Origin of the sequence: Klebsiella sp. WOUb02 (assembly GCF_050058015.1) — a bacterium.
Classification (GTDB): domain Bacteria; phylum Pseudomonadota; class Gammaproteobacteria; order Enterobacterales; family Enterobacteriaceae; genus Klebsiella.
Window position 1 is genome coordinate 519,044 of record NZ_CP170110.1, and the last position, 922,746, is coordinate 1,441,789.

A 922,746-nucleotide genomic window follows, 5' to 3' on the forward strand; every position below is an offset into this window, starting at 1 on the left:
TACGCTCCCGGGGATGCGCTGCGTGGCCGCCTGGCTGTGAGCTGAAATACTTAGGGTTTCAGGGATTCGTTATTACCGGAGATGCGTGATGGCTATTATTCTCGGTATTGACCCGGGTTCGCGCATTACCGGCTATGGCGTTATCCGCCAGGTCGGACGGCAGCTCAGCTATCTTGGCAGCGGATGCATTCGCACTAAGGTGGACGACCTGCCGTCGCGCCTGAAGCTGATTTACGCGGGCGTCACGGAAATCATCACCCAGTTCCAGCCGGACTATTTCGCCATTGAACAGGTTTTTATGGCGAAAAACGCCGACTCGGCGCTGAAGCTGGGGCAGGCGCGCGGGGTGGCTATCGTCGCGGCGACCAATCAGGATCTGCCGGTCTTTGAGTACGCCGCGAGGCAGGTCAAGCAAACCGTGGTCGGCATCGGCAGCGCGGAAAAAAGCCAGGTGCAGCATATGGTGCGCACTCTGCTGAAGCTGGCGGCTAACCCTCAGGCAGATGCGGCGGATGCGTTGGCCATTGCGATTACCCACTGTCACGTCAGTCAGAACGCGGCGCAGATAGGCGATAGCCGGCTAAATCTGGCGCGTGGGCGCTTGCGATAGCGTCAAATCAGGCTGGATATTTATCCAGCCTTTTTTTATGATACCGGCAGATACTTTAGCCCTTAACGCAGGAGCAGCATGTGATAGGCAGACTCAGAGGCATCGTTCTCGAAAAACAACCCCCGCTGGTATTACTGGAAACCGGAGGCGTTGGCTATGAAGTGCATATGCCTATGACCTGCTTTTACGAGCTGCCGGACGTGGGTCATGAAGCCGTCGTTTTCACCCATTTTGTGGTTCGCGAGGATGCGCAACTGCTGTATGGCTTTAATAACAAGCAGGAGCGCACGCTGTTCCGCGAGCTGGTTAAGACCAACGGCGTCGGGCCGAAGCTGGCGCTGGCGATCCTCTCCGGGATGTCGGCGCAGCAGTTCGTCAATGCCGTTGAGCGCGAGGAGCTCGCCGCGCTGGTGAAGCTGCCGGGCATCGGTAAGAAAACCGCAGAGCGGCTGATCGTTGAAATGAAAGATCGTTTCAAAGGTCTGCACGGCGACCTGTTTACTCCGGCGGCGGACCTGGTGCTGACCTCGCCGGCCGGCCCGTCCGATGACGACGCCGAACAGGAAGCGGTTGCTGCCCTGGTGGCGCTGGGCTATAAACCTCAGGAGGCCAGCCGCATGGTGAGTAAAATCGCCCGTCCGGACGCCAACAGTGAAACGCTAATCCGCGAAGCGCTGCGCGCCGCGTTGTGAGGTAAGGGATGATTGAAGCAGACAGGCTGGTATCGGCGGACAGCAACGGGTTTGAAGAGTCGGTCGATCGCGCAATCCGTCCTAAATTACTGGCAGAGTACGTGGGCCAGCCGCAGGTGCGCTCGCAGATGGAGATCTTTATCCAGGCGGCTAAGCTGCGCGGAGACGCGCTCGATCATCTGCTGATCTTCGGCCCTCCGGGGCTGGGGAAAACCACGCTGGCCAACATCGTCGCCAATGAGATGGGCGTCAACCTGCGTACCACCTCCGGGCCGGTGCTGGAAAAAGCGGGCGATCTGGCGGCGATGCTGACCAACCTTGAACCCCACGACGTGCTGTTTATCGATGAAATTCACCGCCTTTCGCCGGTGGTGGAAGAGGTGCTCTATCCGGCGATGGAGGATTATCAGCTGGATATCATGATTGGTGAAGGACCCGCGGCGCGCTCGATAAAGATCGATCTGCCGCCCTTTACCCTGATTGGCGCGACCACGCGCGCCGGTTCGTTAACCTCGCCGCTGCGCGACCGTTTCGGCATCGTCCAGCGGCTGGAGTTTTACCAGATTGCCGATCTGCAGCACATTGTGAGCCGCAGCGCCCGCTACATGGGGCTGGAGATGAGCGAAGAGGGCGCGCTGGAAGTGGCGCGTCGCGCGCGGGGCACCCCGCGTATTGCCAACCGCCTGCTGCGGCGGGTGCGCGACTTTGCGGAGGTGCGTCACAACGGCAGCATCTCCCTCGACATTGCCGCCCAGGCGCTGGATATGCTTAACGTTGATGCCGAAGGTTTTGACTATATGGACCGCAAGCTGCTGCTGGCGGTGATCGATAAATTCTTCGGCGGCCCGGTGGGCCTGGATAATTTGGCGGCGGCGATCGGCGAAGAGCGTGAAACCATTGAGGACGTGCTGGAGCCGTATCTGATCCAGCAGGGGTTCCTGCAGCGCACGCCGCGGGGACGAATGGCGACGGTCCGCGCCTGGAACCACTTTGGCATCCAGCCGCCGGAAATGCCCTAGCCGGACGCGCCAGCCGGTGGCCCCGCGAAGGGCTACCGGCGCAAGAGGGTTCAGGCGGCCGCTTTCTTCATCATGCTGAAGACAAACAGCAGCGCGGCGCACAGCACCACCGACGGACCGGCCGGGGTATCGTACAGCGCCGAAAAGGTCAATCCCCCGGTTACCGCGATCGCGCCGATGCCAACGGCGATAGCCGCCATTTGCTCCGGCGTACGCGCAAAACGCCGCGCCGTGGCGGCGGGGATAATCAGCAACGAGGTGATGATCAGCGCCCCGACAAACTTCATCGCCACGCCGATGGTCAGCGCGGTGACCAGCATCAGCAGCAGCTTTACCCGCTGCAGCTTCACGCCGTCAACGAACGCCAGGTCCGGGCTGATCGTCATCGACAGCAGGTTGCGCCACTGCCAGAGCAAAATGGCCAGCACGAGCGCCACCCCGATGGCAATCGAGATCAGGTCCGTCGGCGTCACCGCCAGCAGATCGCCGAACAGGTAGGCCATCAGGTCGACGCGGACGTTCGACATCAGGCTGACCACCACCAGGCCCAGCGACAGCGCGCTGTGGGCCATAATCCCCAGCAGCGTATCGATGGCCAGGTGAGGGCGCTTCTCCAGCCATACCAGCCCGCCGGCCAGCAGCAGGGTGATGGCGATAACGGCGTAGAAGGGGTTGACGTTGAGCAGCAGGCCAAAAGCGACGCCGAGCAGCGAGGCGTGCGCCAAAGTATCGCCAAAATAGGACATCCGGCGCCAGACCACAAACGAGCCCAGCGGGCCGGCGGCGCAGGCGAGCATCACCCCGGCCAGCCAGCCGGGTAACAGTAGTTCAATCATCAGCGCTCATTTCCCCGACGCAGTACAATCCGCCCCTGCAGGTCGTGGCGGTGATTATGATGGTGGCGATAAATGCCCAGCTGTTCCGCGCCGCGCGGGCCGAACATCGAGATAAACTGCGGGTGCATGGAGACCACCTCCGGCGTGCCGGAGCAGCAGATATGCTGGTTCAGGCACAGGACTTCGTCGGTTTTCGCCATCACCAGGTGCAGGTCGTGGGAGACCATCAGCACCGAGCAGTTAAGCTCCTGACGCAGCTGGTTTATCAGGTCATACAGCGCCACCTGGCCGTTGACGTCGACGCCCTGCGTCGGCTCATCAAGCACCAGCAGACTGCGGCTGATTTAACAGCGCGCGGGCGAGCAGCACGCGCTGCGTTTCGCCCCCGGAGAGTTTCTGCATCGGGGCATCGATAAGGTGCCCGGCCTGGACGCGCTTCAGCGCGGGCAGGATATCCTGCTTACGCGTATCGGGGCGCAGGCGTAAAAAGCGGCTGACGGTGAGCGGCAGCGTGGCATCGAGGTGTAATTTTTGTGGGACATAGCCAATGCGCAGCTTTCCCTCGCGTTTGATAACGCCGTCAGTGGGTGCTACCAGCCCGAGAACGACCCGTACAAGCGTCGATTTACCGGCGCCGTTCGGGCCGAGCAGGGTCAAAATTTTGCCTGGTTTAAGCGTGAGCGAAATGTCAGACAGCACGCGTCGCTGGCCGAAGGCCACCGAGACGTTTTCCAAAGTTACAAGATTTGTCATGTCAAATTAAGGGTTGCACAAGCTAGTGAATGTTATAATATCACATCTTTCTCATTCATTACGATGATTAGACGCATTATGTTACATAAAAATACGCTTCTTTGCGCTGGACTTAGCGCCGCTTTTTTGTTCACCCTGGCGCCCGCGGCGAATGCCGCCGTGGTGACCTCAATGAAACCTCTTGGCTTTATCGCTTCCGCCATCGCTGACGGGGTCACCGACACCCAGGTGCTGCTGCCCGACGGCGCCTCCGAACACGACTATTCTCTGCGTCCATCCGACGCAAAACGCTTACAGAACGCAGACTTAGTGGTGTGGATCGGCCCGGAGATGGAGGCCTTTATGGATAAGTCAACGCAAAGCATTGCGCCAAACAAAAAGGTGACGATCGCCGAGCTTGACGGCGTGAAACCGCTGCTCATGAAAGGCGCCGATGACGACGATGACCATCACGACCATGACCACGCTGCGGGTGGAAAAAGTGACGACGATCACCATCACGGCGAATACAACATGCATCTGTGGTTATCCCCAGAGATAGCGCGGCTTTCGGCGGTTGCAATCCACGATAAATTATTGGAACTTATGCCGCAGAGTCGAGCCCGGCTTGACGCCAACCTGAAGGAGTTTGAGGCAAAATTGGCCTCGACCGATAAACAGGTGAGCCACGAGCTGGCACCGCTGCAAGGGAAAGGGTACTTCGTTTTTCATGATGCCTACGGCTACTTTGAAAAACACTACGGTCTGACATCGCTTGGTCATTTCACCGTCAATCCTGAAATTCAGCCTGGTGCGCAGCGTTTACACGAAATCAGAACACAGCTGGTTGAGCAAAAAGCGACCTGCGTTTTTGCTGAGCCACAGTTCAGGCCAGCCGTTATAGAAGCTGTTGCCAGAGGGACCTCCGTGCGCATGGGAACCCTCGATCCGCTGGGTATTGGAATTAAGCTGGGTAAAGAAAGTTACCCTCAGTTCCTGACCCAACTGGCGAACCAGTATTCGAGCTGCCTGAAAGGAGATTAACGAGGAAGTGAATACGTGCAACAGATAGCCCGCGCTGTCACTCAGGCATTTAACAATTTGCCGCGACCTCACCGCGTTATGCTGGGGTCGCTGAGCGTTCTAACCTTAGCGGTCGCCGTCTGGCGACCGTACATCTACCACCACGAATCAGCCCCTATTGTCAGAACGATTGAGCTGGAGAAAAGCGAAATACGTTCCCTGCTGCCGGAAGCCTCTGAACCTATCGATCAGGCCGCGCAGGAGGAAGAAGCCATCCCCCAGGACGAACTGGACGATAAGGCGGACGACGATTCAGGCGGTCACGAGTACGTCGTATCCACCGGCGATACCCTCAGCAGCATCCTCAATCAGTACGGTATCGAAATGGGCGATATCTCCCTTTTATCGACCGCTGATAAGGAGCTGCGCAACCTCAAAATTGGCCAGCAGACTCTCGTGGACCCTGACGGCGGATGGCGATCTGCAAAGCCTGACCTGGGAAATGTCCCGTCGCGAAACCCGTACCTATAACCGCGTAGGTAACGGCTTTAAGATGAGCAGCGAGCTGCAGAAAGGGGACTGGGTCAACAACGTGCTGAAAGGCACCGTTGGCGCCAGCTTCGTCTCCAGCGCGCGTAACGCGGGCCTCACCAGCGCTGAGGTCAGCGCGGTGATTAAGGCCATGCAGTGGCAGATGGACTTCCGCAAGCTGAAAAAGGGCGATGAGTTCTCGGTGCTGATGTCGCGCGAAATGCTTGACGGCAAGCGCGAGCAGAGCCAGACTGCTGGGCGTGCGCTTACGTTCGGACGGCAAGGATTACTATGCGATCCGTGCCGAAGACGGCAAGTTCTACGATCGCAACGGTACCGGTCTGGCGAAGGGCTTTATGCGCTTCCCGACCGCGCGCCAGTTCCGCGTGTCGTCCAACTTTAATCCGCGCCGTCTCAATCCGGTGACCGGGCGCGTTGCGCCACACCGCGGCGTAGACTTCGCGATGCCGCAGGGCACACCGGTGCTTTCCGTCGGCGACGGCGAGGTGGTGGTGGCCAAACGCAGCGGCGCGGCGGGGTATTACGTTGCCGTGCGCCATGGCCGTACCTACACCACCCGCTATATGCACCTGCGCAAGCTGCTGGTGAAACCGGGGCAGAAGGTGAAGCGCGGTGACCGCATTGCGCTGTCGGGAAATACCGGCCGTTCTACCGGGCCGCATCTGCATTATGAAGTATGGATTAACCAGCAGGCGGTAAACCCGCTGACGGCGAAACTGCCGCGTACGGAAGGGCTGAGCGGTTCCGACCGCACGGATTATCTGGCGCAGGTGAAAGAAGTGATGCCGCAGCTGCGCTTCGACTAACGTACTGTTAATAAAAGCCGGTGCCCGCGCGCGCCGGCTTTTTCTTTTGTACCTTCCCCTGGGCGTCGCTAAACTATAGCCTTAAGTATCTTCTTATCTTTATTCAGCACTATTTTTGCGGATCGGGCATGGAAACGAAAAAAAATAATATTGAGTTTATTCCAAAATTTGAGAAATCCTTCTTATTCCCGCGCTACTGGGGCGCGTGGCTGGGCGTTATTGCCTTTGCGGGGATTGCGCTGACGCCCCCGTCGTTCCGCGATCCGCTTCTCGGCAAGCTGGGGCGCTTTGTCGGCCGGCTGGCTAAAAGCTCGCGCCGCCGCGCGCAGATCAACCTGCTGTACTGTTTCCCGGAAAAGAGCGAGCAGGAGCGCGAAGCGATTGTTGACGAGATGTACGCTTCTGCGCCGCAGGCGATGGTGATGATGGCGGAACTTGGCCTGCGCGATCCGCAGCGCATTCTTTCCCGCGTCGACTGGCAGGGCAAAGAGATCATCGACGAGATGCTGCGTAATAACGAAAAGGTGATCTTCCTGGTGCCGCACGCCTGGGGCGTGGATATCCCGGCCATGCTGATGGCTTCCGGCGGACAAAAAATGGCTGCGATGTTCCATAATCAGGGAAATCCGGTATTTGATTACGTGTGGAATACCGTTCGTCGCCGCTTTGGCGGGCGCATGCACGCGCGCAATGATGGCATCAAGCCGTTTATTCAGTCGGTGCGTCAGGGCTACTGGGGCTACTACCTGCCCGATCAGGATCACGGCGCGGAGCACAGCGAGTTCGTCGATTTCTTCGCCACCTATAAAGCCACGCTGCCGGCGATCGGCCGCCTGATGAAGGTCTGCCGGGCGCGGGTGGTGCCGCTGTTCCCGGTCTACGATGGCACAACCCATCGTCTGACGGTGCTGGTGCGCCCGCCGATGGACGACCTGCTGGAGGCCGATGACAATACTATTGCCCGGCGGATGAACGAAGAGGTGGAAATTTTCGTCAAGCCCCACGCCGAGCAGTACACCTGGATCCTCAAGCTGCTGAAGACCCGCAAACCCGGGGAAATCGAACCCTATAAGCGCAAAGAGCTCTTTCCGAAGAAGAAATAGCGCCGCCTGGCGCCCAAGGTAACGATTATTTAGCCACTGCACGCCGGCGCGTCAGTGGCTAAATTGTTTGAGCAGCGAGTCATGTTCCACAATCAGCCGATAGCGGTACTCTGGCCTCCCCGTGGCGCCGTAGTGGTTGCTCATGTGCAAAATATCGATCTGCGCCAGCCAGAGCAGATATTTGCGACAGGAGACCCGGGAGATATCCAGCTGTGCTGCCAGCTCATTGGTTGAAAACTCGGCGTCAGGATGATCGCCTATCCAGCGACACACCGTGCGCAGCGTTTCGGCGGTCAGCCCCTTTGGCAATCGGCGGCTCTCCGCGTGCTGCCGCGCGGCGCGATTGAGCAGATCGTCAATATCCGACTGTTGGTAGCAGGAGATGGCGCGGCGCAGGCTGCGCTTGTGGCTCCAGGCGGTCAGCGCTTCTTCAAAGCGGGAAAACTGAAAGGGCTTGATCAGGTAATCTACCACGCCGTAGCCTATAGCGCTCTGCACGGTGGCCGCGTCGGCGGCGGAGGTGATCATAATGACGTCGATATCGTGCTCTTCCCGGCGCAGCGTCGGCAGCAGGTCCAGGCCGTTTTCCTTATGCATGTAAACATCGAGCAGGATCAGGTCAATGCCCTGCGGCCGTTCGCTGATGATATGCCGCGCTTCGCCGAGGGTCGGGGCGATGCCGCAGCAGCAAAAGCCGGCAAGCCGGCTGAGAAACAGGCGGTTTAGCTCAGCGACCATCGGATCGTCATCGATAATCAGGACATTTATCACGCAGGCCTCCTCTAAGGCCGGGAAGCCATCTGCTTCCCGGACATCACATTACCAGCCGGAGCCGTTTTTTCAGAACGATGAGCGCTTATAGGCGGTGTAGCGCGACTGCCAGTAGGTTTGTTCGATGCGGGCAATCAGCTGCTCTTCGCTTAGCTGCGGCGCCACGCCCTCCTGCTGTGCGACCTTCGCGATAGCCAGGGCAATGGCGCGCGATATCGTTTCGATCTCCGCCACCGGCGGCAGCAGTCCGCCGCTTTCCGCCGCAGCCAGCGGGGAGTGGGCGGCCAGGGTGCGGCTGGCGGCGGTGAGCATCTTTTCCGTTATCCGCTCTACCCTGCCGGCCAGCACGCCGAGTCCGAGGCCGGGGAAGATATAGGCGTTATTGCACTGGGCAATATCGTAGGTTTTTCCGGCGTAAACCACCGGGGCGAAAGGGCTGCCGGTGGCGACCAGCGCCGCCCCCTGGGTCCAGGCGATCAGATCCGCAGGCTGGGCCTCGGCGCGAGAGGTTGGGTTCGAAAGCGGCATGATAATCGGGCGGGCGCAGTGCCGATGCATCTCTTTGACAATCTCTTCGCTGAACAGACCGGGCTGCCCTGAAACGCCGATCATTACCGTCGGATGCGCGTGACGCACAACGTCAAGTAGCGAGACGGGTCCGGTGCCGACGTCCCAGTGGGCAATGCTGTGCCGGGAGGTGACCAGCTTTTGCTGGAAATCGAGCAGCTCGGGGAGCGCGTCCGTCAGCAGGCCGCAGCGGTCGACCATAAACACCCGGCCGCGGGCCTCGCGCTCGGACAGTCCATCATCAACCATCATCGCGACGATCTTTTCCGCAATCCCGCAGCCGGCGGAGCCGCTGCCTAAGAACACCACGCGCTGATCGCATAAGCGGCTGCCGGCCGCCTGAGCGGCGGCGATGATGGTACCCGTCGTCACGGCGGCAGTGCCCTGAATATCATCGTTAAAGCAGCACAGCCGATCGCGATAGCGCTGCAGGAGGCGGGTGGCGTTCTTTTGGGCAAAATCTTCGAACTGCAGCAGCACCTCAGGCCAGCGGCGCTTCACCGCCTCAATAAACATATCCATAAACTCAAGGTAGCTATCGTCGTCGATGCGCGGATGGCGCCAGCCCATATACAGCGGATTATCGAGCAGACTGCGCGTTGTTGGTGCCGACGTCAAGCATGATCGGCAGGGTAGAGGCCGGATGAATGCCGCCGCAGGCGGTATAGAGCGAGAGTTTGCCAATCGGGATCCCCATCCCGCCGACGCCCTGGTCGCCGAGGCCGAGAATGCGCTCGCCGTCGGTGACCACGATGACCCGGATATCGTTGCGCGAGAAGCTCTGCAGCATCTCATCAATTTGGTGGCGGTCCGGCCATGAGATAAACAGGCCCCTGGCGCGACGATAAATTTCCGAAAAGTGTTCGCAGGCCTCGCCAACCGTCGGCGTATAGACGATAGGCAGGGTTTCAGTCATATGCGTGCGCAGAACGTTATAAAATAAGGTCTCGTTAGTATCCTGGATATTGCGTAAATAAATATGGCGAGAAATATCGCGTTTAAACTGGCAAAACTGTTCCCAGGCTCTTGCCGTTTGCTCCGCAATCGTTTCCACCTTTTGCGGCAGAAAGCCGTGCAGGCCAAAGGCATCGCGCTCGCCGTCAGTAAATGCCAGCCCTTTATTGAGTAACGGGTTTTCCAGTAATACGGAACCGTTATAGGGAGTGTAAATCGTGTCCTGGTTTAACATGGGTAACTCCTGAATATGTATGATGCAAAATACCGTGCAATATTGCTAACTAATTAATAGCGCGCTGCCGTCGGGGCATAATTTATGAAATAAAATAGATCATTAAGCCTTCCGTCAGCACGCCGAGTGCGGTGCCGATTAAAATCGATGAGGATGCTGATTCAATATACGTATCGCTGCGCAGGGCAAACATTCCGGCGGCAATAGCGGACGGGGTGGCGCCGATAATAATAACCTGCTGCATTAGGCTATGGCTCAGGCCCAGCGCCAGACCGGCCGCCGCCATCATTCCCGGTTGGATTAGATTTTTAATTCCGATATTAGTAAACACCTGACGATTTAACGCCGGACGTTCGCCATAAAATAGCAGGCCGAGGGCAAACAGGGAGAGGCCGCCGGCAATTTTACCGACCATTTCAATCGGGGCGCTCAGGAGGTGCGGCAGCTTTATTCCGGCAAGGCTTAACAGAACGCCTAATATTGGGATCCAGACAATCGGGTTTCTGACCGCCTTCATCAGGTTTTGCCATATCAGCATGGCGGGGTTGAGCTGCGGCTCCTGCGCCCCGGCGTTTTTATCGCCGAGGCGAATGAGGATAATCGTCAGCGGAATCATAAATACGCTGGTGATGAGGTTGCCGATCAGTACGCCGAGAAATCCCTCCGGCCCGACAAGGACCGCCAGCACCGGCGCGCCAAAATAGGCCATGTCGGGAAACGAGCAGACCAGCGACTGGATCGCGCTGGTCTTGATATCGTGGCGGAAAACGTAGCGTGAAAGCAGCAAGCAGGGTCAGAAAATAAGAGCCCATCAGGCCAATAACCAGTACCGCCATGAAGGTGAAGTTTTTAATTTTATCCGGGTTGGTGTTTAAGGCGCCAATAAAGAGATGAAACGGCAGGGCGAAGCGAATAACCACGGTAGCTAAAACCGTGGCATCTTCACGACGAGTATAGCCAAGCTTACCGCTGATCCATCCGAGCAGCATGATAAATACCAGCGGGAACAGTGATTCTAATAATAGTGAGGGCATAGGGTATCCTGATAAAGTATGGTCTGCGACTACTGTTTTTTAAATCTAACAATCCCGCGCGTGCCGCAGGGTGATAGAAATCACAGTCTGTTTTGTTTAAATACTTTTACGCCGAGGACTTTACTTACAAATATAGGCGGAAGGTAACCTGATGTTTTCATTGAGGGCGATTAAAAATCCCTGGGTCGATAATTTTAATTACAAAATGCCGACTTAAATTACTTAAATTTGAGATTCAAGGTCAATCACAAAAGCATCATTAGAAATGGCGCATGGCTTTTTTATGCCCGACGGCTGTGCTACTTTTTTTCAGGTTCAATGTGCTCGATGTACTATTTTATTCTCGATTTTACTCTGGTTGAATAACATTATTGTTATTTATGCCCCTGCCTGGCTATTTATAAAAAATAAGGTGCAAGATGGAAAATAATTCACTAAATCATCCTGTTGATAATTCACTACCTGCCCGACCCGCGCTCAGAATGCTGGGGAGTGCGGAAGTGGGATCCGTTCCGCTGGTGCTGTTTGTCGGTATTGCGATCGTTGTGGCCGTTGCCGCCTACGCCAGCATATTGCCAAAAAATATGATCGGCGGCCTGGCGGTGATTATGACCCTGGGCTTTGCGTTTGCCAAAATTGGCCGCATGGTCCCGGTACTGAAGGATATCGGCGGCCCGGCGATACTGTGCCTGATGGTGCCCTCCGCGCTGGTCTACTTTGAAATGTTTGCCCCGCATACCCTGGCGACGGTGCATCTGTTGATGAAAGAAGCCAATCTGCTGTATTTCGTTATTGCCTGTCTGGTGGTGGGCAGTATCCTGGGGATGAATCGGGTGATTCTGATTCAGGGGATGGTCAGAATGTTTGTCCCGCTGGTTATCGGGACCTTTGCCGCCATCCTTACCGGCCTGCTGGTGGGCACGCTGTTCGGCTACAGCCTGTACCACACCTTCTTCTTTATTATCGTTCCGATTATTGGCGGAGGGATCGGCGAGGGCATTCTCCCGCTTTCGCTGGCCTATTCAGCGATCCTCGGGCAAACCCCCGACGTCTACGTTGCGCAGCTGGCCCCGGCGGCGGTCGTCGGCAATATCTTTGCGATTATCTGCGCCGGGGTGCTGGCGAGAGTTGGCGCTCGTCGCCCCGCGCTGTCCGGAAATGGAATGTTGATCCGCAGCCGTGAAGATAACAGCGTCTTCACGCAAACTCAGGGCCCGCAGCAAACGGACTTTCAGACTGATGGGCGGCGGGCTGCTGATGATTTGCGCCTTTTTCATCGTCGGCGGGCTGTTGGAGCAGGTGGTGCATATTCCCGGTCCGGTACTGATGATCCTCGCCGCCGTCATTTGCAAATACACCAAAGCGATCCCGGCGGCGATGGAAGTGGGGGCCTACAGCTGCTACAAATTTGTCTCCGCGGCGCTGGTATGGCCGCTGATGATCGGGCTTGGGATGCTGTACGTGCCGCTGGAAAGTGTGGTGGCGGTATTCTCCGTCGGCTACGTCGTGGTCTGCGGGTCGATTGTTATCGCCATGGCGCTGAGCGGATTCTTTATCGCTTCGCGTCTCAATATGTATCCGGTGGAAGCGGCGATCGTTACCAGCTGCCATAGCGGCCTCGGCGGTACCGGAGACGTTGCGATTCTGTCGGCCTCCAACCGCATGTCGCTGATGCCCTTTGCGCAGATTGCGACCCGTATCGGCGGGGCGTCGACGGTGATTGCCGCCGCGCTGCTGATGAACTGGGTGGTGTGATGCTCTGGCCGGCGAGCGCCAGCCGCAGAGCCGGGATAAAAAAATACCTGCCGATTTTACGTCGGCAGGTAGGTAATACGCGGGGTCCGTTGCGCGATGGCTTATTCGACGGTCAGGATACGCGTGGTGTTGGTGCTACCGATGGTGCTCATCACGTCGCCCTGGGTAACGATAACGAGGTCGCCGGAGACCAGATAGCCTTTGTCGCGCAGCAGGTTTACCGCATCGTGAGCGGCGGCAACGCCATCGTTGGTGCTGTCAAAATAAACCGGCGTCACGCCGCGGTACAGCGCGGTCAGGTTGAGGGTGCGCTCATGGCGAGAGAGGGCAAAAATCGGCAGTCCCGAGCTGATACGCGAGGTCATCAGCGCCGTGCGGCCGGACTCGGTCATGGTGATGATAGCGGTGACGCCTTTCAGGTGGTTCGCGGCATACATCGCCGACATGGCAATCGCTTCTTCCACGTTGTCGAACTGGATGTCCAGGCGGTGTTTGGAAACGTTGAGGCTCGGGATTTTTTCCGCGCCGAGGCAGACGCGGGCCATGGCGGCAACGGTTTCAGACGGATACTGGCCGGCTGCGGTTTCAGCCGAAAGCATCACCGCATCGGTGCCGTCCAGCACGGCGTTGGCCACGTCCATCACTTCCGCACGAGTCGGCATCGGGTTGGTGATCATCGACTCCATCATCTGGGTGGCGGTGATCACCGAGCGGTTGAGCTGACGGGCGCGGCGGATCAGCGCCTTCTGAATACCGACCAGCTCCGGATCGCCGATCTCGACGCCCAGATCGCCACGGGCAACCATCACCACGTCGGAGGCGAGAATAACGTCGTCCATCGCGTCCTGATCGCAAACGGCTTCCGCGCGCTCCACTTTTGCCACGATCTTCGCGTCGCAGCCCGCTTCACGCGCCAGGCGGCGAGCGTAGTTCAGATCTTCCCCGCAGCGCGGGAAGGAGACGGCCAGATAATCGACGCCAATTTTGGCCGCGGTGATGATATCGGCTTTGTCTTTTTCGGTCAGCGCTTCGGCGGAGAGGCCGCCGCCCAGCTTGTTGATACCCTTATTGTTGGACAGCGGTCCGCCGACGGTGACTTCGGTGAACACTTTCATGCCCTGAACTTCCAGCACTTTCAGACTGAACGCGGCCATCATCAAGCAGCAGGATATCGCCGGGCACCACGTCCGCCGGCAGCCCTTTATAGTCAATACCGACTTTTTCTTTATCGCCTTCGCCTTTGCTCAGCTCCGCGTCCAGCAGGAATTTATCGCCGATATTGAGGAAAATTTTGCCTTCCTTGAAGGTCGAAACGCGAATTTTCGGCCCCTGCAGGTCGCCGAGGATAGCCACGTGACGGCCCAGCCTGGCCGCGATTACGCGGACTTTATCCGCGCGAGTCTGATGATCTTCCGGGGTACCGTGAGAGAAGTTCATACGTACGACGTTAGCGCCTGCGGCGATAACCTTTTCCAGGTTGTTATCGCGGTCGGTTGCCGGGCCTAAGGTGGTAACGATTTTGGTTCTGCGAAGCCTTCTGGACATGTAATACTCCGTTGACTGAAACAACTTTGGTGTTGCGTGAACATGGAATCGGTCGTTTCGGCCGGTAAAGTTGCTATGCTGAAACGTAACCGAAGGTGTAATGGGTTGCTACTTATTATCAGGTTTTATAGGTTATCGCTGTGTACGGGCAGTTCTTTATCAAAACGCGATTCTTTCAACGCTTCCTTGACCCTCTTCAAGTTATCTCTGAATTTTGCGCCGCGGCGCAGGGTAAAGCCGGTAGCCAGCACGTCGATGAGGGTCAGCTGGGCGAGGCGCGAAACCATCGGCATATAAATATCGGTATCTTCGGGAACATCAAGCGTAATGGAGAGCGTTGCTTCGCGAGCCAGCGGCGTTCCCGCCGAGGTGATCGCGATAACCATGGCATCGTTTTCACGGGCCAGCTGCGCCAGTTCAACCTGACTTTTCGTTCTGCCGGTATGGGAGATTATCACCACCACGTCATCATCATTGCAGTTCATACAGCTCATGCGTTGCAGGACAATGTCATCGGAGTAGATAACCGGCACGTTAAAGCGAAAAAATTTATTCATCGCATCGTGGGCAACGGCGGCCGAGGAGCCGAGGCCAAAGAAGGCGATTTTTTTCGCCTGGGTTAAAAGATCGACGGCGCGATTAACCGCGGACATGTCGAGAGAATGATGGACCTGGTCTAAACTGGCCATCGCGGACTCGAAAATTTTCCCGGTGTAGGCCTCTACGCTGTCGTCTTCATCGACATTGCGGTTAACATAGAGGGTGCCGTGGGCCAGACTTTGCGCCAGATGCAGTTTAAAATCAGGGAAGCCTCGGGTTTCAAGACTCCGGCAAAAGCGGTTGACGGTAGGTTCGCTGACGCCAGCTTCCAGGGCGAGTGCGGCAATGCTTGAGTGGATGGCCTGCGCGGGCTCCGCAAGAATGACCTCGGCCACTTTGCGTTCGGATTTGCTAAGGTTTTCCAGCCGGGACTGAATTTTTTCCAGCATATTCATGGTAACAAGGCGCTCATCAATGGAAGCGATTTCATTAATGGGTGAAATCATCAGGCGTTTTAGCAAGAATATACCCCTCCGCCATCGTCAGCGGGGAGGAATGACCTAAAAAAATGTTGTTTTTTTTCATTACATGATCAGAGTCGTATTTTACTGACTGATAACCGGTCGAAACAACGAACAATATTAGCCGTCTGCCCAAATTGTCGCCTGAAGTTTTCTCCTCGTGCGGTTTAGCGCCAGGAAAGGGGGCCGAGGCTTTCGGGAAAATCGTAAACACAGTACAGTGCAGTGTAAGAAAATTACAAATTATAGCCTGGCATAAGCACCAGACTATCAACCGAGGAGAATGACATGGCGGTAACGCAAACGGCTCAGGCATGCGATCTGGTCATCTTCGGCGCGAAGGGTGACCTGGCGCGTCGTAAATTGTTGCCTTCCCTGTATCAGCTTGAGAAGGCTGGCCAGATCAGCCCGGATACCCGCATTATCGGGGTCGGACGCGCTGACTGGGATAAAGATGCTTACACCAGGGTAGTTCGTGAAGCGCTGGAAACCTTCATGAAGGAAAAGATTGATGAAGCGCTGTGGGACACCCTGAGCGGGCGCCTGGAGTTCTGCAATCTTGATGTTAACGACACCAAAGCGTTTACCCGTCTGGGCAAAATGCTCGATCAGAAAAACCGCGTCACCATCAACTATTTTGCTATGCCGCCCAGCACCTTTGGCGCTATCTGCAAAGGCCTTGGCGAAGCGAAGCTGAACGCCAAGCCGGCGCGCGTGGTGATGGAAAAGCCGTTGGGAACCTCGCTCGACACCTCCCGCGAGATCAACGACCAGGTCGGCGAGTTCTTTGAAGAGTGCCAGGTCTATCGTATCGACCACTACCTCGGTAAAGAAACGGTCCTCAACCTGCTGGCGCTGCGCTTCGCCAACTCCCTGTTCGTCAACAACTGGGACTGCCGCACCATCGATCACGTGGAGATCACCGTCGCGGAAGAGGTGGGCATTGAAGGCCGCTGGGGCTACTTTGATCAGGCCGGGCAGATGCGCGACATGATCCAGAACCATCTGCTGCAGATTCTGTGCATGATCGCCATGTCCCCGCCGTCGGACCTCAGCGCCGATAGCATCCGCGATGAGAAAGTTAAGGTCCTGAAGTCGCTGCGTCGTATCGATCGCGCCAACGTGCGTGAGAAAACGGTACGCGGCCAGTACACCGCGGGCTTTGCGCAAGGTAAAAAAGTGCCGGGCTACCTCGAAGAAGAGGGGGCTAACAAATCCAGCAATACCGAAACCTTCGTAGCGATCCGCGTGGATATCGACAACTGGCGCTGGGCCGGCGTGCCGTTCTACCTGCGTACCGGTAAACGTCTGCCGACCAAATGCTCCGAAGTCGTGGTGTACTTCAAGACGCCGGAGCTGAACCTGTTCAAAGAGAACTGGCAGGAGCTGCCGCAGAACAAGCTGACCATTCGCCTGCAGCCGGATGAAGGCGTCGATATCCAGGTGCTGAACAAAGTGCCGGGCCTTGACCACAAGCACAATCTGCAGATCACCAAGCTGGATCTGAGCTATTCGGAAACCTTCAATCAAACGCACCTCGCCGACGCCTACGAGCGCCTGCTGCTGGAAACCATGCGCGGGATCCAGGCGCTGTTCGTGCGCCGCGATGAGGTGGAAGAGGCGTGGAAGTGGGTTGACTCCATTACCGAAGCCTGGGCCGCCGACCGCGACGCGCCGAAGCCCTATCAGGCGGGGACCTGGGGACCGGTTGCCTCGGTGGCGATGATCACCCGCGACGGTCGTTCATGGAACGAATTCGAGTAAGCGTTCGTTATCCGGAGTAGTTATTTTACCGGTAACATGATCTGGCGCAGAAAGCCGCATAATTTTTAATCTTTTAAGCTCCGGGAGGATTCACCCCCGGAGCTTTTTTTATTACACTGCCGGCAGATATTTTGCCTCTGAGCTGCAGCGTTGGCGCCTTTTACCTCTTTTGACAGCGTAAAAATGCCGCGGCTGGACAGATAAATTTTTAGGAGCCTTTATGAATTCGACAATGTTACGGGTAACAAATCGCATTATCGAACGGTCGCGAGACGTCCGTACTGCCTACCTCGCACGGATTAATCAAGCCAAAACCGATACCGTGCATCGCGCCCAGCTGGCGTGCGGTAACCTGGCCCACGGTTTTGCGGCCTGTCAGTCGGATGATAAAGCCTCGCTGAAGAGCATGCTGCGTAACAACATTGCCATCATCACCTCCTATAACGACATGCTGTCCGCGCACCAGCCCTATGAGTCCTATCCGGAAATTATCCGCAAGGCGCTGCATTCGGTGAATGCGGTAGGGCAGGTTGCCGGCGGCGTGCCGGCGATGTGCGATGGGGTCACCCAGGGGCAGGACGGAATGGAGCTTTCGCTGCTGAGCCGCGAAGTGATTGCCATGTCTACGGCCATCGGCCTGTCGCACAATATGTTCGACGGCGCGCTGTACCTTGGCGTTTGCGACAAAATCGTCCCCGGCCTGACGATGGCCGCGCTCTCCTTTGGTCATCTGCCGTCGGTATTCATTCCGTCTGGCCCGATGGCCAGCGGCCTGGCGAACAAAGAGAAAGTGCGTATTCGCCAGCTGTACGCCGAAGGTAAGGTTGATCGAATGGCGCTGCTGGAGTCGGAAGCCGCCTCTTACCACGCGCCGGGCACCTGTACGTTCTACGGCACGGCTAACACCAACCAGATGGTGGTGGAGTTTATGGGCATGCAGCTCCCGGGCTCCTCTTTCGTGCATCCGGATGCCGAGCTGCGCACAGCGTTGACCGCCGCCGCCGCGCGTCAGGTTACCCGCATGACCGGCAACGGCAACGAGTGGATGCCGCTGGGCAAAATGTTCGATGAGAAAGTGGTGGTTAACGGCATCGTGGCGCTGCTGGCAACCGGCGGCTCGACTAACCATACGATGCACCTGGTGGCAATGGCGCGCGCCGCGGGCATCATCATCAACTGGGATGACTTCTCCGAGCTCTCGGACGTGGTGCCGCTGCTGGCGCGCCTCTATCCGAACGGTCCGGCGGATATCAACCACTTCCAGGCGGCTGGTGGCGTGCCGGTGCTGATCCGCGAACTGCTGAAAGGCGGGCTGCTGCACGAAGATGTCAATACCGTAGCCGGCTTCGGGCTTGCGCATTACACCATGGAGCCATGGTTGAACAACGGCCAGCTGGACTGGCGTGAAGGGGCAAGCGCGCCGCTCGACGACCAGGTCATCGCGACTTTCGACAAGCCGTTCTCTCGCCACGGCGGCACCAAAGTCCTGAGCGGCAACCTTGGCCGCGCGGTGATGAAAACCTCGGCGGTGCCGGTGGAAAACCAGGTTATCGAAGCGCCGGCGGTTATTTTTGAAAGCCAGCACGACGTGCTGCCCGCTTTCGAAGCCGGGATGTTGGACAAAGATTGCGTGGTGGTGGTGCGTCATCAGGGACCAAAAGCGAACGGCATGCCAGAATTACATAAACTTATGCCGCCTCTTGGTGTATTATTGGACCGCCGTTTCAAAATAGCGCTAGTCACCGATGGTCGACTCTCTGGCGCATCCGGCAAAGTGCCGTCAGCGATCCACGTCACGCCTGAAGCCTACGACGGCGGGCTGCTGGCGAAGGTCCGCGACGGCGATATCATCCGCGTCAACGGCCAGACCGGCGAGCTGACGCTGCTGGTGGACGATGGCGAACTGGCCGCGCGGCAGCCGCATATTCCTGACCTGAGCGGTTCGCGAGTCGGGAGCGGTCGTGAAATGTTCTCTGCGCTGCGTGAGAAGCTCTCCGGAGCCGAACAGGGCGCAACCTGCATCACTTTTTAAGACTATACAATTTGTAGATCTGGCGAGAGAGAGACTCTGATGAAAAACTGGAAAACAACTGCAGAAGCAATCCTCACCTCCGGCCCGGTTGTCCCGGTGATCGTGGTGAAAAAGCTGGAACACGCCGTGCCGATGGCCAAAGCGCTGGTTGCAGGCGGCGTACGCGTACTGGAAGTGACCCTGCGTACCGAATGCGCGCTGGATGCCATCCGCGTAATCGCCAAAGAAGTCCCGGAGGCGATTGTCGGCGCCGGCACCGTGACTAACGCGGCGCAGCTGAAAGAAGTGACCGAGGCGGGAGCGCAGTTCGCGATCAGCCCGGGCCTGACCGATTCTCTGCTCAAGGCGGCGACGGAAGAGGGGACGATTCCACTGATCCCGGGTATCAGCACCGTATCCGAGCTGATGCTGGGCATGCAGTACGGTCTGAAAGAGTTTAAATTCTTCCCGGCCGAAGCCAACGGTGGCGTGAAGGCGCTGCAGGCAATTGGCGGTCCGTTCGCCCACATTCGTTTCTGCCCGACCGGCGGGATCTCTCCGGCTAACTACCGCGACTACCTGGCGCTGAACAGCGTTCTGTGTATCGGCGGTTCATGGCTGGTACCGGCGGATGCGCTGGAAGCGGGCGATTACGACCGTATCACCACTCTGGCTCGTGAAGCGGTAGCAGGCGCGAAGTAATTCCGCGCCTCAGTTCTGACCCGGTAAGCGGCAACGCTACCGGGTTTTTTTTATCCCTCAACCACCACCGCTGACGCCGCGGCTTTGGCGCGCGCCACCGCCTCATCAACGCTATCCGCTACCGCCAACGTCACGCCCAGACGGCGGGAGCCGTCAATTTCCGGCTTAGCGAACAGACGCACCTGCAGGCCCGCGCCGACGGCGGCCTGCAGGTTGCCGAAGGTGACGTCGCGGCTGGTGAGTTGCGGCAGAATCACCGCCGAAGCCGCCGGGCCATACTGGCGAATCCCGCCAACCGGCAGGCCGAGGAAGGCGCGGACGTGCAGGGCGAACTCCGACAGATCCTGCGAAATGAGGGTCACCATTCCGGTATCGTGCGGACGCGGCGAGACCTCGCTAAAAATCACCTCATCGCCGCACACGAACAGTTCGACGCCGAACAGGCCGTAACCGCCGAGCGCCAGCACCACGTTGCGGGCAATTTCCTGCGCGCGGGCCAGCGCCAGCTCGCTCATCTGCTGAGGTTGCCAGGATTCGCGATAGTCGCCGTCTTCCTGCCGGTGGCCGACCGGGGCGCAGAAGTGCACGCCGTCGACCGCGCTGACGGTGAGCAGGGTGATTTCAAAATCGAAGTTCACCACCCCCTCGACGATTACGCGACCGGCGCCGGCGCGGCCGCCCTGCTGGGCGTACAGCCACGCGTCGGCCAGCTGTTCGCTGCGGCGGATAAAGCTTTGCCCTTTACCGGAAGAGCTCATCACCGGCTTGACGATACACGGCAGGCCAATTTCGTTCACCGCGTCGCGAAAGGCGGCTTCGCTGTCGGCAAAACGATAGGCCGAGGTTGGGAGCCGCAGCTCTTCAGCGGCCAGGCGGCGAATGCCTTCGCGGTTCATCGTCAGCTTTGCGGCGCGCGCGGTGGGGACCACTTTTTGTCCGCTCAGCTCCAGTTCGACCAGGGTATCGGTGGCGATGGCTTCAATTTCCGGCACGATAAAGTCGGGTTTTTCTTGCTCAATGATGGCGCGCAGGGCGTCGCCGTGCAGCATGTTAATAACATGCGAACGGTGCGCCACCTGCATCGCCGGCGCGTCAGGGTAGCGATCGACGGCGATGGTCTCGATGCCCAGACGTTGACACTCGATGGCGACTTCCTTACCCAGTTCGCCGGAACCTAACAGCATAACTCGCGTCGCCGCAGGGCGCAGCGCTGTGCCTAATACAGTCATGACTCTCTTCCGCAGTAAAAAAACATGCGTCGCAGTATAAACGAAACCGTTTGCGTCTGTCTTTATGCGCGTGAGTTGAGTCCTGGCCCTAAATTTGTTATGCTGTATATAAATGGCTATGTTTGCAGTCTCCGTTGGAAAACTTCACTATACTGTACATAATACTGTATAAAGACGTCCCCTCTCGGAGGTTCCCATGAAAAAGCAAGACGTTATACAGATCAAAAGTCTTCTTTCATCCCTGCCTGCTAATACCCGACTTCATCTCATTACCTGGCTGAATGACAACCTTCAGACGGATACCGCTTCCGTTATTGACACCAGCCCGCCTGAGTTATGTTGCCCTCACTGCCACAGTGAAAAAGCAATCCGCTGGGGACGCGATTCAGACATACAACGATATCGTTGCAAGGATTGCGGAAAAACCTTTAACAGCCTGACCGGAAGCCCGCTGGCCCGGCTCCATTACCATCAAAAATGGTTCGATTATCTGCGCTGTATGCAGGAGGGGCTGACATTACGTGAGTCCGCAAGGCGTACAGGGATTGATCTGACAACAGCATTCAGATGGCGTCATCGCTTTCTGGCTTCAGCCGCAGCAAATAATATAAATCCCCTGTCCGGGATCATTGAGGCCGATGAGACTTTTTTCCCTGAATCCAGCAAAGGCAAACGCAACATCATTCACCGAAAAGCCAGAAAACGCGGCGGGGAGGTGGATAAGCGAAAAAAACAGGAACAGGTGCCAGTCGTCATAGCCTGTGACCGGCAGGGGCGTGTGAGTGACTGCATCCCCCCGGAATTTGATACTGAAAATATTCATCGATTCCTTGAGCCGATAGCAGACAAGGATTCAATTCTGTGTACGGACGGTGCCAGCTGGTACAGGACGTTTGCCAGTGAACACGGGATGAACCACTACCGTCTTATAGCACTGGATAATCAGCGTGTTATCGACAGTGTATTCCATATACAGCATGTGAATGGCTATATCAGTCGTTTAAAAGGCTGGATGAAGCGATTTCATGGTGTAGGGACTGCATATCTGCCGAATTATCTGGCCTGGAGGCGGCTGTTTGAGACCACCGTAATTGATGTGAAAGTCTGGCTACAAATTGCATTACGGCATAACCAACATACTTTGCAAACATAGCCATATAAATACAGTATAAAAGAGGCTGCACAATGGCGGTTGCAATCAAATATGTGGTGATTCGCGAAGGTGAGGAAAAGATGTCTTTTACCAGCAAAAAAGAGGCCGATGCTTACGACAAAATGCTCGATCTTGCCGAAGTCCTTAACGACTGGCTGGTAGACTGCCCGCTGACGCTTGATGAGGCCCAGCGTGATGAGATGGCGATGTGGCTGGCGGAGCGCAAAGACGCCTTACATCACATTATGAAGTCCGGAAAACTTCCTGAGGCGGAAGAGAACGCCGTCGAACAGCAAGAAAACGAAGGGCAGGAGTCCGCTGACGTCAGCGATGACGCCATCAGCGCTAGCGCGGACGACGGCGCGGCGGAAAAAGCGGCGCCCAAACCGCGCAGGGCGAAAGCGGCCTGAGCCGCGGAATTTGCGCATCTTTAGCCGCTGATAACATTTCCTGACATCGCGTCGTTTAGGCTGATGACATCGCCTATTGTGCAACGAGGGAATCATGGCTAACTGGCTTAATCAACTGCAGTCTCTGCTGGGTCAGCAGAGTCAATCTTCTTCATCTGACGATCGCTCGGGCGGTAACAATCTGCTGCTGCCCGGCGCGCTGGGCGGCCTGGCAGGGCTGCTGGTCGCCAGCAAATCGTCGCGTAAGCTGCTGGCGAAATACGGCACCAGCGCGCTGCTGGTTGGCGGCGGCGCGGTGGCCGGAAGCGTGCTGTGGAACAAGTATCAGCAGAAAATGCGCGCCGGTTCGCCGCCGGCCGGGCAGGTTCCGTCATCGCCTGAATCAGATGCCCGCAGCGAGCGGCTGATTCAGGCGCTGGTCTTTGCCGCCAAAAGCGACGGGCATATTGATGAAAACGAACGCGCGAGCATCGAAGAGCAGCTGCGCGCGGCAAATATCGACGTGCAGGGGCGGGTGCTTATCGATCGCGCGTTAACTCAGCCCCTCGACCCGCAGCGCCTGGCGCAGGGCATCAGCAGCGAGCAGGAGGCGCTGGAAATCTACTATCTGAGCCTGCGCGGTGATTGATATTGACCATTTTATGGAGCGCAGCTACCTCAACGCGCTGGGCGAAACGCTGAAGATCCCTGCGGACGTGCGGTCCGGGATCGAACAGGATATTCAGGCGCAGAAGCAGGCTCTTTCCTCTTAAATCATCACGTTCCGCTTGCATCGCCGGCGACTTTTGCCACTCTTATAGACGGGTCATCTCTCAGCCTGACGCCGCGCAGGCCGAGGAGACCCCTCATTCCGGCATGATCTCACCCGCGGTCGGGCATCACTTCGCTGTGGCCGTTTTCAAACCCTCAGGGCCGGGTGATTTATGCCGTTGAGATTTCTTGTCTTGCCGTCCGGACGCGCGTCGATTAACGTTGTGCGCATAAATTAAGCCGAAGAAGAACAAAGAGATGCTGCCAAAAGCGAAACGGATCCCCCACGCAATGACCCTGCATGGCGATACGCGTATTGATAACTACTTCTGGCTACGTGACGATGAGCGTTCGCAGCCGGCGGTGCTGGATTATCTGCGCGAGGAGAATGCCTACGGCAAAGCGGTGATGGAGACCCAGCGTAGCCTGCAGGAGCGGGTGCTGAAAGAGATCGTCGATCGTATCCCCCAGCGCGAAGTCTCCGCGCCTTACAGTAAAAATGGCTATCGCTATCGTCAGGTCTATGAGCCGGGCTGCGAATACGCGATTTACCAGCGCCAGTCGGTGCTGAAAGAGGAGTGGGACCCGTGGGAGCTTCTGCTCGATAGCAACCAGCGCGCGGCGCAAAGCGAGTTCTACACCCTCGGCGGGCTGGGGATCTCCCCGGACAACGCTCTGATGGCGCTGGCGGAGGATTATCTCTCCCGCCGGCAGTACAGCCTGCGCTTGTGCAACCTCTCCGACGGTAGCTGGTATCCCGAAGTGCTGGAGAACGTCTCCCCGGGATTCGCCTGGAGCAACGATTCACGTACCCTGTGGTACGTACGCAAACACCCTACCACGCTGCTGCCGTACCAGGTCTGGCGGCATACCGTCGGCACCTCGACGCAAGATGACGTGCTGGTGTACGAAGAACAGGACGAAACCTTTTACGTCAGCGTGCACAAGACCACCTCGCAGCAGTTTGTGGTTATCTACCTGGCGAGCGCGACCACCAGCGAAGTGCGGCTGCTGAATGCTGAAATGCCCGACGCCGAGCCGGTGTGCTTTTTGCCGCGGCGCAAGGATCATGAATACAGTCTCGATCACTATCAGCACGCGTTCTACCTGCGCTCTAATCGCGAAGGCAAAAACTTCGGCCTCTACCGCACGCATCAGCGTGGCGAGCAGCAGTGGCTGGCCCTGATCCCGCCGCGAGATGACGTGATGCTGGAAGGCTTTACGCTGTTTACCGACTGGCTGGTGGTGGAGGAGCGTCAGCACGGGCTGACCAGCCTGCGGCAGATCAACCGTAAGACCCGGGAAGCGGTGGGTATTGCCTTTGATGACCCGGCCTACGTCACCTGGCTTGCCTATAATCCCGAGCCGGAAACCTCGCGCTTACGCTACGGCTACTCTTCGATGACCACGCCGGATACGCTGTTTGAGCTGGATATGGATACCGGTGAACGGCGGGTGCTTAAACAGCAGGAGGTTAAAGGTTTCGACGCCAGCCACTACCGCAGCGAGCATCTGTGGATCCAGGTCCGCGACGGCGTTGAGGTTCCGGTCTCGCTGGTCTACCGGCGCGAATACTTCCGCCGAGGCGCCAGCCCGCTGCTGGTCTACGCCTACGGTTCCTACGGCGCCAGCGAGGACGCGGATTTCAGCGCCAGCCGCCTGAGCCTGCTCGATCGCGGGTTCGTTTTCGCCATCGCCCACGTGCGCGGCGGCGGCGAGCTCGGACAGCAGTGGTATGAAGACGGAAAGTTTCTTTGTAAGAACAACACCTTCAACGACTATCTCGACGTCTGCGACGCGCTGCTGAAACAGGGCTACGGCGATCCGCAGCTGTGCTACGGCATGGGCGGCAGCGCCGGTGGGATGCTGATGGGCGTGGCCATCAATCAGCGTCCGGAGCTGTTTCATGGCGTGGTGGCGCAGGTGCCGTTTGTTGACGTGCTCACCACCATGCTCGATGAGTCGATTCCCCTAACGACCGGGGAGTTTGAAGAGTGGGGCAACCCGCAGGATGAAACATACTATCGCTATATGAAGGGCTACAGCCCTTACGATAACGTTACGGCTCAGGCCTATCCGCATATGCTGGTAACCACCGGCCTACACGACTCCCAGGTACAGTACTGGGAGCCGGCAAAATGGGTGGCGAAGCTGCGTGAGCTGAAAACCAACGATAATCTGCTGCTGCTGTGTACCGATATGGATTCAGGGCACGGCGGGAAATCGGGACGTTTTAAAAGCTATGAGGGCGTGGCGCTTGAGTACGCGTTTCTGATCGGCCTGGCACAGGGAACGCTGCCAGGCCAGGCCGAGGTATAGGGGCCGGATAGGGCAGGCGCTTAATCCCCGAGATAGTGTTTGAGGGTTAAGCGCAGCTCGGGGCTCATCCGATCCAAATTGTTGAACAGCCAACGTAGATAGCCGGGATCGTTTTCCGCCACTTCCGCCACCGGCTTGCCGCGATACTTACCAAAGGTGAAGGTGGTCAACAGCGCCGGACGGCCGGTGATCGTCGCCATATCGTCAGGAGACCAGCCGGAGACGTTGATAATATCGAGCAGCAGCGCGGCGGTGATGTAGCAGTCATAGAGCGCGCGGTGGTGGTGCATGCCGGCAGGCGTGGTGACGTTCAGCTTGCGCGACTTATAGAGCCCCATGTTGCTGTATTTAATCCCCGGCCACAGGCGACGCGCCAGCTTCATGGTGCAAATCCATTCGCCGTGCATCTCCGGCAGCACCCGCCGGTCAAAGCTGGCGTTGTGGGCGACGTACCAGGGGCTGCCCAAATAGTGCGGGACAATCTCTTCAATCCACGGCTGGTCGGCGACCATCTCTTCGGTGATGTGATGAATAGCCATCGCCTGCGGGCTGATAGGGCGATCGGGGCGGACCAGATGGCTCATCGGATTGGTTATCTGGCCATCGACAATATCGACAGAGGCGATCTCGACGATGCCTCCCTGCAGTCCGCAGGTTTCTGTATCGATTACGCGTAGCATAGCGCGCTCCAGGTCAAAGGGATCAGCGTAATAGAATGCGCCGGTCTTGCCAGGCCGGGCCTTCGCGAGGGGGCTGAATTATTTTGTTTTAGGTTCATAGGGCAGGCGTGAGAGTGAAACGGATGCCAGGCGATGGGCGATGAGACGTTCGCGGAACCAGTCCCGAAGATGGGCAGGCTGCTCACGTTCGACCAAATCGGCGACCACCGGCATATTATAACGTTCTTTAAAGGCGACGCCGGCTGCCGCAAGATCGACGTTCACTTTGTCCATCTCTTCCTGCGAGATTTTTGCCAGATTATTTTCCATTGGGGTTCTCCTGGGTGATGCCGAAAGCCGGCCGGATGCCAGCTAAGACTTCAACGCATGGCTCGACTACGGCATTATACAGGGTTATTCTCTGTGCTACATACATAACAAAAAGGAATGACGATTATGCGTATTTTCGTCGGTAACACGCTGCGCGCTGCCGCTCTTCTCGCCGGTTTCGTGGTCAGCGCCGGTGCTTTTGCCCACGCGCATCTGCAGCAGCAAACTCCCACAGCAGACTCGACGGTGAGCGCTTCGCCGCAGGCGCTGACGTTGAGCTTTTCCGAAGGCATCGAAACCCGCTTCAGCGGCGTGACGCTGAGCGGCCCTCAGCAACAAGCGGTGGCCACCGGCAAGCTGGCGCTTAGCGATGATAACAAAGCGCAGCTGATCGTCCCGCTGGCGCAGCCCTTAACGCCGGGTGAATATACCGTTGACTGGCACGTGGTTTCCGTCGACGGTCATAAAACCAAAGGGCAGTATCACTTTACCGTGAAATAAACGATGCTCGCGGCACTCTATACCATCTTACGTTTTGTCCACTTCGACTCGCTGATGGTGGTCTTCGGCTGCGTGCTGTACGGCGCGTGGTGGGCGCCGTCGGCGCTTCGTCGCCTGCTGATGCAGCGTTTTTATCCGCTGCTGCGCCACCTGCTGTTGCTTAGCGCGCTTTCAGCGCTACTGATGCTGATGGCACAGGGTGGCCTGATGGGCGAGGGCTGGCCGGATGTCTGGCAGCCCGCTATCTGGCAGGCCGTCGCCGGTACGCAGTTTGGCGGTGTCTGGGTGTGGCAAATTCTGCTGGCCTGGGTGACGCTGATCGTCGCCTGGCTTAAGCCGCGCCATGCGGCGCGGCTGCTGCTGGTGCTGCTCTGCGCGCAGCTGCTTTTACTGGCGGGCGTGGGCCATGCGGCGATGAACGAAGGCGGGCTGGGGGCGCTGCAGCGCGCCAATCATGCGGTGCACCTGTTCTGCGTCGCCGGCTGGTTTGGCGGACTGCTGCCGTTTATCTACTGCCTGCGTTTGCTGCAGGGGCGTTGGCGGCAGGCGGCGATTGGCGCCATGATGCGCTTTTCGCGCTACGGGCATCTGGCGGTGGCCGGCACCATTGCCAGCGGCGTGGTGAATGCCCTGCTGATTCAGGGCGGATTGTTTAGCGATTCGCCGTGGGGAAGGATGCTGCTGCTCAAATGTGCTCTGGTGACGGGGATGGTGGCAATCGCGCTGGTTAACCGCTATGTTCTGGTTCCGCGAATGTCGCTGAACGAGGCGCGGGCAGAGCGGCTCATTTTGCGTACCACGCAGGCGGAGATGGCGCTGGGGGCGCTGGCGCTGCTGGCCGTCAGCCTGTTTGCTACCTGGGAACCTTATTGAATTAACTGGTTAAATCATGAAAAAAAAAGTTCTGACACTGATGTTACTGGCAAGCTCCGGCGCCGCGCTGGCGGCCCCGCAGGTTATCACCGTTAGCCGCTTTGAAGTCGGTAAGGATAGCTGGGCGTTTAACCGGGAGGAGGTGATGCTGACCTGTCGTCCGGGAAATGCGCTGTTTGCCATCAATCCCAGTACGCTGGTGCAGTATCCGTTAAATGATATCGCTATAGAGCAGGTTAAGGCCGGTAAAACCAGCGGCCAGCCGATTTCTGTGATCCAGGTGGATGATCCCCAGCATCCGGGGCAAAAAATGAGCCTGGCGCCGTTTATCGATCGCGCGCAAAAGCTTTGCTGATTTTTAGAACTATCTGGCTGTATTAGAATAGAAAAACCGCCGTTTCCCTACGACAGGAACGGCGGTTTTTTTATGCGTATCCGCGATTTTTCCAGGAATTATTGGCCCACTTTTGTTGCGGACTGGAAAACCTGACGCGGTAAACTATTCTTATAAGGCAAGGCGACTTAGCCTGCATTAATGCCAACTTTTAGCGCACGGCTCTCTCCCAAGAGCCATTTCCCTGGACCGAATACAGGAATCGTGTTCGGTCTCTTTTTATCTATATATTTCAATTTGTTATCTTGCAGATCCCGAAGCGAACTCTCATTTCCCGCCGCGATCTTTCCCCCTTATACCACAACAAAAAACGCATGCACATTTCCTTTACAGAAAAACAGCGTGCCGAATATGCTTGTCATCCGTTGCGGCAGAGGATGTTGCAGAGAAAAGGGAGAACGATGCTGCGGGTGTAGGGGAAAAAGGTGCCCATGCCTACACATCTTAGCGATGTTCACCGCCCGATAGCACAAATGGTTGGCATAAATATTTGTAAGATAAGTGAAGTAAGACGCCAATGTGGCCAGAGCACTATTTTTATTTTCTTTTACGCTTCAGGAATGAGCATGAAGGGCGAAAATAGACCGCGCCGGTTGAATTTGTAAATAAACCAACGGACTTATTCCGGCGCGACTAAAGAGGGATATAGCTGCGTCTCCAGATAACTGACGAGGGACCAGATTTCGCCGCTGAAAATAAACCACAGGGAGCCCGTCAAAATAATCAAGACGATAGCCAACAGCGCTACTTCTGCTTTACTCATAACTTCCCTGGCTACCTGCACGGAAACGAAGAAGTGATGATAGTAACGAAAGCGCCGGATAAGATGCAAACGCCGTTGTTAAAAACGGCGTGTATTTGTTGGAAAGCTACGCCTGCCGGGAGCCGGCGATAAGTTCGATAACCCCGGCGTTCAGCTCGTCGAGCAGTTGGAAGCGGCGGCGATATTCTGCCCGCTTTTTGCTGGCAATCTCCTCCAGGGACTTGCGCGCAAGGCCCAGCGGCAAGCGCCAGCGCCACGCGCCGTCGGCCGCTCCCTCAATCGACTTCCAGAACTCGTCATAGCTGGCGTGGAAGTGGCGTCCTTTACTTAAGCGATAGCGTAATGCTCTGAAAACGTGGCCGTTATCGCTCACGCCGTAAATTTCCCGGATATCGCTTTGCGCCGCCAGCGCCCAGATAAACTCCAGCAGCAGGCGCTTAGGAAACAGGCCGTAGCAGGCGCGGGTCGCCTGCTTTATCACCTCGTGCGGGACGTTGCGCCGCGGCCCCTGCAGCCCGCCGATGGTCAGCTGCCACTGCTCCTGGTCGCGCACCACGCTGAACGTCGCGCTGGCCAGCAGCGTCCGGCTGCCGTCGCGCAGCCAAAGCGTGGTCTCGCCTTCGCGCTCGGCCTTGCCGGCAGAGGAGGCCGACAGCGTAAACCGGGCTTCATCTTTGCCCTGCAGCTCCAGCAGCGGCATCTCCTGTAGCGCGGTCATGGCGGCGCTCAGCCGACCGGCGGGCAAGGTATCGATATATTGGTAGTGGCTGACGATCGCCGCGGCGCGCTGGCCGGCGCTGAGCCCGCGCCTCAGGTACTGGCGATGGACCTTTCCCGGCAGCGTCACCTGAGCGGCGAGCAGCTGGTCGAAGTTGGGCCGCGCCGCGAGATTATCCAACATCAGCCGGGTTGGCGTGTAAAATAATGCTGTGCGCAGCAGAAACTTCAGCCGGTAATTACGCTTTTGCCAGATTGGTGCGGGAATAAGTCTGCCCATAACCAGATCGGTAATTAGATTTGTGCGTGGCTGTAGTACGTAGGCTGAATGCAGGCTATTGTCCGTCACGATGAATACCTCGGCGTTATTTAGCTTCTATTTTAGTGAGAGTCGAACGCGAGATTAATGCCCCGGCGGACTATATTTCCGTTTCGTTTAAATTTTATTGAAGTGTGTTTCGCGGAGGATTACCGGAGAAATAATTCGCTATAATTAGATCCGGAGGTTCTATATGTATCAGCACCTTGATGGCTCAGGCTGGCGTAATATTTGGCTCGTCGGTGACCTGCACGGCTGCCTTGCGCTGCTGACGGCAAAACTGCGGCAGCTCGGGTTTGACCCATACCAGGATCTGCTTATCTCCGTGGGCGATCTGATCGATCGCGGGCCGCAAAGCGCCGCATGTCTGGGCCTGCTCGACCGTCGCTGGTTTCGCGCGGTGCGGGGCAACCACGAGCAGATGGCGCTGGAGGCGCAGGAGAGCGGGAAGATGGCGCTGTGGATGCTCAACGGCGGGCGCTGGTATCAGGAGAGCTCGCCGAACGCGCGGCGGCAGATGGCGCCGCTGTTTGCCCGCTGCCGTCAGCTGCCGTTGATTATTGAGCTCCGCGCCGGCTCACAGACGCACGTTATTGCCCATGCGGATTATCCGGCGGCGTTCTATCGCTGGCAGCAGCCGGTGGACGCATCCCAGGTCCTGTGGAACCGTCAACGCCTGACGGACCATCTGGCCGGGCGACACGGGGCTATCGGCGGCGCCGACCACTTCTGGTTTGGCCATACTCCGCTCAGGCAGCGCTACGACGGCGATAACCAGCACTATATTGATACCGGCGCCGTCTTTGGCGGCGAGCTGACCCTCGTGCAGCTGCAGCAGGCCGGTTAGAAATCGCTGTACTCGCTGGCGGGGCGCCAGAAGCCGTCGATAAAATCTTCTACCGGAAAGCATCCGCCATGGCGGATCCGCTGATCGTCCATCGCGACCACGCAGCGTCGTTCGTCGTCATAAACATCCACGACAATATCCTCGCAGCCGCCGTCCAGGTAACAAATGAACAAAACTAAGGCAAACATCCTGGCCACATGTTCAGGTTAACATGCTAATAAGTATAGGGGAGTTTAACGAGAGCGGGGGGTAAATAACCCGTCTCAGGCGACGGGTTCTTTTTGAGTCAGGCTACGCGCATGACCCAGGCGTCGGATTGTTGATCGTAGTGCTTACGGTAGAGAACGGAATGTTGGCCATCGAGAATAGCGGGAACGCTGGTGTCAGCATCCCAGCCGTCGAGCTGCATACACAAATCCGGATCGGATTTGCAGGGAATGCTCAACGTTCGCTCTCCCTGCTGCTCACCGTGCAGTTCGGCATCGTCTATCTCAAACGCGCCGATGCGTATATTTGTTTTACTCATAAATTCACCCCGTTGGTCTGCTGAATTGTGGTACGACCAGTTAAGGCCGCAATTTTCAGCGTAGACAATGGGGCGCAAAGCGCCAGTGAAAAAATGCTCTTTTTCTGCGCTTAGTCACATCTTGCCGGCAAATAGATTCCCGTCACGTACCAGCTCGCGCGGATAGCTGTTCTTCAGGCGCGAACCGACTTTTTTCGCCAGCCCCAGGGGCGCGCTCTGGTAAGTGACGATCGTTTCGTCCTGCGGCGGCAGGGTTTGCGGGTAAATATCGCGCCCGCGATACCACTCTTCGGCTTCGCTCTGCGTCAGCTCAAAAGGCGTTTCGGACGCGGCAAGAGCGATAACCGCCTCGTGCTGCCAGCGGAAGCCCTTGTTGTGCGTTTCCGCCAGCCGGATGCCAATGCGCGAAAAGCGGATCTTGCCGATAAACGCCTCCAGGGCCTGCGGAAACAGCCAAATTTCCTTGTCGCGTTGCCAGAGGCTGTGGCTCTCATCCCAGCGCAGGCCCACGGCTGCCGCGGCGTCCGACACGGCGGCGCTTTCCCGGCGCTTCAGCGGGACAAACGGAAATTGCCCGACCTTGTAGCCCGGCGCCGGCAGCGGTTCCACGGCGCCGGTTTTGCGCAGGCGGGCAACGAAGAATCCCTCGCAGTCATAAATCTGCGGGAAGACGTGAAGGAAGCCCTCCGCCGTCAGGGCCTCGCCGGCTTCGGGGAAGAGCGAGCCGAGAGGCAGCGTCTCTACCGCCTGCGGATAGCGGGCCAGCAGCCACTGCACCACCTCCTCGTTCTCTTCGCGGTTCAGGGTACAGGTGGAGTACACCAGCGTACCGCCCGGCTGCAGGGCGTGAAAGGCGCTATCGATAAGCTCGCGCTGGGTTGCGGCGATCTGCCGGTTGCTTTCCGGGGACCAGTTTTTCAAGGCATCGGGATCCTTGCGCACCACGCCTTCCCCGGAGCAGGGGGCGTCGAGCAGGATGGCATCGAAGCTCTCCGGCAGCGCGGAGCCAAATACCCGGCCGTCGAAATGCGTCAGCGCGACGTTGCTGATTCCGCAGCGGCTGATGTTGGCATGCAGGACTTTGACCCGGCTGGCGGAATATTCGTTGGCGAGGATCCCGCCTTTATTGCCCATTCGGGCGGCGATTTGCGTGGTTTTTGACCCCGGCGCGGCGGCGACGTCCATCACCCGCTGCGGCATATCGCCATCGGCAAACAGGGCGGCAACCGGCAGCATCGAGTCTGGCTTCCTGAATATAGAAGAGCCCGCTGAGATGCTCGGCAGTGCTGCCTAACGGCAGGGACTCTTCATCCTCGCGCTCGATCCAAAATCCCTCTGCGCACCACGGCACCGGCGTAAGCTGCCAGCCGTAGGGGGCGACCAGTTGAAGAAAGTCGGCCACGCTGGTTTTCAGCGTGTTAACGCGGATGCTGCGGCGTAGCGGACGTTGGCAGGCGGCAATAAAATCGTCGAAAGAGAGATGCGCCGGCAGTGCCGCACGCATTTGAGCGAGGAATTCGTCAGGAAGAAAGACAGCGTTTTGAGCCACTGGAGCGCACCACAAGAAAAAAGGGTGCGCAGTTTACCATAAACGCTCCGGTATCGGACACCGGAGCGTTTAGCCAGCGGCCTAGCGCGGCAGGGCGGTGCCCCATTCGCGCCACTCTTTCGGTTCGCTCTCCAGCAGCAGGAAGTGTTTATCATCCTGCGCTTTCGGCGCCAGCGGCGTGCCCGGCGGCGTGGCGAAGGAGATGCCGCCGCGAATGAACTGATTGAAGGTCCCGGTTTTCACCACGCCGCCAATCAGGCCAAAGTCGAGGTTGTAGCCGGAAGAGAGCCAGAATACCGAGTTGTTACGCACCAGATACTGGTAACGCTTGCTGATACGCAGTTTGACCATCACGCGGTCCGACAGCGAGCCGAGCGTCAACCCGGTGACGGTTCCCACCTCGAGGCCGCGGAACAGCACCGGCGTACCGATATCCAGCGAACCGGCTTCCGGAACCTCAACCACGATGCTCAGACCGTCGATATAGCGCGAGTCGCTGATAGTCGTTTCCTGAATCTCGAAGTCGCGGCGCGGCGTTCCCCGGCCCGGCTCAACGTTGATATACGGCTGGAAGAGGGTATCCAGATGCTCAACGCCCGCCGCGGAAATTTGCGGGGTGATCACCGAGAATCGGGTGCCAACCCGGGCGAAAGTCTCCACGTACTCCGGGTAGAGCACGGCTTTCGCCTGCACTTCGTTCCTGGCGGTGATCAGGTTCAGCGATTGGATCTGGCCGATGTTAATTCCCAGATAGCGAATAGGCATTCCGGAAGAGAGTTTTCCCGCATCGAAGGCGTGCAGGGTTATCTGCCCGCCCACCGCGCGGGCGGCGGTCTCTGAAGCATACAGAATACGCTTATTGCCGATACGGGCGCGGGCGCTGGTTCCGCTCAGATCGTCGAAGCTGATCGCCCCTTTGAGGGCGCGAGCCAGCGGCGAAGCCTGGACGGTCAGGCCGTTGCCGTCAAGCTGGACCTTCGCGCCGCCTTCCGCCCAGAATACGCTATTACCGGTGAGCAGGTGGCGATACTCCGGCTTAATGTGCAGGTCGATATCAAACGCGTCGCTGCGCGGCTTGACGGCGGTGACCTCGCCCACGGCAAACTTGCGGTACAGCACCACCGAGCCTTCCTGTACATCCGGCAGCGTCTCCGCGGAGAGACTCAGGGTGGTGGTCGGGACGTCGCTCAGGCTATTCTCCTGCGCTTTTTCCATATTGGCGTACAGCGGATAGCTGGCCTGAATCGCTCCTTTCGCGCCTGGAATAACGCGGATGCCGCCGTCAACCCATTCACTGGCGCTGGCGCCGAGAATCTTGAGGCCGTCGAGGCCAACCTTAACGTCGAGGCGGCTGTTAACCACAAATTTGCTATCGCCGTGCACCAGATCGCGGTATTCCGGCGCGATGGCCACCTGGAAGGTGACGCCCTGCGCCGTCAGCTTGCGCTCCAGCACCTGGCCGATTTTCACGCCGTGCAGCACCAGCGGCTGTCCGGCGTCGATGCCGAAGCTCTCCGATGCCGTCAGCGTGATGGCGGCGACGTTCGGCTCTTCCAGCAGCGATTTATCCGCCGGCAGCACCACGAAGTGGCTGCGCGGCTCACCCTCTCCCGGTACCAGTTCAAAGGTATTACCGGTTAGCAGGGCGCTGAGGCTCGGGTTATCCAGCGAAACTTTCGGCTTTTTCATCTGAATAAGCGTCTTATCACGCAGCAGGGTCACGACGCTGGGGTCGACGGTCATTTCGCCGGTGACTTGACTCCCGGGCTGGAGATTGAGCCTGGTTAGCTGCCCGACCTCGAGGCCCTGGTACATCAGCGGCGTAGAGCCGGCTTTCAGCCCCGCGCCGTCGGGTAAATCGAGCGTCACCAGCACGCCGCGCTGGCTGTGGGCTAAATCTTCGTACAGCCCGTACTCATCGTTTTGCTGGGCGGCTGCCGAATCCGCTGGGGAGTCAAAGGCTATTGCGCCGTTAACCAGAGCCGAAAGGCTCTCCAGTTCAACTTTAGCGCCGCTAATCCCAACGTCGGCCTTGACGCCGGAAACGTTCCAGAAGCGGGTGCCTTTTTTGACCAGATTGGTAAAGCGGCGTTCGATCAGCACGTCAATGGTGACGCCCTGGTTGTTATCGTTGAGCGCATAGTCGTAAACCCGGCCAACGGGGATCTTGCGGAAATAGACCAGCGACCCGCTGGTCAGCGAGCCGAGATCCGCGGCGTGCAGATGGATCATCAGCTCGCCGTTGTTGATACGGTACTTCGGCTGGGTATCGAGGGCGACAAAGTGGTCCTCAGGTTCGCCCCGGCCCGGCATCATGCCGATATAGTTGCCGCCGACCAGCGCATCAAGGCCGGAAACGCCGGCCAGCGAGGCTTTTGGCGTAACCAGCCAAAACTGCGTGTCCTTGCGCAGGGCGTCTTTCATATCGCCTTTAACGCTGGCCGAAACCTCTATCTTACTCAGGTCCTTACTCAGCGAGATATTCTGCACCGTGCCCACTTCTACCCCTTGATAGCGGATAGGCGTACGCCCGGGAACAATACCGTTAGCCGACTCAAAGTCGATGGTGATCGTCGTCCCGCGATCGCTATAGCTGGTCCAGATCAGCCAGATGGCGATCATCAGCGCGATGACCGGCAGCAGCCAGAATGGCGATATGCGACGTTTGGTTTTAATTTTGGCTTCAGTCGGCGAAGCGGGCGTTTCCTGACTCATGTGCGTCCCAAAGTAAGCGGCTGTCCAGCCATTCAACAGCAAGGATAGTTAATATTACCGCGGCGCCGAAATATACCGCAGCAGGCCCCATCGTAAAAGCGAGGAGTTGATCGCGGTTTATCAGCGACATGGTTAATGAGATAACGAAAAGATCCAGCATCGACCAGCGGCCAATCCAGGTAATCAGCCGCAGCAGCAGGATGCGGGTACGCAGCCCCTGTTCGCACCTGAATTGTATGCTGACCAGCAGCGTAAACAACACAATAACTTTGGTAAACGGCACCAGAATACTGGCGATAAACACCACGCCGGCAATGGCGATGTTGCTGTTGGCCAGCGACAAAATCCCGGAGAGGATCGTATCGTCCTGGCGCGCGCCGTTGACGTAGATAATGGAGATCGGCAGCAGGTTGGCGGGGAGCAGGAACATCACCGAGGCGATCAGCGCCGCCCAGCTCTTCTGCAGGCTCTGCGGCCGACGGTGGTGCAGCGGCGTATGGCAGCGACGGCAGCGCCCGCGGGCGTCGCGGTGGCCGGTATAGTGGCAGCCGGTACAGACCTGTAAATTAGGATCCGGGCGCAGCGCCGGACGTTCGGGATAGAATCGCTCCCAGAGCTCTTCGACGTTCATGTGAATGAGCGTGAGGATGCTGAGCAGCGTTAATGAGACAAAGGCGATTAAGCCGACGCCGGGCTGCAGGAACGCGTAATCCTGTACCTTGATCGAGGCCACGCCGATCCCGACGAGGTAGATATCGAGCATCACCCACTCTTTTAGCCGCTCCAGCATCAGCAGCACCGGGCGCAGGTTCATCCCCAGCACGTTGCCCAGCCAAAGATAGGCGATGGAGATCACCAGCAGGGCCGGCGCGCCGACGGCGCAAAATAGCACCATCGCCGCCGTCAGCGGATCGCCCTGATCGGTCATTTGCCAGATGCCCTGTAATACGTTAGCGTCGATACGCACGCCGAGCAGGTGCAAACGCAACAAAGGCTCCAGCCAGGCGAAAGGCATCAGCAGCAACATGGCGATAGCCATACTGCCAAGGCGCGAAAGCGACCAGTCGCGGCCGTCGCGAATTTTGGCGCTGCAGCGCGGGCACCAGGCGCTCTGATTACGCTTGAGCACCGGCAGGCGAAACAGAAGGTCGCACTGCGGACAGCGGTGATAGTGGGCCTGAGGCAACGGCAAACCGACCGCATGTACGGTCATCTTTTTCGCTGGCGTAATCCGGGGTATTTTTAGTGGCATTTATTACGTACGGCTATGAATGTATTTCACTATATTAACCCAGGAATGAATTCATCTTGAGCCTGAACGCATTTAATGCTTATTTTATTAGGCAGTCAGTGTAAGGCAGTAAGACAACTAAGTGATTATATAATGAGCAAAACAGAGTTTTACGCGGATCTGAACCGTGATTTTCAGGCGTTAATGGCAGGAGAAACCAGTTTTCTGGCCACGATCTCTAATACCAGCGCGCTGCTGTTTGAGCGGCTGACCGAGGTTAACTGGGCCGGGTTCTACCTACTCGAAGGCGATACGCTGGTGCTGGGGCCCTTCCAGGGCAAGCTGGCCTGCGTGCGAATTCCGGTAGGGCGGGGCGTTTGCGGAACTGCCGTTTCGCAGAATCGCGTGCAGCGCGTGGAGGATGTTCACGCCTTCGACGGGCATATTGCATGTGACGCCGCCAGCAATTCGGAGATTGTCTTCCCGCTGCGGGTGAACGATCGGATTATCGGCGTCCTGGATATCGACAGCACCGCGTACGCCCGCTTCACCGCTGAGGATGAACAGGGGCTTACGCAACTGGTAGCGCAGCTGGAAAAACTCATTTCTGCGACCGACTATCAAAAAATATTCACCCACGTCGCAGGATAATCAACGGATAACGTAGCATTTAGCGATGGCGTCATTATAATGGCGCCTGTTCATGCCTGCGGCTTGTTGGCTACGTCCGTTGTAATCAGGAAATTTCATGGAAAATCAACCTAAGTTGAATAGCAGTAAAGAAGTTATCGCATTTCTGGCCGAACGTTTCCCACAGTGCTTCAGCGCTGAAGGTGAAGCTCGCCCCCTGAAAGTCGGTATTTTTCAGGATCTCGTTGAGCGCGTTGGGGGGGAGATGAATCTCAGCAAAACCCAGCTTCGCGCCGCGTTACGTCTTTATACTTCGAGCTGGCGCTATCTGTACGGCGTTAAGCCTGGGGCGATTCGCGTCGACCTCGACGGCAACCCGTGCGGCGAACTGGAAGAGCAGCACGTTGCTCATGCCCGTCAGCAGCTCGAAGAAGCAAAAGCTCGCGTCCAGGCACAGCGTGCCGCCCAGCAGGCTAAAAAACGCGAAGCCGCTGCCGCTGCTGGTCAGCAGGAAGAAGGCGCCCGCCGCGAGCGTAAGCCGCGTCCTCAGGTTCGCCGCAAAGAAGGCACAGAACAGCGTAAGCCGCGTCCCGCCGTTGCGAAAGCACCGCGCGAAGAGCGTCATACTCCTGTATCAGATCTGACCGCGCTGTCCGTCGGCCAGGCTCTGAAGGTGAAAGCAGGCAATAACGCAATGGACGCCACCGTTCTGGAAATCACCAAAGATGGCGTTCGTGTACAGCTCGACTTCTGGTATGTCAATGATTGTACGCGCAGAACACCTGGTGTTCTGAAACGGAGGCCGGGCCAGGCATGAACACATTCTTTAAGCTCACCGCGCTTGCGGGCCTGCTGGCAATAGCAGGCCACGCGTTCGCCGTGGATGATATTACCCGAGCCGATCAAATCCCCGTGCTGAAAGAAGAGCCGCAGCACGCGACGGTGAGTGAGCGCGTAACCTCGCGCTTTACTCGTTCGCACTATCGACAGTTCGATCTCGATAACGCCTTCTCGGCAAAAATTTTTGACCGCTATCTGAACCTGCTGGACTACAGCCACAACGTGCTGCTGGCCAGCGACGTAGCTCAGTTTGCCGCGAAGAAAAATCAAATCGGCGACGAGCTGCGCAGCGGAAAGCTGGACGTTTTTTACGACCTGTACAACCTGGGTCAGCAGCGCCGCTTCGAACGCTATCAGTACGCGTTGAAGGTGCTTGAGCGGCCGATGGACTTTACCGGCAACGATAGCTTCAACCTTGACCGCAGCAAGTCGCCCTGGCCGAAAGATGAGGCCGAGCTAAACGCGCTGTGGGACGCAAAGGTCAAGTTTGACCAGCTGAGCCTGAAGCTTGCGGGTAAAGACGACAAAGAGATCCGCGAAACGCTAACCCGCCGCTATAAGTTTGCTATTCGTCGCCTGGCGCAAACCAATAGTGAAGATGTGTTCTCGCTGGTTATGACCGCCTTCGCCCGCGAAATCGACCCGCATACCAACTACCTGTCGCCGCGCAATACCGAGCAGTTCAATACCGAAATGAGCCTTTCGTTAGAAGGGATCGGCGCGGTGCTGCAGATGGACGACGACTATACGGTGATCAACTCGCTGGTGGCCGGCGGCCCGGCGGCGAAGAGCAAGTCAATTAGCGTTGGCGACCGTATCGTTGGCGTCGGCCAGTCCGGTAAGGGCATGGTTGACGTTATCGGCTGGCGCCTTGACGACGTGGTGGCGCTGATTAAAGGGCCGAAGGGCAGTAAGGTTCGCCTGGAAGTGCTGCCGGCGGGCAAGGGCGCGAAAACGCGCATCGTCACGCTAACCCGCGAGCGAATTCGTCTCGAAGATCGCGCGGTTAAAATGTCGGTGAAAACCGTTGGTAAAGAAAAAATCGGCGTGCTGGATATCCCCGGTTTCTACGTTGGCCTGACGGATGACGTCAAGGTGCAGCTGCAGAAGCTGGAAAAACAGAACGTCAGCAGCATCGTTATCGACCTGCGCAGCAACGGCGGCGGCGCGCTGACCGAGGCGGTATCGCTCTCCGGTCTGTTTATCCCGTCTGGTCCGGTGGTGCAGGTTCGCGATAACAACGGCAAAGTGCGTGAAGACAGCGATACTGACGGCGTCGTTTACTACAAAGGCCCGCTGGTCGTGCTGGTTGACCGTTTCAGCGCTTCGGCTTCTGAAATCTTCGCCGCGGCGATGCAGGACTACGGTCGCGCGCTGATCGTGGGTGAGCCAACCTTCGGGAAAGGCACCGTACAGCAGTATCGTTCGCTGAACCGCATTTACGATCAGATGCTGCGTCCGGACTGGCCGGCGCTGGGTTCCGTGCAGTACACCATCCAGAAGTTCTACCGCATCAACGGCGGCAGCACTCAGCGTAAGGGCGTAACGCCGGACATCATGATGCCAACCGGCAGCGAAGATCGCGAGACCGGCGAGCAGTATGAAGATAATGCCCTGCCGTGGGATAGCGTTAACGCCGCGACCTACGTCAAGTCCGGCGACTTGACGCCGTTTGGCCCCGATTTGCTGAAGCTGCATGATGAGCGGATTGCCAAAGATCCGGAATTCCAGTACATCATGAAGGACATTGCTCGCTATAACGCGATGAAAGACAAGCGCAATATCGTTTCTCTGAACTACGCCCAGCGCGAAAAAGAGAACGAAGAGGATGATGCGACTCGTCTGGCGCGGATTAACGACCGCCTGAAGCGTGAAGGTAAGCCGCAGCTTAAGAAGCTGGACGATCTGCCGAAGGATTACCAGGAGCCGGATCCGTATCTTGATGAAACGGTACATATCGCGCTCGACCTGGCCCATCTGGAGAAAGACCGGCCGGCGGTGGAACCACCGGTTAGCAAATAAGTATCCGACGGGCACACATGTTGTGCCCGTTTTTTTATCCGTTTCTCCCGCCAAAAACCTCGATTCTCCCGCGCCCGATGTCAATCTATTATGCAGATGTCAGCGATATGCTACAAAATGTAAAGTTGTGTCTTTCTCGTGACTTAGCGGGGGAGGATGGTTGAAAATTAACGTTGTACCCATACGATATGGGGAATCGCATAGTGCGTTTTGTTAAATCGAGGTTAGAAGAAAATTATGATGCGAATCGCGCTCTTCCTGTTGACCAACCTGGCCGTTATGGCGGTGTTTGGGCTGGTGCTAAGCCTGACGGGAATACAGTCAAGCAGCATGACCGGGCTACTGATCATGGCGCTGCTTTTTGGTTTTGGTGGCTCGATCGTTTCGCTGATGATATCGAAATGGATGGCGCTAAAATCGGTGGGTGGGGAAGTCATTGAGCAGCCGCGTAACGAAACCGAACGCTGGCTGATGAATACCGTCGCGCAGCAGGCGCAGCAGGCGGGGATCGGCATGCCGCAGGTCGCCATCTACCATGCGCCGGATATTAACGCGTTTGCCACCGGGGCGCGCCGTGACGCTTCGCTGGTGGCCGTCAGCACCGGGCTGCTGCAGAACATGAGCCGTGACGAGGCGGAAGCCGTTATTGCCCATGAAATCAGCCACATTGCCAACGGCGATATGGTGACCATGACCCTGATTCAAGGGGTGGTGAACACCTTCGTCATCTTTATCTCGCGCGTTATCGCGCAAATTGCCGCTGGATTCCTCGGCGGCAACCGCGATGAAGGTGAAAGCAGCAACGGCAACCCGCTGATTTACTTTGCCGTCGCCACCGTCCTGGAGCTGGTGTTTGGGATCCTGGCCAGCATCATCACCATGTGGTTCTCGCGCTACCGCGAGTTCCATGCGGATGCCGGTTCTGCCCGCCTGGTCGGCCGCGAGAAAATGATCGCCGCCCTGCAGCGGTTGAAAACCAGCTACGAGCCGCAGGAAGCCAGCAGCATGATGGCGCTGTGCATAAACGGCAAAGCGAAATCGATGAGCGAGCTGTTTATGACGCACCCGCCGCTGGATAAGCGTATCGAAGCGCTGCGTAGCGGAGAATATCTGAAGTAGTCATCTCCTTCAGCGCAGGGAAATAAAAACCGCAGCCTTAACCGGGCTGCGGTTTTTTTGCGCCTAAATCGCGCCGGGCTACTGTCCGGGGCGCGGCTGGGTAACGCGCAACCCGCTGACGGTGGCCGCCACGACCGCCAGCCCTCCGGCCAGCAGCAGCGCGGTATGGGTGCCGCCGTTACCCTGCAGGTTGAACAGCAAGGCGACCAGCGCCGCGCCGGTGCTTTGCCCCAGCAGTCGGGCGGTACCGAGCATTCCGCTGGCCCCGCCGCTGCGGTGGCTCGGGGCCGATGAGACGATAGTGTGGTTATTCGGCGACTGGAACAGACCGAAACCCGCGCCGCAGAGCGCCATGCGCCAGATAATATCGAGATCGGACGGGGATGAGGGCAGCAGCGCCAGGCCAAACAGGCCGCAGGCCATTACCGCCAGACCTACCGCTCCCAGCAGCCCCGCGTGAATTTTCTCAATCAGGTAACCCGCCAGCGGCGCCATCACCATCGTCGCTAACGGCCAGGGCGTCAGCAGCAGCCCGGTCTCTACCTCGCTGCGTCCGATCGTAGCCTGCAGGAAAAAGGGCAGCGAAACCAGCGCCAGCATCTGTGCGCAGAAGGAACAGACTGACGTGCAAATAGAGAGCGAGAACAGCGGGATTCGCAGCAGATCAACCGGCAGCAGCGGCACCGGCATTTGCAGCTGGCGGCGAATAAAGAAGAACCCGATAACCAGCGTTGCGGCCGCTTCAGCCAGCACCAGTCGGTCGGATTGCCCCTGGGCAAAGCCACCGAGTGCGGTAATCAGCAGGCCGAAGGTCAGCGCGTTCATGATGGCGCTGGGAAGATCGAAACGGGCGATCCTGCTGCGGCCGCTGTTGGCCGGCAGGTAGCGTATGGCGAGCGTTAGCGAAATAATTCCCAGCGGAATATTGATTAAAAACAGCCACTGCCAGGAGGCGATGGAGAGGATCGCTGCGGCGATTGTCGGACCGGCCGCGGATGAGACGGCGACCACAAACGAGTTAATCCCCATTCCCCGCCCAAGGAAGCGCTTCGGGAAGATAAGACGAATGAGCGCGGTATTGACGCTCATCAGCGCGGCGCCGCCGAGGCCCTGGGCGACGCGGGCGAGCGTCAGCATCTCAAGCGAGTGGGAGAGGGCGCAGGCCAGCGAGGTAAAAGTAAAAACCAGCAAGCCGATTTTATAGATACGCCGATAGCCAAACATATCGCCCAAAAAGGAGAGCGGCAGCAGCGCAATCACGATGGCGATTTGGTAAGCGTTGACTATCCAGATTGAGGCTGCGGGTGAAGCGTTAAGATCCGTGGCGATGGTCGGCAGGGCCACGTTGGCGATGGCGCCGTCGAGTACGGCCATCGCGATGCCTAAAATGATGGTCAGAATGGCGCCGTAGCGCTGCGGCAGGGGCAGACCATCGGGAGTGTTGTTATCCATATTAAGGTTGTGACTTTATCGTGACTATTCTCAGGTTAATGATTTTAGCATTGATTATTCGGCTGTATGTCGCAGATTTGTAACGAATGAGCAGAAGAACGATTGCGGGCGTCAGGATGCGAATTTATAATAAAAACCGGTTCTAATTTTTATAAAACAGTTGCGATGAGGTGATAAATGGCAGTTGCAGATTTGGATAAACAGCCAGATTCTGTCTCTTCAGTATTGAAGGTTTTTGGCATCCTGCAGGCGCTTGGCGAAGAGCGTGAAATTGGTATTACCGAACTATCCCAGCGCGTTATGATGTCAAAAAGCACCGTTTATCGCTTTTTGCAAACCATGAAGTCGCTGGGCTACGTCGCCCAGGAAGGTGAGTCGGAGAAGTACTCCCTGACGCTGAAGCTGTTCGAGCTGGGCGCGCGCGCGCTGCAGAATGTCGATCTGGTGCGCAGTGCGGATATTCAGATGCGCGAACTGTCGCGTCTGACTAAAGAGACAATCCATCTCGGCGCGCTGGATGAAGACAGTATCGTCTACATCCATAAAATCGATTCGATGTATAACCTGCGCATGTATTCGCGTATCGGCCGCCGCAACCCGCTGTACAGCACCGCAATTGGCAAAGTGCTGCTGGCGTGGCGCGACCGCGCCGAAGTGGAGCAGATCCTCGAAGGCGTTGAATATAAGCGCAGCACCGAGCGGACGATCGCCAGCACCGAAGAGCTGCTGGCGGTTCTGGATAGCGTTCGTCAGCAGGGCTATGGCGAAGATAACGAAGAGCAGGAAGAGGGGCTTCGCTGCATTGGGGTACCGGTCTTCGACCGCTTTGGCGTAGTGATTGCCGGTCTGAGTATCTCTTTCCCGACGCTGCGCTTCTCTGAGGAGAGGCTGCACGAATACGTTGCCATGCTGCACACCGCGGCGCGTAAAATTTCTGAACAGATGGGCTATAACGACTATCCGTTCTGATCGCAATGGGCGTCGGCTACGACGGGAAGAGGCTTCCTGCCGTAGCCCGGGCCGGATTAACCTTTGTCGATCACGGTTTCGCTTTTGCGCAGAACCGGACAGTCGGTCAGACCAATAATGCCGCTATCAGAGTGCACGTATTGCACGGTGCTGGTGCCGCGGGCGGTCAGATATTTACACTGGAGGCCCAACCCCGCCGCGTTCTCATTGCTACCAATCAACATGCCGTAGCCGCTTAATAATACGCCAATCCATAAGATGGCCAGTACTACAATCGTACGAATGATCAATCGCATTGTTGCCTCATAATTTGTATTATCCTCGGCGTTTATTCTGACAGGTACACGAGTTGAAACAAGTCTATGATTCTTAAACTTGCCTTTCGTATTACAGTTAGCCGCGGTTTAAGATGAGCGTGCTATCCTGGTAACATCTGGTATTGATGCGGAGTGTGGAGTGAAAAAATTACGCTGGGTTTTGCTGATAGTTGTCATAGCGGGCTGTTTATTGCTATGGACGCAGATGCTTAACGTAATGTGCGATCAGGACGTGCAGTTTTTCAGCGGCATCTGCACCATCAACAAATTCATCCCCTGGTAAGAGATTTTTATTACGACTGATTTTCTTCTGCTGCGCGGGTGGTAGAATAAACGCCTTCTCTTTGAGGTGGTGAAATGAGTGAGTTACTAAGTCCTGGGATCGTAAATCTGGCATCGCTGGCGCTTTCCGTTGCGCTGTTGCTTGTCGGCCTGTTGTTATGGTTTTTTGTTAATCGCGCAAGTTCGCGCGCCAACGAGCAGATTGCGCTGCTGCAGGCTCTGCTGGATCAGCAAAAGCGCCAAAACGCGCTGCTGCGTCGTCTCTGCGAAGCCAATAAGCTGGAGAAGGAAGAGGTTGCCGAACCTTCAGCCGTTGAGAAGGGCAAGGATGACGACGACTTTATCCGTCTCGTCGCTGAACGCTAGCTGATAAACGGGTGTACACCGCGCTGGTGTACGCCTGCCTCATCGCCTTGCGCAATAACTTATCCTTATCCTTCATCTGTTGTTGCCACATTTCTTATACTGCTTAATGTGTTAGCGATCGCACTTTTATCCAATAAGTTATGGATTTTTGAGCTAATCAAATAAAATAATAACCTCGTGATTTAATTGCATGATGAAAGAAAGTGTCATCGAAATTTCATTATTAATGCGTAATGTAAACACTATTTATCGTGTGGTGAATGAGGTTTAATTAACCCTGCATATTTTCGGTCTAAGCGAATTTTCAGCTATCAATATGCGCGTTTGCGCGCATCGTTATGCAGGTACTCCGCCGCGGACCCCTTAAAATTGGCGGGGCGCATGCCCCGCGGGCTGGACGCCGCGAAGTTGTTGAGCTACGGTGAAAAAGTTGCAGATATCATCCATGCGTAATCGGATGTTTTCCGCACCGGCAGAGATTAACCACGGCCGCAAAAAGGCGCATAAACGTGCAGTTGGTCAAATGATCCTCTTATATTTTGTGCGAAGGATCGAGAGCTGTTTAAAAATGGCTTGCCATTATTAACGTTGTATGTGATAACACCTTTCGGGTTAAACGAGGTACAGTTCTGTTTATGTGTGGCATTTTCAGTAAAGAAGTCCTGAGTAAACACGTTGTCGTTGAATACCGCTTCTCTGCCGAACCTTATATTAGTGCCTCATGCAGTAGTGTGTCAGTTTTATCTATGTAAGCGCCTGCGGGCGAAGAAAACAGTCTAAGGAATTTTGCAAATGGCAAAGATTAAAGGTCAAGTTAAGTGGTTCAACGAGTCTAAAGGTTTTGGCTTTATTACTCCGGCTGATGGCAGCAAAGACGTGTTCGTACACTTCTCCGCTATCCAGGGTAATGGCTTCAAAACTCTGGCTGAAGGCCAGAACGTTGAGTTCGAAATTCAGGACGGCCAGAAAGGTCCGGCAGCAGTTAACGTAACTGCTATCTGATTCAAGACCACTCATCTTGTAAAGAAAGCCTCGCCTTCGCGGGGCTTTTTAGCGTTTATTGCAAAACATTTCCGATTTTCCCCCTTCGTCGCGCTTTGTTGCAAAACAACACCTTTATTAGCACTGTATCGCATCCTGTTTTGTCGATTTACTGTTAAATCAGTTGGTTGCAAAATAATGCTGGAGCTACGGTGCAAAAGAACAAATCTAAGTCAGGCGCGAATTTCACCCCGATTCGCTTTGGGCTGCTGTGCGCGGCGATCCTCGGCTGCCTTGGGCTGTTATTAGGCCGGGTGGGATGGCTGCAGATTGTCTCTCCCGATAATCTGGTGAAGCAAGAGGATATGCGTTCTCTGCGTGAAGAGCCTATCGACGTTCAGCGCGGAATGATAAGCGATCGCGAGAACCGCCCGCTGGCGGTCAGCGTACCGGTTAGCGCCATCTGGGCCGACCCGCAAACGATAGTGGAAAAAGGGGGCGTCGGCTACGGCCCGCGCTGGCAGGCGATGGCCGAGGCGCTGCACCTCAACCTGAGCGAGCTGGCCAAACGGGTTGCGAGCCATCCGCATATGCGCTTTATCTACCTGGCTCGCCAGGTTAATCCGGAGCAGGCCGAGTGGATCGACAAACTGCATCTGCCGGGGATCAACCTGCGCGATGAGTCGCGCCGCTTTTATCCCGCGGGGCACGTGGCGGCTAACCTGCTGGGATTTACCAATATCGATAACCAGGGCATTGAAGGGATTGAAAAAAGCTTTAATGCCCAGCTTACCGGCAAGCCGGGGCGCCGGCTGGTGCGCAAAGACCGCCATGGCCAGGTGATTGAGAATATTACCGAGGAGGCGTCGGTTCCGGCGCATAATATTCAGCTGAGTATCGATGAACGCCTGCAGACGGTCACCGAAGATGCGCTGGATAACGCCGTAAACTGGAATAAAGCGGAGTCGGGCGCGGCGGTGTTGATTAAGATCGACACCGGTGAAATTCTGTCGATGGCCAGCTATCCGGACTTCAACCCCAATAATCGGGATGACGCTAAACTGGATGATTTCCGTAACCGCGCCATCAGCGATATCTTTGAGCCCGGCTCCACGGTCAAACCGCTGGTGGTGATGACGGCGCTGCAGCAGGGGATTGTGCGGCCGGACAGCGTGGTGGATACCCATCCCTTTGTGCTGGATGGTCACCGTATTCGCGATGTCGGCTACTACCCGGAGCTGACTTTGACCGGGATCCTGCAAAAATCCAGCGATACCGGGGTTTCGCATCTGTCGCTGGCCATGCCGGTGCAGCATCTTATCGATACCTATAAAGCCTTCGGTTTTGGCGATCCCACCGGGCTGGGGCTCACCGGCGAAAGCGCGGGGCTGATGCCCCAGCGCCGCTACTGGGGCCAGCTGGATCGCGCGACCTTTGCCTTCGGCTACGGTCTGATGGTTACCCCGCTGCAGCTGGCGCATGTCTATGCCACTATCGGCGGTTTTGGTATTGAGCGCCCGCTATCCATTACCCGTATCGACCCGCCGGTGATTGGCACCCGGGTGATGCCGGAGCCGATTGTTCATGAGGTGGAACATATGATGGAAAGCGTGGCGCTGCCGGGCGGCGGCGGAACGAAAGCCGCCGTGCGCGATTACCGTATTGCGGTGAAAACCGGGACCGCGAAAAAAATCGGTCCGGACGGCAAGTATATCGATAAATATGTTGCGTATACCGCAGGCGTGGCGCCGGCCAGCAACCCGCAGTTTGCGCTGGTGGTGATGATTAACGATCCCAGCAACGGGGCCTACTACGGCGGGGCCATATCGGCGCCGGTGTTTAGCCAGATCATGGGCGATGTTTTACGCCTCGAAAATGTGATGCCGGACGGGATGCCGCAGGGTTCGGAAAATCTGATCGTGATGCATAATGGCGATGCCGCGCCGCCGGCGCTGTAGCAGTGGTCTGAAAGAGCGAATAACGCTACACTTTCGCTCTTTCAGCGACACCGGAGTTGTCATGTCTTACAGTTGCCCCCTTTGCCACGCGCCGCTTGAGCGCCGTGAAAATAGCTATATCTGCCCGCAGCGGCATCAGTTTGATTTAGCGAAGGAGGGGTACGTCAACCTGCTGCCGGTGCAGTTCAAACGTTCGCGCGATCCGGGCGATAGTGCCGAGATGATGCAGGCGCGACGCGCCTTTCTCGATGCCGGCCACTACCGGCCGCTGCGCGATGCGATCGATGAGTTTCTGCAGAGCCGTGCGCCAGCCGACCTGCTGGATATCGGCTGCGGCGAGGGCTACTACACTCACGCATTTGCCGCTATTTCAGCCAACAGCTGGGGGCTCGACGTATCGAAATCCGCGGTTCGCGCGGCGGCCAAACGCTATCCGCAGGTTAATTTCTGCGTCGCTTCCAGCCAGCGTCTGCCGTTTGCTGATGCCAGCTTTGATGCGGTGGTGCGGATCTATGCCCCCTGCAACGCTCGCGAGCTGGCGCGGGTTGTCAGGGCCGGCGGCTGGGTGATTACCGCGACGCCGGGGCCGAAGCATCTGCTGGAATTGAAAGGCCTGATTTACGACGAGGTACAGCTGCACGAGCAGAACAGGGAAGAGATGGCCGGCTTCACCCTGCGCTATGAGCAGCAGCTGGCTTATCCAATGACGCTAAGCGGAAGTGAGGCCGAGGCGCTGCTGCAGATGACGCCGTTTGCATGGCGGGCGAAGCCGCCGGTTCGTGAGGCCCTGCGCGCGCAGGCGTTATTCAGCTGCCAAACCGACTTTATGATCCACTGCTGGCAGCGCGATGCCTGACCGCTAACCGGCGAAGTGGCTCCAGAGAATTTCGGCACCGATACCGATCAGCACAATCCCCCCCAGAATTTCAGCCCGTTTGCCAAGCAGCGGGCCGATAAATCGTCCCAGCATAATACCCAGCGTTGACATCACCAGCGTCGCACAGCCAATCGCCAGCGCGGTAGCGACGATGTTCACCTGCAGGAAGGCCAGGCCGACGCCAACCGCCATCGCGTCAAGGCTGGTGGCAACCGCGGTGGTGACCAGCAGCCAAAAGCCGTGGCGATGGGGCGTTTCGCACTCATCGTCGGCGCCGCCGCGAAGCCCTTCAATTACCATTCGGCCTCCGAGGAAGACCAGCAGCACAAAGGCAATCCAGTGATTCCACTCGAGGACGAACTGGCTGGCAAGCATCCCCATCCCCCAGCCGACAAGCGGGGTCAGCGTTTCAATCACGCCGAAGATAAGCCCGGTGCGTAACGCTTCGGAAAATTTAGGTTTGTGAAGAGTTGCACCCTTACCGATAGAGGCGGCGAAGGCATCCATGGACATGCCAAAAGCCAGAAGAATCGTTGCGGATAAATTCATGAGTGCGTCCTGACCGGGGATATTCCATATGACACATCGCGGCCCCCAGTAAATATACGCAATAAGACTAATGATTATATATTGCGTACCGCAGCGATATGTCTATGGTCTCGCCTGATTGAATGCGTTCTTCAACCCGTACGTGCCACGTTTTGCAACGAGTATGTTGACACGTACACCTTCTGGCCTGGCGGACAGAAGATTGGCTACTCCCCAACGACGGGCGCAACCTTAACATATTTTGAGAATATAAAACAATAACACCATTTAGATATTTTCATAACCAAATGATAACGATTTTCATTTGATTTTAGGTGTCAACAATTGGTTAATAAATATGAGGGGAACTGGCAGATGGAATATAGCAAGGGCTATATATCCCGCTGCCATAATGGGCTGAAATATAGCGCAGGCTATATTTTTAACTTATTGAGTGGAAACAAGAAGTTTGTATATCTTCTCCAGATCGTCGATATTTCGTACGCGAACAAGCAGGCGCCGTTGCTCTAATTGCATCACCAGCACGCCGTCTTCCGATAAATTCATCTCTTTAATACGGTTATATTCAATCCAGATATTGGCGAAGAAAAAACCAGACTCTTTGAAGATGATCTTCGGCGTACGAATCCAGAACAGGTAGAACCCCATTAACGCCAGAGCAGATAATAACCAGGTGGTGATGGGCGTGCCGTGGCTGATAATATTGTTATAAATCAGTATGGCGATTAGACCGACGAAGATAATCCCATCCACGCGGCTGCGACGGAGCAGGGAAACGGCAAGCAGTCTGCGGGCCGTTACGGCGCGGCATAATAAACTGGTCATAAATCGCAAATGCCAGCAGAAGCAAAATAAACAGCACCAGCACCAGATCCGTGAGTGTCATCGATCCTCCGAACAAAAGCTAAAAAAAAGCCGGGGGCAAGCCCCCGGCGTACAGCAGGATAATTACAGTCCCAGCAGGCCGATGGCGTAGCCAACGATACCGATGATGAAGAAGCCAACGATGATCCACAGGGCGTTAACTTTCTTACGCAGCAGCCACATACAGGCGAAGGTCAGCAGCAGAGGCACCAGACCCGGCATCAGCTGGTCAAGGATCGTCTGCACGGTGGTCACGCGAGTCTGGCCATCCTGACCGGTGATGGTGGACACCACCAGCGGGATGTTGACGTGCGTCCACTTGTTAACCAACGCCCCCATGACAAACAGGCCGAGAATCGATGCCCCCTCGGTCAGTTTCTGCAGGAAGCCGCCGCCCATATCTTTAACGATGTCGATACCTTTACGGTAACCGTACGCGACGCCGTAGTAACGGGTCAGCAAGCGTACTGCGTTAAAGAGGATAAAGAACAGCAGAGGACCAAGCAGGCTGCCGCTCATCGCGATACCGGCGCCCAGCGCCGCGAATACCGGACGCACGGTGCCCCAGAAGATCGGGTCGCCGACGCCTGCCAGCGGACCCATCAGGCCGACTTTGATACCGTTGATGGCACCATCGTCGATCTCCGCGCCGTTAGCACGCTGCTCTTCCATCGCCAGCGTTACGCCGAGAACCGGCGCCGCAACGTAAGGGTGAGTGTTAAAGAACTCAAGGTGACGCTTAATCGCCTGTTTACGCGCATCGTTATTCTCCGGGTACAGGCGACGAATTGCCGGCACCATAGAGAAGCAGAAGCCCAGCGCCTGCATACGTTCGAAGTTCCATGAACCCTGGAACAGGTTAGAACGAATGAACACGCCACGAATATCACTCTGAGTGAGTTTTTTCTCGGTGGTATTTTTAGTCATATCAACCATTTCGCTCACCTGTTAGTCCAGTTCGTTATCGAGATCGTTATTACCAGCAGCCTGCGCTGGCGCACCCGCTACGCGGTTGTATTTCGGGCTCAGCTGGATGTAGAGGATTGCCATTACGGTACCAATTACGCCCAGAGCAACCAGGTTGAAGTTGGTGAACGCAGCGGTAACGAAGCCGAGGTAGAAGAACGGCATCAGATAGCCTGCGCGCATCATGTTGATGACCATCGCGTAACCAACGACCACGATCATGCCGCCCGCGATGTTCAGACCGCCGGTTACCACTTCCGGAATGGCGTTCAGCAGGCCCTGGACTTCACTGGTACCGACGGAGATCGCGACGATAACTGCAGGAATCGCAATACGCATTGCCTGCAGGAACAGAGACGAAACGTGGAGCCAGGAAATGGCCGTCAGGTTACCGCTCTCCGCCGCTTTATCCGCAGCGTGCTGGAAGGCAACGGTGATCGTACGAACGATAATGGTCAGAACCTGGCCTGCTGCTGCCAGCGGGATAGCCAGCGCGATACCGGCACCGATGCTCTGGTGGCCCGCGATGACCAGCACGGTCGAGATGATGGACGCGAGGGCGGCATCCGGCGCAACGGCGGCGCCGATGTTCATCCAGCCCAGGGCGATCATTTCCAGGGTACCACCGATGATAATACCGGTTTTCATATCCCCGAGAACGGCGCCAATCAGCGTACAGGCCACCAGAGGACGGTGGAACTGAAATTCATCAAGTACCGACTCCATACCCGCAATACACGCGACGATGAACACCAGCACAATCTGAAGAAGGGTAATCTCCATTGTACTTCTCCTGTTGATTAAGTCTTAAGTTGAAAAGTCAGGCGTGAGCGCAGGGTTATTTATTAACCTTAGCGATCAGGTCCATCATTTTCAGTTTCTGGTCGGTGGACACTTTGCGTGCTTCCAGTTCGATACCGCGGGCGTTCAGCTTGTTGAACGCTTCAATATCTTTCTCATCGACCGAAATCGCGTTGTTCACCTGCGTTTTACCCTGGCGGAAAGCCATGCCGCCGATGTTAACGGTGGTGATCTTCACGCCACCGTCAACAACGCGCTCAACGTCAGTTGGGTTAGTGAACAGCAGCATAATGCGCTCGCCGGCGTATTTTGGGTTGTTGTAGACGCGGATCATTTTAGCCACATCAACAACGTGGGCGGTGACGCCCGGAGGTGCAACCTGGGTGAGCAACGTTTTGCGTACGGTGTCGGCGGCGACTTCATCGCTGACGACAATAATACGGGTGACGTTGGTTTCTTTGGTCCAGCGGGTCGCTACCTGACCGTGAATCAGACGATCGTCGATACGCGCCAGGCCGATAACCATGTAATCGTTTGGACCCATTGGTTTAGCTGGGGTTGCCGCGCGCGGCGCTGCCGCCTGAACGGGAGCCGGAGCCGCTTTTTCTACCGCTTTCGCTTTCAGCGCCTTGACGCCTTCGCGACCGGTTTCCACCGCTAACGCCACCAGCTCGTCGAACGACGGATCGTCGTCACGGGCCATCAGCGTTTCAACCAGCATGGGAATGTTAACGCCGGCGATGACTTCGTAGCGCTCTTTATCGACGACAATGCGGCTCGCTGCGTTGAACGGGCTGCCTCCCCATGTATCGACGAGAAACAACACGCCTTTAGTCGTGTCCAGCTTCGCCAGCCTGTGCGTTGTACTTCTCGATCAGCGTTTCGGCGTTTTCACCGGGAACGAAATCAATCCAGCCAACGTTTTCCTGCTCGCCCAACAGCATTTCCGCCGTCTTCAGCAGCTGTTCTGCAGCCCAACCATGTGTGCCTATTACAATAGCAATCGTCACTTGCTACCTCCTTATTATGGTGAATGCATCATCTGTTGTGATACATCCTGAATCACTCTTGCGGACAAAATCGATTCAGTTAGGGTGTAAGATCTAAAATAATCACTACAGCGAATTATTTTAGATAGTGAAAAAATAATTAATGTGATGAAGATCCGTAAATCACGCATCTACGAATAATAAATTCGCGGCGCAAAAAATAGCCTTAGCTATTGCAAAAACAGGTAAATTTTTTTCCAATCTGGCTCCGTTTTTTGCTATGTTTAGCTTCCGTTTAACTACTCAGGAGTATAGGGCATAGCCCGCCGTATGGACCCTCATCGACGTCTTTTCACCTTTGGGCACTTTGCTGCCACATCTACCTGCTACGCTTTTTTACCAACAATAATAGTCTCGCCTGCGCATGACATCGCGATGACTGCACCCGTCGTTAACTGGAGCAACTCATGGAATTCTTAATGGATCCCTCTATTTGGATCGGCCTGTTGACGCTGGTCGTCCTTGAGATCGTGCTCGGTATCGACAACCTGGTATTTATCGCCATCCTTGCGGATAAGCTGCCGCCAAAGCAGCGTGATAAAGCGCGTCTGATTGGCCTGTCGCTGGCGCTGTTCATGCGTCTGGGGCTGCTGTCGGTTATTTCATGGATGGTGACCTTAACCAAACCGCTGTTCAGCATCGCTGATTTCTCCTTCTCCGGGCGCGATCTTATTATGCTGCTGGGTGGGATATTCTTGCTGTTCAAGGCGACGACCGAACTGCACGAGCGGCTGGAAAACCGCCAGCACGATGCCGGTCATGGTAAAGGGTACGCCAGCTTCTGGGTGGTGGTGCTGCAGATCGTCGTGCTGGATGCCGTGTTCTCGCTGGATGCCGTAATTACCGCCGTGGGGATGGTGAATCACCTCCCGGTGATGATGGCGGCGGTGGTGATTGCGATGATGATGATGCTGCTGGCATCGAAGCCGCTGACCCATTTCGTTAACCAACATCCCACGGTGGTGGTGCTGTGCCTTAGCTTCCTGCTGATGATTGGCCTGAGCCTGGTGGCTGAAGGCTTTGGTTTCCACATACCGAAAGGCTACCTGTACGCCGCGATCGGTTTCTCCATCATCATTGAGTTCTTCAACCAGGTGGCGCGGCGCAACTTTATCCGCCATCAGTCGACGCTGCCGCTGCGCGCGCGTACCGCCGATGCGATCCTGCGCCTGATGGGCAGCCGTAAGCAAAATCCGGCGACCCACGATTGCGACATGCCTTCTGCGGTACCGGTGCCGGAAGGCGCGTTTGCCGAAGAAGAGCGCTATATGATTAACGGCGTGCTGACCCTCGCGCAGCGCTCGCTGCGCGGCATCATGACGCCGCGCGGTGAAATCAGACTGGGTGGACGCCGAGCAGAGCGAAGATGAGATTCGCCGCCAGCTGCTCTCCTCCCCGCACAGCCTGTTCCCGGTGTGCCGGGGCGAGCTGGATGAGATCATCGGTATCGTGCGCGCCAAAGAGATGCTGGTGGCCCTGGAGGCCGGTGAGAACGTGGCGGCGCTCGCCTCGGCGTCGCCGGCGATTGTGGTTCCGGAAACCCTGGATCCGATCAATCTGCTGGGCGTCCTGCGCAGGGCTCGCGGCAGCTTCGTGATGGTGACCAACGAGTTCGGCGTGGTGCAGGGGCTGGTGACGCCTCTGGACGTGCTGGAGGCGATTGCCGGCGAGTTCCCGGACGCCGATGAGACGCCAGAGATCGTTGCCGATGGTGACGGCTGGCTGATCAAAGGCTCGACCGATCTCCATGCGCTGCAGCAGACGCTGGGGCTGGATGATATCGTCAACGAAGAAGAGGATATTGCGACGGTTGCCGGGCTGGTCATCGCCGTCAACGGCCATATCCCGCGCACCGGCGACGTGGTTGAACTGGCGCCGCTGCGGTTCACGATCGTTGAGGCCAACAGCTACCGCGTAGATCTGGTCCGCGTCGTCAAAACGCGCCACGAGCACGACGAAGAAGAAGAGTAATCCCGCCACCTGCCGGCCTCCTCAAGGGGCCGGCAGGCTATTGGCTATTCGTTCCGCGCGCCTGCCGGCCGATCCTGCGCCGCCAGCCACTGCGGAAATTCGTTTACCGGCATCGGCCGGGCGTAGCGAAACCCCTGCAGGATATCGACGCCTTGGCTGCGCAGATACTCCGCCTGCTCCTCGGTCTCAACCCCTTCCGCGATGGTGACGATGTCCAGGCGACGCGCGAGGGCAATAATCATATCCGTCACCGTCGAATTGACGCTGTCGATACCGATAGCGCTGGTGAAGGACTTATCAATTTTTAAGATATCGGGGCGCAGTTTTTTCAGCCATGACAGCGAGCTGTTGCCGGTACCGAAATCGTCGATTGCCAGCTGGACGCCTTTGAAATGCAGGTGTTCGGACATATGACTATCGCCATCCTGCAGCACGTCGCGTTCTGTCAGCTCCACCACCAGTCTGCTGAACGGGATGGGCGCTAAACCAGTAGTGATGCAGATCGCGCAGCAGCTCGCCGTTGGCAAAATGGCGGGCCGCGACGTTGATCGAAATATGAAAGTTTTTTTCCTGTGGGAAGAGGTTGAGCTGGCGCGCGGTTTCCGCGATCACGTAGCGGGTGAGGGGCACGATAAGATTGTAGCCCTCGGCAATGGGAATAAAGAGGTCGGGAGAAATGTTGCCCCGACGCGGATTGTTCCAGCGCAGCAGTATCTCGACGCCGCAGCATCTTTGGCTGCGCAGATCCTCCAGCGGCTGGCACCAAAGCTCGAACTCACGTGAAGCGATGCCGAGGCTGATTTCCCGGGAGAAGCTGAGCCTGCCGGCGGTGGTTAGCCAGGCAATGCCGGTCATCAACAGGCTGAGGATCAGCGCCAGCGGCAGCTCGGCGGGCAGGTCGTTGAGGGTGATAGCCGTGGCTCCCGGACCGCTGACGTTGATGGTAAAGGGGAACTGCGAAGAACTCTGGCGATAAATGATGCGCTCGCCCGGAATGGCGTCGCGGTCCACCAGGCCAAGGCCGTAAATAAAGCTTCTATCTCCCACCTGCAGCCCAATACCGGTAATCAACGGTGATTTCGCGTTGAGAATTAACTCCCCCAGCAGACTCAATATTAATCATCAACATCACGCCATCGGCGCCGCGAAGGGATGCTGGATACCACTGAATCAATACCGGCGAGCCGACCAGCAGCGAACCATCGGTGGAGAAGGCCAGCAGCGGACGATTGCTCGGCAGCATCGGCTGGCGCTGATGAAGGTTAATATTACGTTCGCCATAAATACTGGAGCAGTAAAGAATACCGGACTTCACCAGCGCGATGGTCCGCACCGTTTGTAGCGTGGCCACAAGCTTGCGTAAGGGCAGGTGAACATCCTGGCACGGCTGGCCGACGAAATTGAGCATCGACTGGTGCTGGTTTTCCAGCGGGAGAAGAATTTTATCCATAGCCAGCACCATCTGGTCGGTGACCGTCTGGATCCGCTGCTGATTTAGGCTACGCTGTGAAATAAATCGGATAACCAGCGTGGTGGTTAGCGTTAACAACGCAACAATTAAACATACGGCAATACGTTTGCGGCGGTATGTCGTGATGACTTTATGTGCAGTCTGCATGCGCGACACCCTGTCGACTCTGAGTAACCTTCAGAATATCAATCGTCAGAGGGTAAGTGTAGTGGATGTAAATGAATTGCAGAAGAAAAATGCGCCGGTTAGGGCGCATTTCGTTGCGATGCTTTAGTCACACTGTACTTTGATGGCCAGGCCGCCGCGGGAGGTCTCGCGATACTTGGCGTTCATATCCTTGCCGGTTTCGTACATCGTCTCGATAACTTTATCGAGGGAGACGCGCGGTTCGCTGGTGCGGCGCATCGCCATGCGCGCGGAGTTAATCGCTTTAACCGATGCGATGGCGTTGCGTTCGATGCATGGCACCTGCACCTGGCCGGCGACCGGATCGCAGGTGAGGCCAAGATTGTGCTCCATCCCGATCTCGGCCGCCACGCACACCTGCTCCGGGCTGGCGCCGAGCAGCTCTGCAAGACCGGCGGCGGCCATCGAGCAGGCCACGCCAACCTCGCCCTGGCAGCCCACTTCAGCGCCGGAAATAGAGGCGTTCATCTTGTACAGCGCGCCCACGGCGCCGGACGCCATAAAGTAGCGGATATAGATATCAGGGCTGACCGATTCAATAAAGTGGTCATAGTAGGCCAGCACCGCGGGCACAATCCCGCAGGCGCCGTTGGTCGGGGCGGTGACGACGCGGCCGCCGGCGGCGTTCTCTTCGTTGACGGCGAGGGCAAACATGTTCACCCAATCAATGACGTTCATCGGGTCGCTGGAGAGCTTATCGCTGGCCACCAGCAGGCGGCGCAGCGCCGAGGCGCGGCGCGGTACGCGCAACGGCCCGGGCAGTACGCCTTCGGTATTCATACCGCGATCGATGCAGGCGCGCATGGTCTGCCAGACGTTGGAAAAATAGTCTTCGATCTCTTTTTTGCTGTGCAGCGCCAGTTCGTTGTGCATCACCATCCCGGAGATCGACAGCCCGCTCTCTTTGCAGTAGCCGAGCATCTCCTGCGCCGATTTAAACGGGTAGGGAACGCTGAGCTCGCCCGCATTCTCTTTGCCGAAATGCTCTTCGTCGACGATAAAACCGCCGCCGATGGAGTAGTAGGTTTTGCTGTAGATCTCTTTGTCACCGGCCCAGGCATGGATCGTCATCCCGTTTTCGTGCAGCGGCAGGTTGTCGCTGCGAAAACGCATGCCGTCATCCTGCGGGAAGTCGACTTCCTGCTGCCCTTGCGCCAGCAGCAGGCGTCCGCGCGCTTCTACGTCGCGAATAAATGCCGGAATCGCGTCAATGTCGACCGTATCGGGCTGATTGCCCGCCAGCCCCATGATAATGGCGATGTCCGTGTGGTGGCCTTTGCCGGTTAATGACAGCGAGCCGTAGACGTCAACCGCCACGCGCGTCACGTCATTAAGTAGTCCCTTTTCGACCAGGTCATCGACGAACTGTTTACCGGCCTTCATCGGCCCTACAGTATGGGAAGATGAGGGACCAATCCCCACCTTGAACATGTCGAATATACTAATCACCATAACACTCCAGTACAGGGTTGCCGCGGCTGCGGCAACGATGTGATAACTGCGCATAGTGTAAGAGGGAACCGTAGCATCAGCTTAACTATTCACATGAATTAAACTAATGGATAACCATGAATTTACTAATGCTGCGAGCGCCGTCATAGTTAAGTATATACCCTAAATAATATGGCCGATGAGGGCGTCAGAAGAGGGCAGTAAAAGCGCGTCGCGGGGGAGTCTGACGGGGCAGCGCAGTCCGCAGGGCGGCTGCGCAAAGTCGGCGAAGGCGTCAGGGTTTGACGCCGATTTGCAGGGCCAGCTCGCGGATAATCCCCGCGGTCATTCCCCAGACAAAATAATGCTGATACCACGAAAGCCAGACCCGATGCGAGTTCCCGCGGCGATGGACGTCCAGCGGATGATAGCGGCCCAGGCGCAGCGCTTCGGCCAGCGGAATTTCGAAGACCGCCGCCACTTCATCCTGGCTGGCGTGATAGCGCAGATTTGGCGGAATAATCCCCACTACCGGGGTCACCTGAAAGCCGGTCACGCTATCCACCGGCGGCAGGACGCCGATGATCTCCACCAGTTCAGGAGGAATGGCCACCTCTTCCTGCGCCTCCCGGAGCGCGGCGGCAATCAGCGTCGCGTCGCTGTTATCGACCGCGCCGCCCGGGAAGGCCACCTGCCCGGCGTGCTTGCGCAGTCGCGGCGAGCGCTGGGTGAGCAGCAGCCCCGGCTGCGGGCGACGGACGATCGGCACCAGCACCGCGGCCTGGCGCTGGTTCAGGGCGCTTTGCGAAGGCTGCGGGCGCAGTAATTGAAAGCGTGAAAGAAAGTCGTCCAGCTCAAGGGCGCTATCCGCCATATCCTAGCTCTCCAGTTGTTGCAGAATGCGGTTAACCTTATCAAACGTTTCCTGGTATTCGGCGTCTTCTTCGCTATCCGCGACAACCCCGCCGCCCGCAGAGCAGTATAGCTGTCCCTGCCAGGCCGTCAGCGTGCGGATCGTAATGCTGGTGTCCATATTGCCGCACAGGCTGAGATAGCCGATGCTGCCACACCACGCGTTGCGCCGCTGCGGCTCCAGCTGGTCGATAATTTGCATGGCGCGAACCTTGGGGGCGCCGGTAATGGAACCGCCGGGAAACGCCGCGCGCAGCAGGTCGCTGGCGTGAAGATGGGCCGGTAGCCTGGCGGTAATGGTGCTGACCAGATGGTGGACCGCCGGGAAGGGTTCGACGACGAAGAGCTCCGGCACGCGCACGCTGCCGGGCTCGGCAACCCGGCCAATATCGTTGCGCATCAGGTCGACGATCATCAGATTTTCAGCGCGATCCTTCGGCGAGTGAGCCAGCTTTTCCGCCTGGCGGGCATCCTGCTGCGGATCGGCCAGCCGCGGCAGGGTGCCTTTAATCGGCCGGGTCTGGATTTCGCCCTGATGAAGCTGAATAAAACGCTCCGGAGAGAGGCTCAGCACCGCGCCCTCCTCGAGGCGGAGAAAGGCGCTAAACGGGGCCCGGTTGGCGCGATTAAGCTGGCAAAATGCCTGCCACTCGTCGCCCTGATAGCGGGCCTGGAAGCGCTGGGCCAGGTTGACCTGGTAGCAATCGCCGCTCTGTAGCCACGCCTGCACCTGGCGAAATTTCTCGCCGTACTGCTGGCGGCTCATATTCGAGCGCCAGGCCGAGGTCAGGCTAAAAGGGGCCGCCGCCGGGGTCGATTGCGCCGTCAGCCACTGCAACCGCGCATGGGGATCGCCGTAGCTCAGCAGCGAGACTTCACTGCGCTGGTGATCGACGATCAGCGCCCAGTCATAAATGCCGACCGCCATATCCGGCAGCGCAATATCCGCCTCGGCCTGCGACGGCAGGTTTTCGAAGCGGCGCCCCAGATCGTAGCCGAATAGCCCCAGCGCGCCGCCAAGGAACGGCAGGTGCGGATGGGCCTGCGACGCTAGTCCGCACTGCGCCAGCCGCTGCGCCACTATTTTTAGCGGATCGTCGGCGGAGGTCGTCAGCGTTTGGCCGTCGCTCACCGTGGTGATGCCGCCGCGGGTAGTCAGCGTTGCAAGCGGTTCGGCCACCATAATATCAAAACGGTTATGCGGATGATCGGCAAAGCCTGAATGCAGCAGCATCGCCCAGGGCGCTGCGCTTAGCGGCGCAAAGTAGCGCTCGGCGGCATCCGGATGCCAGGGCAGGGTAATAATAGCGGGGGACAACATCTTCCTCGATCCTGATCGTTACCGCCCGCTGGCTAATAAGGGGGCGGCGTGAAATAATTACGCCCCACAATGTAGCAGGAGTGAGTTATGTTTGCAGGTTTACCTTCGCTGAGCCACGAGCAACAGCAAAAAGCGGTCGAGCGTATCCAGGAGCTGATGTCGCAGGGGATGAGCAGCGGTGAGGCGATTAGCCTGGTGGCCAACGAACTGCGCGCCACGCATACCGGCGACCGGATCGTAGCGCGCTTTGAAGATGACGACGACGAAAGCGAAGACGCGTAATCAGACGGCGGCGATAATTTTAATTTCGACCTTGTATTCTGCTTTCATCAGCGCGGCCTGCACGGTGCAGCGAACCGGCGCATGACCGGCAACAACCCAGGCGTCCCAGGCTCTGTTCATCGCGGCAAAATCGCTTTTGTCCGCAAGGAAAATGGTGGCGTCGAGAATACGCGATTTGTTGCTACCCTGTTTCTCAAGCACCGCGTCAATCTGTGCCAGAGTATTGGCGGTTTGCTCTTCAGCGCCCGCGTCGAGATTTGCCGGCACGCCGGTGTAGTAAAGCGTCTGGTTGTGGATCACCACATCAGACCAGCGGGCTTCGGCATCGATACGCGTAATAGTCATTTCAGTTTCCTCTCTATCCAATGAATTTCAGGCGGCTTTGCCGGCGGAACCGGCGCGGAAAACGCCCGAAAGACGACGGGTATATCCATTTGACGGGGGCAAGACTGCCATAATGTTCCGCCCGCGTCACTACCCGGGCTGGTGAAAAGACCTCCTCCCTGACATAATCACTGTCCAAATAACCAGGGGGCATTGTGATCGACGATTTTGCAGCAGACGGCCAGTTGGCCAACGCGATTCCGGGATTCAAACCGCGCGAGCCGCAGCGCCAGATGGCGGCGGCGGTGACGCAGGCTATTGAGGAAACGCGGCCTCTGGTGGTCGAAGCAGGGACCGGAACCGGTAAAACCTACGCCTACCTGGCGCCCGCGCTGCGGGCCAACAAAAAGGTGATTATCTCCACCGGCTCGAAGGCGCTTCAGGATCAGCTCTACAGCCGCGACCTGCCCACCGTGGCTAAAGCGCTGAAATATACCGGCAAGCTGGCGCTGTTGAAAGGGCGGTCGAACTACCTGTGCCTCGAGCGTCTTGAGCAGCAGGCGCTGGCCGGGGGCGATCTGCCGGTGCAAATTCTGAGCGATGTCATCCTGCTGCGATCGTGGTCCAACCAAACCATCGACGGTGACGTCAGCACCTGCGTCAGCGTGGCGGAAGACTCCCAGGCCTGGCCGCTGGTCACCAGCACCAACGACAACTGCCTCGGCAGCGATTGCCCGCTGTATAAAGACTGTTTCGTGGTCAAGGCGCGCAAAAAGGCGATGGATGCCGACGTGGTGGTGGTCAACCATCACCTGTTCCTCGCCGATATGGTGGTGAAAGAGAGCGGCTTCGCCGAGCTCATCCCCGAAGCGGAGGTGATGATCTTCGATGAAGCGCATCAGTTGCCGGATATCGCCAGCCACTATTTTGGCCAGTCGCTCTCCAGCCGTCAGCTGCAGGACCTGGCGAAAGACATCACCATTGCCTATCGCACCGAGCTGAAAGATACCCAGCAGCTGCAAAAGTGTGCCGATCGTCTGGCCCAGAGCGCGCAGGATTTTCGCCTGCAGCTCGGAGAGCCGGGCTATCGCGGCAACCTGCGCGACCTGCTGGCCGAGAGCCATATCCAGCGCGCGCTGCTGCTGCTCGATGACGCCCTGGAGTCTGTGCTACGACGTGGCGAAACTCTCCCTTGGCCGCTCCGCGCTGCTGGATGCCGCCTTTGAGCGGGCGACGGTCTACCGTGCGCGGCTGAAGCGGCTGAAGGAGATTAACCAGCCGGGCTTCAGCTACTGGTACGAGTGCACCTCGCGCCACTTTACGCTGGCCCTGACCCCGCTGACCGTCGCCGAAAAGTTTAAAGAAGTGATGGCGCAAAAGTCCGGCAGCTGGATTTTCACCTCAGCAACGCTGTCGGTGAATGACGATCTGCGCCACTTTACCTCTCGCCTCGGTATCGAAGAGGCCGAGTCGCTGCTGCTGCCCAGCCCGTTTGATTATGCGCACCAGACGCTGCTCTGCGTGCCGCGCAATCTGCCGCTGCCGAATCAGCCCGGCGCGGCGCGTCATCTGGCCGCGATGCTTAAGCCGCTAATTGAGGCTAACGACGGGCGCTGCTTTATGCTGTGCACCTCCCACGCCATGATGCGCGATCTGGCGGAGCAGTTCCGCGCCACCATGACGCTGCCGGTTCTCCTGCAGGGGGAGACCAGCAAAGGACAGTCTGCTGCAGCAGTTCGTCAGCGCCGGCAACGCGCTGCTGGTGGCGACCAGCAGCTTCTGGGAAGGGGTTGACGTGCGCGGCGATGCGCTCTCTTTGGTGATTATCGACAAGCTTCCCTTCACCTCTCCCGACGATCCGCTGCTGAAAGCGCGCATGGAAGACTGCCGGCTGCGCGGCGGCGACCCGTTCGACGAGGTGCAACTGCCGGATGCGGTGATCACCCTCAAGCAGGGGGTGGGGCGCCTGATCCGCGATATTGACGACCGCGGCGTGCTGGTCATTTGCGATAACCGGCTGGTGATGCGCCCCTACGGCGCGGTATTCCTCGCCAGCCTGCCCCCGGCGCCGCGAACCCGCGATATCCGCCGGGCGGTGCGCTTCCTCGCCGTGCCGCCGGGGCGGTGATCCGACGTAAAATGTGATAAACTGCGCGCCATTTTGTCAATCTGCTAAAGCGAGAGCGCGACAACTCATGCGAATTTTGGCTATCGATACCGCCACGGAGGCCTGCTCCGCGGCGCTGTGGAATGATGGCACCCTTTGTGCACATTTCGAAATCTGCCCCCGCGAACATACGCAACGTATTCTGCCCCTGGTGCAGGATGTCCTTAACGAAAGCAACGTCCTGCTGACCGACCTGGATGCGCTGGCGTTCGGCCGCGGGCCGGGCAGCTTTACCGGCGTGCGCATCGGCATCGGCATCGCCCAGGGCCTGGCGCTCGGCGCCGAACTGCCGATGATCGGCGTTTCTACGCTGGCCGCTATGGCGCAGGGCGCATGGCGCAAAACCGGCGCCACCCGCGTGCTGGCCGCCATTGATGCCCGCATGGGGGAGGTTTACTGGGCGGAGTATCAGCGCGACGAGCAGGGCGTGTGGCACGGCGAAGAGAGCGAAGCGGTCCTTAAGCCGGAGGCCGCCAGCGCACGCCTGCAGCAGCTGACGGGAAGCTGGGCCACCGTTGGTACCGGCTGGGCGGCGTGGCCCGACCTGGCGAAGGACTCCGCGCTGACCTTAAGCGACGGCGAAGTTGTGCTGCCGGCGGCGGAAGATATGCTGCCGCTGGCCTGTCATCTGCTTGCCGTCGGCAAAACCGTGGCCGTAGAGCACGCCGAGCCGGTTTATTTGCGTAACGAAGTGGCCTGGAAGAAACTTCCTGGCCGAGGATGAATCTCAGTAAGCAATAAGACTGAGATAAGGAGTCGCATCATGGCGGGTCAAACAAAAAAAGTAGTGCGTTGGCTGTTGGCGGGGGCCGTTGCCGCCGCGTTAAGCGGCTGCCTTTCGGTACCGGATGCCATCAAAGGCTCAACCCCGACGCCGCAGCAGGATTTAGTGCAGGTGATGGCCGCACCGCAGTCTGTACGTTGGTCAGGAAGCACGCTTTGGCGGCAAAGTGGTCAACATCATGAATCAGCAGGGCAAAACCCGCTTAGAAATCGCCACGGTGCCGCTGGATAGCGCCGCCCGGCCGGAGCTGGGCGAGCCTTCGCGCGGGCGTATTTTCGCCGACGTTAACGGCTTCCTCGACCCGGTCGACTTCCGCGGTCAGTTGGTGACGGTGGTCGGTCCGATTACCGGCGCCGTCGACGGCAAGGTCGGCGGCACGCCGTACAAGTTTATGCAGATGAACGTCATCGGCTATAAGCGCTGGAACGTTGTGCAGCAGGTGGTTATGCCGCCGCAGCCGATTGACCCGTGGATGTACGGTCCGCGTCGCTGGGGCTACGGCCCATCCCCGTGGGGCTACGGCGGCTGGGGCTGGTATAATCCCGGCCCTGCGGAAGTCAGAAATGTGGTAACCGAATGATTTTGCGGTTTTTATAAGCTATTTGAAAGCTAAAAGAAACAGCGGCCAGTCCGCTGTTTCTTTGTTTCTGGTCTGATAAGAAAAATAAATAGTGACGCGCTTCGCAACCTGCAAAACGCCTAATTAATAAACTGGTACGCTGAGTTAATATAATGTTAACAGAATGTTTGTTGATCAGGGGGTGTGATGACGACGAATAACTATTTCAGAGGTGATGCAGTGAAAAAGGTTTGGCTAAACCGTTATCCCGCCGATGTTCCTGCGGAGATAAACCCTGACCGCTATCAATCCCTGGTGGAACTGTTTGAGCACGCCGCCGCGTGCTATGCCGACCAGCCGGCGTTTATCAACATGGGCGAGGTGATGACCTACCGTAAGCTGGAGGAGCGCAGCCGCGCCTTCGCCGCTTACCTTCAGCAGGGGCTGGGGCTGCAAAAGGGCGATCGCGTGGCGCTGATGATGCCTAACCTGCTGCAGTACCCCATTGCGCTGTTCGGGATCCTGCGCGCCGGGATGATCGTCGTTAACGTCAACCCACTGTATACGCCGCGCGAGCTCGAGCACCAGCTCAACGATAGCGGCGCCGCGGCGATTGTGATCGTCTCAAACTTTGCGCATACCCTGGAGAAGGTGGTCGATAAAACCCAGGTCCGGCACGTTATCCTGACGCGCATGGGCGATCAGCTGTCGACGGCGAAAGGCACCCTGGTTAACTTCGTCGTCAAGTACATCAAGCGGCTGGTGCCAAAATATCATCTGCCTGACGCCATTTCGTTCCGTAGCGCGCTGCAGCACGGCTACCGGATGCAGTACGTCAAGCCGGAAATCGTCTGCGAAGATCTGGCGTTCCTGCAGTACACCGGCGGTACAACCGGCGTGGCGAAAGGGGCCATGCTGACCCATCGCAATATGCTGGCCAACCTTGAACAGGTCAACGCCACCTACGGGCCGCTGCTGCACCGGGGCAAAGAGTCTGGTGGTGACGGCTTTACCGCTGTACCACATTTTTGCGCTGACTATGAACTGCCTGCTGTTTATTGAGCTTGGCGGACAGAACCTGCTGATTACTAACCCGCGGGATATTCCGGGGCTGGTGAAGGAGCTGGCTAAATATCCGTTTACCGCGATGACCGGGGTCAATACCCTGTTTAACGCGCTGCTGAATAACAAAGAGTTTCAGCAGCTCGATTTCTCCACGCTGCACCTCTCCGCCGGCGGCGGGATGCCGGTCCAGCAGGTTGTGGCCGAACGCTGGGTGAAGCTCACCGGACAGTATCTGCTGGAGGGCTACGGCCTGACCGAGTGCGCGCCGCTGGTCAGCGTCAACCCGCACGATATTGACTACCACAGCGGAAGCATCGGGCTGCCCGTGCCGTCGACCGAAGCGAAGCTGGTGGACGATGACGATAACGAAGTCGCGCCGGGCCAACCGGGCGAGCTGTGCGTGAAAGGCCCGCAGGTGATGCTCGGCTACTGGCAGCGCCCGGACGCCACCGCGGAAATCATCAAAGACGGCTGGCTGCACACCGGCGATATCGCGGTGATGGACGACGATGGCTTCCTGCGGATTGTCGATCGTAAAAAAGATATGATTCTGGTCTCCGGATTTAACGTCTACCCCAATGAAATTGAAGACGTGGTGATGCAGCACTCCGGGGTTCAGGAAGTGGCGGCGGTCGGCGTACCGTCCGGCAGCAGCGGCGAAGCGGTGAAGATTTTTGTCGTCAGGAAAGAGGCGTCCCTGAGCGAAGAGGCGCTGATCGCCTTCTGCCGTCGCCAGCTGACCGGCTATAAGGTTCCCAAGCTGGTTGAGTTTCGTGATGAGTTGCCAAAATCGAACGTCGGAAAAATTTTACGGCGAGAACTTCGTGACGAAGCTCGCGCTAAAGTAGACAATAAAGCCTGAGCTAAGAGTGAATCGCCAGACGCCGGCCAAGCCGGCGTTTTTTATGGGCGCCAGTTAAGAGAGCATGATTTGAACTATCAGATGATTACCACCAACGACGGCCTTCGCGCCGTCTGTGAAGCGGCAAGCGCGGCAGCGGCGGTTGCGCTGGATACGGAATTTGTCCGCACCCGCACCTATTATCCGCAGCTGGGACTGCTGCAGCTGTTTGACGGCGAGCAGGTTTCGCTCATCGATCCGCTGGAAATCACCGATTGGGCGCCGATGCGTGAACTGCTGCTGAATCAAAGCGTCACCAAATACCTCCACGCCGGCAGCGAAGATCTGGAAGTGTTCCTCAACACCTTTAGCCTGATGCCGCAGCCGCTGATTGATACCCAAATTCTGGCGGCGTTCTGCGGCCGCCCGATGTCATGGGGCTTTGCCTCGATGGTCGAGGAGTATTCCGGCGTGGCGCTGGATAAGAGCGAATCGCGTACCGACTGGCTGGCCCGTCCGCTGACCGAGCGGCAGTGCGACTACGCCGCGGCGGACGTCTGGTATCTGCTGCCCATCGCCAGCAGGCTGATGGCCGAAACGGAGGCGGCCGGCTGGCTGCCCGCCGCGCTGGATGAGTGCCGCCTGATGCAGCAGCGCCGCCAGGAGGTGCAGGATCCTGCGCAGGCGTGGCGCGATATCGGCAACGCCTGGCAGCTGCGCACCCGCCAGCTCGGCTGCCTGCAGCTGCTGGCAGAGTGGCGCCTGCGCAAAGCGCGCGATCGCGACATGGCGGTCAATTTTGTCGTCCGTGAAGAGCATCTGTGGAGCGTGGCGCGCTATATGCCCGGTAGCCTCGGCGAGCTTGATAGCCTCGGGCTATCCGGGAGTGAAATTCGCTTCCACGGCAAGACGCTGATAAGCCTGGTGGCGAAAGCGCAGGAGCTGCCGGAAGAGGCATTGCCTGAACCGCTGCAAAACCTGATCGATATGCCGGGATACCGCAAGGTGTTTAAAGAGATTAAAGCGCTGGTACAGGAGGTGAGCAGCGAAACGGGGCTGAGCGCCGAGCTGCTGGCGTCCAGACGGCAGATTAACCAGCTGCTGAACTGGCACTGGCAGCTGAAGAGCGGCAACGCGCTGCCGGAGCTGATTTCCGGCTGGCGTAGCGAGCTGATGACCGATCGCCTGCGGGCGCTGTTAAGCGAATATCCGCGCTAGGCCACGGCAAATAGCCCGGGGGGCATCTCCGGGCTATGCCGCAAACTGGCCCGATAGCGCAAGGCTATCGGGAGGAGGCGGCGTCAGGATTTCGACTCTTCCGTTTCTGGTAAAGTCACGTTCAACTCCAGAATCGAAATATCACCGTCTCGCTGCTCCAGCTGCACGCTGACCATTTCCGGGTCGATCTGCACATACTTACAGATCACTTCCAGAATATCTTTTCGTAGCTGCGGCAGGTAATGCGGTTCAGCATCGCCGCGACGTCGCTCCGCGACGATGATTTGCAGGCGCTCTTTCGCAATGTTGGCCGTGTTCTTTTTCCGCGAGAGAAAAAAGTCGAGTAATGCCATAATTTATCCTCCGAACAGGCGTTTGAGGAAACCTTTCTTCTCTTCTTCAATGAAGCGGAAAGGACGTTCTTCTCCGAGCAGACGTTCGACGGTGTCGGCATAGGCCTTACCGGCGTCCGATGAATCATCCAGAATAACCGGCTCACCCTGGTTCGACGCGCGCAGCACGGACTGATCTTCCGGGATCACGCCTACCAGATTGATACGCAGGATTTCCAGCACGTCTTCCATACTCAGCATGTCGCCTTTATTGACGCGACCTGGGTTGTAGCGGGTCAGCAGCAGATGCTCTTTAATCGGCTCTTCGCCATTTTCCGCGCGGCGGGATTTGGACGCAAGAATACCGAGGATGCGGTCGGAGTCACGAACGGAGGAGACTTCCGGGTTAGTGGTGATGATGGCTTCGTCAGCGAAGTACAGCGCCATCAGCGCGCCGGTTTCGATGCCCGCAGGTGAATCGCAGACAACAAAATCGAAATCCATTTTCTTCAGTTCTTGCAGAACCTTGTCTACGCCTTCGCGGGTCAGCGCATCTTTATCACGCGTCTGGGAAGCGGGGAGGATGTAGAGGTTTTCGGTGCGCTTATCTTTGATTAACGCCTGATTCAGCGTGGCGTCACCCTGAATAACGTTAACGAAGTCATAAACCACCCGGCGCTCGCAGCCCATGATCAGGTCAAGGTTACGCAGGCCAATGTCGAAGTCGATAACGACGGTCTTCTTTCCCTTCTGGGCCAAGCCAGTAGCGATGGCCGCGCTGGAGGTGGTCTTGCCGACGCCCCCTTTACCCGAAGTCACAACAATAATGCGTGCCATAGAAATTCCTTGTTAAAAAGGGACTAACTCAACGGTTGAATAGTCAAAGCGTTATCGCCCAGACGCAGACGCGCCGCTTTGCCATAAAATTCGGCCGGGATATTATCACTCAGCCAGTATTCCCCAGCGATGGACACCAGCTCCGCCGTGAGGTGCGAACAAAATATTTGCACTTCCCTGTCGCCGCCTGCGCCCGCGAGTGCACGACCGCGCATCATACCATATACATGGATATTACCGTCGGCGATAAGTTCCGCGCCGGCACTCACATGATTTGTAACAATTAGATCACAGTTTGGCGCATAAATGCGCTGACCGGAACGTACCGGCTGGTCAATCAAACGCGTTTTTGTGATCTGATTAACAACTGGCGGGGCGACGACCGGTTCCGGCGGCGCCTGACGGGGCATTTTCTCTTTCCCTTCCGTGAGTAAAGGGATCCCGGTGCGGTCGATTTCCGTTTTCAGCCGCGGGGCTTTGCAGCCGCTCACGCCGATAACGCGTAAACCGGTGGCGGCGATAGCCTCCTGCATGGCGCGCCAGTCGACGACGTTTTCGATGCTGCTAATATTCACAACCACCGGGGCGTGACGTAAAAAAGCGGGAGCCTGGGCGATTTTGTCTTCTAACGCCTGACGAATAACCTCGGGATTTGCGTCGTGCAAATGAACGACAGATAAGGTGAAGCTACTGCCCTTAAGTTCGATTGGCGTATTTGACATCCTGGCCTTACTCAATTTGCTGTTTATCACCCGCCGAAGTGCGGTGATATTCCGAAGACTAAAAGGCATGTTATAGTCACTCATATATTGAGGCAAGTGACCACGAGTTTAATTCCGGGTAAAACTATGTTTTGTGTGATCTATCGAAGTACTAAACGTGAGCAAACCTATTTATATGTCGAAAAAAAGGACGATTTCTCACGCGTGCCCCCTGAATTAATGAGCAGCTTCGGCACGCCGAAAATGACCATGCTGCTGCCGCTCGACGGGCGTAAAAAACTGGTCGGCGCTGACCTGGAAAAAGTCAAACAGGCATTGAGCGATCAGGGCTATTATCTGCAGCTTCCGCCACCGCCTGAGAATTTACTCAAGAAACACCTGGCGGAACAGGGGAATAATCCTTAAAAAATTCAGGCTGCCGGCAGGGGAACGTCGTTCACGCCGGGGCGGCCTGATAAAAGGGTATCACTGTGATTCACCCACTAAGGGGAAATAATGTACCAACATCATAACTGGCAGGGAGCATTACTGGATTTTCCGGTAAGCAAGGTCGTTTGCGTGGGCAGCAACTATGCAAACCACATCAAGGAAATGGGCAGTGCGACGCCGGAAGAACCGGTGCTGTTTATTAAACCTGAGACGGCGTTATGCGATATCCGTCAGCCGTTGGTGTTTCCTGAGGGGCTGGGATCGGTGCATCACGAAGTGGAGCTGGCGGTGCTGATTGGCAGCACGCTGCGCCATGCGACCGAAGAGCACGTGCTTAAAGCGATCGCGGGCTACGGCGTGGCGCTGGATCTGACCCTGCGCGACCTGCAGGGCAAAATGAAAAAAGCCGGCCAGCCGTGGGAGAAGGCTAAGGGGTTCGACAACTCCTGCCCGATCTCCGGTTTTATCCCCGCAGCCGAGTTCCACGGCGACCCGCAGAACACGGCGCTGAGCCTGAAGGTGAACGGCGCCGTTCGCCAGCAGGGCACCACCGCCGATATGATCCATAAAATCGTGCCGCTGATTGCCTATATGTCGCGCTTCTTTACCCTGAAGGCCGGCGACGTGGTGCTGACCGGCACCCCGGAAGGCGTCGGCCCGCTAAACAGCGGCGACGAGCTGGAGGTGGGTTTTAACGGTTTCACCTTGTCGACCCGCGTGCTGTAACGCTCTCTTGCCGCCTCTCGAGGCGGCAAAACTTGCATCGGCGTGCCAGACTGGTTATAAGGTGCACCCTGAATTGCAATGACGGACATCCCTATGAGCGAACAACCCTTCTGGCAACACAAAACGCTGGAGCAAATGGCCGATGCGGAGTGGGAATCACTGTGCGACGGCTGCGGACAGTGCTGCCTGCATAAGCTGATGGATGAGGATACTGACGAAATCTATTTTACTAACGTCGCCTGCCGTCAGTTAAATATTAAAACCTGCCAGTGTCGTAACTATGAACGACGCTTCGAGTATGAGCCGGACTGCATCAAGCTCACGCGAGACAACCTGCCGACCTTTGAGTGGCTGCCGCCAACCTGCGCCTATCGCCTGCTGGCGGAGGGCAAGCCGCTGCCGCACTGGCATCCGCTGCTGACCGGGTCAAAGGCGGCGATGCACGGCGAGCGCATTTCCGTACGCCATATTGCGGTGAAAGAGTCCACCGTTAACGACTGGCAGGACCATATTTTAAACAAGCCTGACTGGGCGCAGTGATAGTATGATTTATAAGGAGTTTTCCATTACAGGGAAATCTCCTGGGGCATCTGTGGGGCATCGCTATTGAAATTAGCATTAAGAATACTCAGTTGATCGACGTTGTTATCGCTCATCCATTTGCCGTAAACGTTGTAAACCATCTGGGCTGATGTATGCCCCATTTGGGAGGCAATAAAGTTTGGGTTTGCCCCGGCACTTAACGCCCAGCAAGCGTAGGTGTGTCGTGACTCATAGGCGCGGCGGTGCCGGATCCCCGAGCGCTTAAGAATGTCATTCCATGTCGCACCAAATGACCCGGGCGCATACCATTCTCCGCCCATACCGTTACGTGCGGTAAGACGCGGCACAAAAACAAATGTGCATGCGTCTGTCCGTAACCGGCCAAACTCGCGCAAATGAACCTCAATCTGGTGCTGCTTACCCATGCGAGTGTACGCAAGCTGGTTTTTCAGCGCCTGAATGGCAGGCTCTGTCAGATTAATAACCCGGTTCCCGCTTTCAGTTTTAGGTGGGGTGAAGTGTCCTTTTATGGCGATATTCCGGCTGATGGTGATTGTGCCTTCTTTCAGATCGATATCTTCCCACGCAAGGGCGGATATTTCGCCATGCCGCATACCGGTATTAATTGCCAGCACCCACAAATTGCGGATCTGCTCAGACGGACAACCATCCAGCATTCTCCGATATTCGGATTTTGTTAGCGGGTCTGGGTCGGATTTACTTTTCCTGAGCGGCGTTATTCCTGCGAATGGCGACTTATCGATGTATCCGTTCATCTCAGCAAACTTGAACATCTGGGAAAAGCAATTCAGATACCTGATTACGGGCGTCAGCAAATGCGAAACGGTGATGATTGGCATGGATGATGCGCAGAACATGCGGGCTGGCTTCCAGCGCGAACCAATGCCTTTCCTGATTGGCGAGAAGGATAAAGCCAAACTCATTCGCAACGGGCAGGCGCTCATTGAGCACAGGTGGCAGTGATGAAACGTATATCCGGAACTCAAATCGTTATCAATTTTATCGGTAGTCATCCCGGCTGCACCTTTTCAGAGATACGCACCGGAACTGGCCTGGACCCTTCTGTCGTTAACTCAGCCATTTGGGCTATACGCAACGATGGCCGGGTTAAGCGTGAAGGGGAGCGCAAAAGCTACCGCTACACCCTGACGGAACAGGCAACCGCAACCGATACATCAGACCTTCAGTTTAGCAATCGCCATTGCGGCGCAAACAAGCTGACCAACCTGTTTAACCAGTGCCTGGCGGGGGTAAGGAAATGATTTTTCTCAAATTAAGCCAAAAGGCAACGATAGAGCGCCAGAGGGAATATGGCTGGGAACCAGAAACAGTCTACGAGCCAGTATTTGTTGCCACGGAGCACATCGTCAGCATGTATTTCGTTGGGCTGACAATCCTGAAAATGACCTCCGGAGAGCACATTGACGTGAAAGAAACCCCGGAAGAAATCACCGCCATGATAGCCGCAGGAGCCGCCAAATGATTATCACACTACAGGCAGTAAACGAGCTCATTCAGTCGCTGGAGTCGGCGGGCGAGCTGTCAATCAAAGAGCAAAAGTATCTGGAGCTGGCGAGGGCGTATGTGCAGACTGGCTGCGGAGAGTGTGGGGCTGGCAGCAGAAAACAAAAGGTCCGTAGATGCGGTAACGGTTTTCTCAAACGTCACACACGATATCACCGAAATCATCTGTGATGAGCTTGGTCATGACCGTGTAGCTGAAATTGTCGAAGCATACAACGATCTTGGCAACCAGCCAGCCACCGACGCATATCTGGCCGGGATTAAGGCTGATGGGGTGGAAGAGTGGGTTTCCAGCAGAGGCGTCCGTTGGAATGGCACCACCGAAGAGGCGCTTAAATTCGCCGCACAGCTTCGTAAAGGTGCAGCCAAATGAGCGACAACACAAAAGCGCTGAACTACGACCCAGCAGACCCGGACAAGATGAAGCTCCCGGCAGGCAATACCTGCGGTAATTGCCACTAAGCGCGTTGAGGAGCGTGCCGCATGACTGATATCACCGAACTGGCGCTGATTGCCAAAATCAAAAATCAGCTCACAAACTTTGAAACGATAGTGCTGAAAGATGATGAGGCTAACGCGTAGGAGAAGGCTCTGGTACGCATCCGTGCGCTGCCATCCTTACTTAGAATGAGCAAGAGTTCTAACCCGGCTAAAAAACAACAACATGTGGCTGAGAGCAATAATTCCCAAATTTACGGCTTATGCGTACGAAGGAATATTTCGCCCAGTGCCGGATCCCATTCATCGTCATGTAGATGTTCAAATTCAATCTGTGTCACCAGTAAAATTTGATTTGAAAGAAACTTCTGAGCGGACTCAGGGAGGTTATCAAGGGTTAGTTCATCCTGAATGACAAACAGAGAATCACTTAGCGACAAGTTTCTTATAGTTGGCAAAGGCCATTTGTATTTGAGAAGTATTACATGATGAAGAGCGCTTCTACCTTTCAGAGGGAACACACTTGCGCCGTATTGCTCTCTGTGTTGATGCAGAAAAACCTCAAGGATGAAAAGTTGCGCAGTCCTGTGGATGATCATCATATCGGCATTGTTCCTGACTAAGGAAGTATATTGAACTCCGTGAACTTTACTGACGTGATTTTGGATGAGATTCCAGAGTTCGGAATATGCAACAGACATGTTGAACCTCCTTCGGACCTTATGTGTAGGAGTGGATTGGTAAGAATAGAACGAGGTGAAGGTAAGAACTCATGGGCAGATCAAAAATTTTCCTATAACGACAGCTTACAAACGGACAGAATGCAGAGTGATTAATATCAGTGAACTGTCACAGAGTGCCAGAATAGGAATATGCTGTATTGCTCAACTTGTGAGCATGTAGCGCTGATGATAGTGCATTGTTAAATTTAAGGGGGTGTTATGGCAAGATTTTTCGTAAATGCTATCGTTGTTCACTCATCCGGTAACCTGAAGGGTGTTGTGGAAAATATTCTCGAACCAGATACCGATCATGCACGCGCATGCGTCAGGTGGGATGACGGAACTTTTTCCACGCATTCCGAGAAGGAACTCAGGTGGGCAAATACTGAGCGTCCAGCCCTGCACAAGAAACTTTAGTGACCACCATCTGCATAGTGGGTTCCACATCAGATCCAGCATGGATGTTCAAGCCATCATCCGGGATTTAATCCTCAACGAAGAGGGATCTCAGTGCGCTGGTTAACCGTAACTGACGTTCCTTTCGGGCAGTTGTCCCGATAGTGATATATAATCCCCTCTACATCAGAGGGGATTTTCATATGTCGAAATACAACATTGCAGCCCAAAGCCCGGAAGAACAGGAAAAAACCAACGTTGATCTTGCTGCTTCGGCCGTAGCGTACAAAGAGCGTCTCAATATCCCTGTTGTTGCTGAAATAGTGGCGAGAGAGCAGCCTGCGCATCTGCGTGAGTATTTCATGGAAAGAGTGCGATTTTACCGGGAGCAAAGCATTGAACTTCCAAAAGCCTCCGATCCTCGCTACATCGAAATGGCAGAACAAAATACCAAAAAATAGCCTATGCGCGTTTTGATTTTTAAAGGCTACCTGTTCATAATAGGCTATGTTTGCAGTCTCCGTTGGAAAACTTCACTATACTGTACATAATACTGTATAAAGACGTCCCCTCTCGGAGGTTCCCATGAAAAAGCAAGACGTTATACAGATCAAAAGTCTTCTTTCATCCCTGCCTGCTAATACCCGACTTCATCTCATTACCTGGCTGAATGACAACCTTCAGACGGATACCGCTTCCGTTATTGACACCAGCCCGCCTGAGTTATGTTGCCCTCACTGCCACAGTGAAAAAGCAATCCGCTGGGGACGCGATTCAGACATACAACGATATCGTTGCAAGGATTGCGGAAAAACCTTTAACAGCCTGACCGGAAGCCCGCTGGCCCGGCTCCATTACCATCAAAAATGGTTCGATTATCTGCGCTGTATGCAGGAGGGGCTGACATTACGTGAGTCCGCAAGGCGTACAGGGATTGATCTGACAACAGCATTCAGATGGCGTCATCGCTTTCTGGCTTCAGCCGCAGCAAATAATATAAATCCCCTGTCCGGGATCATTGAGGCCGATGAGACTTTTTTCCCTGAATCCAGCAAAGGCAAACGCAACATCATTCACCGAAAAGCCAGAAAACGCGGCGGGGAGGTGGATAAGCGAAAAAAACAGGAACAGGTGCCAGTCGTCATAGCCTGTGACCGGCAGGGGCGTGTGAGTGACTGCATCCCCCCGGAATTTGATACTGAAAATATTCATCGATTCCTTGAGCCGATAGCAGACAAGGATTCAATTCTGTGTACGGACGGTGCCAGCTGGTACAGGACGTTTGCCAGTGAACACGGGATGAACCACTACCGTCTTATAGCACTGGATAATCAGCGTGTTATCGACAGTGTATTCCATATACAGCATGTGAATGGCTATATCAGTCGTTTAAAAGGCTGGATGAAGCGATTTCATGGTGTAGGGACTGCATATCTGCCGAATTATCTGGCCTGGAGGCGGCTGTTTGAGACCACCGTACCAGTACCAGGAAGAAAGCGTTAAGCGCGCCTACATGCCCCCAGTAGCAAAGCACAACCAGAACCAGACCAAAACCAAACAGCCAAAGAGGGCCGCAGCGTGAATCTTGAAAACTCAGTGAAATACCACTTCGCAAAATCCACGCTGATTAGCGATTCTCCGCGTGCTACCGGCTCAGATTCATTGACCGGTACCGACATCATGGCGGCAATGGGTATGACGCAGGAACGTGCAGCGATGGGGTATAGCGCTTTCCTCGGAAAGATGGGCATCAGTAACAATGATCGGGAAAAGGCGATCAAGTTGCTGGCTGAATACGCACTAACCCGGTGCGATAAAGTAGCTGCGCTACGCAAACTCGCGCCGAACGTAAAACCCCAGGTTATTCAGATCCTCGCAGCGTTCGCTTTTGAGGATTATTCCCGTAGCGCTTCCAGTAAAAAAACATGTGACGGCTGCTACGGGTCTGGATTCATCGATGCAGAGGTGTTCACCAACAAAGTAACGTATCCGGACGGTAAACCGCCGAAGTGGGTTAAAGTTACGAAGGGGATCTATCCATCATACTGGGAGGAGGTGAAGTCGGTCCGTGAGCAGGTTCGGGTACTCTGCCAAAAGTGCCATGGAAAAGGGACCGTCAGTGCCGCCTGTAACGACTGCCACGGCCGGGGCCGGGTAGTGAACCAGGACGAGACGGAGAAGCAGGGCGTACCTGTTATGGGTAACTGCAAACGCTGCGGCGGTCGCGGGTATGAGCGAATCCTCTCCACTGCTGTGCACAGTGCCATTTGCCAGATTACGGATGCCATTACCATAGACACCTGGAAGAAGTCGGTTAAGCCGTTCTTCGACGTGCTGATCACTAAATTCGATATAGAGGAGGCCTGGGCAGAGGCACAACTCAAACAAATAACGCGCTGAGATATTTACTTTTCCCGAATTCGTGTTAATTTGTTCTAAAAATGGGCATTGTATGTTCAACGTTGAAGAAAAAATTTAAGAGCCTCGGCAAACGCCGGGGCTTTCTGCTTTTAGGGCTCGCATTCGCGGGCCTTTTCTATTTCAACTGGTTTCAATGCGAGGTATCTCATATGCTGATCCGTGACCGTTCAAACATGGAGGCTGCAATGAATCTTACCCTTCGCGATTTGGTTGAAAAGAGGAAAATGGTTACAGACGCGGCATGGAAGCGTCAGGAGTTTTTGCAATTAAAAGCGCATCAGCTTACAGGCGAATACAAAGAATCACTGGCGCTGACTGATGGTGATGAAAAAGTTGTTCAGACTGGCATCATTGGGTCTGATGGAAAGTTCGAAGCATGCCGGTATCCGCAACTGGCAACCAGTGATGACCATGAATTATTCTTCATCATCAGAACAGACCTTTCTGATTCATCCGGCGACAAACACTGGTGTGATACTCACGTAAAAATGTGGAAGATCAGGGATAACCTGCATGTGTGTGTTGAAGACGCCAGCAATGACATAATCATTATCCGGGGTGAGCCCGAAGGCTGCTTTAGTCAGGCAGTCGCCGCAATAAAAGAAAGCATCGTAAGAACATTCATTTCTGCAATGCCTGGTTGATCTCTGCTTAAAACATTCCAGCCCATGCATATGCGTGGGCTTTTCTATTTCAGGTTCACGGGAATCATCGTAAGCGCCCCATAATGAACGTGGCGTAAGGATTATTTTACGGAGGATAGGTTCCAGGGCAGCAGCTCATGTACCCGGTTTGAAGGCCAGTCGTTGATCTTGCTTATCACCTCGCACAACCAACCTTCCGGCTCCACACCGTTCAGTTTGCAGGTGCCAAGCAGGCTGTAGATGATGGCTGCTGCCTCACCCCCGTTGTCAGAGCCGAAGAACAGGTAGTTCTTTCTGCCAACCGCCACCGCGCGCAGCGCGTTTTCTCCGATGTTATTGTCGATTTCCACCTGACCGTTACGGCAGTACTCATTCAGGGCGTGCCACTGTTTCAGTATGTACGCGAACGCCTTCGCCGTCTCCGCGTGAACCGACAGCGTCGTCATTTGCGCCTCTATCCACTCGTGCAGCGATGTCATCAGCGGAACCGACCGTGCTTTTCTTATCTGCAGCCGTTTCCCGGCCGGGCTGCCGCGTATTTCCGCCTCGATGGCATACAACGCACCTATACGGTTCAGCGCTTCATTCGTCATTTCTGTCGGGCGTCGAACATGCTCATCGTGGATTTTCCTTCTGGCATGCGCCATGCACGCTGCTTCTCTGATGTGCCCGGACTCATACAGCGTGTCGTAAGCACCGTACGCATCTGCCTGAAGCACGCCTCTGTACCCTGAGAGATGTCGCTGAGGATGTTCCCCCTTACGGTCCGCTGAGTACGAGAACCAGACTGCCGGCGGTTCTGGCACCCCGGCGTTACGGTCATCCCGGACGTAGACCCACAGCCGACCGGTTCGCGTTTTACCACTCCCGGGCTCCAGCACCCTGACCGGCGTGTCATCAGTGTGCACCTTGCCAGCCTGCATAACGTACTGGTTGAGCGCCTCATGCAGCGGACGAAGCCGGTTGCCCATCATCGCGACCCAGCGGACCATCGTGTTACGGCTCAGCGCCAGTCCATGACGGGCGTAGATTTCTGTCTGCCGGTACAGCGGCGTATGCTCCACATATTTTCCGACCAGGATGCGGGCCAGCAGGCTGCTGCCCACACGACTGCCTTCTACCGGCTTTGCCGGGAGCGGGGCCTGCACGATAACGTCGCACCGGCTGCACGCCAGCTTCGGTCGGACCGTTTCGATGATTTTAAAGGCGGTTTTGATGATCTCCAGTTGCTCAGAGAGAGTTTCTCCCATCACCTTCAGCTCTCCACCACATGACAGGCAGACGCTGGTCGCTGGCAGTAAGGTCTGTGTTTCCCGAGGCAGGTCGGCTGGCAGCGGTTTTCGGGCGGTGTGGCGGGTGGGTTTTTCTGGCGTCGTTTGCGACACGACAACACTATCTGCTGGTATATCCGGTACCGGCTCGTTGCCATTCAGGCAGGTTTTTGCCGCCTCCAGTCGGCTTTCCAGCTCTGACAACCGTTTCTCTGCCTGGCGGATTTTGTTTTCCAGCTTATTACGGCTCTTTTCCGAACTCTGACCGAACAGCATTCGCCGTAGTTTATCCAGCTGTGCTTTCAGGCGGTTGATTTCCTGCTCATAACCCGCCACCTGGCCTGCATACTGGCGCAACCGGGTCTGCTGGTCGTTCAGCATCGCCCGCTGTTTACGCAGCATGGCTTTTAACTGGTCGATATCGTCAGGGAGTTCATTTTTCATACACCCGACATTACAACAGGTTACACCCGCAGGCCAGGACGTTGTGATGACTGTGGATGTTTCCAGTTGAGGCCTTCCAGCAGCATAGCCAGTTGCGCCGGGGTCAGATGGATCTTCCCGTCGCTGACAGCGGGCCAGACGAAGTGTCCACGCTCAAGACGTTTGATGAACAGGCACAGACCATCCTCATCGGACCACAGTAGCTTTACCATATCACCACGGCGCCCCCGGAAGATGAACAGGTGGCCGCTGAATGGGTCCTCGTTGAGGACATTCTGCACGCGGGAGGCCAGGCCGTTGAAGCCGTTTCTCATGTCGGTAACGCCCGTCACCAGCCAGATGCGGGAACCCGCAGGAAGGGATATCATCAGCCACCTCTCTTCAGTTCGCGAACCAGAGCCGACAGCATGGCCGGGGTGAGGTTGCCGGACAGCTTCAGGCGTGCACGGCCGATACTGACCTCACAGCATTGCCCGGCATCCGGTGGCAGGCTTTGCGCTGATGCTGCCGGGAGTCGGGCAGCGCGGGTCGTGAGTATTCGGTGGTCACAACAGGAACGATATCGTCACTGATAATGGCCGGTGCTGGGGGTGTATCAGATGGCTCATCAACCAGATGACGATAGCGCTGACGCCAGGTGAACAGCAGGTTGTCATTAATCCCGTTCTGGCGGGCAAGCCGTGCCACGCAGGCACCGGGTTGCAGTGATCGCTGAACCAGGTCGAGTTTGAACGGCATGGAGTAGGTAGCCCGCTGGCGTGGGACTGTCGGTTGGGTCATTTGTGATAGAGTCCATTTAAAAATTAAGTGGACTCTATCATCACCGGATTAAAGGTACGTCGACAGACGTCGTTGCCGGGGCGCTTACGAATCATCTACGACGTGCTTTGTTGATAAATCCAGCCCGTGAAGTCTGACCCCTTTCAAACACAGCGCCATCCGTAACCACGGAGGTGAGGCTATGACCAGAATGAGCACCATTTACAGCAGACTCTCATACGGCACAGGGACCGCGCTGACGGGCTGCGGTGTCTCAGCAAAGGCTTACGCCGATGCGGCAAAAACAGAGGTATGGATTTTGGCCGACAAAGTGGCGGGTATGAGCCTGAGTGACTGGGCGATCGTTGTCGGTATCGCATGCACTGTTATTACCTGCGGCGTGAACTGGTATTACCGGCGCAAAGAGCGGGAGGATCGGCTGAATGGCTATGTCAACAAAGCTGAGGAATAGCGTTATCGCGGCCGTTGGTGGCGGGGCAATTGCCATTGCATCGGCGCTAATCACAGGGCCGACTGGTAACGATGGTCTGGAAGGTGTACGGTATAAGCCCTACAAAGACGTTGTAGGTGTGGTGACGGTATGCCACGGACACACGGGCAACGATATCATGCTCGGTAAAACCTACACCGAGGCAGAGTGTCGAGCGCTTCTCAATAAAGACCTGAACACCGTCGCCCGCCAGATTAACCCTTACATCAAACAACCGATCCCCGAAACGATGCGTGGGGCGCTGTACTCGTTCGCGTATAACGTCGGTGCCGGAAACTTCCAGACTTCTACGCTGTTGCGCAAAATCAACCAGGGCGACCAGAAAGGCGCGTGCGACCAACTGCGCCGCTGGACCTACGCCAAGGGTAAGCAGTGGAAAGGTCTGGTGACTCGCCGCGAGATTGAGCGCGAAGTTTGTCTGTGGGGGCGGAAATGAGCCGTTTAACAGCCATTATCAGCGCAGTGGTTATCTGCCTGATAGTAAGCCTTGGATGGTTGGCTAATCACTACCACGACAACGCTACCGAGTTCAAAGAGCAGCGCGATAAAGCCACTGAAAAGCTCAGCCTGGCTAACGCCACCATCACCGACATGCAGACCCGGCAGCGTGACGTTGCTGCGCTGGATGAAAAGTACACGAAGGAATTAGCCGATGCGAAATCTCAGCTTGATGATCTGCAGCGTTGCGTTAGCTCTGGTAAGTGTGGGTTGCGCATCAACGCAAAATGTCCCGCGAACGGAGCGACCGGCACCGGCGGCATGGGCGATGCTTCCGGCCCCCGACTTACAGACTCCGCTGAACGGGATTATTTCACCCTCAGAGAGCGAATTGACACAGTGACGAAGCAGGTCGGCTATCTGCAGGACTACATCCGCACACAGTGCCTGAAATAACAGGGCCAGCTTAACCGCTGGTTTTTTTTACATCCGCATTTCACCGCGCAACGCAATGCGCATCTAACCACGATTCACTACCAGCCAGAAAACCGCTGACTACTTTGGCAAAAGCCATAAGAGCGTGCACAGTTTTATCAGCAATGGAACCGTTACAAAGATACGCTGGCGCTTCAGCCGGTAAATAACTTTGTGATGCAGAATTCTGCCTCCGATGGGCTTGCCGCAGTTCAGACACTGAAGCCTGCCGATAACGCAGCTGATTTTCAGTTTAAAAAACAGCAATATGCGCAGGCCCAACAGAACTATCAACGCATCATGGATGCCCGTGAAGCAGATCCAGGTGGTTGGCTGGTTCAGAATGATGAGACGACCCAAAAAGCATTCGCGGCTTATACCGATAACCCTGATTTAATGGGCGACTATGTAAAAAATGTCATTATCCAAAAGAAACGGCTCGGAATTAAAAGTGATGCTGTGATACCTAAAGTTCAGGCCGATGCTTTATCTCAGGCTCTATTACAGTCAACACCAGATAACCAATCAAAACTGTTGGACGCCATTCATAAAGGTACTGGCGGTGGTGCACCTTACATGGCCACACTCAAACAAATAGCGGTAAATGCGCCCTCTGCGGCGGTTGCCGGCGTCCTGATGGATAAGCCTTCGTCGTTAATTGCTCAGGAGAACTGGATCAATCCTGATATCACGATTTCACCTTCGCAAGCGTCAAAAACCATTCTCGCGGGTTCTGCTGCACGAAAAGGGACTAAAGACGCAAAAGGGATGTCGATGCCCAAGGAAAACGATATGCGGCTTGAGTTCTCAAACTCCGTGCAGGATGCGTTTGCCGGTGACGCTCAGGGAGCCGCAATGGCATATGAGGTGGCAAAGGATTACTACGCGGGAATAATGGCCCAGAAGGGGGATTACTCCGGTGTTCTGGATAATGATGTCTGGAAGCAGGCCGTTAATGTGTCAACTGGCGGTGTTCATGACTATAACGGCATGGGGTATGTTCTGCTGCCATGGGGAATGTCGGCAGAACAGTTTGATAAACAAGTCGATCAGGCGTGGCAAACACAGGTCACTGGTGCGGGAATCAAAGCACCGCCGGGGCAGTATGGCCTGCAAAGTTACGGTGACAGCCAGTATCTGGTTAAGCTCGGTGCAGGGTATCTGCTTAAATCTGATGGCTCTCCGGTAATACTGGATCTGACTCAGCAGCGTCAGCGCTTTATCGAGGGCATACCGCAATGAGTTATTTCGGATTAAATCAGTCGAATCAAAACCAACTGTCAGAAACAGCGGCATCCAGTCCCATTGGCTTAAAAAGTGATGTCGGTTTTTTCGATAATGCTGTGGGTGCCGGTGTATCGGGTTTGTATTCCGGTCTGGTGGCTAAACCGGATCAGCTGCTTTGGGCGGGGATGGATAAAGTTGTTTCCCCTCTGTCCCGGTTTATTAATGAAAATACACCCGTACGGGATTCTTCTGAAGAATACATCGCTGAGCAGAGAAGGCTGGCAACACAGCAGGTTAAGCGTCTGACTCCCGATTCCGGTACGACCGGAACCGCGGGTCAGATTCTGTTTGGTCTTTTTGATATGGGGGGCCAGGCTGTCGCCGGCACCGCAATCGGGGGGCCGCTGGGCGGTGCGGCGGCGGTTACCTCGCTTCAGGGCTTTTCTGAGTTTGAGCGTCTGAGGTCGGAAGGCGTGGATTTATCAACGGCGCAGGATGTCGCGTTGATCCACGGTATAACGACCGGCGCCGGTACGCTGATCCCCATGAGTCTCGGTCTGCGTGCTGGTGGCGCGCTGGCGGAAGGTGTTGGCGCGCAGATATCCAGAACGGGCGAGAATGCGTTACTCAATGCCGGTGCTGCCGTATCGCGTGCTGCACCTGACGTAGCATATGCTGCGGGTTCTAACCTTGCGTTTGGTATGGCGCTACGCGGAATGACGGCAGAAACCCTGCGCAACGCCGGTTACGATGATATGGCCGGTCAGTACGATGTTTTTGATCGCCAGGCGATGGCGATTGATGCAGTGCTCGGCGTTGCGTTCGGCGGTCTTGGCCGCTTTGTTAACTCCCGCGGCGAGAATGTTCGTGCGCCGGTGTTTGTCCCGTCCGATGTCGATGCGGCGCTGGCGGCTAATGCAGCCCACCATGCAGAAATCGATATTGCTCCCGGAGTACCGGTCAACGTTCTGTCACGGGATGCACACGCCCAGGCGTTACAGCAGGCAATGCGCAATGTCAGCGAAGGTAATCCCGTCGATGTGGCCAGCATTGTCGACCCGGCAGCATTCAGCGAGATACCCGGGCGCCGCAGCCTGATTGCGCAGTCTCTGGATGAGGTGCTTTTCAATGCGGAGGAAGGAACCGCAGCCCGTGCGGCAGATACGCGCCGGCTTGAAGAGCTGGCCGCGCAGTTGCTACCTCGCGGCGAACGTCAGGTTTACCAGTCTGAAGTGGCTAACAGCCAGCGACTCATCGATAACCTGACTGAGCAGCGCAATCAGGTCCTCTCCGAGGAACCCGCGGGGAACGGCAAAGCGCTGGCACGTGCGAGAGCCGACAAGCAGGGCCGCCTGCGAGACCTTGACCAGCGAATTACAGAGGCGCAGGGGCGTCTTGAGTTTTCGCGTAATACGCTGGCACCCCATGAGCCCGGCGGACAATTCTATGAGGCGCGCGCTGAACTTTCCCGCAGACGGCAGGCAGAAAGCGATCTGAATGCGCAGGCGCTCTCATATTACAAAACGGCCGAAGTGCGTAGCGCTGATGAAGCTGCGTCTCCCGATACCGCTACTCATGTCCGTAATAGCGACCAACAGCGCACACAGAGCGTAAGCGAAACGGGCGACATTGATGTGAAAGCTGCTGAGGAATCGCTGACCACCGCCCCCGACATGATGATCACCACGCTGGATGATGAAGGTAACCCTCAGTCTCGCTCTGCTCGTGAATTGCTTGATGAGGCGAATCGTGAAAATGAACAGGCTATTCAGGATTCCGGCCTTTTTGATGTCGCAGTCGCATGTTTCTTAAGGGGATAATTTATGCGTCAGGAATGCATTCAGGCAGTACAACAGGCAGCGCAGCGCACTTTGAGTGCTCGTGAAATTCAGAATATTGAAGACCGTATCTACAGAAACATGCGTTCGCTCGCTCGTAACGACCCTGCGTCGTGGCGGATGCTGTCCGAGGCAGAACGCCTGCGCCGGGCCGGGCAACTTGCCGCCGATGAGTTAAAGCAAGAGGCTGCGTTAAAGAAACGTCGTGTTGCGTTAACTATCACTGCCCGCCAGCGCCTTGATTCATTTATTAATAATTACAAAGGGAAAGACGGAAAGCTGGAGGCACTGAATCGCACGATAGCTTTTCATGCTGACGGCAAAGCAAATTTTCTGTCTGTTGAATCGCGCGGGAAAGCAACGCGAGATTATGCGCTAAGCCAACTACAGGAAGCTTTTGAAGCTGTTGACCCTCGCTTTTTTGGCATGCTCGAAGATGCAAAAGGCGTTCGCGATCTGGTTTATGAAATTCGGGGGAAAAATACGGGGAATGCTAAAGCAAGGGCAGGAGCAAAGGCCTGGAAGGATGTTACTGAATTGCTTCGTCGTCGGTTTAACGATGCGGGGGGCGACATCGGGCATCTGGATGACTGGGGTATGCCTCAGCATCATTCAATGGAAAAAGTGGGCAAGGTTTCTAAAGATAAGTGGGTCAGCGACATCATTGGGAAACTTGATCGAAAGTATTACACCAAAAGCGACGGGCAACTAATGTCCGATGCGGAACTAACGGTGTTTCTGGGTGAGGCATACGATACCATCGCTACCGGTGGTTTAAATAAACTCAGCGATACAGGTTTGCGTATTTCCGGGGCGAGAGCCAACCGGGGAAATGCTTCCCGGCAGATCCATTTCAAAGATGGTGAGGCGTACCTTGAATACCAGCGTCAGTATGGCGATCGCTCGTTGTGGGAGATAATGGTGTATCATCTGGAAAGCATCAGCAAAGATATTGCGCTGGTAGAAACTTACGGGCCGAACCCGGATCACGTATTCCGTTCTATTCTCGACGAAGTAAGGGCGGAAACTGCAGTCGCGAACCCGCAACGCGCCGGCCGGGTTAAGCGACTGGCTAACAGCACCGAAAATCTTTACAATTTTATTTCCGGCAGGACGCAACCAATAGCGAATCCTCATATTGCCAGGTTCTCTGACAATCTCCGTAACTGGCTGGTGGCCAGCCGCTTAGGTTCTGCACTGCTCGCATCGTTCTCTGATCTCGGCACTATGTACCTGTCAGCAAAGGTCACGAACCTTCCAATGAACAAGCTATTCCGCAACCAACTGGAAGCGATGGATCCAACTAACCGCACAGAGCTTGCCCGCGCCCGCCGCGCTGGCCTAGCAATGGAATCTCTGCTTGGCAGTGTCAACCGCTGGGCGATGGATAATATGGGGCCGTCTGTGTCCCGGTGGGCGGCGACAGCAGTGATGCGTGCCAGCGGCCTGACTGCGTGGACAGATGCGCACAAGCGCGCCTATGGCGTCACGATGATGGGTAGCCTTGGTGACATCGTAAGGCGAACGCCAGATCTTCGCAGCCTCGATGATAATGATTTTCGTATTCTGAAAAGCAAAGGCGTTACAGAACAGGACTTTGCTATCTGGAAACTGGCCGATCAGGAAGACTGGGGGAACGGTAACACGACTATGTTGACGCCAGAAAGTATCATGCGCATTCCTGATGCAGCATTACAGCATATTGGCCCCCCTGAGCGTGTCAGATTTGAGGCTATGCGCCGTCTGCTCGGTGCAGTGTCGGAAGAAGTTGATATGGCAGTCATTACCCCGGGAGCTCGCGAACAGCTTTTAACAACTGGCGGCGGCATTCAGAGAGGGACTGTTAAGGGCGAGGTGGTCAGAAGCTTCTTTCTGTTCAAATCGTTCCCGATCGCTGTGGTTATGCGTCACTGGTCACGGGCGTTAGGTATGCCATCCGCCGGTGGTAGAGCCGCGTACATAGCCACGTTTCTGGCCAGCACAACCATACTGGGCGCACTTTCAATGCAATTGAATGACCTGGTTTCAGGTAAAAAACCAAAAGATCCTGTCGGGGAGCACGCGGGGAAATTCTGGGTCAATGCACTTTTAAAAGGTGGCGGCCTTGGTCTGTACGGTGATTTCTTCTTTTCCGATCATACCAAATATGGTGGAACCGCTCTCGCGTCAATGCTCGGCCCCGTTGCTGGCTTAGTCGATGATGTTATCAAGCTGGGGCAGGGGATGGCTACGACATGTACAGTGGCGGCACTTATAACATCGAAAACGGGTTCCAGGCTCGCGGGCTGTACTACACCGGGTTTAACTCCAAAAGTTCTGATGCTACCCGCGCATTCGCCAGTACAGGTTCTGTCCCGCACGGGTTTTATTCGAACGGTGATACCCGAGGACTATCCGTACACAACAACCTGTATGGCATTGTGGTGAATGATGCAACGTCCTATGCCATGCAGGTGCAGCGGAGCGGCACCTTTACTACCGGGATGGACCTGAACGGCAAATGGCAGAGGTTTAAAGGCTTTCTGACCAGTACGGCCCGTGGCGGCTCGATATCCTATTACGCCACGTCAACGCTGATTACCGGCGGCTCATCTGACACTGACACTGTGGCCATGCCATCCGCCGAGCATTCGCTGATGCTGTTTGTCAGAAACCTGAGCACAACTTACGCCGTTATTCTGACGGGGGTATTTGAAGGTACTGCCGTCACGACCTACACCCTGGCCGCAGGAAAGGGAATGTTGTTCCAGAGTGATGGCAGTTACTGGTATCCAATGCTGTAATATTTTAAAGGTGATAATAATGTTTACTGTTGCTGTTCCTGCCGGGTATGAATCTCCTTATATCGGCTCTCCCTACACGTTCAATGCTGATTCAGTTATCACCATTGAACTGAATGGCGTGAAGATCCTCGACGAAGGGAGTCGTGTCGCATTCGTGAGTTACAGCCTGACCATTGACACTGACCCTGATATTTCATTCAGCAGGACGGATAATTTCAACTGCACGGACCCCGCTGCTCTGGAATCAGAAGCCAGGGAATATTTAACCAAAATCTATTCAGGAAACCCATCATGAAGACCAAACGTGAACTGGAGCTTGAAATTGAACTGTATTCCGCCCGCGAGCAGCTGCTGAGAGCGAATTATGAAATCATGATGCGGGATAGAGAAACAAACAACCAGTTGCTGAGTAACGCACAATTTGAGCTGGATAAAATTATTCAGCAGGAAGAAGAGAAAAGCAGTGAAGGACAGAGCGAATATAAGTCCGATGTTGCAGCTGAAAATCAAATTTAATAAAGAGAGGTATACATGAAACAGGTTAATCAACAGTCACTATATGGTATAGAGTTTGAGTTACGCGATATAATTTTCGCGGAGTTAAAAGATAGTCTGGGATTAAAAGCTGGCGCACATGCGGCTTCTATCGCGAGTAGCATAGCTGCCCGAATCCGGCCTCATGAGGAAATAGACAGCCTCTATCAACTTGGGTTGGCGTCTCGAAAGTATATCGCTGCCGTTGAAATCATCTCGCCTGCTGCTCAAGATTCAGAGCTTGGACTCCCTGGCGACGATATCTTTAAAGTGGCTGAAAAGGCACTAAGGTATAAGAGATGGGCTGTCAATCGTCAAGTTGAAACCGGCCGGCGGGATGCGCCTATCGCCAAATAATCACTCGACTCATATCAACTGCGGTGATAGAGTCAGGCCGCACAGGCGGCCTTATCCCATCATCTAAATTTAAATTTTGGTATTTTTGGTTTTGAAATGTCAGCGTTTAACACTGGTGCGAAAATCGCCAAGAAGAGGAATAGATTTCCGTACTCATACCCATATGTTTGAAAACAAACATTAAGCAAATAACCGGCAACGAGCAGGATTCGTCCTTTTTGTGGGCCTTTTCTTATGTATATCATTATTAAAAAAAGAGAGAAAAGAATGAAATGTATGAAACCATATGCTCCTATTTGATTCATAAAAAACATATGGAAATTATCTATCCCGTACGTTGAGTTAAGAATTCCATTTAGCTTAACAACACCATTCCCTAAGAGAAAAAAATCTTGATAATGAGAAAAAAAGTACTTCCACAAAAGAAGCCTCTGGCTAGCACCATCATTGCTATTATTTAAGTCAAAAAAGTGTGTGAAAAATACAGTTGCCGCAATACCTAGCATCGCAATTATAACTATTTTGTTAAGGTGCCCGGCAATAATAAATCTATAAAACCCATAAATAACTATCATTCCCAATATTGCCTGCCTGGACAGGAAAACCAGGGCTGCGATGAAAAATATCATGAAAGCAAATACCGAAACCTTCTTACCTAGATTTCTTGCTACATATAGATAAAGGGAGAAAACAGAAACAACAAACATTGCTGAAATGTTTTTTGTTAAAAACACATCTCTAAGTGGCTCAGCAATTCCATATAAGCTCGAACTATTAACTTCAGAATTTTGGTTTAACTGCGCCCAAACAGCTGAGACGCTGGTGATACCACTTTTTACGTAAATTAGCATCACAATGGCTATCCATGCGATGCAAATGTATGAAAGATGCCTAAGGGTTTTATGAGTAAAAACAAACCTTTCATTTCCTGCCATGATGCATATAGCTATAACATTAACAATTAATTTTGACGTTAATTCATGGCTCGGGGTAACGGCAGAAAATTCAACCAAAAATGGTATGATTGCCGCAGCAAATCCAAAGGTCATAGCGGCAAAATCAGTAATGCTCATGCTTTTTCTAAGGTTCGTTATCGACAGAAAAAGAAGAAAAAGCAAGGGGATAAGATACAATACATGACTAACAAGGGAAATTGGGTATAAAAAAATGGTCAGCATGAACATAAAGTGTTCAATCCTGCCAAACCTGCTAATCTCAACAGGCCTCACGATATCCAGTGATTTACGTACTAATGCATTGTTCTGCATAGATATTTCCAGTTTCTTATCGCATTTGAATAGTGTGATTTATTGCTCTAATGGTGTTATAAGAAATGTCCTGTGTCAATGACTTACAATTACGATTAAATTTATCTTTTTTAATCGCTATAGTTGTTATGAATTTCTGATTCGAAAAATGTTAATGGGGGTTATCATGTGGCGTCTTAAGATAGTAACTTTTTGTTTATTAGGACTATATTTCATATCAACACCTTCCAGTGCGCAAAGTGTCACTCCAAGCATTATGGGTAAGCTACCTGTAGATGATGAGCTCAAGAGTTCCTACATGACTGGTGTGTATGTTTCCCGTGATACTTTCGGTTTGAGGGCTAACGCTGCAGCAGCGGCCATAACAGCCAATACGATGACACCATTTACTTTTCCTATAATTGGCCTAAATTTTATGAAAGCGCTGGCTAGCTACAAAGACCGTGATTCTGTCGGCTTGTATGTTGGTAATGCATCCAGCCCATTCAAACCATGGGAGCGAGTAAGTAGCGGTAAGTATACCCCCACATCATTTGAATCTGATAGTTTAGATACACAAAAAATTAAGCCAGGGATGATAATTGACACCATGCACAAAGATAGATGGTCTGCAGTTGTTGTTAAGGTCTCTCCAGGTAAAATAATAACAAATGGATGGGTAAGCCTTTCTACAGGGAAAATTGGCGTACCCCCTGGTACTGATGGAATAATAATAAACCCTACAACAAAGGTATGGACTACTAACTTTAATGTGTCACTTTCAGCTAATGGCAGAGCCTCTAAAGCGGTAGTTCAGGAGAATGGAGTAATAAACAATAAGGTTGAAAATCCATCATCAGTATATGGCATTGATAACATTGTTCTGCCTCAATCAAAATATGGCGGTACTATATCCTTTCTTTCCAGATCGGCTACGTCAGGCAACAAACAGCAATGGTCAGTAGGGTTCATGGCTCGTGGCTCTAAAGATGCAAATTTCAGCAGCGTAGATGGGAGTGCCAATAAAACTACACAGACTGGGTATTCAGAGAATTCATCTGCAGTAAATGGTATGGTTTTTAATGGTAAAAATAAAGATAGCTCGGTGAAATGGATCTCAAATGGAAAAGTTTTGGCTAAAATATCGCCAAGTGGCCAATTCGAGAAAATTTCATATAAGACTAAGGTTTTAACCGAGTCATCTCAATTAGATAGTAATTACTCTAGGTTTATCATAAATTCTAAATCAGATGTAAGATTGCAACTACCGTCACCAAAAAATGAAGTTGATGGGCTGACTATTCAGATAGTGAACTTCTCAGGGCACAAAATAGATATATCACCTTCACCTGAAGTTGACATATCTAAAACGACTGGAAAAGAGATAAGTGCAAGTGTAATCAATGGGAGATGGATGGTTTACTAACGATCACATAATCCTTCCTTCGGTTATCCTGAGTGAGAACATCATCAGGATAACCAATATAGATACAACCAAAAAGATCCCCTCCAACGAGAAATGCTTAGCCAATGATTTTACTTTTAAATATAAGTAGTCTTTCATGCCCAATCCTCCACTATGATAATGTCTAGCTTTTAACATAAAAACGCTTATCAATCAATTCGCTCATGCATGGATGGCAACTCGCGAGTTATCAAAACCGATGCAGGTTATGCGGTTCTGGATATGTCGCTGACACCACAGCAGGGCGATTTCCTTCTCATTCGTTACGACGGAATGATGGACTTTGGACGGCTGCAGGGGCAATCGTTCATCACCAGAGACGGTGAGGCGATAGAGGGTGAGGGTGTTTACGGCGTAGTCACGTTTTCGGTTAACGATCTGCGTCGGGATGACTGCCCTATTTGATCGTGCTGATCGTGGGGCATGGGTGGGGCATAAAAGCACCGCAGACGGCCCACATTAAAACACAAGAGGTGAAATCGTCTGCGGTAACTTATTCAAATATACCTAGCTGCTCCAGATAAAAACCCAGAACCAAACAATACTGCCGCCTGTTTTAAATAAACCTGACTGGGCGCAGTAGCGTTCGCGGCCCGTGGCGCTAAGCACAATCTTTAAAACAGAAAACCCGCCACCGGCGGGTTTTCTGTTATCGGCCATCGGCAGGCGGGGTTACGACTTTTTGCTGTGGAACAGCCCGTTTTCGCCGTCGGCGTCATCCTCAACCCAGAAGTTGATATTGAACTGGGCATCGTCGCTCAATTCGATGCGATGCCAGTACTGAGGCGGGCTGGTTGCAAACTGCCCGGCGTTGATCACCACTTTGACCTCTGGCTCCGTCGCCTGCTCGTCGGCAAAGCCGTAATAAGTCACGGTACCTTCCATCACGCACAGCTGGCCGAAAACGGCGGCAGCGGTGTTGTGGTGGGTGAGCAGGGCGGCGGGCACGTTCTCTTTGGTAAAGAAGGGCGTGGATCGCTTAACTTTCCAGTTAGCCGGAATACGCAGGTGGGACATCGTGAGACTCCTTAGCGGATGCAAATAAGATGTATTTAATATGCAACTTATGGCGTCTGACGTCAACTCGCGCCAGAGAGAAAACTCGCCACAGGCGCTATGTTGCCGAGCGGATCAGTTCCGTTCAGCGAGCCTTTTCATCGTCGGACGTTCCGGCAACGTGGAGAGCAGCAGGGAATAGAGCAAAAAAAACCTGCCAGCGCTATCTCTGACAGGTTTTACTTTCGGCGGCGCGGCATTAGCGCGACGGGATTAGCGGCCGAACAGATCGCGCTTTTTCGGTTTGAACGGCTGAGCAATGACAACCAGCAGCGCCACAATCAGGTAGGCGGCAAAGATCCCCACCAGCCACTGCGGCATCTCCAGCGTCAGGAACTCCCACTGGCGCACGGAACAGTCGCCGCTGGCCACGAACATCTGCGGCAGCCACTTATCCAGCGGCAGCCACGTTGGGAAGCGGGCGGCAAAATCGCAGGTCTGGAACGGAGAAGGGTGAAGCTGAATCATGGTATGTTCCCACGCCAGACTGCAGGCCCCGCAGCGCGCTGTAGAGCCAGATAACCAGCGCCACGTAGCGCAGCGGCGTTTTCGGGGCGATGGCGCCGACGATACCGGCTCCCATAATGCCCAGGAGCGCACAGCGTTCGTAAATACACATGACGCAAGGCTGCAGCAGCATAACGTGCTGGAACCACAGCGCAACCAGCTCAAGAGCGAAAGCGGTGAACGCCATCAGGAGCCAGGCTCCGCGTCCTCTCGAGCACTGGTTTAAATATCGCAACATAGTCTTTTCCCTGAAATATGCTAAATCATGGCAGTGTAAACGAAAACCGAACTGACGCCAGCAGCTAGTCTGAAAATATTACGTAAAAATATTGCACATCCGCCGGCCGGTTGCGGATATGCCGAAATCGCGTCCGGTCGCCGCCAAACGCGACGAGTAAAATCGTAAAATGAAACGGCGATCCCCTTTTAATTGCCTCCTGGCGCTATCTGCCCTATAGCGGCTCTGGTATGATGAGTGGAATTTGCAACGCTGTGTAATGGAAATCTTACTATGGTCATTAAGGCGCAGAGCCCTGCGGGTTTCGCGGAAGAGTACATTATTGAAAGTATATGGAATAACCGCTTTCCCCCAGGCACTATTCTCCCCGCCGAACGTGAGCTTTCTGAACTTATTGGTGTGACCCGTACGACCTTACGCGAAGTTCTGCAGCGTTTGGCCCGTGACGGCTGGTTAACCATACAGCACGGCAAACCGACGAAGGTGAACAACTTCTGGGAAACGTCGGGTCTGAATATTCTCGAAACGCTGGCGCGCCTCGATCACGACAGCGTCCCGCAGCTGATCGATAACCTGCTGTCGGTGCGCACCAATATCTCCACCATCTTTATCCGCACGGCCTTCCGCCAGCACCCTGAAAACGCCCTGCAGGTTCTCGCCGCGGCGCGCGAGGTGGAAGATCACGCCGATGCGTTCGCCGATCTCGACTACGGTATTTTCCGCGGCCTGGCGTTTGCCTCCGGCAACCCGATCTACGGTCTGATCCTCAACGGCATGAAGGGCCTCTATACCCGCATTGGCCGCCACTATTTTGCCAATCCGGAAGCGCGCAGCCTGGCGCTGGGCTTCTATCACCAGCTGGCTAAAGTCTGTGAAGAGGGGCAGCACGAGCAGGTTTATGAGATCGTCCGCCGCTACGGGCATGAGAGCGGTGAAATCTGGCATCGTATGCAGAAAACCCTGCCGGGTGATTTAGTCATCGGTATGCGCTAAGTCCCGCGCTAAGATAAAAAAAGCCCGGCTATCGTGCCGGGCGTTTTGCTTTGTACGCTTGACCGTCGCGCGATTTACAGCGCGTTTTGCCGCGGCGGGCTGCGCTCCAGCAGGCTCAATACTGCCATCGGCATTTTGCTGCTCCAGCAGGATGTCGAAGCCCCACAGGCGATGCACGTGCTTAAGCACCTCGCGACGCCCCTTATCCAGCGGCACTCGGTTATGCGGCACGTAGCGCAGCGTCAGCGAACGATCGCCGCGCAGGTCGACGTTCCACACCTGAATATTCGGCTCCAGGTTGCTCAGGTTGTACTGGGCGGAAAGCCTGGCGCGAATCTCCCGGTAACCCTCTTCGTTATGGATAGCGGAAATCTCCAGGTAGTTATGATGGTCGTCATCAAGCACCGTAAAGAAGCGGAAATCACGCATAATCTTCGGTGACAGGAACTGGCTGATAAAGCTCTCATCCTTGAAGTCGCGCATGGCAAAATGCAGCGTCTCCAGCCAGTCAGAGCCGGCGATGTCCGGGAACCAGTATTTGTCCTCTTCGGTCGGCGACTGACAAATACGCTTAATATCCTGGAACATGGCAAAGCCCAGCGCGTAGGGGTTGATCCCGTTGTACCACTGGCTGTTGTAGGGCGGCTGGTAGATTACGTTGGTGTGGCTGTGCAGAAACTCCAGCATAAAGCGTTCCGTCACTTTCCCTTCATCGTACAGGTGGTTGAGGATCGTATAATGCCAGAACGTCGCCCAGCCCTCGTTCATCACCTGAGTCTGCTTCTGCGGATAGAAATACTGGCTCACCTTACGCACGATGCGCAGGATTTCACGCTGCCATGGCTCCAGCAGCGGGGCATTCTTCTCCATAAAGTAGAGCAGGTTCTCCTGCGGCTCAGAAGGATAGCGGCGCGCGGTTTCGATCGCTTTCTCCTCTTCTCGCTTAGGCAGGGTGCGCCACAGCATATTCACCTGGCTTTGCAGATACTCCTCCCGGCTTTTCTGCCGCGCCTTCTCCTCCTGCAGCGAGATTTTCTGCGGACGTTTATAGCGGTCGACGCCGTAATTCATCAGCGCGTGACAGGAGTCGAGCAGTTTCTCCACCTCATCAACGCCGTAACGCTCCTCGCACTCGGTGATGTATTTACGCGCGAAGATCAGGTAGTCGATAATCGAGGCTGGCATCGGTCCAGCTGCGGAACAGGTAGTTATTCTTGAAAAAGGAGTTGTGCCCGTAGCAGGCGTGGGCCATCACCAGCGCCTGCATGGTAATGGTATTCTCCTCCATCAGATAGGCGATGCAGGGGTTGGAGTTGATAACAATTTCGTAGGCCAGTCCCTGCTGGCCGTGCTTATACGCCTGTTCGGTCTCGATAAATTTCTTACCAAACGACCAGTGCGGGTAGTTGATAGGCATACCGACGCTGGAGTAGGCATCCATCATCTGCTCGGAAGTAATGACTTCGATCTGATGCGGATAGGTGTCGAGACGATACAGCTTCGCCACCCGGTCAACCTCGGCGAGGTAGGTTTCCAGCAGTTCAAAAGTCCAGTCGGGTCCATCGCTTAAACGAGTCGTGTCCCTGTTCATGGAATCAATCGTAGCCATTAGCGCGCCCTCATTGTCGGTGACTCTCTCTATACGGAGAGCCTCCCAATAAGCATAGAACAGGACCTCGCAAACTGCGCCTGCGGACAATTTCTTTTCTTCGCGATTTAGCAATCTTAAAGGCCTGATTTAGCCTTAATGACAGAGTTTTATTCTGAGGAAAAATGAAACGCAGCAGGAGATAATAAATCTTCCGGGTCAGTGCTGGTGCGGTTTGCTGTGAGATAAGTCACCATAAATAAAGCGTATGTTGAATAATATTTTCAACTGAGTTATCAATTTGTAATCAGATGATTGTTCTTTAACTATTACGGAGTCGCTATGCGAGTCGTCATACTGGGAAGTGGGGTGGTTGGGGTAGCTAGTGCGTGGTATTTGAGTCAGGCGGGACATCAGGTCACGGTTATCGATCGTCAGCCGGGGCCGGCGGAAGAGACCAGCGCCGCCAACGCCGGACAGATTTCTCCGGGCTATGCCGCCCCCTGGGCCGCGCCCGGCGTGCCGCTGAAGGCCATCAAGTGGATGTTCCAGCGCCACGCGCCGCTGGCGATCGGTCTTGACGGCACGCAGTTCCAGCTCAAATGGATGTGGCAGATGCTGCGCAACTGCGACACCCGCCACTATATGGAAAACAAAGGCCGCATGGTGCGCCTGGCGGAGTACAGCCGCGACTGCCTGAAGGCGCTGCGCGAAAGCACCGGAATCCAGTATGAAGGACGCCAGGGCGGGACGCTGCAGCTCTTCCGTACCGAAAAACAGTATGAGAACGCCACCCGCGACATCGCCGTGCTGCAGGATGCCGGCGTGCCCTATCAGTCTGCTGGAGGCGAAACGTCTGCTGGAAGTCGAACCGGCATTAGCCGAGGTGAGCCACAAGCTGACCGGCGGTCTGCGTTTGCCGAACGATGAAACCGGCGACTGCCAGCTGTTTACCACACGCCTGGCGGCGATGGCGGAGCAGGCGGGCGTCACCTTCCGCTTTAATACCTCGGTTGACGCCCTGCTGTACGAAGGCGAGCAGATCGCCGGCGTGAAATGCGGCGATGAAATTGTCAAAGGCGACGCCTACGTCATGGCCTTCGGCTCCTACTCGACGGCGATGCTAAAGGGGCTGGTGGACATTCCGGTCTACCCGCTGAAGGGCTACTCGCTGACGATCCCGATCGCCGAGGAGGACGGGGCGCCGGTATCGACTATTCTTGATGAGACATACAAAATTGCGATTACCCGCTTTGACCAGCGGATCCGCGTCGGCGGGATGGCGGAGATCGTCGGCTTTAACAAAGAGCTGCTGCAGCCGCGTCGCGAAACGCTGGAGATGGTGGTGCGCGATCTGTTCCCGCGCGGCGGTCACGTCGAGCAGGCCACCTTCTGGACCGGCCTACGTCCGATGACCCCGGACGGCACGCCGGTTGTCGGCCGCACGCCGTATAAAAACCTGTGGCTGAATACCGGGCACGGCACCCTCGGCTGGACCATGGCATGCGGCTCGGGACAGCTTTTGAGCGATTTAATTTCGGGTCGCACTCCGGCTATTCCGTACGACGATCTTGCCGTCGCCCGCTATAGCCCGGGCTTTACTCCGGCGCGTGCTCAGCACCTGCACGGCGTTCACAACTAAGGAGTCTTCATGTCCCGTCCGGTACTGGCCAGCATCGATTTGTCGGCCCTGCGACAGAATTTACAGATTGTCCGGCGCGCGGCTCCGGGCTCGCGGCTGTGGGCGGTGGTGAAAGCCAACGCCTACGGTCACGGCCTGGCGCGGGTCTGGAGCGCGCTGAGCGGCGCAGATGGCTTTGCGCTGCTCAATCTTGAAGAGGCGATCCTGCTGCGCGAGCAGGGCTGGAAAGGGCCGATTCTGCTGCTCGAGGGCTTTTTCCACGCCGACGAGCTGGCGCTATTTGATAAGTATCGCCTGACCACCAGCGTGCACAGCAACTGGCAAATTAAGGCGCTACAGCAGGCGAAGCTGCACGCGCCGCTGGATATCTACGTTAAGGTCAACAGCGGAATGAACCGGCTGGGCTTTATGCCGGAACGTATCCATACCGTCTGGCAGCAGCTGCGGACGCTGGGCAACGTCAGCGAGATGACGCTGATGTCGCACTTTGCCGACGCGGAAAACCCGCAGGGGATCGTTGAGCCGATGCGCCGCATCGAGCAGGCGGCGGAAGGGCTGGCGTGCTCGCGCTCGCTGGCGAACTCGGCGGCGACGCTGTGGCATCCGGAAGCGCATTTTGACTGGGTCAGGCCGGGGATCGTGCTGTACGGCGCCTCGCCGTCCGGCCAGTGGCAGGACGTTGCCAACAGCGGCCTCAAGCCGGTGATGACCCTCAGCAGCGAGATTATCGCCGTACAGAACCTGAAGCCGGGCGAGGCGGTGGGCTACGGCGGCCTCTATCGGGCGTCAGAAGAGCAGCGGATTGGTATCGTGGCCTGCGGCTACGCCGACGGCTATCCGCGCATTGCGCCGGCGGGTACGCCGGTGCTGGTTGACGGCGTGCGCACCACGCTGGTGGGCCGCGTCTCAATGGATATGCTGGCGGTAGACTTAACGCCTTGCCCGCAGGCCGGGATCGGCGCGCCGGTCGAACTGTGGGGCAAAGAGGTGAAAATCGACGACGTTGCCGCCGCCAGCGGCACCGTCGGCTATGAGCTGATGTGCGCCCTGGCGCCGCGCGTGCCTGTAGTGACGGTGTAACTTTACCTGAGGCGGATTATTCCGCCTCATCTTCCGCCACGCGCACCCCGACCTTCAGAACGTGGTCCTCTTCTTTTTCCGCAACAGTCCATATCATACCGGCAAACTCGACGTGGTCGCCCACTACCGGCGCTGCCCCGAGCTGGTGCTGCACCACGTCGCCCAGCGACTGCTGACGATCGCGATACTCTTCCCCGCCGTCGAGGCCGTAAATTTGCGCGACGTCGGCAAACTTAGCACTGGCGTCAAGAATAAAGTCGCCGAAGAAGCGCTGATCGAGCGCCACCGGCGGCGACTGGCTGAACATCTTGCCCAGCGCGGGCAGGTCGCGCTCGCGGCCGATAACGCACAGAATATCGCCCTCCAGCAGGCGGGTGCTGCCGGTGGGATGCAGCAGCGCGTTATCGCGAAACAGGGCGGCGATACGCGTTTCCGGCGGCATATGCAGATCGCGCAGCGCCGCGCCGACGCACCATTTGTCCGCGCTCAGCTGATAGACGAACTGCTCCCACGGATTCTCCGGATGAATATCCAGCCCGACTCGTGAGATGGGCCAGCCCACCGGCGGGACCACCACTTTGGCTTTTTTCGCCGCCCACGACAGGGAGGTGCCCTGCAGCAGCAGCGAGACCAGCACCACGAAGAAGGCGACGTTGAAAAACAGCCGCGCGTTCTCAAGGCCGGCCATCATCGGGAATACGGCGAGAATAATCGGCACCGCGCCGCGTAGCCCCACCCAGCTGATGAAGATCCGCTCGCGCAGGTTAAACCCGCGAAACGGCAGCAGGCCGGCGAACACCGACAGCGGGCGGGCCACAAAAATCATCCACATTGAGAGCAGCAGCGCCGGGATGGCGATCGCCCACAGATCCGATGGCGTCACCAGCAGGCCGAGCACCAGGAACATGGCGATTTGCGCCAGCCACGCCAGGCCGTCGAAGTTTTGCAGAATGCCGTGACGGTTGCGGATTGGTCGGTTGCCGAGCAGGAAGCCGCACAGGTAGACCGCCAGAATACCGCTGCCGTCCAGCGAGGTGGTGACGGCGAAAATCATAATGCCGCCGCTCAGCGCCAGCAGCGGATAGAGGCCGGCCGGCAGCACGATGCGGTTTATCATCTGCAGGAGCAGATAGCCGCCGCCGAGGCCGATGGCGATCCCCAGGCCAAACTGCTGCACGATGTGGACCGCAAAAATCCAGCTCAGGCCGGATTCGTGCTGCTGAATCATCTCGATAAGGGTGATGGTCAGGAACACCGCCATCGGATCGTTGCTGCCGGATTCGATCTCCAGCGTCGAGCCGACGCGCTCGTTGAGGCCCTTGCCGCCGAGCAGGGAGAAAACCGCCGCGGCGTCGGTTGAGCCGACAATCGCGCCGATCAGCATCCCTTCAATCAGGTTGAGGTGAAACAGCCACGCCGCCATCAGCCCGGTGAGGCAGGAGGTGATCAGCACCCCGACGGTGGCCAGCGAAAGCGCCGGCCATAGCGCCACGCGAAAGGAGCTGGCCTGGGTGCGCATCCCGCCGTCCAGCAGGATCACCGCCAGCGCCAGGTTACTCACCATATAGGCGAAAGGGTAGTTGTCAAAAGGGATGCCGCCGATACCGTCTACGCCCGCCAGCATGCCGATAGCCAGGAAGATGACCAGGATCGGAATGCCGAGACGTGAGGAAAAGGAACTCAATAAAATGCTACAGGTTACTAATACAGAACCCAGAATAAACAGACTAATAACCGCACCGGCATCCAATGTTCATGCACTCCTTACGCGTATGAAGATTTTGATAAATTCACATCATATTAACCATCTGCGGGAGATCCGGAAATGTGTCACGGAAAATTTTATTCCGTCAGCACCGGATGGCCGCTCAGCGTTAGGGTGGTTGTGGCCGCATTGTTCACCAGCAGCGCCCGCGCGCCAAGCGGCAGAGTGACGGTACGCTGCTCGTGGCCGAAATCCAGGCCGTCGATCAGCGGTATTGCGAGCTGGGCGCGCAGGTATGCGTAGACCGTCGCTAAATCGTATCCGGCGTCGTAATCGTTGGGCGCAGCTCCGCTGAAGCTGCCGAGGATAATCGCCCGCTGGCGCGCAAGAATGCCGCTATGCAGCAGCTGCAGCAGCATGCGCTCAACGCGGAACGGATGCTCGTTGATATCTTCCAGCACCAGAATGCCGTCGGTAATCTGCGGCAGCCACGGCGTGCCGATAAGCGAGGTGAGCATCGCCAGGTTGCCGCCCCACAGCGTGCCCTGCGCGCGGCACTCCGCACCGTCGCCGTCCCATTCAAGGGTAAACTCCGGGCTGCTCAGCGCCTGCCAGAAGTGAAATTCCGTGAACGGGTCCAGCGTTTCTGCACCAAAGTTACCGGCCAGCATCGGCCCGCTGAAGGTGATTATGCTACCCTTTGCCAGCAGACCCAGCTGGATCGCCGTGAAATCGCTGTGGCCGCAGATCAGCAGCGGGTCGTGCCGCTGGCGCGCGGTTAAGCCCTGCCAGTCGATGTGCGGCAGCAGGCGGCTGGCGCCGTAGCCGCCGCGCACCGGCATCACGATGCGGTTGCTGCCGTCGAGGGTGGCGAGCTGGTTGATATCGCTCAGGCGTTCTTGCTCAGTCCCGGCAAAGCGCTGCTGTCGGCGGGCAATGACCTGCTGGTGCATCACCTGGTGTCCGGCTTCCTGCAGACGGCTAACGCCGCGGGCCGCCGCCTGCTGGTTGGTGCAGTAGCCTGAGGGGGCCACCAGATAAAACTGAGACATGACAATTCCTTGCTAAGAATGAAAGGGTTATCATGCCGCCTGGAGCGATTATTGTCATCTCCAGGCGGCAAACTTCAGCCAATAAGGATAGATGTGTGAAATTGAGATGGTGCGTTTTTTTATTTGTGTTCCTGGCCGGCTGTAGCTCAAAACATGATTACCGCAATCCGCCGTGGAACGCCGAGGTTCCGGTGAAACGGGCGATGCAGTGGATGCCGATCAGTGAAAAAGCCGGCGCGGCGTGGGGCGTTGACCCGCAGCTGGTGACGGCGATTATCGCCATTGAGTCCGGCGGGAATCCGACGGTGGTGAGTAAATCCGGCGCGGTCGGCCTGATGCAGGCTGAAGCCCTCGACCTCCGGGCGCGATGTCTATCAGCGCATGGGCTGGCGCGGCGAGCCCTCGGTTAGCGAGTCTGAAAAACCCGGAGCGCAATATTTCGATGGGCGCGGCCTACCTGAGCATTCTTGAGAACGGCCCGCTGGCCGGGATTAAGGACCCGCAGGTGATGCGCTACGCGGTGGTGGTCTCCTACGCCAACGGCGCCGGCGCGCTGCTGCGCACCTTCTCATCGAACCGCCAGGACGCGATTGACGAGATCAATGATATGGATGCCGACGACTTCTTCGAGCACGTCGCGAAAAAGCATCCGGCCCCGCAGGCGCCGCGCTATATCTGGAAGCTGCAGAAAGCGCTGGACGCGATGTAATCATCGCCGGCAAAGCTTGAGTAGACGCCGGGCGTGTACTGCAGCGCCTGGCTAATCGTATTCGCCCCCTGGTCGGCCATTTGCTGCCGGGTAATGACCGACACCGGCTGGCCGGTCGTCACCAGCGGTAGGTCGGTTTTGCTGGCCCCGACGGAGGTCCTGGCTTGATAGCCCACGGTTGGCGCGCTGGCAGAGTCGACGGGCTGGGCGGTAACGACGACCGTCTCCTCCGCAAGGTCGGCGCTAAGGAACTGGGGGGCTAAGAGCGGCTTTGCAGACGTAGCAGAGCCAGTGCTCTCCAGCCATCGGCAAGGAACGGCATGGCCGAGAGCGCCAGCAGCTCTTCAGACGTACCGCCGTCGCTAAAGACGATGGCCTGCACCCGGCTAAGCGGCCAGCCCTCCGCCGGCCGGTCGAGCAGCACAAAGCCGTCGCCGCAGCCGGTCTCGCCGGGGGTAAGTACCCGGTAAAACCAGCCGTTGCGCGACTGTTGATGCATCAGCTCCGGGGCGTGAGGATCCCGCAGCCGCTCGGCCATCGTCTGACAGGCCACGCGTCCCCAGGAGATCTGGATTTCAGCGCTGCCGAGGCGGAAAACATCCCCCGGGCAGACGCTGGCTTCCGTCATCCCGCGGGTGGAAAAGTTCTCACCGAACAGGCCGGTATGCAGTTGCTGCCCAGCCAGCGCCGGGTAGCGCTCGCGCCAGTAGTCGTAATGCTCCCGGGCGTAGTGCATCAGGGCGCAGTCGGGATCGGCAAAATGCTCCTCAACGCCGTTCTCTGCCTGTAGTCCGTGGGTGTTGAGAAAGACGCGTCCGCTAAGCGCCGTTTTACACAGGGAACCGTCCGCCTGGCGCCGGTTGCCGAGAATGCTGCGCAGCATTACCGGAAAATCTGCAATCATGATGTTCTCCTTGTTCTCCGCCGCGGCGGAGAAGGTCTCAGAATTTATATTCCACGCCGGCCCAGAAGTTACGCCCCTCCTCAATGAATCCTTCGCCGTAGTAGTAGCGGGTATCGAAGAGGTTATTCACCGAGGCGTTGACGCTAAAACCGTGGCCGATGGCGTAATCCGCCCGCAGATGGGTGATGGCGAATCCCGGCGCTTTTTGCGATCCGTCGCTGTTGCTGTAGCTGGAGGATCGCGTCTCTTCAGAGAGCGTGATTTGCAGCGGCTCGACGGGTTTGAGCGTTAGCCAGGCGGTCAGCGTTTGCACCGGCAGGTCGGTGACCTTGCCGGCCTCTTCGCGTTTGGCATCGGCATGAATCAGACCGTAGCTCAGCCCGACGTCGAGCTGGTCGAACGGCGAGCCTTTGATCCCCAAATCGAGGCCGGTATAGTCAACCCGGCCGCTGTTTTGGTTCTGCACCGTATCGGCATCAATATTGATCGCCAGAATGGCGTCGCTGACCCGGTTATAGTAGGTGCTTATCTCGTAGGCCCAGCGGTCGTTGAGGCGCCCATTCCAGGTCAGATCGACGCCGCGGGCGCGCTCGGGCCTGAGCTGCGGATTGACCAGCGCAATCTGGTCTTTCGCCGGCTTCGAGGTGGTATAGCGCTCTTTGAGCGTCGGGAAGCGGGTGCGATCGGACCAGGAGAGCGACAGAGTATCTTCGTTACTAAAGCGGTAGCGGGCCATCGTTTCCCAGTTAAACGCGCTCTGCCGGTTGTCGTCGTAATGGGTCACGCTGCCGTTCTTTTCGTGCTTCATTCCCTGAAGGCTGTTGCGCCAGTCATAGCTCATCCCGGCGACGAGGTCGAGATTCTCCGCCGCCGCCCACTGGTATTCGCTGGCGACGGACCAGGTGCGATCCTTATAGCGATCGTAGGGACCGTTGACGGCGCTCTTCTCCCGATGGACATCATCTTTCCAGTTGACGGCAAAGGAGAGCTGGTCGTTCTGGCGAACGTCGGCGGCGAGCTGCAGCCCCGCGCCGGTGCTGTAGTCGCTATAGTGGCTGTAGCTGCCGTTTTTATTATGCAGGTCCGCCAGCGAGTTATACATCAGCAGGGTATTTTTGAAGGTGTCGTGATAGAGGCGGCTTTTCAGGGTGAAGCTGTCGCCGAGGTGCGTCGTGCCCTGGTAGTAATAGCTCTCCTTATCGTACTCCGGCCACTGCCAGTAGCGGGATTTCTGGCTGCTGGTGCCGGCGTAAGGCGGGTTCTGCTTCTCGCCATCCTGCTTGATATAGGTCAGCGCGTACTCGTCGTTAGCGCGCGGCGTGAAGCCGAGCTTAATAATGCCGCGCTTATCATCGCTTGCCGAGTTCGCCAGCTTGCCGTCTTCCCCGGCGATGGGGTTATTCGTGCCGTGAGGCAGACCGAGGAAATCCCGCTTCAGGCGGCTGCCGCTGAGCTGGATATAGCCCAGATCGCCGCTGGCCCCAAGGGAGGCATGGGTGTCATAGGCGTTAGTTTCGCTGCGACTCCAGCCCTGACGATAGCCGATGCTGGCTTCCAGCGGCTTATCGGGGCGCGGGGTGGTGATGTTGATCGCTCCGCCCATTTGGTTGGGGCCCTGCAGCAGGGAAGAGTAGCCTTTTGAGACCTCCACCGAGGCGATATCGGAAGTGAGAAACCGTCCCAGGTCGAGGTTGCCGTCGTAGGGGACGTAGATCGGCACGCCGTCAAAAAAAACCGGGACCTGGCGGCCATCAAAGCCGCGGACTTTTACCTGCAGCTCGTTGCGGCTGCCTGATTTTTGTAACGCCACGCCGGGCACCGCCGATAGCGCGTGCGCCACGTCCTGCTTATCCAGACTCTTGATCGTCTCCTGTCCGAGGATATTGGTAGCTGCGGCGGGAACGGGGCTTGACCAGACGGTCATGGACTCCTCCGCCGGGTCCGCCCAGGCGGCCTGACCTAAGCTAAGGCTAATTAAGGTGCAAAGATGACGTTTCCTGATTCTCATTTTTATTGTTCCTGTTTGCGTTGTTTATTTTGAACCGTCCGGCGCCAGGCGCACCTGAATATCCGCCGGCGGCGCATACCACGGCGCCGAAGTAATAAACAGTTCAATCCCACAATCGAGGTAGTTGGTGAGGGTGGTTAAGGTAATTCCGCCCGTCAGCGCCAGCGTGCAGCGCGGGGCAATGCGCTGCGCCAGATCGGCAACCTGGCGCGCCTGCGGCGGGGTAAATTTATCCAGCTGCAGGATGTCGGGTTCCGCCTGCAACGAGGCCAGCGCTTCTTCGAGCGTGTCGGCCTCAACGGCAACTTTTTTCTCCGGCGCTGACTGGCGCAAGAGCTGAACGGCGCGCCGCCGGCCCGGTGGATCAGCCCGCCGGCGGCGACGATGGCCTGGGTACCGAGCAGCCGGGTGCCGGGAATCGCTTTGCGGGTACAGGCGATATGGGCGTCCGGGAGACGGGCGCGCAGCAGCGTCAGCATTTCCGCGACGTAGGCCGATACGCCGCAGCTCCACTCCAGCACGTTCTGCGCCGCTTTCCAGCCCTGGTGCAGCGCCTCCGCGCTGCCGGCCGCGCGCAGCAGCGGTTCGCCCGGCGCCGCGTGCGCGCCGTCCTCCGTCAGCGCGGTGACGGTCAATCCCAGGCTGCGCAGCATCTGTCCCGCCGGGGAGATGCCGCTGACGCAGACGCCCTGACGGTGGCTGAAGGTCATGACGCCGGGGCGGGCGCCGATGGCCAGCGCCCGGGTGGTCAGGTCGCCGCCCTGAATATCTTCCATCAGCCACGCGTCGGTGAGCGCCTGGGGGATATAAATCATACGTTTTCCCCGCACTCCCAGGAGATCAGCGCCCAGTCGCGGCCGGGCGGCGCGATGGCCTGCGGATCCTGCCGCTGGTACCAGTGGCGCAGTCGCGTGCGCTCCTCCTCGCTGAGGACGCCAAGGGTCCATTTAACGTTCTCTGCAAAACGCTCAAAGGTGGCGTTATCCCGCTGGCAGCTGGGGCCGCGGATAAAATCGACCCGCGCGTGAATGCCCATTTGATACAGCACGTTCAGCGCGTAGATGTAGTTCGGCAGTTCGACCACTTCGCGCCCCAGCGCGCGCTGGATGGCCGGCGGCATAAACGTCGGCTGGACGAGGTGGGTGGTATAGACGCGCAGCCGCGCCTGGCGGTTGAGCTTATCCATCGCCTGGCGCATGTTGCCGACCAGCGTTGACCGCGAGGCCACGGCAATATCGCAGCGCGGAATATCGTGCCACGACTCCTCCCACGCCCGGAGATGCCAGCTGGCGTTGGCGATGCGCATTTGCGCCGCGCGCTTTTCGGCGACCTCCAGCATGCCCTGGCTGTAATCAACGCCGTGCACCGCAGCGAGTTTGTCCGCCAGCGCCAGGGCGACGGTTCCCGGCCCGCAGCCCATATCAAACAGACTTTGCGCGTCGCTCAGGTCTATTTTCGCCAGCAGCTGCAGCAGATAATCGTCCGTGGGCTGGGCGCAGCTGTCGGCCATTTTCTCCGCCCGGGCGTCCCAGTGGGCGGGGGATTTCTCGCTTCGGCCGGCGAGCCTGAGCTGCTGCTGGTAAAGCCCGGCAAAATCAATTTCATCAATAAGCATAATTACTCCTGAAGGTGGGAGTGACCCAGATGGTGGTGTATTTGTGACGGTGTCACGCCGTACAGGGCGGCGAGGTTGTCCGCGGCGAGCTGCTCCGCCGTGCTCCCCTGGGTGACGCGGCCGTTCGGCTCGATGCCGATCACGGTATCGGCGACGGCGAGGGCGTGTAGCGGATGATGGGTGGCCATAAACAGCGTCATTCCGGTTTGCCGCAGGCTGGCGCAGGGTATCGAGCAGGCGGATCTGATGGCCGAAGTCGAGGCTTGAGGCCGGCTCATCCAGCAGCAGCAGGCGCGGGCGCTGGACCAGCGCGCGGGCAATCAGGGTCAGCTGGCGCTCGCCGCCGCTTAGCGTGGCCCAGTTCCGCCCGGCGAGATGCGCGATGCCCAGCGCCTCCAGGCTGGGCCAGGGCGCTGCAGCGCTCGCTTCTGGCGGGCTGGGTAAAGGTGCCGAGGTATGGGCTGAGGCCCATCAGCACCATGTCGAGGACGCTGAAGGCGAAGGCGCCGTCGTGCGCCTGCGGCACCCAGGCGATCGCCCGGGCGCGGTCCCGGGAGCACAGCTGGCTGACCGGCAGACCGTCAATCAGGATCTGGCCGGCCTGCAGCGGAAGGAGGCCGAGTATGCTGCGCATCAGCGTGGTTTTCCCGCTGCCGTTGGCGCCGAGCAGGCAGCACAGCGCGCCCGGCTGCAGCGCAAACGAGACGTCGCGCAAAACGGCGCGATTGCGATAGCCGATATCGGCATGGCAAACCGTCAGCAGCGTCATGGGCGGCTCCTGCGCAGCAGCAGTGCCAGAAAGAACGGCGCGCCGATAAAAGAGGTCAGGATCCCGAGCGGGATTTCGCTAGCGCTCAGCCCGCGCGCCAGGGTGTCGGTTAAGAGCAGCAGCACGGCGCCAAGTCCCATGGCGACGGGCAGGAGGCGCTGATGATTGCTGCCGGTGAGCAGGCGTCCGATATGGGGGACGATCAGTCCCACCCAGCCGATAATGCCGGCAATAGCGACCGCGCTGGCGGTTGCGAGGGTCGCACAGGCGACGACAATCAGCCGCAGGCGAGCGACGTTGATCCCCAGCGATTGCGCTTCATCATCGGACAGGGTCAGCAGATTGATGCGCCAGCGCAACAGCCACAGCGGCAGGCACCCGACGAGCATCAGCGGAGCGGCGATGGCCAGATCGCCGGGGGTAATATCGGAGAGCCCGCCCATCAGCCAGAAGGTAATAGAGGGCAGACTGGGTGTAGGGGTCGGCGAGGATTTTGATCAGCGAAATCCCCGCCCCGCACAGCGTACCGAGGCAGATCCCTACCAGCACCAGCGTCAGCGCCGGATCGTGGCGGACGATGGTGCGGGAGACGATGCCGACGCCGGCTACCACCAGCAGGCCGCCGCAGAAGGCGAATAGCTGGATATAGAGCGTCGACATTCCGCCCGCCAGCGCCAGGCAGGCGCCGAGTCCGGCGCCGCCGGCGACGCCAAGGATATCCGGCGAGACCAGCGGATTGCGAAACATTCCCTGGTAGGCGGCTCCGGCGGCGGAGAGCGACGCGCCGATGGCCAGCGCGGCGCCGATGCGCGGCAGGCGTATCTGCCAGAAGACGATGCCGGCCTGCGGCGGAAGGGCGGCGCTGTGCGGGTCGAACAGCAGATCGAACAGCCGCCCGAGGGTCAGGTTCCACGGGCCCGTTAGCAGAGCGGCCGAGAGGACCAGCAGGCCGGCAAGCAGCAGCGCGGCGCTCAACGTTGCAGGCTTCATGGGCGATTCACCAGTTTCGTGTAGCGATCGGGGGTTAACGCCGCGTGCCAGAATAGCGTGCTGTAGCGGGTCAGATCCTGCTGCAGCGTGGCGCGGATTCGCGGATCGAGCCAGGCATGCAGGCGGCGCATCCCGGCGAGGCGGTTGATCCCCGGCGGCGCGTCCAGCCAGCCAAACGGCAGGCCGTCGAGCAGCAGAACCCGCCCGTTCGCCACGGCGGCGACCCCCTGCCAGGCGGGGTCCTGTAAAATCGCGTTTCGCGTCGAGGCCTGTTGTGTGAGGATAATATCCGGCTGCCACTCCAGCAGGTTCTCCAGCGAAACCTGGGCCAGCCCGCTGCGTCCGCTCACCCGCGCGACGTTGTCTAATCCCAGCAGCTCCGCCGCCTCGGTGTGCAGCGAACCGGCGAGGCCCGTTTCCAGTCCCCTGGCGCCCCGCGCGGCGTAAAAGCGCGTTCGCGCCCCGGCGCCAGAGGAGAAGGCCAGCGCCTCGGCGATAAAGGTTTGCGCCAGCGCCGCCTGCCGGCGGGTGCGTTCGACGGTGCCGACGATGTCGCCAATCGTCAGCAGCTGCTGCGCCGAGGAGGCCAGGGTGCCGGTAATCAGCACCCACGGAATATGGCTGCGGGCGTGAACCCGGCGCGCCTGCGAGATCCAGGTGTCGTCCGCACTCCCGCAGTCCACTACCAGGTCGGGTTCAAGGGCCAGCAGTCCCTCCAGCGACAGGGTGCTGGCGCGTCCGGCGAGGCGGCCCGTTTTCGGCAGCCGGGCGATGCGCTCGGGCAGCGGGGCGTCCGGGAAGAGGGCAAAATCAAACGAGGAAAATCCCAGCAGCTTTTCCGGCGCGGCGGCCAGCAGCAGCATATCGGCGGGCCCGCCCGCGCTGACAATTCGCCGGATAGCGGCGGGCGCAGGGCGTTCGCCAATGCTCAGAGCCAAAGACGTGGCGGCGCTGCTCTTCTGGCCGGGAAAGCACAGCATGAGGCTTAAAGCCTGCAGGAACGTACGGCGCGAAAAGGGCATATGTTTCGATCCTGAAACAAAGTGATGAAGAAATCGCTATATATTTACATATACAACGTTGATGAAATTGCCGGAGATCAAAAATCGACAGATTAGTTCTCGGCTTACCCCGTAAGGGTAAGGTGAATCCGGACGGTTAATTGGGAGCTTGTTGGGGCGAAAAACGCCCGGCGTAGCTGAGCCGCCGGGCGTGGGCAGGGTGCGGCGAGGGCTGGCGAGGGCTAATGCGCGGCGACGGGCGCCGCGTTGTCCGTTCCGCCGCTGCTATCGTTTGCCGCCGGTTTAACGGCGGGCGCCGGGTTATCCGTCCCGCCGGCGCTGGCGTTTGCCGCCGGCTTAACGGCGGGCGCCGCGTTATCCGCTCCGCCGCTGCTGTCATTTGCCGCCGGCCGCGCGGCCGGGAGCGAATCGCAGGGTTTCTCTTTCGGGCACAGCAAATCAAGCATTTTCAGGGTCACGCCGTTGGTCCAGCCGAAGCCATCCTGCAGCGGATACTCGCCGCCTCCGCCGCCGGTGCCGGTTGAGCTGACGTCATACTTTTCCACCAGCTTCTGCTGGCTGTCATAGGTGTGCTGGACGTTGCTGAGGAAGCGCCAGCTGACCTCCATCGCGATTTTCTGCTGGCCGTAGTTCTGCAGCCCTTCGGCGGCTACCCACTGCAGCGGCGCCCAGCCGTTCGGCGCATCCCACTGCTGGCCGCTGTTGACGGTGGTGGTGGTTAAACCGCCCGGTTTCAGCAGGCGAGACTGCGTCGCGGCGGCGACTCTGGCCGCCCGTTCGCTGGAGGCGGCGTTGACGTACAGCGGGAACAGGGCCGCGGCGGTGAGCTGATTGCGCACCTTGTGGCTTTTGAGATCGTAATCGGCGTACCAGCCCTCTTTATCATTCCACAGGTATTTCTCCAGCGCCTTCTGGCGGGCGTTAGCCAGCGCGTCGTACTGCGCCGCCTTCGCGCTATCGCCGGCGGCTTTGCCGGCGCGGGCGAGGGTTTTCTCCATGCGGAACATCAGCGAGTTGAGATCGACCGGAATGATGCTGGTGGTGCGAATGGTGCCCAGCTGCTGCGGGTTATCCATCCAGCGGGAGCTGAAGTCCCAGCCGGAGGCCGCGGCGGAGCGCAGATCGCGGTAGATCTCGGTTGCCGGACGGTTGGGGTTGTTTTTGGCGGTAGTCACATCATCGAGCCAGGACTCCGGACGCGGCGTATCGTTGTCGTCCCAGTAGCGGTTCAGCAGCGCGCCGTCCTCCATGCGCACCACGCGCTTGTTGGCTTTACCCGGCGCCAGCGCGTCGGCGCCTTCCATCCAGTATTGGTACTCTTTCTCCATCTGCGGCAGCCAGGTTTTCAGCGCCCGATCGCCGTCGTGGGTCGCCAGCAGCTCCACCATAAACGGGAAGAACGGCGGCTGCGAACGGCTCAGATAGTAGCTGCGGTTGCCGTTGGGGATATGTCCCCAGGTATCGATTTCATGGCCGAAGTTGGCCACCATATCGGCCACTTTGTCCCAGTGTCCGCTCTCGGCGAGGCCCAGCATGGTGAAGTAGCTATCCCAGTAGTAGACCTCGCGAAAGCGGCCGCCCGGGACGACGTAAGGCCTGGGCAGCGGCAGCAGCGAATCCCACTTCTCGACCTCGACGGTGCTGCGGGTCAGCACCGGCCACAGGCCGTCAATGTGCTGGCGCAGGGTCTGGCCCTTGGGCGGCACGTACGTATCGTTATCTTTCGGCAGCGCAAAGTTGAGCTCGACGAAGTGGCGCAGGTCGAAGCTGGCCTGATTTTTCTGCATCCGATAATCGGCGAGGATCATCAGCGGATCGCCGTTCGGCACCGCGTCGGCGAAGGTCTTCTGATCGGGGAAGAGTTTGGCGCTTTGCACGTCGTTGAACAGCGGGCCTAGCAGAATATCCGGCGATTGCGGCGAGGCGGGTTTGGCCTCATCGGCCTGGGCCGCCAGCGCCGACAGCGCGAAGAAGGCGCCTCCCAGCGCCAGACGCAAAGCGTAGGGCAGCGCTGCCGGGCGACGTGAAACGGATCTCGTCATGGGGAGTTCTCCTTATCATTACAGACGATTTTGCCACTGCGATTGACCATCAGAAAACCTTAGACGAATATCCGCCGCTACGCGTGTCGTAGCTAACATTTTGGATGAAAACAGATAATTTACCTGCATTCTGCGGCGACGCGGACAAGAAATAAAACGTCTGTCGCCATACTTTGCCATAATCATGTGCTGCAATGAGCGCAACTCAAGCTGACCGGAGCGGCCGGTGAATCGACGTCATTTTCTGCTGTTTAGCGCGGCGGCGCTGCTGATAACCCACCGGACGCGAGCCGGCGATAGCGCCCAGGAGACGCTGCCTTTATGGTCGGCGGAGCCGCCGGGGGGCGGCGGGCCTGACGGTGCCGTGCGGTTGTCGGCGCGCGGCGCGCTGAGCCATATCGTCCGACCGTCGCTGACGGTGTGGCGGCCGGCGCTACCCAACGGTCACGGGGTGCTGGTTGCGGCAGGCGGCGGCTACCGGCGGATCGAAATGGCGAAGGAGGCGTGGCCCGCCGCCCGCTGGCTTACGGCCCGCGGCTACACCGCCTACTTACTGAGCTACCGCCTGCCCGGTGAAGGCTGGGCGGCGGGAGGCCTGGCGCCGCTGCAGGACGCCCAGCGGGCGCTGCGCCTGATTCGCCAGCGCGAGCAAAAGGTCAGCCTGCTGGGCTTTTCCGCCGGCGGTCACCTGCTGGGCATGGCCGCCTGCCGGGCCGATTTTGCCTCTTATCCGCCGCTCGACGCGGCGGATGCGCAGCCCGCCCGCGCCGACGGGGCGGCGCTGATCTACCCGATTATTTCCCTGGAGCCGCCCTACAGCCATACCGCCACCCATCGGGTTCTCGCCGGGCCTCACGCCTCCGCGGCGGTTGACCGTGCCTTGTCGGTGCAGACCTACGTGAACGAGCGCACGCCGCCCTGCTTTTTGACCCAGGCGCAGGACGATCCGGTGTCCGATCCGCACAATACGCTGATTATGGCCGCCGCCTGCCGTCGGCATCAGGTGGCGGTCAGCCTGTATCGCTACGCCAGCGGCGGCCACGGCTTTGCGATGGGGCGTCCGGGTACGCCAACCGTCGAATGGCCGGTGCGCTATGCGCGCTGGCTGGCGGCGCTCTCGCCGTAATGGCGCAACGCGCCGCGCCGTGCATCATCGTGGTGCAGAGCGGGCGGAATATAAGGAAAAGAACGGGTTGTTTTTTGCACAGTTAAGCGGCGCGGGGCTGCGGGCTTGCACAGCGAGGTTATCATTCGTGACCTGGCATAATTAATGCTTATCTCTTCCCGGGGTTACCCCAAAGTGAGTACAACCGGAGGAGACGGCCATGATAAAAATAACGCTTCCTGACGGGCATTATTATGACGAGATGCTTACCGTCGAGGGACAGCAGCGCCAGCACTATAACGCCTGGTGGCAATGGTTTCACAATACCGATCAATTCTCTATCCGGCAAAAAAAGGAGCAGGCGGAGCTGCTTTTTCACCGCATCGGCATCACTTTTAACGTGTATGGCGAAGGCGAGGGGACCGAACGGCTGATCCCGTTTGATAGCGTACCGCGCATCATTCCCGCCGCCGAGTGGCGGCGCATCGATCGCGGCATCCGCCAGCGGGTGAAGGCGCTGAACGCTTTTCTTTACGATATCTACCACGAACAGAACATCCTGCGCGCTGGCCTTATTCCGCCGGAGCAGGTGCTGGCCAACGACCAGTACCAGCCCTGCATGCAGGGGATTAATCTGCCCAATAATATCTACGCCCATATCACCGGGGTCGATATGGTGCGCAACAGCGACGGCCAGTACTACGTGCTGGAAGACAACCTGCGCACGCCGTCGGGCGTCTCCTATATGCTCGAAAACCGCAAGATGATGATGCGCCTCTATCCCGAGATGTTTGAGCAGCACCACATCGCGCCGGTGGAGCGCTATCCGGGCTATCTGCTGCAAACCCTGCGCGAAAGCTCCCCCGTGGACGATCCCTGCGTGGTGGTGATGACGCCGGGCCGCTTTAATAGCGCCTATTTCGAGCACAGCTTTCTTGCCCAGCAGATGGGGGTTGAGCTGGTGGAGAGCGCCGATCTGTTTATTAAAGCGGGGGCGGTCTACATGCGCACCACCGAGGGGCCGCGGCGGGTCGACGTGATCTACCGCCGCGTCGACGATGCCTATCTCGATCCGCTGGCCTTCCGCGCCGATTCGATGCTCGGGGTTCCCGGCCTGCTGTCGGTGTACCGGGCGGGCGGAGTAGTGCTGGCGAACGCGATCGGCACCGGCGTGGCCGACGATAAATCGATCTACCCCTTCGTGCCGGAGATGATCCGTTTTTACCTCGGCGAACAGCCGATCCTCAACAATATCCCGACCTGGCAGTGCCGCAAGCCGGAAGACCTGCAGTACGTGCTGAACAACCTCGATCGGATGGTGGTGAAGGAAGTGCACGGCGCCGGCGGCTACGGCATGCTGGTCGGCCCGCGATCGACGAAAGAGGAGCGCGAAGCGTTCCGCCAGCGCCTGTTGGCAAACCCGGCCAACTACATCGGCCAGGATACGCTGGCGCTCTCGACCTGCCCGACCTTCGTCGAAGACGGCCTGTCGCCCCGGCATATCGATCTGCGTCCCTTCGTGCTTTCCGGCCAGGAGATTCGCCTGGTGCCCGGCGGCCTGACGCGGGTGGCGCTGACGGAGGGCTCGCTGGTGGTGAACTCATCCCAGGGCGGCGGCACCAAAGATACCTGGGTGATGGAGGATGACGAATCATGCTAAGTCGTACTGCGAGTGAACTGTTCTGGATGGCGCGCTATCTGGAGCGTGCGGAAAGCTACGCCCGGGTGCTGGATGTGACCTGGAAACTCTCGATGATCCCTCGCCATAGCCAGCAGGCGCGGGATCTGGCCCTGCCGCTGAACCTGTCGCAGACCCACGAGCTGTTTCAGGAGCGCCACGCGCGCTTCTCGATGGGTAATCTGTTCAACTTTTTTGCCCTCGACGGCAACAATCCCGGCAGCATCTACAGCTGCGTCGAGATGGCGTGGAATAACGCCCACGCGGTGCGCGGCAGCCTCTCCGCGGAGGTGTGGGAGTGCATCAACGCGACGCGGATTGAGCTGCGCCGGCTACGCCAGCAGGGAGTCGGCGAGCTCGGCAGCGACGGCTTCCTCGAGTGGGTTAAAGAGCGGGTGCATCTGTTTCGCGGCGCGGTGCTGGGCACCCTGCTGCGCAACGACGCCCTCAGCTTTATCGGTATCGGCACGCTGATTGAGCGCGCCTACGCCACCACCCAGCTGCTGCTGATCAAGGACCAGCAACTGAGCAGCGACCCGGATCCGGTGCGCGAGTACTACCGGCTGGATACGCTGCTCAACGCGGTCAGCGCCCGCGAAGCCTACAACAGCCTCTATCGCCAGCCGGTGAGCCGGGAGACGGTGATGGAGCTGCTAATTTTGCGCAACGACGTCCCGCGCTCGCTCAGGGCCTCCATTTCCGACCTGATCGGCCAGCTGGAGCATATCGCCAACGATCGCTCCCATCTGCCGCTGCGCCTGGCGCATCAGCTGAACGTCGACCTGCGCTTCAGCACCCGGGAAGATCTGGCCGACGCCGATCTACAGAGTTACCTCAACGGACTGCTGGCGCGAATTAACGCCCTGTCCGACAGCATCAGACAAACCTATCTGGAGGCGCTATGAAACTGGTTATCGACCACCTGACCCGCTACGGCTACGATGAAGAAGTCAAGTTTTCGACGCAGTACCTGCGCCTGACGCCGCGCACCTCCGGTCGGCAAAAAATCAGCTCCTGGACGCTGACGCTGCCGGACGGGGCGAGCATCGCGACCACCGACACGTGGGGCAACGTGCTGCACGTGCTGACGCTGGATAATCCGCATAAAGAGATCGCGATCCGCGCCAGCGGGGTGGTTGATATCGCGCAGGAGGACGAGGAGAGCGGGGTAGACGACGAGGAGCTGCTTTCGCCGCTGGTCTTCCTGCGCTGTACGCCGCTAACCTGTGCCGACGAGCGGATCCGCGAGTTCGCCCGCGGCCTGTATCGCGCCGACGAGCCGGAGGAGAGCCTCAATCAGCTGATGGCGGCGCTGCTGGTTAAAATGCCCTACTCGCCGGGGGCGACCCAGGTGCAGGATTCCGCCGCCGACGCCTTCGCGCGATCCAGGGGCGTATGCCAGGATCATACCCACGTTTTCCTCGCCTGCTGTCGGGCGATGGCGATCCCGGCGCGCTACGTTAGCGGCTATGTTTATAGCGATAACGCGCAGCACGTGGCGATGCACGCGTGGGCGGAGGTATGGCTCAACGGGCGCTGGAAATCGTTTGATATTACCAATAATACCCGTAACCTGAACCAGCACCTGCGGCTGGCGACCGGGCTGGACTATCTTGACGCCTGTCCGGTGCGCGGCACCCGGCTGGGGGGCGGCGGGGAAATTATGTTAACCAACGCTGAAGTGCGCGAGCATTCGCAACAGGCGCAGCAGCAATAAAGGCAGGAACGGAGAACGATGACCTACTGTGTGGCCATGTGTTTAGCTGATGGGCTGGTATTCGCCTCTGATTCGCGCACCAATGCGGGCGTGGATCATATTGCGACCTTTAAAAAGCTTCATGTTTTTCAGCAGGAGGCTGAACGGGTGCTGGTGCTGCAGTCCGCCGGCAATTTGGCCACCACCCAAAGCGTGATTAGCCTGCTGAGCGCGCGAATTCGCACCCAGCAGGAGCCTAACCTGATGCAGGTAAGCTCGATGTATGATGCGGCGATGCTGGTGGGTAAAACGCTGCAGGAGGTCATCCAGCGCGACAGCAGCAACCAGCAGAACTGCGGCAATACCAACTTTAACTGTAACCTGCTGCTGGGCGGCCAGCTGGCGGGGGAGACCCACCGCCTGTTTCATATCTACCCGGAAGGTAATTTTATTGAGGCCACCCGCGACACGCCCTATTTCCAGATCGGCGAAAGCAAGTACGGTAAGCCGATTATCGACCGGGTGCTGACCGTCGACACGCCGCTGGAGCAGGCGATGTGCTGCGCGCTGATCTCCATCGATTCGACGCTGCGCAGCAATCTCTCCGTCGGCCTGCCGCTGGATACGCTGCTCTACCGCAGCGGCAGCCTGAGCGGCGCCGAGCAGCATCGGATAACCGAAAGCGATCCTTACTTCAACACCATCCGCAGGGCGTGGTCCGAAGGGCTGCAGAGCACCTTCCAGAAGCTGCCGCCGTTCGCGCCGGATCGCGCGCGTTAAACCGCCGCCGATGACGAAAGATAGCGCCCCGGCGTCATCGCCGGCAGCCGCTATTTACCCCGTTTCGCCGAAAACGGCGCGGGCGCCGTCCGGGGCACCCGCGTCGGCTACTCCTCCTCCGCCAGCCGCTCGCCGCTGGCGGCATCGAAGAGGTGGATTTTCTCGCGCCGGACGGCGAGATTCAGCGGCTGCTGGAGGCGGGCGTCGACACGTCCGGCAACCTGCACGTGAACCGGGAACCCCTGCCAGTCGAGATGCAGCAGGGTGGACTCTCCGGTCACCTCCATAATATTAACCGTCCCGGGCAGGCCGTCGGCGGCCGGCTGGATATCCTGCGGACGCAGGCCGACGGTGACCGGCGCGCTTCCCTGCGCCGCCGCCGCCCGCAGCCAGCGTTCCGGCAGCGCCAGCCACAGCTCGCCGCAGCGCACGCCGGGAACCCCGTCGCGGCTGACGATCTCTCCCGCCAGCAGGTTCATCGGCGGCGAGCCGATAAAGCGGGCCACGAAGGTGTTGCAGGGGCGATCGTAAATATCCAGCGGCGGCCCCTGCTGGACGATAAGGCCCTCGCGCATGACCACGATTTGATCGGCCAGAGTCATGGCTTCAACCTGATCGTGGGTGACGTAAATCATGGTGGTTTTAAAGCGCTGGTGCAGGGATTTGATCTCCGCCCGCAGCTCCATGCGCAGCTGGGCATCAAGGTTGGAGAGCGGCTCATCAAACAGGAAAACCTGCGGGTTGCGTACCATCGCCCGGCCCATCGCCACGCGCTGGCGCTGGCCGCCGGAAAGCGCACGCGGGTAGCGGGCCAGCAGCTTATCGATCCCCAGCAGGCTGGCGATATGCCGGACTTTGCTTTTCTGCGTCTCTTTATCGACCTTTTTGACCTGCATATGGAAGGCGAGGTTTTCGGCCACCGTCAGATGCGGGTAGAGGGCGTAGCTCTGAAAGACCATCGCCACGTCGCGGTCGGCGGGATCGAGATCGCCGATCGGCTGGCGGTTCATCAAAATTTCACCGGCGGAGAGGGCCTCAAGTCCGGCCAGCAGGCGCAACAGGGTCGATTTCCCGCAGCCGGACGGCCCGACCAGCACCGTGAAGCTGCCGTCAGGAATGGTTAAATCCAGCGGCTGAAGCACCGCCTGTTTGCCGTAATGTTTGGCGACTTTTATCAGCTCAACGCTGGCCATCGGCGGCCTCCTCAATGTGGTGTTGCAGGGTTCGCCAGTCGGGATAGCGGCGGGGGGAGGTGCTAATGGCGTGGGCGGCGACGGCGTTGCCCCAGCGCAGCGCCTGGTCTGCCGGCTGGCCGTTTAACAACCCGGCGAGAAAGCCGGCGTTAAAGCTGTCGCCCGCGCCTATGGTGTCAATCACCGCGACCGGCTTCACCGGCGCGCGGTCGCCGCGCTCCGCGGTCCACCACCAGGCTCCCTCCGCGCCGCATTTGACGATACAGCCGCCCCGGCCGCTGAGCCGCGACGCCAGGCTGCGGGCCGCCTGCGGCAGGTCGTTCATCGCGGCGAGGCCGAGGGTTTCAACTTCGTTGAGCAGCAGCCAATCGCAATCGGCCAGCCACTGGTGCGTCGCTTCGCGCAGCGCCGGATCCCAGCTTTGCGGCGGCCAGCCGGTATCCACGGCGATCTGGAAACCGCGCTGGCGCAGCGCCCGCAGCAGCGCCGGATAGTGCGGCAGCAGGGCGGTGCACAAAAACGTCCCGCAGAGCAGCACGATATCGCCGGCCGTCGCCTGGTCAGGAAGCTGGGCGAGAACGTCCTCGGCGGAGAGACGGGTAATATGCCCGTAGTTGCTGAGAAAAGAGCGCTCTTTATCGGGATGGGTGACCGCCACCGTCAGCGACGTTTCGCAGGCATACTGCGGCCAGCGCTCGGCGCTGCCCGGAAACTGGGCCGCCAGCCAGGCGGTAAAGGCGTCATCGCCCTGGCAGCCGATGGTGCGATGCGGGATCTGCATAGCGGCCAGCGCCAGGGCGCAGTTGCCAGCCGATCCGCCGGGGCGCAGGGCGCTATGCTCCAGCATCACCTCGGTCCCCGGCTGAGGCCACTGCGCGAGGGTGCCCATAATCAAATCAATATTGTAATTGCCCGCGATATAGAGCGCGGGCGCGGCGAACTTGTGCATAGTTATCCTTTACTTCCACCGTTAGTGAGGCCGCTGACCAGCGTTTTTTGTAACCAGATAGCGATAAACAGAGGCGGGACCGAGGCGAGAATGCCGACGGCGGCCACCAGACCATCGTCGGTGGCGCGACCGGCGGTAAACCCGGCGATGGTGACCGGCAGCGTCTGGGCGGCGATATTGCTGGTAAACAGCAGCGAGTAGAAAAACTCATCCCACGCCAGCAGCCAGCCAAACAGCGCCGAGGCGCCGAGCATCGGTTTCGCCAGCGGTATGGTGATGCGCAGCAGCACCTGCCACACCCGCAGCCCGTCGAGGCGCGCGGCCTGCTCAATATCCTGCGGCAGCGCGTCGAACTGGTTTTTCACCATCCAGGTGAGGAACGGCATAATCAGCGAGCAGTAGACCAGCACCAGCCCGCTGCGGGTATTGAGCAGGCCGAAATGTTCGAGAATAAAGTACAGCGGCAGGACGAAGGCCACCGGCGGCACCATATAAATACCGAGACCGGCGTACAGCCAGCCGTCGCGGCCCGGATAGCGCGAGAAGCTAAAGGCGGCGGGCACCGCCAGCAGCAGCGAGACCAGCGTCGCCCCGGCGGCGACCAGCAGGCTGTTGCGCAGCGCCGGTAAAAATAGCGCCCCCGGCTCGCCTGGCTGCAGGGAGAGCAGGCGGCCGTAGCGGCTAAAGTCCCACTGCCGCGGCAGCCACTCCAGCGGAACGCGGGTCAGATCGGCGGGGGTGCTGACGCTCATCAAAAATAGCCACAGCATCGGCGCCAGAATCGACAGAGCGACCAGCAGCGCCGCCAGATAGCGCAGCAGAGTACGGATTTTACGCTTCATATTCGGTGCTCCGGCGGCGCTGGCGCAGCAGCATAAACAGATACAGGGCGATCAGCAGAGCGCACATCAGGGTCATCAGAATGGCGTAGGCCGCACCGCTGCCCGCCCGCAGATAGCTGAAGGACTCCTGATAGACGAAAAAGCTGAGGGTTTTGGTGCTGTCGAGCGGGCCGCCGCGGGTCATCACGTAGATGATATCGAACACCTTGAAGGCGTCGATGGTCCGCAGCACCAGCGCCACGCCCAGCGGGGCGGCGATGGCCGGGAGGGTGATGGCGCGAAAGCGCCGCCACGATCCGGCCCCGTCGAGGCGCGCCGCCTCGTACAGATCCTCAGGAATCGACTGCAGCGCCGCCAGCACCAGCAGCGTGACCAGCGGATAGTTTTTCCAGATATCCGCCAGCATCACCGCATTCAGCGCCGAGTCCGGCGACCCCAGCCAGCTGCGGTAGCCGTCGATAATCCCCAGCTGGCTGAGCAGCGCGTTAATGCTGCCGTAGTCCGGGTTAAAGTTAAGCCGCCACATCATCGCGTTGACGATGGTCGGCAGCGCCCAGGGCAATATCACCAGCACCCGCAGGATATTGCGTCCGACAAAGCGCTGATTGAGCAACAGCGCCACCAGCACGCCGATAACGCCCTCAATGGCGACGGAAACCACGGTAAAATAGAGCGTACGGGCGAAAGCGGCGCGAAAGTCCGGGTCGGTCAGGGCATAGAGATAGTTTTCCAGCCAGACGTAGTTCGTCGCCTCGTCGTTTCCCACCAGCGCGGTATCGGTAAAACTCAGCCACAGGGTGCGCGCCAGCGGCCATGCCGTCAGCAGGAACATCGCCACCAGCATGGGCGCTAACAGCACCCATGCCTGACGACGCTCGCGTTGTTGCAAGCTCAGCATCAAAGGTCCTTAACGCAGGCGGGCCGCGCTTTTATCAACGGTCTGCATGGCGGCTTCCGGGGCTTCTTTACCCTGAAGCACCGCCTGAAGCTGCTGCTGCAGAGTATTGGAGAGCCGCGAATAGTCGGCGGTTTCCGGGCGCGAGAGCATGACGTTCAGCGATTTATCCGCGGCGACGATCAGGCTCTCCTGGCCCTGGGCGACCGCCGGGTCGTGGTAGGAGGATTTCCACACCGGCAGGCTGAGTTTGGCGTATTTATCCTGCACCGGCTGCGAGGTCAGGTAGTGGATATACTGCCACGCCTGCTCCGGATGCTGGCTGGCTTTGGCGATGCCTAAGCCCATCGAACCGTTGACGGCGCCGGCCCTGTCCGGGGTATCGCCGGGGGCGGGAATAATGCCGACGTCGCCGGCGACTTTACTCTGTTTCGGGTCGTTGGCCATGTTGTACATATAGGTCCAGTTCAGCGCGAACGCCGCGTCGCCGTTGGAGAAGGCTTTACGCACGTCCTCTTCGAGATATTCGCGCGAGGCGGGGTTGGTCAGGCCGTCGTCCAGCGATTGCTTCATCAGCGTGACCGCTTTCAGCGAAGCCGGCGTGGAGAAGTCGAGCTTGCCGTCCTGATAGAACTTACCGCCGAAGCCGGAGACGAGGGTGGTGTAGTCGCAGACCAGCGCTTCCGCCTGGGACCAGCTCCAGACCAGCGGGTATTTCACCACGCCTTTGTCTTTAAGAATTTTGGCGTCGTCCAGCACCTGCTGCCAGGTGGTCGGCACCTGCTTGATGCCGGCCTTTTCGAGCATGGCTTTGTTGTAGTAGAGATACTTGGTGTCGAGGATCCACGGCATCCCGAGGGTTTTGCCCTTGTAGACCACGGTATTCATTGCGCCAGGGAACACCTTCTCCCGCTCGTCGGCGGGGATCCGCGCCGAGACGTCCTGCAGCAGATCGAAGCGGCTAAACTCCGCCGGCCAGATGGCGTCGAAGAGCACCACGTCATAGCCGTTGCCGCCGGCGCCGCGCGCCGCGACGATCTTGTCATGCAGCGCTTCATAGGGGACGAACTCAAGGTTGATCTTAATATCCGGATTTTGCTTTTCGAAGTCGGCGGTCATCGCACGAATATCGCTTTCGCTGTACGCCGCCTGGGTCATAAACAGGGCGTTGACCTGGGTGGCCGCCGCCGCGCTGCCGCTGATGACGAGCATAGCCAACAGACCGGCCTTCACCCGAAGTGTGCTGTGGTATTTCATGTGGCTCTCCGCTGTACTGAGAAAAAGGGATTATGATTTATTAAATCAATTTGATTGATTTAATCGGGGCGACAATACAGCCGCAAGGTCATTCGTGGCCCTTGGCATAAGCGTAGCAAAGCCTGTGCCATGCGAAAGTCCGCCTGAGAATGTGATTGCGGGATTTGTGACGGCGGCTAGAATTGCAGCATCAGGCGCCTGGGAAAGGCAAGGAAGGGAAAGGATGAAAACATCGGGAACAAACCTTGAGCACGCGCGGGTGCACAACCGGCGGGTGGTGATTGAAGCCGTGCGCCTGCACGGCAAATTAACCCGCGCGGAGCTGGCGCGCTTAACCGCGCTGACCCCGCAAACGGTATCGAATATTGTCGCCGAACTGCAGCAGATGGAGATCCTCACCAGCCACGCGCCGCGGCGGGCGACGGGGCGCGGCCAGCCCGCGGTGCCGGTGAGCCTCAACCCCTCCAGCGCCTGGTCTATCGGCATTCATCTCGATCACCAAACGCTGATCGTGGTGCTGGTGGATCTCACCGGCGAGATCCATTTTCGCCGGCTCATTTTGGTGCAAAAGCCCCAGCCTGGTGCCACTTTTGCCCGCATTGGCGAAGTGATACAGGAGCTGCGGACGCTGCCGGGGCTCGACTGGGGTCGGGTGCTGGGGATCGGCGTGGTGATGCCCGGACCCTTTGGCGTGGAAGGGATCTCCTCCACCGGGCCGACGACCCTCAACGGCTGGGAAGGGGTGGACGTCGAATCCGAGGCTGGCGCGGCTTAGCGGCCTGCCGGTCACCCTCGAAAACGACGCGACGGTAGCGGCTATCGGCGAGCGCTTTCACGGCGTTGCCCGCCACCTCAACTCCTTCGTCTATCTCTATATCGGCACCGGGCTGGGCGCCGGTATTTTTACCGACGGACATATTTATACCGGACACGCGCACAACGCCGGGGAGGTCGGGCATATCGTGGTCCAGCCCGGCGGCCGGGCGTGCTACTGCGGCAATCAGGGCTGCCTCGAGCGCTATGTTTCGCTGCAGGCGGCCTATGAGTTCTGCGGCCTCGATCCCTATCGGGCGCTGCCCGAAGATCTGCTGGCGGTAGATGAAGCGCTGTTTGACCGCTGGATTGACAGCGCCCTGCCGCCGCTGCGCCAGGCGATCAATCTGCTGGAGTGCGTCTTTGACGCCGAGACGGTGGTGGTGGGCGGGACGATGCCGGAGCCGCTGCTGGAAAAAGTGCTGGCGCGCCTGCCGCCGCTGTATCAGTCGGTGCGCGGTCGCTACCTGACGGGGATGCGGGTGAAAATGGGGATGACCGGCACCGATACCGCCGCGCTCGGCGCCGCCGCGTTGCCTATTTTCGATGAGTTTAACCCGCAGTTTCAGGCGCTGATGAAGTAGCCCGGCGGCCGCTACCCTGGCCGTCGGGACTAAGGCCGGGGATTGAGCAGGGCCTGGGCCGTCAGCTCGTCGGTAATCAGCCCGCGCAGCAGGCCGCTGGCCAGCACCGCGCGCAGGGCCGGCACTTTTGCCGCGCCGCCGACGAGGGCCACAATGTTATCCCGCCCGTATGGGTTCAGCGGTACCGCCATCGTTCTGGCGGTGAGGCTGTTATCGATTCGTTGCCCGCGGGCGTCAAAGAAGTGGCCGAGCATCTCGCCCACCGCGCCGGAAGCGGAGATCTCGTGCATCTCATGGACCTCTAACATCCCGGCTTCCACCAGCTGCGCCGCCGGTTCCACGGTGCCGATGCCCACCAGCTTCAGCGTGCTCGCCGCCGCCATTGCAAATATCTGGCTGACGCCGCGCTGGGAGAGCAGCACCTCGCGGTCTTCCTCGGTGTTGGCAAAAAATGGCACCGGCATGATATAGGCCCTGGCCCCGGTTTTCTCGGCGATACGGTGCATGACGTCGTGCTGATTGAGCGCGTAGTTGCGGGTCAGGCAGCCGAGCAGCGAGACGAAGCGCACCCGCTGCGCGTCGAGGCGCGGCAACTGGTGAATGGCGGCCGACAGGGTGCGCCCGTGGCCCAGCCCGATGGTAATATCCGGGTTGTTCGCCAGCACCGTGCGCAGATAGTCCGCTCCCGCCACCCCTAAGGCGCGCACCGGCAGCCCCTCTTCGGCGACGTCCGGCGCCACGCGGCAGAAATCGAGCCCGTAGTCGTTACGCAGCCGCGACTCCAGCTCCACGCAGCCGACGATATCGCCGTCAATCGTCACCTTCACCGCGCCTTCCGCCACCGCCCGGGCGATCAGGCGATGGGTTTTGACCGAGGGAAGGCCGAGGCGTTTGGCCACCTCAGCCTGGGTGAGCCCGCCCACGTAGTGGAGCCAGGCCGCCCGCAGGCTCAGGGAGTCGTCGCCGTCGGAAAGAGAGGTGAGTTTCATCTTCTCAGGCTTTTGCCAGCGGCAGACGATGGATCTGCAGGACCGCCTTCGCCGCTTCCTGGCCCTTTTTCACGAAGTGCTCGCGATAAAAATCGATAAATTCGGCGGCGGGCTGGAAGTTGTGCGGCGTCAGAGAGACCGAGAACATCGGCACTTCCGTTGCCAGCTGCGCCTGCATCAGGCCGCTGACTACCGCCTGGGCGACAAAGTCGTGGCGATAGATCCCGCCGTCAACCACCAGCGCGGCGCAGACGATGGCATCATAGCTGCCGCTTTTCGCCAGCCGCTGGGCCAGCAGCGGCATTTCAAACGCCCCGGGAACATCCCAGCTCTCGATGGCGTAATCCGCCTGCTGACGATCCAGCTCCTGGCGGAAGCCGGTCTCGGCCTGACTGACGATATCCGCGTGCCAGTTGGCTTTGATAAAGGCGACTCTTAACGATGGCATGACTCACTCCTGTTAAACGGCCGGCATCAGGCGATGCGGGCCCAATCATTTAGACCAGCAGATCCTCGACTCCGCTATCGATATAGGGGGCCCAAAAGGCCACGCTTTCAGCGATATCGGCGACAACCTGGCTATCGGTCGGTTCGCGTTCTTTAAAACTGAGCTCAAGGCAGATCTCGTTATCCTCGGCGCCGCCGCGCCTGAGCGCGTCGAGCAGCGGTTCGGGTTGGATCCGTCCGTTAACATTATACTGTAATGTAAAGGGTCGATGCCCGCCTTTATCCAACATGCTTTGTTTAATATGGATAATCGGCGAGTCGCGGGGGACGGTTGCAGCCCAGGCGTAGGGGTCGTAGTCGCGCGGGTCGGGGGAGGTGACGTCGCCGTGGTCAATATCCGCCATCATCCGCATCGGCAGCGCCATTCCCGCGGCGGTCAGCCGCGCCTGCAGCGCCCGGCAGGCGGCAAGCGTTTCGCCAAACTCGCGGCCGACGCTCATTGGCTCCCAGAACAGATACTGCAATCCCGCCGCCTTCGCATGCTCCGCAACCTCCGCCCAGCACTCAACCGCCGCGTTGATTAACGCCTCCCGCCGCCGGGCATCGGCGAAGTCGCGGTAGGTAAAAATAGCAAACTGGGAGCCGACGGCGCGGCCGCCGAGCTCCGCCGTGACATCGGCAAAGGTTTTAAACCAGTCAATATAGTAGCGGCGCACGCCGGGGTCGGGATGGCCGAAGTGGTTCAGCCGCCCGTAGGGGCCGGTCATCCCGGAGGTGACGCGCACGCCGGTTTTCTGCAGCGCCGCGCGCATTCTTCGCGTCATTCGGGTGATGGTCGGCGCGGGCCAGCCGGGATTGATAAACTCGTGGGTCAGCTGCAGATCGCGGATGCGAATCCGCCGCGCCACGGTATCAATCAGATCCTCAGGCTCGGCAAAGCGGTTAACCAGCGGATTGGTATTCAGGGACAGAGTTAGCGCCATTATCCTCTCCTTAACCGGCCCGGGCGCGAGGCGGCGCCTCGGCGAGGGGCGTCGAGTTCAGGGCGAACCAGTCGCTAAAGCGCCGCTGCTGCTCCCCGGTCAGATGCAGCCGGTGCTTGGTGCGGCGCCATAAAATATCCTCCGCCTGTTGCGCCCACTCGTTTTCGATCAGATAGCGGGCTTCGGCTTCGTACAGCAGGCCGCCAAAATGCTGCCCTAAATCCTGCAGGCTGCGGGCGTCGCCCAGCAGCTGCGGCAATCTGGCGCCATACAGTCGGGCGTAGTGCCCGCGCAGCGGCGCCGGAAGCCAGGGAAACTGCTCTTTTAGCGTCTGCAGGAAGGTATCAAAGTCGGCGTTGGCGATTTCGCCCCCGGGCAGCGTGGCGCCGCGGGTCCAGTCGCCCCCCATCTGCGGGAAATAGGGCGCCAGCTTTTGTACGGCGTGTTCGGCCAGCTTGCGGAAGGTGGTGATTTTTCCGCCGAAGATATGCAGTATCGGCAGTCTGCTGCTGTTCATCAAGATCGAAAACGTAGTCGCGGGTGACGGCGGAGGGGTTGCCCTTGCCATCGTCAAACAGCGGACGAACGCCGGAGAAGCGGGTGATGACATCCTCATCCCGCAGCTTGATTTTGAAATAGCGGTTAACGGCGTCAATCAGATACTGCTGCTCGCGGTCGTCGGCGCTAACCGAGTCGGCGTCGCCCTCCCAGGGAATATCGGTGGTGCCAATCAGCGCTTTATCGCCTTCATAGGGGTTAATAAAAATCACCCGCTTATCGTGGTTCTGGATCAGATACGCCTGCTGTCCCTGCCAAAACTTATCGACGATGATGTGGGAGCCTTTAACCAGGCGGACGCTGCGCCTGCTGCGGGTGCGGGTGACCTGAGTAATGATATCCAGCACCCACGGGCCGGTGGCGTTGACCAGCGCCCTGGCGCGGACGGTTTCCTGCGCGCCGGTCAGCGTATTCTGCAGGGTAATTTCCCAGGCCCCCCCGGCGCGTTTCGCCGCGACGCAGCGGGTGCGGGTGCGGATGGTGGCGCCGCGCTCGGCTGCGTCCCGGGCGTTAAGCACCACCAGCCGGGCGTCGTCAACCCAGCAGTCCGAATATTCGAAGCCCTTCGCATACTGATCAAGTATGGGATCGCCCTGCGGGTCGCGGTGCAAATCGAGGGTGCGGGTACCGGGCAGCTTTTTGCGCCCGCCGAGATTGTCGTAGAGAAACAGGCCGAGGCGCACCAGCCACGCCGGGCGATCGATCGGGCTGTGCGGCAGAACGAAGCGCATCGGCCAGATGATGTGCGGCGCGGATTGCAGCAGAACCTCGCGCTCGATCAGGGCTTCCCGCACCAGGCGAAACTCATAATATTCCAGGTAGCGCAGGCCGCCGTGCACCAGCTTGCCGGAGCGCGACGAGGTGCCCTGCGCCAGATCGTCCTTCTCGCACATCATGACCGACAGGCCGCGCCCGGCGGCGTCGCGCGCGATGCCCGCGCCGTTGATGCCGCCGCCAATGACAAATAAATCGAGGATCTTTTCACTCATTTTGGGACTCCATTAATCCGGTTAACGGCCCGCGCCAGGCTGCCGCAAGGCGTGCCAGACCGGCGGCAGTTCGCTGCGAACCCGCTGGTAGCTGTGAAAAAGGTGCTGATAGCGCTCAACCAGCGCGGGAGAGGGGGTTTCCGGAGCGTCAAGCAGCGGCGTCACCCAGGTTTCGACGCAGCGCGCCATGCTGGGATAGGCGCCGATCGCCACCGCCGCCATCATCGCCGCTCCCGCGGCGCCGGCCTCTTCCCGACGGCTGCTGCGCACCGGTACGCCGACGCAGGCCGCGAGGATCTGCCGCAGGCTGCGGCGAGCGAATGGCCCCGCCGGTCAGCCGCAGCTCTTCGGGCATGCTGCGGCCCATCGCCTGATAGCAGTCGCGGGCGGCGAAACCGATGCCCTCAATCACCGCCCGCACCATGTCGCCGAAGCCCTGGCTGTAGCTCAGCCCGACAAAGCTGGCGCGGGCCTCGGCGTTGACGAAGGGGCCGCGCTCGCCGGCTTCGGAAATGTAGGGGTGATACAGCAGGCTGCCGGGCTTCGCTTCGCTCAGCCAGCGGTCGATATGCCCCACCAGCCTGGCGTGGTCAACCTCGCAGCCGAAGTCGTTGAGCAGATCGCTGGCGACGTGCAGCAGCCAGTCGAGGTTCAGGGTTGAGGCCATATTGGTCTGCACCTGGGTGACGTAGCCCGGCCAGGGCAGGGGAATGACGTACCCGGTTTGCTGCGGGTTGAGCCAGACCTCGGCGGTGGGGACCGCGCGCAGATGAACCCCGGTTGAACCGACGATGGAACAGGCGCTGTTTGCCGTCCCGGTGTGCACTCCGGCGCCGAGCGCGGTCATCGCCATATCTACGTAGCCGAGGCTCACGGGGGTGCCTGCCCGCAGGCCGGTCGCCGCGGCGGCCGCGGCGCTAAGCGGATGCGTCGTTTCTGTTCCATCGACGATCTCCGGCAGCAAATGGCGACGGTGCTCCAGCTCCAGCGCGGCGATGGCCTGCGGATCGTAGCGCCCGCTGCGGAAGTTGCCGAAGGTGAAGCTGGCTTCCGACGGATCGGTGGCGCGCACGCCGGTCAGGTTAAGATAGAGCCAGTCCTTGCAGTGCAGGGCCACTTCGCTCTTATCCAGCAGCTCGGGATGATAGCGATCCATATGCGCCATTTGAGGTCCCTGCTGGCAGGTATTCAGACCGGTTCCCGTCGCCTCAAAGCGCGTGCGCGCCAGCGGCGAACGCTTCAGCCGCTCAACCGTCGGCGCCGCCCGGGCGTCGAGCCAAATCCAGGCGTCGTCAACCGGCCGGTTTCCGGCCCCCACCAGCCAGGTGCCATCGCCCTGGGCGGTGACCGCCACGGCGACCACGCGGGCGGCTAGGTTCTCGATGCGTTCGCCCAGCCGGCGTATTGCGTCGACCGCATCCTCCCAGGTCTTGCTCATTGACTGCAGCGCCGCGCCGCCTTCCGCCCGGCGATAGCTGTTACGCGCGGAAGCGCAGCCCAGCTGCTCCCCTTCGAGATCGAAAGCCACCGCTTTGACCACCGAGGTGCCCGAATCGAGCCCCAGAATAATGTCGCGATTATCCATCGATGCCTCCGCAGCGCCGGTGTACTCCTCGGAGAGGAAGAGAGAGAATGTTCATCGGTCGTCACCAGTGTGTTAATGAAGTGTGATTGTTTTGATACATAACTTCATACACTATCTATCACATAGTTAACACCACCAATGTATTATTTTTCTTTTTATGTAATAAATTTCAATTGAGAAAGCGGCGACGATCACGGTTTTAACGTTTTACTGAAGCCGGATATCGCTGTTAATCGCCTTAAATCCTCCTTTTGTTGCGCTTTTTCTGTGGTTTTAAAATCTTCGATCCAGATCGCGGTCTGTAGAAAAAACTCAAACCCATGTTGACAACCGTGCAACAAACGAACAATTCTCATCACATATAGTTATCGTATCTATAACATAAAGGTGCCCTATCGGCGTCAACGCTAACTCTCTGTGAGGTCAACATTATGTCCGGTGTTTCCGCTCTCTCTGTCCGGCACTCGCGTCAGCGCATGCGCCGCTACGCGCTAACCGGCGCCGTCGTCGCGGCGGCGATCGCCGCTATTGCGGCGGATACCAAAATTGTCAAAACGGACTCCGGCGCGGCGGCGCAGGGGCAGGGGTTCTCCGTCGAAACCTACGGCGATAAAACCTTCCCCGTCATTAAGCGCGCCGTTGAAAGCCGCGCGGTGGAGGCGAGCGAGCTGGCTGCTGCTTTAAAGGCCGACCCGCAGGCGGCGATAAAAAAATATGGCGTTGGCGCCACGCTGCCGACGATCGCGGTGCGTTTTCAGGGCGTGGTGGGCAGCGAGAAGGCGGGGATCTTTAGCGTCGCGGTGCCGGGGCTTCCCGAGGGCTGGAAGGTGCGCCTGCAGACGGGGCCGGTGTTAACCGGCACGGAGCTGCGGGACGCCACCGGCACTATCCAGTTTGGTGACTTTACTAACCAGATTGAGTACCAGAACGCCGGCGCGGCTCTCAACCGGACGCTGAAAACCACGCTGCTCGATACCCTCGATCGTCAGGCGCTCCCTGGAAAGGACGTCGCCGTCGTCGGCGTATTTCGGCTGCTGACGCCCAATAACTGGCTGGTTACGCCGGTCAGCCTGGAGGTTAAATGAAACAACCCAAGCTGCATCCGTCGCTGCTGAAGGGCGAGATTATTCTTTCGGCGCGCAACGTGAGCAAAGTCTATGGCTCCACCCACGCCCTCAAAGGCGTCAACTTTGATATTCGCCGCGGCGAGGTTACCACGCTGTTTGGTGAGAACGGCGCCGGAAAATCGACGCTGATGAAGATTCTCTCCGGCGTGATTACGCCAAGCAGCGGCGAAATCGTGCTCGACGGCGAGGTGAAGGTCTTCAGCTCCGCCAGCGATGCGCGGGACAGCGGCATCTCGATTATCCACCAGGAGCTGAACCTGGCGCCGAACATGAACGTTCGCGACAACATCTTTATTGGCCGCGAAATCATGAAGCCGGGCGGCGTCGATTATGCCGAAGAGACGCGGTTGACCGCCCACCTGATGAAGTCGCTGGAGGAGGGGATTGAGCCGCTGGCGCTGGTGGAAAACTTACGTCTTGGCCAGCAGCAGATCGTCGAGATTGCGCGGGCGCTGTCGGTGGATTCGCAAATTCTGATTATGGATGAACCCACCTCGGCGCTGAGCGCCGCGGAGGTCAGCGTGCTGTTCCAGGTGATTCGCGACCTCACCAGCCAGGGGGTGGCGATCGTCTATATCTCCCACCACCTCGAGGAGGCGCTGGAGATAACCGACCGCGCGGTGGTGCTGCGCGACGGCGTGATGACGGCCTGGGCCCGCCGGGATGAGATCGACCTCGACTGGGTAGTGCGCAACATGGTGGGCGACAGCTTCGATCTCGGCTCGCCGCCGGAGGGCTATGCGTTCGGCGAAACCGCGCTGGCGGTCAGCGACCTGACGGTAAAAGGCAAAGCCGGCATTCGGCTGGTGGACAACCTGTCGCTGACGGTTCGCGCCGGGGAGATTGTCTGCATTTATGGCCTGATGGGCGCGGGGCGGACCGAGCCTGATGGAGTGCATCGCCGGGCGCTTAAAGCAGTCGGCGGGGACGATTTCGCTGCGCGGCGGCGACATCTCGGGCCTGTCGATTGCGCAGCGCATCGCCAGCGGCCTGGCGCTGGTGCCTGAGGATCGCCAGCGCGACGGGCTGGTGCAAACCATGTCGGTGGGGGAAAACCTGACCCTCGCCAGCATCGGCGAGTTTATTCGCGGCATGGTGCTCTCCACGCGGCGGGAAAAGCAGTCTGATTGACGCCAGCATTCGCAACGTGACGGTAAAAACGGCCGGCGGGGAGGCGGCGATCGGTTCGCTCTCCGGAGGCAACCAGCAGAAGGTGGTGATCGGCAAAATGCTCGCCACCCGGCCGAGGGTGATTTTACTCGATGAACCCAGCCGCGGGATCGATATCGGCGCCAAAGCCGAAGTCTTTCGGCTGCTGGCGGAGAACGCCAGGCAGGGGCTGGCGGTGGTCTACTCCACCTCGGAAGTGGGGGAGTGTTTAAGCATTGCCCACCGAATTGTGGTGATGAACAAAGGCCGGATTGCGGCCGTGTTTGACGCCAACATAAGCAAAGAACGCATCATGGCGGCCTCCGGCGAGTCGCTGGTGGCATGAAAATAAAACCTGGAGTAGAAACCATGACCGACAGAACTCAGTCGTTAAGCCCCGTTACGCAGCCGGCGCGCGCCGGCCGGGCAAATAAAGGGATGAGCGTGGCGCGTATTTTGCTGGAGGGGCGCGCCTTTTTCGCCCTGCTGCTGATTATCGTCGTGTTCTCGTTCCTGTCGCCGAACTATTTAAGCGGCGCCAACTTCCTCACCATGGCCTCCCATGTCGCCATTTTTGGCCTGCCGGCCATCGGCATGCTGCTGGTTATTCTCAACGGCGGCATTGATTTGTCCGTGGGCTCCACGCTGGGCCTCGCGGGGGTCTGCGCCGGCTATATGATGCAGGGCATTCACCTCGATGCGGCCGGCGTGGTGCTCTATCTGCCGGTGTGGGCGGTGGCTCTTCTGACCCTCGTCGTCGGGGCGCTGGTGGGGCTGATCAACGGCGTGCTGATCGCCTGGTGCCGGGTGCCGGCGTTCGTCGCCACGCTTGGCTCGCTGTACGTGGCCCGCGGCGTGGCGCTGCTGATGACCAACGGCCTGACCTACAACAAGCTCTCCGGCGCGGCGGAGCTGGGGAATACCGGCTTCGACTGGCTGGGGTTCAACCGTATTTTTAACATTCCCGTCGGCGTGTTGGTGCTGGGGGCGGCGGCGCTGGCCTGCGGCTTTCTGCTGAGCCGCACCGCGTTTGGCCGCTGGCTGTACGCCTCCGGCGGTAACGAGCGCGCCGCGGAGCTATCCGGCGTGCCGGTTAAGCGCGTCAAAATCAGCGTCTACGTGCTGTCGGGGATCTGCGCGGCGATGGCCGGGCTGGTGCTCTCTTCGCAGCTGACCTCCGCCGGGCCCACCGCCGGAACCACCTACGAGCTGACGGCGATCGCCGCGGTGGTGATCGGCGGCGCGGCGCTGACCGGCGGGCGCGGCAACGTGCGCGGCACCCTGCTGGGGGCTTTCGTTATCGGCTTCCTCTCCGATGGTCTGGTGATTATCGGCGTCTCCGCCTACTGGCAGACGGTGTTTACCGGCGCGGTGATCGTGCTGGCGGTGCTGCTGAACACCCTGCAATACGGCCGGCGCGGCCGCTAGCCCGAAACTTGTCCGCAGCGGAGGCCGGGCCGTATCCGTTCTGACGTTAATCCGTACCTGTACCCTAAAATAACGGAGCACTACCACTATGATGTTTGATAACAGCAAGCGTTTTATCCTCGTTGCCGCCGCCGCGGCGTTAACCGCACTCTCTACGCCAACGTGGGCCGACGGGCTGATGACGATTATCGTTAACGACCCCTCCAACCCCTACTGGCTGACGGAGGGCCAGGTGGCGCAAAAAACGGCGGAGAAGCTCGGCTACACCGCGAAGGTCAGCGCCCATAAAGGCGATACCAATACCGAAAGCCAGTCTGATTGATACGGCGATCACCAATAAATCAAAAGCGATTATCCTCGACCCGGCGAACGCCGACGGCTCTATCGGCTCGGTGAAAAAAGCCATCGCCGCCCACATCCCGGTGTTTATTATCAACGCCGAGCTGAATCAAAGCGGGCTGGCGAAAGCGCAGCTGGTTTCCAACAACGCCCAGGGCGCCGCGCTGGGAGCCCAGCAGTGGGTGCAGCAGGTCGGCGACAGCGGCGACTACGTCGAGCTCGAAGGGGCCGCCGTCCGATAACAACGCCGCCACCCGCGCCAACGGCTTCGAAACCGTGCTCGGCCAGTATCCGGACCTGAAGAAGGTCGGCTCGGAGGTGGCGAACTGGGATCGCACCCAGGGCTTTAACAAGATGCAGTCCCTGCTGCAGGCCAATCCGAACGTTAAGGGCGTCATCAGCGGTAACGATGAGATGGCGCTCGGCGCGATCGCCGCGCTGAAGGAGGCCGGAAAGCTCAGTCAGGTGACGGTCGGCGGTTTTGACGGCTCGCCGGACGCGGTCGATGCGGTGAAGGCGGGGAGCCTGGCCTACACCGTCATGCAGCCGGTGGCGACCTTTACCGCCAGGGCAGTGGAGCAGGCCGATACCTTCCTGAAAACGGGCAAGACCGGCGCCGCGGCGGAGAAGCAGCTCTTTGACTGCGTCCTGATAACCAAAGATAACGCCGCGAAGATGACCTCTCCGTTTATCCTCTCCGAATGACCGCGTAGTCTGCGCATCGGGGCGCCCGCCGCCCCTTTGCGCGAAAGCCGCTTGAAGTATGGCGGCTATAGCGCTGTAATTGACGCTGTTCAGGCCCTTTACCGATCTTTTTATGGACGAACTATGACGCAATTTACTCAGGATCATTCACTCAACGCTTTTCTGGCGGAAGGGCTGCCTGGCGACAGCCGTCAGGCCCGCCAGCGCGCGCGTCGCCAGCTGATTGTCGAAGCCGTCATGGTCGAAGGGGCGATTCGGATTGAGGATATCACCGAGCGGTTTGGCATTAGCCTGATGACCGCCCACCGCGATATTGACGAACTGGTTGAACGCGGCCTGCTGCATAAATCCCGGGGCGTGGTGTCGGCCACGCCCACCAGCCTGGTGGAGTCCAGCGATATCTACCGTTCAACCCGCCAGCTGGAAGAGAAGCAGGCTATCGCCGAAGTGGCGGTCAGCTACCTGGAACCGGGGCAGTCCACTTTTCTCGACGACTCGACCACCGTCTTTCAGATGGCGCGCCTGCTGCCCGCCAGGGCGCCGCAGACCATCATCACCAACTCGCTGACCCTGATGGGCGAGCTCAAAGGCCTGCCGGATATCACCCTGCTCGGCCTTGGCGGACAGCTGCACAACTGGTGCAACGCCTTTATGGGGCACATGACGCGCAGCGAGATCGCCGGGCTGCGCGCGGATATGTTTTTCCTCAGCATGTCGGCGATCGTGGATGACGCCGTCTTTCATCAATCTGCCGAAATGGTCGAAACCAAGCGCGCGATGTTTGAATCGGCGCAGCAGCGTATTCTGCTGATGGATCACACTAAATTCGAACGCCGGGCGCTGCACCGGTTTGCCGATCTTAGCGAGTTTGACGTGGTGATTGTCAATCAGGGCATCCCCCTCCCGGCGCTCAACCGGATGCGCGAGCTGGGGGTGAACGTGGTGGTGGCGCCGATGAAGCCGGCGCCGTCGCTGAAGTAAATCGTCGGGGGAGCGCTCACCGGGCGCAGCCGGCTTAACTCACGTTTCTGGCAAAGCTAAGCCATTTAAATACTTTGTTATTTTCCGCGTTATCTCACATCTTCGAGGGATAAAAGATCACGCGGAAACGGTATTTGCAGTAATGGCCCAAAAAAAGTCTGTCTATTTGCACCCCCAGCAGCGCGACCTGATTCATCAGCTTTCCCGCAGCCGCTTATGGCGCAGCGAACTGCCGACCTGGCTGCTGATTATCACCATCTACGGCGGCTGGTTTGCCTCCCTCGCGTACTGGCAAACCCTGGGGCTGCTGCCGGCGACGCTGCTGCTGATCTGGTTTAGCGCCTGGTATATGTCTTTACAGCATGAGCTGATACACGGCCACCCGACGCGCTGGCCGCGGCTGAATCAGTCTGCTGGGCCTCCTGCCGCTGGCGGTGTGGTATCCCTACGGCCTGTACCGGGATTCGCATCTCGCGCACCACGATAATCACCATCTCACGATACCGGTCGATGACCCTGAATCCTACTATTTTACCGCCGAGAGCTGGCGGCGTTTCGCGCCCTGGCAGCGCCGGGTGATTCACCTGCGCAACACTTTTGCCGGACGGCTGCTGCTGGCGCCGCTGCTGGATATCGGGCAAACGCTCGTCAGCGCGTGGCGCGCCTTTCGCTTTCGCCAGAAGGCGGCGATGGCGATGTGGGCTATCCACGGTCTGCTGCTGGCCGGCCTGTTTGCGCTGATGGCGCGCGTCGAGTTTTCGCCGCTCTATTATGTCGCCGTCGTCAGCTATCCGGCGCTGGCGCTTACCAAGGTTCGCTCCTTCCTTGAGCATCGGGCCGCCGACGATCCGCTGGCGCGATCGGTGATTAATGAGGCGGGACTGCCGTGGCGGGTGCTGTTTCTTAACCTGAACTATCATTCAGTCCATCACGACCTGCCGGGGGTGCCCTGGTACGGATTACGCAAACTTTATCTGCTCGAACGGGAGAGCTACCGGCAGCGTAACCATGGCTTTCTGGTGCGCGGCTATGGCGAATGGCTGCGGCGCTTTTTGTTTCGCGCGGTAGAGGTCAACGCCCATCCCGGCGTGAAAAAGCAGAGCGGCGGGGGAGAGCCATGAGTAACGTTATCGATTTTCCCATGTATGCGGTTAATCATGAAGAGACGCGGGCGCTGTGGCGGGCGTTGCGCGAGATCCTCGCGGCCCGCGGGGTGGCGGTGGACGACCTGCCGACCCGCTGGCCCCGGGAGGAGCTGCTGAGCCACTGGGACGATCCGCAGCTGCTGCTGAGCCAGACCTGCGGCTATCCGCTGGTGACCCGGCTCCCGGAGGTGCAGATCGTCGGCTGCTTTCACTACGCCGCTGCGGGCTGTGAAGGGGCGAACTACCGCAGCCTGCTGGTGAGCCAGGCGGCGAATCAGCATCGGACGCTGGCGGATTTTCGCCAGCGGCGGGCGGTGTGTAATTCGCCAGACTCCCAGTCCGGCTACAACGCGCTGCGGAAAATGGTGGCGCCGCTGGCTGAGAGCGGCCGGTTTTTTTCCGCCGTGCGCTGGAGCGGCAGCCACCGCCAGTCGCTGATTGAATTACAGCAGGGAACCGCCGATATCGCGGCGATTGACTGCGTCAGCTGGGCGCTGCTGCAGCGCCACGAACCGGCGCTGCTTACCGGGTTGAGCGTTATCGGACGCAGTCCGCTGGCGCCGGGGCTGCCGCTGATTAGCGGCAAAGATACGCCGCCGGCGACGATCGCGATTTTACGCGAGGGGCTGCATCAGCTGGTTAGCGGGGCGCAGTACCGGGATATTTGCGAGGCGCAGCTGATCGCCGATTTTAGCGTTGTGACGCGCCGGCCTTATGCGCAGCTGCTGGCGTGGCGCGATGAGGCGGCGGCCAGCGGCGTGGCCCGGCTGTAGGTTTGTGAAGGAGGCTGAGCCTCCTTCGGCACGGGCTAGCGCGGACCCGCCGCGGCAAAGCGGTTTTCCGCCGTCGGCAGGCCTAGCTTCTCCCGCAGCGTGCCCGGCGGGTAGCTGGTGCGCATCGCGCCGTTACGCTGCAAAATCGGCACCACCTGGTCGACAAAGCGATCGAAATCCCCCGGCAGCAGCGGGAACATCAGGTTAAAACCGTCCGCCGCGCCAGCGCGCCAGGTGGCAGTTAGCGCTGCGGCGACCTCCTCCGCGCTGCCGATTAGCAGCCAGCTGTCTGAGCTTTGCAGCAGCAGGCGACCCAGCTGCAGAACGGTCAGGCTGGGATCGTAGTTACGGATAAGCCGCAGCGCGGTGCGGATGCCGTCAAACGTCTCCTCATCCGGCAGCGGCGGCAGGGGCTGGTCCGGCGAATTGGCGCTTAAATCCATACGCAGATAGGATGAGAGCAGATCTATCGCCATCTGGTCGCTCATTAAACGCTCGTTAAGCCGCTGCCGCTCCTCCTTCTCTGCGTCGGAATTGACCACCACGGGCAGAACGCCGGCGATGATTTTAAAGTGCGCCGGATCGCGACTGTAGTCCCGCAGCCGCTGATTCATCTCCTGGCGATAGGCCAGCCCCTCGGCAATGGATTGAATAAACACGAAGTGCATATCTGACCACGCCGCGGCGAGGTTTTTCCCCGCCTCGGAAGACCCCGCCTGGACCAGCACCGGATGACCCTGCGGCGGGCGCGGGACGTTGAGCGGCCCGCGAACGTTAAAGAACTCGCCGCGATGGTTGAGATGGTGCACCTTATGCGAATCGGCAAACAGGCCGCGCCTTTTGTCATACAGCACGGCACCGTCCTCCCAGGAGTCCCAAAGCCGGGTGACGACATCGATAAATTCTCCGGCGCGTTGGTAGCGGTTGCCGTGCTGCGGAAGCTGGTCGAGGCCGAAGTTCGCCGCTTCCTCTTCCAGCCACGAGGTGACCACGTTCCAGTTCGCCCGGCCGCCGCTGAGGAAGTCCAGCGAGGCGAAATAGCGGGCAAGATTGTAAGGCTCGTTGTAGGAGGTTGAGGCGGTGCCCATCAGGCCGATATGTTCGGTCACGGCGGCCAGCGCGGCGAGCAGGGTGATGGGCTCCAGCCGCGCGTTGGCGTAGTGGGTTAAGCCGCTGGGTACCGTATCCCAGATGGCGATGTGGTCGGCGATGAAAATGGCGTCGAGAGTGGCGGCCTCGGCTTTCTTCGCCAGCTCTGCGTAGTAGCCGAGGGTAAAAATCTCTTTGCCCGGCGCCTGCGGATGGCGCCATGAGAAACGGTAATCCCCCTGCGGATTAAAGAAAAACAGGTTCAGAATCATATGATTTTCAGACATTGTGCGGCTCGTTCCGGTTATTGCCGATCCCTGGCAGGGAGAGATTAGCGGTTTGCCAGATGGCTATTGACCCACGCTTCAGCCACGGCGGCCGGGTCTTTATGCTGCAGATCGACCTGCTGATTGAGCTCAATCAGGGTGGCGTTGTTCAGCTTGCCGGAAACGTCATTCAGCACCTTGCTCACCGTCGGCGTCAGGCTGGCTTTACGCACCAGCGGCACCACGTTCTGGCTCGGCTGCTCGTGCTTATCGTCGTCCAGCACTACCCAGTCCTCTTTCGCCAGGTTGCCCTGGGTGGAGATAACCGTCGCGACGTCGATTTTGCCGGAGTTGAGCGCCAGGCGAGTCAGCGGCCCGCCCATATCGAGGGATTTTACCGCCTTAAATTCGAGACCATAGACGCGCTTAAGCCCCGGCAGGCCGAGCGCGCGCACCGCCAGCTCCGGCGGCCCGCCGATCGTCAGCTGATGAGCGATCGGCTGCAGGTCGGAGAGCTTGCTCAGACCGTACTTTTTCGCCGTGTCGGCACGAACCGCCCACGCGGTAATCGAGGTCGCCGGCGAAGGCGTCAGCAGCGCGAAGTCGGCGGGCAGGGCTTTAGCCAGACTCGGCGCTGACATCGCTTTGGCTGGTGGCCAGGGTTTTACCGTCGTAATAATTAAGCAGGGCGCCAAGATACTCCGGCACAATATCAATTTCGCCGCTCTTTAATGCCGGAATAATAATCTCGCGGTTGCCGAGATTAAGTCGGGTGCTGACCTCAATATTATTTTTCTTTAGCGCGCTGGCGTAAATATTAGCGAGAATCGAGCTCTCGGTAAAATTAGCGCCGCCGATCGTGACGCTTTCCGCTAATGAGCTAAAGCTCAGGCTGAATAACCCGACGGCTAATAGTGACAGGCGAAAACGGCGATGGTGAAAAGGGAACGTCAGTCTATTCTGCATAGTGCCTCGCTAGGTGAATAAATATCCGTGATGGGTTAAGTTAGCCACGGGTACGCCGGCCCCGGGTGGAATATTCGGGGCGCGGCGAAGGGTGATAAAAAATTAATACTCCGGCGTGCCGATAGTATGGGTGAAGCGCCGGTCAATCAGTGAAAAGAGCAGTTCGCTACCGATGGCCAGCAGGGAGACTACCAGCGCACCGGCGATGACCTGCGGAATATCGCGCTGGCCGAGGCCGTCAATCAGAAACCGGCCGAGACCGCCGAGGCCGGCATAGGCGGCGACGACGGCGGTGGCGATAAGCTGTACCAGCGCGGTGCGCATCCCGGCAAAAATAAGCGGTGCGGCCAGCGGGATCCGCAGCTGCCAAAGGCTTTGCAGCGGCGTCATGCCCAGCGCCTTCGCCGCATCGCACAGCTGGCGGTCGGCGTGATAGATCCCGACCCAGGCGTTGGTCAGAATCGGCGGAATGGACATGGCGACCAGCGCGGCGAAGAGCGGAATATCGTTAAAGCCGAATAGCAGAATGCACAGCAGAATTAATCCCAGCGCCGGAATGGCCCTGCCGATATTAAATAAGTTAATAATCACAAAGGCGCCTTTACGCCAGTAGCCAAGAGCGATGCCGGTGGGCAGGGCAATGGCGGAGGCGATCAGCATGCTCAGCGTCACGTAGTAAATATGCTCCCGCAGGCGTACCAGAATACCGTCGTCGGCGAGCCAGTGTTCGGGCTGCAAAAACCAGCGCAGCGTGGCCTGTATGATATCCATCAGCGTGTCCAGGGCGTAAGCCAATAGCCAACGCGGGCTATCAGCGAGTCAAATAACAGCGACAGCGCGAGGCTCAACGCCAGGCTGACAATAACAGGAGTAATAAAATCCTGGTTAAACCCCGCCAGCAGCAGTCTGTCCCAGCCCGCCCTGACCAATAAGCGCGGTCACCGTCACCAGCCCCACAAGGGTGACGGAGGCGATGCGCAGGCCGGCAAACAGCGACGGCGCCAGCAGGTGCAGCTCGATATCGAAAAAGCGGTAGCCGCGGGTGTAGCCCAGCGCGCGGGCCGACTCCAGCACCGCCGCCGGCAGCTTCTCGATGCCGGCAAGGGTGTTGCGCAGCAGGATCAGCAGGGAGTAGAGCGTCAGGCCGATGACCGAGGTGGTCAGCGACAGGCCGGTAAACGGCAGCAGTAAAATGAACAGCGCCAGCGAAGGGATCGTAAACAGGAACCCGCAGAGATAGAGCAGGGGCTGCGCGGCCCGCGGCCAGCGCAGGGTTAGCCCAATCAGTAATCCCGTCAGCAGGGTGCCAAAAAACAGCGAGATGGCCACCAGCTGGGTATGCTGCCACAGCAGCGCGCCGATCGTCATTCGGTTATCGAGGATCCACTGCCAGTCAACCATAGCGACGAATTTCCACCAGACCATCCAGTACGTGCTGGAGCAGCGAGTACGAAACGGCGCCCTGATATTTTCCGCTGTCGTCGACGTGCACCAGCACGCCGCCCGGCGCATCCAGCAGGGCGCTGTAGGCAAAGCGCAGGCTATGCAGCGCGGCCAGCGGCTGGGTGATGGGCAGCGAGATGCGCCTGTGCGGATCGAACCACTGCAGCGGGCGCTGGTGCTTGTCGAGGATCAGCTGCAGCGGGCTGCTGAGCGTCGGGTGGCGGCTGGCGATCGGCGCATAGTGCTCATCGACCAGCGCCACGTCGTGACGCGGAAGCTGGCCGACCTGAATCATGCCCAGCCGCTTAAGATTGGGCTCGGGACCAATAAAGCGGCGGACAAACTCGCTGGCCGGGTGCGATAAAATATGATCCGGGGAGGCAAACTGCGCCAGCACGCCGCCCTCTGCGAAAATGGCAATTCTGTCGCCCAGGCGGATGGCCTCGTTAATATCGTGGGTCACCAGCACGATCGTTTTATGCAGCCGCTGCTGGAGCAGCAGCAGCTCGTCCTGCAGGCGCTCGCGCACCAGCGGGTCGATGGCGGCAAAGGGCTCATCCATCAGCAGCACCGGCGGGTCGGCCGCCAGCGCCCTGGCGATGGCGACGCGGCCCTGCTGGCCGCCTGAAAGCTGGTGCGGATAGCGCTCAAGAAGCAGGCGGTCCAGCGACATTAAATCGACCAGTTCGGTGATGCGCGCGCGGATCTGCGTTTTGCTCCAGCCGAGCAGACGCGGCACCGTGGCGATATTTTGCGCCACCGTGCGGTGCGGAAATAACGCCGCGCTTTGCATGACAAAACCAATTTTGCGCCGTACCTGGATAATATCGCTGTCGGCTATTTTCACCCCCTGCACATAGACATAACCAGAGTCCGGCTTATCGAGCTGATTAATCATCCGTAATAGAGTGGTTTTACCGCAGCCGCTGGGGCCAACGAAGGTGCACAGTTCGCCGCTATTAATCGTCAAATTAAGGTTGCTAATTGCCGCATGCGCGCTGCCGGGGTAGGTCTTATGGATATTTTCGAGTCTAATCATTTGCCGCCATCGCGCCCTGAAGTTTATTTCATGGAAAGCATGAATAAACTACAAGCTACAGAGGCGGGGATTAACGAGCAAATATGATATTTGCATTTGCAATGCCGCTATTTGAATTTAACGCGGCGGGGAGAACTGATAATGAAAAGGCCACGCAGAGCGTGGCCCAGGAGCATAATTAAAGCAGCAGATAGCTCAGTGTGGAAAAAGCGACCATCCCCGCAATTACCGTGGCAAACAGGCTGCGGGTGAAGACGCCGGCCACCGTCGCGGCGGCGGCGGCCAGCAGCGAAATGCTGATGCCCGAGCCGCTCAGCGCCGGTTTGCCGAGCAGCTCGGCGGCGATAATTGCCGCCATAATGGCTGACGGAATAAAGCCCAGCCACTGCTGGATAACCGGCGCCAGGCGAAATCGCGAAAGCAGTAACACCGGTACCGTGCGCATCAGCGCGGTGACCAGCGCGGAGGCGAGAATGGCAAGGAGGATATTGCGTTCCATCTTATTTTTCTCCTTTGGATGTCAGGCGCAGCCCGAGCGTCGCCAGCGTTGCCGCGACCGACGCCGCCACGATGACCACCACGCTCATATCGGCGTGGCCGGCGGTGAGCAGCGTGATGACCACCGCCGTCGCAATGCTGAAAGCCTCCAGCGCCTTGCGGCGGCTGGCAAACCAGATCATCAGCACCAGTCCGATAAACATTGACACCAGGCTGAAGCTCAGCCCCTCCATCAGCGACGGCGGAAGGGTGGAGGCTAAGCCTGCGCCCACCACGCAGGCGAGGATCCAGTTCAGCCACGCGGCGACATTCAGCCCGAGCATCCACGCGTAGGGCACTTTGTTGTGCGCGCTGCCGCGCTGGACCGCGACGCCGAAGGTTTCGTCGGTCAGCAGCAGTCCGCTGATAATTTTTTGCCCGCTGCTGTATTCCCGAAAGAACACGCTCATGGCGGAGCTCATCAGCAGGTAGCGAAGGTTCACCAGCAGCACGCTCAGCACCACCGAGGCGACTTCGGCGCCGGTGGCCCACAGCGAATAAAACAGGAACTGGGCGGAGCCCGCGTACAGCGCGCTCGCCAGTAAAGCCGTCTGCGCGGTGGTGAACCCGGATAATGTGCCGATCGCCCCGGCGGCAAACCCGATGCTCCAGTAGCCGGGGATGGTTGGCAGGCAGGCGATAATCCCTGCGCGAAACTCCGTCGCGGCCTCATCCCTGGGCGAGGTCTTCTTGTTCATCAACATCAAATAGTCCCGAATTGTCCGTCACTGAATGATAATCTTAAGAAATCGTCAGGATCGCTATAGTAAAATCCTGCTCATTGGCTGAAATAGCAATATTGCGCAATAAAAAGGGTGCCGATGTGGTGAAAGAGATGCGGGATGATATCAGGCTCTGGCGGGATAGCGAGCTGCACGGCGGGATGGAGATCCTCCGCGCCTCCTGCTACGAACACAGCTATCCGCCGCACTTTCATAACGAATATGTGATTGCCGCTTTCGCCCGCGGCGCCCAGCGCACGCGCATCTGCCGGGAGCGCGGTATCGCGGCGGCGGGGACGGTGATGGTGATCATGCCCGGCGAAGTGCACACCGGCGAAGCGGTGCAGCGCGATGAAGGCTGGGATTACTGCGCCTTTTATCCTTCGGCGCAGCTGATTGATGAGGTGGCCGCAACGGTACTCACCGGCAGCGGCGAGGTCCATTTTGGCGGCGAAGGGATGCGGCACGATCCGCTTATGGCCCGCAGCATGCTGCAGGCTTCCGCGGTGCTTGGCGCCAGCCGCGACCCGCTGGAAAAAGAGTGCCTGATGTACCAGGTGCTGAATATGCTGGTGGGGCGCTATGCCGGACGCAGCGCCCGCGGCGGCCGACGGGACGCGATCCGCGCCGACATTCGGCGCGCCATCGAGTTTTTACACTGTGCTTATCAGCAACCGCTGGCGGTCAAGGAGATTGCCGGGGTTGCCGGGCTGAGCGAGTTCCATTTTATGCGCACCTTCCAGGCGCAGACCGGGCTATCGGTCCACCAGTACCTGACGCAGCTGCGCCTGGTCAGAGCCAAAGGGCTGCTGGTGAAAGGCTTCGGCGCCGCGCAGGTGGCGACGGACGTCGGGTTTTACGATCAAAGCCACCTGATTAAATACTTCCGCCTGCATTTCGGCATTACGCCCGGCGCCTTTGCAACCTCCTCGATATAGGCCGTGGCAGGCTTCAGAACGGGCTGGCGCTGCTGGCGTTGATTAACTCTCCGCTGACCGGGTGGGTAAAGCGCAGCTCGCTGGCGTGCAGCATCAGGCGCGGCGTGCCTTCGGTGCCCGGCAGCAGCAGCCCGCCGTAGAGATCGCAGCCTAAAATAGGGTGCCCCGCAAACTGGCAGTGAATGCGCAACTGATGGGTGCGTCCGGTCTCCGGGGTGAGCCGCACGCGGGTCAGCGGCAGCGGCGTCCCGTCTTCACCCGGGCGATGCAGGCGCTCAAGCACTTGAAAGCGGGAGCGGGCCGGCTTGCCGCGGGTCGCGCAAATGGTCATCAGAGGAAACAGCGCCGGGTCTTTGGCGATGGGCGCGTCTATCACCCCTTCGTCATCGGTCAGGTGCCCGCACAGCAGCGCGCTGTATACCTTGCTCACCGTGCGCTGGCTAAACTGCTGGCAGAGGGCGGCGTTGATGGCCTTGTTGCGGGCAATCACCATCACTCCGGAAGTCCCAAAGTCGAGGCGATGAACCAGGGTGCAGCCGGGAAAGGTCTGAACTAAGCGATGGTGCACCGAGTCGAGATTGCGCGGGTTTTTCCCCGAGAGGCTGAGCAGGCCGGCGGGTTTGGCGATCAGCAGCAGATGTTTGTCCTGATAGAGGATCTCAATCTGCGCATGGCACGGCGGGGCAATAAAGGTATCAACAATCGTGGACATCGGGCGGCTCGCCTGCAAAACGGGGGAGCGAATGATAGCGGATTTTCAGCCGACTGGCGAATACGCTATTGAGCCGGCCATGAGCGCAGATACGCCGATTGCGCCGCTCAGGACTGCCGGGCATCCCGGGATTTAATATGCTGCCAGAAGCGCTCGGCCGACTGGTTAAGCCGCGAACCGGAACGATACATATAGGCGCCGATCGGCAGCGACAGCGTGGGGTCCATAATCGCCAGACGGCCCTCATCGAGCTCGCGCTGGATAGAGTATTGCGGCAGCCAGCCCACGCCGTCGCCGTTGAGGATCATGCGCTTAAGCAGACTCGCTCATCGAAGAGACGAAGGTCAGCGAGAAGGTGATCCCCGGCGTGCGGTCGATGACCTGATTAACCTGGCGCCCCATATAGCTATCGTTGGCGTATCTCATCAGCGGTAAAACCCCGCGGTGCAGATGAAACAGCGGTCTGCCGCTCTCATCGCAGGGCGAAACCAGGTGTACCGAGGAGTCAAAAATTTTGTGGTTAATAAATGGATAGTTCATTAACTCCTCATTATAAAACGACAGAATAAAGTCGCTCTTACCCTCTTTAAGGTTAAATACGGCTTCGTTAACGTTAATCGATTCAACGTGGAAGGTTTTATTTTTTATATCGGTATAGCCGGCAATTAATTCCGGAAGGACTAAAACCGAGAGCGACGGGGCGGCATCGATTCTTATTTTCTGGGTGGTGTTATTGAGCCCCTTAATGCGACTTATCTGAAAGTCCATATCATCCAGCATATTTCGCGCGTAGCCGACGAAAATTTTTCCGCGGGTGGTGAGCTGCAGCGGGTTAACCCCGCGATCGAAAATGCTGAAACCCAGCGACGCTTCAAGCGCCTGAATCCTGCGGCTGAAGGAGGATTGCGATATATTTCTGGTTTTAGCCGCAAGGGTAAAGCTTCTGGACTCCTCCAGAGCAATGACATCGTACAGCCACTTCACTTCAAGATTCGCCAGCACCGACCCGTTCCTTGCGCTCTATTTAATGCTATGCAATTTTAGCATAACGCATAGAAACTATGCAATTAACATAACCAATCACAGGTGTTAACATTTTTCTCAGATTTAGCGTATTCCTTAGCAGTTAATACGCACAAATAATCGGCAAGCCCAGGCGATACCCTATGAGCACCGCTATAAAGCCGCTGCTCTAAGCCGCTCATCCTGTTATTTCATTTTGCTGTGGGTTTTTTCCACAACGGAATTCACAGAAGAACGCAATAACGGGCTGAAATAATGAAAACATCTTATCTAGCCAGCTGTTTGTCAGGAGTTCCATGCCACATATCGAATTAGTAAAACAGGCTCTGCTGGAGCTTGGTATTAAGGATAGCAGCGAGTTATTTTATAACCCCGATTACGACCTGCTGATTGCTCATGAAACTAGTCCGGAACTCACCGGCGCAGCGCGCGGCGTAATGACCGCATCCGGCGCGGTGGCCGTTGATACCGGAATATTTACCGGACGTTCGCCGCGCGACAAATATATCGTCAGGGATGACCTGACCCGCGACACCGTCTGGTGGTCCGATGCCGGGCTTGGCCGCAACGACAACAAACCGTTAACGCCGCAGATTTGGGCCAGCCTTAAAGCGCGGGTTGCCGGCCAGCTGAGCGGCAAAAAGCTGTATGTGGTTGATGCCTGGTGCGGGGCAAGCCCCGATACGCGTCTCGGCGTGCGCTTTGTCACCGAAGTGGCGTGGCAGGCCCACTTCGTCAAAAATATGTTTATCGTTCCCAACGCTGAAGAGCTGGCGCAGTTCACGCCGGACTTCGTGGTCCTCAACGGCGCGGGCTGCACCAACGACCAGTGGCAGGAGCAGGGCCTTAACTCTGAAAACTTTGTCGCCTTTAACCTGAGCGAGAAGATTCAGCTTATTGGCGGGACCTGGTACGGCGGAGAGATGAAAAAAGGGCTCTTCTCGGTCATGAACTATCTGCTGCCGCAGCAGGGCATTGCTTCGATGCACTGCTCGGCTAACCGCGGCGAAGAGGGCGACGTGGCCCTGTTCTTCGGCCTTTCCGGTACCGGTAAAACAACGCTCTCCACCGATCCGCTGCGCCAGCTTATCGGCGACGATGAACACGGCTGGGATGACGACGGCGTATTCAATTTTGAGGGCGGCTGCTACGCCAAAACCATCAACCTCGATCCGCAGGCGGAGCCGGAAATTTATCAGGCGATTCGCCGCAATGCGCTGCTGGAGAACGTGGTGGTCCGGGCTGACGGTTCGGTGGACTATGCCGACGGCAGTAAGACCGAAAATACCCGCGTTTCATATCCGCTGTCGCATATCGAAAATATCGTCAAACCGGTCTCTCGTGCCGGTCATCCGGCGCGGGTGATTTTCCTCGCCGCCGACGCGTTCGGCGTGCTGCCGCCGGTGTCTCGTCTGACGACCGAACAGATGCAGTACCATTTCCTGTCGGGCTTCACCTCGAAGCTGGCCGGGACCGAGCGCGGCATCACTCAGCCGACGCCAACGTTCTCCGCCTGCTACGGCGCGGCGTTCCTGCTGCTGCACCCAACGCAGTACGCCAGCGTGCTGGCCGCAAAAATGGCGGAAGCCGGCGCGGAAGCCTGGCTGGTCAATACCGGCTGGAACGGGGAGGGTAAGCGTCTGTCGCTGCGCGATACCCGCAGCATTATCAGCGCAATCCTGAACGATACTACGGGCCCTCTGCGCCCCGAGACGATCCCGGTCTTTGGCCTGGCCATTCCGCAGAACATCCCGGGCGTTGACAGCGCGATTCTCGATCCGCGCAGCGGCTGGCGCTCCGCCGACGGCTGGCAGGATAAAGCCGAGAGCCTGGCCCAGCTGTTTATCGATAACTTCAGGCAATATAGCGATACCGAGGCCGGCACGCGCCTGGCCCTGGCGGGCCCAAAACTTGAACCGTCCGCCGCGACGGCAAACTAATCCGCGCTATAAATAGCGTAGCCCGCTCTCAACCCGGATGGCAAAGCGATTGCCGTCCGGGTTTTTCGTTTTAGCAAACCGGCGGGGCGCGTTTTAGCGGTCAACGTCGGCCACGCCGGCTTTTGCCTGCCGACTCCTTTAGTCAATGCCATTCCTTACGTCAATACCGCAGACTCCTCTCCTTGTGACGCTTTAAATGTCCGACACTGGACTTGAACAATATTATTTTATTATTCCATTTATTAATTTTTATTTTTCATTGCTGATGTGGATGTTATTTGTTTTGGCGGTGTGGTTTTTTAAATAAATATTAACGGGTGCCAGGCGCGCCAGGCCTGTCATGTCGGGCTTATGGCATGGATCGCTTTTAATTATCGATTGCCGTTACGGGTTGTTTGAGTTTTTCACGCTTTACGCCGCGCTGGATTTAGCGTAAAAACAAAAGGCCACATCCTCTATAGCGATAATATTCAGGTTAAGTGATTAATTTATTCAGGAGATAAGTATATATGTCTGAATCATTTCAGAACGAAATACCTCGTGCGCGTGTAAATATCAAGCTGGATCTTTTGACCGGAGGAATCCAGAAGAAAGTTGAGCTCCCGTTAAAGCTCCTGAGCGTAGGCGACTTCAGCAACGGCAAGGCTGAGGGGATGCTCTCCGAGCGCGAGAAGATCGACATCAACAAAAACAATTTTAACAGCGTGCTGGCGAATCTTAATCCAGAGGTCAATCTCAGCGTTAAAAACACCCTCGCTAACGATGGCGCTGTAGAAAATGTGAAGCTGCATTTTCAGAATATGAAGGATTTTGAGCCGGAGGCGGTGGCGCGTCAAATTCCGCAGCTGCGGGCAATGCTCGCGATGCGTAATCTGCTGCGCGATTTAAAATCAAATCTTCTTGATAATATGACTTTCCGGAAAGAACTGGAAATCATCTTAAAAGATCCTGCCCTTTCCGCAGAGTTGCGTAATGAGCTGAATGCGCTTGCCCCGGCCCAGTATTAATTACTGGAAGTTTTTATCACGGAATAATGACGAGTAAATGCTAATGTCAGTTAATAACGAATCTCAGAACCAGGCGGGTGGTGCCATTGTCGAAAAATACCTGCCGCAGGGTGGGGTATACGCCTCGCTGTTTGACAAAATTAATTTAACGCCGGTGGCTGAACTCGGTGATTTAAACAGCTTTGATGATACGACCGCGATGGCGGAAAGGGGCGCAAAAAGGCTTCACTCTGGCCGCGGGTAAGCAACTCAGCCTGCACAGCCGTGAAGGTGAAAAATTGTTCAGTTCACATAACGATATTGATATTCAGGCTCAGGGCGGGAATATCACCACCTGGTCCACGCAGGACACACATATCTCGAGCGGTAAGAAACCGGTGGTGACGGCCCTGGATGAACTGACGCTGATATGCGGCGATGGTTATATCAAAATCAAAGGCGGGAATGTTGAGATTGGTGGGCCTGGCAAACTGCTTATAAAGAATGCGGGAATAAAGAAGGCCGGCTCCGGCAGTATGCAGGGCGTGATGAAGTCGTTTGAGCCATCAACGTTTGATGAGAAATTTGTTGTGACCAACGCATTGACTGGCCATCCCATCGGTAATTTACCCTACAAAATATCCATGCCCGATGGGAAAATTATTCAAGGCGTGACCTCTGCCAGCGGTGAAACGGACTTATCTCAGTCAAAGGTTGTTGACGAGATGATCTTGTCATTTCTTCCTGTGACTAAAAAATAACGGAATATTATTATGAATAATGAAAATGATAACCGCATTGGTATGGGCCTAAAATTAGCCCTGGCAGGTGTGATAGTGCTGGTCGTGCTGATTGTAGCCGCTGTGGTTTTGTTGCCAATGTTGCAAACCGTGGGGGGAGTTTTGGCTATGGCTTTCCCGGTAGCTCCGGCGGTCGGGCAATCAGAGATGTTGAAATCGATGTAGACCCGCAAGTTGTCTATCGGATTGACGGTCATCGCTTCTTTACCTTTGAAAAATACATTAGTTGTACCCGCGGTGGTTTTGTTTATTACAATGACACTAATAAAAAAATCAAGGTATTTGCCGGATTAGGTGGGTTGGACGAAGAGCCTCAAAATGAAGTTACCATCAGTCGAAGAAATGACGTGTTGTCGTTTAGCGGTAAGTTTGTCTATGCGGCCAGCGATAATGTGATTGCCTATCCTGGTCGAAACGTGGATTACAAATATGGTGGGTCTACATACTTTATTATTTATAAAAATATTGAAGATCCGAGCAAAAACACAGGATTCAACGTTTCCACGTCTGTTTCTAAAACCACCACAATTTCAGATGCCGCAATTTACATACAAACCTCTAATGATAAAGCTAGATATGAAAAATACCCAATTCCTAAAAAAACAATATATCCAGAGTGGATTGATGCCTCCGAGGTTAGTTTTGATAATGTATCGCAGGACGATAGCTTTCATTGTAATGATAATATTAAACCAAGAAGCGTGAAGTTCATTGAAAACTGACGAGGAAAGATTAATATGAAAGCATCCGACGAACCTACTCGTGAAGCATCTTGTGTTTTTGATGATAACGGGAAACCCCACTACCGCAGCAGCAGGTCACCTAAGAGCGTCAAAGTCAGGGCGGAATGCAAACACCCGCCACATCTTTCCGGTATTATTATTTTTGTGCACGGCGTTAACTCCACCGGAGAGTGGTTTGCAGCTGCCGAACAGAGTCTCTGCGGTGCCGAGCAGGGCTGCCTGTTTACCGCCCCGATCGCCTGCCTTGATCGACTCTGCCGCAGCGATGCCCGGCGGCCATGCGCCTTCCGCCGGGAAGATACGGGTATTAAATAAGCGGTACAGCAGCCAGGCGTCCAGCAGCATCGCCAGCGCTACGCCGATAAACATCGGCATAACCATCTCCTGATGACCAAACAGCCACGGAATGGAGATTGGCAGCAGCAGCGAGTTGGCGGCACCAAAGGTTGCTGCGGAGGTGGCACTTTGCGCCAGGTTCTGGACATGGATAGAACGGAAACGTGCGAAGCACTGGAGCGGGATACGGGCTATGATCATCGCCGCCATCGCGCCGATAATCGCGGTATTGGGGGTCACACCCAGGGTTGTTAACAACTGAACGCCGATGACGGCACCGAAGACACTCAGTACCAGCAACAGCAATAACGTGGCCGGGGCGAACGCGCGCGGATGCGTTTCGTTGTGACCCGACGAGGTTTCGGAATGGACGGTCTGACTCACGGTATTCTCCTGGCATAGACAAAAGGGGGGAATCAAGGCAGAGCGCTCACCAGCGTGTCGCCGGTTTTAGCGGCGATAGTGAGAGAGGTCTCTTTCAATAATGTCGCGATCCGTTGCAACTCTTCAGGTGTGGCAAGGTGTTGTGGAAACGACAGGCAGAACGCCACGGCTTCATGAGTGGCCGGGTCGCCTACCGCACAGCTAACGGATGCCGTCTCGGCAACCGATTCATTTACTGCCGTCGCATAACCCGCATCACGGGTGCGGGCGACGGCAGCGACCAGCATGCTGACATCCTGACCGGCGCCGTTTAGCTGAGCCGTCACCAGTGGACTGGCGAAGAAATCATGTAGTTGGGTATCGGAAAAACGCGCCAGCAGCGCACGTCCGGTAGAGGTGCCCCAGGCAGGAGAACGGGAACCCGGCCAGGTGACGACCGACAGCGCCTGGCGGCCGTGGATCACCCGGAGGACCAGAATTTCCTGGTTATCAAGCATCGAAATATAGCCGGTATACCCGGTGCGCTCGCAGAGGCTGCGCAGCGCCGCGTCAACGTGATCGCTGAGGGTTATCTGACGGCTGACCAGATGGGAGGCAGACATGATCAGCGGTCCTGGCAGGAAGGTACCCTGGACGTCGTCTTTCTCCAGGTATCCGTAGGATTCCAGACTGGCTCATTACCCGTGAGGCGGTACTTTTCGGCATACCGAGATGGATAATCACATCGCTGATGCGGATCGCGCGCTGCTGACTCACCATCAGTTTCAAAATACTGGCCGTGGTCTCTAAGATTGACATATTAAGGTCTCAAAAAATGGGACTAATGTTTCATTAAATGGAACTGCAAAAACGATACCAGTTTTTATCACGTTGATTTTGGATGAAATTTTAATTCCCGGTCAAAACGCGCGCACTATTAATGGGTGTCATATTGGTGCAATTGAATTGTAAGGCGGCATGAAATGGTGCAACGGGGTGGTATGGTCAGACAGGAAGAAAACGGCCTCCTGAACGGAAGCCGGTTGATGTGACCGCTGCTAAAAACTTTATCTGAGAATGTGCATATCCTGGATGAAGTGGGCTGCTCACACTCATTCAGATAAAACTCCACGGGAGCCAGATTCTGGGCTGCTCAGTATATGCAAATTGTCACATTGCATTCCTGATTTAATTATTAGATCACTCTCCGGCACTGTTTCAGAATAACCCTCATTAGGATATTCAAAGGGACGCTGTGAGCTGCTCACAGCAATAATTTAAGAGGCCGGAATGAGCGATTATTCATCTTTAAGCGATCGGGCTTATCACACTATTCGCCGTGATATTCTGACCTGTCGCCTGTTACCCGGGATGCTGGTGACAGAATCCGAACTGATGGAACGTTATGAGTCCGGGAAAAGCACCATCCGTCTGGCCCTGACGCGCCTGAGCCATGAAAAACTGGTTATTTCGCGCCCGCGTAAAGGCTATCGTATCGCTCCCGTGACGGTGCAGGACGTGGAGGAAATATTCACGGTGCGCGCCGCGCTGGAACCGCTGGCGGCACGACTGGCGGTAGGAAAGGTGGATATTGAACTGCTGAAAGCTCTTGAAGCAGAATGTCGGGTAGAAGTCGCGGCGCCGTTGTCCACACGCATTGATGTATTTATGAATGCCAATAAACGCTTTCATTTAGCTATTGCGGAGGCCACGGGGAACGATCATTTAATTCGCACGCTCTCCGGATTAATGGATGAAATGGCTCGTCTGGTGGCGCTGGGATTTAACGTCCAGCGAATTAAGCCGGAAATTAAACACGATCATAACGCCATGATTGATGCCTTTATTGAAGGTGACGCCAAACGCGTGGAATTTATTGCCCGTCGCCATATTGAAACTTTTCAGGCAATGACGCTGGAAAAAATCTACGCCACCCTGAGCAAAGAGGGCACGTTATTACCGATATTGCCGCGGGAGATCTTTGGATGAGCCCGGCGATTGAATTACGCGACGTTAGTAAATCCTTCACCAGTCAGCAGGTGCTGAGCAATATTTCCCTGACGATTTACCAGGGCGAAATCGTCGCGCTGTTGGGGGCATCCGGTGGCGGAAAAAGCACGCTTTTAAATCTGATCTCTGGCCTGTTAACGGCAGACCGCGGCGACATCGCGATTCAGGGTACTTCGGCCAGACAGTTTCAACACTGGCAGCGTATTGCCTATCTGTTTCAGGAAGATCGCCTGCTGCCGTGGCGCTCTGTCGAGCAAAACGTCAATTTTGGTCTGGAAAACAGCGCGCTCCGCAAAGAAGAACGCCGCCAGCGGGTGGCCGACGCCCTGGCGCTGGTCGGCCTGTCACCTTTTGCCCGCCACTGGCCGCATCAACTCTCCGGCGGGATGCGCAGTAGGGTGGCGCTGGCCCGAAGTCTTGTGGTGCAGCCACAAATACTGCTGATGGATGAACCCTTCTCACGTCTGGATCCACAAACCCGCAGCACTATGCATGACGAATTACTGCGCATTCAGCAACTGACCGGCATGACCGTGGTCCTGGTGACGCATGATGTGGAAGAGGCTGTGGTACTGGCCGATCGGGTGGTGGTACTGAAACCCCATCCGGGGCGCATTCACAAAGAAGCTGCGCTGAACCTGTCGCGCCCGCGTATCGCTACCACTCCCGAGGTGAATGAACAGATTCGCCTGTTACGTCTTGAGGTATGAGATGAAGCATCTGTCGCGCTACCTGAGTCTGCTGCTGCAGCGCATGATCCTGTTGGGGATTTTTCTTATCGTCTGGTGGCTGGGGTCACAACATCTTCCGGCTTTTGTACTACCCGGCCCAGCCGCCACCTGGCAGGCGCTTCTTGCCCTGTGGCAGGGCGAAACGCTGCTGCATGACATCGGCGCGACCTTCAGCCGCGTGGTTTCGGGATTTGTACTGGCGGCGATGGTGGGAACCGTATTCGGGCTGGTGTTAGGTGCCAGCTCGCGGGTGGCGCGTTTTTGCGAACCGCTGCTGGCGGTGTTTAACACAGTTTCTTCGGCCATCTGGGCTATCTTCGCCATTATCTGGTTCGGCATTTCCGATGCCACTACCGTTTTCGTGGTGTTTATGACCGCCATGCCGCTGATCCTGACTAACGTCTGGCAGGGGGCGCAAAACGTGGAGGCGCAGTATGTCGAACTGGCTCGCAGTTTCCGCATGAGCCGCTGGCAGACGTTATGCAAAATTTATCTGCCCACCATCCTACCCTACTTTTTTTCCGGCGCCCGCCTTGCCTTTGGCTTCGGCTGGCGTGTGTCGCTGGTGGCCGAAACGCTGGGATCATCCGATGGTATTGGCTATCGCCTGCGTCAGGCAGGGGATCTGGTGCAAACCAGCCAGGTGTTCGCCTGGACGCTGCTGCTCGTCTCGCTGATGTTGCTACTGGAAGGCGGCCTGTTGAAACCACTGGAACGTCATTTGTTCCGCTGGAAAAAACGCTCATAACATTCACTGAATCTGGGGTAATCAAATGAAAAAGCTGTTTATTCTGTTCGTCATGCTGGCGGGACTCCTGCCGCAGCTCAGCGTTGCCGATGGCAAAGTGCGTATCGGTTACTGGACCTCCGGCGTCAGCCTCGGCTACGGCGCCGTGCTGGAAAGCCAGGACTTCCTGAAAAAACGGGGCGTCGATGCCGAGTTTATCCACTTTCCGGACGTCAATGCGCCGCTGAAAGCCCTGGCGTCCGGCTCCATTGATCTGGCCTTTGGCGCGCCGGTTGCCGGCGTCTTCAGCGTAGCCGCCGAAGGGCTGCCGGTGAAAATATTTGCCGCCACTCAACCCGCCGACGTGGCGTTTGTGGTACCGGAAGGTTCCCCGATTACTGAACTGTCGCAGACTCAAAGGCAAAAAAGTGGGGATGTCTCCCGCTGGCTCTTCCGTGGCCGTGATTGGCAGCACCCTGTTACAGGAAAATGCGGGTATTGCCGCGAACCAGTTTTCACTGGTGGGAGGCAATGAGTCACGACTGGCGCAGTTCCTGGCGCAAAAACAGGTGGATGCCGCCGCGCTACGAACCCTGACCGTTAAGCAGCTACCCGACCTGAAATTACGCATCATCAGCACCTTTGCAGATGAATGGAAAAAACTGACGCACAGCGACGCTCTGCCGTACATCGGCGTTGGCACCGTACGCAGCGAGTGGGTAAGCCAGCATCCGGAAACCGTGGCTAAAGTCATCGCCGCCCTGCGCGACACCCTCGACTGGGGGCGCGCTCACCCGGATGAAGTGGTCAATATCCTGAAAACCAAAGCCAGCCTGCCGGAAGACCAGGCGCGCGCTTACGTCAGCCTGTGGGATCGCATGAACCAGATGTCCTTTGAACCCGCTGACATTGAAACCCTGAAACGCGAACACGCCGTGCTGCTCAGCAGCGGTGCGATTAAAGGCGCACTGAACGATGACCTGTTCGACCCGCGTCCTTACCTGGCTTCGAAAAATTTGAAATAACCTGGAGAACAACATAATGAAAGCGCTGGTATTACCGCAGCACGGTGGCCTTGAGCAGTTGCAAATTGATGAACACAAATCCACTCCCCGGGCGCAGGCCGGGCATGTGGTGATACGCGTCGGGGCCTCCTCGTTTAACTATCACGATGTCTTTACCGTCCAGGGCATGCCGGGTATTAAAGTCCCTTTGCCGGTAGTGCCAGGGCTGGATCTGGCGGGCACGATTGACAGCCTCGGTGATGGGGTGACGGGCTGGAACATCGGCGATCGGGTGCTGATTAACCCGCTGAAACCCGAGGTGGGTTTGATGGGGGAGATGACCGATGGCGGTATGGCGGAGTATGCGCTGGTAGATGCCCGCCAGCTTATCGCCCTGCCGGAAGGGGTGACCTTTGAGCAGGCGGCGGCGCTGCCGGTGGCGTATGGCACCGCCCACCGCATGTTAATCACCCATAACACCATTAAGGCAGGCGATAAGGTCTTGATCCTCGGCGCCAGCGGGGGAGTCGGCACCGCCTGCGTGGTGCTGGCGAAACACCTCGGCGCGGAGGTGATTGCCTGTGCGGGCAGCGATGAAAAAGCCGCCGCGCTGCGCTCGCTCGGCGCCGATCATGTGGTCAACTACCGCGAACAGGATTTCTCCCGCTGGGCGATTGAAAAATATGGCAAACCTCAGCGCCGCACTTATGACGGCGGCGTCGATGTGGTGATCAACTTTACCGGCGGCGACACCTGGCGGCCTTCACTGAAATGCCTGAAACGGGGCGGCATGCTGCTGGTATGCGGCGCGACTGCCGGCTATGACCCGCAGGAAGACCTGCGTTACGTCTGGAGTTTTGAACTGAACATCAAAGGCTCCAACAGTTTTTATGCAGAAAACCTCACCGCCCTGCTGACGATGGTAGCCGAAGGCAATATCGCTCCGCTGATCGATAGGGTTCTTCCCCTGGAGCAAGCTGCTGAAGGGCTACGCCTGATCCGCGACCGTGAAGTGCTGGGCAAAGTGATCGTCACCCCCTGATTCGGAGAAAAAAATGAACGCGCAGGACATCGAACAAAAATTACTGAACGGCCCTTATCACCAGTGGCTGGGGCTCAAAGTCACGCAGGCCGGCGAAGGGGAAATAACCCTGACGCTGCCTTTCCGGGAGGAGTTTGTTGTTAACCCGGCCGGAGGCTACATCCACGGCGGTATTCTCGCCACGCTGATTGACCTGGCCGCCGACTGGGCGCTGGCGGCATGGACCCACAGGGGCGTACCCACGCTCAACCTGCATGTGGATTACCATCGCCCGGCCCGCGGTGAACTCACGGTGAAAGCAAAAGTGATTAAACACGGCAAACTGGCATCCAGCGCTGAAGCCTGGGTTTATGACGCCGAAGGCCGTCTGGTGGCCAGCGGACGTGGCTTGTACGCCACGCCGGCGCAGCAGGGGGCGGCATGAGTCTGAAACTGGATCATCTGGTGATCAACAGCCATTTTGCGCTGGATGATAGCGCAACGCTGTTCCGGGCGCTGGGTTTCACCTTAACCCCGCAGGGCTATCACAGTCTCGGTTCGATCAACCATTTGATTATGTTTGCTGACCACTATCTGGAGCTGATTGGCCTGCCAGCGCAGGGGGAGCCGCTACGCCGGGAACTACTGGATACGCCGCCGGGTATTGACGGGCTGGTCTTTGCCAGCGATGACGCGGCACAGACGGAAGGTATCCTGCAGGATGCCGGGTTCAACGTGCAACCGGTACAGCATTTTTCCCGTCATGTCGCCAGCGGCGAGGAGACAGGGGAGGCCCGTTTCAGCACCGTGCGTCTGGCGTCCGGCAGCTTCAGCGCGGGGAGAGTCTATTTCTGCCAGCACCACACCCCGGAATGGGTATGGCGTGACGAGTGGCTACAGCCGGGCCGAATTCAGGGACTAACCGTGGTGGCGCGCGATCCGGCAGCTACCCGCGAAAATTACGCCAGGCTGGGGGATACCGACCTGTTACAGGTGACAAGTTACGCCGCATGGCAGGCGCAATATGGTGCGCTATTGCCGCTTGCGGATGACCGCGAAAGCCGGTTTGCCAGTATCCGGATTTCCGGCGCTGGCGCCGGGGCAATCGCCACAGCGGCAGAACAACAGCATTTTCCCCTGCAGCAACACCATGGCTACCTGAGCGTGGCGATCCCCGCTCTCTCGCTGGTGCTGGAGTTTAACCATGACTGATACCTTACCTGACAACCTCGGCGCCTTCCGTCCCTCCCTGCGCCACAGCGATCGGGCGGCTTTTATAACCCCCCAGGCGGATGGCGCGCAGCGGGAAATCACCTTCCGACAGTTGAACGATCGGGCGGACGCGATTGGCCTCGGCCTGAAGCAATTTAACTGGCCTGCCGGAACGCGCGTGGCCATCCTGGCGCGGAATTCCATTGACTATATGGCCAGCCTGCTGGGGATTATGCGCGCCGGTCTGGTGGCGGTACCGATAAACTTTCGTTTTCCGGTCAGTACCATTGAGCGCATTCTGACGGACAGCGGCAGCCATCTGCTGATGGGAGATGCAGATCAGCTTGCCCGCGTCACCTGTCATCAGCCTCGCATCAGTTTTGGCGCCGAGCTGGAGGCCCTGCGGCTGCCCGGAGAGCTGAACTGCTTTATCCCTGCTGACGACGATCTCGCCCTGATGCTCTACACGTCCGGTTCTACCGGGATGCCGAAAGGCGTGCGCCTGACGCATGCCAGCCACCGCTGGGTGGTGGCCACACGTCTGGCAAACCGGGAACTGACGGGGGAGCGGGTGCTGATTGCTGCGCCGTTTTACCATATGAACGCGCTGGCGCTAGCGCTGCTGATGCTCGCAAGCCAGGTGACTACGGTGCTGCTGCCGCAGTTTACCGCCCGTGAATATCTCCGGGCGGTGAGCCACTATCGCTGCACCTGGCTCACTGCCGTCCCGCCCATGCTGGCGATGATGTTGCAGGAAAAAGATCTGCTGGCGACCAGCGATCTCTCCTGCGTGCGGGTGATTCGAATGGGATCGGCGCCGGTGAGCGACGGCCTCTATCGGTCGCTGCGCCACTGGCTGCCGCAGGCGCGCATCATTAACGCCTATGGCACCACGGAAGGCGGGCCGGTGGTCTTTGCGCCCCATCCGCAGGGGCTGACAACGCCCACCGGCTCCCCGGGCTATCCCCATCAGGCGGTCAGCGTACGGCTGCGCAACGGTGACGGCACGCTGGCGGATGAAGGCGTGCTGGAGATGAAAAGCCCGGCGCTGATGCAAGGCTATCACCAGCGTCCCGATGTGCTAGTGCCGTTTACCGATGACGGTTACTACATAACCGGCGATGTGTTCCGGCGGGATGAGCAGGGCTTTTTCTGGTTCATCGGCCGTCATGACGACATGTTCGTCTGCGGTGGTGAAAATATCTGGCCGGGCGAGGTGGAGAAACTGCTGGAAAGCCACCCTCAGGTACAGCAGGCCTGTGTGGTGCCGGTGGTGGACGATATCAAAGGCCAGAAGCCCGTCGCCTGGGTGATCCCTCGCGCCGGAGAAAATCTCGACCCTCAGGCGCTGAAAAGCTGGGTACTGCAGCAGGGGCCTGCATATTTACATCCACGCCACATCTGGCTGACGGGAGGCTTCCCGCTGGCCGGCACCAATAAAGTTGACCGCCGGGCATTACAGTCCGCGGCGGAACAACGCGTACAACAGGGGGAACAACCATGAGTTTTAACTGGCATAACCCGTATCATACGCCGCGCACGCCGGTATTCGCCCGTAACATCGTCTCCACGTCACATCCGCTGGCGGCGCAGGCAGGCAATCGTATATTGCTGGAAGGCGGCAACGCGGTGGATGCCGCCATCGCCACCGCCGCCACATTGACCATCGTAGAGCCGGTGTCAAACGGGCTGGGCGGCGACGCCTTTGCGCTGATATGGGACGGCGGGCAGTTGCATGGGTTGAATGCCTCCGGTCCCGCTCCGGCCGCCTGGGACCTGAACTATTTTCATCGCCGCTACGGTGACGATGCCCATGGGCTGGCAAAACGTCCGGAACGAGGCTGGGATACCGTCACGGTGCCGGGCGCCGTCGCAGGCTGGGAAGCGTTACATCGGCGATTCGGCAAACTCCCTTTCTCCCGCCTGATGCACAGCGCCATTGAGATTGCCGAACGTGGCGTAACGCTGGCACCGATGGTGGCCCGGAAATGGCAGGCGGCCGTTCCGCTCCTTGCGCAGCAGCCTGGTTTTGCCGATGTGTTCATGCCCGATGGCCGAGCGCCGCAAACCGGGGAGTTGTTTCTTTTTCCATCTGCCGCCAGAACCCTGCGTCTGTTGGCCGACCAGGGCGCCCGGGCGTTTTATGAAGGCGAAATGGCCGACGCCATGGTGAGCTGGTCACAGCAAACGGGAGGCAGCCTGACATTGCAGGATTTACAGACGTATCAGCCGGAATGGGTGACGCCCATCAGCCAGCGCTATCGCGGTTATGATGTGCATGAGATCCCCCCGAACGGGCAGGGTATTGCGGCGCTGATAGCGCTGGGCATTCTGGAACAGTTTGATCTTTCCAGCCTGGTGCTGGATGGCATTGATGCGCAGCATCTGCAAATTGAAGCGATGAAGCTGGCCTTTGCCGATGTTTATCGTTACGTGGCCGATCCGGGCTCAATGGAAATCACCCCCCAACAAATGCTGGACAGCAGCTACCTGCAACAGCGTGCCGCCCAAATTGACCTGACGCGCGCCAGCCTGCCCACGGCGGGAGTGCCGCGTACCGGCGGCACCGTGTATCTTACCACCGCTGACGAACAGGGCATGATGGTCTCCTTTATTCAGTCCAACTATATGGGCTTCGGTTCGGGCGTGGTGGTACCGGAATATGGCATCAGCCTGCAAAACCGGGGCGCCGGATTCTCCAGCGATCCCAAATCAGCCAATGTGCTGGAGCCAGGAAAACGTCCCTTCCATACCATTATCCCGGCGTTCCTGACCAAAGAGGGTCAGCCACAGATGAGTTTTGGCGTCATGGGCGGCGATATGCAGCCCCAGGGCCATGTACAAACGCTGGTCCGCATGCTGGATTTTCATCAGCAACCCCAGACGGCCTGTGATGCTCCACGCTGGAAGGTTAATCGGAATTTTACCCTCGATCTGGAAACGGGTTTTGACCCGGCTGTGGCGCAGCAGCTACAGTCACGCGGGCACCGGCTTAAAGCCGTGGACGATCCCTATATGGATTTTGGCGCCGGGCAATTTATCTGGCGGCTGTCGGATGACCCGAATCACGGCTATGTCGCCGCCAGCGACAGCCGCCGCGACGGTCAGGCGCTGGGGTTTTGATGTAAAGGGACTGCTCTTATCCTTCACGGAGTGAGTCGCTGGCGGTGAATAATCGAACGTCGTCGCTGGAGAATTCGGCCGCTGAACGCAAAATAACGCCTTGGGGCGGGTTATTTTAATAGCTGTGCCGGACTCAAAAACGCGAGAGTCATCTGGTCGATGCTGAAAGATGAAAACTGATTATACTCATTGCTGGGCTCATTTTTAACTGCGCTGTCATGAGATGAAATGAGACGCCATGAAATGAAAAATCCACGCAATTGCGTGGATTTTATAGGGTTTCACCGTCTTCTTGAGATTCAGCGAAACCTCATGAGACAACAAAGTTTATTTAGACGTTGAACAGGAAGTTCATGATGTCGCCATCTTTAACGATGTAGTCTTTGCCTTCGGCGCGCATCTTACCGGCTTCTTTCGCGCCTTGTTCGCCTTTGTAGGTGATAAAGTCTTCATAGGCGATGGTCTGAGCGCGGATAAAGCCCTTTTCGAAGTCGGTGTGGATTTTACCCGCCGCCTGCGGCGCGGTGGCGCCGACAGGGATCGTCCACGCGCGGACTTCTTTAACGCCGGCGGTGAAGTAGGTCTGCAGGTTCAGCAGCTCGTAGCCGGCGCGGATAACGCGGTTGAGGCCCGGCTCTTCGAGGCCCAGTTCGGCCATGAACTCATCGCGGTCGGCGTCGTCAAGTTCCGCAATATCGGATTCAACGGCGGCGCAGACGGCAACCACCACCGAACCTTCGGCGGCGGCGATTTCGCGGACTTTATCGAGATACGGGTTGTTCTCGAAGCCGTCTTCGTTGACGTTAGCGATGTACATGGTTGGCTTCAGGGTCAGGAAGCTCAGGTATTTGATGGCGGCTTTATCTTCGTCCGTCAGCGCCAGCGCGCGCAGCATGCCGGCGTTTTCGAGCTGCGGCAGACATTTTTCCAGCGCGGCCAGTTCAGCTTTCGCGTCTTTATCGCCGCCTTTGGCCTTCTTCTGTACGCGATGAATGGCGCGCTCGCAGGTATCAAGATCGGACAGCGCCAGCTCGGTGTTGATAACATCGATATCGTCAGCCGGATCCACTTTGTTGTTAACGTGGATGATGTTGTCGTTTTCAAAGCAGCGAACCACGTGGCCGATCGCTTCGGTTTCACGAATGTTGGTCAGGAACTGGTTGCCCAGACCTTCGCCCTTGGATGCGCCTTTTACCAGGCCCGCGATGTCGACGAATTCCATGGTAGTCGGCAGGATGCGCTGCGGTTTAACGATTTCGGCCAGCTTATCCAGACGCGGATCGGGCATCGGTACGACACCGGTGTTCGGCTCAATAGTACAGAAGGGGAAGTTGGCCGCTTCAATACCCGCTTTGGTGAGCGCATTGAACAGGGTGGATTTGCCGACGTTGGGCAAACCGACGATACCGCATTTGAATCCCATGATTTAAATCACCTTAATCTTTGGATAATCAACCTGTTACGTTGAACAGATTGTAGAAAAGTAAATAGCTTCGCCTATTATACACGGTGTGCGGCAAAAATTCCGCACGTCGGCCGGTTATTGCGCTTTAAATGCGTGTAAACGGTTGGTTGCTTTGGTCAGGCCATCTTTCAGCCAGACTTCCGTGCAGCGCGCGGCTTCATCAACGGCTTCATCAATCAGTTTCTGCTCGCTCAGCGGCGGTTTACCTAATACAAAGCCGACAACTTTATTTTTATCGCCTGGATGGCCGATTCCGACGCGTAAGCGGTGAAAGTTGGGGTTATTGCCCAGTTTGCTGATGATATCTTTCAGGCCGTTATGTCCGCCGTGGCCGCCACCGAGCTTAAATTTCGCCACGCCGGGCGGCAAATCCAGCTCATCGTGGGCGACCAGAATCTCATCGGGATTAATCCGGTAAAAGGTGGCCATCGCCGCCACGGCTTTACCGCTGAGGTTCATAAAGGTGGTCGGCACCAGCAGGCGGACATCCTCGCCGGCAAAGTTAATCCGCGAGGTGTAGCCGTAGAATTTGCTCTCTTCGCGCAGCGGGGCGCGGTGGCGGTCGGCCAGGAGATCTACGTACCAGGCGCCAGCGTTATGGCGTGTTGCCGCGTATTCCGCACCGGGGTTAGCCAGGCCGACAATCAGTTTTATCGTCACTTTTATATCCTGCATGGGTCGTTCTCTGGCGCGTAGTGTACTGTCTGCGAGCGCGCTTGACAAAATTCTGCCAACGCAGCGCTATCGCGATGATAATTTCGCCGGTGAACCATTAGAATTTGATGTTGTTCAGTAAGTTATTTGTAAACTTTTGTTGGTTTGTTGCTCGCTAATGTGATCGCCTACGCAATCACTCTTCTGCCCATTGTCTATACTACGCCTATAAGTTCTGAGGATATTCTCAGATAACCCAAGGTTCCGGAGGTGACATATGAAACGCAGAAACGCTTCGTTACTCGGTAATATACTGATGGGTTTAGGGTTGGTCGTCATGGTTGTCGGCGTCGGCTACTCCATTTTAAACCAGCTACCGCAGCTTGACCTGCCGCAGTTCTTCGCGCACGGCGCGATCCTCAGCATCTTCGTCGGCGCCGTTCTCTGGCTTGCCGGCGCGCGCGTCGGCGGTCATGAACAGGTCGGCGACAGGTACTGGTGGGTGCGCCACTACGACAAACGCTGTCGTCGCGACCAGCATCGCCACAGCTAGGCCAGTCCATTGCCTGCACCTGTCGCCAGGCGGGTGCAATTTTGTGAACTCATCCGCACTGCCGCCAGCCGCGATCTAACCGGCTGGCTGACTATGTTACTCCTGCTTATTTTACTCCCGCAACGGCCGTCCCGCTGATATTGTTGCCCCGTTGATAAATATGCGCTTGACCCTAACGTAACGTCAGGCGGCAGAGTTGTGCCACTGGCAGACAAAAGGAGCAGTCATGTTAATTCAGGTGGGGGAACTGGCGAAACGCGCCGGAATAACCGTCCGTACGCTACATCACTATGAACAAACCGGGCTGCTGACGCCTTCGGCCAGAAGCGCGGCGGGTTATCGGCTGTACGATGCGGCCGTTCAGCGGCTGCATATGATTAAGGCGCTGGCGCAGGCCGGGCTGGAACTCGCCGCTATTAAGGAGCATCTCGATCGCGGTTCGCTTTCGTTATCTGACCTGCTGGTGCAGCAAATTGCCACCCTTGATACGCAGCTGCGCACGATTTCAACGCTGCGCGAAAGGCTGGCGCTGCTGCGCGACGAGCTGGGTAGCGGGAATGAACCCGATCTGGAGTCCTGGCTACAGACCCTGGAGCTTATGAATATGTACGATCGTTGGTTTAGTCCGCAGGAGCTACAGGCGCTGCCGTTCGCAGAACAGGACGAGCAGCGCAATCAAATCTGGCAGGCGCTGGTCATTGAGGCGCAGCGGCTGATGGAGGAGCGCAGCCCGCCAGACTCGCCATCGGCGATGGCGCTGGCCACCCGCTGGATGGAGCGCCTGGAGCTTGATACCGCCGGGCGGCCTGAGTTTCTCACCCGCCTCAATGAGATGCACGCAGCGGAACCGCAAATGCGCGCGCAAACCGGGATTACGCCCGAGGTGGTGGACTACATTACCCACGCCTTTGCGCAAAGCAAGCTGGCGATCTGGGCGCGCTATTTGAACGCCGACGAGCTGGCGTTTACCCGTGAGCACTATTTCGATCGGCTGATGGAGTGGCCGGGGCTGGTATCGGCGCTGCATCAGGCCTGCGCTGAGCAGACCGAACCGGCATCCGAGGCCGGGCAAAAGCTGGCGCGGCAGTGGCTGACGCTGTTCCAGTCGTATGCCGGAACCAGCCCGCAGACCCAGCAAAAGTTTCGCCACGCGATGGAGCGCGAACCGCATCTGATGAAAGGGACGTGGATGACGCCGCCGGTGCTCAGCTGGCTCCAGCAGGCGATAGGAGTGATGATGCGGGCGTGAACGCCCGCATTCCGCTGTGGTTAAATATTCGCCAGCGCGGCGTTGCGATCGGGGTAGAAGCTCAGGCGTCCGGCAATGGGCTGGACTCCGGCGCGCGCCAGAGTGCGCAGCGGCTGAAATTCCAGATTAGACACCCGTAGCTCGCAGCCTTCCGGCAGCTTTTTCACGAAGCGCTGGAAGGCATCCAGGCCGCCGGCGTCCAGCACCGGCACCGCATCCCATTTCAGCACCACGATCCGCTTACCCTCAATCCGCGTTTCCAGATCGTTAAACAGCCCCTCGGCGGCGGCGAAGAACAGCGGGCCGATAACCCGCAGCACCAGCACGTCGTCGGGGACGTCTACGTTGACCGGAGCCAGGCGCGTCATGCGGGCGATACGGCGCATAAACAGCAGCGAAGCCAGCACGATACCGACGCTAATCGCAATGACCATATCAAACAGCACCGTCAGCGACATGCACAGCAGCATCACGATAATGTCGTCTTTCGGCGCATAGCGCAGCAGGTTCACGACCTTATGCGCTTCGCTCATATTCCACGCCACCATCAGCAGCAGCGCCGCCATCGCCGAAAGCGGCAGCCAGGAGAGCAGCGGGGCGAGGATCAGCAGCGCCATGATCACCAGCAGCGCATGGATCACCGCGGAGACCGGTGAGGTCGCCCCGGCGCGCACGTTTGCCGCCGAGCGGGCAATCGCCGCGGTCGCGGTAATGCCGCCGAAGAAAGGCGCGACGATATTGCCCAGACCCTGGCCAATCAGCTCGCTGTTCGCCTTATGCTTGGTGCCGGTCATACCATCCAGCACCACCGCGCACAGCAGCGACTCAATGGCGCCGAGCATAGCCATCGAGAACGCCGCCGGCAGCAGCGCCTGCAGCGAGGCCCAGCTGAGGGTGAAATCAGAGCCCGGCATATCCCAGGGCAGCACCAGCTGCGGCAGCAGCTGCGGAATGCCGCTTCCCTGACTGCCGTCGGCGAGCGTGTAGTGGAACTGAGAGCCGATGGTAGCGACCTGGTCGCCCAGCAGATTCACGACCACCATCACCGCGCAGCCCGCCAGCAGCGCGGGCAGGTGGCCGGGCAGGCGGATCCCGAGGCGCGGCCACATAATCAGGGTGCCGAGAGTGACGATCCCGATCGCCGCATCGCCAAGGTTGACGGTCGGCAGCGCCATGACCAGGGCGGCGACTTTCTGCAGGTAGTGCTCCGGCACGTGCGCCATCTGCAGGCCAAGAAAGTCCTTAATCTGCATGGTACCGATAGTAATACCGATACCTGAAGTAAATCCGAGGGTCACCGAGAGCGGGATATACTCAATTAGCCGCCCGAAGCGGGCCAGGCCGAAAAGAATTAAAAAAATACCGGACATTAGCGTCGCGACCAGCAGCCCGGAGAGGCCAAACTGTTGCGATACCGGATAAAGGATCACCACAAAGGCGGCGGTCGGGCCGGAAACGCTAAAGCGCGAGCCACCGGTCAGCGCGATGATGATCCCGGCGACGGCGGAGGTATAGAGTCCGTACTGCGGCGCGACGCCGCTGCCAATTGCCAGCGCCATCGCCAGCGGGATGGCGATAATCCCCACCGTTATCCCGGCAATCAGGTCGCGGGTGAAGCGCGAAAAGGTATATTTTTCTTTCCAGCAAGCGTCGATGAGGGCGCGGAAAGGCATCACGTGTGGGGAAAATAATCTATTCACGATAATGTTTCATCCATGGGCGCATCATCTGTCAACTAATATGGCAGGTGAAGGAGGCAATGGTCATACAAATTGGTTTAAGAGACAAAAAAACCCGCCTCAGCGGGTTTCTTTGGGCCAAGCTCGATTAATGCTCGAACATTGCAGAGATCGATTCTTCGTTGCTGATACGACGAATCGCTTCTGCCAGCATACCAGACAGCGTCAGGGTACGAACTTTTTCCAGGGCTTTGATTTCTGGCGCCAGCGGAATAGTATCGCAAACGACGAATTCATCAATCACCGAGTTTTTAATGTTCTGGATAGCGTTGCCGGAGAAAATCGGGTGAGTAGCGTAGGCGAAGACGCGTTTAGCGCCACGCTCTTTCAGCGCTTCTGCCGCCTTGCACAGCGTACCGCCGGTATCGATCATGTCGTCAACCATGACGCAGTCGCGGCCCGCCACGTCGCCGATGATATGCATCACCTGGGAGACGTTAGCGCGCGGACGACGTTTATCGATGATGGCCATATCGGTATCGTTCAGCAGCTTGGCGATAGCGCGGGCGCGCACGACGCCGCCGATGTCCGGAGAAACCACGATTGGGTTATCCAGGTTCAGCTGCAGCATATCTTCCAGCAGGATTGGGCTGCCGAATACGTTATCAACCGGAACGTCGAAGAAGCCCTGGATCTGTTCAGCGTGCAGGTCAACGGTCAGCACGCGGTCAACGCCAACGCTGGACAGGAAGTCCGCAACCACTTTAGCAGTGATTGGCACACGGGCGGAACGAACGCGGCGGTCCTGGCGAGCATAGCCGAAGTAAGGAATAACAGCGGTGATACGACCCGCCGAAGCGCGACGCAGGGCATCAACCATAACAACCAGTTCCATCAGGTTGTCGTTGGTGGGAGCACAAGTGGACTGGATGATGAAAATATCACCACCGCGTACGTTTTCATTGATTTGTACGCTGACTTCGCCGTCGCTAAAACGACCTACAGCGGCGTCGCCAAGAGAAGTGTACAGGCGGTTGGCAATACGTTGTGCTAGTTCCGGGGTGGCGTTACCAGCAAAAAGCTTCATATCAGGCACGAGAAGAACCTCAGGCATGCGTCCAGTGGTGGATGAAAAGGGCCAAAAACCGTGCGGCGGCGCCGTTCCATCCAGGCGGTGTATTTAAAGAGATCGATGCAACGTCTGGAACAGGGTGACGTTGTCACCGTAACTCAATTTGCCCGGCGTACTTATTTATTGCTCACGCTAAAACGGAGCAACTCAGAGTAGGGCTAGCCTGAGCGGCGAGATGTTAACTCCGCGCGCAACAAAGCCTTGTAGCCATTCCGGGGCTTTCTCCAGCACCTGACGAGCGGCAGATTCGGTGTCAAATTCAGCAAAGACACACGCTCCTGTGCCAGTCAGGCGCGACGGCGCATATTCTAACAGCCAGGAAAGCGCCGCATCAACCTCGCGAAAACGTTTTCTTGCGATAACCTCGCAATCATTGCGAAATTCACATTTTAGCAACGTATCTATTGACCTGATCGGGGTGTCTCGTGGTAGCTCGGGGTCGCGAAAGATGACCGGCGTAGGAATACTGACCCCAGGATGGGCGACGAGGTACCACTTTTCCTGCGGCTCGACCGGGGTGAGTATTTCGCCAATGCCTTCGGCAAAGGCCGCATGACCGCGGACGAAAACCGGCACATCGGCGCCGAGCTGCAGCCCGAGCGTTGCCAGCTGGTCTTCAGATAGCCCGCAGCCCCAGAGCTGGTTCAGCGCCACCAGCACCGTGGCGGCGTTGGACGAGCCGCCGCCCAGCCCGCCGCCCATCGGCAGGCGCTTCTCAATGCTGATATCGGCGCCGCTGCCGGATGGCAGGCGCCCGCGTTCTGCCGCCGCCCGCATCAGCAGCCTGGCGGCGCGAATAATCAAATTATCTTCATTCGCTACGCCATCCACCGGCGTCAGCAGGCGCAGCTCGCCGTCATCGCGCGCTTCAATGGTTAACGTATCGCCGTAGTCGAGAAACTGGAACAGCGTCTGCAGCTGGTGATAACCGTCGGCGCGCTGTCCGGTAATATATAGAAACAGATTCAGCTTCGCGGGAGAGGGCCAGCGGGTCATCATTTCACAATCCAGTTATCCATTTTCAGCTTGATGCGCTGACTGCCGTTGTTGAGCTCCATGTTGGCCGGCAGCGATGGCGTGGTATCGCTGGTATATCCGCCGTAGGTGACGCGCCAGGTTTTACCGTTTTGCGTATAGTTCAGGGTGCTCAAACGATACTGCTGATCGAGGGTGTAGTCGGTCGCATCCCCCGGCAGGCCGACGATCCACTGACGCAGGCTGTTCAGCGGGATCGGCATTCCGGTCAGACGGCCAATCATCTCTTCCGCGTCGGTTGCGGTATAGGTCTGACCCTTATTATCGATCAGCGTCACGCTACCCGGCTGCGCGGTCAGCGACAGCTCGGTGCTGCCCAGCGGGTTGGTCAGCAGCAGGCGGTAGCGATCCTGACCGGTCTGCTGCCAGAAGAAACGGGCGTAAACCTTTTGCTCGTCTGAAAGATAAGCAAAGGCGCCGCGGGTCTGGAACTGGCTAAGATTGCGGACATCCTGCTGGTGCTGGCGCCACTGCGGCGAGTCCGGGCTTTTAGCGGGGCCTTGCGGGGCGTTGAGCGTACAGGCGGTCAGGACCAGGCTTACCAGGGGCAACAGGCGGAGCAGTCGATTCATAATGATGACAAATCCTTGATGTCTACAGTGAAATCCGGCGAAGGGTGAATACGCACACGATTTGTGTAGCGGGTTACAATTCTAACCTTTAATGCTAGCGTTGCCCGGCGGTAGCGTCTACGTTCAAATTGTCTGAAATCAAAAAATTACCGTTAGTGGCTGTTACACCCTGGCTATTACTCCAAAAGGGGAGCGTCTCTTTTATTGATTCCGCGCATCCTGTATGATGCGCTCAGACTAACCTTAGCAACGCTGGTACTACTCCCTCACAATGACCCTTTTAGCTCTTGGCATTAATCACAAAACAGCTCCGGTAGCGCTGCGAGAACGCGTAACGTTTTCGCCGGACACGCTCGATGAGGCGCTGGAGAGCTTGCTGGCTCAGCCAATGGTGCAGGGAGGCGTGGTGCTGTCGACCTGCAACCGCACGGAGGCTCTATCTCAGCGTTGAGGAGCAGGATAATCTGCAGGAAGTGCTCATCCGCTGGCTGTGTGATTACCACCATCTTAATGAAGACGATCTGCGAAACAGCCTCTACTGGCACCAGGATAACGATGCGGTCAGCCATCTGATGCGCGTCGCCAGCGGCCTGGATTCGCTGGTGCTCGGCGAGCCGCAGATCCTCGGCCAGGTTAAAAAAGCTTTTGCTGATTCCAGCCGCGGACATCTCAACGTCAGCGAGCTGGAGCGGATGTTCCAGAAGTCATTCTCCGTTGCCAAGCGCGTGCGGACCGAGACGGACATTGGCGCCAGCGCGGTCTCCGTCGCGTTCGCCGCCTGTACGCTGGCGCGACAAATCTTCGAATCGCTCTCCAGCGTGACGGTGCTGCTGGTGGGCGCCGGGGAGACCATCGAACTGGTAGCCCGCCACCTGCGCGAGCACCACGTACGCAAAATGGTCATTGCCAACCGCACCCGTGAACGCGCCCAGGTGCTGGCGGATGAAGTCGGCGCTGAGGTTATCGCCCTGAGCGACATCGATGAACGGCTGAAAGACGCCGATATTATTATCACCTCCACCGCCAGCCCGCTGCCGATAATCGGCAAAGGGATGGTAGAACGTGCGCTGAAGGCGCGCCGCAATCAGCCGATGCTGCTGGTTGATATCGCGGTGCCCCGCGACGTCGAGCCCGAAGTCGGCAAGCTGGCGAACGCCTATCTCTACAGCGTCGACGACCTGCAAAACATCATTCAGCATAACCTGGCGCAGCGTAAAGCCGCCGCGGTACAGGCGGAATCGATCGTCGAGCAGGAAACCAGCGAATTTATGGCCTGGCTGCGCGCCCAGAGCGCGAGCGAGACCATCCGCGAATATCGCTCCCAGTCCGAACAGGTCCGCGAGGAGCTGACGCTAAAAGCGCTGGCGGCGCTGGAGCAGGGCGGCGATGCCCAGGAAATCATGCAGGACCTGGCGCGTAAGCTGACCAACCGCCTGATCCACGCGCCAACCAAATCTCTTCAGCAGGCTGCCCGTGACGGGGACGATGAACGCCTGCATATTCTGCGCAACAGCCTCGGGCTGGAATAGCGCCATTTCTCTCTTTTTTCAGGACAGGGTTAATTCACACCTATGAAGCCTTCTATTGTTGCCAAACTGGAAGCTCTGTACGAACGCCATGAGGAAGTTCAGGCGCTGCTGGGGGATGCGGCGACCATCGCCGATCAGGATCGGTTCCGCGCGCTGTCGCGCGAGTATGCGCAGCTGAGCGACGTTGCGCGCTGTTACACCGAATGGCGCCAGGTGCAGGATGATATTGAAACCGCGCAGATGATGCTCGACGATCCGGAGATGCGCGAAATGGCGCAGGAAGAGCTGCGCGACGCCAAAGATAAGAGCGAAGAGATGGAGCAGCAGACTGCAGGTTCTGCTGCTGCCGCAGGACCCGGACGATGAGCGTAACGCCTTTGTCGAAGTCCGCGCCGGTACCGGCGGGGACGAAGCGGCGCTGTTTGCCGGGGATCTGTTCCGCATGTACAGCCGCTATGCGGAAGCCCGCCGCTGGCGCGTGGAAATCCTCAGCGCCAACGAAGGCGAGCACGGCGGCTATAAAGAAGTGATCGCTAAAATCAGCGGCGACGGCGTTTACGGCCGGCTGAAGTTCGAGTCCGGCGGCCACCGCGTACAGCGCGTACCGGCGACCGAATCCCAGGGGCGTATCCATACTTCCGCCTGTACCGTTGCGGTGATGCCGGAGCTGCCGGAAGCCGAAATGCCGGACATCAACCCGGCCGATCTGCGTATCGACACCTTCCGCTCCTCCGGGGCGGGCGGGCAGCATGTTAACACCACCGATTCCGCGATTCGTATTACCCACTTGCCGACCGGCATCGTCGTGGAGTGCCAGGACGAACGCTCTCAGCACAAGAACAAAGCGAAAGCGCTGTCGGTGCTGGGTTCGCGCATCCGCGCCGCCGAAGTGGCCAAGCGTCAGCAGGCGGAAGCGTCAACCCGGCGTAACCTGCTGGGCAGCGGCGATCGTAGCGATCGTAACCGCACCTATAACTTCCCGCAGGGCCGCGTGACCGACCACCGCATCAACCTGACGCTCTACCGGCTGGATGAAACGATGGAAGGTAAGCTGGATATGCTCATTGAGCCGATTGTCCAGGAGTACCAGGCCGATCAGCTGGCGGCGCTTTCCGAGCAGGAATGATGATTTTTCAACGGTGGCTGGCGCAGGCGATTGCCCGGCTGAGCGACAGCGAAAGCCCGCGCCGCGATGCGGAGATCCTGCTGGGACACGTGACCGGCAGGGCGCGCACCTGGCTCCTCGCCTTTGGCGAAACGGCGCTGACTGACGACCAGCTGGCCGAGCTGGAGGCGCTGCTGAGCCGCCGTCAGCGCGGCGAGCCGATCGCGCACCTGGTCGGGCAGCGCGAATTCTGGTCGCTGCCGCTGCTGGTGTCGCCGGCGACCCTGATCCCGCGTCCGGACACCGAGTGTCTCGTCGAACAGGCGCTGGCGCGGCTGCCGGCGACGCCGTGTCGGATCCTCGATTTAGGCACCGGCACCGGCGCGATTGCGCTGGCGTTAGCCAGCGAGCGCCCGGACTGCCGGGTGACGGCGGTCGATTTTATGCCCGACGCCGCCGTGTTAGCCGCGCGCAACGCGGCTCAGCTCGGCATCACCAACGTGACGGTGCTGCAAAGCAACTGGTTCAGCGCGCTGGCGGGCCAGCAGTTTGAAATCATCGTCAGCAACCCGCCCTATATCGACGAAACCGACCCGCATCTTGCGCAGGGCGACGTTCGCTTCGAGCCGAAAACGGCGCTTGTCGCCGCCGATAACGGTCTGGCCGATCTGGCGCACATCGTTCGCGAAGGGCGCCGTTTCCTGACGCCTGATGGCTTAATGCTGCTGGAGCATGGCTGGCAGCAGGGCGCCGCGGTGCGCGAGCTGTTCCACGATGCGGGATATCTTGATGTCGTGACCTGCCGCGATTACGGCGATAACGACCGCCTGACGTTAGGACGTTTCCCGGCTATGGAGAGGAAGGTTGGCGTATGAATCTGTTTAACGCGGTGCTGTATCTGCATATCGCGGCGGTGGTCGCGTCGGTCAGCCTGTTCGCGTTACGCTACTGGTGGAGCTACAGCGGCAGCCCGTGGCTTAATCGACGCTGGGTGCGTATCGTCCCGCACTGCAGCGACACGCTATTATTTCTCAGCGGCGCCGGATTAATGGCAATAACGCACTATCTGCCGTTTACTGAAGAGGGCACATGGCTGACTGAGAAGCTGTTTGGCGTTATTATTTACATCGCATTGGGTTTTATCGCGCTGGGCCGTCGACGTCCGCGCAGCCAGCAGAGCAGGTTTATCGCTTTCCTGCTGGCTTTGGTGGTGTTGTTCATCATCATACAACTCGCCATCACAAGAACACCGTTACTGGGGTAAGTCATGAGGTCACTAGCTGATTTCGAATTTAATAAAGCGCCACTGTGCGATGGAATGGTCCTCATTTCTGAATTGATCCGCGACGACTTTCCAACAGGTTACGTGCAGGACGAGCTGGAGCGGCTGCTGAGCCTGGCGCAGGAGGAGATCGCAACCTCGTGGGATCAGGAGCGTCAGCTGGAGCGGCTGCTGGAGCTTTTCTATCATGAATGGGGCTTCAGCGACTCCCACGGCGTCTACCGGCTTTCCGATGCCCTGTGGATTGATAAAGTATTGATTAATCGTCAGGGGAGCGCCGCGTCGCTGGGGGCGATTGTGCTGTGGATTGCCCAGCGCATGGAGCTGCCGGTGGTGCCGGTGATTTTCCCGACGCAGATGCTGCTGCGCGCGGATCCTGAAACCAGCGAAGAGATGTGGCTAATTAACCCGTTCAACGGGGAAACGCTCAATGAGCACACCCTGGAAGTGTGGCTGAAGGGCAATATTAGCCCGGTAGCCGAGCTGTTCAACGAGGATCTTGATGAAGCGGATAACGCGGAAGTGATCCACAAGCTGCTCGACACTTTAAAATCGGCGCTGATGGAAGAGCGGCAGATGGAGCTGGCCCTGCGCGCCAGCGAAGCGCTGCTGCAGTTCAACCCGGAAGACCCGTACGAGATCCGCGATCGCGGGCTGATTTACGCCCAGCTCGAGTGCGACCACGTGGCGCTGCTGGATCTGAACTACTTCGTCGAACAGTGTCCTGAAGACCCGATCAGCGAAATGATCCGCGCGCAAATCAACACCATTTCGCACAAACAAATTACCTTGCATTAGTCGATATACGCGAAATACGCCGCGCTGAGGCGGCTTTTGAGGTATGACGCGTATTTATCTGGAATGATTCCGGTTACACCCTGATAAGGCGATCTTATGAAACAAAAAGTGGTTAGCATTGGTGATATCAACGTAGCAAACGACCTGCCTTTCGTCCTGTTTGGCGGTATGAACGTGCTGGAATCCCGCGATCTCGCGATGCGTATCTGCGAACACTACGTGACGGTGACGCAGAAGCTGGGCATTCCTTATGTGTTCAAAGCCTCTTTTGATAAAGCCAACCGTTCTTCCATCCACTCCTATCGCGGGCCGGGTCTGGAAGAGGGGATGAAGATTTTCCAGGAGCTGAAGCAGGCTTTCGGCGTGAAAATCATCACTGACGTTCATGAAGCCAGCCAGGCGCAGGCCGTGGCCGACGTGGTTGATGTGATTCAGCTGCCGGCGTTCCTCGCCCGCCAGACCGACCTGGTTGAAGCGATGGCGAAAACCGGCGCGGTGATCAACGTGAAAAAACCGCAGTTCGTGAGCCCGGGCCAGATGGGCAATATCGTCGATAAGTTCATTGAAGGCGGCAACGATCAGGTGATTCTCTGCGACCGCGGCGCTAACTTTGGCTACGACAACCTGGTGGTTGATATGCTGGGCTTTGGGGTGATGAAAAAAGCCTCCAACAACTCGCCGGTTATCTTTGACGTTACCCACGCGTTGCAGTGCCGCGACCCGTTTGGCGCCGCTTCCGGCGGTCGTCGGGCGCAGGTTGCTGAACTGGCGCGTGCCGGTATGGCGGTCGGTATCGCGGGTCTGTTTATTGAAGCGCACCCGGATCCGGATCATGCGAAATGCGACGGCCCGTCCGCGCTGCCGCTGGATAAGCTGGAGCCGTTCCTGAAGCAAATGAAGGCTATCGACGATCTGGTTAAAGGCTTTGACGAGCTGGATACCAGCAAGTAACGGCCCCTGATCTGACAAAAGCCTGTCGGTTGCAAACCGGCAGGCTTTTTTTATACACTCGGCACAGGGCTTATGCCGCCAGGGAAGCGTCAGGCAAAAATAGTCATCAGATAGGCGGCGAATAGCGCCAGGTGCGCCGCGCCGTTCAGCACGTTGGTGCGCCCGGTCGAGAAAGAGATCTGGCACAGCAGCAGCGAGGCGACCATCACCACCATTTCCGGCGCGCCGAGGCCAAAGTGCAGCTCGTTGCCGGTTAAAAAGGCAATCAGGGTCACTACCGGTACGGTCAGAGAGATGGTGGCCAGCACCGAACCGAAGAACAGATTCATCGCGCGCTGCACCTGATTGTTTAACACCGCCTTCAGGGCGCCCAGGCCTTCCGGGGAGAGGATCAGCAGCGCCACCAGGAACCCGGTAAAGGCCACCGGCGCGTTCATGCTGGTCAGGAGCGTCTCCAGCGGGTTGGCGTTCATCTTGGTTACCGCAATCACCGCAATCAGGTGAATAAGCAGCCAGGCGGTGTGCCAGCCGCTGCTGTGCGCCGACGGCTTACCGTGATGCGGGTCATCGTCGTCGCCGTCATCTTCATGCTCATAAATAAACAGGTTCTGGTGCGTTTTGGTCTGAATCAACAGGAACACGCCGTACATCGCCGCAGAGATAAGCGCCACCAGCAGCGATTGGCCGGTGGAGAAATTGGCGCCGGGCAGGGCCATTGGAAACACCAGCACGATAACCGCCAGCGGGAAGAGGGCGATTAAATACTGCTTAATACCGAACAGATTCATATACTGGGTGGCGAACTTACGCCCGCCCAGCAGCAGCGAGAAGCCGACCAGCCCGCCGGTAACGATCATGATGATGGAGTACAGGGTATCGCGCATCAGCGTCGGCGCCGCGTCGCCGGTGGCCATCAGCGCGGAAATCAGGCTGACTTCAAGAATCACCACCGACAGGCTTAAAATTAACGATCCGTAGGGCTCGCCCAGACGGTGGGCCAGCACGTCCGCGTGGCGTACTACGCTGAATGCGCTACTGAGAATACCAACTAACGCCAGAATATTAATCGCAATAACCACTGGCAGTGACTGGCTACTTCCGAAGAAGAAAAGCACCGCCAGTGCCAGCAGCGGAAATACGAGGGACGTCTCCTTGTGGCGGGTTTTTACCGCCTCATGTGCATGGGTCATCAACCATCTCCATATTGTGCAGGTGTTATAATTATAGATACTGTAAGTTGATAAAATAACAGACATTACGGAAATTGATTGGTTTTTTTACTTAAATTTACCGCTATCAACCGATAATAGTGTTAGATTGCTATAACTTGCTGTTATTGAACTTTTATATTTACGATTCAGATAATTACTAAATCCAGGTTCCCACTCCCTCACGCCTTGCGTAGCCCGATATTGCGTTCCAGACTTAAATTCCTCCCCCTTTCTGGAGAACAATATGCCTTATCACAGTAAACAAGACCTACCCGACAGCGTTCGCCGCGTCCTGCCTGAGCATGCGCAGGATATTTATAAAGAAGCCTTCAATAGCGCCTGGGACCAGTACAAGAGCAGCGAAGACCGCCGGGGCGACGCCAGCCGCGAAGAGACCGCGCATAAGGTGGCCTGGGCGGCGGTAAAACATGACTATCAAAAGGGAGACGATGACCGCTGGCACCGGAGGTCATAGCCGATCCTGCTGCCCGCGCGGCGTCAATTGCTAATTGCCAAATAAAGCTGGATAATAATTCAGCAATGTTTCACAAGAATGTTTCACAGGGATGGCATCAGATAAACGCCGGGAAGCGGGCAGTGGCGGAGGTAGTAGAAGTGTTAACACGTGATTTCTTAATCAATGCGGATTGTAAAACGGCGTTTGGCGCTATTGAGGAATCGCTACTCTGGTCGGCAGAGCAACGGGCGGCCTCGCTGGCGGCGACGTTAGCCTGCCGTCCGGATGCGGGATCGGTCTGGATTTTTGGCTACGGGTCGCTGATGTGGAACCCGGCCCTCGAGTACCGTGAGTCCTGCACCGGTACGCTGCCGGGCTGGCACCGCGCCTTCTGCCTGCGGCTTACCGCCGGGCGCGGAAGCGCGCATCAGCCGGGGCGCATGCTGGCGCTGAAAGAGGGCGGGCGCACCACCGGCGTCGCCTATCGCCTGCCGGACTGCACGCTGGAAGAGGAACTCACCCTGCTGTGGAAGCGGGAGATGATCACCGGCTGCTATCTGCCGACCTGGTGCAAGCTGGAGATCGACGACGGGCGGACGGTCAACGCGCTGGTCTTTATTATGGATCCGCGCCATCCGCTGTTCGAAGCCGATACCAGCGCCCAGGTGATCGCGCCGCTGATCGCCAAAGCCAGCGGTCCGCTCGGCACTAACGCTCAGTATCTTTTTTCGCTGGATCAGGAGCTGCGTAAGCTCGGCATGCACGATGATTGCCTCGACGATCTGGTCGGCAAGGTGCGAAATCTGCTGGGTGATAGCGGTCAGCCGGGGCTGGCCTGAGAAATGCCCGGGAGGTCCGGGCATAAAGAGGTGTTCGAAGCTGTAGTCAGAACGAGCTCAGCGGATGCCTCAGGCGGGAACGTAGCTAATTGAGTGCTCCAGCGACTGGCTGTGGCTGTCAATAAGCACGTTCCAGGTGCCGCTGTAGGGCACGGTCATATACGCGCGGTCCCGGTCCTGCACGCTCAGCACATCCGCGTGGCTGTCGCCTGGAACCTTAGCGCTCATCAGGTGAATATGGCAGCGCTCTGAACAGCGCACCACCAACGTATCACCGCCAAACAACGTCAAACTTGCTTTTACCATTGCCATTTTCCTACCCCGTCTTTGTCAGCCCACGGCATCCTGCCCGTTCAATCCTGCGCGTGATATTGTTCACACTTTGCTCATGGCATAACACCAAATGGGGAAGGTGCGGATGATGATTTTGATCAAAAAAAAGATAAAGATTAAACAAAAATGACGTTGTCCCTGAAAGCATTCAGCTGGCATATTTTTTAAGGCAATAAATGCTGCCAGCCTGATATTTAATCCTGCTAAAGAGGGCTAACTCAGAAGGTCAAGACTTTATCCGCCGCCAGCGTCCACTGCGCCAGCTCAACCAGCGTACCGATCTCGACGCCATCGATCAGCGGCAGGGTGGTGATCCCGCGGCCGTCGGTGCAGGTTTTGCACAGCTTCACCGGCACGTTCTGCGCGGTGAGGATCTCCAGCATCTGCTGGATGTTGTAGCCTTCCGCCGGCTTTTGACCGCGCAGCCCCGCGGTGACCGCATCGGACATTAAAAACACCTTCAGCGCCAGTTCGGACTGCTGTTCGCGCAGGGCGATCGCCAGCCGCAGGCTGTTGAACAGGGATTCGCTGCCGTAGGCGGCGCCGTTGGCGATAAGCACAATACTTTGCATAAGGACTCCTTGGTATAAGGCACGGTTATTGCTTAGCTGAAGTATAAAGCGTTAACCCGGGAGGGGGGTATGAATAATATGGCCGGCACTGTGCCTGAAGCAAACGACTGGTTCCAACATGCGCGCCAGCTCCAGAAGCAGCAGCTGCGTCAGCTGGCGCAGCAGGGGGCGCTGGCCAATCAGATTAGTGCCCTGGTGCATATGCTGCAGTGCGAGCGCGGGGCGTCCAATATCTGGCTCTGCTCCGGCGGCCGGCTCTACGCCGCCGAGTGTCGCGCCGGCGGGGCGCTGGTGGATGAACGGCTGGCCGCCTTTCGCCTGGCGCTGGAGCCGGCGCGCGCCAGCGCCAGCAGCGCCCTGTGCTGGCGTATCGCCAGCGCGGTATGGTATCTCGGGCAGCTTCCCGTTCTGCGCGAGGCTGTACGTCTTCGCACGATTGCCGCCGAGGAGGCGACCGGTCAGTTCAGCCGCATTATCCGGCATCTGCTGAATATCGTCCCGCAGCTCAATGACAGCATCGACGACCCGCAGATCGCCGGCGGGATGGTGGCGCTCTACAGCTTTATGCAGGGCAAGGAGCTGGTGGGTCAGGAGCGCGCGCTGGGGGCGTCGGGCTTTGCCCGCGGTCAGTTCAGCGACGAGCTGCGCCAGCTGCTGGTGGACCGGATCGACGGGCAGCAGCCGTGCTTTGACAGCTTTCTGGCCCTGGCCGACGCCGAGCAGGCCGCGCTGTTTAGCGAGCAGTGCCAGGCCGGCCTCGAAATAGAGCAGCTGCGGCGCATCGCCTGCACCCGCCTGCCCTCGCAGGAGAGCGGCGAGACGGCGCTGCGCTGGTTCTGCGCCCAGACGCAGCGACTGGAGCTGATGCGCGGTCTGGAAGAGCGGCTGATTAGCGATCTGCTCGATGCCGTCGATCGGCTGCTGCTGGGGAGCGGACCGGAGATGCCACCCGACCGCTGGTCGGAAGAGGTCGGCGGCGATGATGTCGCGCGACGGCTGGACCGGCAGCTGCTGCCGCTGGTGCGCCAGCAGGCCTATGAGCTACAGCAGCGCTCTCCGGTCAGCTGGCGTCGCTCAAGGATAGCCTCGAAGAGCGCAAGGTCATTGAGAAGGCCAAAAGCGTGCTGATGTCCCATCAGGGAATGAGTGAAGAGCAGGCCTGGCAGGCGCTGCGCAAGATGGCGATGGATAAGAATCAGCGGATGGTGGAAATCGCCCGCGCCCTGCTGATGGTGAAGTCATTATGGCCGCTAACCCCAAAGGAGTAGGTGCACAATGAGTGGGCATTCTCTGCCTGCCGGCGGTGCAATTTTGGCCCTAACCGCCGCCGCAGCAGGGAGGAAAAGCGGCAAAAACGGCTATCTGGAAAACTGGCATCCCGTTTGCATTAGTTAAAACAGAGTCAGTTAAAGCGAGTTAGTACATCATTTTTGGACAGCAGGCCAACGGCGGCATGCGGGTCCGTGGATAAAGGCGTCCTGCAGTGCGTAAGCACTGTCGGGCGCTTTTTTTTTGCGCGTTCTGGAGCGGGTATGGGCGATAAGATTTCGATAACACGGCGGCGTTTTCTACAGGCAGGGGCCGCGCTTGGCGGCGCGATGCTGCTGCCCGGAGTGATGCAGTCGGCGTGGGCGGCAGGCTCCGATAAGCCGGAGCAAACCACCGTGCGGGTGGGCTTTATTCCGCTAACCGACTGCGCGCCTTTGGCGATCGCATCGCTGAAAGGCTTTGATAAAAAATATGGCATTACTCTTGTGCCGACCAAAGAGGCCAGGCTGGGCGGCGGTGCGCGACAAGCTGATCTCCGGCGAGCTGGATGCGGCGCATATCCTCTACGGCCTGCTGTATGGACTCGAGCTGGGAATTGCCGGCAAACCGCAGTCCATGGCCAACCTGATGACCCTCAACCGCAACGGGCAGGCCATCACCCTGTCACGCGATCTGCAGGACAAAGGCGTCACCGATCTTGCCGGCCTGAAGCGGCTGATTGGCCAGAGCGCGCCGGGCAGCTACACCTTTGCCCATACCTTTCCTACCGGCACCCACGCGATGTGGCTCTATTACTGGCTGGCCAGCGGCGGCATCAATCCGTTTGACGATGTGCGCACCGTCGTCGTGCCGCCGCCGCAGATGGTGATGAACATGCGGATCGGCAACATGGTGGGCTTCTGCGTCGGTGAGCCGTGGAACGCGCGGGCCATCAACGATCGCATCGGTTTTACCGCCGCGACGTCGCAGGAGATCTGGCCGGATCATCCGGAAAAAATTCTTGGCACCCGCAGCGAGTGGGTGGAGCGTAACCCGAACACCGCCCGGGCGCTGGTTGCGGCGGTGCTGGAGGCCTCGCGCTGGATAGAGGCTTCGCCGGAGAATACCCGCGAGACGGCGCGCATCCTGGCGAAGCGCGCGTGGCTGAATACCAAAGAGCAGTACCTCACCGGGCGGATGCTGGGCGAATACGACAACGGGCTGGGGCGCCGCTGGCAGGACGCGCACCCGATTCGTTTCTACGATCGCGGCGAAGTCAGCTTCCCGTGGCTGTCGGACGGCATGTGGTTTATGACCCAGTTCCGCCGCTGGGGGCTGCTGAAAGCGGCGCCGGATTATCAGGCGGTGGCGCAGCGTATTAACCGGATTGAGGTCTGGAAAGAGGCGGCGCAGGCCGTTGGCGGCATCAGCGCGCCGGATCAGGCGATGCGCAGCAGCACATTGATGGACGGAACGGTGTGGACGGGGGCCGATCCGGAAGGTTACGCCCGCGGCTTTGCGATTCAACGTATGGGGGCATGAGATGAAACACGCACAAAAAAGTAGTACCCAACCGGCAGTGGTCCGCGCGGAAAACGCGCCGGGCGAAGTGATTATCCTGCCGCCGGTGCAGGTCCGGCGCCCAACGCCCGCCGTCAGACGCTGGCTGCGTGAAGGCGTCCAGCGGGTGCTGCCGCCGCTGCTGGGGCTAGGGCTGCTCCTGTTCTGCTGGCAGCTGGCGGCGATTAACGGCAAAGGCTTTCCGACGCCGCTCAGCACCCTTGATTCGGCGCTGACGCTGTTTGCCGACCCGTTTTATCAGGATGGTCCGAACGACATGGGCATCGGCTGGAACGTGCTGGCGTCGCTGCAGCGCGTGGCGGTGGGCTTCGGCCTCGCGGCGCTGATCGGCATTCCGCTCGGCTTCCTGATTGGCCGCTCGCTGTTCTTTGCCCGCATGTTTAATCCGCTGATCGCGCTGCTGCGTCCGGTTAGCCCGCTGGCCTGGCTGCCAATCGGCCTGCTGCTGTTCCAGAAAGCTGAACCCGCGTCGAGCTGGACCATCTTTATCTGCTCCATCTGGCCGATGGTGATCAACACCGCCGAGGGCGTCCGGCGTATTCCTCAGGACTATCTCAACGTGGCGCGCGTCTTACAGCTTTCCGAATGGACGGTGATGCGCCGCATTCTCTTCCCGGCGGTGCTGCCCGCGGTGCTGACCGGGGTACGCCTGTCGATAGGCATTGCCTGGCTGGTGATCGTCGCCGCCGAGATGCTCACCGGCGGTCTGGGGATTGGCTTCTGGATCTGGAACGAATGGAACAACCTCAACGTGGAAAACATCATTATCGCCATCGTCATTATCGGCGTCATCGGCCTGCTGCTTGAGCAGGGCCTCATGCTTATCGCCCGCCGCTTCAGCTGGCAGGAAAAATAGGAAGTCGCTATGAAACCATTAATTCAGGTACAGGCCGTCAGCCAGCGTTTCAATACCGCCAGCAGCGAGTTTCTGGCTCTGCAAAACGTCTCCTTCGATATCTATGAAGGGGAGACCGTCAGCCTGATCGGCCACTCCGGCTGCGGCAAATCGACGCTGCTGAATCTGATTGCCGGGATCGCGCTGCCGACAGAAGGGGGCCTGCTGTGCGATAACCGCGAAATCGCCGGGCCGGGGCCGGAACGGGCGGTGGTATTTCAAAACCACTCCCTGCTGCCGTGGCTGACCTGCTTTGACAACGTGGCCCTGGCGGTGGATCGGGTCTTTCGCCACACCATGAGCAAGGCCGAGCGCCGGGAGTGGATTGAGCACAACCTCGAACGGGTGCAGATGGGCCACGCGCTGCACAAGCGTCCGGGGGAAATCTCCGGGGGAATGAAGCAGCGCGTGGGGATCGCCAGGGCGCTGGCGATGAAGCCCAAGGTGCTGCTGCTGGATGAACCCTTCGGCGCGCTCGACGCCTTGACCCGCGCCCATCTGCAGGACGCGGTTATGCAAATTCAGCAGGCGCTGAACACCACCATCGTGATGATTACCCACGACGTAGATGAGGCGGTGCTGCTGTCGGACCGGGTGATGATGATGACCAACGGCCCGGCGGCGACGGTCGGTGAAATCCTCGATATCAATCTGCCCCGGCCGCGCAATCGCGTGCAGCTGGCGGACGATAGCCGCTATCACCACCTGCGCCAGCAGATCCTGCATTTCCTCTACGAAAAACAGCCGAAAGCGGCGTAGGGGGCGGCGGTACCCGCCTGAAGGTGACCGGTCCTGAGCCGTTCAGCGCCGCTGACGGCACGGCCGGGAATCCGCGCACCGCCAGAATGGCTTTTTGAACCTTCTTCAACGCAGCCGCGCGCTGCAGGACAAATCACTATGACAAAACCTGTTTTGGTGCTGATCGGACACGGCATGGTCGGCCACCACTTTCTTCAGCAATGCGTCAGCCGCAACCTGCATCAACGGTATCGCATCGTGGTGTTTGGCGAAGAGCGCTACGCCGCCTATGACCGGGTGCATCTGTCGGAATATTTCGCCGGCCGTAGCGCGGAATCGCTGTCGCTGGTGGAAGGGGACTTCTTTACCGATCATGGGATTGAACTGCGCCTGAGCGCGCCGGTTGCCGCCATTGACCGCGAGGCGCGGGTGGTTCGCGACGCCCGCGGCCACGAAACCCGCTGGGATAAGCTGGTGCTGGCCACCGGCTCCTACCCCTTCGTTCCGCCGGTGCCGGGCCACGATCTTGACGGCTGCTTCGTCTACCGCACGCTGGACGATCTCGACCGGATCGCCGCCTGCGCCAGCGGGGCGAAGCGCGGGGTGGTGATCGGCGGCGGTCTGCTTGGACTGGAAGCCGCCAATGCGCTCAGGCAACTGGGGCTGGAAACCCACGTGGTGGAGTTTGCGCCGAACCTGATGGCGGTGCAGCTGGACGGTCCGGGGGCGGCGATGCTGCGGGAGAAAATTAGCGATATTGGCGTCGGGGTGCATACCAGCAAGGCGACCCAGGCCATCGTGCGCGATACCGAGGGGCTGACGCTTAATTTTGCCGACGGCGGCTCGCTCAGTACCGATATGGTGGTGTTCTCCGCCGGCATTCGCCCGCAGGATGCGCTGGCGCGCAGCGGCGGGCTGGCGGTAGGCGAGCGGGGCGGTATCTGCATCGACGATCGCTGCCGTACCTCCGACCCGGACGTGCTGGCCATCGGCGAGTGCGCCCTGTGGGAGAATAAAATTTACGGCCTGGTGGCGCCGGGCTATCAGATGGCGAGAACGGCGGCGGCGAACCTCGCCGGAGAAGAGGCGCGCTTCAGCGGGGCGGACATGAGCACCAAGCTCAAGCTGCTGGGCATCGACGTCGCCTCCTTCGGCGACGCCCAGGGGCGCACGCCCGGCTGCCAGAGCTATCAGTGGACCCACGGGCCGGAGCAGATCTATAAAAAAATCGTCGTCAGCGCGGATGGCAAAACGCTGCTTGGCGGCGTGCTGGTCGGCGACGCCAGCGATTACTCCACGCTGCTGCAGATGATGCTCAACGCGATGGCGCTGCCGGCGCGTCCGGAAAGCCTGATCCTGCCCGCACTCGAAGGGAGCGTGCCGAAAGCGCTCGGCGTAGCGGCGCTGCCGGACAGCGCGCAAATCTGCTCCTGCCACAACGTCAGCAAAGGCGATATTTGCCAGGCGGTCAGCGGCGGCGCGGGCGACATGGCGGCGATCAAAAGCTGTACCAAAGCCGCTACCGGCTGCGGCGGCTGTAGCGCGCTGGTCAAGCAGGTGATGGAGTATCGACTCTCCGCCCAGGGCGTCGAGGTCAAAAAAGATATCTGCGAGCACTTCCCGTGGTCGCGGCAGGAGATTTATCACCTCGTGCGCGTGAATCACATTCGTACCTTTGAACAGCTGATTGCCCGCTACGGCCAGGGGCACGGCTGCGAAATCTGTAAACCGCTGGTGGCCTCGGTGCTGGCCTCCTGCTGGAACGAATATCTGCTGAAGCCGGCGCATTTGCCGCTGCAGGATACCAACGACCGCTACTTCGCCAACATCCAGAAGGACGGCACCTATTCGGTGGTGCCGCGGATGGCGGCCGGAGAGGTGACGCCGGATGGCCTGATCGCCATTGGGCAGATTGCCAAACGCTATCAGCCTGTACAGCAAAATTACCGGCGGCCAGCGTATCGATCTCTTCGGCGCCCGCCTGGAGGAGCTGCCGGCCATCTGGCGCGAACTGGCGGAGGCCGGGTTTGAAACCGGCCACGCCTACGGGAAATCCTTACGCACGGTGAAGTCCTGCGTCGGCTCCACCTGGTGTCGTTACGGCGTGCAGGATTCGACCGGCCTGGCGGTGACGCTGGAGCATCGCTACAAGGGCCTGCGTGCGCCGCATAAGATCAAAATGGCGGTCTCCGGCTGTACGCGGGAGTGCGCCGAGGCGCAGGGCAAAGATATTGGGGTAATCGCTACCGAGAAGGGATGGAATCTTTACGTCTGCGGCAACGGCGGTATGAAGCCGCGTCACGCGGATCTGTTTGCCAGCGATATCGACGACGCGACGCTGATCCGCACCGTCGACCGCCTGCTGATGTTCTATATCCGCACCGCCGATCGCCTGCAGCGCACCAGCACCTGGCTGGATAACCTTGAGGGCGGCATCGGCTATTTGCGCGAGGTGATCCTTGAGGATAGCCTCGGGATCGGCGAGGAGCTGGAGCAGGAGATGGCGCGGGTGGTGGAGAGCTATCAGTGCGAGTGGCAAACCACCCTTAACGATCCGCAGCGTCTGGCGCTGTTCCGCTCTTACGTCAACAGCGAGCAGCCGGATGACGCGGTGCAGCGCCGGTCGCTCCGCGGCCAGCCGCAGCCGGTGGCGGCGCCCGTGCTGCACGAAGGCGCGCCTTCGGCCCGCCCGTGGCAGGCGATTTGCGATCTCGAGGTGATCCCCGCCGAGGCCGGGATCGGCGCGCGGCTCGGCGAGCGGCAAATCGCGCTGTTCCGCTTTGGCGAGCAGATTTACGCGCTCGATAACCTCGAGCCGGGCAGCGACGCCAACGTGCTGTCGCGCGGGATCCTCGGCGACGCCGGCGGCGAACCGATCGTTATCTCCCCGCTCTATAAACAGCGCATTCGCCTGCGCGACGGCCGCGCCTGCGACGGCGGCGAGCAGGCGGTACGCGCCTGGCCGGTAAAAGTTGAGAACGGCAAGGTGTGGGTGGGCAACCAGGTTCTGCTGGCGCGGGCGGAGGCTTCCTGAGGGCGGAGACCCGTCTGCTGCGGGCTCCTTTCTCCCGGAACTGAAAGCGCCGTTAACGGAAACTCGGGCCGGTCGTAAGATTCGGCATATTCCTGAAATTGGCCAATGGGCTGCGGGGGATGGCAAAAAACGGTAAACTTAGGTTCTGTTGCCATCCTTCGCGAGCCTGTGTCATCCGTTTAATGCTTTTGCCATTCCGCCTTACGCCACTTCTCCCCATCCTCCTGCTGCTGGCCGGCGCACCGGTTTGTGCCCTGCCGGGAAGCAATGCCTTCAGCGAGCAACAGACGGCGCTGCCCGATCTCGGCATCGCGCCCCGGCTTGATGAAGACGCGCAGCACTTTGCCGAGATGGCGAAAAAATTCGGCGAAGCCAGCATGAGCGATAACGGCCTGACCACCGGCGAGCAGGCGCGGATGCTTGCGATCGGCAAGATTGGCAGCGAGGTCAGCCAGCAGCTGGAGAGCTGGCTGTCGCCGTGGGGCAACGCCAACGTCGATTTGCTGGTGAATAAGGAAGGACGCTTTACCGGCAGCAAGGGCAGCTGGTTCTTGCCGCTACAGGATAACGGCGACTTCCTCACCTGGAACCAGTATGCGGTGACCCAGCGCGATAGCGGCCTGGTGGGCAATATCGGCCTCGGACAGCGCTGGCGGGTCGGAACATGGCTGCTGGGCTATAACTCCTTCTACGATAAGGTGCTGGATGAGAGCCTGGCGCGCGGCAGCATCGGCGCCGAGGCGTGGGGTGAGTCGATACGCCTGTCGGCTAATTACTACCATCCGCTGGGCAGACTGGCAGCAGGGCGAGAGCCTGGCCCAGGAGCAGCGCATGGCAAGCGGCTACGACGTCACGGCCCAGGCGCGGCTGCCCTTTTACCAGCATATTAATACCAGCGTCAGCGTCGAGCAGTATTTTGGCGACAGCGTTGATCTGTTCCATTCGGGTACCGGCTACCATAATCCGGTGGCGGTCTCGGTGGGGCTCAACTACACCCCGGTTCCGCTGGTGACGGTTACGGCAAAGCATAAGCAGGGCGAAAGCGGGCTCAGTCAGAACAACGTCGGGCTGAATCTGAACTATCGCTTCGGCGTGCCGTTAAAGCAGCAGCTGGCGGCCGACGAGGTGGCGATCGGCCGCTCTCTGCGCGGCAGCCGCTACGACAGCCCGGAACGCGATAATCTGCCGGTGGTTGAGTATCGTCAGCGCAAATCGCTGTCGGCCTATCTGGCCACGCCGCCGTGGGATCTGCAGTCCGGGGAAACGGTACAGCTTAAGCTGCAGATTCGTAGCCTGCATGGGATTAAATCGCTGAAATGGCAGGGGGATACGCAGTCTGCTGAGTTTGACGTCGCCCGTGGATGCCAATAGCCCTGAGGGTTGGAGCGTGATTTTGCCGGCCTGGAACGGTGAACCGGGTGCGACCAACCTGTGGCATCTGTCGGTGGTGGTAGAAGATAAAACCGGTCAGCGCGTCTCTTCCAATGAGATCGCACTGGCGCTGAGCGAGCCGCTGGTAAAATTCTTGGCCCAGGGCGTATCCTGGCGGGAACTGCCCTAGAAAACGCGCTCCTGGTGTACCCATACCGCGGCTTCGACGCGCGATTTCAGCTTCATTTTCTTCAGCATATGCTTAACGTGTACCTTGACGGTACTTTCGGTGATCTCCAGACGGCGCGCGATCATTTTGTTCGGCAGGCCCTGGGCGATAAGCTTGAGGATATCGCGCTCGCGCGGGGTCAGCTGGCTGATATCGCGGTCCGAGGTGGCGCGGTTGGCGCGCAGGCTGGCCGCCAGCACCGGCGTTAACGCCTCGCTCAGCACCATCTCGCCGGCAGCCGCTTGCTGCAGGGCTTTCAGCAGATCTTCCGGCTCCATGTCTTTGAGCAGATAGCCGTCGGCGCCGCGTTTTAAGGCGGTGACCACGTCTTCTTCATGGTTGGAGACGCTGAAGACCACCACCCGGCCGGAGAGCGACTTCTCGCGCAGCTTATCGAGGGTTTCCAGGCCGTTCATGCCCGGCATGTTGAGATCCAGCAGGATCAGGTCTGGATCCAGCGACTCCGCCAGCGCAATACCTTGTTCGCCGTTGCTGGCCTCGCCGATCACCTGGATGTCGGATGCCATGCTAACCAGCTGTTTAACGCCGGTGCGCAGCATCGGGTGATCGTCAATGAGAAGGATGGTTGCCCGTTCCTGTTGACTCATGGGGTTCTCCTATTGGATTGAAAACGATTTTTCCGGGATAAAGGTGACGACCACTTCGGTGCCGCCCGTCTCGCGACGGCGTACCTGGCAGTCTCCGCGCAGGCTCTGGGCGCGATCCCGCATAATAATTAAACCGTAATGGTTACTCCGTTCGGCATCGTCGGGTACGCCGCGGCCATTATCCGCGACCACCAGCCTGACCTGATTATCCCGCAGCGACACGGTTACGGTGACCTCCGTCGCTTTGGCGTGCTTCAACGCGTTACTGAGCGCCTCGCGGGCGATTTGCAGCACATGGATCGCCTGGTGCGAGGGGACGAAACGCGGCGGCAGCTGGTAGTCCAGCTTTACCGTAAAGCCGAAATGGGCGCTATATTCCAGGCAGCTGGCTTCCAGCGCCGGACGCAGTCCCGGTTCGGTTAACTGTAGCCGGAAGGTGGTCAGCAGCTCGCGCAGCTGCGCCCAGGAGGTATTCAGCTCGTTGCGAATCTGACCCAGCAGCAGGCGACTCTCCTGCGGTAAATTTTCGCCCTGCATCTGCAGGCAGTCTGACCTGCATCTTCATGCAGGAGAGCGACTGGGCAATCGAGTCGTGCAGTTCGCGCGCGATAGTGGCGCGCTCCTCCATGACGATCAGTCTGCTGCTGATGCTCCTGATGCCTGTCCAGCGCCAGAGTCGAGGTCAGCTGCTCGACCAGGGTGTCCACCAGCTGCTGCTGATCGTGGCTCAGATGGCGACCCATCGGCAGGGTGGCCAGCAGAATGCCGTACTGGTTATGGGCATCCGACAGCCGCCACTTCAGCGTTGCCCCGCCGTCGGGCAGCGGCGGCAGATCGCGCGGACATAAATAGCAGCCTTTGTCATCGCAGTGAAAATCGGAATGACAGGCAAATTCCTGATGGTTGTCCTCATCTTCAAGGTCATAGACCCTGACTTCAATATCGCGCAGCAGCGTCAGCCCCTGCAGGCCGTTGAGCACCGGCGAGATGCGCTCGCAGAGCGGGGCGCTGGAGTGCAGGCGGCGGTTGGCCTGCCACAAAAAAGCGAGGATTTCGTTTTTCTGCTCCAGACCGGCGGTTTTTTCCTGCACCCGCCGCTCGAGCACGGAGTAGCTCTCCGCCAGCTCTTCCGACATGTTGTTCAGCGCCAGCCCGAGGGTGGCCATTTCATCGCGTCCGCGGATGCGCACGCGGCGGGTAAAGTCGCGATGGCTTATGGCGCGGGCCATCTCCAGCAGCTGTTTCCACGGGCGAAGCAGCCGCGCCCGCAGCCAGACGATGGTGAACAGAAACAGCAGCGCCATGCCGCAGCCCAGGATCCGCTGGATCCAGACAACGTGCCTGATGCGCTGTTCGGTTGTGTGGTCAAAGGCGGTGACCAGATGGTCTATGCGGTCGACAAAGCCGGCGACGTCGGTGGCGACGGTCGCCTGATTCTGCGCGTGCCGCATCCCCGGCGCCAGCTCCTGCTGCCAGTAGTGCTGCAGCGTTTTAAGCTGGTTTTGCTGGCCGTCCCGCAGGGCGGCGTCCTGCAGCTCTTTGCTAAATACGGTGGCGGTCATTTCGTCGAGCAGCCTGCTGTCGCTCGCGTTGAGCGGCACCGCGGCCAGCAGGCGATAGCTCTGCATTCTCAGCGAGCCTGCTTTATTAATCGCGTGGGCGCTGCCCTGAACGCCGTGCACCAGCCGCGCGGATATGCCGATCCCGGTGACGCCAATGGCCGTCGAAAGCAGGACAATCAGCGCCAGTTGATTCACCAGCGTGAGCGGGGTAAAAAGACGTTTTAACATAGAATGCGTGGCTCCTGACCGGCAAACCATCCGGGAGTGGGACCTATTCTCGGATATCCGATGGAGTATACCCATACCCATAAAGGATTACCCCTTAATTGTCGGTAGTAGGGGGGCTGTCAGGAGGGGATCGATCAAAGCCGGCAGCCATGTGAAAAACCACACTTTTTTAAGCGAAAATAACTACCCCCTTCGGGTGATGACTTTTTTTTAAGCCAATTGGTGCCAACTTTTCCTTTGATTTATATCAACTTACTGCCGCATGTAACCCCTAATGTATCTGCGGGATATATGAATAATCAGAGGTATATATGAGTCAATCTTCCCTCCCGGAGAAGACTAGCACTTCGGTCATCACCGACTGGCGTCCGGAAGATCCTCAGTTTTGGCAGCAGCGTGGTCACCGCGTCGCCAGCCGCAACCTGTGGATCTCCGTGCCGTGTCTTTTGCTGGCGTTTTGCGTTTGGATGTTGTTCAGTGCCGTGGCCGTTAACCTGAATAAGGTCGGCTTTCAGTTTACGACCGATCGGTTATTTATGCTGACCGCGCTGCCGGCGCTGTCTGGCGCGCTGCTGCGCGTGCCTTATGCGTTCATGGTTCCGCTGTTCGGCGGCCGCCGTTGGACGGCATTCAGCACCGGGATCATGATCGTACCTTGCGTCTGGCTGGGCTTCGCGGTGCAGGATACCTCTACGCCGTTCAGCGTTTTCGTGATTATCTCCCTGCTGTGCGGTTTTGCCGGGGCAAACTTTGCGTCGAGCATGGCGAACATCAGCTTCTTCTTCCCGAAACAGAAGCAGGGCGGGGCGCTGGGTATTAACGGCGGTCTCGGCAACATGGGCGTCAGCGTTATGCAGCTGGTTGCGCCGCTGGTGGTGTCTGTGTCTATTTTCGCCGTCTTCGGCGGGACCGGCTCTGAACAGCCGGATGGCTCTATTCTGTATCTCGAAAACGCGGCCTGGATTTGGGTTCCGTTCCTTGTCGTCCTGACTCTGGCGGCATGGTTCTTTATGAACGACCTGTCGGCCTCGAAAGCCTCGCTGCGCGAGCAGCTGCCGGTACTCAAGCGCGCGCATCTGTGGATCATGGCGTTGCTGTACCTGGCAACCTTCGGTTCGTTTATCGGCTTCTCCGCCGGTTTTGCGATGCTGTCTAAAACGCAGTTCCCGGACGTGCAGATCCTGCACTATGCCTTCTTCGGGCCGTTTATTGGCGCCCTCGCGCGCTCTACCGGCGGGGCTATCTCTGACCGTCTGGGCGGGACTCGCGTAACGCTGGTTAACTTCGTGGTGATGGCCATCTTCTGCGGCCTGCTGTTCCTGACGCTGCCAACGCACGGTGAAGGCGGTAGCTTTATCGCGTTCTTCGGCGTGTTTATGGTGCTGTTCCTGACCGCCGGGCTGGGGAGCGCGTCTACCTTCCAGATGATTTCGGTTATTTTCCGTAAGATGACCACCGATCGGGTGAAGGCGCAGGGCGGTAGCGAAGAGCAGGCGATGCGTGAAGCGGCGACTGATACGGCGGCGGCGCTGGGCTTTATCTCAGCGATCGGTGCGATCGGCGGCTTTTTTATCCCGAAAGCGTTCGGTATCTCTCTGGACCTGACCGGCTCTCCGGCGGGGGCAATGAAGGTCTTCCTCGTGTTCTACGTGGCCTGCGTCATCATTACCTGGCTGGTTTACGGACGTAAACAGAAGTCCTAAGCAACGCGGTTTACCGGCATAAGGCGCAAGGTGATTTGCGCCTTTTTTTGTCCCTTAAATCGCTGCCGTATGCGCTAGCGCGGCGGCGTGCCGAATTCAGCAAAACCGTCCCCCGGTCGTCCGGTCTACCCCTTAATACCTATATGGATAATGCTCGTGCTTCGAATGGCGTACTTTTCCACTAAAAACCTTATAAAACAGTTAGATAAAAAATAGAAAAAGCTAATACCAAAGTGGTAGCTGGCGATTTGGGCGCTATTCATAAGGCATTTCGCATTGATCGTTATCAATTCTCTCCCTCTTTCATGGCGTTACCTTCGCTGCAAATCCAGCAATGTCGATTTATCAGAGAGCCGTCAGGCTCCAAACAGGAGAAACCCATGAGTAAATTCCTGGACCGGTTTCGTTACTTCAAACAGAAGGGCGAGACCTTTGCCGACGGGCACGGCCAGCTTCTACACACCAACCGGGACTGGGAGGATGGCTACCGTCAGCGTTGGCAGCATGACAAAATCGTGCGCTCCACTCACGGTGTAAACTGCACCGGCTCATGCAGCTGGAAAATTTATGTCAAAAATGGCCTCGTCACCTGGGAAACCCAGCAGACTGACTACCCGCGTACCCGCCCGGACCTGCCCAATCATGAACCGCGCGGCTGCCCGCGCGGCGCCAGCTACTCCTGGTATCTGTACAGCGCCAACCGCCTGAAATATCCGCTGATGCGTAAACGCCTGATGAAAATGTGGCGTGAGGCTAAGGTTCAGCACAGCGATCCGGTTGCGGCCTGGGCTTCGATTATTGAAGATGCCGATAAAGCCAAAAGCTTCAAGCAGGCGCGCGGCCGCGGCGGCTTCGTACGCTCCTCCTGGCAGGAAGTGAACGAGTCTGATTGCCGCCTCCAACATTTATACCGTCAAAACCTACGGCCCGGACCGCGTGGCGGGCTTCTCGCCGATCCCGGCGATGTCGATGGTCTCCTACGCTTCCGGCGCGCGCTACCTGTCGCTGATTGGCGGCACCTGCCTGAGCTTCTACGACTGGTACTGTGACCTTCCGCCGGCCTCTCCGCAGACCTGGGGCGAGCAGACCGACGTACCGGAGTCCGCCGACTGGTACAACTCGAGCTACATTATTGCCTGGGGTTCTAACGTTCCGCAGACCCGTACCCCGGACGCCCATTTCTTTACCGAAGTCCGCTATAAAGGCACCAAAACCGTTGCCATCACGCCTGACTACGCCGAAATCGCCAAGCTGTGCGACCTGTGGCTGGCGCCGAAGCAGGGGACCGATGCGGCGATGGCGCTGGCGATGGGCCACGTTATGCTGCGCGAGTTCCACCTCGACAAACCGAGCCAGTACTTCACCGACTACGTTCGCCGCTACACCGACATTCCGCTGCTGGTGATGCTGGAAGAGCGCGACGGCTACTACGCGGCGGGCCGTATGCTGCGCGCCGCCGACCTGGTCGATTCGCTGGGCCAGGAAAACAACCCGCAATGGAAAACCGTGGCGATTAACGTCGACGGCGAGATGGTGGCGCCGAACGGTTCAATCGGCTTCCGCTGGGGTGAAAAAGGCAAATGGAACCTTGAACAGCGCGACGGCACATCCGGCGAAGAGATCGAACTGCAGCTGAGCCTGCTGGGCAGCCAGGATGAGATCGCCCGGGTCGGCTTCCCGTACTTTGGCGGCGAAGGCACTGAACACTTCACCAACGTTGAGCTGGAAAACATCCTGCTGCATAAGCTGCCGGTAAAACGCCTGCAGGCTGGCGGATGGAACCAGCGCTCTGGTGACTACCGTTTATGACCTGACCATGGCCAACTACGGCCTGGAGCGCGGTCTGGACGATGAAAACTGCGCCAAAAGCTATGATGACGTCAAGGCGTACACCCCGGCGTGGGCTGAAAAAATCACCGGCGTCGCCCGGGCAAACATCATTCGTACCGCCCGCGAGTTCGCCGATAACGCCGATAAGACGCACGGCCGCTCGATGATTATCGTCGGGGCCGGTCTGAACCACTGGTATCACCTCGATATGAACTATCGCGGCCTGATCAACATGCTGGTGTTCTGCGGCTGCGTCGGTCAGAGCGGCGGCGGCTGGGCGCACTACGTGGGTCAGGAAAAGCTGCGTCCGCAGACCGGCTGGCAGCCGCTGGCGTTTGCCCTTGACTGGCAGCGCCCGGCGCGCCACATGAACAGCACCTCTTACTTCTATAACCACTCCAGCCAGTGGCGCTACGAGTCGGTCACCGCGCAGGAGCTGCTGTCACCGCTGGCGGATAAATCCCGCTACACCGGCCATCTGCTGGACTTCAACGTGCGCGCCGAACGTATGGGCTGGCTGCCGTCCGCGCCGCAGCTTGGAACTAACCCGCTGCGCATCGCCGAAGAGGCGAAGAAAGCCGGTATGACGCCGGTTGACTACACCGTGAAGGCGCTGAAAGAGGGCACCATCCGCTTTGCCGCGGAGCAGCCGGAAAACGGTAAAAACCACCCGCGTAACCTGTTCATCTGGCGTTGTAACCTGCTGGGCTCTTCCGGTAAAGGTCATGAATATATGCTGAAGTACCTGCTCGGTACCGAGCACGGTATTCAGGGGATGGATCTGGGCAAACAGGGCGGCGTGAAGCCGGAAGAGGTGGAATGGCAGGATAACGGCCTCGACGGCAAGCTGGACCTGGTGGTGACGCTGGACTTCCGCCTGTCGAGCACCTGCCTGTACTCCGACATCGTGCTGCCGACCGCGACCTGGTACGAAAAAGACGACATGAATACTTCGGATATGCATCCGTTTATTCACCCGCTCTCTGCCGCCGTCGATCCGGCCTGGGAATCGAAAAGCGACTGGGAGATCTACAAAGGCATCGCGAAGAAATTCTCCGAAGTCTGCGTCGGGCACCTCGGAAAAGAGACCGACATTGTGACCCTGCCAATCCAGCACGACTCGGCCGCCGAACTGGCGCAGCCGCTCGACGTGAAGGACTGGAAAAAGGGCGAATGCGACCTGATCCCAGGGAAAACCGCGCCGCACATTATTCCGGTTGAGCGCGACTATCCGGCAACCTGGGAACGCTTCACCTCCATCGGCCCGCTGATGGAGAAAATCGGCAACGGCGGTAAGGGGATTGCCTGGAACACCCAGAGCGAGATGGATCTGCTGCGCAAGCTCAACTACACCAAGGCCGATGGCCCGGCGAAAGGCCAGCCGATGCTGGATACGGCGATTGACGCGGCTGAGATGATCCTCACCCTCGCGCCGGAAACCAACGGCCAGGTGGCGGTGAAAGCCTGGGCGGCGCTGAGCGAGTTTACCGGCCGCGATCACGCGCACCTGGCGCTGAATAAAGAAGACGAGAAAATTCGCTTCCGCGATATCCAGGCCCAGCCGCGCAAGATTATCTCCAGCCCGACCTGGTCAGGACTGGAAGATGAGCACGTCTCCTACAACGCCGGTTATACCAACGTTCATGAGCTGATCCCGTGGCGTACGCTCTCGGGTCGTCAGTCCCTCTATCAGGACCACCAGTGGATGCGCGACTTCGGTGAAAGCCTGCTGGTGTACCGTCCGCCGATCGATACCCGCTCGGTGAAAGCGGTGATGGGTAAGAAAGCAAACGGCAACCCGGAGAAAGCGCTCAACTTCCTGACGCCGCACCAGAAATGGGGCATTCACTCGACCTACAGCGACAACCTGCTGATGCTGACCCTCGGCCGCGGTGGCCCCATCGTGTGGATGAGCGAAGCGGATGCCAAAGAGATGGGCATTGAAGATAACGACTGGATTGAAGTCTTCAACAACAACGGCGCCCTGACCGCGCGTGCGGTCGTGAGCCAGCGCGTGCCGGCCGGAATGACCATGATGTACCACGCGCAGGAACGAATCATGAACCTGCCGGGTTCGGAAATTACCGGTCAGCGCGGCGGGATCCACAACTCGGTGACCCGCATTACGCCAAAACCGACGCATATGATCGGCGGCTATGCGCACCTGGCATACGGCTTTAACTACTACGGCACCGTCGGCTCGAACCGCGATGAGTTTGTGGTTGTACGTAAGATGAAAAATATTAACTGGCTGGATGGCGAAGGCAATGACCAGGTACAGGAGAGCGTAAAATGAAAATTCGTTCACAAGTCGGCATGGTGCTGAATCTCGATAAATGCATCGGCTGTCATACCTGCTCGGTCACCTGTAAAAACGTCTGGACCAGCCGTGAAGGGACCGAGTACGCGTGGTTCAACAACGTTGAAACCAAGCCGGGCGTCGGTTTCCCGACCGACTGGGAAAACCAGGAAAAATGGAAGGGCGGCTGGGTTCGTAAGATCAACGGCAAACTGCAGCCGCGTATGGGCAACCGCGCGATGCTGCTGGGTAAAATCTTCGCTAACCCGCATCTGCCGGGCATCGACGACTATTACGAGCCGTTTGATTTTGACTACCAGACGCTGCATAACGCGCCGGCTGATAGCAAAGCGCAGCCGATTGCCCGTCCGCGTTCGCTGATCACTGGCCAGCGCATGGCTAAAATCACCAAGGGCCCGAACTGGGAAGACGATCTGGGCGGTGAGTTCGAGAAGCTGGCGAAAGATAAGAACTTCGAGAACATGCAGAAGGCGATGTACGGCCAGTTCGAAAATACCTTCATGATGTATCTGCCGCGTCTGTGCGAGCACTGCCTCAACCCGGCGTGCGTAGCGACCTGTCCGAGCGGCGCTATCTACAAGCGTGAAGAAGACGGCATCGTGCTGATCGACCAGGACAAGTGCCGCGGCTGGCGGATGTGTATCACCGGCTGCCCGTATAAGAAGATCTACTTCAACTGGAAGAGCGGTAAATCTGAGAAATGCATCTTCTGCTACCCGCGCATCGAAGCGGGCCAGCCGACCGTGTGTTCAGAAACCTGCGTCGGCCGTATCCGCTACCTTGGCGTGCTGCTGTATGACGCGGATGCGATTGAAACCGCGGCGAGCACCGAGAACGAGAAAGATCTCTACCAGCCTCGAGCTGGACGTCTTCCTCGATCCGCATGACCCGCAAGTCATCGAGCAGGCGCTGAAAGACGGCGTACCGCAGGGGGTTATCGACGCCGCCCAGAAGTCGCCGGTCTACAAGATGGCGATGGACTGGAAGCTGGCGCTGCCGCTGCATCCGGAATACCGCACGCTGCCGATGGTCTGGTACGTGCCGCCGCTGTCGCCGATCCAGTCCGCGGCGGATGCCGGCGAGCTGGGGAGCAACGGTATTCTGCCGGACGTGGAAAGCCTGCGTATTCCGGTGCAGTACCTGGCGAACCTGCTGACCGCAGGTGATACCCAGCCGGTGCTGCTGGCGCTGAAGCGCATGCTGGCGATGCGTCACTTTAAACGCGCTGAAAGCGTTGATGGCGTCGTGGATACCCGCGCGCTGGAGGAAGTTGGTCTGAGCGAAGCCCAGGCGCAGGAGATGTATCGCTACCTGGCGATTGCCAACTACGAAGACCGTTTCGTGGTGCCGAGCAGCCACCGCGAGCAGGCGCGTGACGCCTTCCCGGAAAAAAGCGGCTGTGGCTTCACCTTCGGCGACGGTTGCCACGGTTCGGACAGTCAGTTCAATCTGTTTAATAGCCGCCGCATCGACACTATCGACGTGACCAGCAAAACGGAGCCGCGCCCATGATTGAACTCGTGATCGTGTCGCGCCTGCTTGAGTATCCTGACGCTGCCCTGTGGCAGCATCAGCAGGAGATGCTGGAGGCGCTGGCGTCATCGGAAAGATTCGCCGCGGAGGATGCCCGCAGGCTGGGCGACTTCCTGCGCCACCTGACCGCCCGGGACGTGCTGGATACCCAGTCTGATTACAGCGAACTATTTGACCGCGGACGGGCGACGTCGCTGCTGCTGTTCGAACACGTTCACGGTGAGTCCCGCGATCGTGGTCAGGCGATGGTCGACCTGATGGCGCAATATGAGCGTCATGGCCTGGAGCTCGACAGCCATGAGCTTCCTGACCACCTGCCGCTGTACCTGGAGTATCTGGCGCAGCTGCCGGAAGATGAAGCTATCGCCGGCCTGAAGGACGTGGCGCCGATTCTGGGTCTGCTTAGCGCCCGCCTGCAGCAGCGCGAAAGCCGTTATGCGGTACTGTTCGAACTGCTGCTGAAGCTGGCGGATACCCGGGTTGATAGCCAGAAGGTCGCGGAAAAAATCGCCGATGAAGCCCGCGACGATACGCCGCAGGCGCTGGACGCGGTATGGGAAGAAGAGCAGGTGAAATTCTTTGCCGATAAAGGCTGCGGCGAATCAGAAATTGCCGCTCACCAGCGTCGTTTTGCCGGGGCCGTGGCCCCGCAATATTTGGATATCTCTAACGGAGGACAGCAATAATGCACTTCCTGAATATGTTCTTCTTTGACATCTACCCGTACATTGCCGGTTCGGTATTTCTGATCGGTAGCTGGCTGCGTTACGACTATGGTCAGTACACCTGGCGGGCCTCTTCCAGCCAGATGCTGGATCGCAAGGGGATGAACCTGGCGTCTAACCTGTTCCATATCGGGATCCTCGGTATTTTCGCCGGCCACTTCCTCGGGATGCTGACGCCGCACTGGATGTATGAGTCCTTCCTGCCGATGGACGTGAAGCAGAAGATGGCGATGATTGCCGGCGGCGCCAGCGGCGTGATGTGTCTGGTCGGCGGCGTGCTGCTGCTCAAGCGCCGTCTGTTCAGCCCGCGCGTGCGCGCAACCACCACTAGCGCAGATATCCTGATCCTCTCGCTGCTGCTGGTGCAGTGCGCGCTGGGCCTGCTGACGATTCCGTTCTCGGCGCAGCATATGGACGGGAGCGAAATGCTCAAGCTGGTCGGCTGGGCGCAGTCGGTGGTGACCTTCCACGGTGGCGCTTCACAGCATCTGGACGGCGTGGCGTTCGTGTTCCGCCTGCACCTGGTGCTGGGGATGACGATGTTCCTGCTGTTCCCGTTCTCCCGCCTGGTGCATATCTGGAGCGCGCCGGTAGAGTATCTGACGCGCAAATATCAGATTGTTCGCGCCCGTCGCTAATGACGCTATCGGTTGAATCAAACCCCGCTTCGGCGGGGTTTTTTGTCGCCCAGCGCCAGCCCATCTCCCCAGCCCGGATTATTTCCCGCCGCCGCCTGCAGGATCAGCGCGCCTGCGGCACCGGCACCAGGGGAACGCAGCGGTAAAAGCGGGGGCGTGAACCAGCGGCAGCAGGCAGCATAACTGTCCCGACCATGAGCTGAATAAAGGCGATATGCAGTGCAGGTGTTTATTTGGGAGCGATGAGATATCTGGCAGTAATGGTGGTGGGGGAAGGATTATTCGCAGCTTTGCTGCTCACACTTTGGGCCGTTGCCTGCGGCAACGTTCTCTCGCTGGCGCTCGAGTCGAACCTTAGTCGAAGCTTCTCATCCTTCCCGCATGGGCAGAATGTGCGACGCTGGTGTTTGTTTGAGGAGTAACGGGATATCGGGAAGTGATGGTGGTGGGGGAAGGATTCGAACCTTCGAAGTCGATGACGGCAGATTTACAGTCTGCTCCCTTTGGCCGCTCGGGAACCCCACCAGGGGTAAAATCAAATTGTAGGTTATTCAGACTCAGTGAATAATGGTGGTGGGGGAAGGATTATTCGTCGCTTCGCTCCTCACCCTTCGGGCCGTTGCCTGTGGCAACGTTCTCTCGCTGGCGCTCGAGTCGAACCTTGGTCGAAGATTCTCACCCTTCCCGATAAGTGCAAACCTCGCTAAGGCCTACCGGGGTTACCACATTGCTGTAGTGAATAATGGTGGTGGGGGAAGGATTCGAACCTTCGAAGTCGATGACGGCAGATTTACAGTCTGCTCCCTTTGGCCGCTCGGGAACCCCACCACGGGGTAATGCTAATACTGGCCTGCTTCCTTCCGGGGAAGCGGGGCGCATCATACCAAATGACGCGCCCCTGTAAAGCACTCCGTTGATAAAAATAAACTGGTTGCCTGCTTTTTGCGCGCAAAGATGCAAAGCTAACCAGCTAATTTATCTATCGATTAAAGAATAATCGTTCGGTTGCCGTAAACGAACACGCGCTGCGCCAGCACCTGATACAGCGCACGGCTCAGCACGTTCTTCTCAACGTCACGGCCGGCGCGCATCATATCTTCTGCCGTATAGGTGTGATCGACATGAATCACGTCCTGCATAATGATCGGGCCTTCGTCCAAATTATCGTTCACATAGTGCGCGGTGGCGCCGATGATTTTGACGCCGCGCTCGTAAGCCTGATGGTACGGACGGGCGCCAATAAAGGCCGGCAGGAATGAGTGGTGAATATTGATAATCTGGTTCGGGAAGCGGGAAACGAACTCTGGCGTCAGCACGCGCATGTATTTCGCCAGCACCACGTAGTCCGGTGCCAAAGCTTCGATAGCATCGCCCATCCGCTTATCGTGCTCTTCACGCGTCAGGCCTTCATGGCTGACCAGCTGGAACGGAATATCAAAACGCTCAACCAGCGTACGCAGCGTCTCGTGATTACCGATAACCGCGGCAATCTCCACATCCAGACCGCCATAGTTAGCTTTCATCAGCAGATCGCCAAGGCAGTGCGCTTCTTTGGTGACCAGAATGACCACGCGGCGGCGCCCCGCAGGCGTCAGTTCGCGAATCGAACCTTCCGGCAGCGCGCTATCCAAATCGGCCAGCAGGATGGCGTCATTGAAAATACCTTCCAGCTCGGTACGCATAAAGAAGCGGCCGGTTCGGTGATCGACAAACTCGTTGTTCTGCACGATGTTCAGCTCGTGCTTGTAGCAAATGTTGGTGATACGCGCGATGAGTCCTTTCTGATCAGGGCAAATAGTGCGTAGTACTTTACGTTGTAATGAATGCATCGCGGGGGAAATCCTGTAGTGTTTGCTATTGCTGACGCCGGTTTATTGGCCGCAGCATTTTTTAAATTTTTTACCTGAGCCACAAGGGCAGGGGTCGTTACGACCAATCAGCGGTCGCGTGCCGTCGATATAGTACCACTGTCCATTTTCTTTTAAGAATCTGGAACGTTCAATAATTACGCCGGAACGGCTATCGTCGTTAAATCGCGCAATAAAGCTGACGAATCCTTCATCGGGATTGCGCCCCTCATCGGCGGCAAAGACGCTCAGCCCCAGCCAGTGTGTTTTGGCAAAACCGCTTTCCAGATCCGCGCGGAACTGTTGCGCCTGGCAAGAGGGATGCCAGGTTTTTATCAGATAATCGGCATCTTTCATAACAAACGCGCTGTAGCGGGATCGCATAAGCTGTGACGGGTCTGGCGCTGGCAGCGCGCCGTCCAGATAACGCTGGCAACATGCGCTATACTCCAGAGCGCTGCCACAGGGACATAATGGCGACAAAGCGGCCTCCATGGAAAAAGAATGACGGCGCATCGACGCCAAAGTGTTTTATGTTAACTGAGCCGTGGCGATGATGCCATGTTCGCGGTGGAAGGAAGTATATCGGTAATAATGAGAAAGCTTAAGATTGGTCTGGCCTTAGGGGCGGGAGCCGCCCGAGGGTGGTCGCATATCGGTGTGATTAAAGCGCTACAGCGAGCAGGTATTGAAATTGACGTTGTTGCAGGGTGCTCTATCGGATCGCTGGTTGGCGCGGCCTACGCCTGCAATCGTCTTCCGGTACTGGAGAAATGGGTCTGCTCCTTTAGCAACTGGGACGTGCTGCGGTTAATGGATCTCTCCTGGCGTCGCGGAGGCCTGCTGCGCGGGGAGCGCGTATTCAATCAATATCGACAAGTCTTGCCTACCTCTGAAATAGAACGCTGCGATCGCCGGTTTGCGGCGGTGGCCACCAACCTGAGCACCGGCCGCGAGCTGTGGTTTACCGAAGGAGATTTGCATCTGGCGGTACGCGCCTCCTGCAGCATGCCTGGCCTGATGTCGCCCGTTATGCACAATGGCTACTGGCTGGTTGACGGCGCCGTCGTCAATCCCGTCCCGGTCTCTTTGACGCGCGCGCTGGGGGCGGACATTGTTATCGCCGTCGATCTTCAGCACGACGCGCATCTGATGCAGCAGGATTTATGGTCTATCGAGAAGCCGCGAGCAGAAGATGATAAAGAATTTACCTGGCATTCGCGCCTGCGCGCGCGGCTGACGGGAATGAGCTCCCGGCAAAAGACCACCGCGACGCCTACGGCAATGGAAATTATGTCCACCTCTATTCAGGTGCTGGAAAATCGCCTGAAGCGTAACCGCATGGCGGGTGACCCACCGGATATTCTGCTGCAGCCCTTTTGCCCACAAATATCGACCCTTGATTTCCATCGCGCCGGGGAGGCGATTGCTGCCGGCCATCTGGCGGTGGAAAAAAAGATGGATGAACTATTACCTTTGGTGCGCGCCTCGGCGTGACGCCCTTGACTTAGACTTCAGTAAATTCTGACAGGCGATAGTGTGAATTGCATGCCAATATTTAATTATCGTCAGCCAGAGGAGAGATCATGACGCAGCCATTGGCGGGAAAACACATTCTGATCGTTGAAGACGAGCCCGTTTTCCGCACTCTTTTGCACTCCTGGTTAACCTCGCTGGGCGCCGCTACCGCGCAGGCTGAGGATGGCGTTGAGGCGCTGCAAAAGATGGCCGAGTCAAAGCCCGACCTGATGATCTGCGACATCTCGATGCCGCGCATGAATGGCCTTGAGCTGGTGGAGTATCTGCGTGGCCAGGGCGAGCAGATGCCGATTCTGATGATTTCGGCGACGGAGAATATGGCGGATATTGCCAGGGCGCTGCGTCTTGGGGTTCAGGATGTGCTGCTTAAACCGGTAAAAGATTTTAACCGCCTGCGTGAGACGGTCTATGCCTGCCTCTATCCCCATATGTTCAGTTCGCGGGTGGAAGAGGAGGAGCGGCTGTTTGAGGACTGGGATGCGCTGGTCAGCGACCCGAATGCGGCGTCCCGGCTGCTGCAGGAGCTACAGCCGCCGGTGCAGCAGGAAATATCGCGCTGCCGCATTCACTATCGCCAGCTGGTCACCGCCGACAGGCCCGGTCTGGTTCTCGATATTGCGCCATTATCAGAAAATGATTTGGCATTTTACTGTCTGGATGTCACCCGGGCGGGTGATAATGGCGTTCTTGCGGCGCTGCTGCTGCGCGCGCTGTTTAACGGTTTGCTTCAGGAGCAGCTTGCCCATCAGGGCCAGCGTCTGCCGGAAATGACCGGGTTGTTAAAGCAGGTCAACCAGCTGCTTCGTCAGGCGAATTTGCCGGGGCAATTTCCTCTGCTGGTGGGTTATTACCACAGCGGCTTGAAAAATTTGATTTTGGTATCGGCGGGTTTAAACGGCACGCTGAATACCGGGGAGCATCAAATACAGATTAGTAATGGTGTGCCGCTCGGCACATTAGGTAATGCTTATCTCAACCAAATTAGCCAGCGCTGCTCCTCGTGGCAGTGCCAAATTTGGGGGGCGGGCGGCCGTTTACGCCTGATGTTGTCTGCGGAATGAACAGTTAAGATTATTTTCACGCTGGTAGGATTACCGCATCGTCTTTGGCAGTGATACTATCGAGGGGTTTTATACGTATAAGTCCTAATTCGAGAAAATCCGCTCCTTTCAGACCAGACCTACCTGGGTCGGCTGATATACTCGGTGCGTTATTATTATGGCTAGTTTAAAAAACATACAGTCCAGGAGATTTCAATGGCTGCCGTTAATTCTAAAGTAAGAAAAGCTGTTATCCCGGTTGCGGGATTAGGCACAAGGATGCTGCCCGCTACCAAGGCTATTCCGAAAGAAATGCTGCCGCTGGTAGATAAGCCTTTAATTCAGTATGTTGTTAACGAATGTATTGCGGCCGGGATTACTGAAATTGTTCTGGTCACGCACTCTTCCAAAAATTCTATCGAAAACCATTTCGATACCAGTTTTGAACTGGAAGCAATGCTGGAAAAACGTGTAAAACGTCAGCTTCTCGAAGAAGTCCAATCTATTTGTCCACCGCACGTTACCATTATGCAGGTCCGTCAGGGCCTCGCTAAAGGCCTTGGTCACGCCGTACTGTGCGCGCACCCGGTGGTGGGCGATGAGCCCGTCGCGGTTATTCTGCCGGACGTTATTCTGGATGAGTTTGAATCCGACCTGAGCAGCGATAACCTCGCGGAAATGATCGCGCGTTTCGATGAAACCGGATCCAGCCAGATTATGGTTGAGCCGGTTGCTGACGTCACCGCCTATGGCGTCGTTGACTGCAAGGGCCAGTCCCTGCAGCCGGGCGAAAGCGTGCCGATGGTTGGCGTAGTGGAAAAGCCGAAAGCAGACGTTGCGCCTTCCAATCTGGCCGTCGTGGGCCGTTACGTGCTGAGCGCGGATATTTGGCCGCTGCTGGCTAAAACCCCTCCGGGCGCAGGCGACGAAATCCAGCTGACCGATGCCATCGATATGCTGATCGAGAAGGAAACGGTTGAAGCCTACCATATGAAGGGCAAGAGCCATGACTGTGGTAATAAACTGGGTTACATGCAGGCTTTCGTTGAATATGGCGTGCGTCATAAATCGCTCGGCGCCGATTTTAAAGAGTGGCTGGAAAAAGCGATCGCTAAGTAATCGTTATCTTTAGATATCAGAGCCGGGGCGCAGGTATTGCGTTCCGGCTTTTTTATCACCGTGAGTAAAGATAAAAAAAATCCCGCCGCAGCGGGATTTTTCAAATCTGACGACTTATTAAAGCAGGAAATCGTCCAGAGATTTGCCCTGCTCATCCATCGCTTTTTTGATCACTGCCGGGGTACGGCCCTGACCAGTCCAGGTTTTGGTTTCGCCGTTTTCATCAACGTAGCTATATTTTGCCGGACGTGCTGCGCGTTTGGCTTTGGTGCCCGCTTTAACTGCCGCCATGGTACTCAGCAGTTCATTCGGATCAATACCATCAGCAATCAGCATTTCACGGTATTGTTGCAGTTTACGAGTACGCTCTTCAATTTCTGCAGCCGCAGCGCTTTCTTCTTCGCGACGTTCGTTAACGACAACTTCTAATTTTTCCAGCATTTCTTCTAGCGTTTCAAGGGTGCATTCTCTCGCCTGCGCACGAAGAGTACGGATGTTGTTCAAAATTTTAAGTGCTTCGCTCATTGTAGTAATCTCAAACTTATATTGTGGGGTGGTTTGTTGAACTAATAATAGAGCGATATAATCAGATGTGCAATAGGGTAGAATGTAAGGAATTCAAAATTACTTGTTATTTGTGCCGGTAATTAATTAATTTAAGTTAAATTTTTCGCGTGAGTTCACATCTTTCTCACTTATAGCTTAAGCGGCACCGCAAGCTAAAACCCTGAGATAGTATGCTTTTCCTGGCGGCCAGGGAGTAAAATTATACTTTGCAGGGATAAATATCTCCCTTCAGTATTAGCGCATTAGTTACGCTGATGTTTAATATAAAACGCTGCACAAAATCCGTTATAACCGCCCGCAAAACGCGCCGATTGGCACAAAAGGACAACGGCTCCCACCGCCTGAACCTCGCGCTTGGGGCAAATAGCCGACGCTGTGGTTGTATTAAGACGCTTAATCTTTCAGACGCCGGTTTGCGCAACATAAACCGCCAGCCTTTCCCTGAAGGGGCCGACAGCGGTAGAAAATATGCTACAATCCCGCCGCGATAAAACACATTGATTGGGGTTACGCAGCCGATGGCACAACTTTATTTTTACTATTCTGCAATGAATGCAGGTAAGTCGACTGCGCTACTGCAGTCCTCATACAATTATCAGGAACGAGGCATGCGTGCCCTGGTTTATACGGCTGAGATTGATAACCGCTTTGGCTCCGGTAAGGTCAGTTCAAGAATTGGTCTCTCATCGCCGGCCCGGCTGTTTAACCCGCAGACCTCATTATTTGCCGAGATTAGCGCTGAGCATGCAAAGCAGCCGGTTCATTGCGTATTAGTTGATGAGAGCCAGTTTCTGAGCCGTGCGCAGGTGCATGAGCTATCCGAGGTTGTTGATGGTCTGGATATCCCGGTGCTGTGCTACGGCCTGCGTACTGATTTCCGCGGGGAACTGTTTATCGGCAGCCAGTATTTATTGGCCTGGTCAGATAAGCTGGTTGAATTAAAAACCATCTGTTTTTGCGGCCGCAAGGCGAGTATGGTGCTGCGCCTTGACCAGGAAGGGCGACCGTACAATGAGGGCGAGCAGGTGGTTATTGGCGGCAACGAACGCTACGTATCGGTCTGCCGTAAACATTATAAAGAGGCCTTAAAAGAGGGCTCTTTAACGCTTGTACAAAGCAGGCAGCGCTCCAGCTAATCTCCCTTCACCGATCCCGCTCAGGCGCGCACCAGGCGCCTGATAACGTCCTGCTGCCATTGGTGCTGTAATAGATGGGCTGATGCTTCGGCGTCGCTCTGCGCCGGTTTTACGACGTCAGGCAAAGTCAGGCAAAATAGTGACGAAAAAAAGGCCTCATCAAAAGATGAGGCCTTTTATTTATATTACCGGCTTAAATTAAGCGGATTTTTTCGCTTTTTTATCGGCCTTCGGCGCTGCTACGGCTTCTTTCTTTGCGGCAGCTTCGCCTTCGCTGAACTCGTTACCGTAGAAGGTATCCAGCAGAATCTGTTTCAGCTCGGCGATCAGCGGGTAGCGCGGGTTAGCGCCGGTGCACTGGTCATCGAATGCATCTTCAGACAGCTTGTCAACGTGGGCCAGGAAGTCAGCTTCCTGCACGCCAGCTTCACGGATAGACTTAGGAATACCCAGTTCAGCTTTCATGCTTTCCAGCCACGCCAGCAGTTTCTCGATTTTCGCTGCGGTGCGGTCACCAGGCGCGCTCAGGCCCAGGTGGTCAGCAATTTCTGCGTAGCGACGACGAGCCTGCGGACGATCGTACTGGCTGAATGCGGTCTGCTTGGTTGGGTTATCGTTCGCGTTGTAGCGGATAACGTTACAAATCAGCAGGGCGTTGGCCAGGCCGTGCGGGATATGGAACTGGGAGCCCAGCTTGTGCGCCATCGAGTGACATACGCCGAGGAAGGCGTTAGCAAACGCGATACCGGCAATAGTCGCTGCACTGTGCACGCGTTCACGCGCTACCGGGTTCTTAGAACCTTCATGGTAGGACGCTGGCAGGTACTCTTTCAGCAGCTTCAGCGCCTGCAGAGCCTGGCCGTCGGAGAACTCAGATGCCAGGACGGAAACGTAGGCTTCCAGGGCGTGAGTTACGGCATCCAGACCACCGAATGCGCACAGAGACTTCGGCATATCCATGACGAGGTTGGCATCGACAATCGCCACATCCGGAGTCAGCGCGTAGTCTGCCAGCGGATATTTCTGACCGGTCGCATCGTCGGTAACGACCGCAAACGGGGTCACTTCAGAACCGGTACCGGAAGTGGTAGTGACGGCGATCATTTTTGCTTTCACGCCCATTTTCGGGAACTTGTAGATACGTTTACGGATATCCATAAAGCGCAGCGCCAGGTCTTCGAAGTGGGTTTCCGGATGTTCGTACATCACCCACATGATTTTCGCGGCATCCATCGGGGAACCACCGCCGAGGGCGATGATGACGTCCGGTTTGAAGGAGTTGGCGAGTTCTGCACCTTTACGTACTACGGTCAGAGTTGGGTCAGCTTCAACTTCAAAGAATACTTCGGTTTCAACGCCGGATGCCTTCAGTACGGAGGTGATCTGGTCGGCATAGCCGTTGTTGAACAGGAAGCGGTCGGTCACGATCAGCGCGCGTTTGTGACCATCAGTAATCACTTCATCCAGCGCGATTGGCAGAGAGCCACGACGGAAGTAGATAGATTTCGGAAGTTTGTGCCACAACATGTTTTCAGCTCGCTTAGCAACGGTTTTCTTGTTGATCAGGTGTTTCGGACCAACGTTTTCAGAGATGGAGTTGCCACCCCAGGAACCACAACCCAGAGTCAGGGAAGGCGCGAGTTTAAAGTTATACAGGTCACCGATACCACCCTGAGAAGCCGGAGTGTTAATCAGGATACGTGCGGTTTTCATCATCTGGCCGAAGAAGGCCACGCGAGCAGGCTGGTTATCCTGGTCGGTGTACAGGCAGGAGGTATGACCGATACCGCCCATCGCCACCAGTTTTTCAGCTTTCTCAACGGCATCTTCGAAGTTTTTGGCACGATACATTGCCAGAGTCGGAGACAGTTTTTCGTGAGCAAACGGCTCGCTTTCATCAACGTCGGTCACTTCGCCAATCAGAATTTTGGTGTTGCTCGGGACGGTGAATCCTGCCAGTTCAGCAATTTTATATGCCGGCTGACCAACGATGGCGGCGTTCAGCGCGCCGTTTTTCAGGATGATGTCCTGAACCGCTTTCAGACTCTTTGCCCTGCAGCAGGTAGCCACCGTGGCTGGAGAAACGCTCACGAACGGCGTCGTAGACGGAGTCAACGACGACAACGGACTGTTCAGACGCACAGATAACGCCGTTATCGAAGGTTTTGGACATCAGCACCGACGCAACGGCGCGTTTAATATCAGCGGTTTCATCGATAACCACCGGCGTATTACCTGCACCAACGCCGATAGCCGGTTTACCGGAGCTATAGGCCGCTTTAACCATCCCTGGACCACCGGTCGCAAGAATCAGATTAATGTCAGGGTGGTGCATCAGCGCGTTGGACAGCTCAACGGAAGGCTGGTCGATCCAACCGATCAGATCTTTCGGTGCGCCGGCAGCGATCGCCGCCTGCAGAACGATATCAGCCGCTTTGTTGGTGGCATCTTTAGCACGCGGATGCGGGGAGAAGATGATCGCGTTACGCGTTTTCAGACTGATCAGTGATTTAAAGATTGCTGTAGAAGTTGGGTTCGTCGTTGGGACGATACCGCAAATAATACCGATAGGCTCTGCGATGGTGATAGTACCAAAGGTATCGTCTTCAGAGAGGATGCCGCAGGTCTTTTCATCTTTATAAGCGTTATAGATGTATTCAGAAGCGAAGTGGTTTTTGATCACTTTGTCTTCGATAATGCCCATGCCGGATTCGGCGACGGCCATTTTTGCGAGAGGGATTCGAGCGTCTGCGGCGGCCAGAGCGGCTGCACGGAAGATCTTATCAACTTGTTCTTGAGTGAAACTGGCATATTCACGCTGGGCTTTTTTGACGCGCTCTACGAGTGCGTTAAGTTCAGCGACATTAGTAACAGCCATAATGCTCTCCTGATAATGTTAAACTTTTTTAGTAAATCAGTAGCTCGATTCGATAGTATAGACAGGCGGTTAATAGCTTGCATCTAAATGTTAACGTATCGAATTTTGCTCTGCTGGCTTCACTGATTTACTAACGAAGCTTTTATTTCTTTATCCTCAGGTACTGCCGGCTTCCACTCTTTGGTGTAAACAAGATTACTCACTTCTGAGTACGATTTACGTGATTTAGATCAATTTTATGTCAAGCTGACACCTTTCAGCAGGCTATTTTATGACCACTTAAATCAAGCGTGATGAAAAGGTATGCAAAATAAATGAATAAAACCGGGAAAAGAAACAAATATACAACAAACACCGTTTATCATTGCGGTATGCATTTTTGAGATGAATTATGCTGTTAAAAAGCGTATCTTCTGCGCGAATATTTTATGACATCCACTGTCAACAGCCATATTTTATGATGCTGCGGAGCGCACTGTGACTCTACCGTTGTTTGATTTTTCAACTTATTTCAAGTTTTTCATCGGGTTATTTGCACTGGTTAACCCGGTTGGCATCATTCCTGTCTTCATTAGTATGACCAGCTATCAGAGCGCGGCGATCCGTAACAAGACCAACCGGACGGCGAACCTTTCCGTGGCCATCATCCTGCTGACCTCGTTGTTCCTCGGGGACGGTATTTTGCAAATCTTCGGTATCTCTATTGATTCATTCCGTATTGCCGGCGGGATCCTCGTCGTCACCATTGCGATGTCGATGATTAGCGGCAAGCTTGGGGAAGACAAACAGAACAAGCAGGAGAAGTCAGAGACGGCTATCCGCGAAAGCATCGGCGTGGTGCCGCTGGCATTACCACTGATGGCCGGCCCGGGGGCGATTAGCTCAACCATTGTTTGGGGGACGCGTTACCACACGGTAGGCCACCTCTTTGGCTTCTCGGTGGCAATCGCGCTGTTTGCTCTGTGCTGCTGGGGAATTTTCCGCATCGCGCCGTGGTTAGTTCGCCTGCTTGGGCAAACCGGCATTAACGTGATAACGCGTATTATGGGGCTGCTGCTGATGGCGCTGGGAATTGAATTTATCGTTACCGGAATAAAAGCGCTGTTTCCGGGCCTGCTGGCCTAAATTTGGCTGCGCGTTGGGGAGCCTGGCGCTCCGCCTTTGCTTCATTATTAGCAAAAGATATTAATAAAGGTGATATGGCGAGCGAGATATAATTTTTAACAATATTCATAAAATTAATTATTTATCAAACGGTTATGCTGTATTCACTCCTCCTTCTGCGTTCTCCCCAACGCCTTGTCACTGTTATTTTCTTCACATCATTCTCTGGTGCTTGCCGTTGGATAATTGAAATGATATTAGTAATTTCATTGTCAGTGTAGATGAATGTGCTAAAAATTAACCGATTGTTAAATTTTCGTACAAAAAAGCATCTTGATACATCATCACGGCATGCAGAACGACAGGGTAATCGTATCTAATTGAAAAATATTGGTTTTAAAGATTGAACTGCGCGAAGGCGGGCTAAAAGCCAGGCGCAGAAAAGGTCATAAAAGAGAAACCGGTAACATATTTGCAAATTGCATTGGCGGATGAGAAAGCCTTTTGGTAATTTCCGCCGTGCTCTTTTCACTGAATAATAAGCGTAAATGAGAATTATTATTAAATAACTCATTGCCGCCAGAAATACCCCGGCAAGGGGAAAGAATCGACGTCAAGGTCGCCGCCTGAGCGGCCGTAATAAATAAGTCGGTGATAGCAAGCAGTAAACTCTGACAGCAGCATAAACTCCTGCACTGTACAGAATCCCGTAAGGGGAAAAGACAGGCTGGTTATATAGCCAGTAATTATAATGAATGGAGTAACAACACAATGACCATCATCACAAGAAAAAGCCTTATTGCAGCTGGCGTTCTCGCTGCGCTTATTGCAGGAAACGCAGTGGCGGCAGATGTGCCAGCAGGTGTCTCGTTAGCAGCAAAGCAGAGCATCGTGCGTAACAGCGGCGCAGAGCCGCAGTCGCTGGACCCCGATAAAATTGAAGGGGTGCCGGAATCCAATATCAGCCGCGATCTGTTTGAAGGCCTGCTGGTGACGTCGCCGGTCGATGGTCACCCGGTTCCGGGCGTTGCTGAGAGCTGGGACAACAAAGATTTTAAAGTCTGGACCTTCCATCTGCGTAAAGACGCGAAATGGTCCAACGGCGAGCCGGTAACGGCACAGGATTTTGTTTACAGCTGGCAGCGTCTGGTGGACCCGAAAACCGCCTCTCCGTATGCGAGCTATCCGCAGTATGGCCATATTGCCAACGTCGATGAGATTATTGACGGTAAAAAGGCGCCGACCGAACTGGGCGTGAAGGCCATTGACGATCACACGCTGGAAGTCACCCTCAGCGAAGCCGTCCCGTACTTCTATAAGCTGCTGGTCAACTCATCCATGTCTCCGGTTTATAAACCGGCCATCGAGAAGTTTGGCGAGAAGTGGACTCAGCCTGCGAATATCGTCTCTAACGGCGCTTATAAGTTGAAGGATTGGGTCGTTAACGAACGTATCGTCATGGAACGTAATCCTCACTACTGGAATAACAGCAAAACGGTTATTGATGAAGTGACCTGGCTGCCGACCTCTTCTGAAGTGACCTACGTTAACCGCTACCGCAGCGGCGAGTCTGGATATGACCTATAACCAGCTGCCTCTTGAGCTGTTCCAGAAGCTGAAAAAAGAAATTCCAAATGAGCTGCACGTGGATCCGTATCTGTGCACCTACTATTACGAAATTAATAACCAGAAAGCGCCATTTACCGATCCGCGCGTGCGTACCGCGCTGAAGATGGGTCTCGATCGCGATATTATTGCGAATAAAGTAAAAGGTCAGGGGGATATTCCGGCCTATGGCTATACGCCGCCGTATACCGACAGCGCGAAGCTGACCGTTCCTGAGTGGTTCAAATGGTCGCAGGAAAAACGCAACGAAGAGGCGAAAAAGCTGCTGGCTGAAGCCGGCTATACGGCAGACAAACCGCTAACCTTCAACCTGCTGTACAACACCTCCGATTTGCACAAGAAGCTGGCGATCGCCGCCGCCTCCATCTGGAAGAAAAACCTTGGCGTAGACGTCAAGCTGGAAAACCAGGAATGGAAAACCTTCCTCGACACGCGTCATCAGGGAACCTATGACGTGGCGCGCGCGGGCTGGTGCGCAGACTATAACGAACCGACCTCTTTCCTGAATACCATGCTGTCCGACAGGCTCGATGAACACCGCGCACTATAAGAGCCCGGCCTTCGATAAGATCATGGCGGAAAGCACTAAGGCTGCGGATGAGGCCCAGCGTACGGCCCTGTACGATAAAGCCGAGCAGCAGTTGGATAAAGATTCAGCCATCGTTCCTGTTTATTACTACGTGAACGCCCGTCTGGTGAAACCGTACGTTGGCGGCTACACCGGTAAAGATCCGATGGATAACGTCTATACCAAAGATCTTTATATTATTAAGCATTAATGGCAACAGGTGGGGCAGTCAGTGGCTGCCCCACAGTGTCTTATTTGAGAGCAGTGCAAAGGCACAGGCCAGAAGGTACGGGCAATGTTAAAATTTATTCTACGTCGTTGTCTGGAAGCGATTCCGACGCTATTTATTCTTATTACGATTTCCTTCTTTATGATGCGCCTGGCTCCGGGAAGTCCATTTACCGGCGAGCGGCAGCTTCCGCCGGAAGTGATGGCGAACATCGAAGCGAAATATCATCTGAACGATCCTATTTCCACGCAATATTTCAGCTATCTGAAACAGCTTGCGCACGGTGATTTTGGACCGTCGTTTAAATACAAAGATTATTCCGTTAACGACCTCGTCGCGGGAAGCTTTCCCGTTTCGGCAAAATTAGGCGCCGCGGCATTTTTGCTGGCGGTGATTTTCGGCGTGGCGGCGGGAGTGGTTGCGGCGCTCAATCAGAACACCAAATGGGACTATGCGGTGATGGGCGTGGCCATGACCGGGGTGGTCATACCCAGTTTCGTCGTTGCGCCGCTGCTGGTGTTGATCTTCGCTATCACGCTGCACTGGCTGCCCGGCGGCGGCTGGAACGGCGGGGCGCTGAAGTTCATGATTCTGCCGATGGTGGCTTTGTCACTTGCCTATATCGCCAGCATCGCACGTATTACCCGCGGCTCGATGATTGAAGTCCTGCACTCCAACTTCATCCGCACCGCGCGGGCAAAAGGGCTGCCGATGCGGCGCATTATTTTCCGTCATGCGCTGAAACCGGCGCTGCTGCCGGTCCTCTCCTATATGGGCCCGGCGTTTGTGGGGATCATCACCGGCTCAATGGTCATCGAAACCATCTACGGTCTTCCGGGCATCGGTCAGCTGTTTGTGAATGGCGCGCTTAACCGCGACTATTCGCTGGTACTCAGCCTGACTATCCTGGTCGGCGCGCTGACTATTCTGTTTAACGCGATCGTCGACGTGCTGTATGCCGTTATCGATCCGAAGATTCGCTATTGAGGCTGGGGTTCGCCATGATGTTAAGTAAGAAAAACAACGAGGCGCTGGAGAACTTCAGTGAAAAACTGGAAGTTGAAGGACGTAGCCTGTGGCAGGATGCCCGTCGCCGCTTTATGCATAACCGCGCCGCCGTTGCCAGCCTGATCGTCCTGATGATTATCGCGCTGTTCGTGACCCTGGCGCCAATGGTGTCGCAGTTTTCCTATTTCGATACCGACTGGGGCATGATGTCCAGCGCGCCGGAAATGACGTCCGGCCACTACTTTGGTACCGACTCATCCGGTCGCGACCTGCTGGTTCGCGTCGCTATCGGCGGGCGCATCTCGCTGATGGTTGGCGTTGCCGCCGCGCTGGTGGCGGTGATCCTCGGTACGCTCTACGGCTCGCTTTCCGGCTATCTCGGCGGCAAGATCGACTCGGTCATGATGCGTCTGCTGGAGATCCTCAACTCCTTCCCGTTCATGTTCTTCGTTATCCTGCTGGTGACCTTCTTTGGCCAGAATATCCTGCTGATCTTCGTCGCCATCGGGATGGTTTCCTGGCTGGATATGGCGCGTATCGTGCGCGGCCAGACGCTGAGCCTGAAGCGCAAAGAGTTTATCGAAGCGGCCCAGGTCGGCGGCGTCTCGACGTTCAGTATCGTGGTTCGTCACATCGTGCCTAACGTACTGGGCGTGGTGGTGGTGTATGCCTCGCTGCTGGTACCGAGCATGATCCTGTTCGAATCCTTCCTCAGCTTCCTGGGGCTGGGTACTCAGGAGCCGCTTAGCAGTTGGGGAGCGCTGCTGAGCGATGGCGCGAACTCAATGGAAGTGTCGCCGTGGCTGCTGCTGTTTCCTGCGGGGTTCCTGGTGGTAACGCTGTTCTGTTTTAACTTTATCGGCGATGGCCTGCGTGATGCCCTCGACCCGAAAGACCGCTAAGGAGCGCCGTCATGAGCATAATTGAAACGGCAAAAGCGCCGCAGGCGCAGCAGCACTCCGGGCTGCTGCTGGATGTTAAAGATCTCCGCGTGACCTTTAAAACGCCGGATGGCGACGTCACCGCGGTGAACGACCTTAACTTTAACCTGCGGGCCGGGGAAACGTTAGGCATCGTAGGAGAGTCAGGCTCCGGCAAGTCGCAGACCGCCTTTGCGCTGATGGGGCTGCTGGCAGCCAACGGCTATATCGGCGGTTCGGCGACCTTTAACGGCCGGCAGATCCTCAACCTGCCGGAGCGCGAGCTGAATAAGCTGCGCGCCGAGCAGATTTCGATGATTTTCCAGGACCCGATGACCTCCCTGAACCCGTATATGCGGGTCGGCGAGCAGCTGATGGAAGTGCTGATGCTGCACAAAGGGCTGGGGAAAGCCGAAGCGTTTGAAGAATCGGTAAAGATGCTGGATGCGGTTAAGATGCCCGAAGCGCGCAAGCGCATGAAAATGTATCCGCATGAGTTTTCTGGCGGGATGCGCCAGCGCGTGATGATCGCCATGGCGCTGCTGTGCCGGCCAAAGCTGCTGATCGCCGATGAACCGACGACGGCGCTGGACGTGACGGTTCAGGCGCAGATTATGACCCTGCTGAATGAGCTTAAACGCGAATTCAATACCGCGATCATTATGATTACTCACGATCTGGGCGTGGTCGCCGGGATCTGTGACAAAGTCCTGGTGATGTACGCCGGTCGCACCATGGAGTACGGCCACGCGCGTGATGTCTTTTATCATCCGTCGCATCCGTACTCTATCGGCCTGCTAAATGCGGTTCCGCGTCTGGATGCCGAAGGCGATACGTTGTTAACCATCCCAGGCAATCCGCCGAACCTGCTGCGCCTGCCGAAAGGCTGTCCGTTCCAGCCGCGCTGTCCGCATGCGATGGAGATTTGTACCAGCACTCCGCCTCTGGAGGAGTTTGCCCCTGGCCGCCTGCGTGCCTGCTTTCAACCGGTGGGAGATCTGCTATGAACGCCGTGACTGAACAAAGAAAAGTCCTGCTCGAAATCGCCGATCTCAAAGTCCACTTTGATATTAAAGATGGTAAGCAGTGGTTTTGGCAGCCGGCCAAAACGCTGAAAGCGGTCGATGGCGTCACGCTGCGCCTGTATGAAGGCGAAACGCTGGGCGTGGTAGGGGAGTCCGGCTGCGGTAAATCTACCTTTGCCCGCGCGATTATTGGTCTGGTGAAAGCGACCGAGGGTCGGGTTGCGTGGCTTGGCAAAGATCTGCTGGGCATGAAGCCGGATGAGTGGCGCGACGTGCGCAGCGATATTCAGATGATTTTCCAGGATCCGCTGGCGTCGCTGAATCCGCGCATGACCATCGGCGAAATTATTGCCGAACCGCTGCGCACCTATCATCCGAAAATGCCGCGCCAGGAGGTCCGCGATCGGGTGAAGGCGATGATGATGAAGGTCGGACTGCTGCCAAACCTGATTAACCGCTATCCGCACGAGTTTTCCGGCGGCCAGTGTCAGCGCATCGGTATCGCCCGGGCGCTGATCCTCGAGCCTAAGCTGATTATCTGCGATGAGCCGGTGTCGGCGCTGGACGTGTCGATTCAGGCTCAGGTGGTCAACCTGCTGCAGCAGTCTGCAGCGCGAAATGGGGCTGTCGCTGATCTTTATCGCCCATGACCTGGCGGTGGTGAAGCACATATCCGATCGCGTGCTGGTCATGTACCTGGGTCATGCGGTGGAACTGGGCACCTATGATGAGGTGTACCACAACCCGCTGCACCCTTACACCAAAGCGCTGATGTCGGCGGTGCCGGTCCCCGATCCGGATCTGGAAAAGAATAAAACCATCCAGTCTGCTGGAGGGCGAACTCCCTTCGCCGATTAACCCGCCGTCGGGATGCGTTTTCCGCACGCGCTGTCCCCTCGCCGGGCCGGAATGCGCGAAAACGCGGCCGGTGCTGGAAGGCAGTTTCCGCCATGCGGTTTCCTGCCTTAAGGTAGACCCGTTATAATCTCCGGGGCTGACGCTGGTCAGCCCTTTTTTTTGCGAGGTTAAACGTGGTTGCCACTTTTCACGCCGCCCGCCGGCGGCTATATCATCTGCTATTTGATCAAACCCGGCGCTCCGGGCGTCGTTTTGAAGGCCTGGGCGGCGTTTTTGCGCTGCTTAGCGTGGTGGTTATTTTTGTTGAGTCCGGGCTGGGGACGCAATATCACCTGTCGGTAGACGAATGGCATATTTTCGTCTGGCTTGAGATTATGGTGACCGCCGTTTTTACCTTCGAATATCTTCTGCGCATCGTCAGCTGGCCCAATCCGCTCCGCTATATTTTTAGCTTTTGGGGGCTGATTGATTTAGCGACTATTTTGCCGCTGTACGTGATGTGGCTGTGGCCGGAAATAAGCATAAACTACGTTTTTGCCTGGCGCGCGATGCGCGCAATCCGCGCCTTGCGTATTCTCAAGCTGCTGCGCTTTATGCCGTCGCTGAATATTTTCTGGGTCGCCATCGTCAGCGCCCGCCATCAGCTGATCCTGTTTTACTCATTTATTGCCATTGTGATGGTGGTTTTTGGTTCGCTGATGTATCTGATAGAGGGGCCGCAGTACGGCTTCACCACGCTTAACGCTTCGGTGTACTGGGCTATCGTGACGATAACCACGGTAGGCTACGGCGACATTACGCCGCACACGCCGCTGGGAAGAATTTTGGCATCGCTGCTGATATTGATCGGCTATTCAATTATCGCGATCCCAACCGGCCTGATTACCACCCATATGTCCACCGCCTTTCAGAATCGCCGCGGCCAGCGGATATGTCCGAACTGCCAGCACGGGCCTCACGATCAAAACGCCCGTTACTGTAACGCCTGTGGGAGTGAGTTGGTGGAGCAGCGGACGGATAAATAAAAATGCCTGCCGGTTGCTAAACGGGCAGGCATTGTTCAGGCCGGCAAAGGCCGGAATGCACTCTTATTCACGCCACAAAATATGGCACAGCTTGTGATCTTTCTCGCGGCACAGCAGGACGCGGGCGAAGATATCGTTAATATCGCCGCCGTCGGTGTCGGCAAGACCAATCACCACCTCGGCGAAGAAATCCGGGTTGAGATCGTAATCGACGTGCTCTTGCCAGTCCTCTGCCGGGTCAAAGAGTCGGCGCCGCCGCGCTCTTCAAACTGCAGGTTAAACAGAATGACATCCGCCGGATCGAGGTTGTCGACCGCCAGCTCGAGAAAGATATCGTAAGCCTGCTCAAGCGTTTCATCTTCGGTCAGGCGATTGTTTAAATCCATATCCATGATAGCTACCCGTTTAACATCTGATTGGCACGTTTTACAGCAACGGACTGAAGAAGTAAAACAGTCGCTCCGCTATCCGCTGCCAGAGCGGACGTTTTAACCATAAACGGGCGTCAAGCAGGCGCGAACGGGAGATATAATCATCCTGTACCGCCGCCAGATCGCTGCCAAAACCGGCGTCGTCAATAACCAGCGTAATTTCGAAATTGAGCCACAGGCTGCGCATATCGAGATTGACGGTTCCCACCAGGCTCAGCTCGCCGTCGACCAGTACGCTTTTGGTGTGCAGCAGCCCGCCTTCAAATTGATAGATTTTCACCCCGGCCGCCAGCAGCTCGGTGAAGAAGGCCCGGCTGGCCCAGCCGACGAGCAGCGAATCATTCTTGCGCGGCAAAATGATGCTGACGTCAACGCCGCGCTGGGCGGCGGTGCAGATAGCGTGCAGCAAATCATCGCTGGGCACGAAGTAGGGGGTGGTCATGATCAGATATTCTTTGGCGGAATAGGCGGCGGTCAGCAGCGCCTGGTGAATCAAATCTTCCGGAAAGCCCGGGCCAGAGGCGATGGTGTGGATGGTATGTCCGCTGGCCTCCTCAAACGGCATAATATTGAGGTCCGGCGGCGGCGGCAGGATCCGTTTACCGGTTTCGATTTCCCAGTCGCAGGAGTAAACGATACCCATCGCCGTGGCGACCGGCCCCTCCATACGCGCCATCAGATCGATCCACTGGCCGACGCCGGAATCCTGCTTAAAGAAGCGCGGGTCGACCATATTCATACTGCCGGTGTAGGCAATATAGTTATCAATCATGACCATTTTGCGGTGCTGACGCAGATCCATTCGGCGTAAAAACACGCGCATCAAATTCACCTTCAGCGCTTCGACCACCTCGATGCCGGCGTTGCGCATCATTGCCGCCCACGGGCTGCGGAAGAAGGCGACGCTGCCGGCGGAATCCAGCATTAAGCGGCAGTGCACGCCGCGCCGGGCGGCGGCCATGAGCGACTCGGCGACCTTATCGGCCATCCCGCCAGGCTGCCAGATATAAAACACCATCTCGATATTGTGGCGAGCCAGTCTGAATATCGCGAATCAGCGCCTGCATCACGTCGTCAGATTCGGTCAGGAGTGCAGCTGATTGCCCTTAACGCCGGCGATCCCCTGGCGGCGTTCGCAGAGTTTAAACAGCGATTCGGCGACCGGACTATTTTCGTCGGCAAAGATATGCTTGCAGGCCTTGAGATCGTTGAGCCACTTGGCGGTAGAGGGCCACATTGCCCGCGCCCGCTCGGCCCGGCGCTTGCCGAGATGGAGTTCGCCAAATGAGAGATAGGCAATAATTCCGACCAGAGGAAGAATATAAATAATCAGCAACCACGCCATTGCTGAAGGAACGGCGCGCCGTTTCATCAGTATGCGTAATGTTACACCGGCGATCAGTAGCCAGTAACCGAGGATGACTAGCCAGTTCACCACCATGTAAAAGGTTGTCATAGATGAGAAATCCTTTTGAAAAACTCTATTTGATGAGTTTACGCATCAACATCCATCTGGCAAATAAAAACGCAGCGAAAGCGTTGGTCAGCCGGATTCATAGGCCTATAATGCAGACTGTATTTGACTTGTAGAGTTGCAGCAATGAAGCGTAGTAGAACGGAAGTAGGGCGCTGGCGCATGCTAAGACAGGTGAGCCGCCGTAAATCCCGCTGGCTGGAGGCCCAATCGCGCCGCAATATGCGCATCCTCGCGGTCCGCAAGGAGCTGGTGAAACGACAGCGTCATTCCCTGTTGTTCGTCTTCACTGAGTACTGAAATAAAAGGCACCGCATGCGGTGCCTCTGTGTTTTTGACGGCGGCTGGACCCTAAAATACCCTCTTGTAAGGCTTCACCGCGACGTTCTGGTAAACCCCGGCGGCAATATAAGGGTCGTCGTTCGCCCATGACTGCGCTGCTTCCAGTGATTCAAACTCGGCAATCACCGTTGAACCGGTGAATCCCGCAGCGCCAGGTTCGTTGCTGTCTACGGCAGGCATTGGCCCGGCGGTCAGCAGACGGCCTTCATCATGTAGCAGCTGTAAACGCGCCAGGTGGGCGGGACGAACCGCCGACCGCTTTTCCAGAGAATCGGCGATGTCTTCAGCGTAGATTACGTAAAGCACGGCAAGGCTCCTTATCAATAATATGGGCGAATCACGTTAAGTGAATCCGGCGTTGACTGCAATGCAAAGATGCTCGGCGGGTTAAAATGCCCGGCGTCGGGCGTTTTTTTAGCGGAAAGGGGGCTAATTTTGATGTCAGCCAACAAGGCTTATTGAATATGATTGCTATTTGCATTTAAAATCGGGGCATCATTTTTCAACTGAAACGACTATGAGCGCAATGACCATTGATTTACCTCGCCGCTTCCCGTGGCCGACGCTGCTGTCCGTGGCTATCCACGGTGCCGTTGTGGCGGGCTTGCTTTATACCTCGGTACATCAGGTTATTGAACGGCCATCTCCTTCTCAACCGATTGAGATAACCATGGTGGCTCCTGCGGATCTTGAGCCTCCTCAGGCGGCGCCCCCGGTCGTTGAACCGGTTGTCGAGCCGGAGCCCGAGCCAGAGCCTGAAGTAGTGCCGGAGCCGCCGAAGGAAGCGCCGGTTGTTATTCATAAGCCTGAGCCGAAACCCAAGCCGAAGCCAAAGCCAAAGCCGAAGCCTGAGAAAAAGATCGAGCAGCCGAAGCGTGAGGTTAAGCCTGCGGAAACGCGTCCGGCCTCGCCGTTTGAAAATACCAACACTGCGCCAGCGCGTACGCCGCCGTCTACCTCCACGGCCACCGCGAAGCCAACGGTTACCGCCCCGAGCGGCCCGCGGGCGCTCAGCCGTAACCAGCCGGGCTACCCGACTCGCGCCCAGGCGCTGCGTATTGAAGGCGTGGTGCGGGTGAAGTTTGACGTCACCCCGGACGGCCGTCTGGACAACGTCGAGATCCTTTCCGCGCAGCCGGCGAATATGTTTGAGCGCGAAGTGAAAAACGCCATGCGTAAGTGGCGCTACGAGCCCGGCAAACCGGGCACCGGCGTGACGATGACCATTAAGTTCCGTCTTAAAGGCGTTGAGATCAACTAACCTCCATCAATAAGGCCCCCTACGGGGCCTCCTCTGCGAAGACATCGTCGAGCGCTTTTTGCGCCGTTACGAGGTGCTGACCGCCGAATAAGATCGCCCGATTGAATAGCGTATAGAGCTGGTAAATGGGCTGACGGTCGAGGAATCCGGACGGCAAAGGCGAGACCGACTGATAGCCGTCGTATATCTGCGGCGGCTGCTCAGGATGCAGCGGCAGCATGGCGAGGTCGCACTCTCTGTCTCCCCAGTAGCAGGCCGGGTCGAAGATATAAGGGCCATTCGGCCCCAGCGCGCAGTTGCCGGACCACAGATCGCCGTGCAGTAGGGAGGCCTGAGGCTGATGGTTGCTGAGGCGTTGCTGCACGTAGTCAACAATGGTATCGATATCGCCGAAATGGAGCCCTTTTTCTGCCGCCAGCTCCAGCTGCCAGCCGATGCGCTGTTCGGCAAAAAATGTCGACCAGCGGCGCTGCCAGGCATTGGGCTGGGGAGTGGTGGAAAGGTCATTGTCAAAATCGAGCCCAAACTGCGGCTGATCGCTCCACTGATGCAGATGAGCGATTTGCTGACCGAGCAGAAAAGCGTTGTGGGCGTCGAGCGGGCGAGGAGGCAAATACTCCATCACCATAAAGCTGTAATCACGGTCGCTGCCGACGGCAAAAACCTGCGGGACGTGAACGGTTTTACTCCGCGACAGCAGCTCGAGCTGATCCGCCTCGGCGGTAAAGATAGGCAATAGCTCACGTTCGTCACATTTCACGAAGTAGTCCTTCCCACCGAAGCGCAGGTGCCATGCTGCGTGGATTTCTCCGCCGGGTAGTTCATTTCGTAGTTCGATTTCAGCTGCTTCAGTATGCCACTCGCTTAACAAATTGCTGATAGCCTGCCACATGCCGTCTCTCCCCATGTTTTCCACCATTTCATAAGGTTAGCGCATAACCTCGGCGTAAAATTCGAACTGACGCACAACTGACGCTTTCCGCAGCGCCAATCGCACTTATTGAGCTTCCAGCCACTGGGTAAATGTGGTTACCGTGATTTCGGCAGGCCGCCCCAGCGCCGTTTCCGCGAGCCCTGCGCTCAGGGCCTGGACCTCCTGCGCGCTTTGCGGGGAGACCAGGCCAAAGGTGTTGGTTCCCAGCTCGTGAGGTTTTCCCTCGTCGTCGTTCAGGACAAGGGTGAAGCCCGCGCGGGTAAGGTGATTGCTCAGCTCGTTAATCTCGGTAAGCGTCTCTTCGTGAAAACGGATCGTCACGACATGGGTTTGAATTTCGGCGCTCATTTTTCACCCCGTTGTTATCCATGGAATTTTTAGCATAGACCATGCTGGTGATTTGGCGACTCACTCTGCTGAGCAGAGGGAAGGGATTAACGATCGCACAAATAGGCGTAAATTTTATGCGTGTTCTCCTGCGAGCAGAGGCGGGTGCCCTGATTGACGGTAGCGGCGCTGCCCGCGGCGACGCCAAAGCGCACCATATCCTCAAGCCCGGCATCTTCGGCAAGACGCAGGGTCATTGCGCCCACCATGCTGTCGCCTGCGCCGACGGTGCTCTGGCTTTTCATCGGCGGCGGGACAACCTGCACGCTGCCGCCGCTATCGACGCCAAGCGCCCCCTGCGGGCCAAGGGAAACGACCACCCTGCGGGCTTTACCCGAGCGGATCAGCTCCTGCGCCGCCTGGCGAACATCGTCCGGCTGGCTCAGATCGCGCTGAACGAGCGCGCTCAGATCTTTTTGGTTAGGTTTGACCAGCTCAATGTTGCCGACTTCAAGCACGGCCGTTAGCGCCTCTCCCGAGCTGTCGATAATGCAGCGCAGCCGGTGCTGCTGCGCGCTTTTTACCAGCTGGGTGAGGTTTTCAATGTCGATCCCCGGCGGCAGGCTGCCGCTGATTACCAGCAGCGAGCCGGGCTCAATCGCCAGCACCTTCTCTTCGAGACGGCGGAACTCCTGCTGGGTTAACGCCGCGCCGGGCATCACGAAGCGATACTGTTCACCGCTGGAATCAACGTGGACGTGCAGATTTTGCCGCGTCCAGTCGCTGGTCGCTACGGTTTCTACCGGCACCTGCTCATCGGCAAGCAGGGCGGTGAGATGTTCTCCGGTGGCGCCGCCGACGGGGAAAATTGCCGTGGCCTGGCCGCCGAGAAAGGTAATGGCGCGAGCGACGTTAATACCGCCGCCACCGGGTTCGAAAACCGGTGCGCTGCAGCGTAGTTTACCTTCCGGATAGATCTGCGGGGTCTGAGTGGCGCTGTCGAGCGAAGGAGCCAGAGTAAGCGTATAAATTTTGGTCATCAAATTTCCTCCATGATACGAGTCAGGCTGTTCTTTTTTTTAGCATGGCACTTCTTATTGCTCAGGGAAAGCAAAGGGGGCGGGGATTTGCCGGGAAGAGGCTATTTTCATTATAAAATAAAGATAGTTCTGAGGGCGGTCTTATTCAAAAAATGAAAGAGTAATTGATTGCTATGTTAATCGTGCTTTTTTATAATTTACCGCCTTTCATTGGACCAGCAGCAGCGATCCTCGCGAAAGTTTCCGGGACCATCTGGGTCTCTCTATTTGTTGTACGGACTCTAAATTAAATGAAGCTTTTGAAGACAGTACCCGCAGCGGCTATGCTGGCGGGGGGGCTATTTGCGTCTGCGTGCGCAATGGCCGATGATTCCGTTTTTACTGTTATGGATGACCCTTCCACTGCCAAAAAACCTTTCGAAGGTGCTGTTAACGCCGGCTATCTGGCGCAGTCCGGAAATACGAAAAGTTCCTCGGCGACCGCGGATTCTACGCTGACCTGGTATGGCAATACGACGGCTTGGTCGCTGTGGGGTAACGCCAGTAATACCTCGTCCAACGATCAGCGCTCTTCCGAGAAGTACGCGGTCGGCGGCCGTAGCCGCTATAACCTGACCGACAGCAACTACCTGTTCGGCCAGGCCAGACTGGCTGACTGACCGCTATAACGGTTACCAGCAGCGCGACGTGCTGACCGCCGGTTACGGTCGTCAGATTCTGAATGGGCCGGTGCACAGCCTGCGTTTTGAATTTGGTCCAGGCGTTCGCTATGACGAATATACCGATGGCGATAATGATACCCAGCCGCTGGGCTACGCCTCCGGTACCTGGGCATGGCAGATGACCGATAATGCCAAATTCACCCAGGGCGTTTCCGTGTTTGGTTCCGAAGATACCACGCTGAACTCAGAAAGCGCGCTCAACGTCGCTATCAACGCCCACTTTGCGCTACGTGTTGCCTATAACGTGACCTGGAACTCCCAGCCGCCGTCGTCGGCGCCGGAGCATACCGACCGTCGTACCACGCTGTCGCTTGGCTATAAGATGTAATATTCTCAGGCCGGTTATTCCGGCCTGATTGTTTTAAATTTAGCAATAAGCGGCATTATTATCTTTGGTCGTTTGTTTTGTTTTTTATAAAAAGAAAACAGTCTCCATAATTTCCTCATAATTGCTTATCTTGATAAATATTTAACTTTTCTGACACGAATAGCTAAATATTGGGTCGGACAAGAATGTGATCCGGATCTATACTGTCTGTCACTGGCAGAGATGCTGTCTTTGCTCGAAATCCTTAATGAAATAAGAGAGTCATCACTATGAAAAATAGCAAAATCGCAGACTGCGGCCGTGATGCTGTGCGCGCTCTCGTTCGGCGCCATAGCCGCTAATCCGGTCCCGCAGCCGGGCAGCAAGGACCATACCCAGGTAGGAATTGCGCAAGCGACCGACGTTGAAGCAGGCTCGAATATTGCCCCGGGATCGCAGACAACGGGTCAGACTATGGGCGATGCTTTTAATGTTCATAAGCTCGTTGCCGGTGAATGGTCCTGATATTTCATTCGTCAGTCGGGCCGTCTCTTATATTTTGAGAAATATAAAACCGGGTAAAGATGTACCGGTTTGACGGGCATATGTTTGGCTCCGCGTTTTGATTTTGTCCGCTCATCGCTACCGCACGTAAGCAATACGTCGCGGGAGGTTATTTCTGCTCCTTTTTATCGCAACGAGCCGTGACGCGAGATTTTGCTCCTCTTCTTCCTTGTTTTCTCATTTATAGCAGCCATTTAGTGGGTTGTGACTTTTATCACGCACTAATGATGTGTAAACTAAAGCCCGGTGTTATCAGCAGGGCGGCTGCAGGTGAGTACGGCGTGGTTAACCTCGTGCTCATATTTTCGCAGAGTGAAGCGGGAACTCAGTCTGAACTTGCTGATAATTATGATTATATTGTTTTGTATGTGCTCTTTCGTGCGGGGCACCACTGCAAATAAGGACATGAAATGCCTGTAATTACGCTTCCTGATGGCAGCCAACGCCATTTTGACCACGCGGTAAGCCCGCTGGACGTAGCCCTCGACATCGGCCCTGGCCTGGCGAAAGCCACCATCGCTGGCCGTGTGAACGGCGAGCTGGTTGATGCCTGCGATCCCATCGACAAAGATGCAACGCTCTCTATCATCACCGCTAAAGATGAAGACGGCCTGGAGATCATTCGTCACTCCTGCGCGCATCTGTTAGGTCATGCGATTAAGCAGCTGTGGCCGAACACCAAAATGGCTATCGGCCCGGTTATCGATAACGGCTTCTACTATGATGTCGATCTCGATCATACGCTGACCCAGGAAGATATCGACGCGCTCGAAAAACGTATGCACGAGCTTGCCGAGAAAAACTACGACGTCATCAAGAAAAAAGTCAGCTGGCACGAAGCGCGTGAAACCTTCGTACAGCGCGGCGAGACCTATAAAGTGTCGATCCTTGATGAGAATATTGCTCATGATGACAAGCCTGGCCTGTATCATCATGAAGAGTACGTCGACATGTGCCGTGGGCCGCATGTGCCGAACATGCGTTTCTGTCATCATTTCAAACTGATGAAAACCGCTGGCGCCTACTGGCGTGGCGATAGCAACAATAAGATGTTGCAGCGTATTTATGGTACCGCGTGGGCGGATAAAAAGGCGCTCAACGCCCATCTGCTGCGCCTGGAAGAGGCGTCTAAGCGTGACCACCGTAAGATCGGCAAGCAGCTCGACCTGTATCACATGCAGGAAGAGGCGCCGGGTATGGTCTTCTGGCACAACGACGGCTGGACTATCTTCCGTGAACTGGAAACCTTCGTCCGCTCTAAGCTGAAAGAATACCAGTATCAGGAAGTCAAAGGTCCGTTTATGATGGACCGCGTGCTGTGGGAAAAAACCGGCCACTGGGACAACTACAAAGATGCGATGTTCACTACCTCTTCCGAGAACCGTGAGTATTGCATCAAGCCGATGAACTGCCCGGGTCACGTGCAGATCTTTAACCAGGGCCTCAAATCCTACCGCGATCTGCCGCTGCGTATGGCGGAGTTCGGCAGCTGTCATCGTAACGAGCCGTCAGGCGCGCTGCATGGCCTGATGCGCGTGCGCGGCTTTACTCAGGATGACGCGCACATTTTCTGTACTGAAGAGCAGGTGCGTGATGAAGTTAACGCCTGTATTCGTATGGTCTACGATATGTACAGCACCTTTGGCTTCGAAAAAATCGTCGTCAAGCTCTCAACTCGTCCGGAAAAACGTATCGGAAGCGACGAGGCGTGGGATCGTGCTGAGGCGGATCTGGCCGTCGCGCTGGAAGAAAACAATATCCCATTTGAGTATCAGCTGGGTGAAGGCGCATTCTACGGCCCGAAAATTGAATTTACTTTGTACGACTGCCTCGATCGCGCATGGCAGTGCGGAACGGTACAGCTGGACTTCTCTCTGCCGCAGCGTTTAAGCGCCTCCTATGTAGGCGAAAACAACGAGCGACAGATACCGGTAATGATTCACCGTGCTATCCTTGGTTCTCTGGAGCGCTTTATCGGCATCCTGACCGAAGAGTTCGCCGGCTTCTTCCCCACCTGGCTCGCGCCGGTGCAGGTTGTGGTCATGAATATTACCGATTCTCAGGCCGATTACGTTAACGAATTGACGCGTAAACTACAAAATGCGGGCATTCGCGTAAAAGCGGACTTGAGAAATGAGAAGATTGGCTTTAAAATCCGCGAGCACACTTTACGTCGTGTCCCGTATATGCTGGTCTGTGGCGACAAAGAAGTCGAAGCCGGCAAAGTAGCCGTGCGTACCCGTCGCGGTAAAGACCTCGGCAGCATGGACGTAAATGAAGTGATCGAGAAGCTGCAACAAGAGATTCGCAGCCGCAGTCTTCAACAACTGGAGGAATAAGGTATTAAAGGCGGAAAACGAGTTCAAACGGCACGTCCGAATCGTATCAATGGCGAGATTCGCGCCCAGGAAGTTCGCTTAACAGGTCTGGAAGGTGAACAGCTGGGTATTGTGAGTCTGAGAGAAGCTATCGAAAAGGCTGAAGAAGCTGGAGTAGACTTAGTTGAAATCAGCCCTAACGCCGAGCCGCCAGTTTGTCGTATTATGGACTACGGCAAGTTCCTTTATGAAAAGAGCAAGTCTTCTAAGGAACAGAAGAAAAAGCAAAAAGTTATCCAGGTTAAGGAAATTAAATTCCGCCCTGGCACCGACGATGGCGATTATCAGGTAAAACTCCGCAGCCTGATTCGCTTTCTGGAAGATGGCGATAAGGCCAAGATCACGCTGCGTTTCCGCGGTCGTGAGATGGCCCACCAACAGATTGGTATGGAAGTGCTGACCCGCGTCCGTGACGATCTGAGTGAACTGGCAGTAGTCGAATCCTTCCCAACGAAGATCGAAGGCCGTCAGATGATCATGGTGCTCGCTCCTAAGAAGAAACAGTAAGGCCTTCAAGTAGCAATACCTGTGGCGCCTTTGGGCTCCGCAGGCGTTGTTCGCCTACGTTTCGTTTATTAACAATGCGAAGTGGAAGTTATTAAAATGCCAAAAATTAAGACCGTACGCGGTGCTGCTAAGCGCTTCAAAAAAACCGGTAAAGGTGGTTTTAAGCACAAGCACGCTAACCTGCGTCACATTCTGACCAAAAAAGCTACCAAGCGTAAACGTCACCTGCGTCCGAAAGCCATGGTTTCCAAAGGCGATCTGGGCCTGGTAATCGCGTGCCTGCCGTACGCATAAGTCGTTAACCCTTTTAACTTTTTAATTAGAATAGATACAGGAGAGCACATATGGCTCGCGTAAAACGTGGTGTAGTTGCCCGTGCACGTCACAAGAAAATTTTGAAACAAGCTAAAGGCTACTACGGTGCGCGTTCTCGCGTATACCGCGTTGCCTTCCAGGCAGTTATCAAAGCTGGTCAGTACGCTTATCGTGACCGTCGTCAGAAAAAGCGTCAGTTCCGTCAACTGTGGATTGCGCGTATCAACGCAGCAGCACGTCAGAACGGTATTTCTTACAGCAAATTCATCAACGGCCTGAAAAAAGCCTCTGTTGAAATTGACCGTAAGATCCTGGCTGACATCGCAGTATTCGACAAATTAGCGTTCACCGCGCTGGTCGAAAAAGCGAAAGCAGCTCTGGCATAAGCCAGTTGAAAGAGGGAGCTTGTCTCCCTCTTTTTGTTTCAACACTATCAATACATTGACTTTTATTGTCGTAAGCTTTTCAATACGGGTCTTACGTTTCGTGCCAGACAAGGTAATGCAAGCATGAATGCTGCTATTTTCCGCTTCTTTTTTTACTTTAGCACCTGAACTCAGGAGGCTAGCGCGTGAGAAAAGAAACAAAAAAAAGCGCCAGAAAGCCTCCCACCGTGGAGGCTTTTTTCGTATATGAACTGGCTCGTTCTATTTCAAGCGGCAGGTGCGCGGCTTAACTCGCCTTATCCAGCCGGCGTCATTCGTGCCGGATGACGGGATAACCCGCCGCCTGCGACTCGAAATAGTCAGAGCAAAATAATAACCATAACCGGTGTCTGCACCGACATAATGAGGAAAACCATGTCACATCTCGCAGAGCTGGTTGCCAGTGCGAAGGCAGCCATTAATGAGGCATCAGATGTTGCCGCGCTGGACAACGTCCGCGTGGAATACCTGGGTAAAAAAGGGCATCTGACCCTTCAGATGACGACCCTGCGCGAGCTGCCGGCAGAAGAGCGCCCGGCGGCAGGCGCGGTTATCAACGAAGCCAAAGAGCAGGTTCAGCAGGCGCTGAACGCGCGTAAAGCCGATCTGGAAGGCGCGGCGCTGAACGCGCGCCTGGCCGCGGAGACGATTGACGTCTCGCTGCCGGGACGTCGGATCGAAAACGGCGGCCTGCATCCGGTGACCCGCACTATCGACCGTATCGAGAACTTCTTCGGCGAGCTCGGCTTTACGGTTGCGACCGGCCCGGAGATCGAAGATGACTACCATAACTTCGATGCGCTGAATATCCCGGGCCATCACCCGGCGCGCGCTGACCATGATACCTTCTGGTTCGATGCTACCCGCCTGCTGCGTACCCAGACTTCCGGCGTGCAGATTCGTACTATGGAACACCAGCAGCCGCCGATTCGTATTATCGCTCCTGGCCGTGTTTATCGTAACGATTACGATCAGACCCATACTCCGATGTTCCATCAGATGGAAGGCCTGATTGTTGATAAGAATATTAACTTCACCAACCTGAAAGGGACGCTGCACGACTTCCTGCGCAACTTCTTTGAAGAAGATCTGCAAATTCGTTTCCGTCCGTCCTACTTCCCGTTTACCGAACCCTCTGCTGAAGTTGACGTCATGGGTAAAAACGGCAAGTGGCTGGAAGTGCTCGGCTGCGGCATGGTGCACCCGAACGTCCTGCGCAATGTCGGTATTGACCCGGAAGTCTATTCCGGCTTCGCCTTTGGTATGGGCATGGAGCGTCTGACCATGCTGCGCTACGGCGTCACCGACCTACGCGCGTTCTTCGAAAACGATCTGCGTTTCCTCAAACAGTTTAAATAAGGGCAGGACAGAAAAATGAAATTCAGTGAACTGTGGTTACGTGAATGGGTTAATCCGGCGATCGACAGCGAAGCCCTGGCGAATCAGATTACGATGGCCGGCCTCGAAGTTGACGGCGTTGAGCCGGTTGCCGGCAGCTTCAACGGCGTTGTCGTGGGTGAAGTCGTCGAGTGCGGTCAGCACCCGAATGCCGACAAGCTGCGGGTGACCAAAATTAACGTCGGCGGCGAGCGCCTGCTGGACATCGTCTGCGGCGCGCCGAACTGCCGTCAGGGCCTGAAGGTCGCGGTCGCCACTATCGGCGCCGTCCTGCCGGGCGACTTCAAAATTAAAGCGGCGAAGCTGCGCGGCGAGCCTTCGGAAGGGATGCTGTGTTCGTTTTCCGAGCTGGGTATTTCCGACGATCATAGCGGAATTATCGAACTGCCGGCAGATGCGCCTCCTGGTACCGATATCCGTGAATATCTGCAGCTTGACGACAATACCATCGAAATCAGCGTGACGCCGAACCGCGCCGACTGTTTAGGCATTATCGGCGTCGCTCGCGACGTGGCGGTATTGAATAAAGAGCCGCTGAACGCGCCGGAAATTACCCCGGTAGCGGCAACGATTGCCGATACGCTGCCAATCACCGTCGAGGCGCCGGACGCGTGCCCGCGCTATCTGGGACGCGTTGTTAAAGGCATCAATGTTAAAGCGCCAACCCCGCTGTGGATGAAAGAGAAACTGCGCCGCTGCGGCATTCGCTCCATCGACGCGGTGGTTGATGTCACCAACTACGTTCTTCTCGAGCTCGGCCAGCCGATGCACGCCTTTGACCGCGACCGCATCGAAGGCGGTATTGTGGTGCGTATGGCGAAAGAGGGCGAGACGCTGGTTCTGCTGGATGGTTCCGAAGCGAAGCTCGACGCCGACACTCTGGTTATTGCTGACCACCAGAAGGCGCTGGCGATGGGCGGCATCTTCGGCGGCGAGCACTCCGGCGTTAACGACGAAACGCAGAACGTGCTGCTGGAGTGCGCATTCTTCAGCCCGCTCTCTATTACCGGCCGCGCGCGTCGTCACGGCCTGCACACCGATGCCTCCCACCGCTATGAGCGTGGCGTCGATCCGGCGCTGCAGTATAAAGCGCTGGAACGTGCTACCCGCCTGCTGATCGATATCTGCGGCGGCGAAGCCGGCCAGGTGATCGATGTGAGCAACGAGGCGACCCTGCCGAAGGCGGCCACCATTACCCTGCGCCGCAGCAAGCTGGATCGCCTGATTGGCCATCACATTGATGATGCCCAGGTTAGCGATATTCTTAGCCGCCTGGGTTGTGAAGTAACCGCGGGTGAAGGCCAGTGGCAGGCCGTTGCGCCGAGCTGGCGTTTTGATATCGCGATCGAAGAAGACCTGGTTGAAGAAGTTGCCCGCGTCTACGGCTATAACAATATCCCTGATGAGCCGGTCCAGGCGGGCCTGATTATGGGCACCCACCGCGAGGCGAACCTGTCGCTTAAGCGCGTGAAAACCCTGCTCATCGATAAAGGCTACCAGGAAGTTATTACCTATAGCTTCGTTGATCCGAAAGTGCAGCAGCTGATTCACCCGGGCGAAGAGGCGCTGATCCTGCCAAGTCCAATCTCCAGCGAAATGTCGGCGATGCGCCTGTCGCTGCTGACCGGCCTGCTGGGTACCGTGGTGTATAACCAGAATCGTCAGCAGAGCCGCGTCCGCATCTTTGAGAGCGGTCTACGCTTTGTTCCTGATACCCAGGCTCCGCTGGGGATTCGTCAGGACGTGATGCTGGCCGGCGTGATTTGCGGCAATCGCGTTGATGAGCACTGGAACCTGGCAAAAGAGTCCGTCGATTTCTATGATTTAAAAGGCGATCTGGAATCCGTTCTCGACCTGACCGGTAAATTATCCGCCATCGAATTCCGCGCAGAAGCGAATGCCGCAATGCATCCGGGACAGTCGGCAGCGATTTATCTGAAAGGAGAACGCATTGGTTTCATTGGGGTTGTTCATCCTGAACTGGAACGTAAACTGGATCTGAACGGTCGCACTTTGGCGTTTGAGCTGGAGTGGAACAAGCTTGCAGACCGCGTGGTGCCTCAGGCGCGCGAGATTTCTCGTTTCCCGGCTAACCGTCGCGACATCGCGGTTGTCGTCGCTGAAAACGTACCCGCAGCTGATGTTTTGACCGAGTGTAAGAAAGTTGGCGTAAATCAGGTAGTTGGCGTAAACTTATTTGACGTGTACCGCGGTAAAGGCGTTGCAGAAGGCAGCAAGAGTCTTGCAATTAGCCTAATCCTTCAGGATACCAGCCGTACACTCGAAGAAGAGGAGATTGCCGCTACCGTCGCCAAATGTGTAGAGGCATTAAAAGAGCGATTCCAGGCCTCATTGAGGGATTGAACCTATGGCGCTTACAAAAGCTGAAATGTCAGAATATCTGTTTGATAAGCTTGGGCTTAGCAAGCGGGATGCCAAAGAACTGGTAGAGTTGTTTTTCGAAGAGGTTCGTCGTGCTTTGGAAAACGGAGAACAGGTAAAACTCTCCGGGTTCGGCAACTTCGATTTGCGTGATAAAAACCAGCGCCCGGGGCGTAACCCGAAAACGGGGGAAGATATTCCGATTACAGCCCGGCGCGTGGTGACCTTCAGACCCGGCCAGAAACTTAAAAGCCGCGTCGAAAACGCCTCGCCCAGAGACAAATAATCTGAACTAACTAAAAAGGCCGCTTATGCGGCCTTTTTCTTTTCATTTCATTTAAGGAGTGGGTTCTTACGGCGGTGACCATCACTTCAACGAGGATATCCGGGCGCGCCATCTCTGCCTGAACGGCCGCTCGCGCCGGACTGTGACCTTCCGGCAGCCAGGCAATCCAGGCTTCGTTAAAACCGGCAAAGTCCCGGGACATATTTTTCAGCCACACCTGCGCAGAAAGAGTGTGCCCGCTATCGCCCGTCGGATAGCCCGCCAATATGCGCCGCGCGCCGATGTTTTACTTTTCTCCCCGCAATACCCACCGTAAAATCAAATACATCTCTTTCTTGCATCCCGGTATCTATGCAGACCTTTGCCCAAATTCAACAGCGCCGCAGCCGGCGCTGGCTCGTTGCTTTACTGCTGCTGCTGCTGGCGATGATGGCCGCCAGCCTCTGCGCGGGCGATCTCTGGATCCCGCCGCAGGAGTGGCTTAGCGCCAAAGGGCAGCTCTTCATCTGGCAAATTCGCCTGCCGCGCACCCTGGCGGTGCTGCTGGTGGGCGCCGCGTTAGCGCTCTCCGGGGCGATAATGCAGGCGTTGTTCGAAAACCCGCTGGCGGAGCCGGGGCTGCTGGGGGTTTCTAACGGCGCGGGGGTCGGGCTCATTGCCGCCGTACTGCTGGGCAAAGGATTCCTGCCGGGCTGGGCGCTGGGGCTATGCGCCATTACCGGCGCGCTGGTTATCACCTTTATACTGCTGCGTTTTGCCCGTCGGCATCTGTCAACCAGCCGCCTGCTGCTGGCAGGCGTGGCGCTGGGCATTATCTGCAGCGCGCTGATGACCTGGGCCGTCTATTTCTCCACCTCCTTCGATTTACGTCAGCTGATGTACTGGATGATGGGCGGCTTTGGCGGCGTAGACTGGCAGCAGCTGTGGCTGATGCTGGCGCTGCTGCCGGTACTGGCCTGGGTGGTGCTGCAGTCCCGGCCGCTGAATATGCTGGCTCTGGGAGAGATATCCGCCCGCCAGCTGGGCTTACCGCTCTGGCTGTGGCGTAAGCTGCTGGTGGTTGCGACCGGTTGGCTGGTGGGGGTGAGCGTAGCGCTGGCCGGAGCCATTGGCTTTATTGGCCTGGTGATCCCGCATATTCTGCGGCTATGCGGCTTAAGCGATCACCGCGTTCTGCTGCCGGCCTGTATGCTTGCCGGCGCCAGCGCGCTGCTGGGCGCCGATATTATCGCCCGGATGGCGCTGTCGGCGGCGGAGCTGCCGATCGGCGTGGTCACCGCGACGCTGGGCGCGCCGGTGTTCATTTGGCTGCTGCTGAAGTCCGTACATGCGCGGTAGGCGCCGGACTTAACCGCATCGGCAGGGCGTGCCGATGCGGTTATTACACGGTATTACCATCCTTTGACGGCATCACCTTTATAAACTTCCTGCGCCTTATCGGCGACCTCTTTGGTCTGGAACGCCTCTTTCAGCTCCTGAATCTTTTTGCTGTCTTTATTATCTTCGCGAGCAACAATGGCGTTCACGTACGGCGAGTCCTGGCCTTCCATAAACAGGCCATCCCGCGCGGCCGACAGGCCAACCTGCGCCGAGAAGTTGGTGTTAATAATCGACAGGCTGACGTCAGGATCGTCCAGGGTACGCGGCAGCTGCGGGCTGTCCACTTCGACAATTTTCAAATGCTTAGGGTTGTCGATAATATCCAGCGCCGTTGGCAGATAGCCGACGCCATCTTTCAGCTTGATCAGGCCCTGGGCCTGCATCAGCAGCAGGCTGCGCCCCAGCGTCGTGGTCTCGTTGGAAATAGAGACCGTTGCCCCATCCGGTAGCTCGCTGATATTTTTTATTTTGCGGGAATAGGCGGCGATAGGGAAAACAAACGTTTTGCCGACGACGGCAAACTTGTAGCCACGCTCTTTTGACTGCGCTTCGAGGTAGGGCAGCGTCTGGAAGGCGTTAGCGTCAACGTCTTTATTATTTAACGCTTCGTTAGGCAGGACGTAATCATTAAAGGAGATCACCTCGACGTCGAGGTTATATTTGTCCTTCGCAACCTGTTCAACCACTTTCCAGATAGCTTCATCCGGGCCGGTATTGATCGCGACCTTAACCTTATTATTATCGTCAGGGGAGCAGGCCGATAACAACACGACCGATGAGGCAATTAGTACCGAACTCAACAACTTCTTCATCAATAAAACTCTCTTAAATTAATCAGTAACGAAATGCTATTACATCCGTGTAACACTGTACACTGAATTGCGCGACGCCCCTATTGCGAGGAGTTCATGTTGCGGCGCGAGCACGGTACGGTATGCCCGTCAGCGGATTCAAAGTACAATGACCGCGCCTCAATCCGCTACAGTAGATAGGGAGCACCTGAATCAGAAATCGCTTTTATTCACAGAGGGAAGGCTATGCAACACACTATTCTTGATACCGAAGTTACCACTATCGATGGCGAGAAAACGACGCTCAACGCCTATGCGGGCAAAGCGCTGCTGATCGTCAACGTGGCGTCAAAATGCGGCCTGACGCCGCAATATGAACAGCTGGAAGCGTTGCAGGAGGAGTTTGGCAATAACGGCTTCACGGTGCTGGGGTTCCCATGTAACCAGTTCCTTGGACAGGAGCCGGGAAGCGAGGATGAGATCAAAACCTTCTGTAGCACCACCTACGGCGTGACCTTCCCGCTGTTCAGTAAAATTGACGTCAACGGCGAACATCGTCATCCGCTCTACCAGAAGCTGGTCGTCGCCGCGCCGCAGGCCATAGCGCCGGAAGGCAGCGGTTTTTACGAGCGCATGGCAAGCAAAGGCCGCGCGCCGTTGAACGCTAGCGATATTTTATGGAATTTCGAGAAGTTCCTGCTGAGTGCCGATGGTCAAACTGTCCAACGCTTCTCGCCCGATATGGCGCCGAACGATCCGCTGCTGGTTGCGGCGATTAAAGGAGCTTTAGCGAAATAATGTCGTTTTTGATGCAGCTACAGGACGTAGAAGAGCCGGGGCGGCTGGCACCGTTTAGCGCCGAGGTTCGACCGGGAGAAATGGTCCATATCGTCGGGCCAAACGGGGCGGGGAAGAGCACGCTGCTGATGCGTATGGCCGGCCTGACGACGGGGCCCGGGAGCGTCATCTTCAACGAGCGGCCGCTAAAAACGTGGCCGGCATCCGAGCTGGCGCGGCACCGCGCGTACCTGAACCAGCACCAGGTGCCGCCCTTCGCGATGCCGGTCTGGCACTACCTGTCGCTGCATCTACAAAATAACGCGCGGAGCGATCTGCTCGGCGCGGTGGCTGAGAGGCTGGGGCTGCGCGATAAGCTTGGGCGCCAGGTCAATCAGATTTCGGGCGGCGAGTGGCAGCGCGTGCGGCTGGCGGCGGTGATTCTGCAAATCGACCCGCTGGCCAACCCCGCCGGACAGCCTGCTGCTGCTCGATGAGCCGATGAATAGCCTCGACGTGGCGCAGCAGGCGGCGCTCGACGGCGTGCTGAGCGAACTGTGTGCGGCGGGGATCTCGGTGGTCATGAGCAGTCACGACCTCAACCACACGCTACGGCATGCGCAGCGGGCGTGGCTCATCTGCCGGGGAAAAACGATAGCCTGCGGTTATACCTCAGAGGTGTTGACCGAAGAGAATTTAACCGCAGCCTATGCGATTTCTTTTCAGCGAGTGGCGTTTGACGGTCATTTTATGCTCATCGCGTCACAGTAGCGCGAAGCACGCTTGCCAGTTCATTGATAAACCAGCTAAATTATTCTGACAATAAGATAGGGAACAGAGGAATCGTCTGAGATGCGCTTGTGGTTCGTTCTTTTGACGGCACTATTTCTGGCAGGCTGCAGCAGCCACCGGGCGCCGCCGCCCAATCCCCGGCTTGCGGATTCTATTACCGTCATCGCTAATCTTAACGATCAGCTGCGTAGCTGGCGGGGCGCGCCGTATCGCTACGGCGGGATGACGCCGCGCGGGGTGGACTGTTCCGGTTTTGTGGTAAGAACCTTCCGCGATAAGTTTTCCATGCAGCTGCCGCGTGAGACCCGCGAGCAGGCAGAGATCGGCACCCGCATCGATAAAAGCGAGCTGCTGCCCGGGGATCTGGTATTCTTCAAGACCGGTTCCGGCGAGAGCGGTCTCCACGTCGGGATCTACGATACCGATAACCAGTTTATCCATGCTTCGACCAGCAATGGCGTTACGCGCTCATCGCTGAATAACGTGTACTGGAATAAAAAATTCTGGCAGGCGCGGAGAATATAGCGCCGTGCGCGGCTTGCCGGGGAGATACACCCGCTTTCATGCTGGCCAGCTAATTAACTGGCCGGCATTTTTGTTTCTACGCACCGCGATTTTGACGGTCCTGTAGTGAAAGGACGTCCAGCGGGGCCCTGGCTCCCCGCTGAAATCGGCGAACCGAAGGCCGGAAGACAAGGGCTGGCCGCCAGGGATGGCGGCAAGAGGCGAATCGAGACAGGAGCGAGCCCCGGAACGGGCGAGCAGGTCGAGTTGAGCCGACCGCAGGCTGCAGGCCGGGAGGTGAGCGCAGTGCGCAGCACCGATTTCCGTGCGGGACCGCGGGGATTGTTAAGGGGAAGACGGTTATCTTCCCCTTAACCCGGTCACCTGGCGCCGGGGCAGCATGTTCTGCCAGACGTATGGTGAACGGAATACCTCCTGACTAACAAGCGCAATCACAAGCGCAGGACCTTCGGCTTCCCCATTTTTATATTGATAACCCTGCCATTCGCCCGTGTTAATACTTTGTTGAAGGCACTAGGACGGAGGAACCCATGACCCTGTCTTTTACCACCCACTGGCGTGATGAACTGCCAGATTTCTACACCGCCTTAACCCCGACGCCGCTGAGCAACGCGCGGCTGCTCTGGCACAACGCGTCGCTGGCGCAGACGTTAGGCGTGTCTGAGGCGCTGTTTCAGCCGTCAACGGGCGCCGGCGTATGGGGCGGCGAAGCGCTGCTGCCCGGCATGTCGCCGCTGGCGCAGGTCTACAGCGGCCATCAGTTCGGCTCCTGGGCCGGTCAGCTGGGCGATGGTCGGGGGATCCTGCTGGGCGAACAGCTGCTGCCCGACGGCCGGCGGATGGACTGGCACCTGAAGGGCGCCGGACTCACGCCCTATTCGCGAATGGGCGACGGGCGCGCCGTGCTGCGATCGACGATCCGTGAAGGCCTGGCATCGGAAGCGATGCACGCCCTGGGCATCCCAACCCCCCGCGCGCTGGCGATCGTGACCAGCGACACGCCGGTGTATCGTGAAACCGTCGAGCAGGGAGCGATGCTGATGCGTATCGCTGAGAGCCACGTGCGTTTTGGCCACTTCGAGCACTTCTACTATCGCCGGGAAGCGGAAAAGGTGCAGCAGCTAGCCGACTACGTGATTCGTCATCACTGGCCTGAACTTGACGGGCAGGCGGATAAGTACATTCTCTGGTTCCGTGACGTTGTCACCAGAACCGCGACGCTTATCGCCAGCTGGCAAACGGTCGGCTTTGCGCACGGGGTCATGAATACCGATAACATGTCGATTCTCGGGCTGACGATGGACTACGGTCCGTACGGCTTCCTCGATGACTTCAAACCTGATTTCATCTGCAACCATTCGGATTATCAGGGGCGCTATAGCTTTGAGAACCAGCCGGCGGTAGGCCTGTGGAATTTACGCCGCCTGGCGCAGTCGCTGTCGCCGTTCATCAGCGCCGATGCGCTAAACGCGGCCCTGGACGGCTACCAGCACGCGCTGCTGAGCGTCTACGGCCGCCGCATGCGCGACAAGCTCGGCCTGTTCACCCGGCAGCAGGGCGATAACGATCTGCTGGACGGCCTGTTTGCGCTGATGATGCGCGAAGGCAGCGATTACACTCGCACCTTCCGGATGCTGAGCGCCAGCGAGCAGCTTAGCGCCGCCTCGCCGCTGCGCGATGAGTTTATCGATCGCGCCGCCTTTGATAGCTGGTTTGCCGGCTATCGCGCGCGCCTGCGCGATGAGCAGATTGATGATGCGCGGCGTCAGCAGCAGATGCGTGCCGTCAACCCGGCGCTGGTGCTGCGTAACTGGCTGGCGCAGCGGGCAATTGAGCAGGCGGAGCAGGGGAACGCCGGCGAGCTGGAGCGGCTGCACGAAGCGCTGGCCCAGCCGTTTATCGACCGGGAAGATGATTACGTCAGCCGTCCGCCGGAGTGGGGAAAAGGGCTGGAAGTCGGCCTGCTCCAGCTGATACGCCCGTTCAATCGGGCGCCGGGCTCTCTTCGCGTTAAGCGGCGGGGAGAGCTATTTTGTCAGAATCAGCTTGCCGGCATGGGTCTGACGCAGCAGATAGCGCTGGCCGTCATGCTCGATCACCACCCGACCTTCAGAACCCAGCAGCACCCGACTGCAAATTTTACGATCTGTGGCCGAGGGGTGAGGGGCATTGTCTTTTGTTTTTTCAGCTGTGGCAGTGTTATCCATTCGCGTCATAGCACCAAAAATAAAAATAAAAGCAACAATGATAATGATTATCAATAATGTTAATTTTCACGGCAAGCGTTTTTTATCAAAGTGCTATATTTGGCTGGCTGGCTGGCTGGCTGGCTGGCTGGCGGTGGGGATATTTCGGTGGGCGGAGGGAGCATTCCCACCGCCAGCGCGGTGGGAGAGAGAGCCTACAGGCGGGTGGCGGTTGCCGCAGCCAGTTCGGTCAGCAGGCGCTCGCTGTCTTCCCAGCTCAGGCACGGGTCGGTAATCGACTGACCCCAGGTCAGCGGCTGCCCGGCAACCACTTTTTGCGTGCCTTCCCGCAGGAAGCTTTCCGCCATGATGCCGGCGATGGCGGTCGAACCGTCGCGGATCTGCTGGCAAACGTTCTCGCACACTTCCAGCTGACGGCGATGCTGCTTCTGGCAGTTGCCGTGGCTGAAATCAATAACCAACTGCTCCGGCAGATCAAACTCACGCAGCGCATCGCAGGCCGCGCTAATATCCGCGGCATGATAATTTGGCCGTTTGCCGCCGCGCATAATGATATGCCCGTAGGGGTTGCCGCTGGTCTGATAGATGGTCATCTGACCCTGCTTGTCCGGAGAGAGGAACATATGGCTGGCGCGGGAGGCGCGAATCGCATCCACGGCGATGCGCGTGTTGCCGTCGGTCCCGTTTTTGAATCCTACCGGACAGGAGAGCGCAGAGGCCATCTCGCGGTGGATTTGGCTCTCGGTGGTGCGCGCGCCAATGGCGCCCCAGCTGATAAGATCGGCAATAAACTGTCCGGTCACCATATCGAGGAATTCGGTGGCGGTCGGCACGCCCAGCTCGTTGATCTGCACCAGCAGGCGACGCGCCACTTCGATACCGTGATTAACCCGATAGCTACCGTTAAGATCGGGGTCGGAGATCAATCCTTTCCAACCGACAACGGTACGCGGCTTTTCGAAATAGGTGCGCATTACGATTTCCAGTCTGCGGCTGGTAGCGCTCGCGCATAGCCTGCAGGCGACGCGCATACTCCAGCGCGGCCTCAGTATCGTGAATGGAGCATGGGCCAATAATCACCAGCAGGCGGCGATCTTCACCGTTAAGGATCTTTTCAATTCGGCGGCGGGAAGCGGAGACGTGTGCCGCGACATCGGCAGATACGGGATGCCGCTGGGCCAGTTCCGCAGGCGTTACCAGGCTTTCAATGCGCGCGGTACGCAGTTCGTCTGTTTTATTCATTGGGGTCTCAAAAATCTGTTTCTTCCGCGACGAAACTGCCGGGAAGTGATGCGCATCACGATAAACCAATCCCCGCTTATTGCAAGAGCGGGGGATGATCCTGTAAAGGCCAGGGGTGATAGCATAAACAAATTTTCGATACTGTACTAGTCCGTTAGTACATTCTTCGATTCAGCCCCATAATATCCATGATTTTCGTCGCGATTTCCTCTACTGAATAATTGGTGCTATTCAGGCAGGGAATTTTATTCTTGCGGTACAGGGCCTCCACCTCGGTGACCTCCATTCGGCACTGGCGCATTGAGGCATAGCGGCTGTTTTCCCGACGTTCTTCACGGATCGCCGCGAGACGCTCAGCGTTGATGGTCAGGCCGAACAGCTTGTGCTGTAGCGGTTTGAGCGAGGCGGGCAGGATTAAATTATCCATATCGTCGGCGATAAACGGATAGTTGGCGGCGCGGATTCCGTACTGCATGGCGAGATAGAGGCTGGTCGGCGTTTTGCCGCAGCGCGAGACCCCCAGCAGAATCACCTGCGCCTGATCGAGATTGCGCAGCGAGATGCCGTCGTCGTGGGCCAGGGTGTAATCAATGGCGGCGATACGCGCATCGTACTTGTTGAGGTTACCCGGCGTCAGGCCGTGGGTACGATGAGCGACCGGCGTGGGGTCGAGGCGCAGCTCCTGCTGCAGAGGCGCCACCAGCGCCTGCACGATATCCTGACAAAAACCCTCACTTTGCGTGATAACGTCGCGAATTTCCGGGATCACGATGGAATAAAAGACCAGCGGACGAATGCCGCTTTGCTCATAGATCGCGTCAATTTGCTCCTTCACCGCCCGCGCCCGGCTGATATTCTCCACGAACGGCAGGGTTACGCTGCTGATAGCGACCGGAAACTGCGACATCACCGCGTGCCCCAGCACTTCGGCGGTAATGGCCGTTCCGTCGGAAATATAAAATACGTGGCGATCTACAGCACTGTCCATTTTGACCATCCGGTATAATGAGTTTAATTACCTGAAAGCAGTTATTAAATTTAAGCATATCCGTTTATGTTTTGTCTCATTTAAAAAATGAAATGCTATTTTTATTTTTAATGAAAAGGTGAGTTCATTTTTGCCTGCTGGTTGTTTTTTGTCTCTTATTGCAGCAGATTTAAGAAGAATCATTGAGTTAGCTATATCAGGTGAACTGTCCTAAAAAAGAAAAAATAATTTGCTTGAACGATTCACCGTTTTTTTCAGCCGCATAAATATGTCAGGATAAATCTTGTAGTTGATCGTGAGTTTTTTATCACTGGTATTAAATCACAAAAGGATTGTCTCGATGTCCAACAATGGCTCGTCACCGCTGGTGCTTTGGTATAACCAACTCGGCATGAATGATGTAGACAGAGTTGGGGGCAAAAATGCCTCCCTTGGTGAAATGATCACTAATCTGTCCGGTATGGGCGTTAGCGTACCGAACGGATTTGCCACCACCGCTGATGCTTTCAATCAGTTCCTGGACCAAAGCGGCGTAAACCAGCGCATTTATGAACTGCTGGATAAAACCGACATTGACGACGTTTCCGCATTAGCGAAAGCGGGGGGACAGATCCGTCAGTGGATCATCGATACCCCGTTCCAGAGCGAACTGGAAGACGCGATTCGCGATGCCTATAAGCAGCTCTCCGCCGACAACGCCGAGGCCTCTTTTGCCGTGCGCTCCTCCGCAACGGCTGAAGATATGCCCGACGCCTCCTTCGCCGGGCAGCAAGAGACATTCCTCAACGTGCAGGGCTTCGATGCCGTGCTCGTCGCAGTGAAGCACGTGTTTGCTTCGCTGTTTAACGACCGCGCGATCTCCTATCGCGTGCATCAGGGTTACGATCACCGCGGCGTGGCGCTATCCGCCGGGGTGCAGCGGATGGTCCGCTCCGACCTCGCCTCGTCCGGCGTCATGTTCTCCATCGATACCGAATCCGGTTTCGACCAGGTGGTGTTTATCACCTCAGCCTGGGGCCTGGGTGAAATGGTGGTGCAGGGCGCGGTAAACCCGGATGAGTTCTACGTCCACAAGCCAACGCTGGCCGCTGGTCGCCCGGCTATCGTGCGCCGCACCATGGGATCGAAAAAGATCCGTATGATTTACGCGCCGACCCAGGAGCACGGCAAGCAGGTGCGTATCGAGGATGTGCCGCAGGCGCAGCGCGATATTTTCTCGCTGAGCGACGAGGAAGTGCAGGCGCTGGCGAAGCAGGCGGTGCAGATTGAGAAGCACTACGGGCGTCCGATGGATATCGAGTGGGCGAAGGATGGCCACACCGGCGAGCTGTTTATCGTCCAGGCGCGTCCGGAAACCGTGCGCTCGCGCGGCCAGGTTATGGAGCGCTATACGCTGCATGCCCAGGGGCAGATTGTCGCCGAAGGGCGCGCCATCGGCCACCGCATTGGCGCGGGGCCGGTGAAGGTTATCCACGATATCAGCGAGATGAACCGCATCGAGCCGGGCGACGTGCTGGTCACCGACATGACCGATCCGGACTGGGAGCCGATCATGAAGAAAGCGTCGGCCATCGTGACCAACCGCGGCGGACGTACCTGTCATGCGGCGATTATCGCCCGTGAGCTGGGGATCCCGGCGGTAGTAGGCTGCGGCGACGCGACCGATCGCATTCAGGAAAACCAGAACGTGACCGTCTCCTGTGCGGAAGGCGATACCGGCTACGTCTATGCTGAGCTGCTGGACTTCAGCGTCAAGAGACTCCAGCGTGGGCGAAATGCCCGACCTGCCGCTGAAAATTATGATGAACGTCGGTAACCCGGATCGAGCATTTGACTTCGCCTGCCTGCCGAATGAGGGCGTAGGCCTGGCGCGTCTGGAGTTCATCATCAACCGGATGATTGGCGTTCACCCGCGCGCGCTGCTGGAGTTCGATGACCAGGAGCCTGGCCTGCAGAACGAAATCCGCGAGCTGATGAAAGGCTACGATTCACCGAGAGAGTTCTACGTCGGTCGCCTGACGGAAGGGATCGCCACGCTCGGCGCGGCATTCTATCCAAAACGCGTTATCGTGCGTCTGTCCGATTTTAAATCTAACGAATACGCCAACCTGGTGGGCGGCGAGCGCTATGAGCCTGAAGAAGAGAACCCTATGCTCGGCTTCCGCGGCGCCGGCCGCTACGTCTCCGACAGCTTCCGCGACTGCTTTGCGCTGGAGTGCGATGCGGTTAAGCGCGTGCGCAACGACATGGGGCTGAGCAACGTCGAGATCATGGTGCCGTTCGTCCGCACCGTCGCCCAGGCGAAAGCGGTGGTGGAAGAGCTGGAGCGTCAGGGCCTGAAGCGCGGCGAAAATGGCCTCAAAATCATCATGATGTGTGAGATCCCCTCCAATGCCCTGCTGGCGGAGCAGTTTCTTGAGTGCTTCGACGGCTTCTCTATCGGTTCGAACGATATGACGCAGTTGGCGCTGGGCCTGGATCGCGACTCCGGCGTCGTCTCTGAGCTGTTTGACGAACGTAACGACGCGGTGAAAGCGCTGCTATCGATGGCGATTCGCGCGGCGAAGAAACAGGGCAAATATGTCGGTATTTGCGGGCAGGGCCCGTCCGACCATGAGGACTTTGCCGCCTGGCTGATGGACGAGGGGATTGATAGCCTGTCCCTGAACCCGGATACCGTGGTGCAAACCTGGCTTGGTCTGGCTGAACTCAGCAAATAACGCGCTCTTTGCACATGCAAACCCCGTCGCTAATGGCGGGGTTTTTTATTTTAATAGGCTCCTGGTTAGGCATTTTGCGCTCAGTTACATGCAATATCTTAAGCCATCAGTTAATTTCTATCCGACAGAGCACGCGCTGTCATTCAGATATCCTGGATCGATGACGATACTCTTCTTCCCTGATTGGTTCCCGAAAGTGCACTTAGCTGCGATGCTTTGCGCATTGTCGTCGTCATAGCCTGAGTAATACTCTTGTTTAGCCAGTATTTGCGCAATGTCTAAGCGGCTGGTTTCAGGCAAAAAAAATGCCCATCGTGGGAGATGGGCAAAGACTACACACAGCAATTCGTTGTTTCACTCAGGGGATTTCCATGCTTATAAATCAAGACGTTGATTTATAACCGTGCTCATATAGTAGACACGGGGATTTTTTGCGTCGATCGGATTCCTCTCAATAGTTAAATTGAAGTGAAGAATATGCGGGGGATATGTAGCAAAAGGCAGGACAAAAGGGGCGGACAGCCACGAATGCATAAGATTTATTTATGATTAAGGCGGGTCTCCCCGCCTTGAAATTGACCTGCCAGGACTTATTCGCCGCTTTTGATATTGCCGGCATTAAGCTCGGTGAGCTCGGCCAGCACCTGGTCGGGATCTTTCGGCGGCGGCGGAACTTCCTGCACCCAGGCATCGTATAGCCGCCAGGACACGGCGAGCAGGACCGGGCCGATAAACAGGCCAATCATGCCAAAGGCAATCAGGCCGCCGATCACGCCGGAGAGGATCAGGATCATCGGCAGGTCGGCGCCCATGCGAATCAGCACTGGACGGATGACGTTATCCATTGTCCCTACTACGCAGCTCCACACCAGCAGTACGGTACCCCAGGTGGTATCGCCGCTGTAGTACAGCCAGATAATGGAAGGGACAAGCACAATCAACGGCCCCAGCTGAACGAGGCAGGTGAAGATCATCACTATCGTCAGCAGCGCGGCGTAAGGCACGCCGCTTACCGCGAGGCCAATGCCGCCCAGCACCGCTTGGGTCAGCGCGGTAACCACGACGCCCAGCGCCACGGCGCGAATCGCCTGTCCCGCCAGCAGCACCGCGGCGTCGCCGCGCTTTGCCGCCAGCCGGGTGGCGAAATAGCGGAAACCATAGGCCACCTTTTCACCCCGCCAGTAGAGCAGGGCGCTGAACAGCAGCATCAGCCCGCAGTAGACCAGCAGTTTACCAATGTGCGCCGCCTGACCGACAAACCAGGTGGTGGTGGTGCCGATATAGGGGCGAATTTTGGCCATGATCGCCGCGCCGCCCATATCCAGCAGGCCGTGCCATGCGGAGTAGAGCTTGCCGCCAATCAGCGGGATGCTGTTCAGCCAGGCGAAATCCGGCAGGCTCACGCTGCCGGTGGTAAACATTTTAATCAGCGGCACGCTGTTATCGACCAGGCTGTTGACCAGCAGCGCGATCGGGATAACGAACAGTAAGAATAACAGCAGGGTCATGACCAGCACCGCGAGGGCGCGTTTACCAAACAGCAGCCGCTGCAGGCGGAGCAGTACCGGCCAGGTGGCAATGACTACGGTACCAGCCCATGCGAATGACAGGATAAAGGGCTGTACGACCCACAGGCAGGAAACAATAATCAGGGACAAAAACAGCACCGATAGAAGAACCTGCGGTATATCCCGGGGCTGACGCTCGTTAATCATAGAGAAGTTTTACCTTTCCAGTGGCGCCAAAAGGCTGACGCAGCGTAATTCCATATACGGATAATTATATCAATAATTTCACGAGCCTGATTCTGCACATAAATCTGGTGGGCGCATATGAAAAAAATGTGATAAAAAGTTGACTGCACTACGCAATCGTTTAGTCACCCATACACAAAATCATCCAGAATACCTCGAACCGGCAGCTGAATGCTCGCGACGTTTGCCCCAGTCAACGATCGGCGCAGCGCAAGCGCTGACGCAAAGGGTTCCGCAGGATGAAGTTTTTACAACACAACATAGTCAGGCAGGGTCAAGCGTTATGATCCCACAAATTTCTCAAGCACCAGGCGTCGTTCAGCTGGTATTGAATTTTTTGCAGGTACTGGAGCAACAAGGTTTTACCGGCGATACCGCCACCAGCTATGCCGATAGGCTAACAATGGCGACGGACAACAGCATCTATCAGCTATTGCCGGACGCGATTTTATTCCCCCGCTCCACGGCGGACGTCGCGCTGCTGGCGAGAGTGGCGGCGGATGAGCGTTTCAAAACGCTGGTCTTTACGCCCCGCGGCGGCGGCACCGGCACCAACGGCCAGTCGTTGAACGCGGGAATCGTGGTTGATATGTCCCGCTATATGAACCGCATTATCGAAATTAACCCGGAAGAGGGCTGGGTGCGTGTCGAAGCCGGGGTCATTAAAGATCAGCTCAACCAATACCTTAAGCCGTACGGCTACTTTTTTGCGCCGGAGCTGTCAACCAGCAACCGCGCCACGCTCGGCGGAATGATCAATACCGATGCCTCCGGCCAGGGGTCGCTGGTGTACGGTAAAACCTCCGATCACGTGCTGGGCGTGCGCTCGGTGCTGATGGGGGGCGATATTCTGGACACCCAGGCCATTCCCGCGGCCCTGGCGGAAACGCTGGCAAACGAGCAGTCGGCAATCGGGCGTATTTACCGCACCGTCTACCAGCGCTGCAAAGCGCAGCGCCAGCTGATTATCGATAAATTCCCTAAGCTTAACCGCTTCCTGACCGGCTACGATCTGCGCCACGTCTTTAATGACGATCTCAGCGAATTCGACCTGACCCGGATATTAACCGGTTCGGAAGGGACGCTGGCGTTTATCACCGAAGCGCGTCTCGATATTACCCGGCTGCCGAAGGTGCGTCGGCTGGTGAACGTTAAGTATGATTCGTTTGATTCCGCGCTGCGCAATGCGCCGTTTATGGTGGAGGCCAATGCGCTGTCGGTGGAAACCGTCGACTCGAAGGTGCTCAACCTCGCGCGGGAAGATATCGTCTGGCACTCGGTCAGCGAACTGATCGCCGACGTGCCGGATAAAGAGATGCTGGGGCTGAACATCGTTGAGTTTTCCGGCGATGACGTCGAGCTGATCGACGGCCAGGTGGCTTCGTTGTGCCAGCGGCTGGATCGGCTGATCGCCCAGGGCGAGGCCGGCGTTATCGGCTGGCAGGTATGCGGCGAGCTGGACGGCGTTGAGCGTATCTATGCGATGCGTAAAAAGGCGGTAGGGCTGCTGGGCAATGCGAAGGGGGCGGCTAAACCAATCCCCTTTGCCGAAGATACCTGCGTGCCGCCGGAACATCTGGCGGATTATATCGTCGAATTTCGCGCGCTGCTGGACGCCCACGGCCTGAGCTACGGCATGTTTGGCCACGTCGATGCCGGGGTGCTGCACGTGCGCCCGGCGCTGGATATGTGCGATCCTCAGCAGGAAGTGCTGATGAAGCAGATCTCCGATCAGGTGGTCGCGCTGACGGCCAAATACGGCGGCCTGCTGTGGGGTGAGCACGGGAAGGGGTTCCGCGCCGAGTACAGCCCGGCGTTCTTTGGCGATGAGCTCTACGGCGAGCTGCGAAAGGTGAAAGCGGCTTTTGACCCGGATAACCGCCTTAACCCGGGTAAAATTTGCCCGCCGGAAGGCGTCGATGCGCCGATGATGAAGGTGGACGCGGTGAAGCGCGGCACCTTCGATCGCCAGATCCCGATCGCCGTACGCAGCTCATGGCGCGGGGCGATAGAGTGTAACGGTAACGGCCTGTGCTTTAACTTTGATGTTAAAAGTCCGATGTGTCCGTCGATGAAGGTGAGCAATCATCGCATCCATTCGCCGAAAGGTCGGGCCACGCTGGTGCGCGAGTGGCTGCGTCTGCTGGCCGATCGCGGTATCGATCCCAATCAGCTGGAGAGCCAGCTGGCGGAAAAACGCGCCAGCCTGCGCGAACTGATCGAGCGTACCCGCAACAGCTGGCACGCGCGCAAGGGCGAGTATGACTTCTCCCATGAGGTCAAAGAGGCGATGTCCGGCTGCCTGGCCTGTAAAGCCTGCTCCACCCAGTGTCCGATTAAAATTGACGTTCCGGAGTTCCGTTCACGCTTCCTGCAGCTTTACCACAGCCGCTATCTGCGCCCGGTTCGCGACCATCTGGTGGCGACGGTGGAGTCCTACGCGCCGCTGATGGCGCAGGCGCCGAAAACCTTTAACTTCTTTATTAACCAGCCGTGGATGCGCAAGCTGTCGGAGAAGCACATCGGGATGGTGGATTTACCGCTGCTCTCCACGCCGTCGCTGAAGCAGCAAATGGTCGGCCACCGTTCGGCGAATATGACGCTGGAGCAGCTGGAAACGCTGAGCGCCGAGCAAAAGGCGAAAATGGTGCTGGTGGTGCAGGATCCGTTCACCAGCTACTACGATGCGCAGGTGGTGGCTGATTTCATCCGCCTGGTGGAAAAGGTCGGCTATCAGCCGGTGCTGCTGCCGTTTTCACCCAACGGTAAGGCGCAGCATATTAAAGGCTTCCTGTCGCGTTTCGCCCGTACGGCGCAGAAAACGGCGGATTTCCTCAACCGTATGGCGCAGCTCGGGATCCCGATGGTTGGCGTCGATCCGGCCCTGGTGCTGTGCTATCGCGATGAATACAACCAGACGCTGGGCGACAAGCGCGGCGACTTCCGCGTGATGCTGGTGCATGAATGGCTGCCGCGGGCGCTGCCTGAAAAGGCGGTGCAGGATAGCGGCGGCGAGGCGTGGTATCTGTTTGGCCACTGCACGGAGGTCACGGCGCTGCCGGCGGCGCCGAAACAGTGGGCTGAAATCTTTGCGCGCTTTGGCGCGAAGCTGGAAAACGTCAGCGTGGGCTGCTGCGGCATGGCCGGAACCTACGGCCATGAGGTTAAAAACCATGCCAACTCGCTGGCGATTTACGCGCTTTCCTGGCAACAGGCGATTCAGCGTTTGCCGCGCAACCGCTGTCTGGTGACCGGCTACTCCTGTCGTAGCCAGGTTAAGCGTATTGAAGGCAGCGGCGTACGTCACCCGCTGCAGGCGCTGCTGGAGATTATTGGATGATTTGGAAACGTCAGACAACCCTGGAACAGCTCAACGCCATGGGCGAGGGCAATATGGTGGGTCTGCTGGATATCCGCTTCGATGTGTTTACCGATGACACCCTTGAAGCCACGATGCCGGTAGACAGTCGGACCCATCAGCCGTTTGGCCTGCTGCACGGCGGCGCGTCGGTGGTGCTGGCCGAAACGCTGGGTTCGGTTGCCGGCTATTTATGCAGCGAAGGCGAGCAAAAGGTGGTAGGGCTTGAGGTGAACGCTAATCATATTCGTGCGGTTCGCGGCGGACGGGTTCGCGGCGTCTGCAAAGCGCTACACGTCGGCTCCCGCCATCAGGTGTGGCAAATTGAAATATTCGATGAGCAGGGGCGTCTGTGCTGCTCATCGCGGCTCACGACGGCGGTGGTTTAAGAGCGCGCTCGTGGCCTGAGGTGATATATGGGGGAAAATATTCCCCCATATTTTTTATAGGCTTTCATCCTTAACTATTTCGCTCGGGCCATTCTTCTGCACCGAGGCAATTCCTTTTTTTGCCGCTTCCTTCGAGGAATACATTTCGCTGGTGGCGATGGTTTCGTGGTTATCTGCCTTCAGTAAGAAATACCATGGCTGGGACACGATCTTCTCTGACTTTTTAATGACGTAATACCCCATCTTTAACCTCTCTTCACGTTAACGACTCTTCATGATATGTAGACTAAGACGGCTACTACGGCAAGTAATCCTCTAATAAATATATAATTCATGATTTTTTCGCTCCTTATATGCTACTATTTAATCACTATGCACTTGCAGAGCAACAAAGAGGACGGAGTTAACCATGGGTATCATTTCCTGGATCATTTTTGGTCTTATTGCCGGTATTTTAGCTAAGTGGATCATGCCGGGCAAAGACGGCGGCGGCTTTATCGTCACTATCATTCTGGGGGTCATCGGTGCGGTAGTGGGCGGCTGGATCAGCACCTTCTTTGGCTTTGGCAAGGTTGACGGGTTTAATTTCGGGAGCTTTGTCGTTGCGGTAATTGGCGCGCTGGTCGTGCTGTTTATCTACAGAAAAATTAAGAGCTAATAGCCCTTCAATATCGACTGAGTTGTAAGCTGCAAAAGCTGCCATTATTATTGGCAGCTTTTTTTTCGTTCACATAATAGCCATACCGATGCGTAGGGCGACAAAAAACCATATAAACCAGGTGGGAAAGTCCATTTCGATCGCTAGTTTATCATTCCTGCCGGCGCCGCTAACGTATTTTATAGCGCCCGGACGGCTTAATTAACCCGGCAAAATCACATGGGGCCGGTCTCTGCCATATCGGGTACGGCGACGACTTCGACATGAACTTCATAATGCCGGGCTTTGCTGGCCGGGATTAACGTGGTGAGCTTATTAATGGTATCCGTCGGATTATCGCTGGCAACGGTCGCGGAGAAGAGCACCGGCTTTCTCGGCGGTATGGGGATGGGCATGGGGCCACGTTCCTGAGTCATCTCAAACGGCGGCTGCCCGCCGTTATCCCGCGCAGGGGCTGGCGTTTCGCTTTTATCCGCGGCGAAGGCGCTGGCGGCGGCAATAGAAACGGTTGCTAACAGGGCAATGATTGTTCTTTTCATCTTTGTTACCTCGTAAGTGTGTGGCTAAAATCTTAGAGGTTAGGTTTCGGGCCGACAATCCCACCGGGGGCGAATCCTCCAAATCTCCTTATTTATTAACGACTGTGGAGGGCCTGCAGGAAGGCGTGCGGGAAGGCGAAACCGAGGGCCGGTTTCATCAGGACACGGCTATGGCCGGCCGATAAACGGCGAGAATCGGAACAGCGGCGGCAAAGAGTTGTGGCGCAACACGCTTTCAGTCCAGCAGTACGCTCATCACCAGAAGGACTACCATGCACATCGACATAATACTAATATCTATCATCCGTTACGACAAAAGCTCCAGGTTATCAGCGACTCCGACATCATGCCGAAAACTGTAGAAATTATAAGCGGAGATTATACATCAGCTTAATCATCATGATTAAAACTTAATCCCCGAAGGACGGTCGACTTTATAACTAAAATGTCTGCGTATAGCCACACTGCAACCACGGTTTTCAGATAATGCTTATAGATTGGTCGTGATAATCGTGAAGTCAGCCAATGTTATGCGTTCGGGCGTGGGCTTCTGCTTTGGATAGTCGCCGTAAAAACGTACGCCATCAGCGCGTTGTGAAGTGAGGCAATTATGGCCAGAGCAATATCAGTAGAAGGGCGCCGGGAATACGTGCGCGCAATTAGCCCAACTGGAGGCGCAGCATGCTCAGCCATGTGAGCACTCAATGTTTTGGGATGTATCTGGCGTTAAGCGTTGCTCAAAGTGCGATAGCGCCGAGCTGGAGTCCCGCACCGTGAAGCTGCAACCTGTTTAAGGCGACGTTTAGTGTTGAGCTATTCCATAAACAAATCGGAGCCCAGGCAGAACGCGCCCGCGCATACAGCGTGAGTTTCAGCACCGCCGAACGCTTCGGGCTGGTGAAAGTGGTCGAAAAGCCTGTTGTGTTCTGGTTTGAAAGGTATCAAGGGGAAGCAAGAAGTGGTGGGCTGTGAGGGGTTCGAACCCGCGACCAATGGATTAAGAGTCCAGTGCTCTACCAACTGAGCTAACAGCCCACAAACTTGACGGCGATAAACATACGCCTGTTGACCTGAGAGTGCAATGAGCGTGAAGAAGAAATTATGAAAAGCAAATTAATCATTACAGACGAGCGCCTGGCGGATTCCGTGGCGTTCAAGCCGTTGCCCAGCAACAGCGTCAACTCGGCCACCCGGGGGCAGTGGCAGCAATGGCCTCAGAGTTACAGGAACGCCGCACGGCCGACAGCGAGCCAGCGGGCTATGACAACATCGAGGCCATTGAGCTGGCTGTGGAGTCGCTAAAGGAAACAATCATTAGGGCCAGGCGGTTCAGATATTGCCAGGGGTCATTGATGAATCTCTCTGATGAGGTCGCATTGCTGAAAAAACGCAAGCAATGAAGACGAACGACAGAAGGAACGGGAGCATGCCTAAATCCCCCGCAGAACGCAAAGCCGCCGTTTACTGAAACGGTAGTGAGGTAGGGGCTGAAAAAGGGGATGTGCCGGAGTATTCGGACTAAACTATACTCAGCCATTGCGCATGAATAGATGTCAGGAGGTGGTGTGTAACAGCAGTGTGATGGCACAGGATCTGCTGACAGAACGTCTGGAGAAGCGGTTCGGTAACACGCTAATAGTTCCACATCCTGTTGAATGGCTGACAGATAACGGCAGTTGCTACAACCAATAGGCCCTGTAAAGGGCCTGCTTTTATTAACGCAAACCCGGGCCATGTGAGAATCCGCCGCCGGGACCACCACCATGACCACCGCCTGGACCTCCCGGAGGCAAAATACATCCTGAAAGAGACAGCGCCCCACAGATCACAAAAACAGCAAGCATAATTCTTTTCATAATAACTCCTGAACTAAAGAGCCTTAATTCAAAAACATAAAAGTGAATATTTTATGGAGAATTAGTAATTCCTTTTTCTCACTCATGTTAAATAGGAATAATCCATGGCAAAACCGGACTGGGGCGAGCTTAAGCAACGGTTCCTGTCCGAATATGCCGCAACCGGCGTATCACCGAAGGATTGGTGTGAAGCGTAGAGACTGAACTACGCTGCCGCCCGTCGATACATCAAAAAACCTTCTGCGCAAACTGCGTAAAAACGGCGACCGGGTTCTGTGTGGATTCGTTCAATATCCAGTTCGACAATAACATGCAGACCCAGCGCTGTATCAGTACCGGTTTCAGTCAGAAGAGAAAACAGGCTTTAGTCAGGCTATTGTTCGGGGCATAACGGGGGCAGCGGAGTTGATGGGGACACTTTTGGGGACACCTGAATGTCCTTTCACGGCCTTGATTGTCCGTCTGTGTAATAGTGTAACCCGTTGAATATCTGATAAGTCGCTGAAAGGCGGATTTTTTCATCTCCTATCTCAAAAATCGGTATTTTCGATACATCTTTTCCATTGCCGCATCTTCTGCCAACCCACATCAAATAACTTATTATTTTTCAGTCTATTAAATAGAAAAGATGAGACCTGATAAGCAGCAAAGCAGGGTCTATGCTTATAAAAAGAGCCGTAAAAGGGTCGCAGGGGCGAATACCCCTTCTCCAGGTGGGTTGAAGTGATAATCGTTATCACTAACATGGTGAGATGCCCTGATGGCGCCAACCAATGAGGTAGACCGATGGAAGTACAAGCAGGAACCTTTAACCCCGACGATTTTAGCTGGCGTGGCCTGATTATGACACCCGCCGCCGCCGCCCATATCCGTGATCTGGTGAGCAAGCAGCCGCCGATGCAGGGGCTGCGTCTTGGCGTGAAAACCAGCGGCTGCGCCGGCTTTGCCTACGTCATGGAGCTTATCGCTGAGCCCGCGCAGGACGATCTGCTGTTTGAGTTCGAGGGCGCGAAGCTATGGGCGCCGCTGCAGGCCATGCCGTTTATTGATGGTACGGAGCTGGATTACGTTCGGGAAGGATTAAATGAAATCTTTAAGTTTCATAACCCGAAAGCGCAGCACGAGTGCGGCTGCGGTGAAAGCTTTGGGGTTCAGGCGGAGTAATTATGTCTCGTAATACTGAAACAACTGACGATGTCAAAACCTGGACCGGCGGGCCGCTGAATTATAAAGAAGGCTTTTTTACCCGGTTACAGACCGACGAGCTGGCCAAGGGCATCAACGAAGAGGTGGTGAGGGCGATCTCCGCCCGCCGCAACGAGCCGGAGTGGATGCTTGAGTTCAGGCTGAACGCCTTCAGGGCGTGGCTGGAGATGGAAGAGCCGCACTGGCTGAAGGCGCACTACGATAAGCTGGACTATCAGGACTACAGCTACTACTCCGCGCCGTCCTGCGGCAACTGCGACGACACCTGCGCCTCAGCGCCGGGCGCGGTGCAGCAAACCGGCCCCGCCGACTTTCTGACCAGCGAAGTGGAAGAGGCCTTTAATCAGCTGGGCGTACCGGTGCGCGAAGGGCGCGAAGTGGCGGTTGACGCCATCTTTGACTCGGTGTCGGTCGCCACCACCTATCGGGAAAAGCTGGCGGAGCAGGGCATCATCTTCTGCTCCTTCGGCGAAGCGATCCACGACCATCCGGAGCTGGTGAAAAAATATCTCGGCACCGTGGTGCCCGGCAATGACAACTTCTTCGCCGCGCTGAACGCCGCGGTCGCCTCCGACGGCACCTTTATCTACGTGCCGAAAGGCGTGCGCTGCCCGATGGAGCTGTCGACCTATTTTCGCATCAATGCGGAAAAAACCGGCCAGTTTGAACGCACGATCCTCGTCGCCGACGAGGGCAGCTACGTCAGCTATATCGAAGGCTGCTCGGCGCCGGTTCGCGACAGCTACCAGCTGCACGCGGCGGTGGTTGAGGTCATCATCCACAAAGATGCCGAAGTAAAATATTCCACGGTGCAGAACTGGTTCCCCGGCGATAACAACACCGGCGGGATCCTCAACTTCGTCACCAAGCGGGCGCTCTGTGAAGGTGAAAACAGCAAAATGTCGTGGACCCAGTCGGAGACCGGCTCGGCGATAACGTGGAAGTACCCGAGCTGCATTCTGCGCGGCGACAACTCCATCGGCGAGTTCTTCTCGGTGGCGCTGACCAGCGGCCACCAGCAGGCGGATACCGGCACCAAAATGATTCATATCGGTAAAAATACCCGCTCGACGATTATCTCCAAAGGGATCTCCGCCGGTAAAAGCCAGAACAGCTACCGCGGGCTGGTCAAAATTATGCCGACGGCGACCAACGCGCGAAACTTCACCCAGTGCGACTCGATGCTGATCGGGCCGGACTGCGGGGCGCACACCTTCCCGTACGTTGAGTGCCGTAACAACAGCGCCCAGCTGGAACATGAAGCCACCACCTCACGAATTGGTGAAGATCAGCTGTTCTACTGCCTGCAGCGCGGGATCAGCGAAGATGATGCGATCTCAATGATCGTTAACGGTTTCTGTAAGGATGTCTTCTCAGAGCTGCCGCTGGAATTTGCCGTGGAAGCGCAAAAACTGCTGGCGATTAGCCTTGAACACAGCGTCGGTTAACAGTCTGATCCGCACCGGCTGCGCGCAGACGCCGCCTGAATCAGATTGCCGAATTAAGGAATATACATGTTAAGTATTAAAGATTTGCAGGTATCCGTTGAAGATAAAGAGATCCTGCGCGGATTGAACCTCGATATTCGTCCCGGCGAAGTTCACGCCATTATGGGCCCCAACGGCTCCGGGAAAAGCACGCTCTCCGCAACGCTCGCCGGGCGCGAAGACTATGAGGTAACCGGCGGCAGCGTTGAGTTTAAAGGCAAGGATCTGCTGGAGCTTGCGCCGGAGGATCGCGCGGGCGAGGGGATCTTTATGGCCTTCCAGTATCCGGTTGAAATTCCGGGCGTCAGCAATCAGTTCTTCCTGCAAACGGCGCTGAACGCGGTGCGCCGCTATCGCGGGCAGGAGCAGCTGGATCGCTTTGATTTCCAGGATCTGATGGAAGAGAAAATCAAGCTGCTGAAGATGCCGGAAGACCTGCTGACCCGCTCGGTCAACGTCGGCTTCTCCGGCGGCGAGAAAAAGCGCAACGACATCCTGCAGATGGCGGTGCTGGAGCCTGAGCTGTGCATTCTCGATGAGTCCGACTCGGGGCTGGATATCGACGCCCTGAAGATCGTTTCTGAGGGCGTCAACGCGCTGCGCGACGGCAAGCGCGCGTTTATTATCGTTACCCACTACCAGCGTATTCTCGACTATATCAAGCCTGATTACGTCCACGTGCTGTATCAGGGGCGGATCGTCAAATCCGGCGACTTCACCCTGGTCAAACAACTGGAGGAGCAGGGCTATGGCTGGCTTACCGAACAGCAGTAACGCGCTGCAGCAGTGGCATCACCTGTTTGAAGCGCAGGCGGAGCAGCGAACGCCGGAAGCGCACCAGCACCTGCAGCAGGCGCTGCGCCTGGGGCTGCCGACGCGCAAGCATGAGCACTGGAAATATACCCCGCTGGATGCGCTGCTCGGCGGCACCTTTGTCTCTCCGCAGCCCGAGGCGTTAACCGCGGCGCAGCGGGACGCGCTGGCGCTCTCCGTCGATGCCTGGCGGCTGGCGTTCATCGATGGCCGCTACAGCGAAGAATTAAGCGACGGGCTGGCCGACAGCGGCTATGAAGTGGATATTGATAACCAGCGTCAGGCGCTGCCCGACGCGCTGCAGCCGGAGCTGTTTCTGCACCTGACCGAAAGCCTGGCGCCGACGGTGACGCGCATTCGCGTGAAGCGCAACCAGCGCCCCGCGAGGCCGCTACTGATTATGCACGTGACGCGCGGGCTGGCGGGCGAAGAGATGAACACCGCGCACTACCGGCATCATCTGGAGCTGGAGAGCGGCGCGGAGGCGACGATTATCGAGCATTACGTCAGCCTCAACGAGCAGCGCCATTTTACCGGCGGACGCCTGACCGCCGCGGTGGCGGACAACGCGCATCTGCAGCATATCAAGCTGGCGTTTGAAAACGCGCAGAGCTTCCACTTTGCCCATAACGATCTCTCGCTGGGCCGCGATGCATCGGCCTTTAGCAGCAGCTTCCTGCTCGGCGGCGCGGTGCTGCGCCAGAATACCAGCGTGCAGCTGCGGGGTGAGAACAGCAACCTGCGGATCAACTCGCTGGCGATGCCGGTGAAAAATGAGGTCTGCGATAGCCGAACCTGGCTGAACCATGACGTCGGCTACTGCAACAGCCGCCAGCTGCATAAAACCATCGTCAACGATAAAGGCCGGGCGGTATTTAACGGCCTGATTAACGTTGCGCCGAACGCGATAAAAACCGACGGCCAGATGACCAACAACAATCTGCTGCTGGGCCGGCTATCGGAGGTGGATACCAAGCCGCAGCTGGAGATTTACGCCGATGACGTCAAATGTAGCCACGGCGCCACCATCGGGCGCATCGACGACGAACAGCTGTTTTATCTGCGCTCGCGTGGCATCACCGGGCAGGCGGCACAGCATATGATCCTGTACGCTTTCGCCGCCGAGCTGACGGAAGCCATTGACGACGTGGCGCTCAGGCAGCAAATCCTCGCGCGCATCGGTCAGCGCTTACCGGGAGAGGCAGCATGACATTTTCTGTTGAACGAGTTCGCGCGGATTTTCCGCTGCTCGGTCGGGAGGTCAACGGCCAGCCGCTGGTCTATCTGGACAGCGCCGCCAGCGCGCAAAAACCGGAAGCGGTGATCCACGCCGAGGCGGAATTTTACCGGCACGGCTATGCCGCCGTGCATCGCGGTATTCATACCCTGAGCGCGGAGGCGACGACGCGCATGGAGCAGGTTCGCCAGCAGGCGGCAACCTTCCTCAACGCGCGCTCTGCGGAAGAGCTGGTGTTTGTCCGCGGGACCACCGAAGGGATTAACCTGGTGGCCAATAGCTGGGGCAACGCCAACGTGGGGGCCGGGGATAACATCATCGTCAGCGCGATGGAGCACCACGCCAATATCGTTCCGTGGCAGCTGCTCTGCGCCCGGGTCGGCGCCGAACTGCGGGTGATTCCGCTCAATCCGGACGGAACCCTGCAGCTGGATGCGATACCGGGCCTGTTTGACGCGCGCACCCGTCTGCTGGCCATCGCCCAGGTCTCTAACGTGCTGGGCATTGAAAACCCGGTAGCGGCGCTGATTGCGCTGGCGCATCAGCATGGCGCCAGGGTGCTGGTGGACGGCGCTCAGGCGGTGATGCATCACGCCGTGGACGTCCAGGCGCAGGACTGCGACTTCTACGTCTTCTCCGGCCATAAGCTGTATGGTCCGACCGGGATCGGCATCCTCTATGGTAAAGCGGAGCTGCTGGACGAGATGCCGCCGTGGGAAGGGGGCGGATCGATGATCGCCACCGTCAGCCTGACCCAGGGCACCACCTGGGCAAAAGCGCCGTGGCGCTTTGAGGCGGGGACGCCGAACACCGGCGGGATTATCGGGCTTGGCGCAGCGCTGGAGTACGTCAGCGCGCTGGGGCTGGCGCATATCGGCGAATATGAGCAGACCCTGATGCGCTACGCGCTGCAGGAGCTGACAAAAGTGCCGGACCTGATCGTCTACGGCCCGCCGCAGCGGCTCGGGGTGATTGCCTTTAATCTCGGCGCGCATCACGCCTACGATGTCGGCAGCTTCCTCGATAACTACGGCGTCGCGATCCGCACCGGCCATCACTGCGCCATGCCGCTGATGGACTTCTTTGGCGTTCCGGCGATGTGTCGGGCGTCGCTGGCGATGTACAATACCACGGAAGATGTGGATCGGCTGGTCGCAGGACTACAGCGCATTCACAAGCTATTAGGCTAAAGGAAGCAATCATGGCGGCGTTACCGGAAAAAGAGAAACTGCTGCGCAACTTCAGCCGTTGCGCAAACTGGGAAGAGAAGTACCTCTATATTATTGAGCTTGGCCAGCGACTGGCGCCGCTGAGCGCCGAGGAGCATACGGCGCAAAATATTATCCAGGGCTGCCAGAGTCAGGTATGGATTGTCATGGAGCAGAGCGAGACGGGCGTGCTCGTGCTGCGCGGCGATAGCGATGCGGCTATCGTCAAAGGGCTCATCGCCGTGGTGTTTATCCTCTATGACCAGATGACGGCCAAGGATATCACCGCCTTTGACGTTCGTCCGTGGTTTGAAAAGATGGCGCTGACTCAGCACCTTACGTCATCGCGGTCGCAGGGGCTGGAAGCCATGATCCGCGCAATTCGCGCGAAAGCCGCAAATCTTAGCTAGAATAAACAGGTAGATTTCATTCTGTTACGTTCGGCGGGAACGCGTTTCCCGCCGATGTACAGATCCTGGCGTTTTATTAGCGAAAGAAGGAATCTCAGTATGAAACGCGCGTCTCTCCTCACTTTATCCCTTCTGGCGGCCCTCAGCGCGCAGCACGGCGCCTGGGCGGTAGATTACCCACTTCCTCCTGCTAACAGCAGGATCATTGGTCAAAATCAATTCTGGACGGTACAGGAGGGGGATCGCAACCTGCAGGCGATTGCTCGTCATTTTGATACTGCGGCAATGCTGATCCTCGAAGCTAACGATACGCTGGCGCCGGTGGAGCCTAAGCCGGGCACCCAGGTGCTGATCCCTTCGCAGATGCTGCTGCCCGACGCGCCGCGGGAGGGGATTGTCGTCAACCTGGCGGAGCTGCGGCTGTACTACTTCCCGCCGGGGCAAAATCAGGTGCAGGTCTATCCTCTCGGCATCGGCCAGCAGGGGCTGGAAACGCCGGAGATGACCACCCGCATCGGGCAGAAGATCCCCAACCCGACCTGGACCCCGACGGCGGGTATCCGCGCCCGTTCGCTGGAGAAAGGGATTAAGCTGCCGCCCGTGATCCCGGCGGGGCCAAACAACCCTCTGGGGCGCTATGCGCTGCGCCTGGCGTACGGTAACGGCGAATACCTCATTCACGGCACCAACGCGCCGGACAGCGTGGGGCTGCGGGTCAGCTCCGGCTGTATGCGCATGAACGCCGCCGACATTCAGGCGCTCTTTAGCCAGGTGAAGAGCGGCACGCCGGTACGCATCATCAATCAGCCGGTGAAGTTTGCGGTTGAGCCGGACGGCAGGCGCTACGTCGAAGTACACCGGCCGCTGTCGCAGGATGAAAGCGGCGATACCCGCACCCTTGCCTATACGCTACCGGCGGAATTCCATCAGTTTTCCGGCGATAAGTCCGTCGACGAGGCGCTGCTGAAGCGCGCGCTGTCCAGACGAGCGGGCTATCCGGTGGTGGTTTCTGGCGGTGAGCAGAGCGCTGCGGAAGGGGCGCTATCGAGTTTGTCGGTGCAGAATGCGCCGGTTGATGAGAGCAAAAGAGTGCAGTAAATCGGGCGGGGAGGGACAAAAAAAATGGCGCACAATGTGCGCCATTTCTATTACACAGGCACTATTACTTACGGTATTTAGTAGCCTGGTTGTCCAGACGCTGGTTAGCGCGTGCTGCGTCATCTTTAGCAGCCTGAACGTCGGAACGGATTGCGTTCACGTCGTTGCTCAGCTGGTCAACTTTAGCGTTCAGAGTCTGAACGTCAGAAGACAGCTGATCGATTTTAGCATTGCTGGAGCAACCAGCCAGCAGAGTAGAACCCAGGATTACCGCGCCCAGTACCAGTTTAGTACGATTCATTATTAATACCCTCTAGATTGAGTTAATCTCCATGTAGCGTTACAAGTATTACACAAACTTTTTTGGGATGAGAATATTTTTTTACGGTAATACGCTTAATTTTGATCGTTCGCTCAAAGAACCAACGAATTTGCCGGGGTAGTTTAAAAATCCGTGTGAAAACAGCGCGCTTCCATCGGATTCATCTTAGATAATCTCCGGTTAAATAGTAAATTCCGATTTGCATTTTTATTAAGAGTAGCTAGTGATCGAATAAAAAAAAGGCGCCTCACGGAGGTGCCTTTAAAGAAAAACGTATTAGCCTGTAAATTATTACAGCACGTGCACGGATGCGGTATTGGTTGTTCCGCTTGGAACCAGCGCGCCGGAGACCATGACCACGACGTCGCCTTTACGCGCCAGGCCGCTCTGCAGAGCCAGACTCTTTGCCCAGACGGTAGAAGTCGTCGGTAGAGGCCAGCTGCTCAACCAGCTGCGGCACAACGCCTTTGGTCAGCACCAGCTGACGGGCGGTGGTCTGGTTGGTAGTCAGCGCCAGAATGGTGGCATCCGGGAAGTATTTACGCACCGCGCGAGCGGATTTACCGCCCTGGGTGGCGACGACGATCAGCGGCGCTTCCAGTTTTTCAGCGGTTTCTACCGCACCGCGGCAGACGGCTTCGGTGATGCGCAGCTTGCGGTTGTCGTTGTTGAACTCCAGGCGGCTGGTCATGACGCGGTCGGTACGTTCGCAGATGGTCGCCATGATGGTCACCGCTTCCAGCGGGTATTTACCTTTTGCCGATTCGCCGGACAGCATCACGGCGTCGGTGCCGTCGAGGATGGCGTTAGCGACGTCGCCGGCTTCCGCACGGGTCGGACGCGGGTTCTTGATCATTGAGTCCAGCATCTGCGTCGCGGTGATAACCACTTTGCGCGCGCGGATACATTTTTCGATGATCATTTTCTGGGCGAAGATTACTTCTTCAACCGGGATTTCAACGCCCATGTCGCCGCGAGCAACCATGATGCCGTCAGAGGCTTCAAGGATTTCGTCGAAGTTGTTCAGGCCTTCCTGGTTTTCGATCTTGGAGATGATCTGGATGTTGTCGCCACCGTGAGCTTTCAGGTGCTCGCGGATCTCTACCACGTCAGAACGTTTACGGATAAAGGATGCGGCAACAAAGTCAACGCCCTGTTCGCAGCCGAAGATCAGATCCTGTTTGTCTTTCTCAGCCAGCGCCGGCAGAGCGATAGAGACGCCCGGCAGGTTAACGCCTTTGTTTTCGCCGAGGTCGCCGTTATTCAGCACTTTACAGATAACGTTTTTACCTTCGATGGCGGTGACTTCCATCCCGATCAGACCATCGTCAACCAGTACGGTGTTGCCTACGGAGAGGTCAGTGGTGAAACCTTCATAGGTGACGGCTACGATTTCGCTGTTGCCGACCACGGATTTGTCGGTTGTGAAGGTGAAGGTCTGGCCCGCTTTCAGGGAGACGTCGTTGCCGCCTTCCAGCTTGATGGTGCGAATTTCCGGACCTTTGGTATCCAGCAGGATAGCGGCGGTTTTACCGGTTTTGCTTACCACATTGCGCAGGTTCTGGATGCGCTGACCGTGTTCAGCATAGTCGCCGTGAGAGAAGTTAAGACGCATGACGTTCATGCCCGCGTCCAGCATCTTGGTTAACATCTCTTCGGATTCGGTTTTCGGACCGATGGTGCAAACGATTTTGGTCTTTTTCATGAAGGTATTAGTCTTTAAGTTGTGAAGGATTGGGAAATCTCGCTCCGCCGGCGCGCTGCCGTAGAGTCAAACCTGTATTGCGAAAGTTGCTATGGCACGCTCTAAGGATAGGTGACAACAAAAGAGCGTGCAGAAGAATGTGTGCTGGCGGTTCAGCCCATGAAAAGAGGCAATTTGTTATGCTTTTAGTCAGGCAGTCCAATGTGCTGAAACCATTCAAGAAAGAATCGGTGTGCATTATACGACGATGAAACAAAAAAGGAAAATGAAAACAATGTTTCATTTTTCGTCAAACAAACGCAACAAAACTCACACCAATTACAATCTTATCTGCAACACAAATTTTCGCCAGCCGCTAAGCGAAATTGGCTCCCGGGCGCGGTTTTAGCCGCAGTTTTGACGCGCAAATTGGCCACTGGCGCAGAAACGGTACGCTGGTTTGATTTATGCGAAAAACGTATCAATAATGAATTGATTGATAATGATAATTTACGAGCGAAATTCGATGGGAAACCGAGCAAAAGACGACGAGTTGTACCAGGAAATGTGCCGCGTGGTGGGGAAAGTGGTGCTCGAAATGCGCGATCTGGGTCAGGAACCGAAACACATCGTTATTGCCGGCGTGGTGCGCACCGCGCTGGCGAACCCAAAAATCGCCCGAACTGAGACTGACTCGCGAAGCGATGGCTCAGGTTATTCACGCTTTATCCGGGCATGAATAGCGCTGACGGCATCCCCGCGCGCTTCAGCGAGGGTCCAGTGACAGATGGCATCGTTCTGCTGGCGGCGGGGAGCCTGAAGGGCGCCTTTGTCCCGCTGCTGGCGCGTTTTCATCAGCTTACCGGCATTGCGGTTGAGGCGCGTTTTGCTCCCGCGGGCCTGCTGCGCGAGCGGATTGAGGCCGGAGAGCGCTGCTCGGTTTTCGCCTCCGCCAATCGCCGTCATCCGCAGGCGCTGCAGCAGGCGGGGCTGGCGGGCGAGTGCTGGCCGTTTGCCGCTAACCAGCTGATGCTCACCGTGCGAAGAACGGCCGCTACCGATAAGGCCGACTGGCTGACGCTGCTCTGCGACCCGCAGCTACGGCTGGCGACCTCAACGCCGGGCTGCGATCCTTCCGGCGACTATACCTGGCAGCTGTTCGAGCGAATTGAAGCCAGCTATCCGGGAGCCGGGCGGGAGATGATGGACCGCGCGCGGCAGCTGGTGGGGGGCAGGGATTCGCTAAGCGTCCCGCCGGGCAGCACGGCAGGGGCCTGGCTGATTGGCGAAGGGTTAGCCGATCTGTTTATCGGCTACGCCCACTACGCCCGGCAAATGACGGCCGACGCCGCGCTGCGTAGCGTCGCCATTCCGCCGCCGTGGAACGTGCGTGCCGACTACTACCTGACACAAACCGAAGAGAGCGCCGGGGCGCAGCGGCTCAGCCGCTTTATTCTCGGCGACGAGGGGCAGGGCTATCTGCGCGCGGCGGGCTTTTTGTCGCTCAGCGGCGGATCGTAAACTGCGGCGCCAGCAGCGGTACGGCCGATCCGGGGTGAGCGATTTTGTGGACCGGCAAACCGTAGGCCCGCAGCAGATTGGCTTCGCTTAGCACCTCGGCGGACTCTCCCGCCAGCCATTCGCCCTCGGGCAGCAGGAGTAAAGTGTGGCTGGCTATCTGCAGGGCGTGGGTCGGATCGTGGGTGGTGAACAGCACCGTGCGCGTCTGGCGATGCGCCAGATCGCTGATCAGCTGCAGTACCACCTGCTGGTTGGCGAGATCCAGCGCCGAGCAGGGCTCATCGAGCAGGATATTCTGGCTGGCGCCCACCAGCGCGCGGGCGATCAGTACCAGCTGCTGCTGGCCGCCGGAGAGCGCGCGAAAGGATACGGCGGCCAGATGCGCAATCCCCAGCTGGCGCAGCGCCTCCTGAACCTGCCGTCTATCTTCAGCGCCGGGCTGGGCGAACAGATCGACATGGCGAGCGCGGCCCATCAGCACCACCTCCTGCACCTTCCAGTTGAATGCCGGGCGAAAAGATTGCGGCACGATGGCGGTGCCGCCGACGGACTCAAACCGGCCGCCGAGTGGCGGCAGTACGCCGGTCAGCGTATCAAGCAGCGTGCTTTTTCCGCGGCCGTTAGCGCCCAGGATCGCCCAGACCTCGCCGGCGCGACAGCGCAGGCTAAGGGGAGCAAACAGCGGCTGACGGTGGCCATACAGCAGCTGCGTCAGGCTAAGAGAGGCTTCCATCAGGCGGCTCCTCGACGACGGGAATGGAACAGCAGCCAGCTAAACAGCGGCGCGCCGAGCAGGGCGGTGATAATGCCAATCGGGATCTCCGCCTGGGTTAAGGTGCGGGCCAGGCTGTCCACCACCACCATAAAGCCGCCGCCGAGCCAGAAGGCGGTGGGCAGCAGGCGCCGGTGATCGGCGCCGACCAGCAGGCGGGCAAGATGCGGAATAACCAGCCCGACCCAGGCGATGCTGCCGCTGACCGCCACCTGCGCGGCCACCAGCACGGCGCAGCAGACCAGCACGCTACGCCGCAGCGCGACGACCGAGACCCCCAGCCCGCGGGCGTCCTTATCCTCCAGCGCCAGCAGGTTAATCCGCCAGCGCAGGCGATAGAGCATGGTCGCGGCGGCGATGACCGGCAGCGCCATCAGCAGCACCTTATGCCAGTTGGCGGTGGCGAAGCTGCCCAGCAGCCAGAAGACGATATTCGGCAGCGTCTCTTCGCTATCGGCCAGATACTGCATCAGGCTGACCAGCGCGGCGAAAAAGCCGCTGAGGATAATGCCCGAGAGGATCAGCACGAGAGTGTTTTCCCGCCCCTGCAGCGCCGCTATCAGGTACACCAGCATCAGCGCCAGCAGGCCAAAACCGAACGTCGAAGCCATCATTAGCAGCGTGTCCAGACCCAACAGGATCGCCAGGGTTCCGCCGAAAGCGGAGCCGGAGGTCACGCCGATGATATGCGGATCAACCAGCGGGTTTTGAAAGACCCCCTGCAGGGTGGCCCCGCACAGGCCCAGCGCGCCGCCGGCCAGCAGCGCCATCGTCACGCGCGGCAGACGCACCGACCAGACGATCTGCCCGGCCACGCCGTCGGCGGGGGAGAGATGGCCCAGCTGGCGAAAGACCTCGCCGAGGCTCAGCGGATACTGGCCGAAACAGAGTGAAGCCACGGCAATCAGCAGCGCTGCCAGCGCCAGCCCGCCCTGCAGCAGGGCCGGGTGACGATTACTGAGCATCCGGCGTCCATTTTACGCGGTAAAAGCGCTGGTAATAATCCTCCGCCCTGGCGTCGACGTCGATGGCGCTATAGCGGGAGGGATAGAGCTTTTTCGCCATCCACAGCTCGCCGATCGCCAGCGCTTCCGGCATCGGGTAGCCCCAGGCTTTGGCATATTCCGGCATCAGCCAGACGCGATGGTTTTTCACCGCGTCGATTCCCTGCCACTGCGGATCGCTGGTAATTTGTTTTACCACTTCCGGATAACGATCCTGGACAAAGATCACCTCCGGGTTCCACTGCAGCACCTGCTCCAGCGAGACCTGACGGGCGCCCTTCACCGAGGCGGCCGCCACGTTCAGCGCGCCCGCGTGCTTCATCATCAGGCCGGTATACTTCCCGGAGCCGTAGGTATTGAGATCCGGATTAGCCATATAGACGCGCACCCGCTGGCCGTCGGGGATGTCGGCAACCGGCGCGTTGGCCTGCGCCCGGGCGCTAATGGTGTAGCGAATCAGCTCCTCCGCCTGGGCCTGACGATCGACCACCTCGCCAATCAGGCGAATACCCTGTTTCAGCCCTTCGTTATAGGCCTGCTCTTCGTCGGCCATCGACGGATTCATTTTATTCTGCTCCCCCGCGGCGTCCTGGCGCAGCGACACGGCGACGACCGGGATCCCGGCATTCTGAATCTGCTGAATCATCGCCTGGGGAGCGTAGTTGGCGACGAACACCACTTGCGGATGCAGCGCCAGCAGGCTTTCGATGTTGACCTGGGTTAAATCCCCCGGCGTTGGCAGCCCTTCGATGGCGGGCATAAAGCGCGCAAAGGCCGGGCCGAGCTGCTTTTTCCAACTGCTCATGACGCCGACAATATCGTCGGCGGCGTTAAGCTGCACCAGCAGATTCAGGCTCTGGTGCTGCAGCACGACGACGCGGTTAACGCGATCCGGCAGGGTGACCTGGCGCCCGATCTGGTCGGTGATGGTGCGATCGGCAAAGGCGCTCGCGGTGAACAACGTGCTGGCGATTAGCGTCAGGCTGAGTAAAAAACGAGGTAGTGTTGACATAGGCGGCTCGATTGGATGGCAAAGAATCGTTGTGCATTAAAATATATAGCGTTGGTGGAAGCAACGCTAAACGTCGCGTATACCCCTTAAGATCAAGGTATTTTCCCGCCTTATCCCGCTGACGGACCGCCTTGCGCATCCGCCGACTTTGGCATACGGTAAATCATCACTCATTCATTTTCGCCGCCATCATGTCCTTTCAATCCCGGTTATTAAGCGATATTCCCGCCATCCGCCACGCCTTCCTCGATGTGCACGAGACCGCCGCCTTTCCCTACGGCGAGATGGCGCCGGTTAAGCTGGTTCACGGCAACGTTGTCCATCACTATCGGGCTCCTTTGGCGGAACGGCCGCACGCCGACGCGGTGTTTACCGCCTTAAGCGGGCAAAAGGTGGGGGTGGTGACCGCGGACTGCCTGCCGATGCTGATGGCCTCCCGCGACGGGCGCTACGTCTGCAGCGTCCACGCCGGCTGGCGCGGCGCGGCAAGCGGGATCGTCGAAAACAGCCTGGCGCTGTTCCGCGAGCATCGGGTGGCGCCGGAGGAGGTGATAGTGGCGATCGGGCCGCATATCCACGCCTGCTGCTATGAAGTCTCCGCCGACTTTTATCGCTCTCTGCTGACGATGCCGGCGGGCGAGCTGGCGCGGCGGCATCGCGACCTCCTGTTCCATCAGCGCCCCGCGCAGCCCGCCAGAGCGGAGCAGGCCCGGGGAACGGAGGCGGAGAGTTTGTGGTTCGATCTGCGGGCCTTTGCCGGGCTGCTGCTGCAGCGCGCCGGCGTGGCGGATGAAAACGTCGAGTGGCTGGGCAACTGCACCTACTGCACGCCGCAGACGCTGGGCTCGTTCCGGCGGCGCACCCATTTCCCGGCAGCGAAAACCTTCCAGTACTCGTGGATTATGCGTGCGCCTGACCGCGAGAACGGCGGCGCCGGCTAGCGCACCCTAAAGCCGTGGCTGGCGTCGCGCGCCAGCTGCTCGACGAGTCCGAATTCCCAGTCCAGATAGGCCTGCATCGCCTCGGGAGAGTTATCCGTTCCCTCATACGGGCGACGATAGCGGTCGCTACGTTCGCTCGCCAGGTGGGTATCGCCCCGCTCCAGCGGCAGGTCGGCCGCTATCCACGCCTGCGTGCCGCCGCGCAGCAGCTGTACCGGCTTACCGGTAAGCGCCGCGACTTCGGTGACAGCGTAACGTGCCAGCAGGCTGCTACCGCAGGTGAGCACGTAGCGCTCGGCGGGCGGGAGCACCGCCAGCGCCTGCCTGAGCTGGGAACGCACCAGCCACCAGGCGCCGGGAATATGCCGCGCCGCGTAGTTGGCGCTGGTGGTGAAATCCAGCACCAGGGTACCCGGTTCGTTTAGCAGCTCCGCCAGCTGGCTGGGCGCGATCTCTTCCGCCGCCGGGGCCGGCGGGACGCTGGCTGCCGGTACGCCGCGCTCGCTAAAACCTGCCGGATTCGCTTCGCGCAGCACCGCCACCTCCCAGCCCATCTGCGCCAGCCAGGAGGCGGTGATGGCCGCGCGAACGCCGTCATCATCCAGCGCGACGATCCGCGCCCCGCGCACGCTGGCATGGTGGTCGGTCTCCTGCACCAGCTGTCCTCCAGGAGCGCTGAGGCTGCCGGGCAGGTGGCCGGCGGCATACTCCTCCGGGCTGCGGACATCGAACAGATAGGTGGTCCGATCCTCCTGGCGCCGCCAGCGCTGCAGGGTCGCGTCGTCAATAAACGCCACCCCGGCGCTTGCGGCCAGCGCGCGCACCTGCTGGAGGCGCGCAGTCGACGCCTGCCGCTCAGGGTCATAGCGCCGCTGCTGGCCGTGCTCCAGCGCTAACCCGGCCAGCGTCCAGCCGATGGTTCCGTTACGCAGGGCGTAGACCGGATTACGCACTCCGGCGTTGAGCAGCGACTGGGCGCCGATAATGCTGCGGGTGCGTCCCGCGCAGTTAACCACGATCGGCGTCTGCTCCGAGGTCACGAGGCCGTCAACCCGCAGCGCCAGCTCGCCGCCGGGAACGCTGATGCTGCCGGGAATACTCATGGTCTGATACTCATCGAAGCGTCGGGCGTCCAGCACCACCACCGGCTGCGGGCCGTCAATCAGCGCCTGAACCTCCTGCGCGCTCAGCGAAGGCGTATGGCGCTGGCTCTCGACCAGTTCGCCAAACGCTTTGCTCGGGGAGTTGACGTCCTGAAACAGCTCTCCGCCGCTGCGCTGCCAGCCCGCCAGCCCGCCAGCCCGCCAGCCCGCCAGCCCGCCAGCCCGCCGTCGAGCAAAGCGACATCGCGATAACCCCAGCCGCGCAGGCGTTCGAGAGCCAGTATTGCAAGGCCTTCACCGTTGTCGTAAACGGTTATCGGCGTCGTCAGGCGCGGCACCCGGCGGCTAATTTCCAGCTCCAGCTTGCTGAGCGGCAGGTTTGCGGCGAAGAGCGGATGCGCGGTGGCGAAGTGCGCTTCTTCACGTACGTCGATCAGCGCCAGCTCAGCGCCGTCGAGCAACGCCTGGCGGATCTGTGCGGCCTGGCGTAAGGAGTGAACGGGCATATTAATTATCCTTAGAGAGATCCCAGATATTGGGTAAATGACGGTTGGAGTAGCCGGAGATAAACGGTTTGCTAACGCCTTCTGGGGTGTACACGGCACGTTTGACGGCGCCGATATTGCCGCCGTAAACGTGGATGCTGATCGACACGCGATCCGCCAGCGCGTTGCTGACCCGGTGAATATCGCCGTCGCGGGCGGAGACTTTCTCCACCTCGCCGGCGGAGAGCCGCTGCGCGATGCCATCAGCCACCGGCGTTCCGCTGTCGTCGAGGCGGTAGCGCTGATTCTCTTCCGCCCCGCGCAGCATGCCGATCGCGCCCCACACCCGGTGGTCGTGGATCGGCGTCGACTGTCCTGGCCCCCAGACAAAGCTGACTATCGAAAAACGCTGCCCGGAGTCGGCGTGCAGCAGATACTGCTGATAGTGATGGGGATGCGGCAGGGCGTACTCGTCCGGCAGCCAGTCATCCTGTTTCACCAGCGCCGCCAGCCGCAGGGCAACCGCATCCAGCAGCGGCTCCGGCCGGCTGAGCTGGCGATGCAGGTGGTCAACCTCTTGAATAAAATGGCGTAACTTTTCCAGTCGGGGAGTGCTCATCATCGGTTCCTGTCAGAGGGGCTGGTCAATACGCTAACAAAGGCGTTAATATTATTTAAATGCAATTTACGCATATATTAATATGCAAAATAAACATTAAGAGTTTGGCGAAGCCGCTCTAAGGAACCTATGCGTATTGACGACATCGACGCCCTGTTAGCCACCGTGCAGTTCTCCTCGCTGAATCAGGCGGCGGAATATCTGGGCATAACCCAGTCGGCGATCACCCGCCGGCTGCAGCGGCTGGAGCAGACGCTGAACGTGACCCTGCTGGAGCGGCAGACCCGGCCGTTGACCCTGACCGCCGCCGGCCATCGCGTGTACGAGCAGTGCCTGACCATCAAGCGGGAAACCAAAAAGCTCTACGGGCTGCTGGACCCGGAGGCGGAGCCGCGCGGCGTTCTGCGCCTTGGCCTGCCGCAGAGCGTGGCGGAAATCGCCCTCCAGCCGGCGCTGACGGCGCTGCGTCAGCAGTTCCCGCACCTCCAGCCGCAGGTGACCTGCGGCTGGAGCGGCCAGCTGCAGAAGCGTCTGGAAAGCGTCGAACTTGACTGCGTGCTGGCGATGGGCCCGGCGCAGCAGGTCTTCGCGGAGGGCTACAGCGGGCGGCTGCTCTGTCCGCTGGATATCGCGGTGATTGCCGGCAAGAGCCTGCGTCTCTCCGCCGGGTTGCTGCGGGAGTGCGCGGCGCACGGCTGGGTGCTCAACCCCGACGGCTGCGGGCTGCGGGCGGGATTGATTCGCGAGCTGCAGACCCAGGGGCTGCGGCTACAGCTTAATACCGAGACCGCGGGGGCTCAGCTGCAGATTGGCCTGGTAGCGCAGGGGCTGGGGCTGGGCATCGTGCCCCGCGCGGCGCTGACCGCCAGCCCGTGGCGCGATGAGATTAGCATCCTGGCGCTGGCCGATTTCCAGCCCGCGGTCTGCTTATGGCAAATCAGCGCGCAGAATCTGGCTAATCTCCAGCAGCCGCTCACTTTTTTTGCCGCCAAAATCGTCCAGCAGTCTGTCCCCATCTAACTGAAAAGAATAAGTAATTTATCTAAATGCTGATTTGGAATATTAAGATATGATAAAAATGCATTTTGTTCATTAATCTCCGGTGTATAGGGTAACGATATCGCGCCGCCGCCGCGGCCAGTCCGTTACCCTGACCCAAGGAGTTTGTATGAGCATTCAGTTTCTCGGCATGATCGGCCACCGTCTTGCGTCCGAAACTATCGCCCCGGCAGGGCCGATTTTTGACCGCGACTATATCGTGCGTTTTGCCCAGGCCCACGAGGCCGCCGGTTTTGACCGTCTGCTGGTGGGGCATTGGTCCGATCAGCCGATGGCTTTCTGGTAACCGCCCTGGCCGGGCTGTCGACGCAAAAAATCAATTTTCTGCTTGCTCACCGTCCGGGGTTTGTCTCGCCAACTCTCGCCGCGCGAAAATTCGCCACCCTTGAGCATCTGCTCGGCGGCCGCCTCGCGGTACATATTATCAGCGGCGGCAACGATGCCGAACAGCGCCGCGACGGCGACTATCTCAATCACGACCAGCGCTATGCGCGCACCGACGCCTTCCTTGAGACGGTACGAAAAATCTGGACCGCGGAGCAGCCGGTCGATATCGCCAATGAGTTCTACCAGGCCGAGCAGGCATGGTCGGCCATTCGTCCGCTGCAAAAGCCGCATATTCCGCTCTATTTTGGCGGCTCGTCAGAAGCCGCCATTCGGGTGGCCGGTAAGCACGCCGACGTCTTTGCCCTGTGGGGCGAGTCGCTGGGGCAAACCGAGGAGACGGTTAAGCGGGTGCGGGCTGAAGCGGCAAAACATCAGCGCGAAATTGATTTCAGCGTCTCCTTCCGGCCGATTATCGCCGACAGCGAAGCGCAGGCCTGGGAAAAAGCTGAACATATTTTACACGTGGCCTCCGAGCGCGCGGCGCAGAGTGACGTTGGATTTAAAGCCAAACCGGAGAGCGTCGGCGCCCAGCGCCTGCGGGCGACGGCGGAGCAGGGGAACGTGGTGGATAAGCGTCTGTGGACCGGCATTGCGAAGCTGGTGGGCGGCGGGCATAACTCCACCGCGCTGGTGGGGACGGCGGAACAGGTTGCCGACGCGCTGCTCGATTACTACGACCTCGGGGTCCACAACTTCCTGATCCGCGGCTTCGACCCGCTCAACGATGCGCAGGAATATGGCAAAGCGCTGCTGCCGATCGCTCGCGAAAAGGCGGCGCTGCGGGCGGCTAAGGCGCGGGTATCGTGAGCTATCCTCCCCAGGCTCCGCCTCGGCCGGCGGCCAGCTGGCCGCAGCGGCTGACGGATATCCGCCGGCAGATGGCGGAACGGGCGGCAGAACTTGACCAGAGCGGCGAATTTCCCCGACACAACCTCGACCTGCTGCGACAGGAAGGCTTTCTGAGCCTGGCGACGCCGCGGCGCTACGGCGGCGCGCAGGCGGACCTGCTACAGCTGCAGGAGGCGATTTCCGCCATCGCGTGGGGGGAACCGGCGACGGCGCTGATCGTCTGTATGCAGTATCTGCACCATCTGCGGCTGGCGGAGAGCGATGGCTGGACGGAGCCGCTGCGCGAACGGGTCTTTCGCGATGCCGTCGAGCGCGGCGGCCTCATCAACAGCCTGCGGGTTGAACCCGAGCTCGGTTCCCCGGCGCGCGGCGGCCTGCCGCAAACGATCGCCTCCCGTACCGCGCAAGGCTGGCGGCTTAACGGCCACAAGCTCTATACCACCGGCGTTGAGGGGCTGAGCTGGCTGGCCGTCTGGGCGCGGAGCGATGATCCCGACCCGCTGGTGGGGACCTGGCTGGTGCCGGCAAAAAGTGACGGTGTCACTATTATCAGGAGCTGGGATCACGCGGGAATGCGCGCCACCGGCAGCCATGAAGCGATCTTCCGCGACGTGCTTCTACCAGCGGATAGCGCGGTTGAGACCTGGCCTGCGGCGACGCCGCCGGGGCCGAATGCCGAACAGACGCGGCTGTTTGCCAACCGCCACGCGGCGCTGCTGGCGGCAATTTACGACAGCGTCGCCCGCGCCGCGCGCGACTGGCTGCTGGGCTGGCTGCGTTCACGTATCCCCGGAAGCCTTGGGCAGCCGCTAAGCCAGCTGCCGCGGGTGCAGGAAAAAGTAGGGCAGATCGAGAGCGCGCTGCTAACTAACCGCTGCCTGCTGCAGCGGGCGGCCGCACTGGGATTTACCGCCGCTGAAGCCAATCTGGCGAAGGTGACCATCACCGACAACGCCATTTCGGCGGTAGGCCTGGCGCTGGAGCTCACCGGCAATCACGGGCTTAGCCGCCAGCATCCGCTGGAGCGCCACTACCGCAACGTGCTGTGCGGACGAGTGCACACGCCGCAGAGCGACAGCGCCTGGCAGGCGGCGGGTAAACAGGCTTTTCAATTATAAGGATAATCACCATGCGCGAACGAAAGAGAACACCTTTAGCCGCGGCGCTAATGCTGCTGGCGCTGAGCGGCTATGCGGCGGCGCAGGAGCGCGTCACGCTGCGCATTGCCGATCAAAAAGGTGGCATGCGCTCGCAGCTTGAAGCGGCGAATGCGCTGCAGAACCTGAATTACGACATTAAGTGGGCGGAGTTTCCCGCCGCCGCGCCGCTGGCGGAAGCGCTGAACGCCGGCGCGGTTGATGCCGGGATTATCGGCGATGCGCCGCTGCTGTTCGCCCTCGCCAACGGCGCACCGGTAAAAGCGATCGCCGTCGATAAGAGCAACCCCGCCGGCACCGCGGTGCTGGTCTCTCCGGGCAGCCCGCTGAAAAGCGCGGCGGACTTAAAGGGCAAACGCATCGCTACCGGGAAGGGGTCTATCGGCCACTTTGTCGCCCTCAAAGCGCTGGAGCAGGCGGGGATATCGCCCCGGGACGTGCAGTGGGTCTTCCTCGGCCCGGTTGATGCCAAAGTGGCATTGCTCAACGGCTCGGTGGATGCCTGGGCGACCTGGGAGCCCTACACCACCCAGCTGGTGAAAACCGCCGAGGGGCAAATTCTGGTCAGCGGCAAGGGGCTGCTGCCCGGCAATTCCTTCCTTGCGGCCACCGACGCCAGCCTCAAGGACCCGGCTAAACGGGCGGCGCTGCAGGATTATCTGCATCGCCTGGCGGAAGCGGAGCGCTGGGCCTATGCCAATCTGGACAGCTACGGCAAAACCCTCGGCGAGATTATCCGTTTTCCAGCGGATATCGCCCGGGCGCAGTTCGCTAACCGGCAATCGCAGTGGCAGCGCCTGGACTCGCGCATCGTCGCCCAGCAGCAGGCCACCGCCGATTTTTATCAGGCCAACGGGCTGATTCGCGCCAGGCTGGACGTCACGCCGACCTTTGATGACGGCTTCACCGTGCCTGCGCCAGCCGCTCAACAGGAGACCACGCCATGATCCAGCACGCTTTTTCACGCCGTCGCTTTCTACGGCTGAGCGCCGGCACGGCGCTGGCGGCAGCGGCCTGGCCGCTGTGGGCGCACGATATGGCGGCGATGCCCGCCGAGGGCGAAAACCTGGCGCTGCGCCTGGCCGAACCGTACAAAATCAAGCTGGCGATCAACAAAAGCGCGGTGTGCCTTGCCCCGGTCGCGGTTGCCGAGCAGCAGAAGTTTTTCAGTAAGTACAACCTCGACGTCGAGTTCGTCAATTTTGGTAATTCGACCGACGTTCTGCTGGAGGCGATAGCCACCGGCAAGGCGGACGCCGGCGTCGGGATGGCGCTGCGCTGGCTGAAGGCGCTGGAGCAGGGTTTTGACGTCAAGCTCACCGCCGGGACGCACGGCGGCTGCCTGAATCTGCTGACAGCAAAAAATTCGCCATTTGGCGGCCTCGAGAGCCTGAAAGGACAGACGATCGGGGTGACCGATATGGCCGGCCCGGATAAAAACTTCTTCGCCATTTTGCTCAAGCGTCACGGGATCGACCCGCTCAGCGACGTGCAGTGGAAGGTCTATCCCGCCGATTTGCTGAGCGTGGCGCTCGATAAACGCGAGATTGCCGCCATCAGCGGCAGCGAACCCTTCAGCTACCGCCTGCTGGCGACCGGCAAGTATCAGCTGATCGCCAGCAATATGAGCGGGGATTATGCCAACCTCAGCTGCTGCGTGCTGGGGGTTAGCGGGTCTCTGGCGCGGGACCACAAGCCGGCGGCCGCTGCGCTGACCCAGGCCATTCTGGAGGCGCATAGCTACGCTTCGGCCCACCCGCAAAGCGTGGCGCAGGCGTTTATGGCCCACGCGCTGAATACCAATGAAACCGAGGTCTCGGGGATCCTCCACGGCCAGGGCCACGGCCACCACGCCGTCGGCGAAGCGTTCGTCAAAGAGCTGACCCAGTACGCTATTGACCTGCAGCGCGTGCAGGTGATCAAGTCCGGGACCGATCCTCATCAGTTTGCGGAGAGTATTTATGCCAACGTATTCGCCTGAGCAGGCGCTGTCGCGGCCGCGGGTCGGCGGCCCGCTGTGGGCTGAAGGCCTGCTGGCCGCCGCGCTGTGGCTGGCGGGCGGGCTTTTTACCCTCAGATGGCCGGATGCCGGGCGACGCTGGCCCTACAGCGAAGGCTGGGCGATGGCGCAGTTCGCGATCGCCGGCGGGCTGCTGCTGCTGGCGCTGAGCTACCGCTACTGGCGCCAGCGGGGCGGGCGTCTGCAGCATGCCGGGAAATGGCTGGCGCTGCTGCCGGTGCTGTTCGGCCTGTGGGAGTGGCTGACGGCGAAATCCGCGCTGCTGCCGGTACCGTTTTTTGCCCCGCCGCAGGCGCTGATCGAAGTGCTGTATGACGACTGGCCGCGCCTGCTGGATAGCCTGCTGCACTCGCTGGGCCTGCTGAGCCTTGGGGTGCTGCTCGGGACATCCAGCGGCTTTATCAGCGGACTGGCCATCGGCTGGTCGCAGCGCATTGGCTACTGGCTGCATCCGGTACTGCGCCTGCTCGGGCCGGTGCCGTCAACGGCGCTGCTGCCGCTGTGCCTGTTTATCTTCCCTTCCAGCTTCGGCGCCAGCGTCTTTTTAATCGCCCTCAGCACCTGGTTTCCGGTCACCGTTTTGACGTGGTCCGGGGTGATGAGTATCGACAAAGCCTGGTACGACGTGGCGCGCACGCTGGGAGCCAGCCAGCGCTTTCTGATCCTGCGGGTGGCCATTCCCGCCGCGCTGCCGAACGTCTTCGTCGGGCTGTTTATGGGGTTAGGCGCCTCGTTTTCGGTGCTGATCGTCGCTGAGATGGTGGGCGTTAAATCCGGGATCGGCTTTTATCTGCAGTGGGCGCAGGGCTGGGCGGCCTACCCCAACATGTACGCCGCGCTGCTGGTTATGGCCTTTTTCTGTTCCGGCCTGATTAGCGGACTGTTTATCTTGCGCGACCGGCTGCTGAGCTGGCAGCGAGGAGGCATGACATGGTAACGACCACGGTCACGCCGGCCGGTGCGGCCATCGACATCGCCCATCTGAGCCACGCCTTCGCGCTGGGCAGGCAGACGGTGCCGGTGCTGGAGAATATCAGCCTGCAGCTGCGCCCCGGAGAGAGCGTGGCGCTGCTGGGACCGTCGGGCTGCGGTAAATCCACCCTGCTACGGCTGCTGGCGGGGCTGGAGACGCTGCAAAGCGGACAGGTGCAGATCGATGACCGCCGGATGGGGGCCCCGGGGCCGGAGCGGATTCTGGTGTTTCAGGACCCGACCCTTTATCCGTGGCTGACGGTGCGGCAAAATGTGCTGCTCGGGCCGCAGGCGCAGGGGAGAAAAGGGCTGGAGCCCAAGGCCGACGCGCTGATTGCGCGGATGGGGCTCGAGGCGTTTAGCGCCGCCTGGCCGCGTCGAGCTCTCCGGCGGCATGGCCCAGCGGGCGGCGCGGGCGCGGGCGCTGCTCAACGAGCCGCGGCTGCTGCTGCTCGATGAACCCTTAGGCAAGCTGGATTCCCTGACGCGCATCAGCATGCAGCGCGAGCTGATCTCGCTCTGGCAGCAACAGGGCTATACCAGCCTGCTGGTGACGCACGATATTGAAGAGGCGCTGCTGCTGTGCGAAAGGGTGCTGGTGATGTCGCCGCGTCCGGGGCGAATTATTGCCGAATTTACGCTGCCGCTGCCCTTTCCGCGCCACCGCGATAATCCGCAGCTGGTTGCTCATCGGCAGGATATTTTGCGCATCCTGGGCCAGGCGGAGGACTGGTAAGATTGGCGATGGGGAGCGTCTCCCGGCGACAGCGTTGCGCTGCGCCGGGAGATCGTCAGGCGCTTAAAAATCCATCTTCACCGTAAACTGCACTTCGCGCGGATCGCCAATCTGGTTGCCCAGGTTATTGGTACCGATTGAAGAGGTGTAGTAGGTCTTATCGAACAGGTTCTTAACGTTAACCTGCAGGGTGACCGGATACTGCAGCTTCATCTTATAGGCGGCGAACACGTCCGCGACGCCGTACCCCGGCAGATAATAGTCCGCGCCGTTGGTGGCGGAACGCTTGCTGACCGCGTGCCCCCCGGCGCCGAGCGTCAGGGTGTTGCCGGCATAGACGTTATGCACGTCATAGGTCATATACAGCGAACCGGTATGCTTTGGCACGTTTGGCATCGGCTTGCCGGCGTAGTCCGGATCGTCGAGTACCTTGGCGTCGGTATAGCCGTAGCTGGCGATGATGCTCAGGTTGTCGGTTAACGACCCGGCGACATCCATCTCTACGCCGCGCGAGCGCACTTTACCCGCCGTTTTGGCAATGGTTTCATCCCCGACCGTTTCGCTGTACAGCACGTTACGCTTATCGATATCGAACAGGGCGATATTGGCGGTCACGCCAAACAGTTCAAACTTGGCGCCCAGCTCATAGGAGGTGGACTCTTCCGGCGGCAGGTTGCCGATATAGCTGGCGATGGACGACTGCGGCATAAACGACTGCGCCACGTTACCGAACAGCGAAACGGTCGGCGTTAGCTTATAAACCAGGCCAAACTTCGGCGTCCACTTCTGGTCGCTGCTGTCGGTATTGACGTTAAACGGACGTCCCTTGCCGGCGTACTGGGTGTAATACTGGTAGCGCACGCCGGCGACGGCGATCCAGCGGTCGTTGAGGTAGAGCGCATCCTGCAGGTAGGCGGCGTAGCTCTCCTGCTGAATGCGCTGATCGCTGTCGGAGGCCGATACGCTGGTGCATTTATCTACGGTACCGTAGACCGGGTTGTAGATATTGAATCCCTTCACATTCTTACAGCGGATCATGCCGGTGCGCAGCAGATCGTAGTTCTCGTAGGCGATGCCGCTGAGGATCTCGTTGTAGAAGCCGCCAATCACCACGTCGCCCTGCAGATCGGCGCGGGTCGAGTGCATCTTCTGGGTTGAGCCGTGGGTGGCGTCAACGCGCCGGGTCAGGTCGCCGGTGGCCGAGTCATAGGCCATGACCCGAGCCTGGTTATCGTTGTAGTGATCCTGGCTGTAGCTGTAGTCGAAGCGGGCGGTCCAGGCCTCGTTGAGCCGGTATTCGGCGTTAAGCTGCGCCAGGTCGGAATAGCCGTCGGTAACGTTAAACGGTTCGTCAAAACGCGTTTTACGATCGACGTTAACGGCTTTTTTGGTCGTGAGATCGAAAATCGTCCCGCGATCGAACGGCGTATTGTAGTCGCGATGCGAGTACGACACGTTCACCGTGGCGCGGTCGCCAAACCAGGTCAGGGAAGGGGCGATAAAGCTGCTCTTCTCTTTGCCAAAGCTGCGCCAGTAGTCTTCATTCTGATATTCGCCGATGACCCGGTAGGCCAGGCGCGTCCCTTCGATGGGTCCGGTGACGTCAAACTGGCCGCTGCCGCCGCCAAAGCTGGTGGAGGTGGCAGAAATCGATCCGCCGAAGGTTTTTTCCGGGCGTTTGGTCACCACGTTAATCAGCCCGCCGGGGTCGAGAATGCCGTACAGCGTCGAGGCCGGGCCTTTCAGCACCTCCACGCGCTCGACGGCGGCGTTGAAGCTGCGCGGCAGGACGGTGCGCAGCCCGTTGGTCATAATGGAACCGTCGCGGTTGGCGCCGAAACCGCGGCGGGTAAAGGCGTCCTGGGTACCGCCGAGGGTATTGGTCTGCACGACGTTGGCAACGTTATACAGCGCCTCGTCGAGCGTAGTGGCGTGCTGATCTTCCAGCACCCGATCGCTGACGGTGTTAACCACCTGCGGGATATCCAGCATCGGCATTGAGGTCAGCGTCGCGGTCGAGCTGCTGAGAGGCTGATAGCCGCTGGTGGCGTTCTGCTGCGTATCGTCCGCCACCACCGTAATGGTTTCGTCGCTCGCCTTTTTATCTTTTTCCGCTGCGGTTTGCGCGGCGATAATCCCCGGAGAAGTAAAGGAACCCAAAAAAATCAGTGAAAAAAGTGCACGCCCTTTCAATGTCGTGAAAGGGACAGTTGATTGCGTCATTTGTCTGTTTCTCGCGAACGAATCCGTCCCTTGCGGACAGATAAAGCCAATTAAATCATTGCCCTTAAAAATATTATCTATCCGTTATCCGCTATAATTTGCGTCCGGATATGTAATTGAGAATCATTCAATCACGTAGCCATGTAGTAGTAAACGTTATGTAAGATAAAAAAATGCGGCCGGCGAAAGTCGCGTTTCGGCGCCGTATTAAACGCCGAAAATGGTTTTTATGGTTCTGTTTTAAATGGATTTAATTAAATTTGTCGCGCTGCGGGATATAACCCGACGCGTCGTTTCTCTATGAGCGAAACGGAGTATTGACTACTACATTCATTCCCATCATGATCAAAAGAGAATGAGATGTATTTTTGTTTGAGTGCAGTACGTGCGGGCCTGACGCCACGCCGCTGCGGTGCGGGAGCGAGTTATGCCACAGCGGGTGATGCCTGCAGAGCAGGGGATTGTGCTGGATTCCCTGTCGGCCGGATACGGCCAGACCCTTATCGTCAACGATATTAATCTGACGATCCCCCACGGCAAAATGACGGTACTGGCCGGGGCCAACGGCTCCGGTAAATCCACGCTGCTATCGACTATCGCCCGAATGCTCAAACCGCTCGGCGGCTGCGTGCGCCTCGACGGTCAGGTTATTCACGAGCTGCCCACCCGGGCGGTATCGCGCCGGCTGGGAATATTGCCCCAGTCGCCGCTCACCCCGGAAGGATTGACGGTTTTCGAGCTGGTCTCCCGCGGGCGCTATCCCTGGCAAGGGCTGATGCGCCAGTGGTCGGACGCCGACGAGCGGGCGGTGGAGGAGGCGCTGGCGCTGACCGGCACCGCCGGGTTCGCCCATATGCCGGTGGACAGCCTCTCCGGCGGCCAGCGCCAGCGCTGCTGGATCGCGATGGCGCTGGCTCAGCAAACCGCCACCATTTTGCTTGATGAGCCGACCAACTGGCTCGATCTGCGCTATCAGGTCGATATCCTCGAACTGCTGCAGACCCTGACCCGCGAACACGGGCGCACGGTGGTCACCGTCCTCCATGACCTGAACTTTGCGGTGAACTATGCCGATACGCTGGTGTTTCTCAAGCAGGGGCGCATTGCCGGGGTGATTGACGAAAATGAAACCTGCACGCCGGAGCTGATTAAAACGGTGTTTGACGTTGACGTGCAGATGTCGCTGAACCCGCAAACCGGCAAACCGTTCTTTATGCCCTTTCGCGCCCGCCAGGCGGCCGGACAATGAGCGCCGGCGCGCTGATGCTCCGGCGGCGACGCGCCCGGCCGCGGCTGGCCCTTGTGCTACTGAGCCTGCTGCTGGTCGGCGGCTCGCTGGTGCACCTGGGGCTGGGGGCGCGCTGGATTGCGCCGCAGACGATACTGCAGGCGCTGCTCCATTACGATCCGCGCGATTTTGACCAGCGGATTATTGTCGATTTACGCCTCGTGCGCCTGGCCGCCGCGCTGCTGACCGGCGCCGCGCTCGGTGTCGCGGGTATGCTGCTGCAGACGGTGATCCGTAATCCGCTCGGCGAACCGCACATTCTCGGCCTCAATGCCGGCGCGTCGCTGGTGGTGGTGGCGACCTCGGCGCTGGGCCTCGGCGAAGCGGCGTTCGGCCGCCCGCTGACCGCCGCCTGCGGCGCGGGGCTGCTGTTTGGCGCCGTGATGCTGCTGGCCTCCTCCGGACGCGGTGGCATGACGCCGCTGCGCATCACCCTGTGCGGAGTGGCGCTCTCGGCCTTTGCGTCGGCGGTGACCGCGGCAATCCTGATTCTCGATGAGCAAACGCTGCTGGCGATGCGTACGTGGCTGGCCGGCGATCTTGCCGGACTGAAGTGGCAGACGCTGCGTGCGGCGCTGATCCCGGCGCTGGGCGGGCTGCTGATTGCGCTCGCCATCGCCCCGCGGCTGAACGTGCTGGCGCTGGGGGATAAAGTCGCGCTGGGGCTGGGGGTGAAGATCGGCCAAACCCGGCTGCTGGGGCTGACCGCCATCGCGCTGCTGTGCGGTTCGGCGGTCGCCGTTGCCGGGCCGATCGGCTTTGTCGGCCTGGTGGTCCCGCACGTGGTGCGGCGGCTGATTAGCGAGGATATTCGCCTGGCGCTGCCGCTGGCGGCTCCGGTGGGCGCCCTGGTGCTGGTGCTGGCGGATATTGCGGCGCGTACCCTGGTGGCGCCTCAGGAACTGGCGACCGGGGCGATGACCGCCCTGGTGGGGGCGCCGCTGTTTATCTTTATTGCCGCGAGATTCTTTAAATGAAAAGCGCCGCTCGTCGTGCCGGATTCCGCCCGCTGATTGTCGGGAATCGTCATATTTTGCTGCGCCCGGCGGCGCTGAAGATGGCCGCCGGGCTGTTCGTCGTGATGGCGATCCTCGGCGCGTTTGGCCTGACGCGCGGTAGCTTCCCGCTGCCTTCGGCAACCGTGCTGCGGGCGCTGCTGGATGCGGAGAGCGTCAGCGGCCAGCAGCGCTTTATTCTGTTCGATATCCGCCTGCCGCGGCTGTTTATGGCGCTGCTGTGCGGGGCGATGCTGGGGATGGCCGGCGCGGCGATGCAGAGCATCACCCGTAACGGGCTGGCGGATCCGGGGCTTATCGGCGTCAAGGAGGGGGCCAGCGTGGTGGTGTTGACGCTGATTCTGTTCTTCCCGGCGATCGCGTTGGCGTGGCGACCGCTGGCGGGAATGGCCGGCGGCGTGCTGGTGGCGCTGCTGGTGCTGGCGCTGGCGCGCGACTGCTCGCGACCGCGCTTTATCCTGATCGGTATCGGCGTCTCCTGGACGCTGGCCGCGGCGGTCGGCATTTTTATGACCACCGCCGACGTCCGCGACGTGCAGACGGCGATGATCTGGCTGGCGGGAAGCCTGCACGCGGCGACCTGGCCGCTGCTGGCGGTCGCCTTCTGCTGGGCGCTGCCCGGCGCGCTGATCCTGTTTCTTACCGCCCGGGCGGCGGACGTGGCGCTGCTCGGCGACCGAACGGCGATCGGCCTCGGCGTCCGGCTGCAGCAGACTGACGCTGCTGCGCTTTTTGGCTCCGGTTGTGCTGACCTCAGCCAGCGTTTCCTGCGTGGGCAGCCTCGGCTTCGTGGGTCTGATGGCGCCGCATATGGCGCGCTTTCTGCTGCGCGGCGGCCAGGTCGCGCTGCTGTGCGGCAGCGCGCTGGTTGGCGCTCTGCTGGTATTGGTGACCGACACCATCGGGCGGGTGGCCTTTGCGCCGCTGCAAATCCCGGCCGGGATTGTGATCGCCCTGGTGGGCTGTCCGTTTTTTATTCTGCTGCTATGGCGTCGTCGTGACGCCCTGTAAATCTGAAGGATTGCTATGCGTTGGTTAGTTCCTCTGCTGCTTTGCGTGGCCGGCACCGCAGGTGCTGCCGCGAGTCAGACGCAAAAATTTACCGATGATTTAGGTCGGGTGGTGAACGTGCCGCTGCATCCGCAGCGGATTGTCTCGATGCACGATCTGGATATTACGATCCCGCTGATTGAGCTCGGCGTGCCGCCGGTCGCCAGCCACGGGCGTACGCGCCCGGACGGTAGCCACTATCTGCGCTCCAGCGCCCAGCTTACCGGCGTCGATTTTGATAACAGCGATATTCAGTTTATCGGCACCGCGGATATCGATCTTGAAGCGGTGGCCGCGGCTAAGCCGGACCTGATTATTACCGAACCGAGCCGCCACGTCTCCGTTGAGCAGTTGGAGAAGATCGCCCCGACGGTGAGCATCGACCATCTGCAGGGCAGCGCGCCGCGCATTTACGCTAAGCTGGCGCAGCTTACCGGCTCCGGGGCGCGGCTGGCGGTGCTTGAGCGACGCTATCAGGAGCAGATTAAGCAACTGAAGGCGGCGGTAGATACGCAGAAGATCACCGTCTCGGTGATTCAGGCCAACGGCGGTAAAGTGACCGTCCATCACGCCTATCACGCGCTGGGGCGCGTGCTGCGCGATGCCGGCTTCCGTTTCCCGCCGCTGATTGAGCGTATTCCCGACGGCCAGCGCATCGACGTCAGCGCCGAGCAACTGCCGGAGCTGGATGCCGATTTCGTCTTTGCGACCTGGCGCTCCGACACCGGCGGTAAACCGCAGGACGAGCTGCAGGCGATGGAGGCCGTGATGCCTGGCTGGTGCGACTTTATGCGCGCCTGCCGCAGCGGACGCTATATCCTGCTGCCGCGTGAGGACGTGATCTCCAACTCCTTCGCCGCGCTGAGCCTGATGGCGGCCGAAGTGCAGTCGCATATTGCCGGGCGTCCGCTGCCGGCGGGGCTGAAATGAAAACCCCGCTAAAACGCGAGAAAGGGCGGGTTGACCTGTTTGGCGACCGTTTTCGCGCCCGGGCGCATCAGCTGTCGCCGCGCCTGCTGGCGGTGGTTAGCTATATCAACGATAACCGCGAGGTGGTGCTGGAGCGCACGGCGATGGAGATTGCCGCCGCCACCCACACCTCCGACGCCACGGTGGTCAGGGCCATCCAGGCGCTGGGCTTTGCCGGGCTGCGCGAGCTGAAGCAGACCATGGAGCGCTGGTTCGGCCCGTCGATTACCTCTTCGGAGAAAATGCTCTCGACCGTCAATGCGCTCTCAACCGACGTCAATTCGAGCATCGATTTCGTGCTTGAGGGGCACCAGCGCGCCTGCGAGGTGCTCTCCCGTCCTGACAACCGCGCGGCGGTCGCCCAGGCGGTGGCCCTGCTGGCCGACGCGCGTCAGGTGGCGATTTTCGGCATCGGCGCGTCGGGGATTCTGGCGGAGTATACCGCCAGGCTGTTCAGCCGCATCGGCCTGCCTTCTTACGTCCTGAACCGCACCGGTTTTAGCCTCGCCGAGCAGCTGATCGGTCTGCAGCGCGGCGACGTGCTGATCATGATGGGGCAGAAATCGCCGCACCGCGAAGGCATGACCACCCTGCGCGAGGCCCGGCGGCTCGGCATTCCGGCGATCCTGCTGACCCAGGCGGTCGATTCCCGCTTCAGCCACGAGGCGCAGGTGGTTATCGAGGTGCCGCGCGGCGGCGATAACGGCCGGGTGCCGCTGCACGGAACGGTGCTGGTATGTCTGGAAATGATGGTGCTGTCGGTGGCCTCCACCGCCCCGCAAAAAACCATGAAATCGATGAAGCGCATCAACGAGCTGCACAAAGCGATCGGTAAATCCGGCGGTAAGCGCGGCTAAGAGCCAGATAAATTATCGCCGCGCAGGTTTGTGGTTGCATGCCATGCTGAGTGTGTGTATTTTTATGCAAAATAAATGCATAAAAAGGAACGATCATGGTTAAGAAGTGGATGAAAGCGTGCTGCCTGATGGCGGCAATGATAGGAACCGCCCAGGCGGCGCAGCAAACCTACGTTGTCGGATCGGGCGGCACCTATCGCCCGTTTGAATATGAAAACAGCCAGAAGCAGACTGGAAGGTTTTGATATCGATATCATCAAAGCGATCGCCAAAGCGGAAAACTTTGATATCAAGCTGGTCAATACGCCGTGGGAGGGGATTTTCGCCACCCTCAGCACCGGCGATCGCGACATTATCATCTCCGGGATCACCATTACCGATAAACGTAAGCAGATGGTAGATTTCTCCGCGCCTTATTTCCCGGCCGAGCAGTCGATCGTGGTGCCGGCGGATTCGAAAGTGACCTCGCTGGCGGCGCTGAAAAGCGAGAAGGTTGGGGTGGTGAACTCCAGCACCGGCGATATCGTGGTCTCTGACGAGCTGGGTAAAAACAGCACCGCCATTAAGCGCTTCGACAATACGCCGCTGATGCTGCAGGAGCTGTTTGAAGACGGCGTCAGCGCGGCGGTAGGCGACGTTGGGGTGGTGAAATACTACATCAAGCAGCACCCGGAGAAGCAGTTCAAGCTGGTGCCGGACGCGAAGTTTGAGCGCCAGTATTTCGGCATCGCGGTGGCCAAAGGCAACAGCGAGCTGCAGGCGAAAATCAACGCCGGCCTGCAGAAAATTGTTGCTGACGGCACCTACGCCAAAATCTACAAAACCTGGTTCGACGACAACGTACCGACGCTGCCTGCGCAATAAGATCTGTTTTTTTGTCTTAATCACGGCTATCGGCTCTGACGATAGCCGTATTTTTTAGGGAAGGGTTATGACGGGATTCCGTTGGGAGATCATCGAGGAGTACGGTCCGCTGTTTATGGACGGCGCCTTGATGACCATTAAATGCACCATTATTTGCGTGATCCTCGGCACCCTGTGGGGGCTGACCCTCGGGCTTGGGCGGATGGCGAAGGCCGAGCACGGCGTTTGGAAATACGTTCTGCGCTACCTGGTACAGTTCCCGGTGCGCTTCTACGTCAGCGCATTTCGCGGCACGCCGCTGTTTGTGCAGATCATGGTGGTTCACTTCGCGCTGGTGCCACTGTTTATCAACCCGCGCGACGGCCTGCTGGTCACCGGCGGCATGATGAGCGCCGACTTTGCCCGCGAGCTGCGCTCTAACTACGGCGCGTTTCTCTCCTGCGTGGTGGCGATAACGCTGAACGCCGGGGCCTACGTTTCGGAAATTTTCCGCGCCGGCATTCAGTCGATCGACAAAGGGCAGATGGAAGCCTCCCGCGCGCTGGGGATGCCGTGGTGGAAAACCATGCGCCAGGTGATCCTGCCGCAGGCGTTTCGCCGCATTCTGCCGCCGCTGGGCAACAACGCCATCGCGATCGTCAAGGACTCCTCGCTGGCGTCGGCGATTGGCCTTGCCGACCTGGCCTACGCCGCGCGCACCGTCTCCGGCGCCTACGCCACTTACTGGGAACCCTACCTGACGATCTCTCTGGTCTACTGGGTGATTACCTTCCTGCTGGCACAGCTGGTTAACCGTCTGGAAAAGAGGTTTGGCAAAAGTGATTCACATTAACAATCTGCACAAACGCTTCGGTGACAGCCACGTTCTGCGCGGCATCAGACTGCGATATTCAGCCGCAGGAAGTGGTGTGCATCATCGGCCCGTCGGGCTCGGGGAAAAGCACCTTCCTGCGCTGCATGAACGCGCTGGAAACCGTCAGCGAAGGCGAAGTTGAAGTCAACGGCTTTGCCGTCCACGACCGCGCCACCGACCTGAATAAGATGCGTGAAAGCGTCGGCATGGTCTTTCAGCGCTTCAACCTGTTCCCGCATATGACGGTGCTGGAAAACCTGATCATGGCGCCGATGAACCTGCGCGGCATGGCCCGCCAGACGGCGGTTGCGCTGGCGGAAGATCTGTTGGCAAAGGTGGGGCTGAGCGATAAGCGCGACGCCTGGCCTTCCAGCCTCTCCGGCGGCCAGCAGCAGCGGGTGGCGATTGCCCGCGCGCTGGCGATGAAGCCGTCGATCATGCTGTTCGATGAACCGACTTCGGCGCTCGATCCCGAGCTGGTCGGCGACGTGCTGGCGGTGATTAAAAATCTCGCCAGCGAAGGGATGACGATGGTGATTGTGACCCATGAAATGGGCTTTGCCCGCGAGGTTGCCGACCGGGTTATCTTTATCGACGGCGGGGTTATTCAGGAGCAGGGCCGGCCGGAGCAGATCTTTAGCGCTCCGGGCAACCCGCGCACCGCCGCGTTCCTCAGCAAGGTGCTGTAAGCAAAAGCGGCCGCCGGGGCCGCTTTATCATATTGCCGCAGGCGAAACGGCGCGCTACTGCGCCGCTTCGCCAACTTCCGCGACCGAAGCTTCGCCCTCGTTGGCCAGCAGCGTCTTCTCGCTCTTACCTAAGCCCTGAATCAGCAGGAACAGCAGGCCGCTGGCGAAGAGGGTGACGATCAGGGCGTCATATCCCGAAACGCCGATCGCCAGGCTGCTGATCACCGGTCCGGCAACGCTCCCCGCTGACCAGAAGAAGCCCAATAGCGCGTTTATCATGATCAGCTTCTGCCCGGAGAAGGTTTTACCGGCGCGCACCAGCGACAGGGTATAGAGCGCGCCCGCCGCCGCCCCGAGAACCAGGCAGCCGGCGATTAGCTGAACGCGCGAGCCGAGCAGGAAGGGCAGCGCCAGCAGGGCGAGGCAGAACACCAGCGCGCAGCCGAGGTGCACGCGGCGGATGCCAAACTTATCGGCAATCCAGCCCAGCGGCGCCTGGAACAGCGCATCGCCGGTAAGCACCACCGTCACCAGCAGTACCGCCATCGACTCGTTTAGCCCCTTATCTATGCCGTACAGCGGCAGCAGCGCCAGGATGCTGGCATCTAAGAAGGAAAAGCAGAATACGCCGGAAGCCAGAACCGGCAAAAATGCGCCGAGGCTGCGCCAGCTTGCGCGTTCGGCGAGGCTCTCGCGGCTGCCGCCCGGCAGGTGGCGCAGCATAAACAGGCACAGGGCGGTCAGGCCGCAGATCGCCAGCAGTACCCATGACTGATAGTCGGGGCCGGCGGAAATCAGCAGCGGCCCGGCCAGCTGGCAGCCGGTAAACGCCGAGGCGTAAATCCCGGTCAGGGTGGCGCGATTTTTCCCCGCCGCGCCGCCGGTGATCCAGCTCTCTCCCAGCACGATAATCACCCCTGAGGCGAGGCCGGTGAGAAAGCGCGGCAGCAGGAGCTGCGTCAGATCGACGGTCAGGCAGCAGGCTACCGTCGCCAGAGCCAGCAGGATCAGGCTTGCACTGAGCAGTACGCCCATCTCAAAACGGCGGCACAGCGCGGGAGAAAGGAAGGAGGAGAGCATCATGCCCGCCGGCGGCAGCGCGGCCAGCAGGCCAACATAGACGGTGTCAATTTGCTGCTGCGCCAGCTCAAGGCTGATAAGCGGCACCGTATAGCCGGTGATAAAGCCTACCAGCGAGGCGGCCATGATCATCGCCAGCGTCGGCGCTAAGCGATTGTGGTCTGGGTTAAACATTTTATTCCCGATAACGGAAGTCAACAGGTGGATAATCTGGCTAATCGCCAACAGCCCTGCATATTAGTTAATCATATGCCGTCTGTCACCGTTGAAATGGCTACCATTAATGAGAAGGGCGCCGCTGCCGCTCGCCAAAGGCCGCCGGACGGAGGTTTAGCGAGAGTTGTCAGCGCGCGGGCGAAAGGATATAACTCATAGAGCGGCCCGGCGCCCGCGGGGCGCATGGATAAAATGCATACCAATAACCACACTCGTTCAGCGCTGATGCTGTGCAGGAAAGGAGTACGACATGGCAGTATCGCCTTCATCCATCGCCGAGGCTATTGGCTGGCGACGCGATTTTCATGCTCACCCTGAACTGGGCTACCAGGAACAGAAAACCTCCCGTCGCGTCGCCGAACTGCTGGCCTCGTTTGGCCTGCAGGTGCATACGGGGCTGGCGGGAACGGGGGTGGTGGCGACCCTGGAGAACGGCCCTGGCCCGGTTATTGGCCTGCGCGCCGATATGGACGCTCTGCCGATTACCGAACTCGGCGAGGTCAGCTACAAATCCCGCAATCCCGGCGTGATGCACGCCTGCGGCCATGACGGTCATACCGCGATGCTGCTGGCGGCGGCGGCGCATCTGGCGCGCACCCGCCGTTTTCGCGGCACGGTGCATTTTGTTTTTCAGCCGGCGGAAGAGAACCTCGGCGGCGCGCGCAAAATGGTCGAAGAGGGGCTGTTTACCCTGTTTCCGATGGACGCCATCTACGCCCTGCACAACTGGCCGGGGCTCCCGCTGGGGCAGGTGGCGCTTAACAGCGGCGCGATGATGGCCTCTCTCGATGCCTTCGAAATCACCCTGACCGGCAAAAGCTGCCACGCGGCGATGCCGGAGAGCGGGGCCGATCCGATCGTCGCCGCCGCGCAGCTTATCATGGCGCTGCAGACGATCCCGTCGCGCCGCCTGTCGCCGCAGGAGTCGGCGGTGGTTAGCATTACGCAGATTAGCGGCGGGGAGGCGATCAACGTCCTGCCGGATAAAGTGGTGCTGCGCGGCACCTTCCGCTGCCTGAGCAACCCGGTTCGCGAGCGGGTAAAAGGGCTGATTGAGCGCTACGTGGCGACGCAGCCGCAGGTCTCTGACGTGCAGGGGGCGATTTTCTGGTATCCCGGCTATCCGGTCACCCGCAACCATCCGGCGCAGGCGCTGAGCGTCCGCGACGCGGCGGTTGCCGCGCTGGGCGAGTCGGCGGTGAACGCCGAGGTCAGCCCGTCGATGGCCTCGGAAGATTTTGCCTGCATGCTGGAAGCCTGTCCCGGCGCCTATTTCTGGATTGGTACTGATGGCGAGACGCCGTCAAAACCGCTGCATAACGCCGGCTATGATTTTAATGACGACCTGATCGAGCCCGGGGTGCTGATGTGGACGGCGCTGGTGGAAAAGCTGCTGCCGACGATCGACGACGTCTGACGGAGTGAGTGACAACGTCACAGATTGAGTCGCGGCGCAGGTTCGTCGCGATGTCGTCGCTACTGACGGTGACGAGCGGCCCGACGCGCCGGCGGGCGGCGCGAAGAAAGGGGCGCAGGGCGGGAGGTCAGGCCATTTTTTGCCGGAAGTGATCCAGAGTTTGTGGGGCTAAACCGGCTTCCTGCGCCGCGTTGCAGATGGCCTGCCAGTCTGCCCTCGTCCAGCGGAATACCCCGCGCCAGCCGCTCCTGACGGTTGGCCTGTTCCCATTCGCCGGGCACCAGAATCGGGGCGTCCGGATCGTGCGGCGACTCCTTACACCAGGCGATAAAGGCCTCGGTCTGGCTCTGCATCTGCGGAGCATCGAAGGTTTCCGGGTCCAGAATAATGGTGGTCATACAATTGAAAATAGCGTCGACGCAGGTTTGCAGGCTGTCCTGGTGGGTTGTCTGGCCGCCGGATACCGCGCCGCCGAGAATTTCGCACAGCGTCGCCAGGGCGTAGCCTTTATGCTGCGCAAAGGTCAGCAGCGCGCCCAGCGGTGAGGTCTGCATCACCGCCGGGTCATTGGTCGGTTCGCCCTGGGCATCGATCAGCGAGCCCGCCGGCACCTCTTCGCCCTTATGCCACGCGACGCGGGTCTTGCCGAAGGCGATGGCGCTGGTGGCGTAGTCCAGCAGCAGCGGCGGCTGGCCTTTGCGCGGAAACACCACGCACAGCGGGTTGGTGCCGAAACGGCTGTCCTTCCCGCGAAACGGCGCCACCATCGGGTCGCCGACGACGCTGACGAAGTGGATGGAGATCATGCCCGCTGCGGCGCACTGCTCGGCCCAGTAGCCGATGCGGCCAATATGGTGAGCGTTGCGCAGGGCAACGGCGGCCATGCCGTGCCGTTTGGCCTTTTCGATACCGATCTGCATCGCCTCGTGGGCGACCACCTGCCCGAACCCGGCGTTGCCGTCGAGGGTCACCACGGCCCCGGCGTCCTTCATAACGCTGGCATGACGGTTAAGCTGCAGGTGCCCCCCGGCCCGGGAGCGCACGTAGCTCGGGATCATCCCGACGCCGTGCGAGTCGTGGCCGGCGAGGTTGGCGGCAATCAGATGGTCGGCGACGAGGGTCGCTTCGCTGGCGGTGCTGCCGAGGTGGCTGAAGAGGGTGACGACAAACTGATGCAAATCCGTAGCCTGAATACGATGTCCGGTAGGCACTGAGTCTCTCCTGTGGTGGGCGGATAGTGTTGTTATTTTGTTAGGTTTGCCGAACCATGCTGCGCTCCATGGCGAAGAAGATCAAGCGCCTGCGGCGGCGCTGAAAATGAGGGGCAGAGAACAGAGTTGAGGCTGGCGCGACTGGTGGCCGAAGTGAGAATCATTATGATAAAAAGCTTATTCTAAATGATGTGGAGACAACCATAATGAACATCAGCGCAATCATTTTAGCGATCGTCGCCGTGGCCCTGCTGAGCATTTCCGTCTATAGCCTGCTGAGCTATATTAAAGAGCGCCGGGCAATGCGCTTTAAATCCTTCCGCCAGCGCTGACGGGATATTAATCTGCTTTATGATAGTTTTCGCGCCAGGCCTTCGGCGATGCGTGATATTTTTCGCGGAAGCTTTTACTGAATAACGGATGGCTGATAAACCCGCACAGCCACGAAATTTGTTCGACCCGCAGCTGAGGCGCATTTTCCAGCAGCTCGCGCGCGGCCTCTAAACGTCGCTCTTTGAGCACCGTCATGACCGAGGTTCCCTGTTCGTTGAAGGCGCGGTCAAGGCTGGAGCGCGAGCAGCGAAGCGCTTTCGACAGCAGGTCCGGGGAGAGATCGTGCTGTTGATAGTGCAGGGCGATAAACGATTTCGCGCTATTCACCAGATGCCCCAGCTTTCCTGACGACATTAATCCCTGCTGTTTCGCGATATCGCTCAGCACTAATAGCGCCATATTGTGCAGACCGTCGACAACGGTCGCCGTCTCTTTCTGCGACAGGCTGGCAGAATGGCTATCGAGCAGCAGCATATGCGATTTCAGAAACAGCGCCAGGGGATGATTCTCCAAAGAAACAATCGGGCTATTGAGCCTGCCATTAAAAACTTCTTTGATTTTCTCGCTGCGCGGAATGATATAGAGTCTGCTTCACGTCGTCGCTTTGATACTGATAATAGTCATTGCGCTGATGAACAATCAGCATTCCCGGATTCACCTGCGCGGAGACGGATTTTTTTCTGCCGTTAATAATCTGATGGCCCTGCACCAGTAGCGAAATATAGATCGACTGTTCTTCGACGCGATGAGGATCGAAGGTGGTCTGATTTTTAGAACCCATCGCACTACAATAGTCGCCGGAAATAGCGGATATAGTCTTATGCGTGGCAATAATCTCTGCCGGGCGGCGGTTGTTTGCCACTTCTATCCCATAGCAGCCGAGGTTTTGCGATATTTGCTGATAACGCTCTTCCGGCGCGATATCCGCCGCGCTCAAAACGTGAGGAACGTACAGCGCAGTAGGTCTGGACATGTTTTTCGCCTTTCTCAAGGTGATGCTGGCAGGTGAATTTTTATCCCTTGATTATAAGATTAATCCTAAGAAAAACCAGAGTCCGGACGTTTTTTTTACGCGTTGGAATCGCCATGGGATGGAAGCCTCCTTCCGGCAGAAGGACGGGCTCTATCTCTTCGCTAAAAATAGGGAGCAAGCGCGCTGAATATTATTTGGCCCTTATTAAGGAATATTTTCCTCGTGCGTTAAATATATTTTATCAGCACATTGTCGGCCTACTTTTTTAGTGAGTAACCTATTTTTTTGGCCGCTAAGGGCCAGGTGACGTTGGGCTGGACAGCGGGGTGAAAATAATTGCAAGCTATGTCGCAGGTAGCGATCAATAGGTATCGGGCAACGGGGATAATAGACTCATGGCTAAACGTAAAATTATTGTTTTATCTTTGATGTTTTTTTGTGTTTTATTTTTTGCCGCCGCCGGCGGTTATTTTTTACTGCTTAAGGACAATTTTGCCGAGCCCGACGGCGATGAAACCGCCGCTGCCGTTCTCAAGGTTGCCGGACTCGATGCCGGCGGCCAGCGCGATCCGCAGGCGCAAAGGGCGCTGTTTCAGCGCCGGGTTAGCGTCCGTCAGCTTAATCTCGATAGCGGCGAGCTGCTGGCGGCGGGTAAGGGGAGCGCGGCGCAAAAACGCTGCGTCAGCCTGCCGGCGGCCGACGATCCGGCGCAAATCAGGCAGCGCTGCGCCCTGGTCGATATCTATCTTGTTCACGATAATCACAATACAATTCAGCAGGTTATTCTGCCCGTTTTCGGCAAGGGCGCGAAGTCGATGATGTACGCGCTGGTGGCCATCGATACCGACGGCCGCACGGTGAAGGATCTGCTGTACTACCGGCAGAACGAGACGCCGCTGCTCGGCGCGAGGGTGGAGGATCCGCAGTGGCTCGGGCAGTGGGCGGGCAAAAAAATACGCGATAATAACGGCCAGCCGGCGCTGAAGGTGACGCAGAATAGCGGCGGACGGCGCGACGATTATACGGTCGACGGTATTAGCGGGGCGACCTTAACCTCAAACGGCGTTGAGAAGAGTATTAATTACTGGATGGGGCCGCAGGGCTACGGCAAATTTCTCCAGCGACTGCAGCAGGATCCGGCGCAATTAGCCGCCGACGCCGCGCGCTATTAACGTCGTATGCTTTGCAATATTTGACACAAATTTTCACGCTTTGACATTTTCATGATCTGCGTCATGTACATCGAAAGCAAAAATGCCAATGATAATTATTATCATTAAATTTCGATGGAAGGCGCAATGGCTGCTCCACGTTTTCTTTTTCTGGCGATGCTTTTTAGCCTCCTGTTTAGCGCCTCCGCGCTGGCGCAGACCCACTATGCCCCCTATATCGAGGATATCGAGCAGCGGCTGGATAAAACGGCGCAGCTGTACCAGCAGCAGAAAAACGACGAGGCGCGGCGGGAAGTGCAGAGCGCCTATTTTGAAGTGTTTGAAAACCTTGAAGGGCCGATTCGCATTAATTTTTCGGCGCGTAAAAGCTATGAGATGGAGAGCACCTTCGGCGACATTCGGCGGATGATTGCCGAGGGTAAACCACAGGACGCGGTGCAGGTGCGTATCGACGGCCTGAAGCAGGCGCTGCGCGAAGTCGAACCGGTTCTGGACGGCGGGCATCGGCTGGTGGCCGAGGAGCAGCATAGCGCCTTATCGCGGGACGATATTGCGGCGCAGTGGCAGGAGAGCTTCCGCACCATCGACGATCGGCTGGCGCAGGCGGTGAGCGAGTATCAGGCCGGCCGCTACGATCTTGCCAGCCAGCAGGTCCAGCAGGCGCACTATCAGGGTTTCAAAAACTCGGAAATGGAAATCGCGGTGCGTAAGAATCGCTCGGCGAAGGAAGCCGCGGCGATTAACCAGCAGTTTACCGCTCTGATCGCGCTGACGGCGCAGCCGGAACGGCTGAACGACGTCTCGTATCAGGTCACCGCGCTGCTGCAGGATCTGGAAGATCTTCTACCCGGCCTGCCGGGCACCCGCGACGACGCGACGCAGGCTAATCCGGCGGCGGCGCAAGACTCCGCGCCGAACGCCGACTGGACCAGCGTGGCGGTGGGAATTAATCGCAGCATCGACGCCGCCCTGGCGCGCTATCAGCGCGGCGAAGCGGAAGGCGCCATTCAGGATATCCAGGATAGCTACTTCGACCGCTTCGAAGCCAGCGGCATGGAGAACAAAATCGGCTCCCGCGACGCGGCGTTCAAGACCACCCTTGAGGCCTATTTCACCCGCATGGTCAGCCTGATGAAGGCCGGCCAGCCGCAGGAGCAGCTGACGGAACAGGCCGCCGCGCTGGCGCAGGATCTGCAAAAGGCGGTCTCCCTGCTTGGGGAGGGGGAAGAGACTCGCTGGAGCCTGCTGCTCTACAGCCTGATGATTATCGTGCGCGAAGGGCTGGAGGCCCTGCTGATCGTGGCGGCTATCGTCGCCTATCTGATTAAAAACGACCAGCGCGACAAGCTGCCGCTGATTCGCCAGTCGGTGGTGGTGGCGCTCTTCGCCAGCGTGGCGACGGCGTTTATCTTCCAGCTGCTGTTTACCAACTCCGGCGCCAGCCGGGAGTCTGCTGGAGGGGATTACCATGCTGATCGCGGTGGTGATGCTGTTCTTCATGAGCTACTGGCTGCTCTCTAAAGTTGAAGCCCGCCGCTGGCAAGCCTGGCTGGAGGGCAAACTCTCCCACTCGCTGTCGCGCGGCTCGCTGGTCGGGCTGTGGCTGACCAGCTTCCTCGCGGTCTATCGCGAAGGTGCGGAAACGGTGCTGTTTTACGCCGCGCTGATCGGCGATGCGCAGGGCGTTGGCGGCCATCTCGCCATCGGCGGCGGGTTTGCCATCGGCTGCGTGGTGCTGCTGGCGGCCTGGCTGGTGATGCGCTACTCGGTGGTGCGGCTGCCGCTTAAACCCTTCTTCATGTTCACCGGCGGCTTTATGTACCTGATGGCGTTCGTTTTTGCCGGTAAAGGGGTGCTGGAGCTGGTGGAGGGCAAGCTCTTCCAGCCGACGCTGATCGGCGGCATTCCGGAAATCGGCTGGCTGGGCGTCTATCCCTATGTCGAAACCCTGATCCCGCAGGCGATATTGCTGATTGCGGCGCTGGTTGCGCTGTGGATCATGCGCCGGCGCGGCCCGGCGCCGGCTGAAAGTATAAAAAATAACTTCTGACTATTTTAATGTTAAGACGAGAGGATGTGCCAGATGACCTTTAAACAGACCCTGATTATCAGCGCCACCGTAGCCAGCATTTTCACCGCCCCGGCGGCGCTGGCCTTTAAGGAGTACCCGGCGGGCGAACCGGTGACCATGAATGAGATGGAGCTTGCGGCGGTCTATCTCCAGCCGATCGATATGGAACCTCGCGGCATGGGGCTGCCGGCGGCGAAGTCGGATATTCATCTGGAAGCCGACATCCATGCGGTGGAAGGGGGCAAAAACGGCTTTGGCGCGGGGGAGTGGATCCCTTACCTGACCATCGCCTACACCCTGGTTAACAGCGATACCGGCGAGAAGCAGGAAGGCACCTTTATGCCAATGGTAGCCAGCGATGGCCCGCACTACGGCGCCAATATCAAAATGATGGGCGTCGGTAACTATAAAGTGACCTACCACATCGACCCGCCGTCAAAAGCCGGGATGCACCGCCATACCGATAGCGAAACCGGCGTCGGCCGCTGGTGGAAACCGTTTGACGTCAGCTATGAGTTTAAATACGTCGGCCTGAACTAAGCCCCTGGCGTATCTGCCAGTCCGCGGCGACAGACGCCGCCGCTGTTACGCAGGATGGCCCGCCGGTCATCCTGCGGCGTGTTATTTATTTGCCGTACAGAGTTGAAGTCATGAGCTATTTTTTCGTCTCGACGCTACAGGTCTTTTTCTGCATTGCGCTTCTGTCCGCCGCGCTCTGGGGACGCGGCGACGCCCCCGCGCTGCGCCCGCTGGCCTGGACGCTGATCGCGGCGCTGGCCGCCGGCCTGCTGGCGGGGCTCTACGTTCGCGGCGGCCAGCCGCTGCAGTTGATCCTCGTCGGCGCGGAAATTCTGCTTTCGCTGCTGTTTTTGCTCAGCTTCTGGTGGGCGTCGCAGCGGATTCGCTACCTGTGGCAGGGGATTCTTGTCGCCGGCGCCGCCCGCCGCTGGGGGCTGGATCCGAACCTCAGCGGCCTGACCTCAACTCACGTCCTCAATACCGATCTGCTGCTGAACCTGACGGCGATCGTCCTCGCGCTGGCCACGCTGTGCCTCGCCGCCGCGCTCTGCGCGATGCTGCTGCGGCGGATGCGCAGGCTCTACTGGCCGCTGACCCTGCTGCTGATGGTGCTGCTGTGGCTGCCGCTGAGCGGAACGCTGCTACTGTTGCTGATGAAGCTGCAGGTGATACCGCTGCTGAAGCCGCTGCTGAGCTTTGTCGCCAAAGTGACCAATAATGCCGCGCTCTATAGCTGGGCCGCCGGCGCGATACTGCTGCTGATGAGCCTGCTGTGGCTCCCGACGCTGCGCGGTTACGCCCGGGCGGTGAAGGCCGCCGAGCGGCCGATTGACCGCCGGCTGGCGCTCGCTGAACGCCGGGGAGCCGGCCGCCTGTGGCTGACCACCGTCGCCTGCGCGCTGGTGATTATCGGCGGCCAGCTGTGGTGGGAGCGGGTGGCCTCGCAGCCGCCGCGCTTGTCCGAAGCGCAGCCGGTGACGCTCGCCGCCGACGGGCTGGTGCATATTCCTCTTGAGCAGGTCCGCGACGGGAAGCTGCACCGCTTCGTCTGGGTGGCGGACGACGGCAAAGCGGTGCGCTTTTTTGTGATCAACCGCTATCCCGGCAAGCTGCGTCTGGGCGTAGTGTTCGACGCCTGCCTGCTGTGCGGCGATCAGGGCTACGTGATGGAGGGCAACCAGGTGATTTGCGTCGCCTGCGGGGTGCACATTTTTATCCCGTCGATTGGCAAACCCGGCGGCTGCAATCCGGTGCCGATCGACGGCTGGCGCAACGACGAAACCGAGTCTGACGATCCCCGGCAGCGCGCTGGCGACAGGGGGCAACTACTTCTCGACGGTGCTGACCATCAAGGTTACCGACCCGGTGGACGGCTCGAGCCTGACCAATACCGCGGCCGACTTTAAATATAGCTATGGCGGTAAGACCTGGTTCTTCGCCTCCGAAGCCAACTATGACCGTTTTCGTCAGGCGCCGGAGCAGTTCGTTGCCGACGCGGTGAAGGAGGAGTAGCGATGCTGTGGCGAATGATCTACCGCTCATGGGGGCGCAACCTGCGGCGAAAAGCGCTGGCGGTGCTGACCGTTTTTCTCGCCGCCAGCCTGATTTCGGCGCTGCTGGCGGTCTCTATCGACATCGGCGATAAGATGTCGCGCGAGCTGAAATCCTACGGCGCCAATATCCTGATTGAACCGGCGGGGCAGGCCGCGCTGCCGGCGCTGTTCAGCGAGCAAAGCAACCCGCTGGCCAGCGATGACTTCCTTGATGAGTCCGAGCTGCCCAATATTAAAGATATCTTCTGGCGCAACAATATCGTCGGCTTCGCCCCGATGCTCGGCGGCGAAGCGCAGGTCAACGGTCGGGATATTCGGCTGCTGGGGACCTTCTTCAGCCAGCCGGTGGCGATACCGGATGAAGAGGGCTACCAAACCGGGCAGCGTACGGTCAGCCCCTACTGGCAGGTCGCCGGCGAGTGGCCGCAGGAGCCGCCGGGCCCGCTGCCGCAGGCGCTGGTCGGCCACGCGCTGGCGCGCAGCTCCGGCTGGAAGCCGGGCGCCCGCCTGACGCTGCGGACCGCGGAGCGCGATCTGACCGTTGAGGTGAGCGGTATTTTATCCAGCGGCGGCGATGAAGATAACCAGCTGGTGATGCCGCTGGACGTCGTTCAGCAGCTGCTGGGCCTGCCGGGGAAAGTGCAGGCGATCCGCGTGTCGGCGCTGACGGTGCCGGAGAACGAGCTCTCGCGCCGGGCGCGCGAGGATCTGGAAGCGCTGAATGCCGAGGAGTATGACCTGTGGTACTGCACGGCCTACGTCTCTTCCATTGCCCATCAGCTGGAGGAGGCGATCTCCGGCGCCCAGGTGCGGCCGGTGTGGCAGGTTGCCGCCTCGGAAGGGGTGGTTATCGATAAAATTCAGACTGCTGATGGCGGTCGTGACCCTGGCGGCGCTGGCCGCCGCCGCGATGGGGATCGCCTCGCTGATGACCAGCACCATTATGGAGCGGGCGAAAGAGATCGGCCTGATGAAAGCGCTGGGCGCGCGGCAGTGGCAAATCCTGCTGCTGTTTTACCTTGAAGCGGCGCTCGGCGGCCTGGTGGGCGGAGCGTTTGGCTGCATGGCGGGATGGGGGCTGGCGAAGGTGATTGGCCTGATGCTGTTCGCGACGCCGCTTAATTTTGCCTGGGTGGTGGTCCCCTGCGTGCTGGTGATTGCGGTGCTGATTGCGTTAATCGGCACCTGGTTCCCGGCGCGGCGCATTGCCCGTCTTTATCCCGTGGAGGTGCTGTATGGCCGTTAAGCGCGACATGCTGTGGCTGCTGGTGCGGCGGGCGCTGCGCCTGCGCCTGCAGCGGGTGGCCGTGGTGTTTGCCGCGCTGGCGGTGGGGGCGACCATCGTCACGGCGCTCTCCGCCGTGTGGTTCGACATTAACAGCAAAATGAGCGAAGAGCTGCGCACCTTCGGCGCCAATTTCTATATCGGCCCCGGACACGGCACCAGCATGGCGCAGCCCGAGCTGCAGGCGATTCTCGACGCCGCGCCGCCGGGGCTTATCCACGGCGCCAGCCCGTGGCTGTACGGCACGGCGCGTACCGAGCTGGAAAAGGTAGTGATGGTCGGCGTGTGGTTCGAGTCGCTGCAAAAGCTGGTGCCCTACTGGCAGGTGAGCGGCAGCTGGATCGGCGTCAGCTTTGACGATCGCAATGCGATGATCGGCGTCAAGCTGGCGCAGCGCCTGGATCTGCGCCTCGGCGATAGCCTGACGCTGGTGGCGGGTAATCAGCGCAAAAAGCTGCTGGTTAAAGGCATCGTGGAGGCCGGAGACGCCACCGATAATATGCTGATCGTCAGCCTCGACGTCGCCCAGGGCTGGCTGCATAAACCCGGCGTTATCAGCCATGGCCTGCTGAGCGTCAGCAACGATCTTGGCCAGGTGGAGCGCTACGCCGGCCAGCTGCAGCAGCAGTATCCCGACCTCGAGATCCGCCCGGTGCGCAAGGTCTCGGCCTCCGAAGGCCAGGTGCTGGATAAAATCAAGGGGCTGATGGGGCTGGTATCGCTCGTTATCCTCGCGCTGTCGTCGCTGTGCGTGAACACCACGCTGATGGCGATTGTGGGCGAACGCGCCCGCGAGTTTGCCCTGCAAAAGGCGCTGGGCGCCAGCAACGGCGATATCATCCGCCAGATGCTGCTGGAAACCAGCATTATCACCCTGGCGGCGGTGGTCTGCGGCTGGGTGCTCGGCTATCTGCTGGCGCAGCTGCTGGGAATGACGGTATTTAATGCCAGTATCTCGCTGCGCCTGCCGGTGCTGCCGATTACCCTGGCGCTGTCTTTACTGGTCGCCGCGCTGGCGGCCATTGTTCCGGTGCGGCGCGCGGTAAGCGTTGAACCGGCGAAAGTGTTGAAAGGAGAGTAACGCCATGACCGTCACGCCCCTGCGTCAGATGGCAATTGAGACCCGTCATTTATATAAGCGATTTGGCGAGGTCACCGCGCTGGAGGATATTAATCTGTGCATCGCCCGCGGCGAGTTCGTCGCCATTATGGGCGCTTCCGGTTCCGGGAAAACGACGCTGATGAACATTCTTACCTGCCTTGATACCGCCAGCGAAGGCCAGGTTATCCTCGACGGCACCGACGCGGCGGCGCTGGACGAAGAGGGTCGCCGCGCCTTTCGCGCGCAGAAAATTGGCCTCGTTTTCCAGCAGTTTCACCTGATCCCGTTTCTGACGGCGCTGGAAAATATCATGCTGGCGCAGCACTACCACAGCGTGGTTGATGAAGCCGCCGCCCGGGCGGTATTGGCCCAGGTCGGCCTTGAGCAGCGCATGACCCATCTGCCGAGCCAGCTATCGGGCGGCGAACAGCAGCGCGTCTGCATCGCCCGGGCGCTGGTCAACGAGCCGCCGGTCATTTTTGCCGATGAGCCGACCGGCAACCTCGATGAGGAGAACGAGCAGCGGGTGCTGGATCTGCTGACCGATCTGCACCGCCAGGGGCGCACCGTGGTGATGGTGACCCATAACCCGGCGCTGGGGCAGTTTGCCGACCGCATCGTGCGGCTGCAGCACGGTAAATATTTGGGCGAAGAGGTGAACCATCATGCGCATGCCTAAGGTGATTATCATGCTGCTGCTGACGCTGCTGGTCGGCTGCAAAGAGGAGAAGCTGGCGCGCGGCGAGCCGGCGCCGGCGCTGGCGGTCTTCGATCTGCAGGATAACGCGGCCAGCCTTGAACGCTGGCGCGGCAAGGCTATCTATCTTAACTTCTGGTCCGCCGGCTGCGGCGGCTGCCTGGCGGAGATGGATACCCTGCAGGCGCTGAGCCAGCGCTGGCCGGATAAGGTGGTGGTGGTGGCGGTCAATACCGACCCCGATAGCGTCGATATCGCGCCGCTGCTGGCAAAGCACGGCATCAGCTATCCGGTGCTGCGCGATCGGCTGAAAATAACCCAGGAGCGCTATCAGGTGATCGGCACCCCGACGTCGGTGCTGATTGATAGCCGCGGGCGGGTGCTGGATCTGCATCAGGGCTGGCGGAAACCGGAGGCGCTGCAGGCGGTATTCAGCCAGCTGGCGCAGCGCTAAGCGACTCCCCCGGGAGGCGCCCGGGGGAAGCCTTGTGCGCTTTAGTCAAGCAGGGAAGGATCGGCGTCAATCATCAGCTGTTTCATCTCCTCAAAATGCTGACGGGAAAAGTCGCTAATCTTTTCCCAGTCGGCGGCGGTTTTCTCCGCCACCTCATCGGACAGGATCTTCAGCGGCCGGCCGGTTGACCAGGCGGTGACCAGAATCTGGCAGGCGCGCTCGAGGGTCCAGATATCGTCAAACGCCTCGCCGATGGAGCCGGCGGTCACCAGCACCCCGTGATTGCCCATCAGCAGACGGCGTTTACCCGCCAGCAGCCCCGCCAGCCGCGCCCCTTCGGCGGCGTTATCCGCCATCCCGCCGTACAGCGTATCGACCGCCACGCGCTGAAAGTAGCGCGCGGTGTTTTGATCGATCGGCAGGATCTGCGGCTGCTCAAGGCAGGCGACGCTGGTGGCATACACCGGATGCAGATGCAGCACCGCCCGGGCCTGCGGCAGCCGCTGGTGAATCTGCCCGTGGATCGCCCACGCCGTGGCGTCAACGTCCGCGCGCCGGGCGTTATCTTCATCATCGGCGTTCAGCAGCAGCAGATCGCTGGCGCGAATGCGCGAGAAGTGCCGCCACTTCGGGTTGAGCAGGAACGTTTTGCCGTCCGGCGACAGGGCGGCGCTAAAGTGATTGGCGACCGCCTCGTGCATGCCGAGGTGGGCAACAATGCGCAGCGTCGCCGCCAGATCGATACGCGTTTGTTCTTCAAAAGAGTAGGCCACGGGCGTTATTCCACTTTCGGCATCAGGTCATTGAGGTCCGCTGCGGTCGGCGGCTGGAAGTTATACTTTTTCAGCAGGGCGGCATACTCCGGCGTGGCGCTGAACTTCTTCAGCCCCTCTTCAAGCGCGGTTTTCACCTCTGTGTTGCCTTTTTTCACTCCAAAGCCGTTGAGTACCGGGTAGATCAGCGTCGTGGAGGAGATGACAATCCGGTCGCCCAGCTTGTCGACCACGCCGCGCGCCACCGCCGCATCGGTGATCTGCGCTTCCACCGCCCGCGACAGCAGCGCCTGGGTAGTTTGCGGGTCGGTGGCGTATTCGCTGAGCGCAATCGGCGGCAGCCCTTTTTTCACGCAGTAGTCGGCGGAGAGCTTTTGCAGCTGCGCCAGCCACGAGGTGGCGCCCATCGAGCCAATCTTATGGCCGCAAAACTCTTCCGGCGTCTTCGGCTGATAGCTGGCGCCCTTGAGGGCGAGGATCGACTCGCCGCTTTTCAGGTACGGCACCATATCAATCACCTTCATCCGCTCGGCGGTGATATACATCGACGAGTTGGTGATATCGAAGCGTCCGCCCTGCAGGCCGGGGATCAGGTTCGGGAAGCGGGTATCCAGGTTGACCGCTTCGCGGCCCATCGTTTTGGCAATCCCGGCGAGAAACTCGATATCAAACCCGACGGGCTTGTTGTTCTCAATATATTCGTAGGGGAAAAAGGTCATATCCGAACCGGCAATGATTTTTCCCGGCTGCTGAAAGGCCGCCTGGGCGCCAGCCGCGCTCAGAGCGCCAACGGTGCAGAGGAGCAGGGTAGTTAAGCGTTTCATAAACATATCTCCAAAGTGGGGGGCAATCACATGCTGACAGGATCGTTTCCGGCCTGCTGTACGAAGAACGAGGCGCCGCGCGGCTTCTGCGGCAGACGAACGTGGTTGGCGACGCTGCGTACCAGCCCGCTCTCAACGCCGGCGACCATCCGCCCGGCGTGGACGCTGGGCAGCGGGTTATCGCCGAACGGCAGGGCGTCTTCGGCGGCGTAAACGCTGATAAACAGGGTCCGCGGCAGATCGGTTTCATTGGGGCTGGAGGCGTGGAGCAGGCGGGTATGCATAAAGCACACCGAGCCGGACGGGCCAAAGCAGGCCTCGGGCTGCTGACAGCGGGTCGCCACCACCTCGTCATCGACCGCGCCGGTAAACCGCTCCTCCTGCCAGTGCGACCACAGCGGCCCCTTATGACTTTCCGGCACCACGTTCAGCGGGCCGTTCTCCGGCGTCACGTCGCTGACCATCAGCAGGGCGGTGATAATGTCGTCGTTGCTGTGCGGCGTGAAGAGAAAATCCTGATGCCATTTCACCTGGGTGGCGGTATGCGGCAGCTTGGAGTTAATTTTGCTGTGATGAAAGCGGGTGCCGCTGCCGCCGATAAGCTGTGCGGCAATGGCCGCCATCCGCGAATCCAGCGCGGCGCGGCGGTAGGCCGCGGAGATCTCGGTCGGCGAGCTGACGCGGCGTAGCGACGGGTGGTCGGGGCGATGATCGCTTTCGAGGTCAAAGCGCGGGCGGCCGTCCTCGGTTTCTCCCCAGGCGTCGCCGTGGCTGCGGCTCTCCTCCACCCAGCCGTCAAAATCCTGCTGAAGCCCGGCGATCTCTGAGGGGGAGAGCACTCCCTCAACTACCAGAAAACCCTGCTGATGAAACTGTTCGATTTGCCACTGCGCGATCATATTTTTTTCCTTTCACAAACGGAGCGGTTAAGCCAGAGACACGTCTTTCAGGAAGGCGTCAACGCGCGGGTGATTACCGTCGCGCATCGCCTGGGGCGTGTCGTCGCAAACCACGCGCCCTTTTTCCATAAAGACAATTCGGTCAGAAACTTTGAAGGCAAAATTCATCTCGTGGGTCACGATAACCATCGTGATCCCCTCATCGGCCAGCGATTCGATAACCTGGAGCACTTCGTTGACCTTTTCCGGGTCCAGCGCCGAGGTCGGCTCATCGAAGAGCATGATTTGCGGACGCATCATCAGGGCGCGGGCGATGGCCACCCGCTGCTGCTGGCCGCCGGAAAGCTGGTGCGGATATTTCCACGCGTGTTCGAGCATGCCGACCTTATGCAGCAGCTCGCAGGCGCGCTGCCTGAGCTCCGCCTCCGCCGCCAGCCGGTGATAGCGCGGGGCCAGCAGCAGGTTGCCGAACACGGTCAGGTGCGGGAACAGGTTAAAGCTCTGAAAGACCATGCCAATATTCAGCCGGTGCTCGGCGTTCTCCATAAAGCGCGGCTTCTGCACGCCCTGGCGGTCGAGGTGGATAAACGGCTGGCCGTTGATGCGGATCTCGCCGTTGTCGATCTGCTCCAGGCCGTTGAGCAGGCGAATAAGCGTGGTTTTGCCGGAGCCGGATGGGCCGATCACCGACACCACTTCCCCGGGCTGGATCTGCAGGCTGACGGCGCCCAGCACTTCCACGTTGTTGTAGGCTTTATGCAGCTTCGAGGCCTGCAGCGCCGGCTGGTGATTATCGACGGCGCTGCGGGCGGCGGCCGGCCGGGCGGCGGTGGCCAACGCCAGCATCTCGGCGTCGACCGGACGGGTGGTTTTACGCTGGGTGACGTCGAGCCAGGTCTCCAGCCGTTTCAGCAGGAAGTCAAAAACGGTGACGATCAGCACGTAGTAGAACGCCACCGCCGCCATGGTCTCCATCACCAAAAAGTTTTGCGAATAGAGACGCTGACCGACCATCAAAATCTCGGTCAGGGAGATAACGGAAACCAGCGAGTCTGAGTTTGACGATCGCAATATACTCGTTGGCCAGCGCCGGCAGCGCCACCCGCAGCGCCTGGGGGATAATCACCCGCCGCTGGGTGCCGCCGTAGCGCAGCCCTAAGGCTCGCGCGGCCTCGCCCTGGCCTTTGGCGATAGACAGCAGGCCGCCGCGATGGATCTCGGCGACGTAGGCCGCTTCGCTGAGCACCATCGCCAGCAGGCCGGCCCAGAAAGGATCGTTGAGCACCGCCGCGAAGGAGGGCACCGCCTGCGGCAGGTTATAGACGAAAATCAGCAGCACCAGCAGCGGCAGGCTGCGAAACAGCCAGATATAGAGCCGGGCGGGGACGTTAAAGAGCCTGCGCGGCGACTGCTTGGCGAGGGCGAGAATAAAGCCCAGCACAATACTGCAACCCCAGGTCAGCAGACTCAGTTTAATGACGGTCCAGGTGGCCTGCCAAAAATCCGCGTCGCTGAGCAGACTTAACATGTAGTTCCAGTTAAACATCATCGGCTATTTCACTCGCCATAATTAACGGACATGAAGACGATGCCGATGTTCTAAAATGGGGCATCGCCGGTATTTATCGGGCAATTACACTATGCTGGTACTCTTCGCCATCAGGCAATTAGTAAATTTTTGGTCTTTAAGTTTAAAAAAACTATATAGGCAGATTAACTTCAATGAATTTAAAGCAATAAGTGAGAAACAAGAACTAAACATTAAAAAAACAATTGCTGCTATTGGCCAACGAAATTGACGGGTAAATTGCCGGTTGTGCAATATTGGGGCGCGCGAAGGATTTATTTGGTGCATCGTGATTCATATTGGTGCAGTTAATCAGCAAGCGCCGCATTTTAATTATTGCCGCCGGCTCAGCGAGATAAATAATTCATTCGCCCGGCGGGGAAAGTCTCTCTTGACCGGGGAGTGGCACGATGCTTGCAATCGGCATATCAGGAAACTATGCCGTTTCCGCGTATGACAATATTTCATAAAGGGTAAGGCTATGACGCGATTCACGCTCAAACAACTTAAATACTTTGTGACCGTTGTGGAGACCGAAAGCATCGCCGAAGCCTCCCGACAGCTGCATATTGCCCAGCCGTCGATCTCGATTGCGATAAAAAACCTTGAGAGCACCTTCGAGCAGCAGACTGTTTATTCGCCACCACGCGCAGGGCGTTTCGCTCACCCCCTGTGGGCGCCGCTTTTACGAGAAGGCTAAAGAGCTGCTGCGCCTCTCCTACGAGTTTGAGCAAAACTCGCGCGCCGACAGGGAGTCTGGTTTCCGGCACCATTTCGGTAGGCTGCTTCGAGTCCGTCGCGCCGCTGTATATGCCAAAACTGGTGGCCGGGTTTAAAAAGATGTATCCCGAAATAACCCTCCAGCTCTACGATGGCGAGCAGCACGAATTAATGCACGGCCTGCATCGCGGACGTTTTGATCTAGCCCTGGTCTACGATCTGGAATTAGGCCACTCGATCAGCAAAGAGACGCTTAATGCGCCGCATAAGCCCTATGCGTTATTACCGGCCAGCCACCCGCTGGCGCAAAAAAAGAGCGTCACGCTGCAGGAGTTAAGCCAGGAGCCGATGATTTTGCTCGATGCGGTACCGAGTAAAAACTATTTTATTACCATTTTTAAGGAGAAGGGCTATCACCCGCAGGTGGCCTATAGCTCGCCGTCAATTGAAATGGTGCGCTGTATGGTCGGGCAGGGATTGGGCTTCTCGGTATTAGTCACCCGGCCGCTTTGCGATATAACCTACGACGGCGAACGGCTGGTGCAGCTGGATATTGAAGATCAGATGCCGGCTTCGACCTTAATTATGGCGCACCTCGCTAATAATGAACCCACCCGGCCGACGCAGCTGTTTATGGACTATTGTCGCAGCATTGAGTTAACTCCGGCGCTGGTTTAGCCAGCGGCTCATAACGCGGAAAATATCTGTTGTCACGCGCCTGAGAGCCTGGCGCGTGGCTATTTTATTTGTCATTTTGAACCCGGACAGCGCTCGACAAAATACTAACGCCCGATGAGACAGCCCCGAAGGCTCATAAATTTCTATTGCGAAAATCGTTTTATAATAATTTACCATTCGAGGCTGGCTAAATAACCTGAGTCGGCTGACGCCCGGCGTCATCAACCCAATCATTTATCCAGCACAGGACGGTTAGCTATGCACAATCAGCGTTATCCGCAGATCGACCGGCAGACGATCGATACCTATCAGACGGATGGAGTGGTGTTACTCAAAGGCGTGTTCACCCCGTGGATCGACGGCCTGGCGAGCGGCGTGGCGGAACTGATGGCCAATCCCAGCGAGTACGGGCACGCCAGAACCGTGGTGCCGAAAGACGGCTCCGCGCCTTTTTTCCAGGATTACTGCAACTGGGCGCGGATTGCCGATTTTGAGCAGTTTGTCAGGCAGTCGCCGGCGGCGGAAATTGCCGCCGCCCTGATGCAATCAACCACGGCGAAATTTTTTCACGAGCACACCCTGGTCAAGCCGGCCGGCGGCAGCACGGTGACCCCCTGGCATCACGATCAGCCCTACTACTGCGTTGAGGGGCGGCAGAACGTCAGCTTTTGGATCCCGCTGGACCCGGTTGCTCAGGAGATTTCGCTGCGCTGTATCCGCGGCTCCCATCTGTGGGGAGAGGAGTTCAGCCCGACCCGCTTCAACGGCTCAAAGCTCTACCAGCACGGCCGCTTTAAGGAGCTGCCGGACATTGACGCCCATCAGGATGATTACGATATCGTCAGACTGGGCGCTGGAGCCGGGCGATGCCGTCGCCTTTCACTACCGGACGGTGCACGGGGCCAGAGGTAACGCCACGGCGCGGGCGCGACGGGTCTTCTCCGCCCGCTGGGTGGGCGACGACGCCACCTTTGTTGACCGCGGGGGCGTGACCTCGCCGCCGTTCCCGGAGCTGACGCTAAACGATGGCGACGCCCTGGTCTCGCCGCTGTTTCCCCAGCTCTGGCCGCGCGAAGCGCGGGGCTAATATCGCCGGGCGGCGAGAGTTGACGGCGGAAAAATATATTTCCGCTACCGGCTGTGCGGCGGGTTCATTATTTTCCGCCGCCTCGACGCTAAATCGGCGCCATTTTGCGGCCCGCTGAAGGACGATCGCCCGGCGCTAAAACTTCGGCTGAATCTTTTCTGCATATTTCAACTTCACCGGAGCTGGCGGCTATTCTGCCGACAGGCGTCTTATCCGCCGGCGCCGCGCTAAATAAGAGTTAAACTCCGCCAGCATCACAAAAGCCAGAAAAAAACCGTCCCCGGCGTTGCAAGCGGCGAACCCCTCGCTATATGTTAAATTTGTGTTTAATAAATGATGCCCAGGGGTTGGTTTTATGTATAAGAAAATTGGTGGTTTAGTGGTTTCACTGACGGCAGTCTTCTCCGGCTCCGTTTTGGCGGAGCTACCGGCGGGCTACCCGGCTGAATATCAGAAAGTGGTGGATGGCGGAAAAAAAGAGGGCAAAGTTGTCATCTATTCAACGACGGATACCAAAGCGGCAGGCCCATTAATTAAAGGGTTTGAGGCGCAGTACCCCGGTATTAAAGTTGAATATAACGATATGAACAGCACCGAGCTGTATAACCGCTATATCAGCGAGCAGGCGGCGGGCGGCGGCAGCGGGGACGTGGTCTGGAGCTCATCGATGGATACGGCGCTGAAGCTCGCCACCGATTATGCCGAAGAGTACGCCTCGCCCGAGCTGGACAAGCTGCCAAAATGGGCGGTCTGGCAGCAGAAAGCCTACGGCACCACCTATGAGCCGGTGGTCTTTATCTACAATAAACGGCTGATCCCGCAGGGCGACGTGCCGGATTCCCACACCGCGCTGGCGAAGCTGATTGCCGGCCAGACCGACAAATTTAAAGGCAAGGTCACCACCTATGATATCGAAAAATCGGGCCTCGGCTTTATGCTGGCGGTACAGGACAGCAAGGCCGACGCCAGCTATTTCAGCAACCTGGCGGGAATGGCGAAAGGCGGCCTGACCGTGCAATCCTCGACCGGGACCATGATGGAGCGCGTCTCCTCGGGTGAAAACCTGATTGGCTTTAATATCCTCGGCTCTTACGCCGAAGCGCGCGCCAAAACCGATCCCTCCCTCGGCATCGCCTATCCCAAAGACTACGTGCTGGTTCTTTCCCGCGTCTCGTTTATTACCGCCGACGCCGGGCATCCAAATGCCGCTAAGCTGTGGTTCGACTACGTGCTGTCAGAGAAAGGGCAAAGCATTCTCGCCAGCCAGGCCGATATTCCCTCTATTCGTAACGATATCGAAGGCAAAAATGATATCGACGGCATGACCAAAATGCTGGGCAACGCGCTGAAGCCGATTCCGGTGGATGAAACCCTGCTGGAATATCTGGAACCGAAAAAGCGTCTGGAATTTATCAAACAGTGGCGTGACGCGGCGGCAAAATAATTCTCCCGCGGCGCGACGTCTTTCGATGCCGCGCCCGTTAATACCCGGCAGGCTGTGTTAACGCCTGAGCAAAGGGATCGCATATGAACCTATTACGCCGAAAATGGCAGGGGCTGCCGCGCGGTATTGTGGTGCTGATTGCGGCATTAGCTATCTATGTCCCGCTGCTATTTATTGTGGTGCAGAGCTTTCTCTCGGCGCCTTTTTTTGCGCGCACGAAAGCGTTCAGCTTCGAAGCCTTCGAATTTATCTTTACCGATCCTGATTTTTATCTGGCGCTAAAGTCCGGCTTTATTCTGGCATTCGGCCTGGTGGCGATCGCGATCCCGCTCGGCGGGATCCTCGCGTTTTTAATGGTCCGCACCGATTTGCCCGGTCGGCGCTTTATTGAACCGCTGATCCTGGTGCCTATTTTCGTCTCGCCGATGGTGCTGGCCTTTGGCTACGTGGTGGCGGCGGGGCCGGTTGGCTTCTTCTCGCAGTGGGCCGAGCGGCTGCTGGGCTTTGTGCCCTGGAACATCTACTCGATGTTCAGCATCGTGGCGATCGCCGGGCTAACCCACGTCCCGCACGCCTATCTCTATATCTCGTCCGCTCTGCGCAGCGTCGGCTCCGACGTCGAGGAGGCGGCCCGGACGGTAGGTGCTTCGCCGCTGCAGGTTATGACCGCCGTCAGCCTGCCGATGGTGCGCCCCTCGATCCTCTACGCCTGCGTGCTTCTGTTTTTCCTCGGGCTGGAAGTGTTCGGCCTGATGCTGGTGCTCGGCGACCCCGAAGGCAATATGGTGCTGGCGACCTATCTCTATAAGCTGACCAATAAACTTGGTACTCCCTCTTACCACCTGATGGCGGCGGTAGCGGTGGTGCTCATTTGCATCACCATTCCGCTGGTGATGCTGCAGCGGCGGCTGATGCGCACCGCCAATCGCTTTGTCACCATGAAGGGGAAAGCCTCCCAGGCGCGGGCGCTGCCGCTCGGCAAGTGGCGCTGGGTTGCCGGCGTAGTGGTGGTGCTGTGGCTGACGGTGACCATCGGCGTCCCGCTGCTCGGCGTGGCGATGCGGGCGTTTATTTCCAACTGGGGCGTCGGCGTGTCGCTGTGGGACGAGCTGTCGCTGGCGACCTTCCGCAATATCTGGCAGCAGCCGAACCTGCTGCGGGCGATCGTCAACTCGATGGCGATCGGCATTTTTGGCGGCGCGCTGGCGGTCGTGTGCTATCTGTTTGTCGGGATCGCCATGCACCGCAAGCCGGACAACGTGACGCGCTTCCTTGACTACAGCGTGCTGGTGCCGCGCGCGGTGCCGGGGCTGCTGGCGGGGCTGGCGTTTCTGTGGGTGTTTCTGTTCCTGCCGATGTGGCTCGATCAGTCGCTGAAAAACGGCTGGCTCTCGGCGCTGCCGGTGGCCGACTGGCTGCGCGAACACCTTATCGTGCAGCTGCGGGCGCTGCGTAACACTATTTTCAGCGTCTGGCTGGCCTATACCGTGGTGTGGATGGCCTACGGGCTGCGCCTGATCTCCTCGACGCTGCTGCAGGTGGCGCCGGAGCTTGAGGAGGCGGCCCGCAGCACCGGCGCCTCCCGCGGGCAGGTGACCCGCCACGTCACGGTTCCGCTGTCGCGCTACGGTCTGATCGGCTCGTGGCTGCTGATGTTCCTGATCTTCGAGCGCGAATATTCCACCGGGGTGTACCTGCTTTCGCCGGGAACGGAAACGATCGGCTCGATGCTGGTCTCGCTATGGGCGGCGGGAGCGATTGATATCGTCGCCGCGCTCTCGTTTATCAATATCCTGCTGGTGGTCGTCGGGCTGGGTATCGCCCTGCGCTTTGGAGTGAAATTACATGATTGAGCTATCCGTAGAAAACCTGCATCTCACCTATGGCGACAACCCGGTTCTGAAAGGGGTATCGATGGAGCATCAGGCGGGGGGAAGTGGTCTCCCTGCTCGGGCCCTCCGGCAGCGGGAAAACGACCCTGCTGCGCGCTGTCGCCGGGCTGGAGAAGCCCACCTCCGGGCGGATTACCATTGGCAAAACCGCGGTCTACGACGGCAATCCGCGCAGCGAAATCCCCGCCGAGGAGCGCAATCTGGGGCTGGTGTTCCAGTCCTACGCGCTGTGGCCGCATAAGAGCGTATTTGAAAACGTCGCCTATCCGCTCAAGCTGCGCAAGGTCGCCAGCGGTGAAATCGCCCAGCGGGTGCAGGCGGTGCTCGACCAGCTCGGCCTGGGTCATCTCGGCGGCCGCCATCCCCATCAGCTTTCCGGCGGACAGCAGCAGCGCGTGGCGATCGGCCGGGCGCTGGTCTACAACCCGCCGGTTATCCTGCTTGATGAACCGCTATCGAACCTCGACGCCAAGCTGCGCGAAGAGGCGAGGGTCTTCCTGCGCGAGCTGATTATCAAACTCGGGCTCTCGGCGCTGATGGTCACCCACGACCAGAATGAGGCGATGGCGATTTCCGACCGCATCCTGCTGCTGAACAACGGGGTGATAGAGCAGCAGGGCTCGCCCCAGGAGATGTACGGCAATCCGACGACGCTGTTTGCCGCCGAGTTTATGGGCAGCAATAACCGCCTGCGCGGCAGGATCGCGGCCCTCGACAACGGCCGGGCGCGCATCGAGGGCGCCAGCTGGGCGCTGTGGGGCATGGCGGGAGAGGGGCTTCGCGTCGGCGAGGAGGCAACGGCGGTGATCCGCGTTGAGCGCCTGCGTTTCGGCTCATCCCCGGAAGACAACACGCTTGAGCTGCCGCTGCTGACCAGCATGTATCTGGGCGATCGTTGGGAATATCTCTTCCGCACCCGCGGAGATGACTTTGCCATTCGCGTCTACGGCTCGGCGCTGCGTGACGCGGAGCATTGCCATATTACGCTCCCCGCCGACGATCTGTGGATTTTCCCGACGCCCTGAGTCGGCGGTATAACACCGGGCGCGGCGAGGCCGTCTGCGCCCGAAAACGAACAGGATCCGCCGGTGACTATTTTTTTACGCGGCCATCGCCCCGGTTATTCTGCTGTGGGCAAGAGACAATCAGCGTCGGGCATTTAGGCTCAGGCGGCGTTTCTGGGTGATGACTGGAAGAGTTTATGGCAGTAAGGGCAGATCGAGCTGGGCGCCTTTTTGTACTCGGCTAAAACTATGTTCTGATTCCTGGGAGCAGTTAGGGCAGGCGCACTTTACAAGATAATTACGGCGGGTTTTCGAGTCTTTTCGATCTGACATATAATTTTTTCCTGATCTAATGGCCCGCAACCATACATCATTCTGCTGGCAATAGCTCGCAATGATTTCGCCGCGGGAAAATAAGCGCCTGAAAGAAAGGGATAAATCACGGGTTCCGGGCCAATAGTGAGAAATTACGCGGGGTTTTTCGTATCTGACGCGGGCCTATCGAAACATCAGCACGCTGTCTTGCTGGTTTTTATGCGGCTCCCTCATACCGGCAGGGCGTTGCTTTTCGGCGCGGCGAAAAGCATAAAAAAACCGGCCTCGCCGGCCGGTTCAGTCGTCAGATTTTGCAGGCGTCGCCGCAGTCATCATCGGCAACGATCGCCTGGGCTTTTTTATCAGCGTCTTCAAGGCGTTCAGCGTTACGCTCCTGCGCCTCTTCCAGGCCGCTAAAAACCAGGTTGTCGAGATCGATTTCCATGAGTTACCCACTTAAGTTCAGTTTTGACCGTAGCCAGATTATAGGGCAAAACCGGCGAGGGGACACCCCACGCCGTCGTTGATAGCACGTAGCGGTAACCCGCGTCTTTTAATCGTCCGGTGGGCGATGAATAATTAAGCCGACTGCGAATAATGAGAGTTGACAGGGCAGATTAATTTAATTTCAAGGCAGATAGAATGATTGTCTGACTATTTATTAAATGGAATGTCAACGAACGGTCAACTAAGCGTTGACTTGCATGATTTATGATATTATTGCCGCGATTATGGTTGATTTTATGGATCTTGATCGATGGCTCTAACCGCAGCAGTCGCCATCAAAGAGTGGCGAAAAATAATAAACTCATTTGCAATTTTAAACTCAAATATAAGAAGGTGTTACGTCGATGCAGAGAAATACCGCTGACCGGAGGCAAATATAGGCAATATCGGGCGCTGTGTGATAAATACGTTTGCGCCAGATTAACCGGTACCACGGAGGGGCTGGTCAGCTTTCAGGATAAACCCTTCAAAGCCTATTTAAATAAAACATTGTCGAAGAAAAGCAAACTCGATATCGCCTACGGTTCGTTGATTTTTATGGAAAAAACGTTTCCTGAAGCGATCATGCCGCAGCTGTATAACGTCAAAGAGTTTGGCCTGACGGTCGCCGCCGTGCCGCTGAAAAATGGTACTCGCATTGATGTTAAGCTGCTGGCATCGCCGTTTCAGGAGGAGGGGGAACTGATGCTCTTAATGCTTCTCGATAATAGACGCATCTACAGTCTCTGTTTTTCCTGTACCGCCGACGGCCGCGCTTATATTGGCGGAATTCAGGGCGGTAAAGATGCGACCAATGATGAAATTAAAGTATTGACTAAGGAGCTTTATGGGATCCGCCCTAAAAATTTAATTATCACCCTGCTGTACGCTTTTTTACAGCACTGTAGTATTAAAGAGATCTATGCGGTTGACGGTAATTTCCACGTTAAAAGCGAGAAAGTGATGACTAATTATGCGGCGCTGTGGCTGGAAGTGGGCGGTGAGCCGCAGCGTCGCGGTTGGTATAAACTGCCGTCGCAGGAAATAAAGAAAAGCCTTGAAGAGGTCAAAAGCAAACATCGCAGCCAGTTTATTAAACGTGAAAGTTTGAAAGAGCTGGTGCAGCATGAGCTTGCGGCCTCAATGCGGCAGCTTGGCGGGCGTCTTAGCGCCGGTTAATCTGCTGCGGCGGGCTTGCCGGTCAACAGGGGGCTGTTGGCCGGCAGGTCGCCGAAAACGGATAAAAAGTACGTAGCGCCCCGGGCTTCCGCGGGATGCGCTCGTCGCTGGCGAAAAACCTGCCGCTGGTTCAGCGACAGGTTTTTTTTCGCCCGCAGCCGGGCAGGGTGAGGAACTAAACGGCGTGGCAGGCGACGTGATGGTCCGCGGCGACCTCCCGCAGAGCGGGAACTTCCCGGCGGCAGCGTTCGCTGGCCTGCGGGCAGCGGGAGGAGAAGCGGCAGCCGGGCGGCGGGTTTGACGGGTCCGGGATCTCGCCCTGCACCACGACCGCCGGTTCGCGGAGCGGGTCTAAGGTGGGGACCGCTGCCAGCAGCGCCCGGGTATAGGGATGCAGCGGCCGGGCAAACAGCGCGTCGCGGCTTGCGGTTTCCACCAGCTGTCCGAGATACATCACCGCCACGTCATCGCACAGATGCTCCACCACCCCAAGGTCGTGGGAGATAAACAGGAACGTGACCCCCAGATCGTCGCGCAGGTCGGAAAAGAGGTTAATGATCTGCGCCTGGATGGAGACGTCCAGCGCAGAAATCGGCTCGTCGGCAATAATGAAGTCCGGGTTAAGGATCAGCGCCCGCGCGATGCCGATGCGCTGGCGCTGGCCGCCGGAAAATTCGTGCGGAAAACGGTTGTAATGCTGCGGCGCGAGGCCGCAGATCTGCATGACCGCGAGGGTCCGGTCATACAGTTCCGCCTTGGTGCACAGCCCGTGCTCCAGCATCGCCTCGCCGATGGTGTCGCCAATGCGAATTCGCGGGTTCAGCGAACTGTAGGGATCCTGGAACACCAGCTGGATTTTCGGCCGCAGCGCCCGCATCTCGCGCGGGGAGAGCGCGCTGAGCTCGCGGCCGCGATACCTGACGCTGCCCGCGGTTTTCTCATACAGCCCGAGCAGGGTGCGTCCGACGGTGGTTTTACCGCTGCCGGACTCCCCCACCAGGCCGAAAATGGTCCCCGGTCGGATCTTAAAGCTCACACCGTCCACCGCCCGCAGACTCTCCGGTTTGCTGGCCGAACAGCCCGTTGCGCAGCGGGAAGTGTTTTTTAAGTCCTTCGACTTCAATAACGTATTCACTGCTCATGTCACAATCTCCGCTAACTCGCGATGAAAACAGGCGGCCTGCCGGGCGTCGCCCGCCAGCGGCGGGATCCCCTGGCGGCAGCGTTCGCTGGCGCGCGCGCAGCGGTCGGCAAAGGCGCAGTAGGGCGGCAGGGCGGCCAGATCCGGCACCTGGCCGGGGATCGAGTAGAGGCGGCGACGGCGCTCGCCGGGCACCGGGCGGGAGGCAATCAGCCCTCGGGTATAGGGGTGCTGCGGATGGCGCAATACCTCGGCCGTCGGACCCTGCTCAACGACCCGGCCGGCGTACATCACCACCACCCGCTCCGCCATTTGTGCAATCACGCCGAGGTCGTGGGTGATCAGCATCATCGCCATCCGGCTGGCCCGGGAGCGCTCGCGCAGCAGCTGGAGGATCTGCGCCTGCACGGTGACGTCCAGGGCGGTGGTGGGCTCGTCGGCGATCAGCAGCTGCGGTTCGCAGCTCAGGGCCATCGCGATCATGATGCGCTGCAGCATCCCGCCGGAGAGCTGGTGCGGGTAGCTCTCCATCAGGCTCTCGGCCCGCGCCAGGCCGACGTCGCTAATGAGCCGCGTGGCGTGCTGCCAGGCGGCCCTGGCCGATTCACCGCGATGGCGGATCAGCGGTTCGCACAGCTGCTCGCCGATGGTGAATACCGGATTGAGCGCGCTCATCGGCTCCTGGAAAATCATCGCCAGCCGGTTGCCGCGCAGATCGGCCATTTTCGCCGCCTTCAGGCGCAGCAGATCCTCGCCGTTAAACAGAATCTCTCCGCCGTCGATGCGCGCCGCCTGGGGCGGCAGCAGGCCCATCAGCGACATGGCGGTGACGCTTTTGCCGCAGCCGGACTCGCCGACCACGCCGACGGTCTGTTCGGCATGAATGGCGAAAGAGACCTCCTGCACCGCCCGCACGCGGTTTTTTTCGCCGGCAAAGGAGACCGAAAGCTGGTTAAAGGTGATTAGCGGCGCGCTCATTTCAGCCTCTGCTTCATTTTGGGATCCATCGCATCGCGCAGGCCGTCGCCCAGCACGTTGATGGCGATCACGGTGATAAAAATGGCCAGTCCCGGCGGCATCCACAGCCACGGGCGGCGCTGGAAGTCGATCAGGCTGTTGGCGGCGTCCATCATATTGCCCCACGACGGGGTGGGAGGCACCACGCCGAGGCCGAGATAGCTGAGGGCCGACTCGCTCAGAATGGCGTTGGCGACCGCCATCGTCGCCATCACCACCAGAATCGGAATGGTATTCGGCAGCAGATGACCAAACAGGCGGCGGCGCGCCGACAGGCCCAGCACCCGGGTGGCCAGCATAAAGTCGCGCTCGCGCAGCGACAGGCACTGGCCGCGCACCAGCCGCGCCAGCTTCGGCCACTCCAGCAGGCTCAGCATAATCACCACCATGTAGATCCGCGACTCCGGGGAGAAATCGAGCTCCGAGAGCATCGCCCCGGCGACAATCAGCAGCGGCAGGCCGGGAATGGTCATCACCAGGTCCGCCAGGCGCATGATCAGCCGGTCGGTCAGGCCGCCGGCATAGCCGGAGACCGCGCCGAGCAGATAGCCGAGGGTGACCGACAGCAGCATGGTCAGGAGGCCGATAATCAGCGAGATCCGTCCGGCCAACAGCAGTCGGGTATAGACGTCGCGGCCGAGAAAATCGGTTCCCAGCCAGTGCTCGGCGCCGGGGGGCTTGTTGATCATCAGCACGTCGGTGGCGTCATCCTTCCACGGCGACCAGATGGGGCCCAGCGCGCACCACGCCGCCATCAGCAGCAGGATGAGTAGACACAGCATCGCCAGCCGGTTGCGCCGCAGCGCTTGCCAGGCCAGGCGCCAGGGTGATGGCGCGATCTGCGCCAGCGTCGGGATCGCCGCTTTACGCAGGCGGCGGTTGGTTGAAAACAGGGAGCTGAGCATCAGGACCTCACTCGAATTCGCGGGTCGGCCCACGCGTACAGCACGTCGGCAATCAGGTTGCCGAGGATCGTCAGCACCGCCAGAAACAGGGTAAAGCCCATCAGTACCGGGTAGTCGCGGGCGGCCAGCGAGTCGATATGAATATGGCCCGCCCCCGGCCAGTTGAAGACCTTTTCGGTGATGATGGCGCCGGAAAACAGCCCCGGCAGCTCAAAGCCGAGCAGGGTGATAATCGGCAGCAGGGCGTTGCGCAGCGCGTGCCTGAAGATGACCGTGCGTTCGCTCAGCCCCTTGGCGCGGGCGGTGCGGATAAAGTCCATTTTCACCACCTCAAGCATGCTGGCGCGAAAATAGCGCGTCAGGCTGCCGGCCTGCAGCATCACCAGCGCCAGCACCGGCAGCGCCAGATGCGCCGCCACCTGCAGGATATAGGCCCAGCCGCGCTCATCGCTGCCGGTGTTGGTCATGCCGCCCGGCGGCAGCCAGTGCAGATCGACGGCGAACCACTTAATCAGCAGCAGGCAGAGGAAAAAGGTCGGGAAGGACATAGCGGCGAAGACGGCGATGCTGACCAGGTGGTCAAACAGCGAGTTGGGCTTCATGGCGGAAACAATCCCCACCGTCAGGCCAATGCCCCAGTAAAAGACCAGCGCGACGCTGGCCAGCAGAAAGGAGTTCCAGACGTACTGATTTAGCAGCCGGCTGACCGGGATCTGGTACTGCAGCGAGAAGCCCAGATCGCCGCGCAGCAGCTGGCCGAGCCAGTGCAGATAGCGAGTGAACAGCGGCTGGTCGAGGCCGTAGATGGCCTTCAGCTCGGCGGCGCGGGCGGCGGTAAGGGTGATATTACCGTCGATAAAGTCGCCCGGGGTTTTCGCGAACAGCATAAAAATGATTAAGGAGGCCAGCAGCAGCATCGGCAGGGTTTGCAGCAGCCGTCTGAGGATAAAATTTCTCATAACATTCTCACGTTCACCGCCGGGAACCCCCGGCGGCGGCGATATTTACCTGGCGATTTTCACGTCCGGCAGGCTGCCGGTCAGACCGTTGTAGATATCCGGCTTAAAGCCGCTGACCCTGGCGCTGCTGGCGGAGAGGATCTCGCGGTAGCCGAGGAAGATAACCGGCGGGTCTTCCGCCAGCACTTTGTACAGCTGGTGGTAGATCGGTTTGCGCTGATTCACATCGAGCACTGCGTTACCTGCGTTAATCAGCTTATCGACCTGCGGATTGTGATAGCCGGACTCTTTCGCCTCGCTGCTGTAGAAGTCCCATACTCCATCGTGCGGATCGTTCAGCGTGCTGGTGCTGAAGGAGGCCAGATCGTAGTTACCCGATTTGCGCTGGGCCATCAGGGCGTTGAAGTCCACCACCTGCGGCTTCAGCAGGACGCCAATCTGCTGCCAGTTCTCTTTGGCGATGGGAATCAGCGCATCGTTCAGCACCTTCTTGCTGACCAGCAGCGTGAGCTCCAGGCGCTTGCCGTCTTTCACCCGGATGCCATCGGGACCGGGCTTCCAGCCTGCCTCATCCAGCAGCTTCTTCGCCTGGGCTGGATCGTACTTATAGGGATTGACGCCCTCAGCGTTGTAGGCCCAGGAGATGGGGGCGATGGGCTCAATGGCCACCTTGCCGTAGCCCTGATACACCACGTCAATCAGCTTCTGCCGGTCGAGGCCGTAAATCAGCGCCTGGCGCACTTTGACATCCTGCAGCGCCGGGCGGCGAACGTTGAATTCAACCTGGCTGTAGTCGCTGGAGCCGTAGAGGTTGATGTTGGCGAAGCCGAGCATTTTCAGCTGTTCGATATCGTCCGGACGCGAGGTAAAGGCGTCGTAATCGGTCTCGCCGGTCTGGAACAGCTGGAAGTTGGTGGACGGATTGGTGACGCGGTAGATAAAGCGCGGCGTCGGCGGCGTACCGCGATAGTAATGGCTGTTGGCGTGGAAGCGGATCTCCTGGCCCGGGAGATATTTGTCGTAGACGTAGGGGCCGTTGCCCAGCGGTTTGCCGTGCAGCGTACGCAGATAGTCGAGCTGGCCGCGCTGATATCCCTTGCCGTAATAAGCTTTGGAGAGCACCGGACCGCCGATTTTGGCAAGCGTGGTGGCGCCCGGTTCGCTGGTGGTCACCTGCAGGGTCAGCGGGTCGATCACCTTCAGGCCGCTTACGCTGTCTGCCGTACCGGTCTTGTATTCAGCGCCGCCGGCAATATTGGCGAGCGTGATGTCGGTATCGCCGTCGTATTTAGGGTCCAGCAGCACGGTCAGCGTAAAGGCCACGTCTTCGGCGGTGAGCGGCGAGCCGTCGCTGAAGGTCAGATTGGGACGCAGCTTGATGGTGTAAACCTTGTTATCGGCGCTGACGCTCCAGCTTTCGGCCAGCCCCGGCACCAGATTACCGTGGCTGTCCCAGTCAATTAGCCGCGAAAAGATGACGTTGGTGACGTTTTCGTCCCAGCCGTTAACGAAGAAGTAGGGGTTAAAGATGCCCTGCGGCTCGGAGATGCCGGCGACCACGGTGTCTTTACGCAGTTTGGCGTAGGCCGGGATCTGGCTGACATCGGTGGCCGGGGTGATCCCTTCCTGTAAAATATCATCCGCGCTGGCGACAGAAGAAAATGCCACCGTGCCGCCAATGAGCGCGATTTTCAGAGCTAGCGAGAATCGCGAATGTTTGGTTTTTAATCCGGGCAGTAATCTGGACAAAAGTGCTCCCTCATCAAATGATTGCGCTGAAATTTACAATTCATGACGCAAGATAAGAGCCGCACCTCCGGCTGTCTAACAACGAAAAGCTATGGTTTATAGCGAATTAGAATTAGCAATAATGCAGAATTAAAATGCCGGATTTGTGCTAAGGAGCAGTGGTTTCCACCATTTCCTCCGTGCCGAGGGTGAAGCGGTCCGCCACCCAGCCGTGCTGGCGCAGCGCGCCGGGCTCCAGCGGCTGCGCCAGGCGCACCCGAATCTGGCCGATCGTCCGTCCCTGAATATGTTCACAGCTGCTGGAGAGCAGGCTGGCCTCGGCCCCGAGCAGGCCGGCGATATGCTGTAAATTGGGCTCCCGTCCCCTGCTGCCGTCAAAATGGAGCGTCACCACCTGGCGACCGGCGGCCGGCGCCTCCGGCTCGCCGGGACGCGCGTGGTGCAGCGTTCCGGTCATGCTGCGGGTTACCTCGTGCTGTGGGTTGCCAAAAATCTGCCATACCTCGCCCTGTTCAATAATTTTTCCCTGCTCGAGCACCGCCACCCGATCGCACAGCGTACGAATCACGTCCATCTCGTGGGTAATAAGGATAATGGTCAGGCCGAGGCGCTGGTTTATCTCTTTGAGCAGCGCCAGCACGGCGTAGGTATTCTCCGGGTCGAGCGCCGAGGTGGCCTCATCGCACAGCAGGATCTCCGGCTGGGTGACCAGCGCGCGGGCAATACCGGTACGCTGTTTCTGCCCGCCGGAGAGCCTGGCCGGCCAGCTGTCGCGCAGGGCGCTGAGGCCCACCAGCTCAAGCATCTCATCGACCCGCCGCCGCCTTTCATTCCGGGGAACGCCGGCCATTTTGAGCGGCAGTTCGACGTTCTGCGCCACCGTCTTCGTCGACATCAGATTGAAATGCTGAAAGATCATCGCCACCCGGCGGCGCAGATCCCGCAGCTGGGCGGGTAAATAGCGCCGGGTCGGCTCGCCGTGAATAATGATTTCGCCGCTGTCGGCGCTTTCCAGGCGGTTAAACAGGCGCAGCAGAGTGGATTTCCCGGCGCCGCTGCGCCCGATAATGCCGAAAATTTCGCCCTGATGGATAGTCAGGTTGATATCCTGCAGCGCCCGAACGCCGTTGGGATAGGCTTTGCCGATGTGGATTAACTCAATATGCGGTACTGCGGTGAGCGCATTGGTCACGGTGATCTCCTCCGTTAGCCAGCAAATAGCGGCAGCGGTGGCGCTGCCGGGTTGATTTCAGCGGTCAGAAACCGGGCACAATTTTGCCCTTATAGCGGGTCAGGATGAAATTGCGTACCGCCTCGGAGTGCAGGGCTTTCGCCAGCTTCTGGATCCCCGGATCGTTGATGTTGTCGGGGCGGGCCACCAGGTACTCGACGTACAGATCGCTGCCTTTTTCCACCAGCAGCGCTTTGTCGGTATCAATTCCGGCCTCCAGCGCATAGTTGGCAAAGATAAACGCCAGGTCGACCTGATTCACCGCCCGCGCCAGCATCGCCCCCTCCAGCTCGCGAATTTTGAAGCGGTGCGGATTGCTGACGATATCCCGGGTGGCCGACTGTGGGTCCTGCGGATTTTTCAGGGTGATGAGCCCCGCGTTGCTGAGCATCACCAGCGCACGGCCGGTATTGACCGGATCGTTGGGGATGGCGATGGTGGCGCCGTCCGGCACCTCTTTAATGGATTTGTATTTGCTGGAGTAGGCGCCAAACGGTTCGATATGGACGCCCACCACCGGCAGCAGATTGGTGTGCCGGGTCTGATTGTAGTTATCGAGGAACGGCCGGTACTGGTAGTAGTTGGCGTCGAGGTTTTTTTCCGCCAGCTGCTGGTTGGGCTGAATAAAGTCGTTGAAGACTTTGATTTTTAAATCGACCCCTTCTTTCGCCAGCGCCGGTTTGACGAATTCGAGGATCTCGGCGTGCGGCACCGGCGTGGCGCCGACGGTCAGCGTTTCGTTGGCGGCGGCCGAGAAAGAGAACATTGCCAGCAGCCCGGCGGCGATAAGCGTTTTTTTCATCATCTTTTCCTTTAATTTTTGCGCGACGGAGGCCCGTCAACCGGCTGTGGCAGCGGGAAGAGGGCGGGCATCCTTTATTTACGGCTTATCGACCGCACGAGGCGGTCGCCGCTCATTTGTAATATCTGCACCAGGGCAATCAGCAGCAGCACGGTGACCACCATGACGTCGGTCTGAAAGCGCTGATAGCCGAAGCTGATCGCCAGGTCGCCGAGGCCGCCTCCGCCAATTACCCCCGCCATCGAGGTGTAGTCCACCAGCAAAATGGCGGTGACGGTAACGGCGGCCACCAGCCCCGAGCGCGACTCGGGCAGCAGGGTGTGCCAGATCAGCTGCCGGGTATTGCCGCCCATCGACCAGTTGGCCTCCACTAGCCCGTGATCCACTTCGCGCAGCGCCGTTTCGACCAGCCGGGCGAAGAAGGGCGCACAGCCGACCACCAGCGGCGGAATGGTGCCCTGCACCCCCAACGAGGTGCCGGTGATGAAAGTGGTGACCGGGATCATCACGATCAGCAAAATGATAAACGGCAGCGAGCGCAGCACGTTGACGGCCAGCGACAGCAGGCGATAAAGCCGCGGGGCGTGCAGCAGCCGGGGCTGGCCGGTCAGGTAGAGAACGATCCCCAGCGGCAGGCCAATCAGGACGGTAAAGCCCAGTGACCAGCCCAGCATCGTCAGGGTATCGATAGCGGCCTGCGCCACGTCGCTCCAGTCGATTTCGGCGAAAAATTCCAGCACCGTCGCCACCTCAGTTCCAGTCGTGGCGCTGCGGGCGAACGCCGTTCAGCACCCAGTTGCCCAGCAGGCTGGTATTTCCAGCGTACCGGGTCGTGGAGGGTATGAATCCGGGCGTTGCGCCAGTGGCGGTCGAGATTATTACTGCTGGCGGCGGCGCGGGTGCCGCTGAGCTCAAACAGGCGGCTGGCGGCCTCCAGCGCCACTTCGGTGGTAAAGACCTTCGCGCGGGCGACGGCAACCGAAGCCAGCGCCACGTTCTCCTCGTTCAGCGCATCGCGGTAGCGGTCGAGGGTTTTCCCCGCCCGTTCCAGCAGCGCCTCGGCGGCGGCCAGCCGGCTGTCGATCTGCCCGATATGGTAGATGGTGAGCGGGTCGTCGCCGGCGCGATCTACTCCGGCGTCAATCCACGGCCGGGAGAATTCGCGCACGAAGGCCACCGTGTCGTTGAGGGCCGCCCGGGCGATGCCGGCATCGATGGCGGCGGTGGTGAGCTGCGCGAAGGGGCCGGCGAGGGTTGGGATGGCGTAGGATTGCCACGTTGGAAACAGATGGAACGGCTGGACCGCCAGATCCTCGGCCAGTACCGTCCCGCTGGCGGTGTTGCGCTGGCCGAGGCAGGCCCAGTCGTCGACCACGGTCAGCCCCGCGCTGTCGCGAGGGACAAACGCCAGCTGCGCGTTGTCGTCGGCATCTAATGCCAAAATGCCGATCCAGTGGGCGTAGAGCGAGCCGGTGCAGTAGCCTTTGCGGCCGTTGATATACAGACCCTCCGCGCGGGCCTCAAGCCGGGTGCGGATATCGAGAACCGTTTTGCCCCCGGTTTCCGAGAGGGCGTTGGCAAAGCGGTGCCCCTGCAGGACGAGGTTAAAAAAGAAGGCGCGCTGCTCGTCGCTGCCCTGCAGGCGAATATCCTCCAGCAGGCAGTAGTGGTTCTGCGGAATTTGCCACAGCGACGGGTCGGCGGCGGAGATAATGGCGATAACTTCCGCCAGCGTGGCGGCAGAGACTTCGGCTCCGCCCCAGCGACGCGGTACCGTAATGCCCCACAGCCCGCTGTTGGAAAAGGCATCGACGATCTCGGGGGGCACAATGCCGCTGCGGTCGCGCTCGGCGGCGCCGGGCCGCAGCACCAGCGCTATCTCATGGGCGATGGCCACCGCTTCTTCATCGCTGCTGATGACGTGCGCTTGCGGTGCGTAACGCGTGTAACTAACCGGCTGTGTGCTTTCTGGCATGCTGATTCCATCCTGATTAACGAAGTGATATATGCAAAAAATAGATAACTAAATAATCTATAATTCCAACTAGTTATATAATCACTTAGCAAAGGATGTGCCAGAAAGTTGGTTTTTTAATTTGTTTAAAATCAGATGGTTAAATTTTTCTTACGCGAGGAGAGATGCTGCAAATGCGGCTGCGCTGAACCCGGGCTGCCGCATTTGCGACAGCCGGCTTGCCGAAGACCTCGTTGTGTAGTCTGATATATAGCGAAAATAACGATGCAGGGGATCTGAAGTGAAGCTATTTATGTTCTACGTTGGCGGCAATGCGGGAAAATCGAATATTGAAGTGCACGATATTCAGTTTGCGGTGGCGGAAAAGCCCGAGGACGCCTGGCCCGCGCTGCGCGAGGCGTGGTTCGGCGATGCCGATAAAATTCATATCGACGGCTACAGCCAAATTACCTGGGCCGACGGCTACGACGTGGTATTAGCGAAGCAGCCCGCGGCGGCCGAGGTCAGGCTGTTCTTCGTTAACGCCGGAGGCTATCGGCCGGATACGCTGGCTGAGCTGCACGAGTTTGACCTTTTCGCGGCGCGGGACGCGCGGGAAGCGAAAGAGAAGGCGCTGCAAAAGCTGCTGCGGGGCGTGGATCAGCAGCATAAAGATAATCTCAAAGAGGTTGATGACTGCCTGCTGCTGGAGCAGATTGGCGAGTGGTACGTGCATCTGGTCCCTAACGCCCCGGGCGTTGCGGATAAACCGCAGTGGCAGGGCTATCAGCCGATCGGTCTGTAACGCCTTAACCCCGCCGGGAGGTCGGGCGGAATTGGCCGCTACGGCGCTTTTCCGACCCGCCTCTGCCGTTCGCTATGCGACGATTTCAATCAGGTTTCCGTCGGGATCTTTTATCACCGCCTCATAGTAGCCGTCGCCGGTGGTGCGCGGCGGCGAGACCAGAATACCCTGCGCGTCGGCGCGCTGCGCCAGTGAATCAACGTTTTCTGCTCCACCTACCGCAATGGCCAGATGCACCCAGCCGGTGTGGTTATTATCCGGCGTCCCCTGGCTGAGCCCCGGTTTGGTCATCAGCTCAATGGCAATATTGTCGCCGATCTTCACAAAATAGGAGGCAAAGCCGGGATTAGTCTGGCTGCAGTACTTATCGTTAATCTCGCCGGCAAAGAAGTCGACCCAGAAGCGGGCCTGCTGCTCAAGCTGACGGGTCCACAGGGCGATGTGGGCTACTTTCATCGTGAATATCTCCTGGCGGCGTGTTGACAGAGGGAGAGCTGATGCATGATCATGCTCACTAATGCTCGATGATATTAATTTAAGGATTTAATGTGCTCGATTGTGCGGCATTCCCTCAACAGCGACAAGCGCTTATTTGCCAGATTCTGCAGGAGAACGGCAGGGTGGTATGCGCCGAACTGGCGACCAGACTGAAGGTCTCAGAGCATACAATTCGCCGTGATTTACATGAGCTTAGCAAAGGTGGGTTTTGCAAAAAGGTCTACGGCGGCGCGGTGATGAATCTGCCGGAGGCCGGAGACTATAGCGAACGCAAAGATAAGAATGCGGCAACAAAGCTCAGGATCGCGCAGCAATGCGCAAGGCTGGTGAAGCCCGGCGGCTGTATTTTCATCGATACCGGAACCACCAACCTGGCGATGGCCGAGGCCCTCCCCGCCGAGCTGGCGCTGACGGTGGTCACCAACTCGCCGGAAATTGCCGCCGTATTGCTAAAAAAGCCGCTCTATGACGTGGTGATCCTCGGCGGGCAGATACAGCGGGCGTCCGGGGGATGCGTCGGCGCCTCGGCGGTGGCGCAGCTGCGGGGCATTCTGTTTGACCAGGGGTTTATCGGCGGCTGCGCGATGGCGCCGGAGTCCGGCCTGACGGGATTTGACTACGCGGACTGCGAATTTAAGAAAGCGGTAATCGGGCAGTGTAGCGAAATTATCGTCGGCCTGACGTCTGACAAGATCCCGGCGGTAGCCCGCTTTGTGGTGGTTGAAAGCGGCGCTATCGATGTGCTGGTGGTGGAAGAGAACGTCAGCCGCGAGTATAGCGCCGCGTTTCGCGAGCACGACATCCGCATCTATACGGTATAACCGCGGCCACCGCGGATAACATACCCGGCGGCGAGGGCCGGGTGCTCACTAAATAGCCGTTTATCAATAAAAATTCCTATTCGACCCGTCGGTGATACACTACATACTGTGATCTTTGTCATACCGTAATTAAAACAGAGAAAAGAGACACTGCTATGCAACATATCATTGAGGGTTTCCTCAACTTCCAAAAAGAGATCTTCCCCCAGCGTAAAGAGCTCTTCCGCAGCCTGGCGTCCAGCCAGAATCCCAAAGCGCTTTTTATCTCCTGCTCCGACAGCCGTCTGGTGCCAGAACTGGTGACCCAGCAGGAACCTGGACAGCTCTTTGTTATTCGTAATGCGGGTAATATCGTCCCTTCTTTCGGGCCGGAGCCGGGCGGAGTCTCAGCCACCATCGAGTACGCGGTTGTTGCCCTCGGGGTGACCGATATCGTGATTTGCGGCCACTCTAACTGCGGTGCGATGACGGCGGTGGCGACCTGCCAGTGTCTGGACGCTATGCCGGCGGTTTCCCACTGGCTGCACTATGCCGATGCGGCGCGAGCGGTGGTGGACAGCAAAACCTGGGATAGCGAAATCGATAAAGTGAACGCGATGGTGCGCGAGAACGTTATCGCCCAGCTTAACAATATCAAAACGCATCCGTCGGTCGCCGTCGGCCTGCGCGACGGCGCGCTGCGCCTGCACGGCTGGGTATATGATATCGAAAGCGGCGCGATTGGCGCCCTGGATAAAAACACCAAATCCTTCGTCTCGCTCTCTGAAAACCCTGAAGTTTTCTTCGAGTAATTCTTCAACAGGGCATGGAAGCCCTGCGTCCCGCACCGCGCCGCCACTCTCCTGATACACACTCATCATCTCCTCGGTTCGGGTAAATATTAAGCATAGGCCCTGTGACGGTCAGCTAAAGATATTTAGCGAGTCAATAAACCCTGGCCGCAGGAGTTATTATGCTGCGCGCTGGCGTGTATTGACGTAATTATATGATAAGCAGTCAGGTTTTATATCTGAAGTCTGGCCGTGCTGCGATAATTTTTAGGATTGTTCCGGCGCCAGGGCGGAAATTTATTGCAGAGCGCGGGTGGTATAAATTAACCGACAAACCTGCTCGATATTAATTTTATGTTCTTTACAAATACCGCGGATTTTATCGCTGAAAATAGAGTTCAGCGCTGCCCCGTCGGTTATCCGTCAGCGGGTTATGCCGGAGGGAGTGAGATATTTAAATTTATTTCTCGCGGCGGTTTATTCGTCGCGATCCGCCGGATAAGCGGCGCGGCGGTTTGACACCGGCCTGATATCATTTACTGTTAACTCTCGACGGCGATGATTTAGCGTTGTGGATTTTTTATATTACCGCCGCCCGCAATGGAGGATAAATAATATGTCCCTGTCTACGATGAATGACCCCGATAAATCCGCCCGCCATCCGGCAAAAGACGATCCCCGCGAGCGGGGGGAAATACCGCGTAAAAGAGATGATAGCGAGGATCGGCAAAAGGATCCCTGGCAGCCTGCTCCCGATCGCCGCTAAGGGCGGGGCCTGGCCGCCCGAAAGCGTCAATAGCGGCTAGCGCTCGATAAACGGCAGCCGCCGCCGCGGACGCGCTGCCGGCTGCGAGGCGGCTTTGGCCATTGCCGCACCGATCTCCGCGCATACCGTGAGGCCCTGAACGAAAGGACGGTCGTGCATGAGATAGGGCAGCGCCCCGAATGCAATGCGCCCGCGTACGATCTGCGGTTCAAGCAGCGTGTAGTCTTCACCGACCTCGGGAATAGCGTCTCCGGCGGCGAGGATCTGCCTGCGTAGCGTCGGGAATGGCAGGTCTTTGGTCTTCAGCGGCTTCTGTCCTCGGGCGTCGATAAAGACGTCAAAGGTATACCTGGACTGCCTGGCGTTAATTTCCGTCAGGTTATCCTCAATGGCGATGGCGTAATCGGGTCCCAGGGGGAGAATGCTGATAACGCCCGCCTCGCGCAGCGCCAGCAGCCGGCGGATGGATTGCGACGGGATCGCCGCGTAGTTATCAATAAACACCCGGGCCAGGCCGGCGCTAAACCGCTCGCTGTCGCGCGGGTCGAGGTGAGGAACGATGGCCTGGACCGCTTCATGCAGTCTGAGGATCGCGTAGCGCCAGGCCACGGTACGCCTGTCGCGCTTGTTGCGCTCGACCTCAATGAGATTCTCCTCAGCCCACAGAAAAGGGTCATACTTCCTGCGCGCGGCGAACCAGGCGTCGTGGAAGCTGTCGGCGTTTAGCGTGCTAAGCGCGATCTCCCGGCTCCAGAGCGGGTCGGCGGCGTCAATTTCCTGCACCATCAGCGCGAAAACCCGATCGAGCAGCCCCGCGGATCCGACGGCGATCTGCCGGCTAATCGCCTCGTCGCTGGCGATAGTTAAAGGCTCATAGGGGATCGGGCAGTAGAAGTCGGCTTCGGGTAGGATCCCCGAGCGGGACATCATCACTATCTCAAGCCCCTCGCTGCCGCGATCCAGCCTGAAGCTGAGCGACTGGTCCGCCGCTTCCACGAACTCCCCGTGCTGCGCGGCTACCGCCATGGCGGCATCGATACCGCTGAGCGACGTTCCCATAATTCCAACCCGGCAGGGCGCGATACGCGCGCTCATTAGCCCCGACCACGGGCTCGGGAAGTGGGCGCGCGGCGTGGTATCGTCATCAGGCCAGACGTGACCGGTGGCAATAACCGCAAGGTCAAAATGCGCCGGTTCTGCGGCGTCGCGGGCGTAGAGCATCACCCCGGAGCGGGTGACGTGCAGATCTTCCACCTGGCAGGATTCGCGGACCGTGACCGCAAACCCGCGCTTGCGGGCAGTCGCAACCAGCTGCAGAAACTGGTCGCGGAAATATTCACCCAGCAGCAGGCGCGGCAGGAACTGGCGAACGTGAAGAGACGTTTTGCGTACTCCGTAGCGCGCCAGATGCCCGGCGCTTAGCCCCTGCAGCCAGTCGATATAGGTCGAGAAAATAGGCGGGATTTCAATGCTGGCAATATTCGCCAGCATCATCCGCGCGGTGTCCTCCTGGCCATAGGGCATCCCGACGCCAGCCCGATCGGCCTGTTCATAGATAGAGATGGCCAGCGGTGCCGCGCTCTGTAACAGCGCGTGAAACGTATAGATCCCCGTCGGCCCGGCGCCGATAATCGCAATTTTCTTCATTGATATGGGCTCGTTTTTGTAGGCGCAGCCATCCGTTTACGGGCTGACGCTGAAGGTGTAACTCAGGGCGTTAAGCGAAGTATAAACGAAGGACGACGGGGCAGTGGTAAAGAGCCTGTCGCTGAGTTGGCTGAAGCTGCGGGGAGCGCTATGTCATTAAAGAGGGCTTAAAATCATCTTTTGTTGATGTTACCCGGTAAGTTGATACCAGGTACTGCATATCATCGAGTGGACTGGCGTGAATAATAACCAGCACGGCATTTTTCTTGCAATGCATTTTTTTGCAATAATAAAGGCGTGTTGGTTTTAAAAAATGTGGGGATATTATGATTAAATTGTGCTTATTTAATGTAGATGTAATTCATTTGTTTTAATGACTGTGGAATGCAAATGTTAATTGTATATCTAATTGATTTTGTTGTGATATTTAAATATGGAGGCCTGCCAGTTAATTATCGGCTTGATAATGAATCTTATTTCTAATAACGTAGAGCAGCACAATAATTCGATTGGCTGCCGATCGGAATACGCGATCAAAGAATAGCGTGGCGCGTTTATTTCTTCATTTTTCCAGGGCGGAATTTTTTTCGGTGCAAATGGTTAATATCCCAATATGACCTCGGGAGGGGCTTTGTTTACGCCAAAACCAGAGAAGATGTTCTGTGCCTGGAAGTCGGTGTTTATCTGACGAATGAAGAAGGCGTGCCCCGACGGTAATAAAAAACAGGGCATATTCCATGAAACATTATTCACACTACTCGCTGGCCGTACTGATTCATATGGCCATCTGGGGAGTGGGGTTGCCAGCGCAGGCCGCTGACGACAGCACTCCGGACGAAACGAAGGAGTCCGCTACGGCAACGACATCGGAGAATCATGACGAAACGATGGTCGTTACCGCAGCCGCGCAGACTCTCCAGGCCCCCGGCGTTTCCACCATCACTGCCGATGAAATCCGCAAACACCCACCTGCACGGGACGTCTCCGAACTGATTCGCACCCAGCCGGGCGTCAACCTGACAGGCAACTCCACCAGCGGTCAGCGCGGCAATAATCGCCAGGTCGATATTCGTGGTATGGGGCCAGAGAACACGCTGATTCTGGTGGACGGTAAACCGGTGACCAGCCGTAACTCCGTGCGCTATGGTTGGCGCGGTGACCGCGACACGCGCGGTGATACCAGTTGGGTACCGGCGGAAATGATCGATCATATCGATGTTATTCGCGGCCCGGCGGCGGCCCGCTACGGTAATGGCGCAATGGGGGGCGTGGTTAATATCGTCACTAAACCGACCAGCAGCGAGTGGCATGGTTCCTGGAATTCCTATATGAACGCCCCCCAGCATCGTAAAGAGGGCTCGACAAAACGCACGAACTTCAGCCTCAACGGTCCGCTGTCGGATGAGGTTAGCTTTAATCTATGGGGGAATCTGAGTAAAACGCAGGCCGATGCCCAGGATATTAACTCCGGCCATGAAGCGGCACGAACCGGTACCTATGCGGGATCCTATCCTGCAGGGCGCGAAGGCGTTGTGAATAAAGATATCCACGGCAAGCTACGCTGGGAGTTTGCGCCGATGCAGGCGCTGGAGTTCTAAACCGGCTATAGCCGTCAGGGCAACCTGTATGCCGGCGACACGCAGAACACCAACACCAGTACGCTGGTAAAAAGTATGTACGGCAAGGAGACCAACCGCCTCTATCGCCAGACTTACGGGGTGACCTGGACCGGCGGCTGGGATAACGGCGTGACCAGCAATACCTACGCCCAGTATGAACATACCCGCAACTCCCGGATGAGCGAAGGGCTGGCGGGCGGAACGGAGGGCATCTTCTCCAGCAGCGAATTCGCGGATATCGATCTGTCGGACGTGCTGCTGCACAGTGAAGTGAATATTCCGTTTACCTTCGGGGTTGAGCAGAATCTGACGCTGGGCACCGAATGGAACCAACAGCGGATGAAGGATGGCGTATCGACCACCCAGTCTCTCTCTTATGGTTCCATCGACGGCATCTCGGCAACCGGACGCAGTCCTTACTCCAGCGCCGAAATTTTCTCGCTGTTTACCGAAGATAATATCGCGCTGACGGATAGCACCACGCTGACGCCAGCCCTGCGCTTTGACCACCACAGTATTGTCGGTAATAACTGGAGCCCATCGCTGAACCTCTCCCAGGGTCTATCAGATGACTGGACGCTGAAACTGGGGATTGCCCGCGCTTATAAAGCGCCAAATCTCTACCAGCTCAACCCGAACTATATCCTGTACAGTAACGGCCAGGGCTGTTACGCCAGCAGTTCCGCCTGTTACCTGATGGGTAATAGCGATCTGAAGGCAGAAACCAGCGTCAACAAAGAGATTGGTCTTGAGTATAAGCATGATGGTTATCAGGCGGGGCTGACATACTTCCGCAATGACTACCGCAATAAGATTGAATCCGGTTACTCGGCGGTAGGCACGGCCAGCAACGGCACGACCAATATTTATCAATGGGAAAACGTGCCGAAGGCGCTGGTAGAAGGGCTGGAAGGCTCGCTTAACCTGCCGGTGAGCGAAACGGTCAACTGGAGCAACAACCTGACGTGGATGCTGCAGAGCAAGAACAAGACCACCGGCGATCGTCTGTCGGTGATCCCGCAGTTCACGCTGAACTCAACCGTCAGCTGGCAGGTGCGTGACGATCTCTCTTTACAGAGCACCTTCACCTGGTATGGTCGCCAGAAACCGAAGCGCTTTAACTATAAAGGTGAGGCGGTGTCCGCAAGCGAGCTAAACGAAGTCAGTCCATACAGTATCGTTGGGTTGAGTGCGACCTGGGACGTGAATAAAAACCTGAGTCTGACCAGCGGCGTGGATAACCTGTTTGATATTCGCCACTATCGCGCCGGTAATGCGCAGACGACGGGAAATTCGACGACCGGGGCTTATCTGTATGGCGCCGGCGCTGAAACCTACAATGAGTCGGGGCGGACGTTCTATGTGAGCGTGAACACGCATTTCTAAGGCGTCATCAATCACGGGCCGGAATATTAAGCCATTCCGGCTTTTTTTCTGCCGTCAGGCAAAACAGCAAAGGAAAGCTTCAGGGCTTGTTTGTCGCATTTACAGTACGGATTGCGGGCTCTGAAAGCAGCTGCGGTCTATGCTGCTGATAGGTTTGGTCTGGAGCAGTCTGGGGTACGGCAATGTCGGGTTGAAAGCAAGTGCAGAGTTATTGAAAAGGATTTAAATGCTGTGGAACAGGAGGTATCTCGTAATGCTGAACTGCTGCAGGAAGCGCTTCTTTTGAGGAAAATACACCAGATCGCGAAAATCTGGTGCGTCCGAGTGGACTCGAACCACCGACCCCCACCATGTCAAGGTGGTGCTCTAACCAACTGAGCTACGGACGCGTTTTGGTGCGTTTAATTGGACTCGAACCAACGACCCCCACCATGTCAAGGTGGTGCTCTAACCAACTGAGCTATAAACGCGTTATGGTGCGTTCAATTGGACTCGAACCAACGACCCCCACCATGTCAAGGTGGTGCTCTAACCAACTGAGCTATGAACGCAATGTTGTAGTGACAACGGGGACGCATATTAGCGATCGGGAGAGGTTGTGGCAAGAGGCAAACGTCACTTTTCTTGCAGATCGCACGCGATTGCGGAAGTTTTACTCATATTATCTATATTTTACTGATGATAAAGGATATTTCTTGTCCAGTTTACCCCGGCCGGCCTTATCGAGCGGTCGTCGGGAGGCTTTACCTTGCCCGGAGGAGCGTCCATTGAATATCGCGACCTTCAGGCGAAGCCGTATACGTCGAGCGCCAGGTCATACAGCCAGTTCGCGGTTATCGCCGTTGCGCCAGGGGTATTTGAAGTGACGCGTCGGATTGAATAATAACTATCGGCTTACGTTTTTATATTTTTGATATGCATAAGGTCGCCGCTGCGGCCTTTTATCATGGTGGCAGGCGTTGGCCGTTATTTAAATATCAGGCGAAGGGTGAAGAGGGCGCAGATTATTAACAGGATCAGAATGAGCTCGAAACGATAGCGTTGCAGCATAATGCTCTCCTAAAAAAATCGGCGCTGAAGCAGCGCCGATTTATTACGAAACCAGACTCACCGGATTAATTATGCCGCCGGCTGTGCAGCAGGTTTAGCCGCGGCGTGGTGCTTAGCTTTGTGATGTTTTTTCGCAGCCTGAGCTTTCTGGGCTACCGGTTTAGCGGCGGCTTTGTGGTGTTTTTTAGCGGCCTGGGCTTTCTGGGTAGCGGCTGGTTTAGTAGCGGCTTTGTGGTGTTTTTTAGCGGCCTGGGCTTTCTGCGCAGCGGCTGGTTTAGCAGCGGCTTTTTTGTGTTTTTTCACAGCCTGAGCTTTCTGCTCTGCGGCCGGTTTAGCGGCAGCTTTGTGATGTTTCTTGTGATGGGTGGTCTTGGCAACGGTGCTGTGAGTCGCAGCCGCCGGAGCCTGAGTGGTGCTTACCGCGTCAGCGGCGAAAGCAGCAGAAGACAGACCCATAGCAGCGGCAACGACCAGAGCTAATACTTTTTTCATTCTGATATCCTCGAAAATGTTTCTTCAGTTAACCCCACTGCGGGGCTGTTGAAACAACTATATGCCGGGCACCGCGGCAGTTCAGTGAGTGTTTGGTATCGGCGGGTAACCGAATGTACGGCGGAGGTTGCGGGAGGACGTAAGAGGGATTCCGCTAACGAGAAAGCGTTAGCGGAGTGGGGCTGCGCTTAGCCGCGCGACGTTTGGGCAAGCGTCGCGGCGAGCTCACGTTTGCTCATCGGGACGCAGATGGTTGCCCGCCACGTGGCCGCCCTGGAGGCGCATCTCGGCATCGCGCTCATCGCGCGGACGACGCGTCGGCAAACGCTCACCGATATCGGCCGCAGCTATTATGAGCGCTGCCGCGTGGTGCTGGACGAGGTCGCCGAGGCGGACGCGCTGGCGCTGGAGATGAAAGCCACCCCCTCAGGCATTATCAGAGTCAATGCGCCGGTCACCTTTGGTTCGCACGCGCTCTCGACGTTTATCATCGACTATCTCGCCCGCTACCCCGAGGTTCAGGTTGAGCTGACCCTCAGCGATCGCATCGTCGACCCGATAGAAGAGGAGTTCGAGGTTATTATTCGCATCGGCGAGCTGGCCGACAGCACTATGGTCGCCTGGCCGCTGCGCCCTTATCGGCTAATAGCCTGCGCCGCTCCCGACTATATTTTGCGCCACGGCGAGCCGCAGACGCCGGCCGATCTGCAGCATCACTCCTGCCTGGTCTACGGCCACTGGTCGGCGATGAACGCCTGCCGCTGGCAGTTCACCGGGGAGGGCACCACGGTCGAAGTGAAACCCGCCGGGCGCTTCCGTTCGAACGACTGGAAAGCGTTGATGAACGCCGCACTCGCCGGGCACGGCATCACCCTCGGGCCGGAAGAGGTGCTAAGAGTTGAGGTTGAGCAGGGGAGGCTGGTACAGGTTTTAGCGGGCTTTTCCGGCCCTTCGCGGCCGATGCACGTGCTGGTGCCGGCCGGGCGCCGACGAACGACCAAAATAAAATGCTTCGTAGAGGCGCTGAGAAAGGCGCTGGGCCCGCGCGGAGCCGGCGAACGCTGAAAAACGGCGCCCCGAAAGCGGGACGCCGCTGCTGGCTAGCGCGCTGCGCGCTGTAAAATGACGCTCGACGGCTGACGCTGGAGGAAGCGCATCCGCAGCATCATCAGCACTGCCGCGGAGGTTAAGCCGAGAATAAATCCGCACCAGAAGCCGGCAGGCCCCATACGCGGAACGACCATATCGGTTAATGCCAGCACGTAGCCGCTCGGCAGCCCCAGAACCCAGTAGGCGGTAAAAGTGATAAAGAAGATTGAGCGCGTATCCTTATAGCCGCGCAGGATCCCGCTGCCGATGACCTGTACGGAATCGGAGATCTGATAGATTGCCGCCAGCAGCATCAGCTGAGAGGCCAGCAGCACTACTTCCGGGTTGTCGTTATAGAGGAGGGCAATCTGTTTACGCATCAGGATGGTGAAAATTGCGGTGATTGCGGCCATGCAGACGCCAACGCCGACGCCGGTTCTGGCGGAGATTTGCGCATCGAGGGTTGAGCCCTGACCGAGGCGAAAGCCCACGCGAATAGTTACCGCCGCCGCCAGCGACAGCGGTAAAACGAACATCAGCGAGTCTGAAGTTAAGCGCAATCTGATGGCCGGCGACATCGACAATGCCCAGCGGAGAAACCAGCAGCGCGACCACCGCAAACAGGGTCACTTCGAAAAACAGCGCCAGGGCGATCGGCAGCCCGAGCTGGACCAGGCGTTTGAGGACGGCAAAATCCGGTTTGCTGAACCCCTCGGCTCCGCGGATATCACGCATTGAGCGCGCCCGGCGCACCCAGGAGATCATGCTGAAAAACATTACCCAGTAAACGGAAGCCGTTGCCACGCCGCAGCCAACGCCGCCCAGCTCCGGCATCCCGAAATGGCCGTAGATAAAGATGTAGTTGACCGGGATATTCACCAGCAGGCCGATGAAGCCCATAACCATCCCCGGCTTGGTTTTTGCCAGACCTTCGCACTGGTTACGCGCAACCTGGAAGAAGAGGTAGCCTGGAGCCCCCCACAGCAGCGCGCGCAGGTAGCCGACGGCTTTATCCGCCAGCGCCGGGTCAATATTATGCATTGAGCTGATGATATAGCCGGCGTTCCACAGCACTACCATCACCAGCACCGAGACGAATCCCGCCAGCCAGAAACCCTGGCGCACCTGGTGCGCGATGCGCTCACGGCGCCCGGAACCGTTGAGCTGAGCGATGACCGGGGTTAACGCCAGCAGCAGACCGTGGCCGAAGAGGATCGCCGGCAGCCAGATGGAGGTCCCGATAGCGACGGCCGCCATATCGGTGGCGCTATAGCCGCCCGCCATAACGGTATCGACGAAGCCCATTGACGTCTGGGCCACCTGCGCAAGGATGACGGGAATAGCCAGTGCTAACAACTGACGCGCTTCAATGAAGTACTTCTGCACCTGTACACCTTTATATTGTTGTTATTTGGAGACTAAAAAAGCCGCCGTTAATGGCAGCAAGAAGAAAAAGCAGAGGGATTAGCCAGTCTATTGTAGCGAGGATTAGCCATTAAGCCAGTGAAAAAATGGTAGGGCACGATGCGCGCTGGCAACCTTATTTACCACCTGTTATTGTTCCCGATTAATATATTGTGAGCCATTCCTGGAGGAGCAAAGCATGTTTACTGGCATTGTGCAGGGGACCGCTAAAGTGGTGTCCATCGATGAGAAGCCCAACTTTCGTACCCACGTGGTGGAACTGCCGGAGCACATGCTCGACGGACTTGAAACCGGCGCTTCGGTCGCTCATAACGGCTGCTGTCTGACGGTAACCGAGATCGACGGCGCGCGCATCAGTTTTGATCTGATGAAAGAAACCCTGCGCATCACCAATCTCGGCGCCGTGCGTCAGGGTGACGTGGTGAACGTCGAGCGCGCGGCGAAGTTCAGTGACGAAATCGGCGGCCATCTGATGTCCGGCCATATTATGACCACCGCGGAGGTGGTTAAGATCTTGACCTCGGAAAATAACCGCCAGATCTGGTTCAAGGTCCAGGATCCGACGCTGATGAAGTACATTCTGTATAAAGGCTTTATCGGCGTCGACGGCATCAGCCTGACGGTTGGCGAAGTCACGCCGACGCGCTTCTGCGTGCACCTGATCCCGGAAACGCTGCTGCGCACCACCCTGGGCGTGAAAAAGCTGGGCGATCGGGTAAATATCGAGATTGACCCGCAGACGCAGGCGGTGGTCGATACCGTTGAGCGCGTGCTGGCGGCGAAAGAGGCGGTGCAAAAGGCGTCGGAAGAGTAATCTCCCGGGGCGTCCGCCGTGCGATCTTTCGGCCTGGCGATTTCCACGGGAAGCTGGACTCCGCGGCAGACTTTTTCCGCGCCGGGCGTGCAGCATCGCGGAAATCAATACCGGATGGGGCAAAAAAAATGCCTGCCGGCGATGGCGCCGGCAGGCATGATAAGTGAAGATCCGGTCTAGCGTGCGACGCGAAGGCCGTCCTCGACGCCGCGAGAAAACACCACCTGCCACAGCTGAATATCGCGCGCGCGGAAGGCCCCGGCGCAGGCGTTCAGATAATAGCTAAACATGCGCTTGAAACGCTCGGTGTAGTTGTCGGCAATATCCGGCCAGCTGGCGAGGAATCGCTCGTACCAGGCCATCAGCGTGGTATCGTAATCGGCGCCTATATTGTGCCAGTCTTCCATAACGAAATGTGTTTCGCTGGCTTGCGCAATATGGCGTACCGACGGCAGGCAGCCGTTAGGGAAGATATATTTATTGATCCACGGATCGACGCTGAGGTCGGTTTTGTTCGAACCGATGGTGTGCAGTAAAAAACGACCGTCCGCTTTCATATTTCGGTCGACAACGTCGAAATAGGTCGCGTAGTTTTTCGGCCCCACGTGCTCAAACATACCGACGGAAACTATCCGGTCAAAACTATCATGTAAGTCGCGATAGTCCTGTAGCAGGATAGTGACGTCTAATCCTTCACACCGCTGCTGGGCCATTTTTTGCTGTTCGGCGGAAATGGTAACGCCAACCACGCTAACGTGATAATTTTTTGCCATGTAATAGGCCAGACCGCCCCAGCCGCAGCCAATATCCAGCACCCGCATCCCGGGTTCCAGCTGCAGCTTGCGGCAAATAAGATCTAATTTAGCCTGCTGAGCCTCTTCCAGAGATTGCGCCTCTTTCCAGTAAGCGCAGGAATATTGCATATAGGGGTCGAGCATCCGACTAAAAAGATCGTTGCCGAGATCGTAGTGCTCTTTGCCGACTATCCAGGAACGTTTTTTACTTTGCAGATTGAACAGGCGAGCGGTAGCAATACGCAGCGTATCTTTGAGATGGCGGGGAAGCTGCTTTTCCAGTCCGGCGCGCAGCACCTTATGGAAGAAAATATCCAGACGCTCGCAGTCCCACCAGCCGTCCATATAGCTTTCACCTAACCCCAGAGAACCTTCCTGCAGCACGCGCTTAAAAAAGAGGGGGTTTTTTATTCGTAGATCGGAGGGAGCGGAGCCATTAATTTCAATACCCGCACGACCGAGTAACTCAGACTGTAATTCGGTACCAGTCATCATTTGGTACACTTACTTCTTCTATACACGATGAACTCATAGCTTCTCCATCACGCCCAAGTGATCAGAACCTTAAAACAGCGTAGACGCTTTTTTTGGCATTGTGAGAAATCTCACGGAAAAATCCGTGAAGCTGCTATCCGACGTAGAACAGAGGAAGGGAGATAACCCTTGCCGAAAGGCCTTCCATGGTGAAACGGGAAGCATCCTGCCCCCGTTAATATCGATAAACTATCTATTTATGTGACACGGGATCCAGTATAGGCCCCTATTTTAAGGCTTTCAATAAAAAGATATTAGCAGGCTAATTACTGGACCTTAACACTACTGAAACCATTCTATGCATGCGCCGACTCGGCGCTCAGCCGGGTGGTGCGCAGCTGCATCACATATCCCAGCCCGGCCAGCGCGATGGAGGCCAGCATCACGCTGGTGGTGGTGAGCAGCGGGGTGGCAATCAGCGTGGAGACCAGCAGGCTGGTCAGGAAGCACAGTCCGAGCTGCAGGGTATTCTGCAGCGCGGCGGCGCGGCCCGTCGCCTGAGGGAACGGCCGTAGCGCCTGGGCGACGACAATCGGGTAAATGGCGCCGTTAACGATAGCCATCACGCAGAAGGGGGCCATCAGCGCGACGATGGAGGCATTCTCCTGCAGACCTGCCAGCCAGGTGGCGGCAACGCTGAGCGCAAAAACCACCAGCAGCCACGGCAGCAGCTGCTGCCCCTGCCATCTCTGCAGCGCCGCCCGGCAGCCGTATCCGCCGATTAAAAAGGCAATAGTTTGCGGCACGTAGCTCAGGCCGATGGCGGTTGGCCCGTAGCCCATGTCATGCAGAATAAACGGCGATCCGGTCAGCCAGGCGAAAAAGCTGGCGGAGCAGGCGGCATAAATCAGCACGTTGCCGCTATACTCGCGCGAGCGCAGCAGCGCCAGGAAGGTCAGCTTTTTCTGCGCGCCGCTCTCGGGCTTGCTCACCGGCTTGAGGCGTAAGGCGGGCAGCATCAGCAGCAGGGAGATGGCGAACAGGGTCGCGAAAATAGCCTGCCAGTCGAAATGGGCGAGCAGCCAGCTGCCGAGCAGCGGCGCCAGGGCCGGCGACAGGCCCACCAGCGGCATGATGGTGGCGAATATGCGGTTGGTACGCTGGGCGGGATAATAGTCGGTGACCATCGCCTGCCAGGTGACCGCCGCCGCGCAGACGCCGATGGCCTGCACAAACCGCAGCGCCAGCATCAGATTCGCGTCCCGTACCCACAGCATGCCAAGGCAGCCGACGGCGAAGATGGCCAGGCCGCTGAGCAGTACCGGCCTGCGCCCGTAGCGATCGGATACCGGCCCCCAGAACAGCTGGCCAACGGCGAAACCGGCGAGAAACACGCTGAGGCTGGCGCTGACCGAGGCCGCCGAAGTATGCAGATCCTGCTGGATAGCCGAAAACGCCGGCAGATACATATCGGTTGCGAGGAAACCCAGCACGCTGAGGCCCGCTAACCAAACCAAAAATCCTTTCCCGGGTTGTTGCATAAAGTTCTCTTTCTTCTGATACAGGTAAGATGCCGCTGAGTGTAGGGAGTGCATTCTGGCTTGTGAAACGCTAATATTTGTTACATGCGTTCAAAAATTTTGCAGGCAGAATATGTGGTCCGAATACTCCCTTGAAGTGGTTGATGCGGTTGCGCGCAACGGCAGCTTTAGCGCTGCGGCTCAGGAGCTACATCGTGTACCTTCGGCAGTCAGCTACACCGTGCGTCAGCTCGAAGAGTGGCTGGCCGTTCCGCTCTTTGAGCGTCGCCATCGGGACGTCGAACTCACCCCAGCCGGGGTGTGGTTTTTACAGGAAGGGCGTTCTGTTATCAAAAAAATGCAGATCACCCGCCGTCAGTGCCAGCAGATCGCCAACGGCTGGCGCGGGCAGCTCTCGATTGCGGTAGACGATATCGTCAAGCCGGCGCGTATGCGGCAGATGATTGTCGATTTTTATCGTCACTTTCCGGACGTCGAGCTGATTGTCTTTCAGGAGGTGTTTAACGGCGTCTGGGACGCGCTGGCCGACGGCCGCGTGGAGCTGGCCATCGGCGCGACCCGCTCGATTCCGGTCGGCGGCCGCTACGCCTTTCGCGACATGGGCATGCTGAGCTGGCACTGCGTGGTGGCCAGCCACCATCCGCTGGCAAAAATGAGCGGTCCGCTGAGCGATGATACGTTGCGCAACTGGCCGTCGCTGGTCAGGGAGGATACCTCCCGCTCGCTGCCGAAGCGCACGACGTGGCTGCTGGATAATCAGAAGAGGGTGGTGGTGCCGGACTGGGACGCCTCGACAACCTGCCTGTCGGCCGGGCTGTGCATCGGCATGGTGCCGTCGCACTTCGCCCGCCCGCGGATCGCTAGCGGCGAATGGACGGCGCTGGAGCTGGAAAACCCGTTCCCGGACGCCGCCTGCTGTCTGACCTGGCAGCAGAGCGATATCTCGCCGGCACTCTCCTGGCTGCTGGACTATCTTGGCGACAGCGAAACGTTAAATCGGGAGTGGCTGCGGGCGCCGGAATAGGCGGCGCCCCGCCGGGATTAGCGGCGGTAGTCGACGAACGGGCCGTCGATCACCGAGCGGCGCTCGACCAGGCGCGGGTGAACTTCGATAGACTGCGACTCTTCGCGCTTGTTAACGATGCGGTCCATCAGCATATTGAATGCGGCTTCGCCGAGAGAGTCCTTTGGCTGATGAATGGTGGTCAGCGCCGGGCTAAAGTAGCGGGCGTTGCGCACGTTGTCATAGCCAATCAGCGAAATATCCTGCGGCACGCGCAGGCCCATTTCGTCCGCGGCGCAAATCGCCCCCATCGCCATGATATCGCCGCCGCAGAATATGGCGGTCGGGCGGTGCGGCTGGCTGATGATCTGCTGCATGGCGCGGTAGCCGGACTCCGGCTCGAAGTCGCCCTGAACCACCCAGCTCTCCGGGACGCGAATCTGCGCTTCTTCCATCGCTTTCATAAAACCGGCCAGCCGACCGGCGCCGGTGTTGCGCTCCAGCGGACCCGGGATCACGCCGATTTCACGGTGGCCGCGTTCGACAAGATAGCGGCCGGCCATGTAACCGCCTTCAAAGGCGTTATCGATCACCGAATCGGTAAAGTCGGCCTTGGACTCGCCCCAGTCCATCACCACCATCGGGATGTTGCGGTACTCTTCGAGCATGGAGAGCACCGACTGTGGATACTCGGAGCACATGACCAGCAGACCGTCGACGCGCTTTTGCGCCATCATTGACAGGTAGGCCTGCTGCTTTTCCGGATCGTTCCAGGCGTTGCCCAGAATCAAGGTGTAGCCCTTCTGGAAGCAGCTTTTCTCGACGGACTCGATAATCTCGGCAAAATAGGCCGCTTCGCTGCTGGTGGCCAGCAGGCCGATCGACTTGGTGTGATTAACCTTCAGGCTGCGCGCCACCGCACTCGGAGAGTAGTGCAGCTCTTTGATGGCAGCCCATACCGCGTTGCGCGTCTCTTCAGCCACAAAACGGGTTTTGTTAATTACATGTGACACGGTTGTAGTGGAAACGTTTGCGCGCTTCGCTACATCTTTAATTGTTGCCATTACTTCTCTCTCCAGACCTTGACCTGATCGTCTGATTATCGATACGTAAACGTTTGCCTATACACACCCTGAGCGCAATGTTCAACATTGCATCACGTCGGGAAACGACACAGAACGACAGGAAGGGGTCAATGGCCGATACGCTTTCAAATTAGCGTGGGATTTTGTCCGATCTTGCGGCAAAGGGGAAGAGTAAAAACGTGCATCGCCCTAAATCTCAGAAGATTTTTATGCAATACTGTGCAAAAATGAGCAGGCTCACTTTTCTTGTGGGGATAATCAGGGGGAAAATTGATGGATACAGATTTAAAGTTTTCGCTGACCACGACGATTATTGTTCTGGGGCTGATCGTGGCCGCAGCGCTGACCGCCGTACTGCACTAATTCTTGCGGGGGAGAGGCTCCTTTCCCCCATTCCCGCGTATTATTATCAAATTCGCAAAAATCTTTTGCCATTTCGTTTACTTTTGTTTTTCTGTGATTGATGTCATGCTTTTGCCTTCTGATGAGATACCGTCGCTGAGGACGGTTTGCTGGAGTCATTGCATGAAAATCAACTTTCCCCTGTTAGCGCTGGCCGTTGGGGCGTTTGGTATCGGTACGACCGAATTTTCCCCGATGGGATTACTGCCGGTGATCGCGAAAGGCGTGGATGTGTCCATTCCCGCCGCGGGGATGCTGATTAGCGCCTATGCCATCGGCGTGATGGTCGGAGCGCCGCTGATGACGCTGCTGCTGTCGCATCGCGCGCGCCGCAGCGCGCTCATTTTCCTGATGGCTATTTTCACCCTTGGCAACGTCCTCTCTTCAATGGCGCCGGATTACACCACGCTGCTGCTCTCGCGCATTATCACCAGCCTGAACCACGGCGCCTTCTTCGGCCTCGGCTCGGTGGTGGCCGCGAGCGTGGTTCCTAAGCACAAGCAGGCCAGCGCGGTGGCAACCATGTTTATGGGGCTGACCATCGCCAATATTGGCGGCGTCCCGGCGGCGACCTGGCTGGGGGAAACCATCGGCTGGCGTATGTCCTTCCTCGCCACGGCGGGCCTCGGCCTGGTGGCGATGGCCGGCCTGTGGTTCTCGCTGCCGAAAGGCAGCGCAGGGGAGCGGCCGAACGTGAAGGAGGAGCTGGCGGTATTGATGCGGCCGCAGGTGCTCTCCGCGCTGCTGACCACCGTGCTCGGGGCCGGGGCGATGTTCACCCTCTATACCTATATTTCGCCGGTGCTGCATACCATTACTCACGCTTCGCCGCTGTTCGTCACCGCGATGCTGGTGCTGATTGGCGTCGGTTTCTCTCTGGGCAACTACCTTGGCGGAAAATTTGCCGACCGCTCGGTTTCCGGCACGCTGAAGGGATTTTTACTGCTGCTGATGGTTATCATGCTGGCGATCCCGCTGCTGGCGCAGTCGCAGACTGGCGCGGCCATCAGCATGGTGGTATGGGGCGCGGCGACGTTCGCCGTGGTGCCGCCGCTGCAGATGCGCGTGATGCGCGTGGCTCATGAAGCGCCGGGGCTCTCTTCTTCGGTGAATATCGGGGCGTTTAACCTCGGGAATGCGCTGGGCGCGGCGGCCGGCGGGGCGGTGATTTCCGGCGGGCTGGGCTACGCATTTGTTCCGGTGATGGGGGCGATCATCGCCGGGGTGGCGCTGATGCTGGTGCTGTTCAGCAGTCGTTCGCGGCCGGAAGAGGCCTTAGCCAGCAGCTAGTTATCACCGCAGAAGGGAAAACCCTTCTGCGGTACCGTTTTATGCCGCCAGATTAGCCGCGACAAACTTCCAGTTTACCAGCGCCCAGAAGTGCTCCAGATAGTTCGGACGGGCGTTACGGTAGTCAATGTAATAAGCATGTTCCCAGACATCCACGGTCAGCAGCGGCGTGGCGTTGCCGGTGAGCGGCGTACCGGCGTTGCTGGTGGAGACAATCGCCAGGCTACCGTCGCCATTTTTGACCAGCCACGTCCAGCCCGCGCCGAAGTTTTTCGCCGCCGCATCGGTGAACTGCGCTTTAAAATCAGCGAAGCTGCCGAAGGATTTGGCGATAGCTGCCGCCAGTTCGCCTTCCGGCTCGCCGCCGGCGTTCGGCGCGAGACAGTTCCAGTAGAAGGTGTGGTTCCAGACCTGGGCCGCGTTGTTAAAGACGCCGCCTTCGGAAGAACGAACGATCTCTTCTAAAGACAGGTCTGCAAAAGCGGTGCCCTTGATCAGGTTGTTGAGGTTAGTGACGTAGGCCTGGTGATGCTTACCGTAATGGTATTCCAGGGTTTCAGCGGAAATGTGCGGCGCCAGGGCGTCTTTCGCATATGGTAATGCAGGTAATTCGAACGACATTGCTACTCTCCTTATTATATTAATGCGTGCAATAACCACATCATGCACAGGGAGATAGTAGCAAATTAAAAGATGTGACAAAAGAGAGAGTTAACCTGCCGCAGGCGCGGCAGGGGGCGTCAGCGGATTGTTTTAGGCGTCATCACGCGGCGGGCGCCAACGTAGTGGCGAACCCAGTAATCTTCGCTTAACGAGGTAATCTGAATATCGCGTCCGGTACGCGGCGACTGGATAAATTTGCCGTTACCAACGTACACGCCGACGTGATCCGCCGTGCCGCGGCCGCGGGTGCGGAAGAAGACCAGATCGCCGCTCTGCAGCTCGCCGCGGTCGACCGGGCGAGCATCGCGCAGGTGGTACATCTCGTTCGCCGTGCGCGGGATATGAATTTTCACCAGGTCTTTATAGGCGTAATACACCAGCCCGCTGCAGTCAAAGCCGGTGCGCGGCGAGGTGCCGCCCCAGCGATAGGGCTTACCAATTTGGTCCATCAGCTTCGACATCGCGGTGCTCTGCGCTTTTTGCACCCGCACCTTATGCGCATCGGCAAGCGTCAGCGGCACTTCTTCTTCGGCAACCGGCTTGCAGCGCTTTTTGTAGCCTTTACGCACGACGCACTTCTGCTTCACGCTGGCCATCGCCCGCGTCGGCTCGATATTGGCATTAGCCGAGGTCGCGCACTGCTTTTTATAGCCTTTGCGCAACACGCACTTTTTGGTTCCGCCGGCGGCCTGACGGTTTAATGCCGTTTGGCTGGAGGCGGTGGTGCGGGTAGGGTGTTTGGCGCGGGAGGAGGTCGATGCTTTCTTGCTGGAGGTTTTGGCGCTGGATTTTGTTTTCTGACCGGAGGCTTTTTTCTTGCGTTCGCTGGAGCCCTTTACCTGATGCGCTTTTGACGCGGCGGAGGCGTGCGTATGCCCTGAAGCATGCGCCAGCGGTGTAAATGAGATAGATGTAAACAGTAATGCGCAGAGCGAAATCGCGATTTTGTTTAGCCGCGCCACCGAGCACTCCCCTGATTAATTACAGACATGTACACATGCCTGACCATGAATGACAAAACCCAACGATTTTAATGCATAAAAACCCTGAAAGTTAATACTCTTTTGTATCTAAAACGTCGTTTGATTAACAATTGCAAAAAAATATGCCAGACATTGACCGCCTTGTACAGAAAGTGCGCGACAGGACGGCGCGCTGGCTGATGAAGTAATATTTTTAAGGCAACTTCAGTCTACAGAAGATAAAATAGAGCGAGTGAACAAAATGTTATTATCCGTCCTGCGTTCAGGACGCTACAATGACAAATTACTGCCGTATAGAAGTTAAGGAAGCATGACAATGAGCACGACTGTAGAAAAAATCGAACGTCAAATCGCTGAAAACCCGATCCTCCTGTACATGAAAGGATCGCCGAAACTGCCAAGCTGCGGCTTTTCCGCTCAGACCGTGCAGGCGCTCTCCGCCTGCGGCGAACGCTTTGCCTACGTAGATATCCTGCAGAATCCGGACATCCGCGCGGAGCTGCCGAAGTATGCAAACTGGCCAACCTTCCCGCAGTTGTGGGTTGATGGCGAGCTGGTTGGCGGTTGCGACATCGTGATTGAAATGTATCAGCGCGGTGAACTCCAGCAGCTGATCAAAGAAACGGCGGCGAAGTACAAGGCCGACGAGCCGAAAGCAGAGTAATTCTGCTGCCAGTAAAAAAGCGACTTCACCGGAAGTCGCTTTTTTTGTCCCTTATTCCGCCTCAGGCTGCGGTAGCGGCCATCCGCCAAGACGCTTCCAGCGGTTGACTATCTCGCAGAACAGCCGGGCGGTCTGGTCAGTATCGTACAGCGCGGAGTGCGCCTTGCTGCCATCAAACTCCATACCGGCGGCAAGACAGGCTTTCGAGAGCACGGTTTGACCGAGCGCCAGCCCGCTCAGGGCGGCGGTATCAAAGGTGACGAACGGATGGAACGGATTGCGTTTCAGCCCGGCGCGCTCGGCGGCGGCCATGGTAAAGCTGAGATCGAAAGTGGCGTTGTGCGCTACCATGATGGCGCGATTGCAATCGCTATCCTTCATCCCCTTGCGGACCATTTTGAAAATCGCGTGCAGCGCGTCGTACTCGCTCACCGCGCCGCGTTCCGGGTCGTTAGGGTTAATACCGTTAAAGGCCAGCGCTTCGGGCTGCAGGTTCGCACCCGCGAAAGGTTCAACATGAAAATGCAGCGTTTCGTCCGGCATCAACCAGCCCTGCTCATCCATTTTCAAGGTAATGGCGGCGATCTCAAGCAGGGCGTCGGTTTTGGCATTGAACCCGGCGGTTTCTACATCGATAACCACCGGATAAAAACCGCGAAAACGGTCGCACAGACCATTAAGTTGAACGTTCTCGGACATCAGATTCTCTTTACTGGAAAAAAGTAGCGCGCATTATGGCAAATTTTGCCGCGCCTTGCAGCAGTCAGGGGATAAAACAGCGGGCGCCGACGGGCGCCCGCAGCGGTTAGTGGCCGAGGCCTTTACCGGCGTCTTTCTCTTCGATCAGTTCGATTTTGTAGCCGTCCGGATCTTCAACGAAGGCGATAACCGTGGTGCCGCCTTTAACCGGGCCGGCTTCGCGAGTGACGTTGCCGCCGTTCTGGCGAATACGCTCGCAGGCTTCTGCCGCATTATCCACGCTCAGGGCGATATGGCCGTAGGCGCTGCCGAGATCGTATTTGTCTACGCCCCAGTTGTAGGTCAGCTCGATAACCGCGGTATCGCTCTCCTCGCCGTAGCCAACGAAGGCCAGCGAGTATTTATATTCGGTGTTTTCGCTGGTACGCAGCAGCTTCATGCCGAGCACGTTGGTGTAAAACTCGATAGAACGCTGCAGATCGCCAACGCGCAGCATGGTGTGAAGTAAGCGCATGTTTGTATACTCCTGTTTTACAACGGCCTGTTGGTCGCCGTATTTGAAAATGGCCAGAATGGCATCAGAAACGGACAAGGCGTTTCCGGCACCGGAGCACTATAGCGTAAAAAGGCGGCCTTTTCAGGCCGCCCGTATAATCAGAGGCATCGCGCGCTAAAAATGCGTCGCCGCCTGGCCCCGACCGCGCGCCGGTCGGCTACGATTTGCGCAAATCGATACGCAGTATGCGCTCCTTCGCCCCTTCGACAAACACATCAGGATCCCAGTCGCGGTTGAAGCCTTCCTTTATACCGACGAACAGGGTATCCCCGTCCGCCGATAGCACCATCTGATTTGGATAGACCGGCGTGCGGAATTCACGGGTCACCGCATAGGTGGTGGCATCGACAACGCTGAGGGTGCCGCTGGTGAAATTGGTGACGTAGAGCTCGTTATATTTCGGATTGTACTTTACCGCGTTGGCCCCGGCGCCGGTGCGCACGTAGCCCAGCTGCCTGCCGTCGCGCAGATCGAAAATATAGAGCCCGTCGCGGGGGCCGCTGCGGTCGTCATGGTCGAAGGCCACGACAAAGATCCTGCCGGAGTCGGAGTCCACCGCCAGATTCTGCGCGCTGGGCAGCTGCGGCTGCGTATTCTGGAGGGGAATGGTACGCAGCACCTGCTGCTTTTTCGCGTCAATCTCGTTGATGTAATCCCGGCCGCCAACGTAGATTTTCTGCGTTTTTGCATCGAGCGTCAGCCCATAGGCCGTGCCCTGATAAGCCTCTTTGACCTCGCCTTTTAGCGCCAGCGTCGTGCCGTCGAGTATCAGCAGCTTGTGCAGCGGCTGCGTACCCTGCGCCGTCTTCACCATATTGCTGTAGCTCACGAACAGCGTATCGGCATCCGGGCTGTAGACCATATGGCGCAGGTGTTCGAAGCGTGAGTCAGCGGCGTTCGGCGTTTTAAAGCTGAGCCTGTCGCTGGTTTTGATCCGCTTGCCGGTGGCGGTATCAAGCATGCTTATCCGCAGCGAAGCCGACTGGGTATGACCGATATAGAGCCGGTGCTGCGGCTGATTCATCGCCAGGGAAAACGCCCGGTACGGCATATCGTAGCGATGTTCAATTTTTAATGACGTCGGGTTAAAGGCGTATAAATAGCCTCTGTTCGCCTCGCGGTTCATGCGGTCGGTTACCGCCGCAAACAGGTACTGATTGGCGCTGTCGAAGGCCAGTTCGTAAATCCCTTCATCCGCCTGCTGAAGGTAATTGGTCTTCAGGGCGAAGCGCGCGGTTTCGCGCGGCGGTGGGTCAATGGCCAGCGCCGAAGCGGGCAGGAGAGCCGCAATAAGCAGGCATCCCAGACGTGTTTTTAAGTTGCAGCGATTCATGTTTTATTCCTGATATGAAAAGTGGGGACGCGGGACAAAATCCGGGATTACCCCGCGCCGGGTTTTAACTCAGAACTGGATCTCTCCGCCGAAGATCCAGGTTCGCCCGCGGGCGGTGGTATTCACCGACGTACCCGCCCGGGCGTAATCAAGACTCTGATTCATGCGGTTCAGCGCTTCGGCGTAATCGCGGTTGGTGACGTTCTGCACGCTGAGGCGCAGCTGGATGTTGTCGGTCGCCTGCCAGGTGCTGTAGAGGTCGATGATGGTCGGGATATTCGGCATGCTCTCTTTCGGCACGATATTGTCATCGCTGATGCCTTCGGTGCTCAGGCGTTTGGTTTTACCGGTGAATTTGACCAGGCTGCCGACGGTCAGACGCCGGTCGAAGAGGCGGCCGCCGACGTCAAGCGTGGCGTAGCTATCGGGCAGGTCGCTGAGGTCGCTGTAGGCAAAGCTGTAAACCGTGCTGGCAATCGAGGTGGGCTGATCGGTGTGCTGCTTGCTCCATGAGAGGTTCGCATAGGCGAAGCCGATATCATATCCGGCCTCAAGTTCGTAACCGGTGGCGGTTACCGTCGAAGGTACGTTGATGTAGATGTTGGCGTTGAAGCTGTCGGAAGCGTTATCGATATCCTGGCAGAGCCTGCCCTCATAGCACAGGAAAAAGGATTCGCTGGTGATATAGTTTTTAATCCGCGAGCGGTACGTCAGGGCTTTTAAATGAAAGCTGTCCTGCTCGTGCAGCAGGCCCTGCTTATTGATATTAAAGCCGGCCTCCCAGGTCTCCGCTTTCTCCGGTTTGAGGAACGGGTTCATCGAGGCGCCGCCCTCGTTAGCGAAAAAGACCTCCTGAACGTTTGGCGCGCGGGAAGAGCGGCTCCAGCTGACGAAGGGCTGCAGCCACGGGGTGACCTGGGCGGAAAACGTTGCCGATGGATTTAGGTCGTTATCATCGAGCTTAAGGTGGCTTTCCCCCTGCGGGAAACACTTCTCGTTATCGCCGCAGGCCGGCTTGTAGCCGGTAACCTGGCTGCGGGTGTAGTTAAGGTTGAGATCCAGCTGATAAATATCTTTGTTCAGCGTCAGGCTGCTGTACAAGGACGATATCTTTTGTTTGCCGGCGGGAGCAAAGGCGTTGTGATCGGTTTCAGTATTCTGCACAAAGCGACGGGTATAGCGGGTATCCATTAATTTCCCGCCGACCTGGAATACGGTAAACAGATCCTCACTCATTTTAAATCGACTGGTGTTGCTAATATCGATAGCGTTGGATTTATTGGTGGTCGAAGAACTGTTGAAGTTATATAGCGATTCCGGCTTGTACGCCTGGTTTCCGCGGCTGGTGCTGGCCAGCAGATTTAATTCCACCAGCTCATTCAGCGGGGCGTAATTATAGCGCAGGGCGTAATCGTCGCTGGTGATGTCGCGACGGGTAAAGCTGTTGCTGTAATTACGGCCGGAAAACTCAATTTTATTGAACTGGTCCGGATTGAAGTTCAGCTTATAAAGCTGGGAGCGCGGCTCCTGGCGCAAATATTTATTATCTTCGCCGATAAAATCTTCGCTGCTGCGCCCGCCGCCGTTTTTATAGGTCGCATAGGTTCGTCTACCGCTGATGCCGACCAGCGCGCCGAGGGCGCCGCCGTTTTCGAAGGTATCGGTCTTACCGGCCACCGCTACCATCCCGGTGCGCCCCAGGCCGTTATCGCCCACCGAGAAGCGGGAAAGTACCCCCGCCTGGCGTCCCTCCCGCAGAACGTCATCGATGCCGATGGTGCGCAGATTGGCGCTGCCCGCGAGGGCGTTGACGCCCTGAGAGCCGGCGCTGCTGCCGCGCGTCACGTCAACTTCGGCAAGAAAGTTCGGATCGAGCGGGACGCCGGCGGCGGTGTTGGCGCCGCCGTGGTAGTTGGCGGGCGCCATGCCGAAGTAGGTCTGGGTGACGCCATCGACCATCGTATTCACCCGGCCCAGCCCGTTCATGCCGCGAATATTCACGCTGATCGAACCCTGCAGCGGATCGATTTGCGTATAGGTCCCCGCCATACTGCGCAGCGACGCATCCAGGCTCTGCAGGTTTTTATTTAGCGTACGCGAACTGTAGGCTCCGGGGCGGGTATAGCTCTCCTCAGAGGAGCCGACCTGATTTTTTTCAGCCAGCGGGTTATCGGTAATAGTGAGCGGAGAAAAGACCGATTCCCCCTCATTTTCTGCGGCAAAGGTATGGCCGTGGACAATAATAAGCCCGGCCATAATCCCTTTGGCTATTTGCGATTTTTCCATAATCAATTCCTGTTTTTGTATTTTATCAATGCACCAAATGAATAAAATTACCCCGCGCCGCCGAACGGCTGCGCTACGATAAATTGCTCATAAATAAAAATAAAAGCTCCGCAACCGCAGGGATATTCTCCCGCCACGGTTGTTATGCCGAAATGAATAAATAAAATGACGCTATTTAAATGTATTTAGCGGCCTGAGTTAATTCAGGCCACGCGCAGAGCTATATTTTTAACAGCCCGAACTCCACCGGTAGCGTGACCTTCTGGACGCCGTTTCTGAGCATCTCTTTTGGCGGCGGCGGCAGCGGTCGCGCGCTTTCAAGCGCAGTCAGCGCCGCCCGATCCAACGATAGGGTGCCGGATGAGGTGACCAGTTTTGTGCTGAGAATTTCGCCGCGCTCATCGACGCTGAAGGCGATGACGGCCGTCCCGGTGCGTTTACGCCGTCTTGCATCGTCAGGGTAGTTGCGCATTTTGTTGATCTTGCCCTTTACCAGCGATTCCCAGCTGATTTTACTTTGGCTGATCCTGGCGGCGTCGGTATCCAGCGGTGCCGTATTACGCTGAGTCTGCGCGGACTGTACCGGCGGGGCGGCCAGGCTGGTGGTGGTCGAGTTTCCCTGCTCTTCTTTACGCTCCTGCGACGATTTCTTCTTTTTTTCCGTTTTCTTTTTGCGCTCTTTTTCCGGCGTAGCCGCCGCCAGCTTAAGCTCAGCGTCCTCCTGCTCGCGCAGCTTCGGCAGATCTTTATTATGGCGCGACTCGCGTTCGGTCATGGCTTCTACCTTACGCTGCTGGCTGACGCCCGGCGGCAGTTCGGAGTGAATGAAGGAGACCTCAAACTCAGGGGCATATTCAATCATCACCGCGGCAGGCGTCGACTCGGGTTGCCTGAGGGAGAAATGAAGCACAAACGGCAGCACCAGCGCCGCGTGGAACAGCAGGCTGCCGGCGGCGCCCTTTATCCAGAGCGCGCGCGGCGTGTTGATCGCGTTCTTCATTTCGCCGCCGGTACCGACCAGATATAGTCGGCCTGTTTTGCCGTCAGCGTGGTGCCGTCGGTGGTGAGCATCACCACCCGCGGTTTTTCCGCGCCTAAATCGGCCAGATGCAGGGGCACGCCGATATCTTTGGCGGCGTGGTAGCCGCCGGCAATCAGCAGCGCCGGGCGCGGCGCTTGAATGAGCTGTTGGGCCATAAAGCGATCGCGATTCTGCTGAATGGCCATCATCGCGGCGATCTGTTCGTCGCTGATTTTGCCGTCGTGCATCAGGTAAATGATCGCCGACAGGGCTTCATGTACCTGCGGGCGGGAAGAGCGTTCTCCGCTCGGGAAAGTCGGGCGTTGGTACAGTTCGCTGACCTGCTGGCGGCTGATATTGGCGGCCAGCAGAGGCCAGGGCCCCTCCAGGGCGGTCATCACCAGGTCACGGTACAGATCCCACGGCCAGCCGCTGTTCCAGCGCATCGCTTCCGCCGCGCGGGTGGCGCTGACCGACGTTCCGGACGCGCTGGCCTGCTTGACGCGGTTGACCGCATCCTGCTGGCTGATATCGATCATCTCCAGCAGCACGCTGCCCTGGGGGCGGGATTGGTTCAGATTTTTTAGCAGCCACTGCTCAATCTGATGGTGGCGAACGTTGGTGTGTTCTTCGCCGACGATGACTATCGGGGCGTCGCGTATCCCGGCGATAAGCTGCGCCGGCGTCAGGGTGCTGCCGGAGGCGGTGTCTACAATACAGGCGCAGGCTTCCACCGATGCGGTGGCGGCTGATGTCGTCGAGGCGGCGTTTTGGCATGCCGTCAGGGCCAGCGCGCCGCTAACAACCAGAGATTTTAACAAGCATTCCATATTAAACATAAATATCCATTTTTTGTTTTATTGGCAGCATTTATTTCCATGCTGAATTTTTTCGCAGAATTATATGTAACAATGGTAGTGATTATCAAGATCATTCGCATTATCATTTGTGCTGTAATTTTAACCAGGACGGCGGGCCGGCGACAGGAGCGGGGCGAGAGGGGCGAAGAGGGGCTGGCAGGGTGATTGTCAAACGCCGGGCGGGTTTCCGTCCCTCCGTGGACGGAGCCCGGCGTATTTTAGCCATCGGTGGAGCGGCTGATCTCCTCCCAGGCGTCGATTCCGGCGCTCATCTGCTGAAGCTTCTCTTTAACCAGCGTTACCGCGTCGTTCCCCAGCAGCAGCGATACCGGTGGGGTTGGATGGTTAATCAGCTCCAGCATCGCCCGCGCCGCCCGGCGCGGATCGCCCGGCTGATGGCCGCTGCGCTGCATCCGCGTTTCGCGAATGGGGCCGAAGCTGCTGTCGTAATCGTCAATACTGCGGGCAGCGCGCACCATCGAGCGCCCGGCCCAGTCGGTGCGAAACGATCCCGGCTGCACCGCCGTCACGGCGATATTAAAGGGCTTAAGCTCTTTGCTTAGCGTTTCAGAAATACCCTGCAAAGCGAATTTGCTGCCGCAGTAGTAGCTGATGCCGGGCATGGTGATAAATCCCCCCATCGAGGTGATATTCAGAATGTGGCCGGCGCGGCGCGCGCGGAACCAGGGTAAGAACGCTTTAATTACCGCGACCGCCCCAAATACGTTAACGTTGAATTGCGCCACGAGCTCCTCGATCGGCGACTCTTCCATGATGCCCTCGTGGCCGTAGCCGGCGTTATTGACCAGCACGTCAACCGCGCCAATTTCCCGCTCTACGGCCTCAACGAGCGGCGGGATGGCGGCGAAATCGGTGACGTCGAGGACTCTGCCAAAGCACTGGCCCGGCGACAGAGCCTCGAACTGCTGCCGATCTCTCTCGTTTCGTAGCGTTCCGACCACCCGATGCCCCGCGCTGAGCGCCTCTTCGGCCAGCGCCCGGCCAAATCCGCTGCTGACGCCGGTGATGAAAAATAGTTTTGCTGACATATGGACTCTCCATGGTGAAATTGAGCAGACAGCATAGGGCTCGACGGCGGTCAGGCGTAGCCCCGATCCTCTTCGGTCTTTGCCTGTTCCTATGAGTCATCTGGACGTGGCGGCGCGAGAGTGTCACACTTCAGGCACGCTCAGGTTTCTTTAACGCAGGATTTATGACAATGACCGCCGACCGGCAAATGGTAATGCTGCTGGATCGTCTGACCCCGCGGGAGGGCTATAATCTTACCGCTTTGCCCGACGTCCGCTTTTTGCGATCGAACCGACCGCTGCTGCGTACGCCGGTTTTATACGAGCCGGGGATCGTTATTGTCGTGCAGGGAAGAAAGAAGGGATTTCTTGGCAATGATGTCTATTTGTATGATGCCCGGCATTATCTGATGGTCTCCGTGCCGGTTCCGTTCACCATGGAAACTGACGCCAGCGCCGCTGAGCCGATGCTGGCTATTTACATTCGCCTCGACTTCACCTTAGCGGCAGATCTGCTGCTGGAGCTTGACGGCCGCGGCGCGCCCGTCGTCGCCGCGCCGCGCAGCATGATGTCGAGCCTGATGGATGAGCAGGTCGGCGGCTCGGTTTTGCGTTTTCTGCAGATTATGTCTTCGCCGCTGGACGCGGAAATGCTCGGGCCGTCGATGCTGCGGGAGATATATTATCGGGTACTTACCGGCGAGCAGGGGCCGGCGCTGCGCAGCGCCCTGCGGATGCAGGGCCAGTTTGGCAAGGTGGCGAAAGCGTTACGAAAAATTCATGGGCACTACGCCGAGAGCCTTGACGTCACCGCCCTGGCGAAAGAGGTCGGAATGAGCGTTCCGACCTTTCACAGCCACTTCAAGGCGGTAACCAACACCTCGCCGATGCAGTACCTGAAATCAACGCGCCTGCATCAGGCCCGGCTGCTGATGCTGCGCAACAACCTGACCGCCTCCGCCGCCGGCGTGCGGGTCGGTTATGAGAGCATTTCTCAGTTCAGCCGCGAGTTTAAGCGCCTTTTTGGCCTGACGCCGGTGCGCGAAGTTGAGCGCATGAAGCACAATTTTTCCCTGCCCGCCCCGGTTACGCCCTCCGCGTTTATCTCATCGCATTGAGCCGTCCGCCGGGGCCGGCACATCGTCATCCTGTAAGATATGCTGGCGCAGCAGCGTCGCCAGGGTGGAGGGGTCGCCTCGCTCTATCGCCTCGACCATCGCGAAATGTTCCTGCGAGGACTGGACGATCCTCGCATGCGAGTTCCATTGCCCCAGCGCCGCGGAGGGAACCCGGCTGCGGAGTTCGAAAATCAGTTCAATCATGTCTTTGTTCGAACACGGAGCAAGCAGCGCGCGGTGAAAGGCGAGGTTGGATTCATACTGTTGCAGGATCGTGCCGAACTGAGTGTAGTGGTCAAACAATTCAGCGCACTGGCGCAGGGCGGCCAGCTGCGCGGGCTGGATATGCTCGACGATATCGCTGGCCGATGCGCTTTCCAGCACCGCGCGGATGCGCGAAATATTGCGCCGCTGCTGCACGTCGGGCGAATAGACATGGTACCCGCGATTGGGGACATGCTGCACCAGACGCTCGATGACCAGCTGATCGAGGGCGCGGCGAACATCGCTGCGCGTACACTCATAGCGCTCCGCCAGCTCGACCTGTTTCAGCCAGGCGCCTGGCTGAAAAACCCCGGTATTAATATCCATCGCCAGCAGGTTGGCAACGTGCACCAGAGTGGTTTTACCTTGCATCATATCCTCAGCTCCTTGTCCTGGTTCCCGCGATTTTTTTAGCCTGATAATGAACGGTTCCCGGCTTTGGTACCAGTTTAAACCGTTGGTCTATTGGCTTTTGCTCTGACCCAAAGCTGAATTGTGACATGAACCAGATCTTTTGTTAATAAATTGTTTATTAAATTGGCGCCAATTTTGGTTTTGTGTTTGAATCAATTTTGAACAGCCGATTAACGAGAAAACAATTTATGCAACTATCAGTAATTAAAAATGATTCTGAGCACGCCGCCGGGCGTAGCCAGGCGCTTTACTATCGCGGCAGCACGACTATTTTTTCCAGCCGACACGATCCCCGCTTCCAGTATTGCCTGTACGTTCCGCCCGGATTCGATGGCGATAAAACCGATTATCGCCTGGTCGTGGCGATGCACGGCACCGGCCGTTCGATGGTGCAATACCGGGATGCCTTTACCGAGTTTGCCCGCTACAACCGCTGCGTCGTTTTGGCTCCGCTGTTTCCCGTCGGGCCGCTAGGGGACGGCAATTCACACGGCTTTAAATACATCATCGAGCAGGATATTCGCTATGACCTGGCGCTGCTGGCGATGATCGATGAAGTGAGCGAACTGCTGGATTGCGACTTTGGCAAATTTCTGCTGTTCGGCTACTCGGGAGGCGGTCATTTCGCCCATCGCTTCCTCTACATTCACCCGGAAAAGCTGCTGGGGGTCTCCATTGGCGCGCCGGGGTCGGTCACGCTGCTGGACGACAGCAAAGCCTGGTGGCCGGGAGTGCAGAACTTTGAGCAAATCTTTGGCCGGCCTCTGGATTACCAGGCCTTAAAACAGGTAGCGGTGCAGCTGGTGGTCGGCAAGGTCGATCTCGAAACCTGGGAAATCACCCATCAGCCCGGCGGCCGGTACTATCAGCCGGGATGTAATGATGCCGGCGTTACCCGCATCGAACGGAATACCGCGCTGCTCAACAGCCTACGCGAGCACGGCGTGAAAGCTGAACAAGAGATAGTGCCAAACGTCGGCCACGACGGCATGAAAGTGCTGGATCAGGTGAAAGACTTCTTCCTGCGCGTACTGCAGGCAAATCGCTGAGGAGCGAACAACGTGACGCAACCTTTTCCCTTAATCGAAATTTCCGGCACGCCGTACGAACGGGGCTGCCAGTACGGTGAGCAGGCTAAGGCGCGGATCCACGCCAGCGTGGCCATTTATGGCGACCAGCTGAACGCCCTGCGGATCGGTCAGGAACAGCGTGACCGCCTGATTAATAGCTTCAGCGCCATCATCCGCGAGTTTGACGCGGACTATCTCGACGAAATGCGCGGCATTGCCAGCGCATCCGGCGTTTCGCTGGAAGCGATTGTGATGATCAACGCCCGTACCGAAGTTATCGCTCAGGCGCGTAGCCTGCAGCACTGCCCGACGCCGCATGATGACAACATAAAAGATGGCTGTACCGGCGCGGTGATCCTGCCGCAGCGCAGCCCGCATGGCAAACTGATTCATGGGCAAAACTGGGACTGGCGCGCGGAGTGCGCGGAGAGTTCGGTGGTGGTGAAAATTAAGCGTCAGCAGGGGCCGGATGTCCTGACTTTCGTGGAGGCCGGAGGGCTTGGCCGCAGCGGGATGAACAGCGCCGGGATCGCCATCACCGCTAACTATCTGCGCTGCGAACGCGATTACCAGCAGCAGGGCGTTCCGCTGTCGCTGATCCGCCGTAAAGCGCTGGAACAGCAGCATATGGCGCTGGCGATGAAGGTGGTCGCCACCACGCCAAAGTCGTGTTCTAACAATATGATCCTCAGTACAAAAGAGGGCTTTGCGATCGATTTTGAATGCGCCCCGGACGAAAGCTTCACCCTCTATCCGCAAAATGGCCTGCTGGTGCATGCCAACCACTGGGAGAGCCTGCCCGCGCGCTGCAAAATTCGCGAGGAGGGCGTCGATGCCTCGCCGGATTCGCTGTATCGCAGCTGGCGCGTCCATGAATTACTCAACGCCCACGCGAAACCGGGCGAAGAGCAGATGAAAAGCGCCTTTTTCGATGATTTCGGCTCCCCCTATTCCGTCTGTCGACCGCCGCGGCCGGGCTTCAGCAGCGATTTATCCGCCACGGTGGCGATGATCGTGATGACTCCCGCTGAGGGGATGATGGATGTGGTCCCGCTTCCGGCACTTAACCGCGACTTTACGCGCTACACGCTCGATTAACAGAGAGATCGCTATGAAAAAATTATTATCAGCTGTTGCCCTGTTACTGCCGGGCATGGCGGCGCAGGCGGCCGATGGCGAAGTTATCCGTTTTGCGCTGAATCAGGATATCCGCAGCAGCCAGCCGGGCGTCAACCGCGACGGAAACACCGACGATGTCCTGATGCACGTAGTAGAAGGGATGGTGGGCTACCGCGAGGACGGGACCGTTGGACCGATGCTCTCGTCATCGTGGGATGTGAGTAATGAAGGCAAAACCTATACCTTCCATCTGCGCGAAGGGGTGAAGTTTCACAACGGCGACGCCATGACGGCGCAGGACGTGGTGTGGAGCTGGAAGCACTGGAACGACCCGAAAACCCAGTGGCGATGTTTGCGCGAGTTTGACGGCAGCGGGTTGATTCATGTCACCGACGTCAGCGCGCCGGATGCCCATACCGTGGTCATGACGCTGGAAAAACCGGTGGCGCTGTTTCTGGACACGCTGGCGCGCACCGACTGCGGCGCTGCCGCGGTTATCAGCCCTAAATCGGTTGCCGCGGATGGCTCCTGGATTGCGCCGATCGGCACCGGGCCGTTCAGCTTTGGCGAGTGGAAGCACGGCGAATACGTTTCGTTGAAGCGTTTTGCCGACTACAGCGCGCTGGCGGGGAAAACGGACGGCTTTGTCGGCGGCAAAAAGGCGCTGGTGGAGGAGGTGCGCTTTATGGCGATCCCCGATGCGGCAACGGTGAAGGCGGGTCTGCAGTCGGGTGCGGTGGATCTGGCGCAGGTGAGCCCGATTGACGGCATCGACCTGAATAAAGACCCCAATATTTCCCTCGAAGTGGCGCCGAACGCCCAGCGTCACGTGATGCTGATCCAGACCGACGATCCGCTGCTGAAAAACGTCAAGCTTCGCCAGGCGATAGCCTCTGCACTGGATAGCGAACAGATCGCGCTGGGAACCAGCCAGAATCTGGCGCAGGCGTCGAACTCCAACATTTCCGTGGCCTCGGCGTTTTACAGCAATATTCAAAAACAGGGCTATAAGTACGATCCGGCCCGCACGGCCCAGCTGCTGAAAGAGGCGGGCTATAAAGGCGAGCCGCTGGAGATTATCGCCAACAAGCGCGCCACCGTGCCGAGTTTTGACATGGCCATTATTATCCAGGCGATGCTGCAGGCGGCGGGCATTAACGCCCGGGTCACTACCATGGAGTGGGCGACCCAGCTTGAGCGCTATCAGTCCGGGCGCTATCAGATGATGACCTTTACCTACTCCGCGCGCTTTAACCCGGCGCTGGCGTTTGAGCAGCTGGTGGGCGATAAAACGAAACAGAAACGTAAGGTCTGGGGCGATCCGCAGGCTATCGCTATGACCGATGAGCTGGCCACCGTCGACGATCCGGCGCGGATCCAGGCCATCACCGATAAGCTGCACCAGCGGATGATTGCTGATGTCCCGTTGATCATCTTTTATCCCGGGCTGGATATTGTCGCGCACCGTAAGGCGATCAGCGGCTATAAATCCTGGCTCGCCGCCGCCGCGCGGCTGTGGAACGTCAGCAAAGCCTGATGAGATAAGGAGACGCGCATGTTGCAGTTTCTGCTTACCCGTATTTTGACCGCGATTCCGACGCTGCTGCTGGTGACCGTGCTGGTCTTTCTGCTGACGCGCATGGTACCGGGCGATCCGGCCCTGCTGATGCTGGGGGATATGGCGACGGAGTCCAGCCTTGCCGATTTGCGCCACAGCATGGGGCTGGATCAGGGGATCGTGCAGCAGTTCTTTATCTGGTCCGCTAACGTGCTGCACGGCGACTTTGGCCACTCCATTCAGAGCGGTCAGGCGGTGCTGCCTTTGATTCTGCAGCGCTTCGGCGTGACGCTAAGCGTGGTGCTGGTGGCCATTGTTATCGCCTCGCTGCTGGCGGTGCCTGCGGGAATGCTGGCGGCGTGGAAACAGAACTCATCCCTGGATACCGGGCTGGTGATGTTCTCCACGTTTCTGCTGTCGATCCCGAGCTTCTGGATGGGGCTGCTGATTCTGCTGCTGCTCGGCCTGAAGCTCGGCTGGCTGCCGGTTGTCGGCTACGTCTCGTTGAGCGATGACCTGAAGGCGGGGCTGCTGTATCTGCTGATGCCGGTGCTGACGCTGGTGCTGGTGGAGATCGGCGCGCTGGTCCGCATGATGCGGGCCAGTACCCTGGAGGTGCTGCGGCTCGATTATGTTTCTCACGCCCGGGCGAAGGGGCTACGCGAGCGCGCGGTGCTGACGCGCCACGTGTTCCCGAATGCCTTTGGGCCGACGTGGACGCTGATTGGCCTGACGCTCGGCAACCTGCTCAGCGGGGTGGCGGTGACGGAAACGGTCTTCAGCCTGCCGGGGCTCGGCCGCCTGCTGGTGGATGCCATCTATGCCCGCGACTATCCGGTTATTCAGGGATGTATGCTGTTTATCGCCACGCTCTATGTGCTCACCAATCTGCTGATTGATGCGCTCTATCCACTGTTCAATCCGAGGGTCTCTGCGTGAAGAGAAAACATATCGTCCTCGCGCCAAACGCGCTGCTGGGAATCGCGCTGATTGGCACCATCGCGCTGGCCGGCATCGTGGGCTTCTTCTGGACTCCGCTGGATCCGTCGCGGATTAATATTCTGGCGCGCCTGCAGTCCCCGGGAGCGGGTCACCTGCTGGGTACCGACGAATACGGTCGCGACGTGCTGAGTCGTCTGCTGGCCGGGGCCAATGCCAGTATGACAATCTCTCTGGTGACGGTCGGCTTTGCGCTGTTGGTCGGTATTACGCTGGGGCTGATCAGCGGCTACCTGCGCGGCGCGGTGGACCGGCTGATTATGATGCTGACCGACGCGCTGCTGGCCTTTCCCGGCATTCTGCTGGCGCTGGCGCTGTTGAGCATTCTCGGCAACAACCGCTACGGCATTATTTTGTCGCTGGGGCTGGCCTACACCCCTTCGGTGGTGCGCATCGTTCGCGGCACCGTGCTGGGGCTACGCGAGGCGGAGTTTGTCTCCGCGGCGAGGGTGATGGGGCACAACGAATGGGCGATCCTGCGCCGTCATATTCTTCCCAACTGCCTGGCGCCCTTAACGGTGCTGGCCACCTCGATGCTGGGCTGGGTATTGATTTCCGAAAGCGCGCTCTCATTTCTCGGCCTCGGCGTGCCGCCTCCGGAACCGACCTGGGGCAATATGCTGGCCGCCAGCCGCAGCTATCTCGCCCAGGCGCCGTGGCTGGCGCTCCTGCCGGGCCTCTGTATATCGCTGGCGCTGCTGGGGGTCAACATGCTGGGCGACGCGTTACGTGATTATCTCGATCCGAGGATGCAGTGATGAACAATACAACCGCATTACTGCAGGTCAGCAACCTGCGGGTTAGCGTCGCCGGGCGTGAAGTCGTAAAAGGTATCTCATTTTCGCTCGCTCCCGGCGAGGTGCTGGCGGTGGTCGGGGAGTCCGGCAGCGGTAAAACCCTGGCGATGCGCTCTTTAATTTCGCTGCTGCCGACCGGGGTGACCAGCTTTGCCGATTCGCTGATTTTTGACGGCCGCGACCTCAATCACCTCACCGCGGAGCAGCTGCGCGGGCGGGTATCGGTATGGTTTTTCAGGAGCCGATGACATCGCTAAATCCGGCGATGACTATTGGCCGCCAGCTTGATGAAGGGCTGGCATTACACACCCGCCTCAGCGAGCCCGCGCGGCGGGAAAAGATCGTGGCGATGCTGGAGCGCGTCGGTCTGGCGGAGGCCGGGAAATTATTAGGCGCTTATCCCCATGAGTTTTCGGGAGGGATGCGCCAGCGGGTGATGATCGCCGCGGTCATGCTGCTTGAGCCGAAGCTGATCGTTGCCGATGAGCCGACCACCGCCCTGGACGTACTGGTACAGCACGAGGTCATGGATCTGATGCTGGCGCTAACCGCCGAAAAGGGCAGCGCCGTGATTCTGATTAGCCACAATCTGTCGATGGTTGCGCGCTATGCGTCGCGTATTATGGTAATGGAGCAAGGCGAAATAGTTGAGCAGAACGACAGCCAGCGCCTGCTGGCCGAACCGCAGCACGCCTATACCCGGCGCCTGCTGGAAGCGCTGCCGGTACGCCAGCCGGCGCCTGACCGCCAGCGGCTGCTGGCGGCGGAAAGCGTGATTGCGCTGACGGACGTCGATATCCGCTACGTAGGCCGTAAGTCCTGGTTCCGTCCGGCAAAGGTGACGCACGCGGTCAAGGGGATCAGCTTTAACGTGCGCGCCGGCGAGACGGTGGCGCTGGTCGGCGCGAGCGGTTCCGGTAAAACCACCATCGGCAAGCTTATTGCGGGTATGCTGAAGGCCAGCCAGGGCGTCCTGGCGTTCCGCGGGCGGGCGCTGAATCCAGCGGATAAGGCGCTGATGACCACCTGGCGGCGGGAGTGTCAGATGATCCAGCAGGACCCGTTCTCCTCGCTTAATCCGCGGATGCGCGTCGCGCAAATTATCGAGGAGCCGCTGCTGCTGGTGGCGACGATGAACCGCAGCGCGCGCGAGCAGCGGGTACGCGAGGTGCTGGATGAGGTCGGGCTGGGAGAGCTGTTTATGTCCCGCTATCCTCATCAGCTTTCAGGCGGCCAGCGCCAGCGGGTGGCGATTGCGCGGGCGATTGTCCGGCATCCGGCCTTTATTATTGCCGATGAGCCCACTTCAGCGCTGGATATGACGGTGCAGAAACAAATTCTCGAACTGCTCAAGCGGCTCCAGCGGCATTACGGCTTTGCCTGCCTGTTTATTACGCACGATCTCGGCGCCGTGGAGCAGATAGCGGACAGGGTTCTGGTGATGGAAAAGGGGGTACTGGTCGAGAGCGGCTGGAGCGACGACGTTCTGGATAATCCTCTGCATCCCTACACGCAGCGGCTGTTAAACTGCCTGCCGGTGCTCAAACCGCGGGAGCAGGGAGGATATCAGCTGCAGCAGCCGGCCTGAACGCGCCGTCAGGCGGATTGAGCGCGGACTGAAAGCGAATAAACGCAAAATAGCGGCGGGTACTCCGCCGCTATTGTTTTGTCGCGATAAAAGAGGGAATTACAGCGTAGGGTAATCGGTATAGCCTTCCGCGCCGCCGCCGTAGAAGCTCTCAGGACGCTGCGGGTTCAGGGCCGCTTTATGTTTCAGGCGAGCGACCAGATCCGGGTTGGCGATAAAATCGCGGCCGAAAGCAACGGCGTCAATCAGGCCTTTGCTGATCAGATCGTTGGCTTTTTCAACCGTATAGGCGCCTGCGCCGATAATCGCGCCCGGGAAGCGCGCGCGCACCTTCTGGCGGAACTCATCGCTGTACGGCTGGCCGCCGGCCCAGTCCGGCTCGGACATGTGCAGGTAGGCGATACCGCGTTTAGCCAGCTCTTCAATCAGATACAGGGCGTCGGCTTCTTCATTCGGACCGTTGTCGACATTCTGGAAGCTGCCGATTGGCGATACGCGGATACCGATGCGATCGGCGCTCCACTCTTTACTGACCGCATCCACCACTTCCAGCACCAGGCGAGCGCGGTTTTCAACGCTGCCGCCGTACCGATCGCTACGATGGTTAGAGGTCGGGGAGAGGAACTGGTGCAACAGGTAGCCGTGGGCCGAGTGCAGTTCAACCAGATCGAAGCCGGCGTCGCGCGCGTTGCCTACCGCCTGGCGGAAATCGTCGACGATCCCCGGGATCTCATCGAGCTCCAGCGCACGCGGCATGGAGGTGTCGGCGCGCACGGCGTGGCCGTTCTCATCGCGCAGCGAGGTACGGGTGCCGGCGCTGATTGCGGATGGCGCAACCGGCGCCGCGCCGCCCGGCTGCAGGCTGCTATGCGAGATACGGCCGGTATGCCACAGCTGTACGGCAATATGCCCCGCTTCGGCGTGAACGCCGGCGGTGATTTTCTGCCAGGCCGCGATCTGTTCCGGGCTGTGCAGGCCCGGGGCGCCGGCATAGCCTTTAGCCTGGGCGGAGATCTGCGTCGCTTCTGAAATAATCAGTCCCGAGCTGGCGCGTTGACGGTAGTATTCGGCCATCAGCGGGGTAGGGATATCGCCGGGTTCGATGCTGCGCAGGCGGGTCAACGGAGCCATAAACACGCGGTTAGGTACGGTGACCGCACCCACTTTTAACGGGGTAAACAATTTTGATTCGGACATAATGACTCCTGAGTAGACCGGTCGTCTTGCAATTCGTTAAATAAAAACGCCTGTTAAACGCCAGGCGCGGCAATAATACTTTTGGCATGGGCAAGGGCGCTTTCCAGCGGCGTTGCGCTGCGCGTAATCTTGGCCTGCAGGTTGGCGCCCAGCCACAGGGAGTAGAGCACCTGCGACAGGGTTAACGCGTCGCCGCTGAAGACCAGGCTGCCTTCCTGGCACCCCTTGTCCAGCGCTTCGCCAAGCAGGGTAATAATCTGGCTGGCGCCTTTATCCATCTCGGCGCGCATCGACTCCGACAGATCGCAAACTTCCGCCGATAGCTTCACCGTCAGGCAGCCGCTGATAATGCCCTGCTGGCAGAACTGAGTCAGCGTATGCTGATAGTAGGCCAGCAGGCGATCGCGATAGTTGCCTTCGCCGTGGGCGAAATGCGCCATCAGACGCTGCAGATAGCCGGCGTAGTGATGTTCCAGCAGCGCAACCCCGTAAGCTTCCTTTGAGCGAAAATAGTGATAGAAAGAGCCCTTCGGCACTTCCGCCGTTTTCAGCAGTTCGCTCAGGCCCATGCCGGTAAAGCCGCGGTGCATGCACAACTGTTCGCCGGTGGCCAGGATATGTTCGCGGGTATCGCATTCGCTATGTTTGTTCATGGCGCTCACTGTAGTAGACCGATTGGTCTAATGCAAGCGATAAATTTAAATGCCGCGCGGCGCGGCGGCCAAGCAACAAAAGTTGCCAACCGCGGGTGAAACGTCTTCAATGAAAGAGAGAAAGAGGCGATCGGAGGCGTGAGGTGGCAGAGCAGACTGGAGTTTTTCCCGGTACCAAGTCCGTGCCGGGGAATTTGTCAGTCGGATGAACGCGGCTACTGTCGCGGCTGTTTACGCAGCCGCGAGGAGCGCTTCAGCCTGGCAGACGATGAGCGACGTCCAAAAGCAGGAGGTCCTGCGGCTGTGTCGCCAGCGCCTGTTGCGCAAATTACGCGCGGCTAAGGCAGAAATCGCGGAACAACCGCAGCAACCTTCACTGTTTTAATGGCAAAAATGGGTATACTCAAAGCACTTTTTTGTTGAGGATGTTGTTATGGTTCAGCGTATTGCTATGGCCCCGCAGGGGCCGGAATTCTCGCGTTTTGTTATGGGCTACTGGCGTTTGATGGACTGGAATATGTCCGCAAAAGAGCTGGTCGGCTTTATTGAGCAGCACCTCGATCTTGGCGTCACAACCGTCGATCATGCAGATATTTACGGCGACTATCGCTGTGAGGCGACGTTTGGCGAAGCGCTGAAGCTGGCTCCGCATCTGCGTAGCCGGATGGAAATTGTCAGCAAATGCGGCATTGCCACGAAGGCGCGGGCGGAAAACACCATCGGGCACTACATTACCGATCGCGACCATATCGTGCTCAGCGCCGAGCAGTCGCTGCGTAATCTGGCTACCGACCATCTCGATTTGCTGCTGATTCATCGCCCGGATCCGCTGATGAATGCCGATGAGGTGGCGGAAGCCTTCCTCGCGCTGCACCACGACGGCAAGGTGCGCCACTTCGGCGTTTCTAACTTCACGCCGGCCCAGTTTACCCTGCTGCAATCGCGTCTGCCGTTTACGCTGTCGACTAACCAGGTGGAAATTTCGCCGGTGCATCAGCCGCTGCTGCTTGACGGCACCCTGGATCAGCTGCAGCAGCTGCGGATCAGGCCGATGGCGTGGTCCTGCCTGGGCGGCGGTCGTCTGTTTAATGATGAAAGCTTCCAGCCGCTGCGCGATGAGCTGGCTCAGGTTGCCCGGGAGCTGAACGCCGAAAGCATCGAGCAGGTGGTCTACGCGTGGATCCTGCGCCTGCCGTCGCAGCCGCTGCCGATTATTGGCTCCGGCAAGATTGAACGCGTCCGCTCCGCGCTGGTGGCGGAAAAGCTGAATATGTCCCGTCAGCAGTGGTTCCGCATCCGCAAAGCCGCGCTGGGATACGACGTCCCGTAAGCGACGCAAAGGCGCTACCGGCGTTCGTGTGCTGCGCCGCAAAAAAACCGGATACGGCCAGCGCCGCTCTCCGGGTTTTTTCTTTCAGCGCCAACGCCTCACGTCGTTCGTTCTTCTATCGTTCCGGCGACCGGGGCCTGCTCCAGCTGCGACAGCGCGCAGTAGAGGCGCCAGATAACCGCCGCCAGCTCCTTCGCCGCCGGCTGATGGTGGTGACTCAGCGCGTCGCAAATGCGCTGCAGCTCCTGCAGCGTTGACGCCAGCGGCCGCTGCTGCACGCCGCGCTCGCTCATCACATCCCGCAGCAGGCTGATACACAGATCGCGCACCTGAGAGAGCGGATCGGAGCGGGTTTCCCACTCCCGAAGCTGCCACACCACGTGCGAACAGTTAAGCAGCACAACCCCCCAGCGCAGCAGCCAGCGGCGCGCCAGGGCATCCTGGCTGTTACTCAGTTGGCTGATATGGTGATAAACCAGAGACTCAAACTCGTGCTCGCTGTGCTGCGGATGGCGACTCAGCTGATCGACAAAGTGACGGCGTAACGCCTTGATGTGACGACGGCTCTTGCGCGCATCCGAGCCCGGGCTTATCACCGCGAAGGCAAGCCAGGCAAGGCCTACGCCTATGATTTTTCCCAGGTTATCGTTAAGGAATGCGGCAAAGTCGTAGACCGGCGGATTGGTTACCGAAATAAACGAACCCATAAAAACGATCAGCTGCCCCCACAGACCCGCCAGCTTTGTCATTTGCAGCTTGAGCAGCTGCATGGTGGTGAGCAGTGGAAAGAGAAACAGCAGGAACTGCCATAAATCGGTTATCTGCACCATCAGGCCGAATTTCACCACGAAGCTGAACAGCGAGAGCAGCACCAGCGTGCGCATCAGCAGCGTCAGCGATTTAAACGGCGAGGGCGAGACGGAATAGAGTACGCAGCAGATAGCGGCGAGGGTGAGCGCGGCGGCGCTGGACTGCCACTGGGTGCTGATGCTCCAGGCCCCGACCATCACCAGCGCGCAGAAGGTTCGCACGCCGTTCCACAGCGCTTCCGCCTGATCGGTGTGGCGGGCCAGCGCGGGCGCCGAAGGAACGTTGAATTCGGTTACCGCCGTCGCGTTCTCCACCCGCGCTATCCAGCGGCTGCTCTGCAGATAGAGGCGGCAGAAGTAGCGCAGGCGCATCCAGAAGGCCAGATGCCGGTAGTCGGCAGCGGCTCCGGGCGCCAGCGGGGCGATAATGCGGGCGACGGAGTAGAGATCGGCGCGCGGGCTGGCCAGCTCGCTCAGCAGCGTCTCCAGCACCGCGCGGGTATTGGGCGGCGCATCGGGCCAGTTGAGCAGCATTCGGCGCTGGCTGGAGATGACGCTGGTCATGCGCAGCTGCTGATGCAGCAAATAGTTCAGCAGCGGGTTCTGTCGGCGGAAGCGGTAGTGGCTCCAGAAGGCCTGAATACGCAGCAGGTTCATGGTCAGGATCTGGCCAATAACGCTTTCGTGGGCGGTGCGAATCGCATCGGTGGTTTCCGGCACCCACAGCAGGCTGGCATGCTCCAGCAGGCGCGCGTGCATGTTTTTTAACGCCGTCAGAAGCGTGGTGCCGTCGGAGGTGCTGGGCAGGATCATCATCATGACCCCGCCGCAAAGGATCCCAATGATGACTTCGCAAACGCGCGACTGGGCAATGGTCCACAGCTCGTTGGCGTCGGTAACGTTGATCACCGGGAAGGCGATAATAGCGCAGGTATAGCCGGCAAGCTGGAAAGCGTAGGCCACGTTATTGGTGTACATCGCGCAGGCCCAGGTGCAGAGCGCGATCCATGCCGAGATGCTGAATAAGAACAGCCACGGATCGTTCAGGGTATGGCCGGCTAATAGCAGAGCGGCGCAGGCGCCGAGCAGGCTGCCGGCGATGCGGCCGAAGCTCTTGCTGATCACGCCGCCGACCGTCGGAAAGCTGACCACCGCCGCTGAGGTCATCGCCCAGTAGGGCTCGTCCAGGTTCAGCCAATAGGCGACGCTCAGCGCCAGGCACATGGCAATACCGTTGCGCAGCGCGTACCGCCACTGCGCCCGGCTGGCCTTAACCCACGGAAGCGCGCGCCACGTCAGGGCCTGCACCTTCACTATGGTCGGCCGATAGAAACGGTGCAGGTGGTACCGGAGATAAGCGTGATCTCCGGCGGCAGACCGGTCAGCTCGATGCGTACCGGTACCCGCTGGGCCAGACGTACCCACGGAATATTCGGTTTAATATCCGCCACCAGCCCGGCGCCGCTTTCAACGCTCTGGTCAACGATGGCTCGGCCGATGCTGGAGACGTGACCTTGTAACTTTTGCTGGCTGCTATACAGAATAACCTCGGCGCTGTCGCCGGCGCGGATATGGCGCAGTTTGGTTTCTTCAAAATAGCCGATGACGTAGAACGAATGGCTGTCAACGAGCGCGAACAGGGGGCGGCCAACCGAGGCGTAGTCGCCCACGCGGGTCGAGAGATTGGTGACCCAGCCGTCAACCGGCGCCTTTATCGCGGTCTGATCCAGCTGCCACTGGGCGTGTTCAAGACTGGCCTGCGCCACGCCCACTAGGGCTTTGGCCGCTTCGAGGACCGCGTTGGCGGTATTCAGCGCGGTGCCGGCGCTTTCCAGATCTTCGGCGGAAATCACGTTGCGCGACAGATTTCGGCGGCGGGCGGCGTCACTGGCGGCTTTCGCCTGTTCCACCCTGGCCTTCGCCAGGTCGGCGCGGGTTTTGGCCAGCTGCGCCTGAGCGTCGAGTAAGGCAATTCGATAGGGGGTGTCATCGATCTTAAACAGCACGTCTCCGGCTTTCACCAGCTGATTATCGCGGACGTTGAGCCGCAGGATGCTGCCGGAGACCTGAGGCGTGACGCCGACCTGCTCGGCGCGCACCTTGCCGTCGCGGGTCCACGGCGATTGGGTGTAGTAGTTCCAGACCAGCCAGGCGGCAATAATCGCCAGCGCCGCGATCAACAGGGTTGAGAAGTATTTTATTTTTTTCATCGAGTCAACATTACCAGACGGTCAACAGAACCAGCGCCAGACACACTGAAAGCGCAAACAGGGAGAGATCCATCAGCAGCGGGTGCCAGATATCGCCGGCGTACATCCAGTCGCGCAGCTGACGGTGAAGCACCAGCCAGAGAAAGAATCCCAGCAGGACGGCTTTAAACAGGGGAGGGAAATAGATAGAAGCGCCAAACACCAGGTCCTGGAGCGACAATCCGCAAGCGTTAAGACTCAGTTTCACAAGCAAAAATCCTTTGCCGTTGCAGGGAGAATGTCAGGTAATGCTATTATTTGCATTGTAAATCATTGTTTTCATATTAGTGAATCAGGTAATTCATTTGTTTTGATTATTTAAATGCTGCACACTATTCTAAAATCAGCATAATAACTTAGCAAGCTAATTATAAGGAGATGAAATTGGAATCGCCACTGGGTTCTGATCTGGCACGTTTAGTGCGCGTCTGGCGCGCGCTGATCGACCATCGCCTGAAACCTCTGGAGTTAACGCAGACGCACTGGGTCACGCTGCATAACATCCATCAGTTGCCGCCTGAGCAGTCGCAGATTCAACTGGCGAAAGCTATCGGCATTGAGCAGCCTTCGCTGGTGCGTACGCTGGATCAGCTGGAGGAGAAAGGTCTCATTTCTCGCCAGACCTGCGCCAACGACCGGCGGGCGAAGCGTATTCGGCTGACGGAAAAAGCGGAGCCGCTGATCAACGAGATGGAAGAGGTTATCAGCAAAACGCGCGATGAAATTCTGTCCGGCGTCTCGAGGCAAGAGGTTGAAATGCTGCTCGGTTTGATCCGCAAGCTGGAGCACAATATTCTGGACCTCCAGGCAAAAGATTAACCTGTCCGGGGCCTTGATCCCTCAAGGCCTTTCATCTTCTACAGCCGCACGACGATGCGGTTGCGTCCGCCGTTTTTCGTTTCATATATCGCCGCATCCCTCAGCGGTCTGGCGACCGCCAACGACACGCCAATAAAAACGCTCTGCGCTAGCGGATTTCATTGCGCGTGGCTAACGAACTCGCGGTAATAATGCAAGGCCCGAAGTGATAGCAATTGCGGAGAGGCAAAGACCGGCGGTTAACTGCGCGGTTTATATTAGCGGCGGCCGCCGTTTAATTGGCTGTATTTATGAAGTTGGTATTCTGATGAAATAATGCGGCCCCGAAAGGCCGCATGAAAGAATATTAACGCGGGGACACGGTGACCTGGCTGCCGCTGCCGGCAATCGCGACGCGCTGGCCAACGGAGAACGGAGTGCTGCCCTGTTTCTGGACCACCAGAATGGTGTTGCCGTCATCCTTACGGATTTCCAGCTCAACGCCCTGGGTTTTATTCATTGCGCCCTGCACGCCCTGGCCGGCTACGCCGCCCGCAACTGCGCCTGCTGCCGTTGCCAGCGAGCGGCCGGTGCCGCCGCCGATGGTATTACCGAGGAATCCACCCAGAACTGCGCCGCCGATAGCGCCGATGGCATTGCTGTCATCACCGCCCTGGATCTGCACCGCGCGGGTATGAACGATGGTACCGTAAGTGACGCTCTGGACCTGTTTGGCTTGGGATGCGGAGTAAACATCACCGGAAAGGCCGCTGCTGCTCACGCAGCCAGCAAGAGTAAAACCAATCATCGAGACAGCCAAAACACGTAAAATCATTTATGAATCTCCTTCACCAAATAGCGTTCTGTTGAACTTCCATGTGGTCAATTATATGGCATATAAGTGCCAGCTGGCATAGCTTCCGCATGGACAATATGAAAAATAATAAGCAAAAACGCCTTAACCGCAGCTAAACGTAAGCGCTTTACGCGCAGCGCCGCGTTTATAACGCTGAGGCTTCGGGCTGCTCTGCTCAGGCTTTGGCGCGGCCGAAAGCGGCTAAAACCTGATTATCTGACAGCCGGAATGATTTAAGGTTTATCCGTTTTAGTGTTAAAAAATTATTGTCCCATAGCAATGACCTCGTCTTTATGATGGAGTGTCGCTATACGAGAGTCATGGAATGAAGGAAGGCGTATGAAATCAGGTCGCTTTATTGGCGTAATGTCCGGCACCAGCCTGGATGGCATCGACGTGGTTCTGGCGGTAATTAACGAAAGTATTGTGGCCCAGCAGGCCAGCCTGACCTATCCCATCCCTATTGCAATAAAAGAAGAGATTCTGGCCATCTGTCAGGGACAGTCGCTCACCTTATCGCAGCTAGGGCAGCTTGATACGCGCCTGGGGCGGCTGTTTTCCGATGCGGTAAAGGCGCTAATGCGTCAGGAGAATTTACAGGCGTCGGATATTGTTGCCATTGGCTGTCACGGTCAGACGGTGTGGCACGAGCCAATGGGCGATGCGCCTAACACATTGCAGATCGGCGACAATAACCAGATCGCCGCCCATACCGGCATCACGGTGGTGGGGGATTTCCGCCGTCGCGATATGGCTCTTGGCGGCCAGGGCGCGCCGCTGGTTCCGGCCTTCCACCACGCGCTGCTGGCGCACCCGGTCGAGCGCAGGATGGTGCTCAACGTTGGCGGCATCGCCAATCTCTCGCTGCTGGCGCCCGGCCTGCCGGTGCGCGGCTACGACACCGGCCCGGGCAATATGCTGATGGACGCGTGGATCTGGCGTCAGTGCGGCAAGCCGTACGATAAAGACGCGCAGTGGGCCAGCGAAGGCAGGGTGCTTCTGCCGCTGCTGCAGGATATGCTCAGCGATCCGTGGTTCGCGCTGCCCGCGCCGAAGAGTACCGGGCGCGAATATTTCAACTATGGTTGGCTGGAGCGGCATCTGGCGCGCTATCCCGGCGTTAGCGCGCAGGACGTGCAGACCACCCTGACGGAGCTGACCGCGGTGACGATTGGCGAACAGGTGCTGCTCAGCGGCGGCTGCGAGCGGCTGCTGGTGTGCGGCGGCGGGGCCCGCAATCCGCTGCTGATGGCGCGGCTGGCGGCGCTGCTGCCGGGTACGGAGGTCTCTACCACCGACGCGGCGGGGATCAGCGGTGACGATATGGAGGCGCTGGCCTTTGCGTGGCTGGCGTGGCGCACCATTTCCGGGCTGCCGGGCAACCTGCCGTCGGTGACCGGCGCCGCAGAAGCCTCCATCCTGGGCGCCATTTTCCCGGCTAACGCGCCGCAGAATCAGAGTTAACTGAATTCGCTCTATTTTATTAACCGGTAGACTGGATGCAGTAAGCGGAGGGGTAAACCCTCCTGGACCGGGAAAGTCGAAGGCAAACGAATGAAAAAAATCCTTATCGCAGCGATACCTTTTATGCTCGCAGGCTGCAGCTATTACCACCAGTTTGTTGAGCGCATGCAGACCGATACGCTGGAGTATCAGTGCGATCAGAAACCGCTGACCGTTCATCTCAATAACGCCCGCCAGCAGGTGAGCTTCATCTACGATAACCAGCAGCTGAACCTGCAGCAGGGACTATCGGCGTCGGGGGCACGCTATACCGACGGCGTTTACGTCTTCTGGTCAAAGGGCGACAGCGCAACCGTCTACAAGCACGACCGCATCGTGCTGGAAAACTGCCAGCTGCCAGCCGCCAAACGTTGAGATTTCTGGCCCGGGGGCGCACAATGACGCCACCCGATGACTATTTTCTCAATTGCCATGTCAGACAACGACGAATTGCAGCAAATCGCGCATCTGCGCCGAGAGTATACCCGTGGTGGCCTGCGTCGCCACGATCTTCCCGCCGAACCGCTGGTGCTGTTTGAGCGCTGGCTCCGCCAGGCCTGCGATGCCCGACTGGCCGACCCCACGGCGATGGTGGTGGCCACCGTTGATGACAGCGGTCAGCCCTACCAGCGCATCGTGCTGCTAAAGCACTATGACGAAAAGGGGCTGGTGTTTTACACCAACCTCGGCAGCCGCAAGGCGCATCAGATCGAAAAAAATCCCCGCCTCAGCCTGCTGTTTCCGTGGCATATGCTGGAGCGTCAGGTGATGGTAACCGGCAAAGCTGAACGCCTGTCGACGCTGGAAGTGGTGAAGTACTTCCATAGCCGCCCGCGCGATAGCCAGATCGGCGCCTGGGTCTCTCAGCAGTCGAGCCGCATTTCTGCTCGCGGTATCCTTGAAAGTAAATTCCTTGAGCTGAAGCAAAAGTTCCAGCAGGGCGAAGTGCCGCTGCCGAGCTTCTGGGGCGGGTTCCGTGTCAGCATCGAACAGATGGAGTTCTGGCAGGGGGGCGAACATCGCCTGCACGATCGTTTTCTGTACCAGCGGCAAAACGAAGGCTGGCAAATCGACCGCCTGGCGCCATAAAGGGCGCAAAATGTTGGTTTAAGCGCTGGTACAACGTTCCCCGGCGCTTTATTCTATAGGCTTCATTTTTCACGCTGTATAGTAGCCGGCCGCTCCGGTAGCCTACCCGCGTAGGCGCCAGAGGTTATTCGTGCCTGCCGCTTTGATGCAGCCTGAATTATTTTGTGTCGTATTTTTTCGCGTCTGGCGAAAAGTCGTGTACCGGCAAAGGTGCAGTCGTTTATACATGGAGAATTTGATGGCAAGCAGTAACTTGATTAAACAATTGCAAGAGCGGGGGCTGGTAGCCCAGGTGACGGACGAGGAAGCGTTAGCAGAGCGACTGGCGCAAGGCCCGATCGCGCTCTATTGCGGCTTCGATCCTACCGCCGACAGCTTGCACTTGGGGCATCTTGTTCCATTGTTATGCCTGAAACGCTTCCAGCAGGCAGGCCATAAGCCTGTGGCGCTGGTGGGTGGCGCGACCGGTCTGATTGGTGACCCGAGCTTTAAAGCCGCCGAGCGTAAACTGAACACCGAAGACACCGTGCAGGAGTGGGTGGATAAAATTCGCAAACAGGTCGCGCCTTTCCTCGACTTCGATTGCGGCGACAATTCGGCCATTGCCGCGAATAACTACGACTGGTTTGGCGGCATGAACGTGCTGACCTTCCTGCGTGATATCGGCAAGCATTTCTCCGTCAATCAGATGATCAACAAAGAAGCGGTTAAGCAGCGTCTCAACCGTGACGATCAGGGCATCTCCTTTACCGAGTTCTCCTATAACCTGCTGCAGGGTTACGACTTCGCGTGTCTGAACAAGCTGCATGGCGTGGCGCTGCAAATCGGCGGTTCCGATCAGTGGGGTAACATTACCTCCGGTATCGACCTGACCCGTCGTCTGCATCAGAACCAGGTCTTTGGTCTGACCGTTCCGCTGATCACCAAAGCCGACGGCACCAAGTTCGGTAAAACCGAAGGCGGCGCGGTATGGCTGGATCCGAAGAAAACCAGTCCGTACAAATTCTACCAGTTCTGGATCAACACCGCGGATGCCGACGTTTATCGCTTCCTCAAGTTCTTCACCTTTATGGACATTGCCGAGATCAACGCCCTTGAGGAAGAAGATAAAAACAGCGGTAAGGCCCCGCGCGCGCAGTACGTGCTGGCGGAGCTGGTGACGCGCCTGGTGCACGGCGAAGAGGGTCTGATCGCCGCCAAACGTATTACCGAGAGCCTGTTTAACGGCAATCTGAGCGAGGCTGAGCGAAGCGGACTTCGAGCAGCTGGCGCAGGATGGCGTGCCGATGATTGAAATGGCGCAGGGCGCCGACCTGGTGCAGGCGCTGGTGGATTCCGAGCTGCAGCCGTCCCGCGGTCAGGCGCGTAAAACCATCGCCTCCAACGCGGTGACCATCAACGGTGAAAAGCAGGCCGACCCGGAGTATGTCTTCGGCGCAGGCGATCGCCTGTTTGGTCGCTATACCTTACTGCGCCGCGGGAAGAAAAATTACTGTCTGGTCTGCTGGAAGTAGTTGCGTAAAGGCAGGGGCGTGGGAAACCACGCCCCTTATTTTTTGCTGTCAGGTATCCAAGATGAAGAATATCCTCGCCATCCAGTCTCACGTTGTGTTTGGCCATGCCGGCAATAGCGCCGCCGAGTTTCCGATGCGCCGCCTGGGCGCGAACGTCTGGCCCCTCAACACCGTGCAGTTCTCAAACCATACCCAGTACGGTAAATGGACCGGCTGCGTCATGCCGCCGGCGCATCTGACCGAGATCGTCCAGGGCATCGCTGATATTAACCAGCTTCAGCGCTGCGACGCGGTGCTCAGCGGCTATCTGGGATCGGCGGAACAGGGCGAAGATATTCTCGGCATTGTTCGTCAGGTGAAAGCGGCCAATCCGGCGGCAAAGTATTTTTGCGATCCGGTGATGGGCCATCCTGAAAAGGGCTGCATCGTCGCACCTGGCGTGGCCGAGTTTCACGTACGCCACGCGCTGCCTGCCAGCGATATTATCGCGCCGAATCTGCTGGAGCTGGAAATTCTCTGCGAGCATCCGGTGGCCAACGTCGGCGAAGCGGTGGCCGCCGCGCGGGAGCTGATTGCCCAGGGGCCGGAAGTGGTGCTGGTGAAGCACCTGTCGCGCGCCGGGATGAGCATGGACCGTTTTGAAATGCTGCTGGTGACGCGTGACGAAGCCTGGCATATCAGCCGTCCGCTGGTGGACTTTGGCCTGCGTCAGCCGGTGGGCGTGGGCGATGTAACCAGCGGCCTGCTGCTGGTGAAGCTTCTGCAGGGAGCGAGCCTGCGCGATGCGCTGGAGCACGTCACCGCGGCGGTATACGAAATCATGCTGGCGACCAAAGGAATGCAGGAGTATGAGCTGCAGGTCGTGGCGGCGCAGGATCGCATTGCGCTGCCGGAGCATCTTTTTAGCGCCACGCAGGCTGTAGGCGCTGACAGTCTGCCCGGAAGCGCGCCCGGGCAGGGCAATCTCTCTTACTTCAGACCTTCCGCTTCCAGCGCCGCCGCCACCGACGGGCGCGCGGCGATGTGCTTCATCCACGCCTCGATATGGTGATAGCCTGCCATATTCAGCTTCACCGCGTACGCCCAGCGCAGCACGGTAAACAGATAGCCATCGGCGATGGTGAAGCGATGGCCGTTCAGCCACTGCTTATCTTCCAGCGATTCGTCAATATACTGCAGCTTCTTCTCCAGCAGCGCCCGCGCCGTGGGTTTGTAATCTTCCGGCGTATCCGGACGAAACAGCGGAGTGAAGCCTTTGTGCAGTCTCCGTTGCGACGTAGTTCAGCCATTCCAGAGTCTGGTAGCGGGCGACGGTGCCCACCGGAGCCAGCAGCTGCCGATCCGGGACGCGATCGGCAATGTACTGCATAATCGCCACCCCTTCCGTCAGCAGGAGATCGTCATCAAGCAGCAGCGCCGGGACCTGGCCTTTGGGGTTGACCAGCAGGTAATCGTCCCCGTTTTCAAGGCGTTTTTTCATCAGGTCAACGCCCTGTAAGGTGAAGTCCAGTCCGCTTTCGCGCAGGGCGATATGCGAAGCAAGAGAACAGGCGCCGGGTTTGTAGAACAGTTTCATCGGTAACTCCTTGTGGCTGCAGTTTTCTGTATGTTAGTCCGCCCAGGGGTAAAAAAAAAGCCGCTAACGGCAGGTTAGCGGCTAAAGCAAATGGTTTTCCCGAAGCGCTTAGGCGGTTGCTGTCTCGCGCTCTTTGGTGACGCTATCTTCGTCCAGCGTCATGCGATTCAGCGTCGGCGCCGTCAGCAGCATCAGCGCGGCGATAACGGCCGTTACGATACCAATCTGCATGAATACGTGACCGTAAACGTTCAGAGAGACCAGCGGGTCGGTAACGTTTTCCGGAACGGCCATCAGGTTCGCGATCTTACCGGCGATAATTGCCGCACCCGCGGTGGTCAGGAACCAGCTGCCCATGATGAAGCCCATCAGGCGCTGCGGAACCAACTGGGCAACCATTGCCAGACCGAGGCCGGAAATCATCAGCTCGCCGATACTCTGCAGCGCGTAGCTCAGAATCAGCCAGTTTACCGACACGATACCGGCATCGCTGGCGAATTTGGTGCCCAGCGGCAGTACCAGGAATGCGCCAGAGCACAGGATCATGCCGATAGCGAACTTATGCGGCATCGGCAGACGGTCGCCCATCTTGTTATAGATGGCGGCGAGAATCGGGCTGCCGATCATAATCCAGAACGGGTTCAGCGCCTGGAACTGCTCCGGCTGGAAGCTGATGCCCATAATCGCATGCTCAACGTTGCGGATGGCGAAGAAGTTCAGGGAGGTCGGCATCTGGCTGTAAAGGACGAAGAAGACGATCGCCTGCACCATCAGAATGAAGGCCACAATCATCTTACGACGCGCGGTGCCCTTCAGGGCGATCGCTTCTTTGGCGAAGATGATGACGATACCCAGCGCGACGACGCCCAGAACCATGCGGGCGATGCCTTGGTTATGCAGCAGCCAGGTCGCGATAACCACCAGGATAACCACGGCGGCGATTGTGGCCAGCAGCTTGCCGTAATGAACCGGCGCGAAGTCGGGTTTGGAACCGTAGTTTTTCACCCACTTCTTGCAGAATATAAAGTTGACCAGCGTAATCAGCATGCCGACAAAGCTCAGGGAGAAGGCGATGCTCCAGCCAAACTTCGCCGCCAGCCACGGGGTCGCCAGCATCGAGAAGAACGAACCGATGTTGATGGACATATAGTACATGGTAAATGCACCGTCCAGACGCGGGTCGTCTTTCTCATAGCAGGTAGAGAGCAGGGAGGACGGGTTCGCCTTAAACAGGCCGTTACCGACGGCGATGGTCGCCATACCGATATAAACGATAGCGGCGTCGTGTCCGGAGTACGCGACCAGGGCGTAGCCGATGGCCAGTACGATCGTACCCAGCATAATGACGCGTTTGGTGCCGAGCACTTTATCGCCCAGCCAGCCGCCGATAGCCACGAGGCCGTAGACTAGCGCGCTGAAGGAGGAGAAGAGTGTAATAGAATCCGCTTCTGACATACCCAGTCTGTTTTACCAGGTAAACGGCCATGATCCCTTGCAGGCCGTAATAACCAAAACGCTCCCATAATTCGATCGAGAAGATCAGATAGAACGATTTCGGCTGCTTGAAAGCGTTCAAACTCACGCTTTCTGCTGGTTTATTGTTTGCAGTTGACACATATACCTCTTTTTTTACATCCCATATTAACGGGGGGTGTTCGGGGCGCAATCTTCGCAGACCGCCGCCTTTATAGTTATTCTGGAGGGAAAACGGCAGGTAATGTTCACTATCCTGACCAATCAGGCAATAGCTTTGTAATACTCTGTTACACATAACCAATGCCTTATAATTCGCCGGTCATACAAATGTTATGCAGAGTTAAATTTCACCGTTTCGCTATTGGTGATATTTTTATCTGTCTGCATTCGCTGGATAGCGCGCAAAGGCGATATATTCTGCTAATTAGCCTTGAATCCAGTGATATAGGCCATAATCCTAAAAAATGATGGGGTATTCTCCTGGTAAGTGCGGCGCTGCTATTGCAATTGCTGGCTTTTCTTAGCAAGTGAGCAACAACAAATTAACATTAGGTTGCATGGATGATCTGGATCACAAATGTATAGAAATTTTTTTGCCGGAAAAAATGATTAACCTGGCTGAGCGTTATATAAGCAGATTATTGCCCTGCTAACAGGCATAACTGTGGCGAAAATGGCAGGTAAGAAAGGAAACAGGCAGAACCATTACCCCAGGCAGGGTAATGGCTTTATTGAGACGTCAGGCAGCGTAAACCTTCTCTTTGAACTCGCAGAGGTCTTCAATCAGGCAGGAACCGCAGCGCGGCTTGCGGGCGATGCAGGTGTAGCGTCCGTGGAGAATAAGCCAGTGGTGGCAGTCCACCTTAAACTCGGCGGGGACCACCTTCAGCAGCTTCTCTTCAACCTGCTCGACGTTCTTGCCGGGGGCAAACTGCGTGCGGTTGCAAACGCGGAAAATATGCGTATCGACCGCAATCGTCGGCCAGCCGAAGGCGGTATTGAGCACCACGTTGGCGGTTTTGCGTCCGACGCCGGGCAGCGCTTCCAGCGCGGCCCTGTCCTCGGGAACTTCGCCATTGTGCTGTTCCAGCAGGATCCGACAGGTCTTAATCACGTTTTCGGCCTTGCTGTTAAACAGGCCGATGGTTTTGATATATGACTTCACCCCGTCGACGCCGAGGTCGAGTATCGCCGCCGGGGTATTGGCGACCGGATAGAGCTTTGCCGTCGCCTTATTGACGCTGACGTCGGTGGCCTGCGCCGAGAGCAGTACCGCGATCAGCAGCTCAAACGGAGAGCTGAAGTTGAGCTCGGTGGTGGGATGCGGATCGTTATCCCGCAGGCGGGTCAGAATTTCCAGACGTTTGCTCTTATTCATCAGGCTTTCCCTGCGGCATCAGACGGCGCAATGACCGGGGCTGCGGCGAGCGCCGCCCGGGCCTTGCGCTGCTTGCTGCGTTCATCAATAAGATATTTGACCGCCAGCATCATCCCGAGGCCGATAAACGCCCCCGGCGGCAGCATCGCCAGCAGGAACGGCGTGTCGGTATGGAAAACCTCGATGCGCAGCGCTTTCGCCCAGCCGCCGAGCAGGCTATCGGCGCCATCAAACAGCGTCCCGTTACCAATGATTTCACGCAGCGAGCCGAGGACAAACATGGCGCAGGTGGCCCCCATGCCAATCGCGAAACCGTCCAGCGCCGAGAGGGCCGGACCCTTTTTCGCCGCGAAGGCCTCGGCGCGGCCGACGACAATGCAGTTGGTTACAATCAGCGGGATAAAGATCCCCAGCGACTGGTAGAGCCCGTAGGCGTAGGCGTTAATCAGCATCTGCACGACGCTCACCACCGAAGCGATGATCATCACGTAAATAGGGATACGAATTTCGGCCGGCGTCCAGCGGCGCAGGCTGGAGATCGTCAGGTTGGTGAGGGTCAGAACCAGGGTGGTGGCCAGCCCTAATCCCAGCGCGTTGGTGGCGGTGGAGGTCACGGCAAGCAGAGGGCACATCCCCAGCAGCTGGACCAGCGCGGAGTTGTTTTTCCACAACCCCTGAACAATAACGTCTTTTACTTCGCTCATGCTCTAGTCTCCACAGGCGGTGAATTCGGGAATCTGCGTTGGCAGCGTTTGCGCGTACAGGCCGGCGCGCTTAACCGCGTTGACCACCGCGCGCGGCGTAATGGTCGCGCCGGTAAACTGGTCAAAATCGCCGCCGTCTTTTTTAACCGCCCAATGGCCGTCGCTCTCGCCGTGAATAACTTTGCCGGCGAAATGGGTGATCCAGTCGGACAGACGCAGCTCAATTTTATCGCCGAGGCCCGGCGTTTCGTGATGCTCGGTGACCCGGGTGCCGAGAACGGTACCTTTAAAATCGGCGGCGACCAGCAGCTGAATCGCTCCGGAGTAGCCGTCCGGCGCGGTAGTTTCCATGACCGCACCCACCGGGATATCGTTATTTTTGGCAATCCAGATCTTATGCTGCCCTTTACCCAGCGCCGGAGCGGAGGCGAGGTAGCAGCTCTGCAGCAGATCGTTATTATACAGCTCTGCGGGCAGAACCTGGTCAAATAGCGCCTTTTGCTGCTGAGCCGCCTGATCTTCAATCGTCGATTTGGTCAGCTCATTGATAGCCGCCGTCAGGCCGGTGGAGCCGGCGGCGAAAAGCGCCAGCGTGATGCCGTGTTTACGCATGCTTTTTAACATGACGGGTCCTCAGCGGTGGCCGTACACGCGGGGGCGCGTGTAGTAATCAATCAACGGAACGGTAATGTTCGCCAGCAGCACGGCGAAGGCTACGCCGTCAGGATAGCCGCCGAAGCTGCGAATAAGCCACACCAGCAGGCCCGCCAGCGCGCCGAAAACAAGGCGCCCGCGGTTGGTGGTGGAGGCGGTTACCGGATCCGTCAAAATAAAGAACGCGCCGAGCATGGTGGCGCCGGACAGCAGATGTATCTGCGGCGCGGCCAGGCTCTGCGGCGAGAAAAACCAGCCGAGGGTGGAGCAGACGGCCAGGCTTAGCAGGAAGCTAAGCGGAATATGCCAGCGAATCGTCTTCTGCCACAGCAGGAACAGCCCGCCGACCAGATAAGCGATATTCACCCACTGCCAGCCAAGCCCCGCCAGAGCGCCGCCGAAAATCGGGTACTGGAGGATCTCGTTGACCTGATGGCCGGCGTGTAGGGAGGTTTTAAAGGTGTCCAGCGGCGTGGCCTGGCTGATACCGTCGACCCCGAGACGCAGGGCGTTCATATCGCCGCCGGCGGCGGTGTGGCCGGTGAAAATAACCCGTAGCGCGTCGCTAAAGCCTGGGATATGGGCCGCAATCTCCTGCGGCGGCAGCCAGGAGGTCATCTGCACCGGGAAGGAGATCAGCAGCACAACGTAGCCAATCATCGCCGGGTTAAACGGGTTATGTCCCAGCCCGCCGTACAGCTGTTTGGCGATGATAACGGCAAAGGCGGTACCGAGGACCACCATCCACCAGGGGGCAAGGGGGGGAATACTGACGGCCAGCAGCAGGCCGGTCAGCAGCGCCGAGTTGTCGGCCAGAATGGCGGCGATATTCTGCTTACGCAGTTTAAGGATGGCGGCTTCGGTTCCCCAGGCGGTCAGGGCCGCGAGGATAAGCTGCAGCACGGTGCCCCAGCCGAAAAACCAGGTCTGCACCACGATGCCGGGTACGGCGGCGAGCAGCACCAGCAGCATAATCCGCGAGGTCTGACGCTGGTTGTGGGTATAGGGAGAGCTTGCGATTCTGAAAACCATTTATTCCTCGTTAACTGCCTGCCGGGATGCTTTCCTGGCCTGAACTCGGGCGATTGCTTCTGCGACTGCCGCCTTGCGCGGATCGATGGCCTCAGCCTCCGGCGCGGCAACGACGTCAGCCTGCTGCTGTTCGGCCTTACGGGCCCTGGCGCGCGCGATGGCGGCCTCGACCGCGGCTTTGCGCGGGTCGACGGCTTCAGCTTCCGGCTCGATCGCGGCTTGCGCCTGCTGCTGCTCGGCCTTGCGGGCTTTAGCGCGGGCGATGGCGGCCTCTACCGCGGCTTTGCGCGGGTCGACGGCTTCAGCTTCCGGCTCGATCGTGGCTTGCGCCTGCTGCTGTTCGGCCTTGCGGACCTTAGCGCGGGCGATGGCGGCCTCTACCGTGGCTTTACGCGGGTCGATAGCCTCAGCTTCCGGCTCGATCGTGGCTTGCGTCTGCTGCTGTTCGGCCTTGCGGGCTTTAGCGCGGGCGATGGCGGCCTCGACCGCGGCTTTGCGCGGATCGATAGCTGCGCCGGCCGACGCTTCGGGCGCGGACGCAGCCTGTTCGCTTTTACGCGCGCGCGCCAGCGCTTTACGCGCTTCGCGCGCGGCGATGGCTTCGCTATTGTCCGGCTTAGCGCCCGCCTGCACGACGATCGGCTGGGCCGCATCCTGCTGTTTTTCCCGCACGCGGGCGAGGGCGGCATTAATCGCTTCGCTATCTTTGGCGGCTGGCTGCACGGCGGACTGTTTATGCCGTTCAAGGCGTGCGGCCTTATCGCGCTCCAGACGTGCCTGACGGGATTCAAAGCGGGCTTTGGCTTCGGCCGCGCGCTTCTCTTCGAGGCGAATCTCGGCGATCTCGGCCTTCTCCTGACGGAAGTACTGCACCAGCGGAATATTGCTCGGGCAGACCCAGGCGCAGGCGCCGCACTCTATGCAGTCGGCCAGATTGTGGGTCGTGGCCTTGTCGTGCTGCTGGCCTTTACTGAACCAGTACAGCTGCTGCGGCAGCAGATCGGCAGGGCAGGCATCGGCGCAGGCGCTGCAGCGGATGCAGCCTTTTTCTTCTTCCGCCTCGCCCATTTCGCTGGCCGACGGGGCCAGCAGGCAGTTGGTGATTTTGACCACCGGCACGTCGAGCCACGGGAGGGTAAAGCCCATCAGCGGACCGCCCATAATGACCATCGGCTCAGCGCTGGGGCAAAAACCGGCATCATTCAGCAGATGGCGCACCGGCGTGCCCAGCCGGGCCCAGACGTTGCCCGGGCGCGAAACCGCTTCCCCGGTTAAGGTCACCACGCGTTCGGTCAGCGGCTCGCCGTCAATCACCGCGCGCTTAACCGCGTAGGCGGTGCCGACGTTTTGCATCAGGATCCCGATATCGGAAGAACGGCCGCCGTGAGGGACCTGTTTGCCGGTGAGGATCTGCGTCAGCTGTTTGGCGCCGCCGGAGGGATATTTGGTCGGGATCACGCGCAGGGAGATGCCGTGCGCCTCGCTCAGTACCGCACGCAGCATGGAGATCGCCTGCGGTTTGTTGTCCTCAATGCCGATCAGCACCTGGCTCGGCTGTAAAATATGGGCCAGGATGCGAATGCCGTCGATAATCTGCGCCGCGCAGTCCTGCATCAGGCGATCGTCGGCGGTAATGTAGGGTTCGCACTCGGCGGCGTTAATAATTAAGGTGTCGATCTTGTCGCCGCCGCCGCGCAGCTTAATTCCGGTAGGAAAACCGGCGCCGCCCAGCCCGGCCACGCCGAACTGGTGGATGCGTTCGATAAGCTCATCGCGGGATTTGCTCTGGTAGTCGCTCCAGCCGTCGCGTTCAATCCAGCGGTCTTCGCCATCGGCATCGATAATAACGCTCATCTCCGCCAGCGCCGAGGGATGCGCCGTCGAATGCGGCGCGATGGCGCTGACAATACCCGACGTTGGGGCGTGAACGGGCAGCATTTTTCCCCAGCCGCGGGTCAGCGGCTGGCCGCGCAGGACGCGATCGCCGGGCTGCACGCAAAGCTCGCCCTGAGCGCCAATATGCTGCTTTAGCGGAATAACAAACTGCTGCGCCAGGGAGACCTGGCGCAGCGGCGTACCGTTTGACTGGGTTTTCATCTCCGGCGGATGAATACCGCCGTTGAAATCCCAGACCTTGTCTTTTTTGAACGCGGAAAATAGCTTAAACATGTTGTTCCACAGGAATGATGCGCACCGGGATGGTGTGTAGATCCCACTTCCAGGTTTCGGTGGTCTCCGCAACCGGAACCATCTCTATACACTGCGTTGGGCAGGGCGCGACGCAAAGATTACAGCCGGTACAGAGGTCGCTCACCACCGTATGCATCGCGCGGGTTGCGCCGACAATGGCGTCAACGGGGCAGGCCTGGATGCATTTCGTGCAGCCAATACAGTTCTTTTCGTCGATGACCGCCAGCATACGCACCGGCTCTGCCTGCCCGGCATCGCCGTCAGCAGGCTGCGGGTCGACGTTCAGCAGGGTGGCAATTTTTAACATCACCGCTTCGCCGCCGGGGGCGCAGCGGTTGATTTTCTCACCCTGCAGGCCAACCGCTTCCGCATAAGGGCGGCAGCCGGGGTAGCCGCACTGGCCGCACTGGCTTTGCGGAAGAAGCTCGTCGATCTTTTCAACGACCGGATCGTCCTCCACCTCAAAACGGCGGGAGGCGTAACCCAAAATTAAGCCGAAAATCAGCCCGAGAAGGCTGATCGCAATGACGGCTATCCAGACAGCGCTCATAATTACAACTTCACCAAACCACTAAAGCCCATAAATGCCAGCGACATTAAGCCCGCCGTCACCAGCGCAATGGCGTTGCCGCGAAACGGCGCCGGGACGTCGGCAACCACCAGACGCTCGCGAATGGCGGCAAACAGCACCATAACCAGAGAGAAGCCGACCGCCGCGGCAAAACCGTACAGCGCGGACTGCAGAAAATTGTGCCCCAGGTTAATATTCAGCAGCGCCACGCCGAGCACGGCGCAGTTGGTGGTGATCAGCGGCAGGAAAATACCCAGCAGGCGGTAGAGCGCCGGACTGGTTTTGCGCACCACCATTTCGGTGAACTGCACCACTACCGCAATGACCAGAATAAAGGCCAGCGTGCGTAAATAGACCAAATTCAGCGGGATAAGAATCCAGGTATCAATTAACCAGGCGCAGATAGAGGCCAGCGTCATCACAAAGGTGGTAGCCAGCCCCATACCCATAGCGGTCTCCAGCTTTTTGGAAACCCCCATAAACGGACACAGCCCAAGAAACTTCACCAGCACGAAGTTATTTACGAGGACGGTACCAATAAAGAGCAGTAAATAATCAGCCATTAATTCGACCTGAAACGGAAAAAGCCGCCCATTATCGAATAAAACGATACCGGCGACAACAGGTTAACTGTGGGGTTATTACGGATTAACAAAGGTCCGTTTAACCCGTTCGGAGCGCTTGAAGTAAGGAACCAGCAGCGCCGTAGCAAGAAGAGGGAACAGCAGCTGGCGCAGGGCCAAAACGTCCGATATGGGCGAGAAGGCAAAGGCCTTAATCGCCAGCAGCAGGGAGATCAGCAGCCAGATAATATAGTGCTTCGGCACGATCTTCCGCCGTTTGAAAAAGGCCAGCGTCAGCCACAGGGTGTAGTACCACATGGCGACGGCGAACAGCAGGGAGGCGGCCCAAAGGATAATATTACCGGCGCTCATTGCGCCCAGCAAGGAGAACGTTTGCGGCGCCATTAACGCATTGGCAAAGATAAGCAGCGATAGCGAAGCGCTTAGCAGCGCAACCAGCAGCCATGCAAGCGGCCCCAGCAGCCATCCGCCAATTCGTTCTGCAGAGTCAGAGGACATACTTTCTCCCGGATTTAACGCCAGTGAAATACCCGTTGAGCGTCAGGCTGCACGCGCTTACCTGAGCAAGCGTCCGCGCGTTCGCACCGTTCGCCCGGCGCGCAACCTGTTCAGGTACGGATCAAAATCAAGGGCGGGAGTATAAGCAACTGGCGTGCTTCAGAACAGTTTTTATTGCACGTAACGCCAGACGGATTTAGGAACCTGTCCAATATCGAACAGTTTACCGCCAGAAACCAGCTCGGCCCGCCGATGGTCAGCGGCGCGGTACATGTTAACGATCTCTTCGTTATCGGTCAGGGAGTAGTTAAGGTGGTCAAAAAGCTTTTCCAGACTTTCCAGCGAGTCTGATTTTACGAAATTTTAATAAATAGTCCTGAACGGTCATTTGCGTATCCATTTTTATAATCGGAATTAATATAAGCCTGTCCCATCAGGCTATTTGATTTACCATTTTTGGCCAGCTCCGTGGGCACATCCTCACGCACTTCGCGTACGCGGCGGTTGTTTCACGTTCTGGCGGCAAAATAGCGGCAACCATGACCTGGTGGGATCGTCTCTAAGTTGAATATTACCAGCCTTTAGTAAACCTGCTCTCAACCAGCGGCAGCTTATTTATTAGCGAGCCGCGACGGAATTATTTCGGTTGTAAATACTAAAGACAAGAACTGATTACATTCCCGGTGTAGTAACAAGAAATTTAAGAATATTCTAGCGCTGAATCAGGCGCCGGACGGCGCCTGGAGAAGAAGATTAACGCTGTTGGCCGCGGCTGGCAATAACGTTTTGATACCAAAAGAAGCTCTTTTTCCGCCTGCGGGCGAGCCCCTGCTGATGGTCGACGTAAACGAAGCCGTATTGCTTCTGGTAGCCGTTAAGCCAGCTCAGCAGATCGATAAATGACCACGGATAATAACCGCGCACGTCGGCTCCGGCGTCCAGCGCTTTTTCCAGCGCATTAATATGGGCGCTGAGGTAGTCAATACGCGGGTCGTCGACAATCTCGCCGTCAATAATCGGGTCTTTGGCACCTAAGCCGTTTTCGGTGATGTAAATCGGAATATCACCGTAGCGCTCCTTGATCATCATAATACCGTCCGTTAACCCCTGGGGCCAGATTTCCCAGCCCCATTCGGTGTAGGTGCTTTGTGGATTGCGGACGAAATAGTACAGGCCCTCAGCGCCGGGTTCGCTGCCGCCTAATCCTTCCTGCGGCTGGGCTGAAACGGTTTCGCGGCGATAGTAGTTGAGGCCGATAAAATCGCTGTGGTTTTCTCGCAGCAGCGCCTCATCGCCGGGGGCAAAGCGCGGGACGCCCCACAGGGCCTGGGTTTGCTGCAGCAGCTCTTCGGGATAGGTGCCTTTTAACACCGGGTCATATAGCCAGTGGGTATGGATAGCGTCCGCCATCTCGGTTGCCCGGCGATCCTCTTCGCTAGCGGTGAGCGGAGTATGCGGCTGCAGAACGTTGACGAAACCAATCTCGCCCGCAACGCCCATGTCACGAAACGCTTTAACTGCCATTGCGTGGGCGACAAAGACGTGGTGACAGGCCTGAATGGCGCGCGCCGGGTCGCGTACCGCCGGCGGATGGCAGCCGTTAATGTAGCCATGGCCAATAAAAACGATGGTCTCGTTGAAGGTGGCCCACAGCTTGACCCGCGAACCGAAACGCGCGTAGCACAGACGCGCATATTCGGCGAAGGCTTCCGCAGTGCTGCGGGCTTCCCAGCCGCCCTCATCCTGCAGCGCCTGCGGCAGATCCCAATGGTAGAGCGTAATCATCGGCTCGATATTGTGCGCCAGCAGTTCGTCGATCAGCTCGCTATAAAACCGCACGCCGGCTTCGTTGACTTCGCCGCGGCCGCCGGGCAGCAGGCGCGGCCAGGAAATGGAAAAGCGGTAGCTCTGCAGGCCCATCTCGGCCATCAGGGCAACGTCCTCGCGAAAGCGGTGATAGTGATCGACGGCGATGTCGCCGTTGGTCCCCTGGTAGGTAGTGCCCGGCAGGTGAGAGTAGATGTCCCAGATCGACGGCCCCTTTCCGTCGGCATTGTGGCCACCCTCAACCTGATAGGCTGCGGTAGCGGCGCCCCAGAGAAAACTTTGCGGAAATGCGGCCATGTGAAGAGCTCCTTAGCGAATGAATAAGGAGAGTGTAATGAAGGGGGATGCGCATATGCAACCGGTCTCAGAAACCGGTTGCATACTTGCGAAGCGGGTCACTTTTTCGCGTGAACGCTATTTTGCCTGTACAACATTAGCGGGAGGCGGGGATTGGTAGTTATCAATGTGATGAGCGATAACCAAAAGCAGGGCCGAAACGCCAAAAACAACCCAACCTATAAGCTCTACAATTCTGCTGAAAACGGCTGCCATAATTCTGCTATTGAAAGTTAAAACGGAGGTAAATGTTACTAAATGCGGCGAACAACGCAAGTAGTAGCTGGCGAAGTTTTAATGATTGATGCCAGAGTGAGCGGTCGATAATGCATAAGCAAAGCTAATAAGACGTTTGGGTCTTATAGTTATAGGGAATCCCCCGAACTTTTCGCCAGAGAGGTTGCAAGATGAGTGACACTATTCGCGTCGCAATAATCGGCTACGGGTACGCCAGTAAAACGTTCCATGCGCCGCTGATAAGCGGAACGCCGGGAATGACGCTTGCCGCGGTGTCGAGTAGCGATGAAGGCAAAGTGCGGATTGATTGGCCAACGCTGTCAGTTGTTGCCGAACCCCGCCAGCTGTTAGACGATCCCAACATCGACCTGATAGTTATCCCGACGCCGAACGACACACACTTTCCGCTGGCGAAGGCCGCGCTGGAGGCGGGGAAACACGTGGTGGTGGATAAACCCTTTACCGTGACACTGTCACAGGCCCGCGAACTGGATGCCATTGCCAGAAGCCGGGGACGGCTGCTTTCGGTGTTTCATAACAGACGCTGGGACAGCGATTTTTTGACCGTTAAGTCATTGATTAACGAAGGGCTGCTGGGGGAGGTCTGCTATTTCGAATCGCACTTCGACCGCTATCGTCCCCAGGTACGCAACCGCTGGCGGGAAGCGGGCGGCCCGGGAAGCGGGATCTGGTTCGATCTGGGCCCCCATCTGCTCGATCAGGCGATCGACCTGTTTGGCCTGCCGGTCAGCATGAGCGTCGATTTAGCCCAGCTGCGCCCGGGAGCGCAATCTACCGACTATTTCCACGCGGCGCTGGTTTACCCGCAGCGCCGGGTGATCCTCCACGCCACTCTGCTGGCGGCTGCGGAAACGGCGCGCTATATCGTCCACGGATCGCGGGGGAGCTATATCAAATACGGTCTCGACCCGCAGGAGGAGCGGTTAAAAAACGGCGAGCGCCTTCCGCAGGAGGACTGGGGATACGATATGCGCGACGGGATTTTGACGCGCGTAGACGGCGAGGATCGCAGCGAGGAGAGCTGGCTAACGCTGCCCGGCAGCTACCCGGCTTACTACGCCGCCATTCGCGATGCGCTGAACGGGAACGGAGAGAATCCGGTCCCGGCGAGTCAGGCTATTCAGATTATGCAGTTGATTGAGCTGGGGATTGAATCAGCAAGGCATCGCGCCACGCTATGCCTGATTTAAGATGCAACGCCCGGCAGGATTGCTGCCGGGCAGTCAGCTAGGCGCGCTGCACGCGCTGGATCAGCGCCGCTTTTTCCTGCGCGCTGAGGAAGGCGAGCTCGAGGCCGTTGATTTGCGCCTGGCGGATTTGCTCGCGGCTCAGGCCCGCGGCCGGGGCGGCAACGTTGTATTCATGAATAATATCGACGCCCTGTACCGCCGGATCGTCGGTGTTAATCGAGGCCAGCACGCCGTGCTCGAGGAAGGTTTTTAACGGATGCTCGGCCAGCGACGCGACGGTGCTGGTCTGAATGTTCGAGGTCAGGCAGGATTCAATTCCGATACGCTGTGCGGCCAAAAAGGCCATCAGCGCCGGATCCTGCACCGCCTTCACCCCGTGGCCGATACGTTCGGCGCCCAGCTCGCGAATGGCCTGCCAGATGCTTTCCGGGCCAGCCGCTTCCCCCGCGTGGACGGTAATACGCCAGCCGGCGTCGCGAGCCTGGGTGAAGTGCTGCATAAACAGGGTGCCGGGGAAGCCGAGCTCATCTCCGGCGAGATCGAGCGCGGTAATGCCGTCGCGGTGGGCCAGCAGCGCGTCGAGCTCCTGCTGACAGGCATCCTCGCCGAAGGTGCGGCTCATAATACCAATCAGCCGCGCTTCTACGTTAAAATCGCGGCTCCCGTCGCGCACGCCGGCAATGACCGCTTCAACCACGCCGTCAACCGGCAGGCGGTGGGTCATCGCCATATAGCGCGGGGAGAAGCGCAGTTCAACGTAGTGCAGGCCGTTGCGCGCCGCGTCTTCGACGTTTTCATACGCCACACGACGGCACGCTTCCAGCGAGGCGAGCACCTTTACGCCCCAGTCAAGTTTGGCAAGAAAGCTCACCAGATCGGGTTCGTTGCTGGTGACCTGGACGTGCGGACGCAGGGTATCGAGAGTGGTGGCCGGGAGCGCGATGTTAAACTGGCGGCCAAGATCGAGAATCGTTTGGGCCCGGATGTTGCCGTCAAGATGGCGATGAATGTCGGTTAGTGGCAAAGTTGAATCAATCATGGTCGCACTCATTTTTTAGTAAAAGTGCACATCATTATACAACAGGGTTATAACTGTTTAAAAGTATTGAAAAAATCCTGTCTATACAAGCATCTGCCGGCGCCGCTCGAGCGCGTAGCTCAGTTTAAGATTCAGCGTTGCGATTGCGTCCCCGTTTCTGCCGCGCGTTTACCTGCAGGATGCGCTAAAAATAGTCGCGGCTTTCCGGCGCAGCAGAAAATAATACTTGCTATCAATAGTTATCTATGCGATCAATAGCAGGTCGGTTTGGTCCACAGAACCAATAAAGCGGTTTAGTAAAGCAGTCCTCATCTCAAGCGTTATTCCTGAATAATCCTTTTTTCGAGCCTCCTTATCGTTAGTAATTAATTTCTGTGATGCGAACTTTTTCGCCGCAAGGCTTTGAACATTGGGATAATACTTATGTCTGGGAAGATGATTGGTTTAGTAAAATGGTTTAACGAAGGTAAAGGTTTTGGCTTTATTTCTCCCGTCGACGGCAGTAAAGATGTTTTCGTGCATTTTTCTGCGCTGCAGGGCGAGGGCTTTAAAACCTTATTTGAAGGGCAGAAGGTCGAATTCACTATCGAGAGCGGTGCTAAAGGCCCTGCTGCCGGTAATGTCGTTCTGCGTGATTAATTAATTTTGCGTTTTTATGAATCTGCGATAACGATGACGGTGTAATCCTGAGTAGTCAGATTGATAAAAAACGCGTGCGGTCATCGCGAAGTCGGCAGCGTTTGTCGGCTTTAATCGCTACGGTAGAACAGCTTTTTCCTGAAATATCAGCAGGCTGAGCGCCGTATGCTGTGCCATTGCGTGAAGCGCTTTACGGGCTGATGCCGCTTAATCATCGCCCTGAGCTAACCTGCGTACAAGGAGTGACCGCCTCCTGAAACGGCACCGTGTTTACCTTGGGTAAATTTTTGTATTTCGTACGCCTGCGGGCAAATTAACAACCAACAACATCCAAAATAATCGCTGATGAAGTAACATGGTTTTATCTGAAATGGTTTTCAGATTTAGCGTTAAGAAATAATGACAATGATGTCTTTGTTCTACCAACCATTCGAACAGTGATTTCCGCTGTCATTGAAGGTCAAGAAGAGCCTTCAGTTAAATATGGCTAAATGCCCCTGCGGTAGTGAATGTTGTAGCAAATAAAAGGCTAACATCATGACTGACCACATCCATTTCAGGTGCCCATGCTGCCATGGGTCACAGTACAGAACATCCAGCTACGATGTATCTGAAAGCAATCCGTTCGGTGCAAAATGTATCTTTTGTAAATCCTCGATGATTACACTTGATAATATTGTGCCCTATATTTCGCCAAAAGCACTCGCTTCCGGATTACGCAATTAATTTAATCCGAAGACCCTGTAAGGGGTCTTATCATATCGATGCGGCGACGCCGGTTTTCTTCACCGTAGCGCCGATCGGCTCGCGAGCATTAGCGCCCGCGCAGCGGACGATCTGCTGCGCCAGCCGTAAGCGTACAGCAAACCCCGGCCATCGCCGGGGTTTTTGCTATTCTGGCGTTCAGCGCGCTACGCCGCATCGCGCGCCAATAGCGGCCGCCGGCCGCGCTCATAGCAAAACGCTATTAATCATAGTGAATCAGTATTTAATTTCAGATATGAGATTTTTTATAGTCCCTGGTGCTGCTTTTCCTGCAATGACTGGCAGGCTATGTTAAAAAGGACCCTGGGACTATGATCTTTACGCTAAAAAAATTTGCCATTTCGCTGGCCGCTGCCGGCACGCTGCTCCTGACCGCCTGCGGGCCAGCCGGACAGGACCCTAATCATATCAAGGTTGGGATCAGCGCCGGCATTGACCAGCAGGTGTGGTCGGTGGTGCAAAAGGTGGCGAAAGAGAAGTACAATCTCGACGTCGAAGTTGTCACCTTTAACGACTTCGTGCTGCCGAACGAGGCGCTCAATAACGGCGATCTGGACATTAACGCTTTTCAGCATAAGCCGTATCTGGATAAGCAGATTCAGGAGCGCGGCTACAAGCTGGTAGCGGTGGGGACCACCTTTGTCTACCCGATCGCCGCCTATTCAAAGCAGATTACCGCTATTGACCAGCTGCCGGATGGAGCGCAGGTTGCCGTACCGAACGATCCGACTAATCTGGGTCGCTCGCTGCTTCTGCTGCAAAAGCAGGGCCTGATTACCCTTAAAGAGGGCGTTGGTCTCCTGCCGACCGCGTTGGATATCGTCAACAATCCGAAGCACTTAAAAATCGTTGAGATTGAGGCTCCGCAGCTGACGCGGGCGCTGGACGACAGGCAAATATCTCTCGCGGTTATCAATACGACGTTCTCCAGCCAGATCGGACTATCGCCGAGCCGTAACGGGCTATTTGTCGAAGATAAGCACTCGCCGTACGTCAATATTTTTGCCAGCCGCGTCGATAATAAAGATAGCGATAAGGTAAAAAATTTGGTGAAGGCGTATCAGACCGACGAGGTGGCCGCGGCGGCGGCGGAACTGTATAAAGGCGATGCGGTTAAGGGCTGGTAATCTTGCTTTCGGTATCAGGGAGACACCCTGATACCGAATATCGGCTATTTGTTCAGCATTTTATTGTAGACAAAAAAGTCCGTATCCCGCACGAAGCCGTTGCGTTCGTACAGCGCCTGCGCCGGGGCGTTGTCGGTTGCGGTACTGAGCGTAATAAATGCGGAATCGGTTTCCGTCGCCAGCTGTCCGGCGCGTTCGATCAGCTTCTGCGCCACGCCGTGTTGACGCGATTTTGCATCGACAAAGAGATCGTACAGCAGCCAGATCCTTTTCATTTCTAATGAGCAGAATAGAGGATAGAGCTGCGCGAAGCCGACGGACTGGCCGTCAATTTCCGCGAAAAAAATAACCGATTCATTGAGCTCTAAACGTTTGCGAATAAACTCACGGGCCAGCGCCGGCTGCGCTTCTACCTGATAAAAATGGCGATAACCTAGATACAGCGGCAGAATTTTATCGACGTCCTGGGGCTGGGCTTGAAATATGTTCATGACGTTCCTCACGCTAAAATCAGGCTAATTGTATTACAACCAGGTTTCAGGTAAATAGCCGGGAAACGCCTGCAGGCCGCTGTACGGCGAGGTTGCCGGGCGCGTGGCGTCTTATTTACGTCCGCCCGGAGTGCGAATTGCCTGCGGGGCGGAAATAATGCGGGAAATAACGATCGAAATCATATCGTAGCCAAAAAATAGCCGCTTAGTGTTCGGCGCTGCTCATTTTATGGCCGACCTGCCGGCCGGCGGCGGGGCGCCTGCCGGCCTTATTGTCGATCTATTTCTGAATCAGATAGCGAATAGTGGGGCCGTCCTGCTGAATATCGAGGACGGTATAGCCGTAGTTTTTCGCATCGTGCGGAATATTATTGATCGACTGCGGGCAATCGCTGACCACTTCGAGAATTTCCCCTTTCTTTAACGACGGCATCGCTTCAAGCGTCGCGACGGCAGGATAAGGGCAGGGCTCGCCGACCATATCGAGGCGGTAATCCGGGACGATAGTTTTCATGCGGTTTCCTTAGCGCCGGCAAGGGCAGCGGATTTTTGACGGAAAAAGCGTTTTTCCCAGGCTATGACCAGCATCAGGGCGACAAACAGCAGGAGATAGGTGACCAGCAGGCCGCCGAAAGGCCCGAAGGTGGTCAGCAGATTGACCTTATCCCAGCTGGTGGCTAGCGCCGGCGACAGGTCGTCCCAGAAGTAGGCCAGAATGGTGGAACCGATAACGTTGCCCAGACCAACCCACCAGTAGTGAACCTGGCCTTCAACGGCGCGATACATCCAGCCGGTTTCGCAGCCTCCGGCGAGAACAATGCCAAAACCGAACAGCAGACCGCCGATAACCGCATTCGGCCCGGCCCACATGATTTTCGGCTCCATTCCGAGCTGCACGTAGCTAAAGATGCCGATTGCGCTGGCGGCCATGCCGAAAATAATGGCCTTGGCCATATAGGTTCGGCCGGTTATCCACATATCGCGAAACGCCGAAGTAAAGCAGATCTGCGCCCGTTCGATAAGCAGGCCAAAGCCGACGCCAAACAGCATGGCCAGACCCAGCTTCGGCCGGTCGACGGCGGTCAGCAGGCCCCAGGCAATCATGGCGAAAAAGACCAGCATGCCGAGACGAAAGCGGCGCCGCGCCTGCTGAGGCTTTTGGGTTAGCGGCGAGGCCGCGGAGACTTTCTGCATCTTCACCGGAATACGAAAAATCGGCAGCAGGGTAAAGCGCGCGCCAAACCAGGTGCCAACGGCGGTGGCGATGGCGAAAAACCAGGCGTGCAGCGAGAACTGAGGGATCCCGGTAAAAAAGGCCGCCAGATTACAGCCCATCGCCAGGCGGGCGCCAAAGCCGGCAATAATACCGCCGGCGACGGCCTGGATAATGCGGATTCGGCTACGCGGCATGCGCAGCTTCACGTTATTGGCCCACAGCGCGGCGGCGAAACAGCCGCCAAACATGCCAATAATCATCATTCCGTCGATGCGGGTTAACGGCGTCCCGTCGAGATGAATGAGCTTATAGTAGCCCCACTGCTCGCTGTGTACGCCGGCAAGCTGCAGCAGCTGCCCGCCCCAGCGGGTAAATTCGCCGGTAACGGCCCAGAAGGTGCCGGTAATACCAAAGTAGTAAGTCGCAAGAATGCCTGCGGCAATAACCGCCGGAGCGGGGGCCCAGAATTTAACCAGGTAGGTTTGTTTGAACTGCTGCCATGTCATAGAGCTGCCTCTGAACTCAGAAGGTAAATCACCCCTGGCGGGGTTTAAGAGGAGGGGATAATACGCCTGTTGGCATAATAAAACGCTCGACGGGATCAAAAGGCCTATTTTCCCTTCGTACAATTGGCGGCCGCCAGGCAAAGAAAATATGTCACTCAGGTTACCGTTTTATGACCAAATCATTAACCTTGCCAAGGTGAATAAAATAGCGAAAGATGACCGCGTTCGGGCCCGAATACTGCTCAATGAGATCCTGAGGGATATATGAGTCAAGACGTTACGTTAAAAATGTTAAAGCCCGATTTTGATATGGAAGTGTCCGGGTTGGTTTATGGCTATTTGTTCCGCGAAGGCAGCGCGCCGCGGCAAATATCCTCGAATGAGGTCTGCGCCGAATATCATGAGCTGGTCGGCGAAAACGATTTCGTCTGGCTGCATCTCAACCTGAATCATGCCACTGCCGAAAAGTGGCTGCTGGCGCATTTTCCCGTGGACGACTTCTTCTTTGAGGAGATCCGCGATGGTTCCCACACCACGCGCATCGAACGTCAGGGCGACAGCCTGTTTGCCGTCCTCAACGACGTGCTGTTCAATCCCAAAGAGACCACCTCTGAAACATCAACCCTGTGGCTCTACTGCAGCCAGAAGCTGGTGGTGACGGCGCGCTATAAACCGCTTCGCTTTATTGAGTGGATGCTGCCGCGGCTGGCAACGCTAAAGGTAAACTCATCTACCGAGCTGCTGGCCTTTTTGCTGGAGGAGCAGGAAGAGGTGCTGGAACAGGTGGTCAGGCAGGCCAGCCGCCACGTGGATGCGATCGAAGAACGTCTGTTAAGCAACCACGTTCAGCGTAACCGCGCCGATCTGGCGCGCCTGCGCCGCATGCTGCTGCGCTTTCAGCGCCTGCTGGCGCCGGAACCGGCGGCGATGTTCCGCCTGCTGAATCGCCCCCCGGTATGGATTGACCGCGCGGTAGTCCAGGAGTTTCGCCAGTTCACCGAGGAATTCACCGTGGTACTGAACGATTTATCCGGCCTGATTGAGCGCATTAGCCTGCTCCAGGAGGAGATTTCCGCCAGGCAAATGGAGCAAAGCAACCGTACGCTGTACACCCTGACGGTGATCACCGTCCTGGCGCTGCCGATTAATATCGTGGCCGGTTTCTTTGGCATGAACGTCGGCGGGATCCCGCTGTCGACCAACCATCATGGCTTCCTTTTGCTGGTGCTCATTGTCGGCGTCTTTACCATCGGCGCCGGTTATCTGGCCTTTCGCCGGCGGGACGATCTTTAAGCGTCAGCTATGATTTTCGGTAGAAGACCGCCGCGCCGGCTTGCACTATCTTATTGCGAGGGATTCTCAATAAGGAGCTATAGAATGACGAGACTCAGCGCAATGCTGGTTCCGGGCCTGCTGCTGTTGCTGCTGTCGGGCTGCGCGTCCGACGGCGTAAAACAATCATTATTAAAGCCGAAGCTGCTGAAAAGGAGCGATCCGGTCTACCCGATCGTGGCCCACGCCAACCATCTGACGGGCTACGTTCAGGTTGTCTATGATGTCAACGCGCAGGGCAAAGTTGAGGAGCTGCGGATTGTGGACTCGCAGCCCCGCTATCTGTTTGATGAGGAGGTGGTGCGGGCGATGGCGCAGTGGGAGTTCGAGAAGAATAAACCCTACAAGGATATGGAAATGCGCGTTAACTTCCGCTTGTCCCAGCCCAACCCGCCCGGCCAGTGAGGGCGGGTGAATGCGCGTTACGCAACGGCCCCGCGCGCAGCCCTAGGTCAGCGAATGCAGGGCGGCAATCAGCCCCTGAACTCCTCTCTCAAGCTTCACCCGCGGACATCCGGCGTTGAGGCGCACAAACCCCGCGCCTTCCTCGCCGTAGGTCGAACCCGGCATGATGGCAATCTTTTGCTCGTGGATTAACGCCTGCTGCAGGGCGCTATCGTCCACCTTGAGCGCCCGCAGGTCGATCCACGCCAGATAGCTTGCTTCCGGCGGCTGCCAGTTCAGCTGCGGGAAAGCCTGATTCAGCTCCCGTGCAATATAGCGCAGGTTCTCCTGCAGATAGGCCCGCAGGGCGTCCAGCCAGCCGGCGCCTTCGCGATAGGCGGCAATATGGGCAACCAGCGCCGGTACGCTGGGTGAGGAGAGGCCATCCCGTGATTTCAGCGCGTTGAGGTAGCCATCGCGGGTGGCCGCGTCGTCAATCAGGCCATAGGCACCGGTCAGCGCCGGGATATTGAAGCTTTTCGACGCGGAGGTAAACAGCGCCCACGGGCCGCGGGCGACGTCGCACCACGGCGTGTGCCGGTGGTTTTCCCACGTCATATCCATATGAATCTCATCGCTGATAACTTTGACGCCGTGCTTTTCGCAGAGGCGAGCCATCGTAGCCAGCTCGTCGCGGCTCCACACCTTACCGGTCGGATTATGCGGGCTGCAGAGCAGCAGGATCTTATTGCGCGGTTCGGCCAGCGCCCGCTCCAGCTCGGCCATATCGCAGCGCCATTGGCCATCGCGAGCGACGAGCGGGACCGGGACCAGCCGGCGCTGATTGCCGGCAATGGTCTTGTAGAAGGCATCGTAGGCCGGGGTATGGACGACCACGCCGTCGCCCGCATCGGACCACTGGCGAATGGTTTCCGCCACCATGTAAATCACCGATGGTCCGTAGACGATGGTATCGCGATCGATGGGGCTCTGAAAACGGCTGGCAAACCAGTGGCTAACGGCGCCGAGAAACTCGTCGTTTTTCCAGCGGCTGTAGCCCAGTACGCCGTGGGCCATGCGCCGGCTGATGGCGTCAAGAATGCACGGCGCGGTGGCGAAATCCATGTCGGAGATGGTGAAGGGCAGCAGGTCGGCGGTGCCGAAGCGGTCAGCGACGTAGTCCCACTGCGTACACCAGGTACCGTGGCGATCGACCGGCGTTGAGAAATCAAACATCTGAACTTCCTTAATCTAACACCCCCTCCGGGCGGGAGGGGGCGCGGCGTTTATGCCTGGACGGTATTCATCAGGACGCTCATCTCATCCTTCACCGACTGCACCTGCGGCCCAATGACCACCTGCAGATTATGCTGGTTGAGCTGAACGACGCCAATGGCGCGGTTGGCCTTCAGCGCGGCGGCGTCGACCTTGCTCATGTCGCTTACCGACAGGCGCAGGCGGGTAATGCAGTTATCCAGCGAAGTGATGTTCTCTGCGCCGCCCAGCGCGGCAAGGATTGCCGGAACGTTGTAGCCGGACTTGCCAACGCTGCCGGCCGTGGCTTTCTCAAACGCGGCGCTGTTTTCGATATCGCGACCCGGCGTTTTGAGGTTAAAGCGGGTGATGGCGAAGCGGAAGATGCCGTAGTAAACCGCGAACCAGACGGCGGCGACCACCGGAACCAGGTACCACTTGGTCGAGAGCCCGTGCAGGATGCCGAAGACCACGAAATCAATCACGTTGCCGTCGGTATTGCCGATAGTTACCCCGAGCACCGCCATAATGGTGAAACCGAGGCCGGTCAGCAGGGCGTGGATGAGGTACAGCGCCGGGGCGACGAACAGGAACAGGAACTCCAGCGGCTCGGTGGTGCCGCCAATGACGCAGGCGATCACGCCGGAGATCAGCAGGCCCTTAATTTTATGGCGATTTTCCGGGCGGGCGCAGTGATACATAGCCAGCGCCGCGCCCGGCAGGCCGCCGAGGAACGCCGGCATTTTGCCCTGGGAGAGGAAGCGGGTGGCGCTTTCCGAGAAGCCGTGGGTTTCCGGGCAGCTCGACTGCGCCTGGAAGATGGTCAGCGCGCCGCTGACGCTGTGGCCGCAGACGTCCATGGTCCCGCCTGCTTCGGTAAAGCGGATCAGCGCCACCAGAATATGCTGCAGGCCGAAGGGCAGCAGCAGGCGCTCGCCGGTGCCGAAAATCATCGGGCCGAAGTTGCCCGCGCTGTTAATGACGCTGCCCAGGGCGTTGATACCCAGCGCAAAAATTGGCCAGACCAGCGGGATTGCGAGGCCGACCAGCCCCATCACCACGGTAGTCGCGATGGGCACAAAGCGGGTGCCGCCGAAGAAGGCCAGCGCGTCCGGCAGGCGGATGTTATGAAAACGCTCGTGCAGCATCCAGATAATAATCCCGGCGATGACCGCGCCGAGGATCCCGGTATCGATCGACTGAATGCCGATTACGTTCTGGATATTGTTGGCTTTCAGGATCGCCGCATCGGTGGTTGGCAGAATGCCCTTCGCCGTCAGCCAGAAGTTGACCGCGAGATTCATCACCGCATAGCCGACGAAGCCGGCAAAGGCGGCGACGCCTTTGTTTTCGCGCGCCAGACCAAGCGGAATGGCGATACAGAACATCACCGGCAGGAAACTAAAGGCGAAAGAACCGATCTTGCTCATCCATACGAACACCGCCTGCAGCAGCGGAGTATTGAGCCACGGCTGGAGGGTCAGTACATCATGGCTGCTCAGAGAACTGCCGATCCCCAGCATGATCCCACAGAAGGAGAGCAGGGCTACGGGTAACATAAAGGTTTTCCCTAACTGCTGGAAAAATTCCCACAACGTAATTTTTGGAGTTGTTTTCGCCGTCATAACACGAATCCTGCTGCTTAGGTTATTGGTAGGATGTAACGTCACGGCAAGATAAAACGTTTTACCACTTTTTAGTGCGATAAAAATCACATAATCAAGCGATAATAACGTTTATAAATATCTCTTATTGATAAAACGTTTTATCGACAGCCACAGGGAGTCGGTTGCAGGCATGGCTATCGCAAGAAAGATCACCATTAACGATGTTGCCCAGGCCGCGGGCGTTTCGGTCAGCACGGTGTCGCTGGTGCTGAGCGGCAAAGGCCGCATCTCGTCGGCTACCGGCGAACGCGTCAATCAGGCCATCGAGCATCTAGGCTTTGTCCGCAACCGCCAGGCGGCCTCGCTGCGCGGCGGGCAGAGCGACGTGATTGGCCTGATAGTCAGCGACCTTTCCAAGCCTTTCTACGCGGAGCTCACCGCCGGGCTGACGGATGCCCTCGAGTCCGCAGGCAAGATGGTTTTCCTCACTCAGGGAGGGCGGCGGGGTGAAAAAATGCTCCAGCGTTTTGAAACTCTGGTTTCGCAGGGGGTCGACGGAGTGATTATCGCCGGCGCTATCGATCGGGGCGGCGAACTGCGCGACCGGGCGGCAGAGGTCGGGATGCCGCTGGTATTTGCCTCCCGGGCCAGCTACCTCGAGGATATCGATTTAATTCGCCCGGATAATATGCAGGCCGCGCAGATGATTACCGAGCATCTTATCCGCCGCGGCCATCAGCGTATTGCCTGGCTGGGCGGGGAAAGCTCGTCGTTAACCCGCGCGGAACGGGTAGGCGGCTACTGCGCGACGCTGCTGAAGTATGGCCTGCCGTTTCACAGCGAATGGGTGCTGGAGTGCGAATCGAGCCAGAAGCTGGCGGCGGAAGCGATGGCTGCGTTGCTGCGGCAAAATCCGACCATCACCGCGGTGCTGTGCTACAACAGCGTGATTGCCACCGGGGCGTGGTTTGGCCTGATGCGAGCGGGTCGCCAGAGCGGCGAAGACAGCGTTGAAAGCTACTTTGAGCAGCGGGTGGCGCTGGCGGCGTTTGCTGAAGTGCCGGAGGCCGCGCTGGATGACGTGCCGTTAACCTGGGTGACCACTCCGGCGAGAGAGATGGGCAAAAGCCTGGCCGGATGTATGCTGCGCCGCCTTGAAAAGGGGGCGGAATCGGCGCGCAACCAAATCATGCCGCCGCGGCTGGTGACCAGAAAATAGCCCTCCGGAGGAGGGCTATTTCGCGTTCTACTGCTGAGGAGCGACCGGCGGGACCAGATCTTCCGGCTCCGCGCTCTGCGGCGCGGAGTCAGGCGCCGCGGGGACCGACAGGCCGAACATCCCGGCGAACTCATCCAGCGGCATTTTCTGCCCGTTGAGGGTGACCTGGCCGTCGGCGTACTGCAGGCTGGAGGTGATGGCGTTATTTTCCATGGCGGTGATGCGGAACATCTGCCCCATTGCCGCCAGGCCTTTGACCTGCTGATCCGCCAGCTTCGCCGCGTCAGCCGGCTGATAGCCTTCCAGGCCCGCAATCTGGGTCATAAATTCGGTCGCCATCTCTACCGGAACCACCAGCTTGCCGTCGAGAGACTTCACGCTGCGGTCAACCTCATCGGCCAGGGTTTGCGCCGGCGCGGTCACCACGGTTGGGTCTTTCAGCAAAATTGACAGATTAAAGGTGCTTTCGCCCTTCGCATTGCGCCAGCTCAGCGGGGCGATGGTCAGCGACGGGTTGCCTTTCAGCAGCACCGGCAGCGCCTTAAAGAAGGTCTCGGTCAGCGCCTGCTGGTAAAGCTCCGGATTCTGCGCCAGCTCCGGCTTCGCCATCAGCGCCTGCGCTTCGCTATTGTACTGCTGGCTGAACTGGTGCCACGCCTGGCCGTCGAGATTATCTAGCTTCACGGTCAGCTTGCCGCTGCCCAGATCCTTGTTTTGCAGCTTGAGGCTGTTAACGGTGTAATCAAGCTGGCTGTTGATGCCCTTGCCGTCTTCGGTCAGCGTCGATTTGCCGTCGATGTTCATCCCTTCCAGCAGGGCCAGCTCTTTGCCTTCGACGCCAATCGACAGCTTCTCCAGCGAGATCTTTTGCCTGCCGATATGCTCGTTAAAGCTGGTCATCTCGGTGGCGCCGTCGGTCTGCAGATTGCTGAAGTTTAGCTGCACCTTCTGGTTGTACTCGTTGACCGCGTTGATCTGGCCGCTGCCCGCTTCACCGGTCAGCGCAATCGCCTTGCCGTCGCGATCGGCATTGAGCTTGAACTGGCCGCCGCTAAAGGTGACCTTTTCGTCGCCTTTACTGTAATCCAGGGGTTTCAGGTCGATGGCCGACCGGCTGTCGCCGCTGTAGGCGATCAGGGTATCGATGGTAAACGGCGTGCTGCCCTTAGCGATATCAAACAGCGCCTTACTGGCTTCATTATTAACCAGCGCGGTTTTAACCGAGGCCATCGACGGGGCAAAGTGGCCGCTTTTCAGCGCCGCCAGCGGGAACGGCCCGTGGCTGACGACTTCGTCAAACACCAGTGCCTGCCCGGCCGCGAGCCAGTTGCTCTCTTTGCCCGCGGCCGGCTTCACCACCAGCTGCAGGTGGCTGCTGAACAGGCCGCGCTGATAGTCCTGCCAGCCCAGCTCAAGCCCGGCTTCCGGGGCGCTGCTTTGTAGCTGAGCATTGGCCTGCTGCACTACTTCGGCGAGCCGGCTTTCCAGCTGCTTGCCCGTATACCAGGCGCCTGCGGTCCAGACCACTCCGAGGGCCACGATAATTCCTGCTGCGACCAGCGATTTCTTCATAGTATTTGTCCATAAATAAAACCAGGCGCCATAAGCCGCCTGGTTGTGCCGTTATGATGGGTGAAAGTCTAGCAAGCGCGGCTAAAAATTTCAGTAACTTACTGGAGCTTATTGAAGACGCGCGCCAGGCGGCCGGTGCCGCTCACCGCAACCGGCGATTCGTCGCTGGCAATAAACGCCGACTCGCCGGGCTTGAGGGTCAGGCGCTGCTCGTCTTTGCGAATTACCGCTTCGCCTTCGACGCAGAAAACAATCGCGGCGCTCTGCTGGGCGAGGGTGGACTCCTGCGCCGACAGCGCGTGCAGGGAGAAGGCAAAGTCGTCCACCGGGATCGGGAAGTCCAGCTCGGCGCCGTGCTGCTGCGGCTGCGTCAACAGTTCGGCCGCCGGTTTGGCCACGAACTTAACGTTGGCGACCAGTTCCGGAATATCGATATATTTCGGCGTCAGGCCGGCGCGCAGCACGTTATCCGAGTTGGCCATCACTTCCAGCGCCACGCCCTGCAGGTAGGCGTGCGGCGTTTCCGCAAACAGGAACATGGCGTCGCCGGGGTTCAGCTTCACCACGTTGAGTAGCAGGGGAGAGAACAGGCCGCTATCGTCCGGATAGAATTCGGCGATCAGGCGAATCGTCTGCCAGGGTTCGCCCTGCCCGGCGTCGAGCGCGGACTGCAGCACGCTTAAGGCGTGAGCTTTTTCATCACCCTGCATATTCAGCAGGCTGGCGAACAGCTGGCTCAGGCGTTCGGCATCCGGGTTGCTGAGGAAGTCGCCGATGGCCGGGTGGGCGCTGGCAACCGGCTGCAGAAGCGCGGCGATTTCGGCAAACTCGCGGAAGGCGTTCATGGCGAGGAACGGCGTCAGGGCAAAGACCAGCTCCGGCTTGTGGTTCGGATCCTTGTAGTTGCGATCTGCGGCATTCAGCGGGATCCCGGCGGCATTCTCTTTGGCAAAGCCGATTTCGGAGGCCTGCTTATTCGGATGCACCTGAATAGAGAGCGGCTGGTCGGCGCACAGCACTTTGAACAGGAACGGAAGCTCACCGAAGCGGTCGGCCACTTTGCTGCCGAGCAGTCTGGCTTTATCGCCCTCGACAATCTCGCGCAAAGCGCGCGGGCTGCCGCCGGCATCGAGGATCTGTGAGCTGCTTTTCGGGTGTGCGCCCATCCACAGCTCCGCCATCGGCAGATTGTTGGGGTTAGCGATTCCATAAAGTTCGGTTAATGCGGTGTGACTTCCCCAGGCATAGTTCTGTACTGAGTTAATGAGCTTCTGCATTCTCAATCCCTGTTTCCACTTGATAGTAATCGCTCTATTAAACCAGCAAACGCCCGAGAATCAACAGCTGAAAGAAAAAGTCGACCTTGTCTCAGTTTTTGTTAAAAAATTGTGTAAAATCGATCGACTCGCTTTTCTACAGGCAAATGGAGTGTCTGCCTGAAATATAATCAGCCAAGCAGTAAGTGAGAGCACAATGTCGAATAAACCGTTTGTTTATCAGGATCCTTTTCCCCTCAAAAAGGATGACACCGAGTATTATCTCCTCAGCAGTGATTACGTCTCCGTTAGCGAATTCGCCGGCCAGGAAATCCTTAAAGTTGAACCCCAGGCGCTAACCCTGCTGGCCCAGCACGCCTTCCACGACGCCTCCTTTATGCTGCGCCCGGCGCATCAGCAGCAGGTGGCCGATATTCTTAGCGACCCGGAAGCCAGCGAAAACGACAAATACGTCGCCCTGCAGTTCCTGCGTAACTCCGATATCGCCGCTAAAGGTATTCTGCCCACCTGCCAGGATACCGGCACCGCCATTATTACGGGCAAGAAGGGCCAGCGGGTATGGACCGGCGGCGGCGATGAGGCCGCGCTGTCGCAGGGCGTTTACAATACCTATATTCAGGATAACCTGCGCTATTCGCAAAACGCCGCGCTGGATATGTATAAAGAGGTTAACACCGGCACCAACCTGCCGGCGCAGATTGACCTCTACGCCACCGACGGCGAGGAGTATAAATTCCTCTGTATCGCCAAGGGCGGCGGCTCGGCTAACAAAACCTATCTCTATCAGGAGACCAAGGCGCTGATTACCCCGGCGAAGCTGAAAAACTACCTCGTCGACAAGATGCGCACCCTCGGCACCGCCGCCTGCCCGCCGTACCACATTGCTTTTGTTATCGGCGGCACCTCTGCGGAAGCGACGCTGAAGACCGTTAAGCTGGCCTCCACGCGCTACTACGATGGTTTGCCCACCGCCGGTAACGAGCATGGCCAGGCGTTCCGCGATATTCAGCTGGAGCAGGAGCTGCTGCTGGAAGCGCAGAATCTCGGCCTCGGCGCGCAGTTTGGCGGCAAGTACTTTGCCCACGACATCCGCGTGATTCGCCTGCCGCGCCACGGCGCCTCCTGCCCGGTTGGGATGGGCGTCTCCTGCTCCGCCGACCGCAACATCAAGGCGAAGATCAACCGTCACGGGATCTGGCTGGAGAAGCTGGAGAGCAATCCGGGGCGCTATATTCCGCAGGCGCTGCGCCAGGCGGGCGAAGGTGAGGCGGTGAAGGTCAACCTCAACCAGCCGATGAGCGAGATTCTGGCGCTGCTGGCGCGCTATCCGGTGTCGACCCGTCTGTCGCTGAGCGGCACGATTATCGTCGCCCGCGATATCGCCCACGCTAAGCTCAAGGAGGCTGCTGGATAACGGCGAGGCGCTGCCGCAGTACGTGAAAGATCACCCAATCTACTACGCCGGCCCGGCGAAAACTCCGGAGGGTTACGCGTCAGGTTCGCTGGGGCCGACTACCGCCGGACGCATGGACTCCTACGTCGATCTGCTGCAGTCCCACGGCGCGAGCATGGTGATGCTGGCGAAGGGCAACCGCAGCCAGCAGGTGACCGACGCCTGCCATAAGCACGGCGGCTTCTATCTCGGCAGCATCGGCGGCCCGGCGGCGGTGCTGGCGCAGCAGAGTATTAAGAGCCTGGAGTGCGTGGCTTATCCGGAGCTGGGAATGGAGGCGATCTGGAAAATCGAGGTGGAAGACTTCCCGGCGTTTATTCTGGTGGATGATAAAGGCAACGACTTCTTCCAGCAGATCCAGACCTCGCAGTGCGCGAGCTGCGTGAAATAATCGCCCCGCTCATCGGGTGAGCGCCTGCCGGCGAATCCACCGGCAGGTATTTTAACACGCCGCCGTTGCGCTCTGCGGGGCGGCTATTTGTGTCGCTTAGCGGCACGAACGACTAAAACTAATTATAAATCTGACCAATACTTAACGCTTTTAAGCCAGTGGGCTTTGTCGCAATTACGTACTTTTTATTCTAGGAGACAGTAATGACAACGCATCGCAGTGAAAAAGACTCTATGGGCGCAATTGAGGTTCCGGCCGACAGGCTATGGGGCGCGCAAACCCAGCGTTCGCTGGAGCATTTCCGCATCTCAACGGAAAAAATGCCGGGCGAACTGATCTACGCCCTGGCGTTGACCAAGCGCGCGGCGGCGAAGGTGAACCAGGATTTAGGCCTGCTGGCCGGCGATAAAGCGGCGGCCATCGTCGACGCCGCTGATGAAGTGCTGGCGGGAAAGCATAGCGCCGAATTCCCGCTGGCTATCTGGCAGACCGGCTCCGGCACCCAAAGCAACATGAATATGAATGAGGTGCTGGCAAACCGGGCCAGCGAGTGCTGCTGGGCGGCGTGCGGGGCATGGAACGTAAGGTGCATCCGAACGATGACGTCAATAAGAGCCAGAGCTCCAACGACGTCTTTCCGACGGCGATGCACGTGGCGGCTATTATCGCGCTGCGGGAGAAGCTTATTCCCCAGCTTAAGGTGCTGAAAAAAACGCTTAGCGACAAATCCGCCGCGTTCAGCGATATCGTCAAAATCGGCCGCACGCACCTGCAGGACGCCACGCCGCTGACCCTGGGGCAGGAGTTCTCCGGCTGGGTCGCCATGCTCGAACATAACCTCCGCCACCTTGAGCTGAGCCTGCCGCATCTGAGCGAGCTGGCGCTGGGCGGTACGGCGGTGGGAACCGGACTGAATACCCATCCCGAATACGCGGTGCGGGTGGCGGCGGAACTGGCGCAGAGCAGCGGCCAGCCGTTTGTGACCGCGCCGAATAAGTTTGAGGCGCTGGCGACCTGCGACGCGCTGGTCCACGCCCACGGCGCGCTGAAGGGGCTGGCGGCGTCGCTGATGAAGATTGCCAACGACGTGCGCTGGCTGGCCTCGGGCCCGCGCTGCGGTATCGGCGAAATTGCCATTCCGGAGAATGAGCCGGGCTCATCGATCATGCCGGGCAAGGTCAACCCGACCCAGTGCGAAGCGCTGACCATGCTGTGCTGTCAGGTGATGGGCAACGACGTAGCGCTGAATATCGGCGGCGCTTCCGGTAACTTTGAGCTCAACGTCTATCGCCCGATGGTGATCCATAACTTCCTGCAGTCGGTGCGGCTGCTGGCCGACGGCATGGAGAGCTTCAACGAACACTGCGCGGTCGGGATCGAGCCTAATCGGGAACGAATCAACCAGCTGCTCAACGAGTCTCTGATGCTGGTGACGGCGCTGAATACCCATATCGGCTATGACAAGGCGGCGGAAATTGCCAAAAAAGCGCATAAAGAGGGGCTGACGCTGAAAGCCTCGGCGCTGGCGCTCGGCTACCTGACGGAAGCCGAGTTCGACAGCTGGGTGCGCCCGGAAGAGATGGTCGGCAGCATGGCTACTCGCTAGCCAACCACAGGTGCAGGCGCGGGATCAGCAGGCGCAGCGACTGCGCCTGGGGTTTATAGCGATACTGCACGTTGTCGGCATCGTAATTCAGTAACTCGCCAATATCCGGCGCGCTAACCCCCTGGCTGCCGGATATCAGCGTAATCAGCGGCCCGGGGCAGGCGTACTGCACCTGCTTTTGCTCGCCGGCGTACCAGACGCGAGCGATAGGCTGGACTTTGACCGGCCGCTTAATCTTCAGCTTCGCCCGCTGCGGCAGGGCGGCGATATCCTGATACTCCCGTTCCAGCTTGCTCTGCCACTGTTCGCGCGTCCACGGCGGCACCGCGCGCGGCGACTGCAGGCTCTTTTCCAGCTGCATCAGCACCTCATCGCGGGTTAAATTCTTAATCACGTGCTTATTGGCCCAGCCGAAGCGGATGCTGCTGGGATCAAACAGCGGCGTCAACGTGCGGTAGGCGCTAAGGGTGATCAATCCCGGCAGATGGCGGTGCACCCACTCAAAGCGGGCCGCGGCGGGAAGGGCGGAATCGACGGTAATGATTTTTTCGAAGGATGCCTTTAGCGCGTTGATGCTGGCGATTTTTTGCCGCAGATCGGCCTGCTCTTCGGCGCTGGTTTGCAGGCAGATCGTCCCGGGGAGGCGCACGGCGGCCTTGCTGCTACGGCTTTCCGATTGCTGCTGGATAAACAGATGGCCGTAGTGCCTGAGGGCCATTTCCAGCGCCGTTTTACCGATATGCTGCACGACCTGAATCGTCTCAAGCGGGTCGTGTTCGGCATTTTTGCTGACCGCCGGTAGCTCAAAAACCCGCGCGGCAAGCAGGCGACAGCGGCTTAGCGCCAGCTTCAGTTCCTGCAGCTCCCGTTCAAGTTGACGAAAGGTGCCATTGAGTCGTTCAACAAGGTCGTAATTTGCCATCCGCGCCGCCTTAGTTACAACATACTAATCGTTTTTTAACTATACGCAGGCCGCAGCGCCTGCGCAAGGGGGGTCAGCCAGAGGTGAAATTCGGCAACTGGTGGTAGATCGGCCAGCTAAAGCTGAAGCTGGCGCCGCCCAGCGGACTGGTGCGGCAGCTCACCTCGCCGGACATCGCCTGGGCGATGCTGTGGACGATAGCCAGACCGAGGCCGCAGCCGCCGGTCGCCCGATCGCGGCTGGGGTCAAGCCGGACAAACGGCTCAAACACCCGTTCGCGCTCGGCGGGATCGATGCCCGGGCCGTCGTCATTCACCTGCAGCGTCGCCCGCGATCCCGCCAGCGTCAGGCTCACCTGAATCTGCTGATCACTGTAGCGAAGCGCGTTGTTGACCAGATTATCAAGCACGCGCTCCATCAGACGCATATCCAGCGCGCCGTAGTCGCCGGCGACCACCTCGTGAAGCGTCACCACGCGCTGCGGGTTAACCATCTGAACGTCTTCCACGTGGGCCCTAATCCAGGCCGGGAAGTCGGGGGTGGTCAGGCTCAGCTCATTTTGCGGTCGGTCAAGGCGGGCGTAGGTTAAAAGCTCTTCGATAAGGGCTTCCAGCTGGCCGATATCGCGGTTTAAGGCCTGTGATTCCGCGGTGGTCAGATTTTCACTCATCTCAAGGCGATAGCGCAGGCGCACCAGCGGCGTGCGCAGCTCGTGCGCAATTCCGTCGATTAGCTGCTTTTTACTGGCGATCAGGGCGTTGATATTATCGGCCATCTGGTTAAAGGCCACGCCCAGCCGCTCAAAGCTGGACATGCTATCGAAATGAATGCGCTCGCTAAAATGCCCTTCGCCGAAACGCTGGGCGGCGGTCTCGATACGCAGCATATCCTGCCAGTGGGGGCGCATCCAGACGAAGACCGGGAAGGCCAGCGAAATGGCGATAAAGGCCATCAGCGCGACGTCCAGCAGGCGCATCTCATGCAAAAAATAGAGGTAGGGGACCGGACCCACCGACAGCACGTAGTGGCTGCGCGGAATGCGCTGAATAAAGGTGTACTCATCATCGAGGGCGACGATATCGCCGGCGCGCAGATGCTGCATCGAGCTCTCCGCCAGCTTGAATTTGCTCAGCGGTTCAATATGCAGATCGAACGACAGGTTGAGGTCCAGCTCTTTGAGCGTTTTGCTCCAGTCGCGCGGCGGAATTTCCCGCAGTTCGCTGCGCATCAGGTACAGCGAGCTTTTCATCAGATCGTCCAGCGACTGGCGGCCCGCGCGCTCGGCGGTAAATTTATACACCAGGCCAACCAGCATGGTCATGACCAGGAAGCAGACGAACAGCAGGAGGTAAAACTGGACAAACAGCTTTTTCATAGCCGGACCCGTTAATTAATTGTCCCAGGCATGGGGGGCGAACAGATAGCCTTTGTTGCGCACCGTTTTAATACGGTAGGGTTCCGTTGCGCTATCGAGCAGTTTTTTACGCAGGCGCGAAATGGCCACGTCAACGCTGCGGTCCATGCCGTCGTAGCTGACGCCGCGCAGGTTTTTCAGCAGCGCGTCGCGGTCCATAATTTGTCCGGCGTGGGTGGCGAGCTCCCACAGCAGTTCGAAATCAGCCGTCGAGAGCGCGATGCTGTCGCCGGCGAGCAGCACCTGGCGGTTCACCGGATCGATGGAGAGTGAGCCAAAGGCGATGGTTTTATGCGGCGTCAGCGAGGCGGGCGCCGAGGTGAGCGGAACGGCAACGTGCTGGCGCAAATGCAGGCGCAGGCGCGCCAGCAGCACGGCGGGCGGGGTGGTTTTGAGGATGTAATCACTCGCGCCCATCTCCAGGGACAAAATATGATTCATATCGCTGTCAAGGGAGGTTAGCAGCACGATCGGACCCTGCCACTGCCCGCGCAAGTCGCGGCAAAGCGTCATCCCGTCCTTGCCCGGCAGCATGATATCTAATAGCACCAGATCGGGTTTTTCCCGCGCGATAATCTCTTCCGCCCGGTCACCGCGTGGTTCAACCACTACGTCCATATCATGCTTACCCAGATAGGCGGCGATCAGCGCGCCAACTTCCGGATCATCCTCAACAAACACGATCTTATTCATATTTTATATGTATATGTAAAAGGTTAAACATACACCGCCAGCAAATTGCCCGCCATTACTCTTTTATAAACAAATGTTCTTCCGCTATGCTGGCGTAACTTGTTGTTTAAATGTAAGGCAAAAGGCATGGGGCTGTTGATTAAAGCGCTGCTCGGGGCGCTGGTGGTGGTACTGATTGGCGTACTTTCCAAAACTAAAAATTACTATATTGCCGGGCTTATTCCGCTATTTCCGACCTTTGCCCTGATCGCTCACTATATTGTCGCCAGCGAGCGCGGAATTGAAGCGCTGCGTACCACCATCGTATTTGGCATGTGGTCAATTATTCCCTATTTTATCTACCTGCTATCGCTCTGGTACTTTACCGCAACGATGCGCCTGCCTTACGCGCTGGCGGGCGCCGTTGTCTGCTGGAGCCTGTGTGCCTGGCTGCTGATCCTCGGCTGGAGCCGCTTCCACTAGCGCAGGTGGCGGCCGCCGTCGACGGCGAAGGAGCGGCCGGTGACAAAATGGCTGCTGAACAGATAGTCGAGTAGTTCGATGATTTCCGTTTCGCCTGCGGCTATTTTCATCAGCGATTTATCGAGCGCCTGCAGGCGATACTCGGCGTCGTCGCCGTCATTAAACATAATCAGCGACGGGGCGATAGCGTTGACCTTTATTTCCGGCGCCAGCTTGCGGGCAAAGGAGCGGGTCATATTATCCAGCGCCGCTTTACTGGCGGCATAGGCGATGTGCTTATCGCTGCCGCGCTCAACCACGTAGTCGGTAATATGAATAATATCGCTGCCCGCGTGGCCGTGGCCGCGCAGCAGCGCTTCCAGGGCGTGATTGAGCAGATAGGGCGCATTGACGTGAATTTGCATCATGCTGGCGAGCACCGTGCTGAGCGGCGTCCCCGGCTTTTCCGCCATCCAGCCGCTGGCGTTATGGATAACGGCGCGCAGGCCTGCGCCGGCGTGGCGCTTCACCGCTTCGGCGAAGGTTAAAATCCCGTCGTCGGTGCTAAAATCCGCCTCCAGACAAACGGCGCCCGCCGCGCGCAGCGCGTCAATAGCCGGATAATGGGTGCGATAGCTGACGATAACGGGCTGCTGGCGTTGAAGAAAATGCTGTGCCAGAGCGAGGCCGATTCGGCGGCCTCCTCCTGTAATAAGGACCGGGCGAGGCTGTAGTTCAGCCATGGGTATCTCCTTTGAGTTCCGCAGCGGGGCGACCGCTTACCCCACCAGCATCCACGTTGCCGGTACGGCGGCAACCAGTAACAAACCAATTAAGGCTATTTCACGGCGTTTGAGCATGCGATCGTGCTGGTGCGTACGGCGGGCGTACAGGAAAACCAGAAGACCCGGAGCGTAAAGTATCACCGACAGCAGTAAATGCACAGGGCCCGACGCATATAATAACCATAAGCCATAGGCGCACGCGCCGATACCCACCGCCTTATGCAGCGGGCGGGCGGCAATTTTCAGCAGGAAGGCGCCGACGAGCAGATAGGGGACGAGGATCATCTCGGAGGCGATGGTGAGCAGGGTGCCGTAATCCGAACCGGTCAGCCAAATCAGCACCAGCGAGAACTGGACGCTACTATTGGTCAGCCACAGCGAGGCCGATGGCGCATTGTGGCGATTTTGCCGGGCAAACAGGCGCGGAAACGCCTTGTGGTCGGCGGCCAGCCAGGGAACTTCCGCCGCCATGATGGTCCAACTCAGATAGGCGCCGCAAACGGAAACGATCAGTCCGGCGGCGATGGCCACCTCACCCCAGGCGCCCATCATCCTGACCATCAGCCCGGCCATCGACGGATTACGCATCTCCGCGAGCTCCGGACGCGCGACAACCCCCAGCGAGAGCAGCGTGACCAGAAGATAAACCGCCAGCGCCGAAAGCACGGCCAGCAGCGTCGCGCGGCCAACGTCGCGCTTATTTCGCGCTCGCGCCGACACTACCACTGCGCCTTCAACGCCGATAAACACCCACAGGGTGATCAGCATCGTATTCTTCACCTGTTCCCACACCGGCACGCCGAGCGCCAGGCCGCTGAAATCAAGAGTGAAGGTCTCGAGGCGGAAGTTCATCGCGGCGAGAACGACAAATGCGCCGAGCGGAATAAGCTTGGCGAGGGTGGCGACCAGGTTGATGCCGGCCGCCGTCTGCACGCCGCGCAGCACTAAAAAATGGACCACCCATAGCAGAATCGACGCCCCGACGATCGCCTGTCAGGTATTGCCGTTGCCAAAAATAATCGAGCCGGGGGCGTCGGTGAAGAAGCTCAGCGCCGCGAATACGATAACCAGATAGGAGACGTTGGCGATGACCGCGCAAAGCCAGTAGCCCCAGGCGGAGCAGAAGCCCACCAGTTCGCCAAATCCTTCGCGCGCATAGGTAAAAATACCGCCGTCGAGATCGGCGCGAATGCGGGTCAGCAGGAGCATGGCGAAGGCGAGAAATAAAATGCCGACGCCGGTAATGGCCCAGCCAATCAGCAGGGCGGACGGGCTGGCCACGGCGGCCATATTTTGCGGCAAACTGAATACGCCTGCGCCCAGCATTGAGCTGAGGACCAGGGCGGTCAGGGCGCTCAGGCCCAGTCTCTTTTCCATTGCATTCCCGAAGTGACAACCGTGAAGTAAAGAATATTTATTTGGCGAAACCGCATAAAATGGACGATTACGCTAAGGCGCGGGATTTTACGGAGTGTCTTGTGCGCATGCAATGGCGGCGGATGAAAAAAAGCAAAAAGGCGGCAAACCGCCGCCTTTTTGTTCAGCTGAGGTCCCGTTATTTATACAGGTCAGCGCTGATGGTCATGTTGCCGCCGCGTTCCTGCCACTGGCGGGTGATGTGGTAATATTTCGCGCCTTTCTTCGCCGCGCGTTTGGCTACCTGATAAGACACTTCGGTCATATTGCCGTAGTTACCGGTGAACTTAATGCTATCGAACGGAGCCATCTGCGCCGCGGTGATTTTGTTCACTTCTTCAATCTTCGTGCCGTCAGGCAGCGTGACGGTGTAACGTCCGCCTTTAGATGACTGCGTTTCGAAGAAACGGCCTACGCCGGTACCGGCGCCCACGGCACCGGTGGTTGCCACGCCGGGGATTTCCACGTTTTTAGCCGCGGCGCCGCCTTCGGCCAGCGCAGCGCGCCCGGCCTGAGAATCGGCAGGGATCGCGTCCGGGCTTTGCAGAACGCGTTTTTTGGCATCGGCTTTATAAATATAAGCGGTGATGCGCTGGTTGCCGCCCTGGTTAGCATCAACCTGGCGTACGATAAAGAACGAGGCCGCGCCTTTTGCTTTTGCCGCTTTGGTGATGGCATCGTTGACTTCAGGCTGGCTGCGATAGAAGCCCTGCACGGTCACGGTGTCATACGGTTCCAGCTCAACGGCCTGGTCTTTTGGCAGCTCCATGACTCCGTTAATCACCCGATTTTTTGGGGCATCGGCCTGCGGGGCGTTGTCTTTATAAAAATCTGCCGTTACGCGCCAGTTACCGCTGTTGCCAAAATCTGAGGTGTCGACAACATAAAAGGAGGCCGCGCCGTCTTTGTCGGCTTTGCGGGAGACCGCCTTCACGGCATCGCCAATTGCATTAAAACGCCCGGTGATGACCACGCGATCGTAGGGCTTCAGCGCCGCCGCCTGCTCCGGGGTCAGCTCGGTCGCTGCATGGGCAGACAGCGCGGTCGCAGCCAGGAGAGCGGACGCCAGGAGTGAGTTCTTAAGCTTCATAAAAATAGTCCTTTGCCTTGCGCAAACCATGTACAGGTATTGTTGTTGACTGAAAACGCTCGATTATTGCATTTAAAAGGAGTGACTGTCTGCGTCAATTTTTGCTAACCGCCCGAAACGCGCGTCACAATAATATAACATTTTGCGATATGTTGAAAAAACAGCCGCTTGACCAGCAAAATTGATAATCAATATCGCTTTTATAAGTTAACGTAATGTTAACGCGATGTTCTGGCTGGCGATTAATTGCGTATTACCGGGGCAGCTAAGCGAATTATCAGGCCCGCTTATAAATTTAAGGTAAATATTGCTGCCTGACGCAGTTTGTCGGACGTTTTATCAATAAAATCAAAATTTCTGTTTTATCGCAGTAGATCACAATCGGTATTTTCAGTAGGTTATAAAAAGTTTGTTACTGTTTCATTTTTTTTCAGTCGAATATCTGAGCCGGTGCGTTTTGCCGGCGGATCGTCGGCTGTGAGAAGAGAAAACCATCATCAAAAACCGATGAAAGGGAAAACTATGCGTATCGGGGTACCAAAAGAACGGTTAGCCAATGAAACCCGCGTAGCGGCCACGCCGAAAACGGTGGAGCAGCTGCTCAAACTGGGTTTTACCGTCGCGGTTGAAAGCGGCGCGGGCCAGCTGGCAAGTTTCGATGACGAGGCGTTTGCTCAGGCAGGCGCGGAAGTTGTGGACGGCGGCGAAGTCTGGCAATCGCCGATTATTCTCAAGGTGAATGCGCCTGACGAGAATGAAATCGCGTTACTGAATCCGGGCACCACGCTGGTGAGCTTTATCTGGCCGGCGCAGAACCCGGAGCTGCTGGCAAAACTCTCTGCCCGCAATGTGACCGTAATGGCGATGGATTCGGTGCCGCGTATTTCGCGCGCCCAGTCGCTGGATGCCTTAAGCTCGATGGCCAACATTGCCGGTTATCGCGCCATCGTCGAGGCCGCGCACGAATTTGGCCGCTTCTTCACCGGGCAGATCACCGCCGCGGGCAAGGTTCCGCCAGCCAAAGTGATGGTGATTGGCGCCGGCGTGGCCGGGCTGGCCGCAATTGGCGCCGCCAATAGCCTGGGGGCGATCGTCCGCGCGTTCGACACCCGTCCGGAGGTTAAAGAGCAGGTGCAGAGTATGGGCGCCGAGTTCCTTGAGCTGGACTTTAAGGAGGAGGCGGGCAGCGGCGACGGCTATGCCAAAGTGATGTCCGAAGCCTTTATTAAAGCCGAAATGGCGCTGTTTGCCGCCCAGGCGAAAGAGGTCGACATTATCGTCACCACCGCACTGATCCCCGGCAAACCTGCGCCGAAGCTGATTACCCGCGAAATGGTTGACTCGATGACCTCAGGCAGCGTGGTGGTCGATCTGGCCTCGCAGAACGGCGGCAACTGTGAATACACCGTGCCCGGCGAAGTGGTAACCACCGCCAACGGGGTAAGAATCATCGGCTATACCGATCTGCCGGGCCGCCTGCCGACCCAGTCATCCCGACTCTACGGCACCAACCTGGTCAACCTGGTCAAGCTGCTGTGCAAAGAGAAGGATGGCAACATTGCCATCGATTTCGACGACGTGGTGGTGCGCGGCGTCACGGTTGTCCGCGACGGGGAAGTGACCTGGCCGGCGCCGCCGATTCAGGTCTCCGCCCAGCCGCAGGCCGCCGCGAAGAAGGTGGAAGCGCCTGTTGAAGCGAAAAAACCGGTTTCGCCGTGGCGCAAATATGCGCTGATGGCGCTGGCGATTATTCTCTTTGGCTGGCTGGCCAGCGTCGCGCCGAAGGAGTTCCTTGGCCACTTTACGGTCTTTGCGCTCGCCTGCGTGGTTGGCTATTACGTGGTGTGGAACGTGTCCCATGCGCTGCATACGCCGCTGATGTCGGTAACTAACGCCATCTCGGGGATTATCGTTGTCGGGGCGCTGCTGCAGATAGGCCACGGCGGCTGGGTCAGCGTGCTGAGCTTTATCGCGGTGCTGATCGCCAGCATTAATATTTTTGGTGGTTTCACCGTCACTCAGCGCATGCTGAAAATGTTCCGCAAAGGATAAGGGGTAACAAATGTCTGGTGGATTAGTTACAGCTGCATACATTGTTGCCGCGATCCTCTTTATTTTTAGCCTGGCAGGGCTGTCCAAACACGAGTCGTCTCAGCAGGGCAACTACTTCGGCGTTGCCGGGATGGCGATTGCGTTGATCGCCACCATCCTGGGGCCGGACAGCAGCAACGTCGCGTGGATCCTGCTGGCGATGGTTATCGGCGGCGCCATCGGTGTTCGCCTGGCGAAGAAAGTCGAAATGACCGAAATGCCGGAGCTGGTGGCGGTTCTGCACAGCTTCGTCGGCCTTGCGGCGGTGCTGGTGGGCTTTAACAGCTACCTGCAGCATGAAACCGGTATGGAGCAGATCCTGGTCAATATTCATCTGACCGAAGTGTTCCTCGGCATCTTCATCGGCGCGGTGACCTTTACCGGCTCCATCGTGGCCTTTGGCAAGCTGTGCGGCAAGATGTCCTCTAAGCCGCTGATGCTGCCGAACCGTCACAAGCTGAACCTGGCGGCGCTGATCGTCTCTTTTGTGCTGCTGATTGCCTTTGTTCGCACCGACAGCACCGCGACGCAGGTTCTGGCGCTGCTGGTGATGACCGTTATCGCTCTGGCGTTTGGCTGGCACCTGGTGGCCTCTATCGGCGGCGCCGACATGCCGGTCGTGGTATCGATGCTGAACTCCTATTCAGGCTGGGCGGCGGCGGCGGCGGGCTTTATGCTGAGCAACGATCTGCTGATCGTTACCGGCGCGCTGGTGGGCTCTTCCGGTGCGATTCTGTCCTATATCATGTGTAAGGCCATGAACCGCTCCTTCTTCAGCGTCATTGCCGGTGGATTTGGTACCGATGGTTCCTCGTCCGACAGCGATGAGGAAGTGGGCGAGCACCGTGAAATTAGCGCGGAAGATACCGCTGAAATGCTGAAAAACTCGCACTCGGTGATCATTACCCCGGGCTACGGGATGGCGGTCGCGCAGGCTCAGTATCCGGTTGCGGAAATTACCGAACGGCTGCGCGCCCGCGGGATCAAGGTGCGTTTCGGTATTCACCCGGTTGCCGGTCGTCTGCCAGGCCATATGAACGTGCTGCTGGCGGAAGCCAAAGTCCCATATGACGTGGTGCTGGAAATGGATGAAATCAACGATGACTTCAACGATACCGACACCGTGCTGGTTATCGGCGCCAACGATACCGTTAACCCGGCCGCGCAGGACGATCCGAAAAGCCCGATCGCCGGTATGCCGGTACTGGAAGTCTGGAAAGCGCAGAACGTGGTGGTCTTCAAACGCTCGATGAACACCGGCTACGCCGGCGTGCAGAACCCGCTGTTCTTCAAGGAGAACACCCATATGCTGTTTGGTGATGCGAAAGCCAGCGTGGATGCGATTCTGAAAGCGCTATGATGCTCTGAAGAGAGCAGACGAGAGTCGCTATACAACGTTTGCTTCTGAAGCCGTCTCCGCTGAGACGGCTTTTTTATATATAGCGCCAGTCCATGAATCGCTCATAAATCAATGGTCCTGCAGTGCTATAATAGGAACGTTTTTACATCACACTGAGGATATTATGGATACCGAATTAACCCCCGCGCAAATGGCCATCGAATTTCTGCGTCGTGACCCTGACGTTTTAACCCCCGCGCAGTACCTGAAAAAATTTAAACTTCTCGAACTGGAATTTGCCGATTTAATGTCGCTCTCCTCGATTGAACTGAGAGAAGAGATCGACCACGCCTGGCGTTTAGGTATCCACTAAAAATATCGCTTCAGCTTTTATGCGTAGCTGATGAAGGGGGCCGGAAGGCCCTTTTTTGCGCGCTATGCGAGGCGACAGGCAAAAAAATCCCCCGCGGTGGCGGGGGAGTTGGAGGCTATGGCCGGCCTGCCGAAGACTAGTCGTCGTCTTCGTCGTCCAGCTCAACCGGCGTTTTGTACTGGTCCGGCTTCAGCACCAGTAGGTCGCAGCGCAGATGGTCGATCACCTGCTCGGCGGTGTTACCGAGGAACGCCGCCGACAGTCCGGTACGCCCGACGGTGCCGAGGACGACAATCCCCGCCTGTAGATGCTCCGACAGATCGGGAATCACCTCTTCCGGCAAACCTTTTTCTACGTGGGTGCGGCTCTCGTCAATACCAAACTTTTGCCGCAGCGTTTTCATCGCCAGCAGGTGCTGGCCGCGAATCGCGTCGTTATAGATGCTGGGATCGAAATCAGGCAGCTCAATGGCGATATTGATCGGCGTGACCGGATAGGCGCCAACCAGATGCACCTCGGTGTGGTTAACGTGCTCCGCCAGCTTAAGCGTCTCCTGTACCAGCTTCTCGTTCAGGGAGTCGTGGTAGTTTTCTTCGCTGGCAAGGTTCACCGCCACCAGCGCTCTGCCGCCTTCGGGCCACGGCTGGTCTTTAACCATCCATACCGGGCACGGGCATTTGCGCAGAAGGTGCCAGTCGGTGGGAGTGAAGATGACCGCTTCCAGCTTGTCGTGCTGGTGCGCCATTTTCAGCAGTAAATCATGCTTGTCGCTGAGGATTTCCTGAATGATGGCTTCGAAGGGGCGGTTGTGCCATACCACCTTGATGTCAATCGGGATCCCGGACTCGATATAGAACCGGGCCTGCTCTTTGATCCAGGCGCTGCGTTGGCTGATAACGCCCTGGCGCATAGCCGTTCGCTCGTCGGGCGACAGCAGGGTCGTCATCTCATATGAAAAATCATAGATCGGCAGAAAGGCTTTAATGCGGCCACCAATCCGTTGGTGTAGGTATACCGCACGCCGTAATGCGGGCTGGTCGTCCTGATTAGGATCGATTACTACCAGCATGTTCTGATACTTCGCCATACAGGGTCTCCTTACAACTGTAACTGCAGTTTGTAATTAAAAAGATAACCTATATAGATGAATTGAAACAGGGGATGACCCTGGCCAGATCAACAAATAAGAAAAAAATTAGCGATCTGGCGAAGGGGGCGGGCAATCAGGCAACGTTACGCGCCTGACCGGCCAGCTGAGAGAGGAGGTCGCTGTTTTCGATGGTGATATATTTACCTTTAACCGCCAGCATGCCGCTTTTCTGGAAACGACCCAGCAGACGGCTGATGGTTTCCACGGTCAGGCCGAGATAGTTACCGATATCCCCGCGGGTCATGGTCAGGCGGAACTCACGAGGCGAGAAGCCGCGCTGGGCAAAACGGCGGGAGAGATTGTAGATAAAGGCCGCCAGGCGCTCCTCGGCGTTCTTTTTAGAAAGCAGCAGGATCATATCCTGATCGCCTTTGATCTCGCCGCTCATCAGGCGCATCATCTGCTGACGCAGATTTGGCATCTTGCCCGAGAGGTCGTCCAGCGTTTCGAAGGGGATTTCGCAGACCATTGAGGTTTCCAGCGCCTGAGCAAAGCTCGGGTGGAGGCCGGTGCCGATCGCGTCAAAACCAACCAGATCGCCCGCCAGGTGGAAGCCGGTAATCTGCTCGTCGCCCTGCTCGGTAATGGTATAGCTTTTGATGGTGCCTGAACGAATGGCGTACAGCGACTTCAGCTCATCGCCGGCTTTGAACAGGGTCTGTCCTTTCTGGATAGGCTTTTTTCGCTCGATGATGTTATCAAGCTGATCAAGCTCGTGCTCGTTCAGAGTAAAAGGGATGCAAAGTTGGCTGATGCTGCAATCCTGACAATGGATTGCACAACCGCCAGACTGAATGCGTCGTATAATTCTCTTTTCCGGGATCATAAGTCTGTCTGCTCAAGCCTTAATTGATATTGGTCAATTTTAACATCTTTTTGGGGAGCAGGTAAGCCTCGAACCGATGAAACACGTAATATTAAAAGGGGAAAGCAATTACCCCTTTTATCTCATTGATAAGAAATAGGATCTCTGAGCGTATTCGATTGTAAAGTTGCCTGATGCTTCCGATAAAAGGCACTTACGGTCAAAGGAGCAAATACCCTTCATGGCGCAATAACCACTCTTTACGCTGAACGCCGCCGGCGTATCCGGTCATGGTGCCGTTACGGCCAATGACGCGATGGCAGGGGACCACGATGCTAACCGGATTAGAGCCGTTGGCCGCCCCGACCGCCCGCGCGGCGCCCGGCCGACCCAACGCCTCCGCCAGCTGGCCGTAGTGCATGACCTGACCGCAGGGGATAGTACGCAGCGTTTTCCAGACCTCGCGCTGAAACGGAGTACCTGCGGTTGCCGTAGGCAGCGTTTCGATAACCGCGAGGTCACCGGCAAAATAGTCCCCGAGCCTGCTGCTCAGCCCGCCCGGATCGCGGGAATCCACGCGCTGATACCCTTCATGGCGATAGTGCAGCTCAAGCAGATGTTCCATTCGATCGCTATGTTCCTCCCACTCAACGGCACGCAGGCGGAACCGTTCGTCGCAAATGATCCATAGCGGCCCGACCGGGGTATCGATTTTATCCTGAAGCAGTACCAGCATCGTTTTTCCTTATTACCTGATTCAAATGATTATTGCTGCAGCCTGAGTACAAGATATCACGCCATCCGGACGGGCAACTATACTCCATAAAGGCAAACGACGCGGCGGAAGGGGGAATTGCGGAACGGAAGTCGTGATAGTTCATTTTGTATTTTATTACGCCGGGCGACGGCGGGCAGATTTTGCTATTTGCTGCGGGAGAGAGTGGCGCCGCAATACGCTATACGAGCATTCCTTGAGTCAACTATTTGCCAGCACAACGGTGCCGGCTTGTTATTGTTAACAAGAGAGGTGATGGTATGCAATATATGCTGACGGGCGTTTTAATATTGATTATCAGTGGCTTGCTGTTAAATGTTGTCTCTCTTTTGATCGAGTCTGTTTATAAGGCAATGAAAGATATGCACTTAAAGAAAAAACATCTTTAGGTGCCTGAGCCGACGCGGCGGGCGGCGAGTCTCGCCCGCCGACAAACGCGTTGAGGGCGCGCGGTGCGACGGCTATAGTAGCCTCCGGTAGTCGCCGGAGGAGTGTGCTGATGAACCTTGATGACAAATCGCTATTTCTGGATGCCATGGAGGATGTCCAGCCGCTGAAGAGCGGCAACGACGTGCTGTGGCATGCCGGGCGCCGCGCCCGTCCCCCGCAGCGCATCGACGCGCTGCAGCTGGATAACTTTTTGACCACCGGCTATCTCGACGTCCTGCCGCTGGCGACGCCGCTGAAGTTCCGGCGCGAGGGGTTACAAAACGGCGTGCTGGACAAGCTGCGGCAGGGGAAATATAGCCAGCAGGCGAGCCTCAATCTGCTGCGCCAGCCGGTCGAACGGTGTCGGCAAATGCTGTTTGCCTTCGTGGTTCAGGCGCAGCAGGCGTCGCTGCGCAACGTGCTGATTGTTCACGGCAAAGGGCGCGATGACCGCGCTCATCCCAATATTATCCGCAGCTACCTGGCGCGCTGGCTGGAAGAGCTTCCCGAGGTGCAGGCGTTTTGCGTCGCCGCCGCCCATCACGGCGGCAGCGGGGCGTGCTACGTCGCCCTGCGCAAATCGGCCGAGGCAAAGCTGGAAAACCGGGAGCGCCACGCCAAACGCAGCCGCTAGCACAGCAGCAGCTTCCGGGCCGTTTTTTGCCGCTCGGGCGGCACCCGATCCCGCATTTCACGGGGGAAACAGCTGCAAGCCTGCCTGCGGCCAACGCCATCATACATCTGGCGCAGCAGGCGTTTTCGGGCCGGGCCGCAACGCGTTTACGGCCGGCTCTCCTCGCATCAATCCTTTTTGTTTACCTCTTCCGCCGCCGCGGCCGATCGCCCCTCATCCTGACAAAATGTGCGATCTTCTTGACACGGCGTTGACAAATAGATGCCTGGTCAGTAATTTCATCTGCAATTACTGACCAGGCAAATATCATGAGTAACCATCCGGGTATTATCAATAACAAGTTCCACTTGGGTTTATTAATTCATCTGGCAAACCAGTATAAAGACCAGCTAATCAGCCAGTACTTCTCCGGCATGGATATCACTGCCGCCCAGTTTAAGGTGCTGATCAGCATCTATAAGGGCGTCACCAGCCCGGTTGAGATCAGCAAAAATCTGGTCATGGACGCCGGGGCGATGAGCCGCATGGTGGATCGTATGGTTAAGCGCGATCTCATCAGCCGTTCGCCTAATCCGCAGGATAAGCGGCAGGTCGTGCTGGCGCTTACCGGCAAGGGCCAGCTGATTTGCGAGCGTTTTGTTAATGAAGCGCTGGCGTCAATCATCAGCGACCTTACCGCCCGACTGACCCCCGACGAGTCTCGTTTACTGGTAGAGCTAATGACAAAAATGCTGCCAGACGAAATTGTTGCCCCTCATCGCTAACGTATTCAAGAAGGTCCGGACAAGATGGAAACCACACCTGCACAGCACGCCGAGCGCGGCAGCAAGCGCAAACGCAACTTTATTATTTTACTGATTATTCTGCTGCTTGCCGCCGCGGGCGGCGTGGCATGGTATCTGCTGTATGCCCGCTACTATGAATCGACCGACGATGCCTACGTCAACGGCAACCAGGTGACGCTGACTCCGCAAATCGGCGGCACGGTGACCCAGGTGACGGTGGATGAGGGCGATTTTGTGCAGAAGGGGCAGCCGCTGGTGCTGCTCGACCCGAGCGATACCGAAATTGCGCTGCAGCAGGCGGAAGCCAATCTGGCCAACACCGTGCGCCAGGTGCGCGGGCTCTACAGCACGGCGGATAACTACCGTGCCCAGGTCGCGGCGAAAAGGGTCGCCCTGCAGACCGCGCAAAACGACTACGCCCGGCGGCAGAAAATCTTCCAGAGCGGCGCTATCGCGGCGGAAGATCTCTCCCACTATCGCGATGCGGTGACCAGCGCGCAGAGCGACTTAGCCGCCGCTCAGGAGGCGTTACGCACCAATATGGCGATGGTTGATGACACGGTTATCGATAGCCATCCCGAAATCAAAAGCGCGGTGGCCACGCTGCGCCAGCGCTACCTGGATAATTCGCGTAGCACCATCGTTGCGCCGGTCAACGGCTTTGTGGCCAAACGCGCGGTCCAGCTCGGCATGCGCGTCGATTCGGGAACTACCCTGATGGCTATCGTGCCGCTGAATGAGGTGTGGGTCGACGCCAACTTTAAAGAGAGCCAGATGAGCGGGATGCGCCTGGGGCAGAAAGTGACCCTCAGCGCGGACCTCTATGGCGACGACGTGGAGTACCACGGCACCATTGAGAGCCTGGGCATCGGCACCGGCAGCGCGTTCTCGCTGCTGCCCGCGCAGAACGCCAGCGGCAACTGGATCAAAATCGTCCAGCGTCTGCCGGTGCGTATTACTCTGGACCCGCATGATATGCAGAAAAACCCGCTGCGGGTGGGGCTGTCGATGAACGTTCGCGTCGATCTTCGCGATACCGATGGCCATCTGCTGCCGCAGCAAACCGTTAGCGCCCCGCGTTTTACTACGGATGTGTATCAGAACCCGCTGGAGCAGGCGGACCAGCTGGTGGCTAAAATCCTTCATGACAACAGCAAAGCGGTAGCCGCCGGCGCCCGTTAAGAGAGACGTTATGCAAGATAAGGCCGCATTTACGCCGCCCAATATGTGGCTGGCGGTGCTCGCGCTGTCGCTGGCCACGTTTATGCAGGTGCTGGACTCCACGATCGCCAACGTGGCGCTGCCGACGATCGCCGGCAACCTCGGGGTGAGCGCCGATCAGGGGACCTGGGTTATCACCTCGTTTGCGGTGTGTAACGCCATTGCGCTGCCGCTGACCGGCTGGTTTACCCGACGCTTCGGCCAGCTAAAGCTGTTTATCGGTTCGGTGGTGCTGTTTACCCTGACGTCGTTCCTGTGCGGCTTTGCCCACAGCATGAGCGAGCTGATTATCTTTCGCGCCCTGCAGGGCTTTTTCGCCGGGCCGATGTTCCCGATGTGCCAGACCCTGCTGCTGGTTATCTTCCCGTCGAGCAAGCGCAGCATGGCGCTCGCGCTGCTGTCGATGGTGACGGTGGTGGCGCCGATTGTCGGGCCCATTACCGGCGGCTGGATCACCGATAACTACTCCTGGCCATGGATTTTCTACATCAACGTGCCGATCGGCATCTTTGCCGCGATCGTCGTCTGGACGCAGATGCGCGCGCGGGAAGAGACCACCACCCATGCGCCGATTGACTACATCGGCATTGCGCTGCTGGTGCTTGGCGTCGGTCTGCTGCAGGTGGTGCTGGATAAAGGCAACGACCTCGACTGGTTCGCCTCAATCCATATCGTGGTGATGTCGACGATTTCGGCGATTTCGCTGGTTGCGTTCGTCATCTGGGAGCTGGGCGAGCGTCATCCGATCGTCAACCTGCGCCTGTTTAAGGACCGCAACTTTGCGATCGGTACGCTCTCGCTGACCCTGGGCTACGCGGCGTTCTTTGCCATCAATATTATTCTGCCGCAGTGGCTGCAAACGCAGATGGGCTACACCGCCATTTGGGCCGGGCTTGCCGCCGCGCCGATGGGCGTGCTGCCGCTGGTGATGACGCCGGTTATTGGCCGCTACGCCAATAAGTTCGACCTGCGCATTCTGGCCTCGCTCTCGTTCCTGACGATGGGGGCGTCCTGCCTTATTCGCGCGCAGTTCAACACCGATGTCGATTTTCGCACCATCGCCGAAGTGCAGCTGTTTATGGGGATTGGCGTCGCGTTTTTCTTTATGCCGATCACCACTATCGTGCTGTCGAATCTCAACGGCGCCGAGGTGGCGGAAGGCTCAGGTCTGGCGACCTTCTTCCGGGTACTGGGCGGCTCGTTTGCCTCTTCGCTGACCACCTGGATCTGGTCGCGGCGGGAGGTGTTTCATCACGCCAATCTGACCGAAAGCGTTTCTGCTTATAATCCGCCGGCGGTGGACTATGTGGAGAAGATGGGCGGAGCGACCCAGCAGCATATGGCGCTGATCGATAAAACCATCGAGCAGCAGGCCTATATGATGTCGACCATCGACTACTTCTGGGTGTTAGGCTGGGGCTTTATGGCGCTGATCGTGGTTATCTGGTTTGCCCGGCCGCCGTTCAGCCGTGCCGGAGCGCCGGGCGCCCCCTCGGCCGGCCACTAGCCGCGGGGTGATAAAAAACGTGCCTGTCGATTCGGCGGTGTTCCGCTCACCGAACGGCTGAGGCGATAAAAGCGGACTGTCCGCATGGTCACCACTTGGTTTCAATCATTGTTGCTATCCGCAACGATGGACGCCAGGTGGCGAAAAGGCATGCAGCGGGGCCCTTGCTCCCCGCTGAAATCGGCGAACCGAAGGCCGGAAGACAAGGGCTGGCCGCCAGGGATGGCGGCAAGAGGCGAATCGAGACAGGAGCGAGCCCCGGAACGGGCGAGCAGGTCGAGTTGAGCCGACCGCAGGCTGCAGGCCGGGAGGTGAGCGCAGTGCGCAGCACCGATTTCCGTGCGGGACCGCGGGGATTGTTAAGGGGAAGACGGTTATCTTCCCCTTAACCCGGTCACCTCGCACTGAGGCCGCATGTTCTGCCCAACGTTCGGTGAACGGAATACCTCTTAGCAAATGATACCGCGCAACACCCGGCTTTAGCCGGCAACATTACCGCCGGGCGCAGCCGCTACACTGCTGGTTCTGAATCTGCTGGAAGAAGTCGTTGCCTTTATCATCCACCAGAATAAACGCCGGGAAGTCTTCCACCTCGATTTTCCAGATCGCCTCCATTCCCAGCTCCGGATAAGCCACGCACTCCAGGCTCTTAATACTCTGCTGCGCCAGCACCGCCGCCGGGCCGCCGATGCTGCCGAGATAGAAACCGCCGTGCTTATGGCAGGCGTCGGTCACCTGCTGGCTGCGGTTGCCCTTCGCCAGCATCACCATGCTCGCGCCGTGGGACTGCAGCAGATCGACGTAGGAGTCCATGCGTCCGGCGGTAGTCGGCCCCAGCGAACCTGACGCGTAACCCTCCGGAGTTTTCGCCGGGCCGGCGTAGTAGATTGGGTGATCTTTCACGTACTGCGGCAGCGCCTCGCCGTTATCCAGCAGCTCCTTGAGCTTAGCGTGGGCGATATCGCGGGCGACGATAATCGTGCCGTTCAGCGTCAGGCGGGTTGAAACCGGATGGGCCGCAAGCTGCTTGAGGATGTCGTTCATCGGCTGATTGAGGTCAATGCTGACGACCTTGCCTTCACCCTGCTGGCGCAGCGCTTCCGGGATGTACTGACCGGGGTTGCTCTCCAGTTTCTCAATCCAGATCCCGTGACGGTTGATCTTCGCCTTGATGTTGCGGTCGGCGGAGCAGGAGACGCCCATCCCAACCGGGCAGGAGGCGCCGTGGCGCGGCAGGCGAATCACGCGGATGTCGTGGGCAAAGTACTTGCCGCCAAACTGCGCGCCGAGGCCGAGATTCTGCGCTTCCAGCAGCAGCTCCTGCTCCAGCCTGAATATCGCGGAACGCCTGACCGTGCTCGTTACCTGCGGTGGGCAAACCATCGTAGTAGCGCGTGGAGGCCAGCTTAACGGTCTTCAGCGTCGCTTCCGCAGAGGTGCCGCCGATAACAAAAGCAATGTGGTACGGCGGGCAGGCGGCGGTGCCGAGGGTGCGCATCTTGTCGACGAGGTAGTTTTTCAGCTTCGCCGGGGTAATCAGCGCCTTGGTCTCCTGATAGAGATAGGTTTTGTTGGCCGAACCGCCGCCTTTTGCCATGCACAAGAATTTGTATTCGTCGCCGTCAACGCTGTACAGATCGATCTGCGCCGGCAGGTTGGTGCCGGTGTTGACCTCTTTATACATATCCAGCGCGGCGTTTTGCGAATAGCGCAGGTTATCTTCGGTATAGGTGTTGTAGACCCCGCGCGCCAGCGCCGCTTCGTCGTCGCCGCCGGTCCAGACGCGCTGACCTTTTTTACCCATGATGATGGCGGTGCCGGTGTCCTGGCAGGTGGGCAGAATGCCCTTGGCGGCAATCTCTGAGTTACGCAGGAACTGCAGGGCGACGTACTTGTCGTTTTCACTGGCTTCCGGGTCGAGCAGAATGGCCGCCACCTGCCGCTGGTGGGAGACGCGTAGCATAAAGGCCGCATCGTGGAAGGCCTGCTGGGCCAGCAGGGTCAGGGCTTCAGGTTCAACCTTCAGGATCTCCTGGCCTTCAAATTCGGCCACGGAAACATGTTCTTTGCTCAGCAGATAGTATTCAGTCTCATCTTTTGCCAGCGGAAAAGCTTCCTGGTAAACAAACGGTTTAGTCGACATTGTTTAAGCTCCCTAAGAGTAAAACCGCCGGGAGTGACCCCGGCGGCTGTGAATCAGAACATCATGGACATCCACGGATAGCCAATCAGCAGCAGGGCGGCCAGGAAGATGGCGCCGAAGATGGTGCCGAGGCGCCAGTAGTCTTTGGTCGGCAGATAGCCGCTGCCGTAGTAGATCGGGCTGGGGCCGGTACCATAGGGGGTGATGATCCCCATAATGCCCAGCGAGGTGACCATCAGCAGCACGAACACCTGCATATTGATCCCCGGAATGGTGGCGGCGATAGTCAGCATCGCCGGCAGCAGCGCGGTGGTATGGGCGGTGGTGCTGGCAAACAGGTAGTGCAGCAGGTAGAACGCCAGCAGCAGCAAGATGGTGGCGACCCCCGGAGAGATACCGCTCATCAGCGCGCCGCCTTCTTTACCCAGCCAGGCGATAAAGCCGGTGGAGGAGAGGCCGTCCGCCAGCGCCACCAGGGTGGCGAACCAGACGAAGGTATTCCACGCCGCTTTATTATTGGTGATATCGCTCCATGACAGGACGCCGGTCCACAGCATCAGGACGATGACCAGCAGGGCCGCCAGCGCCGGTTCAATCCACTCGGCGGCGAAGATCCACATGGTCAGCGCGAAGCAGACGAACACCAGCAGCAGAACCTCATTACGCGACAGGCGGCCGAGTTTTTCCAGCTCGCGCGCCGCCCACAGCGGCACTTCATCATTGACCTTCACCTCCGGCGGATAGAACCAGTAGGCCAGCAGCGGCATCACCACAATCAGCAGCACGCCCACCGGCAGGAAGGCGATAAACCAGGTGCCCCAGGAGATATTGATGCCGACAATGCTTTTCACCAGCGCGAGGGCCAGCAGGTTAGGCGCCAGCGCCGAGAGGAACATCGAGCTGGTAATACAGGCGGCGGTAATAGCGACCCACATCAGATAGGAACCGATCCGCCGGGCGCTGGGGTCGTTAGGCTTAGAGCCGTACAGCGGCGGCAGGTTGGCGATAATCGGGTAAATGGTCCCGCCGCTGCGGGCGGTATTCGACGGCGTAAAGGGGGCCAGCAGCAGGTCGGCAAAGGTGATGGCGTAGCCCAGCGTCAGGCTGCGGCGGCCGAGGTATTTCACCAGAATCAGCGCCAGACGGCGCCCGAACTGGGTTTTGTCGTAGCCGGCGGCAAACATAAAGGCGCCGAAAATCAGCCACACGGTAGAGTTACCGAAGCCGCTGACCGCCCATTTAAAGGAGGCACCGGCCAGCTTGAATTTGGGGTCGGCCAGCTGCGCCGGATCGAATAGCAGCCACTGGCTGCAGAGGGCGATAACCACCACCCCGGTGATGCCAATCACCGCCCCGGGAAGGGGCTCGAAAATCAGGCCGACGATCACGCCGACGAAAATGGCAAAGTAGTGCCAGGCATAGGGCGGCAGGCCATCAGGCACCGGGATGAAAAGCAGCAGTACGGCCACGATAATGGGCAGCGCCATCATCAGCAGACGACGTTTATCAGCAGCCTTGGGAGTGGCTGTACCGGCAGGCGGTATGGTTGTCTTTTTCTCTTTCATAATGAGTATCTGCAAGTAGTTGAAAATAAGGTTGAGTCGTCGATGACTTTTGCTTTCTTTAATTTCAAAACTTTCTTTAGTTATTAATCATGGGTTTTTATTATCACCGCGACGTTTATTTAACGCATTTTTTAGGGCGCTAAATTAAATTTCTTTGTTATTTATATATTGCTCTTTGATGTCGAATTGCAATTGATTGAGATCAATAAATCCCGGGGTGTGGCGTTTTTTTTATTTCTCGCAATAACCCGGATGGAGAGGGTGGTTATTTGTGCGAAATATCGCTAAATGTTAAAATCAAGCCGGAGTTCAGAGCCATAGTAAAACCATTTTGTTATGTATATCATTGATTTTTATCTTGTAATTTATCTTGTAATTTATCTTGTATAATTTTGTCATTGCGTAACAAAAGTGTCCTGTTTGTTATCGATATTATGCTTTGTGTAAACGTTGTATTTTAAAATAATAATACGATGGAGGTAGTGATGTTATTGTTGGTATTAAATAGTTTTTTAACTAACGTAAATGGTTTGGTAACTAAAAAATTCGCTATATTGTTAGCATGACAACAGGAATTAAAAACACAACCAAAATAAATTCCTCAGCGAATTCTGAATTTCAATATTTAAAATCTGGAGTATTACTATGACCAGTAATCAACGTATTTTGCAGCCCTTTACCTTACCAAACGGAACTGAGCTAAGAAACCGCCTGTTTATGGCGCCGATGACCACCTGCACCGGCTATTTTGACGGCTCCGTCACCAGCGAGCTGGTGGAGTATTACCGGGCCCGGGCGGGCAGCATCGGTACCATCATCGTCGAGTGCTGCTTTATCGATGACTATGGACTGGCTTTCCCTGGCGCCATAGGCATCGACAATGATGACAAAATTTCCGGCCTCGCCAAAATTGCCGAAGCGATCCAGGCTGAAGGATCGAAGGCCATTCTGCAGATCTATCACGGCGGCCGGATGGTCGACCCGCAGCTTATCGGCGGCCGCCAGCCGGTTGCGCCGAGCGCGCTGGCCGCTCCGCGCGACGGCGCCGCGATGCCGCGCGCGCTAAGCGCTGAGGAAGTCGAAGAGACGATCGCGAAATTTGGCGACGGCGTCCGCCGGGCGATTCAGGCCGGTTTTGACGGCGTCGAAATCCACGGCGCCAATACCTATCTTATCCAGCAGTTCTATTCCCCTAACTCTAACCAGCGCGACGACTGCTGGGGCGGCAGCCGCGATAACCGCGCCAGATTCCCGCTGGCGGTGCTGGATATCACCCATAAAATGGTCAGCCAGTACGCGGACGACGCTTTTATTATCGGCTACCGTTTCTCGCCGGAAGAGCTGGAAGAGCCGGGCATCCGCTTTGACGACACCCTCTATCTGCTGGAAAAACTGGCGGCGCGGGGCCTCGACTATCTGCACTTCTCGGTGGGCGCCTCGCTGCGTTCCTCGATCGTTGATACCAGCGACCTGACGCCGCTGATTGAAAAATACTGCGCGCTGCGCTCCGCTAACCTCGCGCAGGTGCCGGTGATGGGCGTGGGCGGGATCGTTAACGCCGCGGACGCCGAACAGGGGCTGGACCACGGCTACGATCTGATCGCCGTTGGGCGCGCCTGCATTGCCTACCCGGACTGGACCGACCGCATTAGCGACGGTGAAAATCTGGAGCTTTTTATCGACAGCACCCGGCGCGAAGCGCTGCATATTCCGCAGCCGCTGTGGCGCTTCTCGCTGGTGGAAGCGATGATCCGCGATATGAGCATGGGCGACGCGAAATTTAAGCCCGGCGTTTTTGTTGAAACAGTGCAGGATGAGGCCGGCGAGCTGGTGATTCACGTCAGCCTCGAGAACGATCGCATTGCCGACGTGGCGCTGGCCTGCGGCGCGGAACAGACCGTGGAGTTCAGCACCAGCTTTGAAGAGATCCGCGAGCGTATTTTGACCGCCAACACCCCGCACGTTGACGCCATCTCCGGCGCCACCAGCCAAAGCGAAGCGGTGAAAAAAGCGGTATCCAAAGCGATGCTGAAATCGAGCAAAGCGCTGGCGATCGAAGAGGGCGGCGACGATCGGGCGGTGAAAAGCTACGACGTGGTGGTGGTGGGCAGCGGCGGCGCGGGCCTGGCGGCGGCGATTCAGGCCCACGACGAAGGCGCCAGCGTGCTGATCGTTGAAAAAATGCCGACTATCGGCGGCAACACCATTAAAGCTTCCGCCGGGATGAACGCTGCGGAAACGCGCTTCCAGCGGGTCAAAGGGATTGTCGACAGCAAAGAGCTGTTCTTTGAGGAGAGCCTGAAGGGCGGGCATAACAAAAACAACCCGGCGCTGCTGCGCCGCTTCGTGGAAAACGCCCCCGAGGCGATTGAGTGGCTGGCCCGCCGCGGGATCATGCTTAACGACATCACTACTACCGGCGGGATGAGCATTGACCGCACCCACCGTCCGCGTGACGGGTCGGCGGTCGGCGGCTATCTGATTAGCGGCCTGGTGCGCAATATCAGCAAACGCGGGATTGACGTGATGCTGGACACCTCGGTCGAAGAGATCCTGATGGCCAACGACGAAGTGAGCGGCGTGCGTCTGCTCAACGACGAGCAGGAGCGCTTCGACGTGCAGACCAGGAGCATCGTGGTGGCCACCGGCGGCTTCAGCGCCAACAGCGCGATGGTGGTGAAGTACCGTCCGGATCTCGCCGGTTTTGTCACCACCAACCATAAAGGGGCGACCGGCGGCGGCATCGCGCTGCTGGAGCGCATCGGCGCCGGCACCGTGGATATGGGCGAAATCCAGATCCACCCGACCGTTGAGCAGAAGACCTCCTACCTGATTTCGGAGTCGATTCGCGGCGGCGGGGCGATTCTGGTGAGCCAGCGCGGTCAGCGCTTCTTCAACGAAATGGCGACCCGCGATAAAGTCTCGGCGGCGATTATCGCGCTGCCGGAGCAGTACGCCTGGATCGTCTTCGACGAGCACGTGCGGGCAAAAAACAAAGCGGCCGATGAATATATCGCCAAAGGCCTCGCCACCAGCGCCAGTTCCCCGCGCGAGCTGGCGGAGAAGCTGGGGATGGATTACCATGCCTTCCTCGCCACCCTCGAGCGCTACAACGGCTTCGTTGAAACCCAGCGCGATGAGGATTTTGGCCGCACCACCGCGCTGCGCGCGCCGGTTAACGAGGGGCCGTTCCATGCGATCCGCATCGCCCCGGGAGTGCACCATACGATGGGCGGGGTGACAATCGATACCACGACCGCGGTGCTCAATACCGCTCAGCGGCCGATTCCCGGCGCCTACGCCGCCGGGGAAGTGGTCGGCGGCATCCACGGCGGCAACCGCATCGGCGGCAATGCGGTGGCGGATATCATTATCTTTGGCACCCTGGCGGGCCATGAGGCGGCGAAACGCGCCAGAGGATAACCTTTCGCGATATACCCCGGCCGCGCGCCGGGGTCATCCACAGGAGTTGCAACCATGTCTGACACTAGTCGCGTCTATAGCTACTCCGCCGTTTTAATGGGTTCGCCCATTCTGCTTAAACTGTTCCGTCACGATGACGCGCTCGCCTCCCGCACCTTCCAGCTGATTAAACGCTACGAAGATCTGCTTACCGTCAACCGCGCGCAGTCCCAGGTCATGGATATTAACCATGCCGCCGGTCGCCACGCGGTGGCCGTCAGCCGGCCGGTGTTTCAGCTAATCAAATGCGCGAAGGCCGCGAGCATGGCGCGGGATAGCGCGTTCAACCTGGCGATTGGCCCGCTGGTCAAGCTCTGGCGTATCGGCTTTCAGGGGCGCAGCGTGCCGGCGGCGGCGGAGATTGCCGCCCGCCTGGCGCTGACCCGGCCGCAGGATGTGATCCTTGATGAAGCGGCGGGCAGCGTGTTTCTGGCCCAGCCGGGGATGGAGATCGATCTTGGCGCCATTGCCAAAGGCTACATTGCCGACCGGGTGCGCGACGATCTGCGGCGGCAGGGCGTCGACGCGGCGCTGATTAATCTCGGGGGAAACGTGCATACCCTCGGGGAGTGGTCCATTGGCCTGAAAAAGCCGTTTGCCGCCGCCGACGAGCTGGTCGGCACGATTGCGGTGAGCGGCCAGTCGGTGGTGACCTCCGGCATCTATGAGCGCTATTTTGAGCAGGACGGCAGGCGCTGGCACCATATTCTCGACCCGCGCAGCGGCTATCCGTTGGATAACGAGCTGGAGAGCGTAACCATCATTTCTGACGACTCCCTCGACGGCGATATCTGGACCACCCTGATCTATGGCCTGGGCGTTGAGAAGGGGCGCGCGGCGCTGCGTGAACGGGAGGATATTGAAGCGATTTTTGTGACTAAAAATCGCGAAGTGATCCTCTCATCGCAGCGCCGCTTTCGCTTTCAACTGATGGATAGCGGCTATCGGCTTACTGACTGTACTGCTTGAGCAGGCCGTACTGCTCGGCGACCAGCCGATAGCGATACACCGGGCGGCCGGTGGCGCCGTAGTGAATGGTGGTGTAGAGAATATTAATCTGCGCCAGCCAAATCAGGTATTTGCGGCAGGAGACGCGGGAAATATTCACCGCCACCGCCAGCTCGTCGGTAGAAAACTCGGTCGCCGGATGCGCATCGATCCACTGGCAAAGCGTGCGCAGCGTTTGCGAGGTGAGCCCCTTCGGCAGCTTACGCGCGTCGCTGGCTTCCGGCAGCTCGCCGTGCAGCAGGCGATCAACGTCGGCCTGCTCATAATAAGTCTGTCCGGTCATCAGCTTTCTTTTCTCGCGCCAGGCGGTTAACGCCTCCTCAAAACGCGGGAACTGGAAGGGCTTAATCAGATAATCAATAACGCCGTAGTGCATCGAGGTTTGTACGGTTGCGGCATCGGCGGCGGAGGTGATCATAATCACGTCGATGTCGCGGCCGGAGGCGCGAATGGTCGGCAGCAGATCCAGCCCGCTATCATGCTGCATATAGACGTCGAGCAGCACCAGATCGATCTCCAGCTCGTCGTCGTTAATCATCTCCCGGGCCTTATTCAGCGTAGACGCGGTGCCGCAGCAGCGGAAACCGGAAATCCGCGCCACGTACAGGCGGTTCAGCTCGGCTACCATGGCATCGTCATCAACAATCAATACATTTATCACGCGCTGTTCCTTTTACTATCCCAGGGAAGGTGAACAAAAAATTGAGTAAATACGCCGGGTTCGGACTCGACGGCCAGCGTCCCGCCCAGTTCGCGCAGCTGCTGGCTGGCGAGAAACAGGCCGACGCCGCGATTTTCGCCTTTGGTGGAGAAGCCTTTATTAAAGATGGCATCGATATTCGCCTCCGGGATCCCCGGACCGTCGTCGCTCACTTCGCCGCTTAGCCAGCCGTTTTGATAGTGTAGCAACAGGCTGACTTCGCCTTCACGCTGTCCGCTCATGGCGTCCAGCGCATTCTCAATCAAATTACCCAGCACGGTGACCAGAACGGTGATCTGCTTTTCGTTCGGGCAGTCGGGGACGAGGCTCTCTTCCGCCAGGCTAAGGCTAAATCCGCGCTCCTTCGCGCGCTGGATTTTACCAATCAAAAAGCCGGCGACCACCGGCGATTTGATGCGGTGCTGAATTTCGCCGATGTCCGCCTGATAGGTGTGGGCGGTTTGTAGCACGTACTCCTCCAGCTTGTCATAGCTTTTCATATTCAGCAGGCCGAGGATCACGTGCAGCTTATTCATAAACTCATGGGAAGTCGTACGCAGGGCATCGACATAGTTGACCATGCCGTCGAGACGCTGCAGCAGCTGGCTGACCTCGGTTTTGTCGCGGAAGGTGCAGATGGCGCCGACGGTGGCGTTCTGGCTGCGCACCGGCACGGTATTGCTGATGAGCAGCAGGCCGTTGCAGCCGAGCTCGCGATCGTAAGTGGGCGTCCCGGTGCGCAGAACCTCCTGTAAGTCGGCGAGCAGCGGCGTATGGCCGAGCGCCTTATCGGGCCCGCTGAACAAAATGTCGCGCGCGGCCGGATTGATCAGGGTCACCTGTCCTTCGGTATCGATTGCCACCACGCCTTCTTTTAACGAATGCAGCATCGCCTGATGCTGCTGGAAGCGGGTGGAGAGCTCCTGCGGCTCGAGTCCCAGCAGCACGCGCTTGAGGCCGCGAACCAGGCTCCAGGTCCCGATACCGCAGACCAGGGCGCTGAACAGCACGGTAAAGAGGACGTCCCAGCGGCTGTTGGCGATCTGGGTATCCACCTTACTGAGCGAAATACCGATGACCACGACGCCAATCTGCCGGTGGTTAGCGTCAAAAACCGGCGTAAAGGCGCGCAGGGCCGGGGCCAGTACGCCGTGGTTGACGGCAACGTTCTCCTTTCCCTGCAGGGTGGGGTTAATGTCATCGCCGATAAACCGCTTGCCGATGATCTGGTCGTTGGGGTGCGAGTAGCGAATACCCTGCATATTGGTGACCACCGCAAACAGCAGATCGTTGCGTTGCACCACCGCCTGCGCCAGCGGCTGAATAATATTGCTGTCCGCCGGCAGCGTCAGGCCGCGCTTCACTTCCGGCATATCGGCCAACGTCCGCGCCACCGCCAGGGCGGTGTCCTTCAGCCCGTCGCGGGTGGTATCACTGATTTGGATAAACCACAGCGCGTAGACCAGCAGCAGAACCGACCCCAGCACGCTGCCAATCATCAGCGTCACGGCGGTACTCAGCTTCATGCTCTTACGGCGCCTGCGCGCGGGCGGTTCCAGCTCCGCTAACTCATTCATAACAACCCCAGGCTAAACAGCGAAGGCCTATTATCGCTGATGGGGCGAATTTCTTAAAGGCATGTAAAAAAGCAATAAACGATCCGTCGGGAACCGGGAAGCGTGACCCCACTCGCAGGAGATGACGGTAAATGTCCCTATAGTAAATGCGGAGTTATTTAAATGGAGGTTTTTATGAGCAGTAAGCCAACCGCTTCAATGACGGAACGACGCCACCCTGACACCCGCCGTATCGATAGTCTTACCACCCACGATATGCTGACGCTGCTGCACGCCGACGGCCGGCAGATTGCCAACGCCATCGACGCCTGCCTGGCGGAAATGACCCGCCTGGTCGATAACGCCGCGGCGACCCTGAGCCGCGGCGGGCGGCTGGTGATCGTCGGCGCCGGCGCATCCGGCCGCGCGGCCCTGCAGGCGGTCAACGAATTTGCGCCCGAGGAGAAACACGCCCTGGTGGGACTCATCGCCGGCGGGTCGGCGGCGGCGCTGCAGGAGATGGAGACGGCCGCTAACGACTACGATCTCGGCGCGCTGGAGTTGCAGGCGCTGCGCTTTAGCGATAACGATATGCTGCTGGCGCTGACGGTCAGCGGCAAAACGCCGTGGGTATGGGGCGCGATGCGCCACGCCTGGTCGCTCGGCGCGCCGGTCGCGGTGCTGACCCAGCAGGCGGATAGCGAAGCGGCGCAGCTGGCGGATATTATCGTGGCGCCGCAAACCGGTCCGGAAGCGGTGGCGGGGTTTGGTAACCCGAAAGCGCAGCTGGCGCAGCGGCAGCTGCTCAACATGCTGACCACCGGGCTGGCCATTCGCGACGGCAGGGTCTTCAGCAACCTGCGGGTCGATCTGCAGGCCACCAGCCCGCGCTGGGCCGAGCGGCAAATCGCCATCGTGATAGAGGCCGCCGGCTGTTCGCGCAGCGAGGCGAAAGCCGCGCTTGCCGCCTGCAACCAGCACTGCCGGACGGCGATTTTGATGCTGCTCAGCGGGCTTGACGCCTGGCAGGCGCGCGAGCTGCTGAGGGAAAATAACGAGCATCTGCGCATTGCGTTACGAAATAAAACGCATCCGCTGGCAGAGTCACAGCGCTAATTCTTCGCGGCGCGCTATATTTTCGCGCGCCGCTGCCTCCCCTTATGTAACTAAATAAACTGGCGCGCGCGGCGTCAGCCCTTTAATTATCGCGATACGTTGGTGGATCTTAATTCCATTTAGCATTCCGCACTTTTTTAAGTTAAAAAAGTCAATGCCAATAATTGATTAACTGTGCGGAAAATGTAAATGATATTTTAAAATATAATGAAAGTGCGTTAACATGTTGACACTTATTTCATTATGCTATGCGATAATTCTATTATGCCTGCAATAAAAAACTCGATCTTATCCATGACCGCACTGGCGCTATTCGTCAGTACGGCAACCTACGCAAATACCGACGCCGCAAAGAAAACCGATTTTCTGCTGATTGGCGGCGGGATCATGAGCGCCTCGCTCGGCACCTGGCTGCAGGAACTCCAGCCGGACTGGAAACAGGTGATGGTTGAGAAGCTTGACGGCGTGGCGCTGGAGTCCTCTAACGGCTGGAACAATGCCGGTACCGGCCACTCGGCAAACATGGAGCTGAACTACACGCCAGAGCGCGCGGACGGCTCCATTGACGTCAGCAAGGCGCTGGAGATCAACGAGCAGTTTATGATCTCCCGTCAGTTCTGGACGGCGCAGGTTAAGCGCGGCATTTTGCATGACCCGCACTCCTTTATTAATTCCACCCCGCATATGAGCTTTGTCTGGGGCGATAACGTTGATTATCTGCAAAAACGTTATACCGCTCTGCAGCAAACCACACTATTCCAGGGGATGAAATTCTCCACCGACCATGCGCAAATTAAACAGTGGGCGCCGCTGGTGATGGAAGGGCGCGATCCGCAGCAAAAAGTAGCGGCCACCTGGACCCCGGTCGGGACCGACGTCAACTACGGCGAAATAACCCGCCAGCTGATCGGCAGCCTGAAGAAAAATAATAATTTCTCGCTGCAAACCTCCTCTGAGGTAACCGCATTTAAGCGTAATGCCGATAATTCGTGGCACGTAACGATTAAAAACGTTAATAGCGGCGACGAGCAGGCGATTGACGCGAAATATGTCTTTATCGGCGCCGGCGGCGGCGCGCTGAAATTACTGCAAAAAACCGGTATTCCGGAAGCCGACAACTACGCGGGCTTCCCGGTGGGCGGCTCTTTCCTGATGACCGAAAACCCGGCGGTGACCAAAGAGCATCTGCAGAAGGTCTACGGCCAGGCTTCGGTCGGCGCGCCGCCGATGTCGGTTCCGCATCTTGATGCCCGCTTCCTTGACGGCAAGCGCGTGGTGCTGTTCGGGCCGTTCGCGACTTTCTCGACCAAGTTCCTTAAAAACGGTTCTTTCTTTGACCTGCTGAGCACCACCACCACCGATAACGTTCTGCCGATGACCCACGTCGGTCTCGACAACTTCGACCTGGTCAAATACCTGGTGAGCCAGGTAATGCTCAGCGACGATGACCGCTTTGCGGCGCTGAAAGAGTACTATCCGGACGCGCGTAAAGAGGACTGGAAGCTGATTCAGGCCGGCCAGCGCGTGCAGATCATCAAAAGAGACGCCGATAAGGGCGGAGTGCTGAAGCTGGGGACCGAAGTGGTGGTTGACGAGCAGAAAACCATCTCCGCGCTGCTTGGGGCCTCTCCGGGCGCCTCTACCGCCGCGCCTATTACCCTTAACGTGCTCAAGCAGATGTTCCCGCAGCAGTTCAGCTCCGCGGAGTGGCAGAGCCGCATCCACGCGATCGTGCCGAGCTATGGCCAGAAGCTGAACGATAGCCCGGCGCTGACCCAGCAGGTATGGGACGACACCGCCGCGACGCTGCAGCTGACCAAACCGCCGGTGATTAATATGAGCGGCGCGAAGCCTGCCGCCGCGCCGTCCGCGGAGCTCAAGCCTGCGGAGTCGCCGCAGCACGATATGGCGCTGTAGTCGCCGTATTAGTTCCTCCCGCGTGCGTCATGCCGGTCAGCTCAGCAGCTGACCGGCTTTTTTTTTGCCCGATCGAACCGCTATTAGTCTCCCCCTGATGCACGACGGCAGCGGCTGGTTCCTTGCTCTGGGTTAAAGCATTTACCGGCGTTACGGTTATACTGGCTTGAATTCACACAGGAAATAACGGGCCGCGGCGGAGAGAGGGAGAGTAGCGCCATGAAAGACGACATTAACCAGGATATTACCTTCCGTAAGCTGGCGGTATTTATGATGTTTATGGCCAAAGGCAACATCGCCAGAACCGCCGAAGCGATGCAGCTCAGCGGCGTCAGCGTCCACCGGGCCCTGCATACCCTGGAAGAGGGGGTGGGCTGCCCGCTGTTTGTCCATAAGGGACGCAACCTGCTGCCGCTGCCGGCGGCCTGGACGCTGCTGGAGTATTGTCAGGACGTTACCACGCTGATGACGCGCGGGCTGGAGGCGACGCGAAAGGTCGCCGGCGTCGGCCAGGGACGACTGCGGATCGGCACGCTCTATTCGCTCACGCTGGAGACCGTGCCGCGGATCATCATGGGGATGAAGCTGCGGCGCCCGGAGCTGGAGCTGGACCTGACGATGGGCTCCAACCAGATGCTGCTGGATATGCTGGAGGACGACGCCCTGGACGCGATTCTGATCGCCACCAACGCCGGGGAGTTCAGCAACTCGGCGTTTGACGTGGTGCCGCTGTTTGAAGACGACATTTTTCTCGCCGCGCCGGCGGCCGAACGGCTGGATACCTCGAGGCCCGCCGACCTTCGCGACTACGCCGACCGTAAATTCGTTTCGCTTGCGGAAGGCTTCGCCACCTACGCGGGCTTTCGAGAGGCTTTTCAGGTCGCCGCCTTCGAGCCCGAAATTGTCACCCGGGTCAACGATATCTTTTCGATGATCAGCCTGGTGCAGGCCGGGGTTGGCTTTGCGCTGCTGCCCGGGCGGATGAAGAAGGTCTACGAAAACGACGTGCAGCTGTTAAAGCTGGCTGAGCCGTATCAGATGCGCCAGCTGATCTCGATCGTCTATTCCCACCATCGCGAACGCGACGCCGATCTGCTGGCGCTGGCGGCGGAAGGGCGGATGTACGCCCGCAGCCTTAACGGCTGAGGCGTTTCGCCAGATGCAGTGCCACTGCAACGCTGTTTCGCTCCATGCAGATGGCATCGCCCTGCCAGCCTGCGAGGTGCGTCAGCCCGGTTAGCACGCTGCCTGGCGGCATCTCAATCGCCAGCCGCGCATCGCGCTGATTGGCGGAAACCATGGCGTCCTGCCACTGCACCGTCCGCGCCATGTTGAAGGCTAAGTCTTCGGCGATTTTCTGCGGTTCCCACAGCACCCGGCCGGTCGATCCGCTAAGGTAGGCTCGCACTGGGCGTGACAATGTCACGGATTCAAACGCCTGAGCTAACTCTGCCGCCGGTTTATCCAGCAAAGCACAATGCGACGGCACGCTTACCGCAAGCCGGGTAGCCTTGCTGGCTCCGGCAGCCAGCGCTTTTCTCGCGACCTCCGCCATCTCCTCATCCCGGCCGGCAATCACTATCTGCGTTTCGGCATTAAGGTTGGCGATATAAGTGCCGCTTCCCGCCATCAGCTTTTCAACCTGATTCAGCGTGAGGCCAACAATCGCCGTTAGGCCGTAGCCGTGGGGATACGCCTGCTCCATTAAATCGCCGCGCAGGGCCACCAGCCGCAGCGCGTCGCGAAAATCCAGCGCGCCAGCCACCACTGCCGCCGGGTAAGCGCCAATCGACAGGCCGCTGACGATATCGGGCGTCACGCCGTTACGCATCAGTTCACGTGCCCACGCCATGCCCGCAATCAGCAGGCAAAGCTGCACCGCGCGGGTGTGCTTCAGCGCCTCGGGCGCGTCGAGTGTATTGGTTTCGTCGCCAAGCACCGCGCGCACTTCAGCAAGAATGGCATCGCCGTCGGGCAGGTTTTGCAGCATTCCCGGGCGTTGGGCGCCCTGGCCGGGAAAGGTAAAGAGGATTTTCATCATGACTCCCTGAGCCACGGCGTCGCGGTGAGCTGCGGCCCGGTGGCGGTTTTCAGCAGAACGCGTCCTTCGCGCAGCCATTCGTTGAGCGCAAACGCGCCAAGGGGCGTTTCAATCTGGGTGTCGGCGCGGCACGGCAGCTTTTCCACCTGCGCCTGCCACTGCCGCAGTTCGTCATCGGTCAGCGGTTCAGGGGCGCGAATCAGTAGATCGAGATCGCTGTCGGCGTGCAGGACGGGAATTTCGGTGGCGAGGGCGTAGGCCGTGCTGCCGGTAATGCCCCAGATCCACGGCCACGCAAAGGTGGTCAGCAAAATAGCCGCCTGAACGGGCTGCTGGGAGACAAACGGCGAGTGCAGCAGGCGCTGGCGCTCGACCAGCTCTTCCGGCGTGATAGTGCGCGAAACGCTCCCGGCCTTAACCCATCCGGCGGCGCGCTGTTCGCGCTTTATGCCGCGCACGCCTACCGGAATATCGCCATTATCATTCACGTCGCGCCGCACCACTACGGGCAGACCCGGTTGCCACTGGCTGGCCACCCACGCCTCCTCAACGTTGAGCAGGGCATCGCGGCTTTTCAGCCACAGTAAATCGTGAGGGCGCGAAGTGAATGTCATATCAGATACCTGAAGTTAAGGTGATGAACAGCGGTAACGACAGGATACACAGAACCGAGCTCAACAGCAGCACCGCTTCCGCATCCGGCGACTGCACGCCAAAGCGGTTGCCGAACACCACGCCGAAGAAGCCGGCAGAGAGCGCGATCATCAGAATAGCGGTGATCGCCACGGAGCCGTGGAGGCCGAAAGCCAGAACGATAGCCCAGGCGATAAACGGCTGGATCAGCAGCTTGGCAATGGTCGCAATGCTCACCATCGCGTTCAGCTGCAGCTTACGCGCGGAGAGGATCACCCCGGTCAGGAACAGCGCCGCCGCGGTGGCTGAAAGGCCGAGCGGTTTGATTGCCGCCAGCAGCAACTCCGGCATTTTGATGCCAATCGCCGAGAAGATTACGCCGAGCAGCGGGCCCATCACGATAGGTTTTTTCAGCGAACGCCACATCAGCACCGGCAGCATCGCCAGCGTGGAGCCGCTGTTTTCACCGGCGGCGCGCGCTTTTTCACGCTCCAGAATCAGCAGACAGAACGGCGTCATCAGCACCGAACCACAGGCGATGGAGACGGCGACGGAGAGCGAGGTCGCGGAGCTTTCACCCAGCACGCTACCGAGAATCGGCAGGCCAAGCGCGGCATAGTTCGGCAGCGCCACGGTGAGGGTCAGCACGGCGGCATCCTGCGGAGACTTTTTAAACACGCCGGTGGCGAGGAAGTAGATCGCCGCATAGGTGATCCACATGGCGCCGGTCAGCACCACAATCAGCGGCGACTGGGCAACAATATCGGCCCACGGGGTCTGCACGGTAGCGCTGAACAGCGCGGCGGGCAGGGCAAAGTCCATTACGAAGATGTTGAGCAGCGACACGTTTTTGTTGTCGACCATTTTGGCTTTGCCGGCCCAGAAGCCCAGCAGCATGATGAGAAAAATCGGCGCGAGGGCATGAACAATTACATAAGTCATAGATCACCTGTAGTAAGAAAAATAGAGAACCTTTGCGATGTTTATAATTTTCTAAAAGCGGTATGCCGTGGGCGCTATGCTGCGCCCGACGGTTGCCGCTTTCGGCAGGTCTTTTTTTACGTACTTCTGAGGTTGCCCGTTACCAGCTGGCGCGCATCCGTTCGCGAACCAGGGCAGAGCTGCGGCGATTCTCCGCGCCGAGACGGTTTTTCAGCGTGGGGTCTTTACGTGCATCGGAAATGGCCTTCTGTACGGTGAGCTCCACCAGCGCCAGATCGGCATCGGACGGCGCGTCCGGGTTGCTGAGGTTCAGCAGATCGGAGAGCAGACCGAGGGTGGCGTAGTTGCTGACGTCATAGGCCATTGGCGGAATGGTCGCCGCCAGTTTTTCCAGCGCCTCGACGGTACGCAGGGTGATACGGGCGGCGGACTCTTTGCCCATCGCATGCACCAGCACGCCTTGATCGTTGATGGCAATCAGGCGGTTGGCCTGATAACCGTGCGCCAGAAACGCCCCGGACATCGCCTTGCCAACGATCAGCCCGATCACCGGATGGCCCGCCAGGCGCGCTTTCGCGTAAGCCCCTGCGGCGCCGGCCAGCGCCTGGTGAATGCCGAAAGCCTCTTCCCGACGGCCATAGGCCTGGCTCGGGACGTCGATCACCGCCACAATCGGGCGCTTCACGTCGCGGTTCGCGTCAGCATCGATGGTTTCATTCACCACTTTTGCCAGCGTCCAGCCTTCCAGCAGACCCACTTCGCCTTTCGCGGCGCGCGGATAGTGGTTATTGGCATCGGGCACCACGGCAATGAAGCGTACGGCCTCATTGTTCAGTTCACCGTCGGCGACCTGTACTGAAGGGCACAGGCCAGTCATGCGCGGCGCATTTGGCGCCAGTTTTTCCAGCCACAGGGCTCCACGGCTATTGGACTGAGTCATCATTTCACCTCCCCGGCGAAAAGCTGTTTAATCTGCGCGGTGTCGGCCTGCTGACGAGTGTCAAAGTTGCTCAGACGGGTCAGGAAGTCGGCGTATTTGTCGCTGCGATGTTGGGCCGGAACGTCTTTGGCGATGGCGTCGTTCATGGCGGTTTTCACCGCGTTAACGCCGTCATCGACCAGCGCATCCACCAGGCCGCTGGCATAGCGGATTTCGCCGCCGGTCATGCTCCAGATGAACGGGCGGTCGCGGGAGTCGTACTCTTCGATTCCGGCTTCCTGCTCAATAACTTGAGGGCCGTTGAGGCCAAGGCGCGCTTCGCGAGTGACGATCAGGTAGCTGCACAGCGCGGCGGCAATCGACATCCCGCCAAAGCAGCCCACGGTGCCGGCGACAATACCGATTACCGGGGTATAGCGACGCAGATCGACAATCGCCGCGTGAATGTCGGCAATCGCCGCCAGGCCGAGGTTGGCTTCCTGCAGGCGCACGCCGCCGGTTTCGAGGCACAGCACCGCCTGGGTCGGGATGCCGTTGCGGTTATCTTCCGCCGCCAGCTCCAGCGCGGCGGCCATTTTGGCGCCGGAGACTTCGCCCATGCTGCCGCCCTGGAAGGTGCCTTCGATGGCAATCACCACCGCCGGCTGGCCGTTAATGGTGCCGCGAGCCACCACCATGCCGTCGTCGGACTGCGGCACCACGCCCTGCGGCGCGAGCCACGGCGACATAATGCCTTCGAACGGATCGAGCAATTCGCGGTAGCTGCCTTCGTCCAGCAGCGTGCGGGCGCGTTCGCGGGCCCGTAATTCGATAAAGCTGCGATCGTTACGCATGGGCCACCTCTTCAAATACCTGTTCGATGCGAATACGTGCGACGCCCGGCGTGGCGCCAAAATCATGGATCACCAGCCGTCCGGCGGGCAGGTCGTTGATTAAATTGAGCCGCTCAAACAGCGCGGTCCAGCGCGCCCGGCTGTTGTCCACCGAGGTGGTGATATCAACCTCAAGCGTGGCGTTTTGCCCGGCGGTATAGAGCACTTCCATATCGCCGGAGCCTACTACGCCTGCCAGGGCCTTGCCGCTGAGGGCGCGGTTGGCAGGGAATGACAAATTAATCTGTTCCATAACATCCTCTGAATGCGTTAGCCGGCAACCCGGTCGAGAAACAGGGTGGCGGCAAGAAGATCGGCGGCGCCGCCCGGCGAGGCGTTTTGCGCCAGCATCTGCGCGTCAAGCTGCGCCAGCGCCCGGCGTCCGCACGCCGTGGCGCAGCCGCCGGCGTTCAGTACCGCGCGGGCGCCGTGCTGCATGGCCTCAAGGCCGGACATGCCGGCGCGGGAAAGCACGCAGGTGTCGCTCAGCGAGGTCATGATCGCCATCAGCGCGTCGAGGCGGGCCTCGTCTTCGCTGGCGCCCTCGGCCCGGCTGCGCCGCAGTCTGCGGTAGCGCAAGAGTGGTGATATGCGGAAACGCGCGCTGCGCCTCTTCGCGAGCGCCCGGCACCTGCCAGCGGCGGCTGGCGCGCAGGCCTTTACTAAAGGTTTTGGGCGCCGCGGCGTCCGGCAGGGCGGCGAGATGCGCGGCGGTCTCCGCGATCGACCGTGAATGACCCGTCCCGCCCAGCATCGCCGCGGCGCTAACCAGCAGGCCTAGCGCCCAAATTGCTCCGCGATGGGTATTCACCCCATCGGTGGCCAGCATCATCTGCCGCTCGCCTTCGCGGCCCAGGCGGCCGATGGTTTCACGTAGCGCGATATCCGCCGGCCGCTGCCAGCTCTGCTCCGCCAATGCCTGAAAGGTGGGGAGCAGGCTGCGGGCCGAACGCTCCATCAGCGCGAGGCTTAAATCGAGATGCGCGCCGCGACCGCGGCTGTCGACCAGCCCCGGTTTGGGGCTGAGCCGCGCTTCGTCAATCAGGCACTCGCTGGCGGTGCGGGCAAGCCAGCCGGTTTGCGCTTCAGCGCGCCGGGGGGAGAGTCGTTTCATTACCAGCTCCGGAATTTTGCCGGTGGGTTATAGAGTCCGTCGGACCACTCCACCAGATCGGCTACGCTGCCGGCGGCCAGCAGCGAGCGGGTGGCATCGCTGCGGCGGATGCCGATATCTTCCGGATAAACCACCTTGCCGCTCTGGCGCAGCGCGGCAACGCGCTTCGCGTCGACGCCAAGGCCGATATCGGTGATCCCGGCCACCGCGGCGACCATCGCCCGGCGCTCTTCCAGGCTTTCAGCGCGGTAGAGGTAGGCAATGCCTTCTTCGGTGAGCACGTGGGTGACGTCATCGCCGTAGATCATCACCGGCGCCAGCGGCATGCCGGAGGCTTTCGCCACCTCGATCGCATCGAGTTTTTCGACGAAGGTGGGCTTCACGCCGGCCTGGAAGGTTTCCACCATCTGCACCACCAGCTTTTTACCGCGCTGCATCGGATCGGGCTCGGTGATCATATTCAGCCACGCCGGGGTCGCGTGGCGGCGGCCGTGCGGATCGTGGCCCATGTTGGGCGCGCCGCCGAAGCCGGACAGCCGGCCGCGGGTCACCGTGGACGAGTTTGCCAGGCCGTCAACCTGCAGGGTCGAGCCGATAAACATATCGACCGCGTACTGCCCCGCCAGCTGGCAGAAGGCGCGGTTGGAGCGCATGGAGCCGTCGGCGCCGGTGAAGAACACGTCCGGACGCGCGCGGATATACTCCTCCATCCCCAGCTCGCCGCCGAAGCAGTGCACGCTCTCTACCCAACCGCTTTCAATAGCGGGGATCAGCGTCGGGTGCGGGTTCAGGGTCCAGTGCTTACAGATTTTGCCCTTCAGGCCGAGCTGCTCGCCGTAGGTGGGCAGCAGCAGCTCGATGGCGGCGGTGTTAAAGCCGATGCCATGGTTCAGGGACTGCACCTGATGTTCGGCGTAGATGCCTTTAATCGCCATCATCGCCATCAGGATATGCTCCTGCTTGATCAGGCGCGGGTCGCGGGTAAACAGCGGTTCAATAAAGAACGGCTTATCGGCGACCACCACGTAATCGATCCACGAACCCGGAATGTCAACGCGGGGCAGGTCGCACTCGTCGTCGACCAGCTCATTCACCTGGGCAATCACGATCCCGTCGTGGAAGGCCGCGGCCTCCACCAGCGCCGGGGTATCTTCGGTACTGGGTCCGGTATAGAGGTTGCCTTTACGATCCGCCTTGTAGCCGGCAATCAGCGCGACGTTCGGCGAAAGATCGACGTACAGGCGGGAGTAGAGCTCGATATAGGTGTGGATCGCACCGATTTCCAGCAGCCCGTCCTCCAGCAGCTGCGAAATACGCAGGCTCTGGGTGCCGGAGAAGGAGAAGTCGAGCTTGCGGGCGATACCCTTTTCAAAGAGATCCAGATGTTCGCTGCGCCCGACGCTCGGCATGATCATATGCAGGTCGTGAACTTTTTGCGGGTTCACTTCCGCCAGCATGCGGGAGAGGAAGTCAGCCTGTTTTTGGTTGTTGCCTTCCAGCACCACGCGATCGCCGGGGGCGAGCAGATGCTCCAGCGCGTCGACCAGCTGTGCGGTGGGGATAACCTTACCGGAGACGTTGGCGGCGGCCAGTCGCCGCTGCTTTTCCGTACGGCGGCGGTTCCAGACCCGTCCCGTCGTTTGTTCGGCACTCATTATTAACCTCCTGATTCGACAAATCGTTTTGACTGTCATGGTGTGGAAGTTAGTGTGCGACGCGAGGCGCAGGGCATCAATTAAGCCCGTGGGCAGATTGTTAGCTTCAGAGTAATGAATGACTGGCGTGAGATGTGATGGGGATCAATAATGCCAAAGGAGTAGTGGTCTACGGGCCGGTTAGCCCGTAGTAGGGATCGGGAGCTAATCCTTGCTGAGGTCGCTCAGCAGGAAGGCGATGCTCCGTCCGCTCTCGCTCTGTTCAAGAGCAATTTTAACGATGATGGTCAGCGGCACCGAAAGCAGCATTCCCACCGGCCCCAGCAGCCAGCCCCAAAAAATCAGCGACAGGAACACCACCAGCGTCGAGAGGCCGAGCCCGCGCCCCATAATCCGCGGTTCGAGGATATTGCCGAACAGCAGATTGATCACCAGATAGCCCGCGAGCAGGATCAGCGCGTCATACAGGCCGCCGAACACCAGCACCTGCAAAATAGGCGGAATCGCCGCCAGCACCGAGCCGATATTGGGAATATAGTTGAGCGCGAAAGCCAGCAGCCCCCACACAAAGGCAAAACGCACTTCCAGCAGCACCAGCATGCCCCAGACCACCAGCCCGGTCACCAGGCTAATGGCGGTTTTCAGCACCAGATAGTGTGAGACGCTGTCGAGCGCGCGCTGGATTGCGCCCATGCCCTCAACCGGACGGGTCATCAACTGCTGCAGCTTGGCCGGCAGCTGCGGCACCTCCAGCAGCATAAATACCACCGTCAGCAGCAGCAGGAAGATCGACGACATGGCGTTGGAGAGCTGGGTCAGCAGGCCGGTCACCATCGTCATCACCGCGTTGGGGTCTATATATTTGTTCAGCTCGACGACGGAAACGGTAAAGCCGAACCTCTGCAGCCACGGGGTGATGGTTTGCAGCGGTTCCGATAGCGACGCGCGATACTGCGGCAGAGTGCGCGCCAGCTCGTTCAGCGAGGTGCCCAGCGAGGCCAGCAGGATCACCGCCAGCATGACGATGGCGCTGATTAATAGCGAGATCGCCAGCACGCGCGGCACCCGACAGCGCACCAGTAGCTGGACCAAAGGGTTAAGGACTACCGCGAGAAACAGCGCCAGCACAAAAGGTACGATGATATCAGCGGCGAAGCGGATGCCGGTAAGGATGATGACCAGCATGCCCAGCATGATGACAATCTTTAATCCGTTAAGAGTGATGATGGGTTTGGCCATACGAATCCCTGAAATTAGAGCCCGGTTTTCCTCACAGTGTAGACGCAGATGCCGACAAAAAATCACGACTTTTTGCGCGCAGACCGTGGAGTAATTGTTCGCCATACTTCTGCCGGTGGCGATAAAATCATCACCCGACAAGATTAAAATAATGGCACGCCATCATAATGGCGATCGGCATCAGAAAAAACTAATCCAAATCAAATAGTCGAAGTAAAGAAATGCAAAGGCTTTGAGTATAATGAAGCATTATGCTACAAATAAGCCGTGTATAACTACCGAGGACAATTTTCATCCGCAATGACGAGAAGCAATACCGCGGATAATTGTAATTTTATGGACCATCAGTTCAGTCTCTATATCTCTAACCACTCACCATTTTCCTGCCTGAACACCCGCTCTGCCGGCGAACAGCACTGGCGTTCAGCGCTTTAGAACCTCCCTCTCTGCCTGAGCTGGCGCAGCACTGCGCGCGGCTAAATCTACGTCAGAATTTTTTCGGTTTACCTTTGCTGTAGGCCGTCATGGATTATATTCTCAAGCAGGAGAAGGGATCATGTTTTATTGGATTTTATTAGCCCTGGCTATCATTGCGGAAATTACCGGGACTCTCTCGATGAAATGGGCGAGCGTCAGCGGCGGCCACGCAGGTTTTATTTTGATGCTGGCAATGATTGCGCTTTCATATATTTTTCTGGCCTTCGCGGTTAAAAAAATTGCTCTCGGAGTGGCCTACGCTCTGTGGGAAGGTATTGGTATTTTGCTGATCACGCTGTTCAGCGTCCTGCTGTTTGATGAGACGCTCTCGGTGGTCAAAATGGCGGGTCTGGCGACGCTGGTGGTTGGGATTGTTTTAATCAAGTCCGGGACCAAAAAGGCGCTGAAGCAGCCCGAAGAGAGGACCCATGCAGCAGTTTGAGTGGGTTCATGCGGCCTGGCTGGCGCTGGCCATCGTGCTGGAAATTGTCGCTAACGTCTTTTTAAAGTATTCCGACGGTTTTCGCCGCAGGATCTACGGCGCGCTGTCGCTGCTCGCCGTGCTGGGCGCGTTCAGCGCGCTATCGCAGGCGGTGAAGTGGATTGAGCTGTCGGTGGCCTACGCCCTCTGGGGCGGCTTCGGCATTGCGGCAACCATCACCGCCGGCTGGGTCCTGTTCGGCCAGCGCCTGAATAGTAAAGGCTGGATCGGCGTGATGCTGTTGATTATCGGGATGGTGTTAATAAAACTGGCCTGATCGAACGCCGCCTGTTTGCACGGGCGGCAAAATCTGTTCTCTGTATTACTCTTTAAAAAAGAGCATATTCGGTGCGTTTTCCCCCAGCCGCGATGAGGACAGAGAATGGTTAACTTGCCTGGTTGGCGTCATCTTCCTTCGGCCAAAACGCTGTCGGTCATTATTCTCCTCGCCGGGATAGGCCTGATCGCTTCCGTCATTTTCCTGCTTTATCTGTCCCAGCACCTGATTGGCCTTAAGGCGAATGAGATCGATCGCCATCGCTCGGTATTGTCGGTTAACGGCGCGGTGCAGACCTCGGTGAACCGCGTGATGTCGCTGGTGCTGGATAACTCCATCTGGGACGACGCCGTGAAGCAGGCCTACGCGCCAACGCTGGATAGCCAATGGCTGTTCGACACCTGGGGTTCGGGGTTCAAAATAAATAACCTCTACGACGGCACCTTTGTACTCGATCAGCGCTATCGGGTGCTGTGGGGGTCGTTTCGTAGTCAGCCCTTTAATGAAACGGATATCCGTTTTTTCGGCAGCGGCCTGCAGACGATGATCGCCCGGCACGCCGAGGCGCTGCGCAGCGGCAAAAGCGCCTGGGCCGGGATCACCCGTACCCGGGAGGGGATCGCTTTTATTGGTATTGGCCTGATTCGCCCGACTATAGGCCGCCTGCAGGTGTACGACGATACGCGGCGCTATCTGGTCATTACCCGCCACATCAACCCTGATATGCTGCAAAAGCTCGGGGATACGTTTCAAATTCGCCATCTGCATACCAGCGAAACCGGCGGCGACTATAGCGTGGCGCTGCGCACCAACGCCGGTGAGGTTATTAGCTACCTCAGCTGGCAGCCGCGGCTGCCGGGGGCGGAAGCGGCGCTGGCGGCATCCGGCAGCATTCGCCTGATCGCGCTGGTGGCCGCCGGGCTGATCCTGCTGTTTATCCTTTTTAGCTGCCTGGGGCTGTATAAGCTGGCGCGCGGCGAAAAGCTGGCGCGCACTATTGCCATGACCGACTGGCTGAGCCAGCTGCCCAACCGGCGGGCGCTGATTGAGCGGCTTAACGTGGTGTGCGAGCGATCGCAGGACGAGATGCAGAGCGTGGTGTTTGTTGACCTCGATGGCTTTAAAGATGTTAACGATAACTACGGGCACGACGTCGGCGACGCGTTGATTACCCACATCGCCCGCGAGCTGCAGGAGAGGGTGCCCGTCGGGGGGATGCTGGCGCGCATGGGCGGGGACGAGTTCGCCATGACCGTCGGCGGCGAGCAGGCGGTCAATCAGGCGTCGGCGTTCGCCTGGGCGGTGCTGGAGCTGCTGAAGTCGCCGATTGGCCTGAGCGAGCGCAAAATCTATATCAGCGCCAGCCTGGGGATCGCCAGCGGAACGCCGGCGACCTGCTCGAGCACCGAGCTTTTCCGCCGCGCCGATATCGCCATGTATCATTCGAAGAAGAGCGGAAAGGGGCGCACAACCTGGTACGACGAGACGCTGAGCGACGCCCGGCAGTATCAGACTGAATCTGGAAAGCAGCATCCGTCAGGGGCTTGAAAACGACGAGTTTGACGTCTGGTATCAGCCGATAGTCAACGCCGGAACGCTGAGCATGGAGGGCGTGGAGGCGCTGATACGCTGGCCGCGGCGGCCCCAGGCCGCGCTGCCGCCGGACGCGTTTATCAGCATCGCCGAGAGCAGCGGCCTGATTTATGCGCTCGGTCAGTTTGTGCTCAATCGCGCCTGCTGCGACCTGCAGCCGATGGCGGATCTGATGCTATCGGTGAATATCTCGCCGGCGCAGTTTCGCGACCCGGAGTTTGAGTCGCGGGTGATGCAGGTCCTCGCCCGCTGCCATTTCCCGGCTCGCCGCCTGCAGATTGAAGTCACCGAGAGCTATGTGATGGAGAACCCCGATCGCGCCCGCGCGGCCATTGAAAACCTGAAGGCGCTGGGGACGGCCGTTGCGCTCGATGATTTCGGCATCGGTTACTCCAGCATTGGCTATCTGCGCAGCTTCAGTTTTGACACCCTGAAGATCGATAAATCGCTGGCCGGGCTGGTCGACACCGATCCGCAGGCGGCGGAGCTGGTGCGCGGTACCGTGCGCATCGCCGGCGCCCTGGGCATGACGGTGGTGGCGGAAGGGGTGGAAAATCAGCAGCAGCTGGCGCTGCTGCAGCGTGCGGGATGCGACAAGCTGCAGGGCTACTATTTTAGCGAGCCCATGCCGATCGCCTCTTTGCTTCAGCTGCGCCAGCAGCAGGGCTAACGGCTACTCGCCGGCCAGCGTCTCCAGCTTGTCGCGAAAACCGGTCACCGCAATGGCCCGGTTATCCGCGCGCCAGCGATCCTTCGCCCCCGGCGCCGAGCTCTGGACGGCAATCACCTGCCAGCCGCTATCGGTTTTTAACAGCAGCGGCGAGCCGCTATCTCCGGGCAAGGTATCGCACTGGTGCGACAGAACCGCGGTCTGCGCCCAGCCGGTAACGATGCAGTCCTGATGGTTGTACAGATTATCGAGGTGATCTTCCGGATAGCCGGACTGGGTCACCTTGCGCTCGGCGACCTTGAGCGCGGCGGTCAGGTCGGCCTTACTGCCGGGAAACAGGGGAATTGGGGCGATTCCGGAAGGCGCATAGCGCAGCACCACTAAGCCAAAGTCCGAGGGCGCGGCGGCGGCGGGGACGATCCAGCCGTCGCCGTCGGCCTTCAGCCGCTTGCCTAGCGCCGGGTCCACGCGACCCTCGACGCCGTGGATTTCGTACACCCAGCCGTTTTTGCGCGAGATAAAGCGCAGCGCGACGACTTTATCCGGTTTCCCCTTCGGCGGCGTCAGCAGGCAGTGCCCGGCGGTTAGCGCCAGGTGGGGGGAGATCAGGGTAGCGGTGCATAGATTGCCGCTGGCCGTTTCCAGCTGGCCGATGGCGTCCCATGGCGCTTCGGCGGGATTGCTTATCGGCTTGCGGTCATCATGGCCAAAAAACAGGGTCTTGATATCTTTCGCGCTCATGCCGTCATCGTCAGCGTGCGCAAACAGAGGAAGCAGGCAAAATGAACACAGTAATAACAGTACGTCTCTACGCATATCACTCTCTGAGGAGATAATTATACTCACCACCCTGCGGCATAGCTGAGCGCGCCGGGGATGATTTTCGCTATATTGAAAGTAGCAGGAGATTTAAGTTTATGAAAGTTAACAGTAATTTAAATTAAGTCCGCGGACCGTTACCTCTCAGTAAAGTGGCCTCTTTTAACGCAAAGAAGGTCGATAACTCAACCAGTTAGCGCGCATTTCGTGCTGCTGTCATTTCCGCAGAAACCGGCCCGGGAAGCAACTGATATCGGGTTACAGAAAGTACCAAAAAGAGGGCGCCATCCGCGCGCGGAGACGATCGATTTTGCCGGCGTTTGTTGATCATCATCATCAGGCGAATGCTATACAAAACAAACAACTTCACAAAAAACCGCCCATCTTTACACCCTTTGTGCTTACTTGCAAAACGAAACATTTTCTCACTCAAAATGCTGTTATTGATAGCTGCCGTTGAACAAGCTGAGATGTTGTCCCCGCGATGATATCGGTGATTTCTGGCTCCAGTCTCGGGAGGACGTATGTCGAAAAAAGGTATTCGCGCGTTGGTTTATGTGTCCGTTGTCTCCGTCTTTATCTGGGGCGCGGCAGGCTATCTGGTGGCGCAGGCGGTCAGCGTTTTGTAAACCGCCGCCGTATCGCGGCACGTTATTGCGGCACCTGTCCCCGACGCTGGATCTCTTCGGGAAAAGGTTCCGGAACGTGCGCGAGCAAAAATGCCCGCAGGCTGAGCGATGGGCTGCGGGCTGAGCGTATTTGCCGGCCACACCAGATAGTATCCCTCACCGGTCGCGACGGCCTGCGGAAACGGTAGCGTCAGCAATCCCGCCCGCAGCGCCTGCTGGCTAAGCAGCAGATCCCCCACCGAAACGCCGTGCCCGCTCATGGCCGCCATATTGCCCTGTTCAAGGCTATCGAAAACCAACCCCTGAGAGAGATCGACCGCCGGCTGCAGCTCGCTATGCTGCAGCCAGCGCCGCCAGTCCCGACGATCGGTGGTCGGATGGATCAGCGGGCAGGCGGTTAAATCCTCCCGCGCCGCGGCGGTCATTGTTGGGGCGCAGACCGGGATCAGCCACTCTGCGAACAGCTGCGTCTGGCGCTTATCCGCGCCAAAGTTCCCGTTGCCGAGGAGGATCGCGCAGTCGTACGGCTCCCGCGCAAAATCCACGCTGTCCTTGTCCATCCAAACGCTGCTGAGCTCGATTTCAGGACGCTGATGCTGCTGGCGAAACTGCTGCAGTACCGCCAGCAGCCAGCGCATGGTTAGGGTGGACGGGGCTTTTAGCCGCAGCTTTCCCGCCTGCCGGCGCAGGGCATAGCAGGCCCTGTCGATGGCGGAAAAGCTCTCCTCCAGCGCGGTTGCCAGCTGCTGCCCGGCATCGGTGATGATCACCTTTGGCCCCTGACGAACAAACAGCCGGCATTCGAACCACGCTTCCAGGGTGCCGATATGTCGGCTGACCGCGCCGGGGGTCACGTGCAGGGCGGCGGCGGCCTGGCTAAATGAGCCCAGCCGCGCGGCGGTTTCAAACGCGCGCAGGGCATACAGCGGAGGCGTTGACATCGTTATGGGTCTCTATTGTGAGTTATGCTCACATTCAAACTCACCATTTCTCGTTTTTCAACCGCTAAATCAGAGGACAGAATGTAGAAAATCGAATCATTAAGTGAGTTATTATCATGAACTACATGCTGGTGGCGGGATATTGTCTGACGGTCTTAGCCCTGATTGCGACCCCGGGTCCGGTGGTGCTGCTGGTGACCGGGACGGCAGCGCGGGAGGGCTACGCCCGGGCGGTGCGGACGATGGTTGGCGGAGATCTGGCTTCGCTGCTGCTGATTGCCATCGCTGCGGCAACGCTGACCGGCGCGCTGCGCCTCGATCCGCAGGCGCTGACGCTGGTGGCTATCGGCGGATCGCTGTACATTGCCTTTCTGGCGGCAGGGATGCTGCGCGCAGCTTCTGCCCCGGGCCCGGCTGCCCGCCGCGGCGGTGGACTGGTGGCAGGGTTTATCACCGCGCTGGCGAATCCCAAAGACATCCTGTTTTTTGTCGCGTTTTTTCCGCAGTTTATACATATCACCGCGAATACCGGACTGAGCCTTGGGATATTGACCGCGCTGTGGGTGGTTATCGACCTCGGCGTACTCTCACTTTATATTCTCGCCATTCATCGCTGGCTGACGCTGGCGCACACCCGGCGTTTGACGACGATTTCGGCCGCTTTTCTGTTGGCCTTAGCCCTCTACGGCTTTGGCTATAATCTCTGGCAGCTGATCGGTAACCGGATATAAGAAAGCGGCTATGCTCGAAAGAGAGGAGAAAAAACGATGATAGATAACGAGGCGCTTCGCGCCGCGGCGGACGGTGGAAGAGACGATATTGCGCAATTCGCCGCCGAACTTCTGGCCGCCCGGGAGAAGATCGGGCTGCTCGAACGACGGCTGGCAACGCCGGTCAGGTTGCCGATATGCAGTGCGAGTCCGGTATGTGAAATTGAAGCGGGCTATGCGGCGGGAGTCAGCGATTGTCGAAATGCGATCCGCCTGGCGGGTTATCCGATCGAAGGGGATGATTAAGCGGTGTCGCGTTAGTAGAGAAAAAAGCGCGTCGCAACCAGCGCACAGATAATCAGCAGGATCAGAATGAGCTCGAAACGGTAGCGTCGCAGCATAGTATCCTCCAGAAAAAAACGGCGCTGAAGCAGCGCCGATTTATTACGATACCAGACTAACCGGGGAATTATGCCGCCGGCTGTGCAGCAGGTTTAGCCGCAGCGTGGTGCTTAGCTTTGTGGTGTTTTTTCGCAGCCTGAGCTTTCTGAGCTACTGGTTTAGCAGCGGTTTTGTGGTGCTTTTTAGCGGCCTGAGCTTTCTGGGCAGCGGCTGGTTTAGCAGCGGCTTTTTTGTGTTTTTTCGCAGCCTGAGCTTTCTGCTCTGCGGCTGGTTTAGCGGCGGCTTTGTGATGTTTCTTGTGATGAGTGGTCTTGGCAGTGGTGCTGTGAGTCGCAGCAGCCGGAGCCTGAGTAGTGCTTACCGCGTCAGCGGCGAAAGCAGCAGAAGACAGACCCATAGCAGCGGCAACGACCAGAGCTAATACTTTTTTCATTCTGATATCCTCGAAAAGGTTTTTTTCATTCAACCCCACTGCGGGGCCGGTGAAAGAACTATATGCCTCTCTTTTCGAGCTTTCCGTGAGTGTTTGGTATCGGCGTGTAACCGAATGTACGACGCGGATCATCATGCGGAAATAGCGCGCCGGGACGTTGCCCGGCGCGAAGGTTTACAGATAGCGGGAGGTCAGATGCTGGTGGAAGTAGTCGCTGTTCAGATCTTCCCCGGTGGCGTTGTGGATCAGCTGAGAGGTCGTGAAACGGCTGCCGTGCTGCCAGATATTCTGCTGCAGCCAGCCGAACAGGCTGGAGAAATCACCGCTGGCAATCTGGCTCTCCAGCTGCGGCAGCGCGCGTCTGGCGGCCGCCATCAGCTGCGCCGCGTACATCGCCCCCAGCGTGTAGGAAGGGAAGTAGCCAAAGCCGCCGTCGGTCCAGTGAATATCCTGCATGCAGCCGTTGCGATAGTTACCGGTGGTGGAGAGGCCCAGCCAGCTCTGCATTTTTTCATCCCAGAGCGCCGGGATATCCTCAACCTCGATGTCGCCATCGATCAGCGCCCGTTCAATCTCATAGCGCAGAATCACGTGCGCCGGATAGCTGACCTCATCGGCGTCCACGCGAATAAATCCGGGTTTGACGCGCTGATTCCAGGCGATGAAGTTCTCGCTGCCGAACGCCGGCTGCTCGCCGAAACGCTGGCGAACGGCGGGCAGCAGACGGTTTAAAAACGCGTCGCTGCGGCCCAGCCTGCATTTCGAAAAACAGGCTTTGTGATTCGTGGATCGCCGTTGAGCGGGCGAGGGCGACCGGCTGATCGAGCCATTTGCGCGGTAAATTCTGCTCATAGCGGGCGTGACCCGTTTCGTGGATAACGCCAAACAGCGCGCTCAGCAGATCGTCTTCGTTATAGCGGGTGGTGATGCGCACGTCCTGCGGCACGCCGCCGCAGAACGGATGGGCGCTGATATCCAGACGCCCGGTGTTGAAGTCAAAGCCCAGCATGCTCATCGCTTCCAGCCCCAACTCGCGCTGGTCGGCGATGGGGAACGGGCCCTGCGGCGCGATGAGCGGACGCTGCGCCTGTTTTTCAACGACGTTCGCCAGCAGCGACGGCAGCCAGGATTTGAGGTCGGCAAACAGCACGTCCAGCCGGGCGCTGGTCATATCGGGTTCGAAAATATCCAGCAGGGCATCGTAGGGCGAGCAGCCCTTAGCTTCGGCGCGCAGGGCCGCTTCCTGACGGCTCAGCCTGACGACTTCGCGCAGGTTCTCGGCGAAGCCCTCCCAGTCATTGGCCGGACGCTGGCTGCGCCAGGCGTGCTCGCAGCGGCTGCCGGCCAGCGATTTAGCCTCGACCAGGCTCTCCGGCAGAAGTGCCGCCTGGGCGTGCTGGCGGCTCATTTCACGCAGGTTGGCCTGCTCAACGTCGTTAAGATCTTCCTGAAGGGCGTTCTGCAACGCCTGGGCCACGCTGTTGTCGGTCAGGATCTGGTGCTGCAGCACGCCCAGCTCCGCCAGCGCCGCGCCGCGCGCCGCGCTGCCGCCCGGCGGCATCATGGCGAACATATCCCATCCGGCGATGGCGCCCAGATGTGAAAAGCGCGACAGACGTTGAAAAGTACGGGTAAGCTGATGATAGTTTGTGTTTTCTGCCATAGTAAATTCTGACCTGTTGCAAGTGAACGAGAGGCGTAGCCTGTTGACCCCTACACTATCCTGATCCTGCGGACGGGTCGAGTGACGCGCGTGAATTGCCTGCCGCGATAAGCGCGGCGACAGCATGTCATTATGATGTGGCCAGGATAGCAGATTCTTTCTCAACCAGCGGCTAGACTCTTAGCGAGTCAGGGCCGCTGATGCGGGGTAAATATGAATCCGTTCACCTTGCTGTTTATCGCACTACTGTCAATCGATGCCGTCAGAGAGCTGCTGGGGGCGTCATCGGTGCTGGGAATGTGGTGAGCAGCGTGGCCGTAAAGGCCACGTGATGAGTTGCTATTTGAGACGATTGTGTAAACAAGCGCCGGTAACCAGTGCTGCCGTAAGCATCAGAGCGATAAAGCCGCCCACGCCATTCCAGCCGTAGTTATGCCAGAACACCCCGCCTAAGGTCCCGGCAATACTTGACCCCAGATAATAGCTAAACAGATACAGCGAGGATGCCTGGCCGCGGGCGCGGCGGGCGCGCGGGCCAATCCAGCTGCTGGCGACCGAGTGCGCGGCGAAAAAACCGGCCGAAAAGAGCAGCATGCCGCTGAATATCAGCCACAGCGAGGCGAAAAGCGTCAGCAGCAGGCCGCCAAGCATCACCGCAATAGAGACCAGCATCACCGGGCCGCGCCCGTAGCGGGCGGTCATTGCCCCGGCCTTCGGCGAGCTCCATGTTCCGGTCAAATAGGCGACCGAGAGCAGACCGACCACCGCCTGGTTCAGCGACCACGGCGACATCATCAGACGATAGCCGATATAGTTAAACAGCGTCACGAAAGCCCCCATCAACAGGAACCCTTCGAGAAAGAGCAGCGGCAGGCCGCGATCGCGCCAGTGCAGGCGGAAGTTAATCAGCAGGGATTTTGGCCGCAGCGAAGTCGGACGGAAATGGCGCGACTCCGGCAAAATTCGCCAGAACATAATGGCTGAGGCGAGGGCAAAGCAGCCGATCGCCGCCAGCGCCACGCGCCAGCCGAAGAAATCGGTAAACACCCCGGTCAGCAGGCGCCCGCTCATGCCGCCAATCGAGTTGCCGCTGATATAGAGCCCCATCGAGAAGGCCACCACGCTGGGATGGATCTCCTCGCTCAGATAGGTCATGCCGACGGCCGCCACGCCGCTGAGCGACAGGCCGATCAGCGCGCGCATAAGAAGGATCCCGTGCCAGGTGGTCATGACCGTTGACAGCAGGGCGCAGCAGGAGGCCAGCACCAGCGCGGTGACCATCACCTTTTTACGCCCGATGGCGTCCGAGACGGGACCGGTAAACAGCAGCCCGACGGCGAGCATGGCGGTGGAAATCGACAGCGAAATGCTGCTGCTGGCCGGCGAGATGCCGAACTCGCTCGACAGCACCGGCAGGATCGGCTGCACGCAATAGAGTAGGGCAAAGGTTGCGAGACCGGCAGAGAAGAGCGCCAGGGTGACGCGCATAAACTGGGGAGTACCGCGTTTGATAAACTGATTTGGCTGGGATACCACATTGTCGATGACCTCGCTTGCCGGCGCGGTGTCAACGGTAGTTGTACGACTCACGGAAAATCCTTGCTGAGAAACTCGGGGGTTGAGTGACCTCACAGATCACATTTTTAGGGTATGAAAATGTAAATATTCTGTCTAATATATTAATAATCTCAAATAAGACGTTTTAAATATGAATATCGAGCTGCGTCACCTGCGCTACTTTATTGCCGTTGCCGAGGAGCTCCATTTTGGTCACGCGGCGGCGCGGCTGAATATCTCTCAGCCGCCGCTTAGCCAGCAGATTCAGATCCTCGAGCAGCAGATCGGCGCCCGGCTGTTTGCCCGCACCAACCGCAGCGTCAGCCTGACGGCGGCGGGAAAGCAGTTTCTGGCCGATAGCCGCCAAATCCTCACCCAGGTTGAGGATGCCGCCGCGCGGGCGGGGCGGCTGCACCACGGCGAAACCGGCGAACTGCATATCGGCTTTACCTCCTCGGCGCCGTTTATTAAGGCCGTCTCCGATACCCTGTCGACCTTTCGCCGCCGCTATCCGGACGTGCATATCCAGACCCGGGAAACCAACACCCGGGAGCAGATTGTGCCGCTTAACGAAGGGGCGCTCGATCTGGGGCTGATGCGCAACACCCAGCTGCCGGAAACGCTGGAGTGGCAGTGCATTCTGCGCGAGCCGCTGCTGGCAATGGTGCCCAGCGATCATCCGCTGGCGCGCCAGGGGGCGGTTAGCCTGGCGGAACTGGCGAGTCAGCCGTTTGTCTTTTTTGACCCGCACGTGGGCACCGGGCTGTACGACGATATTCTCGGCCTGATGCGCCGCTATGGCCTCACGCCGACGATAGCCCAGGAAGTGGGCGAGGCGATGACGATTATCGGCCTGGTCTCATCCGGACTGGGCGTCTCCATTCTGCCGGCCTCGTTTAAGCGGGTTCAGCTCAACGAAATGCGCTGGCTGCCGATCGTCGAGCAGGACGCGGTTTCCGAAATGTGGCTGGTGTGGTCAAAACATCGCGAACAGGGTCAGGCGACGCAGCGCTTCCGGGAGCAGCTTTTGCACGCCGCCCTGCTGCATAATTAGGACAAAATCAGCTTAAAATTGTGCGGTAAATCACAAGGCTAAGCAAAAATTTGACGGGCACCGTCGAAGTGCTTCACCATAGCCGAAAGTTTATTTCGAAGCGCGAAAATAAAGGGAGTCAAAGGTGGTAGCGGATAGTCAGCCTGGCCATATCGATCAAATAAAGCAGACCAATGCAGGAGCAGTGTATCGCCTGATCGATCAGCTTGGCCCGGTATCGCGCATCGACCTCTCCCGTTTTGCCCAGCTGGCGCCTGCCAGCATCACCAAAATTGTCCGCGAGATGCTGGAAGCGCATCTGGTGCAGGAAACGGAAATCCAGGATCCGGGCAGCCGCGGACGTCCGGCGGTGGGCCTGATGGTTGAAACCGAGGCCTGGCACTATCTTTCGGTGCGCATCAGCCGGGGAGAGATTCACCTCGCGCTGCGGGACTTAAGCAGCAAGCTGGTGGTCGAAGAGCAGCTCGAGCTGGCGCTACAGCATGAACAGCCGTTTCTGACGCGGGTCGTTGAGCATATCGACCGCTTTTTTATCCGCCATCAAAAGAAACTGGAACGCCTCACCGCGATTGCCGTCACCATGCCGGGAATTATCGATACCGAGAATGGCATCATTCATCGGATGCCGTTTTATGATGAGGTCAAGGATCTGCCGCTCGGCGAAGTGCTGGCCAACCATACCGGGGTTTCGGTTTATATTCAGCACGATATCAGCGCCTGGACCATGGCGGAGTCGCTGTTTGGCGCCTCCAGAGGGGCGAGGGACGTGATTCAGGTTGTGATTGATCATAACGTTGGCGCCGGGGTGATTACCGACGGTCGCCTGCTGCATGCCGGGAGCAGCAGCCTGGTGGAAATAGGCCATACTCAGGTCGACCCTTACGGCAAACGCTGCTACTGCGGCAACCACGGCTGTCTGGAAACTATTGCCAGCGTCGAGAGCGTGCTGGAGCTTGCTCAGGTGCGGATGGCCAAATCGATGAGTTCAATGCTGCACCAGCAGCCGCTGAGCGTTGAGTGGCTCTGTCAGGCGGCGCTGCAGGGGGATTTGCTGGCTCGCGATATTATTAGCGGCGTCGGCCAGCACGTCGGACGGATACTGGCGATCATGGTTAACCTCTTCAACCCGCAAAAAATTCTTATCGGCTCTCCGTTTAGCCTCGCGGCGGATATCCTGTTTCCGGCTATTTCTGACTGCATTCGTCAACAGTCGCTGCCGGCCTATAGCCGACATATTACCGTCGAAAGCACCCAGTTCTCCAACCGCGGAACCATGGCCGGCGCCGCGCTGGTCAAGGATGCCCTCTATAACGGATCGCTGCTGATACGACTGTTACAGGGTTAACATTTTTTCATAGTCACACTAAAAATTGCGCTATCTCAAGCCGGCATTCATCGGCTTCGCGTAGACTTTTCCCACAGTTTAGTAGCCATTTTCTCTCTATATCCGCAAAAATCACGCCGCAGGAAGGCCGCCACGCAGGGAATCCCGCCCCTTACTCCGGTAAGCGTCCTGGGTGAGCGATGACGCTAACCGCAATGCTGCCTGATGGCTGACGGATATATATTTCATCAATATAACTGTGGGGTTAGTGATGTTTAAGCGTTTCTTTATAACAGGTACTGACACCGCCGTCGGGAAGACGGTGGTCTCGCGTGCGCTGCTGCAGGCGCTGGCCGCTGATGGCAAAAGCGTGGCCGGATATAAGCCGGTGGCGAAGGGCAGCAAAGAGACGCCGGACGGGTTGCGGAACAAAGATGCGCTGATTCTACAAAGCGTGTCGACGCTGGCATTACCCTATGATGCCGTCAATCCCATAGCGCTAAGCGAAGATGAAAGCAGCGTGGCGCACAGCGGGCCGATCAACTACGGGCTGCTGACGGACGGCCTGCAGCGCCTGAGCGCGCAGGTTGACCACGTGGTGGTTGAAGGGACCGGCGGCTGGCGCAGCCTGATGAACGATCTGCGACCGCTTTCCGAATGGGTGGTGCAGGAGCAGCTGCCGGTACTAATGGTGGTGGGCATTCAGGAAGGCTGCATCAACCACGCCCTGCTGACCGCGCAGGCCATCGCTAATGACGGCCTGCCGCTTATCGGCTGGGTCGCCAACCGCATTAATCCGGGGCTGGCGCACTACGCTGAAATCATCGACGTCTTAAGCAAAAAGCTGCCGGGGCCGCTGATTGGCGAACTGCCCTATCTACCGCGCGCCGAGCAGCGCGAGCTGAGCCAGTATATCGACCTGGCGCGGCTAGGCGAGGTGATGGCGGTAGATCGAGTCCTGGCGTAGCGTCCGGGAAAGCACCGACGCCAGCACGCTGGCCATCAATAAACCGGGCAGCAGCTCATATTGCCCGGTCATTTCACAAATCATCAGGGTCGACATAATCGGGGCATGCGTTGTTGCCGCCAGAAACGTCGCCATTCCTGCCAGACCCAGCATAATGGCCACTTCAGAGCTATGTAGCCACAGGCCGCTGAAGCTGGCGAACAGCATCCCCATTGCCAGCCCGACGAACAGCGTCGGCGTAAATACGCCGCCGGGCGCTCCGGAGCCGCTGCTGGCCAGTACCGCCAGCAGTTTACAGGCGAACACCAGGGCGATCGCGCCCAGCAGAGGCGGCGACTGGAGATAGCTCTGCACCGTGCTGTAGCCGTTGCCCCATACCGCCGGCGTGAGCAGCGACAGCAGGCCGACAATGGCGCCGCCGAGCGCCAGCTGCCAGGGCGGCGACAGGCGCAGGCGCAGAAAGCTGCGATGACTCCAGCTCATCAACCAGACGAAGAGCGGCCCGCAGAGCCCGGCCAGCAGGCCGGTCGCCAGCATCAGCCCATAGTGAACGGCGCTGAGGGGAAGGTTGAGCGTCACCTGATAAAGGGGCAGCTGGCTGCCGTTTAGCAGGTTGCTGACCAGCAGCGAGACAACCGCTGAAACGATCACCGGGCCGAGCGAGGCCAGTATCAGCGTGCCGAACAGAATTTCGGCAATAAACAGGCTTCCGGCTAAGGGAGCGTGATAGGCGCTGGCCATCCCGGCGGCGGCGCCGCAGGCAACCCATAGTTTCCACTCATCTTTTGGCGTGAAGCGGCGGGCGAAAAGCGAGGCCGCCAGCGCCGCCAGCAGGATCATCGCCCCCTCGCGGCCAATGGCGCTGCCGGTCGTCACCACCAATAGCGAAGCGCAGGATTTGAGCAGGCTGGCGGGCGTATCGAAGCGGCCGTCGCCGGTTTCCAGCGCCTCCATATAATCGGTCGGCGCATGCGGACGCTGGCGGGTGCGGCGCTGCCAGAGCCAGAGCAGAGTGCCGGCGGCAAGTCCCCCGGCCGCCGGCGTCAGCAGACGCCGCCACCCCGACAGCGACGCGGCGGCGTTGACCAGGCTTCCGCTACGGTTGTTGAGGAGTAATGCTTCCAGCAGCGCCATCGCGCCGTGAAATAGCGCCACGGCGAGCGCCGCCAATATACCGATCAGCGTGGCGATCAGCAGGCGGCGAAACATGACCTGAATATCAGGGTAATTATGCAAACGATGCATCGGAAATTACGCGTTGCGGGAATGGTTGCCTTATTGTGCAGCGGAATAACGTTAGACGCAAAAGATATAAGCTCCGGTGTTGCCGCAGGATGGCCGGGCACAGGAGAGGCGGAAAGGGTTTTGCGTGACGTTGTCACTCAAGATGTGCCCATGCCAGAGGCGTCGGCATGGGCGCAAGGTTAGCGATACAGCGGTTTTTCGGCGACGGTAAGCGCCAGCGCGTTTTGCCACTCCGCCAGCGTTGCCTGACTCAACTGCCCCAGGGCCAGGTAGAAAGGATGCCCGGCTTCGCTGGTGAAAACGGTCAGGAAGCGGCCCGACCAGGGAAGCAGATGCCGGGCCAACAGCTGCGAAAGTGCCTCATCCTGCCCGGATTCGCACAGCCAGGCGGCCAGCAGCAGCAGGGTGCCAAAACCATCTTCCGGCTCATTATTCTGCGCGGCGCGGGCGATACCGTTCAGCCGCATCCACTCCCTGAGCTCCAGCGTCGAATCGCCAAACAGGACGTTTTCTTTATCCAGCCAGACGGAGCCCCACGGCGGCGCCGGCAGAGCCCAGGGGCCGATAAACAGGCGCTGCCACGCCTCGGCAAGCGGCTCGTCGTTTTGTTCCGCGAAGCGGAGGGCTATCTCAGCGGGTAGCGTAAAGGGCCACTGGGCCTGCCAGCTTCCGTCGCGCAGGGCGTCGATTAGCGGGGCGGCCTGCTCGCTCTGCGGGGCAAATGAAAATAGCGCGCCCAGCGTTCGGGCGCTCAGCGCGACGGCGTCGCGGAATGGGGGTTGCATCATGCTCATATTCCTTACTGCGGCGCGGCGGTCCGCGCGGGCAAAAAATTAACCGGCAGTCTGCCGTGCCGACGATCGTATGCAGGTCATAAAACAGGCCGGGCTCTGAAGCTATTTTTTAGCGACAGCCAGTTCGGGTAGCTCACGATAGGCATCCCCGCGAACCGTAAACAGCGCCAGCGGCCACTCATGCGACCCGTTTTTCATGCGGCTTCTCCTCAGACTTTGGCAATTTCAACCAGGTTGGTGTGTTGCGGATTGCCTTTCGCCAGCGGTGACGGCCGGTGGGTGGTCAGCGTATTAATGCAGGCGCCGCGGTCGATGCGATCGCCGCTCATATCGGCGTCATGCCACGCGCCCTGGCCCATAGCCGATACGCCGGGCATAATGCGCGGCGTCACTTTCGCCGCGATGCGCAGCTCGCCGCGCTCGTTGAAGACGCGCACCATATCGCCGTTTCTAATCCCGCGCTTCTCCGCGTCCAGCGGGTTAATCCACACCTCCTGGCGGCAGGCGGCCTGGAGGATATCGACGTTACCGTAGCTTGAGTGGGTCCGCGCTTTATAGTGGAAGCCAAAAAGCTGCAGCGGAAAACGGTCGCGCAGAGGGTCATTCCAGCCTTCAAAGGTGGAGGCGTACACCGGCAGCGGGCTGATGATTTCATCCGCGGCCAGCTGCCAGCTGGCGGCGATATCAGCCAGCCGGCTGGAGTAAATCTCAATTTTACCGGAAGGCGTTTTCAGCGGGTTGGCGAGCGGGTCGCGGCGAAAATCCCGATAGGCGACGAAGTGACCTGCTGGATCTTTGCGTTTGTAAATTCCCATGGCTTTGAGCTCATCGTAGCCGGGCAGCGCGGGGTCTTTCGCCAGCATCAGGGCGTAAAGGTGTTGCAGCCACTGTTCCTGGGTTCGTCCTTCGGTAAACTTCTGCAGAACCTCACCGCCAAGCCGTTTTGCCACTTCGCTGAGGATCCAGTAGATCGGCTTACGCTCAAATTTTGGCGACGTGGCGGGCTGAATAAAGATCAGGTAGCCCATATTGCCGGCGTAATCGTTGGGAATAATATCCTGCTGCTCGACGGTCATCAGGTCCGGAAGCAGGATGTCGGCATATTTAGCCGATGAGGTCATAAAGTTATCAATCACCACGATGGTTTCGCACTTTGTCTCGTCCTGCAGAATCTCGTGGGTCCTGTTGATGTCAGAGTGCTGATTGACGAGGGTATTCCCGGCGTAGTTCCACAGGAACTTGATCGGGACGTCCAGCTTATCCTTGCCGCGTACGCCGTCGCGCAGGGCGGTCATTTCGGGCCCGCGCTCGATGGCGTCGGTCCAGCTGAAGCAGGAGATGGCGGTTTTCACCGGGTTGCTCAGCACCGGCAGGCGCTCGATGGTGATGGTATAGGTTGATTCACGCGCGCCGCTACCGCCGCCGCTAATCCCGACGTTACCGGTCAGAATCGGCAGCATGGCGATCGCCCTGGCGGTCAGCTCGCCGTTGGCCTGGCGCTGCGGCCCCCAGCCCTGACAAATGCAGGCCGGTTTGGCGCTGCCGATCTCCCGCGCCAGCTTGATGATGCGATCGGCCGGAACTCCGCAAATCAGCGACGCCCACTGCGGCGTTTTGGCAATGCCGTCATCCCCTGCGCCAAGAATGTAGGCTTTATAGTGGCCATTCGCCGGCGCGCCCGCGGGCAGCGTTTTTTCGTCATAGCCGACGCAGAAGGTATCAAGGAACGGCTGGTCGACAAGGTTTTCATTAATCAGCACCCAGGCGATACCGGCTACCAGCGCCGCATCGGTGCCGGGGCGAATGGGGATCCACTCGTCTTCGCGCCCGGCGGCGGTATCGGTATAGCGCGGGTCGATAACGATCATTTTGGCGTTGGAACGCTCGCGAGCCTGTTCAAGGTAGTAGGTTATCCCGCCGCCGCTCATGCGGGTTTCCGCCGGGTTATTGCCGAACATCACCACCAGCTTACTGTTCTCGATGTCGGAGGTGCTGTTGCCCTCGTTGCTGCCGTAGGTGTAGGGCATGGCGCAGGCTATCTGGGCGGTGCTGTAGGTGCCGTACTGGTTTAACGAGCCGCCGTAGCAGTTCATCAGGCGAGCGACCGGGGAAGCGGAGGGCGACGAGCGGGTCATATTGCCGCCGACGATCCCGGAAGAGTAGTTTATATAGACCGCTTCGTTGCCGTACTCTTTAACGATCCGCTGCAGGCTGCCGGCCAGGGCGTCCAGCGCTTCGTCCCAGCTGATGCGCGCAAACTTCCCTTCGCCGCGTTTACCGACTCGTTTCATCGGATAGTTCAGGCGGTCAGGATGGTTGATGCGCCGGCGGATAGAGCGGCCGCGCAGACAGGCGCGGACCTGATGATCGCCATAAATATCCTGCCCGGTGTTATCGGTCTCAACCCACACCACTTCGTCATCGCGGACGTGCAGACGCAGGGCGCAGCGGCTGCCGCAGTTTACCGAGCAGGCTCCCCACACCACCCGTTCTTCGCCCTGGGCGGCCTGCTGCACGGCCGCCGCCGCGCCGCGCAGGCTAAACGGAAGCGCCAGTCCACCGGCCGCTAATGCCAGGGAACCAATCGCTGAGGATTTTATTAGGGTACGACGGCTGAGGCCGCCTTCATATTCCGGATTAGACATTACTCACTCCCCGATTGTTATTATGATGCAATCCCGCCGACGGTTTAAGTCGCGCGGATGGGAGAGTCATAATACTTATATAGAGGTAGGTGGATATTATCCCTGGTCAACCCAGAGATAATATCCTTCATCTGAAGCAGGGGGAGTTACTGCGCTTCGCTATCGGTACCGGCGTTGCGGGTGTAGATAATTTTAAAGGTATCGTTAGCACAATGTCCGACAACCTGGGCGCCGGGCTGGTCAGGCTGGTCGCTGGGGACAATGCTCAGGCTAAAGCCCGTCGCCGGCACGCCGTTATTGATAATTTTCTGCTGAATATCGTTCTTTACGCGTTCGCAGGAATCCGGCGCGGCCAGCGCCGATGCCGAGCCCAGCAGCAGCGCCGCGCATAGCCAGGGGGATATTTTCATCATAAACTCCTTATTGACGTCATCCAGATTTAAGCATAGCAGAACTGGTGTAAACAATTGTATTTGCTAATATGATTGCATATGTACACAGAAGGAAGCGGGCGTGAACAAACTGTTTTTACCGTTACTGGTACTGGAGGCCGTGGCGCTCAGCGCCTGCGATAATCAATCCGCGCCGCAGGCCTTTACGCCTGAAATGGCAAGCTTCTCTAACGAGTTCGAGTTTGACCCGCTGCGCGGTCCGGTGAAAGATTTTAGCCAGACGCTGCTCGATGAACATGATGAAGTGGTGAAACAGGTCCGCGGGCGATTATCCAGCGAGGGCTGCTTCGACCTGCTGGCTTTCCAGGATCGCGAAAACAACACCGGTGCCACGCTGCTGCTTGACGCGAACTACTATCTCGACGCGCAAACGCATGAAAAGCGCCTGCGCCTGCAGGGAAAATGTCAGCTTGCCGAAATGCCTTCGGCGGGGGTGAGTTGGGAAACGGATGATAACGGCTTCGTGGTGACCGCCCGCGGTAAAGAGACTACCGCCAGCTACCGCTATGATGCTGAAGGCTATCCGCTAGGCAAAACCACCACCGCTAAAGATCAGCGCTTTACGGTGGTCTCCACGCCGGCAACCGATCCGCGTAAAAAGCTGGACTACACGGCGGTGAGCACCTTTAACGATCGCGAGCTTGGCAGCGTGCGGCAGACCTGCGACTACGATGGTCACGACAATCCGGTGAAGTGCGAGCTGCAGGTTGTCGATGAAAGCGTGCAGCCGCCGCTAACGCGCCGTTACACCATCAAAAATAGCATCGACTACTACTGAGCCGTTGGCTTCAACAGCGCCGGGCCCGGCGTGCGGTGTTCGCTAAGATACTGATGCTGGAACAGGCACATCCGAATCGTGTTACGGTATTCGCCGTTAATGAAAAACTCGTGAATGAGCTCGCCTTCCACCATAAACCCCAGCTTACGGTAAATGTGGATCGCCTTTTCATTTTCGCTGTCGACGATAAGGTACAGCTTGTAGAGATTGAGCACGGTAAAACCGTAGTCCATCGCCAGCTTAGCGGCGCGGGTCGCAAGGCCTCGCCCCTGATAATCCGGGGAGATAATAATCTGAAACTCGGCGCGGCGGTGGACGTGGTTAATTTCAACCAGCTCAACCAAACCGGCTTTTTCACCGTCGCACTCAATCACAAACCGGCGTTCGCTCTGATCGTGAATATGTTTGTCATAGAGGTCCGAGAGTTCGACAAAAGCCTCATACGGCTCTTCAAACCAGTAGCGCATCACGCTGGCGTTGTTATCGAGCTGGTGAACAAAACGGAGATCTTCGCGCTCTAGCGGGCGCAGCCTGACTGTATGAGCGTCACTCATGGGCGTTCCTGTGCAGCAATGCTGGAGATAATAATGGATTATGGCGCCCGCAGGCGCCATGCGTGGCGGGTTACGGCGCTATCGCGCGGCCGGTACGGCGATCGAGGCAGCGCAGGGTATTTGGCTCCCAGTAGGCGTTGACGTTCGCGCTTTTCTGGCAGTTATCCTGGGCATCAAAAGCGACGTCGGCCTTATCCCACTCTTTTTCGGTGCGGGTGTTGACCTTATGGCGCAAAGAGCGGGTGTCGTTCCACTGCTCTTTTTCCATGGCGGCGTGCTGGCGGCTCTGCGCGCTATCGCCGGATTCAATCACCAGGGTGTCGGTTTTGGCAAAAGACGATGCGGTGTAGACCGCGGCGCTTAGCGCCAGCATGGCGGTCAGGCACCAGCGTTTGTTCAGTGTCATTTTCATCACGGTTTCCTTTGAGTGATAAAAAGGGTTAGCCCTTAATATGAGTTTACTACATCTCTTTTCTGCGGCATACCCGGCAAAAGGAAGTGGGAGCGCGGCAATTATCGCGTAGAATGTCGTCATTCTCTCCGCTATTTACGTATCTTTAATGCTTAAAACCACGCTGCTCTTTTTTGCCACCGCCCTGTGTGAAATCCTCGGCTGCTATTTACCCTGGCTCTGGCTAAAGCGGGGCGCCACGCCGCTGCTGCTGCTGCCCGCCGGGCTCGCGCTGGTACTGTTCGTCTGGCTGCTGACCCTGCACCCGGCGGCGAGCGGGCGCGTTTACGCCGCCTACGGCGGAGTTTATGTCTGCACCGCGCTGCTGTGGCTGCGCTTCGTTGACGGCGTTAAGCTCAGTCATTACGACTGGGCCGGCGCGGTTATTGCGCTGTGCGGAATGCTGATTATCGTCGCCGGCTGGGGCCGCGCGTAGCGTAAAGGCACGCGAGGCGCCAGCCGCGCGGCATGGCGCTTATTTTCTCCTCTTAATTCCACCTTTCTCCTGCCGGCGTCCACCGCCTCGGACCCGGGCATTTATGTGACTCATGACATCTTTTTCGATCATCATACTTGTATGGTAGTAGGTCTGGTGATTTAATTTTATGCACTAACCGCAGAGATGTAAGGAATAAATAAAGATGAAGATCGTTGCCGCTGAAGTTTTCGTCACCTGTCCCGGACGTAACTTTGTCACGCTAAAAATCACCACCGATGACGGCATCGTCGGGCTGGGGGATGCTACTTTAAACGGCCGCGAGCTGTCCGTCGCCTCCTACCTGCAGGATCACCTCTGCCCGCAGCTTATTGGCCGCGACGCGCAGCGTATCGAAGATATCTGGCAGTTCTTCTATAAGGGAGCCTACTGGCGCCGCGGCCCGGTGACCATGTCGGCTATTTCCGCCGTCGATATGGCCCTGTGGGATATTAAAGCGAAGGCGGCGGGTATGCCGCTGTATCAGCTGCTGGGCGGGGCATCCCGTGAAGGGGTGATGGTTTACTGCCACACCACGGGTCACACCATTGACGAAGTGCTGGACGACTATGCTCGCCACAAAGAGATGGGCTTTAAGGCGATCCGCGTGCAGTGCGGCATTCCGGGAATGAAGACCACCTACGGGATGGCAAAAGGCAAAGGGCAGGCCTACGAGCCGGCGACCAAGGGGCTGTGGCCGGAAGAGCAGCTGTGGTCGACGGAGAAGTATCTTGATTTTACCCCGCAGCTGTTCGCCGCCGTGCGCGAAAGATTTGGTTTCAATGAACACCTGCTGCATGACATGCACCATCGCCTGACGCCGATCGAAGCCGCGCGCTTTGGCAAGAGCATCGAGGAGTATCGCCTGTTCTGGATGGAGGACCCGACTCCGGCAGAAAACCAGGAGTGCTTCCGCCTGATCCGCCAGCATACCGTGACGCCCATTGCGGTAGGGGAAGTTTTTAACAGCATCTGGGACTGCAAGCAGCTGATCGAGGAGCAGCTGATTGATTATATCCGCACCACCGTGACCCACGCCGGCGGGATCACCGGCATGCGCCGTATCGCTGATTTTGCCTCACTCTATCAGGTGCGCACCGGCTCCCACGGGCCGTCCGACCTGTCGCCGGTCTGTATGGCGGCGGCGCTGCACTTTGACCTGTGGGTGCCGAACTTTGGCGTGCAGGAGTATATGGGCTACTCCGAGCAGATGCTCGAGGTTTTCCCTCATAGCTGGACGTTCGATAATGGCTATATGCACCCAGGGGAAAAGCCGGGGCTGGGCATTGAGTTTGACGAGAAGCTGGCGGCGAAATATCCCTACGATCCGGCCTGCCTGCCGGTTGCCCGATTAGAAGACGGCACCTTGTGGAACTGGTAAGGAGAATAAAATGAAAAGTATCGTTATCCGCCAGCCCAACGAGCTGGTGATTGAAGAGCGCGCGCTGCCACAGCCTGCCGCGGGAGAAGTTCGGGTCAAGGTGCAGCTGGCGGGAATATGCGGTTCGGATAGCCATATCTATCGCGGCCACAACCCCTTTGCAAAATACCCGCGCGTTATCGGCCATGAGTTTTTCGGCATTATCGATGCCGTTGGCGCCGAGGTGACGGATAAAGCTATAGGTCAGCGGGTGTGCGTGGATCCGGTTATCAGCTGCGGACACTGCTATCCCTGCTCGGTGGGCAAACCGAACGTCTGCACCTCGTTGGTGGTTCTCGGCGTACACCGGGACGGCGGTTTCAGCGAGTATGCGGTGGTGCCGGCGAAAAACGCCTGGCGGGTGCCGGACAGCATTCCGGACAGGCATGCGGTGATGGTTGAACCCTTTACGATCGCCGCCAACGTGACCGGGCAGGTGACGCCGACCGCGCAGGACGTGGCGCTGGTTTACGGCGCCGGGCCGATGGGCTTAACCACCATCCAGGTTCTCAAGCAGGTGTACAAAGTCGGTCAGGTCATTGTGGTTGACCGCATCGAAGAACGTTTGCAGATGGCAAAACGCAACGGCGCGGACCGCACGATCAATAACGGCGAGGCGTCATTAGCCGAGGTGTTGCAGGTCAAGCCAACGCTGATTATCGATGCCGCCTGCCACCCGACAATTCTCCAGGAAGCGGTGACGCTGGCGTCGCCGGCGGCCAGAATTGTCCTGATGGGCTTCTCCACCGAACCATCCCAGGTGGCGCAGCAGGGTATTACCGGTAAAGAGCTGTCGATATTTTCCTCGCGGCTGAACGCCAATAAATTCCCGGTGGTTCTGCAATGGCTGGAGCAGGGGCTTATTAATCCGGAAATGTTAATTACCCACGCTTTTGGCTATCAACAGGTCGCTGAGGCCATTGAGCTATTTGAAAATGACAGGAAGAGCTGCTGTAAGGTTTTATTAACCTTCTGACACTCAATATAACGCCAGACTCTATATCCTACACAATTAGAGATTATAAAGATGACGACAGTAAAGAATGAGAGAACAACCACCGATCTCATCCGCGCGGCTGTATCCGGCTGGTTAGGTACGGCCCTGGAGTTTATGGACTTCCAGCTTTACTCTTTAGGCGCCGCGCTGGTATTCCATGAAATATTCTTCCCCGAGCAGTCCGCGGCGATGGCGCTGATTTTAGCGATGGGGACCTACGGTGCAGGATATATTGCCCGCATCGTCGGGGCGTTTATTTTCGGCAAAATGGGCGATAGCATCGGCCGCAAGAAAGTGCTGTTTATTACGATCACCATGATGGGCATTTGTACAACGCTAATCGGCGTTTTGCCGACCTATGCCCAGGTGGGGATCCTGGCGCCGGTGCTGCTGGTCACCCTGCGCGTAATTCAGGGGCTGGGGGCCGGGGCGGAAATTTCCGGAGCCGGTACGATGCTGGCGGAGTATGCGCCGAAGGGTAAGCGTGGGATTATCTCCTCGCTGGTGGCGATGGGGACCAACTGCGGCACCCTTAGCGCCACGGCTATCTGGGCGGTGATGTTCTTCCTGCTCGACCGCGAGCAGCTGGTAGCGTGGGGCTGGCGTATACCGTTCCTCGCCAGCGCGGTGGTGATGGTCTTCGCCATCTGGCTGCGTCTGAACCTCAAAGAAAGCCCGGTATTCGAAAAAGTCGCCGAGGGCGGCAGCCTGCAGAGCGCCGCCCGCATCCAGGAGAGTACCTTCGGCGCGATGCTGAAGAGTAAATCGTTCTGGCTGGCGACGGGCCTGCGCTTCTGTCAGGCGGGCAACTCGGGGCTGATTCAAACCTTTCTGGCGGGCTATCTGGTGCAAACCCTGCTGTTTGATAAAGCGATCCCAACAGACGCTTTAATGATCAGCTCGGTGATTGGTTTTATCACGATTCCGCTGCTGGGCTGGCTGTCAGATAAGGTAGGGCGGCGCATTCCCTATATTATCGTGAATATCTCCGCGATTATTTTAGCCTATCCGATGCTGGCGATTATCATGGATAAGAGCCACAGCGTGAGCACCATTATGGCCTCGTTGATTGTGATCCATAACGTGGCGGTGCTGGGGCTGTTTGCCCTCGAAAATATTACGATGGCCGAGCTGTTTGGATCGCGTAATCGCTTCACCAGAATGGCTATCTCCAAAGAGATGGGGGGACTGGTTGCCGTTGGTTTCGGCCCGGTGCTGGCGGGTATTTTCTGTAATATGACCGACTCGTGGCTGCCCATCGTGGTGATGCTGGTGAGCTATTCGGTTATCGGCCTGCTTGCCGCACTCCTGATGCCGGAAGTGCGCGACCGCGACCTGAGCCTGGCTAACGATGCGGCTGATACTGTCCTGTTGCATGAAGAACAGAAATCCGGTCAGTATATTTAAATAACAGCCTATAGTTCGGCGCTATTATTTTCTGGTTTTATATCTGAAAAGTGATGATTGATATTAACCATGGCCTCCCGGTTGTAGAACGTACTTCGCCTAAGGCTAATTTGTCCTGTGGCTACCGAACTTTGGCTTCCGGGAGTACAAGCGCTATTCCGAACTTGGGAAACGGGTAAGCATAATGTGTACGCACGAAAGATGTTGATTAACCCAATACCCTATAAAAGGTAAAAAAACCCTATGGTTAGTTCAGTCGAAGTTAAAAGTGGTGCAGGTAATAAAGCTATTATTCGCCGAGTAGCCAGTGCATCTGCAATTGGGACCGCTGCTGAATATTATGATTTTTTTGCATATGGGACGGCAGCGGTACTCTTTTTTGGGCATCTGTTTTTCCCAAGTGACGATCCTTTAATTAGTACTCTTGCGGCGTTTGCAACATATGCAGTTGGTTTCTTAGCGCGGCCACTAGGTGGAATTGTTTTTGGTCATATCGGCGATAAGGTTGGCCGTAAAAAAGCGCTGGTGATTACTATATTAATTGTAGGGTTAGGTACGTTTTGTATTGGGCTGTTACCGACGTATGAAAAAATTGGTATTTGGGCTCCAGCATTGCTTATCTTCATTCGCGTGTTACAAGGCTTTGGTGTTGGCGGTGAGCAGGCCGGAGCGGTATTGATGACAGCTGAATATTCTGAACCAAAGCATCGGGGATTCTTCTCCAGTTGGGTGCAAATCGGTGCACCAGTTGGTTTTCTGCTTCCATTAGCGCTGTTTGCTTTGTTAAATGCCACGCTCTCCTCAGAGGCGATGATGGACTACGGATGGCGTATACCGTTCCTGTTAAGTCTGCTATTGGTTATTGTAGGGTTGTTTATTCGTTTAAAAATTGATGAATCGCCAGTGTTCGCTCAAATTCGGGAGGCCAAGGCTGAAGAGTCTCGCCCATTAGTTGAAGTCATTCGTGATTTCCCCGGAATTGTTGTAAAGGGGGTGTGCGCAAAATTGATCGAAGCGTGTACATTTGCGATGTTTACGGTCATTGTTTTGGCCTATGGTAAGGCAAATAATCTTGATGCTAATATTTTAATGGAAGCAATGATTGTTGCTGTAATAATAGAAATTATTGCAATACCGCTGATGGGATCGCTATGTGATAAAATCGGGCGCAAACCAGTTTATATTATTGGGGCGCTGATTCAAGTTATTATTATTGTGCCATTCTTCCTCGCTATTAATCAGGATAGTTTCTGGCTTACTCAGTTAGTGATGATTGTGGTTCTGAGCATAGGGCACAGTATGTGTTATGCCCCTCAGGCATCATATTTCCCTGAACTGTTCCCGACCCATATTCGTTGTAGCGGTATTGCATTGATTTGGCAGATGGGATCTCTTATTGGTAGCGGGATCCTTGGCCTGGTGGCGGTGAAGATTCTGCAAGTTACAGGTGGCCATTATTACGGACTTGCAACCTACGTCATTGTTTTGGGTGTTATCTCAATAATTGGCTTACTTATGATGCCAGAAACTGCACCACAGCGGCTCAAGCGTGAATATCAGCAGTGGCAAAAACACTAACAATCCCTGGCGGCGTCAAGGCCGCCAAAACCTCTCCGCGTGGTACATAACTTTAAAATGATGTCATACCAATACTGCAAAACTTAATTCAAATCAAAACATACAACCATACAGGCGTTACTCTGAGACAGTCCTGATTTCATTTATAAGTAGGTTATATAATGCAAAACAAGCTCTTGGCGGCAAAGGCTGCACTTCCTGACTACGATCGTACAAAACTGATTTCCCGTATCGTGCACCTCGGTTTCGGCGCCTTTCACCGCGCGCACCAGGCGGTCTATGCCGATATTCTGGCCGCGGAACACGGCAGCGACTGGGGATACACCGAAGTAAACCTGATTGGCGGCGAACAGCAAATTGCCGATTTGCAGCAGCAGGACCTGCTGTATACCGTCGCCGAAATGTCGGCTGATGCCTGGACCGCTCGGGTGGTTGGCGTCGTTAAGCAGGCGATGCACGCGCAGGTCGAGGGTCTGGAAAGCGTGCTGGCAAAAATGTGTGAGCCGCAGGTGGCGATTGTTTCACTGACCATCACGGAAAAGGGCTACTGTCATTCGCCGGCCAGCGGCGAGCTGCAGCTGGATCATCCGCTGATTGTCGCCGATATACAAAACCGGCATCAGCCGAAGTCTGCGCCCGGGGTTATTGTTGAAGCGCTGGCGCGGCGTAAAGCCGCCGGTTTACCGGCATTTAGCGTGATGTCCTGCGACAATATGCCGGAAAACGGCCACGTATTGCGCAACGTCGTCTGCGCCCTGGCGCGGGCGATTGATGGCGAGCTGGCCGACTGGATCACCGATAACGTGACCTTCCCGTCAACGATGGTCGATCGTATTGTTCCGGCGGTAACCCCCGCGACCCTGGATAAAATCGAACAGCTGACCGGCGTGCGCGATCCGGCCGGCGTCGCCTGCGAGCCGTTCCGTCAGTGGGTCATTGAGGATAACTTCGTCGCCGGGCGTCCGGAATGGGAAAAGGCCGGCGCGGAGCTGGTGACGGACGTTGTGCCGTTTGAAGAGATGAAGCTGCGTATGCTCAACGGCAGCCACTCTTTCCTCGCGTACCTCGGCTACCTGGCCGGCTATCAGCACATTAACGACTGTATGCAGGATCCAAACTATCGTCTGGCAGCACGCACCCTGATGCTGGAAGAGCAGGCCCCGACGCTGAAAGTGCAGGGCGTTGACCTGGCTCGCTACGCCGGGCTGCTGATCGACCGCTATAGCAATCCGGCGCTTCAGCACCGGACGTGGCAGATTGCGATGGACGGCAGCCAGAAGCTGCCGCAGAGGATGCTGGATTCGGTACGCTGGCATCTGGCGCAGGGCGGTGATTTTAGTCTGTTGGCGCTGGGCGTAGCCGGATGGATGCGCTACGTCGGCGGCGTCGATGACCAGGGGCAGGCGATAGAGATCAGCGATCCGCTGCTGCCGACGATCCAGCAGGCCGTGCGCGAGAGCGCCGATGGCGAAGCGCGGGTGAACGCGCTGCTTGGCATCGAGGCGATTTTCGGCGCCAGCCTGGCGCAGGACGCGCGCTTTGACGACGCGGTGACTCAGGCCTATCTTTCGCTGCAGCGTCAGGGGGCGAAAGCGACCGTTGCGGCCTGGGCGCTGGCGCAGTAACCGCTCTTTCATGCCGCCGGCTCCGGCGGCATTAACGCGGCGACGGGAAATAGCCCTCGCCGCCGCGTCTTACCCGTACTTCATTCCGCCGATTTTCACTCTTTGTGCATTAAACATGATCGGCGCCATGGAATATACATAACTATAGTTTTCCACAGCTAAATAAATATAATTTGTTTTTATTTTCATCGCTTAGATATTTATTCGGCTGGTTGTTTGTTCTCCATTTAGAATGTTTATGGCATAGTGAGTCCTCTGAAAATACACTTCCTCGGGAAAAAGGAGAGCGGGGTATGTACAAAAAAATTTTATTGCCTGTAGACGTTTTTGAAATGGATTTAAGCGATAAGGCCGTACGTCACGCGGAATTTTTAGCCTCAGCGGAAAACGGCGAAATTACGTTGTTAAACGTCCTGCAAAACAGCGAGCGCTCTATTCTGCGCGGCTTTGCGGCCGATATTCGTAAATTCGAAGCTTTTATGCAAGAGGAGTCTGAGAAGAAAATGAAGGCCCTGTCGCGGCTGTTTTCAATTCCGCCAGAGCGTCTTCATACTCGGGTCGTGTTTGGCAACGTGCGCGATGAAATATTAGCGATCGGCAATAGCGATGAGTATGACGTCATTGTTGTCGGCTCGCGTAAGCCGGGTATATCCACCCATCTGCTGGGCTCTAACGCCGAGTCTATTTTACGCTACGCTAAAATACCGGTGCTGGTGGTTCGATAGCGGCACCGTTCTGTCCCTGTAGCGGCAGGAGAGAGCGCCTGCCGCCAGCTCAACTACTCTTCGCTAAACCAGTCGCTGTTTTCCTGGCGAATTAATAATACCGACTCGCTAATTTCATGCAGATGTAGATTCATCGCCGCGTCTACCGCGTCGGCATCGCGATTTTCCAGCGCCTGAAAAATTTGGTGATGCTGACGCAGCAGCATTTCCGGCGAACTAATGTGATCGAGGCTCATATAGCGCACCCGGTCAATCGTCGCCTTAATATTCTCCACGGTGTCCCAGGCAAGCTGACAGTCGGCAATAATCGACAGCTTCTGATGAAACTCGTCGTCCAGCAGGAAGAAATCATTAATCTGCTGGCGCTCAACCGCCGTGTGCTGCTGATTAAGATTTTGCTCAAGCTGATAAATTTGCTCGCTGTTGATCATTCCTGCGGCCCGGCGCACTACCGCGCACTCGATGGCCTGGCGCACGAAGCAGCCGTTGCGGACCTGAGAAAGGGAGATTTTATTCACGTAGCTGCCGCGCTGGGGGCGAATTTGGATCAGGCCATTTTCCGCCAGCTTAATAAACGCCTCGCGCACCGGCTGACGGGAAACGTCAAAACGCACGGAGACTTCCTTTTCAGACAGCGGCGTGCCGGGTGGAATCAGACAATGGACGATATCCCGGCGAAGGATCCGATAAATTTGCTGATTAACAGGCTGTGTAGGATTGAGTCTGTGATTCTGCGGCCATTGATGATTACTTTTTAATGGATTATGTGCGCTATTTTACGCGTTTTTTGCCTTTGCGCCCATACCCGGCCCGCAGGCCGGGCAGCGGGATTATCCCTGGCGGTGCACGCTGAGGCCCGCGAAGCTTTGGCTGACCGGCATCATTTCCAGGGTGTTGATATTGACGTGCCGGGGCAGGTTGGCGACCCACCACACGGCTTCCGTCACGTCATCCGGGGTCAGCGCCTGGGTATTTTCATAGGCTTTACCGGCTTTGGCGTCGTCGCCTTTAAAGCGGACGTTGGAAAACTCGGTACCGCCTACCAGCCCGGGCTCGATATCGGTGACGCGAATTGCCGTGCCGTGCAGGTCGGTACGCAGGTTGAGGCTAAACTGACGCACGAAGGCCTTGGTCGCGCCGTAGACGTTACCGCCCGCGTAGGGCCAGCTGCCGGCGGTTGAGCCGATATTGATAATATGCCCGCGGTTGCGCTCAACCATTCCCGGCAGCACGGCGCGGGTCATATAGACCAGCCCTTTGTTGTTGGTATCGATCATGTTTTCCCAGTCCTCAACGCTGGCCTTGTGCGCAGGCTCCAGCCCCAGCGCCAGACCGGCGTTATTGACCAGCACGTCGATGGCCCGCCATTCCGCGGGCAGACCGGCAATCATCTCTTCGATGGCCGCGCGATTACGCACGTCGAGCTGCACGGGGTAAACGCCGTCGCCAAGCTCGTCTTTCAGCGTTTGCAGACGCTCTTCGCGACGTCCGGTGGCGATCACTTTATGACCATTTGCGACAAAGCGGCGGGTGATGCTTTCACCAAAACCTGCCGTTGCTCCGGTAACCAGGATAATCATCTTACTGTTCCTCAACGCTTTTGTGTCGTTATACCATAGCATGCGTTAACGAGGACCGGTAACGGAAATCACCGCCCCCGTTGCGGTTAGCGGCGTTCAACAACGAGGCGGCGCTTCGAGAAATGATTGCGGTCAATCAATGAGTTGCCTACTCTAACCTGATGCCCGCTGCCTGGAGATAATTATGTTGGAAAATAACCCCTTTTTAAGCATCAGCCTGCTGCCCTATCAGGCGCCGCGTTTCGATCTGATTAAGGATGAGCACTACCGTCCGGCCTTCGATGAAGGGATGCGACGCCAGCGCGAAGAGATTGCCGCGATCGTGAATAATCCGGCGCCGGCGGATTTTGCCAATACCGTGGTGGCGCTGGAGCTGAGCGGACGGCTGCTGTCACGCGTGACCCGGGTCTTTTTTGCGATGGCCGGGGCGCATACCAATCCGCTTCTGCAGCAACTTGATGAGCAGTTCTCCGCCGAGCTGGCGCAGGCGGGCAACGATATCTGGCTTAATACGGCGCTGTTTGAACGCGTGCAGCGCGTGTGGGAAGATCGCGACAATCTGCACATTGATGCGGAATCCCGGCGCCTGCTTGAGGTGACCTGGCAGCGGTTTCTGCTGGCGGGCGCGCGGCTGGCGGAGGAGCAGAAATCGCTGCTGCGGGGGCTGAATACCCGGGCCGCGGCGCTACAGAGCCAGTTTCAGCAGCGGCTCCTGAGCGCGGCAAAATCCGGCGGCCTGGTGCTTGATTATCTGCACCAGTTGGACGGGCTCAGCGCGGAGGAGATTAGCGAGGCCGCAAAAGCGGCGGCTGAAAAGGGCCTCAGCGATCGCTGGCTGCTGCCGCTGCTCAACACCACCCAGCAGCCGGCGCTGCTGTCTCTGCGCGATCGCCAGACCCGCGAAAACCTCTTCGCCGCAGGCTGGACGCGTAATCAGAAGGGGAATGATAACGATACCCGCGAGCTGCTGCTGCAGCTGGTGGCGATCCGCGCGCAGAAAGCGGAGCTGCTGGGTGCCGCTGACTACGCCAGCTGGTCGATGGCCGATCAGATGGCGGGGGCGCCGGCGCAGGCCTTCGAGTTTATGCGCCGCATTGCTCCGGCCGCGCGCGCGAGGGCGGAACAGGAACTGGCGGATATTCAGCAGGTTATTGATGACGAAGGCGAGGGCTTCACCGCCGCCGCCTGGGACTGGCCCTACTATGCGGAGCAGGTGCGGCGCGCCAGGTTCGCTATCGATGAGGCGCAGCTAAAACCCTATTTTGCCCTCGAACGCGTGCTGCTGGACGGCGTATTCTGGACCGCATCACAGCTGTTTGGCCTGCGCTTCGTCGAACGTTTCGACATTCCGCTCTATCATCCGGACGTGCGAGTGTGGGAAATTTTCGACGCTAACGGCGCCGGTATGGCGCTATTTTACGGCGACTACTACGCGCGAGAGTCAAAAAGCGGCGGCGCGTGGATGGATGTTTTCGTTGAGCAATCCACGGAGCTGATGCAGCAGCGGGTTATCTACAACGTCTGTAACTATCAAAAGCCCGGCACGGGCCGCAGCGCGCTCCTGTCGTGGGATGAAACCATCACCTTATTCCACGAATTCGGCCACGCGCTGCACGGGCTGTTCGCCAGCCAGCGCTATGCCAGCCTGTCGGGAACCAATACCCCGCGTGATTTTGTCGAGTTCCCGTCGCAAATCTTTGAGCACTGGGCCAGCGAGCCGCAGGTATTTGCCCACTACGCGCGCCATTACCAAACCGGAGAAGCGATGCCCGATGCGCTACGTGAGAGCATGTACCGGGCGGCGCAGTTTAACAAAGGCTACGACATGAGCGAGCTGCTGGCGGCGGCGATGCTGGATATGCACTGGCATAGCCTGTCGTCGGCGGACGTCCCGCAGGATGTTGATGCCTTTGAAGCCGCGGCCCTGCGTGCGGAGAAGTGCGATCTGGCCGCCGTACCGCCGCGCTATCGCAGCAGCTATTTTTCGCATATTTTCGGCGGCGGCTACGCCGCGGGTTATTACGCCTATCTGTGGACGCAGATGCTGGCGGACGATGGCTATCAGTGGTTTGTTGAGCAGGGCGGCCTGACCCGCGAAAACGGTCAGCGCTTCCGCGAGGCCATTCTGTCACGCGGCAACAGCGCTGATTTAGCTGAACTTTATCGTCAGTGGCGCGGACACGATCCGCAGATTGAGCCAATGCTGGCGAATCGCGGGTTGAGTGTCCAGGGCCGTTAGGAATCCTTCAACCTTCCATCATTGCACCGTTAAGGTGCAATGATGTGCACCTGGATCCGTTCGCAGATCGTCAAGGGGACGCAGTAAGTCAATTCATCACGCCAAACCCCGTGGCCATACTCTGGCTTAAAGGACGTACGGAGCAATCTTCTCCGGAGGGCGAAAAACCGGACTCTAGCCCCATTTCTCTGCGGGTGGGGCGTTGAGTTTTTCTTTCATATATTCGTATAACTCGGCGTTTTCCGCCCAGCGGAGCAGCGTCTGCTCATCGATATCTATTCGCTTAGGATGTAGTCCCACATACCGAAAGTAACTGCTGTTGTTTGCATATGCCGGCGGCGGGGGGCTAAGCGGGTCGCACCAACATAGTCGCCCCAGTTTCAGCAACGTCATTAGCCCTTGTTCGCACGGGGAAATTTTCCGAAACATCATCACCTCCTGCCATTTGCGTATAAGTAAGAGGTGATTTTGCAAAATACTTGCCATATTCAGAGTGGCGCGACAGGGCGACAATGAGTGACGCGCTGGTCATGGCCACGCAGTTGAATTAAGGGGTGAGGATATAAACTTCGCTCCCCTAGCTGAGGCGAATCAGTTCAACGGGTTCAAACTGACCTTCACAGCCTTGCACTTCGACGGTTTTACCGCGGCGCAACTGGGCTGGAGTTAAGCCATTAGAATGTATGGCAACGATCTTACCTGTTCTACGAGTCCCATTAATCATAACCCAACTGCCATTGGTAATAGGATTACGATTACGATCATAAGTGATCATGGTTATTTCTCCTCTTAATGTCTGGGTATAAAAAATCCGCTTAACAATCAGGTCCGTAGTTCGGAAGCGGATGTAATACAAATACACCTTTGCCACAATGATTTTTTGTTTTTGATCAATGTCACACTTTTTTCTGCGTTTCCCGCTGAGTGGATTGACCTGCCGGTGACCAGGGCGCCCAGTGTATGACGGCTAAAAATCGCTATCATTTCAATCCGCTACGGCGCGTTTCTTATGCCATAGTCCCATGAAATAGATTGACGAAATTATTATCTACTGGATAATTTGACCCGGTGGTGAATCCCCCTGTGCGGCGGGGCGTACTGACCAGGTCATGTCGCAGAAGATATAGCCAGTCTGATGATAACGCGGGTCATAGTCGGTCAGGCAAAGGCTCACCGGGAGGCACCCGGCACCACAGTACATCTGTAAGATTTTATCCCAATGGAAGGGTTGAAAATGATTAAGTTTAATATATCTGCACTGACGATTTTCCTGCTATCTGGTTGTAGTTCTGATATTGCGATCGCTCCGCCGACAAAGCCTGTTTATAAGCCAATGCCTGAAATAACCCAATCGGTGACGCCATCGCAACAGCGCGCGATTATGGCTGGTGAGCGGCCGGACTGGTCAGAAAGAACGCCGATCAAGACAATGAAGCGATATTAATCGACGCTTATTAGGGATCACGTATATCGCCGGGCGGGGCCTCGTTAAGCCCGCTCTCCCGGCAGTCGAGGCGCGAAGTCTGGTCCCGCGGCGGCGCAGGAAGGCGGTTAGCAGCCCCTCCGGGCCGCCGCCGCTCGCACCGGCAAATAATGCGAAACTGAGGGGGGGAAGATTCACAATTACCCTTTTTTCCTTCATCATTCGTCAGCTTTTAGTCGTAATAATCAATGCTTAGCTCAGTATAAGAAAGAGTTTTTTTATTTCGGGTCGGGATGAACTATAAGAATGTACTTAAGGTAGCGTTATTGCTACCAGCCGTCGGCTATCGAACGTTAATCATTGGCTGCAATCCGGGAGGAACATGGTGGACCCGCTAATTAAGGTCATGCTGGTGGGGGGGAAGGCGGATGGCCTGCTGGTCAGCGTCGCCGATACCGCGACGGAGCTTTCCGTCACCGCCGCGCAATATGGCGCGAAATCCGGACAGCCGCTGAGCTATCGGATCGTCTCGCAGACTATCGATAATGAGCGTTACTTTTTTGGCGTGTTTAGCGATTCTCACGACGATACGGATAAGCTAACGCGCGTTGCGCTGACCCGAGGGATGAAGAAATCGCTATGCTAAGCCGTCCGCTCAGGCGGCGTCTTTCCCGTGGCGGCATATGATTTCGCGATCTTAGGGAGCATCATGATCCACCATCTCCGCATACAAAATTTCAGGTCGGTGAGGGATATCGAGCTGGAACTAGGGGCGCTGAATATCGTCTTCGGGCCGAACGGCTGCGGCAAGTCCAATATCTACAAGGCCATCCACCTGCTCAGCGCCTCCGCGGACGGTAAATTTTCCAGCTATATCAGCGACGAAGGCGGTCTGGAAAATATCATGTGGTCCGGGAAGAGCGCGCCCACCGCCCGCCAGCCGAAGCGGCTGCAGATCTCCTGCCTGACGGAACAGTTCGACTACGAGCTGCAGGTTGGATTTCCGGAAAAGCTGCCGTATCCCACCCAGTTTATGCTCGATCCGATTGTCAAAGAGGAGTCCATCTGGCTGGCCGGTTTCTCCCGCCGCCCCTCGGCCAGAGTGCTGCAGCGTAAAAATCAGGCGGCGTTCCTGATTGACGTTAACGGCGAGAAAAACACTTTCACCGAAGCCATTTACGAGAATGAATCGATCTTCGGCCAGCTTGGCGAACCGCACCGCTTCCCGGAAATATCCCGGGTCCGGGAGACCATGCGCCAGTGGCGCTTCTATCACGAATTCAATATCGGCCGCCGCTCCGCGCTGCGCCATCCGGCGGTAGGCTACCGATCGCCGGTGCTGGATAGCGACGGGCACAACCTGGCCGCCGCGTTTCAGACCATTGTCGAAATTGGCGCCGTGGAGCTGCTGCACGAAATTCTCGCGAGCGCCTTTCCGGAGTGCCGCTTCTTCTGTGAAAATGAAAATTCGCGCTTTTCGATTAAGATGCGCCGCGAGGGCATCTACCGGCCGCTGCTGGCGGCGGAAATGTCTGATGGCACTCTGCGCTTCCTGTGCCTGGCGGTGGCGCTGCTGAGCCCAAGGCCGCCGGCGTTTCTGGCGATCAACGAGCCGGAAAACAGCCTGCACCGGCAGATGTTTCCGGCGCTGGCGCGGCTGATTGTCGAAGCATCGCGCTATAGCCAAATCTGGCTGACCAGCCACTCGGCGGAGCTGACCGAGCTCATCTCTTCGCTGGCGGAGAGCCAAATTTACGAGCTGGAAAACAGCGGCGGTGAGACCCGGATCAGGCGCTAAAAGCCCGCCGCAGGCGACGGGCTTGATGCCTCAGGCAGCGTTGTGATATCCCGGGGCTGGCAGCAGCGTTTTGCTGCCTTTGAGGGTAAACAGCGAAATAAGCGTAAAGCACAGCGTAATCGACCCGAGGATCAGATAGGCCTGATGGAAGCCTACGGTGTCGTACATGCGTCCTACCCACGCCGACAGCACCACGCCGGAGAGCTGTTTCGATAAGTTAAAACCGATCAGGAACAGGGTGGCGGAGAGCTTCGGGTTAAAAGCGGAAGAGATATATTTGAAGGTGCCGACCAGCAGGAACGGAACTTCAAACATATGCAGCATTTTTAATATCACCACTTCGACCGCGCTGGTGGCAAACGAGGAGCCGAGAATGCGCACCGACATAATTATCCCCGCGGTCAGCAGCGCATTTTTCGCCCCGATGCGATTAACAATTGCCGGAGCGCAGAACATGACCAGCGCATTAAGCAGCTCGCCGCCGGTGGTGACAAAACCAAAGACTTCGGTTCCGCGCTGCGGGCTGGAAAAGAAGCCTTTAAAGAAGTTAGCAAACTGCTGATCGAAAACGTCATAAACGCTGGCAACGCCGACCACGTAGATGATGAATCCCCAGAATCGCGGCATGCGCAGCAGCTCAGCGGCAACGCGCAGCGAGAAGGCCTGGTGGTTGGCGCCCAGCGCGTCCATCACCTGGGCGCTATTGCTGCTTTCCGGCTGCGAAAACCACAGCAGACCCCCTAGCACCAGCGCGAAACCGGAGGCAATCCAGAAGGTAATATTCGGGTCGATGCCAAACAGGATCCCGGTAATCGACGCGCAGATCGCCCAGCCGACGCAGCCGGCGACGCGCACCTTGCCGTACTCAAAGCGGTTGGCGCGGCTGACGCGTTCGATATAGGCCTCGACCGCGCCGGAGCCGCTGGAAAAGACGATCCCCAGATAGATGCCGCCCGCCAGCGCCCCGACGATAATATTCATCTGCAGCAGCGGGGAAAAAACGAATATAAAGAACGGGGCGAACAGAATTAATAACACCACGATCGTCCACAGCAGGTGCTTACGCAGCCCGAGCTTGTCGGAGATCAGGCCAAATATCGGTTGGCAGATAATGGCGAACAGCGAAATTGAGGAGAAGACGATCCCGGTTTCCGTTTTAGTTAAATGGTTAACGTCCGCCAGCCACACCGGAAAAAAGGGAAAATAGGCCGACATAATGAAGTAATAGAAGAAAAAGAACAGCATGAAATAGATAAAGTTATGTCGTTCTCGCGGCGCAAGCTCAGAAAATTTCATAGAGAGGTTCCATTTTTATTATGCCTGTAGGGTTGGGGGCGTGACGCCCCGTTATACCGATCGTGCTCCAGGCGGCCGACGGGCGATTCGCCTGCTGAATCACCCGCGGCGCGGCCCGATTATTCAGGATTTATTATTGGAAATGCATGCTTATCTGGTACCTCCAGCGCGTCTCCTGCAGCAGCCACTGCGGCAGGACGCTCGGGGTCCAGGAGTCATCGCCGCCGACGCCCATATGCTGGCCGTCGAGGGTGATCCAGACGCCGCGCTCCGGACGCATCCGGTGCCAGTGATCCGTCGCCATCAGCTGCGCGGTGCCGTAGGGCTGCACCGAGAAGTGGAAGTGGCCCGTAACGTGCCACCGTCCCCAGTCCAGCGCCGTGCTATCGCAGCGCAGGCCGTTCTCGGTAGGGAAGATATACGGGGTGCTCATCTCCTCAAGGGGCAGCCTGCCAGCGGGAGAACTCCGCGCTGCTCCGGCGATCCGGGTAGTTTTCATGGGGGCCGTAGCCGAGCCACGAGACCGGCTGCTGCTGATCGGCGACCTGGAAATGGAGGCCCACTCGCGGCAGCGGCGGCAGGGTGCCGGCGCGCTCGCCTTCAACCGCCAGATGTAAACGGCCTGCGCTATCGAAGGTCATGCGCCAGCGGCTGACGATAACCGCTTCATCGCCGCGCAGATAGTGCCAGCGGCTGTCGATGACCACCTCATGGGCCAGACGCTGGGCTTCGCAGTGAACGCAGCGCGCTTCAAGGTCGTACAGCCCGGCGCTTTTCCAGCGCTCAACCCAGGCGTTAGGATCGATGCGTTCCACTTCGCTGATGCCGATATCGTTATCCAGCGGGGCGCGAACGAACTGGTCGCGCAGCGGGGTGAGCAGCTGCTCCACGCCATCCGCGCGCCACTGGCTGAGCAGCCCGCTATGACGATCGACGGTCCACTGCTGCGATCCCAGGCTGACGACATAGTTCGACTCATCGATCTCCAGCGTCGGCGCGCAGCCGGCTGGCTCAGGTTTGGCGAGCGCCAGCGGGGCGGCGAGGGCAAACTGCTGCCAGGCAACGCGGTGTTCGGCCGGCGACCAGGCGGTAGCCTGCGGCTGCACCACCTCCAGCAGCAGCCACACCTCTTTTGCTCCCGCAGGCAGGGTCAGGACATCGCACAGCGTAAGTTCCGCCTGACCTTGCGGCGTGAGCTCGAGGGGGGCGCTGCCGCTGGCGCAAGTTTCGCCCGCTGACTGAACCTGCCAGCGCAGCACTTCATTGGTGGTCGCGCGGAACAGGTATTCACTATTTACGCTGACCCGCAGCGGCGACTGCGCCAGCAGCGCGAACTGGAAGAACTGCTGGGCGTGTTTGGCTTCAATAAGCGACGGGTGCGGGCGGCGATCGGGGAAAACCAGCCCGTTCATGCAGAACTGACGGTCGTTGGGCTTATCGCCAAAATCGCCGCCGTAGGCCCAGCCGGTGCTGCCGTCGTCGAAGGTTTTGCTAATCGCCTGATCCGCCCAGTCCCAGATAAAACCGCCCTGCAGGCGCGGATGCTCGCGGAACGCCTGCCAGTAGTCGGCGAAGTTGCCCAGGCTGTTGCCCATCGCGTGCGCGTATTCGCAGAGGATCAGCGGGCGCTGCTCGCCCGGCAGGCCGATCCACTTTTTAATGCCCCATTTCGGCACCGCCGGAATAAGCTGGTCGCGCTCAACGCGGGCGTACATCGGACAGATAATATCGGTGGCGCTGCTATCCGCTCCGCCGCCCTCGTACTGCACCGGCCGCGACGGATCGTTGCGTTTGAGCCAGTGGTAGAGGGCTTGATGGTTGTCGCCGCCGCCGGATTCATTGCCCAGCGACCAGATAATAATCGACGGATGGTTGCGGTTGCTTTGCACCATGCGCGTCACGCGGGCGCTAAATGCCGGCAGCCACGACGGATCGTCGGAAAGACGGTTCATCGGCACCATGCCGTGGGTTTCGATATTGGCTTCATCGACCACGTACAGGCCGTAGCGGTTGCAGAGTTCGTACCAGCGGGAGACGTTGGGATAGTGCGAACAGCGCACGGCGTTAAAGTTGTTCTGCTTCATCAGCAGGATATCCTGCAGCATATCCTCTTCGGTCACCACCTGCCCGCGCTGATGATGGTGCTCATGGCGGTTAACGCCGCGGATCAGCAGCGGTTTGCCGTTAAGCAGCAAAAGCCCGTTGCTTATCTCGACCCGGCGGAAACCGATGTCCCAGGCTTCAGCCTCAATCAGCCGATCGCCGTGCCACAGCGAGACCACCGCCCGGTAGCAGTGCGGCGTTTCGGCGCTCCACTGCGCCGGACGCTCGACCGCCAGGATTAAGCTGGCGCGTTCGGCATAGTTACCACGTTCGTCGATGGCCGGCGAGCCGGGACGCTGGCGGATGCTGGCAACCTGTTTATCTCCTTGCCACAGGCTGACTTCGGCGATCAGCGCCTCAAGTTCCCCGGCAGGCGCGGCAATGGTCAGGTCTACCGCCAGCTCGCCGTCGCGGCAAAGCGAGTCCAGCCGCGGGGTAAGCTGGACGTCGCTGAGGTGCTGATGGGGTTTGTTGAGCAGCCACACCGAACGAAAAATACCGCTCATGCGCCACATATCCTGATCTTCCAGCCAGCTTCCGGCGCTCCAGCGCATTACCATCACGCACAGGCGGTTATCGCCCGGCTTCAGGTAGGGGGAGAGGTCAAAAGCGGCAGGCAGACGGCTATCCTGGGAGTAGCCGACCCATGCGCCGTTGCACCACAGGTGGAAGGCCGAGTTAACGCCGTCGAAGATCGCCCGGGTCTGGCCCTCCGCCAGCCACTGCGGGTCAACGCTAAAGGTCAGCGAATAGCAGCCCGTCGGGTTATCTTCCGGCACCCGCGGCGGCGTGGTATCGATGGGATAGCGGACGTTGGTGTAAATCGGCGCGTCGTAGCCTTCCATTTGCCAGTTTGCGGGAACCGGGATGCTGCGGCTGTCCGGCAGATCGCCGTCGATCCAGCTGGCGTCAACGGCAAACGGGCTGCGGGCGTAGGAAAACTGCCACCGCCCGTCCAGCAGACGACGGCGATCGCCGGGCAGGTTATCGCGCGCATCGGCGATGCTTCGCCAGCTGGCAAACGCTGGGTGGGCCGCTAAGCGGTTAAGGTGGGTAATGGTCTGGTTTTGCCAATCTTCACGGGCCAGCACTTCGTGGAACTGCGGCGAGCGGGCGGCGGTTGAGTCATGTTGTTGCATACGCATACCTAACGGATAAGTGGAATAAATGTCATTCGCTAGACAGGAATGGATGTGTTATCGGGTATTTTTTCTTATGCCGCAACATTGTTGGAAATTAAACCCATTGGCGATCACGAAACATCGGAATTAGCGCTGATTTTTGTCGTGAATTAGACATAAAATGTTAGCGTAAGACATTTAACATATTCGGACTCAATTTTGGCGGCCAGGAGATGAGCATGCAGCGGCGTTCGGCAACCTTAGATGATGTGGCCAAAGAGGCCGGGGTCTCTCAGCAGACGGTTTCCCGGGTACTGAATAATCCGCACCTGGTCTCTGAGCGCACTCGCGATAAGGTGATTCGCGCGCTGCAGGCGCTGCACTATGTGCCTAACCGTTCCGCCCAGCTGCTGGCCGGCAAGGCGGCGCCGTCCATCGGGCTTATCACCGCCTCGTTGACGCTGCATGCGCCATCGCAAATTGCCGCGGCGGTGAAGCGTCATGCCGGTATGCAGCGGCTGGAGGTGTCGATCGCGATGCCGGAACAGACCGACTATTCGTCGCTGCAGGCGCGGCTGGACGAGTTTCGCGCCCAGCATATCCGCGGGGCCATCGTGAGCCTGCCGCTGGAGAGCAGCACCGCCGAGCGCCTGGTCGCCGAGAACCCCGATATCTCCTGCCTGTTTCTCGACGTCTCTCCTGAAACGGAGGTTTCCTGCGTGCGCTTCGATCATCGCGACGGCTGCGGCGCCTGCGTGCGTCATCTGTGGGAATCGGGGCATCGGGAATTTGGCCTGCTGGCGGGGCCGGAAAGCTCTGTTTCGGCGCGCATGCGCCTCGGCAGCTGGCGCGAGGCGCTGCACCGTCTCGGCATCAGCAGGGAGGTGACGGTCTTCGGCGACTGGAGCGCGGCCAGCGGCTGGCAAAAGACGTTTGAACTGCTGCATCTTCAGCCGCGGATCAGCGCGATTGTGGTGGCCAACGATCAGATGGCGCTGGGGGTACTCAGCGCGCTGGCGCAGCTTAACCGTACCGGCAGCAGCGCCATCTCGGTGACCGGCTACGACGATACCGCCGATAGCCTCTATTTTCAGCCGCCGCTGACCACCGTCGCGCAGAATTTCGATCTGCTGGGTAAAAGGGCCGTCGAGCTGCTGGTTCAGCAGATGGTGACGCCGCAGTTGCGCATTCGCGAACTCCTGCCGACCACGCTGATTGTGCGCCAGTCGACCTGGGCGTACGGCGCAGAGCCCGCCCGCGATCCCCTGATCGCGGAGCTAAAAACGCTGGTGGAGAAGCTTTAACCAGGTTGGTTTAAGCTTCATTGAAGTAGGGGGTGCTAGGGTGTGCGACAGGCGTAAAGAGAGATGCACTCTTTTTTTGCGTACAATGCAAAACACAATCTATCCATGCAAGCATTATTTACCGCCATTTCACTGGCGGTTTTTTTTTGCCTGCGTTTTGTCCATTTCGCCGGGGCGTGTTTTATTTAACTCTGCTATTTGAGCGGTTAATAGCCTGTTACTGGAATAAACGCGCTGTTTCTGGAGGGGCGGTGCGCCGACCTTCCCGGGCGATAGTTTTTAACCCAGCATAAAATGCTGTGAAGACCGGGCAGGTGAACGCTCCAGGCCGCAGGGGCGTTCGCGGGTCCCTCAGTCCGGAACGCTTAAGAGCGGGCCGCAAGGCCCGCAGCGGGCGCGGTGGTCGTGCTCATCGTCGTATAGTGTTTGCGCTTGAGCAGGGGATTTATGCGCCCGACCGCGCCGTGCCGTTTGCTCAGGCAGGTCAGCATTACGCTATCGGACCACTGGCACTGGCTGCGCCCGCGATGGGATGACGGTGAGTTAAATAATGCGCTAACGAGAAGCCCGACAAAAAGGGTGAGCAGCGGGAATGCGAGCGAGGTTTTCACTTGATGACGATCCTGGCGGCCAATACGATTTTCAGTACCCTACACTAAAAATGTGACAGTTATCCCATTTATGTTTTGTATGACCGCTCCGTTAGCGGCCGGTAACGAAGACGGGCGCATCGAAGCGCGTGACTTCAGGCGCGGAAAACGATACGATTCGTATATGTTTTATAACGGTATGTATATATGGGAATCGTAAAAATTTCAGATCTGCTGCATGAGGATATTCGCGATGCCAGCAGAGCCCTGTCGCGGTCGGTGAACGCCCAGGCCGAATACTGGATCCGCGTGGGCATGATGAGCGAGCTCTACCCCGAGCTTAACCATCAGCAGATTAAGCTGTTGATGCTGAAGTCAGGATCCGATCGTCTGCTGGAGGTGATTAATGCTATCCATTCCCATTAAAACCGCCGAAGAGCTCGCTGTGCAGCGTCATGCCGGCCAGCTGTTAGCCGCCGTTTTCGACATGCTGGACGAGTTTATCCAGCCGGGCGTCACCACGATGGAGATTAACAATCGCGCCGAGGATTTCATCGTCAACCAGCTGCATTCCCGCCCTGCCAGCAAGGGACAATATGATTATCCCTACGTGCTGAATACCTCCATCAACGAGGTCGTGTGTCACGGGATGCCGAAGGAGACGGAGCACCTCAAATCGGGGTCGATTGTTAACGTCGATATTACCCTTGAGAAGGGCGGACTGATTGCGGACTCCAGCAAAATGTACCTGATCGGCGACGTTTCTCCGCTGGCCCGCCGGCTGGTAAAAACGACCTACGAAGCGATGTGGCAGGGGATCCGGGTCGTGAAGCCCGGCGCTACGCTGGGCGATATTGGCCATGCGATTCAATCCTATGTGGAAAAAAACGGCTACAGCGTCGTCAGGGAGTATTGCGGTCACGGCGTGGGCAAAGAGATGCATGAGGACCCGCAGGTGCTGCACTATGGTAAACCCGGCGAAGGGGCCGTTTTGCGCGAGGGAATGGTCTTTACCATCGAGCCGATGGTCAATCAGGGCGGCAGCAAAACCAGGCTGAAGAAAGATGGCTGGACGGTGGTGACCCGCGACAAGAAGCTCTCGGCGCAGTGGGAGCACACCATCGCGGTGACCGCCGCCGGCTTTGAGGTTCTGACGCTGCGACAGGGGGAGGAACGGCTGCTTTGACAGAACCGCTGCGCCGGCCGCCTCTCATCGATGAGGAGGGGAGCCGGCGATGAAAACGATCCCGTCAGCTATCCGCGGGATCCTGCTTTTGCTTTAGCCACTGCCCCAGCTCCTGAACGACTTCGACAACTTTAACCAGCCTGAGCCCATCCTCCGTCAGGTTGTAAACCACCTTAACCGGCACTTCGGGATAAACGGTACGCTGCACGACGCCCGCCTCTTCTAACGCCCTGAGATCCATGGTGAGCATCCGCTGCGAGATGGCGGGTATATCCCGACGCAGGTCGCTAAACCTTTTCGGCTTCTCCAGCAGGAACGAGACAATAAGCAAACGCCAGCGGCCGCCAATAAGATTCATGGCCACTTCGACGGAACAGCCGGAGATAACGTCCTTCATTTTAATACTCAGTATAATTTATGTACCTACACTACAATAATGTGCCTTCTTTAAAGTATCAACTAACTTTGTTAACCTCCCGATATACTTAAACGGTGAGGATGTTATTGCATGAAATTATATTATTCTCCGGGCAGCTGTTCTCTTTCTCCCCATATTGCCTTACGTGAAGCCGGTCTTGATTTTGAGCTTATTCGCGTCGATACCAAAACGCATACCTACGGGGGCGGGAAAAACTATTATGATATTAATCCGCTGGGCTATGTCCCGGCATTAGAGACCGCCCGCGGTGACATATTTCGCGAGGGCGTCACTCTTATTCAATATATCGCTGATTTAGTCCCCGAAGCCGGACTGGCTCCCGCCAGCGGGACGCTCGAGCGCTATCGCCTTGAGGAGTGGCTGGTATTTTTCAACAGTGAAATTCATAAAGCTTTTATTCCACTCTTTTATACCGAACGCGGCGGAGCCTATATCGATATTGCGCGGCAGAAATTACTTTCTCGTTTTGCGTGGCTCGACCAGCAGCTGGAAAATAAAACGTATATCACCGGCGCACGCTTCTCTATTGCCGATGGCTATCTCTTTGCGCTGGTCGGCTGGGCGAAAGCGGAGTGGCTGAGATCGGTTTATAACCTCGATATTGACCTGACGGATTATAAAAATATTGCTGCCTGGTATCAGCGGGTGCTGGCGAGACCGGCGGTCCGCCAATCTTTAATGGAGGAGGGGATCGACTTCCTGCCGCGCGTATAATACTGCCCGCTTCCTGTGCTATTATGGCGCTCCACCAACGCTTATAGGGATGAAAGGATGTTAGAAGAATATTTTGGTCCAGCTGCCACCGCAGAGGAGAAGAAACGACTCCTTGCCGTCCAGGCCGCCTTAGAAATCTCGAAAGCAGCCGTCTCTTCATCAACCGCCAATGCCGGGATCCGCAGCCAGATGGATCTGCGCAACGTGGCGCAGGAGGTTGCGTCATTAGCCGACGCGATTCAGGATGCTCTCGAAGAGAGCGAGTAAACGCAGAACAGCCTGCAGGCAGTAAGCCCCTTGATGTGTCGACAGCAGGGGGCGTTAAGAAAGTTAGCGCCAACGGTAGCCTGGACACCAAAATGACGCCGCCCGTCGTTCGGGTCGACAGGCTGCAAAAACAGGCGCCAGAATAAAGTCGGAATAGCGCCGGCCTCTCAATCACCCTTATTCCCGGAGAGGCGAGGGGCGTGGCGCCCCTCATATTTTCAGGAGGTGATTTTTGCCGTTATATGCACTTTATTTCCCATCCGCGCCTCGATTATTTTATAGGTCTCCCCACCTTGTTGTTTTGTGAGCTGGCGAATTTTATTTTCAGCATGTTCCAGCGTATCGCCGGTGGCGGTAACCGTTTTGGCGAATACGGAAAAGGGCAGAATTAAGATAAACAAAGCAGAAACTAAAATTTTCATCATGGTTGTTACTCCTGAGATTCAAATAAAGGCCTTCAGCCAGGCTTCAACATCCTGCGTGCCGATATTATTTTTTGCATTAAAGGTGTCATTTATTGGCCACCACATGCCGGTTCCTCGCGCAAATGCGCTGCGATAGCGAAGCATTTGATCGTTCGGATCGGCACGAAGCTCATCAAGCAGCGCAGGTAGGGTCAGTACATTTTTTATAAACGTTTGTCCCGTCACGCGTTCTACCGTCGAAGCTAGCTGACCGTAGGAGAGGGTTTCGCCGGCAACAAACACCACCTGGTTTTTGATACGCGGCTGATGTAAATAAACGGCGGTCGTCAGGCGGCCAATATCTGCCGGCGAGGTGACCGTGACCTGGGTATCCCAGCTCCCGAGCGCGTTAATCGTTTTTTCTGCGAGATTAACGACATTAAACGCAGGCTCAAACAGAAAGCTGGTAAACATTCCGGTTGAAACAATGACCCATTCCGTTGTCTTTTGCCCGCGTAGCAGGCTTCTGACGTCGTACTGCTCATCCCATACCGGCTGGCCGCTTCCTTTACCGACAACGTCGTAGTTGACGCCGAACTGCCAGGGGAAATAACGCTTCACCTTAGCGTCGAGAACGGCCTGCGAGATCTTCAGCTGCGTGCCTGGGCCAGCGACAAAGCCCATGCAGTTTATGATGGTGTCATACCCTCTGAACGTCTCCCGCAGCGACTCCGCCGTGGCACCGGCCATATCCAGCGCAATAAATTGGGCCCCCGCCGCCGCGTGCTTTTGATGACTTTCAGCGCGAAGATGGCCCCGGGCATCTCGTGATTCAGGGGAAACAATTACGCTGACTGAACCCTTAAGCTGCGCCACGGCGGGGACCAGCGCGCTGAGCAGAGCATCGCCCAGCTGTCCCGCGCCCAGCACCAATACCTTCTCTGGAGAAACGAGTTTACTATCTTGCATATTGACTCCTCAGCCTGTAATGCAGCGAATTTACTGCAGTGAAGGCAAGTTTACCGGGGCTAAAGTCATTCGATAAGTCTGCGGGTATGGGTTAAACTGTTAGCAGAAATGGGATAGTCTCCTCTCAGACTTTGGGTGACATGATGGATAAGCTTGATGCAATGCAGGTGTACGTCCACGTGGTGGATACATACAGTTTCGCCAGGGCAGCGGAAGCGCTGGGCCTGCCGCGGTCGACCGTTTCTCGCGTCATAAAGGAGATGGAGACCTATCTGGGGCTTCAGCTTTTACAGCGCACCACGCGCAAGCTGAGCGTGACGGCCGACGGACGCAGATACTACGAAGAGTGCAAAAGGATCCTCGCGGATATCGCGACCGTTGAATCTTCTTTCCCCGGTCGGGCCGGCCAGCCGAGAGGGCGGTTTAAAGTGGGAATGCCTCAGTCTCTGGCAAGGCACAGCTTTATTCCCCGGGTGCATGAATTTTTAGCGCAGTACCCCGAGCTGGAGATGATCCTTTGCTCAAGCGATAGTATTGAGGACCTGGTTCAGGAAGGGTATGACTGTGCGATCCGCGCCGGAAGGGTCGAGGACTCGACGACTCTGGTCGCCCGCCCGCTCGCTAACTTTAAATGGACGGTGATGGCCTCGCCGAAGTATATCGCGGCGCATGGCAGGCCTGAATCGCTGGACGATCTGGAGAACCACCGGGCGGTAGGGTTTCTTAATCATCGAACCGGGCGTACCACGGACTGGTTATTTACGCTTGAGGGCGAAGGGAGAGCGGTTCGTCTGCAGGAGACCTTCGTCGTTGATGATACTGATGCCTATATACAGGCCGGTATTGCAGGTATTGGATTAATTAGGGTGGCCAGCTATCTGGCGGCTCCGTATCTCCAAAATGGAGCGCTGGTTTCCTGCCTGAACGCGCACTCCTGCGATTTGCCTCTGTTTTTGGTCTATCCGCAGAACCGGTATCTCCCACCCGCGGTGCGCTCGTTCTATGAATGGAGCAAATCGGTTCTTAATATGCCGGGCAGTAGTTAAGCCCGGCATGATCTGGTGCTGAGATTTATTGCAGAGGACGTTGGGCGTGAAATCGCGTTAGCTGTCGCGGTAAAGCCGGTGATGTTTTTTCGCCGTCCTGGCGGACAGTAAGCGCCTGTTCTGTCCTGGCCTTAGACTTCAAGTGCAGCACGGATTGCGGCTTCCATTTTCTCTGGGGTGGTGAACGGAGCAAAACGCTTGAGCGGTTTACCGTCGCGTCCGATCAGGAACTTGGTAAAGTTCCACTTGATCCGCCGGCCCGGCATGCCGGGTAATTCGTCTTTCAGATAACGAAACAGCGGATGCGCTGCGGCGCCGTTAACCTCCACTTTCGCGAACATCGGGAAGCTTACGCCGTAGTTTATATGACAGGTCTGCGCGATTTCGTCGGCGCCGCCGGGCTCCTGCTTACCAAACTGGTTGCAGGGGAAACCCAGCACCACCAGCCCCTGAGCGGCGTACTTCTTGTAGAGCGCTTCGAGGCCTGCGTATTGGGGGGTGAAGCCACAATGGCTGGCGGTATTAACCACCAGAATCAGCTTGCCAGCGAAGTCGGCCATAGAGATGAGCTGGCCACTCAGGCTGGTGGCTGTAAGTTGATGAAAGGTGGTCATGTCGGAATCCTCATCGCAGAACGCATTCGACGTCGATATTGCCATGCCCCGCGCTGCGGCGGGGGATCATGGCGTGGGTCGTGGCGTACCGATCCTGCTCCCATTGATTAATGTGCCATTATACGAGCAATATCCGTTTCTGGCACAAAAGCTCCCGGACGCTGCGGCCAGGGACGGCTGTGAGCGAGAGCGGAAGTTCGCAGTTGTTTCCCCTCCTTTGAAGCATGACGTAAGTTGCATCTGCCGCAAGCGACCATGAAGCCATGCTCAGGCCCATCGAACAGCCTGAGGAATAAGTGAAGCCTCTGCTGGGTACCTGGTGATCCTTAAAAATATCAACGCGGCCTTAGCCAACGCTATAACCACGCACTTTCATTCAGCCATTTTGATGGTTTCAAGATAGGCGTTGCACATGATGAGGAGCTGACTGAGCACATTGCCTGAACGTGCCGGTGTGAGATCCTGCTCGAACAGATTGCGCACGGTGCCAAATATGACGGTGATAAGCGTCAGATTAACGCTGCTGACATCCTGAAACTTCATGTCACTGGCACTCTCAAGCATCGCCATTGTCGCGCTGTTTACCCGGTTGGCAAACGTGTCAATCAGCGGCTGGTTATCAAGCTCTGCCACCGAGCGGTAGAGCGCTTTTGTCACTTCAATGCGATCTGTTTTGGCCTGCCAGTAGGTTTTGATTAGCGCCTCAGTCATGGAGCTAACCGCCGCACCACTCTGGTTCCGGCAGGTGACCTCAATCCTGTCGGCAAGCGCGGCTAAATAACGTTCATTAAGGGCATAAACCAGGGATTCTTTGTGGGGAAAATACTGATACATCGTTCCCACGGATACGCCTGCCCGCTCGGCGACGCGAGTGGTCGTGAGACGATGCATGCCGTCCGCTACCAGAAGCTGAATGGTGGCTTCAAAAATAGCGTCCATTGTCACTGCTGCCCGAACCTGACGTGGCGTCCTGCGCGGCTTCAGGGAGGTATGGCTGGATGTGGCCAAAAGCGAATTCCAAAGCTGAATGATGCTTCATATATTACCTCCTTACCGCATACGGAGGAAATAATCGATGAATGAACAACGCATCGCTCTGGTTACCGGAGCTAATAAAGGCATTGGTTTTGAGATTGCACGTCAGCTGGCACAGGCGGGCGTGATGGTCGTCATGGGTGTCCGGGATAACACGCGAGGTAGCGCTGCTGTTGAGGCACTAAGGTCACAGGATCTCTCCGTGCAGTATTGTGAACTCGATATCACCCGGCATGACAGCATTGCCGCTGCAGTTTCATCGATTAAAGCGGAATTTGGCAGGCTGGACATCCTGGTAAACAACGCCGGTGTATTTGATCATGCAGATGGCTCCCCGGGCAAAGCCGCCATTGAGGCTGTCCGCCAGGTAATGGAAACGAATTTTATCGGGACCCTGGCAGTCACCCAGGCAATGCTGCCGCTGCTGCGGGCCGCACCTGCTGCCCGAATAGTCAACGTATCGAGTTCTTTAGGCTCGCTTGCGCTGAACGGTGACCCGACCTCCACATATTACGCCGCGCAGTTCATTGGCTACAATGCTTCCAAGGCCGCTCTGAATATGCTTACCGTTCAACTGAACGAGGAACTAAAGGGCGCTGGCATAACGATTAACTCCATCAGTCCGGGGTTTGTGAAAACAGACCTCACGGGCTATGGAACAATGACGCCAGCTGAGGGGGCGAAGCTGCCGGTTAAATATGCGCTGGCAGAAAATGAATCAGGAGAGTTTATGGGGCCTGACGGCAGAACACCCTGGTAAGTTGCCCTTTTGCTAAGGTAAAAATAAACCAGACTGACTCTAATAAGGCGCGAAAATTAATAATGATTATTTATGATGTATTTGGCAGGCACATAGGCGTTCAACGTGAAGATGGTCGCTGGCTGGTTTACCGTGTTGATTTAACAGAGAGAAAATCATCCCGGCTCTATGATGTCATTATTCCTGATGATCTGAGTGAAACAGAAATCCCCGGCTGGCTGGATGATATTTTTCACGAAGCCGCCTCCGCGCGTCATCCTGAGGTAAGACGGATCCAATGAGCATATGTCCTGAATCACTTAAAAGTGTAACTCTCAGGGTTCGAATGACTATATCCGGCACAAAGCGGATCGGCTGGGCAGGAGGTAGAACACTTAATGCAACCCGAGCTCGCCCATATCGTTGCACACCTGGCAACAACGCTAATACCTTCACGCGACGGATATAAAAAATCCACGCCTGGCGTGGATTTTAGAGGAAGCATGAGAGCAGGGGGCTAGCCTTCACGCCTTGCCATCAACAGCGCCAGGTCAACGAGGCGCCTGGAGAATCCCCATTCATTGTCGTACCACGCCAGGATTTTGACCATATTGCCGCCAATCACCAGCGTTGACAGACCGTCGATAATGGAAGAACGCGGATCGCCCTGGTAATCGCTTGAGACCAGCGGTTCATCGCTATAGCCGAGGATCCCTTTCAGTGGCCCCGTCGCGGCGGCTTCACGAAACGCATTATTGACCTCTTCTGCCGTCACCTCCCGCTCGAGCGTTACGGTCAGGTCGACAATGGATACCACCGGCACCGGTACGCGCAGCGAGTAACCGGTTAAGCGGCCGTCCAGTTCAGGGATGACTTTGCCAAGCGCCTTCGCGGCACCGCTGGAGTAAGGCACAATCGACAGCGCAGCGGCGCGGGCGCCACGCAGGTCTTTTTCCGGCTGGTCGTGCAGCGCCTGGCTGTTGGTGTAGGCGTGGGTGGTGTTCATCAGACCATGTTTAATACCGAAATGCTGGTGCAGAACCTGCGCGGGAGGCGCCAAGCCGTTGGTGGTGCAGCTCCCGTTGCTGACCACGTAGTGTTTATCCGGAGAGTAGAGGCCATCGTTAACCCCCATCACGATGGTTAAATCATCGTTTTTGCCGGGGGCGGAGATAATCACCCGCTTTGCGCCGCCGCTGTGGATATGTACCGCCGCCTTGTCCCGGTCGGTGAAGAAGCCGGTTGCTTCAATGACGATATCAACTTCGCGCTGGCGCCACGGGATGTTGGCCGGGTCGCGTTCGCTGAACACGGTTATCGATTTACCGTCAACCACAAGTTGCCCTTCACCGGCGGTAACGTCGGCGTCGAGTTTTCCGAGCAGCGAGTCGTATTTCAGCAGATGCGCCAGGGTTTTACTGTCTGTCAGATCGTTGATTGCCACAATCTGAATATCCGGGTTACCCAGGGCAGCGCGCAGGACGTTGCGTCCGATACGACCAAAACCGTTAATACCGACCTTTACCATGCTCAACTCCTTATTTGTTGTCTCTGGAGTTAATGTAGGTCGGCCGCCATTTGGCGTAAATGACAAAAAAGGATCACTTTACGCCATTTTGCGACAATGAAAGCGCTGGCGGTATTCCCCCGGCGTGAGGTGAAGCTGTTTTTCAAACAGCCGTCGCAGGTTAATGCTGCTGCCAAATCCCGTCTGTTCGGCGATACGATCCAGGCTCTCGTTGGTCTGCTCCAGACGCTGACGGGCAGCGGCCAGGCGGGCCTCGGCGACATAGCGCGCCGGCGAAGCGCCGGTTTCCCGGGTAAACACGCGGGTGAAATTACGCGGACTCATGGCGACTTTTTCCGCCAGTTTATCCACGCAGAGGTCGGCGGTGAGGTTCTCGAGCAGCCAGGCCTGCAGATCTTTAATCGGGCCCAGGGTGCTGGTCTGTTGCAGGTTGTAGCGGCTAAACTGCAGCTGGCCGCCGGGACGGCGCAGGAACATGACGAAGTCCTGGGCGATGTCGCGCGCCAGATTGAAGCCGTAGTCCTCTTCAACCAGCGCCAGCGTCAGGTCAAAGCCGGAACTGACCCCGCCTGAGGTCCAGATATGTTCGTCCTGAATATAGAGCGGACCGCCTTCGACGCGCACCAGAGGAAATTCTGCCTGCATGGTTTCCAGCAGCTTCCAGTGGGTGGTGGCTCGTCTGCCATCCAGCAGTCCGGTTTGCGCCAGCAGCATCGCACCGCCGCAAATGGATGCAATGCGGCGGGCATGGGGAGCGGCAAGGCGCAGCCAGTCAACCACCGCAATCCCTTCCTGCGCGTTTTGACCTCTGCCGGTGATAATGATGGTATCGAGAGGCTCGCGAGGATCTATCTCATGCAGGCGATGATCCGCCAGTAGATTTAAGCCGGACTGGCCATGAATCACCTGATGCGGCTGGGTTGTCGCCAGCTGAACCTGGTAACAGGCGCCCATCGCGCCTTCCGGGTGCAGGCGATTGGCCTGCATCAGAATGTCGGCAATACCGGCGGATTCAAACAGCATACCGCCATCGGGGACAATGATTAGTATTTTCTTCATGTCCTGAAAAGTAATATTTTTACAGAATAAGTCAATAGCGCCTGTGCGAACGGGAAAAAGTTCTGTCTCTGGCGCAGCGCGCCCGCCAGCGCGGGTCTGAAGGTTGGCATGCGGGCTAAATCACGGAAGGCTGAGTTTTTCGTGGGAAAAGTCATGGAGGCAAAAGCAAAACGCCCCTCGATGCATATGCAGCAAGGGGCGCTCAAGGACGGGGATTATCGTCGTTCATCAGTCATCCCATTTGTGGCTTAGGTACGCGGCAAGAAAACCAAAGAACAGGATTGTTCCCAGTACTGCCATAAAGACATGCATATTTCCCGGCATGATTAACCTCCATAAAGTGTCGATTTGCGCTAAGTAGTCCTTATTGAAAGGGGTGTACGGTTGTTGAACATAGAGTAGCCAACGCAACCTCAACCTAATGTTAACAAAAGGTATTATTTACGCGCTAAACGCCGCGTCCCGGATAAACAAAGCTAAACTATTGCCCTCTACCGCTACGACTTTACCCCCGTCGGGGAAGCAAACTTCTTGCGATACTGCAGCGGGCTGATGGCAAACTGCTGGCGAAAATGATGGCGCAGGGCGCCGGCATTGGCGAAGCCGCAAAGCTCGGCGATCTTCTCCACGCTAAGCCGGGTATCGACGAGATGCTGCGTGGCGCGCTGCAAACGCTCATCCAGCAGCCAGCGCGCCGGGGTTTTGCCGGTTGCCGCCTCAAAGCGGCGTAAAAAGGTGCGCGGGCTCATGCCGACGCGCTGCGCCAGCGAGGCGACGCTATGGCTGACCGCCAGCTGCTGATGCAGAAAATCGAACAACAGCCCGAGGCGCTGGCTTTCCCGCGCTTGCGCCACCGGGCGGACAATCTGCTGGGCCTGGGCGCCGTCGCGGTGCGGCGAGACTACCAGCCGGCGGGCAACCGTATTCGCCGCATCAATGCCGTAGTCTTCGCGCACCAGATGCAGGCATAAATCAATCCCGGCGGCGCTGCCTGCCGATGTCATCACCTTCTCGTCGCCCACGTACAGCACGTCGTCGATCACCTCCACCTGCGGGTAGCGCTGGCGCAGCTGGTCGGTATAGCGCCAGTGGGTTGTCGCCCGGCGGCCGTTAAGCAGGCCGGCGGCGGCGAGCACGAACACGCCGGAGCAAATCGAGATGATGCGGCAGCCGCGGGCGCTGGCGGCAACCAGCGCAGCGCAGAGCTCTGCGGGAACCGGGGCATCAATCCCGCGCCAGCCGGGTACCACAATGGTCTGCGCCGTGTAGAGTAAATCCATGCCGCCATCGGCCACCAGCCGTATACCGCCGGTCGCGCGGAGCTCACCGCTGTCGACGGCCGCGACCGCAAACTGATACCAGCCGGCGCCCATTTCCGGGCGCGGCAGACCGAAGATCTCCACCGCCACGCCAAATTCAAAGGTACAGAGGCCGTCGTAGGCCAGCGCAACCACCCGATGGCGTGACAATGTCACGTTAGAGGTTGTCATGATTTCAGCGTTTTCTGTCATGGTTGCCAGCGGATAAGGGAGAGAAGGTGCCATTAAATTAGTGGTATCACAGACAAGGAGAATACGCCATGAGTGTTGTTACCGAATTTACCCCTGCCGCACCCGCCGAAGCCGCCGCCTGGTTCCGCAAAAAGCTGGGTCTTGAAACCGATTGTGCTGACGTCTACCGGGCGATGAGTGAAGGCGAGGCCGATTTTGTCCTGCTGCACGTCGTCGGCAGCGCGGAAGCTTTTGCCCGTCGCCACCTTCCCGGCGCGCTGCATATCCCGCACCGACACATTGATGCCGCCAGAATGAGCGAATGGCCGGCGGAGACGCTGTTCGTGGTTTACTGCGCCGGCCCGCACTGTAACGGCGCGGACGTCGCGGCGCTCAGGCTGGCGCTGCTGGGAAGGCCGGTGAAGCTGATGATCGGCGGCCTGACCGGCTGGCAGGACGAAGGGCTGCCTTTCGCGGATTGAGGCGAGCGGCGGTCAGCCTGCGGAGATAAAGCTGAGCGCTGGATGAAATTATTTCATCAGCCATGAAATTTTCTCGTTTGCCGATCGCCATGCCGCGTGCCAGTATTTGGACATATAGCCATCCAGAAGTCTATAAATTCAAATGATGAACTATCACGGTGGGCAACTAAACCGGCCCGCCGCTAAGGAGAAACCATGCAACGCTCACAGGCCCCGTTCCGCGCTGATATCGTCGGCAGCTTCTTACGTCCGAATGCGATCAAGCTGGCGCGCCAGCAGTTTGCCGAAGGCGCCATTGATAGCGGGCAGTCTGCGGCGGGTGGAAGATGAAGCGATTCGTCAACTGGTACAGCAGCAGTGTGACTGCGGCCTGCACGTGGTGACCGACGGCGAGTTTCGTCGCGCGTGGTGGCACTTTGATTTCTTTGACGGCCTGCAGGGCGTCGAGCGCTACGATTCGGATCGCGGCATCCAGTTCAACGGCGTGCAGACCAAGGCGCACGGTATCCGGGTGACCGGTAAGCTGGCGTTTGGCGAACATCCGATGCTGGAAGATTTTCGCTTTCTGCAGAGCATCAGCGGCAACGCGCAGCCAAAAATGACCATTCCCAGCCCGAGCGTGCTGCATTTCCGCGGCGGGCGTAAAGATATTGATGCAACCGTCTATCCGGATCTCGCCGACTATTTTGCCGACCTCGCGACCACCTGGCGCGATGCGATTCGCGCGTTTTATGACGCCGGCTGCCGCTATCTGCAGCTGGATGATACCGTCTGGGCCTACCTGTGCTCCGACCAACAGCGCCAGCAGGTACGCGACCGCGGGGAAGATCCGGACGAGCTGGCGCGGATCTATGCCCGGGTGCTCAATCAGGCCCTGGAAGGCAAGCCGGATGATTTAACCATCGGCCTGCACGTCTGCCGCGGCAACTTCCGCTCCACCTGGATCTCCGAAGGCGGCTACGAGCCGGTGGCGGAAGTGCTGTTTGGCAGCGTCAACGTCGATGCGTTCTTCCTTGAGTACGATAACGACCGCTCCGGCGACTTTGCGCCGCTGCGCTTTATCCGCCCGGGCCATCAGCAGGTGGTGCTGGGGCTGATTACCACCAAAAACGGCGAGCTGGAGAATCCTGAAGGGATTAAGGCGCGGCTGGCGGAGGCGGCGCAGTACGTTTCTCTACAGCAGATATGCCTCAGCCCGCAGTGCGGCTTCGCCTCGACCGAAGAGGGGAATTCCCTGACCGAGTCGCAGCAGTGGGATAAAGTCCGCCTCGTCACCGGGGTCGCCGCCCAGGTCTGGTAACCACACTTCTTAGCGCAGCGTTGCACTATTTTGAGGCAACGCTGCGTCTTTCTTTTTACGCTCCCGCCGCGCGCCGCGCCTTCAGGTTGTTCAGCAACCTGGCATCTTTTTTGCCTTATCACTTCCGGTTAGTCGTTAATTCATTTTTTGTTTTTGCGATATTCAGGAGTGAACATGCAGCGTCGAACACTATTAAAAGCTTTTGCACTCTCCGCCTCTGTCATCAGCATGGGCTACACCTTTCCGGCTTTCGCCGTCGACACCATTAAGGTCGGCATTATGCATTCGCTCTCCGGGACGATGGCTATCTCCGAAACGCCGCTAAAAGACGTCGCGCTGATGGCGATCGACGATATTAACGCCAAGGGCGGCGTGCTGGGTAAAAAGCTCGAACCGGTGGTAGTGGACCCGGCCTCGAACTGGCCGCTGTTTGCGGAAAAAGCCCGCCAGCTGCTGACCCAGGACAAGGTTGCGGCGGTCTTTGGCTGCTGGACCTCAGTGTCGCGTAAATCGGTGCTACCGGTATTCGAAGAGCTCAACGGGCTGCTGTTCTACCCGGTACAGTACGAGGGCGAAGAGATGTCGCCGAACGTCTTCTATACCGGCGCGGCGCCAAACCAGCAGGCTATCCCGGCGGTGGAATACCTGTTAAGCGAGGACGGCGGCGGCGCGAAGCGTTTCTTCCTGCTCGGGACGGACTACGTCTATCCGCGCACCACCAACAAGATCCTGCGCGCCTTCCTGCACGCCAAAGGGATTCAGGATAAGGACATCGAAGAGGTCTACACCCCGTTCGGCTACAGCGATTACCAGACCATCGTCGCCAATATTAAGAAATTCTCGGCGGGCGGCAAAACCGCGGTGGTTTCAACCATCAACGGCGACTCCAACGTTCCGTTCTATAAGGAGCTGGCGAACCAGGGAGTGAAGGCCACCGACGTTCCGGTGGTTGCGTTCTCGGTGGGGGAAGAGGAGCTGCGCGGCATCGATACCAAACCGCTGGTCGGCAACCTCGCGGCGTGGAACTACTTTGAGTCGGTCGATAACCCGGTCAATAAGCAGTTCGTGGCCGACTACCGCGCCTATGCTAAGGCCCATAAGCTGCCGAACGCCGATACCGTCGTCACCAACGATCCGATGGAAGCCACCTGGGTCGGGCTGCATATGTGGGCGCAGGCGGTGACCAAGGCCGGCACGACCGATGTTGATAAGGTTCGCGCGGCGATGGCCGGACAAACGTTTAAAGCGCCGTCCGGCTTTACCTTGACCATGGATGCGACCAACCATCATCTGCATAAGCCGGTGATGATCGGTGAAATCGAAGGCAACGGCCAGTTCAACGTCGTCTGGCAGACCGACGATGCGGTTCGCGCCCAGCCGTGGAGCCCGTGGATCGCCGGTAACGATAAGAAACCCGATCATCCAGTAAAAACCGCCAGTAACTAAGCGTCACTCAGCGTCACCTTCCCGGACTACGGCCCGGGCGGGTGGAACGTGCTTTAACGAGCGTACGGGCGACCCGGAACGCCACAAGGAGAGCAATCATGAACGCGCTGCGCATCATGGGTTACTACTTCGCGCTGCTGGTGATGATTTTGCCGTGGCGCGCGCAGGCGGCGGACGCGGATGATTTTGTGACGGCCAATCGCAGCCAGCAGGCGCGGTTGCTTGAGCAGTGGGCCGCGGCCCCGCAAGCGCAGCGTCTGCCGCTGCTGCGCGCATTAGCGGCGGAAACGCTGCAGGTTGATAGCAGCGGCCACGCCTTCAGCAATCAGCAGGCGCTGGGGGCGGCGGCGGAATCTTCGGGAACCGCCAAACCGGTGCGGCTCACTAACCGCCTGCGCAATCTGGCCGCCGGCGCGCTGGCCACCCATCTGTTGGTGAGTGACAGTGTCACCGAAAGGGCGGCGGCGGTGAAAATCCTCCAGCGCGAAGCGACGCCCGCAATGAGCGGGCTGCTGCAACAGCGGCTGGCGGCAGAAACGGATGATGGCATCAAAACGCAGACTGGAGATGGCGCTTGCTCGCCTGCAGCTGAGCAGCCCAAACGGCGAGCAGCGGCTGGCGGCGGTTGAACGGCTGGGGCGCTCCTCCGATCCTGAAACCCAGGCGCTGCTGACGCCGTTTACCGACGCGCAGCATGAACCCGATGCTGGCGTACGCAGCGCGGCGGCCGAAAGCCTGAGCCAGATTAAACAGCGGCTGCTGCTCGGCGAAATCCTCGGCCAGGCCTTTATGGGGCTGTCGCTCGGTTCGGTGCTGCTGCTGGCGGCGCTGGGGCTGGCGATCACCTACGGGCTGCTGGGGGTCATCAATATGGCCCACGGCGAAATGTTGATGATCGGCGCCTACAGACTGCTGGCTGGTGCAGCAGGCGCTGTCCCAGTTCGCCCCGCAATGGCTGGCGATCTATCCGCTGATTGCGCTGCCGGTGGCCTTTCTGGTTACCGCCGGGATCGGCATGGCGCTGGAGCGTACCGTTATTCGTCATCTCTACGGACGCCCGCTGGAAACGCTGCTGGCGACCTGGGGCATCAGCCTGATGCTTATCCAACTGACGCGGATGCTGTTTGGCGCGCAAAACGTCGAGGTGGCGAACCCGGCGTGGCTCTCCGGCGGCATGCAGGTCCTGCCCAACCTGATCCTGCCGTGGAACCGGCTGGCGGTCCTCGGCTTCGTGATCCTCATTCTGTTCTTTACCTGGCTGATTCTGAATAAAACCCGGCTGGGCATGAACGTGCGGGCGGTCACCCAGAACCGGGCCATGGCCGCCTGCTGCGGCGTGCCGACCGGGCGGGTGGATATGCTGGCGTTTGGCCTCGGCTCCGGGATCGCGGGCCTGGGCGGCGTCGCGCTCTCGCAGATCGGCAACGTCGGGCCGGAGCTCGGCCAGGGCTATATCATCGACTCGTTTCTGGTGGTGGTGCTCGGCGGCGTCGGTCAGCTGGCGGGCAGCGTGGTGGCGGCATTTGGCCTCGGGATCTTTAACAAAATTCTCGAACCGCAGACTGGGAGCGGTGCTGGGCAAAATTCTGATCCTGGTGCTGATTATTTTGTTTATCCAGAAACGCCCGCAGGGGCTGTTCGCGTTAAAAGGCAGGGTGATTGACTGATGAGCCAACCGATGACCTTACAACTTGCGCGCAAAGCGCCCCGGCCGCTGCAGTGGCTTGGAGTGCTGGTAATCCTGACGCTGCTGAGCATGCCGTTTCTGGCGCTGTTGCCGCAGTCGCATCCGCTGGCGGTGCCCGAGTGGCTGCTGACCCTGACCGGTAAGATCCTCTGCTATGCCGTTGTCGCGGTGGCCCTGGATCTGGTGTGGGGCTACGCCGGCATGCTGTCGCTGGGCCACGGCATCTTCTTTGCGCTGGGCGGCTACGCGATGGGCATGTATCTGATGCGTCAGGCGGCCGGCGACGGTCTGCCGGCGTTTATGTCATTCCTGTCGTGGACCGAGCTGCCGTGGTTCTGGTGGGGAACCCAGCACTTTGCCTGGGCGATGCTGCTGGTGGTGCTGGTTCCCGGGCTGCTGGCGCTGGTTTTCGGCTGGTTTGCCTTTCGCTCCAAAATCAAAGGGGTCTACTTTTCGATAATGACCCAGGCGCTGACCTACGCCGGCATGCTGCTCTTTTTCCGCAACGAGACCGGCTTCGGCGGCAACAACGGTTTTACCGGTTTCACCACGCTGCTCGGCTTTTCCGTCACCGCCACCGGCACCCGTGCGGCGCTGTTTATGGCGACGGTACTGCTGCTGCTGTTAACGCTGTGGATAGGCTTTCGCCTCGCCACCAGCAAGTTTGGACGCATTCTGACGGCGGTGCGCGACGCCGAAAACCGGCTGATGTTCTGCGGCTACGACCCGCGCGGCTTTAAGCTGCTGGTGTGGACGCTTTCCGCCGTGCTGTGCGGGCTGGCGGGGGCGCTGTACGTCCCGCAGGTAGGGATTATTAACCCTGGCGAAATGTCGCCGACCAACTCGATTGAGGCCGCTATCTGGGTGGCGCTTGGCGGCCGCGGAACCTTAGTCGGCCCGGTGCTGGGCGCGGGGCTGGTCAACGGCGCGAAAAGCTACTTCACGATGGCGATCCCGGAGTACTGGCAGTCTGTTCCTCGGACTGATTTTTATCATCGTCACGCTCTTTTTGCCGCGTGGGGTGATTGGCCTGCTGCGTAAAGGAGATCGCTGATGCAACCGGATGAAGGCCTGTTTACCCGCCAGCAGCCGACGGATCGCTTTCGTGAGCAAAGCGATCCGGTGCTGCAGCTGGAAAAGATTAACGTCAATTTTGACGGCTTCCAGGCGCTGACCGACCTCTCGCTGCAGATTGGCGTTGGCGAACTGCGCTGTATTATCGGGCCCAACGGCGCCGGGAAAACCACCCTGATGGACGTGATTACCGGCAAAACCCGGCCGCAGAGCGGTAGGGCGCTGTACGATCAGTCCATCGACCTGATGTCCCTTGACCCGATCGCCATTGCCCGTCAGGGGATTGGGCGCAAGTTTCAAAAGCCGACGGTCTTTGAAGCGCTGACGGTGGCTGAAAATCTTGAGCTGGCGCTGAAAAGCGATAAATCGGTGTGGGCCAGCCTGCGCGGGCGGCTGAACTCGGAGCAGGAGGACCGCATCAGCGATACCCTGCGCCTGCTGCGTCTGGACGCCGAACGCGGCCGGCAGGCGGGGCTGCTGTCGCATGGACAGAAGCAGTTCCTTGAGATCGGCATGCTGCTGGTGCAGGAGCCGCATCTGCTGCTGCTGGATGAGCCCGCCGCCGGCATGACCGACGCCGAAACCGAATACACCGCCGAGCTGTTTCGCACTCTGGCCGGGGCGCATTCGCTGATGGTGGTCGAGCATGATATGGGCTTTGTTGAAACGATTGCCGACCGGGTGACCGTTCTGCATCAGGGGCAGGTGCTGGCGGAAGGCTCGCTGCGCGAGGTGCAGGCCAACGAACAGGTGATTGACGTTTATCTTGGACGCTAAGGAGCGCCGATGCTGCAGGTTAACCAGTTACATCAATACTACGGCGGCAGCCATATTCTGCGCGGCGTCGATTTTGCCGCCCGGCCGGGGGAGATTACCTGCCTGCTCGGGCGCAACGGCGTCGGTAAAACCACGCTGCTGAAGTGCCTGATGGGGCTGGTCCCGGCGCGTAGCGGCGAGGTGATATGGCAGGATAAGCCCATCACGGCGCGCAGGCCCCATCAGCGCGTGCAGGCGGGGATCGCCTATGTCCCGCAGGGGCGGGAGATTTTTCCCCGCCTTACCGTTGAGGAGAACCTGCTGATGGGCCTTTCGCGCTTTGCCGCCCGCGACGCCCGGCAGGTTCCGGAGGAGATCTATCAGCTGTTTCCGGTGTTAAACACGATGAAGCAGCGGCGCGGGGGCGACCTCTCCGGCGGACAGCAGCAGCAGCTGGCGATTGGCCGGGCGCTGGCGAGCCGGCCGCAGTTGCTGCTCCTCGATGAGCCGACGGAAGGTATTCAGCCTTCGGTAATTAAGGAGATCGGCGAAGTCATCCGCCAGCTGGCGAACCGCGGCGATATGGCGATCCTGCTGGTTGAGCAGTTCTATGATTTTGCCGCCGCCCTTGCCGACCGCTATCTGGTGATGTCGCGGGGGGCGATTATTCAGCAGGGCAAGGGCGCGGATATGGAAGCCGAGGGCGTTCGCGCAATGGTGGCCATCTAAGCCGTAATAACCGTTCAGCGCGGCGCCGGGCGTCGCGCTGAACGGAGTCTACTTGCGCAACAATCGCTGCAGCCGCGCCTGGCGCCAGACTGCGGGTCAATCCGCCGAAGACAAACAGCCGGGCCGCTCTGACCAGCAGCAGCGCGCCCCAGATCGCGGCGACCCACGCCGACCAGTAGTTTTCGGGGCCGGTGACCCGGTTGAGTACCGCCAGCAGAACGCAAACCACCACCGCCACCGACAGCGAGCGGAAGAAGCGGCTCTCCTGATGGACCCGCGCTTTGGCCTCCTCAATGCGTAAATTGAGCGACTCTTCGTGCCCGACGGGGGCGTCGCCGCTCAGATCCGCTACGTTGACCTCAAATACGGCGGCGAGGGCGCTGAGCGTTTCCAGGCCCGGGCGGTCGCCGTTTTCGATGCGCTGAATGGTGCGCACGCTGACGCCGGCCAGTTCGGCCAGCTGCTCCTGAGACCATGCGCGCTGCAGACGTAACTGTTTAACCTGATTAATGCTGTTCATCATCTCTATCTCCGGGTGAAACCTGAGATGCAGCGTGATGGTTTCCGTCGTTGGCCGCCACGATCCTCTCCCGACAGTAACCCGACACCGACCCGACAGCCCCATGACGGCGGGCTTCAGGCGCTGGCGACCGGATAACCTTTTTGTCGCGGGGGATTGTTCATACCGCGGAAAATCATCAGCCACGCGGCGATTATCGCCGCCATCAGCACCACAAACAGCGACCAGTGCGGCATATGGGTCAGAATCGCCCCGGTGATCATCGGATTAAACGCCGCGCCAAGCCAGCCGAGCGACTGGGCGGAAAAATAGCTGGCCTTCATGCCCGCCGGCGCAATGTTGTCGATCAGCATATATTCCCCTGGCGCATAAATAACCTCTCCAAGGGTAAAAATCGCCGCCGACGCCCCCCACAGCAGCAGGCTGCCGCCGGAAAGAAGAAACCCGCCCAGCCCGATGACAAAGCATAGCGTACCGAAGGTCATCAGCGGGCGGATATTACGCGCGTTCAGCCTGCGCCCGACGGCATACTGCAGCGCCACCACCACCGCGGCGTTAACCGGTAAAACCACCGCCACCACTTTTTCAGCAAAGTCGCTGTCGGCGACCACCAGCACGTACTGGGAAATACAGGAGGCGAAGGAGCCGCCGACAAACGACGCCAGCAGCGCGGAGAGCGTAAACCACATTAAGGCCCGATCGCGCAGTAGTACCGAGGGCGACCACTGGCTGGCGCTATCCGCAGCGATCGCCGCCGAGGTCCGCTGGACGAAGATCTGGATAAACACCAGCGGAAAGGCGGCGCAGGCCGCGGCCAGCCAGAACGGCAGGTTAATGCTGTGCATCACCAGCAGGGTGCCAAGCGGGGGGCCGACGGTCCAGCCGATATTGAGAAAGGTATAGTTGAGCGAGAAGATCCGCGCCTTTTTTTCCGGCGACAGAACGTCGGCAAACCACGCCTTTAGCACGGTGGAGAAGACGGAATAGGCGCAGTTGATCAGGGCGAAGAAAAACACCACCAGAGGGACGCTGTTCACCAGCGGGATCGCCACAAAGCCGCAGATAAATGCCGTCACGGCAATCAGCATATAGCGCTTTTTATCGAACTTATCGGCCAGAATGCCGAATCCCATGCTGAACACCACCCCGACCGTCAGGGCGATAGACATGGCATAGCCGATTTTATCTACCTCCAGCTGATACTGGCGGGTAAGAAAGATGGTCATAAAAGGAAGCGTCGCGCCGCGGCCGATGGTGAGCAGCAGCGATGAGGCCAGCAGCGCTATCGTTGAGCGCCTGAGGGTCGGTATCATTTTTTCCTTGCCTGATAAATGTTATTTTTTTGTGGTGCTTTTCACAAATAACATGGTCTCTTAGGCTTGTATAGCATTCCACATGGCCAAAAGGGGGATCCGGACCCTGCTAAAAATAATGATCTATCCGGATGATGATTTTTTCGTTACTTTGATTTCATTAATAAAAATTCGCGCAATGCACGGGATGGGGTATGACACGTAAAGACGGACTGCTGGCGCTGCTGGTGGTGGTCGTTTGGGGGCTTAATTTTGTGGTGATTAAGCTCGGGCTGCACAATATGCCGCCGCTGATGCTGGCGGGGCTGCGTTTTTTACTGGTCGCCTTCCCGGCGCTGCTGTTCGTGGCGCGGCCTAAAATTCCCCTGCGCCTGCTGCTGGGCTACGGCCTGACGATCAGCTTTGGGCAGTTCGCCTTTCTGTTCTGCGCCATCGGCCTCGGTATGCCCGCCGGACTGGCCTCGCTGGTGCTGCAGGCGCAGGCGTTCTTTACTATTATCCTCGGCGCGTTTACCTTCGGCGAACGTCTGCAGGGCAAGCAGATGGCCGGCATCGCGCTGGCGATTTTCGGCGTGCTGGTGCTGGTCGAAGCGAGCCTCGGCCCGCAGCACGTGCCGGCGGTCGGATTTATGCTGACCCTCGCGGCGGCGCTGAGCTGGGCCTGCGGCAATATCTTCAATAAAAAAATCATGTCCCGCGCGGAGAAACCGCAGATCATGTCTCTGGTGGTGTGGAGCGCGCTGATCCCGGTACTGCCGTTTTTGCTGGCCTCTTTCCTGCTCGATGGCCCGCAAAAAATGGCCGCCAGCCTGCTGCAGATCGATCTGCTGACCGTGCTTTCGCTGCTCTATCTGGCGTTTATCGCCACGATTGTCGGCTATGGGATTTGGGGCTCGCTGCTCGGGCGCTATGAGACCTGGCGGGTGGCACCGCTGTCGCTGCTGGTGCCGGTGGTCGGGATGGCCAGCGCCGCGCTGCTGCTTGGCGAAACCCTGAGCGGGCTGCAGCTTACCGGGGCGGTGCTGATTATGGCCGGGCTCTATATTAACATTTTCGGTCTGCGGCGCATTCGCCTCGGCGCGGCGCGAGGATAAAAAAAAGCCCCGCAATCGGGGCTAAGAAAGCAGCGTTGCGCGGTCAGTTGTAGTAGGGCACGCCCAGCTCATCTGACTTGTCGCTACCGGCAGCCATATGATTGAAATCAAACGGCGAATCGTTATGTTCGGCAGGCATTATCATCGCATCGCGGTGGTTATGACGAACCGGAGTAGTGGTTTGCTCCGCGTAGCTCTGGCCAGAGGCCAGTGCGACCAGCACAAGGGCGGGGGAAGCGAATAGTTTCATGATTTCCTCAATACGTCTTTTTGCAGGCGATTAACAACAGTTGTTTAGCGGCATCAGATAGCGGGATTCACCCGGCATATTTGTCATGCGATATTTATGCGGCGGAACGTCGAAATAGTTTTTAAAGGTTCGGGTCAGCGTTTGCTGGGATTCAAAACCGTAGCGCTCCGCCAGGTAGAGGATCGGCTCGTTGCTCTGCTTGAGCTTCTACGCGATCTCGGTCAGCTTGCGGCTGCGGATGTACTGACCTAAGGAGTGACCGGTCTCTTTCTTGAACATTCTTTGCAGGTGCCATTTAGAGTAACCTGAGCGCTCAGACACTTTCTCCAGCGACAGCGGTGATTCCAGGTTATCTTCGATCCACGACAAAATACTATGGATAGTGATGGCGTCGTTATTGCGTCTGGACATCATCTTACCTCTTCTTATTACGGCAGGACTTTCTTGAGTAAATACTCAAGGGTGACCACTTCGTCCGCCGACAGATTTTTTGTTAACTCCTGGTGCAATTTCTGACCCACAACCTGATGACATTGCTCACATAGCGCCGCGCCGTCTGACGTTAGCTGCACCAGCACGCCGCGTTTGTCAGTGGGGTTGGGTAACCGTTCAATCCAGCCTTTACAGACCAGGCGGTCGAGCATGCGCGTCATTGCGCCTGGGTCGACCGAGAGCACGGTTTTCAGCTCAACGGGGGTAATGCATACTTCGCAACGAATGGAACAGAGCACCCGGAACTGGGTGGAAGTGATATCCATCGGTGAGAGGTACTCGTTGAGCAGGCGATCTTTTTTCTGGTTAACCATCTGGATCAAGCGACCGAGGGGGATCATTTCGTTAAACAGGTCACTCGTGCTTTTCACAATGGTTGCCCAGGCAATTATTTAATTGCTGTGGATATTATTGCCCAGGCAACAATAAGTCAACCTGATGGATTCGGCGATGACACAATTTGCTAAAGCACCTTTGCACAGGGGCCGCGGATAAAATATCGGCGCTGGTATGATAGCGACAACCAACGTTATACTCAGAGAGTTAAATTTTTAATTGTTCAATATTAACAGGGGCTTAATTAATTATGATGGAGCTTTTTAAAGCGATAAGTCTGGGGCTGGTGGTGATTTTGCCGCTGGCAAACCCGCTCACGACCGTCGCTCTGTTCCTCGGGCTGGTGGGCAACATGAACAGCGCCGAGCGTAACCGACAATCGCTGATGGCCTCGGTATATGTCTTTATCATTCTGGCGGTGGCGTGGTATGCCGGCCAGGTGGTGATGAACACCTTCGGCATTTCGATACCCGGTCTGCGTATTGCCGGCGGGCTGATCGTCGCCTTTATTGGTTTCCGGATGCTGTTTCCGCAGCAGAAGGCCCATGACTCGGTGGAAGCCAAGATGAAATCGGAAGAGCTGCAGGACGAGCCGACGGCCAATATCGCCTTTGTCCCGCTGGCCATGCCGAGTACCGCCGGGCCGGGTACTATCGCGATGATCATCAGTACGGCGTCGACGGTGAAGCACGGCGTTGAGTTTCCGGAGTGGGTGGTGCTGGCGGCGCCGCCGATTACCTTCGCGCTGGTGGCGCTGATTCTGTGGGCCAGCCTGCGCAGCTCCGGGGCGATTATGCGCCTGGTCGGCAAGGGCGGCACCGAGGCGATCTCCCGCCTGATGGGCTTCCTGCTGGTGTGTATGGGCGTGCAGTTTATTATTAACGGGGTGCTGGAGATCATTACCACCTATCATGTCTGATGGGGCAATGGATAAAAAAAAGCCGGACAGCGTCGCGCTGCCCGGCTTTTTTATTCTGGCTATCAGGAGTGGTGCGGCCTTTCTTCCAGCGACACCGGCCAGCGGCGGAAAATCATCACCGCCCAGACCAGCGCCACCAGCGCCGGAATGGCGCCGACGTAGCCGATAGAGGCCATTGACAGATGGGTGCTCACCTGGCTGCCGACCAGCGCGCCGGCGCCGATGCCTATATTAAAGATCCCCGAGAACAGCGACATCGCCACGTCGGTCGCGTCCGGCGCCAGCGCCAGCACCTTAACCTGCATTCCCAGGCCGATAATCATAATCGCCACGCCCCAGAAGATGCTCAGCAGCATCAGGTGGTTGGCATTTTGCGATGCCGGCAGCAGCAGCAGCAGGCAGGCCAGCAGCAGGCCAATCGCGACATTAATCAGGCCCGAAGCGTGCTGATTGCCCATTTTGCCGAACAGCACGCTGCCGATGATCCCCGCGCCGCCGAGCACCAGCAGCAGCACGGTGGCGAAATTACCGCTCATCCCGGCCACCGTCTGTACAAACGGCTCGATGTAGCTGTAGGCGGTATAGTGCGCGGTCACCACGATAACGGTCAGCAGATAGATGCTGAGCAGCGCCGGGCGGCGAAACAGCAGCGGCAGGCTTTTCAGCGAACCGGAGTGCTCGCTGGGCAGCTTCGGCAGCAGCTTGTAGAGACACACCAGCGTCACCAGCGCGCCAATACCGATGACCAGGAAGGTCGTGCGCCAGCCGAAATACTGGCCAACGATACGGCCGATGGGGATACCGAAGACCATCGCCAGCGCGGTGCCGGTGGCGATCAGGCTCAGCGCCTGGGCGCGTTTTCCCGGTGGCGCCATGCGGATTGCCAGCGCCGAGGTAATGGACCAGAACACCGCGTGAGCAAAGGCGATACCGATACGGCTGATCACCAGCACGTTAAAGTTCCACGCAAAAAACGACAGCACGTGGCTGGCGATAAACAGAATAAACAGGCCGATCAGCAGGCGGCGGCGCTCCATCTGGCTGGTGAGCAGCATAAACGGCAGCGACATCAGGGCCACAACCCACGCGTAAATAGTCAGCATCATGCCGACCTGGGCGGTTTCCATGCCGAAGCTGTCGGCGATATCCGACAGCAGGCCGACCGGCGCGAATTCGGTGGTATTAAAGATAAAAGCGGCGATCGCCAGCGTGACTACCCGAAGCCACGCGACCTTGCGTGAAACCGTGTTTGTAATCATAGGTTTTGAACTGAGTGATGATTAGAGGAAGAAGAGAGGGCGATCTTAAAACGATTGCTGCTGAAAATACAATCATTTTGTGATCTGAGTCTCATTATCCCGTCGCGCAGATAAAAACGCTAACAGATTAATTTTTATATAGATCGTGTGCATATCGCGCTTTTATGTCATGTTGAGGGTAAGTAAAAAAAAGGAACACAGCGATGCAGGAAATTGATTTTTATCTGGTGGACGCTTTCAGCGATCGCAACTTTGGCGGTAACGCCGCGGCGGTATGCCCGCTCACCGAGTGGCTGCCGGACGAGACGCTGCTCAAAATGGCGCAGCAGCACAATCAGTCGGAGACCGCCTTCTTCGTGCGTACCGATGCAGGCTATGAGCTGCGCTGGTTTACCACCCAGTATGAGATAAACCTCTGCGGCCATGCCACGCTGGCGGCCTCGCACGTTATTTTTGAATATCTTGACTATCCCAGCGCCACTATCGTTTTCAGCACCCGCTTTGTTGGCGAACTGCGGGTGACGCGCAGCGGCGACTGGCTGACCCTCGACTTCCCGGCGTGGTCGACGACGGAAGTTGCCGTCCCGCCCGCCGGGCTGTTTGCCGGACTGGGAATTAGCGACGCGCTGGACGTGCGGGTCGGGCGCGACTACCTGGTGGTGCTGGCCGACCGTCAGCAGGTTGAAGCTGTCCGTCCGGATATGCGCCAGCTCCAGACGCTCGGCAAGATGGTCTGTATCAGCGCGGCGGATGAGGAGTACGATTTTGTCAGCCGTTTCTTCTGTCCTGGCGAAGGCGTTGCCGAAGATCCGGTTACCGGCTCGGCCCATAGCATGCTAATCCCATACTGGGGCGAGAAGCTCGGCAAAACGCAGATGCTGGCGCGTCAGGTATCGGCCCGCGGCGGCGATCTGCGCTGCCAGTGGCAGGGAGATAGGGTGCTGATCGGCGGCCAGGCGGTCACCTACCTGATTGGCAAAATAGGCCTGCGCTAGCGTAATCCTGTGAAAGGGGCTGTCACGTCTTGTGGCGGCTGGCCTGGCTCCGAGTTTGTCCGACGCCAGGCCATACCTTATTCGAGGCGGGCGATATTGGCTTTAATCACCGCCACCGAATGAAGGAACTTCTCGCTTTCCTCCGGCGCCAGCTGCAATTCTATAATCTGCTGCACGCCGTTTTGCGCCAGCACGGCCGGTACGCCGACCGCTGCGCCGCGAATGCCGTACTCGCCATCGAGAATGCAGGAGATGGCCAGCGCGCGGTGGCTACCGGTAAAGATATTGCGACAAATCTCGGCGATGGTTCCGGCGACGCCATATTCGGTGCAGCCTTTACCGGCATAGATCTCAAACCCGAGTTTGCGCACCCGGTCGGCGATTTGCTGACGGTCCAGCACCTTACCGGTATGTTTTTGGTAAACCTCGGCAATCGGCGAGCCGTACACCGACGAGTGGGACCACACCGGAAACTGGGTATCGCCATGTTCACCGAGAATAAAAGCATCGATACTCTGGGCGCCAATATCCAGCTCCTGTGCCAGAACCCGGCGCAGGCGGGTGGTATCCAGCCAGACGCCGGTACCGATCACCTGGCCGCGCGGCAGGCCGGAAAGCTGCCACACCTGCCAGGTAATAATATCGCAGGGGTTGGTGGCAATCAGGAAGATACCGTTGAAACCGTTAGCCATCATCCGCGGGACAATGCTGCGGACGATTTTCGCCGTACGGGTCAGCTCGTCCAGCCGACTCTCTCCCTCTTTCAGCGCGCCGCCGGAGACGGTGATCACCGCGATATCCACATCGGCGCAGTCGCTGGCATCGCGTACTGAAATGGTCATCATTCCCGGCATATAGGCGGCGGCGTCGCTAAGGTCCTGCGCGTGCGCCTGGGCCCGCGTTTTATCGAGATCGACGAGGATCAGCTCTTCGCAGATATTCTGGTTTAATAATGCATAGGCCGCCGAGGTGCCGACGTTGCCTGCGCCGATGATCATCACCTTGCGCGCTTTGCTATTCATGGTCCGTTCCTGATATCAACCGTCATGGCATAAAATTACTGCGGCTCAATTGGTTAGCGCAAGAGGATGCCGGAGGTATAAGTTAATGCTATGAGAAACGGCTGTACGCGCTGCGCTACAGTGGCTCAAAAAAGGAGCTCGCCTATGTACACCATCGCCCCGACCACGCTATCCCATCCCGATCTCACCGCCCTTATTGCCCAGCTGGACGCTTTCCAGGAATCACTCTATCCGGCGGAGAGTAACCACCTCGTCGACCTGAGCCAGCTACGGGCGGAGTCGGTTATCGTGCTGCTTATCCGGGATGAAAACCAGCGGGCGGTGGGCTGCGGAGCGATCGTCCTTGGCGACGATGGCTTTGGCGAAATGAAGCGGGTGTTTATCGACCCCGGCCATCGCGGGCAGATGCTGGGTGAAAAGCTGCTGCAGGCGCTGGAAGAAGAGGCCCGCCGCCGCGACTGCCACACCGTGCGTCTTGAGACCGGCATCTATCAGCAGGCGGCGATCAGGCTCTATACCCGCAGCGGCTCTCAAACGCGCAGCCCCTTTGCCCCTTATCAGCCCGATCCGCTGAGCCTGTTTATGGAGAAACTGCTCGTTGCCGATCTTCGTTCAGCAGCGCTATAAACGCCTCCAGCTGGCGGGTTTTCGCCCCGCGCCGCCACACCAGCCAGGTGGTTAGCCAGCGCCACTCTTCGGCCAGCGGCCATGCGGAAACCTGCTGATGGCCGGGCATACTCTCCAGCATACTGCGCGGGATCAGCGCCAGCCCGGCGCCGGCAATCACGCACGCCAGCATGCCGTGATAGGACTCCATCTCATGGATCCGCCCGGGCGTAGCGCGATCGGCGTGGAACCAGCTTTCAAAATGGCGCCGATAGGAGCAGTTGGCGCGAAACGCGTAGACGTTGACGCCGTTCACCTCGCTGGCGCGCGTAATCGGCGCGTGGCCCACGGGGGCGACGATCATCATCTCTTCCGGGAATACCGGCAGGCCTTCAAGGCCGGGGTGCACCAGCGGGCCGTCGATAAATGCCGCGCTCAGGATGCCTTCGAGCACGCCGTCAATCATATTGCCGGAAGGGCCGGTCGAGAGCGCCAGATGGATTTTCGGATAGCGCTGGTTATAGAGTGCCAGCGCCGAGGGGATCCTTACCGCGGCGGTACTCTCCAGCGACCCCAGCGAAAATAGCCCCTGCGGCTCATCGCCGGCAACCACCATTCGCGCCTCGTCGACCAGCGCCAGGATCTGCTGGCTGTAGCGCAGAAAGCTATGGCCGGCAGGAGAGAGGCGCAGGCGCTGGTTCTCGCGGATAAACAGCTCAACGCCGAGGTCGGCCTCCAGCTGGCGAATGCGGGTGGTGAGGTTGGAAGGGACGCGGTGCACCTTCTGAGCGGCCTGGGTAATGCTGCCGGCGGCGGCGACGGCGTTAAACATCTCAAGCTGGGTCAGGTCCATAGTATTCTTCTTTTGTGAACAGGTTGCTTAATATTATTCATTTTCAATGAATGGGAGCGTAAGCCAGAATGAGGTCAGTTCGCAATCAACATTCGCCATCAACACAGAGAGAATAACGATGAATTTATCTGCCACGCATGCGGTTTCCGTCAATCCGACCACCGGTGAAATTGTGTCGTCTCTGCCCTGGTCTACGGAACAGGAGGTCGATGCGGCTATTGCTCTCGCCGAGCAGGGCTATCGCCGCTGGCGCACCGTGAGCGTGGCCCAGCGCGCCGAGGCGCTGCGTCAGGTCGGCAGCGTTCTGCGCAGCCGGGCGGAGGAGATGGCGCAGATGATAAGCCTGGAGATGGGTAAGCCGATTGCCCAGGCCCGCGGCGAAGTGACCAAATCGGCCAATCTCTGCGACTGGTATGCCGGGCACGGTCCGGCGATGCTGGAAACCGAAGCCACCCAGGTCGAAGATAATAAAGCGGTTATCGAATACCGTCCGCTGGGCGCCATTCTGGCGATTATGCCGTGGAACTTTCCCCTGTGGCAGGTGCTGCGCGGCGCGGTCCCGATCCTGCTGGCGGGCAACAGCTATCTGCTCAAGCATGCGCCAAACGTGATGGGCAGCGCGGCGCTGATCGGCGACATCTTCGCTCAGGCCGGGCTGCCGGCCGGCGTATTTGGCTGGGTTAACGCCACCAATGACGGTGTGTCGCAGACCATTAACGATCCGCGAATTGCCGCGGTGACGGTAACCGGTAGCGTGCGCGCCGGGAAGGCGATTGGCGCCCAGACCGGCGCCGCGCTGAAGAAATGCGTCCTTGAGCTGGGAGGATCGGATCCGTTTATCGTGCTCAACGACGCCAGCCTCGACGAGGCGGTGAAGGCGGCGGTCATCGGGCGCTATCAGAACACCGGACAGGTATGTGCGGCAGCGAAGCGCTTTATCGTCGAAGCCGGAATTGCCGATGCGTTCAGCAAAAAATTCGTTGCCGCCGTTGAGGCGTTGAAAATGGGCGACCCGCGCGATGAGGCCAACTATCTGGGGCCAATGGCGCGCTTCGATCTGCGCGACGAGCTTCATCAGCAGGTGGCGGCGACGCTGGCGGAAGGGGCGACCCTGCTGCTCGGCGGCGAAAAGGTTGCCGGCGCCGGCAACTACTATGCGCCGACGGTGCTGGGTAACGTGACCGCGGAAATGACCGGTTTCCGCCAGGGAGCTGTTCGGCCCGGTCGCCACCATCACCGTGGCTCGCGACGCCGCGCACGCTCTGGAGCTGGCTAACGACAGCGAGTTTGGCCTGTCGGCCACCGTTTTTACCGCCAGCGTCGAAGAGGCCGACCGCTTCTCCCGCCAGCTGGAGTGCGGCGGAGTCTTTATCAACGGCTATAGCGCCAGCGATGCGCGGGTAGCCTTTGGCGGCGTGAAAAAAAGCGGCTTCGGCCGTGAGCTCTCGCACTTTGGGCTGCATGAGTTCTGTAACGTGCAGACGGTATGGAAAGACCGTCGCTAATCGACGTTAGCGCCTGACGCCCGTCGCCGCGCTCTGCTATACTCGCAGCCCGAATTGAGATGTGGGCAAGGAGCCGGGCGTGGCGACGGTCATTAATAATGCAATGCTGGATGCGATTCTGGCAGAAATCAGGCCGCTGATTGGGCGCGGCAAGGTGGCGGACTACATTCCGGCGCTGGCCCGGGTGAGCGGCAACAAGCTTGGCATCGCGATCTGCACGGTTGACGGGCAGCACTATTTTGCCGGTGACGCCCATGAACGTTTTTCCATTCAGTCCATCTCTAAAGTGCTCAGCCTGGTGGTGGCGATGAACCACTATCAGGAGGACGAGATCTGGCAGCGGGTGGGGAAAGATCCCTCCGGCCAGCCGTTTAACTCGCTGCTGCAGCTGGAAATCGAGCAGGGGAAACCGCGAAATCCCTTTATTAACGCCGGGGCGTTGGTGGTGTGCGATATGCTGCAAAGCCGCCTCAGCGCGCCGCGCCAGCGGATGCTGGAAATTGTCCGACGCCTGAGCGGCGTGGCGGATATTGCCTACGATCCGCTGGTGGCGCGCTCTGAGTTTGAACACTCGGCGCGCAATGCGGCGATTGCCTGGCTGATGAAGTCCTTCGGCAATTTCCATAACGACGTCGCCACCGTGCTGCACAACTATTTCCACTACTGTTCGCTGGAGATGAGTTGCGTTGAGCTGGCGCGGACCTTTCTGTTTCTCGCCGATCGCGGCATCGCCCCGCATCTCAATACGCCGGTGATTGCGCCGATTCAGTCGCGTCAGGTGAATGCCCTGATGATGACCAGCGGGATGTATCAAAACGCCGGGGAGTTTGCCTGGCGCGTCGGGCTGCCGGCAAAATCGGGCGTTGGCGGGGGGATCGTGGCGATCGTTCCCCAGGAGATGGCTATTGCGGTATGGAGTCCGGAGCTGGACCAGGCCGGGAATTCGCTGGCCGGGATTGCGCTGCTGGAAAGACTCACGCAACAGGTGGGAAGGTCGATATTCTGATGGATGCCATGAACGGTTTATTTAGCCGCCTGCAGCGTTCGGCGTTTCGTTCCCGTTTTCGGCTGGGGATGAAAGAGCGGCAATACTGTATCGATAAAGGGGCGGAGACCATTGACCAGCACGCGGCGGATTTTATTGCCCGTCGCCTGGCGCCGGCGGTTATTCCCAATGACGGTAAGCAAACCCCGATGCGCGGTCATCCGGTATTTATCGCCCAGCACGCCACCGCCACCTGCTGCCGCGGCTGCCTCGAAAAGTGGCACGCGATCCCCCGCGGCCGGGCGCTGAGCGCCGACGAGCAGCGCTACGTCGTGCAGGTTATTCACCATTGGCTGGTGCTGCAGATGAATTCCGCCGGCCATTAATAGTGAGCAACAATCAGCCATAGGTATGCCTGATAAATATTCTCATGCTATGATAATCCGCTAACTAATTATTAACATAATAATTGCCTGAAACAATTAGACGGATAATTACTGAATGTCTTCACTGTCGATTCGGTCATTCACGCTGTTTCGTGAGGAGCAGCCCGTGCGCGATGCGCTGGTGTTATTCACGTTAACGCTGCTGCTTCATTTCTTTGGCGCGATGCTGCGCCTGGTGCAGGAACTCTCGTTTTTCTGGCCGCTGAATGCCGTGATGGCGGGGATCTTCGCGCGTTACGTCTGGCTAAATCGCAGCTATTTTTATGCGGTTTGTTTTGCCGCAATGCTGGTTTATGACGGTTTAACCTCGCGCTGGGGAATGGGCTTTGCCTCGCTGCTGATTAATTTCTCCAATATTGTCTTTATTGTGACCCTGGCGCAGCTGGTGCTGTGGGATAAACGCCGGGCTGATTCTATGCCGGGGCCGATTAATGCGCTAAGTCTGTTTTGCTACTGCCTGCTGGCGGCGCTGCTGTGCGCGGCCGTCGGCGCGCTGGGATCGGTGGACGTCGAGCGCGCCACCTTTATTCCCCAGCTGGCGGATTGGTTTAGCGAGCAGTTCTCCACCGCGGTGCTGATCCTGCCGTTTATTCTGACGCTGACGCTGCCTTCCGCTCTCGGCGTCTTTCGTTTTCGCCAGCTGCTGCCGGTTATCGCGCTGGTACTGTCGATTATTCTCGGGGTGAGCGTCGGCGGAGCAGGGAGCATCACCTTCCCGCTGCCGGCGCTGATCTGGTGCGCCATTCGCTATCCGCTGCCGCTGACCTGCCTGCTGACGTTTCTTACCGGCATTAGCGAAATTCTGCTGGTGGCCAACTCGCTGATTCATCTCTCTCCCGACGCCCGGATGCAGCCGTGGCAGCTCTTCTCCACCCGTCTGGGCATCGCCGCGATGCTGATTAGCCCGGTGATCGTCGCCTCGAGCGTAGAAGCGATTAATAATCTGGTGAAACAGCTGGCGCTGCGCGCCGATTTTGATTTCCAGACCCGCGTTTACTCGCGTTCCGGACTCGGCGAGGCGCTGAAGCGTCAGCCGCTGGCAGAAGGGCAGCTGTTGACCGTGATGGTGCTGGATATTGACGGCTTTAAGCGGGTTAACGACAGTTGGGGGCACGAGTGCGGCGATTGCGTCCTGACGCAGTTTGCGCAACAGGTGCGTCAGCTGGCGGGCGAGCAGGGAATGGTGGCGCGCATCGGCGGGGAGGAGTTCGCCGTGGCGACCCTGAGCTCATCGCTGCAGGAGAGTCAGGCGCTGGCGGAGAAAATCCGTCAGGGCGTTGAGGCGCAAACCTTTGTCTGGGGGCAGAATCAGATCCGCCTGACCGTGAGCATGGGGCTGGAGTCCCGTCAGGTGGGGAGCGAGCGGATAACCGAGCTCTTTAATCAGCTGCTGATGGCCGCCGACGACTATCTGGTGAGCGCCAAGAAGGCGGGGCGCAATCGCGTTTGTACCCCCGGGCTGGCGTGAAAGCGGTAATATGAAAATACGATAGTGATTTTGCTTGTGTTAAATTTAGGTTAAAAACATAGTGATGTGGTCAATTTTAAGGAACTTATTATGGCCACATCCTTTTCCCTGCGCACGCTCTCGCGTGAAGAAATCCTCGACCAGCTTCAGCCGCTAAGCGACATTTTGACCAGCTGCGTGAACGGCGGAGCGTCGGTCAGCTTTATGCTCCCATTCTCACCGCAAACCGCCAGCGACTTCTGGCGGCGTACCGCGCAGAGCGTTGCCGCCGGAGAGCGCATCGTGATAGTGGCGGAAAATGAACGTCATCAGATGGTCGGTACCGTCCAGCTTATTGTCAGCCAGCCGGAAAACCAGCCCCATCGCGCGGACGTGGCCAAACTTTTGGTTCACCAAAATGCCAGGCGCCAGGGGTTGGCCAACGCGCTGATGAACTATCTGGAGAAAGTCGCCCGCGACCAGGGCAAGTCCGTGCTGGTGCTGGATACCGCGACGGGCAGCGGCGCTGAGCGCTTCTACGTGCAGTGCGGCTGGGAGAAAGCCGGGGAAATTCCGTGCTATGCGCTGATGCCGGACGGTACGATGACCGCCACCTCGCTGTTCTATAAGTTCCTGCAATAACCGCCGATGGTTTGATCAAAACGGGGTTTTAGTCGTAGAGAAAGCTGATAAGTTATTACACCAATTACGCAGGTTGTATGACTACTCTATGAGGGGACTCCTTGTGAAAACACTAAATCGTCGCGATTTTCCCGGCGCGCAGTATCCTGAACGCATTATTCAGTTCGGCGAAGGCAACTTCTTACGCGCCTTTATCGACTGGCAGATCGATCTGCTTAATGAGCACACCGACCTGAATGCCGGCGTCGTCATCGTGCGTCCGATTGCGAGCGAATTCCCGCCGTCGCTGAGCGTGCAGGATGGTCTCTATACCACCATTATTCGCGGGCTCAACGAGCAGGGCGAAGCGGTTAGCGATGCGCGAATAATCCGCAGCGTCACCCGGGAAATCAGCGTCTATGCGGACTACGCCGAATACCTGCGCCTGGCGCATAATCCGGATATCCGTTTTGTGTTTTCGAATACCACCGAAGCGGGAATTAGCTACCACGCGGGAGACCGTTTTGATGATGCCCCGGCGGTGAGCTATCCGGCTAAGCTGACTCGCCTGCTGTTTGAGCGCTACAACTGCTTCTCCGGCGCCAGCGATAAAGGCTGGGTGATTATTCCCTGCGAGCTTATCGACTATAACGGCGAGGCCCTGCGCGAACTGGTGCTGCGCTACGCTAAAGAGTGGGCGCTGCCGGACGCTTTCTGCGCCTGGCTGGAAGAGGCGAATACCTTCTGCTCGACGCTGGTGGACCGTATCGTTACCGGCTATCCGCGCGATGAGGCGCGGCAGATCGAGCAGCAGCTCGGCTATAAAGACGCCTTCCTGGACACCGCCGAACATTTCTATCTCTTCGTTATTCAGGGGCCTCAATCGCTGGCCGCGGAGCTGCGCCTCGATAAGCTGCCGCTGAACGTCATGATTGTCGACGATATTAAGCCTTACAAAGAGCGTAAAGTGGCGATTCTCAACGGCGCGCACACCGCGCTGGTGCCGGTTGCCTTCCTGGCCGGGCTGGATACCGTCGGCGAAGCCATGAACGATCGCCAGATCTGCTCTTTCGTCGAAAAGGCCATTTATGAGGAAATTATTCCGCAGCTGGATTTACCGCGCGAAGAGCTGGAGACTTTCGCCAGCGCGGTGACCGGGCGCTTCCGCAATCCCTATATTAAGCATCAGCTGCTGTCGATTGCGCTTAACGGCATGACGAAATACCGCACCCGCATTCTGCCGCAGCTGCTGACGGGGCAGGCGAAAAACGGTAAACTGGCGGCCCGGCTGACCTTTGCGCTGGCGGCCTTAATCGCGTTTTATCGCGGGGAGCGCGGCGAGGAGAATTATCCGCTGCAGGACGATGCCGAATGGATGGCGCGCTATCGGGCGCTGTGGTCCGCGCATCGGGACGCGCAGGCTGAGTACCAGCGAGCTGGTGAAGGCGGTGCTGTCGGTTGAGGCGCACTGGCAGCAGGACTTGAGCCAGATTCCCGGTCTGGTGGAGCAGGTGACCCTCGACCTTGACGCCATACTGCTCAGCGGAATGCGCGCGGCGGTGAAACCGCTCTGCTAATTCAAATTTGACCCGGCGCTTGCCGGGTTATTTATCCCGCCTTATTAGTTACAACATACTTTTGATCTGCAGGGAAATAACCCTGCCAGGCCTGATGCTCCTGACCCGCTGCGTCATGCAGAACGAAATTGCAGAGGGGCGCGGCACCCTGCGGATGACGAATAGCGCCGCAAATGCGCAAATTCACGACCTCGATCGCGTTTCGGGACGCGCTGATGCCGCGGCTCATCTATAAATGGGCCTCAATTCAGCATTGCAGGAGTCATCATGATATTCAGAAAAGGGTTTCTTGTATTACCGGCTTTACTTATCTGTATGCAGGTTCACGCATATCCGGGTTTTCGCCAGCTGGCGTTGACGCTGTTTTTGCGCAAACAGCGCCGTTGCCAGCAAAATAAGCAGGGCGGATAAGGTAATAAGCGGAAAAGGAACCGAAAGCATGGCAGCCGTACCAGAACGAAAAATTAGCGGGAATAATTAGCGGGAATAGTTACATATATCCCGACGCGCTGTCGCCTCTGACGTGATGTCGGGAGGGGTTATTCCCGGCTGCTGGAGGATCTGACTTTTAGCCGGCCGGCCAGCATGACATGCGTTGCCGCATCCTCCTGATTGCACAGATACTCCACCGCCAGCCGCCCTAATTCGCTATATGGCAGCTGAATACTGGTAAGCGGCGGGGTGAGCTGCTCCGATATTTTCTGATCGTCGTATCCCGCCAGCAAGATATCCTGCGGCAGCCTGACGCCGTTGACCGCCAGCGCCTGATAGCAGCCGATTGCCAGCCAGTCGCTGGCGCAGAAGATGGCGTCCGGGCGATCCGGCTGCTCCAGCAGAGAGCAGGTGGCGGTAAAGGACTCGCTGAACTGCCAGTTGGTCTGGCGCACCAGGCCCGCATCGTACGTCTGTCCGGCCTGCTCCAGCGCCGCCTGATATCCCGCCAGCCGCTGGCGGGTCGCCTCCATCCAGCTTTCACCGGTGATGTGCGCGATGCGTCGCGCGCCCATAGAGATCAGATGGCGGGTCACCTGAAACGCGTTGGCGTAGTCGTCGGGGACAAACGAAGGCAGCAGCGGCGAGTCCGGGTCGCGCTGGTTGAGCAGCACCAGCGGCAGGCGGGTACAGTCCTGAAAATCGGTCATATCCGTAAGCGTGGTCACCGGGGAGGCGAGAATAATGCCGATACAGTTACGCTGCTCCAGGCTGACGGATAATATTAATCGCCAGCTCGACGTCGTCGGCGTAATCATAGACGGTCAGCAGCACTTCATTGCGCCAGGCCGCCTCTCGCGCTTGGCTGATCGCGTCGATAAAGGGGTCATAACTTTGCAGGGTGCTGACCAGCAGCGCCACCTCTTCCTGATTGCGCGGAGCGTGAATCGCCGGCAGGCGGTCGTAGCCGAGCTCCGTGGCGACGGCGATCACCCGCTGGCGGGTCTCCTCGCTCAGCTTGATATTCCGGGATTGATTAAGGACCAACGATACCGTTGCCTGTGAAACGCCCGCCGTACGGGCGATATCGTTCATCGTTACTTTGTTTTTCCGCGTCATTATCCCTCTCCCCTTGAGACGCGCATTATACCTTAACGACCCCGGACATAGGCAGACTAGATTCGCCGCGCTTGAAGTAATTTCCTTTCAGGAAAATAATGGCTTATTCGCATGAGGCGGGAGGGCATGATGATCGTTGATATACGTGAGATACGTTCGCGGGACAAACCGCAGTGGCTTCAGGCTGTGGGAGGGCTATACCCGTTTTTACGACAGCCCGCAGCCTGACGACGTAACCGAGTACACCTGGCAACGCCTGCTGGACGACGCATCTCCGGTTATTGGCCGGGCGGCGGTCGTCGATGGCCGGGTGGTCGGGTTCGCTATTTGCGTGCTGCACGAAGGCAGCTGGGTGAAAACGCCCGTTTGCTATCTGGAAGATCTGTTCGTCGATCCGCAGATGCGCGGGCGCGGAGTCGCCAGAGCGCTGGTGCAGGCCCTGCATTCGGAAGGTAAAGCGAAAGGGTGGTCGCGCTTATACTGGCATACGCGCGCTGATAATCCCGCCCGTAAGCTGTATGATGAATTTACCCCTGCGGATGATTATGTCCGCTATCGCGTGATGCTATAAGCCGTCAGCGATAAGAAGTTATTAAGATTTTCCCTGTCTAATAGCGGAAAACGACTCAGGAGAATCCAAAATGGAAAAACGCATCGAGACGACCGTTAATTTGATCATCTTTCTTTCGCTGCTGGCTACCGCCTGGGATCTCTCCCTGGTGCACCATCTCCCCTGGTAAATCCGGCAGTACGGCGCCCGCTGCGGCGCCGTTAATTAGCCCTCAACCTATCCCGTTAGCATCTCACCGCGGCTAAAGCTCCAGTCCTCGGCATGGTTAAACTGAATGACCACCATCACGTCGTCAGGAGCAACGCCGAGCTCCGCCTGCAGCCGATCGCACAGTCGTCGATAGAAGCGCTTTTTCTGCTGCGCGCTGCGCGGTTTGCCGGCAAAAATATGAAACAGCAGATAGTCCTCGCTGCGCCCGCCGCTGAGATAGTGCGGATCGACGATGCAGCGGGCGGCGGGCAGAACGTCGATAAACTGAAATTTATCCGCCGGGGGAACCGCAAACTCGTCCACCAGAGTTTGCTGGAATAGCGCGGACAGCCGCGCAATCCATTCATCGTCATAGCCGGCGCGCAGGGTTATCCGGGTCAAGGGCATGCTGGTTCCTCCGGCGGTATGCAGGAGAGCGCGGTGACGGCCGCGGGCCAGCCGGCATAAAAGGCCAGATGGGTGAAAACCTCGATGATTTCCGCGCGGGTCAGACCGTTGCTGGCGGCAAAATCAATATGCCACGGCAGCTGTCGTTCTCTGCCCAGCGCCGTCAGGGCGGCGAGGGTAATCAGGCTTCTGTCCCGCGGCGACGACTCGCTGCGGGCCCAGATATCGCCGAAAAGCACGTCTTCGGTGAGCCGGGCGAGCTTTGGCGCGATCCCGGCCAGGTTGTTGCGGTTAGGTGATGCCATCGTGCATATCTCCGGTTGCCATAAGAGGATGAAGGGAGAGTGGCACAGGGCAATGCTTCTGAATATCGCAACATTTTTGATAATCAATCCTGAAAAACAGGACGGTTAGCGATAAAACCGGGTGATATCCTGCGCGCCCGGCAGGCGCTATCAGCCAGCGGTCCGACGACGGGCGACGATAAACAGACGCGGGAACAGCAACAGCACCTTACCGTTACACTGTAACGGATAGTGCTCCTGCAGAAGCGTCAGATAGCGGCTGAGAAACGCGTCGCGCTGGCTATCGTCGAGGTTCCGCAGGTACGGACGCAGCCCCGTCGACTGCAGCCAGTCAATAATGGCCTGATGGGAATCGAGCTGATGGTAATAGGTGGTGCGCCAGATATCGACCTCGCAGCCGCTGTTCGCCAGGATGTCATAATACTGGCGGGCGCTGGGAAGCGGGTGGCGTCCGCTCTCCGCATGCCCAAGCTCCTGAGCGACCTGGCGCATCAGAGTATGAGAAGGCTCCTGCCAGTTATCCGGCATCTGCACCGCCAGAACACCGTTATCCGCCAGTCGTTCGACGAGCTGCGGGAACAGCGTCTGGTGGTCGGTAAGCCACTGTAGCGAGGCGTTGGCGTAGATTACATCCGCCGGACGCTCGGGTCGATACTCGCGAATATCGGCGGCGACGAAGCTGCACGCGGGCAGCGCCCGGGACGCTTCTTCCAGCATCGCCGGCGAATTATCCACGCCGACCACCGTCGCCGCGGGCCAGGCATGGTGCAGCAGCGCGGTGCTGTTTCCCGGCCCACAGCCAAGGTCAACGGCGAGGGTAACGGGATGGTGAGCGATACGGGCGAGCAGTTCGGCGGCGGGGCGCGTACGTTCGGCGCCGAACTGTAGATAAAGCGAGGGGTTCCAGTCTGCCATCGGTGACTCCGGGTTAGATAAACTCGTTGATCAGCATAGATGGCATTGACCGCGGGTAAAATGACTTTACCCATTTTTCTTGTTTACGTTACGGCGTCACGCTGCCTGAAGCAGGGAGAATACGTTGCGCCGCAGCAGCATCTTAATCGGCGTCCTTTAACGACTCCGCGCGGCTGGCGGTGGCATAGACAAAATCCAGCATCGGCTCAAGATCGGTATCGTATCCGGCCTGGATGATTTTCCCTCGCAGCCACTCAATTTCGCTGGTGATATCCGGATGGAAAATATTATTGTCCTGCGCGTTGCGCAGCCATTTCAGCAGGAAGTTATTTTTTCCTCTGACTCCGCCCGATTTCTTCGATTTTCCGTGTATTTTCAGCGCGATTAATATGCAGTAATAGAAATGAACCCGCTGATTAAAACTTTGATGCATGTATGTATTTCCCGCCAGACTCAGGAATTCACCGTCGAGGTCAGTGATTCGGATTGGGCATGATAACGGGCACGGATCGTTATTATTCGATCTCTGATATATCACCCGTATCGCCAGTACGCCCTTTGCCGGGCGTTGAGCGGATGGTGTCACGGATGCCGAATAACAGTCAATTCTTGATTACTTTTTTACCTTTTTCGGCAGGGGCGGCGCGCCGAACACAATTCCTTATGCCCGCCGCAAACCGGCGCGTTGTTGCAGATATACGCGTAATATCAAGATAAACGCCATGACCACCGCCGCTGCCGCCAGCAGATAAATAGTTCCCAGACTGTAATAGCCGGCAACCCAGCCAGCCAGGGGGCCGGTCAGCCCGAGAGCCAGATCGAGGAATGCGGTGTAGGTGCCCAGCGCGGTGCCCTGATTTTGCTCCTCAACCTGCTTCACCGCCTCGACGCCCAGCGCCGGGAAGACCAGCGAGAAACCGGAGCCGGTCAGAAACGCGCCGATCCCGGCAACCCACGCAGAAGAGGCCTGCCAGATAATCAGCAGGCCGATGCATTCGATAACAAAGCACGCCAGCGAGACCGGAACGCCGCCGTAGCGGGTGATGGTATTGCCCAGCACCAGACGAATGCAGATAAAACCGACGCTGAACAGCGACAGCGTAAACGCCGCGCCCTGCCAGTCATGGGCGGAAAAGTAGAGGGTGATGAAGGTTGCGATCGCCCCGAAGCCCACGGTCCCCAGCGCCAGCCCCAGCCCGAAGGGCCAGATTTTACGCACCACCACGTGGAAGGGGGCGCGAACGCCGCCGCTGACGCTGACGTCTTTACGCGTGCGGGCAAAGAGCAGGCCGATAAAGGCCACCAGAACCACCACGGCGGCAAAACCGCCAATGCCAAAATAGCCGTTGAGCAGAACCCCCAGCGGAGCGCCGACCGCCATCGCCACGTAGGTCGCGACGCCGTTCCAGGAGATCACCCGCGAGGTATGGATCGCGCCGACGGTTTTAATGCCCCACAGCGTCGCCCCGGTGGCGGTAAAGCTCTCGCCGATGCCAAGGAAAATTCGGCCAACCAGCAGAGCGGCCACCGCCAGCAGCGGCGCGGATTGCAGCAGCACCGCCGCCAGCGTCAAGGCTCCGCTCAGCAGGCAGCAAACGATACCGAGGCTGACGACCTTTTTCGGCCCCCAGATATCGGCGTAGCGCCCGGCGTGCGGCCGGCTGAGCAGGGTGGCAATGTACTGCAGACTGATCACCACGCCGGCAACAAAGGTGCTATAGCCCAGCTGATAGTGGATGTAGCCGGGCAAAACGGCGAGCGGCAGGCCGATCGACAGATAGCAAATGCAGGTGAAAACCACGATCGAAATGATGCGCAGATTGAGTCTGAGTCTGGGTGGCAAAAGAGGTCATAACGTCAGGTAGTTAAAACAAAAGTGGCGTTAGCATAGCGCAGACCCTGCGACCAGCACGAGCACGGGATGTGATTTTCGCACGTTTCACTTAAAGTGCCGTAAGTTGACGTATATGCCGTTGCCGCAGCCGCTAATTTTCTCTAGAATCCGCTCTTTCGGAGATCGAAAATGTCCGTCACAGATTCCCTTCTTGCCTTTTCATTTGCTGCGCTGCTCCTGACGTTAACGCCGGGTCTCGATACCGCCCTGATTCTACGAACCTCCGCCGCGGAAGGCGGTAAAAAAGCCTTTCAGGCCGCGCTGGGTATTGACGTGGGATGCCTGATCTGGGGGGCGCTGGTCGCTCTGGGCCTCGGCGCGCTGCTGGCGGCCTCGGAGTTGGCCTACGGCCTGTTAAAATGGTGCGGCGCCGCCTGGCTGTGCTGGCTGGGCCTGCAGCTGATCCTCCGGCCTCGTCGCGCCTTCGATGCCGGAAAGGCGGCGCCCGCTGCCGGGAACTGGTTCCTGAGGGGGATGTTAGGCAACGTGCTTAATCCCAAAATGGGCGTCTTTTACGTCTCCTTCCTGCCGCAATTTATCCCTTCCGGCCACTCTCCGCTGCTCTGGACCTTCCTGCTGGTTGGCATCCACGTGCTGCTGGGCACCCTGTGGTCCTTAACCCTGATTATCGCTTCCCGCTATGCCTCGGGCCTGCTGAAGACTCCGGGATTTATCCAGTGGATGGATCGCGCGACGGGCGGCGTGTTTGTGCTCTTCGCCGCCAGGCTGGCGCTCAGCAGCCGCTGAGTCGGCCGTTGCAAACGACGATCTGCGCGGAAAAGCGCGGATCGTTACCCGCGCAGAAGGGCCGCCGGCCGGCGCGATCGGCTGGCATATTTCGTTGACCGACGAAGCGTTCCCCTGAATTTCCTTCTAGTTTGCTCATGTGACCATACCCGGCGCTGGCCCAAAGCCGCTTGCCTGTCCGTTAATTTACAATCATACTAAATTGAGAATTTAAATTAATAATAGTTCTCTTTTTGAGATTAATTGTTGGGGGAGTACGCAACGTGACTGAATACAGGCCCGAACTTAAGGCCTTCCTGCTGGCGCTGGCCGGCTCGGTAGTACTGATCGTTGGGATGGGGTACGGGCGCTTTGCCTTCACCGGGATCCTGCCGCTGATGCTGGATGAGCACATTTTAACCCTGCGCGAAGGCAATCTCGCGGCGTCGGCGAACTACGCGGGCTATCTGCTGGGGGCGCTGATGCTGGCGAAGGCCAGGCCGGGTGATGCCAAATGGTTAAACCTCGCCTCGGTACTCTTAACCCTGTTATGCCTGGCGGCGATAGCGTGGCTACGCTCGCCGCCGGCAATTATTGCGCTAAGGGGCATCGCTGGCGTGCTGAGCGCGGTGACGCTGATCGCCGCCTCGCTTTGGCTGCTGCAGCATATGAAGCATCATAACGGCGCGCCGGTCCTCTATTCAGGGGTCGGGATGGGAATTTTTCTCTCGGCGGAGTTTATTTCGCTCGCCAAAAGCCACGCGTTGACCAGCCAGCAGATCTGGCTCATCTGCGCCGCCAGCGCCGCGCTCCTGTTCTTGCTGGTTCTGCGTCTGCTGCTCAGTCCGCCTGACTATCTTATTGCCTGGCAGCCGACGGTAGCGGCGCACGCAGCAGGCGCAGAGGGGCGGCGCGGGGATGCATGGAAACTGTTGCTTATCTATGGCTTAGCCGGATTCGGCTATATCATCACCGCGACCTATCTGCCGCTGTTTCTCTCCGGCTCGCTTACCGACATCGACCCGGTGCAGCTCTGGGCGCTGTTTGGCCTGGCGGCGGTACCGTCCTGCTTTGTCTGGCACAAGCTGGCGCTCAGGCTCGGCTACCGACGGGCGTTTACCCTCAATCTGATCGTGCAGGCAATTGGCGTGATCCTGCCCGCCTGGAGCCACTCCTTAGCGTTTTGCATGCTGAGCGCGCTGCTGGTTGGCTTCACCTTTATGGGCACCGTCACCCTTGCGCTGCCTGAAGGGAGGCGGCTGAATCATCTGGTGACATTCAACATGATCGCCGCCATGACCGCTACTTACGGAATCGGGCAGATTATCGGCCCGCTGGCGGCCGGCGTCCTGTACGGTCTGACCGGCTCCTTTAATGCCGCCCTCGGCGCCGCGGGAGGCGCGCTGTTTGTCGCCGCCGTACTGGTGATGCTCGGCAAACCCGCCGGGCAAACGCCGAGCAGCTAAATATCGGCCGCCAGCAGCAGCAGCTGGCGCATGGCATCCAGCGCTGGCGAAACGTAGCCTTTGCGCCAGACAAGCTGGGTTATCGCCGTGCCGACCGGCTGCGCATCGCAGCCTTCCGGTAACGTCATTAGCGCCAGCACGCTCTGCGGGACGATCCCGGCGTATCCGCCGGAGGCAATACAGGCCATGACGGCGTGATACGAACCGATATCCTGGATTTCAACGTTTTTCATAGTGGACAAAAATGACTCCGCTCGCCTGCGATAGCTGCAGCCCTGCGCAAACGCCGCCAGCCTGAACTCTTCCCGCCCGGCAGGGCTTATCAATATCAGCTCCTCGGCGAAGATCGGCAGGTACTCCAGCGCCGCCGGACACTCCGGCTCGCCGCTGGCATCCGGCGGCAGGCTCACCAGCGCGCAGTCGAGCGCGGCGTTAAGCACGCGTTCGACCAGCTGCTGGGTAGGCATGGTTTGTAAGGTGAGGGCGACCGCCGGGCACTGCTGATGAAAGCGCGGTAGAACCGAAGCCAGGCGGCTGGCGGCGGCGGCCTCCATCGCCCCCATCCGCAGGCTCCCGGCGGGCTGCGTCGGATGCAGCGCCTGCTTCGCCTCTTCGGCCAGGCTCAGGATCCGCAGCGTGTAGTCAAGAAAACGCTCCCCGGCGGCGGAGAGCAGCATCTTTTTATTACCACGAACGAACAGCTCAACGCCGAGCTCTTCCTCAAGCTGCTGGATGCGGGTAGTGATGTTCGATTGCGCGCGGCCCAGCCTTTTGGCCGCCCGGGTGACGCTTTGCTCCTGCGCCACGATGTTAAAAATTTCCAGCGTGCTGTGGTTCATGTTTTTCTTCTAAATATGGAAATAATATTGATCTTAACATCTCAAAAGGAGATGTTAAGCACTGAATATCACAAATTTACGCAGGATCAATGATGATGAACCGCCTGACGCAGCAGCTTGATATCGTTTACCCCATTATACAGGCCCCGATGGCCGGCGTGTCGACGCCTGAGCTGGCGGCGGCGGTCAGCAACGCCGGCGGCCTGGGCTCGCTGGGATTAGGCGCCTCTTCGGTTTTTCAGGCGCGGGCGCTGATCGAGAAAACGCGCCGGCTCACCGCCCGGGCGTTTAACGTGAACCTTTTTTGCCACCTTCCGGCGCGCAGAGACGAGCAGGTCGAAGCGCAGTGGATTGAGCGACTGCGCCCGGCGTTCGCCCATGCGGGAAGCCAACCGCCACAGGCGCTGACCGAGATTTATCAAACTTTCCTCGGGCACCAGCCGATGCTTGAGCTGCTGCTTGAGCTGGCGCCGCCGGTGGTTAGCTTCCATTTCGGCGTTCCGCCACGCAGCGTCATTCTGCGTCTGCAGGAAAGAGGCATCGTCACCATGGCCAGCGCAACCAGCGTCGAGGAAGCCCGGCAGATTGAGACGCAGGGCGTTGATATCGTTATTGCGCAGGGCTACGAAGCGGGCGGCCATCGCGGGATCTTTGACCACCGCGGCGACGACCAGCAGCTGAGCACCTTTACGCTGCTCCAGAAGCTGAAGCGCGCGGTGGGGCTGCCGATTGTCGCCGCCGGCGGCATTATGGACGGCGCGGGAATTTGCAGCGCTCTGAGCCTCGGCGCCGAGGCCGCGCAGCTGGGGACCGCATTCCTGCTGTGCCCGGAGTCGGCAGCGGATAGCGGCTATCGGCGGGCGATTAAAAACGGTCCTGACCCGCAAACCGAGCTGACCGCGGCGATTTCCGGCCGTCCGGCGCGCTGTCTGCATAATGGCTGGCGCGCGCTGGCGCAAGAGGTTGACGCCTCGGCGATCCCGGCCTATCCGCTGGCCTACGATGCCGGTAAGGCGCTGGCGACGGCGGCGAAAGCACGGGGGGATGAGAGTTACGGCGCCCACTGGGCGGGACAGGGGGTTGGTCTGATCCGCGAGCTGTCGGCGACGGATCTGATGCAGACCTTAATTCACGAGTGCGGCTTGCGCCAGGAGTGAGGAAAAGGGGCGATGCCGGCGGGACATCGCCCTTGAGGGCGCGAACTAACGACGGTGCGCCAGGCGGCGAACCAGGCGGTCTCCGGTCATCTGCACGCCCTGGACCATCGCCACCAGGATCAGCACCGTGCCCACCATCACCTCATTATTAAAGCGCTGGTAGCCGTAGCGGATCGCCAGGTCGCCTAATCCGCCACCGCCGATCACTCCGGCCATCGACGAGAAGCCAATCAGCATAACGATCGTCAGCGTTACGCCGGCCAGCAGGGTCGGCAGCGCTTCCGGCAGCAGAGATTTAAAAATCACGTGCCAGATGTTGCCGCCCATCGATAAAATCGCCTCAATCCGCCCGTAGTCCACTTCGTCCAGCGCGTTTTCAGTCAGCCGGGCGAAGAAGGGAAAGGCGCCGATAGTTACCGGAACCACCGCGGCGGTGCTTCCCAGAGTGGTGCCGATAATCAGTCGGGTAAACGGGATCAGCGCAATCAGCAGCACAATAAACGGCAGCGAACGGCCGAAATTGATCGCCGCCCCCAGCAGCGCGTTGAGCTTTGGCATCGGCAGCAGGCCGTTTTTGCGCGAGATAAACAGGATAATCCCGGTCGGTAGCCCGAGCAGAACGGTAAAAAATGCCGCCAGCCCGACCATATAAAGGGTATCCAGCGTGCCGCCCACCAGCAGCGGCCAGAGATCTTCCCAGCTCATGCTACTCCGCATAGAGGCCTCCCGTGAATGCCGTGACGGGCGAGAAAATCACGCTCAGTTTGCGGATCGTGCAGCAGCGACTGACGCAGCTTTGACCACGGCGCCACCAGCAGATCGGCAATTTTTCCGCTTTCAACAATTTCGCCTTTTTCCAGCAGTGCGGCGTGATCGCACAGGGTTTTAACCACCTCCAGTTCGTGGGTGATCAGCACGATGGTCAGATGCAGTCGCTGATTGATATCCGCCAGCAGCGCCAGCACCGAGGCGGTGGTTTCCGGGTCCAGCGCGCTGGTTGCTTCGTCGCACAGCAGCACGTCCGGCCTCGCGGCCAGCGCCCGGGCGATCCCTACGCGCTGCTTTTGCCCCCCCGAAAGCTGGGATGGAAAGGCCTCGACCTTGTCGCTGAGCCCAACCAAATCGAGCAGTTCCTCCACCCGGGCCCGGCGGTCGGCCTTCGCCATCCCGGCGATTTCCAGCGGCACCGCAACGTTGTCGGCGACGCTGCGCGCGTGGAGCAGATTAAAATGCTGGAAGATCATCCCGGTTCGCAGGCGATAGGCGCGCAGGGCCGACTTGTCCATCTGCGTAATATCATGTCCGTTCACAATAATGCGGCCCGCAGTGGGCCGCTCCAGCAGATTCAGACAGCGTATCAGCGTACTTTTGCCCGCGCCGCTGCGCCCGAGGATGCCGTACACGGCGCCCTTAGGAACGTGCAGCGAGACATCGTTTAGCGCCGGTCGGCCCGTTCCGGCATAAGTTTTACTCAGCCCCAGAACCTCAATCATGACTGCGGCGCGACCGGTATCACCGAGCCGTTATACTGTTTGCGGATAAACTCCGCCACCTGCGGCGAGGTCAGATCCTTCGCCAGCTGCTTGATCCGCGGATCGTTAGCCAAAGAGGGGTTGGTGACGAGGATATTGGCGTAGGGGTTATGCTCCGCGCTTTCGAGGCCCAGCGCATCTTTTGCCGGCGTCAGGCCCGCCTCCAGCGCATAGTTACCGTTAATCACCGCCAGGTCGACGTCGTCGAGGGAGCGGGGGATTTGCGGTGATTCAATCTCAAGAATTTTGAGGTGTTTAGGATTCTCCACAATATCCTTTGGCGTTGCCAGAGTGGTGGCCGGGTCGGTAAATTTCGCCGCCAGCTTGATCAGCCCCTGGCTCTGTAGCAGGAACAGCGCCCGGCTCAGGTTGGTGGTGTTGTTCGGCACCGCGACGGTGGCGTTTTCCGGCAGGGATTTGAAATCTTTATGTTTGTGCGAGTAAATACCCAGCGGTTCAATATGCACCGTTGCCGCAACGGTAAAGGTTTTACCCAGCGCTTTTTCCTGATCCTTCAGGTAGGGAACGTGCTGGAAATAGTTGGCATCCACGTCGCCGTTGGCCAGCAGTTCGTTGGCGTTCACGCCGCTGGTCAGCTCCACGACCTTCAGATCGAGGCTCGGATCGATTTTCTTGATGTAATTCAATATCTCCGCGTGCGGCACCGGGTCAGCGGCGACGCGCAGCGCGGCGGCCTGCGCCGAGGTCCATGCCAGAGAAAGAGACAGTGCTACCCCTGCCAGTTTAAAAGCGGCATTTTTCATGGTGTTTTCCTTTATTGTTATGGTTAAACGATCAGTTGTTCGGCGCGTTCGCGAAACACATCCTGGTAGTAGCGTTCGGCAACGTCCGGATGCGAGCGCAGGCGCCCCTTCAGGTAGTTCCAGCCCACTTCCCGCAGCAGCGGATTCTGCGGATCGCTGTCCGGCCCGAGGGCCTCCTGCGCCAGTTCAGGCGGTAGGGTGTAGACCGGAACCACGGCATCCAGCTGCGCGCCGAGAAAGAAGGCGATAGAGAGGCGCTGCTGGTCCGCCGGCGGCGAAACGACGCGGTGCACCGTTGCGCGCAGATAGCCATTGGTCGCCAGCTCAAGAAGTTCGCCAATATTGACCACGAAGCTGCCGGCCAGCGGGGTCGCGTCGATCCAGCGGTCGGGCGCCACTTCAACCTGCAGCCCTTTTTGCTCATCCTGGAGTAAGAAGCTGAGGAACCCCGAATCCTTGTGGGCGCCCACTCCCTGGCTGCTTTGCGTCTGCTGCTGGCCGGGGTAGCGGATCAGTTTGATATGCTCATTGGGCTGATTACCGTACAGGGTATCAAAGGCGTCATTAGGCAAATTCAGGGCTTCGGCAAACGCGCGCAACACGGTGATACCGACCTGCGTCATCGCACTTTGCCAGCTCAGCAGCGTCGGTTTCAGGTCAGGTAATGCTTCCGGCCACAGGTTGGGCCCCTGCAGACGCTGCCAGCGCGGCGCATCGTCACTCAGCGTCAGAGCGGGGCGCTCGGCGCCAATATCGAACTGCTCGCGCCAGTCCGGCTGTCCGCGGGTAAGCTCCGAGGCGGCGCGGTTATAGCCGCGAAAGTGCGGGGAGTGGATCATGGCGACCGGCTGCTTTTGCTCATCGGCCAGCGCGAAGAAGCGGCGGGAAAGCTGCTGCACGCTGCGCTGCAGTTCGTCATCCACGCCGTGATTGATCAGATAAAAGAAGCCGATGTCGCGCGCGGCGTGGTGCAGGTCGGTGAGAAAAGCCGACTTTTCAGCGGGGTCCGCGTAGCGGGCAAGATCGAGAATCGGCAGCGTGGTTGCGTTCATTGTGTTCTCCGAAGGCGGTGTGCATATATTTTCGTGTATTCAGATTCAGGGTTCGGGGACAACAACAGCGCATAATTATTTCCTCAGTCAGGTGGTCAAACACAGCTTGCCCTAAGCGAAAATAATCAACCAATAACCTTCTTTTCTAATTTATGTCCGTCGGGGGTTCAGTGCTTTTGCGAATAGTAGATAAGGGCGATAATGCGCTACGCCCGCGCGGCGAGTTGCGTCGGGCGAGAGGAGTCAGTATGGTGTGCGCAATTTCTCAGGTATTTCAGGACAGGACATTATGCAGTCTTCAAAAGATCCCCTGCACGGCGTAACGCTTGAAGCATTACTCAACGCTCTGCTAGCGAAATATGGCTGGGCGGAGCTGGCAAAGCGCATCAATATTAACTGCTTTAAGAGCGACCCCAGCATCAAATCCAGCCTTAAGTTTTTACGCCGGACGCCCTGGGCGCGCAAGGAAGTGGAAGAACTCTATATTGATAGCCTGCAAGATATTGCCGACGGCCGCGAGGATGCTCCGGCAGACGGCCCGTGGGCAAACTGGCAGAGTAAAAAGGAACAGCGCTAGCGGCGGTTAAGGCGCCTGCCTGCGCATCTGCCGCCACTTCACGGTGTGATAAATAAAATAGCCGGCGGCTAAAGGCAACGTCAGCGGCACTAATGCGAAGAGATACAACGCGCCAAATCGGCCCATTCCCCCGCCGTTAATCGTGTTAAATGTGCGCTCCGACGTCAGGTGAAGAAGCGTGTCATCGGCCCCGCGTTTCGCAAAGGGGAAGAACAAAATAGAGAGCCAGCCGAGCGCAATAAGCGGCCAGCCGACCTCATCATAGAGGTTGTAAATAAGCAGGCCGAAGAGGAAAACGCCCCACGCCAGCTTACCGATAAAATCCGGACGCTTAATAAAAAGCACCGCCGGATGCACGATGCGGACCGGGCGCTGCCGCGGCCTGCGGCTTCCCGTTTTCCGCGATCGGCGGTGGCTGTTTTTTCTGCTCACTTCCTGTTAATTATCCTGCTTAGCCGGGACGCAATAGCGCATGCCCCATAGTGATATTAACCGGCGAATTGAGCAAATATAATTCAGCCGCGCTGCCAAAAAACGGGGGCGGATATTCTGCCTATATCTCTTCCCCGGGTGAAATAGCGCGCAGGGCGCCGGGTGCCTTGCCGGTAATACGCTTAAACGCGCGGCTAAATGCGGCATGGGAGCTGTAGCCCAGCTTGAAAGCCACCTTTTCCAGCGCCTGACCTTCATGGGAAATGTACTGAATGGCCAGGCGCATGCGCAGCTCGGTCAGGTAGCGCGCGGGCGTCGTGCCGGTCGCCGCCAGAAAGCGTTCGGCAAATACCGAACGCGAGGTGCCGGCCTCGCGGGCCAAATCCTCAACCTTCCAGTTAACCCCGGGCTGCTGATGCATCACGTAGATAGCCCGCGCCAGCTTCGGGTCGCGCAGCACCTGCACCCAGCCGGTGGCGTTGCCGCAGCCGCACTCCACCCAGCCACGAACGATCAGCGCCGCCACCACGTCCGCCAGCCGCGCCAGGATCCCCGCATAGCCCGCCTGGCGGGTGAGGGTTTCTCGCTCCATCGCCGCCAGCAGAGGCTGGATCTCCGGCCGGGTATTCAGCAGGCTGCTGACCATCATTACCTCCGGCATCGCCTTGACCAGCGGCTGCATGCCGCCGAGCTCAAAATCCATACAGCCGCTGAAAATAATGGCGTTGTCCTGCTCCGGCTGCGGACCCTCGTTTTTGATGCAGCACACCGTACTGCACACCGGCTCGGTGGGCAGTTGCTGGACGTTGACGATCTGCGCCCCGGCGTCGGACATCAGCACGTGGCCATCGCCGTTGGGAATAAACAGCGCGTCGCCGCTCTCCAGAGCCAGTCTGCTGCCCGCTGGCCATGCGCAGCAGAACCGGGCCGCGGCTGATGAAGTGGAACTGCGCCTTGCCTGGCACATAGCTGAACGCCACTCCGAACGGCCGGCCGGATTCAATGCGCCGGTAGTTGACGCCGGAAAGGCGCATGCCGCGCAGCAGTTCACTGGTGAGATCGAGGGCCTGATGGGTCATAACGCGAATCCCGGACGAATTATCAATAACGGCAGAGTATGCATCATAGATCGTCCGAAGAGAAGTTTCTAAGCTGTGTCGGATTGTTAACTGTTCTGGAGAGATGTATATGAGTTCCTGCATTGTAGCCGATGAGAGCCAGCTAAACGCCAAACCCGCCTGGCGGGCCGTTTATGCGCTGGCGCTGGGCGTTTTCGGCCTGATTGTTGCAGAGTTTCTTCCCGCCAGTCTGTTAACGCCGATGGCGGCAAGCCTGGGCGTGAGTGAAGGGATGGCGGGGCAGGCGGTGACCGCGACGGCACTGGTGGCGCTGGTTACCGGGCTGCTTATTACCCCGGCGACTAAAAATATCGACCGCCGCTGGGTGCTGATGTTTTTTTCGCTGCTGCAAATTATCTCCAGCATGATGGTCGCCTTTGCGCCTTCGCTGGCGTTTTTACTCCTCGGTCGCCTGCTGCTGGGCATTGCCATCGGCGGTTTCTGGTCGATGTCCACCGCAACCGCCATGCGCCTGGTACCCGCCGCGTTTGTGCCAAAAGCGCTGGCCATCATTTTCTCCGCCGTATCGATCGCGACAGTGGTGGCCGCGCCGCTGGGCAGCTATTTAGGCGCGCTGATCGGCTGGCGCAACGTGTTCATCATCTGCGCACTGCCGAGCGTGGTAGCCCTGTTCTGGCAGCTGTGGGTTCTGCCCTCCATGCGTCCGGAAAGCGCAGGCAGCTTTGCGACGCTGTTTAAGGTGCTGCGCCGGCCGGGTATGCTGGGCGGCATGCTGGCCACTATTTTAATTTTCAGCGGCCATTTCGCTTTCTTTACCTACCTGCGGCCGTTTCTGGAAACCGTCGCCCGGGCGAGCGTGGAGGGGGTATCTCTGATCCTGTTGGGCTTTGGGCTGGCGAACTTTGTCGGCACCTCCATTGCCGGACATTTACTGGCCCGCAGCCTGCGCCTGACGCTGGCTCTGGTGCCGTTTGCGATGGGCGTTCTGGCGCTGATGATGGTGACCTTCGGCCATCTGGCGCTGCTTGATGGTCTGATGGTGGCCATGTGGGGCTTCGCCTTCGGCCTGGTGCCGGTGGGCTGGTCAACCTGGCTTGCCACTACGGTACCGGATGAGGCCGAGAGCGCCGGGGGGCTGCTGGTTGCCTCTATCCAGGCTGGCCATCAGCGCCGGAGCCGCCGGCGGCGGGGCGGTGTTCGATATTACCGGCGCCAGCGGCGTCTTCACCGGCAGCGGGGTGCTGCTGCTCAGCGCGATGGTCATTGTTCTGCTCGGCGTACGGGTAAAACCGGTCCCGAGCGGAGAGTAAATAAAAGCGCCTGCGGGCGCTTTTTCCGTTTCGCCGTCAGCCGGGGCGCTTCAGCGATCGGCCGGGCGGCTCTTTTTTCTTTGCCGCCCTGGCGCCGCTTTTCCCCGCCAGATCGACAAGACGCCGGAAGGTCGGGCACTGCATATGCGAAGGCGCCGGGCAGTCGGCAACGTGGCGAAGCGTATCGCGCAGGGCGGTGAACTGCTGAATCTGGCGGTCAATGAGGTCGGCCTTCTGATGCAGCTCAGCGCGCGGAAGGTCGGGAGAACTCGGCTTGCCGAACATTCGTGCGATCTCGTCGAGCGAAAAACCCGCCGCTTTGCCCATGGTGATGAGCTTGAGGTGCAAAAGCACCTCCTGCGGAAACTGTCTGCGCAGCCCGTGCCGCGAAATTGAAGCGATCAGGCCGATCTCTTCGTAGTAGCGCAGCGCCGAGGGCCTGATCCCGCTCTGTGCCGACACCTCGCCGATATCCAGAAATTTCATGCTTGACCTCAACTCGACTTGAAGTCGTAGCATGCTCCTGAACCGAATATCCGGCAAGGGGGGGAACAAAAATGACGCAGGTGGAGATCGCCATCACGACCAAAAAACAGGCGGCAATCGTAGCGGCTCTCGCGCTCTGTATGCTGCTGGCCTCGCTGGGCACCAGCATCGCCAACATTGCGCTGCCCGCGCTGGCGGCGGCCTTTGCCGCACCGTTCTCACAGGTGCAGGCCATAGTGACCGTCTATCTGTCGGCGCTGACGATCTCGGTGCTTGCTGCCGGTCGTCTGGGCGATAGATGGGGGCTAAAGACCATGCTAATGGTCGGTCTCGGGCTGTTTGTCGCGGCCTCAATGCTCTGTAGCCTGGCCCCCGGCCTGTGGTTTTTGAGCGCGGCGCGGGCGCTGCAGGGAGTGGGCGCCGCTTTCCTGATGACGCTGAGCATGGCCCTTATGCGCCAGACCGCCGGGAAGGATCGCATCGGACGGGCGATGGGGCTACTGGGGACTACCTCGGCGCTGGGAACGGCGATCGGCCCCTCCGTCGGCGGAGTGCTGATCGCCTGGGCGGGATGGCGCAGCATTTTCTGGGTTCAGCTGCCGATCGCCTGCCTGGCGCTGTTGCTGATTTTTATCCTCTTACCCGCCGATTTACGCGGTCGTTCCGAGGCTCAGGTCGGCCAGCGGTCGGCGCTGGCCGGGCGTCTGGCGCCCTGGCTGCTGGTCAATCTTCTGGTGGCCGCGGTGATGATGACCACCCTGGTGGTGGGGCCATTCTATCTGGGCATTGTGCTGGGTCTGAAAACCACGGAAGTGGGCTTCGTTATGGCCATCGGCCCGGCGATCTCGATTCTTTGCGGCGTGCCTTCCGGCCATCTGGTTGACGGCTGGGGAGCCCGCCGGGCGCTCGGCATGGGGCTGATCCTGCTGGCGGCGGGAGCCTTTATGCTGGCATACCTGCCGAACCGGATGGGCATTATCGGCTACGCGCTGTCGGTGATGATTTTGACTCCCGGCTACCAGCTCTTTCAGGCCGCCAACAATACCTCCGTGCTGCGCGACGCCGGGCCGGGTTAGCAGGGAACGGTATCCGGATTGCTCAGCCTCGCGCGAAATATGGGGCTGATTGCCGGCGCGGCCGCCATGGGCAGCGTCTTTTCGTCGGCAGCCGGCACGCAAGACCTCGTTCATGCCCCGGCGTCGGCTATCGCCGGCGCCATGCGGTTCACTTTCCTGCTGGCAGGCTCAATGATGGTGGGTGCCATCGCCATCGTGTTCGCCGGGCGCCTGAAAAAATAATGCTCCCGCTGCGGGTCAATTCAGGAACGGCAGCTGGCCGAGGATCTCCTGCAGATCGCGCCTTTCCTGACCAGTCAGCGTCTGGAGGGGGAACGGCAGGCACGGCGCCGACGCGGCTCCAGGGATCTCGGCCAGGGTCGCAATTACCCGCAGGCTCCCGTGGCGACGATAGAACGCCCACAGCGGCTCAAGGGCCGCGCTAAGCCGCTGCGCTTCGTCGTTATCTCCGCGCAGGGCCGCCTGGGTCAGACTCAGGGCATAGCGGGGGAAGAGTCCGCCGAGGACGGAGTACCAGACGTCGCAGCCGGCAATCAGGCCGGCCGCCGAGCGGGCGTCGCCGCTGATGCCGAGAGTGACCCGTTCGGCGATCCGGCTTTTCAGGACCGCGATGCGCCGGGAGGCCGCGCTCCAGTCTGCCGGAAGGTCGCCGAGCTTTATCGAAGCGACGTGGTTGAGGTTCGACAGGGCAACCAGCAGGTCGTCGGAAAAGACAAACCCGGTTGTTGCCGGATTGTCATAGATACACAGCAGCACCGATAGCCCGGCGGCGACGCGGTCATACAGGCGAAACGCCTCATCGGCGCTCAGCGGTTGATACGACAGCGGCGCCAGCAGTACGCCGCGAACGCCGGCGTTTTGCGCATCCTCCGCCAGCCTCATAACCTCATCTGCGCTGATGCTGCTGATGCTGGTCATCACCGGGATACCGGATGCGGCGCCGACGGCCAGGCGGGTGACCCTGAGCCGCTGCTCCCGCGTCAGATAGGCATAGCTACCGGTCGAGCCCAGCGCGCCGATTGAATCCACGCCGGCATCGACAAGGTTCTCAATCAGTGAAACAAACGACTTCTCGTCGATCTCCGCCCCCGCCAGCGGGGTAAGAGGGAATGCGCTCAGGCCTGTAAACATCGTTGATTCCTTTTTAAGAAAACGGGGAGTAATCCGTCGCGGCAGCGGTTGCGTTTTATCGGGCAAATTTTCTCGATCCGATAACGCACAGAATAACGCCTGAGGTGACGAAAACCATCATCGGACTGACCGTTTCATGCAGCAGGGTCGCCGACAGCGCCAGGCCAAAGAACGGCTGCAGCAACTGGAGCTGGCCAACGGCGGCAATCCCGCCGATAGCCAGCCCTTGGTACCAAAAAATAAAGCCGATCAGCATACTGAAAAGCGATACGTAGCCCAGCGCTACCCAGGCCGGGGCGCCAATGCCGCTGAAAGTCGCAGGCTGGGTCATAAAAGAGGCGATCAGCATAAAGGGCAGGGAGATAATGAGCGCCCAGCTGATAACCTGCCAGCCACCGATAATCCGGGTCAACTTTGCGCCCTCGGCGTAGCCCAGGCCGCAGACAATGACTGCGGCAAGCATCAGCAGATCGCCGGTCAGCGACGTCGAGGCGTTTTGCGCGAGCGCGAAGCCCGTAACCAGCAGGCTGCCGATGACCGAAAAGATCCAGAAGGCCGTTTTCGGGCGTTCGCCGCCGCGCAGGACGCCGAAAATGGCCGTGGTAAGCGGCAGCAGGCCGAGAAACACGATGGAGTGCGCGGAGGTAACATGCCGCAGCGCGAGGGCGGTCAACAGCGGGAAACCCACCACAACCCCCAGCGCCACGACGATCAGCGGCACGATTTGCGAGGCGCCAGGGCGCTGCTGGCGAAAATAGATAATCAGCGCGCAGGCCACTACTCCGGCGACGGAAGCGCGCAGAAAGGTCAGAAATAAGGGGGCTATCTCCAGCACTGCTACCCGCGTGGCGGGTAAAGAACCGCTGAAAATAATGACGCCGAGCAGGCCATTGAGCCAGCCGGAAGCGGCGCCGGGGTCGGCTTTGTATCGTGCTGAATTGACCACTGTCACCTCATCTGTTTGTTAGTGTTTACGGGCTTGAGCATTGGGTCAGCGGATGGTAGCCTCGCCAATCCGATACAATCAAATTATTGTCATGGATACATTTGATGAAAGCCCGCTATAAAAGCATCGTTGATAAATTCGCAGCGTTGATTCGAAACGGCGAGATGTCCGCGGGAACCCGCCTGCCGACGCACCGAAACCTCTCCGCGCAGGAACGTATCTCTTTGGCGACGGCTACGCGGGTCTATAGCGAACTGGAGGCGATGGGGCTGGTCAGCGGCGAAACCGGGCGTGGAACCTTTGTCAGAGAGCAGTCGCTGCCTCCGGGTCACGGCGTTGATCAGCAGGCGGTGGCACCGAACGCTATCGACCTGAATTTTAACTATCCGTCGCTGTCCGGGCAGGGAGATATGCTGCGCGACGCGCTGCGGCAGCTCTCGACGACCGGCGATATCGAGTCGCATCTGCGCTATCAGCCCCACGCCGGCAGGATCAGCGAACGCAGGGTTATGGCCAGGCATTTTTATCGGCACGGATTTCGACCGACAGAGGACAATCTGCTGATCGTTAACGGCGCCCAGCACGGGCTAACCGTGACGGTGATGGGGCTGCTGAGGCCCGGAGACGTTGTCGCCGTGGACGCGCTGACCTATCCGGGATTCAAAGCGCTAGCCGAGCTCTGCCATTTAGAGCTTATCGCCATCCCGTCCCTGGCTGATGGCCCGGATTTAGCGGCCCTCAGGCTACTGTGTCAAAAAAGACGCGTCCGGGCGGTCTACGTCATGCCGACGTTGCATAATCCGCTGGGCTGGGTGCTTAGCCACCGTCAGCGAAAGGCGCTGGCCGAGATTGCCCGGGCCCACGATCTGCTCATCGTGGAAGACAGCGCCTATGCCTACCTGGTGCGTCGGCCGCCGCCGCCGCTGGCGTGCTATGCGCCAGAGCGCACCGTCTATATCAGCGGTTTTTCTAAAAACGTGGCGACTGGCCTGCGGGTTGGGGTGGTTATTTGCCCTGAAAGCTATCGTTCCGCTCTGGAAAGAGCGGTGCGCGCCACGACCTGGAATACCCCCTCCGTGCTGACGGCCCTGGTCTGCGGCTGGATCCTGGACGGTACCGTCAGCCGTTTTGAAACGCTGAAAAGACGCGATGCGCGCCGGCGGCAGGTCCTGTTAAGAGAGTCGATGGGCGATCTTCCCTGCGTGGCCCATCCGGACTCCTATTTTGCCTGGCTTCCGCTACCGGATGAGGCGAGGGCGGATAGGGTGGTCAAGGCGCTAATGGACAACAATATTTCCGTTTCCACAGCGGAGCCTTTCTGCACCGCGCAAACCGTCCCCCAGGCTATCAGGCTAGCGCTGGGTTCGGTGACGACGGAGAGTTTGCGGCCTGCGCTCGTGCAGGTCCGCGAGGCGGTTGAAGCCGAACGGTATCGTTAGCCGAAGGTCGGCGCCAGCTGTCTGTCCGCCATCGATATTTTTTCCGGGCATATTCCACATTTAATCGCGGATAAAATACTTTGCTGCTTATAACGGCTACCTGACAGGAATGTTATCTCCCGGTCACGCTAATGTCAGCTATCAGTATGTAGGGTAAAAAAATACCAGATGCCGGCGGGCGGCCAGAAGCGGAGAAAACGATAACAATGAATAACAAAATATTATACCAGGTGAAACGGATAATATTTGCCATCTCACCCAGGCTAGCCGAAAGCATGGGGGTAGATTTCAGAGTGAACTTACCAAACAGAGTGTTCCTGGAGAAGCAAATATTTGGCTTTATGAATTCATCCGGCTATGGCTTGCCGGACCGGAAATGTCTTTTTGTCGGGATTAAAAGATATAACTGGCATTATCCCCGGCTACTGGACTTTGATTACTATTCAATAGATTCCAATCCTAAAGAGGCCAGATATGGTACTAATGGGAAACATACCGTAGGCTCGGTACTGGAACTCTCCGAGCACTTCGCTGAAAATAGCTTCAAGTTTGTTATCGCCAATGGGTTAATTGGTTTTGGTATTAATGATGAAATCAGCAGCGATAAAATGCTGGCGCAAATTTACCGCGTATTGAAAAATGATGGCATTCTTATTCTTGGTTACAATGACCAATCTTCACGCCTGAAGTTTAACCTGCAGTCATCCGCCGGGTTTTCGCTATTTGACCGCTGCACCCCGGCAATCAGAGGGCTCACCAATGAGCCGTATATGATAAATGATGAGGCAAACCATTGTTACGTTTTTTTGAAAAAGACGATGGCCTGAATAAAACCTAAACAATGAGCTTAGCGGTAGCGCCAATTTAAGATTTTGTAAGCACAATGCTTCGAAAAAACTATTACCTTCACTGAAGGCAAAGTTATGTATTGTTCTGCAAGCTTACAGGATTGTCATACCACGGTCAGCCTGATGTCAGTTCGTTTTTTTATAATCAGCATAACGGTGACATCTCTGTCATTGTAAAGCAAACGAGGTGATATCATGAGTGCAAATAAAACTGTATGCTTAGCATTATTCCTCAGCGTGTTCTCGGTGGGGGCATTAGCTGCCACTGAAGTGCAGTCTGCTGACGGTCTGAAGAAAATCGGCACCGTTTCGGTAAGCGGCGCAATGACGCTATCCGCCCTCGAGAAAAAATTAGCCGTCAAAGCCGAAGCCGCAGGAGCGACGTCCTATCGGATTGTCTCCGCTGGCGGAGAAAATAAACTCTATGGGCTGGCCGTTATTTATCAATAAATGACGTTCAGGCATTCGGAAAAGGGGCGTTTATTCGCTCCTTATTTCTTCCCGCCATAAGCCACCGCCTGGTTCCGTTGCGATATTGGTCATCGCATATTATCTCCCTGCCGCTATAAAAGCTGAACCGGCAATCGTCGGGATGCGGTCGCGCCAGAGGCGTGGGAAGCAATAAAGCCGGACTGGCGAGAGGTTTTCTCGCTTCATCCGGATACTTTTTAGCTAAAGCGCTGGGCCGTGACCTTAACCAGCTCATCGTAGAGCCGCGAGGCTATTTCTGACCCGGAAGCGCCTGAGTAATCTTCGCTTATACCAACATCACCCTGGTCATTAACCGGACCATAGTAGAGTCCTCCTTTTGCCGCCGGGTCCGTGGCGGCATAGAGCGTCGAAAGGGCTCCCTGGGCTGCGGGTTTGAAGCGGTCTGGTCCGTTTGTCAAACTGTGGCCAAAATCGCTGTCTGGTCCCGGGCCGTCCGGAATTAAAAAGGTTTTCGCCACTCCCGGATGGGCCGCGATAAAGCTTACCCCCCAGTTATCGACTAATGCCTGACGGTTGAGTCTCCCTGGCCAGAATAAGGATCGCCAGCTTTGAGTGGCTGTAAGCATTTAATGGCGTGTAATTCTGTTGGGTTTGCAGATCGGCAAAGCGCATCGTCGCACGTCTTGCGGCGCTGCTGCTTAAAAATACCGCGCGGGGATTATTTCCGCGCTGTAACAGGGGGAGCAGATGCGCGGTTAAACTATAATGGCCCACCACGTTGGTGGCCCAGCATAATTCCAGACCGTCGGCATTGACCTTACGGTCCGGCGTACCCGCCGTCGCGGCGTTGTTGATTAAAATATCGATCCGACTGACCTGCGAACGAAGCCGTTCGCTAAAGGCCTGAACCGACCTGAGATCGGCGAGGTCGAGCGTTTCAAACCGCACGCTCGCGCCAGGATACTGCGCCTCGATCGCCGCTACCGCCTCTTGCCCCTTTTGCGCATTCCTTGATGCAATAATGACATTTGCACCTTTACCCGCAAGCGCCAGCGCATCCTGAAAGCCGAGGCCGCTGTACGTTCCCGGCGGCGGGAAGGTTCCGGAAGCGATCGTTCGCGGAACGCCATTTCCACCGGTAATGACGACCGTACGGCCGGCTTGCGGCGGGATATCGCTTGCCGCCCACGCGGGCGCTGAAAGCTCAGCGAGCGTTTGGCCCGCGAGGGCTCGCGTGGCGAAAATAGCGGCGACCGAGGCCGCCGCTGAAACGGCCAGAAAGCGTCGACGATCGGGTGAAACAGGGGAGTTTATAATATGAGAAGCACGTTTTTCATTTTTCATGTTATCTACCTGTATGATGCGGAACCACAACTAATTAAGCTCCGGGGCTTTTGACAATCATAAAAAAGCTCGATGGCAACGGATAAACATTTATAAGTAACGAAATTATGTTTTTCATACCTGACGGCCGGAATAACGGCAAAAAAACACAATTTATCGATATATACCCGTGATCATTGAAACTGCTTGATTTCATGCCGTCAGGGGATCATGCTCAAATCATGAACATAAGACTCTCACCCGAACAGATTGCCGCCCTTGAGGCGCAGCATCGACAAAGTCGTGACCGCCGTGTCTGCGACAGGATTCGCTGCGTGCTTCTTTCTGCTCAGGGCTGGTCAACTGCCATGATTGCGCAGTCCCAGGCTGATTCATGAGACCACCGTCCTGCGCCATATCGTGGATTATCTTGATGAAGACAAGCTGACCTCTGACAACGGCGGCTCACAGGAGCACCTCTGTTCTGCGCACTCAGCAGAACTGATTTGTTTGCTGACCGAAGATGTCCACGTGAGCACAGCCAGTATCGTTGCCCTTGTCAGGGAACGCTTTGGTGTGTCTTACTCCATTCCCGGTATGAACAAGTGGCTTCACCGCAATGGTTTTTCGTGGAAAAAGCCGACCGGCGTCCCGCATAAGTTCAGCGAAGAAAAACAGCAGCAGTTCATGGCTGAATATGAGGCTCTTAAGCTCGCTGCGGGTGATAAGGAACCCATCCTGTTTATGGATGCGGTGCATCCCACGCAGTCAACGAAACTGAGTGGTGGCTGGATACGCCGGGGTGAGCGCAAACCGGTTAAAACCACCGGCAGCCGTACCCGGATGAATATCATCGGGGCACTCAGCCTGAACGATATCGCCCGGACGGTGACCGGCGATTATGCGCAGATTAATGCCAGAACCATTTGTGAGTTCTTCATCGCCATCCGGCAGACTTATCCGGTCATGCAGAAAGTGCATCTGATTCTGGATGGTGCCCCCTACCACCGGGCCTCACTGGTGCAGGACTGGGCGGTGGTTATGAATATTGACCTGCACTACCTGCCCCCTTACAGCCCGAATCTGAATCCGATAGAGCGGTTGTGGAAGGTGATGAATGAACATGCCCGGAACAACCGGTATTTTGCCACAGCGAAGGCCTTCCGGGAGGCAATAAACGGATTTTTCAGCAATACCCTGCCACAGATAGCGGAGAAGCTGAGTTGTCGCATTAACGATAATTTTCAGAAACTCAAACACGCATCTTGAGGGGGCATCCCAGTAAGAAAACATTGACAAAACAAACCATAATTTTACCAAAAAGTGGTATACAATGAGGGTAATAGCATGAAAGAAAAGGGCGATGTTGTTACAAATATAATATCAGGCGAAGTAATAGACTTATTCAAAGAATATGCTGAAATCGGTGTGCATATTCTTGATCGCTCAGGGGTAGTTAATAATATTCCTTTGGTAAATACTTTCTTTACCCTTTTCAAAGTAAGCTCATCAGTTCGAGAGAATTTTTTCAGAGAAAAATTAATACGTTTTTTGTCTGAGCTTTCAAATACCCCTGAGAAAGAAAGAATCGAAATGATAAAAAAACTTAATGAAGATGATAAATTTGCTGGAAGAACTGGTGAGCATATACTTGATATTATTGAGAAATTAGATTTTGAGAAAAAGCCAGAAATAGCAGCGAAGTTGTTCATTGCTTTCGCTGAAAAAAGGTTGTCTTATAATGAGTTTCGTCATGCAATAATAGCATTGGAAAAAATCGCAGCATTTGACATTGACAAACTAAAAGATTTTTCTGACAGCAATGGAAAAATAAAAGGGCTGCCACAATCCGTAGTTTTGGGATTTGTTAATGCCAGTCTGGCTTTTTCTCCACCAGCCGATTTTGGAGAGCCAGGATATTTCCCCACTGAACTATGTAAAAAATTTGTAACTATTTTATAAACCAATAAATATACACAGAATACTACAAGTTGCAGGAACCTGTGAAACCAAGCCAATAGTAGAGATATAGAGATAAGTTGTTTACGCACTACCATCCTGCAACTTGAAGTTAATTGGGTATAATATTATCGGTGCCAAATTCAACGTCGGCTATTCAGGTATCTCGCCTCCGGGCATTAATACCCGGAGGAAGAGTAAACCATGTGCTTATATCAGGCGTTGTTTTTTATTATCACAGGTCTATTTTATGCGGCAGCGGGCGATGTATAAGTGAAAAGCCGAAAGTGTTGCGGCCATTTTCACTTTTAACGAACACATCTCCCCGATGCATCAGCGCAATGGCGCGCACGATGGCCAGGCCAAGACCATGATACATATCGCTACGCACCCGGGATGAGTCCACCCGATAAAACCGTTCAAACAGCCGCGCCTGGTGTTCAGGGGCGATGTTCTCCCCCTGATTGATCACCGCGATATGGGCCTGGCCGTTCAGCTCCTGCACACTCGATAATAACCGTACTTCCCGGCAGGGCGTGGCGGGCGCTATTCTCCAGCAGATTAGCCAGCGCGCGGTGGAATAAACGTCTGTCGATACAGGCCTCAACCTCGCCATGAATCTCCAGCGTCAGGTTGCTTTCAAGGAACGAGGGCTCGACATATTCGGCGGTTTTGCTGCTTTCCTCACGCAGCGAGACCTCGCTTAGCTCGGTGGTATGGTGCCCTGCCTGGGCATGTGACAGAAACAACATATCATTGACGATGGAGGTCATGCGCGCCAGCTCTTCCAGGTTGGACTGCAGCAGCTCCTCCAGTTCATTGACGCTGCGCTTGCGCGAGAGCCCAAGCTGGGTCTGGCCAATCAGATTGGTCAGGGGAGTGCGCAGCTCGTGGGCAACGTCGGCATTAAAACTTTCTAACTGCGACCATGCCGCCTCCTGGCGGGATAGCATTCCGTTAAACGCATCGGCCAGGTGCTGCAACTCCGCGGGGAGCGCCGCGCTGTCCAGGCGCTGCCCTTCGTTGCCGGGCATCATCGTGTGGGCCTGCTGGCTCAGGCTGCGTACGGGGCGCATCCCTGAGCGGGCGATTAAATAGCCGAGCATTGCCGCCGCGGTAATAGCCAGCACAGAGATTAACACCAGCGTGCGGGTGAATTCGTAAAGTGTGGTCATATAGGGGGTTGAATCCACTGCGACAACATACCGTATGGCCGGACGGTTACCCAGCGGCGGCAGAGTTGAAATGAGCAGATAGAGCAGATCGTCTCCGTGTGGATTCGGCGCGGTAGCAAAACCGTCAGGGCGGGCGGCGACTGCCGGAGGCGTATCGCCAATCCGGTAGTAAGGGTTATCGCTGATAACCCAATGTTTCACGATGCCGCTGTCGCTGGCCGACATATTGTTAAGCTTTTCTTTGACGTCAGGCCAGTTCTCCACCGTCCCTTTGCTTGCCAGAAACGGCTCAATGATCGAGTGGCGAAAATGCAGCTCTTTGGACATCTGGTTCTGTAGAGAGGAGTGCAGCGAGCAGCGCATCACCACCGCCAGGGCTAACGTCAGCAGGGCCATCGTCAGGCCAAACATTAAGGACATACGGGTAGCGATAGCCGTTTTCATCGCGAGTGGTCCGGGCGACGAGCCTGATCGTGTGAATGGCGGGTTTCAAGCACATATCCCATACCGCGCACGGTATGCAGGAGTTTGACCTGATAGGGCGCATCAATTTTGTTGCGTAGCCGCTTAATGGCGACTTCCACGACGTTGGCGTCGCTGTCAAAATTCATGTCCCAAACCTGTTCCGCAATCATCATTTTTGACAAAATTTCCCCCTGATGGCGGGCCAGCAGGCTGAGAAGCGCGAACTCTTTCGCCGTTAAATCAATACGATCGCCGTTGCGGTTCACCTTACGCGAGAGTAAATCAACATGTAAATCGTCTATCTGCAACTGGGAGACATCGACCCCGTCAACGCTGCGGCGGCGTAAAAGCGCCTGAATGCGGGCGACCAGCTCGATCAGCGAAAAGGGTTTCGGCAGATAATCATCCGCGCCCTGACGAAGCCCTTTAACGCGTTCATCAACCGATCCGCGCGCGGACAGCATCAGCACCGGGGTTTGTTTAATGGCCCGTAATCCCTCAAGCACCGAGTAGCCATCTTTGCCTGGCAACATGACATCGAGAATCACGGCATCATATTCCTGCTGTACCGCCAGATGGAGACCATCGATGCCATCACCAGCAATATCAACGGTAAAACCTAGCTCGCTTAAAGCCCGGCTGACATAGGATGACGTTTTCTCTTCGTCCTCAACCAGCAATAACCGCATGGGGCGCTCCTCAAATATAGCTTCAGGCATTAATCAATTATAAAAACCGCTGCCGCCGCAAATCAGGGGGTTTTATAGACCGAGTATATATCAGTTATCTGGTCATATAACTGACCGCCAGCTGACATTTTTGTCAGCTTATGTCGGCCGGGGATAAATATAAGGTAGCTGACATAATTGTTATCCTGCGGTCATGTTGATGTCAGTTAACCCTCCGTAGAGTTAATTCAGGCAGTCCTCACGCATGTCAACAAATCGTTCATCCGTAATAAAGGATACCCGTACATGAACGTCAGAATTATCTCTCTTGCTATCGGTGTGGTTATTATCTCTATTTCGCTGTCCCTGTGGTTGCTTATGGTCGCAAGAAAGACATCCGCTATTCCACCTTCGGCGCCGCCCCTGAAGGTGGGGGTGGTGACGCTCAAAAGCGAGCCGATAACGCTGACCAGCGAATTGCCCGGCCGCGCGGCCGCCTGGCGTAACGCGGAGGTCAGGCCGCAGGTCGCCGGCATTATTCAAAAGCGTCTGTTTACTGAAGGCGACGAGGTCAAAGCGCAGCAGCCGCTATATCAAATCGATCCCGCTTTATATCAGGCGGAGCTAAAACGCGCGACCGCGGCGCTGGCCCGCGCCAGAGCACAGCTCAGCTCGGCTACGTTACGGATGCAACGCTATCGCCCGCTGGCCGATAGTCGTGCCATCAGCCGCCAGGACTATGATGACGCTATCGTCGCCCATCAACAGGCGCAGGCGGACGTTCAGGCTGCCGAAGCCGCGCGCGAGACCGCGCGAATCAATCTCGAGTATACCCAGATGCTGTCGCCGATTGACGGCGTCATCGGGCGTTCAGCCGTGACGGAAGGCGCGCTGGTGACGGCGCAGCAGAGTACCGCCGTCGCGACGATACAACAGATTGATCCTATCTATATCGATGTGACGCAATCCAGCGCTCAGCTGCTGCGTCTTAAAAGCGCCCTGGCCAGGGGAACGCTCACTTCCGCTGACGATCGGCTGCTGACGTCGGTGACGCTGACCCTCGAAGATGGCAGCCGCTATGCCCATCAGGGGCAGCTGCAGTTCTCAGAAGTTTCCGTTGACCGCTCTACGGGTTCGGTCGTGCTGCGGGCCATGTTCCCCAACCCGCAGCGCCAGCTGCTGCCGGGAATGTTCGTCCGGGCCCGGATAGTGGACGGCGTCGCTCCCGGCGGGGGATTGTTGGTGCCCCAGCGCGGGGTGACCCACAATCCGCAGGGGGATGCGACGGCGCTGGTCGTGGACGATAGCGGCAAGGTGACATTGCGTGCCATTCAAACCGAACGCGCCATAGGCAATCAGTGGCTGGTGTCCGCCGGGCTGTCTGCGGGAGAAAAGGTGATCGTAGAGGGGACACAGCAGGCCCGGCCCGGCGCGCAGGTGATCGCCGAGGAGTGGCGGCCTTCGGTGGTCACGGCCCAACGTAGCGCGCAGCGCAGGGAGCCCGAGCATGGTTAATTTCTTTATTGCCCGACCGATTTTCGCCTGGGTGTTGGCGATTATGCTGATGCTATGCGGCCTGCTATCGATTATCCGTTTACCGGTGGCGCAGTATCCAGCCATCGCGCCGCCGACAATAAGCATTCAGGTCACCTATCCTGGCGCCTCGGCCAAAACGGTCCAGGACACGGTGGTTCAGGTCATTGAACAGCAGATGAACGGACTGGACAGGCTGCAATATATCTCCTCAGAGAGTAATTCAGATGGCAGTATGAGTATTGCGCTGACCTTTGCGCAGGGCACCGATGCCGATACTGCCCAGGTTCAGGTGCAGAACAAACTGGCCCTTGCCCAGCCGATGCTGCCGCTGGAGGTTCAGCTGCAGGGGATTCGGGTCACCAAAGCGACGACCAATTTCTTGATGGTGCTGGCATTTATATCGACCGACGGCAGCATGCAGCGGCAGGATCTCGCGGATTACGTTGCCTCATATATTCAGGACCCGCTCAGCCGTACCAGCGGCGTCGGCGACTTCCAGCTTTTTGGCGCCCCGTATGCCATGCGCATCTGGTTGAATCCCGCCGCCCTGGTGAACTACAGCCTGACGGCTACCGACGTCAGCGATGCGATTCAGGAACAGAACGTGGAGGTATCATCCGGCCAGCTGGGGGGCTTACCCGCGCTGCCCGGGCAGGAGCTGACGGCGACGGTGGTGGGGCCTTCACGCCTGCAAACGCCGGAGCAGTTCGGCCAGATCTTGCTCAAGACGAACCCGGACGGTTCGCGCGTTCTTCTCTCCGATGTGGCGCGTATTGAGCTCGGAGCGCAAAACTATTCAACCGATAGCGAGTATAACGGCGCGCCCGCGGTCGGTCTGGGCATTCGCCTGGCAACAAACGCCAATGCCCTGGAAACGGCGCGGGCCGTGCGCGCGACGCTTGATGAACTCAAGCCATTCTTTCCTCCGGGAATGGAGTTCGTGGATGCCTATGACACGATTCCCTTCGTCAGCCTGTCAATCAGCAACGTGATCCATACCCTCATCGAGGCCGTGGTGCTGGTCTTTGTGGTCATGTACCTGTTTCTGCAGAACTTCCGCGCGACGCTGATCCCGACGCTGGCGGTGCCGGTGGTCCTGCTGGGCACCTTCGGCGTGCTGGCGGCATTTGGTTATTCAATTAATACCCTGACGATGTTCGGCATGGTGCTGGCGATCGGCCTCCTCGTCGATGATGCGATTGTGGTGGTCGAAAACGTTGAACGTATCATGCATGAGGAGGGGCTGAGCGCCCGGCAGGCAACGCAAAAATCGATGGGGCAGATCGCCGGCGCGCTGGTCGGTATTGCGATGGTGCTTTCCGCCGTATTTCTGCCGATGGCTTTCTTCGGCGGCGCCACCGGCGTGATCTATCGTCAGTTCTCCATCACCATTGTCTCGTCGATGGTGTTATCTGTTTTAGTGGCGATGATATTCACGCCGGCGCTGTGCGCAACCCTGCTGAAACCGCCACGCGAGGGCAAGGAGGCGGCGCAGAGGGGGTTTTGGCGCGGGTTTAATCGCGGGATGGCCAAGGCGACCCACCGCTATGCCGATACGGTCACGCGGGGACTCAATCGCCCATATCGCCTGATGTTAATTTATCTGGCGATCGCCATTGCCACCGGCTGGCTGTTTACCCGCATACCTACCTCGTTCCTGCCGCAGGAGGATCAGGGGATGCTGTTTGCCCAGGTTATTGCGCCTGAAGGGGCTACCGCAGAGCGCACCCGCATCACCTTGCAGGGCGCCAGCGATTATTTGTTGCAGGTGGAGAAAGAGAATGTCCGCTCGGTATTTGCGATCTCCGGCTTTAACTTCGGCGGCCGCGGGCAAAACGCGGGGATGTTGTTTATCCGCCTGCATGACTGGGACACCGGCAGAGCAAGGAGCAGAAAGCCGAAGCGCTGGCCGCCCGTTTGAACGGAGTATTTGCGCGGGAATTCCGCGATACCCGGATTGTCGTGGTCTCGCCTCCGGCGGTTCGTGAACTGGGGAACGTCTCGGGCTTTAACTTTCAGCTGATGGATCGCGGGGGGATTGGCCACCAACGGCTCCTGCAGGCCCGCAACCAGTTTCTTGCCGCCGCGCAGCAAAGCCCGCGGCTGAGCCAGGTGCGTCCGAACGGTATCGAGGATGCGCCGCAGGTCGCGCTGCTGATCGATCGCGAGAAGGTCAGGGCGCTGAGCGTATCGATCGGCGAGGTTAATCGTACGCTCTCCATTGCGCTGGGTTCCGGCTATGTCAATGATTTTATCGATCGTGGCCGCGTGAAAAGGGTTTACGTGCAGGGGGAGGCCGCATCCCGGATGCTGCCGCAGGATCTGCAACAATGGTTCGTCCGCAACGATTCGGGCAACATGGTGCCATTTTCGGCTTTCAGCAGCGTCCAGTGGCAGTACGGAGCGCAAAAGCTTAATCGCTATAACGGCACGCCGTCATTCAACCTGCAGGGGCAGCCTGCGGCAGGCTTTAGCTCCGGCGAGGCCATGGCTGAGATGGAACGCATTGCCGGCACGATGCCCGCTGGCGTCGGGTTCGAATGGACGGGGCTGTCGTTTGAGGAACGGCTCTCCGGGGCGCAGACGCCTGCGCTTTACGCTATCTCGTTGCTTATCGTCTTTTTATGTCTTGCCGCCTTGTACGAGAGCTGGAGCATCCCGACGACGGTCATGCTGGTTGTCCCTCTGGGCTTAATTGGCGCCATCGCCGCGACGCTGCTGCGCGGGTTGGATAATGACGTCTATTTCCAGGTTGGACTGCTGACTACCGTCGGGCTGGCGGCGAAAAATGCCATTCTGATCGTTGAGTTTGCCAAAAGCAATTTTGACGCCGGAGCGACGCCGATGGCGGCGGCGGTACAGGCCGCGAAACAGCGCCTGCGGCCGATCCTGATGACCTCCCTGGCATTTATGCTGGGTGTAACGCCCCTGGTTGTTGCCAGCGGGGCGGGCTCGGGAAGCCAGAACGCGATTGGCACCGGGATCGTTGGCGGGATGCTGACCAGTACGTTCCTGGCTATCTTTTTCATTCCGGCGTTCTTCGTCATTATGCTGAAGCTTTTCCGGGTGAAGCGTCCCGGCGAACGCGAGGAGGAAGAGCGGCTCGCTGAAGCCGGTGAAACCTCCCCGGGAGGGCCGGCCTTATGATGCGTTTCAGTCTGATAGTGAGCGTTATCTCTCTCGTCGCCGGCTGTTCGCTGCCCCCCGAGCATCCTGATTACGGTCAGGTTTCCGGGAGCGGGACTATCGTAGAGCTTCATCTGCTTGATTTATATCGCGCGCCGGGCGGCGGCTGGCAGGAGGCGTGATATTCCCGCTAAACCGCTAAAATATGCTTAGCGGAGGCGATTGGCCGGATTACCGCGAAAAATGCCGCGCGATATCCTGCAGCAGCCCGGGATGGCTGGGATGCCAGCCAAGACGCCGCTGGGTCAGCGCGCCTGATGCCCGCATATCCATTTGAGCAAACCGCCCCAGCCAGCCGAAATGGGCGTCCGCGTCCGCGTCCGCAGGCGAGAGGCGGGTCAGCGGGACGCTCAGGCCAGTACTAATCGCCTGCGCGATATCGCGCAGGGCAATGCCGTCTTCCGCCACCGCATGGTAACGGAGACCGGGAAGCGCCTGTTCTGCGACCAGCCGGTACAGGCGGGCAACATCCAGCAGATGCGCCGCGGCCCACTGATTTTGGCCTTCGCCGACGTAGGCGGAGACGCCTTTTTCACGAGCCAGGGCGATAAGCGCGCTGACAAAGCCCTGCCTGTGTTCGTTGTGGACCTGCGGGAGGCGGACGATGGCAACGTTGACGCCTTTATCGGCCACGCGCTCGCCGGCGATTTCGGTCGATTTTCGTGGGTTCGGCGTCGCCGGGTCATAAAAGTCTTCAACCGCCGGCTGGCCCGGCGACGGGCAGCCCATCGCGGCAACGGAGGTAATGATTAAGGGACGATCGGAGCCCTGCAGCCCTCTGCCCAGGGCTGCAATGGCCTGAGTTTCCGCTCTCGCCGTCTCTTCCGGGTGACTAAACGAGTGGTCATAGGCGCAATGAATCACGGCATCGGCTTTTTGCGCCCCGTCCAGCAGGCTCTGCGGATTTTCCAGCGCTCCGCGGTGGGTTTGCGCGCCCATACGAGTGAGAAGCTGCTCGCTTTTGTCCGAACGGGCCAGGCCCGTTACCTGATGGCCAGCGCGGATCAGTTCGGCGGTAACCGCGAGCCCGATAAAACCGCTGGCTCCCGTTAAAAAAATATTCATGACTTCCTCCTGTTACACGGCTTCAGGCTAACGATTTCGCCCGTGGTTGCAGTGTAAAAGAGGAAGAATGGTACGGTCTATGCTATAAAAACGTAATTATATGCAGATCGTACGGTATTTTATGGATCCTCTTTCAGAAGTGCTTTCACTGCTCAGGCTGGAGAGCTTTATTTCCGGCGGTTTTCCCCTGCAGGCAGCAACCGGGCTTGAATTCAGGCAACACCCGGGCATCAAATGCTACGTTGTTGTCGACGGCAGTCTGCTGGGTCTCGGTCGCCGGGGGGCAGGAGGCTATCTTGCTAAAATCGGGCGATTGCGTATTCCTTCCCTCAGGGGCTCCTTTCTGCCTGGCGACCGCTCCCGACAGCCCGCGGATCCCCTTTATCCCGCCAGATAAAGAGAGTGGGGCGACGCTGACGATGCAGGCGCCGCAGGGCGGGGCGTTTATTCTTGGCGGACGTTTTACCTTCAGCAGCGCGCATGCCGATATTTTGCTTCACTCTCTGCCTCCGCTGATTGCGATGACTGCCGGTATTGGTCAAAAGATCATGCGCAACGCCATGGAGTGTCTACGCGAAGAGCTGCGTTTTCCGCAGCCGGGGAGTGGCCTGATCGCCCAGCAACTGGTGCAAATCATGCTGGTCCAGGCACTGAGAGTCTTTCTGCAGCAGGAGAGAGATGAACGGACCGGCTGGCTGTTTGCCCTTTCCGATCCGCAGCTCAACGCCGCATTAGGCTATATGCATAAAGATCCCGCCTTCCCGTGGACTCTGCAGGAACTGGCGAATCGGATTGGCATGTCGAGGACCATTTTTACTAAACGGTTTAAGAGCCGGGTCGGCACCACGCCGATGAAATACCTCTCCCGATGGCGGATGCTGTGCGCGGGCGAGCGCCTCAGAAATTCACGCGATTCTATCACGCAGATCTCGCTTTCAGCGGGCTACGACAGCGATAGCGCGTTTGGCAGGGCGTTTAAAAAAGAGTGGGGGTACTCTCCGCGCGAGCATCGGCAGGCGGTACTGGAAAAATCCTCTACCGATCGTAGAGGAGATGATCCCTGATGTTGTGGGGCAAGGCGTCTGATTATTATGCCGCAATGCGATCGTTAAACGCTTTATAAAAAGCGGCATAGTCTCCGCGTTCGGCAAAGCGCTGAGGCTTCACTCTTTCTACCAACACTTCCGCGATAGCGGGCTGAGCGCTGAGGATGCTCATGGTCTCCTCAATAAACGCCGCCAGAGGGATCCCGGCAGGGTTGCCGGCGTGCTGCTTGCCCATCAGTCTCCGTTTGCACCAGCGGAGGAACCAGCTCGGTGACCTGAATCGCGGTATCGCGTAGCTGATAGCGCAGGCTCTGGGTCCAGGAGTGGATCGCCGCCTTGGTGGCGCAGTACGTTGGCGTCGGCGCGATAGGGACGAAGGCTAAGCCGGAGGAGACCGTCAGGATCGCAGCGTGCGGTTGGCCAAGGAGATGCGCAATCAGCGCCGCCGTTAGGCGAATCGGCCCCAGAAGATTGGTGGTGATTTCCGCTTCCGCCACGCTGACGTCGCCGCTTGTCAGATCCTCCGGACGCATAATCCCCGCGTTATGTACCACAACGTTTAGCCCGGGCCAGTCGCGGGTTAACGAAGCGGCACAGGTAAGTATCGAGGCGGGATTGTCAATATCAAGAACGATGGCATGCATTCCCGGATTTGCGGCGACGGTATCATCCAGCGCCTCTTGCCGCCGTCCGGCGATGATAACCTTGTTGCCTGCGGCCAGGAATGCTTCAGCCAGCGCGCGGCCAATGCCGGAACCGCCGCCTGTAATCAGAATAGTATTGCCGGTCAATTGCATAAAAAAGATTCCTTAGCGTTCTTTTAACAAGTGTGGGCTGATCAGGATTATAGGGCGTGTTTTTGTTAAGAACTCGACGCAAGGTACGCAATACTATGCAGTTAATACGCGAATCGGCAGAAAGAATAATGATAATCATTTCTATTAAATAGTATGATTGCACTCGCCCACGACGAGGAGCGCTTCTTCAGGGCAGAAAAGAGGGCCAGACGAGTGGGTGATAGCCGCAGGCTGTTGAGGGCGCCGACGTCGTTTGCTCCGGGGTACTGCATCATTACAATTTATGGGGATAAAATGATAAGAATTTCAGTCCGTTCAGTGCTGTTGGCCTCCGCTGTTGCGATGTCAACCGCCACCAACGTATTCGCCGATAGCCAGTGGACAAGCGCTACCACGACTTTTCCGGGCAGTATCCGCGCCGGGTCACGGGAAGTTCCTGTTAAGCCCGGAGATAAAACCGCGATAGCGATTAAGAACCTTCCGGCGGGCGCCACCGTCACCGTGCTGAATGGCGCGGAAACCCTGACTCCTGAGCCCCTGACCGCCGACGGGACGGGATCGCTCAATATTCCGCTGACCGTTCCGGCCACTGCCGAGACAGGCCTGCATCCGCTCACCGTTATCACGCAAAATCCCGCCAGCGTCTCGCAGGTCATGTTGAAGCTGTCCAAAATCGTTCCGCCGAAAAACGCCGATGCTTTCAAGCTGCAAACGGCTCCCGTCGGCGAGCGGGCGTACCAATCGGCAGTTTCTGCCGATGGGAAGCTGTTCGTGACCTCTGCGCGCGGACCGAAGGATGGCAGCCGCCTGCTGAGGCTGAACGCTGCAACGCTGGCCGTCGAAGCGGAGGCCGTGCTGCCTAAAGATGAAAAGGGCGCACAGATTGGCGTCTTCGGCATCGGCGTTGACAATGCCCATGGGCAAGTCTGGACGACGAACACTCTTGCCGGGACGGTGACCGTGTATGATGCGAAAACGCTTTCCGTGGTGAAGGTGTTTCCGGAAGGTTCGATCCCGCATCCACGCGATGTGATTATTGATGACGCCAACAATCGGGCCTATGTCAGCGCTGCGCTGACCGGTTTTATCGAGGTGTATGACACCAAAACGCTTGAACACGTCGGCCAGTTAGAGTTCGTGGCGGACCGTGGGCGCGACCAGTTTTATAGTACGGATCTCGCCCTCGACAGCGCCGGTGGAAAACTCTACGGCGTCAGCCGCGATACGCCATGGGTAGGCTGGATTGATCTCAAAACGGGCAAGAGTACGACGGTGAAAGTTCCTCAGGCGCAAGGCGCAACCGACATCGCTCGCGATCCGGCGACCGGCCGTCTGTATGTCGCTTCCCAGGAGACGAACAACGTCGTGGTGCTTGATGCGAACGGTAAGCTGCTCGCTGATACCTACATCGGCGCCGGCGGCGTATCCGTCGTCTGGGATGCGTCGACGTCGCAGGTTTTCGCCGCGACGCGCGCGGGTGGAACGGTTGCGGTTCTCGATCGGGACGGCAAACTGGTCGCCAATATTCCGATGGACGATACGCCAAACAATCTGACCGTCGCGCCTGATGGCGCCGTTTATCTGGTGTCTATGTACGGTAGCGTCGGGGATAAGGTCCAAACCGGCTCGGTGACGAAAATCACGCCAAGGAAATAACGGTAATAATCGACTAAGCTATTGGCGGCCAGGTTGGCCGCCAGATCTGGCATTATTTATCCCCAGCCGTTCATGGGCTGGGGATTAGCCCGCGGTGACAAACGCAACCTTCAAATTTATCTGGCAGTAAACGTCAAACACAGTTATCAGAAATGCGTCCCATGTAGCCTTTTATTCGTACTGTCAAAGGAGTCTGATTATGACTATGCAGATTGGCATTTATATTTTTGATAATGTTGAAGTGCTCGATTTTGCCGGCCCGTATGAAGTATTTACCTGTGCCTGCAGAGTTAACCGGGGCGAAACTCCACTATTTAATGTTTTTACAGTCGGTGAGACGTTAAGTCCCGTCCATGCCAGGGCCGGGCTTAAAATTGATCCTGACTTCTCATTGGCAAATCACCCAGAAATTGATTGTCTGATTATTCCAGGCGGAGTCGTCACCGCTGAACTCAATAAGCACAACGTGATTGAGTGGATTGCGAAGCAGACATTAACCACGACGATCGCCGCATCGGTATGTACAGGTGCATTCTTGCTGGCGGCGGCAGGGGTTTTAGAGGGGAAATCGGCCACCACGCACTGGGAAGATATTGCCGATCTGCGCGCCATGTTCCCAAAACTTTCGGTGAAAGAGGGGCTGCGTTGGGTAGATGAGGGCACAATTGTCTCTTCGGCGGGGATTTCAGCCGGTATTGATATGAGTCTGCATTTAGTTGAGCGGCTTACAAACAGGGACCTGGCGCTACGAACCGCGAAACAACTGGAGTTTGACTGGACTGAGAACGGCTCCCCCGGGAAATAGCGTCAGGATAAACTGGGGGGACCGGTCTGATACAAAAGGGAGCACAAAGTTCTCCCTTGAACAGCCGTTATTTCTTGAGCTGTTTTCCTTGTTCATCAACAACACGTTCACCATCTTCTTTAATGAACGCTCCGCGTTGCTCTTCAGTCAAAATATCAAGCACCACCTCTGAAGGTCTACATAAACGAGTACCCAGAGGGGTAACGACAATTGGCCGGTTTATGAGAATAGGGTGCTGTAACATGAAATCAATCAACTGGTCATCACTGAAAGAATCATCTGCCAACCCTAATTGCTCATAAGGTTCGACATTTTTGCGTAACAGCGCCCGAACCGTGATCCCCATATCGGCAATCAGTGTTACAAGTTCCTCGCGGATTGGCGGTGTTTCCAGATACAGAATGATCGTGGGTTCAGTCCCACTGTTGCGGATCATTTCAAAGGTATTGCGTGAAGTCCCGCAGGCCGGGTTGTGGTAAATGGTAATGTTGCTCATCTCAGTATCTCATTACAAAGTGAAAGACAGACGAAGAGTCAGTGCTGCCAGTGTGACAAACAGCACAGGGATTGTCATGACAATGCCCACCCGAAAATAATATCCCCAGGTGATTTTGATATTTTTTTGCGACAGAACATGCAGCCACAGTAAGGTTGCCAGACTGCCGATAGGGGTGATTTTAGGTCCCAGATCGCTGCCTATTACGTTGGCGTAAATCATCGCTTCTTTGATAACGCCGGTTGCTGAACTTCCATCAATCGACAGCGCTCCGACCAGCACGGTAGGCATATCGCTTACGTTACTATCTTGGTTCCATAAAATCCGGTAGAACGGGTACCGGCAGCACGGAAAGGACTTTTAAGCGCTGCAAAGTTCGGACCTGGGCGCGTTCGAGATGATCTTTCAGACAGGCTGCCGCCAGGGGCCAGTTTCCTTTTAGCAACATGCTATACACCAGAGCGTGTTCCTCCAGCGTGGTTGTTTCCACCGGGATAGCAAGTAAATCGTAGAAGATGCGCGTGACGATGAAGGGGGACTGATGCTGACGCAGGATTTGCATCATCAACTTATTACCGGCAGGTTCGAGGCAGCGGACGTGCAAATCCTCTTCAAGTAATTCCACTCCGTGGCCGTCAGCTGCCGGCCTTTGTATTTATGCGTCTTTTCCAGCATGGAAGCAATCCACTCCGCCTGGATGAGAGGGCCAGCCTTGCAGAGTGCCGCGGGTTCGAGGCTGGCGCGGATCTCAAAGTGATCCGCGATTTCTCGAGCGGTAAGCGGTCCCGTCAACCACAGTGAATAGGGTTCTTTTTCTACCAGTCCCTTATCGCGCAAGCGCATCAGGCTTTCACGGACCACCGACCGACTCACGTTGTAGTACAGCGCCGCCTTTTGCTCATTAACCTGATAACAACCGAACACCATCGCGGTTGAAAGCACGATCTGCAGCCCTTCCAGTACCTTCTCCCCGCTGGTGCGAGTGTCCACCAGCGCTTGCTGCTCGTTAAGCCCGAACAATTCTCGCGTTAAGGCAATACGCAAGGGTTCTACGGCTTCCGCGTCCTGCGCCACGATAAAGCCGCGACCCTCAAATCGGGTAATCAGACCTTCTTCATGTAACAGACTTAACGCCCGGCGTACCGGTACCCGGCTGGTGCCGAATAGTTGCGCTAAGGGACCTTCCAGCAGCACCAGGCCCTTAGGCACTCGCTGCTCTGTGATGTGGTTTGCGCGTGCCGATATGCAGAGCGCGGCAGCAGTCAAAAATGCGGTTAACACTGAGCCTCAAATTTAAGGAGCGATTATGCACATGACGATTTCCAGCCAACCTGTCGCCGCCATCAGCGGCGCAGCGAGCGGTATTGGGCTGGCGTTAGCGACGCTGTACGCCCGGCGCGGCGTTCGCGTGATTGCGGGCTACTACCCTGACGATCCGCATGACCCTGCCGCCGCCGCGGCTCAGGTCGAGGCCGCCGGAGGGGAGGCGCTCTGGCTGCCGCTGGACGTGGCCGACACCGCGTCGGTGGATGCGTTTATCTCCCAGGGGGTGAACCAATTTGGCCGTCTTGATTATGTTATTGCCAATGCCGGGATTTTACGCTGTTCGCCGATTGAAGATATGAGCGACGAGCGGTGGAACGCCATGCTTAATGTTGATTTGACGGGCGTGATGCGTTGCTTTCGCGCCGCGGCCCGACATCTGGGGGACGGCGCTAGCCTGGTGGCTATTTCGTCGATTGCTGGTGGCGTCTACGGCTGGCAGGAGCATGCGCACTATGCGGCGGCGAAGGCTGCCGTGCCTGGGATCTGCCGTTCGTTAGCGGTTGAGCTGGCTCCGCGAGGGGTCCGCTGCAATGCGGTTATTCCCGGCTTGATTGAAACGCCGCAGTCGCTGGATAAACAGAACTCTCTTGGGCCGGAGGGGCTGGCGAAAGCCGCGAAATCTATCCCATTGCAGCGGGTGGGGCGTCCGGAGGATATTGCCCGGGTGGTGGCCTTTCTGACCAGCGCAGAGAGCAGTTATCTGACCGGACAAAGCCTCATTGTTGATGGCGGTCTGACCGTTCGTTGGCCTGATTAAGGAGTCAGTATGCTACTGCAAAACAGACGTTGCGTTATCACCGGGGCGGCCAGCGGAATAGGCGAGGCAATCGCCGTGCTGTTTGCCTGCGAAGGAGCGCGGCTGGTGTTGACCGACCGCGATAGCGATAGATTGTCCGCCGTGGTTGAACGCTGCCGACAGTCAGGGGCGGTATGCCAGGGCGTCGTCGCTGATGTCGGCGAGGTCGCCGGGGCGACCGCGGGGGTTGATGCCTGTCTTGAATACTATGAAGGTATTGATGTGCTGGTCAACAACGCGGGTATGCTGACCCAGGCGCGCTGTAGCGACATCACCCTGGAGATGTGGGAAACGATGATGTCGGTGGATCTGCGCAGCGTGTTTCTGGCGAGCCAGCGTGCGCTACCGGCGATGCTGGCACAGCGATGGGGGCGCATTATTAATATCGCCTCCCAGCTGGGCATTAAGGGTGGGGCTGAGCTGTGTCACTATGCGGCGGCGAAGGCGGGGGTGATAGGTCTGACAAAATCACTGGCGCTGGAGGTCTCTTCCGACAACGTGCTGGTGAACGCTATCGCGCCTGGGCCGATTGATACACCGCTCATCGACGGTATTAACCAGGCCTGGAAGGCGGCGAAAGCGGCAGAGCTGCCGTTGGGCCGCTTTGGACGAGCGGAAGAGGTGGCGCCGGTGGCGTTGCTGCTGGCCAGCGAACCCGGCGGCAACCTGTTTGCCGGCCAGACGCTGGGCCCTAATTCTGGCGATGTGATGCCCTAAGGAGCCCAAAATGTGTGGTGTTTGCGGTCTGCTTGACAACGGGCCGCAGTGGAGCGATCCGCTGCGGCAGGATATTCCCCGGCGCCAGCTGCGTTTGCAGCAGCTGGCGCTGCTCAACCGGACTCTGAAGCCCTGGCGCCTCACGCTGACGGAGTTTCACGGCAGTTGGCTGCTGGCCAGCCCAACGGGGCAGCAGGTGCTGGTGCACTCGCTTGACGTATTGTGGAAAGAGGCCGGAAAAATGCTCCACCGCGCGGTCGACCCGCTGGATGAGGGCTGGCTGGCCGCGCTGGACGCGACGGGGAGGGATGATGTCTTACGATGAAAAATTACCCCTACATGTATTGAGCGGGTTCCTTGGCAGCGGCAAAACGACGCTGCTTAAGGGCTGGCTGGCTCAGCAGAATCTCAACGATGTCGCTTTACTTGTCAACGAGTTTGGCGAGGTCGGTATCGACCATCATCTGCTGAATGAAGTTGCGCCGGATACGGTGCTGCTGCCGAGCGGCTGCGTATGCTGCCAGATTCGCGGCGAGCTAAAGGCTGCTCTGTTGGATCTCTATGAACGCCGGACCCGCGGCCTTATCCCGGCATTTCATCATGTGGTGCTTGAGACCACCGGGCTGGCCGATCCGGCACCCATTCTTTCCACGCTGCTTCACGATCGGCAACTGCAGAACCATTTTGTGCAGGGAACGCTGGTTACGCTCGTTGATGCGGAATATGCTCGTCATCAGGCGGATAGCCAGCCCGAGTGGCTGGCGCAGGTTAGCGCGGCGGATAAATTGCTGGTGAGCAAAAGCGATCGCGTCCCGACGGAAGAGGCGGCCGCCCTGCGGCAGTGGCTGCGGCAGCTGAATCCGCTGGCGGAGTTGGGGGATACCCGGCAGGCGCTGGATACGCCTGCGTGGTTATTCCGAAGCGAAGTCGTTCGCGGTTCCCCCGAGCAGCGAGTTCGCTGGCTGGGCGCTTGCGCGGAGAAGACATTTACGCTGATGCCAACCCCCTACAGCGAGGCGCATCCGGCGACGCAGACCTGCGTAATTTCGCTTGAACGGTCGTTAAACTGGCCGGCATTTGCTATCTGGCTGTCAATGCTATTACATTGCCATGGGAGCGCAGTCCTGCGGGTGAAGGGGATTTTGCGCGTCAGCGACAGCGACTCGCCAGTGGTGATCCACGGTGTGCAGCATACGCTGCATCCGCCGGTGCATTTACGTGACTGGCCGGGAGCGCTGGAAAGTTCTACGCTGGTCTTTATTTTGCGGGGGCTTGAGGCCAGCTGTTTACAACAGGCCTTCAGCCGCTATATGCATATATTACAGGAGTCCTGAAGGGATGAATTCAGCCGCGATAATGCGCCCCCCTCTGACGCTTCGGGTGCTTGGTACATCGGTGACGTTGCTGGAGATGCTGCGCATACGCGCGGAGCAAGAGCTGGGGATTAACATCGAATACCTGCTGCACAGCGTTGAGGATGCGCAGCGTATCGCAGTCATGCAGCCGGAAAGTTACGATCTGTACGATCAGTGGTTTCATAACATCGATTTTGTCTGGCCAGCCCGCGCGATTCAACCTCTTGAAATTAAACGGTTGAAATACTGGGATGAGGTCAACGAGCTGGCTAAGTTGGGCACCTTAACCGGTGAGCTTGCCGACGGCAGCGTCCCGTCTCAGCGCTTGTACGTCCAGCGCGATCTCCATTTGAGCAGCCAACCGAGCGATCGCATTAGCATGCTGCCGCTGACGCATAACGCCGATAGCTTTGCCTATCATGTCGACCGTCTTCCTGATGCGCTGCGTGGCGAAGAGGAGAGTTGGGGGTGGCTGCTGCATCCTGCGCTCACCGGGGCGGTTGCGCTGCAGGAGGATGCGGCAATGGGGGGCATTGATGCGGCCCTGGCTATGCAGGGGGCCGGGATGGCGCGGTTTTCGGATATCGGCAATCTGTCGCTGGAAGAGATCGATGTTTTGACGGAGGAGCTGGCACAGCTCAACCGCCAGGGGCACTTTGCGGCGTTCTGGTCGACTCAGGAGCAGGCGTGCGACTTAATCGATAACCGGCACGTGGAGGTCCAGAGCCTATGGGCTCCTATCTATTTCCGTCGCCACTTTCATCAGCGGGGCTATAAAATGGCGCACCCGAGAGAAGGGTATCGCGCATGGTACGGCGGGATGTCGTTATCACGCTGCGTGACCGGGAGCATAAAAGATGCGGCATACGAATACCTCAACTGGTGGCAGTCCGGCTGGCCCGGCGCGGTGATGGCCCGGCAGGGATATTACATCTCCAATCCACAGCGAAGTCGCGCCCATCTCTCACTGGCTGAATGGGATTTTTGGTATGGGGGAAAACCTGCCGCTGAGCTGCTATTTGATGCGCATGGCGCGCCGCTGATTCCTGTGGGTGAGATCCGTGATGGCGGAAGTTACGCGCAACGTATGGGACATATTGCGGTGTGGAATTCGGTTATGGATGAACATAATTATCTGACGAGGCGCTGGCAGGAGGCCATGTTAAAGAACTAACCCATAGTTTTGCCTCTGTTACAAAATTCAGTCATGGCTTTCATGAATTTTTTAGGTTCGGCTTTGTACTGGCCGGATTCCACGATGGAGTTCATGCCGTACTGACTGACCGGATGGTTATCGCTGTCTTTATTGATATCCAGTGAATTGGCATTTGCCGAACAGGTGAATGGCAGCAGGCTTGCACTTATTACAGTGGCAGCAAGTATTAATCGTTTCATTGAAATCAGGTCCCGAAGAGAAACAACAAGGCAGCTCATCATTCTGGTAAAGGCAGCAAGACCGCAGGCGCATATGGCACCGAGAAACAGGACACATTACCGCAAATAAACACTAGCATTGAGCCTCCGCACCAATGGTGCGCATAATGTATATTATGTTAAATAAGGTGTGGGGATGACAGATTTGCCAGCATCCATAGCCCATCAGAACCCCATACATCACCCTTCCCTTTAATTTTATCGCCGGCGAGCTCGCGTATCGTTCGAGCAAAGGCTTCTTTGTCGCGCAACGTTGTTGCGGCATCGCTCAATGAGGCAACCTTGAGGAACACACAGCCAAAAACTATTTCAGCGATCTGACGACGTTTTGGCCTCACCATCGGCAAACTATTAATGCTAATGTCTATTTGTGGCTCATTCCTTTTTAAATCGGCCTGGAGTCTTGCGCAAAATCATCCAGAAGACCGCTGACGCACATGGCCAACCCCTGTTTCAATCCGGAGTGACAAATATGTCTAAACCCAAGCTGTTCACACCGTTGCGTATCCGCAATCTTGAACTTGATAATCGTATTGTAATTGCCCCAATGTGCCAGTATTCCGCAGAAGATGGCTGTATGAATGACTGGCATACTCTCCATTTGGGACAGCTGGCGCAATCGGGCGCGGGCCTGCTGACCATAGAGGCGACGGCCGTATCACCCGCAGGTCGGATTACCTATGCTGATGTTGGCCTCTATGATGACAAAACTGAGGAAGCGATGTCTCGGGTCCTCAACGCCATCCGTCAGTGGTCAGATATTCCCGTTGGCATTCAGTTGGCACATGCGGGACGAAGCGCGACGTTAGCGTTATTGCTTCATGCCAACACATCACGCCCCGCTCCCGATCGGCTATCGGGAGCTGAACCTCCGCAAATACGTTTTTTCAGCCGGTCTGCTCGTTTCGCCAACGACATGATGACCTGACGATCAATTCACCGCTTATTTGTAAGTGACGCCCGGCACTATCGGGATACTGTAGTCTGTCCAGCATCGTGAAAACCGCATGTCGCGCAATGTCATTGAACGGTTGCTTATAGGTTGTTAGCGGAATACCCAGCAATACAGAATATTCATTGTCATCAAATCCCACGACATTTATTTTTCTGCCGCGCTGAGTACAAACCGACAGTAATTTCATGGCGGTAAAATCATTCGCGCAAACAATATCTACGGCGCCGTTTTCAAGGAGACTCCTCAATAAAAGCGCTATCGCCCACATTACCTTCATGCTCCCAGTGGGCCTGAGGCACGATCCCGGCTTCCAGCAGCGCCAGTCGGTAACCCATCTTACGCATATTGACGGTATTCGCCGAAAAGCGTTCACAGAGGAAATCAACGCGCCGTGGTTGATTGTTAAGCAGATAAGTCGTCACCTCCTGCCCCGCAGCGACGTTGTCGATACCGATAAGATCCCAGCGACTGCGTTTCGGCCAGGCAACAACATCACTATCCAGTAGCACCACGCCAAGACCATCCCGATCCAGCTTATTTAAAATCAACTGATTAATCTCGGCGGCAAAAGGATGAAATTCTATAGGAATAAAAAAAACTCCCTTAACGCTGCTCCGCAAATAGCGTTCAATGACATTATCAATTTTATTCAGGATGGCCTGACGGGTGGCCCCTGCTCCCAGCGTCATCACTCCATTCCAGATCAAATCGAAATTAAACTGCTGCGACAGTGAAGCGATAGATTTGAAAATTTGTTCAAACAGGAAGCCGCTTTCATTCTCTTCCATCCGCGGAGAAAGAATGCCAAAAGTTTGCACTTCATGCTGAATGAGAGCTCGGGCAGGTTCATTCTCCTGCTCCAGCAAATAATGCCCGGAGCCCTGCGTACTGCTAATCAACCCCTCTGAACGGAGCCTTGCCAGGGCTCGTGAGATTGTGGGTCGCGAGGCCGAAAATTCACTGCATAAACTATTTTCCGTCGGCAATCGTTGCGCCTGCGCGTAAATACCGCTGCGGATACGCTGCGCGAGTTCCTGATAGATAGTGTCCAGTTTGCCTGATTTCGCCATGTTATCTGTTCGCATATTCCCAAAAATTTTTACCCGTCGTGTCACTCAACGGTGCCGGCCGATGGCCAGTATAAAACAGTCGTGGCCAAAAGTGGATAATAAGTAAAGTCGCACCTAATAAAAAGAAGCAAATTTGTAAATCATAAGAGTGACTTCTTCATAGCCAATAAATGGTCATTTTTCACCCTGCAAAGAGAATCTTTGATAAAAATCGTGATCACCCTCGCCTTTCAGGCAAAAAATAGCGCATTAAAAAGCCAGAATGCATGAAATGTGATCAGAACCAAATGAAATTGTAAAATAACGGATAGGATATTTAACAGCCAACACAAGATGGCTTTGCAGATTTGTAAAATAAAGATGTAAAAAGATAGCTTTCTAACCTTCTCTCTGCGCCTATCCGAGGAATTAGACATGTATCAATATCACGATCTGGTTGAAAAGGTCATAGCAGAAAACCGAACAACGTTGCTGAAAGTGGATGAACGGGAAATCGAACAGCTGATCGAAGAGATTCGTCAGGCCAAAACCATTCAGTCTCTATGCGATGGGCAGGATGCAACTATCCGTCCGTGGATTTGCTATGCGGCTGAAACACATGGGATTTGATAGCTATGTTGTGTACGACACCACCTCCCCTTACCTCGGTAAAGGGGATCTGCTGATAGTACACTGCGCGGTAACCAACGTTGAACTTAACATCATTAAGCTGGCGAAAGAGGCCGGCGCTCGAATCGTGTTACTTACCGCGCACCCGGAAAATGAGCATGGTCAGTATGCCGATTTAGCCGTACGCGTACCCGGACAAATTTTTGGCGGCGAAGAGGAAGTGCCCTCGATTCAGCCGATGTCCACCCTCCTGGAGCAGTCGCTGCTCTTATTCACCGACATTGTCACCATGATGATGATCGAACGCTGCAATATTTCGATGGAAACCATGAAGGCCAGCCATACCAACCTTGAAGGTCTACCCCATAAATTTGCCTGAGGGCCAGTTCATGAAAGACGGCGATATCATTCAAATTGCTCATCTGGTCGCAGACCTGGATGCTGCAATGAAACACTACAGCGAAGTATTTGATATCGGACCGTGGGATGTTTATACCTACGGTCCCCATAACGTTAAGCATTCACTTTATCGTGGAAAACCGGCCGAACACATTTATCAAATTGCCGTGTGCTGGATTAACGGCGTGCAGATGGAATTAATGCAACCCGTTTCTGGCTATAGCATTTACGACGAATACATCGAGAAACATGGCTACGGTCTGCATCATCTGAAACTCTATTTTGCCGACTGCGAAAAAGCGCTGGCGCGCTATAAGGCACGTGGTTACGAGGTCGTACAGAGCGGTAATATTGGCGACGATGTTTTCTACTACCTTGACACTGAAGAACAATTCCAGGGCGCGGTCATCGAGATCGGCAATGCTGGTGCAATTCCGCAACCTGAACGGCGTTATCCTGCCTGAATAAATGCTTTGAGGACGACATTATGAAAATTCGTAATACACTGGCCCTTGCTGTACTCATCGGTTTTTCAGCGCTTTATACCACGGCGCCCGCATCCGCCGCCGACGAGACCTACTCGATGGTCGGTATCCCTAAGCTTCGTTCGGCCTGGTTTAATGATTATGAAAACGGTCTGAAAAAAGCGGAAAAGGACTTTGGTATTAAGACCTACTTCCAGGCACCGGCGTCTGCCGATGAACAGCAGCAGGTGGGCGTAATACGCGACAGCATCTCGCAGGGTAATAACGCGCTGCTGGTTGTGCCCAATAACGCCAGTTCTGTCGAACCGGTATTTAAACAGGCCCGAAGCCAAAATATCGTGGTGATCACCCATGAGTCAGTTAATCAGAAAGAGGCTGATTATGACGTTGAAATGATCGAAAACCAAAAATTTGGTAGCTATATGATGGACCAGTTTGCTCAACATACCGGTGAAAAAGGCGAATTCGCCATTTACGTCGGCTCGTTGACCGTACCTGCGCATAACATCTGGGCCGATGCCGCCATCAAAAGGATGAAAGAAAAATATCCCCAGATGAAGCTGGTAGCTGAACGCTTCCCGGTCAGCGAAGACCGCAACGCATCCCGGCAAAAAACCCTTGAGCTGATTTCAACCTATCCGGACCTGAAAGGCGTGCTGTCCTTTGGTAGCCAGGGGGCTCCGGGGGCTGGACAGGCATTAAGAGAAAAAGGCCTGGTCGGAAAACTGACAGTCATTGGTACCACTTCGCCAAAAGAGAGCGCCCGCTTCCTGGAAGACGGTTCAATCACCGAGTCGATTCTCTGGAGCCCAGGCGACGCCTCTTATGCCATGGCATATATCGCCAAAATGGTGCTGGATGGCAAGCGCGACCAGATCAAAACGGGCCTTGATATTCCCGGGCTGGGCAAACCGCAAATCGAGGGTATGAATATCATTTTTGATAAACCGCTGACCGTCACCAAAGAGAATTACAAAAAGTACGACTTCTAAACCCTAAAGTATTACGTCAGTAACTGAGTCAATCCCTGGCGGGCTGAGCGAGGCCCGCCAACAGGCATGCAGCTTGAAGCATGACGGCGATAAATCCGCCCCCGACCGTCGGGGGCTCATCAGCCTATACCAAGGGGAATTATGCAATTTTTATCCATTGAACACGTCAGCAAAACCTTTGACGGCGTGGTGGCGTTGAATGATGTTAGTTTCGATATTAACCAAGGGGAAGTTCATGGCTTAGTCGGTGAAAATGGTTGTGGTAAATCAACGCTGATGAAAATTATTGCCGGGGTGCTGGAATACGATCGCGGTATTCTGACAATTCACGGTCAGCAGATTGATAAATACAACGCCATTGAAGCCGCGCAGCACGGTATTGGTATTATCTATCAGGATCTGTCGCTGTTTCCCAACCTGACGGTGCTGGAAAATATTTATATCAGCCAAATGCTGAACGATAAAAAACCACTGGTCTTCTCTGGCCGATTTAAACACAAAGTCCAGCAAATTATCCAACAGTTGGGTATTACGCTGGATTTAGAGGCGATGGTAGAAGAGCTGCCGATTGCTAAGCAACAATTAGTGGCCATCGCTCGCGCGCTGATTAACGACTCGCGGCTGATCATTCTTGATGAACCGACGACGGCCCTGACCCGGACAGAAATAAACAGCCTGTTTACTCTTCTGTATCGCCTGCGTGAGCAAGGGATCTCATTTATTTTTATCAGCCATAAGCTTAATGAACTGCTGGAAATATGCGATCGCATTACCGTTATGCGCGACGGCAAGCTGATCGATACGGTTCCGGTCAATAACCTCACCAGCAGTCAGATTGAGAATATGATGTTGGGCTATGAGCTGGCATTCTCCGCTCACGAATCGCACGCCAGCGACAAGGTGCTCCTGAGCGTGCGCAACCTCTCGAAGCATAATAGCTTTAAAGATATCAGCTTCGATCTTCATCAGGGCGAAGTCCTGGGAATTGCCGGTCTACTCGGCGCCGGACGAACAGAGTTGGCGATGGCGCTATTTGGCGTAGAGCCAGCGCAGTCTGGAGATATTCAGACTGAATGGCCGCCCTATTCGCATCAGAAGTATTCAGGATGCGGTGAAAAACGGTATCGCCTATGTCCCCGAAGATAGGCTGCTGCAGGGGTTGATCATGGATCAAAGCATTGCCGCCAACGCCGCCATCTGCACGCTGGATCGCTACCTCAACCCGCTAAAACTACTGGATAGCAGCAAGCTGCGAGATGCGGTAGCCGGCTATCTGAAAGGGATGCAGGTGAAATTTGATAACCAGTCCCGGCCCATTCGTATGCTCTCTGGCGGCAACCAACAAAAAGTCGTCCTGGCAAAATGGCTGGCGATGAAACCGAAAGTATTCATCCTCGACAGCCCTACAGTCGGTATCGATGTTGGCGCGAAAAGCTATATCTATCAGACCGTAAGGGAAAAGGCGAGTGAAGGAATGGGCATCATTTTCATCTCTGACGAACTGCCGGAGCTGCTGGTGAATTGCGACCGCATCATTTTGATGCGCCGCGGTCGGTTTGGCAAAAGCTGGCTTACAGCCGACGTAGATAACGATGCGCTACTGCGTGAAATGGAAAGCCATTAATCTGGCGTCAGTTCGAGGTAACTTTGATGGGCGTATTCAATCTCTTCAAAAATCGGGAAGCTCTGCTGCTGGTATTAATCGTGCTTCTGTCGATCGTAATTACCAGTATCAATCCCTCATTTATGACTTTTGATAACATTACTGGCCTGCTAAAAACCTGGACAGTATTAGGTATTTTTGCGCTTGGCGTAATGCTGGTGCTGCTCTCAGGCGGTTTTGATGTTTCCTTTACCGCCATCGCGCAGGTGGTGCAATACGTCATTGTCTTTTGGTTCCTGCAGGCAGGTCTGGATAATATCTGGCTGGCGATCGCCTGTAGTCTGATCCTCGGCGCAGTGATGGGGTTGCTGAATGGCGTGCTCATTTACTACTTCAGAATCACGGCGATTATTGTCACTATCGCCACCAATAGCTTGTTCTATGGCACCTTATATGTCGTGACGCAAGGTAACCTGATCTACGACATTCCCCCCTCTCTGCTGCAGCTGGCCGAACTTAAAGTTTTTCCGATGCAGGCGGCCAATGGCGCATGGTACGGTCTGAGTCTGGTGACCTGCCTATGGTTCCTGCTGGCCATTTTTCTGCATTTTTTCCTCAAGCATACCGTGCTGGGGCGCAGTATTTTCGCGGTGGGCGGCAATGCGCTGTCGGCTGAGCGGGTTGGCTTTAACCTGTGCCGCACCACGTTATTTATCTATACCTTTGTCGGGGCGGTATCCGGCTTCGCCAGCATTATTCAGGTATCGATAGTACAAACGGTCATTCCTAACTCTATCGTCGGTTCTGAACTACAGGTTATCGCCGCCGTAGTGCTCGGAGGCGCCTCCGTCACCGGAGGCCGGGGCAGCGTGCTGGGGACGCTGCTGGGCGTGCTGCTGTTTGCCATCCTGAGCAACAGCCTGACGCTACTGAAAGTCTCGCCGTATTACTATAACGTGTTCACCGGTCTGGTGATTCTGATCAGTATCACGCTGAACGCCCTGCAAATACGCCGACAAAAGCGGGCTCAGATCAGAGTGGTAGTTGAATAATGAGGAATGGAACCATGAAAACCTATACGCCGGCAAAATTGCGTCTTTCGGCAGTTGTTTCGGAGAATCTATCGCTTTATCTGGTCCTCATTGGCGCTTTTTTGCTGATGTTTGCGCTCAATGGAGAACGCTTTATTCGCCCGCAAAATCTGATATCGATGGCCTATCAGCTGCCCATTATTGGGCTTTTAGCTATCGGCATGATGATTTCTATGCTTTCCGGCGGGATTAACTTATCGATTATCGCCACCGCTAACCTCAACGGGATTGTGATTGCGCTATGCCTACAGTATTTCTCCCACGGCCAGATGAGCGCCGCCAGCAATGAAATTATTGTGCTCGCTATCGCTCTTGGCGTACTGAGCTGCCTGCTCGTCGGGGTTATCAATGGACTCCTGATTTCACTACTGAAAATCCCGGATATTCTGGTGACGTTAGGCACCATGACGTTAATCTCCGGTATAAACGTCGTATTGACCAAAGGGTACACGCTATCTGGCTTTCCCGACATTCTGCTCAATATTGGTAACGGCAATAGCTTCGGCTTGCCTAATGCCCTAATTCTGTTTCTGCTGGCCAGCGTAGCCGCCGCCATCATCCTTAATAAGACGCGTTTTGGCTTTAGCTTGTACATGATGGGTTCGAACCCCACGGCCACGCAATACTCCGGCGTCAGCCTGGTGAAAACGAGCGTGATGCAGTACACCTTCTCTTCCTGCTTCGCCGCACTGACATCGCTGGTGATGATAGGCCAACTCAACTCGGTGAAGGCCAGCTATGCCGACTCCTACCTGCTGGTCGCGGTGCTGGCGGCATTTCTTGGAAAAGTCAGTCCATTTGGCGGGTTTGGCCGCATTTCCGGCGTGGTGCTGGCGGTGATCATTTTACAAATCATCTCCAGCGGACTCAACCTGATGCGCCTCGATCCCTTTACGATCACCGCCACCTGGGGCGCGATTATTATCTTTATCGTTGTCTTCCGGAGCCTGTTTTCGTGGTTAAAACGCAGGATGAAAAATAAGGAAAAAACATCATGATGATCGGTATCGACCTGGGGGGAACCAAAACCGAAGTTATCGCGCTGGATGATCGGGGAGTGGAACACTTCCGCCATCGCGTCCCGACCCCTAAAAATGATTATGCCGCCACGATACGCACTATCGCAGAACTGGTATGGCTGGCTGAAAAGAGCACAGGACAGCAAGGAAGCGTTGGGGTTGGCATTCCGGGCACTATTTCACGCCACACCGGGAAAGTAAAAAATGCCAATTCGGTATGGCTGAACGGCCAACCCTTAGACCGCGATCTTTCCGCGTTGCTAAAACGCCCCGTCGTGGTGGCGAATGATGCTAACTGTCTGGCCATATCCGAGGCCGCTGATGGCGCGGGCGCTGGGTATAAGGTGGTCTTTGCCGTAATCATCGGTACCGGCTGTGGCGGAGGGCTGGCGGTAAAACAGGGCGTTTACGTGGGTGATAACGGCGTGGCGGGTGAATGGGGCCATAATCCGCTCCCCTGGCCTGATGAAAAAGATCTGCGCTATATGCGCGATGTTCCCTGCTATTGCGGCAAGACGGGGTGCACTGAAACCTTTATTTCCGGCACCGGCTTCGAGCGAACCTATCAGCGGCTTAGCGGGGTTCATCTAAGAGGAAAAGAGATAGTTTCACGTCTGGCGCAGGGGGAAACGTCCGCAGAACAGGCGATGCAATATTACGAACGGCGATTATCCAAAGCGCTGGCCGCGCTGATAAATATTCTGGATCCCGGCGTGATTGTCCTGGGCGGCGGTATGAGCAATGTTGATCGCTTATATACCACCCTACCGCAACTGCTACCGCAATATATATTTGGTGGCGAATGCGACACTCCCGTTCGCAAGGCGCTTCATGGCGATTCCAGCGGCGTCCGCGGCGCGGCCTGGCTACCGCTGCTGTCGCTGTAGGGACTAAAATGCCACACGCTATTATCGTCCATTACCGGGCGATAATAGCGAGGTGATAGCCGCCAGCATCGCGGTAAAGATCCGATGGCGGCCGAAAATCGCGACGGCGCAGCGGATCTATCGCACCGACTTATTTGAAGTTAAAGCTCTGCGGGTGGTTATCCAGACTGCCGCTCAGCGCGGCGAAAAGCACCGTTTTGCCATCGATCGTCAGCTCATCGGGAACATTCAGCCAGCGAAGCTGCTGCTCCGCGCCATTTTCAGCGCTGGAGGAGAGTACCCCGGCCATTTTTTTAGCCTCCGGCGAGTAGAGCACCGCAATACTTTGCGCTGCGCAGTCATGAGGTTTACATGATTGCAGAACCTGGTAACGGACGCCGCCGATCGTCACCTCCTGCGTTGCCGATGAGGTCCCGCCCTTTACCACCCAGTCAGGCAGCGTTTGATGCCGGGCCATCTGCGTAAACAGGGCCTGAGTCTGCTTATTTTTCGCCAGATCGCTGACCGTAAACTCCTCGGCACAGGCGGAAAACGCCATAACGGACAGCAGCGAAGCAATCAGGATTTTCTTCATTTCATGAACTCCTTTTCGGTTCAACACGTGCGACAACCGCACCCGGAATAATTAAAGCATATCCCCGGCCGGGAACAAGTTTTCGGGCCCGGCGGCAAAGCGCTCCTGATAGAGTGCGGAAATTGTCATCCTCTGGAGAGCCCCCCGCCGCGACGGGCGCGGTTAGCGCTGGCCCGCGATCTATTCCCGCGAGCGAAAAGCGCGCCGCCCCGTTAACGATAGTGATGTTTGTTGAGACCAAACTTTTTCATCCGCAGATAGAGTTTCTTGCGCGGGATCTGCAGATACTCCGAGACATCGTTAATTCGACCCTGGTGGATATTCAGGGCCTCAACGATAATCTGCCGCTCGTAATCTTCGACCCGCTGGTCGAGCTGAACGGGCTCAACGGCGTGCAGCATCGGGTTCGGGATGTCGGCCAGCGGCATCACCCCGACGGCAAACAGTTTGGCGGCATTGGCCAGCTCGCGGACGTTATTCGGCCAGGGCCGCGCGATCAGTTTTTTAGCCAGCGCCGCCGGAAGCTCAGGTACAGGGTTATTCAGGCGCACGCAGGCCTGTTGCAGATAGTGCAGGAATAGCGGCTCGATATCGTCAAGCCGCTGCGCCAGCGACGGGCAATACTGCTGGGTCATGGCGAAACAGTAGTATAAGTCGGGGATAATGCGGTTATTGCCGGCCATGACAATCAGCGGCTGTAGCCCGATGCCGACCAGGCGAAATGGCGGCTCATCTTGTCCCTGCAGATGCGCCAGCATATGCTGCTGCGCCTGGGGTAGATACTCGATATTGCGCAGGACCAGCGTCCCGCCCTGCGCTTGCCCTATCCACTCATTGAGCGGCGGGTCCTGATCTTCGAGGATGTCGCCGAAGATAATCGGCTGCGCATGGCGTGAACTCAGGCGATGCATGTAGCACGCCGCCAGCGTTCTCCCGGTACCTCGTTCGCCATGGAAATAGACCGCGACATCGGTTTCTGCCAGTCTGTCGGAGCGTGTGCCGCATCTGAATGACCCATTCGCTACGGCCGATCAGGTTATCTTCCAGCTGCTCCTTTTGCCACTGTCGCCGCACGACCTGCGTCTGGCGCTGGGCCAGTGCCTTATCGACCAGGCCTAACAGCTGCTCCGGGTTAACCGGTTTTTGCAAAAAATCCCACGCCCCTTTTTTGACGGCCTCGACGGCCATCGGCACGTCGCCGTGGCCGGTAATCAGCATCACCGGCAGATGAGGGTCATGTTTCAGCAGAATCTTCAGCAAATCGATCCCGGAACAATGCGGCATACAGACATCGCTCAGCACGATACCCGCCCACTCCTCGCTCACCAGATCTTGCGCCATCAGCGGATCGCGACAGGCATAAACCCGATGACCGGCCTCCGTCAGCAGACTGCGTGTAGGCATCCAGCACGTCGCTATCGTCGTCGATCAACAGAATATTATGGTGATGAGTGAGCATGATTGACATCCGTTGGTAAGAAATGCAAAACAACGCAGGCATGATGGCTCAGCGTTGACGCCAGCCGTAAATGCCCGCCCATCTGCCGCATCAGGGATTCGCTGATCGACAGGCCGATCCCCAACCCCATCTGCTTGCTGGTGACAAACGGTTTGAGCAGCGAATCGGCCAGCTCCAGCGGCCAGCCGCAGCCGTTATCCGCGATCGTTACCGTCCAGCCTTCAGTCTGTCTCTCCCCATGCAACCGTAATGACGGGTACGCCCTGCGCGGCATCCAGCGCGTTGGTCAGCAGGTTGACCAGCACCTGCAGGATCCGCACCTCGTCTCCCTGTACCCGCGCGGCGCCTGGCGGCAGATGCAGCGAGCCGAGCAGCGGCTTATGACGCAGGGATAACAGCTCCCAGGCGGCGGTAAAAGCATGGCGCAGATCGACGGGGCTGGCGGGAGCATCAACCTCCGGCCGCCGCGTAAATTGCCGCAGATTGCGGATAATGGCGTCAATGCGGCCAATCAGCCCCTCGGCCTTGCTCAGCGTCTGGCCGGCGTTATCCGCTTGTCCGTTTCTGATGGCGCTGCGCGCGCTGTAGAGATACATCGACAGCGCGTTGAGCGGCTGGTTTATCTCGTGCGCCAGGGTGGTCATGGTCTGCCCTACTACCGCCAGCTTGGCGGTCTGAACCAGTTCATCCTGGGTGGTGCGCAGATGCGTTTCCACCCGTTTTCGCTCGGTAATTTCCCTCTCCAGCAGCTGGCGCTGCTGATTTAACTGGCCGAGGGTGTGACGCAGGAGTTTACCAATGCGCCCCAGTTCATCCTCGCCGTAAACCGGAATGTCGGCGTTAACGTCGCCTAAGCCGATACGCACCACCGTCTGGTTAAGCTGGTTAAAGCGTTTAACCAGCCGCGAGCGGATAAAATAGTGGTTGAGTAAATAGGCGAGGATCAGCGCCAGCAGCGTGGCGATCAGAATCAGGCTCCCGCTGAACCACATGGTATGTTCGAGGCGCTGATTAAAGGCGCGCATTTTGCCGTGGCTATCGCTGAGCTGGGACTCCAACTGGGCGCGAAAACGGGCCAGCGTCGTCTCTTTATCCTGCGTCACCTGCGATAGCGCGCCCTGCGCCTGAATATATTCACGGATCGCCGCCGGCATTTTATTTTCGGCAATACCGATATCGAGCAGTTCATCGATGGTCTGGCGCAGGGTTATGGTACTGGGATAACCTTCCAGCAGATGCATATTGTCATCGGCGGTTTTTTTCAAATAGGCCAGATAGCGAATGTGCCCCTCAATATTGCCGTTGCCCTCCGTGCTGGACTGTACCTCGGTCAAGCGGTCGCGCAGGTCGCTGATAATCTGATTTTCAATACGCGCCAGGGTATAGACCTGCTGCTGCTCCCCCTGCACCGCCCGAAGATTGGCCTGTAGCCGGGGAATGGCGCTCCCCGGTTTGGCCTCCAGCTGATCGAGCAGCGCGCCCTGCTGCCAGCTAAAATCCTGCACCAGTGAGTTCATCTCGGTGGTGAAATCTTCATGCAGCCAGTTAATCCGCGCGGTGGTCTCGTTGACCTTCTCGCGAGCGATAAACATGTTGTACAGCGAACGGTCAAGCCTGGCGAGGAGCTGGCGGCTGTCGCGCAGCGTCAGTTCGATTTGCCGGCGCTCCGGCGCGTCGAGACGCTGGCTGAGAGTGGCGATTTGATCGAGGTGCTGCAGGATCTGGTTGCGCAGCTGCAGGCGCGAGGTGGTATTGGCCGCCAGCAAAAATTCGTTGAGCTGATCGACCACGGTATTGAGGTTGTTTTCAATCAGAAATGAGGTTTGGATCCGCGGGAAATAGTCATTCAGCGCATAGCGGATTTGCGAACTTTGCTCGTGCCAGGAGTACAGGCTGACGCCGCTGACAATCAGCGTCAGCAGCGCCCCGGTGAGGAAGGCGCCGCGCAGGCTGGCGCTAATGGTCAGGTTTTTAATAAAACCGGGGAGCCTCATTTCAGGTTCTCCAGTTTCTCAATCGCTTGCCGCTGCTGCTCCTGAAAAAACAGCTGCCACTCCATCATCAGCTGCTCGGCCTGATCTTTATTCTCCAGCTGCTGGAGGTAGCGCCGATCGCCGCTTTGCCGGGCACTCACCGGCATGGCGGTCAGCAAGGCGCGGATCTCCGGCAGCGGCGTCTTAAGCCGGGCTTCGGCGTTGTGCAACGCGCGCCAGGCATCTTTCAGCTGGGACATACGAAAGCTGATGGCGGTATCGAACAGCTTTTGCACCAGACGCTGACGCTGCAGGATCAGCTGATAATTGAGGGAGGGTTCGCTCAGCAGACTGATGCTGCTGCCGCGCACGTGGGCCGTTGCCGGGGTCGGGGATAATCGAGTATTTCCCGGTATTGGTATCCGACAGCGCCTGTTGCCCTTCCGGGCTTAGCAGAAACTGAATAAAGCGTCGGGCCTCCGTCGGATACGGGTTATGGCGGATCAGCGCCACATAGGTTGGCGAGGCGGCCGAGTGGGGAAAATAGCGAAACGTCAGGTTCGGATCGTCGAGCAGCAGGTTCGCATAGTTATCGATGACCGGACCGACCGAACCCAAACCGCTCTTAATTTTATCCGCCACGCCAAAACTGCGGCTGGAAATGGTGATCAGGTTCCCTGCCACGCTCAATATGGTTTCCCACCCCCGCTGCCATCCCTCCTGCTGCAGCAGCGACTCCACCATCAGATGGTTGGTGTCGGAACGAGAAGGACTGCTCATCAACAGGGTTCCCTGATAGCGAGCCTGCATCAGGTCATCCCAACTGGCGGGCAGCGGCAGATGACGTTCGCTGAGGTTGCGCTGGTTGATTAACAGCCCAAAGCCGGAGATGGCCACGGCAACGGCGGTGCTGCGAATTGATTCCGGTACCAGCTGCTGGGACTGCGCCGGCGCATCCGGGTAGGCCGCCAGACGTTGATGTTCCTGCAGATGCTGCAGCAGCATCGGCGAAGAGGTCAGCACCAGATCGATACTCTCCCCGCCGGCGCTATCCAACAGCTGCTCCAGGGAGGCGCTGGTGCGATTGAGGGTGCGGATAATCACCGACTGCGGCTGAGTTTGCCAGCGGCTGATGATATAGGCGGTGGCATCGGGCGAAAACGTTGTGGCAATCACCAGCTCACTATTTTTAGCCTGTACGGGAAATACCGTTAGCAGACTGAGAAATAAACCGACGATAGCCAGAGCGTGCTGCTGTTTATTTGACCGCTGACCCATGTTACGTCCTTTTCGCTGCAATCGTTTTGTGATCATTTTCATAAAACAGGGAAAATAATAAATAAAAGCGCGTCCTGGTTTGTGACAAAAAAGTTCATTTATAGATAACGCCGCGATTAAACCACGGAGCAAGGCAATATTCTGTTTAATCCCCGGAAAGGAATTATAGTTTAGCACCTTCATTAAAATCATACTGTTAAGATGGTCAAACTAACGCGTGCCGGCCGCTTACCGTAAGGATGTGGCACAGCGCTGAACTCAGAGCAATTATCCCTGAATGCTAAGCCGAAGGCAAAAATACATATGAGTCAAAAAATGGCTAGCCATTTTTATATTTGAGTCAAATCTGACTCAAATTCCCTGGATTGTGTCGTTGATTTATTTTCACCACAATCCATAGCGCATGCCACATCGCCAATTTTGATCGCCATGATTCACTACCGATAATCTAATATAGGTACTTAAACATGTTTTCATTATTAAAACAAAAAGTCGCCGCGGCTCCGGTTCCCGCGCAACAAATAAGGCCCACTTACCAACGCTATCGTCTCCAGGCGTTATTAAGCGTGTTTCTTGGCTACCTCGCCTACTACATCGTGCGGAATAACTTCACGTTGTCGACGCCGTATCTGAAAGAGCAGCTCGATCTCAGCGCCACCCAGATAGGCATGCTCAGCAGCTGTATGCTGATCGCCTACGGTATCAGCAAAGGGGTGATGAGCAGCCTGGCGGATAAGGCCAGCCCGAAGCTCTTTATGGCCTTTGGCCTGGTGATGTGCGCCATTGTTAACGTCGGTCTGGGTTTCAGTAGCGCGTTCTGGATTTTTGTGGTGCTGGTGGTGATCAACGGGCTGTTTCAGGGGATGGGCGTGGGGCCCTCGTTCATTACCATCGCCAACTGGTTTCCACGCCGCGAACGCGGCCGCGTCGGCGCGTTCTGGAATATCTCGCATAACGTCGGCGGCGGAATTGTCGCCCCTATCGTCGGCACCGCGTTTGCGCTGCTGGGTTCAGAGCACTGGCAAACCGCCAGCTATATCGTCCCTGCCGCGGTGGCGGTACTGTTTGCGCTCGTGGTGCTGGTTCTCGGTAAAGGCTCGCCGCGCAGCGAAGGCCTGCCGGCTCTGGACGAAATGTTGCCGGAAGAGAAAGTGCTGCTGAATACCGGTAAAGTCGAAAAAGCGCCGGAAAACATGAGCGCATGGCAGATTTTTTGTACCTACGTGCTGAAAAATAAAAACGCCTGGTATGTGTCGATGGTCGACGTCTTCGTCTATATGGTGCGCTTCGGCATGATCAGCTGGCTGCCCATCTACTTACTGTCGGTGAAACACTTCTCCAAAGAGGAGATGAGCGTCGCGTTTCTGTTTTTCGAATGGGCGGCCATCCCGTCAACCCTGCTGGCCGGCTGGCTGTCTGATAAGGTCTTTAAGGGCCGCCGAATGCCGCTGGCGATGATTTGCATGGCGCTAATCTTCTTCTGCCTGCTTGGTTACTGGAAAAGCGACTCGCTGTTTATGGTCACGATTTTTGCCGCCATTGTCGGCTGCCTGATTTACGTGCCGCAATTTTTGGCTTCGGTACAGACCATGGAGATCGTGCCGAGCTTCGCGGTCGGTTCCGCCGTCGGTCTGCGCGGTTTTATGAGCTATATCTTCGGCGCCTCGCTGGGCACCAGTCTGTTCGGGGTGATGGTGGATAATCTGGGCTGGCACGGCGGTTTCTATCTGCTAATGGGCGGCGTCATTTGCTGCATCCTGTTCTGCTATCTGTCCCATCGCGGCGCGCTGGAGCTGGAGCGCAAGCGTCAGCAGGCGGCGAAAGCGCAGGAGCCGGCGCTGGCATAACGATTCATCAAACCGCCCCTCCGCGTCGGCTGAACAGGGACTTATCGCCAAATAAGTCCCTGCACTTCCCTTCCTCGATCGCCGTCAGGCTGGCCGGGCGCCTGATGCCCGCCCCGGCCTTTCCTGACGTGTCAATATGGCTCAGAGCTGGGTTTTGTCGATATACCAGATCTTTTTCGCGTACTCCTGCACCGTGCGATCCGACGAGAAATAGCCCATGTTGGTAATGTTGAGCATCGCTTTGGCGGTCCACTCTTCCGGGGTTCGGTAGAGCGCATCCACCCGGTCCTGGCAGTCAACGTAGCTGCGGAAATCGGCCAGGACCTGATAGTGGTCGCCGAAGTTAATCAGCGAATCCAGCAGACCGCGGTAGCGGCCCGGCTCCTGCGGGCTGAACGCCCCGGTCCCCATCTGGGTCAGCGCCTGGCGCAGCTCTTCATCCCGCTCGTAGTAATCGCGCGGCTGATAGCCGCTGCTGCGCAGCGCCTCGACCTCGGCAGCGGTATTACCAAAGATAAAGATGTTCTCCTCGCCCACGTGCTCCCGCATCTCAACGTTGGCGCCGTCCAGGGTGCCAATGGTCAGCGCGCCGTTGAGGGCGAATTTCATGTTGCTGGTCCCGGAGGCTTCGGTCCCTGCCAGCGAAATCTGCTCAGAAAGGTCTGCGGCCGGGATGATCATCTGCGCCAGGCTGACGCTGTAGTTAGGGATGAACACCACCTTAAGTCGATCGCCAATCTGCGGATCATTGTTGATGACTTTGGCCACGTCGTTAATCAGATGGATAATCTGTTTTGCCGTGTGGTAAGCGGAGGCGGCTTTGCCGGCGAAAATCACCACCCGCGGCACCCATTCGGCCTGCGGGTCCGCCTTGATGCGGTTATAGCGGGCGATCGTCTGCAGCACGTTCATCAGCTGGCGCTTGTATTCGTGAATACGCTTAATTTGTACATCAAACAGCGCCTTCGGATTGACCACCACGCCCAGCTGGCGGGCGATATAGTCGGCCAGCCGCTGCTTATTCGCCAGCTTGGCTTCGCTGATGGCCTGGTTTACCAGCGGATAATCCTGATACTTGCCCAGCTCACTCAGCTGGCTGAGATCCGTACGCCAGGTCTGACCGATATAGCGGTCCAGAACCGCGGAAAGCGCCGGATTCGCGGCGGCCAGCCAGCGGCGCGGGGTGACGCCGTTGGTGACGTTGGTGAAGCGGCGCGGAAAGATAGTGGCGAAATCGGCAAACAGCGACTCCACCATCAGCCGGGAGTGCAGCTCCGACACGCCGTTAACCTTGTGGCTGACCACTACCGCCAGCCAGGCCATCCGCACGCGGCGGCCGTTGGACTCATCGATAATCGAGGTCCGGCTCAGCAAGGCAATATCGTCGGGATAGTGCTCCTGCATGGTTTTCAGAAAATAGTCATTAATCTCGAAAATAATCTGCAAATGGCGCGGCAGAATTTTCCCCAGCATATCGACCGGCCAGGTCTCCAGCGCCTCGCTCATCAGAGTATGGTTGGTGTAGGAGAAGACCTGGCAGGTCACCTCAAAAGCGTCATCCCAGCTGAAGCTGTGTTCGTCGATCAGCAGGCGCATCAGCTCCGGAATCGACAGCACCGGATGGGTGTCGTTGAGGTGGATAGCAATTTTATCCGCCAGGTTGTCATAGGTTTGATACAGATGGTAATGGCGGGCGAGAATGTCCTGCACCGTCGCCGAGACGAGGAAATACTCCTGCCGCAGACGCAGCTCGCGCCCGGAATAGGTCGAGTCGTCCGGATAGAGCACCCGGGAGACGTTCTCGGAATGGTTCTTATCCTCTACGGCGGCGAAATAGTCACCCTGATTAAATTTGCCGAGGTTAATTTCGCTGCTGGCCTGAGCGCTCCACAGCCGCAGGGTGTTAGTGGCATCGGTTTCATAACCCGGGATTATCTGATCGTAGGCCACCGCAATAATCTCTTCGGTTTCCAGCCAGCGCGCGTTTTTGCCCTCATGCTGAATGCGTCCGCCAAAGCGGATGGTATAGCGGGTTTTATGGCGCTCGAACTCCCACGGGTTACCGTACTCCAGCCAGTAGTCCGGCGACTCCATCTGCCGACCGTCGATGATGTTTTGCTTGAACATGCCATAGTCGTAGCGGATGCCGTAGCCGCGTCCCGGCAACCCCAGCGTGGCGAGGGAGTCGAGAAAACAGGCCGCCAGCCGACCGAGACCGCCGTTGCCCAGGCCCGGATCGTTCTCCTCGTCAATCAGATCTTCCAGATCCAGCCCAATTCCTGCCAGCGCCGTTTTTACATCCTCATAGATGCCCAGCGACAGTAAGGCGTTCGAGAGAGTACGGCCGATGAGAAACTCCATCGACAGATAGTAAACCTGCCGTGCCTGCTGCGAGATCCGCGCCCGGTGCGCCCGCAGCCAGCGCTCTACCAGCCGATCGCGCACGGCGAACAGCGTGGCGTTGAGCCATTCATGCTTATTGGCAAGTGCAGGATCTTTACCAAGAATAAACATGAGCTTATAAGCGATAGCATGCTGCAGCGCTTCTTCATTCAGCCTGGGTGAATTATAACTTATGCGTGGTTCCATTTTTCTTATCCGTAATATTTAAATAATGCGCTGATACAGTCTGCTGGAAAGACTTCGCGGCAATCTGCCAGCTAAAATCCATGCTCATCGCCTGCCGCTGCACGTAGCGCCACAGCGAGGGACGTGACCACAGGACAAAGGCCCGGCGGATAGCACGTGATAACGACTCGGTCTCGCTGTCGGCAAACACAAATCCGGTCGCGAGGCCATCGGCGAGATTTTCGAGAGAGCAATCGGCGACGGTATCGGCCAGTCCGCCGGTGCGGCGAACCAGCGGCAACGTGCCGTAGCGCAGGCCATAAAGCTGGGTCAGGCCGCAGGGTTCAAAACGGCTGGGCACCAGGATGACGTCGGCGCCGCCAATCAGCTGATGCGTCAGCGCCTCGTCGTAGCCGATCCGAATACTCACCTGCCCGGGGTACTGCGCCGCGGCGGCAAGAAAACGGGCCTGCAAATCAGGATCCCCGGAGCCCAGAAGCGCCAGCTGCCCTCCCTGCTCAACTAATCCCGGCAGCGCGCCAAGCAGCAGATCCAGCCCCTTCTGGCTGGTCAGACGGCTGACGACGGTGAACAGCAGCGCCCGGGCGTCCGCCTTCAGCCCCAGCGTCGTCTGCAGCTGCTGCTTGTTCTTCGCCTTCTCAGCCAGCGAGGTCGGGCCGTAATGAGCGGCCAGCATGGGATCGCTGCGCGGATCCCAAACGCTTTCGTCAACGCCGTTAAGGATCCCCGACAGCCGCCCTTCCCGCTGACGCTGCCGCAGCAGCTCTTCCAGACCGAACGCATACTGCGGTTCGGTTATTTCACGGGCATAGGTCGGGCTGACGGTGGTGATATGGTCGGCGAAATAGAGGCCCGCCTTGAGGAAGGAGATCTGCCCTTTAAACTCCACTCCGTGCATCTGAAAAAGTGACCAGGGCAGAGCGATCTCCGCCATATGTCGGGCCTGGAACAGCCCCTGATAGGCAATGTTGTGCACCGTAAACACCGATTTGGCCGGGTTGCCGCGGGTGGCCAGATAAGCCGGGGTGAGACCCGCGTGCCAGTCATGGGCGTGGACGATTTCAGGCCGCCAGAACGGGTCCAGACCGCCGGCAAGTTCGGCCGCGACCCAGCTCAGTAGCGCGAAACGCAGTACGTTATCGGGATAATCCTGCATCTTCTGGTCATGATAAGGATTACCCGGCCGGTCATAGAGATGCGGGGCATCAATCAGATAGATGCCCACGCCGTTAAAGTCGCCAAACAGCAGCGTCATCGGCCCGGCGAATGTCTCCCTGCTGGCCACCACCTGCGGATCCTGTATCCCGCTGCGGATCGCCGGAAACCCGGGCAGCAGTACGCGGGTATCCAGCCCCTCGGCAATTTGCGCCGCCGGGAGCGCGCCGGTGACGTCGGCCAGCCCGCCCGTTTTTAACAGGGGGAACATCTCCGCTCCTACATGTAAAACCTGCATGTCTGCTCCTTATTATTCAGCCACAGGGACGACCCGCGGCAGGAGCATATCGTTCCTGCCGCTGAACGCGTTTTTTCCGCAAACGGGCTCATAGCTCGAGCTTTTCCAGCATTTCCCTGGTGACCAGAACGATGCCCTCTTCCGATCGATAAAAGCGTCGCGCATCCTCCACGGCATTTTCGCCAATCACCATGCCCTCCGGAATCACGCATCCCCTGTCGATTACGCAGCGCCTTATCCGACAGGAGCGGCCAATCCACACGCCCGGCAATACAACCGACGAATCTATATTACAAAACGAGTTAATCCGCACTTTGGAAAATAGAACCGATTGCACCACCACCGAGCCGGAAATAATACAGCCGCCGGAGACCAGAGAATTCATGGTCATGCCGTGACTGCCGGAACGGTCCTGAACAAATTTGGCGCTGGGCAGCGATTCGACATAAGTCCGGATCGGCCAGTTACGATCATAAACATCCAGTTCAGGTACTACCGAGGCTAAATCAAGGTTGGCTTTCCAGTACGCCTCAAGGGTTCCGACATCGCGCCAGTAGGGTTCGGCATTATTATCTGACTGCACGCAGGAGCGCGGGAACGGATGCGCATAGGCTTCACCAGCCGCCGTAATTCTGGGGATAATATCTTTGCCAAAATCATGGGTGGAGTGTTCATCGCGATCGTCTTCTTCCAGCAGCTGGTAAAGATATTCCGCATCAAATATATAAATGCCCATGCTGGCAAGCGAGCGGGTTTCATCGCCTGGCATGGTGGGCGGATGAGCGGGTTTTTCAACAAATTCAATGATCCTGTCGTTTTCATCAACCGCCATGACGCCAAACGCCGTCGCCTCTTCTACCGGCACCGGCAGGCAGGCGACGGTGCAGCGCGCGCCTTTTTCAACGTGATCGAGCAGCATTCGCGAGTAATCCTGTTTATAGATATGATCGCCGGCCAGGATCACGACATATTCAGCATCATAACGGCGAATAATATCCAGATTCTGCGTCACGGCATCCGCCGTGCCGCGATACCAGTTTTCACCATGCACCCGCTGCTGCGCCGGTAATAAATCCACGAACTCATTCATTTCTTCATTAAAGAATGCCCAGCCGCGCTGAATATGCTGCACGAGGGAATGCGACTGATATTGCGTAATGACGCCAATACGTCTTATGCCTGAGTTAATACAATTCGATAAAGCAAAATCAATAATTCGGAATTTACCGCCAAAATGCACCGCCGGTTTGGCACGAATAGTGGTCAGGTCTTTTAATCGGGAGCCGCGTCCGCCAGCGAGGATTAGAGCCACGGATTTCAGCGGTAACTGGCGCGACAGCATTAAGTTTTCAGTATATTCAATTTTACTCATAATCAAGCCCTGCTATTAAATAAATAGTCATCAAAGAAAATAATGAAGAAAAAGCATTACTCTTCTGTAAATAAATTCAGAAGCGGCCTCCTCGGGTAATTATTGGATGGCAATTAATCCGGTTGTTTATTCGCCTGCAGATTCCCGTACCAGCCAGATGGTTGCCAGCGGCGGCAGGGTCAGCGCGAGCGAGTGCTCGCGGCCGTGGCTGGCGATAGCCTCGCTCGCCACCGCTCCGCCGTTGCCGGTATTGCTGCCGTGGTAATACATCGAGTCGGTATTCAGCTCTTCGCGCCAGCGCCCCGGCTGGTTTATCCCGAAGCGATAGCCGTGACGCGGCACCGGCGTGAAGTTGCTGGCGACGATAATCTCATTCCCGGCCCTGTCGCGACGGACGAAGACAAACACCGAGCGCTCGTGGTCGTCCACGACCAGCCATTCAAAGCCGTAGCGGTCAAAATCAAGCTCGTGCAGCGCCTTATGCCGACGATAGGTATGGTTCAGGTCGCGTACCAGACGCTGCACGCCGTGGTGCCAGTTGTCGCCGCCTTCCAGCAGATGCCAGTCGAGGCTGGCGTCGTGGTTCCACTCCCGCCCCTGGGCAAACTCGTTGCCCATAAACAGCAGCTTTTTACCGGGGAAGGCAAACAGCCAGCCGTAGTAGGCGCGCAGGTTGGCAAACTTCTGCCACGCGTCGCCGGGCATGCGGTCGAGAATCGACTTTTTGCCGTGCACCACCTCATCGTGGGACAGCGGCAGGACGAAGTTCTCGGTGTAGTTGTAGAGCATGCCGAAGGTCATCTTGTCGTGATGATGACGGCGGTGAACCGGATCGAGCTTCATGTAGTCGAGGGTGTCGTGCATCCAGCCGAGGTTCCATTTGAACCAGAAGCCGAGCCCGCCCGTCGAGGCGGGGCGCGAAACCCCGGCAAAGTCGGTGGACTCTTCGGCCATGGTGACCGCGCCGGGGGTCTGTTCGCCGAGCACGCGGTTGGTGTTACGCAGAAACTCAATCGCTTCGAGGTTTTCCCGCCCGCCGTACTCGTTCGGCACCCACTCGCCCTCTTTCCGGCTGTAGTCGCGATAGATCATCGACGCCACCGCATCGACGCGCAGGGCGTCAATGCCGAAGCGCTCAATCCAGTACAAGGCGTTGCCCACGAGGAAGTTGCTGACCTCCCGGCGGCCGTAGTTGTAGATCAGGGTATTCCAGTCCTGGTGATAGCCTTCGCGCGGGTCGCTGTGCTCATACAGCGCGGTGCCGTCAAACGCGGCGAGGGCAAAATCATCGGCGGGAAAGTGGCCCGGCACCCAGTCGAGGATCACGTTGAGGCCCGCGGCGTGCGCGGCGTGAATGAAGTAGCGGAAGTCTTCCCGGGTGCCAAAGCGGCGGGTCGGCGCGTACAGCCCGGTGGGCTGGTAGCCCCAGCTGCCGTCAAACGGATGCTCGTTAACCGGCAGCAGCTCCAGATGGGTAAAGCCCATCCATTTGGCATAAGGCACCAGCTGCTCCGCCAGCTCGCGATAGCTCAGCCAGAAGTTGTTATCGGTATGGCGGCGCCAGGAGCCCAGATGAACCTCATAAATCGAAACCGGCGCATCAAACTGGTTCGCCTGCCTGCGCTCCGGCGGCCGGGCGACTTTCTCCGGCAGGCCGCAGATCAGCGAGGCGGTATCCGGGCGCATCTGCGCTTCAAAGGCGTAGGGGTCGGACTTCACCCGCAGGTGGCCGTGCGCGTCGAGCATCTCAAATTTATACAGCTGGCCGTTCTGCGCCCCGGGGATAAACAGCTCCCAAATCCCCGACTCCTTACGCAGACGCATGGGGTGGCGGCGGCCGTCCCAGTAGTTGAACTGGCCGACCACGGAAACCCGACGGGCGTTCGGCGCCCACACCGAGAAGCGGGTGCCGGTGATGCCGTCCATCGTATCGGCGTGGGCGCCGAGGGTTTCATAGGGCCGCAGGTGGGTGCCTTCGGAGAGCAGCCAGGCGTCCAGCTCCTGCAGCAGCGGGCCAAAGCGGTAAGGGTCATCGATCAGATTGAGCTGACCGTGCCAGGTCACGGCCAGCTGATAGCGGAAAGCATTTTTTCGCCGCGGCAGAACGCCGCTAAAGAAACCGCGCACGTCGAGGCACTCAAGCTTGCCGACTTTGCGTCCGGTTTTCGGTTCGATCACCCACACGTCGGTGGCATCGGGTAATAATGCGCGTACTTCCAGCCCGGCATCGGTGGCGTGCATGCCAAGTACGGAGAATGGATCGGCACAATGGCCTGCAAGAAGTGCTGAAATCACACTTTTATCATTATAATCAGACATGTCAGTCACCCTACTATCATCCTGCGGAAAGAATTAAAACCGCTCTTCCTGCTTTATTGATCCGGTAATATTCCGCGGCGATGCTACGCATCGAAATATCAACCCGTTATTCCAGAGCCTTAAGACATGTCGGTAGTCCACAAATATAAAGTGACTAACCTCCTGAAAAGTAAGTTAAATGTGCCGTACGTATTTGGTATTATCTGCCTTCAGAATAATTACTCCTGATTTTCTTTCTGTGAGTAAACACGCATTTCTATATTCGCAGGAAAGTAAGCAATGATATTATTATGCGTATCACACTAACTCTGCGCGTTGACATCCGGCTGCCACTCAGAAAGAAAATTTCGCCATGATCAAGCGTCAGGATTTACCGAAGGGCCGCCCGCAGGCCTGGTCGCGAGGACAAGAGCGGTCTGTGGTTGTGGGAGTCAATGAGTTCCGGCGGGTATCAGACCTTTCTCATGGGGTAAATTGCGGGCAAAACTAATCATTGAGATCGCGGGCGACGTGAATCTCACGTTAGTTCCGGGACCATATGCATCGCCGCAGCTGAAGAATGACGAGAGCCAAAAGCTTCCCTTAAGCCCTGGCTTTCGCTGCGGCGCCTAATGCGCGGATATAGTCGTTTACCGGCACGGGCCGGGAAAAATAGTACCCCTGAAATATCTCTATCCCCAGCGCCTGCAGAACCTGTAGCTGATTATTATCCTCGACCCCTTCCGCAATAATATGGCAATTAAACTTCCGCGCCAGGTTCACCATATTTTTAACGACCAGCGCCGAGGCCTCGTTCGTCCCGACGTTGGAGGTGAAAACCTTGTCCACCTTAATGAACTCCGGCTGAAACTGCTGCAGGTAGCTGTAGTTTGCGTAGCCGGTACCAAAATCATCGAGGGAAAACTGTACCCCGAGCTGGCGGAGCTTCCCGGTCACCGCGTCAGTTTGCAGCGTGTTTTCGATCGATTCACGTTCTGTAATTTCGAGGACCACCCGAACGTCCGCGCCCTTTAGCTGCGACTGAAATCGTGTGCACAGCGCCACGATGTCATCGTCCTGGAAATTAACCGCACAGGCGTTAAAGCAGATATACAGCCCTTTCGGCAGCAGCGACTCATGTTCGCGCAGCTGGCGGATCGCCTCGTTGAAGCAGATGGCCGTCACGCCTTTAATCAGACCGGTTTGCTCGGCCACCGAGATGAATTTGTCCGGGGGAATAAAGCCGAGCTTCGGATGTTCCCAGCGCACGAGCACCTCCCCGCCGACAATCCGCCCCTGCTCACCTTCCACAATCGGCTGGATGTAGGGCTTCAGCTGTTTATGCTGTATCGCTTTGCGGAGCATAAACTCTAACGTGCCGCGGTAGCCCAGATAGCTTCTGAATAACCAGGTCAGCAGCGCCGACACCGCGAGAATGGCAATAAACAGGTTCTGCTCATAATGGATAAACGTGGAGAGGCCGCCGCGGCCGCCGCGGTCGGCAATAACGCTATAGCGGAACTCTCCGGATTCGAGCGGCACCGGGATAGCGATGCGCGCAGCCGTGCTGACCTGGCCATTACGGTCCAGATAGCGGTCCCCCACCTTCAAATACAGATGCGAGTCGCCGTCCAGCACCCGCAGGACGTTATACAGATAGTAGCCGTCAATACCGATAAGCACGCTGTTGCCGCTTCGGTCCTGCAGAGTGTAGACAATCAGCGATTTGGCAGGCGTGATCTGATTGCCGCCCATCAGGATCAGCGAACCGTCCGGATAGGCGGCCTGATTGAGACTAAATGTCTTACCGCCAAAAACGGAGGTGCAGTATATTTCATCGCGCATTGCCATGCTCACCGTCCTGACGTCCGGAATGGTGGCCACAATGGTGCGCAGGCCCGTCAATACTTCCTCGCCGCAGCTTTCGCCCAGATATCCTCTGGCGCGCTCGGCCGCCAGCTCGGCGTGGCCGAGGGTGACGTCGAGGCTGGCGACGGCCTGCTTAAGGCGGGAATGAATATCTTTATCCAGGGAGTGCTGCATCTGCAGATAGCACAGCGCGGTGCCCAGACTCATAACCAGCAGGAAAAACGCCAGCAGCAGAGGGCGATGGTATGCCGGAGGTCTTTTCATTAAGAGATTCCAGTAAACGGTCTGAGCGGAAAGTGATTTTTTAATACCGGTACGCTTGAGGTAATGATAATTCAACGCATGAAAAATGCCTGTCCCCGCGGGCAAACGGAGTCACAACCGCTGATAAATCGTACTTTCAGCCGACAGCCAGAGGCATCACCGGCCTGGGGCTGCCCGCCCCCCGGTCGCGTCGGGCAATCAAACGCCCTCCTTCGCCGCCCGCATATCGCGCCCCGGCGGCGTGCCAAACATACGGGCATATTCGCGCGTGAACTGCGGAATGCTGGCGTAGCCAACCGCGTACGCCGCCTGGGCGATGCCCGTGCCGTCGGCCAGCATCAGGCGACGGGCGTGGATCAGCCGCAGCTGCTTCTGAAACTGGAGAGGCGACGTCGTGGTGATCGCCCGAAAGTGCTGATGGAACGCGGAAACGCTCATGCCCGCCGCGTCGGCGAGCTCTTCAACGCTTATCTGACGCATAAAATCTTTACGCAAAATCGCCACCGCGCGGCTAATTCGCCCGGAATAGCTATCCGCCGCGCCGAGGGCGCGAATAGCGGGCCCGTGCACGCTGCGCAGCAGCCAGTAGTGCAGCTCGCGTCGTAGCCCGTCGCCCAGAACGGTCAGCGCCTCCTGCCGCTCAAACAGCCGGGCCAGCCGATAAGCCGCGTCCGTCACCTCGGCATTCATGGGTTCAATCCCGATGCAGGGCGTATCCCCCTGCTCTGTCGGCGCTGCGTCCTGAAGCTCGCGCAGAATGGCAATATCGAGCTCCAGCACCAGGGAATAGTAGGGATGGCGCAGGCTGGCCTGGGTAATCTGGCTGGTTGTCGGGACATCGGCGGCGATAACCATGGCCTCGCCAGGGCCATATTCAAAACTCCTGCCGCCGGTGGTGACGCGTTTACGCCCCTGCAGCAGCATCGCAATCAGCGGCCGGTTAATGGCCGCCTGCAGCTCCGCGGGATACAACGCCCGGATAATCGTCAGCCCCGGAACGGGCGTAACGGCAAGCCCGCTACGGTCGGCATGAGCGTCGGCATAACGGCGAGAGAGATCGAACAAAGCGGTGCGCATAACATCCTTTCAGGCAAGTTTTTAAACGCTAGTATGCGACAAATCGCCGCTGTGTGAACGCCCAAAAGAGAAATGAGCAAAAAATAGCAAGGATCGGGCAATTCGCACGGACGTGCAGATTCTATTGTAGGGACACCACCAAACAGAAAGGACATATCATGAATAAAATCGCACTCGTCACCGGCGCCAACCGAGGCCTTGGCCGCAACGTCGCACTCGCCATTGCGCGTCAGGGAGGCGACGTTATCGTCGCCTACAGAGGCAACGCGGAACAGGCCAACACGGTTGTCGCAGAGATCCGCGCCCTTGGCCGCCAGGCGATAGCCCTGCAGCTTGATATGGCGCAGACGGCGAGCTTCCCGGCCTTCGCCGAAACGCTGCGCATGCGGCTTGCCGAAGTCTGGGGGCGCGACACCTTCGATCGCCTGATCAACAACGCCGGTCACGGAGAGTTTGCCGCAGTGGCCGATACCACCGAAGCGCAGTTCGACGGGCTGTTCAACGTGCACGTCAAAGGGGTGTTTTTCCTGGTTCAGGCGCTTTTGCCGCTGCTGGCCGACGGCGGACGGATCGTCAACTTCTCATCCGGGCTGACCAGGGTCTCATATCCGGGGTTCTCAGCCTACGCCGCGGCAAAAGCGGCGGTGGAGATGCTGAGCGTTTACATGGCCCGCGAGCTGGGCTGGCGCGGTATTACCGTCAATAGCGTCGCGCCTGGCGCCATTGAAACCGATTTCGGCGGCGGGCTGGTGCGCGACAACGCCGACGTCAACGCCCAGTTTGCCGCCATGACCGCGCTCGGCCGCGTCGGCGTGCCCGACGATATCGGGCCGATGATCGCCAGCCTGCTGCGGGACGATAACCGCTGGGTGACCGCCCAGCGTATCGAGGTGTCGGGCGGACAGACCATCTAGCCCCTTATTCCTCTCACCAGGGTCTGGCCTCAGCGAGGCAGCAGCGGCTGCAGAGCCAGGCCCGCCAGGCGTACGGTTTCCTCAAGACGCGCCAGGCTATCCCCCGCCCGCGCTTTCGCGGAAAGGCCGGCCATCAGGGTGCTGATAAAGTCGGTCAGCCGCTCGGCGTCCTGCGGATAGCGTTGGGCGATATAGGCCCGAATATAATCTTCCGCCGCGGTATGCAGCTCGCTCGCGGCCTCGCGCGCAGGCCGATCGTTGCAATGAATCCCCTCAAGAACCAGGCATCCAGCGGCCGTCGGGTTGGCAACGTAGCGCCTTGCCGCCTCGTGCAGCACGTCCATCAGACACTGCGCCACCGGACGATCATCGCGCAGAAGCTCGGCAAAGGGGATCGCGCCGGTGTGGCTATAGCGATCCAACACGCGGGTATACAGGCCGAGTTTACTGCCAAATGCGGCGTAGAAGCTGGGCGGATTGATGCCGAACGCTTTTGTCAGATCGGTAATGCTGACCGCGTCATAGCCCCGCGAATGAAACAGGCCCTGCGCGATTTCAACGGCCTGCAGCGGATCGAACTGGCGGGGGCGCCCCGGGGTGCGAATCTGTTTTGTAGCACTCACTACATTACTCCTTGACAGCGTGATTTGCCGAAGCATATTGTAATCCCCACTACAATATCATGAGGAACGAATTATGGCAGCATCACAGCAGAAATCGGTACTGGTTTTAGGCGGAAGTCGCGGCATCGGCGCGGCTATCGTGCGGCGCTTTGCCGCAGATGGCGCCTCGGTTGTCTTCAGCTACGCCGGATCGCCGCAGGCCGCGGCAGAGCTGGCGGCGGAAACCGGCAGCGTCGCGGTACAGGCGGACAGCGCCGACCGCGAGGCGGTGATCAAGCTGGTGCGCGACAGCGGCCCGCTGGATCTGCTGGTGGTCAACGCGGGTGTTGTTCTTTTCGGCGACGCGCTGGAGCAGGAGAGCGACGCCGTCGATCGTCTGTTCCGCATCAACATTCACACCCCCTACCACGCTGCGGTCGAGGCCGCGCGCAAAATGCCGGACGGCGGACGTATTATTGTTATCGGCTCGGTGAATGGCGATCGCATGCCCATCCCGGGAATGGCCTCTTACGCCGTCAGCAAATCGGCGCTGCAAGGGCTGGCGCGCGGCCTGGCGCGTGATTTTGGCCCGCGCGGGATCACCGTCAACGTCGTTCAGCCCGGACCTATCGACACCGATGCTAACCCGGAGAATGGCCCGATGAAGGAGTTGATGCACAGCTTTATGGCCATTAAACGGCACGGTCGTCCTGAAGAAGTGGCGGGAATGGTCGCCTGGCTGGCAGGCCCGGAGGCCTCTTTCGTCACCGGCGCCATGCATACCATCGACGGCGCGTTTGGCGCGTAGGCTAAAAGGCCACCGCGCGTGGCCTGTTCCCCCCTCCCTGAGACGCGCTGACACCAAAATATTCAGCGCCAGCGCTGGCCGAACTTATTCCATATGGTATAATTTTTGTACCAAATGGGAGGTTTGCCATGAAAGTCTATTCCCCGAACGTTACCGAGGAAAAAAAACTCAGCCCCTGGCACGCCGTCGGCCTTGACGCCGAGGACGGCATTGCGCTGATGGGGAAAATCAGCCACGGGCTTGAGGGTTCCGTCGCCCGGCATATTTCCGCATGGGCGGAGATCACCCCTGCCGAACTGCGCAGGATGTCGGGCATTCCGAACACCACCTTTAACCGCAGCATTAAATCGCGCTTTAGCGCCGACCAAAGCGAGCGCCTGGTGCGCATTCTTCGCGTTATCGAGCGCGCGGTGGAGCTGTTCGAAGGCGATAAAGAGGCGGCGCAAAAGTGGCTGAATGAACCCAACCGCGCGCTCGGCTGGAAAACGCCGGCCGAGGTGGTGTCCTCGGAAACCGGCGCGCTGGAGGTGATGCGCCTGATTACGCGCGTTGAGCATGGGGTCTATTCGTGATCCTCTACCGCCTGACCAAAACCCGCTATCTGATGACCGCCTGGTCTGGTTTTGGGGCGAAGGAGGCCGGAGGGCGCTGGAACAGCGTTGGGACGGCGATGGTCTATTTGTCGGAAGCTGCGTCGCTGACCATGCTGGAAACGCTGGTGCATATCAATGCTCCGCAGCTGCTGGACGATTTCACGCTGCTGAGCATTGAGGTACCGGACGAGCAGGTGCTGACCGTCGATCCGACCTCCCTCCCCGCGGACTGGGCCCGCGAGGAAGCGCCGGCCCGGCTGGCATTGTACGGCGATGAGTGGGCCGCAAGCGCGGCATCAGCGGCGCTGCGCGTGCCGAGCGTCCTGTCGCCGGTGGAATATAACTATTTATTCAACCCTGAGCACCCTGCCGCGTTCGATCTGCTGGCCGGCGTCAAAAAGATCCCCTTCCGTTTTGATACTCGCCTTAAGTCATGACCAGGCATTATCCCGCGTTCTGCGTCCCAGACCGCGCCTATTCGTTGCCCCATTGATTGAGAAACTCCGCGATATCATCGATCCGCGATTCGGCTATCCCGGCCTCGGCGGCCAGCTCCTGCTGCGTGCTTTCGCTGATCTCTTCGTTAGCCATCAGGCGGGTAATCAGCGCCTGGAAGTAGGCCGCCAGCGGCTGGCGTTCGGACTCATTGACCGGTTTGGCTGATTCAGTCGCATACTCATCCACGATGTCATAAAACTTCAGCGGTATTTCATTGGTCATTACGTCTTTCCTCATCTCATGGGTTGTATTGATTGACTGAACGCCCGGTGCGTTAACCCGCATCTCTTACCCGGCGCAGGTGACGGCCGTCGGACGATTCTACCCTATAATTCAGCGGCGCACGCCCTTCTCTTTGCGCTCCGGCCTGCGCCATTACTGGTCGGCCAGGTGCCGATCGATAATTTGCTGGACCGATCCGTCCCGCTGCCATTGCGTCAACAGGGCAACCAGCTCCGCATAGCGCGCGTCGCGGAGCCGGGGAACGCAAATCGCCTGATTTATCTGCGTGAAATTATCGGCCAGCACGCGAAAGCCGGCGCGCCCGGCGGCGGCGCGTTCGAGCGGCTGGCGGATGCCCGCTGCCATATCGCCTTCGCCGTTGAGAAACGCATCGATGGCCGCCTGGGAGGAGTCCAGGCGGTTGAGCGTGGCACAGCGCAGCTGGCGCGTGAGGTGCAGATCGTACGCCGCGCCCCTGCCGACGTTAATCACCATTCCCTCTTTATCCATCTCAGCAACGCTCTGCCAGGGGCTCTGCGCCCTGACCAGCACGGTGCCCTGAATGGTGATGTAGGGCTGAGTGAAGCGCAGCGTCTCTTCGCGCTTCGGGTCGATAGCCAGAAAGGCAATATCCCAGAGATCGTTTTGCGCATCGTCCACCACCTTGCCCGCCGCCGGATAGGTGACAAACTGCGGCGTCGCCCCCAGTTCTGCCGCGATGCGCCCGGCAATCTCCGGCGTAATCCCCCCCGGCTGCCCGTCGGCAAGGTTTTTTGCCAGAACGGCGTTACCGAGGTTAATGGCGAAACGTATTGGTTTAGCGGCGCTCATGCGGTGTCTCCCTGCTGCGGTAAGGTTGAGGTGCTGAATCCCCGGCATTACGCCTGGCGGCCGGGTGAAGTGCGCTTAGCGCTCCCAAAATATAGCCTCATTTAACCTCGCCGTGCAGAGCCACCCTGCTGGCATTGCGCTTAAAAAGCGCGGAACGGCGTGCTGGATCGATTCCAATTCATCATCGCGGGTTATTGATTTCTCTTTGCGCCTCGGATAAGGTTTGCCGACGAGGTGATGGTGTTCCACCTTTCCCAACCGCCGGCTCGCTCGAACCGGATGATGACGCCTGATATACAATTATTTCTGTTCCCCCACGGACACGTATGTCAGGAGCCGCTATGCCCAATCAAACCGCTTTTTCCGTACCGCTTACCGCTGCGCAAGAGTCGATTATCCACGTCTTTGGCCATCGCAATCCTGATAGCGACACGATCTGCAGCGCGCTGGTCGTCGCCGACTGGCTCAACTATACCGCCAGGCCGGCGCGCCCTTTTCGTCTGGGGGAGTTAACCCCGGAAACGCGCTATATCCTGCAGGCCGCGGGAGTCGCGCCGCCGGATTTACTCCACGACGATCTGAGCGATAAAAAGGTGTGGCTGGTTGATTTCACCGACGTTGAACAAGGTCCGCTAACCCTCCCCGACAGCGATGTGATCGGCATTATCGACCACCATCGCGTCGGCACCCTGGTGACCAAGAATCCGCCGGACGTTTGGATCCGCGCGGTAGGATGCTGCGCGACGGTTATTCTCACCATCCTGACCACGGAGAGCCCGATGCCGCTCAGCACGTCCCAGGCGACCCTGCTGCTGGGAGCCATACTCAGCGATACGGTCGCCCTCAGCGGCCCTACCACCACGGCGCGAGACCGTGAAGCGGTGGCGATTTTGCGCGACATTGCCGGCGTTGATTACGCCGCCTTCGTCGCCGGGCTGCTGGCGGCGAAAACCTCCCTGGTGGGCCAGTCCGCGGCGCAGTCTGCTGCACCGCGATGCCAAGAATTACCAGATCCACGGAGTCTCTCTCATGCTCGCGCAGATTGAGGTTCGCGATATGGCGGAGATCAACCCGCATTTGCCCGGACTGAAACAGGAGATGGAGCGAGCCAGGCTCGACGCGGGGCTGGAGATGGTAGTTCTGATGGTCACCGACATTACCCATCCCCATTCCATCCTCTATTTTACGCCCAATGACCTTATCCGCAGCCATCAGGTTTTCCTCCCGGGGATGACCAGCAGAAAAAAGGAAATTCTGCCCTGGCTGACCGAGCGCCTGGCCGCAGCGGATGAGCGATCGTGATATGTAACGAACGCCGCCCCGCTCACGGGACGGCGTGGGACTACGCCTTGCGGCGGGAGACGTAATCTCGCGGGGCTTCGCCGGTGTAGATCTGCCGCGGACGATAGATAGTCAGCGGCGCTTCATGCATCTCATTCCAGTGGGCCACCCAGCCCAGGGTGCGGCCAACGGCGGTGACCACCACAAACATCGATGAAGGCAGCTTCATCGCTTTAAGGATCACCGCCGTATAGAAATCGACGCTGGGCGACAGGCCGTTCTCAACAAAATAGGGATCGGTCAGCGCCACCTCTTCCAGAGCCATCGCCACCTGCAGCAGCTGGTCCGACATTCCCAGCTCCGCCAGCACCCGGTGACAGGTATCGCGCAGAATCGCGGCGCGCGGATCCAGGTAACGGTAGCGCGAGTTGCCGAAGCCGAGACGGCGGAAGGCCTGCGGGTCGCGCTTCGCCTTGTTCAGGAAGACGGGCACCTGATCCACGGTTTCAATCTCTTCCAGCATCCGCATGCTGGCTTCGTTGGCTCCGCCGTGCATCGGCCCCCACAGGGAGGCGAGGCCCGCCGCCACGCAGGCAAACAGGTTTGCCCCGGAGGAGCCGGCGGCCCGCACCGTGGTGGTGGACGCGCACTGGCCGTGATCGGCGTGCAGCACCAGAATCTGGTTCATCGCCTCCTCAATAACCGGATTCACCACATATTTCTCCGCCGGAACCGCAAACAGCATATGCAGGAAGTTCCCCGCATAGGAGAGATCGTTGCGCGGATATGGCGCGGGCTGTTCGATGGCGTATTTATAGCTCATCGCCGCCAGCGTCGGCATTTTTGACAGCAGACGCGTGGCCGCCAGGGCGCGGTGTTCAGGGTTTTCTACATCCAGCACATCATGGTAAAACGCCGCCAGCGCCCCAACCATCGCACACATCAGGGCCATCGGATGGGAGTCGCGGCGAAAGCCGCTGCACATCCGCGACATCTGTTCATGCACCAGCGTGTGGCGGGTAATGGTATTGCGGAACACCTGGTAGCTGGCTTCATCCGGCGCCTCGCCCCGCAGCATGATATACGCCACCTCGAGGAACTCGCACTCCCGCGCCAGCTGCTCTACCGGGTAGCCGCGGTGCAGCAGCGTGCTGTTATCGGTATCAATATAGGAGATGGCCGACCGGCAGCCGGCGGTATTGCTAAAACCCGGGTCGAAGCTGCATAGATCTGACTGATTTAGCGCGCGAATATCAATGCCCACGCGGCCCAGCGTCCCGGAAACCGTCTCCAGGGGAATAGGCTGTTGCCCATCGAAAGTAAGCGTTAGCGGTTGAGTTGCCATCCTGTAAAGTTCCCCCTGTACAACAAGCGTGTCATAAACCTGAATCGATTTTTCAGGCGCAGCCTTCAACATAGCCGCAGCGAGGCCGCTATTCTTTGATATGAATAACTAAAAGGGGTAATTATTGCTGCCACCAATCAATAACGGCCCATGATTCGTGACAGCGTCACCTGTCACACCATCCCCAAATAGGCGTTCCTGACCTCCGGATTGTCGAGCAGCTCGCTGCCGGTTCCGCTAAGCCGGATCTGGCCGTTAACCATCACGTACGCCCGATCGGAAAGCTTCAGCGCGTGGTGGGCGTTCTGCTCCACCAGAAAGAGCGTCATCCCCTGCGCCGTTAGTTCGCGCAGTATCTGAAAGATCTGCTTCACCACCAGCGGCGCCAGCCCGAGGCTCGGCTCGTCGAGCAGCAGCAGCTTCGGCCGGCTCATCAGCGCCCGGGCAATCGCCAGCATCTGCTGCTCGCCGCCGGAAAGCGTCATCGCCCGCTGCGTCCGCCGCTCCTCAAGCCGCGGAAACAGCTGATACATGCGGCGCTTATCCTCCTCCTGATAGCGGCTTCCAATCGGGATGGTCCCCATCAGCAGGTTCTCTTCCACCGTCATATCGGCAAAAATACGCCGTCCCTCCGGCGCCTGCGCAATGCCGTTGCCGGCGATAAAATGGGTCGATTTGCGGCTGATATCCTCCCCGCGATAGAGGATCTGCCCCTCAGCGATGCGCGGCTGGCCGAAAATGGACATCAGCAGCGTGGATTTACCGGCGCCGTTGGCGCCGATCAGCGCCACCGTCTCGCCTTCATTGACCGTCAGCGAGACCTGGTTCAGCGCCTGAATCTGACCGTAAAAGACGTCCACCTGGCGAAACTCAAGCAACGGCTGACTCATACCGCAATCTCCTCTTCATCCGCGCCCAGATAAGCGGCGATAACGCTGATATTCGACTGGATCTCCTGCGGCGCGCCGCGGGCGATCACGTCCCCGCGGTCGAGGACGATAATATGATCGGAGATCTCCATCACCATCCCCATATCATGCTCAATCAGCAACACGGTGATGCCGTGATGCTGGCGCAGGAAGCGGATAATTCGGCTCAGGGCGAGCGTCTCCGCGGGGTTCAGCCCGGCGGCGGGCTCATCTAAGCAGATCATCTCCGGGCCGGTGCACATGGCGCGGGCAATCTCCAGCCGCCGCTGCTGGCCGTAGGAGAGCGTGCCGGCCAGCCGGTTGGCGCAATCCACCAGATCCACCACCTCCAGCCAGTAGAAGGCGCGATCGAGGGCCTGATTTTCGGCCTTACGATAGCCGCGGGTATTGAGGATGCCGGCCAGCAGATTACGGTTTACCTGCATATGCTGGGCCACCAGCAGATTTTCGATCACCGACATCTCGCGAAACAGGCGGATATTCTGGAAGGTCCGCGCCAGCCCGGCCCGGTTCACCAGATGCGTGCCGCCGAACATTTTGTAGTAGATCCGCGACCCGAGACGCGCCGGGTGGAGGAAATCATCGGGGCGTATTTTTTGTCCGAGGACCTGAATCACGTCGGTCATCGCGGCGCGGGCGTTGAGCACAATCGCCCCGCCCGTAGCGCGATAAAACCCGGTCAGGCAGTTGAATACCGTGGTTTTGCCCGCGCCGTTGGGGCCGATCAGCGCGGTAATCGATCCCCTTTCCACATCGAGGTTAACGTCGTTAAGCGCCTTGATACCGCCAAAATGCATCATCAGATGCTCTACCCGCAGAATGCTGTCGCTCATGGTGCCACTCCCTTGCGCACGGTAACCCCCATGCGGCTGGTGCGCACCAGCCCGCGCGGCCGCCAGATCATCATCAGTACCATCAGTACGCCAAACAGCAGGACGCGATACTCATCGAAACCGCGCAGCAGCTCGGGGGCGACGGTGAGCACAAAGGCCGCCAGCACCACCCCCAGCGTTGAACCCATGCCGCCCAGCACCACAATGGCCAGAATGAGCGCGGACTCAAAAAAGGTGAACGACGTCGGGTTAACGAACCCCTGATAGGTGGCGAAAAAGACCCCGGCAATACCGGCGGTAGAGGCGCCGAGCATAAAGGCCGAAAGCTTCACCAGCACGTGGTTGAGCCCCATCGCGCGGCAGGCAATTTCGTCCTCGCGCAGCGCTTCCCACGCGCGGCCGATAGGCATCCGCGTTAAGCGGTGTTTGATAAACAGCACCAGCACCACCACCAGGCACAGCACGCCATAGATAAAGATAAACTTGAGGTTGGGATTGTAGCTAACGTGCAGAAACTCATGGATCGGCACCCCGCCGTCTTTCGCCCTGCGCCCGAACTCCAGCCCGAATATCGTCGGCGCAGGTACGGAAACGCCGTTCGGCCCGCCGGTAAAACTGACCCAGTTATTCAACACCAGGCGAATGATTTCGCCGAACCCCAGGGTGACGATCGCCAGATAGTCTCCGTGCATTCGCAGCACCGGAAAGCCGAGCAGCGCCCCCGCCAGCGCCGCCATAATGGCCCCCAGCGGCAGCATCGCCCAGAACCCGAGCCCCAGATACTGGTAGCCCAGCGCCAGGCCGTAGGCGCCAATGGCATAGAACGCCACGTAGCCCAAATCAAGCAGGCCGGCGAGCCCCACCACGATATTCAGCCCGAGCCCGAGCAGCACGTAAATCAGCCCAAGAATGGCCACCGTCAGCAGATACTTGGTGGCGATAGCCGGAAAGATCGCCGCCGCCACCAGCAGCAGCGGCACGATCCAGCGCAGCCGCGAGCGGTAGCCGACCGGACGGACGTAGACCCCGTCATCGGCGCCTTCAAAACGGGCGATAAATTTGCGTCCGCCGCGGCTTTGCAGCAGCAGGCTCAGCAGCAGCCTGCCGACCATCACCACCGCGACGATAGCCACCACCCGCTGGGTAGAGAGTTCGAAACTGTAGCCTTTCAGCACAATGCCGACGATCGGTCCAAACACTATCAGCGCACATAGCCCCGCCAGCACGCTATCAATTAGGCTTTTTTTAATATCCAGCCCTTGCCTGCGCGATACTTCACCCATGCTTTACCCCTTAAACCTTTGCGACCATCGGACGACCCAGCAGCCCCTGAGGGCGAAATATCAAAATTGCCACCAGCAGAGCGAAGGAAAACACGTCTTTGTAATCAGAGTTCACCATCCCGGCAAACTGGGCTTCAGCCACGCCCAGCAGCAGACCGCCGAGCATCGCGCCCGGCAGGGAGCCAATCCCGCCCAGTACCGCGGCGGTAAAGGCTTTAATGCCAATAATGAAGCCGATATAAAAATCGAAGGTGCCGTAATTCATCGTCACCAGCACCCCGGCCAGGCCGGCCATTGCGGCGCCGATCATAAAGACCAGCGAGATAACCCGGTCGGTATTAATGCCGAGGATCGCCGCCATGCGCCGATCCTGCTGCGTCGCCCGGCATACCCGCCCCAGCCGGGTATGGTTAATGACCCACGAGAGGATCGTCATCCCCACCAGCGCGGCGACGAGAATAAATATTTTGGTCCACGTAATCTGCACCACGCCGTCGCCAACCTCGAAGCGCAGTACCCCCGTCAGCAGGGTCGGGATCCCCTGCTGGTTCGGCCCCTGGCTGATTTGCACATAGTTCTGCAGGATAAGCGACATGCCGATAGCCGAGATGAGCGGCGCCAGGCGGGTGGAGTTACGCAGCGGCCGATAGGCGATACGTTCGATAGTCCAGCCGTAAACGCCGGTCACCACAATGGTGAATACCAGGGTGCCGAAGATCAGAACCGGAAAGGAGTGAATGCCAAACCAGGAGAGTAGCGCCAGGCCGATGGCGCAAAGGTAGGCGGAAACCATATAGACTTCGCCGTGCGCGAAGTTAATCATCCCGATAATGCCGTACACCATGGTGTAGCCGATGGCAATTAATCCATAAACGGCTCCCAGCGTCAGCCCATTAATCAGTTGTTGCAGAAAAAACGCTTCCATAGAAACCATCCTGCCAGTAAGCAGGCAGCAGCCGGCAAATCCTCTGCCGGGCGCTGCCCTCAGTAGTACGACGCCCTTTTTTACAGGGACAAAGAGTTCAGCAAACGGTTAAAGCTGGTGATATTTACCCTTGTCATCCCACGCGTAGACCACATAATCCGACACCTTCAGATCGCCTTTACCATCCCAGGCCTTTTTGCCCATTACCGTGTCAACGCTATGGCTTTTCAGCCACTCGCTGGCCTTGGTATTGTCGGCGCCCACCGCGTTGTAGGCCGCGGCGATGGCCTGGATCGAGGCGTAGGCGTAGAGGGTATAGCCTTCCGGCTCGAAGCCGCTGGCGCGGAACTTCTCAATCACCGTTTTGCCCTCAGGAATGGTGCGCGGGTCCTTACCAAACGTCATCAGCACGCCGTTGGTAAACTGCGGTCCGCCGGCGGTCGTCACCAGCTCCTCGGTCACGACACAGTCGCCGGAGAAGAATTTCGCCTGCAGCCCCTGCTCCCGCATCTGCCGCACCAGCGGGCCGGCTTCCGGATGGCAGCCGCCGAAATAGACCACGTCAGGCTTCAGCGCGCCAATTTTGGTGACCAGGGCGTTGAAGTCCTTCTCACCCCGCGATAGCCCTTCGTACAGCACCTCTTTGGTCCCGCGTTTTGCCAGCGCCGCGCGGGTGGCGTCGGCCAGCCCCTGACCGTAGGTATCCTTGTCATGAATGACGGCTATTTTCTTCGCCTTCAGCACGTCCAGCATATAGTCCGCCGCAATCGCCCCCTGCTGGTCGTCGCGGCCGCACATGCGGAACATATCCTTCATTCCGCGCTCGGTGATCAGCGGGTTAGTCGACCCCGGCGTAATCGTCAGGACTCCCGCCTCGTCGTACACTTCGGATGCCGGCATCGTCGATGACGAACAGAAGTGTCCGACAACCGCGGAAACCCCCGACTCATCGACCAGGCGGTTGGCCACCGCGACGGCCTGCTTCGGTTCGCAGGCGTCATCCCCCTGCACCAGCACAATTTTTTCGCCCTTAATTCCTCCCGCCGCGTTGATGTCTGCTACCGCCTGCGACGCCCCTTTCCAGTACTGAGCGCCGTAGGAGGCATTAGGTCCGGTGAACGGCCCGGCCACGCCAATCTTCACATCCGCCTGTGCGTAAAATGCCACGCTCATACAGCCTGCAATCGCAAAATGAAGAGTCAACTTTTTAAGTTTCAGAGACATTCAGATAATCCTCAGCGATTTATAATCTGGCGCCATTAATTAAATGACGCGGAAAATATCACTTACCGTTTTGTTTGCCGAAGGCCGTTATCCAGCCGCAGCGGCTAAAGGTGGAAGAAGCAAAAATCCCGCCAGGAAGAAATGACGTGACAGATCGCTTACTAATAGATGGCAGCTACGCGCAACTGCCGCGGTTACCGCCACCGACCAACGTGCATTTCAGGACAAGTCAGGAGATATGTTGCCATCACGTGGCGAATTGAGGACTGCGGCATCCGTTCCGACCCGCGAGCTAAACATAGTTGTTCTTCGCTGACGTTGCGCACCGGGCTGGTGCAAAAGTGCGAAAACGATCATGAGCGTGAAAAGTTTTGTTGCAATATTGTGAACAAGATAGCAAGAGCGATCGTTTTGCCCCGCGGTTTTAATACGTAAGCAAAAAAATAGATTACGCGTCGCCAAACCGCAGGCGCATGCGATTTAACGCAAGCCTAAAAAGCTTAAGATCAACGCCGATAGCGGGTCCTGATAATTCCCCGCATAAAGGATTGACTTAACTACGCATAATACGAAAATGCTTCTTTTACGCGACTCACAAAATAAGCCCACGTCTATGACTATCCGCTCCCGGCGCTTTTTTATCGCTACCCTGGCCGCATCCGCCGCGGCGGTGGCGACCGCCTTTATCCTCGCCAGCTGCAGCAGCCAGCCGCCCCGTTCGCTGGTTACGCCGCTGCCGCCGGCGGTTAAACAGGCGGCGCGGCCCACAACGCACGGGCCGGTACGCGGCGTCTGGCTGACCACGGTTTCGCGCCTCGACTGGCCGCCGGTGGGCTCGATCATTGCCAGCAGCCCGGAGAGCCGGATTAGCCAGCAAAAGGTGGCGCTGATCGCCAAGCTCGATAATCTGCAGCGCCTCGGGATTAATACCGTGTTCTTCCAGATCAAACCCGACGGCACCGCCCTGTGGCCGTCAAAAATTTTACCGTGGTCCGATATGCTGACCGGCGCCATCGGCGAGGACCCGGGCTACGATCCGCTGCAGTTTATGCTGGATGAAGCGCATAAGCGCGGGATGCGGGTTCACGCCTGGTTTAACCCCTACCGCGTCTCGGTGAACACCCGCCCGAAAACCGTCGCCGAGCTCAACCGCACGCAGTCGCAAAGCCCGGCCAGCGTCTTTGTGCTGCATCGTGACTGGATCCGCACCGCCAGCGACCGCTTTGTCCTCGACCCGGGCATTCCGCAGGTCCGCGACTGGATAACCGGCATCGTCGCCGAAGTTGTCGCGCGCTACCCGGTCGACGGGGTGCAGTTTGACGACTATTTCTACACCGAGACGGCGGGTTCAGCCCTTAACGACAATCAAACCTTTCAGCAGTATGGCCAGGGGTTCGCCAGCAAAGCGGACTGGCGCCGGCACAATACTCAGCAGCTGATTGCGCAGGTGTCGCGCACGATTAAGCAGATTAACCCCAGCGTCGAGTTTGGCGTCAGCCCTGCCGGCGTGTGGCGCAATCGCTCCCACGATCCCGCCGGCTCCGACACCCGCGGCGCGGCGGCTTACGATGAGTCCTACGCCGATACCCGCAGCTGGGTACAGCAGGGGCTGCTCGACTACATCGCGCCTCAGATCTACTGGCCCTTTGCGCGCGACGCCGCCCGCTACGACGTGCTGGCGAAATGGTGGGCGCAGGTCGTCAAGCCAACCCATACGCGGCTCTATATCGGCGTGGCGCTCTACAAAATCGGTGAACCGTCAAAAAATGAACCCGACTGGATGGTTAACGGCGGCGTGCCGGAGCTGAAAAAACAGCTGGACCTCAACGAGTCGATCCCCGAAATCCAGGGCACCATTCTGTTTCGCGAGAACAACCTGAACCAGCCGCAGACCCGGCAGGCCGTCAGCTATCTGCAGAGCCGCTGGGGAAGCTAGCCTGTTCCGCCTGTCGAACCCGTTTCGCGGGCGGCTCCTCTCCGTTTCCGCAGCCCCGTACATCGCGCGATGGGCCGGGCGCACTTTTTTTTCACCTGCGCGCAACTTTTTCTCCGCGGCGACGAACTGAATAGATGAGATGAACGAGTTTGGCCAAACCGGCACTCCCTAAAATCGCAGGAGCAGATAATGACACGCATCAAAACCCTCATCCGTACCCTGACCATGACCGCCGCGCTGGGTCTCTCCGCCACCGCCTTCAACGCCGACGCGGCGCTGCCGGTGGGCGCTAAAGCCCCGGACTTCAAGCTGCAGGGCGCCCTCGCCGGTAAACCGCTAACCTTCTCCCTGCAGCAGGCGCTGCAAAAGGGGCCGGTGGTGCTCTACTTCTTCCCGGCGGCCTTCAGCGCCGGCTGTACCATTGAAGCCCATGATTTTGCCGAAGCGACCGACAGCTTCACCAAAATGGGGGCCACGGTGGTTGGCGTAACCGCGGGGAATACCGAGCAGGTCAGCGACTTCTCCAGGCTGGAGTGCCGCGATAAGTTCGCCGTCGCGGCGGACCCGGGCGCCAAAGTCGCCGCCCAGTACCAGACGCTGATGGAGATAAAAGGTAAAACGCTCTCCGATCGCACTTCGTACGTGATTGCGCCGGATGGCAACATTCTGCTGAGTTACACTGATAGAAACCCGGATGCACATATCGAGAAGACGCTCGCTGCCGTGAAGCAGTACGACGCTTCTCACCCGCAAACCCATTAAGTAAAGAGGCCAGCGATGTTAACCGCGATGCTGGCCGCCTTTATTGGCGGCATCATACTCAACTTTATGCCCTGCGTTTTTCCGGTGATCTCCCTGAAGGCGCTGGGGCTGCTGCGTCACTCCGATAATGCCGCCAGCGCCCGCCGTGAAGGCCTGGCGTTTTTGCTCGGCGTCGTCGTCACCATGATGGCGCTGGCGGGTATTCTGCTGGCGGTGCGCGCCGGCGGTACCGCGGTCGGCTGGGGCTTCCAGACTGCAGTCGCCGCTGGTGATCGCGCTGCTCTCCCTGACGATCCTCGGCGCGGCGCTTAACCTGCTTGGCGTCTTTGAGGTCGGACTAACGGCCCAGCGCGTCGGCGGGCTGGATATCGGCCGCGGCGCGTTTATTCGCTCGGCGCTCACCGGCGCGCTGGCGATCGTGGTCGCTACCCCCTGCGCCGCGCCCTTTATGGCCAGCGCGATCGGCTACGCGCTGGTCCAGCCGCCGGCGGTGTCGTTAACCATCTTCCTCGCGCTGGCGTTCGGCTTCGCCGCGCCCTTTACCCTGGTGTCGCTCTTTCCGGCGCTGGCCAGAATATTGCCGCGCCCCGGCCCGTGGATGGATATCCTTAAACGCGCGCTCGCCTTTCCGATGTTTGGCGCCTGGGCCTGGCTGGTGTGGGTGCTGGCGCAGCAGGCCGGGAGCGCGGCGTTAGCCGTCCTGCTTGCCGCCTCGGTGGTGCTCAGCTTCGCCGCCTGGCTGTACGGAATTGCGCAACGTCGCGCCTTCCAGGGCAAGGGGCACAAGGCCCTGTTTGCGGTAACCGCGGCGCTGGTTGTGGCGGTCCTCGCGCCGCTGCCGGGGTTGGTTAAGCCCGCCGCCTCCGCGCCGGATGCCGGGCAGACGGCGGAGGTCTCCTCCCAGCGCGGTCACGGGAAGGCGATCTTTGTCAACTTTACCGCCTCCTGGTGTATTACCTGCCAGGTGAATGAAAAAACCTCCCTCTCCACTCAGGCGGTGAAAGAGGCGCTGGTAAAAACCGATACCGTCTATATGGTAGCGGACTCGACCAAGTTTAATCCGGACGTAGACGATGCGCTCAACCAGTTCGGCCAGGGCGGACTGCCGCTGTATGTGGTTTACCCGGCCGACGGCGGGCCGCCGAAGGTCCTGCCGCAGGTGCTGACGCCGGGGATTGTGGTGAATGCCCTGACCCAGGCCGCCGGCAAAAAAGCGTCATAACAAGGCGGACTATGCAAACAAACGATAGCGCGCGCGAAAGCTGGCCCGCGCTAATGGAGCAGGCGCAGGCGGGCGACAGGCTCGCCTATACCCGCCTGCTCAAGGCGCTGGTGCCGACGATCCGTTCGCAGGTGCGGAAACGGATCGCCGACGAGGCGCTGGTGGAAGACGTTATCCAGGATGTGCTGCTCAGCGTACATCGGGTGCGTCACACCTACGATCCGGCCTTTCCCTTTTTGCCCTGGCTGCTGGCGATTATCTCGGCCCGCAGCGTGGACGCGCTGCGGCGGCGCGGGCGCTATCAGCACTGGGAGGTCTCTGATGAAGCGCTGCCGGAGTCGGCGGCCGCCGACCCGCCGCGCCAGGACAGCCGGGAGGAGCTGGCGGGCTACCTGCGTCAGCTTCCCCTGCGCCAGCGCGAAATCGTTGAGCACGTTCATCTGCGCGAAATGAGCCTGGCGGAAGCGGCCACCCATTACAATCTCAGCGTGGCGGCGGTGAAATCGCTGCTGCATCGGGCGTTGAAAAACCTGCGCCGATTTGGAGATCACCATGACCGATCATAATCTGCTTATTGAAAAACTGGGCCGCGAAATGCGCCCGGTAAAACGTCCGTGGCCCACCGGCTGGCGCGTCGCGGGCTGGCTGGCCGTCGCCCTGCCGTGCGCCGGCGCCGCCAGCCTGTTGGTACAGCGCGAGCAGACCGACTGGTCGCAGCCCGGGGCAAGCCTCGCGATGGCGCAGCTGGTGCTGGCATTTCTGCTCGGGACGTTAACCATTCGCCGCGCCTTTACCATGAGCATTGCCGGGCGTCGGAGCATCAGCTGGAAGGCCCTTTTGCCCATCGGCCTGATGTGGCTCGGCCTGGGCATCGGCAGCATTCCCGGCGACGCGCCGCCGCTGCACGATAACGATAGCGTCAGCTGCTTCACCTTTCTGCTGGTCGTCAGTACGCCGATGATAATGCTGATGATCGCCAGCCTGCGGCGCACGCGGGCGATCTATCCTGCACGCAGCCTGGCGATGGCCGGGCTCGGCGTCGCCAGCCTGGCGGTGAGCCTGCTGGCGTTTTGCCATCCGGTGCATTTGCACCCGCTGGATTTTGCGCTGCACCTGGCGGCGATCGCCACGATCGTCGCGCTAACGGTGATTATCGGCAGGCGTTGGGTTAGCGTCCGTTAACCCTCCAGGCCGCTTTGCAGGCGGGTATGATTTTTGAGCGCGTGGGAGATAATAGCCCGGTAAACCGTCGGTGAAAAATCCGCCGGCAGCGAGGCCCTGACCGCATCGACCGCCCGCGGCAGGCTGTCGGCAAAATAGCGCAGGATCTCCAGCATCTGCTGCTGCGCAAATCCCACCTCTTTTGCCGTGGCGAGAAAATGACGCGGGTAGATCGTCTGGATCTCCGTTTTCCGCCCTTTGGTTGCTTTCAGGCTCATCGACAGCTTAAGGTCGCTGATATGCAACCCCGCGCCGCCGAGCAGCGGAAAGGCCGAGATAATGTCGTAGAACGGCGTCAGGCGATAGCTGCCGCCGGGCTGCAGGAAAATGGAAAAATTCTTCGCATGCCCGTCGGTGGCGCCGATTAGCCATTGAAAAACGATAAACTTCATAAAGTCGTAGCGATCCTTCAGCGCCTCGCTGGAGCCGAGCAAAAACGCCATGATTTTGCCGATGCCCGGCCCGCCGTCCGACTCGTACTTCATCGAGGAAGGAATGCCGAACGCCTGGCACAGATCCTCCTGCGGCAGGCGCAGCAGCCGCGTTTTCTCCAGCGCCCAGCGGCGGTCAAAGCGCTCAACGGCCAGCGCCCGGGTGCTGCGGGTGGTGATAATTTCAGCCTGCGGAACGGCAAAGCCCAGCTCCCGCGCCAGGGCCAGGCATAAATATTCGTTATCGACGCTTTCGCTGAGATCCAGCACCGCGTCCGGCTGCCTTATCTCGCCGATCGGCAGCTTGATAATATGCGTCGTTGGCGTTGTCGCCGTCGGTATGCACCAGCGGTCGTCCATCTTCAGCAGCGCCGTTTTCTCCTGGGCGCCGGCGACCGATATTCTGAACTCCTCCTGGCCGTTAATCATGCCGAGCGGAATATCCGCGCGGTAGGCCGTCAGCAGCGCGTCAAGCCGGGCGTCGTCGAGCGCTTCCCAGGTCAGGCCGCCGGCTGCCGGAGCGGCGCCTTCGGGCAGCAGGGTGACCGCCCCGACGCTATCCCGCCCCACCTCGGCCAGCAGATCGAAGGGCTGCTTCGAGCGCGCCTGATAGCGCTTGACAATGCGATCGCGCACCAGCGGGCTATCGGGCAGCAGGTTGTCGAAGTAGTTAAACACCGCATCCGAGGTGATGTTGCCGAACTGCAGCGGCAGCGACAGGGAGAGCGGTCGCGCGCGCGGGTTTTGCAGCCAGCGCGCCTCATAGCGGAACTGATGGGCGCCGTTGCTCAGCTTGATCAGCTCCCCGACGCGTTCATTGTTCATCCACGTCACGAGCGTCGCCATTACCACTCCAGATCCGGTTGACTATCGTTTTGCGCAAGGTCCGGCGCCGCGCCCTTTTCGCACACCGTCATCGTCATTTCCAGAGATTGTAAAATCTTAAACAGCGTCGTTAAGGTGGTTTTGTCCGGATGGTTTTCGAAGTTCGAGATCGTCGCCTGCTTAATGCCTATCCGGCGGGCCAGATCGCTTTGCGTCCACTGGTTTTTTTGCCGCACCAGCTTGATATGGTTCGCCAGCTGGGCCGGGCTGTAGATCGTCGGGGGCGTTATCATCATCTTATCTATCCTCTTATAGGGATAAGACCCTGTTTATACCCTGGTGAGGATAATGTCAACGCTCGCAGTAAATATCCCCATAAGAGGATAAAGAATGCAATATCCTTTAGTGGGGATAAATCATGAAGTATCCTCACCCGAGGATATTGACCGCGGCGCCCGGCGGTTGCGCCAGGCCTTAGTCGGTCATCAGCTCATCATAGAGGGCGCGCAGGCGGGTACGCAGATAGAGCACGGCTTTGTGCTTGCGTGATAGCAGGGCCTGCTCGCTGGCCCCGCACTCGGCGGCCAGCTCTTTATAGCTGTAGCCCAGCAGCTCGGTCTTTTCAAAGACCTCCCGCTGGGCGGCGGGCAGTTCCGATAGCGCCTGGTTCAGCTCCTCCCACAGCAGCTCTTTCAGGTACTCGTCCTCCGGCGTTTGCGGCACGCCGAACAGGGTCTCCGCCAGCTCATCTTCCGGGAACTCGCCCTCTTCATCCCCGGCGAGGTAGTCCGCCAGCGGCAGCTCGCGCTTTTTGCGCGCCCGGTCGGTCATTTCGTTGCGCGCGGCGCGGAACAGCCAGGCGGCGACGTTCTCCACCGGCTGTTCGACCTTCATTAATTGCCAGCTCACTTCCTGTAGGATATCGTCAGCCTCGTCGCGTACCGAGATGCGGCCGCGAATAAAGGCCTTCAGCCGGGAGCGGCAGGCGTTGAGCGCCGAAACAAGCAGCGATTCCCCCGCCGTTGCGCCTTTCATTTCGCTCACTCGGTCGGCGTCGTTTTAGACGCATCGTCTGCCGGCCGGGCGGGTTCGTTACGGCGATCGTGCCAGCCGCAGTGCTCGCGATGGCCGCGGCGGCCAAAGCGCTGCATAAACTCTTCGCGCTGCTCGGGATTCATCTGCATCCAGCGTTCATGCATGCGGCGACGCTCGCGCCCCATACCGAACATGCCCGGCCGGAAGCCGAGGCCGCCGAAGAGGATCCGCGATAGCGCCAGCAGACCTAAAGCCTGCCAAAAGCCGATGCTTTTAACCCCAAGAATGGCCGGCAGCAGCGCGTTCCACAGCGACATCACCACCAGGCCAAGTATCGCGACGATCGCCATGCCAACGATCAGCGGTTTGCCCATCCGATGGTGGCCAAAGCCGTAGTGACGGCGGTTTTCATGCATATCAAAATCTTTCATCTTGTTGCTACCTCATGACTGTCGTGAATAGTGACTGCTGATGAGGTAGACGAATGAGCCGGAGAAATATTGCTAAGAATTTTAAAAAACGGCGTAACTATATTTACGCGGTGAATTTTTACCGCGGCGCCGCTCGCTCAGCCAGGGCGGCATTGCGCCGCGCCTCAATATTTACCCACCAGGTGCAGCTTCACCTGATTTCGCCCCTCTTTCTTCGCCGCATACAGCGCCTTGTCGACGCGGTTGAACAGCTGGTCGATCTCTTCGTCATCCTGACGCGCGGCGACGCCAATGCTGACGGTAACCGGGCCGGGGCGATCCGGCAGCTGATAGCCGCTGACCGCGAGACGAATGGTCTCCGCCATTTGCAGCGCCATCTCAATAGAGCGTTCGGGAAGAAATAGCAGAAACTCCTCGCCGCCCCAGCGATATATTTTGTCCTGATGCGTCACCGTCGACTCAAGGATCCGCGAAATTGTCAGTAAATCTGCAGGCTCACTTCCGGGCAGGTGGAGAACGTCCCTTTGCGCATCTCATCCAGCGACATATCGCCGCTGAGGGTTCTGGAGGCCCGATTACCGTAGAGAATGCGCTCTTTAAAAGGGTGAACCACCCAGATGGGGGTGGCTAACAGGTCGAACATCGTGAATTCTTTTAATAGCATGCAGCTCTCCACCCGCCATACATCGTCAATCACTCATCCAGCCGCCTGTGCATTCATCGCCTGCTGGCGCAAAATCAAAGAAAATTAGTTAGAGAGTTCAAAGGGATGACGTAGAAGTGGCTATTATAGTCTTCTTTTAAATCGCAGACGGTGTCCAAGCCGGCAAAAATCAGCGATAAAATTTCCCGCACCTGCCCGCCCTTCACTCTTTAGCCAACCTGCTAGTGACGTTGTCACCTAAACCCCGCCCGCTCCCCGGCGCAATGAGCCGAAGCCGGGATTGTAATCAAAAAGTGAATGCCGTATAACATGGCCTTACCGAGGGGTGTCCCGTGAGGGCTGAGATGGCGTAAGCCGAACCCTTTGAACCTGATCTGGGTCATGCCAGCGAAGGGACGGGTCGGCAATTTTGCCAGTTTTCCGCCATTGCCTGTTCATACTTCTGCACGCCCGGATCTCCCCTTAATCAGGAGGTCCTGTGATTCTTCCCGCATTTACTCAAGGCATCTACGGTCGTCTGCGCCAGCAGGCGGGACGCGACTGGCAGCACTACGTCGCCCATCCTTTTTTACATCAGCTGGCTGACGCCACCCTGCCCGAACGCGCATTCCGCCGCTACCTGACGCAGGACTATCTGTTTTTGATCCACTTCGCCCGCAGCTATGCCCTGCTGGTCAGCAAGCTGCGCACGCTGCCGGAGATGCGCGCCGCGGCGGCCTCGATGAACGCCATCCTCAGCGAGCTGCCGCTGCACGTCAGCTACTGCGACGGCTGGGGGCTGGATGAAGCGACCATGGCCGCCGAGCCGGAGGCGTCTGAGACGGTCAACTACACGCGCTACGTACTGGATATCGGCCACTCCGGCGACGCCCTGGATCTGCTGGCCGCGCTGATGCCCTGCGTGGCCGGTTACGCAGAAATTGGGCTCGGGCTGCTGCACAATCCGCAGACCCGCCTGAACGATAACCCCTACGCCTCGTGGATCCGCAACTATGGCGACGAAGGCTACCTCAACGGCGTCAACGCGGCGATTGCCCTGCTGGAAACCCTCTGGCAGCAGCGCGGCGGCGAGTCGAGATTCGCTGAGCTGAGCACCATCTTCACCACCGCCACGCGCCTGGAGGCCAACTTCTGGCAGATGGGGCTGAATGCGGTAACGGAGGCGTCGGCGTGACGCCCCCGGCCATCCACGTCCGGGAGCTGGGTTTGCGCTTCGGCTCGCGGGTCATTTTTGCGGATTTATCGTTCGATATCCCCGGCGGGCAGTGGGTCTCCCTGCTGGGGGCCAGCGGCGCGGGAAAAACCAGCCTGCTGCGCATCATCGCCGGCCTCGCGGCGCCGACGTCCGGCCAGGTGTACGCCAGCGACGGACTGCCCGTGGCGAAACGGCTGGCGTGGATGGGCCAGAAGGACCTGCTCTACCCGTGGCTGAGCGTGCGCGATAACGTCGCCCTTGGCGCGCGCCTGCGCGGGGAGCGCGTTGACCGTTCGCGCGTGACAACCCTGCTGCGTCAGGTCGGGCTGGAGCAGTGCGCCGACGATCGCCCGGCGGCGCTCTCCGGCGGCATGCGCCAGCGCGCGGCGCTGGCCCGCACGCTGTATGAAGACCGCCCCGTGGTCTTAATGGATGAGCCCTTTTCCGCCCTCGACACCATCACCCGCACGCGCATTCAAACCCTGGCGGCGGAGCTGCTGGCCGACCGTACCGTGGTGCTGATTACCCACGATCCGATGGAAGCCTGTCGGCTGAGCCACCGCCTGCTGGTGCTCGCTCCGTCCGCGGGCGGGATCGACGATTCGCACCATTTATCTGGCCTGCCGCCGCGGGCGGCGAACGATCCCGCGCTGCTTGCCAGCCAGGCGGAGCTGCTGCAGCAGCTGATGAGGGCCGACGGATGAGGGGCAAACTCTTGCGCGGCGCGGTGGTGTTTAGCGGCCTGCTGCTGGTCTGGTGGCTGGTGACCTGCAGCGGGATCCCCGCCTTTCTGCTGCCTTCGCCATCGGCGGTCGCCGGCGCCCTGTGGCTCAACCGCGCGTATCTCGGCTGGCATACCCTGGTGACGCTAAGCGAAATTATCAGCGGACTGCTGCTCGGAGTCCTGCTCGGCGTGGCGCTGGCGCTGTGCATGATTATCTCGCCGCGGCTGCAGCGCTGGCTGATGCCGCTGGTGCTGACCAGCCAGGCCATCCCGGTGTTCGCTCTCGCCCCTCTGCTGGTGCTGTGGTTTGGCTTCGGAATGAGCGCCAAGGTGATGATGGCGGTGCTGGTGATCTTCTTCCCCGTCACCTCCGCGTTCTTTGACGGCCTGCGGCGGGTCAATCACGACTATCTCGATCTGGCCCGCACGATGGGCGCCTCCTTTGGCGCTCAGCTGCGCCACGTGCGGCTGATGGCCGCGCTGCCGGCGCTGGGGTCCGGCCTGCGGATGGCCGCCGCCGTCGCGCCGATTGGCGCCATCATCGGCGAATGGGTGGGCTCAGCCGAAGGGCTCGGCTACGTCATGCTCAACGCCAACGCCCGGCTGCAGACCGACATCTGCTTTGCGGCCCTGTTTATTTTAGTGCTGCTGACCGTCCTGCTGTGGCTGGCGGTCGACGCTTTCTTGCACCGGCTGATCGACTGGACGCCGGAATAATGACCCGTACGGATAATAAGGAATACCATGAATAAACGCATTTTTGCCGGGATGGCCCTCAGCGCGGCTATCAGCGCGCACGCGGCGGCGAACGAGAAGCTAACCCTGGTGCTGGACTGGTATATCAACCCGGATCACGCACCGATTATGGTGGCGGAGCAGATTGGCGCCTTTAAAGAACAGGGCCTTGACGTCAAAATCATTCCGCCATCCGACCCGGCGCTGCCGCCGCGGCTGGTGGCCGCTCGCCAGGCCGACCTCGCCATCACCTACCAGCCGCAGGTGCATTTTTTCGCCGATGAGGGGCTGCCGCTGGTGCGCGTCGGGACGCTGATTAACTCGCCGCTCAATACTATTATTGCGCTGGATAAGCGCATCAAAACCCCCGCCGACCTGAAGGGGAAAAAGGTGGGCTACTCGGTGAGCGGCATCGAACAGGCGACGCTGGCAACTATGGCGCAGTCGGCGCATATCGACCCGCAAAGCATCAAGCTGATTAACGTTAACTTCCAGCTCACCAGCGCCCTGCTTGCCGGCCAGGTCGACGCGGTTATCGGCGGCTACCGCAATATTGAGGCGCTGGAGCTAAAGCTGCAGGGCAAAGAGCCGCAGGTGATGAACGTGGAGGATTACGGCGTGCCGGCCTACGACGAGCTGGTGATTGTCGCCAACCGCGATGAAGCGCAGGCGGCGAAGATCAAAAAATTCCTCGTTGCCCTGCAAAAAGGCGTGGCCTGGCTTCGCGCCCACCCGCAGGAGACCTGGCAGGCCTTCGCCGCCGCTCATCCGGAGCTTAACACCGAGCTCAACAAGCAGGCGTGGCTGCAAACGATGCCGCTGTTCGCCACCGACCCGGCGGCGCTGGATAAGGCGCGCTACGAAGCCTACGAACAGTTTTTGTTTAACAACAAGTTGGTTAAAAAAATCACACCTTTATCGCAGTACGCTATCGAACTGCATTGAGTAACCTTACTGCCGGCGGAACTATTTTCGCCGGCAGCGTCAGCGAAGCGGTAATAAAAAGGGGCCTAATCGCACACTAATAATTACACTTTTTGTGCTTTTGTGACTGTTAAAATAACAGATATAAATCAAATGATTACCATTGAATTTAACAATGTAAAAATAACGTAAAAATAGCGCAATAAATAAAACGTTGAATGCGGATTTAAAAAGCCATATATTGTGCGCGCTTTATGAATGGCGATTCATTTTCTAAAACCAATTATTCAACCAGTGTTCAACCGCAACGCTGGTTGTGGGAGTGATATGATGACGGATAAAGTCCGTATTGATACTTTAAGTGCAGATTTATTGGACGCAAACAACGAAACCTTTTTGGCCCGTCAGGCCGAATTCGAATCGAACGTCAGAAGTTACCCGCGCAAGCTGCCGCTCGCGATTACCAAAGCGGAAGGCGTATGGCTGACCGATGCGGATAACAAGCAGTACCTCGACTGCCTTGCCGGTGCGGGAACCCTGGCGCTTGGTCATAACCATCCTGACGTGCTGCAGAGCATCCAAAGTGTCATTACCAGCGGCTTGCCGTTACATACCCTCGATCTGACGACTCCGTTAAAAGATCGCTTCTCCGAATACCTGCTCTCTTTATTACCGGGCGAAGGTAAAGAATACTGCCTGCAGTTCACCGGCCCGTCCGGCGCCGACGCCGTTGAAGCGGCGCTGAAGCTGGCGAAAAAATACACCGGCCGTTCTTCGGTGATCAGCTTCTCCGGCGGCTACCACGGGATGACCCATGGCGCGCTGTCGGTGACCGGCAACCTGTCGCCGAAAGAAGCGGTTAACGGCATGATGCCGGAAGTCCAGTTTATGCCGTACCCGCATCAGTACCGCTGCCCGCTGGGCATTGGTGGTGAAGCCGGCGTGAAGGCGCTGACCTACTACTTCGAAAACCTGATCAACGACGTTGAAAGCGGCGTGCGTAAGCCTGCGGCGGTGATCCTTGAAGCCGTTCAGGGCGAAGGCGGCGTGAACCCGGCACCGGTCGAGTGGCTGCAGCGCATCCGTAAAGTGACCCAGGAACACGGCATTCTGCTGATTATCGATGAAGTCCAGGCCGGCTTCGCGCGTACCGGTAAGCTGTTCGCCTTCGAACACGCCGGTATTGAGCCGGACATCATCGTGATGTCCAAAGCCGTCGGCGGCGGTCTGCCGCTGGCCGTTCTCGGTATCAAGAAGCAGTTTGACGCCTGGGAACCTGGCCACCACACCGGTACTTTCCGCGGCAACCAGCTGGCAATGGCAACCGGCCTGACCACCCTGCGTCACCTGAAAGAGAACGACATCGCCGGTAAAGTTGCGGCCCAGGGCGAGTGGCTGAAAGGCAAGCTGGCCGACATGCAAAAACGCTACCCGGTGATTGGCCACGTTCGCGGTCTCGGTCTGATGATCGGCATCGAAATCGTTAAGCCGAACGAAGCTCAGGACCACATGGGCTGCTACCCGGCCGACGGCGCGCTGTCTGCCCTGCTGCAGAAAAAATGCTTCGAAGCGGGCCTGATCCTTGAGCGCGGCGGCCGTAACGGCTGCGTCCTGCGCCTGCTGCCGTCGCTGCTGATTAGCGATGCGGAACTGGAAATTTTCTTCGATAAATTTGAACAGGCCCTGCTGGCCGCCGGCGTAAAACCGGTCTGAGTGGAGTAAGTGACCGCCATGTCCCAATTGAATCCGATCCTTGCCGGTTCGCCGCAGAGTATTGAGGCGTACCAGCAGGTTATCGCTCAGACCAGCCAGGCCGTCGCCCAGTGGCTCAAGCAGCCTGAGATGTATCAAGGCAAAAGCGTCGCCGAGCTGCGCGAGCGCATTACCCTTGAGTTCACCGAACAGGGGCTGGGCAACCAGGCGGCGATTGAACGTGCGATCGAGTACTTCCTGAAAGACAGCCTGTCGGTGCATCACCCGCAGTGCGTGGCGCATCTGCACTGCCCGAGCCTGGTGGTAAGCCAGGCGGCGGAAGTGCTGATTAACGCCACCAACCAGAGCATGGACTCCTGGGACCAAAGCCCGTCGGCAACCATCATTGAGATGAAGCTGATCGAATGGCTGCGTTCCCGGGTGGGCTACCGGGCAGGCGACGCCGGCGTTTTCACCAGCGGCGGCACCCAGAGTAACCTGATGGGCCTGATGCTGGCGCGCGATGCTTTCTTCGCCCGCCAGGGTCACTCGATTCAGCAGGACGGCCTGCCGGGCGATATCCGCAAGTACAAAGTGTTCTGTTCTGAAAACGCCCACTTCTCGGTGCAGAAGAACATGGCGCTGATGGGCCTCGGCTACCGTTCGGTCACCCTGGTCAAAACCGACCGCTTTGCGCGCATGGACGTCGAAGACCTGAAGGCGAAAATCGCCGAAGCGCAGGCCAACGGCGAGCAGATCATGGCGATCGTGGCGACCGCGGGCACCACCGACGCGGGGGCAATCGACCCGCTGCGGGCGATTGCCGGCATTGCGGCGGAGCATCAGATCTGGCTGCACGTCGATGCGGCCTGGGGCGGCGCGCTGCTGCTTTCCGAGCGCTACCGCGATTACCTGGACGGCATTGAGTGCGTGGATTCCATCACCCTGGACTTCCACAAACAGTTCTTCCAGACCATCAGCTGCGGCGCGTTCCTGCTCAAAGATGCGCGCCACTACGAGCTGATGCGCTATCAGGCGGCCTATCTGAACTCCGAGTTCGATGAAGAAAACGGCGTGCCGAACCTGGTCTCCAAATCGCTGCAGACCACCCGCCGCTTCGACGCGCTGAAGCTGTGGATGGGCCTGGAAGCGCTTGGGCAGAAGCAGTACGCGGAAATTATCGATCACGGCGTGACGATGGCGAAAAACGTCGCTGAATACGTCGCCAGCCAGCCGACGCTGGAACTGGTTATGGAGCCGCAGACTGGCGAGCGTGCTGTTCCGTTCGCGCCCGCAGCAGACGGCGGGCAGCGACGATGCGGCTATCGCCCTGCTTAACCAGCGCATCGGCGACGCGCTGCTGGAATCCGGTCGCGCCAACGTCGGCGTAACCGAGCACAACGGCGTGACCTGCCTGAAGCTGACGCTGCTTAACCCGATCGTCACCCTCGATGACGTCAAGGTGCTGCTGAACCTGGTTGAACGCACCGCGCAGGAAGTGCTGGCAAAGTAAGCTGAACTCCCGGACTGCGGCGCCTGCGCCCGATCCGGGATAGCGGCCCTTGCCGCCCCGCCTCATCCCGAAAGCCGATAACTCACCTTATCGGCTTTTTTACGCTCCGCCTCGCGCAACGTAGCCGATACGATAACTCTCTCCTGTCTCCGACGGCGCATCGCCAAAGCTGACCTCCAGCAGTCTGCCAGCGGCTCAGGTCCCATGCGCAGAGCGGCCCCTGCAGATCGAGGCTTGCCAGATCGCTGAACGGGGCGATGGCGCGTTTTTCGACGCTCAGCCAGGACTTATCCATCACCTCCCCGATCGCCGGGACGCGCAGCGCCAGCCAGCTTTCGATCCGCGGCCAGCCAAAGTCCTCGCACAGGCGAGTAAACCCCGGACTCTGCAGAAAACGCGTCATCGCTTCGGCGTTTTGCCAGACGTACAGCGGCGCGTAGCGGTTCTCTGCGACCGGCGCAGCGCGGTCATCGCGACGGCAATAGAAGATGCAGTGCGGCGCCGGGCTGGTGGTTAAACGCGGCCGTCACCTGGCGCTAACCGCCGAGGGCGAAAAGCTGATGGGCTATGCCCGGCGCATGCTGGAGCTCAACGATGAGACCCTGCGCGCTCTCAAAGGCGAACGGCTTACCGGCGAGATCCGCATTGGGATGCAGGAGGATTTTGGCGAATCCCTGATGCCGGGGATCCTCGGCCAGTTTAAGCGTCACCACCCGCAGCTGCGGATCGTCGCCAGAGTGGACCGCAATCTCCCGCTGCGTCAGGCGCTGGATATGGCGCTGCTCTGGCAAACCGACGATAGCGGCTCAACGTTGGGCCAGTGTCAGTTGGAGTGGATTTGTCATCCGGACCTCGACGTCGCCGCCCTGCTGGCCGCCGGCGAGCCGCTTCCGCTGGTGATGTTTGAAAGCCCGTGCCTGATGCGCTCCAGGGCTATCGCCGCGCTTGGCCGCTATTCCGTGGCAGGTGATGTTTGTGAGCCATAGCCTCAGCGGCGTCTGGGTGGCGGTACAGGCCGGATTAGGCCTGACGGTGAGAACCAAAATCGGCATGCCGGAGAATCTGCATGCCGCAGGCGCGGAATGCCGCCGCCTGCGCGATGCTCGGTCGGCTAATGGCCGGGGCGCTGAGCGGGCTGACGTCCAGGTGACAACGTCACGCGAAGGCGTCAGGCGCGGTAGCGCGGTGCCGGTTCCGACTGCGCGAAGCCGGGCAGCATCGCCTGGCGAGCCGCGTTCATGGCGCTCCACTGCGCTTCGTCGTGCAGCGGCGGAATGGTGACTAATTCGCGGCGATCGAAACCCGCCAGCGCCGCATCCACCAGTTTATCCACCTCCATCAGGCCGGGAATGGTATCAACGTCTTTGCCGCTGCGTTGCCAAATCTCGGTGCGGGTTGCCGCCGGCAGCACCGCCTGAACGTAGACTCCCCCGGCGGACAGCTCCACGTCGAGCGCCTGAGAGAGAAACAGCACGAAGGCTTTGGTTGCGCCATACACCGTCAGGCCCATTTCCGGAGCCAGTCCGACAACCGAGGCGATGTTGACGATAGCCCCTTCCCCCGCGGCCGCCAGCCGGGGAGCGATAGCGTGCGCCAGGCGGGTCACCGCCGTTACGTTGAGCGCAATCAGCCGGGAGATCTCTTCCCCGTTCTGGTTGATAAAATCGCCGGGAATGGCGGTGCCGGCATTGTTAATCAGAATGCCGATGCGCGTATCTTCCCGCAAACGCTGCTCGACGGCGGCGACGTCGTCATCGCTAGTCAGATCGGCGGTTAAAATGTCGACCTGTACCCCCGCTTCGCTACGCAGGCGCTGGGCCAGCGCGGTAAGGCGCTCGGTATTTCGCGCGACGAGGACCAGGTCGTGGCCGCGTTGGGCAAAGCGTTCGGCGTAGACTGCGCCAATCCCGGTCGATGCGCCGGTTACCAGTACCGCTGGTTTGCTGCTCATATTCGCTCTCCTGAATTTATACATGATGAACGTCATGTATAATGTCACAGGCTGGGTATATAGTGTAAATAATGTTATATGATGGTCATCATAAATAATTTCAGCGCGGGATCACGCCATGAGAGTGAGCAGAAAACAGGTCGAAGAGAATAAGCAGACAATCCTTGCCGCCGCCGGTCGTCTGTTTCGTGAACGGGGTTTTGATGCGGTAACGGTCACCGATATTATGCAATCAGCGGGTCTCACCCACGGCGGATTTTACGGCTACTTCAAATCGAAGGATGAGCTGATCGCCCGGACCCTGGCGGAGTTGCAGACAGCGAGCGGCGCCGTTGAAAACGGCAGCGCGCCGCAAATCGAACGCTACCTATCTCCCGAACACCGGGATAATTGTGCCGGCGGCTGCCCGCTGGCGGCCCTGGCGGCGGACACTATCCGCCAGTCGGAGCCGGCGCGGAGTGAAATGAGCGCCGGCCTCAAGCAGCAGATAGCCAACCTCAGCCAGGCCGTTCCCGGGGAGGATGAAGCGGCGAGGCGCCGCGCGGCCGTCGGCACCTGGTCGGCAATGGTCGGGGCGGTGATTCTGGCGCGAATGACCAGCGACCCGGCGCTATCGGACGAAATTCTTCGCGAAACCGCGGCCTGGCTGCAGGAGAAAGCGCCGCAGGGTTAAGCCGTCCCGGGGATCGGGGTCAGATAGTTCGCGACAAAGCGGGTCAAAATCGCCGAGGCCACGGGGCTCTCCTCGACCGCGCGGCTCAGACTCTCCGGGTCAAGGCCCTCACTGCGCAGCACCGCCTGACGGTAGTAGATCAGCGAGCGGGCAATCTCCGGGGTGATTTCAGGGTGGAACTGGGTCGACAGCGCGTGGGCGCCGTAGCGCACAATTTGATGCGGATCGTGCTCGGACGAGGCCAGTACCTCCGCCCCCTGCGGCAGTTTGGTCACCGTTTGCAAATGCGTCAGATGAGCGCTGAAGGTCGCGGGATGGTCGGCAACCAGGCTGTCGCTGAGGCCAGCGGCCGAGAGCGATATGGTTTTGCTGCCGGTTTCACGCCCTGCCGGATGGTAATCCACCTCGCCGCCCAGCGCGTGAGCCATCAGCTGATGGCCGTAGCAGACGCCAAACAGCGGCATCTCGATGGCCATCGCGGCGCGGATCCACTCCGCGGTCAGCTCGCTCCACGCCAGGCGATCCGTCACCATATCCCAGGAGCCGGTGATCACCGCCACCGTATCGTTATCCGGTTCCGGCAGCGGCTCGCCGGCAAATACGCGCACCGCTTTGATCTGCTCCCGCCACGGCGCCAGCAGGTCGGCGAACCAGCGCGGCAGGTCGCCGTGATCGGCGATAATCTCCTGCGGCGGCGTGCCGGTCTGCACAATCAGCAGCCTGTTTCTCAATGCCATCACCCTTTTCCCTCACCTCAATGCTTACCCCGGACTCTTCACTATGCAGAAAGGCGGCGCTTTCGGCAAATAACCAATATCTATGAGCCACGCCATGCGGAAATAAACGTGGCTGATGGCTACTGCGCGTCGGCGCTATCGATCTGCGGGACGTTGGCCTCTGCGCCGCCCTCTGCCGCCGCCGGCGCGTTGGCCGGGTCGAAGATATGGTCAAGAATGGCGCGCGCCGTTGGGCCAGCCACCACTCCGTCGCCGCCGCCGTTCTCAAGAATCAGCGCCATCGCCACCCGCGGATGCTGATACGGGGCAAACAGGGTATAGAAAATATGGTCACGCAGCCTGACCGGGATCATTTTCGCATTGTAGGTCTGGTTCTCCTTCAGGCTGAAGACCTGCGAGGTCCCGGACTTCGCGGCAATTTGATACGGCGCGGTGTGGAACAGCTTGTAGCCGGTGCCGTTTGGCAGGTTAGCCATGCCGTACATCCCGTTGCGCACAATCCCCCAGTATGGCGATTTCGGATCGCCCACCTGCGCCGCGTTTTGCGGCGGCTGATAGCGCTCAACCTTATTGCCGCGCTTCATGGAGTAGAGCAGATGCGGGTTCTTCACCTTGCCGTTGTTGATCAGCGTCGTCAGCGCTTTCACCATCTGAATCGGGGTGGCAATCCAGTAGCCCTGGCCGATGCCGACCGAGATGGTATCCCCTTGATACCATGGTTTCTTATGAACCCGCTGCTTCCATTCCCGGCTCGGCAACACCCCGGAATACTCTTCGTTGAGGTCGATCCCGGTCGGCTGGCCGTAGCCAAACTTGCTCAGCCAGCTGTGAATCCGGTCGATCCCCATCTCAAAGGCCACCTGGTAGAAGAAGGTATCCGCCGACTCTTCAATGGCCTTGGTGACGTTGAGCATGCCGTGTCCGGTTTTCAGCCAGTCGCGATAGCGGCGCTGGGTGCCCGGCAGCGTCCAGGTCGGCGCGCCGAAGAAGGTGGTGGTGGGCGTAATCACTCCGGCAGAAAGCGCCGAAAGCGCCATATAGGGTTTAACCGTCGAGGCCGGTGGATAGAGGCCCTGGGTAACGCGGTTGATCAGCGGCCGGTCGGCGTTATCGAGCAGCGAGCGGTAGGCCTGATAGCCAATGCCTTTCACAAAGGGATTGGGATCGTAGCTGGGGCTGGAAACCATCGCCAGCACCCCGCCGTCGCGCGGATCGACCGCCACCACCGCCGCGCGCTGCCCCTTGAGCACCGATTCAATATACTGCTGCAGATGCAGGTCGAGCGTCAGATAGATATTTTTGCCGGCGACCGGCGGCACCTCTTTCAGCAGACGCACCACCCGCCCGTGATTGTCCACCTCCACCTCCTGGTAGCCGGTGGTACCGTGCAGCTCCTGTTCGTAATAGCCTTCAATACCCTGTTTGCCGATATTATGGTCGGCGGCATAATTCTCAGCTTCGCCATTTTTTGCCAGCCGCTGCAGGTCGTTATCGTTAATTTTCGAGACGTAGCCGACAACGTGCGCCAGCTCGGCGCCGTAGGGGTAATCGCGCTGCTGGTAGCTCTCCACGGTGACGCCGGGGAAATGGAATTCGTTCACCGCGAAGCGCGCCACTTCGACATCGCTCAGCGCGGATTTTAACGTCACCTCTTTGTAGCGACTGTTGTGCAGCATATCGTCGCGGAAGCTGGCGATATCATCGGGAGTCAGATCAACGATCGGCGTCAGCTGCTGCAGCAGCGCTTTCATATCGGCGATTTTGCTGGGGATCACCTGCAGGCGATAAAGCGTGATGTTTTGTACCAGCGGGATACCGTTGCGATCGAAGATGAGCCCGCGGCTCGGCGCTATGGGCAGCATTTTGATATCGTTCTGGTTCGAGCGGGTCTGATAGAAATCGTGCTGTTTGACCTGCAGCCGATAGAGGTTAACGATCAGAATGCTAAAGCAGACCACCACCAGAATAAAAGCCACCACGGCCCGGCGAATAAACAGCATCTCTTCCGCTGAGTGATCGCGAATTTCATCTCTCAATAGAGTCATTGGCGGTAATTCACCTGAGTTTCAATAAGAAGCCAAAAAATTAAAAGCGGGGAAGGATAGCCCTATCGGCGCGGTAGCCCTACGGAAAGGTTGCTAATGAATTGGCAGAAATGTTTCAGCATGTGAGTAGCGCCAGTCCAGGGCGGACCGACGCGATTTTTTTCAAAATAATGTGACACCGTCACCTAGCGCGCCAGCCAGGCCCGCCATCCGCCGTAGGCCGTAATATCGGTCGCCCCCTGCAGGCCGTAGGCCTCGCAGATAAAGCCGCTGAGCCAGCGCCCGTCCGCCAGCTCCACCTTGCCTAACCCCAGCGGCGCCGGAATCGCCGCCAGCAGCGATCCCAGCTCGGCGGAGGGCAGCTCCCACACCTCCACGGCAATGGCCGCCCCGCCGTTTTCATCCCGTACCATCCCCGGACGTTTGCCATCGGCCAGCGCGTACAGCCGATAGCAGGCCGCGCTTTCCGTCGTCGCCAGCAGGCGTCCGCCCCGGGCCCGCAGCTGCCCGTTCAGCGCCAGCCCGTCGAGATGCGCGCCGCACACCACCAGCGCCTGGCGATCGTGGCTGGCTACGCCGGCCGGCGGCGCTGGCGCTATCTGCGCCCCGCCAGCCAGCGGCAGCGGCTGCGCCCGCTGGAAGGCATCGGCCAGCCCGAGGAGATACTGGTCGGTAAACGCCCGGCCAAATAGCGTCACGCCGGAAGGCAGGCCGTTCGACAAGAATCCTGCCGGCACGCTGACGGCTGCATAATCGAGTAAATTCATAAAGTTGGTGTAGTAACCGAGGTCGGCGTTGCGCTTCACCGGCTCCGCTTCCAGCTCGGCAAGCGTGACCGGACGCGGATAGGTCGGCGTCAGGACGCAATCCACGCCGTCGAGCAGCGCGTCGCACTGCGCTTTATAAGCCTGCAGCTGATACATAGCCTTAAACGCGGCGACCGCATCGGTTTGCGGCGCCTTCGCCAGCACGTCGCGAATCACCGGCAGAACCGCCTCCGGCTGCCGTTCAATCAGCGGCCCCGCCACAGCGTAACGTTCCGCCACCCAGGGCCCGTCGTACAGCAGGCTGGCAGCGGCGAGAAACGGCGTCATATCTAGGCTCACCGCCACGCCGCCGAGGGCCAGCAGCCGCGCTTTGGCCTGTAAAAACAGCGCTTCACTCTGCGCGCAGCCGAGGAAGTTGAGCGTCTGCGGAACGCCGAAGCGAAATCCCGGCGCCGGCGCGCCGAAGGCCTGCTCCCCGTTCCACTGCGGATTGCGTCGGCTGTAGGCATCGCGCGGATCGACGGCGGCGGTCAGCGCCAGCAGCCGGCTGGACTCGGCGACGGTGGCGGTAAAAAAGGTCGTGCAATCGAGCGTCCGACAGGCCGGCACCACCCCGGCGGTCGAAATCAGCCCTTTGCTGGCCTTCAGCCCCACGAGGTTATTTAACGATGCCGGAACCCGCCCGCTGCCGGCGGTATCCGTACCGAGCGCAAAGCTGGCGACGCCAAGCGCTACCGCCAGCGCCGAACCGGCGCTCGAACCGCCCGCCGGATACTCCGGGTGCACGGCGTTACGACAGCGTCCGTACGGCGATCGCGTGCCGTTGAGGCCGGTGGCAAACTGGTCGAGGTTAGTCTTACCAACCGGAACCGCGCCCAGCGCGATCAGCCGGGCCACAATCGTCGCGTCCCGTTCAGCGGTATAGGCGAACGCCGGGCACCCGGCGGTAGTGACGATCCCGGCGAGATCGATATTATCCTTAATCGCAAAAGGCACGCCGTACAGCGGCAGGCTCTCCGGCGCCACGCCGTCCAGCGCCGCCAGCCAGGGCTCCTGCTCCTCTGCCGTCAGGATATGAATAAACAGCTGATACTGCGGATTCAGCGCGGCGGCGCGCTGGCGCAGCTCCGCCATCAGCGCCCGGGGCGTCAGCCGGCCGTCGCGATAGCCTGTCGCGAGGGTGCTCAGGCGTAAATCAAAATTGTGCTGATTCATACGTTTTCCTCAATAATTACCGCCACCCGCTGCCCGGCGCGAACCGAGGCGCCCGGTTGAACGTTAACCTCGGCGATCACCCCGTCGCAGGGGGCCAGCAGCGGGATCTCCATTTTCATCGACTCCAGCACCAGCAGAACGTCTCCGGCGTGAACCCGGCTGCCCGGGGCGGTTTGCACCTGCCACAGGTTGCCGGAAACGGGGCTTTCTACCCCCTGCTGCCCGCGCTGCAGCGGCGCGTCCTCACCCTCTTCGACCGCCGCCTCCTGGCTCTCGAAATGCGCCTGGCCGCTGGCTATCCAGCGATCGCGCTCCTCATTAAACGCGCGCTGCTGGTGCTGGCGAAAAGCGTCAATGCTCGTGGCCTCGCGCGCAAGGAACTGCTGATACTCCGCCAGCCGCAGGGTGCTGTGCTCAATGCGCAGCGGATAGCGGCCGAGCGGAAAATCACGGCGGATCTGCAGCAGCTCTTCGGCAGAGACCGGATAGAAGCGCAGCTGGTCGAAGAAGCGCAGCAGCCACGGCTTGCCGGCAAAATCGGCCACCTCGTGATAGCGATTCCACATTTGCAGCGTGCGGCCGACAAACTGATAGCCGCCGGGGCCTTCCATGCCGTACACGCACAGGTAGGCGCCGCCAATCCCGACCGAGTTTTCCGCCGTCCAGGTGCGCGCCGGGTTGTATTTGGTGGTCACCAGGCGGTGGCGCGGGTCGAGAGGTGTGGCCACCGGCGCGCCGAGATAGACATCCCCCAGCCCCATCACCAGGTAGCTGGCGTCAAACACCGTATCCCATACCGCCCGTTCGTCGGGCAGATCGTTAATCCGCCGGATAAATTCAAGATTGCTGGGGCACCAGGGCGCGTCGCGGCGAACGGTGGTCATATATTTATCGATCGCCTTGCGGCAGGCCGGATCGTCCCACGACAGCGGCAGGTGCACCACCCGCGTGGGAACCTCAAGGTCATCGCTGACGCACACCGTCGCCCATTCCGCGCGCACCCATGCCAGCAGCGCCTCCAGGGGCAGGGTTTCCGGCTGGAAGTGAACCTGTAAAGAGCGGATCCCCGGCGTCAGGTCAATCACGCCAACCCGGGCCTGGCCCTCCAGCGCCTGCATCAGCGCGTGGATGCGAAAGCGCAGCACCAGATCCAGCTCCGCCTCTCCGGCCTCCAACAGCAGATGGGTATCGCCGGAGAGTCGCGCCACCAGACGCTTATTGGCTTCCCCGCATGACATCACCACCGGCGACGCCAGCGGCGCAGGCTGCCAGGCGATAGCCGCGGGCTCAAGGGTTGCCAGCTCCTCGCGGCGGCCCTGCGCCAGGCGACGGGCGGTGGCTAAATCGACCGCCACAAAGCGCACTTTATCTCCGGCTTTCAGCTGGCCGAGCTGCCACAGGTCGGCCTCAATCACCGTGACCGGGCAGACAAAGCCGCCGAGGCTCGGGCCGTCCGGGCCGAGGATCACCGGCATGTCGCCGGTAAAGTCAACCGCGCCGATAGCATAGGGATTATCGTGAATATTCGACGGATGCAGCCCCGCCTCTCCGCCGCTGTCGCGGGCCCACAGCGGTTTCGGGCCAATCAGCCGGACGCCGGTACGACTGGAGTTGAAATGCACTTCCCAGTCGGTGGCAAAAAAGGTGGCGATATACTCTGCGGCAAAGAATTCCGGCGCGCCGTGGGGGCCATAGATGACCCGCAGCGTACGCACCGCGTCCAGCGAGGTCTGCAGCGCGGCGGGCAGCGCGGCGCCGATATTGTCCGCGCTGCAGGAGGCCAGATGCAGAACGTCGCCGCCGCGCAGCGCGCGTCCGGCGTGGCCGCCAAACTGTCCGAGGGTAAAGGTGCTTTTGCTGCCTAAATAGTCCGGCACCTGAATGCCGCCGCGCAGGCAGAGATAGCTGCGTACCCCCGCGCCGGTTACCGGGCCTATTTTCAGCGTCGCGCCGGCGGGAATAGTGAAGACGCGGTTCATCGGCTGAGCCACGCCGTCGAGGGTCACCGCAGCCGCTGCGCCGCATATCGCGGCCTGGGCGAGGCAGTTAAACTTCAGCGTTGGCCCGCTGAGGGTGATTTCCAGCGCCGCTTCGCCCTCCGGGTTCCCAAGCAGCCGGTTACCCAGGCGCAGCGCCCGGTCGTCCATCGGCCCCGAAGGCGGTACGCCCACCGCCCAGTATCCGAGGCGCCCCGGATAGTCCTGAACGCTGGTCTGGGTCCCGGCGCTCAGGACTTCGACGGTCGCCGCCTGATAATCCAGCTGCTCAAGGCAGCGGGTCCAGGGTTCGCCGGCGGCAAAGGGGGCAAAAGCCAGAATCTGCTGCAGATAGCGACGATTGGTTTCCACGCCGTACAGCCGGGTTGCCGCCAGGGCTTCGCCGAGATGGGCGATGGCCCGATCGCGGTCAGGCTGCCAGGCGATCGTTTTTGCCAGCATCGGGTCGAAGAACGGCGGCACGTCACAGCCGGCCTCCACCCAGCGGTCAATCCGCAGGTTTACCCCATCCGCCGGCGGGAAGATCGCTTCGCTGAGCAGCCCCGGCGACGGCTGGAACTGACGGCCGGGATCTTCGGCGTAGATCCGCGCCTGAATCGCGTGGCCGCGCGGCTGCAGGTCCGCCATCAGCCGGGAGAGCGGCGGTAAGTCCCCCGCCGCCAGGGAGACCATCCAGCGCACCAGATCGACGCCCCACACCTGCTCGGTCACCCCGTGCTCAACCTGCAGACGGGTATTAACCTCAAGAAAATAGAAGCGCTGCGCCAGGCTATCGTAAACAAATTCCACCGTCCCGGCGCTGCGGTAGCTGACCGCTTTGCCCAGGGCGATCGCCGCCTCGCACAGCGCCTGCGCCATCCCCTCAGGCAGGTTGGGGGCCGGCGTCTCTTCGATAACCTTCTGGTTACGTCGCTGAATCGAACAGTCGCGCACGCCGAGGGCGATAACCTCCCCCTGCCCGTCGCCAAAGATCTGCACTTCGAGGTGACGGGCGCGGGAAATATATTTTTCGACGAACACGCCGGCATCGCTAAAGTTGTTCTGCCCGAGGCGGCGAACGGTTTCAAAAGCCTCCGCCAGCTCCTCAGCGTCCTGGCAAACGCGCATCCCGATCCCGCCGCCGCCGGCGGTGCTTTTCAGCATTACCGGATAGCCAATCTCCTGCGCGGCGCGGCACGCCTCGGCGCTATCGGCCAGCAGCCCGGTGCCTTCCAGCAGCGGCAGGCCCTGCGCTTTAGCCAGCGCCCTGGCGGTATGTTTAAGGCCAAAGGTCCGCAGCTGCTGCGGCGTCGGGCCGACGAATATCAGCCCGGCGGCTTCGCAGGCTTCGGCGAAGGCGGCGTTTTCCGATAAGAAACCGTAGCCGGGGTGAATCGCCTCGGCGCCGCTTTGCCGCGCGGCGGCGATGATTTTTTCCACCACCAGATAGGTTTGCGCCGCCGGGCCATCGCCGAGGCTTAGCGCTTCATCGGCCTCGCGGATATGCAGGCTGCTGAGATCGGCATCGGAATAGACGGCAACGCCTTTAACCCGCATAGCGCGCAGCGTGCGCAGAATGCGGCAGGCGATGGCGCCGCGGTTGGCAATAAGTAGGGTATTGAACATAAACGGGACTCACATCAGGGCGGGTCGTCCCGCGGCAAAATAGCGTTCTTCCCCGGGGTCGTCCCCGAGGCGCGCCGGCGTTACGATTTACGCGACGGCGTACCGTTCAGGCGATCGGCGCGTACGGCAAACAGGCGATAGGCCATCAGCCGCCAGCGCTGCCAGCGGGTCAGTTCCATACCAGCACCTCTGCCGGGGTTGGATTCCAGCCGTTGCAGGGGTTATTCAGCTGCGGGCAGTTGGAAATCAGCACCATCGCGTTGCACTCGGCGCGCAGTTCGACATATTTCCCGGCGGCAGAAATGCCGTCTTCAAAGGTCAGCCCGCCTTCTTCAGTCACCGGCACGTTCATAAAGAAGTTGATATTGGCGCCGATATCGCGCTTGTGCAGGCGGCCATCGTGCAGGCAGGCGCAGAGGAAATTATCCCGGCAGCTGTGCATATAGCGCTTATCCGCGGCGTAGCGCACGGTATTGCTCTCCTGGGCGCAGGCGCCGCCGAGGGTATCGTGGCGGCCGCAGGTATCGGCAACGATGGTCAGCAGCGGCCGACCGAGATTGGAGAACAGTACGCTGCCGGTCGTCAGATAGGCATTCCCCTGGCGACGCAGCGTGCGCTGCGGATCGTAGCGTTCACGCGGGTTATCGGCGTTATAAAACAGGGTATCAATCGCCTGATTGCCTTCAAGATCGAGCAGCCGCAGGATTTGCCCTTTCTTGACTTCGAACAGCCAGGGTTCGCCCGCCGGGATCACGTGACGATAAACGGCATCGGCCGGGTTGCGGGTACTGGTAACAAGGCTCATGGTCGGCTCCTCAGAGGGCAAAAAGTTGGGTATTGGCAAACGCGCGCTGGTTTTCATCGCGGGTCAATAGCGAGGCGACCGCCGCCGCTTCATCATCGGTCTGGTACCAGCTCAGCTGGACCGGACGCGGCGCATATTCCGTGGCGGAGTCCTGCGGATGCGGCAACGCGGTGAGGACAATCAGCACGTCCATCGGCGCGAACAGCTCGACGTAGCTGCCCGGAACGGAGTGACCCGCGCAGAAATGGAAGCTGCCGTCGGCGGCCACGGTGACCTTGCTGAAGAAGTTGACCACCATCAGCAGATCTTCCAGGCCCAGATCCCATTTTCCCATTTCAACCAGCAGGTTATCGACGCCGTTGCGGTAGTAGCCGTTACGCAGCTCCTGGTAGCGTCCCGCGCCGTACTTTTCTAAGGTCTCTTCGGCGTTGAGCACCCCGCCGAACGGATCGTGCCAGCCGCAGCTATCGGCGACGATCCCGGCCAGCACGCGGCCCATATCGGAGTAGAAACAGTGCCCGGCCGTCAGGCGCGCGGTATGCTGGCCTTTCAGCGTATCCGGCAGGTTCAGGCGTTCGCTCTTTTCATGTGGATTGAGCATCATCATGCTGACGTTGGCATCGCCGTCGATATCGGTCAGGCGCAGAATTTGCCCGCGGCGCAGAATAAACGAGGTATGGCCGCCGCCCGGGACGAACTCTTCGCGCAGGCTCGGTAACGAATGAAAAAGTGGCTTCATCTGACTATCTCCTTAATGCATAAACGTTGTTATCGGTGCCGGTGCCGAGCATCTGCGACATGCGGGCTTCGTTAAGCGGTATGTCGTAGGTTATGCGCGCGCCCCAGGCGTTGGGCGCCTGCGGGTCGTGGCGCACCTTGTCGAAGACCAGCAGCCGGGTCCCGAGATTGAAGCCTTCGGCCAAATCGTGGGTGACCATAAAGACCGTCATCCGCGTCTCGCTCCACAGCTGCAAAAGCAGCCCGTGCATATCCTTGCGGATACCCGGGTCGAGCGCGCCAAACGGCTCATCAAGCAGCAGGATGCGCGGCTGCATCACGAAGGCCTGGGCGATCGCCAGCCGCTGCTGCATCCCGCCGGAGAGCTGCGCCGGGTACTTATCGAGCGCGTGGGAGAGGCCGACTTTCTCCAGCATCTGCGCCGCCCGTTCGCGGGCGTTGCGCCTGCGGGCGCCAAAAAGACGGCCAAGCAGCGGCGAGGCCGGCAGCTCGAGGCCCACCGCGACGTTATCAAGCACGTTAAGATGCGGGAATACCGAATAGCGCTGGAACACCACGCCGCGGCTGCGGTCCGGTTCAGCGGCCAGCGGCTGGCCGTCGAGGGTAATTGCGCCGCGGGTCGGTTTTTCCTGGCCCAGCAGCAGGCGCAAAAAGGTCGATTTTCCGCAGCCGGAGGCCCCGACCATTGAACAGAACTCCCCCTCTCTGACCTCGAGATTGATGCGCTCCAGCACCACGTGGTCGCCGTACTCCTGCCAGATATTTTTAATGGCAATAAAGCTCATGCCCGGCCTCCTTCCGCCCACGGGAAGCAGCCTTTGTGCAGCTGCCGCAGGGCCAGATCCATCAGCCAGGCCAGCAGGGTTATCCAGATGACGTAGGGGATAATGACGTCCATCGCCATATAGCGGCGGACAAGGAAAATGCGGTACCCGAGACCGGCGGTGGCGGAAATGGCCTCCGCCGATATCAGAAACAGCCACGCCGAGCCCAGCAGCAGGCGCAGAGAGACGATCAAACGCGACAGCAGCTGCGGCAGCACCACCCGCAGCACCAGCGTCCAGCTGTTGGCGCCGAGGGTTTGCGCTTTAATAAACAGCTCCGTCGGAATTTCCCGCGCCCGCTGCTCCAGATCGCGCGCCAGCATTGGCGTTACGCCGATCACAATCAGCATCACCTTGGAGAGCTCATCGAGGCCAAAGACGATAAACAGCACCGGCAGGATCGCCAGCGGCGGGATCATCGAAATCACGGTCATCAGCGGCGACAGCGCGGCGCGGTACAGCGGAAAAACGCCGGCGGCGATGCCGATGCTCAGCCCAATCAGCGAGGAGAACGCCAGCCCGGTCAGCAGGCGCCCCAGGCTGATCAGCGTGTCGGCCCACAGCAGGTATTCGCCGCTGCGTTTGTCCGGCGTGAACGCCATCCGCTCGATGGCCGCAGCCATTTGCGACAGTCCGGGCAGCAGCTTGTCCTGCGGATTGGCCTCCAGCCGCAGCGCTGAGCCGATAAACCAGGCGGCGATCAGCAGTACAAAAGGCATTAGCATCAGCATCAGCCGCATGCCCTGCTGTGGATGGCGGTTAATTTGTCGCATGGCGTTGGCTCCCGTCAGCAATCATTACAGCTGGCCCGCGACGGCCATCTTCAGGTAGCTATCGTCGAAACGCAGCCTGACGTTCCCCGCGTCGCCGACGGCGACCTTGCCCGGGAAGCTCATGCCGATAAAGTCGGCGCTCTGGGCGCCCTCTCCCAGCAGCCCTTTATCGAAGGAGAATTGCGCCACGCGCTGCATGGTTTTCGCCAGATCGGGGCTGGAGATGAACTTCAGCGCGTCGGCAGCGCTCCAGAACAGATGGGTGGTTTTCAACTGCCCCTGATAGCCGGCGAGGTCGGTGCCGGAATCCGCCGCCATCGCGCTCAGCGCCGGCTTATCTCCGGCCTGCATTTTGGCCATCATTTCAAACCATGCGCCGGTTAGCGCCTTGCCGAGCGCCGGATTGTCTTTGAGGGTTTGGCTGTTGACCACCATCATGTCGATGATCTCGCCCGGTACCTGGGATGAGCTAAAAACTTCGCTGGTTTGTGGTGTCTTTTTAATAACCGACAGCTGCGGGTTCCACGCCACGGCGGCGCGCACGCTGCTGGTGCCGAAGGCGGAGACAATATCGGCGTCAGAGGTATTAACCACTTTGACGTCTCGCTCCTGCAGCCCCGCCTTCTCCAGCCCGCGAACCAGCAGATAGTGGGAAACCGACAGCTCCGGGAGGTAAACCTGCATCCCTTTCAGGTCGCTCAGCTTTTTGTCCGCGCCCTTCAGCACCACGCCATCGTTGCCGTCAGAGTAGCTGCCGGTAATCAACGCGGTGGTATCCACCCCGCCGGCGGCAGGAATGGTCAGAGCATCCATATTGGTCATGGTGCAGCCGTCGAACTGGCCGGCGGTATACTGGTTAATCGATTCGATGTAGTCGTTGAGTTGCACGATATTGATCTTGATACCGTACTTACTGGCCCATTTATCGATGATTTTTTCGTTGCTGATGGCGCCCCAGGGCATCCAGCCGGCATAAATCGTCCAGCAGACGTTGAACTCTTTTTTCACCGCGGCAAAAGAGGGGAAACTGGCCAACAGCGCCAGTGACAGAACAATAGAACGGAGTAGTGGCGATCGCTTCATGATGAACCTCTGGTTGGCACAAAAAACAGGAGCAGCGCGACACCTACTGGTGCTGCTGTCTCCCGGGCTTTTGTCCCGCCGTGTAACCTCGCAGAGGTCGCCAGCTCTCGGACCAGTCATTCACCTGCGTGAACCGGAACCCTAGCCAGCTATTTGATCATCTAAATTGTATGGTGCGCTGCCTTCTGTTTTTATCTTGCAAAGCATATGCCAAAATAATAATTAGTATAAAATCAACAGGATGGAATATTTACCGGCGCCGACACACCAGGATGGGGAGTCGTTTTGGGGCAGTGCGTAGATTTGGTGCAGAAGAAGGCAGGCTCGCGCCTGCCCGGGCTATCTGCGCGCCTCAAAGGCGATTTTAACCGCCATTCCTGCCAGCACCGTCGCCATCAGCCAGCGCTGAAAGCGCTGCCAGAGCGGGCGAGCGGTAAGAAACCGAGCACCAAAGACTGGCTGAAAATGCTGCCATAGCCGGGGGAGATAAACTGCGGTAAGAGCGACAGATACATGGCCATGAATAGTAATAGCCTGTCGCTCACCGCTCAGCAATCCCTCAAATTTCGCCGCTGACGCCCGGCTTCGCGTCCAGGGTCATACCCATATTGCCCACCGCCGCCGGGGCATAAGATTTTTGTTGGCGAAATGACGCTTTTATCGCCAAACGTGCCGCAGCGATTTCCTAAACTAATACGTTAATACTATGGTTAGTAAGTCGCTTTTACGTATTTTGCGCCTTAACCACAAATAACATATGGATTTCTTTATCACTCGCTGTTAAAAGGATATAACTATTAATTCCGTAGATTTATTCAAGTATCGCTTATTGGAAGCAGTGTATATCGTAATGGCATTCACAAAAGTAAACGGAGCCTGATATGAGCACGTCTAACGATTCATCTAACAACGCATCCGCAGGGAAGTGTCCTTTTCACACCGCGGCGCCCACGCAAAGCGCCGGTGGCGGCACAGCCAACCGAGATTGGTGGCCAAACCAGCTGCGCGTGGATCTGCTGAACCAGCACTCCAACCGCTCAAATCCGCTGGGCGAAGAATTTAACTACCGGGAAGAGTTTAAAAAGCTCGATTATTCGGCGCTAAAAGCCGACCTGCGGGCCCTGCTAACCGACTCCCAGGAGTGGTGGCCGGCGGACTGGGGCAGCTACATTGGCCTGTTTATTCGTATGGCCTGGCACGGTGCCGGTACCTACCGTACCGTTGACGGGCGCGGCGGCAGCGGCCGCGGCCAGCAGCGTTTCGCTCCGCTGAACTCCTGGCCGGACAACGTCAGCCTTGATAAGGCCCGCCGCCTGCTGTGGCCGGTCAAACAAAAGTATGGCCAGAAAATCTCCTGGGCCGACCTCTATATGCTGGCGGGGAACGTGGCGTTGGAAAATGCCGGTTTCCGTACCTTTGGCTTCGGCGCCGGACGTGAAGACGTGTGGGAACCGGATCTTGACGTTGACTGGGGTAATGAAAAAGCCTGGCTTGAGCACCGTCATCCGGAAAGTCTGGCGCAGCAGCCGCTGGGCGCAACCGAAATGGGCCTGATTTACGTCAACCCGGAAGGCCCGAACGCCAGCGGCGAGCCGCTCTCCGCGGCGGCGGCGATTCGCGCCACCTTTGGCAACATGGGGATGGACGATGAAGAGATCGTGGCCCTGATTGCCGGCGGCCATACGCTGGGTAAAACCCACGGCGCGGCGGTTACCAGCCACGTAGGCGCCGAGCCGGAAGCGGCCGCCATTGAGGCTCAGGGCCTCGGCTGGTCCAGCACCTACGGCAGCGGCGCCGGGGCGGACGCTATCACCTCGGGCCTTGAAGTCGTCTGGACCCAGACGCCGACCCAGTGGAGCAACTACTTCTTCGAAAACCTGTACAAATATGAGTGGGTACAGACCCGCAGCCCGGCTGGCGCCATTCAGTTTGAAGCCAAAGATGCTCCGGACCTGATTCCGGATCCGTTTGACCCGGAGAAAAAGCGTAAGCCAACGATGCTGGTTACCGACCTGACGCTGCGCTTCGACCCGGATTTCGATAAGATTTCCCGCCGCTTCCTCAACGATCCGCAGGCGTTTAATGAAGCCTTTGCCCGCGCCTGGTTCAAGCTGATTCACCGTGATATGGGGCCAAAATCCCGCTACCTCGGACCGGAAGTCCCGAAAGAAGACCTGATCTGGCAAGACCCGCTCCCGGCTGCTGTCCACAGCCCGAGCGAAGCGGATATCGCCACCCTGAAAACCGCCATTGCCGATGCGGGCCTTTCGGTCAGCGAACTGGTTTCCGTTGCCTGGGCTTCGGCCTCCACCTTCCGCGGCGGCGATAAGCGCGGCGGGGCCAACGGCGCGCGTCTGGCGCTGGCGCCGCAGAAAGACTGGCCGGTCAACGCCATCGCGGCGAAGGTTCTGCCAACGCTGCAGGCGATTCAAAAAGCGTCCGGTAAAGCATCTCTGGCCGATGTTATCGTGCTGGCAGGCGCGGTCGGCGTTGAGCAGGCCGCCGCTGCCGCGGGCGTGCAGGTCACCGTACCTTTTGCGCCGGGCCGCGTGGACGCGCGTCAGGATCAGACCGATATCGAATCCGTCGGTTTGCTGGAACCGCTGGCGGATGGTTTCCGCAACTATCGCCGCATTGAAGGGGGCGTTTCTACCGAGACGCTGCTGCTGGATAAGGCCCAGCAGCTGACGCTGACCGCGCCGGAGCTTACCGTGCTGGTCGGTGGTTTACGCGTACTGGGCGCCAACTTCGACGGCAGCCAGCACGGCGTCTTCACCGACCGCCGGGGCGTTCTCAGCAACGACTTCTTCGTCAATCTCCTGAGCATGGCGACGGTCTGGAAAGCCACCGACGAAAGCGGTGAACTGTTTGAAGGCCGCGATCGTAAGAGCGGCGAGAGCAAATTCACCGCCACCCGTGCCGACCTGGTGTTTGGTTCCAACTCGGTGCTGCGCGCGCTGGCGGAAGTTTACGCCAGCCAGGATGCGCAGCAGAAGCTGGTCACCGACTTCGTGGCGGCCTGGACCAAAGTGATGAACCTCGACCGTTTCGATCTGTAATCTCCCTCCCCGGCAGGCTTCTTGCCCGCCGGGGCTTTTCTCTTCCCGCCCTGCCCCTGCACTCTCGCCTCCTGCGACCCGCGCGGGCAATCCACCTTCGCTCACCAGCACGATTACTAACCCCCTTCCGCGCCGGCGGCAAAATCAGCGCCCGTTATGCCGCGCCGCCGCCAATTTCCGCCAGCAGCCAGCGCTCAAAATCCGCTAACGCGCTCTCATTGATGCCCGTTTCAACCGGCTTAACCAGGCAGAAATTTTTGCTTAGCCGCGTAGAGACCGGCCAGGGGGCGGCCAGCGCCCCGCTGCTGAGCTCTTTTTCGACGTACACCTGCGGCACCAGCGCGACGCCAAGCCCGGCCTGCGCGGCGGAGATGGCCATCTCATGCAGATCGTAGCGCACGCCCCGGGACGGATTATCCAGCGCGATGCCGCTCTCCCGGGAGTACAGCTGCCACGCATCCGGATTTTGCCGCCGATGGATACGCGGCAGCGCGTTCAGCAACTCCCCGCCGTCGCCATCGGTCAGCAGCGAGGGGTGGCACACCGGGACCAGCGTTTCCTGCAGCAGAAAGCGGATACGCATTCCGACCCACGCCGGGTGCTCAAAATGGAGCGCCGCGTCAAACCCGCTGCCGGTGAGAATAAAGGGATCCGTACGCACCGCAATATTCAGCGTGATATCCGGGTGCCGACGGTAAAAATCGCTGAGCCGCGGGATCAGCCAGCGGCTGGCGAAGGTTGGTAGTGCGGCAATCTCGAGGCTGCGGCTGCCGTCGGCCATTCCCGTCAGGTACTGGGTATCGCGGTCGAGGCGCTCAAGGGTCTCGCGCACGCGGTGGGCGTAGCGCGCGCCGTTGGGGTTCAGCCGCACGCGGGTGCCCGTGCGGTCGAATAATCGGCAGTTTAGCAGGGCTTCAAGCCGCCCAATCTGCCGGCTGATGGCCCCTTCGGTCAGGGAGAGCTCCTCCGCCGCGCGGGCAAAATTACCGTGCCTTGCCGCCGCTTCAAACGCCTGTAATGACGCGCTGCTGGGCAGTTTTCTTCGCATAATAGCGCCCCTTCGGCTACGAGTGTGTTCAGTGACGGAATGTCACTAACCGATGAGATAATATCGATTCAGACGGCTTAATACAGCCATTAACATGATGAATTATCAGCAAGACGCTGATAACTCCTTCATGCAGAGGCCCGTTTATGCTGTATATCGTTGAATGCACCTATACCGACCCGACAAGCGAAACCGAATGGAATGATTTTTACACCCGGGAGAAACTTCCGGCGCTGCTGAGCGTTGATGGCTTCAGTTCCTCTCAACGCTTCAGGGCCCTCACGCCGGGCTGTCCGGCTTATCTGGCCATCCACACCGTCTGCGACGCCGCGGTCCTCACCGGCGCGGAGTACCGCCTGAAGGGCGGCGGCAGCTTTGCCCGCTGGCAGGCCAACATCGGCGACTGGCGGCGCAGTCTGTATCAGTGCGCTGACCCGGCCCCGGCGGTATCCGCCGACCAGATCCTGCTGCTGGCGGCGCGCCCCGTCGACTTTATTACCCATGAGCTGGGCTACCGGGCCGTGGCGGCTGCTGGCCGCCGGTCTGGATAGCTTCCCTGAAGGTCGGCTGGCGTACGTCATTGCGGCAGACCATGGCGCCCTGCTCACCGCAGCGGCGGATATCCATCTGTATCAGCCGCTAGCCGGGCCGCTGCGTCCGCAAAAAGGAGGCGTTCGTGCGCACCGTTAACCCTATCAGCCGCCAGGTTGGCGATTATCTGGTGAGCGCCTTGAGCGACGGAAATATGTCCGTCAGCCTCGGGATACTTTCGGGCATTGACCCGCTGGAAGCCGACGAAAGGCAGCGCGCTGCCGGAGTAGCTGACCCGGAAGCGCTGCATATCAATGCCTATCTGATTCGCGGCCGGGGGCGTACGATCCTCGTTGATTCCGGCGCCGGCGGGCGGAATAACGCCGGAGGCGAGCTCCCCCTGCGCCTTCGCCAGCTGGGTATCGCTCCGGCCGACGTCGATACGCTCCTGCTGACCCACGGTCATCCCGACCATATTGGCGGGCTGCTCGACGCCGACAGCGAGGCCGTCTATAAAAATGCGCGGCTGTATCTGCACCCGCGGGAGATCGATTACTGGCAGGATGAGGCCCTGTTCATGCGGGCCAGCGAACGCGTCCGGCGCAATTTTACGCTGTTTCGCCGCAGCCTGGCGGCCTATGGGCAGCGGGTGAACCTGCTGACGGAAGATGAGGTGCTCCCCGGCATTCGTCCAATCTGGCTACCCGGCCATACGCCGGGTCATAGCGGATTTCGTATCGATGCCGGGGATAAGCCCCTGCTGATCTGGGGCGACATTGTGCATTTCCCGCACATTCAGTCAGCCCTGCCGGCCGTGGCTATCGCCTTTGACGCCGACCCCGCCGAGGCTGCAAGCACGCGGAAACGGATTCTGGCGCAGGCGGCGCGCGAGCAGTGGCTGATTGCCGGCATGCACCTCGCCGACGCCGGTTTTGCCCGACTGCAGGCGGTCGACGGCGGCTACCGGATTGTCTATCAGCCGGAGTAAAGCGCTGCGCTCGTCGCTGGCGCGTTCCGTGACCCCCAGCGGTTGAATCCTGAAAACCCGTTTAGTCATTTCATTCAAATCCGCCGCGCACGCTGGCGGAAAACCAGCGTATTCCACAACCCCTGAGAAAATTCGCCGGATATCCGTCTGAAGAATGGATATAGAGCTGTTGATTAAAAATTTAAAACTATTAACAATCAATTAACATTAGCAGGCGAACATTTTTCTGAGGGAAATAATAATATGTCTACCACCCACGTTCTGGGGGATGCGCCTTTGGCCTCCGCGGGACAGCCCCACTCCAGCTTAACCAGCCGTATCGACGCGCTGCCCGCCTCCTTCGGCCTGTGGTCATTTATCACCCTGCTGGCGCTCGGGGGATTCTTCGAGCTATACGATCTTTTTCAGACCGGATACATCAGCACCGGCCTGCTGGCGGAGAATATTTTTCACGTCGGCGAGCAGGGAGTTTTCGGCATATCGGATCAGGCCGCCTTCGCCTCGGCGACCTTTTTCGGCCTGTTTATTGGCGCCAGCCTCCTCGCGCCGCTGGCGGATAAGCTCGGCCGCCGCCTGACCTTTATGTTTGCGCTTGCCTGGTACGGCGTATTCTCGCTGCTGATGGCCTTTCAGAGCAGCGCGGAGGGGGTTATTTTCTTCCGCTTCCTCGTCGGCATTGGCCTCGGCATTGAGCTGGTCACCATCGACACCTACCTGAGCGAATGGGTTCCAACCCATCTGCGTAATAAAGCCTTCGCCTTTGCCTTCTTCATTCAGTTTCTCTCGGTGCCCGCCGTCGCCTTGATGTCATGGATGCTGGTGCCCATCACCCTGTTCGGCCTGAGCGGCTGGCGCTGGGTCATTATCTTCGGCGCGCTGTGCTCGCTGGTTATCTGGGTCATCCGCAAGAAGCTGCCGGAATCGGCCCGCTGGCTGGAGGTCAAAGGCCGCAACGACGATGCGCACGCGGTGATGTGTGAGATGGAGCAGCGTTGCGGTATTGCCCCTTCGCCGCAGCACCTTACGCAGCCCGGGACAACCAAAACGCAGACCGGCACCTTTAAAGAGATTTGGGCGCCGGAATATCGCCAACGCACCATCATGCTGATGGTGATGAACTTCTTCCAGGCTATCGGCTTTTTTGGCTTCGGGAACTGGCTGCCGGCGCTGCTGTCAGGCCAGGGCGCCAGCATTACCCACAGCCTGCTGTACGCCTTTTTCATTACCCTCGCCTATCCGATTGGCTGCCTGTTCTGCACCCGCTTTGTTCACCGCTTTGAGAACAAATGGCAAATCGTCCTCTCCGCGCTGATGACGGTGGTGTTCGGCACCCTGTTCGCCCTGCAGAATAGTCCGGTGATGCTGGTTATCTGCGGGTTTATGATCACCTGGTCCAACGCCTGGCTGACCATCAGCTATCACGCCTATCAGGCCGAGGTGTTCCCGACCCATATCCGCGCCCGGGCGGTTGGCTTCTGCTACTCGTTCAGCCGCCTGTCGACGGCAGTCACCAGCATTCTGATCGGCATCATCCTGCAATACGCCGGCGCGCCGGGGGTCATTAGCTTTATCGTGGCCAGCATGCTGATGGTGATGCTCTCGGTCGGAATTTTCGGGCCGAAAACTCGCGGCATCAGCCTGGAAAAAATCTAACCTCACGCCGCGCCGCCGGGTCTCTCCCGGCGGCGACGGCAGAGCCTGGCTCCTGATTTATAAAATCCCTCCGCCGCCAATATAATAAAAACCATACATTCACTGACCTGATAAATATCAATGGCAAAACGGTTAATCAACGCTATTTATTGATCGCTATTTTTTCGCGTGCTATAGATGTCCAATGAATTATTTATGGCTCAAGCCCGATGCTTAAAAAAACAAAACTCATTGTACAATTACTGGTTACGCTATTAATAGCTTGCTTTGCTCAGGCAGTGAACGCGAAGATTGAATTACCTGCTGCGGTAAAAACCATCGCCAGCGCGCAGTATTTTTCCACCGGTTATAACGGCTTTATTGTGCATAAAAGCGCCGGGGAACAGGCGCTAAGAATGGTGGTCTCATCTCCGGACGCTACGGGGAAGCTGCTTGATATCGCCCGTTTCCCGTCAACCACCCTGGCCGGCAGGCTGTATGCCGCCTGCGGTTTAAAACAGCAAGAGTATAGCGATATGGATAGCATCTTCATGCCGTTCTTTCATTTTACCGTTTCGGTGCTGCGGGGCGATGTGCTGACGGAAGAGTCGTTCCAGGATCTTTATAGCAGAATAACCGCCTACGGCTGTCATTAATTACGCAACGGTTCCGCGATGTTCTTAATTAACGCCCCAAGCTCCGCGGAGCGTTAATTCATATATTATATTCGGCTAAAGAGTTAGCCAAATATCGCCTGCGCATCGGCAAAGCATTTTTCCGCCAGCGACGACACCGGCTCTTTATTGCGCATAATCAGCGCCAGCATCGAATCCACTTCCGTTTCGGCAATCGGGATAATCTCCAGATTGTCGCTCAGCTCCTCGAGGCCATTATTGAGCGGCATAATGGCGCAGCAGATCCCCGCCTGTACCGCCTGGATTATCTGAAAGGTAGAGTCGCTTTCAAAAACGTATTTCGGCGTTAGCCCTTTCGCTTTAAAGCTCATCTCGATCGATTCGCGATAGTACATCCCTTTGGTGAGAAAGCCGAGCGGCAGCGCGGCCAGCGTCTCCCAGCCGGGGATGCCTTCGGCGAACTGAAAATGGCGTTTATCGTGCAGCAGCCCCATCCGGGTTGCCGGCAGCCACTGCACGTTAAACAGCTGGCTATCGACGTGGTGCAGGTAGCAGATCCCGAGGTCGAGCTGATTACGGCTCACGCCGTCGATAATCTGCTCCGAGGTCAGCGACAGCAGGCTAAACTGCAGCTCGGGATACTTCTCCGTCAGGGGCTTAATCAGCTGCATCGGGTTGAGGCTGGCCAGCGGCACCATGCCGACCCGCAGCTGGCCCACCATCTGCCCGCGGCAAATGGCCGCCTCCGCCTCCAGCCCGTCGTGGGCGGCAAGCAGCGCCCGCGCCCACGCCAGAATGCGCTCGCCTTCGGGGGTAAACCCTTCGAAGCGCTGCCCGCGCTGGATCAGCACGAGGTTCAGCTCCTCTTCGAGGCTGCGAATGCGCATCGATAGCGTCGGCTGAGTGATATGACAGGCCGCCGCGGCCTGGCCAAAATGGCGGGTCCGATCGAGGGCGATCAGATACTTAAGCTGTTTAATATCCATGATTGATCCACTCTATTTGCGCCGGCGCGCAAAGAAGCGCCGGCGCGGTACAGAGCGCTAGTGTAGCCCAAATATGTTAGTTAAATGTTATTTTAAAAGCGGAAGGTGTTTGCCGCGCGGTCGCCAAACCTGGCGCCGCGCTGATGGGGCCTCGTCGCCAGCGGTCGCCGGCGACGAAGTGCGGGAGGTATTAGCGCGTACCCGCAAGCGGCAGGATCTCTTTCGAGCGCAGCGTCAGGCGAATCGGCACCGATTTGTAGGACGGCGTGCCGCTCTCCCGATCAAGATAGTTGAGCGGAACCAGGACGTTAGCCTCCGGGTAATAGGCGCCCACGGTGCCCGGCGCAATGCTGTAGGCCACCACCGTGATGTTCTCAAGCCGCTGGTGGCTGTCCGGCAGCGCGGTACTGATATCAACCCGGTCGCCGTGCTCCAGCCCCATCTTTTCCATGTCCTGCTCGTTCATAAACAGCACGTCGCGGCGGCCAAAAATTCCGCGATAGCGGTCATCAAGGGCATAAATCGTGGTGTTGTACTGATCGTGGCTGCGCAGCGTCACCAGGCGCATAACGTCCTCTCCGTCCACCTGCACGTTCTCATGAACGCCGTCGAAAACCGAGAACATCGCTTTGCCGGTTGGCGTCGGCCAGATCCGCTCGGTCGGCGGCAGCGGCATGCGAAAACCGCCCGGATGACGAATACGCTGATTGTAGTTTTCAAAGCCGGGAACGGTGCGTTCAATCAGCTCGCGGATGCGATCGTAGTTGGCCACCAGCGCCAGCCAGTCAACTTTGCTGTTCGCCAGCGTCGCCATCGCCATCCCGGCGACGATGGCCGGCTCGGAACGCAGCCTGCGGCGAAGCCGGCTTCAGCTTGCCCGACGAGGCGTGGACCATCGACATCGAATCTTCAACGGTAATCGACTGGCGGCCGCTTTCCTGCAGATCGAGCTCGGTGCGTCCCAGGCAGGGCAGAATATAGGTCTCTTTGGCCATCAGCAGGTGCGAACGGTTGAGCTTGGTGCCAACGTGCACGCTCAGCTCCAGCCCCTGCATCGCCGGGAAGGCCTGCTGACGATCGGGCATGGCGACGGCAAAGTTGCCGCCCAGACAGAGCAGCACCTTCGATTCCCCGGCAATCATCGCCTCCAGCGCTTTCACCGCGTCGTGGCCATGCGCCTGCGGCGGCACAAAGCCAAACTCTCGCTGCAGATTGGCGAGGAAGCTGGCGCTCGGCTTCTCGGTAATCCCGACGGTGCGGTTGCCCTGCACGTTGGAGTGCCCGCGCAGCGGACAGATCCCGGCTCCCGGCTTGCCGATATTGCCGCGCATCAGCAGCAGGTCGGCGATCAGGCGCACGTTGGAGGTGCCCTTGTTATGCTGGGTGATCCCCATGCCGTAGGTGACGATGGTGGCGTTGGATTTGGCATAGGCCGCGGCAACGCGCTGCAGGTCGTCGCGGGTCAAACCCGACTCGCGCTCGATGTCGTGCCAGCGGGTCAGGCGCAGGTCTTCGGCAAAAGCCGGAAAGTTCTGCGTATGTTCGGCAATAAACGCGCTGTCGAGGACATTATCCAGATCGTCATCCATCTGCAGCAGCGCTTTGGCAATCCCCTTCAGCGCCGCGGCGTCGCCGCCGGCCTTGACCTGGAAATAGGTCGAGGCGATGTTGGTTGAACGATAGGTCGCCATTTCGATCACGTTCTGCGGGTCGGCAAAACGCTCCAGCGCCCGCTCTTTTAGCGGGTTGAGGACAATAATCGGCACGCCGCGCCGCGACAGCTCGTGCAGGGTTCCCATCATCCGCGGGTGGTTGGTTCCCGGGTTGTGACCGATGGAGATGACCAGCTCGGTTTTGTCAAAATCATCCAGCGAAACCGTCCCTTTCCCAATGCCAATGGACTGCGGCAGCCCGACGCTGGTTGCCTCGTGGCACATATTGGAACAGTCCGGGAAGTTGTTGGTGCCCAGCTCGCGAGCGAACAGCTGAAACATCCAGGCAGCCTCGTTGGAAGCGCGTCCGGAGGTGTAGAATTCAACCTCTTCCGGCCGCGTGCGGCTGACAATCTCGCCGATTCGCGCAAAGGCGCTCTCCCAGGAGACCGGGCGCAGGGTGTCGCTGACGCGGTCGTAGACCAGCGGATCGGTCAGGCGACCGTAGCCCTCGAGCTCAAAATCGCTTTTCTCCAGCAGCGAGCTTACCGTATTGGCCGCCAGAAATTCGGCGGTGACGCGTTTGCTGGTCGCTTCCCAGGTCACCGCCTTGGCGCCATTCTCGCAAAACTGGAAGGTCGATTTGTGTTCTTTATCCGGCCATGCACAGCCCGGGCAGTCAAAACCGTCCGGCTGGTTGGTGCGCAGCAGCGTCGCGGGGGCATCGAGGGCATCCATCTGGGTGCGAACGGCGATGGCGGTGGCTTTCAGCGCGCCCCAGCCGCCGGCCGGGCCGTCATAGGGATAAACCCCCGGCACTGCGCGTCTTTTCTTGTTCATGCTAGCTCCTGAATGCACCGTCGCCAGGCAGGTCAATGCGTGCGGCAGACCGCCATCGCAGATCGATCGGCACCGTTTTTGTGGCCGCTCGCCGACGTGCGGTTAATAGCCGCCGCCGGCGAGGGTTTTGTTAACGAAAGAATAACAATCGAGGCCGAAGCTGTATAATCAATGTTATCTATCACGCATTAGATTTAACTTATTTAACATTAGCAGCGCGGCGGGGATCAGGTCAGGTTGTAGTAGCGGTCGGGCTGAACTTTTTCCGGCAGCGGATGCTGTCCGGTCATATCCAGCAGATTGCGCTCGATGGTGTTGCACATCGCGTTGAGCGGCAGATCGTTGGCGGCGACGCCGAACGGATCCTCCAGCTCCTCCGCCAGCGAATCCCATGACAAAAAGGTGTAGGAGATAAAGACCGAGACAAATGGCGTCATATAGTGCAAATCGCCAACCAGCGCAAACGGCAGCAGCGTGCAGAACAGATAGACGGTACGCTGTAAAATCAGGGTGTAGGCAAAAGGCACCGGCGTCGTCGCTATACGTTCGCAGCCGCCCAGCACGTGCGCCAGCTCATCGAGCTTATTATCCATCAGGCCGTAGGTAATATCGCTAACCTGCCCCGCTGCGCGCAGCTGGCCCAACTCATTTCCCACCAGCAGTAAAATCCGGTTAGTCGGCATAGAGCTGGCGATAATTTCCGCCACCACGTCGCGCGGCAGCAGGCGATACAGATCGGCGTCGGGATCGGTTTTGCGCAGCTGATGCTTCAGGCTCCAGCTAAAGGCAATCAGGTAGCTGGCTATTTTTTTATGCGTTTCGGCGGCGGCGGGCAGAATATTTTTCAGGCTGGCGCAGCAGCGTGCGCTCGGCAATTAATACCGTTCCCCACAGGTTGCGCGCCTCGACGAAGCGGTTGTAGCCGGCGCTATTGCGAAAGCCGAGAAAAATCGCGATGGCGATGCCCAGCAGGCTAAACGGGGCGACGGTTAAATGGATCCCCAACTGCTCGTACCACTGATAGCTAATAATCGCGATAATCGACATCAGCACGTTGAGCAGCAGGCGAAAAACGATTTTTGACAGCACCGAGCCGTGCCAGTCAAACAGACGGAGGAACCAGTGTTGTTCTGGTCGGATAATCATTGTACTACTTCCTGATGAATGCCATTGAGCATGGCTTAATATTATCTATTACGCCACTGGCTTATTTTATTGAGCACTAACACGACAAGGCGTTAATTATCTACCACGCACCAGCGATGGATTAATGGCCGGCTGATTATGGTCTCTTTTTATTTACCCGGCAATATGCGGTCCCGGCTCCGGGCAATAATAAAACCGCGGCGCCGATAACCACTATATTAATCGGGTTAATGATTGCCGGTTTACAAAACGCCGCCGTTCATCCGGCGCATCGCGCAGTGCCAGGCGCCGTTACGCACCGAGGCGCGCAGCACGCGGGCAATGCCGTGCACCGCCAGCTGGGTGGAGTGCCGCTGCAGGCGCCCCATCCTGAGGGAGAGCATCTCCTGCGCCCAGGGCGGCAGCAGATCGACTCCCGCGCGCATCATCAACTGTCCCACTGGCTGGCTCAGCCGTCCGGGCAGGCGGGTGGCAAATAGCACCCGGGCGACCTCCTGAGTGCGTTCGTCGCAGCGCAGGCGCGGACGCATATCCTGCAGATACTCCGCCACCTGCCGCGGCGTGACGGGAATATCCCGCGCGCCGAGGCGGCGGGCAATCTCTGCGGCCTCGGCGAAATACTGCGTCTGGCGCGCTTCGCTCACCACCGTTCGCCGGTAGCGCAAATGCGAGGCCATAAAGCTGCTGCACTCGGCAACGTGTACCCAGGTTAATAGCGCCGGATCGCTGGCTTCGTACGGCGTGCCGTCCCGATCCTGCCCGCGCACCTGCAGATGAATCGCCCTGATCCTGGCGATCAGCCGCTCGGCGTCGGCGGTGGTGCCAAAGGTGGTCGCAGAAATGAACTGGCTGGTGCGCCGCAGGCGGCCAAAGATATCTTCGCGGAAGTTAGAGTGATCCCAGACGCCGGCCAGCGCCAGCGGGTGGAGCATCTGCAGCAGCAGCGCGCTGATGCCGCCGCAGAGCATTGAGGTAAAGTCGCCGTGCACCGGCCAGATAGCCGAGTGCGGGCCAAATAGCCCAGGCTCGCCGGGCGGGTGTTCAAAATCAATCTCTTTCAGCGCCATGCCGGTTAAACCCAATACCTGCGCTTCAATCATGCCGCGTATGCTGGTCATTGCTGTGCCTGTTCCATTGCGTAACAGGCAAAACATACCACTATTCGACGACGGACTCATTTGCCGGCAGCGGCTTTTAGGCAAAATGCGCGGTGCCCGCAGCTCGCGGGCACGCTGTGGCGGGAAGCGCGTTTACGGATTGAGCTGATAATCCAGGCTCACTTCGGCATTAAGCACCTGTGAAACCGGGCAGCCGGCTTTCGCTTTGTGAATGATGCTTTCGAACGCCGCATCGGCAATACCCGGCAGGACGATCTGGCTCTGGAGCGCCACTTTGGTAATGGCGAAGCCGCCGGCGGATTTATCGAGGGTCACGACGGCGACCGTATCAATCGAGGTTGGCGTATACCCTTCTTCACCGAGCATCAGCGAGAGCGCCATTGAGAAGCAGGCCGCATGGGCCGCGCCGATAAGCTCTTCCGGGTTGGTGCCCTTGACGCCTTCAAAGCGGGTGTTGAAGCCATAAGGTTGCTGGTTCAGCGCCCCGCTCTCCGTTGAGACGGTTCCTTTACCGCTTTTCAGATCCCCTTCCCAGTGCGCTTGACCTTTCTTATGAATTGCCATGGATTCGCTCCTTTTTTGACGTTAAAGGAGTAAGTATAGGAGCGGATGGCGGATTCGGCCTGCGTCATTTTGTCCCGCTACCCGGCGGCGATATTCTTACTCATATTGACGCCGGTGACCCCAAAGCCACTGGCCTCGTACAGGCGGCGAGCGCGCGCGTTATCTCCGGCGACCCGCAGCTTTATCTGCACGAAGCCCTGCTGTCTGAGATCGTTTTCCAGCGCCGCCATCGCCTGCTTGCCCAGCCCCTTCCCCTGACTCGCGGCGTGAATATAAAAGTCGCAAATAAAGACGGAACGCATTTTGGCGTCCGGCTTATACCACAGGTAGCCTACGTGCCGCTCGGCATCGCCGACGCGTTCAATCAGGCAGAGTAACACCTGGCCCGGCGTGCTCGCGCCGTCGGGGAGACTCTCGGCGACCTCCTGCTGCGCCTGAGCGCGGGCGTCCTGAGCGGAAAGTCCGTAGTTATCCGCAATTTCAGCGGCATAATCGGGGATAAAGTAGGCGAGCCAAGCCGCATAGTCGGCCTCCTGCATCGGTCTGAGTATCATCATCGTTCCTGTAGTTAAGATTTCAGCGGAAGCTATCCGTTCAGCCGCTGCTGAATGTCGTCGAGAAACAGCGGCAGCGCGCTGGGCTGGTAGTCGCGTGAGAGATAGAGACCGAAAACGCTCAGCGGCTTCGGCGTCCAGCCCGGCAGGATTGGCTTCAGCACCCCGCTGCTCAGCGCGCGCTGGGCCTCCAGCTCGGGGAGCATGGCGATACCGCAGCCGGCCACCGCCGCCTCCAGCAGCAGGGAGGAGATCCCGGCGCTTAAATTTCCCGATACCGCCACCGCCGCGCTCTCCCCTTCAGGCGAGATAAACTGCCAGGTCTGAGTGGCGAAATGGCTGTAATGCAGGCAGTTGTGCCGGCTCAGGTCGTCAGGCGTCTGCGGCTGCCCGTTCAGCTGCAGCCAGCGCGGCGAGGCGCAGAGCACCGACCGGCAGACCCCCAGCCGGCGGGCGATGGCTCCCGGCTCCGGGTTATCGGTGATGCGGATTGCCACGTCGATGCGTTCGCCGATCAGGCTGACCGGATGGTTGTTGATATCCAGCTCAAGCCGCAGTTGCGGATAGCGGGCAAGAAAATCCGGCAGCAGCGGGGAAATGAGCTGCATGGCGGTAAAGTGGGCGCAGGCCACCCGCAGCGTACCGCTGGGCACCGCCCGCTCGGTCTGCCCGGCAATTTCGTCCGATAGCTGCGTCAGGCTGCGCGTTTTTTGCAGCACCTTCTCCCCGGCGGCGGTAAGCGTTAGCCGGCGCGTGGAGCGGTGGATCAGGCGGCTGCCGGCCCAGTGCTCCATCTGCTCCAGATAGCGGCTGACCATCGGCCGCGACATGCCCAGCGCCCGCGCCGCGGCGCTGAGGCTGCCCAGCTCGCAAATGCGGATATATACCCTGGCGGCGATAATGCGATCCATACGTTGTGTCCATCTGCTCGTTTTATGAAACTCAGCATCTCTTTTTTCAGGAATTTTCGCAAATCGGGAAATGCGTAAAATAGCGTTATTCACCCGACCTTGAGAAAACCATGATGAAACTATCGACCCTTGCCATCGCCACCGCCCTGTTCAGCAGCGCCGCCTTCGCCGCGCCGCTGCAGCTGCAAACCTACAACCCGCAGGATAAAGGGATTTTCGCCGTCAACTCAACGCTGGCCTCCGGCCCTCACGAAGCGGTGCTGTTTGACGCCCAGTTCAGCGTCAAGGACGGCGAGAAGCTGGTTGAGATGATCCGCAAAAACGGCAAGCCGCTGAGCCGAATTGTGATCACCTCCGGCGACCCGGATTTCTACTTCGGCCTTGAACCGCTGGTTAAAGCCTTCCCGCAGGCAAAAATCGTTGCCACGCAGGAAGTGGTGAATCACATTAACGCCACCAAGGCCGCGAAGCTGGCCTACTGGGGCCCGCAGATGAAAGACGGCGCCCCGCAGCAGGTCTATGCTCCGCAGGTCATTGAATCCAGCACCTTTACCATCGACGGCGAGAAGGTCGAAATCCGCGAGCCGAACGGCTACGCCGCCTTCGTGTGGATCCCGGGTAACAAGGCCATTCTGGGCGGGACCGGCGTCGCCTGGGACATGCACGTCTGGACCGCCGATACCCAGACCGCCGAAAGCCGCCTGCAGTGGCGCAAAACCCTCGACGATATGGCCGCACTGCGCCCGCAGCAGGTAATTCCGGGGCACTATCTCGGCACGCCGCCGGCGGGCGACCGCGCGATCCTCTTTACCCGCGACTATCTGCAGCAGTTTGAGCAGGCGCTGAAGAACCATAAAGATTCAGCCGGCGTGATTAAAGAGATGAAGCAGCGCTGGCCGAAGCTGGCGGAAGAGAGCTCGCTGGAGCTGAGCGCGAAGGTAAACACCGGCGAGATGAAGTGGTAGGCGCAGACTGCTCCTAATCCGCGAAGGCGAGGTTGCCATTGGTGAAAATATAGCCCACCATAGATAGCGCGGTTCGGTTAACGGGCCGCCGTTAGGGTTACATTTCGTCCGGTTTCGCCGGGCTTGTCCTTGAAACAGAAGTGGATTAAGGAGTAAGAATGAAATCGAACCATCAGGCACGTCATCTTCTCGGTCTGAACTATAAGCTGTCCCAGCAGAAAAAAGTGGTGCTGGACGGCGATGTGGAAACCACCATCAACCACGCGCATGCCACCGGACGCAAACGCCGCGCCGGCTAATTTCTCGACTGAGTGATGATAAAAACACCGTCCTTTTGCCAGGATGGTGTTTTTTTAGCACTATCTCCCCTCTTTGACAGCAACTGCTCTATACTCTGCCCGCAGCATTCCCCGCCAGCCCGCTCGTCTATCGCCGCGCCGGGCCTGAAGCGATTATCAAGGAGTTAGTGCGATGCAATTCACCCATAAAAAAAACCGTTCCCTGTACATCCCCTACGCGGGTCCCGTCCTGCTTGAGTTTCCGCTTCTCAATAAAGGTAGCGCCTTCAGTAGCGAAGAGCGCAGCAGCTTCAACCTGCTGGGCCTGCTGCCGGAAGTTGTCGAAACCATCGAAGAGCAGGCCGAGCGCGCGTGGATCCAGTATCAGGGGTTCAAAACCGAGATCGATAAGCACATTTACCTGCGCAACATCCAGGACACCAACGAAACGCTCTTTTATCGCCTGATTGGCAACCATCTTGAAGAGATGATGCCGGTTATCTATACCCCAACGGTCGGCGCCGCCTGCGAACGCTTCTCCGAGATCTACCGTCGCGCCCGGGGCGTATTTATCTCCTACCAGAACCGACATAACCTCGACGATATCCTGCAAAACGTGCCTAACCACAACGTTAAGGTGATCGTGGTCACCGACGGCGAGCGAATCCTCGGCCTCGGCGACCAGGGCATCGGCGGGATGGGGATCCCTATCGGGAAGCTGTCGCTGTACACCACCTGCGGCGGCATCAGCCCGGCCTATACCCTGCCGGTGGTGCTGGACGTCGGAACCAACAATCAGCAGCTGCTCGACGACCCGCTGTATATGGGCTGGCGTCACCCGCGCATTACCGATGACGAGTACTATCAGTTCGTTGATGACGTTATCCAGGCTATTAAGCATCGCTGGCCGGACGTGCTGCTGCAGTTTGAAGATTTTGCGCAGAAGAACGCCATGCCGCTGCTTAACCGCTACCGGAATGAAATCTGCTCGTTCAACGATGATATCCAGGGCACCGCTTCGGTCACCGTGGGTACGCTGATCGCCGCCAGCCGCGGCGCCGGCAGCCAGCTGAGCGAACAGAAAATTGTCTTCCTCGGCGCCGGTTCCGCCGGCTGCGGGATCGCCGAGCAGATCGTCGCCCAGATCCAGCGCGAAGGCCTCAGCGAGGAAGCCGCACGCCAGCGCGTCTTTATGGTCGATCGCTTCGGCCTGCTGACCGACGCGATGCCGAACCTGCTGCCGTTCCAGAGCAAGCTGGTACAGAAGCGGGACAACCTGCAGCAGTGGGATACCACCAGCGACGTCCTCTCTCTGCTGGACGTGGTGCGCAACGTCAAGCCCGACATTCTGATCGGCGTTTCCGGCCAGCCGGGGCTATTCACCGAAGAGATTATTCGCGAGATGCATAAGCACTGCCCGCGGCCGATCGTGATGCCGCTGTCGAATCCCACTTCCCGGGTGGAAGCGACGCCGCAGAACATTCTCAGGCTGGACCGACGGCGAAGCGCTGGTCGCCACCGGCAGCCCGTTTGCGCCGGTGACGCTGAAAGGCAAGCAGTACGTGATTGCCCAGTGCAATAACTCCTACATCTTCCCCGGAATTGGTCTCGGAGTGATCGCCTCCGGCGCCTCGCGGGTCACCGATGATATGCTGATGGCCGCCAGCGAAACGTTGGCGAAGCACTCGCCGCTGGTGAACAACGGCGAAGGCCCGGTGCTGCCGGAGCTGAAGGATATTCAGACCGTGTCGCGCGCCATCGCCTTTGCGGTAGGTAAAGTCGCCCAGGAGCAGGGCGTGGCGGTGAAAACCTCCGCTGAGGCGCTGCTCCAGTCGATAAACGATAACTTCTGGCAGCCGGAGTATCGCAACTACCGCCGGACGTCGATTTAAGCGCGATTCGTCGGCACAAGCCATCTGAATCACGGCAAACGCGGCGGGCCTCAACGGGCCCGCTTTTTTGTCCCATCCCCCCATTTTTAGCCGCTGGCTAAATCCGCGTTCTCCCCCTACACTGCCTGCACCCATCAACTAACTGAATAAAAAAGGAGGATCCCATGCCGTACTGTGAAATGTTTAATTTTTCACATACATTTGGCGATCGTACCCCCTCAAGCGTTATCGGTATCGTGCTGCGATAACTTTAGCTTGAGCGAAGAAACCAAACCTTAGTCCCCTTCCCTCGGGCTTACCGGGTTATCGTCAGCGATGTTTGACGAGGCATTCTCATGCCTGTAACTCTTGAGTAAGTCACAATGAGCACACTCTTAACCGCACAATCTCTGTACGTTGAAACGCCGTTTGACCCGTTATTCAACGATCTCTCCTTTACCCTCAAAAAAGGCGACCGCATTGGCCTGATGGGCTACAACGGCTGCGGGAAAAGTACCCTACTGCAGGTACTCGACGGCACGCTTACGCCCAACTCCGGCCAGGTGGCGCTGGCTAACCACTGCCTGATGGCCAGGGTGGAGCAGCATCTGCCGCAGGCGCTATTGGCGCAATCGCTGGTGCAGGCGGTACTGGCTCGCCTACCCGCGGCGGATCGGGAAAACCATCGCTGGCAGGCGGAGCGTCTGCTGGCGGAAATGGGCTTTGACGCCGGCAGCTTTGGGCAGCAGGCGGCCACCCTCAGCGGCGGTCAGCACACCCGTCTGCTGCTGGCGCGGGCTCTGATCCAGCAGCCTGACCTGCTGCTGCTTGACGAGCCCGGCAACCATCTCGATCTGCCGACCCTGCTGTGGCTGGAAAGCTTCCTGCAAACCTGGCAGGGGAGCTTCGTGGTGGTGTCGCACGACAACCTCTTACTGGATGCTGTAACTAATACCAGTTGGATCCTCCGCGACAACGCCCTGCACGCCTTCTCTCTCCCCTGCAGCGCGGCTCGCCGGGCGCTGCAGGAGCAGGATGAAAGCGACGCCCTGCGCCATAAGGCCGAGCAAAAGGAGATCGACCGCGTCACCGCCAGCGCCAGGCGCCTGGCCACCTGGGGACAGGTCTATGACAACGAAGATCTCGCGCGCAAAGCCAAACAGATGGAAAAACAGGTGCTGCGTCTGCAGGAGAGCCAAACCAGCGTGACCGCAGGAACGCCGTGGAGTCTGGCGCTGCACGGCGACGCGGTGCAGGCCGACCGATTGCTGGAGATGGAAGGACTGCCGGTGCCGCCGGCGCCGGGGCTGCCTCCCCTGTTCACCACCGGGCTGGCGCGGCTGAAAAGCGGCGATCGGGTCGCCATCATGGGGCACAACGGCGGCGGAAAATCGTCGCTGCTGCGCCTGCTGTGGCGACAGCTGCAGCAGCCGGCACCGGACGCCGGGCTACGTCTGCATCCCCGCCTTAATCCGGGCTACTATGACCAGACGCTGCAGCAGCTGGACGATAATCACAGCCTGCTGGAGGCGCTTGAAGCCTTCGCTCCGGGGCCGGAGGCGCGGAAACGCGCGCTGATTTCCGCCGGCTTCGGCTGGGCCCGTCACGGTCAGAAGGTCAGCACTCTGAGCGGAGGCGAACGCTCCCGGCTGCTGTTTGTCGGTCTGTCGCTGGCGCGCTATAGCCTGCTGCTGTTAGATGAGCCCACCAACCATCTTGATATGGAAGGCAAAGAGGCGCTGGCGGCTACGCTGCGCGACTATCCCGGCGGCCTGCTGCTGGTGAGCCATGACCGTCAGACTGATCGCCAGCAGCTGTAACCGCTTCTGGCTTATCGACGACCAGGGCCTTAGCGAATGGCACGATGTGGACGAGGTCTATGCCCGGCTACGTAACGTTACCGGCCATTGCGAACGGCCGACGCGGGCGCCGGAGGCGGTGATGCGCGTAGAGGAGAGCGATGCGCTGCTGGAACGGCTGATTAGCCTCGAACGGCGCCTGGCTGAAGATATGGCGCGCAAGCCGAAGCATCAAAAACCGCAGCAGCAGGCGCAGTGGCGTAAGGAGATCGCAGACATCAATGCCAAACTGAGTTAGACGCAAACCCGCCCGGCCCGCGGCGTCAAGCCCGGGCCGGGCTTCCTTTAGCTGGTTACTGCGGCTTTTTCGCTTTCCAGGCATCCCATGCCTGTTTAATTTCCTGTTTCGCCGTCTCGGCATCGTTAAAACCGTTCAGTTCGACCTTTTTGCGGCCATCCGGCAGCTGCTTATAGACCCGGAAGAAGGCCTGCAGACGCTCCTGCTCAATTTTCGGCAGATCGCTGATGTTCTTGATATCGTCATAGGTCGGGTCAATTTTGCTGGCCGGCACGGCGATGATTTTATCGTCCTTCTCACCGCCATCGATCATCTTCAGCACGCCAATCGCCCGCAGCTTAATCAAGGTGCCGGGCGCCATCGGCGCGCGGGTATAGAACACGACATCAAGCGGATCGCCATCGCCGGCCAGCGACTGGGTCAGCGAGCCGTAGTTGGCCGGGTAGGCCACCGGCATCGACTGGAAACGATCGGCGATGATAAACCCGGTTTTGGCGTCGGTTTCATATTTGATAATGCCGCCGGTCGGAATTTCGGTAACCGCATAAAATTCTTCCGGATTGTTTTCCGGCTGCGGGAAATCCAGCACGTTATCGGCCTGAGCGGCGGCGGAGAAGAGCAGCGTTGCGGCGAGGATGTTTTTTACCAGATGCATTGGGTATCACTCTGTTGTTATAGGAAATTGTCCGCTAACAGCCTGCCGCTGGGCCATGAAAGGAGTATGACCAATTGATGTCATAAATATTAACAGCCATAACATTGCCAAAATAACGATATTTTTGCTATAGGCCAATATTTACACGGCATATTTAACTAGTAAATATGCATTAAACGGTATGAAGATTAACCCTTAGTAAGGGTTATTCATAGAGAACGCGACGTAATTTGTCCTTTATATCAAGGAGAAAACATGAGAGCAGCCGTTGTCACTCGCGATCATCAGGTCACTGTAATGGAAAAAACGCTGCGCCCCTGCAACATGCAGCGCTGCTGAATTTACGCTTCTCGCCAAACGAGGAGAGGCGTAAATTCACGCTAAACGCACGGCCCGGTCGCGCAGCCGTACATCATGTACAGCGGGAACAGCGGCACCAGCGGGATCAGCGCGATGGTTCCGAGGGTAGAAAGAGTTTGCGTCCGATCGTTGATCGACACCACCACCGGGCTGGCGAGTCGCCAGGACTCTTCAAGCTCGTTTGGATTCCCCGCCGTCCAGTAGCCGCTCGCCTTAAACAACACGCCGAGATGTTCACTATCCAGCGCCGTCGCTTTATATTCATTGGTTAATATCGTCTGCTGCGCCGCGTCCAGTTTACGCTTATCGAGCACCACCAGATATTCCGCCACCACCTCATGTTGTTTAACCGCAAAGTTTACCCGCACCCCCGCGGCGACTTTATTAAAAGGCTGGTAGAAGGTGTTATAGCGCTGATACTCCTGCGGGGCGCCGTCCCGATAAAACCGATAGGTGTATTTATTGGACACCGCAATAATACCGGCCGAGATCGGCTTAACTTTCGTTATAGTATCGGTCGGCGGTAAATTCGGCGCCGCGGTGCAGCCGGTCAATACTAACACCGCCAGCCCCAGTAAATATTTCAGCATTACCCTTTTCTCTTGTAGCGACATTCATTTGTCAGCCATTAATTTATCAACCTTAAGTATCATCTCAATCTTTTTATCACATTATGAGATTAGTGCCAGCCGAAAAAAAATTAACCCGGCGCCAGGGCGTGCCACGAGAGAATTCCTCAAGTTAGTGACTGCCGTCAACGCAGGCGTAGTTTGAATTATCCCAGGTATTAATGCTTTTTATGCACATGCTTAGCGCAATTCCTTTGTTCCTTTGTCAATAGCCGCGCCCGATGATGACAACACAATAGATAACAAAGGAATTCACCATGCAAAGCCGTTTTCGCCTGCCCGCGCTGGCAGCACTCTTTTTATCAGGCGCCTTTTCAGCCTGGGCCGCCGATACGCCGGTTAAAGGCAGGCGGCACCCTGATTTATCTTGAGCAGCAGCCGCACACCAACCTTTATCCCCCCGCCGGGGGCTTCTATCCTAACGGCGGGATCCTCAACCAGATCACCGATAAGCTGACCTGGCAGAACCCCAAAACCTTAGCGGTCGAGCCGTGGATCGCCGAGAGCTGGAGCACTAACGCCGACAAAACCGAATATACCTTCAGGCTGCGTCCCGGCGTCACCTTCTCCGACGGCACCCCGCTGGACGCCAACGCGGTCGCGAAAAACTTCGATACCTACGGACTGGGGGATAAGGCCCACCGCCTGCCGGTCTCGGAGGTGATCAACAACTACGATCGTAGCGAGGTCATCGACCCGCTGACGGTAAAGTTCTATTTCAAAAAGCCCTCCCCCGGCTTCCTGCAGGGCACGGCGACCATCGGCTCCGGGCTGGTGTCGCTTAGCACGCTGCAGCGCAACTTCGAAGAGCTCGGCGATGCGCGTAATATTATCGGCTCCGGCCCGTTCAGCGTTAAAGATGAAAAACCGGGCCGCGAGCTAACGCTGGTAGCCCGCAAAGATTACCGCTGGGGGCCGAAAAACCTGCCGCAGCAGGGGCCGGCGAACCTCGACGGCATTACCTTTATCGTCACCCCGGAAGATAGCGTGCGCATCGGCGCGCTGCTGGCGGGCCAGGCCGACTTTATCCGCCAGGTTCAGGCCTACGATGAAAAGCAGGCCACCGACCAGGGCTTTACGATCTACGCCGCGCCGACTCGCGGAGTAAACGATAGCCTGAGCTTCCGTCCTGATAATCCGCTGATTTCCGATCTGCGCGTTCGCCAGGCGCTGCTGCATGCCACCAACGCGAAGCAGGTCGTCGAGACGCTGTTTTCCGCCAACTACCCGCAGGCCACCTCGGCCATCGCCAGCTCGGCGGCGGGCTATGTCAACCTCAGCGACAGGCTAACCTTCGACCCGACGAAGGCCAACGCCCTGCTGGACGAAGCGGGCTGGAAGACGGCCGCCGACGGTATTCGGGCCAAAGATGGCCAGCGGCTGGCGCTGACGGTCTACGAATCGCTGCCGCAGCCGCAAAATAAAGAGGTGCTGCAGCTGGTTGCTCAACAGTGGCGGCAGGTCGGCGTGGCGCTCAGCGTCAAGGCCGGAGACGCCGGCAGCCGGACCCTCGATAATCTCGATCCGCTGAAAACGCCGCTCACCGTTTCCGAGGTCGGTCGCGCCGACCCGGACGTGGTGAAAAGCATGTTCTTCCCCGGCAACCGCGATGCTCTGCTGCAAAAAGGCGGCTCCAGCGACAAGGTGCAGAGCTTCCGCGACGATAAGCTCAACGCCCTGCTCACCGCCATCTCCGCCGAAGTTGATGCGCAAAAGCGCCTGCAGCTCACCGGCGACGCCCAGCGCTATCTGCTGGATAACGCCTACGTGATCCCGATCTTTGAAGAGCCGCAGGTGTTTGCCGGGGCGAAATGGGTGAAAGGCGTCAGTTTTGAAGCGGTTGGCCGCCCGTCGTTCTACGGCGCGTGGCTCGACAAGCGTTAAGGAGCCGACGATGAGCCGCTATCTTCTAAGCCGGCTAGGCCAGGGGTTACTGGTGCTGTGGGCGGCGTTCACTCTCTCCTTCGTGCTGCTGCAGGTTCTACCGGGCGATGCGGTGCTGATCAAGTTCCAGAATCCGGATCTTGGCCTCAGCCCGGCGCAAATTGCCGAAATGCGCCTCGCCTACGGCGCCGATAGCCCGCTGTGGCGACAGTATGTGCACAGCCTGCTGGCGATGCTGCGCGGAGATTTTGGCTACTCGCTGCAGGCGGGGATCGCGGTCAACGCCCTGCTCGCCAGCAATCTTTCGCAAACCCTGAGCCTCGCGTTTCCGGCCTTTATCGCGGCGATCGCGCTGGCGTTTACCCTCGCCTTCGCCGCGCGGCTGCCGGAACTACGTTGGCTGAGCAACGCCCTGCAATCGCTGCCGGTGCTGTTTATCTCCCTGCCCACCTTCTGGCTCGGCATCGCCCTGATTCAGCTGTTCTCCTTCCAGCTGCGCTGGATCCCGGTGATCAACCCCAGCCCGCTACAGGGGCTGATTCTGCCGATTATTGCCGTGGCGGTGCCGATCTCCGCGCCGCTGGCGCAGATTCTGCTGCGCAGCATGGACCAGGTTGCCGCGCAGCCCTTTGTTGCCGTCGCCCGGGCCAAAGGGATGAGCGAAACCGGCGTGCTGTGGCGGCACGTCATCGGTAACGCCCTGCTGCCGGTACTGAACATCGCCGGCCTGCTGCTCGGCGAACTGATTGCCGGGGCGCTGATTACCGAAACCGTATTTGGCCGCGGCGGCCTCGGGCAGCTAACCCAGCAGGCGGTGAATAATCAGGATATCGCCGTGCTGCAGGCGGTGGTGATGATCTCGGCCCTCGGCTTCGTGCTGATTAACCTGCTGGTCGATCTGCTGATGCCGCTGTTCGACCCGCGTTTGAAACCGCTTGCCGGAGGTGCTGCATGAGCCTGGTCGACTACGCGATAGCCGCTCGCCGCCGGACGTCAAGCTGGCGCAGCCTGCGCCTGCAGCCGGGGCTGTGGCTGGCCTGGGCGACGATCGTTACCGCCGCGCTGCTGGCCGTCGCGCCGCAGCTTTTTACCTCCTGGAATCCGCTGGAAGGGATACCCGGCGCCCAGCGCCTGGCGCCGCAGGCCGGGCACTGGCTCGGTACCGACCAGCTGGGTCGCGACCTGTGGGCGCGGATTGTTTACGGCGCCGCGCACTCCCTCAGCGCGGCGCTGGCGGCGGTGGCCATCGGGCTGATCGTCGGCAGCGCGCTCGGCACCCTTGCCGGGGCCGCCGCCGGACGCGTGGAGTCGGTGGTGATGCGGCTGGTTGACGTTCTGCTGGCGATCCCTTCGCTGCTGCTGTCGCTGACGGTGATCATTCTCCTCGGCTTCGGCACCGTCAACGCCGCGGTGGCGGTTGGCGTCGCGGCGATTGCCAGCTTTGCCCGCCTGGCGCGGGCGGAGGTGGTTCGCGTACGCCATAGCGATTACGTCGAGGCGGCTTACGGCAGCGGCGGGACCTTCTTCGCCGTCTTCTGGCGGCATATTCTGCCGAATTCGCTGACCGCGGTGCTGGCCTTCGCCACCCTGCAGTTCGGCCAGGCGATCCTCGCGCTCTCCACCCTGAGCTTCCTCGGCTACGGCACTCCGCCCCCGGTCCCGGAATGGGGGCTGCTGATTGCCGAAGGGCGCAACTATCTTGCAACCGCCTGGTGGCTGACCACCTTCCCCGGCGTGGCGGTAGTGGCGGTAGTGCTCGCCGCCAACCGCATCAGCCGTCAATTTAGCGGAGAACGCGCATGAACGTATTAAGCGTCGAAAACCTGCGCATCAGCTACCGTAGCGGGCAGCAGTGGCGCGAGGTGGTGCATGGCATCAGCTTTAGCATCAGGCGCGGCGAAATGCTGGCGTTTGTCGGCGAGTCCGGCTCCGGCAAGAGCACCACCGCCCAGGCGATTATCGGCCTGCTGGCGGATAACGCTCGCCGCGACGGCGGACGGATCGTCATTAACGCCGAGGATATCAGCGGCTGGTCGGCAAAGCGGCTCGATAGCCTGCGCGGCGCGCGCATCAGCCTGGTGCCCCAGGATCCCGGCAACTCGCTGAACCCGGTGCAGACCATCGGCGCACAGGTCGGAGAGATCCTGCGCCTGCATCAAAAGCACAGCGCCGCCGAGCGCAAGAATCAGGTGCTGGCGCTGCTGGAGAAAGTCGGCCTGAGCCATCCCGAACAGCGCTTTAACCAGTACCCGCACCAGCTCTCCGGCGGCATGAAGCAGCGGGTGCTGATCGCCATAGCCATCGCCCTGAAGCCCGATTTAATCATTGCCGACGAGCCCACCAGCGCCCTCGACGTCACGGTACAAAAGCGCATTCTCGATCTGCTCGATACCCTGCGCCGGGAATCCGGCACCGCGGTGCTGTTCGTCACCCACGATCTGGCGCTGGCGGCACAGCGCGCCGACCGCCTGCTGGTGTTTCGCCACGGCGACATTCAGGAGCACGGCGCGACGGCCGAGGTGATCCGCGCCCCGCAGCACGCCTACACCCGCCAGCTGCTCAGCGACCTGCAGGGGCAAAACCTGACTATCGCCCCGACGGGCGGACGCGGGCTGGCGACGCCGGCCATTCGTCTCGAAGGCGTCAGCAAGCGCTTTTCGCTGGGCCATTCGTATCTGCAGGCGCTGGATAGCGTGAGCTTTGCGGTGCGGCGCGGCAGCACCCACGCGCTGGTCGGCGAATCCGGTTCAGGGAAAACCACCCTCGCGCGGATCCTGCTCGGCTTTGAGCGCGCCGATAGCGGCGAGATTGCCATTGACGGCATCAACGCCGGACATTTAAGCCGCGAAGCGCAGCGCCAGCTGCGGCGCAAAATTCAGTTCGTCTATCAAAATCCGTTCGCCTCCCTCGACCCACGGCAGACGCTGCAGGAAATTATCGAGGAGCCGCTGAAGAACTTTGACCGACTCAGCCCGCCCCAGCGGCGCGCCCGCGTCGAGGCGGTTGCCGCCAGGGTGGCCCTCGCCCCCGAGCTGCTGGCGCGAACCGCCCGCGAGCTCTCCGGCGGCCAGCGCCAGCGGGTGGCTATTGCCCGCGCGCTGGTGCTGGAGCCGACCATTCTGGTGCTGGATGAAGCCACCTCGGCGCTCGACGTCACGGTGCAGGCGCAAATTCTGGCCCTGCTGCAGCAGCTCCAGCAGCAGACTGGGGCTGACCTATCTGTTTATTACCCACGATCTGGCCACGGTGCGCCGCATCGCCCACAGCGTGACGGTCCTGCGCGCCGGCCAGGTAGTCGAACACGGTGAGGTTAGCCGCCTGTTCGCCGCGCCGCAGCACGATTACACCCGCGAACTTATCGCCGCTATTCCCCACTTTTCCACCTCAAGCAAGGAGGTTGCATGACGCGTAAACGTCTGGGCTTTTTCACCCGTCTGCTGGACGACGCGGCGCCGAAGGAGCGCTACCGCCTGGCGACCGAACAGATCCGCCACGCCGAACGTCTTGGCTTCGATAGCGCGTGGATTGCGCAGCACCATTTCCATGAGCATGAGGGCGGCCTGCCGTCGCCGCTGGTGTTTCTCGCCCATGCCGCCGCGCATACCGAGCGTATTCGCCTTGGCACCGCCATCATTACCCTGCCGATGGAAAATCCGCTGCGCGTCGCCGAAGACGCGGCGGTGCTGGATCTGCTCGCGGACGGACGGCTTGAAGTGGGCTTTGGTTCGGGCGGCACGGCGACCTCCTTTTTACCGTTTGGCTTAACCAGCGAACGGCGGGCGGAGGTGTTTGCCGAGCACCTGCATCTGATCCACAGCGCCTGGCGCGGCGATTCGCTGGCCCATCCGGATAACCATCTCTACCCGCCGGCGCCGCAGCTCGCCGAACGCATATGGATTGCGACGTTTTCCGCCGAAGGGGCGATCCGCGCGGGCCAGGCCGGTCACGGGCTGATGCTCTCCCGCACCCAGCCGCGCCCCGTCGGCCAGCCGCGGCTGCCGCTGGACGCCATCCAGAATCCGATTATTGACGCCTATCTCAACGCGCTGCCGGCCGGCGTTGCGCCGCGGATCCTCGCCTCACGCACCGCGTTTATTGCCGACAGCCGGCAGTACGCCCTGCAGGTGGCGGAGCCGGGCCTGCGTCGTCAGGCGGCGGCGCACCGCGCTGCCGGACATCAGCTTATTGGTGACACCGTCACCGATTATCTCTCTCGAGCTGGATGCGCACGTCGGCGATGTCGAGCAGGTGCAGGCTTCGCTGGCGCAGGATAGCGTGCTGGCGCGGGTGACCGATATTTCGTTCCAGGTCCACTCCGTTGAGCCGGCGCATCGCGACACGCTGCGTTCCATTGAGCTGATCGCTCAGCATATTGCCCCGCAACTACAGTAAGGAGTCACCATGATACTGAGTCAGGATATTTTGGCTGAGCTGGCCGATATTGCCCCGGATTCCGCATTGGCCGAGGCCCGCGCGGTACGCGAGGCGGCCACCCGCCATGCCCAGGGCAGCTATGAAACGCTGTTCGGCCAGCAGGAGGAGGACTTCCCCCTGAGCGAGCGCTTTGCGGTCGCGGCGAAGGTGGCCAAGCTGCACCAGGCCGACGCCCTCGCCGCCCACTACGCCGGATTTGGCCTCGCCGACCCGACCTCGCCGCGGCTGATCCCGGCGCTGGGGTTTGCCCGCCTGCTGACCTTTACCCCGATCGAGGCCACGCCGTCGGCGCTGCAGGCGTTAACCCACGCCGGCTGGAGCCTGCGGGCGGTGGTCACCCTCGCCCAGCTGATCGCCTTTGTGAGTTTCCAGAGCCGACTGATCGCCGGACTGCGGCTGCTCAACGGTAAGCCGGCGGCCAGCGCGGAGACGCCGGTGGTTGCCGGTTTCTGGCATACCGCGCCGCAGACGGTCAGCGGTAAGCGCGCGCCGGTGCGCTTCACCCGCGATGAGCTGAGCTGGGAGCCGTGGATCGCCGCCAGGCCGCTGGACGAATTCAGCCCGGACGAACAGGCCATTCTGGCGAAATATGGCCACAGCGACTCGCCCTACTTTCGCCTGCTGGCCCGCAACCAGCCGCTGCTGGAGCAGCGCACGCTAACCGATAAAGGTATTTTCTATACGCCGGGCGGACTGCCGCGCGCCGAAAGGGAGCTGGCGGCGACGGTGGCCAGCAAAGTTAACGGCTGTATCTATTGCGCGTCGGTGCACGCCCGCAAGGCGGCCCAGCTGGCAAAAGAGGAGACGGCGGTGGAAACCCTGCTGGCGGTAACGCCGGGCGATAATCTCAGCGACGGCCAGTCGGCGCGCTGGCAGGCGGAAATTGATTTTGCCGCCGCGGTCTCGGTCACCCCGTCGGCGCTCGGCCCCGGTCATCTGGCCGCCGTTGAACGCCAGGGGCTAGATACCCTCGCCCAGCTCGACCTGCTGCAATCCGCGGCATTTTTCGCCTGGGCCAATCGCCTGATGCTCACCCTCGGCGAGCCGTTTACGGATTAAACCTTCGGCGCCGCGCCGGAAGCGGCGCGCGGCGGCCAGCGCAATCGAATTCCAGCCAAAGCCCAACGTCAGCATCATTCCCCCGCCCGGCAGCAGCGCCGCCGGTTGACGAGCGCCGAAGATAAACATCAGCAACATTCGACAGCGGCAGGCCAGCTCCTCAGCCGCTGAATAAACGGACGGCGCGGAGAATGAATATTTTCCGCCGCCCGCTGGCGCGGTTATTACACTTCATAGTAGAGCGCTTAACCCGGCGCTGTCGACGACGGAGAAGAGCCATGGGAAACAAGAAAAAGAGCAAGACCAGCGATCGCGCCGGTAAAACCGAGCCGCTCGGCGAAAAAGAGTATCAAAAGGCGCTGCGCAAGCTGCACGTAGAGCTGGTCAAGCTGCAGCTGTGGGTCGTCAGCCAGGGGCTGAAGGTCTGCATCGTGTTTGAGGGGCGCGACGGCGCCGGGAAAGGCGGCACCATCAAGGCCATCACCGAGCGGGTCAGCCCGCGCGTGTTTCGGGTTGTCGCCCTGCCGGCGCCCACCGAGCGCGAAAAGAGCCAGCTCTACTATCAGCGCTATATTCCCTTTTTACCCGCTGCCGGAGAGATAGTGATCTTCGACCGCAGCTGGTACAACCGCGCCGGCGTCGAGCGGGTGATGGGCTTTTGTACCCCCGAACAGACCGACAAATTCCTCGAAGGCGCGCCGATGGTCGAACGGGCCATGGTGGAATCGGGGATCATCTTGCTGAAATACTGGCTTGAAGTTACCCCGGAGGAGCAGGAGCGCCGCCTGCGCGACCGCATCAACGACGGACGCAAAATCTGGAAGCTGTCGCCAATGGACATCAAGTCGTTTAACCGCTGGGACGACTACACCGCCGCCCGGGACGCGATGTTCGCCGCCACCGATACCGCCTGGGCGCCGTGGTTTGTCGCCCGTTCGGAGGAGAAGAAGCGCGTTCGCCTGAATATCATTACCCACCTGCTGGCGCAGATCCCCTACAAGAACCCGCATATCGAGCCGGTTAAATTGCCCAAACACAAAACGGGCAAGGCCAAATCCATCGAATACCCCTTCCGTTTTATCAAGGAACACTTCTAGCAACTCCCGCACCGGCGGGAGCCTCTCCACAACTACCCGTAATGGCGGGCACAAATGGCACAATCCGCGCTTTACCTCAGGTTAACCTGAGGTATTACCGTTGTCGGCAGAGCAAAACAACCAAACAGGAGCAGCGCTATGCAGGAAGTAGACAGCGGTTTTACCCACGTAGCCTTTATGGTTCGCGATCTGCAAAAGAGTATCGATTTTTATAGCCGCTACGCCGCGATGCAGGTGATCCACCGACGTTCGCCCGATCTGCCCTCCGCCCGCCACGTGGCGTGGCTGAGCGACCGCACCCGCCCGTTCGCGCTGGTGCTGGTGCAGACGGATAGCCACACCGATACCCCGCTTGGGCCGTTCGGCCATCTCGGGGTCGCGTGCGCGACGCGGCAGGAGATCGATGAAAAAACCGCGATGGCGCGTCGGGAGGGGGTGCTGCGCAGCGAGCCTGAACAGCTCGGCGAGCCGGTAGGCTACTACGTGTTCTTCGCCGATCCGGATGGCAATACCCTTGAACTCTCTTACGGCCAGCGCGTGGGGCTGGAGGTCATGCGCGGCGAAGGCTAAAAATGGCGCGACATCGGTCGCGCCATCCACAATTCAGCGGCAGGCCTATTTCATCCCCTGCGAACTCTCTTGCTTCGCTTCCAGACGTTCGACATCGCGGTACCAGCGCGGGTGGTGCTTTTTCGCCCAGCGGCGGCTCACCTTGCCTTCAACCATGCCCTTAATCGACCCTTTCACACAGAACGCCATATACATATGGATCAGGATGGCGTGGATCAGCACAATCGCCGACGCCGCGTGGATCAGCAAGCCGTAGCGAATGACCTGAATCGGGAAATAGTGGGCAAAGTACGGCCGCCAGATAATCACCCCGCTCACCAGCAGCACAAAAATCATGCTCATAATGGTCCAGAACATCATCTTCTGCCCGGCGTTATATTTCCCGACCCGCGCCACCTTGTGCTCGTTGCCTTTCAGTACCTCAACGATGCCCTTCAGCCACGGAATATCCTGCCGGTCGGGGATGTTGTGGTGCACAAAACGGACGAACATAAACATCAGGGCGATAAAAATCACCACCCCGAAGAAGGGATGCAGGATGCGCCCCATCTGCGGCGTGCCGAAGGTTTCCGTCAGCCACTGCAAGGTCGGGAAAAAGAACGCGATCCCGGATAGCGAAACCAGAAAGAAGCAGATAACCACCGTCCAGTGACAGGCGCGGTCGATAAACTTCGTGCGCACAATCATCTTCGATTTACTCATCATGTTGCTCCTCATCGTCATCCACTTCCTTGTTCGGCCCGATCCCGATGTAGTGATAGATCAGCCCGGCAAAGGTGGCGACAAAGCCCAGTGCCGAAAGCGGCTTCAGCGCCCCTTTCCACAGATTGATGCTGGTATCGATTGTCGGGTCATTCGGCAGCTTGTGGTACAGCTCCGGCTGATCGGCGTGATGCAGTACGTACATCACATGCGTGCCGCCGACGCCCGGTGGGTTGTACACCCCGGCGTGCGGATAGCCGCGCGCCTTCAGCTTGTTGACCCGCTCCTGCGCCACCTCCAGCATCTCTTTCTTACTGCCGAAATGGATAGCGCCGGTCGGACAGGTTTTTACGCACGCCGGCTCCTGGCCGACGCTAACGCGGTCAACGCACAGCGTGCATTTACAGACCCGGTTATCCTCTTGATTGAGGCGCGGGACGTTAAACGGACAGCCGGCGATGCAGTAGCCGCAGCCGATGCAGTTCTCCTGCTGGAAGTCGACGATGCCGTTCGCGTACTGAATAATCGCCCCGGCGGAGGGGCAGGCCTTCAGGCAGCCCGGATCTTCGCAGTGCATGCAGCCGTCTTTACGGATCAGCCACTCCAGCCTGCCGTTCTGTTCGGTTTCGCTAAAGCGCATCACCGTCCAGGATTTAGCGCTGAGATCCGCCGGGTTATCGTAAACCCCGACGCAGTGCCCCACTTCATCGCGGATATCGTTCCACTCGGAACAGGCCACCTGGCAGGCTTTGCAGCCCACGCAGGATGAGACATCGATAAGCTTGGCGACTTCCGCCTTAAAGTCCCGCGCGCGGGGCGCGGGAGTCATAGGGTTAGTCGCGGAGCGTTTAATAACGTCCTGTGTTTCCATCGCCATTGAATCGCCCCTTACGCTTTCTCGATGTTGACCAGAAACGCCTTATACTCCGGCGTTTGCGAGTTGGAATCGCCGACGTTCGGCGTCAGGGTATTGGCGATGTAGCCCTTACGGGCCACCCCTTCAAAACCCCAGTGCAGCGGAATTCCGACGGTTTCCACCTGCTGGCCGTTGACGTTGAGGGTCCGCAGGCGACGGGTCACCACCGCCACCGCGCGAATAAAGCCGCGCATGCTGCTGACCGTCACGCGATCGCCGTTGGCAATCCCCTTGGCTTTCGCCAGCCCCTCGCTGATTTCGACGAACTGTTCCGGCTGCGCGATGGCGTTAAGCCGCGCGTGCTTGGTCCAGGTGTGGAAGTGCTCGGTCAGGCGATAGGTGGTGCCGACGTACGGGAACCTCTCTTTCTTACCTAAGCGCACGGCATCCTCTTCGTACAGACGCACCACCGGACTGGAGATAACGTTCGGGTGCAGCGGGTTGGTGCCCAGCGGCGTCTCCATCGGCTCGTAGTGCTCGGGGAACGGACCTTCCGCCAGCTTATCCAGCGCAAACAGCCGGCCGAGGCCCTCCTGCTGCATGATAAACGGACCGGTTTTGCTCCCCGGCGGCGCGGTGTTGAAGTCCGGAATGTCGTTACCGACCCACTTAGCGCCGTTCCACTGGATCAGCATCCGTTTCGCATCCCACGGCCTGCCGTTGATATCCGCCGACGCGCGGTTATAGAGCACGCGGCGATTCAGCGGCCACGCCCACGCCCAGCCCAGCGTGTTGCCAAGGCCCGACGGGTCGGCGTTGTCGCGGTTGGCCATCTGGTTGCCCTCCCCGGTCCAGCTGCCGGTATAAATCCAGCATGAGGATGAGGTTGAACCGTCATCGCGCAGCTGCGCGAAGCTGCTAAGCAGCTGGCCTTTTTTCGCCACCAGCGCGCCGCTGGCGTCGTAGAGATCCGCCAGCGCGTAGCCGTTGTTCTCCTTCGCCACCTCTTCCGATTCCGGGTGGTCCGGCCGTTTGTAGTTCCAGCCCATGTTCAGCAGCGGCTCGGCGCCCCTACCGCCCTCGGCACGGTACATTTCGCGCAGACGGTGGTAGATACCGGCGAGGATTTCGCCGTCGTTGCGCGCTTCGCCCGGCGCATCCTGGCCTTTCCAGTGCCACTGCAGCCAGCGTCCGGAGTTGGCGATGGAGCCATCCTCTTCGGCAAAGCAGGTGGACGGCAGGCGGAAGACTTCGGTCTGGATCGCCGCCGGGTCGACGTCGTTGGACTCGCCGTGGTTCTGCCAGAAGACGGAGGTTTCGGTGACCAGCGGATCGATAACCACCATGTACTTCAGCTTGCTGAGGCTGCGCACCACCTTGTTTTTGTCCGGGAAGGACGCCACCGGGTTAAAGCCCTGGCAGATGTAGCCGTTAACTTTGCCGCTATCCATCATGTTGAAGTATTTGATGACGTCGTAGGCCTGATCCCATTTCGGTAACCAGTTAAAACCCCAGTCGTTCTCTTTGCGCGCCGCGTCGCCGTAGAAGGATTTCATCAGGCTGACGAAGAATTTAGGGTAGTTACCCCAGTAGTTCACCTGCTCATCCAGCGTCGCTTTTGGCGTGTTGGCCTGCAGGTAGCTTTGCAGATCCGTCTGCTTTTCCGACGGCAGCGTCAGATAGCCGCTCAGGTTGGTCGACAGCAGCCCAAGGTCGGTCAGCCCCTGGATATTGGAGTGTCCGCGCAGGGCGTTCACTCCGCCCCCCGCCATCCCCATATTGCCGAGCAGCAGCTGGATCATCGCCATAGTGCGGATGTTCTGCGCCCCGACGGTATGCTGCGTCCAGCCCAGCGCGTAGAGGAAGGTGGTGGTGCGATCCGCCGCGCTGGTGGAGGCCAGCACTTCGCACACCTTGAGGAAGTCCGCTTTCGGCGTCCCGCAGATGTTCTCCACCACGTCCGGCGTATAGCGGGAGACGTGCTGTTTCAGCAGGTTCCAGACGCAGCGCGGGTGGGTCAGGGTTTCATCGCGTTTCGCAAAACCGTGTTCATCAAACTGGTAGTTCCAGGAGGACTTATCGTACTGGCGTTTTTCAGCGTCATAGCCGCTGAACAGGCCGCCATCGAAGGCAAAATCATCGCGCACCAGCAGGTTGGCGTTGGTGTAGTGCCTGACGTATTCGGCGTTAATTTTGTTGTTTTCAATCAGGTACAGCAGCACCCCAGACAGGAAGGTGATGTCGGTGCCCGAGCGGATCGGCGCATAGATATCGGCCACCGATGCCGTACGCGTAAAGCGCGGATCGACGACGATAAGCGTCGCATCGTTGTTGTTCTTCGCTTCTAACGCCCAGCGGAATCCCACCGGATGCGCTTCGGCGGCGTTGCCGCCCATGACCATCACCACGTTGGCGTTTTTGATATCCACCCAGTGGTTGGTCATCGCACCGCGACCAAATGTTGGAGCAAGACTTGCTACCGTTGGTCCGTGTCAGACGCGCGCCTGGTTGTCTACCGCCAGCATGCCGAGAGAGCGCACAAACTTCTGCGTCAGCATGCCGGTTTCATTACTCGCCGCGGATGCGCACAGCATCCCGGTGGAAAGCCAGCGGTTAACCGTTACGCCCTGCTCGTTGTTCTCAATAAAGTTGGCGTCACGGTCGGCTTTCATTAATTTGGCAATGCGCTCGAAGGCGACATCCCACGAAATACGCTGCCATCGGTCGGAACCCGGCGCGCGATATTGCGGGTAGCGCAGGCGGTTTTCGCTGTGCACGTAGTCCAGCAGACCGGCCCCTTTCGGGCACAGCGCGCCGCGGCTCACCGGATGATCCGGGTCGCCTTCGATATGATAAATCGCTTCTTTCGCGTTCTTCGCGCCGTCGCCCAGGCTATACATTAATAGCCCGCAGCCCACGGAGCAGTATGTGCAGGTGTTGCGGATCTCTTTGGCGCGCAATAGCTTGTAGTTACGCGCCTGAGCCAGCGCCGTTTTGGGTGCGAAACCCAGGGCAGCAGCTGTTGTTCCGGCCATACCGCCTGCGCAGATTTTGAAAAACTTTCTGCGGCTGACGTCCATTGATTTTCTCCATGCAGGAATTTTGTTCATTGCGGGGGGCAAACTAACAGCAATGACCCTGTTTTTATTGCGTCAAATCAATGTCGAAAACGCTCGCCCCCTTAATAGTCAGACCTTGCGAGTTTAATTACCTCCAAGGTATTAAAAACCAGCGAAAATATCGGTCCGGAGGAATAGAAAAGTGTTATAAATCGAAGCTGAATGTGGATTGGCGTCAGGTTTAAAATGGAAAAGAAGAAGGCAACATTAACCGGGCTGGCGGCTATTGTGCTGTGGAGCACGATGGTCGGTTTGATCCGCGGGGTGAGCGAAGGGTTAGGCCCGGTGGGCGGCGCGGCAATGATCTATAGCCTGAGCGGTATTTTGCTGGTGTTTACCGTCGGTTTCCCGCAGCTGCGGCAGATCCCGCGCCCCTATTTACTGGCCGGCAGCCTGCTGTTCGTCAGCTATGAAATCTGCCTCGCGCTTTCGCTGGGCTTTGCCGGCACCCGCCAGCAGGCGATCGAAGTGGGTATGGTCAACTATCTGTGGCCCAGCCTGACGATTTTATTCGCCATTCTCTTTAATCAGCAGAAAAGCACCTGGCTGGTTATTCCCGGCTTATTTATTGCGCTGTTTGGCGTCGTCTGGGTATTAGGCGGCGAGCACGGCCTGAATAGCGATGAAATTATCGGTAACGTCGTCTCCAGCCCCCTGAGCTATATTCTGGCGTTCGTCGGCGCCTTTATCTGGGCGGCCTACTGCACGGTGACCGCCAAATATGCGAAGGGCAAAAACGGCATCACCCTGTTCGTATTATTAACGGCGCTGACCCTGTGGCTGAAATTCCTGTTCAGCGCGCAGCCGCCAATGGTCTTTAGCTGGCCGGTGGTTATCAAGCTGGTGATGGTCGCGGTGGCGCTGGGGCTGGCCTATGCCGCGTGGAACGTGGGAATTCTGCACGGCAACGTCAGCCTGCTGGCGGCAGCATCGTACTTTACGCCGGTGCTCTCGTCGGCGCTGGCGGCGGTGCTGCTGAGCGCGTCCCTCTCGTGGTCGTTCTGGCAGGGCGCCGGCATGGTATGCGCCGGCTCCCTGCTCTGCTGGTATGCGACCCGCCGCTAGCCACCCCGCTGGCGGCGCTCAACGTTGGCGTACCTGCGGCGCGGCAGGCGCCGGGCCGCAGCGGTTCTCTCTTCGGCTATAGAGCCTCATTCACCGGCGGCGCTTTCGCCAGGCTGCGCCAGATCCCTACCGCCAGCAGCAGCAGCAGGACGCCGGCGGTCGCCAGGACGATACTGTGGGCGCTGATAAACGCCGTTTTGGCCGCCTCAACCAGCGCATGGGCCGGAATGGCGGGCATCGACTGGGCCAGCTTTATCGCCTCGCTGATAGAGGATGCGGCCTGCTCCGCCGCGCCGCCGTCGACGCCGGTCGGCAGCACAATCGACGCGCTGTAGCTGCGGGTGAGGATCAGGCCAAACAGCGCAATGCCCAGCCCGGCGCCGAGCTCGTAGGCCATCGTTTCAATCGCTCCCGCCGCCGCCGCCTTCTCTTTTGGCGCGGCGGCCATAATCGCCGCGCTGGAGGCCAGCAGCGCGCTGGCAACGCTGAAGCCCAGCAGGGTCATCAGCCCCCACGCCAGCCACGGCTGGCTGCTGAAGTCGGTCAGCGACAACCCGAGGAAGCTGAACGCGCTCAGCAGCATCCCGCCGGTGGCAACCTGACGCAGGCCGAGACGCGAGACCATCATCCCGGCGATCGGCCCGCTAAATCCGCTTGCCACCATCAGCGGCAGCATAAACAGCCCGGCCTCAAACGGCGTTTTACCGTGCACAAACTGCAGCTCCTGCGCCATCAGTAGTTCGAAACCCACCAGCGTAATCAGCGCCGTCATCGCCATCATCACGCCGCTTAAAATAATGCGGTGCGTGAAGAGGCGCATATCGACCATCGGCTTCGTCGATGAGAGCTGCCGGCGCACGAAGGAGAACAGCATCCCCGCCCCGGCAAGGGCCACCAGCCCGCTGATCCACAGCTCAAGCTGCCCTTTCAGCGCCGTTTTGGCGCTAAAGACCAGCATCAGGATCGCCGTAATCAGCAGCAGCGCTTGCAGCATATTCAGCGGCTGCTCGCGCCGGGCGGGCTGGCGAGGCACCATCCGCGCGCTGAAGGCCATCACCGCCAGTACGATGGGAACGTTGAGCAGGAATACCGAACCCCAGTAGAAGTGCTCCAGCAGCATTCCGCCCACCAGCGGGCCGAACGCCGCGCCGCCGGAGCCAATCGCCGCCCACAGGCCCAGCGCCATATTGCGGTGGCGGGCTTCGGCAAAGGTGTTACGAATGCCGGCCAGCGTCGCCGGGACAATCATCGCGGCGCCGATGGCCAGCAGCGCCCGGGAGGCAATCAGCGCCATCGCGCTGGGGGAAAAGGCCGCCGCCAGCGATGCGACGCCGAAAATTGCGCTGCCGAGCAGCAGCAGGCGTTTAAAACCAATTTTGTCGCCCAGCGCGCCCATCGGCAGCACCATGCCGGCCATCACTAAAGAATAGATATCAATGATCCACAGCAGCTCGTTGCTGCTGGTACTCAAGGATACGCTAAGCGTTGGCGCCGCCACGTGCAGCACCGTGGCATCGATCGCTACTGGCAGATAAACCAGCAAAATCGCGATTAGCGTTAACCATTGCCGAGACATACTACATTTCCTCAATTAACGAAGTTGGACACTTGTCCAGGATTGCGATCCTGCCGGATTGTTGAACGACTGTCCAACTTTTTGTTACCATCGATGAAAACCACTGTGCGGCGGGAAAATATGAACTATTTAAGTCGGCAAGATCGGCGGGAAGTTATCCTGCAGGCGGCGATGCGCGTGGCCCTGCGCGGCGGCCTTGGCGCGATGACCGTCCGGCAGATAGCCAGCGAGGCCGGCGTCGCCACCGGGCAGCTGCACCACCACTTCAGCTCCATCGGCGAGCTTAAGGCTCACGCCTTCGTCCAGCTGATTCGGGATATGCTGGCCATCCAGCTGGTTGATGACGCGGCAAGCTGGAACGAGCGTCTGTTTTCGATGCTCGGCAGCGAAGATGGCCGACTGGAGCCGTACATTCGCCTGTGGCGCGAAGGGCAGCCTGCTTTCCAGCAGCGATAGCGATATCAAAGCGGCCTATCTGCTCACTATGAACCTGTGGCACGAAGAGACGGTCAACATTATTCAGCGCGGCACCGCGGCCGGGGAGTTTCACCCCGGCGATAGCGCGGAGAATATTGCCTGGCGGCTCATCGCCCTCGTCTGCGGCCTGGACGGTATTTACGCGCTGGGAATGAAAGAGATCGATGACGCTACCTTTAGTCGATATATAAACCATTATATAACGCTGGAGCTATTGCGCCCTGCTGAATAACCTCCTGGCCTTCCGTCTCCCGCAACTCCGCGTAGGGGCGATTAGCGCCGGCAGCGAGGCCGGCGCTTACCTGGCGTCGCTATTTACCCGCCTCCGGATGGGTATCAAAGGCCGCCATCACCGCCGCGAGTTCCGCCTCGCTAAAGCCGTGCTTCGCGTCAGTCACGCCGAGGCCAAAACGCGTTTGCAGCGTTTCATACAGCGCGGCGACGTCGGGCAAATCGACCTTCTCCACCACCCGAGCGTTATCCCAGTGGGTGAAGTGGAAGTTGGTTAAGGTCATCTTCCCGCCGTCAACCAGGTGGCGGCACAGCAGCAGGTGGTGGCGGAAATGCGACTGCGGCCAGTGGGCCGACCAGAAATTACCCATCACGTAATCGGCGGCAAACTGACGGCCTAAATCGAAATGGTACATCGACTGCCAGTGCTCATGATGGCTGAACTGCAGCGTCCAGCTCTCGCCTTCATGCAGCAGACGGTAGGTGCCGTGCGGAGTTTGCTGGGGAACATCCGCCAGCAGCTTGATCGGCGCGGTCAGGGTCTGCCCGCCAAAGCCGACGTCGGCAATCCAGCGCTCGCCTTCAACTTCCACCAGCAGCAGGCGGTGGGTGCGCGGCGGCATCTGCGGCGGATTGGCCAGCACCACGCGGCCCAGCAGGCTGCGTACCGAAAAGCCAATCTCGCTCAACGCCCGCTCAAACAGGCCGTTCTGCTCGAAGCAGTAGCCGCCGCGGCGGGCGCTAATCAGCTTCTCCTCCAGCGACCGATCGTCGAGATGAATCTCCCGCGGCAGCAGAACATCGAGGTTCTCAAACGGGATCGCGCTGTTGTGGTGAATATGCAGCGTCCGCAGGGTGTTAATCGACGCATCCGGGGTTCCCGTCCAGCCCAGACGAGAAAAATAGGCACGTAAAAATGGGCTCATCAATGTCTCCAGCAATCGGTGTGCGTCATTTATAGCGTATTTTTTTCGTCCCACCGGTATTTTTGTGCGGTCGCGAGGCTCAGCGTGCGCTGCGCTGCATCAGCGCCAGGGCGCTCAGCATCAGCGTCAGGCCGGTCAGCAGGGTCAGCGTCGCCATCGCCATGCCCTGTCCCGCCGAGCCCTGCTCAAACTGACGCCAGATAAACACCGCCACGGTCTGGGTGCCCGCCGGAGCCAGCAGCAGAGAGGTCACCAGCTCCCGCGAAGCCACCGCAAACACCATCAGCAACGCCGCCAGCAGCGCCGGAAACACCAGCGGCAGGACGATCAGGCGCAGCGCCCGCAGCGGCGAGGCGCCGTGCACCCTGGCCGCCGGTTCCAGATTATTACCGAGCTGGCGCAGCGCGCTGCCCACGTAGCGCACCGGCCACGGCAGCAGCAGGCAGCAGTAGGAGAGCAGCAGCATAAACCAGGTGTTATAGGGCGAAACCGGCCAGAACGGGCGGTTCCACAGCAGAATCAGCCCCACCCCGACCACCACGCCGGGCAGGGCCGCCGGCATCAGCGACAGCGCATCGATAATCGCGCTACCGCGTATTTTTTGGATCAGCACCAGCCACGCCGCCACCAGCCCCAGCAGGCCAACAATCAGCGCCGAGGCCAGCGCCAGAGAAAGGCTGGTCCCCAGTGCCGAAAGCGCGTCGCCCTGCTGGTCAAACAGCGCGGTAAAGTGGTTAAAGGTAAAATTATCCGCGCTGATTCCGCCCGACAGCGTGCCCATCAGGCTGGTCACCACCGTCGATGCCACCGGCACCGCCACCGCCAGCCCGGCGACCGTCGCCATCAGCAGCAGCGCCGGGATGGTAAACCAGCCCGCCGTCGCCCCGCTGTTCTCACCCGGTTTGCCGGTCACGCTGGTCACTTCTTTATCCCCCACCAAACGGCGCTGCAGCCACCATGCCAGCAGCGCGACGGCGATCAGCAGCAGCGAGAGCAGCGACGCGCCGTTGAGATCGATGGGCCAGTCGGCAAGCCTCTTCTCGATCCCGACGGTCAGCATCACCACCCCGGCGCGGGAGCCTAGCGCCGCGGGGACGCCGTACTCCTCAATCGCCAGGGTAAACGCCAGCAGCATGCCCGCCGCCAGCGCCGGAGAGAGCATCGGCAAGGTGATATGCCAGAAGGCGCGCCAGGCGCTGGCGCCGTGCACGCGCGCCACGATAGCCAGCCGCTGCCCGCTGGCCAGCAGGCTGCGGGAGACGGCAAAATAGACCACCGGGAAAATATTCAGCGCCATCACTAGCACGATTCCGCTACGGCTGAACAGCAGATCGTTGAGATCCCAGCCGGTGAGCTGCTGCAGATAGCCGTTACGCTGCAGCACCAGCATCCACGACAGGGCGGCGATATAGGGCGGCGTGAGAAAAGGAATTAAGAACAGCAGATCCCAAAGGCGCGGCAGCGGCAGATTGAACAACCCGCGCAGCACCCCGAGCGGCAGCCCGATGGCGACGCTGACCAGCGCCACGCCGCAGGCGATCCACAGGGTGCCGCCGAGCATTGCCGGCAGCTGCGGATCGGCAAACAGCGTCGCGACGCCGCTAAACGCCCCGGCCAGCGAACCGGCGCTGAAGTGGGGAAATATCGCCTGTAGGGCGATAAAAAACAGCGGCAGCGCCACCAGCACCAGCAGCGCCGCCAGCGTAAGGCCAGAAATGAGTTTTTGATTCACCGTATGTTCCTGCAAGCGAGGGATCCCCCCGCCGCGCCGGGAACAACGCCAGCCCGGCACCGCAAGGGGGAAAGCAGATTACTGCGCGAAGAGCGTGTTGAAGCGGGTCAGTACCGCGCGGCGTTCGCTGCTGCCGTCGCCGCTGGTCGGCAGAACCTTCAGCTCGTTCAGCAGCGGGCGCTTCGCCGGGACGTCGGACCGCGCCGGCATCAGCCAGGCGTCCGCCACCATCGCCTGACCTTCCGGCGACAGGACGTAGTCGACAAAGGCTTTGGCATCGTCAGCGTGCTGGGTGGTTTTCAGGATCATCATCGGACGCGGCGCAATCACCGTTCCGCTGGCCGGGAAAATCACCTTCAGCGATTCGCCCTGGCTAATATTGCCGTAAGAGACGTAGTCCACCGCGCCGAATACCGCCGCTTTGGCGCCCTGCATCACCGGCGTCACCGCCTGCGCATTCGGCCCGCTGACCACCATCCCGTTCTTTTTCAGCTCATCGAACAGGGTCCAGGCCTGGTCGCCCATACCGTTCTGCAGCCCGATCAGCAAATCCAGAGATGCGCCGGACAGCGCCGGGTCCGGGGTGGTCACCTTGTCCTTAAACGCCGCTTCCGTCAGGTCGCGCCACTCCTTCGGTTCCGGCGTGCCGCTTTTGCTGTTCCAGACGATCCCCAGCGCCGAAATGCCCTGCGCCACGTAGTCAGCCGATTTCAAATTGGCCGGCACCTTATCGGCGTTGGCGCTTTGATAGGCCAGCAGCCAGCCGCGGGAGTGGAGATCTTCCGCGGTATCCCACGAGGCGGAGATCAGCACATCCGCCTGCGGGTTGGCCTGCTCGGCTTCAAGGCGCGCCATCACCTTACCGGTGGTGGCCTGGAAAATATTGACCTTGACGCCGGTTTTCTTTTCGTAGCCGCTGGCGAGGCCTTTCGCCAGCGTGCCCGGACCGGCGGTATAAACGGTTAGCGCGTGGGCGCTGGAGATCATCGTAGCCGACAGCATCATCGCGAGCGCTGCTCCTTTCTTAAAGGTCATAATGGATTTCATGCGGGTTCCCCTGAGGATGAAGTAACAATGCGGACGGCAGCGACGCTGCCCGCCGATAAATGCACAATACGGTCAGCCAGCAGCTCGGCTTCGCGGCGGTCGTGGGTCACGTAGACGGCGGTAATGCCAAGCTGGCGCAGCAGGCGGCTCATCTCGATGCACAGCGACTCACGCAGCTCGCTGTCAAGGTTAGAGAGGGGTTCATCAAACAGCAGCACGCGGGGTTCGGCGACAATGGCCCGCGCCAGGGCGACGCGCTGCTGCTGGCCGCCGGAGAGGCCGGAGGGTTTACGCTCGGCGAAGCCGCTAAGCCCGACCCGCGCCAGCGCGGCGCTGACCCGCTGCTGGCGTTCGCTGCGAGGCACCCCGCGCATGCGCAGCGGAAAGGCGATGTTTTGCGCCACGGTCATATGCGGCCACAGAGCGTAATCCTGGAAAACCATGCCGATATCGCGCTGCTCCGGGGCCATCCCCCAGCCGGCTTTCGCCACCAGGCGGTCGCCAAAGCGGATCTCGCCGCTGGCGGGTACGGTGAGCCCGGCCAGCAGGCGCAGCAGCGTGCTTTTGCCGCAGCCGGATGGCCCCAGCAGCGCGACGATACTGCCCGCTTCGATATGCAGATCGATATTATTGAGAACGGTGTTGGCGCCGAAAGCGAAGGAAACGCCCTCAAGCTTGATGCCGGTAAGCGCGCGCATTATCGCCCTCCCCGTTGGGAAAGCGATGCTCTACCGGCGGTCAAAACCCGCCGGGCCGCGCCCACCTGCGATAAATACAGGGGAGCAAACATGTTGTTATCCTCTTTGGGACTTAGTGTCGCCAACTATAGGGAGCCTGGATGACGTATTGATTACAGTTTCATTGCGGCTTAACTTGTTGTCTGGCATCAGACCCATTTACCAAGGAACGCATATGAGCCGCTTTCGCCACGTCGAACTTCAGTACGCCAGCCGCCTGCTCAATCACGGCCCCACCATTCTGATAACCAGCTACGACGCTCAATCCGGGCGCCGCAACGTGATGGCCGCCGCGTGGTCGATGCCGGTGGAGTTCGCGCCGCCCCGCGTCGCCATCGTGGTCGATAAGAGCGCCTGGACGCGGGAGATCGTCGAGCGTAACGGGACTTTCGGCATCGTGGTGCCGGGCGTGGCCGCCGCCAGGCTGGACCTACGCGGTCGGCAGCATCAGCGGACGCGATGAGGATAAATTCAACGCCTACGGCATTCCGGTGGTTAACGGTCCCGAGCTCGGCCTGCCGCTGATTGAAGAGAAGTGTCTGGCGTGGATGGAGTGTCGGCTGCTGCCGCCCACCGCCGCCCAGGAGCAGTACGATACTCTGTTTGGCGAAGTGGTTTCCGCCGCCGCCGATGAGCGGGTTTTCGTCACCGGACGCTGGCAGTTCGACGATGATAAGCTCAATACGCTGCATCATCTCGGCACCGGCAACTTTGTCGCCAGCGGCCGGCACGTGCGGGCAAATATGCCGGAGGAGTAGCGCGGGTCAATTTTCCTGAGCCTCTGCATGCGGATGCCGGCGCCCGCATTTACCGGGGCCTGGAGTGTTATTTGCGGCCGATACGCTCCCTGATCGCCGCTGATAACACCGCGACCAGGGAGCGCCGGATCAGGTAATGATAATCGCCCGAATATCGTTAACGTTGGTCAACGTTGGTCCGGTAATCACCAGATCATCCAGCGCGGCAAAAAAGCGGTAGCTGTCGTGGGCGTGCAGCATAGCCCTGGCATCCAGCCCGGCCTGCTGAGCGCGCGTCAGCGTATCCGGGGTGACGATGGCGCCCGCGGCATCCTCAGTACCGTCGATACCGTCGCTGTCGCCCGCCAGCGCCCAGATCCCCTCCTCGCCCTGCAGCGCGCAGGACAGCGCCAGCAGAAACTCGCTGTTGCGCCCACCCCTCCCCGCGCCCTCAGGACCGATGGTCACCGTCGTTTCCCCGCCGCTCAGCAGCACCGCCGGGGGACGCAGCGGATAGCCGCGGTACTTCACGGACCGGGCAATCCCCGCCATCACCACTCCCAGGCTGCGCGCTCTCGCCCTCCAGCGCATCGCCGAGGATCAGCGGCGTATAGCCCAGCGCGCGTGCCCGTTCCGCCGCCGCCTCCAGCGCGCCGGAAGGGGTCGCAATCATGCGAACCTCGCTGCGGATATCCGCCTCCGTCACCGCAGGGCGCGGAGTATGTAGGCTATCCAGCACCGGCGGCGCCAGCTTGAGGCCATAGCGAGCCACAATCTCCAGCGCCGCCTGCGGGCTGCTGCTATCCGCCACCGTTGGCCCGGAGGCGATGGCCTGCGGCTCGTCCCCCGGCACGTCGCTGATGATCAGCGTCACTACCTTCGCCGGCATCGCCGCCAGCGCCAGCCGACCGCCTTTAATGTCGGAGAGCTGTTTACGCACGATGTTCATTTCCGTAATCGTCGCCCCGCTTTGCAGCAACGCGCGGTTGACCGCCTGCTTGTCCGCCAGGGTGATCCCCTGGCGTGGCAGGGCCAGCAACGCCGACCCGCCGCCGGAAATCAGGGCGATAACGCAGTCATCGGCACGGAGATTTTTCACCTGCTCCAGCATCAGCATCGAGGCCATTTCGCTCATCGCGTCCGAGACCGGATGCGCGGCTTCAATGATGCGAATCTTCTGCGTCGCCACGGCATGACCATAGCGCGTTACCACCACCCCCTGCATATCGACGTCCGGCCATGCGGCCTCCAGCGCAGCGGCCATCGCCGCGCTGGCCTTTCCGGCGCCGACCACAATGCAGCGCCCGCTCGGTTTATCCGGCAGTCTGTGCCAGAAGAACGGCATGCGGGTCCGCGCTGCGCACGGCGGTGGTAAACAACGTCCTGAGTTCATCGGCTATCCGCGTGTTGCTCATGGCGCCTCCTTTAGCTGGCCTGAATCGCCTGCACCACCGCCGCGGTCACTTCGCGAGTGGTGGCCTGGCCGCCGACATCCGGGGTTGCGATCCCCGCCGCGCACACCTGTTCCACCGCGCGCATAAGGCGCTGGGCCGCCGCGGCTTCGCCGAGATGCTCCAGCATCTGCGCGGCGGTCCAGAAACTGGCCACCGGGTTGGCGATACCTTTGCCGGTGATATCGAAGGCGGAGCCGTGGATCGGTTCAAACATTGACGGGAAACGGCGCTGTGGGTCGATATTGGCCGTAGGCGCGACTCCCAGACTTCCGGCCAGCGCGCCGGCCAGATCGGAAAGGATATCGGCGTGCAGGTTGGTCGCCACGATGGTATCCAGCGATTGCGGCTGCAACGTCATGCGGACGGTCATCGCGTCCACCAGCATTTTATCCCACTGCACGTCGGGGAACTCCTGAGACACTTCGCCGGCAATTTCGTCCCACAGCACCATTCCGTGACGCTGGGCGTTCGATTTAGTCACCACGGTCAGCCGTTTACGCGGGCGGCTCTGCGCCAGTTGGAAGGCATAGCGCATAATACGGGTGACGCCGGTGCGGGTGAAAATCGCCACTTCGGTTCCCACCTCCTCCGGCAGACCGCGATGGGTGCGGCCACCGTTGCCGGAGTATTCACCTTCCGAGTTTTCGCGGACGATGACCCAATCCAGAGTGCCCGCTTCGGCATGGCGCAGCGGTGATTGAATGCCGGGCAAAATGCGCGTGGGGCGGACGTTGGCATACTGATCGAAGCCCTGGCATATCGGCAGGCGCAGCCCCCAGAGCGTAATATGATCCGGGACATCCGGCGCGCCCACCGCGCCGAAGTAAATCGCATCGAACGCTTTTAACTGCTGCAGACCATCTTGAGGCATCATTACGCCGTGGGCTTTATAGTAATCCGACCCCCACTCAAAGGTACGGACTGAAAACTGAATGTCGCCCTGACGTTTTGCCACGGCGTGCAGTACCTCAACGCCGGCGGAGATCACTTCCGGGCCAATACCGTCAGCAGGAATAGCGGCGATAGCGTAATTTTTCATATTAGGTTCCTTCAATTAATGGTTTTCACGATGGGTTAATGGCGCGTCGAGGGGCCGGTTACGCGCGTTCCCCGACAGCAAAAAGACGATCGCCGAAGAGATCACCAGCAGGGCCGCAACAAAGTACAATCCCCATGTAAAACTGCCGGTCTGTTCTTTAATCAGGCCAATCATAAAGGGGCCGACAAAGCCGCCGAGATTGCCGATCGCGTTGATCGTGGCGATACCGGCCGCGGCGGCGGAACCGGAAAGAAACAGGGTAGGCATACTCCACAGCGGCGGTTTAGCGGCGCTGATCCCGCAGTTGACCAGCGTCAGGGCGCACAGCACGGTAAGTATCGTTCCGGCATTACCGGCAAACCACAGCCCCACCGCAGCCAGCAGGCAGGCGGCGATCGCGTGCCAGCTGCGTTCGTTGGTTCTGTCGGAATGCTGCGCCCACAGCACCATTGCCGCCACTGCGACGACCGCGGGCACGGCGTTAAGGAAACCGATGGTCAGGTCGGATAAACCGAGGGTTTTAATGATCTGTGGCGACCAGATCCCGAGGGTATAGAGCCCGGCGGAGGTGCCGAAATAGACCAGCGAGAGCGCCAGGACGCGTTTATCCAGCAGCCCTCGGAGAATACTGTGCTGCCCGCCGGGCGCTTTACGCGCCTGCTCTGCCGCCATCGTCGCCGTCAGCCAGCCGCGCTCCTCTTCCGTCAGCCAGCGGGCTTTTTCCGGCCGGTCGGTTAACCAGAACAGCACCACCACGCCAAGCACCACCGCCGGTACCGCCTCCAGCAGGAACATCCACTGCCAGCCGGTCATCCCCAGCAGACCATGCATCTCCAGCAGCGCCGCGGAGACCGGCGAACCCAGCGCGGTGGAAATCGGCGCGGCCGCCATAAAGATTGCGGTAACCTGCGCCCTTTTTTGCGCGGGGAACCAGTAGCTTAAATAGAGAATGATCCCCGGAAAGAAACCGGCTTCCGCCACGCCGAGCAAAAAACGCAGACTGTAGAAACTGGTGGTGCCCTGCACGAACGCCATCGCTCCGGAGACCAGCCCCCAGGTGATCATCACCCGGGCGATCCAGATACGTGCGCCGACCTTGTGCAAAATCAGATTTGAGGGGACTTCGAAAAGAAAATAGCCGAGGAAAAAGATCCCGGCGCCGAAACCAAATACCGAAGGAGAAAAGCCGAGATCGCTGTTCATGGTCAGGGCCGCGAAACCAATATTGACGCGGTCAAGAAACGAGATGAAATAGAGCAGCATGATGAAGGGTACGATGCGCAAGGTAATTTTGCGCAGCACCCGTGTTTCGAGTTCGCAGGTCATGTGAGGTTATCCTCTGTCATTATTTTGTAGGGTATGCGGCTTGTTGCCGTCGTGATGAGTATGCAGAGATTTGTTGCACGATCATTCGCTTAGGTTTATACAAAAAAAAGCAATAATCGAGAGGATGACCCTATGGAGCTACACCAGTTACGCTGTTTCCTGGCGGTAACGGAGACCCTGCATTTCGGCCATGCCGCGCAGCGGCTGGATATGCTGCCGTCAGCATTGGGCAGGCAAATTAGGCTTTTAGAAGAAGGGCTTGGCACCCGTCTGTTCACCCGTTCCACCCGGCGGGTGGCGCTGACGGAGAACGGCGTCATGCTCCGCGGAGAGGCGCGGAAACTGCTGGCGCACGCCGATGCCATTATGTTGCAATTTCGTCAAAATTCGCAACGTACTCCGGGGCTGCTGCGGGTGGGCGCCATCGATAGCGCGGCCATCGGGCTGGTGCCGTTACTGTTGCAGCACTTTCGCCGCCAGTATCCGCACATTGAGGTACAAATTTATGAAGATAAAACCGTCAGCCTGCTGCCTAAGCTCAAGAGCGGGCGGCTGGATATCGCGTTTGTCCGTCCTCCCGTTCATTTCGACGAGGCATTCGCACAGCGCTTCCTTTGCTATGAAGCGGCCATCGTTGCCCTGCCCGCTAACCATCCGCTGGCGGCGCGCGCAGCCATCAGAATTGAGGAGCTGGCCGATGAGCCGATGATTGTGCCGGAGCGCCGCTCCCGCCCGCACAGTTATGATTTAACGATCAATTTATTCCAGGACGTGGGGCTACAGCCGACGATTACGCAGGTAGCCGACGAGAAACAGACCATTATTAATCTGGTCGCCGCCGGATTAGGCCTGGCGATTGTGCCGCAATGGAGTCAACGTTTTTCCGTCAGCGGGGTGACGTTTGTCGCGCTGCAGGCGAACAAGCGTCCAGGACTACCGCTGGCTGCAATGTGGCTCAAGGAGACCGAGGATGAGGTCCGCGCGGCGATGCTCCGCGTCCTGGCTTCGCATCCTGAGCTATATGCCGAGATCGGCACCGGGGTATAGCCCGGAAATGGGCGGACGCGATACCGCCCTCCGGGACAGGGTTTACGACATGCTGTAGCCGGGTTTCTTAATCAGCTGCGCCATCTGCGGGGCGATTTCGCTGTCCCACACCTGCTGCCAGTCGCTCGGGTCAACCTGCTTCAGGGCCACGCTCACCGCGCTGTCCTTACTGTTCAGGTGCTGCACCAGTACGGCGGTGATATCGGCGGCCAGCGCCGCTTTTTGCTCATCATTCAGCTCGCGAGGAAAACACTTAATATCAACATGCGGCATAGCAGACTCCTTAATTGTCAGAACGATAAAGCTACCACAGCCCGGGCGCGTCGGTCTTCATTTTGTGCTTTAAATCAGCTCGTTGCGCCGCAGCGCCTGCTCCAGCTCGGCGCGTTGATAGACGGCATCCGCAACGGCGGCAAATTTCGGCGTGTGGGCGTCGAACCACTCCCGCCCCGGCCCCCACGAGTACATAACCGCGATATAGCAGTCCAGGAGGCTTATCCGCTCGCCCAGCGCGTAGGGCCCGGCGACGAGTCTGCTGCTCCAGCCACAGGTAGAGGGACCGGCGATAGTGCACGCAGTTTTCCCGCAGCTGCTGCGGGGCATCCGCCGTCCAGCGCTCCGGGTAATCCGCATAGGTGAAAGTGGGATAGACGTTGGCGACCAGCCAAATCAGCAGACGCTGAAACTGATGTCGCTGCGGCGTTCCGGGCTCGGGTGCGAGATCCGGCCGCTGGTCGAGGATGGTTAAGGCTATCGCGGCGGATTCGCTCATCACGCAGCCGTCCGCCAGCTTAAGGGTCGGTACCTGACACAGCGGATTTATCTGCATCAGGCTGTCGCGCTGCGGCCCGGGCTTATCAAAACCTTCAACGTTAACAAAGTGATACGGAATTTCAGCCAGCGTCAGCATCAGTTCGCTGATTGCCGACCCCCAGCCCGATACACCATAGACGGTGATCATGTTCGGCCTCCACGGTAAACCTCGGGTGTCGGATGAAAGCCGGGAAAAAAGCCCGTCGCGTGCTATTTAACGGTGTGCCTACGCCGACTCTCGTTCCAGCAAATGATAGCCCAGATCGATGATTGCTTCCCCTTCCCCCACGCCTTCAATGCGGTCGGCGAGGAGCGTTGCCGCGCGTTCGCCAATCGCATGGCGATCGACGCTCACGGTGGTAATCGCCGGTCGGTTGCTGGCGGCAAAGTCCAGATCGCCGAAGCCCATCACCGCTAAATCCTTCGGCACGTGCAGGCCGCGGTTTTCGGCCTCCATAATCGCCCCCTGCGCCAGGGTATCGGAACTGCAGACGATAATATCGAACTCGCCGGCGTCAAGCAGCTGGGCCAGGCCGCTGCGCCCCAGCGCCAGCGAGGCCGGAAGCGGTACTTCCACCTGATGCGTATCGCGCATACCGCCTTTGACCAGCCGGGCGCACAGGCCCTGCTTACGCAGCGCCGCTCGCGCGTCCCCTGCCCACAGCAGCCCCGGGTGCCGGTAGCCCTTCTGCAGCAAAAACTCACCTATCGACTCGCCAACTTTTTCATGCGAAAAGCCCACCAGCATATCCAGCGGCGTCGGGGTCAGATCCCAAATTTCCACCACCGGGATCGCGGCGTTGAGGATGGTTCTCTTTAACGCCGGCGCATGCTGAATGCCGGTCAGCACGATGCCATCCGGGCGACGGGAGAGCAGGGTTGCCACCAGCTCCGTTTCGGTCTCCCGACTGTAGCCCGTCACGCACAGCAGCATATGGTAGCCGCGCGTCGCAAGGGTATCGCTCAGCGCCTGGATGGTATCGACAAACATATTGTTGTTGATTTGCGGAACCACGACGGCAATCAGCCGGCTGCGTCGAGAGGCCAATCCGCCGGCCAGCGCATTGGGAATATAGCCCGTGGCCTGCACCGCCTGTAGCACCTTTTCCACCGTTTTTGGCCGCACCAGCTGCGGCGTGTTCAATGCCCGACTGACCGTCATTGATGATAGCCCCGCCGCGCGGGCAACATCATCCAGCGTCGGCACGCGCGTCGGTTTTCTGCTTTTCACGACTAAGCCCCTGTATTGAGTCGTTGCCAGTGGGCATTATTGATGATGCCCCAGCCAATTGCCAGCACCCGCCCGCGCATCCGCATGAGAATCAACAACCTGAGAGATATAATGTTATCGCTATCATTAATAATTGTGCTATTTCACAGACTCTTTTGGATCGTGATGTTACCTGCATAATTTTACCACTAATAACCTAAAGTTGTGATCGTTTGTACAAATTAAACTCACTCCTGTGGTCGAAAATCAAAAGCTGAATTAAAAATGTTAGCGCAAACATTATATAACCGATAAGGAACATGCCATGACCGCAAGCGCCAATTCCAGCTCCGTGACCTACGCCAAAACCACCGGCGTCAAAACCGCCGCCGAAACCGGCGATCGCATAGAGCACGTTAAGCTCTCCCTGGCTTTTCTCCCCTTAGCCACGCCGGTCAGCGATGCCAAAGTCCTCACCGGGCGGCAAAAACCATTGACCGAAGTCGCGATTATCATCGCCGAAATCCGCTCCCGCGACGGTTTCGAAGGGGTAGGCTTTAGCTATTCCAAACGCGCAGGAGGCCAGGGGATTTACGCCCATGCCAAAGAGATTGCCGATAACCTGCTCGGCGAAGACCCCAGCGATATCGATAAGATCTATACCAAACTGCTGTGGGCGGGCGCCTCCGTCGGGCGCAGCGGCATGGCGGTACAGGCTATCTCTCCGCTTGATATTGCGCTGTGGGATATGAAAGCCAAACGCGCCGGGCTGCCGCTGGCGAAGCTGCTCGGCGCCCATCGCGATTCGGTGCAGTGCTACAACACCTCCGGCGGTTTCCTGCACACGCCGCTGGATCAGGTACTGAAAAATGTCGCTATCTCGCGGGAAAACGGCATCGGCGGGATCAAGCTCAAGGTAGGCCAGCCGAACACCGCCGAGGATATCCACCGCCTGACGGCGGTGCGTGAAGCGCTGGGCCCGGATTTCCCTCTGATGGTTGACGCCAACCAGCAGTGGGACCGGGAAACCGCCATTCGCATGGGGCGTAAAATGGAACAGTTTAACCTGATCTGGATTGAGGAGCCGCTTGACGCTTACGATATCGAAGGCCACGCGCAGCTGGCCGCCGCGCTGGATACGCCGATTGCTACCGGCGAGATGTTGACCAGCTTCCGCGAACACGAACAGCTTATTCTCGGCAACGCCTGCGACTTCGTGCAGCCGGACGCCCCACGCGTCGGCGGTATCTCCCCCTTCCTCAAGATTATGGATCTGGCGGCGAAGCATGGCCGCAAGCTGGCCCCGCATTTTGCGATGGAAGTGCATCTGCACCTCTCCGCCGCCTACCCGCTCGAGCCCTGGCTGGAACACTTCGAGTGGCTAAACCCGCTGTTTAACGAGCAGCTAGAGCTGCGCGACGGGCGGATGTGGGTTTCGGAACGCCACGGCCTGGGATTCACCCTGAGCGAACAGGCACGTCGCTGGACCCAGCACAGACTGCGAGTTTGGCCAGCGCCCCTGATGCTTGTGCAGGCTATTTTCCCGGACCGGAAGCGAACGCGCCGGGTCCGGGCTGGCGGATAAGCGAATTCCCCACCATTCCGTAGTCCGGTCAGCCCATGACCGGGGATAGGTTATTAACGACCGGCGGGAGCCCCTTCATCCCTCCTCCCGCCCCTGACTTGCTGTACCCACATCACCAACCCTGAAACGGAGTTGAAAAGTGAATATACAATTAAAACGCAGCAACGTGCGCTACGGTATTTTATTATTTCTTTTTTTGGCCACCGTATTTAATTATGCTGACCGCGCCACGCTGTCAGTCGTCGCGCCAATTATGAGTAAAGAGCTCGGGTTCGATCCGGAGGCTATGGGCTTGGCTTTTTCCGTATTTGGTATTTCTTACGTGATCATGCAAATCCCCGGCGGCTGGCTGCTGGATAAATACGGCTCGCGGCTGGTGTACGGCTGCGCGCTGATCGGCTGGTCAGTGGTGACTATGTTTCAGGGGACCATCTTCCTGTTTGCCAGCCCGCTGGTGGTACTGGTTATTCTGCGCCTGATGATGGGCGCGATAGAGGCCCCGGCCTTTCCCGCCAACAGCCGCCTCAGCGTGCAGTGGTTCCCAAATAAAGAGCGCGGGTTTGTCACCTCGGTATATCAGGCGGCGCAGTATATTTCGCTGGGTATTATCACGCCGCTAATGACCATTATTCTGCATAATTTAAGCTGGCACTATGTCTTCTATTATATTGGCGCCATCGGGGTGATCCTCGGGACATTCTGGCTGGTTAAGGTTAAGGACCCGCTACATCACCCGAAAATAAACCAGCAGGAGCTTGAATATATTCGTGAGGGCGGCGGCGAACCGGAATTAGGCAGCCAAAAAACGCAGCAGAAATTAACCCTCGCGCAGATCAAAAGCGTGTGCGTAAATCGCATGATGATCGGCGTCTATATCGGCCAGTTCTGCGTCACCTCCATTACCTGGTTCTTTCTGACCTGGTTCCCGACCTACCTTTACCAGGCGAAGGGAATGTCGATTCTGAAAGTCGGTTTTGTCGCCAGTATTCCAGCTATTGCCGGGTTTATCGGCGGTCTGCTCGGCGGGCTGTTTTCCGACTGGCTGCTTAAGCGCGGCCATAGTCTGACCGCGGCCCGCAAGATACCCGTTATCTGCGGCATGCTGCTCTCCTGCGTCATCGTCGTCGCTAACTATACCGCTTCTGAGGCCGTGGTTATCGCCGCCATGAGCCTGGCCTTCTTTGCAAAAGGCTTTGGCAATCTCGGCTGGTGCATCCTCAGCGATACGTCGCCGAAGGAGATGCTGGGTATCGCCGGCGGAGTCTTCAATATGTGCGGTAATCTCGCAAGCATCATCACACCGTTGGTCATTGGGATCATTATTGCCAACACCCACTCGTTTGATTATGCCATTCTCTATGTCGGCTCGATGGGCGTGCTCGGCCTGCTCTCCTATCTGTTTATTGTCGGGCCGCTGGATCGTATCAACCTAACGCCTCACACGGCCTGATTCTCAAACCTGGCGAGAATTCGCCCCCGCTGTTTCGCAACACACTCCTGCGAAACAGCGGCTTTTTAGTAGGTAATCCCCGGCGGATTGACCAGCGATTGAGTCACCTCCTCCCCCTGTTCTCCCCAGCGCGCCAGCACCTGCTGGTACTCGCCGCGGGCGATCGCCCCGTCGAGCGCCGCCTGCAGCGCGTAAACCAGGCCGCTGCCCTTTTTGGTGGTGGTGGCAACCCAGGCCTTTTTCGGCCCCAGTCCGACGACTTTGGTCGTGCCGGTGAGCGCCGCTTTATAGGCCGCCACCGACTGCGGACCAAAGAACACATCGGCGCGTCCGGACTGGATATAGAGATTAGCGGAGGCGTCATCGGTCAGGTACACCGGCAGCGCCGGCTGGCGCCCCGCCGCTTGGTTCTCGGCGTTCCAGCCCAGCAGAATACGCTCCTGATTGGTGCCGGACCCGACGATCACCTTCCGTCCGGCAAGATCCGCCGCGCCGCTCACCCTGGCTATCGGGCTGGTCGATTTAACCGAAAAGGCCAGCGAATCGACGCGGTAGGTGGCGAAATCGAATTTCTGCTTGCGCTGCTCGGTCACCGCGATATTGACCAGCGCCACGTCATAGCGCCCGGAGGTGATGCCCAGCGGCCAGTCCTCCCACGCCGTCGGCACCAGCCGGAGCTTAAGCCCAAGGCTGCCGGCCAGCAGGCGGGCGATATCCGGATCGCTGCCGATACGCGTGCGGTTATCGCTCGCCAGCAGCGCCAGCGGCGGTGAATTCAGCGCCGAGATCGCCACCGTCAGCGTCCCGGGTTCAACGAAGCGATAGTTCGCCGGGATCTGCGCAATCGCCTGTCTGTCCACCGTCACCGGCAGCGGCTGCTCGTTGGCCCGCAGGTCAATTTTCGCCTGCGCCCCCGCCGGGATAATGCCGATCATTAACGCCAGAAGTCCTTTTCTCATGCCGGAAGCACCTTCGATAAAAATTGCCGCGTACGCTGCTGCTGCGGATGGTTAAGGACCTCATCGCTGCTGCCCTGTTCAATGATTTTGCCATCGACCATAAAGACCACCTGGTCGGCGACCTCGCGGGCAAAACCAATCTCATGCGTCACCACCACCAGCGTGGTGCCGGACCGCGCCAGCTTCTTGATAACGTCGAGCACTTCGCCCACCAGCTCCGGGTCCAGCGCCGAGGTCGGTTCGTCAAACAGAATCACCCGCGGCTTGAGGGCCAACGCCCGCGCGATGGCAATACGCTGCTGCTGACCGCCGGAAAGATGTCGCGACCAGGCGTCGGCTTTGTTGCGCAGCCCCACCACATCTAGCAGATCGTAGGCCTGCTCGATGGCCTCCTTGCGGCTGGCCCGCTTGTGGGCAATCGGCGCCTCAATCAGATTTTCCAGCACCGTCAGGTGCGGGAACAGGTTGAAGTTTTGGAATACGTAGCCGACGTTCACCCGCTGGCGGAGGATCTCTTTTTCCTTCAGTTCGTACAGCCTGTCGCCCTGGCGACGATAGCCGATATAGTCGCCATCGATTTGGATAAAGCCTTCATCAACCCGCTCCAGGTGGTTAATGGCGCGCAGCAGGGTGGATTTTCCCGAGCCGGAAGGCCCGAGGATCACCGTTACCGTGCCGGGCGCGATCTCAAGGGAGACATCGTCCAGCGCCTTATGGCGGCCAAAATATTTACTGACGCCGGTGATCGAGATATGGCCGTTATGAGAGTTGGACATGGACGGGCTCCTGCGGCGGCGATGAACGAGAGGGTTCGGCAAGGCGGCTGCGGCGGGAGCTGTTGACCGCCGAGCGGCGCTCGCTGCGCGCCAGCGCGCGTTCGACCAGGTATTGGATCAGCGACAGTACGCTGGTGATCGCCAGGTACCACACCGCCCCGACCATCAGCAGAGGGATCACTTCCTGGGTGCGGTTGTAAATCATCTGGATGGTGTAAAACAGCTCCGGCATCGCCAGGACGTAGACCATCGCCGTCCCTTTCGCGAGGCTGATAATTTCATTGAAGCCGGAGGGTAAAATGGTGCGCAGCGCCTGCGGCAGAATAATGCGCAGCGTTCGCCGCCACGCCGGCAGGCCAAGCGCCGCCGCCGCTTCATACTGACCGTGATCGACGCCGAGGAAGCCGCCGCGAATAATTTCCGCGGTATAGGCGCTCTGCACCAGCGTCAGCCCAACCACCGCGGTGGAAAACTGCCCCAGCACGTTGATGGTTTGATAGCTGCCCCAGCTGATGCCGGTAAACGGAATGCCGAGCGAGAGCGTGTCGTACAGATAGGAGAAGTTGTAGAGAATAATCAGCACCACGATCAGCGGCAGCGAGCGGAACAGCCAGATATATCCCCAGGAGAGGCTGCTCAGCAGCCATGAAGAGGAGAGCCGGGCCAGCGCCAGCAGGCCGCCGAAAATCACGCTCAGCACGGTGCCGAGCAGGGTCAGCAGCAGCGTTTGCCCGAGACCTTCGAGGATCACCGGGTCAAAGAACCAGCGCGCAAACACCGCCCACTCCCAGCGCGGGTTAAAGGCCACCGACTGCACGACCACCGCCAGCACCAGCAGCGCCAGCACCGCGCCGACGGCGCGCAGCGGATAGCGCGCCGGGATAACTTTTATCGTTTCTGCTGTTTTCATCGCTGCTCCTCAGGCGCTCTGGCCAAGCGCGCTAACCGCCAGCGCTTTGTTAAACCGCAGCCGTCCGTCATAGGGCGGCCGGCTGTACTCTTCCGGGTCGCGTTCGAGGTCGAACTGCGGCTCATAGCCCTGGCTTAGATAGAGCTTCACCGCCTCCGGCTGGCGAAAGCCGGTGGTCAGGTAGATATGGCTGTAGCCCACCAGCACCGCCCGGCGCTCCAGCTCCCGCACCACCTTCGCCGCCAGCCCCTGCTGGCGCAGCGCGTGATGGGCCCAGATACGCTTAATTTCGGCGGTATTGGCGTCCTTCGGCTTATAGGCGCCGGTGGCGATAATCTCGCCCTCGCGCTCGAGGACGATAAACAGCCCCTGCGGCGCCAGATACCATTCGGTTAGCTCAACTTCGGCATCGCGGGAAAAATAGTCCCCGTAGCGCGAAGCATACTCGGCAAACAGGCCGTCAATAACCGGCTGCAGCTCGGGGGCTTCGGGTGAAACATCGCGGAATATGTCGCTCATACTGACTCCTTTAATCGCCCAGTCCGGCCGGGTTAATCTCTGACTGCGGAATGCTTTCGACGCCTTCCCCCCAGCGGTTAAGCACTTTGGCGTAATCGCCGCTGTGGATGGCGCCGTTCAGCGCCGTTTGCACCGGGGTGACCAGGCCGCTGCCCTTTTTCACCGTCACTGCGATATGGGCCGCCTTCGGCCAGCCGCCGTCGACGCTGCCAACCAGTTTGGTTTTGCCGGTTAGTGCCGCTTTCCATGCACCAATCACGTTAGGGCCAAAAAAGGCGTCGGCGCGGCCGGACTGGATCGCCAGAGTCTGAGCGGCGTCATCTTTGGTATAGACCGGGGTAAAAGGCTTCAGCCCCTTCTTGAGGTTTTCCGCGTTCCACGCCAGCAGAATGGCCTCCTGATTGGTACCGGAGCCGACGATAATGCGCAGGCCGGCAATATCCTCCGCCCGGTCAATTTTGCTCAGCGGGCTGCTGCTTTTGACGTAGAAGCCCAGCGAATCCTTGCGGTAGGTGGCGAAATCAAACTTCTCTTTGCGCTCTTTGGTCACCGTAATATTGCTGATCGCGGCATCATATTTGCCGGAGACCACGCCGAGGGGCCAGTCTTCCCACGATGTCGGAACCACGTTCAGCTGCAGGCCGAGGCTATCGGCAACCAGGCGGGCGATATCCACCTCGCTGCCGAGCAGGGTTTTGTTATCGTCAGAGAAGACGGTGAGCGGCGGCGAGTTCAGCGCCGCCACCGCGACGGTGAATTTCCCCGGCACCGCGAGGTGCAGATCCTTCGGCAACTGGGCAATCGCCTGCGGATTTTTTGCCGTGTGAACCGGCGCCTTATTGGCTTCGATGCTGACCCCGGTGCCGTTGATATTGACGTTCTGCGCCCACGCCGAAGCGCTTGCGGCCAGGGCGAACGCGAGGATAAGTGATTTTTTCTGCATAGCGGCGGTTCTCTTATTATTGTTGTTGGAATTGATTGACCGGCTCAGCCAGCCCTAAGCTGGCGCGCAGCGTGGTGCCGGGATACGCCTCGCGGAAAAGCCCCCGCTGCTGCAGAATGGGCACCACCTGGTCAACAAAGCGCGGGAAGGCGTCCGGCGTGCCGCCCTGGATAATAAAACCGTCGGCGGCCCGCTGTTCAAACCACGCCTGCAGACCGTCGGCGACCTGCTGCGGGGTTCCGGAAAAGCGCGGACGCGGGCTGGCGGCTTCCAGCGCCACCTGGCGCAGGGTCAGGCCGCGCTCGCGGGCGTTGCGCTTAATCTCATCCGTAGTGCTGCGGAAGCTGTTTTGCCCGAGATCGCCGATATCCGGGAACGGTTCATCAAGCGGGTACTGCGCAAAGTCGTGATGCTCGAAATAGCGTCCGAGGTAGTTCAGGGCATCCTCGATCGACACCAGCGCGGCGGTGGTCTGATACTGCTGCTCTACATCTTCAGCGCTATCACCCACGATGACGCTGACGCCCTGGAATATATGCAGCTCATCTTCCTGGCGGCCGTACGCCGCAAGCTGGTCTTTGACATCGCGATAAAACGCCTGCGCCTCCTCGAGCGATTCCTGATGGGTAAAAATGGCGTCGGCATGGCTCGCCGCCAGCTTTTTACCATCAGCAGAGGCACCCGCCTGAAATATAATGGGACGCCCCTGCGGGGTGCGGGCAATATTCAGCGGACCGGCAACCTTAAAAAAGTCGCCATGATGATCGAGGCTATGCAGTTTATTTTTATCAAAGAACTGGCCGCTGGCCTTATTGCGCACGAAGGCGTCCTCTTCCCATGAATCCCACAGCCCTTTGACCACCGTTAAATATTCATCCGCGATGCGATAGCGCAGCGCATGGTCGGGGTGCTGAGCGCGGGAGAAGTTCTTCGCCGAGCCCTCCAGCGGCGAAGTAACGACGTTCCAGCCCGCCCGGCCCTGGCTGAGATGATCGAGGCTGGCGAACTGGCGCGCGGTGGTAAAAGGCTCGCTGTAGGAGGTTGACAGCGTGCCCACCAGGCCGAGATTGCGGGTCACCGCCGCCAGCGTGGAGAGCACCGTCAGCGGCTCAAAGCGGTTTAAAAAATGCGGGATTGATTTTTCATTAATATACAGGCCGTCGGCGACGAATATAAAGTCGAGCTTCCCCTCTTCCGCTTTTAACGCCGTTTGTTTAACAAACTCAAAATTAATGCTGGCATCCGCCAGCGCTAGCGGATGACGCCAGGCGGACATATTTCCCGAGGCGCCGTGTAATATCGTGCCAAGCCGCAGCTGTCGTTTTTCAGACATCGTTTACCCTTCCTTTGCCGATAATTAAAATTTAAATTTGCTGTAAGGCTCGTTCCGCCAGGCTCGCAAAATAGCGCGCCGCCGGGGCGATTAAATTCTCATCCGGATTAAAACCGGGATGGTGGAGACCGAATTCGCTGGCGCTGCCGATGCTGACGAAGGCGCCGGGAATATGCTGCAGGTAGACGGCAAAATCTTCCCCGCCCATATGCAGATCCGCATGATGGGTACGGTAGCCGACGTCGTCGGCAACCTCGCGGGCAAACGCCGCCCAGCGCTCATCGTTAACTAATGCCGTTGGCCCGGCGTACCAGAAAACGTCAATCTGCACGCCGAAGGCGCTGGCAAAACCGGCGGCGATTTCGCTCACCCGCGCCTTTACCCGCTGCTGTACTTCGCTGCTGTGGGTGCGCAATGTTCCCTCCAGCTCCACGCTCTCCGGCAGAACGTTCCAGGTGTTGCCGCCCTGGATCCGCGTCACGCTCAGCACCACCGAATCGAGGGTGTTCACCTCCCGGCTGGCGACGCTCTGCAGCAGGGTGACCAGCTGGCTGGCAAGCAGAATAGCGTCTTTGCCTTCGTGGGGCCGCGCGGCGTGGGCGCCTTTACCGGTAATCTTAAAGACGAAGCGATCGACGTTGGCATAAAAGGCGCCGCCGCGGGTCGCGAATTCCCCCACCGGCAGCCCCGGCTCATTGTGCATGCCGAAAATGGCCGTCACCCCTTCCAGAGCGCCGGCGCGGATCAGCGTTTTGGCGCCGCCAAAGTTCTCTTCCGCCGGCTGAAACAGGATCCGCACCCGGCCCGGCAGCTGCGCTTCGCGCTCTTTAAGCAGCAGCGCGGCGCCCAGCATCACGCTGGTGTGAATGTCGTGGCCGCAGGCGTGCATCACGCCTTCGTTTTGCGAGCGATACGCGAGGCCGGTCGCTTCTTCGATCGGCAGCGCATCGATATCCGCCCGCAGGGCAACCACTTTCTCGCCGCTGCCCACCTCCACCACCAGGCCGGTTTTCAGCTCGTAGGGCAGCAGGCGCAGGCCGCCGCTTTCCAGCCAGTCGCGGATGCGTGCGGTGGTGGCCACCTCCTGCAGAGAGAGCTCCGGGTACTGGTGCAGCTCGCGCCGCCAGCGGATCAGCCGTTCAGCGAAGCTCATGGCAGCACCTCCGCACCCTGATGGGCCTGGGCCAGCAGGCGCAGCGAATTGAGCCGCGCCGGCCCTTCGGCAACCGGAGTGTCGATAATAAATTCATCAATTCCCCACTCTGCGTGCAGGGCGTCCAGTCTGCGCTTTTACCTCATCGGCGGTACCGGCCAGCAGGGAGGATTCGCGGCGGGCGATGCGCGTCGGCGCGCTGCCCGCCTGGCGGGCAAAGGCGATGCCCTGGGCCTCGCTGCCGACGGTCACTCGTTGGCCGTTTTCCAGCTCGACGCCCCAGACCTCAACCTGCTGCGCCAGTTCGCGCGCCGCCGCGCTATCCTCGGCGACGATCGCCTGGACGGCGATAATGGCGTCCCGGCGGCTCAGCGTCCGCCAGCGGGTCAGCACCTCGCGCAGCAGCGCTTTATCGCCGTTAAGGTGGGCGGCAAAGACAAAGTTCCAGTCCAGCTGGGCGGCGAGCCGGGCGCTCTCAAGGCTGGCGCCGAGCAGGAAACCTTCCGCCCGCCGCGGCGGGATCGGCGTTGCCCGCACGCTCTCTTCGCCTTCAGCTTCGGTCAGCGACAGCCAGTTATCGAGCTGCGCCAGCTGGTCGGCAAAGGTGCCTTTATCTTCCTGATTCAGCCCCTGCTGCAGCGCGCGGGTTGAGAGCGGCAGGCCGCCGGGCGCTTTGCCGACGCCAAGATCCACCCGCCCCGGCGCAATAGAGGCCAGCAGGTTGAAGTTTTCCGCGACTTTATAGGGGCTGTAGTGCTGGAGCATCACCCCGCCGGACCCGACGCGAATCTGCCGGGTCTGGCCGAGGATCCAGGCGATCGCCAGCTCCGGCGACGGGCTGGCCAGCAGATCGGTATTATGGTGTTCGGCCAGCCAGAATCGATGATATCCCCAGGCTTCCGCCTGTTGCGCGAGGGTTAAAGTTCGCGCCAGCGCCTGGGCGGCGGTCTCCCCGGCCGCAAGCGGGCTTTTATCCAGAATACTGATTCGATAAGACATTTTGCAGACTCGTGTTAACTAACATGTCTGCATTATTAGAATCTGGGGCAGCGGCTGAGAAACAATTTATTTACATGTACTCTGCCGGAAAATAGATATACCGGCTTAACGCTGAGCGGATTGCGCCGCCAGCCGGCGGAGAAAATCCTCCGTCTGCCGCGGGTTGCGCAGGCGCACAAAGCGAATGTGCCGATACGCCGGGTCGCTCATATCAGACTGATAGCGCTGGCGATTTTGCTTCCAGGTTTTGATGGTCCACCAGACAATGGATTCGCGGCTAAAAAAGGAGCGCCGGAAGCTCTCGCGGTTGCCGGTCCCCGGCCATAGCTCCTGATGGCGGCTGGCGCGGACCGTGGCCCGGCACACCGCCTGGCGGAGCGTGCGGCAGAATCCGTAGTCGAGCCAGATCACCAGATCGACCTCGCGCCACTTGACCGGGCGACTGCGGTTGTAATTGCCGTCCAGCACCCAGCCGGGGGCGTCGGTGGCGGCGGCAATCTTTACGAAGAACTCCTCGTCCGGCGTTCCCTGCCACTGCGCCAGCCAGTAGAGGCGGTCCATTTCGATACAGGGAAGCGCCAGCTGGCGGGCAAGCCGCCGGGCGAGGGTCGATTTGCCGACGCCGCTGGTCCCTACTACGTTGATTTTCATCGTCTGCGCTCAGCCATGTCTTGTTGTGGGGCTGAGAATAATAGCCGACAAACGGCCGCGCCGGGTGAGGAAAATAGCGGCGCGGCGCATGGACTGAACGGCGATAAGTGCCGTTTTAGCACCCCTGATACTGCTCGTCGCTGACGTGCTCCTGCCAGGTGACCGCGCTGCCGTTTTCCGCTTCGGCGATGGCAATATGCACCATCGCGGTCGCGCTGCTGGCGCCGTGCCAGTGCTTCACGCCCGGCGGGATCCACGCGATATCGCCCGGATTCAGCGCCTGCGGCTCTTTACCCCACTCCTGCAGCCAGCCGCGCCCCTGGACAACGATCAGCGTCTGGCCCAGCGGATGAGTATGCCAGGCGGTACGCGCGCCGGGCTCGAAGGTCACCGTTGCGCCGCCGACTTTTGCCGGTTCGCTGGCCTGAAACGGCGCATCGATACGCACGTCGCCGGTAAACCAGTCCGCGGGGCCTTTTCGTGAGGGCTGTGAACCGCTGGGGATAATATTCATGCCGATCTCCTCGTATGTGTAGCACTAAAGATAGCGTAAGCGCGGGGCCGCGCCGAGGCGGCAAAATAAGAAAAGTGCCATAGGCGGCATTAAGCACCTGCCGTTGTTTATGGCGCTAGCCGGCCAGCGCGGCTGTACGCGCGCGCATCGCACCGGCGACACTCGTATCGCCGCCGCCTTTTCCCCGCTCATGGAGAAGCTACGTCGTTGAAGCCATTGATATATAAGCAAGTGCGGTACAAACATGTTTTGCGTGCGTCACTATCACGTTGCGTGTAGGATGCTGCGCCATGCTCTGCTTATCTCCTACGCCAGAATGATGAGAAAGCCAGCATAACGTGCTGCCAATCGGCGGCACGGGGAGCCACTCATGGACATTGACAGGAAAATGGGTACATCAATGAATACAAAACACAACGCTGCGGCCGAACATCAGGCCGCAAAACGCCACTGGCTTAACTCGCAGGAGTCGGGTTACCACAAGGCGATGGGCAACCGTCAGGTGCAGATGATCGCCATCGGCGGCGCGATTGGCACCGGCCTGTTCCTCGGCGCCGGCGCGCGCCTGCAGATGGCGGGACCGGCGCTGGCCCTGGTTTATCTGGTCTGCGGCCTGTTCTCATTCTTTATTCTCCGCGCGCTGGGCGAACTGGTGCTGCACCGTCCCTCCAGCGGCAGCTTCGTCTCCTATGCCCGCGAATTTCTCGGTGAAAAAGCGGCCTACGTTGCCGGCTGGATGTACTTTATCAACTGGGCGATGACCGGCATCGTCGATATCACCGCCGTAGCGCTGTATATGCACTACTGGGGCGCGTTCGGCGACGTTCCGCAGTGGGTGTTCGCCCTCGGCGCGCTGGCGATCGTCGGCACCATGAATATGATCGGCGTGAAGTGGTTTGCCGAAATGGAGTTCTGGTTTGCCCTGATCAAAGTGCTGGCGATTGTCGCTTTCCTCGTGGTGGGGACCATTTTTCTCGGCAGCGGAAAACCGCTGGACGGCAACGCCACCGGCTTCCACCTGATCACCGATAACGGCGGCCTGTTCCCGCACGGCCTGATGCCGGCGCTGGTACTGGTGCAGGGGGTGGTGTTCGCCTTTGCTTCTATCGAACTGGTCGGCACCGCCGCCGGAGAGTGTAAAGAGCCGCAGACCATGGTGCCGCGCGCGATCAACAGCGTGATCTGGCGTATCGGCCTGTTCTACGTCGGCTCCGTGGTGCTGCTGGTGCTGCTGCTGCCGTGGAACGCCTATCAGGCGGGGCAAAGCCCGTTCGTCACCTTCTTCTCCAAACTCGGCGTGCCGTACATTGGCAGCGTGATGAATATCGTGGTCTTAACCGCGGCGCTCTCCAGCCTCAACTCCGGCCTGTACTGCACCGGGCGCATTCTGCGTTCGATGTCGATGGGCGGCTCCGCGCCGCAGTTTATGTCGAAGATGAGCCGCCATCAGGTGCCCTACGCCGGGATTCTGGCGACGCTGGCGATCTACATCATCGGCGTATTCCTCAACTATCTGGTGCCGTCGCAGGTCTTTGAGATCGTGCTCAACGTGGCTTCGCTGGGGATTATTGCCTCGTGGGGCTTTATCGTGGTGTGCCAGATGCGGCTGCGTAAAGCAATCAAGGAAGGTAAGGCGGCGGACGTGAGTTTCAAAATGCCGGGGGCGCCGTTCACCTCGTGGCTGACCCTGCTGTTCCTGTTCAGCGTGCTGGTGCTGATGGCCTTCGATTATCCAAACGGCACCTACACCATTGCTTCAATTCCGCTGATCGCGGTGCTGCTGGTCGCCGGCTGGTTTGGCGTTCGCCGTCGCGTTGAGGCGATTCATCGCACCGCGCCGGGTGCTCAGACGGCGCAAAAATAGCGCGTTTGCGGTTTGGCCGGAGCCGGTCAAACCGCACTTTTCCACGACGAGCCCGACTTAGTTATCTTTAACCAGCTGCGAAACGTCACTGCTGTTAATTTGACGCTGGTTGCCCGATTCGTCGGTATAGCTGGTCATGCCGGTGTCTTTATCCAGCTGCGGCTTGCCGTGGGTCACGATGGTCTGCCCGCTTTTCGTTGTCATCACATAGTTCGAAGTACAGCCCGCCAGTAAAGCCAGCATCGCGCCGGCGCACAGAACCATAAATGGCTTATTCATACATCCTCCAGAATGTTTATCACCGCCAATGTCAGGCGGAAAGCATTGATTATAAAGCCATTACATTAATGAGGCCAATAGGCGTTTGTAACAGAGGGTGATTCAGGCGAGCAGGAGGGGTCTCCCCCTCCTGTAAATCTTTACAGCGCGATGCGAATAACGTCATCCGGCTGGGTGGCTTCTTTCTGGCGGGTTGATTCCTGCTTCACGCTGACGTACAGCGTTTTACCGTCGGCGGAGAGCGCCAGGCTGTTAGGATAGGTTGGCGTTTTGATGGTTTTCACAACCTTGTAGGTTTTGCCATCGATCACGCTGACTTCACCGGCCTTACGATGCGTCACGTAGGCTTCATTACGCGTTGGGTTGAACAGCACCGCCAGCGATTCCGGCGCGGCGATTTTCTCCAGCACCTTGCCGTTGCGCAGATCGACAACCAGCACCTCCGGCTGTTTGCTGTCGGTAATGAAGGCGCGGTGGCCCGCGGCGTCAAGGCTCAGGTTCAGATAGAAGTGCTCTTTACCGTCATCCTGCAGCTTTTTACGGCTCAGAATTTTGTTGCTGTCGCTGTCGATGGTCAGCAGTTCGCCGTCGGCGTTAGTGGTGTAAATGCGCTTCGCGTCGGCATCAACCGCCAGCCCGGTGGCCATAGGGCCGGTGTTGGCAATAGTATCTTTCAGGGTCAGCTTTTCGCCATCAATCACCCAGATAACGCTCTCTTTACCCAGGCCGGTAATATAAACGGTGTTGGTCTTCTCATTCACCGCCAGCTCGCGCGGCGCCAGCGGGCGCACGGTTTCGCTGCGTTTGCGGGAGTCAAGCACCAGGCGGCCTTTTACCGCGCCGGTTTTGGCATCAATCGCGGTGACGGTGCTGTCGGTGGTGTTGCCAAACCACAGCGTTTGGGTGACGTTGTTGATCGTCGCGCCGAACGGCTTGAGGTCGTTATGGATAACCTGAGTCACCTCCAGAGTCGTCGGGTCGAGGCGATAGACGATCCCGCCTTTATCCAGCGAACGACTTTGCGAAGTCGCGACCCATAGGGCATTTTCCTGCTGGCTATAAGCCATCTCGTATGCGCCCTTTCCAACCGCCTTGCGCAGCATTTCTTCCGCCGCGTGGGCGCTGAAGCTCCCCGCCAGCAGCAGTGAAGTTAACAACAGTGAACGGCGCAGACGCGGCGCGGACAGATGACGTAATGACATGACGACTCCCTTTGATAAAACAAATATGTGCCTGCTCGACAGTGCTTCCGCGGCGTAAAGTCATAGCCTTACGCTATTTTATAAATGCGAATAGTAATCATTATTTAACGTAAAGTAGAGCGTTAATTGCGCTTACGGACGAAAAAAAATAGCCAATACATGACATTATTTAACTAAACTTCCGTTAATAATTTTCAAAAAATTACAAAGGAGTTAACATACGGAGATCTATTCCATTTGCTTCGTTTTGCGAGTGTTTTCATGAAAATCCTTTCCGCGCGCAGGGTTGCGCTTCCCGCCCTCTTCCTGCCGCTGGCCGCGATGGCTCAGTCCGGTCCTCAGGGCGAGCAGACGATGGTCGTTACCGCCGCCCCAACCACGGTTTCCGAACTCGATACCCCCGCGGCCGTTAGCGTGGTCAACGGCGACGACATGCGCCAGTCCGCGCCGCGGGTCAACCTTTCCGAGTCTCTGGGCGCCGTGCCCGGCCTGCAGGTGCAAAACCGGCAGAACTACGCCCAGGACCTGCAGCTCTCGATTCGCGGTTTCGGCTCTCGTTCTACCTACGGCGTGCGCGGGCTGCGAATTTACGTTGACGGCATTCCGGCCACCATGCCCGACGGCCAGGGGCAAACCTCTAATATCGATATCGGCAGCGTAGAGTCGCTGGAGGTTCTGCGCGGGCCCTTCTCCGCGCTGTACGGCAACTCCTCCGGCGGGGTGATTAACGTTACCAGCCAGAGCGGCAGCCAGCCGCCAACTATTGAAGCCAGCAGCTATTACGGCAGCTTCGGCACCTGGCACTACGGCCTGAAGGCCACCGGCACAGTCGGCGACGGTACCCACGCCGGGGACGTCGATTACACCGTGTCGACCAACCGTTTCACCACCCACGGCTATCGCGACCACAGCGGGGCGCGAAAAAATCTCGCCAACGCGAAACTCGGCGTGCGCATCAACGACGTCAGCAAGCTGACGCTGCTGTTCAATAGCGTGGATATCAAAGCCAACGATGCCGGCGGCCTGAGCTACGACGAGTGGCAGAATAACCCCCGCCAGTCGCCGCGCGGCGATCAGTACAACACACGCAAATCGACCAAACAGACCCAGGCCGGTTTACGCTACGAGCGCCAGCTGAGCGAGCGCGACGACCTGAGCGTTATGATGTACGCCGGCGAGCGTGAAACCACGCAGTATCAGTCGATCCCACGCGCGCCGCAGCTTAACCCGGGCCACGCGGGGGGCGTGATTGACCTCACCCGCCATTATCAGGGCATCGATACCCGCTGGACCCATCGCGGCGAGCTGCTGGTGCCGGTGACCTTTACCACCGGGCTTGATTACGAAACCATGAGCGAGCGCCGCAAAGGGTTCGAAAACTTCGTCATGGTCAACGGCGCGCCGCAGTACGGCGAAGAGGGCAACCTGCGGCGTAATGAACGTAATCTGATGTGGAATATCGACCCTTACCTGCAGACCCAGTGGCAGCTGACGGAGAAGCTCACCCTCGATGCCGGGGTGCGCTACAGTTCGGTGTGGTTCGATTCAAACGATTACTATATTACCCCGGGCAACGGGGACGACAGCGGCGACGCCAGCTACCACAAATGGCTGCCGGCCGGGTCGCTGAAGTACGCGGTTACCGATGCGTGGAACCTCTATGCTTCCGCCGGTCGCGGCTTTGAAACGCCGACCATCAACGAGCTCTCCTACCGTTCAGGCGACCAGAGCGGCCTGAACTTCGGTCTGCAGCCCGCCACCAACGAAACGGTCGAAATCGGCAGCAAAACGCGGATCGGTAACGGCCTGTTTACCGCCGCTTTGTTCCAGACCAATACCGATAATGAGATCGTGGTTGACGCCAGCAGCGGCGGACGCACCAGCTATAAAAACGCCGGCAAAACCCGCCGTCAGGGGATGGAGCTGGGGCTGGATCAGCAGTTCGCTGAGAACTGGCGCCTGAAGGCGGCCTGGACCTGGCTGGACGCCACCTACCGCACCAACGTCTGCGACGATGCCAGCTGCAACGGCAATCGTATTCCAGGCATCGCCCGCAATATGGGCTACGCCTCGTTCGGTTATCAGCCGGATCGCGGCTGGTACGCGGGCAGCGATATCCGCTATATGAGCGACATTATGGCTAACGATGAGAACACCGCGAAGGCGCCGTCGTGGACCGTCGTTGGGCTCACCAGCGGCTATAAGTGGAGCTACGGCAACATGGATATGGACGTTTTCGGTCGTATCGACAACCTGTTTGATCGCAGCTACGCCGGGTCGGTGATCGTCAACGAGTCCAACGGCCGCTACTACGAGCCGGCGCCGGGACGTAACTATGGCGTTGGCCTCAACCTCGCCTGGCGCTTTGAGTAACACGCCGCAGCCGCCGCCCGGGATAACGCCGGGCGGCGGCGTTAACGCTCCCGTTCCCGCTACAAGCCCGTACTCATTCGGCGCCTCGATATGCGCAGCACGATCGGGAAACCAGCCTGCAATCGGGAGAGTCTTCTTCCCTCCACCTCATAATGCGGCGTTCATCACGCTTTGTTTTATCCTCCCTCGTCTGTTGTGCTCCAGGGCGTTACCCTTATCACAAATATCGCCCATAAAAAGGAGCCGCTATGGCACTGCCAATCATCCTTGATTGCGACCCGGGTCATGATGACGCCATCGCTATCGTTCTTGCCCTCGCCTCGCCCGAACTTGACGTCAAAGCCATCACCTCCTCCGCCGGCAACCAGACGCCGGAGAAAACCCTGCGTAACGTGTTGCGCATGCTAACACTACTGCAACGCCAGGATATTCCGGTGGCCGGCGGCGCGCGTAAGCCGCTGATGCGGGAGCTGATCATCGCTGACAACGTTCACGGCGAAAGCGGGCTCGATGGCCCGGCGCTGCCGGAGCCTGATTTTGCCCCGCAGAACGTTACCGCCGTCGAGCTGATGGCGAAAACGCTGCGCGAAAGCCCGCAGCCGGTGACGATTGTCGCCACCGGCCCGCAAACCAACGTCGCCCTGCTGCTGAATAGCCACCCGGAACTGCATGACAAGATCGCGCGCATCGTGATGATGGGCGGCGCGATGGTGCTCGGCAACTGGCAGCCCGCCGCCGAGTTTAATATCTACGTCGACCCGGAAGCGGCGGAGATCGTCTTCCAGTCGGGTATTCCGGTGGTGATGGCCGGGCTGGACGTCACCCATAAGGCGCAGATTCATGACATGGATATCGAACGTTTCCGCCAGCTCGGCAACCCGGTAGCCACCATTGTTGCCGAGCTGCTCGACTTCTTTATGGAGTATCACAAGGATGCTAAATGGGGATTCACCGGCGCCCCGCTGCACGATCCCTGCACCATCGCCTGGCTGCTGAAGCCCGAGCTGTTCACCAGCGTTGAGCGCTGGGTCGGCGTGGAAACCCAGGGGAAGTACACCCAGGGCATGACGGTGGTCGATTATTACTTCCTCACCGGCAAGCAGCCGAATACCACGGTGTTGCTGGATGTCGACCGGGAGGGTTTTGTCGACCTGTTAGCCGAGCGGCTGGCGTTTTATGGTTGAACCAGGGTTCTGCGAGACGTTAAGTATTGCGATACTGCCTTCTGGATAAAGACAAGCGTCGGCAGTTTGCAGAGTCTTAGGCGACGAGTTTGTCAGGCGCAGGCCTGTCCGCTCGTTCGTCAATGATCCTGCTTTTGATCTGTCCGGTTGGATAGATCAGAGGCAGGCAGCGCCGTTAATTTCAGTATCGTGGCCGACAAACAGCGTTTACATAGGAAAGGTATTCAAGGATAACGGCTCCGAAGAGCCGTTATGACTAGCGGTGAATCAGGTCCAGTCTTCATAGCCGTTCTCATGGATCCAGACAATGCCGCCAGGGCAATCCTCTTCGTAAAACCAGATCTCCTCGTTCTTTTTTTTCCACTCATCTTCAGTTTTTGGAAAAGCAATCTTATAGCGACTAATCTGTTCATCTATAGAACCATCTAGAAATTTACCATGCTTACCAATTCTTATTTTCCCTTCATCCAAAAACCTTCCAAGCAACTCGAAAAAGTAAGATTTTCTTTCTTCATATGTCATTGATTTTTTTACCAAAATTATCAAGCCTCATAGCCGACCATATGGTCACAATAGATGATCCGTCCAGTTCGGTGCTAAATAATCTGTATTCATCATCGCTATATAACATAGCCCCTCCTCAGCGAAACTTAATCTCTATTTTGTTTTTAACTTTACCTTGTAATTCCTCCAGGCTTTCATTACCCATTATATCAATCGTCCAGCGAGCTTTTGTTTCGTCTTTGCTGGTAGAAATAATGTCACGCTGAAAATGCCAGCCTTTGAATGGTTTCATGTGCTGCTCCGTCAGCAAAAGGAGATGATAAGTTTATCACCTCCATATTTTTGCCACTGTGTCCCTAGTATTGCCTTTCTGTTAAAGAATGTATTTTACCTACCCCTCAGAAATGTATCATTCTTTTTTAACACATCCCCTCAACAGCGGATAAAGTTAATATTAGTCATTAAACAGATCATGCCAATTTGAACCTTTTCCGCTCCTCGATTCATAATATTTATCTACATCAATTGATATCCATTGCCCGTTATCTTCCACACTCAACTCTTTTACAAGGATACTTTTTCTACCCGTTAGATTTTCTTTTTCCAATACACCTTTCAACTTCACATGATGGAATAATCGCGTCTTTCCCCCACCATACAAGCTGACATTAGCTTCCAGATTATCAGACAGATTGTTATTTTTAACAGCAATGGAAGGGCTCGTAGTATAATCATCACCATAATCCAATCCAATAATATAAAGGTCACCATCATCCAGATAAACAATGTAACCCTCAAACATTATTTCTTGCTCATCAAGTGGAAAAAGAATTAATTCATTTATACTTTTCATTTCAATGTCACCCCATTAAAATTCATCGCTTTTTCAAGGATATCTGCACGTATACCAGTCGCACCATTAAAAGGATCTCTAATCATGTAATATCCTATGTTATCAATTTTTTTATAGGAGTCAACAATGATGAAATGACCGCCACTGCCAGTTTCTACATTGATGATTGATGGTTTTCCTTTCATACTCAACTCTCTTAACGTACTAGGAAGTAAAGTCTTTGTAGGAGAGTTAGCGATTCCATTCTTAGATAAAACAGAACTTATCTCATAAACATTAACACCAGTATCCCTGATGTTATCAAATTGTTTCACGACTGAGTCTAAGTTAACTGTACTGCCCTGATTATCTCTTATAATCATAGCACATGTTGTAGGCCCACAAAGATTACTTCCACCTGAGACATGAGATGTCTGATTGATATAGCTACCTTCAGGGGTGTAGCTAACTTTTATTTTTGAGCCAACACCTTCACCAGCCCCATCTATAACATGAGTCCCATTTTTATAGACAGTAACTAAATAATCCTCCGTTTTTTTCGTTAACACAGAACCTGCTGAGACCTCCTTTTTAATAAGGTCAGCAACAGGTTCAATATTAAACGCATTGTTTTTTAAAGTGCTATCAGCACTTTTGATTGCCTCCCAGGCAAGTTTTTTTGTCGTCTCTGAAGATTTGCCCACGAGCAATGTACTACCTGCAGCAATAGGTCCAACGCCAATAATTGCCTCTGGAGCAATAATGTCAGCAGCGTAGATGCCAGCCTGATTCAGACATAGCGCGGGATTGGTTTTACATCCTGCAACAATCAGACGAGCAGCCAAAACTATTTCAGGTGCTGCACCTAAGATTGTTAATCCTCCGACTGTGACAGCAAGGCCTCCGCCTGCAGTAACAGCAACCATAGCGGCAGCCTCCCGCCGGGCCTGAACACGCTTCGCCGCCGCCGTATCTCCTTTACTCGCTGCCAGAATATCCCGCTGATTATCCAGAGCATACTGTTGCAACATATGCTCCGTCATATTGTAACGATAAACATTTTGCGCGCTGTCCGCCCCGCTGTATGCGCCTTCTGGCGTATGCGTGGTCAGCGCGCCGGTCAACGCGCCAATCACGCGGGCCGTTTGCTCTTTTGCTTCATTACCATTTAGCGCTTCCTGCAGACGCCGCAACTGGCGCTCTTGCTCATTCAGATTAGCGGGTTCAAACAATGAGCTTTGCATAATAACGCCGGCCATCTCCGCCGCCAGGGCACCAGCGGCCGCGCCTTTCCCGTCACCCCGACCGATTTCCGCGCTGATGCCCGCCAGCACAGCATGGCTGACCGATTTTCCGGCCACGCCTAACACTTCACCGTTATCCCCAATCAGCCCGGCCCCTTCAGCCTGAACCTGATTACCAATATTTGATAACAGCGCATTGACCAGATTGTCCTTAAGGCTGCCGCCATTGATGGTAGTGTTCAGGCTGGAGCTGATAACTGACTGACCGGCCACGCGCTGGACAATTTTCCCCCAGTCTTCATTTCTCACCAGAACCGGTAATTTTGCTTTATCGGGCGGAACATCAATATTCATGACTTTATCAAAGCCCGCCAGGGCACCGCCGATAGCCATAGACGTTGCCAGAGATTTAACGGAGCTACTGCTTCCAAGGCTTTTAAGAGTTTTTGACAGATTTCCCTGATTTTCAACCAGCGCAACCGCCGCCTGAGAAACCAGGGATGTCATACCCGCATAGGCTGAGCCATACACTGCCGTAGAAGCCGTTGCGCCCGTAACGCCGGTTGCCGTAATCGCGCCGTTTCCAGCCAAAGCAGCGAGCCCCGTTCCGGCAGTAACTGCAGCCGCGGCTATCGCAATCACCGCGGCAACCGCCGGATTCAGACTCTGGCTTTTATAGTTCCAGCTGTCGTAGGCATCTTTGACCACATTCCACTGCACGTCATTACGGGTGTTTAACCCTTTTAGCCATTCGGTGCCCGGCTGAACGCCGAGGGCGGTTATGGCTCCCTGCAGCGCCTGACCATTTTTGGTTTTAACATCAGCACTGATGCCGCTTGCCGCATCCACCGTCAGCTTACCGCCGGCATAAACGGAAGGCAGGACCCATTTGCCTTCGCTGTAGCCCTTATTTGCCTGTTTAATATAAAAGCCTTTTGAGGTGCTGACAGTCTGCTCGAAGGTCGTATTCTTCACCGCCAGGAAATTAACTTTCCCATTGGTACTGGTCAGCGTCGCATTTTTCCCCGCCTCGATTTTACTGGCTTCATAGGTACTGTCATCGCGACTCAGCAGGTTTAGATTGCCTCCGGCGGTAAACTCAGTCACCCGATTGGTGGTCGTGTGCTTTGTCTGCTTAACCGTGGTTTTCTTACCCCACCACTTTCTCTTCGTAGTCTGACGTTCGTAATGACTGGACTCTTCCATCGCCTGGGCATATAGCCAGCCGCCTTTCGCCGCCACGTCCATCGCGCCTTTCGCCAGCAGGCGAGATGCCTGGAACAGAATACTGCCGCCCGAAATCACCGTCAGAGCGCCACCCGCATTAAGCGTCACACCGGTCTGGCTGACGGTCTCCGTCCAGGTGCTCCCGGACTCCCGATAAACGGTCCCCCGCGCGGACTGAAATTGCATATTCCCGCCGGAGGTCAGCGTGATATTACCGTTCGATGTCAGCGTGCTACCGTCGGCCAGGATACTTTCGTTTGCCGCCAGCGTCAGTGCCCGCGCCCCGCGCAGGTTGGTAAGTACATTAAGCTCATCGCGGTTGTTATCGTTCTGACCATCCGTGACGCCATAGCCATAAGCGCCGAGCCAGATATTTTTCCCGGCCTGCAGGGTAGTTTTATTTCCGGCTATAACATTGGCACCAGGCAATGCAATATCCGCAGCAGCATTAATGAGGATATCTTTTCCCGCGGTCAGTGAACTGCGCAATTCAGGCGTACGGTTTTCAGCAAAGTATGGGCTGAACCGGCCGCTCAGGGTGCGCATATTCATATCAGCATGCATGCCTGCGGTCATGTTTATGTTCCCGCCGGCGTCAGCCTGAATACCTCTCAGAATTAAGTACTTTCCACTGCTTAGTGTGATATCCCCGGCTGCACGCAGCGGCTCTCCGGGCAGCATCCGGTTAAACAGTTCCTGTTTGCGGGCCGGGGTCAGGACAACGCCCGGGCGCTCATGGTCCAGCATGGCTTCATTTTTATCCAAGGTGATATTACCATTCGCAACCAGAGAAATGTTCTGGCTCAGGACCGGGAAACGGGTGTTCCTGAGCAGAATATTACCACCTGCTGTCATGGATAAATCACGTGAAGCCTCCAGACTCCCCAGCCAACGTAGCCCATTGGAATGGAAATAGTTCGGCTGTTCACTGGTATGGGAGTTCACGTCGCCAGTACGGCTGACGAGAGTAATATTCTGTCCCTTGAGTTCACTTTGCCATGAGTCGATATTCCCGCCAGCTAAAACAGAAATGTCCTTGCCTGCAGTGAGTAGCGCCAGTGCCACTTTAGTGAAGGTATCGGACTGGAGTGTAATATCACCCGTCGCTTTCATAACATCAGTGGTAATGATGCTACCTGCATGCAGCAGGATATTTTTTGCGGTGATGGTGTCGGAACGTGACATTACACCAGAATACTGCACACTAGTGTTATAAGGTTCATTACTCTCAATGCGATCGGAAAAGTCGGCCACAAAATTTCCGCCAGTAACAACTTTACTGGCTAAATAACTTTGTGGGCTCCAGCTATATCCTTTTTCACCGGTATCAAGATAGCTCATCGGAGGATAAGGCCAACCCAACTTATCATATTGCTTATAGGCTTCAGTATCCGGAATGAATTTATTGAATCGTTCTTTGATCCCTACAGAATGACTCGTGGAAACAAATGTTTTCCCTGTCAGGATGATGTTACCCTTAGCTTTAAGTATACTGGCATTGTTCCGTAACCAATCAGCATTGATGAAACTATTTTTACCCGAGTCAATAACTGCCTCAGGCGTACTCATTTTAACTAAAGTGCGAGTACGTTCATCAGGTATCCATCTGTCGATATTGCGAGTGACGTATGTGCATTCCTCAACCGAATTACAGGGTAACATCCATTTCTCCCGCTTCGCATAATCCTCCTGATAAAGGTCTTGTCGATTTTTTATATCACCGTTTTTATGCGCATTGAAAAGTACGCCATAAATTCTCATGCCTTCACTGTCTACTGCTTCAGACTGTGACACTATGGTTAAAACATCGCGTACATTGCTGAGTTCATTGGTTCGTATAACTAGATCGCCGCTATTCGTCTGGATTCTGGCTGAACGATTCTCCACCAGTGTCGCTTTATTACCCTGCGCATCCTTCTGTATCCACAGATTGTTGTTGCTGTGCAGGGCCGCCCCCTCGCCGGTGTTTCGCACCGTGGAGGCAAACACCCGCATATCCCCGTGAGCCGTGGTACTGCTGCGGTTATCCACTGTTGTGGCCGCCAGCGTCATATCGCGCTCTGCCCGTACGCTGCTTCCGGCTGGTATGACAATCTCCCGGCCGCTGACGTTCAGATCTGTCTGCGCTTTGACGTTGCTGAGGGTGATTTTTCCGGCCGCCGTCAGGGATATATCCCGCTGGGTTGAGGTAACGCTGTTCAGATTAACCCCCACCCCGTCTTCGGTGGCGACAAGACGAATTTTCCCGGCGTACATACCGCCCAGCGCCTTCGTATCAACCGCCAGCTGAGGTTTCGCCCCCTCCCCGGCAACAGGTTTTACCGTGCCATCTTTAAAACTGACCTGGTTCGCCCCCAGGGTCATGGTGAGGGTTTTCGCGTTAATTTTTCCATTCAGCTCGGTTGCCCGGCTGATAATATCAACATACTCCGCGCTATTTCCGTCGAGGCCATTGCTGCCGATAATCACTGAGCCTTTCTTAACGGCTAATGCATCCAGCGCCCCTTGTTTATCGAACTGCGGCTTGCCAGTGGTCAGGGTAACCGAAGGCGCGTTAATAAATCCGCAACCATCGCAGGTAATACCGTTCGGGTTGGCTATCATTACGCCAGCTTTATTACCAAAAACTTCCAGCTTGCCTTTTAACTCTGAGCGGTTGCCGCTGGTCACCTCGTTGATAATGAGTTCAGCCGGTTTGCCTTTTAATCTGCTGTTACCGTTGTCAATGGTGACGCCCAGCTGGGTTTTTCCGCCCTGCGTCGCGTTATTTAACACGGCACCGGGGGCCCCCACGTTGAAATCCTGATAGGTGTTATGTGAAATGCCGGCACCGTTTGGCGTGGCGATATTCACCACCGGAACGTTACCGGGCTTGATGACAACCTGAGTATTCCCGTTAGCTGCAACGATGCCGGCGGCAATCGCGGGATGTAAAGGCTGAACGGCGGTAAGGTAGATCAACAGCCAGCTGGCGCCCCTGGCCAGCGGATGGGCAAGCTTATCCATATCTGAACATCCTTTTATTGTGGAGCCAAAAGGCCCCTGCTGTGTGCCGGCAGTTAAAGTGAAACGGTGGCCTGCCAGTAAACCACCTGTTTATCCGGGTTAAGTCGGTCGGGATACGATAGCGGCATGGCAACGGTCAAAGACTGACTGAGCCAGCGGCCCGCCAGCTCCAGTCCGAGAGAGGCCCCCGCCAGCGAGCCGCCATCGGTTATCCCTTTCTGGCTCACCACATGCCCGGCATCCAGCGCGCCCGTGGCCGACAACGTTCCCACACCGGGAATGGTCATCCATTGCCATGTCAGTTCATTGCGCCAGTAGCCGCCGCGGTTGCCGCTGAGATACTGTTCTTTAAATCCTCTGACCGAGTACTGCCCGCCAACGGACAGCTGCTCGCTGGCGTAAAGGCGGTCGGGCGTGGTTTGTCCGTATGCGGACGTCAGCCAGTACAAAGAGGGCGTGAGGGGATAAAACCAGCTGGCACTCAGGCTAAAGCGACGGAATTCACTGCGCGGTAGCTCAGGATGAGCGGGGTCGTCGCGGGTGGCTCCGGCGAGGCTCAGGCCATGTGAAAGCGACGGGCCGACCGTCAGGTAGCCATTACCGAGAGTACGACTGTAGCTGAGCCCGGCTATTACGCTGGTCAGCGTTGGACTGCTGACGCCAAGGCGTACGCCTCCCAGGCGATTCTCAGTTTCCCGGCGAGAAAAGGCCATATCCAGCGCCATCCGCTGTTTTCCGTCACGCCAAAGCGTTCGGCTAACCGCCAGACGCTGGGTCTGGACGTTCCCATCGTACCGCCAGCGAGAGCTCGAATCGCCAACGGATAACGTTTGATAAAAATCGGACCAGCCGTATTGCGCGCTGAACAGCCAGTATCCGTAAGGTACTGAGACTCCAGCCTGAAGGTTACGGCTGCGGCGGTCGTGGTGAAACTCGCTGTCCCTGCCTGCGGATAGCATCCATTGATCCGCCAGGCTGAGCGGATTATCTATGGTCAGCTGGGCATTCATCTGTCTGCTGCCGGTACTTTTTTGCCCGCTATTATCAGTCCCTAAGCTCAGGCTCACCGGCAAATGATGGTCAGTCGAGATCAGCTCTACCCGGGAAAACCCCTCTCTACTCCCGGGAAGAATATCTATGGTCAGGGCCCTGGAATGCAGACGATTGAGCTGGTCAAGTCCCTGCTCAAGGTCCCGCAGATTCAGAATCCGACCTTCGACCTGCGGGAACGCCATTCTGAGGGCGTTATCCTGGCTGCCGGCAAGAGTGATGGTTTCCACTTTTCCTTCAGTAACTTCAATCAGCAGAAGCCCACCAGAAATATCCTGTTCCGGCAGCCAGGCGTGGGAGGTAATGAAACCGCGGGAGAGATAGGCCTGAGTGATATCGCGAACGCGTAGCTGAATTTCCTGCAGGGACATACATCCTTTTGCCGGCACTGACGTCAGCGTCTTCTGCGCATCGCGAGGCAGAGCCGTACTCCCCTGCAGCCGGATTTGCTTAAGAGCAAAACATGGGCCTTTTTCAGCCGGCAAACTCTTATCCGGGGAAAGCTGTATGGGTGTGCTGTTTCGGAGCGCCTCTCGTTGCTGCTGAGTATGGTCCAGCAGAGCCTTCTGCTGTTGCTCAATAGCGCTCTGGTCGGCCGGACTCAAAGGCGCCGCAAACAGAGTAAAAGGCATGAGTAACGGCGCAATAAAAAACCAAAAGCGGCGCGATAATATCAGCATCAAAAACTCCGTTTTTTGAAATGTTGTGATATTAAATGTAATATTTTGTAATTAGATGTCCATTAAAAATTCAATATTGTGCATTAGCGCTCATCTGAACATACCAGCATCGCGCCACAAGATGCGTTGCTTAAGCCACTAATTCACGATCGGGGAAGAGAGATAAAACAGGGAGTTAACGAAGGGATGCGCCTTGCAGATCGTCACCCCGGCGCACGGCGCCGCCGGGGCATGATGTATTACTCGTCGGGTGAAACGCGGACCACGACTTTACCGAAGTTCTCGCCCTTCAGCAGGCCGATCAGCGCGCGCGGAGCGCTCTCAAGGCCGTCGATTTGCTGCTCGCGGTACTTAATTTTACCTTCCTGCACCCAGCGCCCCATCTCCTGCTGGAACTCGGCAATGCGGTGGCCGTAATCCTGGCCGATAATAAAGCCCTGCATCCGAATGCGCTTTTTCAGCAGCGTGCCCATCAGCAGCGGCAGACGGTCCGGCCCGTCGGGCAGCGCGGTCGCGTTGTAGCCGCTGACCAGGCCGCACACCGGCACCCGCGCCGAGGTATTGAGCAGCGGTAGCACCGCATCAAACACCTTACCGCCAACGTTTTCATAGTAAACGTCAATGCCCTGCGGGCAGGCCTGCGCCAGCTGTTCGGCAAAATCAGGCGCGCGGTGATCGAGGCAGACGTCAAAGCCCAGCGTCTCGACCGCGTAGCGACACTTCTCGCTGCCGCCGGCAATCCCCACGGTGCGGCAGCCTTTAAGCTTAGCAATCTGCCCTACCGTTGCGCCCACCGGCCCGGTGGCGGCGGCGACCACCAGCGTCTCGCCGGCCTTCGGCTGGCCAATATCCAGCAACCCCATATAGGCGGTAAAACCGGGTATGCCCAGCAGGCCGAGCGCCCAGGAGGGATGCTCCGGCTGCGCGCCCAGCTTCACCAGCCCGCTGCCGTCAGACAGACTCATAATCCTGCCAGCCGCCGTAGCCCAGCACCCACTCTCCGGGGGTAAAGTCGGCATGATTTGACGTCACAACCCGGCTCACCGTGCCGCCCACCATCACCGCGCCGATAGCGACCGGCGGCGAGTAGGACGGCGCATCGCTCATACGCCCGCGCATATAGGGATCTAAAGAAAGAAACACGGTGCGCAGCAGCACCTGTCCCGGGCCCGGAGACGGCACATCGCCCTCTTCCAGACGGAAATTGTCCCCGGTCGGCTCGCCGTGCGGACGAGAAGCCAGCACCCAGCGCCGGTGACGTTGCGAATTAAAAGCCATAGTAAACTCCTCTTTTCAAGACCTGTACTGAGGCTAGCCGCAATTATCCCCGCCTGCATTGGCATTATGAGGCAGATTGATTCAGCCTCACGACCAGGTAGATGCAGGAAGAAGCGGATTCATTGATAAACCGACAGTCGTTTGGCGGCCCCAGCTCCAGGCAATCTCCCGCCCGCATTTCATGGCGCGTGGCGCCTTCAACAAACACCAGCTCGCCCTGCTGCAGCCAGATCAGCTGACGCGCCAGCGCATAGGAGGCCGCGGGCATCGGAACGTCGCTGCCGGCGGGAAGCTCCACCTGCACCAGATCGATAGGCAGATCGCTGCGCGGCGAGACGTGGCGGCGCAGATAGTGGCTCTGCGGATCGCGCCACACCGGCTGGTTGGCAAAGCGCAGCAGCTTACCTTCCTGCATCTCGGCCCGGGCGATCAGCGTCGACATGCTGATGCCAAAGGCGCCGGAGAGACGCCCGAGCATCGAAGCCGTCGGGCTGCTCTCACCGCGTTCGATTTTGTGGATCATCGCCCGCGATGCGCCGGCCCGTTCCGCCAGCTCGCTCAGAGACCAGCCTCGGGACTCCCGTTCGATGCGAATGCGGGCGCTGATGCGCTGATTGATATTGTCTTCGATAGTATTCATAGCGTAATACTATAGTGTATGAAATGCGGCGTAACAAGGTGGCGAAAGCGCAGTCTGTTGCCACGGTTCTGGCTCCCATAACTCCGCCTGACGCCCCCTGCCTGGCGTACCCTGGTAAAAAATTTTGCCTAAAACAGATGACAGCGTCGCGTACATTATTGTAATAATATCGTACTACTATAGTGTACAAGAGTTGAGGTTTGCTATGACCATCCGCTATGCCTGTAAAGAGGATTGCGCGGCGATTGCCGGGATCTACAACCATGCGGTGCTGCATACCGCCGCCATCTGGAACGATAAAACCGTCGATACCGATAATCGTATTGCCTGGTTTGAAGCCCGTCAGTTGGCCGGTTTCCCGGTGCTGGTAAGCGAAGAGGACGACGTGGTGACCGGCTACGCATCGTTTGGCGACTGGCGCGCGTTCGACGGCTTTCGCCACACCGTAGAGCATTCGGTCTACGTACACCCCGAGCATCAGGGAAAAGGGCTTGGCCGCACCCTGCTCGTGGCGCTGATTAAAGAGGCCCGTCGCCTGAACAAACACGTGATGGTCGCCGGTATTGAGGCGCAGAACCACGCTTCGCTGCATCTCCATGAAACCCTCGGTTTTGTGACCACCGGCCAGATGCCGCAGGTCGGCACCAAATTCGGCCGCTGGCTGGATCTGACCTTTATGCAGCTCCAGCTCGACGATCGCCGCGATCCGGATCCCGAGGCATGAACCAGTCTCTGACGCTGGCCTGCCTTATCGCCGCCGGGATCGGGCTGGTAGTACAGAATACGCTGATGGTGCGGATCACCCAGTCCGCCTCGACAATCCTGATTGCGATGCTGCTCAATTCGCTGGTCGGGATTGTTATTTTCGTCACTATTCTGCTCCTGCGCCACGGCGCGGCGGGCGTTCATGAGCTGGCGGAGAGCGTGAAGTGGTGGACGCTGATTCCGGGCCTGCTGGGGTCATTTTTTGTCTTTGCCAGCATCAGCGGGTATCAGAACGTCGGCGCGGCAACCACCATTGCGGTGCTCATTGCCAGTCAGCTGGTCGGCGGCCTGATCATCGATTTAGTGCGCGCCCACGGCGTGCCGTTTCGCGCGCTGGTGGGGCCGTTCTGCGGAGCAGTCATGCTGGTGATTGGCGCCTGGCTGGTTGCCAGACGCCAGTTCTGAGGCGGATATCAGAGGATCGAGCCACCTTTGGTCAACTGCTCACGCCGCCCTTCCAGCTCTTCCTGGTGCTGGCGTCCGTGATGAGCAATCGTGGTGCGTAGACGCTGCTGCTGGGTATAGCGATCGTCGCGGTCGAGCTCAGCGTCATCGCTAAGCTCAACCAGCAGCTCGTTCATATGGGTAATCACCCCTTCGGCAATCGCCGCGTCCACGCGGGCGATAACCTCATCCAGATGTGCCATCCTGCCCTCCTTTCGGCTTAATTCAGTTTTACCTTCGAAAAGTCGCTGCCCATCAGGCTCACGCTATAGCCGCTGACGTTGCTGCGCGTGGCGTAGAAGGTTTTGCCCGTTGCCAGGGCGATCCACGGCGCCTGCTGATAAAAAATCTCCTGCGCCTGGCCGTACAGCTTCGCCCGCGCCTGCGGATCGCTGATCAGCAGCGCCTTCTTCACCAGCGCGTCGTAGGACTTGTCGCACCAGCGGGCAACGTTAGAGCCGGTTTTGATGTTATCACAGCTCAGAAGCGTGCCGGCAAAGTTGTCCGGATCGCCGTTATCCGACATCCAGCCGAACAGGGCGCTATCGTGTTCGCCTTTACGCATCCCGGCGAGATATTCACCCCACTCGTAGGTAACGATTTTGGCCTTAATGCCAACCTTGCTCCAGTCGCTCTGAATCATCTCCGCGATGCGGCGGGAGTTCGGGTTATACGGCCGCTGCACCGGCATCGACCACAGGGTTACCTCTGCGCCATTTTCCAGCCCGGCCTGCTTGAGCAGCGCTTTGGCCTTCTGTGGATCGTAGTCGTAGTCCGGGAGATCTTTCTTATAGCCAAGCATATTGGCCGGCAGCGGCGATTTCGCCACGGAGCCGGAGTCGAGGAACACCGCTTTAACGATCGCCTGCTTGTCGGTGGCGTAGTTCAGCGCCTGACGCACCAGCAGGTTATCGAACGGTTTTTTCTCGGTGTTAAACGCCAGATAGCCGACGTTCAGCGCTTCAACCGAGTGCAGCGCCAGATCCTTATTGCCTTTGATTACCGGGAACTGGACCGGCGAAGGCGCCGGAATAATCTGGCACTCATTGGTTTGCAGCTTCGCCAGCCGAGTTTCAACGTTTGGCGTAATCGAGAAGATCAGATGCTTTGTCGGCACCTCGCCTTCCCAATAGTGCGGGTTGGCGATGTAGCGGATCTGTGAATCCACCTTATACTGCTGCAGCGCGTACGGGCCGGTACCGATAGGCCAGGTATCGACATACTCCGGGGTGCCTTTTTTCAGCATCGCGTCGCCATATTCCGCGGAGAGAATGGAGGCGAAATCCATCCCCCAGTCGGCAAGGAATGCCGCATTGGGTTCGGTCAGCACGAACTGGACATGATAATCGTCGAGTTTTTTCACCTCTTTGATCAGCTTATCCAGGCCGACGTCGTGGAAGTATTCGTAGCTGCCCTGGGAAACGTTATGGTACGGATGTTTTGCATCCTGCTGCCGCAGCACCGAGAAGAGCACGTCATCGGCGTTGAAATCGCGGGTCGGCTTGAAGTATTTATTGCTGTTGAACTGCACGCCTTTACGCAGGGTAAAGGTCCAGGTTTTGCCATCCGGGGAGACGGTCCAGTCGATGGCCAGCGAAGGAATCGGCGTATTTTTCTGCGGATCGAACGTAATCAGGCGGTTGTAGAGCACCTGGGAGCTGGCCACAAACGAGGGGCCGGAGCTGGCAATCTGCGGGTTGAAGGATTCCGGCGAGGCTTCAGAGCAGTAGACTAGCGTATCGTTACCGGCCGCCAAGGCCGCAGCGGCCGGCAGCAGCAGCGCACTCAGCGCCAGAGCAAGACGTGTTTTCCCTGTAGACATGGTTATAAACCTTATAAATTTGTTATATGCCCCCTAATAACAGCACAGCAGGAATCAACCGGCAAATAATCAATTAGTATCAGGTTATGCTGAAAACGCCGTTTTCGCCGATTTATTCAACACCCGCCGCCTTTTTGCAGCGTTTAATCGGCTGAAATTGTCAACGGCCTAACGTTAGTCGAATCGCCGATCGCCCATCCCGCGGTGCGGCAGGTCAATTTTACCGGCTCACCGACTGCGGCAGGCCGCGTCAGCAGCGGCTGGCGATCGCTGCCGCCAGCGCGGCGGGATTTTCCCAGGCCATTGAGTGCCCGGCATCGGGCACAACCCGCAGCGTAATCCCCTGCGCGACGGCGTCCCCGACTTCCTGTGCAGGGAGCGACAGCTCGCCATAGATAAGCGTCTTCGGACAGGAAAGCTGGCAGAAAAGCGTAAACCACGATGGCGTTACGCCGGATACCAGGCTGTTCGCCCCTCGCCAGACGGCCCAGGGCGCGCTGTTCTGCAGAGACCCGAGATTCCGCCGCCAGCATCGCGGCATAGCCTCCGGCGACAAACGCCTCTTCCGTCTGTGCGGCAATCGCCCGGCTGTATACTCCGCCCCCGGCGTACAGATTGGGTTCGGCCACCAGCAGCGCCAGCACGCGTTCACCTAATCTTGCAGCCGCTTCAATGGCAATACTGCCGCCCATGCTATGGCCGTATAAGTAGCAGCGCGCCAGACTGCAGGTGGTCAAGGAGTTCTACCACCACCTGCGCCTGTTCGGTGGTGCTGTAGCCAAACGCAGCGGGTTTATCGCTATAGCCGTAGCCCGGCAGATCGATAAGCACGGCCCGGCGCCCGCTCAGCGCCGGATCGGCCGCGATTCGAGGATAGTCGTACGAGGAGGCGCACCCCAGACCGTGGATAAAAACGATCGGGTCGCCGCTACCCGGCAGGTCGAACCAGCGCACGGTAGCGCCGGCCAGGGAGGAGAAGAAAGCATGCATAGATAGGCCCCCGTCAATTGATACTGTATTTTTATGGCTATGTTTGCAGTCTCCGTTGGAAAACTTCACTATACTGTACATAATACTGTATAAAGACGTCCCCTCTCGGAGGTTCCCATGAAAAAGCAAGACGTTATACAGATCAAAAGTCTTCTTTCATCCCTGCCTGCTAATACCCGACTTCATCTCATTACCTGGCTGAATGACAACCTTCAGACGGATACCGCTTCCGTTATTGACACCAGCCCGCCTGAGTTATGTTGCCCTCACTGCCACAGTGAAAAAGCAATCCGCTGGGGACGCGATTCAGACATACAACGATATCGTTGCAAGGATTGCGGAAAAACCTTTAACAGCCTGACCGGAAGCCCGCTGGCCCGGCTCCATTACCATCAAAAATGGTTCGATTATCTGCGCTGTATGCAGGAGGGGCTGACATTACGTGAGTCCGCAAGGCGTACAGGGATTGATCTGACAACAGCATTCAGATGGCGTCATCGCTTTCTGGCTTCAGCCGCAGCAAATAATATAAATCCCCTGTCCGGGATCATTGAGGCCGATGAGACTTTTTTCCCTGAATCCAGCAAAGGCAAACGCAACATCATTCACCGAAAAGCCAGAAAACGCGGCGGGGAGGTGGATAAGCGAAAAAAACAGGAACAGGTGCCAGTCGTCATAGCCTGTGACCGGCAGGGGCGTGTGAGTGACTGCATCCCCCCGGAATTTGATACTGAAAATATTCATCGATTCCTTGAGCCGATAGCAGACAAGGATTCAATTCTGTGTACGGACGGTGCCTGCTGGTACAGGACGTTTGCCAGTGAACACGGGATGAACCACTACCGTCTTATAGCACTGGATAATCAGCGTGTTATCGACAGTGTATTCCATATACAGCATGTGAATGGCTATATCAGTCGTTTAAAAGGCTGGATGAAGCGATTTCATGGTGTAGGGACTGCATATCTGCCGAATTATCTGGCCTGGAGGCGGCTGTTTGAGACCACCGTAATTGATGTGAAAGTCTGGCTACAAATTGCATTACGGCATAACCAACATACTTTGCAAACATAGCCATTTTTATACAGTAATAATTGGCGAATGCCAACGTTTTCTTCGTCTCAGAACAGCGAAATGAGCAGCGCGGTCGGAAAGCTAAACGGCCAGGTTGCGCCGATCAGCAGCGCGGCCAGCAGGCGAATCAGACGGCTCTCTTTGGTTAAAAACCAGCTGATAACTGCGCAGATAAATCCCATCACCGCATAAAAAATCAGCATCTTTTGATATAGGGTCATTCTTAGTCCTTCCCTGAAAACGCCCTTACGGCGCGCCTCTTTCAGCAGCGGAAAGCGGGCCAGAGATTGATGCACGACAAAGTAAAAATGCTGCGCGTAGCCAACAGAAAACGCCCTATTCGTCCTTGTCTGATAGCACATCCTTTGACCTCGTACTATACCTGTAGAGGCTTACTCATAAAGGTGGCGTTATGGATGTTTCCAGCAAAACCGTAATTCTGATTAATGTCGGCGCAGCGTTTGCGCTTATTAGCCTGTTATCCGTTCGTTTTGGTTGGTTTTACTGATTTTTTCTCAGCAAAGAAACCTAAAAAAGCAGCCTTAAAGGGCTGCTTTTTTACGATTTGATAGCGGCCGTATGGACGGTGTCCACCCGCGACGCAGCCTGCGACACGGCGGTAGCCTTGAGGTACTCAGGATTATACGCCGGCAGCGGATTGACCTTTTCGCTATCCCATTCAGCGGAGAGACAAACGGCTTCGCTCGCCCCCTGTTTTTCACAACTTAAAACGCGCTGAGCGGGCAGGTTTCCATAGAGGATGCCGCTGGCACCGGCCACCAGCAGAAAAAATGCTATGTTTTTCAAAACAAAATCAACTTCAAAGTAACAAATTATGACAAATGTTCGCATGGCCGCCCCGTCAAAGTCAAACGCCAAACGGCCGCTAACATTCAATAGATACAAATTCGATCTAACCATTAACATTAATTAAACATTAATTTTAACTAAGGAAGGTGCGATTTAATCGTCAGTTATGAGAATATAACCCTTTCTTTGCCATAGACTTTTCACGATGCCCGCTCTTGCCAGCTATTCCTCCCGCAAAAAACAGTTCCTCGACCGTATGGATGTTCTCGTCCCGTGGTCCGATATCGCTGATATTCTGCTCCCGTGGTATCCCTCGTCCCGACGGGGACGCAGACCTTTTCCTCTGCTGCTCATGCTGCGCATTCACTGCCTGCAACTCTGGTTTGACCTCAGTGACAGTGCTGCCGAAGATGCCCTCCATGACATGCTGCCATTTCGTCAGTTTGCCGGTATCGACTGCTGCGTCCCCGACCGCACCACCATCATGAATTTCCGTCATTTTCTGGAGAAACATAATGCCGGTGAACAGGTACTGTCCCTGATTAACCTTAAACTGAAGCAGGCAGGACTGATGATGCGTAAGGGCGTGATTATCGATGCCACCATCATCTCCGCTCCCTGCTCTGTGAAAAATAAATCCGGGCAACGTGACCCGGAGATGCACCAGACCCGTAAGGGAAATCAGTGGTACTTCGGTATGAAAGCGCATATTGCGGTTGATGCCGCGACAGGCCTGACTGAAAAAGTGGTCACCACCGCCGCAAATGAGCATGACCTTAATCAGGCGGAAAATCTGATTACGGAGCCTGTGGAAGTGGTGTTTGCTGATGCCGGATACAGGGGGGCGGAAAAGCGGGAGTCACTGAGCGGGCTGTCAAAATACTGGTTTATTGCGAAAGGCCCGCTTGCTGTAAAAGAAATGAAACAGCATCCACGTCGGAATAAACAGGCACTTCATGATGAATTTGTGAAAGCCAGTATCAGGGCGAAGGTTGAACATCCGTTCCGGATACTGAAATGCCAGTTTGGTTTCAGAAAGACCCGATTACGGGGTCTGAGGAAAAATCACAACCGGCTGTCAATGCTGTTTGCGATGGGGAATCTGGTTCGCGCAGCGCAACTGGCGGGAATAGCGTAAATAATGTGCAAAATGAGGGTGTTCTTTGCCATTCATTGAATAATGGAGAGCAAATATTCACCAGTACAAAGTGCTCGTAGACGTCTTACAGAGAGAAAATACAGCTCAGCGAAGAACCCCGCTGAACCCCACCGATTAAATCGCACCTTCCTTAAATCTCACTTTGCCGCCAGAGCGCTAAAAATGCGGACAACCCCATGATTGGTGAGGCCTTAGGCCAATCCCCACCGCCCCAGCCTGTCCGGTTTTCATTTGAAAGAGAACAAATACCATTTGCGTTATTTCAAAGATGAATTTACATTCATAAACATTGGTTATGAATACCTTTTCAGTTGCTCATTTTAAATTTGAGGTGGAATATGTCCGGGATTGCCGTGCTTATTGTGGCGTTAATATTACTGGTTATCGCAATCTACAATCTTATTTCTTACGTGCGCGAACGCCGTCAGTCAAACCTGCCGAGTAAAAAGGATAAACGCTAGGCTAATGCATTAGCGTCGCTGAAGAGCCTCGGCAATAGCGAAAAATTTATTTACCATTCTCATTTTGTGCGTATTGGCTCAGGCACCCGGCGGCGTGGGTGTGTTGCGTCAATGTAACCACTTTCGCAATCAATAGCGTAGACCAACCTCTTTCCTGCACCCCGTGCCATCTACCCCGCTGTGATTATTCCCACGCTCGTGCGGCCACCCGTGACGGCGGCTTCCGGGCAGGCGAAACGCACCCGCGCCGTTCAGCCGCAGAGGAAATTATCCGGGGTAAACGTGAACGAAACATCCCGCGACGCGGAAAAGGCGCAAAAAAAGCCCCTGCACGGCTGATGCAGGGGCGAGGATATTTGCGGGCCCCATCCGGCGCTTATCTCCGGCACTCATCATGGCTTAGCTCTTGAAGGGGCATAAGAATAGTCTCATATTCCCCTCCCCTTGTCTTAGCAATTTCTGTCATCGATGATTATTAGCCGGCTAACATAATCAGCAGGTTATTATTGCACTTCACGGCCCGCCGTTTTACCGCCAACCGGCCTGCGCCAAATCCAATCCAACCGCCCGGCGTTCCTGTTCACTTATTCGATCCTGTGCCATCATTCTAAGAGGCTAATAAATAAAGCGCCATTAGCTGCTCAAGCGCGACAGATAGCCGTTTTCCCTCTATGAGCATGTGCCGCCGACTGATTCACGGCTGCTGCAATTCGCCGAACAGATCAACCCCTCCTCACAGCCCATTCTGGTCCCGGTGATAGATGCGCCAGGCCCGGCGGGAAACTCTTACTGGAACGTCGAAGCGGCGATAAAAAAAGTCGGCGGGAAGATGCGCCTCGGCTGGGATATTCATCTGTGGCGCGGATGTTTCCTGGTCGCCACCCATCACGCGGTCCTGCAGACCGCTGAAGGCGAGTTTTTCGATGTCACCCAAAGACCGCCGGTTTCTGGCTCCCCCTCGCTGACCACCTTTATTCCCGATGATTCTGTCAGCATCAGCCTGGATAAATCTCCGGCGGTAGCGTCGCGCTTTCTGCTGCTGAACGAAAGTCCGGAAATCACCGGCTATATCCGCGCCTATGAGAATCTGAACCAGTTCGAAAAAAGAATGAGCGATGCGCTGTATGAGTACGGCTATCGCTGTGAAACCAACAGAACGATGGCGACGGGCGTGCCGGGCGCGAAAGCCAACCTCGTTAACGTCGATGAAGCGAAAGTCAGCGAAATCAGGGATAAAATTTCAGAGCTGAGCTGGATAATGAAAGACAAGATAATCAAGCTAAAACGCTATTCTGATTCGATTAACGGCCTGGCGCGCCACTGATTGCCAGATACCGCCGCCGACGGGCCAGAACGCGCTCCGTCGGCGGCATGCTGCGTTTAGTGCTTGATCATTACGTGGCGCACGACGGTGTAATCCTCCAGGCCATACATCGACATATCCTTGCCGTAGCCCGACAGCTTTTGCCCGCCGTGCGGCATCTCGCTCACCAGCATAAAGTGGGTATTCACCCAGGTGCAGCCGTACTGCAGGCGCGCGCTGAGACGATGCGCTCTGCCAACGTCCCGGGTCCACACCGACGAGGCCAGGCCGTACTGCGAATCATTGGCCCAGGCCAGCGCCTGCTCCTCGTCGCTGAACGCGGTAACGCTCACTACCGGACCAAACACCTCGCGCTGGACAATATCATCCTCCTGCTTCGCCCCGGCCAGCAGCGTCGGCTGGTAGTAGTACCCCTTCCCTGGCGCCTTGCTGCCGCCGGTCACCACTTTGATGTGCGCCAGCGCGCGCGCGGCATCAACGGCGGCGCTGACCCGCTCGAGGTGCGCCTGCGAGCTGACCGGACCCAGCTCCGTCGCGGCATCTTCCGGCGGGCCGATTTTCAGGCTGGCAACCGCCGCCCCCAGTTTCTCCACCAGCTGGTCGTAAATGCCCTGCTGGGCGTAGATGCGGCAGGCGGCGGTGCAGTCCTGGCCGGCGTTATAGAAACCGAAGGTCCGCACGCCCTCGACGACCGCCTCAATATCCGCATCGTCAAAGACAATCACCGGCGCCTTGCCGCCCAGCTCCATATGCGTCCGCTTAATCGAGGAGGCCGTATGGCCAATAATATGCGCCCCGGTGGCTATCGACCCGGTCAGCGAGACCATCCGCACCTTTTGATGGCCGGTCAGAGGATCGCCAACGGTTTTACCGCGGCCAAACAGCACGTTGAGGACACCGGCCGGGAAGATATCTTTTGCCAGCTCGGCCAGCTTCAGCGCCGTCAGCGGCGTGATCTCTGAAGGCTTAATCACCACGCAGTTCCCCGCCGCCAGCGCCGGCGCCAGCTTCCAGGCCGCCATCATCAGCGGATAGTTCCACGGGGCGATGGAGGCCACCACCCCAACCGGATCCCGGCGGATCATCGAGGTGTGCCCTTCCAGGTACTCACCGGCCGCCATCCCGGGCAGGCAGCGGGCGGCGCCGGCAAAGAAACGAAACACATCCGCCACCGCCGGCAGCTCGTCGTTAATCACGCAGTGCAGCGGTTTACCGCAGTTCAGCGACTCCAGCCTGGCGAGGGTTTCCGCGTGCGCGGTAATCACGTCCGCCAGCTGGAGCAGGCACTCCGCGCGGGTTTTCGGCGTGGTCTGGCTCCAGCCGACAAAGGCCCGATCCGCCGCCTCAACCGCCGCATCCACCTGGGCCGCCGTCGCCTCCGCAATCTCCAGCAGCGCTTCGCCATTAGCAGGATTGAATACCGGCACCAGTTCGCCTTCACCCGCCACTAATTCGCCGTTGATCAAAAGGTTATGTTGCATAGTATGATCCTGTACACGTCAGTTATTTGCCGTTTTCAGCGCCAATGTCGCCGTCACGGGTTAGCCACCAGGCCCCTAAAATCGGAATGGTCGTCACCAGCATCACCAGCAGCGCGACAACGTTGGTTATCGGTACATCGCGCGGGCGTCCCAGCTGATTCAGCAGCCACAGCGGGAGCGTGCGCTCGTGCCCGGCGGTAAAGGTGGTGACGATAATTTCATCAAACGACAGCGCGAACGCCAGCATGCCCCCGGCCAGCAGCGCCGACCCCAGGTTGGGCAATACCACGTAGCGGAAGGTCTGCCAGCCCGTCGCGCCTAAATCCATCGACGCCTCCACCAGGCTCCAGGAGGTGCGGCGAAAGCGGGCGATTACATTGTTAAATACCACCACCACGCAGAAGGTGGCGTGCCCCACCACGATGGTAAAGAGGCCCGGTTCGAGGTTAATCGCCTTAAACGCCGTCAGCAGCGCGAGGCCGGTAATGATCCCCGGTAGCGCGATGGGCAGCAGCAGCAGCAGCGACACCGCGCTCTTGCCAAAAAAGGCGCTGCGCCACAGGGCTCCTGCAGCTAGCGTGCCAAGTACCAGCGCGATTGCGGTCGATAGCGCGGCAATTTTCAGTGACAGTGTCACTGATTCGATGATATCGCTCCGCCCGGCCGCTTCGCTAAACCAGCGCAGCGTCAGGCCCTGCGGCGGAAAGCTAAAGGCGGCGTCCTCGGTGTTAAAGGCGTACAGGGCGATGATCAGCAGAGGAAAATGCAGGAAGATCACCCCGCCCCAGGTCGCTATTTTTAGAAACAGCGGTGCGCGTTCAGAGTGCATCAAACGCTCCCAGGCGTTTAACAAACGCCAGATAAAGGGCAATCAGGACGATCGGCACGAGGGTAAACGCCGCCGCCATCGGCATATTGCCAATCGCTCCCTGCTGGGAATAGACCATATTGCCGATAAAAAATCCCGGCGGCCCCACCAGCTGCGGCACGATAAAATCGCCCAGCGTCAGCGAGAAGGTAAAAATCGACCCGGCGGCAATGCCCGGAATAGCCAGCGGCAGCACCACGAAGCGAAAGGTTTGCCGCGGCCGGGCGCCGAGGTCGGCGGAAGCCTGCAGCAGCGACGCCGGAATACGCTCCAGCGCCGCCTGCACCGGCAGGATCATAAACGGCAGCCAGATATAGACAAAGACCAGGAAGCGGCCCAGCCCCGAGGTCGACAGCGTATTGCCGCCCACCGCCGGGATCGTCAGCAGCAGATTCAGCGCGCCTTCCACCCCGAGATGGCGCAGAAACCACTGCGCCACGCCATCTTTCGCCAGCAGCAGCGTCCAGGCGTAGGCCTTAACGATATAGCTGGCCCACATCGGCAGCATCACGGCAATATAGAAAAATGCCTTCATTTTGCCGCTGGTGTAGCGGGCCATATACCACGCCATCGGCAGGGCCAGAATGGCGCTGGCCAGCGTGACCGTCAGCGCCATCACCAGCGTACGGATAATAATGTCGTAGTTGGCCGGGTTAAATAGCGCCTTGAGATTAGCCAGCGTCAGGTCGGTAGTGACCGACATGGTGAAGTCGTCGAAGGTATAGAAGCTTTGCCACAGCAGCGTCAGCAGCGAGCCCAGATAGACGATGCCAAACCACATCAGCGGACCAAGCAGCAGCAGAAACAGCCCCAGCGACGGCCGGCGCCAGAAAAGCCCCGACAGGCGGCCGGAGGGAGCGTTGGCGATAAGCGTTGCCATATCAGCCACCGTTATCCAGAGGGACCATCGCCGCCCGCGACCACGACGCCTGCACCCTTTGTCCCGCCTGCGGAGCGCTCAGCGCCGCGCCGCCGTCGCTATTCGCCTGGCTCACCAGCAGCCGGTCGCCGTCGGCCAGCTTTAGCTCAATTCGCGTTGCCGCGCCCTGATACTGCACCGCCTGCACGACGCCCTCGACCTGAACCTCTCCGCCGCCGTGCAGCCGGATATGTTCCGGACGCAGCGACCAGCTGCCCGGCATGCCGCACAGCCGGGCGGAGAGTTCGGCGTCAAAGACGTTGGCCGTACCGACGAACCCGGCGACAAAGGCCGTTTTCGGACGCAGGTAGAGATCCTGCGGCGCGTCGACCTGCTCGATGCGCCCGTGATTGAACACCGCCACCCGATCGGACATCGACAGCGCTTCGCTCTGGTCGTGGGTGACAAAAATAAAGGTGATCCCCAGCGCCTGCTGCAGCTTTTTCAGCTCCAGCTGCATCTGCTCGCGCAGCTTTAAATCCAGCGCCCCCAGCGGCTCATCCAGCAGCAGCACGCGAGGCTCGTTGACCAGCGCACGGGCTATCGCCACCCGCTGGCGCTGGCCGCCGGAAAGCTGGGACGGTTTGCGCGCGTGGACAAAGCCGAGGGCCACCTTCTCCAGCGCCTGCTGGGCGCGGCGGTGGCGCTCTTTTTTAGCGATCCCCTTCACCATCAGCCCGTAGGCGACGTTATCGAGGATCGACATATGGGGAAACAGCGCGTAGTCCTGAAAGACGGTATTGACGTCGCGCTGCCACGGCGGCAGCTCGCTGGCCTGCTGACCAAAAATGGTAATCTCCCCGCCGGAGAGCTGTTCAAAACCGGCAATCAGCCGCAGGCAGGTGGTTTTGCCGGAGCCGGACGGCCCCAGCATTGAGAAGAACTCGCCGTCGCGGATGGCAATGCTGACGCCATCCACCGCGCGCACGTCGCCATACAGCCGCGAGACGTTATGAAACTCTACCGCATACGTCATTTCACGCCTCCGACCGCTCAACGGCCGCCCATAATCGCAATATAGTCCTGAGTCCAGCGGCTGTAGGGGACGAACTTGCCGCCTTCCGCAATCGGGGTTTTCCAGAAGGCGATTTTGGCGAACTGGTCATAGCCGTTGGTTGCGCAACCTTTCTCTCCCAGCAGCGGGCTGGCTTTACAGCCCTCCGGCACCACCGGCAGCGAGCCGAACCACGCCGCCACGTCGCCCTGCACCTTCGGCGTCAGCGACCAGTTCATCCATTTATAGGCGCAGACCGGATGCTTCGCGTCGCTGTGCAGCATGGTGGTATCCGCCCAGCCGGTCACCCCCTCTTTCGGGAAGACGGTGGCGATAGGCTGGCCCTCACTTTTAAGGCCGTTGGCCTGATACGGCCACGCGCTGGAGGCGACAACGCCTTCGTTTTTAAAATCGCTCATCTGCACGGTGGTGTCGTGCCAGTAGCGGTGAATCAGGCCATGCTGATCGCGCAGCACCTTCAGCACCGCCTGATACTGCTCCTCGGTAAGCTGATAGGGGTCGCTAATACCGAGCCTGCGGCTGGGTGGCCTTAACGAACAGGGCCGCGTCGGCGATATAGATCGGCCCGTCGTAGGCCTGCACGCGGCCCTGATTACTTTTACCGTCGCTAAGATTTTGTTTTACAAACACCACGTTCCAGCTATCCGGCGGGGTCGGGAACACTTTGGTGTTATACATCAGCAGGTTTGGCCCCCACTGGTAGGGCGTACCGTAGACTTTACCACCGACGTTAAACCACGCGCCTTTTTCCACCCGCGGGTCGAGCGTCTTCCAGTTGGCGATCAGCGCCGGGTTAATCGGCTGCACGCGTTTCCCCATGATCAGGCGCAGCGAGGCGTCGCCGGAGGCGGTCACCAGGTCATAGCCCCCTTTCGCCATCAGACTGACCATCTCATCCGAGGTGGCGGCGGTTTTCACGTTGACCTGGCATCCGCTCTCTTTCTCAAACTGGGTGACCCAGTCGTAGTTTTTATCGGTCTGACCGCGTTCGATATATCCCGGCCAGGCGATAATATCGAGCCGGCCTTCGCCTTTATCCAGTGAGGTCGGCGGCTCCGCGGCCTGCGCGGTCAGGAAGGCCATACCCAGCACACACAGGCTGCCACGGGCAATTTTTTTGCTCATCGGGTGTTACTCCTGTCACAATAAAATTAGCGGCAGCCGTGCCGTAAAAATATCTCCCTTAATAACAGTAGACGGCGCGCTATGCCTCTCACGGGAAATTTATTCAGGTTGTGACCAGGGGCGCATTCCGCAAAAAACGGCAACAGCTGAACGACAATATGGATTATAGACAAGGAGTTAGAGGCCGGGAACGGCTATGCGAATTTCCTATGACCGATACCGGTAAAATAACGACCGGTATCGTCTGATAATAATATGTAGTTATTTTTCCGCGTGCGCTTAGCCGTAGAGAAAATAAGCCTACGGCTCAGCCAGCAGCTCACGAATAAGCTCGCCCAGGCGTTTCACCCCCTGCTCTTCTCTTTCCCCCCAGCCCCAGGCGGTATTAAAGCGGAAGAATGAGGTCCAGCTGGCGGTGGTGGAGAACATTTTGCCCGGCGCAATGCTGATGTTATCGCGCAGGGCGCGGGCGCTCAGCTCCCCGGCATCGGCCCCCGCCGGCAGCTCCAGCCAGAGAAAGTAGCCGCTGTCGCTGTGGTGGATTTTGACTTCAGCGGGCAGATGGCGCAGCAGCGCCTGCCAGGCCTGCTGCTTGCGCTCGGCCAGCTGGCGACGCAGGCGGCGCAGATGGGCGTCGTAGCGTCGGGTCGAGAGATAGTCCACCAGCGCCATCTGCATCGGCGAACTGGTCGACAGCGTGCTCATCAGCTGCAGTTGCTGAATACGCCGGGCGTGCCTGCCGGCGGCCACCCAGCCGATGCGAAAGCCGGGCACCAGGCATTTAGAAAAGGAGCTGCAGTGAAGGGTCATATCCTGGTGGTCCCAGAATTTGGCGGGCAGCGGCTTCTCGCGGCCAAAATAGAGTTCGCTGTAGACGTCATCTTCGATCAGCACCACGCCGTAGCGCGCCAGGAGCGCAACCAGGCGCGCCTTTTTCCCGGCGCTGAGGGTAAAGCCGAGCGGATTCTGGCCGTTGGTCATCAGCCAGCAGGCCTTCACCGGATAGTTCTGCAGCGCCTGCTCCAGCGCCGCCAGATCGATCCCCTCTTTGACGTCCGTCGCCACCGACAGCGCCTTCAGCCGCAGCCTTTCCAGCGCCTGCAGCGCGCCATAGAAGCAGGGATTCTCCACCACCACCCAGTCGCCCGGCTCGGTGACCGCCTGCAGGCTCAGGTTGAGCGCCTCCAGCGCGCCGGCGGTGATCACGATCTCATCCGGCGAAATGTTCATGCCCTGCAGCGCGTAGCGGCGGGCAATGGCGTGGCGCAGCTCGTCGTTACCCGGCGGCAGGTTTTCAATCACGCTCATCGCCGAGGCGGTTTTACTGACCTGGGCCAGGGAGCGGTTGAGCTGCTGGAGAGGAAACAGGCGCGGGTCGGGAAAAGCGGAGGCAAAAGGCAGCATCGAGGCCTGGCGGCTGGCCTGCAGCACCTCAAAAATATAGGTGTTGATATCCACCGACTCATGGCGGGTCACCTGCGCCGGCGGCTCAGGCGGGCGCGACTTAACCGGTTTGGGCGCAACGTAGTAGCCCGACTGCGGGCGGGCGATAATTCGTCCCTGGCTCTCCAGCAGCTGATAGGCGTGGCTGACCGTCATAAAACTCATTCCGCTGCTGACCACCTGCTCGCGCAGCGAGGGCAAGCGGTCGCCGGGCTGCCAGACGCCGAGCGCAATCTGTTCGGTCAGTTGCTGTGCCAGCTGTTGGTACTTTTTCATAGGTAGGTCCGCGGATGAACATAGTGGCCTATAGTATAACAGCTGATAAAAAATGGCAGTTTATAAAAACTGTTATGCGTACGCCTTCGCCCCGCGATGGCGAAAATCCATAACAGTCATCCGACTGTTATAGGAAAAAAGAGTCTTTCTGCTTCTGCAACCGCAGGCGAGCGACGCCTAAAATTATGCTGAATCAATTTTGTTGCGGAGCACTGCATGTTCGGTCTTGATGCATTCCATCTGGCGCGGATTCAATTCGCCTTTACCGTCTCGTTTCATATCATCTTTCCCGCCATCACCATCGGGCTTGCCAGCTATCTGGCGGTGCTGGAAGGACTATGGTTAAAAACTAAAAATCCCGTCTGGCGTTCGCTGTACCACTTCTGGTCGAAAATTTTCGCCGTTAACTTCGGCATGGGCGTGGTCTCCGGGCTGGTGATGGCCTATCAGTTCGGCACTAACTGGAGCGGGTTTTCTGAATTCGCCGGCAGCATTACTGGACCGCTACTGACCTATGAAGTGCTGACGGCCTTCTTCCTCGAAGCCGGATTCCTCGGCGTGATGCTGTTTGGCTGGAACCGCGTCAGCCCCGGCATGCACTTCTTCGCCACCTGCATGGTGGCAACCGGGACCATTATCTCAACCTTCTGGATCCTCGCCTCCAACAGCTGGATGCAGACGCCGCAGGGGTTTGAAGTGGTCAACGGCCAGGTAGTGCCCGTCGACTGGTTTGCGGTGATCTTCAACCCCTCTTTCCCCTACCGCCTGCTGCATATGTCGGTGGCGGCTTTTCTTAGCAGCGCGCTGTTCGTCGGCGCCTCGGCGGCATGGCATCTGCTGCGCGGTAATCAAACCCCGGCCATTCGCGCCATGTTTTCGATGGCCCTGTGGATGACGCTGATCGTCGCCCCTATCCAGGCGATGATTGGCGATATGCACGGCCTGAATACCCTCGAACATCAGCCGGCAAAAATTGCCGCCATCGAGGGCCACTGGGAAAACCGTCCCGGAGAACCGACGCCGCTGCTGCTGTTCGGCTGGCCGGATATGCAGCAGGAACGCACCCGCTACGGCCTCGAAATCCCGGCGCTCGGTAGCCTGATCCTCACCCATAGCCTCGATAAACAGGTTCCGGCGCTGAAGGAATTTGCGCCAGAGGATCGCCCCAATTCGACCATCGTATTCTGGTCATTTCGCCTGATGGCCGGCCTCGGCATGCTGATGATCCTGCTCGGCGTGCTGGCGCTGTGGCTGCGCTACCGCCGGCGCCTGTACCACTCGAAGCCGTTCCTGCGCTTCGCGCTCTTGATGGGGCCATCGGGGCTGATTGCCATCCTCGCCGGCTGGGTGACCACCGAGGTTGGCCGCCAGCCGTGGGTGGTCTATGGCGTACAGCGCACCGCCGACGCCGTTTCCGCTCACGGCGACCTGCATATGACCCTCAGCCTGCTGACGTTTTTCGTGGTCTACAGCTCGGTCTTTGGCGTGGGCTACAGCTACATGCTGCGCCTGATCCGCAAAGGCCCGCAGGAGGTCAATCCACCGGTCACCGGCACCCCGGCGCGCCCGCTTTCCGCCGCCACCGGGAATTTTGAGCATAAGGAGTCCCACTAATGACTATCGACCTGTCGGTAATCTGGTTTGCCATCATCGTTTTCGCCACCCTGATGTATATCGTTATGGACGGCTTTGATTTAGGCATTGGCATTTTATTCTGCACCATCCGCGACGCCGAGGATCGCAACGTGATGGTGAACAGCGTCGCTCCGGTGTGGGACGGAAATGAGACCTGGCTGGTGCTCGGCGGTGCGGCGCTGTTCGGCGCCTTTCCGCTGGCCTACGCGGTGATTATCGACGCGCTGGCCATCCCGCTGACGCTGATGCTGGTGGGCCTGATCTTTCGCGGTGTGGCTTTCGAATTTCGCTTTCAGGCCACGCCGTCGCACCGTCCTTTCTGGGACGTCGCCTTTCTTGGCGGCTCCCTGCTGGCGACCTTCGCCCAGGGCGTGGTGGTTGGCGCGGTCATTAACGGCTTCCCGGTCAGCGGCCGGACCTTTAGCGGCGGTATGCTCGACTGGCTGACGCCGTTCACCCTGTTTTGCGGCCTCGGTTTGAGCATCGCCTACGCCCTGCTGGGCGCCAGCTGGCTGGTGATGAAAAGCGAGGAGCCGCTGCAGGAAAAAATGCGCGGCGCGTGGCGGGCCCTGCTGCTGGCGCTGCTGGCGGTGATTGCCGCGATCAGCCTGTGGACTCCGCTGGCGCAGCCCGCCATTGCCGCCCGTTGGTTCAGCTTCCCGAACCTCTTTTTCCTGCTGCCGGTGCCGCTGCTGGTAGTGGCGCTCAGTTTCTGGCTGTGGCGGGCGTTAGGCAGCCGCGCTCATCACGCGCGCCCTTTCCTGCTGACGCTTGGGCTGGTGTTCCTCGGCTTTAGCGGGCTGGGGATCAGCATCTGGCCGCATATTATTCCACCGGCCATCACCCTGTGGCAGGCCGCCGCGCCGGCGCAGAGCCAGGGGTTTATGCTGGTGGGCGCGGTGCTGATTATTCCGGTGATCCTCGGCTATACCTTCTGGAGCTACTACGTATTCCGCGGCAAAGTTCAACACGGTGAGGGGTATCATTGATGAATCGATTATGGTTTAAGCAGATAGTCTGGATGGTGGCGCTGTGGGGCGGGAGCGTGCTGGCGCTGGCGGCGGTAAGCATGGGGTTTCGCCTGCTAATGACCGCCGCCGGGCTAAAAGCCTAACTGGTTATCTTAACCGTCCACTAACCGGCAGATAGGCTGCCGGTTAGTGGACGCTCCCGCCCGCCGCCGCTTAGCCGCCTTTGCGTTTGGGCAAGGTTTTCAGCAGCTCGTCCGGGCTGACGGAGGCCACGATGCTCCCCGGAAGCGGCATTTTCAGAATATGGTTCTTCATTTTGCCCACTACGTGCATTTCGCACGGCCGGCAGTCAAACTTCAGCGTCAGCACCTCGTCGCCGTGAATCAGCTGCATCGGCGTGGCTTTCCAGCTCTTAATCGAGCCTTTTGCCTGCTTCGGACACAGATTAAAGGCGAAGCGCAGGCAGTGCTTGGTGATCATCACCGGCACGTCGCCTTTCTCTTCGTGCGCTTCATAGGCGGCATCGATCAGCTTCACGCCGTAGCGCTGATAGAACTCGCGCGCCTTGTGGTTGTAGACGTTAGCCAGAAACGAGAGATGGGTTTCCGGATAGACCGGCGGCGGCACGGAGACCGCCTTGCGCCGGCCGCGCGGCGCGGCGTCAATCCGCGCCTGATCCAGCATCTCTACCGTTTCACGACGCAACTGATTGAGCAGGCCGTTGGGCACAAACAGCGCGCCGGGCAGCGCTATCTCAACGTCGCGGGCGAAATAAATGGTCTGGCCGAGTTTCGCCACCCCGTCGCGCAGGTTGGCCAGCGCTTTATCGGCCTGGGTCGCTTCGGCGAACTCGCCGTCGAGAGTGTGGGTCACGCTGACGCCATCTTCGCAGGTCATCGTCAGCACCAGCTGCTCCTGCCAGCCGCTGAGGGCGATATCCACCGCAATCCGCCGCTCGCTGGAGGTTTTTTGCAGCGCCTGCTGCCAGTTGTGGTCGAGATTGCGGTTCAGCGCCTGATGCGGGCGCGCTTTATAGAGATCCGCCGGCATTTCGTTGGGCCATACGCGGTAGCGGTTTTCGCCGGTTTTCTCTACCGTATTGGCGCGAAAACCGACAATTTCACGCTTAATCATCACATTCAGGCCATCGCCGTTGGTCAGCGCTTCGCTCACCTCAACGTCAAGATGGTCTTTACCGACCTTCAGCACTTCGCCCACCGGCAGGCCGATAAACTTCGGCGAATCGAACGCGCCGATATCCCCTTTGCGCGCGTTGACGAAATAGTCGGTGCTGCCGCGATGGAAGGTTTTATCCGTGGAAGGCACAAAGAAATGCTCGGTGCGTCCGGCGGAGGCGCGCGCGAGATCGCCCCGGTCTTCAATAATCGCGTCCAGCATCTGGCGATAGTGGGCGGTAATGTTCTTCACGTAGCTCATGTCTTTGTAGCGGCCCTCAATCTTGAAGGAGCGCACGCCGGCATCGATCAGCTGGGCCAGGTTGGCGGTCTGATCGTTGTCTTTCATCGACAGGAGGTGCTTCTCGTAGGCCACCACCCGGCCCTGGTCATCTTTCAGGGTATACGGCAGGCGGCACGCCTGAGAGCAGTCGCCGCGGTTAGCGCTGCGGCCGGTCTGCGCGTGGGAGATATTGCACTGCCCGGAGTAGGCCACGCACAGCGCGCCGTGAATAAAGAACTCAATCGTCGCATCGGTGTGCTCATAGATCGCCTTGATCTGCTGCAGGTTCAGCTCGCGCGCCAGCACGATCTGGCTGAAGCCGACGTCGGAAAGAAACTTCGCCTTTTCGACGCTGCGGATATCGCACTGGGTGCTGGCATGCAGCTCAATCGGCGGGATATCCAGACTGCATCACGCCCATATCCTGCACGATCAGCGCGTCAACGCCGGTTTCATACAGGTCGGTAATCAGGCGCCGCGCGGGCTCAAGCTCATCATCATGCAGGATGGTATTCAGCGTCACAAAAATCTTCGCCCCGTAGCGGTGGGCGAAAGGCACCAGCCCGGCGATATCGCTGAGGCTGTTGCTGGCGTTGTGGCGCGCGCCAAAGCCCGGCCCGCCGATATAGACTGCGTCCGCGCCGTGTAAAATAGCTTCCCGGGCGATCCCGGCATCGCGGGCGGGGCTAAGAAGTTCAAGATGATGGTTTTGCAGGCGCATACGATCGTTGTTATCCGTTATAGGGGGCGAAATGGCGGCTATTGTAGTCAGAAGTGGGCAGAGACCAAAACACTTTCCACCGCGGCCGCGGCGTGAATTTTCAAATTCTGGCAAAGCATTGAAGGAAAAGCTATTTCCCGGACAAAACGTCGCAGGGTAAAGTCACTGCGTATTCCGGATTTTCCTCGTCACGTTGTGGATTGTTTTATCAGTCATCTTGATTGGCCGTCGGTTAACCTCCGGCGGCTTTTTCTTTTGGGTAATGGATCAGCGAATGGAAGTGGGCCGTCTGCGCGCCGCTGTTGCGGTAGGCGTGCGCCAGGTCGCCGGCAAAGCGCCGCCCTTCTCCCGCCAGCAGGGTCTGCCATTGCCCCTCAAGGCACAGATCCAGCGCTCCGCTTATCACCACCACGTGCTCAATCACCCCTTTTTCATGCGGCGTTGATTCGCTGAGCGCGCCGGGAGCGAGGGTGATGGAAAAATGGTCGAAACGCAGCTGCGGATCCCACGGAAAAACGGGCGTGACCACCATCGCCTGCTGCTGCGGGTCGAAGGCGGCCGGCGCGGCGGAATCATCGGCAACGATAAACGTCGAGAAGGCCACGTTCAGCCCGGTGGCGATTTTCCACAGCGTCGCCACGGTGGGGCTCGATTCGTTGCGCTCAATCTGCCCGAGCATCGCCTTCGAAACGCCGGTCTCCTCCGCCAGCCGCGACAGACTCCAGCCGCGCTGTTGACGCAGCGTTTTCAGGGTCGCCGCAAGATGGTACGCAATATTCATATTATCCTCTCGCCTTTTTCCGCAGATGACCAGTTGTGCGTTATAACGCACAATGCTACATTTTTCGTACCTTTGGTCCCGCATGATAGCGGCCAGTATATTACGTACAAGAGAGATTTATGCGCCCTTTCTCCCTCCCGCTGCCGACGCTGCTCGCCGGCTTTATCGCAGTGCTGGTCGGCTACGCCAGCTCTGCGGCTATTATCTGGCAGGCCGCCGCCGCCGCCGGGGCCGATGCCGGACAAATCGCCGGCTGGATGACGGCGCTGGGTCTCGGTATGGGAGTCAGCACACTCGCGCTGACGCTGTGGCGTAAGGTGCCGATCCTCACCGCGTGGTCCACGCCCGGCGCGGCGCTGCTGGTGAGCGGTCTGCAGGGCGTAACGCTGGCGCAGGCGGTGGGGGTGTTTGTTTTTGCCAACGCCCTGATCGTGCTCTGCGGCATGACCGGCCTGTTTGCCCGCCTGATGAAAATCGTCCCCCATTCGCTGGCGGCGGCGATGCTGGCGGGGATTTTACTGCGTTTTGGCCTGCAGGCCTTCTCCAGCCTGCAGGCTAATCTGCTGCTCTGCGGCGGCATGCTCGGCGCCTGGCTTATCAGCAAAGCTCTGCTCCCACGCTTCGCGGTGGTCGCCGCGCTGCTGGCGGGGGGCGCCATCGCCTGGGCCAGCGGCGAGGTGGGCACCGAACATCTCAGCCTCTCGTTCGTGGCGCCGGCGTTCATCGCCCCGCAGTTTACCCCCTCTCTGCTGCTCAGCGTCGGGCTGCCGTTTTTCCTCGTCACCATGGCATCGCAAAACGCCCCCGGCTTCGCCACGCTACAGGCCTCCGGCTATTCGGTGCCGGCGTCGCCGCTTATCGTGGCGACCGGCGGCCTGGCGCTGCTGCTGTCGCCGTTTGGCGTCTATTCCATCTGTATTGCCGCGATCACCGCCGCAATTTGTCAAAGTCCTGACGCCCATCCCGATCCTCAGCGCCGCTGGCTTGCGGCGGCGGCGGCGGGCGGCTTTTATCTGCTGGCCGGTATTTTTGGCGGTTCGATTACCGCGCTGATGTCGGCCCTGCCGGCGGCGTGGATCCAGATGCTCGCCGGCCTGGCGCTGCTGGGAACCCTCGGCGGGAGCCTGTTTCAGGCGCTAAATAATGACAACGAGCGCGATGCGGCGATGGTGGCCTTTCTGGTCACCGCCAGCGGTATCACCCTGGCGGGAATTGGTTCGGCCTTCTGGGGCCTGCTGCTGGGTGGGGCGAGCTACGCTCTGCTGTCAGCGCTGCGCCGCGCGTAGCTGCGACGGCGTCAGGCCAGTGGCGCTTTTAACGCGGTTGCTGAAATGGCTGGCGGAGCTAAAACCGCAGGCCAGCGCAATGTCGGTCAGCGAACGGGCGCTGTGGCAGATAAGCTCCTGCGCGCGGACCATACGCCGCTGCATCACGTACTGATGCGGCGCCATTTTCATCGACTGACGGAACATCCGCGCAAAGTGATATTCGCTGAGCGCCGTCTCCTGCGCGAGGTCGGCCAGCGTCAGCGGCCGATCAAGATGCTCCTCAATCCACGCCAGCAGCGTGCGCAGAACGTGCGGCGCCAGGCCGCCGGTGACCGTCGGCAGGCGCCACTGGACGTTCGAATAGTGCTGGATCAGGTGGGTCAGCAGCAGCGTGCTGGCGGAGCTTAAGGTCAGCTGGTTTGCCTGCTGCTGCCAGTCGTAGTCGAGGAGAAACTGGCGATAGACCGCGGTGATTTTATCATCCCGGGAGAAGGTTTGCTCCTGCAGGCTAAACGAGGCCGGGCTACGGTCCCAGACCTGTTCCCCGACGCGTCGCAGATGCGCGTCGGTGCAGTACAGGTGGACAAACGAGAGGTCGCCGCGGATATCCCAGGTACTTTCAGCGCCCTTTGGCATCAGGCAGAAACGATCAGGCCCGCCGCCGTTTTTCCAGCCCTGCGGCGTTTTCTGATAGCTTTCGTAACCGTCGGCAACGTACAGGCTCAGCGTGTGGTGGTCGCTGCGTACCGTCACCGTATCGAGGTTGTTGTACCACGCCGCCAGCTGAATGCCGGAGTTCAGCTCCACCGTTTCCCGCAGCACGGCTTTTTGTCGACGTAATGTTTCGAAAGTCCCGTAAGCCATAGCCTTCACAAATCAGATTCCGCAAACCCGTAGTCTATGGAGAGTCGACGGCGGATACGGTGCGTGTCAAGGTAGTTGTCGCCTCAGTTGATTCATGCGGCCCGCGTTTCCCGCTCCGGATTCAGCCACACTTCTTCCTGCCGGCTCCAGTTTCGCGTTGCCCCTGACCAGCGGTGCGGATGCTGCTTTTTCGCGGCCTCGTACACCGATTTTCGCTGTGACAGAAGTTGACGGTCTTCGCCTCTGTGCCGCTGACCCGGCGTCACATAGCGGATACCGCTGTGCCGGTGCTCTTCGTTGTACCAGCCGACGAAGCCTTCCACCCAGGCACGGGCCTCTTCCAGCGACGCGAAGCCCTTCTCAGGCCACGCCGGGACGTATTTCAGCGTCCTGAACAGCGACTCCACGTGGGCGTTGTCGTTGCTTACCCGTGGCCGGCTGTGCGACGCGGTTATCTTCAGTTCCGCAAGCTTCACCTGCAGCACCTGTGACTTCATGGGGGCCCCGTTATCCGCATGCAGCACCAGTGGCTCCTGCCAGCAACGCTCGCTCAGCACTGTCCGCTTTACCAGCTCTGCCGCATATTCCCCGCTTTCTACCGGATGCACTTCATAGCCCACGATTTTGCGGCTGAACACGTCTTCTGTCAGATACAGGTAGAACCAGTGGCCCGCCGTCAGCGACTTCAGCCACGTGATGTCCCACGACCAGACCTGGTTCGGCGCTGTTGCCTTCCAGGTCGACAGCGGCCTGCTTTGTGGAGCCTGCTGACGTCCCCGGTGACTGACTTCGCCGTAACGCCGCAGTACCCGGTAAAACGTCGATTCACTGGCGATGTAACGACCTTCATCGGCCAGCACCGGGACGATTTGTGCCGGTGGCAGACTGGCGAACCGGGGTTCATGACAGACAGCCAGCACCAGCTGCTCCTCTTCAGCGCTGAGCCTGTTCTTCGGCACCGGCCGGGGGGCAGCGGGACGCCGGTCATCAGAGCTGCGTTGCCAGCGCTGGCGAGTCCGTTCGCTGATACCCACACACTGACAGGCTGCGTGCTGCCGGGCGCCGGCATCAAGGGCTTCCTGCACCATGGACATCAGACTGTAATCTGTCGGCCGCGGGTGTCATTCGTCCTCGCGTTCTTCGGCGAAGAACGCCTTCAGCTTTTTTTCCAGAATGAGCAGCGCCGCGGCTTCAGCCAGCGCCTTGTCCTTGCGGGCTATTTCACGGTTAAGTTGCTGAATTTCTTTTTTCTGCTTTTTAATCAAGGCTCTTTCTTCACGCTGACCGGGCTGCATAAATTCGTCCCTCCACTGCTGAATTTGCTCAGGATAAAGACCTTTACGGCGACAGTATTCAGCCACAGCATGAGCAGAAAGCGGTGCGGTTTCAACGAGAACGGCAAAGCGGGCGTCCTGCGACCATTCTGGCGTTGACTGACTTTCCGCTACACGAACGCCAGCCTGAGTACGCCAGGCATAAAGCGTATTGGCCGGGATCCCCTCAGAACGGGCTAACTGAACGACCGGTTGATTATGTGGCGGCATCATTCTGGCGATCAGAGCGGCTTTACGCTCAGGTGAATAAGTGTTCATTATTGTCCTCTCCGGCCCCCGGAAATTTTTCTGTCAGAGGCGACAACTACCCTGACATGGGGGGGATACCAGACCTCCCCGCCACTTAAAACAAAATAAGCGCAAGAATATGCAAGTCCGCAACAGGATGGTGACAGCGGCGCGGGCGAAAAGCCGCCACACTGTGCGGGAGTGTTCTTACGGGAGAGATATTTTGAACGCATTACTCTATGGGCTGGTCGTCGTTATCTGGGGCACCACGTGGATTGCCATTTTTCTTCAGCAGGGCCCGGTTGCCGCGCCGGTATCGATCTTTTGGCGCTTCGCCGTTGCCAGCCTCACCATGCTGGCGATTCTGCTGGTCACCCGCCGCCTGCGTCCGCTGGCGTGGCGCGATCATCTGTTCTGCGTGCTGCAGGGCTGCTGCGTGTTCTGTTTTAATTTCTGGTGCTTTTATACCGCCGCGGCGCATATCAACACCGGGCTTGAATCGGTGATTTTTTCGATGGCGGTGCTGTTTAACGCCATCAACGGCTTTATTTTCTTCCGCCAGCAGCCGCCGGGTCGTTTCTGGCTCGCCGCCGCGCTGGGCCTGGCCGGGATCGTGACTCTGTTCTGGGACGATCTGACGCGCAACGGCCTGAACGCCTCTCTGCTGTGGGGGATTGGCCTCAGCGCGCTGGGGACCTACGGTTTTTCGCTGGGGAACATGCTCAGCATCCGTCACCAGCGCCGGGGGCTGGAAACGCTGACCACCAACAGCTGGGCGATGCTCTACGGAACCCTGGTGATGGGCGCAATCGCCCTGATCCGCGGGGATGATTTCTCTCCCCAGTGGACGCTGAGCTATATGGGCGCGCTGCTCTACCTGGCCCTGTTCGGCTCGGTTATCGCCTTCGGCGCCTATTTTACGCTGGTCGGAAGAATCGGCGCCGGCAAGGCCGCCTACAGCACCCTGCTGTTCCCGCTGGTGGCGCTGACCATCTCGACCTTCTATGAAGGCTACGTCTGGCACGGCAACGCGGTCGCCGGACTGGCGTTGATTCTGGTGGGTAATCTGGTGATGTTCGCCCGGCCGGAGCAGTTTTTCCTGCGCCGCAGGCTGGCGTAAACGGAGCCAGCTTTCGGTGCGCCCCGGCAGCACATGCCGCCGGGGTGGTTATTGCTGCGTCGGAACGAATTTCACCGCGTCGATGGCCATATCGTCGATAACCCGGTAAGTGTTGTGACAAAAAGGGTGAAATTCCCGGCGTTAATAAAAATAAATCCGCCACGCTGGGCGGATTTATTTCCGGCTTGAGAAAAATATTATTCACCATCGCGGCCGCGCATCAGCTGGCGGAATTATTCCAGATTCGCGTGGCGGCTAAACATCTGCGCATCGCTTTGCGCCGTTTTATCTTTGAGATAAATAATTATACTGTCATATATAAGCCAGCTTAATTGTTCAAAAGAAGATCCGGTTGGTTGAATGGTTGCCGCCTTGGTCGATGATTCCTCACTTTTGGCCGTAATGCCGGGAATACGGATCGCCACATCCGCCAGCAGGCCTATCGTGTGGTGCGGATAAATGGTTAGCGTCGCAATCCGCGCCCCCTGCCCGCTGGCTTTCTGCGCCATTGTCACCAGGCTGCCGGTTTCTCCCGACCCCGAGCCGATAATCAGTAAATCGCCCTGCTGAATCGACGGGGTGGTCGGTTCCCCGACGAACCAGACGCTAAAGCCCAGATGCATTAACCGGTTAGAAAAAGCCCGCGCGGCAAATCCGGAACGCCCGGCGCCGGCGACAAAGATGCGGCCGGCGTTGAGGACCATTTCCCCCAGGCGCGTCACCGCATCGCCGTCCACCTGACGGGCATCGTCGGCCAGTTCTGAGATAATAGCGAGCAGGTTATCGCAGCTTTTCATCGTCATCTCCTTAGGCGTTAACCATCGCCGCTTTAATCAGGCGCGCTTCTTCCAGCGGATCCTCGGCGCGGGTAATGGCCGAGCCGACAATCACCACGTCCGGTTTTAGCGCCACATAGTCCGCAATCGTCCGGCTGTTGATGCCGCCGGCAACGGAGATATGCGAATGCCTGGCATGCTGTTTGATAACCCGCAGATCTTCAAGCGGCACTCTTCCCGCCGCCTGCTGATCGGCGCCGGTATGCACCGCAAGATGTCGGACGCCAGCCGCCTCCAGCTCGCGAATGCGCGCTGGCAGATCGTCAACGCAGATCATATCAACAACTACATCGCGGCCGGCCTCTTCCGCCGCCCTCAGGCAGGCCTTCACCGTGAGAATATCGGTGACGCCGAGCGTCGTTACGTAGTTTGCCCCCGCATCAAAAGCCAGCTTACTTTCGAAGTAGCCGCCATCCATAATTTTCTCGTCGGACAGCAGCTCCTTCTCGGGAAAGCGTTCGCGAAAGCGCTGAACCGCCGCCATGCCCTCGGCAATAACAAACGGCGTGCCGATTTCAATGATATCCACGTGCTCACGGAGTTTTTCCGCCAGCGCCAGCGCCTCAGCAAGAGGTAATTCATCCAAAGCTAATTGCAGTTTCATCGTATCGTCCTTTTGATTACAAAGATGCCAGGCCCACGGCCGCAGCCGGAGCGTCAAGGTAGGTTTTAAGGGAGTCATCGAGCAGTAACAGCGTCAGGCACAGGCCGTTCATTTCCAGCGAGGTGACATAGTTGCCAACGTAGCTGCGCCACGGGCGGTGGCCGCGCAGGGTAAGCAGATGGCCGATACGGCCCGCCATCAGGTACTGTTCCATTAACGGCGTGGCGCCAAGGCCTGAGACCATGACGGCGAACTCGCCTTTCTCCTCTGCCAGGGAAAAATCGTCCAGCAACGCCTCCACCATCACCGCGGCGATCTCTTCTGCTTTCGCCAGGGGGGCAACGTGGCGCCCGGCTTCGCCGTGGTGGCCGATACCGAACTCATAGGTGCCATCGGCAATGGCAAAGTTAGGCTTACCGACGGCCGGAATCGCGCACGGCGCCAGCCCGACGCAGACGCTGCGCGTGTTGTGCGCCGCGAGGCTGGCGGCAGCGACGGTCTCTTCCAGCGAGCCGCCCGCCGCGGCAACCGCGCCGGCCGCCTTCCACATAAAGATGCCGCCGGCGATGCCGTGCCGCTGCTCCGCCCGCTCCGGCGGCGCGGAGGCAATATCATCCCGCGCTTTGACGATGGCGACGCTGTGGCCCAGCGCCTCGGCCTGCTTCAGCGCCATCTGTACGTTCATCGAGTCGCCGGCATAGTTGCCAAACAGGCAGGCCACGCCTCGGCCGCGATCGGCAATGCGCATCGCATCAAGGAAAGCGTTGGCCACCGGAGATGAGAAGACTTCGCCAACGGCAACGGCATCCAGCATCCCGGCGCCAAGGTAGCCCAGAAACGCCGGTTCATGCCCGCTGCCGCCGCCGCTGACCAGCCCCACTCGAGGCGCCATATCGGCAGAATGGCGACGGTGCACAACCCGACGATTGTCGGCGCTCAGCTGCACCTCGCGGCCGTGCGCCAGCAGAAAGCCCGCCAGCATGTCGTCCACGACGTTATCAGGATCATCTATAAATCGTTGCATCAGCGTTCTCCTTGCTTGATTAACAAAATCGCTGCGTCCGCAAAAGCCTTCAGCAGCAGCATTGAGGAGCCTGCTCCGGCGTCGGGGCAGCCCCGGCTGCGCTCTCCCAGACGGCTGGCGCGGCCGACCCGGGAAACCAGGCCGCTCGTCGCGGTGAAGCTGTCCTCGGCCGTTTGCCGCATTGATTCGAGAGCGCGTATCTCGCCTTCCCCGCTAGCCAGCGCCGCGCCGAGCGCGTCGGTGGCGGGGATCAGCACGTCGAGCAGCGTTTTATCGCCGGGTCCTGCCGGGGTGAGTTCACGCAGATCGGCCAGCGCGCCAGTGAACATCCGCCCAAGCACGGCGGCGTCAATCACCTCCTCTGCCGTGCCGGCGCGACTGAGCCCGGCAAACCAGCAGCCATACAGAGGCCCCATTGAGCCGCCAATGTCATTCAACAGCGTCTCGCCGATAATCTGAAAAGCCTCGGTCATGGCCATTGCCGGCGTTAGCGCCTGTCCGGCAAGAGTGAACCCCTTATTCATATTGATTCCGTGGTCGCCATCGCCCGCCGCGCCGTCTATTTCACTCAGCCAGGTTTTATTTTGCTGAATAACGGCAATCATATTTTTGGCAATAGCAAGCCCGTCTTTATTGGTAAAAGACATAAACACCTCAAAAAATCAGAATATCAGTGCGGCATTAGCGCTGCATATTGAAATAAAATTGCATCATGTAGCCGCGTATTTTGTCGAATGCCGGTAAAATGCGTTATTGCCTGACTTGCATTATGCTCAGCGATATATTTTTGCAACATAATGCTTTGCTCATCTTGCGGTTCGAAATAGTGCATGGCGGCCGCAACGCCTTTGACTAAATAATCTGCGGGAAGCCCCGCGGCCTCGCACTGTACGCAGGGGGCGGTCAGGCGATCCTCCGACGACAGCTTGCGGATCGGCGAACGGCATACCCGGCGAACGGTATCCGTGATGCCGGGAGTGCTAAAACGCTTGATAACAAAGCGGATATACTCCTCCAGTTCGGCAAGCGGAAAAGCATACTTCAGGTGCAGCAATCGCGCCGTTTCGCGCATGCTCTGCTGGATCTCCTCCCGCAGCCCGTCATTGCTGAAGATTTGCTGCATCGTCTGATAGCCTTTGAGGTGCCCGATATATCCGGCCCACGCGTGTCCGCCGTTAATAATATACAGTTTACGCTCGAGGTATTTGCGCAGGTCATGGGTATAGATAGCGTCGCTAATGGGCCGAGAGTCCTCATCGACAAGGCCGTGTTTATCAATAACCAGCTCATAATCGACGCCGATATCAACGACATCAAACCCTTCCCGCCGGGAGGTCAGGACCATGCGGTCTACCGCGGTATTGGGAAAAGCGGCCAGCTTATCAATTTCTGCTATCTCGCTACCGGCGCAGCGCTGAATTTCGCGACGCAGGATCTCGCCGTTAAGTAGCGCATTCTCGCAGGCCAGCACGTTAACGCGCGGGCGGCCGGCGCTGCTCCTGGCGAGCAGCCCCGCCAGGAGCAGCGGCGCGATTTTCGGCAGATTATCCGCCCACACTGCGGTGGTAATCAGGTCCGCAGCGACAATGGCCTGAATAACTGCCGGGCGGTCAGCCTCCGGAGATAATGCGCGCGCCGCCGGGATGAATTTTTTTTGGTATCCTTTCTCGATAGTGTACAAACTGTAGCCATGCTGTGCGTTTATTTGCGCGTTAAGCTCGACGTTACGCTCAACGAACGTAATATCATAGCCAGACTCAGCCAGCAGATCGCCAATAAATCCGCGTCCGATGCTGCCGGCGCCAAAATGTAGGGCTCGCATATTACCTCCTGTCAGAATATGCCGAATAAAGCGCCAAAAATAGAAACGGCAATAATCAGGACCATAATAATGGTAAAGTTTTGATTGCGTTTTAGCAGCCACCAGTAAATACCGAATACGGCCAGCAGCGGTAAAATACCGGGGACAATATTGTCAATCACCTGCTGCAAAATAAACGGCTTATTTTGATCGCCAAAGCTAAACTGGAGCGGCGTGCTTAACTTCACATAAGTCGACGACAGCGCGCCCATCATAAACAGCCCGAGAGTGCTGGCGCCGTTTATCAAGGTGCGGATATGCCCCGACTGCAGGATTTCGCGAATTGACGCCTGGCCCGCCCGGTAGCCGTAGGCGGCGAGTTTGCGCCCGACGATTATCTGGATCAGCGGCAGCATCAGTAAGAAAAATGCGCCAAGAATACTGCCGTTGGTTGACAGGGTAACGGCAAGGCCAAAAATAATCGGCTTTAAGGTTGCCCAGTCAATTGAGTCGCCTATTCCCGCCATCGGCCCCATCAGCCCGGTTTTAATACCGGTAATGGTATCATCATCAATATCGGCCCCCCTGGCCTTCTGCTCCTCCATCGCGATCACAATGCCGTTAATCGGCGCGCCATAGACCGCTTCAGTGTTGTAGAACACCAGATGACGCTTAATCGCCTGCTTCAGGTCTTCCTTTTCCGGATACAGTTTTTGTAAAACCGGCAAAATGGCGGTGACGAATCCCAGGGCCTGCAGGCGTTCATATGAGATGCCCATCTCAGCGACGATATAGTAATAAAGCCAGCTGTTCTTCACGTCTTTTTCAGTGATTTGTTTGGAGTCCATAGCGTTCATCCTCAGGCACCTTTTTGGTTTTGATAATAGGAGATAAGCAGAACGGCGCTGAGACCAAAAATAGCGGCGCCAAATACCGGAATACCGCTAAACTGCACCAGAAAATAACCAATAAAAAACCATGGCAGGAGCGCAGCTTTACCAATCACAAAAATGGTCAGGGCGAATCCCAGCGCTGGCAGCAGGCCACCGGCGACGCTAAATCCGTGAATCAGCCATTCCGGAACGCTATTCAGGAAAGCGGTAATGCTGTCTTTCCCATACATGTTGGCCAAAAAGGGAACCGGGAAGCGAATAAAGAAGCCAAGAACCGTCGGCCAGACGATAGCGCACATTTTTATCTGTCTGACGTTTCCCTCTTCAGCGTACCTGTCGGCCATATGCACAAATGCGGCATTCACCGTTTTACGGAACTGGTCTAAAAAGACCCCCATGACGCCGACCGGGACGGCGATAGCGATCGCCAGCGTCGGCGACAGCCCGGTATTCAGCGCCAGCGGGATAGCCACCAGCCCCGCGAGGCAGTCGTCCGCGGGGAGATTCGATCCCGCGGCCACCAGGCCGATGTAAAGAATCTGGATCGCGGCGCCGATAATAACCGCCTGGGTGACATCCCCCATAATCAGGCCGATAAGCACCGAGGCGAATAGCGGCTGGCGAATGGCGTGAGTGATGGCATAGCCAACGTCCGTTTTACAAATCCAGTACCAAATGCCGGTAAAAATTGCGACTTCAACCATGATTAACCCTCCAGCCGGGCAATGGCTTTATCCAGGCTTAATTTGACTTCTTCCGGAGTCACCTGGAAATAAACCTCGGCCCCACCTTGCCGTATATATTTCAGGTCTTGTAAATCCTGCTCATCGATCGAAATACCGCTAACGACGCTGCGCCGATTCACGCCACCGCCAAGTCCGCCAATCTGCACGGAGCTAAATAGCACCTCGCGCTCAACCAGCCTCTTAACGTTGCCAATCGATTTAAAAAGCAACAGCACATTATTTTTGCCATTACTAAAATAACCATCGTGAAGCTTCGCAAGGAAACTCTCTTCTGACAGGACGTGAACATCAACGCCCGGAGGCGCCGCCATGACATAGATATCCGCCAGAAAACTATCCTGCGAGAGTTTGTTATCAACAATAACAATTTCAGTTGCTGCGATGATGTTACGCCATTTTGTAATGACCTGACCGTGAATCAGTCGAAAATCGACCCGGACCAGTTTTATATTATTCATATTCATTACCATTTGTTATAGAGGTGATGTTCTTAATACTGCCGTTTCCTGCTTCAATAATTCGTAAGACCAGCTCAGGCAAAGCGAATTCTTCACGCTGCATTTCCGCTTCAATTAACATCGGTAAGTTCATCCCGCAAATAACCGGATAACCTCTGAGCTTGGCAAAAATAGTCGCCACGTTAGATGGCGTACCGGCATAGATATCGGTGAAGATAATAATATTTTCCGGGGCAGCAGAAAGTAATGCTGAAATATCATCCATGAGCTGCTCCGGCGCCATTCCCGGCTCAAGGGAAAAGCAGTAAACATTGTCCATTTTGCCTAAAATCATTTCACAGCTTTTGACTAACTCGCGGCCAAAGCCGCCGTGAGAAATCACCAGAATCCAGGGTGCTACAATCTTTTGATCCATAAAGAAATCCTGATAGAGATAATTAACCGCGGGATTTCCCTCCGGTGATATTAATCGTCGTGCCGGTGATATAGCTGGCCCTGTCCGACAGTAACCAGCTCACCAGATCGGCGATCTCTTCCAGACGACCGGGCCGTCCGAGGGGAATTTTGTGGCTGTAGTCTTCGTCTATACTGGCGAACGCCATGCCGCGGGTATAGGCCAGCGCTTTACGGTGTATAGCATTCCCCATCGGCGTGGGTTCATTGATGCCCGGCGCGACGCCGACGACCCGAATGCCAAAGGCCCCAAGCTCTTTCGCCCACGAGAGCGTAAAGCCGTGCAGCGCGGCTTTGGTTGCGGCATAGCAGCTTTGTCCTTTTGACCCCTCGATGCCGGCTTCTGAGACGATATTGACGATCGCCCCGGATTTTTGCCCGATCATCACCCGCGCCGCTTCCTGGGTAAAAATAAAAGGGCCTTTTTGGTTAATTCTGACCATAAAGTCAAAATCATCATCGCTTAATTCATATTCAGGCTGGCTGCCGTAATAATCGACGAGCAGACGCGCGCGGTTGACCGCGGCATTATTCACCAGCCCGTCAAGACGCCCGTAGCGCGCAACGACATCGGCGATCAGCCGGCATACGGATGGCCGGTCGGTAATATCGCACTGGCGGTAATCAACGCCGCTGATAGCGCTCCCCGCCGCCGGCTGCTGAATATCCGCCACCACCACCTGAGCGCCGTTGCCGGCAAGCCCTTTGGCGATCCATTCGCCGATTCCTGAACAACCGCCGGTCACAATAACCACTTTGGGACCAAGCGCGATCCACTGTGTTGATGCCATTTGCATTATCTCCAGTTGAGAGTCAGTGCAATGACTAATACAATTAACGTGCCAGATTTATTTAAACATTATTATCAACAGGTTAATGATAGTGTTTAAGGTTAATTTTTCGTTAAACACTATTCAGCCCCGTTTTCAACACTTCCTCATCGGGCAGCGCGATCCACGGTTCCATCAGTTCATAAATCATCAACGCTTCGGTGGTTGTCAGCGAAATACGATACTTATTAATTAGCGTGCGGAATGCATCCGGAACCAGGGCCATAAAGCGCTGCTGGCGTTCGTTAAGTTCAAATGTATCGCGGTGGGTCAGGCCGTCATGGGTCAGCAGGCGCTCAATTAACGCCGCCAGATGCATAAAAAGATTGATCCGCAGATAGCTCTCAAAGTGAATGCTGTAGCTCAGCTCAAAATACTTAACAACCTGCTCGACTTCCTCAATGATAATATTTGGGTTGAGAAAAGTAAGATGGCTCACCACCCCTTCGAGGGTAAAAAGAATGACGATTTCATCAATCATCTTTTGCAGCTCATCGGCGGTGAGCAAATCGGAAAAATAGTTCTTCCACAGCAGTTCAGGCTTATCGTTGATGAGCTGTCGGGTATTAACCTGCGGAATATAGCCGGCATTAAGCTCGGTGGTGGTAATCAGCAAACGCGTGCCGTACAGGGCGCTATCGGCTTTCGAGAGTTTCCACTTTAGATCGTCATACTCCATGGTCACAATCTCCAGCGTGTCATCATCGATATAGCGACGGGTAATTTCCTGCAGCTGGCGCGAGACGCCCTCGCCGGAAATACAGGAGATAATAATTTTATTGCCCTGCAGCAGGCCGGAATAGTAGCGGGCCTCCACCTCCCACGCGCCTTTAATACTATCGACAACCGCCTTCATCGACAGCTGATGCTGAATTTTTCCCGCAATATCCAGCGCCATTGAGGTGCTGACGTTGTTCATCACCAGCAGGTCGCCCTGAATATGCAGCTTTATTTCGCTGTAAATATCCTGTAGCGATCCCATATCGACCAGAATAATCATGCCGTGCTGCTCTTCCAGCTGATTAATCCAGGTGGTCAGATGGGCAATAATGCCGCGGGTATTCACCGACAGCGGCATATCAAATGCCTTAAGATAGAACCCGCCCAGCAGACGGTTGGCGGTACCGGCAATACTCGAGGCCGTCGAGCGCCCGTGCGCGACAACGATGCCCTGGATCAGCGGCGCGGACTCGATTTGATGATAAAAAATAGCGCTGAGCAGTGGTTTCATCAGGGCGAGCTGCGGGCGAGGAAACTGTTTGGCAAACAGCGTAATACACTCATCCGCCAGCAGCCGGGCCCGCTGCGGAACGTAGGCGGTCACGCCGATGAGCCTCGCGACGCTGTCGGGATCGACCTCCCTGCTCAGGCACCACTGCAGGCTATGAAACACCGCTTTCTCCGCCGTTGCCGCCACGGCAATACCGGTTAGCTCGCTAAACTCCTGCAGCGTATCCCGCACCAGCTGCCAGACGATCCCGTGGTACAGATTGCCTCCGGGCAGAACGGCCTGCTCCTCCAGCTTATTGACGAACAGCGGCACGTTGGCGGCGCGACAAAAATTCTCCAGCAGCTGCTCATCGCGGGTGATCCAGGAGGCGGCCAGAAGATCCACGGGCAGCGTCCCGTCATCTGCTTCGCTAAAGGTTACCGTATCGTGCTCGCCGCGCACGCCGGATGCGCTGCGGATAGTTATCTCCTCCGCGCCGCGCTGCGCCCATGCCGAGGCGCAAAGCACTTTGATGCGATTCTTTAGTTCACCGATATTACCTTTTGCCGGCGTGGCGAGCAGCTGGCGGATCAGCGCACCGTCAACATGGACCCGCTGTTTAAACCGTCGGGCTTCCCGGGTAAAAAAGTGCGAGATAAGCGCCAGCCGTTCCATATAAGGGCGCGCGTTCCAGCCGGGCAGCTCAACGGTAACCGGAATACGTCGCAGGAAGGTGGTCAGCAGAACGTTTTCACTATTTTCTGTCGTCGCAAATACGAAGCGAACCTTCGCATGATGGGGCTGGCGGTTATCCCCCAGGCGATAAAAATAGCCTTTATCCATAAATAAAAAGAGCTTTTCCTGGTTCTCCGCCGACAGACGATGTATTTCATCGAGAAACAGAAAACCGCCATCGGCTTCATCGAGCAGGCCGGATTTGTTTTTTTCCGCGCCGGTAAAAGCACCTTTGATATAACCAAACAGGGTCCCGGACAGGAGTTCCGGGTTATTAGCGTAATCGGCGCAGTTGAGTTCTATTAATTTTACCTGCGATGAGATAATCCCCATATCTCTCGCATGCTGGTGCAGCAATTGCGCCAGGTAACTTTTGCCGACGCCGCTTTCCCCCGTAATTAATACCGGCAGGCCGCCGTCGGGATAGCTGACCGCGGCGAGGCACAGCTCAACGGCATGTTTCAGGCTACCGTTGGCGCCAATCAGCGACTGGAATACGCCGGGACTCTGCGGCTCATCAGAAGCGACGGAAGGTATACGGTCCGTTAGCCAGAAGCGCACGGGCCGCGTCGCCTCTTTGCGTAAATAACCTTCATCGCATAGCTGATTCAGGTAAAGACTAATAACGCTGCGGCTCGCAGACGTGAAGGACTCACAATCACGCGTGGTAAATCCTGATGCGTCATCGCGATAAAGGGTATGCAGTTTGCGATAAAGATTCTCTTTTGCTGACATCGTTTCCCCGCCGTTGCCACCATTCCAGATGGGCACCATGTTGCTTTAAACGGGCTTTAGCAAGAAGTCAGCGGTGTGAAACCAATCCATCTCACAGTTTCAAGAAAAAACGCCCGGCCTGTTTCCAGGCCGGGCGGAGTTTATTTTATATCAACCTGATAAAAAATATGTTTACCGAAGGGGTCAATCTCATAGCCGGAAACGTCTTTGCGCACCGGTTCAAAAATCGTCGAGTGGGCAATCATAACCGCCGGCATTTGATCGTGCATCATCTGCTGCGCCTGCTTGTAGAGCGCCTCGCGCTGGGGACGATCGCTTATCGATTTCGCCTCGTTAATCAGCTTATCGAACGGCGGATAGCACCACTTCGCCGAGTTGGAGCCGCCGTTGGCCGACTGGCAGGTAAACAGCGGCCCGAAGAAGTTATCCGGATCGCCGGTGGCGGTAGTCCAGCCCATCAGGGCCGCCTGGTGTTCGCCGTCCTTAACGCGCTTGAGGTATTCCCCCCACTCGTAGGTCGTGATTTTGGTCTGCACGCCGATTTTCGCCCAGTCCGCCTGAATCATCTCCGCCATACGCTTCGCGTTGGGGTTATATGGACGCTGGACCGGCATCGCCCACAGGTCGATGGTCAGGCCGTTGGCCATCCCCGCTTCCTGCAGCAGCGCTTTGGCTTTTTGCGGGTCATAGTCATAATCTTTCAGCTCCGCGTCCGCGCTCCAGACGCCCGGCGGCAGCAGGTTTTTCGCCGCCGTACCGGTGCCGTGGAATACGGCTTCGATAATCGCCGGTTTATTAATCGCCAGCGCCAGCGCCTGGCGCACTTTGACATTATCCAGCGGCGGCTTTTGGGTATTGAAAGCAAGGAATCCGGTATTCAGACCGGCCTTACTCAGCAAATTAATATTGGTATTTTCCTTCATCCTCGGCAGATCCGCCGGGTTAGGGAACGGCATCACCTGGCATTCGTTCTTTTCCAGTTTGGCATAACGCACCGACGCGTCCGGGGTAATGCTAAATACCAGGCGGTCGATCTTCGCTTTGCCCTGCCAATATTGAGGGAAGGCGGTATAAAGAATGCGCGAATCTTTTTGATACTGGGCGAGCTTAAATGGTCCGGTGCCGATCGGATCGTTATCGACGCGCTCCGGCGTTCCCGCTTTAAGCATCGCATCCGCGTACTCCGCCGACAGAATAGAGGCGAAATACCAGCCGAGATCGGCTACAAACGGCGCTTCGGGATGGGCTAAGGTAAAGCGCACCGTATATTCGTCAGGCTTATCAATCGCCGTAATCAGCTGACCAAATTCGAGGCTTTCGAAATTGGAGTAGTTGCCGCTGGAGACGTTATGGTAAGGATGCTGCGGATCCTTTTGCCGCATAAAGGAGAAGATAACGTCATCGGCGTTAAAGTCGCGCGTGGGGGTAAAGTACTTATTGCTTTGAAACTTCACGCCCTTGCGCAAATGGAAGGTGTAGGTTTTACCATCCTCGCTGACCTCCCAGCTTTCGGCGAGGCTCGGCTGCAGTTCGGTGGTGCCGACCTTAAAGTCCACCAGCCGGTTATAGACCGGGACCGCGCTGGCGTCGACGCTGGTGCCGGAGGTATAAAGTTGCGGATTGAAGTTCTCCGGCGATCCTTCGGAGCAGTAGACCAGAGTTTTGCCCGCGACGGTGGAACTGACCGTCAAAGCGGCGAATGCCAGGGCAAGCGTTGTGAGTTTGCGTTGCATTGGGTTTCCTTTTTAATTTGTCAGCTAATGAATAGCTTGTTGTTTTCCGATCCATACATAACACTAAAGCCTGATTGCAAACACCTGAAAAAATAATAAATAAGGAACGACTATGTTATCTCCACTCGCCGAACGGCTCAGCCAGCGCTTCTTCCGCTACCTCGCGATCAGCAGCCAAAGCGATCCCCGCGCCACCACGCTGCCGACCACCGCAGGCCAGCACGAGATGGCGCGCGAGCTGGCGCAGGAGCTACGCCAGCTGGGACTGGACGATATCGAAATCGATGAACACGCGACCGTCACCGCGGTGAAGAGAGGCAACGTGCCCGGGGCGCCGCGGATCGGTTTTATCACCCATATCGATACCGTCGACGTCGGGCTGTCGCCGGATATTCACCCGCAGATCCTGCGCTTCAACGGGGAAGACCTGTGCCTGAATGCGGAAAAAGAGATCTGGCTGCGGGTTGCCGAGCATCCGGAGATCCTCCCCTATCATGGGGAAGAGATTATTTTCAGCGACGGCACCAGCGTGCTGGGGGCCGATAACAAGTCGGCGGTGACGGTGGTGATGACGGTGCTGGAAAGCCTGACGCCGCAGGACCGCCACGGCGATATCGTGGTGGCGTTCGTCCCGGATGAAGAGGTCGGCCTGCGCGGCGCCAAGGCGCTCGACCTGAGCCGCTTCGCCGTCGATTTCGCGTGGACCATCGACTGCTGCGAACTGGGGGAGATTGTCTATGAAAACTTCAACGCCGCGGCGGCGGAAATCCGCTTTACCGGCGTCACCGCGCATCCGATGTCGGCGAAAGGCGTGCTGGTCAACCCCCTGCTGATGGCCACCGAGTACATCAGCCACTTCGATCGCCAGCAGACCCCCGAACACACCGCCGGACGCGAAGGCTACGTGTGGTTTAACGGCATTCAGGGGGACCAAAGCAGCGCCCTGCTGCAGGCCAGCATTCGCGATTTTGACCTCGACGGCTTTAACCGCCGTAAGCAGCAGATCGGCGAAGTGGCGGCGAAAATCGCCGCGCGCTATCCAACGGCAAAAGTTGACTATCAGGTGACCGATACCTACAGCAATATCAGCAACGCGCTGGGAGAGGATCGCCGGGCCATCGACCTGCTGTTTACCGCGATGGAGAGCCTGGGGATTACGCCTAAGCCGACGCCGATGCGCGGCGGCACCGACGGCGCGGCGCTGTCGGCCAAAGGCCTGCTGACGCCGAACTTCTTTACCGGCGCGCACAACTTCCACTCACGGTTTGAGTTTCTGCCGCTACGCGCCTTTGAAGCCTCTTACCACACCGCGTTCCAGCTCTGCCTGCTGGCGGCGCGCTAGGCCGGTTTCCGCGCCAGCATGGTGGCGAAGCGCAGCTTGATACGATTACCGTTGGCGTCGGTGCGGTGCAGCTCACCGACCTCTTCGTTGTACCTGAGGAACGTCCAGCCGGCGTAATAGCTGCGCAGCTCTTCCGGCTTAAAGGCGAACGGGAAGCCAACGGTACACGGATAATCTTCGGTATCCATCGCCGCCACGATCAGGTTATAGCCGCCCGGCCGGGTGCAGCGCTGCATATTGGCGATCAGGCCGGGAATGGTTTTCGCTTCAAGGAACATCATCACCACGGTGGAGAGAATAAAATCGTACTCGCCGTCGAAGCTCAGGGTATTGAGGTCCTTGATTGCCGACCGCAGATTATCAATCCCCTCCTGCGCCCGAATGGACTCCAGATTATCAATGCTCGCCGGGTTTTTATCCCAGGCGGTAACGTCATAGCCGTTGGCCGCCAGGTAGAGGCTGTTGCGTCCGTTACCGCAGCCGAGATCCAGGGTTTTGCCCGGCGGCATCAGCGTCGCGGCGTGCACCACTTCAGAGTGGGTGCGGGTCATACCATATTTTTCAGTAAAGTAGTTTTCGTCACGGATAGTCATGCTTAACCCTTATTTTTTAACAGAGTGGCGCGCTCGACGCGGATCAGCAGCTTACCGCGAACCAGCAGCAGAAAAGTGCGAATCAGCAGCAGCCCGATAATCAGATTGGTAAAGATGAACAGCGGAATAGCCAAAAAGTGGAAAAAACCGTTCGGCTGGCTATGCCCAAGGCGCAGCCCGGTCGTCGCCAGCGCCGAGATGCCGAACGAGAAGCTCCAGAACGAGGCGTTGAACGGCTGCTGCAGATACCACGGCATCAGCCGCAGCATAAACAGCAGCTGCAGCAGACCGTAGCCGAACAGCAGCTTAGCGAGGGTGTCCGCCTCCCCGCCGTTGACGCTCAGCCAGGCGCTACAGGCCACCAGCGCGGGCGCCAGCTGAATGCCCAGCGAGGTACGCAGCGCGGCGGGCAGTTCACCATTGCTACGCAGCCGTTGCAGAATAACCGGCTCCAGGCTCAGCCAGGAGAAAATTCCGGCGCCGAGGAACACCAGCCCGGCGTCGTTAAAGCCCAGCGCTCCGCAGGCCATAGCGCTGATGAAGTTATTGGCCACCGTCGGCAGATAGAGCCCCGGCGTGGTCGCGTCGCTGGGATGCCTGCCGCGCCACAGCCCGGCGCTTTGCCAGGCCGAATAGGAGAGTCTGCAGCGCCACGCCGACGATAAACAGCCCCAGCGAGAGCGGGCGGCACCACGGCACGAAGCCGATAGAGACCAGCATGGTGGTCGCCGGAAACAGGCTGACGAAGCTGCTGGCGACCGGGTGGCGCATCTCCTGGCGAATGCTCCACGGAAAGCGCAGCGCGCGGGTGATAAATGCGGCAGCCAGCAGCACCCATATCGCGGCCGCCAGCAGCACCAGGCCATCGCCGACGCGGCGGCTGACCGGCCAGATCGTGCTGGCATAGCGCCAGGCGAAACCCATTCCAATAATGCCCAGCACCATGCCGAAATAGCCCGCAGGTAGGTTCAGTACGCGCCGATCTAACTCTTTTTTATTCATTTTGTTTAATTTTTCAATTTATCTTTAAGTCGCATTTTAAAAGAACCTTTGAAAACGCGCTACGGGGATCTTTGCTATGTTTATGTTAAGCAAAAGTAAAGGGAGGCGCTGATGAATAAATATTGCCTGGGCGCGCAGGTTCGCCAGTTTCACTACCAGCAGGACGGGGTTAAACATAGCGTAAACCTGCGGCAAATTGTGGCGTTACGTGATTTCGCCGACGTCAAAAGCGGCAGCGAAGGCGGCTGGCTGGACGACGAGGCGGCCCTGAGCCAGGAGGGAGAGTGCTGGGTCTACGACGCCAACAGCGCGGTATTCGCCGGCGCGCGGGTTGAAGGCAACGCGCGGCTCCGCGGCGCCTGCACCGTCAGTCACGGCGCCATCATCGGCGGCAATGCCCGGCTGGAGAGCGTCGACGTCAGCCACTATGCCCATATTTGTGACAATGTCACCATCACCGATTCGCAGGTGCGCGGCCGCTGCCGGCTGGCCGACGAGGCGCGGATCCTTCCCCGCTGCCTGATTATCGCCGCTCAGGGTCTTACCGACGACGGTGAAAAAATCCTGCAAATTTACCAGCGGGCCACGGTCAGCGCCTCAAGGATCGTCCATCAGGCGCAAATTTACGGCGACGCCTTCGTCGAGCGGGCTTTTGTTGAGCATCGGGCGGAGATTTTCGACCACGCCCGGCTGGAGGGCAACGAGGTTAACGACGTCTGGGTCTGCGATAATGCGCGGGTGTATGACCATGCGCGGCTTATCGCCGGGCGCGAAGAGGATGCTATCCCAACCCTGCGCTACAGCTCGCAGGTGGCGGAAAATGCCGTGATTGAGGGCAACTGCCTGCTCAAGCATCGGGTGATGGTGGGCGGTCACGCCCGGCTCTGCGGCGGCCCCATTCTGCTGGATGACGAGGTGCTAATTCAGGGCCACGCCCGCATCAGCGGCGACGTGGTGATCGAACATCAGGTGGAAATTACCGACCATGCGCTGATTGAAGCCAGCAGCGGCGATGCGATTCACCTGCGCGGCCGCAAGCTTATCGGCGGCGACGAGCATATTACCCGCACGCCGCTGGCCGGCTTTCTGTCACCGTGAATCCGCTGCGGCGCGGTAATCGATAATCCGCCCGTAGATATTCTGATCGTCATAGGAGCCGTTCAGGTATTCAGCCTGCTGCAGACAGCCTTCGAGGGTGAATCCGTTGCGCAGGGCCACCTGATTACTTTTGCGGTTAGCCACCCGGCACTTAATCACGAAGCGGCGCACGACGCCGCTGCGCGCGTAGTAGTCCATAAAGGCCTGCAGCGCCTGCGAGAGCAGCCCCTGCCCCTGATGGCTTTCGTCAATCCAGTAGCCGATATAGGCCGTCTTATTGATCGGTTCAATCTGGTTAAACGACAGAACGCCGACCATCTCATCCTGCAGGAACAGCAGGAACATTTTGGCGTAGCCGCGCTGATGCAGCATGACGTTGCCCTGCACGTGCCGCCGGGTTTCATCTTCGCCGCGCACCTCTGTCGGCCAGCTCAGCGAGTGCTGGAGCCAGTTTTTGTTTTTTTCCACCAGCTGGTGCAGGACGGTAACGTAACGCTCATCGACGGCGCGCAGCACCAGCCGGTCGTTCACGACGATCTCTTCCGCTGCGGGGGTATTTTCTGTGGTCATCGCACTCTCTCACTCACTGCGCGCGGGCCGGGCTGCGTTCATTCGGCAGTTCGGCCCGCAGGGTGGTTATTTCATCACCCGGTCATCGACGTAGCGACGCTCGTTCGCGGCGGGCGGGAAATACTGGTACAGCCAGGTTTCGCTGATCGCATCGCCCTGGCAGCGCAGGAACATGCGCATCTCGACCGGGTCGGTGGAGTCGTTAGTCGGATACCAGTCGAACAGGATCCGGTAGCCGTCAAACGGTTCGACGTAGAGGATTTCGACCTGCTTCGCCTCGCCGTTGGAGAGGGTGATCACCGGCTCGATGCCTCTCGGCGCCGCGGCCTTCAGGTCTCCGCCGACAAAATCAATCGCGAAGCGGCGGGCCCACTTGTCCGGATAGTGCTCGCCCGGCGCCCAGCCTTCCGGGAAGCCGCCCATACCGGTGCGGGTGGCCAGCACGCGGGCCAGCGGCGAACGGACCGGCGGCTGCGCGCTCCAGTAGAGGCGGTAGCTGAAGTCGAGCTCGTCGCCCGCCTTGATCGCTTTTTCCGGCTGCCAGAAGCAGACGATATTATCCAGCGTCTCGCCGGTGGTCGGGATCTCCATCAGGCTTACCGCCCCCTTGCCCCACTGATTACGCGGCTCGACCCACAGGCTTGGGCGCTTGTTGTACCAGCCCATAATATCCTGATAGTGCGAGAAGTCGCGGTCGAGCTGCAGCAGGCCGAAACCGCGCGGGTTTTTATCCTGGAAGGCGTTGAACTGCAGCTTCTGCGGGTTATTCAGCGGGCGGCATACCCACTCGCCGTTGCCGCGCCACATGGCGAGGCGATCGGAGTCGTGAATTTGCGGGTGGATGGTGTCGCAGGTCCGCCGCTCGTTGTTGCCGCAGCTGAACATGCTGGTCATCGGCGCGATGCCGAGCTGCTTGATGTCCTTGCGGGCGTAGATGTGGTTCTCCACATCCATAATCACCTGCGTCTCCTGGCAGTTGATGACAAACTTGTAGGCGCCGGTCACGCTCGGGCTGTCGAGCAGCGCGTAGACGGTAAAGACGGTGGCGCCCGGCTTGACGGTTTCAAACCAGAACGAGGTGAAGTCCGGGAACTCTTCCGGCGTGTCGGTAAAGGTATCCACCGCCAGGCCGCGGGCGGAGAGCCCGTACTGGTAAGTGCTGTCCACCGCGCGGAAGTAGCTCGCGCCGAGGAACGCCACGATATCGCGACGCGCCAGCTCCGGCGCTTTGAAGGCGCGGAACCCGGCAAAGCCGAGGTCGGTCTGCCCGACCAGCTGCCTGGTGTCTACGCCGGCATCGTTGTAGTTAAACAGCTCCGGACGGAAGTGAATTTCACGCGCCTGCTGGCTCTGCGTATCGAGGGAGAACATGCGCACCCGGCGGCGAAAGCCCATGCCGACGTGGAAGAACTGGATATCCAGCTGGCGATCTTCGATGTTGTTCCACAGCGAGTGCCCGGCATCGTACTGGATGCTGTTATAGGCCTGCGGCGTCAGATTCGCCAGCGTCGGCGGCAGGTCGCGCGGCGCGCCGCCCCAAGGCTGACGGGAGAGATCGTGGGCCATTCCCTGGAGCACGGAGAAGTCAAAACGGCGCGTTAGCCCATCGGCAATGCCGGATTCTTCAGCAAGCGCGGCTTTTGAGAAAAGGGAGGCGACTCCTGACGTTCCGCATACGGCGGCAACTGCCATGGAAGATTTAAGAAAACGTCTGCGGTTCATGCCTGAGAAAGCGTCCTTCTGTTATGCCAATTGAGAGGCAACGCGACAAACAGATGCGTCGTGAATTTCGCTCACTCTAGACAAAAATGATTAACAATCCAATTGTTGGCGACAGAAAAAGCGTGAAAAAAATATGTCCAGCGGACCAGACCGAATTCCCCGCCGGATAAACCGGCGGAGAATGACGCATTATTTAACGCTAACGTCGATGCCCGGGAAGTATTTCGCCGCCAGTCGGGCGATGGTGCCGTCGGCGCGCACTTTATCAATCGCCGCATCAAGCTGCTTTTTCGTCGCCTCATCGCCCTTGCGCAGACCGTAGCCAATCCCGCTACCAAGGATCGTATCGTCAGCCACCGGCTTGCCGATAAAGCCAAAGCCTTTGCCCTGCGGCTTGCTGAGGAATCCGGCCTGCCCGGCGGCGGACATCACCAGCGAAGCGTCGATGCGCCCGTTGAGCAGGTCGGCCCACGCCATATTCTGGTCTTTATAGGAGACCACGCTGACGCCATGCTTCTCCCAGTGCTCTTTGGCGTAGGTTTCCTGAATCGATCCCTGCAATACGCCGATGGTTTTCCCCTTCAGCCCTTCCGGAGTGGCCTGCATGCCGCTGTCGGCCTTCCCAACCAGCTGCGACGGGATGCGGTAGATCGGCTGGGTAAAGTCGATGCTCTTGCGCCGCTGTTCGGTAATATTCATCGCCGAGTTAATGGCGTCGAATTTCTTCGCCACCAGCCCCGGGATCAGCGCATCAAACGAGGTCTCCACCCAGCTGCACTTGAGCTGCGCCGCCTGGCAAATGGCGTTTCCGAGATCAATATCAAAACCTTCCAGCTCCCCGGCCGTATTGCGGCTTTCAAACGGCGGGTATTCGGCTTCCACGCCGTAGCGTAATTCGCCGGCGGCAAGCGCAGAGAAGGTGCAAATCATCCCCAAAGCGAGGGTAAGGGCTTTTATTTTCATCGTGTGGCTCCTCAGCGCGGCTTAACGTGACACAGCGCCTGCGCGCCGGCCCGTAACGTGGCTTCATCTTTAGCAAAAGAGAGCCGAATCAGTTTGTTATCAGTACCATCCGCGTAAAACGCCGACAGCGGAATAGTGGCGACGCCGTAGTCGACGATCAGCCTCTTCACCATCTCGCTGTCGCTTTCGTCGCTGAAGTGGCTATAGTCCGCCAGCATGAAGAAGGAGCCGGCGCTCGGCAACAGGCGGAACGGCGAGTCGGCCAGCTGCTGGCGCAGCAGATCGCGCTTTTGCTGATAGAACGGCGCCAGCCCCAGCCAGGATTGCGGGTCGGTCATCTGCTCAGCAAACGCGTACTGCATCGGCGTATCGGCCGAAAACATCAGAAACTGGTGGACCTTGCAGATTTCCTCCATCAGCGCCGCCGGCGCGACGCAGTAGCCTACCCGCCAGCCGGTCACGTGATAGGTTTTACCGAAGGAAGAGACGATCACGCTACGCTCCGCCAGCTGCGGATGGGTGGCCATCCCGTGATGCCTGGCGCCGTCAAACACTACGTGCTCATACACCTCATCCGACAAAATAACGATATCGGTATTGCGGGTCAGCGCCGCCAGGCGGGCTAAATCGTCGGCGGAGAGAACCTGGCCGCTGGGATTATGCGGCGTATTGATAACGATCATTCGCGTCCGCGGCGTGATGGCGGCGGCGACTTCGTCCCAGTCGATGGCAAAATCGGGCACCGTCAGCTTGATCGCCACCGGCGTGGCGCCCTGCAGGCGCACAATCGGCGCGTAGCTGTCGAACGCCGGCTCGAAATAGATAACCTCATCGCCGGGATGCACCAGCCCGCCGATGGCGGAGTAGAGCCCCTGGCTGGCGCTGGCGGTAATCAGCACTTCGTCGTCAACGTCGTACCGGGTACCGTAGAGCGCGGCGATTTTCTCGGCGATGCGCTCTTTCAGCACGCGCAGCCCGGTCATCGGCGCATACTGGTTATGCCCTGCGGCCATCGCCCGCGTCACCCCCTCAACCAGCCGGCTATCGCAGGCAAAGTTGGGCGCGCCCTGAGAAAGGTTGATCGCATTATGCTGCGCGGAGAGCTGGCCGATTACGCTAAAAATGGTTGTACCGACATCGGGTAGTTTGGAGCGGGTGGTCAGCGGAGAACTGAGACGCATGGTTAATCCTTTCTCATTATATTTGCATAACCATTCAATCTAAAGGCGCCGACGGCGACAAACGAATTGTTGTCATAGTAGCCATGAGTGCCGATCATGGCTGAGGGGAAAGAACGGCCAGCCGCAGACCGGCCGTTGCAGGAATTACTTGTTGGTTAAGGTGTTAAAGCTGGTCATCAGGTTACGATAATCCGGGATGTGGTTAGAGAACAGCGTCCCCAGCCCTTCAATATCATTTCTCCAGTCGCGATGCAGCTCACAGGCGGCGCCAAACCACGACATCAGCTGCACGCCGGCCTGCGACATGCGATCCCATGCTGCATCGCGGGTAATCGGGTTGAAAGTCCCCGAGGCGTCGGTTATCACGAAGACATCAAACCCCTCTTCGATGGCCGACAGCGCCGGAAACGCCACGCAAACCTCGGTGACCACCCCGGCGATAATCAGCTGCTTCTTGCCGGTCGCTTTCACCGCCTTGACGAAATCTTCGTTATCCCAGGCGTTAATATTGCCCGGACGGGCGATATAGGGCGCATCCGGGAACTGCGCTTTCAGCTCAGGCACCAGCGGGCCGTTGGGGCCATTTTCAAAACTGGTGGTCAGAATGGTGGGCAGGCCGAAGTATTTTGCCAGGTCGCCAAGGGCGAGGACGTTGTTCTTGAATTTATCGGGGTCGATATCGCGTACCAGCGATAGCAGCCCGGTTTGATGATCGACCAGCAGCACTGCTGCATCACTCTTATCCAGACGGACGTATGGTTTAGCCATGATCTTTTCCTCATATCAACATCAGGCGATCCCCACCGGAGCGGGCGCTCCGGCAGATGCTTGCGCAATAAGGCTGATAGTAGTTTAACCGCGGGCCGCTGATTAGTCGGCGAAAGTGCAACGCATTGTCCCATTCCCGGAACGAAGCGTGGCATACTGCCTATGATCAAAATGCATAGCTGGAGACGACATGTCGCGTAGCGCCCTGCCTTTTAATACCGTCGAGACCTTTCTGGTCACCGCCAGACACCTCAACCTGACCCACGCCGCGCGGGAGCTGTGCCTGACCCAGGGCGCGGTGAGCCGCCAGATTGCGGCGCTGGAAGGTTGGTTCGGTTTTCCGCTTTTTGAACGCCACGCGCGCGGGCTGCGCCTGTCGCCCCAGGGCAGCGCCCTCTACCCGGAGCTCCAGTCGGCGTTTGGCCGCCTGGTGACCGTCGCCGAACAGGCCCGCCAGCAACAAACGGTGGTGCGCCTGAAGGCGCCGACCTGCGCCATCCGCTGGCTGGTGCCAAAGCTGGTGGCGATAGAGCTGCGCCACCCGGAGCTGCAGATCGCCCTGACCACCACCACCGAACACAGCGTTAACTTCAAAACGGAGCCCTACGATGCGGCGATCGTTTTCGGCACCCATCAAAGCGCCGGCGATCTGCTGTTCGAAGAGGCGCTGACGCCGGTCATCAGCGGCAGCACGCCGTGCGACGCCCGCCTCGACGGCGCGACGTTTTTACATCCGACGCGGGATAAAACCGACTGGTCGCTGTGGCTGACGCAGTTCTCCCCCGATGCGCCGCTGGCGATGCGTAAAAACCAGCACTTCGATACCATGGATCTGGCAATCACCGCCGCCATGCAGGGGCTGGGCATCGCCATCGCCGATGCGACGCTGGTGGCGGAAGATCTGCGGGTTGGCCGCCTGCTGCGCCCTTTCGCCCTCAGCGTGAAAACCGGCGCCAGCTACCGCCTGCTGGTGCGGGCGTCGCAGAGCAAAGCCGATGGCCTGGCGCGGTTTCGCGAAGAGACTGGTTAATCCAGAGTCACGTGATGGCGCATCACCCGACGGAACAGCGCCAGCCGCGCGCGCATAAAGCGGTTCTCCAGCTTAAACCCCACCCGCTTATGCAGGCCGATCCGCAGCAGCCGCTGCCGGCCAGGCGGGCGAAACTGGCCCAGTAGTCGGCTATCTGCCCGGCAAAGGCTTTATCATCATCATCGGCATAGCCGCGCACCGGCTCGGCAAGCGCGAGGGTATCAAAGACGTAGGGGACTTCGTCTCCGTGCCAGGCGCCGTGCGGATAGGTTTCATCCACGGCCTGCGGCACGTAGTCGAACCAGTAGCGCCAGCAGGGCTGCCCGACCCGCTGCTGGGCCTGCATCACCACGTAGCCGAGGGTGGTGAACGCCATATCCCGGCACACTTCGCGGCCGAGCGCCGCGTCCCCCTTGACGCCGGGATAGAGCAGTTTAATCAGCCCGAGGCCGAAGCGCCGCTCGCGGCGCAGCTTCTGGATCTGCCCGGCAATATCAACGCCGAAAACCGCCATCACGCTGGCCTCGTCGCTGTTTGAGCCGACCATCACCGGCATGGTGATTAGAAGTGAGATAAATGAACAGGGATAAGCGAGATAATTGTGGGATTCTGTGGCTATCCCGGGGATTTATTGGGATGGTTACTGTAAAACCATTACATACAGTGAAAAAGAAATCGGGCAGAGAAATTTATTCATCTGCCCATAATTTTACTCGTTATCACCAAAGGAAAACAACTGTGGTTGACGGTGTGCCATCACTTGTTTGTGTACACGGTGAATCAGCTTCCGTAGCCCCCGTTCAGTAATGCCGTATTTCGTACTTAACTCAGCCCAGTTATTCCCCCGAAACTCTTCATAAATCTGCATATCACGCAGAGACAGCTTATATGCGTAGTCACGAGGAAAGGTGAAGTTTTGCCCGCCAAAGTGAGATGCCAGAAAATCTGCCACAGCCAGCCCCAATTGTTCAGCCTGTTCGGATGATAAACCGTAATCAACGCCGGTCTCAGTAACGTGGTCGGCAACTTCAGACAGCAGTTTATGCCGCTTATGCTCCATTGGTGTTGTCATGGTGACCTCCAGAAATCACTTTGCGCCCTGCGGTTCTTCCAGAGCCTTGCGTTCGCGTGTCTGCCACTGCTTCAGTGTCTCAATCACACGGCTTGCTGCCGATGTATTGAGCCAGTCTATGCGGCTGACGCCCGTTATGCGATGCACGTAGACGTTGATTGCCCGCTCGGTGCGGTCGCGAATAAAACCTTCGTCAGCCATTTCCAGCCACAGAGCCCGGATTTTCTTCGACTGGTCGTCGGTGGCTGTGAGCTTTTCTTTCTTCTGAGTCCGGACCTTAAACCCGATTTTCTTCATCGCATCGAGGATCTGGTTCAGTTGCCCGAGATTCATTTCACGCGTGGATTCGACGCCAGCGTAGGTATTCAGCAACTGGCGGTAAGTATCTTCATCCATGCACAGTTCACGCTTTGCCACATGGATGATTTTAATCAGTTGGGAACGGGTCATTTACCTGCCTCCTGAGTAACAAGGGGCGAATCCGGGGTATTGACCTTGCCCGGACCATGAGCCAGGGCAAGTGCTGCAATAACAATAAATGAACCGATGACACCCAGCATGACTGGTACAGGGCTTAGATTATCTGCCGACAAATACCCAGCCATGATGGCGAGTAAAAGGCCGATAATGGTTAAAATCAGTGCGCCGATAATCATTTTATCTCCATCAAAGTAAATTAAAAATGAAGAAGCCGGTTAAAGCAGCAAATACAGTTCCCAGAATTAACCACCAGAACCCCTTACGCTCTTGGGAGGACTGAAAACGGGAGGCTTCAGCTATAAGTTTTTTATTCATATATGTAAGCCTCTTACGGTTTATTAAAATAATCCAGGGCAGCGATAACGGTGTAATAACCGATAAACCCGACAGCAACCCAGATGACAACGCAGCCCAGTACGCACAGTAAAAGAATATTTCCGACAGTTAGCTTCATGACTTGTACTCCAGAGAAAGGGCAGAATCTTTACCGGATACGCCGTGATTTAAACGCGCTTTTAATCCCTCGTTAAACCCCGCTTCCGCTGCATCCTGATCACCCCGGCATTTTTTAGCTTCACGGGGTTTAAGATCGGATAATTCCTGCTCTTTCTTCATCTTCGCCAGAAAATTCGCCATCAATGTTTTTTCGGTTTCAGTCACTATAAATGGCTCTATCGCCTGATACGCGCCTTCAGCCCACCCTTCACAGAACTGGTCTGCGCGGGCTGTTTTAGTGGACGGCTTGATATTCTTACGCAGAGAGCTAATAAAGGTACGGCGGGCTTTGACCATCTGGCGAGAAAGCACATCAAAGGCATAAGCGGCAATTTCCGGGCGCTCATCCGGACCATAAAAAATGACGGTGTTTTGCTTCTGGCCGTTCATATAGTTGCGGCGAAAAGAGTAATAGCAGTTAACACCCATAGCACGGCAAATTAACTGGCCCAGAAACGTCATATAACGGGGGATGCTTTGTGCATGGGATGGCGCACCTTTACTGGCCTTGCTGGTGATATCCATCAGATCGATATCATTCTGGCTCAGCTTGTGCTTACGCATCAATGCCTGCGCCTGATTGAGCGCATTGGCCGCTTCATGAGAATTCGAACTGCGACGGGCCAGATTCAGGAGCTTTTTGATTTTGGCCAGGTACTTTTCAGTTTCATTTGTCATTTTCATCACCAGTCAGAGGTTGTAATTCAGCCTGTGGGGACAAAAGCGTTATAGGAAAGTCCGCAGTGAGGGCATTTCAGAATCAGGTCGATACACCACGTACCATCAAAACTTTCCATAATGGTCGCTTGCTCAAAATCCAGATCATCGACTGGGTTGTCGCAACGTTTGCATAACAGAGACATTTATTCTTCCTCCCGCCAGACTTCCCCACAAATCAATAATGCGCCCGGTGAGATCTCATGAATGACGTCTGCGACCAGCTCGCAGGACTGCTTATTCAGATAGATATCTTCAGTAACAGGCAGTGCGTCACAGGCATCTGTTCCGCAGGCTGATACCAGTAAAATAAAACCGGCTAATGTCAGCATAAATAGTCCTATTGCTAAATCCGGCGTGCAGAATCCCACGGCACTGACGCCGGATTAAAAAGAAATGGAAAAATAAATTAAATAGCAGCGATATCTAACGGTATATTAACCAGCTTCCCGGACTTATCTTTCTCCCGGAAATTAATATAGGTTTTGGACATGGCCACCTGCAGCGATTCCGATATTGCATCCATTGCCTTAATCCAGCGCTCATCCTGAATTTTTACCCTTCGCAGGGAGAGAATACGCCCGGTATTTAGCTGTCCCTCTTTATCAACCTGGAAGGCATCGGTGACAATCGCCTGCAGGTTGGCATTAGCGCCTTTCGACCAGTCGGTAACACACTCATCAAACAGCTCCTTGGCTATCTGCAACTCCGGTCCGAACGTCAGTGTTTCCTGTACACGGATAGTAATTTGCTGACTACCGTCAAAAGTGGGGAATGTCACATTGCCCTTGGCACCACCTCGCGTTCTGCCGAATTTCTCTGCCACAAGGTCAAGCCAGGCATAGCATTCATTAAAAGCACGGTCTTTAAATTCACTCAGGTCGGCATTCTTGGCCTTCGCCGCAGCAACCTGTTCCCGGACAAAGCTGTCCATCGCCAGATCGTAATCAGAAATCTGGCTTATCGGAACCAGGCGACCTTTACGGTCTTTCATATATTCGTCTTGATTAATCGTCGTCATAATATGACCTCAGTATTTAATGTGATTTGCCGGAAGGCTGCAGATAATCAGCTGCAACCCGATATCCGCTCTGTTTCAGTTTGTTGAGAACAGATTCATTTACAACGGGCTTTAATGACTCAAGCGTCGCCAGCTCACTTTCACTCGCATCTTTTGTATTTGCGCCCGACATTTTGCAATAAATAAATCCTTCTGGTGTCAGTGCGATATAAATCTCTATCTTTATTGCCATGATATTATTCCTTCAGTGAAGTAACGATTCTGACCAGATTACCCTGCAGCCATACAACTCAATTTCTCCCTGCCGAAATCGCCCCTGATGGTCAATACCGGTCATCATATAACCGGACTCCAGCTCCCGGAATTGACTGACGCACGGACTGTCACGGGAGACGCGAATAACCGGCTTTCCTGAATAAATCATGATGCAGGCAACCGGTGTATTCATGGCGTTGAGTGCGGCAATGGCTGTCATCACATTGGCCAGCTGTTGATTAATATTCGGGACTGTTTTCACTTAAACCCCCTTAATAACATCAGCGTTAACGACAGGAACGCCGAGCTGCGCGGCCATATTCATGGCGGCAATAATCAGATTGCTGATGGCCAGAGGGTATAACAGGCTTACAACCCCCCGGCGACCGCCAATATTGTTGCTGAGGCGTGCGCGAATCGCGTCGACGGCACTGTTATCAAGAACATCCGAGACGGATTTACCAGCCCGCTTAAATTTGAACTCCAGGAACCGCTCCAGCTCCGTATCCAGCGGCAGCAACTCGACGACCTCGCAGCGCTGTACAACCTCGCGCACCTCCTGGTTACGTTCTGACAGCTTCATCGCGAGTTCAGGCTGGCCAATCAGCACGATGGACAGCAGTTTTTTAAAGCCATGTTCCAGCTCAAAGAAGCGCTTCAGGTGCTTCAGCGTGGGCAGCGGCAGTGAGTGAGCCTCTTCAATCACCAGAACGTGGCTGTAACCGGCGTTACTGGAGTCCTTCAGTACACGGTGTAACTGGCGAAAACGGGCTTCCTGGCTGCGTTTGACGCCTTCCAGCGGTGCGATGGTGCTGATGATCGCCTCGGCGATGCTGGCCGCTTTCAGGGTCTTGCCTTTATTGTCATTGTCCTCCATCGCAATGATGTAGGGCTCAATGACGATGACCGGCGTATTCTCGCGGTGGATACGTTCGATCAGGTCGCGGCGCAGCGTGCTTTTCCCCGCCCCGGATTCGCCGATAACCGCCATAAAACCACCGTGCCGGGCCGTCTGATACAGCGCCTCGCGGACGTAGCGGATATCCGGCGTGGTAAACACATCCTCCGAACTCTGCATCGCGTCATCTGCAAACGGGTCACGGAAAATACCGAATTGCTTTTTGGTGACTGGATTTAATACCTGTTTTGCCAGTAACATATTCTCGTCCTCTTCGTTATTTGCCTGTTGCGGGACGGAGGTACTGGCGGATTCCGCCGCCAGTACCTCATCAAACGCCCGGGACAAGTCCTGTCCGAGCCCGCGTGATGCCAGAAAATTCATTATTTTTTGCCGCACTTCTTCAGGGCGACGCTTCGGCCAGATGCCGTGGTTAATCAGCTGTGAAACGGCGGGCTGCGAAACAGCTGCAGCTGCAGCAACTTCTGTCTGTTCGATACCGTGCTGCTTCATCAGGTCTTTCAGTACCAGCATGGGTGCCTCCGGTTAATGGCCGTTAACGATGCTGAGTCGCGGCGCTTTGTTCCCGGCCAGCTCCTGCACGATGGCGTCAATATCTTCGGCGGGAACGCCTTCAGGAAAGCGACTGACCAGCTGCGCGTAGTGTTCCGGGAACCAGTTATGGCCAGCCGCAGTCAGGCGCTCACGCAGCAATTTAGCTGCCTCAACATGAGATAACGGGCGCTGCTCGATGCGCGGGCCACGCACCTGACTTTCCTGGCCGCGTTTTGGCAGATAGGTCGGGTGATCGTCGCGTTCAATATCGAGATACGGGTTGAAACGTCCCCCGAACGGCAGGGATTTGCCTTTTCTCGCGGCCTCTGTCTCTTCCTTGCTGGCGGTGCCGAAAACGTGCTGCTCAACTTCATCAAGATGCTGCTGGGCGACGGTCTGGGGCAGCGGTTTAAAGCTCTCACCGATAACCGGGGCATCAACAGCAAAGCCGTGTTCGTCTTTCTGCACCTCGTCAACCAGGAAGAACGATTTCAGACCATCCTCGCCGGTCATCACCACCTGAGCCTGATCGTCACGGTAGAGGTTACGGGCAACCATCACGCGGTCATTCACACAGACACCCGGCACAGCGGAAACGTCATACTGCCGCCCCCGGAAACGTACCCGGACAAAGCTGTCCACCTTGCAGCTGACCGGCGCTGACACCGCTGCTTCCCGGCAGACCTCAACAGAGGGGGCCTTGACCAGCTGTTCTTCGGTGATCAGCAACCATTTATCCGTGCGGGCCATACCGTAACGGCTGTGAATGGCCGTGCGGTTGAACTTCATCCGCCACAGACGCGCCAGGCGGTTCAGCTCGTCAATGCTCTCCACCCGGCAGAAGCGCAGGCCGTGTTCAAAATCCCGTTCGAGAATGTCACGGGCCTTTTCCACCGAGCCGGTGGCCCGGGCGTTGCGGGCTTTGTGCGCAATCAGCCTGATACCCAGCGCCTGGCACAGGTTGCCCATCGTAGGAGACTTCAGGGCTGCGCCGGGGTCGGTGAACAGCACCTTCGGCACCCCGTGTAATATGTCCGCGCCGCCGCGTTCCTGCATCATATTGATGAGCACCGAGGTGAAGTTCTCGGTGGTTTCGCCACCGAACCGGTACTCCAGGTAGATCCACCCGGTGGTGTGGTCGGTCCCTTCAAAAGACCAGACGCGGTCATTGACGACTTTGGCCACGTTGGCGGGTTTGTTCTTGTTGAACTCCTTTTCGTCCATGATGCGCAGCCCGGTATCACCTTTAATCCCTTTGGCCGGGTTTTTGAGGTAATACAGCACGCAGATGGACGCATCCAGCTGCCAGACGTGGTTTGGGTGGCGGCTGGCCAGCTGCACCGCCGGAGCCGGGGCCCGCAACTGGTCAGGGTGCAGGCGATACTGGCGCAGGGCACGAATAATAGCGCTGGCCGACAGCGGCACAATCTCACCGGTGGACTCATCAAGCCTGCCGCTGACGATCAGACCGTTATCACGCAGGCTGTTGATGGCTTTTTCCACGCTCAGGGTACGCTTGCCCGTCCCGCGGATGGTTTCCATCAGGGTGCCGGAAATGGTCATCGCCTCATCGCGGGTCAGCGCGGAATCACCCCCCCATGTCAGGGTAGTTGTCGCCTCTGACAGAAAAATTTCCGGGGGCCGGAGAGGACAATAATGAACACTTATTCACCTGAGCGTAAAGCCGCTCTGATCGCCAGAATGATGCCGCCACATAATCAACCGGTCGTTCAGTTAGCCCGTTCTGAGGGGATCCCGGCCAATACGCTTTATGCCTGGCGTACTCAGGCTGGCGTTCGTGTAGCGGAAAGTCAGTCAACGCCAGAATGGTCGCAGGACGCCCGCTTTGCCGTTCTCGTTGAAACCGCACCGCTTTCTGCTCATGCTGTGGCTGAATACTGTCGCCGTAAAGGTCTTTATCCTGAGCAAATTCAGCAGTGGAGGGACGAATTTATGCAGCCCGGTCAGCGTGAAGAAAGAGCCTTGATTAAAAAGCAGAAAAAAGAAATTCAGCAACTTAACCGTGAAATAGCCCGCAAGGACAAGGCGCTGGCTGAAGCCGCGGCGCTGCTCATTCTGGAAAAAAAGCTGAAGGCGTTCTTCGCCGAAGAACGCGAGGACGAATGACACCCGCGGCCGACAGATTACAGCTGATGTCCATGGTGCAGGAAGCCCTTGATGCCGGCGCCCGGCAGCACGCAGCCTGTCAGTGTGTGGGTATCAGCGAACGGACTCGCCAGCGCTGGCAACGCAGGCTCTGATGACCGGCGTCCCGCTGCCCCCCGGCCGGTGCCGAAGAACAGGCTCAGCGCTGAAGAGGAGCAGCTGGTGCTGGCTGTCTGTCATGAACCCCGGTTCGCCAGTCTGCCACCGGCACAAATCGTCCCGGTGCTGGCCGATGAAGGTCGTTACATCGCCAGTGAATCGACGTTTTACCGGGTACTGCGGCGTTACGGCGAAGTCAGTCACCGGGGACGTCAGCAGGCTCCACAAAGCAGGCCGCTGTCGACCTGGAAGGCAACAGCGCCGAACCAGGTCTGGTCGTGGGACATCACGTGGCTGAAGTCGCTGACGGCGGGCCACTGGTTCTACCTGTATCTGACAGAAGACGTGTTCAGCCGCAAAATCGTGGGCTATGAAGTGCATCCGGTAGAAAGCGGGGAATATGCGGCAGAGCTGGTAAAGCGGACAGTGCTGAGCGAGCGTTGCTGGCAGGAGCCACTGGTGCTGCATGCGGATAACGGGGCCCCCATGAAGTCACAGGTGCTGCAGGTGAAGCTTGCGGAACTGAAGATAACCGCGTCGCACAGCCGGCCACGGGTAAGCAACGACAACGCCCACGTGGAGTCGCTGTTCAGGACGCTGAAATACGTCCCGGCGTGGCCTGAGAAGGGCTTCGCGTCGCTGGAAGAGGCCCGTGCCTGGGTGGAAGGCTTCGTCGGCTGGTACAACGAAGAGCACCGGCACAGCGGTATCCGCTATGTGACGCCGGGTCAGCGGCACAGAGGCGAAGACCGTCAACTTCTGTCACAGCGAAAATCGGTGTACGAGGCCGCGAAAAAGCAGCATCCGCACCGCTGGTCAGGGGCAACGCGAAACTGGAGCCGGCAGGAAGAAGTGTGGCTAAATCCGGAGCGGGAAACGCGGGCCGCATGAATCAACTGAGGCGACAACTACCTTGACACGCACCGGTTACGCCAGGGTCTCAACAGGGGATCAAAACCTCGATTTACAGAAAAACGCGCTGATTCGCGCAGAATGTGAACTGATTTTTGAAGATAAAGCCAGCGGTAAACACGTACGCCGACCAGGCTTAAAGCAGGCGATTCGACGTTCGAGAGAAGGCGATACGTTGGTTGTCTGGAAGTTAGATCGACTGGGGAGGAGCGTCAGGGATCTGATTACCCTTGTCTCAGACCTGCAATCACGTGGCGTACATTTCCGCAGTCTGACCGACTCAATTGATACCAGTACACCTGCAGGCCGTTTTTTCTTTCATGTAATGAGTGCCCTTGCTGAAATGGAAAGGGAATTGATTATTGAGCGGACACGTGCGGGACTGGCAGCAGCTAGGTCTAAAGGCAGAATTGGAGGGCGTAAGCGAGTGATGACAGAGGAGGCAGTTGAAAGAGCCCAGAGAATGCTCGCGAACGGGGCTTCCCGCCAACAGATTGCAGAGATTTATAACGTTGGGGTTAAGACCATCTACAAGTACCTTCCAGTAGCCTCTAAGTTGTAATTCCATTTCACATATAGCAACAGGTGTGCCCGTGATTTATCGCGCCGGAATGGCCGCATTTATCGCGCGGCGCATCAGCATGGGATGCTGACGGCCGGCGAAAAAGGTCTCCAGCATCGACTGCGGCAGCACCGCATCGCCGACAATCGGCGCCGGGCCGATACTCAGCGGCGCGGTAAGCGGCCAGAAGGCCTCGGCGGGGATCGCCCGCAGCTGCTCCGCGCTGGCGTCCGGCAGTGAAAAATGCTCCGCCAGCCGCCGCCCCTTCTCCAGCGCCCTGGCGCGCGGAAGGTCCGGCAGCGTATAGCCGCTTTGGATAATCGCTTTATGGAATAGTCCCCTGGCCTTTGGCGAGACCATCAGCGACAGCACGCTGCGCGCGCCGGCCGATTCGCCGAACAGGGTAACGTTGGCCGCATCCCCGCCGAAGGCGTGGATGTTCTCCTGCACCCACTGCAGGGCGGCAATTTGATCGAGCAGCGCAAAGTTATACACCGGCTCCTCCTCCTCGCCCTCCAGCGCCGGATGCGCGAAGAAGCCGAGATGTCCCAGCCGGTAGTTCACCGTCACCACCACCACCTCCCGGCCCGCCAGCGCCTGTCCGTCGTACGGCGGCAGGCTGCCGGCGCCGATGGTAAAGCCCCCGCCGTGCAGCCAGACCATTACCGGCAGCGGCTGGGTACGGACGGCGGGCGACCAGACGTTGAGATAGAGACAGTCTTCCGAGAAGCGGCCGGGATCGCCGCCTCCCAGCTCGCGGCAATACTCGACGTCCTGCCAGCTGGCGGCGGAGAAGGCGTCGGCCCGACGCACGCCCTGCCAGCGCTCCGGCGGGCGCGGGGCGCGCCAGCGCAGTTCGCCAACCGGCGGCGCGGCGTAGGGGATGCCGCGCCAGATATGAATCCCCTGCTCGGCGATCCCGGATAAAGTGCCCTGGCGGGTTTTCACCAGCGGCGTAGACGGATTCTGCATGACCTGCTTCCTTTTGCGGTTTATGCCAGCAGAGTACCGGTTTCAGAGCAGACCGCAACGCCGTTTACTGCGTTCTTCCGCCTGTTGATAGAGTTCAAACTCGTCGAGTACCGGACAGCCGAGCGCCGCTTCGAAGGCCTCGCGACTGGCGTTGCCGTGGCTGCGGGCCTGGGTTTCGTTACCCAAATTAGACTGGAAGATCCCCGCGGCGCTCACCGGCAAAAAGTCTTCATAAATAATCGGTTGGGCAATCAGCCAGCCGCACTCAATCAGCGGCTGCGGATCGTCGCCGGGACCAAAGGCCTGACGATGGGCTTCCCCCGCCGGCGTCAGCCGATAGCGGAACCACGCCAGCCCCTGCTGGCGCAGCAGAAACTCGCTATCCGGAAACTGGCTGAACACATCCTGCAGGTGGCGCTGATGCTGGAGGTTGTCCTTGCCGACTCCGGCCTCGTTCAGCAGGCGATCGTACAGCGCCCGTCCTTTCGGCGTCAGCGCGATCCCGCGCTGCTCGATTTCGCCAAAACGCGCGCTGTGGGTGCCCCGATGCTCCCCGGCAAAAATAACTGGCTCCTCCAGCGCCTTAAAGCTGGTCTGGCGCAGCAGGATCGGCACATCGCGGCGCGGCGGGCCTTCAATCAGCGCCTTCGGCACGATGCCGCACTCCGGCATCAGGGCCTGAACCCGGTCGATATCCAGCGTGCGCGGCGTCAGGTGATTAATGTGGCAGCCCGGGAAGCAGACCACGTCGGCAATCAGCCGGTGCTCGTTCTGCAGGGCGTGATAGGTTTCATCATCTACCGTGGCGTGGCTATGCCAGCGGAAGGTCTCCAGCGCCTCGCGCACAAACTCCCGCGCTTCCACGGACGTGAAGGCGCCGCTCTCTTCGTGCTGCGCAATCAGCTCCCGACAGCGCGGGGTAAAAATATCGCGCTTAGCCAGAATCTCCGCCGCCCGCTGGCGTAGTTCCTCGCTGGCGATCAGCTCCAGGCGCAGCAGCGAGGTGAAAATACGGAACGGGTTGCGCGCCAGGGCGGCGTCGTCAACGGGGCGAAAGGCGGTGGAATGGACCGGCACTCCGGCCTGGGAGAGATCGTAATAGCTCACGGGCAACATCCCCATGATGGCAAACATACGGCGCAGCATCGCCAGCTCTTCGGCGGTGCCGACGCGGATTGCGCCGTGGCGCTCGACGTTCAGCCGGGCCAGCTCGTCGGCGTTCGCCAGCTGCTCGTGCAGCCTGGGATTGTGCTCCAGCACCGCCAGATTGACGTCCGCTACCAGCTCGAGCAGCGTCCCGTACTGCGGAACTTCCTGCTGATACATCGCCGACATAGCCTGTGAAAAATGTTCCCGAATCTCATCAGCCGTGATGGTGTTCGCCATGATGTCTTACCTCCAGTGAATACTTCCTGGAGTGTAGAGAAGGCCTCTCGCGCCAGCAGGAAGAATTTACAAACTGTGATGCGGGTAACCTGCCCCGGCCCTTTGCCCGCCGCGGAACATAACCCTGGGTTATGAAATAGACCCTTTGATTTCACTTTAAATTAACAAAATATTTACACACCCGATTTCTGGCGACAATAAAACAGGATGCCCTGGAGTGAATAAAACGCGCTACGTACCCTATAAACGATAAATGGTCCCCGCGGGGCGACTCTCCCGCCCGTGCCCCGGGCGACAAACCTGCGTCCTGCGCTCGCCGCGCAATGTGCCGATCTCCCCGCAGAGCTCGCCTGTCGACGAGCAGGAGGCCGGGCGGGACGATCTGCAGCTTAATCTGCTCGCGTGGGCGGTTCACCCCCGGTTTCGCCCTCGCATCGGCTTTTTAGCGTCAGGTAAAATTATTTGTAATAGAACAAGAGCAAATGTTAATAATATTTTGCCATTGGGTTATCAAATTTCAACAATATCGCTTGTCACTCATACCGCTCTGTTTTTAGTATCAATTATGGAAAAAAACGCTCTCTTTAGTCAGCGCATTCGCTTGCGCCATCTACATACCTTCGTGGCCGTCGCTCAACAGGGAACGCTGGGGCGCGCGGCTGAAACTCTTAATCTTAGCCAACCCGCTTTATCAAAAACGCTGAACGAGCTGGAGCAGTTGACCGGAACGCGGCTTTTTGAGCGCGGGCGGCTTGGCGCACAGCTGACACTGGTCGGGGAGCAGTTTCTCACCCACGCGGTAAAGGTCCTCGACGCGCTCAATACCGCAGGTCAGGCGCTTAATCGTAAAGAGGGGATAAACCCCGACGTGGTGCGCATCGGCGCGCTGCCTACCGCCGCGCTCGGCATTCTGCCGGCGGTAATCGGCCAGTTTCACCAGCAGCAGAAAGATATCACCCTGCAGGTCGCCACAATGAATAACACCATGCTGCTGGCGGGGCTGAAATCGGGGGAGATTGATATCGGCATCGGGCGCATGTCCGACCCGGAGCTGATGAGCGGCCTGAACTATGAGCTGCTGTTTCTGGAATCCCTGAAGCTGGTGGTTCGTCCCGGACACCCGCTGCTGCAGGAGACGGTGACGCTCAGCCGGGTGATGGACTGGCCGGTCGTCGTTTCTCCTAAGGGGACGCTCCCCCGCCAGAATGCCGAAACGCTGCTGCAGAGCCAGGGCTGTAAAATTCCCGCCGGCTGTATAGAGACGCTCTCGGCGTCGCTGTCACGCCAGCTGACCGTTAATTATGACTATATCTGGTTCGTCCCCTCCGGAGCGGTGAAGGACGACCTGCGGCGCGGCCTGCTCAGCGCGCTGCTGGTGCCGACACAGGGCGCCGGTGAACCAATCGGTATTCTGACCCGGGTTGATGCCCCCCTAACCTCCGGCGCGCAGACCCTGCTCAGCGCGATTCGAAAATCAATGCCTGCCTGAAGGGTTGCGCTACGTTGACGGCGGCAGGGAACAATGGCGCGACGACTCAACGCCCACCGTCATAGCTGCCGACGAAGCCGCCAGCAGCTACTTGAGGGGACCCGGTTGTTCGGCGTCAACCCGTTCTGCCCGTTACTGGTCGCCGAAATGGATGACGGTACGGATTGATTTACCTTCGTGCATCAGGTCAAACGCGTCGTTGATCCGATCCAGCGGCAGGCGGTGGGTAATAAACGGATCGAGGCGAATTTTACCCGCCATCGCATCTTCCACCATTCCCGGCAGCTGGGTGCGCCCTTTGACGCCGCCGAATGCGGAACCGCGCCATACGCGGCCGGTTACCAGCTGGAACGGCCGGGTTTTAATCTCCTGACCCGCACCGGCCACGCCGATAATCACGCTTTCGCCCCAGCCTTTATGGCAGCACTCCAGCGCCGCACGCATGACGTTAACGTTGCCGATACACTCAAAGCTGAAGTCCACGCCGCCGTCGGTGAGCTCAACGATGACGTCCTGCACCGGCTTTTCGTAATCACGCGGATTTATAAAGTCGGTTGCGCCCATCTCTTTGGCGAGCGCGAACTTATCCGGATTGGTGTCGACCGCCAGAATGCGCCCGGCTTTCGCCTGTGCCGCGCCCTGAATAACCGCCAGACCAATTCCGCCGAGGCCGAATACCGCCACCGTATCGCCCTCTTTCACCTTCGCGGTGTTGTGGACGGCGCCGATCCCGGTGGTCACGCCGCAGCCCAGCAGGCAGACTTTTTCCAGCGGAGCCTGCGGGTTAACTTTCGCCAGCGAAATCTCCGCGCAAACGGTGTATTCACTGAAGGTGCTGGTGCCCATATAGTGATAAATCGGCTCGCCGTTGTAGGAGAAACGGGTGGTGCCATCCGGCATCAGGCCTTTGCCCTGGGTGGCGCGAACCGCCTGGCAGAGGTTGGTTTTGCCGGATTTACAGAATTTGCACTCGCCGCACTCGGCGGTGTACAGCGGAATAACGTGATCGCCCGGTTGCAGGCTGGTCACCCCTTCGCCCACTTCAACGACAATGCCGCTACCTTCGTGGCCCAGCACCGCCGGGAACACGCCTTCCGGATCGTCGCCGGAGAGGGTAAAAGCATCGGTATGGCAGACGCCGGTATGGGTGATTTTGACCAGCACTTCGCCTTTTTTCGGCGGTGCGACGTCAATTTCAACGATCTTCAGCGGCTGGCCCGGGCCAAACGCGACTGCTGCACGTGATTTCATAAGGGTCTCTTCCTTCGTCGTGATTTATTTTAAGTAGGATCGTAGCAGATGGCCGACTTCCGCCATGCGTATCGCTCTTTGGTCGGGGGTGGTTTCGCCGCTTACCAGCTCATCCTGGAGATGAATTTCCACCATCTCCCCCATCAAACCGTTGGTTGCGCCGCGAATCGAGGCGATCTGCTGCAGGATTGTCATACAGGATTCGCCGGACTCCAGCGCGCGCTCGAGCGCCTCGACCTGCCCACGAATACGGCGCACGCGGCTCAGGGCGCGCTTTTTATCTTCAGGTGAATGTGGCACGGTGACGCCCTCCATATCATATAGGGGGGTATACTATATTTAATTAAGCAATGTGGCAAATTGAAACGCCGCTTTAACCGTAGCACAGCGGCGCAGTTTTGGGCTCAGCTCACTCCATCATCATATCCACGCAGCGTAAATCGGCATTGGCGAGCTTTGATGGCAGCCATTTTTCACCGAGCGCCACAAGCCGTGACGTATCGCCTGATTGCGGATTTCCCGTAGCGCTGGCGCTTTATCCGTCGCGGCAACTCTGACTCTCATCTTCATCCCCTCTTCCCGTTGGCGCGATCGGATGTATCACAGTCCGCGGTAAAAGAGATAAAAAACCCCGCTCGGGGCGGGGTCTGCATACAAAATCGAACGGCGGCTAGCGCCTGCGCGGCATCATGCGCAGCAGCGTATTGTCTTTCCACAGGTAGTGATGCATCAGCGCCGCCAGCGCGTGCAGGCCGATGACAAAATAGCCGGTATTCGCCAGCAGAACGTGCACGCCTTTCAGCGTATCCACCAGCTCAAAATTACTTTGCGCCGCAAAGGGCATCGTCAGGCCAAACGCATACCACGGGTTGCCGCGGTTATACATCATGACCATGCCGACGATCGGCAAAGCGATGAACAGCAGGAAGATAACCAGATGCCCGAGGTGCGCGAGGCCGGTCATCATCGGCGATGGCTTCGGCACAATCGGCGGCGCGGGTGATTTCAGGCGCACCAACAGTCGCGCCACCATCAGTACGCAGATGGAAATACCGCAGGAGACATGAATCATGTTAATCAGCGGCCGGTCGCTGCGAGGGAAGAAGCCTCGTAGTTCCATGGCGGCGTAGGCGCCAACCACTAATAAAAATACCAGCCAGTGGATGCCTATCTGCAGGCCGGAGTATTTATCGCGCATGAAAAACCCTTAACAAAACAGTGATGCCGACAACATAACGACCTTTTATTAAAAATTCATTAACTTTTACGTACTTATAAGAAACAATGACGGGGAATCATACATTTATCGGGAATACAAGGAGTTAGGTTGTACGGTTAACGGACAATAGCGGACGTTTACAGCCTTTTTAACGCCCCAAATGTAATGACTGAACGCCACCGCCAGATTCACCAGCGCAGACCAACTGTCCGCTTCGGCATAATACTGATGTAATCTCGCTTGATCGTTTTCACGAAGCTTTCTGCTATGCCGATACTTTCCGGACTGCATACTACTGTTGTGCAAGGGTCAAGCTCCAGCATCCGCACGAGCGCCCGCGTTTCATGTACCCTGTAGGCCGAACCATTATCCGTCAGCCATTCCAGCGGCTCTGACGGCAGTTGCTGTTCGAATCGCTTTTCCACCGCACCCAGCATCACATCCTGCACGGTTTCTTTGTCATAGCCACCTGGGCCCGCTACTCAGTCGATGATCTCCAGGTCACAGCAGTCCTGTACGAAGGTCACCCGCAACTTAGATTTACTTAACTCTTCTTGTTGTAAAATGAAAGAATCTCATCGCCCAATTTCTTGCTGTCCAAAGGCATTCTGAAACCTTTTTCAGTGCTGAGTATTCCCGCAATATAGCTATCAACAAGCAGGTCAGAGTTGAAATATGTGCGCAAGCGATTCCCAATATTTTGTTCTATCATGCTATTTAACTTTTGAGCACAATTTCGATTATCTTTTAACCGCACGTTCAGTAAGTAATGTTCTTTTGATTCAAATATAAAACGATTCATCGCCAAAGATGAAACACACTCTTCTTTTAAATTTAATGTTTTATTATTTGATTCGTAACTAAGACCTTTTCCTGCACAGAGTGCAAAGTTAGCAAAAATAAGACAAAATATTCCCAGTGTAACTTTCCCCGATACAGCCATATTTACTCTCCTTAGAATCATCCCCTGAGTTAAGAACCGCTTAAAACAGTTGGCCCTTAAAAGTTAGCATAATGGGAGCGTCCTGGGGAGCTTAAACCATTTTGCACTCCCATCTTTGGGGATTATGAGTAGAAATCCAGTTCAATTTTATGCTCACGGGCGACGAACAACCGCGTATACTGCGCGGGTTTGCGATCTGCAGTGACTTAGCCCTTCAGGCAATTGCCTCCATCAGCGCAAGCCAAAAAACCTCGTGACAGGTCTATGATGTTTTGCAGGACCGGGCCTGTCGGAATCGCCAAAATGCCAATATAATAGCAAGGATTATCGACGTACATATATGCAAGAAAAACCAGATAACCCATGTAGGAAATAGATATAACATATCCGGTGTATCTAACCGGTATTTCTTTGCTGGATACACAGGAGCCTATCAGAGGAGAATTGAAACACGGTTTAAGGTTCGTTTCTGGCGATGATGATGGCAACCAAAACCTAAACATTCAAACCTTAAAGTGACCATCTTTTAGGCAAACGAAGCCGCCTGAATGGCGGCTGAAGTCTTTAAAGAACTCTGTGGCAAAAAACAGCAGATGATAAACTGATTGGCGCTTTTTGCTGACGGAGCGGCACATGAACCCATTTAAAGGGCGGGCATTTACTGCATGACTTTATCCTTTGGGCGATTCGCGAGTACTGCAAATACGGCATCAGTTATCGTGAGCTGTAGCGGATGCTGGCCGAGCGTGGTGTCGCTCCACTATTTATTACCGCTGGATTCAGCGTTATACTTATGACATACAATCGCTTCGTCGGGACGTGCTGCCCGCAGAGGTGTTTCCCGGCGTTCATCACTGTAACTGGCCAGTTTGGACAGGTAATCCCTTTCAAGGTTGTCGGCGGTGTAACACCTGCCGCAGAAAAACATACGCATGGCGTCTTTAGTTTCGTCTCTCACGTCTCATCCCCCCGGTTGACGCTAATGTACGCATACAGGCGGCATTCCCGTCGATACCAACGTCCCTGTGGACGCGCGGTTTTGTACCACCACCTCACTCTGCTCCAATGAATTGATGTATAAACTGAGGTAAATCTTAAATCGCTTGCCTGGGCCGGGTTTTAATATTTCGGCCATATCTTAAATGGTAAAATTCGCGCCGGTTGTAGACCCCCTATAGCCAAAGGCCCGCCCTTGTGCTCTTGCATTTGGATCCCGGGCGGGCCACCTCATCGCGCATACGGCAACAAGCCGGCATGCGGTCCGAAATGCAATCGGGGCTATGCACGTGCATCCTCCCCCACGTGCAGCGCTAAAAACACGACACAGCGACTATACCTGCACTATGTCAACTCAGTGAGTTGGCAGTTGCCTGCAGCGGCTTCAAAAAGCCATGATTGGGTTTTGGAGAATCAAAGGATGATGACCATGTTTAACAATCTAAACGTTTTCAGGGCCTGGCTCTATTTTTCATCGATTTTTACCTGTCTGGCGCTGGGCGACGCCATTGGAGAGCATTTTTTTGACGGTTCCAGAATTCCATGGTTTATCGCGCTGGTAGCGTCATTCATTATTAACTGGAGCATGTCGGCCCAAATCAAAAAACTGAGCCACCCTGGTTAACCACATTGTGCCTGGCCCGCCATTGATATTTATCGCGCTGCAGCGACGTGAGGGATACGTTGCCGTACGTTTACTGCAGGTCATTGTACGCAACGGCTGATGCGCCGTTGATAACGCTACGCGCCATGCTCACCGACTGGCGCCTGAACATCCGTTTCCACGACCGTTAGAGGATGGCGCTATGCCGGGTCTACGAGCGAGCGCAGAGTTTGGTATAGCGCCGTCATATCAAGCGGCCACACGATTGTCAGAAGCTGCTATCCGCCGCCGACGCAGCAGAAGCGGCTTATGTTATGCGCTAAAAAACTGATAAAATGCGGAAAATTTTTGCGATACGTGAAGAGCTATGCCAGGGAAAAACTGCATCTGCGCACCCTCATGCTGATGTTGTCCGTCGGAGGGATCCTGCTGACATCAATGCTGCTGCTCAGCGCCCTGACGCTTTTCCAGAAGGGCAACATTGAGGACCGACTGCTCGAGAGCAACCTCGCTTATGCCCGCAAGCTGGCGGATACCACCGACCGCTACCTGGTGACGGCGCAGCGGGAGCTGGCCTACAGCGCCGGGCAGATAACAGCCCTTAACGACTCCGGCCAGCTGCAAAACGAAGCTGAACGGCTGCGCCTGCAGTCCGGCTTTTTCAACTCGGTGGTGATCGTGAATTCCGACGCCGTGATTGCCGCCGCCTCTCCGGAGAGCCTGAAGCTGGTGGGAATAAAGCTCCACTCTGACGCCAGCAGGCAGGCCATTGCCTCAAAAAAACTCTTTATCTCTGAACCTTTTATCTCGGCAGCGAATAATTACGTCGTCTTTGTCTCGCAGCCATTATTTGGCCCCGGCGGCGACTATCTCGGCTTTATCGGCGGCAGCATCTACCTGCAAAAAGAGAGCATGCTCAGCGATATTCTGAGCATGCATTTTTACGAAAATACCACGGACGTCAGCGTTATCAATAATGACGGAAAGATAATCTTTAATCGCAATCCAGCACGGGTGGGAAGCGGTTTTAACTCTGCCCCCGGACTGCGGGAACAGATTTTCAAAGCGCAAAACGGACACTTTTTTGGCGATGACAAAAGCGGGGGCAACCTGGTTGGCTACGCCAGCCTGAAGCAGGCCGACTGGAAGGTCATCATCTCGGGAGCCTCGGAAAGCGTATCCCGTATATTAATGCAGACGGTCGTTAACGCGTTCTGGTTCACGCTCGCGATCATCATCCTCACGGTGACGACCGTAACGATTTTTGCCGCCATCATTTCGGCTCCGCTGGAGAAACTCGCCGAATTTACGCGCGAGGAAAACAACGAGTCCACGCTCAAAAAGCTGGCCAATATTAACGTCTGGTACAAGGAAGCTGAACGGCTGAAAGAGGCCTTCAGCCTGCATCTGCAGATAATGGCCCGGCGGGTAAACGCTCTCAGCGATGAAACGATGACGGACTCGCTTACCGGGCTCTATAACCGCAAAGGTTTCAGCACCCTGCTAAAACAGTCCCCTGCTTCCGCCGATCGCTGCATCATCGCGATTGATATCGACCATTTTAAAAAGATTAACGATCTGCACGGACATGACGGCGGCGATGCGGTGCTGGTCACATTCAGTGAGACGCTGCGTAGCCTCTGCGCCGACGGACAGGTTGCCTGTAGGTTTGGCGGCGAAGAGTTTGTCATATTCCTGCCCGATACCCGCCTGAAGGCGGCCGCCGCGGTGGCTGAACGCATCCGGGCGGGGATCGAAAATGCCGATTTTCCCCACGGCGATAAGGTGACCATCTCCCTCGGCGTTGCCGGGTTCAGCGCTGGCGAAAACGATGTTTACAGCGTCCTGCGCAAAGCTGATTTAGCGCTCTATGAGGCCAAACGCGCCGGCCGAAACGCCGTAGTTATCAGCGATACCCGGGGATTCTCCCACATCTGAACGAGGGCGACCTACTGCGCCACGCTGGTTGCATAATGCTGAGAAGCGGAAACGCGACGCGGCCCGTTTCCTGCCGCCAGATGATGAACGAATGCATTCATTTTTCTGTAGCGTTTTTTCAAAAGCTTAGCCGCCCGGTCAATTTTGCGGGTTGCCCAAATCGGCCGACTGGAGTATGCCTGTATGAGTTTTACCCTCTAACCGACTCACCAGGAGATTTTCCATGAGCAAGCTTGGAATTAATGGTTTTGGTCGTATCGGACGTCTGGTATTACGCCGTTTGTTGGAAGTTAACAGCCCGCTGGAAGTGGTGGCCATTAACGATCTCACCTCGCCAAAAGTGCTGGCCTATCTGCTAAAACATGACTCTAACTACGGTCCCTTCCCGTGGAGCGTAGACTTCACCGACGAAGCGCTAATCGTTAACGGTAAGACCATCACCGTCTACGCCGAGAAAGATGCCCGGAACATTCCGTGGGGCAGCGCAGGCGCGGAGCTTATCGTTGAATGTACCGGTTTCTATACCTCGACGGAAAAGGCCCAGTCCCACCTGAGCGCCGGAGCGAAAAAGGTTCTGATCTCCGCCCCCGCCGGGGAGATGAAAACCATCGTTTACAACGTCAATGACGACACCCTCACCGCGGACGACACCATTATCTCCGTCGCCTCCTGCACCACCAACTGCCTGGCGCCGATGGCCAAAGTGCTCAACGATGCCTTCGGCATCAGGCTCGGCACGATGACCACCATTCACGCCTACACCGGCACCCAGTCGCTGGTCGACGGCCCGCGCGGCAAAGATCTACGCGCCTCGCGCGCGGCGGCGGAAAACATCATCCCGCACACCACCGGGGCGGCGAAGGCGATTGGTCTGGTCATTCCCGAACTCAGCGGCAAGCTGAAAGGCCATGCCCAGCGCGTGCCGACCAAAACCGGCTCGGTCACCGAACTGGTCTCGATTTTTGAGAAAAAGGTGACCGCCGAAGAGGTCAATCAGGCGATGAAGAACGCGGCGGCGAATAATGAATCCTTCGGCTATACCGAAGAGGAGATCGTCTCGTCCGACGTGATTGGCAGCCATTTTGGCTCGATTTACGACGCCACACAGCTTGAAATCGCCGAGGCCGGCGACGTTCAGCTGGTCAAAACCGTGGCGTGGTACGACAACGAATACGGCTTCGTCACCCAGCTCATCCGCGTACTGGATAAGTTTGCTAAATAGGTTGTAACCGCAGCGGATAGCCCCGGCTATCCGCTTTTCCACCCGCGGCTCAGGCCTGCAGATAGACCACCTGGGTCTGCAGGTACTCGTTCAGACCGTGGCGGCCGTCGGCGCCGCCGATACCCGATTTGCGCCAGCCCGCATGAAAGCCCTGCATGGCTTCAAAGTTCTCGCGGTTAACGTAGGTTTCGCCGAACTTCAGCCCCTTAATCGCCTTCATCGCCACGTTCAGGTCGCGCGTATAGATCGACGACGTCAGCCCGTAGTCGCTGTCGTTGGCCATCGCCAGCGCCTCCTCAAGCGTGTCAAACGCCACCACCGGCAGCACCGGGCCAAAGGTTTCTTCGTGGACGATATCCATCTCCTGGCGCACGTCCAGCAGCAGCGTCGGCGGATAAAAATAGCCGCTGCCGGCGACCGCTTTGCCGCCTAAGGCAAGGCGCGCGCCCTGGGCCAGCGCTTTGGCCACCTTCTGCTCGACCCGCTCCAGCGCGGCGGCGTTGATCAGCGGCCCCATGGCAATATCGTCCCGCAGCGCCGGGTCGCCGAACTGCACCGCTTTCAGCGCTTCGCCGAGACGGTTAACGAAGCGATCGTAGATCCCCTTCTGCACGTAAACGCGCTCAACGCAGTTGCATACCTGCCCGCTGTTGATCACCCGCGAATCGACCACCGCCTTGACCGCCAGCTCAAGATCAGCGTCATCCATCACAATCGCCGGCGCCTTACCGCCCAGCTCAAGGCACACTTTAGTTATATTTTTCGCCGCGGCGGCCATGATTTTTTCCCCCGCGCCTACGCTGCCGGTCATGCTGACCAGCGCCACTTTCGGGTTTGCCGCCAGCTCCTGGCCGACGGTCTCCCCGCGGCCTAACACCAGGTTAAACACCCCCTTCGGCAGGCCGATGTCATCGACAATCTGCGCAAAGGCGACGGCGTTATTGGGCGTGAACTCGCTCGGTTTAATCACAATGGTATTGCCGGTCAGCAGCGCCGGGGCGAGCTTGCGGGCAATCAGGAAGAACGGGAAGTTCCACGGCAGGATGCCGGTGGTCACGCCGAGGGCGCGTTTGAAAACGAGGATATTTTCGCCGGGACGGTCGCTTTGCACGATTTCACCTTCGTAGCGCCGCGCCCACTCGGCCATATAGTCGAGATAATCGGCGGTAAAGGAGACCTCCACTGCCGCCAACTGCTGAGTCTTCCCGCCTTCGGCTACGATAAGCGCCGCAATCTCGCCGGCGCGTTCGCGGATCCCGGCGGCGATTTTACGCAGCCAGCCGGCGCGCTCGATGGCCGGCAGCGCCTCCCAGGCCGGCTGCGCGCGATCGGCGGCGGCAATGGCCCGCCGCGCGTCTTCGGCGCTGCCGTCGGGAATGCGGGAGAGCAGCACTTCGGTAGCGGGATTAAGCACGTCAATCCAGGCGTCGCCGCGCCCGGCAACAAACTGACCATCAATATACATCGGGTGCTGAACGGGTGCTGTCATAGCCTGCTCCTGTAGATTTATTGTTTTTAACAAGTGATTTATTTGTTAAAAATCTATCCATAAGAGACGACCGCAGCGGTTCGCAGGCGTGATTATGTGAATTACTTCATAGAATCGGGCCCGTAACCCGGAAAAATCGTTATATTCAGGCAACACAGACTGCCCGTTTGCGACAAATCTGTCACAAACGGGCAAAACCCATCAGCCTAAGGTCCGATCGCCGAGGGCGTGGGTCAGGAGGCTATCGTCACGCAGCTGGCGCCACGCGCTGATAATCCGCGGAGGCATATCAACGTGGGCAATAAAATCTTTACCCAGCGGACCGTATCCCTGCGGGCTATCCTGCAGACGTGGCAGCTCGCCAAGGATCAGCGCCAGATAGCGCCCCACCGGCCACAGCCCGTGCGCCGCCCCGCTGAACGCCAGGCCCTGCTCCGGCGTATTGCGCAGCTGCGGCACGCAGCCCGGGTAGCTGTACCAGCGCGGCAGCGGATCTGCCCCCTGCCAGACCCGGGCGAAGGTCGCCATCGTGCGCCGCTGCATGGTCGGGTCCTGGATTACCACGCCCGCGCGGTGCGCCAGTCCCTCGGCCTCGAGCAGGTCGCGGGTAAAGCGCGCGTTCTCGCCGCAGTTGGTGGAGCGCGCTTCCGCCACGATCCGCGCGCGCGGAATGTGCCAGTATTGATGGGCGATATCGGCAAGGATATGCGCCTCGGCGCGCCCCTCTACCGGCAGCGAGCCGTAGCGCGGATCGTTGCGTACCGCCTGATAGAGAAATGAAGTTGAGTGGCCAATCCCGCCGCTTATCAGCAGCGGAACCTCGGCGTCAACCGCCAGCCGACAGGCGGCATCAATGGTCGGGATCACCGCATTGCCCGCCAGCACCACCACCTCAAACGGCGGCTTCTGCGCCAGCGTCGTAAAATCGTCCTGCGCCAGCCACGCGCCGACGAGGTTGGCTGCCGCCAGCGTATCGGCGGAGAGCGCCGGGAAATTATCTGACATACCTTCTCCTTTTCAGTTTGCGCAGCGACAAAGTCCCTCTTTATCGCCGCGCAGCAGATTGGGCCGATTGTATCCTGTCAGGCGTTAAGTTTCTCCAGCCGCGTTTGCCCTTCCCGCTTCTGCTTCATCTTCCAGCACAACCACAGGGCGATGAACCACAGCGGCGTGGCGAGCAGCGCCTTCAGGGTATCGGGGTCGAAGATCATAATAAAAATGGCAAAGGCAAAAAACAGCAGACTTAGCCAGCTCATCGCCACCCCGGCCGGCATCTTAAAGGCCGACCGTTCATGCAGATCGGGACGCTTTTGCCGATAAACCAGATAGGCCACGAGGATCATCCCCCAGCTAAAGACCACCATGATGGCCGCTAGCGTCGAGACGATGGTAAACAGGGTCATCACGTTCGGTACGAGGAACAGCAGCAAGGTGCCGCTGAGCATACAGAAGCAGGAGAACAGCAGGCTGCGTACCGGAATGCGGGTATGGCGCGACAGGATGCGGAACTGCCCGTGGGCGTGCTTCTCAACCGACAGGCCGTACAGCATGCGGGTGCTGGAGTAAACCCCGCTGTTGGCCGACGACATCGCTGAGGTCAGGGCCACGAAGTTAATCACCGCCGCGGCGGCGGGCAGGCCGGCTTTGGCGAACAGGGTGACGAACGGGCTGGCATCGGGCGATACGCCCGGCCACGAGGCCACGGCAATAATCACCACCATCGACAGCAGATAAAAAATGATGATCCGCAGCGGCAGCGCGTTGATCGCCTTAGGTAAAATCTTCTGCGGATCGCGGGTTTCCGCGGTCATCGTCCCGAGCAGCTCAATCCCGGTGAAGGAGAAAATCGCTATCTGGAAACCGGCGAGGAAGCCGGTGACGCCGTGGGGCATAAAGACCGCCGGGTCGGTGATGTGGTGCAACGAGGCCTTCACGCCGTCCGGCGAGGTCCAGCCGATGGCGATCATCCACGCGCCGGTGACGATCAGCGCGATAATCGTAATCACCTTGATCAGCGCAAACCAGAACTCAGCCTCGCCGAACATCTTCACCGACAGCAAATTGAACAGGAACAGAATGCCGAGGGTGCTCAGGGCCGGCATCCACGCCGACATTTCGGGAAACCAGTACTGCATATAGCTGCCGCAGACCACCACGTCGGCAATACAGGTTACCACCCAGCTCAGCCAGTAGGTCCAGCCGAGGTAAAAGCTCGCCTGCGGTCCCAGATAATCGCCGACGAAATCGGCGAAGGAGCGGTAGTCCAGCCGGGTGAGCAGCACTTCGCCCATCGCCCGCATCACCATATAGGTAAAAAAGCCCACCAGCAGGTAAATCAGCAGGATCGAGGTCCCCGCCACCGCAATATTTCGGCCCGCCCCCATAAACAGGCCGGTGCCGATAGCGCCGCCCAGCGCAATCATCTGAATGTGCCGGGCGCCAAGGCCGCGTTTGAGCTGCGACGGGCGCTCCCCGTCGATGGCAGGATGCTCCTGCCCCTCGCGTTGATGTTGAGTCATGTCGATTCCTTCAGAGAGGCAAAGAAAGGCATGGCGCGGCAGACTTCAGCAGCAAACCGGCGCGTTGCCCGTTTGCCACTCCCGCATTCGGAAACAGGATATAGGGAGCCTGCTCATCGATAACCCACGTTTTCTCCGCCTGCCGCGCAATAACGTGCCCGGCGGCAAGCGCGGTGAAGTTTTCAGTTTGCGGATCGAGGTGCAAGGTGAAGCGATCGTCGCCCTTGATGATGCTCTCCTGAACTACAAAATGGTGCATCGGCTCCTTGAGGCGCGACGGCAGCGCTTCGCCGCCGATCGTCGCCCGGATCGCCGCGCCGGCGGCGGCAAACAGGCGCAGATCGTTCTCACCAAAGGGCATCACTTTGCCCAGCTCCAGGGTCGCGCTTTCGGCGGCGAACGCCTCGGCGGTAAAGTGGGTGAAGGTCCCGCCGGGTTCGGTATGACGCACCACCGCGTCCATACCGCTGGCGGCGAGCAGCTGATAAAATCCGGCGCTGTACTCACCCTCCCGGGCGGGCAGAAGCGCAAACTGGCGATAGCGCGAGCCGCGGATGGCGGTATGCAGATCGAGATGCACTCTGCCGACGCGGCCGTGGGCATCGGCCGCCGTATAGAACGCCCGGACCGCCGCTTCCAGCTCCGCCGCGCGACGGGACTCATTGCCCGGCGCCGCGCGCAGATGACGCCCGCCGAACAGGCGGTTGAGGTCGTTATGCAGATAGCGGCGGGAGGCGCAGATCGCCGGCAGGTTGCCGAAGACGATCAGCAGCGCCTGCGACAGCGGCTGCTGCCCCTGGCTCAGCGCATGCGCGATCTCCAGCAGCAGCTCTATCGGCGCGGTTTCGTTGCCGTGAATGCCGGCGGAAACGATCGTCGCCTGCCGCCACGGCCTCTGCGGCAGCAGCTGCAGCACGCCTTCCGCCAGCCAGCGCGCCTCAATTTCCGCGGGAAACGCCCACTCCGTCAGCCGGCAGTGCAGTAAATCATTCACCTTGTCGTCCATTCCCGGTCCTTTAGCGCTGGAAGTCATAGATGCAGCCCAGGCGCAAAATCTGCGTCAGTTCATCAAGGGCCTGGTAGACCTCGCTCAGGAGCTGCGGGTCGGCCAGATCCCGGGCGTGGAGGCGATCGCGGTAGTGCTTCTCGACCCACTGCGTGAGCTGTAAATAGCGCGCGTCGTCCATCAGGCTGTGCGGATTCACCGCCGCCAGCTCGGCGTGGTTCAGCACCACCCGCAGGCGCAGGCAGGCCGGACCGCCGCCGTTGCGCATGCTTTCGCGCAGATCGAATACCGCCAGCTCGTCGATTGGCGAGGCGTTGTCGCTCACCAGCCCGCTCAGGTACTGCCAGACGTTCTCCCGCTGGCGACACTCTTCCGGCACCACAATCAGCATTTTGCCATCCGGCTTGCTCAGCAGCTGGCTGTTGAACAGATACGAGGCGACGGCGTCGTTAAGCCCCACCTGGGCCTGCGGAACCTCGACGCTGACAAACGGAATATCCAGGCGAGCCGCTTTTTCCCGCAAGGTCGCCAGCAGCGCCTGCTGCTGTACAAAGGCCTGCTGATGGTGGAACAGCACGTGGCGATTGCTCACCGCAATCACGTCATTGTGGAACACGCCGCCGTCGATGGCCGCCGGCTCCTGCTGGGCAAAAACGGTATATTCCGGGTTCAGCCGATGCAGCCGGGCCACCGCCTGGCTGGCCTCCAGGGTCTGGCGCGCCGGATATTTCTGCGGGGCCACGCCGCCGCTCGCGCGTCTGCCGTAGACAAACAGTCTGCAGCCCCTGGCGGCCGTAGTCGTAGCAGAAGCGGTTGTGGTTGGCCGCCCCTTCATCGCCCAGGTCGCCGTGCTGAGCCAGGGCATGGTGATGGACGAAATAGCTTTCGTCGGCAAAGGTCGCGCGTAAAATCGCCGCGGTGGTCGGCGCTTCCTGGGAGCGGTGCAGCTTGTTGGTCAGGTTGGCGACCGTAAAGTGCAGCCTGCCGTCGGCGCTATCGGCGGATGGCGACACCGTCGCCGCGTTGGCGGTCCACATCGACGATGCGGAGCTAAACGCCGAGAGCAGATGCGGCGCGTCGGCGGCGGCGCGGGTAATCACCTGCTCATCGCTGCCGTAAAAGCCCAGGCCGCGCAGCGCGGCGATATTCGGCCGCGGCTGCGGGGGTAAAATCCCCTGAATAAAGCCCCTGTCGGCGAGGGCCTTCATTTTGCATAAGCCCTGCAGCGCCGCCTTCTTCGGGTTGGATACGCCGTCGCGGTTATTTTGCGAGGCTTCGTTACCGACCGACAGCCCGGCGTAGTGGTGCGTAGGCCCAACCAGGCCATCGAAATTAGCTTCAAAACCAGACATAGTGTCCTCACAGAATCCGTTGTCAGAATGGCAGGCCGGGCGACGTCGCCGCCGGCAGCGTCAGCGTTTCGCTAATCAGCGAGGCCATCGGCCATGCGCAGTAGTCCGCCGCGTACCACGCCGACGCGCGGTGGTTGCCGGAGGCGCCCACGCCGCCAAACGGCGCTTTGCTGGAGGCGCCGGTCAGCGGCTTGTTCCAGTTGACGATCCCGGCGCGCGCCTCGTCGGCGAACCTGGCGAACAGCGCCGGATCGGCGGAGATCAGCCCCGCCGCCAGCCCGTAGCGGGTGTTGTTGGCGATGCGGATCGCCTCATCAAACTGCTCGTAGCGCACCACCGTCAGCAGCGGGCCGAAATACTCTTCGTCAGGCACGTCGATCCCGGTAACATCGATAATCCCCGGGGTGAGCAGCGTGGAGTTGGGGTCCGGCTGGGTCATACGCAGCAGCACCTTGCCGCCGAGGCGTTCGAGCTTGTCCTGCGCCGCCAGCATCCCCTGCGCCGCCTGCAGCGAGATAACGCCGCCCATAAACGGCTGCGGTTCGGCATCCCAGCGGCCGGCGCGAATGCTGGCGCTGGCGGCGGCCAGCCGCTGCAGCAGCGCGTCGCCCTGCTCCCCGCGTTTAACCACCAGCCGACGGGCGCAGGTGCAGCGCTGCCCGGCGGAGATAAACGCCGACTGGATAATCACGTGCAGCGCCGCGTCGATATCAGCCGCATCGGCGACGATCAGCGCGTTGTTGCCGCCCATCTCCAGCGCCAGCATCTTCTCCGGCTGGCCGCCGAGATAGCGGTGGAAGTGGAAGCCGGTTGACGCGCTGCCGGTAAACAGCACCCCGTCGATATCGCGGTTTTCCAGCAGCGCCTGGCCGGTCTCTTTGCCGCCCTGAATCAGGTTGATAACCCCTGCCGGGATCCCGGCCTGCTGCCACAGCTGCACGGTCAGCTCGGCGGTCGCCGGCGTCAGCTCACTGGGCTTAAAGACCACGGTGTTGCCGGCGATCAGCGCCGGAATAATATGACCGTTCGGCAAATGGCCGGGGAAGTTGTACGGACCGAAGACCGCCATCACCCCGTGCGGCTTGTGCCGCAGCAGCGCTTTGCCGTCCGGCATCGCCGATTCGCGATCGCCGGTGCGCTCGGCGTAGGCGTCAATGGAGATCGCCGCTTTGCCGATCATCGCCTGCACCTCGGTGCGGGTTTCCCACAGCGGTTTGCTGGTTTCACGGGAAATCAGCGCCGCCAGGGCCTCTTTATGCGCATCAAGCAGCGCGGCAAAGCGCTGCACGCAGGCAATACGCTCCGCCAGCGCAAGATGGGACCAGTCATAAAAGACGCCGCGCGCCGCCGCGCAGGCGGCCTGTACCTCCGCCGCTCCCGCGCCGGCCGCCTGCCACAGCGGCGCCTGGTTCTCCGGCGCCAGCTTGGTTAACGGCGCCCCCGAACCCTGCCGCCACTCGCCTGCGATAAAATGTGCGTTTATTGCCATGATGTTCTGCTCTCCGGATTAAGTGTTACCGCATGAACCCGGTCAGTCTCGCTAACCTCGAGGGCGTCCAGCGCGGCGCGTTCGTTGTTCTCTTCCGGGGTCAGCAGCACCGCGCGGAACTGTTCAAACTGGTTATTGGCGACGATGATCGGCGCCGCCCGCTGCGCCATGACGTGCATGGCCGGGATAAACCGGCTCTCGCCGATCGCTCTGATACTGTCGGTTTGCGCCTCCAGCACCGGGCCGGCGTCGAAAATATCCACCGACCCGCGCCAGCTGAAGCCCTCTTTTTCGAGGATCGCCCGCGCCGGCGAGGTATTGGCATGCACCTCGCCAATCGCCTGGCGGGCGTTTTCCGGCAGCAGCGAGACGTAAATCGGATACGCCGGCATCAGCTCGGCAATAAAGGTTTTCATGCCGGTGCCGGTCAGCCGGTCGGCGTCGGCAAACGGAATATCGAAGAAGTGGTGACCCAGCGCATCCCAGAACGGTGAATTACCGTGCTCATCGCTGCGTCCGCGCAGCTCGGCGAACAGATGCGGCGAAAACAGCTCCCGGAAGGCGGCGATAAATAAAAACCGCGCTTTGGAGAGGAACAGGCCGTTACGGTTTTTTTGGTACTCCGGGTCGAGGAACAGGGTGCAGAGCTCGCTATGGCCGGTGTGATCGTAGCTGAGGTTCAGCAGCTCCTGATTTTTATAGACCCCCAACTCCTTCGAAGCGCGAACCGTGCGCTGCAGGCGGAAATTGTAAAAGGGTTCGTCGAGCCCCACCGCCACCTCAATGGCGCTGACGCCCACCGCCCGCGACAGCTCGGTATCCTCCAGTACAAACAGGAAGCCCTGCTGGCCGCGGGGCAGCCTGCCGGCGAAGGTGTCGACGCTGCGCTGGATCCGCGCGGCCAGGCGCGCGGGATCGTTGGGTAACGACGTCATGCCGACCCCCGCCCGGGAGGCGAGGCGGATGATGTCGTCGAGATCGTTTTCCCTGACGGGACGAAATAGCATCATAAACCGTCTCCCGGATTAGCGCGTCAGGCGGGCGACGGCGCGATCGAGACGCACGAAGGCCTCCTCAATGTCCGCCAGCGGAATATTGAGCGCAGGGGCAAAGCGCAGGACGTCAGGTCCGGCAATCAGGGCGATCAGTCCCTCCTGCGCCGCGAGGTTGGTCAGCGCTTTGGCCTGGCCGCGCAGGCGGCTCGCCAGCTCGGCGCCAATCAGCAGCCCGACGCCGCGCACCGCGCTGAAGAGATCGTATTTCGCGTTCAGCGCATTCAGCCCGGCGACGATAGCGTCGTGGCGCTCGCCGACCCCGGCCAGCAGCGCCTCATCCAGCTGCGCCAGAACGCCGTTGGCCGCCGTAGCCGCCAGCGGATTGCCGCCGAAAGTGGTGCCGTGGCTGCCCGGCTGGAAAACCTGCGCCCATGCATCTTTCACCAGCATGGCGCCAATCGGGAAGCCGCCGCCCAGCCCTTTGGCGCTGGTCAGAATGTCCGGGACCACGTTGTAGTGCTGGTAGGCGTAGAGCGCGCCGGTCCGCCCGGCGCCGGTCTGAACTTCGTCAAAAATCAGCGTGACGTCATGCTGGTCGCACAGCTCCCGCAGCGTCCGCAGGAATGCCGGATCGGCCGGAACCACGCCGCCCTCGCCGATAATCGGCTCAACGATCACCGCGCAGGTTCGCGCTGAGATGGCGGCGGTGAGCGCCGCGATATCGTTATACGGCAGATGGGTAATATCCGGCGGCAGCGGCGCGTAATCGCAGGAGTATTTCGGCTGTCCCCCCACCGATACGGTGAACAACGTGCGGCCGTGGAAGGCGTTGTTGAAGGCAATAATTTCGCTTTTATCGGCGCCAAACTTATCGTGCGCATATTTGCGCGCCAGCTTCAGCGCCGCTTCGTTGGCTTCCGCCCCGGAGTTGCAGAAGAAAACCTTGTCGGCAAAGGTGGCGTTAACCAGGGTTTTAGCCAGCTGCAGCACCGGCTCGTTGGTATAGCCGTTGCCAATGTGCCACAGGCAGTCGAGCTGCTCTTTCAGCGCCGCCGCCAGCGCCGGATTGCAGTGGCCAAGAGAGTTAACGGCGATACCGCCCGCCAGGTCGATGTACTCTTTACCCTGCCGATCCCATACCCGCGAACCCGCCGCCTTTAGCGGAATAAACGGGGCGGGAGCAAAGCAGGGAACCATATAAGAATCAAAATCTTCGCGAGTAATACTGCCTGACATAACGCTTCTCCGGAACAATGGTTGACAATAATTAAATTTGTCAGTCGTGGATATTTGCAATTAACAATTGCCGCGCGCCGTTGTATTACGCGCGGATCCTTGGCGAGGAAGTTAAATTCAGCGCAGGAAATAAGCCCTATCAATTCAGGGGTAATTGTTAAACCATGGTTAATATCTTGTGTACTGCGTGCTCTCATGCTGGGGCCTGTCGTGCAGCAAAGTCAATACGGCAGACCAGCATTTATTCACTTTTTGATGACCATCAAGATAATGAAAAGTATAGATAATTTATTTTTATATTCACTATATTGCATAAATTATGCATATTAATGCATTGCACGAGGCGAGTTTTCAGTGCTTAGTTATTCACTTGAAAATAAAATTTCTAACAAAAATTTAAAATTCGCAGCAGCCGTCAAATACTGCTTTATAAAATTGGTGATAATATTCATCACACAGAGTTTACTGCTGTAGCCATTCCACGGTTTCACACGACATAAATAACATTGAGAACAGGACTCTTATGGAAAAGTTATCTTACGCATCTGAAAGTAGTGCATCTCCCTGGACAACCTATCTGCGTCAGATCGACCGCGTAGCGCCCTATCTGGGCGATCTGGCCTACTGGGTGGAAACCCTGCGCCACCCGAAGCGTGCGCTGATCGTCGACATTCCGGTGCAGATGGATGACGGCACCATCCGTCACTTCGAAGGCTATCGCGTACAGCACAATCTTTCGCGTGGACCGGGTAAAGGTGGTGTTCGCTACCATCCGGACGTTGACCTGAACGAAGTGATGGCGCTTTCTGCCTGGATGACCATTAAGTGCGCCGCAGTCAATATTCCCTACGGCGGCGCTAAGGGCGGGGTTCGCGTCGACCCGTTCAGCCTGTCGGAAGGCGAACTGGAGCGTCTGACCCGCCGCTATACCAGCGAAATCGGCCTTATCATCGGGCCGCAAAAAGATATTCCGGCGCCGGACGTCGGCACCAACGGCAAAGTGATGGCGTGGATGATGGATACCTACTCCATGAACCATGGCACCACCGTCACCGGCGTAGTCACCGGTAAGCCAATCCACCTCGGCGGTTCTCTGGGTCGTGAAAAGGCCACCGGCCGCGGCGTATTTATCACCGGTCGCGAAGTGGCTGGCCGCTTCGGGATTGAAATTGAGGGCGCGAAGGTCGCGCTGCAGGGCTTTGGTAACGTCGGTAGCGAAGCGGCACGCCTGTTCTCCGAGGTTGGCGCTCGCGTGGTGGTGATTCAGGATCACACCGCGACGCTGTTCAACGAAGGCGGGATCGATATGGCCGCCCTGACCGCATGGCAGGCGGAGAAGAAGCAGATTGCCGGCTTCCCTGGCGCCCGCGAAATCGACAAAGAAGCGTTCTGGACCACGCCGATGGATATTCTGATCCCGGCGGCGCTGGAGGGGCAGATCACCCGCGAGCGCGCGGAAAAAATCAGCTGCAAGCTGGTGCTGGAAGGCGCTAACGGCCCGACCTATCCGGAAGCCGACGACGTGCTGGCCGAGCGCGGCGTGATCGTGGTGCCGGACGTTATCTGCAACGCCGGCGGCGTAACCGTCAGCTACTTCGAGTGGGTGCAGGATATGGCGAGCTTCTTCTGGAGCGAAGAGGAGATCAACGCCAAAATGGACCGCATCATGACCGATGCGATCGTCCACGTCTGCGAGAAAGCCGCCGAGAAAGAGTGCTCTCTGCGCACCGCGGCCTATATCGTCGCCTGTGAGCGTATTCTGATGGCGCGTAAAGATCGCGGGATCTATCCGGGCTAAGGTTCGACGACGATCGCCACAACCGCCCGGGCCCTGGCCCGGGCTTTTTTTGCCCTTTCACCGCCCGCTTTTATTATTTTCCGCGCTAACGCAGCCTCCTGCCGATTGAAGACCGGCAGCGCGGGGGTTGTGCGCATATTCACCGCCGCCGTACATTTTACGTACAATCCATTAACAATTATTTTATTTCACCTTGAATTCGTCAATCCGTCGGGCATAAACTCATTAGAGGCTCTAATGACTTTGCAGAAAACTATGGATAACCGACAGCTTACCTTTTCCCATTTACTGTACCTCACCGCCCATCACTGGCGGCTGGCGGTCAACCGCCGCCTCAAGGACCTCGGCATGAGCCAGGCCAGCTGGGTCGCCGTCTCGGCGATTGCCCGCAACCAGCAGCCGCTGTCGCAAAGCGAACTGGCCCAGGAGCTGGGCGTGGAGAGCGCCACCATCGTCCCGCTGATCAACCGGCTGGTGGAGTTAGCGCTGGTGGAACGCGTCAAAACCGACAGCGACCGGCGCAAGCGCCTGCTGGTTGCCACCGATAAAGGCCTTGCGCTCTATCAGCAGGTCAAAACGGTGGCCGATGATTTACGCGAAGAGATCTTAAGCGCCATCAGCCCCGAAGAGCGGCAGCAAACCCACCTGGTGCTGGAAAAACTGCTGCGCGAGGTGGAGAAAAAGTAATGCCTCGCCGTCCCGAAAATCCCTACGTGCCCCACGACTGGGCGCCGCATGAAAAGCCAGCGATCCTGGGATCGCCCTCGACGCCGATCCACCCGACGCCAAAACGTATCGCCTACGGCATTGTCGGGCTGCTGGTCTGCCTGACCGGCGCGCTGGGCAACGCGGTGGTCACCGCCAACCTGCAAAATCTGCAGGGAACCTTCGCCGCCTGGTCGACGGAGATCGCCTGGCTGCCGGCGGTCTACGTCATGACCAACGTCTCGATCAACCTGCTGCTGGTCAAATTCCGCCAGCAGTTCGGCCTGCGCGCCTTTACCGAAGGCTTTCTGGTTCTGTACGTGCTGGTGACCTTTTTCCACCTCTTCGTCAACGATCTCAGCTCGGCCATGATGGTTCGCGCCGCGCACGGCATGGTGGCGGCGGCGCTCAGCTCGCTGGGCATTTATTATCAGGTGCAGGCGTGGCCCGCCCGCCACCGCCTGAAGGCGCTGACTATCGGGATCACCGGCTCCTCGCTGGCTATCCCCCTCGCCCGCCTCTTCTCAACGGAGCTGCTGCAGCTTGACGAATGGCGCGGCCTCTACTTTTTTGAACTGGGGCTGGCGCTGGTCTCGCTCGCCTGCGTGATGGTGCTCAAGCTGCCCCCCAGCGATCGGAAGAAGGTGTTCGAGAAAAAGGACTTTATTACCTTTATTCTGCTGGCACCCGGCATGGCGCTGATCTGCGCCGTCCTCTCGCTGGGTCGCCTTGACTGGTGGTTTGAAGCCCCGTGGATCGGCTGGGCGCTGGCGGGGGCGGTGGTGCTGATTGTGTCGGCCATCGCCTTTGAGAACGGCCGCAGCAACCCGCTGCTCAACATCCACTGGCTCTCCAGCGGCAGTATCCTGCGGCTGGGGTTAATTATGCTGCTGATGCGGATCGTGCTGGCGGAGCAAAACACCGGGGTTATCGGCTGGCTGCAGTACGTCGGGTTACAGAACGAGCAGATGACCCAGCTGGCGTGGTCGATTTTCGCCGGGATCCTCTGCGGAATTATCGCCAGCTGCCTGACGCTGAACCCGCAGCGGCTTTACTGGCCCACCGCCACCGCCCTGGCGCTGATCATGATCGCCTCGCTGCTCGACAGCCAGTCGACCATCCTGACGCGTCCCGAACAGTCTGATGTTCAGCCAGTTCCTGCTCGGCTTTGGCAGCGCGTTCTTCCTGGCGCCGGCGATGCTGGCCGGGATCGGCGGGGTAATTGCCGACCAGCGCAACCTGGTGAGCTTCTCGGTGCTGTTCGGCATGAGCCAGAACATCGGCGGCCTGCTGGGCTCGGCGATCCTCGGCACCTTTCAGACCTGGCGGGAAAAGTTTCACTCCAGCCAGCTCGCCGACCAGATAACCACGCTCAATCCGTTGGTTGCCGAGCGCCTGCAGCAATATAGCCAGATGTATCAGAGCCAGATTGGCGACAACGCGCTGCTGAGCGTGCAGGCCAGTACGCTCCTGCAGAACGCCTCCACGCTGCAGGCCAATATTCTCGCCTACAATGACACCTACCTGCTGACGGCGATGATTTCCGCCGCCACGGTGATCTGGGTGTTCTGGCGCCTGATAAGGCTGCGTATTACCGCTCGCATTGCGCTGAAACGCGCGACGGGAAGCAAATAACAAAGATAATTTTTACTCTGGAGTCGTTATGAGTCAGCAGGATGCCGCCAGGCAACAGGCCAATACCCGCAATAATATCCGCGTAGTCTCTATTTTCAGCGCCGCCGCCGTTGGCCTGGTTGGGGTGCTGGTGATTCTGTACGCGTGGCAGCTGCCGCCGTTTACCCGCCACAGCCAGTTTACCGATAACGCCTACGTGCGCGGACAGACCACCTTTATCAGCCCGCAGGTCAGCGGCTATATCACCGCCGTCAACGTCCAGGATTTTGCCGAGGTCCAGCCCGGAGAAACGCTGTTCCAGATTGACGACCGGATCTACCGGCAGCGCGTCCACCAGGCGCAGGCGACCCTGGCGATGAAGGAGTCGGCGCTGAAAAATAATCAACAGCAGCGCCGAAGCGCCCAGGCGGTGATTGCCCGCAATGAGGCCGCGCTGCAAAACGCCCGCGCGCAGAATCAGAAAACCCAGGCCGACTTAAAGCGGGTGCAGGATTTGACCGCCGACGGTTCACTGTCAATTCGCGAGCGCGACTCGGCAAGAGCCAGCGCCGCGCAGGGCATCGCCGATATTGAACAGGCGAAAGCCACGCTGGAAATGTCGCGTCAGGATCTGCAATCCACCATCGTCAACCGCGACGCGCTGGAAGCCGACGTCGCCAGCGCCAAAGCCGCGCTGGAGCTGGCGGATATCGATCTGCAGAACACGCGGATCGTCGCGCCAACCGGCGGACAGCTGGGGCAGATCTCCGTGCGTCTCGGCGCCTACGTCAGCGCCGGTACTCACCTGACGTCGCTGGTGCCGCCGCAGCACTGGGTGATCGCCAATATGAAAGAGACCCAGCTGGCGCACATTCGCATTGGCCAGGCCGCGACCTTTAGCGTCGATGCGCTCAGCGGGGAGAAGTTCAGCGGCGTCGTCCAGAACATCTCCCCGGCGACAGGGGTTGAATTCAGCGCCATTTCGCCGGACAACGCCACCGGCAACTTTGTCAAAATTGCCCAGCGAATTCCGGTGCGCATCGCGGTCGATGAGGGGCAGAGGAATAGCCAGCATCTGCGCCCCGGCATGTCGGTACAGGTCACCATCGATACGCATGAGGGAGAGAAGCCATGATGCGCCGGATCTCCCTTGCGCTGGCGCTCGGCGTCGCGCTGGCCGGCTGCCGGTCGGCAGATGTGCCGCCTGCCGCGCCGTCGCTGCAGATCCCCGCCGCCTGGCGCGCCGATATCGGCCCCGCCAGCCCGCTTGAAGGGGTGTGGTGGCGCAATTTTCACGACAGCCAGACTCAATCAGTACGTGGAACAGGCGCTGCGCTATAACAGCGATGTGCTGATCGCCCGCGAGCGGGTGAATGAATACCGGGCGCGGGCCTATGCCGCCGATGGCAGCCTGTTTCCGACCCTTGACGCCTCGCTGACCGGCAGCCGCACCCGCGCGCAGTCCGCCGCCACCGGCCTGCCCGTTCACAGCACTCTCTATAAAGGCGGGCTGACCGCCAGCTATGACGTCGATATCTGGGGTGCCAACCGCAGCGCCGCCGATGCCGCCGAGGCCAGCCTTGAGGCGCAGAAGGCCGCCGCCGCTGCCGCCGATCTGACCGTCGCCTCCTCGGTAGCCGTCGGCTACCTGACGCTGCTCTCGCTCGACGAGCAGCTGCGGGTCACCCGGCAGACGCTGAAATCCCGCGAAGACGCCTACAGCATGGCGAAGCGCCAGTTTGAGACCGGCTATACCTCGCGCCTCGAGCTGATGCAGGCCGATTCGGAGCTGCGCTCTACCCGGGCGCAGATCCCGCTGCTGGAGCATCAAATTGCCCAGCAGGAGAACGCCCTCAGCGTGCTGATCGGCAATAATCCGCAGACCATCCGCCGTCAGGAGTTTGCCCGTCTGACGCCGCTGGCGCTGCCATCGCAACTGCCCTCCAGCCTGCTGAACCGCCGACCGGATATCGCGCAGGCCCAGCGCCAGCTGCTCGCCGCCGACGCCACCCTTGCCTCTTCCCGGGCCCGGCTGCTGCCGGCGATCAATTTGACCGCCACCGGCAGCATGCAGGACCGTACGCTGCCGGATCTGCTCGATAATCCGCTGCGGCTGTGGAGCATCGGCGGCAGTATTCTCGCCCCGCTGCTCAACCGCCAGGCGCTGAACGCCCAGGTCGACGTGTCGATGGCCCAGCGTAACCAGGCGCTGTACGGCTATGAGAAAACGGTGCGCGGCGCGTTTCGCGAGGTCAACGATAGCCTGGACGCCATCACCCGCTATGGCGAGCAGCTCGCGGAGCTGCAGGAGCAGGAGGCGGTGGCGCAGGAGACGCTGCGGATTGCCGGCAACCGCTATCGTAACGGCTACTCCTCTTATCTCGAGGTTCTGGATGCCCAGCGCACCCTGTTCTCGACGCAAATCAGCGTCGTGCAGGTGCAAAATAATCTGCTGCTGGCCCAGGTTGATTTATATCGGGCGCTGGGAGGCGGCTGGTCTGATTCATCAGGGATGTAATACAGGAAATTGTGCATGCAACAACAATGGTCTGCTGTAGATAGTTATCTTGTTGAATCACTGATCCCGTCCGACCCGCTCTTGCAGCAGGTGTTGGAGAATAACCAGCGCGCCGGCCTTCCGGCCCACGACGTAGCCGCCAACCAGGGCCAGTTTCTGGCGCTGCTGGTGCGCATCACCCGCGCCCGGCGGGTGCTGGAGATCGGCACGCTCGGCGGCTATAGCACCATCTGGATGGCGCGCGAGCTGCCGCCGGACGGCGAGCTGCTGACCCTGGAAGCCGACCCGCACCATGCGCAGATCGCGCGGCAGAATCTTCAGCTGGCGGGCGTGGGCGATCGGGTCACGCTGCGCGAAGGTCCGGCGCTGGCAACCCTTGAGAACCTCGGCGATCGTCCCGCGTTTGATCTGATTTTTATCGATGCCGATAAGCCCAACAACCCGCACTATCTGCAGTGGGCGCTGCGCTACTCCCGCCCGGGAACGCTGATTATCGGCGATAACGTGGTGCGGGATGGGGAAGTGACCAATCCGCACAGCGCCGATGAGCGAGTCCAGGGCGTGCGGCGGTTTATTGAGATGATGGGCAGCGACCCGCGCCTGACGGTGACGGCGCTGCAGACGGTGGGCAGCAAGGGCTGGGATGGGTTTACGCTGGCGTGGGTCAACGGGTAGCCCCGCTATCGGCAGCGGCCCCAGCCGATTAACGTGGCAGCTCGCTGAGAGAAATTTCTCTCATTAACCTCCGCGGAATATTTCGTTCATTTCCGTGGAATGTTCCGTTCACGTTGAATCCGACGCTTTTCTCACACCCGCTACGTGTGAACGGCACGGGGGCGTTTCGCTCGCCCCCCGTGGCCCCCGGCATGGCGCTGAAAACTGCCGCTGCGCGGTACGCTCCACTCCGGCTTCATCTGGCGGACCGGGCAGGACTCGACGTCCCTGTCTCGACCTGCCTCTCTGGCCGCCGTCCTGGCGGCCAGTCCTGGATGCGCGCCTGCGTTCCCGCCAGTTTTCTTGATGCGCCTTAACCCCCTCGCTGTCAGCCCGTAAATACCAGTAGCCAAATCATTGCTGAAGGCTTTTTCAGCAATGACTATGCAGCCATGAGGCATCGGGACATGTAGCAGGGGGGTTGGGCCGGCTAAAAATCGCTGAGGCGCAGGCGGCTGGCCTGGGCCGCCAGCATGGATGCTGGCGGAGGCAAGCCTTACAGGGAAGTTACCTCTTGCCGTCCCCGAAAAGCCAGACGGCGGAGACGAAGGTATCGCGCAGCGACGATTTTTCTCGCCGGGATGCCGGGTCCCCAGGGCCGTTCACCTATGCCGCAGGAAACAGAAGTATGCAGAACCGATAGTGAACGGAACATTCCACCGAACATTTCACAGAACAAGCTAAGAAAACACGCCTTCGCCCAAACCACCCTAGGCTGTGTCCCTTAATTACATAACCTCTTGTAAAACAATCGGATGCAACCCAGTTTCACCATCGCCAGATAATTCCTCGCCGTTTTGTCGTAACGTGTGGCAATGCGGCGGTATTCTTTCAGGCGACCAAAGCACCTCTCAACAACATTGCGATTGCGGTAGGCTTCACGATCGAGTGGTGAACGACCATCTGTGGCCATTTTTTCATTGGATTTACGCGGGATGACAACTTTTATCCCTCTTCTTTTCAGTTCGTTACGTAACGCATGTCCGGAGTAGGCTTTATCAGCCAGTACTGCATGACCACGGCGCTTGATACTTCCGTTCTGGCGCTGAACACCGATACCGTCCAGAAGACGTTGTGCAAACTGGCTTTCGTGAGCCTGACCGGGACTCAGTACGATGTTTAACGGCAGACCACTTCCGTCTGTCGCCAGATGAATTTTGGTGCCAAAACCACCGCGAGAGCGACCCAGCCCATTATCTCCGGTGATATCGGGTTGTTTTTTTGCGCACCGGCAGCACATTTCAGCGCCCGGATATTGCTGCCATCCAGTGCAGTGGCCGACCAGTCCACGAGGCCATGTGCATCCAGAGTCTGAAAGTAACTTGTTGAAAATAATGTTAATCACACCCGATTTTGACCATCGGTTAAAGCGGTTATAAACGGTCTTCCATGGGCCGTACCGTTCAGGTAAATCACGCCATGGTGCACCTGAACACAGCACCCAGAACATGCCGTTGATGATCATACGATGCTCCGCCCACGGACGCCCGGCCTGTGGAGAGGCAGACGCTGCTGGCAGAAAGGGTTGGATGATAGTCCATGCTTCATCGGGAATGTCGTAGCGAGCCATAGTTTAATATGTTGTGGAAACAGACAGTTACTATAGCTCAGGTGATTACGGGACACAGCCTAAAACGACAATCAGCCGGTCGATCAGGCGGCGATCTGCTCCATCGCCTGCAGGATCCGCTTATCGGAAATCGGGTACGGAGTACCCAGCTGCTGGGCGAAGAAGCTGACGCGCAGCTCCTCGATCATCCAGCGGATCGCCTGCACATCCTCGTCGTCACGACGGGCTGGCGGCAGCTTATTCAGCCACTGCTGCCACGCCTGCTGAATGCTCTCAACCTTCAGCATCTGCGCGCGATCGCGGTGCGGATCGACCGCCATCTTCTCCAGCCGCTTTTCAATCGCCTGCAGATAGCGCAGGGTATCGCCCAGCCGGCGGAAGCCGTTGCCGGTGACGAAGCCGCGATAAACCAGGCCGCTCATCTGCCCTTTGATATCCGACAGCCCCAGCGCCATGCTCATATCCACGCGCCCTTTCAGCCGCTTATTGACGTTGAACACCGCGGTAAGGATCTGCTCAACCTGTTTGGCAATCTCCACCACCGTATCGTTGAGTTCGGCGCGCACCTTCTCGTGCAGCTGCACAAAGCCCTCTTCGGTCCATACCGGCCCGCCGGCCTCATCGATAAGCTTATCGACGCCGCAGGAGATGCAGTCGTCAATCAGATCCAGCACCTTGCCGTAGGGGTTAAAATAGAGCCCCAGCTTGGCTTTATTCGGCAGCTTCTCGTGCAGATATTTAATCGGCGACGGAATGTTCAGCAGCAGCAGACGCCGCAGGCCGCGCCACATCGCCTGCTGCTGTTCGAGCGGATTATCGAACAGCTTAATCGCCACGCTGTCACGTTCATCCACCAGCGCCGGCCAGGCTTTAACCCGGTAGTTGCCGCGCTTTTGTTCGTAGCTTTCCGCCAGGGTGCCGAAGCTCCAGATATGCAGCCCGCTCTGCTCGATACCGTCATCAGCCACCGCGGAGAGCGTCTCCTGCACCTTGCCCTTCAGCGCCTCCTTTAACTCCTGCAGCGAGCGGCTCTCGGCGAGCTTCTTGTTCTTATCATCCACCACCCGGAAGGTGATTTTCAGGTGATCGGGCACCTGATCCCACTGCCAGGCCTCGCGGTCGATGGTCACCCCGCTCATCCGCCGCAGCTCGCGCTCCAGCGAATCCAGCAGCGGCAGCTCCAGCGGCGTCGCGCGGCCTAAAAAGGCTTCGGCGTAGTTCGGCGCCGGCACGAAGTTGCGCCGCACCGGTTTCGGCAGCGACTTAATCAGGGCGATAATCAGCTCCCGACGCAGGCCGGGGATTTGCCATTCGAAGCCGGCCTCATCCACCTGGTTGAGCAGCGGCAGCGGAATATGCACCGTCACCCCATCGGCGTCGGCGCCCGGTTCGAACTGATAGGTCAGACGCAGCTTGAGGCTGCCCTGGTGCCAGAAGTTCGGGTAGTCCAGCTTGCTGACCTGCTCCGCCCCCTCTTTAATCAGCATGCTCTTTTCGAAGTTGAGCAGATCCGGGGTCTCGCGGCTGGCCTGCTTCCACCAGTTGTCGAAGTGGCGCGCCGAGATGACGTCATGGCCGATGCGTCGATCGTAAAACTCAAACAGCGTCTCGTCGTCGACCAGAATGTCGCGGCGGCGCGATTTGTGCTCCAGCTCTTCGATTTCCGTGCGCAGCCTGAGGTTGTCGCGGAAGAAGGCGTGTCGGGTCTGCCAGTCGCCCTCCACCAGCGCGTGGCGGATAAACAGCTCGCGGCACAGCACCGGGTCAATCTGGCTGTAGTTCACCTTGCGGGCGGCGACGATCGGCAGGCCGTAGACGGTTACTTTCTCCGTCGCCATCACCGCCCCCTGCGCCCGTTCCCAGTGCGGTTCGCTGTATGAGCGCTTAATCAGATGCTGCGCCACCGGCTCCACCCACTCCGGGTCGATGCGCGCGGCGATGCGTCCCCACAGGCGGCTGGTTTCCACCAGCTCGGCCACCATGGTCCACTTCGGCGGCTTCTTAAACAGCCCGGAGCCCGGGAAGATCGAGAAGCGGGCGTTACGCGCGCCGGTAAACTCCTGCTTGTCGGTATCCTTCATGCCGATATGCGACAGCAGCCCGGTCAGCAGCGCGGTGTGAATTTCGCGGTACTCCGCCGGCTCGCTATTTACCGGCAGGCCCAGCTCTTTCACCACCTGGCGCAGCTGGGTGTAGATATCCTGCCACTCGCGCACCCGGAGGTAGTTAAGAAAATCGACGCGGCACTGGCGGCGGAACTGGTTCGACGACAGCGCCTTCTGCTGCTCGCCGAGGTAGTTCCATAAGTTGACGAAGGCGAGAAAATCCGATTCTTTATCGTGGAAACGGCGGTGCTTCTCATCGGAGGCCTGCTGCTTGTCCATCGGCCGCTCACGCGGGTCCTGAATCGACAGCGCCGAGGTGATGATCATCGCCTCGCGTACGCAGCCGTGCTTTTGCGCTTCCAGCACCATCCGCGCCAGCCGCGGGTCAACCGGCAGTTGGCTGAGCTGGCGGCCCATCGGCGTCAGCTTATAGGCGGTCAGCTGCTCGTCGGTGGTAATCGCCCCGAGCTCCTCCAGCAGGCGCACGCCGTCCTGGATGTTACGCTTGTCCGGCGCCTCAACGAACGGGAAGGCGGCGATATCCCCCAGCCCCAGGGCGGTCATCTGCAGAATAACCGACGCCAGGTTGGTGCGCAGGATTTCCGGGTCGGTAAACTCCGGGCGCGACAGAAAATCATCTTCGGAATAGAGACGAATACAGATCCCTTCCGATACGCGGCCGCAGCGGCCTTTACGCTGGTTAGCGGAGGCCTGAGAAACGGGTTCAATCGGCAGGCGCTGCACCTTGGTGCGGAAACTGTAGCGGCTGATGCGCGCGGTGCCCGGATCGATAACGTACTTAATTCCCGGCACCGTCAGCGAGGTTTCCGCGACGTTGGTCGCCAGCACGATCCGCCGCCCGCTGTCCGACTGGAAGACGCGGTTCTGCTCGCTGTTCGACAGCCGGGCGTAGAGCGGCAGCACTTCGGTATGCCGCAGGTTGAGCTTATTGAGCGCATCGGCGGTATCGCGAATTTCCCGCTCGCCGCTCATAAAAATCAGAATATCGCCGGGACTTTCGTGGCCCAGCTCATCGACGGCGTCGAAAATCGCCTGCAGCTGATCGCGCTCGGTGTCATCGGCCTCTTCAACGATCGGCCGGTAGCGAACTTCGACCGGCCAGGTGCGGCCGGAGACTTCGATAATCGGCGCATGGTTAAAGTGGCGCGAGAAGCGTTCCGGGTCGATGGTCGCCGAGGTGATGATGATTTTCAGATCCGGACGCTTCGGCAGCAGCTCCCGCAGGTAGCCGAGCAGGAAGTCGATATTGAGGCTGCGTTCGTGAGCCTCATCGATAATAATGGTGTCGTACTGCATCAGCAGGCGGTCCTGCTGGATCTCCGCCAGCAGAATACCGTCGGTCATCAGCTTGACCATGGTGTTGTCGCTGACGTGGTCGCTAAAGCGCACCTTGTAGCCAATGCAGCCGCCCGGTTCGCTTTGCAGCTCCACGGCGATGCGGTTCGCCACGGTACGCGCCGCCAGACGACGCGGCTGGGTGTGGCCGATTAAGCCTTTCACCCCGCGTCCCAGCTCCATACAGATTTTCGGCAGTTGGGTGGTTTTACCGGAGCCGGTCTCCCCCGCCACGATCACCACCTGGTGGTCGCGCACGGCTTCGAGAATCTCCTGTTTTTTCTGGCTTACCGGCAGGTTTTCCGGATAGGTAATCGCCGGCCGCGCCGCTTCGCGCAGCAGGACTCTCCCTGCCGCCGCCGCAATCTCCTGCGCCATCTCGCGCAGAATAGCCTGTTGGGATTCAGTATTTTTAACCTTCTTCACTCCGTGCAGACGGCGGGAAAAGCGCGATCTGTCGCGCAGCATCAGACCGTCAAGCTGCTGGAAGATCTGGGGGAAGGTGAAAATTTGTTGTTCTGTCATAGCGTTATCGGGCAGTGCTCTGCCGGGAAAATCTCTTTTGAAGTATTGCTGTAGATTACCACAGCTGTGCATTTCATGCCTTGTTCAAAAAAACTGAATACAGAGTTCGATTTATTGCGCTTTCTCTGTGGCATGATTGTGAATAAAGTGTCAGCAAGCACCAGGGCATCGACCCGTCAATCTCATATAAGGAAACACCCATGAGCAAAGTATTAGTTCTGAAATCCAGTATTCTGGCAGGGTACTCGCAATCCGGTCAGCTGTCCGACTATTTTGTTGAACAATGGCGTGAAAAGCATGCTGAAGACGTTATCACCGTGCGTGACCTGGCAGCAAATCCGATCCCGGTACTGGATGGTGAACTGGTTGGTGCTCTGCGTCCGAGCGATGCGCCGCTGACTCCGCGTCAGCAGGAAGCGCTGGCGCTGTCCGACGAGCTGATCGCTGAGCTGCAGGCGAATGACGTGATTGTTATCGCCGCGCCGATGTACAACTTCAACATCCCAACGCAGTTGAAAAACTACTTCGACCTGGTAGCGCGCGCCGGCGTCACCTTCCGTTACACCGAAAAAGGGCCGGAAGGTCTGGTTACCGGTAAACGCGCTGTCGTTGTCACCAGCCGCGGCGGCATCCATAAAGATACCCCGACTGACCTGGTAACGCCGTACCTGTCGACCTTCCTCGGCTTCATCGGCATCACCGACGTGAACTTCGTCTTCGCTGAAGGTATCGCTTACGGTCCGGAAGTGGCTGCCAAAGCGCAGAACGACGCGAAAGCGGCCATCGATAGCGTGGTTGCAGCGTAATATAGATTGCCACTCCCACCGCCCGGTGGGAGTTTCTTCTCTCCCGTCACCCACCTTACGAGACGCCTCGTAAAATCAGCAGCCAATTCTGCCTGTAAATCCTCCAACGTATACGATAGCGCTCACGGCCTGCAGCCAGTCTGTCTCCGACCTCCGGGCCTGACCTGACAAAATGTCGAAAAATCATCGATAGGTACTATGTACACATTCAGGTGTACATGGTACCTTAACAAGGAGCGTACTCATGTGCTGTGCGATTGAATTTATCGAAACGCCGCTGTTTACCCGGCAGATAAAACAGCTTGCTACTGACGATGAGCTTCGGGCGCTGCAGAAAGAACTCATTGGCAATCCGGATGCCGGGGATATCATCCAGAATACGGGTGGACTACGGAAAATCAGGATGGCGACCGGCGCTCAGGGGAAAAGCGGCAGCGCGAGGGTGATTTATTTCCTCGCCACCGCTGAGATTATCTATCTGGTTTTGGCGTACCCGAAAAGCACCAAAGATAATCTCACCGATGCTGAAAAATCCCGGCTCAAAAAACTAGCTAAACTACTGAAAAATGAGGTGTGACATGAGTTTTTTTGATGAGCTTCAAACGTCCCTCAAAGAAGCCGTTGATATCAAAAATGGCGATAAAGCCCCGGCCCGCGTGACTCGCTATGAGATCGCTGACGTAAAAGCCATTCGCGCGCAGCTGAACGTTTCCCAGACGGAAATGGCGCAAGCGCTGGGAACCAGCGTGGATACCATTAAAAGCTGGGAATCCAGACGACGTAATCCTACGGGGCTTGCGGCAAAAGTGCTGGCGGCGATTCAGGCGAACCCGGCACTCTTTCGCGAGCTGGCTAAATACTAGGCCCTCGATGCCGGAGGGCTCAGGTTCAGGATGATGATTTCGGCCGCAGGTTTTCATCAAACTCCAGCCGCTTTCTCTGCGGCTCCGCCTCCTTCAGCGGCTCCACCTGGTGCAGCGTTTGCTGGCAGCGCCCGACCAGCGCCTGATACTCCCGCGTCCCCTGCTTTTTCCACGCGATCTCCTGCTCGCTCAGGGTGCGAATAGCCTTCGCCGGGCTGCCGACGATCAGATGGTTGGCCGGCATCTCGGCTTTGGCCTTAACGAACGCCGAGGCGCCGACGATGCTGTTTTCACCAATCGTCGCGCCGTCGATAATCACCGCGCTCATCCCCACCAGCGCGTTGCGGCCGATAACGCAGCCGTGCAGAATCGCCCCGTGGCCGATATGTCCGTCCTCTTCAACCACCGTATCCTGGCCGGGAAAGCCGTGCATCACGCAGTTATCCTGAATATTGGCGCCGTCTTTCACCACGATGCGCCCGAAATCACCGCGCAGGCTGGCGTTAGGGCCGACGTAGACGCCTTTACCAAGGATCACGTCGCCAATCAGCACCGCCGTGGGGTGAACGTAGCTTTCATCCGGGACCACCGGGATCATACCGTCGATCTGGTAAATCGGCATCGGCTCTCCTTAAGCGGCGGTCAGGCCGCCAAAACGTTGAAAATAGAGCGGCCCCGGCGCCGGCAGTTCGCCGACCGAGCTCTCCCCGTGCTCGCTGACGAAGGCCAGCGCGCCGGGCGCGACGCGTTGATAAATATTGATGCACAGCTGGCGCGCGGTCTGCCCCAGCCAGTGCGCCGGCAGCAGCTCCTCCGGCAGCAGCGGATCTTTTAACACCACCCGCCGATAAAAATGGATTAGCAGCAGCTGGATCTGGAAGCAGCGCTCGGCGGTCAACTCCGCGCTGGCGACGTCGCGCAGCAGCGGCAGCAGCGGGCGAAACAGCGAAATAAAAGTTTCGTACATCGCGTTTTGTTCGGTCAGATGCCAGCACTCCTCGACGCGCGCGCGCAGCGCCGCCCGGGAGAGCGCCAGCGGAGAGTGCGCTTCAAAGCAGATGACGTTTTCCGCCCCCCCCGCCTCATGCAGCAGCGACTGCACGTCCGCCAGCTTCTGCGCCGGCGAGGCGAGCAGGCTCGGCGCGAGCGCGCCAAAGCCCTGCCACAGAAGCTGCTTTTTCACCTCCGCGAGGGTGTTTTTTTCCAGCCCCTCGGAGAGCAGCAGCAGCCAGGTGCCGTCCCACTCCGGGGCGCCGGCGCGATAGATTTTGTGCTCCGCGCGGCGGGTCAGGCGCAGCCCTTTGTCGCTCAGACGATAGAAGCTGCGGCGGCCGATACGCACCACGTCCAGCCACTCCTCCTTGTTGAGGCGAAACAGCGCCGTCCGCACAAAGCGTTCGCCGAACCCCAGCCCTTCGAGCAGGGCCGCCACGCTGCCGAGCCACACTTCGCCCCCGCGCTGCAGCAGGGAATCGCCGTACAGGGAGGCGATCAGCGACGTCCCGCTAATCGGCATCGCCGTCACCGCCTGTTGAATAAAATTATCAAGCCTGCTCATCTGATTCATTCCGTTGCGGTTAGTAGTCCATGACGAATCATAGCACAGGGAATTCCCGGCAGGGGCGCTGCGTCCCGCCGGGAGTGCCATCGCCCGGCAAAGACGCGAGGCGTGGGCCGGGAAGAGTCGACTTAGCCGTTGGCGGCGACCTTGCGCAGGTCGAACACCCGGCAGGCCTTCCCTTCCGAGCGCGGGATGCTGCCGCAGTTGACGATGCTGATATCGGTGGAGATCCCGACCATCGACTTGATGCGGTGGCGCAGCTGATGGCAGATCTGGCAGCGCTGCTCGTGGCTCAGCGACAGGCTGCTCTCCTTCAGCTCCACGCGTACCGAAAGTGAATCAAGATGCCCGCGGCGATTGACCTCCAGCTGGTAGTGCGGCGCCAGATGCTCGACCTTGAGGATCTCCTCTTCCAGCTGCGACGGGAAGACGTTGACGCCGCGAATAATCAGCATGTCGTCGCTGCGTCCGCTGATGCGATCCATCCGCCGCATGCTGCGCGCGGTGCCCGGCAGCAGGCGGGTCAGATCGCGGGTGCGGTAGCGGATCACCGGCAGCGCCTCTTTGGTCAGGGTGGTGAACAGCAGTTCGCCGTGTTCGCCATCCGCCAGCGGCGTGCCGTCGTGCGGGTTGACCACCTCCGGATAGAAATGGTCCTCCCAGATGGTCGGGCCGTCGGCGGTTTCCAGACACTCCATCGCTACGCCCGGCCCCATCACTTCTGAAAGGCCGTAGATATCGAGGGCGGTGATCCCGAGACGACGTTCGATTTCCGCCCGCATCGCCAGCGTCCACGGCTCGGCGCCGAATACGCCGACCCGCAGCGAGCAGCGGCTGGCATCGCCGTCCATCTGCCGCTCGAGCTCTTCAATCAGGTTCAGGCAGTAGGAAGGAGTGACCATAATCATATCCGGCTGAAAATCGCGGATCAGCTGCGCCTGCTTTTCCGTCTGCCCGCCGGACATAGGGATCACCGTGGCCCCCAGACGCTCCGCGCCGTAGTGCGCGCCAAGTCCGCCGGTAAACAGGCCGTAGCCGTAGGCGACGTGGATTTTATCTTTCGCCGTGCCGCCGGCGGCGCGCAGGGAGCGGGCGACGATATTGGCCCAGGTATCGATATCATTTTGCGTGTAGCCCACCACCGTCGGTTTGCCGGTGGTCCCGGACGAGGCGTGGATGCGCACAATCTGCTCCATCGGCACCGCAAAGGTATCGAACGGGTAGTTGTCGCGCAGATCCTGCTTGGTGGTGCACGGGAATTTGCTCAGGTCGCTCAGTTCATGGAAATCGTCAGGATGCACTCCCGCCGCGTCAAACTTGCGGCGGTACATCGGAACGTTGTCGTAAGCATGTTTCAGCGTCCACTTCAGACGCTGGGTTTGCAGAGCCTGTAATTCGTCACGAGAAGCGTTTTCAATCGGATCTAATTTTGTATTAGTTATCATTTTAGGGTACTCGCAGGTAAATTAGCTCACACTCGCTCGAGGATCATGGCAATGCCCTGACCCACGCCAATACACATCGTACACAGGGCGTAGCGCCCGGCGCGCCGCTGCAGCTCCAGGCTTGCGCTCAGCGCCAGCCGGGCGCCGCTCATTCCCAGCGGATGGCCGAGGGCGATGGCGCCGCCGTTGGGGTTAACGTGCGCGGCATCGTCCGCCACCCCCAGCTGCCTGAGCACGCCCAGCGCCTGGGCGGCGAAGGCTTCGTTTAGTTCAATGACGTCCATATCGTTAATGTTCAGCCCCGCGCGCTCCAGCACCTTGCGTACGGCGGGTACCGGCCCGAGCCCCATCAGCCGCGGTTCAACCCCGGCGGTCGCCATCGCCACAATGCGCGCCCGCGGCGTCAGCCCCTGGGCCAGCGCCTGCTGTTCGCTGGCGATAATCAGCGCCGCGGCGCCGTCGTTGACCCCGGAGGCGTTGCCGGCAGTAACCACGCCGCCCTTGCGGAACGGGGTTTTCAGCTGTGAAAGCTGCTCCAGGGTAGTCTCCGCGCGCGGATGCTCATCGTCGCGAACGACGCTGACCGTTCCCTTCTTGCCAATAATCTGTACCGGGACGATCTCCTGCGCCAGGATGCCGTCACGCTGGGCTTTCGCCGTCAGCCGCTGGCTGCGCAGGGCGAACGCGTCCTGATCGGCGCGGCTAATATTTAACAATTCGGCTACATTCTCCGCCGTTTCCGGCATGCTGTCAGTGCCAAATTGCTGCTGCATGAGCGGGTTCACAAAACGCCAGCCGATGGTGGTATCAAACAGCTCCGCCTGGCGCTGGTACGGCGCGCTGGCCTTGCCCATCACAAACGGCGCCCGCGACATCGACTCCACGCCGCCGGCGATCGTCAAATCGGCATCCCCGGCCTTAATGGCGCGGGCGGCAAAGCCGATCGCGTCCAGCCCGGAACCGCACAGACGGTTGATGGTAGTGCCGGAGACGCTCGGCGGATAGCCTGCCAGCAGCGTCGCCATATGCGCCACGTTGCGGTTATCTTCTCCGGCCTGGTTGGCGCAGCCGAAAATCACGTCGTCAATGCAGCCGGGATCGAGACGCGGGTTGCGGCTCAGCAGCTCACGCAGCGGAATAGCGGCTAAATCATCGGCCCGCACGCCGGCGAGCGCCCCGCCGTAGCGGCCGATCGGCGTACGAATTCCGTCACAAATAAAGGCGTCGCGCATCAGACTTCTCCTGTGATTGTGCCGCCGATGCGGTGCGATTTGCCGCGAAACAGAGCCACAATTTTTTGTTGTTGGTTAACGATTTCAATGTCGTAGACGCCGGTCAGTTTGCCCTGCTGCTTGACCCGCGCGGTGGCGACCAGCCGGTCGCCGGCGAAGGCCGGGTGCAGAAAGTCGATGCTGGCCGCCGAGGCCACCGCCGCCAGCCCCTGGCTGTTGCAGGCGTAGGCAAAGGCGGTGTCGGCGAGGGAAAAGAGACTGCCCGCCGTGGCAGGTTTGATGGCCGTTAAGCATGTTTGGCGCGACGGTCATGGTCATCTGCGCGTAGCCCTCGTCCATCTCAATAATGTCGATCCCCAGCGTTTGGGCGCAGGTATCGAGTTCGTACATCGCACGCGCGTTGCGCCAGGCCTTATCGTTCATGACGCATCTCCAGCAGCGCCTTCTGGCGCAGTAGCGAACAGGGGCGATAGCGCTCCTCGCCGTAGTGCTGCTGGAGATTCTCCAGCAGGCGCAGCACGCGGTTCCAGCCGAGCCGGGCGCCCCACGCCAGCGGGCCGTGCGGGTAGTTCACCCCCAGGCGCATCGCGGTATCGATATCCACCGGATCGGCCACGCCTTTTTGCACCGCGTCCAGCGCTTCGTTTACCAGCATCGCCACCGTGCGCCACACCAGCAGTCCCGGATAGTCGGCAATCTGCAGCACTTTTTTGCCCTGCTGCTGAAAATAGCGCACCGCTTTATCGGTGGCCGAGCGCGGATTAGACTCCGCGCTCGCCAGCACCACCGTCTCCCCGGCGCAGTGGTCATAGACCACCACCGGACGGCCGTACTGCACGCTCAGGGCTTCGGCGGTTTGGCCTTCGGTCTCCATCAACAGCAGCTCATCAAGTTCGGTGACATTGTCACTTTTACGCATCACCTTCCGCGCGCCTGCCGATTCGGCCACCGCGCTGAGGCTCAGATCCGCCTCGGCGTCCAGCGGCCAGCGGTATATGCCCTGCCCGCTCTTTTTGCCCAGCCTCCCGGCCAGCGCCAGCTCCTGCTGCAGCAGCGAGGGAAGGAAGCGCCGGTCCTGCCAGAAGGCGTTAAACACTGAACAGGTCACCGCGAAGTTGACGTCCTGGCCGATCAAATCGGTCAGCGCCAGCGGCCCCATCGGGAAACCGCCGCCGTCGCGCAGGGCGGCGTCAATGAGCTGCGCAGGAGCCACCTGCTCCTCCAGCGCCCGCCAGGCTTCGGCGTAGAACGGGCGCGCCACGCGATTGACGATAAACCCCGGCGTTGAGCGGCAGCGCACCGGCTGCTTACCCCACGCGCTAACGCATCGGCACAGCTGTTCGACCACCTCCGGCGAGGTGGCCAGGCCGCTGACCACTTCCACCAGCTTCATCACCGGCGCCGGATTAAAGAAGTGCAGCCCGGCCACGCGCTCCGGGAGCTTCACGTCGGCGGCAATCGCGGTAATCGAAATCGAGGAGGTGTTGCTGGTCAGCAGCGTCGAGGGCGAGCAGATCTCCGCCAGCTGGCTGAACAGCGCTTTTTTGATCTCAGGACGTTCGGAAGCCGCTTCAATCACCAGCTGCGCCGGCGCCAGCGCGGCCAGTTCCGTCGTCGGCACGATGCGGGCCAGCAGCGCCTCGGCCTGCTCTGCCGCCAGCCTGCCGCGCGCGACGCGCGAGGCCAGCCGCTGGCGAATACCGTCCACCGCGCGGGTTAGCGCATCGCCGGCGATATCGTAGAGCAGCACCTGATGTCCGGCGCCGGCGGCGACCTCGGCGATTCCTGAGCCCATAGTGCCGCCGCCGATCACGGCGACGAGATGCAGTGTTGTGCTCATAAGCTATTTCCCGCTGAACAGTGGAGGACGTTTGGCGAGAAAAGCGCTCACGCCTTCGCGGTAGTCGGCGCTGCGTCCGGCCAGGCGCTGGTAGTCGCGTTCCAGGTCAAGCTGGGCATCGAGGCCGTTGGTTTCCGCGGCCAGCAGGGCTTGCTTAATCAGGCCGAGGCCGAAGGTCGGCTGCGTCGCCAGATGACGGGCCAGCTGAAGGCTGGTGTCCGCCAGCTCGGCGTCTTCCACCAGCTGCCAGATCATCCCCCACTGGGCGGCCTGTTCGGCGCTGAGCTTCTCGCCCAGCAGCGCCAGCCCCATCGCCCTGGCGCGTCCGGCGATCCGCGGCAGAAACCAGCTGCCGCCGCAATCCGGCACCAGCCCAAGCTTGCTGAAGGCCATTACGAAGCTGGCGGATCGCGCGGCGAGCACCAGGTCGCAGCCCAGCGCCAGAGTTGCCCCGGCCCCGGCCGCTACGCCGTTAACCGCCGCAATCACCGGCTTCGGCAGCGCCGCCAGGCGGCGCACCAGCGGGTTATAGAAGCGCTCCACCGACAGCCCCAGATCCGGCGCCGGGCCGCTGGGGTCAACGTTGCGGTCGTTCAGATCCTGGCCGGCGCAAAAGCCGCGCCCGGCGCCGGTAATCAGCAGGCAGCGCACGCTGTCGTCGCGTTCGGCCTGGGTCAGGCACTCGGCGAGCTGCTGATGCATGACGTCATTAAAGCTGTTCAGGCGATCCGGACGGTTAAGGGTAATCGTCATCACGCCCTGTTCTACGGTGCTGAGAATAAAAGCTTCCACGATTAGCGTCCTTTAAATTGCGGGGTACGTTTTTGTAAAAAGGCGTCGATGCCTTCGCGACGATCTTCCGTCGCGCTGAGCAGCGTAAACAGTCTGACGCTCCTGCTGGAGACCGGCCTGCAGCCCCACCTCCTGCGCCTGGCGCAGCGCCAGCTTCGCCGCCCGCAGCGCCAGCGGCGAGTGGCGGGCAATGGTCGCTGCCAGCTTGAGGGCATACTCATCGCTTAACGCCGGCGGATAGATATCGCTCACCAGACCGGCCTGCTGCGCCCGCCGGGCGTCGATCGTTTCGCCGCTCAGCACCATGCGGCTGGCCAGCGCCTTGCCGACGCAGCGGATCAGCCGCTGGGTGCCGCCCGCGCCGGGCATCATGCCGAGGGTGATTTCCGGCACCCCGAAGCGGGCGTTATCCCCCGCGACCACCAGGTCGCAGAGCAGCGCCAGCTCGCAGCCCGCGCCGAGGGCGTAGCCGTTCACGGCGGCAATCAGCGGCTTGCTGAAGGCGTCAATTCGCGCCCACAGCCGGGGGCGAAGATCATCGAACGTGGCCGGGAGATCTTTTTCCGCCATTTCGTTAAGGTCGGCGCCGGCGGCAAACACGCGCTGGCCGCCGCTAATCACGCAGGCGCTAATGTCCGGGTCGGCCGCCGCGGCTTCCAGCGCCTCGGCGAGCCGGGTCAGCAGCGCATTATTGAGCGCATTGCGCGCCTGCGGCCGGTTGAGAGTCAGGTGCAGCACTCGCCCGTGGCGGGTAATCAGCAGTTCGCTCATGCCATCCCCCGGGCGTCAAAATCCACCACCACGTCGCCGCTGGTCGGCAGCGCCTGGCAGGCTGAGCACGTAGCCGGCCGCCAACTCGTCCGCTTCGAGGCTGTAGTTTGCCGCCATCGCCACTTCCCCGCGCAGCACCTTACATTTGCAGGTGGCGCAGACGCCGCCTTTGCAGGCGAACGGCAGATCCGCCCCCTGACGCAGCGCCGCGTCGAGAATGCTGTCATCTTCCGCGCTGAGGGCCACCAGCCGATCGCGGCCGTCCTGGCGAATGGTGACGGTTCGGCCGCCGGCCTGCACGCCGGTCGCGCGCTTAACGCTGCTGCCCGGGGTATTAAAGCGTTCAAGATGAATGCTGTGCGCCGCCATCCCCAGCTCGCCCAGCGCGGCTTCCGCTTCATCCATCATCAGCGCCGGGCCGCAGATAAAGGCCTCGTCGAAGCGGCTGAAGTCCAGCAGCCGGCCGGAGAGCGCGCGCAGCTTAGCGCCGTCGATGCGCCCCTGCAGCAGGTCGCTGTCCATTGACTCCTGGCTAAACAGGTGCACCACCTGCAGCCGCTGCGGGTAGCGATCTTTCAGGTCCGCCAGCGCCTGGCGAAACATCATGCTGTGGCTACTGCGGTTGCCGTAAATCAGGGTGAAGCGGCTCTGCGTTTCGGTGGCGAGCGTGGCGCCGATAATCGCCATCATCGGCGTAATGCCGGAACCGGCGGCAATCGCCAGGTATTCGCCGCGGCGTTCGGCCTGCGGCTGGTAGCCAAAATGGCCCTGCGGCACCATCACCTCCAGGGCCATGCCCTGGTGGATATCGTGCTGCGCATAGCGGGAGAAACGGCCGCCGTCGATGGCCTTCACCGCCACGCTGATTTCGGCCGGAGAGCGGCTGCGGCAGATAGAGTAGCAGCGCCGCAGCTCCTCCCCGCCGAGGCGGGCTTTTACGGTCAGGTGCTGGCCGGGACGGAAGGCGTACTCCGCCTGCAGCGCGTCGGGGATCGCAAAGGTAATGGTCACCGCATCGCGGGTTTCCGGCTCCACTCTCGCGACGGTAAGCGAATGAAACGTCGTCATGGCAACCTCAAATACATTTAAAGTAATCAAAGGGTTCACGGCAGCTGTCGCAGCGGTAGAGCGCCTTGCAGGCCGTAGAACCGAATTCGCTAATCAGCGAGGTGTGGAGGCTGCCGCAGCGCGGGCAAACCACCTCCTGCGGCATACCGGCATGGCAGGCATGCCCCTGCGGCGGGCTGATCCCGTACTGTCGCAGGCGCTCGCGGGCCGTCTGATTCATCCAGTCGGTGGTCCACGGCGGGTCAAGCTGCAGGACGATATGCACCGGCGCGTAGCCGTGGCGGGCCATTGCCGCGCGGATCTCGCCCAGCAGATGCTCCGTCGCCGGGCAGCCCGAGTAGGTCGGCGTAAAGCCAATCACCCAGCCCTCGCCGCGCGGCGCCACGCTGCGCACCATTCCGAGGTCGGTAATGGTCAGCACCGGCACTTCCGGGTCGGGGATCGCGCTGAGCAGAGTCCAGATAGCGTGAACGTCGGCGGGCGCGATCGCGGTCAGTCGTTGCATAGCCGCCTCCCGCTACCACTGCTGGCCGGGATAGGCGCGCTGCAGATACTGCATCTCCGCGAGCATCGGCCCGAGGTGTTCGCTGTGCAAACCCTGCTTGCCGCCGCTGCGAAACGCCGCTTCCTGCGGGATCCGCAGACCCGACTCCAGCAGCGCAGTATGCACCGCGCTCTGCCACGGCCCCTGAAGCTCGCGCGGGTCGACGGCAATCCCCTGCTCAACCAGGCTCAGCTCCAGCGCGTCGGCCATAAACAGCTCGCCGGTAAAACGCCACAGGCCCTCAACCGCCTGCTGCATTTTTTGCGCCGAGAGCGGCGTGCCGTTGCCCAGCCGTTCGAGCCAGCCGCGGCTGAAGCGCAGGTGATAGCGCACCTCCTTCAGCCCCTTGGCGGCGATGGCGGCAAGCTGCGCATCGCGGCTCTCCACCAGGCGGGTGAACGAGCTCTACGTGCCAGGCGTCAATAAAGAGTCTGACGGGCGATGGTGTCGGCGAAGCTGCCGTTCGGCTGCTCCACCAGCAGCAGGTTGTGAAACTGACGCTCGTCGCGGCCAAAGGCCAGGGTGTCTTCATCGCCGCTCCCCGCCAGCTCCGCCGCGTAGCTGAGAAAGTTACGCGCCTGGCCGAGCAGGTCGAGGCCGATATTGGCCAGCGCCAGGTCGATCTCCAGCTCCGGCGCGTGGCCGCACCACGCCCCCAGGCGTTGGGCCAGCACCAGGCCGTTATCGCCCAGACGCAGAGCATAGGTTGCAACGGGATTCAGGTTATTCATCGCTGCCTCACATATGTTCCATGCCGTCCGGCACGCTGTAGAAAGTGGGATGGCGGTAGATTTTGCTCTCCGCCGGGTCAAAGAATTCGCCGCGATCTTCCGGCTGCGAAGCGATAATTTCGCTGGCCTTCACCACCCACAGCGAGCAGCCTTCGCTGCGGCGGGTATAGACGTCGCGGGCGTTTTCCAGCGCCATCTGGTCGTCGGCGGCGTGCAGGCTCCCCACGTGGCGATGCGAGAGTCCCTGTTTGCTGCGGACAAAAACTTCATATAACGGCCAGTAAACGTTGCTCATGGTGTTGCTCCTTACGCCGCGTCGCGGGAGTGTTGTTTTTGCGCATGGGCCAGCGCGGCTTCCCGCACCCATGCCCCCTCTTCCCAGGCTTTACGCTTGGCGGCCAGCCGTTCGTGGTTGCAGATCCCGCGGCCGCTGATCACGTCGTTCAGCTCCTGCCAGTCGATTTCGCCGAAGCGGTAATGTCCGCTGGCTTCATCAAACCGCAAATCGGGATCCGGTACCCGCATGCCGAGGATCGCCACCTGTGGCACGGTGTTGTCGATAAAGCGCTGGCGCAGCTCGTCGTTGGAGTGCAGCTTGATCTTCCACGCCATGCTGCGCGCGCTGTTGGGCGAGCTGTCATCGCTGGGGCCAAACATCATCAGCGCCGGCCACCAGAAGCGGTCGATCGCGTCCTGCAGCATCTGCCGCTGCTCATCGCTGCCCTGGGCCAGCGCCATGCAGGCTTCAAATCCCTGGCGCTGATGGAAGCTCTCCTCTTTGCAGATTTTGACCATTGCCCTGGCGTACGGACCGTAGGAGGTGCGGCACAGGGCGACCTGGTTAACGATGGCGGCGCCATCCACCAGCCAGCCGATCACGCCGATATCCGCCCAGCTCAGCGTGGGGTAGTTAAAAATGGAGGAGTACTTCATCCGCCCGTCGAGCATCTTCTGGTAGAGATCTTCCCGGGCGCAGCCGAGGGTTTCCGCCGCGCTATATAAATAGAGGCCGTGGCCGGCCTCATCCTGCACTTTTGCCAGCAGGATCGCCTTGCGGCGCAGCGTCGGCGCGCGGGTGATCCAGTTCCCTTCCGGCAGCATGCCGACGATTTCGGAGTGTGCATGCTGGCCAATCTGGCGGATCAGCGTCTGGCGATAGGCATCGGGCATCCAGTCCTGCGGTTCGATGGCCGTATCCTGCGCGATGCGCTGGTCAAAGCGTTGTTGTTCTGTCACGTCATCACCTTTATGATTCCTGTAAATTCAACAAATCAATCTTTATGAATCACTTTTTTATAAAAGTTACACTCAGGTTAAATAAAACCACAAATTTTGTTTGTTCTTTTTGTGACGATCGCCGCAAAACATTCCGTAACCAGCGTAAATACAGCAATATACATCCGACTCTTACGGCATCATCGATCACAATGTTAATAAATTATTAAATATAGACTTGCATTTAATGATTCATAAAATAACTATTTATAGATATTTCACGTAACATATCTGGAGATTCGCGATGCAGCAGTTAGCCAGCTACTTATCCGGCGCCTGGCAGACCGGCCGAGGCAGCACCCGTACTATTCACCACGCCATCAGCGGCGAGGCGCTGTGGGACGTCACCAGCGAAGGGCTGGATATGGCGCAGGCGCGCCGCTTTGCCATCGAGCGCGGCGGTAAAGCGCTGCAGGCCATGACCTTTATTGAGCGCAGCGCGATGCTCAAAGCGGTGGCCAAACACCTGCTGGATCATAAGGCCGACTTTTACGCCATTTCGGCACAAACCGGGGCGACCCGCGCCGACAGCTGGGTCGATATCGAAGGCGGCATCGGCACGCTGTTTACCTACGCCGGGCTGGGCAGCCGGGAGCTGCCGGACGATAACCTGTGGCCGGAAGATGAGCTGATTCCGCTATCAAAACAGGGAGGCTTCGCCGCCCGCCACGTGCTGACCTCGAAGTCCGGCGTGGCGGTGCACATCAACGCCTTTAACTTCCCCTGCTGGGGGATGCTGGAGAAGCTGGCGCCCACGTGGCTGGCCGGGATGCCGGCGATCGTCAAACCGGCCACCGCCACCGCTCAGCTGACCCAGGCGATGGTGAAATCCATCGTTGAAAGCGGACTGGTGCCGGAAGGCGCCATCAGCCTGATTTGCGGCGGCGCGGGGGATCTGCTCGACCATCTCGACAGCCAGGACGTGGTGACCTTCACCGGCTCCGCCGCCACCGGCCAGCAGACTGCGCGTGCATCCGAACCTGGTGGCGAAATCGATTCCCTTCACCATGGAGGCCGACTCGCTGAACTGCTGCGTGCTGGGGGATGACGTCACCCCGGAGCGGCCGGAGTTCGCGCTGTTTATTCGCGAAGTGGTGCGCGAAATGACCGCCAAAGCCGGGCAGAAATGTACCGCTATCCGCCGGATCATCGTGCCGCAGGCGCAGGTCAGCGCGGTAAGCGAGGCGCTGATCGCCCGCCTGCAGAAGGTGGTGGTTGGCGATCCGGCGCAGGATGGCGTCAAGATGGGCGCGCTGGTGAATAGCGATCAGCGCCGGGACGTGCAGGAGAACGTCAATAAGCTGATTGCGGCCGGCTGCGAAATCCTCCTCGGCGGCCGGGCGGACCTCAGCGCCGCCGGGGCCTTTTCCCCGCCGACGCTGCTGTTCTGCCCGCAGCCGGATGAAACCCCGGCGGTGCACGCCATCGAAGCCTTCGGCCCGGTGGCGACCCTGATGCCGTACCAAAACCGCGAGCACGCCCTGGCCCTCGCCCGGGCGGGTGAAGGCAGCCTGGCAGGGACGCTGGTCACCGCCAGCGGCGAGCTGGCGCGAGCATTTATTCTCGGCGCCGCCCGCTGCCACGGCCGTATTCAGGTGCTGAACGAAGAGTCGTCTGCCGAGTCCACCGGCCACGGCTCGCCGCTGCCGCAGCTGGTTCACGGCGGTCCGGGCCGCGCGGGTGGCGGCGAGGAGCTCGGCGGTCTGCGATCGGTGAAACACTATATGCAGCGCACGGCGGTTCAGGGCAGCCCGACCATGCTGGCCGCCATCTCCAGACAGTGGGTGCGCGGCGCGCAGGTGGCCGAAGACCGCGTTCACCCGTTCCGCAAATATTTCGAAGAGATCCAGCCCGGCGATAGCCTGCTGACGCCGCGCCGCACGCTGACCGAGGCGGATATCGTCAACTTTGCCTGCCTGAGCGGCGACCATTTCTACGCTCATATGGATAAAATCGCCGCCGCCGAGTCGATTTTCGGCGAGCGCGTGGTGCACGGTTATTTCCTGATCTCCGCGGCCGCCGGGCTGTTCGTTGACGCCGGCGTCGGGCCGGTTATCGCCAACTACGGCATGGAAAATCTGCGCTTTATCGAGCCGGTGAAGCCGGGAGACACCATCCAGGTGCGCCTGACCTGCAAGCGAAAAACGGTCAAGCGCCAGCGCACGGCGGAAGAACAGGCCACCGGCGTCGTCGAGTGGGCGGTCGAGATATTTAACCAGCACCAGCAGCCGGTGGCGCTTTACTCCATTCTGACCCTCGTTGCCCGCCAGCGCGGCGACTTCCCGGCCTGACGGCACCTCAACTTCGCCATCGCCCCGTAACATGGCCGCAGCGCCTGCCGGGGCATAACTGGCAAATCTGACAAACAACCTGGCAAGAGCAAACAAACGCCCGATGGCCCTGCGCTGATAGCTTAGTGCTACTGAAGCCGACTTTCGCAGCGGCAAGGCACAACACAACAATAAGACGAGGTCACAATGGCAAACGGCTCGATTCTTTCCCCGCGTAAAACGGCTTTGGCCCTGGCGGTCGCCCTGTTTTGCGCCTGGCAGACGCCGGTACTGGCGCACGGTAGCGAAGCGCATATGGTTCCGATGGACAAGACGCTGCAGGAGTTTGGCGCCGACGTGCAGTGGGACGACTATGCCCAAATGTTTACGCTGATCAAAGACGGCGCCTATGTCAAAGTGAAGCCCGGCGCCAAAACGGCCATCGTTAACGGCAAACCGCTAAACCTGCAGGTTCCGGTAGTGATGAAAGAGGGTAAAGCGTGGGTTTCCGAGACCTTTATCAACGACGTGTTCCAGTCCGGCCTCGATCAAACCTTCCAGGTTGAAAAACGCCCCCACCCGCTCAACTCCTTAACTTCGGCGGAAATCAGCGAAGCGGTCACCATCGTCAAAGCGGCGCCGGAGTTCCGGCCGAATACGCGCTTCACCGAAATTTCCCTGCACGAGCCGGATAAGGCGGCGGTGTGGGCTTTCGCCCTGAACGGTAGCGCCGTGGACGCCCCGCGCACCGCCGACGTGGTGATGCTCGACGGTAAGCACGTTATCGAGAGCGTGGTCGATTTACAGAACAAAAAAATCCTTTCGTGGAAAGCGATTAAAGACGCCCACGGCATGGTGCTGCTCGACGACTTCGCCAGCGTGCAAAACATCATCAACGCCAGCGATGAGTTTGCCGCGGTACTGAAAAAGCACGGCATCACCGACACCAAAAAGGTGATTACTACTCCGCTGACCGTCGGCTACTTTGACGGCAAAGATGGCCTGAAACAGGACGCCCGACTGCTGAAAGTGGTGAGCTACCTCGATACCGGCGACGGTAACTACTGGGCGCACCCGATTGAGAACCTGGTGGCGGTGGTCGACCTTGAGCAGAAGAAAATCATCAAGATTGAGGAAGGTCCGGTGATCCCGGTGCCAATGGAGTCCCGCCCTTACGACGGCCGCGATCGCGTGGCGCCGGCGGTGAAGCCGCTGGATATCAGCGAACCGGAAGGCAAAAACTACACCATTACCGGCGACATGATCCACTGGCAGAACTGGGATTTCCACCTGCGGCTGAACTCGCGCGTCGGGCCGATTTTGTCCACCGTGACCTATAACGACAACAGTAAAAAGCGCCAGGTAATGTACGAAGGCTCCCTCGGCGGGATGATTGTGCCGTACGGCGATCCGGACGTGGGCTGGTACTTTAAGGCCTATCTCGACTCCGGCGACTACGGCATGGGCACCCTGACCTCGCCTATCGTGCGAGGCAAAGACGCCCCGGCCAACGCGGTGCTGCTGGATGAAACCATCGCCGACTACACCGGCACGCCAACCACCATCCCGCGCGCCGTGGCGATCTTTGAACGCTATGCCGGGCCGGAGTATAAGCACCAGGAGATGGGCCAGCCCAACGTCAGCACCGAGCGCCGCGAGCTGGTGGTACGCTGGATCAGCACCGTCGGCAACTACGACTATATCTTTGACTGGGTATTCCACGAGAACGGCACCATCGGCATCGACGCCGGCGCCACCGGGATTGAGGCGGTGAAGGGCGTGCTGGCGAAGACCATGCACGATCCGAGCGCCAAAGAGGATACCCGCTACGGGACGCTGATCGACCATAATATCGTCGGCACCACCCACCAGCATATCTACAACTTCCGTCTCGATCTCGACGTCGACGGCGAGAATAACAGCCTGGTGGCGATGGACCCGGAAGTGAAGCCGAATACCGCCGGCGGCCCGCGTACCAGCACCATGCAGATTAACCAGTACGCCATCGATACGGAGCAGACGGCGGCGCAGAAATTCGATCCGGGCACGATCCGCCTGCTGAGCAACACCAGCAAGGAAAACCGGATGGGCAACCCGGTGTCGTATCAGATAATCCCTTACGCCGGCGGGACGCATCCGGTGGCGACCGGCGCCAAGTTTGCCCCCGACGAGTGGATTTATCATCGTCTGAGCTTTATGGATAAGCAGCTGTGGGTCACCCGCTATCATCAGGAAGAGCGCTACCCGGAAGGCAAATATCCCAACCGCTCGACTCACGATACCGGTCTTGGCCAGTACGCGAAAGATAACGAGTCGCTGGACAACCACGACGACGTGGTGTGGATCACCACCGGCACCACCCACGTGGCGCGCGCTGAAGAGTGGCCGATTATGCCAACCGAGTGGGCCCACGCGCTGCTGAAACCGTGGAACTTCTTCGACGAAACCCCAACCCTCGGCGAGAAGAAGAAGTAACCACCCCAGGCAAAGCGTTATGAACTGACGCCGCCGGAGCTCTCTCCGGCGGCGTTTTTCGTCTCAGGCTTCGCCGGGCTCGCTGAAATCGAGCAGAATTTTGCGCGCGCTTCCCTGCCGCTCGCTGGCGACGATGGCCTCCCGCCAGCGCCGGAAAGGCAGCACCTGCGCCGCGGGCAAGGTGGTGTGCGGCAACAGCCGCCAGATGTCGCTAAACGCCGCCCGCCACCCGCCGACGTCCAGCGGCGGCAGCGCCTCGCGCAGATGGAATTTACTCACCCGCGCGCCGTAGCGCGATTGCCTCAGCGGCGCGCCGGAATGCAGGCCCCAGGAGATCAGCGTCGAAGATGGCGGCAGCATGGCCAGCATCTCGCTGGACGACTCGCCGCCCACCGCATCAAACAGCAGATCGGTCTGCTGGAGTACCTGCCCAAGCATGTCGCGATCCGTCGTCATCAGCGGATAAACCCCCTGCAGCTCCAGCCCGTGGCGATGCTGCGGCGAACGGATCACCCCGCACACCGAGCGCGCGCCCATCCGCAGCGCCCACTGGGCCAACAGGCTGGCGCCGGATGAGGAGGCGGCGGTCAGGACGATATTTTTCCCCGCCACCGGCCAGCGCCTGAGCATCAGCAGCGCGGTCAGGGGATTGATATAGCCCCGCGCGGCCAGCCGATCGTCAATCTCGTCCGGCACCGGCACCAGCCACTGGCCGGCGATATCGAGATAGCTCTGCCAGGTTCCTTCGCCGCGCAGCGGCAGCACGCGCTGGCCGGGCGCTACGCCCGAGCCCGGCGATGCGGCAACCACCACGCCAACGCCTTCATAGCCGGCCACGGCGGGAAGCGTCGTGCGGTGGCGATAGGCGCCGGTGACGGGGATGAGATCGGAAGGGTTAAGCGGCGCATAGCGCATTTGCACGCGCACTTTCCCCGCCGCCAGCGGCGGCAGAGACTGCGTGTGCAGGGCCAGCACGCGCTCCGGCGGCCCGTAACGTTGATAGCAGATAGCGTGGTTTAGCATGTTCAGCACGGCACGATAAAAGCGGGATGATAGCAGAGTTTGCGCACTGGCCTACCCGTCGAGAGTGTGGCGAGCGGGGACGACCAAATCAGCGGCAATCAGATCCTTAATGCGGTTCAAGCGCGGGTTCTCTTTTCTATGATGCCAGACGAGGTAGAGATGGCTGCCAGGTGAAACCTCCGGCAGCGTTGGCGAAACCAGCCGTCCTTGAGCTAACGCCTCTGCGCAGTGATAGTCCGGTAAGACGCTCCAGCCCTGCCCCTCAATCACCATCTGACGAATAATTCGCATATCGGCCACCGTTAACGCGGCCTGAACCGACGGTTGAGTCTGAAACATCTGATGCCATAGCGTTCTTATCAACGGCAGCTCTTCATCAAAGGCGATTAACGGCAGCTGGCTCAGCGCTTGCGCCGTCGGGTTGCGGCCAATCTGCTCGCTTAACGCCGGGCTGTGAACCAGCAGCATTCTTTCGCTGTGCAGCAGAAAATAACGATAGTTTTTCTCATCGGGGATGCTGGCGGTAATCGCAAAATCGACGCTTTCATCCTCCAGCATCGCGTAAATTCGCGACCTGTCGCCAATGGTAAAACGCACCCGATACCCCGCCTGAATCAAGCGGGACAGGGTAGATGAAAAACGATAGTAGACAAAGTCCGAAGAACCGACAAAAAAGACCGTACCACCAGCATCAGCCTGCGAGCGATAGCCGGCAATTTTGGCCTCTATGCCATCAATAAAGGGCGCCACCGAGCGTGCCAGCTCCTCGGCCGCAGCCGTCGCCACCACTCCCCGAGCCTGGCGAACAAAAAGCGGTTTGCCGACCAGAGATTCCAGCGCCTGTATGTGCTGCGAAGCCGCGGGCTGGGTTATTCCCAACTCCTCGGCGGCGCGTGAAAAGGAGCCGCTTCGGTATGCTTCAAGAAATGTCCTCAGGTGGGTCAGGTGGCTCATACAGATTTGCTCTCAGACTATCGGCCCTTCAGGCTACCGCATCCTTGGCTGAACCGCCAAGGCGGCGACGGCTAATTTGCCACAGCAGCAAGCCTAATCCCAACAACGACAGCATCGCTCCGGCTATCCCCACATAGCTAATTCCGACGCGGGCAATGGTCACACAGCCTAATACGGAGCCAAGCGCAATTCCTGAATTAAAGCCGGCAATGTTCAGCCCGGCGGCCACCCCGTGCGCATGCGGTACATGCAGCTGCGCTACGCCGATCAGCCGTGCCTGCAGTGCCGGAACGGCGGCGAAAGTGAGCATGCCGAGCAGCGCAATCAGCCCCCCCATTATCCACGGCGATGAGCTGAACAGCCAGACTCCTGCGGTCACAATAACGATCCCCAGCACAATACACCCCGAAGCCCGATTAACCCCCAGCGTATCGGTCATATTGCCGCCGAGGATATTGCCCAACGCCGCCATTACGCCGTAAATCAGCATAAACAGGCTAATCGTCGCCGTTGTGACGCCGGTAAGAGAGGTCAGTACCGGGGCAATATAGGTGTAGGCCGTAAACGAGCCTCCGTAGGCCAGCGCAGTGACCAGCGCTCCCGATAGCAGAGCCGGGTTAACCAGCGCCGCAAGGCTAGCGAAAATCGTCGTCCCCCGATCGTTTTTGGGCGTAGCAAGCGCATTCTTCATGCCGAACAACAGGCCGAAGAAGCCGATTGCTCCGAAGAGACCGATTGCCGCCATAACGTAACGCCACGACACGAGCTCAGCCAGAACGGTACTCAGCGGCACGCCTATCGCCATCGCCAGCGTAAAGCCAGCGAAAACCACGGCCACCGCACTTCCCGCTTTTTGTGGCCCAGCTAAACGCGCGGCGGTGCTGGACGCCACGGCAAGAAAGAGACCATGCCCGAGTCCCGCCACGAACCGGGCGCTCAGCAACCACGCGAGATTCCCGGCAAAGGCGGCAACTACGCTGCCGAGCGTAAATACCACGGCGGTCACCAGCATAACGTTTTTACGGCTCCAGGACGCCGTGAGCGCGGTGAGTATTGGCGCGGCAATAGTCGCGCCCAGCGCGTAGGTCGTTACCGCCCCGCCGCTCTGTTCGACGCTGATGCCCAGACCGTGGGCGATCACGTCCGTCAGGCCAATTGGCACAAATTCAGCTAACCCCAGCGCGAACGCGCTAATGGTAAAGATATAGATAACGAGTGGCATAAACGCCTCCAGTAAGAGAGAGGCGTTCACCTTAATCGGCGTGGACATATAAATGAAATTATCTATTTTATAGAATATATAATCTATTTTATATGAATTGCATCGTTAGCCGACCTCTGTAACGGCCGGATATCTATCAGCCCGGCCCGTCGCTGGCGGCGGCCAGCAGCGGGACGATCAGATCGCTCAGCGGCGTCGGGATGCCGTGCTTGCGCCCGCGCCGCTGCACCACGCCGTTGCGAATATCCCACTCCAGCGGCAGCCCGGCCTCGCGGTCGACAAGAATAGAGGTACTCAGATCGGCGGGCGCGCGCTGAAAGACCTCGACGATCTCCTGCGGCACGCTATCGCTTAATATGGCGCCCTCGGCGCGCGCGACGCTCAGGCACTCGCGCAAATAGGCTAAGGCCACGGCGGTAATATCCTCCCGGGAAAACATGCCGGCGCGACGCCCCGCCAGCACCATCAGGCCGGCGACGGCGTTCTGCAGCAACTTGCGCCACGCCACGCTGGTGAAATCAGCGGCCAGATCCACGGAACAACGGGTCCCGCGCAGCGCTTCCTGCACCCGCCTGGCCTGGGCGGTGTCGGGCAGCGTCAGCCTCGGGGCCGCGCGCAGCCAGACGGATGTACCCGCTTCGCGCAGCGCCGGGAACCACACCACCGCCGGCAGCACCGCGGCGCCCGCCACCCTGGCGGCAAACTGCTCCTGCTGTTCAACGCCGTTTTGCAGCACGCAAACCAGGGTATTTTTATCGCATAGCGCCGTCAGCCACGCGGCAATGCCGTCAATCTGCGTCGCCTTCACAGCCACAAAAACCAGGTCGAACGGCCGCGCAATAGCCGCCGGATCGGCCAGCACCGGTCCGGGAACGCTAATCTGTCCGCCCTCAAAGCGCAGCGATAGCTGCGGATGGGCGGTACGGCCGCAAACCACCGGCGTGCGCCCGACCTCATGCAGCGCCGCCGCGATGGTAGTACCGATGGCGCCGGGGCCTATCAGCGCAACTGCAGGTTCTTTCGACATGACGATCGCCTCCTGTTGAGTCAGTCCCCGCTCTGACGGCGGGAAGGAAAACAAACAGTAGCGATAAATCATCGCCTTCAGCAAGTCCCGGTCCGCAGAAAACGGTTATTGGCGGCCGGTTTGGCGGCTGAGGGGCAGGGAGACAACGATTGTTATCGTACATCTGCCGGGCGTCGTTGGCTCAGGCGTATAAAAACGCCGCCGGGGTGAGCGGCCGCACCTCAGACGCCGGGCTCAGCGGCTAATAGCGCACGCAGACCGATTTCGTTTCGCACCAGTCGTCCAGCCAGTCCGGGCCAAAGTCGCGCCCGGTGCCGGACTGCTTCATGCCGCCAAACGGCAGGTTGGCGTCGATAAGCGTATGGCTGTTGACCCATACCGTGCCCGCCTGCAGGCGTTCGGTGTAGCTCAGCGCGCGGCTCAAATCGCCGGTCCAGACGCTGGCCGTCAGGCCAAAGTCGCTGTCGTTGGCGAGACGCAGCGCCTCTTCACCGTCGGCGACGCGTACCAGGTTCACCACCGGACCAAAGACCTCCTCTCTGCTGAGGCGCAGCCCGGCATCGGGATTAATCACCAGCGTCGGCGCAATATAGTAGCCCTTTTCGTCCGGCCCGCTGCTGCCGGTAATCAGCTCGGCGTTCTGCTGCCGCGCCTGATCGAGATAGGCGGCGACTTTATCGCAGTGCGCCCGGGAGACCACCGGGTTGATGTGGGTGGATTCCAGCATTCCGGGGCCGACCTGCAGCGACTTCACCGCCTGCTCAAAGCCGCTTGCCAGGGTATCGAACAGCGGCGCTTCAATATAGATCCGCGAGCTGGCGGCGCACACCTGCCCCTGATTGAGGAAGCTGCCGGTCATCAGCCCTTCAATCACCCACTCCGGGTTAGCGTCTTTCAGGACAATGGCCGGGTTTTTGCCGCCCAGCTCAAGCGTGACGCGGGTCAGCCGGTCGGCGGCCACGCGGGCAATCTGTTTGCCGGTTGCCGTCGAACCGGTAAAGCTCACCTTTGCCACCTGCGGATGCGAGGTTAACGCCGCGCCGCACTCCGCCCCGCGCCCGGTAACCACGTTAAATACGCCGTCCGGCACGCCAGCTTCGCTCGCCAGCTCCGCCACGCGCAGCAGGGTCAACGGCGTCGTTTCCGAGGGCTTAATCACGATCGAGCAGCCTGCCGCCAGCGCCGGCATCACCTTCCACATGCCGATCATCAGCGGGAAGTTCCATGGCACGATCCCCGCCACCACCCCGACCGGCTCCTTGCGGGTCCACGCCTGATAGCGCGCGCCCTGCGGGAACGGAATCGACACGTCCAGCGTGCGGCCGCTGATCTTGGTGGTCAGCCCGGCGGTATAGCGCATCCAGTTCAGCGTGCAGCCGACTTCAAAGGCTCGAGAGATGTTAATCGATTTTCCCTGTTCGAGCGTCTCCAGCTGCGCCAGCTCCTCGCCGTGCTGCTCCACCAGGTCGGCAAAGCGCAGCAAAATACGTTCACGATCGGCCGGGGTGCGTCCGGCCCAGCTGCGGGAGACAAACGCTCGCCACGCCGACATCACGGCGCGGTCGACGTCCGCGGCGCCGGCATCCGCCGTGCTGGCGATGGCCTCTCCGGTCGCCGGGTTCCAGACGGTCAGCCGCTTATCGCTCTGCGCCGCCTGCTGGCTGCCGTCGATATACACGCCATGCTGCCGGTCTAAAAACTGCTGTACGCTGGCAAGCAGCGCTACCTGTGCTGTGGACATATCGCTTCCTTATTCCTTACGGATCGTGAATTCAGTCTACGACGCGCTCAGGGTTCGCGCTTTTTTCTCTGTGACATTCGTTTTTGCCGCTGTGACAGCCGCCGCAATTAGGCATATTGCGCGGGCAAAAATGTGCCTCAGGTAATAGTTCTTTCATATACTCCGCGCTTCGCCCTTGTTTGACGCAGCGTAAATGCAACAATACGAAAACATTATTATTACAAGAGATGAGCTATGGCGGCGGCAGATAACGGACAGGACTACCAGCGCTGGTTGGCGAAAATCAATCAGGTCTGCGGACACTTTGCCGCACGCCCGCTGGACAGCGATTTTCACGGGGAGATAGACGCCAGCTATGCCGGCAATCTCAAGGTCAGCACCGTCACCGCGCGCGGCGTCAATCTGTACCGCACCCGCAACGAAATCAAGCGCGATAACGATGCCTGGTTTTATACCGTGTTCCAGCTCTCCGGCCAGGCGGCCATTGAGCAGGACGATCGCCAGGTGGTGCTGGAAACGGGCGATATTACCCTGATCGATGCCTCCCGCCCCTGCTCCATTTTCTGGCAGCAAACGTCGCGCCAGGCATCGCTGCTGCTGCCCCGCCAGCTGCTGGAGCAGCAGTCTGTGCGGGAGCGAAATCCGCGTCGTCACCCGGCTGGAGAAATCCCAGCCGATGGTGCAGCTAAGTCAGCGCCTGCTGCACGAAAGCATGAGCAGCCCGGCGCTTTCGCAGAGCGAGAGCGAGGCCGCGCTGGAGGCCATCGTCTGCCTGCTGCGCCCGATGCTGCACCATCACGACGCCCAGCCGTCGCGCCGGGAGAAGCAGTTTCAGAAAATTATGGCTTTGATTGATGAGTCGATTCAGGCGGAGCATCTGCGCCCGGAGTGGCTGGCCAGCGAAACCGGGATGTCGGTACGCAGCCTCTACCGGCTGTTCGCCGATAAGGGGCTGGTGGTGGCCCAGTATATTAAGAACCGGCGTCTGGATCTGTGCGCCCGGGCGCTGAGCAACGCCCACGATGATGAAAAGCTGGCGGGGATCGGCTACAGCTGGGGCTTTAGCGACCACAGCCACTTCTCGACCGCCTTTAAGCAGCGCTTCGGCGTTTCGCCGGGAGAGTATCGCAAGCGCTGCCGTTGATTATTTACGCAGCCATTTGCCGTTCAGGCCCTGCACGTATTCACCCGGCTGCGCCCGGGCGACCAGCTTCTGGCCGGCCATTTTCGCCACCTCATCAACCGGCAGGTTGTTATCATCCGCCAGCCGCTGATAGCCTTCGCTGCGCGCGGCGTTGATCTGCTTCACCAGATCCAGGGTCTCCCGATCCTGGCGCAGCGGCGCAAGATAGCCGCTCTGCGTTTCGCCCACCCGTCCCTGCTCCCGCGCCTCGCCGAGCGTCAGGGCCATCGCCGAGGTGCTAAAGAGCGCCAGCGCCAGGGCGGTTGTCAACAGTCGTTTTCTCATCGCCACCTCAGAATAGATCGCTACGCGACTTGAGCAGATCCTCGACGTCCTTATCCACTTTAATATGAATCTCATGTTCAATTTTGACATTCATATTGATGGTGATCGGCTCCTTCGATGCCGCAATCTCAATCCGCGGCGTACAGCCCGTCAGCAGTATCGTCGTTGCCAGCAGCATCGTTAGCAGTTTTATCATCGTTGTTCCTTAGCGCCTGTCCCTGCAGGCGTACAGTGTTGCTTATCCTTACAGCGCCGGGCGGGAAGCGCCGCGTTCTGTTCAAGCCATGCCTGCAGGTTGTCGCCGAAGCGCAGGCTGCGCCACAGATCAAAAATGTTCTCTTCATGAGAGTAGTTGAGGTGCACCGTATTACTTCTCTCCCCGACGCGGCTGGTGCCGCTAATCGTCGCCTGCAGCGTCAGGACGCCGAGATTATCGAGGTTAATCCGCGTCCACGAACGGGCGATCTCCATATAGCGCAGCCAGTTAATCGCCGCGCCCGCCGAAATATTATCTTTGACCATCGCATCGGCCATATCCTGGTCGAGCCGCAGGGTCATCGGGCCGGGGTTATTCAACCAGCCGTCTTTAATTATCCATTTATCATTATCCAGCCACAGCGGCAGCGCGCCGTTAAAGGCCCCGGACATGGCGAACTGTTTAATATTCACCGCGCTCACCAGCTCGCTGCTGGAGATGTGCCGCAGGCGCAGCAGCGCCGGATCGCGCTGCGGCATGCGCAGCTGCTGCATGGTCAGCTGGCCGCCGAGAATATCGACGCTGACGTTACTTAGCTGTAGCGGATTGCTTTCGCTCCACGGGTATGAGCCCTGCAGGTCGGCGGTGAGATTCCGCGCCGTCACCTGATTGACTATTTCGCCGATACGCAGCGAAACCGGCCGCCGGGTGCCAAGCTGCCAGGTCCCCTGGCTGAAGCGAAACGGCAGCACGAAATCGACGCCGTTGATCTGATTATCCGGCATCCAGGCGCTACCGTCTTTCAATACCCCGTGGCCGCCGGCTTCAAAGCCCTGATCGGCGGCGGCGGAGAAGGCCACCTGGGCGTACAGCGACCCGGCGCGCAGGTTCATTTTCCACTCCGGCGGCAGCAGCGGCTGGAAGACGGTCAACGACTGCTTCGGCCACCACGCCTGGCCGCGCAGACGCTCGCCGTCCCAGCGGCCGGCCAGCCGCACGGGGCCGATTTTATCGGCGTGCAGCGAACCGTTAAACTGGAACCAGGTCGGGTCGCGCCCGTTGAGGCTAAATTTCAGCGTCGAGGGCGGCAGTTCGCTGCCGCTGCTAAAGCTGGTTTTGCCGGCATCCAGCGACAGTGCGCCGGTCAGCTTCGGATGCTGTTCGTCGCGCAGCCAGTGGATCGGCTGTTCCAGGGTCAGCCGCGGGGAGCTGACCAGCATGGTGCCGTGCTGCAGCTTATCAAAGCCGGTGGACAGGCTGTTCAGGATGATGGCGCTGTCCACCCACTCTCCCGCGCCCTTCACGTCCCAACGCGCCTGCATCGGCGTGAAGTGGCCGTCGCCCCAGTAGCGCCACTGCCAGCGGCCGCTATCGGGCATAAAGTTGTCGGCCTTGCCGTCAAGATGCAACGTGAAGTCGCCCATCTCCTGCTCGTGGGCGCGCAGAATCGCCTGCAGCCGGCCGTCGACGCCCTGGCGGGTGACCTTGACCCCCGCCAGCGGCAGGCGTATTTCATCGATATTCAGGGAATCAATCACCCGCCCGCGCGAACGCAGCAGCGCGCCGGGGTGGAGAGTCAGCTCCGGCAGAGTCAGCGGGCCGCTCAGCCTGGCCGGCAGCGCGGCGTAGACGATAAGATCCCCGAGCTTCGCCTCGCCGGTTAGCCGCAGCGGCATATCGCTGCTATCCATGCTGAGCTTACCGGGCCCCACGTTGAGAACCGCGTTGCCCTTACCGGCCTCCCCCTGGGTCAGCACGTTCAGGCGCCCGCTGACCTGCATATTCTCGGTTCCCTGCTGCCAGTCGTCGACCGCCAGCGCCACGCGGCCGCTCAGCGGATAGCCGGCATATTCGGTGCTCCAGCGGCCGTCGCTAATCGCAATGCGTTCAGGGGTAATTTCCCACGGCAGGTCGAGCATCGGCTGCACCTCGCCCCGCGGCGTCACCAGCAGCTGCCCGCGGTTTTTCTGCCACTCCAGCTCGGCGTCAACCAGCCCCGGCTCCTGCGGAAATTCGAAGGTGCTCAGCAGATGGCCGTCAACCGGCAAACCGTCCGGCACCAGCGGCATATGGAACTCGCCGACCAGCCTGACCGGCGCCTGGCCCTCAACCAGCCGCGCCGAGAAGTCGCTGACGGTCAGCACCTGACCGCGCAGGCGGGCCTGCACGCTGACTTCCGGCCCGCTGTAGCCGATATCCTGCTGCGTCGGCGTCAGCGACATCACCAGCCGCCCCCGCCATTTTTCCCACGGCGACAGGCGCAGATTTTCGATGGTCAGCCAGCTATAGGGCAGCATGGATTGCCACTCCGCCAGGGTACGCGGCGCGCCGGGCGCGGGTTCACTCTCCGGGAGTTTGCTCAGGCAGACGCTGTTGATATCCAGCTCATCGAGATGCAGCCGCCAGCGGCTGGGATGGGAAAGTTCGGCATTGCCGATCCTTGCCAGCTCGCAGTCGCCGACCAGGTAGCGCAAATCGGGGATACGCAGCGCGGTACGCGTCAGGCGCGGGCTATCGCTCAGCGAGATCCGGGTCCCCTCAGGAAGCCAGATCCCGGCGAGGGTCGGCACCCAGTGGGTCAGCGTAGACAGCAGGGCCAGCGGCAGCAAAAGGAGTGCTAACACCAGCGCGATAGCGGCTTTATATTTACCCTTCATGGGCGCTTAATATCCTGAATCAACAATAGTATATGCCGAATGTAGCGCTTATTGTGGCACGTTCGACCAGTGAGTTAAAGTTTGCGTCCTGCCTAAGAATAGCCGCTACGCCGCCATCATTGCGGCGATTTTTGACCCGCCGCTGATTTAGCCTTCATTTAACCAGCGCCTGCCACACTGGCTATCCGTCATCAGAGCAGGCCGGAGGGGAAACGTGGCGTTTATCTACTCGCTGATTGAGTCGGCACAGAGCCACTATGCGCTACTGCTGCTGCTGGCGTTCCTGCTGACGTTCAGTAAATCCTGCGCCATCGTCTCGCTGCTGGTGCCCGGCACGTCGGGCCTGCTGCTGCTCGGCGCCTTCGCCTCCGCCAGCCTCGGGCATTTTTTGCTAATGTGGCTCAGCGCCGGACTCGGAGCAATCGGCGGATTCTGGCTCTCCTGGCTGGCAGGACGCCGCTACCGGCGCCATCTCCACCGCCTGCGCTGGCTTAGCGCCGGGCACCTAGCCCGCAGCCGGCGTTTTTTGCGCCGCCACGGCGCCTGGGCGGTATTTTTCAGCCGCTTTATCTCTCCGCTGCGCGCCACCCTTCCGCTCGCCAGCGGGGCCAGCGGCGCCTCCTTCTGGCGCTTTCAGCTCGCCAACGTCAGTTCCGGACTGCTGTGGCCGCTGATGCTGCTGGCACCGGGCGCCCTTAGCTTCAGCCTCGAGTAAAAACTCATTAGGTTTTAAAGCGATACCTCGACGCAGAGATATACTCTAGAATTATGATTATAACCTGGCATTTAAACTATTTTTTAATAATTGTACGATTATTTTAAATATGCTACCGTGACGGTATAATCACTGGAGAAAAGTCTTATGAAAATCGCTGTTTATAGTACAAAGCAGTACGATAAAAAGTACCTTCAGCATGTTAATGATACATACGGCTTTGAACTCGAGTTCTTCGATTTCCTGTTAACCGAAAAAACCGCGAAAACGGCCAACGGCTGCGAGGCGGTGTGCATTTTCGTTAACGACGACGGCAGCCGCCCGGTGCTGGAAGAGCTGAAGGCGCACGGCGTGAAGTACATCGCCCTGCGCTGCGCCGGCTTTAATAACGTCGATCTGGATGCGGCCAAAGAGCTGGGCCTGCGGGTGGTGCGCGTGCCGGCCTATTCGCCGGAAGCGGTCGCCGAGCACGCCATCGGCATGATGATGTCGCTGAACCGCCGCATTCACCGCGCCTATCAGCGTACCCGCGATGCTAACTTCTCCCTCGAAGGCTTAACCGGCTTCACCATGTACGGTAAAACCGCCGGCGTGATCGGTACCGGGAAAATCGGCGTGGCGGCCCTGCGGATCCTCAAAGGATTTGGCATGCGCCTGCTGGCGTTCGATCCATACCCAAGCGCCGCCGCGCTGGATCTCGGCGTCGAGTACGTTGATCTGCAGACGCTGTACGCGCAGTCGGACGTGATCTCTTTGCACTGCCCGCTGACCGATGAGAACTATCATCTGCTGAACCATGCGGCATTCGATCGGATGAAGGATGGCGTGATGATCATCAACACCAGCCGCGGCGCGTTGATTGATTCGCAGGCGGCTATCGACGCCCTGAAGCATCAGAAAATCGGCGCGCTGGGGATGGACGTCTATGAGAACGAGCGCGATCTGTTCTTCGAAGATAAATCCAACGACGTGATTCAGGATGACGTGTTCCGCCGCCTCTCGGCCTGCCATAACGTACTGTTCACCGGGCATCAGGCGTTCCTCACCGCCGAGGCGTTAATCAGTATTTCACAAACCACCCTCGACAACCTGCGCCAGGTTGACGCCGGTGAAACCTGCGCTAACGCGCTGGTCTAAGATCCTTCCCCTTTTGTGCCCTCCCGCCGCGGGGGGCACATTCAGATAAGCCCCACAGAAATTGCCTGCAGTACAGTTACACTCTGCCTACCTCAAAGATACGAAATATTTCTGGAGTAAAAATGAATAAGTTTGCTGCGCTGCTGGCGGCAGGAGTGCTGCTTTCCGGCTGCGTATATAACAGCAAGGTGTCCACCGGCGCGGAGCAGCTTCAGCACCATCGATTTATCCTGACCAGCGTCGACGGTCAGCCGCTCAAGGACGGCACGAAGCCGCTGGAGCTGAGCTTTGGCGAGAAGACGTTCGTCTCGGGCAATATGTGCAACCGCTTTAGCGGCGAAGGCAAGGTCTCGGATGGCGAGTCTGAAGGTCAAGGAGTCTGACGATGACCCGGATGCTGTGCGCTGACCCGCAGCTTAACGAGCTGGACGCTACGCTCGGCAAAATGCTGCGCGACGGGGCGCAGGTCGATCTTACCGAAAATCAGCTGACGCTGGCGACCGCCGATCGGACGCTGGTGTATAAGCTCGCCGACCTGGTTCACTAATTCTACGGACGGGCTGGCGCCATCGGCGGCGGCGCGCAGCGGGCAAGAGGGTGATTCACGATGCCCGCAGAGGCCGATGCTTAGTAGTTACCGCAGTCTGCCGCCGGCCAGCGCCTGCTCGCTGCAGCGCTTGCCGTTAGGCAACGCGCACATTCCTATCGCCGAGCCGTCCAGCTGACGCGCCACCGACAGCGAACCGCCAATCATCGCGCAGTTTGCCTGGCCGGTACTGCTCATCGCCGCGCGCATGCCCGGTGATACGTGGGCCGCCGTCGCCTGCTGAACGGGTTCACTACTGCAGGCCGACAGTAATAACGCGGCACACCCAACTAAAAACGCAGCTCGCATCGTCTCTCCCCTCAGAAACATCTTAAAATAAACAAACCCAAGAATAATAGGCAGCCCGGCGCCCGGCGTCGAGAGGCGAAGTACGTATTTATGCGCCTCATTAACATTTTCTAGCAAATTTCCCGGCGGATCGCCGATTTTGCGCAAGATGGCACGCCAGTTTCTGCGGATAAGCCGCCGCCGCGCCGCCTGCGGAAGCAAAAATTATCGCTGGAAAGTTATTCCGCCAGCGACGCCTTTGCCAGCCGCAGGCACGCCGCTCTTCGATGTCCGGCCCAGGAGCCGGTTTCCGCGCAGCGCTGGCGCTTTAGCCTCCTTGCGCCCGGAGCATTTATGCTAACGGGATAATAATCAGCAGGATAGCGACCACCGCGTCTCCTCGCCCGGCCCGCCGGCGGGGGGAAGCTTATGGATCAATTTGTGCACTCGAAAGGCGCACAACTTCAAGGGCATAGCGAAAGCCCCTATACTCACTACATATAATTACAGGATCCGCCGCCGTTTTGCGGGTCCCTTCTTTTTTGTTTGCGCAATGTTAGGGTCTCTTTTTATGATTACTATCGACGGTAATGGCGCGGCCGCTTCTGTCGCGTTCCGCACCAGTGAAGTTATCGCCATTTACCCGATTACCCCCAGCTCAACGATGGCCGAGCAGGCCGACGCCTGGGCCGGTAACGGGCTAAAAAACATCTGGGGCGACGTACCTCGGGTGGTCGAAATGCAGTCGGAAGCCGGGGCTATCGGCGCCGTGCACGGGGCGCTACAAACCGGCGCCCTCTCGACCTCCTTTACCTCCTCGCAGGGTCTGCTGCTGATGATCCCGACGCTGTACAAACTGGCCGGTCAGCTGATGCCGTTTGTCCTGCACGTCGCCGCGCGTACCGTCGCCACCCATGCGCTCTCCATTTTCGGCGATCACTCGGACGTAATGGCCGTGCGGCAGACCGGCTGCGCGATGCTCTGCGCCAGCAACGTCCAGGAGGCGCAGGATTTCGCCCTGATATCCCATATTGCGACCCTCAAAAGCCGGGTGCCGTTCATTCATTTCTTTGACGGCTTCCGCACCTCGCACGAAATCAACAAAATCGCGCCGCTGGCGGATGACACCATCCGCAGCCTGCTGCCGCAGAATGAAATCGACGCCCATCGCCTGCGCGCGCTGAATCCCGAACATCCGGTAATTCGCGGAACCTCCGCCAACCCGGATACCTATTTCCAGTCCCGTGAGGCCACCAACCCGTGGTACGACGCGGTCTACGAGCATGTCGCAACGGCAATGGACGATTTCGCGACCGCCACCGGCCGCTGCTATAAGCCGTTCGAATTCTACGGTCATCCGCAGGCCGAACGGGCGATCGTGGTGATGGGTTCCGCCATCGGCACCTGCGAAGAAGTGGTGGATGAACTGCTCAGCCGCGGCGAAAAAGTCGGCGTGCTGAAAGTGCGCCTCTATCGCCCCTTCTCCGCCGCCCATCTGCTGGAGGCCCTGCCGGCAAGCGTGCGCTCCGTCGCCGTGCTGGACCGCACCAAAGAGCCCGGCGCCCAGGCTGAACCGCTGTACCTCGACGTCATGACCGCGCTGGCGGAAGCGTTTAATCGCGGCGAACGCGAAACGCTGCCACGCACCATCGGCGGTCGCTACGGCCTGTCGTCAAAAGAGTTCGGCCCGGAGTGCGTGCTGGCGGTGTTTAACGAACTGAGCGCGGCGCAACCGAAACCGCGCTTTACCGTCGGGATCTATGACGACGTCACCAACCTCTCCCTGCCGCTGGGGGAAAATACCCTGCCGTCGGAGGCGAAGCTGGAAGCGCTGTTCTACGGCCTCGGCAGCGATGGCAGCGTGTCGGCCACCAAGAACAACATCAAAATCATCGGCAATTCGACGCCGTGGTTCTCGCAGGGCTACTTCGTCTACGATTCGAAAAAGGCCGGCGGACTGACCGTTTCGCACCTGCGCGTTAGCGAGAAGCCAATTCGCTCCTCCTACCTGATCTCGCAGGCCGATTTCGTCGGCTGCCATCAGCTGCAGTTTATCGATAAATACCAGATGGTGGAGCGGCTGAAGCCCGGCGGGATTTTCCTGCTGAATACGCCGTACGCCGCCGATGAGGTGTGGTCCCGTCTGCCGCAGGAAGTGCAGGCGATGCTCAACCAGAAGCGGGCGCGCTTTTACGTCGTCAACGCCGCCAAAATTGCCCGCGAATGCAGCCTCGGCGCGCGTATCAACACCGTGATGCAGATGGCGTTCTTCCATCTGACGCAAATTCTTCCGGGCGACAGCGCGCTGGCCGAGCTGCAGGGGGCGATTGCCAAAAGCTACGGCAGCAAAGGCCAGGAGCTGGTTGAGCGCAACTGGCAGGCGCTGGAGCTGGCCCGCGAGTCGCTGGCCGAAGTGCCGCTACAGCAGGTCAACGTCGCCAGCCCGAACCGCCCGCCGGTGGTTTCCGATTCAGCGCCGGACTTTGTCAAAACCGTCACCGCCGCCATGCTGGCCGGACTCGGCGATGCGCTGCCGGTCTCCGCCCTGCCGCCGGACGGCACCTGGCCGATGGGCACCACCCGTTGGGAAAAACGCAATATCGCCGAAGAGATCCCTATCTGGAAAGAGGAGCTGTGTACCCAGTGCAACCACTGCGTCGCGGCCTGCCCGCACTCGGCAATCCGCGCTAAGGTTATCTCCCCGGAGGCGATGGAAACGGCCCCGGCCAGCCTGCATTCGCTGGATGTGAAATCCCGCGATATGCGCGGACAGAAATACGTGCTGCAGGTGGCGCCGGAAGATTGTACCGGCTGCAATCTGTGCGTTGAGGTTTGCCCGGCTAAAGACCGGCAGAACCCGGAGATCAAGGCCATCAATATGATGTCGCGCCTTGAGCACGTTGAGGAGGAGAAGGTCAATTACGACTTCTTCCTCAAGCTGCCGGAGATCGACCGCAGCGCGCTGGAGCGTATTGATATTCGTACCTCTCAGCTGATAAGCCCGCTGTTTGAGTACTCCGGCGCCTGCTCCGGCTGCGGCGAAACGCCTTACATCAAGCTGCTGACCCAGCTGTACGGCGACCGGATGCTGATCGCCAACGCCACCGGCTGTTCGTCGATTTACGGCGGTAACCTGCCGTCAACGCCGTATACCACCGACGCCAACGGGCGCGGTCCGGCGTGGGCCAACTCGTTGTTTGAAGATAACGCCGAATTTGGTCTCGGCTTCCGCCTCTCCGTGGACCAGCATCGTCAGCGGGTGATGCGCCTGCTAGCGCAGTTTGCCGATGCGATCCCGGCGGAGCTGAACGCTGCCCTGCAGGCTGAGGCCGCGCCTGACGTCCGCCGTGAGCAGGTGGCGGAGCTGCGCCGCGCGCTGGCCGGCGTTGAGGGAGCGCAGGAGCTGCTGACCGACGCCGACGCGCTGGTGGAAAAATCGATCTGGCTGATCGGCGGCGACGGCTGGGCCTACGATATCGGCTTCGGCGGCCTCGACCATGTGCTGAGCCTGACCGAGAACGTCAATATTTTGGTTCTCGACACCCAGTGCTACTCCAACACCGGCGGCCAGGCATCGAAGGCCACGCCGCTCGGCGCGGTGACCAAGTTTGGCGAGCACGGCAAACGTAAATCGCGTAAAGACCTCGGCGTCAGCATGATGATGTACGGCCACGTCTACGTGGCGCAGATTTCGCTGGGCGCTCAGCTTAATCAGACGGTGAAAGCGATTCAGGAAGCGGAGGCCTATCCGGGACCGTCGCTGATTATCGCCTACAGCCCGTGCGAAGAGCACGGTTACGATCTGGCGCTGAGCCACGATCAGATGCGCCAGCTGACCGCCACCGGGTTCTGGCCGCTGTACCGCTTCGACCCACGCCGGGCGGATGAAGGTAAGCTCCCGCTGGCGCTGGACTCTCGCCCGCCGTCGGACGCGCTGGCGGATACGTTGCTCAACGAGCAGCGCTTCCGTCGCCTCAACGCGCAGCAGCCGGAGGTAGCGGAGCAGCTGTGGCAGGACGCGGCGGCGGATCTGCAAAAACGCTATGACTTCCTTGCGCAGATGGCCGGTAAAGCGGAGAAACCCACCGTCGAAAGCTAATTTTCACTGCGCCTGAGCGTTGTCGTAAAAAAAGCCCGAATGAATATTCGGGCTTGTCATTTTACCGTTTAAATAGCCCGTAAGGGACAGCGAGCTGCGGCAGCAAAAATGCGGCTGACAATAAACATAGGCATACAACGTGCAAATAATATCTCATTAACTTCCCGGCGTATAATTTTTATTTCATATACATTTCCTTGAAAGATTCATGAAAATTATCGCCATAGCCGCAAAATTATTTATTTCAGGATTTGCTTATAGCTAAATAATTAATATTCACGCTCTCCCCATCCTTTTATTTTTCCTGATTTTATTTTCCTGCAGGGGGTTAAAATAAAAATCACTAAAGGCATATTTAAATAAGCGAGGCCGGGAATATAACGTTCAGGCCAACGATAGTCAGCCCGATACGCACGGCGTCCGGGCCGGCTGGCGTGCCCGGTCTGCTATTCGGCGGCTACGGCTCGTTCGGCTATGGTCGCCGCTGCGGCCTGAGCTTGACGCTGTAGTATCAGGGCGCTACCGAAGACCAGGTTTCGCCGTTCTACCGTCGGCGACGACGCAGATCGAGACGCAGACGGCGGGTCCGCGCGTCTTTCTGCCGATATCTTAACCAAATCAAAACAATATACCTGTTGCGTTAAAATAGTCGTCCGGCGGATGATATATTGCTTACCAGACAGCTCGTAAAGGACGCCAGCAATGCACCATCATCCCGTAAAATCATCGCGAATCGCCTCCGTCGCCTACGACGAAGCCTCCGGCATCCTTGAAATACGCTTTCGTGACAACACAACGCTGCAGTACTGCGACGTTCCGCCGCGGATTTTCCACAACTTTCTGCAGGTCGTTTCCAAAGGGCGTTTTTATGACGGGGTGATCAAAGGTAAATTTACCGAACGTTCCGCGACCGGAAGCTAAAGTGTGACCCTGGTCATTGTACATATTGCCCCTGAATGGCGTACACTTTTAATGGTTAATTAAACCGGAGGTTTTATGACCAGAATAATTCTTGTACCCATAGATATTTCTGATACAGAATTAACTCAACGCGTTATCAGCCACGTTGAAGCCGAAGCACGGATTGATGATGCTGAAGTCCATTTTCTGAGCGTGATCCCCTCTCTTCCCTATTACGCCTCGCTGGGCATGGCCTATACCGCGGAGATGCCGCCGATGGATGAGTTCAAGGCGGACTCCGAAACGCGGCTGAAAGAGGTGGTGAAACAGTTTGCCATCCCTGAAGATCGGGTGCATTTCCATATTGCCGAAGGTTCGCCGAAGGACAATATTCTGGAGCTGGCGAAGTCGCTGCTGGCAGATTTAGTCATCATCGCCTCGCACCGCCCGGATATCACCACCTACCTGCTCGGCTCTAACGCCGCGGCCGTCGTGCGCCACGCCGAGTGCTCCGTACTGGTGGTCCGCTAACCTTTCCAGCCCGCCGCCGGTGCGGGCTTTTTATCTTCCCGTAGCGCAAATTCCCGTACTTACCCTCTTTTACTCCCCTGCTAATTGCAACAATTTATTCACAAAAAATAAATCTAAGGGATCATTCGCTCCTATAAACTCGGCCAGAAAGTTCGTGTATATCGCATGAGTTTTGTCATCAGAGGATGGTTTTTATGAGTAATAATAGTCCCTCATTATCAGCAGAACAGGGTATCGTCCCTTCGTCCGTACGCTCCGGGCTCCATAAAAAGAGCAGTAAAAAAACGATCCTCTTTTTTGTTTTATTATTAATAACCGGCGTGGCGTTCTCGGGAGTTAGCTTATTTAATGATGTCGCGGATTCCGGTGAGGTATATACCAGCTACATTCCCTTTCTTTTATTAGGACTGGCGCTGATAATCGCCCTCGGATTTGAATTCGTTAATGGTTTCCATGATACCGCCAACGCCGTTGCCACGGTGATTTACACCCATTCCCTGCCGCCGACCGTGGCCGTGATCTGGTCCGGATTTTTTAACTTTCTTGGCGTCCTGCTTTCCAGCGGCGTGGTTGCCTTCGGTATCATTTCGCTGCTACCGGTTGAATTAATCCTCCAGGCCGGTACCGGGAATGGCTTTGCCATGGTTTATGCCCTGCTGTTTTCAGCCATTATCTGGAATCTCGGCACCTGGTGGTTTGGTCTGCCCGCCTCCTCCTCCCACACGCTGATTGGCTCTATTATTGGCGTTGGCGTGGCTAACGCCCTGATTCACGGGCGCAACGGCACCAGCGGCGTGGATTGGGGACAGGCGGTCAACGTTGGCTACTCTCTGCTGCTCTCGCCCATTGTCGGGTTTGTCTGCGCCGCGGTTTTACTGCTGCTGCTGAAAAAATTTGTCAAAAACAAACAGCTCTATGCCGCGCCCAAAAATGATGCGCCGCCGCCGCTGTGGATCCGCAGCCTGCTTATCCTCACCTGTACCGGCGTCTCATTTGCCCACGGTTCGAACGACGGGCAGAAAGGGATGGGGCTGATTATGCTGATTTTGGTGGGCACCATGCCAATTGCCTATGCGCTGAACCGCACCCTGCCCCCCGAACAGGCGCCGCGCGTGGCCGCCCTTGCTCAGGTTACGGAAAGCCGGCTGCTGCAGGTTTCCCCCGGCGTGGCGACGCCCAATCCGCGCGAAGTGCTGACCACCTACGTGCGCAGCGGCGAGTTGACGCCAGCGGTGCTGCCGGCCCTGGGGCGGCTGTCAGGCATGATCGGCGATCAGATCCGCCAGTACGGCGCGGTGAACAAAATACCGGCCCGGTCGGTCACGAACACCCGTAACGATATGTATCTGGCTTCAGAAACCATCAAGCATCTGAAGAAAAACCCTGCCGTACAGCTTCCGCCGGATCTGGCAAACAACCTTGATGCGCTGAAAAGCGAGCTGGACAGTTCAACCCGCTTTATTCCGTTCTGGGTCAAAGTGGCGGTCGCGATTGCTCTGGGACTCGGGACAATGGTGGGCTGGCGAAGAATCGTTATCACCATCGGCGAAAAGATCGGTAAAACTCATCTGACCTATGCCCAGGGCGCCAGCGCGGAGCTCGTGGCGATGGGCACCATCGGCGCGGCCGACGCCTTTGGCCTGCCGGTCTCAACGACGCACGTTCTCTCTTCCGGTATCGCCGGCACCATGGCGGCCAATAACTCCGGCCTTCAGCTTTCGACGGTACGTAACCTGGCGCTGGCCTGGGTGCTAACGTTACCGGCCTCGGTGTTGCTTTCAGCCATTTTATACTGGCTTTTCAATAAACTGTGAATGGGTCCGACGGGAGAGACAGTCATGTCAGAACAATACATCAACCGCGATGAGCAGTTCAATCAACGCCTGTTGCAGGAGTTCTACGACAGTTACGATGAAGAACTGGAAATGGAGCTGGATGATTTACGCATGGATTCGCGAGAAGTGGACAGCGATGAAAAGAAAGCCGCGCGCAGGCGCTATTTCCGCGAACTTCTTCATCTCCAGGGAGAGCTGGTCAAGATGCAGGAGTGGATCTCACGTACCGGCCACCGGGTGGTGATTATCTTTGAAGGGCGCGACGCCGCCGGAAAAGGGGGCGTGATCAAGCGCATTACCCAGCGCCTGAACCCCCGCACCTGTCGCGTTGCCGCCTTACCTGCGCCTAACGATCGTGAAAAGACGCAGTGGTACTTCCAGCGCTACGTCTCCCATTTACCGGCCGCCGGAGAGATGGTGCTGTTTGACCGCAGCTGGTATAACCGGGCCGGCGTGGAACGGGTGATGGGCTTCTGTAACGACCAGGAGTACGAAGAGTTCTTTCGTAGCGTCCCGGAATTCGAACGGATGCTGTCCCGTAGCGGGATACAGATTATCAAATACTGGTTTTCCATTACCGATGATGAACAGGAGTCTCCGTTTCCTGAGCCGAATCCACGATCCGCTGAAACAGTGGAAACTCAGCCCGATGGACCTGGAGAGCCGGCGCCGCTGGGAGGATTACACGGAAGCAAAAGAGGTCATGCTTGAGCGCACGCATATTGTCGAAGCTCCCTGGTGGGTCGTGCAGGGCGTGGATAAGAAAAAGGCGCGCCTCAACTGTATCGCCCATCTTCTGCACCAGATCCCCTATACAGAGGCGGAGGCCCCGACGATTACCCTGCCCCCTAGGCTCCATAGCGCGGATTATATTCGTCACCCGGTACCGGATGAGATGATCGTTCCTGAACGTTATTGATTGCTACGCGCTACCTGTAAAATGCAACAGGAGTGATGGCAGAACCATCGGCCATCACTCTATTCCAGGGATATCAGCGGCGCTGTAGATTTATCATCGAGGGCCTATTTTTGCACCCTGCTTCCGATCGTCAGCGGAATAACGGCCGCGGCGAACCCCGTTTGCTTAGCTAAGCGATCGCTTCCCCCATCGGGAGTATGGCGCTGGCGGGCCCCGCCGCGGGGAGCCTGAAACTCACTATTCCCACGGCTGATGGGCGGCCGCTGCAAAACGCGCTGGCATTCGTCGCCGGAATCCGTACCATACGCGACATACTTTTGCCTGCTGGCTGCGATCGGCCGGCGCTAACCCATCTTTTATGGCTAACCCGCTGGGGCATGAAAACGCGAAAACGGTGTATGAAGTCTACAGTACATGGATTAAAGAAATGAACGGCGATCGGCTATCGATGCCCAACGCCAGGCGTGAACTGTGATTTAACGTTGCCCCTTAGATGCCCCTTTTTGTTGCAGAGAACGCTAATAATGCTAGATAATCAGCAAGTTACAAAGAAAGAAAAATACAACATCGACAAGTTGCAGAAGCGCCTGCGCCGCAGCGTCGGCGAGGCCATTGCCGATTTCAATATGATTGAAGAAGGCGACCGGATTATGGTTTGCCTTTCCGGCGGCAAGGACAGCTACACCATGCTGGAGATCCTGCGCAGCTTACAAAAAAGCGCGCCCATCTCTTTCTCCCTGGTGGCGGTCAACCTCGATCAGAAGCAGCCCGGCTTCCCTGAACACATTCTGCCGGAGTACCTGCAGCAGCTCGGCGTCGAATATAAGATTGTCGAAGAGAACACCTACGGGATCGTCAAAGAGAAAATTCCCGAGGGTAAAACCACCTGTTCGCTCTGTTCGCGCCTGCGTCGCGGGATCCTCTACCGCACGGCCACCGAGCTCGGCGCGACCAAAATCGCCCTCGGCCACCACCGCGACGACATTCTGCAGACGCTGTTCCTCAATATGTTCTACGGCGGCAAGATGAAGGGCATGCCGCCGAAGCTGATGAGCGATGACGGGAAGCATATCGTTATCCGCCCGCTGGCGTACTGCCGCGAAAAGGATATCGAGCGCTTCTCGCAGGCGAAAGCGTTCCCGATCATTCCATGCAACCTCTGCGGCTCCCAGCCTAACCTGCAGCGTCAGGTGATCGGCGATATGCTGCGCGACTGGGATAAGCGCTATCCGGGGCGTATCGAGACCATGTTCAGCGCCATGCAGAACGTCGTGCCGTCGCATCTTAGCGATGTCAGCCTGTTTGACTTTAAAGGGATCACCCACGGCTCTGAGGTGGTTGACGGCGGCGACCTGGCGTTCGATCGCGAAGAGATCCCGCACCAGCCTGCCGGCTGGCAGCCGGAAGAAGATGACGCCCGGCTGGACGAGCTGCGGCTGAACGTGGTGGAAGTGAAGTAAACCGCGAACGGGCGTCTCAGCAACCGCGCTGAGACGTCCCGCCGGCCCTATTTCAGCAACCGAACCCGGCAGTTCTTGCCCTTAATCTTGCCGTTCTGCAGCAGCCTGAACGCCTTCTGCGCCACGCCCTGGCGCAGCGCCACGTAAACGTGTGCCGGATGAACGTTAATCTTGCCGATATCGGCGCCATCGAATCCTAAATCCCCGGTCAGCGCCCCGAGTACGTCCCCGGCGCGCATTTTGGCTTTCTTGCCGCCGTCAATGCACAGGGTCGTCATTTCAGCTTCCAGCGGGACGATCGCCCCGCCGGCCGGCGCGTTCATCCAGTTCAGCTTGAGCTGCAGCATTTCCGCAAGAATATTGGCGCGCTGGGCCTCTTCCGGCGCGCAAAGGCTGATCGCCAGCCCGCTCTCTCCGGCGCGCGCGGTGCGGCCGATGCGGTGAACGTGAACTTCCGGGTCCCAGGCCAGCTCGTAGTTAATCACCAGCTCCAGGGATTTAATATCGAGACCGCGGGCCGCCACGTCGGTCGCCACCAGCACGCGGGAGCTGCCGTTGGCGAAGCGGATCAGGGTTTGATCGCGATCGCGCTGCTCAAGATCGCCATGCAGCGACAGCGCGCTCTGCCCGGCGGCGTTGAGCGCATCGCAAACGGCCTGGCAATCCTTTTTGGTATTACAGAACACCACGCAGGAGGCCGGCTTATGCTGGCTGAGCAGCTTTTGCAGCAGCGCAATTTTGCCCTTCTGCGAGGTTTCGAAGAACTGCTGTTCAATTGCCGGCAGCGCGTCAACGGCATCAATCTCGATGGTTTGCGGATCGTTCTGCACGCGTCCGCTAATCGCCGCAATGGCCTCCGGCCAGGTCGCGGAGAACAGCAGCGTCTGCCGCTCGGCGGGAGCAAAGCGAATGGCTTCGTCAATGGCGTCGCTGAAACCCATATCGAGCATCCGATCCGCTTCGTCCATCACCAGCGTCTGCAGCGCGTCCAGCGAGACGGTGCCCTTCTGCAGATGATCGAGCAGGCGTCCCGGGGTGGCGACGATAATATGCGGCGCGTGCTGCAGCGAATCGCGCTGGGCGCCAAAGGGCTGGCCCCCGCAGAGGGTTAAAATTTTAATATTCGGCAGAAAGCGCGCCAGGCGGCGCAGCTCGCCGGCGACCTGATCGGCCAGCTCGCGCGTCGGGCACAGCACCAGGGACTGCGTCTTGTACAGCGTGGCGTCAACCTGCTGGAGCAGGCCGAGGCCGAATGCGGCCGTTTTCCCACTGCCGGTTTTCGCCTGTACGCGCACATCTTTACCGGCCAGAATCGCCGGCAAAGCCGCCGCCTGGACCGGAGTCATCGCAAGGTATCCCAGCTCGTTCAGGTTATCGAGCTGGGCGGCGGGCAAAACGTTCAGGGTTGAAAAAGCGGTCACAATGTTTTCTCGTGTTAAAGGGCGCGCAATTGGCAGGCGCGTATCCTCGCAGAATTGCGCCTCTGATGCGACAATTTAATCGGTTCATCGTCCGGCGGCGGGTCGGGTAAAGGGTGCGGACGAGGCCGCGGGTCCGGCACCGGCATCGGGTCGTTAGGTTCAGGTGAAATGGGTATGGAATTTAACGGCTGGTATCGCATGTTGACTCTCCCGGTTGTGAGCGGGTGTACCACCCATTAAGCGTAGAAGCTGGCCGCAGGAGAGCAAAAAAAAAGCCGACTCAATAAAGTCGGCATCGTACGAATCAATTGTGCTATGCAGTAATTCAAAAAAGGAAGTAAGACAATATGGAGCGCAACGCCCATCGCTTGACGTTGCATTCACCTGCGAGAGAGATATTGCCCCGAATAGGTAGTAGGTTTATTGATTTCGCTCAAACATTGCCGGGTTTTCGCAGCCAGAGGCTGATAAAAGGCGATTATTTACAGCCATTTACTACGGTGTAACCACCACGCAACACCACCGATCAGAACAACTAACATTACGCAAAAGATGGAAAAGCCCAAATGCCACTCGTTGCCGGGGATCCCGCCGAGGTTGACGCCGAACAGGCCGGTCAGAAAGGTGCTGGGCAGAAAAACCATAGCCATCAGCGACATGGTATAGGTTCTGCGCGACATCGCCTCCTGCATAATTTGCGCGATCTCATCGCTCATAATCGCCGTGCGGGCAATGCAGCTATCGATCTCATCCAGGCCGCGCCCGAGGCGATCGGAGATATCCTGCATGCGCCGACGCTGGTCGTCATTCATCCACGGCAGACGTTCGCTGGCCAGCCGGGAGTAGGCATCGCGCTGCGGGGCCATATAGCGGCGCATCACGATTAGCTGCTTACGCAGCAGGGCCAGGAAGCCGCGCGGGGGAACCTGCTGGTCCAGTAAGTTATCCTCAAGATCGATTATCCGGTCGTGCAGCTGTTCGATAAACTCGCTGGCATGATCGGTCAGCGCATCGCAGATATCCACCAGCCAGCTGCCGCAGTCCACCGGGCCGGTGCCTTCGCGCAGGTCGCCGAGCACGTCGTCCAGCGCCAGCACCCGCCGCTGGCGGGTTGAAACGATAAGGCGCTCATCCATATATAAGCGCATCGCCACCAGCTGATCCGGCCGTTCGTCGGTGCTGCCGTTAATACAGCGCAGCGTAATCAGCGTGCCGTCGCCGACCCGCGTCACCCGCGGTCGGGTGCTTTCGCCCGCCAGCGCATCGCGCACGCTGTTCGGCAGCAGCGGCGTTTCCGCCAGCCACTGCGCGCTGTCGGCGTGGGTGTAGTTGAGATGCAGCCAGCAGGGATGGTCTTTATCGATAGTGTCGCTATTCGTCAGCGGTTTTACGCCCCCCTTGCCGTCAAACTGCCATGCAAAAACGGCACCCGGGACATTCAGTTCCGCACCTTTAATCGCCTCCACCAGACCTCCATCAACCCGTGCTTAATTTTCGTAGTCTAGCCTGACGCCTCCGTTAAGCAAGGGCTAAAACAAGCAGGGCGCTGAATTCGCTGATAAAAGCCGCTGCCCCAGCACGCTGGCGCCGATAAGGCCGCCGTCGCTTGCGTGGCGGCCCGCGACGATCAACGGCCGCTCTGTTTTCAGCAAAATCTTACGCCGCAGAGCCTCGTCAAGGCGGCTAATCAGCGCCGCCTCGCTCGCCATGCCCCCGCCGGCCACGATTCGGTGCGGCCCGAGGATATTCACCGCATGGGCCAGCGGCTCGCTCACCACCTCCAGCCACGCGGCGAGGGTCAGAGCCTGGGGTTCGCGCCCCGCCAGCCCCTGGGCAACAATCTCCCGGCTGCTCAGCGACCGGCCGCTCAGGATATGATGCAGCCGCTCAATGCCCCTCGCCCCGCCTAAGGTATCAAGGCATCCCCGTTGTCCGCAGCCGCAGGGCAGGCGCGGCAGGCTCAGGCTACGCTGCCCCACCTTCAGCGAGGTCTGCACGATTGGCGCATGGCCCCATTCGGCGCTTATCCCCTGATTACCGTAGAGAATATTGCCATGAATAGCGATGCCGCCGCCGATGCCGCTGCCGAGGATAATCCCCAGCACCAGCGGAAACCCCTGCGCTGCGCCGCTGCTCGCCTCCGCGAGAGTAAAGCAGTCGGCGTCATTGGCCATCACCACCGGACGCCGCAGCTCCACGCTAAGGGTCCGGGTAATGCTGACGCCCTGAAAAGGCGGCACGTTGCTGGAGAGAATACGATCGGCGGCAACATCCACCACCCCGGCGCAGGAGAGCGCCAGCGGGCTTTCCGCCGTTAGCCCGTCGCCATAGCCGATAATGATATCGCCAATCGCCGCGGCAAAATCGCCCCAGCTGCCGGTAGGTACGGGTCGCTGGCGGATATCGCCGATAACGCCCGCCGTTTCGGCGATCGCGCTTTTGATAAAGGATCCGCCAATATCGAGACAGAGCACCCGCGCGTTCACAGGCGAGCGTCCAGCAGGTCGCGCAGGCCGTCGCCGAGAATATTAAACCCGAGAACGGAAAGGACGATAGCCAACCCCGGCCACAGCGAGATGCCCAGGCTGATCCCGAGGAAGTTGCGCCCGTCGCTCATCATCGTGCCCCACTCCGGCATCGGCGGCTGTACCCCCATGCCCAAAAACGACAGCGAGGCGGCGGCCAGAATCACCGACCCGCCGGTCAGGGTAGCCTGCACGGTAATCGGCCCCAGCGTGTTGCGCAGAATATAGTGAATAATCTGCCGCCGGTAGCCGATCCCCAGCGCGCGCGCCGCTTCCATATACTCCATATTTTTAATCCCCAGCGTCAGGTTACGGCTCAGGCGGGCGTAAACCGGCACCGAGAAAATGGCGATCGCCAGCAGCATATTGATCAGCCCCGCGCCCAGCACGCTCACCAGCAGAATGGCCAGCACGATCCCGGGGAAGGCGAAGATCACATCCATAATCCACATAATGATGTGGTCCACGCTTTTGCCGCACAGCGCCGCCATGATGCCCAGCGGCAGCCCCATCGCCAGCGATAGCGCCACGCTGACCACCACCTCGATAAGGGAGATCCGCGCGCCATAAATGGTGCGGGAGAAAATATCGCGCCCGTAGTCGTCGGTGCCCAGCCAGTGTTCGGCCGACGGCGCGGAGAGGATGTTAAGGAGATCCTGATCATAGGGATCGTAGTGGCTCAGCCACGGCGCAAAGAGTGCGCCGATGACGATTAGCGCCACGATAAAGCCGCCAATGGCGATCGACGGATGCTCTATTCCCCAGCGCAGGCCGTTCATCAGGCCGTTGCGCGATTTGGCGAGTGAGATTTCAGACATATTAATCAAACCTTATTTTCGGGTTGATTCTGGCGATAATCATTTCGCCCACCAGATTCATCACCACCACGCTGGCGACCGTTATCATCGTCACGCCCTGAATAACCGGATAATCGCGATAGCGCACGGAATCCACCAGGTAACGCCCGATACCCGGCCAGTTAAATACCGACTCCGTCACCACCGCGCCGCCGATCAGGCTGCCAAAGTTGAGGGCAATAATGGTTACGATGGGGATTAAGGCATTGCGTAAGGCATGCTTAAAGTAGACGTAGAACGGCGCCAGCCCCTTGGCCCTGGCGGTGCGAATATAGTCTTCACCGAGCACGTCCACCATGCTCGAACGGGTCATGCGCGACATCACCGCCATCGGGAAAATACCGAGGCACACCGAGGGCAGAATATAGCTTTTCCAGCCCTCGGCCCCTAACAGCGGCAGCCAGCCCAGCTTCACCGAGAAAGTATCCATGGCGATCAGGGCCAGCCAGAAGTTGGCGATGGAGGCGCCGGCAATCGCGATCAGCATCAGAGCGTGATCGGCGAAATGATTGCGATAAATCGCCGCGCACATCCCCATCGGAATGCCGAGCACCACCGCCATCAGCCACGCCAGCAGCGCCAGGCCGAGGGTATAGGGCGCCCGCTCGCCCAGCTCGGCGGAGACCGGCTGCCCCGATTTTAGCGAAACGCCGAAGTCGCCTTTAAGCATCCCGACCACAAAACGCCCGTACTGTAGCGCCAGCGGATCGTCGAGCCCGAGGCGGGAGTGCATCCGGCTCACATCGTCCTGGGTTGCCTGCGGGCCGGCCATCAGCCGCGCAGGATCGCCGGGGAGCATCCTGATCGCCAAAAAGACGATCAGCGACGCGCCGAGCAGGATAAGCGGCAGGGAGAGCAGTTTTTTGATGACGTAGGCTTTCATAACGACTCCAGTCTGGCCCCGGCTTTACGGCTTCTGCGCGTCGATGACGATAATTTCGCCGCCCGGCTCCATCCGTACGCCCTTGATATCCGCGCGGGTGGCATAGAGATCGTCCTGGAAGTAGAGCATCACCTGCGGCGCGTCCTGCATGATGACCTTCTGCGCCTGCACGTAATCCGCGATGCGCGCCTTGTCATCCATCGTGGTCGCCGCTTTATCCAGCAGGTCGTCGAGGGTCGGGTTTTTATAGAAGCCGAGGTTGGCGCCAACCGGCGCAGCGCTCTGCGAGTAGTACAGCGGACGCAGCTGTAAATCTGAGCCGTTGAGGCCCGAGGACCAGGAGGCGAGGACGGAGTCGGTGCGGTTCGCCAGCTTTTCAGCGGCCGGCGCGAAGGCGGCTTTGCTCCAGACGCCGCTTTCCATTTGCTGAATATTCAGCTTCACCCCTACCTTGCCCCACATCGCCTGCAGGATTTGCGCGGTCCGGGCGTCCGGCCCCTGTACGGCGATGTTGATGTCAAACCCCTGCGGATAGCCGGCATCCTTGAGCAGCGCCCTGGCTTTGTCGATATTGTAAGGGTATTCGTTGAGCGACTTATCGTAGCCTTCGTTCACCGGGGCGAGCGGCGAGTTAGCGGCGGAGGCGTAACCAAACATCACCGCCTTCAGCAGCGCGTCTTTATCCGTGGCCAGATTCAGCGCCTGGCGCACGCGCACGTCGTTGAGCGGCTTCTGCTCAACGTTTAGCGCCACCCAGAATACCGACGCGCCCTTGCCCTGCTCCAGCTTCACCTGCGGATTGTTCTTCAGCTGCATCCCGAACTGCGGCGGCACCGGGTTAATCACGTCAACCTGGCCGGAGAGCAGAGCCATATTCATCACCGAAGGTTCCGCGCTCCAGGTCCATTTGATTTGCTCCGGACCGCCGTTGTCTCCCCAATAGTACGGGTTCTTTTTCTCTAAAACATACTCACCGGTTTTATATTCCTGCAGCATATAGGGGCCGGTTCCGTCCGCCTTACGGCCAATGGTGCCGGCTTTGTCCGCCGCCGGACTGACCATTTTCGCCGCGCCGCCGGTTAGTAAGTTGAGGAATGAGGGGTAAACTTTTTTCAGCGTAATTTCGACGCTGCCATCGTCAATTTTTTTCACCGATGCGATAACGTTGCGCATCCGCGAGCTGGCGGCCAGGCTGCCTTTGGGATCGATATGACGCTGAATATTGGCCACTACCGCGTCGGCGTTAAACGGCGTGCCGTCATGGAAGGTGACGTTCTTGCGCAGCGTGAAGGTCCAGACCTTGCCGTCCTCGCTTACCTGCCAGGCGGTAGCCAAGGCGGGGGCGATTTTGTAATCCGCAGAGAGATCGACCAGGCCTTCATACATCGGCTTGAGAACCGTATCGGTGAAGGTCGCCGTCTGATCGCCGGGATCCATGCTGCGCGGCGCTTCATTTTGCATCACGTTCAGCGTCGCCGCCTGCAGCGCCGTGATATTGCCTACCGCCAAAACGCCTGCCAGAACGGCAAGTCGATATTTGCTCATCAATACCTTCATCGCTTAACCCCTGCCCGTATGTTATTTCGCCAGTTGTGGCCATTATGTTGCTATTAAGTTTTGTTTTTACACATAACAAATTTCTTTAAATGTGATATTAGCCACCATTAGCGCTTGATTAGGTAATAAATTTAACTTATATGCGATCACTTAGTTACTTTTGTGAAAAAAGTGATTGCTAAATCAGCAGGCCGCCACTATGTTCAAAAAAAAGCGAAGGATCGGGGCACTATGCTGAACAAACTCCAACAACAACTGGTTCATCTGGTCTGCAGCGAAGAGGGAGCCAGCCGGGCCGACCTCGCCCGGCTGACCGGAATGAGTAAGCCGGCCATCGGCGCGCTGGTCAAAGAGCTGCTGGCGGCGGGCGTACTGCAGGAGAGCGCGATGGCCGCCTCCAGCGGCCAGGGGCGGCCTTCTGTTACACTGTCACTTTCGCCGAATGCCGCCTGTGCGATCGGCATCTCCCTGATCGACCATCAGCTGGTGGTGGTGCTGATGAACGGCGTCGGCGAAAAGCTTGCCGAGCGCTATCTCACCCCCGAGGAGGAGATCCCGGCGCTGATCCAGCAGCTGGCCGAGGAAATAGCCGATCTGCTCAGCAGCGCGGCTATTAACCGCCAGCGGCTGGCCGGGATCGGCTTTGCGCTCTCCGCCTTCGTTGACGCCGCCCAGTCGGTTTGCGTGCAGTCCGCGCTGCTGGGCTGGCATCAGGTCCCGCTGGCAGAGCTGCTGAGCCGCGCCACCGGCGGGATCCCGGTGGTTATCGAAAACGACACCCGCGCGCTGGCGACCTACGAAAAGACCTTTGGCCATCTGCGCAAGTACGAAAGCGCGGTCGCTATCTCCCACGGCAGCGGTATCGGCAGCGCGGCGGTGATTTACGGCCGCATCTGGCGCGGCGCCCACGGCGGCGCGGGGGAAATCGCCCACTGTACTATCGTGCCGGCGGGTAAGCCCTGCCGCTGCGGGAAGCGCGGATGCCTCGATACCGTAGCTTCCCTGACCGCCATTTTTGAACAAGCGCGCATGGAGGGCATTGAGGCCAGCAGCCTCGCCGAACTGGAGGCGCTGGCCCGCAAAGGACACTCCGGAGCGATTCATATCCTGCACCAGGCCGGCGACGCGCTTGGGATGGCCATCTCTCATCAAATTCAGACCCACGATCCGGCCGCAATCATGCTGGCGCATCAGCCCGATAGCTTTCAGGGGCTGCTCAATACCGTAATGCAGCAGGCCATCGAAACCTATCTGCTACCCGGTATGGCGGGAAAAACGCCGCTCATCTACCGCCCGCTTGCCCAGGACAGACTGGGCGCTTGCTGCCGCAAGCGTGGCCCTTACTCACGTTTTATTTCCTGAATATTAACGAGGTCCCTATGCGCATTGCCGTTGGCGGAATACACATTGAATGCAGCACGTTCAATCCGGTACTGACTCACGAGGACGAGTTTCGTACGGTCGCAGGCGAGGCGCTGCTGGCGGCGCCCTACTTTCAGTTTCTTAAGGACTATCCGGCGACCTTTCTGCCCACCCTGCACGCCCGCGCCATTCCCGGCGGCCCGGTCGCGCGTGCCGCCTATGAGAGCTTTAAGGCCGAGTTTCTGACCCGCCTGCAGGCCGCGCTGCCCGTTGATGGCCTCTATCTGGCGATGCACGGCGCGATGTTCGTCGAAGGGCTGGAGGATGCGGAAGGCGACTGGATCATCGCCGCCCGGGCCTGCGTCGGCGACGCCTGTCCGATCGCCGTGAGCTACGATCTGCACGGCAACGTCACCCAGCGCATTATTGACGCCATTGATATGTACTCGACCTACCGCACCGCGCCGCATATTGACGTTGAGGAGACCATGCGCCGCTCCGTCACCATGCTGGTCAACAGCATTACCACCGGCGTACGTCCCGGCGTGGTCTGGGCGCCGGTGCCGGTGCTGCTCCCCGGCGAGCGCACCAGTACCGAAGATGAGCCGGCGAAAAGCCTCTACGCCGCCCTGCCGGCAAGCGATCGCCTCCCCGGCGTACTCGATAGTTCGTTGATGGTGGGCTACGTCTGGGCCGATGAGCCGCGCGCCACCGCCGCCGCCATCTTTACCGGCACCGACGTAAAGGTGCTGAAACAGCAGGCGATGAAGCTGGCGCAGTCTTACTGGGACGTCCGCGAGGCGTTTGTCTTCGGCTGCCGTACCGGCAGCGTGGCGGAGTGCGTGAAGGAGGCCATCGCCAGCCCCACGGCGCCGGTTATTCTGGCGGACTCCGGCGATAACCCCACCGGCGGCGGCGTCGGCGATCGCGGCGACGTGCTGGCCGAACTCCTGCGGCAGAATGCCGGCAATACTCTGGTGGCGGGCATTGCCGATGCCCCGGCGACCCAGGCCGCGTTTCGCGCCGGCGTTGGCGCAGAGCTTGAGCTAACCGTTGGCGCACGGCTCGATCCGGCTGGCGAAAGCGTCAGCGCCCGCTTTACCGTTAAGCATCTCCTGCCCGCGGGCGCGCACGGTAACGCTAACCAGGCCGTGTTACAGGTGGCCGGCATCACCGTGGTGGTCGCCGATCGCCGTCGCCCCTATCACGACCTCGCAGATTTTAGCGCGCTCGGCTTAGACCCGCGCCGGGTGCAGATTCTGGTGGTTAAATCGGGCTACCTGTCGCCGGAGCTGGCGCCGCTGGCTAACCCAAACCTGATGGCCCTTTCCGAAGGGGTGGTCGATCAGGATATCGAGCGGGTGCCGCGCCGGCGGATGCTCACCCCGACCTGGCCGTTCACCGGCGATCTGGCGTTCACGCCGCAGGCGTTCGTTTCCGCCAGAGCCCCTTTTGCCGGGGAGTGCTGATTGATGAATACCCCAACGCCGTCTCCGGTGCTGAGTGTAGATAACCTGTCGGTCTCGTTTCGCCGCGGCGATAGCTGGCAGAAGGTGGTGCGGAATATCAGCTTTACCCTTAATCCGGGCGAAACGCTGGCCATTGTCGGCGAATCGGGTTCGGGAAAAAGCGTCACCGCAATGGCCATTATGCGCCTGCTGTCATCGCGCAACAGCCGCACGGAGGGCGGCGTGAGCCTCGGCGGCAGGTCGCTGCTGGCACTGCCGGAGGAGGAGATGCGCCGCATCCGCGGCGCCGAGGTGGCGATGATTTTTCAGGAGCCGATGACCAGCCTCAACCCCGGCTTTACCATCGGACATCAAATCGCCGAAGTCTTTATTCATCACCAGGGATTATCCAAACGCGAGGCGAAGCGCCAGGCGATTGCCCTGCTGGAAAAGGTGCGTATTCCCCACGCCGCGCAGCGCTATGACGAGTATCCGCATCAGTTTTCCGGCGGCATGCGCCAGCGCGCCATGATTGCGATGGCCCTGGCCCTCAAGCCTAAGCTGCTGATCGCCGACGAGCCGACCACCGCCCTCGACGTGACGATTCAGGGGCAAATTCTCGACCTGATTAAAACGCTGCAGGCGGAAAACAATACCGCGGTGCTGTTCATTACTCACGATATGGGCGTGGTGGCGGAAACCGCGGATCATACGCTGGTGATGTTCCGCGGCGATGCGGTTGAATGCGCGCCGACGCCGGGGCTGTTTTCCGCTCCCCGGCAGCCCTACACCCGCGCGCTGCTGGCCTCGGTGCCGGCGGCCGGCGAAATGGCGGCCGTCACCGCGCCGTGCCGGTTCCCGTCGGTGGATTTGCAGACCGGCGAAACCCGGCGCTACCCGCCCGAGGCCACGCTGCCCGACAGATCGCAGCCGCCGGTGCTGTCGGTAAAGAATCTGGTGACCCGCTTCCCGGTTAAGCGCGGTTTTTTCAATCAGCTGGCCGGTCATATTCACGCCGTGGAGAACGTCAGCTTCGATTTGTGGCCGGGGGAGACGCTCTCGCTGGTAGGCGAATCGGGCTGCGGTAAATCCACCACCGGGCGCAGCCTGATCCGCATGATTCAGGCGCAGTCCGGCGACGTGACGCTCAATGGCTATAGCGTCCTGCAGGCCGACCGGGCGCAGCAGAAGCGCCTGCGTCAGGATATGCAGATGATTTTCCAGGATCCCTTCGCCAGCCTCAACCCGCGGCTAAAGATCCAGGAAACGCTGATTGAGCCGCTGCTGGAAAACGGGCTGGCCACCCGCCAGCAGGCGCTGGCGCGCTCGCAGGAGCTGATCGAAAAGGTCGGGATGAGCGTGTCGGTGCTGAACCGCTATCCGCATGAGTTCTCCGGCGGCCAGCGTCAGCGCATCTGCATCGCCCGGGCGCTGGCGATGAATCCGAAGGTGATTATTGCCGATGAGTCGGTGTCGGCGCTGGACGTTTCGGTCAAGGCCCAGGTGGTCAATTTAATTATCGAACTGCAGCGCACCATGCAGATCGCCTTTCTGTTTATCTCGCACGATATGGCGGTTATCGAGCGCATCAGCCATCGAGTGGCGGTGATGTATCTCGGAGAAATCGTCGAGATTGGCCCACGGCAGGCGATTTTCACCCATCCTCAGCACCCGTATACGCAAAAGCTGATCGCGGCGATCCCCAAGACCGATCCCGCGCGTCGCCATCTGCTGCGCGAAGGCAATAACGACGAGCTGCCGACGCCGTTTCGCGATAACGCCTGGCAGCCCCCCGCCCGCAGCTATGAACAGGTTGGCCCCCAGCACTGGGTGATGCGCTAGCCTCCCTGCCCGCAGGCCCTCTTGCGAGGCGCCCGCGCGCGCGGGATTTCTTTTGCGGCAAAATGCTGTATTATGCAATTTATTGCAGCAATTTGCAGGATTGAAAACCGTGCACAAAACCGCCAGACAAAAGTTCCTCCTGGATATCATTAGCGAAAATGGCCAGGCCAGCATCAGCGATCTGGTCGCCAGGCTGCAGGTTTCCGCGGACACCGTGCGCCGCGACCTGAGCGATCTGCAAAAGCAGGGGCTGGCGCAAAAGAATCACGGCGGCGCTATCGCCCTCGACCTGTCGGCGATGAACCGCCAGGGCAGAAATGCCCTGCTGCCGAAAACGAAGCAGCGCTTAGGCAAAATGGTGGCGGAGAAAATCCCCGCCGGCTCGACGCTCTTTTTAGATGCCGGCAGCACCGTGCTGGCCGTCGCCGGCCACATCAAGGGGCCGATGACCGTCATCACCACTTCTTTAGATATCGCCCAACACTTCAGCGACCGGGCGGATATTCAGCTGATCCTACTGGGCGGCAGTTGGGATATGCAGCAGCGCCTGTTTGCCGGCAGCGCCACCCTCGCCCTGCTCGCGCGCTATCGGGCTGATATCGCCATCCTCGGCGCCTGCGCGCTGCATGCGCAGCTGGGCCTCAGCGCCAGCCAGGAGGCGGACGCCGAGATCAAGCGCGCCATGCTGGCCGCCAGTACCGAGTGCTGGCTGGTTGCCGACCATCTGAAGCTGAACCACTGCGAGCCCTATCTGGTCGCCGGATTAGCAGAAATTGATCAGCTATTTTTAGACACGGCCTGGGAAGAGGCCGGGGACGACATTTCAACGCACATCAACATCGCTGACGCTCAATAACGTGGAGAGAATAATGAACAAAGTAAGTATCCTCCGGCAGAGCCGGAGGCTTTAGGGTGAGCGCCTCAAAGGCGCCGACAAACCATGAGCCGCCCAGGGCGGCTGCTATACGTTCAGTTTCATTTGATCGTATCGTTCGTCTTCTCTCTCCTGGTTGCGTATGTACGCCCTGACCGTGGCTTCATCCAAACCAACGGTTGAAACGAAATAACCTCGAGCCCAGAAAACTTCACCGGTGAAGTTTTTACCTCTGCCGAAGTGTCGTGCTATCGCTATCGCACTTTTTCCCTTCAGATAGCCGACTACTGTCGATACCGAGTACTTTGGCGGTATGCTGATGCACATGTGGACATGATCGCGCATCAGATGCCCCTCCAGAATCTGACAGCCCTTCTGGCTCGCAAGCTCGTGGAATATTTTTCCCAACTCATGCCGCAGCGCACCATATAACCGCTGCTTCCGGCGTTTAGGGATATAAACCACGTGATATTTACAGTCCCATTTCGTATGGCTTAAGCTCTGATAGTCTCTCATCACGAATCCTCATCTCTTGGCGGAGATTTCAGATTCGCGCGACTGACTTAAAGGTCAAACCTTTCGGAGTCCCCCGGCAAAGCCGGGGGTTTACCGGATTTAATTATCGCCGGTAACGGTAAGAACATTAATATTGCGCTGATCGGTTATGGGTTCGTGGGCAAAACCTTCCATGCGCCGCTGATCCGCGCGATTGACGGCCTGAAGCTAGCCGTCGTCGCTTCTCGCGATGAGGAGAAGGTTAAGCGTGACATTCCCGACGTCACCGTCATCGCGTCGCCCGAAGAGGCGATTCAGCACCCGGATATCGATCTCGTGGTGATCGCTTCCCCTAACGCCACGCACGCCCCGCTCGCTAAGCTGGCGCTGAACGCCGGTAAGCACGTGGTCGTCGATAAACCTTTTACCCTCGATATGCAGGAAGCGCGCGAACTGATCGCCCTGGCGCAGGAGAAGCAGTCTGCTGCTCTCGGTGTTCCACAACCGCCGCTGGGACAGCGACTTCCTCGGGATCAAGCAGGTTATTGAGCAGGGGCTTATCGGCAACGTTAAGCACTTTGAGTCGCATTTCGACCGCTTCCGCCCGGAAGTTCGCGTGCGCTGGAGAGAGCAGAACGTGCCGGGCAGCGGCCTGTGGTTTGATTTAGGACCGCACCTGATCGATCAGGCTCTGCAGCTGTTCGGCCTGCCGCAGTCGGTGCAGGGCAACATCGCCACCCTGCGCCAGGGCGCTGAGATCAATGACTGGGCGCACGTAGTCTTAAATTACCCTCAGCATAAGGTCATTCTGCACTGCAGCATGCTGGTTGCCGGCGGCAGCGCGCGCTTTACCGTTCATGGTGACCAGGGCAGCGCGGTTAAACAAAAAGCCGACCAGCAGGAGAGCCAGTCTGCTGGCGGGCGTCATTCCCGGCAGCGCAGGCTGGGGCCAGGATGACGATAGCCTGAGCATTTTTGACGCGCAGTCGCAGGTTCAGCAAGTGAGCGCGCCGCAGGGCGATCAGCGTCAGTACTACATCAACGTGCGCGACGCGCTAAACGGCAGGATTGAAAACCCGGTGCAGCCGCTGCAGGCGCTCGCCGTGATGGCGGTACTGGAGGCCGCCGTTCGCTCCGCCGAAACCGGCACGCTGCAGACGTTAGAGCTGACCGCCGACGAGCTGGCCGCGCTGAAGTAATCCTCGCATTAACGTGGCCTGCGGCCGCGCAGGCCACGCCCTTCTCCCGGCCTTCACACGGGGCGTCGCTTTCAAAGGCCATCGTTTACGCTCGCTCCGGCGGCAGATCGCTTGCGGCGGCGCAGGCGGCCTATTTGACAACGGGCAAATCGGCGTAGCGGGTCGTATAGCAGGGCGATAGCATCTCGCGCTTCATCGCCCAGCTTTGTTGCATGCCCTGCCCGGCAAACCACACGCTGCCGCGGCCCGAGCTATTCAGCCGGTCCAGCGCCTGCATCAGCGCGGCGCTGTTCGCCTGCGGCTGATACTCATCAAACAAATTGAGCTGCGCCACGCCCTGGCTGAAAAAATCGCTCAGCATGATACCGGCCTTCATATAGCGAAAACCCTCCTTCCACGCCCTGTCCAGCGCATGGATCGCGACGCGAATAATGTCCCGGGTATCGTTAGAGGGCATTGTCAGCCGACCGCTGGCCTGGGGAGCGTAGAAGGCTTCGTTTTCGGCATGCGGGCTGGTACGCATAAAGACGCTGACCACGCAGCAGTACTGCTTCTCGGCCCTGAGCTTTTCCGCCGCGCGCTCAGCATAGGCGCAAACCGCCTGATGCATATCGCTATATTGGGTAATACGGTGGCTAAAGGAACGGCTACAGATAATCTGCTGTTTGGCCGGCGCAAACTCATCCACCTGCAGACAGGATTCCCCCCGCAGCTCGCGCACCGTGCGCTCCAGCACGACGTTAAAGTGCTTACGCATCACCCAGGTCGAGCTGTCGGCAAGCTGCAGCGCGTTTTCGATGCCCATCAGCTCCAGCTTTTTTGCGATCCGCCGGCCCACGCCCCACACTTCATGCACCGGCACCAGAGCGAGCAGCTTACGCTGGCGATCGCGATGCGATAGCTCAACCACGCCGCCGGTTTGGCGCCACTTTTTAGCTGCGAAATTAGCCAGCTTGGCGAGCGTTTTGGTCGGCGCGATGCCAACTCCCACCGTGAGCCCGGTATGCTTCAGGACCCGATCGCGCATTTGATGGCCAAATGTCTCAAGCGGCATATAGCCGGAGATACCGGCTAAATGAACAAAGGCCTCATCGATGGAATATACTTCAATCCCCGGCGCCATCTCGGTTAGGGTCATCATCACCCGGTGGCTGAGATCGGCATAGAGCGCGTAGTTCGAGCTAAAAACCGCCACCTGCAAACGCTGCAAATCGTCCTTAATTTTGAAGTAAGGCGCGCCCATGGGGATGCCCAGCGCCTTTGCCTGCGCCGAGCGTGAAATAATACAGCCATCGTTATTTGAGACCACCACCACGGCTTTTCCCTGCAGGTCTGGCCGGAAGACGGTTTCGCAGGAGGCGTAGAAGCTGTTGACATCAACAAGCGCGAACATGGCGGTGTGATTTTAAGCTGAAGGTGACCACGCCAAATATTTGCAGCTCCTCTCCCGGCTGGCAGACGACAGGAGAGTAGTTGAGGTTACGCGGCATGAGCTGAAGGAACGGTCGGGTTTGCAGTTGCTTTACGGTAAACTCGCCGGCTACGGCGGCAATCACAATATCGCCGTGCTCTGCGGTCAGCGAGCGGTCGACCACCAGCAGGTCGCCATCGTCAATCCCGGCGTCCGTCATTGAATCACCGCTCACCCTGACAAAGTAGGTCGCATTTGGGTGCCTGATGGCCAGCTTGTTCAAATCGAGGGTATCTTCGACATAATCCTGGGCCGGGCTGGGAAACCCGCAGGGCACAAGATCGCGAAACAGCGGTACCAAAAAGCGCTGCGACGGCTCAGCCGACTTGTAGAACGTCAACATAAACTCACCTGGCATAATTACTGTATTTATATGGCTATGTTTGCAAAGTATGTTGGTTATGCCGTAATGCAATTTGTAGCCAGACTTTCACATCAATTACGGTGGTCTCAAACAGCCGCCTCCAGGCCAGATAATTCGGCAGATATGCAGTCCCTACACCATGAAATCGCTTCATCCAGCCTTTTAAACGACTGATATAGCCATTCACATGCTGTATATGGAATACACTGTCGATAACACGCTGATTATCCAGTGCTATAAGACGGTAGTGGTTCATCCCGTGTTCACTGGCAAACGTCCTGTACCAGCTGGCACCGTCCGTACACAGAATTGAATCCTTGTCTGCTATCGGCTCAAGGAATCGATGAATATTTTCAGTATCAAATTCCGGGGGGATGCAGTCACTCACACGCCCCTGCCGGTCACAGGCTATGACGACTGGCACCTGTTCCTGTTTTTTTCGCTTATCCACCTCCCCGCCGCGTTTTCTGGCTTTTCGGTGAATGATGTTGCGTTTGCCTTTGCTGGATTCAGGGAAAAAAGTCTCATCGGCCTCAATGATCCCGGACAGGGGATTTATATTATTTGCTGCGGCTGAAGCCAGAAAGCGATGACGCCATCTGAATGCTGTTGTCAGATCAATCCCTGTACGCCTTGCGGACTCACGTAATGTCAGCCCCTCCTGCATACAGCGCAGATAATCGAACCATTTTTGATGGTAATGGAGCCGGGCCAGCGGGCTTCCGGTCAGGCTGTTAAAGGTTTTTCCGCAATCCTTGCAACGATATCGTTGTATGTCTGAATCGCGTCCCCAGCGGATTGCTTTTTCACTGTGGCAGTGAGGGCAACATAACTCAGGCGGGCTGGTGTCAATAACGGAAGCGGTATCCGTCTGAAGGTTGTCATTCAGCCAGGTAATGAGATGAAGTCGGGTATTAGCAGGCAGGGATGAAAGAAGACTTTTGATCTGTATAACGTCTTGCTTTTTCATGGGAACCTCCGAGAGGGGACGTCTTTATACAGTATTATGTACAGTATAGAGAAGTTTTCCAACGGAGACTGCAAACATAGCCATTTATATACAGTATTAATAAATCATCCGGGTTAGGCAAGCCGCTTATGCCACCTTATCGCGAAGGTCTTGAAGTTCCGCCATATTTAGCCGAACGCGCGGCTCACCGTGCTCTGCGGCGTTAAAAATAACGCGTCTCTGGCAATCTCACGTAATTCGTAGCAGGATAGAGGCCGTAAGCAGCGCGTTATGGTGAGGTGCCATAGCGCAAGCTATGGCGATTCGTCCGACATACTGAACGGGAGATTCTTATGTACTACACGCTGGGAGATACCACCCTCCACTTTTATCGCTATCAGTGCCGTTTCTACGTTGCCCACTGGGATGGCGGCAACGTAATGTCCGACAAGTTCAGTCAGTTCATCGAGCTGATTACTGAAAAAACGGGAATTGATGCGAAGAACGTCGAGGCGGCCGCGCGAGACTATTTTAACAACGTCGATTAAACGTCGTTGCGTGGCGGGATAAACGACCGCCGCTCATTACGTAAAAGCCCCGTGCCGGCCGGCGAGGCGAAAAACGCGCGCTGTTCTCCCTCTTGCCTTGACACTGTACAAAAAAACAGTATAACTACTGCCTACCGTTACAGGAGCCAAAGCATGTTTGTAGAACTGGTTTATGACAAAAGAAATTTTGAAGGGTTAGTCGGAGCCAAAGAGACCATTATGGCTGAACTCACGAAACGTATTCACCGCATTTTTCCCGAGGCCGACGTTCGCGTAAAGCCGATGATGACGCTGCCAGCAATCAATACCGATGCCAGTAAGCATGAAAAAGAGCAGATCGCCCGCGCCGTTCAGGAGATGTTTGAAGAAGCGGATATGTGGATGACCGCGGACGAATAGGCCGGGCCGCAGCGTTGACACCAACGGCGGCCTTTTCAGGGACCGGCGTTAGCATTGACCAATACCGCTCCCTGGACATCAATTTCCCCTGCGGATATTTTCCCGGCTACCGGCGCTGCTCGCCGGCCGTTTAAATACGCCCGCCTACTCGCCAAACTTAAATTTAGGCTCCGGCAAAATCGGCGGTGTTGAGTCCTCAAAGCGCAGCCAGTGCTGCCAGATATCATGAACCTGCAGCTCAATAAGCTCTTGCTGGCGTAAAGCCATCATCGCCCCGCTCCGCGTGCCGCCTTCAGAATCGATCCCGGCCGCGGTAGACGCCTTATCAATTAAATTATCCCAGGCTTGACCTTCATCATTAAATGCCGACAGCGTTTTCTGTAAATGAGCCGGATCGTCCCTGCCGTCCTGCTCTATTCTTTTCGCGGCCGCCGTCAGATACTTATCCTTCACCCAGCCGATCTGCGCGAGTTTCTTTGCCATGCACTCATTAATATCGATCGTGGTCTGCTGCGGCATCCCAAAACAGCTAATGCTGAAAGTTTCAACGCCATCGTTTAAATCGCTGCCGGGCTGATTTCTGTCATCTGAAGCCAGAGAAACAAGGGGCAGCGCCAATGCCAGGCAGAAACATGCCCCCTGAATAGTACGCAATTTCATATTCATAGCCTGAATAAAGTGAGATGCCCTGCAGATTAACCTAACCATGGCGCCCGGGGAATGGTTCCCGTCCTGCCCATAGCCATTTTTTAGCGGCGGGTTTGCCGCAAAAAAACGCAGGCAACGACCAGCGGGTACGGCAGACGTCACCGATCGGCGGCACGTTTTTCCTCTCCTGCGCGGTTCATCCAAAGATGGACCCATGTTTCTAATTTGTTTCAGTTAGTTAGTTCATCAACGCGGAGCGGATGATGCCCGCTATTGGCCCGAGCGACCCAAATCGTCCTCAGCACTTTTAAGCAAAATAACGGCAATTTATTGAAGCAATATGCTGAACTTAAGCGCAATTATCGATATTAAAATCCAAAATTAATTCAAAATTATCATTTAAAAAACTTTTCTTATAACCATGAAAAATATTTCATTAGGATTTTTCTTAAGGCGGGAGTAAATTTCTTCGCATAAAAGCAAGAATATCCATAAATTTCTCGGGGAATAAATGCGTATGGCGAATTTACTTTTTCTGGCACTGGCGGTTGCGCTACTCCTGGTCGCTGTTTTTTCTCTTATTTCGTATATAGGAGATCGCAAGAAACAAAAATTTACGTTCAAAAAAAGACGCTAACGGCAGCAAAGTCAGGGAACGAACGCGCGTTTAGTCTCTTTAACCCACGCCGTTGCGCGATCGCCCAGACCGTCCTTGAACGGCATCTATTTGCATTACCTTGAATAAACAGAATTATTGCGCATCCCCGGCTTAGGGAGGCGCAATATATTATTATGCGTAACGTCAGGCCAGCGCATCCCGAACGAATTCCGCTTATTTATGGAACTATTGCTCAGGTACGTAGTCTGACCACTGTCAGTATTAAACTATCGAGATTGCTGTGACCACACTTATGATTGTTGTAACAACGCTGGCCTTACTTAGCCTGTTGGCATTGAGCCTGGCAAAAGTTGGCATCGCCGTATCCAATAACCCCGACGAATTCTGATTACCCTTCGGGCCGTTAGCGAACCTCCAGGACTCTCTATCGCTGATTCTATGCTACCGCACGTCAGCGATAATCGTTTTTCCCCTCTCCTTTGCAGAAAAAGCATATTGCGCACCTTGCTCTTACCGCCGCTGGCGCGCAATCCCACTTTTCAGGGCCGCGGCATCTCCACGATTTATCGTCCGCGCGCTGGCCGTGAAAATAGCCGGCAAATCCTACTTCTTCTTGCGCTTGCGTCGATATTTACGCTTAAATTTCAGGTCTATAGCAAAAATAACCACAATCACGCCAACAAGCCATAACAGAGTAGCACCGGTTTCAGCAACGTTCACAACGTCCCTTTATCTATCAATTAATGTTATGGGTCATGCTAAGGACCCTATGAAACCAGTAAGCAACCGTTTTCATTACAGTGATATGGCAAAAATATGGCGGAATGTCGCATCCGCGAGCAACAGCTCAGAAATTAGCCGTCGCCGGATGGAATGAAGCTCGCAGGGCGGAGATTGACGGTTCGCATTCCCTCCTCCACCAGGCTATATCTTAGACACCTTTATTCGTACAGGAGTGGTAATGGTGAGCAAGAAGATTCTGATGCTGGTCGGCGACTACGCCGAAGATTACGAAACGATGGTGCCGTTTCAGGCATTGCAGATGATTGGTCATCAGGTTGACGCGGTGTGCCCCGATAAAACCAAAGGTGACTATGTCATGACGGCGATCCATGATTTTGACGGCGCCCAGACCTACAGCGAAAAACCCGGCCACCGCTTTATTCTTAACGCCGACTTTTCCGCAGTGAAGGAACAGGACTACGACGCGCTGCTGATCCCCGGCGGGCGGGCGCCTGAATACCTGCGCTTGAATGAGGAGGTGCTCAAGCTGGTGCAGGCGTTTGACCGCGCGGGCAAGCCGATTGCCGCCGTTTGCCACGGGCCGCAGCTGCTGGCCGCGGCCGGAGTGCTAAAAGGGCGTACCTGCAGCGCCTATCCGGCCTGCGCTCCGGAAGTCCGGCTTAGCGGCGGACACTATGCCGACATCGGTATCGATCAGGCGCATGTTGACGGCAACCTGGTCACCGCTCCCGCCTGGCCCGCGCACCCGCAGTGGCTGGCGAAATTTGCCGAAGTGCTGCGGCAGTAATACCTTGGGTAAAACGCCAGCGCTGGCGGGCGGTAATGGCGTGGAGAACCCCGCCATTACCGAATCACGGTGGGATAACGAAACTACGGGTGCTTGACGATATACATTGTCCGGCTATAGGCGACATCTTCCGGATTGGTAATCGGATAGCCCTTCAACCACGGCTTAATCAACCGTCCGTTGGTGTACTGATAAATTGGCGCAATAGGCGCTTTCGCCATGATAATCTTTTCCGCCGCGTTGTAATCGTCGTTGCGCGCTTTATCCGACGTCTCCTGCGCCGCCTGGGCTAAGATCTTGTCATAGGTCGGATCGTTAAAGCGGGAGATATTACCGCTATGGGTCGAGGTCAGCAGCGACAGGAAGGTGGAGGGCTCGTTGTAATCCCCCACCCACGAGGCGCGAATCACGTCGAAATTACCGGTGTTTCGGCTATCGATATACGTTTTCCACTCCTGATTCTGCAGCTTGACGTCGACGCCGAGATTCTTCTTCCACATTGACGCCACCGCAATGGCAATCTTCTGGTGGTTTTCCGAGGTGTTATACAGCAGCGTCAGCCGCAGCGGGCGGCCCGGGCCATAGCCCGCAGCCTGCAGCAGCGCCCTGGCCTGGGCGTTCAGCTCGGCCTGGCTCATGCTCTCCGCCTGCGAAGGCTGCGGCGTAAACCCGGCCGTCACGTCCGGGGTGAAGTGCCAGGCCGGCTTTTCGCCGGTTCCCAGCACCTTCTCCGCCATCAGGCGACGGTCGATGGTCAGGCTCAGCGCCAGGCGCACGCGCTCGTCGGCGGTCGGCCCTTTCTGCGTGTTAAAGGCGTAATAGTAGGTCCCCAGCTGCGGCGGCGTGTACACCTGGCCGGGAATATCTTTCAGCAGCTTCTGGTACAGATTTTTCGGGAAGGACTCGGTGATATCGATATCCCCGGCTAGGTAGCGCTTGGTCGCCGACGACTCCTGGTTAATCGGCACAAAGGTCACCTGCTGGATAACCGTTTTGCCATTATCCCAATAGTGGCCGTTAGGCACGACAACCAGCTTTTCGTTAACCACCCGGTCTTTTAACACGTAGGCCCCGTTGCCGATAAGACTGCCCGGACGCGTCCAGTTAGCGCCGCTCTCGACGTTCGCTTTCTGTACCGGATAAAACGCAAAGCTGGCCGTCAGGTTGCTGAACCACGGCAGCGGTTTATCCAGCTGCACCCGCAGGGTGCGCGCATCCACGGCGGTCACGCCCAGCGTATCGACCGCGGCCTTACCATCGATAATATTTTGCGCATTCGTTATGCCCGCCAGCGCGGCAAACCAGGCAAAGGGCGACGTCGTTTTCGGATCCACCAGGCGCTGCCAGCTGTAGACGAAGTCCTGCGCCGTGACCGGGCTACCGTCCGACCAGCGGGCGTCATCGCGCAGGGTAAAGGTCCAGGTCCGGTTATCGTTGCTCTGCCAGCGGGTCGCGACGCCGGGAATAAGGTTGCCCTTAGCGTCCTGGTTGACTAAGCCTTCAAACAGATCGCGGATCACCTGAATTTCCGGCAAGCCCACGGCTTTGGCGGGATCTAATGAGGCCGGCTCATCTTTAATATGCCGTACCAGTACCTGTTTCTCGGCTAAGACGGTTCCCGGAGGGACATCCGCCGCCCAGGCCAGAGATGAAACGCTGGCTAACCACAGCGCGCCGCATGTCAATGTGACAGGATACTTCATAAGATCCCCTTTAAAATAAAAAAACCAGAGCTGGCAGAAAGATGATTATTTGTTTCATCACCTGAAATTGCAAACGGCTTGTGATAGAAAATTGACGCGTACTCTGATTTCATCGTCCAGGGAAACTATTTGATTCCGGGGCGGTTTTACACAACACTGCTGAAAATAACCTGCTAACAGGATGCCCTATGCCCGTTTCTCGTCCTCGCACCCAGCGCGGCGCCTTTCCGCCCGGCACCCAGCGCTACGGCCAGTCGCACCTCGGCGCGCCGCTGCTGTGGTTCCCCGCGCCGCTGGCCGATAGCCGCAGCGGCCTGATTCTTGCCGGCACTCACGGCGATGAAAACTCGTCGGTAGTCACTCTCTCCTGCGCGCTTCGAACCCTGAAGCCGGAGCTGCGGCGCCATCACGTCGTGCTGGCGGTCAACCCCGACGGCTGCCAGCTTGGGCTGCGCGCCAACGCGCGCGGCATCGATCTCAATCGCAATTTTCCCGCGGCAAACTGGCAAGAAGGGGAAACGGTCTATCGCTGGAACAGCGCGGCCGAGCAGCGCGATGTCGTACTGTTGACCGGCGAAAAACCCGGTTCGGAGCCGGAAACCCAGGCGCTATGTCAGCTGATCCACCAGATCCACCCGGCGTGGGTGGTCTCGTTTCACGATCCGCTGGCCTGCATCGAGGATCCGGGCCACAGCGAGCTCGGACGCTGGCTGGCCGACGCGTTCGCCCTGCCGCTGGTCGGCAGCGTGGGCTACGAAACGCCCGGCTCTTTCGGCAGCTGGTGCGCCGATATCGGCCTGCCGTGCATTACCGCCGAGTTTCCGCCGATATCCGCCGACGAGGCCACGGAAACGTACCTGCCGGCGATGATCGACCTGCTACGCTGGCACGCTCAAAGATGAAGCACGCCGGTGCTAAAATGCAGCGCCGGCTCCACGTCAACCGCCAGCCAGGTCGGGCCATCGAGATCGGCGAAGCGCGCCAGCGGGGCCAGCGGCAGCGCCGCTGAAATCGCCCGCGAGGTGCAGAGCATACAGCCGAGCATGCGCCCAAATCCCTGCTGCTCCGCCTCCTGTGCGAGGAACAGCGCTTCGGTCAGGCCACCGGTTTTATCGAGCTTAATGTTGACCATCTCATAGCGCCCGCGCAGCCGCGGCAGGCTGTCGCGGGTGTGACAGCTCTCATCGGCGCAGATGGGCAGCGGATGAATAAAATTCTCCAGCGCCTCATCGTCGTCCGCCGGCAGCGGCTGCTCAAGCATCGCCACCCCGATATCGGCCAGCAGCTGGCAGCGCGCCGCCAGGCCATCGCTATGCCAGGATTCATTGGCGTCAACAATCAGCGTGGCCTCCGGCACCGCGCCGCGAATGGCGATCAGCCGTTCGCTGATAAGGCGATCGTCAAGCTTGACCTTCAGCAGGCGCGCGCCCTTTTCCCACAGCGCCGCGGCGCTGGCCGCCATTTGCTCCGGCGTACCGATCACCACCGTCTGCGCCGTCACCATCTGGTTCGGCAGCGCGACTCCCAGCAGCTGCGGGATACTTTTGCCCACGCTACGCGCCTGCAGATCCCACAGCGCGCAATCGACGGCGTTACGCGCCGCGCCCGCCGGCAGCAGATGCTGAAGCTGTTCGCGGGTTGCGCCGCTTTCCAGCTGCTCCCCAATCGTCAGGATTTGCGCCATCACCGAGGCAATGCTCTCCCCATAGCGAGGGTACGGCGTGCACTCGCCGACGCCTTTAACGCCGTTCTCCTCGACCTCTACCACCACCACCTTCGCCTCGCTGCGGCTGCCGCGGGCAATCACAAACGGAGTATGTAACGGCCAGGCTTCTTCGTACACTCGCAGGTTTCGCATTCCCGGGTTCCTCCAGGGGAAACGTTAAATAGGATTTGCCGTGCTGATAACGGATGTCATACACTACCCGTGACGTTAACTATATGTAAACAGGAAGATAAACATGTCACAAACCGTGCATTTCCAGGGCAACCCCGTTGCCGTTCAGGGCACCATTCCGCAGGCAGGCGCTAGCGCGCAGCCGTTTACGCTGGTCGCCAAAGATCTCTCCGACGTCGCGCTGAGCCAGTTCGCCGGCAAACGTAAAGTACTGAATATTTTCCCAAGCATCGATACCGGCGTATGCGCGGCATCGGTTCGTAAATTCAACCAACTGGCATCCGAGCTGGACAACACCGTCGTGCTGTGCATCTCCGCCGACCTGCCGTTCGCCCAGTCCCGCTTCTGCGGCGCGGAAGGCCTGAACAACGTCGTCACCCTCTCCACCCTGCGCGCGCCGCAGTTCCTGGCCGATTACGGCGTTGCCATTTCCGCTGGCCCGCTGGCCGGCCTGGCCGCTCGCGCTGTGGTCGTTATTGATGAGAATGACCAGGTTGTTTACAGCCAGCTGGTGAATGAAATCACCGAAGAGCCGGACTACGATGCGGCCCTGGCGGCGCTGAAAGCGTAATCAGGTCTCCATCCCGGACCGCGCATCACGCCCGGCCCGAATGCTCTAAGCCCTCGTTTATCGAGGGCTTTTTTCTTTCCGCGGCGCATTACGGGAAATAAACCGCGCAATCGCCGGGCCGGTCAACAGGATGGTGAACAGGCGCAAGGTCTGCATCGCCATGATAAACGACATATCGGCGCGCGTTCCCGCCGCAATAATCGCCACCGTATCCAGGCCGCCAGGGCTGGTCGCCAGATAGGCGGTCATAAAATCGAGCGGCAGCACCTGCGTCAGGCCAAACGCCATCAGCGAGCAGAGTAAAATCAGGCCGATAATGGAGGCGACGATCTGCGGCAGGGTCTTCAGCGCCAGCAGAAAGATCTCCCGATTAAATTTTAGACCAACGCTCCAGCCAATGGCGGCATAGGCCAGCGCCAGCAGCCACTCCGGCAGCTCCAGCATCAGCCAGCCCTCTCCCTGCACCAGCGCCCCCGCCAGCATCGGCAACAGCATCACGCCGGAGGGAAAGCGCATGCGCAGGCCCAGCCAGCCCGCGGCGGCGGTCAGCAACAGCGTCAGCGGCAAGCTGCCAGCCGATGGCGGGAAACCAGACGATCTGCTGGTTCATCTCCTGCGCCTCGCCGCCAAGGGCAAAACGCACCACCAGCGCCGCGGCGCCGGCGACGAACAGCACCCGCAGATACTGCATTAAGGCCACCAGCCGCACGTCGGCGCCGTAATCCTGCGCCATAACCACCATCGCCGAGGCGCCGCCCGGCGAGCTGCCCCACGCGCCTGTCGCGCCGGGCAGCGAGCTGTAGCGCACCAGCAGCCAGCCGGCCAGCGCGCTGAAGGCCAGCGTGGCGAAAAGGATAAACAACACCAGCGGCCAGTGGCCGAGCAGCACGCCAAAGATCGAGGGCGTCAGGGTTTGGGCGATCATGCAGCCAATAATGGCCTGCGCGGCGATAAAAAAGGGCCGAGGTACGCGGATTGCCGCGCCGCGCAGGCTAAAGGCAATGCCGGCGATCATCGGGCCCAGCAGCAGCGCCGCGGGCAGATGCAGCCAGAACAGCACAAACGACAGCGCGGCGGAGAGGGTCAGGAGTTTCAGCCACGACAGCAGCGGGCCAGGCGAAGTTAACATCTGAATTCCTGGAAAATAAGCCTGCAGTGCGTTCGCCGACGGTCAACGCCGCCGACGAACGCGGCTGCTCTATTCCTCACCCTTCTTCTGGCTGAGGCCATACTCGCGCAGCTTATTGGCAATCGCGGTGTGGGAAACCCCCAGACGTTTCGCCAGTTTGCGGGTGCTCGGGAAGCTACGATAAAGCTGGGTCAGAACGGAACGCTCAAAGCGACGGGTAATATCGTCCAGCGAGCCTTCCATCGCCTCTTCGCCGACCGGCAGAGACCCGACGTCGCTCTCCGGCAGCAGGATATCCTGGGGCCGCACTTCGTAGCCCTCAAGCTGCGTCAGCGCACGATAAACCGCGTTCTTCAGCTGGCGAACGTTGCCCGGCCAGCTGTAGCGGGTCAGCACCGTGCTGAGATCGGCGGAAAGCTTCGGCCGCGGGATCCCCTGCTCGTCGGCAAAACGGGCGACGAACAGCTCGGTCAGCGGAATGATATCCTGCGGGCAGTCGCGCAGCGGCGGTAAATGCAGGGTCAGGACGTTGAGGCGGTAGTAAAGATCTTCGCGGAACAGCCCCTTCTGCACCATCTCCACGAGGTTTTTCTGGGTGGCGCAAATCACCCGCACGTCGACGTGAACCTCATGATCTTCCCCCACCCGGCGGAAGGTGCCGTCGTTGAGGAAACGCAGCAGTTTCGTTTGCATGCGCGGCGACATTTCGCCGATCTCATCCAGCAGCACCGAGCCGCCGTTAGCCTGCTCAAAGAAGCCCTTTTTGCCCTGAATGGCATCGCCAAACAGCTCGCTTTCCACCGCGTCCTCCGGGATAGAACCGCAGTTCAGCGCCAGATAGGGCTTGCCCGCCCGCGGGCTGGCGAGGTGGCAGGCGTGCGCCAGAAGATCTTTCCCGGTACCGGTATCGCCGACGATCAGCAGCGGCGCGCTGAGCATCGCCAGCTTGCGGGCCTGCTCAACCACGTGGCGCATTTTCGGGCCGACGGCGAGAATCTGGCTGAACGCGCTGGTATCTTGGGTGGTCATGGTCTGCAGCTGACGCCCCATGCGTACGGTGGAACGCAGCATTGCCACCGCCCCGGTGAGCACGCGTTCGCCGTGCTCGCCTTCGAGATAGACCGGCGTAATCTCCAGCACAAAGTTCTGCCCGCCAATCACCACATGTTCGCTGTGCGACTCCAGCGGGCTGCTTTCCAGCCAGCGCTGGATGTTGAAATCGGTAATCAGCTGCGCAACCGGATGATTGCGCAGCCGCTCCGGACTTTGCGCAAACAGCTGGCAGCTGGCGGGGTTCGCCAGCTCGACTTTCCCTTTAGTATCCAGAGAGAGCACCGGTTCCGGCATCGCCACCAGCAGCGCCGACAGCGCAAGATGCTCACGTTCGGACGGCATCCACGGCACGGTGCGCACGTCGGTAACGCCGGCGATACGACGGATTTCCGCCATCAGGCTGCTAAAGTTAGCGAACTCCAGCTCGGCAAAATTAAGATAGATTCGGCCAATAGGGTCGATGTCGATACCGCGGAGATCGATCCCCCGCAGCACCAGCAAATCGAGCAATTCACGGGTCAGACCAAGACGGTCTTCACAAAAGACTTCAAGACGCATAGGAGTTTTCACCCTAAAAAGGCCAATGACGGATGAATAATAGGACAGTTATTTGCTGACGGGAAGATAGCTGTCAACAAAGATTGACAGTATGGTGGCAAAATGGGCGCCGGGGCGTAAAGGCGGGCGAATAATAAACGCGGGAATTAGCCGCCGGCCGTCGCTCCCGGCGGCTGAGCCGGTTATTCCGGGCGGGCTTTGCTTTTTTGCAGCGTCTCTTTCAGCTGGCCGATCAGCTCGCGGCGGAAATCCCCCAGCCGCGGCTTATCGTCAGCGATCCACGGCAGCGGGCGGCACAGCTCCATCGCTTTAATCCCCAGCCGGGCGGTGAGCAGCCCGGCGCCGATGCCCTGCGCCGCGCGGGCCGATAGCCTGGCCGCCAGATCCTGCGACATCCAGTCCATGCCGACCTCCCGCACCAGCTCGCTGGCGCCGGCGAAGGCAATATTCAGCAGCACCAGGCGGAACAGGCGCAGGCGGCTGTAATAGCCCAACTCGATGCCGTACAGCGTGGCAATTCGGTTGATCAGGCGTAAATTACGCCAGGCGATAAACGCCATATCGACCAGCGCCAGCGGGCTGACGGCGATCATCAGCGTCGATTCCGCCGCCGAGCGGCTGATTTCCCGCCGCGCCTGAGCATCCAGTACCGGCTGAACCAGCTGCGCATACAGGCTCACGACTTCACGATCGCTTTGCGTTTCGTGGATCGCGGCATACCAGCGCTGGAGAGCCGGATGCGCCTGATCGAGCCCCGCCTGCTGGGCAAGCTTCTCGCAAAACGCGCGCCCTTTTCCTACCGCATGGCTGTGCATCAGGTCGCGGGCCTCGTCGCGCTCGTGGGCGCGCTGACGCAGCCGCCACAGGCGCCGCCATTCGGTGGCGACAGATCCGACGCCCGCGCCAACAATCAGCGCCCCGGCCGCGCAGCCGCCGAGCGCAATCCAGTCCTGCGTCTGCCAGGCGCTCATCGTCCACTGCACGCCCTGCGCCACCACGCTGACGCCAAATATCGCCAGCCCGGCGCTGACCATCCGCCGCCACAGGCTGCGCTTCGGCCGCAGAACCGATTCCACCACCGCTTCCGCCGTGCCCTCTTCGTCTTCAGCCAGCAGGTCGACCCGCGCGGGGGCGAACTTCTCCGCGTCAGCGCCGGCAAACTCGCGGGCAGACTTTAGCGCCTCGACCGGCTCCGCCTGCAGCGGTCCGTTGAAATCAACCCGTGGTTTTAACGGTTCGCTCATCGCAATTTATCTCCAATCAAAAACTCCAGCGCCGCGTCGAGACGAATGTGCGGCAGCGGCTTATCGACATCCATCACCCGCGGGCGAAAATTCTCAAACTGAAAGCCCTGCTGCTGCCAGAACGCCTGCCCAGGCAGACGCGCCGGCACTTCACCCGGGTAGATGGTCAGCGGCTGGCCATCGCTCAGCCGATCGCCGCGCAGGGCAGGAACGTTCTCGCCGTTGACCGCAATCAGCCCGCTCTGGGTGGCCTGAATCGACGCCAGCCCCAGGCAGTCCATGCTGATCCCTTCGAAGGCCGCATTTTGCCACGCGTCCTGAATCAGCTGCTGCAGCAGCGACACCATGTTCGCATGCTGATCGACGGTCACGTGATCGGCCTTGGTCGCCGCAAACAGCAGCTTATCAATCACCGGAGAAAACAGGCGGCGGAACAGCGTCCGCTGGCCGTAGTGAAAGCTTTGCATCAGCTGGGTCAGCGCGAGGCGCATATCGTTGAAGGCCTGCGGCCCGCTGTTCAGCGGCTGCAGGCAGTCCACCAGCACAATCTGGCGGTCAAAGCGCAGAAAATGGTCTTTATAAAAGCCCTTAACCACCTTCTCGCAGTAATACCTGAAGCGCTCGCGCAGCATTCCGGCGTTGCTGTGCTTGTCCGCCTGGGCCAGCCGGGCTTCGCCGACGGCGTCCACGTCCGGCCAGGGGAAGAACTGCAGCGCCGGCGCGCCGGCCATATCGCCGGGCAGCACGAAGCGCCCCGGCTGAATAAAGTGCAGCCCTTCGCGCTTACAGGCGTGCAGATAGTCGGTCCAGGCAGCGGCAATCTCCGCCAGCCGGTTCTCATCGGCCGGCGCCAGCGGATCCAGCCCTTCGCACAGCTGACGCCAGCGCGCCGACCACTCCGCGCGCTGGCCCTGCAGCAGTCCGGTCATTTGTCGCGACCAGCCGAGGTAGTCCTGCGCCAGCATGGGTAAATCCAGCAGCCATTCGCCGGGATAATCGACGATTTCCAGATACAGCGTGGAGGTGTCCTTGAAGTGGCGCAGCAGCGACTCGCCGGAGCGATAGCGCAGCGCCAGGCGGATCTCGCTGACGCCGCGGGTCGGCGTCGGCCACATCGGCGGCGAACCGTAGAGCTGAGCCAGCCCTTCATCATAGGTAAAACGCGGAATGCCGAAGTCGCGCTGCGGGACGCGCTTGACGCCCAGCAGGCGCTCTTCCCTGACCGCGCTGAGCAGCGGCAGACGCGCGCCGGAGTGGATATTCAGCAGCTGGTTGACCAGCGCGGTGATAAATGCGGTCTTGCCGCTGCGGCTAAGGCCGGTAACGGCCAGACGCAGGTGCCGGTCAACGCCACGGTTGACCAGCGCATTGAATTCAGTTTTAAGTCGCTTCATTGCCATCCCATGCTATCCGTAATATTTCAGGCTAGTGCTTTGAAGAAAGTGCTTTAATCATAAGCCATTAGGTGGGGATAAGCCGAGAAGTTATAACGTGCGGCGCTGCGCATCCCCGCCCGTTACTTCATGTTGCGGGTTAAACGGTTTGCCAGGCGGCTGAGCAGCGGCTCGAGCGCAACCGCCAGCAGCATTTTCACCGGCCGACGCGCAACCGATTTGATTGCCCAGCCGGCAACGCCCGCCGGGCCATAGCGCAGCGCGGTCAGCAACACCAGCCGGCCGGCGATTTTCAGACCCGGTTTCACTTTTTGTCCTGCCTGCTGCCATTTGATGTTCATACGTATCCTCAGGTTAAGCTACAGCTGGCGAAAGCGGCTGCGCAGGGTAAAGGTGTCGGAGGTGACGTAGCGTTCCATTTCGCGCAGGCGCCGCTCGCTGGCCGCCAGCTCGCGATCCGCCTCGGCGAGCAGCTCGCCGCTGGCCGGTGCCTTCTCGCCGTGCAGCTCGCTTTCCGGCATCGGATCGAGGGCGAATGTCAGGATAACGTATGCCACCACCACAAAGAAAAAGAGACCAAAAATCATCGCCAGTACGGTTATCAAACGCACCAGCTTCACCGGCACATCAAGGTAGTGCGCGATCCCGGCGCAAACGCCTTTCACCATGCCGCGCTGGGGAATTCGCCACAGTTTTTTACTCAAATCGAGTCCGCCCATTATTTGTCTCTCCAGTTTGGATGCTCGGCGTCAAGGATGTCCTCCAGCGTCTGAATCCGTTCGCGCATGCGCTTCGCGTCATCGGTCAGCTGCAGCAGGCGCTGCTGTTCACTCTGCGACAGGCTGCCGCTGGCCGAGCGATTGTTGTAGTGCAGCCAGAGCCACACCGGCAAAACGAACAGCACAAATAACGTCAGGGGTATGGCAATAAAAAGCGTACTCATGTGTACTCCTTACAGTGAGTGAGCGGCGGCGCGTTACGGCGCCGCGACGCTTGATCATTCAGGCCGGCGGCATCATCTGCCCCGCTCTCCCGCCGGACAAAGCTCCCGCGCAGCGCGGCCTGAAGGATTTTGCGTAGGTCATTAGTTATTTTGATTCATTTTGCTTTTCAACGCCGCCAGCTGTTCGCTGATTTCGTCGTCGGCCTTCAGGTCGGCAAACTGCTGGTCCAGCGATTTTTGCTTGCCGAAGCCGTGGCTTTCCGCTTCCGCTTCCATCTGATCGATGCGGCGTTCGAAGGATTCAAAACGCGCCATGGCTTCATCGATTTTGCCGCTGTCCAGCTGGCGACGCACGTCGCGGGATGAGCTGGCCGCCTGGTGACGCAGGGTCAGGGCCTGCTGACGAGCGCGCGTTTCGCTGAGCTTGTTCTCCAGCTCGCCGATCTCTTTTTTCATCCGCGCCAGGGTTTCATCCACCAGTTGCGCCTCATTTTCCAGGCTGCCGATAAGGTCGGTCAGCTTCTGTTTTTCAATCAGCGCCGCCCGGGCCAGATCCTCTTTATCTTTGCGCAGCGCCAGCTCGGCTTTTTCCTGCCATTCGGCCTGCTGGGCGAGCGCCTGCTCAATACGGCGGCTCAGCTGTTTCTTTTCCGCCAGCGCGCGCGCCGAGGTCGAGCGGACTTCAACCAGCGTATCCTCCATCTCCTGGATCATCAGGCGAACCAGCTTCTGCGGGTCCTCCGCTTTCTCCAACAGAGAGTTGATGTTGGCGTTCACGATGTCGGCAAAACGAGAAAAAATACCCATAATTTCAATCCTCATAGTTCTGTTATCAGGCATCGGCCTGTGCAGAGACTAATACAAATAGCGTGCCAGTTTTTATCTTATTGATTTTTAAAGGCATGGTTGTTATATGCGCTGCGGGTTGCTAAAGTAACCTGGTGAATCACACGACTAAATGGCGAATTTCATCATGGCGGAATACAAGGACAACCTGCTCGGCGAAGCCAACAGCTTTCTTGAGGTGCTGGAACAGGTCTCACGACTGGCGCCGCTGGATAAGCCGGTGCTGGTGATTGGCGAACGCGGGACGGGCAAAGAGCTTATCGCCAACCGTCTGCACTTTCTCTCATCCCGCTGGCAGGGGCCGTTTATCTCCCTCAACTGCGCCGCGTTGAATGAAAACCTGCTGGATTCCGAGCTATTTGGCCATGAAGCCGGGGCGTTTACCGGCGCCAGCAAGCGCCATCCGGGACGTTTTGAACGCGCCGATGGCGGCACCCTCTTTCTCGATGAGCTGGCAACCGCCCCCATGCTGGTACAGGAAAAGCTGCTGCGGGTGATTGAGTACGGGGAGCTGGAGCGCGTGGGCGGCAGCCAGCCGCTGCAGGTCAACGTGCGGCTGGTGTGCGCCACCAACGCCGATCTGCCGCAGATGGTTGAAAACGGTCATTTTCGCGCCGACCTTCTCGACCGCCTGGCGTTCGACGTGGTACAGCTGCCGCCGCTGCGCCAGAGGCAAAGCGACATTATGCTGCTGGCAAACCAGTTTGCCATTCAGATGTGTCGCGAGCTGGGACTGCCGCTGTTCCCCGGCTTTAGCGAGCGGGCGAGCGCGACGCTGCTGGGCTACCGCTGGCCGGGCAATATCCGCGAGCTGAAAAACGTCGTGGAGCGCTCGGTTTATCGCCACGGCACCAGCGACAGCGAACTGGACAACATCATTATTAACCCCTTTCATCCGCAGCAGCCTCCGCCGGCCGTCGCGGAGCAAAGACCGGACAGCCCCGCGCTGCCGCTGGATCTGCGCGCTTTTCAGCAGGAGCAGGAAAAGAGCCTGCTGCACTCCAGCCTGCTGCAGGCAAAGTACAATCAGAAGCAGGCGGCGGAGCTGCTCGGGCTCACCTACCACCAACTTCGGGCGCTACTCAAAAAGCATCAGCTATGAAGCGTTCGCGGCAGCATCAGCGCGCTGACCGCCGTCGATCCCAGGCACAGCGCCGCGTTGAACCACAGCGCGTACTGCGCGGCGCTGGCCATGCCGAGGGGCAGAAATAGCGCGAAAAGTGACGCCTTCACGGCGATGCCCATCGCCCCGCCCAGCGAGCTGCCCATTTTGTAAATACCCGAGGCCACTCCGACCTTGCTCTCCGGCGCGTTAACCACCACGGTGTCCGTCGACGGAGTGGCGTAGCAGCCCAGCCCGAGGCCAAACAGCACGTTGCTAAAAAAGACCGTCACGATATAGAGCGATTTATCGAGAAAGGTGCAGGAGATAAGCAGGATCCCGACAGCGGTAAAAATGGGGCCGGCCATCATCGGCAGCCGCGCGCCGTAGCGCTGCAGCAGCTTCTCCCCGACGCGTATCATGGCCAGCACGGTGACCAGATAGCCCAGCGTCATCATTCCGGTCTCCAGCGGGGTCATATTGTGGCCCTTCTGCAGCCAGATGCTGGTAATCATCATGGTGCCGATAGCGCCGTTGAGCATAAAGTTCGACAGCACCGCCGCCCCGTAGGCGCGATTGCGAAACAGCGCAAAATCGATCAGCGCCGCGTCGCCTTTGCGCCGCCCGCTGTGGATAAAATAGCCGCCCGAAACCAGCGAACCGGCCAGCAGCGCCAGCGACAGCCCGCTGCTCCAGCCCCAGCTATGCCCCTTGCTGATAAACAAATTCAGCAGCACCAGCGAGACAATCAGGGTCAGCAGACCGCTGAGATCCAGCTTTTGCCGCTGCGCGCTTTGGCTGCGGCTCTCCGGCGTACCGCGCAGCAGCAGCAGTGCCGCCAGCGCCACGACGATGGAGAAGACGAAAATCCAGCGCCAGCCAAGTCCGGTAGCAATCGCGCCGCCCACGAATGAACACAGGCCGCTGCCGCCCCAGGAGCCGATCACCCAGAAGCTCACCGCCCGCTGGCGCGCCTTCCCTTCATACCAGGTTTTAATCAGCGCCAGGGTCGCCGGCATGATGCAGGCCGCCGATAGCCCCTGCAGCACGCGGCCCGCCAGAAACAGCCCCGGGCCCTGGGCCGCCACCAGCAGCGCGCTGCCGACAATGCTCAACCCCAGCCCCAGATGGGTCATGCGCATCCGGCCAAACTTATCCGCCAGCCCGCCGCTGGCCACCACAAAACAGCCGCTGAACAGGGCGCTGAGGCTGACCGCCAGGGTCAGGGTTTCGAGGGAAATATCGAGACTGCTTTTCATCGCCGGAACGACGTTAATCACCGACTGGGCAAACAGCCAGAACGTCAGCACGCTGAGCACGATACCCGCCAGCAGGCGATCGGTACCGACGAACGACGTCGCGTTCAAAGATACGGAACTCATAATAGGGATCTCCCGTCGCAGGTGATTAACGCAGATACTCTTCCGTCAGGCCGCACCACAGCGCCGCGCCCGGGAGAAGGATCTCGTCGTTAAAGTCATAGCCGGGGTTATGCACCATGCAGCGTTCCGCTTCATCCCCGGCGCCGATGGTGAAGTAGCAGCCGTGCGGATTGTGTTCGAGCATAAAAGCGAAATCTTCGCTGCCCATAAACGGCTTCACTTCTCCGACCAGCCCGGCGCCGAACAGCGACGTCGCCACCGCCCGAACTCTTTCGTTGGCGGCAGGATCGTTTCTGAGCACCGGGCTGCCGTTGACGTGGGTCAGCGTGGCGGTGGCGTTGAAGCTTTCCGCCTGCGCGACGGCAATATCGTGGATCCGCTGCAGGACGGTTTCACGCACCTGCTCATTCAGCGTGCGCACCGTCAGCTTCATCAGCACTTTGTCGTTGATAATATTCGGCGCATGCCCGGCCTGAATGCTGCCGACGGTCACCACCGCCGGTTCAAACGGCGTGACGTTGCGCGACACGATGGACTGCAGCGCCAGCGTGATGTGACAGGCCACCAGGGTCGCGTCGACGGTATGCTCCGGCACCGCGCCGTGGCCGCCCACGCCTTTTACCTCAATGTGCAATGTATCCGAGGAGGCCATCATCGCCCCGTCGCGCAGGCCGATTTTCCCCAGCGTCTGCCCCGGCATGTTGTGCAGACCAAAAATGGTGTCACAGGGAAATTTAGCGAACAGCCCGTCCTCTACCATCACCCGCCCGCCGTACAGCAGACTCCTCAGCCGGCTGGAAAATCAGGTGCAGCGTGCCGCTGAACCGACGGGTGCGCGCCAGATACTCGGCGGCGTAGAGTAAGGTCGTGGTATGTCCGTCATGCCCGCAGCCATGAAAGCGGCCGTCGACCTGGCTGGCCCACGCTTTCCCGCTGGCCTCCTGCATCGGCAGCGCGTCCATATCCGTGCGCAGGCCAAGACGGCGCTCGCCGTTGCCGACTTTTAGCGTACCCACCACGCCGGTACCCGCCAGGCCGCGGTGCACCTCATAGCCCCACTGGCTCAGCAGCCGGGCGACCTCATCGCTGGTTTTATGCTCCTCAAAACCTATTTCCGGCTGCTGATGAAAGCGACGACGCAGGGCAATAAACTGCGCTTCATTAACCTGTAATGCTTCAATAAGCGGATGTGTCATTTTTATTATTCCTGTTGTTGTGTTTGCGCGACACTTTCGAGTTTATGCTTCCGGACTGGCTTTAATACGCCGTTTTTTGTTTTATATTGACGGGATATTGAGAAGTGTTTTCCATATAAATCGGTTATGACAAAAAACAACACGCTGTTTTTTGTCCTTGCCAGGAGACGAAGGTGGAACATCATTCAGGCGACTTTAGCGTCGCGGTTCGCGATATTCGTCAGTTCAGCCAGCCAGAGGGCGACGCACTGACGCTGCTGTGGATTCTGCAGGGCAGCGTCAGCCTGCATGACGGCGAGGCGGATCGGCTGCTGGATGTCGACCGGCTGAAAATAGTGAACCGCAACCGCCCCTGGCGTCTGAGCAGCGGCGCGCCCAACGCGGTGATGGTTCTGACGCTCTCCGGCAGCTGGCTGACGCGCCTCGACGGCGATTTTTTTACCTTCGACTATCAGACGTCGCCCGATACCCGCGACGCCGACGATAGCCTGCGCCGCCTGATGCGCCAGCTGCTGGCGATCGAACTGGTGAACCACCAGCCCCGCTATCGCCTCGAGGCCAACCGCTGGCTGAGCGAAATCGTCCTGCTGCTGGCTACCCGCTTTACGCAGCCGATCGCCGCCGGCGCGAGGCGCGGAGCGGAAAACTGGAGCCGGCGAATTGCCCGGGTCGTCGCCCGCATAGAGGCCAGCTACCGGCACAGGCTATCGCTGCACGAAGTCGCCGCCGCCGAGTTTGTCTCCGAGGCCTGGTTGTCGCGTCTGTTTCACAAAGAGGTCGGCATGAGCTTTGTGCAGTACCTCACCGCGCTGCGCCTGAACAAAGCCGCCGAGCAGCTTATTAGCACCCGTAAAACGGTGCAGCAGGTCGCGCAGGAGCACGGTTTTGCCAGCGCCCGCATGATGAGCGATCTGTTTAAACGCCAGCACGGCCTGACGCCGCGGCAGTATCGCCAGCAGCATCCGCAGCCGATGGCGGAGACGATACGCCCGCGCGCCGGGGCCGGCGATGACTGGCAGCCGGTGGCCGTCGAGCGGCTCTACGCGCGCCTGAATGAGCCGGAGATCAAGGACTGGGACAGCCTGCCTCTGCGGCTCACTCCCCAGCAGACGCGCCAGATTGATCTCCGCCAGTTTGCCGACCGCGCGGCGCTGCTGCGCCATACCCGAATGGTCGTTACCGTTCGCGAACTCGACGATTTACTGCGCGAAGACGTGCGCCGGGAGCTCGAGCGGCTGCACAGCAGCCTGCCGATCTACGCTATCGATATTCACGATCCCTTTCTCAGCAGCCGGCTGTTCGGAGCCGGCTGGGACGACCCGCAGATGGCGGGCTACGCCTGCTGGTATAACCTGCAGCGCATTTTTGGCTGGCTGGCACAAATGGGCTGGGGAGCGATTTTGCATACCGGGATGACCACCCGCTGCGACCTGCTCCAGCGTTTCTTACGCCTTGCCGCGAACCATTTTCCCCCCGCCACGCTCGCCGGCTGGCGCTTTGTCTGGCACTGGTCGCCCCAGGCCAGCGCAGAGGCGCGCCTGCACGCCTGGCGTCAGCAGCGTGAAACCCTGCGGGCCTTACTGTCGCAGCCGCAGCTGGGGGTCTGGCACCGCTTTAGCGAAGAGACGATTAGCGACGATCCTTTTCTTTGTTCACCGATCCTCGCCGAAGCCGATTTTCTCGCCTGCCAGGCCGACGCCAACGAGCTGCTGGATCTGGCGCAGCTGGATAGCAGCAGGCTGGCCTCCAGCGAAAGCTATCCGGTGCATAAGCTACGCCAGATCCACGCCGCTCTGCGCCAGCATCAGCTCACGCTTCCCCTCTGGCTGCTGTCGTGGAACACGCTAACCGGCAACACCCGCGATACCAACGGCCGGTTCTTTCGCGGCGCGCTGCTGATGGATAACCTGCTGGGGCTGGCCGATCGGGTGTGGCTGGCGGGATTTTGGCTCAACTCGGGCCTGCAGGGCGAGGCGCGCGCTAACGGCAGGCTGGATACCTCCAGCCTGGCCCTGCACTATCTTCACGGTCTGCCGCGTCCGGTGTACTGGGTTCTGTGGCTATGGCGGCGCCTGCGCGGCGAAGTGCTGATGGCGGACAAAAACCTGCTGTTGCTGCGCCACGGCGGGCACTATCAGTCTGCTGCGCAATACGGTGGTGTTCAACCCGTGGCTCTCCAGCGAAGAGACCTTTACCCGAGGTTTCAGCCAGCCCTACAGCATTCAACTGCTTGGCCTGAACGGGCGCTGGCGGATTAAACAGCATCTGTTCGATCAGCATCACGGGGCGCTGTTTCCGCTTTTTGAGGCGTTCCGCAGCCGCAGCGGACCGGATGATGAAGACTACGACTGGCTGATGCACCACGCGCGCCCGGCGCTGAGCGTCGCCGAGGAGAGCCCGCAGCCGGGCTGGCATCGCGTTGATTCTCTGCAAAGCAACGCGCTGGTGCTGTACGAATTCTCCCCGCTGAATGAAGAGCCTATCGATCTTCCGCCCGCGGCATCTGCTCCCTGATCCGGGCGTCGATTTTAATCCGGCTCTCTTCGCTGGCCGGATTGAAAACCATCATGTTCAGGTCCGCGCGCCCTTCGACGCTAAAGGTAGAAAACTCCAGCTCAATCATCCCTATCTGCGGGTGATGCATGCGCTTAAACCCTTCGCCGTGCCCGGCGACATCGTTACTCCGCCAGTAAGCGTCAAACTCCGGGCTGTGGCGGGAAAGCTCGGCAATCAGCCGATCGGTATCCGGCGAGGCGCCAACCCGCGCGACGTCGGCGCGAAAGGCGCTGACGATAAGCCGGGCGACGGCGTGCCACTCCTCCAGCGCGCCGCGGGCCTGGGGATTGGTGAACAGCCGGCGCAGAATATTACGCTCGGCCAGCGGCAGCTGTCCGTAGTCGGTCAGGATGCAGGCCGCGGCGTGGTTCCACGCAATAACGTCCCAGGTTGCGGTTTTGATAATCGCCGGAACCTGGAGTACATCAAGCACGCGCTGCAGGCGCGGGGTAATGTCGTCGCTGACGGTCAGGCGGGACTCCGGCAAGTGCCCGAACGCCAGAATAAACAGATGCTCGCGCTCCGGCGTCGTCAGCCTTAGCCCGCCGGCAATGCGGCCAAGCACCTCACGGGAGGGGGCGCCTCCGCGCCCCTGCTCCAGCCAGGTGTACCAGGTTGGGCTGATACTGGCGAGCTGGGCCACCTCCTCCCGGCGCAATCCGGGCGTGCGCCGCCGACCGGCCGGAAAGCCGAACGCGGTGGGGTCAAGACGTAAACGTCGCGCCCGCAAAAATTCCCCCAGAGCCTGGGTTGAAGAGTCAGTCATCGTTAGCCTGTTAGTATTTATACCCTGATAATGTCTCTACTTTTATAGTATCACGCAAAAGCTACCATAGCCTGGATACTCATTCTGGAGGTAGATCATGCGAATTTTTCTTACCGGCGCGACCGGTTTTATCGGCTCGCGTATTCTCACACAACTGCAGGCGGCAGGACATCAGGTCATCGGCCTCGCGCGCTCTGACGCCAGCGCCGCCGCGCTGAAGGCCGCCGGCGCTGAGGTCCAGTACGGCACCCTGGACGACCCAGAAACGCTGCTGGCGGCGGTTAGCGCTGCCGATGCGGTGATCCACACCGCCTTCGATCATGATTTCAGCCGCTTTGTCGCTAACTGCGAAAAAGACCGCCGGGTCATTCTCGCCATCGGTAACGCGCTGGCGGGCCGCCATTGCCCGTTGATTATCACTTCAGGTACCGGCATGGGCGACGGTGACGACGGTCAGCCGGCGAGCGAGACGAACTTTAATCCCGAACACCCCAACCCGCGCGTGGCCTCCGAGGCTCGCCGGCAATCAGCTGCTGGAAGACGGCGTGGACGTGCGGGTGGTGCGCCTGCCGCAGGTCCATGACACCACCCGCCAGGGGCTGCTGACGTACTATATTCAGCAGGCCGCCGAAAAAGGGGTCGCGGCGATCGTCGGCGATGGCAATAACTGCTGGTCGGCCGCGCACGTTAACGACGTGGCCCGGCTGTATTTGCTGGTACTGGAACGCGGTGAAAAAGGCCGACGCTATCATGCCGTTGATGAGGAGGCGGTGGCCTCAAGGCTGATTGCCGACGTGGTGGCGGAAAAGCTCGGCATTCCGCTTAAATCGTTAACCGCCGAACAATCGCTGGCGCATTTCGGCTGGTTTGCCGCTTTTGCCAATATGGATTTACGCGCCACTTCCGTCCTCACCCGCCAGCAGCTCGGTTGGCAGCCGCAGGGCCCAACGCTGCTCGACGATCTGCATAATATGGATTATCGCAGCGTGACAACGTCACGATAACCGCTGTCGCCTTCCCGCTTTACCGCGCTCCGGCCGCCCTCCCGGCCGTCGGAGCGCACTCGTTCCCGAAGGCCCGACCCATACGATGAGCAGCCATCGCGCGCCCACTCTGTTCGTGATGATGGCCTTCTCGGATCTGTGCATCCCCGCCACCCGCGACGCTTATCATCTGCAAGGCCGGGAAATGACCGGGAAACAAAGCGGACTGCCGCCGCCGGAACTAACGCGCCGCGCCTTTTAACCACTTTCTGCTGACGAGAGCGCCTAAAAAAAGACAAATAAAAAAGACAATTGTCGTATGTTTGTAAGGTTTAGGGTGTATAACAGGGCTCGGACGCCACCAAAGCTAAGACGAGGTGCAGTTGTGGGAATCATTAAAGCCAGCAGTTTAGAACAAGCAGAAGAGCTTCTAAAGTCCGGTGAACCCATTAAGATCGAGCTTGATTTTGAGCTCGACTCTGATGCGTTTTTTAACTTTGCGATGGAGTACTGCACGAACGGAACCAAGCTGACCCGAAACAACGATCGTTTCGTCGTTTCACGGAAAAAAACCGTCTCCTGAATGCGCTAGCCTGCGCCATTTTTAGCATCCGTTCGGCGCAAAGCTCGGGATCCGGAAAAGTGAGTAAGCGTTAGCCAAAAAATTGATGGCTAACGCATTTTCGCCTGCGGCAGCGTAATAAGGTAAACACGGGATTTCATAGAGGGTTAAACCGTGAAAAAGTTACTAATATGTTGCTTATTTGGTGAAACCGCGGCTATTTTAGCGAAAAAAATGCAAAAAATAGCCGATGCTCAGGGTCTGGATCTGTTAATTAGCGCCGTGGGTATTGAGAATTACCCTGGCGTGGCCCCCGCGTATGACTGCGTCCTGGTCGCGCCTCACATTCAATATAAAATAGCGGAATTCACTAACACGCTGGGCCATCATCAGGAGATTGCCATTATTGAGAGCTTGCCTTATGCCTCTTTCGATGGCGAAAAGGTCCTGAAGTTTGCCATCGCCCATATGCCGCAATCGCTTTTCTAATCTCGCCGTAGCCTTATATACGCGACGCCGTGCGGATTGGCAGGTGACAGGCGATCCGCACTTAGCCCCCGCTCCTCAGTCGTTGCTAACTGGAGAAGTTAGCAATAAAAAGCTACCATATCTCACCCGACAAGGCTGCGCCCGGCGCACCCTGCACTCCGGCGCCCTATATTTTGCGGCATGTGCCGCTGGCGTAACCCGCGCGGATGATCCGCCGCGCTTTGCATGAAAATTTAAAGAATCTGAATTATGCGCCTGAAACTATGCTCCCTACTGGCAGCCATATCGATGCTGTGCGGCCAGGCCGTTGCCGCCTCCGCGCTGCCTGCACAGCTGCCTGCTCACGCCGATATTCGCGATAGCGGCTTTGTCTACTGCGTTAGCGGCCAGGTTGATACCTTTAACCCGCAGAAAGTCAGCAGCGGCCTGATTGTCGATACGCTGGCAGCCCAACTCTACGACCGCCTGCTCGACGTTGACCCTTATACTTACCGTCTGGTTCCCGAGCTGGCAGAAAGCTGGGAGGTACTGGACAACGGCGCCACCTACCGCTTCCACCTGCGCAGCCACGTGGCTTTCCAGACGACGTCGTGGTTTAAGCCAGCTCGCGCCTTTAATGCCGATGACGTTATTTTCACCTTCAGCCGTATCTTTAATCGCGATCACCCGTGGCATAACGTCAACGGCGGCAGTTTCCCCTATTTCGACAGCCTGCAGTTCGCCGACAGCGTCGAAAGCGTGCGCAAGCTCGATAACCAAACCGTCGAATTCCGCCTGAAGCGCCCGGACGCCTCGTTCCTCTGGCATCTGGCCACCCACTATGCGTCCGTCATGTCCGCAGAGTATGCAGCCCAGTTAAGCAAAAGCGATCGTCAGGAGCAGCTCGACCGCCAGCCGGTAGGCACCGGGCCATTCCGCTGGAAGAGTATCGCGCGGGCCAGTACGTTCGCCTGCAGCGCCACCCCGGCTACTGGCGCGGCAAGCCGCTGATGCCGCAGGTGGTGGTCGATCTGGGCTCCGGCGGCACCGGCCGCCTGTCGAAGCTGCTGACCGGCGAGTGCGACGTGCTGGCCTGGCCCGCCGCCAGCCAGTTGACCATTCTGCGCGACGATCCTCGCCTGCGCCTGACCCTGCGTCCGGGGATGAACATCGCCTGGCTGGCGTTCAATACCGCCAGGCCGCCGCTGGATAATCCGCAGGTTCGCCATGCCCTGGCGCTGGCCATCAATAACCAGCGCCTGATGCAATCGATCTATTACGGCACCGCGGAAACCGCCGCCTCGATGCTGCCCCGCGCCTCCTGGGCCTACGATAACGAAGCGAAGATCACCGAGTACAACCCGAGCGTCGCCCGCGCCCGGCTCAAGGCGCTGGGGCTGGAAAACCTCACGCTTCGGCTGTGGGTGCCCACCAGCTCGCAGGCCTGGAACCCCAGCCCGCTGAAAACCGCCGAGCTGATTCAGGCCGATATGGCTCAGGTTGGCGTGAAGGTGATCATTGTTCCGGTTGAGGGCCGTTTTCAGGAGGCGAGGCTGATGGATATGAACCACGATCTGACCCTTTCCGGCTGGGCGACGGACAGTAACGATCCGGACAGCTTTTTCCGTCCTCTGCTGAGCTGCGCGGCGATTGCCTCGCAGACCAACTTCGCCCACTGGTGCAACCGCGAGTTCGACGAAGTGCTGCAAAAGGCGCTAATCTCACAGCAGCTGGCCTCGCGTATTGAAGCCTATAAAGAGGCGCAGCATATTCTCGCCCGCGAGCTGCCGGTGCTGCCGCTTGCCTCATCGCTGCGTTTACAGGCCTACCGCTATGATATGAAAGGTTTGATCCTGAGCCCGTTTGGCAACGCCTCCTTTGCCGGCGTTTCGCGGGAGAAAAAAGTCGATGTGAAAGAAGACGACGTGAAAAAAGATGAGGTGCAAAAACCATGATCATTTTTACCCTGCGACGCCTGCTGCTGCTGCTGGTCACGCTCTTTTTTCTGACCTTCGTCGGCTTCAGCCTGAGCTACTTTACCCCGCACGCTCCGCTGCAGGGCGCGTCGCTGTGGAACGCCTGGCAGTTCTGGTTCAGCGGGCTGCTGCACTGGGATTTCGGGGTCTCCAGCATCAACGGCCAGCTGATTTCGCAGCAGCTCAAAGAGGTCTTTCCAGCCACCATGGAGCTGTGCATTCTCGCCTTTGGCTTTGCGCTGCTGGTGGGCATCCCCGTCGGTATGCTGGCCGGCATTATGCGTAACAAATGGCCCGATACCCTGATTAGCGCCCTCGCGCTGCTCGGCTTTTCGATTCCCATTTTCTGGCTGGCGCTGCTGCTGACGCTCTTTTTCTCCCTGACGCTGGGCTGGTTCCCGGTATCCGGGCGCTTCGACCTGCTCTACGAAGTCAAAACGGTGACCGGGTTTGCGCTTATCGACGCCTGGCTGTCCGATTCGCCGTGGCGTCATGAAATGATCGTCAGCGCCGCGCGCCATATGGTGCTGCCGGTTCTGACCCTCGCCGTTGCGCCGACTACCGAAGTGATTCGCCTGATGCGCATCAGCACCAGCGAAGTGTACGACACGAACTACGTGAAGGCCGCCGCCACCCGCGGCGTGTCGCGGCGGACGATTGTACTCCGCCACGTGCTGCATAACGCCCTGCCGCCGGTCATTCCCCGCCTGGGGCTGCAGTTTGCCACCATGCTGACGCTGGCGATGATCACCGAAATGGTCTTCAGCTGGCCGGGGCTGGGCCGCTGGCTGATCAACGCCATTCGTCAGCAGGATTACGCCGCCATCTCGGCGGGGGTAATGGTCATCGGCGCGCTGGTCATTACCGTGAACGTGCTCTCTGATATTCTGGGCGCTATGGCTAACCCGCTGAAACATAAAGAATGGTATGCCTTACGATAGTAATGGCAAATAAAATCAATTCGTTGAATTGTTTCGCTGAGGTTTTATGAGGTTTGGCACACAAAAATGTGCCACGCTATTTTTTCCATTCGCTCCGGCAATTCGCCGATGTCTGCCGGAGCCGATCTTTATCTAATAGACATCCCGGACGTAGCGCTTCTCCTTTGACATCTGGACCACATAATCACTTGCCGCATCGGCGCTCAGACCGCCATGCTCCTGGACGACCTCCCTGAGCACGGTATCCACATCTTTGGCCATGCGGCTGGCATCGCCGCAGACATAGAAATGCGCCCCATCCTGTAGCCAGGACCAGAGCTGCGCGCCCTGTTCACGTAGACGATCCTGAACATAAATTTTTTTCTCCTGATCCCGGGAAAAGGCCAGACTGAGCTGGCTGAGAAAACCCTCCTCGTGCATTGCCAGCAGTTCATCGCGGTAATAGAAGTCAGTTTCGGCGTGCTGTTCACCGAAGAACAACCAGTTGCGACCGCTATCTCCCCGCGCGCGGCGTTCGTGCAGAAAGCCGCGAAACGGCGCGACTCCGGTCCCTGGCCCAACCATTATCATGGCGGTATCTTTGCCTGCCGGCGGATGAAAATGCGCTGACTTCTGGACGAAAATCGGTATTTCGACCTCCGCCGCCCGATCGGCCAAAAACGTCGAGCAGACCCCACCCCGGCGCCGGCCTTGATAGTCGTAGCGAACGGTTGACACGGTCAAATGAACTTCATTGGCCTGTACCTTCGGGCTGGAAGAGATCGAATACAGCCTTGGTTGTAATCGTCGGAGCGTCGTCATCCACTCCTGCGCCGTAACCTGAACGGGAAATTCTTGCAAAAGATCGACAATCTGTTTCCCCCACAGCCATTGTTTAAGGTCCGCTGCGCGTTCAGGTTTAAGCCGTTCCGCCAGCTCCTGACTGCCTGAGCGATCCCGGATAAACCCCAGGATATCGGGAGTCACCCTGGCTATTTCGTGATGGCGCAACATCGCCTCCATCACCGACATCTCACCAAGTTCCTTCACCGCAACGGTCGTTGATGCGGAGATATTCATCGCGGTCAGCATCTCCTCCACCAGAGCAGGGCAATTCGTTGGCCATACGCCCAGGGCATCCCCGGCCTCATAGCTCAGGTCCGATCCCTTGAGATCGAAAACAAACTGGCGCGTTTCTTTAGCGGATCCGGGCGTATTGAGCGCCCGATTTTGCAAAAGGCGGGCGCGTAGAGGATTCAGCCTGCCGTACGGGGATTGCACGACCTGCTGCATGGACTGGTCGCTTAAGATGCTGTTATCGCTGCCTGACGCTGCCAGCACGGCACCGGCTGGCAGGGGTCGCGAGGCCGGGGAAAATGACTTCAGCGCGTCCCGCACCATCGTCGTCCAGGCGGATGCGCGAACCTGATAATCGGGTTCGCAATCGACGCGGGCCGTAAGCCGAGGCGCGCCTAACGCCGCCAGCCTTTCATCGAGTCTACGCCCGAAGCCGCAGAACTGGTCATAGCTTGAATCGCCAAAAGCAAGCACCGCGTACGGGTTGGACTGCAGCCTGCCTGCCGCATCGGATGCCAGTGCCTGCCAGAACGAGATGGCGTTGTCAGGCGGATCGCCATCGCCAAACGTGCTGGTTAACAGAAGAAGGGGGGAATTCGCCGGGATCTGCTCCAGCTTGCAGGCGTCCATGCTGTGCAGGTGCACCTCCCAGCCATCGCTTTGCAACTGAGTTACGCACTCGCTGGCATAGCCTTCGGCATTGCCCGTCTGGGAGGCCCACAGGACCGTGAGTCTTCTGGTGGATTCTGCGGCCGGCGCGGCCAGTACCGGGGTATCCGCTTCTGCGCAGGGCAGCCGGGTGCGTGAAAATAGCCCGGCCAGCATGCCGTCTATCAGCATGCGTTTGGCGGGGGCAAGCGGCGCCGTCAGCGGTAAGGAGGGCACCACGCTCCCCTTTTGCTCCTGTTCGCTATTGCGCAGGCCCGTCAGGAATCCCTGCAGATACAGCTGTTCGTGGGGTTCGAGAACCGGAACCGGCGCGCTGTCAATGTTAAGTAGTCGGGCCAGAGCGTTGATTTGCATACTATGGTGCTCCCTTGCATAAATGTCGGCGGGATCGGTACTCTCACCCGGCATATCGGCCATGGCCGCGACGGTAACCTGGGGCGTGGTGTCGCCTTCAGGCTGAGAGACGCCCGCATCAGGTTCAGACTCAAGGCGGATGAGCGCAACGGCGCTGTATTTGAATTCAGGCTGCTGTGACAGGGGATCGACGGCGTCGCTGGTGACGGCGTTAATGGCCAGATTCTCGCCGTAGGCGTCATTCCAGTGGAAGGGAGCAAAGCAGTTGCCCGCGCGGACGCGATCTGTAACAACCGCGGGCAGTATTGCCCGTCCCCGGCGGGAGCGGATCTCGATGCGATCTTTATCCCTGACGCCTAACGCCGCCGCGTCTTCCGGGTGGATTTCGATAAAGGGGCCGGGATTGAGTTTGACCAGCGTAGGGATCTTGCCCGTTTTGGTCATCGTATGCCACTGATGCTGAAGGCGACCGGTGTTCAGCACGAAAGGAAAGTCCGCATCGGGCATCTCTGCCGGGTTACCGTAAGGACGAGGGAAGAACACGCCCTTCCCGCTCGCCGTGGCGAAGGCGATTTTCGGCTGGCTACCATCTTCTCTGACCTTTAGTTTCTGGCTGATACCATCATTGAGGTAACGAACGGGATGGCGATTTGCCTCATCGTTCGGTGGGCAGGGCCACTGTAAAGGCGTTTCACGCAGGCGATCGTAGCTTGCACCGCGAATGTCGTAGCCGGTCCCGGGATTCCAGAATAGTTTAATTTCCTCGAACACCTCTTCGGCGCAGGTATAGCTGAAGGCGTCAGCGAATCCCATTTCACAGGCAACGCGGGCGATAATCAGCCAGTCGGGTAAGGCCTGTTGGGGAGGTGGAACGGCTTTTTGCATAAGCGTGAGGTTGCGTTCTGAATTGATCATCACGCCTTCCGCCTCGGCCCAGAGCGCGGCGGGAAGCAAAATGTCGGCATAACGGTTGGTTTCGGTGTCCAGAAACGCATCCTGCGTGATAACCAGTTCCGCCTTTTGCAGCCCGGCAATCACGCTCTTGCGATTGGCTACCGTTGCCACGGGATTGGTGCAAATGATCCAGCAGGCCTTAATATCTCCGGCCATCATGCGTTCAAACATGGCCACCGTTCCGCCAACCAGCCGGGTATGCAGGGTTCCCCGCGGGATGCCCCAGGTCTCCTCAACAAAATGTCGATCCTCTTCGACCAGCACCGTACGCTGGCCCGGCAGACCGGGGCCCATATATCCCATCTCCCGCCCGCCCATCGCATTCGGCTGACCCGTCAGCGAAAATGGCCCGCTGCCGGGCTTACAAATGGCGCCGGTAGCTAGGTGAAGATTGCAGATTGCATTGGTGTTCCAGGTACCGTGAGTGCTTTGGTTTAACCCCATTGTCCAGCAGCTCATCCAGGCGCTGGCTTCCCCTAACATCTGCGCCGCGCGCCGAATATCGCTTTCGGGAATGCCGGTTATGGCGCTGACTTTATCCGGGGGATAGTCAGCTAAAAACTCAGGCATGGCCTCCCAGCCTTCGGTGTACTGCGTGATAAATTCAGCATCGGTATGACCATCGGCGTGCAGCAAATGCAGCAGCCCGTTGAGCAACGCGAGGTCTGTCCCGGGCTTTATCTGCATAAATAAATGGGCTTTATCCGCCGTAGCGTTGCGCCGGGGGTCAACCACGATCAGCTTCGCCCCGGCTTTAACCCGATCCATCATCCGCAGAAAGAGGATTGGGTGGCAATCGGCCATGTTGGCGCCAATCACAAAAAACACCCCGGCCCGGTCAAAATCCTGATAAGAGCCCGGAGGACCATCTGAACCCAGGGAGAGTTTGTAGCCGCTGCCGGCGCTGGCCATACAGAGCCGGGAATTCGATTCAATCTGGTTGGTTCCGATATAGCCCTTGCACAGCTTATTTGCCAGATATTGCGCTTCCAGCGACATCTGCCCTGAAACATAAAGGGAAATGGCATCGGGGCCATCTTTATCCAGGATCTCCCTGAGACGCCCGGCGGTCTGTTTTATGGCGGTATCCATCGCCGTTTGTAGCGGATCGCCCTTGCGATCGTGCCTCAGGAATGCGAACTCCATTCGCCCGGAATCACGGAGAGCCTGAGCGCTGGTCGCGCCTTTTGTGCATAAGCGGCCAAAGTTGGTCGGATGCGTTTTGATGCCTGATACCTTGATGACCTTTTCCCCCTGAACCTCCAGGGCCATGCCACAGCCCACTCCGCAGTAGGGGCAAACGGTTTTCACGGCTATAACGGGCTCGGTGTTCATTCCAGTCGCTCCTGAATTGTGGTCATGTTGTCGGGCAGTAAGACCTTTGACGGTCATTGTGCAAATGATAAAAAAACGCCCACGCCTCCCTGAACACCGGTATTAGTCGATGCGGGAAGTATGGGCGTCGTTGTCCAGCCTGAATCACCCCCTTCGTCGGGAATGATTCAGCGTTTTATTGAGATCGTGAAGGATATAAAGCAAGAACGGTGCCATCGTGATATTTCTACGCACATAGCAACGCTCCTGGCAGATAAGCAGAGAGGTTTGCACCCAAAAGTGGCAGCGGAATTGATATCTGTTCTGATTTAGTGCGGTTGGAGGAGCCCGCCATCGTGGCGTACGGCCGGAGGCTGGCGTCTTTTTTCTGCTTCTCAACGACGACCTGGATCGCCCCCTTCTGTCGGCCATGCCCTGAACGGCTCTCTGCGCTCCCGGGCATGCAATAGCGATACGGTCGGATAATCGCCAATCGTCGGCTGCCCGGCTTTCCCGTGCCATCTGTCGCGGAAAAAGAATGTTATACTGCCGGATACAGGCAGCCTGAGATTCAGACCCTGAGCGTCTGAAATGGCCTCGATTTTGTCTTTTTTGCCAGGGGCTGCTCTTAATTTTGCAGCGGTGAGCAATGGGGAGACGCCGGGAGAAGATATACGCATCAGCGTACACATTTTGCGTAAATGGATAACCCGCAAATAAGCGCGCAGGATTAAAGCATTAACTGTCGGCAAGGCATTGATACTAGCGGAAACATTAAAAAAGACATACAGCATGACTAACAAGATTAAAACGGATTCATATGCCCTACGATAGCGTTTACCTGGAGAAGCGCCCCCCGGGAGCGCTGCGCACCGTGTGGCGCAAATTCTACGGCGACACCAGCGCCATGATTGGCCTGTACGGCTGCGCCGGGCTGATTCTGCTGTGCATCTTTGGCGGCTGGTTTGCCCCTTACGGCATCGATCAGCAGTTCCTCGGCTACCAGCTGCTGCCGCCCTCGTGGTCGCGCTACGGCGAGGTGTCGTTCTTTCTCGGCACCGACGATCTCGGCCGCGACGTTCTGAGCCGTCTGCTTAGCGGCGCGGCGCCCACCGTCGGCGGCGCGTTCCTCGTCACCTTCGGCGCCACGCTGTTTGGCCTGGTGCTCGGAGTGATTGCCGGATCGACCCACGGCCTGCTGTCGGCGATACTCAACCACGTGCTCGATACCCTGCTGTCGATTCCGTCGCTGCTGCTGGCCATTATCGTCGTCGCCTTTGCCGGACCGCATCTGAGCCACGCCATGTTCGCCGTCTGGCTGGCGCTGCTGCCGCGCATTGTGCGTTCGGTCTATAGCATGGTGCACGACGAACTGGAAAAAGAGTACGTTATTGCCGCCCGCCTCGACGGCGCCTCAACGCTGAATATTCTCTGGTTCGCGGTTCTGCCCAATATCGCGTCCGGGCTGGTGACCGAGATTACCCGCGCGCTGTCGATGGCGATTCTTGATATTGCCGCGCTAGGCTTTCTCGACCTCGGCGCGCAGCTCCCCTCTCCGGAATGGGGCGCGATGCTCGGCGACGCGCTGGAGCTGATTTACGTGGCTCCGTGGACGGTGATGCTGCCGGGGGCAGCCATTATGATTAGCGTCCTGCTGGTCAACCTGCTGGGTGACGGTATCCGCCGCGCAATCATCGCCGGGGTGGAATAATGCCGCTACTCGATATTCGCAATTTAACCATCGAATTCAAAACCAACGAGGGCTGGGTTAAAGCCGTCGATCGCGTCAGCCTGACCCTGAACGAGGGCGAAATTCGCGGCCTGGTCGGCGAATCAGGTTCTGGTAAGAGCCTGATTGCCAAAGCGATATGCGGCGTAACCAAGGATAACTGGCGGGTCACCGCCGACCGCATGCGCTTCGACGATATCGACCTGCTGCGTCTCTCCGCCCGCGAGCGCCGCAAGCTGATCGGTCACAACGTGTCGATGATTTTTCAGGAGCCGCAGTCCTGTCTCGACCCTTCTGAACGGATCGGCCAGCAGCTGATGCAGAACATTCCCGGCTGGACCTTTAAAGGCCGCTGGTGGCAGCGTTTCGGCTGGCGTAAACGCCGGGCGATAGAGCTGCTGCACCGCGTGGGGATTAAGGATCATAAGGACACGATGCGCAGTTTCCCCTACGAGCTAACCGACGGGGAGTGTCAGAAGGTGATGATCGCCATCGCCCTTGCCAACCAGCCGCGGCTGCTGATCGCCGATGAGCCGACTAACGCGATGGAACCCACCACCCAGGCGCAAATCATCCGCCTGCTGACCCGACTGAATCAGAACAACAGCACCACTATTTTGCTGATCAGCCACGATCTGCAGATGCTGAGCAAATGGGCGAACAGAATCAACGTGATGTACTGCGGGCAAACCGTAGAATCCGCGCCGAGCGAAGAGCTGGTCACCACGCCCCATCACCCCTACACCCAGGCGTTAATCCGCGCGATCCCTGATTTTGGCAGCGCGCTGCCGCACAAAAGCCGCCTGAACACCATGCCGGGGGCCATTCCGCTGCTGGAGCAGCTGCCGATCGGCTGCCGGCTCGGGCCGCGCTGTCCGTACGCCCAGCGCGAGTGTATCGAAACGCCGCGCCTGACCGGCGCCAGAACGCATCTCTACGCCTGTCATTTCCCGCTGAATATGGAGAAAGAGTGAAATGGTCGAAACGTTGCTCGAAGTCCGCAATCTGAGTAAGACCTTTCGCTACCGTACCGGCTGGTTTCGGCGGCAGACGGTGGAAGCGGTCAAGCCGCTGAGCTTTACGCTGCGCGAACGCCAGACTCTGGCGATCATCGGGGAAAACGGTTCAGGAAAGTCCACGCTGGCGAAAATGCTGGCGGGAATGATTGAGCCGACGTCCGGCGACCTGCTGATTGACGATCACCCCCTCGAGTTTGGCGACTACTCGTTCCGCAGCCAGCGTATCCGCATGATTTTTCAGGACCCGTCAACCTCGCTGAATCCGCGTCAGCGCATTTCGCAGATCCTCGACTTTCCGCTGCGTCTGAATACCGAGCTCGAACCGGAGGCGCGGCAGAAGCAGATTATTGAGACGCTGCGGATGGTCGGCCTGCTGCCGGACCACGTCAGCTACTACCCGCATATGCTGGCGCCGGGGCAAAAACAGCGTCTTGGCCTCGCGCGCGCGCTGATCCTGCGGCCGAAGGTCATCGTGTGCGATGAGGCGCTGGCGTCGCTGGATATGTCGATGCGTTCGCAGCTGATTAACCTGATGCTGGAGCTGCAGGAGAAACAGGGTATTTCATATATCTACGTTACCCAGCATTTAGGCATGATGAAGCATATTAGCGATCAGGTTCTGGTGATGCACCAGGGGGAAGTGGTGGAACGCGGCAGCACTGCTGACGTGCTGGCTTCGCCGCTGCATGAGCTGACCAGGCGGCTGATCGCCGGCCACTTTGGCGAAGCGCTGACCGCCGACGCGTGGCGTAAAGACGGTAAATAGTCCCGCCATCACACCCGGGCAAGGCGAGCGCCTTACCCGGGCCTGTCGCCGCCGGCTTAGCCCGGCAGTATAGTTTGCGCCGGCAGCACCCGCCGGTCAAAGCGACGCAGCGAGTAGTAGAGCAGCCCGGTGGCGAACCAGCCGATAAGCCACGACACGTCGTTACCGGCAAATATCCATGTCAACGAGCCGTGGAATAGCGGGTTCTCGATAAACGGCAGTCTGGATAAGCACCCCCACCGCGTAGATGGTAATGGCGTAAATATTCCAGTAGCCGTAGCGCTTTTTCGGATCAGAGAGCGCGGGAATATCCACGGCGCCGGAAGAGATAAGATAGTAATCGGTAAGGCTAATCGCGCTCCACGGAACGAAGAACGCCAGCAGAAACAGCAGGAAATGGGTGAAGTTCTTGAGGAACGCCGGCTCGCTCAGCAGGGCGATAACGCATGATATCGACACCATCAGAATCACAAAGGCGAGGCGCGACCTCTGCGATAGCGAAGTCTGGCTGCGAAAACCGGAAACGATGGTGCTCAGCGACATAAAGCTGCCGTACGCATTCAGCGTCGTGAAGGTGATTTTGCCGAAGCAGATCGCAAAGTAGATAACCATCGCCATCACCTGGCTGTTGCCTAATCCCACGATAAAGCTCACTTCATGCCCGGGGAAGGCGCTGCCGGCAATGGCCGCCGTCAGCACGCCCAGGGTCATTGACGCCTGGGTGCCAAGCACGGTCCCGCAGAAGACGGAAAAAAAGGTTTTGCTGCCCGACACGTTGCTCGGCAAATAGCGCGAGTAGTCGGAGACGTAGGGGCAAAATGCTATCTGCCACGAAGAGGAGAGCGATACGGCCAGCAGGAACATCGGCAGGGAGAAATGGCTATTCTGCGCGATAGCCGTCAGGTCTGCGGAGAGCAACAGCGTAATAAACAGATAGGCAAACGCCAGCACGCCGACGATGCTCGCCACTTTGCCCAGCTTATGGATCACCCGATAGCCCAGCACGGCAATGACGATGATAATCGCGCTGAACAGGAGCATGCCGGTGACGTTGGAGACCGACAGCAGTCTCGCCATCGCCTGCCCCGCAAGGACGGTGCCGCTGGCGGAAAAACCAACGTACATAATGCAGACCAGCACCAGCGGAACCACCGCGCCAAAAACGCCAAACTGCGCGCGGCTGATGATCATCTGCGGCAGCCCCAGGCGCGGCCCCTGCAGGGCGTGCAGCGACATCACCGCGGCGCCAAGGACCTGCCCCAGCAGCAGGCCAATCAGCGACCATACCACGTCACCGCCCAGCACCACGGCCAGCGCGCCGGTAACGATAGCGGTGATCTGCAGGTTGCCGCCAAACCACAGCGTAAACTGGCTGAAAGGATGTCCATGTCTCTCGCTTTCGGGGATAAAATCGATCGAGCGCGTTTCCCGTATGCCCTGTTCACTACCTTTTGACTGTCCATCTGTTGACGAAAAAGAAGACATAGTTTCCTCGCTGTAAACGATTTTCTTGTTGCGTTGTGTTTTTCGCCGCCGACCCGCTATGCCAGCCAGTTCGCCGGCTGTTTTTTAATCGTCGCGACCGCTTTGGCTATTTCCGGAGCAAGCCAGCGATCGTCTTCCCACGTCGCCACGCTTTGCCGCAGCAGCGCCAGCCCGTGGCGGGTGCCTCGCGCCAGCATGTCGGCAGGATGGAACTCCAGCGCCTGGGCGGCGAGTAAATACTCAATCGCCAGAATTTGATCCAGGTTGCTCAGCAGACGCTGGAGCTTCAGCGCCGATCCGGTCCCGAGGCTCAGGTGATCCTCCTGCAGACCCGAGGTGACAAAATTATCGAGCACCGCGGGCTGCGCCAGCTGTTTGTTCTCCGCGCACAGCGAGGCCGCGACGTACTGCGCAATCATCATCCCGGAATTCACGCCCGGCTTTGCCACCAGAAACGCCGGCAGGCCGCTGACGAGCGGATTAACCAGCCGATCCAGACGCCGCTCGGCGATGGCGCCGAGTTCGGCCATCGCAATCGCCAGTAAATCGCAGGCCATTGCCACCGATTCACCGTGCGGATGCGCCTGGGAGACTACCCGCCATTCGTCGAGGGTGCCGAGAATCAGCGGGTTATCAGTGCAGGCGTTAAGCTCAACGTCAACCTGTCCCAGCGCGTGCGCGAACTGATCGCGACAGGCGCCGTGGACCTGAGGCATCGATCGCAGGCTCAGGGCATCCTGAGTACGTACTCCCCGGCTGGCCGCCAGCAGCGGGCTATCCGCCAGCATCTGGCGTAAGCGCAGGCCGCTGTGCTGTATTCCCGGGCTGGCCTTCAGCGCGAGGATCTCGGCGTCAAAGGCCGCCGTCTGCCCGCACAAGGCTTCAAAGCTCATGGCGCCGGTCACATCGGCCCAGTCCAGCAGCCGGGCGGCGTCATCCAGCGCCAGACAGGCCATGCCGGTCATACAAGGCGTACCGTTGACCAGGCTTAGCCCCTCTTTGGCTCCCGGCGCAATGGGCTTGAGTCCGGCCTGTGCCAAAGCATGTGCGGCGGGCACAACCTGCCCCTGCCAGCTCACGTCGCCGATCCCCATCAGCGCCAGGCCGATATGCGCCATATGGGTCAGGTAGCCCACCGACCCTTGCGACGGGACCTGCGGCGTAATCTGCAAATTCAGGAAAGCGAGGATCTGCTCGACGGTGGCGCAGGAAATCCCCGACTTCCCGTGGCTGTAGTTGGCGATCGCCGCGCACATAATGGCGCGCGTGTGCGCCTCATCGAGCAGCGGGCCAACGCCGCAGGCGTGGCTGAGCAGAGTGTTGCGCGATAGCTGCCCGAGCTGCTCTTCGGGCAGCGTGATATTGCACAGCGCCCCGAGGCCGGTATTAATGCCGTAGGCTATCTGCCCGGCGTCGATGATGTGCTGAACAATTGCCCTCCCCTCGGCAATGCGCTGCCAGGCGCTGTCGCTCAGCGCCAGCACGGCTTTTTCTCGCGCCACCCGCACCACGTCCTGCCAGCATAACGGGGCGTCGCCCCACAGCACTTGCTCGCTCATACTGACTGCCCCGGCTGATGATGACTGGAAATAAACTGCTGAAAACGCGGCGATGCGTGGGCGCCAAACAGCGCGTCCGGCGGACCGTCGCAATCGATCGTCCCCTGATGCATAAACACCACGCGGTTAGAGACGTGGCGGGCAAAGCCGAGCTCATGGGTCACCACCAGCATGGTGCGCCCCTCTTCTGCCAGGCTGCGCATCACTTTCAACACTTCACCGACCAGCTCCGGGTCCAGCGCCGAGGTCGGCTCGTCAAAGAGCATCACCTCCGGATCCATTGCCAGCGCGCGGGCGATGGCCACGCGCTGCTGCTGCCCGCCGGAGAGTTGGGCCGGATAGAAGTCCTTGCGGTTCAACATGCCAACGCGATCGAGCAGCTGCTCCGCCTGCTCGATACACTCCTGCCTGCTGCGTTTTAGAACGTAGTGCGGGCCTTCGATAACGTTTTGCAGAACCGTCATATGCGACCACAGGTTGAAGCTTTGAAAAACCATCCCCAGCCGCGAGCGGAGACGTTCGATCTGCTTCGGGTTGGCCGCCAGGCGGTGGCCGCGAGCATGATGCTTCATCTCGATGGTTTCACCGCCGACGCTGACCACGCCCGCATCCGGCGTTTCCAGCAGGTTAATGCAGCGCAGGAGCGTGCTTTTTCCGGAACCGCTGGCGCCAAGGATTGAAATCACATCGCCTTTTTGCGCCTGGATAGAAATCCCCTTTAGCACCTCGAGCGAGCCAAAGGATTTATGGATGTCGCTGACCGACAGCGTCACGGGACGGGAATCGTGCATACTATTCTCCTTTAGCGGCGGTTTTGAGTGAAACGGTGGCAGGATTTTGCCGGGTGTGCGGCGTCAGGCGACGCTCAAGCAGGGCATAAAGCTGCACGATGATAAAGTTAAGCAGCAGGTAGATAGCCGCGGCGCAGAGAAAGACCTCCATCGTCCGGTAGGTTCGTTGGATAATCTGCTGCGCCACGCCGGTGACGTCCCATACCGTGACCAGACTCGCCAGCGCCGTCGATTTCACCAGCAGGATCGCTTCGGTGGAGTAGGCCGGCAGCGCGTAGCGCAGCATCACCGGGGCGACGATCCTGCGCAGCAGCAGGAAGCGCGACATGCCGCAGGCCTGGCCGGCCTCAATCTGGCCGACGGGAACCGCCAGCAGCGCCCCGCGCAGGATTTCGGCCGTATAGGCCGCGGTGCACAGCGCCAGCGCCAGCACCGCGCAGATGAACGGCTCGCGCAGCAGCGGCCATAAAAAGCTGTGGCGGATGACGCCAAACTGCCCCAGTCCGTAGTAGATCAGAAACAGCTGGATCAGCAGCGGAGAGCCGCGAAAGACCAGGATGTAGCCTTTCGCAAAGCCGCTCAGCAGCGGCCAGCGGCTCATCCGCAGCGCCAGAACCCCCAGCGCCAATACGCCGCCGCAAATAAACGAGCAGATAAACAGCCCCAGCGTCACCGGCAGCGCCGCGCAGAGCTTTAAAAACGTGTCGCTGAGGAAGGCGAAGTCGATAAACATAGATTCTCCTTAAGCCTGAGCCGCCGCGCGGCGGGACCAGGCCCGATTGAGACGATTTTCCGCCCGAATAAATGCCCGGTTAGAGAGTAAAGTCAGGAGCAGGTAGCAACCGCCGCCAATCAGATAGAACAGGAAGTATTCCCGGGTGGATCCGGCGGCTATCTGGCTGGCGCGCATCAGCTCGGCGATCCCGGTGACCGAAACCAGCGCCGAGTCCTTCAGGCTCATTTGCCACACGTTGGACAGCCCCGGCAGCGAGTAGCGCACGATTTGCGGCAGCATAATCCGCTGGAAGATGCGCCAGCGCGGCATGCCGATGGCCAGCGCCGCCTCGACCTCACCCGGCGTCAGCGCAAGACGCGCCGCGCGATAAACCTCAGCCTGATAGGAGGCGGAGATTAAGCCGATAGCCAGCGAACCGATCAGGAACGGCGGAATTTCAATAAAGCCATCGGCGCCAAACAGCTGCCCGACCCACGACACCAGCCCCGACCCGCCAAAATAGAACAGGTAGATAACCAGCAGTTCGGGGATGCCGCGAAACACCACCGAATAGGCCGAGCCAAACCAGCGGGCCGGCGCCCGGTGCGACAGCTTTGCGGCGGCAATGATCCCCCCCACTACCGCCCCCACCGCAAGTGCGGCAAGGGAGAGGAGAAGCGTTGTCAGGGTTGCGCTAAGGATGACCGTCCCCCAGCCGTTCTCACCAAAACTCAGCAGACTTACCATCTTCAACCTCGCTTATGGGGTGACGTCGCTCTTAAACCATTTTTCACTCAGCTTTTTCACCGTGCCATCGGCCAGCGCGGCCTGAATCGCCGCATCGAGTTTCGCTTTCAAATCGGCATCGGCATGGCGAACGCCCATCGCTTCGCCCTCGCCCCAGATTGGGCCACTCGACTGCGGGCCGCTAAAGCTCAGGTTGCTATTTTCAGGACGCGCCAGCGTGGTATTGGCAAAGGTAATATCGTCAAATACGGCATCAATACGCTCGGACTGCAGATCGAGAATCGCATCCGCCGAGCTGTTGTATTCACGAATATCGGCGCTATCTTTGAAATACTTGTCAATAAACGGCGTATAGACGGTACCGGAGGCGATACCGATGGTTTTCCCTTTCAGCGCCGCCCGCAGCGGGGCAATCGCCGCCTGAATCTCTTTTTCGTCATCATGGAGCTTAATGGTGCTATCGGCGCCGGTTGCCGGCGGCAGCAGGGTGCCTTTTACCGCAATAAACGAGGCCGGCGTGGCGGCATAAGGCTGCGTAAAGGAGACCACCTGCTTTCTCTCAGGGGTGATGACGATGGCATCCATAATCACATCGTATTTTCCCGCATTCAGACCGGCGATCATCCCGTCCCAGTTTTGCACTACCAGCTTGCACTCAATCCCCATGCGCTGGCAGAGGTTTGCCATCAGCTCGGGCTCGAATCCGCTCAGCTTCCCTCCCGGCAGCGTCAGGTTCCAGGGCTCATACCCTCCTTCGGTCGCGATGGTAATCGACTTCCACTCCTTCGCATTTACCGATCCACCGCAGAGCAATAGTCCAGAAAACAGGGCTGACAGGCAGGTCTGACGAAAAGTAATGCTCTGCTTCATGATTGATTCTCCTGAGGTCATTAAAATAATTGCCGAACGGCGACTGCCAGGCAGGGTGTAAATTGCAGATGACAGATCATGTATATACAAGCATTGACAAATCCAGACACTGTTCCGATGATGGATTTGTGAGCCAGACTGTAAATAATTTGTGATTAAATTGAAAATTGTATGTATCAAAAAATTTACACGTAAGCATATAAAGGCGGTATTCCTGCGATGATTGTGCCCTTTACATTTTCCTCCCTGCCCGTTACGCCGTGGAAAAACGGCGGCGGCGAAACCCGTGAAATCGTCAGCGCGCCGTCGCCTGATGCACCGTTTCTCTGGCGGGCCAGTATCGCCACCCTCCAAACCGACGGACCGTTTTCGCTCTTTCCGGGCGTGGATCGGGTGATAACCCTGATAGACGGCAGCCCGCTGTGGCTGCGCGGCGGTGATAAGGCCCAGCGCCTGAACCTGTGGGAGCCGTGGGCTTTTGCCGGGGAATGGCCGCTGGCCAGCGAAGGGATTTCGCAGCCGGGGCTGGACTTCAACATCATGACCCAGCGGGGCCGGGCCACGGCGCAGGTTAGCGTGGTATCCACCGCGCAGCGGCCCGGCGCAGCGGGAGTCGCCTGGGTTCTGCAAGGACGTTGGCTGCTGGATGAACGGCCGTGCGCTGCCCAAAGCGGTATCTGGTGGCGGGAGACGCCGCCGCAGGCGCTGATCCCGCAGTCCGCCGACGCCAGGCTGCTGCTGGCGACCGTTAGCGTAAATTAGCCGCATTCCGCCCGGAGAACGGCGCCAAACGTCCGCAACATCCGGTGATATACTGGAGAGTACGCGACGGCGGCGATGCGACGGGGCGCCAGCGTCGCCCGCTGGATGTCGGCTCTTGCTGAAAAATAGCGTGACACAGGGGGTCGTCAGTGGGATATAATTCTCGGCTAAATTTGAGTTATTTTGAAATAACAAAACTAATCATATGATTGTTAAAGTAAAAATAAGCAATAACGATAAGGATTAAAGCTATGGGTTTTCTTTCCGGTAAGCGCATTCTGGTGACTGGCGTTGCCAGCAAACTGTCCATCGCCTACGGTATTGCGCAAGCAATGCACCGCGAAGGGGCTGAACTGGCGTTCACCTATCAGAACGACAAGCTGAAAGGTCGTGTGGAAGAATTTGCTGCGGCACTGGGTTCCAACATCGTACTGCCGTGCGACGTGGCTGAAGATGAGAGCATTGAGTCGCTGTTCACCGAACTGAGCAAAGTATGGCCGAAATTCGACGGCTTCGTTCACTCAATCGGCTTCGCACCGGCCGATCAGCTGGACGGGGACTACGTTAACGCGGTAACCCGCGAAGGTTTCAAAATCGCTCACGACATCAGCGCCTACAGCTTTGTGGCCATGGCGAAAGCCTGCCGCGAGATGCTGAACCCGGGCTCCGCCCTGCTGACGCTCTCCTACCTCGGCGCAGAGCGCGCGATCCCTAACTACAACGTGATGGGTCTGGCTAAAGCCTCTCTGGAAGCTAACGTCCGCTACATGGCGAACGCCATGGGTCCGGAAGGCGTGCGCGTCAACGCCATCTCCGCCGGTCCGATCCGTACTCTGGCGGCATCCGGGATTAAAGATTTCCGTAAAATGCTGGCCCACTGCGAAGCCGTCACCCCGATTCGTCGCACCGTGACCATCGAAGACGTCGGCAACAGCGCGGCATTCCTGTGCTCTAACCTCTCTGCCGGCATCTCCGGCGAAGTGGTTCACGTTGACGGCGGCTTTAGCATCGCCGCCATGAACGAGCTGGAACTGAAATAAGTTCTTTACCCTCCTCACGCCGTGAGGAGGGTTTTACTCTGCGGCAGCTGGCGACCTTTCGCGATATTCCCCCCTCTCTGTTATTCCAATCAGCTATTTGTTAGCACGTATCAATATTTTCTCCTGCTCCAGGGTTACGCCAGGATAGTTATGCATAGATGGCCCACAGAAGTGCGGCCGGACACATATCGATCAAGGAACGCCCATGGAGCAACGCCGCGTGTATGGCAAAAACCACTGGTATCACGAAACCCAGTCAACAATCTGCCCGGTGGATGTATTACCGCTCGTCCCTGAAGCCGCTTATGTCGAAGACCGCTTTTTACTCGACCTGACGTTGCCCGCAGAGCTGCTCCACGCGCATGCAGGCTGGCTGGCTCCGGCGCGATGTCTGGCCGACGCGCTCTTTCCGACGTCGGTGACGGTGAATCGTCTGCAAACCTTTAGCGCCTACGATCGTCTGAGCACGGCGCTAACCGTGGCGCAGGTCTACGGCGTGCAGCGGCTATGTAACCACTACGCGGCGCGCCTGGCGCCGCTGCCGGGCCCGGACTCGTCGCGCGAGAGCAATCGTCGTCTGGCGCAGATTACGCAATTTGCCCGCCAGCTGGCGGGCTCTCCCTCGGTCATTACCGCCCTCTCCCGCAGCCGAGCTGGACGAAGTTGGTTTAACCAGCCGCGATATTATCCTGATTAACCAGATTATCGGTTTCGTCGGCTTCCAGGCCCGGGCGATCGCCACCTTCCAGGCGACGCTGGGCTTCCCGGTGCGCTGGATGCCGGGAATGCCGCAGCAGGAGGATGCGCCGGCGGAAGGTTTTGCCGCCGCGGACGTCGACTGGCTGGCCGACGTCAACGATAGCGACCTGCGCTACGCTAACGACGAGAGGCAGGCGCGGCTGGTCAGCTGGCAGCGACATCCCGGTCTGGCCGAGCTGGCGCCGCTGCTGGCGGTCGACGATACGCTCCTCAGCGCCCAGGATGAGCTGCTGACCCGGCTGAGTGAAAACCAGCCCTTTGCGCCGCTGGTCGCGCTGATGGCGGCGCGGATCAACGGCAGCGTCAGCTGTTTTAACGCCTGGGAGCGGGAGTGGACCGGCGGCCAGGCGTTTGCCGACGCGTTACGCCAGGACGATCGTGCGCTTCAGGCGTGGGGCGAGACGCATCAATCCGAACGCGCAATTTATCTGGCGGCGCAGCTGTTAACCCGCTCTCCCGACCGCTTCAGCGCCGCTCAGCTAACTCCCCTCATCGAATATGGGCTTTCCCGCACGCAGGTTATCGATATTCTGGCGTGGTGCGGGTTGTGCGGCTGGATCAACCGGCTGAAAATCGCCCTCGGCAATGTTGGTCAACGGACGTAAAATGCCAAACAGCGCTTGCTGCAACAGGCATAATCGCGTAAAAATGACAGCCGCTCTTTTAGCCACGAAAATACCAAATTATGTTTCAGGACAACCCGCTGCTAGCGCAGCTTAAACAGCAACTGCATTCTCAGACTCCTCGCGTTGAAGGCGTCGTTAAGGGTACGGAAAAAGGCTTTGGCTTCCTCGAAGTTGACTCGCAGAAAAGCTATTTCATTCCGCCGCCGCAAATGAAAAAAGTGATGCATGGCGATCGGATTACCGCCGTGGTTCACAGCGAAAAAGAACGTGAAAGCGCGGAGCCGGAAGAGTTGATTGAGCCTTTCCTGACGCGTTTCGTCGGTAAAGTGCATAAAAAAGACGATCGTCTGTCGATCGTTCCCGACCATCCGCTGCTGAAAGATGCCATTCCCTGCCGCGCCGATCGCAGCGTCAGCCACGATTTTAGCGAGGGTGACTGGGCGGTTGCCGAAATGCGCCGCCATCCGCTGAAAGGCGATCGCGGCTTCTATGCCGAATTAACCCAGTTCATTACCTTCAGCGACGACCACTTCGTGCCGTGGTGGGTCACCCTGGCGCGCCATAATCTGGAAAAAGAAGCGCCAAACGGCGTGGCTACCGTGATGTTGGACGAAGGGCTGCAGCGTCGCGACCTGACGGCGCTGGCGTTCGTGACCATCGATAGCGCCAGCACCCAGGATATGGACGATGCGCTGTATGTGGAAGCCGCCGCTGACGGTAAGCTGCACCTGACCGTAGCGATTGCCGACCCGACCGCCTGGATTGCCGAAGGCAGCAAGCTGGACGACGCGGCAAAAATTCGCGCCTTCACCAACTACCTGCCGGGCTTTAACATCCCGATGCTGCCGCGCGAGCTCTCCGATGACCTGTGCTCGCTGCGCGCCAACGAAATCCGTCCGGTGCTGGCCTGCCGCATGATCCTCTCGGCCGACGGTTCGATTGAGGACGATATTGAATTCTTCGCCGCCACCATCGAGTCAAAGGCGAAGCTGGCCTACGACAGCGTCTCCGACTGGCTGGAAAATACCGGCAGCTGGCAGCCTGAAAGCGAAGCCATCGCTCAGCAGATTACCCTGCTGCAGGACGTGTGCCTGCGCCGCAGCGAATGGCGTAAAACCCATGCGCTGGTGTTTAAGGACCGTCCGGACTACCGCTTCGTGCTGGGTGAGAAAGGCGAAGTGCTGGATATCGTTGCCGAGCCGCGCCGTATTGCCAACCGCATCGTGGAAGAGTCGATGATTGCCGCCAACATCTGCGCCGCTCGCGTGCTGCGCGACAGGCTGGGCTTTGGCGTTTACAACGTTCATACCGGCTTCGATCCGGCCAATACTGAACAGCTGGCCGCGCTGCTGAAGACCCATGACGTGCACGTCGATCCGCAGGAAGTGCTGACCCTGAACGGCTTCTGCAAGCTGCGCCGCGAGCTGGACGCGCAGCCGTCCGGCTTCCTCGATAGCCGCATCCGTCGCTTCCAGTCCTACGCCGAAATCAGCACCGAACCGGGCCCGCACTTCGGCCTTGGCCTCGAAGCGTACGCCACCTGGACCTCGCCGATTCGTAAGTACGGCGATATGATTAACCATCGCCTGCTGAAAGCCATCATTAAAGGTGAAACCATCGCGCGTCCTAATGATGACATAGCGGTGCAGATGGCAGAACGCCGTCGTCTGAACCGGATGGCCGAGCGCGACGTCGGCGACTGGCTGTACGCGCGCTACCTGAGCCCGAGCGCCGGCACCGATACGCGCTTTGCGGCTGAAATTATCGATATCAGCCGCGGCGGTATGCGCGTGCGCCTGGTGGATAACGGCGCGGTAGCTTTTATCCCGGCGCCGTTCCTGCACGCCGTCCGCGATGAGCTGGTCTGCAGCCAGGAAAACGGCACCGTGCAGATTAAAGGTGAAACCGTCTACAAGGTGACCGACGTTATCGACGTTAAGATTGCCGAAGTCAGAATGGAAACCCGCAGCGTGATTGCCCGTCCGTTCGCCTGATAGCGCTCCTCAGCGGCTCCCGACTCCGGGAGCCGCTCTTTTTCTCAAATCCCTCTTCCCCCGCACTGCGCTAAAAACCTCCGGATGAGATAGGTTGTGCGATCTTTTCACTTCTCTTTTGCATTCGTTTTTTGCATCATTGATTTCATTCGCTTTTGTAACCAGGATAATACTATGTCTGATCTCAATGCCCGCCTGCTCGCCCAGCGTATCGATACCGTGCTCGATATTCTGGTTGCCGGGGACTATCACTCCGCGATTCATAATCTGGAGATCCTCAAGGCCGAGCTGCAGGCTCTGGCCAACGATGAGCCGGAAAGCAAGCCCGGTCAGCCGAAAGCCCCCTGGGAAATCTGACCGCCCTTCGCGCCGCAAGCGACCGCGCCGCGGCGATTGCCCGTAAAATAGCCCCCTAACAGTGATGTTGCTATGAACGCCCGACAACAAAGTATTTTGCAAATGGTCATCGATAAAGGCCGCATGAGCGTGGCCGATCTCGCGAAGATGACCGGTGTCTCTGAAGTGACCGTGCGTCAGGATTTAAATCTGCTGGAAAAGCAGAGTTATCTGCGTCGGACCCACGGTTTTGCCGTGCCGCTGGATAGCGAGGACGTAGAAACCCGGATGATGACCTATTTCGCCATTAAGCGTGAGCTGGCTATGCGGGCCGCCGGGCTGGTCTCTGCCGGCGAGACGGTATTTATCGAGAACGGCAGCTGCAACGCCCTGCTCGCCCGGACGCTTGCCGAGCGCGGCGATATCACCATCATTACCGTCAGCAGCTATATCGCCCACCTGCTGAAAGAGACGCCGGGTGAGGTGATTCTGCTCGGCGGGATCTACCAAAAGCGCAGCGAGAGCATGGTCGGTCCGCTGACCCGGCAGTTTATTCAGCAGGTCCATTTCAGCAAAGCGTTTATCGGCGTCGACGGCTGGCAGCCTGAGACCGGCTTTACCGGACGGGATATGATGCGCGCGGACGTGGTTAACGCGGTGCTGGAAAAAGGCTGCGAAGCGATTGTGCTTAGCGACAGTTCAAAATTCAGCGTCGTGCACCCTTACCCGCTCGGCCCGGTCGGGCGCTTTAATCGCATCATTACCGATAGCAACCTGCACGATGCCGCTCGTCAGCAGACTGGCTGAAAGCGGTTTAACCGTCGATATCGTCAACGTCTCCTGACCCCTCCACTATCCTTTCTTCGCGCCCACCGAAATGGGCGCAGGCCGCGCCGCAGCACGTCTGAGAGTATTCTGAGCCGCCAATTAAGACTATTTACCTGCCGGTAAAATTTAAAAAAAGTAAAATTATTGTTAGCGATATAACAGGAAGTGACTATCACCCGCGTGATTAAAGTAACACCTGCGCAACTAAACTTCATGGAATAGCCATTAATTCATAGTTCACGCTATGCTTTAAAGGAAGTTGTATCCATGAATAGATTATTCAGGAGAAAATTATGATGACTTCAATGAGCAAAAAAATGGCTGCGGCGGTTCTGGCTGTAACGGTGGCAATGTCCCTGAGCGCGTGCTCTCACTGGTCAAAACGCGATCGTAACACTGCCATTGGCGCCGGCGCTGGCGCACTGGGCGGCGCGGTATTAACCGACGGCAGCACCCTGGGGACCCTGGGTGGCGCAGCGGTCGGCGGGATTATCGGTCACCAGGTAGGTAAATAAGGTTTAAATCAGTGCCAATAAAAAAATAACTGCTCGCGGATTTTCTGACTTACGCACCGGAAAAAATCAGGGCCACGGTATTTACCGTGGCCCTGTTGCTATTATCAGCCGCCGGCCAGTTTCACCTTCATGCCCTTAGCTTCGAGCAGCGATTTTATCAGGTCGCGTTTGTCGCCCTGAATTTCAATCACCCCCTCTTTTACCGACCCGCCGCAGCCGCATTTCTTTTTCAGCTCAGCGGCCAGCTTCGCCAGCGCGTCATCATCGGCATCAATGCCAACGATCAGGCATACGCCTTTGCCTTTGCGGCCGCTGGTCTGCCGCTGAATACGCACCACGCCATCGCCTTTCGGGCGCTCGATCACCTGCTTTGGCTCATCGATACGTCCGCTCTCCGTCGAGTAAACCAGACGGCTGTTAGAATCGGTCATTATGCCCCCTTATTCAGCGATGCGTTAATCTGGCGTAAGGTCGCCGCCGGATCGACGGACTGCGTCACCGGACGGCCGATAACCATATAGTCCACGCCCGCCGCCTGCGCCTGCTCCGGCGTCATAATGCGCCGCTGATCGCCGGCATCGCTGCCCTGAGGACGAATGCCGGGCGTCACCAGCTTAAACGCCTGCCCCAGCTCCTGCTTGAAGCGCGCCGCTTCCTGCGCCGAACAGACTACGCCATCGAGGCCGCAGCGCTGGGTTAGCGCCGCCAGCTTTGCCGCATGGTCGGCCGGAGAGAGCGTGATCCCCAGATCCTGCAAATCGCTGGCCTCCATGCTGGTCAGCACGGTAACGGCAATCAGCAGCGGAGCATCTTTGCCAAACGGCTGCAGGGCTTCACGCGCCGCGGTCATCATCCGCGCTCCGCCGCTGGCATGGACGTTGACCATCCAGACGCCAAGGTCGGCCGCCGCCGCAACGGCGTGAGCGGTGGTGTTAGGGATATCGTGAAACTTGAGATCGAGGAAAACTTCGAAATGACGCTGGTGCAAATCGCGAACAAACTGCGGCCCAAACAGCGTAAACATCTCTTTGCCAACCTTCAGGCGGCACTCCCGCGGGTCGATGCGGTCGACGAACGCCAGCGCTTTATCGCGGTTATCATAATCGAGGGCCACAACAACGGGAGAGGATGTGACAACGCGAGAAGAAGATGTAGCAGTAGACGTCATGGCCAGACCTTAATTGTTGATGGGCGCCGGGAACGGCGCAAAAAAGGTAAACGGGCAGCATTCTACCTGCGATAAGGGGAAAATAACAGGCCGCGTTTCCGCGCCTGCAAAGCGATGGCGGTTCGATGGTTTCACGCTGGCAAGGTGCAAAAAACCATTGGTATGTTGTAACTAATGTGGGACTTTTTTAAATCTTACTGGCCGTCAAGACCGCGAATCGGCTTGATGGTCGACCACGAGCGGCAGGACGGGCAGTGCCAGTAGAGGGAGTGGGCGGTAAAGCCGCATTTTTGGCAGCGGTATCGCGGCTTGCTGCGGACCTGCTCGCCAACCATATTACGCAGCACGCCGAGGCTCGCTTTCGCGCGTCCCTCTTCCGCTTCGTTTAGATGGTAGTCCATCAGCTTATGGAACACGCGCATCGTCGGATGGCGCTCCAGCTGACGGGTTACGTAGCTTTGCGCCGCCTCAATCCCCTCGCGCTGCTCAAGGATCTGCGCCAGCATCAGCTCGGCGGTCGCGCCGGTATTTTCATCGACGCAGCGGCGCAGAAACGCTTCCCACTCGTCGATTTTACCCAGCCTGCTGGTAGCAGGTCTGGAGCATTTCGAGCGTCTCGCCGACCAGCTCTTTGTCCTGATTGATCACCCGCTCCAGGCTTTCGACCGCCTTTGGATAATCGCCCTTTTCCATCCACACCCGGCCCATCATGATCGACACCCTGGCGCTGTTGCGATCGGCCGCGGCGCCTTTTTTCAACAGCGACATAGCCTTGTCCATATCGCTGTTCGCCATCTGCTGCAGCGCCAGCTCGCACCAGAAGTTGGCGATATCGCCGCGATGCTTCTCTTTGCCCAGCTTTACCAGACGTTCGGCAACGTCAATGGCGGACTGCCAGTCGCTGGTCGCCTCGTAGATTTGCAGCAGCTGCTGCAGCGCGCTGAGGCGAAAATCGGTTTCATCCACCAGCTGTTTGAACATATCTTCCGCGCGGTCGTACAGGCCGGCGGCCATATAGTCACGGCCCAGCTGCTGCACCGCCAGCAGGCGCTGGTCGTAGGTCAGCGAGGCGCTTTCCATCAGGCTTTGGTGAATGCGGATCGCCCGGTCAACCTCGCCGCGGGAGCGAAACAGGTTGCCAAGCGTCAGGTGGGCCTCGACGGTGCCGGTATCCTCTTTCAGCATATCGAGGAACAGATCCACGGCTTTATCCTGCTGATTGCTCAGCAGGAAGTTAACCCCGGCCACATAATCACGCGACAGGCGGCTAGCATCGTCCTGTTTGGACTGTTGTGCACTTCTGCGCCCCATGTACCAGCCGTACGCGGCGGCTACGGGCAAAAGCAGAAACAACAACTCCAGCATAAACGATTATTCCTTCACCGCAGGGATACCTGCGTCGACCGGCGCTACACCCGCGGGCGCAATCTGCTGCTCCAGGCGCTTAACTTTACGCTCAGAGCGAGACAACGACACGCGAACCCGCAGCCAGAAGAGGCCGCAAATCAGCCAGCCAATCGCAAACCCTGCCGCAAAGAGCACCGCCAGCAGCGTTGAAATACGGAATTCACCCTGTGCGAGTAAATAGTTGAACGTAACCAGTTGGTCATTTTGCGCACCCAGCGTCACGGAGATGACGAAGATCGCGAGTACCAGTAAGAAAATGAGTAAATATTTCACACTACTTCCCGTTATGTGGGTTGCGCGAAAAAATCCCGCGTTCAGCCCTATAAAGTATCATTTTCGCTGCTGCGGTGGAATGGAAAAGCACGACACCACTGCAGGATATGGGGACGTATGGCGCGAAAAACAACGTTGGCTCCGTTATTGCGCCCGTTTCTTAATATCCTGCGCCTCTTCCCCGGGCGGCGTCAGCGGGCCACACAGGCGCTGAGTCAGCCAGGTGGCCAGCGTCACCAGCAGCCATGAGATCAGCGTGGCGACCATCAAATCCTGCGGCCAGTGCATTCCCAGCGCCAGGCGGCTCCCCATCACCGCGGTAGCCCAGACCATCAGCAGCGCGATGGTCAGCCTGCGCCGCCGCGGCCACAGCAGCCCCACGCCAAGCAGCGCCCAACTGGCCGCAAACATGGTGTGTCCGGATGGAAAAGCAAAACCGGTCTCTTTCTGCCAGTGTTTGCGCAGGAATTTAGGAATTTCCTGCTGCTGAACCAGCTGTTCATGCACCAGTTTAGCGCGTTCTTTGCGTTTTAACGCGTAGAATCGCTCGACCGGGACCTGCTGCGTTTTTTCCAGCCAGATAACGAAGGGACGCGGCTCCTGCACCTGGCCTTTGATCCAGGACTTAATGCCCTGGCCGAGCAAAATGGCCGCCGCCAGAATCAAAAACAGCACTACCGCCGCCCGCAGGCGAAAGCGCAAGCACCACAGGAACCAACCGCAAAGTATCGTATGGGTGATGATGCCCCACGGCTGGGTCACGCTCTCGGTAACCCAGTACAGCAGCCTTAACCCCCGCTCAGGAAGCTCGGGATGCCACTTCCAGCCGGCGAGCCAAATCACCGCGGGCATAATCATTAATAGTGCCGCACCGGTGGCGGTTCGTCTGGCAATCGACAGCATTTCATCTCCTTAATCCTTTCTGCCGACTATCATAACGGAAAGTGGTTGGTTTGTGCGCTTTAGGCGCAGGCGGCAGTGCGTAATTAGGAGAACCTCGCGGCCTTGTGGCAAAATAGCGGCAAACAGAAAGCACATTCAGGTGCTGACAAAGTCTGGAGAATTACATGCAGCTTAAACGTGTGGCAGAAGCCAAACTGCCAACCCCCTGGGGCGATTTCCTGATGGTGGGTTTTGAAGAACTGGCAACCGGGCAGGACCATGTCGCGCTGGTTTTCGGCGATATTTCGGGCCAGGCGCCCGTCCTGGCTCGTGTACACTCTGAATGTCTGACGGGCGATGCCCTTTTCAGCCTGCGTTGTGATTGCGGTTTTCAACTGGAAGCGGCGCTGTCGCATATCGCCGAAGAGGGTCGCGGGATCCTGCTGTACCATCGTCAGGAAGGCCGCAACATTGGTCTGCTAAACAAAATTCGCGCCTATGCCTTACAGGATCAGGGCTACGATACCGTAGAAGCGAACCACCAGCTCGGCTTTGCCGCCGACGAGCGCGACTTTACCCTGTGCGCTGATATGTTCAAACTGCTGAACGTCGAGCGCGTGCGCCTGCTGACCAACAACCCGAAAAAAGTAGAAATTCTGACCGAAGCCGGGATCAATATCGTGGAACGCGTGCCGCTCATCGTCGGCCGCAATCCGAAAAATGCCCACTATCTGGATACCAAAGCCGCCAAAATGGGGCATCTGCTGAAGAACTGATTCGGCAGCATAGATTCAGGGCCAGCGACTGCTGGCCCTTTTTTTTACAGCATATTGCGGATCACATAGTGCAGAATGCCGTCATTCTGATAGTAGGTCAGCTCCGTGGCGGTATCGATACGGCAGCGGCAGGCAATCACCTCCTGCTTTCCGTCCGCCCGCGTTAGGGTCACCGGCACCGTTGCGCCGGGCTCTAACGCCTGCAGCTGGCCGATATCAATCCGCTCTTCGCCGGTTAGCCCCAGCGTTTTACGGGTTACGCCCTGCGGGAACTCCAGCGGCAAAATCCCCATGCCTATCAGGTTAGAACGGTGAATACGTTCAAAGGATTCGGCGATCACCACCCGGACGCCGAGCAGACGCGGCCCCTTCGCCGCCCAGTCGCGGCTGGAGCCGGAGCCGTACTCTTTCCCGGCCACCACCGCCAGCGGCGTCCCTTCGTCCTTATAGCGCATGGCCGCGTCATAAATCGCCACCGGCTCGCTATCGGGCAGATGTCGGGTCATGCCGCCCTCAACGCCGGGCACCATTTCGTTACGAATACGAATATTGGCAAAGGTCCCGCGCATCATCACCTCGTGGTTACCGCGCCGCGATCCGTAGGAGTTAAAATCGGTGCGCTCAACGCCGCGGTTTTGCAGATAGCGTCCGGCGGGGCTTTCCGCCTTGATGCTTCCCGCAGGCGAGATATGGTCCGTGGTCACCGAGTCGCCGAGCATCGCCAGAATCCGCGCGCCGCGGATATCCTCGACCGGTTTCGGCTCCACGCCCATCTCATCGAAGAACGGCGACAGGCGGATATAGGTGGAGTCGCTCTGCCAGTCATAGGTATCCGAACGCTCGACGTCAATCGCCTTCCACTCAGGCGTACCTTCAAAGACCTCGGCATACTCTTTATGGAACATCTCGGTAGAGACCTGCTCTACCGCCTGCGCTATTTCCAGGCCGCTCGGCCAGATATCCTTCAGATAGACCGGCTGGCCGTCCGCGCCGACGCCCAGCGGATCGCGGGTCAGGTTGACGTTCATATTGCCGGCCAGCGCATAGGCGACCACCAGCGGCGGCGAGGCCAGCCAGTTGGTTTTCACCAGCGGATGAATGCGCCCTTCGAAGTTGCGGTTGCCGGAGAGCACCGCCCCGACGGTCAGGTCGCCCTTTTTAATCGCTTCTTCAATCGGCTCCGGCAGCGGACCCGAGTTGCCGATACAGGTGGTGCAACCATATCCCACGAGGTTAAAGCCGAGCGTATTGAGATAAGGGGTAAGCCGCGCGTGCGCGAGATAATCAGAA

Annotated in this window: 738 protein-coding genes, 6 tRNA genes, 3 other RNA genes, 176 pseudogenes, 3 riboswitches and 1 other annotated feature (1 of these 927 running past the window's edge); of the genes and pseudogenes, 449 read left to right on the top strand and 474 right to left on the bottom strand. The window is 58.4% G+C overall.

All coding sequences use genetic code 11. The features are described 5' to 3' along the window. Window positions 1-88: 88 nt before the first annotated feature. The 3 genes from ruvC (at window position 89) to ruvB (ending at window position 2,321) form a co-directional block, all read left to right on the top strand. Complete coding sequence (ruvC, locus tag ABOC21_RS09165; protein WP_426814330.1) at window positions 89-610, top strand: crossover junction endodeoxyribonuclease RuvC; 522 nt, start codon at window positions 89-91, stop codon at window positions 608-610. Window positions 611-690: 80 nt separating this feature from the next. Further along, the gene (gene ruvA, locus ABOC21_RS09170) at window positions 691-1,302 is read left to right on the top strand and encodes a Holliday junction branch migration protein RuvA (protein WP_426814331.1); all 612 of its coding nucleotides are present in this window, start codon (window positions 691-693) and stop codon (window positions 1,300-1,302) included. A gap of 8 nt (window positions 1,303-1,310) precedes the next feature. Then, window positions 1,311-2,321 carry a Holliday junction branch migration DNA helicase RuvB gene (gene ruvB / locus ABOC21_RS09175; RefSeq protein WP_426814332.1) on the top strand — a complete coding sequence of 337 codons (1,011 nt, stop codon included), beginning with the start codon at window positions 1,311-1,313 and terminating at the stop codon, window positions 2,319-2,321. 50 nt (window positions 2,322-2,371) lie between these two features. On the opposite strand, the gene znuB is transcribed toward ruvB, so the two are convergent. Then, window positions 2,372-3,157: a zinc ABC transporter permease subunit ZnuB gene (gene znuB / locus ABOC21_RS09180; protein WP_426814333.1), complete on the bottom strand. Its 786-nt coding sequence runs from the start codon at window positions 3,155-3,157 to the stop codon at window positions 2,372-2,374. After that, window positions 3,157-3,910, bottom strand: a pseudogene (gene znuC / locus ABOC21_RS09185) (zinc ABC transporter ATP-binding protein ZnuC). Before znuC ends, znuB begins: the two are co-directional and overlap by 1 nt. Window positions 3,911-3,988: 78 nt before the next feature. Between znuC and znuA the strand changes: the two are divergent. The 3 genes and pseudogenes from znuA (at window position 3,989) to lpxM (ending at window position 7,373) form a co-directional block, all read left to right on the top strand. Then, window positions 3,989-4,933 (top strand): zinc ABC transporter substrate-binding protein ZnuA, encoded by a 945-nt coding sequence (gene znuA, locus ABOC21_RS09190; protein ID WP_426814334.1) that lies wholly within the window; start codon window positions 3,989-3,991, stop codon window positions 4,931-4,933. A 15-nt stretch (window positions 4,934-4,948) separates the two neighbouring features. Then, window positions 4,949-6,270: pseudogene (gene mepM, locus ABOC21_RS09195) on the top strand (murein DD-endopeptidase MepM). Between the two features lie 128 nt (window positions 6,271-6,398). After that, the gene (lpxM, locus tag ABOC21_RS09200; RefSeq protein ID WP_426814335.1) at window positions 6,399-7,373 is read left to right on the top strand and encodes a lauroyl-Kdo(2)-lipid IV(A) myristoyltransferase; all 975 of its coding nucleotides are present in this window, start codon (window positions 6,399-6,401) and stop codon (window positions 7,371-7,373) included. Between the two features lie 51 nt (window positions 7,374-7,424). Here lpxM and dcuR (ABOC21_RS09205) read toward each other — a convergent pair whose 3' ends face one another. The 3 genes and pseudogenes from dcuR (ABOC21_RS09205) to ABOC21_RS09215 all read right to left on the bottom strand — a co-directional run bounded on the left by dcuR (ABOC21_RS09205) (window position 7,425) and on the right by ABOC21_RS09215 (window position 10,934). After that, on the bottom strand, window positions 7,425-8,144 hold the full coding sequence (dcuR, locus tag ABOC21_RS09205; RefSeq protein ID WP_426814336.1) for a two-component system response regulator DcuR: 720 nt from the start codon (window positions 8,142-8,144) through the stop codon (window positions 7,425-7,427). A gap of 69 nt (window positions 8,145-8,213) precedes the next feature. Then, window positions 8,214-9,900 (bottom strand): annotated as a pseudogene (locus ABOC21_RS09210) (NAD-dependent malic enzyme). Between the two features lie 82 nt (window positions 9,901-9,982). Further along, window positions 9,983-10,934: pseudogene (locus ABOC21_RS09215) on the bottom strand (AEC family transporter). A 419-nt stretch (window positions 10,935-11,353) separates the two neighbouring features. Here ABOC21_RS09215 and ABOC21_RS09220 point away from each other — a divergent pair. Continuing rightward, window positions 11,354-12,689 (top strand): annotated as a pseudogene (locus ABOC21_RS09220) (2-hydroxycarboxylate transporter family protein). Window positions 12,690-12,790: 101 nt separating this feature from the next. Here the strand turns inward: ABOC21_RS09220 and pyk are convergent. Together pyk and ABOC21_RS09230 are read right to left on the bottom strand one after the other, a co-directional pair. Beyond that, window positions 12,791-14,234: pseudogene (gene pyk, locus ABOC21_RS09225) on the bottom strand (pyruvate kinase). Window positions 14,235-14,359: 125 nt separating this feature from the next. Then, a pseudogene (locus tag ABOC21_RS09230) lies at window positions 14,360-15,264 on the bottom strand (MurR/RpiR family transcriptional regulator). Between the two features lie 159 nt (window positions 15,265-15,423). On the opposite strand from ABOC21_RS09230, the pseudogene ABOC21_RS09235 reads away from it, so the two are divergent. The 4 genes and pseudogenes from ABOC21_RS09235 to ABOC21_RS09250 all read left to right on the top strand — a co-directional run bounded on the left by ABOC21_RS09235 (window position 15,424) and on the right by ABOC21_RS09250 (window position 19,772). Beyond that, window positions 15,424-15,582 (top strand): annotated as a pseudogene (locus ABOC21_RS09235) (formate--tetrahydrofolate ligase). A gap of 1 nt (window position 15,583) precedes the next feature. Beyond that, window positions 15,584-17,059, top strand: a complete 1,476-nt coding sequence (zwf, locus tag ABOC21_RS09240; RefSeq protein ID WP_426814337.1) for a glucose-6-phosphate dehydrogenase — start codon at window positions 15,584-15,586, stop codon at window positions 17,057-17,059. A gap of 220 nt (window positions 17,060-17,279) precedes the next feature. Continuing rightward, window positions 17,280-19,091: a phosphogluconate dehydratase gene (gene edd, locus ABOC21_RS09245; RefSeq protein ID WP_426814338.1), complete on the top strand. Its 1,812-nt coding sequence runs from the start codon at window positions 17,280-17,282 to the stop codon at window positions 19,089-19,091. 39 nt (window positions 19,092-19,130) lie between these two features. Beyond that, on the top strand, window positions 19,131-19,772 hold the full coding sequence (locus ABOC21_RS09250) for a bifunctional 4-hydroxy-2-oxoglutarate aldolase/2-dehydro-3-deoxy-phosphogluconate aldolase (RefSeq protein ID WP_426814339.1): 642 nt from the start codon (window positions 19,131-19,133) through the stop codon (window positions 19,770-19,772). Window positions 19,773-19,822: 50 nt separating this feature from the next. Here ABOC21_RS09250 and purT read toward each other — a convergent pair whose 3' ends face one another. Next, window positions 19,823-21,001, bottom strand: a complete 1,179-nt coding sequence (purT, locus tag ABOC21_RS09255; RefSeq protein WP_426814340.1) for a formate-dependent phosphoribosylglycinamide formyltransferase — start codon at window positions 20,999-21,001, stop codon at window positions 19,823-19,825. Window positions 21,002-21,197: 196 nt separating this feature from the next. On the opposite strand from purT, the gene ABOC21_RS09260 reads away from it, so the two are divergent. The 4 genes and pseudogenes from ABOC21_RS09260 to ptrB all read left to right on the top strand — a co-directional run bounded on the left by ABOC21_RS09260 (window position 21,198) and on the right by ptrB (window position 25,633). After that, window positions 21,198-22,154: an IS1595 family transposase gene (locus ABOC21_RS09260; RefSeq protein ID WP_426812593.1), complete on the top strand. Its 957-nt coding sequence runs from the start codon at window positions 21,198-21,200 to the stop codon at window positions 22,152-22,154. 32 nt (window positions 22,155-22,186) lie between these two features. Continuing rightward, window positions 22,187-22,564, top strand: a complete 378-nt coding sequence (locus ABOC21_RS09265; protein ID WP_426814341.1) for a YebG family protein — start codon at window positions 22,187-22,189, stop codon at window positions 22,562-22,564. Window positions 22,565-22,658: 94 nt separating this feature from the next. Beyond that, a pseudogene (locus ABOC21_RS09270) lies at window positions 22,659-23,316 on the top strand (tellurite resistance TerB family protein). 256 nt (window positions 23,317-23,572) lie between these two features. Beyond that, the gene (ptrB, locus tag ABOC21_RS09275) at window positions 23,573-25,633 is read left to right on the top strand and encodes an oligopeptidase B (RefSeq protein WP_426814342.1); all 2,061 of its coding nucleotides are present in this window, start codon (window positions 23,573-23,575) and stop codon (window positions 25,631-25,633) included. Between the two features lie 20 nt (window positions 25,634-25,653). Here the strand turns inward: ptrB and exoX are convergent, their stop codons facing one another. Then, entirely contained in the window at window positions 25,654-26,313 is a 660-nt protein-coding gene (gene exoX / locus ABOC21_RS09280; protein ID WP_426814343.1) for an exodeoxyribonuclease X, read from the bottom strand. Between the two features lie 78 nt (window positions 26,314-26,391). Further along, window positions 26,392-26,622: a DNA polymerase III subunit theta gene (locus ABOC21_RS09285; protein ID WP_426814344.1), complete on the bottom strand. Its 231-nt coding sequence runs from the start codon at window positions 26,620-26,622 to the stop codon at window positions 26,392-26,394. Between the two features lie 126 nt (window positions 26,623-26,748). Between ABOC21_RS09285 and yobA the strand changes: the two genes are divergently transcribed. From yobA to ABOC21_RS09300, 3 genes are read left to right on the top strand one after another with little or no spacing between them, the layout of a single operon-like run. Next, window positions 26,749-27,123 carry a CopC domain-containing protein YobA gene (gene yobA / locus ABOC21_RS09290; protein ID WP_426814345.1) on the top strand — a complete coding sequence of 125 codons (375 nt, stop codon included), beginning with the start codon at window positions 26,749-26,751 and terminating at the stop codon, window positions 27,121-27,123. A 3-nt stretch (window positions 27,124-27,126) separates the two neighbouring features. Then, complete coding sequence (copD, locus tag ABOC21_RS09295) at window positions 27,127-27,996, top strand: copper homeostasis membrane protein CopD (RefSeq protein WP_426814346.1); 870 nt, start codon at window positions 27,127-27,129, stop codon at window positions 27,994-27,996. A 16-nt stretch (window positions 27,997-28,012) separates the two neighbouring features. Next, window positions 28,013-28,351, top strand: a complete 339-nt coding sequence (locus ABOC21_RS09300; RefSeq protein ID WP_426814347.1) for a YebY family protein — start codon at window positions 28,013-28,015, stop codon at window positions 28,349-28,351. A gap of 658 nt (window positions 28,352-29,009) precedes the next feature. Here the strand turns inward: ABOC21_RS09300 and ABOC21_RS09305 are convergent. Beyond that, window positions 29,010-29,153 (bottom strand): Ecr family regulatory small membrane protein, encoded by a 144-nt coding sequence (locus tag ABOC21_RS09305; RefSeq protein ID WP_426814348.1) that lies wholly within the window; start codon window positions 29,151-29,153, stop codon window positions 29,010-29,012. A 106-nt stretch (window positions 29,154-29,259) separates the two neighbouring features. Next, window positions 29,260-30,219, bottom strand: coding sequence for a VirK/YbjX family protein (locus ABOC21_RS09310; RefSeq protein ID WP_426814349.1), 960 nt, complete (start codon window positions 30,217-30,219; stop codon window positions 29,260-29,262). Between the two features lie 163 nt (window positions 30,220-30,382). Between ABOC21_RS09310 and pphA the strand changes: the two genes are divergently transcribed. Beyond that, window positions 30,383-31,036 carry a protein-serine/threonine phosphatase gene (gene pphA / locus ABOC21_RS09315; protein WP_426814350.1) on the top strand — a complete coding sequence of 218 codons (654 nt, stop codon included), beginning with the start codon at window positions 30,383-30,385 and terminating at the stop codon, window positions 31,034-31,036. Here pphA and ABOC21_RS09320 read toward each other — a convergent pair. The 5 genes and pseudogenes from ABOC21_RS09320 to yebS all read right to left on the bottom strand — a co-directional run bounded on the left by ABOC21_RS09320 (window position 31,033) and on the right by yebS (window position 37,078). After that, complete coding sequence (locus ABOC21_RS09320; RefSeq protein WP_041146213.1) at window positions 31,033-31,224, bottom strand: YebW family protein; 192 nt, start codon at window positions 31,222-31,224, stop codon at window positions 31,033-31,035. The two genes, pphA and ABOC21_RS09320, sit on opposite strands and share 4 nt — an antisense overlap. A 98-nt stretch (window positions 31,225-31,322) precedes the next feature. Continuing rightward, complete coding sequence (locus ABOC21_RS09325) at window positions 31,323-31,562, bottom strand: YebV family protein (RefSeq protein ID WP_128877840.1); 240 nt, start codon at window positions 31,560-31,562, stop codon at window positions 31,323-31,325. Between the two features lie 114 nt (window positions 31,563-31,676). Beyond that, a pseudogene (gene rsmF / locus ABOC21_RS09330) lies at window positions 31,677-33,111 on the bottom strand (16S rRNA (cytosine(1407)-C(5))-methyltransferase RsmF). Between the two features lie 81 nt (window positions 33,112-33,192). Next, entirely contained in the window at window positions 33,193-35,826 is a 2,634-nt protein-coding gene (locus tag ABOC21_RS09335) for an MlaD family protein (protein WP_426814351.1), read from the bottom strand. After that, complete coding sequence (gene yebS / locus ABOC21_RS09340; RefSeq protein WP_426814352.1) at window positions 35,795-37,078, bottom strand: membrane integrity lipid transport subunit YebS; 1,284 nt, start codon at window positions 37,076-37,078, stop codon at window positions 35,795-35,797. The genes ABOC21_RS09335 and yebS overlap by 32 nt, the downstream gene beginning before the upstream one ends. A gap of 132 nt (window positions 37,079-37,210) precedes the next feature. Between yebS and ABOC21_RS09345 the strand changes: the two genes are divergently transcribed. The 4 genes and pseudogenes from ABOC21_RS09345 (at window position 37,211) to htpX (ending at window position 41,668) form a co-directional block, all read left to right on the top strand. Continuing rightward, entirely contained in the window at window positions 37,211-37,708 is a 498-nt protein-coding gene (locus ABOC21_RS09345) for a GAF domain-containing protein (protein WP_426814353.1), read from the top strand. Window positions 37,709-37,805: 97 nt separating this feature from the next. After that, window positions 37,806-38,481 (top strand): annotated as a pseudogene (gene proQ, locus ABOC21_RS09350) (RNA chaperone ProQ). A gap of 19 nt (window positions 38,482-38,500) precedes the next feature. Then, complete coding sequence (prc, locus tag ABOC21_RS09355; RefSeq protein WP_426814354.1) at window positions 38,501-40,549, top strand: carboxy terminal-processing peptidase; 2,049 nt, start codon at window positions 38,501-38,503, stop codon at window positions 40,547-40,549. A gap of 237 nt (window positions 40,550-40,786) precedes the next feature. Continuing rightward, window positions 40,787-41,668, top strand: coding sequence for a protease HtpX (htpX, locus tag ABOC21_RS09360; protein WP_426814355.1), 882 nt, complete (start codon window positions 40,787-40,789; stop codon window positions 41,666-41,668). A gap of 78 nt (window positions 41,669-41,746) precedes the next feature. Here htpX and ABOC21_RS09365 read toward each other — a convergent pair whose 3' ends face one another. Beyond that, window positions 41,747-43,120, bottom strand: coding sequence for an MFS transporter (locus ABOC21_RS09365; protein ID WP_426814356.1), 1,374 nt, complete (start codon window positions 43,118-43,120; stop codon window positions 41,747-41,749). 177 nt (window positions 43,121-43,297) lie between these two features. Between ABOC21_RS09365 and kdgR the strand changes: the two genes are divergently transcribed. Beyond that, window positions 43,298-44,089 (top strand): DNA-binding transcriptional regulator KdgR, encoded by a 792-nt coding sequence (kdgR, locus tag ABOC21_RS09370; RefSeq protein WP_426814357.1) that lies wholly within the window; start codon window positions 43,298-43,300, stop codon window positions 44,087-44,089. Window positions 44,090-44,145: 56 nt separating this feature from the next. Here kdgR and ABOC21_RS09375 read toward each other — a convergent pair whose 3' ends face one another. Further along, window positions 44,146-44,385 carry a YobH family protein gene (locus ABOC21_RS09375; RefSeq protein WP_095101742.1) on the bottom strand — a complete coding sequence of 80 codons (240 nt, stop codon included), beginning with the start codon at window positions 44,383-44,385 and terminating at the stop codon, window positions 44,146-44,148. A 160-nt stretch (window positions 44,386-44,545) separates the two neighbouring features. On the opposite strand from ABOC21_RS09375, the gene mgrB reads away from it, so the two are divergent. The 6 genes and pseudogenes from mgrB to rlmA all read left to right on the top strand — a co-directional run bounded on the left by mgrB (window position 44,546) and on the right by rlmA (window position 48,849). Then, entirely contained in the window at window positions 44,546-44,689 is a 144-nt protein-coding gene (gene mgrB, locus ABOC21_RS09380; RefSeq protein ID WP_041146201.1) for a PhoP/PhoQ regulator MgrB, read from the top strand. A 74-nt stretch (window positions 44,690-44,763) separates the two neighbouring features. Continuing rightward, window positions 44,764-45,054, top strand: coding sequence for a YebO family protein (locus ABOC21_RS09385; RefSeq protein WP_426814358.1), 291 nt, complete (start codon window positions 44,764-44,766; stop codon window positions 45,052-45,054). A gap of 635 nt (window positions 45,055-45,689) precedes the next feature. Next, window positions 45,690-45,834: pseudogene (locus tag ABOC21_RS09390) on the top strand (DUF2627 domain-containing protein). A 12-nt stretch (window positions 45,835-45,846) separates the two neighbouring features. Then, complete coding sequence (gene cspE, locus ABOC21_RS09395) at window positions 45,847-46,056, top strand: transcription antiterminator/RNA stability regulator CspE (protein WP_001062678.1); 210 nt, start codon at window positions 45,847-45,849, stop codon at window positions 46,054-46,056. Between the two features lie 191 nt (window positions 46,057-46,247). Continuing rightward, a complete protein-coding gene (gene ftsI / locus ABOC21_RS09400; protein WP_426814359.1) occupies window positions 46,248-47,993 on the top strand; it encodes a peptidoglycan glycosyltransferase FtsI in 1,746 nt (581 codons plus the stop codon). 61 nt (window positions 47,994-48,054) lie between these two features. Further along, window positions 48,055-48,849, top strand: a complete 795-nt coding sequence (gene rlmA / locus ABOC21_RS09405) for a 23S rRNA (guanine(745)-N(1))-methyltransferase (protein ID WP_426814360.1) — start codon at window positions 48,055-48,057, stop codon at window positions 48,847-48,849. Between the two features lie 3 nt (window positions 48,850-48,852). Here the strand turns inward: rlmA and mntP are convergent, their stop codons facing one another. From mntP to manX, 5 genes and pseudogenes are all read right to left on the bottom strand, one after another. Then, a complete protein-coding gene (mntP, locus tag ABOC21_RS09410; RefSeq protein WP_426814361.1) occupies window positions 48,853-49,419 on the bottom strand; it encodes a manganese efflux pump MntP in 567 nt (188 codons plus the stop codon). Window positions 49,420-49,845: 426 nt separating this feature from the next. Then, window positions 49,846-50,305, bottom strand: a pseudogene (locus ABOC21_RS09415) (DUF986 family protein). A 62-nt stretch (window positions 50,306-50,367) separates the two neighbouring features. Further along, window positions 50,368-51,219: a PTS mannose transporter subunit IID gene (locus tag ABOC21_RS09420; RefSeq protein WP_426814362.1), complete on the bottom strand. Its 852-nt coding sequence runs from the start codon at window positions 51,217-51,219 to the stop codon at window positions 50,368-50,370. Between the two features lie 12 nt (window positions 51,220-51,231). After that, window positions 51,232-52,032: a PTS mannose/fructose/sorbose transporter subunit IIC gene (locus ABOC21_RS09425; RefSeq protein ID WP_045859157.1), complete on the bottom strand. Its 801-nt coding sequence runs from the start codon at window positions 52,030-52,032 to the stop codon at window positions 51,232-51,234. A 55-nt stretch (window positions 52,033-52,087) separates the two neighbouring features. Beyond that, a pseudogene (gene manX, locus ABOC21_RS09430) lies at window positions 52,088-53,060 on the bottom strand (PTS mannose transporter subunit IIAB). A gap of 446 nt (window positions 53,061-53,506) precedes the next feature. On the opposite strand from manX, the pseudogene yoaE reads away from it, so the two are divergent. Continuing rightward, window positions 53,507-55,070 (top strand): annotated as a pseudogene (yoaE, locus tag ABOC21_RS09435) (CNNM family cation transport protein YoaE). Between the two features lie 44 nt (window positions 55,071-55,114). Here the strand turns inward: yoaE and ABOC21_RS09440 are convergent. The 4 genes and pseudogenes from ABOC21_RS09440 to pabB all read right to left on the bottom strand — a co-directional run bounded on the left by ABOC21_RS09440 (window position 55,115) and on the right by pabB (window position 60,391). Beyond that, window positions 55,115-56,688, bottom strand: a pseudogene (locus ABOC21_RS09440) (EAL domain-containing protein). A gap of 123 nt (window positions 56,689-56,811) precedes the next feature. Further along, complete coding sequence (sdaA, locus tag ABOC21_RS09445) at window positions 56,812-58,176, bottom strand: L-serine ammonia-lyase (protein ID WP_426815452.1); 1,365 nt, start codon at window positions 58,174-58,176, stop codon at window positions 56,812-56,814. 277 nt (window positions 58,177-58,453) lie between these two features. Continuing rightward, complete coding sequence (locus tag ABOC21_RS09450) at window positions 58,454-59,032, bottom strand: CoA pyrophosphatase (protein ID WP_426814363.1); 579 nt, start codon at window positions 59,030-59,032, stop codon at window positions 58,454-58,456. A 3-nt stretch (window positions 59,033-59,035) separates the two neighbouring features. Then, window positions 59,036-60,391, bottom strand: a complete 1,356-nt coding sequence (gene pabB, locus ABOC21_RS09455) for an aminodeoxychorismate synthase component 1 (protein WP_426814364.1) — start codon at window positions 60,389-60,391, stop codon at window positions 59,036-59,038. Window positions 60,392-60,478: 87 nt separating this feature from the next. On the opposite strand from pabB, the gene ABOC21_RS09460 reads away from it, so the two are divergent. Next, a complete protein-coding gene (locus ABOC21_RS09460) occupies window positions 60,479-60,673 on the top strand; it encodes a YoaH family protein (protein ID WP_426814365.1) in 195 nt (64 codons plus the stop codon). On the opposite strand, the gene ABOC21_RS09465 is transcribed toward ABOC21_RS09460, so the two are convergent. Further along, on the bottom strand, window positions 60,674-61,018 hold the full coding sequence (locus ABOC21_RS09465; RefSeq protein ID WP_041146187.1) for a RidA family protein: 345 nt from the start codon (window positions 61,016-61,018) through the stop codon (window positions 60,674-60,676). Between the two features lie 194 nt (window positions 61,019-61,212). Here ABOC21_RS09465 and ABOC21_RS09470 point away from each other — a divergent pair. The 5 genes and pseudogenes from ABOC21_RS09470 (at window position 61,213) to rnd (ending at window position 67,631) form a co-directional block, all read left to right on the top strand. After that, a pseudogene (locus ABOC21_RS09470) lies at window positions 61,213-63,125 on the top strand (ATP-dependent DNA helicase). A gap of 67 nt (window positions 63,126-63,192) precedes the next feature. Next, complete coding sequence (tsaB, locus tag ABOC21_RS09475) at window positions 63,193-63,888, top strand: tRNA (adenosine(37)-N6)-threonylcarbamoyltransferase complex dimerization subunit type 1 TsaB (RefSeq protein WP_426814366.1); 696 nt, start codon at window positions 63,193-63,195, stop codon at window positions 63,886-63,888. A 39-nt stretch (window positions 63,889-63,927) separates the two neighbouring features. After that, window positions 63,928-64,528, top strand: a pseudogene (locus ABOC21_RS09480) (Slp family lipoprotein). 219 nt (window positions 64,529-64,747) lie between these two features. After that, a pseudogene (gene fadD / locus ABOC21_RS09485) lies at window positions 64,748-66,434 on the top strand (long-chain-fatty-acid--CoA ligase FadD). 81 nt (window positions 66,435-66,515) lie between these two features. Continuing rightward, window positions 66,516-67,631, top strand: a complete 1,116-nt coding sequence (gene rnd / locus ABOC21_RS09490) for a ribonuclease D (protein WP_426815453.1) — start codon at window positions 66,516-66,518, stop codon at window positions 67,629-67,631. An 83-nt stretch (window positions 67,632-67,714) separates the two neighbouring features. Here the strand turns inward: rnd and minE are convergent, their stop codons facing one another. From minE to minC, 3 genes are read right to left on the bottom strand one after another with little or no spacing between them, the layout of a single operon-like run. Then, on the bottom strand, window positions 67,715-67,984 hold the full coding sequence (gene minE, locus ABOC21_RS09495; protein ID WP_002910902.1) for a cell division topological specificity factor MinE: 270 nt from the start codon (window positions 67,982-67,984) through the stop codon (window positions 67,715-67,717). Between the two features lie 3 nt (window positions 67,985-67,987). Then, on the bottom strand, window positions 67,988-68,800 hold the full coding sequence (minD, locus tag ABOC21_RS09500) for a septum site-determining protein MinD (RefSeq protein ID WP_426814367.1): 813 nt from the start codon (window positions 68,798-68,800) through the stop codon (window positions 67,988-67,990). Window positions 68,801-68,823: 23 nt separating this feature from the next. Next, a complete protein-coding gene (gene minC, locus ABOC21_RS09505) occupies window positions 68,824-69,522 on the bottom strand; it encodes a septum site-determining protein MinC (protein WP_426815454.1) in 699 nt (232 codons plus the stop codon). Between the two features lie 126 nt (window positions 69,523-69,648). Here minC and ABOC21_RS09510 point away from each other — a divergent pair, with 126 nt between their 5' ends. The 3 genes from ABOC21_RS09510 (at window position 69,649) to ABOC21_RS09520 (ending at window position 71,217) form a co-directional block, all read left to right on the top strand. Further along, a complete protein-coding gene (locus ABOC21_RS09510; RefSeq protein WP_426815455.1) occupies window positions 69,649-69,927 on the top strand; it encodes a YcgL domain-containing protein in 279 nt (92 codons plus the stop codon). 90 nt (window positions 69,928-70,017) lie between these two features. Further along, the gene (locus ABOC21_RS09515; protein WP_426814368.1) at window positions 70,018-70,677 is read left to right on the top strand and encodes a fumarylacetoacetate hydrolase family protein; all 660 of its coding nucleotides are present in this window, start codon (window positions 70,018-70,020) and stop codon (window positions 70,675-70,677) included. A gap of 93 nt (window positions 70,678-70,770) precedes the next feature. Further along, window positions 70,771-71,217 (top strand): YcgN family cysteine cluster protein, encoded by a 447-nt coding sequence (locus ABOC21_RS09520; RefSeq protein WP_426814369.1) that lies wholly within the window; start codon window positions 70,771-70,773, stop codon window positions 71,215-71,217. Window positions 71,218-71,243: 26 nt separating this feature from the next. Here ABOC21_RS09520 and ABOC21_RS09525 read toward each other — a convergent pair. After that, window positions 71,244-72,035 (bottom strand): annotated as a pseudogene (locus tag ABOC21_RS09525) (tyrosine-type recombinase/integrase); the annotation flags it as partial. Between ABOC21_RS09525 and ABOC21_RS09530 the strand changes: the two are divergent. From ABOC21_RS09530 to ABOC21_RS09550, 5 genes and pseudogenes are all read left to right on the top strand, one after another. Next, the gene (locus tag ABOC21_RS09530; RefSeq protein WP_426815603.1) at window positions 71,983-72,204 is read left to right on the top strand and encodes a hypothetical protein; all 222 of its coding nucleotides are present in this window, start codon (window positions 71,983-71,985) and stop codon (window positions 72,202-72,204) included. The pseudogene ABOC21_RS09525 and the gene ABOC21_RS09530 sit on opposite strands and share 53 nt — an antisense overlap. Continuing rightward, entirely contained in the window at window positions 72,204-72,503 is a 300-nt protein-coding gene (locus tag ABOC21_RS09535) for a MarR family transcriptional regulator (RefSeq protein WP_426814370.1), read from the top strand. Before ABOC21_RS09530 ends, ABOC21_RS09535 begins: the two co-directional genes overlap by 1 nt. Continuing rightward, window positions 72,500-72,724, top strand: a complete 225-nt coding sequence (locus tag ABOC21_RS09540) for a hypothetical protein (protein ID WP_426814371.1) — start codon at window positions 72,500-72,502, stop codon at window positions 72,722-72,724. Before ABOC21_RS09535 ends, ABOC21_RS09540 begins: the two co-directional genes overlap by 4 nt. Then, window positions 72,721-72,817 (top strand): annotated as a pseudogene (locus ABOC21_RS09545) (hypothetical protein); the annotation flags it as partial. The gene ABOC21_RS09540 and the pseudogene ABOC21_RS09545, both read left to right, overlap by 4 nt. 6 nt (window positions 72,818-72,823) lie before the next feature. Further along, on the top strand, window positions 72,824-73,138 hold the full coding sequence (locus ABOC21_RS09550; protein WP_426815604.1) for a hypothetical protein: 315 nt from the start codon (window positions 72,824-72,826) through the stop codon (window positions 73,136-73,138). Between the two features lie 319 nt (window positions 73,139-73,457). Here ABOC21_RS09550 and ABOC21_RS09555 read toward each other — a convergent pair whose 3' ends face one another. Then, the gene (locus ABOC21_RS09555) at window positions 73,458-73,904 is read right to left on the bottom strand and encodes an ECs1072 family phage-associated protein (protein WP_426814372.1); all 447 of its coding nucleotides are present in this window, start codon (window positions 73,902-73,904) and stop codon (window positions 73,458-73,460) included. Window positions 73,905-74,524: 620 nt separating this feature from the next. Between ABOC21_RS09555 and ABOC21_RS09560 the strand changes: the two genes are divergently transcribed. The 5 genes from ABOC21_RS09560 (at window position 74,525) to ABOC21_RS09580 (ending at window position 77,386) form a co-directional block, all read left to right on the top strand. Continuing rightward, entirely contained in the window at window positions 74,525-74,782 is a 258-nt protein-coding gene (locus ABOC21_RS09560) for a DNA polymerase III subunit theta (protein ID WP_426814373.1), read from the top strand. Window positions 74,783-74,906: 124 nt separating this feature from the next. Next, complete coding sequence (locus tag ABOC21_RS09565; RefSeq protein ID WP_426814374.1) at window positions 74,907-75,824, top strand: IS1595 family transposase; 918 nt, start codon at window positions 74,907-74,909, stop codon at window positions 75,822-75,824. Then, the gene (locus tag ABOC21_RS09570; RefSeq protein ID WP_426814375.1) at window positions 75,787-75,903 is read left to right on the top strand and encodes a hypothetical protein; all 117 of its coding nucleotides are present in this window, start codon (window positions 75,787-75,789) and stop codon (window positions 75,901-75,903) included. The genes ABOC21_RS09565 and ABOC21_RS09570 overlap by 38 nt, the downstream gene beginning before the upstream one ends. Further along, the gene (locus ABOC21_RS09575) at window positions 75,900-76,721 is read left to right on the top strand and encodes an antitermination protein Q (protein WP_426814376.1); all 822 of its coding nucleotides are present in this window, start codon (window positions 75,900-75,902) and stop codon (window positions 76,719-76,721) included. The genes ABOC21_RS09570 and ABOC21_RS09575 overlap by 4 nt, the downstream gene beginning before the upstream one ends. Window positions 76,722-76,891: 170 nt before the next feature. Further along, window positions 76,892-77,386, top strand: a complete 495-nt coding sequence (locus ABOC21_RS09580; protein ID WP_426814377.1) for a hypothetical protein — start codon at window positions 76,892-76,894, stop codon at window positions 77,384-77,386. 101 nt (window positions 77,387-77,487) lie between these two features. On the opposite strand, the gene tnpC is transcribed toward ABOC21_RS09580, so the two are convergent. The 3 genes from tnpC to ABOC21_RS09595 all read right to left on the bottom strand — a co-directional run bounded on the left by tnpC (window position 77,488) and on the right by ABOC21_RS09595 (window position 79,881). Next, window positions 77,488-79,101: an IS66 family transposase gene (gene tnpC / locus ABOC21_RS09585; RefSeq protein WP_426811793.1), complete on the bottom strand. Its 1,614-nt coding sequence runs from the start codon at window positions 79,099-79,101 to the stop codon at window positions 77,488-77,490. A 20-nt stretch (window positions 79,102-79,121) separates the two neighbouring features. Further along, the gene (gene tnpB, locus ABOC21_RS09590) at window positions 79,122-79,469 is read right to left on the bottom strand and encodes an IS66 family insertion sequence element accessory protein TnpB (RefSeq protein ID WP_426811792.1); all 348 of its coding nucleotides are present in this window, start codon (window positions 79,467-79,469) and stop codon (window positions 79,122-79,124) included. A gap of 67 nt (window positions 79,470-79,536) precedes the next feature. Beyond that, a complete protein-coding gene (locus ABOC21_RS09595; RefSeq protein ID WP_426814378.1) occupies window positions 79,537-79,881 on the bottom strand; it encodes a transposase in 345 nt (114 codons plus the stop codon). 181 nt (window positions 79,882-80,062) lie between these two features. On the opposite strand from ABOC21_RS09595, the gene ABOC21_RS09600 reads away from it, so the two are divergent. From ABOC21_RS09600 to ABOC21_RS09645, 10 genes and pseudogenes are all read left to right on the top strand, one after another. After that, on the top strand, window positions 80,063-80,332 hold the full coding sequence (locus ABOC21_RS09600) for a phage holin (RefSeq protein ID WP_426814379.1): 270 nt from the start codon (window positions 80,063-80,065) through the stop codon (window positions 80,330-80,332). Then, the gene (locus ABOC21_RS09605; RefSeq protein ID WP_426814380.1) at window positions 80,304-80,807 is read left to right on the top strand and encodes a lysozyme; all 504 of its coding nucleotides are present in this window, start codon (window positions 80,304-80,306) and stop codon (window positions 80,805-80,807) included. The genes ABOC21_RS09600 and ABOC21_RS09605 overlap by 29 nt, the downstream gene beginning before the upstream one ends. Continuing rightward, window positions 80,804-81,265: a lysis protein gene (locus ABOC21_RS09610; protein ID WP_426814381.1), complete on the top strand. Its 462-nt coding sequence runs from the start codon at window positions 80,804-80,806 to the stop codon at window positions 81,263-81,265. Before ABOC21_RS09605 ends, ABOC21_RS09610 begins: the two co-directional genes overlap by 4 nt. 546 nt (window positions 81,266-81,811) lie before the next feature. Further along, window positions 81,812-82,525 (top strand): annotated as a pseudogene (locus ABOC21_RS09615) (transglycosylase SLT domain-containing protein); the annotation flags it as partial. After that, window positions 82,522-84,330 carry a hypothetical protein gene (locus tag ABOC21_RS09620; RefSeq protein WP_426814382.1) on the top strand — a complete coding sequence of 603 codons (1,809 nt, stop codon included), beginning with the start codon at window positions 82,522-82,524 and terminating at the stop codon, window positions 84,328-84,330. The pseudogene ABOC21_RS09615 and the gene ABOC21_RS09620, both read left to right, overlap by 4 nt. Window positions 84,331-84,333: 3 nt before the next feature. Next, window positions 84,334-86,775: a hypothetical protein gene (locus ABOC21_RS09625; RefSeq protein WP_426814383.1), complete on the top strand. Its 2,442-nt coding sequence runs from the start codon at window positions 84,334-84,336 to the stop codon at window positions 86,773-86,775. Beyond that, window positions 86,772-87,131: a hypothetical protein gene (locus ABOC21_RS09630; RefSeq protein WP_426814384.1), complete on the top strand. Its 360-nt coding sequence runs from the start codon at window positions 86,772-86,774 to the stop codon at window positions 87,129-87,131. The genes ABOC21_RS09625 and ABOC21_RS09630 overlap by 4 nt, the downstream gene beginning before the upstream one ends. A 19-nt stretch (window positions 87,132-87,150) precedes the next feature. After that, window positions 87,151-87,426 (top strand): hypothetical protein, encoded by a 276-nt coding sequence (locus ABOC21_RS09635; protein WP_426814385.1) that lies wholly within the window; start codon window positions 87,151-87,153, stop codon window positions 87,424-87,426. Continuing rightward, window positions 87,423-87,647, top strand: coding sequence for a hypothetical protein (locus ABOC21_RS09640; RefSeq protein WP_426814386.1), 225 nt, complete (start codon window positions 87,423-87,425; stop codon window positions 87,645-87,647). Before ABOC21_RS09635 ends, ABOC21_RS09640 begins: the two co-directional genes overlap by 4 nt. Before the next feature lie 15 nt (window positions 87,648-87,662). Beyond that, window positions 87,663-88,022, top strand: a complete 360-nt coding sequence (locus ABOC21_RS09645; protein WP_426814387.1) for a hypothetical protein — start codon at window positions 87,663-87,665, stop codon at window positions 88,020-88,022. A gap of 59 nt (window positions 88,023-88,081) precedes the next feature. Here the strand turns inward: ABOC21_RS09645 and ABOC21_RS09650 are convergent, their stop codons facing one another. After that, entirely contained in the window at window positions 88,082-89,290 is a 1,209-nt protein-coding gene (locus tag ABOC21_RS09650; protein ID WP_426814388.1) for a hypothetical protein, read from the bottom strand. Between the two features lie 166 nt (window positions 89,291-89,456). On the opposite strand from ABOC21_RS09650, the gene ABOC21_RS09655 reads away from it, so the two are divergent. Both ABOC21_RS09655 and ABOC21_RS09660 read left to right on the top strand, forming a co-directional pair. Next, entirely contained in the window at window positions 89,457-90,695 is a 1,239-nt protein-coding gene (locus ABOC21_RS09655; RefSeq protein WP_426814389.1) for a hypothetical protein, read from the top strand. Window positions 90,696-90,902: 207 nt separating this feature from the next. Continuing rightward, window positions 90,903-91,139 carry a hypothetical protein gene (locus tag ABOC21_RS09660; protein WP_426814390.1) on the top strand — a complete coding sequence of 79 codons (237 nt, stop codon included), beginning with the start codon at window positions 90,903-90,905 and terminating at the stop codon, window positions 91,137-91,139. A 267-nt stretch (window positions 91,140-91,406) separates the two neighbouring features. On the opposite strand, the gene ABOC21_RS09665 is transcribed toward ABOC21_RS09660, so the two are convergent. After that, window positions 91,407-91,751 (bottom strand): DUF1971 domain-containing protein, encoded by a 345-nt coding sequence (locus tag ABOC21_RS09665; protein ID WP_041146175.1) that lies wholly within the window; start codon window positions 91,749-91,751, stop codon window positions 91,407-91,409. 252 nt (window positions 91,752-92,003) lie between these two features. Further along, window positions 92,004-92,535, bottom strand: a pseudogene (gene dsbB / locus ABOC21_RS09670) (disulfide bond formation protein DsbB). A 273-nt stretch (window positions 92,536-92,808) separates the two neighbouring features. Here dsbB and fadR point away from each other — a divergent pair. After that, window positions 92,809-93,528 (top strand): fatty acid metabolism transcriptional regulator FadR, encoded by a 720-nt coding sequence (gene fadR, locus ABOC21_RS09675; protein ID WP_426814391.1) that lies wholly within the window; start codon window positions 92,809-92,811, stop codon window positions 93,526-93,528. Between the two features lie 74 nt (window positions 93,529-93,602). Here fadR and ABOC21_RS09680 read toward each other — a convergent pair. Then, window positions 93,603-95,137, bottom strand: a pseudogene (locus ABOC21_RS09680) (SpoVR family protein). Between the two features lie 321 nt (window positions 95,138-95,458). Between ABOC21_RS09680 and ABOC21_RS09685 the strand changes: the two are divergent. Together ABOC21_RS09685 and dadX are read left to right on the top strand one after the other, a co-directional pair. After that, window positions 95,459-96,758, top strand: a pseudogene (locus ABOC21_RS09685) (D-amino acid dehydrogenase). Between the two features lie 9 nt (window positions 96,759-96,767). After that, window positions 96,768-97,838, top strand: a complete 1,071-nt coding sequence (dadX, locus tag ABOC21_RS09690) for a catabolic alanine racemase DadX (protein ID WP_426814392.1) — start codon at window positions 96,768-96,770, stop codon at window positions 97,836-97,838. Between the two features lie 16 nt (window positions 97,839-97,854). On the opposite strand, the gene ABOC21_RS09695 is transcribed toward dadX, so the two are convergent. Together ABOC21_RS09695 and ldcA are read right to left on the bottom strand one after the other, a co-directional pair. Beyond that, window positions 97,855-99,588, bottom strand: coding sequence for a potassium/proton antiporter (locus tag ABOC21_RS09695; protein WP_426814393.1), 1,734 nt, complete (start codon window positions 99,586-99,588; stop codon window positions 97,855-97,857). 92 nt (window positions 99,589-99,680) lie between these two features. Beyond that, window positions 99,681-100,595 (bottom strand): muramoyltetrapeptide carboxypeptidase, encoded by a 915-nt coding sequence (gene ldcA / locus ABOC21_RS09700; protein WP_426814394.1) that lies wholly within the window; start codon window positions 100,593-100,595, stop codon window positions 99,681-99,683. 95 nt (window positions 100,596-100,690) lie between these two features. Here ldcA and emtA point away from each other — a divergent pair. Next, window positions 100,691-101,304, top strand: a pseudogene (gene emtA / locus ABOC21_RS09705) (membrane-bound lytic murein transglycosylase EmtA). Between the two features lie 5 nt (window positions 101,305-101,309). On the opposite strand, the pseudogene ABOC21_RS09710 reads toward emtA, so the two are convergent. The 9 genes and pseudogenes from ABOC21_RS09710 to ABOC21_RS09750 form a co-directional block, all read right to left on the bottom strand. Further along, window positions 101,310-101,606, bottom strand: a pseudogene (locus tag ABOC21_RS09710) (TonB-dependent receptor plug domain-containing protein); the annotation flags it as partial. Further along, window positions 101,564-102,208 carry an MOSC domain-containing protein gene (locus ABOC21_RS09715; RefSeq protein WP_426814395.1) on the bottom strand — a complete coding sequence of 215 codons (645 nt, stop codon included), beginning with the start codon at window positions 102,206-102,208 and terminating at the stop codon, window positions 101,564-101,566. The pseudogene ABOC21_RS09710 and the gene ABOC21_RS09715, both read right to left, overlap by 43 nt. 37 nt (window positions 102,209-102,245) lie before the next feature. Next, entirely contained in the window at window positions 102,246-104,216 is a 1,971-nt protein-coding gene (locus tag ABOC21_RS09720) for a TonB-dependent receptor plug domain-containing protein (protein ID WP_426814396.1), read from the bottom strand. Between the two features lie 24 nt (window positions 104,217-104,240). Next, window positions 104,241-105,031 (bottom strand): annotated as a pseudogene (gene modD, locus ABOC21_RS09725) (ModD protein). Then, window positions 105,028-105,831, bottom strand: coding sequence for a class I SAM-dependent methyltransferase (locus ABOC21_RS09730; protein ID WP_426814397.1), 804 nt, complete (start codon window positions 105,829-105,831; stop codon window positions 105,028-105,030). Before ABOC21_RS09730 ends, modD begins: the two are co-directional and overlap by 4 nt. Window positions 105,832-105,833: 2 nt before the next feature. Beyond that, window positions 105,834-106,600: pseudogene (locus ABOC21_RS09735) on the bottom strand (ABC transporter ATP-binding protein). Then, a pseudogene (locus ABOC21_RS09740) lies at window positions 106,597-107,590 on the bottom strand (FecCD family ABC transporter permease). Before ABOC21_RS09740 ends, ABOC21_RS09735 begins: the two co-directional pseudogenes overlap by 4 nt. Further along, window positions 107,587-108,612 carry an ABC transporter substrate-binding protein gene (locus ABOC21_RS09745; RefSeq protein ID WP_426814398.1) on the bottom strand — a complete coding sequence of 342 codons (1,026 nt, stop codon included), beginning with the start codon at window positions 108,610-108,612 and terminating at the stop codon, window positions 107,587-107,589. Before ABOC21_RS09745 ends, ABOC21_RS09740 begins: the two are co-directional and overlap by 4 nt. Before the next feature lie 221 nt (window positions 108,613-108,833). Continuing rightward, complete coding sequence (locus tag ABOC21_RS09750) at window positions 108,834-110,654, bottom strand: alpha,alpha-trehalase (RefSeq protein WP_426814399.1); 1,821 nt, start codon at window positions 110,652-110,654, stop codon at window positions 108,834-108,836. Window positions 110,655-110,880: 226 nt separating this feature from the next. On the opposite strand from ABOC21_RS09750, the gene ABOC21_RS09755 reads away from it, so the two are divergent. The 5 genes from ABOC21_RS09755 (at window position 110,881) to ABOC21_RS09775 (ending at window position 115,913) form a co-directional block, all read left to right on the top strand. Continuing rightward, complete coding sequence (locus ABOC21_RS09755; RefSeq protein WP_426814400.1) at window positions 110,881-111,780, top strand: alpha/beta hydrolase; 900 nt, start codon at window positions 110,881-110,883, stop codon at window positions 111,778-111,780. Window positions 111,781-111,979: 199 nt separating this feature from the next. After that, on the top strand, window positions 111,980-113,419 hold the full coding sequence (locus ABOC21_RS09760) for a circularly permuted type 2 ATP-grasp protein (RefSeq protein ID WP_426814401.1): 1,440 nt from the start codon (window positions 111,980-111,982) through the stop codon (window positions 113,417-113,419). Continuing rightward, window positions 113,413-114,342 (top strand): alpha-E domain-containing protein, encoded by a 930-nt coding sequence (locus tag ABOC21_RS09765; RefSeq protein WP_426814402.1) that lies wholly within the window; start codon window positions 113,413-113,415, stop codon window positions 114,340-114,342. Before ABOC21_RS09760 ends, ABOC21_RS09765 begins: the two co-directional genes overlap by 7 nt. Further along, window positions 114,339-115,154: a transglutaminase family protein gene (locus tag ABOC21_RS09770; RefSeq protein WP_426814403.1), complete on the top strand. Its 816-nt coding sequence runs from the start codon at window positions 114,339-114,341 to the stop codon at window positions 115,152-115,154. The genes ABOC21_RS09765 and ABOC21_RS09770 overlap by 4 nt, the downstream gene beginning before the upstream one ends. An 18-nt stretch (window positions 115,155-115,172) precedes the next feature. Beyond that, window positions 115,173-115,913, top strand: a complete 741-nt coding sequence (locus ABOC21_RS09775; protein ID WP_426814404.1) for a peptidase — start codon at window positions 115,173-115,175, stop codon at window positions 115,911-115,913. Window positions 115,914-116,020: 107 nt separating this feature from the next. Here the strand turns inward: ABOC21_RS09775 and ABOC21_RS09780 are convergent, their stop codons facing one another. The 5 genes from ABOC21_RS09780 to ABOC21_RS09800 are packed head-to-tail and all read right to left on the bottom strand — an operon-like array spanning window position 116,021 to window position 121,049. Beyond that, entirely contained in the window at window positions 116,021-117,106 is a 1,086-nt protein-coding gene (locus ABOC21_RS09780) for an ABC transporter ATP-binding protein (protein WP_426814405.1), read from the bottom strand. Next, entirely contained in the window at window positions 117,093-118,055 is a 963-nt protein-coding gene (locus ABOC21_RS09785; protein ID WP_426814406.1) for a carbohydrate kinase family protein, read from the bottom strand. Before ABOC21_RS09785 ends, ABOC21_RS09780 begins: the two co-directional genes overlap by 14 nt. Before the next feature lie 2 nt (window positions 118,056-118,057). After that, window positions 118,058-118,897, bottom strand: a complete 840-nt coding sequence (locus tag ABOC21_RS09790) for a carbohydrate ABC transporter permease (protein WP_133598388.1) — start codon at window positions 118,895-118,897, stop codon at window positions 118,058-118,060. Continuing rightward, complete coding sequence (locus tag ABOC21_RS09795; protein WP_426814407.1) at window positions 118,887-119,795, bottom strand: carbohydrate ABC transporter permease; 909 nt, start codon at window positions 119,793-119,795, stop codon at window positions 118,887-118,889. Before ABOC21_RS09795 ends, ABOC21_RS09790 begins: the two co-directional genes overlap by 11 nt. Window positions 119,796-119,804: 9 nt before the next feature. Further along, window positions 119,805-121,049 (bottom strand): extracellular solute-binding protein, encoded by a 1,245-nt coding sequence (locus ABOC21_RS09800; RefSeq protein WP_426814408.1) that lies wholly within the window; start codon window positions 121,047-121,049, stop codon window positions 119,805-119,807. Between the two features lie 223 nt (window positions 121,050-121,272). Between ABOC21_RS09800 and ABOC21_RS09805 the strand changes: the two are divergent. Next, a pseudogene (locus ABOC21_RS09805) lies at window positions 121,273-122,446 on the top strand (ROK family transcriptional regulator). Window positions 122,447-122,475: 29 nt separating this feature from the next. Here ABOC21_RS09805 and ABOC21_RS09810 read toward each other — a convergent pair. From ABOC21_RS09810 to ABOC21_RS09835, 6 genes and pseudogenes are all read right to left on the bottom strand, one after another. Further along, window positions 122,476-123,435, bottom strand: coding sequence for a sugar-binding transcriptional regulator (locus ABOC21_RS09810; protein WP_426814409.1), 960 nt, complete (start codon window positions 123,433-123,435; stop codon window positions 122,476-122,478). A 4-nt stretch (window positions 123,436-123,439) separates the two neighbouring features. After that, window positions 123,440-123,883 carry a 6,7-dimethyl-8-ribityllumazine synthase gene (locus ABOC21_RS09815; RefSeq protein ID WP_426814410.1) on the bottom strand — a complete coding sequence of 148 codons (444 nt, stop codon included), beginning with the start codon at window positions 123,881-123,883 and terminating at the stop codon, window positions 123,440-123,442. 49 nt (window positions 123,884-123,932) lie between these two features. After that, a complete protein-coding gene (locus ABOC21_RS09820) occupies window positions 123,933-124,865 on the bottom strand; it encodes a sugar phosphate isomerase/epimerase family protein (RefSeq protein ID WP_426814411.1) in 933 nt (310 codons plus the stop codon). Between the two features lie 10 nt (window positions 124,866-124,875). After that, window positions 124,876-126,412 (bottom strand): annotated as a pseudogene (locus ABOC21_RS09825) (glycerol-3-phosphate dehydrogenase). A 21-nt stretch (window positions 126,413-126,433) separates the two neighbouring features. Further along, window positions 126,434-126,637: a hypothetical protein gene (locus ABOC21_RS09830; RefSeq protein WP_426815605.1), complete on the bottom strand. Its 204-nt coding sequence runs from the start codon at window positions 126,635-126,637 to the stop codon at window positions 126,434-126,436. 145 nt (window positions 126,638-126,782) lie between these two features. Then, window positions 126,783-127,997, bottom strand: a pseudogene (locus tag ABOC21_RS09835) (FGGY family carbohydrate kinase); the annotation flags it as partial. A gap of 431 nt (window positions 127,998-128,428) precedes the next feature. Between ABOC21_RS09835 and ABOC21_RS09840 the strand changes: the two are divergent. The 9 genes and pseudogenes from ABOC21_RS09840 (at window position 128,429) to ABOC21_RS09880 (ending at window position 135,644) form a co-directional block, all read left to right on the top strand. After that, entirely contained in the window at window positions 128,429-129,082 is a 654-nt protein-coding gene (locus tag ABOC21_RS09840; protein ID WP_426814412.1) for a DUF2291 family protein, read from the top strand. After that, window positions 129,079-130,619, top strand: a pseudogene (locus tag ABOC21_RS09845) (sugar ABC transporter ATP-binding protein). The gene ABOC21_RS09840 and the pseudogene ABOC21_RS09845 overlap by 4 nt, the downstream one beginning before the upstream one ends. Before the next feature lie 23 nt (window positions 130,620-130,642). Next, window positions 130,643-131,701, top strand: a complete 1,059-nt coding sequence (locus tag ABOC21_RS09850) for an ABC transporter permease (protein ID WP_426814413.1) — start codon at window positions 130,643-130,645, stop codon at window positions 131,699-131,701. An 88-nt stretch (window positions 131,702-131,789) separates the two neighbouring features. Then, the gene (locus ABOC21_RS09855; protein ID WP_426814414.1) at window positions 131,790-132,023 is read left to right on the top strand and encodes a hypothetical protein; all 234 of its coding nucleotides are present in this window, start codon (window positions 131,790-131,792) and stop codon (window positions 132,021-132,023) included. Between the two features lie 31 nt (window positions 132,024-132,054). Then, window positions 132,055-132,282, top strand: a complete 228-nt coding sequence (locus ABOC21_RS09860; RefSeq protein ID WP_426815456.1) for a hypothetical protein — start codon at window positions 132,055-132,057, stop codon at window positions 132,280-132,282. 34 nt (window positions 132,283-132,316) lie between these two features. Further along, window positions 132,317-132,745 carry a substrate-binding domain-containing protein gene (locus ABOC21_RS09865; RefSeq protein WP_426814415.1) on the top strand — a complete coding sequence of 143 codons (429 nt, stop codon included), beginning with the start codon at window positions 132,317-132,319 and terminating at the stop codon, window positions 132,743-132,745. Between the two features lie 123 nt (window positions 132,746-132,868). Then, a complete protein-coding gene (locus ABOC21_RS09870; RefSeq protein WP_426814416.1) occupies window positions 132,869-133,726 on the top strand; it encodes a DeoR/GlpR family DNA-binding transcription regulator in 858 nt (285 codons plus the stop codon). A 142-nt stretch (window positions 133,727-133,868) separates the two neighbouring features. Then, window positions 133,869-134,847, top strand: a pseudogene (locus tag ABOC21_RS09875) (fatty acid desaturase). Further along, entirely contained in the window at window positions 134,844-135,644 is an 801-nt protein-coding gene (locus tag ABOC21_RS09880; RefSeq protein WP_426814417.1) for a phosphate/phosphite/phosphonate ABC transporter substrate-binding protein, read from the top strand. Before ABOC21_RS09875 ends, ABOC21_RS09880 begins: the two are co-directional and overlap by 4 nt. A 35-nt stretch (window positions 135,645-135,679) precedes the next feature. Here ABOC21_RS09880 and ABOC21_RS09885 read toward each other — a convergent pair whose 3' ends face one another. From ABOC21_RS09885 to ABOC21_RS09915, 7 genes and pseudogenes are all read right to left on the bottom strand, one after another. Beyond that, on the bottom strand, window positions 135,680-137,020 hold the full coding sequence (locus ABOC21_RS09885) for an NtaA/DmoA family FMN-dependent monooxygenase (protein ID WP_426814418.1): 1,341 nt from the start codon (window positions 137,018-137,020) through the stop codon (window positions 135,680-135,682). A gap of 44 nt (window positions 137,021-137,064) precedes the next feature. Beyond that, window positions 137,065-137,965, bottom strand: a pseudogene (locus tag ABOC21_RS09890) (ABC transporter substrate-binding protein). 102 nt (window positions 137,966-138,067) lie between these two features. Next, the gene (locus ABOC21_RS09895; protein ID WP_426814419.1) at window positions 138,068-138,736 is read right to left on the bottom strand and encodes an ABC transporter permease; all 669 of its coding nucleotides are present in this window, start codon (window positions 138,734-138,736) and stop codon (window positions 138,068-138,070) included. Next, a pseudogene (locus ABOC21_RS09900) lies at window positions 138,736-139,366 on the bottom strand (ABC transporter permease). The gene ABOC21_RS09895 and the pseudogene ABOC21_RS09900 overlap by 1 nt, the downstream one beginning before the upstream one ends. Next, a complete protein-coding gene (locus ABOC21_RS09905) occupies window positions 139,359-140,447 on the bottom strand; it encodes an ABC transporter ATP-binding protein (protein ID WP_426814420.1) in 1,089 nt (362 codons plus the stop codon). Before ABOC21_RS09905 ends, ABOC21_RS09900 begins: the two are co-directional and overlap by 8 nt. Before the next feature lie 178 nt (window positions 140,448-140,625). Then, window positions 140,626-140,946, bottom strand: coding sequence for an AzlD domain-containing protein (locus tag ABOC21_RS09910; RefSeq protein WP_426814421.1), 321 nt, complete (start codon window positions 140,944-140,946; stop codon window positions 140,626-140,628). A gap of 1 nt (window position 140,947) precedes the next feature. Beyond that, on the bottom strand, window positions 140,948-141,688 hold the full coding sequence (locus ABOC21_RS09915) for an AzlC family ABC transporter permease (RefSeq protein WP_426814422.1): 741 nt from the start codon (window positions 141,686-141,688) through the stop codon (window positions 140,948-140,950). A gap of 131 nt (window positions 141,689-141,819) precedes the next feature. Here ABOC21_RS09915 and ABOC21_RS09920 point away from each other — a divergent pair, with 131 nt between their 5' ends. Then, the gene (locus ABOC21_RS09920; RefSeq protein ID WP_426815457.1) at window positions 141,820-142,644 is read left to right on the top strand and encodes an AraC family transcriptional regulator; all 825 of its coding nucleotides are present in this window, start codon (window positions 141,820-141,822) and stop codon (window positions 142,642-142,644) included. Between the two features lie 13 nt (window positions 142,645-142,657). Here the strand turns inward: ABOC21_RS09920 and ABOC21_RS09925 are convergent, their stop codons facing one another. Both ABOC21_RS09925 and ABOC21_RS09930 read right to left on the bottom strand, forming a co-directional pair. After that, window positions 142,658-143,356, bottom strand: a complete 699-nt coding sequence (locus tag ABOC21_RS09925; protein WP_426814423.1) for an RluA family pseudouridine synthase — start codon at window positions 143,354-143,356, stop codon at window positions 142,658-142,660. 107 nt (window positions 143,357-143,463) lie between these two features. Further along, a pseudogene (locus ABOC21_RS09930) lies at window positions 143,464-144,358 on the bottom strand (LysR substrate-binding domain-containing protein). 317 nt (window positions 144,359-144,675) lie between these two features. Between ABOC21_RS09930 and pckA the strand changes: the two are divergent. The 7 genes and pseudogenes from pckA to ABOC21_RS09965 all read left to right on the top strand — a co-directional run bounded on the left by pckA (window position 144,676) and on the right by ABOC21_RS09965 (window position 149,163). Beyond that, window positions 144,676-146,319 carry a phosphoenolpyruvate carboxykinase (ATP) gene (gene pckA, locus ABOC21_RS09935; protein ID WP_426814424.1) on the top strand — a complete coding sequence of 548 codons (1,644 nt, stop codon included), beginning with the start codon at window positions 144,676-144,678 and terminating at the stop codon, window positions 146,317-146,319. 509 nt (window positions 146,320-146,828) lie between these two features. Further along, window positions 146,829-147,326, top strand: coding sequence for a type VI secretion system contractile sheath small subunit (tssB, locus tag ABOC21_RS09940; protein WP_426814425.1), 498 nt, complete (start codon window positions 146,829-146,831; stop codon window positions 147,324-147,326). Between the two features lie 43 nt (window positions 147,327-147,369). Further along, window positions 147,370-147,570, top strand: coding sequence for a hypothetical protein (locus ABOC21_RS09945; RefSeq protein WP_426814426.1), 201 nt, complete (start codon window positions 147,370-147,372; stop codon window positions 147,568-147,570). Next, window positions 147,536-148,066 (top strand): annotated as a pseudogene (locus ABOC21_RS09950) (DUF2345 domain-containing protein); the annotation flags it as partial. The gene ABOC21_RS09945 and the pseudogene ABOC21_RS09950, both read left to right, overlap by 35 nt. Window positions 148,067-148,078: 12 nt before the next feature. Beyond that, window positions 148,079-148,270: a hypothetical protein gene (locus ABOC21_RS09955; protein ID WP_426814427.1), complete on the top strand. Its 192-nt coding sequence runs from the start codon at window positions 148,079-148,081 to the stop codon at window positions 148,268-148,270. 20 nt (window positions 148,271-148,290) lie between these two features. After that, window positions 148,291-148,827, top strand: coding sequence for a T6SS immunity protein Tli3 family protein (locus ABOC21_RS09960; RefSeq protein WP_426815458.1), 537 nt, complete (start codon window positions 148,291-148,293; stop codon window positions 148,825-148,827). Between the two features lie 15 nt (window positions 148,828-148,842). Next, window positions 148,843-149,163, top strand: coding sequence for a T6SS effector phospholipase Tle3 domain-containing protein (locus ABOC21_RS09965; RefSeq protein ID WP_426814428.1), 321 nt, complete (start codon window positions 148,843-148,845; stop codon window positions 149,161-149,163). Here ABOC21_RS09965 and ABOC21_RS09970 read toward each other — a convergent pair. Together ABOC21_RS09970 and ABOC21_RS09975 are read right to left on the bottom strand one after the other, a co-directional pair. Then, a pseudogene (locus ABOC21_RS09970) lies at window positions 149,056-149,490 on the bottom strand (OPT/YSL family transporter); the annotation flags it as partial. The gene ABOC21_RS09965 and the pseudogene ABOC21_RS09970 overlap by 108 nt on opposite strands. 110 nt (window positions 149,491-149,600) lie before the next feature. Further along, on the bottom strand, window positions 149,601-150,170 hold the full coding sequence (locus ABOC21_RS09975; RefSeq protein WP_426814429.1) for an IclR family transcriptional regulator: 570 nt from the start codon (window positions 150,168-150,170) through the stop codon (window positions 149,601-149,603). A gap of 667 nt (window positions 150,171-150,837) precedes the next feature. Here ABOC21_RS09975 and ABOC21_RS09980 point away from each other — a divergent pair. Genes ABOC21_RS09980 through ggt form a run of 10 tightly spaced genes read left to right on the top strand, consistent with a single transcriptional unit; the run spans window position 150,838 to window position 159,375 of the window. Then, on the top strand, window positions 150,838-151,536 hold the full coding sequence (locus tag ABOC21_RS09980) for a GntR family transcriptional regulator (protein WP_426814430.1): 699 nt from the start codon (window positions 150,838-150,840) through the stop codon (window positions 151,534-151,536). Next, window positions 151,533-152,267, top strand: coding sequence for an ABC transporter ATP-binding protein (locus ABOC21_RS09985; protein WP_426814431.1), 735 nt, complete (start codon window positions 151,533-151,535; stop codon window positions 152,265-152,267). Before ABOC21_RS09980 ends, ABOC21_RS09985 begins: the two co-directional genes overlap by 4 nt. A 1-nt stretch (window position 152,268) precedes the next feature. Beyond that, entirely contained in the window at window positions 152,269-153,036 is a 768-nt protein-coding gene (locus ABOC21_RS09990; protein WP_426814432.1) for an ABC transporter permease, read from the top strand. A gap of 25 nt (window positions 153,037-153,061) precedes the next feature. Then, window positions 153,062-153,550: an ABC transporter substrate-binding protein gene (locus ABOC21_RS09995; RefSeq protein ID WP_426814433.1), complete on the top strand. Its 489-nt coding sequence runs from the start codon at window positions 153,062-153,064 to the stop codon at window positions 153,548-153,550. After that, window positions 153,471-154,040 carry an ABC transporter substrate-binding protein gene (locus tag ABOC21_RS10000; protein WP_426814434.1) on the top strand — a complete coding sequence of 190 codons (570 nt, stop codon included), beginning with the start codon at window positions 153,471-153,473 and terminating at the stop codon, window positions 154,038-154,040. Before ABOC21_RS09995 ends, ABOC21_RS10000 begins: the two co-directional genes overlap by 80 nt. 16 nt (window positions 154,041-154,056) lie before the next feature. Further along, window positions 154,057-155,061, top strand: a complete 1,005-nt coding sequence (locus ABOC21_RS10005) for a quinone oxidoreductase family protein (RefSeq protein ID WP_426814435.1) — start codon at window positions 154,057-154,059, stop codon at window positions 155,059-155,061. Window positions 155,062-155,074: 13 nt separating this feature from the next. After that, complete coding sequence (locus tag ABOC21_RS10010; RefSeq protein ID WP_426814436.1) at window positions 155,075-155,485, top strand: PaaI family thioesterase; 411 nt, start codon at window positions 155,075-155,077, stop codon at window positions 155,483-155,485. After that, window positions 155,482-156,252, top strand: coding sequence for a VOC family protein (locus tag ABOC21_RS10015; protein ID WP_426814437.1), 771 nt, complete (start codon window positions 155,482-155,484; stop codon window positions 156,250-156,252). Before ABOC21_RS10010 ends, ABOC21_RS10015 begins: the two co-directional genes overlap by 4 nt. Next, window positions 156,245-157,756 carry a class I adenylate-forming enzyme family protein gene (locus ABOC21_RS10020; protein ID WP_426814438.1) on the top strand — a complete coding sequence of 504 codons (1,512 nt, stop codon included), beginning with the start codon at window positions 156,245-156,247 and terminating at the stop codon, window positions 157,754-157,756. Before ABOC21_RS10015 ends, ABOC21_RS10020 begins: the two co-directional genes overlap by 8 nt. Beyond that, window positions 157,753-159,375 (top strand): gamma-glutamyltransferase, encoded by a 1,623-nt coding sequence (ggt, locus tag ABOC21_RS10025; RefSeq protein ID WP_426814439.1) that lies wholly within the window; start codon window positions 157,753-157,755, stop codon window positions 159,373-159,375. Before ABOC21_RS10020 ends, ggt begins: the two co-directional genes overlap by 4 nt. A 331-nt stretch (window positions 159,376-159,706) precedes the next feature. Here ggt and ychF read toward each other — a convergent pair whose 3' ends face one another. Further along, entirely contained in the window at window positions 159,707-160,798 is a 1,092-nt protein-coding gene (ychF, locus tag ABOC21_RS10030) for a redox-regulated ATPase YchF (protein ID WP_426814440.1), read from the bottom strand. 117 nt (window positions 160,799-160,915) lie between these two features. Beyond that, the gene (gene pth, locus ABOC21_RS10035) at window positions 160,916-161,500 is read right to left on the bottom strand and encodes an aminoacyl-tRNA hydrolase (protein ID WP_426814441.1); all 585 of its coding nucleotides are present in this window, start codon (window positions 161,498-161,500) and stop codon (window positions 160,916-160,918) included. 271 nt (window positions 161,501-161,771) lie between these two features. Between pth and ychH the strand changes: the two genes are divergently transcribed. Both ychH and ABOC21_RS10045 read left to right on the top strand, forming a co-directional pair. Continuing rightward, on the top strand, window positions 161,772-162,047 hold the full coding sequence (gene ychH / locus ABOC21_RS10040; protein ID WP_346431313.1) for a stress-induced protein YchH: 276 nt from the start codon (window positions 161,772-161,774) through the stop codon (window positions 162,045-162,047). A 226-nt stretch (window positions 162,048-162,273) separates the two neighbouring features. Next, a complete protein-coding gene (locus ABOC21_RS10045; RefSeq protein WP_426814442.1) occupies window positions 162,274-163,296 on the top strand; it encodes a MerR family transcriptional regulator in 1,023 nt (340 codons plus the stop codon). Window positions 163,297-163,316: 20 nt separating this feature from the next. Here the strand turns inward: ABOC21_RS10045 and dauA are convergent, their stop codons facing one another. The 4 genes from dauA to lolB all read right to left on the bottom strand — a co-directional run bounded on the left by dauA (window position 163,317) and on the right by lolB (window position 167,714). Continuing rightward, window positions 163,317-164,996 (bottom strand): C4-dicarboxylic acid transporter DauA, encoded by a 1,680-nt coding sequence (gene dauA / locus ABOC21_RS10050; RefSeq protein WP_426814443.1) that lies wholly within the window; start codon window positions 164,994-164,996, stop codon window positions 163,317-163,319. 127 nt (window positions 164,997-165,123) lie between these two features. Then, complete coding sequence (gene prs, locus ABOC21_RS10055) at window positions 165,124-166,071, bottom strand: ribose-phosphate diphosphokinase (RefSeq protein WP_004863536.1); 948 nt, start codon at window positions 166,069-166,071, stop codon at window positions 165,124-165,126. A 183-nt stretch (window positions 166,072-166,254) separates the two neighbouring features. Then, window positions 166,255-167,103 (bottom strand): 4-(cytidine 5'-diphospho)-2-C-methyl-D-erythritol kinase, encoded by an 849-nt coding sequence (gene ispE / locus ABOC21_RS10060; RefSeq protein WP_426815459.1) that lies wholly within the window; start codon window positions 167,101-167,103, stop codon window positions 166,255-166,257. Then, window positions 167,103-167,714, bottom strand: coding sequence for a lipoprotein insertase outer membrane protein LolB (lolB, locus tag ABOC21_RS10065; protein ID WP_426814444.1), 612 nt, complete (start codon window positions 167,712-167,714; stop codon window positions 167,103-167,105). The genes ispE and lolB overlap by 1 nt, the downstream gene beginning before the upstream one ends. Before the next feature lie 271 nt (window positions 167,715-167,985). Between lolB and hemA the strand changes: the two are divergent. The 6 genes and pseudogenes from hemA (at window position 167,986) to kdsA (ending at window position 173,379) form a co-directional block, all read left to right on the top strand. Continuing rightward, window positions 167,986-169,243: pseudogene (gene hemA, locus ABOC21_RS10070) on the top strand (glutamyl-tRNA reductase). Window positions 169,244-169,285: 42 nt separating this feature from the next. After that, window positions 169,286-170,369: pseudogene (gene prfA, locus ABOC21_RS10075) on the top strand (peptide chain release factor 1). Next, on the top strand, window positions 170,369-171,223 hold the full coding sequence (gene prmC / locus ABOC21_RS10080; protein ID WP_426815460.1) for a peptide chain release factor N(5)-glutamine methyltransferase: 855 nt from the start codon (window positions 170,369-170,371) through the stop codon (window positions 171,221-171,223). Before prfA ends, prmC begins: the two are co-directional and overlap by 1 nt. Further along, a complete protein-coding gene (sirB2, locus tag ABOC21_RS10085; RefSeq protein WP_426814445.1) occupies window positions 171,220-171,612 on the top strand; it encodes an invasion regulator SirB2 in 393 nt (130 codons plus the stop codon). Before prmC ends, sirB2 begins: the two co-directional genes overlap by 4 nt. A 3-nt stretch (window positions 171,613-171,615) precedes the next feature. Beyond that, window positions 171,616-172,428, top strand: coding sequence for an invasion regulator SirB1 (gene sirB1 / locus ABOC21_RS10090; protein ID WP_426814446.1), 813 nt, complete (start codon window positions 171,616-171,618; stop codon window positions 172,426-172,428). 96 nt (window positions 172,429-172,524) lie between these two features. Then, the gene (gene kdsA, locus ABOC21_RS10095; RefSeq protein WP_095101974.1) at window positions 172,525-173,379 is read left to right on the top strand and encodes a 3-deoxy-8-phosphooctulonate synthase; all 855 of its coding nucleotides are present in this window, start codon (window positions 172,525-172,527) and stop codon (window positions 173,377-173,379) included. An 89-nt stretch (window positions 173,380-173,468) separates the two neighbouring features. On the opposite strand, the gene chaA is transcribed toward kdsA, so the two are convergent. Continuing rightward, window positions 173,469-174,569, bottom strand: coding sequence for a sodium-potassium/proton antiporter ChaA (gene chaA / locus ABOC21_RS10100; protein WP_426814447.1), 1,101 nt, complete (start codon window positions 174,567-174,569; stop codon window positions 173,469-173,471). Window positions 174,570-174,834: 265 nt separating this feature from the next. Between chaA and chaB the strand changes: the two genes are divergently transcribed. Then, window positions 174,835-175,065 carry a putative cation transport regulator ChaB gene (chaB, locus tag ABOC21_RS10105; protein ID WP_426814448.1) on the top strand — a complete coding sequence of 77 codons (231 nt, stop codon included), beginning with the start codon at window positions 174,835-174,837 and terminating at the stop codon, window positions 175,063-175,065. Between the two features lie 140 nt (window positions 175,066-175,205). After that, window positions 175,206-175,886, top strand: a complete 681-nt coding sequence (locus tag ABOC21_RS10110) for a gamma-glutamylcyclotransferase (protein WP_426814449.1) — start codon at window positions 175,206-175,208, stop codon at window positions 175,884-175,886. Window positions 175,887-175,955: 69 nt separating this feature from the next. Here ABOC21_RS10110 and ABOC21_RS10115 read toward each other — a convergent pair whose 3' ends face one another. Then, a complete protein-coding gene (locus tag ABOC21_RS10115) occupies window positions 175,956-176,198 on the bottom strand; it encodes a DUF1883 domain-containing protein (RefSeq protein ID WP_045858962.1) in 243 nt (80 codons plus the stop codon). Window positions 176,199-176,437: 239 nt separating this feature from the next. Next, window positions 176,438-176,791 carry a DsrE/DsrF/TusD sulfur relay family protein gene (locus ABOC21_RS10120; protein ID WP_426814450.1) on the bottom strand — a complete coding sequence of 118 codons (354 nt, stop codon included), beginning with the start codon at window positions 176,789-176,791 and terminating at the stop codon, window positions 176,438-176,440. 69 nt (window positions 176,792-176,860) lie between these two features. Between ABOC21_RS10120 and nasR the strand changes: the two are divergent. The 6 genes and pseudogenes from nasR to ABOC21_RS10150 all read left to right on the top strand — a co-directional run bounded on the left by nasR (window position 176,861) and on the right by ABOC21_RS10150 (window position 185,848). Further along, window positions 176,861-178,059, top strand: a pseudogene (nasR, locus tag ABOC21_RS10125) (nitrate regulatory protein NasR). 264 nt (window positions 178,060-178,323) lie between these two features. Continuing rightward, window positions 178,324-179,581: pseudogene (locus ABOC21_RS10130) on the top strand (ABC transporter substrate-binding protein). Window position 179,582: 1 nt separating this feature from the next. Beyond that, complete coding sequence (gene ntrB / locus ABOC21_RS10135; protein ID WP_426814451.1) at window positions 179,583-180,476, top strand: nitrate ABC transporter permease; 894 nt, start codon at window positions 179,583-179,585, stop codon at window positions 180,474-180,476. A gap of 9 nt (window positions 180,477-180,485) precedes the next feature. Next, entirely contained in the window at window positions 180,486-181,274 is a 789-nt protein-coding gene (locus tag ABOC21_RS10140; protein ID WP_426814452.1) for an ABC transporter ATP-binding protein, read from the top strand. Window positions 181,275-181,448: 174 nt separating this feature from the next. After that, window positions 181,449-184,287 (top strand): annotated as a pseudogene (nirB, locus tag ABOC21_RS10145) (nitrite reductase large subunit NirB). Between the two features lie 182 nt (window positions 184,288-184,469). Continuing rightward, window positions 184,470-185,848, top strand: a pseudogene (locus ABOC21_RS10150) (YchO/YchP family invasin). Here ABOC21_RS10150 and narL read toward each other — a convergent pair. After that, a complete protein-coding gene (gene narL, locus ABOC21_RS10155) occupies window positions 185,845-186,495 on the bottom strand; it encodes a two-component system response regulator NarL (RefSeq protein WP_041146087.1) in 651 nt (216 codons plus the stop codon). The pseudogene ABOC21_RS10150 and the gene narL sit on opposite strands and share 4 nt — an antisense overlap. A gap of 9 nt (window positions 186,496-186,504) precedes the next feature. Beyond that, window positions 186,505-188,285 (bottom strand): annotated as a pseudogene (gene narX / locus ABOC21_RS10160) (nitrate/nitrite two-component system sensor histidine kinase NarX). Between the two features lie 311 nt (window positions 188,286-188,596). On the opposite strand from narX, the gene ABOC21_RS10165 reads away from it, so the two are divergent. The 5 genes and pseudogenes from ABOC21_RS10165 to narI all read left to right on the top strand — a co-directional run bounded on the left by ABOC21_RS10165 (window position 188,597) and on the right by narI (window position 197,034). Beyond that, window positions 188,597-189,988, top strand: coding sequence for a NarK family nitrate/nitrite MFS transporter (locus tag ABOC21_RS10165; RefSeq protein ID WP_426814453.1), 1,392 nt, complete (start codon window positions 188,597-188,599; stop codon window positions 189,986-189,988). A gap of 380 nt (window positions 189,989-190,368) precedes the next feature. Beyond that, window positions 190,369-194,114: pseudogene (locus tag ABOC21_RS10170) on the top strand (nitrate reductase subunit alpha). Beyond that, a pseudogene (narH, locus tag ABOC21_RS10175) lies at window positions 194,111-195,650 on the top strand (nitrate reductase subunit beta). Before ABOC21_RS10170 ends, narH begins: the two co-directional pseudogenes overlap by 4 nt. Then, a complete protein-coding gene (gene narJ, locus ABOC21_RS10180) occupies window positions 195,647-196,357 on the top strand; it encodes a nitrate reductase molybdenum cofactor assembly chaperone (protein ID WP_426814454.1) in 711 nt (236 codons plus the stop codon). The pseudogene narH and the gene narJ overlap by 4 nt, the downstream one beginning before the upstream one ends. Then, window positions 196,357-197,034, top strand: a complete 678-nt coding sequence (gene narI, locus ABOC21_RS10185) for a respiratory nitrate reductase subunit gamma (protein WP_095102003.1) — start codon at window positions 196,357-196,359, stop codon at window positions 197,032-197,034. Before narJ ends, narI begins: the two co-directional genes overlap by 1 nt. Before the next feature lie 261 nt (window positions 197,035-197,295). On the opposite strand, the gene ABOC21_RS10190 is transcribed toward narI, so the two are convergent. From ABOC21_RS10190 to ABOC21_RS10215, 6 genes are all read right to left on the bottom strand, one after another. Next, a non-coding RNA gene (locus ABOC21_RS10190) (RtT sRNA) lies at window positions 197,296-197,427 on the bottom strand. A gap of 47 nt (window positions 197,428-197,474) precedes the next feature. Then, a tRNA-Tyr gene (locus ABOC21_RS10195) sits at window positions 197,475-197,559 on the bottom strand. Window positions 197,560-197,602: 43 nt separating this feature from the next. After that, a non-coding RNA gene (locus ABOC21_RS10200) (RtT sRNA) lies at window positions 197,603-197,734 on the bottom strand. A gap of 43 nt (window positions 197,735-197,777) precedes the next feature. After that, window positions 197,778-197,862 (bottom strand) — tRNA-Tyr (locus tag ABOC21_RS10205). Window positions 197,863-198,020: 158 nt separating this feature from the next. Beyond that, entirely contained in the window at window positions 198,021-198,863 is an 843-nt protein-coding gene (purU, locus tag ABOC21_RS10210) for a formyltetrahydrofolate deformylase (RefSeq protein ID WP_426814455.1), read from the bottom strand. Between the two features lie 42 nt (window positions 198,864-198,905). Then, on the bottom strand, window positions 198,906-199,364 hold the full coding sequence (locus ABOC21_RS10215) for a YchJ family protein (RefSeq protein ID WP_426814456.1): 459 nt from the start codon (window positions 199,362-199,364) through the stop codon (window positions 198,906-198,908). A 111-nt stretch (window positions 199,365-199,475) separates the two neighbouring features. On the opposite strand from ABOC21_RS10215, the gene rssA reads away from it, so the two are divergent. From rssA to galU, 3 genes are all read left to right on the top strand, one after another. After that, window positions 199,476-200,378, top strand: a complete 903-nt coding sequence (rssA, locus tag ABOC21_RS10220; RefSeq protein WP_426814457.1) for a patatin-like phospholipase RssA — start codon at window positions 199,476-199,478, stop codon at window positions 200,376-200,378. A gap of 89 nt (window positions 200,379-200,467) precedes the next feature. Beyond that, the gene (rssB, locus tag ABOC21_RS10225; protein ID WP_426814458.1) at window positions 200,468-201,481 is read left to right on the top strand and encodes a two-component system response regulator RssB; all 1,014 of its coding nucleotides are present in this window, start codon (window positions 200,468-200,470) and stop codon (window positions 201,479-201,481) included. 195 nt (window positions 201,482-201,676) lie between these two features. Next, on the top strand, window positions 201,677-202,579 hold the full coding sequence (galU, locus tag ABOC21_RS10230; protein ID WP_426814459.1) for a UTP--glucose-1-phosphate uridylyltransferase GalU: 903 nt from the start codon (window positions 201,677-201,679) through the stop codon (window positions 202,577-202,579). Window positions 202,580-202,696: 117 nt separating this feature from the next. On the opposite strand, the gene hns is transcribed toward galU, so the two are convergent. Then, the gene (hns, locus tag ABOC21_RS10235) at window positions 202,697-203,104 is read right to left on the bottom strand and encodes a histone-like nucleoid-structuring protein H-NS (RefSeq protein ID WP_041146073.1); all 408 of its coding nucleotides are present in this window, start codon (window positions 203,102-203,104) and stop codon (window positions 202,697-202,699) included. A gap of 560 nt (window positions 203,105-203,664) precedes the next feature. Here hns and tdk point away from each other — a divergent pair. After that, entirely contained in the window at window positions 203,665-204,282 is a 618-nt protein-coding gene (gene tdk, locus ABOC21_RS10240) for a thymidine kinase (RefSeq protein ID WP_426814460.1), read from the top strand. A 198-nt stretch (window positions 204,283-204,480) separates the two neighbouring features. On the opposite strand, the pseudogene adhE reads toward tdk, so the two are convergent. After that, window positions 204,481-207,160 (bottom strand): annotated as a pseudogene (gene adhE / locus ABOC21_RS10245) (bifunctional acetaldehyde-CoA/alcohol dehydrogenase). Window positions 207,161-207,637: 477 nt separating this feature from the next. Here adhE and ABOC21_RS10250 point away from each other — a divergent pair. The 7 genes and pseudogenes from ABOC21_RS10250 to ABOC21_RS10280 all read left to right on the top strand — a co-directional run bounded on the left by ABOC21_RS10250 (window position 207,638) and on the right by ABOC21_RS10280 (window position 215,523). Then, window positions 207,638-208,285: a YchE family NAAT transporter gene (locus ABOC21_RS10250; protein ID WP_426814461.1), complete on the top strand. Its 648-nt coding sequence runs from the start codon at window positions 207,638-207,640 to the stop codon at window positions 208,283-208,285. Window positions 208,286-209,035: 750 nt separating this feature from the next. Continuing rightward, window positions 209,036-210,669, top strand: a pseudogene (oppA, locus tag ABOC21_RS10255) (oligopeptide ABC transporter substrate-binding protein OppA). 84 nt (window positions 210,670-210,753) lie between these two features. Then, window positions 210,754-211,674 carry an oligopeptide ABC transporter permease OppB gene (gene oppB, locus ABOC21_RS10260; RefSeq protein ID WP_426814462.1) on the top strand — a complete coding sequence of 307 codons (921 nt, stop codon included), beginning with the start codon at window positions 210,754-210,756 and terminating at the stop codon, window positions 211,672-211,674. 14 nt (window positions 211,675-211,688) lie between these two features. After that, a complete protein-coding gene (gene oppC, locus ABOC21_RS10265) occupies window positions 211,689-212,597 on the top strand; it encodes an oligopeptide ABC transporter permease OppC (protein WP_426814463.1) in 909 nt (302 codons plus the stop codon). A gap of 11 nt (window positions 212,598-212,608) precedes the next feature. Beyond that, entirely contained in the window at window positions 212,609-213,622 is a 1,014-nt protein-coding gene (locus tag ABOC21_RS10270) for an ABC transporter ATP-binding protein (protein WP_426814464.1), read from the top strand. Beyond that, window positions 213,619-214,625 (top strand): annotated as a pseudogene (gene oppF / locus ABOC21_RS10275) (murein tripeptide/oligopeptide ABC transporter ATP-binding protein OppF). Before ABOC21_RS10270 ends, oppF begins: the two are co-directional and overlap by 4 nt. A gap of 46 nt (window positions 214,626-214,671) precedes the next feature. Continuing rightward, complete coding sequence (locus ABOC21_RS10280) at window positions 214,672-215,523, top strand: ion transporter (protein ID WP_426814465.1); 852 nt, start codon at window positions 214,672-214,674, stop codon at window positions 215,521-215,523. Window positions 215,524-215,586: 63 nt separating this feature from the next. Here ABOC21_RS10280 and ABOC21_RS10285 read toward each other — a convergent pair. Both ABOC21_RS10285 and cls read right to left on the bottom strand, forming a co-directional pair. Then, window positions 215,587-215,915 (bottom strand): annotated as a pseudogene (locus ABOC21_RS10285) (HI1450 family dsDNA-mimic protein). 34 nt (window positions 215,916-215,949) lie between these two features. Then, window positions 215,950-217,410: pseudogene (gene cls / locus ABOC21_RS10290) on the bottom strand (cardiolipin synthase). Window positions 217,411-217,554: 144 nt separating this feature from the next. Between cls and ABOC21_RS10295 the strand changes: the two are divergent. Then, complete coding sequence (locus ABOC21_RS10295) at window positions 217,555-217,728, top strand: YciY family protein (RefSeq protein WP_426814466.1); 174 nt, start codon at window positions 217,555-217,557, stop codon at window positions 217,726-217,728. 51 nt (window positions 217,729-217,779) lie between these two features. Here the strand turns inward: ABOC21_RS10295 and ABOC21_RS10300 are convergent, their stop codons facing one another. Further along, window positions 217,780-218,076: a YciI family protein gene (locus tag ABOC21_RS10300; protein ID WP_426814467.1), complete on the bottom strand. Its 297-nt coding sequence runs from the start codon at window positions 218,074-218,076 to the stop codon at window positions 217,780-217,782. Between the two features lie 211 nt (window positions 218,077-218,287). Between ABOC21_RS10300 and tonB the strand changes: the two genes are divergently transcribed. Beyond that, on the top strand, window positions 218,288-219,031 hold the full coding sequence (tonB, locus tag ABOC21_RS10305; protein ID WP_426814468.1) for a TonB system transport protein TonB: 744 nt from the start codon (window positions 218,288-218,290) through the stop codon (window positions 219,029-219,031). Window positions 219,032-219,050: 19 nt separating this feature from the next. On the opposite strand, the gene ABOC21_RS10310 is transcribed toward tonB, so the two are convergent. The 3 genes from ABOC21_RS10310 to pfkB form a co-directional block, all read right to left on the bottom strand. Further along, window positions 219,051-219,923 carry a fructosamine kinase family protein gene (locus tag ABOC21_RS10310; protein WP_426814469.1) on the bottom strand — a complete coding sequence of 291 codons (873 nt, stop codon included), beginning with the start codon at window positions 219,921-219,923 and terminating at the stop codon, window positions 219,051-219,053. 105 nt (window positions 219,924-220,028) lie between these two features. Next, on the bottom strand, window positions 220,029-220,313 hold the full coding sequence (gene ghoS, locus ABOC21_RS10315) for a type V toxin-antitoxin system endoribonuclease antitoxin GhoS (RefSeq protein ID WP_426814470.1): 285 nt from the start codon (window positions 220,311-220,313) through the stop codon (window positions 220,029-220,031). Between the two features lie 86 nt (window positions 220,314-220,399). Continuing rightward, window positions 220,400-221,332 (bottom strand): 6-phosphofructokinase II, encoded by a 933-nt coding sequence (gene pfkB, locus ABOC21_RS10320; protein ID WP_426814471.1) that lies wholly within the window; start codon window positions 221,330-221,332, stop codon window positions 220,400-220,402. A gap of 290 nt (window positions 221,333-221,622) precedes the next feature. Here pfkB and ABOC21_RS10325 point away from each other — a divergent pair. The 10 genes and pseudogenes from ABOC21_RS10325 (at window position 221,623) to ihfA (ending at window position 230,616) form a co-directional block, all read left to right on the top strand. Next, window positions 221,623-222,382, top strand: a pseudogene (locus ABOC21_RS10325) (DUF481 domain-containing protein). A 303-nt stretch (window positions 222,383-222,685) separates the two neighbouring features. Continuing rightward, window positions 222,686-222,886: a hypothetical protein gene (locus ABOC21_RS10330; protein WP_426814472.1), complete on the top strand. Its 201-nt coding sequence runs from the start codon at window positions 222,686-222,688 to the stop codon at window positions 222,884-222,886. Window positions 222,887-223,335: 449 nt separating this feature from the next. Beyond that, window positions 223,336-225,264, top strand: a complete 1,929-nt coding sequence (thrS, locus tag ABOC21_RS10335; protein WP_426814473.1) for a threonine--tRNA ligase — start codon at window positions 223,336-223,338, stop codon at window positions 225,262-225,264. 3 nt (window positions 225,265-225,267) lie between these two features. After that, a complete protein-coding gene (infC, locus tag ABOC21_RS10340; RefSeq protein ID WP_043000875.1) occupies window positions 225,268-225,810 on the top strand; it encodes a translation initiation factor IF-3 in 543 nt (180 codons plus the stop codon). 96 nt (window positions 225,811-225,906) lie between these two features. Next, window positions 225,907-226,104: a 50S ribosomal protein L35 gene (rpmI, locus tag ABOC21_RS10345; protein ID WP_001124225.1), complete on the top strand. Its 198-nt coding sequence runs from the start codon at window positions 225,907-225,909 to the stop codon at window positions 226,102-226,104. 50 nt (window positions 226,105-226,154) lie between these two features. Then, a complete protein-coding gene (rplT, locus tag ABOC21_RS10350) occupies window positions 226,155-226,511 on the top strand; it encodes a 50S ribosomal protein L20 (protein WP_004102963.1) in 357 nt (118 codons plus the stop codon). Between the two features lie 118 nt (window positions 226,512-226,629). Then, window positions 226,630-226,755, top strand: a sequence feature (Phe leader region). Next, window positions 226,635-226,679, top strand: coding sequence for a pheST operon leader peptide PheM (gene pheM / locus ABOC21_RS10355; RefSeq protein ID WP_001386830.1), 45 nt, complete (start codon window positions 226,635-226,637; stop codon window positions 226,677-226,679). It overlaps the preceding feature by 45 nt. Before the next feature lie 170 nt (window positions 226,756-226,925). Beyond that, window positions 226,926-227,909, top strand: a complete 984-nt coding sequence (gene pheS, locus ABOC21_RS10360) for a phenylalanine--tRNA ligase subunit alpha (RefSeq protein WP_426814474.1) — start codon at window positions 226,926-226,928, stop codon at window positions 227,907-227,909. 15 nt (window positions 227,910-227,924) lie between these two features. Continuing rightward, a complete protein-coding gene (pheT, locus tag ABOC21_RS10365; RefSeq protein WP_426814475.1) occupies window positions 227,925-230,312 on the top strand; it encodes a phenylalanine--tRNA ligase subunit beta in 2,388 nt (795 codons plus the stop codon). A 4-nt stretch (window positions 230,313-230,316) separates the two neighbouring features. Further along, window positions 230,317-230,616: an integration host factor subunit alpha gene (gene ihfA / locus ABOC21_RS10370; RefSeq protein ID WP_004102960.1), complete on the top strand. Its 300-nt coding sequence runs from the start codon at window positions 230,317-230,319 to the stop codon at window positions 230,614-230,616. A gap of 10 nt (window positions 230,617-230,626) precedes the next feature. Here the strand turns inward: ihfA and ABOC21_RS10375 are convergent. Further along, window positions 230,627-230,860: pseudogene (locus ABOC21_RS10375) on the bottom strand (Rid family hydrolase); the annotation flags it as partial. A gap of 107 nt (window positions 230,861-230,967) precedes the next feature. Here ABOC21_RS10375 and btuC point away from each other — a divergent pair. Continuing rightward, a complete protein-coding gene (btuC, locus tag ABOC21_RS10380) occupies window positions 230,968-231,954 on the top strand; it encodes a vitamin B12 ABC transporter permease BtuC (RefSeq protein WP_426814476.1) in 987 nt (328 codons plus the stop codon). A 53-nt stretch (window positions 231,955-232,007) separates the two neighbouring features. On the opposite strand, the gene ABOC21_RS10385 is transcribed toward btuC, so the two are convergent. Beyond that, complete coding sequence (locus tag ABOC21_RS10385; RefSeq protein WP_426814477.1) at window positions 232,008-232,808, bottom strand: MetQ/NlpA family ABC transporter substrate-binding protein; 801 nt, start codon at window positions 232,806-232,808, stop codon at window positions 232,008-232,010. A 225-nt stretch (window positions 232,809-233,033) separates the two neighbouring features. Here ABOC21_RS10385 and ABOC21_RS10390 point away from each other — a divergent pair, with 225 nt between their 5' ends. From ABOC21_RS10390 to selO, 4 genes and pseudogenes are all read left to right on the top strand, one after another. Further along, complete coding sequence (locus ABOC21_RS10390; RefSeq protein WP_426814478.1) at window positions 233,034-233,585, top strand: glutathione peroxidase; 552 nt, start codon at window positions 233,034-233,036, stop codon at window positions 233,583-233,585. Then, window positions 233,585-234,335: pseudogene (btuD, locus tag ABOC21_RS10395) on the top strand (vitamin B12 ABC transporter ATP-binding protein BtuD). Before ABOC21_RS10390 ends, btuD begins: the two are co-directional and overlap by 1 nt. 81 nt (window positions 234,336-234,416) lie before the next feature. Beyond that, entirely contained in the window at window positions 234,417-234,881 is a 465-nt protein-coding gene (locus ABOC21_RS10400; protein ID WP_426814479.1) for an NlpC/P60 family protein, read from the top strand. Window positions 234,882-235,411: 530 nt separating this feature from the next. After that, a pseudogene (gene selO, locus ABOC21_RS10405) lies at window positions 235,412-236,839 on the top strand (protein adenylyltransferase SelO); the annotation flags it as partial. A 69-nt stretch (window positions 236,840-236,908) separates the two neighbouring features. On the opposite strand, the gene hemP reads toward selO, so the two are convergent. The 3 genes and pseudogenes from hemP to ppsR form a co-directional block, all read right to left on the bottom strand. Next, window positions 236,909-237,088, bottom strand: a complete 180-nt coding sequence (hemP, locus tag ABOC21_RS10410) for a hemin uptake protein HemP (RefSeq protein ID WP_426815461.1) — start codon at window positions 237,086-237,088, stop codon at window positions 236,909-236,911. Between the two features lie 194 nt (window positions 237,089-237,282). Further along, window positions 237,283-238,330: pseudogene (gene aroH / locus ABOC21_RS10415) on the bottom strand (3-deoxy-7-phosphoheptulonate synthase AroH). Between the two features lie 154 nt (window positions 238,331-238,484). Then, complete coding sequence (gene ppsR / locus ABOC21_RS10420; RefSeq protein ID WP_426814480.1) at window positions 238,485-239,318, bottom strand: posphoenolpyruvate synthetase regulatory kinase/phosphorylase PpsR; 834 nt, start codon at window positions 239,316-239,318, stop codon at window positions 238,485-238,487. Window positions 239,319-239,658: 340 nt separating this feature from the next. On the opposite strand from ppsR, the pseudogene ppsA reads away from it, so the two are divergent. After that, a pseudogene (gene ppsA, locus ABOC21_RS10425) lies at window positions 239,659-242,038 on the top strand (phosphoenolpyruvate synthase). Between the two features lie 297 nt (window positions 242,039-242,335). Here ppsA and rprA read toward each other — a convergent pair. Continuing rightward, window positions 242,336-242,443, bottom strand: an RNA gene (gene rprA / locus ABOC21_RS10430) — antisense sRNA RprA. 185 nt (window positions 242,444-242,628) lie between these two features. After that, window positions 242,629-243,753: an AI-2E family transporter YdiK gene (gene ydiK / locus ABOC21_RS10435; RefSeq protein ID WP_426814481.1), complete on the bottom strand. Its 1,125-nt coding sequence runs from the start codon at window positions 243,751-243,753 to the stop codon at window positions 242,629-242,631. 322 nt (window positions 243,754-244,075) lie between these two features. On the opposite strand from ydiK, the gene ydiJ reads away from it, so the two are divergent. Continuing rightward, window positions 244,076-247,132 (top strand): D-2-hydroxyglutarate dehydrogenase YdiJ, encoded by a 3,057-nt coding sequence (ydiJ, locus tag ABOC21_RS10440; protein ID WP_426814482.1) that lies wholly within the window; start codon window positions 244,076-244,078, stop codon window positions 247,130-247,132. Next, window positions 247,129-247,539, top strand: coding sequence for a 1,4-dihydroxy-2-naphthoyl-CoA hydrolase (menI, locus tag ABOC21_RS10445; protein ID WP_426814483.1), 411 nt, complete (start codon window positions 247,129-247,131; stop codon window positions 247,537-247,539). Before ydiJ ends, menI begins: the two co-directional genes overlap by 4 nt. Before the next feature lie 54 nt (window positions 247,540-247,593). Here menI and ABOC21_RS10450 read toward each other — a convergent pair whose 3' ends face one another. Continuing rightward, window positions 247,594-247,782, bottom strand: a complete 189-nt coding sequence (locus ABOC21_RS10450; RefSeq protein WP_426814484.1) for a YegP family protein — start codon at window positions 247,780-247,782, stop codon at window positions 247,594-247,596. Between the two features lie 166 nt (window positions 247,783-247,948). Between ABOC21_RS10450 and ABOC21_RS10455 the strand changes: the two genes are divergently transcribed. Then, window positions 247,949-248,197, top strand: coding sequence for a GlsB/YeaQ/YmgE family stress response membrane protein (locus ABOC21_RS10455; protein ID WP_426814485.1), 249 nt, complete (start codon window positions 247,949-247,951; stop codon window positions 248,195-248,197). Window positions 248,198-248,412: 215 nt separating this feature from the next. Here ABOC21_RS10455 and ABOC21_RS10460 read toward each other — a convergent pair whose 3' ends face one another. Then, window positions 248,413-248,736, bottom strand: a complete 324-nt coding sequence (locus ABOC21_RS10460; RefSeq protein ID WP_426814486.1) for a hypothetical protein — start codon at window positions 248,734-248,736, stop codon at window positions 248,413-248,415. 780 nt (window positions 248,737-249,516) lie between these two features. On the opposite strand from ABOC21_RS10460, the pseudogene ABOC21_RS10465 reads away from it, so the two are divergent. Beyond that, window positions 249,517-249,708 (top strand): annotated as a pseudogene (locus tag ABOC21_RS10465) (HNH endonuclease); the annotation flags it as partial. Here the strand turns inward: ABOC21_RS10465 and ABOC21_RS10470 are convergent. Continuing rightward, window positions 249,696-249,771 (bottom strand) — tRNA-Lys (locus ABOC21_RS10470). The pseudogene ABOC21_RS10465 and the gene ABOC21_RS10470 sit on opposite strands and share 13 nt — an antisense overlap. A gap of 925 nt (window positions 249,772-250,696) precedes the next feature. On the opposite strand from ABOC21_RS10470, the pseudogene ABOC21_RS10475 reads away from it, so the two are divergent. The 9 genes and pseudogenes from ABOC21_RS10475 to ldtE form a co-directional block, all read left to right on the top strand. Further along, window positions 250,697-250,786, top strand: a pseudogene (locus ABOC21_RS10475) (terminase small subunit); the annotation flags it as partial. Between the two features lie 53 nt (window positions 250,787-250,839). Beyond that, window positions 250,840-250,932, top strand: a pseudogene (locus tag ABOC21_RS10480) (phage tail tube protein); the annotation flags it as partial. A 446-nt stretch (window positions 250,933-251,378) separates the two neighbouring features. Continuing rightward, entirely contained in the window at window positions 251,379-251,756 is a 378-nt protein-coding gene (gene sufA, locus ABOC21_RS10485; protein WP_426814487.1) for a Fe-S cluster assembly scaffold SufA, read from the top strand. A 2-nt stretch (window positions 251,757-251,758) separates the two neighbouring features. After that, window positions 251,759-253,246, top strand: coding sequence for a Fe-S cluster assembly protein SufB (gene sufB, locus ABOC21_RS10490; protein ID WP_426814488.1), 1,488 nt, complete (start codon window positions 251,759-251,761; stop codon window positions 253,244-253,246). 66 nt (window positions 253,247-253,312) lie between these two features. Continuing rightward, entirely contained in the window at window positions 253,313-254,059 is a 747-nt protein-coding gene (sufC, locus tag ABOC21_RS10495) for a Fe-S cluster assembly ATPase SufC (RefSeq protein ID WP_426814489.1), read from the top strand. Next, window positions 254,034-255,308 carry a Fe-S cluster assembly protein SufD gene (sufD, locus tag ABOC21_RS10500; protein ID WP_426814490.1) on the top strand — a complete coding sequence of 425 codons (1,275 nt, stop codon included), beginning with the start codon at window positions 254,034-254,036 and terminating at the stop codon, window positions 255,306-255,308. Before sufC ends, sufD begins: the two co-directional genes overlap by 26 nt. Then, window positions 255,305-256,525 (top strand): cysteine desulfurase SufS, encoded by a 1,221-nt coding sequence (sufS, locus tag ABOC21_RS10505; protein ID WP_426814491.1) that lies wholly within the window; start codon window positions 255,305-255,307, stop codon window positions 256,523-256,525. Before sufD ends, sufS begins: the two co-directional genes overlap by 4 nt. A gap of 11 nt (window positions 256,526-256,536) precedes the next feature. Further along, window positions 256,537-256,953, top strand: coding sequence for a cysteine desulfuration protein SufE (sufE, locus tag ABOC21_RS10510; RefSeq protein ID WP_426814492.1), 417 nt, complete (start codon window positions 256,537-256,539; stop codon window positions 256,951-256,953). Between the two features lie 99 nt (window positions 256,954-257,052). Further along, on the top strand, window positions 257,053-258,051 hold the full coding sequence (gene ldtE / locus ABOC21_RS10515; protein ID WP_426814493.1) for a L,D-transpeptidase LdtE: 999 nt from the start codon (window positions 257,053-257,055) through the stop codon (window positions 258,049-258,051). A 64-nt stretch (window positions 258,052-258,115) separates the two neighbouring features. Here the strand turns inward: ldtE and lpp are convergent, their stop codons facing one another. From lpp to ABOC21_RS10530, 3 genes and pseudogenes are all read right to left on the bottom strand, one after another. Next, window positions 258,116-258,352 carry a murein lipoprotein Lpp gene (gene lpp, locus ABOC21_RS10520; RefSeq protein WP_010430241.1) on the bottom strand — a complete coding sequence of 79 codons (237 nt, stop codon included), beginning with the start codon at window positions 258,350-258,352 and terminating at the stop codon, window positions 258,116-258,118. Window positions 258,353-258,664: 312 nt separating this feature from the next. Beyond that, window positions 258,665-260,078, bottom strand: a pseudogene (gene pykF / locus ABOC21_RS10525) (pyruvate kinase PykF). Window positions 260,079-260,085: 7 nt separating this feature from the next. After that, window positions 260,086-260,361: a protein YnhH gene (locus ABOC21_RS10530; RefSeq protein WP_426814494.1), complete on the bottom strand. Its 276-nt coding sequence runs from the start codon at window positions 260,359-260,361 to the stop codon at window positions 260,086-260,088. A gap of 222 nt (window positions 260,362-260,583) precedes the next feature. Between ABOC21_RS10530 and fumD the strand changes: the two are divergent. Together fumD and ABOC21_RS10540 are read left to right on the top strand one after the other, a co-directional pair. Next, window positions 260,584-260,800, top strand: a pseudogene (fumD, locus tag ABOC21_RS10535) (fumarate hydratase FumD). Beyond that, window positions 260,793-261,578: a substrate-binding domain-containing protein gene (locus tag ABOC21_RS10540; protein WP_426814495.1), complete on the top strand. Its 786-nt coding sequence runs from the start codon at window positions 260,793-260,795 to the stop codon at window positions 261,576-261,578. The pseudogene fumD and the gene ABOC21_RS10540 overlap by 8 nt, the downstream one beginning before the upstream one ends. On the opposite strand, the gene ABOC21_RS10545 is transcribed toward ABOC21_RS10540, so the two are convergent. Genes ABOC21_RS10545 through ABOC21_RS10555 form a run of 3 tightly spaced genes read right to left on the bottom strand, consistent with a single transcriptional unit; the run spans window position 261,562 to window position 264,366 of the window. Then, on the bottom strand, window positions 261,562-262,311 hold the full coding sequence (locus ABOC21_RS10545) for an ABC transporter ATP-binding protein (RefSeq protein ID WP_426814496.1): 750 nt from the start codon (window positions 262,309-262,311) through the stop codon (window positions 261,562-261,564). The two genes, ABOC21_RS10540 and ABOC21_RS10545, sit on opposite strands and share 17 nt — an antisense overlap. Beyond that, the gene (locus tag ABOC21_RS10550; protein WP_426814497.1) at window positions 262,311-263,315 is read right to left on the bottom strand and encodes a FecCD family ABC transporter permease; all 1,005 of its coding nucleotides are present in this window, start codon (window positions 263,313-263,315) and stop codon (window positions 262,311-262,313) included. The genes ABOC21_RS10545 and ABOC21_RS10550 overlap by 1 nt, the downstream gene beginning before the upstream one ends. Further along, entirely contained in the window at window positions 263,305-264,366 is a 1,062-nt protein-coding gene (locus ABOC21_RS10555; RefSeq protein WP_426814498.1) for an ABC transporter substrate-binding protein, read from the bottom strand. Before ABOC21_RS10555 ends, ABOC21_RS10550 begins: the two co-directional genes overlap by 11 nt. A 191-nt stretch (window positions 264,367-264,557) precedes the next feature. On the opposite strand from ABOC21_RS10555, the gene ABOC21_RS10560 reads away from it, so the two are divergent. Then, window positions 264,558-265,307 (top strand): polyphenol oxidase family protein, encoded by a 750-nt coding sequence (locus tag ABOC21_RS10560; RefSeq protein WP_426814499.1) that lies wholly within the window; start codon window positions 264,558-264,560, stop codon window positions 265,305-265,307. Here ABOC21_RS10560 and ABOC21_RS10565 read toward each other — a convergent pair. Both ABOC21_RS10565 and ABOC21_RS10570 read right to left on the bottom strand, forming a co-directional pair. Continuing rightward, window positions 265,304-266,916, bottom strand: a pseudogene (locus ABOC21_RS10565) (rhodanese homology domain-containing protein). The gene ABOC21_RS10560 and the pseudogene ABOC21_RS10565 overlap by 4 nt on opposite strands. A gap of 1 nt (window position 266,917) precedes the next feature. Further along, window positions 266,918-267,514 carry a cysteine dioxygenase gene (locus ABOC21_RS10570; RefSeq protein ID WP_426815462.1) on the bottom strand — a complete coding sequence of 199 codons (597 nt, stop codon included), beginning with the start codon at window positions 267,512-267,514 and terminating at the stop codon, window positions 266,918-266,920. A gap of 129 nt (window positions 267,515-267,643) precedes the next feature. Between ABOC21_RS10570 and ABOC21_RS10575 the strand changes: the two genes are divergently transcribed. From ABOC21_RS10575 to ABOC21_RS10605, 7 genes and pseudogenes are all read left to right on the top strand, one after another. After that, window positions 267,644-268,534, top strand: coding sequence for a LysR family transcriptional regulator (locus ABOC21_RS10575; protein ID WP_426814500.1), 891 nt, complete (start codon window positions 267,644-267,646; stop codon window positions 268,532-268,534). A 148-nt stretch (window positions 268,535-268,682) separates the two neighbouring features. Beyond that, window positions 268,683-269,767: pseudogene (locus tag ABOC21_RS10580) on the top strand (LLM class flavin-dependent oxidoreductase). Between the two features lie 71 nt (window positions 269,768-269,838). Beyond that, window positions 269,839-270,927 (top strand): acyl-CoA dehydrogenase family protein, encoded by a 1,089-nt coding sequence (locus tag ABOC21_RS10585; protein ID WP_426815463.1) that lies wholly within the window; start codon window positions 269,839-269,841, stop codon window positions 270,925-270,927. A gap of 11 nt (window positions 270,928-270,938) precedes the next feature. Then, window positions 270,939-271,913, top strand: a complete 975-nt coding sequence (locus ABOC21_RS10590) for an ABC transporter substrate-binding protein (protein WP_426814501.1) — start codon at window positions 270,939-270,941, stop codon at window positions 271,911-271,913. After that, the gene (locus ABOC21_RS10595) at window positions 271,910-272,947 is read left to right on the top strand and encodes an ABC transporter substrate-binding protein (RefSeq protein WP_426814502.1); all 1,038 of its coding nucleotides are present in this window, start codon (window positions 271,910-271,912) and stop codon (window positions 272,945-272,947) included. The genes ABOC21_RS10590 and ABOC21_RS10595 overlap by 4 nt, the downstream gene beginning before the upstream one ends. Beyond that, window positions 272,928-273,923, top strand: coding sequence for an ABC transporter permease (locus tag ABOC21_RS10600; RefSeq protein WP_426814503.1), 996 nt, complete (start codon window positions 272,928-272,930; stop codon window positions 273,921-273,923). The genes ABOC21_RS10595 and ABOC21_RS10600 overlap by 20 nt, the downstream gene beginning before the upstream one ends. Continuing rightward, a pseudogene (locus ABOC21_RS10605) lies at window positions 273,917-274,694 on the top strand (ABC transporter ATP-binding protein). The gene ABOC21_RS10600 and the pseudogene ABOC21_RS10605 overlap by 7 nt, the downstream one beginning before the upstream one ends. A gap of 63 nt (window positions 274,695-274,757) precedes the next feature. Here the strand turns inward: ABOC21_RS10605 and ABOC21_RS10610 are convergent. Next, complete coding sequence (locus ABOC21_RS10610; RefSeq protein WP_426814504.1) at window positions 274,758-276,917, bottom strand: TonB-dependent siderophore receptor; 2,160 nt, start codon at window positions 276,915-276,917, stop codon at window positions 274,758-274,760. A gap of 427 nt (window positions 276,918-277,344) precedes the next feature. Here ABOC21_RS10610 and ABOC21_RS10615 point away from each other — a divergent pair, with 427 nt between their 5' ends. From ABOC21_RS10615 to ABOC21_RS10650, 8 genes and pseudogenes are all read left to right on the top strand, one after another. After that, the gene (locus tag ABOC21_RS10615) at window positions 277,345-278,166 is read left to right on the top strand and encodes an ABC transporter ATP-binding protein (RefSeq protein WP_426814505.1); all 822 of its coding nucleotides are present in this window, start codon (window positions 277,345-277,347) and stop codon (window positions 278,164-278,166) included. Beyond that, window positions 278,163-279,182 (top strand): FecCD family ABC transporter permease, encoded by a 1,020-nt coding sequence (locus ABOC21_RS10620; protein WP_426814506.1) that lies wholly within the window; start codon window positions 278,163-278,165, stop codon window positions 279,180-279,182. The genes ABOC21_RS10615 and ABOC21_RS10620 overlap by 4 nt, the downstream gene beginning before the upstream one ends. Further along, window positions 279,179-280,232: pseudogene (locus ABOC21_RS10625) on the top strand (FecCD family ABC transporter permease). The gene ABOC21_RS10620 and the pseudogene ABOC21_RS10625 overlap by 4 nt, the downstream one beginning before the upstream one ends. Before the next feature lie 15 nt (window positions 280,233-280,247). Then, window positions 280,248-281,201, top strand: a complete 954-nt coding sequence (locus ABOC21_RS10630; RefSeq protein WP_426814507.1) for an ABC transporter substrate-binding protein — start codon at window positions 280,248-280,250, stop codon at window positions 281,199-281,201. Then, on the top strand, window positions 281,198-282,097 hold the full coding sequence (locus ABOC21_RS10635; RefSeq protein ID WP_426814508.1) for a MurR/RpiR family transcriptional regulator: 900 nt from the start codon (window positions 281,198-281,200) through the stop codon (window positions 282,095-282,097). Before ABOC21_RS10630 ends, ABOC21_RS10635 begins: the two co-directional genes overlap by 4 nt. A gap of 95 nt (window positions 282,098-282,192) precedes the next feature. Continuing rightward, a pseudogene (locus ABOC21_RS10640) lies at window positions 282,193-282,961 on the top strand (basic amino acid ABC transporter substrate-binding protein). Window positions 282,962-283,028: 67 nt separating this feature from the next. Then, window positions 283,029-283,793 (top strand): amino acid ABC transporter permease, encoded by a 765-nt coding sequence (locus tag ABOC21_RS10645; protein ID WP_095102149.1) that lies wholly within the window; start codon window positions 283,029-283,031, stop codon window positions 283,791-283,793. Continuing rightward, window positions 283,780-284,503: pseudogene (locus ABOC21_RS10650) on the top strand (amino acid ABC transporter ATP-binding protein). Before ABOC21_RS10645 ends, ABOC21_RS10650 begins: the two are co-directional and overlap by 14 nt. Window positions 284,504-284,557: 54 nt before the next feature. On the opposite strand, the gene ABOC21_RS10655 reads toward ABOC21_RS10650, so the two are convergent. Further along, on the bottom strand, window positions 284,558-285,757 hold the full coding sequence (locus ABOC21_RS10655) for an MFS transporter (RefSeq protein WP_426814509.1): 1,200 nt from the start codon (window positions 285,755-285,757) through the stop codon (window positions 284,558-284,560). Window positions 285,758-286,049: 292 nt separating this feature from the next. Between ABOC21_RS10655 and ABOC21_RS10660 the strand changes: the two genes are divergently transcribed. Continuing rightward, window positions 286,050-287,216, top strand: coding sequence for a M20 aminoacylase family protein (locus ABOC21_RS10660; protein ID WP_426814510.1), 1,167 nt, complete (start codon window positions 286,050-286,052; stop codon window positions 287,214-287,216). A gap of 127 nt (window positions 287,217-287,343) precedes the next feature. Here ABOC21_RS10660 and ABOC21_RS10665 read toward each other — a convergent pair. Further along, window positions 287,344-288,427, bottom strand: a pseudogene (locus ABOC21_RS10665) (malate/lactate/ureidoglycolate dehydrogenase). A 206-nt stretch (window positions 288,428-288,633) separates the two neighbouring features. Between ABOC21_RS10665 and ABOC21_RS10670 the strand changes: the two are divergent. After that, window positions 288,634-288,759 carry a small membrane protein gene (locus tag ABOC21_RS10670; RefSeq protein ID WP_426814511.1) on the top strand — a complete coding sequence of 42 codons (126 nt, stop codon included), beginning with the start codon at window positions 288,634-288,636 and terminating at the stop codon, window positions 288,757-288,759. 7 nt (window positions 288,760-288,766) lie between these two features. Here the strand turns inward: ABOC21_RS10670 and ABOC21_RS10675 are convergent, their stop codons facing one another. Both ABOC21_RS10675 and ABOC21_RS10680 read right to left on the bottom strand, forming a co-directional pair. Then, on the bottom strand, window positions 288,767-289,273 hold the full coding sequence (locus tag ABOC21_RS10675) for a helix-turn-helix domain-containing protein (protein ID WP_426814512.1): 507 nt from the start codon (window positions 289,271-289,273) through the stop codon (window positions 288,767-288,769). Between the two features lie 28 nt (window positions 289,274-289,301). Continuing rightward, window positions 289,302-289,733, bottom strand: coding sequence for a hypothetical protein (locus tag ABOC21_RS10680; protein ID WP_426814513.1), 432 nt, complete (start codon window positions 289,731-289,733; stop codon window positions 289,302-289,304). 395 nt (window positions 289,734-290,128) lie between these two features. On the opposite strand from ABOC21_RS10680, the gene nqrC reads away from it, so the two are divergent. From nqrC to ABOC21_RS10720, 8 genes and pseudogenes are all read left to right on the top strand, one after another. After that, window positions 290,129-290,905 carry an NADH:ubiquinone reductase (Na(+)-transporting) subunit C gene (nqrC, locus tag ABOC21_RS10685; protein ID WP_426814514.1) on the top strand — a complete coding sequence of 259 codons (777 nt, stop codon included), beginning with the start codon at window positions 290,129-290,131 and terminating at the stop codon, window positions 290,903-290,905. 126 nt (window positions 290,906-291,031) lie between these two features. Then, a pseudogene (locus tag ABOC21_RS10690) lies at window positions 291,032-292,955 on the top strand (FTR1 family protein). Window positions 292,956-292,988: 33 nt separating this feature from the next. After that, entirely contained in the window at window positions 292,989-293,516 is a 528-nt protein-coding gene (locus ABOC21_RS10695) for an iron transporter (RefSeq protein ID WP_128877978.1), read from the top strand. Between the two features lie 110 nt (window positions 293,517-293,626). Continuing rightward, window positions 293,627-295,007: pseudogene (locus ABOC21_RS10700) on the top strand (Fe-S-containing protein). A gap of 2 nt (window positions 295,008-295,009) precedes the next feature. After that, window positions 295,010-296,294 (top strand): annotated as a pseudogene (locus ABOC21_RS10705) (ABC transporter permease). Then, the gene (locus ABOC21_RS10710) at window positions 296,284-297,414 is read left to right on the top strand and encodes an ABC transporter permease (protein WP_426814515.1); all 1,131 of its coding nucleotides are present in this window, start codon (window positions 296,284-296,286) and stop codon (window positions 297,412-297,414) included. The pseudogene ABOC21_RS10705 and the gene ABOC21_RS10710 overlap by 11 nt, the downstream one beginning before the upstream one ends. Before the next feature lie 4 nt (window positions 297,415-297,418). Next, complete coding sequence (locus ABOC21_RS10715; protein WP_426814516.1) at window positions 297,419-298,114, top strand: ABC transporter ATP-binding protein; 696 nt, start codon at window positions 297,419-297,421, stop codon at window positions 298,112-298,114. Then, window positions 298,101-298,586: a TlpA family protein disulfide reductase gene (locus ABOC21_RS10720; protein ID WP_426814517.1), complete on the top strand. Its 486-nt coding sequence runs from the start codon at window positions 298,101-298,103 to the stop codon at window positions 298,584-298,586. Before ABOC21_RS10715 ends, ABOC21_RS10720 begins: the two co-directional genes overlap by 14 nt. Before the next feature lie 41 nt (window positions 298,587-298,627). On the opposite strand, the gene ABOC21_RS10725 is transcribed toward ABOC21_RS10720, so the two are convergent. The 4 genes and pseudogenes from ABOC21_RS10725 to ABOC21_RS10740 all read right to left on the bottom strand — a co-directional run bounded on the left by ABOC21_RS10725 (window position 298,628) and on the right by ABOC21_RS10740 (window position 302,631). Next, a complete protein-coding gene (locus tag ABOC21_RS10725) occupies window positions 298,628-299,359 on the bottom strand; it encodes a class II aldolase and adducin N-terminal domain-containing protein (protein ID WP_426814518.1) in 732 nt (243 codons plus the stop codon). Window positions 299,360-299,364: 5 nt separating this feature from the next. Beyond that, a complete protein-coding gene (locus ABOC21_RS10730; protein WP_426814519.1) occupies window positions 299,365-300,183 on the bottom strand; it encodes an ABC transporter substrate-binding protein in 819 nt (272 codons plus the stop codon). Between the two features lie 26 nt (window positions 300,184-300,209). Next, window positions 300,210-301,082 (bottom strand): phytanoyl-CoA dioxygenase family protein, encoded by an 873-nt coding sequence (locus ABOC21_RS10735; RefSeq protein WP_426814520.1) that lies wholly within the window; start codon window positions 301,080-301,082, stop codon window positions 300,210-300,212. 27 nt (window positions 301,083-301,109) lie between these two features. Beyond that, window positions 301,110-302,631: pseudogene (locus ABOC21_RS10740) on the bottom strand (amino acid ABC transporter permease/ATP-binding protein). Between the two features lie 499 nt (window positions 302,632-303,130). On the opposite strand from ABOC21_RS10740, the pseudogene ABOC21_RS10745 reads away from it, so the two are divergent. The 5 genes and pseudogenes from ABOC21_RS10745 to ABOC21_RS10765 all read left to right on the top strand — a co-directional run bounded on the left by ABOC21_RS10745 (window position 303,131) and on the right by ABOC21_RS10765 (window position 309,495). Beyond that, window positions 303,131-304,047 (top strand): annotated as a pseudogene (locus tag ABOC21_RS10745) (LysR family transcriptional regulator). A gap of 258 nt (window positions 304,048-304,305) precedes the next feature. Then, window positions 304,306-305,134 (top strand): annotated as a pseudogene (locus tag ABOC21_RS10750) (phytanoyl-CoA dioxygenase family protein). A 355-nt stretch (window positions 305,135-305,489) separates the two neighbouring features. After that, window positions 305,490-306,578 carry an ABC transporter substrate-binding protein gene (locus ABOC21_RS10755; RefSeq protein ID WP_426814521.1) on the top strand — a complete coding sequence of 363 codons (1,089 nt, stop codon included), beginning with the start codon at window positions 305,490-305,492 and terminating at the stop codon, window positions 306,576-306,578. 83 nt (window positions 306,579-306,661) lie between these two features. Further along, window positions 306,662-308,431: an ABC transporter permease gene (locus ABOC21_RS10760; RefSeq protein ID WP_426814522.1), complete on the top strand. Its 1,770-nt coding sequence runs from the start codon at window positions 306,662-306,664 to the stop codon at window positions 308,429-308,431. Then, window positions 308,424-309,495: pseudogene (locus ABOC21_RS10765) on the top strand (ABC transporter ATP-binding protein). Before ABOC21_RS10760 ends, ABOC21_RS10765 begins: the two are co-directional and overlap by 8 nt. A 174-nt stretch (window positions 309,496-309,669) precedes the next feature. On the opposite strand, the gene ABOC21_RS10770 reads toward ABOC21_RS10765, so the two are convergent. Continuing rightward, window positions 309,670-309,807: a YnfU family zinc-binding protein gene (locus ABOC21_RS10770; RefSeq protein WP_426814523.1), complete on the bottom strand. Its 138-nt coding sequence runs from the start codon at window positions 309,805-309,807 to the stop codon at window positions 309,670-309,672. Between the two features lie 286 nt (window positions 309,808-310,093). Further along, on the bottom strand, window positions 310,094-310,234 hold the full coding sequence (locus ABOC21_RS10775; protein ID WP_004102786.1) for a hypothetical protein: 141 nt from the start codon (window positions 310,232-310,234) through the stop codon (window positions 310,094-310,096). A gap of 312 nt (window positions 310,235-310,546) precedes the next feature. Here ABOC21_RS10775 and ABOC21_RS10780 point away from each other — a divergent pair. Next, window positions 310,547-311,454, top strand: a pseudogene (locus tag ABOC21_RS10780) (DUF535 family protein). Window positions 311,455-311,629: 175 nt separating this feature from the next. Here the strand turns inward: ABOC21_RS10780 and ABOC21_RS10785 are convergent. From ABOC21_RS10785 to ABOC21_RS10825, 9 genes and pseudogenes are all read right to left on the bottom strand, one after another. Then, window positions 311,630-312,596: pseudogene (locus ABOC21_RS10785) on the bottom strand (ABC transporter ATP-binding protein). Then, window positions 312,593-313,573, bottom strand: coding sequence for an ABC transporter ATP-binding protein (locus tag ABOC21_RS10790; protein WP_426814524.1), 981 nt, complete (start codon window positions 313,571-313,573; stop codon window positions 312,593-312,595). The pseudogene ABOC21_RS10785 and the gene ABOC21_RS10790 overlap by 4 nt, the downstream one beginning before the upstream one ends. Next, window positions 313,570-314,517 carry an oligopeptide ABC transporter permease gene (gene opp4C, locus ABOC21_RS10795; protein WP_426814525.1) on the bottom strand — a complete coding sequence of 316 codons (948 nt, stop codon included), beginning with the start codon at window positions 314,515-314,517 and terminating at the stop codon, window positions 313,570-313,572. Before opp4C ends, ABOC21_RS10790 begins: the two co-directional genes overlap by 4 nt. Continuing rightward, window positions 314,517-315,476, bottom strand: a complete 960-nt coding sequence (locus ABOC21_RS10800) for an ABC transporter permease (protein ID WP_426814526.1) — start codon at window positions 315,474-315,476, stop codon at window positions 314,517-314,519. The genes opp4C and ABOC21_RS10800 overlap by 1 nt, the downstream gene beginning before the upstream one ends. Before the next feature lie 45 nt (window positions 315,477-315,521). Further along, a complete protein-coding gene (locus ABOC21_RS10805) occupies window positions 315,522-317,225 on the bottom strand; it encodes an ABC transporter substrate-binding protein (protein WP_426814527.1) in 1,704 nt (567 codons plus the stop codon). A 148-nt stretch (window positions 317,226-317,373) separates the two neighbouring features. Continuing rightward, window positions 317,374-318,417, bottom strand: a complete 1,044-nt coding sequence (locus tag ABOC21_RS10810) for a methionine ABC transporter ATP-binding protein (protein WP_426814528.1) — start codon at window positions 318,415-318,417, stop codon at window positions 317,374-317,376. Window positions 318,418-318,481: 64 nt separating this feature from the next. After that, the gene (locus ABOC21_RS10815) at window positions 318,482-319,258 is read right to left on the bottom strand and encodes a MetQ/NlpA family ABC transporter substrate-binding protein (RefSeq protein ID WP_426815464.1); all 777 of its coding nucleotides are present in this window, start codon (window positions 319,256-319,258) and stop codon (window positions 318,482-318,484) included. A 74-nt stretch (window positions 319,259-319,332) separates the two neighbouring features. Then, window positions 319,333-319,998 carry a methionine ABC transporter permease gene (locus tag ABOC21_RS10820; RefSeq protein ID WP_426815465.1) on the bottom strand — a complete coding sequence of 222 codons (666 nt, stop codon included), beginning with the start codon at window positions 319,996-319,998 and terminating at the stop codon, window positions 319,333-319,335. 10 nt (window positions 319,999-320,008) lie between these two features. Beyond that, a pseudogene (locus ABOC21_RS10825) lies at window positions 320,009-321,233 on the bottom strand (SfnB family sulfur acquisition oxidoreductase). A 280-nt stretch (window positions 321,234-321,513) separates the two neighbouring features. Between ABOC21_RS10825 and ABOC21_RS10830 the strand changes: the two are divergent. Next, the gene (locus tag ABOC21_RS10830; RefSeq protein WP_426814529.1) at window positions 321,514-322,017 is read left to right on the top strand and encodes a DUF1543 domain-containing protein; all 504 of its coding nucleotides are present in this window, start codon (window positions 321,514-321,516) and stop codon (window positions 322,015-322,017) included. Window positions 322,018-322,089: 72 nt separating this feature from the next. Here ABOC21_RS10830 and ABOC21_RS10835 read toward each other — a convergent pair whose 3' ends face one another. Next, entirely contained in the window at window positions 322,090-322,473 is a 384-nt protein-coding gene (locus ABOC21_RS10835; RefSeq protein ID WP_426814530.1) for a VOC family protein, read from the bottom strand. 92 nt (window positions 322,474-322,565) lie between these two features. On the opposite strand from ABOC21_RS10835, the gene ABOC21_RS10840 reads away from it, so the two are divergent. The 3 genes from ABOC21_RS10840 to ABOC21_RS10850 all read left to right on the top strand — a co-directional run bounded on the left by ABOC21_RS10840 (window position 322,566) and on the right by ABOC21_RS10850 (window position 324,872). Continuing rightward, entirely contained in the window at window positions 322,566-323,336 is a 771-nt protein-coding gene (locus tag ABOC21_RS10840; RefSeq protein ID WP_426814531.1) for a DeoR/GlpR family DNA-binding transcription regulator, read from the top strand. A 155-nt stretch (window positions 323,337-323,491) separates the two neighbouring features. Continuing rightward, window positions 323,492-324,127 (top strand): carbonic anhydrase, encoded by a 636-nt coding sequence (locus ABOC21_RS10845; RefSeq protein ID WP_426814532.1) that lies wholly within the window; start codon window positions 323,492-323,494, stop codon window positions 324,125-324,127. Between the two features lie 595 nt (window positions 324,128-324,722). Continuing rightward, a complete protein-coding gene (locus ABOC21_RS10850) occupies window positions 324,723-324,872 on the top strand; it encodes a hypothetical protein (protein WP_426814533.1) in 150 nt (49 codons plus the stop codon). 36 nt (window positions 324,873-324,908) lie between these two features. On the opposite strand, the gene ABOC21_RS10855 is transcribed toward ABOC21_RS10850, so the two are convergent. Further along, window positions 324,909-326,519: an FAD-NAD(P)-binding protein gene (locus ABOC21_RS10855; RefSeq protein ID WP_426814534.1), complete on the bottom strand. Its 1,611-nt coding sequence runs from the start codon at window positions 326,517-326,519 to the stop codon at window positions 324,909-324,911. Window positions 326,520-327,256: 737 nt separating this feature from the next. Between ABOC21_RS10855 and ABOC21_RS10860 the strand changes: the two are divergent. Then, window positions 327,257-329,524, top strand: a pseudogene (locus tag ABOC21_RS10860) (TonB-dependent siderophore receptor). A 312-nt stretch (window positions 329,525-329,836) separates the two neighbouring features. Here the strand turns inward: ABOC21_RS10860 and ABOC21_RS10865 are convergent. The 4 genes from ABOC21_RS10865 to asr (ABOC21_RS10880) all read right to left on the bottom strand — a co-directional run bounded on the left by ABOC21_RS10865 (window position 329,837) and on the right by asr (ABOC21_RS10880) (window position 331,066). Beyond that, a tRNA-Val gene (locus tag ABOC21_RS10865) sits at window positions 329,837-329,913 on the bottom strand. Window positions 329,914-329,917: 4 nt separating this feature from the next. Next, window positions 329,918-329,994, bottom strand: a tRNA-Val gene (locus ABOC21_RS10870). Between the two features lie 4 nt (window positions 329,995-329,998). Then, window positions 329,999-330,075 (bottom strand) — tRNA-Val (locus ABOC21_RS10875). 568 nt (window positions 330,076-330,643) lie between these two features. After that, window positions 330,644-331,066: an acid resistance repetitive basic protein Asr gene (asr, locus tag ABOC21_RS10880; protein WP_426814535.1), complete on the bottom strand. Its 423-nt coding sequence runs from the start codon at window positions 331,064-331,066 to the stop codon at window positions 330,644-330,646. A gap of 249 nt (window positions 331,067-331,315) precedes the next feature. Here asr (ABOC21_RS10880) and ABOC21_RS10885 point away from each other — a divergent pair, with 249 nt between their 5' ends. Further along, window positions 331,316-332,131, top strand: a complete 816-nt coding sequence (locus tag ABOC21_RS10885; protein ID WP_426815466.1) for a LysR family transcriptional regulator — start codon at window positions 331,316-331,318, stop codon at window positions 332,129-332,131. 35 nt (window positions 332,132-332,166) lie between these two features. Here ABOC21_RS10885 and mdtK read toward each other — a convergent pair. Beyond that, window positions 332,167-333,541: pseudogene (gene mdtK, locus ABOC21_RS10890) on the bottom strand (MdtK family multidrug efflux MATE transporter). 217 nt (window positions 333,542-333,758) lie between these two features. On the opposite strand from mdtK, the gene ABOC21_RS10895 reads away from it, so the two are divergent. Beyond that, on the top strand, window positions 333,759-334,394 hold the full coding sequence (locus ABOC21_RS10895; protein WP_426814536.1) for a riboflavin synthase subunit alpha: 636 nt from the start codon (window positions 333,759-333,761) through the stop codon (window positions 334,392-334,394). 18 nt (window positions 334,395-334,412) lie between these two features. Beyond that, window positions 334,413-334,574: a hypothetical protein gene (locus ABOC21_RS10900; RefSeq protein WP_426814537.1), complete on the top strand. Its 162-nt coding sequence runs from the start codon at window positions 334,413-334,415 to the stop codon at window positions 334,572-334,574. Here ABOC21_RS10900 and cfa read toward each other — a convergent pair. Next, window positions 334,571-335,720, bottom strand: a pseudogene (cfa, locus tag ABOC21_RS10905) (cyclopropane fatty acyl phospholipid synthase). The gene ABOC21_RS10900 and the pseudogene cfa overlap by 4 nt on opposite strands. A gap of 298 nt (window positions 335,721-336,018) precedes the next feature. Then, complete coding sequence (gene punC / locus ABOC21_RS10910) at window positions 336,019-337,203, bottom strand: purine nucleoside transporter PunC (RefSeq protein WP_426814538.1); 1,185 nt, start codon at window positions 337,201-337,203, stop codon at window positions 336,019-336,021. A 112-nt stretch (window positions 337,204-337,315) separates the two neighbouring features. Between punC and punR the strand changes: the two genes are divergently transcribed. Further along, window positions 337,316-338,227, top strand: a complete 912-nt coding sequence (punR, locus tag ABOC21_RS10915; RefSeq protein ID WP_426814539.1) for a DNA-binding transcriptional activator PunR — start codon at window positions 337,316-337,318, stop codon at window positions 338,225-338,227. A 17-nt stretch (window positions 338,228-338,244) separates the two neighbouring features. On the opposite strand, the gene purR is transcribed toward punR, so the two are convergent. After that, window positions 338,245-339,270 carry an HTH-type transcriptional repressor PurR gene (gene purR, locus ABOC21_RS10920; protein WP_426814540.1) on the bottom strand — a complete coding sequence of 342 codons (1,026 nt, stop codon included), beginning with the start codon at window positions 339,268-339,270 and terminating at the stop codon, window positions 338,245-338,247. Window positions 339,271-339,564: 294 nt separating this feature from the next. Between purR and ABOC21_RS10925 the strand changes: the two genes are divergently transcribed. Next, on the top strand, window positions 339,565-339,654 hold the full coding sequence (locus ABOC21_RS10925) for a YnhF family membrane protein (protein ID WP_041145917.1): 90 nt from the start codon (window positions 339,565-339,567) through the stop codon (window positions 339,652-339,654). Between the two features lie 162 nt (window positions 339,655-339,816). Next, complete coding sequence (locus ABOC21_RS10930) at window positions 339,817-340,983, top strand: MFS transporter (protein ID WP_426814541.1); 1,167 nt, start codon at window positions 339,817-339,819, stop codon at window positions 340,981-340,983. A gap of 39 nt (window positions 340,984-341,022) precedes the next feature. Here the strand turns inward: ABOC21_RS10930 and sodB are convergent, their stop codons facing one another. Further along, window positions 341,023-341,604 carry a superoxide dismutase [Fe] gene (sodB, locus tag ABOC21_RS10935; RefSeq protein WP_426814542.1) on the bottom strand — a complete coding sequence of 194 codons (582 nt, stop codon included), beginning with the start codon at window positions 341,602-341,604 and terminating at the stop codon, window positions 341,023-341,025. A gap of 119 nt (window positions 341,605-341,723) precedes the next feature. Further along, window positions 341,724-342,608, bottom strand: coding sequence for a C40 family peptidase (locus tag ABOC21_RS10940; RefSeq protein WP_426814543.1), 885 nt, complete (start codon window positions 342,606-342,608; stop codon window positions 341,724-341,726). Between the two features lie 337 nt (window positions 342,609-342,945). Here ABOC21_RS10940 and ABOC21_RS10945 point away from each other — a divergent pair, with 337 nt between their 5' ends. Next, a complete protein-coding gene (locus tag ABOC21_RS10945) occupies window positions 342,946-343,293 on the top strand; it encodes a Grx4 family monothiol glutaredoxin (RefSeq protein ID WP_095103052.1) in 348 nt (115 codons plus the stop codon). Window positions 343,294-343,344: 51 nt separating this feature from the next. Here ABOC21_RS10945 and rnt read toward each other — a convergent pair whose 3' ends face one another. The 7 genes from rnt to ABOC21_RS10980 form a co-directional block, all read right to left on the bottom strand. Then, a complete protein-coding gene (gene rnt, locus ABOC21_RS10950; protein WP_426814544.1) occupies window positions 343,345-343,992 on the bottom strand; it encodes a ribonuclease T in 648 nt (215 codons plus the stop codon). A 106-nt stretch (window positions 343,993-344,098) separates the two neighbouring features. Next, window positions 344,099-344,506 carry a lactoylglutathione lyase gene (gene gloA / locus ABOC21_RS10955; RefSeq protein WP_041147656.1) on the bottom strand — a complete coding sequence of 136 codons (408 nt, stop codon included), beginning with the start codon at window positions 344,504-344,506 and terminating at the stop codon, window positions 344,099-344,101. A gap of 199 nt (window positions 344,507-344,705) precedes the next feature. Further along, entirely contained in the window at window positions 344,706-345,881 is a 1,176-nt protein-coding gene (locus ABOC21_RS10960; protein WP_426814545.1) for a YncE family protein, read from the bottom strand. A 69-nt stretch (window positions 345,882-345,950) separates the two neighbouring features. Continuing rightward, window positions 345,951-348,167 carry a TonB-dependent receptor domain-containing protein gene (locus tag ABOC21_RS10965; RefSeq protein ID WP_426814546.1) on the bottom strand — a complete coding sequence of 739 codons (2,217 nt, stop codon included), beginning with the start codon at window positions 348,165-348,167 and terminating at the stop codon, window positions 345,951-345,953. Window positions 348,168-348,387: 220 nt separating this feature from the next. After that, window positions 348,388-349,167: an energy transducer TonB gene (locus ABOC21_RS10970; RefSeq protein ID WP_426814547.1), complete on the bottom strand. Its 780-nt coding sequence runs from the start codon at window positions 349,165-349,167 to the stop codon at window positions 348,388-348,390. Continuing rightward, complete coding sequence (locus ABOC21_RS10975) at window positions 349,164-350,009, bottom strand: ChaN family lipoprotein (protein WP_426814548.1); 846 nt, start codon at window positions 350,007-350,009, stop codon at window positions 349,164-349,166. Before ABOC21_RS10975 ends, ABOC21_RS10970 begins: the two co-directional genes overlap by 4 nt. A 257-nt stretch (window positions 350,010-350,266) precedes the next feature. Further along, entirely contained in the window at window positions 350,267-351,097 is an 831-nt protein-coding gene (locus ABOC21_RS10980; protein ID WP_426814549.1) for an oxidoreductase, read from the bottom strand. A gap of 164 nt (window positions 351,098-351,261) precedes the next feature. Here ABOC21_RS10980 and ABOC21_RS10985 point away from each other — a divergent pair, with 164 nt between their 5' ends. After that, on the top strand, window positions 351,262-352,194 hold the full coding sequence (locus ABOC21_RS10985; RefSeq protein ID WP_426814550.1) for an AraC family transcriptional regulator: 933 nt from the start codon (window positions 351,262-351,264) through the stop codon (window positions 352,192-352,194). Here the strand turns inward: ABOC21_RS10985 and ABOC21_RS10990 are convergent. Beyond that, complete coding sequence (locus ABOC21_RS10990; protein ID WP_426814551.1) at window positions 352,183-352,833, bottom strand: GntR family transcriptional regulator; 651 nt, start codon at window positions 352,831-352,833, stop codon at window positions 352,183-352,185. The genes ABOC21_RS10985 and ABOC21_RS10990 overlap by 12 nt on opposite strands. Window positions 352,834-353,060: 227 nt before the next feature. Here ABOC21_RS10990 and ABOC21_RS10995 point away from each other — a divergent pair, with 227 nt between their 5' ends. From ABOC21_RS10995 to ABOC21_RS11025, 7 genes are read left to right on the top strand one after another with little or no spacing between them, the layout of a single operon-like run. Continuing rightward, entirely contained in the window at window positions 353,061-353,921 is an 861-nt protein-coding gene (locus tag ABOC21_RS10995; RefSeq protein ID WP_426814552.1) for an alpha/beta hydrolase, read from the top strand. 12 nt (window positions 353,922-353,933) lie between these two features. Further along, window positions 353,934-355,040, top strand: coding sequence for a C45 family autoproteolytic acyltransferase/hydolase (locus ABOC21_RS11000; protein WP_426814553.1), 1,107 nt, complete (start codon window positions 353,934-353,936; stop codon window positions 355,038-355,040). A 13-nt stretch (window positions 355,041-355,053) separates the two neighbouring features. Next, the gene (locus tag ABOC21_RS11005) at window positions 355,054-356,598 is read left to right on the top strand and encodes an ABC transporter substrate-binding protein (protein ID WP_426814554.1); all 1,545 of its coding nucleotides are present in this window, start codon (window positions 355,054-355,056) and stop codon (window positions 356,596-356,598) included. Window positions 356,599-356,616: 18 nt separating this feature from the next. Beyond that, a complete protein-coding gene (locus tag ABOC21_RS11010) occupies window positions 356,617-357,558 on the top strand; it encodes an ABC transporter permease (protein ID WP_426814555.1) in 942 nt (313 codons plus the stop codon). Continuing rightward, window positions 357,555-358,376 (top strand): ABC transporter permease, encoded by an 822-nt coding sequence (locus tag ABOC21_RS11015; RefSeq protein WP_159236984.1) that lies wholly within the window; start codon window positions 357,555-357,557, stop codon window positions 358,374-358,376. Before ABOC21_RS11010 ends, ABOC21_RS11015 begins: the two co-directional genes overlap by 4 nt. Then, a complete protein-coding gene (locus tag ABOC21_RS11020; protein ID WP_426814556.1) occupies window positions 358,376-358,663 on the top strand; it encodes an ATP-binding cassette domain-containing protein in 288 nt (95 codons plus the stop codon). Before ABOC21_RS11015 ends, ABOC21_RS11020 begins: the two co-directional genes overlap by 1 nt. After that, window positions 358,660-360,003, top strand: a complete 1,344-nt coding sequence (locus tag ABOC21_RS11025) for a dipeptide ABC transporter ATP-binding protein (protein WP_426814557.1) — start codon at window positions 358,660-358,662, stop codon at window positions 360,001-360,003. Before ABOC21_RS11020 ends, ABOC21_RS11025 begins: the two co-directional genes overlap by 4 nt. A 99-nt stretch (window positions 360,004-360,102) precedes the next feature. On the opposite strand, the gene ABOC21_RS11030 is transcribed toward ABOC21_RS11025, so the two are convergent. Then, a complete protein-coding gene (locus ABOC21_RS11030) occupies window positions 360,103-361,200 on the bottom strand; it encodes an alkene reductase (RefSeq protein ID WP_426814558.1) in 1,098 nt (365 codons plus the stop codon). A gap of 53 nt (window positions 361,201-361,253) precedes the next feature. After that, window positions 361,254-361,853, bottom strand: coding sequence for a TetR/AcrR family transcriptional regulator (locus tag ABOC21_RS11035; RefSeq protein WP_426814559.1), 600 nt, complete (start codon window positions 361,851-361,853; stop codon window positions 361,254-361,256). Window positions 361,854-361,991: 138 nt separating this feature from the next. Between ABOC21_RS11035 and ABOC21_RS11040 the strand changes: the two are divergent. Continuing rightward, window positions 361,992-362,238 (top strand): annotated as a pseudogene (locus ABOC21_RS11040) (DUF1289 domain-containing protein). A 48-nt stretch (window positions 362,239-362,286) separates the two neighbouring features. Continuing rightward, window positions 362,287-363,183, top strand: a complete 897-nt coding sequence (locus ABOC21_RS11045; RefSeq protein WP_426814560.1) for an aldo/keto reductase — start codon at window positions 362,287-362,289, stop codon at window positions 363,181-363,183. A gap of 98 nt (window positions 363,184-363,281) precedes the next feature. Here ABOC21_RS11045 and ABOC21_RS11050 read toward each other — a convergent pair whose 3' ends face one another. The 3 genes from ABOC21_RS11050 to ABOC21_RS11060 are packed head-to-tail and all read right to left on the bottom strand — an operon-like array spanning window position 363,282 to window position 366,449. Further along, a complete protein-coding gene (locus ABOC21_RS11050) occupies window positions 363,282-365,306 on the bottom strand; it encodes an FUSC family protein (RefSeq protein WP_426814561.1) in 2,025 nt (674 codons plus the stop codon). Then, complete coding sequence (locus ABOC21_RS11055) at window positions 365,306-366,202, bottom strand: efflux RND transporter periplasmic adaptor subunit (protein ID WP_426814562.1); 897 nt, start codon at window positions 366,200-366,202, stop codon at window positions 365,306-365,308. Before ABOC21_RS11055 ends, ABOC21_RS11050 begins: the two co-directional genes overlap by 1 nt. Window positions 366,203-366,212: 10 nt before the next feature. Beyond that, the gene (locus tag ABOC21_RS11060; protein WP_045858559.1) at window positions 366,213-366,449 is read right to left on the bottom strand and encodes a DUF1656 domain-containing protein; all 237 of its coding nucleotides are present in this window, start codon (window positions 366,447-366,449) and stop codon (window positions 366,213-366,215) included. A gap of 170 nt (window positions 366,450-366,619) precedes the next feature. Between ABOC21_RS11060 and slyA the strand changes: the two genes are divergently transcribed. Then, the gene (gene slyA, locus ABOC21_RS11065) at window positions 366,620-367,060 is read left to right on the top strand and encodes a transcriptional regulator SlyA (protein ID WP_426814563.1); all 441 of its coding nucleotides are present in this window, start codon (window positions 366,620-366,622) and stop codon (window positions 367,058-367,060) included. 346 nt (window positions 367,061-367,406) lie between these two features. Here the strand turns inward: slyA and slyB are convergent, their stop codons facing one another. Next, window positions 367,407-367,874, bottom strand: coding sequence for an outer membrane lipoprotein SlyB (gene slyB, locus ABOC21_RS11070; RefSeq protein WP_426814564.1), 468 nt, complete (start codon window positions 367,872-367,874; stop codon window positions 367,407-367,409). Between the two features lie 360 nt (window positions 367,875-368,234). Here slyB and anmK point away from each other — a divergent pair, with 360 nt between their 5' ends. The 5 genes and pseudogenes from anmK (at window position 368,235) to pdxY (ending at window position 373,052) form a co-directional block, all read left to right on the top strand. Further along, window positions 368,235-369,359 carry an anhydro-N-acetylmuramic acid kinase gene (anmK, locus tag ABOC21_RS11075; protein WP_426814565.1) on the top strand — a complete coding sequence of 375 codons (1,125 nt, stop codon included), beginning with the start codon at window positions 368,235-368,237 and terminating at the stop codon, window positions 369,357-369,359. Between the two features lie 90 nt (window positions 369,360-369,449). Further along, window positions 369,450-369,773: a C-type lysozyme inhibitor gene (mliC, locus tag ABOC21_RS11080; RefSeq protein WP_426814566.1), complete on the top strand. Its 324-nt coding sequence runs from the start codon at window positions 369,450-369,452 to the stop codon at window positions 369,771-369,773. 57 nt (window positions 369,774-369,830) lie between these two features. Beyond that, entirely contained in the window at window positions 369,831-370,487 is a 657-nt protein-coding gene (gene pdxH / locus ABOC21_RS11085) for a pyridoxamine 5'-phosphate oxidase (RefSeq protein ID WP_426815467.1), read from the top strand. A gap of 238 nt (window positions 370,488-370,725) precedes the next feature. After that, window positions 370,726-372,001, top strand: a pseudogene (tyrS, locus tag ABOC21_RS11090) (tyrosine--tRNA ligase). 61 nt (window positions 372,002-372,062) lie between these two features. After that, a complete protein-coding gene (gene pdxY, locus ABOC21_RS11095; protein WP_426814567.1) occupies window positions 372,063-373,052 on the top strand; it encodes a pyridoxal kinase PdxY in 990 nt (329 codons plus the stop codon). Here the strand turns inward: pdxY and gstA (ABOC21_RS11100) are convergent. From gstA (ABOC21_RS11100) to blr, 13 genes and pseudogenes are all read right to left on the bottom strand, one after another. Further along, window positions 372,971-373,577 (bottom strand): annotated as a pseudogene (gstA, locus tag ABOC21_RS11100) (glutathione transferase GstA). The gene pdxY and the pseudogene gstA (ABOC21_RS11100) sit on opposite strands and share 82 nt — an antisense overlap. Before the next feature lie 108 nt (window positions 373,578-373,685). After that, window positions 373,686-375,192 (bottom strand): annotated as a pseudogene (gene dtpA, locus ABOC21_RS11105) (dipeptide/tripeptide permease DtpA). 600 nt (window positions 375,193-375,792) lie between these two features. Further along, complete coding sequence (gene nth / locus ABOC21_RS11110; protein ID WP_426814568.1) at window positions 375,793-376,431, bottom strand: endonuclease III; 639 nt, start codon at window positions 376,429-376,431, stop codon at window positions 375,793-375,795. Then, window positions 376,431-377,135: an electron transport complex subunit E gene (locus tag ABOC21_RS11115; protein ID WP_426814569.1), complete on the bottom strand. Its 705-nt coding sequence runs from the start codon at window positions 377,133-377,135 to the stop codon at window positions 376,431-376,433. Before ABOC21_RS11115 ends, nth begins: the two co-directional genes overlap by 1 nt. Window positions 377,136-377,138: 3 nt before the next feature. Beyond that, window positions 377,139-377,759: an electron transport complex subunit RsxG gene (rsxG, locus tag ABOC21_RS11120; protein WP_426814570.1), complete on the bottom strand. Its 621-nt coding sequence runs from the start codon at window positions 377,757-377,759 to the stop codon at window positions 377,139-377,141. A gap of 9 nt (window positions 377,760-377,768) precedes the next feature. Next, window positions 377,769-378,821: an electron transport complex subunit RsxD gene (gene rsxD, locus ABOC21_RS11125; protein WP_426814571.1), complete on the bottom strand. Its 1,053-nt coding sequence runs from the start codon at window positions 378,819-378,821 to the stop codon at window positions 377,769-377,771. Continuing rightward, on the bottom strand, window positions 378,822-380,990 hold the full coding sequence (rsxC, locus tag ABOC21_RS11130) for an electron transport complex subunit RsxC (protein ID WP_426814572.1): 2,169 nt from the start codon (window positions 380,988-380,990) through the stop codon (window positions 378,822-378,824). Next, window positions 380,983-381,561, bottom strand: a complete 579-nt coding sequence (gene rsxB / locus ABOC21_RS11135) for an electron transport complex subunit RsxB (protein ID WP_426814573.1) — start codon at window positions 381,559-381,561, stop codon at window positions 380,983-380,985. The genes rsxC and rsxB overlap by 8 nt, the downstream gene beginning before the upstream one ends. A 2-nt stretch (window positions 381,562-381,563) precedes the next feature. Beyond that, a complete protein-coding gene (rsxA, locus tag ABOC21_RS11140; protein WP_025710820.1) occupies window positions 381,564-382,145 on the bottom strand; it encodes an electron transport complex subunit RsxA in 582 nt (193 codons plus the stop codon). A 78-nt stretch (window positions 382,146-382,223) separates the two neighbouring features. After that, a complete protein-coding gene (locus tag ABOC21_RS11145) occupies window positions 382,224-382,664 on the bottom strand; it encodes a DUF2569 domain-containing protein (protein WP_426814574.1) in 441 nt (146 codons plus the stop codon). Window positions 382,665-382,835: 171 nt separating this feature from the next. Further along, window positions 382,836-383,052: pseudogene (gene ydgT, locus ABOC21_RS11150) on the bottom strand (transcription modulator YdgT). Between the two features lie 365 nt (window positions 383,053-383,417). Continuing rightward, window positions 383,418-384,788, bottom strand: coding sequence for a GH1 family beta-glucosidase (locus ABOC21_RS11155; protein ID WP_426814575.1), 1,371 nt, complete (start codon window positions 384,786-384,788; stop codon window positions 383,418-383,420). Between the two features lie 117 nt (window positions 384,789-384,905). After that, on the bottom strand, window positions 384,906-385,043 hold the full coding sequence (gene blr, locus ABOC21_RS11160; protein WP_426814576.1) for a division septum protein Blr: 138 nt from the start codon (window positions 385,041-385,043) through the stop codon (window positions 384,906-384,908). Between the two features lie 191 nt (window positions 385,044-385,234). Between blr and ABOC21_RS11165 the strand changes: the two genes are divergently transcribed. Continuing rightward, window positions 385,235-386,275, top strand: coding sequence for an oxidoreductase (locus ABOC21_RS11165; RefSeq protein ID WP_426814577.1), 1,041 nt, complete (start codon window positions 385,235-385,237; stop codon window positions 386,273-386,275). 37 nt (window positions 386,276-386,312) lie between these two features. On the opposite strand, the gene add is transcribed toward ABOC21_RS11165, so the two are convergent. Continuing rightward, window positions 386,313-387,314, bottom strand: coding sequence for an adenosine deaminase (add, locus tag ABOC21_RS11170; protein ID WP_426814578.1), 1,002 nt, complete (start codon window positions 387,312-387,314; stop codon window positions 386,313-386,315). A 423-nt stretch (window positions 387,315-387,737) separates the two neighbouring features. Between add and cspA the strand changes: the two genes are divergently transcribed. From cspA to ABOC21_RS11185, 3 genes are all read left to right on the top strand, one after another. Beyond that, window positions 387,738-387,953 carry an RNA chaperone/antiterminator CspA gene (gene cspA / locus ABOC21_RS11175; RefSeq protein ID WP_426814579.1) on the top strand — a complete coding sequence of 72 codons (216 nt, stop codon included), beginning with the start codon at window positions 387,738-387,740 and terminating at the stop codon, window positions 387,951-387,953. Window positions 387,954-388,490: 537 nt separating this feature from the next. Then, entirely contained in the window at window positions 388,491-388,679 is a 189-nt protein-coding gene (locus ABOC21_RS11180) for a cold shock small protein YmcF (RefSeq protein ID WP_426814580.1), read from the top strand. A 350-nt stretch (window positions 388,680-389,029) separates the two neighbouring features. Then, the gene (locus ABOC21_RS11185; RefSeq protein ID WP_426814581.1) at window positions 389,030-389,845 is read left to right on the top strand and encodes a MetQ/NlpA family lipoprotein; all 816 of its coding nucleotides are present in this window, start codon (window positions 389,030-389,032) and stop codon (window positions 389,843-389,845) included. Window positions 389,846-389,889: 44 nt separating this feature from the next. Here ABOC21_RS11185 and ABOC21_RS11190 read toward each other — a convergent pair whose 3' ends face one another. From ABOC21_RS11190 to yedE, 3 genes are all read right to left on the bottom strand, one after another. Then, the gene (locus ABOC21_RS11190; protein ID WP_426814582.1) at window positions 389,890-390,336 is read right to left on the bottom strand and encodes an N-acetyltransferase family protein; all 447 of its coding nucleotides are present in this window, start codon (window positions 390,334-390,336) and stop codon (window positions 389,890-389,892) included. A gap of 280 nt (window positions 390,337-390,616) precedes the next feature. Continuing rightward, entirely contained in the window at window positions 390,617-390,850 is a 234-nt protein-coding gene (gene yedF / locus ABOC21_RS11195; protein WP_041145813.1) for a sulfurtransferase-like selenium metabolism protein YedF, read from the bottom strand. Continuing rightward, the gene (gene yedE / locus ABOC21_RS11200) at window positions 390,847-392,058 is read right to left on the bottom strand and encodes a selenium metabolism membrane protein YedE/FdhT (protein ID WP_426814583.1); all 1,212 of its coding nucleotides are present in this window, start codon (window positions 392,056-392,058) and stop codon (window positions 390,847-390,849) included. The genes yedF and yedE overlap by 4 nt, the downstream gene beginning before the upstream one ends. Before the next feature lie 264 nt (window positions 392,059-392,322). Here yedE and ABOC21_RS11205 point away from each other — a divergent pair, with 264 nt between their 5' ends. Beyond that, entirely contained in the window at window positions 392,323-393,351 is a 1,029-nt protein-coding gene (locus tag ABOC21_RS11205; protein ID WP_426814584.1) for a CorA family divalent cation transporter, read from the top strand. 84 nt (window positions 393,352-393,435) lie between these two features. Next, window positions 393,436-393,795 (top strand): TonB family protein, encoded by a 360-nt coding sequence (locus ABOC21_RS11210; protein WP_426814585.1) that lies wholly within the window; start codon window positions 393,436-393,438, stop codon window positions 393,793-393,795. A 42-nt stretch (window positions 393,796-393,837) separates the two neighbouring features. Here the strand turns inward: ABOC21_RS11210 and ABOC21_RS11215 are convergent, their stop codons facing one another. After that, complete coding sequence (locus ABOC21_RS11215; protein ID WP_426814586.1) at window positions 393,838-395,010, bottom strand: MalY/PatB family protein; 1,173 nt, start codon at window positions 395,008-395,010, stop codon at window positions 393,838-393,840. A gap of 50 nt (window positions 395,011-395,060) precedes the next feature. Continuing rightward, the gene (malX, locus tag ABOC21_RS11220) at window positions 395,061-396,653 is read right to left on the bottom strand and encodes a maltose/glucose-specific PTS transporter subunit IIBC (protein ID WP_426814587.1); all 1,593 of its coding nucleotides are present in this window, start codon (window positions 396,651-396,653) and stop codon (window positions 395,061-395,063) included. Between the two features lie 172 nt (window positions 396,654-396,825). On the opposite strand from malX, the gene ABOC21_RS11225 reads away from it, so the two are divergent. Beyond that, window positions 396,826-397,854: a Mal regulon transcriptional regulator MalI gene (locus ABOC21_RS11225; protein WP_426814588.1), complete on the top strand. Its 1,029-nt coding sequence runs from the start codon at window positions 396,826-396,828 to the stop codon at window positions 397,852-397,854. 27 nt (window positions 397,855-397,881) lie between these two features. Here the strand turns inward: ABOC21_RS11225 and ABOC21_RS11230 are convergent, their stop codons facing one another. Continuing rightward, the gene (locus ABOC21_RS11230) at window positions 397,882-399,426 is read right to left on the bottom strand and encodes a YdgA family protein (protein WP_426814589.1); all 1,545 of its coding nucleotides are present in this window, start codon (window positions 399,424-399,426) and stop codon (window positions 397,882-397,884) included. Window positions 399,427-399,524: 98 nt separating this feature from the next. Beyond that, window positions 399,525-400,703 (bottom strand): mannose-6-phosphate isomerase, encoded by a 1,179-nt coding sequence (gene manA, locus ABOC21_RS11235; RefSeq protein WP_426814590.1) that lies wholly within the window; start codon window positions 400,701-400,703, stop codon window positions 399,525-399,527. Window positions 400,704-400,899: 196 nt separating this feature from the next. On the opposite strand from manA, the pseudogene fumA (ABOC21_RS11240) reads away from it, so the two are divergent. Further along, a pseudogene (gene fumA / locus ABOC21_RS11240) lies at window positions 400,900-402,547 on the top strand (class I fumarate hydratase FumA). A 203-nt stretch (window positions 402,548-402,750) separates the two neighbouring features. After that, window positions 402,751-404,153: pseudogene (fumC, locus tag ABOC21_RS11245) on the top strand (class II fumarate hydratase). Here the strand turns inward: fumC and tus are convergent. The 3 genes from tus to rstA form a co-directional block, all read right to left on the bottom strand. Continuing rightward, window positions 404,143-405,075 carry a DNA replication terminus site-binding protein gene (gene tus, locus ABOC21_RS11250; protein WP_426814591.1) on the bottom strand — a complete coding sequence of 311 codons (933 nt, stop codon included), beginning with the start codon at window positions 405,073-405,075 and terminating at the stop codon, window positions 404,143-404,145. The pseudogene fumC and the gene tus sit on opposite strands and share 11 nt — an antisense overlap. Window positions 405,076-405,148: 73 nt before the next feature. Beyond that, entirely contained in the window at window positions 405,149-406,450 is a 1,302-nt protein-coding gene (rstB, locus tag ABOC21_RS11255) for a two-component system sensor histidine kinase RstB (RefSeq protein ID WP_426814592.1), read from the bottom strand. A 15-nt stretch (window positions 406,451-406,465) separates the two neighbouring features. Continuing rightward, complete coding sequence (gene rstA / locus ABOC21_RS11260; RefSeq protein ID WP_426814593.1) at window positions 406,466-407,182, bottom strand: two-component system response regulator RstA; 717 nt, start codon at window positions 407,180-407,182, stop codon at window positions 406,466-406,468. Between the two features lie 126 nt (window positions 407,183-407,308). On the opposite strand from rstA, the gene ABOC21_RS11265 reads away from it, so the two are divergent. Next, window positions 407,309-407,644 (top strand): GlpM family protein, encoded by a 336-nt coding sequence (locus tag ABOC21_RS11265; protein ID WP_045858494.1) that lies wholly within the window; start codon window positions 407,309-407,311, stop codon window positions 407,642-407,644. On the opposite strand, the gene folM is transcribed toward ABOC21_RS11265, so the two are convergent. From folM to ydgH, 3 genes and pseudogenes are all read right to left on the bottom strand, one after another. Next, a complete protein-coding gene (gene folM, locus ABOC21_RS11270) occupies window positions 407,641-408,366 on the bottom strand; it encodes a dihydromonapterin reductase (RefSeq protein WP_426814594.1) in 726 nt (241 codons plus the stop codon). The two genes, ABOC21_RS11265 and folM, sit on opposite strands and share 4 nt — an antisense overlap. A gap of 36 nt (window positions 408,367-408,402) precedes the next feature. After that, a pseudogene (locus ABOC21_RS11275) lies at window positions 408,403-409,785 on the bottom strand (amino acid permease). Between the two features lie 178 nt (window positions 409,786-409,963). Continuing rightward, window positions 409,964-410,914: a DUF1471 family protein YdgH gene (gene ydgH / locus ABOC21_RS11280; protein ID WP_426814595.1), complete on the bottom strand. Its 951-nt coding sequence runs from the start codon at window positions 410,912-410,914 to the stop codon at window positions 409,964-409,966. A gap of 522 nt (window positions 410,915-411,436) precedes the next feature. Here ydgH and pntA point away from each other — a divergent pair. The 3 genes from pntA to ABOC21_RS11295 all read left to right on the top strand — a co-directional run bounded on the left by pntA (window position 411,437) and on the right by ABOC21_RS11295 (window position 414,717). Beyond that, entirely contained in the window at window positions 411,437-412,966 is a 1,530-nt protein-coding gene (pntA, locus tag ABOC21_RS11285; protein ID WP_426814596.1) for a Re/Si-specific NAD(P)(+) transhydrogenase subunit alpha, read from the top strand. Window positions 412,967-412,976: 10 nt separating this feature from the next. Next, window positions 412,977-414,365: a Re/Si-specific NAD(P)(+) transhydrogenase subunit beta gene (pntB, locus tag ABOC21_RS11290; protein WP_426814597.1), complete on the top strand. Its 1,389-nt coding sequence runs from the start codon at window positions 412,977-412,979 to the stop codon at window positions 414,363-414,365. A 163-nt stretch (window positions 414,366-414,528) separates the two neighbouring features. Next, window positions 414,529-414,717: a YdiH family protein gene (locus ABOC21_RS11295; RefSeq protein WP_426814598.1), complete on the top strand. Its 189-nt coding sequence runs from the start codon at window positions 414,529-414,531 to the stop codon at window positions 414,715-414,717. A 136-nt stretch (window positions 414,718-414,853) separates the two neighbouring features. Here the strand turns inward: ABOC21_RS11295 and uspE are convergent, their stop codons facing one another. The 3 genes from uspE to ogt all read right to left on the bottom strand — a co-directional run bounded on the left by uspE (window position 414,854) and on the right by ogt (window position 417,408). Beyond that, the gene (uspE, locus tag ABOC21_RS11300) at window positions 414,854-415,804 is read right to left on the bottom strand and encodes a universal stress protein UspE (protein ID WP_426814599.1); all 951 of its coding nucleotides are present in this window, start codon (window positions 415,802-415,804) and stop codon (window positions 414,854-414,856) included. A gap of 136 nt (window positions 415,805-415,940) precedes the next feature. After that, entirely contained in the window at window positions 415,941-416,693 is a 753-nt protein-coding gene (gene fnr, locus ABOC21_RS11305) for a fumarate/nitrate reduction transcriptional regulator Fnr (protein ID WP_095103185.1), read from the bottom strand. 199 nt (window positions 416,694-416,892) lie between these two features. After that, window positions 416,893-417,408, bottom strand: a complete 516-nt coding sequence (gene ogt / locus ABOC21_RS11310; RefSeq protein ID WP_426814600.1) for a methylated-DNA--[protein]-cysteine S-methyltransferase — start codon at window positions 417,406-417,408, stop codon at window positions 416,893-416,895. 538 nt (window positions 417,409-417,946) lie between these two features. Between ogt and smrA the strand changes: the two genes are divergently transcribed. The 4 genes from smrA (at window position 417,947) to ABOC21_RS11330 (ending at window position 422,023) form a co-directional block, all read left to right on the top strand. Further along, on the top strand, window positions 417,947-418,510 hold the full coding sequence (smrA, locus tag ABOC21_RS11315) for a DNA endonuclease SmrA (RefSeq protein ID WP_426814601.1): 564 nt from the start codon (window positions 417,947-417,949) through the stop codon (window positions 418,508-418,510). Between the two features lie 308 nt (window positions 418,511-418,818). Then, complete coding sequence (locus ABOC21_RS11320; RefSeq protein WP_426814602.1) at window positions 418,819-419,274, top strand: MarR family transcriptional regulator; 456 nt, start codon at window positions 418,819-418,821, stop codon at window positions 419,272-419,274. A gap of 24 nt (window positions 419,275-419,298) precedes the next feature. Then, window positions 419,299-420,477 (top strand): efflux RND transporter periplasmic adaptor subunit, encoded by a 1,179-nt coding sequence (locus ABOC21_RS11325; protein WP_426814603.1) that lies wholly within the window; start codon window positions 419,299-419,301, stop codon window positions 420,475-420,477. Window positions 420,478-420,487: 10 nt separating this feature from the next. Then, entirely contained in the window at window positions 420,488-422,023 is a 1,536-nt protein-coding gene (locus tag ABOC21_RS11330; protein ID WP_426814604.1) for a DHA2 family efflux MFS transporter permease subunit, read from the top strand. 492 nt (window positions 422,024-422,515) lie between these two features. Here ABOC21_RS11330 and fumA (ABOC21_RS11335) read toward each other — a convergent pair. Both fumA (ABOC21_RS11335) and ABOC21_RS11340 read right to left on the bottom strand, forming a co-directional pair. Next, window positions 422,516-424,166, bottom strand: a pseudogene (gene fumA, locus ABOC21_RS11335) (class I fumarate hydratase FumA). Window positions 424,167-424,219: 53 nt separating this feature from the next. After that, on the bottom strand, window positions 424,220-425,731 hold the full coding sequence (locus tag ABOC21_RS11340; protein WP_426814605.1) for an anion permease: 1,512 nt from the start codon (window positions 425,729-425,731) through the stop codon (window positions 424,220-424,222). Window positions 425,732-426,376: 645 nt separating this feature from the next. Here ABOC21_RS11340 and ABOC21_RS11345 point away from each other — a divergent pair. Both ABOC21_RS11345 and ABOC21_RS11350 read left to right on the top strand, forming a co-directional pair. Further along, window positions 426,377-429,154: a flavocytochrome c gene (locus tag ABOC21_RS11345; protein WP_426814606.1), complete on the top strand. Its 2,778-nt coding sequence runs from the start codon at window positions 426,377-426,379 to the stop codon at window positions 429,152-429,154. A gap of 54 nt (window positions 429,155-429,208) precedes the next feature. Beyond that, window positions 429,209-430,162 carry an FAD:protein FMN transferase gene (locus ABOC21_RS11350; RefSeq protein ID WP_426814607.1) on the top strand — a complete coding sequence of 318 codons (954 nt, stop codon included), beginning with the start codon at window positions 429,209-429,211 and terminating at the stop codon, window positions 430,160-430,162. Here the strand turns inward: ABOC21_RS11350 and dcuR (ABOC21_RS11355) are convergent. Beyond that, window positions 430,143-430,862 (bottom strand): two-component system response regulator DcuR, encoded by a 720-nt coding sequence (gene dcuR / locus ABOC21_RS11355; protein ID WP_426814608.1) that lies wholly within the window; start codon window positions 430,860-430,862, stop codon window positions 430,143-430,145. The two genes, ABOC21_RS11350 and dcuR (ABOC21_RS11355), sit on opposite strands and share 20 nt — an antisense overlap. After that, on the bottom strand, window positions 430,859-432,478 hold the full coding sequence (locus ABOC21_RS11360; protein WP_426814609.1) for a sensor histidine kinase: 1,620 nt from the start codon (window positions 432,476-432,478) through the stop codon (window positions 430,859-430,861). Before ABOC21_RS11360 ends, dcuR (ABOC21_RS11355) begins: the two co-directional genes overlap by 4 nt. A gap of 174 nt (window positions 432,479-432,652) precedes the next feature. On the opposite strand from ABOC21_RS11360, the gene ABOC21_RS11365 reads away from it, so the two are divergent. The 3 genes from ABOC21_RS11365 (at window position 432,653) to ABOC21_RS11375 (ending at window position 436,636) form a co-directional block, all read left to right on the top strand. Further along, entirely contained in the window at window positions 432,653-433,573 is a 921-nt protein-coding gene (locus ABOC21_RS11365) for an N-acetylmuramic acid 6-phosphate etherase (RefSeq protein WP_426814610.1), read from the top strand. A 264-nt stretch (window positions 433,574-433,837) separates the two neighbouring features. After that, window positions 433,838-435,490, top strand: coding sequence for a malate dehydrogenase (quinone) (gene mqo, locus ABOC21_RS11370; protein ID WP_426814611.1), 1,653 nt, complete (start codon window positions 433,838-433,840; stop codon window positions 435,488-435,490). Between the two features lie 219 nt (window positions 435,491-435,709). Further along, window positions 435,710-436,636: a LysR family transcriptional regulator gene (locus ABOC21_RS11375; RefSeq protein ID WP_426814612.1), complete on the top strand. Its 927-nt coding sequence runs from the start codon at window positions 435,710-435,712 to the stop codon at window positions 436,634-436,636. On the opposite strand, the gene mdcH is transcribed toward ABOC21_RS11375, so the two are convergent. The 9 genes and pseudogenes from mdcH to ABOC21_RS11420 form a co-directional block, all read right to left on the bottom strand. Next, window positions 436,626-437,528 carry a malonate decarboxylase subunit epsilon gene (gene mdcH, locus ABOC21_RS11380; RefSeq protein ID WP_426815468.1) on the bottom strand — a complete coding sequence of 301 codons (903 nt, stop codon included), beginning with the start codon at window positions 437,526-437,528 and terminating at the stop codon, window positions 436,626-436,628. The genes ABOC21_RS11375 and mdcH overlap by 11 nt on opposite strands. Next, complete coding sequence (locus ABOC21_RS11385) at window positions 437,528-438,145, bottom strand: malonate decarboxylase holo-ACP synthase (protein WP_426814613.1); 618 nt, start codon at window positions 438,143-438,145, stop codon at window positions 437,528-437,530. The genes mdcH and ABOC21_RS11385 overlap by 1 nt, the downstream gene beginning before the upstream one ends. A gap of 1 nt (window position 438,146) precedes the next feature. Continuing rightward, window positions 438,147-439,106, bottom strand: coding sequence for an AEC family transporter (locus ABOC21_RS11390; RefSeq protein ID WP_426814614.1), 960 nt, complete (start codon window positions 439,104-439,106; stop codon window positions 438,147-438,149). Between the two features lie 139 nt (window positions 439,107-439,245). Next, window positions 439,246-440,046 (bottom strand): biotin-independent malonate decarboxylase subunit gamma, encoded by an 801-nt coding sequence (gene mdcE / locus ABOC21_RS11395; RefSeq protein ID WP_426815469.1) that lies wholly within the window; start codon window positions 440,044-440,046, stop codon window positions 439,246-439,248. Next, the gene (locus tag ABOC21_RS11400) at window positions 440,046-440,879 is read right to left on the bottom strand and encodes a biotin-independent malonate decarboxylase subunit beta (protein WP_426814615.1); all 834 of its coding nucleotides are present in this window, start codon (window positions 440,877-440,879) and stop codon (window positions 440,046-440,048) included. Before ABOC21_RS11400 ends, mdcE begins: the two co-directional genes overlap by 1 nt. Beyond that, window positions 440,872-441,171, bottom strand: coding sequence for a malonate decarboxylase acyl carrier protein (mdcC, locus tag ABOC21_RS11405; protein WP_426814616.1), 300 nt, complete (start codon window positions 441,169-441,171; stop codon window positions 440,872-440,874). Before mdcC ends, ABOC21_RS11400 begins: the two co-directional genes overlap by 8 nt. A gap of 17 nt (window positions 441,172-441,188) precedes the next feature. Further along, window positions 441,189-442,032, bottom strand: a pseudogene (locus ABOC21_RS11410) (triphosphoribosyl-dephospho-CoA synthase). Next, entirely contained in the window at window positions 442,032-443,687 is a 1,656-nt protein-coding gene (mdcA, locus tag ABOC21_RS11415) for a malonate decarboxylase subunit alpha (RefSeq protein WP_426814617.1), read from the bottom strand. Before mdcA ends, ABOC21_RS11410 begins: the two are co-directional and overlap by 1 nt. A gap of 204 nt (window positions 443,688-443,891) precedes the next feature. Continuing rightward, the gene (locus ABOC21_RS11420) at window positions 443,892-444,926 is read right to left on the bottom strand and encodes an AI-2E family transporter (protein WP_426814618.1); all 1,035 of its coding nucleotides are present in this window, start codon (window positions 444,924-444,926) and stop codon (window positions 443,892-443,894) included. 556 nt (window positions 444,927-445,482) lie between these two features. On the opposite strand from ABOC21_RS11420, the gene mdtJ reads away from it, so the two are divergent. The 3 genes and pseudogenes from mdtJ to ABOC21_RS11435 all read left to right on the top strand — a co-directional run bounded on the left by mdtJ (window position 445,483) and on the right by ABOC21_RS11435 (window position 448,424). Beyond that, on the top strand, window positions 445,483-445,845 hold the full coding sequence (mdtJ, locus tag ABOC21_RS11425) for a multidrug/spermidine efflux SMR transporter subunit MdtJ (RefSeq protein ID WP_426814619.1): 363 nt from the start codon (window positions 445,483-445,485) through the stop codon (window positions 445,843-445,845). Continuing rightward, a complete protein-coding gene (gene mdtI, locus ABOC21_RS11430) occupies window positions 445,832-446,161 on the top strand; it encodes a multidrug/spermidine efflux SMR transporter subunit MdtI (RefSeq protein ID WP_426814620.1) in 330 nt (109 codons plus the stop codon). The genes mdtJ and mdtI overlap by 14 nt, the downstream gene beginning before the upstream one ends. A gap of 105 nt (window positions 446,162-446,266) precedes the next feature. Beyond that, window positions 446,267-448,424, top strand: a pseudogene (locus ABOC21_RS11435) (putative bifunctional diguanylate cyclase/phosphodiesterase). A gap of 3 nt (window positions 448,425-448,427) precedes the next feature. Here the strand turns inward: ABOC21_RS11435 and ABOC21_RS11440 are convergent. After that, window positions 448,428-449,240, bottom strand: coding sequence for a trypsin-like serine peptidase (locus ABOC21_RS11440; protein WP_426814621.1), 813 nt, complete (start codon window positions 449,238-449,240; stop codon window positions 448,428-448,430). A 598-nt stretch (window positions 449,241-449,838) separates the two neighbouring features. Beyond that, the gene (locus tag ABOC21_RS11445) at window positions 449,839-450,813 is read right to left on the bottom strand and encodes a LysR substrate-binding domain-containing protein (RefSeq protein WP_426814622.1); all 975 of its coding nucleotides are present in this window, start codon (window positions 450,811-450,813) and stop codon (window positions 449,839-449,841) included. Window positions 450,814-450,929: 116 nt separating this feature from the next. Between ABOC21_RS11445 and ABOC21_RS11450 the strand changes: the two genes are divergently transcribed. Further along, window positions 450,930-451,544, top strand: a complete 615-nt coding sequence (locus ABOC21_RS11450; RefSeq protein ID WP_426814623.1) for a LysE family translocator — start codon at window positions 450,930-450,932, stop codon at window positions 451,542-451,544. Window positions 451,545-451,580: 36 nt separating this feature from the next. Then, window positions 451,581-451,829, top strand: coding sequence for a hypothetical protein (locus ABOC21_RS11455; protein WP_426814624.1), 249 nt, complete (start codon window positions 451,581-451,583; stop codon window positions 451,827-451,829). Between the two features lie 163 nt (window positions 451,830-451,992). Here the strand turns inward: ABOC21_RS11455 and asr (ABOC21_RS11460) are convergent, their stop codons facing one another. From asr (ABOC21_RS11460) to ABOC21_RS11470, 3 genes are all read right to left on the bottom strand, one after another. Then, window positions 451,993-452,358 (bottom strand): acid resistance repetitive basic protein Asr, encoded by a 366-nt coding sequence (asr, locus tag ABOC21_RS11460; RefSeq protein ID WP_426814625.1) that lies wholly within the window; start codon window positions 452,356-452,358, stop codon window positions 451,993-451,995. Between the two features lie 174 nt (window positions 452,359-452,532). Next, window positions 452,533-452,982: a hypothetical protein gene (locus ABOC21_RS11465; protein ID WP_426814626.1), complete on the bottom strand. Its 450-nt coding sequence runs from the start codon at window positions 452,980-452,982 to the stop codon at window positions 452,533-452,535. Next, the gene (locus ABOC21_RS11470; RefSeq protein ID WP_426814627.1) at window positions 452,969-454,021 is read right to left on the bottom strand and encodes a hypothetical protein; all 1,053 of its coding nucleotides are present in this window, start codon (window positions 454,019-454,021) and stop codon (window positions 452,969-452,971) included. The genes ABOC21_RS11465 and ABOC21_RS11470 overlap by 14 nt, the downstream gene beginning before the upstream one ends. A gap of 213 nt (window positions 454,022-454,234) precedes the next feature. Between ABOC21_RS11470 and ABOC21_RS11475 the strand changes: the two genes are divergently transcribed. Next, entirely contained in the window at window positions 454,235-454,327 is a 93-nt protein-coding gene (locus ABOC21_RS11475; protein WP_223261803.1) for a KPN_01571 family protein, read from the top strand. Between the two features lie 33 nt (window positions 454,328-454,360). On the opposite strand, the gene ABOC21_RS11480 is transcribed toward ABOC21_RS11475, so the two are convergent. After that, complete coding sequence (locus tag ABOC21_RS11480) at window positions 454,361-455,611, bottom strand: MFS transporter (protein ID WP_426814628.1); 1,251 nt, start codon at window positions 455,609-455,611, stop codon at window positions 454,361-454,363. Window positions 455,612-455,729: 118 nt separating this feature from the next. On the opposite strand from ABOC21_RS11480, the gene ABOC21_RS11485 reads away from it, so the two are divergent. From ABOC21_RS11485 to bioD, 3 genes are all read left to right on the top strand, one after another. After that, the gene (locus ABOC21_RS11485; RefSeq protein WP_426814629.1) at window positions 455,730-456,632 is read left to right on the top strand and encodes a LysR family transcriptional regulator; all 903 of its coding nucleotides are present in this window, start codon (window positions 455,730-455,732) and stop codon (window positions 456,630-456,632) included. Between the two features lie 124 nt (window positions 456,633-456,756). Further along, window positions 456,757-457,977 (top strand): sugar metabolism global transcriptional regulator Mlc, encoded by a 1,221-nt coding sequence (mlc, locus tag ABOC21_RS11490; RefSeq protein ID WP_426814630.1) that lies wholly within the window; start codon window positions 456,757-456,759, stop codon window positions 457,975-457,977. 250 nt (window positions 457,978-458,227) lie between these two features. Next, window positions 458,228-458,923 (top strand): dethiobiotin synthase, encoded by a 696-nt coding sequence (bioD, locus tag ABOC21_RS11495; protein ID WP_426814631.1) that lies wholly within the window; start codon window positions 458,228-458,230, stop codon window positions 458,921-458,923. Here the strand turns inward: bioD and clcB are convergent. The 4 genes from clcB to ABOC21_RS11515 form a co-directional block, all read right to left on the bottom strand. Then, window positions 458,885-460,168, bottom strand: coding sequence for a voltage-gated ClC-type chloride channel ClcB (gene clcB / locus ABOC21_RS11500; RefSeq protein ID WP_426814632.1), 1,284 nt, complete (start codon window positions 460,166-460,168; stop codon window positions 458,885-458,887). The genes bioD and clcB overlap by 39 nt on opposite strands. 179 nt (window positions 460,169-460,347) lie before the next feature. Beyond that, on the bottom strand, window positions 460,348-460,956 hold the full coding sequence (gene dmsD / locus ABOC21_RS11505; RefSeq protein WP_426814633.1) for a Tat proofreading chaperone DmsD: 609 nt from the start codon (window positions 460,954-460,956) through the stop codon (window positions 460,348-460,350). A gap of 215 nt (window positions 460,957-461,171) precedes the next feature. After that, window positions 461,172-463,607 carry a selenate/tellurate reductase subunit YnfE gene (gene ynfE / locus ABOC21_RS11510; protein ID WP_426814634.1) on the bottom strand — a complete coding sequence of 812 codons (2,436 nt, stop codon included), beginning with the start codon at window positions 463,605-463,607 and terminating at the stop codon, window positions 461,172-461,174. 146 nt (window positions 463,608-463,753) lie between these two features. After that, on the bottom strand, window positions 463,754-464,017 hold the full coding sequence (locus tag ABOC21_RS11515; protein WP_426815470.1) for a DUF1161 domain-containing protein: 264 nt from the start codon (window positions 464,015-464,017) through the stop codon (window positions 463,754-463,756). 112 nt (window positions 464,018-464,129) lie between these two features. Here ABOC21_RS11515 and ABOC21_RS11520 point away from each other — a divergent pair, with 112 nt between their 5' ends. Next, window positions 464,130-464,837 (top strand): YnfC family lipoprotein, encoded by a 708-nt coding sequence (locus ABOC21_RS11520; protein WP_426815471.1) that lies wholly within the window; start codon window positions 464,130-464,132, stop codon window positions 464,835-464,837. Here the strand turns inward: ABOC21_RS11520 and speG are convergent. Together speG and ABOC21_RS11530 are read right to left on the bottom strand one after the other, a co-directional pair. Next, on the bottom strand, window positions 464,831-465,391 hold the full coding sequence (gene speG / locus ABOC21_RS11525; RefSeq protein WP_426814635.1) for a spermidine N1-acetyltransferase: 561 nt from the start codon (window positions 465,389-465,391) through the stop codon (window positions 464,831-464,833). The genes ABOC21_RS11520 and speG overlap by 7 nt on opposite strands. 70 nt (window positions 465,392-465,461) lie before the next feature. Beyond that, window positions 465,462-465,803, bottom strand: a complete 342-nt coding sequence (locus ABOC21_RS11530) for a DUF1283 family protein (RefSeq protein ID WP_426814636.1) — start codon at window positions 465,801-465,803, stop codon at window positions 465,462-465,464. 148 nt (window positions 465,804-465,951) lie between these two features. Between ABOC21_RS11530 and ABOC21_RS11535 the strand changes: the two genes are divergently transcribed. The 7 genes from ABOC21_RS11535 (at window position 465,952) to ABOC21_RS11565 (ending at window position 474,069) form a co-directional block, all read left to right on the top strand. Further along, window positions 465,952-466,278: a YnfA family protein gene (locus ABOC21_RS11535; protein WP_426814637.1), complete on the top strand. Its 327-nt coding sequence runs from the start codon at window positions 465,952-465,954 to the stop codon at window positions 466,276-466,278. A 205-nt stretch (window positions 466,279-466,483) separates the two neighbouring features. After that, the gene (gene rspA, locus ABOC21_RS11540; protein ID WP_426814638.1) at window positions 466,484-467,698 is read left to right on the top strand and encodes a starvation-sensing protein RspA; all 1,215 of its coding nucleotides are present in this window, start codon (window positions 466,484-466,486) and stop codon (window positions 467,696-467,698) included. A gap of 10 nt (window positions 467,699-467,708) precedes the next feature. Continuing rightward, window positions 467,709-468,713: a Zn-dependent oxidoreductase gene (locus tag ABOC21_RS11545; protein ID WP_426814639.1), complete on the top strand. Its 1,005-nt coding sequence runs from the start codon at window positions 467,709-467,711 to the stop codon at window positions 468,711-468,713. Between the two features lie 51 nt (window positions 468,714-468,764). Next, complete coding sequence (locus ABOC21_RS11550; RefSeq protein ID WP_426814640.1) at window positions 468,765-470,141, top strand: MFS transporter; 1,377 nt, start codon at window positions 468,765-468,767, stop codon at window positions 470,139-470,141. A gap of 243 nt (window positions 470,142-470,384) precedes the next feature. After that, on the top strand, window positions 470,385-471,719 hold the full coding sequence (locus tag ABOC21_RS11555; protein WP_426814641.1) for an MFS transporter: 1,335 nt from the start codon (window positions 470,385-470,387) through the stop codon (window positions 471,717-471,719). Between the two features lie 161 nt (window positions 471,720-471,880). Further along, entirely contained in the window at window positions 471,881-473,344 is a 1,464-nt protein-coding gene (locus ABOC21_RS11560; RefSeq protein ID WP_426814642.1) for a mannitol dehydrogenase family protein, read from the top strand. 293 nt (window positions 473,345-473,637) lie between these two features. Further along, entirely contained in the window at window positions 473,638-474,069 is a 432-nt protein-coding gene (locus ABOC21_RS11565; protein WP_426814643.1) for a universal stress protein, read from the top strand. Between the two features lie 53 nt (window positions 474,070-474,122). On the opposite strand, the pseudogene ABOC21_RS11570 reads toward ABOC21_RS11565, so the two are convergent. Both ABOC21_RS11570 and ydfG read right to left on the bottom strand, forming a co-directional pair. Next, a pseudogene (locus ABOC21_RS11570) lies at window positions 474,123-474,810 on the bottom strand (GntR family transcriptional regulator). A gap of 89 nt (window positions 474,811-474,899) precedes the next feature. Then, window positions 474,900-475,649 (bottom strand): bifunctional NADP-dependent 3-hydroxy acid dehydrogenase/3-hydroxypropionate dehydrogenase YdfG, encoded by a 750-nt coding sequence (ydfG, locus tag ABOC21_RS11575; RefSeq protein ID WP_426814644.1) that lies wholly within the window; start codon window positions 475,647-475,649, stop codon window positions 474,900-474,902. A 184-nt stretch (window positions 475,650-475,833) separates the two neighbouring features. Between ydfG and dcp the strand changes: the two genes are divergently transcribed. Further along, window positions 475,834-477,888, top strand: a complete 2,055-nt coding sequence (gene dcp, locus ABOC21_RS11580) for a peptidyl-dipeptidase Dcp (RefSeq protein WP_426814645.1) — start codon at window positions 475,834-475,836, stop codon at window positions 477,886-477,888. A 577-nt stretch (window positions 477,889-478,465) separates the two neighbouring features. On the opposite strand, the gene ydfZ is transcribed toward dcp, so the two are convergent. Beyond that, a complete protein-coding gene (gene ydfZ, locus ABOC21_RS11585) occupies window positions 478,466-478,663 on the bottom strand; it encodes a putative selenium delivery protein YdfZ (protein ID WP_426814646.1) in 198 nt (65 codons plus the stop codon). A 459-nt stretch (window positions 478,664-479,122) separates the two neighbouring features. On the opposite strand from ydfZ, the gene ABOC21_RS11590 reads away from it, so the two are divergent. The 3 genes from ABOC21_RS11590 to ABOC21_RS11600 all read left to right on the top strand — a co-directional run bounded on the left by ABOC21_RS11590 (window position 479,123) and on the right by ABOC21_RS11600 (window position 481,109). Next, window positions 479,123-479,332: a hypothetical protein gene (locus ABOC21_RS11590; RefSeq protein ID WP_426814647.1), complete on the top strand. Its 210-nt coding sequence runs from the start codon at window positions 479,123-479,125 to the stop codon at window positions 479,330-479,332. A gap of 364 nt (window positions 479,333-479,696) precedes the next feature. After that, window positions 479,697-479,957 carry a hypothetical protein gene (locus ABOC21_RS11595; RefSeq protein WP_426815472.1) on the top strand — a complete coding sequence of 87 codons (261 nt, stop codon included), beginning with the start codon at window positions 479,697-479,699 and terminating at the stop codon, window positions 479,955-479,957. Window positions 479,958-480,020: 63 nt separating this feature from the next. Next, window positions 480,021-481,109 (top strand): AAA family ATPase, encoded by a 1,089-nt coding sequence (locus tag ABOC21_RS11600; RefSeq protein ID WP_426814648.1) that lies wholly within the window; start codon window positions 480,021-480,023, stop codon window positions 481,107-481,109. A gap of 30 nt (window positions 481,110-481,139) precedes the next feature. On the opposite strand, the gene ABOC21_RS11605 is transcribed toward ABOC21_RS11600, so the two are convergent. Together ABOC21_RS11605 and ABOC21_RS11610 are read right to left on the bottom strand one after the other, a co-directional pair. After that, window positions 481,140-482,405: an MFS transporter gene (locus ABOC21_RS11605; protein ID WP_426814649.1), complete on the bottom strand. Its 1,266-nt coding sequence runs from the start codon at window positions 482,403-482,405 to the stop codon at window positions 481,140-481,142. Window positions 482,406-482,538: 133 nt separating this feature from the next. Then, a pseudogene (locus tag ABOC21_RS11610) lies at window positions 482,539-485,647 on the bottom strand (beta-galactosidase). Between the two features lie 221 nt (window positions 485,648-485,868). On the opposite strand from ABOC21_RS11610, the gene ABOC21_RS11615 reads away from it, so the two are divergent. Then, the gene (locus ABOC21_RS11615; RefSeq protein WP_426814650.1) at window positions 485,869-486,933 is read left to right on the top strand and encodes a LacI family DNA-binding transcriptional regulator; all 1,065 of its coding nucleotides are present in this window, start codon (window positions 485,869-485,871) and stop codon (window positions 486,931-486,933) included. Window positions 486,934-487,298: 365 nt separating this feature from the next. Here the strand turns inward: ABOC21_RS11615 and ABOC21_RS11620 are convergent, their stop codons facing one another. Beyond that, entirely contained in the window at window positions 487,299-487,544 is a 246-nt protein-coding gene (locus tag ABOC21_RS11620) for a hypothetical protein (protein ID WP_426814651.1), read from the bottom strand. A 186-nt stretch (window positions 487,545-487,730) separates the two neighbouring features. On the opposite strand from ABOC21_RS11620, the gene ABOC21_RS11625 reads away from it, so the two are divergent. Together ABOC21_RS11625 and map are read left to right on the top strand one after the other, a co-directional pair. Next, the gene (locus ABOC21_RS11625; protein ID WP_426814652.1) at window positions 487,731-487,949 is read left to right on the top strand and encodes a ParD-like family protein; all 219 of its coding nucleotides are present in this window, start codon (window positions 487,731-487,733) and stop codon (window positions 487,947-487,949) included. Next, a complete protein-coding gene (map, locus tag ABOC21_RS11630; protein WP_426814653.1) occupies window positions 487,930-488,709 on the top strand; it encodes a type I methionyl aminopeptidase in 780 nt (259 codons plus the stop codon). The genes ABOC21_RS11625 and map overlap by 20 nt, the downstream gene beginning before the upstream one ends. A gap of 64 nt (window positions 488,710-488,773) precedes the next feature. On the opposite strand, the gene ABOC21_RS11635 is transcribed toward map, so the two are convergent. After that, the gene (locus ABOC21_RS11635; protein ID WP_426814654.1) at window positions 488,774-489,106 is read right to left on the bottom strand and encodes a winged helix-turn-helix transcriptional regulator; all 333 of its coding nucleotides are present in this window, start codon (window positions 489,104-489,106) and stop codon (window positions 488,774-488,776) included. A gap of 111 nt (window positions 489,107-489,217) precedes the next feature. On the opposite strand from ABOC21_RS11635, the gene gstA (ABOC21_RS11640) reads away from it, so the two are divergent. The 3 genes and pseudogenes from gstA (ABOC21_RS11640) to ABOC21_RS11650 form a co-directional block, all read left to right on the top strand. Further along, window positions 489,218-489,862, top strand: coding sequence for a glutathione transferase GstA (gene gstA / locus ABOC21_RS11640; RefSeq protein ID WP_426814655.1), 645 nt, complete (start codon window positions 489,218-489,220; stop codon window positions 489,860-489,862). Between the two features lie 57 nt (window positions 489,863-489,919). Continuing rightward, window positions 489,920-490,129, top strand: a complete 210-nt coding sequence (locus tag ABOC21_RS11645) for a hypothetical protein (protein ID WP_426814656.1) — start codon at window positions 489,920-489,922, stop codon at window positions 490,127-490,129. A gap of 62 nt (window positions 490,130-490,191) precedes the next feature. Beyond that, a pseudogene (locus ABOC21_RS11650) lies at window positions 490,192-490,275 on the top strand (YdeI family stress tolerance OB fold protein); the annotation flags it as partial. Between the two features lie 72 nt (window positions 490,276-490,347). Here the strand turns inward: ABOC21_RS11650 and ABOC21_RS11655 are convergent. Together ABOC21_RS11655 and ABOC21_RS11660 are read right to left on the bottom strand one after the other, a co-directional pair. Then, on the bottom strand, window positions 490,348-490,554 hold the full coding sequence (locus ABOC21_RS11655; RefSeq protein WP_426814657.1) for a YdgH/BhsA/McbA-like domain containing protein: 207 nt from the start codon (window positions 490,552-490,554) through the stop codon (window positions 490,348-490,350). 18 nt (window positions 490,555-490,572) lie between these two features. Beyond that, window positions 490,573-491,502 carry an aromatic alcohol reductase gene (locus ABOC21_RS11660; RefSeq protein ID WP_426814658.1) on the bottom strand — a complete coding sequence of 310 codons (930 nt, stop codon included), beginning with the start codon at window positions 491,500-491,502 and terminating at the stop codon, window positions 490,573-490,575. A gap of 143 nt (window positions 491,503-491,645) precedes the next feature. On the opposite strand from ABOC21_RS11660, the gene ABOC21_RS11665 reads away from it, so the two are divergent. After that, window positions 491,646-492,548, top strand: coding sequence for a LysR family transcriptional regulator (locus ABOC21_RS11665; protein ID WP_426815473.1), 903 nt, complete (start codon window positions 491,646-491,648; stop codon window positions 492,546-492,548). 131 nt (window positions 492,549-492,679) lie between these two features. On the opposite strand, the gene ABOC21_RS11670 is transcribed toward ABOC21_RS11665, so the two are convergent. Together ABOC21_RS11670 and ABOC21_RS11675 are read right to left on the bottom strand one after the other, a co-directional pair. Continuing rightward, entirely contained in the window at window positions 492,680-493,162 is a 483-nt protein-coding gene (locus ABOC21_RS11670) for a glutathione peroxidase (protein WP_426814659.1), read from the bottom strand. A 372-nt stretch (window positions 493,163-493,534) separates the two neighbouring features. After that, entirely contained in the window at window positions 493,535-494,101 is a 567-nt protein-coding gene (locus ABOC21_RS11675; protein ID WP_426814660.1) for a TetR/AcrR family transcriptional regulator, read from the bottom strand. 136 nt (window positions 494,102-494,237) lie between these two features. Here ABOC21_RS11675 and ABOC21_RS11680 point away from each other — a divergent pair, with 136 nt between their 5' ends. Both ABOC21_RS11680 and ABOC21_RS11685 read left to right on the top strand, forming a co-directional pair. Further along, window positions 494,238-494,957 carry an SDR family oxidoreductase gene (locus ABOC21_RS11680; protein ID WP_426814661.1) on the top strand — a complete coding sequence of 240 codons (720 nt, stop codon included), beginning with the start codon at window positions 494,238-494,240 and terminating at the stop codon, window positions 494,955-494,957. A gap of 62 nt (window positions 494,958-495,019) precedes the next feature. Then, the gene (locus ABOC21_RS11685) at window positions 495,020-495,238 is read left to right on the top strand and encodes a DUF7661 family protein (RefSeq protein ID WP_426814662.1); all 219 of its coding nucleotides are present in this window, start codon (window positions 495,020-495,022) and stop codon (window positions 495,236-495,238) included. A 215-nt stretch (window positions 495,239-495,453) separates the two neighbouring features. Here the strand turns inward: ABOC21_RS11685 and gap (ABOC21_RS11690) are convergent, their stop codons facing one another. The 4 genes from gap (ABOC21_RS11690) to ftrA form a co-directional block, all read right to left on the bottom strand. Continuing rightward, on the bottom strand, window positions 495,454-496,464 hold the full coding sequence (gene gap / locus ABOC21_RS11690; RefSeq protein ID WP_426814663.1) for a type I glyceraldehyde-3-phosphate dehydrogenase: 1,011 nt from the start codon (window positions 496,462-496,464) through the stop codon (window positions 495,454-495,456). A 78-nt stretch (window positions 496,465-496,542) separates the two neighbouring features. After that, a complete protein-coding gene (locus ABOC21_RS11695; RefSeq protein ID WP_426814664.1) occupies window positions 496,543-497,523 on the bottom strand; it encodes a GlxA family transcriptional regulator in 981 nt (326 codons plus the stop codon). Between the two features lie 228 nt (window positions 497,524-497,751). Further along, a complete protein-coding gene (mgtS, locus tag ABOC21_RS11700) occupies window positions 497,752-497,847 on the bottom strand; it encodes a protein MgtS (protein ID WP_426814665.1) in 96 nt (31 codons plus the stop codon). A gap of 173 nt (window positions 497,848-498,020) precedes the next feature. Next, on the bottom strand, window positions 498,021-499,034 hold the full coding sequence (gene ftrA, locus ABOC21_RS11705; RefSeq protein WP_426814666.1) for a transcriptional regulator FtrA: 1,014 nt from the start codon (window positions 499,032-499,034) through the stop codon (window positions 498,021-498,023). 68 nt (window positions 499,035-499,102) lie between these two features. Here ftrA and ABOC21_RS11710 point away from each other — a divergent pair, with 68 nt between their 5' ends. The 7 genes and pseudogenes from ABOC21_RS11710 (at window position 499,103) to urtE (ending at window position 506,487) form a co-directional block, all read left to right on the top strand. Then, window positions 499,103-499,495 (top strand): rhodanese-like domain-containing protein, encoded by a 393-nt coding sequence (locus tag ABOC21_RS11710; protein ID WP_426814667.1) that lies wholly within the window; start codon window positions 499,103-499,105, stop codon window positions 499,493-499,495. A gap of 195 nt (window positions 499,496-499,690) precedes the next feature. Next, window positions 499,691-500,795, top strand: a pseudogene (locus tag ABOC21_RS11715) (cobalamin-independent methionine synthase II family protein). Window positions 500,796-500,969: 174 nt separating this feature from the next. Beyond that, entirely contained in the window at window positions 500,970-502,241 is a 1,272-nt protein-coding gene (gene urtA, locus ABOC21_RS11720; RefSeq protein ID WP_426814668.1) for an urea ABC transporter substrate-binding protein, read from the top strand. Window positions 502,242-502,339: 98 nt separating this feature from the next. Then, window positions 502,340-503,908 (top strand): annotated as a pseudogene (gene urtB / locus ABOC21_RS11725) (urea ABC transporter permease subunit UrtB). Next, window positions 503,908-504,982: pseudogene (gene urtC, locus ABOC21_RS11730) on the top strand (urea ABC transporter permease subunit UrtC). Before urtB ends, urtC begins: the two co-directional pseudogenes overlap by 1 nt. Then, the gene (gene urtD / locus ABOC21_RS11735; protein ID WP_426814669.1) at window positions 504,982-505,779 is read left to right on the top strand and encodes an urea ABC transporter ATP-binding protein UrtD; all 798 of its coding nucleotides are present in this window, start codon (window positions 504,982-504,984) and stop codon (window positions 505,777-505,779) included. The pseudogene urtC and the gene urtD overlap by 1 nt, the downstream one beginning before the upstream one ends. A 9-nt stretch (window positions 505,780-505,788) precedes the next feature. Next, window positions 505,789-506,487: an urea ABC transporter ATP-binding subunit UrtE gene (gene urtE, locus ABOC21_RS11740; protein ID WP_426814670.1), complete on the top strand. Its 699-nt coding sequence runs from the start codon at window positions 505,789-505,791 to the stop codon at window positions 506,485-506,487. Window positions 506,488-506,535: 48 nt separating this feature from the next. Here the strand turns inward: urtE and ABOC21_RS11745 are convergent. Together ABOC21_RS11745 and ydeE are read right to left on the bottom strand one after the other, a co-directional pair. After that, window positions 506,536-507,007 (bottom strand): annotated as a pseudogene (locus ABOC21_RS11745) (helix-turn-helix domain-containing protein). 116 nt (window positions 507,008-507,123) lie between these two features. Further along, on the bottom strand, window positions 507,124-508,320 hold the full coding sequence (gene ydeE, locus ABOC21_RS11750; RefSeq protein WP_426814671.1) for an efflux MFS transporter YdeE: 1,197 nt from the start codon (window positions 508,318-508,320) through the stop codon (window positions 507,124-507,126). Between the two features lie 194 nt (window positions 508,321-508,514). Between ydeE and eamA the strand changes: the two genes are divergently transcribed. Further along, window positions 508,515-509,414 carry an O-acetylserine/cysteine exporter gene (eamA, locus tag ABOC21_RS11755; protein ID WP_426814672.1) on the top strand — a complete coding sequence of 300 codons (900 nt, stop codon included), beginning with the start codon at window positions 508,515-508,517 and terminating at the stop codon, window positions 509,412-509,414. Between the two features lie 43 nt (window positions 509,415-509,457). Here eamA and marB read toward each other — a convergent pair whose 3' ends face one another. From marB to marR, 3 genes and pseudogenes are all read right to left on the bottom strand, one after another. Continuing rightward, entirely contained in the window at window positions 509,458-509,664 is a 207-nt protein-coding gene (gene marB / locus ABOC21_RS11760; RefSeq protein ID WP_426814673.1) for a multiple antibiotic resistance protein MarB, read from the bottom strand. Window positions 509,665-509,694: 30 nt separating this feature from the next. Then, window positions 509,695-510,075 (bottom strand): annotated as a pseudogene (gene marA / locus ABOC21_RS11765) (MDR efflux pump AcrAB transcriptional activator MarA). Between the two features lie 17 nt (window positions 510,076-510,092). Beyond that, on the bottom strand, window positions 510,093-510,527 hold the full coding sequence (gene marR, locus ABOC21_RS11770; RefSeq protein ID WP_375214821.1) for a multiple antibiotic resistance transcriptional regulator MarR: 435 nt from the start codon (window positions 510,525-510,527) through the stop codon (window positions 510,093-510,095). A 215-nt stretch (window positions 510,528-510,742) separates the two neighbouring features. Here marR and ABOC21_RS11775 point away from each other — a divergent pair, with 215 nt between their 5' ends. After that, complete coding sequence (locus ABOC21_RS11775) at window positions 510,743-511,411, top strand: MarC family NAAT transporter (protein WP_426814674.1); 669 nt, start codon at window positions 510,743-510,745, stop codon at window positions 511,409-511,411. 62 nt (window positions 511,412-511,473) lie between these two features. On the opposite strand, the gene ABOC21_RS11780 is transcribed toward ABOC21_RS11775, so the two are convergent. Next, window positions 511,474-512,670 (bottom strand): sugar transporter, encoded by a 1,197-nt coding sequence (locus ABOC21_RS11780; protein ID WP_426814675.1) that lies wholly within the window; start codon window positions 512,668-512,670, stop codon window positions 511,474-511,476. Window positions 512,671-512,873: 203 nt separating this feature from the next. Here ABOC21_RS11780 and ABOC21_RS11785 point away from each other — a divergent pair, with 203 nt between their 5' ends. Further along, window positions 512,874-513,665 carry a PhzF family phenazine biosynthesis protein gene (locus tag ABOC21_RS11785; RefSeq protein ID WP_426814676.1) on the top strand — a complete coding sequence of 264 codons (792 nt, stop codon included), beginning with the start codon at window positions 512,874-512,876 and terminating at the stop codon, window positions 513,663-513,665. 77 nt (window positions 513,666-513,742) lie between these two features. Here the strand turns inward: ABOC21_RS11785 and ABOC21_RS11790 are convergent, their stop codons facing one another. Continuing rightward, window positions 513,743-514,687, bottom strand: a complete 945-nt coding sequence (locus ABOC21_RS11790) for an L-lactate dehydrogenase (RefSeq protein ID WP_426814677.1) — start codon at window positions 514,685-514,687, stop codon at window positions 513,743-513,745. Between the two features lie 144 nt (window positions 514,688-514,831). Between ABOC21_RS11790 and ABOC21_RS11795 the strand changes: the two genes are divergently transcribed. Beyond that, complete coding sequence (locus tag ABOC21_RS11795; RefSeq protein WP_426814678.1) at window positions 514,832-515,314, top strand: GNAT family N-acetyltransferase; 483 nt, start codon at window positions 514,832-514,834, stop codon at window positions 515,312-515,314. Here the strand turns inward: ABOC21_RS11795 and ptrR are convergent. Then, window positions 515,268-516,146, bottom strand: coding sequence for a putrescine utilization regulator PtrR (gene ptrR, locus ABOC21_RS11800; RefSeq protein ID WP_426814679.1), 879 nt, complete (start codon window positions 516,144-516,146; stop codon window positions 515,268-515,270). The genes ABOC21_RS11795 and ptrR overlap by 47 nt on opposite strands. A gap of 118 nt (window positions 516,147-516,264) precedes the next feature. Between ptrR and sad the strand changes: the two are divergent. The 6 genes and pseudogenes from sad (at window position 516,265) to ABOC21_RS11830 (ending at window position 522,727) form a co-directional block, all read left to right on the top strand. Continuing rightward, window positions 516,265-517,651, top strand: a pseudogene (sad, locus tag ABOC21_RS11805) (succinate-semialdehyde dehydrogenase). A gap of 79 nt (window positions 517,652-517,730) precedes the next feature. Continuing rightward, a complete protein-coding gene (gene glsB / locus ABOC21_RS11810) occupies window positions 517,731-518,657 on the top strand; it encodes a glutaminase B (protein ID WP_426814680.1) in 927 nt (308 codons plus the stop codon). Continuing rightward, window positions 518,657-519,022 carry a DUF4186 domain-containing protein gene (locus ABOC21_RS11815; RefSeq protein ID WP_426814681.1) on the top strand — a complete coding sequence of 122 codons (366 nt, stop codon included), beginning with the start codon at window positions 518,657-518,659 and terminating at the stop codon, window positions 519,020-519,022. The genes glsB and ABOC21_RS11815 overlap by 1 nt, the downstream gene beginning before the upstream one ends. A gap of 115 nt (window positions 519,023-519,137) precedes the next feature. Further along, entirely contained in the window at window positions 519,138-520,550 is a 1,413-nt protein-coding gene (locus ABOC21_RS11820) for a GGDEF domain-containing protein (protein ID WP_426814682.1), read from the top strand. 90 nt (window positions 520,551-520,640) lie between these two features. Next, entirely contained in the window at window positions 520,641-521,171 is a 531-nt protein-coding gene (locus ABOC21_RS11825; RefSeq protein WP_426814683.1) for a GNAT family N-acetyltransferase, read from the top strand. Window positions 521,172-521,274: 103 nt separating this feature from the next. After that, a pseudogene (locus tag ABOC21_RS11830) lies at window positions 521,275-522,727 on the top strand (tagaturonate reductase). Between the two features lie 539 nt (window positions 522,728-523,266). On the opposite strand, the pseudogene ABOC21_RS11835 reads toward ABOC21_RS11830, so the two are convergent. Continuing rightward, window positions 523,267-524,278 (bottom strand): annotated as a pseudogene (locus ABOC21_RS11835) (LacI family DNA-binding transcriptional regulator). Between the two features lie 129 nt (window positions 524,279-524,407). Here ABOC21_RS11835 and ABOC21_RS11840 point away from each other — a divergent pair. Next, window positions 524,408-524,849 (top strand): annotated as a pseudogene (locus ABOC21_RS11840) (N-acetyltransferase family protein). A 216-nt stretch (window positions 524,850-525,065) separates the two neighbouring features. On the opposite strand, the gene ABOC21_RS11845 reads toward ABOC21_RS11840, so the two are convergent. The 5 genes from ABOC21_RS11845 to ABOC21_RS11865 form a co-directional block, all read right to left on the bottom strand. After that, window positions 525,066-525,446, bottom strand: a complete 381-nt coding sequence (locus tag ABOC21_RS11845; RefSeq protein ID WP_426814684.1) for a tautomerase family protein — start codon at window positions 525,444-525,446, stop codon at window positions 525,066-525,068. Then, on the bottom strand, window positions 525,437-525,751 hold the full coding sequence (locus ABOC21_RS11850; protein WP_426814685.1) for a carboxymuconolactone decarboxylase family protein: 315 nt from the start codon (window positions 525,749-525,751) through the stop codon (window positions 525,437-525,439). Before ABOC21_RS11850 ends, ABOC21_RS11845 begins: the two co-directional genes overlap by 10 nt. 150 nt (window positions 525,752-525,901) lie before the next feature. Continuing rightward, window positions 525,902-526,666, bottom strand: a complete 765-nt coding sequence (tam, locus tag ABOC21_RS11855) for a trans-aconitate 2-methyltransferase (RefSeq protein WP_426814686.1) — start codon at window positions 526,664-526,666, stop codon at window positions 525,902-525,904. Between the two features lie 142 nt (window positions 526,667-526,808). After that, entirely contained in the window at window positions 526,809-527,099 is a 291-nt protein-coding gene (locus ABOC21_RS11860; protein ID WP_426814687.1) for a hypothetical protein, read from the bottom strand. 228 nt (window positions 527,100-527,327) lie between these two features. Then, window positions 527,328-528,509 carry an MFS transporter gene (locus tag ABOC21_RS11865; protein WP_426814688.1) on the bottom strand — a complete coding sequence of 394 codons (1,182 nt, stop codon included), beginning with the start codon at window positions 528,507-528,509 and terminating at the stop codon, window positions 527,328-527,330. 180 nt (window positions 528,510-528,689) lie between these two features. Between ABOC21_RS11865 and ABOC21_RS11870 the strand changes: the two genes are divergently transcribed. Beyond that, complete coding sequence (locus ABOC21_RS11870; protein ID WP_426814689.1) at window positions 528,690-529,307, top strand: LysE family translocator; 618 nt, start codon at window positions 528,690-528,692, stop codon at window positions 529,305-529,307. Here the strand turns inward: ABOC21_RS11870 and ABOC21_RS11875 are convergent. Then, the gene (locus tag ABOC21_RS11875; protein WP_426814690.1) at window positions 529,294-529,446 is read right to left on the bottom strand and encodes a hypothetical protein; all 153 of its coding nucleotides are present in this window, start codon (window positions 529,444-529,446) and stop codon (window positions 529,294-529,296) included. The genes ABOC21_RS11870 and ABOC21_RS11875 overlap by 14 nt on opposite strands. Before the next feature lie 196 nt (window positions 529,447-529,642). Here ABOC21_RS11875 and ABOC21_RS11880 point away from each other — a divergent pair, with 196 nt between their 5' ends. Further along, entirely contained in the window at window positions 529,643-530,752 is a 1,110-nt protein-coding gene (locus tag ABOC21_RS11880) for a YbfB/YjiJ family MFS transporter (RefSeq protein WP_426815474.1), read from the top strand. Here the strand turns inward: ABOC21_RS11880 and ABOC21_RS11885 are convergent. Further along, a complete protein-coding gene (locus tag ABOC21_RS11885; RefSeq protein ID WP_426814691.1) occupies window positions 530,749-531,591 on the bottom strand; it encodes a LysR family transcriptional regulator in 843 nt (280 codons plus the stop codon). The genes ABOC21_RS11880 and ABOC21_RS11885 overlap by 4 nt on opposite strands. 92 nt (window positions 531,592-531,683) lie before the next feature. Between ABOC21_RS11885 and ABOC21_RS11890 the strand changes: the two genes are divergently transcribed. Next, on the top strand, window positions 531,684-532,748 hold the full coding sequence (locus tag ABOC21_RS11890; RefSeq protein ID WP_426815475.1) for an NAD(P)H-dependent flavin oxidoreductase: 1,065 nt from the start codon (window positions 531,684-531,686) through the stop codon (window positions 532,746-532,748). A gap of 45 nt (window positions 532,749-532,793) precedes the next feature. Here the strand turns inward: ABOC21_RS11890 and ABOC21_RS11895 are convergent, their stop codons facing one another. The 4 genes from ABOC21_RS11895 to ABOC21_RS11910 are packed head-to-tail and all read right to left on the bottom strand — an operon-like array spanning window position 532,794 to window position 536,096. Next, complete coding sequence (locus ABOC21_RS11895; RefSeq protein WP_166646187.1) at window positions 532,794-533,453, bottom strand: methionine ABC transporter permease; 660 nt, start codon at window positions 533,451-533,453, stop codon at window positions 532,794-532,796. Next, window positions 533,450-534,241 (bottom strand): methionine ABC transporter ATP-binding protein, encoded by a 792-nt coding sequence (locus tag ABOC21_RS11900; protein WP_426814692.1) that lies wholly within the window; start codon window positions 534,239-534,241, stop codon window positions 533,450-533,452. The genes ABOC21_RS11895 and ABOC21_RS11900 overlap by 4 nt, the downstream gene beginning before the upstream one ends. Then, window positions 534,238-535,044 (bottom strand): MetQ/NlpA family ABC transporter substrate-binding protein, encoded by an 807-nt coding sequence (locus ABOC21_RS11905; RefSeq protein WP_426814693.1) that lies wholly within the window; start codon window positions 535,042-535,044, stop codon window positions 534,238-534,240. Before ABOC21_RS11905 ends, ABOC21_RS11900 begins: the two co-directional genes overlap by 4 nt. Window positions 535,045-535,067: 23 nt before the next feature. Beyond that, entirely contained in the window at window positions 535,068-536,096 is a 1,029-nt protein-coding gene (locus tag ABOC21_RS11910; protein ID WP_426814694.1) for an isopenicillin N synthase family dioxygenase, read from the bottom strand. 289 nt (window positions 536,097-536,385) lie between these two features. Here ABOC21_RS11910 and ABOC21_RS11915 point away from each other — a divergent pair, with 289 nt between their 5' ends. After that, entirely contained in the window at window positions 536,386-536,673 is a 288-nt protein-coding gene (locus ABOC21_RS11915; RefSeq protein WP_426814695.1) for a VF530 family DNA-binding protein, read from the top strand. A 6-nt stretch (window positions 536,674-536,679) separates the two neighbouring features. Here the strand turns inward: ABOC21_RS11915 and ABOC21_RS11920 are convergent, their stop codons facing one another. Both ABOC21_RS11920 and ABOC21_RS11925 read right to left on the bottom strand, forming a co-directional pair. Beyond that, window positions 536,680-537,105 carry a hypothetical protein gene (locus ABOC21_RS11920; RefSeq protein ID WP_426814696.1) on the bottom strand — a complete coding sequence of 142 codons (426 nt, stop codon included), beginning with the start codon at window positions 537,103-537,105 and terminating at the stop codon, window positions 536,680-536,682. Window positions 537,106-537,226: 121 nt separating this feature from the next. After that, window positions 537,227-538,184: pseudogene (locus tag ABOC21_RS11925) on the bottom strand (AraC family transcriptional regulator). 109 nt (window positions 538,185-538,293) lie between these two features. Between ABOC21_RS11925 and ABOC21_RS11930 the strand changes: the two are divergent. After that, window positions 538,294-539,494: pseudogene (locus tag ABOC21_RS11930) on the top strand (MFS transporter). Between the two features lie 36 nt (window positions 539,495-539,530). Here the strand turns inward: ABOC21_RS11930 and ABOC21_RS11935 are convergent. Further along, complete coding sequence (locus ABOC21_RS11935) at window positions 539,531-539,980, bottom strand: helix-turn-helix domain-containing protein (RefSeq protein ID WP_426814697.1); 450 nt, start codon at window positions 539,978-539,980, stop codon at window positions 539,531-539,533. A 71-nt stretch (window positions 539,981-540,051) separates the two neighbouring features. Here ABOC21_RS11935 and ABOC21_RS11940 point away from each other — a divergent pair, with 71 nt between their 5' ends. Then, a complete protein-coding gene (locus ABOC21_RS11940; protein ID WP_426814698.1) occupies window positions 540,052-541,056 on the top strand; it encodes an MFS transporter in 1,005 nt (334 codons plus the stop codon). 39 nt (window positions 541,057-541,095) lie between these two features. Next, window positions 541,096-541,278: a hypothetical protein gene (locus ABOC21_RS11945; RefSeq protein ID WP_426814699.1), complete on the top strand. Its 183-nt coding sequence runs from the start codon at window positions 541,096-541,098 to the stop codon at window positions 541,276-541,278. 15 nt (window positions 541,279-541,293) lie between these two features. On the opposite strand, the gene ABOC21_RS11950 is transcribed toward ABOC21_RS11945, so the two are convergent. Beyond that, window positions 541,294-542,187, bottom strand: a complete 894-nt coding sequence (locus ABOC21_RS11950; protein WP_426814700.1) for a dihydrodipicolinate synthase family protein — start codon at window positions 542,185-542,187, stop codon at window positions 541,294-541,296. Window positions 542,188-542,242: 55 nt separating this feature from the next. Next, the gene (locus ABOC21_RS11955) at window positions 542,243-543,133 is read right to left on the bottom strand and encodes a DMT family transporter (protein WP_426814701.1); all 891 of its coding nucleotides are present in this window, start codon (window positions 543,131-543,133) and stop codon (window positions 542,243-542,245) included. Between the two features lie 104 nt (window positions 543,134-543,237). Between ABOC21_RS11955 and ABOC21_RS11960 the strand changes: the two genes are divergently transcribed. The 3 genes from ABOC21_RS11960 (at window position 543,238) to bhsA (ending at window position 545,870) form a co-directional block, all read left to right on the top strand. Then, window positions 543,238-544,572 (top strand): PLP-dependent aminotransferase family protein, encoded by a 1,335-nt coding sequence (locus ABOC21_RS11960; protein ID WP_426814702.1) that lies wholly within the window; start codon window positions 543,238-543,240, stop codon window positions 544,570-544,572. Between the two features lie 275 nt (window positions 544,573-544,847). After that, window positions 544,848-545,399 (top strand): class I SAM-dependent methyltransferase, encoded by a 552-nt coding sequence (locus tag ABOC21_RS11965; protein WP_426814703.1) that lies wholly within the window; start codon window positions 544,848-544,850, stop codon window positions 545,397-545,399. Between the two features lie 216 nt (window positions 545,400-545,615). Beyond that, on the top strand, window positions 545,616-545,870 hold the full coding sequence (gene bhsA, locus ABOC21_RS11970) for a multiple stress resistance protein BhsA (protein WP_426814704.1): 255 nt from the start codon (window positions 545,616-545,618) through the stop codon (window positions 545,868-545,870). A gap of 218 nt (window positions 545,871-546,088) precedes the next feature. Here bhsA and ABOC21_RS11975 read toward each other — a convergent pair whose 3' ends face one another. Beyond that, window positions 546,089-546,310, bottom strand: coding sequence for a hypothetical protein (locus ABOC21_RS11975; RefSeq protein WP_426814705.1), 222 nt, complete (start codon window positions 546,308-546,310; stop codon window positions 546,089-546,091). 94 nt (window positions 546,311-546,404) lie between these two features. Continuing rightward, window positions 546,405-547,196, bottom strand: coding sequence for an SDR family NAD(P)-dependent oxidoreductase (locus ABOC21_RS11980; RefSeq protein WP_426814706.1), 792 nt, complete (start codon window positions 547,194-547,196; stop codon window positions 546,405-546,407). 221 nt (window positions 547,197-547,417) lie between these two features. On the opposite strand from ABOC21_RS11980, the pseudogene ABOC21_RS11985 reads away from it, so the two are divergent. Next, window positions 547,418-548,444, top strand: a pseudogene (locus ABOC21_RS11985) (IS630 family transposase). 78 nt (window positions 548,445-548,522) lie between these two features. Further along, window positions 548,523-549,137 carry a hypothetical protein gene (locus ABOC21_RS11990; protein WP_426813041.1) on the top strand — a complete coding sequence of 205 codons (615 nt, stop codon included), beginning with the start codon at window positions 548,523-548,525 and terminating at the stop codon, window positions 549,135-549,137. Window positions 549,138-549,369: 232 nt separating this feature from the next. Here the strand turns inward: ABOC21_RS11990 and ABOC21_RS11995 are convergent. Next, window positions 549,370-550,753 (bottom strand): annotated as a pseudogene (locus ABOC21_RS11995) (heavy metal sensor histidine kinase). After that, window positions 550,750-551,463: a heavy metal response regulator transcription factor gene (locus tag ABOC21_RS12000; protein WP_426814707.1), complete on the bottom strand. Its 714-nt coding sequence runs from the start codon at window positions 551,461-551,463 to the stop codon at window positions 550,750-550,752. The pseudogene ABOC21_RS11995 and the gene ABOC21_RS12000 overlap by 4 nt, the downstream one beginning before the upstream one ends. A 285-nt stretch (window positions 551,464-551,748) precedes the next feature. On the opposite strand from ABOC21_RS12000, the gene ABOC21_RS12005 reads away from it, so the two are divergent. From ABOC21_RS12005 to ABOC21_RS12015, 3 genes and pseudogenes are all read left to right on the top strand, one after another. After that, the gene (locus ABOC21_RS12005; RefSeq protein WP_426814708.1) at window positions 551,749-552,957 is read left to right on the top strand and encodes an efflux RND transporter periplasmic adaptor subunit; all 1,209 of its coding nucleotides are present in this window, start codon (window positions 551,749-551,751) and stop codon (window positions 552,955-552,957) included. Then, a pseudogene (locus ABOC21_RS12010) lies at window positions 552,950-556,125 on the top strand (efflux RND transporter permease subunit). Before ABOC21_RS12005 ends, ABOC21_RS12010 begins: the two are co-directional and overlap by 8 nt. Next, on the top strand, window positions 556,122-556,286 hold the full coding sequence (locus tag ABOC21_RS12015) for a hypothetical protein (protein WP_426814709.1): 165 nt from the start codon (window positions 556,122-556,124) through the stop codon (window positions 556,284-556,286). The pseudogene ABOC21_RS12010 and the gene ABOC21_RS12015 overlap by 4 nt, the downstream one beginning before the upstream one ends. A 49-nt stretch (window positions 556,287-556,335) precedes the next feature. Here ABOC21_RS12015 and ABOC21_RS12020 read toward each other — a convergent pair whose 3' ends face one another. Then, on the bottom strand, window positions 556,336-557,229 hold the full coding sequence (locus tag ABOC21_RS12020) for an SDR family oxidoreductase (RefSeq protein ID WP_426814710.1): 894 nt from the start codon (window positions 557,227-557,229) through the stop codon (window positions 556,336-556,338). 296 nt (window positions 557,230-557,525) lie between these two features. Here ABOC21_RS12020 and ABOC21_RS12025 point away from each other — a divergent pair, with 296 nt between their 5' ends. After that, a complete protein-coding gene (locus ABOC21_RS12025) occupies window positions 557,526-558,293 on the top strand; it encodes an AraC family transcriptional regulator (protein ID WP_426814711.1) in 768 nt (255 codons plus the stop codon). 25 nt (window positions 558,294-558,318) lie between these two features. On the opposite strand, the gene ABOC21_RS12030 is transcribed toward ABOC21_RS12025, so the two are convergent. Both ABOC21_RS12030 and ABOC21_RS12035 read right to left on the bottom strand, forming a co-directional pair. Next, window positions 558,319-558,510 carry a hypothetical protein gene (locus ABOC21_RS12030; protein WP_426814712.1) on the bottom strand — a complete coding sequence of 64 codons (192 nt, stop codon included), beginning with the start codon at window positions 558,508-558,510 and terminating at the stop codon, window positions 558,319-558,321. Beyond that, window positions 558,455-559,072 carry an SDR family oxidoreductase gene (locus ABOC21_RS12035; protein ID WP_426814713.1) on the bottom strand — a complete coding sequence of 206 codons (618 nt, stop codon included), beginning with the start codon at window positions 559,070-559,072 and terminating at the stop codon, window positions 558,455-558,457. The genes ABOC21_RS12030 and ABOC21_RS12035 overlap by 56 nt, the downstream gene beginning before the upstream one ends. A 294-nt stretch (window positions 559,073-559,366) precedes the next feature. Here ABOC21_RS12035 and ABOC21_RS12040 point away from each other — a divergent pair, with 294 nt between their 5' ends. Further along, window positions 559,367-560,728: a YncE family protein gene (locus tag ABOC21_RS12040; protein ID WP_426814714.1), complete on the top strand. Its 1,362-nt coding sequence runs from the start codon at window positions 559,367-559,369 to the stop codon at window positions 560,726-560,728. Window positions 560,729-560,927: 199 nt separating this feature from the next. After that, complete coding sequence (locus ABOC21_RS12045; RefSeq protein WP_426814715.1) at window positions 560,928-561,533, top strand: DJ-1/PfpI family protein; 606 nt, start codon at window positions 560,928-560,930, stop codon at window positions 561,531-561,533. Between the two features lie 67 nt (window positions 561,534-561,600). On the opposite strand, the gene arsC is transcribed toward ABOC21_RS12045, so the two are convergent. The 3 genes and pseudogenes from arsC to ABOC21_RS12060 form a co-directional block, all read right to left on the bottom strand. Continuing rightward, entirely contained in the window at window positions 561,601-562,029 is a 429-nt protein-coding gene (gene arsC, locus ABOC21_RS12050; RefSeq protein WP_426814716.1) for a glutaredoxin-dependent arsenate reductase, read from the bottom strand. A 12-nt stretch (window positions 562,030-562,041) separates the two neighbouring features. Next, window positions 562,042-562,335, bottom strand: a pseudogene (locus ABOC21_RS12055) (ArsB/NhaD family transporter); the annotation flags it as partial. Then, window positions 562,334-563,247 (bottom strand): annotated as a pseudogene (locus ABOC21_RS12060) (GntR family transcriptional regulator); the annotation flags it as partial. The pseudogenes ABOC21_RS12055 and ABOC21_RS12060, both read right to left, overlap by 2 nt. An 88-nt stretch (window positions 563,248-563,335) precedes the next feature. Between ABOC21_RS12060 and ABOC21_RS12065 the strand changes: the two are divergent. From ABOC21_RS12065 to ABOC21_RS12085, 5 genes are read left to right on the top strand one after another with little or no spacing between them, the layout of a single operon-like run. Continuing rightward, entirely contained in the window at window positions 563,336-564,112 is a 777-nt protein-coding gene (locus tag ABOC21_RS12065) for an SDR family NAD(P)-dependent oxidoreductase (protein WP_426814717.1), read from the top strand. A 9-nt stretch (window positions 564,113-564,121) separates the two neighbouring features. Then, window positions 564,122-564,868, top strand: a complete 747-nt coding sequence (locus tag ABOC21_RS12070) for an SDR family NAD(P)-dependent oxidoreductase (protein ID WP_426814718.1) — start codon at window positions 564,122-564,124, stop codon at window positions 564,866-564,868. Between the two features lie 10 nt (window positions 564,869-564,878). Continuing rightward, a complete protein-coding gene (locus ABOC21_RS12075; protein ID WP_426814719.1) occupies window positions 564,879-565,193 on the top strand; it encodes a hypothetical protein in 315 nt (104 codons plus the stop codon). Beyond that, window positions 565,180-566,202 (top strand): CobW family GTP-binding protein, encoded by a 1,023-nt coding sequence (locus ABOC21_RS12080; RefSeq protein WP_426815476.1) that lies wholly within the window; start codon window positions 565,180-565,182, stop codon window positions 566,200-566,202. Before ABOC21_RS12075 ends, ABOC21_RS12080 begins: the two co-directional genes overlap by 14 nt. A 4-nt stretch (window positions 566,203-566,206) precedes the next feature. After that, window positions 566,207-567,397, top strand: coding sequence for an ABC transporter substrate-binding protein (locus ABOC21_RS12085; RefSeq protein ID WP_426814720.1), 1,191 nt, complete (start codon window positions 566,207-566,209; stop codon window positions 567,395-567,397). Here ABOC21_RS12085 and ABOC21_RS12090 read toward each other — a convergent pair. After that, window positions 567,394-567,618 carry a hypothetical protein gene (locus ABOC21_RS12090; RefSeq protein ID WP_426814721.1) on the bottom strand — a complete coding sequence of 75 codons (225 nt, stop codon included), beginning with the start codon at window positions 567,616-567,618 and terminating at the stop codon, window positions 567,394-567,396. The genes ABOC21_RS12085 and ABOC21_RS12090 overlap by 4 nt on opposite strands. A 511-nt stretch (window positions 567,619-568,129) precedes the next feature. On the opposite strand from ABOC21_RS12090, the pseudogene ABOC21_RS12095 reads away from it, so the two are divergent. Further along, a pseudogene (locus ABOC21_RS12095) lies at window positions 568,130-568,468 on the top strand (oxidoreductase); the annotation flags it as partial. 76 nt (window positions 568,469-568,544) lie between these two features. On the opposite strand, the gene ABOC21_RS12100 reads toward ABOC21_RS12095, so the two are convergent. Both ABOC21_RS12100 and ABOC21_RS12105 read right to left on the bottom strand, forming a co-directional pair. Further along, on the bottom strand, window positions 568,545-568,889 hold the full coding sequence (locus tag ABOC21_RS12100) for a substrate-binding domain-containing protein (RefSeq protein ID WP_426814722.1): 345 nt from the start codon (window positions 568,887-568,889) through the stop codon (window positions 568,545-568,547). Beyond that, window positions 568,843-569,682: a GntR family transcriptional regulator gene (locus tag ABOC21_RS12105; protein WP_426814723.1), complete on the bottom strand. Its 840-nt coding sequence runs from the start codon at window positions 569,680-569,682 to the stop codon at window positions 568,843-568,845. Before ABOC21_RS12105 ends, ABOC21_RS12100 begins: the two co-directional genes overlap by 47 nt. Window positions 569,683-570,096: 414 nt before the next feature. Between ABOC21_RS12105 and ABOC21_RS12110 the strand changes: the two genes are divergently transcribed. The 9 genes from ABOC21_RS12110 to mak all read left to right on the top strand — a co-directional run bounded on the left by ABOC21_RS12110 (window position 570,097) and on the right by mak (window position 576,767). Next, a complete protein-coding gene (locus tag ABOC21_RS12110; RefSeq protein ID WP_426814724.1) occupies window positions 570,097-570,291 on the top strand; it encodes a hypothetical protein in 195 nt (64 codons plus the stop codon). Further along, window positions 570,266-570,670 carry a hypothetical protein gene (locus ABOC21_RS12115; RefSeq protein ID WP_426814725.1) on the top strand — a complete coding sequence of 135 codons (405 nt, stop codon included), beginning with the start codon at window positions 570,266-570,268 and terminating at the stop codon, window positions 570,668-570,670. The genes ABOC21_RS12110 and ABOC21_RS12115 overlap by 26 nt, the downstream gene beginning before the upstream one ends. A gap of 10 nt (window positions 570,671-570,680) precedes the next feature. Beyond that, a complete protein-coding gene (locus ABOC21_RS12120) occupies window positions 570,681-571,154 on the top strand; it encodes a VOC family protein (RefSeq protein ID WP_426814726.1) in 474 nt (157 codons plus the stop codon). Window positions 571,155-571,177: 23 nt separating this feature from the next. After that, complete coding sequence (locus ABOC21_RS12125) at window positions 571,178-572,167, top strand: autoinducer 2 ABC transporter substrate-binding protein (RefSeq protein WP_426814727.1); 990 nt, start codon at window positions 571,178-571,180, stop codon at window positions 572,165-572,167. Window positions 572,168-572,308: 141 nt separating this feature from the next. Then, a complete protein-coding gene (locus ABOC21_RS12130) occupies window positions 572,309-573,313 on the top strand; it encodes a sugar ABC transporter ATP-binding protein (RefSeq protein WP_426814728.1) in 1,005 nt (334 codons plus the stop codon). Further along, a complete protein-coding gene (locus ABOC21_RS12135) occupies window positions 573,279-573,791 on the top strand; it encodes an ATP-binding cassette domain-containing protein (protein WP_426814729.1) in 513 nt (170 codons plus the stop codon). The genes ABOC21_RS12130 and ABOC21_RS12135 overlap by 35 nt, the downstream gene beginning before the upstream one ends. Before the next feature lie 26 nt (window positions 573,792-573,817). Next, the gene (locus tag ABOC21_RS12140) at window positions 573,818-574,822 is read left to right on the top strand and encodes an ABC transporter permease (RefSeq protein WP_032437762.1); all 1,005 of its coding nucleotides are present in this window, start codon (window positions 573,818-573,820) and stop codon (window positions 574,820-574,822) included. Between the two features lie 14 nt (window positions 574,823-574,836). Beyond that, window positions 574,837-575,859, top strand: coding sequence for an ABC transporter permease (locus ABOC21_RS12145; protein WP_426814730.1), 1,023 nt, complete (start codon window positions 574,837-574,839; stop codon window positions 575,857-575,859). Further along, window positions 575,856-576,767 (top strand): fructokinase, encoded by a 912-nt coding sequence (gene mak / locus ABOC21_RS12150; protein ID WP_426814731.1) that lies wholly within the window; start codon window positions 575,856-575,858, stop codon window positions 576,765-576,767. The genes ABOC21_RS12145 and mak overlap by 4 nt, the downstream gene beginning before the upstream one ends. A gap of 130 nt (window positions 576,768-576,897) precedes the next feature. On the opposite strand, the gene ivy is transcribed toward mak, so the two are convergent. The 4 genes and pseudogenes from ivy to ABOC21_RS12170 form a co-directional block, all read right to left on the bottom strand. Next, complete coding sequence (gene ivy / locus ABOC21_RS12155) at window positions 576,898-577,341, bottom strand: Ivy family C-type lysozyme inhibitor (protein ID WP_426814732.1); 444 nt, start codon at window positions 577,339-577,341, stop codon at window positions 576,898-576,900. Window positions 577,342-577,553: 212 nt separating this feature from the next. Beyond that, a pseudogene (gene pgtA, locus ABOC21_RS12160) lies at window positions 577,554-578,800 on the bottom strand (two-component system response regulator PgtA). Next, window positions 578,781-580,794, bottom strand: a pseudogene (gene pgtB, locus ABOC21_RS12165) (two-component system sensor histidine kinase PgtB). The pseudogenes pgtA and pgtB overlap by 20 nt, the downstream one beginning before the upstream one ends. Next, window positions 580,791-582,051: pseudogene (locus tag ABOC21_RS12170) on the bottom strand (ABC transporter substrate-binding protein). The pseudogenes pgtB and ABOC21_RS12170 overlap by 4 nt, the downstream one beginning before the upstream one ends. 467 nt (window positions 582,052-582,518) lie before the next feature. On the opposite strand from ABOC21_RS12170, the gene pgtP reads away from it, so the two are divergent. Continuing rightward, window positions 582,519-583,898, top strand: coding sequence for a phosphoglycerate transporter PgtP (gene pgtP / locus ABOC21_RS12175; protein ID WP_426814733.1), 1,380 nt, complete (start codon window positions 582,519-582,521; stop codon window positions 583,896-583,898). Between the two features lie 141 nt (window positions 583,899-584,039). Here pgtP and glgP read toward each other — a convergent pair whose 3' ends face one another. From glgP to ABOC21_RS12205, 6 genes and pseudogenes are all read right to left on the bottom strand, one after another. Next, a complete protein-coding gene (glgP, locus tag ABOC21_RS12180) occupies window positions 584,040-586,487 on the bottom strand; it encodes a glycogen phosphorylase (RefSeq protein WP_426814734.1) in 2,448 nt (815 codons plus the stop codon). A gap of 18 nt (window positions 586,488-586,505) precedes the next feature. After that, window positions 586,506-587,940 (bottom strand): annotated as a pseudogene (gene glgA, locus ABOC21_RS12185) (glycogen synthase GlgA). An 88-nt stretch (window positions 587,941-588,028) separates the two neighbouring features. Next, a complete protein-coding gene (gene glgC / locus ABOC21_RS12190) occupies window positions 588,029-589,312 on the bottom strand; it encodes a glucose-1-phosphate adenylyltransferase (protein ID WP_426814735.1) in 1,284 nt (427 codons plus the stop codon). 126 nt (window positions 589,313-589,438) lie between these two features. Next, entirely contained in the window at window positions 589,439-591,631 is a 2,193-nt protein-coding gene (gene glgB / locus ABOC21_RS12195; RefSeq protein WP_426814736.1) for a 1,4-alpha-glucan branching enzyme, read from the bottom strand. A gap of 582 nt (window positions 591,632-592,213) precedes the next feature. Then, a complete protein-coding gene (locus ABOC21_RS12200; RefSeq protein WP_426814737.1) occupies window positions 592,214-593,743 on the bottom strand; it encodes an EAL domain-containing protein in 1,530 nt (509 codons plus the stop codon). Between the two features lie 198 nt (window positions 593,744-593,941). Continuing rightward, on the bottom strand, window positions 593,942-594,820 hold the full coding sequence (locus ABOC21_RS12205; RefSeq protein ID WP_426814738.1) for an AraC family transcriptional regulator: 879 nt from the start codon (window positions 594,818-594,820) through the stop codon (window positions 593,942-593,944). A gap of 158 nt (window positions 594,821-594,978) precedes the next feature. Between ABOC21_RS12205 and ABOC21_RS12210 the strand changes: the two genes are divergently transcribed. Further along, window positions 594,979-595,734 carry an SDR family NAD(P)-dependent oxidoreductase gene (locus ABOC21_RS12210; protein ID WP_426814739.1) on the top strand — a complete coding sequence of 252 codons (756 nt, stop codon included), beginning with the start codon at window positions 594,979-594,981 and terminating at the stop codon, window positions 595,732-595,734. Window positions 595,735-595,763: 29 nt separating this feature from the next. On the opposite strand, the gene ABOC21_RS12215 is transcribed toward ABOC21_RS12210, so the two are convergent. Then, window positions 595,764-596,357, bottom strand: a complete 594-nt coding sequence (locus tag ABOC21_RS12215) for a TetR/AcrR family transcriptional regulator (protein WP_426814740.1) — start codon at window positions 596,355-596,357, stop codon at window positions 595,764-595,766. Window positions 596,358-596,430: 73 nt separating this feature from the next. Between ABOC21_RS12215 and bdcA the strand changes: the two genes are divergently transcribed. From bdcA to ABOC21_RS12230, 3 genes are all read left to right on the top strand, one after another. Further along, a complete protein-coding gene (bdcA, locus tag ABOC21_RS12220) occupies window positions 596,431-597,144 on the top strand; it encodes an SDR family oxidoreductase (RefSeq protein WP_426814741.1) in 714 nt (237 codons plus the stop codon). A 128-nt stretch (window positions 597,145-597,272) separates the two neighbouring features. After that, the gene (gene parS, locus ABOC21_RS12225) at window positions 597,273-597,716 is read left to right on the top strand and encodes a type II RES/Xre toxin-antitoxin system antitoxin (RefSeq protein WP_426814742.1); all 444 of its coding nucleotides are present in this window, start codon (window positions 597,273-597,275) and stop codon (window positions 597,714-597,716) included. Then, on the top strand, window positions 597,713-598,174 hold the full coding sequence (locus ABOC21_RS12230; RefSeq protein WP_426814743.1) for an RES family NAD+ phosphorylase: 462 nt from the start codon (window positions 597,713-597,715) through the stop codon (window positions 598,172-598,174). Before parS ends, ABOC21_RS12230 begins: the two co-directional genes overlap by 4 nt. A gap of 37 nt (window positions 598,175-598,211) precedes the next feature. Here ABOC21_RS12230 and ABOC21_RS12235 read toward each other — a convergent pair whose 3' ends face one another. Then, complete coding sequence (locus tag ABOC21_RS12235) at window positions 598,212-598,457, bottom strand: DUF2543 family protein (RefSeq protein WP_426814744.1); 246 nt, start codon at window positions 598,455-598,457, stop codon at window positions 598,212-598,214. A gap of 153 nt (window positions 598,458-598,610) precedes the next feature. Continuing rightward, entirely contained in the window at window positions 598,611-599,288 is a 678-nt protein-coding gene (locus ABOC21_RS12240) for a transporter substrate-binding domain-containing protein (RefSeq protein WP_426814745.1), read from the bottom strand. Window positions 599,289-599,512: 224 nt separating this feature from the next. Then, window positions 599,513-599,587, top strand: a riboswitch (Fluoride riboswitch). Window positions 599,588-599,629: 42 nt separating this feature from the next. Between ABOC21_RS12240 and ABOC21_RS12245 the strand changes: the two are divergent. After that, window positions 599,630-600,590: pseudogene (locus tag ABOC21_RS12245) on the top strand (DHH family phosphoesterase). 40 nt (window positions 600,591-600,630) lie between these two features. Here ABOC21_RS12245 and ABOC21_RS12250 read toward each other — a convergent pair. The 6 genes from ABOC21_RS12250 to ABOC21_RS12275 all read right to left on the bottom strand — a co-directional run bounded on the left by ABOC21_RS12250 (window position 600,631) and on the right by ABOC21_RS12275 (window position 607,051). Continuing rightward, a complete protein-coding gene (locus tag ABOC21_RS12250) occupies window positions 600,631-601,914 on the bottom strand; it encodes a citrate synthase (RefSeq protein WP_426814746.1) in 1,284 nt (427 codons plus the stop codon). Between the two features lie 173 nt (window positions 601,915-602,087). Further along, window positions 602,088-602,804: an ABC transporter ATP-binding protein gene (locus ABOC21_RS12255; protein WP_095097863.1), complete on the bottom strand. Its 717-nt coding sequence runs from the start codon at window positions 602,802-602,804 to the stop codon at window positions 602,088-602,090. Beyond that, window positions 602,801-603,676 carry an ABC transporter ATP-binding protein gene (locus ABOC21_RS12260; protein WP_426814747.1) on the bottom strand — a complete coding sequence of 292 codons (876 nt, stop codon included), beginning with the start codon at window positions 603,674-603,676 and terminating at the stop codon, window positions 602,801-602,803. Before ABOC21_RS12260 ends, ABOC21_RS12255 begins: the two co-directional genes overlap by 4 nt. Then, complete coding sequence (livM, locus tag ABOC21_RS12265) at window positions 603,673-604,959, bottom strand: high-affinity branched-chain amino acid ABC transporter permease LivM (protein ID WP_426814748.1); 1,287 nt, start codon at window positions 604,957-604,959, stop codon at window positions 603,673-603,675. The genes ABOC21_RS12260 and livM overlap by 4 nt, the downstream gene beginning before the upstream one ends. A 10-nt stretch (window positions 604,960-604,969) precedes the next feature. After that, complete coding sequence (locus ABOC21_RS12270) at window positions 604,970-605,884, bottom strand: ABC transporter permease subunit (protein WP_426814749.1); 915 nt, start codon at window positions 605,882-605,884, stop codon at window positions 604,970-604,972. Window positions 605,885-605,992: 108 nt separating this feature from the next. Then, complete coding sequence (locus tag ABOC21_RS12275) at window positions 605,993-607,051, bottom strand: branched-chain amino acid ABC transporter substrate-binding protein (RefSeq protein WP_426814750.1); 1,059 nt, start codon at window positions 607,049-607,051, stop codon at window positions 605,993-605,995. Between the two features lie 670 nt (window positions 607,052-607,721). Between ABOC21_RS12275 and ABOC21_RS12280 the strand changes: the two genes are divergently transcribed. The 5 genes and pseudogenes from ABOC21_RS12280 to ABOC21_RS12300 all read left to right on the top strand — a co-directional run bounded on the left by ABOC21_RS12280 (window position 607,722) and on the right by ABOC21_RS12300 (window position 612,210). Next, window positions 607,722-609,044, top strand: a complete 1,323-nt coding sequence (locus ABOC21_RS12280) for a glycoside hydrolase family 10 protein (RefSeq protein WP_426814751.1) — start codon at window positions 607,722-607,724, stop codon at window positions 609,042-609,044. 189 nt (window positions 609,045-609,233) lie between these two features. Next, entirely contained in the window at window positions 609,234-609,806 is a 573-nt protein-coding gene (locus tag ABOC21_RS12285) for a peroxiredoxin (RefSeq protein ID WP_426814752.1), read from the top strand. Between the two features lie 15 nt (window positions 609,807-609,821). After that, window positions 609,822-611,028: pseudogene (locus tag ABOC21_RS12290) on the top strand (protein-disulfide reductase DsbD family protein). A gap of 11 nt (window positions 611,029-611,039) precedes the next feature. Beyond that, window positions 611,040-611,594 (top strand): sigma-70 family RNA polymerase sigma factor, encoded by a 555-nt coding sequence (locus ABOC21_RS12295; RefSeq protein WP_426814753.1) that lies wholly within the window; start codon window positions 611,040-611,042, stop codon window positions 611,592-611,594. Next, window positions 611,581-612,210 carry an NrsF family protein gene (locus ABOC21_RS12300; RefSeq protein WP_426814754.1) on the top strand — a complete coding sequence of 210 codons (630 nt, stop codon included), beginning with the start codon at window positions 611,581-611,583 and terminating at the stop codon, window positions 612,208-612,210. The genes ABOC21_RS12295 and ABOC21_RS12300 overlap by 14 nt, the downstream gene beginning before the upstream one ends. On the opposite strand, the gene ABOC21_RS12305 is transcribed toward ABOC21_RS12300, so the two are convergent. From ABOC21_RS12305 to ABOC21_RS12330, 6 genes and pseudogenes are all read right to left on the bottom strand, one after another. After that, window positions 612,207-613,526, bottom strand: a complete 1,320-nt coding sequence (locus ABOC21_RS12305; protein ID WP_426814755.1) for a type II toxin-antitoxin system HipA family toxin — start codon at window positions 613,524-613,526, stop codon at window positions 612,207-612,209. The genes ABOC21_RS12300 and ABOC21_RS12305 overlap by 4 nt on opposite strands. Then, complete coding sequence (gene hipB, locus ABOC21_RS12310) at window positions 613,526-613,798, bottom strand: type II toxin-antitoxin system antitoxin HipB (RefSeq protein ID WP_426815477.1); 273 nt, start codon at window positions 613,796-613,798, stop codon at window positions 613,526-613,528. The genes ABOC21_RS12305 and hipB overlap by 1 nt, the downstream gene beginning before the upstream one ends. A gap of 181 nt (window positions 613,799-613,979) precedes the next feature. Next, the gene (locus ABOC21_RS12315; RefSeq protein WP_426815478.1) at window positions 613,980-614,540 is read right to left on the bottom strand and encodes an RNA polymerase sigma factor; all 561 of its coding nucleotides are present in this window, start codon (window positions 614,538-614,540) and stop codon (window positions 613,980-613,982) included. A gap of 5 nt (window positions 614,541-614,545) precedes the next feature. Beyond that, on the bottom strand, window positions 614,546-614,971 hold the full coding sequence (locus ABOC21_RS12320) for a hypothetical protein (RefSeq protein WP_426814756.1): 426 nt from the start codon (window positions 614,969-614,971) through the stop codon (window positions 614,546-614,548). A 164-nt stretch (window positions 614,972-615,135) separates the two neighbouring features. Continuing rightward, window positions 615,136-615,483: pseudogene (locus tag ABOC21_RS12325) on the bottom strand (GGDEF domain-containing protein); the annotation flags it as partial. After that, window positions 615,450-615,635, bottom strand: coding sequence for a hypothetical protein (locus ABOC21_RS12330; protein WP_426814757.1), 186 nt, complete (start codon window positions 615,633-615,635; stop codon window positions 615,450-615,452). The pseudogene ABOC21_RS12325 and the gene ABOC21_RS12330, both read right to left, overlap by 34 nt. A gap of 311 nt (window positions 615,636-615,946) precedes the next feature. Next, window positions 615,947-616,048: riboswitch (TPP riboswitch) on the top strand. 65 nt (window positions 616,049-616,113) lie between these two features. Here ABOC21_RS12330 and ABOC21_RS12335 point away from each other — a divergent pair. The 6 genes and pseudogenes from ABOC21_RS12335 (at window position 616,114) to ABOC21_RS12360 (ending at window position 622,418) form a co-directional block, all read left to right on the top strand. Continuing rightward, complete coding sequence (locus ABOC21_RS12335) at window positions 616,114-616,809, top strand: TenA family protein (RefSeq protein WP_426814758.1); 696 nt, start codon at window positions 616,114-616,116, stop codon at window positions 616,807-616,809. Further along, window positions 616,806-617,534 carry an ABC transporter ATP-binding protein gene (locus ABOC21_RS12340; protein ID WP_426814759.1) on the top strand — a complete coding sequence of 243 codons (729 nt, stop codon included), beginning with the start codon at window positions 616,806-616,808 and terminating at the stop codon, window positions 617,532-617,534. The genes ABOC21_RS12335 and ABOC21_RS12340 overlap by 4 nt, the downstream gene beginning before the upstream one ends. Next, window positions 617,531-618,271, top strand: a complete 741-nt coding sequence (locus tag ABOC21_RS12345) for an ABC transporter permease (protein ID WP_426814760.1) — start codon at window positions 617,531-617,533, stop codon at window positions 618,269-618,271. Before ABOC21_RS12340 ends, ABOC21_RS12345 begins: the two co-directional genes overlap by 4 nt. 27 nt (window positions 618,272-618,298) lie before the next feature. Continuing rightward, the gene (locus tag ABOC21_RS12350) at window positions 618,299-619,234 is read left to right on the top strand and encodes an ABC transporter substrate-binding protein (RefSeq protein WP_426814761.1); all 936 of its coding nucleotides are present in this window, start codon (window positions 618,299-618,301) and stop codon (window positions 619,232-619,234) included. Between the two features lie 306 nt (window positions 619,235-619,540). After that, window positions 619,541-620,926, top strand: a complete 1,386-nt coding sequence (locus ABOC21_RS12355; protein ID WP_045855334.1) for a diaminobutyrate--2-oxoglutarate transaminase — start codon at window positions 619,541-619,543, stop codon at window positions 620,924-620,926. Between the two features lie 9 nt (window positions 620,927-620,935). After that, window positions 620,936-622,418 (top strand): annotated as a pseudogene (locus tag ABOC21_RS12360) (pyridoxal phosphate-dependent decarboxylase family protein). Between the two features lie 82 nt (window positions 622,419-622,500). Here the strand turns inward: ABOC21_RS12360 and ABOC21_RS12365 are convergent. Then, entirely contained in the window at window positions 622,501-622,908 is a 408-nt protein-coding gene (locus tag ABOC21_RS12365; RefSeq protein ID WP_426815479.1) for a DUF4865 family protein, read from the bottom strand. 1 nt (window position 622,909) lies between these two features. On the opposite strand from ABOC21_RS12365, the pseudogene ABOC21_RS12370 reads away from it, so the two are divergent. After that, window positions 622,910-623,495 (top strand): annotated as a pseudogene (locus tag ABOC21_RS12370) (LysR substrate-binding domain-containing protein); the annotation flags it as partial. A gap of 91 nt (window positions 623,496-623,586) precedes the next feature. On the opposite strand, the gene ABOC21_RS12375 reads toward ABOC21_RS12370, so the two are convergent. Further along, complete coding sequence (locus tag ABOC21_RS12375; protein ID WP_426814762.1) at window positions 623,587-624,369, bottom strand: SDR family NAD(P)-dependent oxidoreductase; 783 nt, start codon at window positions 624,367-624,369, stop codon at window positions 623,587-623,589. Window positions 624,370-624,487: 118 nt separating this feature from the next. On the opposite strand from ABOC21_RS12375, the gene ABOC21_RS12380 reads away from it, so the two are divergent. After that, a complete protein-coding gene (locus tag ABOC21_RS12380; RefSeq protein ID WP_426814763.1) occupies window positions 624,488-625,042 on the top strand; it encodes a TetR/AcrR family transcriptional regulator in 555 nt (184 codons plus the stop codon). Here ABOC21_RS12380 and ABOC21_RS12385 read toward each other — a convergent pair. The 10 genes and pseudogenes from ABOC21_RS12385 to ABOC21_RS12430 form a co-directional block, all read right to left on the bottom strand. Beyond that, window positions 625,039-625,779: a glutamine amidotransferase gene (locus ABOC21_RS12385; RefSeq protein WP_426814764.1), complete on the bottom strand. Its 741-nt coding sequence runs from the start codon at window positions 625,777-625,779 to the stop codon at window positions 625,039-625,041. The genes ABOC21_RS12380 and ABOC21_RS12385 overlap by 4 nt on opposite strands. A 119-nt stretch (window positions 625,780-625,898) precedes the next feature. Then, window positions 625,899-627,824 carry a penicillin-binding protein 2 gene (gene mrdA / locus ABOC21_RS12390; RefSeq protein ID WP_426814765.1) on the bottom strand — a complete coding sequence of 642 codons (1,926 nt, stop codon included), beginning with the start codon at window positions 627,822-627,824 and terminating at the stop codon, window positions 625,899-625,901. 185 nt (window positions 627,825-628,009) lie between these two features. Further along, complete coding sequence (gene atzF / locus ABOC21_RS12395) at window positions 628,010-629,806, bottom strand: allophanate hydrolase (RefSeq protein ID WP_426814766.1); 1,797 nt, start codon at window positions 629,804-629,806, stop codon at window positions 628,010-628,012. Next, window positions 629,803-633,408 (bottom strand): urea carboxylase, encoded by a 3,606-nt coding sequence (uca, locus tag ABOC21_RS12400; protein WP_426814767.1) that lies wholly within the window; start codon window positions 633,406-633,408, stop codon window positions 629,803-629,805. The genes atzF and uca overlap by 4 nt, the downstream gene beginning before the upstream one ends. A gap of 169 nt (window positions 633,409-633,577) precedes the next feature. Further along, a complete protein-coding gene (locus ABOC21_RS12405) occupies window positions 633,578-634,213 on the bottom strand; it encodes an urea amidolyase associated protein UAAP2 (protein WP_426814768.1) in 636 nt (211 codons plus the stop codon). Between the two features lie 10 nt (window positions 634,214-634,223). Beyond that, on the bottom strand, window positions 634,224-634,952 hold the full coding sequence (locus tag ABOC21_RS12410; protein ID WP_426814769.1) for an urea amidolyase associated protein UAAP1: 729 nt from the start codon (window positions 634,950-634,952) through the stop codon (window positions 634,224-634,226). A 4-nt stretch (window positions 634,953-634,956) separates the two neighbouring features. Beyond that, window positions 634,957-635,736: an ABC transporter ATP-binding protein gene (locus ABOC21_RS12415; RefSeq protein WP_426814770.1), complete on the bottom strand. Its 780-nt coding sequence runs from the start codon at window positions 635,734-635,736 to the stop codon at window positions 634,957-634,959. Continuing rightward, window positions 635,733-636,548 (bottom strand): ABC transporter permease, encoded by an 816-nt coding sequence (locus tag ABOC21_RS12420; protein ID WP_426814771.1) that lies wholly within the window; start codon window positions 636,546-636,548, stop codon window positions 635,733-635,735. The genes ABOC21_RS12415 and ABOC21_RS12420 overlap by 4 nt, the downstream gene beginning before the upstream one ends. A 24-nt stretch (window positions 636,549-636,572) precedes the next feature. Beyond that, window positions 636,573-637,631, bottom strand: a complete 1,059-nt coding sequence (locus ABOC21_RS12425; RefSeq protein WP_426814772.1) for a putative urea ABC transporter substrate-binding protein — start codon at window positions 637,629-637,631, stop codon at window positions 636,573-636,575. A 57-nt stretch (window positions 637,632-637,688) separates the two neighbouring features. Beyond that, a riboswitch (guanidine-I (ykkC/yxkD leader) is annotated at window positions 637,689-637,787 on the bottom strand. Between the two features lie 183 nt (window positions 637,788-637,970). After that, a pseudogene (locus tag ABOC21_RS12430) lies at window positions 637,971-638,146 on the bottom strand (LysE family translocator); the annotation flags it as partial. A gap of 366 nt (window positions 638,147-638,512) precedes the next feature. On the opposite strand from ABOC21_RS12430, the gene katG reads away from it, so the two are divergent. Next, complete coding sequence (gene katG / locus ABOC21_RS12435) at window positions 638,513-640,690, top strand: catalase/peroxidase HPI (RefSeq protein WP_426814773.1); 2,178 nt, start codon at window positions 638,513-638,515, stop codon at window positions 640,688-640,690. A gap of 154 nt (window positions 640,691-640,844) precedes the next feature. Here katG and ABOC21_RS12440 read toward each other — a convergent pair whose 3' ends face one another. Continuing rightward, on the bottom strand, window positions 640,845-641,738 hold the full coding sequence (locus tag ABOC21_RS12440; protein ID WP_426814774.1) for a LysR substrate-binding domain-containing protein: 894 nt from the start codon (window positions 641,736-641,738) through the stop codon (window positions 640,845-640,847). A 146-nt stretch (window positions 641,739-641,884) separates the two neighbouring features. Here ABOC21_RS12440 and ABOC21_RS12445 point away from each other — a divergent pair, with 146 nt between their 5' ends. The 5 genes from ABOC21_RS12445 (at window position 641,885) to ABOC21_RS12465 (ending at window position 645,545) form a co-directional block, all read left to right on the top strand. Beyond that, entirely contained in the window at window positions 641,885-642,289 is a 405-nt protein-coding gene (locus ABOC21_RS12445) for a sugar ABC transporter (RefSeq protein ID WP_426814775.1), read from the top strand. Next, window positions 642,240-642,428, top strand: a complete 189-nt coding sequence (locus ABOC21_RS12450; RefSeq protein WP_426814776.1) for a hypothetical protein — start codon at window positions 642,240-642,242, stop codon at window positions 642,426-642,428. The genes ABOC21_RS12445 and ABOC21_RS12450 overlap by 50 nt, the downstream gene beginning before the upstream one ends. Beyond that, entirely contained in the window at window positions 642,415-643,257 is an 843-nt protein-coding gene (locus tag ABOC21_RS12455) for an MBL fold metallo-hydrolase (RefSeq protein WP_426814777.1), read from the top strand. The genes ABOC21_RS12450 and ABOC21_RS12455 overlap by 14 nt, the downstream gene beginning before the upstream one ends. Window positions 643,258-643,500: 243 nt before the next feature. Further along, on the top strand, window positions 643,501-644,910 hold the full coding sequence (locus ABOC21_RS12460) for an MFS transporter (RefSeq protein ID WP_426814778.1): 1,410 nt from the start codon (window positions 643,501-643,503) through the stop codon (window positions 644,908-644,910). Between the two features lie 278 nt (window positions 644,911-645,188). After that, complete coding sequence (locus ABOC21_RS12465) at window positions 645,189-645,545, top strand: MchS3 family protein (RefSeq protein ID WP_426814779.1); 357 nt, start codon at window positions 645,189-645,191, stop codon at window positions 645,543-645,545. A gap of 83 nt (window positions 645,546-645,628) precedes the next feature. On the opposite strand, the gene ABOC21_RS12470 is transcribed toward ABOC21_RS12465, so the two are convergent. The 7 genes and pseudogenes from ABOC21_RS12470 to ABOC21_RS12500 all read right to left on the bottom strand — a co-directional run bounded on the left by ABOC21_RS12470 (window position 645,629) and on the right by ABOC21_RS12500 (window position 653,295). Further along, window positions 645,629-646,510: a LysR family transcriptional regulator gene (locus ABOC21_RS12470; RefSeq protein ID WP_426814780.1), complete on the bottom strand. Its 882-nt coding sequence runs from the start codon at window positions 646,508-646,510 to the stop codon at window positions 645,629-645,631. Between the two features lie 190 nt (window positions 646,511-646,700). After that, window positions 646,701-649,002 (bottom strand): annotated as a pseudogene (locus ABOC21_RS12475) (FdhF/YdeP family oxidoreductase). Between the two features lie 227 nt (window positions 649,003-649,229). Continuing rightward, a pseudogene (locus ABOC21_RS12480) lies at window positions 649,230-650,148 on the bottom strand (bestrophin family protein). A gap of 242 nt (window positions 650,149-650,390) precedes the next feature. Beyond that, window positions 650,391-651,266 carry an oxygenase MpaB family protein gene (locus ABOC21_RS12485; protein WP_426814781.1) on the bottom strand — a complete coding sequence of 292 codons (876 nt, stop codon included), beginning with the start codon at window positions 651,264-651,266 and terminating at the stop codon, window positions 650,391-650,393. A 132-nt stretch (window positions 651,267-651,398) separates the two neighbouring features. Then, complete coding sequence (locus ABOC21_RS12490; RefSeq protein ID WP_426814782.1) at window positions 651,399-651,830, bottom strand: OsmC family protein; 432 nt, start codon at window positions 651,828-651,830, stop codon at window positions 651,399-651,401. 77 nt (window positions 651,831-651,907) lie between these two features. After that, window positions 651,908-652,387: an N-acetyltransferase family protein gene (locus tag ABOC21_RS12495; RefSeq protein ID WP_426814783.1), complete on the bottom strand. Its 480-nt coding sequence runs from the start codon at window positions 652,385-652,387 to the stop codon at window positions 651,908-651,910. A gap of 29 nt (window positions 652,388-652,416) precedes the next feature. Next, window positions 652,417-653,295 (bottom strand): LysR family transcriptional regulator, encoded by an 879-nt coding sequence (locus tag ABOC21_RS12500; RefSeq protein WP_426814784.1) that lies wholly within the window; start codon window positions 653,293-653,295, stop codon window positions 652,417-652,419. 113 nt (window positions 653,296-653,408) lie between these two features. On the opposite strand from ABOC21_RS12500, the gene ABOC21_RS12505 reads away from it, so the two are divergent. The 4 genes and pseudogenes from ABOC21_RS12505 to ABOC21_RS12520 all read left to right on the top strand — a co-directional run bounded on the left by ABOC21_RS12505 (window position 653,409) and on the right by ABOC21_RS12520 (window position 658,506). Further along, a complete protein-coding gene (locus ABOC21_RS12505) occupies window positions 653,409-654,260 on the top strand; it encodes a Vmh family MBL fold metallo-hydrolase (RefSeq protein WP_426815480.1) in 852 nt (283 codons plus the stop codon). Between the two features lie 158 nt (window positions 654,261-654,418). After that, a complete protein-coding gene (sra, locus tag ABOC21_RS12510) occupies window positions 654,419-654,559 on the top strand; it encodes a stationary-phase-induced ribosome-associated protein (protein WP_004861775.1) in 141 nt (46 codons plus the stop codon). 172 nt (window positions 654,560-654,731) lie between these two features. Beyond that, a pseudogene (locus ABOC21_RS12515) lies at window positions 654,732-656,430 on the top strand (NAD-dependent malic enzyme). Window positions 656,431-656,792: 362 nt separating this feature from the next. Continuing rightward, window positions 656,793-658,506: pseudogene (locus ABOC21_RS12520) on the top strand (ABC-F family ATP-binding cassette domain-containing protein). 55 nt (window positions 658,507-658,561) lie between these two features. Here ABOC21_RS12520 and ABOC21_RS12525 read toward each other — a convergent pair. Both ABOC21_RS12525 and ABOC21_RS12530 read right to left on the bottom strand, forming a co-directional pair. After that, on the bottom strand, window positions 658,562-659,161 hold the full coding sequence (locus ABOC21_RS12525; RefSeq protein WP_426814785.1) for an inorganic diphosphatase: 600 nt from the start codon (window positions 659,159-659,161) through the stop codon (window positions 658,562-658,564). Window positions 659,162-659,541: 380 nt separating this feature from the next. Further along, on the bottom strand, window positions 659,542-660,111 hold the full coding sequence (locus ABOC21_RS12530) for a hypothetical protein (protein ID WP_426814786.1): 570 nt from the start codon (window positions 660,109-660,111) through the stop codon (window positions 659,542-659,544). A gap of 296 nt (window positions 660,112-660,407) precedes the next feature. On the opposite strand from ABOC21_RS12530, the pseudogene ABOC21_RS12535 reads away from it, so the two are divergent. The 8 genes and pseudogenes from ABOC21_RS12535 to ABOC21_RS12570 all read left to right on the top strand — a co-directional run bounded on the left by ABOC21_RS12535 (window position 660,408) and on the right by ABOC21_RS12570 (window position 669,194). Continuing rightward, window positions 660,408-662,034, top strand: a pseudogene (locus ABOC21_RS12535) (TIGR04028 family ABC transporter substrate-binding protein). A 10-nt stretch (window positions 662,035-662,044) separates the two neighbouring features. After that, complete coding sequence (locus ABOC21_RS12540) at window positions 662,045-662,989, top strand: ABC transporter permease (protein WP_426814787.1); 945 nt, start codon at window positions 662,045-662,047, stop codon at window positions 662,987-662,989. After that, a complete protein-coding gene (locus tag ABOC21_RS12545) occupies window positions 662,986-663,837 on the top strand; it encodes an ABC transporter permease (RefSeq protein WP_426814788.1) in 852 nt (283 codons plus the stop codon). Before ABOC21_RS12540 ends, ABOC21_RS12545 begins: the two co-directional genes overlap by 4 nt. Beyond that, window positions 663,834-665,439: pseudogene (locus tag ABOC21_RS12550) on the top strand (dipeptide ABC transporter ATP-binding protein). Before ABOC21_RS12545 ends, ABOC21_RS12550 begins: the two are co-directional and overlap by 4 nt. Continuing rightward, window positions 665,436-666,426: pseudogene (locus tag ABOC21_RS12555) on the top strand (putative FMN-dependent luciferase-like monooxygenase). The pseudogenes ABOC21_RS12550 and ABOC21_RS12555 overlap by 4 nt, the downstream one beginning before the upstream one ends. Before the next feature lie 9 nt (window positions 666,427-666,435). After that, a complete protein-coding gene (locus tag ABOC21_RS12560; RefSeq protein ID WP_426814789.1) occupies window positions 666,436-667,527 on the top strand; it encodes an alkylhydroperoxidase domain protein in 1,092 nt (363 codons plus the stop codon). Window positions 667,528-667,805: 278 nt separating this feature from the next. Further along, window positions 667,806-668,624 (top strand): polyphosphate kinase 2, encoded by an 819-nt coding sequence (gene ppk2, locus ABOC21_RS12565; protein WP_426814790.1) that lies wholly within the window; start codon window positions 667,806-667,808, stop codon window positions 668,622-668,624. Between the two features lie 138 nt (window positions 668,625-668,762). Beyond that, on the top strand, window positions 668,763-669,194 hold the full coding sequence (locus tag ABOC21_RS12570) for a VOC family protein (protein ID WP_426814791.1): 432 nt from the start codon (window positions 668,763-668,765) through the stop codon (window positions 669,192-669,194). 45 nt (window positions 669,195-669,239) lie between these two features. On the opposite strand, the gene fdnI is transcribed toward ABOC21_RS12570, so the two are convergent. The 3 genes from fdnI to fdnG are packed head-to-tail and all read right to left on the bottom strand — an operon-like array spanning window position 669,240 to window position 673,832. Beyond that, window positions 669,240-669,896, bottom strand: coding sequence for a formate dehydrogenase-N subunit gamma (gene fdnI / locus ABOC21_RS12575; RefSeq protein WP_426815481.1), 657 nt, complete (start codon window positions 669,894-669,896; stop codon window positions 669,240-669,242). Next, window positions 669,889-670,773 (bottom strand): formate dehydrogenase subunit beta, encoded by an 885-nt coding sequence (gene fdxH / locus ABOC21_RS12580; RefSeq protein ID WP_426814792.1) that lies wholly within the window; start codon window positions 670,771-670,773, stop codon window positions 669,889-669,891. Before fdxH ends, fdnI begins: the two co-directional genes overlap by 8 nt. A gap of 11 nt (window positions 670,774-670,784) precedes the next feature. After that, a complete protein-coding gene (gene fdnG, locus ABOC21_RS12585) occupies window positions 670,785-673,832 on the bottom strand; it encodes a formate dehydrogenase-N subunit alpha (RefSeq protein ID WP_426814793.1) in 3,048 nt (1,015 codons plus the stop codon). Between the two features lie 225 nt (window positions 673,833-674,057). Between fdnG and yddG the strand changes: the two genes are divergently transcribed. After that, window positions 674,058-674,936 (top strand): aromatic amino acid DMT transporter YddG, encoded by an 879-nt coding sequence (gene yddG, locus ABOC21_RS12590; RefSeq protein WP_426814794.1) that lies wholly within the window; start codon window positions 674,058-674,060, stop codon window positions 674,934-674,936. Between the two features lie 76 nt (window positions 674,937-675,012). Here yddG and ABOC21_RS12595 read toward each other — a convergent pair whose 3' ends face one another. After that, window positions 675,013-676,512, bottom strand: a complete 1,500-nt coding sequence (locus ABOC21_RS12595) for a SmvA family efflux MFS transporter (RefSeq protein ID WP_426814795.1) — start codon at window positions 676,510-676,512, stop codon at window positions 675,013-675,015. A gap of 120 nt (window positions 676,513-676,632) precedes the next feature. Between ABOC21_RS12595 and ABOC21_RS12600 the strand changes: the two are divergent. Beyond that, window positions 676,633-677,221: pseudogene (locus ABOC21_RS12600) on the top strand (TetR family transcriptional regulator). A 79-nt stretch (window positions 677,222-677,300) separates the two neighbouring features. Here ABOC21_RS12600 and nhoA read toward each other — a convergent pair. The 4 genes from nhoA to ABOC21_RS12620 form a co-directional block, all read right to left on the bottom strand. Then, window positions 677,301-678,146: an N-hydroxyarylamine O-acetyltransferase gene (nhoA, locus tag ABOC21_RS12605; RefSeq protein WP_426814796.1), complete on the bottom strand. Its 846-nt coding sequence runs from the start codon at window positions 678,144-678,146 to the stop codon at window positions 677,301-677,303. 79 nt (window positions 678,147-678,225) lie between these two features. Continuing rightward, on the bottom strand, window positions 678,226-679,878 hold the full coding sequence (locus tag ABOC21_RS12610) for an ABC transporter permease (protein ID WP_426814797.1): 1,653 nt from the start codon (window positions 679,876-679,878) through the stop codon (window positions 678,226-678,228). A 78-nt stretch (window positions 679,879-679,956) separates the two neighbouring features. Then, on the bottom strand, window positions 679,957-680,925 hold the full coding sequence (locus ABOC21_RS12615; RefSeq protein ID WP_426814798.1) for an ABC transporter substrate-binding protein: 969 nt from the start codon (window positions 680,923-680,925) through the stop codon (window positions 679,957-679,959). Then, the gene (locus ABOC21_RS12620) at window positions 680,922-681,626 is read right to left on the bottom strand and encodes an ABC transporter ATP-binding protein (protein ID WP_426815482.1); all 705 of its coding nucleotides are present in this window, start codon (window positions 681,624-681,626) and stop codon (window positions 680,922-680,924) included. Before ABOC21_RS12620 ends, ABOC21_RS12615 begins: the two co-directional genes overlap by 4 nt. A 211-nt stretch (window positions 681,627-681,837) precedes the next feature. Here ABOC21_RS12620 and ABOC21_RS12625 point away from each other — a divergent pair. Beyond that, window positions 681,838-682,420, top strand: a pseudogene (locus tag ABOC21_RS12625) (flavin reductase family protein). A gap of 129 nt (window positions 682,421-682,549) precedes the next feature. Here the strand turns inward: ABOC21_RS12625 and ABOC21_RS12630 are convergent. From ABOC21_RS12630 to ABOC21_RS12640, 3 genes and pseudogenes are all read right to left on the bottom strand, one after another. Further along, a pseudogene (locus tag ABOC21_RS12630) lies at window positions 682,550-683,814 on the bottom strand (glycerate kinase type-2 family protein). Window positions 683,815-683,824: 10 nt separating this feature from the next. After that, window positions 683,825-684,892 carry a tartrate dehydrogenase gene (locus tag ABOC21_RS12635; protein WP_426814799.1) on the bottom strand — a complete coding sequence of 356 codons (1,068 nt, stop codon included), beginning with the start codon at window positions 684,890-684,892 and terminating at the stop codon, window positions 683,825-683,827. Between the two features lie 15 nt (window positions 684,893-684,907). Further along, the gene (locus tag ABOC21_RS12640) at window positions 684,908-686,218 is read right to left on the bottom strand and encodes an MFS transporter (protein WP_426814800.1); all 1,311 of its coding nucleotides are present in this window, start codon (window positions 686,216-686,218) and stop codon (window positions 684,908-684,910) included. A gap of 132 nt (window positions 686,219-686,350) precedes the next feature. Here ABOC21_RS12640 and ABOC21_RS12645 point away from each other — a divergent pair, with 132 nt between their 5' ends. Further along, window positions 686,351-687,265: a LysR family transcriptional regulator gene (locus ABOC21_RS12645; protein ID WP_426814801.1), complete on the top strand. Its 915-nt coding sequence runs from the start codon at window positions 686,351-686,353 to the stop codon at window positions 687,263-687,265. 42 nt (window positions 687,266-687,307) lie between these two features. Here ABOC21_RS12645 and pptA read toward each other — a convergent pair whose 3' ends face one another. From pptA to ABOC21_RS12660, 3 genes and pseudogenes are all read right to left on the bottom strand, one after another. Then, window positions 687,308-687,538 (bottom strand): tautomerase PptA, encoded by a 231-nt coding sequence (pptA, locus tag ABOC21_RS12650; protein WP_426814802.1) that lies wholly within the window; start codon window positions 687,536-687,538, stop codon window positions 687,308-687,310. Window positions 687,539-687,607: 69 nt separating this feature from the next. Further along, window positions 687,608-688,226 (bottom strand): annotated as a pseudogene (locus ABOC21_RS12655) (glutathione S-transferase family protein). Window positions 688,227-688,304: 78 nt separating this feature from the next. Further along, on the bottom strand, window positions 688,305-689,309 hold the full coding sequence (locus tag ABOC21_RS12660) for a LacI family DNA-binding transcriptional regulator (protein WP_426814803.1): 1,005 nt from the start codon (window positions 689,307-689,309) through the stop codon (window positions 688,305-688,307). A 304-nt stretch (window positions 689,310-689,613) separates the two neighbouring features. Here ABOC21_RS12660 and ABOC21_RS12665 point away from each other — a divergent pair. Then, window positions 689,614-690,811, top strand: a pseudogene (locus tag ABOC21_RS12665) (L-talarate/galactarate dehydratase). 201 nt (window positions 690,812-691,012) lie between these two features. After that, on the top strand, window positions 691,013-692,323 hold the full coding sequence (locus ABOC21_RS12670; protein WP_426814804.1) for an MFS transporter: 1,311 nt from the start codon (window positions 691,013-691,015) through the stop codon (window positions 692,321-692,323). A 65-nt stretch (window positions 692,324-692,388) separates the two neighbouring features. On the opposite strand, the gene ABOC21_RS12675 is transcribed toward ABOC21_RS12670, so the two are convergent. The 9 genes and pseudogenes from ABOC21_RS12675 to ABOC21_RS12715 form a co-directional block, all read right to left on the bottom strand. Beyond that, complete coding sequence (locus tag ABOC21_RS12675; protein WP_426815483.1) at window positions 692,389-693,258, bottom strand: transporter substrate-binding domain-containing protein; 870 nt, start codon at window positions 693,256-693,258, stop codon at window positions 692,389-692,391. 20 nt (window positions 693,259-693,278) lie between these two features. Further along, window positions 693,279-694,058, bottom strand: coding sequence for an amino acid ABC transporter ATP-binding protein (locus tag ABOC21_RS12680; protein ID WP_426814805.1), 780 nt, complete (start codon window positions 694,056-694,058; stop codon window positions 693,279-693,281). Further along, window positions 694,042-694,968: an amino acid ABC transporter permease gene (locus ABOC21_RS12685; protein ID WP_426814806.1), complete on the bottom strand. Its 927-nt coding sequence runs from the start codon at window positions 694,966-694,968 to the stop codon at window positions 694,042-694,044. The genes ABOC21_RS12680 and ABOC21_RS12685 overlap by 17 nt, the downstream gene beginning before the upstream one ends. 9 nt (window positions 694,969-694,977) lie before the next feature. Continuing rightward, window positions 694,978-695,487, bottom strand: a complete 510-nt coding sequence (locus tag ABOC21_RS12690) for a GNAT family N-acetyltransferase (RefSeq protein WP_426814807.1) — start codon at window positions 695,485-695,487, stop codon at window positions 694,978-694,980. Window positions 695,488-695,497: 10 nt separating this feature from the next. Next, window positions 695,498-697,763: pseudogene (locus ABOC21_RS12695) on the bottom strand (NtaA/DmoA family FMN-dependent monooxygenase). 31 nt (window positions 697,764-697,794) lie between these two features. Next, complete coding sequence (locus ABOC21_RS12700; RefSeq protein WP_426814808.1) at window positions 697,795-698,916, bottom strand: M20 peptidase aminoacylase family protein; 1,122 nt, start codon at window positions 698,914-698,916, stop codon at window positions 697,795-697,797. Further along, window positions 698,913-699,915, bottom strand: a pseudogene (locus tag ABOC21_RS12705) (LLM class flavin-dependent oxidoreductase). The gene ABOC21_RS12700 and the pseudogene ABOC21_RS12705 overlap by 4 nt, the downstream one beginning before the upstream one ends. 105 nt (window positions 699,916-700,020) lie before the next feature. After that, window positions 700,021-700,566, bottom strand: a complete 546-nt coding sequence (locus tag ABOC21_RS12710) for an adenylate kinase (protein WP_426814809.1) — start codon at window positions 700,564-700,566, stop codon at window positions 700,021-700,023. A 115-nt stretch (window positions 700,567-700,681) separates the two neighbouring features. Further along, window positions 700,682-701,080, bottom strand: coding sequence for a (R)-mandelonitrile lyase (locus ABOC21_RS12715; RefSeq protein WP_426814810.1), 399 nt, complete (start codon window positions 701,078-701,080; stop codon window positions 700,682-700,684). A gap of 400 nt (window positions 701,081-701,480) precedes the next feature. Between ABOC21_RS12715 and ansP the strand changes: the two genes are divergently transcribed. After that, window positions 701,481-702,944 carry an L-asparagine permease gene (ansP, locus tag ABOC21_RS12720; protein ID WP_426814811.1) on the top strand — a complete coding sequence of 488 codons (1,464 nt, stop codon included), beginning with the start codon at window positions 701,481-701,483 and terminating at the stop codon, window positions 702,942-702,944. A 57-nt stretch (window positions 702,945-703,001) separates the two neighbouring features. On the opposite strand, the gene ABOC21_RS12725 is transcribed toward ansP, so the two are convergent. Together ABOC21_RS12725 and ABOC21_RS12730 are read right to left on the bottom strand one after the other, a co-directional pair. Next, a complete protein-coding gene (locus tag ABOC21_RS12725) occupies window positions 703,002-703,223 on the bottom strand; it encodes a YgdI/YgdR family lipoprotein (protein ID WP_041145366.1) in 222 nt (73 codons plus the stop codon). A 140-nt stretch (window positions 703,224-703,363) separates the two neighbouring features. After that, window positions 703,364-704,425, bottom strand: coding sequence for a YncE family protein (locus tag ABOC21_RS12730; protein WP_426814812.1), 1,062 nt, complete (start codon window positions 704,423-704,425; stop codon window positions 703,364-703,366). Between the two features lie 261 nt (window positions 704,426-704,686). Between ABOC21_RS12730 and pqqU the strand changes: the two genes are divergently transcribed. After that, window positions 704,687-706,798, top strand: a complete 2,112-nt coding sequence (gene pqqU / locus ABOC21_RS12735; protein ID WP_426814813.1) for a TonB-dependent receptor PqqU — start codon at window positions 704,687-704,689, stop codon at window positions 706,796-706,798. A 248-nt stretch (window positions 706,799-707,046) separates the two neighbouring features. Continuing rightward, window positions 707,047-707,982 (top strand): pyrimidine-specific ribonucleoside hydrolase RihA, encoded by a 936-nt coding sequence (gene rihA / locus ABOC21_RS12740; protein ID WP_426814814.1) that lies wholly within the window; start codon window positions 707,047-707,049, stop codon window positions 707,980-707,982. Window positions 707,983-708,249: 267 nt separating this feature from the next. On the opposite strand, the gene ABOC21_RS12745 is transcribed toward rihA, so the two are convergent. The 7 genes and pseudogenes from ABOC21_RS12745 to ABOC21_RS12775 form a co-directional block, all read right to left on the bottom strand. Then, a complete protein-coding gene (locus ABOC21_RS12745; protein ID WP_426814815.1) occupies window positions 708,250-708,504 on the bottom strand; it encodes a DUF596 domain-containing protein in 255 nt (84 codons plus the stop codon). A gap of 118 nt (window positions 708,505-708,622) precedes the next feature. Next, window positions 708,623-708,778, bottom strand: a complete 156-nt coding sequence (locus ABOC21_RS12750; protein WP_426814816.1) for a hypothetical protein — start codon at window positions 708,776-708,778, stop codon at window positions 708,623-708,625. Window positions 708,779-708,940: 162 nt separating this feature from the next. Then, the gene (locus ABOC21_RS12755) at window positions 708,941-709,339 is read right to left on the bottom strand and encodes a hypothetical protein (RefSeq protein WP_426814817.1); all 399 of its coding nucleotides are present in this window, start codon (window positions 709,337-709,339) and stop codon (window positions 708,941-708,943) included. Next, the gene (locus tag ABOC21_RS12760) at window positions 709,336-714,795 is read right to left on the bottom strand and encodes a DUF637 domain-containing protein (protein ID WP_426814818.1); all 5,460 of its coding nucleotides are present in this window, start codon (window positions 714,793-714,795) and stop codon (window positions 709,336-709,338) included. Before ABOC21_RS12760 ends, ABOC21_RS12755 begins: the two co-directional genes overlap by 4 nt. A gap of 53 nt (window positions 714,796-714,848) precedes the next feature. Beyond that, window positions 714,849-716,525 carry a ShlB/FhaC/HecB family hemolysin secretion/activation protein gene (locus ABOC21_RS12765; protein ID WP_426814819.1) on the bottom strand — a complete coding sequence of 559 codons (1,677 nt, stop codon included), beginning with the start codon at window positions 716,523-716,525 and terminating at the stop codon, window positions 714,849-714,851. Window positions 716,526-716,764: 239 nt separating this feature from the next. Continuing rightward, window positions 716,765-717,803, bottom strand: a pseudogene (locus ABOC21_RS12770) (NADP-dependent oxidoreductase). A gap of 64 nt (window positions 717,804-717,867) precedes the next feature. Further along, window positions 717,868-718,443, bottom strand: a complete 576-nt coding sequence (locus ABOC21_RS12775; protein ID WP_426814820.1) for a helix-turn-helix domain-containing protein — start codon at window positions 718,441-718,443, stop codon at window positions 717,868-717,870. A gap of 205 nt (window positions 718,444-718,648) precedes the next feature. Here ABOC21_RS12775 and ABOC21_RS12780 point away from each other — a divergent pair, with 205 nt between their 5' ends. Together ABOC21_RS12780 and ABOC21_RS12785 are read left to right on the top strand one after the other, a co-directional pair. Continuing rightward, on the top strand, window positions 718,649-719,167 hold the full coding sequence (locus ABOC21_RS12780) for an N-acetyltransferase family protein (protein WP_426814821.1): 519 nt from the start codon (window positions 718,649-718,651) through the stop codon (window positions 719,165-719,167). Continuing rightward, on the top strand, window positions 719,164-719,613 hold the full coding sequence (locus tag ABOC21_RS12785) for a DMT family transporter (protein ID WP_426814822.1): 450 nt from the start codon (window positions 719,164-719,166) through the stop codon (window positions 719,611-719,613). Before ABOC21_RS12780 ends, ABOC21_RS12785 begins: the two co-directional genes overlap by 4 nt. Before the next feature lie 8 nt (window positions 719,614-719,621). Here ABOC21_RS12785 and ABOC21_RS12790 read toward each other — a convergent pair whose 3' ends face one another. Then, window positions 719,622-719,855 carry a YdcY family protein gene (locus ABOC21_RS12790; protein WP_426814823.1) on the bottom strand — a complete coding sequence of 78 codons (234 nt, stop codon included), beginning with the start codon at window positions 719,853-719,855 and terminating at the stop codon, window positions 719,622-719,624. Between the two features lie 17 nt (window positions 719,856-719,872). After that, window positions 719,873-721,474: an ABC transporter substrate-binding protein gene (locus tag ABOC21_RS12795; protein WP_426814824.1), complete on the bottom strand. Its 1,602-nt coding sequence runs from the start codon at window positions 721,472-721,474 to the stop codon at window positions 719,873-719,875. A gap of 174 nt (window positions 721,475-721,648) precedes the next feature. On the opposite strand from ABOC21_RS12795, the pseudogene ABOC21_RS12800 reads away from it, so the two are divergent. Next, a pseudogene (locus ABOC21_RS12800) lies at window positions 721,649-721,726 on the top strand (hypothetical protein); the annotation flags it as partial. On the opposite strand, the pseudogene ABOC21_RS12805 reads toward ABOC21_RS12800, so the two are convergent. Beyond that, a pseudogene (locus ABOC21_RS12805) lies at window positions 721,725-722,464 on the bottom strand (alpha/beta fold hydrolase). The pseudogenes ABOC21_RS12800 and ABOC21_RS12805 sit on opposite strands and share 2 nt — an antisense overlap. A gap of 117 nt (window positions 722,465-722,581) precedes the next feature. Between ABOC21_RS12805 and ABOC21_RS12810 the strand changes: the two are divergent. Further along, window positions 722,582-723,538, top strand: coding sequence for an IS1595 family transposase (locus ABOC21_RS12810; RefSeq protein ID WP_426814825.1), 957 nt, complete (start codon window positions 722,582-722,584; stop codon window positions 723,536-723,538). A gap of 47 nt (window positions 723,539-723,585) precedes the next feature. Here ABOC21_RS12810 and ABOC21_RS12815 read toward each other — a convergent pair whose 3' ends face one another. Beyond that, on the bottom strand, window positions 723,586-723,759 hold the full coding sequence (locus ABOC21_RS12815) for a GhoT/OrtT family toxin (RefSeq protein ID WP_095097536.1): 174 nt from the start codon (window positions 723,757-723,759) through the stop codon (window positions 723,586-723,588). A gap of 191 nt (window positions 723,760-723,950) precedes the next feature. On the opposite strand from ABOC21_RS12815, the gene yncL reads away from it, so the two are divergent. Then, on the top strand, window positions 723,951-724,046 hold the full coding sequence (yncL, locus tag ABOC21_RS12820; protein WP_071844919.1) for a stress response membrane protein YncL: 96 nt from the start codon (window positions 723,951-723,953) through the stop codon (window positions 724,044-724,046). Between the two features lie 50 nt (window positions 724,047-724,096). Here the strand turns inward: yncL and ABOC21_RS12825 are convergent, their stop codons facing one another. After that, complete coding sequence (locus ABOC21_RS12825; RefSeq protein WP_426814826.1) at window positions 724,097-724,390, bottom strand: hypothetical protein; 294 nt, start codon at window positions 724,388-724,390, stop codon at window positions 724,097-724,099. A gap of 163 nt (window positions 724,391-724,553) precedes the next feature. On the opposite strand from ABOC21_RS12825, the gene ABOC21_RS12830 reads away from it, so the two are divergent. From ABOC21_RS12830 to ABOC21_RS12840, 3 genes are all read left to right on the top strand, one after another. Continuing rightward, complete coding sequence (locus tag ABOC21_RS12830) at window positions 724,554-725,486, top strand: IS5 family transposase (protein ID WP_426814827.1); 933 nt, start codon at window positions 724,554-724,556, stop codon at window positions 725,484-725,486. A gap of 359 nt (window positions 725,487-725,845) precedes the next feature. Further along, entirely contained in the window at window positions 725,846-725,968 is a 123-nt protein-coding gene (locus ABOC21_RS12835; RefSeq protein ID WP_426814828.1) for a small membrane protein, read from the top strand. A 679-nt stretch (window positions 725,969-726,647) separates the two neighbouring features. Further along, window positions 726,648-727,292 carry a hypothetical protein gene (locus ABOC21_RS12840; RefSeq protein WP_426814829.1) on the top strand — a complete coding sequence of 215 codons (645 nt, stop codon included), beginning with the start codon at window positions 726,648-726,650 and terminating at the stop codon, window positions 727,290-727,292. Window positions 727,293-727,348: 56 nt separating this feature from the next. Here the strand turns inward: ABOC21_RS12840 and patD are convergent, their stop codons facing one another. The 6 genes and pseudogenes from patD to ABOC21_RS12870 form a co-directional block, all read right to left on the bottom strand. Further along, window positions 727,349-728,773 (bottom strand): aminobutyraldehyde dehydrogenase, encoded by a 1,425-nt coding sequence (gene patD / locus ABOC21_RS12845; RefSeq protein ID WP_426814830.1) that lies wholly within the window; start codon window positions 728,771-728,773, stop codon window positions 727,349-727,351. 22 nt (window positions 728,774-728,795) lie between these two features. Next, the gene (locus ABOC21_RS12850; RefSeq protein ID WP_426814831.1) at window positions 728,796-729,602 is read right to left on the bottom strand and encodes an ABC transporter permease; all 807 of its coding nucleotides are present in this window, start codon (window positions 729,600-729,602) and stop codon (window positions 728,796-728,798) included. Next, the gene (locus ABOC21_RS12855) at window positions 729,592-730,521 is read right to left on the bottom strand and encodes an ABC transporter permease (RefSeq protein WP_426814832.1); all 930 of its coding nucleotides are present in this window, start codon (window positions 730,519-730,521) and stop codon (window positions 729,592-729,594) included. The genes ABOC21_RS12850 and ABOC21_RS12855 overlap by 11 nt, the downstream gene beginning before the upstream one ends. A gap of 1 nt (window position 730,522) precedes the next feature. Continuing rightward, the gene (locus ABOC21_RS12860; RefSeq protein WP_426814833.1) at window positions 730,523-731,536 is read right to left on the bottom strand and encodes an ABC transporter ATP-binding protein; all 1,014 of its coding nucleotides are present in this window, start codon (window positions 731,534-731,536) and stop codon (window positions 730,523-730,525) included. Between the two features lie 17 nt (window positions 731,537-731,553). Continuing rightward, window positions 731,554-732,700 (bottom strand): annotated as a pseudogene (gene ydcS, locus ABOC21_RS12865) (putative ABC transporter substrate-binding protein YdcS). Between the two features lie 300 nt (window positions 732,701-733,000). Then, window positions 733,001-734,419 (bottom strand): PLP-dependent aminotransferase family protein, encoded by a 1,419-nt coding sequence (locus tag ABOC21_RS12870; protein WP_426814834.1) that lies wholly within the window; start codon window positions 734,417-734,419, stop codon window positions 733,001-733,003. Between the two features lie 216 nt (window positions 734,420-734,635). Between ABOC21_RS12870 and ABOC21_RS12875 the strand changes: the two genes are divergently transcribed. Genes ABOC21_RS12875 through ABOC21_RS12885 form a run of 3 tightly spaced genes read left to right on the top strand, consistent with a single transcriptional unit; the run spans window position 734,636 to window position 737,168 of the window. Next, window positions 734,636-736,033: a cytochrome ubiquinol oxidase subunit I gene (locus ABOC21_RS12875; RefSeq protein ID WP_426814835.1), complete on the top strand. Its 1,398-nt coding sequence runs from the start codon at window positions 734,636-734,638 to the stop codon at window positions 736,031-736,033. Next, window positions 736,033-737,043: a cytochrome d ubiquinol oxidase subunit II gene (cydB, locus tag ABOC21_RS12880; RefSeq protein WP_426814836.1), complete on the top strand. Its 1,011-nt coding sequence runs from the start codon at window positions 736,033-736,035 to the stop codon at window positions 737,041-737,043. Before ABOC21_RS12875 ends, cydB begins: the two co-directional genes overlap by 1 nt. Then, window positions 737,043-737,168: a DUF2474 domain-containing protein gene (locus ABOC21_RS12885; protein WP_426814837.1), complete on the top strand. Its 126-nt coding sequence runs from the start codon at window positions 737,043-737,045 to the stop codon at window positions 737,166-737,168. Before cydB ends, ABOC21_RS12885 begins: the two co-directional genes overlap by 1 nt. A 70-nt stretch (window positions 737,169-737,238) precedes the next feature. Here the strand turns inward: ABOC21_RS12885 and ABOC21_RS12890 are convergent. Both ABOC21_RS12890 and ABOC21_RS12895 read right to left on the bottom strand, forming a co-directional pair. Then, window positions 737,239-739,204: pseudogene (locus ABOC21_RS12890) on the bottom strand (peptidase U32 family protein). Between the two features lie 232 nt (window positions 739,205-739,436). Next, window positions 739,437-739,985, bottom strand: a complete 549-nt coding sequence (locus ABOC21_RS12895) for a helix-turn-helix domain-containing protein (RefSeq protein ID WP_426814838.1) — start codon at window positions 739,983-739,985, stop codon at window positions 739,437-739,439. Window positions 739,986-740,104: 119 nt separating this feature from the next. Here ABOC21_RS12895 and ABOC21_RS12900 point away from each other — a divergent pair, with 119 nt between their 5' ends. After that, window positions 740,105-741,271, top strand: a complete 1,167-nt coding sequence (locus tag ABOC21_RS12900) for a benzoate/H(+) symporter BenE family transporter (protein WP_426814839.1) — start codon at window positions 740,105-740,107, stop codon at window positions 741,269-741,271. On the opposite strand, the gene ABOC21_RS12905 is transcribed toward ABOC21_RS12900, so the two are convergent. Together ABOC21_RS12905 and ABOC21_RS12910 are read right to left on the bottom strand one after the other, a co-directional pair. Beyond that, window positions 741,251-742,117 (bottom strand): helix-turn-helix domain-containing protein, encoded by an 867-nt coding sequence (locus tag ABOC21_RS12905; protein WP_426815484.1) that lies wholly within the window; start codon window positions 742,115-742,117, stop codon window positions 741,251-741,253. The genes ABOC21_RS12900 and ABOC21_RS12905 overlap by 21 nt on opposite strands. A gap of 92 nt (window positions 742,118-742,209) precedes the next feature. Continuing rightward, window positions 742,210-743,709: pseudogene (locus ABOC21_RS12910) on the bottom strand (IS3 family transposase). 193 nt (window positions 743,710-743,902) lie between these two features. Between ABOC21_RS12910 and ABOC21_RS12915 the strand changes: the two are divergent. Next, window positions 743,903-744,799, top strand: coding sequence for a DMT family transporter (locus ABOC21_RS12915; RefSeq protein WP_426814840.1), 897 nt, complete (start codon window positions 743,903-743,905; stop codon window positions 744,797-744,799). A gap of 233 nt (window positions 744,800-745,032) precedes the next feature. Here ABOC21_RS12915 and hxlB read toward each other — a convergent pair whose 3' ends face one another. The 12 genes from hxlB to ABOC21_RS12975 form a co-directional block, all read right to left on the bottom strand. Continuing rightward, the gene (gene hxlB, locus ABOC21_RS12920) at window positions 745,033-745,596 is read right to left on the bottom strand and encodes a 6-phospho-3-hexuloisomerase (protein ID WP_426814841.1); all 564 of its coding nucleotides are present in this window, start codon (window positions 745,594-745,596) and stop codon (window positions 745,033-745,035) included. A 10-nt stretch (window positions 745,597-745,606) separates the two neighbouring features. Then, window positions 745,607-746,239, bottom strand: a complete 633-nt coding sequence (gene hxlA, locus ABOC21_RS12925) for a 3-hexulose-6-phosphate synthase (protein WP_426814842.1) — start codon at window positions 746,237-746,239, stop codon at window positions 745,607-745,609. Between the two features lie 16 nt (window positions 746,240-746,255). Further along, window positions 746,256-747,263, bottom strand: coding sequence for a dihydroxyacetone kinase subunit DhaK (locus ABOC21_RS12930; RefSeq protein ID WP_426814843.1), 1,008 nt, complete (start codon window positions 747,261-747,263; stop codon window positions 746,256-746,258). Continuing rightward, window positions 747,263-747,910: a dihydroxyacetone kinase subunit DhaL gene (gene dhaL, locus ABOC21_RS12935; RefSeq protein ID WP_426814844.1), complete on the bottom strand. Its 648-nt coding sequence runs from the start codon at window positions 747,908-747,910 to the stop codon at window positions 747,263-747,265. Before dhaL ends, ABOC21_RS12930 begins: the two co-directional genes overlap by 1 nt. 23 nt (window positions 747,911-747,933) lie before the next feature. Next, window positions 747,934-749,085 carry a hypothetical protein gene (locus tag ABOC21_RS12940; RefSeq protein ID WP_426814845.1) on the bottom strand — a complete coding sequence of 384 codons (1,152 nt, stop codon included), beginning with the start codon at window positions 749,083-749,085 and terminating at the stop codon, window positions 747,934-747,936. A gap of 11 nt (window positions 749,086-749,096) precedes the next feature. Next, window positions 749,097-749,912 carry a PTS system mannose/fructose/sorbose family transporter subunit IID gene (locus tag ABOC21_RS12945; protein WP_426814846.1) on the bottom strand — a complete coding sequence of 272 codons (816 nt, stop codon included), beginning with the start codon at window positions 749,910-749,912 and terminating at the stop codon, window positions 749,097-749,099. Between the two features lie 11 nt (window positions 749,913-749,923). Further along, window positions 749,924-750,661 carry a PTS mannose/fructose/sorbose/N-acetylgalactosamine transporter subunit IIC gene (locus ABOC21_RS12950; protein ID WP_045855202.1) on the bottom strand — a complete coding sequence of 246 codons (738 nt, stop codon included), beginning with the start codon at window positions 750,659-750,661 and terminating at the stop codon, window positions 749,924-749,926. 2 nt (window positions 750,662-750,663) lie between these two features. Continuing rightward, on the bottom strand, window positions 750,664-751,161 hold the full coding sequence (locus ABOC21_RS12955) for a PTS sugar transporter subunit IIB (protein WP_426814847.1): 498 nt from the start codon (window positions 751,159-751,161) through the stop codon (window positions 750,664-750,666). Next, window positions 751,154-751,576 carry a PTS sugar transporter subunit IIA gene (locus ABOC21_RS12960; RefSeq protein ID WP_426814848.1) on the bottom strand — a complete coding sequence of 141 codons (423 nt, stop codon included), beginning with the start codon at window positions 751,574-751,576 and terminating at the stop codon, window positions 751,154-751,156. The genes ABOC21_RS12955 and ABOC21_RS12960 overlap by 8 nt, the downstream gene beginning before the upstream one ends. A gap of 22 nt (window positions 751,577-751,598) precedes the next feature. Then, window positions 751,599-752,405: a sorbitol-6-phosphate dehydrogenase subunit gene (locus tag ABOC21_RS12965; RefSeq protein WP_426814849.1), complete on the bottom strand. Its 807-nt coding sequence runs from the start codon at window positions 752,403-752,405 to the stop codon at window positions 751,599-751,601. A 112-nt stretch (window positions 752,406-752,517) separates the two neighbouring features. After that, entirely contained in the window at window positions 752,518-755,124 is a 2,607-nt protein-coding gene (locus ABOC21_RS12970; RefSeq protein WP_426814850.1) for a sigma 54-interacting transcriptional regulator, read from the bottom strand. A 140-nt stretch (window positions 755,125-755,264) separates the two neighbouring features. Next, complete coding sequence (locus ABOC21_RS12975) at window positions 755,265-756,857, bottom strand: ABC transporter substrate-binding protein (RefSeq protein ID WP_426814851.1); 1,593 nt, start codon at window positions 756,855-756,857, stop codon at window positions 755,265-755,267. Between the two features lie 112 nt (window positions 756,858-756,969). Here ABOC21_RS12975 and pepT point away from each other — a divergent pair, with 112 nt between their 5' ends. After that, window positions 756,970-758,199, top strand: a complete 1,230-nt coding sequence (pepT, locus tag ABOC21_RS12980; protein WP_426814852.1) for a peptidase T — start codon at window positions 756,970-756,972, stop codon at window positions 758,197-758,199. Here the strand turns inward: pepT and tehB are convergent. Then, the gene (gene tehB, locus ABOC21_RS12985; RefSeq protein ID WP_426814853.1) at window positions 758,196-758,792 is read right to left on the bottom strand and encodes a tellurite resistance methyltransferase TehB; all 597 of its coding nucleotides are present in this window, start codon (window positions 758,790-758,792) and stop codon (window positions 758,196-758,198) included. The two genes, pepT and tehB, sit on opposite strands and share 4 nt — an antisense overlap. Before the next feature lie 2 nt (window positions 758,793-758,794). Beyond that, window positions 758,795-759,794, bottom strand: a pseudogene (gene tehA / locus ABOC21_RS12990) (dicarboxylate transporter/tellurite-resistance protein TehA). A gap of 111 nt (window positions 759,795-759,905) precedes the next feature. Between tehA and ydcK the strand changes: the two are divergent. After that, window positions 759,906-760,892: a YdcK family protein gene (ydcK, locus tag ABOC21_RS12995; RefSeq protein ID WP_426814854.1), complete on the top strand. Its 987-nt coding sequence runs from the start codon at window positions 759,906-759,908 to the stop codon at window positions 760,890-760,892. Here ydcK and rimL read toward each other — a convergent pair. The 5 genes from rimL to ycaC all read right to left on the bottom strand — a co-directional run bounded on the left by rimL (window position 760,884) and on the right by ycaC (window position 766,096). After that, on the bottom strand, window positions 760,884-761,462 hold the full coding sequence (rimL, locus tag ABOC21_RS13000) for a 50S ribosomal protein L7/L12-serine acetyltransferase (RefSeq protein WP_426814855.1): 579 nt from the start codon (window positions 761,460-761,462) through the stop codon (window positions 760,884-760,886). The two genes, ydcK and rimL, sit on opposite strands and share 9 nt — an antisense overlap. A 66-nt stretch (window positions 761,463-761,528) precedes the next feature. Next, window positions 761,529-763,184 (bottom strand): glucan biosynthesis protein D, encoded by a 1,656-nt coding sequence (locus ABOC21_RS13005; RefSeq protein WP_426814856.1) that lies wholly within the window; start codon window positions 763,182-763,184, stop codon window positions 761,529-761,531. 189 nt (window positions 763,185-763,373) lie between these two features. Next, window positions 763,374-764,147, bottom strand: coding sequence for an ABC transporter substrate-binding protein (locus ABOC21_RS13010; RefSeq protein WP_426814857.1), 774 nt, complete (start codon window positions 764,145-764,147; stop codon window positions 763,374-763,376). Between the two features lie 11 nt (window positions 764,148-764,158). Beyond that, window positions 764,159-765,328, bottom strand: a complete 1,170-nt coding sequence (locus tag ABOC21_RS13015; RefSeq protein WP_426814858.1) for a pyridoxal phosphate-dependent aminotransferase — start codon at window positions 765,326-765,328, stop codon at window positions 764,159-764,161. Between the two features lie 144 nt (window positions 765,329-765,472). Then, window positions 765,473-766,096 carry an isochorismate family cysteine hydrolase YcaC gene (ycaC, locus tag ABOC21_RS13020; RefSeq protein ID WP_426814859.1) on the bottom strand — a complete coding sequence of 208 codons (624 nt, stop codon included), beginning with the start codon at window positions 766,094-766,096 and terminating at the stop codon, window positions 765,473-765,475. Between the two features lie 190 nt (window positions 766,097-766,286). Between ycaC and ABOC21_RS13025 the strand changes: the two genes are divergently transcribed. Further along, on the top strand, window positions 766,287-767,126 hold the full coding sequence (locus tag ABOC21_RS13025) for a LysR family transcriptional regulator (RefSeq protein WP_426814860.1): 840 nt from the start codon (window positions 766,287-766,289) through the stop codon (window positions 767,124-767,126). Here ABOC21_RS13025 and ABOC21_RS13030 read toward each other — a convergent pair. From ABOC21_RS13030 to ABOC21_RS13085, 12 genes and pseudogenes are all read right to left on the bottom strand, one after another. Next, a pseudogene (locus tag ABOC21_RS13030) lies at window positions 767,123-767,682 on the bottom strand (carboxylesterase family protein); the annotation flags it as partial. The gene ABOC21_RS13025 and the pseudogene ABOC21_RS13030 overlap by 4 nt on opposite strands. A 153-nt stretch (window positions 767,683-767,835) precedes the next feature. Next, window positions 767,836-768,198, bottom strand: coding sequence for a Mor transcription activator family protein (locus tag ABOC21_RS13035; RefSeq protein ID WP_025712890.1), 363 nt, complete (start codon window positions 768,196-768,198; stop codon window positions 767,836-767,838). Between the two features lie 15 nt (window positions 768,199-768,213). Further along, complete coding sequence (locus ABOC21_RS13040) at window positions 768,214-768,648, bottom strand: gp16 family protein (protein WP_426813900.1); 435 nt, start codon at window positions 768,646-768,648, stop codon at window positions 768,214-768,216. Further along, complete coding sequence (locus tag ABOC21_RS13045; protein WP_169516475.1) at window positions 768,645-768,854, bottom strand: hypothetical protein; 210 nt, start codon at window positions 768,852-768,854, stop codon at window positions 768,645-768,647. The genes ABOC21_RS13040 and ABOC21_RS13045 overlap by 4 nt, the downstream gene beginning before the upstream one ends. A 10-nt stretch (window positions 768,855-768,864) precedes the next feature. Next, window positions 768,865-768,993, bottom strand: coding sequence for a hypothetical protein (locus tag ABOC21_RS13050; protein ID WP_267498872.1), 129 nt, complete (start codon window positions 768,991-768,993; stop codon window positions 768,865-768,867). Between the two features lie 135 nt (window positions 768,994-769,128). Beyond that, window positions 769,129-769,851: a DUF2786 domain-containing protein gene (locus ABOC21_RS13055; protein WP_426813899.1), complete on the bottom strand. Its 723-nt coding sequence runs from the start codon at window positions 769,849-769,851 to the stop codon at window positions 769,129-769,131. 185 nt (window positions 769,852-770,036) lie between these two features. Further along, the gene (locus tag ABOC21_RS13060; RefSeq protein ID WP_426813898.1) at window positions 770,037-770,222 is read right to left on the bottom strand and encodes a hypothetical protein; all 186 of its coding nucleotides are present in this window, start codon (window positions 770,220-770,222) and stop codon (window positions 770,037-770,039) included. Window positions 770,223-770,299: 77 nt separating this feature from the next. Next, window positions 770,300-770,911, bottom strand: coding sequence for a DUF3164 family protein (locus tag ABOC21_RS13065; RefSeq protein WP_151467621.1), 612 nt, complete (start codon window positions 770,909-770,911; stop codon window positions 770,300-770,302). Between the two features lie 16 nt (window positions 770,912-770,927). Then, window positions 770,928-771,143, bottom strand: coding sequence for a hypothetical protein (locus ABOC21_RS13070; protein ID WP_016808602.1), 216 nt, complete (start codon window positions 771,141-771,143; stop codon window positions 770,928-770,930). Window positions 771,144-771,155: 12 nt separating this feature from the next. Beyond that, window positions 771,156-771,428 carry a hypothetical protein gene (locus ABOC21_RS13075; protein WP_426813897.1) on the bottom strand — a complete coding sequence of 91 codons (273 nt, stop codon included), beginning with the start codon at window positions 771,426-771,428 and terminating at the stop codon, window positions 771,156-771,158. Continuing rightward, window positions 771,429-772,598: an ExeA family protein gene (locus ABOC21_RS13080; RefSeq protein WP_426814861.1), complete on the bottom strand. Its 1,170-nt coding sequence runs from the start codon at window positions 772,596-772,598 to the stop codon at window positions 771,429-771,431. Window positions 772,599-772,610: 12 nt separating this feature from the next. Next, on the bottom strand, window positions 772,611-774,182 hold the full coding sequence (locus tag ABOC21_RS13085) for an integrase (protein ID WP_426814862.1): 1,572 nt from the start codon (window positions 774,180-774,182) through the stop codon (window positions 772,611-772,613). Between the two features lie 93 nt (window positions 774,183-774,275). Here ABOC21_RS13085 and ABOC21_RS13090 point away from each other — a divergent pair. Both ABOC21_RS13090 and ABOC21_RS13095 read left to right on the top strand, forming a co-directional pair. After that, window positions 774,276-775,775 (top strand): annotated as a pseudogene (locus ABOC21_RS13090) (IS3 family transposase). Window positions 775,776-775,797: 22 nt separating this feature from the next. Continuing rightward, the gene (locus tag ABOC21_RS13095; protein ID WP_426814863.1) at window positions 775,798-776,358 is read left to right on the top strand and encodes a recombinase family protein; all 561 of its coding nucleotides are present in this window, start codon (window positions 775,798-775,800) and stop codon (window positions 776,356-776,358) included. Window positions 776,359-776,436: 78 nt separating this feature from the next. Here ABOC21_RS13095 and ABOC21_RS13100 read toward each other — a convergent pair. Next, window positions 776,437-777,330 (bottom strand): annotated as a pseudogene (locus ABOC21_RS13100) (carboxylesterase/lipase family protein); the annotation flags it as partial. Window positions 777,331-777,372: 42 nt separating this feature from the next. Beyond that, the gene (gene hglS, locus ABOC21_RS13105) at window positions 777,373-778,716 is read right to left on the bottom strand and encodes a 2-oxoadipate dioxygenase/decarboxylase HglS (RefSeq protein WP_426814864.1); all 1,344 of its coding nucleotides are present in this window, start codon (window positions 778,714-778,716) and stop codon (window positions 777,373-777,375) included. A gap of 565 nt (window positions 778,717-779,281) precedes the next feature. Between hglS and ABOC21_RS13110 the strand changes: the two genes are divergently transcribed. After that, a complete protein-coding gene (locus ABOC21_RS13110) occupies window positions 779,282-780,205 on the top strand; it encodes a LysR substrate-binding domain-containing protein (protein ID WP_426814865.1) in 924 nt (307 codons plus the stop codon). A 132-nt stretch (window positions 780,206-780,337) separates the two neighbouring features. Here ABOC21_RS13110 and ABOC21_RS13115 read toward each other — a convergent pair whose 3' ends face one another. The 5 genes and pseudogenes from ABOC21_RS13115 to ABOC21_RS13135 all read right to left on the bottom strand — a co-directional run bounded on the left by ABOC21_RS13115 (window position 780,338) and on the right by ABOC21_RS13135 (window position 783,618). After that, window positions 780,338-781,456 carry an S-(hydroxymethyl)glutathione dehydrogenase/class III alcohol dehydrogenase gene (locus ABOC21_RS13115; protein ID WP_426814866.1) on the bottom strand — a complete coding sequence of 373 codons (1,119 nt, stop codon included), beginning with the start codon at window positions 781,454-781,456 and terminating at the stop codon, window positions 780,338-780,340. A 24-nt stretch (window positions 781,457-781,480) separates the two neighbouring features. Next, window positions 781,481-781,756, bottom strand: a complete 276-nt coding sequence (locus ABOC21_RS13120; RefSeq protein ID WP_041147608.1) for a metal/formaldehyde-sensitive transcriptional repressor — start codon at window positions 781,754-781,756, stop codon at window positions 781,481-781,483. A 370-nt stretch (window positions 781,757-782,126) separates the two neighbouring features. Next, window positions 782,127-782,654, bottom strand: a complete 528-nt coding sequence (cybB, locus tag ABOC21_RS13125; RefSeq protein ID WP_426814867.1) for a cytochrome b561 — start codon at window positions 782,652-782,654, stop codon at window positions 782,127-782,129. 183 nt (window positions 782,655-782,837) lie between these two features. Continuing rightward, window positions 782,838-783,211, bottom strand: a pseudogene (locus tag ABOC21_RS13130) (IS3 family transposase); the annotation flags it as partial. An 8-nt stretch (window positions 783,212-783,219) separates the two neighbouring features. Next, window positions 783,220-783,618 carry a hypothetical protein gene (locus ABOC21_RS13135; protein WP_426814868.1) on the bottom strand — a complete coding sequence of 133 codons (399 nt, stop codon included), beginning with the start codon at window positions 783,616-783,618 and terminating at the stop codon, window positions 783,220-783,222. 633 nt (window positions 783,619-784,251) lie between these two features. Between ABOC21_RS13135 and ABOC21_RS13140 the strand changes: the two are divergent. The 4 genes and pseudogenes from ABOC21_RS13140 to gap (ABOC21_RS13155) form a co-directional block, all read left to right on the top strand. Beyond that, window positions 784,252-784,345: pseudogene (locus ABOC21_RS13140) on the top strand (IS6 family transposase); the annotation flags it as partial. 699 nt (window positions 784,346-785,044) lie between these two features. Beyond that, entirely contained in the window at window positions 785,045-785,239 is a 195-nt protein-coding gene (locus ABOC21_RS13145) for a hypothetical protein (RefSeq protein WP_426814869.1), read from the top strand. Window positions 785,240-785,617: 378 nt separating this feature from the next. Beyond that, window positions 785,618-787,156, top strand: coding sequence for a sensor domain-containing diguanylate cyclase (locus ABOC21_RS13150; protein WP_426815485.1), 1,539 nt, complete (start codon window positions 785,618-785,620; stop codon window positions 787,154-787,156). A 223-nt stretch (window positions 787,157-787,379) separates the two neighbouring features. Then, window positions 787,380-788,378: a type I glyceraldehyde-3-phosphate dehydrogenase gene (gene gap / locus ABOC21_RS13155; RefSeq protein ID WP_426814870.1), complete on the top strand. Its 999-nt coding sequence runs from the start codon at window positions 787,380-787,382 to the stop codon at window positions 788,376-788,378. A 49-nt stretch (window positions 788,379-788,427) separates the two neighbouring features. Here the strand turns inward: gap (ABOC21_RS13155) and aldA are convergent, their stop codons facing one another. The 8 genes and pseudogenes from aldA to ABOC21_RS13195 all read right to left on the bottom strand — a co-directional run bounded on the left by aldA (window position 788,428) and on the right by ABOC21_RS13195 (window position 798,464). Then, window positions 788,428-789,867: an aldehyde dehydrogenase gene (aldA, locus tag ABOC21_RS13160; protein WP_426814871.1), complete on the bottom strand. Its 1,440-nt coding sequence runs from the start codon at window positions 789,865-789,867 to the stop codon at window positions 788,428-788,430. 201 nt (window positions 789,868-790,068) lie between these two features. Further along, on the bottom strand, window positions 790,069-790,872 hold the full coding sequence (locus tag ABOC21_RS13165; RefSeq protein ID WP_426814872.1) for a YdcF family protein: 804 nt from the start codon (window positions 790,870-790,872) through the stop codon (window positions 790,069-790,071). Window positions 790,873-790,949: 77 nt separating this feature from the next. Further along, window positions 790,950-792,386 carry an amino acid permease gene (locus ABOC21_RS13170; protein ID WP_426814873.1) on the bottom strand — a complete coding sequence of 479 codons (1,437 nt, stop codon included), beginning with the start codon at window positions 792,384-792,386 and terminating at the stop codon, window positions 790,950-790,952. A gap of 10 nt (window positions 792,387-792,396) precedes the next feature. Further along, window positions 792,397-793,392, bottom strand: coding sequence for a succinylglutamate desuccinylase (gene astE, locus ABOC21_RS13175; RefSeq protein ID WP_426815486.1), 996 nt, complete (start codon window positions 793,390-793,392; stop codon window positions 792,397-792,399). Window positions 793,393-793,402: 10 nt separating this feature from the next. Further along, window positions 793,403-794,744 (bottom strand): annotated as a pseudogene (astB, locus tag ABOC21_RS13180) (N-succinylarginine dihydrolase). A 22-nt stretch (window positions 794,745-794,766) separates the two neighbouring features. Beyond that, window positions 794,767-796,233 carry a succinylglutamate-semialdehyde dehydrogenase gene (astD, locus tag ABOC21_RS13185; protein ID WP_426814874.1) on the bottom strand — a complete coding sequence of 489 codons (1,467 nt, stop codon included), beginning with the start codon at window positions 796,231-796,233 and terminating at the stop codon, window positions 794,767-794,769. Beyond that, entirely contained in the window at window positions 796,224-797,240 is a 1,017-nt protein-coding gene (gene astA / locus ABOC21_RS13190; RefSeq protein ID WP_426815487.1) for an arginine N-succinyltransferase, read from the bottom strand. Before astA ends, astD begins: the two co-directional genes overlap by 10 nt. A gap of 18 nt (window positions 797,241-797,258) precedes the next feature. Continuing rightward, on the bottom strand, window positions 797,259-798,464 hold the full coding sequence (locus ABOC21_RS13195) for a bifunctional succinylornithine transaminase/acetylornithine transaminase (RefSeq protein ID WP_426814875.1): 1,206 nt from the start codon (window positions 798,462-798,464) through the stop codon (window positions 797,259-797,261). Window positions 798,465-798,987: 523 nt separating this feature from the next. Between ABOC21_RS13195 and ABOC21_RS13200 the strand changes: the two genes are divergently transcribed. The 6 genes and pseudogenes from ABOC21_RS13200 (at window position 798,988) to ABOC21_RS13225 (ending at window position 805,774) form a co-directional block, all read left to right on the top strand. Continuing rightward, on the top strand, window positions 798,988-800,262 hold the full coding sequence (locus ABOC21_RS13200; RefSeq protein ID WP_426814876.1) for a Glu/Leu/Phe/Val family dehydrogenase: 1,275 nt from the start codon (window positions 798,988-798,990) through the stop codon (window positions 800,260-800,262). 255 nt (window positions 800,263-800,517) lie between these two features. Continuing rightward, window positions 800,518-800,949 carry a MarR family winged helix-turn-helix transcriptional regulator gene (locus tag ABOC21_RS13205; RefSeq protein ID WP_426814877.1) on the top strand — a complete coding sequence of 144 codons (432 nt, stop codon included), beginning with the start codon at window positions 800,518-800,520 and terminating at the stop codon, window positions 800,947-800,949. Further along, window positions 800,949-802,602, top strand: a pseudogene (locus ABOC21_RS13210) (MFS transporter). The gene ABOC21_RS13205 and the pseudogene ABOC21_RS13210 overlap by 1 nt, the downstream one beginning before the upstream one ends. A gap of 28 nt (window positions 802,603-802,630) precedes the next feature. Then, complete coding sequence (locus ABOC21_RS13215) at window positions 802,631-803,716, top strand: HlyD family secretion protein (RefSeq protein ID WP_426814878.1); 1,086 nt, start codon at window positions 802,631-802,633, stop codon at window positions 803,714-803,716. Next, a pseudogene (locus ABOC21_RS13220) lies at window positions 803,713-805,099 on the top strand (efflux transporter outer membrane subunit). Before ABOC21_RS13215 ends, ABOC21_RS13220 begins: the two are co-directional and overlap by 4 nt. A gap of 15 nt (window positions 805,100-805,114) precedes the next feature. Further along, window positions 805,115-805,774, top strand: coding sequence for an O-methyltransferase (locus ABOC21_RS13225; protein ID WP_426814879.1), 660 nt, complete (start codon window positions 805,115-805,117; stop codon window positions 805,772-805,774). 763 nt (window positions 805,775-806,537) lie between these two features. Here the strand turns inward: ABOC21_RS13225 and ABOC21_RS13230 are convergent. Both ABOC21_RS13230 and hrpA read right to left on the bottom strand, forming a co-directional pair. Next, window positions 806,538-807,383, bottom strand: a complete 846-nt coding sequence (locus tag ABOC21_RS13230; protein WP_426812496.1) for an IS5 family transposase — start codon at window positions 807,381-807,383, stop codon at window positions 806,538-806,540. Window positions 807,384-807,466: 83 nt separating this feature from the next. Next, complete coding sequence (hrpA, locus tag ABOC21_RS13235; RefSeq protein ID WP_426815488.1) at window positions 807,467-811,312, bottom strand: ATP-dependent RNA helicase HrpA; 3,846 nt, start codon at window positions 811,310-811,312, stop codon at window positions 807,467-807,469. 257 nt (window positions 811,313-811,569) lie between these two features. On the opposite strand from hrpA, the gene azoR reads away from it, so the two are divergent. From azoR to nadS, 3 genes are all read left to right on the top strand, one after another. Beyond that, window positions 811,570-812,175: an FMN-dependent NADH-azoreductase gene (gene azoR / locus ABOC21_RS13240; protein WP_133599964.1), complete on the top strand. Its 606-nt coding sequence runs from the start codon at window positions 811,570-811,572 to the stop codon at window positions 812,173-812,175. A 244-nt stretch (window positions 812,176-812,419) separates the two neighbouring features. Further along, window positions 812,420-812,752 carry a type II toxin-antitoxin system RelE/ParE family toxin gene (locus ABOC21_RS13245; protein ID WP_426814880.1) on the top strand — a complete coding sequence of 111 codons (333 nt, stop codon included), beginning with the start codon at window positions 812,420-812,422 and terminating at the stop codon, window positions 812,750-812,752. Window position 812,753: 1 nt separating this feature from the next. Next, entirely contained in the window at window positions 812,754-813,038 is a 285-nt protein-coding gene (nadS, locus tag ABOC21_RS13250; protein ID WP_095097303.1) for a NadS family protein, read from the top strand. A gap of 25 nt (window positions 813,039-813,063) precedes the next feature. Here the strand turns inward: nadS and paaY are convergent, their stop codons facing one another. The 13 genes and pseudogenes from paaY to paaA form a co-directional block, all read right to left on the bottom strand. Further along, entirely contained in the window at window positions 813,064-813,660 is a 597-nt protein-coding gene (gene paaY, locus ABOC21_RS13255; RefSeq protein WP_426814881.1) for a phenylacetic acid degradation protein PaaY, read from the bottom strand. Window positions 813,661-813,669: 9 nt separating this feature from the next. Then, window positions 813,670-814,596, bottom strand: coding sequence for a phenylacetic acid degradation operon negative regulatory protein PaaX (paaX, locus tag ABOC21_RS13260; protein WP_426814882.1), 927 nt, complete (start codon window positions 814,594-814,596; stop codon window positions 813,670-813,672). 131 nt (window positions 814,597-814,727) lie between these two features. After that, window positions 814,728-816,044, bottom strand: coding sequence for a phenylacetate--CoA ligase PaaK (gene paaK, locus ABOC21_RS13265; RefSeq protein ID WP_426814883.1), 1,317 nt, complete (start codon window positions 816,042-816,044; stop codon window positions 814,728-814,730). Between the two features lie 26 nt (window positions 816,045-816,070). Continuing rightward, entirely contained in the window at window positions 816,071-817,276 is a 1,206-nt protein-coding gene (pcaF, locus tag ABOC21_RS13270) for a 3-oxoadipyl-CoA thiolase (protein ID WP_426814884.1), read from the bottom strand. Beyond that, a pseudogene (gene paaI / locus ABOC21_RS13275) lies at window positions 817,276-817,699 on the bottom strand (hydroxyphenylacetyl-CoA thioesterase PaaI). Before paaI ends, pcaF begins: the two are co-directional and overlap by 1 nt. Then, a complete protein-coding gene (paaH, locus tag ABOC21_RS13280; protein WP_426814885.1) occupies window positions 817,689-819,116 on the bottom strand; it encodes a 3-hydroxyacyl-CoA dehydrogenase PaaH in 1,428 nt (475 codons plus the stop codon). The pseudogene paaI and the gene paaH overlap by 11 nt, the downstream one beginning before the upstream one ends. Before the next feature lie 3 nt (window positions 819,117-819,119). After that, window positions 819,120-819,908: a 2-(1,2-epoxy-1,2-dihydrophenyl)acetyl-CoA isomerase PaaG gene (gene paaG, locus ABOC21_RS13285; RefSeq protein WP_095097283.1), complete on the bottom strand. Its 789-nt coding sequence runs from the start codon at window positions 819,906-819,908 to the stop codon at window positions 819,120-819,122. A gap of 2 nt (window positions 819,909-819,910) precedes the next feature. Beyond that, window positions 819,911-820,679 (bottom strand): annotated as a pseudogene (gene paaF, locus ABOC21_RS13290) (2,3-dehydroadipyl-CoA hydratase PaaF). Then, window positions 820,676-821,747, bottom strand: a pseudogene (paaE, locus tag ABOC21_RS13295) (1,2-phenylacetyl-CoA epoxidase subunit PaaE). Before paaE ends, paaF begins: the two co-directional pseudogenes overlap by 4 nt. A 7-nt stretch (window positions 821,748-821,754) precedes the next feature. After that, window positions 821,755-822,252, bottom strand: a complete 498-nt coding sequence (gene paaD / locus ABOC21_RS13300; RefSeq protein WP_426814886.1) for a 1,2-phenylacetyl-CoA epoxidase subunit PaaD — start codon at window positions 822,250-822,252, stop codon at window positions 821,755-821,757. A gap of 12 nt (window positions 822,253-822,264) precedes the next feature. After that, window positions 822,265-823,022 (bottom strand): annotated as a pseudogene (gene paaC, locus ABOC21_RS13305) (1,2-phenylacetyl-CoA epoxidase subunit PaaC). A gap of 7 nt (window positions 823,023-823,029) precedes the next feature. Next, window positions 823,030-823,317, bottom strand: coding sequence for a 1,2-phenylacetyl-CoA epoxidase subunit PaaB (gene paaB / locus ABOC21_RS13310; RefSeq protein WP_095097268.1), 288 nt, complete (start codon window positions 823,315-823,317; stop codon window positions 823,030-823,032). Between the two features lie 11 nt (window positions 823,318-823,328). Then, window positions 823,329-824,258 (bottom strand): 1,2-phenylacetyl-CoA epoxidase subunit PaaA, encoded by a 930-nt coding sequence (gene paaA, locus ABOC21_RS13315; protein WP_426814887.1) that lies wholly within the window; start codon window positions 824,256-824,258, stop codon window positions 823,329-823,331. Window positions 824,259-824,541: 283 nt separating this feature from the next. Between paaA and paaZ the strand changes: the two are divergent. After that, window positions 824,542-826,588, top strand: a pseudogene (paaZ, locus tag ABOC21_RS13320) (phenylacetic acid degradation bifunctional protein PaaZ). A gap of 186 nt (window positions 826,589-826,774) precedes the next feature. Continuing rightward, the gene (tynA, locus tag ABOC21_RS13325) at window positions 826,775-829,042 is read left to right on the top strand and encodes a primary-amine oxidase (RefSeq protein ID WP_426814888.1); all 2,268 of its coding nucleotides are present in this window, start codon (window positions 826,775-826,777) and stop codon (window positions 829,040-829,042) included. A 63-nt stretch (window positions 829,043-829,105) separates the two neighbouring features. Here the strand turns inward: tynA and ABOC21_RS13330 are convergent, their stop codons facing one another. From ABOC21_RS13330 to ABOC21_RS13350, 5 genes are all read right to left on the bottom strand, one after another. Then, a complete protein-coding gene (locus ABOC21_RS13330) occupies window positions 829,106-830,065 on the bottom strand; it encodes a zinc-dependent alcohol dehydrogenase family protein (protein ID WP_426814889.1) in 960 nt (319 codons plus the stop codon). 51 nt (window positions 830,066-830,116) lie between these two features. Further along, a complete protein-coding gene (locus ABOC21_RS13335; RefSeq protein ID WP_426814890.1) occupies window positions 830,117-831,019 on the bottom strand; it encodes a LysR family transcriptional regulator in 903 nt (300 codons plus the stop codon). 28 nt (window positions 831,020-831,047) lie between these two features. Next, a complete protein-coding gene (locus ABOC21_RS13340) occupies window positions 831,048-832,241 on the bottom strand; it encodes an MFS transporter (RefSeq protein WP_426814891.1) in 1,194 nt (397 codons plus the stop codon). A 136-nt stretch (window positions 832,242-832,377) separates the two neighbouring features. Continuing rightward, a complete protein-coding gene (locus tag ABOC21_RS13345) occupies window positions 832,378-833,268 on the bottom strand; it encodes an oxidoreductase (RefSeq protein ID WP_426814892.1) in 891 nt (296 codons plus the stop codon). Between the two features lie 241 nt (window positions 833,269-833,509). Continuing rightward, on the bottom strand, window positions 833,510-835,009 hold the full coding sequence (locus ABOC21_RS13350; RefSeq protein ID WP_426814893.1) for an aldehyde dehydrogenase family protein: 1,500 nt from the start codon (window positions 835,007-835,009) through the stop codon (window positions 833,510-833,512). Between the two features lie 234 nt (window positions 835,010-835,243). Between ABOC21_RS13350 and feaR the strand changes: the two are divergent. Further along, window positions 835,244-836,153, top strand: a pseudogene (gene feaR, locus ABOC21_RS13355) (transcriptional regulator FeaR). Here the strand turns inward: feaR and ABOC21_RS13360 are convergent. The 3 genes from ABOC21_RS13360 to ABOC21_RS13370 are packed head-to-tail and all read right to left on the bottom strand — an operon-like array spanning window position 836,154 to window position 839,330. After that, entirely contained in the window at window positions 836,154-836,477 is a 324-nt protein-coding gene (locus ABOC21_RS13360; RefSeq protein ID WP_426814894.1) for a YdbL family protein, read from the bottom strand. It lies immediately after the preceding pseudogene. Window positions 836,478-836,484: 7 nt separating this feature from the next. Continuing rightward, complete coding sequence (locus ABOC21_RS13365) at window positions 836,485-836,655, bottom strand: YnbE family lipoprotein (protein ID WP_370461201.1); 171 nt, start codon at window positions 836,653-836,655, stop codon at window positions 836,485-836,487. Between the two features lie 14 nt (window positions 836,656-836,669). Next, window positions 836,670-839,330 carry a YdbH family protein gene (locus ABOC21_RS13370; protein ID WP_426814895.1) on the bottom strand — a complete coding sequence of 887 codons (2,661 nt, stop codon included), beginning with the start codon at window positions 839,328-839,330 and terminating at the stop codon, window positions 836,670-836,672. Between the two features lie 214 nt (window positions 839,331-839,544). On the opposite strand from ABOC21_RS13370, the gene ABOC21_RS13375 reads away from it, so the two are divergent. The 3 genes and pseudogenes from ABOC21_RS13375 to hslJ all read left to right on the top strand — a co-directional run bounded on the left by ABOC21_RS13375 (window position 839,545) and on the right by hslJ (window position 841,729). After that, a complete protein-coding gene (locus ABOC21_RS13375; protein ID WP_426814896.1) occupies window positions 839,545-840,045 on the top strand; it encodes a DedA family protein in 501 nt (166 codons plus the stop codon). A gap of 147 nt (window positions 840,046-840,192) precedes the next feature. Next, on the top strand, window positions 840,193-841,182 hold the full coding sequence (locus tag ABOC21_RS13380) for a 2-hydroxyacid dehydrogenase (RefSeq protein ID WP_426814897.1): 990 nt from the start codon (window positions 840,193-840,195) through the stop codon (window positions 841,180-841,182). A gap of 122 nt (window positions 841,183-841,304) precedes the next feature. After that, window positions 841,305-841,729 (top strand): annotated as a pseudogene (hslJ, locus tag ABOC21_RS13385) (heat shock protein HslJ). 80 nt (window positions 841,730-841,809) lie between these two features. On the opposite strand, the pseudogene ABOC21_RS13390 reads toward hslJ, so the two are convergent. After that, window positions 841,810-842,077: pseudogene (locus ABOC21_RS13390) on the bottom strand (putative hemolysin). Between the two features lie 550 nt (window positions 842,078-842,627). Here ABOC21_RS13390 and nifJ point away from each other — a divergent pair. The 7 genes and pseudogenes from nifJ (at window position 842,628) to ttcA (ending at window position 851,800) form a co-directional block, all read left to right on the top strand. Beyond that, window positions 842,628-846,155 (top strand): pyruvate:ferredoxin (flavodoxin) oxidoreductase, encoded by a 3,528-nt coding sequence (gene nifJ, locus ABOC21_RS13395; protein ID WP_426814898.1) that lies wholly within the window; start codon window positions 842,628-842,630, stop codon window positions 846,153-846,155. A 702-nt stretch (window positions 846,156-846,857) separates the two neighbouring features. Further along, window positions 846,858-847,076, top strand: a complete 219-nt coding sequence (locus tag ABOC21_RS13400) for a KTSC domain-containing protein (RefSeq protein ID WP_426814899.1) — start codon at window positions 846,858-846,860, stop codon at window positions 847,074-847,076. A 75-nt stretch (window positions 847,077-847,151) separates the two neighbouring features. Continuing rightward, a complete protein-coding gene (gene uspF, locus ABOC21_RS13405) occupies window positions 847,152-847,586 on the top strand; it encodes a universal stress protein UspF (RefSeq protein ID WP_426814900.1) in 435 nt (144 codons plus the stop codon). Between the two features lie 194 nt (window positions 847,587-847,780). Next, window positions 847,781-849,400, top strand: a complete 1,620-nt coding sequence (locus tag ABOC21_RS13410) for an inorganic phosphate transporter (protein WP_426814901.1) — start codon at window positions 847,781-847,783, stop codon at window positions 849,398-849,400. Between the two features lie 24 nt (window positions 849,401-849,424). Continuing rightward, window positions 849,425-850,340 (top strand): annotated as a pseudogene (gene ppk2, locus ABOC21_RS13415) (polyphosphate kinase 2). Between the two features lie 253 nt (window positions 850,341-850,593). Further along, a pseudogene (locus tag ABOC21_RS13420) lies at window positions 850,594-850,815 on the top strand (tyrosine-type recombinase/integrase); the annotation flags it as partial. A 49-nt stretch (window positions 850,816-850,864) separates the two neighbouring features. Next, a complete protein-coding gene (ttcA, locus tag ABOC21_RS13425; RefSeq protein ID WP_426814902.1) occupies window positions 850,865-851,800 on the top strand; it encodes a tRNA 2-thiocytidine(32) synthetase TtcA in 936 nt (311 codons plus the stop codon). Window positions 851,801-851,847: 47 nt separating this feature from the next. Here ttcA and dbpA read toward each other — a convergent pair whose 3' ends face one another. The 7 genes from dbpA to ABOC21_RS13460 all read right to left on the bottom strand — a co-directional run bounded on the left by dbpA (window position 851,848) and on the right by ABOC21_RS13460 (window position 859,043). Further along, a complete protein-coding gene (dbpA, locus tag ABOC21_RS13430) occupies window positions 851,848-853,221 on the bottom strand; it encodes an ATP-dependent RNA helicase DbpA (RefSeq protein ID WP_426814903.1) in 1,374 nt (457 codons plus the stop codon). Window positions 853,222-853,235: 14 nt separating this feature from the next. Beyond that, the gene (locus ABOC21_RS13435; protein WP_426814904.1) at window positions 853,236-853,421 is read right to left on the bottom strand and encodes a proline-rich small protein YnaL; all 186 of its coding nucleotides are present in this window, start codon (window positions 853,419-853,421) and stop codon (window positions 853,236-853,238) included. Between the two features lie 282 nt (window positions 853,422-853,703). Further along, window positions 853,704-854,687 carry a zinc transporter ZntB gene (gene zntB, locus ABOC21_RS13440; RefSeq protein ID WP_426814905.1) on the bottom strand — a complete coding sequence of 328 codons (984 nt, stop codon included), beginning with the start codon at window positions 854,685-854,687 and terminating at the stop codon, window positions 853,704-853,706. A gap of 63 nt (window positions 854,688-854,750) precedes the next feature. Then, complete coding sequence (locus ABOC21_RS13445; protein WP_426814906.1) at window positions 854,751-855,707, bottom strand: ROK family protein; 957 nt, start codon at window positions 855,705-855,707, stop codon at window positions 854,751-854,753. Then, entirely contained in the window at window positions 855,704-856,564 is an 861-nt protein-coding gene (locus tag ABOC21_RS13450) for an ABC transporter permease (protein ID WP_426814907.1), read from the bottom strand. Before ABOC21_RS13450 ends, ABOC21_RS13445 begins: the two co-directional genes overlap by 4 nt. A gap of 1 nt (window position 856,565) precedes the next feature. Beyond that, window positions 856,566-857,486, bottom strand: coding sequence for an ABC transporter permease (locus tag ABOC21_RS13455; RefSeq protein WP_426814908.1), 921 nt, complete (start codon window positions 857,484-857,486; stop codon window positions 856,566-856,568). Window positions 857,487-857,510: 24 nt separating this feature from the next. Beyond that, window positions 857,511-859,043, bottom strand: coding sequence for an ABC transporter substrate-binding protein (locus tag ABOC21_RS13460; protein WP_426814909.1), 1,533 nt, complete (start codon window positions 859,041-859,043; stop codon window positions 857,511-857,513). 231 nt (window positions 859,044-859,274) lie between these two features. On the opposite strand from ABOC21_RS13460, the gene ABOC21_RS13465 reads away from it, so the two are divergent. From ABOC21_RS13465 to ABOC21_RS13480, 4 genes are all read left to right on the top strand, one after another. Next, window positions 859,275-860,405, top strand: a complete 1,131-nt coding sequence (locus ABOC21_RS13465) for an ROK family protein (protein WP_426814910.1) — start codon at window positions 859,275-859,277, stop codon at window positions 860,403-860,405. A 17-nt stretch (window positions 860,406-860,422) separates the two neighbouring features. Beyond that, window positions 860,423-861,874, top strand: a complete 1,452-nt coding sequence (locus ABOC21_RS13470) for a M81 family metallopeptidase (RefSeq protein ID WP_426814911.1) — start codon at window positions 860,423-860,425, stop codon at window positions 861,872-861,874. A gap of 3 nt (window positions 861,875-861,877) precedes the next feature. Next, window positions 861,878-863,695, top strand: coding sequence for an ABC transporter ATP-binding protein (locus ABOC21_RS13475; protein ID WP_426814912.1), 1,818 nt, complete (start codon window positions 861,878-861,880; stop codon window positions 863,693-863,695). 109 nt (window positions 863,696-863,804) lie between these two features. Beyond that, window positions 863,805-864,551, top strand: coding sequence for a DeoR/GlpR family DNA-binding transcription regulator (locus ABOC21_RS13480; protein WP_426814913.1), 747 nt, complete (start codon window positions 863,805-863,807; stop codon window positions 864,549-864,551). Between the two features lie 105 nt (window positions 864,552-864,656). Here ABOC21_RS13480 and tnpA read toward each other — a convergent pair whose 3' ends face one another. After that, window positions 864,657-865,085: an IS200/IS605 family transposase gene (tnpA, locus tag ABOC21_RS13485; RefSeq protein ID WP_426812394.1), complete on the bottom strand. Its 429-nt coding sequence runs from the start codon at window positions 865,083-865,085 to the stop codon at window positions 864,657-864,659. Window positions 865,086-865,187: 102 nt separating this feature from the next. On the opposite strand from tnpA, the pseudogene ABOC21_RS13490 reads away from it, so the two are divergent. Continuing rightward, window positions 865,188-866,263: pseudogene (locus tag ABOC21_RS13490) on the top strand (oxidoreductase). 130 nt (window positions 866,264-866,393) lie between these two features. On the opposite strand, the gene umuC reads toward ABOC21_RS13490, so the two are convergent. From umuC to ABOC21_RS13505, 3 genes are read right to left on the bottom strand one after another with little or no spacing between them, the layout of a single operon-like run. Further along, window positions 866,394-867,656, bottom strand: a complete 1,263-nt coding sequence (gene umuC, locus ABOC21_RS13495; RefSeq protein WP_426814914.1) for a translesion error-prone DNA polymerase V subunit UmuC — start codon at window positions 867,654-867,656, stop codon at window positions 866,394-866,396. Then, window positions 867,640-868,077, bottom strand: a complete 438-nt coding sequence (gene umuD / locus ABOC21_RS13500) for a translesion error-prone DNA polymerase V autoproteolytic subunit (protein ID WP_426814915.1) — start codon at window positions 868,075-868,077, stop codon at window positions 867,640-867,642. Before umuD ends, umuC begins: the two co-directional genes overlap by 17 nt. A 34-nt stretch (window positions 868,078-868,111) precedes the next feature. After that, window positions 868,112-869,068: an IS1595 family transposase gene (locus ABOC21_RS13505; RefSeq protein ID WP_426812593.1), complete on the bottom strand. Its 957-nt coding sequence runs from the start codon at window positions 869,066-869,068 to the stop codon at window positions 868,112-868,114. 332 nt (window positions 869,069-869,400) lie between these two features. Between ABOC21_RS13505 and ABOC21_RS13510 the strand changes: the two genes are divergently transcribed. Continuing rightward, window positions 869,401-869,595 carry a hypothetical protein gene (locus ABOC21_RS13510; RefSeq protein WP_426814916.1) on the top strand — a complete coding sequence of 65 codons (195 nt, stop codon included), beginning with the start codon at window positions 869,401-869,403 and terminating at the stop codon, window positions 869,593-869,595. 153 nt (window positions 869,596-869,748) lie between these two features. Beyond that, window positions 869,749-869,994, top strand: coding sequence for a DinI-like family protein (locus tag ABOC21_RS13515; protein ID WP_426814917.1), 246 nt, complete (start codon window positions 869,749-869,751; stop codon window positions 869,992-869,994). Between the two features lie 144 nt (window positions 869,995-870,138). Here the strand turns inward: ABOC21_RS13515 and ABOC21_RS13520 are convergent, their stop codons facing one another. Then, on the bottom strand, window positions 870,139-870,846 hold the full coding sequence (locus tag ABOC21_RS13520; RefSeq protein WP_426814918.1) for a hypothetical protein: 708 nt from the start codon (window positions 870,844-870,846) through the stop codon (window positions 870,139-870,141). A gap of 313 nt (window positions 870,847-871,159) precedes the next feature. Between ABOC21_RS13520 and ABOC21_RS13525 the strand changes: the two genes are divergently transcribed. The 3 genes from ABOC21_RS13525 (at window position 871,160) to ABOC21_RS13535 (ending at window position 872,792) form a co-directional block, all read left to right on the top strand. Continuing rightward, window positions 871,160-871,279 carry a small membrane protein gene (locus ABOC21_RS13525; RefSeq protein WP_426814919.1) on the top strand — a complete coding sequence of 40 codons (120 nt, stop codon included), beginning with the start codon at window positions 871,160-871,162 and terminating at the stop codon, window positions 871,277-871,279. A gap of 262 nt (window positions 871,280-871,541) precedes the next feature. After that, on the top strand, window positions 871,542-871,649 hold the full coding sequence (locus ABOC21_RS13530) for a YnaM/YnfT family protein (RefSeq protein ID WP_426814920.1): 108 nt from the start codon (window positions 871,542-871,544) through the stop codon (window positions 871,647-871,649). A 573-nt stretch (window positions 871,650-872,222) separates the two neighbouring features. Further along, window positions 872,223-872,792 carry a DJ-1/PfpI family protein gene (locus ABOC21_RS13535; protein ID WP_426814921.1) on the top strand — a complete coding sequence of 190 codons (570 nt, stop codon included), beginning with the start codon at window positions 872,223-872,225 and terminating at the stop codon, window positions 872,790-872,792. 83 nt (window positions 872,793-872,875) lie between these two features. On the opposite strand, the gene ABOC21_RS13540 is transcribed toward ABOC21_RS13535, so the two are convergent. After that, window positions 872,876-874,495, bottom strand: coding sequence for a peptide ABC transporter substrate-binding protein (locus ABOC21_RS13540; protein WP_426814922.1), 1,620 nt, complete (start codon window positions 874,493-874,495; stop codon window positions 872,876-872,878). Window positions 874,496-874,683: 188 nt separating this feature from the next. Here ABOC21_RS13540 and mpaA point away from each other — a divergent pair, with 188 nt between their 5' ends. After that, window positions 874,684-875,397 (top strand): murein tripeptide amidase MpaA, encoded by a 714-nt coding sequence (gene mpaA, locus ABOC21_RS13545; protein ID WP_426814923.1) that lies wholly within the window; start codon window positions 874,684-874,686, stop codon window positions 875,395-875,397. On the opposite strand, the gene ycjG is transcribed toward mpaA, so the two are convergent. Further along, the gene (gene ycjG / locus ABOC21_RS13550; RefSeq protein ID WP_426814924.1) at window positions 875,388-876,353 is read right to left on the bottom strand and encodes an L-Ala-D/L-Glu epimerase; all 966 of its coding nucleotides are present in this window, start codon (window positions 876,351-876,353) and stop codon (window positions 875,388-875,390) included. The two genes, mpaA and ycjG, sit on opposite strands and share 10 nt — an antisense overlap. A gap of 103 nt (window positions 876,354-876,456) precedes the next feature. On the opposite strand from ycjG, the gene tpx reads away from it, so the two are divergent. After that, window positions 876,457-876,963: a thiol peroxidase gene (gene tpx, locus ABOC21_RS13555; RefSeq protein WP_426814925.1), complete on the top strand. Its 507-nt coding sequence runs from the start codon at window positions 876,457-876,459 to the stop codon at window positions 876,961-876,963. Window positions 876,964-877,020: 57 nt separating this feature from the next. Here tpx and ABOC21_RS13560 read toward each other — a convergent pair. The 8 genes and pseudogenes from ABOC21_RS13560 to pspA form a co-directional block, all read right to left on the bottom strand. Continuing rightward, window positions 877,021-878,092, bottom strand: a pseudogene (locus ABOC21_RS13560) (AbrB family transcriptional regulator). Window positions 878,093-878,161: 69 nt separating this feature from the next. Then, window positions 878,162-879,703 carry a transcriptional regulator TyrR gene (gene tyrR, locus ABOC21_RS13565; protein ID WP_426814926.1) on the bottom strand — a complete coding sequence of 514 codons (1,542 nt, stop codon included), beginning with the start codon at window positions 879,701-879,703 and terminating at the stop codon, window positions 878,162-878,164. A 182-nt stretch (window positions 879,704-879,885) separates the two neighbouring features. Continuing rightward, on the bottom strand, window positions 879,886-880,947 hold the full coding sequence (locus tag ABOC21_RS13570; RefSeq protein WP_426814927.1) for a TIGR01620 family protein: 1,062 nt from the start codon (window positions 880,945-880,947) through the stop codon (window positions 879,886-879,888). Beyond that, entirely contained in the window at window positions 880,944-882,341 is a 1,398-nt protein-coding gene (locus tag ABOC21_RS13575) for a YcjX family protein (RefSeq protein WP_426814928.1), read from the bottom strand. The genes ABOC21_RS13570 and ABOC21_RS13575 overlap by 4 nt, the downstream gene beginning before the upstream one ends. Window positions 882,342-882,463: 122 nt before the next feature. Then, entirely contained in the window at window positions 882,464-882,682 is a 219-nt protein-coding gene (pspD, locus tag ABOC21_RS13580) for a phage shock protein PspD (RefSeq protein WP_095097140.1), read from the bottom strand. 18 nt (window positions 882,683-882,700) lie between these two features. Beyond that, window positions 882,701-883,060 (bottom strand): envelope stress response membrane protein PspC, encoded by a 360-nt coding sequence (gene pspC / locus ABOC21_RS13585; RefSeq protein WP_426814929.1) that lies wholly within the window; start codon window positions 883,058-883,060, stop codon window positions 882,701-882,703. Then, window positions 883,060-883,284, bottom strand: coding sequence for an envelope stress response membrane protein PspB (gene pspB, locus ABOC21_RS13590; protein WP_426814930.1), 225 nt, complete (start codon window positions 883,282-883,284; stop codon window positions 883,060-883,062). The genes pspC and pspB overlap by 1 nt, the downstream gene beginning before the upstream one ends. Window positions 883,285-883,425: 141 nt before the next feature. Next, complete coding sequence (gene pspA / locus ABOC21_RS13595) at window positions 883,426-884,091, bottom strand: phage shock protein PspA (RefSeq protein WP_426814931.1); 666 nt, start codon at window positions 884,089-884,091, stop codon at window positions 883,426-883,428. A gap of 151 nt (window positions 884,092-884,242) precedes the next feature. On the opposite strand from pspA, the gene pspF reads away from it, so the two are divergent. Further along, window positions 884,243-885,232, top strand: coding sequence for a phage shock protein operon transcriptional activator (pspF, locus tag ABOC21_RS13600; protein ID WP_426814932.1), 990 nt, complete (start codon window positions 884,243-884,245; stop codon window positions 885,230-885,232). On the opposite strand, the gene ABOC21_RS13605 is transcribed toward pspF, so the two are convergent. Further along, window positions 885,223-886,614, bottom strand: coding sequence for an MFS transporter (locus ABOC21_RS13605; protein WP_426814933.1), 1,392 nt, complete (start codon window positions 886,612-886,614; stop codon window positions 885,223-885,225). The genes pspF and ABOC21_RS13605 overlap by 10 nt on opposite strands. A 25-nt stretch (window positions 886,615-886,639) precedes the next feature. Continuing rightward, window positions 886,640-887,810: pseudogene (locus ABOC21_RS13610) on the bottom strand (M20 aminoacylase family protein). Window positions 887,811-887,983: 173 nt separating this feature from the next. Here ABOC21_RS13610 and ABOC21_RS13615 point away from each other — a divergent pair. Next, window positions 887,984-890,324 (top strand): annotated as a pseudogene (locus ABOC21_RS13615) (helix-turn-helix domain-containing protein). On the opposite strand, the gene ABOC21_RS13620 reads toward ABOC21_RS13615, so the two are convergent. Continuing rightward, window positions 890,290-891,132 (bottom strand): helix-turn-helix transcriptional regulator, encoded by an 843-nt coding sequence (locus ABOC21_RS13620; protein ID WP_426814934.1) that lies wholly within the window; start codon window positions 891,130-891,132, stop codon window positions 890,290-890,292. The pseudogene ABOC21_RS13615 and the gene ABOC21_RS13620 sit on opposite strands and share 35 nt — an antisense overlap. A gap of 97 nt (window positions 891,133-891,229) precedes the next feature. On the opposite strand from ABOC21_RS13620, the pseudogene ABOC21_RS13625 reads away from it, so the two are divergent. From ABOC21_RS13625 to sapB, 6 genes and pseudogenes are all read left to right on the top strand, one after another. Then, a pseudogene (locus tag ABOC21_RS13625) lies at window positions 891,230-892,136 on the top strand (SDR family oxidoreductase). Window positions 892,137-892,221: 85 nt separating this feature from the next. Then, on the top strand, window positions 892,222-892,377 hold the full coding sequence (locus ABOC21_RS13630) for a hypothetical protein (protein WP_426814935.1): 156 nt from the start codon (window positions 892,222-892,224) through the stop codon (window positions 892,375-892,377). A gap of 123 nt (window positions 892,378-892,500) precedes the next feature. Further along, window positions 892,501-892,698 carry a hypothetical protein gene (locus ABOC21_RS13635; RefSeq protein ID WP_426814936.1) on the top strand — a complete coding sequence of 66 codons (198 nt, stop codon included), beginning with the start codon at window positions 892,501-892,503 and terminating at the stop codon, window positions 892,696-892,698. 153 nt (window positions 892,699-892,851) lie between these two features. Further along, window positions 892,852-893,166: a PTS sugar transporter subunit IIB gene (locus ABOC21_RS13640; protein ID WP_426814937.1), complete on the top strand. Its 315-nt coding sequence runs from the start codon at window positions 892,852-892,854 to the stop codon at window positions 893,164-893,166. Window positions 893,167-893,415: 249 nt separating this feature from the next. Beyond that, window positions 893,416-895,100: pseudogene (sapA, locus tag ABOC21_RS13645) on the top strand (ABC transporter substrate-binding protein SapA). Then, window positions 895,097-896,062 (top strand): putrescine export ABC transporter permease SapB, encoded by a 966-nt coding sequence (gene sapB, locus ABOC21_RS13650; RefSeq protein WP_426814938.1) that lies wholly within the window; start codon window positions 895,097-895,099, stop codon window positions 896,060-896,062. Before sapA ends, sapB begins: the two are co-directional and overlap by 4 nt. 132 nt (window positions 896,063-896,194) lie before the next feature. Here sapB and ABOC21_RS13655 read toward each other — a convergent pair whose 3' ends face one another. Both ABOC21_RS13655 and ABOC21_RS13660 read right to left on the bottom strand, forming a co-directional pair. Beyond that, a complete protein-coding gene (locus tag ABOC21_RS13655) occupies window positions 896,195-900,430 on the bottom strand; it encodes a molybdopterin-dependent oxidoreductase (protein ID WP_426814939.1) in 4,236 nt (1,411 codons plus the stop codon). 377 nt (window positions 900,431-900,807) lie between these two features. Beyond that, window positions 900,808-901,089, bottom strand: a pseudogene (locus ABOC21_RS13660) (Arm DNA-binding domain-containing protein); the annotation flags it as partial. Window positions 901,090-901,229: 140 nt separating this feature from the next. Between ABOC21_RS13660 and sapC the strand changes: the two are divergent. Genes sapC through sapF form a run of 3 tightly spaced genes read left to right on the top strand, consistent with a single transcriptional unit; the run spans window position 901,230 to window position 903,923 of the window. Further along, a complete protein-coding gene (gene sapC / locus ABOC21_RS13665) occupies window positions 901,230-902,120 on the top strand; it encodes a putrescine export ABC transporter permease SapC (RefSeq protein ID WP_426814940.1) in 891 nt (296 codons plus the stop codon). Beyond that, window positions 902,120-903,112, top strand: coding sequence for a putrescine export ABC transporter ATP-binding protein SapD (gene sapD, locus ABOC21_RS13670; RefSeq protein ID WP_426814941.1), 993 nt, complete (start codon window positions 902,120-902,122; stop codon window positions 903,110-903,112). Before sapC ends, sapD begins: the two co-directional genes overlap by 1 nt. Before the next feature lies 1 nt (window position 903,113). Then, window positions 903,114-903,923, top strand: coding sequence for a peptide ABC transporter ATP-binding protein SapF (gene sapF, locus ABOC21_RS13675; protein WP_426814942.1), 810 nt, complete (start codon window positions 903,114-903,116; stop codon window positions 903,921-903,923). A 56-nt stretch (window positions 903,924-903,979) separates the two neighbouring features. Here the strand turns inward: sapF and ABOC21_RS13680 are convergent. The 6 genes and pseudogenes from ABOC21_RS13680 to ABOC21_RS13705 form a co-directional block, all read right to left on the bottom strand. Then, window positions 903,980-905,357: pseudogene (locus tag ABOC21_RS13680) on the bottom strand (purine-cytosine permease family protein). Window positions 905,358-905,464: 107 nt separating this feature from the next. Next, complete coding sequence (locus ABOC21_RS13685; RefSeq protein WP_426814943.1) at window positions 905,465-906,967, bottom strand: HAL/PAL/TAL family ammonia-lyase; 1,503 nt, start codon at window positions 906,965-906,967, stop codon at window positions 905,465-905,467. Next, on the bottom strand, window positions 906,964-907,758 hold the full coding sequence (locus ABOC21_RS13690) for an ABC transporter ATP-binding protein (protein ID WP_426814944.1): 795 nt from the start codon (window positions 907,756-907,758) through the stop codon (window positions 906,964-906,966). The genes ABOC21_RS13685 and ABOC21_RS13690 overlap by 4 nt, the downstream gene beginning before the upstream one ends. Before the next feature lies 1 nt (window position 907,759). Further along, entirely contained in the window at window positions 907,760-908,491 is a 732-nt protein-coding gene (locus ABOC21_RS13695) for an ABC transporter permease (RefSeq protein ID WP_426814945.1), read from the bottom strand. A 9-nt stretch (window positions 908,492-908,500) separates the two neighbouring features. Next, complete coding sequence (locus ABOC21_RS13700) at window positions 908,501-909,220, bottom strand: ABC transporter permease (RefSeq protein WP_426814946.1); 720 nt, start codon at window positions 909,218-909,220, stop codon at window positions 908,501-908,503. Between the two features lie 12 nt (window positions 909,221-909,232). After that, a complete protein-coding gene (locus tag ABOC21_RS13705; RefSeq protein ID WP_426814947.1) occupies window positions 909,233-910,090 on the bottom strand; it encodes a transporter substrate-binding domain-containing protein in 858 nt (285 codons plus the stop codon). Window positions 910,091-910,309: 219 nt separating this feature from the next. Here ABOC21_RS13705 and ABOC21_RS13710 point away from each other — a divergent pair, with 219 nt between their 5' ends. From ABOC21_RS13710 to osmB, 7 genes and pseudogenes are all read left to right on the top strand, one after another. After that, window positions 910,310-910,852, top strand: a complete 543-nt coding sequence (locus tag ABOC21_RS13710; RefSeq protein ID WP_426814948.1) for a HutD/Ves family protein — start codon at window positions 910,310-910,312, stop codon at window positions 910,850-910,852. Between the two features lie 251 nt (window positions 910,853-911,103). Next, the gene (gene fabI, locus ABOC21_RS13715; protein WP_045855073.1) at window positions 911,104-911,892 is read left to right on the top strand and encodes an enoyl-ACP reductase FabI; all 789 of its coding nucleotides are present in this window, start codon (window positions 911,104-911,106) and stop codon (window positions 911,890-911,892) included. 205 nt (window positions 911,893-912,097) lie between these two features. Beyond that, window positions 912,098-913,256: pseudogene (locus ABOC21_RS13720) on the top strand (CMD domain-containing protein). A gap of 80 nt (window positions 913,257-913,336) precedes the next feature. Then, window positions 913,337-915,271 (top strand): exoribonuclease II, encoded by a 1,935-nt coding sequence (locus tag ABOC21_RS13725; protein ID WP_426814949.1) that lies wholly within the window; start codon window positions 913,337-913,339, stop codon window positions 915,269-915,271. A gap of 174 nt (window positions 915,272-915,445) precedes the next feature. Further along, the gene (locus ABOC21_RS13730; protein ID WP_041145195.1) at window positions 915,446-915,628 is read left to right on the top strand and encodes a YciZ family protein; all 183 of its coding nucleotides are present in this window, start codon (window positions 915,446-915,448) and stop codon (window positions 915,626-915,628) included. 72 nt (window positions 915,629-915,700) lie between these two features. Continuing rightward, window positions 915,701-916,451: pseudogene (locus ABOC21_RS13735) on the top strand (DNA-binding transcriptional regulator YciT). A 280-nt stretch (window positions 916,452-916,731) separates the two neighbouring features. Further along, the gene (gene osmB, locus ABOC21_RS13740) at window positions 916,732-916,950 is read left to right on the top strand and encodes an osmotically-inducible lipoprotein OsmB (protein WP_100683974.1); all 219 of its coding nucleotides are present in this window, start codon (window positions 916,732-916,734) and stop codon (window positions 916,948-916,950) included. Window positions 916,951-917,054: 104 nt separating this feature from the next. Here osmB and yciH read toward each other — a convergent pair whose 3' ends face one another. The 5 genes and pseudogenes from yciH to pgpB all read right to left on the bottom strand — a co-directional run bounded on the left by yciH (window position 917,055) and on the right by pgpB (window position 920,701). Further along, window positions 917,055-917,381: a stress response translation initiation inhibitor YciH gene (gene yciH / locus ABOC21_RS13745; RefSeq protein ID WP_426814950.1), complete on the bottom strand. Its 327-nt coding sequence runs from the start codon at window positions 917,379-917,381 to the stop codon at window positions 917,055-917,057. Next, window positions 917,381-918,118: an orotidine-5'-phosphate decarboxylase gene (gene pyrF / locus ABOC21_RS13750; protein WP_426814951.1), complete on the bottom strand. Its 738-nt coding sequence runs from the start codon at window positions 918,116-918,118 to the stop codon at window positions 917,381-917,383. Before pyrF ends, yciH begins: the two co-directional genes overlap by 1 nt. Window positions 918,119-918,312: 194 nt before the next feature. Then, a pseudogene (gene lapB / locus ABOC21_RS13755) lies at window positions 918,313-919,483 on the bottom strand (lipopolysaccharide assembly protein LapB). A gap of 6 nt (window positions 919,484-919,489) precedes the next feature. Next, window positions 919,490-919,798 carry a LapA family protein gene (locus tag ABOC21_RS13760; RefSeq protein WP_426814952.1) on the bottom strand — a complete coding sequence of 103 codons (309 nt, stop codon included), beginning with the start codon at window positions 919,796-919,798 and terminating at the stop codon, window positions 919,490-919,492. A 144-nt stretch (window positions 919,799-919,942) separates the two neighbouring features. Continuing rightward, window positions 919,943-920,701: a phosphatidylglycerophosphatase B gene (gene pgpB, locus ABOC21_RS13765; protein ID WP_426814953.1), complete on the bottom strand. Its 759-nt coding sequence runs from the start codon at window positions 920,699-920,701 to the stop codon at window positions 919,943-919,945. A 164-nt stretch (window positions 920,702-920,865) separates the two neighbouring features. On the opposite strand from pgpB, the gene ribA reads away from it, so the two are divergent. Then, on the top strand, window positions 920,866-921,456 hold the full coding sequence (gene ribA / locus ABOC21_RS13770) for a GTP cyclohydrolase II (RefSeq protein ID WP_426814954.1): 591 nt from the start codon (window positions 920,866-920,868) through the stop codon (window positions 921,454-921,456). Window positions 921,457-921,500: 44 nt separating this feature from the next. Here the strand turns inward: ribA and acnA are convergent, their stop codons facing one another. Further along, window positions 921,501-922,746, bottom strand: the end of a protein-coding gene (gene acnA, locus ABOC21_RS13775; protein ID WP_426814955.1) for an aconitate hydratase AcnA. The gene runs 1,427 nt beyond the window's last position; only the last 1,246 of its 2,673 coding nucleotides appear in the window; the start codon falls outside the window, past its right edge — the gene reads right to left on this strand; it ends in the stop codon at window positions 921,501-921,503.

Bases quoted from the DNA above. Each gene is read 5' to 3' on its own strand.
- ruvC (WP_426814330.1), top strand. From the start codon at position 89: ATGGCTATTATTCTCGGTATTGACCCGGGTTCGCGCATTACCGGCTAT.
- ruvB (WP_426814332.1), top strand. From the start codon at position 1,311: ATGATTGAAGCAGACAGGCTGGTATCGGCGGACAGCAACGGGTTTGAA.
- znuB (WP_426814333.1), bottom strand. From the start codon at position 3,157: ATGATTGAACTACTGTTACCCGGCTGGCTGGCCGGGGTGATGCTCGCC.
- znuA (WP_426814334.1), top strand. From the start codon at position 3,989: ATGTTACATAAAAATACGCTTCTTTGCGCTGGACTTAGCGCCGCTTTT.
- lpxM (WP_426814335.1), top strand. From the start codon at position 6,399: ATGGAAACGAAAAAAAATAATATTGAGTTTATTCCAAAATTTGAGAAA.
- zwf (WP_426814337.1), top strand. From the start codon at position 15,584: ATGGCGGTAACGCAAACGGCTCAGGCATGCGATCTGGTCATCTTCGGC.
- edd (WP_426814338.1), top strand. From the start codon at position 17,280: ATGAATTCGACAATGTTACGGGTAACAAATCGCATTATCGAACGGTCG.
- ABOC21_RS09250 (WP_426814339.1), top strand. From the start codon at position 19,131: ATGAAAAACTGGAAAACAACTGCAGAAGCAATCCTCACCTCCGGCCCG.
- purT (WP_426814340.1), bottom strand. From the start codon at position 21,001: ATGACTGTATTAGGCACAGCGCTGCGCCCTGCGGCGACGCGAGTTATG.
- ABOC21_RS09260 (WP_426812593.1), top strand. From the start codon at position 21,198: ATGAAAAAGCAAGACGTTATACAGATCAAAAGTCTTCTTTCATCCCTG.
- ABOC21_RS09265 (WP_426814341.1), top strand. From the start codon at position 22,187: ATGGCGGTTGCAATCAAATATGTGGTGATTCGCGAAGGTGAGGAAAAG.
- ptrB (WP_426814342.1), top strand. From the start codon at position 23,573: ATGCTGCCAAAAGCGAAACGGATCCCCCACGCAATGACCCTGCATGGC.
- exoX (WP_426814343.1), bottom strand. From the start codon at position 26,313: ATGCTACGCGTAATCGATACAGAAACCTGCGGACTGCAGGGAGGCATC.
- ABOC21_RS09285 (WP_426814344.1), bottom strand. From the start codon at position 26,622: ATGGAAAATAATCTGGCAAAAATCTCGCAGGAAGAGATGGACAAAGTG.
- yobA (WP_426814345.1), top strand. From the start codon at position 26,749: ATGCGTATTTTCGTCGGTAACACGCTGCGCGCTGCCGCTCTTCTCGCC.
- copD (WP_426814346.1), top strand. From the start codon at position 27,127: ATGCTCGCGGCACTCTATACCATCTTACGTTTTGTCCACTTCGACTCG.
- ABOC21_RS09300 (WP_426814347.1), top strand. From the start codon at position 28,013: ATGAAAAAAAAAGTTCTGACACTGATGTTACTGGCAAGCTCCGGCGCC.
- ABOC21_RS09305 (WP_426814348.1), bottom strand. From the start codon at position 29,153: ATGAGTAAAGCAGAAGTAGCGCTGTTGGCTATCGTCTTGATTATTTTG.
- pphA (WP_426814350.1), top strand. From the start codon at position 30,383: ATGTATCAGCACCTTGATGGCTCAGGCTGGCGTAATATTTGGCTCGTC.
- ABOC21_RS09320 (WP_041146213.1), bottom strand. From the start codon at position 31,224: ATGTTTGCCTTAGTTTTGTTCATTTGTTACCTGGACGGCGGCTGCGAG.
- ABOC21_RS09325 (WP_128877840.1), bottom strand. From the start codon at position 31,562: ATGAGTAAAACAAATATACGCATCGGCGCGTTTGAGATAGACGATGCC.
- ABOC21_RS09335 (WP_426814351.1), bottom strand. From the start codon at position 35,826: ATGAGTCAGGAAACGCCCGCTTCGCCGACTGAAGCCAAAATTAAAACC.
- yebS (WP_426814352.1), bottom strand. From the start codon at position 37,078: ATGCCACTAAAAATACCCCGGATTACGCCAGCGAAAAAGATGACCGTA.
- ABOC21_RS09345 (WP_426814353.1), top strand. From the start codon at position 37,211: ATGAGCAAAACAGAGTTTTACGCGGATCTGAACCGTGATTTTCAGGCG.
- prc (WP_426814354.1), top strand. From the start codon at position 38,501: ATGAACACATTCTTTAAGCTCACCGCGCTTGCGGGCCTGCTGGCAATA.
- htpX (WP_426814355.1), top strand. From the start codon at position 40,787: ATGATGCGAATCGCGCTCTTCCTGTTGACCAACCTGGCCGTTATGGCG.
- ABOC21_RS09365 (WP_426814356.1), bottom strand. From the start codon at position 43,120: ATGGATAACAACACTCCCGATGGTCTGCCCCTGCCGCAGCGCTACGGC.
- kdgR (WP_426814357.1), top strand. From the start codon at position 43,298: ATGGCAGTTGCAGATTTGGATAAACAGCCAGATTCTGTCTCTTCAGTA.
- ABOC21_RS09375 (WP_095101742.1), bottom strand. From the start codon at position 44,385: ATGCGATTGATCATTCGTACGATTGTAGTACTGGCCATCTTATGGATT.
- ABOC21_RS09385 (WP_426814358.1), top strand. From the start codon at position 44,764: ATGAGTGAGTTACTAAGTCCTGGGATCGTAAATCTGGCATCGCTGGCG.
- cspE (WP_001062678.1), top strand. From the start codon at position 45,847: ATGGCAAAGATTAAAGGTCAAGTTAAGTGGTTCAACGAGTCTAAAGGT.
- rlmA (WP_426814360.1), top strand. From the start codon at position 48,055: ATGTCTTACAGTTGCCCCCTTTGCCACGCGCCGCTTGAGCGCCGTGAA.
- mntP (WP_426814361.1), bottom strand. From the start codon at position 49,419: ATGAATTTATCCGCAACGATTCTTCTGGCTTTTGGCATGTCCATGGAT.
- ABOC21_RS09420 (WP_426814362.1), bottom strand. From the start codon at position 51,219: ATGGTTGATATGACTAAAAATACCACCGAGAAAAAACTCACTCAGAGT.
- ABOC21_RS09425 (WP_045859157.1), bottom strand. From the start codon at position 52,032: ATGGAGATTACCCTTCTTCAGATTGTGCTGGTGTTCATCGTCGCGTGT.
- ABOC21_RS09450 (WP_426814363.1), bottom strand. From the start codon at position 59,032: ATGGCGGATAGCGCCCTTGAGCTGGACGACTTTCTTTCACGCTTTCAA.
- pabB (WP_426814364.1), bottom strand. From the start codon at position 60,391: ATGTTGTCCCCCGCTATTATTACCCTGCCCTGGCATCCGGATGCCGCC.
- ABOC21_RS09460 (WP_426814365.1), top strand. From the start codon at position 60,479: ATGTTTGCAGGTTTACCTTCGCTGAGCCACGAGCAACAGCAAAAAGCG.
- ABOC21_RS09465 (WP_041146187.1), bottom strand. From the start codon at position 61,018: ATGACTATTACGCGTATCGATGCCGAAGCCCGCTGGTCTGATGTGGTG.
- tsaB (WP_426814366.1), top strand. From the start codon at position 63,193: ATGCGAATTTTGGCTATCGATACCGCCACGGAGGCCTGCTCCGCGGCG.
- rnd (WP_426815453.1), top strand. From the start codon at position 66,516: ATGATTACCACCAACGACGGCCTTCGCGCCGTCTGTGAAGCGGCAAGC.
- minE (WP_002910902.1), bottom strand. From the start codon at position 67,984: ATGGCATTACTCGACTTTTTTCTCTCGCGGAAAAAGAACACGGCCAAC.
- minD (WP_426814367.1), bottom strand. From the start codon at position 68,800: ATGGCACGCATTATTGTTGTGACTTCGGGTAAAGGGGGCGTCGGCAAG.
- minC (WP_426815454.1), bottom strand. From the start codon at position 69,522: ATGTCAAATACGCCAATCGAACTTAAGGGCAGTAGCTTCACCTTATCT.
- ABOC21_RS09510 (WP_426815455.1), top strand. From the start codon at position 69,649: ATGTTTTGTGTGATCTATCGAAGTACTAAACGTGAGCAAACCTATTTA.
- ABOC21_RS09515 (WP_426814368.1), top strand. From the start codon at position 70,018: ATGTACCAACATCATAACTGGCAGGGAGCATTACTGGATTTTCCGGTA.
- ABOC21_RS09520 (WP_426814369.1), top strand. From the start codon at position 70,771: ATGAGCGAACAACCCTTCTGGCAACACAAAACGCTGGAGCAAATGGCC.
- ABOC21_RS09530 (WP_426815603.1), top strand. From the start codon at position 71,983: ATGTATCCGTTCATCTCAGCAAACTTGAACATCTGGGAAAAGCAATTC.
- ABOC21_RS09535 (WP_426814370.1), top strand. From the start codon at position 72,204: ATGAAACGTATATCCGGAACTCAAATCGTTATCAATTTTATCGGTAGT.
- ABOC21_RS09540 (WP_426814371.1), top strand. From the start codon at position 72,500: ATGATTTTTCTCAAATTAAGCCAAAAGGCAACGATAGAGCGCCAGAGG.
- ABOC21_RS09550 (WP_426815604.1), top strand. From the start codon at position 72,824: ATGTGCAGACTGGCTGCGGAGAGTGTGGGGCTGGCAGCAGAAAACAAA.
- ABOC21_RS09555 (WP_426814372.1), bottom strand. From the start codon at position 73,904: ATGTCTGTTGCATATTCCGAACTCTGGAATCTCATCCAAAATCACGTC.
- ABOC21_RS09560 (WP_426814373.1), top strand. From the start codon at position 74,525: ATGTCGAAATACAACATTGCAGCCCAAAGCCCGGAAGAACAGGAAAAA.
- ABOC21_RS09565 (WP_426814374.1), top strand. From the start codon at position 74,907: ATGAAAAAGCAAGACGTTATACAGATCAAAAGTCTTCTTTCATCCCTG.
- ABOC21_RS09580 (WP_426814377.1), top strand. From the start codon at position 76,892: ATGCTGATCCGTGACCGTTCAAACATGGAGGCTGCAATGAATCTTACC.
- tnpC (WP_426811793.1), bottom strand. From the start codon at position 79,101: ATGAAAAATGAACTCCCTGACGATATCGACCAGTTAAAAGCCATGCTG.
- tnpB (WP_426811792.1), bottom strand. From the start codon at position 79,469: ATGATATCCCTTCCTGCGGGTTCCCGCATCTGGCTGGTGACGGGCGTT.
- ABOC21_RS09595 (WP_426814378.1), bottom strand. From the start codon at position 79,881: ATGACCCAACCGACAGTCCCACGCCAGCGGGCTACCTACTCCATGCCG.
- ABOC21_RS09600 (WP_426814379.1), top strand. From the start codon at position 80,063: ATGACCAGAATGAGCACCATTTACAGCAGACTCTCATACGGCACAGGG.
- ABOC21_RS09605 (WP_426814380.1), top strand. From the start codon at position 80,304: ATGGCTATGTCAACAAAGCTGAGGAATAGCGTTATCGCGGCCGTTGGT.
- ABOC21_RS09610 (WP_426814381.1), top strand. From the start codon at position 80,804: ATGAGCCGTTTAACAGCCATTATCAGCGCAGTGGTTATCTGCCTGATA.
- ABOC21_RS09620 (WP_426814382.1), top strand. From the start codon at position 82,522: ATGAGTTATTTCGGATTAAATCAGTCGAATCAAAACCAACTGTCAGAA.
- ABOC21_RS09625 (WP_426814383.1), top strand. From the start codon at position 84,334: ATGCGTCAGGAATGCATTCAGGCAGTACAACAGGCAGCGCAGCGCACT.
- ABOC21_RS09635 (WP_426814385.1), top strand. From the start codon at position 87,151: ATGTTTACTGTTGCTGTTCCTGCCGGGTATGAATCTCCTTATATCGGC.
- ABOC21_RS09640 (WP_426814386.1), top strand. From the start codon at position 87,423: ATGAAGACCAAACGTGAACTGGAGCTTGAAATTGAACTGTATTCCGCC.
- ABOC21_RS09645 (WP_426814387.1), top strand. From the start codon at position 87,663: ATGAAACAGGTTAATCAACAGTCACTATATGGTATAGAGTTTGAGTTA.
- ABOC21_RS09650 (WP_426814388.1), bottom strand. From the start codon at position 89,290: ATGCAGAACAATGCATTAGTACGTAAATCACTGGATATCGTGAGGCCT.
- ABOC21_RS09655 (WP_426814389.1), top strand. From the start codon at position 89,457: ATGTGGCGTCTTAAGATAGTAACTTTTTGTTTATTAGGACTATATTTC.
- ABOC21_RS09660 (WP_426814390.1), top strand. From the start codon at position 90,903: ATGGATGGCAACTCGCGAGTTATCAAAACCGATGCAGGTTATGCGGTT.
- ABOC21_RS09665 (WP_041146175.1), bottom strand. From the start codon at position 91,751: ATGTCCCACCTGCGTATTCCGGCTAACTGGAAAGTTAAGCGATCCACG.
- fadR (WP_426814391.1), top strand. From the start codon at position 92,809: ATGGTCATTAAGGCGCAGAGCCCTGCGGGTTTCGCGGAAGAGTACATT.
- dadX (WP_426814392.1), top strand. From the start codon at position 96,768: ATGTCCCGTCCGGTACTGGCCAGCATCGATTTGTCGGCCCTGCGACAG.
- ldcA (WP_426814394.1), bottom strand. From the start codon at position 100,595: ATGTCTCAGTTTTATCTGGTGGCCCCCTCAGGCTACTGCACCAACCAG.
- ABOC21_RS09715 (WP_426814395.1), bottom strand. From the start codon at position 102,208: ATGATTGCAGATTTTCCGGTAATGCTGCGCAGCATTCTCGGCAACCGG.
- ABOC21_RS09720 (WP_426814396.1), bottom strand. From the start codon at position 104,216: ATGAGAATCAGGAAACGTCATCTTTGCACCTTAATTAGCCTTAGCTTA.
- ABOC21_RS09730 (WP_426814397.1), bottom strand. From the start codon at position 105,831: ATGCTTATTGATGAAATTGATTTTGCCGGGCTTTACCAGCAGCAGCTC.
- ABOC21_RS09745 (WP_426814398.1), bottom strand. From the start codon at position 108,612: ATGCCCTTTTCGCGCCGTACGTTCCTGCAGGCTTTAAGCCTCATGCTG.
- ABOC21_RS09750 (WP_426814399.1), bottom strand. From the start codon at position 110,654: ATGACGAGATCCGTTTCACGTCGCCCGGCAGCGCTGCCCTACGCTTTG.
- ABOC21_RS09760 (WP_426814401.1), top strand. From the start codon at position 111,980: ATGATAAAAATAACGCTTCCTGACGGGCATTATTATGACGAGATGCTT.
- ABOC21_RS09765 (WP_426814402.1), top strand. From the start codon at position 113,413: ATGCTAAGTCGTACTGCGAGTGAACTGTTCTGGATGGCGCGCTATCTG.
- ABOC21_RS09770 (WP_426814403.1), top strand. From the start codon at position 114,339: ATGAAACTGGTTATCGACCACCTGACCCGCTACGGCTACGATGAAGAA.
- ABOC21_RS09775 (WP_426814404.1), top strand. From the start codon at position 115,173: ATGACCTACTGTGTGGCCATGTGTTTAGCTGATGGGCTGGTATTCGCC.
- ABOC21_RS09780 (WP_426814405.1), bottom strand. From the start codon at position 117,106: ATGGCCAGCGTTGAGCTGATAAAAGTCGCCAAACATTACGGCAAACAG.
- ABOC21_RS09785 (WP_426814406.1), bottom strand. From the start codon at position 118,055: ATGCACAAGTTCGCCGCGCCCGCGCTCTATATCGCGGGCAATTACAAT.
- ABOC21_RS09790 (WP_133598388.1), bottom strand. From the start codon at position 118,897: ATGAAGCGTAAAATCCGTACTCTGCTGCGCTATCTGGCGGCGCTGCTG.
- ABOC21_RS09795 (WP_426814407.1), bottom strand. From the start codon at position 119,795: ATGCTGAGCTTGCAACAACGCGAGCGTCGTCAGGCATGGGTGCTGTTA.
- ABOC21_RS09800 (WP_426814408.1), bottom strand. From the start codon at position 121,049: ATGAAATACCACAGCACACTTCGGGTGAAGGCCGGTCTGTTGGCTATG.
- ABOC21_RS09810 (WP_426814409.1), bottom strand. From the start codon at position 123,435: ATGAAACTCACCTCTCTTTCCGACGGCGACGACTCCCTGAGCCTGCGG.
- ABOC21_RS09815 (WP_426814410.1), bottom strand. From the start codon at position 123,883: ATGCCATCGTTAAGAGTCGCCTTTATCAAAGCCAACTGGCACGCGGAT.
- ABOC21_RS09820 (WP_426814411.1), bottom strand. From the start codon at position 124,865: ATGGCGCTAACTCTGTCCCTGAATACCAATCCGCTGGTTAACCGCTTT.
- ABOC21_RS09830 (WP_426815605.1), bottom strand. From the start codon at position 126,637: ATGATGGCGGCGGTGGCGATCGGCGCCTATCCCAGCATGGCGCGCTGC.
- ABOC21_RS09840 (WP_426814412.1), top strand. From the start codon at position 128,429: ATGTCCGGTGTTTCCGCTCTCTCTGTCCGGCACTCGCGTCAGCGCATG.
- ABOC21_RS09850 (WP_426814413.1), top strand. From the start codon at position 130,643: ATGACCGACAGAACTCAGTCGTTAAGCCCCGTTACGCAGCCGGCGCGC.
- ABOC21_RS09855 (WP_426814414.1), top strand. From the start codon at position 131,790: ATGATGTTTGATAACAGCAAGCGTTTTATCCTCGTTGCCGCCGCCGCG.
- ABOC21_RS09870 (WP_426814416.1), top strand. From the start codon at position 132,869: ATGACGCAATTTACTCAGGATCATTCACTCAACGCTTTTCTGGCGGAA.
- ABOC21_RS09880 (WP_426814417.1), top strand. From the start codon at position 134,844: ATGAGTAACGTTATCGATTTTCCCATGTATGCGGTTAATCATGAAGAG.
- ABOC21_RS09885 (WP_426814418.1), bottom strand. From the start codon at position 137,020: ATGTCTGAAAATCATATGATTCTGAACCTGTTTTTCTTTAATCCGCAG.
- ABOC21_RS09895 (WP_426814419.1), bottom strand. From the start codon at position 138,736: ATGGATATCATACAGGCCACGCTGCGCTGGTTTTTGCAGCCCGAACAC.
- ABOC21_RS09905 (WP_426814420.1), bottom strand. From the start codon at position 140,447: ATGATTAGACTCGAAAATATCCATAAGACCTACCCCGGCAGCGCGCAT.
- ABOC21_RS09910 (WP_426814421.1), bottom strand. From the start codon at position 140,946: ATGGAACGCAATATCCTCCTTGCCATTCTCGCCTCCGCGCTGGTCACC.
- ABOC21_RS09915 (WP_426814422.1), bottom strand. From the start codon at position 141,688: ATGTTGATGAACAAGAAGACCTCGCCCAGGGATGAGGCCGCGACGGAG.
- ABOC21_RS09920 (WP_426815457.1), top strand. From the start codon at position 141,820: ATGCGGGATGATATCAGGCTCTGGCGGGATAGCGAGCTGCACGGCGGG.
- ABOC21_RS09925 (WP_426814423.1), bottom strand. From the start codon at position 143,356: ATGTCCACGATTGTTGATACCTTTATTGCCCCGCCGTGCCATGCGCAG.
- pckA (WP_426814424.1), top strand. From the start codon at position 144,676: ATGCCACATATCGAATTAGTAAAACAGGCTCTGCTGGAGCTTGGTATT.
- tssB (WP_426814425.1), top strand. From the start codon at position 146,829: ATGTCTGAATCATTTCAGAACGAAATACCTCGTGCGCGTGTAAATATC.
- ABOC21_RS09945 (WP_426814426.1), top strand. From the start codon at position 147,370: ATGTCAGTTAATAACGAATCTCAGAACCAGGCGGGTGGTGCCATTGTC.
- ABOC21_RS09955 (WP_426814427.1), top strand. From the start codon at position 148,079: ATGAATAATGAAAATGATAACCGCATTGGTATGGGCCTAAAATTAGCC.
- ABOC21_RS09965 (WP_426814428.1), top strand. From the start codon at position 148,843: ATGAAAGCATCCGACGAACCTACTCGTGAAGCATCTTGTGTTTTTGAT.
- ABOC21_RS09975 (WP_426814429.1), bottom strand. From the start codon at position 150,170: ATGTCTGCCTCCCATCTGGTCAGCCGTCAGATAACCCTCAGCGATCAC.
- ABOC21_RS09980 (WP_426814430.1), top strand. From the start codon at position 150,838: ATGAGCGATTATTCATCTTTAAGCGATCGGGCTTATCACACTATTCGC.
- ABOC21_RS09985 (WP_426814431.1), top strand. From the start codon at position 151,533: ATGAGCCCGGCGATTGAATTACGCGACGTTAGTAAATCCTTCACCAGT.
- ABOC21_RS09990 (WP_426814432.1), top strand. From the start codon at position 152,269: ATGAAGCATCTGTCGCGCTACCTGAGTCTGCTGCTGCAGCGCATGATC.
- ABOC21_RS09995 (WP_426814433.1), top strand. From the start codon at position 153,062: ATGAAAAAGCTGTTTATTCTGTTCGTCATGCTGGCGGGACTCCTGCCG.
- ABOC21_RS10005 (WP_426814435.1), top strand. From the start codon at position 154,057: ATGAAAGCGCTGGTATTACCGCAGCACGGTGGCCTTGAGCAGTTGCAA.
- ABOC21_RS10010 (WP_426814436.1), top strand. From the start codon at position 155,075: ATGAACGCGCAGGACATCGAACAAAAATTACTGAACGGCCCTTATCAC.
- ABOC21_RS10015 (WP_426814437.1), top strand. From the start codon at position 155,482: ATGAGTCTGAAACTGGATCATCTGGTGATCAACAGCCATTTTGCGCTG.
- ABOC21_RS10020 (WP_426814438.1), top strand. From the start codon at position 156,245: ATGACTGATACCTTACCTGACAACCTCGGCGCCTTCCGTCCCTCCCTG.
- ggt (WP_426814439.1), top strand. From the start codon at position 157,753: ATGAGTTTTAACTGGCATAACCCGTATCATACGCCGCGCACGCCGGTA.
- ychF (WP_426814440.1), bottom strand. From the start codon at position 160,798: ATGGGATTCAAATGCGGTATCGTCGGTTTGCCCAACGTCGGCAAATCC.
- ychH (WP_346431313.1), top strand. From the start codon at position 161,772: ATGAAACGCAGAAACGCTTCGTTACTCGGTAATATACTGATGGGTTTA.
- ABOC21_RS10045 (WP_426814442.1), top strand. From the start codon at position 162,274: ATGTTAATTCAGGTGGGGGAACTGGCGAAACGCGCCGGAATAACCGTC.
- ispE (WP_426815459.1), bottom strand. From the start codon at position 167,103: ATGACCCGCTGGCCCTCTCCCGCGAAGCTGAATCTGTTTCTATATATT.
- lolB (WP_426814444.1), bottom strand. From the start codon at position 167,714: ATGAATCGACTGCTCCGCCTGTTGCCCCTGGTAAGCCTGGTCCTGACC.
- prmC (WP_426815460.1), top strand. From the start codon at position 170,369: ATGATTTTTCAACGGTGGCTGGCGCAGGCGATTGCCCGGCTGAGCGAC.
- sirB2 (WP_426814445.1), top strand. From the start codon at position 171,220: ATGAATCTGTTTAACGCGGTGCTGTATCTGCATATCGCGGCGGTGGTC.
- sirB1 (WP_426814446.1), top strand. From the start codon at position 171,616: ATGAGGTCACTAGCTGATTTCGAATTTAATAAAGCGCCACTGTGCGAT.
- kdsA (WP_095101974.1), top strand. From the start codon at position 172,525: ATGAAACAAAAAGTGGTTAGCATTGGTGATATCAACGTAGCAAACGAC.
- chaA (WP_426814447.1), bottom strand. From the start codon at position 174,569: ATGACCCATGCACATGAGGCGGTAAAAACCCGCCACAAGGAGACGTCC.
- chaB (WP_426814448.1), top strand. From the start codon at position 174,835: ATGCCTTATCACAGTAAACAAGACCTACCCGACAGCGTTCGCCGCGTC.
- ABOC21_RS10115 (WP_045858962.1), bottom strand. From the start codon at position 176,198: ATGGCAATGGTAAAAGCAAGTTTGACGTTGTTTGGCGGTGATACGTTG.
- ABOC21_RS10120 (WP_426814450.1), bottom strand. From the start codon at position 176,791: ATGCAAAGTATTGTGCTTATCGCCAACGGCGCCGCCTACGGCAGCGAA.
- ntrB (WP_426814451.1), top strand. From the start codon at position 179,583: ATGAAACACGCACAAAAAAGTAGTACCCAACCGGCAGTGGTCCGCGCG.
- ABOC21_RS10140 (WP_426814452.1), top strand. From the start codon at position 180,486: ATGAAACCATTAATTCAGGTACAGGCCGTCAGCCAGCGTTTCAATACC.
- narL (WP_041146087.1), bottom strand. From the start codon at position 186,495: ATGAGTCAACAGGAACGGGCAACCATCCTTCTCATTGACGATCACCCG.
- ABOC21_RS10165 (WP_426814453.1), top strand. From the start codon at position 188,597: ATGAGTCAATCTTCCCTCCCGGAGAAGACTAGCACTTCGGTCATCACC.
- narJ (WP_426814454.1), top strand. From the start codon at position 195,647: ATGATTGAACTCGTGATCGTGTCGCGCCTGCTTGAGTATCCTGACGCT.
- narI (WP_095102003.1), top strand. From the start codon at position 196,357: ATGCACTTCCTGAATATGTTCTTCTTTGACATCTACCCGTACATTGCC.
- purU (WP_426814455.1), bottom strand. From the start codon at position 198,863: ATGCATTCATTACAACGTAAAGTACTACGCACTATTTGCCCTGATCAG.
- rssA (WP_426814457.1), top strand. From the start codon at position 199,476: ATGAGAAAGCTTAAGATTGGTCTGGCCTTAGGGGCGGGAGCCGCCCGA.
- rssB (WP_426814458.1), top strand. From the start codon at position 200,468: ATGACGCAGCCATTGGCGGGAAAACACATTCTGATCGTTGAAGACGAG.
- galU (WP_426814459.1), top strand. From the start codon at position 201,677: ATGGCTGCCGTTAATTCTAAAGTAAGAAAAGCTGTTATCCCGGTTGCG.
- hns (WP_041146073.1), bottom strand. From the start codon at position 203,104: ATGAGCGAAGCACTTAAAATTTTGAACAACATCCGTACTCTTCGTGCG.
- tdk (WP_426814460.1), top strand. From the start codon at position 203,665: ATGGCACAACTTTATTTTTACTATTCTGCAATGAATGCAGGTAAGTCG.
- oppB (WP_426814462.1), top strand. From the start codon at position 210,754: ATGTTAAAATTTATTCTACGTCGTTGTCTGGAAGCGATTCCGACGCTA.
- oppC (WP_426814463.1), top strand. From the start codon at position 211,689: ATGATGTTAAGTAAGAAAAACAACGAGGCGCTGGAGAACTTCAGTGAA.
- ABOC21_RS10270 (WP_426814464.1), top strand. From the start codon at position 212,609: ATGAGCATAATTGAAACGGCAAAAGCGCCGCAGGCGCAGCAGCACTCC.
- ABOC21_RS10295 (WP_426814466.1), top strand. From the start codon at position 217,555: ATGAAGCGTAGTAGAACGGAAGTAGGGCGCTGGCGCATGCTAAGACAG.
- tonB (WP_426814468.1), top strand. From the start codon at position 218,288: ATGAGCGCAATGACCATTGATTTACCTCGCCGCTTCCCGTGGCCGACG.
- ABOC21_RS10310 (WP_426814469.1), bottom strand. From the start codon at position 219,923: ATGTGGCAGGCTATCAGCAATTTGTTAAGCGAGTGGCATACTGAAGCA.
- ghoS (WP_426814470.1), bottom strand. From the start codon at position 220,313: ATGAGCGCCGAAATTCAAACCCATGTCGTGACGATCCGTTTTCACGAA.
- pfkB (WP_426814471.1), bottom strand. From the start codon at position 221,332: ATGACCAAAATTTATACGCTTACTCTGGCTCCTTCGCTCGACAGCGCC.
- ABOC21_RS10330 (WP_426814472.1), top strand. From the start codon at position 222,686: ATGCTGTGCGCGCTCTCGTTCGGCGCCATAGCCGCTAATCCGGTCCCG.
- thrS (WP_426814473.1), top strand. From the start codon at position 223,336: ATGCCTGTAATTACGCTTCCTGATGGCAGCCAACGCCATTTTGACCAC.
- rpmI (WP_001124225.1), top strand. From the start codon at position 225,907: ATGCCAAAAATTAAGACCGTACGCGGTGCTGCTAAGCGCTTCAAAAAA.
- rplT (WP_004102963.1), top strand. From the start codon at position 226,155: ATGGCTCGCGTAAAACGTGGTGTAGTTGCCCGTGCACGTCACAAGAAA.
- pheS (WP_426814474.1), top strand. From the start codon at position 226,926: ATGTCACATCTCGCAGAGCTGGTTGCCAGTGCGAAGGCAGCCATTAAT.
- pheT (WP_426814475.1), top strand. From the start codon at position 227,925: ATGAAATTCAGTGAACTGTGGTTACGTGAATGGGTTAATCCGGCGATC.
- ihfA (WP_004102960.1), top strand. From the start codon at position 230,317: ATGGCGCTTACAAAAGCTGAAATGTCAGAATATCTGTTTGATAAGCTT.
- btuC (WP_426814476.1), top strand. From the start codon at position 230,968: ATGCAGACCTTTGCCCAAATTCAACAGCGCCGCAGCCGGCGCTGGCTC.
- ABOC21_RS10385 (WP_426814477.1), bottom strand. From the start codon at position 232,808: ATGAAGAAGTTGTTGAGTTCGGTACTAATTGCCTCATCGGTCGTGTTG.
- ABOC21_RS10390 (WP_426814478.1), top strand. From the start codon at position 233,034: ATGCAACACACTATTCTTGATACCGAAGTTACCACTATCGATGGCGAG.
- ABOC21_RS10400 (WP_426814479.1), top strand. From the start codon at position 234,417: ATGCGCTTGTGGTTCGTTCTTTTGACGGCACTATTTCTGGCAGGCTGC.
- hemP (WP_426815461.1), bottom strand. From the start codon at position 237,088: ATGGATAACACTGCCACAGCTGAAAAAACAAAAGACAATGCCCCTCAC.
- ppsR (WP_426814480.1), bottom strand. From the start codon at position 239,318: ATGGACAGTGCTGTAGATCGCCACGTATTTTATATTTCCGACGGAACG.
- ydiK (WP_426814481.1), bottom strand. From the start codon at position 243,753: ATGATTAACGAGCGTCAGCCCCGGGATATACCGCAGGTTCTTCTATCG.
- ydiJ (WP_426814482.1), top strand. From the start codon at position 244,076: ATGATCCCACAAATTTCTCAAGCACCAGGCGTCGTTCAGCTGGTATTG.
- menI (WP_426814483.1), top strand. From the start codon at position 247,129: ATGATTTGGAAACGTCAGACAACCCTGGAACAGCTCAACGCCATGGGC.
- ABOC21_RS10450 (WP_426814484.1), bottom strand. From the start codon at position 247,782: ATGGGGTATTACGTCATTAAAAAGTCAGAGAAGATCGTGTCCCAGCCA.
- ABOC21_RS10455 (WP_426814485.1), top strand. From the start codon at position 247,949: ATGGGTATCATTTCCTGGATCATTTTTGGTCTTATTGCCGGTATTTTA.
- ABOC21_RS10460 (WP_426814486.1), bottom strand. From the start codon at position 248,736: ATGAAAAGAACAATCATTGCCCTGTTAGCAACCGTTTCTATTGCCGCC.
- sufA (WP_426814487.1), top strand. From the start codon at position 251,379: ATGGAAGTACAAGCAGGAACCTTTAACCCCGACGATTTTAGCTGGCGT.
- sufB (WP_426814488.1), top strand. From the start codon at position 251,759: ATGTCTCGTAATACTGAAACAACTGACGATGTCAAAACCTGGACCGGC.
- sufC (WP_426814489.1), top strand. From the start codon at position 253,313: ATGTTAAGTATTAAAGATTTGCAGGTATCCGTTGAAGATAAAGAGATC.
- sufD (WP_426814490.1), top strand. From the start codon at position 254,034: ATGGCTGGCTTACCGAACAGCAGTAACGCGCTGCAGCAGTGGCATCAC.
- sufS (WP_426814491.1), top strand. From the start codon at position 255,305: ATGACATTTTCTGTTGAACGAGTTCGCGCGGATTTTCCGCTGCTCGGT.
- sufE (WP_426814492.1), top strand. From the start codon at position 256,537: ATGGCGGCGTTACCGGAAAAAGAGAAACTGCTGCGCAACTTCAGCCGT.
- ldtE (WP_426814493.1), top strand. From the start codon at position 257,053: ATGAAACGCGCGTCTCTCCTCACTTTATCCCTTCTGGCGGCCCTCAGC.
- lpp (WP_010430241.1), bottom strand. From the start codon at position 258,352: ATGAATCGTACTAAACTGGTACTGGGCGCGGTAATCCTGGGTTCTACT.
- ABOC21_RS10530 (WP_426814494.1), bottom strand. From the start codon at position 260,361: ATGAAACATTGTTTTCATTTTCCTTTTTTGTTTCATCGTCGTATAATG.
- ABOC21_RS10540 (WP_426814495.1), top strand. From the start codon at position 260,793: ATGAATAGCGCTGACGGCATCCCCGCGCGCTTCAGCGAGGGTCCAGTG.
- ABOC21_RS10545 (WP_426814496.1), bottom strand. From the start codon at position 262,311: ATGGAAGCCTCTCTTAGCCTGACGCAGCTGCTGTATGGCCACCGTCAG.
- ABOC21_RS10550 (WP_426814497.1), bottom strand. From the start codon at position 263,315: ATGCTCAGTAATCGTCACCCGGCCCTGCTGCAGGGCGGGCTGGCGCTG.
- ABOC21_RS10555 (WP_426814498.1), bottom strand. From the start codon at position 264,366: ATGTCAACACTACCTCGTTTTTTACTCAGCCTGACGCTAATCGCCAGC.
- ABOC21_RS10560 (WP_426814499.1), top strand. From the start codon at position 264,558: ATGTCCTTTCAATCCCGGTTATTAAGCGATATTCCCGCCATCCGCCAC.
- ABOC21_RS10570 (WP_426815462.1), bottom strand. From the start codon at position 267,514: ATGAGCACTCCCCGACTGGAAAAGTTACGCCATTTTATTCAAGAGGTT.
- ABOC21_RS10575 (WP_426814500.1), top strand. From the start codon at position 267,644: ATGCGTATTGACGACATCGACGCCCTGTTAGCCACCGTGCAGTTCTCC.
- ABOC21_RS10585 (WP_426815463.1), top strand. From the start codon at position 269,839: ATGGCGGAACGGGCGGCAGAACTTGACCAGAGCGGCGAATTTCCCCGA.
- ABOC21_RS10590 (WP_426814501.1), top strand. From the start codon at position 270,939: ATGCGCGAACGAAAGAGAACACCTTTAGCCGCGGCGCTAATGCTGCTG.
- ABOC21_RS10595 (WP_426814502.1), top strand. From the start codon at position 271,910: ATGATCCAGCACGCTTTTTCACGCCGTCGCTTTCTACGGCTGAGCGCC.
- ABOC21_RS10600 (WP_426814503.1), top strand. From the start codon at position 272,928: ATGCCAACGTATTCGCCTGAGCAGGCGCTGTCGCGGCCGCGGGTCGGC.
- ABOC21_RS10610 (WP_426814504.1), bottom strand. From the start codon at position 276,917: ATGACGCAATCAACTGTCCCTTTCACGACATTGAAAGGGCGTGCACTT.
- ABOC21_RS10615 (WP_426814505.1), top strand. From the start codon at position 277,345: ATGCCACAGCGGGTGATGCCTGCAGAGCAGGGGATTGTGCTGGATTCC.
- ABOC21_RS10620 (WP_426814506.1), top strand. From the start codon at position 278,163: ATGAGCGCCGGCGCGCTGATGCTCCGGCGGCGACGCGCCCGGCCGCGG.
- ABOC21_RS10630 (WP_426814507.1), top strand. From the start codon at position 280,248: ATGCGTTGGTTAGTTCCTCTGCTGCTTTGCGTGGCCGGCACCGCAGGT.
- ABOC21_RS10635 (WP_426814508.1), top strand. From the start codon at position 281,198: ATGAAAACCCCGCTAAAACGCGAGAAAGGGCGGGTTGACCTGTTTGGC.
- ABOC21_RS10645 (WP_095102149.1), top strand. From the start codon at position 283,029: ATGACGGGATTCCGTTGGGAGATCATCGAGGAGTACGGTCCGCTGTTT.
- ABOC21_RS10655 (WP_426814509.1), bottom strand. From the start codon at position 285,757: ATGTTTAACCCAGACCACAATCGCTTAGCGCCGACGCTGGCGATGATC.
- ABOC21_RS10660 (WP_426814510.1), top strand. From the start codon at position 286,050: ATGGCAGTATCGCCTTCATCCATCGCCGAGGCTATTGGCTGGCGACGC.
- ABOC21_RS10670 (WP_426814511.1), top strand. From the start codon at position 288,634: ATGAACATCAGCGCAATCATTTTAGCGATCGTCGCCGTGGCCCTGCTG.
- ABOC21_RS10680 (WP_426814513.1), bottom strand. From the start codon at position 289,733: ATGTCCAGACCTACTGCGCTGTACGTTCCTCACGTTTTGAGCGCGGCG.
- nqrC (WP_426814514.1), top strand. From the start codon at position 290,129: ATGGCTAAACGTAAAATTATTGTTTTATCTTTGATGTTTTTTTGTGTT.
- ABOC21_RS10695 (WP_128877978.1), top strand. From the start codon at position 292,989: ATGACCTTTAAACAGACCCTGATTATCAGCGCCACCGTAGCCAGCATT.
- ABOC21_RS10710 (WP_426814515.1), top strand. From the start codon at position 296,284: ATGGCCGTTAAGCGCGACATGCTGTGGCTGCTGGTGCGGCGGGCGCTG.
- ABOC21_RS10715 (WP_426814516.1), top strand. From the start codon at position 297,419: ATGACCGTCACGCCCCTGCGTCAGATGGCAATTGAGACCCGTCATTTA.
- ABOC21_RS10720 (WP_426814517.1), top strand. From the start codon at position 298,101: ATGCGCATGCCTAAGGTGATTATCATGCTGCTGCTGACGCTGCTGGTC.
- ABOC21_RS10730 (WP_426814519.1), bottom strand. From the start codon at position 300,183: ATGAAACGCTTAACTACCCTGCTCCTCTGCACCGTTGGCGCTCTGAGC.
- ABOC21_RS10735 (WP_426814520.1), bottom strand. From the start codon at position 301,082: ATGATCGCGCAGTGGCAAATCGAACAGTTTCATCAGCAGGGTTTTCTG.
- ABOC21_RS10755 (WP_426814521.1), top strand. From the start codon at position 305,490: ATGTATAAGAAAATTGGTGGTTTAGTGGTTTCACTGACGGCAGTCTTC.
- ABOC21_RS10760 (WP_426814522.1), top strand. From the start codon at position 306,662: ATGAACCTATTACGCCGAAAATGGCAGGGGCTGCCGCGCGGTATTGTG.
- ABOC21_RS10770 (WP_426814523.1), bottom strand. From the start codon at position 309,807: ATGTCAGATCGAAAAGACTCGAAAACCCGCCGTAATTATCTTGTAAAG.
- ABOC21_RS10775 (WP_004102786.1), bottom strand. From the start codon at position 310,234: ATGGAAATCGATCTCGACAACCTGGTTTTTAGCGGCCTGGAAGAGGCG.
- ABOC21_RS10790 (WP_426814524.1), bottom strand. From the start codon at position 313,573: ATGAGCGCGCCGCTAATCACCTTTAACCAGCTTTCGGTCTCCTTTGCC.
- opp4C (WP_426814525.1), bottom strand. From the start codon at position 314,517: ATGCTCAGCTCCCTGTTTTCAACCAACCGCCGCCTGCGTAAAGCGGCG.
- ABOC21_RS10800 (WP_426814526.1), bottom strand. From the start codon at position 315,476: ATGAGAAATTTTATCCTCAGACGGCTGCTGCAAACCCTGCCGATGCTG.
- ABOC21_RS10815 (WP_426815464.1), bottom strand. From the start codon at position 319,258: ATGAAAAAAACGCTTATCGCCGCCGGGCTGCTGGCAATGTTCTCTTTC.
- ABOC21_RS10835 (WP_426814530.1), bottom strand. From the start codon at position 322,473: ATGAAAGTAGCCCACATCGCCCTGTGGACCCGTCAGCTTGAGCAGCAG.
- ABOC21_RS10845 (WP_426814532.1), top strand. From the start codon at position 323,492: ATGCAACATATCATTGAGGGTTTCCTCAACTTCCAAAAAGAGATCTTC.
- ABOC21_RS10850 (WP_426814533.1), top strand. From the start codon at position 324,723: ATGTCCCTGTCTACGATGAATGACCCCGATAAATCCGCCCGCCATCCG.
- ABOC21_RS10855 (WP_426814534.1), bottom strand. From the start codon at position 326,519: ATGAAGAAAATTGCGATTATCGGCGCCGGGCCGACGGGGATCTATACG.
- asr (WP_426814535.1), bottom strand. From the start codon at position 331,066: ATGAAAAAAGTATTAGCTCTGGTCGTTGCCGCTGCTATGGGTCTGTCT.
- ABOC21_RS10885 (WP_426815466.1), top strand. From the start codon at position 331,316: ATGGTTGCCCGCCACGTGGCCGCCCTGGAGGCGCATCTCGGCATCGCG.
- ABOC21_RS10895 (WP_426814536.1), top strand. From the start codon at position 333,759: ATGTTTACTGGCATTGTGCAGGGGACCGCTAAAGTGGTGTCCATCGAT.
- punC (WP_426814538.1), bottom strand. From the start codon at position 337,203: ATGCAACAACCCGGGAAAGGATTTTTGGTTTGGTTAGCGGGCCTCAGC.
- punR (WP_426814539.1), top strand. From the start codon at position 337,316: ATGTGGTCCGAATACTCCCTTGAAGTGGTTGATGCGGTTGCGCGCAAC.
- purR (WP_426814540.1), bottom strand. From the start codon at position 339,270: ATGGCAACAATTAAAGATGTAGCGAAGCGCGCAAACGTTTCCACTACA.
- ABOC21_RS10925 (WP_041145917.1), top strand. From the start codon at position 339,565: ATGGATACAGATTTAAAGTTTTCGCTGACCACGACGATTATTGTTCTG.
- ABOC21_RS10930 (WP_426814541.1), top strand. From the start codon at position 339,817: ATGAAAATCAACTTTCCCCTGTTAGCGCTGGCCGTTGGGGCGTTTGGT.
- sodB (WP_426814542.1), bottom strand. From the start codon at position 341,604: ATGTCGTTCGAATTACCTGCATTACCATATGCGAAAGACGCCCTGGCG.
- ABOC21_RS10945 (WP_095103052.1), top strand. From the start codon at position 342,946: ATGAGCACGACTGTAGAAAAAATCGAACGTCAAATCGCTGAAAACCCG.
- rnt (WP_426814544.1), bottom strand. From the start codon at position 343,992: ATGTCCGAGAACGTTCAACTTAATGGTCTGTGCGACCGTTTTCGCGGT.
- gloA (WP_041147656.1), bottom strand. From the start codon at position 344,506: ATGCGCTTACTTCACACCATGCTGCGCGTTGGCGATCTGCAGCGTTCT.
- ABOC21_RS10960 (WP_426814545.1), bottom strand. From the start codon at position 345,881: ATGAATCGCTGCAACTTAAAAACACGTCTGGGATGCCTGCTTATTGCG.
- ABOC21_RS10965 (WP_426814546.1), bottom strand. From the start codon at position 348,167: ATGGAAAAATCGCAAATAGCCAAAGGGATTATGGCCGGGCTTATTATT.
- ABOC21_RS10970 (WP_426814547.1), bottom strand. From the start codon at position 349,167: ATGAAGAACGCGATCAACACGCCGCGCGCGCTCTGGATAAAGGGCGCC.
- ABOC21_RS10980 (WP_426814549.1), bottom strand. From the start codon at position 351,097: ATGTCAGCAAAACTATTTTTCATCACCGGCGTCAGCAGCGGATTTGGC.
- ABOC21_RS10985 (WP_426814550.1), top strand. From the start codon at position 351,262: ATGACAATGACCGCCGACCGGCAAATGGTAATGCTGCTGGATCGTCTG.
- ABOC21_RS10990 (WP_426814551.1), bottom strand. From the start codon at position 352,833: ATGATGCAAGGTAAAACCACTCTGGTGCACGTTGCCAACCTGCTGGCG.
- ABOC21_RS10995 (WP_426814552.1), top strand. From the start codon at position 353,061: ATGCAACTATCAGTAATTAAAAATGATTCTGAGCACGCCGCCGGGCGT.
- ABOC21_RS11005 (WP_426814554.1), top strand. From the start codon at position 355,054: ATGAAAAAATTATTATCAGCTGTTGCCCTGTTACTGCCGGGCATGGCG.
- ABOC21_RS11010 (WP_426814555.1), top strand. From the start codon at position 356,617: ATGTTGCAGTTTCTGCTTACCCGTATTTTGACCGCGATTCCGACGCTG.
- ABOC21_RS11020 (WP_426814556.1), top strand. From the start codon at position 358,376: ATGAACAATACAACCGCATTACTGCAGGTCAGCAACCTGCGGGTTAGC.
- ABOC21_RS11025 (WP_426814557.1), top strand. From the start codon at position 358,660: ATGACATCGCTAAATCCGGCGATGACTATTGGCCGCCAGCTTGATGAA.
- ABOC21_RS11030 (WP_426814558.1), bottom strand. From the start codon at position 361,200: ATGTCCGAATCAAAATTGTTTACCCCGTTAAAAGTGGGTGCGGTCACC.
- ABOC21_RS11035 (WP_426814559.1), bottom strand. From the start codon at position 361,853: ATGAACAAACATAGCGAATGCGATACCCGCGAACATATCCTGGCCACC.
- ABOC21_RS11045 (WP_426814560.1), top strand. From the start codon at position 362,287: ATGGTTCAGCGTATTGCTATGGCCCCGCAGGGGCCGGAATTCTCGCGT.
- ABOC21_RS11055 (WP_426814562.1), bottom strand. From the start codon at position 366,202: ATGAAAAAAATAAAATACTTCTCAACCCTGTTGATCGCGGCGCTGGCG.
- slyA (WP_426814563.1), top strand. From the start codon at position 366,620: ATGAAATTGGAATCGCCACTGGGTTCTGATCTGGCACGTTTAGTGCGC.
- slyB (WP_426814564.1), bottom strand. From the start codon at position 367,874: ATGATTTTACGTGTTTTGGCTGTCTCGATGATTGGTTTTACTCTTGCT.
- anmK (WP_426814565.1), top strand. From the start codon at position 368,235: ATGAAATCAGGTCGCTTTATTGGCGTAATGTCCGGCACCAGCCTGGAT.
- mliC (WP_426814566.1), top strand. From the start codon at position 369,450: ATGAAAAAAATCCTTATCGCAGCGATACCTTTTATGCTCGCAGGCTGC.
- pdxH (WP_426815467.1), top strand. From the start codon at position 369,831: ATGTCAGACAACGACGAATTGCAGCAAATCGCGCATCTGCGCCGAGAG.
- pdxY (WP_426814567.1), top strand. From the start codon at position 372,063: ATGAAGAATATCCTCGCCATCCAGTCTCACGTTGTGTTTGGCCATGCC.
- nth (WP_426814568.1), bottom strand. From the start codon at position 376,431: ATGAATAAGAGCAAACGTCTGGAAATTCTGACCCGCCTGCGGGATAAC.
- ABOC21_RS11115 (WP_426814569.1), bottom strand. From the start codon at position 377,135: ATGAGCGAAGTAAAAGACGTTATTGTTCAGGGGTTGTGGAAAAACAAC.
- rsxG (WP_426814570.1), bottom strand. From the start codon at position 377,759: ATGTTAAAAAGCATGCGTAAACACGGCATCACGCTGGCGCTTTTCGCC.
- rsxD (WP_426814571.1), bottom strand. From the start codon at position 378,821: ATGGTTTTCAGAATCGCAAGCTCTCCCTATACCCACAACCAGCGTCAG.
- rsxC (WP_426814572.1), bottom strand. From the start codon at position 380,990: ATGTTTAAGCTATTTTCCGCGTTCAAAAAAGACAAGGTCTGGGATTTC.
- rsxB (WP_426814573.1), bottom strand. From the start codon at position 381,561: ATGAGCGCTGTCTGGATAGCCGTCATTGCGATCAGCCTTCTCGGGCTG.
- rsxA (WP_025710820.1), bottom strand. From the start codon at position 382,145: ATGGCTGATTATTTACTGCTCTTTATTGGTACCGTCCTCGTAAATAAC.
- ABOC21_RS11145 (WP_426814574.1), bottom strand. From the start codon at position 382,664: ATGTCCTCTGACTCTGCAGAACGAATTGGCGGATGGCTGCTGGGGCCG.
- ABOC21_RS11155 (WP_426814575.1), bottom strand. From the start codon at position 384,788: ATGGCCGCATTTCCGCAAAGTTTTCTCTGGGGCGCCGCTACCGCAGCC.
- blr (WP_426814576.1), bottom strand. From the start codon at position 385,043: ATGGCAGCCGTTTTCAGCAGAATTGTAGAGCTTATAGGTTGGGTTGTT.
- ABOC21_RS11165 (WP_426814577.1), top strand. From the start codon at position 385,235: ATGAGTGACACTATTCGCGTCGCAATAATCGGCTACGGGTACGCCAGT.
- add (WP_426814578.1), bottom strand. From the start codon at position 387,314: ATGATTGATTCAACTTTGCCACTAACCGACATTCATCGCCATCTTGAC.
- cspA (WP_426814579.1), top strand. From the start codon at position 387,738: ATGTCTGGGAAGATGATTGGTTTAGTAAAATGGTTTAACGAAGGTAAA.
- ABOC21_RS11180 (WP_426814580.1), top strand. From the start codon at position 388,491: ATGACTGACCACATCCATTTCAGGTGCCCATGCTGCCATGGGTCACAG.
- ABOC21_RS11185 (WP_426814581.1), top strand. From the start codon at position 389,030: ATGATCTTTACGCTAAAAAAATTTGCCATTTCGCTGGCCGCTGCCGGC.
- ABOC21_RS11190 (WP_426814582.1), bottom strand. From the start codon at position 390,336: ATGAACATATTTCAAGCCCAGCCCCAGGACGTCGATAAAATTCTGCCG.
- yedF (WP_041145813.1), bottom strand. From the start codon at position 390,850: ATGAAAACTATCGTCCCGGATTACCGCCTCGATATGGTCGGCGAGCCC.
- yedE (WP_426814583.1), bottom strand. From the start codon at position 392,058: ATGACATGGCAGCAGTTCAAACAAACCTACCTGGTTAAATTCTGGGCC.
- ABOC21_RS11205 (WP_426814584.1), top strand. From the start codon at position 392,323: ATGAGTCAAGACGTTACGTTAAAAATGTTAAAGCCCGATTTTGATATG.
- ABOC21_RS11210 (WP_426814585.1), top strand. From the start codon at position 393,436: ATGACGAGACTCAGCGCAATGCTGGTTCCGGGCCTGCTGCTGTTGCTG.
- ABOC21_RS11215 (WP_426814586.1), bottom strand. From the start codon at position 395,010: ATGTTTGATTTCTCAACGCCGGTCGATCGCCACGGTACCTGGTGTACG.
- malX (WP_426814587.1), bottom strand. From the start codon at position 396,653: ATGACGGCGAAAACAACTCCAAAAATTACGTTGTGGGAATTTTTCCAG.
- ABOC21_RS11225 (WP_426814588.1), top strand. From the start codon at position 396,826: ATGGCTATCGCAAGAAAGATCACCATTAACGATGTTGCCCAGGCCGCG.
- ABOC21_RS11230 (WP_426814589.1), bottom strand. From the start codon at position 399,426: ATGAAGAAATCGCTGGTCGCAGCAGGAATTATCGTGGCCCTCGGAGTG.
- manA (WP_426814590.1), bottom strand. From the start codon at position 400,703: ATGCAGAAGCTCATTAACTCAGTACAGAACTATGCCTGGGGAAGTCAC.
- tus (WP_426814591.1), bottom strand. From the start codon at position 405,075: ATGGCAAATTACGACCTTGTTGAACGACTCAATGGCACCTTTCGTCAA.
- rstB (WP_426814592.1), bottom strand. From the start codon at position 406,450: ATGAAAAAGCTGTTTGTCCAGTTTTACCTCCTGCTGTTCGTCTGCTTC.
- rstA (WP_426814593.1), bottom strand. From the start codon at position 407,182: ATGAATAAGATCGTGTTTGTTGAGGATGATCCGGAAGTTGGCGCGCTG.
- ABOC21_RS11265 (WP_045858494.1), top strand. From the start codon at position 407,309: ATGGGGCTGTTGATTAAAGCGCTGCTCGGGGCGCTGGTGGTGGTACTG.
- folM (WP_426814594.1), bottom strand. From the start codon at position 408,366: ATGGCTGAACTACAGCCTCGCCCGGTCCTTATTACAGGAGGAGGCCGC.
- ydgH (WP_426814595.1), bottom strand. From the start codon at position 410,914: ATGAAGCTTAAGAACTCACTCCTGGCGTCCGCTCTCCTGGCTGCGACC.
- pntA (WP_426814596.1), top strand. From the start codon at position 411,437: ATGCGTATCGGGGTACCAAAAGAACGGTTAGCCAATGAAACCCGCGTA.
- pntB (WP_426814597.1), top strand. From the start codon at position 412,977: ATGTCTGGTGGATTAGTTACAGCTGCATACATTGTTGCCGCGATCCTC.
- ABOC21_RS11295 (WP_426814598.1), top strand. From the start codon at position 414,529: ATGGATACCGAATTAACCCCCGCGCAAATGGCCATCGAATTTCTGCGT.
- uspE (WP_426814599.1), bottom strand. From the start codon at position 415,804: ATGGCGAAGTATCAGAACATGCTGGTAGTAATCGATCCTAATCAGGAC.
- fnr (WP_095103185.1), bottom strand. From the start codon at position 416,693: ATGATCCCGGAAAAGAGAATTATACGACGCATTCAGTCTGGCGGTTGT.
- ogt (WP_426814600.1), bottom strand. From the start codon at position 417,408: ATGCTGGTACTGCTTCAGGATAAAATCGATACCCCGGTCGGGCCGCTA.
- smrA (WP_426814601.1), top strand. From the start codon at position 417,947: ATGAACCTTGATGACAAATCGCTATTTCTGGATGCCATGGAGGATGTC.
- ABOC21_RS11320 (WP_426814602.1), top strand. From the start codon at position 418,819: ATGAGTAACCATCCGGGTATTATCAATAACAAGTTCCACTTGGGTTTA.
- ABOC21_RS11325 (WP_426814603.1), top strand. From the start codon at position 419,299: ATGGAAACCACACCTGCACAGCACGCCGAGCGCGGCAGCAAGCGCAAA.
- ABOC21_RS11330 (WP_426814604.1), top strand. From the start codon at position 420,488: ATGCAAGATAAGGCCGCATTTACGCCGCCCAATATGTGGCTGGCGGTG.
- ABOC21_RS11340 (WP_426814605.1), bottom strand. From the start codon at position 425,731: ATGAAAGAGAAAAAGACAACCATACCGCCTGCCGGTACAGCCACTCCC.
- ABOC21_RS11345 (WP_426814606.1), top strand. From the start codon at position 426,377: ATGACCAGTAATCAACGTATTTTGCAGCCCTTTACCTTACCAAACGGA.
- ABOC21_RS11350 (WP_426814607.1), top strand. From the start codon at position 429,209: ATGTCTGACACTAGTCGCGTCTATAGCTACTCCGCCGTTTTAATGGGT.
- ABOC21_RS11360 (WP_426814609.1), bottom strand. From the start codon at position 432,478: ATGAATGAGTTAGCGGAGCTGGAACCGCCCGCGCGCAGGCGCCGTAAG.
- ABOC21_RS11365 (WP_426814610.1), top strand. From the start codon at position 432,653: ATGAGCAGTAAGCCAACCGCTTCAATGACGGAACGACGCCACCCTGAC.
- mqo (WP_426814611.1), top strand. From the start codon at position 433,838: ATGCCTGCAATAAAAAACTCGATCTTATCCATGACCGCACTGGCGCTA.
- ABOC21_RS11375 (WP_426814612.1), top strand. From the start codon at position 435,710: ATGAAAGACGACATTAACCAGGATATTACCTTCCGTAAGCTGGCGGTA.
- mdcH (WP_426815468.1), bottom strand. From the start codon at position 437,528: ATGAAAATCCTCTTTACCTTTCCCGGCCAGGGCGCCCAACGCCCGGGA.
- ABOC21_RS11385 (WP_426814613.1), bottom strand. From the start codon at position 438,145: ATGACATTCACTTCGCGCCCTCACGATTTACTGTGGCTGAAAAGCCGC.
- ABOC21_RS11390 (WP_426814614.1), bottom strand. From the start codon at position 439,106: ATGACTTATGTAATTGTTCATGCCCTCGCGCCGATTTTTCTCATCATG.
- mdcE (WP_426815469.1), bottom strand. From the start codon at position 440,046: ATGACTCAGTCCAATAGCCGTGGAGCCCTGTGGCTGGAAAAACTGGCG.
- ABOC21_RS11400 (WP_426814615.1), bottom strand. From the start codon at position 440,879: ATGCGTAACGATCGCAGCTTTATCGAATTACGGGCCCGCGAACGCGCC.
- mdcC (WP_426814616.1), bottom strand. From the start codon at position 441,171: ATGGAACAGATTAATTTGTCATTCCCTGCCAACCGCGCCCTCAGCGGC.
- mdcA (WP_426814617.1), bottom strand. From the start codon at position 443,687: ATGAGTGCCGAACAAACGACGGGACGGGTCTGGAACCGCCGCCGTACG.
- ABOC21_RS11420 (WP_426814618.1), bottom strand. From the start codon at position 444,926: ATGGCCAAACCCATCATCACTCTTAACGGATTAAAGATTGTCATCATG.
- mdtJ (WP_426814619.1), top strand. From the start codon at position 445,483: ATGTTTTATTGGATTTTATTAGCCCTGGCTATCATTGCGGAAATTACC.
- mdtI (WP_426814620.1), top strand. From the start codon at position 445,832: ATGCAGCAGTTTGAGTGGGTTCATGCGGCCTGGCTGGCGCTGGCCATC.
- ABOC21_RS11440 (WP_426814621.1), bottom strand. From the start codon at position 449,240: ATGCGTAGAGACGTACTGTTATTACTGTGTTCATTTTGCCTGCTTCCT.
- ABOC21_RS11445 (WP_426814622.1), bottom strand. From the start codon at position 450,813: ATGTCAACGCCTCCGCTGTATGCCCTGCGCGCGTTTGAAACCGCCGCG.
- ABOC21_RS11450 (WP_426814623.1), top strand. From the start codon at position 450,930: ATGAACTACATGCTGGTGGCGGGATATTGTCTGACGGTCTTAGCCCTG.
- ABOC21_RS11455 (WP_426814624.1), top strand. From the start codon at position 451,581: ATGATAGATAACGAGGCGCTTCGCGCCGCGGCGGACGGTGGAAGAGAC.
- asr (WP_426814625.1), bottom strand. From the start codon at position 452,358: ATGAAAAAAGTATTAGCTCTGGTCGTTGCCGCTGCTATGGGTCTGTCT.
- ABOC21_RS11470 (WP_426814627.1), bottom strand. From the start codon at position 454,021: ATGGCAGAAAACACAAACTATCATCAGCTTACCCGTACTTTTCAACGT.
- ABOC21_RS11475 (WP_223261803.1), top strand. From the start codon at position 454,235: ATGAATCCGTTCACCTTGCTGTTTATCGCACTACTGTCAATCGATGCC.
- ABOC21_RS11485 (WP_426814629.1), top strand. From the start codon at position 455,730: ATGAATATCGAGCTGCGTCACCTGCGCTACTTTATTGCCGTTGCCGAG.
- bioD (WP_426814631.1), top strand. From the start codon at position 458,228: ATGTTTAAGCGTTTCTTTATAACAGGTACTGACACCGCCGTCGGGAAG.
- clcB (WP_426814632.1), bottom strand. From the start codon at position 460,168: ATGCATCGTTTGCATAATTACCCTGATATTCAGGTCATGTTTCGCCGC.
- dmsD (WP_426814633.1), bottom strand. From the start codon at position 460,956: ATGATGCAACCCCCATTCCGCGACGCCGTCGCGCTGAGCGCCCGAACG.
- ynfE (WP_426814634.1), bottom strand. From the start codon at position 463,607: ATGTCTAATCCGGAATATGAAGGCGGCCTCAGCCGTCGTACCCTAATA.
- ABOC21_RS11515 (WP_426815470.1), bottom strand. From the start codon at position 464,017: ATGAAAATATCCCCCTGGCTATGCGCGGCGCTGCTGCTGGGCTCGGCA.
- speG (WP_426814635.1), bottom strand. From the start codon at position 465,391: ATGAGTGACGCTCATACAGTCAGGCTGCGCCCGCTAGAGCGCGAAGAT.
- ABOC21_RS11530 (WP_426814636.1), bottom strand. From the start codon at position 465,803: ATGAAAATGACACTGAACAAACGCTGGTGCCTGACCGCCATGCTGGCG.
- ABOC21_RS11535 (WP_426814637.1), top strand. From the start codon at position 465,952: ATGCTTAAAACCACGCTGCTCTTTTTTGCCACCGCCCTGTGTGAAATC.
- rspA (WP_426814638.1), top strand. From the start codon at position 466,484: ATGAAGATCGTTGCCGCTGAAGTTTTCGTCACCTGTCCCGGACGTAAC.
- ABOC21_RS11545 (WP_426814639.1), top strand. From the start codon at position 467,709: ATGAAAAGTATCGTTATCCGCCAGCCCAACGAGCTGGTGATTGAAGAG.
- ABOC21_RS11550 (WP_426814640.1), top strand. From the start codon at position 468,765: ATGACGACAGTAAAGAATGAGAGAACAACCACCGATCTCATCCGCGCG.
- ABOC21_RS11555 (WP_426814641.1), top strand. From the start codon at position 470,385: ATGGTTAGTTCAGTCGAAGTTAAAAGTGGTGCAGGTAATAAAGCTATT.
- ABOC21_RS11560 (WP_426814642.1), top strand. From the start codon at position 471,881: ATGCAAAACAAGCTCTTGGCGGCAAAGGCTGCACTTCCTGACTACGAT.
- ABOC21_RS11565 (WP_426814643.1), top strand. From the start codon at position 473,638: ATGTACAAAAAAATTTTATTGCCTGTAGACGTTTTTGAAATGGATTTA.
- ydfG (WP_426814644.1), bottom strand. From the start codon at position 475,649: ATGATTATCCTGGTTACCGGAGCAACGGCAGGTTTTGGTGAAAGCATC.
- dcp (WP_426814645.1), top strand. From the start codon at position 475,834: ATGTTGGAAAATAACCCCTTTTTAAGCATCAGCCTGCTGCCCTATCAG.
- ydfZ (WP_426814646.1), bottom strand. From the start codon at position 478,663: ATGATCACTTATGATCGTAATCGTAATCCTATTACCAATGGCAGTTGG.
- ABOC21_RS11590 (WP_426814647.1), top strand. From the start codon at position 479,123: ATGATTAAGTTTAATATATCTGCACTGACGATTTTCCTGCTATCTGGT.
- ABOC21_RS11600 (WP_426814648.1), top strand. From the start codon at position 480,021: ATGATCCACCATCTCCGCATACAAAATTTCAGGTCGGTGAGGGATATC.
- ABOC21_RS11605 (WP_426814649.1), bottom strand. From the start codon at position 482,405: ATGAAATTTTCTGAGCTTGCGCCGCGAGAACGACATAACTTTATCTAT.
- ABOC21_RS11615 (WP_426814650.1), top strand. From the start codon at position 485,869: ATGCAGCGGCGTTCGGCAACCTTAGATGATGTGGCCAAAGAGGCCGGG.
- ABOC21_RS11625 (WP_426814652.1), top strand. From the start codon at position 487,731: ATGGGAATCGTAAAAATTTCAGATCTGCTGCATGAGGATATTCGCGAT.
- map (WP_426814653.1), top strand. From the start codon at position 487,930: ATGCTATCCATTCCCATTAAAACCGCCGAAGAGCTCGCTGTGCAGCGT.
- ABOC21_RS11635 (WP_426814654.1), bottom strand. From the start codon at position 489,106: ATGAAGGACGTTATCTCCGGCTGTTCCGTCGAAGTGGCCATGAATCTT.
- gstA (WP_426814655.1), top strand. From the start codon at position 489,218: ATGAAATTATATTATTCTCCGGGCAGCTGTTCTCTTTCTCCCCATATT.
- ABOC21_RS11645 (WP_426814656.1), top strand. From the start codon at position 489,920: ATGTTAGAAGAATATTTTGGTCCAGCTGCCACCGCAGAGGAGAAGAAA.
- ABOC21_RS11655 (WP_426814657.1), bottom strand. From the start codon at position 490,554: ATGATGAAAATTTTAGTTTCTGCTTTGTTTATCTTAATTCTGCCCTTT.
- ABOC21_RS11660 (WP_426814658.1), bottom strand. From the start codon at position 491,502: ATGCAAGATAGTAAACTCGTTTCTCCAGAGAAGGTATTGGTGCTGGGC.
- ABOC21_RS11665 (WP_426815473.1), top strand. From the start codon at position 491,646: ATGGATAAGCTTGATGCAATGCAGGTGTACGTCCACGTGGTGGATACA.
- ABOC21_RS11670 (WP_426814659.1), bottom strand. From the start codon at position 493,162: ATGACCACCTTTCATCAACTTACAGCCACCAGCCTGAGTGGCCAGCTC.
- ABOC21_RS11675 (WP_426814660.1), bottom strand. From the start codon at position 494,101: ATGGACGCTATTTTTGAAGCCACCATTCAGCTTCTGGTAGCGGACGGC.
- ABOC21_RS11680 (WP_426814661.1), top strand. From the start codon at position 494,238: ATGAATGAACAACGCATCGCTCTGGTTACCGGAGCTAATAAAGGCATT.
- ABOC21_RS11685 (WP_426814662.1), top strand. From the start codon at position 495,020: ATGATTATTTATGATGTATTTGGCAGGCACATAGGCGTTCAACGTGAA.
- gap (WP_426814663.1), bottom strand. From the start codon at position 496,464: ATGGTAAAGGTCGGTATTAACGGTTTTGGTCGTATCGGACGCAACGTC.
- ABOC21_RS11695 (WP_426814664.1), bottom strand. From the start codon at position 497,523: ATGAAGAAAATACTAATCATTGTCCCCGATGGCGGTATGCTGTTTGAA.
- mgtS (WP_426814665.1), bottom strand. From the start codon at position 497,847: ATGCCGGGAAATATGCATGTCTTTATGGCAGTACTGGGAACAATCCTG.
- ftrA (WP_426814666.1), bottom strand. From the start codon at position 499,034: ATGACAGAAAACGCTGAAATCATGACAACCTCTAACGTGACATTGTCA.
- ABOC21_RS11710 (WP_426814667.1), top strand. From the start codon at position 499,103: ATGAGTGTTGTTACCGAATTTACCCCTGCCGCACCCGCCGAAGCCGCC.
- urtA (WP_426814668.1), top strand. From the start codon at position 500,970: ATGCAGCGTCGAACACTATTAAAAGCTTTTGCACTCTCCGCCTCTGTC.
- urtD (WP_426814669.1), top strand. From the start codon at position 504,982: ATGCAACCGGATGAAGGCCTGTTTACCCGCCAGCAGCCGACGGATCGC.
- urtE (WP_426814670.1), top strand. From the start codon at position 505,789: ATGCTGCAGGTTAACCAGTTACATCAATACTACGGCGGCAGCCATATT.
- ydeE (WP_426814671.1), bottom strand. From the start codon at position 508,320: ATGATACCGACCCTCAGGCGCTCAACGATAGCGCTGCTGGCCTCATCG.
- eamA (WP_426814672.1), top strand. From the start codon at position 508,515: ATGACACGTAAAGACGGACTGCTGGCGCTGCTGGTGGTGGTCGTTTGG.
- marB (WP_426814673.1), bottom strand. From the start codon at position 509,664: ATGAAACTATTCGCTTCCCCCGCCCTTGTGCTGGTCGCACTGGCCTCT.
- ABOC21_RS11775 (WP_426814674.1), top strand. From the start codon at position 510,743: ATGATGGAGCTTTTTAAAGCGATAAGTCTGGGGCTGGTGGTGATTTTG.
- ABOC21_RS11780 (WP_426814675.1), bottom strand. From the start codon at position 512,670: ATGATTACAAACACGGTTTCACGCAAGGTCGCGTGGCTTCGGGTAGTC.
- ABOC21_RS11785 (WP_426814676.1), top strand. From the start codon at position 512,874: ATGCAGGAAATTGATTTTTATCTGGTGGACGCTTTCAGCGATCGCAAC.
- ABOC21_RS11790 (WP_426814677.1), bottom strand. From the start codon at position 514,687: ATGAATAGCAAAGCGCGCAAGGTGATGATCATCGGCGCAGGCAACGTC.
- ABOC21_RS11795 (WP_426814678.1), top strand. From the start codon at position 514,832: ATGTACACCATCGCCCCGACCACGCTATCCCATCCCGATCTCACCGCC.
- ptrR (WP_426814679.1), bottom strand. From the start codon at position 516,146: ATGGACCTGACCCAGCTTGAGATGTTTAACGCCGTCGCCGCCGCCGGC.
- ABOC21_RS11815 (WP_426814681.1), top strand. From the start codon at position 518,657: ATGGATGCCATGAACGGTTTATTTAGCCGCCTGCAGCGTTCGGCGTTT.
- ABOC21_RS11820 (WP_426814682.1), top strand. From the start codon at position 519,138: ATGTCTTCACTGTCGATTCGGTCATTCACGCTGTTTCGTGAGGAGCAG.
- ABOC21_RS11825 (WP_426814683.1), top strand. From the start codon at position 520,641: ATGGCCACATCCTTTTCCCTGCGCACGCTCTCGCGTGAAGAAATCCTC.
- ABOC21_RS11845 (WP_426814684.1), bottom strand. From the start codon at position 525,446: ATGCCCTTGACCCGGATAACCCTGCGCGCCGGCTATGACGATGAATGG.
- ABOC21_RS11850 (WP_426814685.1), bottom strand. From the start codon at position 525,751: ATGGCATCACCTAACCGCAACAACCTGGCCGGGATCGCGCCAAAGCTC.
- tam (WP_426814686.1), bottom strand. From the start codon at position 526,666: ATGGCAGACTGGAACCCCTCGCTTTATCTACAGTTCGGCGCCGAACGT.
- ABOC21_RS11860 (WP_426814687.1), bottom strand. From the start codon at position 527,099: ATGCATCAAAGTTTTAATCAGCGGGTTCATTTCTATTACTGCATATTA.
- ABOC21_RS11870 (WP_426814689.1), top strand. From the start codon at position 528,690: ATGTCCGTCACAGATTCCCTTCTTGCCTTTTCATTTGCTGCGCTGCTC.
- ABOC21_RS11875 (WP_426814690.1), bottom strand. From the start codon at position 529,446: ATGAGCAAACTAGAAGGAAATTCAGGGGAACGCTTCGTCGGTCAACGA.
- ABOC21_RS11880 (WP_426815474.1), top strand. From the start codon at position 529,643: ATGGGGTACGGGCGCTTTGCCTTCACCGGGATCCTGCCGCTGATGCTG.
- ABOC21_RS11885 (WP_426814691.1), bottom strand. From the start codon at position 531,591: ATGAACCACAGCACGCTGGAAATTTTTAACATCGTGGCGCAGGAGCAA.
- ABOC21_RS11890 (WP_426815475.1), top strand. From the start codon at position 531,684: ATGATGAACCGCCTGACGCAGCAGCTTGATATCGTTTACCCCATTATA.
- ABOC21_RS11895 (WP_166646187.1), bottom strand. From the start codon at position 533,453: ATGAGCTGGGAAGATCTCTGGCCGCTGCTGGTGGGCGGCACGCTGGAT.
- ABOC21_RS11900 (WP_426814692.1), bottom strand. From the start codon at position 534,241: ATGATTGAGGTTCTGGGGCTGAGTAAAACTTATGCCGGAACGGGCCGA.
- ABOC21_RS11905 (WP_426814693.1), bottom strand. From the start codon at position 535,044: ATGAAAAATGCCGCTTTTAAACTGGCAGGGGTAGCACTGTCTCTTTCT.
- ABOC21_RS11910 (WP_426814694.1), bottom strand. From the start codon at position 536,096: ATGAACGCAACCACGCTGCCGATTCTCGATCTTGCCCGCTACGCGGAC.
- ABOC21_RS11915 (WP_426814695.1), top strand. From the start codon at position 536,386: ATGCAGTCTTCAAAAGATCCCCTGCACGGCGTAACGCTTGAAGCATTA.
- ABOC21_RS11935 (WP_426814697.1), bottom strand. From the start codon at position 539,980: ATGAAATTTCTGGATATCGGCGAGGTGTCGGCACAGAGCGGGATCAGG.
- ABOC21_RS11940 (WP_426814698.1), top strand. From the start codon at position 540,052: ATGACGCAGGTGGAGATCGCCATCACGACCAAAAAACAGGCGGCAATC.
- ABOC21_RS11945 (WP_426814699.1), top strand. From the start codon at position 541,096: ATGGGGCTGATTGCCGGCGCGGCCGCCATGGGCAGCGTCTTTTCGTCG.
- ABOC21_RS11950 (WP_426814700.1), bottom strand. From the start codon at position 542,187: ATGTTTACAGGCCTGAGCGCATTCCCTCTTACCCCGCTGGCGGGGGCG.
- ABOC21_RS11960 (WP_426814702.1), top strand. From the start codon at position 543,238: ATGAAAGCCCGCTATAAAAGCATCGTTGATAAATTCGCAGCGTTGATT.
- ABOC21_RS11965 (WP_426814703.1), top strand. From the start codon at position 544,848: ATGGGGGTAGATTTCAGAGTGAACTTACCAAACAGAGTGTTCCTGGAG.
- bhsA (WP_426814704.1), top strand. From the start codon at position 545,616: ATGAGTGCAAATAAAACTGTATGCTTAGCATTATTCCTCAGCGTGTTC.
- ABOC21_RS11980 (WP_426814706.1), bottom strand. From the start codon at position 547,196: ATGAAAAATGAAAAACGTGCTTCTCATATTATAAACTCCCCTGTTTCA.
- ABOC21_RS11990 (WP_426813041.1), top strand. From the start codon at position 548,523: ATGAAAGAAAAGGGCGATGTTGTTACAAATATAATATCAGGCGAAGTA.
- ABOC21_RS12000 (WP_426814707.1), bottom strand. From the start codon at position 551,463: ATGCGGTTATTGCTGGTTGAGGACGAAGAGAAAACGTCATCCTATGTC.
- ABOC21_RS12005 (WP_426814708.1), top strand. From the start codon at position 551,749: ATGAACGTCAGAATTATCTCTCTTGCTATCGGTGTGGTTATTATCTCT.
- ABOC21_RS12015 (WP_426814709.1), top strand. From the start codon at position 556,122: ATGATGCGTTTCAGTCTGATAGTGAGCGTTATCTCTCTCGTCGCCGGC.
- ABOC21_RS12020 (WP_426814710.1), bottom strand. From the start codon at position 557,229: ATGAATATTTTTTTAACGGGAGCCAGCGGTTTTATCGGGCTCGCGGTT.
- ABOC21_RS12030 (WP_426814712.1), bottom strand. From the start codon at position 558,510: ATGGGCAAGCAGCACGCCGGCAACCCTGCCGGGATCCCTCTGGCGGCG.
- ABOC21_RS12035 (WP_426814713.1), bottom strand. From the start codon at position 559,072: ATGCAATTGACCGGCAATACTATTCTGATTACAGGCGGCGGTTCCGGC.
- ABOC21_RS12040 (WP_426814714.1), top strand. From the start codon at position 559,367: ATGATAAGAATTTCAGTCCGTTCAGTGCTGTTGGCCTCCGCTGTTGCG.
- ABOC21_RS12045 (WP_426814715.1), top strand. From the start codon at position 560,928: ATGACTATGCAGATTGGCATTTATATTTTTGATAATGTTGAAGTGCTC.
- arsC (WP_426814716.1), bottom strand. From the start codon at position 562,029: ATGAGCAACATTACCATTTACCACAACCCGGCCTGCGGGACTTCACGC.
- ABOC21_RS12065 (WP_426814717.1), top strand. From the start codon at position 563,336: ATGCACATGACGATTTCCAGCCAACCTGTCGCCGCCATCAGCGGCGCA.
- ABOC21_RS12070 (WP_426814718.1), top strand. From the start codon at position 564,122: ATGCTACTGCAAAACAGACGTTGCGTTATCACCGGGGCGGCCAGCGGA.
- ABOC21_RS12075 (WP_426814719.1), top strand. From the start codon at position 564,879: ATGTGTGGTGTTTGCGGTCTGCTTGACAACGGGCCGCAGTGGAGCGAT.
- ABOC21_RS12080 (WP_426815476.1), top strand. From the start codon at position 565,180: ATGTCTTACGATGAAAAATTACCCCTACATGTATTGAGCGGGTTCCTT.
- ABOC21_RS12085 (WP_426814720.1), top strand. From the start codon at position 566,207: ATGAATTCAGCCGCGATAATGCGCCCCCCTCTGACGCTTCGGGTGCTT.
- ABOC21_RS12090 (WP_426814721.1), bottom strand. From the start codon at position 567,618: ATGAAACGATTAATACTTGCTGCCACTGTAATAAGTGCAAGCCTGCTG.
- ABOC21_RS12100 (WP_426814722.1), bottom strand. From the start codon at position 568,889: ATGAAGGTAATGTGGGCGATAGCGCTTTTATTGAGGAGTCTCCTTGAA.
- ABOC21_RS12105 (WP_426814723.1), bottom strand. From the start codon at position 569,682: ATGGCGAAATCAGGCAAACTGGACACTATCTATCAGGAACTCGCGCAG.
- ABOC21_RS12110 (WP_426814724.1), top strand. From the start codon at position 570,097: ATGTATCAATATCACGATCTGGTTGAAAAGGTCATAGCAGAAAACCGA.
- ABOC21_RS12115 (WP_426814725.1), top strand. From the start codon at position 570,266: ATGCGGCTGAAACACATGGGATTTGATAGCTATGTTGTGTACGACACC.
- ABOC21_RS12120 (WP_426814726.1), top strand. From the start codon at position 570,681: ATGAAAGACGGCGATATCATTCAAATTGCTCATCTGGTCGCAGACCTG.
- ABOC21_RS12125 (WP_426814727.1), top strand. From the start codon at position 571,178: ATGAAAATTCGTAATACACTGGCCCTTGCTGTACTCATCGGTTTTTCA.
- ABOC21_RS12130 (WP_426814728.1), top strand. From the start codon at position 572,309: ATGCAATTTTTATCCATTGAACACGTCAGCAAAACCTTTGACGGCGTG.
- ABOC21_RS12140 (WP_032437762.1), top strand. From the start codon at position 573,818: ATGGGCGTATTCAATCTCTTCAAAAATCGGGAAGCTCTGCTGCTGGTA.
- ABOC21_RS12145 (WP_426814730.1), top strand. From the start codon at position 574,837: ATGAAAACCTATACGCCGGCAAAATTGCGTCTTTCGGCAGTTGTTTCG.
- mak (WP_426814731.1), top strand. From the start codon at position 575,856: ATGATGATCGGTATCGACCTGGGGGGAACCAAAACCGAAGTTATCGCG.
- ivy (WP_426814732.1), bottom strand. From the start codon at position 577,341: ATGAAGAAAATCCTGATTGCTTCGCTGCTGTCCGTTATGGCGTTTTCC.
- pgtP (WP_426814733.1), top strand. From the start codon at position 582,519: ATGTTTTCATTATTAAAACAAAAAGTCGCCGCGGCTCCGGTTCCCGCG.
- glgP (WP_426814734.1), bottom strand. From the start codon at position 586,487: ATGGAACCACGCATAAGTTATAATTCACCCAGGCTGAATGAAGAAGCG.
- glgC (WP_426814735.1), bottom strand. From the start codon at position 589,312: ATGAGTAAAATTGAATATACTGAAAACTTAATGCTGTCGCGCCAGTTA.
- glgB (WP_426814736.1), bottom strand. From the start codon at position 591,631: ATGTCTGATTATAATGATAAAAGTGTGATTTCAGCACTTCTTGCAGGC.
- ABOC21_RS12200 (WP_426814737.1), bottom strand. From the start codon at position 593,743: ATGAAAAGACCTCCGGCATACCATCGCCCTCTGCTGCTGGCGTTTTTC.
- ABOC21_RS12205 (WP_426814738.1), bottom strand. From the start codon at position 594,820: ATGCGCACCGCTTTGTTCGATCTCTCTCGCCGTTATGCCGACGCTCAT.
- ABOC21_RS12210 (WP_426814739.1), top strand. From the start codon at position 594,979: ATGAATAAAATCGCACTCGTCACCGGCGCCAACCGAGGCCTTGGCCGC.
- bdcA (WP_426814741.1), top strand. From the start codon at position 596,431: ATGGCAGCATCACAGCAGAAATCGGTACTGGTTTTAGGCGGAAGTCGC.
- parS (WP_426814742.1), top strand. From the start codon at position 597,273: ATGAAAGTCTATTCCCCGAACGTTACCGAGGAAAAAAAACTCAGCCCC.
- ABOC21_RS12235 (WP_426814744.1), bottom strand. From the start codon at position 598,457: ATGACCAATGAAATACCGCTGAAGTTTTATGACATCGTGGATGAGTAT.
- ABOC21_RS12240 (WP_426814745.1), bottom strand. From the start codon at position 599,288: ATGAGCGCCGCTAAACCAATACGTTTCGCCATTAACCTCGGTAACGCC.
- ABOC21_RS12250 (WP_426814746.1), bottom strand. From the start codon at position 601,914: ATGGCAACTCAACCGCTAACGCTTACTTTCGATGGGCAACAGCCTATT.
- ABOC21_RS12255 (WP_095097863.1), bottom strand. From the start codon at position 602,804: ATGAGTCAGCCGTTGCTTGAGTTTCGCCAGGTGGACGTCTTTTACGGT.
- ABOC21_RS12260 (WP_426814747.1), bottom strand. From the start codon at position 603,676: ATGAGCGACAGCATTCTGCGGGTAGAGCATCTGATGATGCATTTTGGC.
- livM (WP_426814748.1), bottom strand. From the start codon at position 604,959: ATGGGTGAAGTATCGCGCAGGCAAGGGCTGGATATTAAAAAAAGCCTA.
- ABOC21_RS12270 (WP_426814749.1), bottom strand. From the start codon at position 605,884: ATGGAAGCGTTTTTTCTGCAACAACTGATTAATGGGCTGACGCTGGGA.
- ABOC21_RS12280 (WP_426814751.1), top strand. From the start codon at position 607,722: ATGACTATCCGCTCCCGGCGCTTTTTTATCGCTACCCTGGCCGCATCC.
- ABOC21_RS12285 (WP_426814752.1), top strand. From the start codon at position 609,234: ATGACACGCATCAAAACCCTCATCCGTACCCTGACCATGACCGCCGCG.
- ABOC21_RS12295 (WP_426814753.1), top strand. From the start codon at position 611,040: ATGCAAACAAACGATAGCGCGCGCGAAAGCTGGCCCGCGCTAATGGAG.
- ABOC21_RS12300 (WP_426814754.1), top strand. From the start codon at position 611,581: ATGACCGATCATAATCTGCTTATTGAAAAACTGGGCCGCGAAATGCGC.
- ABOC21_RS12305 (WP_426814755.1), bottom strand. From the start codon at position 613,526: ATGGCGACGCTCGTGACGTGGATGAACAATGAACGCGTCGGGGAGCTG.
- hipB (WP_426815477.1), bottom strand. From the start codon at position 613,798: ATGATAACGCCCCCGACGATCTACAGCCCGGCCCAGCTGGCGAACCAT.
- ABOC21_RS12315 (WP_426815478.1), bottom strand. From the start codon at position 614,540: ATGAAAGGCGCAACGGCGGGGGAATCGCTGCTTGTTTCGGCGCTCAAC.
- ABOC21_RS12320 (WP_426814756.1), bottom strand. From the start codon at position 614,971: ATGAAAGATTTTGATATGCATGAAAACCGCCGTCACTACGGCTTTGGC.
- ABOC21_RS12330 (WP_426814757.1), bottom strand. From the start codon at position 615,635: ATGCTATTAAAAGAATTCACGATGTTCGACCTGTTAGCCACCCCCATC.
- ABOC21_RS12345 (WP_426814760.1), top strand. From the start codon at position 617,531: ATGAGGGGCAAACTCTTGCGCGGCGCGGTGGTGTTTAGCGGCCTGCTG.
- ABOC21_RS12350 (WP_426814761.1), top strand. From the start codon at position 618,299: ATGAATAAACGCATTTTTGCCGGGATGGCCCTCAGCGCGGCTATCAGC.
- ABOC21_RS12355 (WP_045855334.1), top strand. From the start codon at position 619,541: ATGATGACGGATAAAGTCCGTATTGATACTTTAAGTGCAGATTTATTG.
- ABOC21_RS12375 (WP_426814762.1), bottom strand. From the start codon at position 624,369: ATGAGCAGCAAACCAGCGGTACTGGTAACCGGCGCATCGACCGGGATT.
- ABOC21_RS12380 (WP_426814763.1), top strand. From the start codon at position 624,488: ATGAGAGTGAGCAGAAAACAGGTCGAAGAGAATAAGCAGACAATCCTT.
- ABOC21_RS12385 (WP_426814764.1), bottom strand. From the start codon at position 625,779: ATGGCATTGAGAAACAGGCTGCTGATTGTGCAGACCGGCACGCCGCCG.
- mrdA (WP_426814765.1), bottom strand. From the start codon at position 627,824: ATGACTCTATTGAGAGATGAAATTCGCGATCACTCAGCGGAAGAGATG.
- atzF (WP_426814766.1), bottom strand. From the start codon at position 629,806: ATGAATCAGCACAATTTTGATTTACGCCTGAGCACCCTCGCGACAGGC.
- uca (WP_426814767.1), bottom strand. From the start codon at position 633,408: ATGTTCAATACCCTACTTATTGCCAACCGCGGCGCCATCGCCTGCCGC.
- ABOC21_RS12405 (WP_426814768.1), bottom strand. From the start codon at position 634,213: ATGAGCCTTGTTACCAGTACCCGCAACCCGGCCGATGCCGTTTATCGT.
- ABOC21_RS12410 (WP_426814769.1), bottom strand. From the start codon at position 634,952: ATGAAGCCACTTTTTCATTCGTTACCGAGCCTGCGCGAAGAGTTCGTC.
- ABOC21_RS12415 (WP_426814770.1), bottom strand. From the start codon at position 635,736: ATGAGCTTTATTGCCATTAAAAATATCTGGCAGGAGTACGGCGACCAC.
- ABOC21_RS12420 (WP_426814771.1), bottom strand. From the start codon at position 636,548: ATGCGACAAATTAACCGCCATCCACAGCAGGGCATGCGGCTGATGCTG.
- ABOC21_RS12425 (WP_426814772.1), bottom strand. From the start codon at position 637,631: ATGAAGCGATCGCCACTACTCCGTTCTATTGTTCTGTCACTGGCGCTG.
- katG (WP_426814773.1), top strand. From the start codon at position 638,513: ATGAGCACGTCTAACGATTCATCTAACAACGCATCCGCAGGGAAGTGT.
- ABOC21_RS12440 (WP_426814774.1), bottom strand. From the start codon at position 641,738: ATGCGAAGAAAACTGCCCAGCAGCGCGTCATTACAGGCGTTTGAAGCG.
- ABOC21_RS12445 (WP_426814775.1), top strand. From the start codon at position 641,885: ATGCTGTATATCGTTGAATGCACCTATACCGACCCGACAAGCGAAACC.
- ABOC21_RS12450 (WP_426814776.1), top strand. From the start codon at position 642,240: ATGAGCTGGGCTACCGGGCCGTGGCGGCTGCTGGCCGCCGGTCTGGAT.
- ABOC21_RS12460 (WP_426814778.1), top strand. From the start codon at position 643,501: ATGTCTACCACCCACGTTCTGGGGGATGCGCCTTTGGCCTCCGCGGGA.
- ABOC21_RS12470 (WP_426814780.1), bottom strand. From the start codon at position 646,510: ATGGATATTAAACAGCTTAAGTATCTGATCGCCCTCGATCGGACCCGC.
- ABOC21_RS12485 (WP_426814781.1), bottom strand. From the start codon at position 651,266: ATGACCAGCATACGCGGCATGATTGAAGCGCAGGTATTGGGTTTAACC.
- ABOC21_RS12490 (WP_426814782.1), bottom strand. From the start codon at position 651,830: ATGGCAATTCATAAGAAAGGTCAAGCGCACTGGGAAGGGGATCTGAAA.
- ABOC21_RS12495 (WP_426814783.1), bottom strand. From the start codon at position 652,387: ATGATGATACTCAGACCGATGCAGGAGGCCGACTATGCGGCTTGGCTC.
- ABOC21_RS12500 (WP_426814784.1), bottom strand. From the start codon at position 653,295: ATGGATCGCATTATCGCCGCCAGGGTATATATCCGCATTTGCGAGCTG.
- ABOC21_RS12505 (WP_426815480.1), top strand. From the start codon at position 653,409: ATGAAACTATCGACCCTTGCCATCGCCACCGCCCTGTTCAGCAGCGCC.
- sra (WP_004861775.1), top strand. From the start codon at position 654,419: ATGAAATCGAACCATCAGGCACGTCATCTTCTCGGTCTGAACTATAAG.
- ABOC21_RS12525 (WP_426814785.1), bottom strand. From the start codon at position 659,161: ATGCATCTGGTAAAAAACATCCTCGCCGCAACGCTGCTCTTCTCCGCC.
- ABOC21_RS12530 (WP_426814786.1), bottom strand. From the start codon at position 660,111: ATGCTGAAATATTTACTGGGGCTGGCGGTGTTAGTATTGACCGGCTGC.
- ABOC21_RS12540 (WP_426814787.1), top strand. From the start codon at position 662,045: ATGAGCCGCTATCTTCTAAGCCGGCTAGGCCAGGGGTTACTGGTGCTG.
- ABOC21_RS12545 (WP_426814788.1), top strand. From the start codon at position 662,986: ATGAGCCTGGTCGACTACGCGATAGCCGCTCGCCGCCGGACGTCAAGC.
- ABOC21_RS12560 (WP_426814789.1), top strand. From the start codon at position 666,436: ATGATACTGAGTCAGGATATTTTGGCTGAGCTGGCCGATATTGCCCCG.
- ppk2 (WP_426814790.1), top strand. From the start codon at position 667,806: ATGGGAAACAAGAAAAAGAGCAAGACCAGCGATCGCGCCGGTAAAACC.
- ABOC21_RS12570 (WP_426814791.1), top strand. From the start codon at position 668,763: ATGCAGGAAGTAGACAGCGGTTTTACCCACGTAGCCTTTATGGTTCGC.
- fdnI (WP_426815481.1), bottom strand. From the start codon at position 669,896: ATGAGTAAATCGAAGATGATTGTGCGCACGAAGTTTATCGACCGCGCC.
- fdxH (WP_426814792.1), bottom strand. From the start codon at position 670,773: ATGGCGATGGAAACACAGGACGTTATTAAACGCTCCGCGACTAACCCT.
- yddG (WP_426814794.1), top strand. From the start codon at position 674,058: ATGGAAAAGAAGAAGGCAACATTAACCGGGCTGGCGGCTATTGTGCTG.
- ABOC21_RS12595 (WP_426814795.1), bottom strand. From the start codon at position 676,512: ATGTCTCGGCAATGGTTAACGCTAATCGCGATTTTGCTGGTTTATCTG.
- nhoA (WP_426814796.1), bottom strand. From the start codon at position 678,146: ATGAGCCCATTTTTACGTGCCTATTTTTCTCGTCTGGGCTGGACGGGA.
- ABOC21_RS12615 (WP_426814798.1), bottom strand. From the start codon at position 680,925: ATGAAATCCATTATGACCTTTAAGAAAGGAGCAGCGCTCGCGATGATG.
- ABOC21_RS12635 (WP_426814799.1), bottom strand. From the start codon at position 684,892: ATGAAAAATTACGCTATCGCCGCTATTCCTGCTGACGGTATTGGCCCG.
- ABOC21_RS12640 (WP_426814800.1), bottom strand. From the start codon at position 686,218: ATGACCTGCGAACTCGAAACACGGGTGCTGCGCAAAATTACCTTGCGC.
- ABOC21_RS12645 (WP_426814801.1), top strand. From the start codon at position 686,351: ATGGAGCTACACCAGTTACGCTGTTTCCTGGCGGTAACGGAGACCCTG.
- pptA (WP_426814802.1), bottom strand. From the start codon at position 687,538: ATGCCGCATGTTGATATTAAGTGTTTTCCTCGCGAGCTGAATGATGAG.
- ABOC21_RS12675 (WP_426815483.1), bottom strand. From the start codon at position 693,258: ATGATCGGCATTATCCCGGCGGGGGCGCAGGCGAAAATTGACCTGCGG.
- ABOC21_RS12680 (WP_426814805.1), bottom strand. From the start codon at position 694,058: ATGTCCAACTCTCATAACGGCCATATCTCGATCACCGGCGTCAGTAAA.
- ABOC21_RS12685 (WP_426814806.1), bottom strand. From the start codon at position 694,968: ATGAAAACAGCAGAAACGATAAAAGTTATCCCGGCGCGCTATCCGCTG.
- ABOC21_RS12690 (WP_426814807.1), bottom strand. From the start codon at position 695,487: ATGAGCGACATATTCCGCGATGTTTCACCCGAAGCCCCCGAGCTGCAG.
- ABOC21_RS12700 (WP_426814808.1), bottom strand. From the start codon at position 698,916: ATGAGCTTCGCTGAACGGCTGATCCGCTGGCGGCGCGAGCTGCACCAG.
- ABOC21_RS12710 (WP_426814809.1), bottom strand. From the start codon at position 700,566: ATGAAAATCAACGTAGTAGGGACCAGCGGCGTCGGCAAATCGACCCTC.
- ABOC21_RS12715 (WP_426814810.1), bottom strand. From the start codon at position 701,080: ATGAATATTATCCCCAGCGGTTCACAGCCCTCACGAAAAGGCCCCGCG.
- ansP (WP_426814811.1), top strand. From the start codon at position 701,481: ATGAATACAAAACACAACGCTGCGGCCGAACATCAGGCCGCAAAACGC.
- ABOC21_RS12725 (WP_041145366.1), bottom strand. From the start codon at position 703,223: ATGAATAAGCCATTTATGGTTCTGTGCGCCGGCGCGATGCTGGCTTTA.
- ABOC21_RS12730 (WP_426814812.1), bottom strand. From the start codon at position 704,425: ATGTCATTACGTCATCTGTCCGCGCCGCGTCTGCGCCGTTCACTGTTG.
- pqqU (WP_426814813.1), top strand. From the start codon at position 704,687: ATGAAAATCCTTTCCGCGCGCAGGGTTGCGCTTCCCGCCCTCTTCCTG.
- rihA (WP_426814814.1), top strand. From the start codon at position 707,047: ATGGCACTGCCAATCATCCTTGATTGCGACCCGGGTCATGATGACGCC.
- ABOC21_RS12745 (WP_426814815.1), bottom strand. From the start codon at position 708,504: ATGACATATGAAGAAAGAAAATCTTACTTTTTCGAGTTGCTTGGAAGG.
- ABOC21_RS12750 (WP_426814816.1), bottom strand. From the start codon at position 708,778: ATGAAACCATTCAAAGGCTGGCATTTTCAGCGTGACATTATTTCTACC.
- ABOC21_RS12755 (WP_426814817.1), bottom strand. From the start codon at position 709,339: ATGAAAAGTATAAATGAATTAATTCTTTTTCCACTTGATGAGCAAGAA.
- ABOC21_RS12760 (WP_426814818.1), bottom strand. From the start codon at position 714,795: ATGGATAAGCTTGCCCATCCGCTGGCCAGGGGCGCCAGCTGGCTGTTG.
- ABOC21_RS12765 (WP_426814819.1), bottom strand. From the start codon at position 716,525: ATGCTGATATTATCGCGCCGCTTTTGGTTTTTTATTGCGCCGTTACTC.
- ABOC21_RS12775 (WP_426814820.1), bottom strand. From the start codon at position 718,443: ATGAATACTATCGAAGACAATATCAATCAGCGCATCAGCGCCCGCATT.
- ABOC21_RS12780 (WP_426814821.1), top strand. From the start codon at position 718,649: ATGACCATCCGCTATGCCTGTAAAGAGGATTGCGCGGCGATTGCCGGG.
- ABOC21_RS12785 (WP_426814822.1), top strand. From the start codon at position 719,164: ATGAACCAGTCTCTGACGCTGGCCTGCCTTATCGCCGCCGGGATCGGG.
- ABOC21_RS12790 (WP_426814823.1), bottom strand. From the start codon at position 719,855: ATGGCACATCTGGATGAGGTTATCGCCCGCGTGGACGCGGCGATTGCC.
- ABOC21_RS12795 (WP_426814824.1), bottom strand. From the start codon at position 721,474: ATGTCTACAGGGAAAACACGTCTTGCTCTGGCGCTGAGTGCGCTGCTG.
- ABOC21_RS12810 (WP_426814825.1), top strand. From the start codon at position 722,582: ATGAAAAAGCAAGACGTTATACAGATCAAAAGTCTTCTTTCATCCCTG.
- ABOC21_RS12815 (WP_095097536.1), bottom strand. From the start codon at position 723,759: ATGACCCTATATCAAAAGATGCTGATTTTTTATGCGGTGATGGGATTT.
- yncL (WP_071844919.1), top strand. From the start codon at position 723,951: ATGGATGTTTCCAGCAAAACCGTAATTCTGATTAATGTCGGCGCAGCG.
- ABOC21_RS12825 (WP_426814826.1), bottom strand. From the start codon at position 724,390: ATGCGAACATTTGTCATAATTTGTTACTTTGAAGTTGATTTTGTTTTG.
- ABOC21_RS12830 (WP_426814827.1), top strand. From the start codon at position 724,554: ATGCCCGCTCTTGCCAGCTATTCCTCCCGCAAAAAACAGTTCCTCGAC.
- ABOC21_RS12835 (WP_426814828.1), top strand. From the start codon at position 725,846: ATGTCCGGGATTGCCGTGCTTATTGTGGCGTTAATATTACTGGTTATC.
- patD (WP_426814830.1), bottom strand. From the start codon at position 728,773: ATGCAACATAACCTTTTGATCAACGGCGAATTAGTGGCGGGTGAAGGC.
- ABOC21_RS12850 (WP_426814831.1), bottom strand. From the start codon at position 729,602: ATGCACTCTGAACGCGCACCGCTGTTTCTAAAAATAGCGACCTGGGGC.
- ABOC21_RS12855 (WP_426814832.1), bottom strand. From the start codon at position 730,521: ATGGCAACGCTTATCGCCAACGCTCCCTCCGGCCGCCTGTCGGGGCTT.
- ABOC21_RS12860 (WP_426814833.1), bottom strand. From the start codon at position 731,536: ATGACGTATGCGGTAGAGTTTCATAACGTCTCGCGGCTGTATGGCGAC.
- ABOC21_RS12870 (WP_426814834.1), bottom strand. From the start codon at position 734,419: ATGAAAAAGTACCAACAGCTGGCACAGCAACTGACCGAACAGATTGCG.
- ABOC21_RS12875 (WP_426814835.1), top strand. From the start codon at position 734,636: ATGTTCGGTCTTGATGCATTCCATCTGGCGCGGATTCAATTCGCCTTT.
- cydB (WP_426814836.1), top strand. From the start codon at position 736,033: ATGACTATCGACCTGTCGGTAATCTGGTTTGCCATCATCGTTTTCGCC.
- ABOC21_RS12885 (WP_426814837.1), top strand. From the start codon at position 737,043: ATGAATCGATTATGGTTTAAGCAGATAGTCTGGATGGTGGCGCTGTGG.
- ABOC21_RS12895 (WP_426814838.1), bottom strand. From the start codon at position 739,985: ATGAATATTGCGTACCATCTTGCGGCGACCCTGAAAACGCTGCGTCAA.
- ABOC21_RS12900 (WP_426814839.1), top strand. From the start codon at position 740,105: ATGCGCCCTTTCTCCCTCCCGCTGCCGACGCTGCTCGCCGGCTTTATC.
- ABOC21_RS12905 (WP_426815484.1), bottom strand. From the start codon at position 742,117: ATGGCTTACGGGACTTTCGAAACATTACGTCGACAAAAAGCCGTGCTG.
- hxlB (WP_426814841.1), bottom strand. From the start codon at position 745,596: ATGAAAAGCTGCGATAACCTGCTCGCTATTATCTCAGAACTGGCCGAC.
- hxlA (WP_426814842.1), bottom strand. From the start codon at position 746,239: ATGAAACTGCAATTAGCTTTGGATGAATTACCTCTTGCTGAGGCGCTG.
- ABOC21_RS12930 (WP_426814843.1), bottom strand. From the start codon at position 747,263: ATGCAACGATTTATAGATGATCCTGATAACGTCGTGGACGACATGCTG.
- dhaL (WP_426814844.1), bottom strand. From the start codon at position 747,910: ATGTCTTTTACCAATAAAGACGGGCTTGCTATTGCCAAAAATATGATT.
- ABOC21_RS12940 (WP_426814845.1), bottom strand. From the start codon at position 749,085: ATGCGAGCCCTACATTTTGGCGCCGGCAGCATCGGACGCGGATTTATT.
- ABOC21_RS12945 (WP_426814846.1), bottom strand. From the start codon at position 749,912: ATGGACTCCAAACAAATCACTGAAAAAGACGTGAAGAACAGCTGGCTT.
- ABOC21_RS12950 (WP_045855202.1), bottom strand. From the start codon at position 750,661: ATGGTTGAAGTCGCAATTTTTACCGGCATTTGGTACTGGATTTGTAAA.
- ABOC21_RS12955 (WP_426814847.1), bottom strand. From the start codon at position 751,161: ATGAATAATATAAAACTGGTCCGGGTCGATTTTCGACTGATTCACGGT.
- ABOC21_RS12960 (WP_426814848.1), bottom strand. From the start codon at position 751,576: ATGGATCAAAAGATTGTAGCACCCTGGATTCTGGTGATTTCTCACGGC.
- ABOC21_RS12965 (WP_426814849.1), bottom strand. From the start codon at position 752,405: ATGGCATCAACACAGTGGATCGCGCTTGGTCCCAAAGTGGTTATTGTG.
- ABOC21_RS12970 (WP_426814850.1), bottom strand. From the start codon at position 755,124: ATGTCAGCAAAAGAGAATCTTTATCGCAAACTGCATACCCTTTATCGC.
- ABOC21_RS12975 (WP_426814851.1), bottom strand. From the start codon at position 756,857: ATGCAACGCAAACTCACAACGCTTGCCCTGGCATTCGCCGCTTTGACG.
- pepT (WP_426814852.1), top strand. From the start codon at position 756,970: ATGTTATCTCCACTCGCCGAACGGCTCAGCCAGCGCTTCTTCCGCTAC.
- tehB (WP_426814853.1), bottom strand. From the start codon at position 758,792: ATGACTATCCGTGACGAAAACTACTTTACTGAAAAATATGGTATGACC.
- ydcK (WP_426814854.1), top strand. From the start codon at position 759,906: ATGAATAAATATTGCCTGGGCGCGCAGGTTCGCCAGTTTCACTACCAG.
- rimL (WP_426814855.1), bottom strand. From the start codon at position 761,462: ATGACCACAGAAAATACCCCCGCAGCGGAAGAGATCGTCGTGAACGAC.
- ABOC21_RS13005 (WP_426814856.1), bottom strand. From the start codon at position 763,184: ATGAACCGCAGACGTTTTCTTAAATCTTCCATGGCAGTTGCCGCCGTA.
- ABOC21_RS13010 (WP_426814857.1), bottom strand. From the start codon at position 764,147: ATGAAAATAAAAGCCCTTACCCTCGCTTTGGGGATGATTTGCACCTTC.
- ABOC21_RS13015 (WP_426814858.1), bottom strand. From the start codon at position 765,328: ATGCGTCTCAGTTCTCCGCTGACCACCCGCTCCAAACTACCCGATGTC.
- ycaC (WP_426814859.1), bottom strand. From the start codon at position 766,096: ATGGCTAAACCATACGTCCGTCTGGATAAGAGTGATGCAGCAGTGCTG.
- ABOC21_RS13025 (WP_426814860.1), top strand. From the start codon at position 766,287: ATGTCGCGTAGCGCCCTGCCTTTTAATACCGTCGAGACCTTTCTGGTC.
- ABOC21_RS13035 (WP_025712890.1), bottom strand. From the start codon at position 768,198: ATGACAACACCAATGGAGCATAAGCGGCATAAACTGCTGTCTGAAGTT.
- ABOC21_RS13040 (WP_426813900.1), bottom strand. From the start codon at position 768,648: ATGACCCGTTCCCAACTGATTAAAATCATCCATGTGGCAAAGCGTGAA.
- ABOC21_RS13045 (WP_169516475.1), bottom strand. From the start codon at position 768,854: ATGATTATCGGCGCACTGATTTTAACCATTATCGGCCTTTTACTCGCC.
- ABOC21_RS13050 (WP_267498872.1), bottom strand. From the start codon at position 768,993: ATGAATAAAAAACTTATAGCTGAAGCCTCCCGTTTTCAGTCCTCCCAA.
- ABOC21_RS13055 (WP_426813899.1), bottom strand. From the start codon at position 769,851: ATGACAAATGAAACTGAAAAGTACCTGGCCAAAATCAAAAAGCTCCTG.
- ABOC21_RS13060 (WP_426813898.1), bottom strand. From the start codon at position 770,222: ATGCTGACATTAGCCGGTTTTATTTTACTGGTATCAGCCTGCGGAACA.
- ABOC21_RS13065 (WP_151467621.1), bottom strand. From the start codon at position 770,911: ATGACGACGATTAATCAAGACGAATATATGAAAGACCGTAAAGGTCGC.
- ABOC21_RS13070 (WP_016808602.1), bottom strand. From the start codon at position 771,143: ATGGCAATAAAGATAGAGATTTATATCGCACTGACACCAGAAGGATTT.
- ABOC21_RS13080 (WP_426814861.1), bottom strand. From the start codon at position 772,598: ATGCTGGTACTGAAAGACCTGATGAAGCAGCACGGTATCGAACAGACA.
- ABOC21_RS13085 (WP_426814862.1), bottom strand. From the start codon at position 774,182: ATGACCATTTCCGGCACCCTGATGGAAACCATCCGCGGGACGGGCAAG.
- hglS (WP_426814864.1), bottom strand. From the start codon at position 778,716: ATGGCGAACACCATCACGGCTGATGAGATTCGGGAACATTTTTCACAG.
- ABOC21_RS13110 (WP_426814865.1), top strand. From the start codon at position 779,282: ATGGAAAAAAACGCTCTCTTTAGTCAGCGCATTCGCTTGCGCCATCTA.
- ABOC21_RS13115 (WP_426814866.1), bottom strand. From the start codon at position 781,456: ATGAAATCACGTGCAGCAGTCGCGTTTGGCCCGGGCCAGCCGCTGAAG.
- cybB (WP_426814867.1), bottom strand. From the start codon at position 782,654: ATGCGCGATAAATACTCCGGCCTGCAGATAGGCATCCACTGGCTGGTA.
- ABOC21_RS13135 (WP_426814868.1), bottom strand. From the start codon at position 783,618: ATGGCTGTATCGGGGAAAGTTACACTGGGAATATTTTGTCTTATTTTT.
- ABOC21_RS13145 (WP_426814869.1), top strand. From the start codon at position 785,045: ATGTTTAACAATCTAAACGTTTTCAGGGCCTGGCTCTATTTTTCATCG.
- ABOC21_RS13150 (WP_426815485.1), top strand. From the start codon at position 785,618: ATGCTGATGTTGTCCGTCGGAGGGATCCTGCTGACATCAATGCTGCTG.
- gap (WP_426814870.1), top strand. From the start codon at position 787,380: ATGAGCAAGCTTGGAATTAATGGTTTTGGTCGTATCGGACGTCTGGTA.
- aldA (WP_426814871.1), bottom strand. From the start codon at position 789,867: ATGACAGCACCCGTTCAGCACCCGATGTATATTGATGGTCAGTTTGTT.
- ABOC21_RS13165 (WP_426814872.1), bottom strand. From the start codon at position 790,872: ATGTCAGATAATTTCCCGGCGCTCTCCGCCGATACGCTGGCGGCAGCC.
- ABOC21_RS13170 (WP_426814873.1), bottom strand. From the start codon at position 792,386: ATGACTCAACATCAACGCGAGGGGCAGGAGCATCCTGCCATCGACGGG.
- astE (WP_426815486.1), bottom strand. From the start codon at position 793,392: ATGGACGACAAGGTGAATGATTTACTGCACTGCCGGCTGACGGAGTGG.
- astD (WP_426814874.1), bottom strand. From the start codon at position 796,233: ATGGCAATAAACGCACATTTTATCGCAGGCGAGTGGCGGCAGGGTTCG.
- astA (WP_426815487.1), bottom strand. From the start codon at position 797,240: ATGCTATTTCGTCCCGTCAGGGAAAACGATCTCGACGACATCATCCGC.
- ABOC21_RS13195 (WP_426814875.1), bottom strand. From the start codon at position 798,464: ATGTCAGGCAGTATTACTCGCGAAGATTTTGATTCTTATATGGTTCCC.
- ABOC21_RS13200 (WP_426814876.1), top strand. From the start codon at position 798,988: ATGGAAAAGTTATCTTACGCATCTGAAAGTAGTGCATCTCCCTGGACA.
- ABOC21_RS13205 (WP_426814877.1), top strand. From the start codon at position 800,518: ATGGATAACCGACAGCTTACCTTTTCCCATTTACTGTACCTCACCGCC.
- ABOC21_RS13215 (WP_426814878.1), top strand. From the start codon at position 802,631: ATGAGTCAGCAGGATGCCGCCAGGCAACAGGCCAATACCCGCAATAAT.
- ABOC21_RS13225 (WP_426814879.1), top strand. From the start codon at position 805,115: ATGCAACAACAATGGTCTGCTGTAGATAGTTATCTTGTTGAATCACTG.
- ABOC21_RS13230 (WP_426812496.1), bottom strand. From the start codon at position 807,383: ATGGCTCGCTACGACATTCCCGATGAAGCATGGACTATCATCCAACCC.
- hrpA (WP_426815488.1), bottom strand. From the start codon at position 811,312: ATGCTGCGCGACAGATCGCGCTTTTCCCGCCGTCTGCACGGAGTGAAG.
- azoR (WP_133599964.1), top strand. From the start codon at position 811,570: ATGAGCAAAGTATTAGTTCTGAAATCCAGTATTCTGGCAGGGTACTCG.
- ABOC21_RS13245 (WP_426814880.1), top strand. From the start codon at position 812,420: ATGTGCTGTGCGATTGAATTTATCGAAACGCCGCTGTTTACCCGGCAG.
- nadS (WP_095097303.1), top strand. From the start codon at position 812,754: ATGAGTTTTTTTGATGAGCTTCAAACGTCCCTCAAAGAAGCCGTTGAT.
- paaY (WP_426814881.1), bottom strand. From the start codon at position 813,660: ATGCCGATTTACCAGATCGACGGTATGATCCCGGTGGTCCCGGATGAA.
- paaX (WP_426814882.1), bottom strand. From the start codon at position 814,596: ATGAGCAGGCTTGATAATTTTATTCAACAGGCGGTGACGGCGATGCCG.
- paaK (WP_426814883.1), bottom strand. From the start codon at position 816,044: ATGATAACTAATACAAAATTAGATCCGATTGAAAACGCTTCTCGTGAC.
- pcaF (WP_426814884.1), bottom strand. From the start codon at position 817,276: ATGCGCGACGCCTTTATTTGTGACGGAATTCGTACGCCGATCGGCCGC.
- paaH (WP_426814885.1), bottom strand. From the start codon at position 819,116: ATGAGCACAACACTGCATCTCGTCGCCGTGATCGGCGGCGGCACTATG.
- paaD (WP_426814886.1), bottom strand. From the start codon at position 822,252: ATGCAACGACTGACCGCGATCGCGCCCGCCGACGTTCACGCTATCTGG.
- paaB (WP_095097268.1), bottom strand. From the start codon at position 823,317: ATGAGCAACGTTTACTGGCCGTTATATGAAGTTTTTGTCCGCAGCAAA.
- tynA (WP_426814888.1), top strand. From the start codon at position 826,775: ATGGCAAACGGCTCGATTCTTTCCCCGCGTAAAACGGCTTTGGCCCTG.
- ABOC21_RS13330 (WP_426814889.1), bottom strand. From the start codon at position 830,065: ATGCTAAACCACGCTATCTGCTATCAACGTTACGGGCCGCCGGAGCGC.
- ABOC21_RS13335 (WP_426814890.1), bottom strand. From the start codon at position 831,019: ATGAGCCACCTGACCCACCTGAGGACATTTCTTGAAGCATACCGAAGC.
- ABOC21_RS13340 (WP_426814891.1), bottom strand. From the start codon at position 832,241: ATGCCACTCGTTATCTATATCTTTACCATTAGCGCGTTCGCGCTGGGG.
- ABOC21_RS13345 (WP_426814892.1), bottom strand. From the start codon at position 833,268: ATGTCGAAAGAACCTGCAGTTGCGCTGATAGGCCCCGGCGCCATCGGT.
- ABOC21_RS13350 (WP_426814893.1), bottom strand. From the start codon at position 835,009: ATGTCCACAGCACAGGTAGCGCTGCTTGCCAGCGTACAGCAGTTTTTA.
- ABOC21_RS13360 (WP_426814894.1), bottom strand. From the start codon at position 836,477: ATGAGAAAACGACTGTTGACAACCGCCCTGGCGCTGGCGCTCTTTAGC.
- ABOC21_RS13365 (WP_370461201.1), bottom strand. From the start codon at position 836,655: ATGCTGCTGGCAACGACGATACTGCTGACGGGCTGTACGCCGCGGATT.
- ABOC21_RS13370 (WP_426814895.1), bottom strand. From the start codon at position 839,330: ATGAAGGGTAAATATAAAGCCGCTATCGCGCTGGTGTTAGCACTCCTT.
- ABOC21_RS13380 (WP_426814897.1), top strand. From the start codon at position 840,193: ATGAAAATCGCTGTTTATAGTACAAAGCAGTACGATAAAAAGTACCTT.
- nifJ (WP_426814898.1), top strand. From the start codon at position 842,628: ATGATTACTATCGACGGTAATGGCGCGGCCGCTTCTGTCGCGTTCCGC.
- ABOC21_RS13400 (WP_426814899.1), top strand. From the start codon at position 846,858: ATGCACCATCATCCCGTAAAATCATCGCGAATCGCCTCCGTCGCCTAC.
- uspF (WP_426814900.1), top strand. From the start codon at position 847,152: ATGACCAGAATAATTCTTGTACCCATAGATATTTCTGATACAGAATTA.
- ABOC21_RS13410 (WP_426814901.1), top strand. From the start codon at position 847,781: ATGAGTAATAATAGTCCCTCATTATCAGCAGAACAGGGTATCGTCCCT.
- ttcA (WP_426814902.1), top strand. From the start codon at position 850,865: ATGCTAGATAATCAGCAAGTTACAAAGAAAGAAAAATACAACATCGAC.
- ABOC21_RS13435 (WP_426814904.1), bottom strand. From the start codon at position 853,421: ATGCGATACCAGCCGTTAAATTCCATACCCATTTCACCTGAACCTAAC.
- ABOC21_RS13450 (WP_426814907.1), bottom strand. From the start codon at position 856,564: ATGTCTGAAATCTCACTCGCCAAATCGCGCAACGGCCTGATGAACGGC.
- ABOC21_RS13455 (WP_426814908.1), bottom strand. From the start codon at position 857,486: ATGAAAGCCTACGTCATCAAAAAACTGCTCTCCCTGCCGCTTATCCTG.
- ABOC21_RS13460 (WP_426814909.1), bottom strand. From the start codon at position 859,043: ATGAAGGTATTGATGAGCAAATATCGACTTGCCGTTCTGGCAGGCGTT.
- ABOC21_RS13465 (WP_426814910.1), top strand. From the start codon at position 859,275: ATGCTGAACAAACTCCAACAACAACTGGTTCATCTGGTCTGCAGCGAA.
- ABOC21_RS13470 (WP_426814911.1), top strand. From the start codon at position 860,423: ATGCGCATTGCCGTTGGCGGAATACACATTGAATGCAGCACGTTCAAT.
- ABOC21_RS13475 (WP_426814912.1), top strand. From the start codon at position 861,878: ATGAATACCCCAACGCCGTCTCCGGTGCTGAGTGTAGATAACCTGTCG.
- tnpA (WP_426812394.1), bottom strand. From the start codon at position 865,085: ATGAGAGACTATCAGAGCTTAAGCCATACGAAATGGGACTGTAAATAT.
- umuC (WP_426814914.1), bottom strand. From the start codon at position 867,656: ATGTTCGCGCTTGTTGATGTCAACAGCTTCTACGCCTCCTGCGAAACC.
- umuD (WP_426814915.1), bottom strand. From the start codon at position 868,077: ATGTTGACGTTCTACAAGTCGGCTGAGCCGTCGCAGCGCTTTTTGGTA.
- ABOC21_RS13505 (WP_426812593.1), bottom strand. From the start codon at position 869,068: ATGAAAAAGCAAGACGTTATACAGATCAAAAGTCTTCTTTCATCCCTG.
- ABOC21_RS13510 (WP_426814916.1), top strand. From the start codon at position 869,401: ATGTACTACACGCTGGGAGATACCACCCTCCACTTTTATCGCTATCAG.
- ABOC21_RS13515 (WP_426814917.1), top strand. From the start codon at position 869,749: ATGTTTGTAGAACTGGTTTATGACAAAAGAAATTTTGAAGGGTTAGTC.
- ABOC21_RS13525 (WP_426814919.1), top strand. From the start codon at position 871,160: ATGGCGAATTTACTTTTTCTGGCACTGGCGGTTGCGCTACTCCTGGTC.
- ABOC21_RS13535 (WP_426814921.1), top strand. From the start codon at position 872,223: ATGGTGAGCAAGAAGATTCTGATGCTGGTCGGCGACTACGCCGAAGAT.
- ABOC21_RS13540 (WP_426814922.1), bottom strand. From the start codon at position 874,495: ATGAAGTATCCTGTCACATTGACATGCGGCGCGCTGTGGTTAGCCAGC.
- mpaA (WP_426814923.1), top strand. From the start codon at position 874,684: ATGCCCGTTTCTCGTCCTCGCACCCAGCGCGGCGCCTTTCCGCCCGGC.
- ycjG (WP_426814924.1), bottom strand. From the start codon at position 876,353: ATGCGAAACCTGCGAGTGTACGAAGAAGCCTGGCCGTTACATACTCCG.
- tpx (WP_426814925.1), top strand. From the start codon at position 876,457: ATGTCACAAACCGTGCATTTCCAGGGCAACCCCGTTGCCGTTCAGGGC.
- tyrR (WP_426814926.1), bottom strand. From the start codon at position 879,703: ATGCGTCTTGAAGTCTTTTGTGAAGACCGTCTTGGTCTGACCCGTGAA.
- ABOC21_RS13570 (WP_426814927.1), bottom strand. From the start codon at position 880,947: ATGAGCGAACCGTTAAAACCACGGGTTGATTTCAACGGACCGCTGCAG.
- ABOC21_RS13575 (WP_426814928.1), bottom strand. From the start codon at position 882,341: ATGAAGCGACTTAAAACTGAATTCAATGCGCTGGTCAACCGTGGCGTT.
- pspD (WP_095097140.1), bottom strand. From the start codon at position 882,682: ATGAACATCAAATGGCAGCAGGCAGGACAAAAAGTGAAACCGGGTCTG.
- pspC (WP_426814929.1), bottom strand. From the start codon at position 883,060: ATGGGCGGACTCGATTTGAGTAAAAAACTGTGGCGAATTCCCCAGCGC.
- pspB (WP_426814930.1), bottom strand. From the start codon at position 883,284: ATGAGTACGCTTTTTATTGCCATACCCCTGACGTTATTTGTGCTGTTC.
- pspA (WP_426814931.1), bottom strand. From the start codon at position 884,091: ATGGGTATTTTTTCTCGTTTTGCCGACATCGTGAACGCCAACATCAAC.
- pspF (WP_426814932.1), top strand. From the start codon at position 884,243: ATGGCGAATTTCATCATGGCGGAATACAAGGACAACCTGCTCGGCGAA.
- ABOC21_RS13605 (WP_426814933.1), bottom strand. From the start codon at position 886,614: ATGAGTTCCGTATCTTTGAACGCGACGTCGTTCGTCGGTACCGATCGC.
- ABOC21_RS13620 (WP_426814934.1), bottom strand. From the start codon at position 891,132: ATGACTGACTCTTCAACCCAGGCTCTGGGGGAATTTTTGCGGGCGCGA.
- ABOC21_RS13630 (WP_426814935.1), top strand. From the start codon at position 892,222: ATGAGCAGCCATCGCGCGCCCACTCTGTTCGTGATGATGGCCTTCTCG.
- sapB (WP_426814938.1), top strand. From the start codon at position 895,097: ATGATCATTTTTACCCTGCGACGCCTGCTGCTGCTGCTGGTCACGCTC.
- ABOC21_RS13655 (WP_426814939.1), bottom strand. From the start codon at position 900,430: ATGAACACCGAGCCCGTTATAGCCGTGAAAACCGTTTGCCCCTACTGC.
- sapC (WP_426814940.1), top strand. From the start codon at position 901,230: ATGCCCTACGATAGCGTTTACCTGGAGAAGCGCCCCCCGGGAGCGCTG.
- sapD (WP_426814941.1), top strand. From the start codon at position 902,120: ATGCCGCTACTCGATATTCGCAATTTAACCATCGAATTCAAAACCAAC.
- sapF (WP_426814942.1), top strand. From the start codon at position 903,114: ATGGTCGAAACGTTGCTCGAAGTCCGCAATCTGAGTAAGACCTTTCGC.
- ABOC21_RS13685 (WP_426814943.1), bottom strand. From the start codon at position 906,967: ATGAGCGAGCAAGTGCTGTGGGGCGACGCCCCGTTATGCTGGCAGGAC.
- ABOC21_RS13690 (WP_426814944.1), bottom strand. From the start codon at position 907,758: ATGCACGATTCCCGTCCCGTGACGCTGTCGGTCAGCGACATCCATAAA.
- ABOC21_RS13695 (WP_426814945.1), bottom strand. From the start codon at position 908,491: ATGTTTATCGACTTCGCCTTCCTCAGCGACACGTTTTTAAAGCTCTGC.
- ABOC21_RS13700 (WP_426814946.1), bottom strand. From the start codon at position 909,220: ATGGTAAGTCTGCTGAGTTTTGGTGAGAACGGCTGGGGGACGGTCATC.
- ABOC21_RS13705 (WP_426814947.1), bottom strand. From the start codon at position 910,090: ATGAAGCAGAGCATTACTTTTCGTCAGACCTGCCTGTCAGCCCTGTTT.
- ABOC21_RS13710 (WP_426814948.1), top strand. From the start codon at position 910,310: ATGATTGTGCCCTTTACATTTTCCTCCCTGCCCGTTACGCCGTGGAAA.
- fabI (WP_045855073.1), top strand. From the start codon at position 911,104: ATGGGTTTTCTTTCCGGTAAGCGCATTCTGGTGACTGGCGTTGCCAGC.
- ABOC21_RS13725 (WP_426814949.1), top strand. From the start codon at position 913,337: ATGTTTCAGGACAACCCGCTGCTAGCGCAGCTTAAACAGCAACTGCAT.
- ABOC21_RS13730 (WP_041145195.1), top strand. From the start codon at position 915,446: ATGTCTGATCTCAATGCCCGCCTGCTCGCCCAGCGTATCGATACCGTG.
- osmB (WP_100683974.1), top strand. From the start codon at position 916,732: ATGACTTCAATGAGCAAAAAAATGGCTGCGGCGGTTCTGGCTGTAACG.
- yciH (WP_426814950.1), bottom strand. From the start codon at position 917,381: ATGACCGATTCTAACAGCCGTCTGGTTTACTCGACGGAGAGCGGACGT.
- pyrF (WP_426814951.1), bottom strand. From the start codon at position 918,118: ATGACGTCTACTGCTACATCTTCTTCTCGCGTTGTCACATCCTCTCCC.
- pgpB (WP_426814953.1), bottom strand. From the start codon at position 920,701: ATGCTGTCGATTGCCAGACGAACCGCCACCGGTGCGGCACTATTAATG.
- ribA (WP_426814954.1), top strand. From the start codon at position 920,866: ATGCAGCTTAAACGTGTGGCAGAAGCCAAACTGCCAACCCCCTGGGGC.